Annotated in this window: 861 protein-coding genes, 23 tRNA genes, 2 other RNA genes, 4 pseudogenes and 2 riboswitches (2 of these 892 cut by a window edge); of the genes and pseudogenes, 416 read left to right on the forward strand and 474 right to left on the reverse strand. The window is 70.9% G+C overall.

The features are described from left to right. The 3 genes in view from AC0L6F_RS00825 to tkt are tightly spaced (each overlapping or abutting the next) and all read right to left on the reverse strand, a layout consistent with a single transcriptional unit that may run on beyond the window. On the reverse strand, positions 1 to 1484 hold the 5' portion of the coding sequence (locus tag AC0L6F_RS00825) for a glucose-6-phosphate isomerase (protein ID WP_473538847.1). It extends 133 nt beyond the left edge of the window; the window shows 1484 of its 1617 coding nt (coding positions 1-1484); it begins with the start codon at positions 1482 to 1484; the stop codon falls past the left edge of the window. Continuing rightward, the gene (gene tal / locus AC0L6F_RS00830; RefSeq protein WP_473538848.1) at positions 1481 to 2599 is read right to left on the reverse strand and encodes a transaldolase; all 1119 of its coding nucleotides are present in this window, start codon (positions 2597 to 2599) and stop codon (positions 1481 to 1483) included. Before tal ends, AC0L6F_RS00825 begins: the two co-directional genes overlap by 4 nt. Further along, positions 2596 to 4692 carry a transketolase gene (gene tkt / locus AC0L6F_RS00835; RefSeq protein WP_473538849.1) on the reverse strand — a complete coding sequence of 699 codons (2097 nt, stop codon included), beginning with the start codon at positions 4690 to 4692 and terminating at the stop codon, positions 2596 to 2598. The genes tal and tkt overlap by 4 nt, the downstream gene beginning before the upstream one ends. Positions 4693 to 4928: 236 nt before the next feature. Between tkt and AC0L6F_RS00840 the strand changes: the two genes are divergently transcribed. Continuing rightward, positions 4929 to 5843, forward strand: coding sequence for a heme o synthase (locus AC0L6F_RS00840; RefSeq protein ID WP_274638445.1), 915 nt, complete (start codon positions 4929 to 4931; stop codon positions 5841 to 5843). Positions 5844 to 5863: 20 nt separating this feature from the next. On the opposite strand, the gene AC0L6F_RS00845 is transcribed toward AC0L6F_RS00840, so the two are convergent. Beyond that, a complete protein-coding gene (locus AC0L6F_RS00845) occupies positions 5864 to 6820 on the reverse strand; it encodes a COX15/CtaA family protein (RefSeq protein WP_473538850.1) in 957 nt (318 codons plus the stop codon). Between the two features lie 289 nt (positions 6821 to 7109). On the opposite strand from AC0L6F_RS00845, the gene sufB reads away from it, so the two are divergent. From sufB to AC0L6F_RS00875, 6 genes are read left to right on the forward strand one after another with little or no spacing between them, the layout of a single operon-like run. Continuing rightward, complete coding sequence (gene sufB, locus AC0L6F_RS00850) at positions 7110 to 8528, forward strand: Fe-S cluster assembly protein SufB (RefSeq protein ID WP_473538852.1); 1419 nt, start codon at positions 7110 to 7112, stop codon at positions 8526 to 8528. Further along, on the forward strand, positions 8529 to 9749 hold the full coding sequence (gene sufD, locus AC0L6F_RS00855; RefSeq protein ID WP_473538854.1) for a Fe-S cluster assembly protein SufD: 1221 nt from the start codon (positions 8529 to 8531) through the stop codon (positions 9747 to 9749). Further along, complete coding sequence (locus AC0L6F_RS00860; RefSeq protein ID WP_473538856.1) at positions 9746 to 10075, forward strand: non-heme iron oxygenase ferredoxin subunit; 330 nt, start codon at positions 9746 to 9748, stop codon at positions 10073 to 10075. Before sufD ends, AC0L6F_RS00860 begins: the two co-directional genes overlap by 4 nt. A gap of 46 nt (positions 10076 to 10121) precedes the next feature. Beyond that, positions 10122 to 10904, forward strand: a complete 783-nt coding sequence (gene sufC / locus AC0L6F_RS00865; RefSeq protein ID WP_274635736.1) for a Fe-S cluster assembly ATPase SufC — start codon at positions 10122 to 10124, stop codon at positions 10902 to 10904. A gap of 9 nt (positions 10905 to 10913) precedes the next feature. Further along, positions 10914 to 11243 (forward strand): metal-sulfur cluster assembly factor, encoded by a 330-nt coding sequence (locus AC0L6F_RS00870; protein ID WP_259611799.1) that lies wholly within the window; start codon positions 10914 to 10916, stop codon positions 11241 to 11243. A 53-nt stretch (positions 11244 to 11296) separates the two neighbouring features. Next, positions 11297 to 12454, forward strand: a complete 1158-nt coding sequence (locus AC0L6F_RS00875; RefSeq protein WP_473538857.1) for a MalY/PatB family protein — start codon at positions 11297 to 11299, stop codon at positions 12452 to 12454. 2 nt (positions 12455 to 12456) lie between these two features. Here the strand turns inward: AC0L6F_RS00875 and AC0L6F_RS00880 are convergent, their stop codons facing one another. From AC0L6F_RS00880 to AC0L6F_RS00915, 8 genes are all read right to left on the reverse strand, one after another. Then, positions 12457 to 13362: a siderophore-interacting protein gene (locus AC0L6F_RS00880; RefSeq protein WP_274635734.1), complete on the reverse strand. Its 906-nt coding sequence runs from the start codon at positions 13360 to 13362 to the stop codon at positions 12457 to 12459. Continuing rightward, on the reverse strand, positions 13355 to 14191 hold the full coding sequence (locus AC0L6F_RS00885; RefSeq protein WP_274635733.1) for an ABC transporter ATP-binding protein: 837 nt from the start codon (positions 14189 to 14191) through the stop codon (positions 13355 to 13357). Before AC0L6F_RS00885 ends, AC0L6F_RS00880 begins: the two co-directional genes overlap by 8 nt. Continuing rightward, entirely contained in the window at positions 14188 to 15243 is a 1056-nt protein-coding gene (locus tag AC0L6F_RS00890; protein WP_274635732.1) for an iron ABC transporter permease, read from the reverse strand. Before AC0L6F_RS00890 ends, AC0L6F_RS00885 begins: the two co-directional genes overlap by 4 nt. Further along, positions 15240 to 16316, reverse strand: coding sequence for a FecCD family ABC transporter permease (locus AC0L6F_RS00895; RefSeq protein ID WP_473538859.1), 1077 nt, complete (start codon positions 16314 to 16316; stop codon positions 15240 to 15242). The genes AC0L6F_RS00890 and AC0L6F_RS00895 overlap by 4 nt, the downstream gene beginning before the upstream one ends. Continuing rightward, entirely contained in the window at positions 16316 to 17344 is a 1029-nt protein-coding gene (locus AC0L6F_RS00900) for an iron-siderophore ABC transporter substrate-binding protein (protein ID WP_473539921.1), read from the reverse strand. The genes AC0L6F_RS00895 and AC0L6F_RS00900 overlap by 1 nt, the downstream gene beginning before the upstream one ends. A 103-nt stretch (positions 17345 to 17447) precedes the next feature. Next, complete coding sequence (locus AC0L6F_RS00905; protein ID WP_259611803.1) at positions 17448 to 18116, reverse strand: response regulator; 669 nt, start codon at positions 18114 to 18116, stop codon at positions 17448 to 17450. Next, positions 18113 to 19378 carry a sensor histidine kinase gene (locus AC0L6F_RS00910; protein WP_473538860.1) on the reverse strand — a complete coding sequence of 422 codons (1266 nt, stop codon included), beginning with the start codon at positions 19376 to 19378 and terminating at the stop codon, positions 18113 to 18115. Before AC0L6F_RS00910 ends, AC0L6F_RS00905 begins: the two co-directional genes overlap by 4 nt. Before the next feature lie 5 nt (positions 19379 to 19383). Further along, on the reverse strand, positions 19384 to 20040 hold the full coding sequence (locus AC0L6F_RS00915; protein ID WP_473539922.1) for a DedA family protein: 657 nt from the start codon (positions 20038 to 20040) through the stop codon (positions 19384 to 19386). 152 nt (positions 20041 to 20192) lie between these two features. On the opposite strand from AC0L6F_RS00915, the gene AC0L6F_RS00920 reads away from it, so the two are divergent. Further along, a complete protein-coding gene (locus tag AC0L6F_RS00920; protein ID WP_473538861.1) occupies positions 20193 to 21791 on the forward strand; it encodes an ABC-F family ATP-binding cassette domain-containing protein in 1599 nt (532 codons plus the stop codon). 2 nt (positions 21792 to 21793) lie between these two features. Here AC0L6F_RS00920 and AC0L6F_RS00925 read toward each other — a convergent pair whose 3' ends face one another. From AC0L6F_RS00925 to AC0L6F_RS00935, 3 genes are read right to left on the reverse strand one after another with little or no spacing between them, the layout of a single operon-like run. Continuing rightward, positions 21794 to 22714, reverse strand: a complete 921-nt coding sequence (locus AC0L6F_RS00925; protein WP_473538862.1) for an SURF1 family cytochrome oxidase biogenesis protein — start codon at positions 22712 to 22714, stop codon at positions 21794 to 21796. Continuing rightward, positions 22711 to 22971: a hypothetical protein gene (locus tag AC0L6F_RS00930; RefSeq protein WP_473539923.1), complete on the reverse strand. Its 261-nt coding sequence runs from the start codon at positions 22969 to 22971 to the stop codon at positions 22711 to 22713. Before AC0L6F_RS00930 ends, AC0L6F_RS00925 begins: the two co-directional genes overlap by 4 nt. Before the next feature lie 38 nt (positions 22972 to 23009). After that, a complete protein-coding gene (locus AC0L6F_RS00935) occupies positions 23010 to 23483 on the reverse strand; it encodes a DUF3099 domain-containing protein (RefSeq protein WP_259611808.1) in 474 nt (157 codons plus the stop codon). A gap of 84 nt (positions 23484 to 23567) precedes the next feature. Between AC0L6F_RS00935 and fabG the strand changes: the two genes are divergently transcribed. Next, the gene (fabG, locus tag AC0L6F_RS00940; protein ID WP_473538863.1) at positions 23568 to 24278 is read left to right on the forward strand and encodes a 3-oxoacyl-ACP reductase FabG; all 711 of its coding nucleotides are present in this window, start codon (positions 23568 to 23570) and stop codon (positions 24276 to 24278) included. Between the two features lie 90 nt (positions 24279 to 24368). Here fabG and serB read toward each other — a convergent pair whose 3' ends face one another. Beyond that, complete coding sequence (gene serB, locus AC0L6F_RS00945) at positions 24369 to 25001, reverse strand: phosphoserine phosphatase SerB (RefSeq protein ID WP_473538864.1); 633 nt, start codon at positions 24999 to 25001, stop codon at positions 24369 to 24371. A 21-nt stretch (positions 25002 to 25022) separates the two neighbouring features. After that, the gene (glgC, locus tag AC0L6F_RS00950; protein WP_274635725.1) at positions 25023 to 26267 is read right to left on the reverse strand and encodes a glucose-1-phosphate adenylyltransferase; all 1245 of its coding nucleotides are present in this window, start codon (positions 26265 to 26267) and stop codon (positions 25023 to 25025) included. A 46-nt stretch (positions 26268 to 26313) separates the two neighbouring features. Between glgC and glgA the strand changes: the two genes are divergently transcribed. From glgA to AC0L6F_RS00965, 3 genes are all read left to right on the forward strand, one after another. Continuing rightward, entirely contained in the window at positions 26314 to 27522 is a 1209-nt protein-coding gene (gene glgA / locus AC0L6F_RS00955) for a glycogen synthase (protein WP_473538866.1), read from the forward strand. A 9-nt stretch (positions 27523 to 27531) separates the two neighbouring features. Then, positions 27532 to 28335 carry an ABC transporter ATP-binding protein gene (locus AC0L6F_RS00960; protein WP_473538867.1) on the forward strand — a complete coding sequence of 268 codons (804 nt, stop codon included), beginning with the start codon at positions 27532 to 27534 and terminating at the stop codon, positions 28333 to 28335. An 86-nt stretch (positions 28336 to 28421) separates the two neighbouring features. Then, positions 28422 to 28676, forward strand: a complete 255-nt coding sequence (locus tag AC0L6F_RS00965) for a type B 50S ribosomal protein L31 (protein ID WP_259611810.1) — start codon at positions 28422 to 28424, stop codon at positions 28674 to 28676. 83 nt (positions 28677 to 28759) lie between these two features. Here AC0L6F_RS00965 and AC0L6F_RS00970 read toward each other — a convergent pair whose 3' ends face one another. Further along, positions 28760 to 29476: an exonuclease domain-containing protein gene (locus tag AC0L6F_RS00970; protein ID WP_259611811.1), complete on the reverse strand. Its 717-nt coding sequence runs from the start codon at positions 29474 to 29476 to the stop codon at positions 28760 to 28762. 70 nt (positions 29477 to 29546) lie between these two features. On the opposite strand from AC0L6F_RS00970, the gene AC0L6F_RS00975 reads away from it, so the two are divergent. Further along, on the forward strand, positions 29547 to 30425 hold the full coding sequence (locus tag AC0L6F_RS00975; RefSeq protein WP_473538869.1) for an alpha/beta fold hydrolase: 879 nt from the start codon (positions 29547 to 29549) through the stop codon (positions 30423 to 30425). Between the two features lie 4 nt (positions 30426 to 30429). Here AC0L6F_RS00975 and AC0L6F_RS00980 read toward each other — a convergent pair whose 3' ends face one another. Continuing rightward, positions 30430 to 30903: an Lrp/AsnC family transcriptional regulator gene (locus tag AC0L6F_RS00980; protein WP_259611814.1), complete on the reverse strand. Its 474-nt coding sequence runs from the start codon at positions 30901 to 30903 to the stop codon at positions 30430 to 30432. A gap of 165 nt (positions 30904 to 31068) precedes the next feature. Here AC0L6F_RS00980 and pdhA point away from each other — a divergent pair, with 165 nt between their 5' ends. Genes pdhA through AC0L6F_RS00995 form a run of 3 tightly spaced genes read left to right on the forward strand, consistent with a single transcriptional unit; the run spans position 31069 to position 34653 of the window. Further along, positions 31069 to 32205, forward strand: coding sequence for a pyruvate dehydrogenase (acetyl-transferring) E1 component subunit alpha (gene pdhA / locus AC0L6F_RS00985; RefSeq protein WP_259611815.1), 1137 nt, complete (start codon positions 31069 to 31071; stop codon positions 32203 to 32205). Further along, the gene (locus tag AC0L6F_RS00990; RefSeq protein ID WP_473538870.1) at positions 32202 to 33212 is read left to right on the forward strand and encodes an alpha-ketoacid dehydrogenase subunit beta; all 1011 of its coding nucleotides are present in this window, start codon (positions 32202 to 32204) and stop codon (positions 33210 to 33212) included. Before pdhA ends, AC0L6F_RS00990 begins: the two co-directional genes overlap by 4 nt. Positions 33213 to 33261: 49 nt before the next feature. Further along, entirely contained in the window at positions 33262 to 34653 is a 1392-nt protein-coding gene (locus AC0L6F_RS00995; protein WP_473538871.1) for a dihydrolipoamide acetyltransferase family protein, read from the forward strand. A 54-nt stretch (positions 34654 to 34707) separates the two neighbouring features. Here the strand turns inward: AC0L6F_RS00995 and AC0L6F_RS01000 are convergent, their stop codons facing one another. Continuing rightward, positions 34708 to 35304 (reverse strand): SACE_7040 family transcriptional regulator, encoded by a 597-nt coding sequence (locus AC0L6F_RS01000; RefSeq protein ID WP_473538872.1) that lies wholly within the window; start codon positions 35302 to 35304, stop codon positions 34708 to 34710. Between the two features lie 73 nt (positions 35305 to 35377). On the opposite strand from AC0L6F_RS01000, the gene AC0L6F_RS01005 reads away from it, so the two are divergent. Genes AC0L6F_RS01005 through AC0L6F_RS01025 form a run of 5 tightly spaced genes read left to right on the forward strand, consistent with a single transcriptional unit; the run spans position 35378 to position 41419 of the window. Next, positions 35378 to 36994 (forward strand): carboxyl transferase domain-containing protein, encoded by a 1617-nt coding sequence (locus AC0L6F_RS01005; protein WP_473538873.1) that lies wholly within the window; start codon positions 35378 to 35380, stop codon positions 36992 to 36994. Between the two features lie 5 nt (positions 36995 to 36999). Further along, positions 37000 to 38958: an acetyl/propionyl/methylcrotonyl-CoA carboxylase subunit alpha gene (locus AC0L6F_RS01010; protein WP_473538874.1), complete on the forward strand. Its 1959-nt coding sequence runs from the start codon at positions 37000 to 37002 to the stop codon at positions 38956 to 38958. A 7-nt stretch (positions 38959 to 38965) separates the two neighbouring features. Continuing rightward, positions 38966 to 40138 carry an acyl-CoA dehydrogenase family protein gene (locus AC0L6F_RS01015; protein ID WP_274635716.1) on the forward strand — a complete coding sequence of 391 codons (1173 nt, stop codon included), beginning with the start codon at positions 38966 to 38968 and terminating at the stop codon, positions 40136 to 40138. A gap of 4 nt (positions 40139 to 40142) precedes the next feature. Beyond that, on the forward strand, positions 40143 to 40619 hold the full coding sequence (locus tag AC0L6F_RS01020) for a MaoC family dehydratase (RefSeq protein ID WP_473538875.1): 477 nt from the start codon (positions 40143 to 40145) through the stop codon (positions 40617 to 40619). Further along, positions 40616 to 41419: an HpcH/HpaI aldolase/citrate lyase family protein gene (locus tag AC0L6F_RS01025; protein ID WP_473538876.1), complete on the forward strand. Its 804-nt coding sequence runs from the start codon at positions 40616 to 40618 to the stop codon at positions 41417 to 41419. Before AC0L6F_RS01020 ends, AC0L6F_RS01025 begins: the two co-directional genes overlap by 4 nt. A gap of 37 nt (positions 41420 to 41456) precedes the next feature. Here the strand turns inward: AC0L6F_RS01025 and AC0L6F_RS01030 are convergent, their stop codons facing one another. Both AC0L6F_RS01030 and AC0L6F_RS01035 read right to left on the reverse strand, forming a co-directional pair. Then, positions 41457 to 42074, reverse strand: a complete 618-nt coding sequence (locus AC0L6F_RS01030) for a histidine phosphatase family protein (protein WP_473538877.1) — start codon at positions 42072 to 42074, stop codon at positions 41457 to 41459. A gap of 63 nt (positions 42075 to 42137) precedes the next feature. Next, on the reverse strand, positions 42138 to 42956 hold the full coding sequence (locus AC0L6F_RS01035; protein WP_473539924.1) for a Sir2 family NAD-dependent protein deacetylase: 819 nt from the start codon (positions 42954 to 42956) through the stop codon (positions 42138 to 42140). Between the two features lie 27 nt (positions 42957 to 42983). Here AC0L6F_RS01035 and AC0L6F_RS01040 point away from each other — a divergent pair, with 27 nt between their 5' ends. Continuing rightward, complete coding sequence (locus AC0L6F_RS01040; protein WP_473538878.1) at positions 42984 to 43820, forward strand: TrmH family RNA methyltransferase; 837 nt, start codon at positions 42984 to 42986, stop codon at positions 43818 to 43820. Between the two features lie 282 nt (positions 43821 to 44102). Here the strand turns inward: AC0L6F_RS01040 and AC0L6F_RS01045 are convergent, their stop codons facing one another. Beyond that, positions 44103 to 44963: an SGNH/GDSL hydrolase family protein gene (locus tag AC0L6F_RS01045; protein ID WP_473538879.1), complete on the reverse strand. Its 861-nt coding sequence runs from the start codon at positions 44961 to 44963 to the stop codon at positions 44103 to 44105. Positions 44964 to 45064: 101 nt separating this feature from the next. Here AC0L6F_RS01045 and AC0L6F_RS01050 point away from each other — a divergent pair, with 101 nt between their 5' ends. From AC0L6F_RS01050 to ligA, 6 genes are all read left to right on the forward strand, one after another. Then, complete coding sequence (locus tag AC0L6F_RS01050) at positions 45065 to 46879, forward strand: DEAD/DEAH box helicase (RefSeq protein WP_473539926.1); 1815 nt, start codon at positions 45065 to 45067, stop codon at positions 46877 to 46879. Between the two features lie 141 nt (positions 46880 to 47020). Continuing rightward, complete coding sequence (locus AC0L6F_RS01055) at positions 47021 to 48112, forward strand: VIT1/CCC1 transporter family protein (RefSeq protein WP_473538880.1); 1092 nt, start codon at positions 47021 to 47023, stop codon at positions 48110 to 48112. 81 nt (positions 48113 to 48193) lie between these two features. Next, positions 48194 to 49831: an MFS transporter gene (locus tag AC0L6F_RS01060; RefSeq protein ID WP_473538881.1), complete on the forward strand. Its 1638-nt coding sequence runs from the start codon at positions 48194 to 48196 to the stop codon at positions 49829 to 49831. Positions 49832 to 49860: 29 nt separating this feature from the next. Continuing rightward, positions 49861 to 51030 (forward strand): cysteine desulfurase family protein, encoded by a 1170-nt coding sequence (locus tag AC0L6F_RS01065; protein ID WP_473538882.1) that lies wholly within the window; start codon positions 49861 to 49863, stop codon positions 51028 to 51030. A gap of 53 nt (positions 51031 to 51083) precedes the next feature. Further along, positions 51084 to 52181, forward strand: a complete 1098-nt coding sequence (mnmA, locus tag AC0L6F_RS01070) for a tRNA 2-thiouridine(34) synthase MnmA (protein WP_473538883.1) — start codon at positions 51084 to 51086, stop codon at positions 52179 to 52181. Positions 52182 to 52210: 29 nt separating this feature from the next. Then, the gene (gene ligA / locus AC0L6F_RS01075) at positions 52211 to 54526 is read left to right on the forward strand and encodes an NAD-dependent DNA ligase LigA (protein WP_473538884.1); all 2316 of its coding nucleotides are present in this window, start codon (positions 52211 to 52213) and stop codon (positions 54524 to 54526) included. A 47-nt stretch (positions 54527 to 54573) separates the two neighbouring features. On the opposite strand, the gene AC0L6F_RS01080 is transcribed toward ligA, so the two are convergent. After that, positions 54574 to 56097 carry a DUF222 domain-containing protein gene (locus AC0L6F_RS01080; RefSeq protein WP_274635705.1) on the reverse strand — a complete coding sequence of 508 codons (1524 nt, stop codon included), beginning with the start codon at positions 56095 to 56097 and terminating at the stop codon, positions 54574 to 54576. A 379-nt stretch (positions 56098 to 56476) separates the two neighbouring features. Here AC0L6F_RS01080 and AC0L6F_RS01085 point away from each other — a divergent pair, with 379 nt between their 5' ends. After that, positions 56477 to 56968 (forward strand): DUF4262 domain-containing protein, encoded by a 492-nt coding sequence (locus tag AC0L6F_RS01085; RefSeq protein ID WP_274635704.1) that lies wholly within the window; start codon positions 56477 to 56479, stop codon positions 56966 to 56968. A gap of 37 nt (positions 56969 to 57005) precedes the next feature. Here AC0L6F_RS01085 and AC0L6F_RS01090 read toward each other — a convergent pair whose 3' ends face one another. Continuing rightward, positions 57006 to 58829: a DEAD/DEAH box helicase gene (locus AC0L6F_RS01090; protein ID WP_274635703.1), complete on the reverse strand. Its 1824-nt coding sequence runs from the start codon at positions 58827 to 58829 to the stop codon at positions 57006 to 57008. Next, entirely contained in the window at positions 58826 to 60532 is a 1707-nt protein-coding gene (locus AC0L6F_RS01095; RefSeq protein ID WP_259611829.1) for a long-chain-fatty-acid--CoA ligase, read from the reverse strand. Before AC0L6F_RS01095 ends, AC0L6F_RS01090 begins: the two co-directional genes overlap by 4 nt. A gap of 43 nt (positions 60533 to 60575) precedes the next feature. Between AC0L6F_RS01095 and AC0L6F_RS01100 the strand changes: the two genes are divergently transcribed. The 7 genes from AC0L6F_RS01100 to AC0L6F_RS01130 all read left to right on the forward strand — a co-directional run bounded on the left by AC0L6F_RS01100 (position 60576) and on the right by AC0L6F_RS01130 (position 66593). Beyond that, positions 60576 to 60938, forward strand: a complete 363-nt coding sequence (locus AC0L6F_RS01100) for a hypothetical protein (protein WP_473538886.1) — start codon at positions 60576 to 60578, stop codon at positions 60936 to 60938. Continuing rightward, entirely contained in the window at positions 60878 to 61177 is a 300-nt protein-coding gene (gene gatC / locus AC0L6F_RS01105; protein WP_473538888.1) for an Asp-tRNA(Asn)/Glu-tRNA(Gln) amidotransferase subunit GatC, read from the forward strand. The genes AC0L6F_RS01100 and gatC overlap by 61 nt, the downstream gene beginning before the upstream one ends. Beyond that, on the forward strand, positions 61174 to 62685 hold the full coding sequence (gene gatA / locus AC0L6F_RS01110; RefSeq protein ID WP_274635700.1) for an Asp-tRNA(Asn)/Glu-tRNA(Gln) amidotransferase subunit GatA: 1512 nt from the start codon (positions 61174 to 61176) through the stop codon (positions 62683 to 62685). Before gatC ends, gatA begins: the two co-directional genes overlap by 4 nt. After that, complete coding sequence (gatB, locus tag AC0L6F_RS01115) at positions 62685 to 64178, forward strand: Asp-tRNA(Asn)/Glu-tRNA(Gln) amidotransferase subunit GatB (protein WP_473538889.1); 1494 nt, start codon at positions 62685 to 62687, stop codon at positions 64176 to 64178. Before gatA ends, gatB begins: the two co-directional genes overlap by 1 nt. A gap of 221 nt (positions 64179 to 64399) precedes the next feature. Continuing rightward, entirely contained in the window at positions 64400 to 65662 is a 1263-nt protein-coding gene (dinB, locus tag AC0L6F_RS01120; protein WP_259611832.1) for a DNA polymerase IV, read from the forward strand. Between the two features lie 45 nt (positions 65663 to 65707). After that, positions 65708 to 66028 carry a hypothetical protein gene (locus AC0L6F_RS01125; RefSeq protein ID WP_274635698.1) on the forward strand — a complete coding sequence of 107 codons (321 nt, stop codon included), beginning with the start codon at positions 65708 to 65710 and terminating at the stop codon, positions 66026 to 66028. Then, complete coding sequence (locus tag AC0L6F_RS01130; protein WP_473538890.1) at positions 66003 to 66593, forward strand: nucleoside/nucleotide kinase family protein; 591 nt, start codon at positions 66003 to 66005, stop codon at positions 66591 to 66593. Before AC0L6F_RS01125 ends, AC0L6F_RS01130 begins: the two co-directional genes overlap by 26 nt. Positions 66594 to 66600: 7 nt before the next feature. Here the strand turns inward: AC0L6F_RS01130 and AC0L6F_RS01135 are convergent, their stop codons facing one another. From AC0L6F_RS01135 to AC0L6F_RS01160, 6 genes are all read right to left on the reverse strand, one after another. Next, entirely contained in the window at positions 66601 to 67095 is a 495-nt protein-coding gene (locus AC0L6F_RS01135; RefSeq protein WP_274635696.1) for a DUF2017 family protein, read from the reverse strand. Continuing rightward, complete coding sequence (gene clpS / locus AC0L6F_RS01140; protein WP_259611833.1) at positions 67092 to 67391, reverse strand: ATP-dependent Clp protease adapter ClpS; 300 nt, start codon at positions 67389 to 67391, stop codon at positions 67092 to 67094. The genes AC0L6F_RS01135 and clpS overlap by 4 nt, the downstream gene beginning before the upstream one ends. After that, a complete protein-coding gene (locus AC0L6F_RS01145; RefSeq protein WP_259611834.1) occupies positions 67388 to 67738 on the reverse strand; it encodes a metallopeptidase family protein in 351 nt (116 codons plus the stop codon). The genes clpS and AC0L6F_RS01145 overlap by 4 nt, the downstream gene beginning before the upstream one ends. Before the next feature lie 66 nt (positions 67739 to 67804). Beyond that, a tRNA-His gene (locus AC0L6F_RS01150) sits at positions 67805 to 67880 on the reverse strand. 37 nt (positions 67881 to 67917) lie between these two features. Then, positions 67918 to 68544, reverse strand: a complete 627-nt coding sequence (gene orn, locus AC0L6F_RS01155; protein ID WP_259611835.1) for an oligoribonuclease — start codon at positions 68542 to 68544, stop codon at positions 67918 to 67920. 66 nt (positions 68545 to 68610) lie between these two features. After that, positions 68611 to 68683: transfer RNA gene (locus AC0L6F_RS01160), tRNA-Arg, on the reverse strand. A 104-nt stretch (positions 68684 to 68787) separates the two neighbouring features. Between AC0L6F_RS01160 and AC0L6F_RS01165 the strand changes: the two genes are divergently transcribed. Continuing rightward, a complete protein-coding gene (locus AC0L6F_RS01165) occupies positions 68788 to 69000 on the forward strand; it encodes a methyltransferase (protein WP_274635694.1) in 213 nt (70 codons plus the stop codon). A gap of 14 nt (positions 69001 to 69014) precedes the next feature. Here AC0L6F_RS01165 and AC0L6F_RS01170 read toward each other — a convergent pair whose 3' ends face one another. Then, positions 69015 to 69278, reverse strand: a complete 264-nt coding sequence (locus tag AC0L6F_RS01170) for a hypothetical protein (protein WP_259611836.1) — start codon at positions 69276 to 69278, stop codon at positions 69015 to 69017. Between the two features lie 268 nt (positions 69279 to 69546). Between AC0L6F_RS01170 and AC0L6F_RS01175 the strand changes: the two genes are divergently transcribed. From AC0L6F_RS01175 to AC0L6F_RS01190, 4 genes are all read left to right on the forward strand, one after another. Further along, entirely contained in the window at positions 69547 to 70152 is a 606-nt protein-coding gene (locus AC0L6F_RS01175; RefSeq protein ID WP_259611837.1) for a single-stranded DNA-binding protein, read from the forward strand. 99 nt (positions 70153 to 70251) lie between these two features. Beyond that, positions 70252 to 70785 (forward strand): DUF6993 domain-containing protein, encoded by a 534-nt coding sequence (locus tag AC0L6F_RS01180; protein ID WP_473538891.1) that lies wholly within the window; start codon positions 70252 to 70254, stop codon positions 70783 to 70785. Between the two features lie 94 nt (positions 70786 to 70879). After that, the gene (gene ettA / locus AC0L6F_RS01185; RefSeq protein ID WP_473538892.1) at positions 70880 to 72559 is read left to right on the forward strand and encodes an energy-dependent translational throttle protein EttA; all 1680 of its coding nucleotides are present in this window, start codon (positions 70880 to 70882) and stop codon (positions 72557 to 72559) included. Between the two features lie 28 nt (positions 72560 to 72587). Next, positions 72588 to 73049: an acyl-CoA thioesterase gene (locus AC0L6F_RS01190; RefSeq protein ID WP_473538893.1), complete on the forward strand. Its 462-nt coding sequence runs from the start codon at positions 72588 to 72590 to the stop codon at positions 73047 to 73049. Positions 73050 to 73073: 24 nt separating this feature from the next. Here the strand turns inward: AC0L6F_RS01190 and AC0L6F_RS01195 are convergent, their stop codons facing one another. Next, on the reverse strand, positions 73074 to 73958 hold the full coding sequence (locus AC0L6F_RS01195; RefSeq protein ID WP_274635689.1) for an acyl-CoA thioesterase: 885 nt from the start codon (positions 73956 to 73958) through the stop codon (positions 73074 to 73076). A gap of 19 nt (positions 73959 to 73977) precedes the next feature. On the opposite strand from AC0L6F_RS01195, the gene AC0L6F_RS01200 reads away from it, so the two are divergent. Continuing rightward, on the forward strand, positions 73978 to 74661 hold the full coding sequence (locus AC0L6F_RS01200; RefSeq protein WP_259611839.1) for a DUF8185 domain-containing protein: 684 nt from the start codon (positions 73978 to 73980) through the stop codon (positions 74659 to 74661). A gap of 24 nt (positions 74662 to 74685) precedes the next feature. Here the strand turns inward: AC0L6F_RS01200 and AC0L6F_RS01205 are convergent, their stop codons facing one another. From AC0L6F_RS01205 to pepN, 8 genes are all read right to left on the reverse strand, one after another. Next, positions 74686 to 76353 carry an FAD-binding dehydrogenase gene (locus AC0L6F_RS01205; protein ID WP_473538895.1) on the reverse strand — a complete coding sequence of 556 codons (1668 nt, stop codon included), beginning with the start codon at positions 76351 to 76353 and terminating at the stop codon, positions 74686 to 74688. Then, entirely contained in the window at positions 76350 to 76772 is a 423-nt protein-coding gene (locus AC0L6F_RS01210) for a globin (protein ID WP_473538896.1), read from the reverse strand. Before AC0L6F_RS01210 ends, AC0L6F_RS01205 begins: the two co-directional genes overlap by 4 nt. Further along, positions 76769 to 77845: a mechanosensitive ion channel family protein gene (locus AC0L6F_RS01215; protein ID WP_473538898.1), complete on the reverse strand. Its 1077-nt coding sequence runs from the start codon at positions 77843 to 77845 to the stop codon at positions 76769 to 76771. The genes AC0L6F_RS01210 and AC0L6F_RS01215 overlap by 4 nt, the downstream gene beginning before the upstream one ends. A gap of 43 nt (positions 77846 to 77888) precedes the next feature. Beyond that, the gene (locus AC0L6F_RS01220; RefSeq protein ID WP_473538899.1) at positions 77889 to 78533 is read right to left on the reverse strand and encodes a response regulator transcription factor; all 645 of its coding nucleotides are present in this window, start codon (positions 78531 to 78533) and stop codon (positions 77889 to 77891) included. Continuing rightward, positions 78530 to 79801, reverse strand: coding sequence for a sensor histidine kinase (locus tag AC0L6F_RS01225; protein WP_473538900.1), 1272 nt, complete (start codon positions 79799 to 79801; stop codon positions 78530 to 78532). Before AC0L6F_RS01225 ends, AC0L6F_RS01220 begins: the two co-directional genes overlap by 4 nt. Before the next feature lie 15 nt (positions 79802 to 79816). Further along, positions 79817 to 80659 (reverse strand): ABC transporter permease, encoded by an 843-nt coding sequence (locus AC0L6F_RS01230; protein ID WP_473538901.1) that lies wholly within the window; start codon positions 80657 to 80659, stop codon positions 79817 to 79819. Next, positions 80656 to 81582, reverse strand: coding sequence for an ABC transporter ATP-binding protein (locus tag AC0L6F_RS01235; RefSeq protein WP_259611843.1), 927 nt, complete (start codon positions 81580 to 81582; stop codon positions 80656 to 80658). Before AC0L6F_RS01235 ends, AC0L6F_RS01230 begins: the two co-directional genes overlap by 4 nt. A 127-nt stretch (positions 81583 to 81709) precedes the next feature. Beyond that, positions 81710 to 84259 carry an aminopeptidase N gene (pepN, locus tag AC0L6F_RS01240; protein WP_473539927.1) on the reverse strand — a complete coding sequence of 850 codons (2550 nt, stop codon included), beginning with the start codon at positions 84257 to 84259 and terminating at the stop codon, positions 81710 to 81712. A gap of 267 nt (positions 84260 to 84526) precedes the next feature. On the opposite strand from pepN, the gene AC0L6F_RS01245 reads away from it, so the two are divergent. From AC0L6F_RS01245 to AC0L6F_RS01270, 6 genes are all read left to right on the forward strand, one after another. Beyond that, positions 84527 to 86452 carry a BCCT family transporter gene (locus tag AC0L6F_RS01245; RefSeq protein WP_473538902.1) on the forward strand — a complete coding sequence of 642 codons (1926 nt, stop codon included), beginning with the start codon at positions 84527 to 84529 and terminating at the stop codon, positions 86450 to 86452. Between the two features lie 9 nt (positions 86453 to 86461). Beyond that, positions 86462 to 86959, forward strand: a complete 498-nt coding sequence (locus AC0L6F_RS01250) for a ribose-5-phosphate isomerase (RefSeq protein WP_473538903.1) — start codon at positions 86462 to 86464, stop codon at positions 86957 to 86959. Then, positions 86959 to 87960, forward strand: a complete 1002-nt coding sequence (locus tag AC0L6F_RS01255; RefSeq protein WP_473538904.1) for an Fpg/Nei family DNA glycosylase — start codon at positions 86959 to 86961, stop codon at positions 87958 to 87960. The genes AC0L6F_RS01250 and AC0L6F_RS01255 overlap by 1 nt, the downstream gene beginning before the upstream one ends. A 20-nt stretch (positions 87961 to 87980) precedes the next feature. Further along, the gene (locus AC0L6F_RS01260) at positions 87981 to 88622 is read left to right on the forward strand and encodes an FMN-binding negative transcriptional regulator (protein WP_274635677.1); all 642 of its coding nucleotides are present in this window, start codon (positions 87981 to 87983) and stop codon (positions 88620 to 88622) included. A 223-nt stretch (positions 88623 to 88845) separates the two neighbouring features. Next, the gene (locus AC0L6F_RS01265; protein ID WP_473538905.1) at positions 88846 to 89472 is read left to right on the forward strand and encodes a DUF222 domain-containing protein; all 627 of its coding nucleotides are present in this window, start codon (positions 88846 to 88848) and stop codon (positions 89470 to 89472) included. Further along, a complete protein-coding gene (locus AC0L6F_RS01270; RefSeq protein ID WP_473538906.1) occupies positions 89469 to 90245 on the forward strand; it encodes an HNH endonuclease signature motif containing protein in 777 nt (258 codons plus the stop codon). The genes AC0L6F_RS01265 and AC0L6F_RS01270 overlap by 4 nt, the downstream gene beginning before the upstream one ends. Before the next feature lie 68 nt (positions 90246 to 90313). Here the strand turns inward: AC0L6F_RS01270 and AC0L6F_RS01275 are convergent, their stop codons facing one another. Next, the gene (locus AC0L6F_RS01275) at positions 90314 to 90799 is read right to left on the reverse strand and encodes a Dps family protein (RefSeq protein WP_259611846.1); all 486 of its coding nucleotides are present in this window, start codon (positions 90797 to 90799) and stop codon (positions 90314 to 90316) included. 151 nt (positions 90800 to 90950) lie between these two features. Here AC0L6F_RS01275 and AC0L6F_RS01280 point away from each other — a divergent pair, with 151 nt between their 5' ends. Further along, positions 90951 to 93092 carry an acyltransferase family protein gene (locus tag AC0L6F_RS01280; protein ID WP_473538907.1) on the forward strand — a complete coding sequence of 714 codons (2142 nt, stop codon included), beginning with the start codon at positions 90951 to 90953 and terminating at the stop codon, positions 93090 to 93092. A 17-nt stretch (positions 93093 to 93109) separates the two neighbouring features. After that, positions 93110 to 93643 (forward strand): gamma carbonic anhydrase family protein, encoded by a 534-nt coding sequence (locus tag AC0L6F_RS01285; RefSeq protein WP_473538908.1) that lies wholly within the window; start codon positions 93110 to 93112, stop codon positions 93641 to 93643. A gap of 335 nt (positions 93644 to 93978) precedes the next feature. Here the strand turns inward: AC0L6F_RS01285 and AC0L6F_RS01290 are convergent. Next, positions 93979 to 94052: transfer RNA gene (locus tag AC0L6F_RS01290), tRNA-Gly, on the reverse strand. 114 nt (positions 94053 to 94166) lie between these two features. On the opposite strand from AC0L6F_RS01290, the gene AC0L6F_RS01295 reads away from it, so the two are divergent. The 5 genes from AC0L6F_RS01295 to clpX all read left to right on the forward strand — a co-directional run bounded on the left by AC0L6F_RS01295 (position 94167) and on the right by clpX (position 98765). Next, positions 94167 to 94240 (forward strand) — tRNA-Pro (locus AC0L6F_RS01295). Between the two features lie 73 nt (positions 94241 to 94313). Then, positions 94314 to 95813 carry a trigger factor gene (gene tig, locus AC0L6F_RS01300; RefSeq protein WP_473538909.1) on the forward strand — a complete coding sequence of 500 codons (1500 nt, stop codon included), beginning with the start codon at positions 94314 to 94316 and terminating at the stop codon, positions 95811 to 95813. Positions 95814 to 96046: 233 nt separating this feature from the next. Then, positions 96047 to 96631, forward strand: coding sequence for an ATP-dependent Clp protease proteolytic subunit (locus AC0L6F_RS01305; RefSeq protein WP_274635671.1), 585 nt, complete (start codon positions 96047 to 96049; stop codon positions 96629 to 96631). Positions 96632 to 96651: 20 nt separating this feature from the next. Further along, a complete protein-coding gene (locus AC0L6F_RS01310; RefSeq protein ID WP_259611849.1) occupies positions 96652 to 97326 on the forward strand; it encodes an ATP-dependent Clp protease proteolytic subunit in 675 nt (224 codons plus the stop codon). 167 nt (positions 97327 to 97493) lie between these two features. Then, positions 97494 to 98765, forward strand: coding sequence for an ATP-dependent Clp protease ATP-binding subunit ClpX (gene clpX, locus AC0L6F_RS01315; protein ID WP_274635670.1), 1272 nt, complete (start codon positions 97494 to 97496; stop codon positions 98763 to 98765). 2 nt (positions 98766 to 98767) lie between these two features. Here clpX and AC0L6F_RS01320 read toward each other — a convergent pair whose 3' ends face one another. Next, positions 98768 to 99400, reverse strand: coding sequence for a class I SAM-dependent methyltransferase (locus AC0L6F_RS01320; protein ID WP_259611850.1), 633 nt, complete (start codon positions 99398 to 99400; stop codon positions 98768 to 98770). Positions 99401 to 99410: 10 nt separating this feature from the next. Then, entirely contained in the window at positions 99411 to 101450 is a 2040-nt protein-coding gene (locus tag AC0L6F_RS01325) for a M3 family metallopeptidase (protein WP_473538910.1), read from the reverse strand. A gap of 85 nt (positions 101451 to 101535) precedes the next feature. Between AC0L6F_RS01325 and AC0L6F_RS01330 the strand changes: the two genes are divergently transcribed. From AC0L6F_RS01330 to AC0L6F_RS01345, 4 genes are all read left to right on the forward strand, one after another. Next, the gene (locus AC0L6F_RS01330; RefSeq protein WP_274635668.1) at positions 101536 to 102132 is read left to right on the forward strand and encodes a winged helix-turn-helix domain-containing protein; all 597 of its coding nucleotides are present in this window, start codon (positions 101536 to 101538) and stop codon (positions 102130 to 102132) included. 1 nt (position 102133) lies between these two features. Next, positions 102134 to 102358 (forward strand): hypothetical protein, encoded by a 225-nt coding sequence (locus AC0L6F_RS01335; protein ID WP_259611852.1) that lies wholly within the window; start codon positions 102134 to 102136, stop codon positions 102356 to 102358. A 28-nt stretch (positions 102359 to 102386) separates the two neighbouring features. Beyond that, positions 102387 to 102812, forward strand: a complete 426-nt coding sequence (locus AC0L6F_RS01340) for an MFS transporter (RefSeq protein WP_473539928.1) — start codon at positions 102387 to 102389, stop codon at positions 102810 to 102812. Between the two features lie 86 nt (positions 102813 to 102898). Next, positions 102899 to 103360, forward strand: a complete 462-nt coding sequence (locus AC0L6F_RS01345; protein WP_473538911.1) for a DUF2510 domain-containing protein — start codon at positions 102899 to 102901, stop codon at positions 103358 to 103360. Between the two features lie 14 nt (positions 103361 to 103374). On the opposite strand, the gene AC0L6F_RS01350 is transcribed toward AC0L6F_RS01345, so the two are convergent. The 4 genes from AC0L6F_RS01350 to AC0L6F_RS01365 all read right to left on the reverse strand — a co-directional run bounded on the left by AC0L6F_RS01350 (position 103375) and on the right by AC0L6F_RS01365 (position 108697). Next, positions 103375 to 103617 carry a hypothetical protein gene (locus AC0L6F_RS01350; protein ID WP_259611856.1) on the reverse strand — a complete coding sequence of 81 codons (243 nt, stop codon included), beginning with the start codon at positions 103615 to 103617 and terminating at the stop codon, positions 103375 to 103377. Between the two features lies 1 nt (position 103618). Beyond that, positions 103619 to 106195, reverse strand: a complete 2577-nt coding sequence (gene valS / locus AC0L6F_RS01355; RefSeq protein WP_473538912.1) for a valine--tRNA ligase — start codon at positions 106193 to 106195, stop codon at positions 103619 to 103621. A 223-nt stretch (positions 106196 to 106418) separates the two neighbouring features. Next, a complete protein-coding gene (locus tag AC0L6F_RS01360) occupies positions 106419 to 107339 on the reverse strand; it encodes a CAP domain-containing protein (protein WP_473538913.1) in 921 nt (306 codons plus the stop codon). A gap of 8 nt (positions 107340 to 107347) precedes the next feature. Continuing rightward, positions 107348 to 108697, reverse strand: a complete 1350-nt coding sequence (locus AC0L6F_RS01365; protein WP_473538914.1) for an MFS transporter — start codon at positions 108695 to 108697, stop codon at positions 107348 to 107350. A gap of 397 nt (positions 108698 to 109094) precedes the next feature. Between AC0L6F_RS01365 and AC0L6F_RS01370 the strand changes: the two genes are divergently transcribed. The 5 genes from AC0L6F_RS01370 (at position 109095) to ndk (ending at position 115740) form a co-directional block, all read left to right on the forward strand. Continuing rightward, positions 109095 to 109805: an endonuclease domain-containing protein gene (locus AC0L6F_RS01370; protein ID WP_274635660.1), complete on the forward strand. Its 711-nt coding sequence runs from the start codon at positions 109095 to 109097 to the stop codon at positions 109803 to 109805. A 374-nt stretch (positions 109806 to 110179) separates the two neighbouring features. Continuing rightward, entirely contained in the window at positions 110180 to 113569 is a 3390-nt protein-coding gene (ileS, locus tag AC0L6F_RS01375; protein ID WP_473538915.1) for an isoleucine--tRNA ligase, read from the forward strand. Next, entirely contained in the window at positions 113566 to 114918 is a 1353-nt protein-coding gene (locus AC0L6F_RS01380) for a bifunctional folylpolyglutamate synthase/dihydrofolate synthase (protein WP_473538916.1), read from the forward strand. The genes ileS and AC0L6F_RS01380 overlap by 4 nt, the downstream gene beginning before the upstream one ends. Beyond that, positions 114906 to 115322, forward strand: a complete 417-nt coding sequence (locus AC0L6F_RS01385; RefSeq protein WP_259611860.1) for a DUF4233 domain-containing protein — start codon at positions 114906 to 114908, stop codon at positions 115320 to 115322. The genes AC0L6F_RS01380 and AC0L6F_RS01385 overlap by 13 nt, the downstream gene beginning before the upstream one ends. Position 115323: 1 nt before the next feature. After that, positions 115324 to 115740, forward strand: a complete 417-nt coding sequence (ndk, locus tag AC0L6F_RS01390) for a nucleoside-diphosphate kinase (RefSeq protein WP_274635656.1) — start codon at positions 115324 to 115326, stop codon at positions 115738 to 115740. A 3-nt stretch (positions 115741 to 115743) separates the two neighbouring features. Here ndk and AC0L6F_RS01395 read toward each other — a convergent pair whose 3' ends face one another. Beyond that, complete coding sequence (locus AC0L6F_RS01395; RefSeq protein ID WP_473538917.1) at positions 115744 to 116382, reverse strand: vitamin K epoxide reductase family protein; 639 nt, start codon at positions 116380 to 116382, stop codon at positions 115744 to 115746. Between the two features lie 302 nt (positions 116383 to 116684). On the opposite strand from AC0L6F_RS01395, the gene AC0L6F_RS01400 reads away from it, so the two are divergent. After that, complete coding sequence (locus tag AC0L6F_RS01400) at positions 116685 to 119027, forward strand: Rne/Rng family ribonuclease (protein WP_473538918.1); 2343 nt, start codon at positions 116685 to 116687, stop codon at positions 119025 to 119027. A gap of 1 nt (position 119028) precedes the next feature. Here the strand turns inward: AC0L6F_RS01400 and AC0L6F_RS01405 are convergent, their stop codons facing one another. After that, positions 119029 to 119295, reverse strand: coding sequence for a DUF4031 domain-containing protein (locus AC0L6F_RS01405; protein ID WP_259611862.1), 267 nt, complete (start codon positions 119293 to 119295; stop codon positions 119029 to 119031). 253 nt (positions 119296 to 119548) lie between these two features. On the opposite strand from AC0L6F_RS01405, the gene rplU reads away from it, so the two are divergent. The 10 genes from rplU (at position 119549) to AC0L6F_RS01455 (ending at position 126395) form a co-directional block, all read left to right on the forward strand. Next, a complete protein-coding gene (rplU, locus tag AC0L6F_RS01410) occupies positions 119549 to 119857 on the forward strand; it encodes a 50S ribosomal protein L21 (RefSeq protein WP_259611863.1) in 309 nt (102 codons plus the stop codon). A 19-nt stretch (positions 119858 to 119876) separates the two neighbouring features. Then, a complete protein-coding gene (gene rpmA, locus AC0L6F_RS01415) occupies positions 119877 to 120134 on the forward strand; it encodes a 50S ribosomal protein L27 (RefSeq protein ID WP_259611864.1) in 258 nt (85 codons plus the stop codon). An 81-nt stretch (positions 120135 to 120215) separates the two neighbouring features. Then, the gene (gene obgE, locus AC0L6F_RS01420) at positions 120216 to 121727 is read left to right on the forward strand and encodes a GTPase ObgE (RefSeq protein ID WP_274635653.1); all 1512 of its coding nucleotides are present in this window, start codon (positions 120216 to 120218) and stop codon (positions 121725 to 121727) included. Next, positions 121724 to 122590, forward strand: a complete 867-nt coding sequence (gene proB / locus AC0L6F_RS01425) for a glutamate 5-kinase (RefSeq protein ID WP_274635652.1) — start codon at positions 121724 to 121726, stop codon at positions 122588 to 122590. Before obgE ends, proB begins: the two co-directional genes overlap by 4 nt. Before the next feature lie 9 nt (positions 122591 to 122599). After that, positions 122600 to 123859: a glutamate-5-semialdehyde dehydrogenase gene (locus tag AC0L6F_RS01430; protein ID WP_473538919.1), complete on the forward strand. Its 1260-nt coding sequence runs from the start codon at positions 122600 to 122602 to the stop codon at positions 123857 to 123859. Between the two features lie 90 nt (positions 123860 to 123949). Further along, positions 123950 to 124174 carry a hypothetical protein gene (locus tag AC0L6F_RS01435; RefSeq protein WP_259611865.1) on the forward strand — a complete coding sequence of 75 codons (225 nt, stop codon included), beginning with the start codon at positions 123950 to 123952 and terminating at the stop codon, positions 124172 to 124174. Positions 124175 to 124182: 8 nt separating this feature from the next. Beyond that, positions 124183 to 124779 (forward strand): nicotinate-nucleotide adenylyltransferase, encoded by a 597-nt coding sequence (gene nadD / locus AC0L6F_RS01440; protein WP_259611866.1) that lies wholly within the window; start codon positions 124183 to 124185, stop codon positions 124777 to 124779. Further along, on the forward strand, positions 124776 to 125870 hold the full coding sequence (locus AC0L6F_RS01445; protein ID WP_473538920.1) for a hypothetical protein: 1095 nt from the start codon (positions 124776 to 124778) through the stop codon (positions 125868 to 125870). The genes nadD and AC0L6F_RS01445 overlap by 4 nt, the downstream gene beginning before the upstream one ends. Further along, the gene (gene rsfS / locus AC0L6F_RS01450) at positions 125867 to 126244 is read left to right on the forward strand and encodes a ribosome silencing factor (RefSeq protein ID WP_259611869.1); all 378 of its coding nucleotides are present in this window, start codon (positions 125867 to 125869) and stop codon (positions 126242 to 126244) included. The genes AC0L6F_RS01445 and rsfS overlap by 4 nt, the downstream gene beginning before the upstream one ends. 75 nt (positions 126245 to 126319) lie before the next feature. Beyond that, a tRNA-Ala gene (locus AC0L6F_RS01455) sits at positions 126320 to 126395 on the forward strand. A 296-nt stretch (positions 126396 to 126691) separates the two neighbouring features. Here the strand turns inward: AC0L6F_RS01455 and AC0L6F_RS01460 are convergent. Beyond that, positions 126692 to 127252, reverse strand: coding sequence for a TetR family transcriptional regulator (locus AC0L6F_RS01460; protein ID WP_274635649.1), 561 nt, complete (start codon positions 127250 to 127252; stop codon positions 126692 to 126694). Between the two features lie 58 nt (positions 127253 to 127310). On the opposite strand from AC0L6F_RS01460, the gene AC0L6F_RS01465 reads away from it, so the two are divergent. Both AC0L6F_RS01465 and AC0L6F_RS01470 read left to right on the forward strand, forming a co-directional pair. Beyond that, entirely contained in the window at positions 127311 to 127736 is a 426-nt protein-coding gene (locus AC0L6F_RS01465) for a hypothetical protein (RefSeq protein ID WP_473538921.1), read from the forward strand. 37 nt (positions 127737 to 127773) lie between these two features. After that, positions 127774 to 128163 (forward strand): hypothetical protein, encoded by a 390-nt coding sequence (locus tag AC0L6F_RS01470; RefSeq protein ID WP_473538922.1) that lies wholly within the window; start codon positions 127774 to 127776, stop codon positions 128161 to 128163. 239 nt (positions 128164 to 128402) lie between these two features. On the opposite strand, the gene AC0L6F_RS01475 is transcribed toward AC0L6F_RS01470, so the two are convergent. Continuing rightward, positions 128403 to 129344 carry an FUSC family protein gene (locus tag AC0L6F_RS01475; protein ID WP_473538923.1) on the reverse strand — a complete coding sequence of 314 codons (942 nt, stop codon included), beginning with the start codon at positions 129342 to 129344 and terminating at the stop codon, positions 128403 to 128405. 330 nt (positions 129345 to 129674) lie between these two features. On the opposite strand from AC0L6F_RS01475, the gene AC0L6F_RS01480 reads away from it, so the two are divergent. After that, positions 129675 to 130658 carry an alpha/beta hydrolase gene (locus tag AC0L6F_RS01480; RefSeq protein ID WP_473538924.1) on the forward strand — a complete coding sequence of 328 codons (984 nt, stop codon included), beginning with the start codon at positions 129675 to 129677 and terminating at the stop codon, positions 130656 to 130658. 104 nt (positions 130659 to 130762) lie between these two features. Here AC0L6F_RS01480 and AC0L6F_RS01485 read toward each other — a convergent pair whose 3' ends face one another. Further along, complete coding sequence (locus AC0L6F_RS01485; protein WP_473538925.1) at positions 130763 to 131701, reverse strand: DUF1214 domain-containing protein; 939 nt, start codon at positions 131699 to 131701, stop codon at positions 130763 to 130765. Positions 131702 to 131851: 150 nt separating this feature from the next. Between AC0L6F_RS01485 and AC0L6F_RS01490 the strand changes: the two genes are divergently transcribed. Then, the gene (locus AC0L6F_RS01490) at positions 131852 to 132481 is read left to right on the forward strand and encodes a dihydrofolate reductase family protein (RefSeq protein ID WP_473538926.1); all 630 of its coding nucleotides are present in this window, start codon (positions 131852 to 131854) and stop codon (positions 132479 to 132481) included. Here AC0L6F_RS01490 and AC0L6F_RS01495 read toward each other — a convergent pair. Further along, positions 132473 to 133066 (reverse strand): TetR/AcrR family transcriptional regulator, encoded by a 594-nt coding sequence (locus AC0L6F_RS01495; protein WP_473538927.1) that lies wholly within the window; start codon positions 133064 to 133066, stop codon positions 132473 to 132475. The two genes, AC0L6F_RS01490 and AC0L6F_RS01495, sit on opposite strands and share 9 nt — an antisense overlap. Next, positions 133066 to 133305, reverse strand: a complete 240-nt coding sequence (locus AC0L6F_RS01500; RefSeq protein WP_473538928.1) for a hypothetical protein — start codon at positions 133303 to 133305, stop codon at positions 133066 to 133068. Before AC0L6F_RS01500 ends, AC0L6F_RS01495 begins: the two co-directional genes overlap by 1 nt. Positions 133306 to 133455: 150 nt before the next feature. Here AC0L6F_RS01500 and AC0L6F_RS01505 point away from each other — a divergent pair, with 150 nt between their 5' ends. Further along, positions 133456 to 134010 (forward strand): RDD family protein, encoded by a 555-nt coding sequence (locus AC0L6F_RS01505; RefSeq protein WP_473538929.1) that lies wholly within the window; start codon positions 133456 to 133458, stop codon positions 134008 to 134010. Between the two features lie 111 nt (positions 134011 to 134121). Here AC0L6F_RS01505 and AC0L6F_RS01510 read toward each other — a convergent pair whose 3' ends face one another. Beyond that, positions 134122 to 134676 (reverse strand): cysteine hydrolase family protein, encoded by a 555-nt coding sequence (locus tag AC0L6F_RS01510; RefSeq protein WP_473538930.1) that lies wholly within the window; start codon positions 134674 to 134676, stop codon positions 134122 to 134124. After that, positions 134673 to 136130 carry a purine-cytosine permease family protein gene (locus AC0L6F_RS01515; protein ID WP_473538931.1) on the reverse strand — a complete coding sequence of 486 codons (1458 nt, stop codon included), beginning with the start codon at positions 136128 to 136130 and terminating at the stop codon, positions 134673 to 134675. The genes AC0L6F_RS01510 and AC0L6F_RS01515 overlap by 4 nt, the downstream gene beginning before the upstream one ends. Positions 136131 to 136266: 136 nt before the next feature. Here AC0L6F_RS01515 and AC0L6F_RS01520 point away from each other — a divergent pair, with 136 nt between their 5' ends. Continuing rightward, positions 136267 to 137415, forward strand: a complete 1149-nt coding sequence (locus AC0L6F_RS01520; RefSeq protein WP_473538932.1) for a PQQ-dependent sugar dehydrogenase — start codon at positions 136267 to 136269, stop codon at positions 137413 to 137415. A 9-nt stretch (positions 137416 to 137424) separates the two neighbouring features. Further along, positions 137425 to 139098 carry an acyl-CoA dehydrogenase family protein gene (locus AC0L6F_RS01525; RefSeq protein ID WP_473538933.1) on the forward strand — a complete coding sequence of 558 codons (1674 nt, stop codon included), beginning with the start codon at positions 137425 to 137427 and terminating at the stop codon, positions 139096 to 139098. Between the two features lie 12 nt (positions 139099 to 139110). Here AC0L6F_RS01525 and AC0L6F_RS01530 read toward each other — a convergent pair whose 3' ends face one another. After that, positions 139111 to 139743 (reverse strand): DUF805 domain-containing protein, encoded by a 633-nt coding sequence (locus AC0L6F_RS01530; RefSeq protein ID WP_473538934.1) that lies wholly within the window; start codon positions 139741 to 139743, stop codon positions 139111 to 139113. A 97-nt stretch (positions 139744 to 139840) separates the two neighbouring features. Here AC0L6F_RS01530 and AC0L6F_RS01535 point away from each other — a divergent pair, with 97 nt between their 5' ends. After that, positions 139841 to 141046 carry a glycoside hydrolase family 3 N-terminal domain-containing protein gene (locus AC0L6F_RS01535; protein WP_473538935.1) on the forward strand — a complete coding sequence of 402 codons (1206 nt, stop codon included), beginning with the start codon at positions 139841 to 139843 and terminating at the stop codon, positions 141044 to 141046. A 28-nt stretch (positions 141047 to 141074) separates the two neighbouring features. Here the strand turns inward: AC0L6F_RS01535 and AC0L6F_RS01540 are convergent, their stop codons facing one another. Continuing rightward, a complete protein-coding gene (locus AC0L6F_RS01540) occupies positions 141075 to 141941 on the reverse strand; it encodes a 3-methyladenine DNA glycosylase (protein WP_274635627.1) in 867 nt (288 codons plus the stop codon). 78 nt (positions 141942 to 142019) lie between these two features. Here AC0L6F_RS01540 and AC0L6F_RS01545 point away from each other — a divergent pair, with 78 nt between their 5' ends. Next, positions 142020 to 142340, forward strand: a complete 321-nt coding sequence (locus AC0L6F_RS01545; protein ID WP_274635626.1) for an ArsR/SmtB family transcription factor — start codon at positions 142020 to 142022, stop codon at positions 142338 to 142340. 11 nt (positions 142341 to 142351) lie between these two features. Next, the gene (locus AC0L6F_RS01550; RefSeq protein ID WP_274635625.1) at positions 142352 to 142819 is read left to right on the forward strand and encodes an SRPBCC domain-containing protein; all 468 of its coding nucleotides are present in this window, start codon (positions 142352 to 142354) and stop codon (positions 142817 to 142819) included. A gap of 12 nt (positions 142820 to 142831) precedes the next feature. On the opposite strand, the gene AC0L6F_RS01555 is transcribed toward AC0L6F_RS01550, so the two are convergent. The 7 genes from AC0L6F_RS01555 to AC0L6F_RS01585 all read right to left on the reverse strand — a co-directional run bounded on the left by AC0L6F_RS01555 (position 142832) and on the right by AC0L6F_RS01585 (position 150980). Next, positions 142832 to 143548 carry an SOS response-associated peptidase gene (locus tag AC0L6F_RS01555; protein ID WP_473538936.1) on the reverse strand — a complete coding sequence of 239 codons (717 nt, stop codon included), beginning with the start codon at positions 143546 to 143548 and terminating at the stop codon, positions 142832 to 142834. Positions 143549 to 143558: 10 nt separating this feature from the next. After that, entirely contained in the window at positions 143559 to 145529 is a 1971-nt protein-coding gene (locus AC0L6F_RS01560; protein WP_473538937.1) for a LacI family DNA-binding transcriptional regulator, read from the reverse strand. A 29-nt stretch (positions 145530 to 145558) separates the two neighbouring features. Then, entirely contained in the window at positions 145559 to 146515 is a 957-nt protein-coding gene (locus tag AC0L6F_RS01565) for a carbohydrate ABC transporter permease (RefSeq protein ID WP_473538938.1), read from the reverse strand. After that, a complete protein-coding gene (locus AC0L6F_RS01570; RefSeq protein ID WP_473538939.1) occupies positions 146512 to 147657 on the reverse strand; it encodes a carbohydrate ABC transporter permease in 1146 nt (381 codons plus the stop codon). The genes AC0L6F_RS01565 and AC0L6F_RS01570 overlap by 4 nt, the downstream gene beginning before the upstream one ends. 32 nt (positions 147658 to 147689) lie before the next feature. Continuing rightward, positions 147690 to 149030 (reverse strand): type 2 periplasmic-binding domain-containing protein, encoded by a 1341-nt coding sequence (locus tag AC0L6F_RS01575; protein WP_274635620.1) that lies wholly within the window; start codon positions 149028 to 149030, stop codon positions 147690 to 147692. Between the two features lie 193 nt (positions 149031 to 149223). Further along, on the reverse strand, positions 149224 to 150279 hold the full coding sequence (locus tag AC0L6F_RS01580; RefSeq protein ID WP_274635619.1) for an App1 family protein: 1056 nt from the start codon (positions 150277 to 150279) through the stop codon (positions 149224 to 149226). Between the two features lie 5 nt (positions 150280 to 150284). Then, on the reverse strand, positions 150285 to 150980 hold the full coding sequence (locus AC0L6F_RS01585; protein WP_274635618.1) for a DedA family protein: 696 nt from the start codon (positions 150978 to 150980) through the stop codon (positions 150285 to 150287). A 42-nt stretch (positions 150981 to 151022) separates the two neighbouring features. Between AC0L6F_RS01585 and pabB the strand changes: the two genes are divergently transcribed. The 5 genes from pabB (at position 151023) to holA (ending at position 158985) form a co-directional block, all read left to right on the forward strand. Continuing rightward, positions 151023 to 152288 carry an aminodeoxychorismate synthase component I gene (pabB, locus tag AC0L6F_RS01590; protein ID WP_473538940.1) on the forward strand — a complete coding sequence of 422 codons (1266 nt, stop codon included), beginning with the start codon at positions 151023 to 151025 and terminating at the stop codon, positions 152286 to 152288. A gap of 70 nt (positions 152289 to 152358) precedes the next feature. Next, entirely contained in the window at positions 152359 to 154890 is a 2532-nt protein-coding gene (gene leuS, locus AC0L6F_RS01595) for a leucine--tRNA ligase (RefSeq protein ID WP_473538941.1), read from the forward strand. A 92-nt stretch (positions 154891 to 154982) separates the two neighbouring features. After that, the gene (locus AC0L6F_RS01600) at positions 154983 to 155591 is read left to right on the forward strand and encodes a helix-hairpin-helix domain-containing protein (RefSeq protein ID WP_259611894.1); all 609 of its coding nucleotides are present in this window, start codon (positions 154983 to 154985) and stop codon (positions 155589 to 155591) included. Positions 155592 to 155616: 25 nt separating this feature from the next. Then, positions 155617 to 157938: a ComEC/Rec2 family competence protein gene (locus AC0L6F_RS01605; RefSeq protein WP_473538942.1), complete on the forward strand. Its 2322-nt coding sequence runs from the start codon at positions 155617 to 155619 to the stop codon at positions 157936 to 157938. Between the two features lie 9 nt (positions 157939 to 157947). Continuing rightward, positions 157948 to 158985, forward strand: a complete 1038-nt coding sequence (gene holA, locus AC0L6F_RS01610; protein WP_473538943.1) for a DNA polymerase III subunit delta — start codon at positions 157948 to 157950, stop codon at positions 158983 to 158985. 85 nt (positions 158986 to 159070) lie between these two features. Here the strand turns inward: holA and rpsT are convergent. Further along, positions 159071 to 159332: pseudogene (gene rpsT / locus AC0L6F_RS01615) on the reverse strand (30S ribosomal protein S20). An 895-nt stretch (positions 159333 to 160227) separates the two neighbouring features. Here rpsT and AC0L6F_RS01620 point away from each other — a divergent pair. Next, positions 160228 to 161496 (forward strand): MFS transporter, encoded by a 1269-nt coding sequence (locus tag AC0L6F_RS01620; protein WP_473538944.1) that lies wholly within the window; start codon positions 160228 to 160230, stop codon positions 161494 to 161496. Here the strand turns inward: AC0L6F_RS01620 and AC0L6F_RS01625 are convergent. Next, the gene (locus AC0L6F_RS01625; RefSeq protein ID WP_473538945.1) at positions 161429 to 162169 is read right to left on the reverse strand and encodes an alpha/beta fold hydrolase; all 741 of its coding nucleotides are present in this window, start codon (positions 162167 to 162169) and stop codon (positions 161429 to 161431) included. The genes AC0L6F_RS01620 and AC0L6F_RS01625 overlap by 68 nt on opposite strands. 67 nt (positions 162170 to 162236) lie before the next feature. Between AC0L6F_RS01625 and lepA the strand changes: the two genes are divergently transcribed. Then, a complete protein-coding gene (gene lepA / locus AC0L6F_RS01630; protein WP_473538946.1) occupies positions 162237 to 164087 on the forward strand; it encodes a translation elongation factor 4 in 1851 nt (616 codons plus the stop codon). 19 nt (positions 164088 to 164106) lie between these two features. Here the strand turns inward: lepA and AC0L6F_RS01635 are convergent, their stop codons facing one another. Continuing rightward, positions 164107 to 164832, reverse strand: a complete 726-nt coding sequence (locus AC0L6F_RS01635; RefSeq protein WP_473538947.1) for a hypothetical protein — start codon at positions 164830 to 164832, stop codon at positions 164107 to 164109. A gap of 166 nt (positions 164833 to 164998) precedes the next feature. On the opposite strand from AC0L6F_RS01635, the gene AC0L6F_RS01640 reads away from it, so the two are divergent. The 13 genes from AC0L6F_RS01640 to leuA all read left to right on the forward strand — a co-directional run bounded on the left by AC0L6F_RS01640 (position 164999) and on the right by leuA (position 177917). Further along, positions 164999 to 166177 (forward strand): sensor histidine kinase, encoded by a 1179-nt coding sequence (locus tag AC0L6F_RS01640; protein ID WP_473538948.1) that lies wholly within the window; start codon positions 164999 to 165001, stop codon positions 166175 to 166177. After that, positions 166174 to 166845, forward strand: a complete 672-nt coding sequence (locus AC0L6F_RS01645) for a response regulator (RefSeq protein ID WP_473538949.1) — start codon at positions 166174 to 166176, stop codon at positions 166843 to 166845. Before AC0L6F_RS01640 ends, AC0L6F_RS01645 begins: the two co-directional genes overlap by 4 nt. Before the next feature lie 48 nt (positions 166846 to 166893). Beyond that, complete coding sequence (locus AC0L6F_RS01650) at positions 166894 to 167544, forward strand: DUF1990 family protein (protein WP_473538950.1); 651 nt, start codon at positions 166894 to 166896, stop codon at positions 167542 to 167544. Next, the gene (gene hemW, locus AC0L6F_RS01655) at positions 167544 to 168761 is read left to right on the forward strand and encodes a radical SAM family heme chaperone HemW (RefSeq protein ID WP_473538951.1); all 1218 of its coding nucleotides are present in this window, start codon (positions 167544 to 167546) and stop codon (positions 168759 to 168761) included. Before AC0L6F_RS01650 ends, hemW begins: the two co-directional genes overlap by 1 nt. Positions 168762 to 168861: 100 nt before the next feature. Next, positions 168862 to 169890 (forward strand): heat-inducible transcriptional repressor HrcA, encoded by a 1029-nt coding sequence (hrcA, locus tag AC0L6F_RS01660; RefSeq protein WP_473538952.1) that lies wholly within the window; start codon positions 168862 to 168864, stop codon positions 169888 to 169890. Positions 169891 to 169943: 53 nt separating this feature from the next. After that, positions 169944 to 171059 carry a molecular chaperone DnaJ gene (gene dnaJ, locus AC0L6F_RS01665; RefSeq protein ID WP_473538953.1) on the forward strand — a complete coding sequence of 372 codons (1116 nt, stop codon included), beginning with the start codon at positions 169944 to 169946 and terminating at the stop codon, positions 171057 to 171059. 3 nt (positions 171060 to 171062) lie between these two features. Beyond that, positions 171063 to 171797: a 16S rRNA (uracil(1498)-N(3))-methyltransferase gene (locus AC0L6F_RS01670; protein WP_473538954.1), complete on the forward strand. Its 735-nt coding sequence runs from the start codon at positions 171063 to 171065 to the stop codon at positions 171795 to 171797. Between the two features lie 120 nt (positions 171798 to 171917). After that, positions 171918 to 172268 carry an HIT domain-containing protein gene (locus tag AC0L6F_RS01675; RefSeq protein WP_473538955.1) on the forward strand — a complete coding sequence of 117 codons (351 nt, stop codon included), beginning with the start codon at positions 171918 to 171920 and terminating at the stop codon, positions 172266 to 172268. Next, a complete protein-coding gene (locus AC0L6F_RS01680; protein WP_473538956.1) occupies positions 172258 to 173337 on the forward strand; it encodes a PhoH family protein in 1080 nt (359 codons plus the stop codon). The genes AC0L6F_RS01675 and AC0L6F_RS01680 overlap by 11 nt, the downstream gene beginning before the upstream one ends. Next, entirely contained in the window at positions 173334 to 173804 is a 471-nt protein-coding gene (gene ybeY / locus AC0L6F_RS01685) for an rRNA maturation RNase YbeY (RefSeq protein WP_274635602.1), read from the forward strand. Before AC0L6F_RS01680 ends, ybeY begins: the two co-directional genes overlap by 4 nt. Then, on the forward strand, positions 173801 to 175093 hold the full coding sequence (locus AC0L6F_RS01690) for a hemolysin family protein (RefSeq protein ID WP_274635601.1): 1293 nt from the start codon (positions 173801 to 173803) through the stop codon (positions 175091 to 175093). The genes ybeY and AC0L6F_RS01690 overlap by 4 nt, the downstream gene beginning before the upstream one ends. Beyond that, positions 175090 to 175983 carry a GTPase Era gene (gene era / locus AC0L6F_RS01695; protein WP_473538957.1) on the forward strand — a complete coding sequence of 298 codons (894 nt, stop codon included), beginning with the start codon at positions 175090 to 175092 and terminating at the stop codon, positions 175981 to 175983. Before AC0L6F_RS01690 ends, era begins: the two co-directional genes overlap by 4 nt. 173 nt (positions 175984 to 176156) lie before the next feature. Next, positions 176157 to 177917, forward strand: a complete 1761-nt coding sequence (leuA, locus tag AC0L6F_RS01700) for a 2-isopropylmalate synthase (RefSeq protein WP_473538958.1) — start codon at positions 176157 to 176159, stop codon at positions 177915 to 177917. A gap of 25 nt (positions 177918 to 177942) precedes the next feature. Here the strand turns inward: leuA and AC0L6F_RS01705 are convergent, their stop codons facing one another. Further along, positions 177943 to 178647 (reverse strand): trimeric intracellular cation channel family protein, encoded by a 705-nt coding sequence (locus AC0L6F_RS01705; protein ID WP_435526226.1) that lies wholly within the window; start codon positions 178645 to 178647, stop codon positions 177943 to 177945. A 27-nt stretch (positions 178648 to 178674) separates the two neighbouring features. On the opposite strand from AC0L6F_RS01705, the gene recO reads away from it, so the two are divergent. From recO to AC0L6F_RS01720, 3 genes are read left to right on the forward strand one after another with little or no spacing between them, the layout of a single operon-like run. Beyond that, complete coding sequence (gene recO, locus AC0L6F_RS01710) at positions 178675 to 179421, forward strand: DNA repair protein RecO (RefSeq protein WP_274635598.1); 747 nt, start codon at positions 178675 to 178677, stop codon at positions 179419 to 179421. Then, positions 179418 to 180227 carry an isoprenyl transferase gene (locus AC0L6F_RS01715; RefSeq protein WP_274635597.1) on the forward strand — a complete coding sequence of 270 codons (810 nt, stop codon included), beginning with the start codon at positions 179418 to 179420 and terminating at the stop codon, positions 180225 to 180227. The genes recO and AC0L6F_RS01715 overlap by 4 nt, the downstream gene beginning before the upstream one ends. Before the next feature lie 47 nt (positions 180228 to 180274). Continuing rightward, a complete protein-coding gene (locus AC0L6F_RS01720; protein ID WP_274635596.1) occupies positions 180275 to 180952 on the forward strand; it encodes a DsbA family oxidoreductase in 678 nt (225 codons plus the stop codon). On the opposite strand, the pseudogene AC0L6F_RS01725 reads toward AC0L6F_RS01720, so the two are convergent. The 9 genes and pseudogenes from AC0L6F_RS01725 to AC0L6F_RS01765 form a co-directional block, all read right to left on the reverse strand. Then, positions 180949 to 181884, reverse strand: a pseudogene (locus AC0L6F_RS01725) (IS5 family transposase). The gene AC0L6F_RS01720 and the pseudogene AC0L6F_RS01725 sit on opposite strands and share 4 nt — an antisense overlap. Before the next feature lie 17 nt (positions 181885 to 181901). Continuing rightward, entirely contained in the window at positions 181902 to 183587 is a 1686-nt protein-coding gene (locus AC0L6F_RS01730) for an MFS transporter (RefSeq protein WP_473538959.1), read from the reverse strand. Next, entirely contained in the window at positions 183587 to 184390 is an 804-nt protein-coding gene (locus AC0L6F_RS01735; RefSeq protein ID WP_473538960.1) for a tryptophan-rich sensory protein, read from the reverse strand. Before AC0L6F_RS01735 ends, AC0L6F_RS01730 begins: the two co-directional genes overlap by 1 nt. 37 nt (positions 184391 to 184427) lie before the next feature. Further along, positions 184428 to 185309, reverse strand: a complete 882-nt coding sequence (locus AC0L6F_RS01740) for a prenyltransferase (RefSeq protein WP_473538961.1) — start codon at positions 185307 to 185309, stop codon at positions 184428 to 184430. Continuing rightward, the gene (locus tag AC0L6F_RS01745; RefSeq protein WP_473538962.1) at positions 185302 to 185625 is read right to left on the reverse strand and encodes a lycopene cyclase domain-containing protein; all 324 of its coding nucleotides are present in this window, start codon (positions 185623 to 185625) and stop codon (positions 185302 to 185304) included. Before AC0L6F_RS01745 ends, AC0L6F_RS01740 begins: the two co-directional genes overlap by 8 nt. Continuing rightward, the gene (locus AC0L6F_RS01750; protein ID WP_473538963.1) at positions 185622 to 185951 is read right to left on the reverse strand and encodes a lycopene cyclase domain-containing protein; all 330 of its coding nucleotides are present in this window, start codon (positions 185949 to 185951) and stop codon (positions 185622 to 185624) included. Before AC0L6F_RS01750 ends, AC0L6F_RS01745 begins: the two co-directional genes overlap by 4 nt. Beyond that, positions 185948 to 187513 carry a phytoene desaturase family protein gene (gene crtI / locus AC0L6F_RS01755; protein ID WP_473538964.1) on the reverse strand — a complete coding sequence of 522 codons (1566 nt, stop codon included), beginning with the start codon at positions 187511 to 187513 and terminating at the stop codon, positions 185948 to 185950. The genes AC0L6F_RS01750 and crtI overlap by 4 nt, the downstream gene beginning before the upstream one ends. After that, complete coding sequence (locus AC0L6F_RS01760; protein ID WP_473538965.1) at positions 187510 to 188403, reverse strand: phytoene/squalene synthase family protein; 894 nt, start codon at positions 188401 to 188403, stop codon at positions 187510 to 187512. The genes crtI and AC0L6F_RS01760 overlap by 4 nt, the downstream gene beginning before the upstream one ends. Then, positions 188397 to 189524, reverse strand: a complete 1128-nt coding sequence (locus AC0L6F_RS01765; protein ID WP_473538966.1) for a polyprenyl synthetase family protein — start codon at positions 189522 to 189524, stop codon at positions 188397 to 188399. Before AC0L6F_RS01765 ends, AC0L6F_RS01760 begins: the two co-directional genes overlap by 7 nt. A gap of 191 nt (positions 189525 to 189715) precedes the next feature. Between AC0L6F_RS01765 and AC0L6F_RS01770 the strand changes: the two genes are divergently transcribed. Then, positions 189716 to 190174 (forward strand): MarR family winged helix-turn-helix transcriptional regulator, encoded by a 459-nt coding sequence (locus AC0L6F_RS01770; protein WP_473538967.1) that lies wholly within the window; start codon positions 189716 to 189718, stop codon positions 190172 to 190174. A 24-nt stretch (positions 190175 to 190198) separates the two neighbouring features. Here the strand turns inward: AC0L6F_RS01770 and AC0L6F_RS01775 are convergent, their stop codons facing one another. Continuing rightward, the gene (locus tag AC0L6F_RS01775) at positions 190199 to 190687 is read right to left on the reverse strand and encodes a glutathione peroxidase (protein WP_274635586.1); all 489 of its coding nucleotides are present in this window, start codon (positions 190685 to 190687) and stop codon (positions 190199 to 190201) included. Between the two features lie 57 nt (positions 190688 to 190744). Here AC0L6F_RS01775 and dusB point away from each other — a divergent pair, with 57 nt between their 5' ends. The 7 genes from dusB to AC0L6F_RS01810 all read left to right on the forward strand — a co-directional run bounded on the left by dusB (position 190745) and on the right by AC0L6F_RS01810 (position 197045). Further along, positions 190745 to 191908: a tRNA dihydrouridine synthase DusB gene (gene dusB, locus AC0L6F_RS01780; protein ID WP_274635585.1), complete on the forward strand. Its 1164-nt coding sequence runs from the start codon at positions 190745 to 190747 to the stop codon at positions 191906 to 191908. After that, entirely contained in the window at positions 191898 to 193286 is a 1389-nt protein-coding gene (locus tag AC0L6F_RS01785; RefSeq protein WP_274635584.1) for a deoxyguanosinetriphosphate triphosphohydrolase, read from the forward strand. The genes dusB and AC0L6F_RS01785 overlap by 11 nt, the downstream gene beginning before the upstream one ends. Then, a complete protein-coding gene (dnaG, locus tag AC0L6F_RS01790; RefSeq protein WP_473538968.1) occupies positions 193286 to 195145 on the forward strand; it encodes a DNA primase in 1860 nt (619 codons plus the stop codon). Before AC0L6F_RS01785 ends, dnaG begins: the two co-directional genes overlap by 1 nt. A gap of 36 nt (positions 195146 to 195181) precedes the next feature. Then, entirely contained in the window at positions 195182 to 195973 is a 792-nt protein-coding gene (locus tag AC0L6F_RS01795; protein WP_259611918.1) for an ATP-binding cassette domain-containing protein, read from the forward strand. 57 nt (positions 195974 to 196030) lie between these two features. Beyond that, a tRNA-Asn gene (locus AC0L6F_RS01800) sits at positions 196031 to 196103 on the forward strand. Positions 196104 to 196252: 149 nt separating this feature from the next. After that, entirely contained in the window at positions 196253 to 196414 is a 162-nt protein-coding gene (locus AC0L6F_RS01805; protein WP_274635581.1) for a hypothetical protein, read from the forward strand. A gap of 58 nt (positions 196415 to 196472) precedes the next feature. Next, entirely contained in the window at positions 196473 to 197045 is a 573-nt protein-coding gene (locus tag AC0L6F_RS01810) for a ribonuclease H family protein (RefSeq protein WP_473538969.1), read from the forward strand. Positions 197046 to 197076: 31 nt separating this feature from the next. Here AC0L6F_RS01810 and AC0L6F_RS01815 read toward each other — a convergent pair whose 3' ends face one another. After that, on the reverse strand, positions 197077 to 197943 hold the full coding sequence (locus tag AC0L6F_RS01815) for a GNAT family N-acetyltransferase (RefSeq protein ID WP_473538970.1): 867 nt from the start codon (positions 197941 to 197943) through the stop codon (positions 197077 to 197079). Positions 197944 to 197987: 44 nt separating this feature from the next. Then, on the reverse strand, positions 197988 to 198554 hold the full coding sequence (def, locus tag AC0L6F_RS01820; protein WP_274635579.1) for a peptide deformylase: 567 nt from the start codon (positions 198552 to 198554) through the stop codon (positions 197988 to 197990). Positions 198555 to 198596: 42 nt separating this feature from the next. Here def and AC0L6F_RS01825 point away from each other — a divergent pair, with 42 nt between their 5' ends. Further along, positions 198597 to 199595, forward strand: a complete 999-nt coding sequence (locus AC0L6F_RS01825; protein ID WP_473538971.1) for a DMT family transporter — start codon at positions 198597 to 198599, stop codon at positions 199593 to 199595. A gap of 95 nt (positions 199596 to 199690) precedes the next feature. Next, positions 199691 to 199764, forward strand: a tRNA-Ile gene (locus tag AC0L6F_RS01830). Positions 199765 to 199801: 37 nt separating this feature from the next. On the opposite strand, the gene AC0L6F_RS01835 is transcribed toward AC0L6F_RS01830, so the two are convergent. Next, entirely contained in the window at positions 199802 to 202123 is a 2322-nt protein-coding gene (locus AC0L6F_RS01835) for an arylsulfatase (protein WP_473538972.1), read from the reverse strand. 95 nt (positions 202124 to 202218) lie between these two features. Here AC0L6F_RS01835 and AC0L6F_RS01840 point away from each other — a divergent pair, with 95 nt between their 5' ends. Together AC0L6F_RS01840 and AC0L6F_RS01845 are read left to right on the forward strand one after the other, a co-directional pair. Continuing rightward, positions 202219 to 203859: a SulP family inorganic anion transporter gene (locus tag AC0L6F_RS01840; RefSeq protein ID WP_473538973.1), complete on the forward strand. Its 1641-nt coding sequence runs from the start codon at positions 202219 to 202221 to the stop codon at positions 203857 to 203859. A 57-nt stretch (positions 203860 to 203916) separates the two neighbouring features. Next, positions 203917 to 204858 (forward strand): haloacid dehalogenase-like hydrolase, encoded by a 942-nt coding sequence (locus AC0L6F_RS01845; protein WP_473538974.1) that lies wholly within the window; start codon positions 203917 to 203919, stop codon positions 204856 to 204858. A gap of 10 nt (positions 204859 to 204868) precedes the next feature. On the opposite strand, the gene AC0L6F_RS01850 is transcribed toward AC0L6F_RS01845, so the two are convergent. Together AC0L6F_RS01850 and AC0L6F_RS01855 are read right to left on the reverse strand one after the other, a co-directional pair. After that, positions 204869 to 205267: a nitroreductase/quinone reductase family protein gene (locus AC0L6F_RS01850; RefSeq protein WP_473538975.1), complete on the reverse strand. Its 399-nt coding sequence runs from the start codon at positions 205265 to 205267 to the stop codon at positions 204869 to 204871. A gap of 22 nt (positions 205268 to 205289) precedes the next feature. After that, positions 205290 to 207302: a DUF262 domain-containing protein gene (locus AC0L6F_RS01855; protein WP_473538976.1), complete on the reverse strand. Its 2013-nt coding sequence runs from the start codon at positions 207300 to 207302 to the stop codon at positions 205290 to 205292. Positions 207303 to 207516: 214 nt separating this feature from the next. Between AC0L6F_RS01855 and AC0L6F_RS01860 the strand changes: the two genes are divergently transcribed. Both AC0L6F_RS01860 and AC0L6F_RS01865 read left to right on the forward strand, forming a co-directional pair. After that, a complete protein-coding gene (locus AC0L6F_RS01860) occupies positions 207517 to 208290 on the forward strand; it encodes a hypothetical protein (protein ID WP_274635574.1) in 774 nt (257 codons plus the stop codon). 140 nt (positions 208291 to 208430) lie between these two features. Beyond that, positions 208431 to 208934, forward strand: a complete 504-nt coding sequence (locus tag AC0L6F_RS01865) for a DUF3145 domain-containing protein (protein ID WP_259611928.1) — start codon at positions 208431 to 208433, stop codon at positions 208932 to 208934. 50 nt (positions 208935 to 208984) lie between these two features. Here the strand turns inward: AC0L6F_RS01865 and AC0L6F_RS01870 are convergent, their stop codons facing one another. From AC0L6F_RS01870 to aceE, 6 genes are all read right to left on the reverse strand, one after another. Continuing rightward, the gene (locus AC0L6F_RS01870) at positions 208985 to 210223 is read right to left on the reverse strand and encodes a beta-ketoacyl-[acyl-carrier-protein] synthase family protein (RefSeq protein ID WP_473538977.1); all 1239 of its coding nucleotides are present in this window, start codon (positions 210221 to 210223) and stop codon (positions 208985 to 208987) included. Between the two features lie 58 nt (positions 210224 to 210281). Further along, positions 210282 to 210530: an acyl carrier protein gene (locus tag AC0L6F_RS01875; protein WP_259611929.1), complete on the reverse strand. Its 249-nt coding sequence runs from the start codon at positions 210528 to 210530 to the stop codon at positions 210282 to 210284. A gap of 78 nt (positions 210531 to 210608) precedes the next feature. Beyond that, entirely contained in the window at positions 210609 to 211610 is a 1002-nt protein-coding gene (locus AC0L6F_RS01880) for a beta-ketoacyl-ACP synthase III (RefSeq protein WP_473538978.1), read from the reverse strand. Then, a complete protein-coding gene (locus tag AC0L6F_RS01885; protein WP_473538979.1) occupies positions 211607 to 212521 on the reverse strand; it encodes an ACP S-malonyltransferase in 915 nt (304 codons plus the stop codon). The genes AC0L6F_RS01880 and AC0L6F_RS01885 overlap by 4 nt, the downstream gene beginning before the upstream one ends. Positions 212522 to 212605: 84 nt before the next feature. Continuing rightward, positions 212606 to 213820: a PucR family transcriptional regulator gene (locus AC0L6F_RS01890; protein ID WP_473538980.1), complete on the reverse strand. Its 1215-nt coding sequence runs from the start codon at positions 213818 to 213820 to the stop codon at positions 212606 to 212608. 7 nt (positions 213821 to 213827) lie between these two features. Next, complete coding sequence (aceE, locus tag AC0L6F_RS01895; protein WP_473538981.1) at positions 213828 to 216554, reverse strand: pyruvate dehydrogenase (acetyl-transferring), homodimeric type; 2727 nt, start codon at positions 216552 to 216554, stop codon at positions 213828 to 213830. Between the two features lie 176 nt (positions 216555 to 216730). Here aceE and AC0L6F_RS01900 point away from each other — a divergent pair. From AC0L6F_RS01900 to AC0L6F_RS01910, 3 genes are all read left to right on the forward strand, one after another. Further along, positions 216731 to 216803: transfer RNA gene (locus AC0L6F_RS01900), tRNA-Val, on the forward strand. Position 216804: 1 nt separating this feature from the next. Then, positions 216805 to 217536, forward strand: a complete 732-nt coding sequence (locus AC0L6F_RS01905; RefSeq protein WP_473538982.1) for a zinc ribbon domain-containing protein — start codon at positions 216805 to 216807, stop codon at positions 217534 to 217536. Between the two features lie 16 nt (positions 217537 to 217552). Beyond that, positions 217553 to 219283 carry a bifunctional 3'-5' exonuclease/DNA polymerase gene (locus tag AC0L6F_RS01910; RefSeq protein ID WP_473538983.1) on the forward strand — a complete coding sequence of 577 codons (1731 nt, stop codon included), beginning with the start codon at positions 217553 to 217555 and terminating at the stop codon, positions 219281 to 219283. Between the two features lie 3 nt (positions 219284 to 219286). Here the strand turns inward: AC0L6F_RS01910 and AC0L6F_RS01915 are convergent, their stop codons facing one another. Then, complete coding sequence (locus AC0L6F_RS01915; protein WP_473538984.1) at positions 219287 to 221050, reverse strand: DUF4012 domain-containing protein; 1764 nt, start codon at positions 221048 to 221050, stop codon at positions 219287 to 219289. A gap of 3 nt (positions 221051 to 221053) precedes the next feature. After that, complete coding sequence (locus tag AC0L6F_RS01920) at positions 221054 to 221728, reverse strand: LPXTG cell wall anchor domain-containing protein (RefSeq protein WP_473538985.1); 675 nt, start codon at positions 221726 to 221728, stop codon at positions 221054 to 221056. A gap of 154 nt (positions 221729 to 221882) precedes the next feature. Here AC0L6F_RS01920 and rnpB point away from each other — a divergent pair. Beyond that, positions 221883 to 222249, forward strand: an RNA gene (gene rnpB, locus AC0L6F_RS01925) — RNase P RNA component class A. 33 nt (positions 222250 to 222282) lie between these two features. On the opposite strand, the gene ppgK is transcribed toward rnpB, so the two are convergent. Beyond that, on the reverse strand, positions 222283 to 223044 hold the full coding sequence (gene ppgK / locus AC0L6F_RS01930; RefSeq protein WP_259611934.1) for a polyphosphate--glucose phosphotransferase: 762 nt from the start codon (positions 223042 to 223044) through the stop codon (positions 222283 to 222285). 123 nt (positions 223045 to 223167) lie between these two features. Here ppgK and AC0L6F_RS01935 point away from each other — a divergent pair, with 123 nt between their 5' ends. The 3 genes from AC0L6F_RS01935 to AC0L6F_RS01945 are packed head-to-tail and all read left to right on the forward strand — an operon-like array spanning position 223168 to position 227775. Further along, positions 223168 to 223389 carry an SPOR domain-containing protein gene (locus AC0L6F_RS01935; protein WP_473538986.1) on the forward strand — a complete coding sequence of 74 codons (222 nt, stop codon included), beginning with the start codon at positions 223168 to 223170 and terminating at the stop codon, positions 223387 to 223389. Positions 223390 to 223430: 41 nt separating this feature from the next. After that, positions 223431 to 224768, forward strand: a complete 1338-nt coding sequence (gene glnA / locus AC0L6F_RS01940; protein WP_274638433.1) for a type I glutamate--ammonia ligase — start codon at positions 223431 to 223433, stop codon at positions 224766 to 224768. Positions 224769 to 224775: 7 nt separating this feature from the next. Then, positions 224776 to 227775, forward strand: a complete 3000-nt coding sequence (locus AC0L6F_RS01945) for a bifunctional [glutamine synthetase] adenylyltransferase/[glutamine synthetase]-adenylyl-L-tyrosine phosphorylase (RefSeq protein WP_473538987.1) — start codon at positions 224776 to 224778, stop codon at positions 227773 to 227775. 57 nt (positions 227776 to 227832) lie between these two features. Here the strand turns inward: AC0L6F_RS01945 and glnA (AC0L6F_RS01950) are convergent, their stop codons facing one another. Then, positions 227833 to 229257 carry a type I glutamate--ammonia ligase gene (glnA, locus tag AC0L6F_RS01950; RefSeq protein WP_274638352.1) on the reverse strand — a complete coding sequence of 475 codons (1425 nt, stop codon included), beginning with the start codon at positions 229255 to 229257 and terminating at the stop codon, positions 227833 to 227835. A 132-nt stretch (positions 229258 to 229389) separates the two neighbouring features. Between glnA (AC0L6F_RS01950) and AC0L6F_RS01955 the strand changes: the two genes are divergently transcribed. Further along, on the forward strand, positions 229390 to 229818 hold the full coding sequence (locus tag AC0L6F_RS01955) for an RDD family protein (protein WP_274638351.1): 429 nt from the start codon (positions 229390 to 229392) through the stop codon (positions 229816 to 229818). 16 nt (positions 229819 to 229834) lie between these two features. On the opposite strand, the gene AC0L6F_RS01960 is transcribed toward AC0L6F_RS01955, so the two are convergent. Continuing rightward, positions 229835 to 230545, reverse strand: a complete 711-nt coding sequence (locus AC0L6F_RS01960) for a DUF4191 domain-containing protein (RefSeq protein ID WP_274638350.1) — start codon at positions 230543 to 230545, stop codon at positions 229835 to 229837. Between the two features lie 116 nt (positions 230546 to 230661). Between AC0L6F_RS01960 and AC0L6F_RS01965 the strand changes: the two genes are divergently transcribed. Beyond that, positions 230662 to 232008 (forward strand): hypothetical protein, encoded by a 1347-nt coding sequence (locus tag AC0L6F_RS01965; protein WP_473538988.1) that lies wholly within the window; start codon positions 230662 to 230664, stop codon positions 232006 to 232008. 6 nt (positions 232009 to 232014) lie between these two features. Here the strand turns inward: AC0L6F_RS01965 and sucB are convergent, their stop codons facing one another. From sucB to AC0L6F_RS01980, 3 genes are all read right to left on the reverse strand, one after another. Next, positions 232015 to 233757, reverse strand: a complete 1743-nt coding sequence (sucB, locus tag AC0L6F_RS01970; protein ID WP_473538989.1) for a 2-oxoglutarate dehydrogenase, E2 component, dihydrolipoamide succinyltransferase — start codon at positions 233755 to 233757, stop codon at positions 232015 to 232017. Positions 233758 to 233821: 64 nt separating this feature from the next. Next, positions 233822 to 235195 (reverse strand): dihydrolipoyl dehydrogenase, encoded by a 1374-nt coding sequence (lpdA, locus tag AC0L6F_RS01975; RefSeq protein ID WP_274638347.1) that lies wholly within the window; start codon positions 235193 to 235195, stop codon positions 233822 to 233824. Further along, positions 235195 to 236661: a leucyl aminopeptidase gene (locus AC0L6F_RS01980; protein ID WP_274638346.1), complete on the reverse strand. Its 1467-nt coding sequence runs from the start codon at positions 236659 to 236661 to the stop codon at positions 235195 to 235197. The genes lpdA and AC0L6F_RS01980 overlap by 1 nt, the downstream gene beginning before the upstream one ends. A gap of 120 nt (positions 236662 to 236781) precedes the next feature. Here AC0L6F_RS01980 and AC0L6F_RS01985 point away from each other — a divergent pair, with 120 nt between their 5' ends. The 4 genes from AC0L6F_RS01985 to AC0L6F_RS02000 all read left to right on the forward strand — a co-directional run bounded on the left by AC0L6F_RS01985 (position 236782) and on the right by AC0L6F_RS02000 (position 241856). Beyond that, on the forward strand, positions 236782 to 237711 hold the full coding sequence (locus AC0L6F_RS01985) for a proteasome assembly chaperone family protein (protein ID WP_473538990.1): 930 nt from the start codon (positions 236782 to 236784) through the stop codon (positions 237709 to 237711). 243 nt (positions 237712 to 237954) lie between these two features. Further along, on the forward strand, positions 237955 to 239304 hold the full coding sequence (locus AC0L6F_RS01990) for an RNA polymerase sigma factor (protein ID WP_473538991.1): 1350 nt from the start codon (positions 237955 to 237957) through the stop codon (positions 239302 to 239304). Continuing rightward, on the forward strand, positions 239301 to 239999 hold the full coding sequence (locus AC0L6F_RS01995) for a coenzyme F420-0:L-glutamate ligase (RefSeq protein ID WP_473538992.1): 699 nt from the start codon (positions 239301 to 239303) through the stop codon (positions 239997 to 239999). The genes AC0L6F_RS01990 and AC0L6F_RS01995 overlap by 4 nt, the downstream gene beginning before the upstream one ends. 294 nt (positions 240000 to 240293) lie before the next feature. Further along, positions 240294 to 241856, forward strand: coding sequence for an HNH endonuclease signature motif containing protein (locus AC0L6F_RS02000; RefSeq protein WP_473538993.1), 1563 nt, complete (start codon positions 240294 to 240296; stop codon positions 241854 to 241856). 36 nt (positions 241857 to 241892) lie between these two features. On the opposite strand, the gene AC0L6F_RS02005 is transcribed toward AC0L6F_RS02000, so the two are convergent. After that, on the reverse strand, positions 241893 to 242912 hold the full coding sequence (locus AC0L6F_RS02005; RefSeq protein WP_473538994.1) for a sugar-transfer associated ATP-grasp domain-containing protein: 1020 nt from the start codon (positions 242910 to 242912) through the stop codon (positions 241893 to 241895). Positions 242913 to 243066: 154 nt separating this feature from the next. On the opposite strand from AC0L6F_RS02005, the gene AC0L6F_RS02010 reads away from it, so the two are divergent. From AC0L6F_RS02010 to AC0L6F_RS02020, 3 genes are read left to right on the forward strand one after another with little or no spacing between them, the layout of a single operon-like run. Then, positions 243067 to 244083, forward strand: a complete 1017-nt coding sequence (locus tag AC0L6F_RS02010) for a sugar-transfer associated ATP-grasp domain-containing protein (protein ID WP_473538995.1) — start codon at positions 243067 to 243069, stop codon at positions 244081 to 244083. Positions 244084 to 244087: 4 nt separating this feature from the next. Next, the gene (locus AC0L6F_RS02015) at positions 244088 to 244825 is read left to right on the forward strand and encodes an alanine racemase C-terminal domain-containing protein (protein ID WP_473538996.1); all 738 of its coding nucleotides are present in this window, start codon (positions 244088 to 244090) and stop codon (positions 244823 to 244825) included. Further along, a complete protein-coding gene (locus tag AC0L6F_RS02020) occupies positions 244822 to 245859 on the forward strand; it encodes an alanine racemase (protein WP_473538997.1) in 1038 nt (345 codons plus the stop codon). Before AC0L6F_RS02015 ends, AC0L6F_RS02020 begins: the two co-directional genes overlap by 4 nt. A 7-nt stretch (positions 245860 to 245866) precedes the next feature. Here AC0L6F_RS02020 and AC0L6F_RS02025 read toward each other — a convergent pair whose 3' ends face one another. Further along, complete coding sequence (locus AC0L6F_RS02025) at positions 245867 to 246085, reverse strand: DUF7455 domain-containing protein (RefSeq protein WP_274638337.1); 219 nt, start codon at positions 246083 to 246085, stop codon at positions 245867 to 245869. Positions 246086 to 246248: 163 nt separating this feature from the next. On the opposite strand from AC0L6F_RS02025, the gene AC0L6F_RS02030 reads away from it, so the two are divergent. Next, positions 246249 to 248330 carry a DNA gyrase/topoisomerase IV subunit B gene (locus AC0L6F_RS02030; RefSeq protein WP_473538998.1) on the forward strand — a complete coding sequence of 694 codons (2082 nt, stop codon included), beginning with the start codon at positions 246249 to 246251 and terminating at the stop codon, positions 248328 to 248330. 90 nt (positions 248331 to 248420) lie between these two features. Here AC0L6F_RS02030 and AC0L6F_RS02035 read toward each other — a convergent pair whose 3' ends face one another. After that, complete coding sequence (locus AC0L6F_RS02035) at positions 248421 to 250865, reverse strand: DNA gyrase/topoisomerase IV subunit A (RefSeq protein ID WP_473538999.1); 2445 nt, start codon at positions 250863 to 250865, stop codon at positions 248421 to 248423. Positions 250866 to 250924: 59 nt separating this feature from the next. Here AC0L6F_RS02035 and AC0L6F_RS02040 point away from each other — a divergent pair, with 59 nt between their 5' ends. Further along, complete coding sequence (locus AC0L6F_RS02040; protein ID WP_473539000.1) at positions 250925 to 252058, forward strand: alkaline phosphatase family protein; 1134 nt, start codon at positions 250925 to 250927, stop codon at positions 252056 to 252058. Between the two features lie 7 nt (positions 252059 to 252065). Here the strand turns inward: AC0L6F_RS02040 and sepH are convergent, their stop codons facing one another. Next, a complete protein-coding gene (gene sepH, locus AC0L6F_RS02045) occupies positions 252066 to 253118 on the reverse strand; it encodes a septation protein SepH (RefSeq protein WP_473539001.1) in 1053 nt (350 codons plus the stop codon). Between the two features lie 221 nt (positions 253119 to 253339). Here sepH and AC0L6F_RS02050 point away from each other — a divergent pair, with 221 nt between their 5' ends. Continuing rightward, positions 253340 to 253633: a DUF4193 domain-containing protein gene (locus AC0L6F_RS02050; RefSeq protein WP_259611948.1), complete on the forward strand. Its 294-nt coding sequence runs from the start codon at positions 253340 to 253342 to the stop codon at positions 253631 to 253633. A 7-nt stretch (positions 253634 to 253640) separates the two neighbouring features. Here the strand turns inward: AC0L6F_RS02050 and AC0L6F_RS02055 are convergent, their stop codons facing one another. Further along, entirely contained in the window at positions 253641 to 254135 is a 495-nt protein-coding gene (locus AC0L6F_RS02055; protein ID WP_473539002.1) for a DUF3093 domain-containing protein, read from the reverse strand. A 12-nt stretch (positions 254136 to 254147) separates the two neighbouring features. On the opposite strand from AC0L6F_RS02055, the gene dut reads away from it, so the two are divergent. The 6 genes from dut (at position 254148) to AC0L6F_RS02085 (ending at position 261421) form a co-directional block, all read left to right on the forward strand. Further along, positions 254148 to 254600, forward strand: coding sequence for a dUTP diphosphatase (dut, locus tag AC0L6F_RS02060; protein WP_274638333.1), 453 nt, complete (start codon positions 254148 to 254150; stop codon positions 254598 to 254600). Next, the gene (locus AC0L6F_RS02065; protein WP_259611950.1) at positions 254600 to 255196 is read left to right on the forward strand and encodes a DUF3710 domain-containing protein; all 597 of its coding nucleotides are present in this window, start codon (positions 254600 to 254602) and stop codon (positions 255194 to 255196) included. The genes dut and AC0L6F_RS02065 overlap by 1 nt, the downstream gene beginning before the upstream one ends. Further along, positions 255193 to 255948, forward strand: coding sequence for a DUF3159 domain-containing protein (locus AC0L6F_RS02070; RefSeq protein ID WP_259611951.1), 756 nt, complete (start codon positions 255193 to 255195; stop codon positions 255946 to 255948). Before AC0L6F_RS02065 ends, AC0L6F_RS02070 begins: the two co-directional genes overlap by 4 nt. Positions 255949 to 256034: 86 nt before the next feature. After that, positions 256035 to 258839 (forward strand): aconitate hydratase AcnA, encoded by a 2805-nt coding sequence (gene acnA / locus AC0L6F_RS02075; protein ID WP_473539003.1) that lies wholly within the window; start codon positions 256035 to 256037, stop codon positions 258837 to 258839. A 119-nt stretch (positions 258840 to 258958) separates the two neighbouring features. Beyond that, on the forward strand, positions 258959 to 260914 hold the full coding sequence (gene dxs, locus AC0L6F_RS02080; protein WP_473539004.1) for a 1-deoxy-D-xylulose-5-phosphate synthase: 1956 nt from the start codon (positions 258959 to 258961) through the stop codon (positions 260912 to 260914). Positions 260915 to 260956: 42 nt separating this feature from the next. Continuing rightward, positions 260957 to 261421 (forward strand): hypothetical protein, encoded by a 465-nt coding sequence (locus AC0L6F_RS02085; RefSeq protein ID WP_473539005.1) that lies wholly within the window; start codon positions 260957 to 260959, stop codon positions 261419 to 261421. A gap of 9 nt (positions 261422 to 261430) precedes the next feature. Here the strand turns inward: AC0L6F_RS02085 and AC0L6F_RS02090 are convergent, their stop codons facing one another. The 4 genes from AC0L6F_RS02090 to AC0L6F_RS02105 form a co-directional block, all read right to left on the reverse strand. Beyond that, positions 261431 to 263596, reverse strand: a complete 2166-nt coding sequence (locus tag AC0L6F_RS02090; protein WP_473539006.1) for a 3-hydroxyacyl-CoA dehydrogenase NAD-binding domain-containing protein — start codon at positions 263594 to 263596, stop codon at positions 261431 to 261433. A gap of 5 nt (positions 263597 to 263601) precedes the next feature. Continuing rightward, entirely contained in the window at positions 263602 to 264807 is a 1206-nt protein-coding gene (locus AC0L6F_RS02095) for a thiolase family protein (RefSeq protein ID WP_259611955.1), read from the reverse strand. A gap of 73 nt (positions 264808 to 264880) precedes the next feature. Beyond that, entirely contained in the window at positions 264881 to 266077 is a 1197-nt protein-coding gene (locus AC0L6F_RS02100; RefSeq protein WP_473539007.1) for an HRDC domain-containing protein, read from the reverse strand. Then, on the reverse strand, positions 266070 to 266648 hold the full coding sequence (locus tag AC0L6F_RS02105; RefSeq protein ID WP_473539008.1) for a DUF3000 domain-containing protein: 579 nt from the start codon (positions 266646 to 266648) through the stop codon (positions 266070 to 266072). Before AC0L6F_RS02105 ends, AC0L6F_RS02100 begins: the two co-directional genes overlap by 8 nt. Before the next feature lie 25 nt (positions 266649 to 266673). Between AC0L6F_RS02105 and AC0L6F_RS02110 the strand changes: the two genes are divergently transcribed. Together AC0L6F_RS02110 and AC0L6F_RS02115 are read left to right on the forward strand one after the other, a co-directional pair. Further along, positions 266674 to 267888 (forward strand): alpha/beta hydrolase family protein, encoded by a 1215-nt coding sequence (locus tag AC0L6F_RS02110; protein ID WP_473539009.1) that lies wholly within the window; start codon positions 266674 to 266676, stop codon positions 267886 to 267888. Between the two features lie 104 nt (positions 267889 to 267992). Beyond that, on the forward strand, positions 267993 to 268958 hold the full coding sequence (locus AC0L6F_RS02115; RefSeq protein WP_274636416.1) for an IS481 family transposase: 966 nt from the start codon (positions 267993 to 267995) through the stop codon (positions 268956 to 268958). A gap of 13 nt (positions 268959 to 268971) precedes the next feature. Here AC0L6F_RS02115 and AC0L6F_RS02120 read toward each other — a convergent pair whose 3' ends face one another. Together AC0L6F_RS02120 and AC0L6F_RS02125 are read right to left on the reverse strand one after the other, a co-directional pair. Then, entirely contained in the window at positions 268972 to 269418 is a 447-nt protein-coding gene (locus AC0L6F_RS02120; RefSeq protein WP_259611957.1) for a SufE family protein, read from the reverse strand. Between the two features lie 22 nt (positions 269419 to 269440). Further along, a complete protein-coding gene (locus AC0L6F_RS02125) occupies positions 269441 to 270346 on the reverse strand; it encodes a sulfurtransferase (protein WP_473539010.1) in 906 nt (301 codons plus the stop codon). Positions 270347 to 270476: 130 nt separating this feature from the next. Here AC0L6F_RS02125 and zapE point away from each other — a divergent pair, with 130 nt between their 5' ends. From zapE to AC0L6F_RS02150, 5 genes are all read left to right on the forward strand, one after another. Beyond that, complete coding sequence (gene zapE / locus AC0L6F_RS02130; protein WP_274638321.1) at positions 270477 to 271523, forward strand: cell division protein ZapE; 1047 nt, start codon at positions 270477 to 270479, stop codon at positions 271521 to 271523. 97 nt (positions 271524 to 271620) lie between these two features. Next, entirely contained in the window at positions 271621 to 272928 is a 1308-nt protein-coding gene (locus tag AC0L6F_RS02135) for an ammonium transporter (RefSeq protein WP_259611959.1), read from the forward strand. A gap of 22 nt (positions 272929 to 272950) precedes the next feature. Next, positions 272951 to 273493, forward strand: a complete 543-nt coding sequence (locus AC0L6F_RS02140; RefSeq protein WP_473539011.1) for a type II toxin-antitoxin system PemK/MazF family toxin — start codon at positions 272951 to 272953, stop codon at positions 273491 to 273493. Between the two features lie 102 nt (positions 273494 to 273595). Beyond that, positions 273596 to 274312, forward strand: a complete 717-nt coding sequence (locus AC0L6F_RS02145; RefSeq protein WP_473539012.1) for a TetR/AcrR family transcriptional regulator — start codon at positions 273596 to 273598, stop codon at positions 274310 to 274312. Next, the gene (locus tag AC0L6F_RS02150) at positions 274309 to 275280 is read left to right on the forward strand and encodes an aldo/keto reductase (protein ID WP_473539929.1); all 972 of its coding nucleotides are present in this window, start codon (positions 274309 to 274311) and stop codon (positions 275278 to 275280) included. Before AC0L6F_RS02145 ends, AC0L6F_RS02150 begins: the two co-directional genes overlap by 4 nt. Before the next feature lie 60 nt (positions 275281 to 275340). Here the strand turns inward: AC0L6F_RS02150 and AC0L6F_RS02155 are convergent. Continuing rightward, positions 275341 to 275413, reverse strand: a tRNA-Val gene (locus tag AC0L6F_RS02155). 147 nt (positions 275414 to 275560) lie between these two features. Here AC0L6F_RS02155 and AC0L6F_RS02160 point away from each other — a divergent pair. The 3 genes from AC0L6F_RS02160 to AC0L6F_RS02170 all read left to right on the forward strand — a co-directional run bounded on the left by AC0L6F_RS02160 (position 275561) and on the right by AC0L6F_RS02170 (position 275883). Further along, positions 275561 to 275632: transfer RNA gene (locus AC0L6F_RS02160), tRNA-Gly, on the forward strand. 66 nt (positions 275633 to 275698) lie between these two features. Further along, positions 275699 to 275772: transfer RNA gene (locus AC0L6F_RS02165), tRNA-Cys, on the forward strand. A 39-nt stretch (positions 275773 to 275811) separates the two neighbouring features. Further along, positions 275812 to 275883: transfer RNA gene (locus AC0L6F_RS02170), tRNA-Val, on the forward strand. 36 nt (positions 275884 to 275919) lie between these two features. Here the strand turns inward: AC0L6F_RS02170 and AC0L6F_RS02175 are convergent. Further along, positions 275920 to 276588: a response regulator gene (locus AC0L6F_RS02175; RefSeq protein ID WP_259611963.1), complete on the reverse strand. Its 669-nt coding sequence runs from the start codon at positions 276586 to 276588 to the stop codon at positions 275920 to 275922. After that, entirely contained in the window at positions 276585 to 277718 is a 1134-nt protein-coding gene (locus tag AC0L6F_RS02180) for a sensor histidine kinase (RefSeq protein ID WP_473539013.1), read from the reverse strand. The genes AC0L6F_RS02175 and AC0L6F_RS02180 overlap by 4 nt, the downstream gene beginning before the upstream one ends. Before the next feature lie 195 nt (positions 277719 to 277913). Between AC0L6F_RS02180 and AC0L6F_RS02185 the strand changes: the two genes are divergently transcribed. The 5 genes from AC0L6F_RS02185 (at position 277914) to AC0L6F_RS02205 (ending at position 282988) form a co-directional block, all read left to right on the forward strand. Further along, positions 277914 to 278570 carry a hypothetical protein gene (locus AC0L6F_RS02185; protein WP_473539014.1) on the forward strand — a complete coding sequence of 219 codons (657 nt, stop codon included), beginning with the start codon at positions 277914 to 277916 and terminating at the stop codon, positions 278568 to 278570. Positions 278571 to 278694: 124 nt separating this feature from the next. Continuing rightward, entirely contained in the window at positions 278695 to 279903 is a 1209-nt protein-coding gene (locus AC0L6F_RS02190) for an acyltransferase family protein (protein WP_473539015.1), read from the forward strand. A gap of 10 nt (positions 279904 to 279913) precedes the next feature. After that, positions 279914 to 280423: a glycine cleavage system transcriptional repressor gene (locus AC0L6F_RS02195; RefSeq protein WP_473539016.1), complete on the forward strand. Its 510-nt coding sequence runs from the start codon at positions 279914 to 279916 to the stop codon at positions 280421 to 280423. 28 nt (positions 280424 to 280451) lie between these two features. After that, positions 280452 to 282434 (forward strand): threonine--tRNA ligase, encoded by a 1983-nt coding sequence (gene thrS, locus AC0L6F_RS02200; protein ID WP_473539017.1) that lies wholly within the window; start codon positions 280452 to 280454, stop codon positions 282432 to 282434. Beyond that, entirely contained in the window at positions 282431 to 282988 is a 558-nt protein-coding gene (locus AC0L6F_RS02205) for an HIT family protein (protein ID WP_473539018.1), read from the forward strand. Before thrS ends, AC0L6F_RS02205 begins: the two co-directional genes overlap by 4 nt. A gap of 9 nt (positions 282989 to 282997) precedes the next feature. Here AC0L6F_RS02205 and thpD read toward each other — a convergent pair whose 3' ends face one another. The 6 genes from thpD to AC0L6F_RS02235 all read right to left on the reverse strand — a co-directional run bounded on the left by thpD (position 282998) and on the right by AC0L6F_RS02235 (position 288514). Continuing rightward, positions 282998 to 283897, reverse strand: coding sequence for an ectoine hydroxylase (thpD, locus tag AC0L6F_RS02210; protein WP_473539019.1), 900 nt, complete (start codon positions 283895 to 283897; stop codon positions 282998 to 283000). A 25-nt stretch (positions 283898 to 283922) separates the two neighbouring features. Beyond that, entirely contained in the window at positions 283923 to 284318 is a 396-nt protein-coding gene (locus AC0L6F_RS02215; protein ID WP_259611971.1) for an ectoine synthase, read from the reverse strand. A 28-nt stretch (positions 284319 to 284346) separates the two neighbouring features. Then, positions 284347 to 285624 carry a diaminobutyrate--2-oxoglutarate transaminase gene (gene ectB / locus AC0L6F_RS02220; protein WP_473539020.1) on the reverse strand — a complete coding sequence of 426 codons (1278 nt, stop codon included), beginning with the start codon at positions 285622 to 285624 and terminating at the stop codon, positions 284347 to 284349. 11 nt (positions 285625 to 285635) lie between these two features. Then, positions 285636 to 286193: a diaminobutyrate acetyltransferase gene (gene ectA / locus AC0L6F_RS02225; protein WP_259611972.1), complete on the reverse strand. Its 558-nt coding sequence runs from the start codon at positions 286191 to 286193 to the stop codon at positions 285636 to 285638. A 129-nt stretch (positions 286194 to 286322) separates the two neighbouring features. Then, the gene (gene pdxY, locus AC0L6F_RS02230; RefSeq protein WP_473539021.1) at positions 286323 to 287174 is read right to left on the reverse strand and encodes a pyridoxal kinase PdxY; all 852 of its coding nucleotides are present in this window, start codon (positions 287172 to 287174) and stop codon (positions 286323 to 286325) included. Continuing rightward, complete coding sequence (locus tag AC0L6F_RS02235; protein ID WP_473539022.1) at positions 287171 to 288514, reverse strand: aminotransferase class I/II-fold pyridoxal phosphate-dependent enzyme; 1344 nt, start codon at positions 288512 to 288514, stop codon at positions 287171 to 287173. Before AC0L6F_RS02235 ends, pdxY begins: the two co-directional genes overlap by 4 nt. Before the next feature lie 87 nt (positions 288515 to 288601). Here AC0L6F_RS02235 and pdxS point away from each other — a divergent pair, with 87 nt between their 5' ends. The 11 genes from pdxS to AC0L6F_RS02290 all read left to right on the forward strand — a co-directional run bounded on the left by pdxS (position 288602) and on the right by AC0L6F_RS02290 (position 299366). Then, positions 288602 to 289498, forward strand: a complete 897-nt coding sequence (gene pdxS / locus AC0L6F_RS02240; protein ID WP_473539023.1) for a pyridoxal 5'-phosphate synthase lyase subunit PdxS — start codon at positions 288602 to 288604, stop codon at positions 289496 to 289498. Then, a complete protein-coding gene (gene pdxT, locus AC0L6F_RS02245; protein ID WP_259611973.1) occupies positions 289495 to 290097 on the forward strand; it encodes a pyridoxal 5'-phosphate synthase glutaminase subunit PdxT in 603 nt (200 codons plus the stop codon). The genes pdxS and pdxT overlap by 4 nt, the downstream gene beginning before the upstream one ends. 10 nt (positions 290098 to 290107) lie before the next feature. Further along, on the forward strand, positions 290108 to 290659 hold the full coding sequence (locus tag AC0L6F_RS02250; RefSeq protein ID WP_259611974.1) for a DUF1697 domain-containing protein: 552 nt from the start codon (positions 290108 to 290110) through the stop codon (positions 290657 to 290659). 20 nt (positions 290660 to 290679) lie between these two features. Further along, a complete protein-coding gene (locus tag AC0L6F_RS02255) occupies positions 290680 to 291438 on the forward strand; it encodes a YebC/PmpR family DNA-binding transcriptional regulator (RefSeq protein ID WP_259611975.1) in 759 nt (252 codons plus the stop codon). 66 nt (positions 291439 to 291504) lie between these two features. Further along, positions 291505 to 292074: a crossover junction endodeoxyribonuclease RuvC gene (gene ruvC / locus AC0L6F_RS02260; protein WP_473539024.1), complete on the forward strand. Its 570-nt coding sequence runs from the start codon at positions 291505 to 291507 to the stop codon at positions 292072 to 292074. 49 nt (positions 292075 to 292123) lie between these two features. After that, positions 292124 to 292741: a Holliday junction branch migration protein RuvA gene (gene ruvA, locus AC0L6F_RS02265; protein WP_473539025.1), complete on the forward strand. Its 618-nt coding sequence runs from the start codon at positions 292124 to 292126 to the stop codon at positions 292739 to 292741. Further along, positions 292647 to 293759: a Holliday junction branch migration DNA helicase RuvB gene (gene ruvB / locus AC0L6F_RS02270; RefSeq protein ID WP_473539026.1), complete on the forward strand. Its 1113-nt coding sequence runs from the start codon at positions 292647 to 292649 to the stop codon at positions 293757 to 293759. The genes ruvA and ruvB overlap by 95 nt, the downstream gene beginning before the upstream one ends. Positions 293760 to 293837: 78 nt before the next feature. Then, positions 293838 to 294263 carry a preprotein translocase subunit YajC gene (locus AC0L6F_RS02275; protein WP_259611976.1) on the forward strand — a complete coding sequence of 142 codons (426 nt, stop codon included), beginning with the start codon at positions 293838 to 293840 and terminating at the stop codon, positions 294261 to 294263. A 33-nt stretch (positions 294264 to 294296) separates the two neighbouring features. Then, on the forward strand, positions 294297 to 296051 hold the full coding sequence (secD, locus tag AC0L6F_RS02280) for a protein translocase subunit SecD (protein WP_274638300.1): 1755 nt from the start codon (positions 294297 to 294299) through the stop codon (positions 296049 to 296051). Beyond that, positions 296051 to 297040, forward strand: a complete 990-nt coding sequence (gene secF, locus AC0L6F_RS02285) for a protein translocase subunit SecF (RefSeq protein ID WP_259611977.1) — start codon at positions 296051 to 296053, stop codon at positions 297038 to 297040. Before secD ends, secF begins: the two co-directional genes overlap by 1 nt. A gap of 70 nt (positions 297041 to 297110) precedes the next feature. Next, positions 297111 to 299366 carry a RelA/SpoT family protein gene (locus AC0L6F_RS02290; protein WP_473539027.1) on the forward strand — a complete coding sequence of 752 codons (2256 nt, stop codon included), beginning with the start codon at positions 297111 to 297113 and terminating at the stop codon, positions 299364 to 299366. On the opposite strand, the gene AC0L6F_RS02295 is transcribed toward AC0L6F_RS02290, so the two are convergent. From AC0L6F_RS02295 to AC0L6F_RS02305, 3 genes are all read right to left on the reverse strand, one after another. After that, complete coding sequence (locus AC0L6F_RS02295) at positions 299345 to 299905, reverse strand: hypothetical protein (RefSeq protein ID WP_473539028.1); 561 nt, start codon at positions 299903 to 299905, stop codon at positions 299345 to 299347. The genes AC0L6F_RS02290 and AC0L6F_RS02295 overlap by 22 nt on opposite strands. Before the next feature lie 67 nt (positions 299906 to 299972). Beyond that, entirely contained in the window at positions 299973 to 301238 is a 1266-nt protein-coding gene (locus AC0L6F_RS02300; protein WP_473539029.1) for a DUF349 domain-containing protein, read from the reverse strand. Positions 301239 to 301431: 193 nt separating this feature from the next. Further along, complete coding sequence (locus AC0L6F_RS02305; RefSeq protein WP_473539030.1) at positions 301432 to 301722, reverse strand: dioxygenase; 291 nt, start codon at positions 301720 to 301722, stop codon at positions 301432 to 301434. 162 nt (positions 301723 to 301884) lie between these two features. Here AC0L6F_RS02305 and AC0L6F_RS02310 point away from each other — a divergent pair, with 162 nt between their 5' ends. The 13 genes from AC0L6F_RS02310 to AC0L6F_RS02370 all read left to right on the forward strand — a co-directional run bounded on the left by AC0L6F_RS02310 (position 301885) and on the right by AC0L6F_RS02370 (position 314612). Continuing rightward, positions 301885 to 303162 carry a replication-associated recombination protein A gene (locus AC0L6F_RS02310; protein WP_473539931.1) on the forward strand — a complete coding sequence of 426 codons (1278 nt, stop codon included), beginning with the start codon at positions 301885 to 301887 and terminating at the stop codon, positions 303160 to 303162. Then, positions 303162 to 303665 (forward strand): DUF2087 domain-containing protein, encoded by a 504-nt coding sequence (locus AC0L6F_RS02315; protein ID WP_473539031.1) that lies wholly within the window; start codon positions 303162 to 303164, stop codon positions 303663 to 303665. The genes AC0L6F_RS02310 and AC0L6F_RS02315 overlap by 1 nt, the downstream gene beginning before the upstream one ends. 284 nt (positions 303666 to 303949) lie before the next feature. Beyond that, on the forward strand, positions 303950 to 304579 hold the full coding sequence (gene rpsD, locus AC0L6F_RS02320) for a 30S ribosomal protein S4 (RefSeq protein WP_274638295.1): 630 nt from the start codon (positions 303950 to 303952) through the stop codon (positions 304577 to 304579). A gap of 117 nt (positions 304580 to 304696) precedes the next feature. Beyond that, positions 304697 to 304999, forward strand: coding sequence for an ATPase (locus AC0L6F_RS02325; RefSeq protein ID WP_259611981.1), 303 nt, complete (start codon positions 304697 to 304699; stop codon positions 304997 to 304999). Positions 305000 to 305071: 72 nt separating this feature from the next. Beyond that, a complete protein-coding gene (gene alaS, locus AC0L6F_RS02330; protein ID WP_473539032.1) occupies positions 305072 to 307732 on the forward strand; it encodes an alanine--tRNA ligase in 2661 nt (886 codons plus the stop codon). Next, positions 307729 to 308202 (forward strand): Holliday junction resolvase RuvX, encoded by a 474-nt coding sequence (ruvX, locus tag AC0L6F_RS02335; RefSeq protein WP_473539033.1) that lies wholly within the window; start codon positions 307729 to 307731, stop codon positions 308200 to 308202. The genes alaS and ruvX overlap by 4 nt, the downstream gene beginning before the upstream one ends. A 1-nt stretch (position 308203) precedes the next feature. Continuing rightward, on the forward strand, positions 308204 to 309664 hold the full coding sequence (mltG, locus tag AC0L6F_RS02340; RefSeq protein ID WP_473539034.1) for an endolytic transglycosylase MltG: 1461 nt from the start codon (positions 308204 to 308206) through the stop codon (positions 309662 to 309664). Next, positions 309634 to 310494, forward strand: coding sequence for a shikimate dehydrogenase (locus tag AC0L6F_RS02345; RefSeq protein WP_473539035.1), 861 nt, complete (start codon positions 309634 to 309636; stop codon positions 310492 to 310494). Before mltG ends, AC0L6F_RS02345 begins: the two co-directional genes overlap by 31 nt. Positions 310495 to 310524: 30 nt before the next feature. After that, a complete protein-coding gene (gene aroC, locus AC0L6F_RS02350) occupies positions 310525 to 311742 on the forward strand; it encodes a chorismate synthase (protein ID WP_473539036.1) in 1218 nt (405 codons plus the stop codon). Next, complete coding sequence (locus tag AC0L6F_RS02355) at positions 311739 to 312287, forward strand: shikimate kinase (RefSeq protein ID WP_473539037.1); 549 nt, start codon at positions 311739 to 311741, stop codon at positions 312285 to 312287. The genes aroC and AC0L6F_RS02355 overlap by 4 nt, the downstream gene beginning before the upstream one ends. Then, entirely contained in the window at positions 312284 to 313366 is a 1083-nt protein-coding gene (aroB, locus tag AC0L6F_RS02360) for a 3-dehydroquinate synthase (RefSeq protein WP_473539038.1), read from the forward strand. The genes AC0L6F_RS02355 and aroB overlap by 4 nt, the downstream gene beginning before the upstream one ends. Positions 313367 to 313646: 280 nt before the next feature. Next, positions 313647 to 314144, forward strand: coding sequence for a helix-turn-helix domain-containing protein (locus AC0L6F_RS02365; protein ID WP_473539039.1), 498 nt, complete (start codon positions 313647 to 313649; stop codon positions 314142 to 314144). Between the two features lie 9 nt (positions 314145 to 314153). Further along, positions 314154 to 314612: a type II 3-dehydroquinate dehydratase gene (locus tag AC0L6F_RS02370; protein WP_259611985.1), complete on the forward strand. Its 459-nt coding sequence runs from the start codon at positions 314154 to 314156 to the stop codon at positions 314610 to 314612. Positions 314613 to 314627: 15 nt separating this feature from the next. On the opposite strand, the gene AC0L6F_RS02375 is transcribed toward AC0L6F_RS02370, so the two are convergent. Then, positions 314628 to 316052, reverse strand: coding sequence for an MDR family MFS transporter (locus AC0L6F_RS02375; protein WP_274638287.1), 1425 nt, complete (start codon positions 316050 to 316052; stop codon positions 314628 to 314630). Positions 316053 to 316123: 71 nt separating this feature from the next. Here AC0L6F_RS02375 and AC0L6F_RS02380 point away from each other — a divergent pair, with 71 nt between their 5' ends. The 34 genes from AC0L6F_RS02380 to AC0L6F_RS02545 all read left to right on the forward strand — a co-directional run bounded on the left by AC0L6F_RS02380 (position 316124) and on the right by AC0L6F_RS02545 (position 355757). Further along, the gene (locus tag AC0L6F_RS02380; protein WP_473539040.1) at positions 316124 to 316720 is read left to right on the forward strand and encodes a TetR/AcrR family transcriptional regulator; all 597 of its coding nucleotides are present in this window, start codon (positions 316124 to 316126) and stop codon (positions 316718 to 316720) included. Between the two features lie 100 nt (positions 316721 to 316820). After that, positions 316821 to 317381, forward strand: coding sequence for an elongation factor P (gene efp, locus AC0L6F_RS02385; protein ID WP_259611989.1), 561 nt, complete (start codon positions 316821 to 316823; stop codon positions 317379 to 317381). A gap of 19 nt (positions 317382 to 317400) precedes the next feature. Further along, positions 317401 to 317811: a transcription antitermination factor NusB gene (gene nusB, locus AC0L6F_RS02390; protein WP_259611990.1), complete on the forward strand. Its 411-nt coding sequence runs from the start codon at positions 317401 to 317403 to the stop codon at positions 317809 to 317811. Between the two features lie 10 nt (positions 317812 to 317821). Next, positions 317822 to 320824 carry a DEAD/DEAH box helicase gene (locus tag AC0L6F_RS02395; protein WP_473539041.1) on the forward strand — a complete coding sequence of 1001 codons (3003 nt, stop codon included), beginning with the start codon at positions 317822 to 317824 and terminating at the stop codon, positions 320822 to 320824. Positions 320825 to 320873: 49 nt separating this feature from the next. After that, a complete protein-coding gene (locus tag AC0L6F_RS02400; protein ID WP_274638284.1) occupies positions 320874 to 322448 on the forward strand; it encodes a Rieske 2Fe-2S domain-containing protein in 1575 nt (524 codons plus the stop codon). 65 nt (positions 322449 to 322513) lie between these two features. After that, positions 322514 to 323059, forward strand: a complete 546-nt coding sequence (gene pyrR / locus AC0L6F_RS02405) for a bifunctional pyr operon transcriptional regulator/uracil phosphoribosyltransferase PyrR (RefSeq protein ID WP_259611994.1) — start codon at positions 322514 to 322516, stop codon at positions 323057 to 323059. Next, positions 323056 to 324048 carry an aspartate carbamoyltransferase catalytic subunit gene (locus AC0L6F_RS02410; protein ID WP_274638283.1) on the forward strand — a complete coding sequence of 331 codons (993 nt, stop codon included), beginning with the start codon at positions 323056 to 323058 and terminating at the stop codon, positions 324046 to 324048. Before pyrR ends, AC0L6F_RS02410 begins: the two co-directional genes overlap by 4 nt. Continuing rightward, a complete protein-coding gene (locus AC0L6F_RS02415; RefSeq protein WP_259611995.1) occupies positions 324045 to 325358 on the forward strand; it encodes a dihydroorotase in 1314 nt (437 codons plus the stop codon). Before AC0L6F_RS02410 ends, AC0L6F_RS02415 begins: the two co-directional genes overlap by 4 nt. Further along, positions 325355 to 325861, forward strand: coding sequence for a PH-like domain-containing protein (locus tag AC0L6F_RS02420; protein ID WP_274638282.1), 507 nt, complete (start codon positions 325355 to 325357; stop codon positions 325859 to 325861). Before AC0L6F_RS02415 ends, AC0L6F_RS02420 begins: the two co-directional genes overlap by 4 nt. Then, a complete protein-coding gene (gene carA, locus AC0L6F_RS02425) occupies positions 325858 to 327012 on the forward strand; it encodes a glutamine-hydrolyzing carbamoyl-phosphate synthase small subunit (protein ID WP_473539042.1) in 1155 nt (384 codons plus the stop codon). Before AC0L6F_RS02420 ends, carA begins: the two co-directional genes overlap by 4 nt. Further along, on the forward strand, positions 327012 to 330305 hold the full coding sequence (carB, locus tag AC0L6F_RS02430; RefSeq protein ID WP_274638280.1) for a carbamoyl-phosphate synthase large subunit: 3294 nt from the start codon (positions 327012 to 327014) through the stop codon (positions 330303 to 330305). The genes carA and carB overlap by 1 nt, the downstream gene beginning before the upstream one ends. Beyond that, a complete protein-coding gene (gene pyrF / locus AC0L6F_RS02435; RefSeq protein ID WP_473539043.1) occupies positions 330302 to 331135 on the forward strand; it encodes an orotidine-5'-phosphate decarboxylase in 834 nt (277 codons plus the stop codon). The genes carB and pyrF overlap by 4 nt, the downstream gene beginning before the upstream one ends. Then, the gene (gene gmk / locus AC0L6F_RS02440) at positions 331128 to 332024 is read left to right on the forward strand and encodes a guanylate kinase (RefSeq protein WP_259611998.1); all 897 of its coding nucleotides are present in this window, start codon (positions 331128 to 331130) and stop codon (positions 332022 to 332024) included. Before pyrF ends, gmk begins: the two co-directional genes overlap by 8 nt. Positions 332025 to 332110: 86 nt before the next feature. Continuing rightward, positions 332111 to 332365, forward strand: coding sequence for a DNA-directed RNA polymerase subunit omega (rpoZ, locus tag AC0L6F_RS02445; protein ID WP_259611999.1), 255 nt, complete (start codon positions 332111 to 332113; stop codon positions 332363 to 332365). An 86-nt stretch (positions 332366 to 332451) separates the two neighbouring features. Beyond that, positions 332452 to 333645, forward strand: a complete 1194-nt coding sequence (gene metK, locus AC0L6F_RS02450) for a methionine adenosyltransferase (protein WP_274638566.1) — start codon at positions 332452 to 332454, stop codon at positions 333643 to 333645. Between the two features lies 1 nt (position 333646). After that, complete coding sequence (locus tag AC0L6F_RS02455; protein ID WP_473539044.1) at positions 333647 to 335629, forward strand: primosomal protein N' family DNA-binding protein; 1983 nt, start codon at positions 333647 to 333649, stop codon at positions 335627 to 335629. A gap of 16 nt (positions 335630 to 335645) precedes the next feature. Beyond that, positions 335646 to 336566, forward strand: a complete 921-nt coding sequence (fmt, locus tag AC0L6F_RS02460) for a methionyl-tRNA formyltransferase (RefSeq protein WP_274638277.1) — start codon at positions 335646 to 335648, stop codon at positions 336564 to 336566. After that, positions 336563 to 337939, forward strand: a complete 1377-nt coding sequence (locus AC0L6F_RS02465; RefSeq protein WP_274638276.1) for a transcription antitermination factor NusB — start codon at positions 336563 to 336565, stop codon at positions 337937 to 337939. The genes fmt and AC0L6F_RS02465 overlap by 4 nt, the downstream gene beginning before the upstream one ends. Before the next feature lie 13 nt (positions 337940 to 337952). Continuing rightward, positions 337953 to 338621: a ribulose-phosphate 3-epimerase gene (gene rpe, locus AC0L6F_RS02470; protein WP_259612000.1), complete on the forward strand. Its 669-nt coding sequence runs from the start codon at positions 337953 to 337955 to the stop codon at positions 338619 to 338621. Between the two features lie 58 nt (positions 338622 to 338679). After that, the gene (locus AC0L6F_RS02475) at positions 338680 to 338943 is read left to right on the forward strand and encodes a phosphoribosyl-ATP diphosphatase (RefSeq protein WP_259613397.1); all 264 of its coding nucleotides are present in this window, start codon (positions 338680 to 338682) and stop codon (positions 338941 to 338943) included. A 38-nt stretch (positions 338944 to 338981) separates the two neighbouring features. Next, positions 338982 to 339821 (forward strand): ATP phosphoribosyltransferase, encoded by an 840-nt coding sequence (hisG, locus tag AC0L6F_RS02480; RefSeq protein WP_274638275.1) that lies wholly within the window; start codon positions 338982 to 338984, stop codon positions 339819 to 339821. Then, positions 339821 to 340606 carry an imidazole glycerol phosphate synthase subunit HisF gene (gene hisF / locus AC0L6F_RS02485; RefSeq protein ID WP_274638274.1) on the forward strand — a complete coding sequence of 262 codons (786 nt, stop codon included), beginning with the start codon at positions 339821 to 339823 and terminating at the stop codon, positions 340604 to 340606. Before hisG ends, hisF begins: the two co-directional genes overlap by 1 nt. Continuing rightward, positions 340603 to 340962 carry a phosphoribosyl-AMP cyclohydrolase gene (gene hisI / locus AC0L6F_RS02490; RefSeq protein WP_259612001.1) on the forward strand — a complete coding sequence of 120 codons (360 nt, stop codon included), beginning with the start codon at positions 340603 to 340605 and terminating at the stop codon, positions 340960 to 340962. The genes hisF and hisI overlap by 4 nt, the downstream gene beginning before the upstream one ends. Further along, positions 340959 to 341558, forward strand: a complete 600-nt coding sequence (locus AC0L6F_RS02495) for a Trp biosynthesis-associated membrane protein (protein ID WP_473539045.1) — start codon at positions 340959 to 340961, stop codon at positions 341556 to 341558. Before hisI ends, AC0L6F_RS02495 begins: the two co-directional genes overlap by 4 nt. A gap of 47 nt (positions 341559 to 341605) precedes the next feature. Continuing rightward, positions 341606 to 341836 (forward strand): DUF6704 family protein, encoded by a 231-nt coding sequence (locus AC0L6F_RS02500; RefSeq protein ID WP_259612003.1) that lies wholly within the window; start codon positions 341606 to 341608, stop codon positions 341834 to 341836. Positions 341837 to 341838: 2 nt separating this feature from the next. Continuing rightward, complete coding sequence (gene trpC, locus AC0L6F_RS02505; protein WP_274638272.1) at positions 341839 to 342624, forward strand: indole-3-glycerol phosphate synthase TrpC; 786 nt, start codon at positions 341839 to 341841, stop codon at positions 342622 to 342624. Further along, positions 342621 to 343832: a tryptophan synthase subunit beta gene (gene trpB / locus AC0L6F_RS02510; protein ID WP_473539046.1), complete on the forward strand. Its 1212-nt coding sequence runs from the start codon at positions 342621 to 342623 to the stop codon at positions 343830 to 343832. Before trpC ends, trpB begins: the two co-directional genes overlap by 4 nt. Next, complete coding sequence (gene trpA / locus AC0L6F_RS02515; RefSeq protein WP_473539047.1) at positions 343829 to 344635, forward strand: tryptophan synthase subunit alpha; 807 nt, start codon at positions 343829 to 343831, stop codon at positions 344633 to 344635. Before trpB ends, trpA begins: the two co-directional genes overlap by 4 nt. A 10-nt stretch (positions 344636 to 344645) precedes the next feature. Beyond that, entirely contained in the window at positions 344646 to 345614 is a 969-nt protein-coding gene (gene lgt, locus AC0L6F_RS02520) for a prolipoprotein diacylglyceryl transferase (RefSeq protein ID WP_473539048.1), read from the forward strand. A gap of 73 nt (positions 345615 to 345687) precedes the next feature. Further along, on the forward strand, positions 345688 to 350262 hold the full coding sequence (gltB, locus tag AC0L6F_RS02525) for a glutamate synthase large subunit (RefSeq protein WP_473539049.1): 4575 nt from the start codon (positions 345688 to 345690) through the stop codon (positions 350260 to 350262). Further along, a complete protein-coding gene (locus AC0L6F_RS02530) occupies positions 350255 to 351718 on the forward strand; it encodes a glutamate synthase subunit beta (RefSeq protein ID WP_274638268.1) in 1464 nt (487 codons plus the stop codon). The genes gltB and AC0L6F_RS02530 overlap by 8 nt, the downstream gene beginning before the upstream one ends. Before the next feature lie 80 nt (positions 351719 to 351798). After that, positions 351799 to 353247 carry a pyruvate kinase gene (gene pyk, locus AC0L6F_RS02535; RefSeq protein ID WP_274638267.1) on the forward strand — a complete coding sequence of 483 codons (1449 nt, stop codon included), beginning with the start codon at positions 351799 to 351801 and terminating at the stop codon, positions 353245 to 353247. A gap of 30 nt (positions 353248 to 353277) precedes the next feature. Next, positions 353278 to 354438, forward strand: coding sequence for a low temperature requirement protein A (locus AC0L6F_RS02540; protein WP_274638266.1), 1161 nt, complete (start codon positions 353278 to 353280; stop codon positions 354436 to 354438). Between the two features lie 443 nt (positions 354439 to 354881). After that, positions 354882 to 355757: a transposase gene (locus tag AC0L6F_RS02545; protein ID WP_473539050.1), complete on the forward strand. Its 876-nt coding sequence runs from the start codon at positions 354882 to 354884 to the stop codon at positions 355755 to 355757. Positions 355758 to 355805: 48 nt separating this feature from the next. Here the strand turns inward: AC0L6F_RS02545 and AC0L6F_RS02550 are convergent. Further along, a tRNA-Leu gene (locus AC0L6F_RS02550) sits at positions 355806 to 355891 on the reverse strand. A gap of 55 nt (positions 355892 to 355946) precedes the next feature. On the opposite strand from AC0L6F_RS02550, the gene AC0L6F_RS02555 reads away from it, so the two are divergent. Further along, on the forward strand, positions 355947 to 356570 hold the full coding sequence (locus tag AC0L6F_RS02555) for an ANTAR domain-containing response regulator (RefSeq protein ID WP_274638264.1): 624 nt from the start codon (positions 355947 to 355949) through the stop codon (positions 356568 to 356570). A 45-nt stretch (positions 356571 to 356615) separates the two neighbouring features. On the opposite strand, the gene AC0L6F_RS02560 is transcribed toward AC0L6F_RS02555, so the two are convergent. Continuing rightward, on the reverse strand, positions 356616 to 357077 hold the full coding sequence (locus AC0L6F_RS02560; RefSeq protein WP_274638263.1) for a hotdog fold thioesterase: 462 nt from the start codon (positions 357075 to 357077) through the stop codon (positions 356616 to 356618). 49 nt (positions 357078 to 357126) lie between these two features. Between AC0L6F_RS02560 and polA the strand changes: the two genes are divergently transcribed. Both polA and AC0L6F_RS02570 read left to right on the forward strand, forming a co-directional pair. Beyond that, on the forward strand, positions 357127 to 359760 hold the full coding sequence (gene polA / locus AC0L6F_RS02565; RefSeq protein ID WP_473539051.1) for a DNA polymerase I: 2634 nt from the start codon (positions 357127 to 357129) through the stop codon (positions 359758 to 359760). A 40-nt stretch (positions 359761 to 359800) separates the two neighbouring features. After that, on the forward strand, positions 359801 to 361501 hold the full coding sequence (locus AC0L6F_RS02570; protein WP_473539052.1) for a DUF885 domain-containing protein: 1701 nt from the start codon (positions 359801 to 359803) through the stop codon (positions 361499 to 361501). A gap of 3 nt (positions 361502 to 361504) precedes the next feature. Here the strand turns inward: AC0L6F_RS02570 and AC0L6F_RS02575 are convergent, their stop codons facing one another. After that, positions 361505 to 362128: a phosphoribosyltransferase gene (locus tag AC0L6F_RS02575; protein ID WP_473539053.1), complete on the reverse strand. Its 624-nt coding sequence runs from the start codon at positions 362126 to 362128 to the stop codon at positions 361505 to 361507. 53 nt (positions 362129 to 362181) lie between these two features. Between AC0L6F_RS02575 and AC0L6F_RS02580 the strand changes: the two genes are divergently transcribed. Next, the gene (locus tag AC0L6F_RS02580; protein ID WP_473539054.1) at positions 362182 to 362946 is read left to right on the forward strand and encodes an SGNH/GDSL hydrolase family protein; all 765 of its coding nucleotides are present in this window, start codon (positions 362182 to 362184) and stop codon (positions 362944 to 362946) included. Positions 362947 to 363047: 101 nt separating this feature from the next. Here AC0L6F_RS02580 and AC0L6F_RS02585 read toward each other — a convergent pair whose 3' ends face one another. The 4 genes from AC0L6F_RS02585 to AC0L6F_RS02600 all read right to left on the reverse strand — a co-directional run bounded on the left by AC0L6F_RS02585 (position 363048) and on the right by AC0L6F_RS02600 (position 365872). Beyond that, complete coding sequence (locus AC0L6F_RS02585; RefSeq protein ID WP_473539055.1) at positions 363048 to 363389, reverse strand: hypothetical protein; 342 nt, start codon at positions 363387 to 363389, stop codon at positions 363048 to 363050. Positions 363390 to 363398: 9 nt separating this feature from the next. Further along, positions 363399 to 364703: an MFS transporter gene (locus tag AC0L6F_RS02590; protein ID WP_473539933.1), complete on the reverse strand. Its 1305-nt coding sequence runs from the start codon at positions 364701 to 364703 to the stop codon at positions 363399 to 363401. A 115-nt stretch (positions 364704 to 364818) separates the two neighbouring features. Next, positions 364819 to 365325, reverse strand: coding sequence for a hypothetical protein (locus AC0L6F_RS02595; protein WP_473539056.1), 507 nt, complete (start codon positions 365323 to 365325; stop codon positions 364819 to 364821). 55 nt (positions 365326 to 365380) lie between these two features. Next, complete coding sequence (locus AC0L6F_RS02600; RefSeq protein ID WP_473539057.1) at positions 365381 to 365872, reverse strand: FBP domain-containing protein; 492 nt, start codon at positions 365870 to 365872, stop codon at positions 365381 to 365383. A 175-nt stretch (positions 365873 to 366047) separates the two neighbouring features. Here AC0L6F_RS02600 and AC0L6F_RS02605 point away from each other — a divergent pair, with 175 nt between their 5' ends. Further along, a complete protein-coding gene (locus tag AC0L6F_RS02605) occupies positions 366048 to 366662 on the forward strand; it encodes a glyoxalase (RefSeq protein WP_473539058.1) in 615 nt (204 codons plus the stop codon). Positions 366663 to 366694: 32 nt separating this feature from the next. Here AC0L6F_RS02605 and AC0L6F_RS02610 read toward each other — a convergent pair whose 3' ends face one another. Together AC0L6F_RS02610 and AC0L6F_RS02615 are read right to left on the reverse strand one after the other, a co-directional pair. Continuing rightward, positions 366695 to 368767, reverse strand: a complete 2073-nt coding sequence (locus AC0L6F_RS02610; RefSeq protein WP_473539059.1) for a heavy metal translocating P-type ATPase — start codon at positions 368765 to 368767, stop codon at positions 366695 to 366697. Positions 368768 to 368913: 146 nt separating this feature from the next. Beyond that, positions 368914 to 369279 carry a hypothetical protein gene (locus tag AC0L6F_RS02615; protein ID WP_473539060.1) on the reverse strand — a complete coding sequence of 122 codons (366 nt, stop codon included), beginning with the start codon at positions 369277 to 369279 and terminating at the stop codon, positions 368914 to 368916. Positions 369280 to 369499: 220 nt separating this feature from the next. On the opposite strand from AC0L6F_RS02615, the gene AC0L6F_RS02620 reads away from it, so the two are divergent. Then, positions 369500 to 370081: a hypothetical protein gene (locus tag AC0L6F_RS02620; RefSeq protein WP_473539061.1), complete on the forward strand. Its 582-nt coding sequence runs from the start codon at positions 369500 to 369502 to the stop codon at positions 370079 to 370081. Between the two features lie 162 nt (positions 370082 to 370243). Here AC0L6F_RS02620 and AC0L6F_RS02625 read toward each other — a convergent pair whose 3' ends face one another. The 5 genes from AC0L6F_RS02625 to AC0L6F_RS02645 form a co-directional block, all read right to left on the reverse strand. Then, a complete protein-coding gene (locus AC0L6F_RS02625) occupies positions 370244 to 370504 on the reverse strand; it encodes a type II toxin-antitoxin system RelE family toxin (protein WP_473539062.1) in 261 nt (86 codons plus the stop codon). Beyond that, entirely contained in the window at positions 370501 to 370764 is a 264-nt protein-coding gene (locus tag AC0L6F_RS02630; RefSeq protein WP_473539063.1) for a type II toxin-antitoxin system Phd/YefM family antitoxin, read from the reverse strand. The genes AC0L6F_RS02625 and AC0L6F_RS02630 overlap by 4 nt, the downstream gene beginning before the upstream one ends. A gap of 413 nt (positions 370765 to 371177) precedes the next feature. Further along, entirely contained in the window at positions 371178 to 371585 is a 408-nt protein-coding gene (locus AC0L6F_RS02635) for a type II toxin-antitoxin system VapC family toxin (RefSeq protein WP_259612015.1), read from the reverse strand. Continuing rightward, positions 371582 to 371839 (reverse strand): type II toxin-antitoxin system VapB family antitoxin, encoded by a 258-nt coding sequence (locus AC0L6F_RS02640; protein WP_473539064.1) that lies wholly within the window; start codon positions 371837 to 371839, stop codon positions 371582 to 371584. Before AC0L6F_RS02640 ends, AC0L6F_RS02635 begins: the two co-directional genes overlap by 4 nt. 117 nt (positions 371840 to 371956) lie before the next feature. Then, complete coding sequence (locus tag AC0L6F_RS02645; RefSeq protein ID WP_473539065.1) at positions 371957 to 374302, reverse strand: ATP-binding cassette domain-containing protein; 2346 nt, start codon at positions 374300 to 374302, stop codon at positions 371957 to 371959. A 108-nt stretch (positions 374303 to 374410) separates the two neighbouring features. Here AC0L6F_RS02645 and AC0L6F_RS02650 point away from each other — a divergent pair, with 108 nt between their 5' ends. Beyond that, a complete protein-coding gene (locus tag AC0L6F_RS02650; RefSeq protein ID WP_473539066.1) occupies positions 374411 to 374974 on the forward strand; it encodes an HdeD family acid-resistance protein in 564 nt (187 codons plus the stop codon). A gap of 65 nt (positions 374975 to 375039) precedes the next feature. Here AC0L6F_RS02650 and AC0L6F_RS02655 read toward each other — a convergent pair whose 3' ends face one another. Next, the gene (locus tag AC0L6F_RS02655) at positions 375040 to 375804 is read right to left on the reverse strand and encodes an SDR family oxidoreductase (RefSeq protein WP_274638253.1); all 765 of its coding nucleotides are present in this window, start codon (positions 375802 to 375804) and stop codon (positions 375040 to 375042) included. An 81-nt stretch (positions 375805 to 375885) separates the two neighbouring features. On the opposite strand from AC0L6F_RS02655, the gene AC0L6F_RS02660 reads away from it, so the two are divergent. The 4 genes from AC0L6F_RS02660 to AC0L6F_RS02675 all read left to right on the forward strand — a co-directional run bounded on the left by AC0L6F_RS02660 (position 375886) and on the right by AC0L6F_RS02675 (position 378688). Beyond that, complete coding sequence (locus tag AC0L6F_RS02660; protein WP_274638252.1) at positions 375886 to 376368, forward strand: NfeD family protein; 483 nt, start codon at positions 375886 to 375888, stop codon at positions 376366 to 376368. Continuing rightward, on the forward strand, positions 376365 to 377438 hold the full coding sequence (locus AC0L6F_RS02665; RefSeq protein ID WP_274638251.1) for an SPFH domain-containing protein: 1074 nt from the start codon (positions 376365 to 376367) through the stop codon (positions 377436 to 377438). Before AC0L6F_RS02660 ends, AC0L6F_RS02665 begins: the two co-directional genes overlap by 4 nt. Continuing rightward, positions 377435 to 378217, forward strand: a complete 783-nt coding sequence (locus AC0L6F_RS02670; protein WP_259612019.1) for a glycerophosphodiester phosphodiesterase family protein — start codon at positions 377435 to 377437, stop codon at positions 378215 to 378217. Before AC0L6F_RS02665 ends, AC0L6F_RS02670 begins: the two co-directional genes overlap by 4 nt. 93 nt (positions 378218 to 378310) lie before the next feature. Further along, positions 378311 to 378688, forward strand: coding sequence for an RNA polymerase-binding protein RbpA (locus AC0L6F_RS02675; protein WP_274638249.1), 378 nt, complete (start codon positions 378311 to 378313; stop codon positions 378686 to 378688). 6 nt (positions 378689 to 378694) lie between these two features. On the opposite strand, the gene lnt is transcribed toward AC0L6F_RS02675, so the two are convergent. The 9 genes from lnt to AC0L6F_RS02720 form a co-directional block, all read right to left on the reverse strand. Further along, entirely contained in the window at positions 378695 to 380275 is a 1581-nt protein-coding gene (lnt, locus tag AC0L6F_RS02680) for an apolipoprotein N-acyltransferase (RefSeq protein ID WP_473539067.1), read from the reverse strand. Positions 380276 to 380317: 42 nt separating this feature from the next. Continuing rightward, positions 380318 to 382774 carry a DEAD/DEAH box helicase gene (locus AC0L6F_RS02685; protein ID WP_473539068.1) on the reverse strand — a complete coding sequence of 819 codons (2457 nt, stop codon included), beginning with the start codon at positions 382772 to 382774 and terminating at the stop codon, positions 380318 to 380320. Beyond that, positions 382771 to 383523 carry a twin-arginine translocase subunit TatC gene (tatC, locus tag AC0L6F_RS02690; RefSeq protein ID WP_473539934.1) on the reverse strand — a complete coding sequence of 251 codons (753 nt, stop codon included), beginning with the start codon at positions 383521 to 383523 and terminating at the stop codon, positions 382771 to 382773. The genes AC0L6F_RS02685 and tatC overlap by 4 nt, the downstream gene beginning before the upstream one ends. 66 nt (positions 383524 to 383589) lie before the next feature. Beyond that, on the reverse strand, positions 383590 to 383829 hold the full coding sequence (gene tatA, locus AC0L6F_RS02695) for a twin-arginine translocase TatA/TatE family subunit (RefSeq protein ID WP_473539069.1): 240 nt from the start codon (positions 383827 to 383829) through the stop codon (positions 383590 to 383592). Positions 383830 to 383861: 32 nt separating this feature from the next. Further along, positions 383862 to 384848 (reverse strand): helix-turn-helix transcriptional regulator, encoded by a 987-nt coding sequence (locus AC0L6F_RS02700; RefSeq protein WP_473539935.1) that lies wholly within the window; start codon positions 384846 to 384848, stop codon positions 383862 to 383864. A gap of 41 nt (positions 384849 to 384889) precedes the next feature. Further along, positions 384890 to 385819 carry a helix-turn-helix transcriptional regulator gene (locus tag AC0L6F_RS02705; protein ID WP_473539936.1) on the reverse strand — a complete coding sequence of 310 codons (930 nt, stop codon included), beginning with the start codon at positions 385817 to 385819 and terminating at the stop codon, positions 384890 to 384892. Positions 385820 to 385944: 125 nt separating this feature from the next. Then, positions 385945 to 386904: an FKBP-type peptidyl-prolyl cis-trans isomerase gene (locus tag AC0L6F_RS02710; protein ID WP_274638244.1), complete on the reverse strand. Its 960-nt coding sequence runs from the start codon at positions 386902 to 386904 to the stop codon at positions 385945 to 385947. Between the two features lie 9 nt (positions 386905 to 386913). Continuing rightward, a complete protein-coding gene (locus AC0L6F_RS02715; protein WP_473539070.1) occupies positions 386914 to 387942 on the reverse strand; it encodes a tRNA (adenine-N1)-methyltransferase in 1029 nt (342 codons plus the stop codon). Continuing rightward, on the reverse strand, positions 387939 to 388628 hold the full coding sequence (locus AC0L6F_RS02720) for an HAD family hydrolase (protein ID WP_274638242.1): 690 nt from the start codon (positions 388626 to 388628) through the stop codon (positions 387939 to 387941). The genes AC0L6F_RS02715 and AC0L6F_RS02720 overlap by 4 nt, the downstream gene beginning before the upstream one ends. A 94-nt stretch (positions 388629 to 388722) precedes the next feature. On the opposite strand from AC0L6F_RS02720, the gene AC0L6F_RS02725 reads away from it, so the two are divergent. After that, on the forward strand, positions 388723 to 389586 hold the full coding sequence (locus AC0L6F_RS02725) for a PAC2 family protein (RefSeq protein ID WP_274638241.1): 864 nt from the start codon (positions 388723 to 388725) through the stop codon (positions 389584 to 389586). Here AC0L6F_RS02725 and AC0L6F_RS02730 read toward each other — a convergent pair. Continuing rightward, positions 389583 to 390416, reverse strand: a complete 834-nt coding sequence (locus AC0L6F_RS02730; protein ID WP_259612023.1) for an undecaprenyl-diphosphate phosphatase — start codon at positions 390414 to 390416, stop codon at positions 389583 to 389585. The two genes, AC0L6F_RS02725 and AC0L6F_RS02730, sit on opposite strands and share 4 nt — an antisense overlap. A gap of 49 nt (positions 390417 to 390465) precedes the next feature. Beyond that, positions 390466 to 391770, reverse strand: coding sequence for a M20/M25/M40 family metallo-hydrolase (locus tag AC0L6F_RS02735; RefSeq protein ID WP_274638240.1), 1305 nt, complete (start codon positions 391768 to 391770; stop codon positions 390466 to 390468). A 117-nt stretch (positions 391771 to 391887) separates the two neighbouring features. Here AC0L6F_RS02735 and AC0L6F_RS02740 point away from each other — a divergent pair. From AC0L6F_RS02740 to glgB, 3 genes are all read left to right on the forward strand, one after another. After that, positions 391888 to 391972 (forward strand) — tRNA-Leu (locus AC0L6F_RS02740). A gap of 113 nt (positions 391973 to 392085) precedes the next feature. Further along, the gene (locus tag AC0L6F_RS02745; protein ID WP_473539071.1) at positions 392086 to 394176 is read left to right on the forward strand and encodes a maltotransferase domain-containing protein; all 2091 of its coding nucleotides are present in this window, start codon (positions 392086 to 392088) and stop codon (positions 394174 to 394176) included. Between the two features lie 2 nt (positions 394177 to 394178). Next, a complete protein-coding gene (gene glgB / locus AC0L6F_RS02750; RefSeq protein WP_473539072.1) occupies positions 394179 to 396326 on the forward strand; it encodes a 1,4-alpha-glucan branching protein GlgB in 2148 nt (715 codons plus the stop codon). On the opposite strand, the gene AC0L6F_RS02755 is transcribed toward glgB, so the two are convergent. Then, positions 396323 to 397294 (reverse strand): tetratricopeptide repeat protein, encoded by a 972-nt coding sequence (locus tag AC0L6F_RS02755; RefSeq protein WP_473539073.1) that lies wholly within the window; start codon positions 397292 to 397294, stop codon positions 396323 to 396325. The two genes, glgB and AC0L6F_RS02755, sit on opposite strands and share 4 nt — an antisense overlap. Then, positions 397291 to 399084, reverse strand: coding sequence for a DUF8094 domain-containing protein (locus AC0L6F_RS02760; RefSeq protein WP_473539074.1), 1794 nt, complete (start codon positions 399082 to 399084; stop codon positions 397291 to 397293). Before AC0L6F_RS02760 ends, AC0L6F_RS02755 begins: the two co-directional genes overlap by 4 nt. Positions 399085 to 399253: 169 nt before the next feature. Here AC0L6F_RS02760 and AC0L6F_RS02765 point away from each other — a divergent pair, with 169 nt between their 5' ends. Next, positions 399254 to 400315, forward strand: a complete 1062-nt coding sequence (locus AC0L6F_RS02765; protein WP_259612026.1) for an AI-2E family transporter — start codon at positions 399254 to 399256, stop codon at positions 400313 to 400315. Positions 400316 to 400338: 23 nt separating this feature from the next. On the opposite strand, the gene AC0L6F_RS02770 is transcribed toward AC0L6F_RS02765, so the two are convergent. The 9 genes from AC0L6F_RS02770 to rpsB form a co-directional block, all read right to left on the reverse strand. Continuing rightward, positions 400339 to 401061, reverse strand: a complete 723-nt coding sequence (locus AC0L6F_RS02770) for an alpha/beta hydrolase (protein ID WP_473539075.1) — start codon at positions 401059 to 401061, stop codon at positions 400339 to 400341. Then, positions 401062 to 401346 (reverse strand): hypothetical protein, encoded by a 285-nt coding sequence (locus AC0L6F_RS02775; RefSeq protein ID WP_274638234.1) that lies wholly within the window; start codon positions 401344 to 401346, stop codon positions 401062 to 401064. A gap of 8 nt (positions 401347 to 401354) precedes the next feature. Next, positions 401355 to 401936, reverse strand: coding sequence for an aggregation-promoting factor C-terminal-like domain-containing protein (locus tag AC0L6F_RS02780; protein WP_473539076.1), 582 nt, complete (start codon positions 401934 to 401936; stop codon positions 401355 to 401357). Positions 401937 to 402141: 205 nt separating this feature from the next. Next, positions 402142 to 402726, reverse strand: coding sequence for a DivIVA domain-containing protein (locus tag AC0L6F_RS02785; RefSeq protein WP_274638232.1), 585 nt, complete (start codon positions 402724 to 402726; stop codon positions 402142 to 402144). Then, positions 402723 to 403805, reverse strand: a complete 1083-nt coding sequence (locus tag AC0L6F_RS02790) for a phosphatidate cytidylyltransferase (RefSeq protein ID WP_473539077.1) — start codon at positions 403803 to 403805, stop codon at positions 402723 to 402725. The genes AC0L6F_RS02785 and AC0L6F_RS02790 overlap by 4 nt, the downstream gene beginning before the upstream one ends. 9 nt (positions 403806 to 403814) lie before the next feature. Next, a complete protein-coding gene (gene frr, locus AC0L6F_RS02795; protein WP_274638230.1) occupies positions 403815 to 404363 on the reverse strand; it encodes a ribosome recycling factor in 549 nt (182 codons plus the stop codon). A gap of 75 nt (positions 404364 to 404438) precedes the next feature. Then, on the reverse strand, positions 404439 to 405158 hold the full coding sequence (pyrH, locus tag AC0L6F_RS02800; protein ID WP_259612030.1) for a UMP kinase: 720 nt from the start codon (positions 405156 to 405158) through the stop codon (positions 404439 to 404441). 87 nt (positions 405159 to 405245) lie between these two features. Continuing rightward, entirely contained in the window at positions 405246 to 406073 is an 828-nt protein-coding gene (gene tsf, locus AC0L6F_RS02805; RefSeq protein ID WP_473539078.1) for a translation elongation factor Ts, read from the reverse strand. Between the two features lie 95 nt (positions 406074 to 406168). After that, on the reverse strand, positions 406169 to 407176 hold the full coding sequence (gene rpsB, locus AC0L6F_RS02810) for a 30S ribosomal protein S2 (RefSeq protein ID WP_473539079.1): 1008 nt from the start codon (positions 407174 to 407176) through the stop codon (positions 406169 to 406171). 301 nt (positions 407177 to 407477) lie between these two features. Here rpsB and AC0L6F_RS02815 point away from each other — a divergent pair, with 301 nt between their 5' ends. Next, positions 407478 to 408047 carry a murein hydrolase activator EnvC family protein gene (locus AC0L6F_RS02815; protein ID WP_473539080.1) on the forward strand — a complete coding sequence of 190 codons (570 nt, stop codon included), beginning with the start codon at positions 407478 to 407480 and terminating at the stop codon, positions 408045 to 408047. A 28-nt stretch (positions 408048 to 408075) separates the two neighbouring features. Here AC0L6F_RS02815 and AC0L6F_RS02820 read toward each other — a convergent pair whose 3' ends face one another. The 10 genes from AC0L6F_RS02820 to AC0L6F_RS02865 all read right to left on the reverse strand — a co-directional run bounded on the left by AC0L6F_RS02820 (position 408076) and on the right by AC0L6F_RS02865 (position 415961). Then, positions 408076 to 408984: a tyrosine recombinase XerC gene (locus AC0L6F_RS02820; RefSeq protein ID WP_473539081.1), complete on the reverse strand. Its 909-nt coding sequence runs from the start codon at positions 408982 to 408984 to the stop codon at positions 408076 to 408078. Continuing rightward, positions 408981 to 410252: a DNA-processing protein DprA gene (gene dprA / locus AC0L6F_RS02825; protein WP_473539082.1), complete on the reverse strand. Its 1272-nt coding sequence runs from the start codon at positions 410250 to 410252 to the stop codon at positions 408981 to 408983. Before dprA ends, AC0L6F_RS02820 begins: the two co-directional genes overlap by 4 nt. Beyond that, positions 410249 to 411778, reverse strand: coding sequence for a YifB family Mg chelatase-like AAA ATPase (locus tag AC0L6F_RS02830; RefSeq protein WP_473539083.1), 1530 nt, complete (start codon positions 411776 to 411778; stop codon positions 410249 to 410251). The genes dprA and AC0L6F_RS02830 overlap by 4 nt, the downstream gene beginning before the upstream one ends. Continuing rightward, positions 411769 to 412137: a YraN family protein gene (locus AC0L6F_RS02835; protein WP_473539084.1), complete on the reverse strand. Its 369-nt coding sequence runs from the start codon at positions 412135 to 412137 to the stop codon at positions 411769 to 411771. The genes AC0L6F_RS02830 and AC0L6F_RS02835 overlap by 10 nt, the downstream gene beginning before the upstream one ends. Positions 412138 to 412257: 120 nt before the next feature. Further along, positions 412258 to 412929 (reverse strand): GAP family protein, encoded by a 672-nt coding sequence (locus AC0L6F_RS02840; RefSeq protein WP_473539085.1) that lies wholly within the window; start codon positions 412927 to 412929, stop codon positions 412258 to 412260. A 107-nt stretch (positions 412930 to 413036) separates the two neighbouring features. Then, the gene (locus AC0L6F_RS02845) at positions 413037 to 413357 is read right to left on the reverse strand and encodes a DUF2469 family protein (RefSeq protein WP_259612034.1); all 321 of its coding nucleotides are present in this window, start codon (positions 413355 to 413357) and stop codon (positions 413037 to 413039) included. A gap of 45 nt (positions 413358 to 413402) precedes the next feature. Continuing rightward, on the reverse strand, positions 413403 to 414062 hold the full coding sequence (locus AC0L6F_RS02850) for a ribonuclease HII (protein WP_274638221.1): 660 nt from the start codon (positions 414060 to 414062) through the stop codon (positions 413403 to 413405). Beyond that, positions 414059 to 414814: a signal peptidase I gene (lepB, locus tag AC0L6F_RS02855; RefSeq protein ID WP_473539086.1), complete on the reverse strand. Its 756-nt coding sequence runs from the start codon at positions 414812 to 414814 to the stop codon at positions 414059 to 414061. Before lepB ends, AC0L6F_RS02850 begins: the two co-directional genes overlap by 4 nt. A gap of 100 nt (positions 414815 to 414914) precedes the next feature. Continuing rightward, complete coding sequence (gene rplS, locus AC0L6F_RS02860) at positions 414915 to 415262, reverse strand: 50S ribosomal protein L19 (protein ID WP_274638219.1); 348 nt, start codon at positions 415260 to 415262, stop codon at positions 414915 to 414917. Positions 415263 to 415448: 186 nt separating this feature from the next. Next, positions 415449 to 415961 (reverse strand): MFS transporter permease, encoded by a 513-nt coding sequence (locus AC0L6F_RS02865; RefSeq protein ID WP_473539087.1) that lies wholly within the window; start codon positions 415959 to 415961, stop codon positions 415449 to 415451. Between the two features lie 110 nt (positions 415962 to 416071). Here AC0L6F_RS02865 and map point away from each other — a divergent pair, with 110 nt between their 5' ends. Then, positions 416072 to 416854 (forward strand): type I methionyl aminopeptidase, encoded by a 783-nt coding sequence (map, locus tag AC0L6F_RS02870; RefSeq protein WP_274638217.1) that lies wholly within the window; start codon positions 416072 to 416074, stop codon positions 416852 to 416854. Between the two features lie 3 nt (positions 416855 to 416857). Here map and AC0L6F_RS02875 read toward each other — a convergent pair whose 3' ends face one another. Next, complete coding sequence (locus tag AC0L6F_RS02875; protein WP_473539088.1) at positions 416858 to 417595, reverse strand: class I SAM-dependent methyltransferase; 738 nt, start codon at positions 417593 to 417595, stop codon at positions 416858 to 416860. 35 nt (positions 417596 to 417630) lie between these two features. Here AC0L6F_RS02875 and AC0L6F_RS02880 point away from each other — a divergent pair, with 35 nt between their 5' ends. Next, positions 417631 to 418557 carry an NADP-dependent oxidoreductase gene (locus AC0L6F_RS02880; RefSeq protein WP_473539089.1) on the forward strand — a complete coding sequence of 309 codons (927 nt, stop codon included), beginning with the start codon at positions 417631 to 417633 and terminating at the stop codon, positions 418555 to 418557. Between the two features lie 3 nt (positions 418558 to 418560). Here the strand turns inward: AC0L6F_RS02880 and AC0L6F_RS02885 are convergent, their stop codons facing one another. From AC0L6F_RS02885 to AC0L6F_RS02915, 7 genes are all read right to left on the reverse strand, one after another. Continuing rightward, on the reverse strand, positions 418561 to 419043 hold the full coding sequence (locus tag AC0L6F_RS02885; RefSeq protein ID WP_473539090.1) for an NUDIX hydrolase: 483 nt from the start codon (positions 419041 to 419043) through the stop codon (positions 418561 to 418563). Between the two features lie 30 nt (positions 419044 to 419073). Further along, a complete protein-coding gene (locus AC0L6F_RS02890) occupies positions 419074 to 420426 on the reverse strand; it encodes an HNH endonuclease signature motif containing protein (protein WP_473539091.1) in 1353 nt (450 codons plus the stop codon). Between the two features lie 170 nt (positions 420427 to 420596). Beyond that, positions 420597 to 421283, reverse strand: a complete 687-nt coding sequence (gene trmD, locus AC0L6F_RS02895; RefSeq protein WP_473539092.1) for a tRNA (guanosine(37)-N1)-methyltransferase TrmD — start codon at positions 421281 to 421283, stop codon at positions 420597 to 420599. A gap of 47 nt (positions 421284 to 421330) precedes the next feature. Continuing rightward, positions 421331 to 421963, reverse strand: coding sequence for a ribosome maturation factor RimM (rimM, locus tag AC0L6F_RS02900; RefSeq protein ID WP_274638211.1), 633 nt, complete (start codon positions 421961 to 421963; stop codon positions 421331 to 421333). A 1-nt stretch (position 421964) separates the two neighbouring features. Continuing rightward, positions 421965 to 422195 (reverse strand): RNA-binding protein, encoded by a 231-nt coding sequence (locus tag AC0L6F_RS02905; RefSeq protein WP_274638210.1) that lies wholly within the window; start codon positions 422193 to 422195, stop codon positions 421965 to 421967. A 5-nt stretch (positions 422196 to 422200) separates the two neighbouring features. After that, positions 422201 to 422614: a 30S ribosomal protein S16 gene (rpsP, locus tag AC0L6F_RS02910; protein ID WP_259612042.1), complete on the reverse strand. Its 414-nt coding sequence runs from the start codon at positions 422612 to 422614 to the stop codon at positions 422201 to 422203. A 160-nt stretch (positions 422615 to 422774) separates the two neighbouring features. After that, a complete protein-coding gene (locus AC0L6F_RS02915; RefSeq protein WP_274638209.1) occupies positions 422775 to 423473 on the reverse strand; it encodes a hypothetical protein in 699 nt (232 codons plus the stop codon). Between the two features lie 170 nt (positions 423474 to 423643). Between AC0L6F_RS02915 and AC0L6F_RS02920 the strand changes: the two genes are divergently transcribed. Next, positions 423644 to 424792, forward strand: coding sequence for a sensor histidine kinase (locus tag AC0L6F_RS02920; RefSeq protein WP_473539093.1), 1149 nt, complete (start codon positions 423644 to 423646; stop codon positions 424790 to 424792). After that, positions 424789 to 425472 (forward strand): response regulator, encoded by a 684-nt coding sequence (locus AC0L6F_RS02925; protein WP_473539094.1) that lies wholly within the window; start codon positions 424789 to 424791, stop codon positions 425470 to 425472. The genes AC0L6F_RS02920 and AC0L6F_RS02925 overlap by 4 nt, the downstream gene beginning before the upstream one ends. Positions 425473 to 425481: 9 nt before the next feature. Here the strand turns inward: AC0L6F_RS02925 and ffh are convergent, their stop codons facing one another. Next, on the reverse strand, positions 425482 to 427041 hold the full coding sequence (gene ffh / locus AC0L6F_RS02930) for a signal recognition particle protein (protein ID WP_473539095.1): 1560 nt from the start codon (positions 427039 to 427041) through the stop codon (positions 425482 to 425484). A 12-nt stretch (positions 427042 to 427053) separates the two neighbouring features. Continuing rightward, entirely contained in the window at positions 427054 to 427650 is a 597-nt protein-coding gene (locus tag AC0L6F_RS02935; RefSeq protein ID WP_473539096.1) for a TetR/AcrR family transcriptional regulator, read from the reverse strand. Between the two features lie 95 nt (positions 427651 to 427745). Here AC0L6F_RS02935 and lipB point away from each other — a divergent pair, with 95 nt between their 5' ends. Together lipB and lipA are read left to right on the forward strand one after the other, a co-directional pair. After that, positions 427746 to 428384, forward strand: coding sequence for a lipoyl(octanoyl) transferase LipB (lipB, locus tag AC0L6F_RS02940; protein WP_274638205.1), 639 nt, complete (start codon positions 427746 to 427748; stop codon positions 428382 to 428384). Continuing rightward, positions 428381 to 429379, forward strand: coding sequence for a lipoyl synthase (gene lipA / locus AC0L6F_RS02945; RefSeq protein WP_473539097.1), 999 nt, complete (start codon positions 428381 to 428383; stop codon positions 429377 to 429379). Before lipB ends, lipA begins: the two co-directional genes overlap by 4 nt. 12 nt (positions 429380 to 429391) lie before the next feature. Here lipA and AC0L6F_RS02950 read toward each other — a convergent pair whose 3' ends face one another. The 3 genes from AC0L6F_RS02950 to smc are packed head-to-tail and all read right to left on the reverse strand — an operon-like array spanning position 429392 to position 434377. Next, positions 429392 to 429889, reverse strand: coding sequence for a DUF2004 domain-containing protein (locus AC0L6F_RS02950; RefSeq protein WP_259612048.1), 498 nt, complete (start codon positions 429887 to 429889; stop codon positions 429392 to 429394). 45 nt (positions 429890 to 429934) lie between these two features. Beyond that, the gene (gene ftsY, locus AC0L6F_RS02955; RefSeq protein WP_274638203.1) at positions 429935 to 430804 is read right to left on the reverse strand and encodes a signal recognition particle-docking protein FtsY; all 870 of its coding nucleotides are present in this window, start codon (positions 430802 to 430804) and stop codon (positions 429935 to 429937) included. A 51-nt stretch (positions 430805 to 430855) separates the two neighbouring features. Then, on the reverse strand, positions 430856 to 434377 hold the full coding sequence (smc, locus tag AC0L6F_RS02960) for a chromosome segregation protein SMC (protein WP_473539098.1): 3522 nt from the start codon (positions 434375 to 434377) through the stop codon (positions 430856 to 430858). Positions 434378 to 434838: 461 nt separating this feature from the next. Here smc and AC0L6F_RS02965 point away from each other — a divergent pair, with 461 nt between their 5' ends. After that, positions 434839 to 435105 (forward strand): hypothetical protein, encoded by a 267-nt coding sequence (locus AC0L6F_RS02965; protein WP_274638201.1) that lies wholly within the window; start codon positions 434839 to 434841, stop codon positions 435103 to 435105. 59 nt (positions 435106 to 435164) lie between these two features. Further along, a complete protein-coding gene (locus AC0L6F_RS02970) occupies positions 435165 to 436271 on the forward strand; it encodes a GNAT family N-acetyltransferase (RefSeq protein WP_274638200.1) in 1107 nt (368 codons plus the stop codon). Here the strand turns inward: AC0L6F_RS02970 and mutM are convergent. The 6 genes from mutM to AC0L6F_RS03000 all read right to left on the reverse strand — a co-directional run bounded on the left by mutM (position 436261) and on the right by AC0L6F_RS03000 (position 441432). After that, positions 436261 to 437175, reverse strand: a complete 915-nt coding sequence (mutM, locus tag AC0L6F_RS02975; protein ID WP_473539099.1) for a bifunctional DNA-formamidopyrimidine glycosylase/DNA-(apurinic or apyrimidinic site) lyase — start codon at positions 437173 to 437175, stop codon at positions 436261 to 436263. The genes AC0L6F_RS02970 and mutM overlap by 11 nt on opposite strands. A 3-nt stretch (positions 437176 to 437178) precedes the next feature. Next, positions 437179 to 437838 carry a ribonuclease III gene (rnc, locus tag AC0L6F_RS02980; RefSeq protein ID WP_473539100.1) on the reverse strand — a complete coding sequence of 220 codons (660 nt, stop codon included), beginning with the start codon at positions 437836 to 437838 and terminating at the stop codon, positions 437179 to 437181. A 43-nt stretch (positions 437839 to 437881) separates the two neighbouring features. Beyond that, positions 437882 to 438091, reverse strand: a complete 210-nt coding sequence (rpmF, locus tag AC0L6F_RS02985; RefSeq protein WP_050721097.1) for a 50S ribosomal protein L32 — start codon at positions 438089 to 438091, stop codon at positions 437882 to 437884. Positions 438092 to 438111: 20 nt separating this feature from the next. After that, the gene (locus AC0L6F_RS02990) at positions 438112 to 438606 is read right to left on the reverse strand and encodes a YceD family protein (protein WP_259613405.1); all 495 of its coding nucleotides are present in this window, start codon (positions 438604 to 438606) and stop codon (positions 438112 to 438114) included. A gap of 107 nt (positions 438607 to 438713) precedes the next feature. After that, positions 438714 to 439211, reverse strand: coding sequence for a pantetheine-phosphate adenylyltransferase (gene coaD / locus AC0L6F_RS02995; protein WP_259612051.1), 498 nt, complete (start codon positions 439209 to 439211; stop codon positions 438714 to 438716). 55 nt (positions 439212 to 439266) lie between these two features. After that, a complete protein-coding gene (locus tag AC0L6F_RS03000) occupies positions 439267 to 441432 on the reverse strand; it encodes an ATP-dependent DNA helicase RecG (protein ID WP_473539101.1) in 2166 nt (721 codons plus the stop codon). A 65-nt stretch (positions 441433 to 441497) separates the two neighbouring features. Between AC0L6F_RS03000 and rsmD the strand changes: the two genes are divergently transcribed. Next, complete coding sequence (gene rsmD, locus AC0L6F_RS03005) at positions 441498 to 442064, forward strand: 16S rRNA (guanine(966)-N(2))-methyltransferase RsmD (protein ID WP_259612052.1); 567 nt, start codon at positions 441498 to 441500, stop codon at positions 442062 to 442064. Here the strand turns inward: rsmD and thiL are convergent, their stop codons facing one another. Further along, positions 442065 to 443060, reverse strand: a complete 996-nt coding sequence (thiL, locus tag AC0L6F_RS03010) for a thiamine-phosphate kinase (protein ID WP_473539102.1) — start codon at positions 443058 to 443060, stop codon at positions 442065 to 442067. 129 nt (positions 443061 to 443189) lie between these two features. Here thiL and AC0L6F_RS03015 point away from each other — a divergent pair, with 129 nt between their 5' ends. Continuing rightward, positions 443190 to 443669 carry a DUF3515 family protein gene (locus AC0L6F_RS03015; protein ID WP_473539103.1) on the forward strand — a complete coding sequence of 160 codons (480 nt, stop codon included), beginning with the start codon at positions 443190 to 443192 and terminating at the stop codon, positions 443667 to 443669. On the opposite strand, the gene AC0L6F_RS03020 is transcribed toward AC0L6F_RS03015, so the two are convergent. The 8 genes from AC0L6F_RS03020 to AC0L6F_RS03055 all read right to left on the reverse strand — a co-directional run bounded on the left by AC0L6F_RS03020 (position 443659) and on the right by AC0L6F_RS03055 (position 451458). Then, on the reverse strand, positions 443659 to 444741 hold the full coding sequence (locus AC0L6F_RS03020) for a D-alanine--D-alanine ligase family protein (protein ID WP_473539104.1): 1083 nt from the start codon (positions 444739 to 444741) through the stop codon (positions 443659 to 443661). The genes AC0L6F_RS03015 and AC0L6F_RS03020 overlap by 11 nt on opposite strands. After that, the gene (locus AC0L6F_RS03025) at positions 444647 to 445774 is read right to left on the reverse strand and encodes an NAD(P)H-dependent glycerol-3-phosphate dehydrogenase (RefSeq protein ID WP_473539105.1); all 1128 of its coding nucleotides are present in this window, start codon (positions 445772 to 445774) and stop codon (positions 444647 to 444649) included. Before AC0L6F_RS03025 ends, AC0L6F_RS03020 begins: the two co-directional genes overlap by 95 nt. Further along, on the reverse strand, positions 445764 to 446537 hold the full coding sequence (locus tag AC0L6F_RS03030) for a lysophospholipid acyltransferase family protein (RefSeq protein ID WP_274638191.1): 774 nt from the start codon (positions 446535 to 446537) through the stop codon (positions 445764 to 445766). Before AC0L6F_RS03030 ends, AC0L6F_RS03025 begins: the two co-directional genes overlap by 11 nt. A gap of 2 nt (positions 446538 to 446539) precedes the next feature. Then, entirely contained in the window at positions 446540 to 447865 is a 1326-nt protein-coding gene (gene murA / locus AC0L6F_RS03035) for a UDP-N-acetylglucosamine 1-carboxyvinyltransferase (protein ID WP_473539937.1), read from the reverse strand. 64 nt (positions 447866 to 447929) lie between these two features. Then, the gene (gene leuD, locus AC0L6F_RS03040) at positions 447930 to 448541 is read right to left on the reverse strand and encodes a 3-isopropylmalate dehydratase small subunit (RefSeq protein WP_274638189.1); all 612 of its coding nucleotides are present in this window, start codon (positions 448539 to 448541) and stop codon (positions 447930 to 447932) included. A gap of 1 nt (position 448542) precedes the next feature. Next, on the reverse strand, positions 448543 to 450000 hold the full coding sequence (gene leuC, locus AC0L6F_RS03045; RefSeq protein WP_473539106.1) for a 3-isopropylmalate dehydratase large subunit: 1458 nt from the start codon (positions 449998 to 450000) through the stop codon (positions 448543 to 448545). A 134-nt stretch (positions 450001 to 450134) separates the two neighbouring features. Continuing rightward, positions 450135 to 451166 carry a TerC/Alx family metal homeostasis membrane protein gene (locus AC0L6F_RS03050; RefSeq protein WP_473539107.1) on the reverse strand — a complete coding sequence of 344 codons (1032 nt, stop codon included), beginning with the start codon at positions 451164 to 451166 and terminating at the stop codon, positions 450135 to 450137. Between the two features lie 216 nt (positions 451167 to 451382). After that, positions 451383 to 451458: transfer RNA gene (locus AC0L6F_RS03055), tRNA-Glu, on the reverse strand. A gap of 96 nt (positions 451459 to 451554) precedes the next feature. On the opposite strand from AC0L6F_RS03055, the gene AC0L6F_RS03060 reads away from it, so the two are divergent. After that, positions 451555 to 452193 carry an MBL fold metallo-hydrolase gene (locus AC0L6F_RS03060; RefSeq protein WP_473539108.1) on the forward strand — a complete coding sequence of 213 codons (639 nt, stop codon included), beginning with the start codon at positions 451555 to 451557 and terminating at the stop codon, positions 452191 to 452193. Here the strand turns inward: AC0L6F_RS03060 and AC0L6F_RS03065 are convergent, their stop codons facing one another. Then, entirely contained in the window at positions 452194 to 453024 is an 831-nt protein-coding gene (locus AC0L6F_RS03065) for a hypothetical protein (protein ID WP_473539109.1), read from the reverse strand. A 78-nt stretch (positions 453025 to 453102) separates the two neighbouring features. Between AC0L6F_RS03065 and AC0L6F_RS03070 the strand changes: the two genes are divergently transcribed. Continuing rightward, positions 453103 to 454974, forward strand: coding sequence for a glycosyltransferase family 39 protein (locus AC0L6F_RS03070; protein WP_473539110.1), 1872 nt, complete (start codon positions 453103 to 453105; stop codon positions 454972 to 454974). 6 nt (positions 454975 to 454980) lie between these two features. Here AC0L6F_RS03070 and AC0L6F_RS03075 read toward each other — a convergent pair whose 3' ends face one another. The 8 genes from AC0L6F_RS03075 to AC0L6F_RS03110 all read right to left on the reverse strand — a co-directional run bounded on the left by AC0L6F_RS03075 (position 454981) and on the right by AC0L6F_RS03110 (position 462846). Further along, entirely contained in the window at positions 454981 to 455256 is a 276-nt protein-coding gene (locus AC0L6F_RS03075) for a hypothetical protein (RefSeq protein WP_259612061.1), read from the reverse strand. Positions 455257 to 455352: 96 nt separating this feature from the next. Further along, positions 455353 to 455424, reverse strand: a tRNA-Gln gene (locus tag AC0L6F_RS03080). 70 nt (positions 455425 to 455494) lie between these two features. Next, entirely contained in the window at positions 455495 to 457012 is a 1518-nt protein-coding gene (gene gltX / locus AC0L6F_RS03085; RefSeq protein ID WP_473539111.1) for a glutamate--tRNA ligase, read from the reverse strand. Between the two features lie 10 nt (positions 457013 to 457022). Then, entirely contained in the window at positions 457023 to 458264 is a 1242-nt protein-coding gene (locus tag AC0L6F_RS03090; RefSeq protein WP_473539112.1) for an MFS transporter, read from the reverse strand. Continuing rightward, positions 458261 to 459028 carry a fumarylacetoacetate hydrolase family protein gene (locus AC0L6F_RS03095; RefSeq protein WP_473539113.1) on the reverse strand — a complete coding sequence of 256 codons (768 nt, stop codon included), beginning with the start codon at positions 459026 to 459028 and terminating at the stop codon, positions 458261 to 458263. The genes AC0L6F_RS03090 and AC0L6F_RS03095 overlap by 4 nt, the downstream gene beginning before the upstream one ends. A gap of 26 nt (positions 459029 to 459054) precedes the next feature. Then, positions 459055 to 460152, reverse strand: coding sequence for a branched-chain amino acid aminotransferase (locus AC0L6F_RS03100; RefSeq protein WP_473539114.1), 1098 nt, complete (start codon positions 460150 to 460152; stop codon positions 459055 to 459057). Between the two features lie 47 nt (positions 460153 to 460199). Continuing rightward, positions 460200 to 461264 (reverse strand): 3-isopropylmalate dehydrogenase, encoded by a 1065-nt coding sequence (locus tag AC0L6F_RS03105; RefSeq protein WP_473539115.1) that lies wholly within the window; start codon positions 461262 to 461264, stop codon positions 460200 to 460202. Positions 461265 to 461283: 19 nt separating this feature from the next. Further along, the gene (locus AC0L6F_RS03110; RefSeq protein ID WP_473539116.1) at positions 461284 to 462846 is read right to left on the reverse strand and encodes an MFS transporter; all 1563 of its coding nucleotides are present in this window, start codon (positions 462844 to 462846) and stop codon (positions 461284 to 461286) included. A 91-nt stretch (positions 462847 to 462937) separates the two neighbouring features. Here AC0L6F_RS03110 and AC0L6F_RS03115 point away from each other — a divergent pair, with 91 nt between their 5' ends. Together AC0L6F_RS03115 and AC0L6F_RS03120 are read left to right on the forward strand one after the other, a co-directional pair. Beyond that, complete coding sequence (locus AC0L6F_RS03115; protein WP_473539117.1) at positions 462938 to 463486, forward strand: TetR/AcrR family transcriptional regulator; 549 nt, start codon at positions 462938 to 462940, stop codon at positions 463484 to 463486. Positions 463487 to 463602: 116 nt separating this feature from the next. After that, on the forward strand, positions 463603 to 463860 hold the full coding sequence (locus tag AC0L6F_RS03120; protein WP_259612065.1) for an LPXTG cell wall anchor domain-containing protein: 258 nt from the start codon (positions 463603 to 463605) through the stop codon (positions 463858 to 463860). Positions 463861 to 463878: 18 nt separating this feature from the next. On the opposite strand, the gene serA is transcribed toward AC0L6F_RS03120, so the two are convergent. The 9 genes from serA to AC0L6F_RS03165 all read right to left on the reverse strand — a co-directional run bounded on the left by serA (position 463879) and on the right by AC0L6F_RS03165 (position 473895). Further along, positions 463879 to 465483: a phosphoglycerate dehydrogenase gene (serA, locus tag AC0L6F_RS03125; protein WP_473539118.1), complete on the reverse strand. Its 1605-nt coding sequence runs from the start codon at positions 465481 to 465483 to the stop codon at positions 463879 to 463881. Between the two features lie 136 nt (positions 465484 to 465619). Beyond that, the gene (locus AC0L6F_RS03130; RefSeq protein WP_259612066.1) at positions 465620 to 465985 is read right to left on the reverse strand and encodes a hypothetical protein; all 366 of its coding nucleotides are present in this window, start codon (positions 465983 to 465985) and stop codon (positions 465620 to 465622) included. Then, positions 465982 to 466479, reverse strand: a complete 498-nt coding sequence (locus AC0L6F_RS03135) for a DNA polymerase III subunit gamma/tau (protein WP_473539120.1) — start codon at positions 466477 to 466479, stop codon at positions 465982 to 465984. The genes AC0L6F_RS03130 and AC0L6F_RS03135 overlap by 4 nt, the downstream gene beginning before the upstream one ends. Before the next feature lie 75 nt (positions 466480 to 466554). Then, on the reverse strand, positions 466555 to 467583 hold the full coding sequence (gene ilvC / locus AC0L6F_RS03140) for a ketol-acid reductoisomerase (RefSeq protein ID WP_274638174.1): 1029 nt from the start codon (positions 467581 to 467583) through the stop codon (positions 466555 to 466557). A gap of 33 nt (positions 467584 to 467616) precedes the next feature. Continuing rightward, on the reverse strand, positions 467617 to 468126 hold the full coding sequence (gene ilvN, locus AC0L6F_RS03145) for an acetolactate synthase small subunit (protein WP_259612068.1): 510 nt from the start codon (positions 468124 to 468126) through the stop codon (positions 467617 to 467619). Between the two features lie 11 nt (positions 468127 to 468137). Then, complete coding sequence (locus tag AC0L6F_RS03150) at positions 468138 to 469940, reverse strand: acetolactate synthase large subunit (RefSeq protein WP_274638173.1); 1803 nt, start codon at positions 469938 to 469940, stop codon at positions 468138 to 468140. A 47-nt stretch (positions 469941 to 469987) separates the two neighbouring features. Then, positions 469988 to 471694: a dihydroxy-acid dehydratase gene (gene ilvD / locus AC0L6F_RS03155; RefSeq protein WP_274638172.1), complete on the reverse strand. Its 1707-nt coding sequence runs from the start codon at positions 471692 to 471694 to the stop codon at positions 469988 to 469990. Between the two features lie 9 nt (positions 471695 to 471703). Continuing rightward, positions 471704 to 472492 carry a trehalose-phosphatase gene (gene otsB / locus AC0L6F_RS03160; RefSeq protein WP_473539121.1) on the reverse strand — a complete coding sequence of 263 codons (789 nt, stop codon included), beginning with the start codon at positions 472490 to 472492 and terminating at the stop codon, positions 471704 to 471706. After that, positions 472489 to 473895 carry an alpha,alpha-trehalose-phosphate synthase (UDP-forming) gene (locus AC0L6F_RS03165; RefSeq protein WP_473539122.1) on the reverse strand — a complete coding sequence of 469 codons (1407 nt, stop codon included), beginning with the start codon at positions 473893 to 473895 and terminating at the stop codon, positions 472489 to 472491. The genes otsB and AC0L6F_RS03165 overlap by 4 nt, the downstream gene beginning before the upstream one ends. Before the next feature lie 103 nt (positions 473896 to 473998). Here AC0L6F_RS03165 and AC0L6F_RS03170 point away from each other — a divergent pair, with 103 nt between their 5' ends. Beyond that, positions 473999 to 474253 (forward strand): hypothetical protein, encoded by a 255-nt coding sequence (locus tag AC0L6F_RS03170; RefSeq protein ID WP_274638169.1) that lies wholly within the window; start codon positions 473999 to 474001, stop codon positions 474251 to 474253. 8 nt (positions 474254 to 474261) lie between these two features. Here the strand turns inward: AC0L6F_RS03170 and AC0L6F_RS03175 are convergent, their stop codons facing one another. From AC0L6F_RS03175 to AC0L6F_RS03185, 3 genes are read right to left on the reverse strand one after another with little or no spacing between them, the layout of a single operon-like run. Then, complete coding sequence (locus tag AC0L6F_RS03175) at positions 474262 to 475446, reverse strand: acetyl-CoA C-acetyltransferase (RefSeq protein ID WP_473539123.1); 1185 nt, start codon at positions 475444 to 475446, stop codon at positions 474262 to 474264. Further along, on the reverse strand, positions 475443 to 476096 hold the full coding sequence (locus AC0L6F_RS03180) for a 3-oxoacid CoA-transferase subunit B (RefSeq protein WP_473539124.1): 654 nt from the start codon (positions 476094 to 476096) through the stop codon (positions 475443 to 475445). The genes AC0L6F_RS03175 and AC0L6F_RS03180 overlap by 4 nt, the downstream gene beginning before the upstream one ends. Position 476097: 1 nt before the next feature. Next, a complete protein-coding gene (locus tag AC0L6F_RS03185) occupies positions 476098 to 476877 on the reverse strand; it encodes a CoA transferase subunit A (RefSeq protein ID WP_473539125.1) in 780 nt (259 codons plus the stop codon). Positions 476878 to 477002: 125 nt separating this feature from the next. On the opposite strand from AC0L6F_RS03185, the gene AC0L6F_RS03190 reads away from it, so the two are divergent. Further along, complete coding sequence (locus AC0L6F_RS03190) at positions 477003 to 477788, forward strand: IclR family transcriptional regulator (protein WP_274638165.1); 786 nt, start codon at positions 477003 to 477005, stop codon at positions 477786 to 477788. Between the two features lie 3 nt (positions 477789 to 477791). Here the strand turns inward: AC0L6F_RS03190 and AC0L6F_RS03195 are convergent, their stop codons facing one another. From AC0L6F_RS03195 to AC0L6F_RS03235, 9 genes are read right to left on the reverse strand one after another with little or no spacing between them, the layout of a single operon-like run. After that, positions 477792 to 478697 carry an alpha/beta fold hydrolase gene (locus AC0L6F_RS03195; RefSeq protein WP_473539126.1) on the reverse strand — a complete coding sequence of 302 codons (906 nt, stop codon included), beginning with the start codon at positions 478695 to 478697 and terminating at the stop codon, positions 477792 to 477794. Continuing rightward, positions 478694 to 479446, reverse strand: coding sequence for a 3-hydroxybutyrate dehydrogenase (locus AC0L6F_RS03200; RefSeq protein ID WP_473539127.1), 753 nt, complete (start codon positions 479444 to 479446; stop codon positions 478694 to 478696). Before AC0L6F_RS03200 ends, AC0L6F_RS03195 begins: the two co-directional genes overlap by 4 nt. Continuing rightward, entirely contained in the window at positions 479443 to 480129 is a 687-nt protein-coding gene (locus AC0L6F_RS03205) for a TetR/AcrR family transcriptional regulator (RefSeq protein ID WP_259612075.1), read from the reverse strand. The genes AC0L6F_RS03200 and AC0L6F_RS03205 overlap by 4 nt, the downstream gene beginning before the upstream one ends. After that, positions 480126 to 481685: a class I adenylate-forming enzyme family protein gene (locus tag AC0L6F_RS03210; protein WP_473539938.1), complete on the reverse strand. Its 1560-nt coding sequence runs from the start codon at positions 481683 to 481685 to the stop codon at positions 480126 to 480128. Before AC0L6F_RS03210 ends, AC0L6F_RS03205 begins: the two co-directional genes overlap by 4 nt. 5 nt (positions 481686 to 481690) lie before the next feature. Then, positions 481691 to 482791: a branched-chain amino acid ABC transporter permease gene (locus tag AC0L6F_RS03215; protein ID WP_473539939.1), complete on the reverse strand. Its 1101-nt coding sequence runs from the start codon at positions 482789 to 482791 to the stop codon at positions 481691 to 481693. Between the two features lie 17 nt (positions 482792 to 482808). Beyond that, the gene (locus AC0L6F_RS03220) at positions 482809 to 483684 is read right to left on the reverse strand and encodes a branched-chain amino acid ABC transporter permease (RefSeq protein WP_274638161.1); all 876 of its coding nucleotides are present in this window, start codon (positions 483682 to 483684) and stop codon (positions 482809 to 482811) included. Further along, on the reverse strand, positions 483681 to 484412 hold the full coding sequence (locus AC0L6F_RS03225) for an ABC transporter ATP-binding protein (protein WP_259613409.1): 732 nt from the start codon (positions 484410 to 484412) through the stop codon (positions 483681 to 483683). Before AC0L6F_RS03225 ends, AC0L6F_RS03220 begins: the two co-directional genes overlap by 4 nt. Further along, positions 484409 to 485173 (reverse strand): ABC transporter ATP-binding protein, encoded by a 765-nt coding sequence (locus tag AC0L6F_RS03230; RefSeq protein ID WP_473539128.1) that lies wholly within the window; start codon positions 485171 to 485173, stop codon positions 484409 to 484411. The genes AC0L6F_RS03225 and AC0L6F_RS03230 overlap by 4 nt, the downstream gene beginning before the upstream one ends. Before the next feature lies 1 nt (position 485174). Further along, positions 485175 to 486377: a substrate-binding domain-containing protein gene (locus AC0L6F_RS03235; protein ID WP_473539129.1), complete on the reverse strand. Its 1203-nt coding sequence runs from the start codon at positions 486375 to 486377 to the stop codon at positions 485175 to 485177. Positions 486378 to 486515: 138 nt separating this feature from the next. Here AC0L6F_RS03235 and AC0L6F_RS03240 point away from each other — a divergent pair, with 138 nt between their 5' ends. Genes AC0L6F_RS03240 through AC0L6F_RS03255 form a run of 4 tightly spaced genes read left to right on the forward strand, consistent with a single transcriptional unit; the run spans position 486516 to position 489175 of the window. Continuing rightward, positions 486516 to 486947, forward strand: coding sequence for a MarR family winged helix-turn-helix transcriptional regulator (locus tag AC0L6F_RS03240; RefSeq protein WP_473539130.1), 432 nt, complete (start codon positions 486516 to 486518; stop codon positions 486945 to 486947). After that, positions 486944 to 488176 (forward strand): MFS transporter, encoded by a 1233-nt coding sequence (locus tag AC0L6F_RS03245; protein WP_473539131.1) that lies wholly within the window; start codon positions 486944 to 486946, stop codon positions 488174 to 488176. The genes AC0L6F_RS03240 and AC0L6F_RS03245 overlap by 4 nt, the downstream gene beginning before the upstream one ends. Before the next feature lie 35 nt (positions 488177 to 488211). Continuing rightward, positions 488212 to 488640, forward strand: coding sequence for a cupin domain-containing protein (locus AC0L6F_RS03250; protein WP_473539132.1), 429 nt, complete (start codon positions 488212 to 488214; stop codon positions 488638 to 488640). Between the two features lie 58 nt (positions 488641 to 488698). Further along, positions 488699 to 489175, forward strand: coding sequence for a pyridoxamine 5'-phosphate oxidase family protein (locus AC0L6F_RS03255; protein ID WP_473539133.1), 477 nt, complete (start codon positions 488699 to 488701; stop codon positions 489173 to 489175). Positions 489176 to 489471: 296 nt separating this feature from the next. On the opposite strand, the gene AC0L6F_RS03260 is transcribed toward AC0L6F_RS03255, so the two are convergent. Continuing rightward, a tRNA-Lys gene (locus tag AC0L6F_RS03260) sits at positions 489472 to 489543 on the reverse strand. Positions 489544 to 489642: 99 nt separating this feature from the next. On the opposite strand from AC0L6F_RS03260, the gene AC0L6F_RS03265 reads away from it, so the two are divergent. Genes AC0L6F_RS03265 through AC0L6F_RS03275 form a run of 3 tightly spaced genes read left to right on the forward strand, consistent with a single transcriptional unit; the run spans position 489643 to position 492412 of the window. Continuing rightward, entirely contained in the window at positions 489643 to 490485 is an 843-nt protein-coding gene (locus tag AC0L6F_RS03265; protein WP_473539940.1) for an inositol monophosphatase family protein, read from the forward strand. A 20-nt stretch (positions 490486 to 490505) separates the two neighbouring features. Further along, a complete protein-coding gene (locus tag AC0L6F_RS03270; RefSeq protein ID WP_473539134.1) occupies positions 490506 to 491069 on the forward strand; it encodes a hypothetical protein in 564 nt (187 codons plus the stop codon). Positions 491070 to 491083: 14 nt separating this feature from the next. Beyond that, positions 491084 to 492412, forward strand: coding sequence for a flavin monoamine oxidase family protein (locus tag AC0L6F_RS03275; protein ID WP_473539136.1), 1329 nt, complete (start codon positions 491084 to 491086; stop codon positions 492410 to 492412). A 72-nt stretch (positions 492413 to 492484) separates the two neighbouring features. Here AC0L6F_RS03275 and ssrA read toward each other — a convergent pair. After that, positions 492485 to 492855, reverse strand: a transfer-messenger RNA (tmRNA) gene (gene ssrA, locus AC0L6F_RS03280). Positions 492856 to 493020: 165 nt separating this feature from the next. Here ssrA and AC0L6F_RS03285 point away from each other — a divergent pair. The 3 genes from AC0L6F_RS03285 to AC0L6F_RS03295 are packed head-to-tail and all read left to right on the forward strand — an operon-like array spanning position 493021 to position 496536. After that, a complete protein-coding gene (locus AC0L6F_RS03285) occupies positions 493021 to 493674 on the forward strand; it encodes an SIMPL domain-containing protein (protein ID WP_259612082.1) in 654 nt (217 codons plus the stop codon). After that, a complete protein-coding gene (locus tag AC0L6F_RS03290; protein ID WP_473539138.1) occupies positions 493671 to 495041 on the forward strand; it encodes a M20/M25/M40 family metallo-hydrolase in 1371 nt (456 codons plus the stop codon). The genes AC0L6F_RS03285 and AC0L6F_RS03290 overlap by 4 nt, the downstream gene beginning before the upstream one ends. A 31-nt stretch (positions 495042 to 495072) precedes the next feature. Then, positions 495073 to 496536: an MFS transporter gene (locus AC0L6F_RS03295; protein WP_473539140.1), complete on the forward strand. Its 1464-nt coding sequence runs from the start codon at positions 495073 to 495075 to the stop codon at positions 496534 to 496536. On the opposite strand, the gene smpB is transcribed toward AC0L6F_RS03295, so the two are convergent. The 4 genes from smpB to prfB form a co-directional block, all read right to left on the reverse strand. Beyond that, complete coding sequence (gene smpB / locus AC0L6F_RS03300) at positions 496537 to 497013, reverse strand: SsrA-binding protein SmpB (protein ID WP_274638149.1); 477 nt, start codon at positions 497011 to 497013, stop codon at positions 496537 to 496539. 119 nt (positions 497014 to 497132) lie between these two features. Further along, complete coding sequence (ftsX, locus tag AC0L6F_RS03305; RefSeq protein WP_473539141.1) at positions 497133 to 498047, reverse strand: permease-like cell division protein FtsX; 915 nt, start codon at positions 498045 to 498047, stop codon at positions 497133 to 497135. After that, entirely contained in the window at positions 498044 to 499033 is a 990-nt protein-coding gene (ftsE, locus tag AC0L6F_RS03310) for a cell division ATP-binding protein FtsE (RefSeq protein ID WP_274638147.1), read from the reverse strand. Before ftsE ends, ftsX begins: the two co-directional genes overlap by 4 nt. 55 nt (positions 499034 to 499088) lie before the next feature. Then, entirely contained in the window at positions 499089 to 500198 is a 1110-nt protein-coding gene (gene prfB, locus AC0L6F_RS03315) for a peptide chain release factor 2 (protein WP_473539142.1), read from the reverse strand. On the opposite strand from prfB, the gene AC0L6F_RS03320 reads away from it, so the two are divergent. Both AC0L6F_RS03320 and AC0L6F_RS03325 read left to right on the forward strand, forming a co-directional pair. Next, positions 500197 to 501537: an MFS transporter gene (locus tag AC0L6F_RS03320; protein ID WP_473539144.1), complete on the forward strand. Its 1341-nt coding sequence runs from the start codon at positions 500197 to 500199 to the stop codon at positions 501535 to 501537. The two genes, prfB and AC0L6F_RS03320, sit on opposite strands and share 2 nt — an antisense overlap. 59 nt (positions 501538 to 501596) lie before the next feature. Continuing rightward, the gene (locus AC0L6F_RS03325; RefSeq protein WP_473539145.1) at positions 501597 to 503216 is read left to right on the forward strand and encodes an FAD-dependent oxidoreductase; all 1620 of its coding nucleotides are present in this window, start codon (positions 501597 to 501599) and stop codon (positions 503214 to 503216) included. A 24-nt stretch (positions 503217 to 503240) separates the two neighbouring features. On the opposite strand, the gene AC0L6F_RS03330 is transcribed toward AC0L6F_RS03325, so the two are convergent. The 3 genes from AC0L6F_RS03330 to AC0L6F_RS03340 are packed head-to-tail and all read right to left on the reverse strand — an operon-like array spanning position 503241 to position 504557. Beyond that, positions 503241 to 503705 carry a pilus assembly protein TadG-related protein gene (locus AC0L6F_RS03330; protein WP_473539146.1) on the reverse strand — a complete coding sequence of 155 codons (465 nt, stop codon included), beginning with the start codon at positions 503703 to 503705 and terminating at the stop codon, positions 503241 to 503243. Further along, positions 503702 to 504181, reverse strand: coding sequence for a TadE family protein (locus AC0L6F_RS03335; RefSeq protein WP_473539147.1), 480 nt, complete (start codon positions 504179 to 504181; stop codon positions 503702 to 503704). Before AC0L6F_RS03335 ends, AC0L6F_RS03330 begins: the two co-directional genes overlap by 4 nt. Next, positions 504156 to 504557 (reverse strand): TadE/TadG family type IV pilus assembly protein, encoded by a 402-nt coding sequence (locus AC0L6F_RS03340; protein ID WP_274638143.1) that lies wholly within the window; start codon positions 504555 to 504557, stop codon positions 504156 to 504158. The genes AC0L6F_RS03335 and AC0L6F_RS03340 overlap by 26 nt, the downstream gene beginning before the upstream one ends. Positions 504558 to 504853: 296 nt before the next feature. Between AC0L6F_RS03340 and AC0L6F_RS03345 the strand changes: the two genes are divergently transcribed. From AC0L6F_RS03345 to AC0L6F_RS03365, 5 genes are all read left to right on the forward strand, one after another. Then, positions 504854 to 505387: a hypothetical protein gene (locus tag AC0L6F_RS03345; protein ID WP_473539148.1), complete on the forward strand. Its 534-nt coding sequence runs from the start codon at positions 504854 to 504856 to the stop codon at positions 505385 to 505387. 333 nt (positions 505388 to 505720) lie between these two features. Next, positions 505721 to 506272 (forward strand): recombinase family protein, encoded by a 552-nt coding sequence (locus AC0L6F_RS03350; RefSeq protein ID WP_473539149.1) that lies wholly within the window; start codon positions 505721 to 505723, stop codon positions 506270 to 506272. Between the two features lie 58 nt (positions 506273 to 506330). After that, positions 506331 to 506978, forward strand: a complete 648-nt coding sequence (locus tag AC0L6F_RS03355) for a hypothetical protein (RefSeq protein ID WP_473539150.1) — start codon at positions 506331 to 506333, stop codon at positions 506976 to 506978. Between the two features lie 130 nt (positions 506979 to 507108). Continuing rightward, positions 507109 to 507939 (forward strand): McrB family protein, encoded by an 831-nt coding sequence (locus AC0L6F_RS03360; RefSeq protein WP_473539151.1) that lies wholly within the window; start codon positions 507109 to 507111, stop codon positions 507937 to 507939. Then, on the forward strand, positions 507936 to 509303 hold the full coding sequence (locus tag AC0L6F_RS03365; protein WP_473539152.1) for a 5-methylcytosine restriction system specificity protein McrC: 1368 nt from the start codon (positions 507936 to 507938) through the stop codon (positions 509301 to 509303). The genes AC0L6F_RS03360 and AC0L6F_RS03365 overlap by 4 nt, the downstream gene beginning before the upstream one ends. Here AC0L6F_RS03365 and AC0L6F_RS03370 read toward each other — a convergent pair whose 3' ends face one another. From AC0L6F_RS03370 to AC0L6F_RS03380, 3 genes are all read right to left on the reverse strand, one after another. Then, entirely contained in the window at positions 509304 to 510272 is a 969-nt protein-coding gene (locus AC0L6F_RS03370; protein ID WP_473539153.1) for a DNA-methyltransferase, read from the reverse strand. It lies immediately after the preceding gene. Between the two features lie 471 nt (positions 510273 to 510743). Then, complete coding sequence (locus AC0L6F_RS03375; protein ID WP_473539155.1) at positions 510744 to 511049, reverse strand: hypothetical protein; 306 nt, start codon at positions 511047 to 511049, stop codon at positions 510744 to 510746. 79 nt (positions 511050 to 511128) lie between these two features. Beyond that, a complete protein-coding gene (locus tag AC0L6F_RS03380) occupies positions 511129 to 512013 on the reverse strand; it encodes an LLM class flavin-dependent oxidoreductase (RefSeq protein WP_473539157.1) in 885 nt (294 codons plus the stop codon). A 56-nt stretch (positions 512014 to 512069) separates the two neighbouring features. On the opposite strand from AC0L6F_RS03380, the gene AC0L6F_RS03385 reads away from it, so the two are divergent. The 3 genes from AC0L6F_RS03385 (at position 512070) to AC0L6F_RS03395 (ending at position 513460) form a co-directional block, all read left to right on the forward strand. After that, a complete protein-coding gene (locus tag AC0L6F_RS03385; RefSeq protein WP_473539158.1) occupies positions 512070 to 512525 on the forward strand; it encodes a MarR family winged helix-turn-helix transcriptional regulator in 456 nt (151 codons plus the stop codon). A 98-nt stretch (positions 512526 to 512623) separates the two neighbouring features. Continuing rightward, a tRNA-Leu gene (locus tag AC0L6F_RS03390) sits at positions 512624 to 512705 on the forward strand. A gap of 62 nt (positions 512706 to 512767) precedes the next feature. Further along, complete coding sequence (locus tag AC0L6F_RS03395) at positions 512768 to 513460, forward strand: DedA family protein (protein ID WP_473539160.1); 693 nt, start codon at positions 512768 to 512770, stop codon at positions 513458 to 513460. Here AC0L6F_RS03395 and ku read toward each other — a convergent pair. Further along, positions 513457 to 514338: a non-homologous end joining protein Ku gene (gene ku / locus AC0L6F_RS03400; protein ID WP_259612096.1), complete on the reverse strand. Its 882-nt coding sequence runs from the start codon at positions 514336 to 514338 to the stop codon at positions 513457 to 513459. The two genes, AC0L6F_RS03395 and ku, sit on opposite strands and share 4 nt — an antisense overlap. Before the next feature lie 103 nt (positions 514339 to 514441). Here ku and AC0L6F_RS03405 point away from each other — a divergent pair, with 103 nt between their 5' ends. Continuing rightward, positions 514442 to 516862 (forward strand): ATP-dependent DNA ligase, encoded by a 2421-nt coding sequence (locus tag AC0L6F_RS03405; protein WP_473539162.1) that lies wholly within the window; start codon positions 514442 to 514444, stop codon positions 516860 to 516862. A gap of 122 nt (positions 516863 to 516984) precedes the next feature. Here AC0L6F_RS03405 and AC0L6F_RS03410 read toward each other — a convergent pair whose 3' ends face one another. The 4 genes from AC0L6F_RS03410 to murI all read right to left on the reverse strand — a co-directional run bounded on the left by AC0L6F_RS03410 (position 516985) and on the right by murI (position 520163). Then, positions 516985 to 517893: a cation diffusion facilitator family transporter gene (locus AC0L6F_RS03410; protein WP_274638128.1), complete on the reverse strand. Its 909-nt coding sequence runs from the start codon at positions 517891 to 517893 to the stop codon at positions 516985 to 516987. A gap of 90 nt (positions 517894 to 517983) precedes the next feature. Then, on the reverse strand, positions 517984 to 518580 hold the full coding sequence (gene rdgB / locus AC0L6F_RS03415) for an RdgB/HAM1 family non-canonical purine NTP pyrophosphatase (protein WP_473539164.1): 597 nt from the start codon (positions 518578 to 518580) through the stop codon (positions 517984 to 517986). Next, positions 518577 to 519317 carry a ribonuclease PH gene (gene rph / locus AC0L6F_RS03420; protein ID WP_473539166.1) on the reverse strand — a complete coding sequence of 247 codons (741 nt, stop codon included), beginning with the start codon at positions 519315 to 519317 and terminating at the stop codon, positions 518577 to 518579. Before rph ends, rdgB begins: the two co-directional genes overlap by 4 nt. A 27-nt stretch (positions 519318 to 519344) precedes the next feature. After that, a complete protein-coding gene (gene murI, locus AC0L6F_RS03425; RefSeq protein ID WP_274638125.1) occupies positions 519345 to 520163 on the reverse strand; it encodes a glutamate racemase in 819 nt (272 codons plus the stop codon). A 38-nt stretch (positions 520164 to 520201) separates the two neighbouring features. On the opposite strand from murI, the gene AC0L6F_RS03430 reads away from it, so the two are divergent. Next, positions 520202 to 521530: a nicotinate phosphoribosyltransferase gene (locus AC0L6F_RS03430; protein ID WP_473539167.1), complete on the forward strand. Its 1329-nt coding sequence runs from the start codon at positions 520202 to 520204 to the stop codon at positions 521528 to 521530. A 3-nt stretch (positions 521531 to 521533) separates the two neighbouring features. Here the strand turns inward: AC0L6F_RS03430 and AC0L6F_RS03435 are convergent, their stop codons facing one another. The 3 genes from AC0L6F_RS03435 to AC0L6F_RS03445 all read right to left on the reverse strand — a co-directional run bounded on the left by AC0L6F_RS03435 (position 521534) and on the right by AC0L6F_RS03445 (position 524888). Continuing rightward, a complete protein-coding gene (locus tag AC0L6F_RS03435) occupies positions 521534 to 521800 on the reverse strand; it encodes a DUF3039 domain-containing protein (protein WP_259612098.1) in 267 nt (88 codons plus the stop codon). A 77-nt stretch (positions 521801 to 521877) separates the two neighbouring features. Continuing rightward, on the reverse strand, positions 521878 to 523449 hold the full coding sequence (locus tag AC0L6F_RS03440) for a hypothetical protein (protein ID WP_473539168.1): 1572 nt from the start codon (positions 523447 to 523449) through the stop codon (positions 521878 to 521880). Beyond that, the gene (locus AC0L6F_RS03445) at positions 523425 to 524888 is read right to left on the reverse strand and encodes an ABC transporter ATP-binding protein (protein WP_473539169.1); all 1464 of its coding nucleotides are present in this window, start codon (positions 524886 to 524888) and stop codon (positions 523425 to 523427) included. The genes AC0L6F_RS03440 and AC0L6F_RS03445 overlap by 25 nt, the downstream gene beginning before the upstream one ends. A 188-nt stretch (positions 524889 to 525076) precedes the next feature. On the opposite strand from AC0L6F_RS03445, the gene AC0L6F_RS03450 reads away from it, so the two are divergent. The 6 genes from AC0L6F_RS03450 to AC0L6F_RS03475 all read left to right on the forward strand — a co-directional run bounded on the left by AC0L6F_RS03450 (position 525077) and on the right by AC0L6F_RS03475 (position 529937). After that, entirely contained in the window at positions 525077 to 525769 is a 693-nt protein-coding gene (locus tag AC0L6F_RS03450; RefSeq protein WP_274638120.1) for an NTP transferase domain-containing protein, read from the forward strand. Positions 525770 to 525797: 28 nt separating this feature from the next. Further along, on the forward strand, positions 525798 to 526772 hold the full coding sequence (locus AC0L6F_RS03455) for a hypothetical protein (protein WP_473539170.1): 975 nt from the start codon (positions 525798 to 525800) through the stop codon (positions 526770 to 526772). A gap of 109 nt (positions 526773 to 526881) precedes the next feature. Next, on the forward strand, positions 526882 to 527178 hold the full coding sequence (locus AC0L6F_RS03460) for a hypothetical protein (protein WP_259612102.1): 297 nt from the start codon (positions 526882 to 526884) through the stop codon (positions 527176 to 527178). Between the two features lie 39 nt (positions 527179 to 527217). Then, on the forward strand, positions 527218 to 527460 hold the full coding sequence (locus AC0L6F_RS03465) for a hypothetical protein (RefSeq protein WP_259612103.1): 243 nt from the start codon (positions 527218 to 527220) through the stop codon (positions 527458 to 527460). A gap of 125 nt (positions 527461 to 527585) precedes the next feature. Further along, positions 527586 to 528818 carry a DUF4192 family protein gene (locus AC0L6F_RS03470; protein WP_473539171.1) on the forward strand — a complete coding sequence of 411 codons (1233 nt, stop codon included), beginning with the start codon at positions 527586 to 527588 and terminating at the stop codon, positions 528816 to 528818. A gap of 93 nt (positions 528819 to 528911) precedes the next feature. Beyond that, entirely contained in the window at positions 528912 to 529937 is a 1026-nt protein-coding gene (locus tag AC0L6F_RS03475; RefSeq protein ID WP_259613144.1) for a glycosyltransferase family 2 protein, read from the forward strand. Positions 529938 to 529949: 12 nt separating this feature from the next. Here the strand turns inward: AC0L6F_RS03475 and AC0L6F_RS03480 are convergent, their stop codons facing one another. From AC0L6F_RS03480 to AC0L6F_RS03490, 3 genes are read right to left on the reverse strand one after another with little or no spacing between them, the layout of a single operon-like run. Further along, positions 529950 to 531407: a CDP-glycerol glycerophosphotransferase family protein gene (locus tag AC0L6F_RS03480; RefSeq protein ID WP_473539172.1), complete on the reverse strand. Its 1458-nt coding sequence runs from the start codon at positions 531405 to 531407 to the stop codon at positions 529950 to 529952. Next, on the reverse strand, positions 531404 to 532693 hold the full coding sequence (locus tag AC0L6F_RS03485; RefSeq protein ID WP_473539173.1) for a CDP-glycerol glycerophosphotransferase family protein: 1290 nt from the start codon (positions 532691 to 532693) through the stop codon (positions 531404 to 531406). Before AC0L6F_RS03485 ends, AC0L6F_RS03480 begins: the two co-directional genes overlap by 4 nt. 53 nt (positions 532694 to 532746) lie before the next feature. After that, entirely contained in the window at positions 532747 to 534201 is a 1455-nt protein-coding gene (locus AC0L6F_RS03490) for a S1C family serine protease (protein WP_274638113.1), read from the reverse strand. Between the two features lie 65 nt (positions 534202 to 534266). Here AC0L6F_RS03490 and AC0L6F_RS03495 point away from each other — a divergent pair, with 65 nt between their 5' ends. Beyond that, positions 534267 to 535502, forward strand: coding sequence for an aminotransferase class I/II-fold pyridoxal phosphate-dependent enzyme (locus AC0L6F_RS03495; RefSeq protein ID WP_473539175.1), 1236 nt, complete (start codon positions 534267 to 534269; stop codon positions 535500 to 535502). A gap of 6 nt (positions 535503 to 535508) precedes the next feature. On the opposite strand, the gene AC0L6F_RS03500 is transcribed toward AC0L6F_RS03495, so the two are convergent. Continuing rightward, positions 535509 to 536327, reverse strand: a complete 819-nt coding sequence (locus AC0L6F_RS03500) for a carbon-nitrogen hydrolase family protein (RefSeq protein ID WP_274638111.1) — start codon at positions 536325 to 536327, stop codon at positions 535509 to 535511. A 108-nt stretch (positions 536328 to 536435) separates the two neighbouring features. Between AC0L6F_RS03500 and AC0L6F_RS03505 the strand changes: the two genes are divergently transcribed. Next, the gene (locus AC0L6F_RS03505) at positions 536436 to 536978 is read left to right on the forward strand and encodes a flavin reductase family protein (RefSeq protein WP_473539177.1); all 543 of its coding nucleotides are present in this window, start codon (positions 536436 to 536438) and stop codon (positions 536976 to 536978) included. Here the strand turns inward: AC0L6F_RS03505 and AC0L6F_RS03510 are convergent. Then, positions 536969 to 537571: a TetR/AcrR family transcriptional regulator gene (locus AC0L6F_RS03510; protein ID WP_259612109.1), complete on the reverse strand. Its 603-nt coding sequence runs from the start codon at positions 537569 to 537571 to the stop codon at positions 536969 to 536971. The genes AC0L6F_RS03505 and AC0L6F_RS03510 overlap by 10 nt on opposite strands. A gap of 83 nt (positions 537572 to 537654) precedes the next feature. Here AC0L6F_RS03510 and AC0L6F_RS03515 point away from each other — a divergent pair, with 83 nt between their 5' ends. Next, positions 537655 to 538413 (forward strand): SDR family NAD(P)-dependent oxidoreductase, encoded by a 759-nt coding sequence (locus AC0L6F_RS03515; protein ID WP_473539178.1) that lies wholly within the window; start codon positions 537655 to 537657, stop codon positions 538411 to 538413. Positions 538414 to 538489: 76 nt separating this feature from the next. On the opposite strand, the gene AC0L6F_RS03520 is transcribed toward AC0L6F_RS03515, so the two are convergent. The 3 genes from AC0L6F_RS03520 to AC0L6F_RS03530 all read right to left on the reverse strand — a co-directional run bounded on the left by AC0L6F_RS03520 (position 538490) and on the right by AC0L6F_RS03530 (position 542747). Beyond that, positions 538490 to 538563 (reverse strand) — tRNA-Met (locus AC0L6F_RS03520). A 68-nt stretch (positions 538564 to 538631) separates the two neighbouring features. Further along, positions 538632 to 541547, reverse strand: coding sequence for a UPF0182 family membrane protein (locus tag AC0L6F_RS03525; RefSeq protein ID WP_473539179.1), 2916 nt, complete (start codon positions 541545 to 541547; stop codon positions 538632 to 538634). A 75-nt stretch (positions 541548 to 541622) separates the two neighbouring features. Further along, the gene (locus AC0L6F_RS03530) at positions 541623 to 542747 is read right to left on the reverse strand and encodes a YlbL family protein (RefSeq protein ID WP_473539180.1); all 1125 of its coding nucleotides are present in this window, start codon (positions 542745 to 542747) and stop codon (positions 541623 to 541625) included. Between the two features lie 126 nt (positions 542748 to 542873). Here AC0L6F_RS03530 and AC0L6F_RS03535 point away from each other — a divergent pair, with 126 nt between their 5' ends. Continuing rightward, positions 542874 to 544298: a zinc-dependent metalloprotease gene (locus AC0L6F_RS03535; RefSeq protein ID WP_473539181.1), complete on the forward strand. Its 1425-nt coding sequence runs from the start codon at positions 542874 to 542876 to the stop codon at positions 544296 to 544298. Positions 544299 to 545069: 771 nt separating this feature from the next. Here the strand turns inward: AC0L6F_RS03535 and AC0L6F_RS03540 are convergent. Both AC0L6F_RS03540 and nudC read right to left on the reverse strand, forming a co-directional pair. Next, the gene (locus tag AC0L6F_RS03540; RefSeq protein ID WP_473539182.1) at positions 545070 to 546860 is read right to left on the reverse strand and encodes an ATP-dependent helicase; all 1791 of its coding nucleotides are present in this window, start codon (positions 546858 to 546860) and stop codon (positions 545070 to 545072) included. After that, positions 546857 to 547774 (reverse strand): NAD(+) diphosphatase, encoded by a 918-nt coding sequence (gene nudC, locus AC0L6F_RS03545; RefSeq protein ID WP_473539183.1) that lies wholly within the window; start codon positions 547772 to 547774, stop codon positions 546857 to 546859. The genes AC0L6F_RS03540 and nudC overlap by 4 nt, the downstream gene beginning before the upstream one ends. 95 nt (positions 547775 to 547869) lie before the next feature. Between nudC and AC0L6F_RS03550 the strand changes: the two genes are divergently transcribed. Further along, the gene (locus AC0L6F_RS03550; RefSeq protein ID WP_473539184.1) at positions 547870 to 549063 is read left to right on the forward strand and encodes a phosphotransferase; all 1194 of its coding nucleotides are present in this window, start codon (positions 547870 to 547872) and stop codon (positions 549061 to 549063) included. A 13-nt stretch (positions 549064 to 549076) separates the two neighbouring features. Here AC0L6F_RS03550 and AC0L6F_RS03555 read toward each other — a convergent pair whose 3' ends face one another. Both AC0L6F_RS03555 and AC0L6F_RS03560 read right to left on the reverse strand, forming a co-directional pair. Next, positions 549077 to 552358 carry a UvrD-helicase domain-containing protein gene (locus AC0L6F_RS03555; RefSeq protein ID WP_473539185.1) on the reverse strand — a complete coding sequence of 1094 codons (3282 nt, stop codon included), beginning with the start codon at positions 552356 to 552358 and terminating at the stop codon, positions 549077 to 549079. Next, a complete protein-coding gene (locus AC0L6F_RS03560) occupies positions 552355 to 555519 on the reverse strand; it encodes a PD-(D/E)XK nuclease family protein (RefSeq protein WP_473539186.1) in 3165 nt (1054 codons plus the stop codon). The genes AC0L6F_RS03555 and AC0L6F_RS03560 overlap by 4 nt, the downstream gene beginning before the upstream one ends. A 161-nt stretch (positions 555520 to 555680) precedes the next feature. Between AC0L6F_RS03560 and AC0L6F_RS03565 the strand changes: the two genes are divergently transcribed. Together AC0L6F_RS03565 and AC0L6F_RS03570 are read left to right on the forward strand one after the other, a co-directional pair. Beyond that, on the forward strand, positions 555681 to 555905 hold the full coding sequence (locus tag AC0L6F_RS03565) for a DUF3107 domain-containing protein (protein WP_259612116.1): 225 nt from the start codon (positions 555681 to 555683) through the stop codon (positions 555903 to 555905). Beyond that, entirely contained in the window at positions 555905 to 556195 is a 291-nt protein-coding gene (locus AC0L6F_RS03570) for a hypothetical protein (protein ID WP_259612117.1), read from the forward strand. Before AC0L6F_RS03565 ends, AC0L6F_RS03570 begins: the two co-directional genes overlap by 1 nt. A gap of 30 nt (positions 556196 to 556225) precedes the next feature. Here AC0L6F_RS03570 and AC0L6F_RS03575 read toward each other — a convergent pair whose 3' ends face one another. Continuing rightward, positions 556226 to 556942 carry a ferritin-like fold-containing protein gene (locus AC0L6F_RS03575; RefSeq protein WP_473539941.1) on the reverse strand — a complete coding sequence of 239 codons (717 nt, stop codon included), beginning with the start codon at positions 556940 to 556942 and terminating at the stop codon, positions 556226 to 556228. A gap of 185 nt (positions 556943 to 557127) precedes the next feature. Here AC0L6F_RS03575 and AC0L6F_RS03580 point away from each other — a divergent pair, with 185 nt between their 5' ends. Next, complete coding sequence (locus tag AC0L6F_RS03580) at positions 557128 to 558639, forward strand: DEAD/DEAH box helicase (RefSeq protein ID WP_473539187.1); 1512 nt, start codon at positions 557128 to 557130, stop codon at positions 558637 to 558639. A 16-nt stretch (positions 558640 to 558655) separates the two neighbouring features. On the opposite strand, the gene AC0L6F_RS03585 is transcribed toward AC0L6F_RS03580, so the two are convergent. Then, the gene (locus tag AC0L6F_RS03585; RefSeq protein WP_274638098.1) at positions 558656 to 559516 is read right to left on the reverse strand and encodes a PHP domain-containing protein; all 861 of its coding nucleotides are present in this window, start codon (positions 559514 to 559516) and stop codon (positions 558656 to 558658) included. A 61-nt stretch (positions 559517 to 559577) separates the two neighbouring features. On the opposite strand from AC0L6F_RS03585, the gene AC0L6F_RS03590 reads away from it, so the two are divergent. Both AC0L6F_RS03590 and AC0L6F_RS03595 read left to right on the forward strand, forming a co-directional pair. After that, positions 559578 to 560597 (forward strand): endonuclease/exonuclease/phosphatase family protein, encoded by a 1020-nt coding sequence (locus AC0L6F_RS03590; RefSeq protein WP_274638097.1) that lies wholly within the window; start codon positions 559578 to 559580, stop codon positions 560595 to 560597. Between the two features lie 223 nt (positions 560598 to 560820). Continuing rightward, positions 560821 to 562230, forward strand: coding sequence for an aminopeptidase P family protein (locus AC0L6F_RS03595; RefSeq protein WP_473539188.1), 1410 nt, complete (start codon positions 560821 to 560823; stop codon positions 562228 to 562230). Positions 562231 to 562236: 6 nt separating this feature from the next. Here the strand turns inward: AC0L6F_RS03595 and AC0L6F_RS03600 are convergent, their stop codons facing one another. Then, positions 562237 to 563367, reverse strand: coding sequence for a citrate/2-methylcitrate synthase (locus AC0L6F_RS03600; protein WP_473539190.1), 1131 nt, complete (start codon positions 563365 to 563367; stop codon positions 562237 to 562239). A gap of 76 nt (positions 563368 to 563443) precedes the next feature. On the opposite strand from AC0L6F_RS03600, the gene AC0L6F_RS03605 reads away from it, so the two are divergent. Then, positions 563444 to 564637, forward strand: coding sequence for a citrate synthase (locus tag AC0L6F_RS03605; protein WP_473539191.1), 1194 nt, complete (start codon positions 563444 to 563446; stop codon positions 564635 to 564637). A gap of 21 nt (positions 564638 to 564658) precedes the next feature. Here AC0L6F_RS03605 and AC0L6F_RS03610 read toward each other — a convergent pair whose 3' ends face one another. Beyond that, positions 564659 to 565327: an alpha/beta hydrolase family protein gene (locus AC0L6F_RS03610; protein ID WP_473539192.1), complete on the reverse strand. Its 669-nt coding sequence runs from the start codon at positions 565325 to 565327 to the stop codon at positions 564659 to 564661. Then, positions 565308 to 566114 (reverse strand): YflT domain-containing protein, encoded by an 807-nt coding sequence (locus AC0L6F_RS03615; protein ID WP_473539193.1) that lies wholly within the window; start codon positions 566112 to 566114, stop codon positions 565308 to 565310. Before AC0L6F_RS03615 ends, AC0L6F_RS03610 begins: the two co-directional genes overlap by 20 nt. A gap of 68 nt (positions 566115 to 566182) precedes the next feature. Between AC0L6F_RS03615 and AC0L6F_RS03620 the strand changes: the two genes are divergently transcribed. From AC0L6F_RS03620 to AC0L6F_RS03630, 3 genes are read left to right on the forward strand one after another with little or no spacing between them, the layout of a single operon-like run. After that, on the forward strand, positions 566183 to 567472 hold the full coding sequence (locus AC0L6F_RS03620) for a magnesium transporter MgtE N-terminal domain-containing protein (RefSeq protein ID WP_274638091.1): 1290 nt from the start codon (positions 566183 to 566185) through the stop codon (positions 567470 to 567472). Continuing rightward, entirely contained in the window at positions 567472 to 567996 is a 525-nt protein-coding gene (locus tag AC0L6F_RS03625; RefSeq protein WP_259612126.1) for a DUF1003 domain-containing protein, read from the forward strand. Before AC0L6F_RS03620 ends, AC0L6F_RS03625 begins: the two co-directional genes overlap by 1 nt. Beyond that, positions 567993 to 569237, forward strand: a complete 1245-nt coding sequence (locus AC0L6F_RS03630) for an Mrp/NBP35 family ATP-binding protein (RefSeq protein WP_473539194.1) — start codon at positions 567993 to 567995, stop codon at positions 569235 to 569237. The genes AC0L6F_RS03625 and AC0L6F_RS03630 overlap by 4 nt, the downstream gene beginning before the upstream one ends. Here the strand turns inward: AC0L6F_RS03630 and AC0L6F_RS03635 are convergent. Then, on the reverse strand, positions 569228 to 569674 hold the full coding sequence (locus AC0L6F_RS03635) for a hypothetical protein (RefSeq protein WP_473539195.1): 447 nt from the start codon (positions 569672 to 569674) through the stop codon (positions 569228 to 569230). The genes AC0L6F_RS03630 and AC0L6F_RS03635 overlap by 10 nt on opposite strands. Positions 569675 to 569770: 96 nt before the next feature. Next, positions 569771 to 570115 (reverse strand): twin-arginine translocase TatA/TatE family subunit, encoded by a 345-nt coding sequence (locus AC0L6F_RS03640; RefSeq protein ID WP_259612130.1) that lies wholly within the window; start codon positions 570113 to 570115, stop codon positions 569771 to 569773. Positions 570116 to 570190: 75 nt separating this feature from the next. Between AC0L6F_RS03640 and AC0L6F_RS03645 the strand changes: the two genes are divergently transcribed. Beyond that, the gene (locus AC0L6F_RS03645) at positions 570191 to 570868 is read left to right on the forward strand and encodes a class I SAM-dependent methyltransferase (protein ID WP_274638087.1); all 678 of its coding nucleotides are present in this window, start codon (positions 570191 to 570193) and stop codon (positions 570866 to 570868) included. A 20-nt stretch (positions 570869 to 570888) separates the two neighbouring features. On the opposite strand, the gene AC0L6F_RS03650 is transcribed toward AC0L6F_RS03645, so the two are convergent. From AC0L6F_RS03650 to dapE, 3 genes are all read right to left on the reverse strand, one after another. Beyond that, a complete protein-coding gene (locus AC0L6F_RS03650; protein WP_084515728.1) occupies positions 570889 to 571059 on the reverse strand; it encodes a DUF3117 domain-containing protein in 171 nt (56 codons plus the stop codon). A 72-nt stretch (positions 571060 to 571131) separates the two neighbouring features. Then, positions 571132 to 572349: a hypothetical protein gene (locus AC0L6F_RS03655; RefSeq protein WP_473539196.1), complete on the reverse strand. Its 1218-nt coding sequence runs from the start codon at positions 572347 to 572349 to the stop codon at positions 571132 to 571134. After that, positions 572331 to 573407 carry a succinyl-diaminopimelate desuccinylase gene (dapE, locus tag AC0L6F_RS03660; protein ID WP_473539198.1) on the reverse strand — a complete coding sequence of 359 codons (1077 nt, stop codon included), beginning with the start codon at positions 573405 to 573407 and terminating at the stop codon, positions 572331 to 572333. Before dapE ends, AC0L6F_RS03655 begins: the two co-directional genes overlap by 19 nt. Positions 573408 to 573509: 102 nt before the next feature. Here dapE and dapD point away from each other — a divergent pair, with 102 nt between their 5' ends. After that, positions 573510 to 574463 carry a 2,3,4,5-tetrahydropyridine-2,6-dicarboxylate N-succinyltransferase gene (gene dapD, locus AC0L6F_RS03665; RefSeq protein WP_473539200.1) on the forward strand — a complete coding sequence of 318 codons (954 nt, stop codon included), beginning with the start codon at positions 573510 to 573512 and terminating at the stop codon, positions 574461 to 574463. Positions 574464 to 574510: 47 nt separating this feature from the next. Here the strand turns inward: dapD and ddaH are convergent, their stop codons facing one another. The 12 genes from ddaH to AC0L6F_RS03725 all read right to left on the reverse strand — a co-directional run bounded on the left by ddaH (position 574511) and on the right by AC0L6F_RS03725 (position 587844). Continuing rightward, positions 574511 to 575272: a dimethylargininase gene (gene ddaH, locus AC0L6F_RS03670; protein ID WP_473539201.1), complete on the reverse strand. Its 762-nt coding sequence runs from the start codon at positions 575270 to 575272 to the stop codon at positions 574511 to 574513. Beyond that, positions 575272 to 576567: a citrate synthase gene (locus AC0L6F_RS03675; RefSeq protein ID WP_473539202.1), complete on the reverse strand. Its 1296-nt coding sequence runs from the start codon at positions 576565 to 576567 to the stop codon at positions 575272 to 575274. Before AC0L6F_RS03675 ends, ddaH begins: the two co-directional genes overlap by 1 nt. A 206-nt stretch (positions 576568 to 576773) precedes the next feature. Continuing rightward, complete coding sequence (gene dapC, locus AC0L6F_RS03680; RefSeq protein WP_274638082.1) at positions 576774 to 577877, reverse strand: succinyldiaminopimelate transaminase; 1104 nt, start codon at positions 577875 to 577877, stop codon at positions 576774 to 576776. A 3-nt stretch (positions 577878 to 577880) separates the two neighbouring features. Further along, entirely contained in the window at positions 577881 to 578201 is a 321-nt protein-coding gene (gene fdxA, locus AC0L6F_RS03685; protein WP_259612133.1) for a ferredoxin, read from the reverse strand. Positions 578202 to 578210: 9 nt separating this feature from the next. Next, complete coding sequence (locus AC0L6F_RS03690; protein WP_473539204.1) at positions 578211 to 578609, reverse strand: DUF6113 family protein; 399 nt, start codon at positions 578607 to 578609, stop codon at positions 578211 to 578213. Positions 578610 to 578742: 133 nt separating this feature from the next. Continuing rightward, complete coding sequence (locus AC0L6F_RS03695) at positions 578743 to 579057, reverse strand: AzlD domain-containing protein (RefSeq protein WP_274638081.1); 315 nt, start codon at positions 579055 to 579057, stop codon at positions 578743 to 578745. Next, positions 579054 to 579803: an AzlC family ABC transporter permease gene (locus AC0L6F_RS03700; protein ID WP_274638080.1), complete on the reverse strand. Its 750-nt coding sequence runs from the start codon at positions 579801 to 579803 to the stop codon at positions 579054 to 579056. The genes AC0L6F_RS03695 and AC0L6F_RS03700 overlap by 4 nt, the downstream gene beginning before the upstream one ends. Positions 579804 to 579964: 161 nt before the next feature. Further along, entirely contained in the window at positions 579965 to 581878 is a 1914-nt protein-coding gene (gene typA / locus AC0L6F_RS03705; RefSeq protein ID WP_274638079.1) for a translational GTPase TypA, read from the reverse strand. A gap of 187 nt (positions 581879 to 582065) precedes the next feature. Further along, a complete protein-coding gene (locus AC0L6F_RS03710) occupies positions 582066 to 583763 on the reverse strand; it encodes an ABC transporter family substrate-binding protein (protein WP_274638078.1) in 1698 nt (565 codons plus the stop codon). A 53-nt stretch (positions 583764 to 583816) separates the two neighbouring features. After that, positions 583817 to 585928: an ABC transporter ATP-binding protein gene (locus AC0L6F_RS03715; protein WP_473539207.1), complete on the reverse strand. Its 2112-nt coding sequence runs from the start codon at positions 585926 to 585928 to the stop codon at positions 583817 to 583819. Then, positions 585921 to 586862, reverse strand: a complete 942-nt coding sequence (locus tag AC0L6F_RS03720; RefSeq protein ID WP_274638076.1) for an ABC transporter permease — start codon at positions 586860 to 586862, stop codon at positions 585921 to 585923. The genes AC0L6F_RS03715 and AC0L6F_RS03720 overlap by 8 nt, the downstream gene beginning before the upstream one ends. Before the next feature lies 1 nt (position 586863). After that, positions 586864 to 587844, reverse strand: coding sequence for an ABC transporter permease (locus AC0L6F_RS03725; protein ID WP_274638075.1), 981 nt, complete (start codon positions 587842 to 587844; stop codon positions 586864 to 586866). 84 nt (positions 587845 to 587928) lie between these two features. Here AC0L6F_RS03725 and AC0L6F_RS03730 point away from each other — a divergent pair, with 84 nt between their 5' ends. Beyond that, positions 587929 to 588066, forward strand: a complete 138-nt coding sequence (locus tag AC0L6F_RS03730; protein WP_274638074.1) for a hypothetical protein — start codon at positions 587929 to 587931, stop codon at positions 588064 to 588066. Between the two features lie 63 nt (positions 588067 to 588129). Here the strand turns inward: AC0L6F_RS03730 and AC0L6F_RS03735 are convergent, their stop codons facing one another. The 6 genes from AC0L6F_RS03735 to AC0L6F_RS03760 all read right to left on the reverse strand — a co-directional run bounded on the left by AC0L6F_RS03735 (position 588130) and on the right by AC0L6F_RS03760 (position 594557). Further along, positions 588130 to 588660 (reverse strand): PH domain-containing protein, encoded by a 531-nt coding sequence (locus AC0L6F_RS03735; RefSeq protein ID WP_274638073.1) that lies wholly within the window; start codon positions 588658 to 588660, stop codon positions 588130 to 588132. Continuing rightward, positions 588657 to 589148: a hypothetical protein gene (locus AC0L6F_RS03740; protein WP_473539210.1), complete on the reverse strand. Its 492-nt coding sequence runs from the start codon at positions 589146 to 589148 to the stop codon at positions 588657 to 588659. Before AC0L6F_RS03740 ends, AC0L6F_RS03735 begins: the two co-directional genes overlap by 4 nt. A gap of 74 nt (positions 589149 to 589222) precedes the next feature. Further along, positions 589223 to 590890, reverse strand: coding sequence for a dipeptide ABC transporter ATP-binding protein (locus AC0L6F_RS03745; protein ID WP_473539211.1), 1668 nt, complete (start codon positions 590888 to 590890; stop codon positions 589223 to 589225). Further along, positions 590887 to 591828 carry an ABC transporter permease gene (locus AC0L6F_RS03750; RefSeq protein WP_259612141.1) on the reverse strand — a complete coding sequence of 314 codons (942 nt, stop codon included), beginning with the start codon at positions 591826 to 591828 and terminating at the stop codon, positions 590887 to 590889. The genes AC0L6F_RS03745 and AC0L6F_RS03750 overlap by 4 nt, the downstream gene beginning before the upstream one ends. After that, complete coding sequence (locus tag AC0L6F_RS03755) at positions 591818 to 592747, reverse strand: ABC transporter permease (RefSeq protein ID WP_274638070.1); 930 nt, start codon at positions 592745 to 592747, stop codon at positions 591818 to 591820. The genes AC0L6F_RS03750 and AC0L6F_RS03755 overlap by 11 nt, the downstream gene beginning before the upstream one ends. Positions 592748 to 592922: 175 nt before the next feature. Next, the gene (locus AC0L6F_RS03760; RefSeq protein WP_274638069.1) at positions 592923 to 594557 is read right to left on the reverse strand and encodes an ABC transporter substrate-binding protein; all 1635 of its coding nucleotides are present in this window, start codon (positions 594555 to 594557) and stop codon (positions 592923 to 592925) included. A gap of 242 nt (positions 594558 to 594799) precedes the next feature. Here AC0L6F_RS03760 and AC0L6F_RS03765 point away from each other — a divergent pair, with 242 nt between their 5' ends. After that, on the forward strand, positions 594800 to 595555 hold the full coding sequence (locus AC0L6F_RS03765) for a CPBP family intramembrane glutamic endopeptidase (protein ID WP_473539213.1): 756 nt from the start codon (positions 594800 to 594802) through the stop codon (positions 595553 to 595555). Positions 595556 to 595622: 67 nt separating this feature from the next. Here the strand turns inward: AC0L6F_RS03765 and gcvP are convergent, their stop codons facing one another. The 5 genes from gcvP to AC0L6F_RS03790 all read right to left on the reverse strand — a co-directional run bounded on the left by gcvP (position 595623) and on the right by AC0L6F_RS03790 (position 603417). Then, positions 595623 to 598457: an aminomethyl-transferring glycine dehydrogenase gene (gene gcvP / locus AC0L6F_RS03770; RefSeq protein WP_473539942.1), complete on the reverse strand. Its 2835-nt coding sequence runs from the start codon at positions 598455 to 598457 to the stop codon at positions 595623 to 595625. A 50-nt stretch (positions 598458 to 598507) separates the two neighbouring features. Beyond that, positions 598508 to 598885, reverse strand: coding sequence for a glycine cleavage system protein GcvH (gene gcvH / locus AC0L6F_RS03775; protein WP_473539215.1), 378 nt, complete (start codon positions 598883 to 598885; stop codon positions 598508 to 598510). Next, positions 598882 to 600003: a glycine cleavage system aminomethyltransferase GcvT gene (gene gcvT / locus AC0L6F_RS03780; RefSeq protein ID WP_473539216.1), complete on the reverse strand. Its 1122-nt coding sequence runs from the start codon at positions 600001 to 600003 to the stop codon at positions 598882 to 598884. Before gcvT ends, gcvH begins: the two co-directional genes overlap by 4 nt. 41 nt (positions 600004 to 600044) lie before the next feature. After that, positions 600045 to 600149: riboswitch (glycine riboswitch) on the reverse strand. A gap of 1 nt (position 600150) precedes the next feature. Further along, a riboswitch (glycine riboswitch) is annotated at positions 600151 to 600242 on the reverse strand. A 46-nt stretch (positions 600243 to 600288) separates the two neighbouring features. Next, positions 600289 to 601461 carry a MarP family serine protease gene (locus AC0L6F_RS03785; RefSeq protein WP_473539217.1) on the reverse strand — a complete coding sequence of 391 codons (1173 nt, stop codon included), beginning with the start codon at positions 601459 to 601461 and terminating at the stop codon, positions 600289 to 600291. 60 nt (positions 601462 to 601521) lie between these two features. Further along, positions 601522 to 603417: a glycosyltransferase family 2 protein gene (locus AC0L6F_RS03790; RefSeq protein ID WP_473539219.1), complete on the reverse strand. Its 1896-nt coding sequence runs from the start codon at positions 603415 to 603417 to the stop codon at positions 601522 to 601524. Between the two features lie 140 nt (positions 603418 to 603557). Here AC0L6F_RS03790 and AC0L6F_RS03795 point away from each other — a divergent pair, with 140 nt between their 5' ends. From AC0L6F_RS03795 to AC0L6F_RS03815, 5 genes are read left to right on the forward strand one after another with little or no spacing between them, the layout of a single operon-like run. Continuing rightward, positions 603558 to 604271, forward strand: a complete 714-nt coding sequence (locus tag AC0L6F_RS03795; protein ID WP_473539220.1) for an NUDIX hydrolase — start codon at positions 603558 to 603560, stop codon at positions 604269 to 604271. Then, positions 604271 to 605626: a quinolinate synthase NadA gene (nadA, locus tag AC0L6F_RS03800; protein ID WP_274638555.1), complete on the forward strand. Its 1356-nt coding sequence runs from the start codon at positions 604271 to 604273 to the stop codon at positions 605624 to 605626. Before AC0L6F_RS03795 ends, nadA begins: the two co-directional genes overlap by 1 nt. After that, positions 605623 to 607233: an L-aspartate oxidase gene (nadB, locus tag AC0L6F_RS03805; protein WP_473539221.1), complete on the forward strand. Its 1611-nt coding sequence runs from the start codon at positions 605623 to 605625 to the stop codon at positions 607231 to 607233. Before nadA ends, nadB begins: the two co-directional genes overlap by 4 nt. After that, a complete protein-coding gene (nadC, locus tag AC0L6F_RS03810; protein WP_473539222.1) occupies positions 607233 to 608087 on the forward strand; it encodes a carboxylating nicotinate-nucleotide diphosphorylase in 855 nt (284 codons plus the stop codon). The genes nadB and nadC overlap by 1 nt, the downstream gene beginning before the upstream one ends. Next, the gene (locus AC0L6F_RS03815) at positions 608087 to 609220 is read left to right on the forward strand and encodes a cysteine desulfurase family protein (RefSeq protein ID WP_473539223.1); all 1134 of its coding nucleotides are present in this window, start codon (positions 608087 to 608089) and stop codon (positions 609218 to 609220) included. The genes nadC and AC0L6F_RS03815 overlap by 1 nt, the downstream gene beginning before the upstream one ends. A 9-nt stretch (positions 609221 to 609229) precedes the next feature. Here AC0L6F_RS03815 and AC0L6F_RS03820 read toward each other — a convergent pair whose 3' ends face one another. Together AC0L6F_RS03820 and AC0L6F_RS03825 are read right to left on the reverse strand one after the other, a co-directional pair. Then, positions 609230 to 611182, reverse strand: coding sequence for an ABC transporter ATP-binding protein (locus tag AC0L6F_RS03820; protein ID WP_473539943.1), 1953 nt, complete (start codon positions 611180 to 611182; stop codon positions 609230 to 609232). Between the two features lie 56 nt (positions 611183 to 611238). Then, a complete protein-coding gene (locus AC0L6F_RS03825; protein WP_473539224.1) occupies positions 611239 to 611877 on the reverse strand; it encodes a DUF1345 domain-containing protein in 639 nt (212 codons plus the stop codon). 177 nt (positions 611878 to 612054) lie between these two features. On the opposite strand from AC0L6F_RS03825, the gene AC0L6F_RS03830 reads away from it, so the two are divergent. Then, complete coding sequence (locus tag AC0L6F_RS03830) at positions 612055 to 613500, forward strand: MDR family MFS transporter (protein WP_473539225.1); 1446 nt, start codon at positions 612055 to 612057, stop codon at positions 613498 to 613500. A 179-nt stretch (positions 613501 to 613679) separates the two neighbouring features. Here the strand turns inward: AC0L6F_RS03830 and AC0L6F_RS03835 are convergent, their stop codons facing one another. From AC0L6F_RS03835 to AC0L6F_RS03860, 6 genes are all read right to left on the reverse strand, one after another. Continuing rightward, positions 613680 to 615026, reverse strand: coding sequence for a permease prefix domain 1-containing protein (locus tag AC0L6F_RS03835; protein ID WP_473539226.1), 1347 nt, complete (start codon positions 615024 to 615026; stop codon positions 613680 to 613682). A 1-nt stretch (position 615027) separates the two neighbouring features. Beyond that, on the reverse strand, positions 615028 to 615387 hold the full coding sequence (locus AC0L6F_RS03840) for a PadR family transcriptional regulator (RefSeq protein WP_473539227.1): 360 nt from the start codon (positions 615385 to 615387) through the stop codon (positions 615028 to 615030). 73 nt (positions 615388 to 615460) lie between these two features. Further along, a complete protein-coding gene (locus AC0L6F_RS03845; protein ID WP_473539228.1) occupies positions 615461 to 615949 on the reverse strand; it encodes a GNAT family N-acetyltransferase in 489 nt (162 codons plus the stop codon). Positions 615950 to 615990: 41 nt separating this feature from the next. Further along, a complete protein-coding gene (locus tag AC0L6F_RS03850) occupies positions 615991 to 616446 on the reverse strand; it encodes a GNAT family N-acetyltransferase (RefSeq protein WP_473539230.1) in 456 nt (151 codons plus the stop codon). A gap of 2 nt (positions 616447 to 616448) precedes the next feature. Then, on the reverse strand, positions 616449 to 617276 hold the full coding sequence (locus AC0L6F_RS03855; RefSeq protein WP_473539232.1) for an Fpg/Nei family DNA glycosylase: 828 nt from the start codon (positions 617274 to 617276) through the stop codon (positions 616449 to 616451). A gap of 43 nt (positions 617277 to 617319) precedes the next feature. Next, positions 617320 to 617754 (reverse strand): pyridoxamine 5'-phosphate oxidase family protein, encoded by a 435-nt coding sequence (locus tag AC0L6F_RS03860; protein WP_473539233.1) that lies wholly within the window; start codon positions 617752 to 617754, stop codon positions 617320 to 617322. A 71-nt stretch (positions 617755 to 617825) separates the two neighbouring features. Here AC0L6F_RS03860 and AC0L6F_RS03865 point away from each other — a divergent pair, with 71 nt between their 5' ends. After that, on the forward strand, positions 617826 to 618611 hold the full coding sequence (locus AC0L6F_RS03865; protein ID WP_473539234.1) for an NAD(P)-dependent oxidoreductase: 786 nt from the start codon (positions 617826 to 617828) through the stop codon (positions 618609 to 618611). Here the strand turns inward: AC0L6F_RS03865 and AC0L6F_RS03870 are convergent. Continuing rightward, positions 618593 to 619267, reverse strand: coding sequence for an alpha/beta fold hydrolase (locus tag AC0L6F_RS03870; protein ID WP_274638051.1), 675 nt, complete (start codon positions 619265 to 619267; stop codon positions 618593 to 618595). The two genes, AC0L6F_RS03865 and AC0L6F_RS03870, sit on opposite strands and share 19 nt — an antisense overlap. 118 nt (positions 619268 to 619385) lie before the next feature. On the opposite strand from AC0L6F_RS03870, the gene AC0L6F_RS03875 reads away from it, so the two are divergent. Together AC0L6F_RS03875 and AC0L6F_RS03880 are read left to right on the forward strand one after the other, a co-directional pair. Then, positions 619386 to 619736 carry a LysR family transcriptional regulator gene (locus tag AC0L6F_RS03875; RefSeq protein ID WP_274638050.1) on the forward strand — a complete coding sequence of 117 codons (351 nt, stop codon included), beginning with the start codon at positions 619386 to 619388 and terminating at the stop codon, positions 619734 to 619736. Positions 619737 to 619780: 44 nt separating this feature from the next. Next, positions 619781 to 620731: an NADP-dependent oxidoreductase gene (locus AC0L6F_RS03880; protein WP_274638049.1), complete on the forward strand. Its 951-nt coding sequence runs from the start codon at positions 619781 to 619783 to the stop codon at positions 620729 to 620731. Between the two features lie 30 nt (positions 620732 to 620761). On the opposite strand, the gene AC0L6F_RS03885 is transcribed toward AC0L6F_RS03880, so the two are convergent. From AC0L6F_RS03885 to AC0L6F_RS03925, 9 genes are all read right to left on the reverse strand, one after another. After that, positions 620762 to 621121, reverse strand: a complete 360-nt coding sequence (locus AC0L6F_RS03885; RefSeq protein ID WP_473539236.1) for a TfoX/Sxy family protein — start codon at positions 621119 to 621121, stop codon at positions 620762 to 620764. A gap of 14 nt (positions 621122 to 621135) precedes the next feature. Further along, entirely contained in the window at positions 621136 to 621642 is a 507-nt protein-coding gene (locus tag AC0L6F_RS03890) for an SRPBCC family protein (RefSeq protein ID WP_473539237.1), read from the reverse strand. Next, a complete protein-coding gene (locus AC0L6F_RS03895) occupies positions 621635 to 621970 on the reverse strand; it encodes an ArsR/SmtB family transcription factor (RefSeq protein ID WP_259612166.1) in 336 nt (111 codons plus the stop codon). Before AC0L6F_RS03895 ends, AC0L6F_RS03890 begins: the two co-directional genes overlap by 8 nt. 188 nt (positions 621971 to 622158) lie before the next feature. Further along, on the reverse strand, positions 622159 to 622920 hold the full coding sequence (locus AC0L6F_RS03900; protein WP_473539238.1) for a hypothetical protein: 762 nt from the start codon (positions 622918 to 622920) through the stop codon (positions 622159 to 622161). Between the two features lie 133 nt (positions 622921 to 623053). Then, the gene (locus tag AC0L6F_RS03905; RefSeq protein WP_473539239.1) at positions 623054 to 623512 is read right to left on the reverse strand and encodes an NUDIX hydrolase; all 459 of its coding nucleotides are present in this window, start codon (positions 623510 to 623512) and stop codon (positions 623054 to 623056) included. Further along, positions 623509 to 623829: a HigA family addiction module antitoxin gene (locus tag AC0L6F_RS03910; protein WP_033106187.1), complete on the reverse strand. Its 321-nt coding sequence runs from the start codon at positions 623827 to 623829 to the stop codon at positions 623509 to 623511. The genes AC0L6F_RS03905 and AC0L6F_RS03910 overlap by 4 nt, the downstream gene beginning before the upstream one ends. After that, a complete protein-coding gene (locus AC0L6F_RS03915; protein ID WP_084595474.1) occupies positions 623804 to 624085 on the reverse strand; it encodes a type II toxin-antitoxin system RelE/ParE family toxin in 282 nt (93 codons plus the stop codon). Before AC0L6F_RS03915 ends, AC0L6F_RS03910 begins: the two co-directional genes overlap by 26 nt. 33 nt (positions 624086 to 624118) lie before the next feature. Further along, on the reverse strand, positions 624119 to 625192 hold the full coding sequence (ychF, locus tag AC0L6F_RS03920) for a redox-regulated ATPase YchF (protein WP_259612168.1): 1074 nt from the start codon (positions 625190 to 625192) through the stop codon (positions 624119 to 624121). A gap of 75 nt (positions 625193 to 625267) precedes the next feature. Then, entirely contained in the window at positions 625268 to 626017 is a 750-nt protein-coding gene (locus AC0L6F_RS03925; RefSeq protein ID WP_259612169.1) for a class I SAM-dependent methyltransferase, read from the reverse strand. Positions 626018 to 626155: 138 nt separating this feature from the next. Between AC0L6F_RS03925 and AC0L6F_RS03930 the strand changes: the two genes are divergently transcribed. After that, positions 626156 to 626761 carry an exonuclease domain-containing protein gene (locus AC0L6F_RS03930; protein WP_259612170.1) on the forward strand — a complete coding sequence of 202 codons (606 nt, stop codon included), beginning with the start codon at positions 626156 to 626158 and terminating at the stop codon, positions 626759 to 626761. 46 nt (positions 626762 to 626807) lie between these two features. Then, positions 626808 to 628088 (forward strand): DNA recombination protein RmuC, encoded by a 1281-nt coding sequence (locus AC0L6F_RS03935; RefSeq protein ID WP_274638042.1) that lies wholly within the window; start codon positions 626808 to 626810, stop codon positions 628086 to 628088. Here the strand turns inward: AC0L6F_RS03935 and AC0L6F_RS03940 are convergent. Together AC0L6F_RS03940 and glpX are read right to left on the reverse strand one after the other, a co-directional pair. Then, positions 628069 to 628311, reverse strand: coding sequence for a UDP-N-acetylmuramyl pentapeptide phosphotransferase (locus AC0L6F_RS03940; protein WP_259612171.1), 243 nt, complete (start codon positions 628309 to 628311; stop codon positions 628069 to 628071). The two genes, AC0L6F_RS03935 and AC0L6F_RS03940, sit on opposite strands and share 20 nt — an antisense overlap. 170 nt (positions 628312 to 628481) lie before the next feature. Continuing rightward, positions 628482 to 629504 (reverse strand): class II fructose-bisphosphatase, encoded by a 1023-nt coding sequence (gene glpX / locus AC0L6F_RS03945; protein WP_274638041.1) that lies wholly within the window; start codon positions 629502 to 629504, stop codon positions 628482 to 628484. A gap of 193 nt (positions 629505 to 629697) precedes the next feature. Here glpX and fbaA point away from each other — a divergent pair, with 193 nt between their 5' ends. After that, positions 629698 to 630726: a class II fructose-bisphosphate aldolase gene (fbaA, locus tag AC0L6F_RS03950; protein ID WP_473539240.1), complete on the forward strand. Its 1029-nt coding sequence runs from the start codon at positions 629698 to 629700 to the stop codon at positions 630724 to 630726. 18 nt (positions 630727 to 630744) lie between these two features. Here fbaA and AC0L6F_RS03955 read toward each other — a convergent pair whose 3' ends face one another. The 3 genes from AC0L6F_RS03955 to AC0L6F_RS03965 are packed head-to-tail and all read right to left on the reverse strand — an operon-like array spanning position 630745 to position 632828. Continuing rightward, entirely contained in the window at positions 630745 to 631203 is a 459-nt protein-coding gene (locus tag AC0L6F_RS03955) for a hypothetical protein (RefSeq protein WP_274638039.1), read from the reverse strand. Between the two features lie 21 nt (positions 631204 to 631224). After that, on the reverse strand, positions 631225 to 631809 hold the full coding sequence (locus tag AC0L6F_RS03960) for a DUF6264 family protein (protein ID WP_274638038.1): 585 nt from the start codon (positions 631807 to 631809) through the stop codon (positions 631225 to 631227). Beyond that, positions 631806 to 632828 (reverse strand): 4-hydroxy-3-methylbut-2-enyl diphosphate reductase, encoded by a 1023-nt coding sequence (locus tag AC0L6F_RS03965; protein ID WP_473539945.1) that lies wholly within the window; start codon positions 632826 to 632828, stop codon positions 631806 to 631808. Before AC0L6F_RS03965 ends, AC0L6F_RS03960 begins: the two co-directional genes overlap by 4 nt. A gap of 113 nt (positions 632829 to 632941) precedes the next feature. Between AC0L6F_RS03965 and xseA the strand changes: the two genes are divergently transcribed. Then, positions 632942 to 634237 carry an exodeoxyribonuclease VII large subunit gene (xseA, locus tag AC0L6F_RS03970; RefSeq protein ID WP_473539241.1) on the forward strand — a complete coding sequence of 432 codons (1296 nt, stop codon included), beginning with the start codon at positions 632942 to 632944 and terminating at the stop codon, positions 634235 to 634237. A 6-nt stretch (positions 634238 to 634243) separates the two neighbouring features. On the opposite strand, the gene AC0L6F_RS03975 is transcribed toward xseA, so the two are convergent. From AC0L6F_RS03975 to AC0L6F_RS03985, 3 genes are read right to left on the reverse strand one after another with little or no spacing between them, the layout of a single operon-like run. Continuing rightward, positions 634244 to 634744: a COG4315 family predicted lipoprotein gene (locus tag AC0L6F_RS03975; RefSeq protein ID WP_473539242.1), complete on the reverse strand. Its 501-nt coding sequence runs from the start codon at positions 634742 to 634744 to the stop codon at positions 634244 to 634246. A gap of 46 nt (positions 634745 to 634790) precedes the next feature. Further along, complete coding sequence (locus AC0L6F_RS03980; protein WP_473539243.1) at positions 634791 to 635507, reverse strand: anti-sigma factor family protein; 717 nt, start codon at positions 635505 to 635507, stop codon at positions 634791 to 634793. Continuing rightward, on the reverse strand, positions 635504 to 636019 hold the full coding sequence (locus tag AC0L6F_RS03985) for a sigma-70 family RNA polymerase sigma factor (RefSeq protein WP_473539244.1): 516 nt from the start codon (positions 636017 to 636019) through the stop codon (positions 635504 to 635506). Before AC0L6F_RS03985 ends, AC0L6F_RS03980 begins: the two co-directional genes overlap by 4 nt. Before the next feature lie 85 nt (positions 636020 to 636104). On the opposite strand from AC0L6F_RS03985, the gene AC0L6F_RS03990 reads away from it, so the two are divergent. Genes AC0L6F_RS03990 through AC0L6F_RS04020 form a run of 7 tightly spaced genes read left to right on the forward strand, consistent with a single transcriptional unit; the run spans position 636105 to position 641818 of the window. After that, positions 636105 to 636608: a DUF2231 domain-containing protein gene (locus tag AC0L6F_RS03990; protein ID WP_473539245.1), complete on the forward strand. Its 504-nt coding sequence runs from the start codon at positions 636105 to 636107 to the stop codon at positions 636606 to 636608. Positions 636609 to 636648: 40 nt separating this feature from the next. After that, a complete protein-coding gene (locus AC0L6F_RS03995) occupies positions 636649 to 636879 on the forward strand; it encodes an exodeoxyribonuclease VII small subunit (RefSeq protein WP_259612178.1) in 231 nt (76 codons plus the stop codon). After that, on the forward strand, positions 636879 to 637520 hold the full coding sequence (locus tag AC0L6F_RS04000) for a DUF4245 family protein (RefSeq protein WP_473539246.1): 642 nt from the start codon (positions 636879 to 636881) through the stop codon (positions 637518 to 637520). The genes AC0L6F_RS03995 and AC0L6F_RS04000 overlap by 1 nt, the downstream gene beginning before the upstream one ends. Next, positions 637517 to 638149, forward strand: a complete 633-nt coding sequence (locus tag AC0L6F_RS04005; RefSeq protein ID WP_274638031.1) for a carbonic anhydrase — start codon at positions 637517 to 637519, stop codon at positions 638147 to 638149. Before AC0L6F_RS04000 ends, AC0L6F_RS04005 begins: the two co-directional genes overlap by 4 nt. 50 nt (positions 638150 to 638199) lie before the next feature. Continuing rightward, positions 638200 to 639594, forward strand: a complete 1395-nt coding sequence (locus AC0L6F_RS04010; protein WP_473539247.1) for a class II fumarate hydratase — start codon at positions 638200 to 638202, stop codon at positions 639592 to 639594. Between the two features lie 44 nt (positions 639595 to 639638). Continuing rightward, positions 639639 to 641165: a sensor histidine kinase gene (locus tag AC0L6F_RS04015; RefSeq protein WP_473539248.1), complete on the forward strand. Its 1527-nt coding sequence runs from the start codon at positions 639639 to 639641 to the stop codon at positions 641163 to 641165. Further along, the gene (locus AC0L6F_RS04020; protein WP_259613157.1) at positions 641162 to 641818 is read left to right on the forward strand and encodes a response regulator transcription factor; all 657 of its coding nucleotides are present in this window, start codon (positions 641162 to 641164) and stop codon (positions 641816 to 641818) included. The genes AC0L6F_RS04015 and AC0L6F_RS04020 overlap by 4 nt, the downstream gene beginning before the upstream one ends. Positions 641819 to 641885: 67 nt before the next feature. Here the strand turns inward: AC0L6F_RS04020 and AC0L6F_RS04025 are convergent, their stop codons facing one another. The 4 genes from AC0L6F_RS04025 to AC0L6F_RS04040 all read right to left on the reverse strand — a co-directional run bounded on the left by AC0L6F_RS04025 (position 641886) and on the right by AC0L6F_RS04040 (position 646217). Continuing rightward, complete coding sequence (locus tag AC0L6F_RS04025; protein ID WP_473539249.1) at positions 641886 to 642596, reverse strand: hypothetical protein; 711 nt, start codon at positions 642594 to 642596, stop codon at positions 641886 to 641888. A gap of 104 nt (positions 642597 to 642700) precedes the next feature. Next, positions 642701 to 644083 (reverse strand): PhoH family protein, encoded by a 1383-nt coding sequence (locus tag AC0L6F_RS04030; protein ID WP_473539250.1) that lies wholly within the window; start codon positions 644081 to 644083, stop codon positions 642701 to 642703. A gap of 182 nt (positions 644084 to 644265) precedes the next feature. Then, positions 644266 to 645387 carry an aminotransferase class V-fold PLP-dependent enzyme gene (locus tag AC0L6F_RS04035; RefSeq protein ID WP_259612182.1) on the reverse strand — a complete coding sequence of 374 codons (1122 nt, stop codon included), beginning with the start codon at positions 645385 to 645387 and terminating at the stop codon, positions 644266 to 644268. A 44-nt stretch (positions 645388 to 645431) separates the two neighbouring features. Next, complete coding sequence (locus AC0L6F_RS04040; RefSeq protein WP_274638025.1) at positions 645432 to 646217, reverse strand: isoprenyl transferase; 786 nt, start codon at positions 646215 to 646217, stop codon at positions 645432 to 645434. A 146-nt stretch (positions 646218 to 646363) separates the two neighbouring features. Between AC0L6F_RS04040 and trhA the strand changes: the two genes are divergently transcribed. After that, positions 646364 to 647056 (forward strand): PAQR family membrane homeostasis protein TrhA, encoded by a 693-nt coding sequence (gene trhA, locus AC0L6F_RS04045; protein ID WP_259612183.1) that lies wholly within the window; start codon positions 646364 to 646366, stop codon positions 647054 to 647056. Positions 647057 to 647078: 22 nt separating this feature from the next. Here trhA and AC0L6F_RS04050 read toward each other — a convergent pair whose 3' ends face one another. Continuing rightward, positions 647079 to 647375: a hypothetical protein gene (locus tag AC0L6F_RS04050; RefSeq protein WP_259612184.1), complete on the reverse strand. Its 297-nt coding sequence runs from the start codon at positions 647373 to 647375 to the stop codon at positions 647079 to 647081. Between the two features lie 65 nt (positions 647376 to 647440). On the opposite strand from AC0L6F_RS04050, the gene AC0L6F_RS04055 reads away from it, so the two are divergent. Continuing rightward, positions 647441 to 647836, forward strand: coding sequence for a DUF4307 domain-containing protein (locus tag AC0L6F_RS04055; RefSeq protein ID WP_259612185.1), 396 nt, complete (start codon positions 647441 to 647443; stop codon positions 647834 to 647836). Positions 647837 to 647911: 75 nt separating this feature from the next. Continuing rightward, positions 647912 to 648400 (forward strand): transcription elongation factor GreA, encoded by a 489-nt coding sequence (greA, locus tag AC0L6F_RS04060; protein WP_259612186.1) that lies wholly within the window; start codon positions 647912 to 647914, stop codon positions 648398 to 648400. 17 nt (positions 648401 to 648417) lie between these two features. On the opposite strand, the gene ilvA is transcribed toward greA, so the two are convergent. Next, positions 648418 to 649644, reverse strand: a complete 1227-nt coding sequence (gene ilvA / locus AC0L6F_RS04065; RefSeq protein WP_473539251.1) for a threonine ammonia-lyase — start codon at positions 649642 to 649644, stop codon at positions 648418 to 648420. Then, entirely contained in the window at positions 649641 to 650831 is a 1191-nt protein-coding gene (locus tag AC0L6F_RS04070; RefSeq protein ID WP_473539252.1) for an AI-2E family transporter, read from the reverse strand. The genes ilvA and AC0L6F_RS04070 overlap by 4 nt, the downstream gene beginning before the upstream one ends. 77 nt (positions 650832 to 650908) lie before the next feature. Here AC0L6F_RS04070 and AC0L6F_RS04075 point away from each other — a divergent pair, with 77 nt between their 5' ends. Further along, positions 650909 to 651820: a hypothetical protein gene (locus AC0L6F_RS04075; RefSeq protein WP_473539253.1), complete on the forward strand. Its 912-nt coding sequence runs from the start codon at positions 650909 to 650911 to the stop codon at positions 651818 to 651820. Here AC0L6F_RS04075 and AC0L6F_RS04080 read toward each other — a convergent pair. The 5 genes from AC0L6F_RS04080 to AC0L6F_RS04100 form a co-directional block, all read right to left on the reverse strand. Continuing rightward, on the reverse strand, positions 651817 to 652707 hold the full coding sequence (locus AC0L6F_RS04080) for a M48 family metallopeptidase (protein WP_473539254.1): 891 nt from the start codon (positions 652705 to 652707) through the stop codon (positions 651817 to 651819). The two genes, AC0L6F_RS04075 and AC0L6F_RS04080, sit on opposite strands and share 4 nt — an antisense overlap. Before the next feature lie 92 nt (positions 652708 to 652799). After that, positions 652800 to 653366 (reverse strand): LemA family protein, encoded by a 567-nt coding sequence (locus tag AC0L6F_RS04085; RefSeq protein ID WP_274638018.1) that lies wholly within the window; start codon positions 653364 to 653366, stop codon positions 652800 to 652802. An 80-nt stretch (positions 653367 to 653446) separates the two neighbouring features. Continuing rightward, entirely contained in the window at positions 653447 to 654760 is a 1314-nt protein-coding gene (locus AC0L6F_RS04090; RefSeq protein WP_259612188.1) for a D-arabinono-1,4-lactone oxidase, read from the reverse strand. Then, positions 654757 to 655995 (reverse strand): alanine racemase, encoded by a 1239-nt coding sequence (locus AC0L6F_RS04095; protein ID WP_473539255.1) that lies wholly within the window; start codon positions 655993 to 655995, stop codon positions 654757 to 654759. The genes AC0L6F_RS04090 and AC0L6F_RS04095 overlap by 4 nt, the downstream gene beginning before the upstream one ends. A 558-nt stretch (positions 655996 to 656553) precedes the next feature. After that, positions 656554 to 657207, reverse strand: a complete 654-nt coding sequence (locus AC0L6F_RS04100) for a fasciclin domain-containing protein (RefSeq protein ID WP_259612189.1) — start codon at positions 657205 to 657207, stop codon at positions 656554 to 656556. Positions 657208 to 657348: 141 nt separating this feature from the next. On the opposite strand from AC0L6F_RS04100, the gene AC0L6F_RS04105 reads away from it, so the two are divergent. From AC0L6F_RS04105 to AC0L6F_RS04115, 3 genes are read left to right on the forward strand one after another with little or no spacing between them, the layout of a single operon-like run. Beyond that, a complete protein-coding gene (locus tag AC0L6F_RS04105; RefSeq protein ID WP_473539257.1) occupies positions 657349 to 659061 on the forward strand; it encodes a cytochrome c biogenesis protein DipZ in 1713 nt (570 codons plus the stop codon). 30 nt (positions 659062 to 659091) lie between these two features. Beyond that, entirely contained in the window at positions 659092 to 659694 is a 603-nt protein-coding gene (gene sigK, locus AC0L6F_RS04110) for an ECF RNA polymerase sigma factor SigK (protein WP_473539258.1), read from the forward strand. Continuing rightward, positions 659691 to 660461 carry an anti-sigma factor gene (locus AC0L6F_RS04115; protein ID WP_473539259.1) on the forward strand — a complete coding sequence of 257 codons (771 nt, stop codon included), beginning with the start codon at positions 659691 to 659693 and terminating at the stop codon, positions 660459 to 660461. Before sigK ends, AC0L6F_RS04115 begins: the two co-directional genes overlap by 4 nt. A gap of 49 nt (positions 660462 to 660510) precedes the next feature. Here AC0L6F_RS04115 and AC0L6F_RS04120 read toward each other — a convergent pair whose 3' ends face one another. The 13 genes from AC0L6F_RS04120 to AC0L6F_RS04180 all read right to left on the reverse strand — a co-directional run bounded on the left by AC0L6F_RS04120 (position 660511) and on the right by AC0L6F_RS04180 (position 670453). Beyond that, positions 660511 to 661008, reverse strand: a complete 498-nt coding sequence (locus AC0L6F_RS04120) for a hypothetical protein (RefSeq protein ID WP_259612192.1) — start codon at positions 661006 to 661008, stop codon at positions 660511 to 660513. Positions 661009 to 661012: 4 nt separating this feature from the next. Beyond that, entirely contained in the window at positions 661013 to 661423 is a 411-nt protein-coding gene (locus AC0L6F_RS04125) for a DUF4383 domain-containing protein (RefSeq protein WP_259612193.1), read from the reverse strand. 73 nt (positions 661424 to 661496) lie between these two features. Continuing rightward, on the reverse strand, positions 661497 to 662189 hold the full coding sequence (locus tag AC0L6F_RS04130; protein ID WP_473539260.1) for a class F sortase: 693 nt from the start codon (positions 662187 to 662189) through the stop codon (positions 661497 to 661499). Position 662190: 1 nt separating this feature from the next. After that, positions 662191 to 662970, reverse strand: coding sequence for a hypothetical protein (locus tag AC0L6F_RS04135; RefSeq protein WP_473539262.1), 780 nt, complete (start codon positions 662968 to 662970; stop codon positions 662191 to 662193). A 152-nt stretch (positions 662971 to 663122) separates the two neighbouring features. After that, positions 663123 to 663196: transfer RNA gene (locus AC0L6F_RS04140), tRNA-Leu, on the reverse strand. Between the two features lie 100 nt (positions 663197 to 663296). Then, the gene (locus AC0L6F_RS04145) at positions 663297 to 664727 is read right to left on the reverse strand and encodes an NAD(P)/FAD-dependent oxidoreductase (RefSeq protein ID WP_473539264.1); all 1431 of its coding nucleotides are present in this window, start codon (positions 664725 to 664727) and stop codon (positions 663297 to 663299) included. 34 nt (positions 664728 to 664761) lie between these two features. Continuing rightward, positions 664762 to 666033: a S8 family serine peptidase gene (locus tag AC0L6F_RS04150; protein WP_473539946.1), complete on the reverse strand. Its 1272-nt coding sequence runs from the start codon at positions 666031 to 666033 to the stop codon at positions 664762 to 664764. 5 nt (positions 666034 to 666038) lie between these two features. Next, entirely contained in the window at positions 666039 to 666587 is a 549-nt protein-coding gene (locus tag AC0L6F_RS04155; protein WP_473539265.1) for a DUF501 domain-containing protein, read from the reverse strand. An 81-nt stretch (positions 666588 to 666668) separates the two neighbouring features. Further along, complete coding sequence (locus AC0L6F_RS04160; protein WP_259612196.1) at positions 666669 to 667187, reverse strand: FtsB family cell division protein; 519 nt, start codon at positions 667185 to 667187, stop codon at positions 666669 to 666671. A gap of 26 nt (positions 667188 to 667213) precedes the next feature. Continuing rightward, positions 667214 to 668494 carry a phosphopyruvate hydratase gene (gene eno / locus AC0L6F_RS04165; RefSeq protein ID WP_473539266.1) on the reverse strand — a complete coding sequence of 427 codons (1281 nt, stop codon included), beginning with the start codon at positions 668492 to 668494 and terminating at the stop codon, positions 667214 to 667216. A 77-nt stretch (positions 668495 to 668571) separates the two neighbouring features. Then, positions 668572 to 669021 (reverse strand): YdeI/OmpD-associated family protein, encoded by a 450-nt coding sequence (locus AC0L6F_RS04170; protein ID WP_473539267.1) that lies wholly within the window; start codon positions 669019 to 669021, stop codon positions 668572 to 668574. 32 nt (positions 669022 to 669053) lie between these two features. Beyond that, positions 669054 to 670106, reverse strand: coding sequence for an SdpI family protein (locus AC0L6F_RS04175; protein ID WP_473539268.1), 1053 nt, complete (start codon positions 670104 to 670106; stop codon positions 669054 to 669056). Further along, a complete protein-coding gene (locus AC0L6F_RS04180; RefSeq protein ID WP_259612199.1) occupies positions 670103 to 670453 on the reverse strand; it encodes a GntR family transcriptional regulator in 351 nt (116 codons plus the stop codon). The genes AC0L6F_RS04175 and AC0L6F_RS04180 overlap by 4 nt, the downstream gene beginning before the upstream one ends. Before the next feature lie 78 nt (positions 670454 to 670531). Between AC0L6F_RS04180 and AC0L6F_RS04185 the strand changes: the two genes are divergently transcribed. After that, positions 670532 to 670996: a DUF4442 domain-containing protein gene (locus AC0L6F_RS04185; protein ID WP_274638010.1), complete on the forward strand. Its 465-nt coding sequence runs from the start codon at positions 670532 to 670534 to the stop codon at positions 670994 to 670996. On the opposite strand, the gene AC0L6F_RS04190 is transcribed toward AC0L6F_RS04185, so the two are convergent. After that, positions 670993 to 671151: an AraC family transcriptional regulator gene (locus AC0L6F_RS04190; protein ID WP_354002982.1), complete on the reverse strand. Its 159-nt coding sequence runs from the start codon at positions 671149 to 671151 to the stop codon at positions 670993 to 670995. The genes AC0L6F_RS04185 and AC0L6F_RS04190 overlap by 4 nt on opposite strands. A 193-nt stretch (positions 671152 to 671344) precedes the next feature. Then, a pseudogene (locus tag AC0L6F_RS04195) lies at positions 671345 to 671509 on the reverse strand (DUF6597 domain-containing transcriptional factor); the annotation flags it as partial. Between the two features lie 26 nt (positions 671510 to 671535). Here AC0L6F_RS04195 and AC0L6F_RS04200 point away from each other — a divergent pair. Beyond that, positions 671536 to 671988: pseudogene (locus AC0L6F_RS04200) on the forward strand (VOC family protein); the annotation flags it as partial. Between the two features lie 24 nt (positions 671989 to 672012). Here AC0L6F_RS04200 and AC0L6F_RS04205 read toward each other — a convergent pair. The 5 genes from AC0L6F_RS04205 to AC0L6F_RS04225 form a co-directional block, all read right to left on the reverse strand. Further along, a complete protein-coding gene (locus AC0L6F_RS04205; protein ID WP_473539948.1) occupies positions 672013 to 673281 on the reverse strand; it encodes a histidine--tRNA ligase in 1269 nt (422 codons plus the stop codon). Positions 673282 to 673312: 31 nt separating this feature from the next. Beyond that, on the reverse strand, positions 673313 to 674008 hold the full coding sequence (locus tag AC0L6F_RS04210; protein ID WP_473539949.1) for a MazG nucleotide pyrophosphohydrolase domain-containing protein: 696 nt from the start codon (positions 674006 to 674008) through the stop codon (positions 673313 to 673315). A 5-nt stretch (positions 674009 to 674013) separates the two neighbouring features. Beyond that, positions 674014 to 674823: an alpha/beta fold hydrolase gene (locus AC0L6F_RS04215; protein WP_473539269.1), complete on the reverse strand. Its 810-nt coding sequence runs from the start codon at positions 674821 to 674823 to the stop codon at positions 674014 to 674016. Then, entirely contained in the window at positions 674820 to 675971 is a 1152-nt protein-coding gene (locus AC0L6F_RS04220; RefSeq protein WP_473539270.1) for a Na+/H+ antiporter NhaA, read from the reverse strand. Before AC0L6F_RS04220 ends, AC0L6F_RS04215 begins: the two co-directional genes overlap by 4 nt. 105 nt (positions 675972 to 676076) lie before the next feature. Further along, complete coding sequence (locus AC0L6F_RS04225) at positions 676077 to 676679, reverse strand: gamma carbonic anhydrase family protein (protein WP_259612203.1); 603 nt, start codon at positions 676677 to 676679, stop codon at positions 676077 to 676079. A 145-nt stretch (positions 676680 to 676824) separates the two neighbouring features. Between AC0L6F_RS04225 and gdhA the strand changes: the two genes are divergently transcribed. Beyond that, a complete protein-coding gene (gdhA, locus tag AC0L6F_RS04230) occupies positions 676825 to 678162 on the forward strand; it encodes an NADP-specific glutamate dehydrogenase (RefSeq protein WP_473539950.1) in 1338 nt (445 codons plus the stop codon). A 2-nt stretch (positions 678163 to 678164) separates the two neighbouring features. Here gdhA and AC0L6F_RS04235 read toward each other — a convergent pair whose 3' ends face one another. The 5 genes from AC0L6F_RS04235 to AC0L6F_RS04255 form a co-directional block, all read right to left on the reverse strand. After that, entirely contained in the window at positions 678165 to 680651 is a 2487-nt protein-coding gene (locus AC0L6F_RS04235; RefSeq protein ID WP_473539271.1) for a bifunctional lysylphosphatidylglycerol flippase/synthetase MprF, read from the reverse strand. Continuing rightward, a complete protein-coding gene (locus AC0L6F_RS04240) occupies positions 680651 to 681934 on the reverse strand; it encodes an alpha/beta hydrolase (protein ID WP_473539273.1) in 1284 nt (427 codons plus the stop codon). Before AC0L6F_RS04240 ends, AC0L6F_RS04235 begins: the two co-directional genes overlap by 1 nt. Before the next feature lie 120 nt (positions 681935 to 682054). Continuing rightward, positions 682055 to 685630: a transcription-repair coupling factor gene (gene mfd / locus AC0L6F_RS04245; protein ID WP_274638004.1), complete on the reverse strand. Its 3576-nt coding sequence runs from the start codon at positions 685628 to 685630 to the stop codon at positions 682055 to 682057. A 39-nt stretch (positions 685631 to 685669) separates the two neighbouring features. After that, positions 685670 to 686254 carry an aminoacyl-tRNA hydrolase gene (gene pth, locus AC0L6F_RS04250; RefSeq protein WP_473539274.1) on the reverse strand — a complete coding sequence of 195 codons (585 nt, stop codon included), beginning with the start codon at positions 686252 to 686254 and terminating at the stop codon, positions 685670 to 685672. Between the two features lie 3 nt (positions 686255 to 686257). After that, positions 686258 to 686875 carry a 50S ribosomal protein L25/general stress protein Ctc gene (locus tag AC0L6F_RS04255; RefSeq protein ID WP_259612208.1) on the reverse strand — a complete coding sequence of 206 codons (618 nt, stop codon included), beginning with the start codon at positions 686873 to 686875 and terminating at the stop codon, positions 686258 to 686260. 239 nt (positions 686876 to 687114) lie between these two features. Between AC0L6F_RS04255 and AC0L6F_RS04260 the strand changes: the two genes are divergently transcribed. The 5 genes from AC0L6F_RS04260 to AC0L6F_RS04280 all read left to right on the forward strand — a co-directional run bounded on the left by AC0L6F_RS04260 (position 687115) and on the right by AC0L6F_RS04280 (position 691502). Continuing rightward, positions 687115 to 687240 (forward strand): hypothetical protein, encoded by a 126-nt coding sequence (locus AC0L6F_RS04260; RefSeq protein ID WP_259612209.1) that lies wholly within the window; start codon positions 687115 to 687117, stop codon positions 687238 to 687240. 102 nt (positions 687241 to 687342) lie between these two features. After that, positions 687343 to 688746 carry an NADP-dependent phosphogluconate dehydrogenase gene (gene gndA, locus AC0L6F_RS04265; RefSeq protein ID WP_473539951.1) on the forward strand — a complete coding sequence of 468 codons (1404 nt, stop codon included), beginning with the start codon at positions 687343 to 687345 and terminating at the stop codon, positions 688744 to 688746. Between the two features lie 29 nt (positions 688747 to 688775). Next, positions 688776 to 689207, forward strand: coding sequence for a VanZ family protein (locus AC0L6F_RS04270; protein WP_274638002.1), 432 nt, complete (start codon positions 688776 to 688778; stop codon positions 689205 to 689207). A gap of 79 nt (positions 689208 to 689286) precedes the next feature. Next, on the forward strand, positions 689287 to 690021 hold the full coding sequence (locus tag AC0L6F_RS04275) for a response regulator transcription factor (RefSeq protein WP_274638001.1): 735 nt from the start codon (positions 689287 to 689289) through the stop codon (positions 690019 to 690021). Between the two features lie 29 nt (positions 690022 to 690050). Further along, the gene (locus AC0L6F_RS04280; RefSeq protein WP_274638547.1) at positions 690051 to 691502 is read left to right on the forward strand and encodes a HAMP domain-containing sensor histidine kinase; all 1452 of its coding nucleotides are present in this window, start codon (positions 690051 to 690053) and stop codon (positions 691500 to 691502) included. On the opposite strand, the gene AC0L6F_RS04285 is transcribed toward AC0L6F_RS04280, so the two are convergent. The 4 genes from AC0L6F_RS04285 to AC0L6F_RS04300 all read right to left on the reverse strand — a co-directional run bounded on the left by AC0L6F_RS04285 (position 691496) and on the right by AC0L6F_RS04300 (position 695623). Further along, the gene (locus AC0L6F_RS04285) at positions 691496 to 693061 is read right to left on the reverse strand and encodes a flavodoxin reductase (protein ID WP_473539276.1); all 1566 of its coding nucleotides are present in this window, start codon (positions 693059 to 693061) and stop codon (positions 691496 to 691498) included. The genes AC0L6F_RS04280 and AC0L6F_RS04285 overlap by 7 nt on opposite strands. Positions 693062 to 693071: 10 nt before the next feature. Continuing rightward, on the reverse strand, positions 693072 to 694106 hold the full coding sequence (locus AC0L6F_RS04290) for a ribose-phosphate diphosphokinase (RefSeq protein ID WP_274638000.1): 1035 nt from the start codon (positions 694104 to 694106) through the stop codon (positions 693072 to 693074). Next, positions 694081 to 695550, reverse strand: a complete 1470-nt coding sequence (gene glmU, locus AC0L6F_RS04295) for a bifunctional UDP-N-acetylglucosamine diphosphorylase/glucosamine-1-phosphate N-acetyltransferase GlmU (protein WP_473539277.1) — start codon at positions 695548 to 695550, stop codon at positions 694081 to 694083. Before glmU ends, AC0L6F_RS04290 begins: the two co-directional genes overlap by 26 nt. 1 nt (position 695551) lies before the next feature. After that, a tRNA-Gln gene (locus AC0L6F_RS04300) sits at positions 695552 to 695623 on the reverse strand. A 71-nt stretch (positions 695624 to 695694) separates the two neighbouring features. On the opposite strand from AC0L6F_RS04300, the gene AC0L6F_RS04305 reads away from it, so the two are divergent. Continuing rightward, entirely contained in the window at positions 695695 to 696192 is a 498-nt protein-coding gene (locus tag AC0L6F_RS04305; RefSeq protein WP_274637998.1) for a MarR family winged helix-turn-helix transcriptional regulator, read from the forward strand. A gap of 6 nt (positions 696193 to 696198) precedes the next feature. Here the strand turns inward: AC0L6F_RS04305 and AC0L6F_RS04310 are convergent, their stop codons facing one another. Further along, positions 696199 to 696846, reverse strand: a complete 648-nt coding sequence (locus AC0L6F_RS04310; RefSeq protein WP_473539278.1) for a flavin reductase family protein — start codon at positions 696844 to 696846, stop codon at positions 696199 to 696201. A gap of 64 nt (positions 696847 to 696910) precedes the next feature. On the opposite strand from AC0L6F_RS04310, the gene AC0L6F_RS04315 reads away from it, so the two are divergent. Both AC0L6F_RS04315 and AC0L6F_RS04320 read left to right on the forward strand, forming a co-directional pair. Then, a complete protein-coding gene (locus tag AC0L6F_RS04315; RefSeq protein ID WP_259612211.1) occupies positions 696911 to 697087 on the forward strand; it encodes a hypothetical protein in 177 nt (58 codons plus the stop codon). A gap of 117 nt (positions 697088 to 697204) precedes the next feature. Further along, on the forward strand, positions 697205 to 699049 hold the full coding sequence (locus AC0L6F_RS04320; RefSeq protein ID WP_473539279.1) for an ABC-F family ATP-binding cassette domain-containing protein: 1845 nt from the start codon (positions 697205 to 697207) through the stop codon (positions 699047 to 699049). Between the two features lie 13 nt (positions 699050 to 699062). Here the strand turns inward: AC0L6F_RS04320 and AC0L6F_RS04325 are convergent, their stop codons facing one another. Next, a complete protein-coding gene (locus tag AC0L6F_RS04325; protein WP_473539280.1) occupies positions 699063 to 701381 on the reverse strand; it encodes an FdhF/YdeP family oxidoreductase in 2319 nt (772 codons plus the stop codon). A 155-nt stretch (positions 701382 to 701536) separates the two neighbouring features. Between AC0L6F_RS04325 and AC0L6F_RS04330 the strand changes: the two genes are divergently transcribed. Beyond that, positions 701537 to 702115: a hypothetical protein gene (locus AC0L6F_RS04330; RefSeq protein ID WP_473539282.1), complete on the forward strand. Its 579-nt coding sequence runs from the start codon at positions 701537 to 701539 to the stop codon at positions 702113 to 702115. A gap of 73 nt (positions 702116 to 702188) precedes the next feature. Here AC0L6F_RS04330 and AC0L6F_RS04335 read toward each other — a convergent pair whose 3' ends face one another. The 8 genes from AC0L6F_RS04335 to AC0L6F_RS04370 form a co-directional block, all read right to left on the reverse strand. After that, complete coding sequence (locus AC0L6F_RS04335; protein ID WP_259612213.1) at positions 702189 to 703100, reverse strand: ABC transporter substrate-binding protein; 912 nt, start codon at positions 703098 to 703100, stop codon at positions 702189 to 702191. A gap of 42 nt (positions 703101 to 703142) precedes the next feature. After that, positions 703143 to 703865, reverse strand: a complete 723-nt coding sequence (locus AC0L6F_RS04340) for an ABC transporter permease (protein ID WP_473539283.1) — start codon at positions 703863 to 703865, stop codon at positions 703143 to 703145. Continuing rightward, a complete protein-coding gene (locus AC0L6F_RS04345) occupies positions 703862 to 704542 on the reverse strand; it encodes an ABC transporter permease (RefSeq protein ID WP_473539284.1) in 681 nt (226 codons plus the stop codon). Before AC0L6F_RS04345 ends, AC0L6F_RS04340 begins: the two co-directional genes overlap by 4 nt. After that, on the reverse strand, positions 704539 to 705366 hold the full coding sequence (locus AC0L6F_RS04350; RefSeq protein WP_473539285.1) for an ABC transporter ATP-binding protein: 828 nt from the start codon (positions 705364 to 705366) through the stop codon (positions 704539 to 704541). The genes AC0L6F_RS04345 and AC0L6F_RS04350 overlap by 4 nt, the downstream gene beginning before the upstream one ends. Positions 705367 to 705394: 28 nt before the next feature. Continuing rightward, positions 705395 to 705697 (reverse strand): DUF427 domain-containing protein, encoded by a 303-nt coding sequence (locus AC0L6F_RS04355; RefSeq protein ID WP_259613162.1) that lies wholly within the window; start codon positions 705695 to 705697, stop codon positions 705395 to 705397. A gap of 95 nt (positions 705698 to 705792) precedes the next feature. Continuing rightward, the gene (locus AC0L6F_RS04360) at positions 705793 to 707112 is read right to left on the reverse strand and encodes a GNAT family N-acetyltransferase (RefSeq protein ID WP_473539286.1); all 1320 of its coding nucleotides are present in this window, start codon (positions 707110 to 707112) and stop codon (positions 705793 to 705795) included. Between the two features lie 21 nt (positions 707113 to 707133). Further along, positions 707134 to 708069 (reverse strand): 4-(cytidine 5'-diphospho)-2-C-methyl-D-erythritol kinase, encoded by a 936-nt coding sequence (locus AC0L6F_RS04365; RefSeq protein WP_473539288.1) that lies wholly within the window; start codon positions 708067 to 708069, stop codon positions 707134 to 707136. Next, on the reverse strand, positions 708066 to 709133 hold the full coding sequence (locus tag AC0L6F_RS04370; RefSeq protein ID WP_473539289.1) for an aldo/keto reductase: 1068 nt from the start codon (positions 709131 to 709133) through the stop codon (positions 708066 to 708068). The genes AC0L6F_RS04365 and AC0L6F_RS04370 overlap by 4 nt, the downstream gene beginning before the upstream one ends. Positions 709134 to 709291: 158 nt before the next feature. Here AC0L6F_RS04370 and AC0L6F_RS04375 point away from each other — a divergent pair, with 158 nt between their 5' ends. Further along, a complete protein-coding gene (locus AC0L6F_RS04375) occupies positions 709292 to 710689 on the forward strand; it encodes an HNH endonuclease signature motif containing protein (protein WP_473539290.1) in 1398 nt (465 codons plus the stop codon). Here the strand turns inward: AC0L6F_RS04375 and rsmA are convergent. From rsmA to AC0L6F_RS04390, 3 genes are read right to left on the reverse strand one after another with little or no spacing between them, the layout of a single operon-like run. Next, positions 710665 to 711522, reverse strand: a complete 858-nt coding sequence (gene rsmA, locus AC0L6F_RS04380) for a 16S rRNA (adenine(1518)-N(6)/adenine(1519)-N(6))-dimethyltransferase RsmA (protein ID WP_259612217.1) — start codon at positions 711520 to 711522, stop codon at positions 710665 to 710667. The two genes, AC0L6F_RS04375 and rsmA, sit on opposite strands and share 25 nt — an antisense overlap. Before the next feature lie 2 nt (positions 711523 to 711524). Beyond that, a complete protein-coding gene (locus AC0L6F_RS04385; RefSeq protein ID WP_473539291.1) occupies positions 711525 to 711959 on the reverse strand; it encodes a type II toxin-antitoxin system VapC family toxin in 435 nt (144 codons plus the stop codon). After that, positions 711956 to 712213, reverse strand: a complete 258-nt coding sequence (locus tag AC0L6F_RS04390) for a type II toxin-antitoxin system Phd/YefM family antitoxin (RefSeq protein ID WP_473539292.1) — start codon at positions 712211 to 712213, stop codon at positions 711956 to 711958. The genes AC0L6F_RS04385 and AC0L6F_RS04390 overlap by 4 nt, the downstream gene beginning before the upstream one ends. Positions 712214 to 712327: 114 nt before the next feature. On the opposite strand from AC0L6F_RS04390, the gene AC0L6F_RS04395 reads away from it, so the two are divergent. Continuing rightward, positions 712328 to 713806, forward strand: a complete 1479-nt coding sequence (locus AC0L6F_RS04395; protein WP_473539293.1) for a sugar porter family MFS transporter — start codon at positions 712328 to 712330, stop codon at positions 713804 to 713806. Here AC0L6F_RS04395 and AC0L6F_RS04400 read toward each other — a convergent pair. The 3 genes from AC0L6F_RS04400 to rsmI are packed head-to-tail and all read right to left on the reverse strand — an operon-like array spanning position 713785 to position 717097. Continuing rightward, positions 713785 to 714672 carry a TatD family hydrolase gene (locus AC0L6F_RS04400; RefSeq protein WP_473539294.1) on the reverse strand — a complete coding sequence of 296 codons (888 nt, stop codon included), beginning with the start codon at positions 714670 to 714672 and terminating at the stop codon, positions 713785 to 713787. The genes AC0L6F_RS04395 and AC0L6F_RS04400 overlap by 22 nt on opposite strands. Beyond that, complete coding sequence (gene metG, locus AC0L6F_RS04405) at positions 714672 to 716246, reverse strand: methionine--tRNA ligase (protein ID WP_473539295.1); 1575 nt, start codon at positions 716244 to 716246, stop codon at positions 714672 to 714674. Before metG ends, AC0L6F_RS04400 begins: the two co-directional genes overlap by 1 nt. Before the next feature lie 29 nt (positions 716247 to 716275). Next, the gene (gene rsmI, locus AC0L6F_RS04410) at positions 716276 to 717097 is read right to left on the reverse strand and encodes a 16S rRNA (cytidine(1402)-2'-O)-methyltransferase (protein ID WP_259612222.1); all 822 of its coding nucleotides are present in this window, start codon (positions 717095 to 717097) and stop codon (positions 716276 to 716278) included. A gap of 22 nt (positions 717098 to 717119) precedes the next feature. Here rsmI and AC0L6F_RS04415 point away from each other — a divergent pair, with 22 nt between their 5' ends. The 3 genes from AC0L6F_RS04415 to AC0L6F_RS04425 are packed head-to-tail and all read left to right on the forward strand — an operon-like array spanning position 717120 to position 720401. Then, a complete protein-coding gene (locus tag AC0L6F_RS04415) occupies positions 717120 to 718700 on the forward strand; it encodes a dolichyl-phosphate-mannose--protein mannosyltransferase (protein WP_473539296.1) in 1581 nt (526 codons plus the stop codon). 17 nt (positions 718701 to 718717) lie between these two features. Then, positions 718718 to 719212, forward strand: coding sequence for a cation:proton antiporter regulatory subunit (locus tag AC0L6F_RS04420; RefSeq protein ID WP_259612224.1), 495 nt, complete (start codon positions 718718 to 718720; stop codon positions 719210 to 719212). Between the two features lie 16 nt (positions 719213 to 719228). Further along, complete coding sequence (locus tag AC0L6F_RS04425; protein WP_473539297.1) at positions 719229 to 720401, forward strand: cation:proton antiporter; 1173 nt, start codon at positions 719229 to 719231, stop codon at positions 720399 to 720401. On the opposite strand, the gene AC0L6F_RS04430 is transcribed toward AC0L6F_RS04425, so the two are convergent. After that, positions 720388 to 722229, reverse strand: a complete 1842-nt coding sequence (locus AC0L6F_RS04430) for a thioredoxin domain-containing protein (RefSeq protein WP_473539298.1) — start codon at positions 722227 to 722229, stop codon at positions 720388 to 720390. The genes AC0L6F_RS04425 and AC0L6F_RS04430 overlap by 14 nt on opposite strands. A 4-nt stretch (positions 722230 to 722233) precedes the next feature. After that, entirely contained in the window at positions 722234 to 723070 is an 837-nt protein-coding gene (locus AC0L6F_RS04435; protein WP_473539299.1) for an aldo/keto reductase, read from the reverse strand. Between the two features lie 95 nt (positions 723071 to 723165). Between AC0L6F_RS04435 and hrpA the strand changes: the two genes are divergently transcribed. The 4 genes from hrpA (at position 723166) to AC0L6F_RS04455 (ending at position 730052) form a co-directional block, all read left to right on the forward strand. Next, entirely contained in the window at positions 723166 to 727005 is a 3840-nt protein-coding gene (gene hrpA / locus AC0L6F_RS04440) for an ATP-dependent RNA helicase HrpA (RefSeq protein WP_473539300.1), read from the forward strand. Between the two features lie 84 nt (positions 727006 to 727089). After that, a complete protein-coding gene (locus AC0L6F_RS04445; protein ID WP_473539301.1) occupies positions 727090 to 727398 on the forward strand; it encodes a DUF3311 domain-containing protein in 309 nt (102 codons plus the stop codon). Beyond that, positions 727398 to 729098, forward strand: a complete 1701-nt coding sequence (gene mctP, locus AC0L6F_RS04450) for a monocarboxylate uptake permease MctP (RefSeq protein WP_473539302.1) — start codon at positions 727398 to 727400, stop codon at positions 729096 to 729098. The genes AC0L6F_RS04445 and mctP overlap by 1 nt, the downstream gene beginning before the upstream one ends. Before the next feature lie 12 nt (positions 729099 to 729110). Continuing rightward, the gene (locus AC0L6F_RS04455; RefSeq protein WP_473539303.1) at positions 729111 to 730052 is read left to right on the forward strand and encodes a quinone oxidoreductase family protein; all 942 of its coding nucleotides are present in this window, start codon (positions 729111 to 729113) and stop codon (positions 730050 to 730052) included. Here the strand turns inward: AC0L6F_RS04455 and AC0L6F_RS04460 are convergent. Then, a complete protein-coding gene (locus AC0L6F_RS04460) occupies positions 730036 to 730866 on the reverse strand; it encodes a sulfurtransferase (RefSeq protein ID WP_473539304.1) in 831 nt (276 codons plus the stop codon). The two genes, AC0L6F_RS04455 and AC0L6F_RS04460, sit on opposite strands and share 17 nt — an antisense overlap. Positions 730867 to 730957: 91 nt before the next feature. Between AC0L6F_RS04460 and AC0L6F_RS04465 the strand changes: the two genes are divergently transcribed. Both AC0L6F_RS04465 and AC0L6F_RS04470 read left to right on the forward strand, forming a co-directional pair. Next, positions 730958 to 732280, forward strand: a complete 1323-nt coding sequence (locus AC0L6F_RS04465; RefSeq protein WP_473539305.1) for an O-acetylhomoserine aminocarboxypropyltransferase/cysteine synthase family protein — start codon at positions 730958 to 730960, stop codon at positions 732278 to 732280. A gap of 19 nt (positions 732281 to 732299) precedes the next feature. Next, positions 732300 to 733319 carry a Gfo/Idh/MocA family protein gene (locus AC0L6F_RS04470; protein WP_473539306.1) on the forward strand — a complete coding sequence of 340 codons (1020 nt, stop codon included), beginning with the start codon at positions 732300 to 732302 and terminating at the stop codon, positions 733317 to 733319. Here AC0L6F_RS04470 and AC0L6F_RS04475 read toward each other — a convergent pair. Further along, positions 733265 to 733678 carry a PLDc N-terminal domain-containing protein gene (locus tag AC0L6F_RS04475; RefSeq protein ID WP_473539307.1) on the reverse strand — a complete coding sequence of 138 codons (414 nt, stop codon included), beginning with the start codon at positions 733676 to 733678 and terminating at the stop codon, positions 733265 to 733267. The two genes, AC0L6F_RS04470 and AC0L6F_RS04475, sit on opposite strands and share 55 nt — an antisense overlap. 37 nt (positions 733679 to 733715) lie before the next feature. Between AC0L6F_RS04475 and AC0L6F_RS04480 the strand changes: the two genes are divergently transcribed. From AC0L6F_RS04480 to AC0L6F_RS04490, 3 genes are read left to right on the forward strand one after another with little or no spacing between them, the layout of a single operon-like run. After that, positions 733716 to 734612: an NYN domain-containing protein gene (locus tag AC0L6F_RS04480; protein ID WP_473539308.1), complete on the forward strand. Its 897-nt coding sequence runs from the start codon at positions 733716 to 733718 to the stop codon at positions 734610 to 734612. A 41-nt stretch (positions 734613 to 734653) separates the two neighbouring features. After that, on the forward strand, positions 734654 to 735673 hold the full coding sequence (glsA, locus tag AC0L6F_RS04485; protein ID WP_473539309.1) for a glutaminase A: 1020 nt from the start codon (positions 734654 to 734656) through the stop codon (positions 735671 to 735673). After that, a complete protein-coding gene (locus AC0L6F_RS04490; protein ID WP_274637970.1) occupies positions 735670 to 737304 on the forward strand; it encodes an MFS transporter in 1635 nt (544 codons plus the stop codon). Before glsA ends, AC0L6F_RS04490 begins: the two co-directional genes overlap by 4 nt. 5 nt (positions 737305 to 737309) lie before the next feature. Here AC0L6F_RS04490 and AC0L6F_RS04495 read toward each other — a convergent pair whose 3' ends face one another. Continuing rightward, positions 737310 to 738908 (reverse strand): ATP-dependent DNA ligase, encoded by a 1599-nt coding sequence (locus tag AC0L6F_RS04495; protein ID WP_473539310.1) that lies wholly within the window; start codon positions 738906 to 738908, stop codon positions 737310 to 737312. A 75-nt stretch (positions 738909 to 738983) separates the two neighbouring features. Between AC0L6F_RS04495 and AC0L6F_RS04500 the strand changes: the two genes are divergently transcribed. After that, positions 738984 to 740396: an MFS transporter gene (locus AC0L6F_RS04500; protein ID WP_274637968.1), complete on the forward strand. Its 1413-nt coding sequence runs from the start codon at positions 738984 to 738986 to the stop codon at positions 740394 to 740396. On the opposite strand, the gene AC0L6F_RS04505 is transcribed toward AC0L6F_RS04500, so the two are convergent. The 4 genes from AC0L6F_RS04505 to AC0L6F_RS04520 are packed head-to-tail and all read right to left on the reverse strand — an operon-like array spanning position 740393 to position 745563. After that, a complete protein-coding gene (locus AC0L6F_RS04505; protein WP_473539311.1) occupies positions 740393 to 741367 on the reverse strand; it encodes an epimerase in 975 nt (324 codons plus the stop codon). The two genes, AC0L6F_RS04500 and AC0L6F_RS04505, sit on opposite strands and share 4 nt — an antisense overlap. Continuing rightward, positions 741364 to 742218 (reverse strand): LLM class flavin-dependent oxidoreductase, encoded by an 855-nt coding sequence (locus AC0L6F_RS04510; protein WP_473539312.1) that lies wholly within the window; start codon positions 742216 to 742218, stop codon positions 741364 to 741366. Before AC0L6F_RS04510 ends, AC0L6F_RS04505 begins: the two co-directional genes overlap by 4 nt. Beyond that, positions 742215 to 742976 (reverse strand): LLM class flavin-dependent oxidoreductase, encoded by a 762-nt coding sequence (locus AC0L6F_RS04515; protein ID WP_473539313.1) that lies wholly within the window; start codon positions 742974 to 742976, stop codon positions 742215 to 742217. Before AC0L6F_RS04515 ends, AC0L6F_RS04510 begins: the two co-directional genes overlap by 4 nt. A 34-nt stretch (positions 742977 to 743010) precedes the next feature. Continuing rightward, positions 743011 to 745563: an ATP-dependent Clp protease ATP-binding subunit gene (locus AC0L6F_RS04520; protein WP_473539315.1), complete on the reverse strand. Its 2553-nt coding sequence runs from the start codon at positions 745561 to 745563 to the stop codon at positions 743011 to 743013. 169 nt (positions 745564 to 745732) lie between these two features. Between AC0L6F_RS04520 and AC0L6F_RS04525 the strand changes: the two genes are divergently transcribed. Beyond that, positions 745733 to 746101, forward strand: coding sequence for a VOC family protein (locus tag AC0L6F_RS04525; RefSeq protein ID WP_473539316.1), 369 nt, complete (start codon positions 745733 to 745735; stop codon positions 746099 to 746101). Here the strand turns inward: AC0L6F_RS04525 and AC0L6F_RS04530 are convergent, their stop codons facing one another. Beyond that, complete coding sequence (locus AC0L6F_RS04530; RefSeq protein WP_473539317.1) at positions 746102 to 746962, reverse strand: hypothetical protein; 861 nt, start codon at positions 746960 to 746962, stop codon at positions 746102 to 746104. 53 nt (positions 746963 to 747015) lie between these two features. On the opposite strand from AC0L6F_RS04530, the gene AC0L6F_RS04535 reads away from it, so the two are divergent. Next, positions 747016 to 748113 (forward strand): tellurite resistance/C4-dicarboxylate transporter family protein, encoded by a 1098-nt coding sequence (locus AC0L6F_RS04535; RefSeq protein ID WP_473539318.1) that lies wholly within the window; start codon positions 747016 to 747018, stop codon positions 748111 to 748113. On the opposite strand, the gene AC0L6F_RS04540 is transcribed toward AC0L6F_RS04535, so the two are convergent. The 4 genes from AC0L6F_RS04540 to AC0L6F_RS04555 are packed head-to-tail and all read right to left on the reverse strand — an operon-like array spanning position 748070 to position 750582. After that, entirely contained in the window at positions 748070 to 748534 is a 465-nt protein-coding gene (locus AC0L6F_RS04540) for a DUF3817 domain-containing protein (RefSeq protein ID WP_473539319.1), read from the reverse strand. The two genes, AC0L6F_RS04535 and AC0L6F_RS04540, sit on opposite strands and share 44 nt — an antisense overlap. A gap of 24 nt (positions 748535 to 748558) precedes the next feature. Next, the gene (locus AC0L6F_RS04545) at positions 748559 to 748987 is read right to left on the reverse strand and encodes a MarR family winged helix-turn-helix transcriptional regulator (protein WP_259612240.1); all 429 of its coding nucleotides are present in this window, start codon (positions 748985 to 748987) and stop codon (positions 748559 to 748561) included. A 9-nt stretch (positions 748988 to 748996) separates the two neighbouring features. Beyond that, positions 748997 to 749356: a YciI family protein gene (locus AC0L6F_RS04550; protein ID WP_473539320.1), complete on the reverse strand. Its 360-nt coding sequence runs from the start codon at positions 749354 to 749356 to the stop codon at positions 748997 to 748999. Beyond that, positions 749353 to 750582 carry an RNA polymerase sigma factor gene (locus AC0L6F_RS04555; RefSeq protein ID WP_473539321.1) on the reverse strand — a complete coding sequence of 410 codons (1230 nt, stop codon included), beginning with the start codon at positions 750580 to 750582 and terminating at the stop codon, positions 749353 to 749355. Before AC0L6F_RS04555 ends, AC0L6F_RS04550 begins: the two co-directional genes overlap by 4 nt. Before the next feature lie 230 nt (positions 750583 to 750812). Between AC0L6F_RS04555 and AC0L6F_RS04560 the strand changes: the two genes are divergently transcribed. Next, complete coding sequence (locus AC0L6F_RS04560; RefSeq protein ID WP_473539322.1) at positions 750813 to 751010, forward strand: hypothetical protein; 198 nt, start codon at positions 750813 to 750815, stop codon at positions 751008 to 751010. Between the two features lie 58 nt (positions 751011 to 751068). Here the strand turns inward: AC0L6F_RS04560 and nrdF are convergent, their stop codons facing one another. Genes nrdF through nrdH form a run of 4 tightly spaced genes read right to left on the reverse strand, consistent with a single transcriptional unit; the run spans position 751069 to position 754903 of the window. Further along, the gene (gene nrdF, locus AC0L6F_RS04565; RefSeq protein WP_259612244.1) at positions 751069 to 752046 is read right to left on the reverse strand and encodes a class 1b ribonucleoside-diphosphate reductase subunit beta; all 978 of its coding nucleotides are present in this window, start codon (positions 752044 to 752046) and stop codon (positions 751069 to 751071) included. A 37-nt stretch (positions 752047 to 752083) separates the two neighbouring features. Further along, positions 752084 to 754243: a class 1b ribonucleoside-diphosphate reductase subunit alpha gene (gene nrdE / locus AC0L6F_RS04570; RefSeq protein WP_473539323.1), complete on the reverse strand. Its 2160-nt coding sequence runs from the start codon at positions 754241 to 754243 to the stop codon at positions 752084 to 752086. Then, positions 754225 to 754668 carry a class Ib ribonucleoside-diphosphate reductase assembly flavoprotein NrdI gene (gene nrdI, locus AC0L6F_RS04575; RefSeq protein ID WP_274637954.1) on the reverse strand — a complete coding sequence of 148 codons (444 nt, stop codon included), beginning with the start codon at positions 754666 to 754668 and terminating at the stop codon, positions 754225 to 754227. Before nrdI ends, nrdE begins: the two co-directional genes overlap by 19 nt. A 1-nt stretch (position 754669) precedes the next feature. Continuing rightward, complete coding sequence (nrdH, locus tag AC0L6F_RS04580; RefSeq protein ID WP_259612245.1) at positions 754670 to 754903, reverse strand: glutaredoxin-like protein NrdH; 234 nt, start codon at positions 754901 to 754903, stop codon at positions 754670 to 754672. Positions 754904 to 755253: 350 nt separating this feature from the next. On the opposite strand from nrdH, the gene AC0L6F_RS04585 reads away from it, so the two are divergent. Beyond that, positions 755254 to 756462, forward strand: coding sequence for an MFS transporter (locus AC0L6F_RS04585; protein ID WP_274637953.1), 1209 nt, complete (start codon positions 755254 to 755256; stop codon positions 756460 to 756462). A gap of 1 nt (position 756463) precedes the next feature. Here AC0L6F_RS04585 and AC0L6F_RS04590 read toward each other — a convergent pair whose 3' ends face one another. After that, positions 756464 to 756871: a pilus assembly protein CpaE gene (locus AC0L6F_RS04590; protein ID WP_473539325.1), complete on the reverse strand. Its 408-nt coding sequence runs from the start codon at positions 756869 to 756871 to the stop codon at positions 756464 to 756466. Position 756872: 1 nt separating this feature from the next. Further along, the gene (locus AC0L6F_RS04595; RefSeq protein WP_274637951.1) at positions 756873 to 757145 is read right to left on the reverse strand and encodes a metal-sensitive transcriptional regulator; all 273 of its coding nucleotides are present in this window, start codon (positions 757143 to 757145) and stop codon (positions 756873 to 756875) included. Positions 757146 to 757182: 37 nt separating this feature from the next. On the opposite strand from AC0L6F_RS04595, the gene AC0L6F_RS04600 reads away from it, so the two are divergent. The 4 genes from AC0L6F_RS04600 to AC0L6F_RS04615 are packed head-to-tail and all read left to right on the forward strand — an operon-like array spanning position 757183 to position 760446. After that, a complete protein-coding gene (locus AC0L6F_RS04600) occupies positions 757183 to 758454 on the forward strand; it encodes a DUF445 domain-containing protein (RefSeq protein ID WP_274637950.1) in 1272 nt (423 codons plus the stop codon). A 7-nt stretch (positions 758455 to 758461) separates the two neighbouring features. Further along, positions 758462 to 758929, forward strand: a complete 468-nt coding sequence (locus tag AC0L6F_RS04605; RefSeq protein ID WP_473539326.1) for a SixA phosphatase family protein — start codon at positions 758462 to 758464, stop codon at positions 758927 to 758929. Between the two features lie 15 nt (positions 758930 to 758944). Beyond that, positions 758945 to 759829 carry an arginase family protein gene (locus tag AC0L6F_RS04610; protein WP_473539328.1) on the forward strand — a complete coding sequence of 295 codons (885 nt, stop codon included), beginning with the start codon at positions 758945 to 758947 and terminating at the stop codon, positions 759827 to 759829. Further along, positions 759826 to 760446: a hypothetical protein gene (locus AC0L6F_RS04615; protein WP_473539329.1), complete on the forward strand. Its 621-nt coding sequence runs from the start codon at positions 759826 to 759828 to the stop codon at positions 760444 to 760446. Before AC0L6F_RS04610 ends, AC0L6F_RS04615 begins: the two co-directional genes overlap by 4 nt. Here the strand turns inward: AC0L6F_RS04615 and hutI are convergent. From hutI to hutH, 3 genes are read right to left on the reverse strand one after another with little or no spacing between them, the layout of a single operon-like run. Next, positions 760443 to 761615, reverse strand: a complete 1173-nt coding sequence (gene hutI / locus AC0L6F_RS04620; RefSeq protein WP_473539331.1) for an imidazolonepropionase — start codon at positions 761613 to 761615, stop codon at positions 760443 to 760445. The genes AC0L6F_RS04615 and hutI overlap by 4 nt on opposite strands. Beyond that, the gene (gene hutU / locus AC0L6F_RS04625) at positions 761612 to 763261 is read right to left on the reverse strand and encodes a urocanate hydratase (RefSeq protein ID WP_473539332.1); all 1650 of its coding nucleotides are present in this window, start codon (positions 763259 to 763261) and stop codon (positions 761612 to 761614) included. The genes hutI and hutU overlap by 4 nt, the downstream gene beginning before the upstream one ends. Beyond that, entirely contained in the window at positions 763261 to 764805 is a 1545-nt protein-coding gene (hutH, locus tag AC0L6F_RS04630; RefSeq protein ID WP_473539333.1) for a histidine ammonia-lyase, read from the reverse strand. Before hutH ends, hutU begins: the two co-directional genes overlap by 1 nt. 52 nt (positions 764806 to 764857) lie before the next feature. Between hutH and AC0L6F_RS04635 the strand changes: the two genes are divergently transcribed. Further along, positions 764858 to 765643, forward strand: coding sequence for an IclR family transcriptional regulator (locus AC0L6F_RS04635; protein WP_473539334.1), 786 nt, complete (start codon positions 764858 to 764860; stop codon positions 765641 to 765643). Between the two features lie 129 nt (positions 765644 to 765772). Here AC0L6F_RS04635 and AC0L6F_RS04640 read toward each other — a convergent pair whose 3' ends face one another. After that, a complete protein-coding gene (locus AC0L6F_RS04640) occupies positions 765773 to 766678 on the reverse strand; it encodes a PDDEXK family nuclease (RefSeq protein ID WP_274637942.1) in 906 nt (301 codons plus the stop codon). A 204-nt stretch (positions 766679 to 766882) separates the two neighbouring features. Beyond that, positions 766883 to 767359: a YbaK/EbsC family protein gene (locus AC0L6F_RS04645; protein ID WP_473539335.1), complete on the reverse strand. Its 477-nt coding sequence runs from the start codon at positions 767357 to 767359 to the stop codon at positions 766883 to 766885. Positions 767360 to 767496: 137 nt separating this feature from the next. Between AC0L6F_RS04645 and AC0L6F_RS04650 the strand changes: the two genes are divergently transcribed. The 4 genes from AC0L6F_RS04650 (at position 767497) to AC0L6F_RS04665 (ending at position 771434) form a co-directional block, all read left to right on the forward strand. Next, on the forward strand, positions 767497 to 768564 hold the full coding sequence (locus AC0L6F_RS04650) for a Glu/Leu/Phe/Val dehydrogenase family protein (RefSeq protein WP_473539336.1): 1068 nt from the start codon (positions 767497 to 767499) through the stop codon (positions 768562 to 768564). Between the two features lie 130 nt (positions 768565 to 768694). Next, a complete protein-coding gene (locus AC0L6F_RS04655) occupies positions 768695 to 770293 on the forward strand; it encodes an AMP-binding protein (protein WP_274637938.1) in 1599 nt (532 codons plus the stop codon). A 69-nt stretch (positions 770294 to 770362) separates the two neighbouring features. Further along, positions 770363 to 770839 (forward strand): FHA domain-containing protein, encoded by a 477-nt coding sequence (locus AC0L6F_RS04660; RefSeq protein ID WP_473539337.1) that lies wholly within the window; start codon positions 770363 to 770365, stop codon positions 770837 to 770839. Positions 770840 to 770849: 10 nt separating this feature from the next. Further along, complete coding sequence (locus AC0L6F_RS04665; protein WP_473539338.1) at positions 770850 to 771434, forward strand: dihydrofolate reductase family protein; 585 nt, start codon at positions 770850 to 770852, stop codon at positions 771432 to 771434. On the opposite strand, the gene AC0L6F_RS04670 is transcribed toward AC0L6F_RS04665, so the two are convergent. From AC0L6F_RS04670 to galU, 4 genes are all read right to left on the reverse strand, one after another. After that, positions 771426 to 771498: transfer RNA gene (locus AC0L6F_RS04670), tRNA-Ala, on the reverse strand. The two genes, AC0L6F_RS04665 and AC0L6F_RS04670, sit on opposite strands and share 9 nt — an antisense overlap. 58 nt (positions 771499 to 771556) lie before the next feature. Beyond that, complete coding sequence (locus AC0L6F_RS04675) at positions 771557 to 772498, reverse strand: large exoprotein (protein ID WP_473539340.1); 942 nt, start codon at positions 772496 to 772498, stop codon at positions 771557 to 771559. 92 nt (positions 772499 to 772590) lie between these two features. Continuing rightward, positions 772591 to 773220, reverse strand: coding sequence for a GNAT family N-acetyltransferase (locus tag AC0L6F_RS04680; RefSeq protein WP_274637935.1), 630 nt, complete (start codon positions 773218 to 773220; stop codon positions 772591 to 772593). 22 nt (positions 773221 to 773242) lie between these two features. Beyond that, on the reverse strand, positions 773243 to 774127 hold the full coding sequence (galU, locus tag AC0L6F_RS04685) for a UTP--glucose-1-phosphate uridylyltransferase GalU (RefSeq protein ID WP_274637934.1): 885 nt from the start codon (positions 774125 to 774127) through the stop codon (positions 773243 to 773245). A 32-nt stretch (positions 774128 to 774159) separates the two neighbouring features. On the opposite strand from galU, the gene AC0L6F_RS04690 reads away from it, so the two are divergent. Genes AC0L6F_RS04690 through mscL form a run of 3 tightly spaced genes read left to right on the forward strand, consistent with a single transcriptional unit; the run spans position 774160 to position 775489 of the window. Beyond that, the gene (locus AC0L6F_RS04690; RefSeq protein ID WP_473539341.1) at positions 774160 to 774756 is read left to right on the forward strand and encodes a 5-formyltetrahydrofolate cyclo-ligase; all 597 of its coding nucleotides are present in this window, start codon (positions 774160 to 774162) and stop codon (positions 774754 to 774756) included. Positions 774757 to 774768: 12 nt separating this feature from the next. Beyond that, positions 774769 to 775041 carry an FmdB family zinc ribbon protein gene (locus tag AC0L6F_RS04695; RefSeq protein WP_473539342.1) on the forward strand — a complete coding sequence of 91 codons (273 nt, stop codon included), beginning with the start codon at positions 774769 to 774771 and terminating at the stop codon, positions 775039 to 775041. A 37-nt stretch (positions 775042 to 775078) separates the two neighbouring features. Continuing rightward, positions 775079 to 775489, forward strand: a complete 411-nt coding sequence (gene mscL / locus AC0L6F_RS04700) for a large conductance mechanosensitive channel protein MscL (protein ID WP_259612261.1) — start codon at positions 775079 to 775081, stop codon at positions 775487 to 775489. Between the two features lies 1 nt (position 775490). On the opposite strand, the gene AC0L6F_RS04705 is transcribed toward mscL, so the two are convergent. Next, positions 775491 to 775691 (reverse strand): hypothetical protein, encoded by a 201-nt coding sequence (locus AC0L6F_RS04705; RefSeq protein ID WP_259612262.1) that lies wholly within the window; start codon positions 775689 to 775691, stop codon positions 775491 to 775493. After that, a complete protein-coding gene (locus AC0L6F_RS04710) occupies positions 775681 to 779337 on the reverse strand; it encodes an AAA family ATPase (RefSeq protein WP_473539952.1) in 3657 nt (1218 codons plus the stop codon). The genes AC0L6F_RS04705 and AC0L6F_RS04710 overlap by 11 nt, the downstream gene beginning before the upstream one ends. A gap of 265 nt (positions 779338 to 779602) precedes the next feature. Between AC0L6F_RS04710 and AC0L6F_RS04715 the strand changes: the two genes are divergently transcribed. The 3 genes from AC0L6F_RS04715 to AC0L6F_RS04725 all read left to right on the forward strand — a co-directional run bounded on the left by AC0L6F_RS04715 (position 779603) and on the right by AC0L6F_RS04725 (position 782343). Next, positions 779603 to 780127 carry a methylated-DNA--[protein]-cysteine S-methyltransferase gene (locus AC0L6F_RS04715; RefSeq protein WP_473539343.1) on the forward strand — a complete coding sequence of 175 codons (525 nt, stop codon included), beginning with the start codon at positions 779603 to 779605 and terminating at the stop codon, positions 780125 to 780127. Between the two features lie 994 nt (positions 780128 to 781121). Continuing rightward, positions 781122 to 781961, forward strand: a complete 840-nt coding sequence (locus tag AC0L6F_RS04720) for a LuxR C-terminal-related transcriptional regulator (protein ID WP_473539344.1) — start codon at positions 781122 to 781124, stop codon at positions 781959 to 781961. 34 nt (positions 781962 to 781995) lie between these two features. Further along, complete coding sequence (locus tag AC0L6F_RS04725; protein ID WP_259613165.1) at positions 781996 to 782343, forward strand: histone-like nucleoid-structuring protein Lsr2; 348 nt, start codon at positions 781996 to 781998, stop codon at positions 782341 to 782343. A gap of 24 nt (positions 782344 to 782367) precedes the next feature. Here AC0L6F_RS04725 and AC0L6F_RS04730 read toward each other — a convergent pair whose 3' ends face one another. From AC0L6F_RS04730 to AC0L6F_RS04760, 7 genes are read right to left on the reverse strand one after another with little or no spacing between them, the layout of a single operon-like run. Beyond that, positions 782368 to 782946 (reverse strand): alkylhydroperoxidase domain protein, encoded by a 579-nt coding sequence (locus AC0L6F_RS04730; protein WP_473539345.1) that lies wholly within the window; start codon positions 782944 to 782946, stop codon positions 782368 to 782370. Positions 782947 to 782948: 2 nt separating this feature from the next. Next, positions 782949 to 783548, reverse strand: coding sequence for a CMD domain protein (locus AC0L6F_RS04735; protein WP_274637927.1), 600 nt, complete (start codon positions 783546 to 783548; stop codon positions 782949 to 782951). Next, positions 783545 to 784588 carry a putative FMN-dependent luciferase-like monooxygenase gene (locus AC0L6F_RS04740; RefSeq protein WP_473539346.1) on the reverse strand — a complete coding sequence of 348 codons (1044 nt, stop codon included), beginning with the start codon at positions 784586 to 784588 and terminating at the stop codon, positions 783545 to 783547. The genes AC0L6F_RS04735 and AC0L6F_RS04740 overlap by 4 nt, the downstream gene beginning before the upstream one ends. After that, complete coding sequence (locus AC0L6F_RS04745; protein WP_274637925.1) at positions 784585 to 785307, reverse strand: ABC transporter ATP-binding protein; 723 nt, start codon at positions 785305 to 785307, stop codon at positions 784585 to 784587. The genes AC0L6F_RS04740 and AC0L6F_RS04745 overlap by 4 nt, the downstream gene beginning before the upstream one ends. Further along, positions 785304 to 786161, reverse strand: a complete 858-nt coding sequence (locus AC0L6F_RS04750) for an ABC transporter ATP-binding protein (RefSeq protein WP_473539348.1) — start codon at positions 786159 to 786161, stop codon at positions 785304 to 785306. Before AC0L6F_RS04750 ends, AC0L6F_RS04745 begins: the two co-directional genes overlap by 4 nt. Next, positions 786158 to 787975, reverse strand: coding sequence for an ABC transporter permease (locus AC0L6F_RS04755; RefSeq protein ID WP_473539349.1), 1818 nt, complete (start codon positions 787973 to 787975; stop codon positions 786158 to 786160). Before AC0L6F_RS04755 ends, AC0L6F_RS04750 begins: the two co-directional genes overlap by 4 nt. A gap of 7 nt (positions 787976 to 787982) precedes the next feature. Beyond that, on the reverse strand, positions 787983 to 789134 hold the full coding sequence (locus AC0L6F_RS04760) for an ABC transporter substrate-binding protein (RefSeq protein ID WP_473539350.1): 1152 nt from the start codon (positions 789132 to 789134) through the stop codon (positions 787983 to 787985). Between the two features lie 188 nt (positions 789135 to 789322). Between AC0L6F_RS04760 and cysK the strand changes: the two genes are divergently transcribed. Then, positions 789323 to 790261 (forward strand): cysteine synthase A, encoded by a 939-nt coding sequence (cysK, locus tag AC0L6F_RS04765; RefSeq protein WP_473539351.1) that lies wholly within the window; start codon positions 789323 to 789325, stop codon positions 790259 to 790261. 1 nt (position 790262) lies between these two features. Beyond that, positions 790263 to 790832 carry a serine O-acetyltransferase EpsC gene (gene epsC, locus AC0L6F_RS04770; RefSeq protein ID WP_274637920.1) on the forward strand — a complete coding sequence of 190 codons (570 nt, stop codon included), beginning with the start codon at positions 790263 to 790265 and terminating at the stop codon, positions 790830 to 790832. Positions 790833 to 790839: 7 nt separating this feature from the next. Here the strand turns inward: epsC and AC0L6F_RS04775 are convergent, their stop codons facing one another. The 10 genes from AC0L6F_RS04775 to AC0L6F_RS04820 form a co-directional block, all read right to left on the reverse strand. Next, entirely contained in the window at positions 790840 to 791241 is a 402-nt protein-coding gene (locus AC0L6F_RS04775; protein ID WP_473539352.1) for a hypothetical protein, read from the reverse strand. 26 nt (positions 791242 to 791267) lie between these two features. Beyond that, positions 791268 to 792350 carry a peptide chain release factor 1 gene (gene prfA / locus AC0L6F_RS04780; protein ID WP_259613167.1) on the reverse strand — a complete coding sequence of 361 codons (1083 nt, stop codon included), beginning with the start codon at positions 792348 to 792350 and terminating at the stop codon, positions 791268 to 791270. 24 nt (positions 792351 to 792374) lie between these two features. Further along, on the reverse strand, positions 792375 to 794225 hold the full coding sequence (gene rho, locus AC0L6F_RS04785; protein ID WP_473539353.1) for a transcription termination factor Rho: 1851 nt from the start codon (positions 794223 to 794225) through the stop codon (positions 792375 to 792377). 192 nt (positions 794226 to 794417) lie between these two features. Next, positions 794418 to 795392: a homoserine kinase gene (gene thrB, locus AC0L6F_RS04790; protein ID WP_473539354.1), complete on the reverse strand. Its 975-nt coding sequence runs from the start codon at positions 795390 to 795392 to the stop codon at positions 794418 to 794420. Next, positions 795389 to 796477 (reverse strand): threonine synthase, encoded by a 1089-nt coding sequence (thrC, locus tag AC0L6F_RS04795; RefSeq protein ID WP_473539355.1) that lies wholly within the window; start codon positions 796475 to 796477, stop codon positions 795389 to 795391. Before thrC ends, thrB begins: the two co-directional genes overlap by 4 nt. A gap of 2 nt (positions 796478 to 796479) precedes the next feature. Continuing rightward, a complete protein-coding gene (locus AC0L6F_RS04800; protein WP_473539356.1) occupies positions 796480 to 797811 on the reverse strand; it encodes a homoserine dehydrogenase in 1332 nt (443 codons plus the stop codon). Further along, positions 797808 to 799217 (reverse strand): diaminopimelate decarboxylase, encoded by a 1410-nt coding sequence (gene lysA / locus AC0L6F_RS04805; protein WP_473539953.1) that lies wholly within the window; start codon positions 799215 to 799217, stop codon positions 797808 to 797810. Before lysA ends, AC0L6F_RS04800 begins: the two co-directional genes overlap by 4 nt. Positions 799218 to 799372: 155 nt before the next feature. Beyond that, positions 799373 to 800365, reverse strand: a complete 993-nt coding sequence (locus AC0L6F_RS04810; protein ID WP_473539357.1) for an LmeA family phospholipid-binding protein — start codon at positions 800363 to 800365, stop codon at positions 799373 to 799375. Between the two features lie 36 nt (positions 800366 to 800401). Then, positions 800402 to 802066 (reverse strand): arginine--tRNA ligase, encoded by a 1665-nt coding sequence (gene argS / locus AC0L6F_RS04815; protein ID WP_473539358.1) that lies wholly within the window; start codon positions 802064 to 802066, stop codon positions 800402 to 800404. Positions 802067 to 802134: 68 nt separating this feature from the next. Then, positions 802135 to 803715, reverse strand: coding sequence for an HNH endonuclease signature motif containing protein (locus AC0L6F_RS04820; protein WP_473539359.1), 1581 nt, complete (start codon positions 803713 to 803715; stop codon positions 802135 to 802137). 273 nt (positions 803716 to 803988) lie between these two features. Here AC0L6F_RS04820 and AC0L6F_RS04825 point away from each other — a divergent pair, with 273 nt between their 5' ends. Next, a complete protein-coding gene (locus AC0L6F_RS04825; protein ID WP_473539360.1) occupies positions 803989 to 804552 on the forward strand; it encodes an NADPH-dependent FMN reductase in 564 nt (187 codons plus the stop codon). A 258-nt stretch (positions 804553 to 804810) separates the two neighbouring features. On the opposite strand, the gene AC0L6F_RS04830 is transcribed toward AC0L6F_RS04825, so the two are convergent. The 4 genes from AC0L6F_RS04830 to AC0L6F_RS04845 form a co-directional block, all read right to left on the reverse strand. Next, positions 804811 to 806067, reverse strand: a complete 1257-nt coding sequence (locus AC0L6F_RS04830) for an MFS transporter (protein ID WP_274637912.1) — start codon at positions 806065 to 806067, stop codon at positions 804811 to 804813. A 90-nt stretch (positions 806068 to 806157) separates the two neighbouring features. Beyond that, positions 806158 to 806233, reverse strand: a tRNA-Arg gene (locus AC0L6F_RS04835). Between the two features lie 39 nt (positions 806234 to 806272). After that, positions 806273 to 806986: a tRNA (guanosine(46)-N7)-methyltransferase TrmB gene (gene trmB, locus AC0L6F_RS04840; protein WP_473539954.1), complete on the reverse strand. Its 714-nt coding sequence runs from the start codon at positions 806984 to 806986 to the stop codon at positions 806273 to 806275. A gap of 69 nt (positions 806987 to 807055) precedes the next feature. Beyond that, positions 807056 to 807889, reverse strand: coding sequence for a DUF3097 domain-containing protein (locus AC0L6F_RS04845; protein ID WP_473539361.1), 834 nt, complete (start codon positions 807887 to 807889; stop codon positions 807056 to 807058). 132 nt (positions 807890 to 808021) lie between these two features. Between AC0L6F_RS04845 and AC0L6F_RS04850 the strand changes: the two genes are divergently transcribed. The 4 genes from AC0L6F_RS04850 to AC0L6F_RS04865 all read left to right on the forward strand — a co-directional run bounded on the left by AC0L6F_RS04850 (position 808022) and on the right by AC0L6F_RS04865 (position 812232). Further along, entirely contained in the window at positions 808022 to 810043 is a 2022-nt protein-coding gene (locus AC0L6F_RS04850; protein WP_473539362.1) for a TPM domain-containing protein, read from the forward strand. 68 nt (positions 810044 to 810111) lie between these two features. Then, a complete protein-coding gene (locus AC0L6F_RS04855) occupies positions 810112 to 810897 on the forward strand; it encodes a PspA/IM30 family protein (RefSeq protein ID WP_473539363.1) in 786 nt (261 codons plus the stop codon). Positions 810898 to 810952: 55 nt separating this feature from the next. Beyond that, positions 810953 to 811774 carry an arginase family protein gene (locus AC0L6F_RS04860; RefSeq protein ID WP_473539365.1) on the forward strand — a complete coding sequence of 274 codons (822 nt, stop codon included), beginning with the start codon at positions 810953 to 810955 and terminating at the stop codon, positions 811772 to 811774. After that, positions 811771 to 812232, forward strand: a complete 462-nt coding sequence (locus AC0L6F_RS04865) for a Fe-S oxidoreductase (protein WP_274637907.1) — start codon at positions 811771 to 811773, stop codon at positions 812230 to 812232. Before AC0L6F_RS04860 ends, AC0L6F_RS04865 begins: the two co-directional genes overlap by 4 nt. A 13-nt stretch (positions 812233 to 812245) precedes the next feature. Here the strand turns inward: AC0L6F_RS04865 and AC0L6F_RS04870 are convergent, their stop codons facing one another. Together AC0L6F_RS04870 and AC0L6F_RS04875 are read right to left on the reverse strand one after the other, a co-directional pair. After that, positions 812246 to 812710, reverse strand: a complete 465-nt coding sequence (locus AC0L6F_RS04870; protein ID WP_473539366.1) for an SIP domain-containing protein — start codon at positions 812708 to 812710, stop codon at positions 812246 to 812248. A gap of 59 nt (positions 812711 to 812769) precedes the next feature. Further along, a complete protein-coding gene (locus AC0L6F_RS04875; protein ID WP_259612291.1) occupies positions 812770 to 813246 on the reverse strand; it encodes a carboxymuconolactone decarboxylase family protein in 477 nt (158 codons plus the stop codon). 44 nt (positions 813247 to 813290) lie between these two features. On the opposite strand from AC0L6F_RS04875, the gene AC0L6F_RS04880 reads away from it, so the two are divergent. The 10 genes from AC0L6F_RS04880 to AC0L6F_RS04925 all read left to right on the forward strand — a co-directional run bounded on the left by AC0L6F_RS04880 (position 813291) and on the right by AC0L6F_RS04925 (position 822170). Beyond that, on the forward strand, positions 813291 to 814247 hold the full coding sequence (locus tag AC0L6F_RS04880) for an alpha/beta fold hydrolase (RefSeq protein ID WP_473539367.1): 957 nt from the start codon (positions 813291 to 813293) through the stop codon (positions 814245 to 814247). Between the two features lie 84 nt (positions 814248 to 814331). After that, a complete protein-coding gene (locus AC0L6F_RS04885; RefSeq protein WP_473539368.1) occupies positions 814332 to 815840 on the forward strand; it encodes an ABC transporter substrate-binding protein in 1509 nt (502 codons plus the stop codon). Next, a complete protein-coding gene (locus AC0L6F_RS04890; RefSeq protein ID WP_473539369.1) occupies positions 815837 to 816787 on the forward strand; it encodes an ABC transporter permease in 951 nt (316 codons plus the stop codon). The genes AC0L6F_RS04885 and AC0L6F_RS04890 overlap by 4 nt, the downstream gene beginning before the upstream one ends. Beyond that, positions 816784 to 817656, forward strand: coding sequence for an ABC transporter permease (locus tag AC0L6F_RS04895; protein WP_473539370.1), 873 nt, complete (start codon positions 816784 to 816786; stop codon positions 817654 to 817656). Before AC0L6F_RS04890 ends, AC0L6F_RS04895 begins: the two co-directional genes overlap by 4 nt. Further along, positions 817653 to 818441 carry an ATP-binding cassette domain-containing protein gene (locus AC0L6F_RS04900; RefSeq protein ID WP_473539371.1) on the forward strand — a complete coding sequence of 263 codons (789 nt, stop codon included), beginning with the start codon at positions 817653 to 817655 and terminating at the stop codon, positions 818439 to 818441. Before AC0L6F_RS04895 ends, AC0L6F_RS04900 begins: the two co-directional genes overlap by 4 nt. Then, complete coding sequence (locus tag AC0L6F_RS04905) at positions 818438 to 819256, forward strand: ATP-binding cassette domain-containing protein (protein WP_473539372.1); 819 nt, start codon at positions 818438 to 818440, stop codon at positions 819254 to 819256. The genes AC0L6F_RS04900 and AC0L6F_RS04905 overlap by 4 nt, the downstream gene beginning before the upstream one ends. Before the next feature lie 47 nt (positions 819257 to 819303). Next, positions 819304 to 820371, forward strand: coding sequence for a M4 family metallopeptidase (locus tag AC0L6F_RS04910; protein WP_473539373.1), 1068 nt, complete (start codon positions 819304 to 819306; stop codon positions 820369 to 820371). Continuing rightward, a complete protein-coding gene (locus AC0L6F_RS04915; RefSeq protein WP_473539374.1) occupies positions 820349 to 820714 on the forward strand; it encodes a protealysin inhibitor emfourin in 366 nt (121 codons plus the stop codon). Before AC0L6F_RS04910 ends, AC0L6F_RS04915 begins: the two co-directional genes overlap by 23 nt. A 206-nt stretch (positions 820715 to 820920) precedes the next feature. After that, entirely contained in the window at positions 820921 to 821490 is a 570-nt protein-coding gene (locus AC0L6F_RS04920) for a hypothetical protein (RefSeq protein ID WP_473539375.1), read from the forward strand. A gap of 188 nt (positions 821491 to 821678) precedes the next feature. Further along, entirely contained in the window at positions 821679 to 822170 is a 492-nt protein-coding gene (locus AC0L6F_RS04925) for a hypothetical protein (protein WP_473539376.1), read from the forward strand. A 28-nt stretch (positions 822171 to 822198) separates the two neighbouring features. Here the strand turns inward: AC0L6F_RS04925 and AC0L6F_RS04930 are convergent, their stop codons facing one another. The 5 genes from AC0L6F_RS04930 to AC0L6F_RS04950 form a co-directional block, all read right to left on the reverse strand. Next, entirely contained in the window at positions 822199 to 822891 is a 693-nt protein-coding gene (locus tag AC0L6F_RS04930; RefSeq protein WP_473539377.1) for a uracil-DNA glycosylase, read from the reverse strand. Positions 822892 to 822915: 24 nt separating this feature from the next. Beyond that, a complete protein-coding gene (locus AC0L6F_RS04935) occupies positions 822916 to 823245 on the reverse strand; it encodes a hypothetical protein (RefSeq protein WP_473539378.1) in 330 nt (109 codons plus the stop codon). Continuing rightward, entirely contained in the window at positions 823242 to 825134 is a 1893-nt protein-coding gene (locus AC0L6F_RS04940) for a transketolase (RefSeq protein WP_274637895.1), read from the reverse strand. The genes AC0L6F_RS04935 and AC0L6F_RS04940 overlap by 4 nt, the downstream gene beginning before the upstream one ends. Positions 825135 to 825212: 78 nt before the next feature. Then, a complete protein-coding gene (locus AC0L6F_RS04945) occupies positions 825213 to 825932 on the reverse strand; it encodes a Type 1 glutamine amidotransferase-like domain-containing protein (RefSeq protein WP_473539379.1) in 720 nt (239 codons plus the stop codon). Continuing rightward, on the reverse strand, positions 825929 to 826705 hold the full coding sequence (locus AC0L6F_RS04950; protein ID WP_473539380.1) for an SDR family oxidoreductase: 777 nt from the start codon (positions 826703 to 826705) through the stop codon (positions 825929 to 825931). Before AC0L6F_RS04950 ends, AC0L6F_RS04945 begins: the two co-directional genes overlap by 4 nt. 169 nt (positions 826706 to 826874) lie before the next feature. On the opposite strand from AC0L6F_RS04950, the gene AC0L6F_RS04955 reads away from it, so the two are divergent. Next, a complete protein-coding gene (locus tag AC0L6F_RS04955) occupies positions 826875 to 828197 on the forward strand; it encodes a bifunctional o-acetylhomoserine/o-acetylserine sulfhydrylase (RefSeq protein ID WP_274637893.1) in 1323 nt (440 codons plus the stop codon). A gap of 126 nt (positions 828198 to 828323) precedes the next feature. On the opposite strand, the gene AC0L6F_RS04960 is transcribed toward AC0L6F_RS04955, so the two are convergent. Beyond that, positions 828324 to 829268, reverse strand: a complete 945-nt coding sequence (locus tag AC0L6F_RS04960; RefSeq protein ID WP_274637892.1) for a prenyltransferase/squalene oxidase repeat-containing protein — start codon at positions 829266 to 829268, stop codon at positions 828324 to 828326. A gap of 303 nt (positions 829269 to 829571) precedes the next feature. Here AC0L6F_RS04960 and metX point away from each other — a divergent pair, with 303 nt between their 5' ends. After that, positions 829572 to 830780, forward strand: a complete 1209-nt coding sequence (gene metX / locus AC0L6F_RS04965; protein ID WP_473539381.1) for a homoserine O-acetyltransferase MetX — start codon at positions 829572 to 829574, stop codon at positions 830778 to 830780. Here metX and AC0L6F_RS04970 read toward each other — a convergent pair. From AC0L6F_RS04970 to AC0L6F_RS04985, 4 genes are read right to left on the reverse strand one after another with little or no spacing between them, the layout of a single operon-like run. Continuing rightward, positions 830777 to 831436, reverse strand: a complete 660-nt coding sequence (locus AC0L6F_RS04970) for an NUDIX domain-containing protein (protein WP_259612298.1) — start codon at positions 831434 to 831436, stop codon at positions 830777 to 830779. The two genes, metX and AC0L6F_RS04970, sit on opposite strands and share 4 nt — an antisense overlap. After that, positions 831433 to 831747, reverse strand: a complete 315-nt coding sequence (locus AC0L6F_RS04975; protein ID WP_259612299.1) for a thiamine-binding protein — start codon at positions 831745 to 831747, stop codon at positions 831433 to 831435. The genes AC0L6F_RS04970 and AC0L6F_RS04975 overlap by 4 nt, the downstream gene beginning before the upstream one ends. 9 nt (positions 831748 to 831756) lie before the next feature. Continuing rightward, a complete protein-coding gene (locus AC0L6F_RS04980) occupies positions 831757 to 832995 on the reverse strand; it encodes a glycosyltransferase family 87 protein (RefSeq protein WP_274637890.1) in 1239 nt (412 codons plus the stop codon). Between the two features lie 26 nt (positions 832996 to 833021). Continuing rightward, positions 833022 to 833933 carry an ADP-dependent NAD(P)H-hydrate dehydratase gene (locus AC0L6F_RS04985; RefSeq protein ID WP_473539382.1) on the reverse strand — a complete coding sequence of 304 codons (912 nt, stop codon included), beginning with the start codon at positions 833931 to 833933 and terminating at the stop codon, positions 833022 to 833024. A gap of 46 nt (positions 833934 to 833979) precedes the next feature. On the opposite strand from AC0L6F_RS04985, the gene AC0L6F_RS04990 reads away from it, so the two are divergent. Beyond that, positions 833980 to 835053 (forward strand): NADH:flavin oxidoreductase/NADH oxidase, encoded by a 1074-nt coding sequence (locus tag AC0L6F_RS04990; protein ID WP_473539383.1) that lies wholly within the window; start codon positions 833980 to 833982, stop codon positions 835051 to 835053. Positions 835054 to 835103: 50 nt separating this feature from the next. On the opposite strand, the gene AC0L6F_RS04995 is transcribed toward AC0L6F_RS04990, so the two are convergent. Then, positions 835104 to 836174, reverse strand: coding sequence for a hemolysin family protein (locus AC0L6F_RS04995; RefSeq protein WP_473539384.1), 1071 nt, complete (start codon positions 836172 to 836174; stop codon positions 835104 to 835106). Then, the gene (locus AC0L6F_RS05000) at positions 836171 to 837493 is read right to left on the reverse strand and encodes a hemolysin family protein (protein ID WP_473539956.1); all 1323 of its coding nucleotides are present in this window, start codon (positions 837491 to 837493) and stop codon (positions 836171 to 836173) included. The genes AC0L6F_RS04995 and AC0L6F_RS05000 overlap by 4 nt, the downstream gene beginning before the upstream one ends. A 710-nt stretch (positions 837494 to 838203) precedes the next feature. Between AC0L6F_RS05000 and AC0L6F_RS05005 the strand changes: the two genes are divergently transcribed. Further along, the gene (locus tag AC0L6F_RS05005; RefSeq protein ID WP_473539385.1) at positions 838204 to 839163 is read left to right on the forward strand and encodes a hypothetical protein; all 960 of its coding nucleotides are present in this window, start codon (positions 838204 to 838206) and stop codon (positions 839161 to 839163) included. Positions 839164 to 839795: 632 nt separating this feature from the next. Here the strand turns inward: AC0L6F_RS05005 and guaB1 are convergent. Continuing rightward, on the reverse strand, positions 839796 to 841253 hold the full coding sequence (gene guaB1, locus AC0L6F_RS05010; RefSeq protein WP_473539386.1) for a GMP reductase: 1458 nt from the start codon (positions 841251 to 841253) through the stop codon (positions 839796 to 839798). Positions 841254 to 841431: 178 nt separating this feature from the next. On the opposite strand from guaB1, the gene AC0L6F_RS05015 reads away from it, so the two are divergent. Then, complete coding sequence (locus AC0L6F_RS05015) at positions 841432 to 845145, forward strand: multifunctional oxoglutarate decarboxylase/oxoglutarate dehydrogenase thiamine pyrophosphate-binding subunit/dihydrolipoyllysine-residue succinyltransferase subunit (RefSeq protein WP_473539387.1); 3714 nt, start codon at positions 841432 to 841434, stop codon at positions 845143 to 845145. Between the two features lie 6 nt (positions 845146 to 845151). Here AC0L6F_RS05015 and AC0L6F_RS05020 read toward each other — a convergent pair whose 3' ends face one another. Next, positions 845152 to 846708 (reverse strand): glycerol-3-phosphate dehydrogenase/oxidase, encoded by a 1557-nt coding sequence (locus AC0L6F_RS05020; protein ID WP_473539388.1) that lies wholly within the window; start codon positions 846706 to 846708, stop codon positions 845152 to 845154. Beyond that, on the reverse strand, positions 846705 to 847301 hold the full coding sequence (locus AC0L6F_RS05025; protein WP_473539389.1) for a TetR/AcrR family transcriptional regulator: 597 nt from the start codon (positions 847299 to 847301) through the stop codon (positions 846705 to 846707). The genes AC0L6F_RS05020 and AC0L6F_RS05025 overlap by 4 nt, the downstream gene beginning before the upstream one ends. Before the next feature lie 34 nt (positions 847302 to 847335). Between AC0L6F_RS05025 and AC0L6F_RS05030 the strand changes: the two genes are divergently transcribed. Further along, positions 847336 to 848976 (forward strand): FAD-binding oxidoreductase, encoded by a 1641-nt coding sequence (locus AC0L6F_RS05030; RefSeq protein WP_473539391.1) that lies wholly within the window; start codon positions 847336 to 847338, stop codon positions 848974 to 848976. Continuing rightward, entirely contained in the window at positions 848973 to 849872 is a 900-nt protein-coding gene (locus tag AC0L6F_RS05035; protein WP_473539392.1) for a diacylglycerol kinase, read from the forward strand. Before AC0L6F_RS05030 ends, AC0L6F_RS05035 begins: the two co-directional genes overlap by 4 nt. A 42-nt stretch (positions 849873 to 849914) precedes the next feature. On the opposite strand, the gene AC0L6F_RS05040 is transcribed toward AC0L6F_RS05035, so the two are convergent. Next, positions 849915 to 850157, reverse strand: a complete 243-nt coding sequence (locus AC0L6F_RS05040) for a zf-HC2 domain-containing protein (RefSeq protein ID WP_274637879.1) — start codon at positions 850155 to 850157, stop codon at positions 849915 to 849917. Beyond that, positions 850154 to 850744: a sigma-70 family RNA polymerase sigma factor gene (locus tag AC0L6F_RS05045; protein WP_259613174.1), complete on the reverse strand. Its 591-nt coding sequence runs from the start codon at positions 850742 to 850744 to the stop codon at positions 850154 to 850156. The genes AC0L6F_RS05040 and AC0L6F_RS05045 overlap by 4 nt, the downstream gene beginning before the upstream one ends. A gap of 96 nt (positions 850745 to 850840) precedes the next feature. On the opposite strand from AC0L6F_RS05045, the gene aroA reads away from it, so the two are divergent. The 3 genes from aroA to bcp all read left to right on the forward strand — a co-directional run bounded on the left by aroA (position 850841) and on the right by bcp (position 854115). After that, positions 850841 to 852199, forward strand: a complete 1359-nt coding sequence (gene aroA, locus AC0L6F_RS05050) for a 3-phosphoshikimate 1-carboxyvinyltransferase (protein WP_274637878.1) — start codon at positions 850841 to 850843, stop codon at positions 852197 to 852199. Positions 852200 to 852212: 13 nt separating this feature from the next. Beyond that, positions 852213 to 853256 (forward strand): ribosome small subunit-dependent GTPase A, encoded by a 1044-nt coding sequence (gene rsgA, locus AC0L6F_RS05055; RefSeq protein ID WP_473539393.1) that lies wholly within the window; start codon positions 852213 to 852215, stop codon positions 853254 to 853256. A gap of 391 nt (positions 853257 to 853647) precedes the next feature. Further along, positions 853648 to 854115 (forward strand): thioredoxin-dependent thiol peroxidase, encoded by a 468-nt coding sequence (gene bcp / locus AC0L6F_RS05060; RefSeq protein WP_473539394.1) that lies wholly within the window; start codon positions 853648 to 853650, stop codon positions 854113 to 854115. A gap of 28 nt (positions 854116 to 854143) precedes the next feature. Here the strand turns inward: bcp and AC0L6F_RS05065 are convergent, their stop codons facing one another. Next, positions 854144 to 854545: a histidine kinase gene (locus AC0L6F_RS05065; protein WP_274637875.1), complete on the reverse strand. Its 402-nt coding sequence runs from the start codon at positions 854543 to 854545 to the stop codon at positions 854144 to 854146. A gap of 252 nt (positions 854546 to 854797) precedes the next feature. Between AC0L6F_RS05065 and AC0L6F_RS05070 the strand changes: the two genes are divergently transcribed. Beyond that, the gene (locus AC0L6F_RS05070) at positions 854798 to 855046 is read left to right on the forward strand and encodes a WhiB family transcriptional regulator (protein WP_039397845.1); all 249 of its coding nucleotides are present in this window, start codon (positions 854798 to 854800) and stop codon (positions 855044 to 855046) included. Between the two features lie 51 nt (positions 855047 to 855097). On the opposite strand, the gene AC0L6F_RS05075 is transcribed toward AC0L6F_RS05070, so the two are convergent. From AC0L6F_RS05075 to AC0L6F_RS05085, 3 genes are read right to left on the reverse strand one after another with little or no spacing between them, the layout of a single operon-like run. Next, positions 855098 to 856591, reverse strand: coding sequence for a PAS domain-containing sensor histidine kinase (locus AC0L6F_RS05075; RefSeq protein ID WP_274637874.1), 1494 nt, complete (start codon positions 856589 to 856591; stop codon positions 855098 to 855100). Between the two features lie 9 nt (positions 856592 to 856600). Then, the gene (locus tag AC0L6F_RS05080; protein ID WP_473539396.1) at positions 856601 to 857872 is read right to left on the reverse strand and encodes a CpaE/TadZ family protein; all 1272 of its coding nucleotides are present in this window, start codon (positions 857870 to 857872) and stop codon (positions 856601 to 856603) included. Further along, positions 857869 to 858513: an SAF domain-containing protein gene (locus AC0L6F_RS05085; RefSeq protein WP_473539397.1), complete on the reverse strand. Its 645-nt coding sequence runs from the start codon at positions 858511 to 858513 to the stop codon at positions 857869 to 857871. Before AC0L6F_RS05085 ends, AC0L6F_RS05080 begins: the two co-directional genes overlap by 4 nt. A gap of 98 nt (positions 858514 to 858611) precedes the next feature. On the opposite strand from AC0L6F_RS05085, the gene AC0L6F_RS05090 reads away from it, so the two are divergent. Further along, positions 858612 to 858893 carry a helix-turn-helix domain-containing protein gene (locus AC0L6F_RS05090; RefSeq protein ID WP_473539398.1) on the forward strand — a complete coding sequence of 94 codons (282 nt, stop codon included), beginning with the start codon at positions 858612 to 858614 and terminating at the stop codon, positions 858891 to 858893. A gap of 53 nt (positions 858894 to 858946) precedes the next feature. Here the strand turns inward: AC0L6F_RS05090 and AC0L6F_RS05095 are convergent, their stop codons facing one another. Beyond that, a complete protein-coding gene (locus AC0L6F_RS05095) occupies positions 858947 to 859582 on the reverse strand; it encodes a hypothetical protein (protein ID WP_274637871.1) in 636 nt (211 codons plus the stop codon). Between the two features lie 155 nt (positions 859583 to 859737). Here AC0L6F_RS05095 and AC0L6F_RS05100 point away from each other — a divergent pair, with 155 nt between their 5' ends. Next, positions 859738 to 860163: an Rv3235 family protein gene (locus tag AC0L6F_RS05100; RefSeq protein WP_473539399.1), complete on the forward strand. Its 426-nt coding sequence runs from the start codon at positions 859738 to 859740 to the stop codon at positions 860161 to 860163. A gap of 45 nt (positions 860164 to 860208) precedes the next feature. Here AC0L6F_RS05100 and AC0L6F_RS05105 read toward each other — a convergent pair whose 3' ends face one another. The 3 genes from AC0L6F_RS05105 to AC0L6F_RS05115 all read right to left on the reverse strand — a co-directional run bounded on the left by AC0L6F_RS05105 (position 860209) and on the right by AC0L6F_RS05115 (position 865095). Next, positions 860209 to 861438 carry a pyridoxal phosphate-dependent aminotransferase gene (locus AC0L6F_RS05105; protein WP_473539400.1) on the reverse strand — a complete coding sequence of 410 codons (1230 nt, stop codon included), beginning with the start codon at positions 861436 to 861438 and terminating at the stop codon, positions 860209 to 860211. Between the two features lie 51 nt (positions 861439 to 861489). After that, positions 861490 to 864306, reverse strand: a complete 2817-nt coding sequence (gene secA / locus AC0L6F_RS05110) for a preprotein translocase subunit SecA (protein WP_473539401.1) — start codon at positions 864304 to 864306, stop codon at positions 861490 to 861492. A gap of 123 nt (positions 864307 to 864429) precedes the next feature. Then, positions 864430 to 865095, reverse strand: coding sequence for a hypothetical protein (locus AC0L6F_RS05115; RefSeq protein ID WP_473539402.1), 666 nt, complete (start codon positions 865093 to 865095; stop codon positions 864430 to 864432). A 299-nt stretch (positions 865096 to 865394) separates the two neighbouring features. On the opposite strand from AC0L6F_RS05115, the gene AC0L6F_RS05120 reads away from it, so the two are divergent. Further along, positions 865395 to 866027: a PadR family transcriptional regulator gene (locus AC0L6F_RS05120; RefSeq protein WP_473539403.1), complete on the forward strand. Its 633-nt coding sequence runs from the start codon at positions 865395 to 865397 to the stop codon at positions 866025 to 866027. Positions 866028 to 866122: 95 nt separating this feature from the next. Here AC0L6F_RS05120 and AC0L6F_RS05125 read toward each other — a convergent pair whose 3' ends face one another. From AC0L6F_RS05125 to AC0L6F_RS05135, 3 genes are read right to left on the reverse strand one after another with little or no spacing between them, the layout of a single operon-like run. Next, entirely contained in the window at positions 866123 to 868852 is a 2730-nt protein-coding gene (locus tag AC0L6F_RS05125; protein WP_473539404.1) for a multicopper oxidase domain-containing protein, read from the reverse strand. Continuing rightward, positions 868849 to 870072, reverse strand: coding sequence for a hypothetical protein (locus tag AC0L6F_RS05130; RefSeq protein ID WP_473539405.1), 1224 nt, complete (start codon positions 870070 to 870072; stop codon positions 868849 to 868851). The genes AC0L6F_RS05125 and AC0L6F_RS05130 overlap by 4 nt, the downstream gene beginning before the upstream one ends. Further along, positions 870069 to 870716 carry a helix-turn-helix transcriptional regulator gene (locus tag AC0L6F_RS05135; RefSeq protein ID WP_274637859.1) on the reverse strand — a complete coding sequence of 216 codons (648 nt, stop codon included), beginning with the start codon at positions 870714 to 870716 and terminating at the stop codon, positions 870069 to 870071. The genes AC0L6F_RS05130 and AC0L6F_RS05135 overlap by 4 nt, the downstream gene beginning before the upstream one ends. A gap of 30 nt (positions 870717 to 870746) precedes the next feature. Between AC0L6F_RS05135 and AC0L6F_RS05140 the strand changes: the two genes are divergently transcribed. Both AC0L6F_RS05140 and AC0L6F_RS05145 read left to right on the forward strand, forming a co-directional pair. After that, positions 870747 to 871103, forward strand: coding sequence for a DUF2249 domain-containing protein (locus tag AC0L6F_RS05140; RefSeq protein ID WP_473539406.1), 357 nt, complete (start codon positions 870747 to 870749; stop codon positions 871101 to 871103). A 63-nt stretch (positions 871104 to 871166) separates the two neighbouring features. Further along, positions 871167 to 872519, forward strand: a complete 1353-nt coding sequence (locus AC0L6F_RS05145; protein ID WP_473539407.1) for a coiled-coil domain-containing protein — start codon at positions 871167 to 871169, stop codon at positions 872517 to 872519. Positions 872520 to 872720: 201 nt separating this feature from the next. Here AC0L6F_RS05145 and hpf read toward each other — a convergent pair whose 3' ends face one another. The 5 genes from hpf to mtrA all read right to left on the reverse strand — a co-directional run bounded on the left by hpf (position 872721) and on the right by mtrA (position 878423). Further along, positions 872721 to 873386, reverse strand: a complete 666-nt coding sequence (gene hpf, locus AC0L6F_RS05150; RefSeq protein WP_259612321.1) for a ribosome hibernation-promoting factor, HPF/YfiA family — start codon at positions 873384 to 873386, stop codon at positions 872721 to 872723. A gap of 109 nt (positions 873387 to 873495) precedes the next feature. Beyond that, entirely contained in the window at positions 873496 to 874218 is a 723-nt protein-coding gene (locus AC0L6F_RS05155) for a ComF family protein (protein WP_473539408.1), read from the reverse strand. Positions 874219 to 874325: 107 nt separating this feature from the next. Continuing rightward, the gene (locus tag AC0L6F_RS05160) at positions 874326 to 876020 is read right to left on the reverse strand and encodes an LpqB family beta-propeller domain-containing protein (RefSeq protein WP_473539409.1); all 1695 of its coding nucleotides are present in this window, start codon (positions 876018 to 876020) and stop codon (positions 874326 to 874328) included. Beyond that, complete coding sequence (mtrB, locus tag AC0L6F_RS05165; protein WP_473539410.1) at positions 876017 to 877735, reverse strand: MtrAB system histidine kinase MtrB; 1719 nt, start codon at positions 877733 to 877735, stop codon at positions 876017 to 876019. The genes AC0L6F_RS05160 and mtrB overlap by 4 nt, the downstream gene beginning before the upstream one ends. A 7-nt stretch (positions 877736 to 877742) precedes the next feature. Next, complete coding sequence (mtrA, locus tag AC0L6F_RS05170; RefSeq protein WP_473539411.1) at positions 877743 to 878423, reverse strand: MtrAB system response regulator MtrA; 681 nt, start codon at positions 878421 to 878423, stop codon at positions 877743 to 877745. 165 nt (positions 878424 to 878588) lie between these two features. Here mtrA and AC0L6F_RS05175 point away from each other — a divergent pair, with 165 nt between their 5' ends. The 7 genes from AC0L6F_RS05175 (at position 878589) to aqpZ (ending at position 887159) form a co-directional block, all read left to right on the forward strand. Beyond that, positions 878589 to 879929 carry a glycerophosphoryl diester phosphodiesterase membrane domain-containing protein gene (locus tag AC0L6F_RS05175; RefSeq protein WP_473539412.1) on the forward strand — a complete coding sequence of 447 codons (1341 nt, stop codon included), beginning with the start codon at positions 878589 to 878591 and terminating at the stop codon, positions 879927 to 879929. Next, complete coding sequence (locus AC0L6F_RS05180) at positions 879926 to 880588, forward strand: DUF4129 domain-containing protein (RefSeq protein WP_473539413.1); 663 nt, start codon at positions 879926 to 879928, stop codon at positions 880586 to 880588. The genes AC0L6F_RS05175 and AC0L6F_RS05180 overlap by 4 nt, the downstream gene beginning before the upstream one ends. Continuing rightward, on the forward strand, positions 880585 to 881880 hold the full coding sequence (locus AC0L6F_RS05185) for a DUF4350 domain-containing protein (protein ID WP_473539414.1): 1296 nt from the start codon (positions 880585 to 880587) through the stop codon (positions 881878 to 881880). The genes AC0L6F_RS05180 and AC0L6F_RS05185 overlap by 4 nt, the downstream gene beginning before the upstream one ends. Next, complete coding sequence (locus AC0L6F_RS05190) at positions 881877 to 882911, forward strand: AAA family ATPase (protein WP_274637850.1); 1035 nt, start codon at positions 881877 to 881879, stop codon at positions 882909 to 882911. The genes AC0L6F_RS05185 and AC0L6F_RS05190 overlap by 4 nt, the downstream gene beginning before the upstream one ends. Positions 882912 to 882913: 2 nt before the next feature. After that, positions 882914 to 884215, forward strand: coding sequence for a DUF58 domain-containing protein (locus tag AC0L6F_RS05195; RefSeq protein ID WP_473539957.1), 1302 nt, complete (start codon positions 882914 to 882916; stop codon positions 884213 to 884215). 915 nt (positions 884216 to 885130) lie between these two features. Next, entirely contained in the window at positions 885131 to 886291 is a 1161-nt protein-coding gene (locus AC0L6F_RS05200; RefSeq protein WP_473539415.1) for a calcium:cation antiporter, read from the forward strand. 100 nt (positions 886292 to 886391) lie between these two features. Further along, positions 886392 to 887159: an aquaporin Z gene (aqpZ, locus tag AC0L6F_RS05205; RefSeq protein ID WP_473539416.1), complete on the forward strand. Its 768-nt coding sequence runs from the start codon at positions 886392 to 886394 to the stop codon at positions 887157 to 887159. Between the two features lie 234 nt (positions 887160 to 887393). Here the strand turns inward: aqpZ and katG are convergent, their stop codons facing one another. The 3 genes from katG to AC0L6F_RS05220 all read right to left on the reverse strand — a co-directional run bounded on the left by katG (position 887394) and on the right by AC0L6F_RS05220 (position 891479). After that, positions 887394 to 889670: a catalase/peroxidase HPI gene (gene katG / locus AC0L6F_RS05210; protein WP_473539418.1), complete on the reverse strand. Its 2277-nt coding sequence runs from the start codon at positions 889668 to 889670 to the stop codon at positions 887394 to 887396. Positions 889671 to 889726: 56 nt separating this feature from the next. After that, entirely contained in the window at positions 889727 to 890164 is a 438-nt protein-coding gene (locus tag AC0L6F_RS05215) for a Fur family transcriptional regulator (protein ID WP_473539419.1), read from the reverse strand. Positions 890165 to 890483: 319 nt separating this feature from the next. Continuing rightward, complete coding sequence (locus AC0L6F_RS05220; protein ID WP_473539420.1) at positions 890484 to 891479, reverse strand: stage II sporulation protein M; 996 nt, start codon at positions 891477 to 891479, stop codon at positions 890484 to 890486. 17 nt (positions 891480 to 891496) lie between these two features. Here AC0L6F_RS05220 and AC0L6F_RS05225 point away from each other — a divergent pair, with 17 nt between their 5' ends. Further along, positions 891497 to 892333, forward strand: a complete 837-nt coding sequence (locus tag AC0L6F_RS05225; protein ID WP_473539421.1) for an RDD family protein — start codon at positions 891497 to 891499, stop codon at positions 892331 to 892333. 422 nt (positions 892334 to 892755) lie between these two features. Beyond that, positions 892756 to 894417 carry a tannase/feruloyl esterase family alpha/beta hydrolase gene (locus AC0L6F_RS05230; protein WP_473539422.1) on the forward strand — a complete coding sequence of 554 codons (1662 nt, stop codon included), beginning with the start codon at positions 892756 to 892758 and terminating at the stop codon, positions 894415 to 894417. A gap of 174 nt (positions 894418 to 894591) precedes the next feature. On the opposite strand, the gene ahcY is transcribed toward AC0L6F_RS05230, so the two are convergent. Both ahcY and AC0L6F_RS05240 read right to left on the reverse strand, forming a co-directional pair. Further along, positions 894592 to 896064, reverse strand: a complete 1473-nt coding sequence (ahcY, locus tag AC0L6F_RS05235; RefSeq protein WP_473539423.1) for an adenosylhomocysteinase — start codon at positions 896062 to 896064, stop codon at positions 894592 to 894594. A 54-nt stretch (positions 896065 to 896118) separates the two neighbouring features. Further along, positions 896119 to 896325, reverse strand: a complete 207-nt coding sequence (locus AC0L6F_RS05240; protein WP_259612331.1) for a DUF3499 domain-containing protein — start codon at positions 896323 to 896325, stop codon at positions 896119 to 896121. Positions 896326 to 896436: 111 nt separating this feature from the next. Here AC0L6F_RS05240 and AC0L6F_RS05245 point away from each other — a divergent pair, with 111 nt between their 5' ends. Together AC0L6F_RS05245 and AC0L6F_RS05250 are read left to right on the forward strand one after the other, a co-directional pair. After that, complete coding sequence (locus AC0L6F_RS05245; protein WP_473539425.1) at positions 896437 to 898227, forward strand: DUF4012 domain-containing protein; 1791 nt, start codon at positions 896437 to 896439, stop codon at positions 898225 to 898227. Positions 898228 to 898268: 41 nt separating this feature from the next. Further along, positions 898269 to 898703, forward strand: coding sequence for a metallopeptidase family protein (locus AC0L6F_RS05250; RefSeq protein WP_473539426.1), 435 nt, complete (start codon positions 898269 to 898271; stop codon positions 898701 to 898703). 34 nt (positions 898704 to 898737) lie between these two features. Here the strand turns inward: AC0L6F_RS05250 and AC0L6F_RS05255 are convergent, their stop codons facing one another. The 4 genes from AC0L6F_RS05255 to AC0L6F_RS05270 form a co-directional block, all read right to left on the reverse strand. Continuing rightward, positions 898738 to 899028, reverse strand: coding sequence for a type II toxin-antitoxin system RelE/ParE family toxin (locus AC0L6F_RS05255; RefSeq protein WP_473539427.1), 291 nt, complete (start codon positions 899026 to 899028; stop codon positions 898738 to 898740). Then, the gene (locus AC0L6F_RS05260) at positions 899028 to 899258 is read right to left on the reverse strand and encodes a type II toxin-antitoxin system ParD family antitoxin (RefSeq protein ID WP_473539428.1); all 231 of its coding nucleotides are present in this window, start codon (positions 899256 to 899258) and stop codon (positions 899028 to 899030) included. The genes AC0L6F_RS05255 and AC0L6F_RS05260 overlap by 1 nt, the downstream gene beginning before the upstream one ends. A gap of 290 nt (positions 899259 to 899548) precedes the next feature. Beyond that, positions 899549 to 900949, reverse strand: a complete 1401-nt coding sequence (locus AC0L6F_RS05265; protein WP_473539430.1) for a DUF5719 family protein — start codon at positions 900947 to 900949, stop codon at positions 899549 to 899551. Further along, positions 900946 to 903662, reverse strand: the 3' portion of a protein-coding gene (locus AC0L6F_RS05270; RefSeq protein WP_473539431.1) for a glycosyltransferase. Its footprint extends 268 nt past the window's final position; the window shows 2717 of its 2985 coding nt (coding positions 269-2985); its start codon lies beyond the right edge, outside the window; the stop codon is at positions 900946 to 900948. Before AC0L6F_RS05270 ends, AC0L6F_RS05265 begins: the two co-directional genes overlap by 4 nt.

The following is a 903662-nucleotide window of genomic DNA, read 5'->3' on the forward strand; positions in this document are numbered from 1 at the left end:
GTGAACGGGCGGCCCGGGATCTGCACGTCGACCTCGGTGCGCTCGGTGATCTGCAGGAACACGCCGGTGGCCGGCCCGCCCTTGTGGTACTGCCCGGTGGAGTGCAGGAAGCGCGGTCCCCAGCCGAAGGTGGCGGGGCGTCCCGAATCGGCCGCGACCATCTCGCGCAGTCCGCGCAGCTCGGGCAGACGCAGGCGGTCGACGTATGCCTGCACCGCCACATACCCGTCGGGGCCGAGCCGGGACCACAGCGCGTCCAGCACCCCCGCGATCGTGCCCGATGCCGCCAGCGCGGGATCGGTGACCCGCACCTCGACGCCGTCGACCACGAACGCCGGGGCGGACGGTGCCGGGCGGCGCTCCAGCAGCGCCCGGGTCGCGGCCTTGGCGGATTCCACATCGGGCTGATCGAACGGATCGATCCCCAGCATCCGCCCCGCCACGGCGGTGGCGAACTCCCACACCACGAACTGGCCGCCGAGCGACCCGCTGACCAGGATCTCGCCCTCATGGCGGTCGAACAGGTGGAACTCGTCGGCCTCGTCGACCAGACGCAGGATCTGCAGGTCGTCCGGCCGCGTGTCCAGCTCGGGCGAGACCGACAGCAGGACGACGGGCAGGATGCCGGTGCCGTCCTTTCCGGTGGACTCGGCCAGCAGCTGCTCGATCCAGTCCTCCAGGCCCTCGATGTGCGTGCCGTCCGAGATCAGCCCGAGCTTGTCGCGCCGCGGCGAGCCGCCTGCGATGGCGGCCGCCAGGACCAGCGCCGGATTCTCCGGGCTGTCGATCGCGACCTCCAGCAGGGTCGCATCGGCCTCGTCCAGCAGCTCGCCCAGGTCGGCGCCGGCAAGGCCCGCCGGGACGAGCCCGAACGCGGTCAGGGCCGAGTAGCGGCCGCCGACGGTCGGGTCGGCGCGGAAGACCCGGTACCCGTTCGCGGTCGCCGAGCGGTCCAGCGGCGAGTCGGGGTCGGTGACCACCACGATGCGCTCGGCGGGGTCGATCCCGAGGTCGCGGAACGCCGCCTCGAACGCCCGCTGTGCGGCATCCGTCTCCACCGTGGTCCCGGACTTGGACGAGACCACCAGCACCGTCTGGGCCAGCGTGCCCTGGTCGTCCCCGTCCAGCGCGGCCAGCACCTGCCCGGGCGCGGTCGCATCCAGGATCGTCAGGGGGACCGAGGCCGTGCGGGCGATGAGCTCGGGCGCCAGCGACGAGCCGCCCATGCCGGCCAGCACCACGCGGGTCAGTCCCTTGGCGCGGTGCTCGGCCCGCAGACCGGCGATCTCGTCGACCAGCGGGCGCGAGACCGAGACCGCCTGCACCCAGCCGAGGCGACGGGATGCCTCGGCCTCGGCGTCCGCGCCCCACAGCGTGGGGTCCTGTGCGGTGATGCCGGAGGCGACGAGGCTGCCGACGAGCTCGGTCAGGGTCTCGTCGACGACCGCCTTGACGTGCCCGCTGACGCGGATGTCGAAACTCACCGGGCGTCGTCCTGCGCGTCCGACAGCGCCTGTGAGACGGTGTCCTGCAGTTCGTGCCAGGACACGACGAACTTCTCCACGCCCTCGTCCTCCAGGACCTGGGTGACGTCGTCGAAGTCGACACCGACCGAGGCGAGGCCGTCGATCACGCCGTGGGCGTCCGCGTAGTTGACGGTGACGGCGTCGCCGCCGATCACTCCGTGGTCGTACACCGCCTCGAGCGTCTTCTCCGGCATCGTGTTCACGGTGCCGGGCGCGACCAGCTCGGTGACGTACAGCGTGTCCGGCAGGGCCGGGTCCTTGACCCCGGTCGAGGCCCACAGGGGACGCTGCAGACGAGCCCCGGCCTGCAGCAGCGCCGTGGCCCGCTCGCCGGCGAACGTCTGCTCGAACAGCTCGTAGGCCAGACGGGCGTTCGCGATCCCCGCCTTCGAGCGCAGGGCGGCCGCGGCATCCGTGCCGATGGCGGCGAGCCGCTTGTCGACCTCGGTGTCCACGCGGGACACGAAGAACGACGCGACCGAGAAGATCTGCGACAGGTCGCGGCCGGCCGCCCGCGCCTGCTCGAGACCGGCCAGGTAGGCGTCGATGACCTCGGCGTAGCGGGCGAGCGAGAAGATCAGGGTCACGTTCACCGAGATGCCGGCGGCGATCGTCTGCGTGATCGCCTCGAGGCCGGCCTTGGTGGCGGGGATCTTGATGTAGGCGTTCGGCCGGTCGACGGCCTGCGCCAGCTGCGCGGCCTGCGCGATGGTGGCGGCGGTGTCGTGCGCGACCTCGGGCGAGACCTCGATCGACACGCGCCCGTCCGTCCCGTCGGTCGCGTCGTACACCGGCCGCATGATCCCGCAGGCGTCGCGCACGTCGGTGGTGGTGATCTGGAAGATCGCCTCGTCGGCAGACGCGCCGTCGGCGGCGAGCTGGGCGATCTGCTCCTGGTAGCCCTCGCCGTGGCTGATGGCGTTCGCGAAGATCGTCGGGTTGGTGGTGATGCCGACGACATTGCGGTTGACGATCAGGTCGGCCAGGTTGCCGGTGGTGATGCGGCGGCGGGCGAGGTCGTCGAGCCAGATGCTGACGCCCTGGTCGGACAGCTGCTGGGTGGGAGTGGTCATGCGTTCTCCTTGATGGTCTCGCGTGCCGCCTCGACGACGGCGTCGGCGGTGATGCCGAACTTCTCGAACAGGGTCTTGTAGTCGGCGGATGCGCCGAAGTGCTCGATGGAGACCGAGCGCCCGCGGTCGCCGACGATTCCGCGCCAGGTCAGCGCGATGCCGGCCTCGACCGATACCCGCGCGGTGACCGCCGCGGGCAGCACGCTCTCGCGGTACGCCGCGTCCTGCTCGGCGAACCACTCCAGCGACGGAGCGGACACGACCCGCACCGCCACGCCCTCGGCCTGCAGCCGCTCGCGGGCAGCGATCGCCAGCTGCACCTCGGAGCCGGTGCCGATGATGATGACATCCGGCGCGCCGCCGGCCGCCTCGGCCAGGATGTAGGCGCCCCGGGCCGTGTGGGCCGCCGACGCGAGCACCTCACCCGATGCCTCGCCCTCGCCGCGCTCGAACGTGGGCACGTTCTGGCGGGTCAGCGCGATGCCGGCCGGGCCGCCGTGCCGGCGCAGGATCTCCAGCCACGCGTGCGCGGTCTCGTTCGCGTCGGCGGGGCGGACCACGGTCAGGTTCGGGATCGCCCGCAGCGCGGCGAGCTGCTCGATCGGCTGGTGCGTGGGACCGTCCTCGCCGAGGGCGACCGAGTCGTGCGTCCACACGAACGTCGACGGGATGTCCATCAGCGCGGCCAGGCGGACGGCCGGGCGCATGTAGTCCGAGAAGATCAGGAACGTGCCGCCGAAGGCGCGAGTCGGCCCGTGCAGCGTGATGCCGTTCAGGATGGCGACCATCGCGTGCTCGCGGATGCCGAAGTGCAGCACCCGGCCGTGCGGGTTCGCGGTCCACTCATGCGTGGACCATTCGGTCGGGTTGAACGATCCGCCGTCGGCGATGGTGGTGTTGTTCGACTCGGCGAGGTCGGCCGAGCCGCCCCACAGCTCGGGCAGCGCGCCGGCGAGGGCGTTGATCACCTTTCCGGAGGCGGCGCGGGTGGAGACATCCGCGCCGGCCTCGAACACGGGCAGCACGGAGGCGATGTCCGCCGGCAGCTCGTGCGCCTCGAGGCGGTCCAGCAGCGCCTTGCGCTCGGGATTGGCCGCCGCCCACGAGTCGAACGACTCCTGCCACTCCCGGTGCGCGGCCGCGCCGCGCTCGCCGAGTTCGCGGGTGTGGTCCAGCACGCCGTCGGGCAGGTCGAAGCTGCGCTCGGGGTCGAAGCCGAGCACCTTCTTGGTGGCGGCGACCTCATCGGCGCCGAGGGCCGAGCCGTGGATCTTGCCGGTGTTCTGCTTGCCCGGGCTCGGCCAGCCGATGATCGTCTTCAGCACGATGATGGACGGGCGATCGCTCTCGCCCTTCGCCGCCTCGATGGCCGCGTGCAGCTCGTGCACGTCCTCGACGTACTGGCCGGTCTTCTTCCAGTCCACCGTCTGCACGTGCCAGCCGTAGGCCTCGTACCGGGCGGCGACGTCCTCGGTGAACGCCACGTTCGTGTCGTCCTCGATCGAGATCTGGTTGGCGTCGTAGATCACCACGAGGTTGCCCAGCTGCTGGTGCCCGGCCAGCGACGACGCCTCGCTGGTCACGCCCTCCTGCAGGTCGCCATCCGAGGCGATGACGTAGACGAAGTGGTCGAACGGCGAGGTGCCGGCCGCGGCTTCCGGGTCGAACAGCCCGCGCTCGTAGCGTGCGGCGTACGCGAACCCGACCGCCGAGGACAGGCCCTGGCCAAGCGGACCGGTGGTGATCTCCACGCCCTTGGTGTGCCGGTACTCGGGGTGCCCCGGGGTCAGCGACCCCCAGGTGCGCAGCGATTCCAGGTCTTCCAGCTCGAGGCCGAAGCCGCCCAGGAACAGCTGGATGTACTGGGTGAGCGAGGAGTGGCCGCAGGACAGGACGAAGCGGTCGCGCCCGATCCAGTGCGTGTCGGCCGGGTCATGGCGCATGACGCGCTGGTAGAGCAGATAGGCGGCCGGCGCCAGGCTCATCGCGGTGCCCGGGTGGCCGTTGCCCACCTTCTGCACCGCATCGGCGGCGAGGACACGCACGGTGTCCACTGCACGCTCATCGATCTCTTCCCAACGCAGTTCCGACACGGGGCCGCCTTTCAACAGGTAGGGGCGCCCGGCGACCGGTGAGCGAGAACGTCGCCACGGCAGGGATTCGGCGCAGGGCGCGCGTCTGCTTTCAGCATACCCATCGACGCTGCGTCGCATCGCTGTTCGTGACAAGGCGTGACGTCGGCCGCCGACCCGGCCGCATGCCATAGACTTGTGAGGTTCCCGCGGCGGCTTTTTAGGAGGCGATCGCCATCACCACGACGTCCCGCGCCATTCCGGTGCCGTCAGCTTCTCCCCGCCGTCCGCGGACGCTCGGACGCACCGTGCGCGGCTACTTCCAGCTCACCAAGCCGCGGGTGATGGAGCTGCTGCTGGTCACCACGGTGCCGGTCATGTTCCTGGCGCAGGGCGGGCTGCCCGATCTCTGGCTGGTGCTGACCACGGTGCTCGGCGGCGCGATGTCGGCCGGCTCGGCGGCATCGTTCAACATGTATCTGGACCGCGACATCGACGTGCACATGCATCGCACCGAGAACCGCCCGCTGGTCACCGGCGAGGTCTCGCCGCGTGGCGCACTGATCTTCTCCTGGACGCTGGCGGTCGTCTCCACGATCTGGCTCTGGCTGACCACCAACTGGCTGGCGGCGGTGCTGTCGGCGGTCGCGATCTTCTTCTACGTCGTGATCTACACGATGCTGCTCAAGCGCCGCACCGAGCAGAACATCGTCTGGGGCGGGATCGCCGGCTGCTTCCCCGTGCTGATCGGCTGGACTGCCGTGACCGGCACGCTGGACTGGGCGCCGTTCGTGCTGTTCGCGGTGGTGTTCCTGTGGACTCCGCCGCACTACTGGCCGCTGTCGATGAAGTACAAGGACGACTACGAGGACGTGCACGTCCCGATGCTGGGCGCCACCCGCGCCGGCGCGCAGGTCGGCCTCCAGGTCATCCTGTTCGCCTGGGCGACGGTCATCTGCTCTCTGCTGCTGATCCCGATCGCGCAGATGGGCCTGGTCTACACCGTGTCGGCGGTGGCGTTCGGCGGCTGGTTCATCTGGGAGTCGCACCTGCTGTACAACCGCGCCGTCCGCGGGCAGGACCCGAAGCCGATGCGCGTGTTCCACGCGTCGATCACCTACTTGACGCTGCTCTTCCTGGCGGTCGCCGCCGACCCGCTGCTGCCGTTCTGAGGTCGGCTCCGAGCCGGCCCTCAGGCGGCCGGCCGGATCGCCACCGGCCGCTTGAGCTGGAAGATGAGGGCGGTCATCGTCGCGACGGCGATCGCCGCCAGCACCATGTGCACGCCGACCGCCAGCGGCGGCAGGGCGTTGCGCGCCTGGTAGAGCCCGACGGCGATCTGTGCGAGCTCGATCACCAGCAGCGCGATCGTCCAGCGGCGCAGGGCGGGCACGCGCGGACGGATGAGCTCGGCGCCGATCACCAGGACCACGGTGAGCGCGAACAGCGCGTAGGCGGGCCACGAATGCACGTGCTCCAGCAGGGTCGCATCGAAGCCGTTGCGCAGCGTGACCGCCGGATCGCCGGAGTGCGGCCCGGCCCCGGTCGTGAGGACCCCGACCACGACCGTCAGCGCCAGCACCGCCGACGCGATGTGCGTCACGGTGCCGAACCAGCGCGGCACCACGCGTTCCCGCGGACCGACGGGCTGCCGCATCCGCGCCACGAACGCGGCAGAGACGGCCACCAGCACCAGCGAGACGATGTAGTGGAACGACACCAGGTTCGGGCGCAGATCGAAGATGACCAGGATGCCGCCGACGATGCCCTGCAGGAGCACTCCGCCGAACACGATCCAGGCCATGGTCCACAGCTCGCGCCGCTGCCGGCGCAGGCGGGAGATGAGTACGATCAGCACGACCACGGCCAGCCCCACGAAGAAGGACAGCGCGCGGTTCCCGAACTCGATCAGGCTGTGATAGCTCTGCTCTGCGGTGGGAAACAGCGAGTCCGGGGTGCACAGCGGCCATTCGCAGCCGAGCCCGGAACCGGTGAGGCGGACGGCACCGCCGCTGCCGACGATCGCGATCTCGAGGACGAGCGAGACCCACGCGGCCACGCGCACGCGGCGATCCACGTGGTCGGGGAGCCAGTTGCGGAATCGCTGCCACAGGGTGGGGGCGGCCGTCGCCGGCTCGTTCGCGGACATGTCGGGTGATCGTCTCCTGTCGGCGCGCTGCGCCGCCGCATGGTGGTCTCGGATCCGCCTGCGGATCGGATGCCGGCGGAGCCCGGCCCGCCCGTCATGCGGACCCTATAGAATCGAGGGGTCGGATGCGCCGTGCGAGCGCGTCGCATCACTGACAGTCTAGGCGTGCGAGATGCGCCGAATGAGCGGGCCCGGAAAGCGGCACCCTTCCCCCAGCACTCCCGTGGGGGAGCAGGATGCCGGGACGGATGACACCGTAGCGGCCCAATAGAGGAGAGTGTGTGACGTCATGTCCGATGTCCTGATCGAACGTCCGGAACTCGACGGCCTGGGGGTCTACGAGTTCGGCTGGCACGACGAAGACGCCGCGGGGGCCAGCGCGACGCGCGGCCTCACCGAGGCGGTCGTCCGCGACATCTCGCGGATGAAGAACGAGCCGGAATGGATGCTGAAGAGCCGGCTGAAGGGGCTGCAGCTGTTCCAGCGCAAGCCGATGCCGACCTGGGGCGCCGATCTGAGTGAGATCGACTTCGACAACATCAAGTACTTCGTCCGCTCGACCGAGAAGCAGGCCCAGTCGTGGGAGGACCTGCCGGAGGACATCCGCAACACCTACGAGCGGCTGGGCATCCCCGACGCCGAGCGGCAGCGACTGGTCGCCGGTGTGGCCGCGCAGTACGAATCCGAGGTGGTGTACCACCAGATCCGCGAGGACCTGCAGGCCCAGGGCGTGATCTTCCTGGACACCGACACCGCGCTGCGGGAGCACCCCGAGTTCTTCGAGGAGTACTTCGGCACCATCATCCCGACCGGCGACAACAAGTTCGCCGCGCTGAACACGGCCGTATGGTCGGGCGGCTCGTTCGTCTACGTGCCCAAGGGCGTGCACGTGGAGATCCCGCTGCAGGCGTACTTCCGGATCAACACCGAGAACATGGGCCAGTTCGAGCGGACGCTGATCATCGCGGACGAGGACTCGTACGTGCACTACATCGAGGGCTGCACCGCGCCGATCTACAAGTCGGACTCGCTGCACTCCGCGGTCGTCGAGATCGTCGTGAAGAAGAACGCCCGGGTGCGGTACACGACGATCCAGAACTGGTCGAACAACGTGTACAACCTCGTCACCAAGCGCGCCATCGCCCACGAGGGCGCGACGATGGAGTGGGTCGACGGCAACATCGGCTCGAAGGTGACGATGAAGTACCCGTCGATCTACCTCGCCGGGGAGCACGCGAAGGGCGAGACCCTGTCGGTCGCCTTCGCCGGCCCCGGACAGCACCAGGACGCCGGCGCGAAGATGATCCATCTCGCCCCGTACACGCAGTCCTCGATCATCTCGAAGTCGATCGCCCGCGGCGGTGGCCGCAGCGGCTACCGGGGCGAGGTCCGGGTGGAGCCGAACGCGCACCACTCGGCGAACACCGTGCGCTGCGACGCGCTGCTGGTGGACACCATCTCGCGCTCGGACACCTACCCGTCCATCGACATCCGGGTCGACGACGTCGAACTCGGGCACGAGGCCACTGTCTCCAAGGTGAGCGCCGAGCAGCTGTTCTACCTGCAGTCGCGCGGCATGCCCGAGGACGAGGCGATGGCGATGATCGTGCGCGGCTTCATCGAGCCGATCGCACGAGAACTGCCGATGGAATACGCCCTGGAACTGAACAAGCTCATCGAGATGGGCATGGAAGGATCGGTCGGCTAGATGGCGGCCCCGACGACAGCGTCTGCACAGGCCTCGGCCGCGCAGACGGAGAACTCCCACGCGCACGTCGACCCGGCGGCGCGCCTGCGCGGGTACGACGCACCGGTCCAGACCCGCTCGGACCGACCGCGCTCGTACGATCCGGCCGATTTCGGCACGCCCACCGGCCGCGAGGTCAACTGGAAGCACACGCCGATGAGCCGGATCGGGGCGCTGCTGGATGCCGCGGCCGGCGACGACGGTGCGGTGTCGGTCCGTGTCGACGGCGGCGCCGCGCCGACCCTGCCGATCGGGCAGGCGCCGCGCGGCAGCGCGTTCGAGCCGGAGGACCTTCCCGCGGCGATCGCCTGGGCCCGGACATCCGATGCCCGGCACATCCTGGTCGACGGCGAGCTTGCGCAGCCGATCCTCGTGGAGGTCGCCGGCCACGGCGGCGTCGCGCACGAGCACATCGTCATCGAAGCGCGCCCGAACGCGCACGGCATCGTCCTGCTGCGGCATACCGGCAGCGCCTCGCTCGCCGAGAACGTCGAGATCATCGTGGGCGCCGGCGCGCACCTCGAGGTCGTGACGATCCAGGAATGGCAGGATGATGCGGTCCACCTCGCCACCCACCAGGCGACGGTGGGCAGGGATGCCACACTCCGGCACTTCGTCGTCAGCTTCGGCGGCTCGGTGGTGCGGGTCAACCCCAGCGTGCGGCTGTCCGGCGCCGGCGCGCGCGCCGACGTCTACGGCATCGGCTTCTGCGACGCCGACCAGCACCTGGAGAGTCAGGTGTACGTGTTCCACGAGGGACCCTCCACGGTCGCCGACGTGCTCTACAAGAGCGCGCTGCAGGGCGAGTCGGCCCACACGGTGTGGATCGGCGACGTGCTGATCGGACCGGATGCCGTGGCCACCGACTCGTACGAGGCCAACCGCAACCTCGTGCTCACCGAGGGCGCCCGGGCCGACTCGATCCCGAACCTGGAGATCGAGACCGGCGACATCCGGGGCGCGGGCCACGCCAGCGCCACCGGCCGGTTCGACGACGAGCACCTGTTCTACCTGCAGGCCCGCGGCATCCCGGAGGACGAGGCGCGCCGGCTGGTCGTGCTCGGCTTCCTCAGCGAGGTCGTGCAGCGCATCGGCATCCCGGAGCTGGAGACCGAGCTCATCGCGAACATCGAGCGGGAACTGGCCGGAGGCGTGCTCGAGCAGGCAGGAGCGCCCGCATGAGCGCGACCCGCGTGTGCGCGCTGAGCGAGCTGGAGCAGGACCTGCCGCTGCGCGTGGTGGTCGACGACGTGCCGATCTGCGTCGTGCTGGACTCCGCCGCCGAGGTGCATGCCATCGGCGACACCTGCACCCACGGCGAGGTCTCGCTCTCGGAAGGCTTCGTCGAGGACGACACCGTGGAGTGCTGGGCGCACGGCTCCCGCTTCTCGCTGCGCACCGGCCAGCCGCTGAACCTGCCCGCCTACGAGCCCGTGCCGGTGTACGTCGTCCAGATCGACGGCGACGACGTGCTCATCGACCCCACCGTGACGAAGCCGGCGCAATAGCCGCCGCCGTCGCCCCTGAACCGCAAGCCTGACGAAGGAATCCTGAATGTCTGTCCTTGAGATCCGCGACCTGCACGTGAGCGTGGAGACGGAGGCCGGGGTCACCCCGATCCTCAACGGCGTCACCCTCACCATCCGCACCGGCGAGACCCACGCCATCATGGGGCCCAACGGCTCCGGCAAGTCCACGCTGGCCTACACGATCGCCGGCCATCCGAAGTACACCGTCACCGGCGGCTCGATCACGTTCGACGGCGAGGACGTGCTGGCGATGACGATCGACGAGCGCGCCCGTGCCGGGCTGTTCCTGGCCATGCAGTACCCGGTCGAGATCCCCGGGGTGACGGTCACCAACTTCCTGCGCACCGCGAAGACCGCGATCGACGGCGAGGCGCCCGCCATCCGCAGCTGGATGAAGGACCTCAAGGTCTCGATGAAGAATCTGCGGATGGACCCGAAGTTCGCCCAGCGCAACGTGAACGAGGGCTTCTCCGGCGGTGAGAAGAAGCGGCACGAGATCCTTCAGCTCGAGCTGCTCAAGCCGAAGCTGGCGATCCTGGACGAGACCGACTCCGGGCTGGACGTGGACGCGCTGAAGATCGTCTCCGAGGGCGTGAACCGCGCCAAGGCCGAGACGAACCTCGGCGTGCTGCTGATCACCCACTACACCCGCATCCTCCGCTACATCCACCCGGACTTCGTGCACGTGCTGGTCCAGGGCCGCGTGGCCGAAGAGGGCGGGCCGGAGCTGGCCGAGCGCCTCGAGGAGGAGGGCTACGACCGCTACCTCGCGGGCGAGCCCGAGCCCGACGCCGTGATCGACGCGTAGACTCGACACATGCCCGCGACGCTGTCACCCGAGAAGTTCGACGAGGTCACCGAGGCGCTCAAGGACGTCATGGACCCCGAACTGGGGATCAATGTCGTCGACCTGGGCCTGATCTACGATCTGGCCTGGGACGATGAGAACGACGCCCTCGTCATCCACATGACGCTCACGAGCGCTGGATGCCCCCTCACCGACGTGCTCGAGGAGCAGACCGCCCAGGCGCTGGACGAGGTGGTCGAGCGGTTCCGGATCAACTGGGTCTGGATGCCGCCGTGGGGGCCGGAGCGGATCACCGACGACGGGCGCGACATGATGCGCGCCCTCGGCTTCGCCATCTGACGAAGCGTGACGCCGGAGACGCCTCCGGCGGGCGCGATCGGTAGGCTCGACGGGTGAGTGTCACCCCGCTTCAGGCCCTGCCGATCGATCAGTTGCGTCAGCGCTCGAGCACGAAGTGGCGGAAGTACCCCGCCGAGATCCTGCCGCTGTTCGTCGCCGAGACCGACTTCCCTCTTGCCCCCGCGATCACCGCACGCCTGACCGAGGCGGTGGCGCTCGGTGACACCGGCTACACCCCGCCGGACCCCGGCGTCCGCGACGCGTACGTCGCCTTCGCCCAGCGCCGGTTCGGCTCCGAGATCGACCCCGCCCGCGTGCGCACCACGTGCGATGTGATGATGGGGGTCGTCGAGATCCTCCGTGCGGTCATCGCACCGGGCGACCGCGTCGTCGTCACGCCGCCGGTCTATCCGCCGTTCTACGACACGGTGCCCGAGGCCGGCGGCGTGGTCGAGCGGGTGCCGCTGCGGCCCACCGGCGACGGCTGGGAGCTCGACCTGGACGGCATCGAGGCGGCGTTCGCCGACGGGGCGCGGGCGATCCTGCTGTGCAATCCGCACAACCCCACCGGCACCGTGCATGCGCGTGAGAGCCTGGCCGCACTGGCCGAGATCGCGCTGCGGCACAGCGCGCGCGTGATCAGCGACGAGATCCACGCGCCGCTGACCCAGCCGGATGCCGTCTTCACGCCGTTCCTGGACGCATCCGCGGCCGCCGGGGAGGTCGGGTTCGCGGTCACCAGTGCGAGCAAGGCGTTCAACCTCGCCGGGCTGAAGTGCGCGCTCATGGTCACCGACGGCCCCGGGCCGGCCGCGGTGGTGGCGTCGCTGCCGGATGAGGTGGAGTGGCGCACCGGGCTGTTCGGCGCGATGGCGGCCGTGGCGGCGTTCGACGAGGCCAGCGATCCGTGGCTGGACGGGCTGCTGGCGACCCTGGACGGCAACCGTCGCCTGCTCGCCGAGCTGCTGGAGGCGCACGTTCCGGGGGCGCGGTATCGGATCCCGGATGCCGGCTACCTGGCCTGGGTGGACCTGTCGGCGCTCGGCTGGGGCGACAACCCCGCGGTGAAGATCCTGCGCGAGGCGAAGGTGGCCCTGCACTTCGGCCCCCACTTCGGGCAGGAGGGGAACGGCCACGTGCGGGTGAACATCGGCTGCGCGCCGGAGGTGCTGCGCGAGGCGGTGCGGCGGATCGGCGCGCTCGTCGGCTGAGCTCAGTTCTCGGCGCGCCCGAGCCGCCAGTAGCCCATGAACGCGACCGCGCGGCGGTCCACCCCGTGCTCGGCGACCAGGTGGCGGCGCAGCTGTTTGATGGCGCCCGCCTCGCCCGCCAGCCAGGCGTACAGGGGTGCGCTCTTCAGGGCCGCGCCGCCCTTCGCGGTCCGCGGCACCTCCCACAGCAGGCCGGAGTCGATGTCCACCTCCTCGACCTCGGACCCGCGCCCCGGCGGGACGAGGGCGGCCGCGGCATCCCGGCCCGCCGGCACCAGGTGCGCGTGCCGGTCGCGTCCCGCGCGGGCGGCGACCCGGTAGTCGAAGCCGGGATGCCGGGGGAGGTACGCGACGTCGCGGGGATGGGGGACCTCGAGCACCACGGTGCCGCGCGCCGAATCCGGCAGCTGCTCCAGGATCACGGCGATCGCCGGCGCGGCGGTCTCGTCACCGGCCAGCAGGATGCCGGCGCACTGCGCGGGCGGCACGAAGTCGATGCCGAGGCTGACCGCGGGCGCCTCGGAGCGGGCGGCGGCCGGCGCGAAGATGAGCACCTCGTCGCCGATCTCCGCTCGCGCGATCCACGCCGACGCCGGCCCGGTGACGGCGTGCGCGACCATGTCGACATCCACCTCCCGCGCTGCGGGGCGCACGGCGCGCGTCGTGTACGTGCGGAACGGCGGACGCCCCTCCTCGGGCAGGGCACGCCATTGCGCATACCAGTCGTCGCCGGTCGGCATCGCATCGATCCCGACGGCCGGGGAGGGGAAGACGATCTTGATCCGCTGGTCGAACCCGGGGTCGCCGTAGTCGTCGAGCTCGTCGCCGGAGAACGTGAAGCGCCGGAAGCTCGGGGTCAGGTCGGCGATCGCACTCACCCGGGCGCGGAAGAAGCGACTCTCAGACATGGACGGCTCCGGTCGGGGCATCGAGCGGGTGCCGCACTCGGTGCCGCCCGCGGGGGAGGACGATGGGCGCGCCGGAGATCGGATCCTCGATCACCAGGCAGTCCAGGTCGAACACGTCGCGGATCAGGGCGCTGGTCACGACGTCCGCGGGCGCTCCGGCGGCCACGACCCGGCCGTCGCGCATCGCGAACAGGTGATCGGCGTAGCGCGCGGCGAGGTTCATGTCGTGCAGCACCATGACGATCGTCGTGCCGTGCTCGCGGTTGAGATCGGTGAGCAGATCGAGCACGTCGATCTGGTGGGCGACATCCAGGAAGGTGGTCGGCTCGTCCAGCAGGAGGATGTCGGTCTGCTGGGCCAGCGCCATCGCGATCCACACCCGCTGTCGCTGCCCGCCGGACAGCTCGTCGATGCTCCGGTCGGCGAGGTCGGTGATCCCCGTCGTCTCCAGCGCCCGGGCGACCACCTCGTCGTCGTGGGCGCTCCACCGCGCCAGCAGCCGCTGATGCGGCTGACGTCCGCGGCCGACGAGATCGGCCACGACGATGCCCTCGGGGGCGACCGGGCTCTGCGGGAGCAGGCCGAGCGTGCGGGCGAGCTGCTTCGTGTGCTGACGGTGCAGCGGCACGCCGTCCAGCTGCACCTCGCCGGCCCGGGGCTTGAGAAGTCGGGCCATCGCCCGCAGCAGGGTGGACTTGCCGCATCCGTTCGCGCCGATGACGGCGGTGATCCGCCCCGCGGGCACCTCGAGATCGAGATCGTGGACGACCGTGCGGTCGCCGTAGCCGAGGGTGAGGGATGCGGCGGTCAGGGTGTGCGATGCGGTCACAGGGATGCTCCCGAACGGTTGAGGCGGATCAGCAGGAAGATCAGGAACGGCGCGCCCAGGACACCGGTGACCACCCCGACGGGGTAGCGGCTGTCGAACGCGAACTGTCCGATGAGGTCGGCGATCATCACCAGCAGCGCGCCGACGAGTCCGGATGCCGCCGGCAGCGCCCGGGAGGGGCCGACCAGCCGCGCCGTGATCGGGCCGGACATGAAGGCGACGAACGCGATGGGTCCAGCCGCCGAGGTGGCGAACGCGAGGAGGGCGACGGCCGTCACCAGCGCGACGATGCGGGTGCGCTGCGGATGCACGCCGAGGCCGGCGGCGGTGTCGTCGCCCAGGCGCAGCGTGTCCAGCGCCCGGGATTGGGACAGCAGCGCGGGCACGAGGATGACGGACGCGATCGCCAGCGGGGCGATGGCCGTCCAGTCGGCCGCATTCAGGCTGCCGGTGAGCCAGCGCATGGCGGCCTGCAGATCCCAGGACGCGGCCCGGGAGAGCGCGTACGTGATGACGCTGTCGAGCATGGCCGCCACCCCGACGCCGATGAGGATCAGCCGTGTGCCGGCGAACCCGCCGCGATGGGCGAGGAGGAAGATGGCTGCGGCGGTGACGAGCGCGCCCACCAGGGCCAGCAGCGAGACCGCGACCGTGTCCAGCGCGAACAGCACGATGCCGACGACGGCGGCGGCACTGGCTCCCGCGCTGATGCCGATGATGTCGGGCGAGGCCAGCGGGTTGCGCAGCATGCCCTGGAACGTGACCCCGGCGGCGCCGAAGGCGAAGCCGGCGAGAACGGCAAGGGTGGCGCGGGGCAGGCGCAGATCGCCGACCGTGAACGAGGCTCCCGGGACCGTCTGCCCGGACAGGACGCGCAGCACCTCGGCCGGCGGGTAGAAGGTCTCGCCGATCATCAGGCTGACCGCGAACACGGCCACGACCGCGGCCGCCAGCATCGCCACGACCGCGGCGCGACGTCCGCGGCGCCGGCGCCGGCCGTCGGCGATCGTGCGCACGGCTGCGGCATCCGCCGCCGTCCCGGTGACGCTCACAGTTCACGCACCTTCTGCCGGCGGACGATCCAGATGAAGAACGGCGCGCCCACCAGCGCGGTGACGATGCCGACGTCGAGCTCGCTCGGGCGTGCCACGAGTCGGCCGATCACGTCGGACGCGACCAGGAGCCCGGCGCCGGCGACCGCCGAGAACGGCAGCAGCCAGCGGTGATCGGTGCCGACGAGCAGCCGGCACAGGTGGGGCACGATCAGGCCCACGAAGCCGATCGGGCCGGCGACGGCGGTCGCGGCGCCGCACAGGATCACGGCGCCCGCGGCGGTCACCAGGCGGGTCCGGGTGACATGGGCGCCGAGCCCGGCGGCCAGGTCGTCGCCGAGGGCGAGCGCGTTCATGCCCCGCGCGCTGAGCAGGCAGATCGCCGCGCCCAGCGCCAGCGCCGGCAGCACGAGGCCGATCCGGTCCCAGGTGGCGCCGCCGACGCCGCCGATCTGCCAGAAGCGGAAGCTCTCCATCGCATCGGCGCGAGGGAGCAGGACGGCCTGCACCAGCGAGGCGAAGGCGGCGGATGTCGCGGCTCCGGCCAGGGTGAGCTTCAACGGCGTCGCCCCGCCCGAGCCGAGCGAGCCCACGGCATAGACGAAGACGGCGGCCACCGCCGAGCCGATCACGGCGGCGCCCATCAGCACGCCCGGCGACGACACCCCGAGGAGGACGATGCACACCACGACCGCGAACGCGGCGCCGCCGGAGACGCCGAGGATGCCGGGGTCGGCGAGCGGATTGCGGGTCACCGCCTGCATCGACGCGCCGGCCAGCGCCAGTGCCGCGCCGACGAGGACCGCCAGCGCCGTGCGGGGGAGCCGTGCGATCACCGCGGCCTCGCCGATGGTGTCGGTGTGTCCGGCCAGGGTCGCCGCCACTTCGCCCGGCGAGACGACGCGCACGCCGAGCGCCACGGACGCCGCGCACAGCGCGGCCAGGACGCAGAAGGCGACCAGCAGCCACAGCCCACGCGTGAGAGGCCCGTGCCGGCGCGCCGTCGCGACGTGGCTGCGCTCGGTCGGGGCCGCCCCCGCGAGCGTCGCGCCGCGCTGCGCCGTCGCGGTCATCAGCCGAGGGCCTTCGCCAGCAGCGCGAAGTAGTCGTGGATGCCCCACCCGATCGACAGCGGCGACGGGTTCGCCGACGCCGCGAGGGGAGTGTCGTTCTGCAGGACGGCGATGTGACCCGCCTTGATCGCCGGGATCTTGGACAGCAGCGGATCGGCCTGCAGCTTGCTGATCATGGTCGCCGCGTCATCGCCGTAGGTGACGAACAGGTCGACATCTTTGAACCGGTCGGCCTGCTCGGAGCTGACGGTGATGTAGAACTGGTCGGTCTTGGCCGATTCGTCCTGCACGATCTGCGGCTCCGGCATCCCGAGGCTGTGCAGGAAGCCCGGGCGGGTGTCGTGGTCGGTGTAGAAGCCGATCTTGCTGAAGTCCGAGGGATCGATGTAGGAGAAGAGGACCTTCGCGGTCTTCAGCTGCGGGAAGTCGGCGAGGGCGGCATCGACCTCTCCGTGCAGCGTGTCGATGAGGGCGTCGCCCTCCTTGGCGAGGCCGAGCGCCTTCGAGTCCATCCGGATCATGTCCTCGTAGGAGGTGCCCCACGCGGTTCCGGGGTAGGCGACGACGGGGGCGATCTTCGACAGTGTGTCGTACTCGGTGCGGCTCAGGCCGGAGTATGCGGCCAGGATCACATCGGGCTTGGTGTCGGCGACCGCCTCGAAGTCGACGCCGTCGGTCTCGTCGTACAGCGCCGGGGTCTTGCCGCCCAGCTCGGCGATCCGATCCTCGGACCACGGCAGGATGCCGTCATGGTCGTCGTCGCCCCACGTGGACTTCGCCATGCCGACGGGCACGATGCCGAGCGCCAGCGGCACCTCGCCGTTGCCCCAGGCGACCGTCGCGACCCGCTTCGGCTTGCTCGGGATCGTCGTCGTGCCGTACACGTGGTCGATGGTCACCGGGAAGCCGGCCTCGGATCCCTGCTGGTTGGCGGAGGCGGGGGCGTCGGCCCCACTCGCGCAGCCGGCCAGCAGGAGGGTCGAGGCGGCGACCACGGAGAGGGCGGCCAGTGACAGCGCGCGGCGAATGGGCACGGAGGACTCCTTCGGGGTACGGGGGTTGGTAAGGCTACCCTAACAGCACTCGGAATCATTCGCGGATGCCAGTCGGCGACGAGCCGGTGCGAACCGCTCAGGAGGCGGGCTCGACCAGTCCGGCGTCGTAGGCGAGGATGACCGCCTGCACCCGGTCGCGCAGCGACAGCTTGGCGAGGATCTTGCCGACGTGGGTCTTCACCGTCTGCTCGGCGATGAACAGGGCGGCGGCGATCTCGCCGTTGGACCGCCCCTGGCCGATGAGGGTGAGCACCTCGCGCTCGCGCTCGGTCAGACCCTCCACCGCCCCGGTGCGGGAGGCCCTCGGCTTCTGCGCGGCGAACTGCGCGATGAGCCGGCGCGTGACCCGCGGTGCCAGCAGCGCGTCTCCGGCGGCGACCACGCGCACGGCGTTGACGAGCTCGTCCGGCAGGGCGTCCTTGAGCAGGAACCCGCTGGCACCGGCCTGCAGCGCGTCGTACACGTAGTCGTCGATGTCGAACGTGGTGAGCATGATGATCCGCGGCACCTTCGCGGCGGGGTAGGACGGGCCCACGATCCGCCGGGTCGCCTCGATCCCGTCCATCTCCGGCATCCGCACGTCCATCAGGATCACGTCCGGGTCGACCCGGGCAGAGAGCGCGACGGCCTCGGCGCCGGTCGCGGCCTGCCCGACCACGGTGATGCCCTCGTGCGCGTCCAGGAGCGCGGCGAACCCGGCCCGCACGATCGCCTGATCGTCGGCGACCAGGACGTCGATGCTCACAGCGAGCCCTCCGAGGCCTCGGGTGCCGGATGCCGCGGCAGGCGTGCCGTGACGGTCCACCCGCCGTCCGGGTCCGCTCCCGCCTCCAGGCTACCGCCGAGCAGGTGGGCGCGTTCGGTCATGCCGCGCAGTCCGTGGCCGCCGGGGACGCCGGCGACCGCGGTTGCCGGCGCATTGCGGACGCGGATCGTCACATCGGCGGCATCCGCGATCACCGACACCGTGATCGGGGCGCGCGGCGCGTGCCGGACGGCGTTGCTGAGGGCCTCCTGCACGATCCGGTAGGCGGCGATCTGCGTGGCGGCGTCGACATCGCCGCGCGCCCCGTCGTCGGGCATCTCGGTCAGCGCTATCTCGGCACCGGCGCGCCGGGTCGTCTCCACCAGCGCAGGGATGTCGCCGAGTCCGCGCTGCGGGGCCAGCGGGACGGCGTGGTCCTCGGTGCGCAGCACCCCGAGAATCCGCCGCATCTCGGCCAGCGATGTGCGCGCGGTCGCCGCGATCTCGTCGAACTCGGCGGCCGGCTCGTCCGCCAGATCCGGAAGGCGGTAGCGGGCGGTGGAGGCCTGCACCTGGATCAGCGACATGCCGTGGGCGACCACGTCGTGCAGCTCGCGGGCGATCCGGGTGCGCTCCTCGACGAGCTCGCGCCGCCCCTGCTCCTGCGCGGTCAGGGCGCGCTGGCTGCTCAGCTCGGCGCCCAGGCGCAGCCGGCCGGCCAGCAGCACGGCGATCAGGTAGACGCCGGCCGAGATCGAGGTGGTGACGATGAGGTCGTTCGCGCTGGGGATCGAGGGGATCATCAGCGCGACGATCAGCCCGGCAGCCGTGCCGGCCCCCAGCAGGATGAGTCCGAGGCGCCACCCGTGCGGCACGGTGACGGCGAGCAGGCAGACGGCGAACGCGATGATCATCGGCACCGACCAGGGCCACGGTGCGCCCAGCGGGTGATCGCGGGCGACGGTGAGGGGGCTGAGGGCGGCGGATGCCGTGAACACCACGATCGCGATGGTCGGGCGCTTCAGGGCGATCAGGGGGGCGGCGACCGCGCCCGCGCCCAGCAGCATGGTGGCCGGGACCGGGGCGCCGTAGACGGTCGCGTGCACCGGGACCAGCACCGCGTAGAGCGCCGCGGCGACCATGCCCAGGACGATCAGCATCACCGTGCGCTGGTCGCGCAGCCGGGGCGGGAGCGGCCGTCGGGGCCGCCGCTGCTTCACCCGTTCCGCACGCGCCCCACGTCTCGCCGGCTTCGCACGCATGGGGCTCATCCTGCCATCTCGCGCACCGCGACCGCGCTGTCCTCGTCACCCGCGGCGGCGGTGTGCGCCTCGAGGCGGCGACGGCGGGCCACCGAGACGCGGTCGACGGCGATGCCGACCGCCACGGCCACGGCCACGCCGATGGCGGCGGCCAGCAGCGGCTGCTGTGCGAACCAGCTGCCGGCCACGAGGCCGATGCCCGCTCCGTACACCGCCCATGTGATCCCGCCGAGCGCGCTGATCGGCAGGAACCGGCGCCACGGGTAGCCGACGGCGCCGGCGGTCATGTTGACCGCCACCCGGCCGACCGGGATGTAGCGTGCGCCGATGATCAGCGCGCCCCCGCCGCGGCTCAGCGAGCTCTGCGCGCGCTCGACCGCGGCCGCCACGCGCGGGCGGCGCATCCAGGCGAAGCGCCGGGTGCCCACGACCCGGCCCAGCGCGTAGGTGAGGTTGTCGCCGAGCACCGCGCCGCAGGCGGCGATCAGGCACAGCAGCGGCACGATCATGAGCTGGCCGGATGCCGCGGCTGCCGCGGCCGCGGCCACCAGCACCGTCTCGCTCGGCACGGGCGGGAAGACGGCGTCCACCGCCGCCACGACGAACATCACCAGCAGCACCCACGGCGAGGCGGCGGCGGTCAGGATGAAGGCGTTGATCATGTCCACCCCCGAACCGTAGGTGGGCGGTGCCGCCGTGCACATCACTCCGGGGTATCGTCCAGGTCATACCCTGGAGGGGTCTTTCCGGTCTGCGTCGTATACTGGGTGGCTGGCCATTCGGCCGCCTTCCCCGAGAGAACGGACGTTCCGCTGTGCTTGCCGTGCACGACCTCCAGATCCGCGTGGGCGCTCGCACGCTCATGTCGGGCGTGTCGTTCCGCGTGGGCGCCGGCGACAAGATCGGGCTGGTCGGCCGCAACGGCGCCGGCAAGACGACGCTCACCAAGGTGCTCGCCGGCGATGTGCTGCCGTCCGAGGGCAAGGTCGAGCGCACGGGGGAGCTGGGGTACCTGCCGCAGGACCCGCGCTCGGGCGACCCCGACATGCTGGCCCGCACCCGCATCCTGGACGCGCGGGGACTGGGGAGCCTGGCGATCGGCATGCACGAGGCATCCCTCGCGATGGCCGACGACGACGCGGATGCCGCCGCCCGCGCCATGCGCCGCTACGCGAACCTCACCGAGCGGTTCGAGGCCCTGGGCGGTTACGGCGCCGAGGCCGAGGCCGCCACCATCGCGCACAACCTGGCCCTCCCGGACCGGATCCTGGACCAGCCGCTGCGCACGCTGTCCGGCGGCCAGCGCCGGCGCATCGAGCTGGCGCGCATCCTGTTCTCGGACGCCGAGACGATGATCCTGGACGAGCCGACCAACCACCTCGACGCTGACAGCGTGGTGTGGCTGCGCGAGTTCCTCAAGGGCTACCGCGGCGGGCTGATCGTGATCAGCCACGACGTCGAGCTGGTCGGCGAGACGGTCAACCGGGTGTTCTACCTGGACGCGAACCGTCAGCTCATCGACATCTACAACATGAACTGGCGCAACTACCAGCGGCAGCGGGTCGCCGACGAGGAGCGTCGCAAGAAGGAGCGGGCCAACGCCGAGAAGAAGGCGACCGCGCTGCAGCAGCAGGCCGCGAAGTTCGGGGCCAAGGCCACCAAGGCCGCTGCCGCGCACCAGATGGTCGCCCGGGCCGAGAAGCTGCTCAGCGGGCTGGAAGAGGTGCGCCAGGTCGATCGGGTCGCCAAGCTGCGGTTCCCCAAGCCGGCGCCCTGCGGGAAGACTCCGCTGATGGCATCGGGACTGTCGAAGTCGTACGGATCGCTGGAGATCTTCACGGATGTCGACCTGGCGATCGACCGCGGATCGAAGGTCGTCGTGCTGGGCCTGAACGGCGCCGGGAAGACCACGCTGCTGCGCATCCTCGCCGGGGTCGACCAGCCCGACACCGGACAGCTCGAGCCCGGGCACGGCCTGAAGATCGGGTACTACGCGCAGGAGCACGAGAATCTCGACATCTCGCGCACGGTGCTGGAGAACATGATGGGCGCGGCCCCGCACATCACCGCCACCGAGGCGCGCAAGGTGCTCGGATCGTTCCTGTTCACGGGCGACGACGTGCTCAAGCCGGCCGGGGTGCTCTCCGGCGGCGAGAAGACCCGCCTGTCGCTGGCCACGCTGGTGGTCTCGTCGGCGAACATGCTCCTGCTCGACGAGCCGACCAACAACCTCGATCCGGCCTCGCGCGAGGAGATCCTGGACGCGCTCGCGCACTACGAGGGCGCGGTCGTGCTGGTCTCGCACGACGAGGGCGCCGTGATGGCGCTGAACCCCGAGCGCGTGCTCATCCTGCCCGACGGCGTCGAGGACATCTGGGGTCGCGACTACGCGGACCTGGTCGCGCTGGCCTAGCCTCAGCGGCCGGCGCGATCCAGCAGGGCGTCCTCGTCCTGGGAGTCCCGGTCGTCGTGGGCCGCCCGTTTGGCGCGCGCCCGGCGCACGGTCGTCTCGTCGCGCAGCCGCTGCGCGGCCTCGGGATCCGTGACCGCGAGCGCGGCGATGGCCGCGGCATCCTCCGCCTCTTCGCGCCGTGCCCGCCGCTCGGAGCGGATGACGTACCAGATGAAGATGAACCCCATCACCGCGAACATGATCCACTGGATGCCGTACGACAGGAACGGGCCCGGATCGGCCGAGGGCGCCTCGAACGGCTGCGGCGAGGTCGCCGGAGCGGGATCCTCCGAGACGAGCTGACCGTAGGCGCCCTGATCGAGCGCGGCGCCGTCGGCCCCACCGATCTTCTCGGCGATCAGCGGCAGGTTCACCGAGGGCACCTGCCCCTCGGGGGCGTTCGGTCCGGAGCCGGGCAGCGTCTCGCCCGGCACCAGCCGGGCCACGACGGTCACCGTGCCCGACGGTGCGGACGGGATGCTGTCGGGGGTGGGCTGCCGGTTGCCGGGCAGCTCCCAGCCTCGGTCGACGAGGAACACCCGCCCGTCGTCCATCCGCAGCGGGACGATGATCTCGTACGCGGCCGTGCCCCCGTGCACGCGGTTGCGCACGAGCAGCTGCTGATCGGTCAGATATGTGCCGGTCATCGTCACCGGAAGCCACTTCGCCTCGGCGGGGAGGTGCTCATCGGGTGCGAGCAGGTCGGCCAGCGGCACCGGTGCGGCGTCGTAGTTGCGCGCGATCAGGTCGAGCTGCTCGGTGCGGGCGGCGTTCTTGCTCAGCTGCCAGTGGGAGAGGAACGCGCAGGCGATGGCGAACACGATCGCCACCCCCACGTAGGCGGTCCAGCGCACCGCGGCCGGGGCGGTCTGTCGGCGGCTCATCGGGGCTCCTCGAGGGGGACCGGGTCGGTGACGGGGGGATCGGTCGGCGGCGACGGGAACGGGTGCACCGCGACCGGGAACCGGCGGGAGGCGAGGTAGTCGCGCAGGTACTCGACGTGCTCGTCGCAGGCCAGCCAGATCTTGCGCCGGGCGGCGTCGTGGATGCGCGGGTTGCGCCAGACCACCTGCGCGACCGCCGGCGCACGACAGCCCGCTCGTGCGCACACCTCGACTGCGCGTACGTCGACTGCGCGCACGTCGGCATCGGCCGCCTCGCGAGGCGGCACGCGATCGCTCATGACCGCTCGTCCGGCGTGCGCCGCTGTTCGGCCGTCTCCTGGTCGGTCTCGTCCTGCCCGGTCTCGTCCTGCCCGGCCGCGTCCTGCCCGGCCGCGTCCTGCCCGGCCGCGTCCTGCCCGGCCGCGTCGGGCGTCGAGGACGTGACGGCGGGGGTCTCCCGCACGCGGATCACCGGCTCTGCCGGCTCTGTGTCGGGCTTGGCATCGAGGGCGCGTTCGGGGGTCACCGCATCAGTGGTCTTGCTGTCCTGGCCGACGTTGGCCAGCACCACGGCGATGTAGGGGAGGAAGACGGCGCCGACGCCGAACACCCACGTGTACCAGCCGAACGGCTGCACGAACACCATCAGCAGGAAGCAGACCACGCGCACGCCCATGGTGATCAGATAGCGCTGCGAGCGCGCGCCGAGCTCGTCGCGCGGGGGACGCGGCAGAGAGGTCGCCGACTGCGGATGCGAGGAGGTCTTCACGGTGCTCCCAGCCTACGCCGAGTGTGCGGAACGGTCGCCACTAGGCTGGTGCGAGCATCCGACCGAGAACCCCGGGAGTGCCTCATGTCCGCAGACCGCGTCGTCCTCGTCACCGGCGGGAATCGCGGCATCGGCCGCGCCATCGCCGAGCGCTTCCTGGCCGCCGGATACCCGGTGGCCGTGACCGCCCGTTCCGGCCAAGGCCCCGAGGGCACGCTGACGGTGCGTGCGGACGTCACGGACGCCGCGTCCGTCGACGCCGCGTTCAGCGAGGTCGAGCAGCAGCTCGGGCCCGTGGCGGTGGTCGTGGCCAACGCCGGCATCACCAAGGACACCCTTCTGCTGCGCATGACCGAGGACGACTTCGACAGTGTCGTGGACACCAACCTGGGCGGCACGTTCCGCGTGGTCAAGCGGGCATCGAAGGGGATGCTGAAGGCCCGCTGGGGTCGCGTCATCCTCATCTCGTCGGTGGTCGGCCTGTACGGCTCGGCCGGTCAGATCAACTACGCCAGTTCGAAGGCCGGGCTGGTCGGGTTCGCCCGGTCGCTCACCCGCGAGCTGGGCGCCCGCGGCATCACCGCCAACGTCGTGGCCCCCGGCTTCATCGAGACCGAGATGACGGCCGAGCTGCCCGAGGAGAAGAAGGCCGAGTACAAGAAGGCGATCCCCGCCGGACGGTACGCCAGCGCGGACGAGGTCGCCGGCGTCGTGACCTGGCTGGCGTCGGAGGACGCCGCGTACATCTCCGGCGCCGTGATCCCGGTCGACGGCGGACTGGGCATGGGCCACTGACCGGCGTTCGGTGCGCCGGCACGCCCCGGATCGCGAACCCGTCCGGAGTGAGTCGCCCAGCAGCAGCGCGCCCACGAGCCGAGGTCGGCTTCACGGCAGCAGCGGGATGACCTCGCGCAGGTCGACGGGACCGATCACGAGGTCGGCCTGTGCCCGCACCGCGGGCTTCGCGTTGAAGGCGATGCCCAGCCCGGCCGCCGCCATCATCCGCAGGTCGTTCGCGCCGTCGCCGATGGCGATCGTGCGGGCGGGGGCGACACCGTGCGCGGTCGCCCATTCCCGCAGCGCCGCGGCCTTGCCGTCGGCATCCACGATCCGGCCGTCGACCCGCCCGGTCAGTGCGCCCGCGTCCACCTCGAGCCGGTTCGCCCGCCAGACGTCGACGCCGAGCCGCGGCGCGACGGTGTCGAGGATCTCGTGGAAACCGCCCGAGACGACCCCGACGACCCCACCCCGCTCATGCACGGCGGAGATCAGCTCGCGCACGCCGGGCGTCGGCTCGATCCGCGCCAGCACCCGCGTGAACGCCGACACCGGCACCCCGCGCAGCGCCTCGACGCGCGAGCGCAGGCTCGCGGCGAAGTCGACCTCGCCGCGCATCGCGGCCTCCGTCGCGGCCGCGACCTCCCGGCCGCGGCCGGCCTCGTCGGCGATGAGTTCGATCACCTCGTTGCGGATGAGCGTGGAATCGGCATCGAGGACGACGAGCAGACGCGCGGGCACCCGTCCACAGTACCGGCGCGGTCAGAGGTCGACGTGCACGCCCTTGCCGACGATGGTGATGCCCGAGTCGGTGACGGTGAAGCCCCGCGACAGGTCGCGTTCGCGGTCCACCCCCACGGTGGCGCCGTCGGCCAGCACCACGTTCTTGTCCAGGATCGCGCGATGCACGCGCGCGCCCTGCCCCACCCGCACATGGTCGAACAGCACCGCATCGGTGATGGTCGAACCGCCGGCGGCGAGCGTCCACGGACCGACGACGCTGCGCTCCAGGTGGGTGCCGGACAGCACCGAGCCGAGCGAGACGATCGAGTCGATCGCGTTGCCGATCCGGCCGACCGAGTCGCGGACGAACTTCGCCGGCGGCGAGTTCACCGTCTGCGAGTGGATCGGCCAGTCCGTGTTGTAGAGGTTGAACACCGGAAGGGTGGAGATCAGGTCCATGTGCGCGTCGAAGAACGAGTCGATCGTCCCCACATCCCGCCAGTACGACCGGTCGCGTGCGGTCGAGCCGGGGACCTCGTTGAGCTTCATGTCGTAGACGCCGGCCTCGCCGCGGTCCACGAAGTACGGCACGATGTCGCCGCCCATGTCGTGGTTGCTGGTGGGCTCCTCGCCGTCGGTGGTGACGGCCTCGATCAGCGCCTCGGTGTCGAAGATGTAGTTGCCCATCGACGCGATCACCTCGTGCGGCGCGTCGGGCAGGCCGTCCGGGTTCTGCGGCTTCTCCAGGAACCGGCGGATGCGGTCGGGATTGTCCGGGTCGACGTCGATCACGCCGAACTGGTCGGCCAGCGAGATCGGCTGACGGATGCCGGCGACCGTCGCGCGGGCGCCGGAGGCGATGTGCGCGTCCAGCATCTGCTGGAAGTCCATCCGGTACACGTGGTCGGCCCCGATGACGATGACGATGTCGGGCTGCTCGTCGGTGATCAGGTTCAGACTCTGCAGGATCGCGTCGGCGGACCCCGAGAACCAGCGCTTGCCGAGCCGCTGCTGGGCGGGGACCGAGGCGACGTACGAGTCCAGCAGCGCCGACATCCGCCACGTCTGCGACACGTGCCGGTCGAGGCTGTGCGACTTGTACTGGGTGAGCACCACGATCTGTCTCAGGCCCGAGTTGATGAGGTTCGAGATCGCGAAGTCGATGAGTCGGTACTGCCCGCCGAACGGCACCGCGGGCTTGGCCCGATCGGCCGTCAGCGGCATGAGTCGCTTGCCCTCGCCGCCGGCGAGGATGATTCCGAAGACCTTGGGTGCCGCGGGCATGCCACCACACTATGCCCGGGTGCGCGCCTGTACTAGCGTTCGTGACATGCGCGTCGACATCGTCACGAAGGAGTACCCGCCGGAGATCTACGGCGGGGCGGGTGTGCACGTCGCGCAGCTCGTGAAGGCACTGCGGGCCCGGGACGGCGAAGAGCCGGCACAGGTGCGGGTGCGGGCGTTCGGCGCCTCCCGTGACGAGGAGGGCACGACGTCGTATCCGGTGCCGGACACACTGCGGGAGGCGAACGCGGCGATCCAGACGCTGGGCATCGACCTGGAGATCATCCCGGACGTCGCCGGGGCCGATCTCGTGCATTCGCACACCTGGTACGCGAACTTCGCCGGGCACATCGCCTCGCTGCTGCACGGCATCCCGCACATCATCACCGCGCACAGCCTCGAGCCGCTGCGCCCGTGGAAGAGCGAGCAGCTGGGCGGCGGGTACGCCGTCTCGAGCTTCGTCGAGCGCACCGCCTACGAGTCCGCCGCCGCGATCGTCGCCGTCAGCGACGGCATGCGCTCCGACATCCTGCGCAGCTACCCGTCCCTGGACCCCCGGGCCGTGCGCGTGATCTACAACGGCATCGACGTGGACGAGTGGCATCCCACCGTCGATCCGGAGCTGCTGGCCTCACTCGGAGTCGACGCCGCGCGCCCGTCGGTCGTGTTCGTCGGCCGCATCACCCGGCAGAAGGGACTGCCGCACCTGCTGCGGGCCGTGCGGATGCTGCCGCCCGACGTGCAGGTCGTGCTGTGCGCCGGCGCCCCGGACACCCCCCAGATCATGGCCGAGGTCACCGAGCTGGTGCACGAGCTGCAGGACACCCGCGACGGGGTGATCTGGATCGACCGGATGCTGAGTCGGCACGAGCTGTGCACCGTGCTGACGGCGGCGACCGTGTTCGTGTGCCCGTCGGTGTACGAGCCGCTGGGGATCGTGAATCTCGAGGCGATGGCCTGCGGTGCCGCCGTCGTCGGCACCGCGACGGGCGGCATCCCCGAGGTCGTCATCGACGGGGTCACCGGACGCCTGGTGCCGATCGACCAGTCCGATGACGGCACCGGGACGCCGAACGATCCGGAGCAGTTCGCCGCCGACATGGCGGCCGTGCTGACCGAGGTCGTCCGGGATCCGGAGCGCGCCGCCGCCTACGGCGCCGCCGGACGCGAGCGCGCCGCACGGGACTTCGGCTGGGACACGATCGCCGCCCAGACCGCGGCGCTGTACGCGGAGGTGACCGGCTCCGGCCGTTAGGCTGGTGCCATGGCCCAGGTCCTCGAGTTCTCCGACGTCATCGTCCGCAGGAACGCCCGGAACATCGTCGATCGCGTCGACTGGTCGGTGCATGACAACCAGCGCTGGGTCGTGCTCGGCGCCAACGGCGCAGGCAAGACCACCATCCTGCAGCTGGCGGCCACGCTGCTGCATCCCACCAGCGGCGCGGTCACGGTCCTGGACGAGCGGCTGGGCCGCACCGACGTGTTCGAGCTGCGCCCGCGGATCGGTTTCGCGTCCTCGGCGATGGCCCGCCGGGTGCCGCCGGAGGAGACCGTGCTGAACGTCGTGATGACGGCGGCGTACTCGGTGCTCGGCCGCTGGAACGAGGCGTACGAGGACATCGACGAGCGCCGCGCGCTGCGGGTGCTCGCCGAGTGGCGGCTCGACCACCTCGCCGACCGCACGTTCGGGACGCTGTCAGAGGGGGAGCAGAAGCGGGTGCAGATCGCCCGGGCGGTGATGACCGACCCCGAGCTGCTGCTCCTGGACGAGCCGAGCGCGAGCCTCGATCTCGGCGCACGCGAGGAGCTGCTGCAGCTGCTGGGCGGCTATGCGCAGGCGCCGACCACGCCGGCGATGGTCATGGTCACCCACCACGTCGAGGAGATCCCGGTCGGATTCACGCACGTGCTGCTGCTCCGGGACGGCGCCGTGATCGCCGCGGGCCCGCTGGAGCAGACCCTGACCGCCGAGAACCTGAGCAGCACGTTCGGCATGCCGATCGTGCTCACCGTCGCGGACGGCCGGTATGCCGCGCGGGCGGCGTCGCAGGATCACGCCGACGACTGATAGAATCGATCCTTGGCGCCCCGGTCGGCGCCACGGCAGGTGCCACGGCACCGCAGATTTCCCTTCCGCACTCGCAAGGAAACCCAATGAAGACTGACATCCACCCCGACTACCACGCCGTCGTGTTCCGCGACCTCGGCTCGGGCGAGACCTTCCTGACCCGTTCGACCGTGGGCAGCGACAAGACCATCGAGCTCGACGGCGTCGAGTACCCCGTCATCGACGTCGAGATCTCGTCCGCGTCGCACCCGTTCTACACGGGCAAGCAGCGCATCATGGACTCGGCCGGCCGCGTCGAGAAGTTCAACCAGCGCTTCAAGGGCTTCGGCGGCGGCAAGTAGTCGTTCCCCCTGCGAAGACCCCGCGCACAGCGGGGTCTTCGTCGTTCCGGGGCGTCACCCCGGAGACCTGCCGTGCGGTCGGGTCAGCGGATGGGCCAGCTGCCGTCCACCGGGTCGGCGGGGTCGATCCGGCCGATCCGCACGAAGTAGTCGGTGAGGCTGTCGGCCTGGTCGCGCGCCCAGCCGATCTGGCGGGTGTGCAGCTCGCCGGCGGATGTCGGCAGCTCGGTGCCGAAGCGCTCGGCCAGGGCCAGTGCGACCCGTCCGGCCGCGACGGCGTCTGCTGCAGCGGCGTGGGCGTCGTCCAGTCGGACCGCATAGTGCTCGGCGACCGCGGCAAGGGTCCGCTTGCCGCGTCGATAGCGGTCCACCGCCTTGTCGAGCACGAGCGGGTCGATCACCGGGGACGGGTCGGCGATCGGGGCGACGCCGTGCCGGATCGCCTCGTGCTTGAGCAGCGAGAAGTCGTACGGCGCGTTGTAGGCCACCACCGGGATCCCCGCCGCGAACAGCCCGCGCAGCGCCGCGGTGATCTCGGCCACCACCTCGCCGGCGGGGCGCCCGTGCGCCCGGGCGTGGGCGGTGCTCACCCCGTGCACGGCGGTCGCGGCATCCGGGATCTCGATGCCGGGGTCGGCCAGCCAGTCCTGCGCGCCCCGTACGGCGCCGGTGTCGTCCAGCACCCCCACATGCGCGGTGACCACGCGGGAGCAGGCGACGTCGATGCCGGTCGTCTCCAGGTCGAAGACGCCCACCCGACGGGACCATTCCGGCGAGTCGAAGAGCGGCAGCATGTCCATGCCGTTCACGGTATGCGCACCCGCCGACATCCGTGATCGCGACGCGCGGCATCGTCCGTAGACTCGACGGGTGAGTGTGGACAGCCCGTACGCCGCGCAGCTGGCGGTCATCCCGGTGCGCCGGCAGGAGGCGGCGGTCGCCGGATCGACCACCGCCTACTGGGTGTACGGACCGGATGACGCCGCCGTGACGATCCTGGCCGTGCACGGATTCCGCGGCGAGCATCACGGGCTCGAGCCGATCGTCGCCCAGCTGCCCGACGTCCGCATCGTCTCGCCGGATCTGCCCGGCTTCGGCGAGACTCCGCCGCTGCCGGGTCGCGCGCACGACCTGGCCGCCTACGTCGACTGGCTCACGGCGTTCGCCGCGCAGGTCGCGCCGGGCGCGGTGGTGCTCGGGCACAGCTTCGGCTCGATCGTGGCCGCCGCCGCCGTCGCGGCCGGGCTGCCGACCCCGCGCCTCATCCTGATCAATCCGATCGGCGCGCCCGCACTGGCCGGTCCGCGCGGCATCCTGACCCGACTGGCGGTCTTCTACTACTGGATGGGGGCGAAGCTGCCCGCCCGGATCGGCGATGCGCTGCTGCGCAACCGACTGATCGTGCGGGTGATGAGCATCGCCATGGTCAAGACCCGCGACCCGGACCTGCGACGCTTCGTGCACGGCCAGCACGACACCTACTTCTCGCGCTTCGCCGACCGGGACGTGCTGCGCGAGGCGTTCGTGACCAGCGTCTCGCACGATGTGCGCGAGTCGGCGGCGCGGATCGCGCAGCCCACGCTGCTGATCGCCGCCCAGCGGGACGACATCACGCCGATCGAGAAGGAGCGCGAACTGGCGGAGATCTTCCCGGATGCCGAGCTCGTCGAGATCCCCGAGGTCGGCCACCTCATCCACTACGAGACGCCGCAGCCGGCCGCCGCGGCGATCCGCCGATTCGTCGGGTAGCGGATCAGGCGGTCTCGCGCGCCATCTCCATCAGGGGCCGCACCCGGTAGCCGATGACCTCGCCCATCACCAGCGACGTCTCGGTGCGCTCGACGCCCTCGATCGCGAGGATGCGGGCATCCGTGTCGAACAGATGCTGCGTGTCGCGGCAGGCCACCCGCACGAGCAGGTCGATCTGGCCGCTCAGCCCGTGCGCCTGCAGCACCTCGGGGATCCGGTGCAGCTCGCCGGTGATGTACGGCAGGTCGGCCTGGCGGACGGTGACGCTGATGAACGCCTCGATCGGGAAGCCCAGCGCGCTCGAGGAGATCGCGCGCTCGTAGGAGAGGAAGACGCCGGACTTGTCCAGCCGCGCCATCCGGGCCTGCACGGTGTTCCGGCTCATCCCGAGCTTGTCGGCCAGCGCGACCACCGTCGCGCGGGGTTCGTGCGAGAGAGTCGCCAGGAGCTCCAGATCGACGCTGTCCAGGTGGGCCATAGTGCGAAACACTAGCACGCCCCAGGTGGGGAAATCTGCGCAACATGCTCAGTGTCTTTTGGGATGCTTGAGCTAGGTGCAAGATCGACGTAGCCTCAGAGCATCCGGCGAAGACGCCGGGCTCATCACGCGGAACGCCCCACGAGGGACCCGCGAGAAGGAGGGATGACGATGGTGCACACCCTGACCCCGGCCGCCGACCTCGAGACGGACATCGACGATGTCGCGCGCCTGCTGACCGCCGGCGGGGAGCGGATCCCCAACGCCGACCTGGACCCCTGGGTCCGCGACGTGGACGCCGCCGCGCTGCGGGCGCTCTACCGCGACATGGTGATCCTGCGGCGCATCGACGCCGAGGGTATGGCCCTGCAGCGCCAGGGGCAGGTGGGCCTGTGGGCGCCCTGCCAGGGCCAGGAGGCCACCCAGATCGGCAGCGCACGCGCACTGCGCGACGACGACTTCGCCTTCCCCAGCTACCGCGAGACCGGCGTGACCTACGCCCGGGGTGCGGGGCCGGAGGGGTACGTCCGCGCCTGGCGCGGCGAGGCGCACTCCAGCTACGACCCGCACGAGATCGGCGCCGCGATTCCGCAGATCATCATCGGCGCGCAGACCCTGCACGCGGTCGGCTACGCCATGGGCATCCAGCGCGACGGAACCGACCAGGTCGTCGCGACCTGGTTCGGCGACGGCGCCACCAGCCAGGGCGACGTGAGCGAGGCGCTCGTGTTCGCCGCCTCGTACGGCTCGCCGGTGGTGTTCGTGTGCACGAACAACCAGTACGCGATCAGCGAGCCGGTCGGCGTGCAGGCGCAGGCGCCGATCGCCGGCCGCGCGCCGGGGTTCGGCATCCCGAGCATGCGGGTGGACGGCAACGACGTGCTGGCCGTGTACGCCGCGATGCGGTGGGCGCTGGAGCACGCCCGCAGCGGCAAGGGCCCGGCCTTCATCGAGGCGGTCACCTACCGGATGGGGCCGCACACCACCAGCGACGACCCCACCCGGTACCGCGACAAGGACGAGCTGGAGCGCTGGCGCGCCCGCGACCCGCTCGCCCGGGTCGAGGCCTACCTGCGCACCCAGGGCGCGTTCGACGAGGCGTTCGAGGCCGAGGTGGCCGCGGCCTCCGACGAGACGGCCGCCGCCGTGCGCAGCACGTGCCTGGCCATGACGACGGCACCGGCTCTCAGCATCCTCGACGACGTGTACGCCGAGCCGCATGCCGGCCTCGACGAGGAGCGCACGTGGTTCTCGGCCTACCTCGACGGGTTCGCGGATGCCGGGCAGGAGGCCGGACGATGACCGAGCTCACCATGGGCAAGGCCCTGAACGAGGGGCTGCGCCGCGCGATGCGCGACGACGACAAGGTCCTCATCATGGGCGAGGACATCGGCAAGCTCGGGGGCGTGTTCCGCATCACCGACGGGCTGCAGTCCGAGTTCGGCGCGCAGCGCATCGTCGACACGCCGCTGGCCGAGTCCGGGATCATGGGCACCGCCGTGGGCCTGGCCTACCGCGGGTACCGGCCGGTGGTCGAGATCCAGTTCGACGGCTTCGTCTACCCGGCGTTCGACCAGATCGTCTCGAACGTGGCGAAGCTGCACTACCGCTCGCAGGGCACGGTGAAGATGCCCATCACGATCCGCATCCCGTGGGCGGGCGGCGTGGGCGCCGCGGAGCATCACTCCGAGTCGCCCGAGGCGTACTTCGTGCACACGGCGGGACTGCGGGTGGTCGCCGTCTCGAACCCGCAGGACGCGTACACCGTCCTGCGCCAGGCCATCGCCTGCGACGACCCGGTGGTCTTCTTCGAGCCGAAGCGGCTGTACCACGCCAAGGGCGAGGTCGACCTGGACGGTGACATCGCCGATGCGCCGCCGATGGGACTCGCTCGGGTGGCGCGGCCCGGCGACGACGTGACGCTGCTCACGTACGGCGCGCAGGTGTCCACGGCGATGGATGCCGCCACCGCCGCCGAGGACGAGGGCATCTCGATCGAGGTGATCGATCTGCGCTCGCTGTCTCCGGTGGACTACAAGACCGTGACCGCCTCGGTGCGCAAGACCGGCCGAATGGTGGTCACGCACGAGGCCGCCCGCGAGGCGGGGATGGGTGCCGAGCTCATCGCCAGCGTCACCGAACGCTGCTTCTACCACCTCGAAACGCCGCCGGTCCGGGTGACGGGATGGGACATCCCGTACCCGCCGGCGAAGCTGGAGAAGCACCACGTGCCCGACCTCGATCGGATCCTGGATGCCGTCGACCGGGTGCTGGACCGCCCGAACAGCCTGACCGGGGTGGAACTGTGACGGGCGTCGGCCCCGGCCGCGAAGCGGCCGCGGAAAGGGGAGCGCTGTGATGGGCCAGGACTTCCGACTTCCCGACCTCGGCGAGGGGCTTCCCGACGCCGAGCTGGTGTCGTGGCTGATCGCCGAGGGCGACGAGGTCGCTTTGAACCAGAACATTGCCGAGGTCGAGACCGCCAAGGCCGTCATCGAACTGCCCAGTCCGTTCGCCGGCACCGTGCAGAAGCTGCACCACGCCGCCGGCGACGTGGTCGAGGTCGGCGAGGTGCTCATCACGTTCGGCGGGCAGGACGCGGCGGATGCCGCGGCTGCGGCTTCCGAGGCGACCGCCGGAGGCGAGGAGGAGACCGAGAAGGCCACGCCGAACCTCGTCGGCTACGGCGCCGCACCCCGGCGCTCGGCCCGTCCGCAGCGGCGGACGCGGGTCGCCCGTGCCGACGGCGCACGCGGCCCCGACACCGCCGTGCTGGAGGCGGCGCCGCACGACGCGATCGTGGAGCAGCCGCCGGAGCGCCCGATGGAGCGCCCGCGGTCCACACCGCCGGTGCGCAAGCTCGCGAAGGATCTGGGCGTCGATCTCGCGCTCGTGTCGGGCAGCGGACAGTCCGGGCTGATCACGCGCTCCGACGTCGAGGCGTACGCGGCCCGGGTCGGCGTCGCCGACGCGACCGCGGCGGCCGAGGCCGGACGGGAAAGCGCGCAGGCGGCGGATGCGGCATCCGCCCGCACCGCTCTGGACGGCGATCGCACCACCCGCCGGCCCATCCGCGGCGTGCGCAAGGCCACGGCCGAGGCGATGGTCGCCAGCGCATTCACCGCACCGCACGTGTCGACGTTCCACACCGTCGACGTCACCGCCACGATGCAGCTGGTCGCCTCGCTGAAGGCCGACCGGGCGCTGGCCGACCACAGGATCGGCGTGATGGCGGTCGCGGCCAAGGCCGTGTGCCTTGCGCTCGGGCGCAATCCGAGCCTGAACGCGAAGTGGGATGCTGCTGCCGGCGAGATCGTCGAGCACCACTATGTGAACCTCGGCATCGCTGCCGCCACCGACCGCGGGCTCATCGTGCCGGTCATCCCGGATGCCGACGCCCTGACGCTGGTCGAGCTCGCGGACGCGATCACCGAGCTCGCGCAGACGGCGCGCTCCGGGAAGACGCCGCCGTCGGCGATGACCGGCGGCACGTTCTCGATCACGAACTTCGGCGTGTTCGGAATCGAGGCGGGCACCCCCATCCTCAACCCGGGCGAAGCCGGAATCCTCGGCCTCGGCTCGGTGCAGCACCGCCCCTGGGAGCACGAGGGCGGGATCGCCCTGCGCGAGGTCATGACCCTCAGCCTGTCGTTCGACCACCGGCTGGTGGACGGCGCCGAGGGATCGCGGTTCCTCGCCGACGTCGGGAGCATCCTGGTCGAGCCGGGCCGCGCGATGCTGATGCGCTGAGTGGACGTGCCGCCGTTCGCGCCGCACTCGCGGGCGACGCGGGGGAGCGGGCGTTCAGGCAGCCAGCGCCGCCCGAGCCAGCTGCTCGAGGATCGTGCGGACGTCGTCGTCGGACGGTGCGGAGCGCAGGGCGCGCACGCTGTGCGGCGTGGAGTTGATCAGGCCGAACACGGCGTGCGCGCGCACCCGCAGCTCGGCGTCGGTGCGGCCGGGCTGCAGCGTACGCAGCACGCCCACCCACGCCTCGACGTACTCGCGCTGCAGTCGGCGCACCCGGTGCCGGTCGGCGTCGGGAAGCGAGGACAGATCGCGGTCCTGCACGCGGATGACGTCGGCGTCGGTGAGCGCGAAGTCGACGTGGAATCGGATCAGCGCGTCCCGGCGGGCCGCGGCATCCGATTCGGCGGCCAGGACCGCGGCTCCGCCGTCGCGCAGGTGCTCGCTGACCCCCACCAGGATGGCGGCCAGCAGCGCCTGCTTGCTGGCAAAGTGGCGGTAGACGGCGGGCCCGCTGACGCCCACGGCGGCGCCGATGTCCTCGAGGCTCACCCCGGTGAAGCCGCGCTCGGCGAACAGCCGTGCCGCTGCGGCGATCAGCTCGGCACGGCGGCGGGACTTGGCGCGCGCGCGGTCGGTGGATGCCGTTGCCATTTGGGTTAATCCTCGCTAACATTGAAACTCAGTTAGTCCACATTAACAGGACGTGACAGTCGATGGAGATGAGATGAGCGGTCGGGCACCCGCGATCGGCACCGCACCGGCGCATGACGAGGTGTTCGAGCGCAACCGCGTCGCCCAGCAGCAGCTGGCGCAGACCCTGCGCGAGCGACTCGCCGTCGCCGCGGTCGGCGGGCCGGAGCGCTCGCGGGAGCGGCACGTCGCCCGCGGCAAGCTGCTGCCCCGAGACCGGGTGGACCGGCTGCTGGACGAGGGAAGCCCGTTCCTCGAGCTGGCGCCGCTGGCCGCCGACGGTCTCTACGACGGTCAGGCCCCGGCCGCCGGCGTCATCGCCGGGATCGGCCTGGTCCACGGCCGTCAGGTCATGGTGGTGTGCAACGACCCCACCGTCAAGGGCGGCACCTACTACCCGATGACGGTGAAGAAGCACCTGCGCGCGCAGGAGGTGGCGCTTCAGAACCGGCTGCCGTGCATCTACCTCGTCGACTCCGGGGGCGCGTTCCTGCCGATGCAGGACGAAGTGTTCCCAGACCGCGACCACTTCGGCCGCATCTTCTACAACCAGGCGCGTCTGTCGGCCGCGCGCATCCCGCAGATCGCCGCCGTGCTCGGATCGTGCACGGCCGGCGGCGCGTACGTGCCGGCGATGAGCGACGAGACGGTCATCGTGCGCAATCAGGGCACCATCTTCCTCGGCGGGCCGCCGCTGGTGAAGGCCGCGATCGGCGAGATCGTCACCGCCGAGGAGCTCGGCGGGGGAGAGCTGCACGCGCGCCGCTCCGGGGTGGTCGACCACCTCGCCGAGGACGACGAACACGCCCTCGAGATCGTGCGCGACATCGTCGCGACGCTGCCGCCGCCCGCCGAGCCGGCCTGGGAGGTGCTGCCGGCCGAGCCGCCGGCCGCCGACCCGGGCGAGCTGTACGGCGTGGTGCCGGTGGATGTGAACCAGCCCTACGACGTGCGCGAGGTGATCGCCCGCCTGGTGGATGCCAGCGAGCTGCACGAGTTCAAGAAGGAGTACGGCACCACGCTGGTCACCGGATTCGCTCGCATCCACGGCCATCCGGTCGGCATCGTGGCCAACAACGGCGTGCTGTTCGGCGAGTCGGCGCAGAAGGGCGCCCACTTCATCGAGCTGTGCGACCAGCGCGGCATCCCGCTGCTGTTCCTGCAGAACATCTCGGGGTTCATGGTGGGGCGGGATGCCGAGGCCGGCGGCATCGCCAAGGACGGCGCCAAGATGGTCACCGCCGTCGCCACCACGCGGGTGCCCAAGCTCACCGTCGTGATCGGCGGATCGTTCGGCGCCGGCAACTACTCGATGTGCGGCCGGGCGTACTCGCCGCGGTTCCTCTGGACCTGGCCGGCGAGCCGCATCTCGGTGATGGGCGGCCCGCAGGCCGCCTCCGTGCTGGCCACGGTCAAGCGCGACCAGTACGAGGCGCGCGGGCAGGAGTGGGATGCTGCGGACCAGACCGCGTTCGAGGCGCCGATCCGCGCGCAGTACGAGGAGCAGGGGAATCCCTACTACGCCACCGCACGTCTGTGGGACGACGGCGTGATCGACCCGGTCGACACCCGCGACCTGCTCGGCCTCGCACTCGACGTCGTCGCCCGTTCGCCCCTGCCCGAGCCGCGCTTCGGCGTCTTCCGGATGTGACCGGCATGTACTTCGACACCGTCCTGGTCGCCAACCGCGGCGAGATCGCGCGCCGGGTCATCCGCACCCTGCGGGCCCTCGGCATCCGCGCGGTCGCCGTCTACAGCGACGCCGACGCCGCCGCGCCGCATGTGCGCGAGGCCGATGTCGCCGTGCGCATCGGCCCGGCCGCGGCATCCCGCTCGTACCTGGACATCGACGCGATCATCGCCGCCGCCCGCGACACCGGGGCCCAGGCGATCCACCCCGGCTACGGCTTCCTCTCCGAGAACGCCGCGTTCGGCGCCGCATGCGCCGCGGCCGGCATCGTCTTCATCGGGCCGGGCGCGCGGGCGCTGGAGGTCATGGCCGACAAGATCCGCGCCCGGGACCACGTCAGCGCGTCCGGGGTGCCGATCGTGCCGGGCTTCAGCGCCGCCGGCATGACGGACGACCAGATCGCGACCGCCGCTGAACAGGCGGGCTTCCCCCTGCTCATCAAGCCGTCCGCCGGCGGCGGCGGCAAGGGCATGGAGGAGGTCCACTCCGCCGCGCAGATCCCCGACGCCGTGGCCACGGCGCGCCGGGTCGCGAAGTCCGCATTCGGCGACGACACGCTGCTGTTCGAGCGCCTCATCCTGCACCCGCGGCACATCGAGGTGCAGGTGCTCGGCGACGCGCACGGCCGGGTGGTCCACCTCGGCGAGCGCGAATGCACGCTGCAGCGTCGGCATCAGAAGGTGATCGAGGAGTCGCCGTCGCCGCTGATCGATGCCACCACGCGCGCCCGTCTGGGCGAGGCGGCCTGTGCGGCCGCGGCATCCGTCGACTACACCGGGGCGGGCACCGTCGAGTTCATCGTGTCGGCCGACCGCCCCGACGAGTTCTTCTTCATGGAGATGAACGCCCGCCTTCAGGTCGAGCATCCGGTCACCGAAGCGGTCACCGGCATCGACCTGGTCGAGCAGCAGCTGCGCATCGCGGCCGGACTGCCGCTCACGCTCGGCGAGATCACACCGACCGGGCACGCCATCGAGGCGCGCGTGTACGCCGAGAGCCCGGCCCGCGGCTTCCTGCCGGCCACCGGGGACGTGCTGCGGTGGGAGCCGGCCTCCGGGCCCTCTGCGGGCACCGTCCGGACGGATGCCGCGGTCGAGACCGGCAGCACCGTCGGGGCCGAGTACGACCCGATGATCGCGAAGGTCATCGCCCACGCCGCCGACCGCGCCGACGCCCTCGCGCAGCTGGACGCCGCGCTGGCCGACACGGTGCTGTTCGGGGTGGAATCCAACATCGACTTCCTCCGCACGCTGATCGCCGACCCGGCCGTGCAGGCCGGGACCATGGACACCGGACTGATCGACCGGATGCCGCCCTTCGTCGATCCCACCCCGACGACCGCGGCGCTGGCTGCAGCCGCACGGGTCGCAGCCGCCGGGGACACCGCATCCCCGGCACCGCCGCACGCCGCGGCGCTGTGGCGGGCGCGCTCGGGCTGGCGGATGGGTGCGGATGCCGCGGCAGCCACGATCCGGTTCCGCACGGCTGCGGGCGAGGTCGTCGTGACCCGCTGCGCCCCCGCGACGGCCGGGGCCGCGCCCGGCGCCGGCGGCATCGCCCGAGCAGGCGAGGCGGAATGCGCCCCGGACGGCATCGTCTGGGTGCATGCGGACGGCGTCACCAGCGCGCTCGAGCCCCTCACCCGCCGCCAGGCCATGGAGCGTCGCCTCGCCCAGCGCGAGCGGGCGGATGCGGCATCCGACCCGGAGCTGCGCGCCCCCATGCCCGGCGCCGTCGCGGCCGTCCACGTCGCCGACGGTGCGCGGGTGGTCACCGGCGACCGGATCATCACCCTCGAGGCAATGAAGATGGAGCATCCGCTGGCCGCTCCGCACGACGGCATCGTGACGCTGGCGGCCGCCGCCGGCGACCAGGTGCGCCGCGACCAGGTGCTTGCCCGCGTCACCCCCGAATCCACCGAATGAACGCCGAATGAAGGACACCATGGACACCTACTCCTCTTACGACGTCAGCGACGACGAGCGCGAGCTGGCCGGCCTGGTGCGCGGGTTCGCGGACGACGTCATCGCCCCGATCGCCTACGAGGCCGACCGCACCCATACGCTGCCGCTGGACGTGGTCGCGCAGATGGGCGAACTGGGGCTGTTCGGTCTGCCGTTCCCGGAGGAGTACGGCGGGCAGGGCGGCACGTACTTCGCGCTCTGCCTGGCCATCGAAGCCATCGGCCGGGTCGACCAGTCGCTGGCGATCACGCTCGAGGCCGGCGTGAGCCTCGGCGCGATGCCCGTATTCCGATTCGGGAATGAATCGCAGAAGCAGGAGCTGCTGCCCGACCTGCTGGCGGCCCGTGCGCTGGCCGGCTTCGGCCTGACCGAGCCGGAGGCCGGCTCGGATGCCGGGGCCACCCGCACGAACGCGCGCCTGGACGGCGGGGAATGGGTGATCAACGGCGCCAAGCAGTTCATCACGAACTCGGGCACGGCCATCACGCGGTTCGTCACCGTCACCGCCGTCACCGGCGAGCAGGACGGCCGCAAGCAGATCTCCACGATCGTCGTCCCGAACGGCACGCCCGGGTTCACCGTCGAGCCGGCCTACGACAAGGTGGGGTGGCGCGCGTCCGACACGCACCCGCTCACGTTCACCGATGCGCGGGTGCCCGAGGGCAATCTGCTCGGCGAACGGGGCCGCGGGTTCGCGAACTTCCTGCACATCCTCGACGAGGGGCGCATCGCCATCGCCGCGCTGTCCACTGGGGCGGCCGAGGGCTGCGTGCAGGCGGCCACCGAGTATGCGCACTCGCGCACGGTGTTCGGCGAGCAGCTGGCGACCCGGCAGGCCATCCAGTTCATGATCGCGCGGATGCACGCCCGGGTGCACACCGCCCGGCTCGCCTGGCACCACGCGGCCCGGCTGCGCGACGCGGGCAAGCCGTTCAAGACCGAGGCCGCCGTCGCGAAGCTCACCGCGAGCGACGCGGCGATGGACAATGCGCGCGACGCCACGCAGATCTTCGGCGGCAACGGGTTCATGAACGAGTACCCGGTGGCGCGGCACTACCGCGACTCGAAGATCCTCGAGATCGGCGAGGGCACCACCGAGGTGCAGCTGCTGGTCATCGCCCGCGCGCTCGGGCTAGCGTGACGGTATGAGCGAGATCGTCCAGCGCGGGCTGTACTACGAGGAGTGCGAGGTCGGGGCCAGATATCTGCACCGCCCCGGCCGGACCATCACGCAGGCCGACAACACCCTGTTCTCCGCGCTGACGATGAACACCCAGGCGCTGCACGTGGACGCAGCGTACTCGGCCACGCAGCCGTTCGGCGCGCCGCTGATGAACTCGATGTGGACGCTGGCCACGATCGTCGGGATGTCGGTGACCCAGATCACGCAGGGCACGCTCGTCGCCCAGCTCGGGCTGAGCGACATCGCCTTCCCGCATCCGCTGTTCGCCGGCGACACGCTGTACGCCGAGACCGAGATCGTCGCGAAGCGCCTGTCGAACTCGCGCCCCGGCCAGGGACTGGTCACGATGACCCACACCGGGCGCAACCAGGACGGCGAGGTGGTGGCCACCGCCACCCGGGTCGCGCTGATGTGGTGCCTGCCGACGGAGGACGCATGAGCTTCACCATGGGACCTGCTCTGCTGTTCTGCCCCGCCGACCGGCCGGAGCGCTATGCGAAGGCCGCCGCACGCGCGGATGCGGTCATCCTCGACCTGGAGGATGCCGTCGCGCCGGCCGCCAAGGCCGCCGCCCGCGGGCACCTGATCGAGTCGGAGCTGGACCCCGCCACCACGATCGTGCGCATCAATCCGCTCGACACCGAGCACACGGCATCCGATCTGTCGACGCTGGCGCAGACCGATTACCGCACCGTGATGGTGGCCAAGAGCGAGTCGGCCAAGAAGATCGGGCGGCTCGATCCGCGTTTCGCGGTGATCGCCCTGTGCGAGACCGCGCGCGGAGTGGCCCATGCCGAGAAGATCGCGGCGCTCGAGAACGTCGTCGCCCTGATGTGGGGGGCCGAAGACCTGGTGGCCTCGCTCGGAGGCACGTCCAGCCGCAGGAAGAGCGGCCGCTACCGCGATGTCGCCCGCTACGCGCGCTCGCGGGTGCTGCTGGCCGCGGGTGCGCACGGCACGGCCGCGATCGACGCGGTGCACCTGGACATCGGCGATGCGAAGGGGCAGACCCGGGAAGCAGAGGATGCGGTGGCCAGCGGCTTCGCCGCGACCGCCTGCATCCACCCGGGCCAGGTCGAGCTGATCCGTGCCGCATATCGGCCTTCCGCCGCGAGGGTGGAGTGGGCGCGGGCCGTGCTGGCCGCGGCATCCGGACAGCGGGGCGTGTTCGCCTTCGAGGGGCGGATGGTCGACGAGCCCGTGCTGCGGCACGCCCGCGCGGTGCTCACGCGGGCCTGAGGCATCCGTCCTCGGCGCGGCCGCGGAGGGTGCCGACTCAGCGGGTCGCCGGGGCGAACGCCGCGCTGCGCGCCGCTTCGACCAGGCGCAGCCGCTCGCGTTCGTACAGCATCGAGTAGCCGCCGCCGTTGGGCAGGTACGTGCCCGGCTCGGGCAGGCTGCCGCCGGTCGCGTGCCGGACGAGTTCGCGGATGAGTCCGCCGTGCGAGACGACGATGACGGATGTCGCGGCCGGGGCCGTCGCGCGGCGCACGTCGCGCACGACCCGGCGCACGCCGGCCAGTCCGCGGCGTCGCATCTCGTCGGGCGTCTCGGCGCCCGGGACCCGTGCCGTCACCCACGGACCCCACAGGGCCGCGACCTCTTCGCCGGTCTTGCCCTCGGCCTCGCCGTAGGCGCGCTCCTGCAGCTGCGGATACAGCCGCGGCGCCTCGAGTCCGAGCTCGCCGGCGATGATCTCGGCCGTCTCGCGCGCCCGCGACAGGTCGCTGGCCACGATCGCCACAGGCCCGTGCAGCTGCTCGCGCAGATCGGCGGCCGCCTCGCGGGCCTGCCGCCGACCGGTGTCGTTGAGCGGGATGTCGGAGCTGCCCTGGATGCGTCCGGTCAGGTTCCAGTCGGTCTCGCCGTGGCGCACGAAGATGAGGGAGGTCACTGTTCGAGGGTACCGGGCGCCGGATCACAGGACGCTGGGCGCCCGGCGCCCTGTGTGCCGGGATCAGGGAACGGGGAGCCGCTCGGCCAGCGCGCCGAGCACCTCGCTGGTGCCCGCCTCGATCCGCACGGTGGCACGCGGGTCGGCCCGGGTCGGTCCCCGGTTGACGATGACGATCGGCAGGTCGCGACGCTGGGCGCGCTGGACCAGCCGCATCCCGGAGTTGACCGCGAGCGAGGATCCGGCCACCAGCAGCGCCTCGGCCGAGGCCAGCAGCCGCTCGGCCGCGGCGAACCGGGTCGGCGGGATGGTCTCGCCGAAGAAGACCACCTCGGGCTTGAGCATCCCCCCGCAGATCGTGCACACGGGCAGCCGGAAGCCGTCGACCGAATCGGGGCGCACATCGCCGTCCGGCAGCAGGATCGCGTCCTCGGAGGTCACCAGCCACGGGTTGTCGGCGTCGATGCGCGCCGCGAGGTCGCGCCGGTCGAACACCTGTCCGCAATGCAGGCAGACCACCCGCCGCAGCGTGCCGTGCAGCTCGACGACCCGCCCGGAGCCGGCCTGCAGATGCAGGCCGTCCACGTTCTGGGTCATCACGCCGTTCGCGACCCCGCGCCGCTCGAGCGCAGCCAGTGCCGTGTGCCCGGCGTTGGGATGCACGGACGACATGCGCCGCCACCCGAGGTGGCTGCCCACCCAGTATCGGCGACGGGCATGGTCCGAACCGAGGAACTGCTGCACGGTCATCGGCGTGCGCACCGGCGCCCCCTCGCCGCGATAGTCCGGGATGCCGGAGTCGGTCGACACGCCGGCTCCGGTCAGGACCGCCACCCGGCGCCCCGACAGCGCCGCCGTCGCGTCGTCGATCGCGTCCGTCATCCGCACCGCACCAGGCTACGCCCCGCCATGCGGCATCCTGGGACGGTGATCACCATCCCGATCGGCGACCCCGACGACCCGCGCCTGGCGGACTATCGCGATCTGACGGATGTCGCGCTGCGCCGCGCGCTCGAGCCGGCCGGGGGCCTGTACATGGCCGAGTCGGCGAAGGTCCTGGCCCGGGCGCTGGAGGCCGGGCACCGTCCGCGGTCGGTGCTCGTCCAGGAGAAGTGGATGCCGGATGCCGCGGCCCTGCTCGGCTCGCTGCCCGATGTCCCGGTGTATGTGGTGCCCGCTTCCGTCGCCGAACAGGTGACCGGCTACCCCGTGCACCGGGGTGTTCTCGCGGCGATGCACCGGCCCGACCTGCCGACGGTGCGCAACGTGCTCGCGGGCGCGCGGCGGCGACCACATTCACGAATCGCCGTCCTTGAGAATCTCACCGACCACGCGAACGTCGGTGGTGCAATAAGGAACGCCGCAGCAATGGGCGTCGACGCCGTGCTGGTGACGCCTGGCTGCGCGGACCCGCTCTATCGGCGAGCTGTGCGCGTGTCGATGGGCACGGTGTTCCAGGTGCCGTGGACGCGGATCGACGGCTGGCCGCGCGACGGCATGCAGCTGCTCAAAGACGCCGGTTACGTCGTGGCGGGTATGTCGCTGGGGGAGGACTCGATCACTCTCGACGAGCTGGTCGCCGAGGATCACGGCGACCTGGCACTGGTGTTCGGCGCCGAGGGCCATGGCCTGACGCCGGCGACCGACCGGCTGCTCGACCGCCGGGTGACGATCCCGATGATGCACGGCGTCGACTCGCTCAACGTGGCGGCCTCGTCGGCGGTGGCGTTCTACGCGACGAGGTAGTGACGCTGTGCTCCTCCGTCCGGTATGGCACCCAGGCCGTGTCTGTGCGCACCGGTACGTTGAGATGGACACGCAGTCACGACGCTGAGGTCGAGCCGGAGAGCAATATGCAAAAAGTGCATATTGCCGGCGTGGACCGGCCGGTCACGTTGTACAGCCTCGACGTGATCCTCGCGGTCGGCTGCCGTGCGAACTCGGGTCGGGCGATCATGTTCCGGCGGTGGGCCGTCCCCATTGACGCCGAGCGGCGACGACGGCGCTGTCATCCTCCGCGACGAGCAGCTACGCCTCCTCGCCCCGACCGGCCCCGGGATCCGCGCCCGGCGCGACCACCTGCACCGGCAGGGGGTCGGGCCGCTTGGCGGTGATGTTGTCGCCCGAGGACTGGTGCCGCAGCCGACGCAGCACCCACGGCACGAGGTACGCGCGCGCCCACACCAGGTCTTCGGTGCGCGCCTCACGCCAGGTGCGCACCGGCAGCGGGTCGGGCTGCATCGGGGCGAGATCGTTCGGCACGTTCAGCGCTCGCAGCACCATGCGGGCGACCTCGTGGTGTCCGAGCACGTTGAAGTGCAGCCGATCGTCGGCGAAGAACCGCGGGTCCTGCGCGGTCTTCAGCGCCCACTGATCGGCCACGACGCAGTCGAACTCCTCGGCCACCGCCCGGATGTTCTCGTTGTAGATGGCGACCTTGCCGCGGATGCCGCGGAACACCGGGGTGAACTCGGTGTCGATCCCGGTGAACACGACCAGGGTCGCGCCGCTCCCGGCCAGCCGGGCCACGGCGTCGCGGAACAGCGCGGCGACCGCGTCCGGATCGGACCGCGGCCGGATCACGTCGTTGCCGCCTGCGCACAGGGTGATCAGATCCGGCTTCAGCGCGAGCGCGGGCTCGATCTGGTCGTCCACGATCTGCCGGATGAGCTTGCCGCGCACCGCGAGGTTCGCGTAAGCGAAGTCGTCGACCTGGCTCGAGAGCACCTCGGCGACCCGGTCGGCCCAGCCGCGGAAGGCGCCCGGCTGGGTCGGATCGGGATCGCCGACCCCCTCGGTGAACGAGTCGCCCAGGGCGACGAACCGGCGCCAGGGGTGCGGGCCGGCGTTGTCGACATACGGGGTGCGGCGATCCTCGGTGGCGGGCATCAGCATCCTTCCGATTCGTGACCGACATTCAGACTAATCTCGGGCAGGGTCGCACGCTCGGTTTAGGCTGGAATCTCGTCCGGCGGCGGGAAGGGGTGCGGGTGGAGGAGCAGACCTCTCTGGGCAGCTTCGCCGCCGAACACCTTTCACCGACCTACCCGCAGCGCGCGCCCTGGGGCACGGCCCAGCGCCTGCGCGCCTGGCAGGCCGAGGCGCTGGACCGCTACTTCGAGCTGGACGGCCCGGATGGTCCGGGCAAGGGCCCGCGCGACTTCCTCGCGGCGGCCACCCCCGGCGCCGGCAAGACCACGTTCGCGCTGCGTCTGGCCAGCGAGCTGCTGCGGCGGGATGTCGTCGACCGGATCGTGGTGGTCGCCCCGACCGAGCATCTGAAGACGCAGTGGGCGGATGCCGCGGCCCGGGCATCGATCCGGCTCGATCCCGCGTTCTCCAACCGGCACGCCGCCCCGGCCCGGCACTACCACGGCGTGGCCGTCACCTACGCGCAGGTGGCGGTCAAGGCATCCGTGCACGAGCGTCTCATCCTCGACAAGCGCACGCTGGTGATCCTCGACGAGGTGCACCACGGCGGCGACGCGCTCAGCTGGGGCGACGCCCTCCGCGAGGCGTACCGACGTGCCACCCGCCGACTGCTGCTGTCCGGCACCCCGTTCCGCAGCGACACCGCGCCGATCCCGTTCGTGGAATACCACCCGAACGAGCACGGCATCCGCATCTCGCGCACCGACTACGCCTACGGATACCGGCGGGCGCTTCAGGACGGGGTCGTCCGGCCGGTGATCTTCATGGTCTACGCCGGGCAGATGCGGTGGCGCACCAAGGCCGGTGACGAGATGGAGGCCCAGCTCGGCCAGGACAACACGAAGGACATCACCGCGCAGGCCTGGCGCACCGCGCTCGACCCGGAGGGCGACTGGATCCCGGCGGTGCTCCGCTCCGCCGACCGCCGACTGACCGAGGTGCGCGAGCAGGTTCCGGATGCCGGGGGGCTGGTGATCGCGACCGATCAGACCGCCGCCCGCGCCTACGCGGCGATCCTCAGGGAGATCACCGGGGAGGCGCCCACCGTGGTGCTCTCCGACGAGGCCGAGGCATCCGCCCGGATCGAGACGTTCGCGCAGAGCGAGGCTCGATGGATGGTGGCGGTCCGGATGGTCTCGGAGGGGGTGGATGTCCCGCGCCTGGCGGTCGGGGTGTACGCGACGAGCGCCTCGACGCCGCTGTTCTTCGCGCAGGCGATCGGCCGGTTCGTGCGGGCCCGGCGTCGCGGCGAGACGGCCAGCGTGTTCCTGCCGAACGTGCCGCAGCTGCTCGCGTTGGCCGGCGAGCTGGAGCGACAGCGCGACCACGCGCTGGACCGCGAGTCCGACGGCGACGAGTGGGACGCCGAAGAGGATCTGATGGATGCCGCGGAGCGCGAGGAGAAGGCCTCGGACGCGCTCACCGAGGAGTTCAGCTACCAGGCCCTGGGATCGCTCGCGCACTTCGACCGGGTGCTGTACGACGGCAAGGAGTTCGGCCAGCTCGCCGTCCCCGGCACCCCGGAGGAGGAGGAGTTCCTCGGCCTTCCCGGTCTGCTCGAACCCGAGCATGTGCACGAGCTGCTGATGCAGCGTCAGGCCCGCCAGGGGCGCCACCGGGCCACCCGCGAGGCGCGCGAGGGCTCCACCGACGCCCGGGACGCGGTGCCGCCGCAGGCGCTGCACCGCACCCTGAAGGAGCAGCGTCAGCTGCTGAACAGCCTGGTCGGGCTGTACGCCCGCCAGTCCGGCGAACCGCACGGCGCCGTGCATGCCGAACTGCGGCGGGTCTGCGGCGGACCCGCCGTCGCCCAGGCCACGGTCGCGCAGCTGCAGAAGCGGATCGAGGTGCTCCGGGGCCGCGTGCACTCGTAGCCGCGGGGCCGTCGCCCGTCCGGGCCATGCCGGCGGCCGCGTCCCGTTCGGAGCTCCGAAATGCTGGCAATCCCGCGGAATCGCGCGGGATCGGCATCCGTCGCCGATAGCCTCGAACGGTTGTCGACCCCGGGAGAAGATGTGACCGCGCCTCGCGCCGAGCCCAGCAGCCGCGATCGCCGCCGCTGGGCGCAGTACCTGGTCAACGAGCGGGCCGAGGCGCGCGTCTATCGCGAACTGGCCGGTCGCCGCACCGGCGAGGAGCGCGAGATCCTCACCGCGCTGGCGGATGCCGAGGGGCGGCACGAGGCGCACTGGCTCGAGCTGCTGGGCGCAGAGCCCGCCTCGCCCCCACCTGCGTCCGCGCGCACCGTGCTGCTGGGCTGGATGGCCCGGCACTTCGGCTCGATCTTCGTCCTGGCACTGGCCCAGAACGCCGAGGGGCGCTCGCCGTATGAGACCGACCCGCACGCGACCCCGGCGATGGCCGCCGACGAGAAGGTGCATCAGGAGGTCGTGCGGGGCCTCGCCGCCCGCGGGCGGCGGCGGCTCTCCGGCGGGTTCCGGGCCGCCGTGTTCGGCGCCAATGACGGGCTGGTCTCGAACCTCGCCCTGGTGATGGGCATCGGCGCGACCGGAGTCCCCTCGTCCTTCGTGCTGTTCAGCGGGGTGGCCGGGCTGCTGGCCGGGGCCCTCTCGATGGGCGCCGGCGAGTACGTGTCGGTGCGCTCGCAGCGCGAGCTGCTGGAGGCCACCGAGCCGGGCGAGTTCGCCGACGGCGTCCTTCCGGACCTCGACCTCGACGCCAACGAGCTCGCCCTGGTGTACCGCAGTCGGGGGATGACCCAGGAGGACGCGATCGAGCGCGCGGAGCGCGTGCTGGACCACGCCCGCGCCGCGGAGCCGGCCGCGCCGGGCGCCGGCCCGGTCTCGACCGGCGACATCGGCGAGGTCGTGGGCGGGGCATGGCGGGCGGCGATCTCGAGCTTCCTCTGCTTCGCCTCGGGCGCGATCATCCCGGTGCTGCCCTGGATCTTCGGACTGACCGGCCCGGCAGCGGTGGTGCTGGCGCTGGTGCTGGTGGGACTGGCCCTTCTGGGCACCGGTGCGATGGTGGGGCTGCTGTCCGGCGCGCCGCCGCTGCGCCGTGCGCTGCGGCAGCTGCTCATCGGCTTCGCCGCCGCGGCGGTCACCTACGGGCTGGGGCTGCTGTTCGACATCACACTGGGATGACACATCGCCATCCTTCAGCTACACTGAAGCCATCTCAGTATTGCTGAAGGTTGGGAGTCTCACCATGGTCGCGCACTCGCGATGACCGGCGCACGCACGGTCGAGACCGCGGTCGAGTCGGGCCCGACGCGGCGGGACTGGCTGGGCCTTGCCACGCTGGCCTCCGGGCTCGGGATGATCGTCCTGGACGGGACGATCGTGGGCGTCGCCCTGCCCGACATCGTCCGGGATCTGCATCTCACCCTCAGCGACGCCCAGTGGGTCGGCAGCCTGTACGCCGCGGTCCTGGCGGCCCTGCTGCTGTCGGCCGGTCGGCTCGCGGACCGATGGGGGCGTAAGCGGCTCTTCCTGGCCGGGATCGTGGTGTTCGTCGCCGGCAGCGTGTGGGCCGGTGCTGCCGGGGCCGCGGGGGTGCTGATCGCTGCGCGGGCGGTGCAGGCGCTCGGGGCCGCGCTCATCCTGCCCACGACGCTCTCGAGCGTGAACGCCACGTTCCGCGGGCCGTCGCGCGCGGCTGCGTTCGGCGTCTGGGGGGCGGTGATCTCGGGGGCGGCGGCGATCGGCCCGCTGGCCGGCGGGGCGTTGACCCAGTACGCGTCGTGGCCGTGGATCTTCCTGGTGAACGTGCCGCTGGGGGCGATCGTGTTCGTCGCTGCGGTCTTCACCGTCCGTGAGACCCGCGCCCCGGCGGCCGACTCCGGCGATCGCGGCGGCCCCGACATCCTCGGCGCCGTCCTGAGCGTGGTCGGCTTCGCATCCCTGGTGTTCGTCGTGATCGAGGGGCCGGATCTGGGGTGGTGGCGACCGCAGGAGTCGTTCACCGTGTTCGGGCTGACCTGGCCGCAGACCGCGGCGATCTCGCCGGTGCCGGTGCTGATCGTCGTGGCGGCGGTCTCGCTGGTCGGCTTCATCGGATGGGAGCGGTCGCGGGCACGCGCGGGCCGGCAGGCGCTGCTGGATCTGACGCTGTTCCGCCTGCCCACCTTCACCTGGGGCAACGTCACCGCCGGAACGGTCGCCGTCGGCGAGTTCGCGCTGGTGTTCGTGCTGCCGCTCTTCCTGGTCAACGCGATGGGGCTGCCCGTGATGACGGCGGGGCTGGTGCTGGCCGCGATGGCGGTCGGCGCGTTCGTGTCCGGTGCTCTCGCGCGCCACCTCGCCGCGCGGCTGGGCGCCCCGGGCGTCGTGATCCTCGGCCTCGCGCTGGAGGTGGTGGGCATCCTGGTGGTCGCGATGGTGGTGCGACCGGATGCCGCGGCCTGGCTGATCGCGGCGCCCCTGGTCGTCTACGGGCTCGGCCTGGGGCTGGCCTCGGCGCAGCTGACCGGCACGGTGCTGCGCGACGTCCCGCCCGCCCAGTCCGGGCAGGGCTCGGCGACCCAGAGCACGGTCCGGCAGGTGGGCAGCGCACTGGGCACCGCCGTCTCGGGGGCCGCGCTGGCGATCGCGCTGGCCCTCACGCTCCCGGCGGCGACATCCGACGCGGGCCTGACCGGCCCGAAGATCGATCAGCTCGTCGACGCCACCCGGCAGAGCGCCGGCGCCACGATCGCGCAGCTGCGTGCGCAGCACTCCGACGCGCTCGTGGCGGCGCTGTCGGCGGGGTTCGCGGATGCCACGCGCAGCTCGCTGCTGGTGGCCATGGCGTTCCTCGTGCTCGGCCTGATCGGCGCGCTGCGGGTGCGCGCAGTCGCCGGCCGCGGCGCACCGGCGGCCTGACCGGCGTCGCGGCGTGGCAGAGTGGACCGGTGACGGTCTACCTCGATCACGCGGCCACCACGCCGCTGCGCCCCGAGGCGCGCGATGCGTGGCTGGCCGCCGCGCAGCACCGCGGCAATGCGTCCTCGATCCACCGGGACGGCCAGGACGCCGGCCGGGTGCTGGAGGAATCCCGGGAGCGGCTCGCGGCCGTGCTGGACTGCGATCCGATCGAGGTGGTGTTCACCTCCGGCGGCACCGAGTCGGTCAACGCCGCGGTGAAGGGCCTGTGGTGGGCGCGGGCGACGGGAACGGACGCCGTGGTCCTGCCGGACGGCGAGCACCACGCCACGATGGACGCGGTCGAGTGGCTGCGCACGCACGAGGCCGCCCCGGTGCGGCCGGTGCCGCTGGATGCGCAGGGCGCGATCGACGTCGACGCGTTCGCGCGGGCGCTGCCCGGCGCGGCGGTGGCGACCGCCCTGGTCGCCAACAACGAGGTGGGCACGATCAACGACGCGGCCGGGCTGGCCGCGGCATCCGTCGGCGCCGGAGTGCCGCTGCATCTGGACGCGATCGCCGCGTTCGGCCACCTGCCGGTCTCATTCCGGCGGTGGCGGGGCGATGCGCGCGGACAGCGCGGCCTGTGCGCGCTCAGCGTCTCGGCGCACAAGCTCGGCGGGCCGGTCGGGATCGGCGCCCTGGTCATCTCGCGGGCCGCCGCACCCGAGGCGCTGCTGCACGGCGGCGGGCAGCAGCGCGCGCTGCGCAGCGGCACCCAGGACATCGCAGGGGCGGCCGCGTTCGCGGTCGCGGCCGAGCGTGCCGAGGCCGAGCGCGACGCCGAGGGCGTGCGCCTGGCCGCGCTGCGCGACCGGCTGGTCCGCGGCATCCGGGACGCCGTGGACGGCTCCGCGCTGCTCGGCGACCCGGAGGAGCGGCTGCCCGGCAACGCGCACATCCTGTTCCCGGGCGCGCTCGGCGAGACGCTGCTGTTCCTGCTCGACGAGGCCGGCGTCTGCGCGTCGACCGGATCGGCCTGCCAGGCCGGCATCCCCGAGCCGTCGCACGTCGTCACAGCGATGGGGCGAACGGATGCCGAGGCCCGCCAGGTGCTCCGGTTCACGCTGGGTCGCACCTCGACGCAGGCGGACGTCGACGCCGCCCTCGCTGTGCTGCCGGACGCGGTCGAGCGCGCACGGGCAGCGGCCCGGCGCTGACCGCGGGACGGAACCCGGCCCGCGCCCAGGCGGCCGCTCGTAGACTGGAGCCCATGCGGATTCTGGCGGCGATGAGCGGCGGCGTGGACTCCGCCGTCGCCGCGGCACGCGCGGTCGAGGCGGGGCACGACGTCGTCGGCGTGCACCTGGCGCTCTCCCGCGCCGGCGGCACGCTGCGCACCGGCAGCCGCGGCTGCTGCACGATCGAGGATGCAATGGACGCGCGCCGCGTCTCGGACGTGCTCGGCATCCCGTTCTACGTATGGGACTTCTCCGAGCGGTTCCGGCAGGATGTCGTGGACGACTTCATCGCCGAGTATCAGGCCGGGCGCACCCCGAACCCGTGCATGCGCTGCAACCAGCACATCAAGTTCGCCGCCCTGCTGGAGCGGGCGCTCGAGCTCGGATTCGACGCCGTCTGCACCGGCCACTACGCCTCGCTGGTCGACGGTCCGCAGGGCCGGGAGCTGCACCGCGCGTCGGATGCCGCGAAGGACCAGTCGTACGTGCTGGGCGTGCTCACCGCCGAGCAGCTCGCGCACACGTACTTCCCGCTCGGGCACACCCCGTCCAAGGAGCTGGTGCGCGCCGAGGCGGAACGGCGGGGGCTCGCGGTCGCGCGCAAGCCCGACAGCTACGACATCTGCTTCATCCCGGACGGCGACACGCGGGGCTGGCTCGCCGACAAGGTCGGCGCCGAGCCGGGCGAGATCGTGGACCGCACCGGCGCCGTGGTCGGCGGGCACGAGGGCGCGCATGCATACACGGTGGGGCAGCGGCGCGGCCTGAAGATCGGCGTGCCGGCGGCGGACGGCAAGCCGCGCTTCGTGCTCGAGGTGCGGCCCGTCTCGAACACCGTCGTGGTCGGGCCGAAGGAGGCGCTCGCGTGCGCCGAGATCGCGGGGGAGCGGTTCAGCTGGGCCGGTCGCGCGCCGGCCGAGGGGACATTCGACTGCGACGTGCAGATCCGCGCGCACGCCGACCCGGTGCCCGCACAGGCCGAGCTGGCCGACGGCGTGCTCACCGTGCGACCGACGCATCCGTTCGACGGCGTCGCACCGGGGCAGACGGCGGTGCTCTACGACGGCACTCGGGTGATCGGGCAGTTCACGATCGACCGCACGGTCTCGGCCGTCCCCGTCGACGCGTGAACGTCGGCGGCCGCTCGTAGACTCGAGCCGTGGCGCAGAACATCTCACGGGACGACGCTCGCACCGAGGCGGAAGACCTCACCACCCGCATCCTCGAGGCCAAGGACGCGTACTACGGGCGCGACACCTCACTCGTCGACGACGCGACGTACGACGGATGGATGCGTCGGCTCGCCGAGCTCGAGCGGCTGTACCCGGAACTGCAGGGCCAGGATTCGCCGACGCAGATGGTGGGCGCCGCAGAGGCGACGGGTCTCGACACGATCGAGCACGCAGAGCGGATGCTGAGCCTGGACAACGTGTTCTCGGTCGAGGAGCTGCGCGACTGGGCCGTGAAGACGCAGGCGGCGGCCGGTCGCGAGGTGGCCTGGCTGACCGAGCTGAAGATCGACGGCCTCGCGATCAGCCTCCGCTACGAGAACGGCGTGCTCACCTCGGCGGCGACCCGCGGCGACGGACGGGTCGGCGAGATCGTCACGGAGAACGCGCTGCGCCTCGCCGACATCCCGCAGCGACTGTCCGGCACGGGGCACCCGCCGATCGTGGAGGTGCGCGGCGAGGTCTTCATCCCGGTGGCGGCGTTCGAGCGGCTGAACGCCGCCCAGGCGGCGTTCCGCGACCGCGCCCATGACGACGCCCTGGCACGCTGGACGGCTCGCGGCGGCGCGAAGAGGCCGTTCGACGAAGAGAAGGCGAGGGCGGCGGCCGTGCGGCGCTTTCCGGCGTTCGCCAATCCGCGCAACGCAGCCAGCGGCGGGCTGCGTCAGCAGCTCGACAAGAAGGAGGGCCTCGAACACGAGGCCGGGATGCTGCGGGTCGAGTCGCTCTCGCTGTATGTGCACGGCATCGGCGCTTGGGAGAACCCACCCGTCGCCAGCCAGAGCGAGGTCTACGAACTGCTCGCGCAGTGGGGTCTGCCGACGAGCCCGCACACGAGGGTCTGCCGCACGATCGACGAGGTCATCGAGTTCGTGTCGTACTTCGGTGAGCATCGGCATGACATCGAGCACGAGCTCGACGGGATCGTCGTGAAGGTCGATGAGCTCGCGCTGCACGCCGAGCTCGGACAGACCAGCCGCGCGCCACGGTGGGCCATCGCCTACAAATACCCGCCGGAGGAAGTGCAGACGAAGCTGCTCGACATCGTCGTTTCCGTCGGCCGCACCGGCCGGGCGACGCCGTTCGCCGTGATGGCGCCCGCGCACGTGGCGGGGTCGGTGGTGCGCCAGGCGACGCTGCACAACCAGGACGTCGTCAAGGCCAAGGGCGTGCTGATCGGCGACACCGTCGTGCTGCGCAAGGCGGGAGACGTCATCCCCGAGGTGCTCGGGCCGGTCGTCGAGCTGCGCGACGGCAGCGAGCGCGCGTTCGTCATGCCGGAGTTCTGCCCGGAGTGCGGGTCGCCGCTGCGCCCGGCCAAGGAGGGCGACATCGATCTGCGGTGCCCCAACGCCCGGTCGTGCCCCGCGCAGGTGCGCGGTCGCGTCGAGCACATCGGCTCGCGCGGTGCGCTGGACATCGAGGTGCTCGGCGAGGTGACCGCAGCCGCACTCACCCAGGCCGAGCCTCCGGCCGTCGCCCCGCTGGACACCGAGGCGGGGCTGTTCGACCTGTCGCTGGACGAGCTCGTGCCGATCTCGGTGATCGTGCGCGACGCCGAGACCGGACTGCCGAAGGAGGGCGAGGACGGCTCCGTCAAGCGACGATCTCCGTTCCGCCGCAATCCCACCGCACAGGAGCGCAAGGCCGGCGACGACCGACCGCAGCCGTCGGCGGCCGCGACCAAGCTGCTCGCCGAGCTCGAGAAGGCGAAGACGAAGGAGCTGTGGCGGCTGCTGGTCGCGCTGAACATCCGGCACGTCGGTCCGGTGGCCGCGCGTGCGCTGGCGCAGTGGTTCGGGTCGCTGGATGCCATCCGCGCAGCCTCGCGCGACGAGCTCGCGGCCGTCGAGGGCGTGGGCGGGATCATCGCCGACGCTCTCCTGGACTGGTTCGAGGTCGACTGGCACCGCGAGATCGTGCGGCGGTGGACGGATGCCGGGGCGCGGTGGGAGATCCCCGGTCATCCCGGTCCGGGTGCGTCATCCGCCGGCGGGGTGCTGGAGGGGATCACGGTGGTGGCGACGGGCTCGCTCGAGGGCTACAGCCGCGAAGGGGCGCAGGAGGCGATCATCGCAGCCGGCGGAAAGGCCGCGTCATCCGTCTCGAAGAAGACCGACTTCGTCGCGGCCGGGCCCGGGGCGGGGTCGAAGCTGGGCAAGGCCGAAGAGCTGGGCGTGCGGATCATCGACGCGGCGCAGTTCAAGGTCCTGGTCGAGCAGGGGCCGGACGCGCTGGATGCCTGACCGACCGATCGCCTGATGTCCTGAACGTCCCGGGCCAAGCTCGCCGTTCAGAACGGCGGCGGGTCGTTGGGGAGCGGTTCGGGGACGAAGGTGACGGTGCCGATCGGGATGTCGATGTACTCGCGCCCGGTCGGGCTGGTCCATCGCAGCTTGCCGTGTCCGATCTGCTCCACCCGCCAGAGGGTGTTGTGCTTGACGACGTGGTGCGGCCGGCATTCGTCGGCGAGATTGTCGTCGCTGGTGGGACCGCCCAGTGCGGCGTCGAGGGTGTGGTCGTTGTCACAGTGCCAGGGTGGGCGGGTGCAGCCGGGGAACCGGCAATGCTCATCACGCACGTCGAGGAAGCGGCGCAGTTCCGCAGAGGGTCGGTACCGGTCCACGGCGACGGGTTCCCCACTGGTGGGGTGGGTGAGCACCCGATCCCAACCCGGCGCGTGCGCGGCGAGTCGTTTGGCGGTCGTGAGGTCGATGGGTCCGTGCCCGGCCAGGATCGGAGGCTGTCTGCTGTGCCCCAGCAGGGTGAGCGCCGGGACGGTGATCTGCACCTTCGCGTCGATGCGCTCGAGCCCGTCACCGTGCCCGGTCGGAGTGCCGGTGAGCAGGATGTCGGTGAACAGATCGGCGCGGAGCTGGTCCATGGTGCGCGGGTCGCCATCGTCCTCCGCGTCGTCACCGTCAGCACCGCCACTCGGGCCGGTGATCAGCGTGAACGACGCTTCACCGTCGACGGGCGAGCCCTCCGCCGGGCGGTCGACGTCTATGGCATCAGCGCCGGAGAGCGACTCGTCCGGCCGCTGCTCGTCGTTGCGACGCCTTTTCTTCCTGACCTGGTACGCCTGGCTCGTGATGCGGTCATACACGGCGCGGGCGAGAACTGCAGGGCCCTCGAACAGGACCTGCCCACGCCCGTGGCCGAGATCGACGTACCGCACGAACCGATCCTGCCTGGCTTCCTCGACATGCTGCGCGGCGGCATCCGGATCGATCCGCGCGGCGAGGATCTTCGCGATCTGCGAGAGACGGTACGGCGTCTCGCCGGCGGCGGCGGCCAACGCCCGCCCCTCATACTCGGCGCGCCTGCCGGGGTCGGTGATGAACGCCCCCTCATCGACGATCGTGGATGCGTGGGCGCAGTCGATCTCGCCACGACCCAGCGCGGCATAGGTGGCGGGGAACTTGCCCACCAGCAGCGCCGCCGTTCCCATGCGGGTCTGCACCGACCGGTCCGACAGACGCGTCGCCGCGCCCAGTTCCGCCGAGATCTCCCGCAACGGGAGCTTGTGCGAGACCGGCAGATCGCGGCGGAACCGATCGCGTTCGCGCTCGATGACCACATCCACCGCATCAGAGAGCAACCCGGCCTCGCGCGCCTGGAGGATCGCGATCTGCCTGCGCGTGTCGACCAGATCGGTGACGATCGCGTCAAGGGTGCCCCAGATGCCCCGCGGCGACGGCAGTCGGCCATCTTCGAACACCTCCCGGTCGCGGGCGGCACGATCTGCCTCTGCTGCCGGGTCCACCTCTCGCCGCGCCGGCCGGACGGCGGGCGTCGACTCTTCCGGAGTCGCCATGGAGTGCGACGGAGATGCGGGGACCGCATCCGACGCCGACGCGGACTCAGACCCTGAAACAGGATCGGGTATCGAACCCGGCGACTGCGGCACAGCTGACACGAGAAAGCTCCAGACGGACGTCGACGAATAGAGGACGTGCCCTCGACGTCTGAAGCGTGATGATCTTGGCCGGAAACTGGTGCGTATCGAGGCTTGCTACTCCATCCAGCATAGCACAGAGCTTCTACACTGCAATGGGATCAGGTGAGAACCGTCTCATGCTCGGGGCGATTCAGAGTCGGCAGTCACCGAGAATCAGGGCGGCCATCTGCGAGATGCATGGGTCGGTGTCGCAACCACGTTCTACAGTGGCCAGCACTTCGAGAAGGGAACGGATATGACATTCGAGATGGATCCCGCGACGCAGGCGTGGCTCGACCAGGAAGACCAGCGCACGGCTCAGATCATCCGCAAGTACGGCACGTACAACGAGTACGTCATCGGCGATCCCGACGAGGAGTCGCCGTCCTTCGCCTACAGCGTCGGGCTGTTCGGGCTGGGGCATCCGGAGCTGCTCGTGTTCGGCGTCGGCCAGACGACGGCGTGCCACATCCTGAATGACATCGCCGCGCGTGTGCGTGCCGGAGCCGACCTCGTGGCCGGCGAGGTCGTGACGTTCGACGGCTGGGGTCACCGGGCACTGGTCGAGCCGGTGCCGAACCCGGGGGAGATCGTGTTCGCGGCGAATCGGTTCTACCAGCGGCCGAGCGAAGCGTCGGTGCCGGTGTACCAGCTGACCCTCGACGATCAGGACGGGCGGTTCCCCGGGCAAGACGGATACGCCCGTCCCGCCTGGGTGCAGCCTCGACCGGGGGAGTTCCGCGCGTGAGTCGGGCAGATCGCCAGACGTCCGCGCGCAGCGCCGTTCAGCCCTTGTGGCGCGGTTTGCGCGGCGGCCGGTCGTCGCGATCGCGACGCGGCGGACGATCGTCGCGGTCTCCCGGCGCGGAGCGCCGCCGCCCCGGCGCCCCACGGTCCAGCGTGATCTCGATCAGGCGCCCCGAGATCCGGGTGTCGCGGAGTCGTTCGAGCACTGCCGGGTCGAGGTTCGCCGGCAGCTCGACGATGGAGAAGTCGGGCTTGATCGCGATCGCGCCGAAGTCGTCGCGGCGCAGTCCGCCTTCGTTGGCGAGGGCGCCCACGATCTGGCGCGGCTCGACGCGGTGCCGTCTGCCCACCTCGATCCGGTAGGGGGCGTAGTCGCCGCGGCCGCGTCGCGGCTCGCGCGGTTCGCGCTCGGCGCGAGCGCCGCGCTCCTTCGTCGGACGGTTCACCGCGTCGACGGATGCGGTGAGCGGGTCGTGTTCGGGGTCCAGCAGCAGCGGCGTCTCGCCCTGAGCGACGATCGCGAGGGCGGCTGCGACATCCGACTCGGGCACATCATGGTGTCGCACGTAGTGGTCGATGATGTCGCGGAACGCCTCGATCCGGCCGGTGGCCTCCAGAGCCGCGGTGATGGCGTCGTCGAAGCGGGCCAGGCGGGTCGTGTTGACGTCCTCGGTCGTGGGCAGCGTCATCTGCGCCGGCTGCTGGCGCGTCGCCTTCTCGATGTGCTTGAGAAGGTAGCGCTCGCGCGGGGTGATGAAGCTGATCGCGTCGCCGGTGCGTCCCGCCCGACCGGTGCGGCCGATGCGGTGCACGTACGACTCGGTGTCGGTGGGGATGTCGAAGTTGATCACGTGGCTGATGCGCTCGACGTCCAGCCCGCGGGCGGCGACGTCGGTCGCCACGAGGATGTCGAGCTTGCCGTCCTTCAGCTGGTTCACCGACCTCTCCCGCTGCGCCTGCGGCACGTCTCCGCTGATCGCCGTCGCGGAATAGCCGCGGGCGCGCAGCCGCTCGGCGAGCGTCTCGGTCTCGTTCTTCGTGCGCACGAAGACGATGACCCCGTCGAAGTTCTCCACTTCGAGGATGCGGGTGAGGGCATCCACCTTCTGCGCGTACGAGACCACGAGGTAGCGCTGGGTGATGTTCTGATTCGTGGTCGTCTTCGTCTTGATCGCGACCTCTTCGGGATCGCGCAGGTACTTCTGCGCCAGCCGGCGGATCGCGGCGGGCATCGTGGCTGAGAACAGGGCGACCTGCTTGTCCTCGGGCGTCTGCGCGAGGATCTGCTCGACATCCTCGGCGAAGCCCATCTTCAGCATCTCGTCGGCCTCGTCCAGCACGAGGTACTTCAGTTCGGTGAGATCGAGAGTTCCCTTGGCCTGGTGGTCCATGATGCGTCCCGGCGTGCCCACCACGATGTGCACCCCGCGGCGCAGCGCCGACAGCTGCACGCCATAGGCCTGCCCGCCGTAGACGGGGAGGACATGCACGCCCTTCATGTGACCGGCGTACGATTCGAACGCCTCGCACACCTGCAGGGCGAGCTCGCGGGTCGGTGCGAGCACGAGCGCCTGAGGGGTCTTCTGGGAGAGGTCCAGGCGCTCCAGCACGGGCAGGGCGAATGCCGCGGTCTTGCCGGTCCCGGTCTGTGCGGTGCCGAGCACGTCCCGGCCGCTCAGCAGCAGCGGGATGGTTGCAGCCTGGATCGCCGAGGGCGTCTCGTAGCCGAGGTCGCGGACGGCGGCGAGCACCGGGCCTGTGACCCCGAGCTCCTCGAAACCGGGTGCGATGGGCTCGGCCTCCGTCGTCGGTGTGGCATCGGTCGTCGGTGTGGTATCGGTCGTCGGTGTGGCATCGGTCATGATCCGGCTCCTGTCAGGTCGAGCAGCTTCTCGCGCACCTGGCGGCGCAGCACCTTGCCGATCAGCGATGTGGGCAGCTCGTCGACGACGAACACGCGTCGCGGCACCTTGTAGGGGGTGAGGATGCCGCGGGCGAAGTCGCGGATCGCCTCGACGTCTGGCTCGGTCACATCGGGGGCCAGCACGACCGCGGCCACCACCTCTTCGCCGGAGTGCTCGCTGGGCAGGCCCACGACGGCGACGTCGTCGACGTCGGGATGCTGACGCAGGGCGTTCTCCACCTCGGTGGGGGCGACGTTGAAGCCGCCGGTGATGATGAGTTCCTTGATCCGGTCGACGATGCGCACGAAGCCCGTCTCGTCGATCGTGACGATGTCGCCGGTGCGGTACCAGCCGTCGACGAACGCCTCCTCGGTCGCTTCGGGTTTGCCGTAGTAGCCGCCGAACACCTGCGGGCCGCGGACGACCAGTTCTCCCGGCGCGCCGGGCGCGACATCCGTTGTCGGCTCGCCCGGGTCGACGACGCGGCACTCGGTGCCCGGCAGCGGCAGGCCGACCGTCCCCGGGACGCGGGTGTCGGCGACGGGGTTCGCCATCAGCACGGGAGAGCATTCGGAAAGACCGTAGCCCTCGACGAGGTACCCGCCAGAGGCCTTCTCGAACGGCACGACCAGTTCATGCGGCAGCGCCATCGCGCCCGAGATCGCGATCTCGGTGCCCTTCAGCGAGATGCCCTTCTCGTGCGCGGCATTCAGGAGGCGCTCGGCGATCGGCGGGACCAGCGGCAGGAACGTCGCGGGATGCTTCTTCGTGACATCCAGCACCATGTCGGGGTCGAACTTCGGGAACAGCACCAGCCGCGCGCCCATCGACATCGCGAACGTCAGGCACAGGGTGAGGCCGTAGGCGTGGAACATCGGCAGCACGGCGTAGACGACGCATCCGTTCCCGCGCACGATCTGCGGCACCCACGCGCGGGCCTGTGCGGCGTTGGCGAGCAGGTTGCGGTGGGTGAGCGATGCGCCCTTCGGCGTGCCGGTGGTGCCGCTGGTGTACTGGATGATGGCGAGGTCGTCCGTCGACGGCTGCGGGTGGGTCGGCGGCAGGGGATCCGCAGCGACGATCTGCTTCCATGGGATCGTGCCGGAGACGCGGCTGTACAGCGCCTCGCGCGATTCGCGTGCCTTGGCGATCGGCAGCTTCAGCGCGAGGCGGGTGGCCAGCGGCATCGCGGTGACCACGTCGACGGAGATGAGGTTCGTCACGGCGAGGTCCGCGGGGAACTCCTGCACGGTTTCGACGACCTTCGTCCACACGATCGCGGTCTTCGCGCCGTGATCCTCGAACTGCTTGCGCAGCTCGCGCGGCGTGTACAGCGGGTTGTGCTCGATCGCCACGGCGCCCAGGCGCAGGATCGCGTAGAACGCCACGATGTGCTGCGGGCAGTTCGGCAGCACTATCGCGACGCTGTCGCCGGCGCCGACGCCGCGTGCCTTCAGACCGGCCGCGGCGCGGTCGATCTGCTCCTCCAGCTCGCGGTACGTGGTCTCGCGGCCGAAGAACTGCAGCGCCGGGGCATCCGGGTAGTCGCGCGCGGATGCCGCGACGATGTCGACGAGCGAGCCGCTCACCGGCTCGAGATCCTCCGGGACGCCGGGCGGATAGCTGGCGGTCCACGGGCGCGGCGGATCGTACGACGTCATCGGACCAGCCTACGCGCCGGCGGTCTCGGGCATCATGGTGGGTGTGAGTGATGTCGTGCTGCGCGCCTGGTCTGTCGATGATGCTGCCGCGCTCGTCTCGATCGCGGCGCAGACCCGCGACCTCGGCACCCAAACCGGTTTCACAGACCTGTCGTCACAGCCGGCTGCCCGTTCGTTCATCGCATCGTTGACCAGCATGCCGTATTCGCTGCGCGACGACCATCTCGATCGGCTCGCGCTATCGAAATCCGCATTCGCGCATACGATTTTCGGGAGCGCGTGGCGAAAACGGCAGCGCGACGGCACCCGCCGGGGGAGGCATCCCGCCGCCCATAGACTGGAGGGGTGTCTGAAATCACCCCCGAACTCGTGCGCCACCTCGGTGTGCTCGCGCGGATCCAGCTGAGCGACGAGGAGATCGAGCGGCTCACCGGCCAGCTCGACGTCATCGTCGACAACATCGCCAAGGTGTCGCAGGTCGCCACTCCCGACGTGCGGGCCACGAGCCACCCCGTCGCGCTGCAGAACGTCTTCCGGCCCGACGAGGTCGGCGACACGCTCACCCGCGCGCAGGCGCTGCAGAATGCGCCGGATGCCGCGGACGGCCGCTTCCGCGTGACGGCGATCCTGGGGGAAGAGCAGTGACCGACATCACCCGCCTGACCGCCGCCGCGCTCGCCGACCGGCTCGCCGCGGGCGAGATCTCGTCGGTCGAGGCCACGCAGGCCCACCTCGACCGCATCGCCGCCGTCGACGGCGACATCCACGCGTTCCTGCACGTGAACGAGAAGGCGCTGGATGCCGCGGCCGACATCGACCGCCGCCGCGCAGCCGGCGAACAGCTCGGCCCCCTCGCCGGGGTCCCGCTGGCGATCAAGGACGTGCTGGTCACGACCGACATGCCCTCCACGAGCGGGTCGAAGATCCTGCAGGGCTACATGTCCCCGTTCGACGCCACCGTCGTCGCCCGGGCGCGTGCCGCCGGTCTGGTGCCGCTGGGCAAGACCAACATGGACGAGTTCGCGATGGGCTCGTCCACCGAGCACTCCGCCTACGGTCCCACGCACAACCCGTGGGACCTCGAGCGGATCCCCGGCGGCTCCGGCGGCGGTTCGGCCGCAGCCGTCGCCGCGTTCGAGGCGCCGCTCGCGCTCGGCTCGGACACCGGCGGCTCGATCCGTCAGCCCGCACACGTCACCGGCACCGTCGGGATGAAGCCGACCTACGGCGGCGTGAGCCGGTACGGCGCCATCGCCCTCGCGTCGTCGCTGGACCAGGTCGGCCCGGTCACGCGCACCGTGCTGGACGCCGGTCTGCTGCACGATGTCATCGGCGGGCACGACCCGCACGATTCCACGTCGCTGACCGACGCCTGGCCGTCGTTCGCCGACGCCGCGCGCGAAGGCGCGACCGGCGGAGTGCTCAAGGGGCTGAAGGTCGGCGTCGTGAAGGAGCTTCCCGACAGCGGCTTCCAGTCCGGGGTCGCGGCATCGTTCCGGTCATCGCTGGACGTGCTGCAGGCGCATGGCGCCGAGATCGTCGAGATCAGCGCCCCGCACTTCGAGTACGGCGTCGCCGCCTACTACCTGATCCTGCCGGCCGAGGCATCCAGCAACCTTGCGAAGTTCGACTCGGTGCGGTTCGGGATGCGGGTCGAGGTACCGGGCGGGACCGTCGAGGACGTCATGGCCGCCACCCGCGACGCCGGCTTCGGCGACGAGGTCAAGCGCCGCATCATCCTCGGCACCTACGCCCTGTCGGCGGGCTACTATGACGCCTACTACGGCTCGGCGCAGAAGGTGCGCACACTGATCCAGCGCGACTTCGATGCGGCGTTCGCCGAGGTCGACGTGATCGCGACGCCGTCGGCGCCGACCACGGCGTTCAAGATCGGCGAGAAGATCGACGATCCACTGCAGATGTACCTGAACGATCTGACCACGATCCCGGCGAACCTCGCCGGTGTGCCGGGGATCTCGATCCCGTCCGGCCTGGCCGACGACGACTCGCTGCCGGTCGGCATCCAGTTCCTGGCGCCCGCGCGCGAAGACGCCCGGCTGTACCGGGTGGGTGCGGCCCTGGAGGCCGCGCTCGTCGAGAGATGGGGCGGCCCGCTGCTGGATCGCGCCCCCGTTCTGGGAGGGGTGCGCTGATGGCGCAGCTGATGGACTTCGACGCGGCCCTCGAGCTGTTCGAGCCGGTGCTCGGCTTCGAGGTGCACGTCGAGCTGAACACCAAGACGAAGATGTTCTCGCCGGCGCCGAACACGTTCGGGCGCGACCCGAACACCGACCTCGCACCGGTGGACCTGGGCCTGCCCGGTTCGATGCCGGTGGTCAACGAGCAGGCGGTGCGCTTCTCGATCAGCCTGGGCCTGGCCCTGGGCTGCGAGATCGCGGAATCGTGCCGCTTCGCCCGGAAGAACTACTTCTACCCGGACATGGGCAAGAACTACCAGATCTCGCAGTACGACGAGCCGATCGCCTTCGAGGGGCAGGTCGAGGTCGAGCTCGAGGACGGCACGCTGGTCCAGGTCCCGATCGAGCGCGCGCACATGGAGGAGGATGCCGGAAAGCTGACGCACGTCGGCGGCTCGGACGGCCGCATCCAGGGCGCCGCATACTCCCTCGTGGACTACAACCGCGCGGGCGTGCCGCTGGTCGAGATCGTGACCAAGCCGATCATCGGCGCCGAGCATCGCGCCCCCGAGCTGGGGGCGACCTACGTCCGGACGATCCGCGACATCGTGCTGTCGCTGGGCATCTCGGACGCCCGGATGGAGCGCGGCAACCTGCGCTGCGACGCCAACGTGTCGCTGCGCCCGCGCGGCCAGACCAAGCTCGGCACGCGCACCGAGACGAAGAACGTCAACTCGATGAGGTCGGTCGAGCGCGCGGTGCGGTACGAGATCCAGCGCCAGGCGGCGATCCTGGCCGCGGGCGGGACGATCACGCAGGAGACCCGCCACTGGCACGAGGACACGGGGGTCACCTCGCCCGGGCGCCCGAAGTCGGATGCCGATGACTACCGGTACTTCCCGGAACCCGACCTGCTGCCCGTGGTGCCCTCGCGTGAGCTCGTCGAGCAGCTGCGCGCCGCGCTGCCCGAGCCCCCCGCCGTGCGCCGCCGTCGGCTGAAGACCGAGTGGGGCTTCACCGACCTCGAATTCCAGGATGCCGCCAACGGCGGGGTGCTCGTCGAGATCGAGCAGACCGTCGCGGCCGGTGCGACGCCGGCGGCGGCCCGCAAGTGGTGGACAGGCGAGCTCGCCCGGCTCGCCAACGACACGGGTCGCGAGACGAGCGAACTCGTGGAGCCGGCCGCGGTGGCCGAGCTGCAGAAGCTCGTCGACGCGGGGACGCTCACAGACAAGCTCGCCCGCCAGGTGCTGGAGGGCATGGTCGCCGGCGAGGGGACTCCGCAGGAGATCGTGGATGCCCGGGGCCTGGCGGTCGTCTCGGACGACGGTTCTCTCATCGCCGCGATCGATGAGGCGCTGGCGGCCCAGCCGGACGTGCTGGCGAAGATCCGCGACGGCAAGGTGCAGGCCGCCGGCGCCATCATCGGCGCGGTCATGAAGGCGATGCGCGGCCAGGCCGACGCCGCCCGCGTGCGCGAACTGATCCTGGAGCGCGCCGCCGGGTAGGCATCACGCCAGGTCCCTGAGCGAGGAGCGCAGCGACGAGACGAAGGGCCGGTGGTCCCTCCCGGGCCCGGTCGTCCGCGGCCTCCGGCCCTTCGTCTCGCTGCGCTCGCTCAGGGACCTGGGATGCGCCCCGAGGTCCCTGAGCGAGGAGCGCAGCGACGAGACGAAGGGCCGGTGCGTTCGCGGGCGCGGATGTCGGAGGCGTCGGCGAGAATGGACGGATGGGACGCGGGGACGGATCGGGCAGACGCGTCTCGCCCGAGGGAGCCGACGACACCGGCGCCGGCATCCTGCACGTGGACATGGACGCGTTCTATGCGTCCGTGGAGGTCCTCGACGACCCGTCGCTGCGGGGCAAGCCGCTGATCGTCGGCGGCATGGAGGGGCGGGGAGTCGTCTCCAGCGCGTCGTACGAGGCGCGCCGCTACGGGGTGCGCTCGGCCATGCCGGTGGGACAGGCGCTCCGGCTGTGCCCGACGGCCACGGTCGTGCCGCCGCACTTCGAGCGGTACCTCGACCTGTCCGGTCAGGTGATGGACATCTTCCACGAGATCACGCCGCTGGTCGAGCCGCTGTCCATCGACGAGGCGTTCCTGGACGTCCGCGGTGCCCGTCGGCTGTGGGGTCCACCCGCGCGCATCGCCGGGATGCTGCGCACCCGCGTGCACGAGCGGACCGGTCTCACCTGCAGCGTGGGGGCCGCCGCCACGAAGCATGTCGCCAAGATCGCGTCGACGATGAGCAAGCCGGACGGGCTGCTGATCGTCGCCGAACCGGACACCGAGGCGTTCCTGGCGCCGCTGAGCGTCCGCACGATCTGGGGGATCGGGCCGAAGACGGCCGAGGCGCTCGAGGCGAGGGCCATCCGCACGGTGCAGGACATCCTCGACACGCCCCCGCCGGTGCTCGTGCGCGTGCTCGGCCCGGTCGGCGCGGATCGGATCGCCCGGCTGGCGCGCGGCGAGGACGCGCGTGAGGTCGAACCGGAGCGGATCGAGAAGAGCGTCGGCCACGAAGAGACCTTCCGCACCGACATCGCCGACTCCCGCGTCCTGCGCGCCGAGCTGCGCCGCCTTGCGGATCGCGTCGGAGCGCGGCTGCGGCAAGCGGGGTGGGAGGCGGGCACCGTCTCGATCAAGATCCGGTACGCGGATTTCACCACCCTCACCCGCGCCCAGACGCTGCCCGAGCCGACCGCCGTCGGTCAGCGGATCGGCGAGGCGGCGCTCGAGCTGTTCGATGCGCTGGACCGGCCCCTGCCGGTGCGGCTGGTGGGCGTGCGGACCGAGAAGCTGCGCGCGGCCGGCAGCGGCGGGCTCGCGCTGTGGGACGACGACGAGGAATGGCGCCAGGTCGAGGGGGCGCTCGACGACGCGGCGTCCCGGTTCGGCGCCGGCGCCGTGACCCGCGCGGCGTTCCTCGGACCGTCCCGCGACGTCGGCGGCGTCACGCATCATCCGCCGCGCCGCCGCGAGAGCCGATAGGGCGCGGGGCTGTCCTGCGGGCGCTCGGGCGGCTAGCGTGGAGATATGCCCAACATCGCACTCGAACTCGGCAAGAACGCCGCATCCTTCGGCGTGAGCAGCGCCTACGGTGAGCAGCAGGATGTCGACGGCATCCGCGTCATCCCGGTCGCGATCAGCTGGTCCGGCTACGGCGGCGGCTCGGATGAGTCCGGCAACGGCGGCGGTGGAGGCGGGGGATACGCGATCCCGATCGGCGCGTATGTGCGCCGCGGCGACGAGCTGCGCTTCGAGCCGAACGTCGTGTCCTTCCTGGCGGTCGCGATCCCGTTCGTCTGGGTCTGCGGCCGTGCGCTCAGTCGTGTCATCCGCGCCCTCAAGCGATAGCGACATCCTCGCGGCAGCGCTGCAGACGGCCGCGTCCGACATCCTGCGCGGCATCTCCGCTTCCGATGCCTCCGCGCCGGTGGTGCTGATCGACGGGCGCAGCGGTGCGGGAAAGTCCAGCCTCGCGCGGCTGCTCGTCGCGCAGTGGCCGACGTCGGCGCACGCCCAGCTGGTCGCGCTGGATTGGCTGTATCCCGGCTGGGACGGGCTGGAGGGCGGCGTCGACCGGGCACGGGACGACATCCTCCTGCCGCACCGTCGCGGACAGCTCGGTGTGTGGCGTCGGTGGGACTGGGAAGCCGGGGTCCCGGCCGAGGAGCACATCGTCGACCCCGCGCTCCCGCTGATCGTCGAGGGATCGGGGATGCTCACCGCGGCGACGGCGCAGTTGAGTGAGGTGCGTGTCTGGCTGGAGGCCCCCGACCGGTCGCGCAAGGACCGTGCACTGAGACGGGACGGGGACCTCTACCGTCCGCACTGGGAGCGGTGGGCGGCGCAGGAGCAGCGACACCTCGCTCGCGATCGCCCGATGGATCACGCCACGCACACGGTCGTGCTGCCGTGAACGGGCGTCAGGCGTCCGGATCCGCAGCGCGCAGCAGCCCCTCCAACCGGTAGCCGAGCCACTCGTAGATCCCGAATCGGGGATCCTCCTCGTCGTGGTCGGCTTCGGTGCGGATGCCGAGGCGGGATGCCAGCACCAGGCGGAGCGCTGTGAGGGTCCGCAGCCACGCCTCCAGCTGGTCCGGCCCCAGCGTCACCGAATCCGTGCGCAGCGCCGCCTCCTCCGACTCCGGCGCCGGCAGCGGAGCGCCCAGGTCGGACAGCACTTGCTGCGCATCCTGATCCCGCCGGCTGAGCAGGTCGTCGGAGGTGAGCGCGCGGAACTGACGCGAGGCATCCGGATCATCCGCATAGGCATCGGGGATCAGACGCGCCAGGGCCGGGTCCGTCGCGGCGCCGTCGGTCGGCCCGTCATGCAGCAGCGCGCGGAACTGCTCGACCAGGTCGGCGAGATGCACGGCCTCCAGGCGCGTGATCTCCAGGACGACGGTGCGCGGGGTCATTCGGGGGCCTTCCGGATCGTGGCCCACAAGCCGTAGTCGTGCATCGCCTGGGCGTGCAGTTCCATCTGCTCGCGCGGCCCTTCGGACACGACGGCGTGGCCCTCGTTGTGCACCGCGAGCATGAGTCGGGTGGCGACCTCGCGGGAGTAGCCGAAGTACTCCCGCAGCACGCGGACGACGTAGGTCATCAGATTCACCGGGTCGTTCCAGACGACCGTCTGCCACGGTCGATCCGGATCGACCGTGCGCATGAGGTCGATGTCCTCGTCGATGTCGGGGGAGGCCAGAGCGCTCATGCCCACCCCAGCTCGTGCAGCCGGGCGTCGTCGATGCCGTAGAAGTGCGCGATCTCGTGCACCAGCGTCGTGTGCACCTCGTCACGAAGCTCGTCCTCGTCCGCGCAGGCGTGCAGATGCGGCGCGCGGTAGACGATGATCCGGTCGGGAAGCTCGCCGACGCCGTACCGATCGCGCTCGGTGAGCGCCCAGCCCTCGTACAGCCCGAACAGGTCGAGGCTGCCGTCCTCGGGGCGGTCCTCCACCACGAACACGACGTTCTCCAGGCCGTCGACCATGTCGTCGGGCAGCCGGTCGAGTTCGTCGATCACGAGCGCCTCGAACACGTCGGCATCCATCTGCAGCATCGGGCGCTCAGCTCCTGCACGTCGCAACGGGGACCGAGTCGGACCCGCCTGCCGGTGCCGGTCCCGTGGGGTGAGTAACGGGGCTCGAACCCGCGACATCGGCCACCACAAGGCCGCGCTCTACCAACTGAGCTATACCCACCGTGGCCCCGTCGAGACGGGGCAACCAGACGATTCTCTCACACCTTCGCAGCGAACGACGACACGGTGGCGGCGGCCACGGCTTTGGCGTCATCACTGGTCGGGCCGGGGGCCGAGACGAACACCGCCTGGCGGTAATAGGCGAGTTCGCGGATCGATTCCCGGATGTCGGCGAGCGCCCGGTGCCCGCCGTCTTTGGCCGGCGCGTGCATGTACGCGCGGGGGTACCAGCGCCGGGCGAGCTCCTTGATGCTGGACACGTCGACGTTGCGGTAGTGCAGCCAGTGGTCGACGTCCGGCATGTACTTCGCCAGGAACATCCGATCCGTGCCGATCGTGTTCCCCGCCAGCGGGGCCTTGCCGGCCACCGGCACGAAGCGCCGGATGTATGCGAGCGTCTGCGCCTGCGCGTCGGCCAGGCCCACACCCTGGGGCATCTCCTCGATCAGCCCCGAGGTGGTGTGCATCTTCGTGACGAACTCGTTCATGTGCGCCAGGGCCGGGGCGCCCGGTCTGATGACGATCTGCAGGCCCGGATCCAGGGCGTTGAGCTCGAAGTCGGTCACGATGACGGCGATCTCGACGAGTTCGTCGACCGCGAGGTCGAGGCCCGTCATCTCGCAGTCGATCCACACGAGCCGGTCGTTCTCGGATGATCCCACCATGTGATCATCCTAATGACGGCGTGGGACAGACCCGCGCGTGCGGCGCGGACGCCGGATGCGCAAAAGCCCCTCCGGGAGGATTCGAACCCCCGACCTTGCGGGTAGAAACCGCTCGCTCTGTCCCCTGAGCTACGGAGGGATGGGTGAGACCAGGCTACCTGGATCGCGCCGCCCCGGGAAACGGGTCTGGCGTGTCCGGACGGGGCGGCGTACGGTCGGGAATGCAGCGGAAGGAGCTCGATCATGGCGCAGACAGAGGCCAAGCACGCCGTGTGGGTGGCATACGGTGCGACGGGGGTGACCGGCAGCATCCGCGAGTCCGACGATGGGTACGTCGTCACGATGGCGGATGCGGATGCCTCTCTCGGGGTCTACCCGACGATGGAGGTCGCGAAGTCGGCCCTGTACTCGGCGATGCCGGCCGGCAGCGACTGGCCCCGGTTCGAGCAGCACTGACGCGGGCGCTGCCGTCAGCGGGTGAAGCGCAGGCAGTCCAGGGCGTCGTCGGCCGACCAGAACTCGCCGAGGTCGATGAATGATCGCGCCCCCGGATGGTACCGGCGGGCGCGATAGCGGATGCCGCGCGGGTCGTCGCGGGTGTCGATGTGTCCGACGATCAGTCCGGCGGCATCCAGCACCCGCCATCGGCCTGCTCCGATCGGGCTGAGTCGCAGCCCGGTGGTCCGCCGGACCGGCGGAGTCGTCGTGGTGCGGGATGTGAGCATCGCGGTCATGGGGTCCTCCTGGCTCCGAAGATATGTGCGGCCTCCGACATCCCGTCCCGCGCGTCGGCTTCCGGGTCGGGCGAAGCAGCCGGCGGCCGCCGATTCCTCCCCAATTCGGCCTCGTGCGCCGATTCGGCCCATTCATCCCCAGTTCGCCGGATCGGCCTGCGGCGCCCGGCGGCACGCGGGCAGAGTGGTGACTGCTCCGGTGCCCGATCGGGCACGGGGCACCGGAGCAGCCCGACCGCTGCCCGGCAGTGTCGGAAAGGAGAACGAGATGAGCGACACGATCACGATCACCGGCAACCTCGCCGCCGACCCCGAGCAGCGCTTGATCGGCAACGGGACGACGGTGACCAGCTTCCGGGTGGCGAGCAGTCAGCGACATCGGGACAAGGACAGCGGGAACTGGGTGGAGACCGAGCCGAACTGGTATCAGGTGTCCGCCTTCCGCGGACTCGGCGCGCACGCTTTCGCGTCCCTGCACCGCGGTGAGCGGGTCATCGTCACCGGCAGACTCAAGGTGCGCCGGTGGGAGAACGAGAAGGGCAAGGGGATGAGCGTCGAGATCGACGCCGAGGCCATCGGCCACGACCTGCTGTGGGGCACCACCCGGTACACGAGGGCGGGAGCAGCCGACCAGTGGAACGTTCCCGGGGCGGATGCCGCGGCCGGGCCGACGACGGAGGGGCAGACCGAGTGGGCGACCGCTCAGCCGGGCGAGGGCCGCGCGGCGGCCCTGGACGCCTCCGCCACCGGGGGACCGACCCCCGGGGCATCGTCCCCCGACTGGGGGGCGCCGGGTGCCGACGTGCCATCGCCGCCTCCGCTGCCCGCCACGCCGACCGGGACGGAGCGCGAGCTCGCCGATGCGCCGTTCTGACGGCGGCACGGCGCCGCCCGGACCTCGTGGTGCACGCGCACCGGGCCGGGCGGCGCTCGTGCACCGGGAGAGTGTGCGCCCACCGCCTAGACTCGGCCTGTGCGCCCGCGTCCTGTCCGTCCCGTCCGCGCCCGCGCCGCCGCGGTCGTGTGCGCGATCGGGGTCACGGCTGCACTGCTGGCCGGATGCTCCGGAGAGGGCCTCGCCGGGCCGACGACATCTGCCTCGCCGGCGTCCGCGTCCCCGACGCCTGCGAACTCCTCAGCCCCCCCGAGCCCGACGCCTGGCCGCACGGCTCCCGCGCTCGTGCCGGACGGCACGGCGCAGCAGAACCTGGCGCTGTTCCGCGAGGTCACGCACGCCGTGTGGGCGGGCGCGGACCGGGTCCACGGTCGGGCGTACATCGACGCCCTGGTGAAGGCGGGCTTCCGCAAGAAGGCGATGCAGGTCACCGAGGACCTGACCACGGTGGGCAACCCCGCCGAGACGATCCAGTTCTCGGTCCGGTGGAAGGACGGACAGTGCCTGATGGGTCAGGTCGGTCCCGAGACCGGTGACCCGGTGACCACCGTGATGCCGGGGCTGGCCGATGGCCGGTGCCTTCTGGGCACGACCCGCGACATCGACTGGTGACCCGCGTTGTGCCGGTCAGTGCGCGCGCAGGGTGGACGGTCGCCGACCGCTAGGCTGGGACGTTGACGTCGTCATGCAGGGAGAGCGTTTTCGAATGGCTGAATATATCTATCAGATGGTGCGAGCCCGCAAGACCGTGGGCGACAAGCTGATCCTCGACGACGTGACCATGGCGTTCCTGCCGGGCGCGAAGATCGGCATGGTCGGACCCAACGGCGCGGGCAAGTCGACGATCCTGAAGATCATGGCGGGGCTGGACCATCCGTCCAACGGCGAGGCCATGCTCTCGCCCGGTTACACGGTCGGCATCCTGATGCAGGAGCCCGAGCTCGACGAGTCCAAGACCGTCCTGGAGAACATCCAGGAGGGCGTCGCGATCAAGGGCAAGCTCGACCGCTTCAACGAGATCTCCGCGCTCATGAGCGACCCCGACGCCGACTTCGACACGCTGCTGGCCGAGATGGGCACGCTGCAGGAGGAGATCGATGCGGCCGACGCATGGGACCTCGACTCGCAGCTCGAGCAGGCGATGGATGCGCTGCGCACCCCGCCCGGCGACGCCGCCGTCGCGACCCTGTCCGGTGGTGAGAAGCGCCGCGTGGCCCTGACCCGACTGCTGCTGCAGAAGCCCGATCTGCTCCTGCTGGACGAGCCGACCAACCACTTGGACGCCGAGAGCGTGCAGTGGCTCGAGCAGCACCTGCAGAAGTACCCCGGGGCCGTCATCGCCGTCACGCACGACCGATACTTCCTGGACAACCTGGCCGAGTGGATCGCCGAGGTCGATCGTGGCCGGCTGATCGGCTACGAGGGCAACTACTCGACGTACCTGGAGAAGAAGTCCGAGCGCCTGCAGGTGCAGGGCAAGAAGGACGCCAAGCTCGCCAAGCGGCTCTCCGAAGAGCTGGACTGGGTGCGGTCGAACGCGAAGGGCCGTCAGGCCAAGTCGAAGGCACGTCTGGCCCGCTACGAGGAGATGGCGGCCGAGGCCGAGCGCACCCGCAAGCTCGACTTCGACGAGATCCAGATCCCGCCGGGCCCGCGCCTGGGCAGCATCGTGATCGAGGCGAAGAAGCTGGAGAAGGGCTTCGACGGCCGCTCGCTGATCGACGGACTCAGCTTCAGCCTGCCGCCGAACGGCATCGTCGGGGTCATCGGGCCCAACGGCGTCGGCAAGACGACGCTGTTCAAGGCGATCGTGGGCCTGGAGCCGCTGGACGGCGGCGACCTGAAGATCGGCGAGACGGTCCAGATCAGCTACGTCGACCAGACGCGTGCGGGGATCGATCCGGACAAGAGCCTGTGGGAGGTCGTCTCCGACGGGCTGGACATCATCACGGTCGGCAAGATCGAGATCCCTTCGCGGGCGTACGTGTCGAAGTTCGGGTTCAAGGGGCCGGACCAGCAGAAGAAGGCCGGCGTCCTGTCCGGTGGTGAGCGCAACCGGCTGAACCTCGCGCTCACGCTCAAGCAGGGCGGAAACCTGCTGCTGCTGGACGAGCCGACCAACGACCTGGACGTGGAGACGCTGCAGTCGCTGGAGAACGCGCTGCTCGAGTTTCCCGGCTGCGCCGTGGTGATCACTCACGACCGCTGGTTCCTGGACCGGATCGCCACGCACATCCTCGCGTACGAGGGCACCGAGGAGCAGCCCGACAAGTGGCACTGGTTCGAGGGCAACTTCGAGGCGTACGAGCGGAACAAGATCGAACGCCTCGGACCGGACGCCGCCACCCCACACCGCTCGACCTACCGCAAGCTGACGCGTGACTGAGCGCGCGGGCCGGAGGCTCCACGTCCCGATGCCCCTGCGATGGGGCGATCTGGACGCCTACAACCACGTCAACAACACCGCGATGCTCAAGCTCCTCGAAGAGGCGCGGGTGCGCGCGTTCTGGCGGCCGCAGCCGGGGGAGGACGCCCCGGACACCGCGGTCCTGAGCACCGGACTGGACAGCGGCGTGCTCACGCTCATCGCCCGGCAGGAGATCGAGTACCTCGCGCCGGTGCCGTACCAGCGACATCCGCTCGACGTGCAGATGTGGTTCGGCAGCCTCGGCGGCAGCAGCCTCGAGGTCTGCTACGAAGTGTGCTCGCCGACCCAGACCGCCGGTGCCGACGGTCAGCGGGTGTACGCCCGGTCGACCGCCATCGTGGTGAAGGTGGATGCCGTCAGCGGACGACCGATGCGGCTCAGCGAGATCGAGCGCGCGGCGTGGGAGCCCTATGTCGGCGACCCGATCGTCTACGCGCACCGGCGCTGATCGCCGCCGACTCGGCCGGCATGTTCACCGCGGCGCGGGAAGCCGCACCATGACCTCCTGTGCGACCGAGGCCAGCAGCACGCCGTCCTCGGTGTAGATCCGGCCCTGCGCGAGGCCCCGCCCGGCCTGGGCGCTCGGCGACTCCTGGACGTACAGCATCCACTCGTCCACCCGCCCGTCGCGATGCCACCACATGGCGTGGTCGAGGCTGGCCAGCTTCAGGCCGGGGGTGCTCCAGGACACCCCGTGAGCGCGCAGGATGGACTCCTGGATCGTCATGTCCGACAGGTAGCCGAGAATGGCCCGATGCAGCGCCGGGTCGTCGGCGAGCCGCTTGCGCGTGCGCATCCAGACCGCCTGATGCGGCTGCGGCGAGCCGTCGACCGACAGGTAGATCGGTGACGGGATGTGCCGGACATCCAGCGGGCTCTCGGCGAAGAACCGGTGCGACAGCGGGTGGGTGCGCAGGGCGGCGGCGTCGCCCGAGACGTCGTCAGGTCCAGGGAAGTCGGGCATCGGCGCCTGGTGCTCGAGCCCGGGTGTCTCGTCCTCGAACGACGCGATCATGGAGAAGATCGGCACTCCGGCCTGGAACGCCTGCGTGCGCCGGGTCGAGAAGGACCGGCCGTCGTGGATGCGGTCCACCGAGAACGTGATGCTCGCCGATGCGTCGCCGGGCCGCAAGAAGTAGCCGTGCATGGAGTGGGCGGTGCGCCCGACCTCGACGGTCCGCTGCGCGGCCACGATCGACTGGGCCAGGACCTGCCCGCCGTACACCCGGCCCTGCGGCATCGGCTGTGAGAGGCCGACGAAGATGTCCTCGGTGGTGCGGGCATCGGACTCGGCCAGGTCGAGCACCTGCAGCAGGGCCGTGATCGGATCCGCGGAGTCCGTGGTGGCGTCGGTCACGTGCCTAAGCTTAGGACCGATGGCGCAGCGACTCGTGTTCCCCGATCCGTACGCCGCCGCCGACCTGCTCACCTTCGCCGGTCGTGCCGCGCGTACCGGTGACGGCGCCGTCCATTTGCAGGCGACGGGTGGGATGCTGCGCACCACCGCGGCCCCGCTCGTGCGGCAGGGGCTGCTGGATGCGACGCCGACCATCCTCGGGATGCGGGTGCTTCCGGCCGATCCCGAGCTCGAGTGCGATCTGGTGGTCGAGGCGGTCACGCTGCAGTCGGCGTCCGACGACCCGTGCGCGGTCGTGCTGCCGGACACGGCGGTCGCGCCGACGCTGTGGTCGTCCGCGCCGCTGCCGCGCACCGGCTGGGAGGACCTCGGCGAGCTGCCGGCGGATGCGCTGCGGGCGCGCGCGGCCTGGGGGATGTCGGCTGTCGCCCACGCCCTGCCGTTCGATCCGGGGGAGCAGGTGGTCCGCACCGTCCGGGGCCGGATCTGGAGCGAGCCCGACGACGAGGTGGCGGGGATGCCGCGAGGCGTCGCGTTCGTCGCGGTCACGATGGGGTTCCTCGGCGATCAGCCCGAGCGGGTCCCGGTGCGCGGGTGCGGGCGGTGGACCCGTCTGTCGTTCCGCCGCGGCCACGTGCTGTGGCGGGGTCCGGCGCACACCGGCATGACCGGCGTGCGCGCCACCGGGGCATCCCTGGGCTGAGACGTCAGAGCCGCACCTGACGCGTCAGAGCGCGGCGGCCGCCGCGCGCCCGGCCACCCGGCCGGAGAACAGGCATCCGCCCAGGAACGTGCCCTCCAGCGCCCGGTACCCGTGCACGCCGCCGCCGCCGAAGCCGGCCGCCTCGCCGGCCGCGTACAGGCCCGGGATCGGGCGGCCGTCGGCGCCGAGCGCACGCGAAGACAGGTCGGTCTGGATGCCGCCGAGCGACTTGCGAGTCAGCACGTGCAGCTTGACCGCGATCAGCGGGCCGGCGGCGGGGTCGAGGATGCGGTGCGGCGCGGCGGTCCGGATGAGCCGGTCGCCGCGGTACGCACGGGCCGAGCGGAGCATCGCGATCTGCGCGTCCTTGGTGAAGTCGTTGTCCATCTCGCGGTCGCGCGCCTCCACCTCCATCCGCACCCGCTCGGGGTCCAGCGCATCGCCGCCGGGCAGCGCGCGCATCCCGTCGATCAGGTCGTCCAGCCGCTCGCGCACGACGAAGTCGGCGCCGTGGTCCAGGAACGCCTGCACCGGGCCGGACGCACCCTTGCCCAGCCGCGACTTGACCAGCAGCGGGACGTCCTTCCCGGTCAGGTCCGGGTTCTGCTCGCTGCCGGAGAGCGTGAACTCCTTCTCCACGATCCGCTGCGAAAGGACGAACCAGGAGTGGTCGTGGCCGGTGGCGCGCAGGTGCTCCAGCGTGCCCAGCGTGTCGAATCCGGGGAACAGCGGCACCGGCAGGCGGCGCCCGGTGGCGTCCAGCCACACCGAGGACGGCCCGGGGAGGATCCGGATGCCGTGGCCCGGCCAGACCGGATCCCAGTTCTGGATGCCCTCGACGTAGTGCCACATGCGGTCGGTGTTGATCAGCCGCGCCCCGGCGTCGGCGCTGACCTGCTGCAGCGATCCGTCGACGTAGGCCGGCACCCCGGTGACCATGGTCTGCGGCGGCGTCCCCAGCCGCTCGGGCCAATTGCGCCGCACCAGCTCGTGGTTGCCGCCGATGCCGCCGGACGAGACCACGGTGGCGGCCGCCGAGACGGTGAACGAGCCGACGACTTCGCGCGAGGTCGCCATGCCTCGGGCGGCGCCGGACGGCGCGAGGATGTCGCCGGCGGCGCCGGTCACGGTCCCGTCGTCGGTGCGCAGCGTGGTGACGCGGTGCCGCGGGAGGATCGTGATCCGTCCGTCGGCCTCGGCACGCTCGACCGCGGCCTGGAACGGCGCGACCACGCCCGGCCCGGTGCCCCAGGTGATGTGGAACCGCGGGACGGAGTTGCCCGGACCGGTGGCGGTGTACCCGCCGCGCTCGGCCCATCCGACCACCGGGAAGAAGCCGACGCCCTTCTCGCGCAGCCAGGCGCGCTTCTCGTGGTGCGCGAAGTCCAGGTAGGCCTCTGCCCAGCGCCGGGGCCAGGCATCCTCGTCCCGGTCGAAGCCGGCGGTGGCGAACCAGTCCTGCCGCGCCAGCTCGGGAGAGTCTCGGATGCCGAACCGGCGCTGTTCCGGCGAGTCGATGAACAGCAGCCCGCCGAAGGACCACCACGCCTGTCCGCCGAGGTTGGTGCGCGGCTCCTGGTCGACGATGACGACCCGCTTGCCGGCCTCGGCAGCCTCGGCCGCGGCGACGAGGCCGGCCAGCCCCCACCCGATGACGAGCAGGTCGGTGCTGTGTGCGGCCTCGGTGGTCATGGCGTCTCCTTCGGCGCGGGCGGCGGGGTCGGTTCGAACGTGTTCACCATCGAGTGGGCGGCGCGCTGCAGATAGTCCCACAGGGTCGCGTCGTGCAGCGGGGCCAGCTCGAGCTGGTCCATGGCGTCGCGCATGTGGCCGAGCCAGCGGTCGCGCGCCTCGGGGTTGACGTGGAACGCGACGTGCCGCATCCGCAGCCGAGGGTGGCCGCGCTGCTGGCTGTACGTGCTCGGGCCGCCCCAGTATTGCTCCAGGAACATCCGCAGCCGCTCCTCGGCCCCGTCCATGTCGTGCTGCGGGTACATCGGATGCAGGATCTCGTCGGTGGCCACCCCCTGATAGAACAGGCGGACCAGCCGGACGAACACGTCGTGCCCGCCGATCTCGTCGTAGAACGAGAGGGGAGCGCTCTGGCTCATGGGGTTCCCTTCGGATCGGCACCGGGGCCGCGGCCCTTGCCCTTCTTCGGCTTCCACACCACGTCGTCCGGGATCGGGTTGGGCTTGGTCTTGGGCGGATTCGCGCCGCGCACCCGCTGGGCGCCCTCGGCACCGGTGAGCACGACCGATCCCAACTCGGCCACCGTCACACCCGCGGTGTCCAGCGCCGCCTTCAGCCGCAGCCGCAGCTCGCTGGCCACGTCGTCCTTCGCGTGCGCCCGGGTCTTCAGCACGATCCGCAGCAGCAGGCTCTCGCCGGCCACGGACTGCAGGCCCCACACCTCGGGGAACCCGGTGATGCGGCTGCGCCACTTCGGGTCCTTCGTCAGGCCGGTCGCGGCATCCATCAGGTCGTCCTCCACCGCCGCGACATCCGCGTCGACGGGCACCGACACATCGACGATGACGCGCGACCAGCCCTTGGACATGTTGCCGATCCGGGTGACCTCGCCGTTGCGCACGTACCAGAGCGTGCCGTTGACGTCCCGCACGTGCGTGACGCGCACGCTCACGTACTCCACGATGCCGGTGGCCAGGCCCAGATCGACGACGTCGCCGATGCCGATCTGATCCTCGGCGACGATGAAGATCCCGTTCAGGACGTCCTTGACGATGTTCTGGGCGCCGAAGCCGAGGCCCGCGCCCAGCGCGGCGGTCAGCAGCGCGAACGAGCCGAGGATGCCGGGGAACAGCACGTTGACGATCAGGATGATGGCGATCACGCCCACCAGCACGTTCACGATGTTGCTGAGGATCGTGCCGAGGGTGCGGGTGCGCTGGACCAGCCGCACCGAGGCCAGCGGCGAGCGCTCCAGGGCCTGGGTGTCGGCGACCTGCGCCTTGTTCTTGGCCCCATTGACGATGCGGTTCACGACCCGGCGGATGAGGATGCGCAGCAGCCAGGCCACGACGACGGCGCCCACCACGATGCACAGGGCCGAGAGGACCCGCCATCCGGCCTCCACGAGCACGTCCAGGGCGCCGGTGATCCAGGCGGGCAGCGCAGGTGCGTCCGCGGCGAAGGCGGTCAGCGAGGCGAGTACGGCGGACATCGTCTCGATCCTAACGACGGATGCCTCGGGGCCGCCTGGACACTCAGCGCGCCAGTCCCATCCGATGGGCCAGGATCACCAGGTGCACGCGGTCGCGGGCGTCGAGCTTGGCGAGGATGCGGCCGACGTGCGTCTTCACCGTCGATTCGCTCAGGAACAGCTCCGCCGCGATCTCGGCGTTCGTCAGGCCCCGTCCGATGGCGGTGAACACGTCCCGCTCCCGCTCGGTGAGCGCGGTCGGGGGGTCGGCGGGCACCGGGGCGGCGGCGTATCTCTCGATCAGCAGGCGGGTCGCGCGCGGGGCGAGGATCGCGTCCCCCCGGTGCACGGCGCGCACTGCGGCGACCAGGTCGTGGCGGGGGACGTCCTTGAGCAGGAATCCGCTGGCGCCGGCCTGCAGCGCGCCGAACGCGTACTCGTCGAGGTCGAACGTGGTCAGCACCAGCACGCGGGTCGCGGGATGCGCGGCGACGATCCGCCGGGTCGCCTCGATGCCGTCCAGGCGCGGCATCCGGATGTCCATCAGCACGACGTCCGGCGCGTCTCGGGCCGAGACCTCGATCGCCTCGGCGCCGTCACCGGCCTCGCCGATCACCTCGATGTCGGGCTCGGACTCGAGGATCAGGCGGAAGCCGACCCGGATGAGCTGCTGGTCGTCGACGATCACGACGCGGATGGGTGCGGTCATGCGTCCCCCTGGACCGGATGCGGGATGGGAATGCGGGCGCGCAGGCGCCAGGTGCCGTCGCGGCCCTCGGACCGGAGCTCGCCGCCGAGGAGGGCCGCGCGCTCGGCCAGCCCGCGCAGGCCGAAGCCCGGCGGCGTCGATGCCGGCCGGACGCCGTCGTTGTCGATCCGGACCGTCACGTCGTCGGTCGCGTAGGCGACGCGCACCGTGATCCTCGAGGCGTTCGGCGCGTGCCGGATCGCGTTCGTCACGCCCTCCTGCACGATCCGTCCGACGGCGTACGCGATCGGCGCCGGGACGTGGTCTTCACCTGTGGTGCTCAGCGACACCGGGAATCCGGCACGCTGTGCGACGGCGACGCTCTCCTGCGGCGGCACGGGGGCCAGCGGCGCCAGCGGCGAGGCGACGCCGTCGGTGCGGAGCACGCCGAGCATCGTGCGCATCTCGTTCAGCGCCTGCCGCGCGGTAGCGGCCGCGGCATCCGTCGCGTCTCGGGCGCGGTCGCGATCAGCGGTCGCCCCGGCGCCCTCGGTCAGTGCGACGATCACGGTGAGGGAGTGCGAGACGATGTCGTGCATCTCGCGCGCGATGCGCTCGCGCTCGGCCGCCGCCGCCAGCTCTGCCTGCTGGTCGCGCTCGATCACCAGCTGCCGGGAGCGGTCCAGGATCGCGGCGATCCATCGGCGACGGTTCCCGATGTTCACGCCCACCAGGGCGCCGACCAGCACCGAGAATCCGGTGTTGAAGAACGTGTTCAGCGCCGACATCAGCGCGAGCGCCGGGTCGGTCACGGCGAGGGCGGCGGCGGTGGCGAGCGTCACGAGCACCGTGCAGGCCAGGGCGGCGATCACGCAGATGCGGTTGGAGCCGTAGACGGCCAACGCGTAGGTGGCCACGACCAGCGCCGGCACGGCCGCACCGTGCGGTGCGGCGATGGTGGTCAGCTGCAGTGCCGTCGCGAGCGCGAACGGCAGCAGAGGCACCCGCCGGCGCACGAGGAGCGCGGCACTGGTGGCCAGGATCAGGAGGACGATGACCAGCGAGATTCCCCACCACGGTGCTTCCGCGCCCGGGCCCGCACCCGCGGAGTCGACGCGGCGCGCATTCGTGGCGCCGGGGATGGCGAGCAGCAGGCAGGCGAGAGCGATCAGGATGTCGGTGAACAGCGGATGCCGCGCCCAGAACCGTCGGATCACGCCCGGCGGACGCGGCAGCCGGAGGTCCGCATCCTCGAGGATGCGGACCTCCGGCTCACCAGCCTTCGTCATGCCGGGGACATCCGGCTACGCGTCGCGGGATCGCAGGACCGCCCAGGATCCCAGGAGCCCGGCGGCGACCCAGCAGCCCAGCGTGATCAGCGCCACGGGGACGCTCATCGTCCCCTCGGCGCCCGGAGGAGTGGTGACCACCATCGCCGCGAACATCGGCAGATACTGCGCCGCGTCGTGGAGCCAGCTCCACGCTCCCTCCGCGGGGAAGATGCTGCCCACGATCGGCAGCACGAACAGCAGCCCGACCGTGGCGGCGATGGCGCCGGCGCCGCTGCGCAGCACGAACCCGAACGACAGCCCGATCGCGGCGAACACCGCCATGGCCAGCGCGCCGTAGAGGATCGGCAGCAGCGTGATGCCCGGGTCGCCGATGTCGATCGGCGACGTGCCGAGGATCGCGGCGACCGGGATGGTCGAGATCGCGAACACGGCCAGGCTCACCAGCCCCATCAGGGCCGTGACGACGATGGCCTTGGCGCCGACGACGGCCCCGCGTCGGGGCTCGGCGGCCAGGGTCGAGCGGATCATCCCCGTCGAGTACTCGCCGGTGATGGCGATCGCGCCCAGCGCGCCGGCCAGCAGCATCGTGAACTGGATCGGCGAGATCACCGCCGAGGCGAGCATGCGCGGCAGGTCGAGGGCCTCCGCGGGGGCCGAGGCGAAGGAGGCGCGCATGGAGGCGGCCACGATCGCCGCGAGGCCGACCGACAGCACGGCCACGACGGCGATCGACCACCACGTGGACCGCAGCGTGAGCAGCTTGATCGTCTCGCTGTTCAGCATGCGCGGAAAGCTCAGTCGCACGTCGTCGACGGCGCGGACACGTGCCGGGGCGGGAGCGGTGACGGTGGTCATGAGATGTCTCCTGTCGGGTAGTCGGCGCTCGCGTACTCGACGGACTGCTCGGTCAGAGCCAGATAGGCGTCCTCGAGCGACCCGGTGGTCGGGGTGAGCTCGTGCAGCGGGATGCCGTGTTCGGCGGCCAGATCGCCGACGCGTGCGGCCGGGACCCCGCTGATCTCCACGGTGTCCGGGGCGGTGGCGGTGACGGTGACCGATGACCCGGCCACCAGCGACACCACCTCGGCCACACGCGGGCTGCGCACCCGGGTGGTGGCCACGGTCCAGGAGCGGACGAGTTCGTCCAGCGGCGCGTCGGCGAGCACCTTGCCCCGGCCGAGCACGATGACCCGATCGGCGGTCTGCGACATCTCGCTCATCAGATGGCTGGACAGCAGCACGGTCCGGCCCTCTCCGGCGGCGCGCCGCACGAACTGCCGGACCCACCGCACGCCCTCCGGGTCGAGCCCGTTGACCGGCTCGTCCAGGATGAGGGTCTGCGGGTCGCCGAGCAGGGCGGCAGCGATCCCGAGGCGCTGGCCCATGCCGAGCGAGAACTTCCCGGCGCGCTTGCGGGCCACCGAGGCGATGCCCGCCAGCTCGATGACCTCGTCCACGCGGCGGGACGGGATGCCGTGGGTGGCCGCCATCGCACGCAGATGATTGCGCGCCGTGCGCCCGGTGTGCACGGCCTTCGCATCCAGCAGCACCCCCACCTCGCGGAGCGGGGCGCGCATGGCCGCATACCGCGAGCCGTTGACGGTGACGGCGCCCGCGGTCGGCCGGTCCAGGCCCACGATCATGCGCATCGTGGTGGACTTGCCGGCGCCGTTCGGCCCGAGGAACCCGGTGACCTTTCCGGGCTGCACGGTGAACGACACGTCGTCGACCGCGGTCTTCGCCCCGAATCTCTTCGTGAGGTGCTCTGCTGTGATCATGTCTGAACGCTAGCGGCCGTCACCGGCGACCCGCATCGGCCCGGGGTGCCGTCTTCCCGGATGGGACCGGCACCGCGGGACGACGCACGTCGCCGGCAGGGTGCCTGACACGGATGCCGCGGGGCGGTCAGTCCTGCTGATCGCGGGCCTGCACGGTCAGAGCCCGCTCGACGCCGGCCAGGTTCTCGGCGACGAGGCGCCGCAGCGCAGCCGGGGCGTCGGCGTGCTCGGCCAGCCAGGCCCGGGTGGCGTCGCGGAGCGCGACGTCGGCCAACGGCGCCGGGTAGAGCCCCCCGATCAGGTAGTTGGCGATCTGGTAGGTGCGCGCGTTCCAGATCGGCAGCAGCATGTCGAAGTACTGGGCTGTGAACGGCTCCAGCAGCGCCGCGCCGGCGGGGTGCACGAAGCCGGCGGCCGCCGCACGGACGACGGTGTTCGGCAGATCGTCGCCCACGACCAGCCGGTCCCACGCGGCCTGCTTCGCGGCCGGGGTGGACAGTGCGGCCTGGGCCTGGGCGGCGAACTCCCCGCCCTTGGCGGTGTTGTCGGCGGCCAGTGCCGCATCGATGTCGGCGGCGGTGACCTTGCCGCCGGCGGCGAGCGAGACCAGCAGCTGCCAGGACAGGTCGGTGTCGATCTGCAGGCCGTCCAGGTCGGCCTCCCCGTCGCGCAGGCGCCGCACATCCTCCCACTGCGCCGGTGTGGCGGCCGCCGAGGCGAATGCCGTCACCAGCTGCAGCTGGCTGTCGCTGCCGGCCTCGGCGGCCTGCGCGAGCTGCCAGAGGCCGTCGGCCACCCGGGTGCGGGACTCGTCGCGGTGCGCGGGCGCCACGTAGCTGTTGGCCGTCAGCAGCAGCTGGCCGAGAGTCGTGCGCAGCGTCGTGGACTCGGTCTCGGCGCCGATGTTGCCGAGCACGAGGTCGATGTAGTCGCTCGGGGACGACTCGGCGTCACGCGTCTGATCCCACGCCGCGCCCCACACCAGAGAGCGCGCCAGGGGGTCCGAGATCTTGTCGAGGTGTGCGATCGCGGTGGCCAGGGACCGGTCGTCCAGGCGGATCTTCGCGTAGGCGAGGTCGTCGTCGTTGAGCAGCACCAGGTCGGGCCGTTTGTGGCCCTTCAGCTCGGGCACGTCCGTGCGGTCGCCGTCCACGTCCAGCTCGATGTGATGCACGCGGATCAGGGCGTCGCCGTCCAGGTTGTAGAAGCCGATCCCGAGGCGGTGCGGGCGGATGGTGGGGTAGTCGGCGGGGGCGGTCTGCACCACGCCGAACCGGGTGATCACGCCGTCCGCGTTGTCCTCGATCAGCGGCGAGAGCGTGTTGACGCCGGCCGTCTCGAGCCACTTCTGCGACCACGCGCCCAGGTCGCGGCCGCTGGTGGTCTCCAGCTCGGTGAGCAGGTCGACCAGCTCGGTGTTGCCCCACTGGTTCTTCTGGAAGTAGGCGGCCACGCCGGCGAAGAACTCGTCGATGCCGACCCAGGCGGTCAGCTGCTTGAGCACCGAGCCGCCCTTGGCGTACGTGATGCCGTCGAAGTTGACCTGTACGTCCTCCAGGTCGTTGATCTCGGCGACCACAGGATGGGTCGAGGGCAGCTGGTCCTGCCGGTAGGCCCAGCTCTTCTCCATCGCGTTGAACGTCGTCCACGCCCGGGACCACTCGGTCGCTTCGGCGGTGGCGATCGTCGAGGCCCACTCGGCGAACGACTCGTTCAGCCACAGGTCGTTCCACCACTTCATGGTGACCAGGTCGCCGAACCACATGTGGGCCAGCTCGTGCAGGATCGTGACGACCCGGCGCTCCTTGACGGCATCCGTCACCTTGCTGCGGAACACGTACGACTCGGTGAAGGTGACCGCTCCCGCGTTCTCCATCGCGCCTGCGTTGAACTCGGGCACGAACAGCTGGTCGTACTTGGCGAACGGGTAGGGGAAGTCGAACTTGGACTCGTAGTACGCGAAGCCCTCGCGGGTCTTCTCGAAGATGTAGTCGGCGTCGATGTACTCCCACAGGCTCTTGCGCGCATAGACGCCGAGCGGGATGACGCGACCCGAGGCGCTGGTCAGCTCGGAGCGGGTGACCTCGTAGGGGCCGGCGATCAGCGCCGTGATGTAGGACGAGATGCGGTGGGTGCGCTCGAACGACCAGGTCGCCGCGCCGTCCTCGGCCGGGACCGGTGCGGGGGTCGGGGCGTTGGAGACGACCGTCCACTCGGCCGGCGCGGTCACCGTGAACCGGAAGCCCGCCTTCAGATCCGGCTGCTCGAACACGGCGAACATGCGGCGCGAGTCGGGCACTTCGAACTGCGAGTAGAGGTAGACCTCGCCATCGACCGGGTCGACGAAGCGGTGCAGACCCTCGCCCGTGTTCGTGTACAGGCAGTCGGCGACCACGATCAGCTCGTTCTGCGCCGTCAGTCCGTCCAGCGCGATCCGCGAGTCGGCGAAGGCGACCTGGGGGTCGATCGCCCGGCCGTTCAGGGTGATCGAGTGGACCTCGCGGGCGATCAGATCGATGAAGGTCGACGCCCCCTCCGTCGAGGTGAAGCGGACGGTCGAGGTCGACGAGAAGACTTCGGCCCCCTTCGTCAGATCGAGGACGACGTCATACTCCTGCGTGTCGACGACAGCGCGGCGCTGCTGCGCCTCGATACGGGTGAGGTTCTCTCCAGGCACTGCGTTGCTCCCGTGGTAGGGGTCGATGGATGCCGCGGCCGGCGCTGATGGCACCGGCGACAACCCACCCAGCCTAAGCGTTCGGCGCGTGATCTGATCCGCCTGCGCACGTTCCCCTGTCGGCGCGGGGCCCGAGTCAGTACCGTGATCAGCACGAGCTCGCGCAGACGCCGCGGGACCGGAGGTGTGGCACAGATGGATGCTGGCAGACGATCGGCGCGTGCACGCGGGCGCGGGATGCTCACGACGCCACTGCATCCGTCGGGAATGACCGAGAGCATCCACCCGGCGCTGATCCCGGGGATCGGAGTCGAGGAGACGGGACGCCGATTCGGGACGAACTGGACGGTGTTCGGCATCGCGGGCGGACTGGTCCTGATTGTGGTCGTCTGGTCGTTCGTGGCCCCCGAGGTGCTCCGGGATGTGGGCGCCACTGCGCTGCAATGGGAGACCGACAATTTCGGCTGGCTCTTCTCGGGCCTCGTGCTGGTCGTGCTCGTCTACATGCTCGTGCTCGCCTACGGTCGCACCGGCGGCGTTCGCCTCGGGGCGGATGACGAGAAGCCCGAGTTCTCGACCATGTCGTGGATCGCCATGCTGTTCTCGGCCGGCATGGGGATAGGACTGCTGTTCTACGGCCCGTACGAGCCGCTGACATTCTTCACCTCGCCGCCGCCGGGGATCGCCGTCCAGCCCGACTCCACTCGGGCGATGCAGGTCTCACTGGCCCAGACGATGTTCCACTGGGGGCCGCTCGCCTGGGGCTTCTACGCGCTCGTCGGGGGAGCGATTGCGTATGGGGCCTATCGCCGCGGTCGAGCACCGCTCATGTCGGCCATCTTCGCGCCCATGTTCGGCAAGAGGGTGGAGGGCTGGCTGGGGGCGGTCATCGACATCTTCGCGATCATCGTCACCCTGTTCGGCACGGCCGTCTCGCTCGGCATCGGCACGCTGCAGATCGGCCGCGGACTGCAGCTGGTCACCGGGGCCGGCGCGCTCGGCAATGGCGTTCTGGTGGCGATCCTCGCGGTGCTGACCGGATTGTTCGTGATCTCGGCCGTGTCCGGGGTCAAACGGGGAATCCGCGCTCTCTCCAACCTCAACATGTTCATCGCCGGCGCGTTGGCGGTGTTCGTGTTCCTGGTCGGTCCGACGCTTCTGCTGCTCACCCTGATCCCCTCGGGCGCAGCCGAGTTCTTCGGAGAGCTGTGGACCATGGCCTCGCGCAATGCGCTGCAGAGCGACGCCTCCTCTCAATTCATGGCGTCGTGGACGACCTACTACTGGGCGTGGTGGATCTCGTGGTCGCCGTTCGTGGGCATCTTCATCGCGAAGATCTCGCGCGGTCGCACACTGCGGGAGTTCGTGACCGCCGTCGTGTTCATCCCGGCCTCGGTGTGCTTCCTCTGGTTCACGATCCTCGGCGGCACGTCGATGGACATGGAGCAGCGCGGGCTGAAGGTCTCGCAGGCCTCGCATCCGGAGGACATTCTGTTCGAAGTGCTGCACAACCTGCCCGCGGGCGCGGTGACCGCGGTCGTGGCGATGGTCTCGATCGTCGTGTACTTCGTGACGTCGGCAGACTCGGCCTCGCTTGTGATGGGCTCGATGAGCCAGCGCGGCAAACCCGAGCCGGACCGGTGGGTGACGCTCACCTGGGGTGTGCTGATGGGCGCGGTGGCCGGGACGCTCATGGTGCTCGGCGGTTCGCAGGCGCTGAACGGCCTGCAGTCGCTGATGGTGGTCTCGGCCCTGCCGTTCGCGTTCATCGTCATCGGCGTGATGATCGCCTGGGCCAAGGAGCTGCGCGTGGACCCCTACGTGCTCCGGGCCAAGTTCGCCCGGGCCGCCATCGCGCAGGGCGTGCGGGCCGGGATCGCGGAGCACGGTGACGACTTCGCGTTCGACTCGATGCACGTCGCCGAGGGGGAGGGTGCCGGCGCCTGGCTGGACACTGGGGATCCGCAGCTGACCGAGTGGTACACATCGGCCACGTCCGAGCTGGGCGTCGTGGACGCCGAGGACGTCACGCGGACTCTCGACCCCGGACGGATCCAGCCCCGGGGCCCGGAGCGGGCCGATCACACGGCCTCCGGCGACGGCGCCCTCTCATCCGGTCGGTTTCGCCGCGAGCGCGGACGGCGCGTTCACGACCAGGATGGCGGGCACGACCAGGATGGCGGGCATCCGTAGGATTGAGGCATGCGCATCCACATCGCGACCGACCATGCCGGCCTCGAGTTCTCCACCCGCCTGCAGCATCACCTGGGTGACCAGGGCCACGAGGTCATCGACCACGGGCCGATCGAGTACGACGCGCTCGACGACTATCCGGCGTTCTGCATCCGCGCCGCCCAGGCGGTCGTTCGCGACCAGGAGGCGGGCATCTCCACGCTCGGCGTCGTGTTCGGCGGCTCGGGCAACGGCGAGCAGATCTCGGCGAACAAGGTCACCGGCATCCGCGCGGCCCTGGTGTGGAGCATCGCGACCGCAGAGCTCGCGCGCGAGCACAACGACGCGAATGTGATCGCGATCGGCGCCCGCCAGCACACGTTCGAGGAGGCGGCCTCCTTCATCGACCGCTTCATCGCGACGCCGTTCTCGGGCGAGGAGCGCCACGCCCGCCGCATCGCGCAGCTGCGGGCGTTCGAACAGGACGGCTCGCTGCAGCCCGATCCGCGCGCGGCCGGCTCCGTCTGATGCCCGAGGGGCATTCGGTCCACCGCATCGCGCGACAGTTCGACCGCAACTTCGTCGGACAGCAGGTCGCGGCATCCAGCCCGCAGGGCCGCTTCGTCGAGGGCGCGACGCTGATCTCGGGGCGCACCGCCACCGAGGTCAAGGCCGTCGGCAAGCAGATGTTCCTCGAATTCGACGAGGAGCTGTGGCTGCGGGTGCATCTCGGGATGTACGGGGCGTGGGACTTCGCCGGCGAGATCGTGGTGGACCCCACGATCGCGTCGGCGAACGGCCGGATGGGCCAGACCAATCAGCGCGGCACCGTCCTGCCGGACGAACCGGTGTGGGATGCCGCGGGTGAGAACTCGATGACCTCCATCGGGGCGCCGCGCCGCGCACGGGTGCACGTGCGGATGTCGGAGCAGACCCGGGGGCTCGGCGACGAGGGCGCCCAATGGCCGCCGCCGGTAGTCGGACAGGTGCGCCTGCGCCTGCTGACCGACCTGACCTGCGCCGATCTGCGGGGACCGACCGCGTGCCAGGTGCAGACCCCGGATGAGATGCTCGCCACGATCGCGAAGCTCGGACCCGATCCGCTGGCGGGCGACCCCGACAAGGGCGAGGAGCGCTTCACCGCCGTCGTGCGCCGCAAGCCGACGCCGATCGGGCTGCTGCTGATGGATCAGAGCGTGGTCAGCGGCATCGGCAACGTGTACCGGGCAGAACTGCTGTTCCGCGCGCGGCAGAATCCGCACACGCCCGGGCGCGACGTGCCCGAGGAGATCGTCCGGGGCCTGTGGCGCGACTGGGTACGGCTGCTGTCGATCGGCGTCGAGACCGGTCAGATGATGACCATGGACGACCTGGACCCGGACGCCTACCGCAAGGCGATGGCCAGCCGCGACGACCGGCACTGGGTGTATCACCGCGCGGGACTGCCGTGCCGGGTGTGCGGCACGGCGATCGTGGTGGAGGAGGCCGCGGCGCGCAAGCTGTACTGGTGCCCGCACTGCCAGGCCTGACGCGCGCCTAGGCTGGCCACATGCGCCAGAACCCGAGCTTCGCCATGACCGACGTCGCCGAGATCCGCCGGCTGATCGAGCGCAACCCGTGGACCACCCTGGTCAGTCAGACCGAGGACGGGTTGGTGGCTTCCCACTACGCGGTGCTGCTGGACGAGGACCGCGACGACCTCACGATCGTCGGCCATGTCGGCCGCCCGGACGATCTGATCCACGGGCTGGGCGAGCGCGAACTGCTGGTCGTGGTGCAGGGCCCGCACGGCTACGTCTCGCCCGGATGGTACGGCGGCGGCACCGCGGTGCCGACCTGGAACTTCGTCTCCGCGCATCTGTCCGGCGTGCCCGAGATCCTCAGTGCGCAGGAGAACGGCCGGGTGCTGGACCGGCTGGTCCGGCACTTCGAGACACGGCTGCCGCAGCCGCGGCTGATGTGGGAGCCGCCGAACGACCCCGAGTACGTCGAGCGCCTCGCGCGGGGGACGGTCGGCTTCCGGCTGACCCCGACCCGTGTGGTGGGCAAGCGCAAGCTCAGTCAGAACAAGCCGGCGGAGGTCGTGGAGACCATCATCGCCGAGCTGTCCGGTGACGGCGCGTACGCCCAGCCCGCGCTGGCGGCCGAGATGCGCCGCGCCCACGACGCCCTGACCCGGAATCGCGGGTAGCCGGTTCGGGCACTCGGCGGATCTCGCCCACGGCGGGATGCGGGGGAGCGGGTCATCTCACCCGACTCTTTGTTCGCCTCTGGGCGGAGCTGGTGACGAGTTGGACGCGGCGTAACTCCGGACAGCTTCCGCGAAATAGTGCCGTTATATCCCTTGACGCATAGTAGCTGTGTTCGATACACTGGGAGGAGTTCACTCGAGGATCGGACCGGAGGTTTCGCTCATGTCGGCATCATCTGCGGGTCTGTCTCCGGTGCTGTGTGAGGTGGATGATCTGGTCGAGGATCTGACGGAGTCGCGGATGCTGGGGGCGCGGGCGTTTGCGGCGGAGATGTTCTTCTTCGAGCGTGCGGCCGGGCTGGTGGTGCGGCGAGAGCAGGAACGCGCCGCCCAGGCGGGGGACGGGGCTGTCACCTCGTCGTCGCAGTGGGGGATGCGGGAGCTGTTCGCTGAACTGGCCGCGGCGCTGCATCTGAGTGAGTGGCAGGTGGCCCGTAAGGTGTCGATGGGATGGACCCTGGTGCACCGGTTCTTCGAGACCCTGTGTCAGGCAAGCGAGGGCCGGATCTCTCCGGAGCATGCGACCCTGATCGGTGAGACCGGTGCGGTGATCGAAGACGATCAGGTGCGTCGGGAGTACGAGGCGGTCGCCCTGGACATGGCGGGGGAGTTGACCCCGGCACAGTTGCGGCCGGCGTTGTCCGGGCTGGTGTCACGGTTGGACCCGGAAGGCACCCAGCGGCGGGTGCGGGACGCCGTGAAACGGCGGAAAGTGACGGTGCGGGAGTTGGAGCCGGGGCTTGCCGGGTCACCGCGGACGTGCCCACCACCCAGGGTGTGGGAATCGTGACTCGGATCACCGAGATCGCCGACCAACTGTTCACACAGAACCAGACCGACCGCGCAGAATCCGAAGCAGCCGCTGCTGCCGGTGCCGGCGACGGTGACGGGTCTGGGGAGGTGGTGGTTGATGAGCGGACGCGGTCGCAGATCATGGCGGACGTGTTCAGTGATCTGCTGCTGACCAACGTGCCCGATGGGCACGGTGCCACCGAACAGGCCAGAGAGAACCTCGGGGCGATCGTCGGGACCGTGCAGGTCACCATCCCGGCCAGCACGCTGACCGGCGAAACCGTCGGCGGCAGTGAGGTGGTCGGGTTCGGGGCGATCGATGACGAGGTCGCCCGGGACCTGGCCGGGGCGGCGCGGGCGTGGACCCGGGTGTTCACCGACCCGTGCACCGGGGTCCCGACCAGTGTGGCCCGGTACCGGCCCTCGAAGCGACAGCGGCTGTTGCTGCGGGTGCGGGATGAGCACTGCCGGTTCCCCGGCTGCCGCCGCCCCGCCCACAAATGCGATGTGGACCACACCCTCGCGTACGCGGACGGCGGGACCACGTGCCTGTGCAATCTGGCACACCTGTGCAAACGCCACCACACCCTGAAGCACGAGACCGACTGGGTCGTCATCCAGCTGCCGGGCGGGATCCTGGAATGGACCGCCCCCACCGGACGCATCCACCACACCCGACCACCCGGCACCGTCAGATTCGAACCCATCGCGCTGATCGCCGACGAGCCACGACACAGGCACGCCCTCGCCCGCGACCCTGCGCCCTTCTGAACGCCGCACCGGGGCTTCAACGAAAGACACCCCCGAGTCGGGGGCGTCCTTCGTTGAAGCGGCGGTGTCTACGCCGCGAGGTGTGCGACGAGGAACCAGCGGTCCTTCTCGATGCCGGCCTTGATGCCGATGACGATGTCCTGGCTGGTCAGGTCGATCTCGTCGAGCCCGTCGATCGCGGCCTGCAGGTCGGCGATGACGAGGTCCATGTCGGCGATGACGCTGCGCACCATGTCGTCCCAGGGGGTGAATCCGGCGCCCACCTCTGTGGCGGCGACCTTCTCGGCGACGGTGGTCAGTCGGGCATCGATGGGCAGACCGAGGGCGACCACGCGCTCGGCGGCCTCGTCGGCCCAGCCCTGCGCGTGCGTCACGACCGAGTCGAGCAGTTCGTGGATCGCGATGAAGTTCGCCCCGCGCACGTTCCAATGCGCCTGCTTGCCGTTCACGGCCAGAGCCTGCAGCCCCAGCGCGACCGGGGTGAGGAACTGGGCGGAGCCGGCCGCGACGGTCGGGTCGACTGCGGCGGTCGGTGTGGTCTTCGTGCTGGTCATCTCGTGGCCTCCATCTCGATAAGACGAACTCATCAGGGTCAACGCTACCGAGGCCTGGACATTCCGCAAGCAAGCGCAGGCTGTGCTTACCGGCCCGACGCGCGGTCCGGATGATGCGGGGATGACGGCTCCGAGCGACTACCGTCGAGGGGTGCCATCCGCTGACCACGACCTCGGACCGCAGGACCTCGAAGCGCCCGCGCGACCGCGTGCCCGCCTGCGCCGCGACCGCTCCCCGGAACACTCCGAGCCGTCGCGGTTCATCCCGCATGTGCAGGGGCTGCGCGCGATCGCGGTGCTCCTGGTCGTGCTCTACCACTTCTGGCCGGGACGGCTGCCCGGCGGCTACGTCGGCGTGGACGTCTTCTTCGTCATCTCCGGCTATCTGATCACGGCCCACCTGTGGCGCGAGCTGACCCTGACCGGCGGCGTGCGCCTGGGACAGTTCTGGGCGCGCCGCGCGCGGCGCCTGCTGCCGGCATCCCTGCTCGTGCTGCTGTTCTGTGCGGTGGCGGTGATGTCCCCGTACATCATGCCGACCTCGGCCTTGCAGAACGAGGTGAAGGAGATCACCGCCTCCACATTCTACGTGGAGAACTGGTATCTGGCGCTGAACTCGGCCGACTATCTCGGCCACTCGGGCAGTCCGACCACCGTCCAGCACTACTGGTCGCTGTCGCTGGAGGAGCAGTTCTACGTGATGTGGCCGCTGCTCATGCTGCTGGCGGCATGGCTCGTGGTGCGCTGGGTGAAGGGCCGTCTGCGGGCGACCGTCGTGGCGACCCTGGCCGTCGTGTCCGTGGCATCCTTCATCTTCTGCGTCGTGTTCACGATCACCAACCCGGCACCCGCCTACTTCGTGACGTTCGGCCGGATGTGGGAGTTCGGGCTCGGCGGCATCGTCGCGCTCGTGCCCGCCCTGCACGTGCGCAACAAGTGGCTGAGCTTCGTCCTCGGCTGGGGCGGGATCCTCGCCCTGCTGTACACGGCGTTCCGCTTCGACGGGCAGACGGTCTTCCCCGGCTATGCGGCGGCGCTGCCGGCCCTCGGTGCGGCGGCCATCATCGCGGCATCCAACACCGACCGCTGGTGGTACCCGACGCGGGTGCTCTCCTGGAAGCCGGCGCAGTTCACCGGCGACATCTCGTACTCGCTGTATCTGTGGCACTGGCCGCTGATCATCATCGCGCCGTCCGTCCCGTTCTGGGGGCTGACGATCTACCACCGCGTCGCGCTGCTGGTGATCTGCTTCGTCGTGGCCTGGCTGACCAAGCGGTTCGTCGAGGACCCGGTGCGCCGGTGGAAGGCGCTGACCAGCCGTCGCGCCCGCGTGTCGCTGCTGGCGTCGCTGGCGGCCATGGTGCTGGTGGCCGGCACGGCGGGTGCCGCCTGGGCCGTGAACGCCCCGGCCTACCGGGCGGGAGTGCAGGCGATCGAGCAGGTGCGCGACAACCCGCCGGACTGCTTCGGTGCGGCCGTGGTGCTGGACCCGTCGTGCGCCGGCACCGACTTCGGTTCGACGATCCTTCCCGCTCCCGGCTTCGCCGGCGCCGACACGCCGCACAGCGACCGGTGCTTCGTGCAGCTCAACAACGCGCGGCCGGAGGAATGCACGTTCGGCTCGGAGAAGGAGGGCGCGCCCCAGGTCGTGCTGATCGGCGACAGCCACGCCTACCAGCTGCTGCCGACGTTCCAGCGGATGGCCGAGAGCAACGGCTGGCGCCTGATCACGTTCTTCAAGGGCGCCTGCCCGTGGAACACGACGCCGCTGTCGACGCCGGGGGCGTTCGGCGACGCGTGCACCCAGTGGCGGACCGCCGTGGACGAACGTCTGGCGAAGCTGAAGGCGGATGTCATCTTCACGGCATCCCTGGCCACCACCCCGTACTCGTCCGCCGGATACCCCTCGGCGCACGACGCCGCGGTCGCCGGCTACCGCGCCGCGTGGAAGCCCGAGCTTGATCGCGGTGCGAAGATCATCACGGTCGTGGACAACCCGGTGTGGGAGACCGACCCGAACAAGTGCCTGCGCATCCGCGCGCAGTCCGACTGCACCGAACCGCGCAGCAGCGGCCTGGTCGCGGATGACCCGGTGAAGGCCGCAGCAGAGGGCGTGCCGGGAGTTACCCTGCTCGACTTCACCGATGCCTACTGCGATGACACGACGTGCTTCCCGGTGGTGGGCGGGGCGAACCTGTACCGCGACCAGGACCACCTGACGGTGACGTGGGTGAACACGCTTCAGCCGTGGTACACCGCCGCCGTCAAGGAGGCCCTCGGCCAGGCCGGATGACGCAATAGGGTCGAAGCATGATCGATTCCGCAGCATCCGTCCTGTCCGTCGGCCAGGCGCAGCCCCAGATCGACGAGTCCGCGTTCGTGGCGGCCGGCGCACGCATCGTCGGCGCCGTGCGGCTCGAAGAGGGCGCGAGCGTCTGGTACAACGCCGTGCTGCGCGCCGACGGCGACACCATCACGATCGGCGCGGGCAGCAACCTGCAGGACAACGTCTCGGTGCACGTGGATGCCGGATCGCCCGTGGTGATCGGGCGGGATGTCTCGGTCGGCCACAATGCGGTGGTGCACGGCTGCACGATCGGCGACGGCTCGCTGATCGGGATGGGCGCGGTCGTCCTGAACGGCGCCCGGATCGGCGAAGGATGCCTGGTGGCCGGGGGAGCCGTGGTGCTGGAGAACTCCGACATCCCGGCCGGTTCGCTCGTCGCCGGCGTCCCGGCCAAGGTGCGGCGCGAGCTGACCGACGAGGAGCGCGATGGCCTGACCCGGAACGCGCTGATCTATCGCGAGCACTCGGCCGCGCATCGCGATGCGCGCCCTGCCTGACCCGCGTCGCGCCGTCTCCGCGCGTCCTTCCCCTGCGCCCTCTCCTCCTCGCCGGGATCGTACGATCTGGCCGAGTGCACATGAATTTCGGCCCGTTTTGATGTGGAGTCGCGAGTTTGATGTTCATTCGGCGGGTTGGAGGGCGGCTGAGTGCGGCGGGCGAGGCCGGCGGGCGAGGCCGGCGGGCGAGTGCGGCGGAGGCCGGCGGGCGAGTGCGGCGGGCGGGGCGGCGGGCGAGGCCAGCGGGCGGCGCGGCGACCGACCGCGGCGGCAGTGCCCGCACGCGCAGCGGGACATACGCACATCGGCGAGGCGGCGAAGCAATCGAGAGGCAGTGGAGGGGATGACGGGAATCGAACCCGCGTGATCAGTTTGGAAGACTGAGGCTCTACCATTGAGCTACATCCCCGAGGGCGCGCGAACGCACCTCGGAAAGTGTACTTGATACCGCGCATCCTCTCCGCGCACGCGGTCACAGGCGCGTCCGGTAGACTCCTTCAGGCCGTTTCAGCGCCACGCGCCCCGGGGCGTAGCTCAGCTTGGTAGAGCGCCCGCTTTGGGAGCGGGAGGCCGCAGGTTCAAATCCTGTCGCCCCGACGTCACGGCCCCACAGACCCCGACCTTCAGCCGCCACGTTCGCGTGCGGAAACCAGAGGAGAACGAATAAGGCATGGTCACGAGCACCGTCGAGAAGCTCAGCGCGACGCGCGTCAAGCTCCACATCAGCGTCACGCCTGACGAGTTGAAGCCGAGTGTGAAGCACGCGTACGAGCACATCGCTCAGGACGTTCAGGTCCCGGGCTTCCGCAAGGGCAAGGTCCCCGCGCCGATCATCGACCAGCGCATCGGCCGTGGCGCCGTCATCGAGCACGCCGTCAACGAGGGGCTCGACGGGTTCTATCGCGAGGCCGTGACCGCGCACGAGGTCAAGACCGTCGGCCGCCCGAACGCCGAGATCATCGAGTGGCCCAACGAGAAGGACTTCTCCGGCGACCTCAAGGTCGAGATCGAGGTGGATGTCCGCCCCGAGTTCGACCTGCCGGACTACGCCGGCACGACCGTCACGGTCGACGCGGTCGAGACCGACGAGGCGGCAGTGGATGCTGAGCTGGACCGGCTGCGCGGCCGCTTCGGCACGCTGATCACGGTCGACCGTCCGGCCAAGACCGGTGACTTCGTCGAGCTCGACCTGGTGGCCACGATCGACGATGCCGAGATCGACCGCGCCGAGAGCGTGTCGTACGAGGTGGGCTCGGGCGAGCTGCTCGAGGGCATCGACGAGGCGATCGAGTCGCTCACGGCGGGGGAGGACACCACGTTCCGCTCGAAGCTCATCGGCGGCGACCACGCCGGCGAAGAGGCCGAGGTGGCCGTCACGATCAAGGGCGTCAAGGAGCGCGAGCTGCCCGAGGCCGACGACGACTTCGCCCAGATCGCCAGCGAGTTCGACACCATCGCCGAACTGCGCGAGTCGCTGGCCGAGCGAGTGGGCCAGCAGGCCGTGTTCGAGCAGGGCTCGGCGGCGCGCGACAAGCTCGTCGAGGAGCTGCTGACCAAGGTCGAGATCCCCGTGCCGGACCAGCTCGTCGAAGACCAGGTGCGCGAACACCTCGAGCAGGAAGGACGGCTGGAGGACGACGAGCACCGCGCCGAGGTGACCGAGGCCAGCCAGAAGCAGTTCCGCACCCAGATGCTGCTGGACAAGATCGTCGAGCAGAACGACGTGCAGGTCTCGCAGGATGAGCTCACCCAGTACATCGTGCAGTCTGCCGCGCAGTACGGCATGGCGCCGCAGGAGTTCGTCGAGGTCCTGCAGCAGAACAACCAGCTGCCGGTGCTGGTCGGCGAGGTCGCCCGCAACAAGGCCCTCGCGGTCGTGCTCGGCAAGGTCAACGTCGTCGACACCACGGGCAAGCCGGTCGACCTGACCGGGTTCATCGCCACCGAGGACGAGGGCGTGGATGCCGCGGCCGACGACGCCGCCGGGGCCGACGCCCCGGAGGCCGACGCCCCGGCTGCTGACGCTCCCGCGAAGAAGGCACCGGCCAAGAAGGCGGCGGCCAAGAAGCCCGCCGCCGAGAAGGCGACCGCGGACGAGCCGGCCGCGAAAAAGCCGGCTGCGAAAAAGCCCGCCGCCAAGAAGGCAGCGCCCAAGAAGGACGCCGAGTAGACGACGGCATCGGGGCGGACGACTGCGGTCGTCCGCCCTTCGTCGTCCGGGGAGGCACGAGCCATGGCGATCGGTCTCCACGAGTGGCAGCGACGGGTGGATGCCGTCTGGCAGGATGCCGCGCTCGGCGACGATGCCCGAGGCCGCCGCTCGCTCTGCCGAGGGCGAACAGGGCCTGGTCGGGCAGCGCGCGCCGGTAGATTCGAACTCACGCAACCGAATCAGGAGCAGGAATGGCTGAACCCCTTGTCGCGACGAGTGTCTTCGACAGACTGCTGAAGGACCGCATCATCTGGCTGGGATCAGAGGTGCGCGACGACAACGCCAATGAGATCTGCGCGAAGATCCTCCTTCTCGCGGCCGAGGACTCGCAGAAGGACATCTACCTCTACATCAACTCGCCCGGCGGCTCCATCACCGCGGGAATGGCGATCTACGACACGATGCAGTTCGTCCCGAACGACATCGTGACCGTGGGCATCGGCATGGCCGCCTCGATGGGCCAGCTGCTGCTGACCAGCGGCACCAAGGGCAAGCGCTACATCACGCCGAACGCGCGTGTGCTGCTGCACCAGCCGCACGGCGGCTTCGGCGGCACCTCCAGCGACATCCAGACGCAGGCCCAGCTCATCCTGGACATGAAGAAGCGCCTGGCCGAGATCACCGCCCAGCAGACCGGCAAGACGGTCGAGCAGATCAACATCGACGGCGACCGCGACCGCTGGTTCACCGCCGACGAGGCGCTCGAGTACGGCTTCGTCGACCACATGCGCGAGCACGCCGAAGACGTGCACGGCGGCGGCGGAACGACCAAGTGAGAGACGAAGGAGACATTCGCATGACCACCCCCTCTTTCGGTCTTCCCGCCGCGCCGCGCGGCCTGCAGATGCCCGGCAGCCGGTACGTCCTCCCGCAGTTCGAGGAGCGCACCGCCTACGGTTACAAGCGCCAGGACCCGTACAACAAGCTGTTCGAGGACCGCGTGATCTTCCTCGGCGTGCAGGTCGACGACGCGTCGGCCGACGACGTGATGGCGCAGCTGCTGGTCCTGGAGAGCCAGGACCCCGACCGCGACATCATCATGTACATCAACTCGCCCGGCGGCTCGTTCACTGCCATGACGGCGATCTATGACACCATGCAGTACGTGTCGCCGCAGATCCAGACGGTCGTGCTCGGCCAGGCCGCCTCCGCGGCGGCGGTGCTGCTGGCCGCCGGCGCGCCCGGCAAGCGACTGGCCCTGCCGAACGCCCGCATCCTCATCCACCAGCCCGCCGTCGGCGAGGCCGGTCAGGGGCAGGCGTCGGACATCGAGATCCAGGCACGCGAGATCCTGCGGATGCGCACCTGGCTGGAGGAGACCCTGGCCAAGCACACCAACCGCACGCAGGAGCAGGTCAACAAGGACATCGACCGCGACAACATCCTGTCGGCCACCGAGGCCGTTGAGTACGGGCTCGTCGACCAGGTGCTCACCACCCGCAAGCGCGGGCAGAGCGCGATCGGCGCGTAGTCGGCATCGCTGCACAGGCCCCGCCTCCCGCACCGGGTGGCGGGGCCTCTGCTGTGGGCGGATCGGGCGCCGATCGTGCCGCAATGCGGACGGATGTCGCCGCCTGCGATTAGGCTCGGAACACGCGGGTGGCAGCAGCCCGCAGCAGACGAGGAGGGGCCTGGCACATGGCACGTATCGGCGAAAGCGCGGACCTGTTCAAGTGTTCCTTCTGCGGAAAGAGCCAGAAGCAGGTACAGCAGCTCATCGCCGGCCCCGGCGTGTACATCTGCGACGAGTGCGTCGAGCTGTGCAACGAGATCATCGAAGAGCGGATGGCCGAGTCCGGCGACGGCACCGTGTCCGAGTTCGATCTGCCCAAGCCGCGGGAGATCTTCGCGTTCCTCGAGGAGTACGTCGTCGGGCAGGACGACGCGAAGCGCGCCCTGGCCGTGGCCGTCTACAACCACTACAAGCGCGTGCGCGCGCACTCGACGATCCAGTCGGCCGAGCAGCGCGCCGAAGAGATCGAGCTGGCCAAGAGCAACATCCTGCTGCTCGGACCGACCGGCTGCGGCAAGACCTACCTGGCCCAGACCCTCGCCAAGCGCCTGAACGTGCCGTTCGCCGTGGCGGATGCCACCGCGCTGACCGAGGCGGGGTACGTCGGCGAGGACGTCGAGAACATCCTCCTGAAGCTGCTGCAGGCCGCCGACTTCGACACGAAGCGCGCCGAGACCGGCATCATCTACATCGACGAGGTCGACAAGATCGCCCGCAAGGCCGAGAACCCGTCGATCACCCGCGATGTCTCCGGCGAGGGCGTGCAGCAGGCGCTGCTGAAGATCCTCGAGGGGACGGTCGCCTCTGTGCCGCCCCAGGGCGGGCGCAAGCACCCGCACCAGGAGTTCATCCAGATCGACACGACCAATGTCCTGTTCATCGTCGCGGGCGCGTTCGCCGGTCTTGAAGACATCATCTCGGCCCGCGTCGGCAAGCACGGTGTCGGCTTCGGCGCAGCGCTGCACCGCAAGGACGAGGACCTGAGCCTGTTCGGCGAGGTCCAGCCCGAAGACCTGCACAAGTTCGGGCTGATCCCCGAGTTCATCGGCCGTCTGCCCGTGGTCGCCTCGGTGTCGCCGCTGGATCGCGATGCGCTGATGGAGATCCTGACCACCCCGAAGAACGCCCTGGTCAAGCAGTACCAGCGGATGTTCCAGCTGGACGACGTCGAGCTGGAGTTCGAGCGCGACGCGCTCGAGGCGATTGCCGATCTCGCGGTGCAGCGCAAGACGGGTGCCCGCGGATTGCGCGCGATCCTCGAGGACGTGCTCGGCCCGATCATGTTCGAGATCCCCTCCACCGAGGATGTCGACAAGGTCGTCGTAACCCGTGCCGCCGTCGACGAGGGCGCCGCACCAACGCTCGTGCTGCGGGAGAAGCGCAAGAAGAGCGCCTGAGCTCAGGCGCGAACGGCCTCCGCGATCAGCATCCGGTCGTCGGTGCGCACCCAGGTCGCGATACGCGCGATGCGCAGGCCGGCCGGACGGTAGAACTCCTCTAGCCGCTCGGGCGTGGCGAACGAGTCGTGGTCCCGCGGATAGGGCACGTCGACCGGATGGTGCTCCGCCGTGTGCGGGCCGTGGTGGCCGCCGCTGACGAACGTCGCCGTGACCGCGCGGCCGCCCGGGCGCAGCACCCGCGCCCACTCCGCGATCGCCCGCTGCGGGGCGGCGAACAGGTGCAGGGCCGTGACGCACGTGATGAGATCGGCGGATGCCTCGGCGGCCGGCAGCGCCGCGGCATCGGCCTCCACCCACCGGGCGGACGGAAGCGCGGTGCGCGCGACCGCCAGCATGCCGGGGGAGACGTCGACACCCGTGATCGACAGGCCGGGGTGCAGCGCGGCCAGCGCACGGGCGGCCAGTCCGGTGCCGGTCGCGACATCCAGCGCCGAACCGTCCTCCGTCACGCGGGCGAATCGCGCGACCGATGCGGCCAGCGCGCGGTGCATCGCGTTCTCGTCGTAGTCCGCCGCGCGGGCGTCGAACGCATCGCGGATCGCGGCGACGCGGCTGTCGGGGGACGCGCTCATGGCGGACCCGCTATCCGTCCAGCCCGCGCCGCTTCAGCAGCGGCGCGATCTCGGCGTCCCGGCCGCGGAAGTCGCGATACGCCTCGAGTGGGTCCTTCGACCCGCCCACACCCAGCAGCTTCTCGCGGAAGCGATCGCCGTTCGCCCGGGTGAGTCCGCCGTTCTCTTTGAACCACTCGACCGCATCGGCGTCGAGCACCTCGCTCCAGATATAGGAGTAGTAGCCCGCGCTGTAGCCGCCCGAGAAGACGTGCTGGAAGTACGTCGACGAGTAGCGGGTGGGAACGGCCGGGTTGTCGAGCCCGATGTCGGCGAGGGCGGATGCCTCGAACCCGGCGACATCCAGGTCTGCGGCCGCGGCATCCCGCGAGAGCGAGTGCCAGGCCTGATCGAGCCAGGCCGCGGCGAGGTACTCGCTGGTGGCGAATCCCTGGTTGAACGCCTCGGACGCGTGCAGCTTCTCCACGACCTCGGCCGGCAGCGGCTCGCCCGTCTCGAGGTGCCGGGCGTAGTTGGCCAGCACCTCGGGCCACAGCATCCACATCTCGTTGACCTGGCTGGGGAACTCGACGAAGTCGCGGAACACGTCGGTGCCGGCGAAGTGCGGGAAGGTGACGGTGGCGAACAGGCCGTGCAGGGCGTGCCCGAACTCGTGGAACAGGGTGTTCACCTCGTCCAGGCTGAGCAGGGTGGGACCGGACGCCGGCTTGGACACGTTGAGGTTGTTCACCACGACGGCCTGGGTGCCGCGCAGCGCGGACTGGTCGACGATCGCATTCATCCAGGCCCCGCCGCGCTTGGTGTCGCGCGTGTACAGATCCAGGATGTACAGACCCTGCGGCGACCCGTCTTCATTGCGCACCTCGAACACGCGCGCGTCGGGGTGGTACGCCTGAAGATCGTCCCGCTCGGTGAACGTCACGCCGTACAGCTTCGTCGCGGCGAAGAACACGCCGTCGCGCAGCACGCGCTCGGCCTCGAACCACGGCCGCAGCGCGGCGGTGTCGATGGCGTACTCGGCCTGCCGCACCTTCTCGGTGTAGAACGCCCAGTTTGCGGCCGAGATCTCGGAGCCGGCCGAGGATTCCAAAGCCTCCTGCTCGCGACGCGCGTTGTGCGCGGCCGGAACAGCCAGGCGACGAAGCAGGTCGTGCACCGCCTCGGGCGTGCCGGCGGTCTCGTCGGCGGTGACATAGGCGGCGTGCGAGGCGTAGCCGAGCAGTTCGGCCCGTTCCGCCCGCAGGCGCACGATCTGCCGCAGCGTCGCGCGATTGTCGTGGTCGTTGCCGCGAGATGCGCGGGCGCGGGATGCCGTCATTATGCGCTCGCGCGCGCTGCCATCGGTCAGCGACGACAGGTACGGATGCCCCGTCGGGAGCACGAGGGTGACGAGGTACTTCCCCTCCAGGCCGCGATCGGTCGCTGCTTGCGACGCGGCGGACAGCTCGCCGTCGCTGAGTCCCGCCAGCTCCGCCGCGTCGTCGAAGACGACGGCCAGCTCGTTCGTGTCGGCCAGCAGGTTCTTGTCGAAGGCCGTCGTCAGCGTCGACAGCTGCGTGTTCAGCTCGGTCAGGCGCTTCTTCGCACCGTCGTCCAGGCCCGCCCCCGCGTGCGTCATCTCGCGATACCAGCGCTGCACGAGATAGCGCTGCTCGTCGTCGAGCTCGAGCGTGTCGAGCCCGTCGTGCAGCGTCTTGATGCGCCCGTACAGCGCTGAGTCCAGCTGGATCGCGTCTTCATGGGCCGCCATGAGCGGCGCAAGCTTCTCTTCGATCTCTTGGATCGCGTCGGTGGCGTCGGCCGATGACACCGTGTAGAACGCTCGAGCGACATCGCCGAGAAGCTGGCCACTGGTCTCCAACGGCACCATCGTGTTCTCGAACGTGGGCATGGATCGGACCCGCGTCACGGCGGCGATCTCCTGGAGGTGTTCGTCGAAGGCGAGCTCGAACGCGGGCAGATAGTGCTCGGGTCGGATGTGTGCGTAATCGGGCAGCTGGTAGGGAAGGCGGCTGGGGAGCAGAAGGGGGTTGGCCGAGGCATCCGTCATGAGATCCAGCCTAGTCTCCGAACGCAAAGATTCAATTGCAAAGAAATGGTTGCAAAGGATCGTTCGCAAAGGTATCTTTGCAGTCATGAGCGAGAACAAGATGCAGGGACGTGACGACCCGCGCGTCATCGAGGGGAGCGCACTGCGCGCTCTCGCGCATCCGCTGCGCGTGCGCATCTACGACATCGTGTCGCAGTACGGTCCGCAGACAGCGTCGAGCCTCGCGCAGATGATGGGCGAGTCCAGCGGCGCCACGAGCTACCACCTGAGGGCTCTGGCCAAGCACGGGCTGATTCAAGAGGCCGAGGGTCGCGGAAACGCTCGCGAGCGCTGGTGGGAACGGCCGCGCGGCGCAGTGTCGTTCGGCAGCCCCGAGGGACTGAAGACGCCGTCCGGGCGCGCGGCCACTCAAGTCGTCATGACCGAGTTCTTCAACCGGCGCCACGAGCAGCTCATGACATACATCGCCGAGGGCATCGCGAACCCCGAGCGGGATGAGCCGGATGCCAGCATCAACACCGCGACCGCGCATCTCACGCCCGAGCAGATGGGCGAACTTGCCCACCGCATGATGAGCGTCATCGACGAATTCGTCGAGAAGTACCGAGACCAGAAGGGAGACGACGTGCGCACGGTCACGATCCGCGCCGACGTCTTCCCGCTTCCCGAGGAGGGGCACTGACATGACCGGCATGACCACCCGAGCCGTTCCCGCCCGCCCGTACCTGGCACCGCCGACGGTTGTGGAGAGGATGCTGCTGTCCGGCGCACACCTGCTCGAGGCATCCGCGCACCGCCGGATGGCACGCCGCCAGCAATCAGCCGAGCGGATCGCGCAGGGTTTCGACCCCGTCGCACAGCGGCGCGCCTACGGCGCCGACGCGGCTCGGTCCTCGCTGTACCGGTGAGCAGTGTGGCACCGCGTGACCGCCTGCTCTGGCGGGATCGCTGATCGCCTCGCGCATCGTGGCGCGCTTCGGACGCGGGATCGTGATGGCCGTGGCCAACCTGTCGGTCGGCATCTTCTGTTTGCTGGTCGGACTGGCGCCCGGCGTGGTCACAGCGGTGGCCGCATACGCGGTCATGGCGTTCGGCGTCTCGGTCTGGAACGTGCCATGGGGCGCGCTGCGTCAGCAGATCGTGCCGCGTCCGCTCTTCGGTCGCGTGCTCGGCATCAACCGCACCCTGACGTGGGGGCTGTTCCCGGTCGCAACGCTTGCCGGCGGATTCGTCGCCCGCATCGATCTGCGTCTGCCGTTCCTGCTCGCCGGGGCCGTCATGGCGATGGCGACGATCATCTGGTGGCGGCTGGTCACGGCGGGAACCCGACAGGCCGGGGCAGAGGTCGAAGCGGCCGTCTGAGGGATCTCGCCGGCGATCCTGGTTGCGGGCTCGGGATCGCGCTACAGTACGGGAACGCACTGGGGACGGCGACTGGGGGATGCTGCATGTCGATTCCGGCCGGATGGTACAACGACGGAGCGGGCGCGATCAGGTACTGGGACGGTACCGGGTGGACGCCGCACACGGCGGCGCGACAGCCGGCGGCACCTGCGCAGCATCCCAGGCCCCCGCAGCCGCTGACCGCGCAGCCGTATCCGCCGCACCCCTGGGTGCGGCCGCCCGAGCAGCCGGGGCAGCAGATGGTGCCGTACGGCTATGCGAACCCCGGAATGATGACGCCGACCATGCCGCCCGGCACGGCCGCACCGCGACCGACCAACGGCGCCGGGATCGCAGGATTCGTCATCGGACTCGTCTCGGTGTTCCTGCCGATCCTGTTCGGCCTGGCCGCGGGCGCGGCCGGGCTCGTCCTCTCGATCGTCGGAATGACGCGTCCGAACGCCGGCAAGGGCCTGGCGATCGCGGGTCTGATCCTGTCGATCATCGGCATCCTGCTCATCATCTGAGCGGATTCCGCGGTCTAGCCGAACTCGTCCTCGTCATCGTGGCGCACGACGACGCTGCCCGCGGCATCCAGCGTCACGATGACGCCGGTGTCGAGCTCGGCGACCGGCCGACCCTCAAGGAATGTGAGGGTCCATCGTGCGACGCCCTGCTCGTCCGGCGGGAGGTCGGCCTCGACGGCGCGCAGCTGCGCCACGAATTCCGGGGTCAGCCGTGCGGGCGGCTCGCCGCCGGCGTTCCATCGGGTTCCCACCTGCATGTCACGCCTCCTGAGCGGTCAGCTGGATGTCGGTCACGGCGAGGACGTCCGCCTCGGCGTAGGCGATCTCGTCGATCCGTCCCACGGCCTTCAGATCGCCCTCGGCGAGCCGGATCGCGGCGACGACGTCGGCCGGACCGGCGATCGTCACGTGCGCGACCGGCGTCTTCTGCGAGGCCTTCGCCTCGGTCTTGGCGCGGCGGATGCCCACGAGCGCCGCGCTCACGGCCGACAGCACCGCCGTATCGCCGGCGATCTCCAGCGGCACCGGCCATTCGGCGCGATGGATCGAGCCCTCCTCGAACCACGACCACGCCTCCTCGGTCGCGAACGCGAGCACGGGCGCCAGCAGCCGCAGCAGCGTCGACAGCGCGAGGTGCAGGGCCAGGGCGGCGGATGCCTGGCCGACATCGGAACGGTCGTAGGCGCGCTCCTTCACGAGCTCGAGGTAGTCGTCGCAGAACGTCCAGAAGAACGCCTCGGTGACCTCCAGTGCCCGTGCGTGATCGTAGGCGTCGAACGCCTTCGTCGCGTCGCGGATGACCCCGTCCAGCCCGGCCAGCATGGCGGCATCCAGCGCGTGCGTGATCTCGGCTCCTTCGGGAACCGGGAACGACAGCACGAACTTCGCGGCGTTCAGCACCTTGATGGCCAGTCGCCGTCCGATCTTCACCTGCGTCGGGTTCTGCGGGTCGAACGCCGCGTCCGCGCCGAGCCGGCTCGAGGCCGACCAGTACCGCACCGCGTCGGTGCCGTGCGCGGCGAGGATGTCGGCCGGCGTGACCACGTTGCCCTTGGACTTGGACATCTTCTTGCGGTCGGGGTCGACGATGAAGCCCGAGATCGCCGCATCCGTCCAGGGGGCCCGGCCGTCCTCGAGCGCGCTGCGGACCATCGTCGAGAACAGCCAGGTGCGGATGATGTCCTGCCCCTGCGGTCGCAGGTCGAACGGCGCCACCAGATTCCACAGCTCGTCGTCCCGCTGCCAGCCGCCGGCCAGCTGCGGCGTGAGCGAGGACGTCGCCCAGGTGTCGAAGATGTCCTGCTCGGCCTCGAATCCGCCCGGCGCCCCGCGCTGATCCTCGGTGTACCCGTCCGGCACGTCGGTCGTCGGGTCGATCGGCAGCCGCGCCGGGTCGGGTGCGATCACGCGGTCGTGGTCACGCTCTCCATTCGCATCGAGCCCGTACCAGATGGGGATCGGCACGCCGAAGAAGCGCTGGCGCGAGACGAGCCAGTCGCCGGTGAGGCCGTTGGTCCAGTTCTCGAACCGCACGCGCATGAAGTCCGGGTGCCAGTTCATGCTCTTGCCGAGCGAGATGAGCTTTGCCCGCACCGTCTCGTCGCGGCCGCCGTTGCGCAGATACCACTGGCGGGTCGAGACGATCTCGAGCGGCCGATCGCCCTTCTCGAAGAACTTCACCGCGTGGCTGAACGGCTTGGACACGCCCTTCAGGTCGCCGGACGCCTCCAGCTGCTCGACGATCTGCTTGCGGGCGCTGAACACCGTCTTGCCGGCCAATTCGGCATACGCCGCCTTCGCGGCATCCGTCACCAGCACGTCGGGGGCGTCGGCGAGCACGCGGCCGTCCTTGCCGAGGATCGTGCGGTTGGGCAGGTCGAGCTCGCGCCACCAGACGATATCGGTCACGTCGCCGAAGGTGCAGATCATCGCGATGCCCGAGCCCTTGTCCTGCTGCGCGAGAGGATGGGCCAGCACCGGCACCTCCACGTCGAACAGCGGCGTGCGCACGGTCGTGCCGAACAGCGGCTGATAGCGCTCGTCGGCCGGGTTGGCCACCAGCGCCACACAGGCCGGCAGCAGCTCGGGCCGGGTGGTCTCGATGAACACGTCGTCGCCGCCGTCGGTGGGGTGGAACGCGACCCGGTGGAATGAGGCCTGCTGCTCGCGATCCTCGAGCTCGGCCTGGGCGATCGCCGAGCGGAAGTCGATGTCCCACAGCGTCGGGGCCAGAGCCTGATAGGCCTCGCCGCGCTCGAGATTCCGCAGGAACGCGAGCTGGCTGGTCCGGATCGTGTCGTTCGAGATCGTGCGGTAGGTCTGCGTCCAGTCGACCGACAGGCCGAGCTGGCGGAAGAGGTCCTCGAACTGCTTCTCGTCCTCTTCGGTGAGTGTCTCGCACAGCTCGATGAAGTTGCGGCGGCTGATCGGCACCTGGTCGGCCGGCTTCAGGCTCTTCGCATCACCGTGGAACGGCGGGGTGAACGCGGCGTCGTAGGGCAGCGACGGGTCGCAGCGAACGCCGTAGTAGTTCTGCACGCGACGCTCGGTGGGCAGGCCGTTATCGTCCCAGCCGAGCGGGTAGAACACAGTCTTGCCTCGCATGCGCTCGTAGCGCACCTTGATGTCGGTGTGCGTGTAGCTGAACACGTGGCCGATGTGCAGGCTCCCCGACGCTGTCGGCGGGGGAGTGTCGACCGAGTAGACGCCCGCCCTGCCCGAGGCCTTCGCCGCGGGCCGGTCGAACAGGTACGTGCCCTGCTGGCTCCATGCGGCATCCCACTTGGCTTCGAGACCCTCGAGGACGGGCTTGTCGGGGATGGATGCGTCGGCCATGGAGGTCTCCTTGAACGATATAGGCGGCACTGTGTGAGCGTGCCTGAGTGTGGGATGTCGGGCCATTCTACAGGGGTCGGCTGCGGCATCCGCTGCGAGCCAGGCGCTGCCCACGGGCTGCGGAGATCTCACGGAATGACGTGCAATTGGCCCGTTCTGGTCCTCATCCGGTGAGATCTCCTCATCTGGTGAGGATGAGTCCCTGGTCGGGTCGGTGCGGCGGTCAGATGCGGCGCCGCCGGATCACCGCGAACGCGGTCGCAGCCAGCGCGAGGATCCCCACCGCGAGACCGAGCGGGAGCGCCACCGAGGCGGGCGCGGTCTCTGCTGCTGCCGCGGCGGTCGGGGATGCTGTGGCGCGGGGAGTCGCTGTGGGGCTCACGCCCGCGGTCGTCGGGGTGGGGGTCGCCGTGGCCGGCAGAGGTGTCGCCGATGCCGGTCTGGTCGCGGTCGCGGTCGGCTTCGGGGCCACGGTCTTGGCCGGTGCGGCCTTGACCGGCCGCTGCTCGGCCGGCGCGGGCTGGGGCGCGGTGTTCTTCGCGGGCGCCGGCTTCGCGGGCGCGGGTGCGGGCTTCGCGGGCGCGGGCTTGGCAGGCGCCGGCTTCGCGGGCGCCGGTGCGGCCTTCACCGGTGCGGGCTTGGGTATGACCGGTGCGGGCGCCGGCTGCGACTTCGTCGTGGTGGCGTACTTCGCGAACACCTGCACGCCCCAGGTGCTCGAGCCCACGATCAGGTAGGCGACACCGAAGGCGGTGTAGTCCCCGAGGATGTTCGCGCGGTGGTCGGGCGATGCCATCCAGGCCCGCTCCATCGCCTCCGGCCCGTAGCCCATCGCGACGTTCTCCCCGAGCCGAAGCCACCCACCCGGCGCCTGCGCGGCCAGGTTCGGATTGTGCGAGATGGTGCCCGCGTCGACCATGTGCTGCGCCCAGCGGGCGGCCACGGCATCCAATGCCCCGCTGCGCACCAGCGGCCTCAACCCGTGCGCGGCGCGGTCGCTGTTGACCATCGACGCGATCGTGCCGCTGCCGGCCGCGAAGGCCGGCGTGGAGACGCCGAGCACGACGAGCGTCGTCGCGACGATGCCGGCGACCAGAACGGCGGCGCGGCGGGGGACACGGGGGCGGGCGGCCGTTGCGGTCATCGGGATCCTTATCCGGCGGGGGCGGATGCCGGGAGGGGAACGCCCGGTTCGCTCTCATCATGCCCGTTCCGTGCGATTCTGCGGTGAGCGACCCACGATGCGACCAGCGTGACCGCCGACATCACGGCCAGCACCACGCCGGGATGCCACCAGGCATAGCCGGTCGCGTCACCCAGGGCGAGGGTGACCAGCGGCACGAAGCCGCTGATGGTCGCCGCCACCGCGTACGCCACCGACAGCGCCGAGTAGCGGAAGTGGTCCGGGAACAGGTCGCTCATCAGCCCGCCGAGTGCCGCCCACGACATGGTCGGCAGGATCCCGCCGATGACCATCGTGGCCACCAGGATCGGGAACGTCGCGAACTGCAGCATCCAGTACATCGGGAAGGTGATCACCAGCGTGCCCACCGCACCCCACAGCACGATGCGGGCGGACCCCACTCTCTTCGCCCACGCTCCGAACAGCGGGATCGTCACGAACTGTAGCAGCGCGCCGATCGTGGTGGCCACCAGAAGGTCCTGGAAGTCGAATCCGAGGTGCTCGACCCCGTAGTTGACGGTGTAGGTGTTCATCAGCGAGTACGAGCCGATGCCCAGCAGCGCGGCGCCGGTCGCGATCAGCAGCGCGGCCGGACGCTGCGCGAACATCGTGGCCACCGGCATCCGGTCTCGTCGTCCCTGACGCACGACGCGGGTGAACACCGGGGTTTCGTCGATCGACAGGCGCAGGTACAGCGACACGGCCAGCAGCGGGATGGCGAGCAGGAACGGGATGCGCCACCCCCACGTCGCGAGCGCCTCGGCCGGCATCGTCGCGGCCATGACGAGGAACACCGCCGCCGACAGGGTCGAGCCCACCGGCGAGCCCAGCTGCGGGATGGCCGCGTAGAACGCGCGCGAGACCCGGCCGGAGTGCTCGGTGGCCAGCAGGATCGAGCCGCCCCATTCGCCGCCGAGCGACAGACCCTGCACGACGCGCAGCAGCACCAGCAGCACGGCACCCAGCCACCCGCTCTGCGCGTAGGGAGGCAGCAGGCCGATGAGGCCGGTGGCGATGCCCATGATGCCGACCGTCCACAGCAGCGTGGCACGCCGGCCGAGGCGGTCGCCCATGTGCCCGAAGATCACGGCGCCGATCGGGCGGACGACGAACGCCACGGCCACCGTCGAGAAGGCGGCCAGGGTGGAGCCGAACGGGCCGAGCGGGTCGAAGAACAGCGGGCCGATGAAGTAGGCCGAGAAATAGGCGAACACGTAGAAGTCGAAGGACTCCAGGGACGTGCCGACCATCGAGGCCCAGGCGACGCGACGGGTGGGGGTGGATGCCGGGGGCTGTGCAGGCGCTGTGGTCACAGGCATCCATCCTGCCACCGCGCAGACATACCTGGACGCAATCCATCAATGTGTCGTGTCAGCCCTCCGCGGCCGGGCCGAGGAGAAGTGCCGAGGAGAGGGTCGTTCCGGCCGATTCTGTCCTCGCCCGGGCATATCTCCTCGGCTCGGCCGAGGACTTGTCCTCCGGGGTGGGGATGCTGGGCCGCGGCATCCCTTCCTCCACAGGCGGCAGCTTTCCACAGATATCGGGGATCGCCCCATGTCCGCGTGCGGGCGCGGCAGTCTCGAGCTCATGCAGAAGCGAATGGATGCCGTGGTCCAGGAGGTGCGTCATCGAGGCGGGATCGCCCGAAGTCAATCACTCCTTCGCGGGGGTGTGAGCAAACGGGACATCGAGGTTGCGGTCCGGTCCAGGCTTCTCGTGCGCGAACGACGCGTGTGGGTCGCGCTGCCCGACGCTGACACCGAGCTGCGGTTCGCGGCGCGCGCCGGCGCCGTTCTGTCGTGCGTAACGCAGGCGAAGCGGCTGGGACTGTGGGTCTTGGAAGCATCCAAGGTGCATGTCGCCTGTGGCGCGCACGCGGGAATGGTCGCGGCGGTGGGTGCTGTCGTGCACAGATTCGCTCCACTCGTGCCCCGTGACCCGGATGCCCTCGCCGACCCGATCGAGAACGTGCTGCAGGCTGTCGCGCTGTGCCAGCCATACGAGGCGGCGCTCGCCGTCTGGGACAGCGCGATGAACAAGAGCCTCGTCGACAGGAAGAAGCTCGAGCGGCTCGCGTTCCGAGGGCAGGCGCGCGAGCTGGTGAAGGCGGTTGTCCCGTTCCACGACTCCGGACTCGAGACCTTCATCTACCCGCGCCTGCGATGGCTGAAAGTGCCGATCCACGCGCAGTCCTGGCTGTATGGGCACCGTGTGGACTTCCTCATCGGGCAGCGACTGGTGCTGCAGATCGACGGCGGCCACCACATCGGCGCACAACGTGCGGCGGATCTCGCGCACGACGCCGAGCTGATGCTGCGCGGCTACTTCGTGATCCGCGTCGGCTACGACGAGATCATCAATCACTGGCCCGAGGTGCAGGATCGGATCCTCGCCGCTGTTGCGCAGGGCCTGCACCTGGCCGCGTGATCGCCCGGGACGTCCTCGACTCGACGCTCCGCGGCCGGGCCGAGGAGAAGTGCCGAGGAGAGGGTCGTTCCGGCCGATTCTGTCCTCGCCCGGGCAGATCTCCTCGGCTCGGCCGAGGAGCCGACGCAGGGCGGGCGCGCGGATGCGGCATCCCGCCGCCGCGCCGCGTAGGATGGGAGCACAGGCGTCGATCCGGCCATCACCGGGGAGTCCTCGGAAGAACAGCGCGAGCTCAGTAGAACCGAGCGGGTCAGGCCCGTCACAGCCGCAGTGAGAGGGGAGCGGGCGACCGCTCACGCAGGGTGGTACCGCGGCCGAGCGTCTCAGACACCGGTCGTCCCGGCGCAGAGCAATCGAGCACCCTGCGAGCGAACATGACCTACCCCCGCGAATCCGCCTTCGGCCCCGCCGCCGACTCGGTCACCCCGAGCCCGCGCTTTCCCGCGATCGAGCGCGACACCCTCGACTTCTGGGAGCGCGACGACACGTTCCGCGCCTCCATCGCGCAGCGCGAGGGCGCCGAGGAATGGGTCTTCTACGACGGCCCGCCGTTCGCGAACGGGCTGCCGCACTACGGCCACCTGCTCACCGGGTACGCGAAGGACCTGTTCCCGCGGTTCCAGACCATGCGCGGCAAGAAGGTCGACCGGGTGTTCGGGTGGGACACGCACGGGCTGCCGGCCGAGCTCGAGGCGATGAAGCAGCTCGGCATCACCGAGAAGGACGAGATCGAGCGGATGGGGATCGCCACCTTCAACGCGAAGGCGCGCTCCTCGGTGCTCGAGTACACCCACGAATGGCAGGACTACGTCACCCGCCAGGCGCGCTGGGTCGACTTCGAGCGCGGCTACAAGACCCTCGACACCTCGTACATGGAGTCGGTGCTGTGGGCGTTCAAGACGCTCTACGACAAGGGTCTCGCGTACGAGGGATACCGCGTCCTCCCGTACTGCTGGCGGGACGAGACGCCGCTGTCCAACCACGAGCTGCGCATGGACGACGACGTCTACAAGATGCGGCAGGACCCGTCGGTCACCGTCACGTTCCCGCTCGTCGGGCCGAAGGCGGCCGCGCTCGGCCTCGAGGACGTGCGCGCACTGGCCTGGACCACCACGCCGTGGACGCTGCCCACGAACCTGGCGCTGGCGGTCGGCCCCGACATCCGGTACGTGGTGGTTCCCGCCGGACCGGCCGGCGCCCGCGACGGCGGCGACCACCGCTACCTGCTGGCCGACGAGCTGCTGGGCAATCATGCGACCGACCTCGGGTATGCGTCGCCGGATGCCGCGCGCCAGGCGATCCAGGCGACAGTGACCGGCGCCGAGCTGGCCGATGTCGCCTATCTGCGCCTCTTCGACTACTACGCCGACGCCGACGTCTACGGCACGCAGGACGCCTGGCGGATCCTGGTGGACGACTATGTGACCACCAGCGACGGCACCGGGATCGTGCACCAGGCCCCGGCCTACGGCGAGGACGACCAGCGGGTGACGGCGGCCGCCGGCATCCCGGTCGTGGTCAGCCTGGATGACGGGGGCCGGTTCCTGCCGCAGGTGGAGGATGTCGCGGGCCAGCTGTGGATGGACGCGAACCGGCCGATCATCCGCCTGCTGCAGCAGCGCGGGCGGCTGCTGCGCGAGGCCAGCTACGAGCACTCGTACCCGCACTGCTGGCGGTGCCGCAACCCGCTCATCTACCGGGCCGTCTCGAGCTGGTTCGTCCGGGTCACCGACTTCAAGGACCGGATGCTGGCCAACAACCAGGAGATCACCTGGGTGCCCGAGAACGTGAAGGACGGGCAGTTCGGCAAGTGGCTCGAAGGCGCCCGGGACTGGTCGATCAGCCGCAACCGGTACTGGGGCTCGCCCATCCCGGTGTGGCGCAGCTCCGACCCGGCGCACCCCCGCGTCGACGTGTACGGCTCGCTCGCCGACCTGGAGCGCGACTTCGGCGCCCTGCCGCGCAACACCGAGGGCGAGGTCGACCTGCACCGCCCGTACATCGATGAGCTGACCCGTCCGAACCCCGACGACCCGACCGGCAAGAGCACCATGCGCCGGATCGAGGACGTGTTCGACGTCTGGTTCGACTCGGGGTCGATGCCGTACGCGCAGGTGCACTACCCGTTCGAGAATCAGGAGTGGTTCGACTCCCACTCGCCGGCCGACTTCATCGTGGAGTACATCGGGCAGACCCGCGGCTGGTTCTACCTGATGCACGTGCTGTCCACGGCGCTGTTCGACCGGCCGGCGTTCACCGGGGTGAGCTGCCACGGCATCGTGCTGGGCAGCGATGGCCAGAAGATGTCCAAGTCGCTGCGCAACTATCCCGACGTGAGCGAGGTCTTCGACCGCGACGGCTCGGACGCCATGCGCTGGTTCCTGATGTCCAGCTCGGTGCTGCGCGGCGGCAACCTCGTCGTCACCGAAGAGGGCATCCGCGCCGGGGTCCGCGAGTTCATGCTCCCGCTGTGGAACGCCTGGTACTTCTTCGCCACCTACGCGAACGCCGCGACTCCGACCGGCTACACCGCCACCTGGCGCACCGACTCGACCGACGTGCTGGACCGCTACATCCTGTCGCTGACCGGCCAGCTGGTGGCCGATGTCGCTTCCGACCTGGACGGACTGGACTCGACGACGGCCGCCGAACGGCTGCGCGACTTCGCCGAGGCGCTCACGAACTGGTACATCCGGCGCTCCCGCGACCGGTTCTGGGCGGGCGTGGATGCCGCCGACCCGCGGTCGACCGAGGCCTTCGACACGCTCTACACGGTGCTGGAGACGGTGTCCCGCGTCGCCGCGCCGCTGCTCCCGCTGGTGACCGAGCGCGTGTGGCAGGGCCTGACCGGCGGGCGCAGCGTGCATCTGACCGACTGGCCCGACGCCTCGGCCTTCGCCCCGGCAGCCGGGATCCGGCAGGCCATGGACGCGGTCCGCGAGGTCTCCAGCGTCGCCAACGCCCTGCGCAAGAAGGAGGGCAAGCGCGTGCGCCTGCCGCTCGCGCGCCTCTCGGTGGTCACCCCGGATGCCGCCTCGCTGGCCCCGTACGAGGAGATCGTGCGCGACGAGCTCAATGTGAAGGCGGTCGAGCTGATCGAGCTCGCGGCCTCGACGGCGGCGGAGTACGGGATCACCCATCGGCTCAGCGTGAACGCGCGTGCGGCCGGGCCGCGGCTGGGCGCGCAGGTGCAGCAGGTGATCCGCGCTGCGAAGGACGGCGACTGGGCCGAACAGGACGGCGTGGTCGTCGCGGGCGGCGTGGCGCTGGCCGCCGGCGAATACGAGCTGGTGCTGGAGACCACGGGCCGGCCCGAGGGCGAGGCGCTGGCGCTCCTGCCGCGCGGAGGGTTCGTGCTGCTGCAGACCGCGACCACCCCCGAGCTGGAGGCGGAGGGTCTGGCCCGTGACGTCATCCGGGCCGTGCAGGACACGCGCAAGGCCGCCGGATTCGAGGTCAGCGACCGCATCCGGCTGGAGCTGGTGTTCGCGGACGCGCAGGACGGCACCGCCGTCGCCGGCGCCTTCGAGACGGCGGATGTCGCGGCCGAGACGCTCGCGGTCGAGCACGAGCTGAAGGTGCTCGGCCGGGACGTGCAGATCTCCGAAGAGCTGGCCGAACGGCCCGACAGCTGGTCGGCTGAGACACTGGCCGGCGTCGCGTTCGAGCGCACGCCGCAGCACGTGGCGCCGTTCGCGGCCCGCGCGTTCGCCAACACCGGCCCGTTCTGGGTCGCCGTCACGAAGGTCGAGACATCCGCATGAACGATCGGGCACGCGCCGACGCGGTCTACGCCGAGCTGCTCACGCGCCAGGGAGAGCGGTGGGTGCAGCCCCGCGTGGAGCGGACCCGCCGCGTTCTGGAGCTGCTGGATCACCCGCAGCGCACGTACCGGGTGGTGCACATCACCGGCACGAACGGCAAGACCTCGACCGCCCGCATGATCGAGAGCCTGGTGCGCGCGCACGGGCTGCGCACCGGACTGTTCACGAGTCCGCATCTGGAGCGGTTCACCGAGCGGATCATGATCGACGGCGCACCGTGCGACGACGGCGCGGTGGCGGATGCCTGGGACGAGATCGCGCCGTTCCTGGGCATCGTGGACGCCGAGCTGGAGGCCGCGGGGGACGCCGCGCTGACGTTCTTCGAGATCCTCACGGTCCTCGCCTTCGTGGTGGCCGCCGACGCCCCGGTCGACGTGCTGGTGCTCGAGGTGGGCATGGGCGGTTCGTGGGACTCCACGAACACGGCGGACGGGGATGTCGCGGTGTTCGCGCCGATCGACATGGACCACGCCGACCGGCTCGGCGACACGATCGAGGAGATCGCGACGGTCAAGTCCGGGATCATCAAGGAAGGCGCCGCCGTGGTCTCGGCGCGCCAGCGCCCCGAGGCCGCGCGGGTGCTGCGCGCGGCCGCGGCCGCGAAGAACGCGACGATCGCGTTCGAGGGCGAGGGCTTCGCGCTCGAGGAGCAGCGGCTGGCCGTCGGCGGGCAGCAGATCACCGTGCAGGGCCTGGCCGGCCGGTACGACGGCGAGTACCTGCCGCTGTACGGCGCTCATCAGGGGCGCAACGCGGCGCTGGCCATCGCGGCGGTCGAGTCGCTCATCGGCGGCGGGACCCAGCCGATCCCCGGCCCGATCGTGACCGAGGGGCTGGCCGAGTCCACCTCGCCCGGGCGACTGCAGCTGGTGGGCGCGGCGCCCACGGTGCTGGTGGATGCCGCACACAACCCGCACGGGGCGCACGCGCTGGTCGCCGCCCTGCGGGAGTCGTTCGACTTCGATGAGTGGGGTGTGGTCTTCGGCGTGTTCGCCGACAAGGACGCCGTCGGGATCATGGCCGAGCTCGCCCCGATCGCGGCGCACGTGTTCGCCACCAGCCCCGAGTCGGAGCGCGCGCTGGACGCCGACGCCGTGGCCGACCTCGCCGAGGCGGCCGAGATCCCGGTGACCGTCCACCACGACCTGGACGACGCCGTGGAAGCCGCGCGCGAATGGGCTGCGGCATCCGACCGGCGTGCCGTGGTGATCGCCGGCTCGATCGTCCTGGCCGGTGCGGCCCTCACCCTGGCCGACGCCCAGGATTGGAAGGCAGGATGGAGCGCGTGAGCGAGCAGAAGGCCCCACGCGTGCGGCGGCGGCGCGGCGCGGCCGAGTCGCTCGGTCAGATCGTGCTGGTGTTCGAGTCGATCATCGTGTTCCTGGCCGGGCTGGCGGTGTTCGGACTGAAGGCGCTGCCGGATGCCGTCCCGGACTGGTGGGGGATCGTGGGCGGTGCGGTGGTCGCGGTGGCGATGCTGGTGGTCAGCGGCCTGCTCCGGCACCGGTGGGGCATCGTGCTCGGATGGGCGCTGCAGGTCCTGGTCGCCCTCGCCGCGTTCCTGGTGCCCGCGATCGGACTGGTCGCCGTGATTTTCGGCGCGATGTGGGCGTATGCCACGATCAAGGGGGCATCCCTGGACCGGCGCAACGCGCGACTTCAGGCACAAGCGGAATCTGCGAATGGAGAATGACATGGCCACCGAAGAGACTCTCGTTCTGGTCAAGCCCGATGGCGTCGCGCGCGGCCTGACCGGCGAGATCCTCGCCCGGATCGAGGCGAAGGGCTATTCGCTGGTCGACCTGCGGCTGGTCGAGCCGGACCGGCAGCGCCTCGAGCGGCATTATGCCGAGCACGCCGGAAAGCCGTTCTACGAGCCGCTGCTGGAGTTCATGATGTCGGGCCCGTCGGTGGCGATCCGGGTCGCGGGGGAGCGCGTCATCGAGGGCTTCCGTTCGATCGCGGGCACCACCGACCCGACCACCGCCGCCCCCGGCACGATCCGCGGCGACCTTGGCCGTGATTGGGGGCTGCCGGTGCAGCAGAACCTCGTGCATGGATCGGATGCCCCGGAATCGGCCGCCCGCGAACTGTCGATCTGGTTCGGCTGAGATTCAGGCCCAGCCGAGGCCGATCTGGATCGTGCGCCAGATGTTGGGCACGGCATCCAGTTCGATCTGGGCGAGGATGATCACGATTCCGTAGCCGACGATCGTCATCAGCGGCACCCAGGTCATCAGTCGTCCCGCGACCCGGCGGCCACCGGCCGGCAGGGGCACCACGCCGGAGCGCAGGATGTGCACCGTGACGGCGAAGAACGACGGGATCGTCACCGCCCAGGTCACCATGCACCACGGGCACAGGGTGTGCAGGTTCGCCGCGAAGATGCTCTGGCCGATGAGCCAGGCCACGAATGAGATCGCGAACACGAATCCCGCCCAGAACAGCCACCAGAACCAGTTCGCGAAGCGCGCGCCGGCCAGGATCGCCATCCCGACGACGATGGGCGCCACCCAGCAGGCCAGGCCGATGATCGGGTTCGGGAACCCGAACACGCTGCCCTGCGGCGAGTCGAGATTCGCGCCGCACTGGACCAGGACGCTGAAGTCGCACGCGGCCTTGGAACCGGGGTTCTCCAGGAGCAGGAACTTCTCGACCGTGAGCTGGAAAGCCGCCCACCACCCGATCACGCCGGCGATGATGAGCCAGATGGCCAGGCCCTTCGGGTGGGTGTGCGTCTGCGTCTGGGGCATGGCTCGGATTATGGCATCAGCCGCTATGGGCCGCGCACGGGACAGGCCGGGACAAACCCCGTCCGGGCGCGCTTTGGCACATTCGCCGCCCGTAGTGCGATAATGGGTCCAGATGCACATCACGGCCGCGCCGTGAGCCGCATCGCGAAGACTTCGGGCGATGAACGCCCTTCGCAGTCAGAGCCGAGAGCCTGCTGCAGACCGAGTGAGTTCGCGGCCCCGCCCCGTACCGGAAGGGCACAGGCGGCGCCGCACGAGATTTCGTCGGGTGACGCGCGGTGTCACCCGCAGGGAGTACGCCGGTGACGGTCGATGAGAACAACGAAGCCCATGACAGCCAGACGGATCCGGAGACGGCTCCCGAGCTGAGCGTCGCGGCGGAAGCGACGGGGGAGCCGGACACGGCTGTGGAGCCGGAACCGGCTGTGGAGCCCGAGGTGGCTGTGGAGCCCGAGGTGGCTGCGGCGGAAGAGGCCGCGGCGACGGATGACGCGCCGGCGGCGACGGATGACGCGCCCGCGACGGCGGATGACGCGCCCGCGGCGACCGCAGACGCGCCGGAGGCGCTGTCGGTGACGCAGGACGAGCCTGCGGCGATCGCAGAGCCGGACGCGCCGGCCGAGGCATCCGCGCCGGAGAAGCCCGCGATCCCCACGGCGGTCAGTCTCGGGCTGCTGCCCGAGACGTTCGTATCGGCGGTCTCGACCGAGCTCAACTTCTACGCCCCCGAGATCGCGCTGCTGCCGCCGCTGCCGCCCGAGCCGCAGCCGGCGCAGGAGCCCAGCGGTTCGCGTCGCCGCAACCGGCGCCGCGGTGAGCCGCGGGACGGCGACGACCAGCCGAACCCGCGGGAGCGCACCGTCGAGGCGATCACCGAGCCGCAGCGGATCAAGGGCTCCACGCGCCTGGAGGCCAAGAAGCAGCGCCGCCGCGACGGACGTGAGGCGGGGCGCCGGCGTCCGGTCGTGACCGAGGCCGAGTTCCTGGCCCGGCGCGAGTCGGTCGACCGCGAGATGATCGTCCGCTCCAAGAACGGCCGCATCCAGATCGGCGTGCTCGAAGACAAGGTGCTCGCGGAGCATTACGTCGCCCGCAGCCAGGACGCGTCGCTGATCGGAAACGTGTACCTCGGCCGGGTGCAGAACGTGCTGCCCAGCATGGAGGCCGCGTTCGTGGACATCGGCCGCGGTCGCAACGCCGTGCTGTACTCCGGCGAGGTGGACTGGGATGCCGTCGAGACGGGCAATCAGCCGCGGCGCATCGAGCTCGCGCTGAAGTCCGGCGACCGCGTCCTCGTGCAGGTCACGAAGGATCCGGTCGGCCACAAGGGCGCCCGGCTGACCAGCCAGATCTCGCTGCCCGGGCGCTACCTGGTGTACGTGCCGGGCGGCGCGATGAACGGGATCTCGCGCAAGCTTCCCGACACCGAGCGCGCGCGGCTCAAGCGCATCCTCAAGGAGGTGCTGCCCGAGTCGTCCGGCGTCATCGTGCGCACCGCCGCGGAAGGCGCCACCGAGGAGCAGCTGACCCGCGACGTGCAGCGGCTGACCGCGCAGTGGGAGCACATCAACAAGGTGCTCGAGACGACGCAGGCGCCGACCCTGCTGCACTCCGAGCCCGATCTGCTCGTCAAGATCGTGCGGGACGTGTTCAACGAGGACTTCTCGAAGATGCTGATCCAGGGCGAAGAGGCGCAGCGCACCATCTTCGGCTACCTGGAGGCTGTCGCCCCCGACCTGGTGGAGCGGGTGGAGCGGCACGAGGGGGACGGCGACCCGTTCGACGAGTTCCGCATCACCGAGCAGATCGAGAAGGCCCTGGACCGCAAGGTGTGGCTGCCCTCGGGCGGCTCGCTGGTCATCGACCGCACCGAGGCGATGACGGTGATCGACGTGAACACCGGGAAGTTCGTCGGCACCGGCGGCAACCTGGAGGAGACCGTCACCAAGAACAACCTCGAGGCCGCTGAGGAGATCGTCCGTCAGCTGCGGCTGCGCGACATCGGCGGCATCATCGTTGTCGACTTCATCGACATGGTGCTCGAGTCCAACCGCGACCTGGTGCTGCGGCGCCTGATCGAGTGCCTGAGCCGCGATCGCACGAAGCACCAGGTGGCCGAGGTCACCTCGCTCGGGCTCGTCCAGATGACGCGGAAGAAGATCGGGCTGGGCCTGGTGGAGACCTTCAGCGAGCCGTGCGAGGTCTGCGCGGGGCGGGGGATCATCATCCACCACGACCCGGTGGTCAAGCACCGCTCGTCCTCCAACGGCGGCGGCTCGCGGCGGTCGCGCCCGAGCAGCGTGCCGACCACGACGCCGGCCGGCGGCACGCATGTGATCACCGAGGGCGCGAAGTCCGCGCTGGCGCAGATCGCGGCATCCACGATCCACCACGGCGAGGGCGAAGAGCCGCTCGCGGACGAGGCGGCCGCCTCCGAACCCGTGGCACCGGAGCGTCCCAAGAAGCGGAAGAAGCGCAAGGAGAAGGACGGCAAGGGCGCGCACGAGCCCAAGACCGAGCGCGACCTGCTGCTGGACTCGGTGCTCGAAGCGCTCCCGGAGCCGAAGGCCCCCGGGCAGGGCCGTTCCCGGCGCCGGGTGACGACGGCGGCGCTCACCGGAACGCCCATCTCCACTCAGGAGTAGGTCAGTACCGGTCGCGCGCCCGCACCCGCAGTCCCGAGGCGATCAGGCGGCGCACCAGTTCGTGGCCGTCCACGGGCCGGGCGCCCGCCTGGACCAGCCGCGCGTGCGACTCCTCCGGGACGTCGTAATGGTCCAGATCGAACGCGCGACGAGGGATGCCGTTGGCCTGGGCGAACGCGTGCAGCTCGTCCAGCGAGCGGTCGCTGACCAGGTGCGACCACAGTCGTCCGTGCGCGGGCCAGCGCGGGTCGTCGATCAGGATCGTCACCCGATCGATCCTACGGGCGCCGCCCGCGGGGTGCTTTTGCCAGGGGGCGCGGCATCCGGTAAAGTAGATCCTTGGTGCGCCCTGTCGTGCCGCCGTCAAGGCGTGCGTCGACCGGCGCGGCCGTCGGCCGGCCGTGAAGCACCGTGACTTCATCTTTCCCAAGAGCGCTGCTCGCAAGAGAGCAGAGTCTCGAAAAGAGCAGAGTCTCGAAAGACAACCGGAGCCGTGCGCTCCCAGACGAAACAGGTGTGAAGTGGTTTACGCAGTTGTGCGCGCCGGTGGCCGGCAGGAGAAGGTCGAGGTCGGCACCATCGTCGTCCTCGACCGCCAGAAGGCCAAGATCGGCGAGACCCTCGAACTGCCCGCCGTGCTCCTGGTCGACGGCGACGCCGTCACCAGCGACACCGCGAAGCTCGCGAAGGTGACCGTGACCGCTGAGGTGCTCGGCGAGGAGCGCGGCCCGAAGATCGTGATCCAGAAGTTCAAGAACAAGACCGGCTACAAGAAGCGCCAGGGGCACCGTCAGGACCTCACGCGCGTCAAGGTCACCGGAATCAAGTAAGGCCAGAGGAGACGCACAGATGGCACACAAGAAGGGCGCAAGCTCCACCCGCAACGGCCGCGACTCCAACGCCCAGCGCCTCGGCGTGAAGCGCTTCGGCGGTCAGGCCGTGGGCGCCGGCGAGATCATCGTCCGCCAGCGCGGCACCCATTTCCACCCCGGCGTGAACGTCGGCCGCGGCGGTGACGACACGCTGTTCGCGCTGTCGGCCGGCGCCGTCCAGTTCGGCACCAAGGGCGGCCGCAAGGTCGTCAACATCGTCGCTGCCGCGGAGTGATCCCGGCCGCATGCGGCATCATGACGAGGGGCGGGCTTCGGCTCGCCCCTCGTCGCATATCCCCGACACTTCAGGAGCGTCATGGTCACCTTCGTCGATCGAGTGACGCTGTTCCTGCGCGCAGGCAGCGGCGGGAACGGGTGCGTCTCGGTCCGCCGTGAGAAGTTCAAGCCGCTGGCCGGTCCGGACGGCGGCAATGGCGGCAACGGCGGGGATGTCGTCCTGGTGGCCGACCCCCAGGTGACGACGCTGCTGTCGTACCACCACTCGCCGCACCGCTCCGGCGGCAACGGCGGGTTCGGCATGGGCGATGACCGGTCTGGGGCGCTGGGCGAATCGGTCGAACTCCCCGTTCCGGTGGGCACCGTGGTCCGTGACGAGGACGGCGAGGTTCTGGTCGACATGATCGAGCCGGGGATGCGCTTCGTGGCCGCTCCGGGCGGCCGCGGCGGCCTGGGCAACGCGGCACTGGCCACCGCCAAGCGCAAGGCGCCCGGATTCGCGCTGCTGGGCACGCCCGGCTGGGAGGGCCAGGTCGTCCTCGAGCTGAAGACCGTGGCCGACGTGGCGCTCGTGGGCTTCCCCTCGGCGGGCAAGTCCAGTCTCATCGCCGCGGTCTCGGCCGCGCGGCCGAAGATCGCCGACTACCCGTTCACCACCCTCCACCCGAACCTCGGAGTCGTGCAGGCCGGTGACATCCGCTTCACGATCGCGGACGTGCCCGGACTGATCGAGGGTGCGAGCGAGGGCAAGGGGCTCGGGCTGGAGTTCCTCCGCCACGTCGAGCGGTGCACCGCACTGGTGCACGTGCTGGACTGCGCGACCCTGGAGGCCGGGCGCGACCCGCTCACCGACCTCGAGGTCATCCGCGCCGAACTTGCCGCCTATCCCGTCCCGGAGGGGCAGGTGCCGCTGCTGGACCGGCCGCAGGTGGTCGTGCTGAACAAGATCGACGTTCCCGACGCCAAGGACCTGGCCGAGCTCGTCCGCCCCGAGCTCGAGGCGGGCGGCTACCGCGTGTTCGAGATCTCCACCGTGAGCCACGAAGGCCTGCGCCAGCTCAGCTTCGCACTCGGCGAGATCATCGCCGCCCATCGCGCCGAGGCGGCCTCGCAGCCGGCGCCCCCGCGCGTGGTGATCCGCCCGCAGGGGTCCGAGCGCGAGTTCGAGGTGCGCGTCGAAGGCGGCACCTACGGGCCGCTGTACCGGGTGCTGGGCGCCAAGCCCGAGCGCTGGGTCGCGCAGACCGACTTCCAGAACGAGGAGGCCGTGGGATTCCTCGCCGACCGACTCGACAAGCTGGGCGTCGAGGACGCGCTGTACCGTGCCGGCGCCGTCCCGGGCGCGGCCGTGGTGATCGGCAAGGGCGACGGTGTGGTCTTCGACTGGGAGCCGTCCCTGTCGTCGACCGCCGAGCTGATGACGGCTCCGCGCGGCTCCGATCCGCGTGTCGACCCGAGCTCGCGCCGGACCACCGCGCAGCGGCGTGAGCACTACCACGAGCGGATGGACGCCAAGGCGGCCGCCCGCGCAGAGCTGGAGGCGCAGCGTCTGTCCCGTACCGGGGACGAGGAGGACGGGGACGACCGATGACAGCGGTGGATCGGAAGGCGCTGCCCGGTGTGCGGCGCCTCGTCGTGAAGGTCGGCTCGTCATCGGTGAGCGGTGACCGGGCCGGCAGCATCCCCCCGCTGGTGTCCGCCCTCGCGGCCGCGCACGCCCGCGGCACCGAGGTCGTGCTCGTCTCATCCGGCGCGATCGCCATCGGGATGCCGTACCTGCAGCTGGAGACCCGCCCGTCCGACCTGGCGACCCAGCAGGCGGCGGCGGCGGTCGGGCAGAATGTGCTGATCTACCGCTACCAGGCCGCGCTGCGCGAGTTCGGCATCGTGGCCGGCCAGGTGCTGCTGACCGCCGGCGACCTGGAGAACCGCGTGCACCGGTCGAACGCCCGGCGTGCGATGGAGCGCCTGCTCGCGCTGCGCATCCTGCCCATCGTGAACGAGAACGACACTGTGGCCACGCACGAGATCCGCTTCGGCGACAACGATCGGCTCGCGGCCCTGGTGGCCCGGCTGATCCGCGCCGACGCGCTCGTGCTGCTCAGTGACATCGACTGCCTGTACACGGCGCCCCCGGAACAGCCCTCGGCGCGGCCGATCGAGCGGGTCGCGTTCGGCGAGGATCTGGGCGCCTTCGAGTTCGGCTCGGTCGTGGTCAACAGCGTCGGCACCGGGGGAGCGGCCACCAAGGTCTCGGCGGCCCGGCTGGCCGCGTCATTCGGGATCGGGACGCTGGTCACCAGCGCCGATCTGGTGGCACAGGCGCTGTCCGGCGAGGCGGTGGGCACCTGGTTCGACCCCAATCCCGCGCCCGTGGAATCGACGCTCACCGGCGCCCTGCACCTGGCGTCACAAACGGCCGCGGCCGGGGCCGGCGCATCGCCCGCTCGATAGACTGAGCCGATGACCCCGCCTGCTGCCACCGCCCGCGAGCGGATGCTGCGCGCCCAGGCCGCGTCCCGCTCGGTGGGGCTGCTGGATGACGCTGGGAAGCGGGATGCGCTGCTGGCCGTGGCGGACGCCGTCGAGGCGGCGGCGGACCAGATCGTGGCCGCCAACCGCGAGGATCTCGCCGCCGGTGCGGCCGGCGGCCTCTCCGATGCACTCCAGGACCGCCTGCGGCTGGACGCGGCTCGGGTCGCCGCGCTGGCGGCGGCCGTGCGCGAGGTCGCCGTGCTCCCGGATCCGGTCGGTCGCGTGCTGGACGAGCGGACGCTGCCGGGCGGAGTCCGGCTGCAGAAGGTGTCGGTGCCGTTCGGGGTGGTCGGTGCGATCTACGAAGCGCGGCCGAACGTGACGGTCGACATCGCCGCGCTCGCGCTGCGCTCGGGCAACGCGGTGGTCCTCCGCGGCGGCACCGCGGCGCTGCGCACGAACGCGGCACTCGTGGCGACCATCCGCGACGCGCTGGATGCCGCAGGGGTGGATTCCGAGGCCGTGCAGACCGTCGACGACTTCGGGCGGGACGGGGCGCGCGAGCTGATGCAGGCGCGTGGGATCGTGGACGTGCTGGTGCCCCGCGGCAGCGCGGAGCTGATCGAGACGGTCGTGACCGAGTCATCCGTCCCGGTGATCGAGACCGGGGCCGGCGTCGTGCACATCGTCCTGGACGAGACCGCACCGCTGGACTGGGCGCGCGACATCGTCGTGAACGCCAAGGTGCAGCGGCCGAGCGTGTGCAACGCCGTCGAGACGGTGCTCGTGCATCGGGCCGCCGCACCGCGACTGGTCGGCCCGGTCGTGACCGCGCTGCAGGAATCCGGTGTCACGGTGCACGGCGACGCGGACGTCGCGGCCCTCGCATCGGATGTCGTGCCGGCCGATGAGGCCGACTGGGCGCAGGAGCATCTGAGCCTGGACCTGTCGATGCGGGTGGTCGACGATCTGGATGCCGCGCTCGCGCACATCCGCCGGTACTCGACACACCACACCGAGTCGATCATCACCATGGACGACGCGAACGCCGAGCGCTTCCTCGCCGAGATCGATTCGGCGGTGGTGATGGCGAACGCCTCGACCCGGTTCACCGACGGCGGCGAGTTCGGGTTCGGCGCCGAGGTCGGCATCTCGACGCAGAAGCTGCATGCCCGCGGGCCGATGGGACTGGCGGAGCTGACCAGCACCAAGTGGCTCGCGCGCGGTGCCGGGCAGGTCCGCGGCTGAGCGCCTAGACTGGGGTGCGGTGCGCGCGCCGCCGTGGCTGTGCACCCTGCTGACCGTGTGGATGCTGCCCACCCCGTGAACGGAGTCCCGATGACCTTCGCCTCGTTGATCGCCCTCGCTGCCGAAGAGGCCGAGCATTCCGGCAACGTCATGCTCGAGACCGTCTGGTACCCGATCGTGGCGCTCGTGGTGTTCGCCTTCCTCGGCCTGGTCACCCTGTCGTACAAGAACGTGTCCAACCGGCACGCGCACAAGGCGGCGGCCTACGCCGAGGAGCACGCGGCAGACCTGCAGCAGACAGGACACGGCCACTAGGCCCACGCATGTCGGCGACGCGAGCGCTCCGCATCGGGGTGATGGGCGGCACTTTCGACCCGATCCACAACGGACACCTGGTCGCGGCATCCGAGGTCGCCGAGTCGTTCGGGCTGGACGAGGTCGTGTTCGTGCCCACCGGCCGCCCCTGGCAGAAGCACGAGGTCAGCCCGAGCGAGCACCGGTACCTGATGACCGTGATCGCCACGGCATCCAACCCGCAGTTCACCGTGAGCCGGGTCGACATCGACCGCAGCGGTCCGACGTACACGATCGACACCCTGCGGGAGCTGCAGACGCAGCGCCCCGGTGCCGAGCTGTTCTTCATCTCGGGCGCCGACGCCGTAGCGCAAATTCTCAGTTGGAGGGACCATGATGAGTTGTGGGATCTCGCCCATTTCGTCGCGGTCTCGAGGCCTGGACATGTCCTGAACACGGACGGCCTCCCGAGCAGCGGCGTGAGCCAATTGGAGATCCCCGCGTTGGCGATCTCATCGACGGACTGTCGAGAGCGCGTGCGCGAGGGCCATCCCGTGTGGTACCTCGTGCCCGACGGGGTCGTCCAGTACATTGCGAAGTATCATCTTTATCGGAGCAAGGCATGAGCACACCCGATCAGCCGAGCACCCCGCCGCTGACTCGAAAGCAGCTGCGTGAGCTGCGGAACACCGGCGCGACCCCGGTGGTCGTACCCAACGGCGACCCCGAGGCGGCCGAGCCGCAGTCGGCCCCAGCCGCGACGCCGGAGACACCGGTCGCACCGGCGCCTCTGCCGCGTGCCGCCGTTCCGGTCGACGTGCACACGGCGCCCGTCCCGGATGCCGCCGTCGACCTCGGCGCCTCGCCGCTGACCCGGCGCCAGGCGCGCCAGCAGGAGCGCATCCGCACGGCATCCGTGCCGGTCATCACGCCTGATGTGTCCGCCTCGGCGGCATCGGTGCCGAGCGCCATCACCGTGATCGACCCGTCGCCGGCGACGCCGGACGAGAAGACGGCGCCCGAGGCGAAAGACCGCGCCGCCGAGCCGGAGGTCGCCGGACAGGCTGCACCTGTCGAGGACGCGGCGCCGGCGACGGATGCCGCGACCGACGCGCTGCTGCGCGAGCTGAACGCCGAGCCCGACGAGGATGTCCGGCCGGACGAGTCGCCCGCGGCGGCGGCAGAGCAGGCGCCTGAGCCCATCGCCGAGGAGCGGGCGGTTCTGAATCCGATGTTCGGGGCCGGGCTGCTGGCCGGCAAGGCCGACAAGGCCGAGTCGGCGTCGTCGTTCGAACAGCTGCTGGGCCGGGATGTCGACACCACCGGGTCCGTGTCCGCGCCCAGCGCGCTGATCATGTCGCACGCGTCGGCCGCCCCGCTCGTCGGACCGATCGGCGGGACCGGCGAGGTGCTGGTCACCGGCACATTCGCGCTGCCCGAGGGCCTCGGCTCGACCGGCCACGCGCTCGGGACCGCCGACGGCCGCGAGATCGACGCCGTGCTGGTCGACGGCGAGCTGCCCGCGCACTCCTCGCCCACACCGATCGCGGCCAGCGCCGCGGTCAGCACGATCAAGACGAGCCAGGACATCATCCAGCCGCCCACGCCGGAGAAGAGCGGCAGGCTGATGCTGACACTGGCGATCACGGCCGGGGTGCTCGCCCTGGCTCTGGTGGGAGTGCTCGTGTACGCGCTGGCGTCGGGGGTCATCTCGTGACCGCGACCGATCAGGCGCGAGAGATGCTGGCCATCGCCGCACGCGCCGCGCAGGACACCGGCGGCGAGGACCTGGTCGCGCTGGATGTGTCCGAGCCGCTGCCGCTGGTCGACATCTTCCTGGTGGTCTCAGGTCGCAGCGAGCGCAATGTCGCGGCGATTGCGGATGCCGTGGAGGACCAGCTGCTGGAGGCCGGTCACAAGCGCCTGCGGCGCGAGGGCCGGCACGAGGCACGATGGGTGCTCATCGACTTCGGCGACCTCGTCGTGCACGTCTTCCACGAGCAGGAGCGGGTGTACTACGGACTGGAGCGGCTCTGGAAGGACTGCCCCACGGTGCCGATCGAGCAGGCCGAGCCCGCCCGCGCGGAGTGACCGGGTCGATTTCTCTCCGTCTGCCGGATGTAGTAATCTGATCGGGTTGCTCCGGAGCGTTCGGAGCCGAAATCTGGGCCTGTGGCGCAGCTGGTAGCGCACCTGCATGGCATGCAGGGGGTCAGGGGTTCGAGTCCCCTCAGGTCCACCAAACGTATCTTTCGGGAACGCGCGACATCGGAAAGATGTGACGGGTTCCCGTTTGACGTTTCCGAGCTTGCGTGCCGCTCCCTCGCTGTCGTCATCTGCTTCGGCTTCGCGGACAATGGTGGCGAACGGCTCGGCGAGCCTGGGTTGCTCGTCGTCGGTGATGTCGAGGCGAGTATAGAGCGCTTGGTTCGTGAGTCACCGGTCGGCGTCGCCGGAAGCATTGGTGACCACTTCATCAGAGCCGGGCGTCGATCTACCGCCTGTCGACGTACGGCGCTCCCGGACATGCCCGGGGCGTCAGCGCGCGGTGTCGACGGGGGCGAAGATGGTGCGCACCGTAGCCGCGATGACCGCCTCCGCGTCGATGTGCGCGTGCCGCCCGATCACATGCAGGAACAGGCCCTCGAAGCAGGTCGCGATCAACTGCACGCCGAGCAGCGGATCCGGCGCGCCGAGTGCCACGAGGGCGGGCAGGATCGAGCGCTCGATGCCGACCCTGCCCGCAGCGAGCGCGGACCGCACTGCCGCGTCATGGCCCCCTTCGACGATCAGCGCGAGCCGCGCGGTCGTCATCGTGCGAGACGGGCCGACCAGGTAGCGGAAGAGCGCCGTCAGTGACTCGGCGAACTCATCGGGGGTGCTCGCTGCGAAGCCGGTGGCGATCTCGGGCAGTTCGCTCGCGACCATGTACTCGCAGACACCGAGCAGGAGCGCTTCACGCGTGCGGAAGACGTTCGAGGTGGACCCCCGCGGGAACCCGGCGCGTTCGTCCACGCGCAGATGGGTCAGCGCGCGGATGCCGCCGCTGGCCAGCAGCTCGATCGCTGCGGCGATCGCGCGGTCTCGATGACTCGTCATGGAACTACTCTACTATGACCGCAGTGACGAGGCACTATGACCGTAGTATCATGGGTTCATGTCACCCATCGCGCTCCTGGCAGGACTCGTACTCGTCTTCCTCGCGACCACGGCCATCCTCGGCGTGGCATCCCTCGCGGCCTGGCTGCGTCACCGCACTGCGGACTTCCCCACGAAGAAGGTCACAGCCCACGTCACGTTGCAGGGCATGAGCATCGTGCTCTGGATCGTCTTCCTCGTAACGATGCAGCCGTGGATCGCCTGGGCCGCGTTTGCCGTCATCACGGCAGGTCAGGTCTTCGGCGACCTCCTCATGTTCGCGAGCTACCGCGCGCGGCACCGCATCGCCAAGGCCGGCAGTTACGGTGCGGTAGCGAAAGACGTACTCGGATTCAGACGCCCTATTCCCGCGCTCCACGCGATCATCGGAGCCCTCGGATGGTTCACCATGCTCACCGTCTGCATCCTGGCAACGCTCGCGTAGCGGTGGTCTCGGCACGGTCAACGTCGGGACACCAGCTATGGAAAACCCCACCTACCGCATCAGATTGGAGATACTCATGAACCTCTTGGTCACCCCCGCACTGGTCGTTCTCATCGGACTCTTCGTCCGGGCACGGCTGATCGCGACGCTGCTCTATCTCGTGATCGAGGCGATCTTCTTCACGTTCCAGACGCTCGCCGTGCTCCTGGCTTGGATGGCAGGAGAAGGCGGTTTCGGCGGAGCCACTGAACAAGGCGCTTTCGGGCCCGCCCCCACAGGCTTCCCGCTGAGGTTCGATGAAGGAGAGTTCTGGGCCTACGGCCTCGTCAACCTTGGGATCATGACGATCGGAGTGGCGATTATCGTGCTGATCGTCACCCTCCGCAATCGCAGCCGGGCGAAGAAGAACGCCGTCACCGTGAACTGAGGGACCAGGTGTCAACGTCGGTCGAAGATTGACGCCTCTTCGTCGTTGAATATTGACCTCCCGCCCCACAAGTCGAAGTTCTGATCGAGCTGAGCCATCTCCCATGAGATTCGATCGGATGCGCTTGCCGCGGAGCACAGCGAACGCATCGTCAGGTTCGTGCCCATCGGAGCTACTGAGCCGGTAGAGATCACCTGCACCGCACAGACGCTGTTGCACTCACCTGGTGGGCAGATCGTCTAGGCCGCAGACGACTGGTCAGTCTTCCGGAGTGTGGCAGAGATGACGGCGATCAGCGTACCCGCGGCAACGCCGATCACGGTCTCGAGCGCCCGGTCGCGAAGTAGCACGTCCGCGGGCGTCGGGACCGCGAGTTCCACCATGAGCAGCGCGAGTGGCGTGACGAAGATCATCGCGATGCCGTAGTTGCGTCCGACGAACATCTCTGCGCCGACCTGACACACGACGGCGACGGCGATGACGGCCACGGGCGGAAGGTGCAGAGCGAGGATGCCGGCAGCGACCAGTACTCCCAGCAGCGTTCCGACAAGGCGTTGCAGTCCGCGGATCAGTCGTGCATTCACACGAGCGCCACTGACCGCCGCCACTGCACCGACCATTGCCCAGTACCAGTGGGAGTCCAGCAGCGCGAACCCGATCACACCCGCGAGCATCGCGGCCGCCCCAACGGTGACCGCCATCTCCCACGCGATGTTTCCCACCCGCCGGGGCGATATGCCCGGTGTCGCCGTCGGTATGGAGCGCGCGGCGGCGACGACGGTCACCAGCAGTGCGAACATGACACTCGCTCCTCCGACGATGATGACGTTGAGGAGACTCATGGCGGATGCGGGGATGCTGGCCGTCGCGCCGGTCGCGAACACCACGAAAAGCGATCCGGGCGGATGCCACCGCATCGCATAGGCGACCAGGGTGATCAGTGACGCGACTGCGGACACCGCGACCACCGACACCAGTGCCGGTGCCCCGACCACGGAGAGCCCGGTGCCCGCGAGCATCGCGCCGAGCAGAACACCACCGGCGCTTGCCTGCATGCGCACGCGGTCCGCGAAACCGTCGTTGCGGCCGTACAGAGCGGCGAACGCTCCGAAGCTCGCATAGATGCTGAGGTCGAGCCGCCCGACCGCCCACAGAATCAGTAAGGGCACGCCGACGCTCACGGCCGCTCGCAATGCAACCCGGTGATCGCCGCGGGAAGGGACGATCCGAAACACCCCCGTCCACACACGCCCCCCGGAACTCGCCACACCTCAAGCGTAGAGAAGGAATCGCAACGTCGATCGCAGAAGACCGTGCCATGGCCGACAGGCAGCCTGGTGCCATCGTCATCGACACGGCACACGCACGGCCAGACCAGGTTGCGGAGCCGCGGCTGTTCATCGCCGTCGTCCTGGATTACGCTGAGCAGGCGCCGCGCGCGAGTGCGGCGCGCCTCTGTCGCGCGTGTACCCGATACGGCGACGAATCTGGGGAGAACGATCACGAACGGCATGCGAGAGCCCGGGCGCCCGAGCCTGTGGCAGCGGCGATTGATCCGCGTCGCCGCGTCACTCGTCGCGGTCGCCACCGTGACGGCGGGCTGGTATCACGTGTCAGTGCAGCCGGAGCCCCCCGTGGCACAGGTCGCCGTCGGTGCCCCGCAGGCCGACGCGGCCGTTGCCGATGCCGTCACCGAGTGGCCGACCGTCACGATCCCGACTCCGGATGCGTCCGACGCACACCTGCTGATCTTCGGGGAGCGCGAGAATTCGCCCAAGCCGGTGGTGCTGTGGATCCACGGCGGGGGGTACGTCTCCGGGTCGGCGGCGAGACTCGCGCCGTTCACTCGCCGGCTCGCCGGCCAGGGCTACATCGTGGCGAGCCTCGACTATTCGCTTGCGCCCGAGTCGCGGCATCCGGTTCCCGTTCGGCAGGCGAATGCCGCCCTCGGGTTCATCCGTGACCACATCGCCGAGTATGGTGGCGACCCGCAGCGCGTCTTCGTCGGCGGCGACTCCGCCGGTGCGCAGATCGCGAGTGAACTGGCCGTCGTCGTCACGAACCCCGTGTTCGCCGGCGTCCTCGCGCTGCAGCCGTCGCTCGACAGCGCGAGCCTGCGGGGAGTCATCCTCTACTGCGGTCTGTTCGACATGAGCACCGTCGCAGCCACCCGCTTCCCGCACCTGCAGCGCTACATGTCCTCGTACACCGGGTACGACGACTGGGAGCGCGCGCCCTTCATCGCTCAGCTGTCGACGACGGTGCAGGCCAGCGCGGCGTATCCGCCGACGTTCCTGACGGTCGGCGACGCGGATCCGTTCCAGTCCCAGTCGAAGGAGCTCGCCCGTGCGCTGCACTCTCGAGGCGTCGTGACCGACGTGCTGTTCTGGAAGGATGGTGGCCTGAAGCACGAGTACCAGTTCTCGTCGAGCCTGCCGCAAGCTCGCACCGCTCTCGAGCGCACCGTCGCCTTCATCGAGGCGCACAGCGACTGACCGTGGGGTGACTGCGACCGGCTGTTCGCGGATTTGCCGGTCCCGTTGGCGCTCCGATCTCGCAGCTCCGGTTGCCGCCGGCCGCCCTGGCCGTCGAGGGTCCTCTAACCCGCGATGCGGGGGAATGACCAGGTGCCGTCGAGGATCTCCGGGCGCGGCCGGTACAGGCGCACGAGGTAGTTCCATCCGTCGGTGATGGGGATGACGTTGGGGACGTCCGGCGGATAGTCGCCGAACCGCACTGTCGTGGAGCCGTCGGCGTCCTTGGCCCCGGTCACGCTGTTGACGGTGTAGGCGTCGCGGGGATTGGCCTCGAAGAATCCCTGAGCGTTGTAGACCGAGATGGACCAGAAGCCGTCCACCGGGACATCGCCGACGGTGAGCTCGTAGCGTCCGAGGGGAAGGCGGGGGTCGACACCGACGTAGCAGGCCTCCGAGGTGGGAAGCCCACCCCAGCCGGCGGCGGTGCCGATGAGATGCCGTACCGGCTCGACCTCCTCTTCGGTCCCGAACATGTGGTCGAAGCCGGTGAGGTTGCGAGCCAGCGCGAGCAGCGCGTCCCTCGTCTCATCCAGGGATGTCTTGTCATAGTCGGGATACTCGAAGGCCGCGGCGGATTCGCCCGTCAGCCCGATCTCATCCTGGATCGCCGCAACCGCGGTGACGTCAGCCGGATCGGCGGGATCCACGAGGGTACGCACCGCGACGACGACGTGGTCGCTGCCGAGTTCGTCCGTCGTGAGGTCGTAGGCGCCCGGTTCGTGGAAGATCGCCCGGACGTAGTGGTCCTGGTTGACGACCATCGCCGACAGATAGCGGTCATCGTGTTCGGGAAGGGTGAGCTTCGCGCCGGAGCTCACGTCGACGACGGCGAAGCTGTAGAGCGTGTCCCTGTTGAGCCGGATCACGGCCTGATCGTCGATCGCGGCGGGCGCTCGGTTGTGCAGGAACACGTTCACGCCGCCTGCACTCTGCTGCAGGTCGTGAAACATCCGATCCGTCTCGGCGCGAGGGAAGTTGTCGGTGTTCACGAGGATGACCACACGCTGATCATGGCAGGCCGCCGACCGGAACGCGAGAACAGCGGCCGCGGTTGACCTGCAGACAGGTCGGACGCCATCATGAACGAGCCGGCCGCGCACGCAGCGGACCGAGAGCTGTCATCTCATCGCGCCGCAGATCAGAGGGTCAGAATGCCGGACACCACCTGCCATATGTCCATCTCGCTCGACGGGTTCGTCGCCGGTCCGAGCCAGAGCCGCGAGCATCCGCTCGGCCGGCGTGGACAGGAACTGCACCGCTGGCATCTCGGCGACGAGCGCGCCAACGAGGCGGATGACAGAGCGGGCGGATGGCTGATGCGCCCGCGGGGCGCGTACGTGATGGGCCGCAACATGTTCGGCCCGATCCGCGGGGAGTGGGACGAGGACTGGCGCGGCTGGTGGGGGCTGGAGCCGCCCTACCACGCACCGGTCTTCGTCCTCACGCATCATGCGCACGATCCGATCGAGATGGACGGCGGAACGACCTTCTTCTTCGTCACCGACGGCTTCGATGCCGCCTATGCGCGCGCGCAGGAGGCGGCGGGCGACGACGGTGTGGACATCGCGGGTGGCGCCTCCACCGTGCGCCAGGCGCTCGCCGCCGGTGTCGTGGACGAGCTGACGCTCGACATCGCCCCCGTCCTGCTCGGCTCCGGTGAGCGCATCTTCGACGGCCTCACCTCGTTCGGCTTCGAGCCCGTCGAGGTGCTGCATTCGCCGCTGGCCACCCACATCCGCTACCGTCGGGCTGCCGCGTCGTCGGCCGGGCCGTCAGCGTGACCGCTGGTGTTCGAAGCCGTCGAGGAGCCAGTTCAGTCCGTCGGTGAACAGACGGTCGTCGGCGGGCGCATCCGATCCGTTCTTCCAGAGGGTCGCGAATCCGATGACATAGACGTCGATGGCGGTGGCGAGGGTCTCTGCCCGTCGGCCCTCCACGCCCGCGCCCGACAGCACGGCGAGGGTTTGGTTCGTGTGCGTGAGCATGTTGGGGCCGGGCGTGTCCGACTGCAGGCTCGCCGCGACGATCCAGGGATGTCTCGTGCCGATCTGAATCGTTCGCCGTGCGATCGCGAACAACGCCTCTCGCCAGTTGTCCGGAATGTCCTCGAGGACGATTTCACTCATGACGTTGTCGAGCATCCGGGAGATGAGATCGTCTTTGCTCGTGATGAAGGAATAGAGGCTCATCGGGCGGGCGCGCAGCGCTGCGGCGACGCTGCGGATGGACACGGATTCCAACCCGTCGTGGTCGGCGATGTGCACGGACGCAGCGACGATGGATTCGAGGCTGAGCGGTGCCCGCTCCACGCTGTGATCGGACGTCATGGCCTCACGATACAGCGTATCCACCATCTTCCCGGCCATCAATCGGTGCGCTCGTCAAGGGGTATGGGCGCCCGTGCTCCGCGAGTGGTGCCAGCACGAAGGAACAAGACGGCAGACACGGACGCGTCGAACGCGGAGCGCATCGATTCCAGGGCGACGTTGACCATCGTGGCATCCATCTGAACCGCGAAGGTGCCGACGATGACCGCGATGGCCAGCTTGATCAGGGTGGGCGTGAGGCGCGTGTCGTCCGCGCGCCCGGTTGAAGCGACAGCCATGATGTTCCCTTGCCGAGGGTCGTACGATACGGTGTATCGCATGCGACGACCTACGGTACCACGAGAGCGATACGGTGTATCGCTCTTTTCGGGCGATCTCACAGCAAGCGGCGGGCGTGGCGAGCCGGTGGGCCGGTCCCGGGGGAGCCGGTGAGCGTGCGGCACCCGTGGGCACGGCTTCTGGCCCTGCTGATCGACTGGGTGTGCATCCTCGCCTGGGTGGCGGTGACGGCAGCGGTGGGGATTCCGCTGTACCTGACCGGCGCGATCGGGCCGGTGTCCCCGCTCGCGTTGAACGTCATCGCGGGAGCCGTGATGGTCGTCCCGGTCACGATCGCCCTGGCGGCGTTGGAGTCCACCGCTGGACACGCCTCCCTCGGAAAGCGAGCCATGGGGCTCGTCGTGGTCCGTGCGGGAGGCGACGCACCCGTCCGATTCCCTCGTGCCCTCGGGCGCACCGCGCTCAAGATCGCGCTCCCATGGACGCTCGGACACGCCGCAGTGATCGGACTCTCCGCGTCGAGCGCATCCGACTCCGTGCCCGCGCCCATCGCAGTGCTGACGGCGGCCGCGTATGTCCTGCCGATCGCCTACATCGTCTCGCTGTTCCTCGGCAGCGGGCGGACACCCTACGACCGGATCTGCGCCACGAAGGTCATCGCAGCGGCATCGGGACGAAGGACCTCACCACGGTCGCGACGATGACGCGACGGGCCTCCGCGCTTCGAGCGCGGAGTTCTGCCCTACTCGCCGGGTACGACCTCGCAGTCGGTCCCGGCGCGGGGTGACCGTGTCGTGGGATGTCGGCCCCGGCCGTCAGCCGCCCGTCAGCAGTGCGGCCGTCTCGGTCAGTGTGATCTGCGGCGGATACAGTCCCATCACGTGCACGGCCGCATCGTGGTTCTCGGCGGTCGAGCCGGCGCAGGCGTCGGTGACGACGGTGACGAAGGCGCCGGCATCCGCCGCCGCCAGCGCGGTGGAGATCACACAGCAGTCGGTCGAGACCCCGCACAGGACGAGCCGCGGCGCCGGACCGGTGATGGCGGTCAGCTCGGGACCCCACTTGCCGAAGGTCGGCCGGTCCACCGTCGGGCGTGCCGTGAGCGAGCGCGCGGCCGGCACCAGCGCATAGAGCGGGTCGCTTTCGGCCTGGTCGGCGAACGGCCACGCCGCGAAGTACGCGCCCCAGCTCGTCGCCCGATCTGCCGTGGGCACCCAGCGGGTGACGATCACCCGATCGCCGTGCGCGGCGGCCAGCTGCCGAATGCGCTCCATCGCGGCCGGGAAGAACGGCGAGCCCCAGGGCGATTGCGTCGAGGCGAAGATCTCCTGTGGATCGATCACCACGAGCCAGGCGGCATCCGCGGTCATACGGCCTCCTGTGCCCGGATCCGACGCGCCGAGGCGAACCAGGTGACCAGGAACGAGAGCACCAGCGCGAAGAAGACGCCGAGGTTGGCGTAGGCCCAGTCGCCGCCGCGCCCGCCGATCAGGAACAGGAAGTAGCCCTGCCAGTTGTTCCAGGCGGCCTCGTCGGCGAAGTTGTTCACCACGAAGCCCCAGCCGATGACGGATGCCACGACCATCGTGATGATCGCGGTCCAGTTCCACGAACCGTAGCGACCCTTCGGATCGAACAGCGCCTCCTCGTCATAGTCCTTGCGACGACGCAGGATGTCGGCGATCAGGATGCCCGCCCACGACGCGAGCGGCACGCCGAGCGTGATCAGGAAGCTCTGGAACGGGCCGAGGAAGCCCTGCGCGAAGAACACCACCCAGATGGTGCCCAGAGTCAGGATCACGCCGTCGATGGCCGCCGCCGAGGGGCGGGGGATGCGGATGCCCAGGCTCAGCAGGGTCAGGCCGGACGAGTAGATGCCCAGCACCGCCCCCGAGACCAGCGCCAGGATCGCGGTGATCAGGAAGGGGACGAGCACCCAGACCGGGAGGATCTGCGCGAGCGCACCGATCGGGTCGTTGCCGATCGCGGTGGCCAGATCGGCATCCGATCCGCCCAGCAGCAGGCCGAACACCACGAGGATCACCGGGGCGATCGACCCGCCGAACGTGTTCCACCCGATGATGGCGCCGTCCGACGCCGTGCGCTTCTGATAGCGCGACCAGTCGGCGGCGATGTTGATCCACCCCAGCCCGAAGCCGGTCATCACCATGACCAGCGCGCCGATGACCTGGCCGATGCTGCCGTTCGGAAGGGCCATCACGGCGCCCAGGTCGATGTGCGGGATCGCCAGGATGATGTACAGGATCGTGACGAGGCCGGTGATCCAGGTGAGCACCGACTGCAGCTTCATGATCGTGTGGTAGCCGAGGACGGATGCCGTCACGATCAGCGCGGCGACCACGACGAGCGCGATCAGCTTGACCGCCACCCCGCCGTCGCCGCCGAGCTGGGTGATGATCGTGGCGGTGGCCAGCACCGCCATGATCGCCAGGAACGTCTCCCACCCGATCGAGGTGAGCCACGACACGATGCCGGGGACCTTCTGCCCGTGCACGCCGAACGCCGAGCGCGACAGCACCATCGTCGGCGCCGAGCCCCGCTTGCCGGCGATCGCGATCAGCCCGCAGAGGAAGAACGAGACGACGATCCCGATCACCGAGACGAGGGTGGCCTGCCAGAACGAGATCCCGAAGCCGAGCACGAACGACCCGTACGACATGCCGAACACCGAGACGTTCGCGGCGAACCAGGGCCAGAACAGGTCGCGCGGCTTGGCCGTTCGCTGCGACTCGGGGATGATCTCGATCCCCGTGCGCTCGATCAGGGTCGAAGCGGGCAGGGACTCGTCGGTCGGAGCGGACACGGGGCCTCCTCGGTGGCGCGGCCGTCAGGGCGATCGGATGTCCCCATCCTGGCACCGCGCAGCCCACAGCGGTCGCATCCGGCGTGGTTGCATCCGCAGCGACGACGGAGCACGCTGGGAAAACCGAGGAGGGGCCATGAGCGCGAGACGCGCCGGAGCGACAGGAGGAACCGTCGCGCTGGCGGCGATGCTGACGGTCGCGCTGATGGGCTGTGCGCCGACCGTCCAGCCCACGGCATCCGCACCCACGGCGTCCCGCCCCGCCCCGACCGGGTCGACCTCGTCCGGATCAGCGGTGCAGACCCTGGCCGCACCGACGACCCTGGCCGAGCACCTGGACGCACCCTGGTCGGTCGTCCCCCTCGCAGATGGCGGGGCGTTGATCTCGCAGCGGGGCGACGGCCGCATCCTCGAGCTGACCGCCGCCGGACGGACCCGCGAGGTCGGCACCGTGCCCGGCGTGGTCGCCTCCGGCGAGGGCGGCCTGAACGGCATCGCGCCGTGGACCGGCGACGGGACGTGGCTGTACGCCTACCACGCCGCCGCGCACGACAACCGCGTGGTGCGGATGCCGATGGTCGGCGATGCCGGCTCGTATCGGCTGGGCGCGCCCGAGACCGTGCTGAGCGGCATCCGCAAGGCGTCCTTCCACAACGGCGGCCGACTCGCGTTCGGTCCGGACGGAGACCTGTACGTCACCACCGGCGACGCCGGCGAATCCAACGACGCGCAGGATACGGGCAGCCGCAACGGCAAGATCCTGCGCATCACGCCCACCGGCGACCCGGCACCGGGCAACCCGTTCGGCAACGATGTGTACAGCTACGGCCATCGGAACGTCCAGGGCATCGCCTGGACGGCGGATGGGACGATGTGGGCCAGCGAATTCGGGCAGAACACGTGGGACGAGCTGAATGTGATCGTCCCCGGCGGGAACTACGGCTGGCCGGTGGTCGAGGGCATCGCCGGCGACGACCGGTTCCGCGATCCGATCGCCCAGTGGCCGACCAGCCAGGCCAGCCCCAGCGGCCTGGCCGCCCTCGGCGACACGCTCTACCTCGCCTGCCTGCGCGGCGAGCGCCTGTGGCAGGTGCGCACCTCCGGCGACACGATGATCGGCGAACCGGTCGCACTGCTGTCGGGGCACGGGCGCCTGCGGGACGTCGTGGTGGCACCGGACCAGAGCCTGTGGGTGCTCACCAACAACACCGACGGCCGCGGCAGCCCGCGTGCCGGCGACGACCACCTGCTGCGGGTCGCGGTGCGGCAGGAGGCCGCGGGGTAGCGTGGCGACATGACGACGCTCGGACGCGGCAGGCAGCCCGGTGGCACGCATATGGTCGAGAACCAGCCGGAGTGGCGGGTCGATCTGGACGAGTACGAGGTGAACGCGCCGCTGCGCGAGGCGGTGGCCGCATTCGGCGGAAGCTGGGCCGACGCCGAGCTGCACGAGGCGGGCCGTCTCGTCGGGGAGCGCGCCTTCCAGCGCGACGCCCAGCTCGCGCACCAGCATCCGCCCGTCGCCCACACCTTCGACCGCTGGGGCTTCCGGCTGGACGAGGTCGAATACGACGAGTCCTACCACCGGATCATCGGCGCGGCGGTGGCCCACGGCACGCACACCTCGGCGTGGGCCGACCCGCGCCCGGGCGCGGCCGTCGCCCGGGCGGCCGCGTTCATGCTGTTCGCGCAGGTCGAGCCGGGGCACGCGTGCCCGATCTCGATGACGCACGCCGCCGTGGCATCCATCCGCGAATCGCCGTGGGTGGCGGACGAATGGATGCCGCGGCTGTACGCCCGCACCTACGACCGTCATCTGCTGCCGGCCCCGGACAAGCCCAGCGCCCTGGTGGGGATGGCGATGACCGAGAAGCAGGGCGGCTCCGACGTCCGTGCGAACCGGACCTCCGGCGTGCACACCAGCGGTCACAGCTACCAGCTCACCGGGCACAAATGGTTCTGCTCCGCGCCGATGTCCGACGCGTTCCTCGTCCTGGCGCAGACGCGAAGGGGCGCGCAGGAGGAGGGGCTGTCGTGCCTGTTCGTCCCGCGTGTGCTGCCGCACGGCGAGCGCAACGTGTTCCGGATCGAGCGGCTGAAGGACAAGGTGGGCAACCGCTCGAACGCGTCGGCCGAGATCGAGTTCGACGGCACCGTGGGGATCCTGCTGGGCGAGCCGGGCCGCGGCGTTCGCACCATCATCGAGATGGTGCAGCGCACCCGGCTGGACTGCGTGCTGGGCACCGCGGCCGGAATGCGCCAGAGCGTCGCCGAGGCCGTCTGGCACGCCCGGCAGCGGCGGGCGTTCGGCCGACTCCTGGTGGAGCAGCCCGCGATGACCGCCGTGCTGGCCGACCTCGCCCTCGAGTCCGAGGCCGCCATGCTCGTCGGCCTCCGCCTCGCGCAGGCGTTCGAGGCGGACGCCACCGACACCGACCTCGCCTTCCGCCGCCTGGCGACCCCGGTGACGAAGTACTGGGTGTGCAAGCGGGGGCCGCAGCACGCCTACGAGGCGATGGAGTGCCTCGGCGGCAACGGCTACATCGAATCCTTCCCGCTCGGCCGCCGCTACCGGGAGCAGCCGGTGATGGCGATCTGGGAGGGTTCCGGCAACGTCATCGCATTGGATGTGCTGCGGGCGCTGTCGCGCGACCCCGACTCGGCGGCCGCGCTGCGCGACGAGCTCGAGGCCGCGAACGGCGCCCATCGGCTGCTGGACGCCCACACCCGGCGCACCCTGGCGCTGCTGCACGAGGTCGGCGGCGCCGACGTCGACGCGGCGCAGGCGCAGGCGCGGCGCCTGTCCGAGGCCCTGGCGCTGGCGCTTCAGGCCAGCGTGATGGCGCGGTTCGCGCCGACAGCCGATGCGGAGGCGTTCATCGGGGCCCGACTGGGAGAAGATCGGTCCTGGCAGTACGGCACGCTGCCGCGCGGGACGGATGCCGCGGCCATCGTCGCGCGGCACTGAGCCGGACCCGGGTCAGGGGTAGCGGCTGGGCTGCGCGCACATCACGAGGACGGCGATGCCGCCGAACGGGACCAGCGCGAGGAAGATGAATCCCCAGTGGAATCCGGCGTCGCGCAGGCGGCGGACGGTGACGGCGAGGTTGGGGACGATGACGGCGACGCCCCAGAGCACCAGGACGACCCAGATCAGGCCGAGGAACGCCGTCGGGCCCATGGGGTAGCGGCTGTACCCGGCGAACGCGGTGCCGATGCTGAGGACGATCACCAGCAGGTAGAAGGCGGCGACGATGATCGCGTTGAACAGCGTCCACCACCAGAACTCGGGGCGCGTCGCCCGGCCGTCGAAGGTGGCGTACTTGGCGAAGACCGTGCGCAGCGCGCCGCCCATCCCGGTGACCAGGGGGCGGTCGTCGGCGTGTGAGCGCCAGACCCCGACGGGCGGGGGAGCGTAGCTGCCGTATGGTGTGCCGCCGGCCGGGTACTGCGCGGGGCCCGCCGGAGCCACGGACATCGCCGGCGGTGCCGGGGGTGCGGCCACTGCCCGGGTCTCGGTCGACCACGCGGTCCCGTTCCACCAGCGCTCACCGCCGGAGCCGCTCGGGTCGGGGTACCAGCCTGCGGGCGGCTGCGGGGTGCTCGTGCTCACGGCGTCGTCTCCTCATTCGCGCGGGTGTCTTCACCGTATCGCGTCGGGGCGTCCTGCCCACAGCCGTGCGCGCGCCGGGCCGTCCTAAGCTGTCGGCGTGAGGCGTGCGCGAATCCCCCTGCTGTGCGGAACGACGATGCTGGCGCTGGCCGCGGCATCCGTTCCCGCGCACGCGGTGACGCCCGCACCCACCGCGCCCGCGTCGGCTGCCGCCTCGGTCACTGTCCGGGCCGCGACCGCGGATGAGACCGACGCGGCCGCCTTCGACCGGGTGCAGGCCATGTCGCTGCGCGAGAAGGCCGCATCGGTGATCATGGGCCACATCCCGACCACCGATCCCGGCACGCTCACGGACTACATGTCCTCCACCCACGTCGGCGGGTTCATCCTGATGGGCCCCAACATCCCGGCGGACGAGCCGCGGCTGCGCGCGCTGACCTCCGCCCTGACGATCGACGCCGACATCCCGCCGCTGATCGCGGTCGATGAGGAGGGCGGCGACGTCACCCGGCTGCCCTGGGACCACTTCCGGGCGGGCGAGGGACTGCAGGGCGCCTCTGACGCCGAGGTGGAGGCGGCGTTCGCCGGCCGCGGTGCGCTGGTGCAGCGCGCGGGGATCGGGGTGAACTTCGGCGTGATCGCGGACGTCACCGCCGACCGGCGCTCGTTCATCTTCGACCGGGTGCTGGGCACCTCGCCGAACGACGCCGCCGCCCATGCGGCCGCGGCCGTGCGCGGTGAGGGCGACCAGGCGCTGACCACCCTGAAGCACTTTCCCGGACACGGCGCCGTCGAGGGCAATTCGCACGTGATGATCCCGGCCACCGCGATCTCGAAGGCCGACTGGGAGAAGACGGACGCCGTGCCCTTCCGGTCCGGGATCGACGCCGGGGCGCCGCTGCTGATGTTCGGACACCTCGCCTACACCGCGGTGGACCGGGCACCGGCATCCCTGTCCGCACACTGGCACGAGATCGCACGCAGCGAGCTCGGGTTCGACGGGGTGGCGATCACGGACGATCTGGGGATGCTGCAGGCCTCCGGGGTGGCAGCCTACCGCGACCCGGTGGCCAACGCCGTAGCCGCCATCGCGGCGGGCAACGACATGGTGCTCTCGGTGATGTTCACCACCCCCACGTCGGCGGACCGCATCACGGACGGCATCGTCGCGGCGGTGGGGGACGGCACGCTGCCGCCCGACCGGCTGGAGCAGGCCGCCGAGCGCGTCATGCGGTTGCGGCTGCAGACCGCCGGCGACGGACGAGGGATGGTTCCCTGTCCGGACTGTGCGCCGGTCGACTGATCAGACGTGCATGATCAGGCGTGCATGATCAGACGGCGATGCAGTCCAGCAGGCGGTGCCGGAGCGTGTTCGCGCGGTCGGCGAAGCCGCGCTGGCGGCGGACGTACTCGGCTTTGCCATCGGCGGTCTCGATCGGCACCGGCTCGCCGACCCATTCGCGCAGCTCGTACGGCGAGGCCTGCATGTCCAGAGAGCGGATGTCGCGGGCGAGCTCGAAGGCATCCAGCAGCAGGTCGCCGGGCGCCAGCGGCCCGAGCTTCACGGACCACTTGTACAGGTCCATGTTCGCGTGCAGGCAGCCCGGCTGCTCGCTGCCGGCCTGGCCGTCGCGCGAGAGCGGAACGGCATTGCGGGGTGCGGCATCCGGCGTGAAGAACCGGAACGCGTCGAAGTGGGTGCATTTCAGGTCGTGCGCCTCGACCACCGCGTCGGTCTCGCCCTGTCCGAGCCGCAGCGGAATCGGATGCCGGTGCTCGCGCTGCCGGTACACCATCGCCCACTCGTGCAGGCCGAAGCAGCCGAACCGCGCGGGGCGATCGACGGTGGCGCGCAGGATGCGGGTGATCGCGTCGATCAGCGGCGCCTTCTCCTGCCGGAACGAGGTCGCGTCCACGCACGCGCTGCCGGGCTTCGACCCGGCGGTGTACCAGCGCTTGTGTGCCCGCTCCTGTGCGTCCTCCAGTTCGACGCCGGCCCCGGGGTGCCACGTACGCAGCACCGCCGGCTTGTACGAGTAGTACGTGAACAGGAAGTCCTCGACGGGATGCTTCAGCCCCCGCGCCGCGCGCTCGCGGTGCCCGGCGGTGAGGGCGTCGGCGCGGGCGCGGTGCGCGGCTTCCCGGGCACGCCACTCGGTGCCGCGCAGCACCGTCGGAGGAGGGGCCAGGAGCGTCATCCCTCCAGGGTAGGCGTGCGCCGCCGACTTCCGCCGCACTGCTTGACAGGTGACTAATTGGTCACCTAACATTCAGAGATGGATGACGACGACCCGGTCTTCAAGGCTCTGGCCGACTCGACCCGCCGCCACCTGCTGGACCAGCTCTTCGAGCGCGATGGCCGTGCACTCGGCGAACTGGACACGGACGTGGAGATGACGCGCTTCGGTGTGATGAAGCACCTCAAGGTGCTTCAGGACGCCGGGCTGGTCACCTCCCGCAAGGTCGGACGGCAACGGCTGCACTTTCTCAATCCGGTGCCCATCCGATTGATCCACGACCGGTGGATCAACAAGTACACCGAGCGGCGCGTCAGCGCCCTCACCGAACTCAAGAAGAAGTTGGAGGGCGAGCAATGACCATCACAGGCATGCCCACAGGCACGACCACCCAGGTGTACCAGGTCTTGATCCGGGCCAGTGCCCAGCAGATCTGGGACGCCATCACCACGCCGGAGTTCACGAGCCGGTACTTCCACGGCGCTCTCGTCGAGACGACGGGTGAGACCGGCACCCCGTTCCGGTACTACGCTCCCGACGGCACCACGCTGTGGGGCGACGAGATCATCGAGGAGGCCGACCCACCGCACAGGCTGGTTGTGCCGTGGCGTTCGCTCTACGACGACGAGATGGCCGCCGAACCGCGCAGCCGGGTCACCTGGACGATCGAGGAGCAGGGGAGCGGTGTGTGCCTGCTCACCGCCGTCCACGATCGGCTCGAGAACTCGCCGAAGACCGCCCGAAGCGTCGGCGGCATCGGCTGGCTGACCGTCATCGACGGGCTCAAGACGGTGCTCGAGACCGGAGAGCCGCTCTTCGCTCCGGACCCGGCGGCCTGACCCGGCACCGTCTCACTCGTCGTCGACCGGCTCGATCAGCTCGGGGCCGTTGTTGCGCACGTTGCCGACGGCCCTGCCGACGGTGTGATCGGCGAGCGTCTCTGCCACGTCGGGCGCCGCATCGATGGCGGCGTCGAGGATGTCGCCGACGTTCTCGGTCGTCGGATCGAGCCACGCATCGGCGAAATCGGGGTCGAGGAACAGCGGCATCCGATCGTGGATGGAGCCCAGACGTCCGATCGAGTCGCGGGTCAGGATCGTGAAGCTGAGCACCCAGCGAGCCGGGTCGTCGTCGGCGAGGGCCGGGTTCTTCCACCACTCGTACAGGCCCGCGAAGAACATCGGCCCGTCGTCGGCCGGGTGGATGTAGTGCGGGGTCTTCGCGCCGTCGACGGTCTTCCACTCGTAATAGCCGGATGCCGGGACCACGGCGCGGTGCTTGATGAGGGCGTTGCGGAACATCGGCTTGTCCTCGACCTCTTCGGCCCGGGCGTTGAACGCACGCGCGCCGATCGACAGGTCCTTCGCCCATGCCGGGACCAGCCCCCAGCGTGCCGATTCGAGCCGTCGCGTGGGTGGTTCGGTCTTGCTCGAGTCGAGCACGATCGCGGCGCTGTCGGTCGGCGCGATGTTGAAGCTCGGCGCCGGCAGCTGGTCGCCTTCGACGTCGACGCGCAGCACGCCCACCAGCTCGGACCCGACGTTTGCCACCACGAATCGTCCGCACATGCGCATCAGCCTACGTGCGGCCGGGGACACCGGGGCGGCGGTCGTACCGCGGGGGTGCCGTGGTGCTCGAACGGACGACGAGACGGAACGGGAAGACCGTCGTGGCGGGCAGGAGCGCGTCTTCGGCGTCGGACAGGCTGAGCAGGAGGTCCGCCGCACGGCGCCCCTGTTCGGCGGGACGCTGCGACAGCGTGGTCAGTGCGAACATCCCGGCTGCCTCGTGATCGTCGATGCCGATCACCGATAGTTCATGCGGCACCGCGATGCCGAACTCCCGGGCGGCCACGAGCGCGCCGAACGCCATCTCGTCGGAGCCCGCGAACACCGCGGTGGGGCGTGTGTCCGGGTCGCCGAACAGATCCCGTCCGAGCTCGTAGCCGCCGGGCATGCTCAGGCGCCCCTCGCGCACCCGCGCGGTCGGGTCCAGCCCCGCCGCCGTCATCGCCTGCTCGAAGCCGCGCCGCCGCATCCCTCGCACACTCTGCGAGACCGCTCCGGCGCCGGTCCCGGCCAGATGGGCGATATCGGTGTGGCCCAGACTCAGCAGGTGCTCGGTGGCGAACCGACCGGCAGCCACCTGGTCGATCGAGACGGAGGGCAGCAGCCCCTCCGCGCTGCCGACCGCGAGCATCGGTCCGAGACCGCGCAGCCCGGCGACGGCGTCGACCCCGGGCTGCATCCCCACGGCGATCAGGCCCTCGAACGGGCCCTGGGCGACGAGCCCGCCGAACGCGAGTTCCCGGTCCCCGCGTGTGCGCGCCACCCAGAGGGTCATCTCGCGACCGGCCTCCAACAGCGCCTTCTCGATGCCTTCGACCACCCGGCTGTAGAACCACCGCTCGAGAGTGGGCACGATCACGGCGAACGGCGGAACCGATCCGCCGGCAGAGAATGATGCCACGGGCAGGGGCCCGGCAGCCGGTCGTCCGGGCAGCGCCGGGCGATCGCCTCGCCGACGAGGGCGCGAGGAGTGTGCCGGGGGCGCGGTGCTGCTGCGGACGATCAGCTCGACCGGCATCTTCACGGCGCGCCGTCGCGATGCCCGGCCCGCCAGCTCGTCCAGCAGCAGGCGTGCGGCCGCCGTGCCCTGCGCGAACGGATGCTGTGCCACGGTCGTCAGACCGAAGGACGCCGCCAGCGGGTGATCGTCGATCCCGATCACCGACACGTCCGCCGGCACGGCGAGCCCGTGGTCGCCCAGGGCGAGCATCGCGCCGATCGCCATCTCATCGGAAGCGGCGACGACCGCCGTCGGCGCGTCGGCGCCGGCGTCCAGGAACGCGCCCACCCGGCGCCGTGTCGCGGTCATGGAGAACCCGCCGTCGATCGAGCGGGTGGCATCCTCCTCGATCCCCGCCGCGCGGAGCGCCCGCTCATACCCGCGGCGCCGATCACGGGAGACGCCGCTGTTCCGCCCGTGCTCCTCCTCGCCGCCGTCGATGAGCAGGATGTCGCGGTGGCCGTGATCGAGGAGATGCCCGATCGCCTGCTGTGCCGCATCCGCCTCGTCGATGCCGACGTGTCGCAGCCCATGGATCCGGCCGCCCACCACCACCGACGGCAGCTCGATCTGCGTCAGCTGCTCCCGCTCGTCCTCGGTCAAGTCGATGCTCAGCGCCAGCAGCGCGTCGCCGCGGCGACGGAGCGCCGAGCCGTGGAACAGTCGTTCCCGCTCGCCCGGCCCTCCGCCCAGGAGGAACAGGACCATGTCGTAGCCGGCAGCGCGCAGTTCGGTGTCGACCCCCTCGATCACGGCTGCCGGGAACCAGCCGTCGACCGCGGGCACGACGACCGAGATCGCCATCGTGCGGCCGCTGCGCAGACCGGCAGCCGACGACGAGGGAACATAGCCCAGCTCATCGGCGAGGCGGACGATCCTGGACCGGGTCTGCTCGGACACCTGGGGCAGCCCCCGCAGGGCGCGCGAGACCGTGGCGGTGGAGACCCCGGCGGCATCGGCCACGTCCTTGATTCCTGCCATGAGCGCGGTGCACCAATCCGGGAAGGGTCTCAGCCCTTGGTCGCGCCGGCGAGCAGCCCGCGGACGAAGAACCGCTGGAGCGCGAAGAACACGATCAGCGGAACGATGATACCGAGGAACGTACCCGCCGACAGCAGGTACCACTGCTGCCCGTACGTGCCGGACAGGTCGGTCAGCAGCTTCGTGATCGGCGCGTTCGCCCCGGGGGCGAAGATCGTGGCGACGAGCAGATCGTTCCAGACCCAGAGGAACTGGAAGATCGCGAACGCGGCGATCGCCGGCATCGACAGGGGCAGGACGATGCGGAAGAACATCTGGCCGTGGCCGGCACCGTCCATCTTTGCCGCCTCGATCACATCCGTCGGGATCGCGGCGACCGAGTTGTGCAGGATGAAGATCGCCAGCGGCAGCGCGAACATCGTGTGCGACATCCACACCTGCGCGAAGCTGGAGGACAGCCCGTTCAGATCCAGCCCGGAGAAGATCGGGACGCCGAACAGGGTCAGGCCGTTCGAATAGAGGCTCAGCAGCGGGACCAGGGCCATCTGCAGAGGCACGACCTGCAGGGCGAACACGGCGATGAACAGCGCGTCCTTGCCTCGGAAGTCGACCCACGCGAATGCGTACGCCGCCATCAGCGCGATCGCGATCGGGAAGAACGTGGCCGGGATCGAGATCGTCAGCGAGTTGATGAACGATTCGCCGACGGTGATCGTGTCGTTGAAGTTCAGCGTGTCGATGTAGTTCTCGAGCGTGAACTGCGGATTGGTGAATGCCGTCCACCAGCCGCTGGTGGTGATGTCGGCCGGCGGGCGGAACGACGAGACGAACAGCCCGAAGGTGGGGATTGTCCACACCACAGCGAGGATGACCGCCGCGACCGTCGCCCACGGACTGGTCAGCCGCCGCCGGGTGCGGCGCAGGGGCCGTCCGTCCGCGGACATCCTGCTGCGGGCGGGCACTGTGACCTGCTGCGTCGCCGTCATCCGAGCTGCCTCTGCTTCCTGACGTTGCGCGCGTTGTAGACGATGAACGGCGTGACCAGCACGAAGATCAGCAGCGCGAGCGCAGCGGAGTGGCCCGACTGCGGCGGCAGGATCCGGATCTGCTTGACCATCTCGTAGCCGAGCACGGTGGTGTCGTTCTGGCCGCCGGTGGTGGTCGCGATGATGTCGTACACCTTCAGCGAGGTGATCGAGATCGTGATCCAGACGACGATGATGGTCGGCCGGATGCCGGGGACGGTGACGTTCCAGAACCGCTGCCAGGCGTTGGTGCCGTCCAGCTCGGCGGCCTCGATCTGGTCGCTGGGAACGCCCTTGATCGCCGACGAGAGCAGCACCATCGCGAACCCGGTCTGGGTCCAGATCAGGATGATGATCAGCAGGAACATGTTGACCGGGTAGCTCTGCAGCCAGGGCACCGGCTCGCCGCCGAACCACACCACGATCTGGTTCAGCAGACCGATCTGCGCGCCCTGGGTGTAGTCGAAGAAGAACTTGAAGATGATGGATGCCCCGACCAGTGAGATCGCGACGGGCATGAAGATGAACACCTTCAGCACCTTCTCGCCGCGGCTGCGATCCACGAACACGGCGTAGGCCAGGCCCACGGCGGTGGCCAGGACCGGAGCGATCACCACCCAGACGATCGTGTTCACGAACGCGATGAATCCGGTGCTGCCGCCGGAGAAGACCCAGGTGAAGTTGTCCAACCCGACGAAGTGGGTCCCGTCGTTGCTGAGGAACGCGTTGACGAGGGTCTGCAGCGCAGGAAACACCAGCCCGATCAGCAGCAGCACGATCGCGGGGGACAGGAACGCGAGAAGCTGCAGCACGTATCCGCGCCCGCTGCGCGCCCGGTAGTCGAGCAGGAACAGGCCGCCGCCGAGCACGGCGCCCACGATCAGCACCCAGAAGGCCCCCGCCGCGACGCCGAACAGCAGAAGGAGGACGACCGGCACCCCGATCGCGACGGCCAGCCGCATGATCGAGTAGCCGCGGCCGGGGCGGGGGGCGACCTCGACGAAGAACAGGATCAGCCCGATCGCGGCTGCGAACACTGCGATCACGATCGGGATCTGCGCGAGCGAGGGCAGCCCCGCCAGCATCGTGAAGAACGCGGACATGCCCCGCTCCGGTCCGTCCGGTCAGTCCGGCATCAACTCGTCGGCCAGGCCGCCTGGATCTCCTTCTCGACGTCGGCTTGGGACTTGCCGTTGATCCAGTCGACCATCCCGGTCCAGAACTCGGTCTCCACGACATTGGGCATCGCGTCGTCCGCACCGAAGCGGAACGTCGTGGCGGGGTTCTGCAGCGTCTGGATCGCACTCTTCAGCAGCGGGTCCTGCTCCTTGGCGGCGTCCAGCCCCTTGTTCGGGCTGATGAACGATGCGTCCTTCACGGTGATCAGGCTGTTCGCCCAGTCGGCGCTGGACAGATACTCCATGAGCTTCTGCGTGGCCGCGTTGGTGTCGAACGCCGCGGCGAAGTCACCGCCGCCGATCACCGCATTCTGCCCGGCCGTGGGGCCCGGCAGGGGGAACGCCCAGATGTCGCCGTCCGGGCCGACCTTCGGCGTCGAGCCGGACGCGGTCTTGGCGGTGGCGAAGCTGGCCTCCAGGAAGGTGGCCTGGTTGGTCAGCGCGCACGTGCCGTTGGCCAGAGGCGTCGCGACGTCGGCAAAGGCGGTGGAGTTGATCGACTTGACGTTGCCGAACCCGGCGTTGACGTACTTCGGGTCGAGCAGGATCTTGCCCAGCTGGGTGAACGACTGATCGATCTGCGGGTCGGTGAACTTCGTCGTGCCCTTGACCCACTGATCGTAGACGGTGGGACCGGCGTCGGCGAGGACCACTTCGGCGAGCTGGTCAGCGCCGGGCCATCCGGATGATGTCCCCGAGTTGAACCCCGCGCACCACGGCGCCTTGCCGGTCTTCTGCTGGATCGTCTGGGTGAGCGAGAGCAGCTCGTCGTACGTCGTGGGCACCGACACGCCCCACTTCTTGAACTGCGCCGGCGAGTACCAGATGTAGCCCTTGACCGAGGCGTCCATCGGCGTGCCGTAGATCTTTCCGCCGCTGGTGACGTAGCCGGTCCAGTCGGAGGAGAAGTTGTTCTTCACGTTGGTCGCCGTCGCCGCGTCGACCTGCTTCACCTTGCCGGTCTGGATCGCACTGGCCAGCAGGCCCGGCTGCGGGAACATCGCGATGTCGGGCAGGTCGTTGGCCTGGATCTTGGTGGCGATGTTGGCCGTGAAGTCCTTGTCACCGGTGTACTTGACGGTGATGCCCTGCTGCTTCGCCCACGAGGCCCAGGATGCCTCGAGCTCGGTCGCCTCGGTGCCGGTGTCGGGCGTGTAGATCGTGACCGTGCTGGACCCCTTCGCGTTCCCCGAGTTCCCGCTGCCACCGCCTCCGGCCGCACAGCCGGTCAGCGCGGCGCCGGCGACTGCTGCGAGGGAGACGGAGATGAGTGCCTTGCGGCGCATTCCTGAGCGCATGATGACCTCCTTGTCGGAGTGCCCGTGCGGCGATCAACGGGTGGCGGGCGCTTCGCGTTTCTCGATCCCCACGGTAGATCCGATGTCCGGCGCCTGCAATCGTCTGCAGTAAACGATTGCATATGGATCCGCTGACCGTCGGTCAAGCGCCGGCTGTGAGGGCCGGGGCAGCGTCGAACCCGTCGTGTCGCCCTCAGATGGAGTCCGGATGGTCCTCGCGGATGATGCCGGCGTCTTCCAGCCGATCGAGCAGGGCGGCGCCGTCCTCGCCGGTGACCCAGGGGACGTCCGAGGCGGAGTGGTCGTTGACCGTGGTCCGCCCGCCGGCCAGCATCGCCTCGGTCGAGGACAGCCGCCGGATGGCGATCGCCGCCACGTTCTGCGGATGGGTGCCGGTGAAGGTCGTGTAGATCGCGTCGTCGTGCTGACCGTCATCGCCGACCAGCAGCCAGGCCACATCGGGGAACTCGTCGGCCAGACGCACCAGGTTCGACTCCTTGTGCGCGGTGCCGCTGCGGAACCAGCGATCGTGCGTCGGCCCCCAGTCGGTGAGCAGCAGCGCACCCGGCGGGAACAGGTGCCGGCTGAGGAACCGCAGGAGCGTCGGGCCCACGTTCCAGGCGCCGGTGGACAGATACACGACGGGGGCGCCGGGGTTCTCGCGCACCAGGCGCTCGAGCAGCACCGACATGCCCGGGACGGGCTGACGGGCGTGCTCGTCCACGACGAAGGAGTTCCACGCCGCCACCAGCGGCCGCGGCAGCGCCGTGACCATCACGGTGTCGTCGACGTCGCAGACGACGCCGAAGCGCACGCCGGCGCCGATCACGAACACCCGGGTGTCGACCGCCTCGCCGTCCTCGACAGACATCGAGACGGTGTGCCAGCCGGGGGACAGGCTCGCCGGCAGCACGGTGTCGACGACGCCGCCGCGGTCGGCGACCACCTCATGGTCGACCCCCTCGATCTGCACGCTGACCTGCGCGAACCCGATCGGCACCGATGCGAAGCTGCGCCATCCGCGGACGCTGCCGTACTCGCCGGTCGCACGCTGCCGCACGGGCGGCGTGATCAGCACGCGGCCGAGCACCCGCACCCAGCCCTCGCCGCCGTATCCCGGAAGGGCCGAAACCGTCGGGGTCAGTCCGCGCCGTCGCGCGCGACGCTCGCGCCAGGCGTGCAGACGGTATTCCATCCGCGCCAGCCACAGCACATCGGCGCGCCGCGCCGCGGCAGTGTTATCCGGCATCCGACTCAGTCTCCCACGTCCGCCGACATCGTGTCGGGCGGGCGGGGGAGTTCGACCTCCTCTGCCTCGGCCAGATGCCGGCGTTCGATGCGCTCGAGCACCTTCTTGGCCACCAGCATGAGCAGCAGGAACGCGAGGAGGACGCCGACGAACACATAGCCGGCGAAGTGCAGCTGATCGGCCAGGTCGCGGTACGTGCTGGCGGTGACACCGGCGACCGCGACATACACGCCGGCCCAGACCAGGCATGCCGGCGTGGTCCAGGCGAGGAAGCGGCGGTAGCGGAAGCCGCTCATCCCCACCGTCAACGGGACGACCGAGTGCAGCACCGGCAGGAAGCGCGAGACGAACACGGCGATGCCGCCGCGCCGGTTCAGATAGCGCTCGGCGCGCTGCCAGTGCGCCTCGCCCACCCATCGGCCGACACGGGAGTGCCGGATGCGCGGACCGAGGATCCGCCCGAGCCAGAACCCGATGCTCTCGCCGATGAGCGAGCCGACCAGGACCGCCGCCACCAGCAGCACGCCCTCCCACGGCGTGACCACCGCGGTCGCGGCGATGATCACGATCGTGTCGCCGGGCACGAACAGGCCGACCAGGGCGCTGGTCTCCAGCATCATGGCGAGACCGGCGAGGATGACCCGCAGCACCGGGTCGACACTCTGCACGGCATCGAGCAGTCCGGTGAGCAGGTCGTTCACCAGCACGAGCATAGGCGGGCCGGGACCTTCTAGCCTGGGAAGGTGCTTCGGACCTTCACTCTGCAGCGGGCGCCGTGGCGCGATCCCGCCGAGACATTCCTCGCGCTGGCGGCGCGCCACCCGCATGTGTTCTGGCTGGATGCCGGTGCCGCCGCCGATGCGGGGTGGAGCTGGGTGGGCTGGGGCGAGCCCGAGGATGCCGCCGCCGTCCGGGCGGCGCGGGCGGTGCGAGCCGGCGAGACAGAGGGATCGCCCTTCCGGGGCGGCTGGGTCGGCTGGGTCGGGTACGAGCCGGGCGCGGCCGCTGCCGGGGCACCCGCAGCGGACGAGGATCCCGCGGTTCCCGCGGAGCTGTGGCTGGCCGTGCGGGGACTGGTCGCCTTCGACCATGCCAACGGTCGGATGAGCATCGGCGGAGACATCGACCCCGGGGCATCCGCCCCTCCGGCCCCGTCGCTCACCGCCCCGCCGCGTCGCGCGCACGCCCGCCACACGCCGCACGAGTACACCGCGCTCATCGAGCGCTGCCGGGACGCGATTCGCGCAGGTTCCGCCTACCAGCTGTGCCTGACCACCCGGTTCGAGGTGGAGGACGAGATCGATCCGGTCGCGGCCTACCTCGCCCTGCGGGCTGCCGCTGCGGCCCCCTACGGCGGCATCATCCGCAGCGGCGACGCCGCCCTGCTCAGTGCGAGCCCGGAGCGCTTCCTGCAGGTCACCGACGACACGCTGCGCACCCGCCCGATCAAGGGCACCCGCAAGCGGGGCGAGGATGCCGCGGCCGACGCCGCGCTGGCGGCCGAACTTGCCGCCGACCCGAAGGAGCGCGCCGAGAATGTCATGATCGTGGATCTGATGCGCAACGACCTCGCCCGGGTGTGCCAACCGATGACCGTCAGCGTGGAGCGTCTGCTCGAGGTGGAGTCGTACCCCACCGTGCACCAGCTGGTGAGCACGGTCGCCGGGCGGCTGCCCGACGCGGCGACGGCCGGCGATGTGCTGGAGGCGGCCTTCCCCGCCGGCAGCATGACCGGTGCCCCGAAGCTGTCGGCGATGACGATCCTGCACGAGCTCGAGCGGGCCCCTCGCGGGGTCTATTCCGGCTGCTTCGGCTGGATCGGCGCCGACGGCGGACTCGACCTGGCGATGGTGATCCGATCCATCGTGGTCCGGCCCGGCGGCGCGTATGTCGGAGCCGGGGGTGGCATCACCTGGCGGTCGGTGGCCGCCGCCGAGGTCGCCGAGGTCGGCCTGAAGGCGCGGGCACCGCTGGCGGCGCTGGGCGCCGACGTGCCCGAGGGCTGGTGAAAACCGCCGGTCGGGTACCCTGAAAGGTGCGCGTTTGCGCGTCCTCCCGAATTCCCGATTGGCTCCCTTCGTGTCACAGACCACCTCTCCTGAGACCGCTGCCGCGTCCGACGGCGGCTACGACCCGCACGCCATCCAGACGAAGTGGCAGCGGCTCTGGTCTCAGCGCGATCCGTTCCGCGCCGGCGGGGACGACGACACGCGGCCGCGCAAGTACGTGCTGGCGATGTTCCCCTACCCGTCGGGCGACCTGCACATGGGGCATGCGGAGAATTATCTGTACTCCGACATCGTCGCCCGCTACTGGCGGCACCGCGGGTACAACGTGCTCAACCCGATCGGCTGGGACTCCTTCGGCCTGCCCGCCGAGAACGCCGCCATCCTGCGCGGCGCCGACCCGCGTCAGTGGACCTACGCGAACATCGAGCAGCAGAAGGCCGGATTCCACCAGTACGGCGTCTCATTCGACTGGAGCCGCGAGCTGCACACCTCCGACCCGGAGTACTACCGGTGGAACCAGTGGCTGTTCCAGCGGCTGTACGAGCGGGGGCTGGCGTACCGCAAGTCGAGCGCGGTCAACTGGTGCCCGAACGACCAGACGGTGCTGGCCAACGAGCAGGTGGTGGAAGGGCACTGTGAGCGCTGTGGGGCGGAGGTCGTGAAGAAGAAGCTCACCCAGTGGTACTTCCGCATCACCGACTACGCCGATCGTCTGCTGGACGACCTGGACACGCTCGAGGGGCACTGGCCGCAGAAGGTGCTGCAGATGCAGCGCAACTGGATCGGGCGCTCGACGGGTGCCGACATCCACTTCGAGATCGAGGGGCGCGCCGAGAAGGTCAGCGTGTTCTCCACCCGCCCCGACACGCTGTACGGCGCCACGTTCTTCGTGGTCGCCCCGGACTCGGACCTGGCCGCCGAACTCGCCGCCGAGGCGCCGACCGAGGTGCGTATGCGCTTCCAGGCATATCTCGAGCGGGTGCAGAAGCAGACCGACATCCAGCGGCAGAGCACCGACCGTGAGAAGACCGGGGTGTTCCTGGAGCGCTACGCCGTCAACCCGGTGAACGGGCAGCGCCTGCCGATCTGGGCGGCCGACTACGTGCTGGCCGACTACGGCCACGGTGCGGTGATGGCCGTGCCCGCACACGATCAGCGCGACCTGGACTTCGCGCGCGCGTTCGACCTGCCGGTGAAGGTGGTCGTGGACACATCCACCGGCGCCGAGGGCGAGCCGTCCCTGCAGGAACGCGATCCCGCCGTCACCGGCGTGGCGCTGGCGGGCGAGGGGCGGATGATCAATTCCGGTCCGCTGGACGGCCTGGGCAAGCAGGATGCCATCGCCGGCATGATCGCGCAGCTCGAGGCGACCGAGGGCGGCCACGCCGCCACCACGTTCCGGCTGCGCGACTGGCTGATCTCGCGGCAGCGCTTCTGGGGCACGCCGATCCCGATGGTGCACACCGATGACGGACAGATCGTGCCGGTGCCCGCCGACCAGCTGCCGGTGCTGCTGCCGGACGTGGCCGGACTCGACCTGAAGCCCAAGGGCACCTCGCCCCTGGGCGCGGCGACCGAGTGGGTCACCACGACCGACCCCGCCACCGGGGCGCCGGCGCGTCGCGATCCTGACACGATGGACACCTTCGTGGACAGCTCGTGGTACTTCCTGCGCTTCCTGGCCCCGCAATCGGCGACCGAGGCGTTCCCGCCCGCACAGGCGGCCCGCTGGGCGCCGGTCGACTTCTACATCGGCGGCGTCGAGCACGCGATCCTGCATCTGCTGTATGCCCGCTTCATCACCAAGGTGCTGCACGACATGGGGCTGGTGGACTTCGACGAGCCGTTCTCGAGCCTGATCAACCAGGGCATGGTCATCCTCGACGGCGCCAAGATGTCCAAGAGCAAGGGCAACCTCGTACTGTTCCAGGAGGAGCTGGACGCGCACGGCGCCGACGCGCTGCGCGTCGGCCTCGCGTTCGCCGGACCGGTCGAGGACGACAAGGACTGGTCCGATGTGTCCACCACCGGGGCGACGAAGTTCCTCGCCCGTGCGCTGCGGGTCGCCCACGACGTCACCTCAGCGGTGGGCGCGGATGCCGCGACCGGCGATGCGGCGCTCCGGCGTGTGACCCACCATCTGCTCGCGGACGCGCCGGGCCTCGTGGAGCACACGAAGTTCAACGTCGTGGTCGCCCGGCTGATGGAGTTGGTCAACGCCACCCGCAAGACCATCGACACCGGCGCGGGCGGTGCCGACGCGGCCGTCCGTGAGGCCGCCGAGACGATCGCGCAGGTGCTCGACCTGATCTCGCCGCACACCGCCGAGGAGATGTGGGCGGTGCTCGGACACGAGCCGTTCGTCGGGCTGGCCGTGTGGCCCGCCGCCGATCCGGCCCTGCTGGTGGAGCAGACGGTGACGGCGATCGTGCAGATCGACGGCAAGGTGCGGGCGACGATCGAGGTGCCCGCCGGCATCGACGCGGACGCCCTGGAGGCACTGGGGCGAGCCGATGAGCGGGTGCAGCGGTCGCTGGCCGGCCGGGACGTCGTCCGGGCGGTCGTGCGGGCGCCGAAGGTCGTCAGCCTGACCACGAAGTAGCGGTTCCTCCCCAGCCGGGCGAGGCGGGCGCGTTGTCCACCGATGTGCCGGACGGTCTCCGGCGCCGGCGGTGCGCGGCCTAGCGTGGTGCGGTGTCGCCCTCCGAGACCGAACAGCGGCTGCCGGCCCGACGTCGTCTCGGGCTCGGGGCGGTCGTGGTGGTCGCCCTCGCCGCCCTCGCGGTGACGGTGGGCATCGGCATCCTGCGCGGGCAGGGCGCGCCGGCCGATGTGGTGGCGGTCACGAGCACTCCCGTCGCAACGCCGAACGCGGCCGAGCTGTACGTGCACGTCTCGGGGGCGGTCCGCGAGCCGGGCTTGTACGTCGTGCCCGCCGGTTCGCGACTCGTCGACGCGGTCGCCGCAGCCGGCGGGTTCGCGAAGGACGCCGCCCGCGATGCGGTGAACCTGGCGCGGACGGTCTCGGACGGCGAGCAGATCGCCGTTCCCCGGAAGGGCGAGGAGACGGCGCCCGCCGCCGGCCCGGGCGGTGGCACGGGCCCGGGTGGCGGCAAGGTGAACCTGAACACCGCCGACGAGGCGGCGCTGGACACGCTGCCGCGGATCGGCCCCGCGATCGCGCAGCGGATCATCCAGTGGCGCGAGGACAACGGCCGATTCACCAGCGTGGAGGACCTCCTGGCCGTGCCCGGCATCGGCGAGAAGATGCTGGCGTCGCTGCGGGACCTGGTCACGGTGTGACGTGCGGGCGCGCGGACTGCGTCTGGTGCCGGTCGCAGCGGCGGTCTGGATCGTGGCAGCCGTGGCCGTGCTCGCCCCGGCCGCCGCCGGGTTCGTCGCCGCCGGACTCTGGCTGGGCGCGGTCGGCCTCGCGGCGATGGTCTGGCGTGCCCGGCGCGGGCGGATCGTCTGGGTGATCGCCGCGGTGAGCGTGGCCGTGGCGGCGGCCGCGGCATCCCACTCCGCCCTGGCGCAGCCGGCGCGTGAGGCCGCGGTGACGCTGGCCGTGGACGGCGGCCGGGCGATCGAGGTGCACGCGACGGTGGTGGGCAAGGCCGAGCGCACTGCGGGCGGGGACATCGCGTTCGATGCCCGCGCCCATCGGATCGACATCGGCCCGACCCGGCACGCCGTGGATGTGCCGGTCGTGATCCGCGGCGACGCCCGGCCGGATGTCGGGGCCGAGGTGGTGGCCTCCGGCACGGCGGTGCGCGCGGATGCGGGCCGCCGGGCGGTGCTGGTCGTGCGCGCCTCGCGCGCGCTGCGCACCGTCGCGCCGCCGCACGGCGCGGTCGCCGTCGCCGCCGATCTGAGACACGCGCTGGCGCGCGCGACCGACGGTCTGCCGGAGCCAGCCGCCGGCTTGATCCCGGGCCTGGCGGTGGGCGACACCGGTGGAGTCAGCGCCGAGCTCGACGCGGCGATGAAGGCGGGCTCCCTGTCACACCTGACCGCAGTCTCGGGGGCGAACTGCGCGATCGTGGTCGGACTCGCGTTCGGGGCGGCGGCGCTGTGCGGGGCGCGCCGGTGGGTGCGGGTGCTCGCCGGCATGCTCGCCCTGGCCGGCTTCGTGCTCCTGGTCACGCCCGAGCCGAGTGTGGTGCGGGCCGCCGCGATGGCCGCGATCGCGATGCTCGGCGTCCTGCTGGGACGTGCCGGCGCCGGCATGGCGCTGCTGAGCTCGGCGGTGGCGGCGTCGCTGGTGGGCGACCCGTGGCTGTCCGGATCGATCGGCTTCGCACTGTCGGTCGTGGCCACGGCAGCGCTGCTGCTGCTGGCCGGACCGCTCGCCCACGGACTCGCGCGGTACCTGCCGCGGGCGCTGGCTCTCGGGCTCGCGGTGCCGCTGGCCGCGCAGCTGGCCTGCGGCCCGCTGCTGATCCTGATCAACCCGGCTGTGCCGCTCTACGGGGTCGTGGCGAATCTGCTGGCCGCGCCCGCGGCCCCGGTCGCGACCGTGCTCGGCCTGGCCGCATGTGTCGCCGCGCCGATCCCGGTGCTCGCCGCCGGCCTGGCCACGCTGACCTGGCTGCCGGCGGCGTGGATCAGCGCGACGGCGCTCACCGCGGCCGATCTTCCGGTGGCGGCGGTGCCCTGGCCCGAGGGGCTGATGGGCGCGGCATCCCTGACCGCCGTGGGCGCGGCGGTGCTCGTGCTGGCCCTCCCGCCTCGGCCCGGGCGCCGGGCGCGAATCGTGCGCCGGATCGCGGCGGCTGGCCTGGCGACGGTGCTGGGCGTGGGCATGGGGACGACGGCTCTGCGCACCGTCGCCGGGCCGTTGACGCTGCCCGGCGACTGGAGCATCGCCGCGTGCGACGTGGGCCAGGGCGACGGCCTGCTGGTGCGGTCGGCAGGGGCGGTCGCGCTCATCGACACCGGACCAGATCCCGAGCCGCTGCGGGCCTGTCTGGACCGATTCGCGATCCGCCGCATCGACCTGCTCGTGCTCACCCACTACGACATGGATCACATCGGGGGAGTGGCCGCCGTGGTCGGCCGCGTGGGGCGTGCGCTGCATGGCCCGCCCGGCAGCGCCGGGGACCGGCGCACGCTCGACACCCTGGATGCGGGCGGGGCCGAGATGATCGATGCGTCTGCGGGGATGAGCGGACGCCTGGGCGCCGCCACCTGGACCGTGCTGTGGCCGCGCGCGGGCGACCGGGCGTTCCCGTCGGGCAACGAGGCCAGCGTGACGCTCGACATCCGCGGAGGCGGCGTGCCGGCGGCGATCTTCCTCGGCGATCTGGATGCCGTCGCCCAGCGGGCACTGCTGGCCGGCGGCGCCCTCCGCCCGCCCTACGCCGTGGTGAAGGTCGCCCACCACGGGAGCGCCGACCAGTCCGCCGAGCTGTACCGCGCACTGGGGGCGGCGGTGGCGCTCATCTCCGTGGGCGCGGACAACGACTACGGTCATCCGCGGGCATCCACGCTGGCGTTCCTGCGGGCCGACGGGTGCCTGATCGCACGCACCGATCAGGACGGCGTCGTGACCGTGGCATCCGTCGACGGCGGGGTGCGGGTGTGGCGCGAACGCGCCCCTCCCGCGGCGGCCGGTGTCTGGGCGGGCAGAGTCGGGACTGCTGGCTAGGCTGGGGGCATGCCCGCACGCCGCCCCTCTGCACGGTCCTCGACGTTGCGCACGGCCATCCCGCAGCTGGACTGGCGGACGCCGCAGCCCGCGCCGATCGTGCTGGTGTCCGGCCCCGAGGATGTGTGTGCGGAACGAGCCATCGGAGCCGTGCGGGACTATCTGAGGGCCGAGGATCCGAGCCTGGAGGTCTCCGACATCCGCGCCGACGACTACGAGGCGGGCACGCTGCTGGCGCTGAGCTCGCCTTCGCTGTTCGGTGAGCCGCGCCTGATCCGGGTGACCGGCGTCGAGAAGGCGAGTGACGCGTTCCTGACCGAGGCGCTGGGCTACCTCGAGCATCCACAGGACGGCGCGACCGTGGTGCTGCGGCACACCGGCGCCACGGTGCGCGGCAAGAAGCTGCTGGACGCGATCCGCGCCGGCTCCGGCGGGGGCGTCGAAGTCCCGTGCCCGGCGGTCAAGCGCGACGGCGACAAGCACGACTTCGCCGCAGGCGAGTTCCGTGCCGCACGCAAGAACATCGCCCCGACCGCGCTGCGCGCGCTGGTCTCCGCGTTCTCGGACGACCTGACCGAGCTGGCCGCCGCCTGCCAGCAGCTGATCGCGGACGTTCCCGGGGATGTCACGGCCGAGGTGGTGCAGCGCTACTACGGCGGTCGGGTGGAGACCTCGGCGTTCACCGTGGCAGACACCGCCATCGCCGGCCGCTACGGCGATGCGCTTCTCACGCTGCGCCATGCGCTCGCGTCCGGCGCGGATCCGGTCCCGCTGGTGGCCGCGGTGGCGATGAAGCTGCGCACGATGGCACGGGTGGCGGGCAAGCGCGGTTCGTCTGCGGCGATCGCCGCCGAGGCGGGGATGAAGGACTGGCAGGTCGATCGGGCCCGTCGCGATCTGGCCGGCTGGAACGAGCAGAGCCTGGGCCGTGCCATCCAGGCCACCGCGCGGGCGGATGCCGAGGTCAAGGGCGCCTCACGCGATCCGGTGTTCGCGCTCGAGCGGATGATCACGGTCATCGCCACCCGGGCGCCGTTCGGCGGCTGAGTCCCCCGAACAAGCTGAGTCCCCCGAACAACGAGAAAGCCCGCCCCGCGTGTGCGGGACGGGCTTTCGTCGGAGAGGCTGCGCCTCAGAGCGCGGCGACCTGCTTGGCGATCGACAGACTTGCGGTTCGCGGCCTGGTTGCTGTGGATGACACCCTTGCTCACAGCCTTGTCGAGCTTGCGACCGGCGCGGCTCAGAGCCTTCTCAGCGGCGGCCTTGTCGCCGGCGGCGATGGCCTCGCGGGTGCGGCGGACCTCGGTCCGCAGCTCGCTCTTGACGGCCTTGTTGCGCTCGCGGGCCTTCTCGTTAGTCTTGTTGCGCTTGATCTGCGACTTGATGTTTGCCACGTGTGGACGTTCTTTCGTTCAGGGTGATCGGATGAGTGCCGCGGCGCACGAGAGGGGCGCCCCGCGGCGTGTGCGGGAAAAACCCACACGCAAGCCAATGGTCGAGTCTATCAGGAATCACACGTCGCCCTCGACGTCCCCGCGAGCCTCGGCGCTGCCCGTGCTGCCGGTGCTCGCGCCAGCGCACTCCCCGTCGCGCTGCTGTTTTCTGCTTGCGCGGGCGTTCTATTCGGGCGCGGATGTCGGAAACGGCAGCGCGACCGCGAGTGCGGCGGCGTACTCCCCGTGGCGCTGCCGTTTTCCGCTTGCGCGGGTGTTTTATTCGGGCGCGGATGTCGGAAACGGCAGCGCGACCGCGGGCGTTCTATTCGGGCGCGGATGTCGGAAACGGTAGCGCGAGCGCGGGCGCGGCGGCGCACCCAGGTTGCGCTGCTGTTTCTGCTTGCGCGGGTGCTTTTTTCGGGCGCGGATGTCGGAAACGGCAGCGCGACCGCGAGTGCGGCGGCGCACCCAGGTTGCGCTGCTGTTCTCTGCTTGCGCGGGTGTTCTATTCGGGCGCGGATGTCGGAAACGGCAGCGCGACCGCGAGTGCGGCGGCGCACCCCGTGGCGCTGCCGTTTTCCACTCGCGCGGGTGTTGTATTCGGGCGCGGATGCCGGAAACGGCAGCGCGAGCGCGAGTGCGGCGGCGCACCCAGGTTGCGCTGCTGTTTTCTGCTTGCGCGGGTGTTGTATTCGGGCGCGGATGTCGGAAACGGCAGCGCGACCGCGAGCCGAGCGAGCGCGCGAAGCGAGCGGGGAAGGCCGCGGACTGGCGCCCAGGGGCGCGCGTGCACGATGATCGATACACCCCGACACCCGGCCCCCACTCGCACGACGACGTCCGAGGAGCATCCATGACGCCTTCCCCTTCCTCCGCACGGCCGAAGGTCGGTCGGGGCTGGCTGCTGCTGTTCACGCTGGCGTGGCTGGCGATCTGGACCGTGCAGCTGACTCCGGTCCAGCTGCTGCTGCCCACGCAGCTGGACACTCCGGGCGAAGCCGACACCTGGGTGCGCGGCGTCGTGTCGTCCGGCGTCGTCCTCGGGGTGGGCGGACTGGCCGGCATCATCGCCGGCCCGTGGTCGGGCGCCCTGTCCGACCGGACGCGTACGCGATGGGGGAGGCGTCGCCCGTGGGCGCTGGGCGGCAGCTGGCTGACCGCCCTGTGTCTGCTGCTGACCGGGTGGGCGCAGGGTCCGGTGCTGATCGGCCTCGCGTGGACCGGCGTGGCCGTGGGCATCGCCGTGGCCTCGGCGGCCTTCACCGCCCTGATCGCCGACCAGCTGCCCGACTCCCAGCGGGGCGCGGCATCGGCGGCGGCCAGCTCTTCGCAGGCCGTGGGCATCGTGCTCGGCGTCGGCGCGGTCGTCCTGCTCGGGCTGAGCATCGTGGCCGGCTACGTCGTGCTGGCGGCATTCGTCGCGGTCGCCGGCACGATCACCGCGATCGCGCTGCCGGACCCGGATGTCCCGGCCCGGGCGCCGCGCACGCGTCGCGGCGTGCCGTGGGAATCGCTGCGGGACCGCGACTTCGGCTGGGTGGTGTGGGGACGGTTCGTGACCAACGTCGGCAATGCGCTGCCGACGACGCTGTTCCTGTTCTTCCTCATGTACGGCCTCGGCCAGCCGAGCGCGCTGGCCCAGGACAACCTGCTGCTCGTGATCGTGGTCTACACGATCTTCGTGGTGGCCGCCTCGGTGCTGGCCGGATGGTGGTCCGACCGCACGGGCCGCCGCCGCGGGCTGACCGTGGCATCCGGTCTCGTCCAGGCCGCGGCCGCCGTCATCATCGCCGTCGCGCCGTCGTTCACCACCACGATGATCGCCGCCGCCCTGCTCGGCGTCGGCTACGGCGCGTTCTCGACGGTCGGGCTCGCGTTCGCCACCGACCTCCTGCCGCACGCCGAGGACCACGCCCGCGACATGGGCCTGGTCAACACCGCCGCCGCGCTCGGCCAGCTGGTCGGCCCGTTGGTGGGCGCCGCGCTCGTGGCCGCGGTGGGCGGGTTCTGGCTGCTCCTCGTGGTCAGCACGGTGCTGTCGGCGGTCGGCGCGATCATGTCGGGATTCGCGCGGGATCGCTCGCTGCGATCGTCGCCACGGCCAGATCCAGCAGTGCGTTGAACACGCGCGGCCGCATGGCCGTGACCAGATGCGTGGTGCGCGGCACGACGATCAGCTCGGCGTGCGGCGCGAGCGTGCAGAACAGCCGCTCGTTCAGGCGCAGCTGGTCGAACTCGCCGTTGACGAACCACAGCGGGATCCGGATGCGGCCGACCGCCTCCAGCAGATCCAGGACGGACAGGCTCTTCAGCGCCACGTCCTGCGCGGCGAACGCATAGCCGCCCGCGCCGAAGTCGGCACGGGTCTCTTCGGGGAGCGTCAGCTGCAGCACCCGGTCGGCCAGCCACTGTCCTTGGTGCGGCAGCCCGTTCATGCCGCGGGCCAGGAGCCGATAGGCCGACAGGCCCAGTCCGCGCGGGATCGCCGTGCACGATGCGGCGATGAAGGCCGCCACCGGCGGCGGCTGCCGCTGCCCGACGTACGCCGTGCACAGCAGACCGCCCATGGAGTGCCCGACCAGGAGCACTGGTCCGCGAGCCGCGGCATCCGTCACCGCGGCGTCGATCGTGGCGAACGCCTCGTCCAGCGTGAACGGCTCGGTCATCCGGGTGCCGTGCCCGGGCAGATCCACCGCGGTCACCGGGATGCCGTGCGAGTCCAGATGCGCCACCTGGGCGCGCCACATGGTCGCGGAGGTGCGGATGCCGTGCACCAGCACCGCTTGGACCGTCATGAAGCCAGGCTAGAACCTGTCGATGCGGATTCGCCGGATCCGGCCGCCCCCGTACAATCAAGAGGACATGTCACCACGCGCCCTCACCTCGCTCGAGCCGTCCGCGACGCCGCCGGCGCAGATCCGCAACTTCTGCATCATCGCGCACATCGACCACGGCAAGTCGACGCTGGCCGACCGGATGCTGCAGATCACAGGCGTGGTCTCGGATCGCGACATGCGCGCGCAGTACCTGGACCGGATGGACATCGAGCGCGAGCGCGGCATCACGATCAAGAGCCAGGCGGTGCGGATGCCGTGGGCCGGGGCAACCGGAACCTACGCGCTGAACATGATCGACACCCCCGGGCACGTCGACTTCACCTACGAGGTGTCCCGGTCGCTGGCCGCCTGCGAGGGCGCGATCCTGCTGGTGGATGCCGCCCAGGGGATCGAGGCGCAGACGCTGGCGAACCTCTACCTGGCGCTGGACAACGACCTGCACATCATCCCCGTGCTGAACAAGATCGACCTGCCCGCCGCCGACCCCGACCGGTTCGCAGCCGAGCTGGCGAACCTGATCGGCGGCAGCCCGGACGACGTGATGCGCGTGTCGGGCAAGACCGGGCAGGGCGTCGAAGAGCTGCTGGATCGCATCGTGGCCGAGATCCCCGCGCCGTCCGGCGACGCCGAGGCGCCGGCCCGCGCCATGATCTTCGACTCGGTGTACGACGCCTACCGCGGCGTCGTCACCTATGTGCGGATGATCGACGGCACGCTGGCGCCGCGCCAGCGCGTACAGATGATGTCCACCCGCGCGACGCACGAACTGCTCGAGATCGGCGTGTCCAGCCCCGAGCCGGTGCCCTCCCGCGGACTCGGCGTCGGCGAGGTCGGGTATCTGATCACCGGAGTGAAGGACGTGCGCCAGTCGAAGGTCGGCGACACGGTCACCGACGCCCGCAAGCCCGCGCAGCAGGCGCTGCCGGGCTACACCGATCCCAAGCCGATGGTGTTCAGCGGGCTGTACCCGATCGACGCCAGCGACTACTCCGAGCTGCGCGAGGCGCTGGACAAGCTGAAGCTCTCGGATGCCGCGCTGGTCTACGAGCCCGAGACCTCGGTCGCCCTCGGGTTCGGCTTCCGCTGCGGGTTCCTGGGGCTGCTGCACCTGGAGATCGTGACCGAGCGGCTCTCGCGCGAGTTCGACCTCGACCTGATCACCACCGCGCCAAGCGTGATCTACGAGGTGACCACCGACACCGGCGAACAGGTCACCGTCACCAACCCCAGCGAGTACCCGGACGGGCGCGTCGCCACCGTGGCCGAGCCGATGGTCACGGCCGCCATCCTCCTGCCGAAGGACTATGTCGGCGCCGTGATGGAGCTGTGCCAGAACAGGCGGGGCAGCCTGCTGGGGATGGACTACTTCTCCGAGGAGCGGGTAGAGCTGCGCTACAACATCCCGCTCGGCGAGATCGTGTTCGACTTCTTCGACCAGCTCAAGAGCCGCACGCAGGGGTACGCGTCGCTGGACTACGAGCCCAACGGCACCCACGAGGCCGACCTGGTCAAGGTCGACATCCTGCTGCAGGGTGAGCGGGTGGATGCCTTCAGCTCGATCGTGCACCGGGACAAGGCGTACGCCTACGGCACGCTGATGACCGAGCGGCTGCGCAAGCTGATCCCGCGTCAGCAGTTCGAGGTGCCGATCCAGGCCGCGATCGGCGCCCGCATCATCGCCCGCGAGAACATCCGCGCGATCCGCAAGGACGTGCTGGCGAAGTGCTACGGCGGCGACATCTCGCGCAAGCGCAAGCTCCTGGAGAAGCAGAAGGAGGGCAAGAAGCGGATGAAGATGGTCGGCCGCGTCGAAGTCCCCCAAGAGGCGTTCATCGCCGCGCTCTCGGGGGACATCGAAGGCAAGGAAAAGAAATAGCCTCGCGGGGCTCGCCGCTCTACTGCACCCCCTGCGGCGCCACGGGCGCTGATCGGCGCCCCACCGCCCGCTCCGCGTCGCTGCCCAGCCACGCGGAGCGGGCGCAGCGCGCCAGCCGGACGGCGATCCAGGCGCAGGTGGCCAGCAGCAGGACGTCCGCGACGAGGGTCGCCGCCATCGTGCCGACCACCGCGTTCACGCCGATGCCCACGATCACCGGGACCGGAACCCACACCGGCATGAGCCGTGCGCGGACCAGGCCCGCGATGACGAGGATCATCCCGATCTGCGCGAGCACCTCCAGGACGAACCCGACCGTGCCCGCCGCGCCGATCACTCCGCCGCCGCTGATGGCCTTCGCCATCGTGAACGCGGCATCCTGATCGCTCTGCTCGGCCAGCGCGACCACCGCCAGCCCGGTGGCGTTGCTCATGCTGAACCCTGCGATCCCCAGGATGGCCAGGACCGCTCCGATCGTCCCCAGCGCCCCGCCCCGCGTCCGCAGCGCCTGCGTGGCACCAGCCAGCGCGGCCAGCGTGAGCATGAACCCGAAGGTCTCCAGCAGATCCTGCGCGAGGATCGTGGAGGCGTGCGCAGCCATGCTCTCGAACTGCGCCCGCATGCTGTCGTCGCCCCCACCGGCGCTCAACCCCACGGCCGCGGAGGTCACCGCCAGCACCGGTCCGAGGATGAGAGCGCCCACGACGATCCTGCGTCTCGCGGCATCCGTGCGTGTGAATTCCATGATGTCCTCCTGTTCGGTTCGGCCCGATGGTCGAATCACGCTCACGGTATGACCGGCGGCGGGCGGGGCGCGTCTGCATCGCGGCCGGAACGGGTCCGTCGGGCGGCCGAGCCGGATACCTCTCACGACAGACGCGGAGCGGACCGGCAGGCAGTACCGTGGGCGCATGGTCAGTGGTCGGCGGGGCTGGTGGACGCGGCACTGGCGAGATGCCGTGTACGACGTCTCCCCGCCGGCCATCCTTCTCGGGCTCGGGTTGATCGATGTGTTCACCGGGAGCCTGACGACTCCGATCGGTGCGGCCCCCGCGCTCACTTCGCTGGTTCCGGGTACCATCGCGTGCCTCGCCCTCCTGTTCCGGCGCCGGTACCCGCTCGCGGTCCTCAGCGTCATCCTCGTGATGGGCCTCGTACCCCCGCTGGTCATTCCGACCACACTGGGCTATTGGGACGAGTTCGCGGTGTGGCTGGTCGCGCTCTACTCCTGCGCCCGGCACCGTCCGCTCGGCTGGGCCCTGGTGGCGCTCGCGGTCAGCGCGGTCGGCATGGTGATGCTGCCGCTGGAGTTCCCCGAACTGCGCGACGCCGGCAGCATCCTGTTCAACAGCGCCATGGTGGCCGCCTCGTTCGCCCTCGGCCTGCTCGCCCGGAGCTGGACGTCGTACCGCGAGCGCTCCCTGCGCGCGGCCGCCGAGCGCGCGGTCGCCGAGGAGCGGGCCGGGCGGCAGGAGCGCACCCGGATCGCCCGCGAGCTGCACGATGTCATCTCGCACACCATCACGGTCATCGTGATGCAGGCCGGCGGCGCCCGGCTGGCGGCATCGACCGACCCGACGGCCGCCGTCACCGCCCTGGCCCGGATCGAGGCGCTCGGCCGCGAGTCGCTGACCGAGCTGCGGACGCTCCTGGAGGTGCTGCGCGAAGAACCGGACTCGCCGGACGGCACGGCGCCGCAGCCGACCCTGGCCGACGTCGACGGGCTGTGCGCGCAGATGCGCGGGCTCGGTCTGCCGGTGCGGCTGCGCACCGAGGGCGAGACAGCGGCACTGGCCCCGGGCATCCAGCTCACCGGCTACCGAATCGTGCAGGAGGGGCTGACCAACGTGCTCAAGCACGCCGGCGCCGTCGACACGCAGGTCTCGGTCCTGGCCACGGCCGGCGCTCTGATGATCGAGGTGGAGTGCGCGCCCGGCGGGCACGGCAGCTCGCTCGGCGGCACCGAGCACGGACTGCTCGGGCTGCGGGAGCGGGCGGATGCGGTCGGCGGCACGATGTCGGCCGGTCCGCATCGGGGCGGAGGCTACCTGCTGCGCGCCGAGCTGCCGGTCGCCGAGCGGGTCTCGTGAGCGAGATCTCGGTCGCGATCGCCGACGACCAGCCCCTGATCCGAGCGGGGCTGCGGATGGTCGTGGATTCGCAATCCGATCTGCGGCTGGTGGGCGAGGCCGCCGACGGCGACGCGGCGGTCGTCCTGGCCCGGCAGAGCTCGCCGGACGTCTTCCTGATGGACATCCGGATGCCGGGGATGGACGGCATCCAGGCGACCGCCGGCATCCTCGCGGCGGGGGCGTCGACGCGAGTGCTCATGCTGACCACCTTCGACGTCGACGGCTACGTGTACGACGCGCTGCGCGCCGGCGCCAGCGGCTTCCTGCTCAAGGACGCCGGCCCCGAGCAGCTGATCGCGGGGATCCGCACCGTGGCCGCCGGCGACATGCTGCTCGCACCCGTGCTGACCCGCCGGCTGGTCGAGGGGTACGTCCGGCGCCCGCGGACCGGCGGTGCCGGTCCCGGGCCGTTGACCGAGCTCACCGACCGGGAGCGTGATGTGCTGATCGCCATCGCCGACGGACTGAGCAACGTCGAGATCGGCCAGCGGCTGTTCGTCTCGGAGGGGACGGTCAAGACACATGTGAGCCGGATCCTGGCCAAACTGGGGCTGCGCGATCGTGTGCAGGCGGTGATCGCCGCCTACGAGCACGGGCTCGTCGAGCCCGGCCGACCCGACGCGTGACCGGGATGTGCACGGTGCTCCCAGCCGGACCTGAGTAGGCTGAAACGCATGCGCCGAGGGACCTTCCGGGACGAGACGGTGGACTACGCCGCGGTCGGGGCCACGCAGGCTCCGGACCTGATGCAGTACCCGCCCGAGCGCAGTGTGCCCGCCCACGAGACCTGGCGGATCGGCAGCGGTCAGACCCGCTTCGAGGCGGCCACCGAGGCGCTGCTGTCGTGGCGCGCCCAGCGTGACGGCGGCCTCACCGTGACCGACGTCCGGCCCGCCGCGGGGCCGATGTACACCGGGGTGAGCTTCGACCACGAGGGGCATCCGATCGCCCCGAGCCGGCAGGAGGCCGATCAGCGCTTCGACGCCGACGGGACGCCGTGGGTGGGCTCGGGGACGACCCTGCGCCTGCACGGACGCGTGAACGGCATGAAGGCCGACGCCGAGCTGCGGGTCATCTTCGTGGTCGAGGAGCCGCGCCGCGTGGGCTTCGCCCTCGGCACGGTCGCCGACTCCGTCGTCAGCGGCGAGGAGTCGTTCATGATCGACTGGCTCGACAACGACGAGGTGTGGTTCACGGTGCGCGCCTTCGACGCCCCGCGCTCGTTCTTCTACCGGATGCTGCCGGCGCTGGTCAGGCGCCGCCGCCGGGCCCTGTCCCAGCGGTACCTGCGGGCGATCTCGCCGCTGTACTCGACGTCGGCCTGATGGGCTCCGCCCTGCCCGACGGCGACCCCGCCCCGAGCGACGGCGCCCTGCCGGTCGATCTGCCGGTGAACGCGCACACCCCGTTCAGCGTGTACCTGCACGTCCCGTTCTGCCGCGTGCGCTGCGGCTACTGCGACTTCAACACCTACACCGCCACCGAGCTGCGCGGTGCCCGCCAGGACCAGTACGCCGACACCCTGCTGCGCGAGGTGACCCTGGCCCGCGGCATCCTCTCCGAGGCCGGCCCCGTGCGACCGGCGTCCACCGTCTTCTTCGGCGGCGGCACGCCCACCCTGCTGCCGCCGGGCGACCTCGCGCGCATGCTCGACGGGGTGCGCGAGGAGTTCGGACTGACCGAAGACGCCGAGATCACCGTCGAGGCGAACCCCGACACGGTGACGGAGGCGGTGGCCGCCATACTGGCCGCCGCCGGGGTGACGCGGCTGTCGGTGGGGATGCAGTCCGCGGTCGGGCCTGTGCTGCAGGCGCTGGACCGCACGCACGACCCCGCCAACGTGCGCACCGCGGTCGCCGCCGCCCGCAGCGCGGGGCTCGATGTCAGCGTCGACCTGATCTACGGGGCGCCCGGCGAATCGCTGGACGATTGGCGGTGCTCGATCGAGACGGCGCTCGGGCTCGAGCCCGACCACATCTCGGCGTACGCGCTCATCATCGAGCAGGGCACGAAGCTGGCCCGGCAGATCCGCCGGGGCGAGGCGCCGGCCCCCGACGACGATCTGCAGGCCGATATGTACGAGCTGGCGGACGGGATGCTGGAGACCGCCGGGTTCGGCTGGTACGAGGTGTCGAACTGGGCACGCGGCGCCGCGCACCGCTCCCGCCACAACCTGGCCTACTGGCGCGGGCACGACTGGTGGGGCTTCGGCCCCGGCGCGCACAGCCACGTCGCCGGGCTGCGGTGGTGGAACGTGAAGCATCCGGCGGCGTACGCGCAGCGGGTGGCGGCCGGGCAGTCGCCGGCCGCCGGCCGGGAGCGGCCGGATGCGGCCGCTCGACGGCTCGAGGCGGTCCTCCTGCGCACGCGGATCCGCGAGGGCATGCCCACCGCGGCGCTGCCGGCGTCGCGGCGGCCGGCGGTGGCCGGGCTGATCGCCGACGGACTGATCGACGGCGGCGAGGCTCTGCGCGGACGCGTCGTGCTCACCCTCCGCGGGCGGCTGCTGGCGGATGCCGTGGTGCGCGCGCTCACGGAGTGAGACGACACCGCCCCGGCCCGCACCTGCCCATCAGCGAACTTCGGTAGAATTGGCACTCGGAGAACCAGAGTGCCAGCAGCGCGGACGGAAGGGAGCACGAATGGTCAGCGAGCGCGGACTGCAGGTCCTGCAGGCCATCGTGCAGGACTTCGTCGAGACCCGTGAGCCCGTCGGCAGCAAGCGGATCGTCGACCGGCATGCGTTCGGCGTCTCGGCGGCGACCATCCGCAACGACATGGCGCTGCTCGAGGACGAGGAGCTGATCGAGGCTCCGCACACCTCGTCCGGCCGGGTGCCCACCGACAAGGGCTATCGGGTCTTCGTCGACCACCTGGCCCGCCTGCGCCCGCTCACCTCCGCTCAGCGGGCGGCGATCAGCGTGTTCCTGGACGGCTCCACCGACCTCGACGACGTGCTCTCGCGCACGGTCCGCGCCCTCACCCGGCTCACCGGGCAGGTGGCGATCGTGCAGTACCCGTCGTTCGCCCGGGCGGATGTCTCGCACGTGGAGCTCGTCGATCTCGGCGGTCGGGTGCTGGTCATCCTGGTCACCGACACCGGTCGCGTCTCGCAGCGGGTGGTCTCGCTGCCCGACGGCGCCGAGCCGAGCGAGGTCGCGCACGTGCGCGCCCGGGTCTCCGCGCTGGTCACCGGGAGGAGCGTCCGGGACGGCGCCCAGGCGGTGGCCGCGGCGCTGCCGCTGCATCCGGCGCCCGCCGACGCGGTGCTCGTGGCCGTGCTGCGGGTGGTCGCCGAGGAGCTCGAGGAGTTCCGCCAGGACCGGCTGCTGATGGCCGGGGCCGCGAACCTGGCCCGCAGCGAAGCCGACTTCCGCGGGAGCATCTATCCGCTGCTGGAGGCCATCGAGGAGCAGGTCACGCTGCTTCGGCTGATGAGCGAGATGGTCGCCGACCGTGAGGGGCTGGCCGCCTCGATCGGGCGCGAGAACGAGGCGTTCGGCCTGGCCGAGGCATCCATCGTCACCGGCGACTACGACGCGACCGGCGCGCGGGCGCGACTCGGGGTGCTGGGTCCGACCCGGATGGACTACCCCACCAATCTCGCGGCGGTTCGCGCCGTCGCGCACTATCTGAGCCAACTGCTCGAAGACGACGAATCGTCGCGCTGAGCGCACGGAACACAGGACGATCCCGCGCCGGCGGCGTGGGCAGGAAGGCGATTGTGGCGGACCAGGACCATTACGCAGTACTGGGCGTGTCGCGGGACGCGACCGCGGACGAGATCAAGAAGGCGTACCGCCGGCTGGCCAGAGAACTGCACCCCGACGTGAATCCGGGCGCCGACGCCGAGGAGCGGTTCAAGACCGTCACCCATGCGTACGACGTGCTCAGCGATCCCGAGCAGCGCCGGCGCTACGACATGGGCGGCGATTCGCCGTTCGGCGGGCAGGCCGGCTTCGGCGGGTTCAGTGACATCTTCGAGACGTTCTTCGGCGCGGCCGGCGGCGGCCGCGGCGGCCGTCCGCGCTCCCGGCGCGAGCGCGGACAGGACGCGCTGGTGCGCGTCGAGCTCGACCTGGGGGATGTCGTGTTCGGCACCCACCGCGACATCGAGGTCGACACCGCGGTGCTCTGCGAGACGTGCGACGGATCGTGCTGTCAGCCGGGCACCTCGCCGGTCACCTGCGAGATCTGCCACGGCACCGGCAACGTGCAGCGCACGGTCCGCAGCCTCCTCGGCAACGTCGTCACCACCGTGCCGTGCACCGTCTGCCACGGGTACGGCACCACCATCCCGTACCCCTGCGCGACCTGCCAGGGCCAGGGACGCGTCCGCTCCCGGCGCACCGTCTCGGTCGACATCCCCGCCGGTGTCGAGTCGGGGCTGCGACTGCAGCTGCCCGGCTCGGGTGAGGTGGGGCCGGCGGGCGGGCCCAACGGCGACCTGTACATCGAGGTCCATGTGGCTGCCCACGACGTGTTCAGCCGCGAGGGCGACGACCTGCTGGCCACGCTGGAGGTGTCGATGCCGGACGCGATCCTGGGCACGACCACCACGATCGAGTCGCTGGACGGCCCGGTCGAGCTCGAGGTGCGGCCCGGCGTGCAGGGCGGCGATGTGCTGACGATCAAGGGGCGCGGCATCACCCCGCTGCGCGGCTCGCAGCGCGGCGACCTGCGGGTGGGCGTGCACGTGGTCACCCCCACCCGGCTGGACGCGAAGGAGCGCGCGCTGATCGAGGACTTCAAGAAGAAGACCAAGGCGCCCGGCCCGCACCTGGCCGAGTTCCAGCAGGGCCTGTTCGCGCGGCTGCGCGACCGGTTCCGGAACGGCTGATCCGTGCCCCTGCACTTCGTCACGACGGATGCCGCGGCCGCGGCCGCCGGCGACGTGCTCACCCTGACCGGGGCCGAGGCGCATCACGCCGCCGCCGTGCGCCGGGTGCGGGCGGGCGAGCAGGTGACCCTCGGCGACGGGCGCGGCGTCTGGCTGGAAGGACGCTGCATCGCCGCCGACCCCCAGCGCGTGCTCGTGGAGGTCACCGCACGCACGCAGGTGCAGGCGCCGCGCCCCCGGCTGGTGCTCGTCCAGGCACTGGCCAAGGGCGACCGGGACGAGCTGGCCGTACAGGCGGCCACCGAGCTGGGGGTCGACGAGGTGGTCCCCTGGCAGGCGGCACGCAGCGTGTCGCGGTGGAATGACGCGAAGGCCGTGAAGGGCCGTGCACGCTGGCAGACGATCGTGCGCGAGGCGGCCAAGCAGGCGCACCGCCCCTGGGTGCCCGAAGTGGCCGAGCTCACTTCGACGCGCCGGATCGCCGCGCGGGCCGCGGCATCCCACGTCATCGTGCTGGAGCCGACCGGCCAGGTGCGGCTCAGCGCCGTCGCGATCGATTCCGCACAAGGCGAGGTGGTGCTCGTGGTCGGGCCGGAGGGCGGCATCGCCGCGGACGAGCTGGCGCTGCTGGCCGATGCCGGCGCGACCATCGCCGCTCTCGGCGACACGGTCCTGCGCACCTCGACGGCCGGCCCCGCCGCTCTTGCGGTGGTCAGCACGACCCTCGGCCGCTGGTGAGGCCCGTTCAGGTCGCAGGAGCATCTGCGCCGGCGGGCCGAATTCGCGGCGTGTGGCACACGGTCGTTCCCGATCTTCCTGCGAGATGAACACGGGAGGGGCGCTCAGTAGACTTGAGACATGAGCGAGCCCTCGATCTTCACCCGGATCCTGAACGGCGAGATCCCGTCCGAGATCATCGCCCAGACCGACACGCTGTTCGCGATCCGCGACATCGCGCCGAAGGCCCCGGTCCACCTGCTGGTGATCCCGAAGACGGCGCAGTACCGTGACGTCACCGAGCTGGCCGCCGGGGACCCCGGACTGCTGGTCGAGATGATCGCGCTGGCGAAGGAGCTGGCCGCCGCGCACGCGGACGGCGACTTCCGCCTCATCTTCAACACCGGCGCCGGTTCGGGGCAGACGGTGTTCCACGTGCACGCGCACGTGCTGGCCGGAGGACTGGACGAGAAGAGCATGAATGCCGGATGACGCGCCCGCCGTCGAGCGGATCTACGCCGACGGTGTCGCCATGGTGCAGCTGCTCGGTCCGCAGGATCGGCTGCTGCGGGTCGTCGAACGCGAGCATCCCGAGGTGGACGTGCACGTCCGCGGCAACGAGATCACCCTCACCGGTCCGTCCGAGCCGGTGGCCGCGGCGCGCCGCCTGGTCGACGAGCTGCTGGCCATGACCCGATCCGGGCACGGACTGGACCCGGTGGATGTCGTGACCTCGAACCGCATGCTGCAGGCCGACGACGGCCCGCGCCCGTCCGAGGTGCTGGGCGAGGCGATCCTCACCTCCCGGGGGAAGGTGATCCGCCCCAAGACCGCCGGGCAGAAGGAGTACGTCGACGCGATCGACGAGAACACCATCGTGTTCGGCATCGGACCGGCCGGCACCGGCAAGACCTACCTGGCGATGGCCAAGGCAGTCCAGGCGCTGCAGCGCAAGGAGGTCAGCCGCATCATCCTCAGCCGTCCCGCCATCGAGGCGGGGGAGCGGCTCGGGTTCCTGCCCGGCACTCTCACCGACAAGATCGACCCGTACCTGCGCCCGCTGTACGACGCGCTGAACGAGATGATGGACCCCGAGCTGGTGCCCAAGCTGATGGCCAGCGGCACCATCGAGGTCGCCCCGCTGGCGTATATGCGCGGCAGGACCCTCAATGACTCGTTCGTCGTGCTCGACGAGGCCCAGAACACGACGCCGGAGCAGATGAAGATGTTCCTGACCCGGCTCGGGTTCGGCACCCGCATGGTCGTCACCGGCGACATCACCCAGATCGACCTGCCCCAGTCCGCGTCCGGGCTGCGCCTGGTCACGCGGGTGCTGGACGGGATCGAGGACATCCACTTCTCCACCCTGACCAGCAAGGACGTCGTGCGACACACGCTGGTGGGGCGGATCGTGGACGCCTACAGCGAGTACGACGAGCGGCGGCTCGCCGGGCGCCGCGAGCGCGACGAGGCCGAGGAGTTCGCCAACCGCGCCGAACGGCGCGGCGCGGCGCGGCCGCGCGGTCCGCGCGACCACATCCCGAAGCGAGGACGCTCATGACGATCGAGATCACGAACGAATCCGGGGTCGTCGTCGACGAGGCGGCCCTGCTGCGGCTGATGGAGCACAACCTCGCCGAGCTGCACGTGAGCCCGGACGCCGAGGTCGCCGTGCTGCTCGTCGACGAAGGCGCGATGGAGGCGCTGCACGTGCAATGGATGGACGAGCCCGGCCCCACCGACGTGCTGAGCTTCCCGATGGACGAGCTGCGCCCGGGCTCTGAGGACGCCCCCACCCCGCCCGGCCTGCTCGGCGACATCGTGCTGTGCCCGCAGGTGGCCGAGGTGCAGGCCGAGGCGGCCAAGCACTCCACGCTCGACGAGCTGCTGCTGCTGACCACGCACGGGCTGCTGCACCTGCTCGGGTTCGACCACGCCGAGCCGGCCGAGGAACGGGAGATGTTCGGCCTGCAGCGCGATCTGCTGCTGAGCTTCCACACCGCCGAACGGCGGCGACCGCGCCCATGACCGCACTCCTGCTGCTGCTGGCCGCGGTGCTGCTGGTGGCGTTCGGCGGGCTCATGGCGGCGCTGGACGCCGCCATGAGCGTGACCGGCCGGCAGGACCTGGTCGAGCTCGCCGACGAGGGCGGCCGCGGCTCGGCGCAGCTGCGCCGGATCGCCGACGACGCCGACGCGCACCTGCAGGCGGTGGTGTTCATCCGCGTGCTCGCCGAGACGACCGCGGCGGTCCTGGTGACGGTGGCGTTCACCATCCTGTTCGCCAACATCTGGTGGGCGATGCTGGCGGCCGCGCTCCTGATGACCGGCATCTCGTTCGTCCTGGTCGGAGCCAGTCCCCGCTCGGTGGGCCGGCGGCACGCGCGGGGACTGCTGCGGGGCAGCGCCCGGGTCATCCGCGGCCTGCGCATCATCCTCGGCCCGATCGTGCACGGCCTGATCGCCCTCGGCAACCGGGTCACGCCCGGGGGCGCGCGGGGGGCGTCCTTCGCCAACGAGGAGCAGCTGCTGAGCATGGTCGACGAGGCCGCGTCGCAGGACCTCATCGAGGAGGACGACCGCGACCTCATCCACTCGGTGTTCGACTTCACCGACACGTTCGTGCGCGCCGTCATGGTGCCGCGCACCGACATGGTCACGGTGGATGCCTCCTCCACCGCCCGCGAGGCGATGAGCGTCTTCCTCGAGCGGGGCGTCTCGCGCATCCCGATCGTGGACGACGAGGCCGACGACGTCGTGGGCGTGCTGTACCTGAAGGACCTCGTGCTGATCAGCTATCGCGACGAGGCGGGGTGGGGGGATGCCCCGGTCCGCACGATCGCCCGACCTCCGGTGTTCGTCCCCGAGTCGATGCGCGCCGAGACGCTGCTGCAGCAGATGAAGCGCGATGCTGTGCACGTGTGCATGGTCGTGGACGAGTACGGCGGGGTCGCGGGGCTGGTGACCCTGGAGGATCTGATCGAGGAGCTCGTCGGCGAGATCGCCGACGAGTACGACCCGCGCACGGCGGAGCTGGTCGAGATCGAGCCGGGACGCTACCGGGTCAGCTCGCGGCTGCCGGTCGCCGACGTGGGCGAGCTGTTCGGGCTGGACCTCGAGGACGAGGACGTCGATTCGATCGGGGGCCTGCTCGGCAAGGCGCTGGGCCGCATCCCGCAGCCGGGGGCGACGGCGGAGTACGACGGACTGCGGCTGACCGGGGGCGCTTCGCGCGGCCGCGGCCGGGGGATCGCGACGGTGTTCGTGGAGCGGGCGGCGCCGGCGGCGCGCGCCCCCGAGGAGACGAGGGACAGATGAGCGACATCCGGTGCGGATTCGTGACGTTCGTGGGACGCCCGAACGTCGGCAAGTCGACGCTGACCAACGCCCTCGTGGGCGAGAAGGTGGCGATCACCAGCGAGAAGCCGCAGACCACGCGGCGCGCGATCCGCGGCATCCTCAACCGCCCCGACGGGCAGCTGATCATCGTGGACACCCCCGGCATCCACCGCCCCCGGACCCTGCTCGGACAGCGGCTGAACGACCTCGTCGAGCAGGTGCTCGGCGACGTGGACGTCATCGCGTTCTGCGTGCCGGCCGACGAGAAGGTCGGCCCGGGCGACCGGCGGATCGCGGCATCCCTGGACGGCTACCCACGCGCCAAGAAGATCGCACTCGTGACCAAGAGCGACTCCGCGAGCCGGGACGAGATCGCCGAGCGGCTGGTCGAGGTGGACGCGCTGCGGGAGGACTGGGCCGCGGTGATCCCGCTGTCGGCCCTGACCCGCGACCAGCTGGGCGTGCTGACCGGCGAGCTGCTGGCGCTGATGCCGACGGGGCCCGCACTGTACCCCGACGGCGTCGTCACCGACGAGAGCGTGGAGGATCGCGTCGCCGAGATCATCCGGGAGGCCGCGCTGGAGGGCGTGCGCGACGAGCTGCCACACTCGATCGCGGTGATGATCCAGGAGATGGCGCCGCGCGAGGACAGCGACCTGACCGACGTATTCGCCGACATCGTGGTCGAACGCGACAGCCAGAAGGCGATCATCATCGGCCACAAGGGGACGCGACTGCGCGACGTCGGCGCCCGCGCCCGTGCCGGCATCGAACCGCTGGTGGGCACCCGGGTGTTCCTGTCGCTGCACGTGCGGGTGGCCAAGGAATGGCAGCGCGACCCGAAGCAGCTGGGCCGGCTCGGCTTCTGACCGCTCCGGTGCGGCCCGTGGGTCCCGCCGAGCGCCGGCGGAGGTGTATTGTGAAGCCATGCGTGCAGGCTTCCTGCTTCTCCTTAGCTGCCGCGGCGAGTCCTCGTTCTAGGGCCTTCCTCGTCGCGGAGCTCGTCGTTGGCCCGCAATTCTGACGAGAGAATGAGCCGCACATGAAGAACAACCAGAAGCCCTCGAGCCTGCCGATCCACCGGTATCGCCCGTTCCATGAGCAGATCCGGGTCGAGCTGCCCGACCGCACCTGGCCGACCAAGCGCATCACCGCCGCCCCGCGCTGGTGCGCGGTCGACCTGCGCGACGGCAACCAGGCGCTCATCGACCCCATGAGCCCCGAGCGCAAGCGGATCATGTTCGAGCTGCTCGTGCGGATGGGCTACAAGGAGATCGAGGTCGGGTTCCCCTCGGCCAGCCAGACCGACTTCGACTTCGTCCGGCAGCTGATCGAGCAGGACATGATCCCGGACGACGTGACGATCCAGGTGCTGACCCAGTCCCGCCAGCACCTGATCGAGCGCACCTACGAGGCGATCGCCGGCGCGAAGCAGGCCATCGTCCACCTGTACAACTCCACCAGCATCGTGCAGCGCGAGGTCGTGTTCCGCACCGACCAGCAGGGCATCGTCGACATCGCGCTGGAGGGCGCCCGGCTGTGCCGCGAGTACGAGAAGCGCATCCCCGAGACCGTGGTCTACTACGAGTATTCGCCGGAGAGCTACACCGGCACCGAGCTGGAGTTCGCCGCCGACATCTGCAACCAGGTGCTCGACGTGTTCGAGCCGACGCCCTCCCGCAAGGTCATCATCAACCTGCCCGCCACCGTCGAGATGGCCACGCCGAACGTGTACGCGGACTCGATCGAGTGGATGAACCGACACCTGAACCACCGCGAGAACGTCATCCTCTCGCTGCACCCGCACAACGACCGCGGCACCGCGGTGGCCGCCGCCGAGCTGGGCTACATGGCCGGGGCGGACCGCATCGAGGGATGCCTGTTCGGCAACGGCGAGCGCACCGGCAACGTCGACCTGGTCACGCTCGGGGTCAACCTGTTCACGCAGGGCATCGACCCGCAGATCGACTTCGGCGACATCGACCAGGTGAAGCGGACGGTCGAGTACTGCAACCAGCTGCCGGTCCCCGAACGCAGTCCGTGGGGCGGCGACCTGGTCTTCACCGCGTTCAGCGGCTCACACCAGGACGCCATCAAGAAGGGCTTCGAGGCCATGGAGGCCCGTGCCGAGGCGGCCGGGGTCACCGTCGACGACATCGACTGGGCCGTGCCGTACCTGCCGGTGGATCCGAAGGACCTGGGTCGTTCGTACGAGGCCGTCATCCGGGTCAACTCGCAGTCGGGCAAGGGCGGTGTCGCGTACCTGCTGAAGACCGACCACTCGCTGGATCTGCCCCGCAAGCTCCAGATCGAGTTCTCCGGAGTGGTGCAGTCCAAGACGGATGCCGAGGGCGGCGAGGTCACCAGTGACCAGATCTGGCAGATCTTCACGGACGAGTACCTGCCGGTGGACGACGCCGACGCGCGCTGGGGGCGGTTCGAGCTGCTGAGCACGCGCACCTCCAGCGACATGACCGGGGACGTCTCGCTGGACGTCCGGCTGCGCGACGGCGATGTCGAAGTGGAGGCGCACGGGGTCGGCAACGGCCCGGTCGCGGCGTTCCTCGAGGTGCTGCGGGCCGAAGGCGTGGACGTCACCCTGTACGACTACGTCGAGCACACGCTCAGCGCCAGTGGCGACGCCCAGGCGGCGGCCTATGTGGAGCTGCAGATCGGCGATCAGCGCCTGTGGGGCGTCGGCGTCGACGGCGACATCTCGACCGCGTCGCTGAAGGCGATCGTCTCCAGCGTGAACCGCTCGATCCGCGCACGCGAGCAGGCACCGGCCCTCGCCGGCGTCTGAGTCGCGGCGCGGTCCGGGGCGGGCCTCAGTCCGTCTCGGGCCGCACGATCGGGATCGCGGAGGTCTCCACCGCCACCTTGCGCCGGTGCAGCACGCGCTGCTCGGGCAGGGACACGTCGAAGATCACCGCGAGCAGCCGGATGACGGCGGTCACCGCGATCCCGACGGCCGCCGCCGCGACCAGCCCCACGCCGAACGCGTGCAGGCCGGCCAGGGCGAGGCATCCGGCACCGGCGGCGACGGCGTACAGCGACCCGACGTGCATGATCGCGACGGGAAGTCCCACGAGGACATCGCGCAGGACGCCGCCGCCGACGGCCGCGCACACCCCCACGAAGACGGCGGGCACGAGCGGGAGCCCCAACGACAGGGCCTTGCTCGTTCCGAACGCGCCGAACAGAGCGATCACGACGGCGTCCAACCCCACGATCACCCCGTTCAGCTTTGCCAGCGGCGCGGCCAGGAGCATCCCCACGAGGGAGGCGCCGGTCGCCGTGAGGAGGTACCAGTTGCTCTGCAGCGTCGTCGGGGTGACGTTCAGCAGCAGATCGCGGATCAAGCCGCCGCCCATGCCCACCATGATCCCGATGATGGCCACGCCGAGGAAGTCGAGGCGTCGCTGGCCGCGGAATCCGGCGGCGAACAGGGCTCCCTGCAGACCGCCGAGCGCGACGGCGAGCAGGTCGGCCCACAGCGGGATGAAGAAGATCGGGTCGGTCACGCCATCCATTGTCGTATGCCGCGGGATAATCGAGGGGTGCCCACCTATCGCGACGAGGTCGTGGTCCTGCGCACCCACAAGCTGGGTGAGGCGGACCGCATCCTGACGCTGCTCAGCCGACGGCACGGCAAGATCCGCGCGGTGGCCAAAGGGGTGCGGCGCACCTCGTCCCGGTTCGGCGCGCGGCTCGAGCCGTTCATGGTCGCCGACGTGCAGCTGTACGCGGGCCGGAACCTCGACATCGTGCAGCAGGCCGAGTCGCTCGGCGCGTACGGCGCCGACATCGCCGTGCACTACGACCGATACACCGCCGCCAGCGCCATGGTCGAGACCGCCGACCGGCTCAACGAGGCCGAGGCCACGCCGCAGCAGTACCTGCTGCTGGTGGGCGGGCTGCGCGCCCTGGCGCGCGGCGACCACGCGGCGCGCAGCATCCTGGATTCGTACCTCCTGCGGGCGATGGCGATGTCGGGGTGGGCGCCCGGCCTGTTCGACTGCGCGCGGTGCGGGCTGCCCGGCCCGCACTCCTCGTTCGTGGCGCAGCTGGGCGGCATGGTGTGCCGGGACTGCGCACCGGTCGGCTCGGTGCGCGTGGACGGCACCACCGCCGATCTGCTGCAGGCGCTGATCGCCGGCGAGTGGGACGTGGTGGATGCCGCGGCCCCGGCGGCGACCGCCGCCTCGTCGGGTCTCGTGGCGGCCTACGCCCAATGGCATCTGGAGCGCGGCATCCGCGCGCTCGAGCACGTGCTGAACGAGCCCGCGGAGGAATCGCGAAGGTGACCCCCAAGCCGTACACGCACAAGGATGCCGTCCCGTACCGGCCCCTGGACTGGACCGGCGTGCACCCGCCGGAGTATCCGAAGGGGGCGGTGCCCGCCCACGTCGCGATCGTCATGGACGGCAACGGCCGGTGGGCCAACCGCCGCGGCCTGCCGCGCATCGAAGGACACCGCACCGGCGAGCTGGCCCTTCTGGACGTGGTGGCCGGGGCGATCCAGGCCGGCGTGAGGCACCTGTCGGTGTACGCGTTCTCGACCGAGAACTGGGCCCGCTCGCCGGACGAGGTGCGGTTCCTCATGGGGTTCAACCGCGAGGTGCTGCACCGCCGTCGCGACCAGCTCAACGAGTGGGGCGTGCGCATCCGCTGGGCGGGACGCCGTCCGCGACTGTGGGGGTCGGTGATCAACGAACTGCAGCGCGCCGAGCGGCTGACCGCCGACAACGACACGCTGACCCTGACGATGTGCGTGAACTACGGGGGGCGGGTCGAGCTCGTCGACGCGATGCGCTCGATCGCCGACGATGTGGCCGCGGGACGGCTCCGGCCGTCCGCGGTGAGCGAGAAGCTCGTGCGCCGACGGCTGTACATCCCCGACATGCCGGACGTCGATCTGTTCGTGCGCTCCTCGGGCGAGCAGCGCAGCTCGAACTTCCTGCTGTGGGAGTCCGCCTACGCCGAGTTCGTCTTCCTCGACACGCTGTGGCCCGACTTCACCCGCGAGCACCTCTGGCACGCCATCGACCTGTACCTCGGTCGCGAGCGCCGGTTCGGCGGGGCGGTGGACGCGCCCGACACCGACCTGTAGGAATCTTCGCGGGAATAGCGGCGCCGTGCGAGTCGGTTGCACCCGATGTGACTGAACCCATTTCGATCGACGTCTGGTCCGACATCGCCTGCCCCTGGTGCTACATCGGCAAGCGCAACCTGGAGAAGGGGCTGGCTGCGGCATCCGCCGACGACGACGCCCTCGAGGTCGAGGTGGTCTTCCACTCCTTCGAGCTGTCGCCCGACACCCCCGTCGACTTCGACGGCGACGAATACGACTTCCTGGCCGGACACAAGGGCATGGGCCGCGAGCAGGTGCAGCAGATGCTCGAGCGGGTCACCGCGGTCGCCGCCGACGCCGGGTTGGAGTACCGCTTCGACATCCTGAAGCACACCAACACCGTGAAGGCGCACGAGCTGCTGCACTTCGCCAAGGAGCACGGCCGCCAGCACGAGATGGAGGAGCGGCTGATGGCCGCGTACTTCACCGAGGGCCGGCACGTGGGCCGGATCGACGATCTCGTCGCCCTCGCCGAAGAGGTGGGGCTGGATGGGGCATCCGCCCGCGCCGCGCTGGAATCCGACCGGTATCTCGACGCCGTGGCCGCCGACCAGGCCCAGGCCGCCGCCTACGGCATCAGCGGCGTGCCGTTCTTCGTGATCGACGGCAAGTACGGCGTCAGCGGCGCCCAGCCGCCCGAGGCGTTCACCCAGATCGCCCGCCAGGTGTGGGACGAGCGGCGCGCCGAGGCGGCCGCCCGCTAGGCCATGTTGCTAAAGCCGCTGGTGACCCAGTGGAGGGTTGCCGCGAGGCAGAGGCCGGCGTGGTAGTTGCGGCCAGTCTTGTCTGAGCGCATCGCGATGCCGCGCCACTGCTTGAGCTTGTTGAAGCAGCGCTCGACGACGTTGCCGCCGCGGTAGCGGACGCGCTGAGGGTGGCCGAAGTCGATCGGCCGGCCGCGTTTCTTCCGCCGGTGCGCGATCTGGTCATCGCGTTCGGGGATCGTCGTGGCGATGCCGTGCTGACGCAGCCAGGCCCGGTTCGCTTTCGAGGGGTACCCCTTGTCGGCCATCACCCTATCCGGCCGGGTTCGTGGCCTGCCCCGTGCGACGGGCACCCGGATCTGCTCGAGCGTCGCGGCGAGCATGCTGGTGTCGGCGGTCTGCCCCGGGGTGAGGATGAACGCAAGAGCACGTCCTTTCCCATCGCAGACCAGGTGATTCTTCGTCGTCAACCCGCCCCGGGATCGGCCGATCGCGTGATCAGGTGGCTCGTCACCGAACTTCTTGTAGTTCGACAGAGCCCCTGTGGTGCGGGGAACGGTCGCGCCGTGCTGGTGCACGCGCACGATGGTGGAGTCGATTGACGCGACCCAGTCCAGATCCCCGGACTGCTGCGCGAGCGCTTGGGTCTTCTCCAGCAGCCGCGCCCACACACCCTGCTCGGACCACCGGTTGAAGTTCTTGTAGATCGTGGTTTAGTTCCCGAACCGCTCGGGCACGTCCCGCCACGGAGCCCCCGTCCGGAACCGCCACGCCGTCGCCTCAACCACTGTCCGACGATCCACCGGCGGCCGCCCGGTCGCCTTCACCGTCGGGAACAGCGGGCCGATCACGGCCCAAGCCTCATCCGAGATCACATCACGCGACACGACATCCAGAATCGCCCGACAGCCCCGAAAGCTGTTTAGCAACATGGCCTAGCTGTACGGACTCAAGCTCTTGGCTGCAGTCGGCCCCGTCTCGCCGCCTGACGCAGGTCGAGGCGACGAGGGTCACCCGAACCCGCGTCGCGCGCGAAGGCCCGCTCGACGGGAGACTGCGGCGCGGACGGCGCGGGCGATGAGAGCCGGAAAGAGGCTGCCAGTCCCAGAGCGAGAAAGCCCGCCGCGGTGAAGGCCGCATAGCGGGTGCCGTCGCTGAAGGCCTGACGGGCCTCCCCGCCCACCGTGGCATCCTTCTCGACCAGCCCGGGAATCGCGCCGCCCGCACTGGTGACCACGGCGTCGACGATCTGGCTGCGCACCGTCTCGGGCAGCGCCGCCGACGTCTGCGCCAGCGAGCTGCTGAGCACCGCGCCCGTGGACGAGAACAGGATCGTCCCGAGGATCGCGATCCCCAGGGCCGATCCGATCTGGCGTGCCGTGCTCGCCGTCCCTGACCCCTGGCCGCTGCTGTCGACCGGCACATCCTGGAGCACGACACCGGTGAGCTGAGCCGTCGCCAAGCCGACGCCGATGCCGTAGACGAACAGGCAGGGCACGATCGCCCACCACGCCGTGTGCGGCGCGATGATCAGGCCCAGCGACACGACTCCGAGGATCTCGGCCGCGATGCCGGCGCGGACGATGGTCACCGGACGGGTGGAGCGGATGACGGCGGCCGACAGCCCGCTGGCCGCGAACGAGCCCAGTGCCAGGGCCAGCAGCACCACGCCGGTCTGCAGGGCGCTGTAGCCGAGGACGTTCTGCAGCCACAGCGGCAGCGCGAGGATGATGCCGAACTCCCCGAGCGAGACGATCATCGCGGCGACGTTGCCGTTGCGGAATGACCTGATCGACAGCAGGTCGAAGGGAAGCATCGACGTGCGTCCGGCGCGGGCGCGCCGCCGGCCGCGCCAGATCAGAGCAGCTGTGGCCGCGGCGGCCAGCACGAAGACGAACGGGATCGGTGAGATCGACAACGGCCAGGTGTGGCCGAGCACCGAAGGGATATGGGCGGTCTCGGCCAGCCACCAGCCGTAAGTCCGACCCTCGATCAACCCGAAGACGAGCGCGGCGCTGGCGATGATGGAAAGCACCGCCCCGCCGATGTCGATGCCCGCCTCACGCGAGTCGGTCGATTCGCGCGTGGTCAGCAGGATTCCGATGGCGATGATCAGTCCGAGCGGGATGTTGATGCCGAACGCCCATCGCCACGAGAACGCCGTGGTGAGCCATCCGCCCAGGAGCGGACCGACCGCCACCATGCCGCCGATCGTCGAACCCCAGACGGCGAAGGCGATCCCCCGCTCCCGGCCGCGGAAGGTCGCATTGATCAGAGAGAGCGTCGTCGGCAGCACCATGGCCCCGCCCACGCCCTGCAGCACACGCGATGCGATCAGCAGATCGCCGGTCGGCGACAGTGCGGCCAGAACCGACGCGACCGTGAACACGCCGACGCCGATGACGAGCATGCGTCGACGCCCCCACCGGTCGGCGAGCGTGCCGAACACCAGCAGCAGCGCCGCGAAAACGAGGGTGTAGCTCTCTTGCACCCACTGCACCTGGGTCGAGGTGATCCCCAGATCGTCGACGATCGAGGGGATCGCGACGTTGACGATCGTCGAGTCGACGATGATGAGGGCCACCGCCAGGCTGATCGATACCAGCCCGATCCAGCGCCGTCGATCCGCGCTCATCAGCGACCCTTTCGTAGCGTCTGGACGCGGCAGACCGCCGTGACGATGATCACGGCCGCCGTGACGATGATCGCGGTGATCGCGGTGCTGGTCGAGTGCGGAGAGCCGCCCAGGCGCGCGACCGCGATCCAGGCCAGCCCCCAGCACAGCGACAGCATGGGCGAGATGCGGCCACGGCTGACCACCGCGAGCGTGATCGCGATGGCCCCGGTGATGACCAGGATGCCGGTCGACCAGGCTTCGGCAGGCAGTCCCCAGCCCGTGAATCCCGCCGCCACGAGCGTCGCGGCGATGCCCGCCGCAGTCGCCACCGACACCCAGCCGAGGTAGAGCCCGATCACGCCGTCGGTGAGGATCATGTCACCGACCCGGCGCGCCGGCGAGCGGACGGTGCGCGCGAACGCGACGGCCAGCACGGCCACCAGCGCCACGATCACCACGACGCTCAGCGCCAGCAGGTCCGCCTGGACGCTGAGAATCCATCCGGCGTTCAGCACCAGCGATGCGGCCACGAGGTAGCCCAGCGCGCGCTGCCGCGAGCTGGTGGCCTGGGCGGGAAGAGCCTGCCAGATCGCGTAGCCGATCAGGCCGAGGTAGATGACGCTCCAGATTCCGAACGCCGGCACCGCGGGGGCCAGCAGGGTTGCGTCCGCGCGCAGTGCGCCCCCGGCCGCGTCCTGGATGGCGGTGCCGCCGAAGGCCCCGGAGCCCACCGCTCCGCCGACGATCGCCACGACCGCGCAGACGGCCACGATGATCTGGCGCACCCGGTCGCTGGTGCGGACATCTCTTCTCGATGTCATGTGCGGCATCTTTCCTCGAACCTTCCTCGAACAGGGATCAGCCCCGGGTGATCGCATACGCGATCAGGAGCATCGTGATGAAAAATCCGACCGCGTAGTTGAGCCAGATGAACCGGCGCCACCCGCGATTGGCCGCGGGCGAGAGCTCATCGGTGATCGAGCGGAACGGGAACGCGGCCCACAGGTACGGGATCGCGGCCAGCGCGGCGAGCGGACCGGGCCATGCCGTGAACAGCATGAGGACCCCGGCGGTCGTCCAGCAGGCCAGGGCGAACCGCACGGTCCAGCGAGCCCCCATGACCGTGGCGATCGACCGGATTCCGCCCGCGCGGTCGGGGACGACGTCCTGGACCGCGCCGAACGCATGGCTGGCCATTCCCCACAGAAAGAACGCCGCCAGCAGCGCGACCAGGGCGCCGGTCGGCCGCGCCCCCGCCAGCACGAGCCCGTACACGGCGGGACTGACGAAGTGCGTGCTGGATGTCACCGAGTCCAGGAAGGGGCGCTCCTTGAAGCGCAGGCCGGGCACCGAGTAGGCGGCCACGGCGAACAGGCTCACCGCCAGCACCGCCCACGACGCGGGATCGCCGAGGACGACCAGCGCGACGACGAACGGCACGCACGAGGCGATGGCGGCGACCAGCACCACCCGGTGCGCTCCGCGGTCCAGGACGGTGCCCTCCATCCCGCCCTTGCGCGGGTTGGCGAGGTCCGAGGCGTAGTCGAAGACGTCGTTGATTCCGTACATCGCGAGGTTGTACGGAATGAGAAAGAACACGACGCCGATGACGAAGGCGGCATCGATGCGGCCCGAGGTCAGCAGATAGGCCGCGCCGAACGGGTACGCGGTGTTGATCCAGCTCACCGGCCGCGACACGGCCAGGATTTCACGGGTGCGCGGCAGCACCGGTTCAGCCACGGCTGCGCCGCCTTCCGAAGATCAGCCACAGGGCCGGCAGCAGCATCACTCCGGCCAGCGGGTAGGAGAAGTCCTCCACCGGCGCCAGCCCGATGCGCACCCCCGAGGTGGTCGCGTTCTGATAGGTCATCAGTCCCGAGGCGATCATCACGTTGTCGAAGATCGCCGTCAGCACCAGCAGCGCCACCGTCGCCACGGCGATCGGCACCCACCAGCGAACGATGAGCGCGCGCCGATCGGACTGCATCGCGAGCGCGAACACCAGCACCGCGGCCGCGATGCCCAGAAAGATCAGACAGAGGATCAGGTAGGTCATGGCCGCTCCTTCCTGCGCCGCTGCGTGATCCGCCGCGAGCCCGCGATCAGGACCAGGGTGAGGTGGCACAGGAATGCGAGGAAGAACCCCTCTTCCAGCGGCAGCTCCGGCGCGAGCAGGATGCCGGTCATCACCGCGTTCTCGCCGCGCGCGAAGATCCCCAGCGCGATGCCGCACAGGTCCCAGGCCAGAAAGAAGATGATTCCGCAGGCCAGGACGAACCCCGCCGTGCGCGCGCTGCGACCGAACACCAGGTGGAATCGCAGATCGATGAGGATGCTGCCGCCCAGGCAGACCAGCAGGACGGCCAGATACAGCAGGCTCACAGCGGTTCCGCCAGTCGCGCGGCCGAGGTGTCGCCGCGCAGTCGCTTGAGCACCAGCTCTGCGCTGATCAGGCACATCGGCAGCCCGATTCCGGGCAGCGTGCTCGACCCGGCGTAGAGCAGGCCGGCAACCCGCGCCGACGCGTTCCGACCGCGCAGGAACGCGCTCTGGCGCAGGGTGTGCGCCAGGCCCAGCGCCCCGCCGCGCCACGAGTTCAGGTCATCGGCGAAGTCGGCGGGGCCGATGGTGCGGCGCACGACGATGCGCTCGGCCAGGTCGGGGATGTCGGCCCACTCGGCGATCTGCCGGATGGCACGGTCGGCCGTGGCCTCGACGTCGGCCGCCCCGGCCCCGGCGATCCCGCCCGCGCCGATCCCGGGGTCGGCGGGCACCGGCACGAGGATGAAGAGATTCTCGTCACCCGCCGGTGCGGCGCCGGGATCGGTCGCACTGGGGCGGCACACATAGATCGATGCGGGCGTGGGAATCGTGGTCGGGGGAGTGAAGATGGCCTCGAAGTTGGCTGTCCAGTCCCGGGTGAACAGCAGCGTGTGGTGCGCGAGCTCGGGCAGACCGCCCCGCACGCCGAGCATCACCAGGACCGCGCCGGGACCCGGATTGCGCTTTCGCCACCACTTCTCGGGAAAAGTGCGCAGGTCGGCCGGCAGCAGCTGCGTCTCGGTGTGGTGCAGATCGGCCGTCGAGACCACCACGTCTGCCGCGAAGTGGTGGGTGTGCCCGTCCGGTCCTGTCGCCGTCACGCCCGTGACCCGCGCGCGGCCGCCGGCGGCCGTGGTGTCGATCCCGACCACCTGCTGCCCGGTGTGGATGACTGCACCCGCCCGCCGGGCGAGATCGGCGATGGCGTCGATCACGACCCCGAAGCCGCCCTGGGGATACCAGACCCCGTCGTCGAGGTCGAGGTGGCTCATCAGGTGGTACAGACTCGGGGCCAGCTTCGGCGAGGCCCCCAGGAAGACGGCGGGATAGCCCAGGACCTGACGCAGCCGTCGATCCCGGAACTGCTGCGCGATGAAGGAGTCCAGTGGCTGGAGCAGCAGTCGCGCCAGTCGTCCGGCGCGCGCGAGCAGCTCGGCCGAGATCAGTGGCCGATAGGACGCGTACGTGCTGTAGAGAAAACGGTCCACCGCGAGCCGATACGCCTCTGCCGCGGAGTCGAGGTACCGTTCCAGGCGGCGACCGGCACCTGGCTCGGCATTCTCGAACAGGTCGACATTCGCTGCCCGGCCGGGTCGGATCTGCAGCGGTGGGTCATCCCCCTCGAACAGCACCCGATATCCGGGATCCAGCCGACTCAGGCGCAGCTCCTGGTCGGTGCTGGTGCCCAGCAGGCGGAAGAAGTGGTCGAAGACCTCGGGCATCAGGTACCACGAGGGTCCGGTGTCGAACCGGAACCCGTCCTGCTCCCAACGGCCGGCGCGCCCGCCCAGCTGATCGCGGGACTCCAGCAGGGTGACGTCGTCGCCGTCGCGTGCCAGCAGCGCGGCCGTGGCCAGTCCTGCGATCCCGCCGCCGATCACGACCACCCGCCGGCCGGTCACGGCATTCTCCGCGGACGCGCGCCCAGGCGCGCGCGCACGAGGATGGTGAGCTTGTGGAGATTCGACACCCGCACCCGGGTGGACAGCAGCCGGTTCGCGTCGGTCCGTCGCAGTCGACGCGACAGCGCCGAGAACAGGGCGTGTGCGGCGGTGACGGCGGCGCGGCAGCCGGGCGGGAGCTCGGCGATGGCGGCCGCTGCGACGTTCAGGTCGGCGTCGATGTCGTCGAGGATGCGGTGCTTGTCGGCCTCGGAGAGCTCGTCGGGACGGATACCGGGAAAGTAGCTGCGTCCCAGATCCTCCCAGTCCGCGGAGAGGTCGCGCAGGAAGTTCACCTTCTGGAATGCGGCGCCCAGGCGACGGGCGCCCTCCTCGAGTCGGCGTCGGGTCGCGGCGTCCACGGCGTCGTGGATGAGGAACGCGCGCAGGCACATCAGGCCCACGACCTCGGCGGAGCCGTGGATGTAGTCGGCGACCTCTGGGGCGGTGTACTCGGTGCAGGTCACGTCTCTGCGCATCGACGCGAAGAACGGCGCGATCACGGTGTCGTCGATGCCCGCCTCGCGGGCGGTGTGCGCGAAGGCGTGCACGACGAGGTTCGCGCTGTACCCGCCGGCGACCGCCTGCGCGGTCTCGGACTCGAGGGCATCCAGCAGGCTTCGCTGTGCCCGCGGGTCCAGGCCGGCTTCGGCCGCCGCGCCGTCGACGATCTCATCGGCCACCCGGACGAGGGCATAGATGCTCCGCACGTGCGTGCGGGTGACCCGATCGAACAGGTACGTCGCCATCCCGAACGATGTCGAGTAGGCGCCGATGACACCCGCCGCGCTGCGCTGCGCACATCGCGTGTACTGCGTGAGGTCGGTCGCAGAAGTCGTGCCGGTCACCATGATCGCGCCCCGGCTTCGTGCGCGATGGCGACCAGGCGTTCGCGAAGCGTCTCTGGCAGAGTCGCTTCGCGCAGGGCCGCCTCGGCGGCGGCCACATGGTCGTCGATGAGTCCTTCGACGAACTCGCACGCGCCGGAGCGCATCAGGATCTCGCGGGCGCTGGCCACGTCGACATCTCGCGGAGCGCCGGCTTCCAGGATGAGCCGCAGGCGGGGCCCGTGCTCCGTACCGAGTGCATAGGCGACCAGAGGCGTCAGCTTCGCACGACAGATGTCCACCGAGTTGCTCTTGCCGGTGACTGCCGGATCGCCGAACACACCGAGCAGGTCATCGCGCAGCTGGAAGGCGATACCCGCACAGTGGCCGAAGCCGCTCAGCGCGTCCTGCTCGCGGCTCCCGGCCCCGGCGAGGATCGCGCCCGCCTGCAGCGGTGCCTGGAACGAGTAGTGGGCCGTCTTGGCGCGGGTGACCGTGAGCGCGTCGGCGAGCGAGGGCGCCGCCGTCCCGACGCTGAGCGCCACGTCGCCCAGCTCCCCGGCTGCCGTGACCGACAGCGTCCGGTCCAGCAGGTCGAGCAGGCCCAGCCGCCTGCCCTCGTCGACGTCCAGACGCGCGATCAGCGCCTGTGCGGCGTGCAGCATCAGATCGCCGGCCAGAATTCCCGCGGCGCTCGACCAGGCCAGCGCCGCGCGCTCCGCGACACCGCACGAGCGCGCACCCGCGTAGAACTCACCGATCAGATTGGGCTTGCCGCGCCGCCGGGTATCGCCATCGATGACGTCGTCGTGCAGTAGAAAAGCGGTGTGCAGCAGTTCGAATGCCGCCGCGACCGCGTCGGCGGCCTGCGGCCGGTCGCAGCCCAGTTCGCGGGCGGTATGCACCACGAGTGCCGGACGGATGCGCTTGCCCCCCAGGCTCGCCCTGCGCAGGGCGGCCCACAGCGCTGCAAAGTGCTCACCCTGGCTGCCTGCCCGTGACTCCTTCTCGTCGAAGAATCGCCGTAGCTGCTCATCTACGCCGGCAAGGTGAAACGGGGTGTCAGCTCCGCGCAAGCTGGGCTGCCAAGCGTAACCGAGGGCGGGTCCTGCGCCATCCAGCACCGCCCGGACGTCATCGCGCATAACTGCCTCCCGTCACTCGCTAGGCTAGCAAGTAGCGTAGCATGCAGTAAATTCTTCCTTACAATACAGATATGGCCAGTCGCCGAAGGCGTGATCCGCAGCAGGCGGATCGCATGGTGGACCCCCGCGTGATAGACCCGAAGCAGGAACTCGTCGAGTACGGCTCTCTGACCGAGGCCGAGATCGCTCAGGTGGTGCGCGTGCTCACCGGCATTCGCCGGTGGCGGGAGGCCGAGCAGCAGCTGAGCTTGTCATCGCGTGACCGGATGAAGCTGAACGAGACGGACATGCAGGCGCTTCGATTCCTTGTCGTCGCCAAGAATGACGGCCGACTGGTCACGCCCGGCGCGCTGGCCGAATACCTGGGAATCTCATCGGCATCCACGACGAAGCTTCTGGATCGGCTCGCTGCGGCCGGGCACATCGAGCGCGCGGCGCATCCGACCGACCGCCGCGCCTTGACCATCCGCATCACCCAGCAGACCCATGAGCAGGTCCGTGACACGGTCGGCCGCACCCATGCACGGCGATTCGAAGTCGCGGCGCGGATGTCTCCCGCGGAACGGGACACTGTCATCCGATTCCTCGATGACCTCAGTCAGACGGCCGAAGCGGGCGTCACCGCCGGCGAGTCCGAATCCTCTCGGTGAACGGCTGTCCGTGAATGATGTCTGCTATGCCGCTAGGTCCGCCTCGATGAGCTCCACGACCGCGGGGTCATCGGGCGCCGTCGCGGAGCGGAACCGATGGACCTGCCCGGCGGGCGTGAGCACGAACTTCTCGAAGTTCCAGGCGACCGGGCCGGCGGTGCCCGCGGCATCCGCCGCCTGCGTCAGCGCCTGGTACAGCGGCGCCGCATCGCTCCCGTTCACCTCGACCTTGTCGAACACCGGGAAGGTCACGCCCCAGGTCGTGGTGCAGTAGTCCACGATCTCGTCGATCGTTCCCGGCTCCTGGTTCTTGAACTGGTTGCAGGGGAAGCCGAGCACGGTGAAGCCGCGGTCGCCGTAGGTCTGCTGCAGCTTCTCCAGCTGCTCGTACTGCGGGGTGAACCCGCACCGCGAGGCGACATTGACGATCATCAGCACCCGAGAGTCGAAATCGCCGAGAGTGGCCGAGCCGCCGTCGGCGGTCTGGAAGGGGATGTCGTGCAGATCGGTCATGATCCACAGCCTAGGCGCGCGCAGCCACGGCGGCCGCCGGTCTGGGAGAATGGACGGGTGACTGTCGCGACCGCTCCCGCCCGCACCCTGCGCATCGGGCCCATCGAGCTCGACGCGCCGGTCGTGCTGGCGCCGATGGCGGGCATCACGAACACCGCGTTCCGGCGGCTCTGCCGTGAGTACGGTGCGGGGCTGTACGTGAGCGAGATGATCACCACCCGTGCCCTCGTGGAGCGCAACCAGACGACGATGCGGCTGATCCGCCACCACGAATCCGAGTCGCTGCGCTCGATCCAGCTGTACGGGGTCGATCCGCGGACGGTCGCCGACGCGGTGCGGATGCTGGTGGCCGAGGACCGCGCCGACCACATCGACATGAACTTCGGCTGCCCGGTCCCCAAGGTCACCCGCAAGGGCGGGGGAGCCGCTCTGCCCTGGAAGCTCGACCTGTTCCGGGGCATCGTGACCGAAGCGGTGCGCGCCGCCGGCCCGATCCCGGTCACGGTCAAGATGCGCAAGGGCATCGACGACGATCACCTCACCTACCTCGAGGCGGCACGCATCGCCGAGGACGCCGGCGTCGCCGCGATCGCCCTGCACGCCCGCACCGCTTCGCAGTTCTACTCCGGTCACGCCGACTGGGCGGCCATCGCCGCGCTGAAGGAGGCTGTGACCGGCGTCCCGGTTCTCGGCAACGGCGACATCTGGTCGGCCGAGGACGCCCAGCGGATGATGGACGAGACCGGATGCGACGGCGTGGTCGTCGGGCGCGGATGCCTCGGCCGTCCCTGGCTGTTCGGCGACCTCGCGCGGGCCCTGGGCCGCGACGGCGCCGCCGCCGCCGCACCCGTGGACGCGACGCTCGGGTTCGTCGCCCGGGCGTTCCGCCGCCATGCCGAACTGCTGGTGGAGTTCTTCGAGGACGAGGATCGCGGCTGCCGCGACATCCGCAAGCACGTCGCCTGGTATTTCAAGGGCTACCCGGTCGGCGGCGAGCTGCGGGCACGGCTGGCCACGGCATCCACGCTCGCCGAGATCGACGCGCTGCTCGGCGAGCTCGATCAGGACCTGCCCTACCCGGGCGCGGCGGCCGAAGGCCAGCGCGGGCGCGCCGGCACGCCCAAGCGCACGGCGCTGCCCGAGCGGTGGCTGGACTCCCGCGAGATCGGCGCCCACGCGGCGTCGCTGACCGAGTCGGAGGCCGATACGAGTGGCGGCTGAGGGCGCGTCCGCGGTCGGCGTCTCTCCGGGCCGGCCGAGCGGATACGACGATGCGGACGCCGCGCGCTTCCACGGGGAGCAGCACCGCTCCCAGCGCGACGACTTCGCCCGCGATCGCGCGCGCGTGCTCCACTCGGCGGCCCTGCGGCGCCTGGCCGCGAAGACGCAGGTGCTCAGTCCGGCCTCGCCGGCGGACTTCGCGCGCAACCGGCTGACGCACTCCCTCGAGGTCGCGCAGGTCGGGCGCGAGCTGGCCACCGCGCTGCGGCTGTCGCCGGACGTGGTCGACACGGCGTGTCTGAACCATGACCTGGGCCACCCGCCGTTCGGCCACAACGGCGAACGCGCGATGAACGACTGGGCCGAGGGCATCGGCGGGTTCGAGGGCAACGCGCAGACGCTGCGGATCGTGACCCGGCTCGAGCCCAAGGTGCTGGGACCGGACGGGACCACGTACGGCCTGAACCTCACCCGCGCCAGCCTGGACGCCACCTGCAAGTACCCGTGGACGGCCGATCGCCCGCTGCCGGACGCCGGCGGACGGCTGAAGTTCGGCGTGTACGCCGAGGACGAAGCCGTGTTCCACTGGATGCGCGCGGACGCCCCCGGACGAGTGCGGTGCATCGAAGCCGAAGTGATGGACCTCTCCGACGACATCGCCTACTCGGTGCACGACTTCGAGGACGCCGTCGTCAACGGCTACCTCGACCCGGCCCGACTGACCGCTCCCAGCGAGCACGAGGCGCTCCTGGACGCCATCCAGTCCTGGGTCGGCTTCGACTTCCACCGGGACGAGCTGGCCGAGGCGCTGTACCGGCTCACCGCGCTCGGCCAGTGGCTGACCGCGTTCGACGGCTCGCGGCCGGCGCTGGCGCGGCTGAAGAACCTGACCAGCGACCTGATCGGGCGCTTCGCCCGGGCCGCGACATCCGCCACCCGTGAGGCCTACGACACCCCGGTGCTCACCCGCTACCGCGCGCACGTGGTGGTGCCCCGGGTGATCGAGGTCGAGATGGCGGTGCTCAAGGGCGTCATCGGCGCGTTCGTGGTCTCCATCGAAGGACGCAAGGAGCTGTACAAGGAGCAGCGCCGCGTGCTCAAGCGCCTCGCCGACGCCCTGTGGCAGCATCCCGAGCAGCTCGAGGCGGTGTACGCCGGCGACTTCGCGGCCGCGCAGACGGATGCCGCGGCCCGCCGCGTGATCGTCGACCAGGTCGCCAGCCTGACCGACCAGCGCGCCCTCGCCTGGCACGCCCGGCTGGTCGGTCCGGTCGACGGCCCCTCGCTCGGCGTCTGGATCCCGTCGCTCCAGGTGGCCGAGCCCCGCCTGCCGGACCGCGGGCCGGCATCACCGGCGCGCACGACGGGACGGCACTGATGGCCGGCCGGATCGCGCAGGCCGACATCGACGAGGTCAAGGCCCGGGTCAACATCGCCGACGTGATCGGAGAGCGGGTCGCCCTCAAGCCCGCCGGGATCGGCTCGCTGAAGGGGCTGTGCCCGTTCCACGACGAGCGCAGCCCGAGCTTCAACGTGCGCCCCCAGGTCGGCTTCTACCACTGCTTCGGGTGCGGCGAGTCGGGCGACGTGTACACGTTCCTCCGGCAGCTGGACCATCTCACGTTCACCGAGGCGGTGGAGCGGATGGCCGCCCGCATCGGGTTCACGCTGCACTACGAAGAGGGCGGGGCGGCGCCGGAGACATCCGGCCGCTCGCGCCTGTACGCGGCCAACGCCGCCGCCGGCGAATGGTTCCGCACGCGGCTGGTCACGCCGGCCGCCGAGATCGGCCGCCGATTCCTCGGGGAGCGGGGCTTCGACGCGGGCGCGGCCGCCCACTTCGGCGTCGGCTTCGCGCCGAAGGGCTGGTCCGGACTGATGGACGCGCTGACCAAGCAGGGCTTCACCCGGGACGAGCTGCTGGCGGCCGGCCTCGTCTCGCAGGGGCAGCGCGGCGTGTACGACCGGTTCCGCGGCCGGCTCATCTGGCCGATCCGCGACATCACCGGGCAGACCGTCGGATTCGGCGCACGCCGGCTGCTGGAGGATGACACCGGCCCGAAGTACCTGAACACACCCGAGACCGTGCTCTACAAGAAGACGCAGGTGCTGTACGGGCTGGACCTGGCCAAGCGCGACATCTCCCGCGGCGACCCGCGACGCGTGGTCGTGGTCGAGGGCTACACCGATGTGATGGCCTGCCACCTGGCCGGGGTGACGACCGCGGTGGCCACCTGTGGCACGGCGTTCGGGGCCGACCACATGGGCATCCTCCGGCGGGTGGTCGGCGACGACGGATCCGCTGAGGTGGTGTTCACATTCGACCCCGACGCGGCCGGCCAGAAGGCCGCGGTGCGCGCGTTCGCCTCGACGAAAGGGCTGGCGGCGCAGAGCTTCGTCGCCGTCGCCCCCGAGGGGCTCGACCCGTGCGACCTGCGACTGCAGCGGGGGGATGCCGCGGTCCGGTCGCTGATGGACACCAAGGTGCCGATGTTCGAGTTCGTCATCGATCAGCGGATCGCCGGCTACGAGCTCGGGTCGGTCGAGGGGCGGATCGGCGCGCTGCGCGCGGCCGCGCCGATCGTCGCCGAGCTGCGCGACCCGATCATGCGCCGCGAGTACGAGCGCGTGCTCGCGCGCCGCCTGGGCATGGACACCGGGGAGGTGCACGGCGCCGTGACGCGGGCATCCCAGACCGAGAGACGGGATGCCGCATCCGCCCGCCGCACCGAGCCCGAGCCGGCTCCCGCGGTCGCGCCGGAGCTGCGCGTGACGGTGGCGAGCCTGCCGCGCACGGCCGACGTCGTGCTCGAACGCGACGCGCTGATGGGCTTCCTGCAGTACGGGCATCGGATCGACCCGGAGCTGTGGCAGCGCGCCGTGCAGCTGCCGCTGCGGCATCCCGCCCTCGACGCGGTCCGACAGAGCGTGGCCGCCGCGTCCGACCTTTCGCGCCCCGGATGGGCGGTCGAGGCGGTGTCGGCGGTCCGCGAACCCTACCGGTCGCTGGCCGCCGAGCTGCTGACCGGTGAGTTCCCGGCCCGCGACGACGACCATGCCACCGTGTCGGCGCAGGATCTTGCCCGGCGGCTGATCACCCGCTCGATCGACGCGCGCAAGCGCGAGCTGCTCGGCGCCGTCCAGCGCGTCCCCGCGGATTCCGAGGAGGGCCGTGCCGTGCGCCTGCAGCTGCGCGAGCTGGACGCCGACCGGCAGCGCCTCCTCGCCGAGTCGTAGCTGGCGGACGGCCCGCGGACAGGGCAGGATGAGGGGATGGCCCGCCACCGCGACGCCGACGTCGCCATCCGCTGCAGCGACCTGTCGATCACCCGCGCCTCGGCGCGCGGGACGGCGACCGAGCGCGTGGTCGACGGCGTCGACTTCACGCTCGCACACGGACGCAGTCTGGCCGTGCTGGGCCCCACCGGTGCCGGAAAGTCCAGCCTGGGCGCGGTGCTCGCCGGCACTGACGAGCCCGGGTTGGCCGTGGTGGGAGGCGACGCGCGGGTGCAGGGCATCCCGGTGCGCCGGCCCGGCCGGGCTCATCGCACGCTCACCTACCTCGTCGGATATCTGGGCCAGGGGGCGGGGACGCGCCTGCCGGCTCGGCTGACGGTCGAAGAGGTGATCTCGTCACCGGTGACCAGCCGCGACCGGCGCGTGAACAAGCGCGCGCTCGCGCTGCGCGTGGCCGCGCTGCTGGACGAGCTGAAGCTCCCACTCGGGATGACGGTGAAGTACCCGTACGAGCTCAGCGCGGGAATGCGGCAGCGCGTGGCGCTGGCCCGCGCCCTCATGCTCGACCCGAAGCTGCTGGTCGCCGATGACCTGTTCGCCAATCTGGACGTGCAGGCCCGCGCGGCGGTGGTGGAGGCCATCCGACGGCGCTGTGACGGCTACGGCATGTCGACCCTGCTGATCGGCAACGATCGCGACGGCATCCGCGCGCTCGGCGCGGAGGTCCTGATCCTGCGCTCCGGCCACGTCGTGGCGTGCGGCGCCAACGTCGACGACGTGCTGTGGACGCCCAGCGCGGGAGCGGACAGACGCCTGATCGCGTCGTGACCGCCCGCGGAAGTTTGCTACGATTGTCTGGTCGCTCGCCGCAATGCGAGCGGATATTCCTCCATAGCTCAATTGGCAGAGCAATCGGCTGTTAACCGGTAGGTTCTTGGTTCGAGTCCAAGTGGGGGAGCGAAAGGCCTCGGGCTCCACCCCGGGGCCTTTTCTCTGTTCACCGCAAGGGTGTATCGCCCCCGGCGCCTCCTCGCTACGGTGGGGGCATGCGCCGGGCACGTCGGATCGACGGTCGGGTCACGGCAGCGCGAGAGAAGGGAACACATCATGAGCATCCTCCTCATCATCCTGGCGGTGATCGCCATCGTCCTGCTCTTCGTGGGCGGGTTCATCGCGGCCGTGAAGTGGCTGCTGTGGGTCGGCCTGATCCTGCTGGTCATCGCGGTCATCGCCTGGCTGCTGCGTGTGATCGCGGGCCGTCGGGCATAGGCGCTGCAGTCCGGCGTCCGGAGCACGACGCATGCCCGGGTAGGCTTTCTGCTCGGGCGTGCGCTGTGCCCGGGGAAGGACGCCGATCATCGAGAGTTACACAGTCGCGACGGATGGTGCCTGCTCGGGCAATCCCGGCCCCACCGGATGGGCCTGGGTCGGGGCGGACGGTCAGTGGGCGGCAGGTTCGCTGCCGCTGGGCACGAACAACATCGGCGAATTGCTGGCTCTGCTCAACGCCATCCGCGATCACCGCGATGTGACGCTGCTGACGGTCCAGGCCGATTCGAAGTACGCGATCGACACGTACGCGTCGTGGATGGATGCCCATGCCCGCCGGGGCTGGAAGACCAGCACCGGCGCGCCGACGAAGAACGTCGAGATCCTGCGGGAGCTCATCGTCGAGCGCGACGCGCGTCGGGAGCACGGCGTGCCGGACGTGATCCTGGAGCACGTGCGGGGGCACGCCGGCCACCGGCTGAACAGCTGGGCCGACGAGCGCGCCGTCCGTGCGGCATCCCACGGCGCGAAGGGCGCGCAGAGCCGGTGGTCCTCGCTGGACGGCCAGGAGCCGATCGATGTGGGCGTCGACCCGCCGCGTTCGGCACAGGACAAGCCGCGCAGACGATGACCGAGCGCGGTCCGGCGGACGGGGCCGGCCGCTAGGCTGCGCGGATCCGGTCCCGGCGGGGCGGGAGCCGCTCGAAGCCGGCGGACGCGTAGGTGGCGATGGCCGCGACCCGCGTGCTCTCGGTGCAGACCAGAACGCTGGAGGAGCCCAGCTCCTGCAGCACGGCGGCCGCGGCGACGCAGATCGCCCGACCGTGACCCTGCCGGCGGTGCTCCGGCAGGACGCCGAGGGGCTCGATCAGCCCGGGGCGACCCGGACCGGCAGACCAGACGGCGAGCGCCGCCACCGCGACGCCCCGCTCGTCATACCCCAGCAGGCACCGGACGTCGGCGGAGAGCGGGCCCTGCATCATCGTGCGCCACCGCTCGAGGGTGAAGGACGGGCTGTCCCACGCCGCACGATGCGTCGCGGTGAAGGCGGCCGCCTGCTCCGGCCCGACCACGTCGATCCGCCGCGCAGGCCGGTCGACCGGCGCGGTCAGGTCGCGACGCAGCGGGGTCCACGATTCGCCCGTGTCCCAGCCCGACTGCGTCAGGCGCGCCTGGACCAGGGTGCCGTTCGGCGTCTCGACCGCCGCCCGGCCCGTCGGGAAGACACCATGCGCCGGATCGGCCAGGTCGGCGACGAGCCGGTCTGCCAGCGCCGTGTCCCGACGGGACGACGGTGCGACCGTCAGCCTCAGAAGGTCCGGCCCGTCCAGGAAGCCGACGGCGACGATCCGCCCGTCCCGCGTCCAGACCCGCAGGGCCGCCACGGTCGCGGCCGCGCCGAATCGCCCGAACCAGCCCAGGTCTCCCGGGTGCAGCTGCATCGGTGCGGCATCGTCCTGCCAGTCCCGCAGCGCCTCCCGCACCTCAGCCAGCGCCTCGATGCGCGGCGTGCTCAGTTCGATCACCACGCCCGCGATGCTACCCGGCGCCCGGTCGCCCTCGCGGCCGCGCGCTACGCGTCGATATCGTCGACGCCGGGCGTCCAGGACTGGCCGGCGCGGCCCCAGCCGCGCTTGCGCGCGATCTTCTGCGCCGTCTTCCAGTCGCCGTCGCCGAGCCGGTCCACGTAGAGCACCCCGTCCAGGTGGTCGAACTCGTGCTGCATGATCCGTGCCCGCCAGCCGTCGACCTCAATCCGCACGGGGGCGCCGTCCAGATCGATGCCGGTCACCAGCACGTCGTCGGAGCGCCGCAGCGGGAACCGCTCACCGGGGAACGACAGGCACCCCTCGCTCTCCTCGTCCGGGTCGGGCGCGCCGGGCTCGGTCGGCTTCATCCACAGCACTGGGTTGATCACCACGCCGCGCCACGGGGCGCCGTCATCGTCCTGATAGGTGTACACGTACAGCCGCAGCGGGACCCCCACCTGGGGCGCCGCCAGTCCGACGCCGGGCGCGGCATCCATCGTCTCGTACATGTCGGCGACGAGGCGGCGCACGTCGTCGGTGATCTCGTCGACCTCGGCTGCGGGGGAGTGCAGCACCGGGTCGCCCAGGATGAGGATCGGCAGAATGGCCACGTCTTCAGCCTACCCAGCCCGCCTCGCAGGTAATGTCGAAGAGTGATCGCGACAGGCCTGCCGCTGAACGACGTCACCGACCATCTGGTCGGGGTTTTCCGTGACCCCGCGATCCTGATCGGCATCCCGCTGGCGCTCCTGGGCGCGGTGTTCATGTCCTTCGGTGCGCAGTACCAGCACCGCGGCGTCAACAAGGTGGAGCGTCTCACCGGCACCAGCGGCAGCGAGGGGCTGAGCGCGAGGCAGCTGCTGAGCCTGCTGCGGCGGCCGTCCTGGGTCGCCGGGACGCTCATGCTCGCCCTGGCGATCGTCTGTCAGCTGTCGGCGCTGGCCTTCGCGCCGCTGATCCTGGTCCAGCCGGTGGGTGCCATCTCGCTCGTGATCACGACCCTGTTGAACGCGCGCATCTCCGGCCACAAGCCCACCAGGAAGTCGGTGCGCTCGATCATCGCCTGCGTCGGCGGCATCTTCGTGTTCGTCACCATCGCCGCCTTCGTTGCGACCGAGACCCCGCTGACCAGCGGCCAGCTGCTGACCGTGCTGATCATGCTCGCGGTCGTGCTGGTCGTGCTGGCGACCGCCTGGGTGCTGCTGCGCAAGCGCGCCCACCCCCTCTTCTACATCGTGGCCTCCGGCATCCTGTACGGGTTCGTGGCCACTCTGGCGAAGATCGTGATCAAGCGGGTGCAGGTGTGGGACATCGACGCGATGACCATCGTCTGCCTCATCGGCTTGCTGCTGGCGGCCGGGCTCGGCGCCTACTTCGTGCAGACGGCGTACTCGGTCGGTCCGCCCGACCTGGTGATCGCGGGGCTGACGGTGGTCGACCCGATGGTGGCCGTGCTCATCGGCCTGACCGTGCTGAAGGAGGCCGCCACCGCGGGCGTGTGGGCCTACGTCGGCTTCGGCATCGCCGGAGCGATAGCGATCTACGGCGTGTTCTCGCTGGCGCGCAACCACCCGCAGGTGATCAGCGACAGCCAGGAGCTGCCGATCCGGCGCGGCAGCGACGGGAAAGGTCAGGGCAGGCCCCGCCCCTGACGCTGGGCGGCCGTTCCGCGATCGAGGCCGCGCTGACGGCATCCATGCCACGATCATCGCGCACACCGTCATGGGCGATAGGCTCGGGTGCGCAGGGGGCGGTGGCCAAGCTGGTGAAGGCAGCGGGCTCATAACCCGACGATCGTGGGTTCAAGTCCCACCCGCCCTACCGATCCGGCCCTCCCGCTCGGAGCATCCGGTCGTCCCTATTCGCGGGAGAGCGCAGCGAGGGCCTCCAGCTCGAGGTCGAGGTACTGCTCTTCGCTGACGTCCACGACCACGCCGAGCAGTGTGCCCCCGGTGAACGGGAAGGGGTTCGCGTACTGCCGGCTGACGGTATCGGCGCTGTCGAAGCCGACGCACAGGCCGTCGCCGCAGAGGGTGAACTTGCCGACCTGCGCCCGCATCGGTCCCTGGTCGACCACCTCGTCATCCACGTAGAGCGTGCAGGTGCCGACCGACTCCTTGTGCTCGCCGGCTCCCTCCCGGACGAACTCCGTGCCCAGCACGTGCGGTCCGGGGGTGAGCTCCTTCGAGACGAAGGTCTGCTCGGGTGGGATGCCGAGGAAGTTGTACACGTAGTGCAGCTTCCCGTCCTTGATGAACAGGGCATGTCCGCCGAAGCGGGAGCCGTGCGCGAACAGCACGCCTTCGGCATCCGCCTCGAGCACGACATCGGCGGCGATCTTGAACGAGCGCCCGCGCACGTTCACCGCCACACCTTCGGGCACCGCGCCGCTGTCGGGGTAGTAGATGAAGCGGGTGCGGGCGGGCTCGGAGGTCGGACGATCCAGCGTCAGCTGCTCCATCGCCGTCCGGTCGTCGATCGGCAGCCCGTAATTGGCGTCGGCCTCTTCGAACCACGCGGCGACGAGCTCCGTGACCTTCTCCGGATGCCGGTCCGCCAGGTTCTTCGACTCCGACCGGTCCTCGTCCACGTGGTAGAGCTCCCACTCGTCCTGGTCAAAGTGGCCGTGGCCGGTGATGGGCGCGTGTGTCGCGGCGACCTTCCAGCCGTCCTGCCAGAGCCCGCGGGTGCCGATCATGTTGTAGTACTGGCGCTTCTTCCGCGTGGGGGCGTCGGCCAGGTCGAAGGTGTAGCGCATGGAGACGCCGGGCAGCGGCGCCTGCTCCACGCCGCGGTAGACCTGGGGCATCTCGAGACCAGCGAGGTCGAGGATGGTGGGGACGATGTCGGTCACATGGTGGTACTGGTGCCGGATCTCGCCCTTGGCGGCGATCCCCTTCGGCCAGTGGATGATCAGCGGGTCGCAGGTCCCGCCGGAATACTGGCTGTACCGCTTGAACATCTGGAACGGCGTCGAGAATGCGGCCGCCCAGCCCGTCGGGTAGTGGTTGTACGTCTCCGGGCTGCCCAGCTCGTCGAGCCGGGCGAGGTTCTCGGCCAGGTCGTCCGGGTAGTTGTTGAAGAACTTGTTCTCGTTCACCGATCCGTCCGGCGATCCCTCACCCGACGCGCCGTTGTCGGCGCAGTAGAAGATCACCGTGTTCTCGAGTTGCCCGCTGGCCTCCAGATAGTCGACCATGCGGCCGATCTGGGCGTCGGTGTATTCGCTGAACCCGGCGAACACCTCGGCCATGCGGGCGAACAGCCTCTTCTCATCGTCGCTGAGCGCGTCCCACGGCTTGACGTGGTCCGCGGGATTCGCCTGGTCCTCGGGGAGCGGGTTGAAGGGGGTGAGCTCGGTGCCCTCGGGCATGATCCCCTTCTCGATCATCCGCGTCAGCACCCACTCGCGGTATGCGTCGTAGCCGTCGTCGAACACGCCCTTGTACTTGGCGATGTACTCGTCGGGCGCATGGTGAGGGGCGTGGTTGGCTCCCGGGCAGAACCACATGTACCAGGGCTTCGAGGGGTTGGAGGCCTGCTGATCGCGGAGCATCTTGATTCCCTGATCGGCCAGGTCCTTCGAGAGGTGATAGCCTTCGTCCGGCGTGTAGGGCTGCTCGATGAAGTGGTTGTCCTCGGCGAGATCGGGGTACCACTGGTTGGTCTCGCCGCCGAGGAAACCGTAGAAGCGGTCGAAGCCCATCTGCAGCGGCCACTGCCGACGGCTGCCGCCGCTGGAGTTGTCCTGCTCGGGGACGTTGTGGTCCTTGCCGAGCCAGAAGGTGCTGTAGCCGTTGTCCTGCAGGATGTGCGCGAGGGTGGCGCAGTCGTCCGGGATCCGGCCGGAGTTGCCTGGGAATCCGTTGGTGGACTCCATCAGCGAGGCGATGCTGTTGCGCGTGTGGTTGCGCCCGGTAAGGAAGCTCGAACGGGTCGGCGAGCAGAGCGCCGTGGTGTGCCACTGCGTGTAGGTCAGGCCGTTCTGGGCCAGGCGGTCCAGCGTCGGCATGTTGATCCGGCCGCCATAGGGCGACCACGAGGCCATCCCGGTGTCGTCGTACAGGATGACGAGGACGTTCGGCGCGCCCTCGGCGGGCTGGGGGAGCAGATAGGGGCCCCAGTCCGGTTCGGAGTCTCGGACATCCAGGGCGATCTTGCCGGTGAATTCCTTGGCCATCGGGTGCTCCCGTCGCTCGGTCTCTCGCGGACACATCCACGCTATCGACCGGCGGTCGCATGCACCAGAGGGCATGTGCGGCTAGGTTCGGGGATGTGACGCCCCCCGTCGACGCCCCCGACCGCATGCTGCTGCCGAGCCTCGCCGGCTACCGGCGCGGGTGGCTGCTCCGCGATGTCATGGCGGGGCTGGCCGCCGGCGCCGTCGTCATTCCGCAGGCGATGGCGTATGCGACGATCGCGGATCTGCCCGTCGAGGTGGGCCTGTACACCTGCATCCTGCCCATGCTCGTCTATGCGCTGCTGGGCGGCTCACGGGCGATGAGCGTGTCGACGACGTCGACGGTGGCGACGCTGACCGCGACGACGCTGGTCACGGCCGACGTCGCCTCGTCCGCCCCCGACGGTCTCGGCGCGCTCACGATGCTCACGCTGCTGGTCGGCGCGATTCTCCTCCTGGCACGGCTCCTGCGGCTGGGCTCCCTGGTGGAGAACATCAGCGGCGCCACGGTCCTCGGGGTGCAGATCGGGGTGGGCGCGATCGTCGCCGTCGGGCAGGTGCCCACGATGCTGGGCGAGACCCTCGACGTCAGCGGCGGGGGCCTGTTCGCCGTGATTGCGGCCGCGATCGCCAGCGTGGGCACCGCGAGCGTGCCCACGGTCGCGCTGTCGGCCGGCAGCGTGGCGGTCCTCCTGCTGCTCAAGCGCTTCGCCCCGCAGGTCCCCGGCGCGCTGATCGTCGCGGTCGGCGGAATCCTTCTGGTCGGCCTCGGTCATCTCGACGCCCTCGGCGTGGCCCTGATCGACGCGGTGCCGACGGGGATGCCGCGCCTCCGTCTGCCCGACCTGTCGATGGCCGGCGACCTGGTTCCCGGGGCCTTGGCGATCGCCGTGATGGCCTTCCTCGAGTCCGCCGCCGTCGCCCGCACGATCCGCGAGCGATCCCAGCCGCAGATCGACAGCGACCGGGAGCTGCTGGCGATGGGCGCCGCCAACGTGCTCGGCGCGTTCTCGGCTGCCATGCCGGCCGCGGGCGGCTTCTCGCAGAGCGCGGTGAACCGCGGCGCCGGCGCCCGCACCCAGCTGGCGGGGGTGGTGACCGCGGTGCTGGCCATCCTGGTCGCGCTGTTCCTGGGCCCGGTGCTGAGTCTGCTGCCGCAGGCCACGCTGTCGGCGATGGTCTTCGTGGCCGTGGTCGGTCTGATCGACGTCCGCGAACTGGTCCGGTGGGCGCGGGTGAGTCCGGTGGACTTCTGGGTGGCGCTCACGGTCGCCCTGGTCGCGCTCGCGGCGGGGCTCCTGGTCGCGGTGGGCGTGGGCGTGGCCGCGACCCTGCTGCTCGTGCTGCGCGAGCTGAACACGCCCCGCCTGGACATCCTCGACCAGCGCGGCGGCACGCTGGCCGTCCACGTGGGCCGCGGTCTCTACACCGCGAATGCGCGCCCGATCTCTCGTGCGGTGGTGTCGCTGGCCGTGCGCCGCCGGCCCGCGGTATCGGTGCTGATCCTCGACCTCACCCGTCAGGACGCGCTCACGGTCACGGTGCTGGATGCGCTGGAGGAGCTCGAGGCGGACTTGGCCGCGCACGACGTCGTGCTGCATCTGGCGTCCCTTCCGCCGGCGGCCGCGGCGGTCGCGGCGCGGGTGGACTGGTATCGGCGCCTGGAGGCGCTGGGGCGGGTGCACGCGACGGTGCGGGACGGGATGACCGCGGTGGCTCCGGAAGAGGATGTCTGAGGCACCGCGCGTGCGCCGGGCGATATCGTGAGCGCATACCAACGGTTGGAGGCCGACATGTCCGCACCGCTGAATTCCTGGCGCGACGGCGCCGCGCGATCTGCGATCCTCGCCTTCGTCGATGCCGTCACCGACCAGGACGGACCCGACTTCGTGCCGGTGGAGGGACGGATCGCGGTCTTCGACAACGACGGCACGCTGTGGACCGAGAAGCCGATGCAGACGCAGCTGCACTACCTCCTGGAACAGTGGAAGCGCGCGGCCCAGGCCGACCCGGCGCTCGCCGACACGCAGCCGTATCGCGCCGCCGTCAGCGGCGACCTGGGCTGGCTGGGCGCGGCGATCGACAAGCACTACGCCGGCGACGATGCCGACCTCGGAGTGCTCATCGCGGCCGTGGCGGCCGCCTCCGCCGGCGCGAGCGTCGAGGAGTACGAGGCATCCGTCGCCGCGTTCTTCCGAGACGCGCGTCACCTGACGTTGAAGAGCTCGTATGCGCTGACGGTCTTCCAGCCCATGGTGGAACTGATCCGGCTGCTGGATGCGAACGACTTCCGCTCGTACATCGTCTCCGGCGGCGAGCGCGACTTCATGCGTCCCGTCACCCAGGACTACTACGGCATCCCTCCCCAGCGCGTAGTGGGCACGGCGATGGACCTGGAATACGACGCCGAGGCGAATCTGGTCCGCTATGCGCCGAAGCTGTCCTTCTTCGACGACGGACCGCAGAAGCCGATACGGATCTGGAGCAGGATCGGCCGGCGGCCGATCCTGGCCGTGGGCAACTCCAACGGCGACGTCGACATGCTCCGGTTCGCTCAGGGCAGCCGTCGCAGCCTCGCGATGCTCGTGCATCACGACGACGACACCGGGCGTGGCGACCAGCCGTACGATGCCGGCGCCGAGGAGGCGCTGTCTGCGGCGACCGCGCACGGCTTCACCGTCGTGAGCGTGCGCGACGATTGGGAGACCGTGTTCCCCGGAGTGTCCGCGTCCTGAGCGGCCCCGCTCAGTGGTCGTCGGCGATGTGCAGCGTGCGGAAGTCGGTGCGGTGCAGCGCCCGCAGGAGCACCGCTTTCGCGCCGCCGAATGCGCGCAGACCCTCGGCGGTGGGGCACGGACCGATCCGGTCGATCCGATGGCGCCGTCCCTTCACGACGACCTCGCAGTGGCCGGCGGCGGTGATGTTGCGGTACCAGTTGACGTCCGGGCCGTAGGTGAGCTCGGCGATGAACGCGTCATCGGCGCGCGCGAGGATCACCGGGGTCTCGTACACGGTCCCCGACCTGCGGCCCACGTTGATCACGAGACTGAACGGGCCGATGCCCGCACGCGCCATCCGCCGGGTGAGCCGGTTCAGCGTCGCGTTCAGCGCCTTCAGATACCGCTGCCGGAATGAGAGCTCCACCATCCCATTCTCGCCTGGCCGCCTACATCGCCGCACCGATGTAGGAGTACTTGATGAACACCTCGCCGGCGATGCCGGCTTCATCCAGCACGCCCTGCACGGCAGCGAGCATGTACCTCGAGTCCCACCCCATGTACAGGAAGTGCTCCGCATCCAGTTCGTCCCACTGACCGTTCCAGGCCTGCGCCGGGAAGATCGGGCCGCCCCGCCGGGCGCTGTACGCGACGACGTCCGCGCGGGAGTCGGCCCAGAGTCGACGGAAGATGCGATTGAACAGGTACTTCACGTCGTGCACCTCCCAGTGCTCGCCGCGGTACTCGACGTACTCGAACTCGCGCTCCCAGCCGCGCGGCCACCCGCGCCGCCGCTTCGCGTCCAGCACCGGGGTGAGGCCGTCGTCGTCGATCAGCACGGTCTCGGGACGGCGCCAGATCGACAGCAGGACGTCGGTGAGCTCGGCCGTGCGCGCGGCGATCTGGGCCGTGCCCCAGGCATCCCGCCCGGCGATCGCGCGTGTGATCGCCAGGTCGCTGGCCGCGTAGGCGGCGCGCTTGTCCGGGAAGGACGCACCGAAGACGCGCTCGGCGAGCGGCTGCTCGAGGAGGGTCATGTTGCCCAGCGACTGGGCGAGCGCGCGACGGCTGTTCTGCTCGTCGTCGGACAGGTCCTTCCAGCGGCGGGCGCCGTCGCCGCTCCAGTCGTCGGACGGGGCAAGCGGGAGGATGTGCTCCAGATCGAGCCCGTCCAGGCTGGCCGTGCCGCCGATCCGGCCGAGCACGTAGGCGGCGTGGGGGAGGTCGCCGTATTTCAGGGCCACCCGCACCCGCTCGTCGGACGGCGTGATGCGCGAGATGGCGTGGTCCAGCGCCTGCGGGCACTCTTCCCGCGCACGGCACAGGCGCGCCACGAGCCGCTCGCCGCCGACGCCGACGATCTGCCGGCGCAGCAGCAGGGCCTGCGCGTGCTCGAGCAGCGTGATCAGGCCCGCGCGATCGAGCAGCCCGCGTGCGTGGTCGCTGTATGCGCGCATCACCAGCGGGTACATGCCGCGGCCGAAGGTGTTCACGTAGGCGAGCTGGCGCGAGATCTCGGCATCCTTCTCCCGCGTGGGATCCAGGAGCACGGCGTACACCTCGGCGTAGGCGCGCCAGTCGGCGGCCCGCACCCGCAGCTCGTCCAGCTCGACCCGCGGCACCTGCGCGCGGAACGCGTCGTAGACACCCCGTGCCCCGGCCACCGTGACCTCGCGCCCGGTCGTCATGATCAGGTAGTGCCGCCAGAACCCCGCGATCTGCTCGCCCGTGGCGCGTTCGATCGGCAGCCAGAACTCGTCCTCGACGGCGGTCTGCTGCTCGTGCGTGAGACCCATCAGGATGTAGTTGTGGATCAGCTCGTGATCGCGCAGCGGCTCGCCGGTCGAGTTCAGGCTCTCGAAGATCTGCTGCGCGTTGGCCCCGGCCCCGAGCGTGATCGACACGTGCTCCAGCTTCTGGATGCCGCGCCACACCTGCCGCGCCTCGCCGAGGGCGACCTGACTGCGGAAGAACGCGTAGTTGTCGTCGAAGCGCGACTCGGGGCGGGTGCCGTCCGGTCCGCGTCGGTCCAGCACGACATCCTCGAACAGCTCCGCCCACTCGCGGTGGGGGCGCAGCTTGGTGCGGCTCGCATCGTCGGCGCGCAGGAGCACCCGGGACAGCTCTTGCGCCAGCTCGGGGTCCGCGTCGCGCACGGTGTGATGAAGCGCGGCCACCAGCAGCATGAGCGTGGTGATCCGCTGCTGGCCGTCGATCAGGATCAGGTCGCGCAGATCGTCGTCGGCACCGGATGCCGCGGCCGACAGGATCGAGCCGATGAAGTGCATGTGCCGTCCGTCGGCGTCGGCCACCCGGCGCACATCGGCAAGCAGCTGCTCGCACCCGCCGATGTCCCAGCGATACTGCCGCTGGTAGACCGGCACGACGATGGCGGTCTGCGGCTGGGCGAGCCAGGCGATGGTGTTGACCGCGGTGGCATCGACGTTCGTGGCACTGCCCATGGCTGGCATCACTCTTTCTGCGGGCGGGAGGGGACGGCGCGAGGCACCCGATCTACTCTAAGTGCGCGGTCCGGATGGGGCCCGGCGGCCCGCGGGAACGCCCCTGTTATTCACGGCGGCGGCCCCGAGACGCGGAACAGCCCCGATGTAGGCTTGCCTAAGTCGGGCCTGTAAAAACTTCGCTGGCCCTCTACGAAAGGTCATGATCCTCATCATGGGTTACATCAAGTCCGCCGCTCTCGAGGAGACCGGCTATGTCGTCCTGGACAGCTACAACCAGGAGCTCGACCCCAAGGAGTGGCTCGACATCGAGTATGTCGACTGGAAGTCCTCGGGCGACACCCGCTTCGCGCCGCTGGCCAGCGCGTTCGGTGAGATCGAGTGCAACGGCTTCTGGAACCACAAGCCGCCGCGCACCGACAAGGACGGCGTGTGGATCGAGTCGCAGGTCGCGAAGGCGCCGAACCTGACCCGCCGCGCACAGGAGCCGGGCGCCAACGTCGGGCGCTGCCGGGTGATCGAGCTGCAGCCCACCCCGTACGGGGAGTGCCTCTACAACCTGCACCAGGATGACAACAACCGGCTGAACCCGGACGGGACCGGCTGGGTCGTGCGCGGGTTCTTCAACCTGACCGACGACAAGGACAGCTTCTTCGTGCTGCGCGAGAACCGCACCGACCCGCAGGGCGAGGTCCGCATCGCGCTGCCGGCCGGAGCGCAGCTGATCATCGACACCCAGCGGCTGTGGCACGCGACGACCCACCTGGGCTCCGAGCCGCGGTACAACCTCATCACCTCGTGGACCAGCGGACCCGAGCTGGACGCATACATCGAGAAGTACAACGGCCGCAATCGGGTCGACAGCGTCCCGGTCGACCAGGAGATCCTCGATGCCGGCTACGCCGAGCAGGCGCGGAAGGATGCTGCGCGCGCGGCATACTACGCCGCCAAGGGGCAGGCCGAGGTCCGGGCCATGAGCGAGGCCTGATCGCCCGGCCCGCCGACACGGGAATCACAGGCTTGTGATTCCCGTGCTGGCGGGCGATAATGAGCCCAGACAACAGAACAGCACGCCGCCGCATCCGGTCAGGTCGTAGGGGAAGACGTACCTGACGAAACGGAGAGATCATGGCGGCGACACCATCGCGTGGAGTGATTCTGATCCACTCCGCGCCACGCGCATTGTGCCCCCACTTGGAGTGGGCGGTAGGACGCGCTCTTGGGCGTGCGACGAGCTTCGACTGGGCCGACCAGCCGGTGCTCGGCGGCAGCCGACGTGCGGAGTTCTACTGGGAGGGGCCGGCCGGCACCGGGGCGGCCCTGGCGACCGCGATCCGCGGCTGGGAGCACCTGCGCTTCGAGGTCACCGAGGACCCGACACCGCGCAGCGACGGCGGACGCTGGATGCACACCCCCGGGCTGGGCATCCACTATGCGCAGACCGACTCCGCCGGCAACGTCGTGATCGGCGAGGACCGGCTGCGCTACGCCATGGACGTGGCCGCCGGCGATGTGGCCGAGCTGGAGCGCGAGCTGCAGATCGCCCTCGGGTCGGCCTGGGACGATGAGCTGGAGCCGTTCCGGCACGCATCCGACGATGCGCCGGTGGTGTGGCTGCACAAGGTCGGCTGAGAACAACTCCCCACGGCACTGCTGCCGTGGGGAGTCTGCGTTTCTGCGGATCAGGAGGACGCGAACGCGACCACCGCGTTGTGTCCGCCGAAGCCGAACGAGTTGCTGATCGCGAGCTGCGGGCCCTCTCCGAGGGGCTGCACGTCGCCGGAGATCCGGAAGGGCACCTCGGGGTCCTGCTCGGTCAGATTGATCGTCGGAGGCGCCTGACGGTTCGTGATCGCGAGGATGGTGAACACCGCCTCGAGCGCACCCGTGCCGCCGAGCAGGTGTCCGGTGGACGCCTTGGTGGCCGACACCGGGATCTCGTCGATCCGGTCGCCGAAGACCTGCTTGAGCGCCTGGTACTCGTTCGGGTCGCCGACCGGGGTGGAGGTGGCGTGCGCGTTGATGTGCGTGATGTCGTCGGGCGAGGCATCCGCCGCCTCGAGCGCCATCCGCACCGCGCGCGCGGCGCCGTGCCCCTCGGGGTCGTTCGCGGTGATGTGGTACGAGTCGGCGGTCACCCCGCCGCCGGCCGCGTAGGCATAGATCTTGGCGCCGCGGGCCTTGGCGTGCTCCTCGGTCTCCAGGATCAGCACGGCCGACCCCTCGCCCATCACGAAGCCGTCCCGGTCGATGCTGCCCGGCCGCGACGCGTGCTCGGGGTCGTCGTTGCGGCGGGACAGGGCCTGCATCGAGGCGAACGCCGCCATCGTCAGCGGGTGGATGGCCGATTCGGTGCCGCCGGCGATCACGACGTCGGCAAGTCCGTCCTGCAGGTGTTCGATGGCGTTCGCGATCGACTCGGTGCTCGAGGCGCAGGCGCTGGCGACCGTGCGCGCGAACGCGCGTGCGCCGAAGTGGAGGGAGATGTTGCCGGCCGCGGCGTTGGGCATCAGCATCGGGACCGTCATCGGCATCACGCGGCGGGGGCCCTTCTCGCGCAGCGTGTCCCACGCATCCAGCAGGGTCCACAGTCCGCCGATGCCGGTCGCGAAGTCGACGCCCAGCCGCTCCGGATCGACCTCGGGAGCGCCGGCGTCCGCCCAGGCTTCCAGCGCCGCGACCATGGCGAACTGCGAAGACGGGTCCAGACGCTTGGCGAGGGGACGGGCCAGAACGCTCTCCGGACGGACGATGCCCTCGGCCGCGAACGTGACCGGCAGCTGGTACTCCTCCACCCAGTCGTAGGGGAGGGTGTGGGCGCCGCTTGCGCCGTTCAGCAGGGCGGACCAGCTTTCGGGCGCGGTGCCTCCCAGGGGAGTCGAAGCGCCGATGCCGGTGACGACGATGCGGGACGTGCTCATGTGGGGTTCCTCGTGATGTGGGGTGCCGGTGGGGGCGGACTGCCCCCACCGGATGCGGTCACTCCTGGTGCGTGCTGATGTACGTGACGGCGTCGCCGACGGTCTTGAGGTTCTTCACCTCGTCGTCGGGGATGGTGACGCCGAACTTCTCCTCGGCGTTGACGACGATCGTCATCATCGAGATCGAGTCGATGTCCAGGTCGTCGGTGAACGACTTCTCCAGCGCCACCTCGTCGGCGGAGATCCCCGTCTCGTCGGTGATCAGCTCGGCAAGGCCGGCGAGGACCTCATCGTTGGTGAATGCCATTTCTGCTCCTTGTTCTGGATTCTTCAGGGGACGAGGCCCGGCGGGCCGTGGACAAGTCTATGGTCGAGTGCGTTCCGGTCAGGGGAGCACGACGACCTGCGCGCCGAAGACGAGCCCGGCGCCGAACCCGATCTGCAGCGCGAGCCCGCCGGACAGCGCCGGATGCTCCTGCAGCAGCCGGTGGGTCGCCAGCGGGATGGATGCCGCCGATGTGTTGCCGGTGGTCTCGATGTCGTGGGCGATCGTGACGGTGTCCGGGAGCTTGAGCTGCTTGGCGAACTCGTCGATGATGCGCAGGTTGGCCTGATGTGGGATGAACGCGGCCAGGTCCGCGGCCTCGACACCGGCCGCCTCCAGCGCGCGCCGGGCCACCTTGACCATGTCCCACACGGCCCAGCGGAACACCGAAGGCCCCTCCTGCCGCAGCGTCGGCCAGGGCACGGTGCCGTCGCGGAACTCGGTGAGGGTGGCGTTCATGCCGACCAGCTCGGCCTTCGAGCCGTCCGAGCCCCAGACGGTGGGACCGATGCCGGGGGTGTCGCTCGGCCCGACCACCGCCGCGCCGGCGCCGTCGCCGAGCAGGAACGAGATGCTGCGGTCGGCGGGGTCGACGAGGTCGCTGAGCTTCTCGACGCCGACCACCACGGCGTAGGTCGCGATGCCTCCGCGGATGAGGGCGTCCGCCTGCGCGACGCCGTAGGCGAAGCCCGCGCAGGCGGCGTTCAGATCGTAGGCGGCGGCGGGATTCGCGCCGATGCGGTCGGCGACGATGGCCGAGACCGACGGGGTCTGCTTCGGGTTGCTGATGGTGGCGACGATGACGGCGTCGATCTTGTCGGCCGGGATGCCGGAGCGCTCGACCGCTTCGCGAGCCGCATCCGTGCCCAGCTCGATGGCGCTGGTGTCGTGGTCGGCGCGCACGCGCGTGATGATGCCGGTGCGCTGCCGGATCCACTCGTCGCTGGAATCGATCGGACCGACCAGGTCGTCGTTGGGGACGACGTTCTCACCGCGGGCCGCGCCGTACGCGTAGATGCGGGTGTGGGCGGGCCCGGTGGGCTGGGTCAGGCTGATGCTCATGCGGCTTCTCCGGTCAGCAGTGCGGTCGCGGCCGCGAGGTCGTCGGGCGTCTTGACCGCCACGCTCGGCACGCCGCGCAGGGCGCGCTTGGCGAGGCCGACGAGGGTGCCGGCGGGGGCGAGTTCGACGATCCCGGTCACTCCGTGGTCGGCGAAGGACGCCATGCACAGGTCCCACCGCACGGGCGAGGCGACCTGCGCCACCATCAGGTCGATGGCCGCGGCACCGGAGTCCACGACGGAGCCGTCGCTGTTGGTCCACAGTGTCAGGGCCGGATCGGATGCCGTCACCTCGGCGGCGGCGGCGCGCAGGGTGTCCACGGCCGGCGCCATGTAGCCGGTGTGGAAGGCGCCCGCGACCTGCAGCGGGATCACGCGGGCGCCCCGGGGGGCGTCGGCGGCCAGCTCGGCGAGGTCGGACAGCGCTCCGGCGGCGACGATCTGGCCGCCGCCGTTGTAGTTGGCCGGGGTGAGGCGATGCGTCTGCAGCGCCGCCAGGACGGTGGCCTCGTCGCCGCCGACGATGGCGCTCATGCCGGTCTGGGCCGCCGCGGCGGCTTCGGCCATCGCCCGCCCGCGGGTGCCCACCAGCTCCAGCGCCTCCGTGGGGGCGACGACGCCGGCGGCGGCCAGCGCGGCCAGCTCTCCGACCGAGTGTCCGGCGACCCCGGCGGGGCGGGCATCGGCGGTCAGGGCGGCGTAGGACAGCAGGCTCGCCGCCACGATCAGCGGCTGGGCGACCTTGGTGTCGCGGATGCGCTCGGCATCCCACTCGGTTCCCGCGGCCACGAGGTCGACGCGCGCATGGTCGGAGAACTCCTGCAGGCGTTCGCGCGCGCCGTCCAGTTCGAGCCAGGGAGCGAGGAAGCCGGGGGACTGCGCGCCCTGACCGGGGAAGACGGCGATGATCACTTTCCCATCCTGCCAAACCCTGGGACGTCCAACTGGCAGAGACCGCACAAGATTGTCAGGAACGTTTGTGCCTGCTCCACAGGCTCAGCGGGTGCGAGGCCCTGCGGGGGCCTTCCGACGGGTCGCGTCGGTGCCGATGGCGCCCAGGATGAGCGCGGTCTGCAGGATCAGCGCCTCGCGCGGACCCGTGGCATCCCACCCGATCACCTCGGAGACGCGCTTGAGCCGGTAGCGCACGGTGTTCGGGTGCACGAACAGCTCGCGGGCCGTCGCCTCCAGTGACCGGCCGTTGTCCAGATAGCTCCACAGCGTCGTGACCAGATCGGTGCTGTGGTTCTGCAGCGGCCGGAAGATCTTCTCCACCAGGGTGTTCTTCGCCAGCTGATCTCCGGCCAGCGCGCGCTCGGGGAGCAGATCGTCCGCCTCGACCGGGCGCGGCGCGTGCCGCCACGAGCGAGCGACGGCGAAGCCGGCCAGGGCCGCGCGGGCGCTCTGCCCGGCGTCCACGAGCGCGGCCACCGTCGGCCCGAGCACGAGGTGGCCGCTGCCGAATCCGGGCTCGAGATGCTCGGCGATCTGGAGGAACGGCAGCTCGGTCGCGGGATCGTCCGGCCCGCGCAGCTCGGCCCGGCCGATCACCAGCACGAGTCGGGAGCCCTGGACGCCGATGAGCACATCCACCCCGAGCTTGCGGGCGGTGCGGCGCAGCTGGTCGACGTCGAACATCGGGGGAGTGGTGCCCACCAGGACCGCCACCTCGCCGTGGCCGTGCCAGCCCAGGGCGGCGATGCGGCTGGGCAGCTCCTCGTCGGCGCCCCCGGTGAGGATCGAGTCGACGACCAGCGCCTCCAGCCGCGCATCCCACAGCCCACGGGCCTCGGCGGCCCGCGCATACACGTCCGCCGCGGCGAACGCGACCTCGCGCGAATACAGCAGGATCGCCTCGCGGAGATGCTCGCCGCGGCCGGCGACCTTCTCCTCGGTGACCTCGACGGTGACCCGGATCAGCTGCAGCGTCTGAGTCAGACTGACACTGCGCAGCAGCTCGCGGGGCGCGGCCGCGAAGATGTCCGCAGCGATCCACGGGGTGGAGTCCGGATCTTCGTACCACTGGATGAACGAGGTGATCCCGGCCTGCGCCACCAGCCCCACCGCGGAGCGCCGGGCCGGCGGCATCTCGGCGTACCACGGCAGGGACTGCTCGAGGCGGTTGATCGTCGCTGTGGCGAGGTCGCCCGAAAGACGACGGAGCCAGACGAGGGTCTCCGCCTTTCCCGTGGGGGCGCTCTCGCTGATCATCGCGGGATCAGCTCTCGCCGCCCGCGTTGCCGCTGGTGCCGGCCGTGACGTCGTGCAGACGGTACTTCTCGATCGCCTGCACCGACAGGCTCCGGTCGACCGCGCCCTGCTCGGCGAGGGCCTGCAGCGTGCGCACCACGATGGACGGCCCGTCGATCTTGAAGAATCGGCGCGCGGCGGCCCGCGTGTCGCTGAAGCCGAACCCGTCGGCGCCGAGGGTGGCGAAGCGGTTCGGCACCCACGGGCGGATCTGGTCCTGCACCGCGTGCATGAAGTCGCTGACGGCGACCACCGGGCCCTCGGCGCCCTCCAGCTTGCGGGTGAGGTACGCGGTGCGCGGCTCCTGGTCCGGATGCAGGAAGTTGTGCTCGTCCGCGGCCAGGCCGTCGCGGCTCAGCTCGGACCAGCTGGTCACACTCCAGACATCCGCCTGCACGCCCCAGTCCTCGCGCAGCAGCTGCTGGGCCTCCAGCGCCCAGGCCACGCCGACGCCGGACGCCATCAGCTGGGCGCGGGGGCCGTCGCCGTCGGCCGAGGCGATGCGATGGATGCCGTGGAGGATGCCGTCGACGTCCACGTCCTCCGGCTCGGCCGGCTGCACCATCGGCTCGTTGTAGACCGTGAGGTAGTACATGACGTTGGGGTCGGGATGCTGCCCGCCGTACATCCGGTCCAGGCCCGCGCGGACGATGTGCGCGATCTCGTAGCCGTAGGCCGGGTCGTACGCCACGGTGGCCGGGTTGGTGGAGGCCAGCAGCGGCGAATGCCCGTCGGCGTGCTGCAGCCCCTCGCCGGTGAGCGTGGTGCGCCCGGCGGTGGCGCCGATCACGAACCCGCGCGCCATCTGGTCGCCGGCGGCCCAGTTCGCGTCGCCGGTGCGCTGGAAGCCGAACATCGAGTAGAAGATGTAGACCGGGATCAGCGGCTCGCCGTGCGTGGAGTACGAGGTTCCGGTCGCGGTGAAGGCGGCCATCGCCCCGGCCTCGTTGATCCCGACGTGCAGGATCTGCCCCTGTGCGCTCTCCTTGTAGGCCAGCAGCAGCTCGCGGTCCACCGAGGTGTAGTGCTGGCCGTTCGGGTTGTAGATCTTCGCGGTCGGGAAGAAGGCGTCGATGCCGAAGGTGCGCGCCTCGTCCGGGATGATGGGCACGATCCGGTGGCCGAAGTCCTTCGTCCGCAGCAGATCCTTCAGCAGCCGGACGAACGCCATCGTGGTGGCGATCTCCTGCGTGCCCGACCCCTTCTTCGGCAGGGCATACGCCGCGTCATCCGGGAGGGCCAGGTCCACGTGCGTCGTGCGCCGCTCGGGGACGAACCCGCCCAGCGCACGCCGGCGCTCGAGCATGTACTGGACCGTCTCGTCCTGCGCCCCGGGGTTGTAGTACGGCGGCAGGTACGGGTTCTCCTCCAGCTGCGCGTCCGTGAACGGGATGTGCATCGCGTCGCGGAACTGCTTGAGGTCCTCCAGCGTCATCTTCTTCATCTGGTGCGTCGCGTTGCGCCCCTCGAAGTGCGCGCCCAGGCCGTAGCCCTTGATCGTCTTGGCGAGGATGACGGTGGGCTGGCCCTTGTGCTCGGTGGCGGCCTGGAACGCCGCATAGACCTTGCGGTAGTCGTGCCCGCCGCGGCGCAGGTTCCAGACCTGGTCGTCGGTGAAGCCCTCGACCAGGGCGCGGGCGCGCTCGTCGCGGCCGAAGAAGTGCTCGCGCACGTAGGCGCCGCTCTCGGCCTTGTAGGTCTGGTAGTCGCCGTCGGGGGTCACGTTCATCAGGTTCAGCAGGGCGCCGTCGACGTCGCGGGCGAGCAGGTCGTCCCACTCCCGGCCCCAGATGACCTTGATCACGTTCCATCCGGCGCCGCGGAAGAAGCTCTCCAGCTCCTGGATGATCTTCCCGTTGCCGCGCACCGGCCCGTCCAGGCGCTGCAGGTTGCAGTTGACCACGAACGTCAGGTTGTCCAGGCCCTCGTTGGCGGCGACCTGCAGCTGACCGCGGCTCTCCACCTCATCGAGCTCGCCGTCGCCGAGGAACGCCCACACACGACCGTCGGACACGTCCTTGATCCCGCGGTTGGTCAGGTACCGGTTGGCCATCGCCTGGTAGATCGCATTGATCGGGCCGAGGCCCATCGACACCGTCGGGAACTGCCAGAACTCCGGCATCAGCCGCGGGTGCGGGTAGGACGGGATGCCGTGGGGAGCCTGCGACTTCTCCTGGCGGAATCCGTCCAGCTGGTCTTCGCTGAGGCGCCCCTCGAGGAAGGCGCGGGCGTACATGCCGGGCGAGGCGTGCCCCTGGAAGAAGATCTGGTCGCCGCCGGAGGGGTGGTCCTGTCCGCGGAAGAAGTGGTTGAAGCCGACTTCGTACAGCGACGCGGAGGACGCATAGGTGGAGATGTGGCCGCCCACCCCGATGCCGGGGCGCTGCGCGCGGTGCACCGTGATGGCGGCGTTCCAGCGGATCCAGGAGCGGTAGCGCCGCTCGAGCTCCTCGTCGCCGGGGAACGGGGCCTCGTTCTCGGGGGCGATGGTGTTGACGTAGTCGGTGGTCGGCACCATCGGCACGCCGAGCCGGAGCTCCTTCGAGCTCTTCAGCAGGCTCAGCATGATCTCGCGGCCGCGGCCGGCTCCCTTGGCCTGGACCAGCTGCTGGAGCGACTCCTGCCACTCGCCGGTCTCGTCGGGGTCGCTGTCGAGGGGGCCCTGGGAGTACGGATCCTGATCGTGGACAGTCACGGGTGACCTTTCTTCGGCCGGCGGATTGCGTCGGCTGCGGGCTTCGGGCGTGCACCGCCGGGGTCGACGCGGATGGCACACCGCGCACCAGCCTAGCGACTCGAGCCGGCTGCGACGTCCCGCGGCGCCTGCGCCGCGCCACCGGATGGGGGCGCCCTCTCGTAGACTTGCGGCACGGGCCTTTAGCTCAGCTGGTAGAGCGCCACGTTTACACCGTGGATGTCGTCGGTTCGATCCCGGCAGGGCCCACGTGAACGCACAGCCCGCGCAGCAGCGCCGCCTCCTCGATGTGGCCGAACTCGACACCCGTATCCGGCAGGCCGAACACGCCCGCAGCAGTCCGGCCCAGGCCGCGCGCGTGCGCGAACTCGTCACCCAGCGGCAGACGCTGACGCAGGAGCTCACCGCGCTGCAGGGCAGTCGTGACGGGGTGCAGGCCGAGCTGGGCCGGGTCGAATCCGACATCGCCGTGGTCGACGCGCGCAGCGAACGCGATGCGCAGCGACTGAACACGGTGTCGAGCGTGAAGGACGCCCAGGGGCTGGAGAGCGAGCTCGCCTCGCTCGCCCGGCGCAAAAGCGACCTGGAGGACATGCAGCTGGAGCTGATGGAACGGCTCGAAGAGGCCGAGTCCGCGGTCGCCGCGCAGGCGGCGCTGGTGGCCGAGGTCAACGACGAGGGCAGTCGCCTCAGCGCCGAGGGAAAGACGGCGGTCGCCGAGGCGACCGCACAGCTCGAGGCCGCCACGCGCGACCGTGCCGCCATCGCCGCCGAGCTGCCGGGCGAGCTGATCGCCGCGTACGACCGCGCAGCCCTGCGCAGCGTCGGGGCCGCCGCTCTGCGTGCGCAGACGTGCGAGGGCTGCAACATGGTCCTGTCCGGCACCGATCTGGCCGCCATGCGGCAGGCGGCCGAGGATGCCGTGGTGAACTGCCCCGAGTGCGGGTGCATCCTGGTGCGCACCGAAGAGTCGGGGCTGTGATCACCGCGCGAGACCGGTGAGCGCCCCGGCGGACGCGTGCATCGTCGTCGGCCGTGACGGCGAAGACGTCGAGCTGGCACACCTGGACGCGGATGGCGTCGAGCACCGCCGGCAGCGGCTGGATGCGTCGGCCTTCCCTCAGTTCGTCGCCGACGCCGAGAGCGGACCCGCTCCGCCGCGCTGGGTCTGGTCCGACACGGCACGGCGCTATCCGCCGCTGCTGGCGGCCGGGGTCCGGGTGCGCCGCTGCCGGGATCTGCGCCTGTGCCACGCGATCCTCCGGGACAGCGACCTCGTCACCGAGACGGACGCGATCCGCGATGCGCGGGAGTGGGATGCCGCACCCGGCCCATCGGACGAGGCCGATCAGGCGCTGTTCTCGCTCGGCGAGGCCTCGGCCGCGGCATCCGGGACGCCCGACGATCTGGACGGCGCGCTGCGCGAGTTCGCGCGGCAGCGGGCGGCGGCGCGCTCGGCGCGGGAGCCGGGCCGGATCGATCTGCTGTGCGCGGCCGAGTCGGCCGGCGCCCTGGTGGCCGCCGAGATGCGGGCCGGTGGACTGCCGTGGGACGTCCCCGCGCACGAGCGGATGCTCGAGGAGATCCTCGGCCGTCGCCCTCACGCCGGGGGAGTGCCGGAGCGGATGGTCGCCCTCGGCTCCGACATCCGCCTGCTGCTGGAGGATCCGCAGGCGAGCCTGGACTCGCCGGCCAAGCTGCTGCGCAGTCTGCATCGAGTGGGCGTGCCCGCCCGCACCACGGCGAAGTGGGAGCTGCGGGAGTTCGACCACCCCGTGATCGAGCCCCTGCTGGAGTACAAGCGCCTGAGCCGACTGCTGAGCGCGAACGGTTGGGCCTGGCTGGCGGAGTGGGTTCAGGACGGGCGGTTCCGGCCCGTCTACCTGCCGGCAGGCGTGGTCACCGGGCGGTGGGCGTCCTCCGGCGGCGGCGCACTGCAGATCCCTCGCCGTCTTCGGGCCGCGGTGCGGGCCGACGCGGGATGGACCTTCGTGGTGGCCGATGTCGCCCAGCTGGAGCCGCGGGTGCTGGCGGGCATGTCCAGCGACGGCCGGCTCGCCGACGCGGCGCACGGCCACGATCTGTACGCCGGCATCGTGGACAGCGGGGCGGTGGCCACCCGCGCCGAGGCGAAGGTGGCGATGCTGGGTGCGATGTACGGGTCCACCACCGGCGAGAGCGGGCGGCTGCTGCCGCGGCTGCGCCGGGCGTACCCGCGCGCGATGGCCCTGGTCGACGACGCGGCCGGAGTCGGAGCGGACGGCGGCGTCGTGTCGACCTGGCTCGGTCGCTCGTGCCCGCCGGCGTCACCGCGGTGGATGCAGACGCAGCGGCTGGCCGCCGACGAGACCGGCACGGCCGCCGAGCGCGATCGGGCACGTCGGGACGCCGGGGATCGGGGCCGGTTCACGCGCAACTTCGTCGTGCAGGGCACCGCGGCCGAATGGGCGCTGGCCTGGCTGGGCGAGGTCAGATCGCGTCTCGCGCAGCTGCCTCCGGTCCCGGATGCCGAGGCCGCCCCGCGATCGGGAGCTGCGCTGGCCCGCGTGCCCCACCTGGCGTTCTTCCTGCACGACGAGCTGATCGTGCACACGCCGCAGCGGTATGCGGATGCCGCCGCGGCGATCGTCGGCGAAGCGGCGGCATCCGCCGGCCGGCTGCTCTTCGGCGGGTTCCCGATCGACTTCCCGCTCGACCTGAAGATCGCCCCGACCGCCCAGAAGGACTGACGCTCACTCGCAGCGCAGCGGCGTGCGGGTCACCTCCGGTGCGGTGAGCATCGGCGTGTGCACGATCTGGGCCTGCGCGTCGTCGTCCACCACGAAGCGGAACGTCAGCACGTTCGTCTCACCGGGCTGCAGATTCACGTGCGTGATGCTGCTGGGGTGGCCCTCGGCATCCTCGTTCGCCGACGGGTTGACCTTGCCGTCCACCGTCACGCCGCCGAAGAATGCGCCCGCGGGGGCGGCGACCGTGACGTTCATGCCGATGTCGCCGGCGCCGACGCCCCACAGTCCGCCGCCGGTCATGCTGATCGGCATCGTCCCGGCGTCCTTCGGCGCGGTGCTGGTCAATGAGACCGACACGGCCACCGTGTGCTTGCCGTCGGCACGACATGTGCCCTGGGCCACCGAGATCGCCGTGGTCATGTACGGGGCCATCTTGCCGCCGGTGTTGTCGTTGAAATACACCGCGTAGGCGGAGTCGCCGGCCAGCCGCTGACGCGCCAGCGGACCGCCGAGGGGGCCCGAGGCGATGGATTTCTGGGCGTCGGCGTCCGCGCTCCACACCGAGATGCGGTCGTCCTGGATGGGCTGGGCGAGCGCTTCGGCCCATTCCACCGGCGACATCCCGTGCGTGAACACGCGCGCGAACACCGAGGCGGTGGACTGCGCGAAGAACGACGCCTGCTCCTCGGAGGTCATCGTCAGGTAGGGATCGACGAGCACGCGCTGGACCAGGTTGTCGGCGCTGAGCGTGCTGCCGTCCCCCAGCGTGACCGGTCCGGTCACCGCCAGCAGCGACTGCAGCACGATCGGGTCGATCGAGATGACCGCGTCCGGCACGGCCCCGCCGTGCGCGGTCCACCAGGCCGAGGCCAGCCGGGCCGTGAGCGAGAAGTCGGCCGGGATCGTGGTGTCCTGCACGAACCGCCCGATCACGTTCCCGTACAGCGCGGTGAGCGCGTCGGGGATGGGGGCGATCTGACGGGTGCGGTAGTGGAACGCCGACGAGTCGGTCATCTTCTGCATGGTGAAGCGGCCGTCGGCGGCCCGCATCTGGACGAAGGTGCCGGTGATGCCGCCGCCCGTGCGCAGCTCGGCCGGGTTCTGCACCATCAGCAGGATCGTCTGCGGTTGATCGGTGCCCAGGAGCAGCGGCAGGGCGCCGGCCGACGAGGTCAGCGGCTGCAGCACGGCGTCCGCGTTGCCGACGAGGTCGGTGAGCTGGGCGACGCCGGAGGCGACGGGCGTGATGAGGCCCGTGGCCGGGATGCCGGCCAGCCGGGTCGCGGCGCGGTGCAGAGCGGATGCCGCGTGGTCGAGCGGGCCGTCCGCGCCGACCGCGGCATCCAGCGCCTGGTTCGACGGGCCCTGGGCATCGCCGAGGGACGCGGCCACGTCCAGGATCGGCGAGACCACATCGGCGCTGACCGTGTCGACGGCGTTCGCGGCGACCCGGACGGCGGCCAGGTTCGGGCCGGCCACCGGCAGGAGCTCGGCGGTGGTCCACAGCGGATCGGCCGTCAGCTCGACCGCGCGCCGCGCGTGCACGGCCAGTTCGTCGTTGACGGTGCCGAGTTCGTTCAGGTCGCGGTCCGCGATCGCGGTGCTCATCCGCGAGGTGAGCGACTGGATCGCGTCCACCTCGCCCTTGACCATGACCGCGCGCACGCCCACCCAGACGACGGCTGCCGCGAGGATGCACAGTGCGAGGACCAGGCCGAGCGCATACCAGGGGGCGGAGCGTCGCCGCCCCCGGACCATGCTGGCCATCGGTCAGCTGCGACGCAGCCGCCGCGCCAGCAGCAGCCCGGCGCCCGCGAGGAGCACGATCCCGCCGCCGATCGCGATCGGCACGACGGGGATGTTCAGACCCGTCACCGGCAGGATCGAGGCGGCCGATGCCACGCCCGGCGCAGCGCATGCCGAGGTGGCAGGCGGGTACGACAGCGGCACGGACAGCTCGGGGTTCACCTTGATGGTCGCGGTGATGTTCCCCCGCGTCCAGCCGAAGTTGCCGCCGGTCTGCGTCTGCTGACCGTTCACCAGCTCCCATCCGGGCCAGGTCAGGCCGTTCCCCTGGGCATCGGTGGTCGCTCCGGGCCAGAGCACGGTGCCGGACAGCTTGTTGTTCACCAGCGGCCCAAGGTCGAGCGGGAGCGTGTGCGTGCCGTCCGAGAACACCAGCGTGACCTCGTGCCCGGTGGCGATGTCATCCGGGTCGGTCAGGACCACGCTGAATGAGATGCGCGGCACGTCGCCCACGCACTCGCTCAAGGCCGTGGATCCGGCCAGCGAGGGCGAGGTCGGCGTCCGTGGCGTGTAGTTCGAATCGGTGCTCGTGGAGCTTCCCGAATCGTCGGCGCTGCCATCGGCTGCGAATGCGGCCGATCCGGCGCCGAGGATCATGAACGCGGCCACTGCTGCAACCGCTGCGGTCTTGCGAAACATCGCTGCCTCCCCAGTAGGCAATAAATCGACCATCCCCATGGCCGACGGCACCCTCCCCAGTCGGGGTGCACCGGCAGTCTAGCGCACAACGTCTCCGGGGACGAGGGGCCGACGCGCCGGATCCGGATGCGAGCGCTAGGCTCGGACACGCGAATGGGTCGGCTGGATGGTCGCGTCGCGGGCGGTTCGCCGCCTCGCGCCGAGGAACGTCCGGGCTCCACAGGGCAGGGCGGTGGGCAACACCCACCCGGAGTGATCCGCGAGAAAGTGCCACAGAGAGCAGACCGCCGGGTTCGTCCCGGTAAGGGTGAAAGGGCGGTGTAAGAGACCACCGGGGTCGCGGTGACGCGACCCGCACGGCAAACCTCGCCCGGAGCAAGGCCATACAGGGGATGTTGACGCGGCCCGCCGAGTCCCCGGGTAGGCCGCTGGAGCGGTGCGGCAACGCATCGCCGAGAGAGATGACCATCCACGGGGCGCGAGCCCCCGGACAGAACCCGGCGTACAGGCCGGCCCATTCGCCTCGTCCGTCGGGTCTGTGCCCGCGCGTGCGCTCAGTCCGCGGCGAGCGCGGCCGCGCCGATGATGCCGGCGTTGTTGCGATGCACGGCGGGGAGGATCGGCGTGTCCAGCTCGAGCAGCGGCAGGAACTCGTCGGCGTGCTTGGAGACGCCGCCGCCGACCACGAACAGGTCCGGGCTGAACAGGAACTGCAGATGCTCGTAGTACCACTGCAGGCGAGCCGCCCACTTCTTCCAGCTGAGGCTCTCGCGCTCCATCGCCGAGTAGGCGGTGTAGTGCTCGGCGTCGTGCTTGTGTCCGGCGCGCTGCAGGTGCCCGAGCTCGGTGTTCGGCACCAGGATCCCGTTGTGGATCATCGCCGTGCCGATCCCCGTGCCGAGGGTCGTCAGCAGCACCAGGCCGTCCCGTCCCTGCGCCGCGCCGTAGCGCACCTCGGCGATGCCGGCGACGTCCGCGTCGTTGGCGAAGTGGATGTCGCGGCCCAGGCCGTCCTCGAAGAACTTCTCCGCCTCGAACCCGACCCAGTCCTCGGCCACGTTCGCCGCCGACAGCGTCCGCCCGTTCTTCACGATCGCGGGGAAGGCCACGCCCAGCGGCATCCGCTCCTCGGCCACGTCCAGCGTCGACAGGACCTCCTTGACGGCGGCCAGCACGTCGGCCGGCTTGGCGCCCGTCGGGGTCGCGACCTTGATCCGCTCGCTGAGCAGCCGGCCCTCGCGCAGGTCGACGATGCCGCCCTTGATGCCGGTGCCGCCGATGTCCACTCCGACCGCACGGGTCGTCTCTGCTGCCATGTCTCCAGCCTATCCAGACCGTCGAGCCGATTCCGCCCTGTTTCGCGCACGCGCGGTCAGTAGGATCGAACCACGACCCGGCACCGCGGTCGGTCCCGGATCCGGCGGCATCGAGGAGGCATCGTGGCAGAGAACGACGACAAGTTCTGGTTCAATCTCGTCACCGGCGAGGTCGAGCGCGGGATGCAGGCACCCGCCCCCGATCGTGCCGGCCCGTTCGACACCGCCGAGGAGGCGGCACGCGCCCCCGAGGTCATCCGGGAGCGTTCGCGGAAGTGGGCCGAGGAAGAGCGTCGTGAGGACGACTGGGGTTCCGACGGCACCGCAGCCGGCGACGAAGGCTGAACGCCACCGCGCCGCAGGGCGCGCACGGGGAGGGAAGATCTATGGACAAGCAGCGAGACTTCGTGCTGCGCACGATCGAAGAGCGCGGCGTGAAGTTCGTGCGGCTGTGGTTCACGGATGTCGTGGGCACCCTCAAATCGGTGGCGATCGCACCAGCCGAGGTGGAGGGGGCGTTCACCGAGGGGATCGGCTTCGACGGATCGGCGATCGAGGGGCTGACCCGTTCGTACGAGTCGGACCTGCTGGCCAATCCCGACCCCACGACGTTCCAGATCCTGCCGTGGCGGGGTGAGATCGACCCGACGGCGCGGATGTTCTGCGACGTGACGACCCCGGACGGACAGCCGGCGGTCGCCGACCCGCGACACGTGCTCAAGCGCACCCTGGCCAAGGCGGCAGACGCCGGGTTCACGTTCTACACCCACCCCGAGATCGAGTTCTATCTGCTGAAGTCGTCGAAGATCGGCCCCAAGGGCCCGGTCCCGGTCGACTCGGCCGGCTACTTCGACAACGTCCCCGGCGGGACGGCACACGACTTCCGCCGCCGGTCGGTGCGGATGCTGGAGGACCTGGGCATCTCGGTGGAGTACAGCCACCACGAGGGCGGTCCGGGTCAGAACGAGATCGACCTGCGTTATGCGGACGCGCTGACCACGGCCGACAACATCATGACGTTCCGCACGGTCGTCAAGGAGGTGGCCATCGAGCAGGGCGTCTACGCGACGTTCATGCCGAAGCCGCTGGGCGGGCAGCCGGGCAGCGGCATGCACACGCACATGTCCCTGTTCGAAGGCGACGTCAACGCGTTCTACGAGGAGGGCGGCCAGTACCAGCTGTCCCAGGTCGGACGCCAGTTCATCGCAGGGCTGCTGCGGCACGCGAACGAGATCGCGGCGGTGACCAACCAGTTCGTGAACTCGTACAAGCGGCTGTGGGGCGGCGACGAGGCCCCGAGCTTCATCTGCTGGGGACACAACAACCGGTCCGCCCTGGTGCGGGTGCCGATGTACAAGCCGACCAAGGGCCAGTCGTCGCGGGTCGAGTACCGTGCGCTGGACTCGGCGGCCAATCCGTATCTGGCCTACGCGCTGCTCCTGGCGGCCGGGCTGAAGGGGATCGAAGAGGGCTACGAGCTGCCGGGCGAGGCCGAGGACAACGTGTGGTCGCTCTCGGACGCCGAGCGGCGGGCACTCGGATTCGCCCCGCTGCCGGCGAGCCTGGACCACGCACTGGAGTACATGCAGGACTCGGAGCTGGTGGCCGAGACACTCGGCGAGCAGGTGTTCAACTACGTCCTGCTGAACAAGCGGCGCGAGTGGGAGGAATACCGCGCACAGGTCACCCCGTTCGAGCTGGCACGCAACCTCGAGATGCTCTAGGAGCCCGATGGCGTCGGCAGATCGCGCATCCGGGCTGACCGCGCTCGCCCGCCTCGGGTTCACCCAGCTCGCCGCCGCCGACGCGCGCCTGGACGAGTTGAGCACAGCCACCGGGCTCGCCCGCGACGCGCTGGCGCGGGCCGCCGGGGGCGCCGCGGACCCGGACGAGGCACTGGACGCGCTCGCGCGGGTGGCGGGGCGGGACGCCGCGGCCGTCGCCGCGACGCTGGCGGACCCGCAGGGGAGCCGGGCCGCCTGGGCGCTGGTGGGCGCCTCGCACGGCTTCGGCGACTTCTACCTCCGGCATCCCGACGCCCTGGCGGACCTGTGCGTGCCGCACCCGACGCTGCCCGCCCGGGAGGAGCTCTACGCCGAGCTGAGGGATGCCGTCGGCGCGCGGGACGGCTTCACGCCGGCGGGCACCGAGCAGACGTGGGTGGCGCTGCGCATCCGCTACCGTCGCCTCCTGGCCCGCATCGCCGTGTTCGACCTGCTCAGCGACGACGCGATCGAGGCGGTGGCCGAGGTTTCGCGGGCTCTCGCCGACGCCGCTGGCGCCGCCCTGGACGCCGCCCTGAGCATCGCCCGCACGCGGGTGGCCGAGGGCGGCGAGCTGTCGCTGTTCCCCCGCGACCAGGTCGCCGCGGTGCGGCTGGCGATCATCGGGATGGGCAAGTGCGGCGCGAGCGAGCTCAACTACGTGAGCGACGTGGACGTCATCTTCGTCGCCGGCGCCGCTGCGGACGCTCCGGCGGAGCTGTCCGAGAGCCGCACGATCGACATCGCCACCCGACTGGCGGTTCAGACCATGCGCGGCATCTCGGGAATGGAGATCGAGCCGCCGCTGTGGGAGGTGGATGCGAACCTGCGCCCCGAGGGCAAGCAGGGGGCGCTGGTGCGCACCGTCGAGTCGCACCTGTCGTATTACGACCGCTGGGCGCGCAGCTGGGAGTTCCAGGCGCTGCTGAAGGCGCGCCCGGTGGCCGGCGACCTCGCCCTGGGCGACGAGTACGTGAGCGCGGTGCACGATCGCGTCTGGAACAGCGCGGCTCGGACCGACTTCGTCGAGAGCGTCCAGCGGATGCGCGAGCGGGTGACCGACAACATCCCGGACGAGGATGTCGCCTACCAGCTCAAGCTCGGCCCGGGCGGCATCCGGGATGTGGAGTTCACCGTGCAGCTGCTGCAGCTGGTGCACGGGCTGACCGACCCGGCCATCCGTCAGCGCGGGACGCTGGACGCCCTGGCCGCACTGGTGCGCGAGGGCTACATCGGACGGGCGGACGCCGCCGCGTTCGACCGGGACTACCGGACGCTGCGGGTCCTCGAGCACCGGGTGCAGCTGCGCGGGCTGCGGCGCACGCATCTGATGCCCGCCCGGCCGGAGGATCGGCGGGTCCTGGCCCGGGCCAGCGGCCTGGCCGAGAGCGGCGAGGCGGTCTGGACGCTGTGGGAGCGGGTCAAGCGCGAGGTGCGCGACATCCACGTCCGGCTGTTCTACCGTCCGCTGCTGTCGGCGGTGGCCTCGCTGCCCGAGCAGGAGCGGAGCCTGTCGACCGGTCAGGCGCACGATCGGCTCGCGGCGATCGGATTCGTCGATCCCGCGGGGGCGCTTCGGCACATCGCGGCGCTGACGACCGGCATCAGCCGGAAGACGACGATCCAGCGGCACCTGATGCCGATCATGATCCGCTGGTTCGCCGACGGCGTCGACCCGGACTACGGGCTGATCGCGTTCCGGCGGATCAGCGAGCGGCTCGGCGACACGCCGTGGTTCCTGCGGATGCTGCGCGATTCGTCCGGCGCGGCCGAGAGCCTGACCCGCGTGCTGTCCGGATCGCGGTACATCGGCGAGCTGATGGAGTGGATCCCGGAGTCCGTCGCCTGGCTCGACGACGCTGCGCGGCTGCGTCCGCGCGAGGCGGCGGCGCTGGAGCAGGAGGCCCGGGCGATCCGCCTGCGGCACCGCGACATCGGGCCGGCCCTGCGATCGGTGCGCGCGCTGCGCCGCCGCGAGCTGCTGCGCACCGCGATGGCGACCGTCCTCGGAGCGCTCACGCTGGAGGAGTTGGCGCAGGCACTAACGATCATCACCGAGGTCACGATCCAGGCGCTGCTGGACGCCGTATACCGGGAGGTGGTGCCGGAGGACGAGCGGTCGCTGGAGTTCGCGATCATCGCGATGGGCCGGTTCGGCGGGGCCGAGCTCGGTTTCGGGTCCGACGCCGACGTGCTGTTCGTGTTCCGCGCCGGCGACGTCGAGCCGGAGCGGGCGGCGCTCCTGGCCCGCCGGCTCGTCGCCGGGCTGCGGGAGCACGCGGAGGACCACCGGGTGCCGTTGGACCTGGACGCCGACCTGCGCCCCGAGGGCAGGAACGGCCCGATGGTGCGCTCGCTGGACGCGTACCGCGAGTACTACCGCCGCTGGTCGGTCTCGTGGGAGGCACAGGCACTGCTGCGGGCGCGCGGGGTCGCCGGCAGTCCGGAGCTGATAGCCGACTTCATGGCGCTGGCCGACCAGGTGCGCTATCCCGCGGCGGTGCGCGAGAGCGACCTGCGGGAGATCAAGCGGATCAAGGCGCGGGTCGAGGCGGAGCGGCTGCCGCAGGGTGCGGCGCCCGAGCGGCACCTCAAGCTCGGACCGGGCGGGCTCAGCGATGTCGAGTGGCTGGTCCAGCTGATCCAGCTCGAGCACGGGCACGCGCATCCCGAATTGCGCACCACGGCCACTCTCGGCGCGCTGCGCGCCGCCACCGCGGCCGGCTTCGTGCCGGATGCCGCGGCCCGCCGGTTCACGGAAGCCTGGCGGCTCGCGGGCCGGCTGCGGTCGGCCAACACGCTGTTGGGCGGCCAGACCAGCGACGTCCTGCCGTCGGACCGTCGGCAGCTGGACGGGATCGGCCGGCTCCTGGAGTACCCGCCCCGGTCGGCCACCGCCGTCGAGGAGGCCTGGATGCGGGCGTCCCGGCGCGCCCGGCGGGAGTTCGAGAAGCTGTTCTACGGCTGATCCGACCCACGGCGAAGGGGCCCGGACACCGTCCGGGCCCCTTCGCCGTGGCCGACGTCAGACCCCGAAGTACAGCTCGTACTCGAAGGGGTGCGGACGCTGCGCGAGCGGCTTGATCTCGTTCTCGACCTTGTACTCGATCCAGGTCTGGATGAGCTCTTCGGAGAACACGCCGCCCTCGAGCAGGAACGCGTGGTCGGCGGCGAGGGCGTCCAGCGAGTCCTGCAGCGAGTTCGGCACCTGCGGGATGTTCTTGGCCTCCTCGGGCGGCAGCTCGTACAGGTCCTTGTCGATGGGCTCGTGCGGCTCGATGCGGTTCTTGATCCCATCCAGGCCGGCCATCAGCTGCGCGGCGAACGCGAGGTACGGGTTGCCCGAGGCATCCGGTGCGCGGAACTCGATGCGCTTGGCCTTCGGGTTCGAGCCGGTGATCGGAATGCGGATGGCCGCCGAGCGGTTGCCCGCCGAGTAGACGAGGTTCACCGGCGCCTCGAAGCCCTTGACCAGTCGGTGGTAGCTGTTCAGAGTCGGGTTGGTGAACGCGAGCACCGCGTCGGCGTGTTTGAGCAGGCCGCCGATGTACCAGCGCGCGATGTCGCTGAGTCCGCCGTACCCCTTCTCGTCGTAGAACAGCGGGTCGCCGCCGAGCCACAGCGACTGGTGCGTGTGCATGCCCGACCCGTTGTCGCCGAACAGCGGCTTGGGCATGAAGGTCGCGACCTTGCCCCACTCCTCGGCGGTGTTCTTCACGATGTACTTGAACTTCAGGATGTCGTCGGCCGCGTGCACCATGGTGTCGAAGCGGTAGTTGATCTCCTGCTGCCCGCCGGTGCCGACCTCGTGGTGGGCCCGCTCCAGCTCCAGCCCCGACTCGATCAGGCGCAGGCTGATGTCGTCGCGCAGATCCGCGGTCTTGTCGACCGGGGCCACCGGGAAGTAGCCGCCCTTGAACGGGGTCTTGTTGGCGAGGTTGCCGGACTCTTCCACCCGCCCGGTGTTCCAGGCGCCCTCTTCGGAGTCGACCGAGTAGAAGCTCGAGTTCTCCTTCACCTCGTAGCGGACGTCGTCGAAGATGTAGAACTCGGCCTCGGGGGCGAAGAACGCGGTGTCGGCGATCCCGGTCGAGGCGAGGTACTTCTCCGCCTTCTTGGCGACCTGGCGCGGGTCCTTGCCGTAGATCTCGCCGGTGCGCGGGTTGTAGATGTCGAAGAGCATGATCAGCGTCTTGGCCTCGCGGAACGGATCGACGTAGGCGGTCGTGACATCCGGGATCAGCTGCATGTCGGACTCGTGGATGTTCGCGAAGCCCCGGATCGACGATCCGTCGAACAGCTGACCGACGCTGAAGAACTCCTCGTCGACGGTGGACGCGGGGATGTTGAAGTGCTGCTGCACACCCGGAAGGTCCGTGAATCGGATGTCGAGGAATTTGACGTCCTCGTCGGTGATGTACTTCAGGACCTCGGCGGGCTCCGTGAACATATTTCTCCCTGTAGGGGTGGGATGGGGTCGGTCGCGCACGGGGCGCGGACACGATCAAACCTATCGAAGCAGCGTTGCCCGGCCGTATCCCGGATGTTTCCGGCATGTTACACGGACGTCTAGGCTGGAATGGTGCCCGATGCCACTGCGCCCTCGTATCCCGGCGCCCGATTGGGACTGCCCGAGAACGGTCCGACCAGCGTGGCGCGGTTCGGCCGTCGGGTCGCGGCGCTGGCGATCGACCTGGCCACGGCCGGCCTGATCGGCTATGCGTTCTTCCACTCCACCGACCCGGTGACGGGGGTGATCGTGGCCGACCCGGTGGCGACGAACATCGTGTTCGCGATCGTGCAGATCGTGTTCATCCCGACCATCGGCGGAAGCCCCGGACACCGCCTGGTCGGATTGCGGCTGATGCGGGTGCACGGCGGCTGGGTGGGCCTGTGGCGGCCGCTGGTGCGCACCGCGCTGCTGTTCCTGATCGTGCCGGCCTTGATCTGGGACGCCGATCGCCGCGGTCTGCACGACAAGGCGGCCGGCACCGTCCTGATCCGGGTCTGAGCGCGACTCGCGCCGGTCAGCGCGGCCGCGGTGCCCGGGCGCGCATCGGGTCGATCCCCTTCGGGATCGGCAGCGACGCCAGCGACTGGGACACGGACTCGAGGCGCTTGATGACCGCAGCCTGCGTTCCCCGGTTGATCGCCTTGGGCAGCTTCTTCACGGTCTTGGCGAGATCGCCGATCGCGACGTCCTCGGGTCCGTGACCCACGTACAGCACCGTGATCGGAACGCCGCTGGCGACGCGCTTGGCCTTGGAGCGCTCCTCGTTCACGAGACGGGTGAGCCGACCTCGCGATCCCTCGCCGATGACCACGATCCCGCCGCGGCCGACGGCGCGATAGACCGCCTCCTGCGTCTTCGGGTTCACGCCGACCGGGGTGTCACTGGCCGACCAGCTGCGTCCGAGCGAGGTCGAGACGACGTGGCCGACCGCGCCGGGACGGCCGTCGATCTTCTGGTACATCGCCTTCGTCGACAGCCGCGTCATCGTCATCAGCGAGGCCAGGATGCCGAACAGCAGGCCGGTGAACCCCCACAGGATGATGCTCCACACGGCGACCGGCGGAAGCAGGAAGCCGACCAGGATGCCCACCCAGATGCCGACGATGAGGATGCCGATCAGCGCCCAGGGCAGCCAGGGGAAGACTTCCCTGGTGAAGGTGAAGAGGGACTTGAGCTGCGAGAAGAAGTTCGGCTTCTTCTCCGGCTGGGGACTGCGTGCGGCCATGCCCACCAGCCTACCTTTCCTCCCCGGCTCCTCCCCAGCCGGGGAGGAGCCGGGCACCGTCCACAGATCCGGTGAATCCATCCGCGACCGTGCGCGCGGGCGAGAACACTGGGGTCATGGACGAGGACAGCACCATGCAGATGCCATCCGGACGGATGGCCCTGCCGACCGGGCCGCGCCGGATCCGCGCGATCGCCCCGCCGCAGGCACCGTGGCCGGGCGCGCTCGTCCACGACCGGGACGGCCGGACGGCGCTCCTTGTCGCCGCCGGCGAGCTGGCGGCCGGGTGGGCGTGGCGTGCGGCGGCCGTCGGGCACATCGCGGCGCCGATCGATCTGGTGCGCACCCGGGACGGCCACGACGTCGTGATGCCGCTGTGCACCGAGCGGGTCGACGGGTTCCTGCGTCGCCGCCACGAGGCCGACCTGCTGCTGTCGCCGGGTGAGCTGGTGACCCTCGTGGTGAGCGTGCTGCGGGGCACGGCGGAGGCCATCGCCGCGGCCGCGCCCGGCGAGCGGACCCGGGTGTGGGCGGGGGTGTGGTGGCTGACCGACGACGGGCGGCCGCTGCTGGTCGCCGATGGATCCGGTGAGGCGGATGCAGCACCGATTCTGGATGCTGCCAGCGCCCTGGTGGGGGAGGTGCGGCCGGATGCCGACGACTCCCGCCTGCGCGCGGCCATCGACCGGGCCGCCGAGCTGCTGGCCGAGCCGAGGGCGCTGGACCGCGGGGTGCCCGAGGTCGAACGGCAGCTCTTCGCGGCGGCCGCCCCGGCGCCGCTGGCCACGACCGCGTTCGCCCCGATGCGCGCGCGTCGGGCGGCGGCCGGCCGCGCCGATCCCGCCCCTGCCGTCCCGAGCGCCGCATCGACCCGCTGGTGGGAGCCGATGCTGGCGCACGTCGATCGGGGCATCGGCGAGATGATGTCGGATGCGGCGACGTCGGTGTGGCGGCGCCTGCGCGCGGATCGTCCGGGCAGGCGCCGGCATCCCGTCCTTCTGGCCTCGGGCGTCGCGGCAGGAGTGCTGGCAGTGGGACTTCTCTGGCCCGAGCCCGGACCCTCGTCGGCGGTCGCCGAGGGGACGACCACCGCGGCCACGGCGCACGCCACCGAGTCAGGGGGTGCCGCCCGGCCGACGCCGGCGCCGAGCACCAGAGAGAAGACCGCGGCGCCGGTGGATGCGCTGACCGCCGTGACCGCGCTGCTGGATGCCCGGGCCGGGTGCGCGGATGCCGCGTGTCGGGCTCGCAGCCAGGAGGATCCCGCCGCGGTCTTCCCCGACGGCGCCGCCGCCCGTGCGCCGGACGAGCGCACCGTGTCACTGGTGGATGACTACGGCGGTGCGGCCGTGCTGCGCGTGCGCGCGAAGGCCGGCACCGGGCCGGATCAGCTCATCGTCGCGGTGCGCACGGACGGAGAATGGCTGCTCCGCGACGTGCGCGCCGTCGCGGAGCAGCCATGAGGGCGTTCAGATGCCGAGGTTCGCCTCGAAGGCGCCGGCCTCGAGGCGCGACTTCATCGCGCTGAGGAAGCGGGCGGCGTCGGCACCGTCGACGATCCGGTGATCGTAGGACAGCGCGAGGTACACGTAGGAGCGGACCGCGATGGCGTCCTTCCCGTCGACCTGGACCACTCCCGGCCGCTTCACCACGGCGCCGGTGCCCAGGATCGCCGACTGCGGCAGGAACACCACCGGGGTGTCGAAGAGCGCACCGCGCGAACCGGTGTTGGTCAGCGTGAATGTGCCACCGGCCAGCTCGTCCGGCTTCAGCTTGTTGTCGCGGGTGCGGGCGGCGAGGTCGGCGATCTCGTGCGCGATCTCGGCGATGTTCTTCGCCCCGGCATCCCGGATCACCGGCGTGAGGAGGCCACGCTCGGTGTCGACCGCGATGGACAGGTTCTCCGCCGCCGGGTAGACGATCTTGTCGGTGTCGACCGTCGCGTTGACCACGGGGTAGGCCTGCAGAGCCTCGGCGGCGGCAACGGCGAAGAACGGCAGGAACGACAGCTTGTCGCCGGTCTTGGCGAGGAAGTCGGCCTTGACCCGGTCACGCAGCGCCGCCAGACGCGTCACGTCCACCTCGATGACGGTGGTCAGCTGCGCGGTCTGCTGCATCGAGGCGACCGCACGCTCGGCCAGCACCTTGCGCAGGCGCGACATCGGCTGTGTGGTGCCGCGCAGCGGCGAGACCTCGACCGGAGCGGCCGCGGCGGGCGCCGCCGTCGCGGCGGGCTCGGACGCGGCCTGGGCGGCCTTGAGCACATCCTCCTTGCGGATGCGTCCGCCCACCCCGGTGCCCTTCACCGTGCTGAGGTCCACGCCCTGCTGCTGAGCGAGGCGACGCACCAGGGGAGTCACATACGTGATCTCGTCATCGCCGCCGACAGCGGCGGCCGCTGCGGGAGCGGGCGCGGCGGGAGCCGGGGAAGTCTGGGCTGGCGGCGCCGGGGCGGTCTGCGGTGCGGATGCCGGGGCCTCCTGCTTCGGAGCCTCCTGCTTCGGCGCCTCCTGCTTCGGGGCCTCCTGCTTCGGAGTCTGCTGAGTCGGCGCGGCGGGGGCGGAGCCGGCGGCGCCGATGCGCGCCAGGGGAGCGCCCACGGCGACGGTCTCGTCCTCGGCGACGAAGATCTCCTGCACGACGCCGGCGAACGGCGACGGGATCTCGGTGTCCACCTTGTCGGTGGAGATCTCCAGCAGGGCCTCGTCGGTCTCGACCGTGTCGCCGACCTGCTTGAGCCAGCGGGTGACCGTGCCCTCGGTGACGCTCTCGCCGAGTTCCGGCAGGACCACGTCCTTGCCTTCGCCGGAGGACGCCTCCGGCTCGGCCGGGGCCGCCGCCTCGGCGGGTGCGGGCTCTGCCGGTGCCGGCTCCGCCGGGGCGGGCTCTGCCGGGGCTGCTGCCTCGGCCGCCGGAGCGGACTCTGCCGGTGCCTCTTCGGCCGCCTCGGTCGCGGGCTCCGCCGCGCTGCCGGAGCCATCGCCGATCTTCGCCAGGATCGCGCCGACCTCGACGGTCTCGTCCTCGGCGACCAAGATCTCCTCGAGAACGCCGCTGATCGGCGACGGGATCTCGGTGTCCACCTTGTCCGTGGAGATCTCGAGCAGGCCCTCGTCCTCCTGGACGGTGTCCCCGACGTTCTTGAGCCAGCGGGTGACCGTTCCCTCGGTGACGCTCTCACCGAGCGCGGGGAGGACCACGGAAGTGCTCATGGGTATGTCTCCTTCAGAAAGCAGATGTCGGATCTAGCTTAGTGATGCGGCCACGGTCGCGCTGTCAGAGCGCGTGCAGCGGCTTTCCCGCCAGCGCGAGGAATGCCTCGCCGAGCGCCTCGCTCTGGGTGGGGTGCGCATGGATGAGCGGGGCGATGTCCTCCGGGTGCGCCTCCCACCCGACCGCGAGCTGGCCTTCGGTGATCAGCTCGCCCACGCGGTCCCCGAGCAGGTGCACACCGAGGATGGGCCCGTCCACGCGACGGACGACCTTGACCAGCCCGGTCGTGCCGATGATCTCGCTCTTGCCGTTGCCGGCGAGGCTGTATTCATAGGCGCGGATCGCGTCCGCACCGTGGGCCTGGACGGCCTGCGCCTCGGTGAGTCCGACCGAGGCGACCTCGGGGCTGCAGTAGGTGATCTTCGGGATCTGCGTCTCCGGCACGGGGAGCGGATCGAGCCCGGCGATCTGCTCGGCCACGAAGATGCCCTGCTGGAACCCGCGATGGGCCAACTGCAGGCCGGGCACGATGTCTCCCACCGCCCACACGTGCGGAACGTCGGTGCGCAGCCGGTCGTCGGTCGTGACGAAGCCCCGGTCCAGTACGACGCCCGCCTCCTCGTAGCCGAGATCGGCGGTCACCGGGCCCCGCCCGACGGCCACCAGCAGGTAATCCGCCTCGATCGTCTTGCCGTCCTCGAGCGTCACGGTCACCGTGTCATCCGTCTGAGTGGCCGAGGCGAACCGCACACCGAGCGAGTATGCGATGCCGCGCTTGCGGAACGCTCGCTCGAGCCCCTTGCTCAGGGCGATGTCCTCGTTGGGGAGCAGATGGTCCAGCGCCTCGATCACCGTGACCTCGGCCCCGAACGAGCGCCACACGCTGGCGAACTCGACCCCGATCACGCCGCCGCCGAGCACTGCGACCTTCGCCGGCACTTCGTCCAGGCCCAGTGCCTGCTCGCTGGTGATGACCCGTCCGCCGATCTCCAGCCCCGGAAGCGTGCGGCTGTACGAGCCGGTGGCCAGGATGACATCGGTGCCGCGCAGGGTGTCCTCGCCCACGCGCACAGACCGATCCGGCTGCAGCATCCCCATGCCGGCGACGACGGTGATCCCGCGGGCTGAGACCAGCCCCTGCAGGCCCTTGTACTTCTTCGCGACGATCCCCTCGCGGTACGCACGCAGCCCCGCCACGTCGATGCCGTCCAGGGAGGCGCGGACGCCGAAGGATGCCGAATCCCGCGCGGCGTCGGCGACCTCGGCCGCGTGCAGCAGGGCCTTGGTCGGGATGCACCCGCGGTGCAGGCAGGTGCCGCCCACCTTGTCCTTCTCGACCAGCGCGACGCTCTTGCCGAGTTCGGCCGCGCGCAGCGCCGCGGCGTATCCGCCGCTCCCGCCGCCGAGGACGACGATGTCGTAGGTGTGCTCTGCCATCACTGCTCCGCTTCTTCGAGGAATGAGATGAGCGCCCGCACGGTCGAGCCGGTCGGGCCCTTGTCCGTGAAGCCGTACGGGGCGCCGGGGTTCTCGCCGGATCCGGCGATGTCGAGGTGCATCCAGGGGATGCGGGGGGCGTCGTCGGCATCCGACACGCGGCCGACGAAGCGCTGCAGGAACAGCCCCGCGAACAGCGATCCGCCCGAGCGGTCGCCGATCTTCGCGTTCTGCAGGTCGGCGATGGGGGAGTCCAGCTCCTTCTCCATGTGCGCCGGCAGCGGCAGCGGCCACGCCTGCTCGCCGGTGCGCGCGGCGGCGGACAGGAACCGGTCGACCGCGTCGTCGGAGCCCATCACCCCGGTGTGGCGGTGGCCGAGCGCCACCACGATCGCTCCCGTGAGGGTCGCCACATCGACGATCACGTCGGGCTTCTCCCGGCTGGCGGCGACCAGGCCGTCGGCGAGCACCAGGCGGCCCTCGGCATCCGTGTTCAGCACTTCCACGCTCGTCCCGCCGAGCGTGCGCAGCACGTCGCCTGGACGGATCGCCGAGCCGGACGGCATATTGTCCGCGATGCACATCCACGCCGTGATCCGGACCGGCAGATCCAGCGCGGCCGCCGCCCGGGTGACCGCCAGGACGGTGGCCGCCCCGCACATGTCCGACTTCATCCCGACCATCGAGGCCGGCGGCTTCAGCGACAGCCCGCCGGTGTCGAACGTGATGCCCTTGCCCACCAGCGCCACGTGCCGGTGCGCGCCCGCCGGTGCATACTCCAGCCGCACCAGCCGGGGCGGGCGCGTCGAGCCCTGGCCCACGCCGAGGATGCCGCCGAAGCCTTGGTCGGCGAGCTCCTGCTCATCAAGCACGGTCACCCGGATCGGCAGCTCGGCGACCGCGTCCCGTGCCCGGTCGGCGAGGTCGGCCGGCCCGAGCCACTGCGCCGGCGTGGAGGTGAGGTCCTTCACCAGCGCGACCGCCGATGCGGCGGCGTCGATGCGGACGAGGTCGGCGTCGGTCAGCTCGGAGGCGTGGACGGTCACGCGGCGTGCGCGCCGCCGCCGGTCCGTGCCGCTCTTGTAGTCGTCGAACCAGTAGCCGCCGAGGGCCGCACCCTCGGCGGCGGCGCGCTGCCGCTCCGCGTCGACCCCGGGCACGCTGACCGCGACGCTCTCGAAGCCGGTCAGGGTCCGCACGGCCGCGCCCACGGCATCGCGCACGTCGTCCGGGCTGGGTGCCGCGCCGGTCCCGACGACGGCCAGCCGCTGCGCTTCGGCGGCGGGATGGGGGATGCGGTGGACCGCACCGGTCTCGCCGGTGAAGCCGACCGCCTCCAGCGCTCCGGCCAGTCCGGGACTGTCGTCCAGGTCCGCCTGCTCCAACGGCGGAAGCGCCAGGATCACCAGATCTGCGTCGGATTCACGGACGGCGGCGCTGCTGGACGCCAGCTTCGGGAACGGCATGGCCACCATCCTACGAGCGCCCGGACCGGCCGACCGGCGCCGGAGTCGGGCGCGGCGCGGGCCTGTTCGCTGAGAGCGGTATGCCGGACCCGGGCGGTGGCGGCCTTCTAGAGTGGAGGCATGCCCCAGAACGCGCCGCTGTTCGACCGTGCGGCGTCCGCGCCGCCGGTCCCGCGGGGACTGCCGCTGGTCATCGCCCTCACCGGGTTCACCGATGCGGGCGGCGCCGTCTCGCAGCTGATCGACCTCATGCGCGACGACTTCGATCCCATCCCGCTCGTCGTCTTCGACAACGACGTGCTGCTCGACTATCGCGCACGGCGTCCGCTGGTCACCTTCGACGGCGAGCGGATCACCGGGTACCGGCCGTCCCAGCTCGAGCTGTCCCTGGTGCGCGACGCGCTGGGTCAGCCGTTCCTGCTGCTGGCCGGCTACGAGCCGGACTTCGTCTGGGAGGGGTTCGCGCGCGCGGTGCTGGCCCTGGCGGCCGAGTACGCGGTGGCGTCCGTGACCTGGCTGCACGCCATCCCGATGCCGGTTCCGCACACCCGCCCGATCGGCACCACGGTCAGCGGGACGCGCGCCGCCCTCACCGAGGCGCATTCCGTCTGGCGCCCGCACACCCAGGTGCCCGGGACGATCGGCCATCTGCTCGAGCACCGGTTCGCCGAGGCGGAGGTGCCGGTCGCCGGATTCGTGCTTCTGGTCCCGCACTATCTGGGCGACACCGAGTATCCGGCGGCGACGCTGGCCGCGCTCGACAGCATCACCGCCGCGACCGGACTGGTGTTCGCCGGCGACGATCTGCGCGCGCGCAACCGCGAGTTCCTGCAGCGGGTGCAGGAGCAGGTACAGGAGAACGAGGACCTGACCCGCATGCTGGGCGGGCTCGAGGAGCGCTACGACGCCTACATGGCGGGCTCGACGAACGCGGCGCCGATGGTCCACACCGGCGATCTGCCCAGCGCCGACGAACTCGCCGCCGAGCTGGAGCGCTTCCTCGCCAGCCGCCCGCCCGCAGATGACGGCCGCGGCGGTCCGCTGTCCTGACCTCGGCGTCCGGCGCGAGCGACGGAATATTGCGGATGGACGGGACGTTTTCCCTCTTCGAGGTCCCCGTCCACACGTCCAGGATCACGCCTGGGATGTGCGACAATGGATCACCGACCCGTTGTCAGCACCCGCATCCCTCCGGAAGCGGACTTGACAAGGGTCTTACTAGTGTCCGAAACCGACACTAATGTCCGAAACCGACCGGGGGAGTCGTGACAGGCCCCCGGTGAAAGGCGAAACGTGACCGCAGGCACGAAGACCACCACCCGTTCCCGCGCGAAGGACACCGACGTCGAAGAGGTCTCGGCGGATGTCGCCGTGGCCGAAGAGCCCACGAAGAAGGCGTCCTCCGCCAAGCCCGCCGCCAAGACCGCGGCGGCGAAGAAGCCCGCTGCCAAGAAGCCGGCGGCCAAGAAGCCGGCCGCGAAGAAGAGCACGGCCAAGAAGTCCTCCGACGACGACACCGTCGAGGAGGAGGAGATCGATGGCGCCGTCGACGCCAAGAACGCGACGGACAAGAGCACCGCCGACGCGGACGCCCCCGACGACGATGACGAGGACGAGCACGGCGAGGCGAAGAAGAAGGAGTTCACCGAGCCGCTGCCCTCCGGCGCGATCGTCATCTCGTCGAAGGACGAAGAGGATGTGCCGGTCTACTCGGCGCAGATCACCGGCGCCACCGCCGACCCGGTCAAGGACTACCTGAAGCAGATCGGCAAGGTGCCGCTGCTGAACGCGGCCGAAGAGGTCGAGCTGGCCATGCGCATCGAGGCCGGCCTGTTCGCAGAGGAGAAGCTGTCGCACATGTCCGCGGCGGAGAAGTCCGCGAAGCTGGGACTGGACCTGCAGTGGGTCGCCCGCGACGGGCAGCGTGCGAAGAGCCACCTGCTGGGCGCCAACCTGCGTCTGGTCGTCTCCCTGGCCAAGCGCTACACCGGGCGCGGCATGCAGTTCCTGGACCTCATCCAGGAGGGGAACCTGGGTCTGATCCGTGCGGTCGAGAAGTTCGACTATACGAAGGGCTTCAAGTTCTCCACCTACGCCACCTGGTGGATCCGTCAGGCGATCACCCGGGCCATGGCCGACCAGGCGCGCACCATCCGCATCCCGGTGCACATGGTCGAGGTCATCAACAAGCTCGCCCGCGTGCAGCGCCAGATGCTGCAGGACCTGGGCCGCGAGCCCACGCCCGAGGAGCTCAGCCGCGAGCTGGACATGACGCCCGAGAAGGTCGTCGAGGTGCAGAAGTACGGCCGTGAGCCGATCTCGCTGCACACCCCGCTGGGCGAGGACGGCGACAGCGAGTTCGGCGACCTGATCGAGGACACCGAGGCGGTAGTGCCGGCGGACGCCGTCGGCTTCACGATGCTGCAGCGCCAGCTGGAATCGCTCCTGGACTCGCTGTCCGAGCGCGAGGCGGGCGTGATCCGCATGCGGTTCGGCCTCGGCGACGGCCAGCCGAAGACCCTCGACCAGATCGGAGACACGTTCGGCGTGACGCGTGAGCGGATTCGCCAGATCGAGTCGAAGACGATGGCCAAGCTGCGGCATCCGTCCCGTTCGCAGTCGCTGCGGGATTACCTCGAGTGAGCGGCGAGGCCAACACCGGCAAGGCACTCACCGTCACGATCGACGGTGCGTCGTACGCGCGGATCCCGATTCGCACACGCGTGGTGATGCCTGGTGATGACCTCGACGTGTTCGTGCGGGAGCACGCCGCCGACCAGGTCCGCTCCGGTGACATCCTCTTCGTGACCGAGAAGATCGTCGCGATCACCCAGGGACGGTCCTTCCCGGTCAGCGAGATCAAGCCCCGTCGGCTGGCGGTCTTCCTGTCGAAGTACGTCACCCGCACGCCGTACGGCATCGGCCTGGGCATGCCCGAGACGATGGAGATGGCGCTGCGCGAATGCGGCACGCTGCGCATCCTCTTCGCCGCCGGCGTCTCGGCGGTGACCAAGCTGTTCGGCCGCAAGGGCGACTTCTACCGCGTGGCCGGTGACCGGGCGCGCGCCATCGACGGCCCGACCGCCCACACGATCCCGCCGTACAACGAGGCGGTCGTGCTGGGCCCCGAGCGTCCGCGCGAGGTGTCGGCCCGGCTGCGCTCTCTGCTGGGCGGCGCCTGCGATGTGGCCGTGGTCGACATCAACGACCTCGGTGGGAACATCCTCGGCTCCACGCTGGACAAGGCCGGCGAACACCGGCTGCGGGCGATCCTGAAGGACAACCCGCTCGGTCAGGGCCACGAGTCGACTCCGCTGGGCATCGTCCGCGCGGTCTGATCGCCCCGCGCCGCTCCGCGCGACGGATTGTGCATGGCGACCTCTGCGTTCAGCTGTCGCTGATGCACGCGAAGCCGGCGTTTCACGTGCATCAGGGACAGATGAAGGTCGCTCGGGCGGGGCACAGTCAGTCCGCCGCTTTGTTCGCATCTGGGTCAGATCTGATGGCAAGGACGGGGGATGTCGGAGCTGACGGATTCGGCAGAATAATCAGTGATTGACCATTGACATGGCGAAGCTTCGTTCGATACACTGAAGATAGTTCACCCGAGGAGCAGACCGGAGGTTTCGCTGATGTCATCATCGTCTGCGGGCCGGTCTGCGGTGCTGTCGGAGTTGGATCAGCTGGTCGAGGACCTGACCGGGTCGCGGGCTCTGGCGGCGCGGGCGTTCGCGGCGGAGATGTTCTTCTTCGAACGGGTCGCCGGGCTGGTCCAGGAGCGGGAACGGGAACGCGCCGTCCGGGACGGGAACGGGGCGGTCACCGCCTCGTCGCAGCTGGGCATGCGGGAGGTGTATGCCGAGGTCGCGGCCGCGTTGCGGCTGAGCGAGTGGCAGGTGGCGCGGAAGGTGTCACAGGCGTGGAGCCTGACCCACCGGTTCTATGAGACGCTGTGCGAGGCCAGCGACGGCCGGATCTGGCCGGAGCATGCGACGCTGATCGCGGAGACCGGTGCGGTGATCGAGGACGATCAGGTACGTCGTCAGTACGAGGCGGTCGCGGTGGATATGGCGGGGGAGATGACCCCGGCCCAGTTGCGGCCGGCGCTGTCCGGGCTGGTGTCCCGGCTGGACCCGGAAGGCACCCAGCAGCGGGTCCGGGACGCCGTGAAACGGCGGAAAGTGACGGTGCGGGAGTTGGAGCCGGGGCTTGCCCGGATCACCGCCGACCTGCCCACCGCCCAAGGTGTCGGGATCGTGAACCGGCTGCAGGAGATGGCCGATCAGCTGTACGAACAGAACGCCGCCGACCGCGCCCAAGCCCACGCCCAAGCCCAAGCCGAAGCCCAAGCCGAAGCCGCGGCTGCCACCGCCGATGCGAACGCCGGGGCAGACCCGAACGGCGACCGTACCGACGCCGATGCGAACGCGGATGCAGACCCGAACAGCGACCGTGCCAACGCGGACGCGGACTCGGACGGCTTCGCGGACGGCGGCAGCGATGATGCCCCGTCTGAGCAGGTCGTGTTCGATGAGCGGACCCGGTCGCAGATCATGGCGGACGTGTTCTGTGACCTGCTGCTGACCAACGTGCCGGACGGGCACGGCACCACAGAGCAGGCCAGAGAGAACCTCGGGGCGATCACCGGGACGGTGCAGGTCACGATCCCGGCCCGCACCCTGACCGGCCAGACCACCGGCGGGGCGAGCGTGGTCGGTTTCGGGGCGATCGACGATGGCACCGCCCGGCACCTGGCCGGGGCGGCCCGGGCATGGACCCGGGTGTTCACCGACCCGTGCACCGGGGTCCCCACCAGTGTGGACCGGTACCGGCCCACCAACAGACAACGACTGTTCCTGCAGGTACGGGATGAGCACTGCCGGTTCCCCGGCTGCCGCCGCCCCGCCCACAAATGCGACATCGACCACACCCTCGCGTACGCCGACGGTGGCACCACGTGCCTGTGCAACCTGGCCCACCTGTGCAAACGCCACCACACCCTCAAGCACGAGACCGCCTGGACCGTGATCCAGCTGCCCGGCGGGATCCTGGAATGGACCGCACCCACCGGACGCATCCACCACACCAGACCACCCGGCACCGTCAGATTCCAACCCATCGCGCTGATCACCGACGAACCACGACACAGACACGAGATCAGCCACGCCCTCGCCCGCGACCCCGCACCCTTCTGACGCGGCGCCAGCGGAGTCCCGGGTCGGGATCAGCCTCTACAGGTCGAGGCCGGTGGCGTCTCGATAGCGCGAGAGCAGTCCGGTGCGCACGCCCGAGACCGTCGGCTTCATCTGGAACACGCTGGAGTTGTGGTTGGCCTCGATGACCGCCGGCCCGTCTGGGGTGATCGCGATGTCCCAGCCCATGTACGGGATCTGCGGAAGCCGGCGCGAGAGCCGGTCGACCATCTGCAGCGCCTCGGCATACATCGGCACCCGCAGGCCCTCGATCTGGACGCCCGTGACCGGATGGCGCTCGTACACGTGGCTCTGCTTGTCCACGCCCGGGTAGAGGGCCACGCCGTCATCATCGAGCATCGTGAACATCCCGCCGCCGGCGAAGTTGTCGATCACGCCGCCATTGCCGATGCGCAGCACCGCGGCGATCACATGGAACACGCCGGCCGGATCGAGAAAGGTCACCAGCCGAACCGTGTTCACGCTCCCCGGATAGACCGCGGCGAGGTCGTCGTGCTGGGGGAGGATCTCCTCCAGCAATGTCTGGCCCCGAGCGACCTGCTGCGTGCGCCAGGCGTCGACGTCGTCGATGTCGGAGGTCGCGATGCGGTCGATGCCGGCGCCCCCGAACCCGCCCACGGGCTTGGCCAGGACGTATTCATGCCGTCCGAGGAATGCGCTGATCTGGTCCGGATCGGCGGTCGCGACGTCGATCCACTCGCGGCGGATGTCCGCGTCGAAGTCGCGATAGAACCGCGGCTTGTCCTCGACCAGTTCCTTCGCCGTCGGGCTGTTCAGGAGCTTGGTGATGCGGAATGACTTCGGGTGGGTCATCCAGGTCTTGCGTTCACGCGCCTTCAGCAGTCGGATGTCCCACACCGCATAGTCGCGGAAGCCCATGTCGTAGCGCACGGAGCACCACAGCATGTCGGCGATGATGACCGGGGTCGGGGCCTTCGAGACCCGCTTGACCTGGTCGGTGAACTCGGCCAGATTCGCGGGGCTCAGGTGGCGGGCACGGTCGGCGAGATAGCGCAGACGCATGGCGAGTTGACCCATGCGCTCGAACGTATCACGGGGTGTTCGAGCGTCCGCCGAGCGCTCCGGATCAGCAGTCCCGCAGGGGCCGGCGGGTATGCTGGCGGGATCCCGCAGCCGGCATCCAGCGCGTCCGGCCGCGTGCTCACGGAACCGGAAGGCGACCCCCGACCAGATGAAGATCGACCTGTCTGCACGAGTGAACTACCTCCTCGGCCGGGTGCGTCGGTTCCAACCCTCGCGCGTGACCGGGCTGGCCCGTCAGATCGCACGCGAGCAGGGCAAGTGGACTCCGGCGGTCGCGGCCGACATGCTCTGGGCCGCCGCATTCCACGACACGGCGTTCATCGACTACTACGAGGCCGACTTCGCAGCGCTGAACAGGCGCGAGCGCAAGACGTTCATGACCTCGCTGATCCAGCACCACATCGCGAAGCGCCTGAACGACCCCGAGGCGGCCGAGGTGTTCGCCGACAAGCGCCGATTCCACCGGCGGTTCGCGGAGTTCACCGGCCGGGAGTGGCTCGATCTGGAAGAGGCCGGCCCGGACCAGCTCGCCGAGTTCGCCACGCGGCATCCCGTGCTCATCGCGAAGGAGCCGGTCAGCCGCGAGGGCCACGGCGTCTTCCGCTACCAGGCGGCGGATGTCACCGACTGGCCGTCGTTCCACGCCGAGCTGGTGGCCAAGGGCCAGGTCCTGGTCGAAGAGGCCATCGTCCAGCATCCGTATCTGGCGGCATACTGCGCGGGAACGGTCAACACCACCCGGCTGGTGTCGTACTTCGACGGCACCCACGTGCACATCGTCTCGCGCGTGCAGAAGTTCGGCCGCGGTGCGGTCAGCGATCAGTTCACCTGGGGCGGCTTCTTCACCATGCTCGATCACGACGGCCGCGCGGTGGGCATCGGCCACTCGGGCAAGAACAACACGTTCTACCCGGTGCATCCCGACTCCGGGGCCTCGATCCCCGACTTCCGGGTGCCGCGATGGGACGAGGTGGTCGCGCTCATCGATGCGGCCGGCCGCGTCGTGCCGGAAGTCCCCTACGTCGGATGGGATGTTGCGGTCGGTCCGGACGGGCCGCTGCTGATCGAGGGCAACTGGATCCCCGGGCTGTATGAGACGCGCGTGACCGCGACCGGCATCCGCACGGGATCTCGTCCCGAGCACGAAGCCGTGATGACCTGGTAGCGCGATGACCGCTCCGATCGCACCGCGCTCCGCTCCGGTGCGCGCCCTGATCTCGCACCCGGCGCTGGATGGCAACGCCCGTGGTCTGCGCGAGGCCGGTGCATCGTGCGCCGATCTGCGCCGCGATGCGTGGGGCCACGGCCTTGCCGCCTGCGCCGTCACGGTGACAGCGGCCGGCCTGCGCGTGCGCGTGGACGAGGAGGAGCGGGCGGCGGTCGCCGACCTCCCGGACGCGCTGGTGACCACGACCACCGAGCCGGACGCCGACCCCCGCGCACTGTGGGGCCTGCCCGGCGCGTCGCAGCCGGTCATGTCGCAGCCCGTCATGTCACGGCCCGTCATATCACGGCCCGTCATGTCACTGCGCGGCATCCTGCTGAGCACCAAGCTGCTGCGAGCGGGGGAGGGCGTGTCGTACGGCTACACGTTCCGCGCCGACGACGACATGATCATCGGGCTCGTCTGCGGCGGCTACGCGCAGGGCGTCGTGCGGGCGGTCGGCAACCATGCGCGCGTGCGCGTCGCCGACGGCTTCGCACGGATCATCGGGCGCGTGGCCATGGACGCGTGCGTGATCGCCCTGGATCAGACCGATGCCTCCGCGGGGGACGAGGTCGTGTTCTTCGGCGACCCCGCCGACCACGAGCCGAGCCTCGCGGAATGGACGGACGAGACCGGCCTCACCCCGGCTGAGATCGTCAGCCTCGTCGGGGCGCGCGCGCAGCGACGGGACCTGCGATGACGGCCCGGATCGAGATCGACCTGGCGGCGTTCGTCGCGAATCTGCGCACGATCCGGCACACCGTTGCCCCGGCCGAGCACCTGCTGGTGGTCAAGGACGACGCGTACGGGCATGGGCTCGCGCCGATCGTGCAGGCGGCCGCGGATGCCGGGATCCGCTGGTTCGGCACATTCGACGTGGCCACGGCGGTCGACGTGCGACGCCTGACCGGCCCGGGCCCGCGCATCATCGCCTGGACGGTGTACGACGACGCGGATGTCCAGGCCGCGCTCGGTGCCGACATCGAGCTGGGGCTGGGCACCCGAGAGCTGGTGCGGCAGGCCGCCGCAGGCGGCCGCGCGGCGGGACGACCCGTGCGCGTGCATCTGAAGGCCGACACCGGACTGCACCGCAACGGCATCCGTCCGGAGGACTGGTCCGACGCCGTGGCAACGGCACGGGATGCCGAGGCCGGCGGGCTGCTCCGGGTGGAAGGCGTGTGGAGCCACATCGCCGAGGCGTCGGACGCCGAGGACGACGCCTCCCGTGCGGCGTTCGAGCACGCGGCGTCGGCGTTCGGGGGTCGCCCGCTGCTGCGGCACCTCGCGGCCAGCGCGGCCGCGTTCGCCCGCGCCGAGTTCCGGTTCGATCTGGTGCGGATCGGTGCCTTCGCCTACGGCATCCGGCCCGCCGGCGGACCCGACGACGCATATCTGGGCATCCGCCCGATCGCGACCCTGATCGCCCCCGTCATCGCGGTGGACCGGCAGAGCGTGACGCTCGGGATCGGATACCTGGACGGTCTGGACTCCCGGCTCGCGGACCGGCTGGATCTCGCGACGCCCGCCGGGAGTCGGCGGCTCCGCGAGATCGGACCCACGTCATCCACCGTCGACGGCTGGGACGCGGCATCCGTCGGCGACGACGTCGCCCTGTTCGGCGGCCGCGCCCCGAACTCGGCCACCGACATCGCCGAACTGCTGGACACCATCGGCGAAGAGGTCGTCCTGCGGGTGTCGCCGCGACTTCCCCGGCACTACCGGTCAGTCGACTGAGGTCGGATCAGCCTTCGTCGAGACGGGCCGTCTCGTCGTGCCACGAGGTGGCGACGCTGCGCAGCTTCGCCTCGTACTTGCGACCGTGGTGGGCGCAGAACAGCAGCTCGCTGCCGTTGACCTCGGCGGAGATGTAGGCCTGGGCGCCGCAGGCGTCGCACCGATCCATCGCGGTCAGACGGTAGTCGACGAGGCTCTGCTCTTCGGGTGTCGTGAGTGTGCTCATGGTCTGCCTCCTCGTGCTGATCGCGGTCCGTTCATGAAATACAACCACGGGCGGCCTGGGGCGATGCCCGGAACCGGGCGGGTTTCGCTCAGCGCGTAGCGCAGGCGGGCCGGGCCGTGTCTCTTCGCGGGAGAGCCGCTCCCACGGGATAACCTTGAGGATTGTGACCGCTGAGTACTCCGCCCATCATCTGCAGGTGCTCGAGGGCCTGGAAGCGGTGCGCAAGCGTCCCGGGATGTACGTCGGATCGACCGACTCCCGCGGTCTGATGCACTGCCTCTGGGAGATCATCGACAACTCGGTGGACGAGGCGCTCGGCGGCTTCGGCACCCGGATCGAGGTCGTCCTGTATGCCGACGGCAGCGTCGAGGTGCGCGACCGCGCCCGCGGAATCCCGGTCGACATCGAGCCGCGGACCGGGTTGTCCGGGGTCGAGGTGGTGTTCACCAAGCTGCACGCCGGCGGCAAGTTCGGCACCGGCTCGTACGCCGCGTCGGGCGGTCTGCACGGCGTGGGCGCGTCGGTCGTGAACGCCCTGTCGGCGCGACTGGATGTCGAGGTCGACCGCGAGGGCAAGACCTGGGCGATGTCGTTCCGGCGGGGCGAGCCGGGCACCTTCGCCGGGGACGGTCCGGACGCGCCGTTCACGCCGTTCGACAAGGCGAGCAAGCTGGGCTCGATCGGCCGGGTCGCCAAGGGCCTGACCGGCACCCGCATCCGCTACTGGGCGGATCCGCAGATCTTCACCCGCGACTCGACGTTCGGCTTCACCGAACTTGAGCAGCGGATGCGGCAGACCGCGTTCCTGGTGCCGGGCCTGGAGATGGTGATCCGGGACGAGCGCGAGACCGCCGAGGGCTTCGAGCCGATCGAATCGATGTTCCGGTTCGACGGCGGCATCTCGGAGTTCGCCGAGTACCTGGCGCCGGACGCGCCGGTCACCGACACGTGGCGGCTCACCGGCTCGGGGACGTTCACCGAGACGGTGCCGGTGCTGCAGCCGACCGGGGCGATGGTGCCCACCGAGGTCGAGCGACGCTGCGATGTCGACATCGCCGCGCGCTGGGGCACCGGGTACGACACCACGCTGCGCTCGTTCGTGAACATCATCGCGACGCCCAAGGGCGGCACGCACCAGCAGGGGTTCGAACAGGGCCTGATGAAGGCCATCCGCGCGCAGATCGAGCAGAACTCCCGCAAGCTCAAGGTCGGCAACGACAAGATCGAGAAGGACGACATGCTCGCCGGGCTCACCGTCGTGCTGACGGTCCGGCTGCCCGAGCCCCAGTTCGAAGGGCAGACGAAAGAGGTGCTGGGCACGCCGGCGGTCCGCCAGATCGTCTCCAACGTCGTGAACGCGCAGCTGACCGCACAGCTGACCTCGTCCAAGCGCGACGACAAGGTGCAGTCCTCGCAGCTGCTGGACAAGATCGTCGCGGAGATGAAGGCGCGCATCTCGGCGCGCGCGCACAAAGAGACCCAGCGTCGCAAGACCGCACTGGAGTCCTCCTCGCTTCCGGTGAAGCTCGTGGACTGCCGCTCGAACGAGGTCGGGATCTCGGAGCTGTTCATCGTCGAGGGCGATTCGGCGCTGGGCACGGCCAAGCTGGCCCGCAACAGCGAGCACCAGGCCCTGCTGCCGATCCGCGGCAAGATCCTCAACGTGCAGAAGGCGTCGATCGGCGACATGCTCTCGAACGCCGAGTGCGCCGCGATCATCCAGTCGGTGGGCGCGGGGTCCGGACGATCGTTCGACCTGAGCGCGGCCCGCTACGGCAAGATCATCATGATGAGCGATGCGGACGTCGACGGCGCGCACATCCGCACCCTGCTGCTCACGCTGTTCTTCCGCTACATGCGCCCCCTCATCGAGGACGGGCGCGTGTTCGCCGCGGTGCCCCCGCTGCACCGGGTCATCGCGATCAACCCCGGATCCAAGCCGAACGAGACGATCTACACCTACAGCGAGCAGGAGCTGCACACACTGCTCGCGCGACTGACCAAGTCCGGACGGCGCTGGCAGGAGCCGGTGCAGCGCTACAAGGGCCTGGGTGAGATGGACGCCGACCAGCTCGCCACGACCACCATGGATCCCGGCGGGCGCACGCTGCGCCGGGTGGGGGTGGAGGATGCCGAGGGGGCCTCCGCGGTCTTCGAGATGCTGATGGGCAGCGAGGTCGCGCCGCGTCGGTCATTCATCGTGGAGTCGAGCCACCGCCTGGTCCGCGAGCGGATCGACGCGTAGCCGCCGAGCCCGCCAGGATGATCGCCGCGCCGGCCGCGAGCAGGGGCAGCACGCACACGGCTGCGATCACATACCCGCGTTCGGTGGATGTCAGCGCACCGCGGTGCCGAGGGCGCCGATGACCGCGTCCAGTGGCTGACCCGAGGCATCCCGCTTCGCGCCGTCCGCGGGCAGCGGGCGCACCCCGCCGTCGGTGCCGACGGCACGGGCCGACTCGCCGACCCAGGCCAGCCGCAGACCGTCCTCGCCCTTCAGGAACCGGTGCACCCGCACGCCCCCGGTCCCGCGGCCCTTGGTCGGGATCTCGCCGAAGTCCGACACCTTGGCCGAGCCGGGATCGGCGCCGGCCAGCGCTTGGCTCGAGCCGGCGACGGTCACCACCACGGCGGCCGGGGCATCCGCCGGAACCGTGCCGAAGAACACGACGCGTTCGCCGGCGGAGACGCGCATCCCCGCCATGCCGCCCGCGCCGCGGCCCTGGGGACGCACGGATGCCGCGGAGAAGCGCAGCAGCTGCGCATCGGACGTCACGAACACGAGTTCGGCGTCGTCGGGGGCCGGAACGGCGCCGACGACGGCATCGCCGGGCTTGAGCGCGATGACGTCGACCTCGGGCTTGTTCGCGATCTCGCCGGCGGCGACCCGCTTGACCACGCCCAGGGCCGTGCCCAGCGCGATCACGGGCTCGTCGACGAGCGGGACGATCGAGACGACGTGCTCGTCCTTGGCCAGGGCCAGGTACTGGTCGACGCGGGTTCCGGCCGCCAGCTGCACCGAGTTGCCCGGGACGGACGGCAGATCCACGGGGGAGAAGCGGACGAGCCGTCCCGCGGTGGTGACAGCTCCCAGCTCGCCACGGGTGGTGACGTCCACGCTCGCGCGGATCGCATCGTGCTTCGACCGGCGTGCGGGGGTCACGATGCCCGCGCCCTCGATCAGGTCCGCCCGCACCATCCGCCCGGTGGCGGAGAGGAACACACGGCACGGCGTGTCAGCGATCTGCAGGTCGGCGGTGGACGGCTTGGCGCTGCGCGGGCGGATGGGACCGCCATCCAGCAGCAGCGTGCGCCGGGGCGTGCCGTACGCCTCGGCGGCGGCATCCAGCTCGGTGGCCACCTGTCGGCGCAGCAGCACCTCGTCGCCGAGCAGCCGGACCAGCTCCTCGATCTCGGCCTTGAGCTGATCGCGCTCGGCCTCCAGCTCGATCCGGGAGAACTTCGTCAGGCGTCGCAGACGCAGCTCGAGGATGTACTCCGCCTGCAGCTCGGACAGGTCGAACACCGAGCGCAGCCGGGTCCGGGCCTGCTCGCTGTCGTCGGACCCGCGGATCACCTGGATGACCTCGTCGATGTCGAGGATCGCGATCAGAAGGCCTTCAACCAGGTGCAGCCGATCGCGACGCCGTGCCAGCCGGTACTCGCTGCGCCGCGTCACGACGCGGATGCGGTGGTCCAGGTACACCCGGAGCATCTCGCGCAGTCCGAGCGTCTGCGGCTGCCCGTCGACCAGGGCGACGTTGTTGATCGAGAACGACTCCTCCAGCGGCGTGAGCCGGTACAGGTGCTCCAGCACGGCGTGCGGGTCGAACCCGGTCTTCACGGTGATGACCAGCTGCAGGCCGCGGTGCCGATCGGTGTAGTCGTTGATGTCCGCGATGCCCATCAGCTTCTTCGCGGTGACGGCATCCTTGACCTTCTCGGTCACCCGCTCCGGACCCACCAGGTACGGCAGCTCGGTGACCACGAGGCCGGTCTTGCGCGGGCCGATCGACTCGACCGAGACCTTCGCTCGGGTGCGGAAGCTGCCGCGACCGGTCTGGTAGGCCTCTTTGATGCCGTCCACGCCGGTGATGATGCCGCCGCCGGGCAGGTCCGGGCCGGGCACGAACTCCATCAGCTCCTCGACCGTGGCATCCGGGTTCTCCAGCAGGTGCACGGCCGCCGAAATCACCTCGATCAGGTTGTGCGGGGCCATGTTGGTGGCCATGCCCACGGCGATGCCGGATGCCCCGTTCACGAGCAGGTTCGGGAACGCGGCAGGCAGCACCTCGGGCTGCTGGAACTGGCCGTCGTAGTTGGGGATGAAGTCGACGACGTCCTCGTCCAGGCTCTCCGTCAGCGCCAGAGCCGGGGGCGCCAGTCGTGCCTCGGTGTATCGGGCGGCCGCCGGACCGTCATCGAGCGAGCCGAAGTTGCCGTGTCCGTCCACCAGCGGCACGCGCAGCGTGAACGGCTGGGCGAGCCGGACCAGCGCGTCGTAGATCGCGGTGTCGCCGTGCGGGTGGAGCTTGCCCATCACCTCGCCGACGACCCGGGCGCTCTTCACGTGCCCCCGGTCGGGGCGCAGGCCCATCTCGGCCATCTGGAACAGGATCCGCCGCTGCACGGGCTTGAGGCCGTCGCGCGCATCCGGCAGGGCGCGGGAGTAGATCACCGAGTAGGCGTACTCGAGGTACGACCCCTGCATCTCCGCTGAGACGTCGACGTCCTCGATGCGCTCGGCGGCAGGGGTCGGCGGCGGGGTCTTGGCAGGCATGCTTCTTCCGGGTCTCGCGGGACGGACACAGCCGCACACCGTATGCGAGACTGGCCCCGATGACCATCAGCCTACCGGCCGACTCGCCGGGTGCCCGGAGCCTCACCGACGTCGTGCCAGAGCTGCTGGCGGCACTGGACGGACGCTCGGAGTGGTTCGCGCCGGCTTCCAGCGCGATCGTGTTCGTCGTGGACGGGCTGGGCGCGCACAACCTGTCGGCGCGGGCCGGCCACGCCCGCTTCCTCAGCACCGTGCGCTCCCGCCGTGACGTTGCCCGCACCGTCTTCCCCTCGACCACCGCGGCGGCCCTGACCAGTCTGCTCACCGGCGTCGACCCGGGGCAGCACGGCATCGTCGGGTATCGCGTCCACGACCCGGAGCACGACCGCGTGGTCAACCAGCTCAAGGGCTGGGAGGACGGCCACATCGATCCGCTGCACTGGCAGCGCGCCGAGCCCATCCTCGCGCGGGAGGCGGCCGCCGGGCGGCCCTGCTTCGTCGTCTCCAAGCCGGCGTTCGTCGGCTCGGGGTTCACCGAGGCCACGCTGCGCGGCGGGCAGATGTTCCCGGCGCCGACCGCACTGGAGCGGGTCCAGCTCGCCGCCGACCTGGCCGGGCGCCACCCGGGTGCGCTGATCTACGTGTACACGTCGAGTCTGGATGCGACAGGGCACAAGCACGGCTGGGAGTCCGAGGAGTGGTCGGCGGCACTCGAGCAGGTGGATGCCGCGGCCCGGGCCCTCGGCGCGGCCCTGCCGGCGGGTGCGGGGGCGGTGATCACCGCCGATCACGGCATGGTCGACGTGCCGCGTCATCGCCAGGTGCTGTTCGGGGTCGGCGACGATCTCGCCGACGACGTCCGGCACGTGGCCGGTGAGCCGCGGATGCTGCACCTGCACGCCGAGCCCGGCCGTGCGACGGCCGTGCGGGACCGGTGGCAGGAGGCCGAAGGAGCGCGGTCCTGGGTGCTCACCCGGGACGAGGCGATCGCGGCCGGCCTGTTCGGAGATGTCGACCCGGCCGTCCGGCCGCGGATCGGCGATGTGCTCGTGGCCGCCCGCGCCGGGGTGGCCTACTACGACGACCGCGAGCCGGACAAGAAGCCGCAGCGGATGATCGGCCAGCACGGCTCGATGACCGACCAGGAACGCACCGTGCCGCTGGTCCGACTGGGCGCGTTCGCCCGCTCGTGATGCCGGATCAGCTGTCCTCGGTGCGTGCGCCGAACACGATCTCGTCCCACGACGGCATCGCGGGGCGGCCCTTGCGGCGTCCGTCGCCGACGGATGCCTCAGTGCGATCGCCGGCGGTCGGCTCGTCCTCGCCGGAGGAGTCCTCACTGCCGTCGTAGCCCGCTTCGAAGGCGTCGAACAGCGCCACCGGCTGCGGAGACGGCGTCGGCGCCGGTGCAGAGGACGTGTCGTCCTCGTCCACGGGCAGGGGCGCCCGCTGTCCGCGGCGCCGGCGCAGGGCTTCGAGCAGGTCGGCGGTCTCGCTGGAGGTCTGCGACTGCTCCGGTGCGCGGTTGATCGCGGCATCCTGGGCCGCGGGGGAGGCCGCACTTTCGGCGCCCGCCGCCGCGTCGGTGTCGGGCCGGAGTCGACGCGGGCCGAATGCGCCGCTGTCGAACCGGGAGTCGTCCTTCGGCTCGGGCGTGTCCAGCGCCCGCAGCCGCGGGATCAGGCCGTCCGGCAGCGAGCCCTGGCGCGAGAGCTGGGTGGCGTCGGCGTTCAGCGGCGACAGCGTGCTGCGCCGCGGGTCGAAGCCCCACCGGGCATCATGGTCCACCCCGGAGGCGGTGAACTCGAGCTTGAGCACCCAGCCGGTGAGCTCCTTCCAGCTGGTCCAGCGTTCACCGGTGGCGTCCGCCTCGGCGAGCTTCGCCCGCACGGCCCCGCCGAACGTCGGCGTGGCGTCGTCGAGGTCGCCGGCCACCAGCACCGGCACCGCCAGCGCCTGGCCGACCATGTGCTCCCGCTCGGCGAGCACCGGAGCCTCGTAGCGGGCGACATCCTCGACGGTGATGTCCAGCGCCTCGGCGACCTCGGCCGCCGACATCCCCGCGCGCACGCGCGCCTGGATATCGCGCGGACTGGGGCGGGCGCCACGCGGCTCGGTGCGCTCGCTGTGCCGGTGGGAGCGCTTGAGCTCGGCGCGCAGAACGTCATCCACGACGAGCGTGAAGCGCTGCCCGGATTCGGTCGCGAGCACGAGCGCGTCGTCTTCTGATCCGATGACTCTCAGCTGTTCCATGCGAACCGCGCCTTTCCATCTGCGGGTGTGCGCCCATGTTCGCATGCGCGGGCGCGCACGGCGGGAATATCGCGGGCGCGCCGCCTGTTTCACGGCACGATCACGAGTGTGAAGCGGATCTCGCAACACCGCATTTGCGAAATGCGCCGACGTCGTGCAAACTGTCGCCGCCCCGATCGGGCAGCGGCACCACACAATGGGGAAAGTAGAGACCTGAGGGAATGGCCACCGATTACGACGCACCGCGCAAGAACGAGGACGACAGCGAGTCGATCGAGGCCCTGAAAGAGCGGGTACCGGACAAGCTGTCCGGATCGGTCGACGTCGAGGATTCCGACAACCCCTCGGGCTTCGAACTCCCGGGCGCGGACCTGTCCGACCTCGAGCTGGACGTCGTCGTGCTGCCGCCGCAGGAGGACGAGTTCACGTGCATGAGCTGCTTCCTGGTGAAGCACCGCTCCCAGCTGGACCACGAGGACAACGCCGGGCCGATCTGCATCGACTGCGCGGCCTGACGGCTGCTCAGCCGCGGTCGGCGGCGCGCGCCTGCGCGCGGCGGACCGCGGCGGCCAGCCGGTCGGGCGTGCGCGAGGACACCACCCATGACGGGGTGGGATCGTCGGGGTCGATCACGCCGACCCGGATCGCTCCGTCGATCCCGCCGCGAATCAGGTGCCATGCCCCGCGCGGCAGACCGGGTCCGCGCAGTTCGCGCGCCTCGGGTCCGGTGGACCAGGCCACCTCGCCGAGCATCTCGACCGGGATGCGGGCGCGTCCGGCGCGCAGCAACCCGTCCCGCACCTCGACGACCGGCGCAGCCGTCAGCAGGGCGGCGATGATCGCGACCGCGACCAGGATGCCGATCACGAGCGCCAGCGTCTGGTCGAACGGGACGAACACCATCGTCGCCATCGGCGCGGCGACCGCGGCGGACACGATCACCCACAGTGAAGGGGTGAGTCGCTCGCGGTACGTCGTCCCGGCAGCGTGCGTGATACCGGCTGATGTCTTCTGCATTACCCTCGTGGAGTGACCGAAACCGTGGACGTCCCCATTATCGCGCCCGTGCTCCCAGCGTACGCACATCCCGGCGATGCGGGCGCCGATCTGGTATCGACCGAGGCGCTCCGCCTCGGCCCCGGCGAGCGGGCGCTGGTGGGCACCGGGGTGCGGATCGCGCTGCCCGACGGACATGTGGCCTTCGTGGTGCCGCGCAGCGGACTGGCCACCAAGCACGGCATCACGATCGTGAACGCACCGGGAACGGTGGACGCCGGCTACCGGGGCGAGCTGAAGGTCACGCTGCTGAACACCGACGCGCGCGAGCCGTACGACATCGCGGCGGGCGACCGGATCGCGCAGCTGATCGTCATGCCCGTCTCGCGCGCCCGGTTCGTCCCCGTCGACACGCTGCCCGACAGCGTGCGCGGCGAAGGCGGATTCGGCTCCACGGGCTACCAGAACGAGACGAGGAACTCCTGATGACCGATGCGACCCCCGACGCGGGTCCTCACAAGTCCGCCCCGGGCGACCGCTCGGCGGTCGGCCCGTTCGACGACTCCGAGGCCAACCCGGTCCGCCCCTACATCGATCTCGGCGGGATCAAGATCCTGCCGCGTGAGGGGCTGAACCTGCGACTCGAGGTCGAGGAGCAGTCGCAGCGCATCGTCGCGGTGGGCCTGGACTATGCCGACTCGACGCTGCAGGTGCAGCCGTTCGCGGCTCCCCGGTCGACCGGTCTGTGGGACGAGACGCGCGATCAGATCCGCCAGCAGGTGCGCCAGCAGGGCGGCCGCGTGGAGGAGCGTGAGGGCCCCCTGGGGGCCGAGCTGCTGGCCGAGGTGCCCGTGGTGGGCACCGACGGTGCGGCCGGCCGGCGCCTGGCCCGCTTCATCGGCGTGGACGGCCCGCGATGGTTCCTGCGCGGTGTGATCGGCGGCGCGGCGACGGCCGACATCGATGCCGCGGCCAAGCTCGAGGATCTCTTCCGCTCGATCGTCGTGGTCCGCGGCGGTTCGCCCATGCCCCCGCGCGACCTCATCCCGTTGAAGATGCCCTCCACCCCGGGGGCGGCGTGACCGATCCGCAGGACGAACAGCCCGCGACATCCGACCTGCTCGGTGCCGCCCTCGGCGGCGCCGCCCGCCGGGCCGGCCTGGACCCGAACCAGTCGACGAGCACCGGACACCTGGTCTGGCATGCGATCGGCGGATGGCGGGGCATCCTCGAGTCGGTGCTGCCCACGCTCGTCTTCGTCGTGGTGTGGACGATCACCGTCGACCAGGCGACGCAGAAGGGCGACCTGTGGCTGGCCGCCGGACTGTCCGTGGGCCTGGCCGTCGTGTTCACCCTCGTGCGACTGATCACGCGATCGAGCGCGTCCGCAGCGGTGGGCGGTCTGATCGCCACGGCCGCGGCCGCCGCGCTGGCGCTGTGGACCGGCCGCGCCGCCGACAACTTCGTGTTCGGGCTGATCACGAACGGGCTGTACGGCAGCGCGATGCTCATCTCGGCGCTCGTCGGCTGGCCGCTGATCGGTCTGGCCGTCGGCTGGCTCATGAACGACGGCACCCGCTGGCGTGCCGACCGGCGCAAGCGCCGCGCCTTCTTCTGGCTCACGATCGCGTGGGCTGCGCTGTTCGCCGCGCGACTCGCCGTCGAGCTGCCGCTGTTCCTCACCGAGCAGGTGACCGCCCTCGGCACGCTGAAGATCGCCATGGGACTGCCGCTGTTCGCCCCCATGGTGGCGGTGACCTGGCTGGCCGTGCGCGGACTGTATCCGAAGCCGGCGGACGGCGCGTCCGAGGCCGGCGGCGCGCACGACGAGTGATACATTTATCTTGACGTCAAGATAAATAGGAAGAAGGGATCGCGGGCGATCGCCCGCATACCCGCCGCCGACGAAGGAGACGAGACGTGTCCACTGTTGACAGCTTCGGTGCCAAGAGCACCCTGACGGTCGGGAGCACCGACTACGAGATCTTCCGCATCGATGCCGTCCCCGGCGTCGAGAAGCTCCCGTTCAGTCTCAAGGTGCTCCTGGAGAACCTTCTGCGCACCGAGGACGGCGCGAACGTCACCAAGGAGCAGATCCAGGCCCTGGGCTCATGGGATGCCGCGGCCGAGCCGAGCACCGAGATCCAGTTCACCCCCGCCCGCGTGGTGATGCAGGACTTCACCGGCGTGCCCTGCATCGTCGATCTCGCCACGATGCGCGAGGCGATGGCCGACCTCGGGGGAGACCCCACGAAGATCAACCCGCTCTCGCCCGCCGAGCTGGTCATCGACCACTCCGTGATCGCCGACCTGTTCGGCACGCCGGACGCGTTCGAGCGCAATGTCGAGATCGAGTACCAGCGCAACGGCGAGCGCTACCAGTTCCTGCGCTGGGGCCAGACCGCATTCGACGACTTCAAGGTCGTGCCCCCGGGGACCGGCATCGTCCACCAGGTCAACATCGAGTACTTGGCGCGCGTGACGTTCACGCGCGAGGTCGACGGCATCCTGCGCGCCTACCCCGACACCCTCGTCGGCACCGACTCGCACACCACGATGGTCAACGGCCTGGGTGTGCTGGGCTGGGGCGTCGGCGGCATCGAGGCCGAGGCGGCGATGCTGGGCCAGCCCGTGTCGATGCTCATCCCGCGCGTGGTCGGCTTCAAGCTCAGCGGCGAGATCCCGGCCGGCGTGACTGCCACCGACGTCGTGCTCACGATCACCGACATGCTGCGCAAGCACGGCGTGGTCGGCAAGTTCGTGGAGTTCTACGGCGAGGGCGTGGCTTCCGTGCCGCTGGCCAACCGCGCCACGATCGGCAACATGAGCCCCGAGTTCGGCTCGACCGCCGCGATCTTCCCGATCGACGACGTCACCCTCGACTACCTGCGGCTGACCGGCCGCAGCGCCGACCAGGTTGCCCTCGTCGAGGCGTACTCGAAGGAGCAGACCCTCTGGCACGACCCGGCCGTCGAGTCGGTGTTCAGCGAGTACCTCGAGCTGGACCTGTCGACCGTGGTCCCCTCGATCGCCGGCCCGAAGCGGCCCCAGGACCGGATCCTGCTCAGCGAGTCCAAGCAGCGGTTCGAGAAGGACCTGCTCAACTACGCGGATGCCGAGCACGATCTGGTCGACCTCGAGGTGGCGGAGTCGTTCCCCGCCTCCGACCCGCCCTCGAACACGCCGGAGTCGGCATCCAGCCACCATCACCACTCGCACCACTCGCACGCCCCGGCCACGGCATCCAAGCCCACGCCGGTGACGCTGGCCGATGGCGAGGAGTTCACGATCGACCACGGTGCGGTCACGATCGCGGCGATCACGTCCTGCACGAACACCTCGAACCCGTCGGTGATGCTCGCGGCCGGCCTGCTCGCCCGCAACGCGGCCCGCCGCGGCCTGAAGGTCAAGCCGTGGGTGAAGACCACGCTGGCCCCGGGATCGAAGGTGGTCACCGAGTACTACAACAAGTCCGGACTGACCGAAGACCTCGAAACCTTGGGGTTCTACACGGTCGGCTACGGCTGCACCACCTGCATCGGCAACTCCGGGCCGCTGATCGAGGAGATCTCGGCCGCCGTCAACGAGAGCGATCTGGCGGTGACCGCAGTGCTGTCGGGCAACCGCAACTTCGAGGGCCGGATCAACCCGGACGTGAAGATGAACTACCTCGCCTCGCCGCCCCTGGTGATCGCGTACGCTCTGGCCGGGTCGATGAACTTCGACTTCGACGTGGACGCGCTGGGCAGCGACACGGACGGCAACGACGTGTTCCTGAAGGACATCTGGCCGGATGCCGCGGAGGTGCAGTCGACGATCGACTCGTCGATCTCGACCGACATGTTCGACCGCGAGTACTCGTCGGTCTTCGACGGCGACGACCGCTGGCGGTCGCTGCCGACGCCGACCGGCGCCGTGTTCGAGTGGGAGGACTGCTCGACCTACGTGCGCAAGCCCCCGTACTTCGAGGGGATGACCGCCCAGCCCGAGCCGGTGCAGGACATCAGCGGCGCCCGGGTGCTCGCCAAGCTCGGCGACTCGGTCACCACCGACCACATCTCGCCGGCCGGTTCGATCAAGGCCGACAGCCCGGCCGGTCAGTACCTGAGCGCGCACGGAGTGGACCGCAAGGACTTCAACTCCTACGGCTCGCGCCGCGGCAATCACGAGGTGATGATCCGCGGCACGTTCGCGAACATCCGGCTGCGCAACCAGCTGCTGGACGGCGTGGAGGGCGGGTACACCCGCGACTTCACGCAGGACGGCGGCCCGCAGGCGTTCATCTACGACGCGTCCGAGAACTACCAGGCCGCCGGCATCCCGCTGGTCGTGCTGGCCGGCAAGGAGTACGGGTCGGGCTCGTCCCGCGACTGGGCGGCCAAGGGCACGACCCTGCTGGGTGTGCGCGCGGTCATCGCCGAGAGCTTCGAGCGCATCCACCGGTCGAACCTGATCGGCATGGGCGTGATCCCGCTGCAGTTCCCGGCCGGCCAGAGCGCCGACAGCCTCGGCCTGGACGGCACCGAGTCGTTCGCGTTCACCGGGATCACCCAGCTCAACGACGGCACGATCCCCAAGACCGTGCACGTCGTGGCCACGCCGACGGATGGCTCGGACAAGGCGCCGATCTCGTTCGACGCCGACGTCCGCATCGACACGCCCGGTGAGGCCGACTACTACCGCAACGGCGGGATCCTGCAGTACGTGCTGCGCTCGCTCGTCTGAGCCCGCACCGGGGAAGGCCCCGCCGTCTTCGGACGGCGGGGCCTTTCCTTTCGAGTCCCCGAGCCTCGCGGTCTAAACTTGTCCGGGACCCGCCGCCCGGCGGGGTCGGGGAGGCGACGATGGCGATTCTGCCCACGATCTCGGAGCCCCGAGACCTGGATGCGCTCAGCCCGGCGCAGCTCACCCAGCTGGCCGCCGAGATCCGCGCGTTCCTGATCGAGAACGTAGCCCGCACCGGCGGGCATCTGGGTCCGAACCTGGGCGTGGTCGAACTCACGATCGCGCTGCACCGTGTCTTCGACTCGCCGAACGACCCGATCGTGTTCGACACCGGGCATCAGTCGTACGTGCACAAGCTGCTGACCGGGCGGCAGGACTTCTCCGCCCTGCGTGCCCGCGGCGGCATCGCCGGCTACCCCCAGCGCACCGAGAGCCCGCACGACGTGGTGGAGTCCTCGCACGCGTCAAGCTCGCTCAGCTGGGCCGACGGCATCTCGCGCGCCTTCGCCCGCACCGGCCGGCGCGACCGGCACGTGGTCGCCGTCGTGGGCGACGGCGCCCTCACCGGCGGGATGACCTGGGAGGCGCTGAACAACATCTCGGACGACAACGATCGCAACCTGGTCATCGTCGTCAACGACAACGGACGCTCCTACGCGCCCACCATCGGCGGCATGGCCCGGTACCTGAACCGGATCCGCACGGCGCAGACGTACCGGCAGCTCGACGAGCGCTCCCAGCACCTGTTCCACCGCTTCGGTCCGGCCGGTCGGGCCATGCATCGTGGGCTGCGCGGCGGCACCCGCGGATTCCTGTCCCGCTTCACCGGAAACCAGGCGCTCTACTCGAACCTCGACATCAAGTACCTCGGGCCGGTGGACGGGCACGACATCCTCGCCCTGGTGGAGACTCTGCGCCTGGCCAAGGAGTACGGAGCACCGGTGATCGTGCACACGATCACCGAGAAGGGCCGCGGCTACGGCCCGGCACTGCACGACGAGGCGGACCAGTTCCATGCGGTCGGCCGGATCGATCCGCGCACCGGTGAGGCGCTCGGCGGAGCCGCCGCCACGAGCTGGACCGATGCGTTCGCCAGCGAGCTCGTCGGCATCGGCGACGAGCGGAACGACGTCGTCGCGGTCACCGCCGCGATGCTCCGCCCGACGGGTCTGCTGCCGTTCGCCCAGCGATTCCCCGATCGCGTGCACGACGTGGGGATCGCCGAGCAGCACGCCGTCGCGTCGGCCGCGGGTCTCGCATACGGGGGCCTGCATCCGATCGTCGCGATGTACGCCACGTTCGTCGGGCGCGCGTTCGATCAGATGCTGATGGACGTCGGCCTGCACCGCGCGGGAGTGACGTTCGTGCTGGACCGGGCGGGCGTGACCGGTCCGGACGGTCCCAGTCACCACGGCATCTGGGACCTCGCCTCCCTGCAGATCGTGCCAGGGATCCGGATCGCAGCACCCCGGGACGCCGCCCGGCTGCGCGAGGAGCTGCGCGAGGCCGTGGCCGTCGGCGACGCCCCGACGGTCCTGCGGTTCCCGAAGGGATCGGTGGCCGCAGACCTTCCAGCCGTGGAGCGGCTGGAAGACGGCGTCGACGTGCTGTCGCGCGGCGAGACCTCGGACGTGCTGCTGATCGGCATCGGACCGATGGCCCATCTGGCGATGGATGTCGCCGACAGGCTCCGGGCGCAGGGCATCGGCGCCACCGTCATCGACCCCCGCTGGGTGATCCCCGTGCCGCCGTCGGTCGCGCAGCTGGCGGCATCCCACCGCCTGGTGATCACGATCGAGGACGGCATCCGCGTCGGCGGCATCGGCACGCGCGTGCGGCAGGTGCTCCGCGAGGCCGGGGTGGACACGGCGGTGGATGAGCTGGGGCTGCCGGACGAGTTCATCCCGCACGCGTCGCGGGAGCAGATCCTGGCTGATGCGGGATTGACGGCGGCCAAGATCGCGCAGGACGTCGTGGCGCAGGTGCTCGGCACGCGCATCCCGATCGCGCGGCCGCCGCTTCTCGACGACGCTGCGGCCGTGGACTGGGCGCGGGTGCCGCGCAGCGGCGACTGACGCGCGGGCGGGTCTCGTCACGGCCTTCGATACGGTGGAGTCATGCGCTCTCGCTCGCCGGTGCCCGGCATCTTCATCGGTATCGGCGGCGTCGTGCTGGCAGCCTGGATCGCGTTCGGGCGCGCGCTGTTCGGCATCGCCGGAGAGCTCACGCTCGTGTACGCGCTGACCCTCGGAGTGATCTACGCCGTGCTGCAGGTGTTCCTCGGACGGTCAGTGGCGCGCACCGCGCAGCGGGGACACCGACTGCGTGGGGCGACACTGGGCACGCTGTTCGCCTCGTGGGGCTGCGCGGTGCTCCTGGGCCTGATGATCCCCGATGTCACGCCGGACGGCCTGCAGACGATCCTCACCGGGGCGGCCGAGCCCGGACGCGGCATCGCCATCGGGTTCGCGAACCCGCTCGGCGTGATCATGCTCGTTCTCGCGGTCATCGCGCTGGTGCTGGCCACCGGCGACGCGAAGGGACGCGCGGACGCGCCGCGCGTCGAAGAAGACGAGTACTGACCGGCGACCTCACACGCCGCGGATGACCGGGTGGTGGAAGGTGTCACCGGTCACGCGCTGGGACGCGCCCTCGCGGTCGAGGTAGACCGACGCGCCGCCGTCGATGAACGGCCAGCCGGCGCCGAGGATGAGACACAGGTCGATGTCCTCGACCTCGGGCACCACGCCCTCGTCGAGCATCAGCCGGATCTCGTGCGCGAGCCCGTCCTGCACGCGGCCCAGGATCTCGTCTTCGGATGCCGGAGTCTGGCCGACGGCGCCCTTGAGCACCTTCTGTGCGGCCTTGCTCCAGCCGGTGACCCGGCCGGACTTGTCCTTCTCCACGACCTCGGGCAGCTCGGCCAGCTGGTGGAAGTTCTCGGAGGCGAAGAACCGCTCCGGGAAGGCGTGCGCCATGGTGTCCTGGACGTGCGCGGCGACCTTCCACCCGACCAGGTCGATGAGCTGGAACGGCGTCATGGGCAGCCCCAGGGGTCCGAACGCCTTCTCCACGGTCAGCAGCGGCGTCCCCTCGTAGACGGCGCGGGCCGCCTCGCCCATCACCTTGGCCAGCAGACGGTTGACCACGAATCCGGGTGCGTCGGCGGTGAGCACCGCGTTCTTGCCCAGTCCGCGCGCCACCACGAATGCCGTCGAGAGCGCGGCATCCGTCGTCGAGTCGGTCTTCACGACCTCGATCAGCGGCATCACGGCCACCGGGTTGAAGAAGTGGAAGCCGACCAGCCTCTCGGGGTGGGCCAGCTTCGATCCGATCTCGGCGACGGACAGCGACGAGGTGTTCGTGGCCAGGATCGCGTCCTCGGCGATGATCTGCTCGATCTCGCCGAACACCTGCTGCTTGACGCCGACCTCTTCGAACACGGCCTCGATCACGAAGTCGCAGTCGGCGTACTCGCTCTTGTCGGTCGTGCCGTGGACGAGGCCGCGCAGCTTGTTCGCGGTGTCGGAGTCGATCCGGCCCTTCGCCGCCAGCTTGTCGATCTCGTCGTTGATGTAGGCGAGGCCCTTGTCCACGCGCGCCTGGTCCAGGTCGGTGATCAGCACCGGCACCTGCAGCTTGCGCACGAACAGCAGCGCGAACTGGCTGGCCATCAGGCCGGCGCCGATGACGCCGACCTTGGTGACCTTGCGCGCAAGGTCCTTGTCGGGGGCGCCCACGGGACGCTTGGCGCGCTTCTGCACGAGGTCGAAGGCATACATGGATGCCGCGAACTGGTCGCCGGTCACCAGCTCGGCGAGCGCCTCGTCCTCACGGGCAAACCCCTCCGCCCTGTCCTTGGGCGAGGTGCCGCTGCGGGCCTTCTCGAGCAGTTCGAGGGCGACATAGGGGGAGCGGGGCATCGTGCCGATGCGGCTCTCCAGCATGCCCCGGGCCATCTTGATCGCGACCGGCCACTTCACCGACCGCTCGATGCGCCCCGGCTCGTTCTTGCGCTCGACCTTGATCGTGCCGTTGAGCACTCCGTCGGCCCACCGCAGCGAGTCCTCGAGGAAGTTGGCGGGCGAGAAGATGGCGTCGAAGATGCCGTAATCGAAGGCCTGCTGCGGCTTCAGCATCCGGTTCTGCTTGAGCGGGTTCGAGATGACGACCTCGAGGGCGTTCTCGATGCCGATGAGGTTCGGCAGCAGGTACGAGCCGCCCCAGCCGGGGATGATGCCGAGGAAGACCTCGGGCAGGGCGATCGCGGCGGCCGAGGAGTCGACCGTGCGGTAGGCGGAGTTCAGGGCGATCTCCAGTCCACCGCCCAGCGCGAGGCCGTTCACGAACGCGAAGGCGGGCACGCCCAGCTCGCCGAGCATCGCGAACACCTGGTGCCCGCGCTGCGCGATGAGCTTCGCGTTGGCCTTCGATCCGACCTTGGAGATGTCGGACAGGTCGGCGCCGGCGGCCATGATGTACTGCTTGCCGGTGATGCCGACGGCCTGGATCTCGCCCGCCGCGGCACGCCGCTGCAGCCCGGTGAGCGTCGTGTGCAGCTCGCTCAGGGTGCCCGGCCCCACGGTGTTGGGCCGGCGGTGGTCGCGGCCGTTGTCCAGCGTGATCAGGGCGAGCGTCCCGCCGGAGGGCAGGCGCACGTCCTGCACGGGGGAGTGCGTGATGACCTCGTCGATCGCGAAGGCGTCCAGCGGGGTGAAGTCGATGGCGGCGTACTGCTCGGAGACAGGATTCGTCATGTCGGTCACTTCTTCTTCTTGCCGTCGTAGTTCGGGTTCTCCCAGATGACCGAGCCGCCCTGGCCCAGGCCCACGCACATCGCGGTCAGGCCGTAGCGCACGTCCGGACGCTCGGCGAATTGGGCCGCGAGCTGGATCATCAGTCGCACGCCGCTGGCGGCGAGGGGATGCCCGAGGGCGATCGCGCCGCCCCACTGGTTCACGCGCGGGTCGTCGTCGGCGATGCCGAAGTGGTCCAGCAGCGAGATGACCTGGATCGCGAACGCCTCGTTCAGCTCGAACAGGCCGATGTCACCGATCGACAGCCCCGCCTTGCGCAGCGCCTTCTCGGTCGATGGGATCGGGCCGATGCCCATGATCTCGGGGGCGACGCCGGCGAACGCGAACGAGACCATCCGCATCTTCGGCGCCAGCGAGAACTCCTTGACCGCGGACCCGCCGGCCAGCAGCGACATGGTCGCCCCGTCGGTCAGCGGCGACGACGTGCCGGCCGTGACGCGGCCGTGCGGCCGGAACGGCGTCTTCAGTCCCGCGAGGTCCTCCATCGTGGTGCCGGGCCGTCGGCCCTCGTCCTCGGTGGCCAGACCCCAGGCGCCGGAGGCGTCCCTGGTGGCCACGCTGACCAGGTCGGGCTGGAACCGGCCGGCGTCGTATGCGGCCTGTGCCTTGTGCTGGCTGAGCATGCCGAACCGGTCGGCGCGCTCCTTGGTCAGGTGCGGGAACCGGTCGTGGATGCGCTCGGCCGTCACGCCCATGTTCAGCGCGGCCGGGTCGACGAGCTTCTCGGCGACGAAGCGCGGGTTCGGATCGGCGTTGGCGCCGATCGGGTGGTGGCCCATGTGCTCCACCCCGCCGGCGAGGGCGAAGTCGTACATGCCGGTGCCGATGGACGCGGACATCAGCGCGACGCTGGTCATCGCCCCCGCGCACATGCGGTCGATCGCAAGGCCCGGCACCGACTGCGGGAGCCCGGCCAGGAGTCCGACCGTGCGGCCCAGGGTCAGTCCCTGGTCGCCGGTCTGGCTGGTCGCGGCCACGGCGACGTCGTCGATCCGATCCGCCGGGACGCCGGGGTTGCGCTCCATCACGCCGATGGTCGCCTTCACGGCCAGGTCATCGGCGCGGGTGTTCCAGTACATGCCTTTCTCGCCCGCGCGCCCGAACGGGGTGCGCATGCCATCGACGAAGAAGACGTCCGAGAGCTCGGCCACTCTGCCTCCAAAAGTAGGGAATGGCCTCAGCCTAAGCGGCGCATGAGGGCGGTCGGAATCGGGTGTGCCGAACCTACGAAGCGGCCTCGGAGGGGTCCTCGGCCACTTGCACGGATGCGACAAAGGCATCCGCGATGATCTGTGCCGTCTGTCCAATCTGCCACGGGCGCGCGCCCAGCTCGGCGAGGGTGGCGGAGATGGCGTCGAGCGTGGGCGACTCGGGCGGCTGCCAGGCGAGGCGGCGCAGCAGTTCGGGGGTGAGGAGGTTCTCGGTCGGCATGTGCAGCTCTTCGGCCCGAGCCTCGACGGCGGGGCGCGCCGCCTTCAGACGCCGGTCGGCGGCCGGGTTGCGATCGTGCCAGGCGCGCACCGGCGGAAGCCCATCACCGTGCACGCGCTCCAACGGAAGGTCGGTCGCGGCGCGCCCGCGCACGATGGCGTCCCACCAGCGATCCAGCTGCGTACGGCTGGCGCGTCCGGTGAACTCCTTCAACGCCGCCAGCTCGCCCTTGCTGCCCGGGTCCGCACGGACCGCGGCCACGAGAGCGCGATCCGGGACGAGCCGGCCGGGCGAGACATCCTGCCCGCGCGCATATTCCTCGCGGGTCGTCCACAGCTCCCGGGCGATCGCGAACGCGCGGCGCCCGCGGACGGTGTGCAGTCCGCTCAGGCGCCGCCAGGGATCCTCGCGCGGAGGCTTGGGCAGTCGGACCAGCTCGGCGGCGAACTCCTGGGCCGCGAACTCCTCTTTGTCCTGGTCGGCCAGCTCGGCGGCCAGCGCATCGCGGACGTCGATCAGATGCAGCACGTCCAGCGCGGCGTACTCGAGCCACGGCTGGGGGAGCGGCCGGGTGGACCAGTCCGCGGCGGAGTGCTCCTTGGCCAGCTCGATGCCGAGGGTGTCGGCGACGACGGCGCCGAGCCCCACGTGGTCGTGGCCGAGCAGGCGGGCGGCCAGTTCGGTGTCGAAGATGACCGGGGGCAGCAGGTCCAGCTCGCGCAGCGACGGAAGATCCTGGCTGGCCGCATGCAGGACCCACTCCTCGTGTCCGATCGCCGCCTGCAGCGGCGTGAAGTCGCCGATCGCGGGCGGGTCGAACAGGAACACGCCGGCACCGCGGCGGAACACCTGGATCAGATAGGCGCGCTGCGAGTACCGATAGCCGGATGCCCGCTCCACGTCGACCGCGATCGGCCCGGTCCCCGCGGCCAGCGCATCCGCCGCCTGCCGCAGCGCGTCGCCGTCGCTGAGCACGTCGTAGTCAGTCACGCATCGTCCTCCGCGCTGTGAACACCTCGATCCCTTCCGACCCCGGCGGGAGGCCTGCCAGCATGCAGACAAGTTCCGCCCAGGCCTGCACATGCCCCGACATGTCGCCCTCCGGAGACCAGGAGGCCCGCAGCTCGATCTGCGAGCCGTCGCCCTCCGCCGCCAGCGAGCCGAAGCCGCGCGACAGGGTCTTGGTCGCCGTGCCCGCCACCGCGTGGTGTCCGGCGTGGCGCGATGCGAGCGCATCCACCAGCCAGGACCAGGCGACGTCGGCCAGGAGCGGATCGCTCCCGATCTCGGGCTCCAGCGGAGCCTGTGCGAAAGTCACGATACGCCATGGACCCTGCCAGGCGTCCGGCTCGTCCGCATCGTGCAGCAGCACGAACCGGCCGGTGCCGTACAGCGATTCGCCGTCCTCGCCGGGGCGCACGTCCGCGGCCAGGGCGAACGCGTCCGGAGCCAGGCCGGTCGGTGCCGGGATCTCGCGAACCACCAGGTCGGAGCGGAACGTCGCCTCCCGCAGCTGCGCGGTGGCGCGCTGGAACGGCGTCGATTCTCGGGGGTGTGCCACGGCGACAGACTAGAGTGAAGGCTCGATGATGCCCTCCAGGCGCGCCGCACGCAGCGGCGCCTCACCCCTCCTCCGCTCCGGACTGCGCGCAGCCGCAGCAGCCCTCGCTGCCGGGCTGGGCGTGACCCTCGCCGCCTGGGGACTGCTGTCGATCCGGATGGCGCGCAAGGTGGTGACGCCGAGCGCGCGCGTCCCGGACACCACGATCGTCGGGTTGGACGTGCCGTCGCAGACGATCACCCTGCGCCGCACGGCCGACACCGAGCTGCCCGGTCAGTACGGCCTGTTCACGTCCGGGACCGAGTCGTACGTCAAGGTGGGCACGGTGCTCAGCGCCGACTCGTCGACCGTGAAGCGCAAGCTGCTGACCGAGATCGGGTCGGAGTCGCGACTGGCCGCCGAGGCGGCGTTCAGCGGCTGGTATTTCGACGCGCCCGAGCAGCTGCAGCTGCCGTTCCGCGCCGAGCTGGTCGGCTCGCCGCTCGGTCCGTGCCCGGCGTGGCTGTTCCCGGGCGCCGAGGATGCCGACACCTGGGTCATCCAGATCCACGGACGCGGCACGCGGCGGCAGGAGTGCCTGCGTGCGGTGCCCGTGCTGAACGCGCTCGGCTTCCCGGTGCTGGTCGTCTCCTACCGCAACGACGGCGACGCTCCCCGCAGCCGCGACGGCCGCTACGGGCTGGGCGCGACGGAATGGCGCGATGTGGATGCCGCGGTCGGCTTCGCGCTGCGCCGAGGCGCGCAGCGGGTGATCCTGATGGGCTGGTCGATGGGCGGTGCTATCGCCCTGCAGCTCGAGCTCGGCTCGGTGCATCGTGACGCGATCGCCGGGATCATCCTGGAATCGCCGGTGGTGGACTGGCGCGCCGTGCTGAGCTACCAGGCCCAGCTGCTGCGGCTGCCCGAGCCGGTGTCGGACCTGGCGATGGGAGCGCTGCAGTCCGAGTGGGCCACGGGGCTGACCGGCACGCGGGCGATCTCGCTGGATCGGCTGGACATCGTGGCCCGGGCCGCCGAGCTGCGGCATCCGGTCCTCATCCTGCACAGTGATGACGACGGATTCGTGCCGTCCGGGGCGTCGCACCGGCTGGCCGGTGCCCGCCCGGACCTCGTCCGGCTGGAGAGCTTCCAGGTCGCGCGGCACACCAAGCTGTGGAACTACGACCCGCAGCGATGGAGCGACACGATCCGCACGTGGCTGGCCGACATGGGGCTGTCGGCCGTCGCCGGATCGCGCTAGCTGTACCCGGCCAGGACGTTGGTAGCGGCGAGCCTGGTTGAGCGAACGAGAACCTCCGAGTGGGATGTGGCTTGTCTAAGGCCCACGACCCACCGGAGGTTCTCGTGTCCCACGGTAACGCGCGACTGACCGTTCACGGTCGCCGATTGATCGTCCAACGCCACCAAGCGGGTTGGCCGCAAGCCCATATCGCCGCCGCGATGGGCATCTCCCGGAAGTGCGTGAAGACCTGGATCGATCGTTTTCGCGCCGAAGGCGATGCTGGACTCGCGACGCGGTCGTCACGACCTCACACGATGCCCACGAGAACCAGCGACGAGATCGAGCAGCGGGTCCTCACTGCACGGGCCAAGGAGCGAAGCGGCCCCGATGTCCTCGGCCCGAAGGTCGGGGTGCCCGCACGAACGGTGTCCCGGATCCTGCGCCGGCACAACGTGCCCTACCTGCGCGAATGCGATCCGATCACCGGCGAAGTGATCCGTTCCTCGAAGCAGACCGCAGTGCGGTACGAACGCGACCAGCCGGGCGAACTGGTGCACATGGACGTGAAGAAGCTCGGCCGGATCCCTGACGGCGGCGGATGGCGCGCCCACGGCCGCGCCAGCGCGTCGATCCAACGCGACCGCAACACCAAGGTCGGTTTCGACTACGTCCACTCCCTCATCGACGACCACTCCAGGCTGGCCTACAGCGAGATCCTTCCCGACGAGAAGGGGCCGACATGCGCTGCGTTCCTCGAGCGCGCGATCGTCTACTTCGCCGCGCACGGCATCACCCGGATCGAGCGGTTGATGACCGACAACGCCTGGGCCTACAGGTGGTCGCTCCGCGAGGTCTGCGCGACGCACGAGATCCGGCAGAAGTTCATCAAGCCCCACTGCCCCTGGCAGAACGGCAAAGTCGAGCGACTGAACCGGACCCTGGCCACCGAGTGGGCCTACCGCCAGACCTTCACCAGCAATGCAGAGCGAGCCGCAGCCCTTGCACCCTGGCTCGAGCACTACAACAATGAACGTCGCCATAGCGCACTCGGAGGCCACCCGCCGATCAGCCGACTGCTACCAACCTGATGGCCGGGTACAGCTAGCCGGCGATCGCCGTGAGCGCCCGCACCTGACGCTGCGCACGCACCAGCATCCCGGTCATCCCGGCCAGGCGCAGCGGCGAGACCGCGCGGGTCAGACCGAGGCTCTGCGGGTAGTCGCCCGGGATCGCCAGGACCTCCGCGGCCGACAGCCCGGTGATCCCCTGGACGAGGATGCTGGCGAACCCGCGCGTGGTGGGAGCCTCCGGCGGTGCCGTGGCGTGCATCGCGACCGTGCGGTCCGCATCCACCTCGAGGGCGATGAACACCGGAGACTGGCATTCGCTCACGCGCTCGTACAGCTCCGGATGGTCCTGGTAGCGCTCGGGGACGGCCGGCAGCTCGTGTGAGAACTCCAGGAGCAGCTGGAGGCGCTCCGACTCCTCGAGTTCGAGGAATTCGTCGCGGATCTCGGCGAGCGTGTCGGGAAGCTGTGGCTGGGTCATCCCCGCCATTCTCCCACGCCGGTCAGCGGGCGGCCGGCGCGGACCCGGGTTCGGCGCCGGAGGCCACGGGCACCCGGACCAGCGAGCCCCACTCGGTCCACGAGCCGTCGTAGTTGCGCACGTCCGGGAAGCCGAGCAGGTGCTGGAGCACGAACCAGGTGTGGCTGGAGCGCTCCCCGATCCGGCAGTAGGCGATGATCGGGTCGGCATCCTTCAGGCCCAGCTCTTCGCGGTACACGGCCTCGAGCTCGGCCCGCGGCTTGAAGGTGCCGTCGTCGGCGACCGCCCGCTTCCACGGCACGCTGCGTGCGGTGGGGATGTGGCCGGCGCGCAGGGCGCCCTCCTCGGGATAGTCGGGGGCGCTGGTGCGCTCGCCCGCGTACTCCTCGGGGGAGCGCACGTCGATCAGCGGGTTGCCGAAGTGCGCCAGGACGTCTTCGCGGAAGGCGCGCAGCGTGCTGTCGTCGCGTTCCACGATCGGATACTCGACGGGCTCGCGCACCGTGCGCTCGGTGGTGATCGGGCGCCCCTGCGAGATCCACAGGTCGCGGCCGCCGTCCAGCAGCCGCACGTCCTCGTGGCCGAACAGCGAGAACACCCACAGTGCGTACGCGGCCCACCAGTTGTTCTTGTCGCCGTAGATGATCACGGTGTCATCGCGCGCGATCCCCTTGCGCGAGAGCAGGCGGGCGAAGCCCGCGCCGTCGAGGTAATCCCGCACCACCGGGTCGTTCAGCTCGGTGTGCCAGTCCACCTTCACCGCGCCCGGAATGTGGCCGGTCTCATACAGGAGCACATCCTCGTCGGATTCCACGACCACCAGGCCCGGTTCACCCAGCCGCTCCTGGAGCCAGTCGGCGGTCACCAGGCGCGCCGGATCGGCGTACTCGGCGAACTTGGCGGATGACGTGTCGAGCGCAACGGGCACGGGAGTCTCCTCAGATCAGGCGATGTGGTGGTGACGGCGTAGGGTGGATGCCGTCTGATTCGACATTAGCCGCCTGTTCGGGCGTCGTCCCCGTTCTTTCACACTCCGTCATGTTCGGCCGCCTTCGGACATGCCCGCCCCGCAGGAGCCGCCGCCCGTGACCACCGGAATCGTGCATCTCACCGACCGTCTGCCGCAGGTGACGGGACCCGAGATGGTCGCAGCCCTCGTTCCGCCGCCGCAGTTCCGCGAGGCCACCTTCGACTCGTACCGCCCCGACCCGGCATACCCGTCCCAGCTGGAGGCGAAGGAGAAGCTGGCCGCGTTCAGCAATCCGACGGCGGCCGCCGGCAAGGGCGGACTGTTCCGTCGCGCGAAGAAGGCCCCGCCGACCAAGCCCGGCGTGTATCTGGACGGCGGGTTCGGCGTCGGCAAGACGCACCTGCTGGCAGCCGTGTACCACGCGATGCCCGCGGCGCGGAAATACTTCGGCTCGTTCATCGAGTACACGGCGCTGGTCGGGGCCCTGGGGTATCAGAAGACCGTGGACCTGTTCCGGGGTTCGCAGCTGCTGTGCATCGACGAGTTCGAGCTGGACGACCCGGGCGACACGATGGTGATGACCCGCCTGCTCGGCGAGCTCGTCGCCACCGGCACGCGGCTGGCCGCGACATCCAACACGCCCCCGAATGCCCTCGGCGAGGGACGCTTCGCCGCGCAGGACTTCCTGCGCGAGATCCAGGCCATGGCCGATGCGTTCGAGACCATCCGGATCGACGGCACCGACTACCGGCAGCGGGCCGTGGACGGCGCGGCCGTCGTGCTGGGCGAGACGGACTACGAGCGGACGATCGCGGATGCCGCGGCATCCGGGGTCGTGTCGGACGACGCGTTCACGGGGCTGGTCGCGCACCTCGCACGGGTGCACCCGTCGCGGTACATCCGGCTCATCGACGGCGTCGACGAGATCGGACTGCGCGACGTCGTGCAGCTGGACGACCAGTCCGAGGCGCTGCGGCTGGTCGCCTTCATCGACCGCGCATACGACGCGCAGATCCCGATCCGCGCCAGCGGGCATGCGCTCAGCGACGCGTTCAGTGCAGAGATGCTGGCCGGCGGCTATCGGAAGAAGTATCTGCGGGCCGTCTCGCGGCTGATCGCGCTGACGGCGTCCTGACCGCCGAAACCTGATGTTCACATTCGGCCGGGTGCTGTAACACCCGCGAAACGAACCGCGGCGCCGGCGGAAACGTGCCGGCCCCAGACTGTCCGGCATGGACAGCGGAAACCTCTCGTGGTACATCGTGGCGACGGCCCTTGTACTGCTCATGACGCCGGGCGTGGCGTTCTTCTACGGCGGACTGGTGCGGGCCAAGAGCGTCGTCAGCATGATGATGATGAGCTTCGGGGCGATGGGCCTGGTCGCCGTGCTGTGGATCCTCTACGGGTTCAGCATGCAGAATGTGTCCACCGGGTGGGTCGGCTTCATCGGCAACCCGTTCGCCGACTTCGGGCTGGCCGACCTCGCGTCCGGAGCGAGTTCGAACGTCGACCTGGTGGGCGTGGCGTTCGGCGCGACGTTCGCCATCATCACGGTCGCCCTGATCTCGGGCGCGATCGCCGATCGCGCGAAGTTCGGGTCGTGGATGCTGTTCGTCCTGCTGTTCGTCACGCTCGACTACTTCCTGGTCGCGGGGTGGGTGTGGAACCCGTCCGGGTGGATCGCCTCGCTGGGCACCCACCTCGGGCTGAGCACCAACGTCATCGACTATGCGGGCGGCACGGCGGTGCACATCAACGCCGGCGCAGCGGCCCTGGCGCTGGCGCTCGTGCTGGGCAAGCGCGTCGGGTTCAGCAAGCAGATGAACCGGCCGCACAACGTGCCGCTCGTGCTGCTGGGCGCGGCGCTGCTGTGGTTCGGCTGGTTCGGCTTCAACGGCGGCGCCGCCGCCGCCGGTGACGGCATCGCCGCCGCCGGGTCGCCGATCGGCCTCATCACGATCAACACGCTCGGCGCGACAGCCGCGGCGATCCTCGGGTGGCTGCTGATCGAGCGGATCACCGGGCGCAAGCCGACGTCGGTGGGGGCCGCATCCGGCGCCGTGGCCGGGCTGGTGGCGATCACGCCGGCCTGTGCGAACCTCACCCCCGGCTGGTCTCTGGTCCTCGGGCTGCTGGCCGGCGTGGTGTGCGCCAAGGCGGTCGAGCTGAAGTACCTGCTGCGGATCGACGATTCGCTCGACGTCGTGGGCGTCCACCTGGTCGGCGGCCTGCTGGGCACCATCTACCTCGGCTTCTTCGCGACCGGCACCGGCCTGTTCACCGGCGGCAACGCCGACCAGCTGATCGTGCAGGTGATCGCCGCGCTGTCGGTGATGGTCTTCTCCTTCGGCATCTCGTGGCTGATCGGCTGGGCCATCCAGAAGACGATGGGTTTCCGCATCCGCAGCGAAGACGAGCTGGCCGGGGTGGACACCGTGGTGCACGGCGAGAGCGGCTACGAGTTCCCCGACGAGGGGATCAGCACCGGACCGGTCCCGGTGCAGGCCCCGACCCGGGAGCCGGAGAAGGTTCTCAGCTGACACCGACGGATAGGGTGGCCGGATGAGCGCTGCCCCCGGCATCCTGTCCCGCCTGCTCGGACTGCTGCGCCCGTCCGCGCGCTCCACCGCTCGACGCCGTCCCACCCCTCGGGGGTCGGACGGCGTCGAGCCGTCTCCGGGAGGCGCGGGACCCGCGGCCACCGTCGAGATCGCACCGCCGGGACGCGACGGACTGCGCATCACCTATGCGCCGGCGACGGACGGCGACCCCGACGCGGGCGAGATCGTCTGGACGTGGGTGCCCTATCAGGAGCGGGACGGGCGGGGAAAGGACCGACCCGTGCTGGTGATCGGACGGCACGACGCCGACAGCGTCTATGCCGTGAAGCTGACGAGCAGATCGCACGACGGCGACCGCGACTTCCTGTCGATCGGCTCGGGTCCCTGGGACGTGCAGGGGCGAGAGTCGTGGGTGGACATCGATCAGGTCTACCTCGTCCACCACGACGGGATGCGCCGCGAGGCGGCCGCGCTGGACGGCGCGCGGTTCGCGCGAGTCGCCGCGGTGCTGCATCAGCGCTATGGGTGGGTCGTGGCGGTCTGAGATCGGATGCAGAGTGCTCGGGATCCTGGAGCCTCCGGCCTGTGAACACGGTGTTGGCTATATCGGCGATCTAGTCGCCCTTCCCTGATATACCATCGGTATATGGACTCGGGTAAAGAGCGTCTGATGGCAGCGGCGCGTTCGCTGCTCGTTGAGCATCCGCGTCGCGAGCCGAGCACTCGGGAGCTGTATGAGGCGGCCGGTGTGGCGGCGCCCACGCTGTACCACCACTTCGGAGACAAGGACGGTCTGCTGCAGGCTGTCATTGAAGAGGCCTTCGCCGCCTACCTGGAGCGCAAGCGCGCCGTCCCTCGCTCCGGCGATCTGCTGGTCGATTTCGCGGCGGGCTGGGAGATGCATGTCGGCTTCGGCGTGGAGAACCCGGTGCTGTACGCGCTCATGCATGACCGCGAGGAGGGTCGCAGTGCCACTCGTGCGGCGCAGATCGCCGAGGAGCAGCTGCGCCTCGGCTTGGAGACGCTCGCCGAGGCGGGACTGCTCCGCATGGACGTGGACGAGGCGGTCGCGATGACGATGGCGATGGCGATCGGATGCGTCACCCAGCTCAATCGCCGTGGCGGAACCGCCACCGGGCCACTGGCGCGCTCGATGTGCACGGCCTTGATGGCCGAGCTCACCGGCCACTGTTCAGAGCCCGCTGACGCCGGCCAGGCCGCCCGATTGGTGCTTGCCAGGCTCAGCTCCGCCTCGGAGCTGTTCACCTCGGCCGAGGAAGCCCTGCTGCGGCAGTGGCTGCGCACCCTGACCGAACACCTTTCTCCAATGCGGAACGCTCGAGAAGAAGGACGAGACGAATGAACAGTTCGACCACCGAGGATGTCGCAGCCACGCACCTGTTGGGAGGTCGAGATCGTGTGCCTCGCCTCGGGTACGGCGCCATGCAGCTGGCCGGTCCCGGGGTGATCGGGTTGCCCGACGACGTCACCGGTGCGATCGAGATCCTGCGACAAGCCGTGGACAAAGGGGTGCGGTTCTTCGACACCGCCAACGCCTACGGTCCTCGCACGGTCAATCAGCTCATCGGACGCGCGCTGAGCCCGTTCGCTGACGACGTCGTCATCGGGAACAAGGTCGGTGCGTGGCGCGGCCCCGCCGGCGAATGGCTGACCGAAAGCCGGCCAGAGACCGTGCGAACCCAGGTCGAAGACGCTCTGCTCGATATGCGCACCGAGTCCAGTGCGCTCACCTACCTCCGCCTCTGGGGCGACAGCCAGGCCCCGGCGAACACGCCGGCCGAGGAAGTGCCGCTGGAGGAATCGCTCGGCGCCCTCATCGAGCTGCGCGAGGAGGGCAAGATCCGCCATATCGGACTGTCCGGCGCCTCTCCCGAGATGCTGGAGCGCGCACAGCAGATGACGACGATCGCCGCAGTGCAGAATCGCTTCAACCTGATCGACCGAAGCGGCATCGAGGTTCTGACAGCCTGCGAACGCGACGGCATCGCATTCGTGCCCTACTTTCCCCTCGCCTCCGGTGCGCTCGGCGAACCTGACGCACTCACGCAGCCGGCTCGGCGACTGGACGTCCGCCCATCCACGGTCGCTCTGGCCTGGCTGCTTCGGCGTTCACCGGTGATCATCCCGATCCCCGGCACCAGATCGTCGGAGCATCTGGCCGACAACGTCCGCGCGGCCGAGATCGCGCCACATCTCACCGATGAAGAGATCCGGGTGCTGACCGCAGTCGACGACGAAGGCTCCGCGACACTGAACACGATGTCGAGGCAGATGGTCGACGCCCTGACACGTCGTCGCGCGTCCGTCTGAGCCGGCAGCGGCGAGGATGCTCAACCCGCTGATGTCGCGGTGTGAACATCCGATATTCGGTGGGCGATGCCGGACTCGAACCGACGACCTCTTCCGTGTGAAGGAAGCGCGCTACCAGCTGCGCCAATCGCCCATGACCCGTGGGGCCGAGTACCGATGTTACCCGATCTGTGAGCCCGCTTCGAACCGCCCGCACGGAACACGCGCGGGCGCCCGGTGGTTTGGTGCAGCCGCCGGAATCAGCTAGAGTTTTCCATGCGCCGGAGAGATCCGGAGCAATGCGGATGTAGCGCAGTGGTAGCGCATCACCTTGCCAAGGTGAGGGTCGCGAGTTCGAATCTCGTCATCCGCTCGAGTGCGGGGGTCTTTCCCGGAAGACCACGCCGTGGTGTTCGAACCCCATGGTTTTGATCCACACGGTGGCGTGGCCGAGAGGCTAGGCACCGGCCTGCAAAGCCGTTTACACGGGTTCGAATCCCGTCGCCACCTCCACTCCCGGTTCCGGCCGGACAAGTGAACAGCCCGTTGTGGGCGCGATTGGCGCAGCGGTAGCGCGCTTCCCTGACACGGAAGAGGTCACTGGTTCGATCCCAGTATCGCGCACGAGGAAAACCCGCGGAATCCCGCGGGTTTTCTGCGTCACGAATCGTCCCACTCCCGGGTCGGCGTGACGAGCCCGGTCTCGTAGGCGAAGACCACCGCGTGAATGCGATCGGGCAGCCCGAGCTTGGCCAGCACCCGGGCGACGTGCGTCTTCACGGTCGTCTCGGCGATGAACAGGCGAGCGCCGATCTCGGCGTTGCCCAGACCCCTGCCGACGAGCCGGAGGACGTCGAGCTCGCGCGCGGTGAGCGCTCGCACGGAATCGGCCGTACCGCCCGGCGGAGGTCGGCGAGCATACTCGGCAATGAGACGCGCGGTCACGGCGGGAGCCAGCAGCACGTCGCCGCGTGCCACCGAGCGCACCGCGTGGACCAGGTCGGCGCGCCCGACGTCCTTCAGGAGAAAGCCGCTGGCGCCGGCCCGGATCGCATCGTAGACGTACTCGTCGAGATCGAAGGTGGTCAGGATCAGCACCCGCGACCGTTGCCCGCTGGCCACGATCTGGCGGGTGGCCTCGATGCCATCGAGCACCGGCATCCGCACGTCCATGAGGATGACGTCCGGCGCGTGTGCGCGTACCCCCTCGACGGCCTCGCGTCCGTCGACGGCGACCGCGACGACGTCGAGGTCGTCCTCGGCTTCGAGCATCGTCGCGAGTCCATCGCGCACCAGCACCTGGTCGTCGGCCACGAGAACCCGGATCACAGCACCTCCAACGGCAGCCGTGCCGCGACGACGAACTCGCCTGGCCGATCGGTGCGGATCTCGACGGTGCCCCCGAATGCGGCGGCACGTTCGCGCATGCCGGCGATGCCGTGGCCGGCCACCGGCGGCGCGGCGCCGGCGCACCGGTTGCTCACGGTCAGGGCGAGTGCGTGGGGGGTGGTGCGCACCCGGACGGCGGCATCGGGCCCCGAGCCGTGGGCCAAGGCGTTCGTGAGCGCCTGCTGCACGATCCGATAGGCCGCCAGATCCACTCCCGCCGGAATCGACACCTCCGGGCCGTCGCGATCCAGGCGCACCACCAGCCCCGCCTCACCGATTTCGCGGACGAGGTCACCGAGGTCTCCGAGCCCGCGCTGCGGCGACCTCGACGAATCGCCGTCACTGCTGCGCAGCACGCCCAGCAGTCCGCGCAGCTCGCGCAGGGCCTCGGTGCCGGTCCGCTCGATCGCCTGCACCGCACGGCGGGCGGTCGTGGCATCCTTCCCGAGCGCTGCATCCGCGGCACCGGCCTGCACCACCATCACGCTGACGCCGTGGGCGATGACGTCGTGGAGTTCGCGGGCTATCCGCAGACGCTCGGCGTCCACCGCGGCCGCCGCGCGCTCCTCACGAGAGGCGTCCAATTCGGCGTAGGCGACCTCGAGCTCGTGCAGCACGCGGCGGTGGCGCTTCATCGCCCAGCCCGCGACGACCGGCAGCACCATCAGGACCGACTCCCACACCACGTCCGCGGGCGTGTGCGGTGTGGTCGTCACGATGGATGCCACCACGGCCACGACCGTGATCATCGCGACCGGCGCCGCAGCCCAGGCCGCGCAGCGATAGCAGACGACGATGGATGCCACGACCAGCGCTATCTGATCGTCGGGCACCATCCCCGCCCCGGCCGCGACGGCGATCGCCGCGCACAGCATCGCCGTGGCCGGCAGCGGCATCGTCCGCGCCCCGAGCACGGCAAGGCCGAGCAGCACCGCGACGGCGACAGCCGGGACGCTGACGCCGCCGGTGGCGGCCTGCAGCAGGGCAGCGAGGCAGAGAGCGCCGGCCAGGACGATCTCGGCCATCGTCGGTCGCGGTTCGTCGGCGATGAACGCCGCGCGCCATCTCATGCCCTGACGATACTGCGGCCCGGGGCGCGGCCCATCGTCGCTGCGGACGACACGGATCCTCTGTGTGGAGGACCCCGGGCCGCGGAGGTCCCACCGGTGCGACGACCTGCGGCATCCAGACCGGCGATGCGCGGGTGCCCGGCGGATTTCTACGCTCAACGGGTTCGGTTCATCAGACAACGTTGGGAGAACATCGTGACCACCCTCATCTGGCCGACTCAGGTGGCGGCCCCGCAGGCCGGCATCGGGCAGCGTACACGCTCGGCCGCCGGCATCCTCTGCGCCATCGGCTACTTCTGCTCGTCGTTCATCGAAAGCGTCGTCAGCACCGTGGACGGCGATGCGAGCCCCTCCGCCCAACTCGCGCACATCCAGGCGAACCTGCCGGGCATCCGCACGCAGGTGCTGTTCGAGTTCCTCACGCCACTGTTCCTTCTGGGCCTCGCGTTCGCGCTGATCAGCGCCCTGCGGCATCGGGGCGTCTGGCTGGCCTCGCTCGGCGCGATGCTGGCCGCGATCGGGGCGGTCGCGGGTGCGGGAGGCGCTGCGGTGCACCTGGTGTGCCTCACGCTCATCACGACCGGGGCACCGGACGCGGCGGCGACCTCGATCCTGTCGGCGCAACTGCCGGATGCGCTGTTCTTCGGCCTGTTCGCGACCCCCCTCGCACTGCTGGTCTTCGCGGCGGCGGCGTGGCGTGCCCGGGTGACCAGCTGGATCCCCTTCGCGATGGTGGCGGTGTACACCGCGCTGGACCTCGCGGGTCTGCTGCCCGAGGTCGTGCCCCTCGTGGTCGGGCTGGTCGCATTTCTGATGATCCTCTGGCCGCTCGTTCGCGACCGTCACGCATGACACCAGAGAACCCCCGGTCTGGCGAGGGTCTCCGGCCTCACAGCGCAACCTCCGGCGATGAGAGTCCTCTCACAGGGCGCGTATCCTCAGCCTCCGTTCATAACGGCTTCGTAACGTTGAGGAGATGTCAGCAACGTCACGACTGTCCGCCCTCGACGGGTTGCGCGGGATCGCAGCGCTCGTCGTGGTGGTCCACCACAGCCTCCTGGTGTCGCCGCTGCTGGCATCCGGCTACTACGGCGGATCGGTCGGGGACGCCCCCTGGCGCATCGCGCTGGTGTACTCGCCGCTGCACCTGGTCTGGGCCGGCGCCGAGGCGGTCGTGGTCTTCTTCGTCCTCTCCGGGTTCGTCCTGGCCCGGGCGGTCCGGTCGCGCTCGTTCGACTGGTTCTCGTACTTCCCGTCGCGCGTGCTCCGGCTCTGGCTGCCGGTCATCGGCGCCGTCGCGTTCTGCTACTTCGTCCTGATGCTCCCGCACGACGGAGCGACCTCCAGCCCGTGGCTGGACCGGGTCCCCGGCTACTCGCCCTCGGACATCCTGCGCGACCTGACGCTGGTCGGCGGGACCTCCGGCGTCGTCTCGCCCCTGTGGACGCTGCGGTGGGAGGTCATCTTCTCGCTGCTGCTGCCGGTGGCCGCATACGCCGTGCGGCTCATCCCGGCCTGGATGCTGGGACTCGCGTGCATCGTGCTGTCAGCGGTCGGCGCCAGCCAGGACGTGGCCCCGCTGCAGTACCTGCCGATCTTCGGAGTCGGGGTCGCGATCGAGGGCGAATGGGATCGGATCGGCCGGGCAGTGGATCGCCTGACCCGCCGCGCGGGGGCGCTGGTCTGGTCGATCGTGCTGGTCGTCGCCGGGCTCCTCCTCAGCATGCACTGGCTGCTGCTCGGCCCCCTCGGACACGGCCCGGCCGTCGCCCTCTCGCAGGCGCCGATCGTGATCGGAGCCGCGATCCTGGTCATCGCCGCCGTGCACTGCACGACGCTGCGGCGGGTGCTCACCTGGCGGCCGATCGCCTGGCTCGGCGGCATCTCGTTCAGTCTGTACCTGATCCACGAGCCGATCGTCATCCTGATGGCCAACATCACGGACGCGTCCCGCTGGACGCTTCTGACCGCCGTCCCGCTCGCGCTCGTGGTCGCCTGGGTCTTCTGGCTGATCGTCGAGCGCCCGGCGCACCACATCTCCCGCGCGGTGCGCGCGCGGGCCGCCTGGCGGCCGGACGCGGTGCCGCGCCAGGATGCCGCGGTCACGGATCACCCGGCCGAGCCGACCGCGGCCCCCACGCACGGCGAGCGCGAACTCACGCACAGCGGGCGGCCGTCGCAGTAGGCTCGCGTGCATGGCCCACCTCGTGCTCACCGTCGTCGGAGACGACCGTGCCGGACTGGTGACGGCGCTGGCGGATCTGGTCGCTGCGCACGGCGGGAACTGGGAGCGCAGCGAACTCGCCGAGCTCGCGGGGGCATTCGCGGGGATCGTGCTGATCGAGGTGGCCGACGACCGCAGCGATGACCTGACGGCCGCGCTGCGCGAACTCAGTGGGCTGCTGACGATCACGCCGTACCGCGCAGTCGAACCCGCAGAGGCGGCGCCGGGCGACAAGGTGACGTTCACCGTGCTCGGCAACGACCGACCGGGGATCGTCCGCGACATCACCGGGGCGCTCGTCGGCGGCGGACTGACCATCGACCGGTTCACCAGCCGCACCGTGGCTGCGCCCATGGCCGGGGGCGAGCTCTTCGAGGCAACCGTGACCGTCCGCGCCGCCGGCGGCGCCGAGCTGGCGGCCGCCGTGGCCGAACTCGAGCGCCTCGCCGGTGAGATCCAGGTCGATCTGACCCTCGCCTGAGCGAGCGGGCGGTCGTCGATAGAATCGGGTGGTGACCACCACCGACGGCTTCGCCCTGTTTCCCGACCGCTCCGTCGTCGCCCTGCGCATCAACGGCGACCTGAAGGATCTGGCCACCACCGTCCAGACGACGGATGTCGTCGAGCCGGTCACGATCGACAGCGCGGACGGGCTCGACATCCTCCGCCACTCCGCCGCGCACGTCCTCGCCCAGGCGGTCCAGCGGATCAGGCCGCAGACCGACCTCGGCATCGGCCCGCCGATCGCCGACGGCTTCTACTACGACTTCGGCACCGAGACGCCGTTCACCCCCGAGGACCTGAAGGCCATCGAGAAGGAGATGCAGCGCATCATCCGCGAGAACCAGCGGTTCGTGCGCCGGGTCGTCAGCGAGCAGGAGGCACGCACGGAGCTGGCCGATGAGCCGTTCAAACTCGAGCTGATCGGGCTGAAGGGTCCCGGAGCGGCCAAGACCGAGGGCGCGAGCGTCGAGGTCGGCGAAGGCGAGCTCACCATCTACGACAACGTGAATCGCGACGGCGAGACCGTGTGGAAGGACCTGTGCCGCGGCCCGCATCTGCCCGGCACCCGTCTGATCGGCAACGGATGGGCGCTCTCGCGCGTCGCCGGCGCCTATTGGCGGGGCAGTGAGAAGAACCCGCAGCTGCAGCGCATCTACGGCACCGCCTGGCCGACGAAGGACGAGCTGCGCGCCTACCAGCAGCGCCTCGAGGAGGCGGCCAAGCGCGACCACCGGCGTCTGGGCCGGGAACTGGACCTCTTCTCGTTCCCCGACGAGATCGGATCCGGTCTGTCAGTGTGGCATCCGCGCGGCGGCATCATCCGGCAGGAGATGGAGCAGCACGCGTTGCGTCGTCACCGCGAGGCCGGCTACAGCTACGTCTACACCCCGCACATCACCAAGAAGGACCTCTTCCTCGAGTCGAACCACCTCGTCACCTACAAGGAGGGCATGTTCCCGCCCATCCGGCTGGACGAGGAGCGCGACGAGAACGGCGAGATCACCAAGCAGGGCATCGACTACTACCTCAAGCCGATGAACTGCCCGATGCACATCCTGGTGTACCGGGAGCGGGCGCGCAGCTATCGCGACCTGCCGATGCGGCTCTACGAGAACGGCACCGTCTACCGGTACGAGCTGTCCGGCGCCCTGCACGGCCTGACCCGGGTGCGCGGCTTCACGCAGGATGACTCGCACCTGTTCGTCACCTTCGATCAGCTCGAGGACGAGGCGTCCAGCGTCCTGGAATTCGTGCTGTCGATGCTGCGCGACTTCGGCCTGACCGAGTTCGAGCTCGAACTGTCGATGCGCGACGACGAGAAGTCGAAGTGGATCGGCGACGAGGAGCACTGGGCGGTGGCCACCGACGCGCTGCGGCGGGTGGCACAGGCATCCGGTCTCAAACTGACCGAGGTGGCCGGCGAGGCCGCCTTCTACGGCCCGAAGATCGACCTGAAGACGAAGGATGCGCTCGGCCGCACCTGGCAGCTGTCCACCGTGCAGCTCGACTTCAACCTGCCCGAGCGCTTCGAGCTGGAGTACACCGGTCCCGACGGATCCAAGCACCGGCCGGTCATGATCCACCGCGCCCTGTTCGGGTCGATCGAGCGGTTCTTCGCGATCCTGCTCGAGCACTACGCCGGGGCGTTCCCGGTGTGGCTGTCGCCGGTGCAGGTGGTCGGCATCCCGGTCGCCGAGGAGTACGGCGACTACCTCGAGGACATCATCACGCGGCTCAAGGTCGAAGGGGTGCGGGCCGAGGCCGACCACAGCGATGACCGGATGCAGAAGAAGATCCGCACCCACACCACGCAGAAGGTGCCGATCCAGCTGATCGCCGGCGAACAGGACCGCGCCGCCGGTGCCGTCTCGTTCCGGTTCCGCGACGGCACCCAGCGCAACGGCGTTCCGGTCGACGAGGCGGTGCGGCTGATCCGTGCGGCGGTGGAGCACAAGACGCTGGTCAACACGGCCGAGGATCTCGCGTGACCCACGACGAGTCTGCGGACGTCCCCGGCCTGGTCGCCGCCAGCGAGCTGCCCGGGGTGCCGGACGAGTTCCAGCGCCTGTGGACGCCGCACCGCATGGCCTACATCCAGGCCGGTGCCGACGCCATGCGCGAGGCGTGCCCGTTCTGCTCGGCGCCGGGCAAGTCGGACGAGGACGGCCTCATCGTGCACCGCGGACGCAGCGCCTACGTGCTGCTGAACCTCTTCCCGTACAACTCCGGCCACCTGCTGGTGTGCCCGTATCGGCACGTGGCCACGTACGATCAGGCCACTCCCGAGGAGGTCGGCGAGATCGCCGCGCTCACTCAGCGTGGGATGCAGGTGCTGCGCGGTGTGTCGCGCTGCGACGGATTCAACATCGGGATGAATCAGGGGCGGGTGGCCGGCGCCGGGGTCGACGAGCACCTGCACCAGCACATCGTCCCGCGCTGGGACACCGACGCCAACTTCTTCCCCATCATCGCGAAGACGAAGGCGCTGCCGCAGCTGCTGGGGCAGGTGCGGCAGGCCGTCGCCGACGCGTGGCGGGAGTGAGCGCCCGGTTCAGCGCAGCGGGGTGACGTCCTCGCGGTGGGCGATGTGCTCGGGCCGCGGTGCGGACGCCGCATAGGGCTCGGCGAGCGCGTTGTCGACGCTGTTGAAGACCAGGAAGATGTTCGACCGCGGGAACGGCGTGATGTTGTTGCCCGATCCGTGCATGATGTTCGCATCGAACCACAGCGCCGAGCCGGCCGGACCGGTGAACTGGTCGATCCCGTACCGCTCGGCCAGTCGGGTGATGTCCTCCTCCGTGGGCACTCCCACCTCCTGCGCCTGCAGTGAGGACCGGTGGTTGTCCTCCGGGGTCTCGCCGACGCAGGAGATGAACGTGCGGTGCGAGCCCGGCATCACCATCAGGCCGCCGTTGAACGGATAGTTGTCGGTGAGCGCGATCGAGCAGCTCACGGCGCGGGGGATCGGCATCCCGTCCTCGGCGTGCCAGGTCTCGAAGTCCGAGTGCCAGTAGAAGCCGGTGCCCCCGAATCCGGGCATGTAGTTGATCCGCGTCTGGTGCAGATAGACATCCCCGCCCAGCAGCTGGCGGGCGCGATCGAGCAGGCGCGGGTCGCGCGTCAGATCGCGCAGGGCCTCGCTCAGCGCGGGCACCGCGAAGATCGAGCGTACCGCACCGGTCGCCCGCTCCCGCACGACGCGGGGGTCGGCGGCCAGCGACGGGTCCGTCGACAGCCGCTGCAGCTCGGCCGAGTAGCGCTCGACCTCTCCGGCGGTGATGAAGTCCTCCAGCACGGTGAATCCGCGGGACTCGTGCGCGCGGAGCTCTTCCGCGGTGAACGGGCCGGAATCGGCGTCGCCCCACACCGTCGGCTGGTCGCGCTCGATCGGCTCCCGAGCCTGGGTCAGGCGGGTCGGGTACAGATCCTGTTCGATGGTGGCAGTGGTCATCGTGTGTCCTTCCTCTTTCGTGCGGTCAGGCGGTGGCTTCGGTCAGCAGCGGGTAGACGCCGTTCTCGTCGTGCACCTCGCGACCGGTCACCGGCGGGTTGAACACGCACACGGTGCGGATGTCGGTGCGCGGTCGCACCCGGTGCCGGTCGTGGTCGTTGAGCAGGTAGAGCGAGCCCGGTCCGAGCTGGTGCACCTCTCCGGTGGCCAGGTCTTCGATCTCGCCCTCGCCGGAGACGATGAAGACGGCCTCGATGTGGTTCTGATAGCAGAACTCCGATTCCGTTCCGGCGTACAGCGTCGTCTCGTGGACGGAGAATCCGACCCCCTCACGCGCGAGGACGATGCGCTTGCTGCGCCAGTTCTCGGTGCGGATGTCGGCATCGGTGTCGGTGATCTCGGCGATGGTGCGAACGAGCATGGGTTCCTCTCCTGCGGGTGTGTGGGTGTCAGCGGGCGGTCACGACGTCGGCGACGGCCGCGTCGATGATGTCCAGGCCGTGGTCGAGGTCGTCGTCGGCGATCGTGAGCGCCGGCAGCAGCTTGACCACCTGGCCTTCGGGACCGGACGTCTCCATCAGCAGGCCCTCGGCGAACGCCGCGCGGCAGATCGCGTCGGCGGTCGAGCCGTCGGGCGTCTGCAGGCCCCGGGCCAGTCCCCGTCCCTTCGCGACCAGCGTCTCGGCGCCATGACGCGAGACGAGGGCGTTGAACCGGCTCTCCACCCGGGCGCCCTTGCGGACCGTGGACTGCGCCAGGGCGTCATCCTGCCAGTACTCCCGGATGGCGGCGGCTCCGGTGGCGAAGGCGGGCGCGATGCCGCGGAAGGTGCCGTTGTGCTCGCCGGGCTCCCAGACGTCCAGGTCGGGGCGGATGAGGGTCAGCGCCATCGGCAGCCCGGAGCCGCTGATCGACTTGGACAGGCAGACGATGTCGGGGGTGATGCCGGCCTCTTCGAAGCTGAAGAATCCGCCGGTGCGTCCGCAGCCCATCTGCACGTCGTCGACGATCAGCAGGATCTCGTGCTCGGCGCACAGCGCGGCCAGGCCGCGCAGCCACTCGGCGCGGGCGGCGTTCATGCCGCCCTCGCCCTGCACGGTCTCCACGATCACGGCGGCCGGGGTGTTCAGACCGCTGCCGCTGTCGGTCAGGAGCCGCTCGAAGTAGAAGAAGTCGGGGTAATCCCGGTCGAAGTAGTCGTCGTACGGCATGGGAGTGGCGTGCACGAGCGGAATGCCGGCACCGCCCCGCTTGAGCGAGTTGCCGGTGACCGAGAGGGCCCCCAGCGTCATTCCGTGGAAGGCGTTGGTGAAGTTCACGATCGACTCCCGCCCGGTGACCTTCCGTGCCAGCTTCAGCGCCGCCTCGACCGCGTTCGCCCCGCCGGGACCGGGGAAGACGACACGGTAATCGAGATCGCGCGGGCGCAGGATCGTGGAGTCGAAGGCCTGCAGGAACTCGCGTCGCGCCGTGGTGAACATGTCCAGCGAGTGGATGATGCGGTCGCTGCCGATGTAGTCGAGCAGCACCTGGGTGAGCAGCGGATTGTTGTGGCCGTAGTTGAGCGCGCCCGCCCCGGAGAAGAAGTCGAGGTACTCGTTGCCGGCCTCGTCGTAGAGATGGCTGCCGACCGCCCGGTCGAAGACGACGGGCCATGACCGCGAGTAGCTGCGGACCTCGGATTCGAGCGCGGTGAACACGTCGGTGCTGGAGTCGGTGATGGGCATGGCAGTCCTCCTCAGGTGTGGCCGGGTCGATCGCTCGCCGGGACGAGCGGTCCGATCCGGTGCAGTCGTTCGGGATGGTGCAGGTCGGGGAAGTGCCCCGCGTCCAGCAGCGGCGTCGTCTCGTGCGACGTCCGGCGTGTCCGCGCGAGGCGCTGGAACAGACGCTGGGATGCGGAGTTGTCGTCGGTGATCGTGGTCTCGAGGAACCGCACGGGAGGTGATCCGTCCGGTGCGGAATCGACGAGGTCATCCAGCAGGCGGCCGGCCAGGCCGCGGCCGCGCTGGTCTTCGTCCACGGCGATCTGCCAGACGAACAGGCACTGCGCGTCGTCCGGCCGGCGATACCCCAGGACGTACCCGACGACACGATCCTCGACGAGTGCGACGCGGCAGGTCGCGGCGAAGTCGCGGGCGAACAGCAGGTACATGTACGACGAGTTCAGATCGAGCTCACCGGAGTCCGCGGCGACGCGCCACATCCCCGCACCGTGCACCAGGGCAGGGGAGGCGATCCGAACCCCGGTCGGATCCGGGGAACGGGCATGGCCTGCGTCGATGGGATACGTCATGCGTCCACGACGCTAACGCGCCGCCAGAGACTGGCCAAGCCGCGGCGTGTCAGGTTGCGAGGGCCCACCGGGGGTTGTCATCATCGCGCGCACGCACCACGCGCACGCGCGTTGAACAGGGAGTGCGGCTCAGCGAACCCGGGTCACTTCGAACTGCATCCGGGGGTGCGCGTAGGACTCCTGCGCCTCCACGAGCTGCAGCTCGCGCTGCCCGGAGCCGTGGGTCAGGGTCAGAAGGTCGAAGACACTCGAGGTGGTCCGGGCCAGGGCGTCGGCGGCATCGCCGGTCGCGCGGAAGTGCGCGCTGAACAGTGCCGCGGTGACGTCTCCCGAGCCGTTCGCCTTGATCGGGATGTGCGGGGTCTGCACGATCCAGGCACCGTCGTCGGTGACCGCCAGCATCTCGATCGTGCCCTCCGGCCGCTCCGGCCGCTCGACGCTGGTGACGAGCACTGTGCGCGGCCCCATCTGCCGCGCCCTGTCGGCGGAGGCGAGCGTGGACTCCAGGTCCCCGGGTTCGGTCTCGGTGAGAAAGCCCAGCTCGAACTGGTTCGGCGTGATCAGGTCCGCGGCCGGGACCACCCGCTCGCGCAGCAGGATCGGGATGGCGGGTGCGACGAAGCATCCCGACTTCGCATTGCCCATCACCGGATCGCACGCGTAAACCGCTGCCGGGTTCGCGGCCTTCACCCGGGCCACCGCATCCAGGATCACATCGGCGATGCCCTCGCCGCCCTGATAGCCGGAAAGCACCACGTCGATCTCGCCGAGCACGCCGCGCTCCTCGATGCCCGTGATGACCTCGCGCACGTCGTCCGGGCTGATCATCGGCCCGCGCCAGGCCCCGTAGCCGGTGTGGTTGGAGAAGTTCACGGTGTACACCGGCAGCACTTCGACGCCGATGCGCTGCAGGGGGAAGACGGCGGCCGAGTTGCCGACGTGACCGTAGGCGACCGCGGACTGGATGGAGAGGATCTTCACCGATCGATCATCGCACGACCCACGGCACGGACCGCATCGACGGACGCGGCCACGTCGTCGGCCAGCCGGACGGCTCCGGCGTCGTCCAGATCGTGCACCGTCAGGCGCAGATGGCGGGAGGCCGCGTCGTCCGCGAGCTGGAACTCGGCACCCGGACGTGCCAGCCATCCGCGGCGCATGAGCTGCTCGGCCACGCCGCGCGCCTCGACCGGCAGCGCCACCCAGAGGTTGAGCCCGTCACCGGCGGTGCACGGCACCCCGCGTGCGGTGAGCGCGTGCGCGAACGCGGCATTGCGTGCGGCGTAGTGGGCGGCGGCGGCCCGGATCCGCTCGAGCACGCCTGGATCGGTCATCTGCGCGACGGTGAGCCGCTGCAGCAGATGGCTCACCCACGTCGTGCCCGGACTGAGCCGCTGGGCGAGACGCTCCGCCGTGTCGGGATCGGATGCTGCGACGGCCAGGCACATGTCGGGTCCGAGGAACTTCGACACCGAGCGCACGAGAGCCCACCGGCGATGGTCCGGTCCGATCAGCGAGTGGTACGGCTGCGTCGAGAGCATGGAGAAGTGGTCGTCCTCGATCACCAGGACGTAGGGGTGGTCGGCCAGGATCGCCCGCAGCGCGGCGGCGCGGCGCGCGGTCAGGCCGGCGCCCGTGGGATTCTGGGCGCGGGGGGTGCACACCACCGCCCGCACGCCGGCGGCCAGGGCGGATCGCAGCCCGGCCACCGTCATCCCCTCGCCGTCCACCGGCACCGGCACCGGCCGGTAGCCGCCCAGCCGCACCGTGTTCAGGCTGGCCAGGAAGCACGGGTCCTCGAGGGCGACGGCGTCGTCGCGGGTCATCGCCTGCGCCAGCAGCCGGTCGACGGCGTCGGCGGCCCCGCTGGTGATGGTCAGTCGCACCGGCAGCGCGGGATCGATCGCCTCGGACATCCACGCGGTCGCCCAGCGCGCGAGCTCGGGGTCGATGACCGGCTCGCCGTACAGCACCGGCCGGCCGGCCAGACCCGCCAGGGCGGAGGAGATGTCGGGGATGCGCTCGGGATCGGGATTGCCTGTGCCGATGTCGCGCAGCACGCTGCCGGCGGCGAAGCCCTCCTGGGCGACCGCGGTCACCGCGGCGATGCGGGTGCCGCCCCGCCCGAGCGTCTGCACCAGACCGGCCTGCGAGAGCTGTCCGTACGCGGCCGCCACGGTGTTGCGATGCACGCCGAGACGATCGGCGAGCACGCGGACCGGCGGCAGCGGGTCGCCGGCCCGCAGCGCGCCGACCTCGTGCAGTCCGCGCACGCTGTCGGCGATGTCGGCGGCCGTCCGGCCGGTGATCGTGCTGTCCATGGCACCCCCGCAGTCGACTGTACGCGGACGTGGTACTTTTTGGCATATGCCAATGGATGGCATTGGCACGACGACGAAGGGGAAATCATGGCAGACGACTCTCGCACCGCGGGGACCGGCCGGGTCAAGCGGGGGCTTGCCGAGATGCTCAAGGGCGGTGTGATCATGGACGTGGTCACGGTCGACCAGGCGAAGATCGCCGAGGATGCCGGCGCCGTGGCCGTGATGGCCCTCGAGCGGGTGCCCGCCGACATCCGCGCAGAAGGCGGCGTGTCCCGGATGAGCGACCCCGACATGATCGACGGCATCATCGAGGCCGTCTCCATCCCGGTGATGGCCAAGGCGCGCATCGGGCACTTCGTCGAGGCGCAGGTGCTGCAGGAGCTCGGCGTGGACTACATCGACGAGTCCGAGGTGCTCTCGCCGGCCGACTATGCCAACCACATCGACAAGTGGGGCTTCACCGTGCCGTTCGTCTGCGGGGCCACCAACCTGGGCGAGGCGCTGCGCCGCATCAACGAGGGGGCGGCGATGATCCGCTCCAAGGGCGAGGCCGGGACCGGGGACGTGTCCGAGGCCACCAAGCACATCCGCAAGATCTCCGGCGAGATCAACGTGCTCCGCTCGATGACCAAGGACGAGCTCTACGTCGCCGCCAAGGAGCTGCAGGCGCCGTACGACCTGGTGGCCGAGGTGGCCGAGACCGGCGCGCTGCCGGTCGTGCTGTTCGTCGCCGGGGGAGTGGCCACGCCCGCCGACGCCGCGATGATGATGCAGCTGGGCGCGGACGGCGTGTTCGTCGGCTCGGGGATCTTCAAGTCCGGCGACCCGGCCGCCCGCGCGGCGGCGATCGTGAAGGCGACCACGTTCTACGACGATGCGTCGGTGATCGCCGAGGTCTCGCGCGGCCTGGGCGAGGCCATGGTCGGCATCAACGTGTCCGACCTGCCGGCGCCGCACCGCCTCGCCGAGCGCGGCTGGTGACCTGGAGGCCGCGCGTCGGCGTCCTCGCCCTGCAGGGGGATGTGCGCGAGCACGTCCGGATCCTGGCCGGGCTGGGCGCCGACGCGGTGCTCGTGCGGCGCCCGTCCGAGCTGGCCGAGATGCAGGGCCTCGTCATCCCGGGGGGCGAGTCCAGCGTGATGGACAAGCTGGCGCGCACGTTCGGCCTGGCCGGCCCGATCCGCGCGGCGATCGCCGACGGCCTGCCGGTGTACGGCACCTGCGCCGGACTGATCCTGCTCGCGGACCGGATCACCGACGGCATCCGGGGTCAGCAGACGTTCGGAGGTCTGGATGTCACGGTGCGTCGCAATGCGTTCGGCGGCCAGGTCGAGTCGTTCGAGACCGACCTGGACGTGCCGGCGGTCGGCGCACCGCCGGTGCACGCGGTCTTCATCCGCGCACCCCAGGTCGAGCAGGTGGGGCCGGGGGTCGAGACCCTGGCGGCGCTGGCGGACGGCACGGTGGTCGCGGTGCGGGCGGGCGGGCTGATCGGCACCTCGTTCCATCCCGAGATGAACGGCGAGACCCGGTTCCACGCCCTGCTGCTGGATGAGGTCCGTGTCCGAGCGGCTGCCTAGATTGGCGCCTATGGCGAGCGTGGAACCGGATGTCACCCGCTGGGCGGCGCTGCTGCGCGGCGTGAACGTGGGCGGGATCACGATCCGGAACGCCGAGCTCTCCGAGCTGTTCGCGGGCCTGGGTGCGCGCGCCGTGCGCACCGTGCTCGCCAGCGGCAACGTCTGCTTCGAGGCGGATGCCGCGGCCGACCGGGCGCACCTGAAGGTGCGCATCGAGCAGGCGCTGCGCGACCGCTTCGGCTACGACGCGTGGATCGTCCTGGTCACCGCCGAGGAGCTGCGGGCCACCGTCGACGCCTTCCCGTTCGACGACGCGGATGCCGCGCGCCAGCCGTACGTCGTGTTCTGCCCGGACGACGCCGTGCGTGCCGAACTGCTTCAGGCCGCGGCATCCGCGGACGGCGACGCCGACCCGGTGCGTGCCGGCGAGGGCGTCGTCTATTGGAGCCCGCGGGTGGGCACCACGCTGACGGCGCCGTTCGGTCGGATCCTCGGCCGTGCGCGGTACCGGTCATGGACCACGACCCGCAATCTGCGGACCCTGCAGAAGATGATCCGCTGAGATTCCGTACACTGGAAGGCATGTCCGGCCACTCCAAGTGGGCGACGACCAAGCACAAGAAAGCCGTCATCGACGCGCGACGTGCCAAGTCCTTCGCCAAACTCATCAAGAACATCGAAGTCGCGGCCAAGATCGGGGGCGCCGACCTCGCCGGAAACCCGACGCTGTACGACGCCGTCCAGAAGGCGAAGAAGACGTCGGTGCCCAACGACAACATCGACCGCGCCATCAAGCGCGGCGCGGGCGTCGGCGGCGAATCGGTCGACTACCAGACGATCATGTACGAGGGCTACGCGCCCAGCGGTGTGGCGCTGCTGATCGAGTGCCTCACCGACAACCGGAACCGTGCGGCGGCCGAGGTGCGCACGGCGCTGACCCGCAACGGCGGGACGCTGGCCGATCCCGGCAGCGTGTCGTACAACTTCACGCGCAAGGGCGTCATCGTCGTCTCCGGCGAGGGCACCACCGAGGACGACGTGATGATGGCGGCGCTGGAGGCGGGCGCCGAAGAGGTCGAAGCGCACCCGTCCGGGTTCGAGGTCCTCACCGAGGCCTCCGACCTGGTCACGGTGCGCGCATCGCTGCAGGAGGCGGGGCTGGACTACGAGTCCGCCGACGTCGAGTTCGTGCCGTCGCTGAAGGTCGAGGTCGACGCCGACACGGCCCGCAAGGTCTTCCGGCTGATCGATGCGCTCGAGGACAGCGACGACGTGCAGAACGTGTACAGCAACTTCGATCTGTCGGCGGCGGTGCAGGCCGAGCTCGAGCAGGACGACTGAGCCGACCGGCGGCGAAGGCGCGCGTCGGTGCCCGGCGCACGCCCTGGTCGCTCCTAGGCTGGGCAGATGGGCGGCCGACGACTTCGGGTGCTGGGCATCGACCCCGGCCTGACCCGGTGCGGTGTCGGCGTCGTCGACGTCGCGCCGGATCGCTCGGCGCGACTCGTGCACGTGGGCGTGGTGCGCTCGGCGGCCGATGCCCGGATCGAGAAGCGGCTGCAGCTGATCGCCGCCGGCATCCGCGCGGTGCTGGAGGAGTACGACCCGGATGTGGTCGCGGTGGAGCGGGTGTTCGCCCAGAACAACCGCAACACGGTGATGGGCACCGCGCAGGCCAGCGGCATCGCGCTGCTGCTGGCGGCCGAGCACGGCATCCCGGCCGACACGCACACCCCGACCGAGGTGAAGGCCGCCATCACCGGGTACGGCGGAGCCGACAAGCGGCAGGTGCAGACGATGGTGGCCCGCATCCTGCGCCTGGACGCGCTGCCCACCCCCGCGGACGCCGCCGACGCGCTCGCGCTCGCCCTGTGCCACGCCTGGCGCGGCGGCACGCCGGAGCCGTCCGCGACCGGGGGCGCGCTCACCCCCGCGCAGCGGGCCTGGGCCGACGCGGAACGGCTCGCCCGACGGTGACGCGCGTGTCGGTCGAACAAACGTCCGAACCCTCACGTAGGCTGGTGTCATGATCTCATCGCTGCACGGCACGGTCCTGCACGCCGGGACCGACCTCGTCGAGGTGAGCGTCGGCGGTGTCGGGTTCACGGTCGCCGTGACGCCCGACGTGGCCCGCACGGCGCGCGTGGGGGACCAGCTCCTGCTGCACACGGCCCTGATCGTCCGCGAGGACGCGCTGTCGCTGTACGGATTCGCCGGTCGCGCGGAATGCGCGCTGTTCGGGGTGCTGCTCGGGGTGACCGGCGTCGGGCCGAAGTCCGCGCTGGGCGTCCTGGCGGCGATGTCGGTCGACCAGATCGCCCAGGCGGTCGCGGACGACGACGACGCGCCCTTCCGCCGCGTCTCCGGCATCGGCCCGAAGACCGCCAAGCTGATCGTCGTCCAGCTCACCGGCAAGCTCGCCCCGCCGGCCCCGTCGGGCACGCCCGCCGCCGGGTCCCGGGCGACGGCGGACCAGGTGGTGGCGGCGCTGCTGGGGCTGGGCTGGTCCGAGCGCGTGGCCATCGAGGCGGTCGAGTCGGTGATGGCGGATGCCGCGGCCGGCGACCGCTCGACGGTTCCGGCGCTGCTCCGGCTCGCCCTGGCGCACCTCGGACCGGCACGGGCGGAGGGCGCTCGTGGCTGAGCTGGACCCCGAGGCGATCGACGAGACCGAGCTGGCGATCGAGGGCGCGCTGCGCCCCGAGTCGCTGGCCGAATTCGTCGGGCAGCAGAAGGTCCGCGGGCAGCTGCAGCTGCTGCTGGACGCCGCGCGCATCCAGCAGCGTCCCGCCGACCACATCCTGCTGGCCGGCCCGCCCGGCCTGGGCAAGACGACCCTGGCGATGATCGTGGCCCACGAGAGCGGCCGCGCCCTGCGCATGTCCAGCGGCCCGGCCATCCAGCACGCCGGCGACCTGGCCGCGCTGCTGTCAAGCCTCACCCCGGGCGAGGTCCTGTTCATCGACGAGGTGCACCGGATGGCGCGCTCGGCCGAAGAGATGCTGTATCTGGCGATGGAGGACTTCCGGATCGACATCATGGTCGGCAAGGGCGCCGGTGCCACCAGCATCCCGCTCGATCTCTCGCCGTTCACCCTCGTCGGCGCGACCACCCGGTCCGGGCTGCTGCCGAACCCCCTGCGCGACCGGTTCGGGTTCACCGCCCACCTGGAGTACTACGAGCCCGAAGAACTCGAGCAGGTGATCGGCCGCTCCGCGCGGATGCTGGACATCCCGCTGCCGCAGGAGGCGCGCTCCGAGATCGCCCGGCGGTCGCGGGGGACGCCCCGGATCGCCAACCGGCTGCTGCGGCGCGTGCGCGACTACGTCGTCGTGCACGGACCTCGCACAGGCTCGGTGGACCTCGCCACCGTGGACGCGGCGCTCGAGCTGTACGACGTCGACGCGATCGGCCTGGACCGCCTGGACCGCGCCGTCCTGGACGTGCTCATCCGGCGCTTCCGCGGGGGACCGGTGGGGCTGAACACACTCGCCGTCACGGTCGGCGAAGAGGCCGAGACGATCGAATCGGTGGTCGAGCCCTACCTCGTCCGGATCGGCTTCATGGGGCGCACACCCCGCGGCCGGGTCGCGACGCCGGAGGCATACCGGCACCTGGGGATCCCGCATCCGGACGGGGCGCTCACCCTTGATGACCTATAATCGCTGAAGGCTTTCCCCCCGATCCCCTTCAGGCAGCGCCGCCGCGGCGCGCCTCATCCGAAAGGTGCCACCTGCTTCATGGCTAATTTCTTCTCGCAGTACGGCCTGATCATCCTGCTGGTGGTCCTCCTGGTCTTCATGTTCTGGAGCTCGCGCCGCCGCATGGCCAAGCAGAAGGCCGAACAGGAATCGAAGGCGCGGCAGACCGTGCCGGGCGCCGAGGTGCTGCTGCAGGGCGGCCTGTACGGCACCATCGTCTCGTACGACCCGGAGAACCTCGATCAGCCCGCGGTGGTCGAGATCGCTCCCGGCGTGGACATCAAGGTGCACAGCCAGTCGATCCTGCGCGTCGTCAGCCCGACCGACGAGATCGTCCCGGAGTACGAGGACACCGTCCCCGACAACGCGGCGGACGCCGGCGCCCCGCGCATCGAATCCGCCGACGAGACGGCCGCCCGGCTGAAGTCCCAGGATGACGACAAGAAGGACTCGCCCGAGGCCTGATCTTCGGCCGCTCTGCAAGAAAGCTGACCCTCTGTGGCCTCCTCATCTCCCGTTCGGCATGCCTGGCGTGCGCTGCTGGGACTCGTCATCGTCATCGGCGTGCTCGCCGGCATCAACGCCCTCGGCGTCTACGTCTTCAAGCAGGCGTCGTGGGTGCCCGAGCTCGCGCTGGACCTGCAGGGCGGCACGCAGATGATTCTGCAGGCCAAGACGCCCGACGGCACCGCGCCGACCGCCGATCAGATGAAGCAGGCCTCGACGATCATCCGCCAGCGGGTGGATGCCTCGGGTGTCGGCGAGTCCGACATCACCACGCAGGCCGGCAACCAGATCGTCGTCCAGATCCCCGGCCCGGCCGACGATGAGACCCGGGCGCGCATCGAGGCCTCGGCGCAGATGCAGCTGCGCGCCGTGCTCTACACCGGTGCACCGTCGACGTCGTTCGTCGGCGAGGACGGCAAGCAGACCCCGTACCCCACGCCCGCGCCCACGCTGCAGGCCACCCCCACCGCGTCGCCGAGCAACGGCAGCGACCCCAGCTGGATCACGCCGAAGCTGCAGGCCCAGTTCCTCGCCTACGACTGCAACGACAAGAGCAACGACCCGGCCGACGCCCCGAAGGACGAGCCGCTGATCACGTGCGACACCGACGGGACGGCGAAGTACATCCTCGGTCCGGTCGAGCTGGACGGCTCGTCGATCACGACCGCCTCTTACGGCATGAGCTCGCAGAGCGGCCAGTGGGAGGTGCAGCTGAAGTTCGACGCGACCGGCACCAAGACGTTCGCCGAGGTCAGCCAGCGGCTGTACGCGCTGAAGGCGGAGAACCAGGCGCCGCGCGATCAGTTCGCGTTCGTCCTGGACGGCAAGGTGATCTCGGCGCCGCAGATGAACGCCGTGATCACCGACGGCAGTCCATCGATCTCCGGATCGTTCACCGAGCAGACGGCGAAGGTGCTGGCCGATCAGCTCAAGTACGGCGCGCTGCCGCTGAGCTTCACGGTCGTCAGCTCCGACACCATCTCGGCGACCCTCGGCTCGCAGCAGCTGCAGATCGGCCTGATCGCCGGACTCATCGGTCTCGCGCTCGTCGCGGTGTACTCCCTGATCAGCTACCGGGCGCTGGGCTTCGTGATCATCGCCTCGCTGGCCGTGATGGCGGTGATCACCTGGTTCATGCTGTGCATCCTCGCGTGGCGGATGGGATTCCGCCTGTCGCTGGCAGGTGTGGCCGGTCTGATCGTGACCATCGGATTCACCGCCGACTCGTTCATCGTGTATTTCGAGCGAATACGCGACGAGCTGCGCGACGGCAAATCGATCACGGGCGCCGTCGAGGACGGCTGGGGGCGCGCCAAGCGGACGATCTACATCGCCAAGGCCGTCAACATCCTGGCCGCGGTCGTGCTGTACATCCTGGCCGATGCCACGGTGAAGGGCTTCGCGTTCACGCTCGGCCTGACCACGGCCATCGACATCCTGATCTTCATCCTGTTCACGCACCCGGTGATGCAGCTGGTGGCCCGCACCCGCTTCTTCGGCGAGGGACACCGGCTGTCGGGGATGGACCCCGCCGCACTGGGCGCGGTGTACCGCGGGCGGGCGCAGTTCCTCGCCCCCGCGGTCGAGACCAAGGGCTCGGCGGCCCGGCGCACCGGTCGCTCCCGCGGCGAAGCCGAGCGGCGCCAGACCATCGCCGAGCGCAAGGCCGCCGCCGAGGCGGCAGCCAGATCCGGCAGCACCTCCGGGAGCAGTACCGACTCGTCGAAGAAGGGGGCTGATCGCTGATGGGCGCCATGAGCCGGTTCGGCAACAACCTCTATTCGGGCAAGGTCTCCTTCCCGTTCGTCGCACGCCGTCGCGTGTGGTTCATCATCGCCGCGCTGCTGGTGCTCGGCGCCGTCCTGGTGCCGCTGTTCCGTCCGGTGCAGTTCTCGATCGAGTTCACCGGCGGGTCGCAGTTCACCGTCAGCGGTGTATCCCAGCCGGATCAGGAGACCGCCACCGCCGCGGTCACCTCGGTCGTCCCGGACGCCACCACCAAGGTGACCACCGTCGGTTCCGACGGTGTGCGGGTCCAGACCGACCAGATGAGCCCGGCCCAGACGCAGCAGGTGCGCGACGCCCTCGCAGCGGCATACCAGGTGGACGTCAACGAGGTCACGACCTCGTTCATCGGCCCCAGCTGGGGCGCCGACGTCACCCGGCAGTCCCTGTGGGGCCTGGCGATCTTCCTCGCCCTCACGTTCCTGATCCTGGCGCTGTACTTCCGCACGTGGAAGATGTCGGCGGCCGCGATCATCGGCCTGGTCGACGTGCTGGTCATCACGATCGGCATCTACGCCCTCGCCGGGTTCGAGATCTCGCCGGCGGCGGTGATCGGCTTCCTCACGATCCTGGCGTACGCGCTGTATGACACCACGGTGGTCTTCGACAAGATCCGGGAGAATACGCACGAGGACGGCGAACACGCGAATCGCACGTTCTCGGAATCGGTCAACCTCGCGGTGAACCAGACGCTGGTGCGATCGATCAACACCACGGTGGTGGCGATCCTGCCTGTCGGGGCGATCCTGTTCATCGGCGCGTTCTGGCTGGGCGCGCAGACGCTCAGCGACATCTCGCTGTCGATCTTCGTGGGGATCATCGTGGCCGCGTACTCCACGCTGTTCGTGGCCTCGCCGCTGTACTCGCTGTTCCGCGAGAACGAGCCCGCGCTGAAGGCGCACGATGCCAAGGTGCGCAAGGCGCGCGCCCAGGCGGCCGTCGCCGCCTGAGCCGGTCGTCCGGCGTCCGCTCCGGGGGCCTCGGCGTAGGATTGTCGCAGCGATGCGGAGGGGGTGACACGTGGCCGAAGCCGTCCCCGCGGGGCAGAGTTCGTCATTGCGCCGCCTCGTGCCGCGGATCTTCTCCCGCAGCCAGCGGCGCGACGACGTGGAACAGCTGATTCGCACCGTCCGCACCCACCACCCCAAGGGTGATCTGTCGATCATCGAGCGCGCGTACTCGACGGCGGAGTCCGCGCACACCGGGCAGAAGCGGCAGAGCGGCGAGCCGTACATCACCCACCCGCTGGCGGTGGCCCAGATCCTCGCCGACCTCGGACTGGGGCCGCGCGCGGTCGCGGCCGCTCTGCTGCACGACACGGTCGAGGACACCGACTACGGTCTGGACCGGCTGACGATGGAGTTCGGCGACGAGGTCGCCATGCTCGTGGACGGGGTCACCAAGCTCGACAAGGTGAAGTACGGCGAGAGCGCCCAGTCCGAGACCGTCCGCAAGATGATCGTGGCCATGTCCCGCGACATCCGGGTGCTGCTGATCAAACTCGCCGACCGTCTGCACAACGCCCGCACCTGGGGCTTCGTGCCGCCGGAGAAGGCGAAGAAGAAGGCGACCGAGACCCTCGAGATCTACGCGCCGCTCGCGCATCGACTCGGCATCCAGGCGATCAAGGCCGAGCTGGAGGACTTGTCCTTCGCGGTGCTGCAGCCCAAGCTCTACGCCGAGATCGACAGCCTGGTCAAGCAGCGCACCCCCCAGCGCGAGCAGTACGTGCAGAGCGTCATCCATGACGTGGAGACCGATCTGCGCGAGCTGAAGATCCGCGGCCAGCTGGCCGGACGGCCCAAGCAGCTGTACTCGGTGTACCAGAAGATGGTCATCCGCGGTCGCGAGTTCGACGACATCTACGACCTCATCGGCATCCGCGTGCTCGTGAACACGGTACGCGACTGCTACGCCGTGCTGGGCGCGATCCACGCACGCTGGACCCCGCTGCCGGGCCGCTTCAAGGACTACATCGCCACCCCGAAGTTCAACCTGTACCAGTCGCTGCACACCACGGTGATCGGACCCGGCGGACGGACGGTGGAGATCCAGATCCGCACGCACGAGATGCACCAGCAGGCTGAGTACGGCGTCGCCGCGCACTGGAAGTACAAGGAGCGGGTCAACAGCGGCAAATCCGACGGGCGTGCCGTGGACGCCGACATGGCGTGGCTCGCGCACATCTCGGACTGGCAGGCCGAGACGGCCGACCCCGGAGAGTTCCTCGAGTCGCTGCGGTTCGAGATCGGCGCCAAGGAGGTGTACGTGTTCACGCCGAAGGGGCGGGTGATCGGCCTTCCCGCCGGCGCCACCCCGGTCGACTTCGCGTATGCCGTGCACACCGAGGTCGGCCACCGCACCATGGGCGCGAAGGTCAACGGCCGCCTGGTGCCTCTGGAGTCAGAGCTGCACTCCGGCGACGTCGTCGAGGTGTTCACCTCGAAGAACCCGGACGCCGGACCCAGCCAGGACTGGCTCAGCTTCGTGAAGAGCACCCGGGCCCGCAGCAAGATCCGCGGCTGGTTCACCAAGGAGCGCCGCGAAGAGGCGATCGAGCAGGGCAAGGAGGCCATCGCCCGGGCGATGCGCAAGCAGAACATGCCGCTGCAGCGTCTGATGAGCCAGGACTCGTTCGCCGAGGTCGCCCAGCAGCTGCGCTACGAGGATGTCTCGGCGCTGTACGCCGCCGTGGGCGAAGGGCATGTGTCCACGCAGTCCGTGCTCGAGAAGGTCACCGCGCTGGTGACCGTGAACGAGACCGTGACCGGTCCGATCGACCTGCCCCCGCACGGCGGCAAGCCGCGGTCGCAGCGGGGCGGCAGCGATTCCGGGATCCTCGTGCGCGGCGCGCCGGACATCCTGGTCAAGCTCGCCAAGTGCTGCACGCCGGTGCCCGGCGACAAGATCGTGGGCTTCGTCACACGGGGCAGCGGGGTCTCGGTGCACCGGGCCGACTGCACGAACGTGAAGGCGCTGATGGCCTCTCCGGAGCGTCTGATCGACGTCGAGTGGGCGCCGACCACCAAGAGCGTGTTCCTGGTGCAGATCCAGGTCGAGGCGCTGGATCGCTCCGGGCTGCTCAGCGACGTCACCCGCGTGCTCAGCGAGCATCACGTGAACATCCTGTCGGCGACGGTCTCCACCAGCGATGTGCGGCTGGCGATCAGCCGGTTCGTGTTCGAGATGGGTGACACCGTGCACCTGGATCGCGTGCTGAACGCCGTGCGCCGGATCGACGCGGTCTACGACGTCTACCGGGTGACCTCCGGCTGACCGGTACCGGTCAGCCGGCGCAGCAGCGCATGGGCGCGCCGCGTGTGCGGCACCGGTCCCGCCGCCGCGAGCCACCCCAGCGCCGCATCCGGGTCGGCGATCCCCGCCCGCACCATCGCCCGCGCCGCGCGCACCGCGTCGGCGTCCGGGTCGCGGGCGAGATCGGCCAGGGTCCGGGTCGGGGTGGTCACCCACGCCCCGCCGGTGCGCATGAGGTCGTCCGCCGGCAGCCGCCGATCGTGGTAGCGGAGCCGATGGTCGATCACGTGATGCAGACGCTGCGGCACGGCGCGCTGCACGCGATGCCGGCCGGGCGGCATCGCCAGCGCCCCGTGGACCCACGCGGCGCTCAGATGCACGGCGGCCAGCGTGTCACCCAGCAGGGGCAGCAGCGAGCCGGCCCGCAGCGCCACCGTCTCCACGGCATCGGCGGGCATGTATCCGTCGCCGAGCTCGACCAGGTGCCCGTCCAGGCACGCCGCGCTCAGCTCGGCCTGCGACAGCCGCTCACCGACGAAGTAGAGGTACGGCGAACCCATACCGGCAGTGTGCCGCGTCGGCGCGGCCGCGCGCACCGCCGGCCCGTGATCTGTGGAGAACTCGCTCTCAGCCGCCGACCGCGCGCAGCCACGCCCTGCGGGCCTCGAGGGCCTCCGCCGCCGCGGCGATCGCGCGGGCGTCGCCGGCGGCCTCGGCATCGGCAAGCTCCTGCTCGAGCTTGGCGATGGCGTCGGTGAGCTGACGGGTCATGTCGTTGGCGCGGGCCTTCGTCTCCGGGTTGTTCCGCTTCCAGTCCGCGTCCTCGCGCGTACGCACGCTCTGCTCGATCTTGCGCAGCTCGTCATCCAGCGCACGCTCGCGGTCGCGCGGGAAGACGCGGCCGATCTCGTCCCAGCGACGCTGGATGCCGGTGAGTGCGGTGCGGGCCTTGGTCAGGTCGCGCTCGTCCACGATCGGCGCGGCCTCTTCGAGCAGCGCGCGCTTGGCGTCGATCTTCTCCTTGGATGCCTCGACCTCGGCGCTCTCCCGCTCGGCGCGCGCGCCGTACAGCGCGTCGCCGGCGGCCTTGAACCGCGCCCAGAGCGCGTCGTCGGCCTTCTTGCCGGCCCGGCCGGCGGCCTTCCACGAGTCGAGCAGGTCGCGGTAGGCGCCGATCCCGTCCTCGCCCTTCGGAGCGAGCGCCTCGGCGCGTTCGATCAGCGTCGTCTTGTAGGCACGGGCCGACTTGTGCACTTCGTCCAGCTCGGAGTAGAACTCGCGACGCTGCTTGTCGATCGTCGCGCGTGCGGCCCGGAACCGCTTCCACAGGCGCTGGCCGGCCGACTTCGGCAGGCGTGGGCCGTCCTTCTGCTGGGCCTGCCACTGCTCGAACAGGTCGCTCAGCTCGGCGGTCGTCTGCTTCCACTGCACTGTCTGCGGGTCCCGTGCGGCCAGCTGCTCCACTCGCTCGACCAGGGCCGTGCGCTCGGCGATCGCGGCGTCCACCGCCTCGCGGGCGGCCGCGTTCTCCACGGCGGCGGCCTGCTCCAGATCGAGCAGCAGCGCGTCCAGCCGGCGCCGGAGCGCCTCCAGGTCGCCCACGGCCGCGGCATCCACGGTCTTGGCGCGGACCGCGGTCGCGGTGGCGCGCAGATCGGCGGCGGATGCGCCGCCCCCGCGGTGGCGTGCCTCCAGCAGGACGACCTCGCCGGCCAGATCCGCGAACTTCCGCTCGAAATAGGCCAGGGCCTCGGCCGGGGTGCCGTCCGGGTATTCGCCCACGACGCGCCACTGATCGCCCTCGCGGACGGACACCACTCCGGCCTCGTCGACCCGGCCCCACGGCTCGTCCGCGCTGCCGGCGGCAGGGGCGGCGGCGGGCGCCGTCGGCACGGGCGGCGCGCCCACCGGCGGTGCCGGAACGGCACGGGTGGCGGGGGGTCGAGGCCCGGGAACGGGCGGGCGGACAGGAGTGTTCTCTGCGTCGGCAGTCACGGGTTGCACCTCATCACGGCTGGCGCCGTCTGCGGGGGGATGGACGGCTTCCAAGACTAGTACGAGCCGGCCCGGTCGGTTCGCTGGTGCGTCAGTCCGACGGCGTCGGGCTGGGCGAGGGCGGGACGCTCGCCGAGGGAGCGGGACTGACGGTCGCCGTCGGCGTCGGGGTGGCCGCGGGGGCGGGCATGCCGGGTCCGGCGAGGTAGTACGCGGACTGCACGCCGATGATCGCCAGCAGCAGCACGGTGCCGGCCACGGCCCCGATGACGTTGTCGCGCACGCGTCGGCGTTCCTGCTGGGCGTTCAGCTCCTGTCGGGCCCGATACGCCCGCGCCCGCTCGCGCTGGGTGCGCGCGTCCCTCTTGTTCGCCGACGCCACGCCGCCTCCTTCGCCCACCGGTCCGGGCCGTGCCCGGGCAGGCTCGATCCTATGGGCGCGGGCGCCCCGCAGACAAAGACGGGGGTCGTCCCCGGCGGATAGCCTGGGTGGGTGACCACCGTTCCAGGCCTGTTCACCGGGCAGACGCCGCTCGCGGTGCGGATGCGGCCGACCTCGCTGGACGAGGTCGCCGGGCAGCGCCATCTGCTGCGCCCCGGCTCGCCCCTGGTCACGCTGGCCGATCCAGATGCCGCGGCCACGGCATCCGCGTCCGTGATCCTGTGGGGGCCGCCCGGCACCGGCAAGACGACACTGGCCCAGGCGATCGCGCGCTCGTCGGGCCGGCGGTTCGTCGAGCTGTCGGCCGTGACCGCCGGGGTGAAGGACGTCCGCACGGTGATGCAGGAGGCGCTGAACCAGCGCGATCTGTACGGGCAGTCCACGATCCTGTTCCTGGACGAGATCCACCGGTTCACCAAGGCGCAGCAGGACGCCCTGCTGCCGGGGGTGGAGAACGGCTGGGTGGTGCTGATCGCGGCCACCACCGAGAACCCGTCGTTCTCGGTGATCTCACCGCTGCTGTCCCGGTCGCTGCTGCTGACGCTGCAGCCGCTGAGCGACGCGGATCTCGGGATGCTCGTGGACCGGGCGGTCTCAGACCCGCGCGGCCTGGGGGATGCGGTCTCGCTCGATCCCGACGCCCGCGCCGCGCTCATCCGGCTCTCGTCCGGCGACGCACGGCGTGCGCTCACGGCGCTGGAGGCCGCGGCATCCCTGGCCACCCCCGCCGAGGGCGAGGCCCCGGCCGTGGTCACCGCCGACGCCGTCGCCCAGGCCGTCGACAAGGCCCTGCTGCGGTACGACCGGCAGGGCGACGAGCACTACGACGTGATCAGCGCGTTCATCAAGTCGATCCGCGGGTCGGACGTGGACGCCGCGATGCACTACCTCGCCCGGATGATCGAGGCGGGGGAGGACCCCCGGTTCATCGCCCGCCGACTGGTGATCTCCGCATCCGAGGACATCGGCCTGGCCGATCCGCAGGCGCTGCAGATCGCCGTGGCCGCCGCCGACGCGGTGGCCTTCATCGGGATGCCCGAGGGCCGCATCCCGCTCGCCGAGGCCACCGCGTACCTGGCCACGACGGCCAAATCCAACGCCGCCTACCTGGCGATCGACGCCGCCATCGCGGATGTGCGCGCCGGCGGGTTCGGGCGCGTGCCGGTGCACCTGCGCGATGCGCACTACCCCGGCGCCAAGCGCCTCGGCCACGGCAAGGGGTACGTCTACCCGCACGACAGCGAGGTCGGCGTCGCCGCGCAGCAGTACCTGCCCGACGAACTGCGCGGCCGCCGCTATTACGAGCCGAAGGCGCTGGGCGCCGAGCGTGATGTGCAGGCGCGGCTGGAGAAGATCCGCCGCATCCTCGGCGGGCCGTGATGAGCTGGCGTCCGATCCTGGCGGCACTGGCGAATCCGCACGCCCGGCGCGTGTTCGCCGAGCTCGAGCTCGGTGTGGCGCCGAACAGTGCGGGCGCCGCGCTCAGTCCCTCACGGCGTCGGCACACCATGGTGATGCTGCGGAAGGCGGGGATGATCGACGAAGACGGGCGGATCGACGATGACGCGTTCCGCCGCGCGCTTCGCACCCAGGCACGCCCTCCGCGCCCGGCCGGACTTGATCGCTTCTTCCGGCCCGATGGGACGATCGATCGCTACCCGGCACAGGCGGCGGAGCGTAGCGCGCTGCTGGCGCGCGTCGCCGTCGCCGTGCTCGCCCCGGACGAGGTGGTGGATGAACGGGATCTCACCGAGCGGCTGAGGCGATTCACGGCGGATCCGGTCGCGCTCCGACGGTATCTCGTGGACGCGGTACTGGTCGAGCGCACTCCCTCCGGGTCCGAATACGCTCTGGTCGCGCAGCCCGACACAGGCAGCGAGTAGCGGCATCCGTCCCCATGGGTGGGCACCGGATCGCTCGCGCTGTCGAAATCCACATCCGCGTACGCGAATTTCGGGCGCGGACGCAGAAAACGATAGCGCGAACGCGGCAGTGACCGGCCGACGCCGTCTGCTAAGCTAGAGCGGCTCGAAACCGAGTTTTCGGGCATCCCCCTCCTCCTGGAACATCGCCTCGTGCGCCCCGGCGTGCACACCTGGCGGGCGGAGTCGGGCGATACGTCCGCGAGCCGTGAACGACACGGCCGCGTCATCGGAAGGAACACTTCGTGGCTACGAAGTCCCAGGACCGCCGCAAGGTCCGCCTGTCCCGCGCCCTCGGCGTCGCCCTGACCCCGAAGGCCGCGCGCTACCTCGAGAAGCGCCCCTACGGCCCCGGCGAGCACGGTCGCACCAAGCGCAAGCAGGACAGCGACTACGCCGTCCGTCTGCGCGAGAAGCAGCGTCTGCGCGAGCAGTACGGCATCCGCGAGGCGCAGCTGCGCATCCAGTTCGAAGAGGCCCGCCGCAAGGACGGCCTGACCGGTGAGAACCTGGTCGAGCAGCTCGAGCAGCGCCTGGACGCGCTCGTCGTGCGCGCCGGCTTCGCCCGCACCATGGCACAGGCCCGCCAGTTCGTCGTGCACCGTCACATCATGGTCGACGGCCAGCTCGTGGACCGCCCCTCGTTCCGGGTCAAGCCCGGCCAGCTGATCCACGTCAAGCAGCGCAGCGAGGGCACCGAGCCGTTCCAGGTCGCCGCCGCCGGTGGCAACGCCGAGGTGCTGCCCCCGGTCCCGCCGTACCTCGAGGTCGACCTCGACAAGCTGCAGGCCCGCCTCGTGCGTCGCCCGAAGCGCGCCGAGGTGCCCGTGGTGTGCGAAGTGCAGCTCGTGGTCGAGTACTACGCGGCCCGCTGATCCGGCCTCACCTGGCCGCGCAGCGGCCGGGCACGGAGGGCGTCGGGACATCCCGGCGCCCTCCTGGCTTTTCCCCCTACGATGGGGATGCCGCCGCCGCGGCATGGAAGGGAAGACATGAAGAAGCTCCTGTGGTTCCTGTTCGGCATCGCCGGCGGATTCGTGCTGGCGCACTACGTGAACAAGGACCCGCGCGGCCATGAGGTGCTCGCCGAGGTCGACGCCCGCATCTCCGAGTTCACCGACCGGATCGGCGACGCCTACCGCGAGCAGGAATCCCGGCTGACCGCAGCGGTCAGCGAGGCGAAGGATGCCGCCGCCGACATGGCGGCGGCGGTCAAAGACGCCGCGGTCGACGCGACCGCCGCGGTCAAGGACGCCGCCGAGGCCGCCGCCGAGGCGTCCCGCCCGGACGCCTGACCCCCGTCCCGCTCGCATGGCCCTGGGGACCGTTCCGGCCCCCGTTCCCCGCCGACCTCTGGGAAGACATCAATGAAGACCGCTGAGATCGCCCAGCGTTACCTCGACTACTTCGAGAAGAACGACCACGTCATCGTGCCGTCCGCGTCGCTGGTCAGCGACGACCCGTCGATCATGTTCACGATCGCCGGGATGGTGCCGTTCATCCCGTACCTGAGCGGTCTGGTCCCCGCGCCGTTCTCGCGCGTCGCCGACGTGCAGAAGTGCATCCGCACGCTCGACATCGAAGAGGTCGGGCACACCGCCCGGCACGGCACGTTCTTCCAGATGCTGGGCAACTGGTCGTTCGGCGACTACTTCAAGGAAGAGGCGATCGGCTACGCGTGGGAGCTGCTCACCTCGTCCGAGGCGGACGGCGGTCTGGGCTTCGCAGAGCGCGACCTGTGGGTGACCGTCTACGAGGACGACGACGACGCGGCCCGGCTGTGGCAGTCCGTGGCGGGGCTGCCCGCCTCGCGCATCCAGCGGCTGGGCAAAGAGGACAACTACTGGCACACCGGCCAGCCCGGCCCGGGCGGTCCCTGCTCGGAGATCTACTTCGACCGCGGCCCGGCGTACGGGCGGGACGGCGGCCCGGCGGTCGACGACGACCGGTTCACCGAGATCTGGAACCTGGTGTTCATGCAGGAGCGGATCACCAACGTCCGCTCCAAGACCGAGTTCGACGTGGTCGGCCCGCTGCCGCGCAAGAACATCGACACCGGCATGGGGCTGGAGCGAGTCGCCTTCATGAAGCAGGGCGTGCAGAACATGTACGAGATCGATCAGGTCCGGCCGGTGCTGGATCGCGCGGTCGAGTTGTCCGGTCGCCGGTACGGAGCCGACGACGGCGATGACATCCGGTTCCGCGTGATCGCCGACCACGTGCGCTCCTCGCTGATGCTCCTCTCGGACGGCGTCACGCCCTCCAACGAGGGCCGCGGATACATCCTCCGGCGCCTGATGCGCCGCACGGTGCGCGCCATGCGTCTGCTGGGCGTGGACGAGCCGACCTTCCCGGTGCTGTTCGCGGCATCCCGTGACGCGATGAAGTCCGCCTACCCGGTCGTGGAGACGGACTGGGAGCGGATGTCGCAGTACGCCGTCGCCGAGGAGGAGACGTTCCTGCGCACGCTCGCGGCCGGCTCGACGATCCTGGATCTGGCGATCGACGAGACGAAGAAGGCGCACGCCGAGGCCATCAGCGGCCCCGAGGCCTTCCTGCTGCACGACACCTACGGCTTCCCGATCGACCTGACCCTCGAGGTCGCCCAGGAAGCGGGCCTCACGGTGGACCGCGCCGCCTTCGACGCCCTGATGCAGGAGCAGAAGACGCGGGCGAAGGCCGACGCCCGCTCGCGCAAGCGGGCGCTGGCCGACCAGAGCGTGTACCGCGAGTTCCGCGCGCACGGCGAGACCGGCTTCACCGGCTACACCGAGCTGGAGACCGAGTCCCGCGTGCTCGGCATCCTCGTCGACGGCCTGCCGGTCGATCGGGCCACACAGGGCCAGCTCGCCGAGGTGATCCTCGCCGAGACCGCGCTGTACGCCGAATCGGGCGGGCAGGTGGCCGACAAGGGCATGATCGTGGGGCCCGGCTACGAGCTCGAGGTGCTCGACGTGCAGCGTCCCGTGCCCGGGCTGGTCAGCCACACCGTCGAGGTCACGCAGGGCGAGGTCGGAGTCGACCAGCCCGCGACGAGCGTGGTGGATGCCGAGAACCGTCGGGCGGCGGCGCAGGCGCACTCTGCCACCCACCTCGTGCACGCCGCGCTCCGCGACACGCTGGGTCGCACCGCGACGCAGGCCGGGTCGCTCAACCGGGCCGGCTACCTGCGGTTCGACTTCTCCTGGGGCTCGTCGCTGTCGACCGACACGAAGAGCGAGATCGAGGAGATCGCCAACAACGCCGTGCGCGAGAACCTGCAGGTGACCACCCGCGTGCTCCCGCTGGCCGAGGCCAAGGAACTGGGCGCGATGGCGCTGTTCGGCGAGAAGTACGGCAGCACGGTTCGCATGGTCGACATCGGCGGCCCGTGGTCGCGCGAGCTGTGCGCGGGGACCCACGTCGCCTCGTCCGCCGAGGTGGGCCTGATCAGTCTCGTCGGCGAGTCCTCGGTCGGAGCCTCCAATCGCCGTGTCGAGGCGCTGGTGGGTCGGGACGCGTTCCGCGAGCTGGCGGCCGAGCGCGCCCTCGTCGCGCAGCTGACCTCGTCGCTGAAGACGCCGCGTGACCAGCTGCCCGCTCGGATCGCCGACCTCAGCGCACAGCTGAAGGCGGCAGAGAAGAAGATCGCCGCGTTCGAGGCGCGCGCCCTGGCCGACCGCGTCCCCGAGCTGGCCGCGCAGGCGTCGACCACGGGCCGGTTCCGGGTCGTGGGCGAGTCGGTGGGTGGGGTCGCGTCGGCCGACGACGTCCGGTCGCTGGCACTGCAGGTGCGGGACCGGCTCGGCGCCGACGCCGCCGTGGTCGCGCTGGCCGGCGTGGCCGGCGGCCGGCCGGTGGTCATCGTCGCGACGAACGAGGCCGCGCGCGCCGCCGGCGCCCGCGCCGGCGTCCTGGCCAAGTCCGCGGCATCCGTCCTCGGCGGAGGCGGTGGCGGCCGCGACGACGTGGCCCAGGGCGGCGGCACGGACGCCTCGGCCCTGCCGGCGGCGCTGGCGACGGTGCGCTCCGGCCTGGAGAGGGTGTGACCGACTTCCGACGCGGGGTGCGGCTGGCCGTCGACGTGGGCAGGGCCCGGGTCGGGGTGGCGCGGTGCGATCCGGACGGCATGCTGGCCGTTCCGGTGGAGACCGTGCCGCGCGAGCCGGATCCGCTCCCGCGGCTGCTCGCGCTGGCGACCGAGTTCGACGCCATCGAGTTCGTCGTCGGCCTGCCGCTGAACATGAACGGCCAGGACACCGCCTCGACCGCGGATGCGCGGGCCGTCGCGGCCCGGCTGGCCGCGGCATCCGCCGTGCCGGTCCGTCTCGTGGACGAGCGGCTCAGCACGGTCAGCGCACACGCCGTTCTGCGGGCATCGGGCAGAACACAGCGTTCATCTCGTAGCATTGTGGATCAAGTCGCCGCAGTCGTCTTCCTCCAACAGGCTCTCGACATCGAGAAGCGCACGGGACGACCGGCCGGTGATCGTGTCCCCCCCACGCAGGAGCCCGCCTGAAATGTCCGACGCCCGATCCGACGGCGATCCGTTCGCCGAGATGTACGGCCGGCTGCCCGACCCGCGCTCCGGGCGCGCGTCGGCGCCCGGCACGGGCGGGACGCCGCTGTCACGGCGCGAGGCACGCGAAGCGGCCGCACGCGAAGCGGCAGCACGCGAAGCGGCAGCACGCGAAGCGACGGCGCGGCAGGACGCCCCGGCCGCCGACGAGGGCCGGGAGAACCCGGATGTCGCGCCCGGGCCCGTCCGTCGGGGCAATCCCGATCCGGGAGTGCACGCGGGCGGGACGACGGCGGACCGGCCCGAGCTGGCCGACCTGTTCGCGGGCTCGGCGAGCACCGAGGCGCTCGGGACGGTCCCGAAGAAGAAGTCGAAGCGACAGAAGCGCCGCGGTCGGTGGATCGGGCTCGCGGTCGTCCTCGTGGTGCTGGTCGGCATCGGCGGCGCCGGCTGGTACGTGTGGGACACGTATCAGGACAACATCCGCTCGATCATGGGATGGGAAGAGCCCAAGGACTACGAGGCGGGACAGGCCCACGGCGAGGCGCTGGTGACCATCGTCAGCGGTGACAACGGCAGCTCCATCTCGCGGACGCTCGCCTCGGCCGGGGTGACGAAGACCCCCGAGGCGTTCTACAGCATGCTCATCAGCACCGGGCAGAGCCCGACCTTCTACCCGGGCGTGTACAAGCTGCAGAAGAAGATGACCTCCGCCGCCGCGCTGAAGACCCTCGAGGATCCCGCTTCGAAGCTGGAGAACTCGGCGCTGATCCGCGAGGGCGTCACCGAGGAGACGATCCTGAAGAACCTGTCCGAGACGCTGAAGATCCCGCTGGAGGACTTCCGGGCCGCGACCAAGGATCCCTCGAAGTACGGGGTGAAGGCCGACAGTCTCGAGGGCTGGCTGTTCCCCGCCATGTACACGTTCGATCCGGGCGCCACCGCGACCGACGTGATCAAGACCATGGTGGCGCGCACCGTGCGATCGCTGGACGACGCCGGGGTCCCCGAGAGCGACCGGCAGCGGATCCTCACCATCGCCTCCATCATCCAGCGAGAGGCGCGCTCGTCCGACGACTTCTACAAGGTGTCGCGGGTGATCGAGAACCGCCTCAAGCCGAACAACCAGGAGACGTTCGGCAAGCTGCAGATGGATTCCACCGCGCAGTACGGCTACGGCGAGATGCACGACGGGACCGCCAGCTCGAGCCAGGCCGCGCTGGACGACGACAACCCGTGGAACACCTACGTGCACACCGGGCTGCCGGTCGGCCCCATCTCCAGCCCGGGCGACACCGCGATCGACGCGGCGATGCACCCCGCCGACGGTCCGTGGATGTACTTCGTCACGGTGAACCTCGACACCGGTGAGACCGTCTTCAGCGCGACCTACGCCGAGCAGCAGAAGGCGATCGGCCAGATGCAGACGTGGTGCCGGGCCCACCCGGACTCGGGATGCTGAGCGAGGCGGACCGGCTCGAGGTCTGGGGCGACCCGATCGCACACAGCCTGTCGCCGGCGCTGCACACGGCTGCCTACGCCGCGCTCGGACGGGACTGGTCGTACGGGCGACGCCGCGTGGACGCGGCATCCTTCGCCGGCGAGTTCACCGGACTCGACCGACGCTGGCGGGGCCTGTCGCTGACGATGCCGCTGAAGGCCGCGGCCTTCGCCGCGGCCCGCGCACGCGACCGCGCGGCGACCCTGTCCGGCGCGGTGAACACGCTGCTGCTCGCCCCCGACGGGCCCCGAGGGTTCAACACGGATGTCGGAGGCATCGTCGCCGAGCTGTCCGGGCAGGACCTTGCCGACATCGGCCGGGCGCGGATCGTCGGCGCCGGGGCCACCGCCACCTCGGCCCTGCTCGCGCTGGCCGAGCTCGGCGTGCGCGACGTGGATGTCGCCGCCCGCCGCCCGTCCGCGGCGGCGCCGCTGGAGGCACTGGGCGCGCACCTCGGCGTGCGGGTGCAGGTGCACGGGCTGGACGGGCCGGGCGCGCCGGTCCCGCTGACGTTCGCCACCCTTCCGGGCGGCGCGGCGCTGGACGAGGCCGCCGCGGACGCGCTGGCGAGCGGGGGCGGCGTCCTGTACGACGTGGTGTACGGGCACTGGCCGACCGCCCTCGCGCAGGCATGGGAGCGGCGCGGTCAGCGTGCCGTGCCGGGCCTGGGCATGCTCATCGGGCAGGCGCTGCTGCAGGTGCGGATCTTCGCCTCCGGCGAGCCGACCGAGCCGCTGCCGGACGAGGCCGCGGTGCTGACGGCCATGCGGACGGCCGTCATCGACGTCTGAGCGCGCCCGCCGGCATGGGAGACTGGGGGAATGCTCCGCGTGCTCACGGCCGGCGAATCGCACGGCCCCGAACTGGTCGCCCTGATGGAGGGACTGCCCGCCGGCGTCCCCGTCTCGCGGGCGGCCATCCAGGCCGACCTCGCGCGCCGCAAGCTCGGGTACGGGCGCGGCTCGCGGATGAAGTTCGAAGAGGATGAGCTGACCATCTCGACCGGGGTGCGCTTCGGTCTGAGCCTGGGCAGCCCGATCGCGCTGCGCATCGGCAACACCGAGTGGCCGAAGTGGACCGAGGTGATGAGCGCCGAGCCGGTGGAGCTGACCGACCGCTCACGCGGTCGCGGCGCCCCCCTGACCCGCCCGCGCCCCGGACACGCCGATCTGGTCGGCATGCAGAAGTACGGCTTCGACGAGGCCCGCCCGATCCTGGAGCGCGCGAGCGCGCGGGAGACGGCGGCGCGCGTCGCCCTGGGCGCGGTGGCCCGCGCGTTCCTGGGCGAGCTGGGGATCCGGCTGGTCAGCCACACCCTGTCGATCGGGACGGTGCAGGTGCCCGAGGCGGCGCCGCTGCCGGTGCCCGACGATGTGGACGCCCTGGATGCCGATCCGCTGCGCTGCCGGGATGCCGCCACCAGCGCACGCATGGTGGAGGAGGTGGACGCGGCCCGCAAGGACGGCGACACCCTGGGCGGCATCGTCGAGGTCCTCGCGTACGGGCTGCCGCCCGGGCTCGGATCGCACGTGCAGTGGGACCGCCGGCTGGACGGACGCCTCGCCCAGGCGCTGATGAGCATCCAGGCGATCAAGGGCGTGGAGATCGGCGACGGCTTCCAGACCACCCGGCGACGGGGCTCGGCCGCGCACGACGAGCTGTTCGCCGAGGCGTCCGGCATCACCCGGGCCACCGACCGCGCGGGCGGCACCGAGGGCGGCATGTCCACCGGCACGGTGCTGCGCGCCCGAGCCGGGATGAAGCCGATCGCGACCGTGCCGCACTCGCTGCGCACCGTGGACGTCGCCACCGGCGACACCGCGTCGGCCCACCATCAGCGTTCCGACGTGTGCGCCGTGCCGGCGGCGGGCGTGGTCGCCGAGGCGATGGTCGCGCTCGTGCTGGCCGAGGTCGTCCTGGAGAAGTTCGGCGGCGACAGCGTGGAGGAGACCCGACGCAACGTCGAGGCGTACCTCGCGGCCATTCCGGCCACGCTGCGCACGAGCGATGTGAGCGATCCCGACCTGCTGCGGCCATGACGGCGCGCAGCGCGGTCCTGATCGGCCCGATGGGGGCCGGCAAGACCAGCATCGGGCGCAAGGCGGCCAAGCAGCTGGGCGTGCGCTTCTTCGACACCGACATCGCCGTCGCCCGCGTGCACGGCCCGATCCCCGAGATCTTCGCGACCGGCGGCGAGCAGCGCTTCCGCGACCTGGAGCGGGTCGCGGTCCGCGAAGGACTGGCCGGCGGCGGGATCGTCGCCCTCGGCGGCGGGGCGATCCTGCATCCCGACACGCGCACCGACCTCGCGCAGCATCCCGTGGTGCTGCTGACCGTCGACCTGCGCACGGTCTCCGGCCGCATCCGCACGACATCGCGTCCGCTGCTGCAGGGCGACGACGCCCTCGGCCGCTGGGCGCAGGTCGCCGCCGAGCGGGCCGAGCTGTACGCGCGGCTGGCGGACGTGGCGATCGACACCTCCACCGGGCACATCCGCGACATCGTCGCGAACGTGGCCGGGTGGGTGCGCACACGATGGAGCCAAGACGATGCCGCATCGGCGGCGCAGGAGGGAACGGCATGACGGATCAGACGGTGGTCACCGTCGCGGGCGAGCGCCCGTACGACATCACGGTGGGCCGGGGGATCGTGCGGGAGAAGCTGCCGCAGGCGATCCCCGAGGCGGCGCGGAAGGTGCTCATCGTGCACCAGCCGTCGCTGGCGACCGCCGCTGGGCAGCTGCGCGAGACACTCGCCGAGGGCGGACGCGAGGTGCTGCTGGCCGAGATCCCGGATGCCGAGCCCGGCAAGCGCGTCGAGGTGGCGGCCTTCTGCTGGCAGGTCATGGGCCAGGCCGACTTCACCCGCACGGATGTCGTGATCGGGTTCGGCGGGGGAGCGGTGACCGATCTGGCCGGCTTCGTCGCGGCGACCTGGCTGCGCGGCGTCGAGGTGATCCAGCTGCCGACCACCGTCCTGGGCATGGTCGATGCCGCCATCGGCGGCAAGACCGGGATCAACACCGCCGAGGGAAAGAACCTCGTCGGCGCGTTCTGGCCGCCGCACGCGGTGATCTGCGATCTGGAGCTGCTGGACTCGCTGCCGTCGAACGAGCGGGTCGCCGGCTTCGCCGAGGTGGTCAAAGCCGGGTTCATCCGGCATCCCGAGATCCTGGAGATCATCGAGGCCGATCCGCAGGCGGCCGTGGATCCCACGACCGAGGCCTTCCGTCGGTGCATCGAACTGGCGATCCGGATGAAGGCCCAGGTGGTCGGCGAGGATCTGCGCGAGGCCGGGCTGCGGGAGGTCCTCAACTACGGCCACACCCTGGGCCACGCGATCGAATTCGCCGAGCGATACCAGTGGCGGCACGGAGCGGCCGTCAGCGTCGGGATGATGTACGCGGCGGAGCTCTCCCGCCTGGCCGGGCGCCTCTCGGATGCCTCGGTCGACCGGCACCGCAGCATCCTGTCCAGCCTCGGCCTGCCCACCACCTACCGGGCGGGCGCGTGGCAGCAGTTGCTGGCCACCATGCGCCGGGACAAGAAGGCGCGCGGCGCGATGCTGCGCTTCGTCGTGCTCGACGAGATCGGGCGACCGACCGTGATGCAGGCGCCGGACGAGTCTCTGCTGTTCGCCGCCTATCAGGAGATCGGGGCGTAGCGCCTCGCCGGCCGCGACGCGGGCGCGCTCTATCCCGGGCTGTGTTCCTGCCCCGTCCCAGCGCAATTTCGCCCTGGTCTGGTCGTTCGGCCAGGGTCTGGTCATTGCCCTCTCGCAGGCTCACCAGTTGATCCGCGGGACGGATCAACTGGTGAGTCTCGGGACAGGACATGACGGACCCGGCGAACGCGGGCCGCGTGGCGCCGGCGTGCGCGTGGCGCTGGGGAACGCCGAGCCGGGGTTGCCGAGCGATGTCGGCGGCGAGCGGCAGGATGTGCGCATGCCGCAGACGAACAGCCCCGAGACGACGTCGGGCGACGAGATCGACGTGTCCGGCTACGTGCGCCGTGCGCGGCGCCTCGCCGACCTGAGCCAGCGGGATCTCGCGCAGCTCGTCGCGGTCGGCCAGTCGACGATCGCCCGCGTGGAGAGCTGCGGCGAGATCGATGTTCGCACGCTTGCGCGCATCCTCGCCGTCGCGAACCTGCGCCTCGCCGTCGTCGACCGACAGGGCGGCGAGGTGCGGCCGATGCCGGCCGACGTGCTCCGCGATCGAGCGGGCCGGCGCCGGCCCGCGCACCTCGACGTGCACGCGCGACCCGACACTCCGACCGTCAAGATGCTGCTGCACAGCGCCGACCCGGTACCGCCCGGCGGTTCATGGCACCACCTCAGGAAGGAGCGGGATCGGATACGCGCGAAGTCCGGGCGCGGCCCGACCGACGAGCAGCTGAGCGCGGGTGTCGTCCGAGCGCGGCGGCTCCGAAAGCGACGCTAGGGTGATGGCGTGAACACTGCGCGCCGCCTGCTGCTCGTGAACGGCCCGAACCTGAACCTGCTGGGCGTGCGCGAGCCGGACCTCTACGGGACGGCCACCCTCGCCGACGTCGAGCGGATCGCCACGGATGCCGCGGCCCGGCACGGCTTCGAGGTCCGCGCGGTGCAGAGCAGCCACGAAGGTGTCCTGCTCGACGCGATCCACGCGGCGCGGCAGGACTGCGCCGGCATCGTCATCAACCCCGGCGGCCTGACACACACCTCGGTCATCCTCCGCGACGCCCTGTCCGGCGTCGCGCTGCCGGTGGCCGAGGTCCACATCTCCGACGTCAACGCGCGCGAGGAGTTCCGGCGCTTCTCGTACGTGGCCGACGTCGCTGCGGTGCACGTGATCGGCGAGGGCGTTCAGGGGTACGCGACCGCGGTGGACCTGCTCGTCGACGTGATCGCCGGGCGCGCCGAAGGCTGAGGCCCGGCGCCGCGGTCAGGCCGGCTGCGGCGCGGGCACGGCGACGACCCGCCGCCCGGGCAGGGTCAGGCACACCCCGATCGCGACCACGGTGAAGCCGACCGCCCACCAGAACGCGACGTCGAACCCGCTCGCCAGCGCCGCCAGGTCGGTCGCGCCGCCGGTCGCGTTCTCCAGGATCACGGCCAGGACCGCCGTCCCGAACGCGCCGCCGACCTGCTGGGCGAGACGGGTGATGATGCTCGCGTGCGGCACCTCGCTGCGCTCCAAGCCGACGAAGGCCACCGACATCACCGGGATCATGACCGCGCCCATGCCGAACCCGCGCACCAGCAGCACGGCCATCAGCCACCAGTCGTTCGTGGCGGCGCCGGCCAACGCGAACGGGATCGTGGCGGCGCCCATCACGATGAACCCGCCGATCGAGACGGCGCGGGCCCCGATCGAGTCGGTGAGACGCCCGGCGAGCGTGCGGCTGAGCAGGGCGCCGACCCCCTGCGGGATGAGCAGCAGCGCCGCGGTCAGCGCGTCCGTGCCGCGCACGATCTGGAAGAACAGCGGCAGGAGCAGCATCGCCCCGTAGAGCGAGGCCCCGGACAGGAAGAGCACGGCGGATGACGAGGCCACGGCGCGGCGGCGCAGGAGCCCGATGTCGACCAGGGCCGCGGCCGGGCGGCGCACCTGCGAGATCACGAAGGCGGCCGCGAAGGCGAGACCCGCCGTGACCGGGAGCCACGCGTCGGTGCGCGTGAATCCGCCGTCGCCGCTCACGTTCGACAGGCCGTAGAGGATGCCGACCAGGGCGGGGGAGACCAGGAGCAGGCCGAGCCAGTCGAGCACGGGACGGTCGCGCGGCTCGTCGGCCGGGACGAACTTCCACGCGAGCGCGAGGCCGACCAGGCAGAACGGCACGTTGACCCAGAAGATCCAGCGCCAGTCGAGGAAGTTGAGGATGAGACCGCCGATCGTCGGTCCCAGGATCGGGCCGAGCGCGGCGGGCAGGCTCACCATCGCCATCAGCCGGCCGAGGCCGGCTCCACCGGGCACCTGCTGGACGGCCAGCGTGGCCATCAGCGGCATCATGAGCCCGCCGCCGATGCCCTGCAGCACGCGGAATGCGATCAGGCTCGGGGCATCCCAGGCGAGCGAACACGCGATCGAGGCGACGAGGAAGATCGTCAGCGCGATCATCCACAGCCGCTTCCCGCCGATCCGCGCCTGCGCCCAGCCGACCACCGGAATGGCTACGCCGAGGGCGAGGAGGTAGGCGGTCGTCACCCACTGGATGGTGCTGACCGGGACGTCGAGGTCGACGGCGAGGGTCTTCAGCGCGATGCTCATGATCGTGCTGTCGAAGATGACCGCCAGGCCCCCGACCATCAGGACCAAAGCGGTCACGATGGCGCGGCGCGGGACGACCGGAGCAGATGTGTCCGACACGGGAGACTCCTTCATAAGATACGCGAGTGTATCTAGAAGGGGAGTGTACGCCGATCGGATAAGATACACAAATGGATCTTGAACAGGATGTCCCGGCCCGCCGCCGCCGGGGTGAAGAGCTCGAACAGGCCATCCTGCAGGCCGGCTGGGACCAGCTGCTGGAGGGCGGATACCCGGGGTTCACGATCGACGCGGTCGCCGAGCGGGTGCAGACGAGCCGATCGGTGATCTATCGGCGGTGGGCCGACCGGCAGCAGCTGCTGGACGCGACCCTCTCGTTCGGATTGAACCAGGGCAGGCTGCCCACCCCCGACACGGGCACCCTGCGCGGCGATGTGCTGGCACTGCTGCGCACATCCAACGCCGCCCGCAGCGCGATCGCACCGCTGCTGAGCGTCTTCATGGGGTCGTACTACGCCGAGTCGGGCCGCACGTTCGCCGACGTGCGCCGCAGCGCGTTCGGTGAGCGCGCCGGGACGTCGATGGACATCGTCCTGGAGCGCGCCATCGCGCGGGGGGAGGTCGACCCGGCGCGGCTGACGCCGCGGGTGCGGTCGGTGGCGTCCGATCTGTTCCGCCACGACCTGCTGATGACGGCCGCCCCGCTGTCCGACGAGGCGCTGGTGGCCATCGTGGACGAGGTCTTCCTGCCGCTCGTGCGGGCCTGAGTCCGGCACCGGCCGCTCTTCCCGTAGAATCGACTGTCGGCCGCGCGCACACGGCGCTGCGCCCGCACGTGAGAATCCCCGACGAACGGAACCCCGGCACATGGCATCCACCGCAGACATCCGCAACGGCGTGGTCCTGAACCTCGACGGACAGCTCTGGAGCGTCGTGGAGTTCCAGCACGTCAAGCCGGGCAAGGGCGGCGCGTTCGTGCGCACCAAGCTGAAGAACGTCGTCAGCGGCAAGACGAACGACAAGACCTTCAATGCGGGGTCGAAGGTCGAGATCGAGAACGTCGACCGCCGCGATTTCACGTACCTGTACGGCGACGGCGACGGGTTCGTGTTCATGGACGCCGCCGATTACGACCAGATCACCGTGCCGGCGACCGTGGTCGGCGATGCCAAGAACTTCATGCTGGAGAACCAGCAGGTCACCATCGCGCTGCACAACGGCTCGCCCCTGTACGTCGAGCTGCCGGCCTCGGTGATCCTGGAGATCACCTACACCGAGCCGGGACTGCAGGGCGACCGCTCGTCGGCCGGCACGAAGCCGGCCACGGTCGAGACCGGCTACGAGATCCAGGTGCCGCTGTTCCTGGAGACCGGCACGAAGGTCAAGGTGGACACCCGCACGGGCGACTACCTCGGCCGTGTGAACTGAACCGGCGGTCCGACCGCCGATGAGCGCACGCACCAAGGCGCGCAAGCGCGCCCTGGACATCCTGTTCCAGTCCGACGTCCGCGACGAGCCGATCGCCAGCATCCTCGCCGCCGAGGCGAAGCGCGCCGCGGGCGAACCCGCGCGCGAGGCCTCCTGGCTGTACGCGCGCGAGATCGTCGACGGCATCATCGACAACCGCGACGAGATCGACGAGCAGATCACCACCTTCGCCAAGGACTGGTCGCTGGCCCGGATGCCGGCGGTCGATCGTGCGCTGCTGCGCATCGGCTCGTGGGAGATCCTGTACAACGAGCACGTGCCCACCGCGGTCGCGATCGACGAGGCGGTGGAACTGGCCAAGGAGTTCTCCACCGAGGAGTCCGGCGCGTTCGTCCATGGAGTCCTGGCCCGGATCGCCCGCTCGTCCTGAGCCTCCGCCGGTGTCAGTGCCAGTGTCTGCGCCCCTCGCCCCCGATGACGCCGGTCGCCGCGGCCGCCCCGTGGCGCCCGGCTGGCGCGACCTGGTCGAAGCCTCCCCGGCGGCCCGGTCGCGAGGGACGGCCCTCGCGCTGGGGGTCGAGCTGCGCCAGCGGCACCCCCGCGGGCGCACGCAGTGGGCGCCGCGCCGCGTCGAGACCGCCACTGCGCGCAGCATCGCCACCGTCGGCGGCGAGCTGCTGGTCGGACTCCGGCCGCTGCAGCGCAGCACCGCGACCGGCAACTGGATCCGCGGCGAGGCGTCCTGGGACGCGATCCGCCGCGGCGGCCCCGGGTTCGACCCGGCCCACACGCGCTGGCTCGCCGAGCTGCACAGCATCGCGCACGACACCTTCTCGCTGGGGCCGCTGGCAGACGCCTCCGACTGGCTGACGCTGGACACGATCGCCTCGTCGCTGCTCTGGCCGCACCTGGCGGCCGCCGCAGCCCTCGGCATCCCCCTGGTGCCCACCGCGAAGGGGCAGGAGGTGCGGCTGGCCGATACGGCGACGGCGGCCGTCCACATCGCGCGCGAGGGCGAGGCGCTGGTCCTGTCGCCTCGGATCACCGTCGACGGCGCGCCGGTCACGCCTGAGACCGTCCGGCCGGTCGGGAGGACGGGACTGTACGCGTACACCGTGGTCCGCTCCACGGTCGCTCTGGCCCTCGCGCCGGTGGCCCTGGACGAGCCCGTCGTCGGGCTGCTGGCCTCGCCGGCGCCGCTGATAGTGCCGGGCGACGAGGTGGACGCGTTCCTGCGCACCGGGTACCCGCGACTGGCCCGGCGCACGACGATCACGACCGACGCCGCCCTGCCGCTGCCCGAGCTCGAACCGCCCGTCCTCGAGATCGCGGGGCACTTCCGGCCGCGCGACCGCGTCGAGTACGAACTGGAATGGCGCTACCCGGACGGCACCCGGCATCGCCCGGGGGAGGATGCCGCGGCCGACCGGGACGCCGAGGCCGAGACGGCGATCCTGGACCGGGTGGCCCAGACGTGCGAGGCCGCGGCATCCGCCCCGCTGGCCGCGCAGGGGAGCTTCGACGGGATCGAGGCGGCCGAGTTCGCGTCCCGGCTGCTGCCCGCGCTCGAAGGACTCGACGGTGTGGTGGTGCGGACCACGGGCCGCCGTCGCGCCTACCGCGAGCTCACCGGCGATCCGCAGATCACCGTCACGACGGTGGAGAGCACCGATGCGGACTGGTTCGACCTCGGCGTGATCGTGACCATCGACGGGCGCAACATCCCGTTCGCCCCGCTGTTCTCGGCGCTGGCGACCCGACGGACCAAGCTGCTGCTGTCGGACGGCGGCTACTTCTCGCTGAAGCATCCCGCGCTGGATCGTCTGCGCGAGCTGATCGACGAGTCCTCGGACCTCGCCGAATGGGAGACCGGTCCGCGGATCAGCCGGTATCAGACCACCCTCTGGGAGGACTTCGAGGACCTCGCCGACGTGGCCGAGCCCGCCGTGTCGTGGCGGGCGACCGCCGAAGGGCTGCGCGACGTCGACCGGATCGAGCCGACGCCGGTCCCGCAGATGCTGCAGGCCCCGCTGCGCCCGTATCAGCGCGCCGGCTTCGACTGGCTGGCCTTCCTGTGGCGCCACCGGCTGGGCGGGATCCTCGCCGACGACATGGGCCTGGGAAAGACGGTGCAGACGCTCGCCCTTCTCGCCCACGCCCGCGAGACCGGCGAGCGCCGCCCGTTCCTGGTCGTCGCACCGACCTCGGTGCTGCCCACCTGGCGCGCCGAGGCGGCGAAGTTCGCCCCCGAGCTGAACGTACGGCTGGTCGAGACCACAGGGCGCGTCTCGGACCCACCGGGCCGGGACGCACCCGCCGCGGACGTCGTGGTCACCTCGTACGCGCTGCTGCGCCTGGACGAGGCGGCATACGCCGGCGTGGAGTGGGCGGGGATCATCCTCGACGAGGCGCAGTTCGTGAAGAACCCGGCCACCAAACTGCACAAGGCGGTCACGGCGCTGCGCGCCGACGCCGTCTACGCGATCACCGGCACGCCGATGGAGAACGGGCTGGGCGAGCTGTGGGCGATCCTGTCGCTGACGGCGCCGGGCCTGTTCCCCTCCGCGCGCCGCTTCCGCGAGGAGTACATCGGGCCGATCGAGAAGGGCAAGGTGCCCGAGAACCAGGAGGGGGCGCCGTATCGCGCCGCACGGCTGGCACGCCTGCGGCGGCGGATCCGCCCGCTCGTGCTGCGCCGCACGAAGGAGCTGGTCGCCGCCGAGCTGCCCCCGCGACAGGAGCAGCAGCTCGTGGTCGAGCTCGCCCCCGCTCACCGTGCGCTCTACGACACGACGCTGCAGCGCGAACGGCAGAAGGTGCTGGGCCTGCTGGACGACCTGGACCGCAACCGGTTCATCGTCTTCCGCTCGCTCACCCTGCTGCGGCTGATGAGCCTGGCCCCGGCGCTGGTCGACCCGGTGCACGCCCGTCTTCCGTCGGCGAAGCTGGACGCGCTGATCGATCAGCTCGCCGAGCTGGCCTCGGAAGGGCACCGCGCGCTCGTGTTCAGCCAGTTCACGTCGTTCCTGCAGCTGGCCGCCGATCGGCTCCAGACCGCCGGCATCCGGCACGAGTACCTGGACGGCTCGACCCGCCGCCGCGGCGACGTGATCGACGCGTTCCGCTCCGGGGATGCGCCGGTGTTCCTCATCAGCCTGAAGGCCGGCGGATTCGGCCTGACCCTCACCGAGGCCGACTACGTCTTCCTGCTGGATCCCTGGTGGAACCCGGCCGCCGAGGCGCAGGCGGTGGACCGCACGCACCGGATCGGGCAGACCCGCAACGTGTTCGTGTACAAGATGATCGCGGCGGGGACGATCGAGGAGAAGGTGGTCGCCCTGCAGCAGCGCAAAGCGCGCCTGTTCCGGTCGGTGATGGATGACGGAGACGCCTTCGCGCAGACCCTGAGCGCCGACGACATCCGCGGTCTGTTCGAATCCTGAGCAGCGAGCGCCGCGTAGACTTTCACGGCGACGACCCAGGAGGAGTGTCATGCGGATCACCGGCCTCGGCCATGCCGGCATGTTCATCGAGACAGCCGGCGGAAGCATCATCTGCGACCCGGTGCTCGGCCCCAGCTTCTACGGCTCGTGGTTCCCGTTCCCCGACAACCGCGGGCTCGACTGGGAGCGCTTCGGACAGGCCGACTTGCTGTACATCTCGCATCGGCACCGCGATCACTTCGATCCGCGGCTGCTGCAGACGTACATCCGCAAGGACATCCCGGTGCTGCTGCCGGACTACCCGACCGACGACCTCGAGGACGACATCCGCGCCCTCGGCTACACGAACATCGTCTACACGCAGGCCGGCGTGCCCCTGCGGTTCGGCGAGCTGAATCTGATGGTCACCCCGCTGCGCGCGCCCAGCGACGGCCCGATCGGCGACTCATCGCTGTCGCTCGATGACGGCACCGCCAGCATCCTGAACCAGAACGACTCGCACCCGCTCGACCTCGAGAAGCTGCTGAGCTTCAGCAAGCCCGACGCGTACTTCACCCAGACCTCCGGAGCGATCTGGTGGCCGATGGTCTACGACCTGCCGCTTCAGGCCAAGCAGAACTTCGCGCGGCTCAAGCGCGATGCGCAGAACAAGCGCGCGATGTACTACATCGACAAGGTCGACGCGGAGCATGTGTTCCCGATGGCGGGCCCGCCGATGTTCCTGCGCGACGAGCTGTTCCGCTTCAACGGCTGGGGGAGCGAGGACGACTCGATCTTCACCGACCAGGCGCAGTTCCTCGAGCACATGCGCGAGCAGCGTCCGCAGCAGAAGGGGCATCTGTTCGTCCCGGGCACCCAGGTCGACCTGGACCACGGCGATATCGCGGTCACCCAGACGCTGTACACGGATGCCGAGATCGAGCGGATCTTCTCGGACAAGTGGGGCTACCTCGCCGAGCAGCGCGCGGGACGCCAGCAGGAGCTGCGCGACGAGCAGGCCTCCCGGGCCGCCGTGCTCGCTCCGACCGAGATGCTCGCCGCGCTGAAGGAGTGGTGGGAGCCGCTGCTGCGCAAGTCCCGCACGATCCGGCTCGGCGTCGGCGGACCGGTGCGGATGACCATCGGCGAGCTGGACCTGGTGGTCGACTTCCCCCGCGCGAAGGTGCGCGAGTACGCCGGCGAGGACTGCGAGTTCTGGTACACGATCGGCGCCGACCTGGTCTCGACCAACATCCGCGATCACGAGATCGACTGGTCGAACTCGATCTTCCTGTCGATGCAGTTCAGCGCCGGTCGCAAGGGCAAGTTCAACGAGTTCATCTACACGTTCTTCAAGTGCCTCTCGGCCGACCGCATCGAATATGTGGAGAACTGGTACTCCGAGCAGACCGACACCAGCGAGGACGTGCAGCTGGGCGACTGGGTGGTGCAGCGTCGCTGCCCGCACCTGCGCGCGGACCTGTCCAAGACCGGGAAGATCGAGGACGGGGTCCTGACCTGCAGCATGCACGACTGGAAGTGGGACCTGGCCAGCGGCCGCTGCCTGACCACCCAGGGGCATCCCATCCGGTCTCGCGACGTCGAGGACGAGCTGGGCCGCGAAGCGACGGTGCCCGCCGGCTGAGCCGATAGACTCGGATCACCCAGCAACCTTTAACCCCGTCCCGTGAGGCGGAGAAGGGAGCGACGATGAGCACGCGCACCGTGCCTCCTCGCGTCGTTTTGCAGAGTGCCGACATCAGACGCGCACTGACTCGGATCTCGCACGAGATCCTGGAGTCGAACAAGGGCGCACAGGACCTCGTCATCCTCGGCATCCCCACCCGCGGCGTCACGCTCGCCGAGCGCATCGCGACCCTCGTGGGCGAGGTGGGCGGGGTGGCGGTCCCGGTGGGATCCGTGGATGTCACGATGTACCGCGACGATCTGCACCGGCATCCCACCCGCGCCCCGCAGCGCACGCAGATCCCGCCCGGGGGCCTGGACGGACGCACGGTCGTGCTCGTGGACGACGTGCTGTTCTCCGGACGCACCATCCGCGCCGCCCTGGACGCCGTCGGCGACATCGGGCGCCCCGCCGCCGTGCGCCTGGCGATCCTGGTCGACCGCGGGCACCGCGAGCTGCCCATCCGACCCGACTTCGTCGGCAAGAACCTGCCCAGCGCGCGGGACGAGCGGGTCAACGTCCGGCTCGTCGAGATCGACGGCGCCGAGGAGGTGACGATCGGATCATGAGGCATCTGCTGGACACCAAGACGCTCAGCAGGTCCGACGCGCTGCGCATCCTCGACGTCGCCGAGGACATGGCCGACACCCAGCAGCGCGAGGTCAAGAAGCTGCCGACCCTGCGCGGCAAGACCGTCGTCAACCTCTTCTTCGAGGACTCCACCCGCACCCGCATCTCGTTCGAGGCCGCCGCCAAGCGGCTCTCCGCGGACGTCATCAACTTCTCCGCGAAGGGCTCCTCGGTCTCCAAGGGCGAGTCGCTGCAGGACACCGCGCAGACCCTCCAGGCGATGGCGGCGGATGCCGTCGTGGTCCGGCACGCCGGCTCGGGCGCACCGCGCACGCTGGCCACCAGCGGCTGGATCAGCGCCGGCGTGGTCAACGCCGGCGACGGGACGCACGAGCATCCCACGCAGGCGCTGCTGGATGCGTTCACCCTGCGCAAGCGCCGGCACGGCGCCGGCAGCCGGGGCCGCGACCTGGAGGGGATGCGCGTGACGATCGTCGGCGACATCCTGCACTCACGGGTCGCACGCTCGAACGTGTGGCTGCTGCGAACGCTGGGCGCCCAGGTGACGCTGGTGGCACCGCCCACCCTGATCCCGCAGGATGTCTCGGCCTGGCCGGTCACGGTAGGCTACGACCTCGACGAGGCCGTGGCCGCGGCCCCGGACGCGCTGATGATGCTGCGCATCCAGGGCGAGCGCATGAATGCCGCATATTTCCCCACCGAACGGGAGTATTCCCGGCGATGGGGGCTGACTCCGGAGCGCTTCGAGGCGCTGCCGGAGGGTACGATGATCATGCATCCCGGGCCCATGAACCGGGGCTTGGAGATCTGCGCGCAAGCCGCCGACTCGCCCCGCTCGACCGTGCTCGACCAGGTGACCAACGGCGTGTCGGTGCGGATGGCCGTGCTGTACCTGCTGCTGGCGGGGGAGCGGGACGCGCCGCAGGACGCGCAGCCGCGCACGGACGAGAAGGAGGACGCACGATGACCGAGGTCCTCCTGATCCGCGGCGCACGGATCGAGGGCGGCGAGACCGCCGACATCCTGATCGACGGTGCGCGCATCGCCGAGGTCGGCGTGGGGCTCACGCACGCCGGCGCCCGCGAGATCGACGCGGCGGGGCTGCTGGCACTGCCCGGCCTGGTCGATCTGCACACCCACCTGCGCGAACCCGGGTACGAGGCATCCGAGACGGTGCTCACCGGGTCGAGGGCGGCCGCCGCGGGCGGCTATACCGCGATCTTCGCGATGCCCAACACCTCGCCGGTCGCCGACACCGCCGGCGTGGTCGAGCAGGAGCTGGCGCTCGGCGAGGCCGCCGGCCTGGTCACGGTGCAGCCGATCGGCGCGGTCACGGTGGGGCAGAACGGCGAGCGCCTCGCCGAGCTCGGCGCCATGGCCTCGTCCCGCGCCCGGGTCCGGGTGTTCAGCGACGACGGCTTCTGCGTCGCCGACCCGCTGATCATGCGCCGGGCCCTGGAGTACGTGAAGGCGTTCGACGGCGTCATCGCCCAGCACGCCCAGGACCCGCGCCTGACCGAGGGTGCCCAGATGAACGAGGGCACCGTCTCGGCGGAACTGGGCCTGGCCGGCTGGCCGGCGGTGGCCGAGGAGTCGATCATCGCCCGCGACGTGCTGCTGGCCGAGCACGTCGGCTCGCGCCTGCACGTGTGCCATCTGTCCACCGCCGGGTCGGTGGACCTGATCCGGTGGGCGAAGAAGCGCGGCATCGCCGTGACCGCCGAGGTCACGCCGCACCACCTGCTGCTGACCGACGAGCTGGTCCGCGGCTATGACGCGCGGTACAAGGTCAACCCGCCGCTGCGCCGGGACGAGGACGTGCAGGCGGTGCGCGAGGGGCTGGCCGACGGCACGATCGACATCGTCGCCACCGACCACGCGCCGCATCCCGCCGAGGCCAAGGCGTGCGAGTGGCAGGCCGCCGCCAACGGGATGGTCGGATTGGAGTCGGCCCTGCGGGTCGTGCACAGCGCCATGGTCCAGACCGGGCTGCTGGACTGGCCGGACGTGGCCCGGGTGATGTCGCGCACGCCCGCGCGCATCGGGCGGCTCGCCGGACACGGACGGCCGATCGCGGCGGGCGAGCCGGCCGAGCTGACCCTGTACGACCCGGCCGCCGGCGGGGTCTTCACCGCATCCGACCTGCACGGGCGCAGCGACAACTCCCCGTACCTGGGACGGGAGCTGCCCGGTCGCGTCATGTGGACCGTCCACCGGGGCACCGCGACCATCGCGGACGGCATCGCGGTCGAGCCGACGGAATCGGTGCCGGCATGAGCCGCGAGGGCGCGCTGCTGATCGTGGTCGCGATCGCCATCGTCGCGATCGGGCTGATGGCGTGGGGCTGGTGGCGACGTACGCGGCGCGACGCCGCGCTGACCGCCCCGCACGACACGCTGCCCGCCGATGCGACGTTCGCCGCCTACAACGGCCTGTACGTGGCCACGACGGCGCACGACCAGCCTCTGGAACGCCTCGCGATCCGCGGGCTCGGGCTGCGCTCGAAGGCGGTGATCCGGGTCGGCGAGGCCGGCGTCGCGCTGGAGATGCCCGGGCAGGACACCATCGCGCTGTCCGCCGCGCGCCTGGTCGATGTCGGCCGGGCCACCGTCGCCATCGACCGCGTGGTCGAACATGACGGGCTGACCCGGCTGAGCTGGCGCACCGACGCCGGCCCGGTCGTGGACAGCTATCTGAGACCGCAGGACGCCTCCGCCACGGCGCTGACCGAGGCCATCCGCCCCCTGATCACGACTCCCGAGACAGGATCCGCCGCATGACACTGAACACCGACCCCGCCGTCCTCGTCCTCGAAGACGGCACCCGCCACCGCGGCCGCGCCTACGGCGCCCGTGGCATGACACTGGGCGAGGTGGTCTTCTCCACCGGCATGACCGGGTACCAGGAGACCCTCACGGACCCGTCCTACGCCGGCCAGATCGTGCTGCAGACCGCACCGCACATCGGCAACACCGGGATGAACGACGAAGACCCCGAGTCCCGCCGCATCTGGGTCGCCGGGTACATCGTCCGCGACCCCTCCCGGGTGGTGTCCAACTGGCGCGCGACCACGTCCCTGGATGCGGCGCTGGAACAGGATGCCGTGGTCGGCATCAGCGGGGTGGACACCCGCGCGGTGACCCGCCACATCCGCTCCGCCGGCAGCATGCGCGGCGGGATCTTCTCCGGGGACGCCGCGGTCCTGGACGCGCAGGAGCAGCTGCGCATCGTCCGCGAGGCCCCCGCGATGGCCGGCCGGAACCTGTCCGCCGCGGTGTCGATCACCGCCAGCGAGGTGACCGCCGCGCAGGGCGAGAAGATCGGCAGCCTCGCCGTGCTCGACCTCGGGATCAAGCAGGCCACCGTCGACAACCTCGCCCGCCGCGGGTTCGAGGTGCACCTGCTCCCGCAGGACGCCACGTTCGAGGCGATCGCGGCCATCGACCCGGTCGGGGTGTTCTACTCCAACGGGCCCGGCGACCCCGCGGCATCCGATGAGCACGTCGCCCTGCTGCGCGCCGTCCTCGACGACGGCCTGCCGTTCTTCGGCATCTGCTTCGGCAACCAGCTGCTCGGCCGCGCGCTCGGCTTCGGCACCTACAAGCTGCCGTTCGGCCACCGCGGCATCAACCAGCCGGTGCTGGACCGCCAGACCGGCCGGGTGGAGATCACCGCGCACAACCACGGCTTCGCCGTCGACGTCCCCCGCGAGGGCGCCGTGGACAGCCCGAACGGGTACGGCCGGGTCGAGGTCAGCCACATCGGGCTGAACGACGATGTGGTCGAGGGCCTGCGGGCCCTGGACATCCCCGCCTTCTCGGTGCAGTACCACCCCGAGGCGGCGGGCGGACCGCACGACGCCAACTATCTGTTCGACCGCTTCGCGGAGATGGTCACCGCGCACCTCGACTCGAAGAAGGACGCCCACTGATGCCCAAGCGCGACGACATCTCCTCCGTCCTGGTCATCGGCTCCGGCCCGATCGTGATCGGACAGGCCTGTGAGTTCGACTACTCCGGCACCCAGGCCTGCCGCGTGCTGCAGGCCGAGGGGGTGCGGGTGATCCTGGTCAACTCCAACCCGGCCACGATCATGACCGACCCCGATTTCGCCGACGCCACCTACATCGAGCCGATCACCCCCGAGGTGATCGAGACGATCATCGCGAAGGAGCGGCCGGATGCGATCCTGCCGACCCTGGGCGGGCAGACCGCGCTGAACGCCGCGATGGCGCTGTACGAGGCCGGCATCCTGGACAAGTACGACGTCGAGCTGATCGGCGCCCGCCCCGAGGCGATCGAGAAGGGCGAGAACCGCCAGATCTTCAAGGAGCTGGTGCTGGAGTCGGGCGCGGATGTCGCCGCCTCGCGCATCTGCCACACCATGGACGAGGTGCTCGCCGGCGCGGCCGAGCTGGGCTACCCGCTCGTGGTGCGGCCGAGCTTCACGATGGGGGGCCTGGGGTCCGGGTTCGCCTACGACGAGCGTGACCTGCGCCGGATCGCCGGAGCAGGGCTGCACGACTCGCCCACGCACGAGGTGCTCCTGGAGGAGTCGATCCTCGGGTGGAAGGAGTACGAGCTCGAGCTCATGCGCGACACCGCCGACAACACGGTCGTGGTCTGCTCGATCGAGAACGTCGACCCGGTCGGCGTGCACACCGGCGACTCGATCACGGTCGCCCCGGCGCTGACCCTCACCGACCGCGAGTTCCAGAAGCTGCGCGACATCGGGATCGACATCATCCGGCGGGTGGGGGTCGACACCGGGGGCTGCAACATCCAGTTCGCCATCGACCCGGCCGACGGGCGGATCATCGTCATCGAGATGAACCCGCGCGTGTCGCGGTCCTCGGCGCTCGCGTCCAAGGCCACCGGGTTCCCGATCGCCAAGATCGCCGCGAAGCTCGCGATCGGCTACCGCCTGGACGAGATCCCCAACGACATCACCCGGGTGACGCCGGCCAGCTTCGAGCCCACGCTGGACTACGTGGTCGTGAAGGTGCCCCGGTTCAACTTCGAGAAGTTCCCGGCCGCCGACGCGACGCTGACGACCACCATGAAGTCGGTCGGCGAGGCGATGGCGATCGGCCGCAACTACACCACCGCACTGCAGAAGGCGCTGCGATCGCTGGAGAAGCGGGGCTCCAGCTTCCACTGGGGCGACGAGCCGCGGTCGGTCTCCGAACTGCTGCAGATCGCGCGGACGCCCACCGACGGCCGGATCGTGGTCGTGCAGCAGGCGCTGCGCAAGGGCGCGACGGTGGCGGAGGCGTTCGAGGCGACGCAGATCGACCCGTGGTTCCTCGACCAGATGGTGCTGATCAACGAGGTCGCCGCGCACGTCGCGGCGGCGGACGAGCTGGATGTCCAGACCCTGCGCATCGCGAAGGACCATGGGTTCAGCGACGCGCAGATCGGCGAGCTGCGCGGCGTGTCCGAGGCCGAGGTGCGCGGCGTCCGCCACGCGCTGGACGTGCGTCCCGTCTACAAGACCGTCGACACCTGCGCGGGCGAGTTCCCGGCGCTCACGCCCTACCACTACTCCAGCTACGACACCGAGACCGAGGTGGCGCCGTCCGAGCGGACGAAGGTCGTCATCATCGGCTCCGGCCCGAACCGCATCGGGCAGGGCGTCGAGTTCGACTACTCCTGCGTGCACGCCTCGTTCGCGCTGTCGGACGCCGGCTTCGAGACGATCATGGTCAACTGCAACCCCGAGACCGTCTCGACCGACTACGACACCAGCGACCGGCTGTACTTCGAGCCGCTGACGCTGGAGGACGTGCTCGAGGTGCTGCACGCCGAGTCCCGGTCCGGGACCATCCTCGGCGTCATCTGCCAGCTCGGCGGCCAGACGCCGCTGGGGCTGGCGCAGGGCATCGAGGACGCCGGCTACACGATCCTGGGCACCAGCCCGGCCGCGATCGACCTCGCCGAGGAGCGCGGGCTGTTCAGCGGCATCCTCGACGACGCCGGGCTGGTCGCGCCGCGCCACGGCACCGCGATCGACGTCGAGGGGGCGGTCGCCGTCGCCGAGGACATCGGGTACCCGGTGCTGGTGCGCCCGAGCTTCGTGCTCGGCGGGCGCGGCATGGAGATCGTCTACGACACCCCGAGCGTGCGCGACTACTTCGTGCGCATCGGCGAGGCCGCCATCATCGGAGAAGGCAAGCCGCTGCTGGTGGACCGCTTCCTGGACGACGCGGTCGAGATCGATGTGGACGCGCTCTACGACGGCGACGAGCTGTTCATCGGCGGGATCATGGAGCACCTGGAAGAGGCCGGCATCCACTCCGGCGACTCCAGCTGCGCCCTGCCGCCGATGAGCCTGGGCCGCACCGAGATCGAACGGGTCCGGCAGGCCACGCTCGGGATCGCCGCCGGGGTCGGGGTGCGCGGTCTGCTGAACGTGCAGTTCGCCGTCAGCGCCGGCGTGCTGTATGTGATCGAGGCGAATCCGCGCGCCAGCCGCACGGTTCCCTTCGTCTCCAAGGCGCTGGGCACCCCGCTGGCCAAGGCGGCGGCCCGCATCATGGCGGGCACCTCGATCGCGGGGCTGCGCGCCGAGGGCCTGCTGCCGGCATCCGGCGACGGGTCGACCGTGCCGATCACCGCACCGGTCGCGGTCAAGGAGGCCGTGCTGCCGTTCAAGCGGTTCCGCACCGCCGAGGGCAAGACCGTCGATTCGGTGCTCGGCCCCGAGATGCGCTCGACCGGCGAGGTGATGGGTTTCGACCGCGACTTCCCGACCGCGTTCGCGAAGAGCCAGGCCGCGGCCTACGGCGGGATCCCGCGCAGCGGGACGGTGTTCATCTCCGTCGCCGACTCGGACAAGCGGGCCGTGATCCTTCCCGCCCACCGGCTGCAGCAGCTCGGGTTCACCCTCACCGCCACCGAGGGCACCGCCGAGATCCTGCGCCGCAACGGGATCGCGGTCACCGAGGTGAACAAGTTCAGCCAGACCCAGGACACCGGCCAGCGCAATATCGTCGACCTGATCGACGAGGGCGAGATCGACATCGTCGTGAACACCCCGAGCGGCATGTCGGCGCGCGCCGACGGGTACGAGATCCGCGCCGCGGCGGTGGCCGCCGACAAGGCGCTGTTCACCACGATCGCGACCATCGGCGCCGCGGTCAGCGCGCTGGATGCGACCGGCGACGGATTCGAGGTGCGCAGCCTGCAGGAGTACGCCGCCGATCGGGCGGCGGTCCGGGCGTGACCGGATTCGGCGAGCGCACCCGGGCGGCGATCGGTCGGTTCGGGCCGCTGTGCGTGGGCATCGACCCGCACCCCTCGCTGCTGTCCGCATGGGGACGGGACCAGACCGCCGCGGGAGCGCGGGACTTCGGTCTGCGGGTGGTGGATGCCGCGGCCGGCCGGGTCGGATTCGTGAAACCGCAGGTGTCGTTCTTCGAGCGGTACGGGTCGACCGGCTTCGCCGCGCTCGAAGACGTGCTGCACGCCGGCCGCGAGGCCGGGCTGGTCGTGATCGGCGACGCGAAGCGCGGCGACATCGGCTCGACCATGGACGCCTACGCGGACGCCTGGCTCACCCCGGGTGCGCCGCTGGAGGTCGACGCCGTGACGGCGAACCCGTTCCTGGGCGTGGAGACGCTGTCCGGCGCGTTCGCCCTGGCCGAGGCGGGTGACAAGGGGGTGCTGGTGCTGGCCGCCACCAGCAATCCGGACGCGTTCGGGCCGCAGCGCTCCCGCCGCGCGGACGGGCGGACCGTCTCGGGCGGGATCGTCGCCGAGGTGTCCGCCCGCAACGCGCAGCGCACGGCCGCGGGGGAGTGGGGCGACCTCGGCTTCGTGATCGGCGCGACCGTCGACTGGGACGACGCCGGGCTGGCCGTGCCCGCGCCGCCCGCGCCGATCCTGGCACCCGGGTTCGGCCATCAGGGTGTGGCGCCCGGCGACCTGGCGGGCCGCTTCGGCTCGGCGGCGTCGGCCGTCATCGCCAGCGAGAGCCGCAGTATCCTGAGCGTCGGCCCCGACGACCTGGCCGCCCATATCCGCACGCGCGCAGAGGAGTATCTCCGTGGTTGACGCCCAGCATCCCCCCGAGGTCGACCGGCTGGCCGCCTCGCAGAAGGCGATCGCGGCGCGGCGCGCCCGGGCGAGCCTGAAGCGCGACCTGACCACCCGGGTGGTGACCGGGCAGGATGTGCTGCGCCGCGCGCAGCACGAGACGGGCGGGCCGGCGGCCACGCTGCGCGTGACCGAGTTCCTCACCGCACTGCCGGCCATCGGCGAAGGCAAGCGCGACCGGATCCTGGCCGAACTGGGCATCTCGCCGGTCAAACGGCTCGGCGGGCTGGGCGTGCGGCAGCGTCACGCGCTCGGCGACTGGCTCGGGGGCCGCTTCCCGGAGCCGACGCCGCGCATCGGCCGCAGCCGGCTGCTCGTCCTGGCTGGTCCGACCGCGGTCGGAAAGGGGACCGTGGCCGCGCAGATCCAGCAGGCCCACCCCGAGATCCTGCTGTCGGTCTCGGCCACGACGCGGCCGCCGCGGCCGGGCGAGGTCGACGGCACGCACTACTTCTTCGTCGACGACGCGGCCTTCGACCGGATGGTCGCGGACGGCGAGCTGCTCGAGCACGCCACCGTGCACAACAAGTACCGCTACGGCACCCCGCGCGCCCCGATCGAAGAGGCGCTGCGGTCCGGCCGCACCGTGCTGCTGGAGATCGATCTGCAGGGGGCGCGTCAGGTGCGCGAGGCGGAGCCGTCCGCCACGCTGGTGTTCCTGCTGCCGCCCAGCTGGGACGAGCTGGTGCACCGCCTGGTCGGCCGTGGCACCGAGGACGCCGAGGAGCGCGCACGTCGCCTGCGCACGGCGAAGGGCGAACTGGCCGCACAGGCCGAGTTCGACTACCGCGTCGTCAACGACGATGTGGCCCGCGCCGCCGCCGAAGTCGCCGCCCTCGCCCGCTGAGCGGCCGCTGCGCCGGCACCCGGACGCCACCCGGTAGACTGGGTGATCGCGTCTTCGCACACCCGTCCCTCAACCAGGAGGTCCCCATGGCCGGAACGAACCAGGGCATCATCGACCCGCCCATCGACAACCTGCTCGAGAAGGTCGACTCGAAGTACCAGCTGGTCATCTACGCATCCAAGCGGGCGCGCCAGATCAACGACTACTACTCGGATCTGCACGAGGGCAACCTGTTCGACAACGTCGGACCGCTGGTCGACTCGACCGTCGAGGACAAGGCGCTGACCATCGCGCTGCACGAGATCAACGAGGACAAGCTCCGCCTGCGCCAGGCCGAGTAGTCTGACGTCTCGGTGCCCCCGGTCCACGGAGTGTCCGCGGCCGGGGGCATACTGATGCCCGTCCGCCTTCGCACCTTTGGAGCATGATGCCGCAGCTGCGCCTGTTCACGTCCGAGTCCGTCACCGAGGGGCATCCGGACAAGATCTGCGATCAGATCTCGGACAGCATCCTCGACGAACTGCTGGCGAAGGACCCGGGCAGCCGCGTCGCCGTCGAGACGCTCGTGACCACGGGCCTCGTGCACGTGGCCGGCGAGGTGCGCACCGAGGCGTGGGCGGATGTCCCGGGCACGGTGCGGGCGGTCGTGAACCGGATCGGCTACACCTCGAGCGAGACCGGCTTCGACGGCGACTCGTGCGGGGTGAGCGTGTCGATCGGCGAGCAGTCCAGCGACATCGCGGCCGGCGTCGACCGGGCACTGGAACACCGCGACGACGGGTCGACCGATCCCAACGACGAGCTCGGCGCCGGCGACCAGGGCATCATGTTCGGCTACGCCACCACCGAGACCCCGCAGCTCATGCCCATCACGGCCTGGACCGCGCACCGGCTGGCCGAGCGGCTCAGCGACGCGCGTCGCAGCGAGGCGCTGCCGTTCCTGCGCCCGGACGGCAAGACCCAGGTGACGGTGGGCTTCGAGGGCGACATCCCGCGCACGATCGAGACCGTGGTGCTGTCCACCCAGCATCACCCGGAGATCTCCATGGCCGCGCTGCGCGCGGCGGTACGCGCCGAGGTCATCGATCCGGTGCTCGAGGCGACCGGTCTGGACGCCTCGCACGCCGAGTTCTACATCAACCCGGCGGGGCCGTTCGTGATCGGCGGCCCCAAGGGCGACGCGGGCCTGACCGGCCGGAAGATCATCATCGACACCTACGGCGGTGCGGCACGGCACGGCGGAGGCGCGTTCAGCGGAAAGGACCCGTCCAAGGTCGACCGCTCCGGTGCGTACGCGATGCGCTGGGTCGCCAAGAACGCCGTCGCCGCGGGCTTTGCCGAACGGCTCGAGCTGCAGGTCGCCTACGCGATCGGAAAGGCGAGCCCGGTCGGCCTCTATGTCGAGACGTTCGGCACCGGCACCCTGCCGGATGAGGACATCACACGCGCCATCCGCGAAGTGTTCGATCTGCGCCCGCGGGCCATCATCGCGCAGCTCGACCTGCTGCGTCCCATCTATGCGCAGACCGCCGCGTACGGCCACTTCGGCCGTGAGCTGCCCGACTTCACCTGGGAGCGCACCGACCGCGTCGACGAGCTGCGCCGCGCCGCCGGGATCTGACATGCCCGCGCGCCACGTCGCCCGGGTGCTCGTGGACTCGCCGCTGCCGCAGCTGGACCGGCTGCTGGACTATGCGATCCCCGACGAGCTGATCGCGGATGCCGTCGTCGGGGCGCGCGTCCGCGTCCCGCTGCGCGGGGCCGGGCGGCTCGTCGAGGCCTACGTCGTCGAGCGGGGCGAAGCAGATCCGGTCGACCGCCCGCTGTCCGAGCTGGACTCGGTCCTCTCCTCGGTCGCGGTCCTGCCCGCGCGGCTCTACACCCTGGCCCGCCGGGTCGCCGACCGCGCCGCCGGCGGTGCCGTCGACATCCTCCGCCTGGCGATCCCCAAGCGCATGGTGCGCGCCGAGAAGACCTGGCTGGCCGCTCCCGCCCCGAGCGTCCCCGAGGTCGCCGCCGACGCGCTGACGCGCGCGCGGACGCTCCTCGGCGAGTTCCCCGGGCTGGGCGCGCGGCTCGACGAACGCGGCAGGGTCGCGCTGGACGCGCCGCCGCGCATCGTGCGCACACCGGCGGGGGCGGATGTCGGCGCGTGGGCGCTGCTGCTGGCCGCCGCCGCGGCCGTCGCACTGGCCGACGGGCGCAGCACGGTCCTCGTGGCCCCCGACCACCGCGACCAGGAGCAGCTGCTGGCGGCATTGGCGGCGCTGGCTCCGGCAGGAGCCGTGGTCCGCGCCGACGCCCGCCGCTCCGGGCCGGAGCGGTACGCCGGGTACCTGCGCATCCTCGCCGAGGTCCCCTGCATCGTCGTCGGCAGCAGGTCGGCCGTCTACGCACCCGTCCACGCGCTCGGGCTGATCGCCCTGTGGGACGACGGCGATCCGCTGCTGGCCGAGCCGCTGAGCCCGGGCGTGCACGCACGCGACGCGGCGCTGGTGCGGCAGGAGCTCGAGCCGTGTGCGCTCCTGTTCGCCGGACACACCCGCACGACCGATGTCCAGCGACTGGTCGAGGCGGGATGGGTGCACGAGGTCCCCGCGGCGCGCCGGGCGTCGCCGAAGGTCGTGCTGTCGGCGACCCGCGAGGGCGAATCGCGGGGCGCGCGCGTGCCGTCGGCGGCGTTCGCCGCCGCACGCGAGGCGCTGACGGCCGGACCGGTGCTGGTGCAGGTCGCGCGCCCCGGGTATGCACCGTCGCTCGTGTGCGCCGCATGCCGGCACTCGGCGCGATGCCGGCACTGCGGCGGACCGCTGCACGCACGCCGTCACGGGGCCGTCCCGGACTGCACCTGGTGCGGGCGCTCGGCCACCGGCTGGACCTGCGCATCGTGCGGCGGATCCGCCGTGCGGATGGCATCCTCGGGCACCGAGCGCACCGCCGACGAGCTGGGCCGGGCCTTCCCCGGGACCCGGGTCATCCTCGCCGACGGCGATCACCCGGTCACCGCCGTCGACGGCCGCCCCGCGCTGGTGATCGCCACCCGCGGTGCCGAGCCGATCGCCGCGGGCGGCTATCGGGCGGTCCTCCTGCTGGACGGGGACCGGATGCTGCAGACAGACGATCTGCGGATCGGCGAGTCCTGCCTGCGCTGGTGGTCGAACGCGGCCGCCCTCGCCGCTCCCGGCGCCCCCGTGCACCTGGTCGGGGTGGCCGGGCCGCTCGCGCGGGCCCTCGCGACCTGGACCCAGCCCGCCTATGCGCGGGCCGAGCTGGCCGAGCGGGCGCCGCTGCTGATGCCCCCGACGGTCCGCGTCGCGACGCTGGAGGGCACGGCGTTCGAGCTCGACGCGGCGCTGGCGGCCGTGCGGGCGGCGGTCCCGGAGCTGGCGGCGGATGCCGTCCTCGGGCCGGTCGTCGTGGAGGGCGCACAGACCCGCCGGGCGCTGCTGCGCTTCGGCTACGCCCAGGGCCGCGCGGTCGCCCATGCGCTGCGCGGCGCCGTGGTCACGGCGTCCCTGCGCAGCCGGCGCCGGAAGAAGGGCACACCGCCCGGGCCGCGCAATACACTCAAAGTGCGCCTGGATGTGCTCGATCCCGAGCTGTGAATCCGAGAGGAGACCGATGCGCCTCGTCTTCGCCGGCACCCCCGAAGCCGCCGTTCCGTCGTTGCGACGACTCGCCGAGTCCGCGCACGAGATCGTGGCGGTGGTCACCCGTCCGGATGCCCCGCAGGGCCGCACACGGACGCTCGTGCCGTCGCCGGTGGCGGCTGCGGCCGAGGAGCTGGGACTGCCGGTGGTCAAGGTCTCCCGCCTGGATGCGGAGGCCACCGCCCGGCTGCAGGCACTGGCGCCGGAGCTCGGTGTGATCGTCGCCTACGGCGGCCTGGTGCGCGAGCCGCTGCTGTCGGCGCCGGCGCACGGATGGCTCAATCTGCACTTCTCGCTGCTTCCGCGCTGGCGGGGCGCCGCCCCTGTGCAGCACGCGCTGATCGCCGGAGACCCGACGACGGGCGCGGCGGTGTTCCGGCTCGTGCCCGAGCTCGACGCCGGCGACGTGCTCGGCCGACTGGACTACGACATCCCGCCGGCGGCCACCGCCGCCGACGTCCTGGACGCGCTGGCGCACCGCGGCTCGTATCTGCTCGCCGAGACGGTGGATGCCGTGGCCGACAACACCGCGCAGGCGCATCCGCAGACCGGCGAGGTCACCCTGGCGCCCAAGCTCGTGCTGGAGGACGCGCGCCTGCGCTGGGACGAACCGGCCGAGGGCGTGCTGGCGCGCTGGCAGGGGACCACGCCCGAGCCCGGCGCGTTCACCACCGTCGACGGCGCCCGGCTGAAGATCCTCGCGCTGCGTCCCGCCGACCGGGACGTGCACCTGGCCCCGGGGAGGATCGCCCAGGAGGGCCGCGACATCCTCATCGGCACCGGCTCCGAGCCGGTGCTCGTCGAGCGGGTCCAGCCGGCGGGCCGGGGCGCGATGGCCGCGGCCGACTGGTGGCGCGGACTGCGGGCCGACGAGCCGGTGGCCGGCTCGTGACCGCCGCGACCGCCGCGACCGCCCGGAGCGTCGCATACGAGGTGCTGCGGGCCGTGCACGCCGACGACGCGTACGCCAACCTGCTGCTGCCCCGCCTCATCGTCCGCGCGGGCCTGAGCACGGCGGACGCGGCCCTCGCGACCGAGCTGGCCTACGGGACGCTGCGCCGACAGGGCACCTACGACGCCGTGATCGCCGCGGCATCCGATCGCCCCGTCAGCGAGATCGACCCGGCCGTGCAGGACGCGCTGCGCCTCGGCGTGCACCAGCTGATGTCGACCCGGATCGCCTCGCACGCCGCGGTGAACGAGTCCGTGCAGCAGGTGCGCTCCAGCGGAGGACGATCCGTCGCCGGGTTCGCGAACGCCGTGCTGCGGCGGATCTCGCGGGACACGCCCGGCGAGTGGCTGGCGCGGATCGAACAGGATGCCCGATCCGACGACGAGCGGCTCTCGCTGCGCACCGCCCACCCGGTGTGGGTGATCCGGGCGATGCGGCGCGCGCTGGCCGCGGAGGGGCGCGCGGACGAGCTGGACGCGCTGCTGGATGCCGACAACCTGGCGCCGCGGGTCACGATGGTGGCGCTGCCCGGACTGGCCGAGATCCCGGCCGGGCTCGCGCGCACGCCCTCCTCGCCGTTCGGCTTCGTCCCCGGCTCGGGCGACCCCGAACCGCTCGTCCGCACGTCCGGAGGGGTGCTGCGCGTCCAGGACGAGGGATCGCAGCTGGCCGCCCTCGCGCTGACGCGCGCCCGGCCGGTGCAGGACGGTGAGCGCTGGCTCGACCTGTGCGCCGGCCCGGGCGGCAAGACCGCGATCCTCGCCGCCGAAGCGGTCGCGCACGGCGCGCGGCTCGAGGCGAACGAGCTGGTCCCGGCGCGTGCCGGCCTCGTCCGCCGGGCGCTGGCCGGGGTGCCGGGCGAGGTCCCGGTCTCGGAGGAGGACGGGCGCACCCGCGCAGCATCCGCCCCCGGCGCGTACGACCGCATCCTGGTCGACGCGCCGTGCACCGGCCTGGGAGCGCTGCGCCGGCGACCCGAGGCGCGCTGGCGCAAGTCGCCGGCCGACCTGCCCGCGCTGACCGCGCTGCAGATCGAGCTGGTCTCGGCCGCGCTCGGCGCGCTGCGCCCCGGGGGAGTGCTCGCCTACGTCACGTGCTCGCCGCACCTCGCCGAGACCACCGGGGTGCTCGCCGAGGTCCGCCGCGCCCACGACGGGGCGTTCGAGGAGCTGGATGCCCGTGAGGCCGTCCGTTCCGTGGCGCGCGGGCCGATCGACCTGGCCGCCCCCGCCGACGGCTCCGGCCGCGCGCAGCTGTGGCCCCACCGGCACGGCACCGACGCGATGTTCATCAGCCTGCTGCGGCGGGGCTGAGCATAATGGGAGGGTGCCCCACCAGCCGCGCATCAACCCCAGCATCCTGGCCGCCGACTTCGTGAACATGCAGGCAGACCTCGCCCGCATCGCCGGAGCCGACTTCGTGCACGTGGACGTGATGGACAACCACTTCGTGCCGAATCTGACGTTCGGCCCGCAGATGGTCCAGCGCATCCAGGACACCAGCCCCGTCCCGCTGGACGTGCACCTGATGATCGACGACCCGGACCGCTGGGCGCCCGCGTACGCCGAGCTGGGCGCGGCGTCGGTCACTTTCCACCTCGAGGCGGCGAACGAGCCCGTCGCCCTCGCTCGGCGGCTGCGGGCGATCGGGGCCCGCGCCGGCCTGGCGGTCAAGCCGATGACCCCGGTCGAGTCGCTGTTCGACATCCTCGACGATGTCGACCAGATCCTGGTGATGACCGTCGAGCCCGGGTTCGGCGGTCAGTCGTTCATGCCCGAGACGATGCCCAAGCTGCGCCGGCTGGCCGACGAGGCCCGCCGCCGCGACTCGTCGGTGTGGCTGCAGGTCGACGGCGGGATCTCGGCATCCACCATCGCCCAGGCGGCCGAAGCGGGCGCCGACACGTTCGTGGCCGGTTCCGCGGTGTTCGGCGCGGACGACCCGGAACAGGCCATCGCCGCCCTGCGGCGCACCGCCGCCGGGCACCGCCACTGAAGACCGGCGCCCCCGTCACGCGGCCTGGGGGAGGGCCTGGGTTCGGTACCCTGGCATGGTGAAGACGTTCGACTCCCTGTTCGCGGAGCTCTCCGCGAAGGCGACTGACCGACCCGCCGGCTCCGGCACCGTCGCCGAATTGGATGCCGGCATCCACGCGATCGGCAAGAAGGTGGTCGAAGAGGCCGCCGAGGTGTGGATGGCGGCCGAGTACGAGTCGACGGATGCCGCGGCCGAGGAGATCTCGCAGCTGCTCTATCACCTGCAGGTGATGATGATCGCCAAGGGGCTCACGCTTGCGGACGTGTACCGACATCTGTGATGTCCGCCACCGCCCGAACCCGCCCAGAAGGACTCCCCATGCTGCGAATCGCCGTGCCCAACAAGGGCTCGCTGGCCGAGACGGCCGCCGAGATGCTCGCCGAGGCCGGCTACACCGGCCGACGCGACCCCAAGGACCTGCACGTCATCGACCCCGAGAACGGGGTCGAATTCTTCTACCTGCGTCCCCGTGACATCGCCACCTACGTGGGCTCCGGTGCGCTGGACGTCGGGCTGACCGGCCGCGACCTGCTGTTGGACGCCCGGGCCCGGGCGCGCGAGATCGAGGCCCTCGGATTCGGCGACTCGACGTTCCGCTTCGCCGGCCCTCCCGGGCGCTTCCGGTCGGTCGCCGACCTGGACGGCGTGCGGGTGGCCACCGCCTACCCCGGCCTGGTCGACGCCTACCTCGACGAGCAGGGGGTGGCCGTCGACCTGGTGCCGCTGGACGGCGCCGTCGAGTCCGCGGTCGAGCTGGGCGTCGCGGATGCCGTGGCCGACGTGGTCTCCACCGGGACGACGCTGCGCCAGGCGGGCCTGGAGGTGTTCGGCCCGGTCATGCTGCAGTCCGAGGCCGTGCTCATCGCCGGTCCGCGCGACGCGGACGGCACCGACACGCTGCTGCGCCGGCTGCGCGGCGTCATGGTGGCCCGCCGCTACGTGCTCATCGACTACGACCTGCCCGCGGCCCTCGTCGACCAGGCCGTGGCCGTGGCCCCGGGCATCGAATCGCCCACCATCTCGCCGCTGCGCGACCCCGAGTGGGTCGCCGTGCGGGTGATGAGCCCGCGCAAGGGTGTCAACCAGGTCATGGATGCGCTGTACGCGCTGGGCGCCCGGGCGATCCTGGTCACCGCCATCCACGCAGCGAGGCTGTGATGGGCCTGGCCTGCCGGGTGATTCCCTGCCTGGATGTCGCGGCCGGCCGCGTCGTGAAGGGCGTCAACTTCCAGAACCTGCGCGACATGGGCGACCCGGTCGAACTGGCGCGCCTGTATTTCGACCAGGGCGCGGACGAGCTGACCTTCCTGGACGTGACGGCGACGGTCGACGAGCGCGCCACCACCTACGACGTGGTGCGGCGCACCGCCGAGGAGGTGTTCATCCCGCTCACCGTGGGCGGGGGAGTGCGCTCGGCCGAGGATGTCGCCCGACTGCTGGGCGTGGGAGCCGACAAGACCGGGGTGAACTCCGCGGCGATCGCGCGGCCCGCCCTGATCGACGAGATCGCGGACCGGTTCGGGGCGCAGGTCCTCGTGCTCTCGCTGGACGTCAAGCGGTCGGGTGCCGTCGAATCCGGCTTCGCGGTCACCACCCACGGCGGCCGGGTCGAGACATCCCTCGACGCACTCCGGTGGGCGGGTGAGGCGATCGAGCGGGGCGCCGGCGAGCTGCTGGTCAACTCGATCGACGCGGACGGCACCAAGACCGGGTTCGACCTCGAGCTGATCGCACTGATGCGCGAGGTCTCGTCCGTGCCGGTGATCGCCTCGGGCGGTGCCGGCGCCGTCGAGCACTTCGCCCCCGCCGTGCACGCGGGCGCCGACGCCGTGCTGGCGGCATCCGTGTTCCATTCCGGGCAGCTGACCGTCGACGATGTGAAGACCGCTCTGGCCGCGGACGACATCCCGGTACGCGCCGCCGGACGTGAGGAGTCGAGATGACCGAGACCGTCGAGGACCGCATCGCCCGCGTGCGGTTCACCGAGCAGGGACTGGTGGCCGCCATCATCCAGCAGTGGGACAGCGGCGAGGTCCTCATGCTGGGATGGATGGATGCCGAGGCGCTGCGGCGCACGCTGACCGAGGGGCGCGTCACGTTCTGGTCGCGCTCGCGTCAGGAGTACTGGCGCAAGGGCGACACGTCTGGGCACATCCAGCTGGTGCGCGGTGCGCGCCTGGACTGCGACGGCGACGCCGTGCTGATCTCGGTGCAGCAGATCGGCGCCGCCTGCCACACCGGCGACCGCACATGCTTCGACGCCGACGACCTGGATCCCGTGATCGGCGGACGCCCGTGACCGCGAGAGCGCGCCTGCTCGCCGTCGTCGTCATCGTCCTGTGCGGTGCCCTCGGTGTGATCTCATCCACGCAGACGTGGCTGACCGTGGCGCTGTCCGGCGGGGCGGCCGCCGACCTGACCGTCTCGGGCGCGGCCGCGGTGCCGGTCCTGGCCCCGCTGAGCCTGGCCGTGCTGGCCCTGGGCATCGCGCTGTCGATCGCCGGCGTCGTCCTGCGGTACATCTTCGGCGCCCTGGCGGCGGTGATCGCCGTCGCACAGGGCTGGCTGGCGGCCCAAGTGGTCTTCACCCACCCCGTCTCGGCCGTGGCGCGCACCGTCACCGACGCCACCGGCATCACCGGCGAGCAGCCGGTCTCGGCGCTGGTCGCCTCGATCACCGCCAGCCCCTGGCCGGCGATCACGCTGGTCGTCTGGATCCTGCTGGCCGTCGCCGGCGTCTTCGTCCTGGTCACCGCGCGTCGCTGGCCGGTCTCGGGCCGCAAATACCGCACCGACGCCGCAAAGGCGCATGACGCCGGACCGCTGGACGCGGTGGACTCCTGGGACGAGCTGTCCCGGGGCGAGGATCCCACCGGCGGCGCGGACCCCCGCTAGACTTGCCCGAGGATGCGGGCAGCCGCATCTGCACACGAAGGAGCCCCATGAGCAACCCCATCGCCGACCCCGGCCACGGACACTCGCCGGCCGCCTGGACCGCCGTGATCATCATGCTGGTGGGGGCCGCCATCGGCACGACGGCGTTCTTCCTGGACGTCCCGTGGCTGGTCTGGAGCGCTGTGGTGCTGATGGTGATCGGCCTGATCGCCGGCTGGGTGGTGTCCAAGGCGGGTTACGGCATCAACGGTCCGAAGTACGCCCCCAAAGAGCATTGAGCATGCTCGCCGACCTGACGGCCGGCTCGGTCCAGGACGCCCGCTCGCGTGAAGTGGAGCGCCCGCTGGCGGTGCTCGAGGCCGCTGCGCTGGCACAGCGCCCGGCGTTGGACGCGCGCGCGGCGCTGGCGCCCGCCGACCGGGTGAAGATCATCGCCGAGGTCAAGCGGGCCAGTCCCTCGCGCGGCGACCTCGCCGCGATCCCCGACCCCGCGCTGCAGGCCCGCCGCTACCAGGAGGGCGGGGCCAGCGCGATCTCGGTGCTGACCGAGCAGCGCCGGTTCAAGGGCAGCCTGGCAGATCTGGAGGCCGTGCGCGCGGCGGTGTCGCTGCCCGTACTGCGCAAGGACTTCATCGCCACCGAGTACCAGGTGCTCGAGGCGCGCGCCGCCGGCGCCGACCTGGTGCTGCTGATCGTGGCCGCCCTCGCGCAGGATCGGCTGTCGCGCCTGCACACGCTGATCGGCGACCTCGGCATGACGGCGCTGGTCGAGACGCACTCGGCGGACGAGGTCGATCGGGCCGCCGACATCGGCGCGCAGGTGATCGGGATCAACGCCCGCGACCTGACGACCTTCCAGCTCGATCGCGACCTGTTCGGCCGGCTGGTGGAACGCGTGCCCGCCGGCGCCGTGAAGATCGCCGAGTCGGCGGTCCAGCAGCCGGAGGATGTCGCGCGCTACCGCGCCGCCGGGGCCGACGTCGTGCTCGTCGGCGAGGCGCTGGTCACCGGTGACCCGGTGGCCACGCTGCGCGCATTCCTGGGGCACGGAGAGGAGCGGGCATGAGCAGCCTGCGCGAGATGCACGGACCGTTCTTCGGCGAGTTCGGCGGACGCTACATGCCGGAGTCGCTGATCGCGGCGATCGACGAGCTCACCGCCGAGTACGAGGCGGCGATGGCTGATCCTGGGTTCCTGGCCGAGCTGCACGAGCTGCTGACCACGTACGCGGGCCGGCCCAGCCCGCTGACCGAGGTGGGCCGCTTCGCCGAGCACGCCGGCGGCGGCCGCGTGTTCCTCAAGCGCGAAGACCTCAACCACACGGGCTCGCACAAGATCAACAACGTGATCGGCCAGGCGCTGCTGACCAAGCGGCTCGGCAAGACGCGGGTGATCGCCGAGACCGGTGCCGGCCAGCACGGCGTGGCCACCGCGACCGCGGCGGCCCTGTTCGGCTTCGACTGCACCATCTACATGGGCGAGGTCGACACCGAGCGGCAGGCGCTGAACGTCGCCCGGATGCGGCTGCTGGGAGCCGAGGTGATCGCGGTCACGACCGGGTCGCGCACGTTGAAAGACGCGATCAACGACGCCTACCGCGACTGGGTCGCCAGCGTCGAGACCACCAACTACATCTTCGGCACGGCGGCCGGGCCCCACCCGTTCCCGGCCATGGTCCGGGACTTCCAGAAGATCATCGGCGAAGAGGCCCGCGCGCAGCTGCTGGAGCGGGTGGGCCGGCTTCCCGACGCGGTCGTGGCGTGCGTCGGCGGCGGGTCGAACGCGATCGGCATGTTCGACGCGTTCCTGGACGACGAGGGCGTGGCCCTGTACGGCGTGGAGGCGGCCGGCGACGGCGTCGACACCGACCGGCATGCGGCATCCATCGAACGCGGCGGCGTGGGGGTGCTGCACGGCGCGAAGACCTACGTGCTGCAGGACGAGGACGGACAGACCGTCGAGTCCCACTCGATCTCGGCCGGGCTGGACTACCCCGGGGTCGGGCCGGAGCACGCCTGGCTCGCCTCGATCGGCCGCGCCCGCTACATCCCCGCCACCGACGACGAGGCCATGCAGGCGCTGCGCCTGCTCAGCCGCACCGAGGGCATCATCCCCGCCATCGAATCCGCGCACGCCCTGGCCGGGGCGATCCGGATCGGCCGTGAACTCGGCCCCGACGCCGTGCTGGCGATCTCGCTCAGCGGCCGCGGCGACAAGGACATGGACACCGCCGCTCGCTACTTCGAGCTCTACGACGAAGGAGCAGCCGGATGACCTCGCGTGTCGCCGCCGCCATCGACGCCGCCCAGGCGGCCGGACGCGGCGTGTTCGTCGGCTACCTGCCGGTCGGCTACCCCGACCTGCGCACGAGTATCGAGGCGGCGGTGACCCTCGCCGAGAACGGTGCCGACATCCTCGAGCTCGGCCCGCCGTACTCCGACCCGGTGATGGACGGGCCCGTGATCCAGGAGGCCGCGCAGGCCTCGCTGTCGGCCGGGTTCAAAGTGCGCGACCTGTTCCCGGCCATCCGTGAGATCACCGAGCGGACCGGCGTGCCGGTGCTGGTCATGACCTACTGGAACCTCGTGCTGCAGCACGGCGTCGACCAGTTCGCGGACGATCTGGCCGCCGCCGGCGGCGCCGGCCTGATCACGCCCGACATCACCCCGGATGCGGCGGCCGAATGGATCGCGGCCAGCGAGCGCACCGGACTGGACCGGGTCTTCCTCGCCGCGCCGACCTCGACGGACGAGCGCCTCGACCTGATCGTGCGCAACTCCACCGGCTTCATCTACACCGTCTCCACGATGGGCACCACGGGGGAGCGAGCGGAATTGGATGCCGCGGCCCGCACGCTCGTGGCGCGCCTGCGTGCCCACGGGGCCGGGCACTGCTGCGTCGGCATCGGCGTCTCCACGGCCGATCACGTCGCAGACGTGCTCGAGTACGCCGACGGCGCCATCGTGGGCACCGCCCTGGTCCGTGCGCTGCGCGACGGCGGCCTGGACGGCCTCGCGGCCACCGCGCGCGCCCTGACCGGCGGCACCGCGCTCAGGGCCGGCCGGACGAGCGCTTAGACTCGAGACCATGACGTTCGCCAGCATCCCGAGCCCCTCCGTCAGCTATTTCGACGTCGGGCCGCTGCGCATCCACTTCTACGCGCTGTGCATCATCGCGGGCATCATCGTGGCCACGCTGCTGACGAATCGCCGGCTCACCAAGCGGGGCGCCGAACCGTGGGTCGTCATCGACATCGCGCTGCTGGCCGTGCCGCTGGCGATCATCTGCGCGCGCATCTACCACGTGCTCACGCACTGGTCGTTCTACTTCGGCCCGGGTCAGAACCCCTGGAGCGCGCTGTTCATCTGGGAGGGCGGGATCGCCATCTACGGTGCCCTCATCGGCGGCGCCGTCGGGGCCTACCTCGGCTGCCGGTGGACCGGCATCCGCTTCTGGACCTTCGCCGACGCGCTGGCCCCGGGCCTGATCATCGCGCAGGCGATGGGCCGGCTGGGCAACTACTTCAACCACGAGCTGTTCGGGCTGCCCACCGACCTGCCCTGGGGCCTGCAGATCGAGGCCACGAACCCCGCGTTCCCGGCCGGTCTGCCGGCGGGCACGCTGTTCCACCCCACGTTCCTGTACGAGATGATCTGGAACCTGCTGGGTGCGGCCGTGCTGCTGTGGGCCGGTCAGCGGTTCCGGCTGCAGTGGGGGCGCCTGTTCGGCCTCTACCTGATCTGGTACAGCGCCGGTCGGATCGTGTGGGAGTCGATCCGGATCGATCCGAGCGATGTCTTCCTCGGTCTGCGCACGAACGTGTGGGCGGCGATCGTCGGCGTCGTGGTCGGTCTGGTGATCATGATCGTCCAGACGCGACGGCATCCGGGCTTCGAGCCTTCGCCGTATCGACCCGGACGGGCGTGGAAGGGCTCGGGGGCTGTACAATCGGGGAACACCCTCGACTTCGTCGATCTCAGCGCACCTGACGCCGACGAGGATTCCCCGGCCGGCGCCACGAACGCCGCGTCCGACCCCGCAGTCGCAGTGAAGTAGTCCTGCGCGCAGAATTCTCCTCTGTCTCTGGGCCGACGTCGTCCCATCCTGATCTCATGTGAGGACGACAAGTATGTCCGCGATCCCACGCGAGCACACCCCAGGGGGTGCTCTTCCGCCCCGGCAGGGAATGTACAACCCGGCATTCGAGAAGGATGCCTGCGGCCTGGCGATGGTCGCGACCCTGCGCGGCGAGCCGGGACACGACATCATCGAGCTGGCCCTGACGGCGCTGCGCAACCTCGAGCACCGCGGCGCCATCGGATCGGACGCCGGCACCGGCGACGGCGCCGGCATCCTCACCCAGATGCCGGACGCGTTCCTGCGCGCCGAGACCGACTTCGCCCTGCCGGCCGTCGGCGAGTACGCCGCGGGGATGGTCTTCCTGCCGCGCGACCGCGACGAGCGCGCCGCGCACAAGGCCGGCATCGAGCAGATCGCGCGCAGCGAGAACCTCGTCGTGCTCGGCTGGCGCGCGGTGCCCACCGACGACGCGCACCTGGGCAAGCTGGCGCTGGACGCCCGCCCCGCGTTCGAGCAGCTGTTCCTGTCCCGCCCCGCCATCGGCGGCGCACCGGCGATGTCCGGGCTCGACCTCGACCGACGCGTGTACCGCGTCCGCAAGCGCGCCCAGCATGAGCTGGGCGCGTATTTCGTCTCCCTGTCCTGCCGCACGCTCGGCTACAAGGGAATGGTCACCACCCTGCAGCTCGAGCCCTTCTACCCGGATCTGCAGGACGAGCGGTTCGCATCCGAGCTGGCCGTCGTGCATTCCCGCTACTCCACCAACACTTTCCCGTCCTGGCAGCTCGCCCAGCCGCTGCGGATGCTCGCGCACAACGGCGAGATCAACACCGTCGGCGGCAACCGCAACTGGATGCGGGCGCGCCAGTCGCAGCTCGAGTCCGAGCTGCTCGGCGACATCGGCCCGCTGCTGCCGATCTGCACCGACGGCGCCAGCGACTCGGCATCCTTCGACGAGGTGCTCGAGCTGCTGACGCTGACCGGCCGCAGCCTGCCGCACGCCATGCTCATGATGGTGCCCGAGGCGTACGAGGGGCGCACCGACCTGTCGCCGGACCTGCGCGCGTTCTACGAGTACCACGACCTGCAGATGGAGCCCTGGGACGGCCCCGCCGCCATGATCTTCACCGACGGCACGCTGGTGGGCGCCACACTCGACCGGAACGGACTGCGGCCCGGCCGGTGGACCCAGACCACCGACGGCCTGGTCGTGATCGGCAGCGAGACCGGCGTGCTCGAGTTCGAGCCCGAGCGCATCCAGCGCCGCGGCCGCCTGCAGCCGGGACGCATGTTCCTGGTCGACACCGCGGCCGGTCGCATCGTCGAGGACGAGGAGATCAAATCCGGGCTCGCGGGGCTGCACCCGTGGGGCCTGTGGCTGCGGCAGAAGCTCGCCCTGTCCGAGCTGCCCGAGCGCGAGCACATCGTGCACCCGATCGCCTCGATCACCCGTCGCCAGCGCACGTTCGGGTACACCGAGGAGGAGGTCCGCATCCTCCTGACGCCGATGGGCCAGCACGGCGCGGAGCCGATCGGCGCCATGGGCACCGACACGCCGCTGGCCGTCCTCAGCGACCGCCCGCGCCTGCTGTTCGACTACGTCACCCAGCAGTTCGCCCAGGTGACGAACCCGCCGCTGGACTCGATCCGCGAGACCGTGGTGACCAGCCTGCAGACCGGCATCGGGCCGGAGCGGAACCTGCTGGCCTGGGGGCCGGACCACGCCCGGCAGATCACCATCGACTTCCCGGTGCTCGACAACGACGAGCTGGCCAAGATCCAGAACATCGAACGGTCCATGCCCGGACGCCGCGCCGTCACCATCCGCGGGCTGTACCACTTCGACGCCGGTCCCGGCACCATGCGCCGACGGCTCGCCGAGATGTGCGACGAGGTGGATGCCGCCATCGCCGCCGGTGCGGAGTTCATCATCCTGTCGGACCGCGACTCGAACAAGGACCTCGTCCCGATCCCGTCGCTGCTGATGGTCTCGGCCATCCACCATCACCTGATCCGCAACGAGAACCGGATGAAGGTGGGGCTCGTGGTGGAGGCCGGCGACGTGCGCGAGGTGCACCACGTGGCCACGCTGCTCGGCTACGGGGCGTCCGCGGTGAACCCCTACCTGGCCATGGAGACGGTGGAGTACCTCGTCCGGTCCGGTGCGATCGCGGGACTCGAGGCCGAGAAGGCCGTCGCCAACGTGATCTACGCGCTGGGCAAGGGCGTGCTGAAGATCATGTCCAAGATGGGCATCTCCACGGTCTCGTCGTATGCCGGCGCGCAGGTGTTCGAGGCCGTCGGACTCAGCCACGAGGTCATCGACGGGTACTTCACCGGCACCGAGTCGAAGATCGGCGGCATCACGCTGGAGGACATCGAGGCCGAGAACCAGGTGCGGCACGACTACGCGTATCCCGAGGACGACGCCGCCCGGGCACACGAGCGTCTGTGGACCGGCGGCGAGTACCAGTGGCGTCGCAACGGCCCGCCGCATCTGTTCAACCCCGACACGGTGTTCCGTCTGCAGCACTCCACCCGCACCCGCCGCTACGACATCTTCCGCGAGTACACCCGCCTGGTGGACGACCAGTCGCACGAGCTGAAGACGCTGCGGGGGATGTTCCGGCTGCGCGCAGGGCAGCGCCCGCCGGTGCCGCTGGAAGAGGTCGAGCCGGTCTCATCCATCGTCACGCGCTTCTCGACCGGTGCGATGAGCTACGGGTCGATCTCGCGCGAGGCGCACGAGACCCTCGCCATCGCGATGAACTCGATCGGCGGCAAGTCGAACACGGGCGAGGGCGGCGAGGATGTCGACCGGCTCCTGGATCCGCGGCGACGCAGCGCCATCAAGCAGGTCGCCTCCGGGCGGTTCGGCGTGACGAGCCTGTACCTGACGCAGGCCGACGACATCCAGATCAAGCTCGCCCAGGGGGCCAAGCCGGGGGAGGGCGGCCAGCTGCCGCCGGCGAAGGTCTACCCCTGGATCGCCCGCACCCGGCACGCCACAGCCGGCGTCGGCCTCATCTCGCCGCCGCCGCACCATGACATCTACTCGATCGAGGACCTCAAGCAGCTCATCTACGACCTCAAGCGGGCCAACCCGCGGGCGCGGGTGCACGTCAAGCTCGTGAGCCAGTCCGGGATCGGTGCGGTCGCCGCCGGCACCGCCAAGGCCCTGGCCGACGTCATCCTCGTCTCCGGTCACGACGGCGGCACCGGTGCGAGCCCGCTGAACTCCCTCAAGCACGCCGGCACGCCCTGGGAACTGGGGCTGGCCGAGACGCAGCAGACGCTCATGCTCAACGGCATGCGCGACCGGGTCGTCGTGCAGGCCGACGGGCAGCTGAAGACCGGCCGCGATGTCGTCATCGCGGCGCTCCTGGGCGCCGAGGAGTTCGGCTTCGCCACGGCCCCGCTGGTGGTCTCCGGCTGCGTCATGATGCGCGTCTGCCACCTGGACACCTGCCCGGTCGGCGTGGCCACCCAGAACCCGCTGCTGCGCGAACGGTTCAGCGGCAAGCCCGAGTTCGTCGTGAACTTCATGGAGTTCATCGCCGAGGAGGTGCGCGAGCACCTCGCCGCGCTGGGCTTCCGGTCGATCGAGGAGGTGATCGGCCACAGCGAGCTGCTCGACGTCGACGACGCCGTGCACCACTTCAAGACCGAGGGGCTGGACCTCAGCCCGATCCTGCACGGCCCCGCGTTCGCCGACGACGTGCCCCGACGCCATCTGCGCGACCAGCAGCACGACATCGGTGCCCACTTCGACGTGCAGCTGATCGAGCAGGCACGCGACGTGATCGCCCACGGCGGTCACATCCGCATCGCGCGGCCGATCCGCAACACCGACCGTGCGGTGGGGACGATGCTCGGGCACGAGGTGACCAAGGCGCACCTGGAGAACGGGCTGCCCACGGATTCCATCGAGGTCGACCTGACCGGCTCCGCCGGGCAGTCGCTCGGTGCCTTCCTCCCCGCCGGGATCAGCCTGCGTCTGGAAGGCGATGCCAACGACTACGTGGGCAAGGGCCTGTCCGGCGGGCAGATCGTGGTCCGCCCGCCGCGCGCGGCCATCTTCGACGCCGCGCAGAACGTGATCGCCGGCAACGTCATCGGCTACGGCGCGACCAGCGGCAGCATGTTCCTGCGGGGCGTGGTGGGCGAGCGGTTCCTGGTGCGCAATTCGGGCGCGACCGCCGTCGTCGAGGGCGTGGGCGACCACGCGCTGGAGTATATGACCGGAGGCCTGGCCGTGATCCTGGGCCGGACCGGGCGCAATCTCGGCGCCGGCATGTCCGGCGGCGCCGCCTACGTCCACCGGCTGAGCGCGGACGATGTGAACCGCGAGGCGCTGGCGACCGGGGAGCTCTCGCTGTCCGCGCTGGGATCGGCGGATGCCGAGATGCTGCGCGATCTGCTCGAACGTCATCGCGCCGAGACCGGCTCGACCCTGGCCGCCGCGTTCCTGGACGACTTCGAGGACGTGGTCGGCGAGTTCGTCAAGGTGCTGCCGCGCGACTTCGCCGCGGTGCTGCAGACGCGCCGCGACGCGATGGAAGAGGGGCTCGACCCCGACGGCGACGTCGTCTGGGGACGCATTCTGGAGGTGACCCATGGCTGACCCGAAGGGATTCCTGAAGATCACCGAGCGCGAGCTGCCGCCCCGGCGCCCGGTGCCGGTGCGCATCATGGACTGGAAAGAGGTCTACCAGCCCACCGACCTGCCGATGGTGCAGCGCCAGGCCACGCGCTGCATGGACTGCGGTGTCCCGTTCTGCCACCAGGGCTGCCCGCTGGGAAACCTCATCCCCGAGTGGAACGACCTGACCCGCCGGGACGAGATGCACGCCGCGAGCGAACGGCTCCACGCGACCAACAACTTCCCCGAGCTGACCGGGCGCCTCTGCCCGGCGCCGTGCGAGAGCGCCTGCGTCCTGGGCATCAACCAGCCCGCGGTCACGATCAAGCGGATCGAGCAGACGATCGCCGACGAGGCGTTCGCCAACGGCTGGATCGAGCCCGAGCTGCCCGGGCGGATCAGCGGCAAGACCGTGGCGGTCGTCGGATCGGGGCCGGCCGGCCTCGCCGCCGCCCAGCAGCTCACGCGCGCCGGGCACACCGTGGCCGTCTTCGAGCGGGATGACCGGATCGGCGGACTGCTGCGCTACGGCATCCCGGACTTCAAGCTCGAGAAGGAGGTGCTGGATGCCCGCCTGCGGCAGATGACCGCGGAGGGCACCAAGTTCCGCCCGGGCGTGGCGATCGGCCGGGACATCTCCTGGACCGAGCTGCGGGCGCGGTACGACGCGGTCGTCATCGCGACCGGATCGACCGTGCCGCGCGAGCTGCCCCTCCCCGGGCGGGATGCCGACGGCATCCACTTCGCAATGGACTACCTCGTGCAGGCCAACCGGGTCGTCGCCGGCGACCAGGTCGCCGACCAGATCAGCGCGGCGGGCAAGCACGTGATCGTGATCGGCGGCGGCGACACCGGCTCGGACTGCATCGGCACCGCCCACCGCCAGGGGGCGCGATCGGTGACGAACCTCGCCATCGGGCGGCAGCCGTCCTCCGACCGGCCCGCGCACCAGCCCTGGCCGATGTTCCCGACGGTGTTCGAGGTCCAGTCCTCCCACGAGGAGGGCGGCGAGCGCGCCTATCTCGCCTCGACCGTCGAGTTCCTCACCGACGAGTCGGGTGCGGTGCGCGCCCTGCGCGTGGCCGAGACCGAATACGTCGACGGCTCGCGCGTCCCGCGTGCGGGCACGGAGCGCGAGATCCCCGCCGACCTCGTCCTCATCTCGATGGGCTTCACCGGCCCCGAGCCGAGTCCGGCCGAAGAGCTCGAACTGCCGCTGACCAGACGCGGCGCCCTGGAGCGCGCCCAGGACTACCAGACCGCGCAGGAGGGCGTGTTCGTGGCCGGTGACGCCGGCCGCGGGCAGTCCCTGATCGTGTGGGCGATCGCCGAGGGGCGGGCCGCCGCGGCGGAGGTCGATCGCTACCTGGCGGGCGAGTCCGCGCTGCCCGTTCCCATCGGGCCGGCCGAAGTCGCAATCGGTGTGCGCCCCGCGTAGGCTGGCAGGCGGCCCCATTCTTTGCCAAACCCCCTAACAAATCCGAACCCAACAAAACGAAACGCGGAGTACAACCCGGTATGAGACGCGCGAAGATCGTCGCTACCCTCGGCCCCGCCACATCGTCGTATGAGATGGTCCGTGCGATCATCGACGCCGGTGTGGATGTGGCCCGCTTCAACCTCAGCCACGGCGACTACTCCGTGCACGAGAACAATTTCGCCAATGTGCGCAAGGCCGCCGAGGACGCGAAGCGCGCCGTCGCCGCGCTGGTCGACCTGCAGGGTCCGAAGATCCGGCTCGGCCGGTTCGCCGACGGTCCGCACGACCTGGCCGAAGGCGACGTCTTCAAGATCACCACCGAAGACATCGAGGGGACGAAGGACATCGTCTCGACCACCTTCAAGGGGCTGCCGCAGGATGCCAAGCCCGGCGACTTCCTGCTCATCGACGACGGCAAGGTCCGGGTGCAGGTCGAGTCCGTGGACGGACCGGTCGTGACCACGCGCGTCATCGTGGGCGGTCCGGTCTCGAACAACAAGGGCATCAATCTGCCCGGTGTCGCCGTGAACGTGCCGGCGCTGAGCGACAAGGATGAGGCGGATCTGCGCTGGGGGCTGCGCACCGGAGCCGACATCATCGCGCTGTCGTTCGTGCGGGATGCCGCCGACGTCACCCGCGTGCACGAGATCATGGCCGAGGAGGGCCGTCGGGTCCCCGTCATCGCGAAGATCGAGAAGCCGCAGGCGGTGGACCACCTCGAGGCCATCATCGACGCCTTCGACGGCATCATGGTCGCCCGCGGCGACCTCGGCGTCGAGCTGCCGCTGGAGGCCGTTCCGATCGTGCAGAAGCGCGCGGTCGAGCTGTGCCGGCGGATGGCCAAGCCCGTGATCGTGGCCACCCAGATGCTCGAGACGATGATCAGCAACCCGGTGCCGACCCGCGCCGAGACCAGCGACGTCGCCAACGCCGTGCTCGACGGCGCCGACGCCGTGATGCTCTCCGGCGAGACGAGCGTGGGGGAGTACCCCGTCGTCGTCGTGCAGACGATGGCACGGATCATCGAATCCACCGAGGAGCACGGCCTGGAGCGCATCCTGCCGCTCGGCACGAAGCCGCGCACCCAGGGCGGGGCGATCACCGCCGCCGCCCTCGAAGTCGCCGAGTTCATCGACGCGAAGTACGTGTGCATCTTCACCGAGTCCGGCGACACCGCGCGGCGCATGTCGCGGCTGCGCCCGAAGATGCCGATGATCGCCTTCACCCCCGACCCGGCGATCCGGCGTCGGATGGCACTGACCTGGGGCATCCACTCGACGCTCGTGGAGCACGTGCCGCACACCGACCGGATGTTCATCCAGGTCGATGACTACCTGCTCGGCAAGAACCTGGCCGAGGTGGGCGACAAGGTCGTGGTGATCTCCGGGTCCCCTCCCGGAATCGTCGGCTCGACCAACGACATCCGCATCCACAAGGTCGGCGACGCCCGCGACGGCGCCGCACCGATCTACCGCGACGAGAAGTAGTCTCACGGGCGCCGGCGGGGAAGATGCCGGATGAGCACGCCGGCGACCGTGGGCAGGCGCGTGCACTGGGTCGAGCTGCTGTTCGACCTGGTCCTGGTGACCGCCGTCGGCCAGATCGCCCACGGCCTGCACGGCGCGCCCGGTCCCGCGCAGTTCGCCGCGGCGGCCGCGCTGCTGGCCGCGGTCTGGTGGGCATGGATCAACGCCAGTCTCACGATGAACCTCTTCGGCGCGCGGGTGACGCCGCTGATCTGGGTCTGCGTGGGTCTCGCGATGGCGGCCGTCGGGCTGATGGCGGCGGCCGCCCCGGACGCGTTCGGCGCGCGTGCGGCGGGGTTCGCAATTGGCAACGCGGCCATCCGCCTGGTGTGGATGGTGCCGTGGCTGCTCGGGCGGCGCAGAGTGCGGGTGCAGTGGTGGCGGCCGGTGGTCTACTGCGCGCTGCCGGCAGCGATCTGGCTCGCATCGATCCCGCTTCCGGCCCCTGTGCGCACCGGGCTGTGGCTGCTGGCGATCGCGGTGGAGATCGCCCTGCTGGCCCGCATCGGCGCCCGGAGTGGAGCGATGGTGGACCAGCTCGACCTGGACCACATCATCGAGCGCGTGACCCTCGTCGTGGTGATCGCGTTCGGTGAGGTGCTGCTGTCGGTGATCGTCGCGCTCGGCGCCCACTGGGCACCGCGTCCGCTCGTGGCCGCCGGCCTGGGATTCGCAGCCACCGTCGTGCTGGCCTGGACGTTCTTCGCGCACGTCCCCGAGTCCGTCGAGCGCGGCCTGCACCGGCTTGCGCAGCAGGGACGGATCGGCCGGCTGCGGGACGCGGTGATGTACCTGCCGTTCCTGCTGATCGCCGGGCTCGTGATGCTCTCCGCCGGAATCGGCACCGCGATCGCCGACAGCACCACGATGCTCCCGCTCGGTGCGGTGATCTGTCTCGCGGCGGGCGTCAGCCTGCTGGCGCTGGCCAGCGCCGCGGAATCCCTCCGCTACGGCGCGCCGTGGCGGGATGTCGCGCCCTGGGCGCCGCTGGGCATCGTCCTGCCCTGGGTCATGGTCGCCGTCGGCAGGATCTGGACCGCCGTCCCGGTGCTGGCCACGCTGCTGGCGGTGGTCGTCGCCTATGCCGTGCTGGTCGCGGTGAACGCCCGGCTCGTCCGTCTGCGGCGCGCCGAACCGCGAGCACGCCGCTGATCGTCGGTCGATGCCGAGGTGAGACGTCCCTCATCCGTCCCGGAAGCGGCGCTGAACGGGTACTCTTGTAGCGGTCGACACCCGCAGCACACCGAGTCCCCAGCTCGGGTTGCGCCGTTCCCCAGACGTGCCGTGCTGTGTGGTTCTACCCGGTGGGTGTCGCGAGCCGTTGCTTTTCCGGGCCTCTGCTCGCGGCACCCACCTCATGATGAGGGTCCGACTGATGGACATCCCCGGTCTCGCTCCCCAGAAGCCGGACCGGTCTTGGATGCCATCGTCCTCCCGCCCCCAGAGCGTTCGAACAGGACTCACCATAGCGGGTCGTTGTCCCCCTTTTGGGGGACAACCGCCGAGTCTTCAGCAAACACTCAGCTTTCCGGGTCACGTGGGCGTCCGGCGTAGGCTCCGACGCATGCATGGACGCCTCGCGATGGGCGGTTCGGATGTCTGAGCCGCCACTGGAGCAGATCGCGGCCGCGCTGTACGCGGGGCCGCTCGACGCCTTCGTCGCGCAGCGCAACGAGCGCGCGAAGCAGGCGGGGGAGCGGGATGCCGCGGAGCAGATCCGTGCGCTGCGGAAGCCGTCGGTGGCCGCATGGGTGGTGAACGTGTTCGCCCGCGAACGCCGCGACGAACTCGGCCAGGCGCTGCGGCTTGCGGACGAGCTTCGGGAGGCGCAGGAGGAGCTGGACGCGCCGGCTCTGGCGACGCTCGGTCGGCAGCGTCGTGCCCTCACTGCGCGGCTCGCTCAGGAAGCGGCCGCGCTGGCGACCGCGCGCGGCGCACGCGTCACCGCATCCACGATCGATGCGGTGCAGCAGACGATCGCCGCCGCGTTCTTCAACGCCGAGGCCGCGATCGCCGTCGCCTCCGGGCGATTGATCCGTGAGCTCGAGCCGTCCGCCGATGGCCCTGCAGACATCGAAGACGCCGTGGGCGGCGGACTGGGCGCGCCCTCGCCGGCCACAGCTCCACCACCTGTCGACGAGGTGAAAGCGCGACGCGAGCGTCGGGCGGCGGAACGTGCCGTGCGCGACGCGGAGCAGGATGTCAGCCGAGCACAGCGCGAGCTCGACAAGGCCGAGCGAGGGCTCAGCACGGCGACACGACGCCGCGAACAGCTCGGCGAGCGGGAGAGGGAGCTGCAGGCAGAGCTCGTGGACGTGCAGGCCCGCCTGCAGACCGCACGAGCGGATGTCGTGGATGCCGACGAGCAGCATGCCGCGGCGGAGCTGGCAGCCGAGAAGGCGAGTCGCGCGCTCGAAACCGCCCGCGGCGCGCTCGCGAGGCTCGAGGGAAGCAGTGGGGAGACCCAGTGAGCCCGGTGGACGCTTCGCGCCACGTCCGCCGACTCGGGAGAAGAAATTTGGTGCCGGTGGTGGGACTCGAACCCACACGCCCTTGCGGGCAACCGATTTTGAGTCGGTCGCGTCTGCCATTCCGCCACACCGGCGCACGTGGATGTGCGGCTCGCACGCCGAACACTGACGATACCGTAGGATCTTAGGGTGACTGAGCAGGAACAGAACCCCGGGTCGACATCCGCATCCGCACCCCGTCGGGTCGTGGTCGCCGAGGACGAATCGCTGATCCGGCTGGACATCGTCGAGATCCTGCGCGACAACGGCTTCGACGTGGTCGGCGAGGCCGGCGACGGTGAGACCGCCGTCCAGCTGGCGACCGAGCTGCGTCCGGACCTCGTGATCATGGACGTGAAGATGCCCCAGCTGGATGGCATCTCCGCGGCCGAGAAGCTCAGCAAGGACAACATCGCCCCGGTGGTGCTGCTGACCGCGTTCAGCCAGAAGGAGCTCGTCGAGCGCGCCAGCGAGGCCGGCGCACTGGCCTACGTCGTCAAGCCGTTCACCCCGAACGACCTGCTGCCTGCGATCGAGATCGCGCTCGCGCGGCATGAGCAGATCATCACGCTCGAAGCCGAGGTCGCCGACATGGTCGAGCGGTTCGAGACACGCAAGCTCGTCGACCGCGCGAAGGGCCTGCTGAACGAGAAGATGGGCCTGACCGAGCCCGAGGCGTTCCGCTGGATCCAGAAGGCGTCGATGGATCGGCGCCTCACCATGCAGGATGTCGCGAAGGCGATCATCGAGCAGCTCGCCCCCAAGAAGGCCTGAGCGCGGCCGGCTCGCGTCGACGACCGAGCCGGAGAGGCGGATGCCTCAGCCCCGCGGGGCGTCCTTGATGTGGTTCGTGATCCGCACGGTCGAGCAGCGTCGTCCCTGATCGTCGCTGACCACGATCTCGTGGACGGTGAGGCTGCGCCCCAGATGCACGGGCGTGCAGACGCCGGTGACCAGACCCGAGGTCGCCGAACGGGTGTGCGTGGCGTTCACGTCCACGCCGACGGCCAGCCGTCCCGGCCCGGCGTGCCAGTTCGCATGCATCGACCCGAGGGACTCCGCCAGCACCACGTACGCGCCCCCATGGAACAGTCCCACGGGCTGCGTATTGCCCGCCACCGGCATCGAGGCGACGCACCGCTCGTCCGTGAACTCGATCCAGGTGAAGCCCATCTTGTCGGCGAGCGCGCCGTTGCCGCGCAGCCGCGCCCACTCCAGCGGATCGGCAGGTCGCGCATCCCAGGCCAGGGCGTGTGCGGCGGTGGACGAGTCGGCGGGCATGGGGCTCCTTCCGCGACGTGGTGTCCGCGCCGCTGGATAGGCTGACAGGGTGACGGACACCGAAAAGCCTACCCTCCTGGTCGTCGACGGCCACTCGCTGGCCTACCGGGCTTTCTATGCGCTCCCGGTGGAGAACTTCTCCACGAAGGATGGGCAGCACACCAACGGCATCTACGGGTTCCTGTCCATGCTGGTGAACCTGATCAAGGCCGAGAACCCGACGCACATGGCAGTGGCGTTCGACACCTCGCGGGTGTCGTTCCGCACCCGCGAATACCCGGAGTACAAGGCGAATCGCTCGGAGAGCCCCGCCGAATTCCGCGGGCAGATCCCGCTGCTGCAGGAGTGCCTGGCGGCCATGAGCATCCCGGTGCTGTCCCAAGAGGACATCGAGGCCGACGACATCCTCGCCACCCTCGCCCGGCAGGGCGTCGAGTCCGGCTTCGACGTCCTGGTGTGCTCCGGCGACCGCGACAGCATCCAATTGGTCACCGATCGGGTGACGCTCCTGTATCCGAGCGTGCAGGGCGTGTCGCAGCTGAAGCGCTACGACCCGGCCGCGGTGCGGGAGCGGTACGGCGTGGAGCCCGCGCAGTACCCCGACATCGCCGCGCTGGTCGGCGAGACCAGCGACAACCTGCCCGGGGTGCCCAAGGTGGGGGAGAAGACCGCGGTCAAGTGGCTGAACCAGTTCGGCTCGCTGGAGGGCATCCTCGACAACGCCGACCAGATCAAGGGCGTGGTGGGCGGCAACCTGCGCGCGCACATCGAGGACGTGCGACGCAACCGCACGCTGAACCGGCTCCTGCAGGACGTCGCGCTGCCGCTCGGGCCGGCCGATCTCGAGCGCAAGCCGATCGATGCGCAGGCCGTCCGCGACATCTTCTCCCGCCTGGAATTCCGCACGCTGCTGCCGCGGGTGTTCGAGGCCACCGGCACCGTCGAGGCCGCCGAGGATGCCGCACCCGCCGCGACCGCTCCGACCGCCGCCCAGCTGTCGGCCGACGAACTCGCCTCGTGGCTGCGCGACGCGGCCGGCGAGGTCGGGATGACCGTCACGATCGAGGGCGGGCTGCCGCATCGGGTCGGGTTCGCGACCGCGGATGCCGCAGCCGAGGCCACCTGGTCGCCCGAGGTCGGCGCGGCCATCGGGGAGTGGCTCGCCTCGGATGCGGCCAAGGTCTTCGCCGACGCCAAGTCGCAGCTGAAGGCGCTGCGCCGGGCGGGGATGACGGTCGCGGGAATCGGCTACGACGTCCTGATCGCCGGGTGGCTGGCGCGGCCGAGCTTCCCGGACAAGTCGCTCGGCAACCTGGTGGAGCGCTACCTCGACGAGAAGATGCCCGAGGCCGACCCCACGCAGCTCGTTCCCGAGACCGAGGGTGCGACGCCGGGCCAGTTCAGCTGGTACGCGGTGCGCGTCGCCGAGGCGCAGCGCGCACAGCTGCCGGACGAGGTCGCCGCCGTGCTCGGCGACATCGAGCTGCCCACCCTGATCGCCTTGGCCGACATGGAGCTGGCGGGAGTGGCGGTCTCGCACGAGAAGCTCAGCGGATTCTCCGGCGAGCTCGCGATCCGGGCCGACGGCATCGCTCAGGACGCCTTCGCCGCGATCGGGCGCGAGGTCAACCTCGGCTCGCCCAAGCAGCTGCAGGAGGTCCTGTTCGAGGAACTCGGGCTGCCGAAGACGCGCAAGACGAAGACGGGCTACTCGACGGATGCCGGGGCCCTGGCAGCGCTGCAGGAATCGAGTCCGCACCCGTTCCTGGACCTGCTGCTGCAGCACCGCGAGGCGACCAAGCTCCGCCAGATCATCGAGTCGCTGGATGTGGCGATCGCCGCGGACGGCCGCGTGCACACCACCTACCTGCAGACGGGCAGCCAGACCGGACGGCTCTCGAGCACCGACCCGAACCTGCAGAACATCCCGGTGCGCACCGAGGAGAGCCGGCGCATCCGCGCCGCGTTCGAGGTCGGTGCCGACTACGAGACGCTGCTGACCGCGGACTACTCGCAGATCGAGATGCGGATCATGGCGCACCTGTCCGAGGACCCGGGGCTGATCGAGGCCTTCCGCTCGGGCGAGGACCTGCACCGCTTCGTCGGCGCGCGGGTGTTCGGCGTCGAGCCGGCAGACGTCACCCCGGCGATGCGCACGAAGGTCAAGGCGATGTCGTACGGCCTGGTCTACGGGCTCAGCGCGTTCGGTCTGTCCAAGCAGCTGCGCATCGAGCAGTCCGAGGCGAAGCAGCTGATGACCGAGTACTTCGCCCGCTTCGGCGCGGTGCGGGACTACCTGCGCGCCTCGGTCGAGAAGGCGCGCGTGGACGGGTATACCGCCACGATCTTCGGGCGCCGGCGTCCGTTCCCGGATCTCACCAGCCCCAACCGGGTGCTGCGCGAGAACGCCGAGCGCGCCGCGCTGAACGCCCCGATCCAGGGCAGCGCCGCCGACATCATGAAGATCGCGCTGTTCCGCATCCACGGCGAGCTGCGCACGCAGGGGCTGGCCTCCCGCATCCTGCTGCAGATCCACGACGAACTGGTGGTCGAGGTGGCGCCGGGGGAGTGGGATGCCGCGGAGAGCATCGTCCGCGGCAGGATGGGGGATGCCGCAGACCTCTCCGTCCCGCTGGACGTGCAGATCGGTCGCGGCGCGAACTGGGACGAGGCCGCGCACTGACGGATTGCCCGGCACTCGCGGCACTCGTAGGCTCGACCCCATGACCGATTCCGAACGCACGCCCACGCCCGTCGACACGATCGCCGAGACTTGGGTGGACGACCTCGCCGAGCTGTTCCCCACGATCGCGACCTACATCGGCCGCGACGAGTACAACGACCGCTATGGGGACTTGACTCCGGACGGCGCGGACGAAGCGGCCGCCCGGGCACGCGCCCGCCTGAGCGAGCTGCGCGCCGCCGAACCGGTCGACGCGATCGACGCGGTCACGAAGGAAGACCTGACCCGCGAGCTCGAGCTCACCCTCGAGGTGTATGAGGCGCGGGCGCACCTGCGCGATCTGAACGTGATCGCGTCGCCGGCGCAGGAGATCCGCAATGTGCTCGATCTGATGCCGACCGCCACGGTGCAGGACTGGGAGACGGTCGCCGCGCGGCTGGGTGCGCTGCCCGGCGCGATCGACGGCTACATCGAGACCCTGCGCACCGGCATCTCGGAGGGGGTCGTGCCCGCCCGCCGCCAGGTGCGCGAGGTCGCGACGCAGATCGCTCGCTACACCGCCGACGACGGCTTCTTCGCCACGTTCGCCGGAGAGGCGGCGCCCGCGGAGGGCCAGCTGCCGGCATCCCTCGCCCGCGCGCTCGCGGATGCCGCCGGCGGTGCCCGCGTCGCGTACGACAAGCTCGCCGCGTTCCTCGGCGCCGAGCTCGCCCCCGCGGCCACCGACCAGGACGGCGTCGGGCGCGAGCTGTACGCGCTGTACTCGCGTCAGTTCCTGGGCGCCACGGTCGACCTGGACGAGACGTATGAGTGGGGCTTGGAAGAGCTGGCGCGGATGGTCGCTGAGCAGGAGTCCATCGCCGCGGAGATCCTGCCCGGTGCCACGGTCGAAGAGGCCATCGCGCACCTGGAGGCGGATGGGTCGCGTCGTCTGCACGGCACCGAGGCGCTGCAGGAGTGGATGCAGGCCACGGCCGACCGTGCCGTGGCCGAGCTCGGCGCCACGCATTTCGACATCCCGGAGCCGGTGCGCCGGATCGAGTGCATGATCGCACCGACCCAGGAAGGCGGCATCTACTACACGGGACCCACGGACGACTTCTCCCGCCCCGGGCGGATGTGGTGGTCGGTGCCCGAAGGCGTCGAGGACTTCGACACCTGGCGCGAGCTGACCACGGTCTACCACGAGGGCGTGCCGGGCCATCACCTGCAGATCGCGCAGGCGGTGTACAACCGCGGCGAGCTCAACTCGTGGCGGCGGCTGCTGGCGGGCACGTCCGGCCACGCCGAGGGCTGGGCGCTGTACGCGGAGCGCCTGATGGAGCAGCTCGGCTATCTTGATGACCCGGCGGATCGGCTGGGGATGCTGGACGGTCAGCGGATGCGCGCGGCACGGGTGGTGCTGGACATCGGCGTGCATCTCGGCAAGCCACGACCCGCCGCCTGGGCTCACCTCGGGGACGACGGAGCGAACTGGGACGCCGGCTTCGCCCTCGAGTTCATGCGCCACAACGTGAACATGTCGGACGAGTTCGTGCAGTTCGAGGTGAATCGCTATCTCGGCTGGCCGGGGCAGGCGCCGTCCTACAAGGTGGGGCAGCGGATCTGGGAGCAGCTGCGCGACGAGTATCGCGTCGCTCAGGGGAACGCCTTCGACATCAAGGAGTTCCACCGGCGCGCGCTGGACATCGGCGGCGTCGGACTGGACACCCTGCGCAGCGCGCTGGTGGCCGGTATCTGATCGTCACCGACCGCGGGCGAGGAGGGCGATGACGTCGTCGTCCGACGTCTGGGTGAAGTCGTCGTAGAACCTGCCGACCGCCCAGAAGTCGTCCATCGGGTGCGGGCAGACGTATTCGTCCACCGCATCCGGCTCCGGCGTCCATCCCGTCGGCGCGACCGGCACGGCCAGGACGATGCGGGATGCGCCGTCGTGACGCAGGGCGCGGGCGGCGGCGTTCGCGGTCGCGCCGGTGGCGATGCCGTCGTCCACGAGGAGCACGGCGCGGCCGCGGACCGTGGGCGCATCCGCGTCGAGGAGCGCCTGTCGGCGGGCGAGACATTCGCGCTCGCGCTTCTCGACCCGGTCGAGTGCGCGCGCGGAGGTGCGGGTCGCGCGCAGCGCCCGTTCGTCCACGATCCGCACACCGGCGGCGATCGCGCCGAGGGCGAGTTCCTCATGCCCGGGGACGCCGAGCTTGCGCACCGCGACGGCGGTCAGCGGGAGGGCGAGCGCGTCGGCCACGGCGGCGGCCACAGCGACGCCGCCGCGGGCGATCCCGGCGACGACGGCATCCTGGCCCCGCCAGGCGGCGAGCGAGCCGGCGAGCTCCCGCCCCGCGTGGGACCGATCGGCGAACAGCGCCATGACGTCACCCTACGTCGTTCAGTCGCGGTCGGGATCGGCCGTAGGCTGTGAGGGTGACATCCTCGGTGCGATTCGTGGCGATCGGCGACTCGTTCACGGAGGGGGTGGGCGACGAGCTGCCGGACGGGCGCGTGCGCGGCTGGGCGGACATCGCGGCCCAGGGCTGGGCGGATGCTGCAGGTGAGCCGATCGAGTACGCGAACCTCGCGATCCGCGGCAAGCTCATCGAGCCCATCGTCGCGGAGCAGTTGGAGCCGGCGCTGGCGCTGAAGCCCACGCATCTGTCGTTCAACGGCGGCGGCAACGACATGCTCCGCCCGCGCACGTCGATCGCGCAGGTCGCGGATCTGTTCGCGCACGTGCTGCGGCGCTGCGACGAGGAGGGCGTGACTCTTCTGGCCCTGTCGGGGGCGAACCCGTCCGGTCAGCTGCCGCTGCGCCGCGTCATCCAGCGCCGCGGCGACCTGCTGTCGGCCGCCGTCGAGCAGCGGCTGGCGCACCGGCCGGACGTCGTCACCGCGTGGAACTGGCCCGATCACGAGCTCAGCACGCCGCCCTACTGGTCTGCGGACCGGCTGCACATGAACGTCCGCGGCCATCACCGGGTCGCGGCGCGGGTGCTGTCGGCGGTCGGACAGAACCCGCCGGCGGACTGGTGGTCCCTCCCCGAGATCGAGGCCGAACGGCTGAAGACGGCCGCGTACTACCGCTCGCATGTGCTGCCGTGGGTGCAGCGGCGGCTGACGCACACGTCCTCGGGTGACGGTCGGGCAGCGAAGCACCCGGACTGGGTGCCGATCGCCCCTCGCGATGGCTGACGCGCACCGCGTATCAGGTGACCGGCTTGGTCGCCTGGCTTGGTCGATGGCCTGTGCGCGCCCGGCCGCGCTGTGGATGTTGTGGATGGACATGCTCGCCGTCACCAGCTCGAACGCGGCATCGGGGAGGGGAGCGCCGTCATGATCGCGACGGCACCGCGACCGCAGCCCATGTCGAGGACTCGGGACGGTGGCCGCAGCTGCTCGAGGATATCTCGCCACACGGCGAGCTTGCCGCGCAGGGTCGTGTGCCAGTACACGCCGGCACCCGCCACGAACACCACGGCCACGATCGCGACGATCGCGTTTCCCCATGCGGAGACGTTCCACCAGACGATGCCGCACACCGCGAGGACGACGTACAGCACTCCGATCGCAAGCCACAACCAGGGAACCCAGGGGGCGTCCGTGCCGTAGGAGCCGTACGGACGGAGTCGCGACATGCCCTCAGATTACGCGCGTGGCACTCTGCGCGGGCGGGCTGGGTCCATCCCGAGCAGGACGCGGGTGCGCTTGCGCTCGTAGACGATGAAGAACGCGCCGACCAGCCACAGCGGCACCTGGGTCAGGAACGCGATGCGGAACGCCTCGAGGCTGTACGTCTCGGGCGTGCCCGCGCCCAGCAGGTCGAGCGCTGCGCCGATGAGGAAGATGGCGATCAGGCCGGCCAGGAACCCGCCGGTGTTCGTGATGCCGGTCGCGGTGCTGAGCCGGTGACTGGGATTGTGGGTGCGCGCGTGGTCGAAGGCCACCATGGACGCCGGCCCGCCGGTGCCCATGGCGATCGCCAGGAGGAACAGCAGCCACAGCGGGGCGGGGCCCGGCCACGCGATGACAGTCAGCCAGGCGACGAGCTGCAGGGCGACGGTCGGCAAGACGAGCGCGCGGGAGCGGTGATTCGGCAGTCTGCCCGACAGCAGCCCCATCACCGGCCCGAGGATCATTCCGACCACGACGTACACCGCCGTCACGCCGGCCGCCTGCGCGGGGGAGAGACCCTCGCCGGCGGTGAGGAACGGGATGCCCCAGAGCATGATGAACGCGGTGCCGGCGAACGGCGTGGTGAAATGCGACCAGAACGCGAGGCGCGTCCCCGGGTGGCTCCAGGTCGCGCGCACCCCGACCCGGGTGTCGACGGCGGAGGTGACGACCCGGATGGCGCCGGTGTCGGTGTTGATCGAGACATCCGCGGGCACACCCGGCGGATGATTGCGCACGATCGCCAGCAGCAGGACGGCGAAAAGCACGCCCAGGCCCGCCACGGCCCCGAAGGCGATCGTCCAGGTGGTGGAATGGACGAGGGCGGCCAGCGGGATCAGCGCCAGCAGCTGCCCGGACAGTCCCACGATCCCGGTGAGCTGCACCATGATCGAGCCGCGCTGGGCGGGGAACCACGTGGCCACCACGCGCAGCACGCTCGGGAAGATCGCGGCGTCGCCCGCGCCGATCAGCATGCGCGCGCCGATCGCGATGCCGACATCGGTGGAGAACGCCATGACGAGCTGTCCCGCGGCCATCAGCACCATGCCGGTCACGATGATCGGGCGGGTGCCCACGCGGTCCAGAAGCATGCCGACCGGCAGCTGCATGAAGCCGTACACCGCCAGCTGCAGGACCGCGAACATCGACAGGGTCGAGGCATCCGCATCGAATCGATGAGCAGCATCCACGCCGACCGACGCGAGCGAGGTGCGGTTCATCACGGCGAGCACATAGGCGGCGACGGCCACGCCCCAGATCAGCCACGCGCGCCACATGGGTGCCGGGGAGAAGGGAGTGGTCACGCGATGATTCCGTTCGCAGGATGAGGCGCCTCCCAGCGTAGCCCCGGTCATGGCGCGTTCCTGCACCCGGGCGACGCGGTGAGCGCGGTCAGCCGTGGATGAGCACCTTGAGAGCGACGAGAACCGCTCCGAACGCACCCGTGATGACCGCGCCCCAGATGCGGACCCAGAAGGATGGGCTGCGCACGACGGCCATCAGCCAGCCGACCAGCGCGAGCAGGACCACGTCCACGACCAGCGCCGCCCACACCGCGGTGCGCGGACTGAGGATTCCGAACCCGCCCAGCAGCAGGGCGGCGAGGGGGAGCACGGAGACGGCCAGCAGGCCTATCGAGTGCTGCAGCGCCCCGCGCAGCGCGGCCGGGATCGACGGTCGGCTCCCGCCCGCCATCCGCGACACCGTTCCGGCGTAGACGTGCGCGGCGAAGAACACCACGACGGTGGTGAGCACCGTGAGCAGCGTCTCCCAGGGCTCGTCTGTGTGGCTCGAACCGACGATGATCATGCCGGTCACGAGGATGAGACCGTAGACCGCCTCTTCGGAGACGAGCACACCACCCCAACGGGTCGGCGGCCGGAGCGGCTGTTCTCTCACCCTGACAGCGTGGCACAGCCGGGACGGCGGCGGCGGGCCCGGCGAACGTCGGGTCTCAGCGGCTGTCGCGGATGTCGCGCGCGAACCCGGCGACGTTCGCCTGCAGGGCGGCGACCCGCCGCTGCCGTGCGGCCTCGCGATCGAAGCCCGGGTAGGCCAACGGGGGAAGCTTGCGGACGTTCTGCGAGCACTCGAACCGCGCACACGCGAGGGTGCCGACCGTGTCGCCGTTGCGGCCGGCACGTCCGGCGCGCTTGGCGGCGAAGAACACGACGTCATTGGACAGCGTGACATCCTCGCACCACGAGCACTGCGGACGCGTCCGCGCCCGCTGGGTGGCCTCCCGCAGCATGATGCCGACCACATCGTCGTCGACGGGCACCACGACGCAGCCCTGGGGAGCGATCTTCGGGTCACGCCAGCCGAGGAAATCGAGGCGCTCCCAGTCCAGGTCGTCCAGGTCCGCGGGCAGGGCAAGGCCGTTGCGTTCGCGCACCGACGCGTTCACGAAGGAGCCGCGGATGTCGGCGGCGGTCAGGGCGTACATGAGAGGTCCTTCAGTCGTTCACTGATCGGGCCGGGCCGCACAGGCACGCGACATCCTGCCCGTCCTCGAGCGTAGTCGCTCGTGAAGCGGCGCCGAACCGTCCGGGTCGAGCCGCGGTGCGCGATCGAGCAGGATTCGAGAAGGATCCGGAACTCCCGGCTCGTACCGTCGAAGCATGAACATCAACAGCATGACCTTCGAGGTCGCCGACGCCGAGAACGCCGCCACGGAGAGGTTCTATCAGGACGCCTTCCGCTTGGGCGATCGGATCCACGTCCGTCCGACCGCCGCCCCGAGCTCGGGATTCCGCGGCTTCGCGCCGTCCCTCATCCTGATGCAGCCGGCCGATGTCGACGCGGCCTTCGCCCGAGCGCTGGCGGGCGGGGCGGAGGCGCTCAAGCCGGTCGCCGCCAGCCTGTGGGGGTACGGCGGCTCCCTTCGCGCGCCGGACGGGACCGTCTGGCAGATCGCGAGCGCGAGCAAGAATAACACCGGCCCGGCGACCGGGCAGGTCGAACGGCTGGTCCTGCTCCTGGGAGCCGAGGATGTCAGGGCGAGCAAGCACTTCTACGAGGAGCACGGCGTGACGGTGGCCAAGAGCTTCGGCAGCAAGTACGTCGAGTTCGCCTCCGGCCCGATCGCCTTGGCGCTGTACAAGCGGAAGAACCTGGCCAAGCAGGTCGGTGTCGATCCGGACGGGTCCGGTTCGCATCGGCTCGTCGTCGGCGGCGACGGCTCGCTGACCGACCCGGACGGCTTCGCCTGGGAGGCGCCGGTGATCGCCCGCTGACGATCCACGGCCCGCTGACGATCCACGGCCCGTCACCGCCCGAGGATCGTCCGCGCCGTCACCTCGGGGCGCAGGTCCAGCCGTCGCAGCACCTGCGCGTTGACGGCGACGACGATCGTCGACAGCGACATCAGGATCGCCCCCACCGACATCGGCAGCACGAATCCCACGGGGGCCAGCACGCCGGCCGCGAGGGGGACCGACAACAGGTTGTACCCGGCCGCCCACCACAGGTTCTGCTTCATCTTGCGGTAGGCGGCCCGGGACAGCTCGATCACGGAGAGCACGGAGCGGGGGTCGTCGCCGGCGAGGATGACGCCGGCAGACGCGATCGCGACATCGGTGCCGGCGCCGATCGCGAGACCGACGTCCGCCTGCGCCAGGGCCGGGGCATCGTTCACCCCGTCGCCCACCATCGCGACCTTGTGCCCTTCCTGCTGGAGCTGACGGACCGTGGCGGACTTGTCCTCGGGGCGCACGCCGGCGAAGTAGCGGTCGATTCCGAGCTCGCGGGCGACCCCCTGTGCGACGGCTTCCGCGTCGCCGGTGATCATCACGACCTGCCGGCCGAGCGCGTGCAGCGCGTCCACCGCGTCTCGAGACTCCGGACGGACCTCGTCGGCGAGCTTGAGGGCGCCGACGACGCGGTCATCTTCGAGCACGTGGAGGATGATCGCCCCGTCGGCACGCCACTGCTGGGCGGCGGGGAGCTCCTGTGCGTTCTCCTCGGTCAGCAGGTGCGGTCCGCCCACGCGGATGATGGACCCGTTCACGGAGGCGGTGACGCCCACCGCCGGCGACGATGAGAAGTCGCGACTCTGCGGAATCGTGAGGTGCTTGGCGGCGGCCGCTCGCACGATGGCCCGTGCGAGCGGATGCTCGCTGTCCGCCTCGGCGGCCGCGGCGACGGCGAGAACCCGATCCACGTCGTAGCCGTCGACCGCTGACGCTGCGGAGACGACGGGTTCGCCCTTGGTGAGGGTGCCGGTCTTGTCGAACAGCACGGTGTCCACGGTCCGCATGCTCTCCAGGGCCAGTCGGTCCTTGACCAGGACGCCGCCGCGCGCGGCACGCTCGGTCGCGATGGAGACGACCAGGGGGATGGCCAGGCCGAGCGCATGCGGGCAGGCGATGACCAGGACGGTGATGGTGCGGACGACCGCGGTGTCGGGAAGCCCGATGACGGTCCACACGACAGCCGTGATCGCGGCGGCCCCGAGCGCGAACCAGAACAGCCAGCCCGCTGCGGTGTCCGCGAGGCGCTGCGCGCGCGACGACGAGCTCTGCGCGTCGGTCACCAGGCGCTGGATTCCGGCGAGCGCCGTGTCCTGGCCGATCGCCGTGACCTCTACGCGAAGCCCTGAGTCCACCGCGACGGTGCCGGCGGTGACCGTCTCGCCCGCCGTCCGCGAGACCGTACGGGACTCGCCTGTCACCATCGATTCGTCCATCGAGGCGCGTCCCTCGATGATGCGGCCGTCGGCCGGGATGCTGCCGCCCGGCCGCACCACGACGGTGTCGCCGACGACCAGGTCGGCGGGGGAGACGGTGACGACCTGCCCATCCTCCAGTCGCTCGGCCTCGTCCGGCAGCAGTGCAGCCAGTGAATCGAGAGCCGACGTGGTCTGGGCCAGCGAACGCATCTCGATCCAGTGGCCGAGCAGCATGATCACGATCAGGAGCGCCAGCTCCCACCAGAAGTCCAGTTCGTGATGCAGGAGGCCGATGCTGGCGCCCCACGAGGCGACGAAGGCGACGGTGATCGCGAGGGCGATCAGGAGCATCATTCCCGGACGACGCGACCGGAGCTCCGCCGCTCCGCCGGCGAGGAACGGCTGGCCGCCCCACACGTACATCATGGTGCCGAGCACCGGCGAGACCCATGTCAGCCCGGGGACCTGGGGGAGGGGGTACCCGAGGATCGTCGAGAACATCCCCGACAGCGCGACCGTCGGGACGGCCAGGACCAGCATGATCCAGAACAGTCGCCGGAATTGGGCGACGTGGTCACCGTGGCCGGCGTGGCCGGCATGGTCGCCGTGGTCGTCGTGATGATTTCCGTGAGCAGCGTGTTCGAGGTGTGCCGCATCTTCGTGGTCGGTCATTGGCTCGTGATGCGCGGAATGGCTGTCCATGGTCTCGATCCCTTTCGAAGCGTCGACGCGGCGTGCTGCCGTTGCGGCCTGTGGATGTCCACCACTCGCAACCATATACCCCCTAGGGGTATTCCACTCGGTGTGCGAAGCGCCTGTCAGACAGGGGGTCCAGGATGCTGCGGCGGGTCGCCGATCTGGGACGTGCCGGCATCGTCGTGGGGATAGTGCGTGATCGGGCGGCGCCCGAGCTGGAGATCCGAGAACTCGTCGGAGGCGGACAGTTCGGGCGATGATTCGCGAGACCCCCGCCGGTGTCGCAGCAGACGTCTCACCACACCTAAAGCCAACCCGATCGCGAGCAGCGCATATCCGATCGGAGCGATCCATTGGGTCGCCGACCAATTGAATGCGATCGACGCCAAGATCGACAAGAAGCCGAGCGCTACGACGGCGATCACTACCGTGCGCATCGCGGTGCGGCCCATGGGACGACCGTAGTCGGTCGCCTTCTGCACGTCCATGCGGAAGGATGAAGGACTGGCAACGGCGAGGTGGGGGAGGGCGTGCGTTGTGAGCGTCGCGTATGAGGCACCGTGCGGGCATCTTCATCGGGCGGGGCATCCGGACACCGTCGTTGACGACTGTTCGCTGCGCGATCGGCGATTCGCCACGGGACGGTGACCGACCGGCTTGCGGGCGCAGTGGGTCGACGCTAGCGTGCCGTCGTCCTAAGCTCGGATTGTGATTCGGTTCAGCAGGTTATCGCCGGTCGCGGCTTCGATCGAAACGAAGCCGAAAGCGGCATCCCGAGTGCTAAGCAGACTCGGGGTAACTGCAGTCGCAGTATCGCTGTTGATGCTGCAGGTTGGCTGCGCGGCGAGCTCTGTCGTCAGCGGAGGAGATGGCAGTCGAGCGGTGCTGTACGACTCGATCGATGGACTCGCGCGCGACAGTACGGCGATTGTGATCGGCACCGTAACTGACCAGCACACCGAAGGCGAGACCACAATCTCCTCCCTCGGTGTGTTGAGCGCACCGACGTCTCCGCAGCTAGGAGCCACCGCTCCAGAAGCTGAACCGATCAGCGTCGGCGACACGGTCGCTGTCCGGCAAGATCCGTCTTCTCGGCCTCTCCTCGAGTTGGGCAAGGAATACGCGTTGTGGCTGACTCCGACGATGCTGCCGGACGACGCAGCGAATGAGTTCTTCATCACCGGATCGAATGCGGGTATGTACCTCGTAGACGGGGACATCGCTCGTCGTGTGACGACGGAAACCGGTGACGAGCTGCCTGAGACGATCACGATCACGGGCAGGCCCTGACGGCGAAGCGATAGCCGCATCTTGGTTGCCCGTCGCTACGAGGACAGCGCACGTCGCGTAAGCGGATCCTCTGCCGGGCACATGTGTCGCATAACCTCGGTGTCGCATAACCCATGGGACACGAGACACCCCACTGGTGAAATCTCGTCCGAAGTCGAGGTGCTACCGGTCGTAAACTTCGCGGCGGTGTGCAGCCCGCACGACGCTGACCGTCAGCTCCGCGTCGAACACGTCATAAATCACTCGGTAGTCACCTATGCGGATGCGCCAAGCCGTCTGCTCACCGACGAGTTTTTTCGCTCCGTGCGACCGAGGGTCATCAGCGAGGCCATCGATCGCATCGAGTACGCGATCGCGCGCTGGGCGGGGGAGCTTCTTCACCTGCCTGGCCGCGGCCGCAGTGAATGCGACGCTATAGGTCACGAAGCCAGGTCGGCACGCAACTCGTCAAGCGTGACCCGGGTGCCATCGTCGGATGCCTTGGCCTCACGGTAGGCGGCCACGTCCTGTGCCATCTCGAACTCTTCAAGTGCTTCAAGATCGGCCACGCTCACCATCACGGCGGCGAGCTTCCCATTGCGGGTGACACCGATGCGCTCGCCCGCGTACATCGTTCGTCCAAGCACATCCGAGAGCTGGCTTCGCAGCTCACGCGTCGAGACCTCGCTCGTTAAAGTGTCCATGCAGTAATGGTAGCACTTGTGTACACATGTGGGATGCACGCGATGTGTCTCGCAACTCAGGTGTCTCGTAACGCATGGGTTACGAGACAGGGGCCGTCCACGCACCGTTCGTGGAACGGACTGGTGCGGCTGTGTGAGACCAGCCGGAAACCCTTGCCGTTTGGTGGTTATGACGAGCGTTTGCGGCAGCCTTCCGCGCCCTAACTCTGGACCGCGTCGAAAACGATCGTTATCGGTGGACCGTGCAGAGCAGAGCGGGAGAGTGCATCCAATGCCAACAGGTCAGCCTCGAGCTGACATAATGGGCATTATCGGCAGTTCTTCTACCGGCCCACATCGATCAGGTTTACCCACGAATGCGAGACTGATCGAATGCAAAGGATCGGTCGACCGCGGCGGCAACTGACGCTTGTTCACTCCAGGGCAGAGCGGACATCAGTAAGCGCGAAGTCGTCACCCTTGTACAGCAGCGGAGCGTCCAGCTGCATTGCGAGCGCGTACGAGAAGCAGTCACCGAGATTGAGACGCGCAGGGTGACGCCCCTTCCCGAACTCGCGCCACGCAGCGAGCGCACCACCGGTGATGCTCGCATCGACCGTGGCCCACTCGACATCCAGGTCGTCGAAAAGCGCGCTCAGCCGCAGTACGCCTGGCGCGCCCTGCTTGGATTCCACGACCACGCCCAACTCGAAGCGGGTCACCTCCGACAACATGAGACCACCGGCGTGCGAAGCGAGCGCATCGGCGTAGAGACCGGCATCCTCCTCTCCGAAGACGACCGCGACGATTGCGGACGTGTCCACGGCGATGCGCTCGGTCACGTCGGCAGACCCGACTCGTCGTAGCCCAGGATCTCGTCGGGTGTGCGGTCATCCAGCATCGGCTCGCGGCGTGCGGCGTCGATGATCGCCTGAATGCGCTTGCGCCGCTGTGACGCCGAATCCGGCTGACTGCGAACCCGCTGCAACCGCTCCTCGAAGGACTTTCGCGCGGCCTCGGTGATGCTCTCCCCCGTCTCGGCGACCAACTCGCGGATGAGCCGATCCGCCTCCGGATCCTTGATGCTCAATGCCATGCGGGCCTCCTCGCATATATAAGACTACCGCATCGTATATACACTTCGGGCCTACGGACAGTCAGACAAACCGACAGCCACAGTCACATCGGTGCCTCGAGTCCCATCCCCCACGCTTCACCCTCCGATGTACTGCGCCAGGTGCTGAGCGGTCAGCGTCGAGCCGTCGGCGACGAGGTCGGCGGGCGTTCCCTCGAAGACGATCAGGCCCCCGTCGTGGCCGGCGCCCGGACCGAGGTCGATGATCCAATCCGCGTGCGCCATGACCGCCTGATGGTGCTCGATGACGATCACGCTCTTGCCGGCATCCACGAGCCGGTCCAGCAGCCCGAGCAGGTTCTGGACATCGGCCAGATGCAGTCCGGTGGTCGGCTCGTCGAGCACATACACGTCTCCGTCGTCGGCCATCTGGATCGCGAGCTTGACCCGCTGCCGCTCCCCTCCGGACAGCGTCGACAACGGCTGACCGAGTGTCAGGTATCCGAGTCCGACATCCGCCAGTCGATTCAGGATCGTCGCCACCGCGGGAATCTTCGCCTGCCCGGTGGTGAAGAACCCCTGCGCCTCGGACACGGCCATGTCGAGCACCTCGGTGATGTCCTCGCCCTCGAGTGTGTAGTCCAGCACCGCGGCCTGGAACCGCTTGCCGCCGCAGTCCTCACACGGCGTCTCGACGGTGTCCATGAAGCCGAGCTCGGTGACGATCACGCCTGACCCCTTGCACGACGGGCACGCGCCCTCGGAGTTCGCGCTGAACAGTGCCGGCTTGACCCCGTTCGCCTTGGCGAAGGCCTTGCGGATGGGCTCGAGCATCCCGGTGTACGTCGCCGGGTTGCTGCGCCGCGAACCCTTGATCGCGCTCTGGTCCACCGACACGACCCCGTCTCGCGGCACCACCGAGCCCTGGATGAGCGAGCTCTTTCCCGACCCGGCGACGCCGGTGATCACGGCGAGCACGCCGAGTGGGATGTCGACATCGACGTCCTGCAGGTTGTGCGCGCTCGCCCCCCGGACCGACAGCACCCCGGATCCGGCCCGCACCGACTCCTTGAGCCGCGCACGGTCGTCCAGATGCCGGCCGGTGATCGTGTCGCTGGCCCGCAGACCGTCGACGGTGCCCTCGAAGCAGATCTCGCCGCCCCCGGTGCCGGCGCCCGGCCCGAGGTCGACGACGTGGTCGGCGATGGCGATCGTCTCGGGCTTGTGCTCGACGACCAGCACGGTGTTGCCCTTGTCGCGCAGCTGGAGCAGCAGGGTGTTCATCCGCTGGATGTCGTGCGGGTGCAGGCCGATCGTGGGCTCGTCGAACACATAGGTCACATCGGTCAGCGACGACCCGAGGTGGCGCAGCAGCTTGATCCGCTGCGCCTCTCCCCCGCTCAGCGTCCCGGATGGGCGGTCCAGGCTCAGATATCCGAGGCCCAGCGTCACGAACGCGTCCAGATTCGCGCCCAGCCCGGCCAGCAGCGGGCCGGCCCCCGGCCGGTCCAACGCGCGCACCCACTCGGCCAGATCCGTCACCTGCATCCGACAGGCGTCAGCGATGCTCACCCCGTCGATCTTCGACGACCGGGCTCCCTCGGTCAGGCGGGTCCCGTCGCACTCCGGGCAGACCGCGAACGTCGCCGCCCGCTCCACGAACCGGCGGATATGAGGCTGGAGCGCATCCAGATCCTTCGACAGCATCGATTTCGTGATCTTCGGGATGAGACCCTCATAGGTCATGTTGATGTTCTGGATCTTGACCTTGGTGGGCTCGCTGTACAGGAACGCATGCCGCTCCTTCTCGGTGAAGGTCGAGATCGGCCGGTCGGCCGGGTAGAACCCGGACTCGGCGAACCCGCGCACCATCCAGCCGTCGGCCGTGTATCCCGGCACCAGGATCGCGCCGTCGGCCAGTGACAGCGACTCGTCCACGACCTGACTGAGATCGATGTCCGACACCTGCCCGCGCCCCTCGCAGCGCGGGCACATTCCGCCGAGGTAGATCGCGTCGCGGACGATCTTCTTCTCGCCCTTGGCCGAGGTCATGATGCCGCTGGCCTTCTGCGTGGGGATGTTGAAAGAGAAGGCGGTCGGGCCGCCGATGTACGGCTCCCCCAGCTTCGAGAACAGGATCCGCAGCATCGCGTTGGCATCGGTCACGGTGCCTACGGTCGAGCGCGGATTGGCCCCGAGGCGCTCCTGGTCCACCACGATCGCGGTGGTCAGCCCCTCCAGCACATCGACGTCGGGGCGTGCCAGAGCCGGCATGAAACCCTGCACGAACGCGCTGTACGTCTCGTTGATCATGCGCTGCGATTCTGCGGCGATGGTGCCGAAGACCAGCGAGCTCTTCCCAGATCCAGACACGCCCGTGAACGCCGTCAGCCGGCGCTTCGGAATGTCCGCGTCGATGTTCTTGAGGTTGTTCTCCCGCGCACCGCGCACACGGATCAGGTCATGTCGGTCTGCGTCACGCATGGCGATCAGCCTAGAGGGCGCCCGCGTGTCGGGTGGGCCGCTCCCCCGCGATCGGTCTAACCTGTGAGACGCACAACTTCACAGGAATCTCTCAGAAAGGTGAGCCCAATGTCCACCGCAGAATCCTCCGCCGGCAAGACGGCCGTCAACGGCATCCGGACGGCGTTCGGTGTCGGCGGCGTCATCGCGCTGATCGTCGGAATCCTCATTCTCGTCTGGCCCGGCCACACGGCCTCGGTCATCACCGCGATCATCGCCATCTACGCCATCGCCGGCGGCCTCGTCTATGCCGGCCTCGGCATCTTCTCCAAGGCGATGGGTGGCTGGTCCCGCATCGGCCACATCATCCTCGGCATCCTGTTCATCATCGCCGGCATCATCGCGTTCGCGAACCTCGGCGCCACCACCGCCTGGCTCGCGGTGTTCCTCGGCATCCTGGTCGGCATCATGTGGATCATCGAGGGCGTCGTCGCACTGACGGCACTCGGCGGCTCCAAGTCGAAGGGCTGGTCGCTGTTCTTCGCCATCCTGAGCATCGTCGCCGGTCTCATCGTGCTGTTCTCCCCGCTGTGGAGCGCCGTGGTGCTGTGGTGGCTGTTCGGGATCTCGCTGGTGGTGCTCGGCATCATCCAGATCGTGCGCGCCTTCACGTTCAGCAGCAAGGACCTGTGACGCGACAGCGCAGACGAGAGCGGCCCCGGATGTGAATTCATCCGGGGCCGCTCTCGTCGATGCAGCTACTGCGCGCGGAACGAGCTGACGTCGCCGACCAACCGGATGTTGTCCTCCGGGATCGGATCGACGGCGGCCTGCGCGACCTCGGCGGCGAACTCGGCCACGTTGTAGAGCTTGCCCGCCTCGTCCCGACGGGACGAGATCGCCCCCGGGTTGGCGCGCTCCAACAGTGTCGCGGTGATCGTGCCCTCGATCATGTCGCCCGAGACGACGACGAACTCGATGCCGCGCTCGGCCAGGGCGGGGATCCGCTCGCGCAGGGCATCCTCCCCCGCGCGCTTGGACAGCGCGACCGGCTCGTATTCGGGCATCGTCGGGGTGGATCGGATGAAGTGAGCCTGGTGACTGGTCACGAACACGACCCGTGAGCCGGGCGGCATGAGCGCCGTGGCCGCATCCAGCACGCGTACCTGTGCGTCCCGATTGAGCTGCAGGGCATAGTCCTCGGCCATCCCCGACTCCATGCCGCCGGACGCGTTCAGCACCAGCACATCCAGTCCGCCGAAGGCGTCCTTCACGTGGGCGAACATGCCCTCCACCGAGGCCTGGTCGGTCAGGTCCGCACCGACCACGAGCGCCTGCACGCCGAGCTCGCGCAGCTGCGCGGCCAGCTTCTCGGCGCGGGGCGCCTTGTTCCGGTAGTTGACGACGACGTTCGCGCCGGCCTCAGCCAGGTAGCGCACGGTGTCGGCGCCGATACCGCGGGACGATCCGGTGACGAGCGCGGTCTTGCCGCGCAGCGCGTCGGCGGGGAGAATCTGGGACACGTTTCGACCTTACCAACCAGCCGGTATGCCGCCCGCCCCATGCTAGGTTCGGAGCACACTCGGTACGCAGAGGGAGGCGGAGTGGACATCATCACGGGGATCGAGCAGTTCGCCTGGATCGGCTGGATCGTCCTGATCGCGGTCTTCCTCGTGATCGAGATGCTGACGCTCGATTTCACCTTCCTGATGCTGGGCATCGGCGGCCTCGCCGGCCTGATCGCCGACCTCTTCGGCGCGCCGCTGTGGGCGCAGGTCGTCATCGCCGCCGTGGTGGCCGCGCTGCTGATCTTCCTGCTGCGCCCTCCCCTGCTGCATCGCCTGCGCCGCGGCGAGGACCCCACGCCCTCGAACGTGGCCGCGCTGCTCGGGATGTCGGGGCTCGTGCTGTCCACGGTCACGCGCCTGGGCGGCCTGGTCAAGCTCGACAACGGCGAGACCTGGACGGCCCGCACCGTCGATGACGCACCGGACTCGCTCGCCCCGCAGACGCACGTGCGCGTCGCCCGCATCGACGGGGCGACCGCCTACGTCCGCCTCGATCAGACCCAGGAGGATCACGTATGACCGCAGAGCAGATCATCCCCACGGCGATCGGCTGGGTGCTGGCCGTCGCGGTCTTCATCTTCGTGGTGGTCGTCATCGTCCGGTCCATCCGGATCATTCCGCAGGCCAGCGCCGGCGTCGTGGAGAGGCTCGGCCGATATCACAAGACCCTCGAACCCGGTCTGAACCTCCTGGTGCCGTTCGTGGACCGACTGCGACCTCTCATCGACATGCGCGAGCAGGTCGTCTCCTTCCCGCCGCAGCCGGTGATTACCGAGGACAACCTGGTGGTCTCGATCGACACGGTCGTCTACTTCCAGGTCACCGATGCGCGGGCCGCCACATACGAGATCGCCAACTATCTGGGAGCGGTCGAGCAGCTCACCACGACCACCCTCCGAAACGTGGTCGGCGGTCTGAACCTGGAAGAGGCCCTCACCAGCCGTGACGAGATCAACAGCAAGCTGCGCATCGTCCTGGACGAGGCCACCGGAAAGTGGGGCATCCGGGTGTCCCGCGTCGAGCTGAAGGCCATCGACCCGCCGCTGTCCATCCAGGACTCGATGGAGAAGCAGATGCGCGCCGAGCGCGACCGGCGCGCCGTGATCCTCACCGCCGAAGGCTCCAAGCAGTCCCAGATCCTGGAAGCGGAGGGCCGGCGGCAGGCCGAGATCCTCAAGGCCGAGGGCGACAAGCAGGCGCAGGTGCTGCGGGCCGAGGGCGAGGCGAAGGCCATCGAGACGGTCTTCAACGCGATCCACGTCGGCAATCCCGATGACAAGCTGCTCGCCTACCAGTATCTGCAGACCCTGCCGAAGATCGCCGACAGTTCCTCCAGCAAGCTCTGGATCATCCCCAGCGAGTTCACCTCCGCGCTGCAGGGGCTCTCTGGGGCCTTCATCGGCAAGGGCACCGACGCCACTCCCCCGGCCGCGCAGAGGCCGGTGGACGACGTCCCGCCGGTCACATTCGCTCCCAGCGCGTCCACCGTGGGACACCATGCGGCCGCCGACGTGACCGCGGACGATGTGCCGGACTTCGAGGTGCCCCCGCCCGAGACCGAACCGCCGCTCACCCCGCCCACTCCGTGACACACCCGTGGTTCGCGGGGTCGACACGGCCTCGCGTTCTCGCCCATCGCGGTCTGGTGACGGCGGCGGCCGCAGCGCACGGCGTCGCGGAGAACTCGTTCGCCGCCGTCGCCGAAGCGCATGCGGCGGGCGCGGCGTATGTGGAGTCGGACTGCCACCTCACTGCGGACGGCGTCGTCGTGCTGTTCCACGACGCCGACCTGGGCCGGGTGACCGGCGACCCCCGACCGATCGCCGACGTCGCCTCGGCCGAGCTCGAAGACCTCATGGCCGACCGGGGCGGGCTGATCACACTCGCCCAGGCCCTCGACGCCTTCCCGACGCTCCGGTTCAACTTCGATGTGAAGGCCGCACCGGCCGCCGCGCCCGCCGGCCGGATCGTCGCCCCCCACGCCGACCGCGTGCTGCTGACGAGCTTCTCGGACTCCCGTCGACGGGCCGCCCTGGCGGCCGCGCATGCGGCCGGCGGCTCGCCCGCGACGTCGGCCGGCAGCAGCACCCTGGCCCGCGTGCTGGCGGGTGCGGCAGCCCACTCGGGGCGTGTGCTGGACCGCGTCCTGCGCGGCATCGATGCGCTGCAGGTGCCGGAGCGACGCGGGGCCCTGAAGATCGTCACCCGCGGCCTGCTGGAGGCCGCGCATCGGCGGGATGTCGAAGTGCACGTGTGGACCGTGAACGATCCCGCCGACATGCGCCGGCTGCTGGACCTCGGCGTGGACGGACTGGTCACCGACCGGGCCGATCTCGCCCTGGAGATCGCGGCGGATCGCGACCGCTGAGCATCCCCTGTGAAACCCTGCCCAGGCCGCCCCGTTCGGATGATGCGCACAGGTCACAGCGTTATACCTGGGTAGCGACGAGAGGACCACACAATGGCAGACCGCAGCTTGCGCGGCATCCGACTCGGCGCCCAGAGCCTACAGAGCGAAGAGGGCGTCGTTTTCCATGAGCGCATGCAGAAGACCTACGCATGCACCGAATGCGGGCGTGACACCACGCTGACGTTCGCAGCCGATGCCGAGGTTCCCGAGGCCTGGGAGTGCCGCACCTGCGGCGCCGAGGCCGTGCTTCGCGTCGGCGACGGCACGGTGTCCGTGGATCACAGCGAGGACAAGATCCCGCGTACCCATTGGGACATGCTGCTGGAGCGCCGCACGATCCCCGAGCTCGAGGAGCTGCTCGAAGAGCGTCTCGCCTTCATCCGCGCCCGCCGCGGCGCGGGAGAAGACGTCTCCAAGCTCACCGCCTGACGGACACTATGCGATGCCGGTCCCGGTGGGGCCGGCATCCTTCATGTGCGGGCGGCGTCGGCGACCGAGCAGGACGCCGATGCCCAGCGCCGCCACCGCGGCCGCGCTCCCCCACCCGAGGACGGCGTTGATCGCCGGGCCGGCCACGACCGCGGGCGTCAACCCGGTGCGCAGCGGAACGTCTTCCAGCAGCGCGCCGGCGGTGTCCTGCGGCAGCCCGGCGATCTCCGTGCCGTCCGGGGCGATCATCTGGCTGGTGCCGACGGTCGAGATGTTGACGACCGACCGCCCGGTCTCGATGGCCCGCATGCGCGCGAAGGCGAGCTGCTGCAGATTCTCGTCGGTGCCGCGGAAGTCGGCGTTGTTCGTCTGGAACATGTAGATGTCCGCCCCGCCGCGGGCGCCGTCCCAGATGACGTCGTCGTAGATCACATCGAAGCAGATGGCCAGTCCGACCCCGACGCCGTGCACGTCGAAGACCGGCGGGGCGGTGCCGGGCGTGTACTCGCGCTGGATCAGGTCGATCAGGTCGGCGGCGAAGAACCGGTAGAACGCCCGGTCGGGCACATACTCGCCGAACGGCACCGGATGCCGCTTGTCGTACACCGCGACCGGGTTGTCCTCCCCCGCCTCCCACAGCAGGGACGAGTTGAACAGGTCCTTCCCGCGCTGCGTCACGGCGCTCACGATCAGCGCCGCATCCGCCGTCGAGGCCAGATCGTCCAGCACCGCCGCCGTGGCGGCATTCGAGGTCGGGTCCGAGTCGACGCCGCCCTCCGGCCAGAGCAGCACATCCATCTTCTTGCCCAGCAGCGGCGCGGTCGCCGCCAGCTGCGCGTTCAGCACATCCCCGGGCGCCCGCTGATCGAAGTACCCGGTCGGGCCGTTGCCCTGCACCGCGCCCACGCGCAGGCTTCCGGCCGGGGTGGTCGGGAACTGCGGAACCGCCAGCAGCAGCACCGCGACCGCGACCACGGGCACGGCCGCGCGGATGTCGCGGAACCGACGGATCCGCACGTACTCGATCGCCGCCGCACCCAGCAGCACGACCAGGAACGACAGTCCGCTCATGCCCACCCACGACGCCAGCGGGGCGGTCGGGCCGTTGACCTGCGTGACGCCGATCCGCCCCCAGGGGAAGCCGCCGTACGGCCACGTGCCCAGCAGCTCCTCACGCATCACCCACAGGCCCGCGACCAGCGCCGGCAGCAGCGTCAACCGGGCCCACACGGCGGGCAGCACCCGCGGCAGCCATCGGTAGGCCAGCGCGATCGGCACCGCGGCGGCGGCGGTCAGGACCGCTTCGAACAGCGACAGGGCCAGCCACGGCACGGGGCCCAGATAGCGGGCGGTGAACAGCACGTTCACGAGGAAGAAGACCGCGCCGAACGCGAACCCCACCAGCACGGCGCCCCACGCGCGCCGGCCGATCAGGGTCAGCAGGGCCAGCGGCACCGCGACGAACGACATCGGCCACCAGCTCAACGCCGGGAAGGCGAGGGTGAGCAGGAATCCCGCCACCGCCGCGACGAACGTCGCCACGCCGAGTGGCAGGAGCGGGCGCGGCAGGGCACGGCGTTCGGGCACCGTCCCAGCCTAGGTCAGCACGGGCGTGCACCCGGCGCGGGCTCAGACCGAGGAGTACGCCACGATTCCCCGGCGCACGGCATCCAGCGCCGCCCGTGCGGTGGAGGCGAGCGGCGGCTGCGCGACCAGGCTGAGCTGGTCGAGCAGGTCGATGGTCTGCTTGGCCCAGCGCACGAAGTCTCCCGCGGCCATGTCGGCCTCGGCCAGGACGACCTCCAGCGACCGGCCGCGGGCCCAGGAATGCACGGCGGCGGCCAGGCCCGTGGCCGGCTCGGTCGATCCGGGGAGCTCGTGGTCGTGCTCGAGGTCGTCCAGCTGCGCCCAGAGGCGCTCGGTCTCGGTCAGCGCCGTGCGGAACGCGCCGCGAGGCAGCCCGCGCTCCCCCGGCCCGGCGTCGTCGCGGCGGGGTTCGAACACCAGGCAGCTCACGAGCGCGGCCAGACCCGCGGCATCCAGCTCGGTCCAGATGCCGGTGCGCAGCGACTCCGCCACGAGCAGGTCGCGCTCCCCGTAGATGCGACGCATCGTGGCGCCCGCCTCGGTGAGCGCAGTCGTGCCGTCATCGGCGACGCGGACGTAGTCCAACGCGGTCAGCACGTCCACCACGCGGTCGAACTGCCGTGCGACCGTGCCGGTGCGGGTCTGGATCTGCCGGCGCATCCGGTCGACCGTGCGCGAGAGCTTCCAGTACCGCTCCGCCCAGCGGGCGTGGTTCTCCCGATCAGGACAGTCGTGGCACGGATGCCGCTGCAGCTGGGTGCGCAGGCTCTGGATCTCGCGCTGCCGCTGCTGGCGTCGCGCATGCGAGGCTGTCGCGTCCTTGCGGTGCAGCTTCTCCAGGTCGCTGATCCGGCGGCGGATCCCGGAGTACTCCCGGAAGTCGCCCCGGTCGCAGGTCATGGCCTTCTCGTAGCCCTCGAGGGATGTCTCGTGCTCCCGCACCTGCCGGGCCAGGCCCACCACGGACCGGTCGGCCTGGAACTGCGCGAACGAGGACTCCAGGATCTCGCGCGCCTTCGGTCGTCCGAACTGGTCGATGAGGTTGACCGCCATGTTGTAGGTGGGCCGGAAGCTCGAGTTCAGCGGGTAGGTGCGGCGCGAGGCGAGCGCGGCCACGGACTGGGGGTCCATGCCCTCGGTCCACTGGATGACCGCGTGGCCCTCCACGTCGATCCCGCGGCGGCCGGCCCGCCCGGTGATCTGCGTGTACTCGCCCGAGGTGATGGCCACCCGCGCCTCGCCGTTGAACTTCTCCAGCTTCTCCAGCACCACGGTGCGCGCCGGCATGTTGATGCCGAGGGCGAGGGTCTCGGTCGCGAAGACGGCCTTGACCAGCTTGCGCTGGAACAGCTCCTCGACGACCTCCTTGAACGCCGGCAGCAGTCCTGCGTGGTGCGCCGTGATCCCCCGCTCCAGATTGTCGCGCCATTCCCAGTAGCACAGGACGTCCAGATCCTCGTCCTCCAGCGTTCGGGTGCGCTCCTCGACCACGCGTCGGATCTCGCGGCGCTCCTCGGGGCTGGTCAGCCGCACGCCGGCTCGTCGCACCTGCGCGACCGCCGCCTCGCAGCCGACCCGGCTGAAGATGAAGAAGATCGCCGGGAGCAGGCGGTCCCGGGCCAGCAGCTCCACGACCTCCGGGCGATCCATCCGTTCGATCCGGCGCACGTTGGCCGCGCGCACCGGTCGCTGGTGACCGCGCTGCGGTCGACGGCGGGATGCCTCCATCCGGCCGCCGCTGCGCAGCGGTGCAGACCGCGCGGACGACCGGCGGTTCGCCTCGTACCGCTGTCCGGTGCTGGACCGGATGCGCATGAGCTCCTGATTCACCTGGGCGGTGGCGACGCCGGCGCGGTCGTCGAACAGCGGGAGCAGATCACCGCGGACCAGGACGTGCTGCTCGAGCGGGACGGGTCGGATCTCGGAGACGATCACGGCGGTGTCGCCGCGCACGGTGTCCAGCCAGTCGCCGAACTCCTCGGCGTTGGACACGGTCGCCGACAGGCACACCAGCTTGACGGACTGCGGGAGGTGGATGATGACCTCCTCCCACACCGCCCCGCGGAACCGGTCGGCGAGGTAGTGCACCTCGTCCATGACCACGAACCGCAGGTCGCGGAGCGCGGCCGCATCGGCGTACAGCATGTTGCGCAGCACCTCGGTGGTCATCACCACGATGCGCGCGCCGGAGTTGATGCTCACGTCCCCGGTGAGCAGCCCCACCTCGTCGGCGCCGTACACCTCCACCAGTTCGCGGAACTTCTGGTTCGACAGCGCCTTCATCGGGGTGGTGTAGAAGGCCTTGTCGCGCTCCCGGCGCATCGCCAGATGGATGGCGAACTCGCCGACGATCGTCTTGCCCGCCCCCGTGGGGGCCGCGACCAGGACGCTGCTGCCGTCCTCGAGCGCCTCGCACCCGGCCACCTGGAACGGATCGAGGGTGAATCGCTGCGCCGCCGCGAACCGCGCTGTGGCGGGATGTCGATCGGCGTCCGTCACGCCGTCGGCTCCAGCGGAGCACGGCGCGCCTTGCGCCGGTCGAAGAGCAGCGACAGGATGGCGGCGGCGAAGTACAGCACGCACAGGATCCCGGCCAGCAGCAGCATCGAGGTCACGTCCGCGGCCGGCGTGGCGGCGGCGGCGAACACGACGATGACGATGATGGCGACGCGCCAGCCCTTCAGGATCGCACGGCCGGACATGATGCCGGCGAGGTTCAGCGCCACCAGGAACACCGGTGTGACGAACGAGACGCCGACCACCAGCAGCAGCTTGAAGACGAAGTCGTAGTAGGTCGAATAGTCGTAGAACCGCGCGACGCCCTGGGTGTCGGGCACGAACAGCGCCATGATCTCGACCATGTGCGGCATGATCAGCCAGCCGACATACAGTCCCGCAGCGAACAGCGGAATCGCCGAGGCGACGAAGCCGACGGTGTACCGCATCTCCTTGCGGGTCAGGCCCGGCATGATGAACGCCCACAGCTGCCAGAGCCAGACGGGTGCCGACAGCAGCAGGCCGATCGAGAACGCGATCCGCATGCGCAGATCGAACCCGCTGGTCACGGTGTTGAAGTTCAGCGCGGTGTAGCTGTCGCCGTGGGTGGCGGCGATCTGCGCGATCGGCTGCGAGAGCAGGTTGATCACCGGTTCGCTGATGATGAACCCGACGATCATGCCGACGATCAGCCCGGCGGCGGCGATGAACAGCCGCCTGCGCAGCTCGCGCAGATGCTGCGCCAGCGACATCCGCTTCTCACGGGGTGGCGTCGCCGGCTCCTCGATGTGCGGCGACCCGGTCTGCGTCACGTGCGGCTACGGCTTGGGTTCGCCTGAACTGTGCGCCGCCGGAGCGCTGCCCGCGGCATCCGTCGTCGGCGTCTCGCCGCCGTCGGCGGACGGACGGTCGTCGTCCTTCATCGCCTTCATCTCGCCGCGGAACACCCGCGCCGACTGGCCCATGCTCTTGGCCAGGGCCGGAAGCTTGGCTGCGCCGAACAGCAGCAGGATCACCGCGAGGATGATCAGGAGGTGCGGCCACCCGAATGCGCCCATGATGTCTCCTTGTCGTGCGCTGTCGGACCAGTCTAACCCGCATCCGCGGCGGAACGACCGCCCGTCGGCGGCGCGCCGGTTCCGTGCGGGGTCGTCGTGTCGTCCGGATACTGCGCGAGCGCCGCCCGCGCCCACTCGGCCGCGGCGGTGCGCGCCTGCTCGGGTTCGAGGATCTCCAGGTCGCCCCCGCGACCGGCGGCGAGGCGCTTCAGACTCTGGGCCGCCGCGATCCGCATGGTCGCCACCGACATCCCGTCGCGGGTCTGCACCTGCGCCTGATCGAGGTAGCCGCCCAGCAGCGGCGCCACCGCCGCGGCGAAGCGGATGCGCGTGCGGATGTCGGTCTGGGCGACCTCGAACAGCTCGGGAACCGGCTCTTCGCCGTGTGTGATCGCGATGTCGGTGAGGCTGAGGGCGCTGACACGGTCGAGATGGAAGGTCCGCATCGCCTGACGCAGATGGCACCATCCCTGCAGATACCACTGCCCGTTGGCGATGTGCACCTTGACCGGGTCGACGGTGCGGGTGGTGACCGGCGCGTCGGGCGCCTTGTACGAGAACGACACGGCGACCCCGTGCCGCAGCGCCTCGTCGACCGTCAGCCGGACCTCGTCGACCGGCTCGGGTGCGACGATCACATCGGCGGGCACGGCGGACGCGCCGGCGGCGAGCTTGGTGAGCAGCCCGGAGATCACGCCGCTGGATCCGACGCCGGGCAGCGACTGGGCCAGCTGCAGCCCGGCCAGCAGCGCCGCGGCCTCACGTGCGGTCAGCTTCGGCGAGCCTTCCAGAGCGACCGCGTTCGTGATCACGATCCGGTCCTGCTCGTCCAGGAGGTCCCAGTCGATGTCGAACAGGTCGTTCGGCAGCTGCCAGTACCCGCCCTCGCCGGGACGGCCGATGACGGTGAGCTTCTCGACCATCTCGCGCATCTGATCCGGCGTGACGTCGAAGTCGCGCGCGGCGTCGGCCACCGAGACCTCTCCCTCGTTGATCAGGTACGGCACCAGCTGGAGCATGAGCGCGGCCCGCTCGGTGGCCAGCACCGGTCGTGTCGGGGTCACTGCCCTCCTCCATGCACCGCGAGGGCGCGCCGCAGCCGGGCGATCACGTGGTCGCGCAGGTCGTGCGGCTCGACGACCCGCACCTCGGGGCCGTACGAGGCCAGTTCGTCCGCGAAGATGTGCACGTCCACGTACGGCACTCGGATGCCCTGCTCCGCGGCCTCCCCACGCCGGCTCAGACGCAGCGCCGCCTCGGTGCCGGGGTTGACCTCGAGCAGGGCGCTGTTGCGGGCCGCCACCGCCCGCAGACCGGCCAGGGCCCGCTCCCCCGCCCCTTGGCGCAGCGACGGGTCGAACTCCTGCCGGGTCACCTTCACATCACCGACGATCCGTGACAGCAGGAATGTGCGGTCGGCACCGGCATCCACGTCGATGCCGAACACGTGCCAGCGCGCCTCGAACTCCACCAGCGCCAGCGGCTGGACGGTGCGTGTGCGCGGGGCGTCCTCACCGGGCTTCAAGTAGGCGAAGCCCACCGCGCGGCACTGCTCGATCGCGCGCTGGAGGGGGGCGAAGGATGCTTCGCGCAGGCTGATCCGCGGCGAGTAGCCGATGATCGGCTCATCGACGTCGATCCCCAGCGAGCGGATCTTGCGCAGCCCGCTGCGCGCGTCGGCCGACAGCGAGCCCTGGCTCCATACGCCGCCGGCCAGGTTCAGGACCGCGACCTCCGCGGGTGTGAAAGTGATGTCCGCCGGCAGTGCGTACTCGGCCGTGGGCACCCGGTAACGGCCCTGTCGCAGGTCGTCCGGGTCGAGGCGGTCGCCGATGGTCTCGATCGGCACGCCCAGGCCACGCAGGTTCTCCTTGTCGCGCTCGAACATCTTCTCCAGCGCGTCCTTGGACGCCCCGGCCTCGGCCTGCTCCCGGTAGCCGGAGACGGAGCCCAGGATGGTGTCCTTGGTCAGCCCCTGCTCGGTCGCCATCAGGGCGACGACGAGGTTCAGGAGCCGTTCCTCGGGCGCGTTGCGCTCGCCCGAGGCGGACGTCGAGGATTCGGGAGCGGTCGGCACGCCTCAATCCTAGGGGCGTGGCGACCGGCCGTGCGGCGCTACTGCTGTTGCTGCAGGTCGGCGGCCGAGCCGATGCCGAGGATGTCGATGACGACGATCTGCGTGTCCTTGGCGGCGGCGTCACCGTCGGCCTTGGGGATGATCGCCATCACCTGGGAGCCGACGGTCTGGCCCTCGACGGCCTTCTGGAACCCCTTCGACTTGGTCGACAGGGTGACGAACTGCGGCTCGCCGTCCCAGGTGTTGTCCGCGACGGACTTGTCCGTCCAGTTGACGATCGTGTAGTGCAGCAGCACCGGCTGCTCGCCGGTGACCTTCTCGCCGTCGCCGCGCTTGAGCACCGACACCGACAACGACTGCGGAGCCGGGCTGTCGGGCACGATCACGCCGGGCCGCCCGCCCGGGGCGCGGACCACGGCCGGCTTGCCCCAGCCGGAGTTGTACACGTGGGAGCCGTCGGCCGCCGACAGGAACACCTGGCGGACGTCGATCACGGCCACGACGGACTCGTCCTTGGTCAGGCCGAGGCTCTGCGCCGACGAGGGCTCCACGCCGTCCGGGGGGATCGCGATGGCGACCCGGGTGCCGGCGGTGGCGCAGTGCAGCGCCGGGCCGAACGCCGGGAACGACTGGGTCCAGCGCGACAGGGCGAACGCCGACGTCTGGTCGGCGCTGTAGGCGGTGCTCACGAGCTTCTTGCCTGTGGTCGCGCTGACCAGCGAGACATCCAGTGCCACGACCTGGGAGTCCGTGCTGATCGGGACGCTGCCGTTGCCGGCGGTCACATCGGCGAATTGCGTGGTCTTCGTGTGCAGCGGGGTGCGCACGTCCACCGTCGGGGCGGTCGATTCGGAACCGCTCACCGAGATGAGGCCCATCGTCGACGAACCCGCGTCCGTCGTCCGCGGGCACGAGGCCGCACCGGAGGACGACGCACAGCCGACGAGAGCGACGGCTGTCAGGGACAGGACGGCGAAGGCAGCGGGGAGTTTGCGCACGGGATAAGTCTAGGCGTTCGTCTCCAGCGGCCCCGACGAGTCGGCCTCGGTCGCGGCGGCCGCGCGCAGCGCGCCCTCTTCGGCCCGCTGGGCCTCGCGGACCCGCTTGCGCAGGTTCTTGTCGGTGATCTGCCGCTCCCCCACGGCGCCGGGCGTCCACAGTTCCACGTCCTCGTCGCCGTACGCCGTCTTGCGGATCGCGCGGCGGCGCACGTCCGGCGGCACGGCGCCGGGAGCGAGCCGGCGCGCCGTGAGGAGGAACCCGGTGTGGGCGACCATCCGATGGTCCGGGCGCACGGCGAGCCCCTCGACATGCCAGCCTCGGACCATGGTCTCGCTCGCTTCGGGCTCGGTGAAAAGGCCCGTGCCCCTCAGGTATTCGGCGATCCGGCTGAGCTGCGTCGCCGTGGCGACGTAGCAGAGCACCACGCCGCCCGGAGTGAGCGCCCCGGCGACGGCGTCCAGGCACTCCCAGGGCGCGAGCATGTCCAGGATGACGCGGTCGACGCTGCCCGGGGGCTGTGTGGCCGGGAGCCGGTCGGCGAGGTCGCCGAGGATCACCTCCCAGTTCGCGGGCCGCTCCCCCAGGAAGGTCGCCACGTTCGCCTGGGCGACCTCGGCGAACTCTTCGCGTCGCTCGAATGACACCAGGCTCCCGGACGCGCCGACCGCCCGCAGCAGCCAGAGCGAGAGGGCGCCGGACCCGACGCCGGCTTCGACCACGCGGGCTCCGGGGAAGACATCGGCCTGCGCGAGGATCTGCGCCGCGTCCTTCGGGTAGACGATGGCCGCTCCGCGCGGCATCGACATCACGAAGTCCCGCAGCATCGGGCGCAGGGCCAGATAGTCCGCGTCGCCGCCGGTGACGACCGACCCGTCGGGCAGCCCGACGAGGTCGTCGTGTCGGAGCACGCCACGATGCGTGTGCAGTTCGCCGCCCTCGCGCAGCGTGATCGTGTGGAGCCGGCCCTTCGGGCCGGTCAGCTGCACGCGGTCGCCGTAGCGGAACGGGCCCCGCGGCGGCGTGGCCCCGGTCACGCGACGCCCTCCCGACCTGCGTCGCGGTGTGCGGCGAACAGTCCGGCGATGTCGTCGGCACTGCGTTCGGCCAGCGTGGGCCAGAGCGCGTGTGCGCCGACTCCGGTCAGCGAGATCATGTTCGGCACCCCGAGCGAGATCGCGCGGGAGGCGAGGGCGGAGCGCAGACCGTTGGGCGAGTCCTCGATCGCCACGGCTTCGCCCGGATCAACCCCCAGCGCCTCGCAGGCCTGCAGATACGGATCGGGATGGGGCTTGGGGCGCGTCGCGTCGTCACCGGCCACGATCACATCGAACGCGTCGAAGTCGATGAGGTCCACGACGGCCTGGGCCATCCGCCGCATCGACATCGTGACCAAGGCCGTCTTGACCCCGGCATCCCGCAGACTCTGCAGCAGCTCGCGTGCGCCCGGCCGGAACGGCACGCCGTCTCGAGCGAGGCCGCTGAGCACGTCGTCGGTGAGACGGTCCACGATGGCATCGACGTCCATCCGGACACCGTGGTCCTGGAAGATGCGGGCCGCGTCGTCCAGCCCCAGGCCGACCAGCTGCAGCGACTGCTCGTGCGACCAGGTGCCGCCGAACGATTCGACCAGCGGAGTCTCGGCGGCCATCCAGTACGGCTCGGTGTCCACCAGCGTGCCGTCCATGTCCCACAGCACGGCGGCGGGCAGTCGTGTGGTCATCCGTCCATCGTATCCAGGCCATCCGCCCGGCGACGCACCCGTCCGGGCCCGCACGCCTATTCTGGAAGGAAGCGCCGAGCCGGAGGGAGCGCGTGTGGAGGGACTGGGTCGCCGGGTGATCGTCGCCGCGTTCGACGGCTGGAACGACGCGAGCGAGGCCGCGACGTCGGCCGCGAGCGTGCTGAAGGACGGCGTGCCGTACGAGCCGGTGTTCGCGGTGGACCCCGAGCTGTACTTCGACTACCAGTACACGCGTCCGCAGCAGGTCACCGAGCCGGACGGTCGTCGGATCCTGCGCTGGCCGGACGCCACCCTGCACCGCCCGGTGCGGCGCTCGCGCGGCACCCAGCTGTGGCTGATGACCGGGGTCGAGCCGGCCCGGGCGTGGCAGGCGTTCGTGGGCGAGTTCGTCGACGTCATGCTCCGCGAGGATGTCACCGGCTTCGTCGCGCTGGGATCGATGATGTCGGATGTGCCGCACACCCGCCCCATCTCGGTCTTCGCCGGCAGCGAGAACGAGCAGCTGCGCGACAGTCTCGGGCTGGAGCGCAGCACCTACGAGGGGCCGGTCGGCATTCTCTCGGCGCTGGCGGACGCCGCCGAGGCTGTCGGCATCCCGACGGTGGGGCTGTGGGCCAGCGTGCCGCACTACGTCGGGGGCCACACGCCGTCGCCGAAGGCATCGCTGGCGCTGCTGAATCGGCTGGAGGAGCTCGTCGGCACGCCGGTCGCGCGCGGCGACCTCGCGGCCGAAGCAGATGCATGGGAGGCGTCCATCGATGCCGCCGCAGCGGACGACGAGGAGATGACCGCGTACATCCAGCAGCTGGAGGCGACCCGCGACACCTGGGACTCGCCCGAGGCGTCGGGCGAGTCGATCGCGCGCGAGTTCGAGCGGTACCTGCGCCACGGCGGCGACGGTCCGGGCAAGCCGGGCCGGGACGACCCCCGCCGCTAGGGCTGGATCACGCCCAGGCTCAGCAGCACGATCAGCGCCGCGCCCAGCGCGACCCGGTAGACCACGAACGGCAGGAAGCTGTGCCGGGTGATCCACTTCATGAAGAACGCGATCACGGCCAGGCCCACGCCGAACGCCACGATGGTGGCGGCCGCGGTCTCGCCCATCGAGAACACCTCGTGCTCGGGCGTGCGGATCACCTTCGCCAGTTCGAACAGCCCGCTGCCGAACACCGCCGGGATGGCCAGCAGGAACGCATATCGCGCGGCCGCCTCGCGGGTGTAGCCCAGCAGCAGCCCTGCGGTGATCGTGCCGCCCGAGCGGGAGACCCCCGGGATCAGCGCCAGCGACTGCGCCAGGCCGAAGATGATGCCGTGCCCGACGGTGAGGTCATCCAGCTTGCGCCGCTGCGCGCCGATCATGTCGGCGATGCCGAGGATCACGCCGAACACGATCAGCGTGGCCGCCACGATCCACAGCGACCGCAGGGTCGTCTCGATCGCGTTCTGGAACACCAGCCCGAGGACGACGATCGGGATGGTGCCGATGATGATCAGCCAGCCCATCCGCGCATCCGGGTCATTGCGCGGGATGCGCCCGATGAGCGCGCGGAACCAGTGGCCGATGATCCGCACGATGTCGCGCCAGAAGAACACCACCACCGCCGCCTCGGTGCCGATCTGCGTGATGGCGGTGAACGCCGCGCCGGGGTCGCCCGCCTCCGGCAGGAACGCGCCGACGATGCGCAGGTGGGCGCTGGAGGAGATCGGCAGGAACTCGGTGAGTCCCTGCACAAGGCCGAGGAAGACGGCTTCGAGGAAGTGCGACATCGGCGCCTTTCGTGCGGGAGGATTCGGTGCCGAGGTCTCGGCAGGGGTGTCAGTACGTGCGCAGCAGGTCGGTCAGCACCGCCGCGCCGAAGTCGAGCGCGTCCAGCGGCACGCGCTCGTCCACCCCATGGAACATACCGGTGAAATCGAGTCCGGGCGGAAGCCGCAGCGGAGCGAAGCCGTAGCCGGTGATCCCCAGTCGGGACAGCGCCTTGTTGTCCGTGCCGCCGCCCATCAGATACGGCACCACGGGGGCGCCCGGGTCGTGGGCGTCCAGCGCCGCGACCATGGCGTCGACCAGGCTCCCCCGCAACGGCGCCTCCAGTCCGACATCCCGCGTGACCGTCTCGATCTCGATGTCGGTGCCGACGATGCGGCGTATCTCGGCGAGCACCTCGTCCTCGGTCCCGGGGAGCACGCGGACGTCGATCAGCGCCTCGGCGGCATCCGGGATCACGTTGTGCTTGTATCCGGCGGCGAGGCCCGTGGGGTTGGTGGTGGTTCGCAGCGTCGAGCGCAGGAACGGCGCCGCCGCACCGGCACGGTCGGCGAGGGCATCCGGGTCCGCGTCATGGTCGCCGGTCAGGGCCGCGAAGCGCTCCAGCATGGCCGAGGTGGCCGGCGTCAGCCGGATCGGCCACGAGGTCCGTCCGATCGCCGCAACCGCCTCGGCGAGACGGGTGACGGCGTTGTCGAGATGGTGCCCGCTGCCGTGGCCGGCCCGTCCGCGGGCGCGCAGGCGCAGCCACAGCAGCCCCTTCTCCCCCACCTGGAGGAGGTAGGCGCGCTGCTCTCCCAGCTCGATCGAGTACCCGCCGACCTCGCTGATCGCCTCGGCGGCCCCGGCGAACCATTCCGGCCGGTCTCGTATGACGAGCGCCGATCCCTCGCCGCCGCCGTCCTCCTCGTCGGCGAAGAAGGTGAGGATGAGGTCGCGTTCGGGCTGCCGGCCGGCTCGCAGGAGGTTGCCGACCGCGGTGAGGATCATGGCGTCCATGTTCTTCATGTCGACCGCGCCGCGGCCCCACAGCACGCCGTCCCGGATCTCCCCGGCGAACGGGTCGACGCTCCAGTCCTCGGCGATGGCGGGGACGACGTCCAGATGGCCGTGGAGCACCAGCGCGGATCTGCCCGGATCGCGCCCGGGAACCCGCGCGTGCACGTTCGTGCGCCGATCGACCGGCTCGTACACCTCCGGGCGCAGGCCCAGTCCCTCCAGGTGCGCCACGACGTATTCGGCGGCCTCGCGCTCCCCCCGGGCGCGCCCGCCACCCCAGTTCGTCGTGTCGAACCGGATCAGGTCGCGGGCGATGCGCGCCACCTCGGTGAGGGCGGCGTCCGGTCGGGTCGGCATGCGCTCCAGGCTACCCGCTGGGTGCGCGAGAAGCGGGTGCGCGGCGTGCTCGGCCGGTTCTGACTCGGAGGCAGAACGTGATAATGTCATTCCTCGGTTGCGAAACCGACTTCACCTGCGCGGGTGGCGGAATAGGTAGACGCGCTAGCTTGAGGTGCTAGTGCCCGTATAGGGCGTGGGGGTTCAAGTCCCCCCTCGCGCACAGATCTCCGACACAATCGGAATCCGATTGGAAAAGGTCCCGTCAGGGGCCTTTTTCAAGTTGGCGACGAGATGCATCTGGGTGAGACGGATGCGGCGCGATAGGTTCGTGGCATGGCTTCCCGTTCCCGGCAGCAGCCGCATCCCGCCTGGCTCAGTCCGACGGCCATCCCGGTCCGCCCCGCACAGCCGTGGCAGCCGGACGCCGATACCGCGACCGGCCGGATCCCGCTGCTCGAGCCCGGTCCCGCGCTGACCGGCGCCTCCGACCTGCACCCGAAGGCCTTCGCCGGCGAGGTCGTGCCGTTCCGGGTCACCGCGTTCCGCGAGGGACACGATGCGATCGGCGTGCAGGTGCGCCTCTCCTCCCCCTCGGGCGACGAGTCGCTGCACCGGATGGTGGCGCTGCAGGACGGCTTCGACCGGTGGCGGACCGAGATCGCGCTGCGCGAGCAGGGCGACTGGACGTTCCGGTTCGAGGCGTTCGCCGACGAGTTCGAGACGTGGCGGCACGCCGCCGACCTGAAGATCGAGGCGGGCGTGGATGTCGCGGTCATGTGCGCCCTCGGTGCGGCGCTGTGCACCCGCGCCGCCGGGCAGCGTGACCGGCCGGTCCGCGAGCGGTCCGCACTGCGCGCCGCCGCCGCCGCTCTGGACGCTGCCGGAGACGGACCCGTGGATGCCGAGGCCGCGCTGCGCGTGGCACGCGATCCGGCGCTTGCCGAGGTCTTCGCCCGGCGTCCGCTGATGGGGCTGGTCACGATCGGCGAGAGCCTGCCGCTGCGGGTCGAGCGCACCCGCGCCGGGGTGGGCGCCTGGTACGAGTTCTTCCCGCGCTCGGAGGGTGCGGTGCGGGCAGCCGACGGAACGATCCGCACCGGCACGTTCCGCACCGCCGCCCGCCGCCTCGCCGCGGTCGCGGCAATGGGCTTCGACGTCGTCTACCTCCCGCCGATCCACCCGATCGGGCACACCAACCGCAAGGGACCGAACAACACCCTCGAGGCCGGGCCCGCCGACCCCGGTTCACCGTGGGCCATCGGGGATGCCGCAGGCGGCCACGATGCGGTGCACCCCGATCTGGGCACGCTCGCGGACTTCCGCGCGTTCGTGAAGAAGGCGGCCGCCCAGGGGCTGGAGGTCGCGCTCGACCTCGCCCTGCAGGCGTCCCCCGATCACCCGTGGGTGCGCGCGCACCCGGAGTGGTTCACCACTCTGCCGGACGGCACGATCGCGTACGCCGAGAACCCCCCGAAGAAGTACCAGGACATCTATCCGGTCAATTTCGACAACGACCCGGTCGGCATCCGCGCCGAGGTGCTGCGGATCGTGCGGCACTGGGTCGCCCAGGGCGTGCGCATCTTCCGAGTGGACAATCCGCACACCAAGCCCCTGCAGTTCTGGGAGTGGCTGATCCGCACGGTGACCGCCGAGAGCCCGGATGTCGTCTTCCTGGCCGAGGCGTTCACCCGGCCCGCCCCGCTGCAGGCCCTGGCCCGCGCCGGATTCCAGCAGAGCTACAGCTACTTCACCTGGCGCAACACCAAGGCCGAGCTCGAGGAGTTCCTCGTATCGATCGCCACCGACACGGCCGACTACCTGCGGCCGAACCTGTTCGTGAACACCCCCGACATCCTCACCGAGTATCTGCAGTTCGGCGGACGGCCGGCCTATCGGATCCGGGCCGCGCTCGCCGCCACTGCGGCGCCGTCGTACGGCGTCTACGCCGGGTACGAGCTGTACGAGAACGTGGCCCGGCCGGGTTCCGAAGAGAACATCGACAACGAGAAGTACGAGTACAAGATCCGCGAGTGGGACCGCGCCGAGGCATCCGGCGACTCGCTGGCGCCGTACCTGCGTCGGCTGAACGAGATCCGCGCCGCCCACCCCGCGCTGGGTCAGCTGCGCAACCTCACCGTGCACGACAGCGATGACGACGCCGTGCTCGTGTTCGTCAAGCATCTCGACGCCGCCTTCTCCCCCGCCGGGGTTGCCGACACGATCATCGTGGTCGCCAATGTCGACCCGCACTCGGTGCGCCAGACGATGATCCATCTGGACACCGCGGCCTTCGGCATCCGACCCGGGGACCACTACCCGGTGCAGGACCTGATCACGGGCGCCGAGTGGACGTGGTCAGACCACAACTTCGTGCGCTTGGACGCATTCACCGAGCCGGTGCACATCGTGCACGTGAAGGGATGACGATGACCCTCACCGATGGGGAGCTGGATGCCGTCGCACACGGGTCCCACCACGCGCCGCACGACGTGCTGGGCATCCACGCCGAGACCGATGCCTCGGGTCGCGCGGTCTGGACCGTGCGCGTCCGCCGCCCGCTCGCCCAGACCGTGACCGCCGTGTTCGCGGACGGCGACCGGGTGCGGCTGGAGCATCGCCGGGCGGGCATCTGGGAAGGGGCGCGCACCGCACGCCCGCGGCAGTACGCGATCGAGGCGACCTACCCCGACGGGACGACGCACACCGTGGACGATCCGTACCGGCATCTGCCCACATTGGGCGAACTCGACCTGCATCTGATCGGCGAGGGCCGGCACGAGCGGCTGTGGGATGTGCTGGGCGCCCACGTGCGCACCGACGGAGGGGTGGCCGGCACGGCGTTCTCGGTGTGGGCGCCGAACGCGCGGGCGGTCCGCGTGGTCGGCGACTTCAACTCGTGGGACGGCGAGGGCCACGCTCTGCGCTCGCTCGGCGGCGCCGGGGTCTGGGAGCTGTTCGTGCCCGAGGTCGGCGTCGGCACCGTGTACAAGTTCGAGATCCTCACCCGGGCCGGCGAATGGATCCTCAAGGCCGATCCGATGGCACGTCGCGCAGAGGTGCCGCCGGCGACCGGCTCGGTCGTCACCGCAGCCGCCCACGCGTGGCAGGACGCGCAGTGGATGACGGCCCGAGCGGACCTGCAGCCGGTGGAGCGCCCGATGTCGGCGTACGAGCTGCACGTCGGGTCGTGGCGGCCCGGCCTCGGCTATCGCGAGCTGGCCGACCAGCTGATCGGCCACGTGCAGGCGCTCGGGTTCACCCACGTCGAGTTCATGCCCCTGGCCGAGCATCCCTTCGGCGGCTCGTGGGGCTACCAGGTGAGCGGCTACTACGCCCCCACAAGCCGGTTCGGGTCGCCCGACGACCTCCGCGACCTCATCGACCGTCTGCATCAAGCCGGCATCGGCGTGATCATGGACTGGGTGCCCGGGCACTTCCCCAAGGACGACTTCGCCCTGGGCCGATTCGACGGACAGCCGGTGTACGAGCATCCCGACCCGCGCCGCGGCGAGCACCGGGACTGGGGCACCTACATCTTCGACTACGGCCGGCCGCAGGTGCGCAACTTCCTCGTCGCCAACGCCCTGTACTGGATGGAGGAGTTCCACATCGACGGACTGCGGGTGGATGCCGTCGCCTCGATGCTCTACCTGGACTACTCGCGCGAGGACGGCGAGTGGGAGCCGAACATCCACGGCGGCCGGGAGAATCTGGAGGCCATCCAGTTCCTGCAGGAGGTCAACGCCACCGCGTACCGGCTGCACCCCGGTATCGCGATGATCGCCGAGGAGTCCACGAGCTTCACCGGGGTGACCGCGCCCACCGACCGCGGTGGCCTCGGGTTCGGCTTCAAATGGAACATGGGCTGGATGAACGACTCGCTGGTCTACATCCAGCGCGACCCGCTGTACCGGTCGCACCACGCCGGCGAGCTCTCGTTCTCGTTCGTGTACGCGTTCAGCGAGAACTTCGTGCTGCCGATCAGCCACGACGAGGTGGTGCACGGCAAGGGCAGCCTGCTGGGCAAGGTGCCCGGCGACCACGCCCACAAGCTGGCGAACGCCCGCGCCTTCCTGGCCTACATGTGGGCGCACCCGGGCAAGCAGCTGCTGTTCATGGGGCAGGAGTTCGGCCAGCTGTCCGAGTGGTCCGAGGATCGCGGTCTGGACTGGTGGCTGCTGGACCAGCCGAGCCACCAGCAGCTGCAGGGCTTCGTGGCGACGCTGAACCGCGTCTACACCGCGCGACCCGCGCTGTGGGCCCGTGACGGCGACGGCTCCGCGTTCGCCCGCCTGGGCGCGCCTACCTGGAACCCGAATGTGCTCGCGTTCACCCGCAGCGACGGGGCGGGGCAGACGGTGGCCGTGGTGTGCAACTTCTCCGGCGCGACGATCGACGATTTCGAGCTCGAGCTGCCCGCGGCGGGAGTGTGGCACGAGATCCTGAACACGGATGCCGCGGACTACGGCGGCGCCGGGATCGGGAATCTCGGGTCGGTGCAGGCGGGCACAGGTGGCCTGGCACGCATGGTGCTGCCGCCGCTGGGCGTGCTCTGGCTGGAGCCCGCGGGCTAGAACATCAGCGAGGCGAGGGAACGGCGCGCGCTGGCCACACCGGGGTCGGCATCGCCGATCAGCGCGAACAGCTCCAGCAGCCGCTCGCGCACCGCGCCGCGCTGATCGGACGGCAGCGCCGCGAACAGCTGGAGCAGGCGGCCGAACGCGTCCTCGACGTGCCCGCCCGCGACATCCAGGTCGGCGACCGCCAGCTGCGCGTCCACGTCCTGCGGAGCGCTCGCAGCGGCCTCGCGCGCGGACGACGCGTCCAGGTCATGCACCCGCGCCAGCAGACGGACCTGGCCGAGACCGGCCCGCGCCTGCTCGTCGCCCGGGTTCTCGGCCAGCGCCCGCTCGTACGCGCTGATCGCGCGCGCGTAGTCGCCGTCCTCGATGGCCGCGTACGCCTCGGCATGCAGCGGCGGCAGCGGCTCCTCGGCCGGTTCTTCGGATTCGGCCGGGGCCTCGCTGCCGGGCTCGACACTGCTGGGATCGACACTGCCGGGGTCGACGGTGCCGGTCACGCCGTTCTGCGCGGCGACCTGCAGCAGCTGGTCGAACACCTCGCGCACCTGCTGCTCGGGCACCGCGCCGGTGAACAGCGGCACCGGCTGCCCGCCGATCAGGGCGACGACCATGGGGATGGACTGGGCGCGGAAGCCCTGGGCCAGCTGGGGGTTCGCGTCCACGTCCACCTTGGCCAGCACGATCCGGCCGCCGAGCTCGGTGACCACCTTCTCCAGGATCGGGCTGAGCTGTTTGCACGGCCCGCACCACTCCGCCCACAGGTCGACCACGACCGGCACCGTGCGGGACAGCTCGAGCACCTGCGGGAACGTCGCATCGGTGACATCGATCACCACCCCTCCGGTCGCCTGCGGGGCGCCGTCCGCGGCCGGCTGCGCCGGGGGCTGGGCTGCGCGGCTGCGCAGGGTCGACAGATCGACCGCGCCGCGCAGCACCGCGCCGGGGTTGGGCTCACTCATTTGCTGACCACCTTCGCACCGAGGATGTTGGACGCGTACCCGAGCAGGCGGATCTGTGCATCACCTGCACCCACACCCGGGACGTAGAAGAACAATTGATCACTGTACGTTGTGGTGAAGCCGGTCGCCGACTCCTTCACGCCCGTGAGCGCCTTGACCCGGGGGTTGTCGTCGAGCTTGATGACGGCGTCCTTGTTCGTCGGCTTCACCGTCTCGGTCTCGTCGACGTTGACCGCCACGATCGCGCCGCTTTCCAGCGTGGCCAGCGCCACCGGCTTCTGCGACCCCGCCTTCGCCGCGAAGGCCAGGCTCCCGGTCTTGGAGGCCGTCTTGTTGAAGGTGGCGACCTGCTCCTTGCGCTTGGCTTCCACACCCTTGAGGAAGACGTCGTTCTCGGTGTCGAACGCACCGGCAGACGCGCTCTTGTCGCCCTTGTCCATGACGTCGGCGTAGGCCGCGGCGATCTTGCCCGGCGCCATCACCAGGAACGACGAGTCGGGCTGGACCGCGGCCGCCCCCACGTACGCCGGGGCCACCTCGGGGAGCTTCGCCGCTTCGAGCTGTCCGCTGTACGCGAGCTTGTAGGGCGACCACGCATCCTGCTGCGCCAGCATCATCATGGTGGACGAGACCTTGTCACCGCTCTTCTGCTCGGCGATCAGCATCACCGTGCGCGGCCAGCCCTCGTACGCCTGCGGAAGCACGAGTTTGACGCCCGTGGCCGGGACGGCAGGAAGGGCCTTCTCGGTGGAGATCTTTCCGCGCAGCGTGTAATTCGTCTTCCGCTCGGCCAGGGCGGCCCCCGCGAGGCGGGTGGCCGCCAGTGTGCCGTTCTTCTTCTCGTCGGCCTTGGCGACCGTGGTCGAGACGCGCGAGAGGATGCGGTCGGCCTGGGTCGGGGTGACGGCCGGGGACTGCGCGCCCTCCGGATCGACGACCGTCTGGGTGGGCGTCGGGCTCGGCGTTCCGCCGAACTGCGGCCAGGCGTCCGCCGAGCACCCGGCGAACAGCAGCGACGACACGGCCAGGACCGGGATGATCACGAAGCCGCGGCGACGACCCGTGGCGGCCTTCTGTCCCCGGCCCGCACTGATCACGCCCTTGTCCGCCGCCGATACCGAGAGGTCGATCGACTCCGTCTCGGGCAGCGGTGGAAGCGCCTTGCGGCGCGGGCCGCGCGAGCGGCGCAGGCGCCGGAGGCCGAGGATGTACAGGAACACCCCGACGGCCATCAGGATGCCGCCGCCGACGATGAGCGGTCCGGCCCAGGGCGTGGAGGTCTGCAGCGGCCAGGTGAGGGAGATCTCGGCGGGCGCGGGCTTGGTGCCGTCGGTGGCCACCAGCACGCTCATCGTGTCGGGCAGCTGCAGGTGCTGGATGAGGATGTCGTCCTGTTCGAACTCGTCCAGCCACAGATCCGATCCGGCCGGGTTGCGGTGCGCGGGTTCTGCGTCCGCGCCGGTCTGGGTCGGGGCGACCACGGCGCTGTCCACGGATCCGTCATCGCCGAGGGTGACGGCCGTGTACTCGCTGTCGGCCAGCCAGGCCTTCATGTCGTCGGTGCGGCCGTACGCGGCGAAGATCGTGCCCTCCTGCGCGGCCCGCAGCGTCTGCGACCCCGGCATCCGATTCAGCACGTGCCCGTCGATCAGGGTGTAGGCGGTGGTGCCGCTGCCCTCCACCGCGGAGGTCTCGATCTTGGGCCCCTGGAATACGGTCCGCGCGGCGATACCGGTCGCGATCATCACGGCGGCCAGCACGAACGCGGCGACAGCCCACACGAAACGCACGAATACATCCTCCCAGGGTCGACCATCGGGTCGGTCGTCCCCCAACTGATTTCGACGTTCCAGACTAGCGAATCCGACCTGTGTGCGGACCGGGAGGGTCATTGGCACGCAGACCGGTGCCGGGAAAGTATCCTGACCAGACGACCCGGTCACCGAGGAGAGGAGCACCATGAAGGTGCAGAATCCGTTCCGCGTCGCCTTCGTGGCGACGCTGGGAGTGGGCCTCGGCCTCGTGCTGATCAGCAGCATCCAGACCCTGTCGACCATCCTCCTCTACATCGGGACGGCGCTGTTCCTGTCCTTCGGGCTCGAACCGGTCGTCGCCTTCCTGGTGCGGCGGAAGCTGCCGCGCTGGGCCGCGGTGCTGGTCACGATCCTCGTGGTGCTGGCCGTGTTCGCCGGGATCGTGCTGCTGGTGGTCCCGATCATCGTCAGCCAGATCACGCAGCTGGTGGACTCGATCACGCAGATCGCACAGAATCCGAACGCGCTGGAGGAGTTCAAGAACTGGATGGCGCACACCTTCCCGCAGCTGAAGGTGGAGGACGTCTTCGACTACGTCCAGAACTGGCTTGTCACCAATCTCGCCGACATCAGCGGGTCGATCGGGCAGGGCGTGCTGAAGGCCGGGATCGCGTTCTTCTCCGGGCTGACCGGCGCGTTCATCGTGCTGATCCTGACGATCTACTTCACGGCATCCACCCCCTCGCTGAAGGGGGCCGTGTATCAGCTGGTGCCGGCCTCGAAGCGGCCGCGGTTCATCGACCTCGCCGAGCAGATCACCGACTCGGTGGGCTACTACGTGATGGGCCAGGTCACGCTCGGCGTGATCAACGGCATCCTCAGCTCGATCTTCCTGTCGATCATCCACGCCCCGTTCCCCGCGGTGCTGGCCGTCGTGGCGTTCTTCTTCTCGCTGATCCCGCTGGTGGGAACTCTCACCGGCTCGGCGATCATCGTCCTGACGTGTCTGATCCCGGGGCTCGGCTCGCCCACCACGGCGCTGATCGCCGCGATCTACTACCTCGTGTACATGCAGCTGGAGGCGTATGTCATCTCGCCGCGGATCATGAACCGGGCCGTCTCGGTCCCGGGCGCGGTCGTCGTGGTGGCGGCGCTGGCGGGCGGCTCGCTGCTGGGACTGCTCGGGGCGCTCATCGCGATCCCGGTCGCCGCCAGCATCCTGATCATCTACCGGCAGGTCGTCATCCCCCGGCAGAACGAGCGCTGAGGGAGAACGAGCGCTGAGGCCGGTCAGTCCGCCGCGGGCCCGTCCCAGACGGTGGGCAGCGGCAGTGCGGCGGGGTTGACCGCCGAGACGATCTCGGTCAGCACCCGCCGGGTCTGGTTCTCCCCCACCCAGAGGTGCCGTCCGCCGTCGACGCCGATGACCTCGGCGTGCGGGACGACCGCGAACCGACGGCGCGCCTCGTCCGGGCGCAGATAGTCGTCGAGCTCCGGCACGAGCGCGACGATGCGGCGGGGATCGGTCGCCCACGCTGCCAGCTCGGCTTCGCTCGTGCGGTGCAGTGGCGGCGACAGCAGGATCAGGCCCTCGACCGCGTGCTGTCGGCCGTGCCGCAGCGCCACTTCCGTGCCGAACGACCACCCCACCAGCCACGGGTGCGGCAGCCCGCGCTCGGCGACCAGCGCCATCGCGGCGGCCAGGTCGAGCCCTTCCGCCTCGCCGCCGTCGAAGACGCCCTCGCTCGTCCCGCGCGGCGAGGCGGTGCCGCGCGTGTTGAAGCGCAGCACGGCCAGATCGGCGAGGGCCGGCAGCCGGGCGGCCGCCTTGCGGATGATGTGCGAGTCCATGAACCCGCCGGCGGTCGGCAGCGGGTGGAGCGTGACGAGCGTGGCGACGGGCTCGCGATCGGACGGCAGCGCCAGTTCACCGACGAGCGTCAGCCCGTCGGACGTGTGCAGCTCGACGTCCTCGCGGCGCGCCGGCAGGAGGACAGGTCCGCGGATCTCCACTCAGAACACCTTCCAGCAGTGCGTGTGCCAGTGCCGCCGGGCGGCGAGGTCCGCCGCGTTCCCGAGCACGCCGTCCGCCCGCCAGGCGACGATGTGCGCGGTGCCGGGCGGGATGTCGCGGGTGCAACCCGGACACGTGTACATCTTCTGCGCCTGCGCCGCCGAGACCGGCTGCACGGTCCATTCGGCGCCGCGGCGGATCTCGGTGCGGGAGAACCCCTGGACGAAGCGGTCGAACGAGTCACCGAGCGGCGGATCGGGACGCCTTCGATGAGAGCGCGGCATCGCTGTGGCTACCACCAGCCGTGAGAGATCCAGAACGCGTAGGCGCCCTGCCATCCGCCGTAGCGCCCCTTCGCGTACCCGCTGCCCCAGCGCAGGTTGTCGACGGGGTTGTACCCGTTGCCCGGAACCTTGCTGCAGGGCAGCGCCTGGACCAGCCCGCACGCGCCCGACGAGCGGTTGGTCGCGTTGGGGTTCCAGCCGCTCTCCCGGCCGACGATGTAGTCGACGTAGCCCCAGTCGCTCTGGGCGATGCCGGCGGCCGCCATCCAGTCCGCCGGCGACCCGCCGCCGCTGTAGACCAGGCGCACCGAGGCGGCGGCCCCGACCACCCGCGGCGACGAGGCGGCGGGCGCAGGTTTGGGCTTGGGCTTCGGCTTGAGCGCCGCCGTATAGCTGTCCCGCTGCAGCACGGCGGCATCGGCGCTGACCGCCGACGCCACCTGCACGGTCTGCGCGTCGTCGACGGTGCTCGCGTACAGGGTGACGGGGGCGGCGATCTCGGCGTTGGCCGGCGTGGACAGGGCCGAGCCCAGCGGACTGAGGGTGGCGACGGCCAGCCCGGCGACGGCGAAAGCGGCGAATCCGGACATCACGCCGCGACTGCGGGACAGCCGCGTCGGTGCGGGGCGGGCGGGGCGTCTACGCCGTGACGCCGTGCTGGTCACCGAAGCGGCCTTCAGATCACGGCGCAGGATCGCGCGGGATGCCTCGGGTATCGTCTCGTCGCCGGAAGTCACAGTGCGCCCGAGTCTACCTGTGTCGCGCGGCGGGCGCCATCTCCCGCCCCGTGCGTCGTCAGCCGACGGCGAGCATGACGTCGACGACGGCGTCCAGCACCGCATCCACCTGTGCTTCGCGGTACCCGCGCCGCTGCATCCGGAACGCGACGGTGCGCACCTGCTCGACGGTGACCGGGGTGCCCTCGGCGAGGAAGGCCGCGATCTTGTCGGCGACGATGTCGACCTCGTCGATCCGGTAGCCGAACCCGAGACCCCGCGCGCGATCGAAGCGGTGACCGGGTCGACGGCTGAGACGATCCAGGATCTCCTGGGCGCGGGCACGGGTGCGATCTACCCACTCCCCCGTCCCGGCGTGAGCCAGGACCTGTTCGCGTTCTCGTGCGGCGAAGGCATCCTCGACGCGCGCCAGCGCGGCATCCACCGCCTCGGGGCGATAGCCGCGTCGGACCATCGGGAAAGACACCGAGCGCACGTCGTTGGCGGTCAGCGCCGTCGCGTCGTGGTCGTCCTCGAAGGCCGCGCGGGCGCGGGCGAGGAAGTCGTCGACCACGGTCGGCGCGTATCCCTTGGCACGGCCGGAGGTCATCGGGAACGGCGCGCGAGTCGTGGCCGATCGCGCGTCGGAGGAGCGGGTCGTCATGGTGTCACCAGGGGGGTCAGGAGCAGGTACAGGGCCAGCGCGGCGCCGGCCGAGGGAAGGATGGAGTCCAGCCGGTCCAGCACGCCGCCGTGCCCGGGCAGCCACGAGCTCATGTCCTTGATCCCCAGGTCGCGCTTGATCATCGACTCGCCGAGGTCGCCGATCGTGGCTGTGGCGAGGATGACCGGGCCGATGATCAGGCCGGTCCACCAGGGCAGGTGCAGCATGAAGGCGGCGAGGAGGACGCCGGCGACAAGGGCGGCGACCACGGCACCGCCGAATCCCTCCCAGGTCTTCTTCGGACTGATCCGCGGGGCCATCGGATGCCGGCCGAACGCGAGCCCGGTGGCGTAGGCGCCGGTGTCGGCGGCCACCGCCAGGACGATGAAGGCGAGCACCCACCATTCGCCGGCGTCCTGCCGCAGCAGGACCACGCACAGGCTGGCGCTGAACGAGACGTACAGCGGGACGAAGGTGCCCACGAGCACGTCGTCCCAGACCTCGGCGTACCCGCGACCGTCGCGCACGATCATCTGCGCGAGCAGCCGCCAGACGACGATCACCACCACGACGGCGCAGACGACGACCCAGTGCAGCCACAGCGCGAGGAACCAGGCCGAGGCCAGCAGCGCGAGCGTGCCCAGCAGCTGCGGGATGACGTCGACCCGGCGACCGGAGGCCTGCAGCGCGCGGGTGAACTCGAACACCCCGAGCGCGGCGGCGGCCAGGGCCAGCAGCAGGAACACCGGCTTCCAGATCACCAGGGACAGGACCAGGACCGCACCGATGGCCAGTCCGATCAGGACGGCCATGATGAGGTTGCGCCCGGTGCGCTGCTTGATCCGCTCGTTCGCCTCTTCGAAGTCCGCGCGGGTGCGGGCCACCTGGCTCTCGATCTCGCTGCGCGCGGCGCGCAGGTGCGCGTGCAGCTGCGCACTGGGATCGCCGGCCAGGTCGGCGGGCCGGGCGGGCTCGGCGACCCCATCGCCGGCGCCGACCTCATCCGGCGGCTCCGGGCGCGCCGAAGCGTCCCGGCGGCTCTGCTCGCCGCCGGGAGGCTGTTCGGACGCGTCCGTCACTGCGACCCCTCAGACTTCGAGCAGCTCGGCTTCTTTGCGCTTGAGCGCGTCGTCGATCGCGTCGACATGCGTGCGGGTCAGAGCGTCCAGCTCCTTCTCCGCCCGCGCGAGGTCGTCCTCGCCGACGCCCAGGTCGGACAGGTCGTCCTTGATCTTGCGGCGGATGCCGCGGACGTGCACGCGCGCGTCCTCGCCCTTCGTGCGGACGAGCTTGACGTATTCCTTGCGGCGGTCCTCGGTGAGCTCGGGCAGCGTCACCCGGACGATGTTGCCGTCGTTCGTGGGGTTGACGCCGAGGTTCGGCATGTCGCGGATCGCCTGCTCGATGGCCTTGAGCGCCGACTTGTCGTACGGCGTCACGATCAGCGACCGCGCCTCGGGGGCGTTGATCGAGGCGAGCTGCGCGAGCGGCGTGGGGGTGCCGTAGTAGTCGACCAGCACCTTCTGGAAGAGCTGGGGGTTCGCCCGGCCCGTGCGCACGGTGGCGAAGTCGTCCTTCGCCGCCTCGACGGCGTTGTCCATCCGGGTGGCAGCATCGGCCAGCACGTCCGCGATCACGGTCTCTCCATTCGCTCAGGCGTTCCCGCCCATTCTAGTTGCCTCGTATCGGCGGACTGTCGTGCCCGGCCGGGGTCAGGCGGTGACCAGCGTGCCGATCTGCTCGCCCAGCAGAGCGCGGGTGACGTTGCCCGCCGGCTCCATCCCGAACACCCGCATGTCCATCTTGTTGTCCATGCAGAGGCTGAACGCGGTCGAGTCGACCACCTTCAGCCCGCGTTGGAGCGCCTCCAGGTAGGTGATCCGATCGATCCTCGTGGCCGAGGCATCCTTCTTCGGATCGGCCGTGTAGACCCCGTCCACGCCGTTCTTGGCGACCAGGACCTCGTCGGCGCGGATCTCCAGTGCACGCTGGGCGGCGACCGTGTCGGTGGAGAAATAGGGCAGGCCGGCGCCCGCCCCGAAGATGACGACACGCCCCTTCTGCAGGTGCCGCTCGGCGCGCAGCGGAATGTACGGCTCGGCGACCTGGGTCATCTGGATGGCGGACTGCACGCGGGTGGCGGCACCGGCCTGTTCCAGGAAGTCCTGGAGCGCCAGCGCGTTCATCACGGTGCCGAGCATGCCCATGTAGTCGGCGCGCCCGCGGTCCATGCCGCGCTGGCTGAGTTCGGCGCCGCGGAAGAAGTTGCCGCCGCCGACGACGATCGAGATCTCGACCCGATCGGTGGCCGCGGCGATCTCGCGCGCGATCTGGCTGACCACGTCGGGGTTCACACCCAGCGATCCGGCGCCGAACGCCTCGCCGGACAGCTTCAGCAGGACGCGACGGCGCCCGGTGGCCTCATTGATCACGTGTGTTCCTCTCGTCGCGATGACACCTTAGCGAACGGGCATGACAAGGGGCCCGCATCGATGTGCGATGCGGGCCCCTGCGACGTCCTACGCGCCGACCTTGAAGCGGGCGAAGTCCGTGACGGTGATGCCGGCGTCCTTGGTGACCTGGGCGACGGACTGCTTGTTGTCCTTCGCGTAGTCCTGCTCCAGCAGGGCGACCTGCTTGAAGAACGCGTTCACGCGGCCCTCGACGATCTTCGGCAGGGCGGCCTCGGGCTTGCCCTCGTTGCGGGAGATCTCGGTGACGATCTCGCGCTCCTTCTCGACGTCGGCCTCGGGCACGTCCGCCCGGCTCAGGTACGAGGGGTTGGCGAACGAGATGTGCTGGGCGATGCTGCGCGCGGTCGCGGCGTCGTCGCCCGTGTAGGCCACGACCACGCCGATCTGCGGGGGCAGGTCCTTGCTGGTCTTGTGCAGGTACACCTCGAACTTGTCGCCGGTGAGCGTGCGCACGCGGCGCAGTTCGATCTTCTCGCCGATGATGGCGGCGGTGTCCGAGATCAGCTGCTCGACGGTCTGGTCGCCCGCGGGGGCGGCCAGCGCATCGGCGGCCGAGTTCGCAGACGCCGCGGCGGCGGCATCCGCCACCTTGTCGGCCAGGGCGATGAAGCGCTCGTTCTTCGCGACGAAGTCGGTCTCGCAGGCCAGCTCGATGAGCGTGACCTGACCGGCGCCCTCGCGGGCGACGACCAGCCCTTCGCTGGTGGAACGGTCGGCGCGCTTGGCGTTGCCCTTCGCACCCTTCAGGCGCAGGATCTCGACGGCCTTCTCGAGGTCGCCGTCGGCCTCCTCGAGGGCCTTCTTCGTGTCGACCATGCCCGTGCCGAGCTGCTCGCGCAGCGCCTTGATGTCGGCGATGGTGAAGTTTGCCATGGGTGGCGGCTCCTTGATCTGAGGTGAGTTCGTGGGGGATGCCGCGGCGGGGCGGTCGTGGGGACGGCCCCGCCGCGGCAGAAGTCGGGCGAGGACTACTTGGCGGCGGCCTCGTCGGTCGCAGCCTCGGCGGATGCCTCGTCAGTCGCGGCCTCAACGGGCGCCTCGTCGGCGGCGGCCTCAACGGGCGCCTCGTCGGTCGCGGCCTCAACGGGTGCCTCGTCGGCGGCCGGCTCGGCGGGTGCCTCGTCGGTCGCAGCCTCGGCGAGGTCGGCGACCTCCGCCTTCGCCTCGGCGAGGTCGGCGACCTTCTCGGTGTCTGCGGAGGACTGCTCCGGCGCGCCGGACTCCAGCAGCTCGCGCTCCCACTCGGCCAGCGGCTCGGCGGGCTCTTCCGCCGTATCGGCCGGCTGGTGGCGCTGGATCAGGCCCTCGGCGGCGGCGTCGGCGATGATGCGGGTCAGCAGGGCGACCGAGCGGATCGCGTCGTCGTTGCCCGGGATCGGGTACTGGATCTCGTCCGGGTCGGCGTTCGTGTCGAGGATGCCGATCACCGGGATCCCGAGCTTGCGGGCCTCGTCGATCGCCAGGTGCTCGCGCTTGGAGTCGACGACCCACAGCGCCGACGGCGTCTTCTGCAGGTTGCGGATGCCGCCGAGAGACTTGTGCAGCTTGTCGAGCTCGCGCTTCTTCAGCAGGAGCTCCTTCTTGGTGAAGCCGCTCTCCGAGGGGTTCTCGTAGTCGAGCTCCTCGAGCTCCTTCATGCGCTGCAGGCGCTTGCTCACGGTGCTGAAGTTGGTCAGCAGACCACCCAGCCAGCGCTGGTTCACGTACGGCTGGCCGACCCGCGTCGCCTGCTCGGCGAGCACTTCCTGGGCCTGCTTCTTCGTGCCGACGAACAGGATGGTGCCGCCGTGGGCGACCGTCTCCTTGACGAACTCGTAGGCGCGGTCGATGTAGGCCAGCGACTGCTGCAGGTCGATGATGTGGATGCCGCTGCGCTCGGTGAGGATGAAGCGCTTCACCTTCGGGTTCCACCGGCGGGTCTGGTGTCCGAAGTGGACGCCGGCATCCAGCAGCTGGCGAATCGTGACGACGGCCATGGCCGTTCTCCTGTTCTCGGCGCCGCGGCGCCGCTTTCGGTTGCTCTCTCCGGCGGATGCCGGAGAATCCTGGTGCCCGACACACGTCCCGCCCTGGTTTCAGGGACCGATGGGATGGGGTGCCACATGCGGAAGCCGCACGCTGAGGACACGCGAAGTCACCTCGACACGCGAGATGCCCTCTCAGTGTATCAGGCAGCGACTCCTCCCCCGGTGCCCGCAGGGGCGGCCCGGACGCCGTTCCTCCACAGATGCGGCGTCCGCTCCCCACGGGCGACGAGGGGCGGCCAGCATTGCTTTCGTGTCCCGCATCCCCGGATCCCTCCGCACGGCGATCGCCGCGGCCCTGGCGGTGAGCTGCGTGCTCGGCGCCCCCTCGGCCGCCGCAGGGAAGGGTCTGGAAGCTGTTCGAACATTCGACGCGCAGGCCGGCGCTTCCAGCGACTCGGCGCCGGATCCGCGGGACGAATGGGTCTGGCCGCTGGCGGCGTTCCGCATCGCGAAGGCGTATGCGGCCCCGGCGCACGAGTACGGGCCGGGGCACCGCGGGATCGATCTCGCTCCGGCCGGCGGCGAGGAGGTGCGCGCCCCGGCAGGCGGCGTGGTCGCCTTCTCGGGGCGGATCGTGGACCGCGGCATCCTCACCATCGATCACGGGGACGGACTGGTCACGACTCTCGAGCCGATCGACTCGGACCTCGCGGCGGGCCAGGCCGTCGCCCGCGCCCAGGTCGTGGGCACCGTCGCCCGGGGCGGGCACGCAGCGGCCGGGACGATCCATTTCGGCGTCCGCTGGGACGGCGCCTACATCAACCCGATGCTCCTGTTCGGCACCGTCCCCCGCGCCGTGCTGCTGCCCTGCTGCTCCTGACGGCCGGTGATGCGGAGGGCAGCCCGTCTCAGCGCTGGGCGCGCGGATGCGCGAGGCGGTATGTGGCCAGCAGCCGCTCGCTCGAGACGTGGGTGTAGATCTGCGTGGTGCCCAGGCTCGCGTGGCCGAGCAGCTCCTGCACCGTGCGCAGGTCCGCGCCGCCGTCCAGCAGATGGGTCGCCGCCGAGTGCCGCAGCGCATGCGGACCCACGGTCTGGGCGCCGACGACCGGGCCGAGGGCGTGCGCGACCAGCTCGTAGATCGTGCGCGGGCCGATGCGACCCCCGCGCGCCCCCAGGAAGGTCGAGGCGGTGGGGGCGGTGCCGCGGGCACGCAGCGTCGGTCGTCCGCGCACCAGGTATGCGTCCAGCGCCCGGGCCGCAGGCAGCCCATACGGGACGATGCGCTCCTTCGCGCCCTTGCCCACCACGCGCACGGTGCGCCGCTCGTGATCGAAGTCGTCCAGGTCCAGCGCGCACAGTTCGGATACGCGGACGGCCGCGCCGTAGAGCAGCTCGATGATCGCGTGGTCGCGCAATGCGATCGGGTCGCCGTCGGCGGCTGCGGCGGCCATCGCGTCCAGCAGCGCGGCCATCCCGTCGGCCGTCGCGACGTGTGGCAGCGTGCGACCGCGCTTGGGTGCGACCAGACGCACGGTCGGATCGGCCGGGGTCACCCCGGTCTCGGCGGCCCAGGCGAAGAATCCGCGGGCTGCGGCCGTGCGGCGGGCGATCGTGGATCGCGCGTCGCCGCGCCGGGTCGCCGTCCACAGCCATTCCCGCAGGTTCTCCAGTCCGACCTGCTCGAGTGGCAGGTCGCCGATCGCCGTGCGCAGATCGGCCAGGTCGGATCGGTACGCGCGCACGGTCGCCGGGGACAGGCGCCGCACCTCGGACAGGTGCCGTGCGTATGCGTCCGCTGCCGGGTCGATCCTCACCCCTCCAGCATGCCGCCCGCCGGGACGGCGACCTCGCGGCGCGCCGCACCCGCCGGTGCGCGGCGTCGCCAGCGGGGCCCTTGCGCCTCCACCGCGCCGTCCAGCGCCATCAGGCCGAGCTGCATCGACACGTCGTCGGGCGCCATTCCGCATCGTCGGGCGATGTCGGCGACATCCCGCCACACGCGGGTGCTGAGCGCGTCGCTGACCCGCGTGCGGGCACCGGTGTATCCGGCGGCCTCGTGCGCATCCGAGCCGGAAGCGGACCCGGACAGGCCGAGCATCTCGGCGATGTCGTCGGCGGTGGTGATGCAGCGGGCATCGAACTCGCGCAGCAGCCGGTGACATCCTGCCGACGAGCCGCTGGTGACCGGACCGGGGACCGCGCCGAGCGGGCGGCCGAGCTCTGCGGCGTGCGCGGCGGTGTTCAGGGATCCGCTGCGCCACCCGGCCTCGACGACGACCGTGGCTGTGCCCAGGGCGGCGATGAGCCGGTTGCGCTGCAGGAACCGCCAGCGAGTGGGTGCCGACCCGCAGGGCACCTCGCTGGCCACTGCGCCCTGCTCGGCGATGCGGCGCAGCAGGTCGGCATGCCCTGCCGGATACGGCCGGTCCACTCCCCCGGCCAGCAGCGCGACCGTGGGCCCGCCGGCGGCCAGGGCGCCGCGGTGCGCGGCGCCGTCGATGCCGTATGCCGCGCCGGACACGACCGGGACGCCCCGGCCGGCCAGATCGGCGGCGAACTCGGCGGCCAGATGCTCACCGTAGCCGGTGGCGGCGCGGGCGCCGACGAGGGCGATCGCCGGACCGTGGGCGACCTCGAGCGTGCCGAGCGCGCCGACGTCGCCGCGCACCCATAGGCAGAGTGGGGCGTGCGTGCCGAGGTCGTCGAGCGCGCGAGGCCACGCCGAGTCGTCTGGAGTGAGCAGGTGGATGCCACGGGCACGGGCCGTCTCCAGTGAGAACGCGATCTGCTCGGCGTCCAGCCGCAGCTGCCAGCGCTTGATCCCCGCCCGCAGCTCGCCGCCGGCGATCCCGGATGCATCGGCGGCCAGGCCTGCCCGCGCGCCCGCGAGCACTTCCTGCAGCGCGTCGACCGCGCCCAGTGCCCCGACCAGGGTCCCGGCGACCGCGTCGCCGGGTTCGACCAGGCAGCTCCACACGGCGGTCGCGTATGCGCGCTCCCACCGATCCGGGTCGTTCGTCTCGACCGTCAGCAGCGGTGACACCGTGTGCACCGCGGTGGGGTCCCAGCTGAATCTCTTCACGTTCGGATTCCCTTCTTCAGAAACAGCGCCCGGCCGATGTCCTCCAGCTCGAGGCGGTCGCGACCGGCCAGATCCGCGACCGACCACGCCACCCGCAGCACGCGGTCGAAGCTGCGCAGGCTGAGCGAGCCGCGGTGCAGCGCGGCGTCGAGCGGCCTCCGCACCACCGGGGGCGGGGCCAGCGGCCCCTGTCGCAGCCACGTTCCATCGACCTGGGAGTTCAGGCGCCAGGGCGTCGCGCGCAGACGCCGCATCGCACGCTCACGCGCCTCGGCTACGCGCCCGCGTGCCACCGCAGTGGTCGTCTGCGCCTTCCCTCCGGTGGCCTGCGCGACCGAGACTCGTTCCATCGACGCCTCGATGTCGATGCGGTCCAGCAGCGGCCCGGACAGTCGGCCGAGATACCGGCGGATCGCTGCCGGCGGACAGTCGCAGGTCGCGCCGCGAACCCCGTAGTTGCCGCAGGGGCACGGGTTCGTCGCGAGGATCAGCTGGAACCGCGCCGGAAAGGACGCGGTGAAGCCGGCCCGGTGGATCACGATCGACCCGGTCTCCAACGGCTGCCGCAGCGCGTCGAGGGTGCGGGCGCTGTGTTCGCCCGCCTCGTCCAGGAAGAGCACGCCTTCACTCGCTCGGGCGATCGCGCCCGGACGCACCAGCCGCGACCCGCCGCCGACAAGCGCGGCGACGCTGGCGCTGTGATGGGGTGCCTCGAACGGCGGGGTCCGGTCCAGGTGCGTCACCGGAGCACCCGCCAGCGATCTGAGCGAGGCGGCGATCAGCGCGGCCTCGTCGTCCAGCTCCGGCAGGATTCCGGGCAGACGTCGCGCCAGCATCGTCTTGCCGGCTCCCGGGGGCCCGGTCATGAGCATGTGGTGGCCGCCGGCAGCCGTGACGATCAGGGCCTCGACCGCGGCATCCTGCCCGATGACATCCGCCAGATCGAGCACCGGCGCGGCGGGCGAGGGCGCGTCCGGGGCGGCGACCGGCTCGAGCGCGGGAGCGGGCTCCAACTCAGCGCCGTGCAGCACCGCGACATCCGTCAGGCTCACCGCCCCGGTGACCTCGACGCCGGACACGAGGGCGGCCTCGTCGCGATTCGCCCACGGGACCACGACCCGCCGGATGCCGGCGCGTGCGGCGGCCAGGACCGCCGGGAGGACGCCGGGAACGGGACGCAGCCGCCCGTCCAGCCCGAGCTCGCCGATGTGGGCGGTGGTCTGCACCGACCGCAGGTCCATCAGGCCCTCGGTGGCCAGGGCGGCGATCGCGATCGCCACGTCGAATCCCGAGCCCTGCTTAGGCAGGCTCGCCGGCGACAGGTTCACCGTGAGCCGGCGCTTGGGCAGGGCGAGGCCGCTGTTCTCGCTGGCGTTGCGCACGCGCTGCACGGACTCGCCGAGCGCCTTGTCGGGAAGCCCGATGATGCGGAAGTCCGGCAGCTGATGGGTCAGGTCCGCCTCGACCTCGACGAGGGTGCCCTCCAGCCCGGACAGCGCGACGGCCCACGTGCGCGTCACACCCATGGCACGTCCTCGAGGTGCTCCAGCCGTGCCGTGGCGGGATCCGCGCCGGTGATGCCGATCACGTCCAGGCGCACCTCGCGCCCGCGTGCGCGGTCCGGATGCTGCGCGCACCAGGCGTGGGCGAGCCGCCACAGGCGGGCCCGCTTGGGGGCGTCCACGGCCTCGAGCGGATCGCCGAAGCCGTCGCTGCGCCGCGTCTTGACCTCGACGAAGACCAGGGTGTCGCCGCGGCTGGCCACGACATCCACTTCGCCGCCGGGTGCGCGCCAGTTGCGTTCGAGGACCTCGAAGCCGCGCGCCGTCAGATGGGCGGCCGCGCGGCCTTCGCCCGCCCTCCCCCGCTCGTCCTTGGCTGCCATGTAGGCATGTTCCCGCGATCGGCATCGCCCGCGCGGGCGGTTCTGCCGATCTGTGGATCGATCACGTCGGAGCCGGCATTCGCGCCCGTTGGGGAGGAGGCGAGACCCGTGCTGTTCAGATCAGAAGCTCGCCAGACCCTTGCCGATCATCGAGACGCCGATGACCAGCAGCAGGATCGCCATGATCACGGCGTTCTCCTTCACCAGCCATCCGCGCAGCGCGTCCAAGGGACCGCGCAGCGTGTCGGCGGCGAGCAGGTAGGCGATCACCGGAACCCCGACGGTGCAGGCCGCGATGATCGTGAACACGACGATCACCACGACGATCGCCCCGCCGTTCAGAGACGCCGAGCCGATCGACATGCCGGCGCCCACCGCCATGATCAGGTTCTTCGGGCTCAGCGCCGACAGCAGGAAGCCCAGCCCCAGCGCGACCGGGAAGGTCACGGTGTCGATCGCCTGCATCCACTTCGGCAGCACCGGCAGCGCGTCGCCCTTCGGCCGCCCGCGCCATTGCCGGAGAGCGAGCAGGAGCAGCAACGCGCCCAGCACGAGCCGGACCACGCCCAGGATCGGCTTCGAGACGCTCGGGTCGTCGGCCGGCAGGATCGACGAGAGAAGGGTGAAGACCACGACCGCGACGACGATTCCCGCCACCCAGCCGAGGAGGAATCCGACGCTGGTGACCCGCGCCTTCGGCGAGAGCAGCATGAGGATCGCGGCGATGATGGGGATCGGACTGATCGCGATGCCCAGCGCCAGCGGGAGGATCTCGCCGATGACAGCGCCCATCGACTTCCCTTCCCGGTCCGCACCGGACAGCGCCCGGCGGCAGTGGGCAGTCTCTCAGGCTTCGCGCACGCCGCCCACAAGCCATCACCCGGCGAGGGTGAGAGGAATCAGGAGTCCAGGGACAGCTCCTCGGGCAGGTGCAGGTCGCGGCGCTGCAGCTCCTCGACGTTCACGTCCTTGAACGTGAGGACGCGCACCGACTTGACGAAGCGGTCGGCGCGGTAGATGTCCCAGACCCAGACATCGGTCATCGAGATCTCGAAGTAGAAGTCGTGCTCGGTGTCGCGCCGGACCACGTTCACCTCGTTGGCGAGGTAGAACCGGCGCTCGGTCTCGATGACGTACTGGAATTGCGAGACGACGTCGCGGTACTCGCGGTACAGGGCGAGCTCGAGTTCGCGATCGTAGTCGTCGAAGTCGTCATCCATGGTGCTTCCATCCTAGGTCGGTCGGCTCCCGCCACCGCATTCCGATCAGAACAGTGTGGGGGCGTCCGCGATCGCCCAGGACGCGCGGTGGTAGGGGCTCAGTCCGCACTCGCGGATCGCCGCGCGATGGGTCGGGCTCGCGTATCCCTTGTTGTGCTCCCACTCGTACCGCGGGTGCTCGGCGTGCAGCTGAACCATCTGCGCGTCGCGGGTCACCTTGGCGATGACGGATGCCGCGGCCGCACTGGCGCAGTCCCGGTCGGCCTTGATCCGGGGCAGGACGGTCAGTGCGCTGCCGCCCGCGGGCGAGATGTAGTCATGGTTGCCGTCCAACAGCACGACGCCGTCCTCGGGCGCGACGCCGGCGGCGCGCAGCGCGTCGATCGCGCGGAGCGCTGCCCGTCCGAGCGCGCGGATGATGCCGACCTCGTCGATCTCGGCGGCCGACGCCCAGCCGACCGCGTCGGCGCACACCCACGATGCCGCCCGGGCCGCGACATCCGGCCGTCGCGCCTCGGCGACCAGCTTCGAGTCGCGCAGCCCCTCGGGCACCCGTCGGCGTGCGGCGCGCGCATCGATCATCACCGCGCCCACGGCGACCGGGCCGGCCAGTGCGCCGCGCCCGACCTCGTCGCACGCGATGACGAGGGGATGCTCGCGCAGCAGCCGGCGCTCGAAGGTGAGACGCGGCTCGACGACGGTCATGGCGACGCGCCGGCCTTCTCGGCAGCGGGGACACCGGCGAACACCGCATGATGGAAGTCGATCAGGCCGAACCGGTCGAACGGCCACGTGATCAGGAAGGCGCGGCCGACGACGTTGTCCATGGGGACGAAGCCCTTGCCCGGCTGGTCCTGGTTGTAGCGCGAGTCGCGGGACCGGTCGCGGTTGTCGCCCAGCACCCACAGCGAGCCGGCCGGGACGGTCACATCGAACGGGACCACCTCGGGCTCGGTCTCGCCCGGCTGCAGCTTCACGTACGACGTCTCGTCGATGGGGACGCCGTTGACGGTGATGTGCCCGATCGCATCGCAGCAGGCGACATGGTCGCCGGGCAGACCGATCACACGTTTGATCAGGTGATCGTCGCTGTCCGGCGCGGACACGCCGACGAGGGAGAGCACCCAGTCCACGGCTTCGACGATCCATGGCCGGCTGTCGGCGCCGACGGTCACCGGCAGCCACCCGCCGGGGTCGCGGAACACCACGACGTCCCCTCGCTGATATCCGCCGAAGTGCGGGGTGATCTCATCGACCAGGATGCGGTCGTCGATCTGCAGTGTGTTCTCCATCGAGCCCGAGGGGATGTAGAACGAGCGGACCAGGAAGGTCTTCACCAGGAACGACACCAGCAGTGCGATCACGATGATCACGAGGATGTCGCGGAGGAAGGTGAGGGCTCCGCGTCGGCGGGAGCGGGTCTCGCCCGCCTGCACGGGAGTCGACTGCTCAGTCATTCCAGGCCCTCCACCGCTCGCACACTACAGCGTCGCACACTCTCGTCGGTGCAGACGACGACGCCCCGGGCATCTGCCTCGGGGCGTCGTGACGTCAGGGTCAGCGGTCGCGCTTCTCCTTGATCTTGGCCTTCTTGCCGCGGAGGTTGCGCAGGTAGTAGAGCTTGGCGCGGCGGACGTCACCGCGGGTGACGACCTCGATGTGGTCGATCACCGGGCTGTGCACCGGGAAGGTGCGCTCCACGCCCACCTGGAAGCTGATCTTGCGGACGGTGAAGGTCTCGCGCACGCCATCGCCGGAACGGCCGATGACCACGCCCTGGAACACCTGGATACGGCTGCGGCTGCCCTCGGTGATGTTCACGTGCACCTTGACGGTGTCGCCGGCGTTGAAGTCCGGGATGTCGCTTCGGAGGGAGGCCGCATCAACGGCGTCGAGGATCTGCATGATCGTGTCTTCCTGCGGCCGCCACAGGTCGACCGCGAAGTGAATGGGATGAGAGGATCGGTGCTCGCTGCGCGTTCACGAGAAGGCGCGGATTCCCCTGAGGCAGAATCGGTGCGCGAGCACAAGCATCCATTCTGCCACGGATGCCGCGGCCCGCCAAAACGCTGTCGCGGTCGCCGTCGCGGGTCAGTGCGCGGTGCGGCCGTCCCCCGGGCTGCCCACCTCGTGCACGACGATCACCTCGCCGCGCATGCGCGGCCGACCCATCGGGGCCGTGGGTCCGCCGATGTCGGCGGGGCCGGTGCCGGGGGCCATCCGGGCGAACGTGCCGCGCGCCTCGGCCCACAGCTGCGCGAGCGAGGACCAGAAGACCGCCAGGAACGCGAGGATCGCGAAGATCAGGACCGCGGCGAAGGCCACGTGGATGTAGCAGCCGTAGGCGATGACCAGGCCATGCCAGACGGTGAGGCCGAGCACATCCCACCACGACACCGCGCGGTCTCGGCGCACCGTCGGCCGCGCGCGGATCATGAACGCCAGCACGAGCTCGCCGATCAGGACAGCCGGTGCCGCGACGAAGATCACGCCGAGGAAGGCCCATCCGCCGGCGTTGAAGAGGGCCCAGCCCACGATCAGCCACAGCGGCAGGACGATCGCCGCCGGGAACAGCCAGCCGAAGAACCCACGTCGCAGCCACATGCCTTGATCGTACGCCGCCTGTCTCTGCGCCGGCTGGGCGCGTCGGGTGGGCAGGATGCGTCACCACGGCGGCGGTCATCGGCGAGAATGGACGCAACGAGAGGAACACGATGATCGAGTTGCGCACCCCCGCCGAGATCGAGGCCATGCGGCCGGCCGGCCGCTTCGTGGCCGAGACGCTGGCGACGCTGCGCGAGGAGACGAAGGTCGGCACGAATCTGCTGGCCATCGACGACCGCGCGCATGAGCTGATCCACAAGGCGGGAGCGCAGTCGTGCTACATCGACTACCACCCTTCGTTCGGCGCGAGCCCGTTCGGCAAGGTCATCTGCACCTCGGTCAACGACGCCGTGTTGCACGGGCTGCCCCATGACTACGACCTGCGCGACGGCGACCTCGTCTCGCTCGACTTCGCCGTCGCGATCGACGGCTGGGTCGCCGATTCGGCGATCTCGTTCGTCGTGGGCACACCGCGGGCGGAGGATCTCGCTCTGATCGACACGACCGAGCGGGCATTGGATGCCGCGATCGCCGCCGCCACCGTGGGCAACCGTCTCGGCGACATCTCGGCGGCAATCGCCGCGGTCGCACACGGCGACGGCTATTCGATCAACACCGACTTCGGAGGTCACGGGGTCGGCCGGATCATGCACGGCGACCCGCATGTGCCCAACGACGGCCGGGCCGGGCGCGGCTATCCGCTGCGCGAGGGACTGGTCATCGCGATCGAGCCGTGGTTCCTGCAGACCACCGACGAGCTGATCACCGACCCGGACGGATGGACGCTGCGCAGCGCGGACGGCTCCCGCGGCGCACATTCCGAGCACACCATCGCGGTCACCGCCGACGGCCCGATCGTGCTGTCCGACCGGTCGTTCCTCAACGTCGCGTAGCACTCACCGGGCGCGGCGGTAGAGCCAGGTACCCGCCACCGTCGGCAGATCGAGGATGTCGCGGCCACGAGTCTGCGCGTCGGCATCCAGAATGTCCTCGACCTCGCCCGCCATCCGGACCCGCTCCCCCGCACTTGCAGCGAGGAACGTACTGACCGTGTGCCAGCGTGCCAGGTAGTCGGCCCGCGCGATCTGCTCCCGCCACCGCACTTGCTCCCGGGCCAGGAGCGTGAATCCGGGCAGTGCTTCCGCGTCCTCGTCGCCGGGCTCATCCGGGGAGCGCTCGGGATGCGCGATCCGCCCGCAGGCCTGGTCCCATGGGCATGTCGGGTCCGGTCCGTTCCAGACCAGCCCCAGCGTCCCGGTGGGAACGAGCACGCGGGCGATCTCCGCGCACGCCGCGTCACGATCGAACCAGTGGAACGCCTGCGCGACGACGACGGCATCCACGCTCTGATCGGGCAGGGGGATGGCCTCAGCGGTGCCGAGGAGTGCCTCGACCTGCGGCAGCTTGCGCCGCAGGACCGCCAGCATCTGTTCGGACGGATCGACGGCGATGACGCGGGACGCGCGCGGGAGGAGCGCCGCGGTGAGCTTGCCGGTGCCGGCCCCGAGGTCGAGCACGGCCGCGACCGGTTCCGGGAGCAGGACATCGACGGCGGCCTCAGGGAAGCCAGGTCGATACCGGTCGTAGTCCTCGCCGGTGCTCTGGAACGATGCGGCGAGGGTGGCGGCGTCCATGTCCGAATGCTACCGGCAGGGTGTTGACTGGGGCGATGGCGAAGAGATGGATCGCGCCGCGCGCAGGCGGCATCGATGTTCTGGAACTGGTCGACGCGGAGGTGCCGGCCCCCGGCCCCGGCGAGGTGACGATCACGGTGCGGGCGGCCGGCATGAACCCCGCAGACTACAAGCATCTGGCGCGACTGGAGGAGTTCCCCGCCGGTCTGGGCTATGAGGTGTCCGGCGTGGTCGCGGCGCTCGGCCCGGATACGGCGATCGCCACCGGCGAGCACACCACCGGGACGGAGGTGATCGCCTTCCGCGTGAGCGGCGGCTATGCCGAGGCGATCACGGTGCCCGCGGCGGATGTCTATGCGAAGCCGGCTGCCTTGAGCGACCCCCAGGCGGCGAATCTGCTGCTGGCCGGGACCACCGCCGCCGAGATGCTGCACGTGACCCGCGTGTCGGACGGTGACATCATCCTCGTGCACGCGGCATCCGGCGCGGTCGGCGTCAGCGCCATCCAGCAAGCGCGGCGCCTGGGTGCGCGTGTCATCGGCACCGCAAGTCCCCACAGCTTCGATCGCGTCCGCGAATTCGGCGCGGAACCGGTTGCCTATGGTCCCGGACTGGAGGAACGCGTGCGCACGCTCGCCCCGGATGGGGTGGACGCCGTGCTGGATGCCGCGGGCACGGATCAGGCGGTGGACTCCGCAGGCACCCTGCTCCGGCATCCGGATCGCGCCGTCACGATCGTGGCCGGTCCGCGCAGCCGCGAAGCGGGCTTCACCGCCATCGGCGGTTCGATGCCGGCGAGCAAGGCGTTCCGGGACGGCGCGCGTGCGGGGCTGATAGCGCTGGCCGCCGCCGGCGACCTCGTTGTGCCGGTGGCGCGCACCTTCCCGTTGGCCGAGGCGAAGGATGCGCTCCGGTTCCTGCAGGAGGGACATCCGGGCGGAAAGCTCGCACTCCTGCCGTGACGATCAGCATCCACCCTCGAAGCGGGTCGCACCTTCGCTCGCCGTCGCCAGCGCGATGCGCTGGCGATGATCGTCGTCAAGCATGCCGAGCGCGTCCAGGTCGGTGACCGCGTACCACCCGACATCGGTCAGTTCGCCGTCGGTCGGATGGGGCTCGCCGGAGACCCACTCGCATCGGAACGTCAGGGTGAGATAGTCGACGACGTCGCCATTGTCGTACGTCACTCGATCCATCTGGTGCACCCAGGCCAGTCGGGTGGCACGTGCCGCGATACCCGCCTCTTCGAGCACTTCGCGGACTGCGGCATCCGCGGGCTCCTCGCCCGGCTCGACGATCCCCGAAACAGGCTGCAGCTCGCCGTTGTCAGACCGATGGCCGAGCAGGACATGATCTTCGCGGAAGACGACGGCGGTCACGCCGACGAGGGGCATCGGCAGGTGACCGATCCGCGCTCGCAGATCGACGACGAAGTCAGGGGTGGGCACTCCCCGAAGATACCGGGCGGGACCAGCCGCTCACCAGGGCGGCGGGTCGGCGTCGGTGGCGTGGGCGGTGGGTGAGATCCACCACGTGGTGCCGGTTTCGGGGTCGGTATGCGGGCGCCAGAGAGTTTCGGTCTTCACCTGGTGGTGAGACTCGCAGAGCGGCCCGGTGTTGTCGGCGCTGGTGCCGCCGCCGTGCTGCCATTCCGCCTTATGGTCGATGTCGCAGTCGCGGGCGAGGCGGCCGCAGCCGGGGAAGGTGCAGACCTTGTCGCGGATGTTCAGCCACCGTCGCAGCGCTGCGGGGACCCGGTAGGTGGAACGGTCCACGTCCAGGATCGTCCCGCTGATCGGGTGGGTGAGGATGCGCACCCACGAGGTCGCGCCGCCGGCCAGATTCTTCGCCGTCTCGAGGTCGATGGGCCCGTACCCGTCCAGGATCGCCGGCTCTTCGGCGTGCCCGAGCAGGGTCATGACCGGCACGGTGATGGCCACCGACGGGGCGGACACTGTCACTCCCACGGTGTCGTCGGTGATCCCATCCTGCAGGAGTCCGGTTGCCACGTCGGCGCGGAGTTGGGCGAGGGTGCGGGTCTCGCCGGGCTGGGCGTGCAGGTGGCGGGCGAGCCGGTCGACCCGGGCGTTCAGGGAGAGCAGCCGGGCTGCCGGCCCGTAGATGCTGTACGTGGCCATCCCGTCCAGTTCGGGGCTCAGCCAGGTGGCACGGTCGCGGGCCGCTCTGCGGTGGCGGGCGTCGATGCCCTCGGGGTGGACGCGTTCGCGCAGGGCCCGGGCGTGGGTGCGGAACTTTCCGGCCGGCAGCCGGGAGGCGGCGTCGGCGGCGGCCTGGTCGAACCGCTCCCAGGCCTGCCGGTCGTCGGCGGGCAGAGACCCGGCCAGGGATGCGGCGGTGTCGGCGTTGCGTTCATCCACCCGCCCGGCGCGGAAGGCCCGCCAGGTGACCGGGCAGCGTTCCTGCAGCGTCCGGGCGGTGTCGGCCCAGGCCCGGACGGTGCGCTCGCTGACCCGGATCCGCACGGCGAGGTCGGCCACGGCGGCGCGTTCCGCGAACTCGACCCGGGACGCCCGCACCTGGGCGGCGGTCCGCTCGCGCGGATCGACCCAGTCCGGATCGGTCGTGGGATCGGGCCCGCACCACGGGTCGGGAAACGCCCTCGCGTCGGCGAGCAGCTCGCCGCACAGCGCGTATTGCTCCGCGGTCGCGATGCGCGCCTGTCGGGTCGCGGTCTCGAGCGCATCCACCCCGCGCTCGTGTGCGGCCCCGGACCGCAGCAGTCGGTCGCCCCAGTCCGCGCCGCCCTGCGCGGCGGCGTACTCGTCGTACTCGGCCAGGGCCGCCTCGGCGTCGATCAGGTCGGCGTTCATGATTCCACCGTAGCCAGAACGTCCGACACTGCACCGGGCAACACCGCGTGGCCGCGGACCGTCGTACCGGATGCTGTATCCGGATCACCCTGTCTTTCCATACTCCCCACGATAGAACGGGGTTACGACACTGGAGAGGATAGGCGGGCCTCTTCGGCACCCGCCGTCGGCTACGACTCGAGCAGGTCGGGCCGGCGCTCGCGAGTCCGCTCGAGCTGCTGTTCGCGCCGCCAGGCGTCGACCGCGCCGTGGTTGCCGCTGAGCAGCACCGGCGGAACCGCCCGATCCCGCCACACGGCGGGCTTCGTGTAGCTCGGGTACTCCAGCAGTCCGTCTTCGTGCGATTCCTCGACCAGGCTCTCCGGATTTCCGACGACGCCGGGGATCAGCCGGCCGATGGCCTCCACCATCGCCATGACGGCGACCTCTCCCCCGTTCAGGACGTAATCGCCGAGGCTGATCAGCCGCACGTCGCCGAGCTCGGCGGCGTAGTCGAAGACCCGCTCGTCGATGCCCTCGTACCGACCGCATCCGAAGATCAGGTGCTCACGGTCGCTCAGCGCGCGCGCGGTCGCCTGGGTGAAGACCTCGCCCGCCGGCGACGGGAAGATGATGGTGGGCCGCTCGGCGTGGCCGGCGACGGCATCCAGCGACTCACCCCAGGGCTCGGGCTTCATCACCATGCCGGCGCCGCCGCCGTATGGCGTGTCGTCGACCGTCCGGTGCCGGTCGTGCGTCCAGTCGCGGAGGTCGTGCACGTCCACCTGCAGCAGCCCCGAGCTGCGAGCCCGGCCCAGCAGCGAGACCGCCAGGACGTCGAAGTACGACGGGAAGATCGTGAGGATGTCGATGCGCACCCATCGAGCCTAGCCAGCGACGAGCAGGGCCGGTGTGACGGCGGCTGTCAGCCTTCGTCCGCCGGCGCGGCGGGCAGGTCGTCTTCGGCCGGCAGCTCTTCGAACAGGCCGGCCGGCGGGGTCACGACGACGTGCCCGGCGACGACGTCCACCTCGGGCACGATCGCCTTCACGAAGGGGACCAGCACCTCGCGATCCCCCTGCTGGACGATCAGCAGGTCCTGCGCAGGCAGGTGGTCGACCCGTGCGACGCGGCCGACGCGCGTGCCGTCGCGCAGCACATCGAGGCCGACCAGCTGATGGTCGTACCAGGCGTCGTTCTCGACCGTCGTGTCGGCTTCGACCCACAGGATCGCCTTGACCAGCTCTTCGGCAGCGGTCCGGTCCTCGACGCCCTCGAGGAACACCACCGGGTTCGAATTCAGCCACTTCAGCTCGCGCACGGTCACCGTCTTGCCATGCCACGGCGAGGACTCGGGAACCTGCAGGGTGAACGTGGCTCCGGGGACGAAGCGGCGGTCCGGGTCGTCGGTGTACAGCTCGAGCTTGAGCGCACCCTTCAGTCCGTGTGCCTTGACCAGACGGCCGGCGCGCAGCTGGGTGCCGACCGGCTTCGGGGCGTGCTTCTTCGCCGACTTCCCGGGCGTGTCAGCCCCTGCCGGCGGGTCCTGCCGCACCATCTCAGTCGTCCGCGACGTCGACGCGCACGCGTCGACCGTCCGCAAGAGCGGAGATGAGCGTGCGCAGTGCCTTGGCGGTGCGTCCGCCGCGCCCGATCACGCGGCCCCGGTCATCGGGGTGCACGTGCACTTCGAGCACATCACCACGGGGTGATGTGGACTCATCGATGCGCACATCGTCGGGGTGATCGACGATCGCCTTGACGATGTGGTCGAGCGCGGCGGTCAGCACGGCGATTACTCGGCGTCGGCCGCGGGGGCCTCGGGCTCGGCCGCCTCGGGGGCGGGCTCGGCCTTCTTCTCGGCCTTCGGCTTGACGACCGACTTCTTGGCGGAGTCGACCTCGAACGGAACCTTCTCGGCCTTGACCTTGACGGTCGAGACGGCGTCCTTGTCGCCCTTGTACCGACCCCAGTCGCCGGTGAGCTTGAGGAGGGCCAGCACCTGCTCGGTCGGCTGCGCGCCGACACCCAGCCAGTACTGCGCGCGCTCCGAGTCGACCTCGATCAGCGAGGGCTCCTCGGTCGGGTGGTACTTGCCGATCTCCTCGATGACCCGACCGTCGCGCTTGGTGCGCGAATCGGCGACGACGATGCGGTAGTACGGGGCACGGATCTTGCCGAGCCGCTTGAGACGGATCTTGACAGCCACGATTCTCCTGAATGTGTGTAGTGGTGATGAACCGGTCGCCTGGAGAGTGGGGTGCACACCCGGCGGAAGCTCGAAGGTGGAGACGCACGCCGGATAGAGGGTCGGGCGGTGCTCCAGCCTTCAATTCTGCCAGATCCGAGCGGATGCCGCGAACCGGCCGTCACCGGCGCGTCGCCGTGCTCTCCCCCGCCGAGATCGCCGCCGCCGCGGGGCTCGGGATGCGGCGCAGCAGCGCACCCGCGACCGGGGCCCACACCGCGATCAGCGCCAGCAGCTGCACGATCCCGGCGATCGGTCCGCCGAAGAAGCTCGCCGCCGCGGTGACCAGTGCCGCGACCGGCACCCACACCGGCACCGCCCGGCCGATCCGCAGGCCGACGGTGAGCACGATCGGGCCGACGGCGAACGCAACCAGGAACACGATCAGCAGCACGGTGGTGAGCAGATCGGCGTCCGAACCCGCCATCAGATGCTGCACGGCGGCGGCATCCAGTCCGGCCCCGGCGATCGTTCCGAACAGCCCGAAGAACAGCGCGAGATGTCCGATGCCCACGGCCAGTCCGAGCGCGGTGAGGGCGCCGCCGATCACGGTGACCATGCGGCCGCGTGGCGCTGTGAGCCGCATGATCGCCGGCATCGCCGCCAGCCACGCGATCGGTCCGAAGACCGAGATCAGGCCGAGAGCGTTCCACGCGGCCGGGAACTGCGCCGCGACGTCGGCCGGCGTCGCGGCGGGCGACGTCGGCTGCAGCATCCACTGCATGATCGTCGCGATGATCAGACTCAGCACGCCGATCGTGAGGGTCGTCGCGGCCATCCGGCGCATCCGCGTGTCGCTCGTGTGCGTGGTGTCGTCCATGTCGTGCTCCTTCGCTTCGGACGAGCCCTGATGCCCGCCGCTGAGGCCACGCTCTCGCCGGGCGGGGGCGCGCCGCGTCCGGCGTGCGGCCGATCCGCCTCGCCAGCCCGGAGGACCCCGTCCTCCTTGCGGAGGACGTGCGGCCGCGCACGCGGCCATAGAGTGGCGCCATGCAGCAGGTGCGCGCAGCGCTGCGCCGTTTCCGGCTCGCCACGGTCGCCGGCGTGCCGGCGCCCGACGCGGCGCTGGCGGGGCTGTTCGTCGTCATCGCTGTTCTCAGCGTGCTCACCGGCAATCCCGCCGAAGGACCCCTCGCGCTGACCCTGCCGGTCGCGGTTCTCTCGGCCGGCTCGCTGGCCTGGCGAGTGCGCTCCCCGCTCGTGTGCATCGGACTTCTCATCGTGACGGGCTTCGTCCAGACGCTGCTGTCCCAGCCGCCCGGCTCGCTGTGGTCGCTGGCCGTCTACGCGATCGGCATGTACTCGCTGGCCGCGCACCGCACCGAGGGGGTCGCGGCGGTTGCCGGCGTCGTGTTCGTCGCGTCCCTGCTGATCCAGGAGCGCATCGGGAACGGCATCGACTTCCTCTTCATCGTCCTGCTGTTCGGGGGGCTGTGGCTGCTCGGTCGCGCCAGCCGGTACTGGCGGCTACGGGTGAGCTCTGCCGAGCGTCGCCAGCAGGATGCCGCGCGCCTGGCGACCGCGCAGGAGCGCGTGCGCATCGCACGGGAGCTGCACGACGTCGTGGCGCACAGCCTCAGCGTGATCGCGGTGCAGTCCGATGCCGCGCAGGCCGCGCTGGCCAAGGACCCGGCGCGGGCGGCCGCGCCGGTGGAGGCCATCGGCGCGACCGCGCGCCAGGCGCTCACCGAGATCCGGTCGCTGCTGGACGTGCTGCGTGCCGACGACGGCGCCGACGCCATCGGGGTGGCCGCGATCGCCCAGCTCGCCGAGCGCGCGCGAGCCGCAGGGGTGGATGTCACCCTGGACGTGCAGGACCTGACCGCTGCGCTGCCGGCAGCGGTGGACCTGGTCGCCTACCGCACGGTGCAGGAGGGGCTGACCAACGCGCTGCACCACGCACCGGGCGCGTCCGTGCAGGTGGGTGTGCGGCGTGCGGCGTCCGTCCTGCACATCGAGGTGCGCAACGGGCCCAGCACGAAGCGACCCGCACTGTCGGCATCCACCGGGTACGGCCTGGTCGGGATCGCGGAGCGGGTGCGGACGCTGGGCGGCCGGCTGCGCACCGCGCCGACGCCGGAGGGCGGGTTCGCGCTGACGGTGGACATCCCGCTGGACGACGAGGGAGCCGACTCATGATCCGCGTGCTCATCGCCGATGACCAGCTCCTCGTGCGCACCGGCTTCCGCCTGATCCTCGACCTCGAATCCGACATGGATGTGGTCGGTGAGGCGGCCGACGGCCGGGAGTGCCTCGACGTGGCGCACGCGCGGCATCCGGACGTCGTCCTGATGGACATCCGGATGCCGGTGATGGACGGCATCGAAGCGACCCGGCGACTGTCGGCCGAAGGCGGCGGCGCGCGCATCCTGATCCTGACCACGTTCGATGCCGACGAGTACGTCTACGACGCGCTGCGGGCGGGGGCGACCGGATTCCTGCTCAAGGACGCGCCGCGCGAGCAGCTCGTCTCGGCGATCCGACAGGTGGCCGCGGGTGACGCCCTGCTGGCGCCGACGATCACGCGGCGGCTGATCGAGCGGTACGCGGGTCGCCCGTCCGAGGCCTCGGCGAACCGCGCGTTCGCGACGCTCACCGACCGGGAAGCCGAGGTGCTGCGGCTCGTCGCGCAGGGTCTGTCCAACGCCGAGATCGCGATGCGGCTGTACCTCGGCGAGACCACGGTCAAGACCCACGTGGCGCGGATGCTCGCCAAGCTCGGCGTCCGAGACCGGGTCCAGGCCGTGGTCCTCGCGTACGAGTCCGGCTTCGTCCGGTCCGGCGGCGAGCCGGCACCCGGCCGGCCGGGTCCCCTCTGACCGGCGGGGTCAGCGCCCGCCGAGCAGCTTCTGCACCTCGGCGAGGTCGCTCTCGGTGGGAGCGCCCGTGCCGGCGGCCTTGCCCGATCCGAGCCCGAAGCCTGATCCGGTCGGGGCGGCCGGCTCCGCGGCGATCCCGGCGTTCTCGGCGGCGCGCCGGGCGGGGTTGCCCGATCGCGACCCCTTCTTCTTCTGCTGCCTGCCGCGCTTGCTGGAGGCGCCCGGCTTGCCCATCGAGCCCATCCCCGGGACATTGGGCACGCCACCGCGGGCGACCGTCTTCATCATCTTCGCGGCCTGCTCGAACCGCTGGACGAGCTGGTTCACGTCGGTGACGGTCATCCCCGATCCGCGCGCGATGCGCAGGCGCCGCGAGCCGTTCAGCAGCTTCGTGCTCCGTCGCTCGCTCGGGGTCATCGATCGGATGATCGCCTCGGTGCGGTCGATCTCGCGCTCGTCGAAGTCGTCCAGCTGCTGCTTCATCTGGCCCATGCCCGGCAGCATGCCGAGCATCTTCTTCATCGAGCCCATCTTGCGCATCTGCTGCATCTGCTCGAGGAAGTCCTCGAGCGTGAACTGCTCGGTCGCCAGCTTGTCCGCGACCTTGCGGGCCTCCTCCTCGTCGAAGGCCTCCTGCGCCTGCTCGATCAGGGTGAGGATGTCGCCGAGGTCCAGGATGCGGCTGGCCATCCGGTCCGGGTGGAACGGCTCCAGGTCGTCCAGGCCCTCGCCCGTGGACGCGTAGATGATGGGGCGTCCGGTCATGGACGCCACCGACAGCGCGGCACCGCCCCGGGCGTCGCCGTCGAGCTTGGACAGCACGACACCGGTGAAGTCGACCCCGTCCTGGAACGCCTTGGCCGTGTTCACCGCATCCTGTCCGATCATCGCGTCGATGACGAACAGGACCTCGTCCGGGTCGGTGGCGGCACGGATGTCGGCGGCCTGCTTCATCAGCTCGGCGTCCACGCCGAGCCGGCCGGCGGTGTCGATGATGACGACGTCGTGCTGGGCCCGTCGCGCCTGCTCGACGCCGTCCCGGGCCACCCGCACCGGATCGCCGACGCCGTTGCCGGGCTGGGGTGCGTAGATGGTCGCCCCAGCCTGCTCGGCGACCACCTGCAGCTGGTTGACGGCGTTCGGCCGCTGCAGGTCGGCGGCGACCAGCAGGGGCGTGTGCCCGTCCTTCTCCAGCATCTTCGCGAGCTTGCCGGCGAACGTGGTCTTGCCCGAGCCCTGGAGGCCGGCGAGCATGATCACGGTCGGCGGGTTCTTCGCGAACTGCAGCCGACGCTGCTGGCCGCCCAGGATGCCGACGAGCTCCTCGTTGACGATCTGCACGACCTGCTGGGCGGGGTTCAGAGCCCGGCTCACCTCGTCGCCGAGCGCACGCTCGCGCACGGTGGCGGTGAAGTCCTTCACCACCGACAGCGCGACGTCGGCGTCCAGCAGCGCTCGACGGATCTCGCGGACGGTGCCGTCGACGTCGGCGGGCGAGAGCTTGCCCTTGGTGCGGAGGTTCCGGAAGGTCTCGGTGAGCCGGTCGGAGAGGGTGCCGAAGGTAGCCATGATCCCCCGATTCTACGGGAGCGGATGCCGGGGCCCGGCCGTCGGCGCGGCTCCCAGCGCGATGTCGAGGGCCTCGGCGAGCACTCCGGCCAGTGCGCTGCGGCCCGGGCCGGCTTCGGCCCAGTCCCAGGCCGCCGCCAGCACCGCACCGGCCACGCCCGCCGCGCGCACCTCGGCCCTCAGCGGCTCGGCGCCGTCGCCGCGCATCCGGTCGGCGACCGCACGCGCGAGCCGCGCCTGCCGGATCGCCCGCTCGCGCTCCAGCTCCTCGCCCAGCCCCATCACGTCGGCGTTGGCGACGGCCAGCGCGAGGCTGTCCGGGGCGAAGTCGGCGGCGATCCCGCGCATCGCCTCGCGCACCGGCACCCCGGCACGCAGGCGTTCGACCGCGGCATCCAGCCGCTCGTCGAAGGCCGCCCACAGGATGTCGCCCTTGGCCGAGAAGTAGTTGAAGAAGCTGGACCGGCTGACGCCGGCCCGGGTGGTGATGTCGGCCACGGAGGTCGCGTGATAGCCCTGCTCGAGGAACAGCTCGCAGGCGGCCTCGGCCAGCGTCTCGCGAGACGAGGCGCGCGGACGGCCGGCGCGGGCCTCGGGCGATGCGGACATGTCCCCAGGGTACGGGCGGCGCGTGCGGGTCGGCACGCGGCGACTGGAGGCGTATTGTTGGCCCGCATCCAACAACACGCATCGCAGGAGGATCCGTGCTCGACATCCTGAACGCCGGACTCGCGCCGGCCCTGGTCCCGTACCGCGACGGCTGGGCGCTGCAGCGCCGCGTCCACGACGAGGTCGTCCGCGGCATCCGGCGCGACACGCTGATCGTGCTCGAGCACGAGGCGGTGTACACGGCCGGAAAGCGCACCGAGCCGCACGAGCGGCCGCAGGACGGCACGGAAGTGATCGATGTCGATCGCGGCGGAAAGATCACCTGGCACGGACCCGGGCAGCTGGTGGGCTATCCGATCGTGCGGCTGGGCGAGCCGATCGACGTGGTCGCACACGTGCGGCGACTGGAGCGGCTGCTCATCGGGATCCTCCATCCGCTCGGCGTCGACGGATACCAGGTCGAGGGCCGCAGCGGCGTCTGGGTGCGCCGCGGCCTGTCTGAAGACAAGGTCGCCGCCATCGGCGTGCGGGTGGAGAAGGGCGTGACGATGCACGGCTTCGCGATCAACTGCGACAACGCGCTCGCCGGCTTCCGCGGCATCATCCCGTGCGGGATCGCCGACGCCGGGGTCACCACCGTGACCGAGGTGGTCGGGCGCAACGTCTCCCCCGCCGAGATCGTCGATGCGGTCTCGGCGACGTTCGCGGCCGAATACTCCGGGGCGCTGGCATGAGCGCGGCGGTCCCGGAGGGGCGCCGACTGCTGCGGCTCGAGGTGCGCAACGCGCAGACCCCGATCGAGCGCAAGCCCGAGTGGATCCGCACCACGGCGAAAATGGGTCCGCAATACACCGAGCTGCACCAGCTGGTCAAGGACGAGGGGCTGCACACCGTCTGCCAGGAGGCCGGCTGCCCGAACATCTACGAGTGCTGGGAAGATCGCGAGGCAACGTTCCTGATCGGCGGTTCGCAGTGCACGAGGCGCTGCGACTTCTGCCAGATCGACACCGGCAAGCCCGCCGACTTCGACGCGGACGAACCGCGCCGGGTGGCCGAGAGCGTGCGCCGGATGGGGCTGCGATATGCGACCGTGACGTGCGTGGCCCGCGACGACCTGGACGACGGCGGCGCCTGGCTGAACGCCGAGACGGTCCGGCAGATCCACGAGGTCAACCCCGGCACCGGCGTCGAGCTCTTGGCGACCGACTTCAACGGCATCCCCTCGCTCCTGTCCGAGGTCTTCCAGGCTCGGCCCGAGGTGTTCGCGCACAACGTCGAGACCGTGCCCCGCCTGTTCAAGCGCGTGCGCCCCGCGTTCCGATACGAGCGTTCGCTGGATGTCCTCAGCCAGGCGCGCGACGCGGGACTGATCACGAAGTCGAACCTCATCCTCGGCATGGGCGAAGAGCCGGACGAGGTGGTCCGCGCCCTGGCCGACCTGCGCGAGGCCGGCTGCGACATCATCACCATCACCCAGTACCTGCGCCCCTCGCCCCGCCATCTGCCTGTGGTGCGGTGGGTCAAGCCCGACGAGTTCGTCGCGTTCAAGGAGGAGGCCGAGCGAATCGGGTTCCTCGGCGTGCTGGCCGGACCCCTCGTCCGCTCCTCGTATCGGGCCGGGCGCCTCTGGGCGCAGTCGATGCTCACGCAGGGCCGCGACATCCCGCCCCACCTCGCGCACATCGCCGCGGACGTGCACCCCGAGCGCGGGTTCGCCCAGGCGGTGTGATGCCGGGTCGGCTCAGTCGGCGCTGGTGACCGACTGCACGTCGCCGTTCGTGTCCAGGTTCACCAGCAGCACCTCGTCGCTGTCCGGATCCAGCGCGTACTCCATCACGGCGAACGGCTCGGACCCCCCGTGCTCGTCGGCGAGGATCGTCATGCTCATCAGCCGGAGCGAGCGGATGACGTCCACGTGCGTGTCGCCGGAGATGTCCACCAGCAGCGCCTCGAGCTCGTCGCCGAGGCTCTCCTGCTGCTGCAGGATGTACTCGATCACCTCGCTGGTGCGGTCGTCGAGCTCGGAGACCATGGCGTTGCGGGCGGCGCGGTCGACCGTCTCGATCGCGGTGATCATGGCGGCCGCCACATCCAGTGCGGCCTGCGACACGTCGTCCTCATCCGGAGCGGTCAGGTCGACCGAGACCGCCTGGTCGCCCAGCTCGATCGTCTCGGACCAGAAGATCGAACCGTCGGGGCCGGATTCGAGAAGTCCGAAGTAGTCGTGTTCGATCGCCATGCCCTTATGAAACCAGGCGTGGCACGGATGCGGTAGTCCGTCCGCTCACTCCACCAGCGCGGCGGCGAACACGTGCGGGGTGAAACCGGTGAGATCCGCGATCCCCTCGCCCTGGCCGAGCAGCTTGACCGGGATGCCGGTGCGCTCCTGCACCGCGAGGACGAAGCCGCCCTTGGCCGAGCCGTCGAGCTTGGTCAGCACCAGCCCGGTCACGCCCGCGTGCTCCAGGAAGGCCTGCGCCTGCATCACGCCGTTCTGCCCGGTCGTGGCATCCAGCACCAGCAGCACCTCGCTGATCGGGGCCTGCTTCTCGATCACGCGCCGGATCTTGGTGAGCTCGTCCATCAGGCCGCCCTTGGTGTGCAGCCGGCCGGCGGTGTCGACGATGACGATCTCGGTGCCGTGGGTCTTCGCGTACTCGATGGTCTGGAAGGCGACGGATGCCGGGTCCTGGCCCTCCTGCTGCGGGCGCACGATCGCCGCACCTGCGCGCTCGGCCCAGGTCGCGAGCTGGTCCACCGCCGCCGCACGGAACGTGTCGGCCGCGCCCACCACCACGGAGCGGTCGTAGCGCTGCAGGAACTTCGCGAACTTGCCGATGGTGGTGGTCTTGCCCACCCCGTTCACGCCCACCACCAGCACCACGGCCGGACGCTCGCTGAGGGTCAGGGTGGTGTCGAACGCGGCGAAGTGCTCCTCGAGGGTCTCGACCAGCATCCGCTTCAGATCCTGCGGGTCGGTCGTGTGGAACCGCTCCACCTTCGCGCGCAGGTCGTCGACGATCCGCTCGGTGATCTCCGGGCCGAAATCAGCCGTCAGCAGCGCCGTCTCCAGGTCGTCCCAGGTCGTCTCGTCGATCGTCGGCTTGACGAACATGCCGCGCAGCGCGCGCCCCAATGACCACTTCTCCGCCATGCGGTCCAGCCTACGGGGCGCGGGACTGCGCGCACGCGGAGGCCCTGCCGGTCACACAGCCGCGGGCTCGCTCTCACGGGCCTTGCGGTCGCCGACCCGCTGGCCGACCACCGCCGAGACGCCGTCCTGGCGCATCGAGACGCCGTAGAGGGCGTCGGCGATCTCCATCGTCCGCTTCTGGTGGGTGATCACGATCAGCTGGCTGGAGACCCGCAGCTGCTCGAACACGCCCAGCAGCCGGCCGAGGTTCGCATCGTCCAGCGCGGCCTCGACCTCGTCGAGGATGTAGAACGGGCTCGGGCGCGCCTTGAAGATCGCCGTCAGCAGCGCCACCGCCGCCAGGGAGCGTTCCCCACCGGAGAGCAGCGACAGGCGCTCGATCTTCTTGCCCACCGGGCGCACCGCCACCTCGATCCCGGTGGTCAGCGGGTCATCCGGGTTCGTCAGCGAGATCGAGCCGGCGCCGCCGGGGAACAGGATCGGGAAGACCTCTCCGAACGCGACCCGGGTGTCCTCGAAGGCGGCGAGGAAGATGGACTGCATCCGCTCGTCGAGTTCGTCGATGATCGCCAGCAGATCGGTGCGGGTCTGGGTCAGATCACCCAGCTGCTCGGTGAGGAACTTGTGCCGCTGCTCGAGCGCTTCGAACTCCTCCAGAGCCAGCGGGTTGACCCGGCCGAGCTGGGCGAGCTTGCGCTCCGCCGCCTGCAGCCGTCGTGCCTGGGTGGCACGGTCGAAGGCGGTCGGGGCACCATCCGGGTCGTCGTCGTTCGGGACCTCCTGATCCGGACCATATTCCGAAACGAGAATATCCTCCTCGAGCCCGAGTTCGGAGTGCACGCGCTCCAGCAGGCTCGTCACGTGGAGCCGCTTCTCGTGGATCTGCATCTCCAGCCCGTGCACGCTCTCGGTCAGCCCGGCAAGCCGCTCGCGCACGCCGGCGTCGTCGGCGCGCAGCTGCGCCAGCTCGGCGGTCACCGCCGTCCGCTCGCTCTCAGCCGCGGCCAGCCCAACGCGGGCCTCGCTGACCGAGCGGTCGATCGAGTCGAGCAGTGCCGGCAGCCGCTCCGCGACCCCGGCTGCCACGTCGCGCTGCGCGCGCCGGATCACGGTGCGGCGGGCGGCCTCGGCGGCGGCCGCCTTCTCGCGCTCCCGCTGCTGCTCCAGCGACCGGGCGCGGCTCTCCTCGGCACGCACCCGCTCCTTGAGCGTCTCGACCTCCAGCCGGGCACGCATCTCGGCGTCCCGCGCCGCCTCGAGCTCGTCCAGCAGTCCGTCGCGGGCCGACGCGTCGAGCATCGGGCGCGGCGCCTCCAGTGCGGCGTCCAGCTGCTCCTGCGCCGAGCGGGCGGATGCCTCGGCCTCCTCGACGGCGGCTTCGGCCTGGCGCAGAGTGGCCTGCAGGCGGTCGCACTCGGCGACGGCGGACTCGTGCCGGACCGTCGCCCGGTTGAGCTTCTCGGCCTGCGCGGCCAGGGCGGCGTCATGCTCCCGCAGGGTCTGCAGCGCGGCCTTCGCACGCCGACGCGCATCGTCCAGCGCCGTCACCCGCTCGGCCAGCGCCTCGCGCAGCGAGTCGGCGACGACGCGGACCTCGGCGAGGCGCTCGGCCGCGGCATCCCGTTCGGCCGCCAGCTCCAGACGGGATCGGCCCTGTCCAGAACCCGCGCGCACCGTGAACGGCGTCACCACCTCGCCGTCACCGGTGACCACCGTGATCGTCCGCCCGGCGGACCGCACGGCCGCCAGGGCCTGCTCCAGGTCGTCGGCGACGTACACCGAGGCCAGCAGCGCACGCACGCCGTCCGGCGCGGTGACCAGGTCCGCGGCACGGGCCAGTCCGGGCGGGGCCGGCTCGTCGGCGATCGCGACGGTCGCCTCCGCGATCGCGATGTCCACCACGCCCACGTCGCCGCCTCGGGCGGCGCGGGCCAGCGACAGCGCATCCTCGGCGCGGTCGACCAGCACGCCCTCGGCCAGCGGCCCGAGTGCGGCGGCGATCGCGGCCTCGTGGCCGGGGTGCACCTGCACGGATTCGAGCACCAGCCCGCGGATGCCGGGGCCGGCGTCCTCGATCAGCTCCGACGCGCCGTTACGCACGTCCAGCGCCCGTGACAGGGCGGCGGTCTGGGCGGTCAGCGCGTCCTTCTCCCGCTCGGCGGCGTGCAGCCTCTCGCGCAGCGAGGCCGCCTCGGACTCGGCGTCCGTCGCCTCGCGCTGGCTGCGCTCATAGGCGGCGGCGTGCTCGGCGGACGCGGCATCCGTCACCGCCTCGGGGTCCAGCGCGGCCAGGGCCCGCTCGGCCTCGCCGCGGCGGGTCACGGCGGCATCCAGCGCGGCCTGCTGTCGGGTCACGGCCGTCTGCACGGCTGCCAGGGCGGATGCCGCAGCCTCGGCCGATCCGCGCAGCGCGGTGATCCGCATGTCGTGCTCCGAGACCAGGGCGCTCTGCGCGGCGATGTCGGTGTCCAGCGCATCAAGTTCGCCCCGAGCCCGCACGACCTGGACAGCGGCCGCGGCGGCGGCATCCTGCGCAGCACCGAGACCCGAGGAGACCTCGCCGATCCCGCCCCGCACCTCGTCGATCATCGCCTGCGTCACCGTCGTCTGCACGGCGTGCGCGTCGTCGTCGTCGGCCAGGAGGGTCAGGCGCTGCCCGGCGAGCGTGTACAGCCCGCGCAGGCGCTCCTGCACCTGCTCCAGCGCGAACACCACGCCACGCGCCCGGTCCACCGCCTCGGAGCGCTGATCGGCCTCGAGCTCGCCGATCCGGCTGTGCAGGCTGTCCGCGCGATCCTGCAGCACCAGGCGCTCGGAATGCCGCTCCTGCTCGTTCTGCGCCGCGGCCGCCAGCTCCGCGCGCAGCGCGACCAGCTCGTCGGCGAACAGCCGCGCCTTCGCGTCGCGCACCACCGCGGCGATCGTCGCGGCCTCGCGGGCGATCTCGGCCTGGCGTCCGAGCGGCTTGAGCTGACGGCGCAGCTCGCCGGCCAGATCGCTCAGCCGCATCAGGTTCGCCTCCATCGCCTGCAGCTTGCGGACCGTCTTCTCCTTGCGCCGGCGGTGCTTCAGGATGCCGGCGGCCTCTTCGATGAAGCCGCGTCGCTCCTCCGGAGAGGCCTGCAGGACGGTATCCAGGCGGCCCTGGCCGACGATCACGTGCATCTCGCGGCCGAGGCCGGAGTCACTCAGCAGCTCCTGGACGTCCAGCAGTCGGCAGGACTGGCCGTTGATCGCATACTCGCTCGCACCGTTGCGGAACAGCGTGCGGCTGATGGTCACCTCGGCGTAGTCGATCGGCAATGCGCCGTCGGCGTTGTCGATCGTCAACTGCACCTCGGCACGCCCGAGCGGGCCGCGAGTGGACGTGCCGGCGAAGATGACGTCCTCCATCTTGCCGCCGCGGAGGGTCTTGGCGCCCTGCTCCCCCATCACCCAGGCCAGCGCGTCGACGACATTCGACTTGCCCGAGCCGTTCGGCCCGACGATGGCGGTGACCCCGGGCTCCAGGAGGAAGGTCGTCGACGCGGCGAACGACTTGAAGCCCTTGAGCGTCACGCTCTTCAGGTGCATGGTCGCGCCTTCCCGCCCCGGTCGATCACCGGAACACGCTACCGGATGCCGGGGGTCGCACCGCCGCGACGGGCCGCGATGACGGCACTTCCGGTCGCGACACGCCCGACATCCCTCCGATTCTGCGAATGTGCTTGACGAGGCGCCCGCCACGCCACTAGTGTCATTTCTTGCGTCTGAGCCAAGCTCGGACCCGAGCCGAAAGGAGGCCCACCGATGATGATCAACGAACCGACCGCGTTCGCGAGTGTCGCGCACAGCAGCGCATTCCCGGGGGCCGCCATCGGCGTCTTCGCGGGCACTGCCTGCTAGCGGGGTCAGAAGCGATCCGCTTCACCCGCGTCCGCGCCGTCTTCGTCGACGTGCGCCCGCACGACCGTCTCGTCGTGCCCTCCCGTCGCTCTCGGCGACACTCCCCCGGTGCACGCACCGGCAATCTCATTCTTCAGAGAGCTCACATCATGAACACCACGTCGTCATCGACGCATCCCCCCGATCAGGAACGGCTGCAGGATCTCGCGGACCTGACCCGCGACATCCGCATCTCGGCACCCGACCGACTCGCACTGCGATTCAGTCTGTGGGTCCTGCTGCGCAACGAGCGTCGTGCCCAGCGCGGCGCGGAGCGGAACGCGCGCGCCGTGCGCGCACTCGCCCGCGACGGGTTCGCAGCCACTCAGCGCGAGGCCGATCTGGTCCGCGCGATCGTCAGTCAGCAGTACCGGTGACGGGGGTGCGGGTCACCCGCACCCCCGCCTCACCCTCACCCGGCACGAAGGAGATCCCCATGGCCACCACCGACGAGATCGAGCTGCGCCCGCTCACGTTCCCGGCATCCCTCGACGACGCGGACGCCGCGGACTTCATCGCGATGGTGGACGTCCGCAATGAGTCCTACCGCGAGATGAACGGCAACGACGATGAGCGGATGACGCCCGCCGAGCTGCTGCCCCGTCTGCGGAGCCAGGAGTACGAGCGCACCCTCATGTGGATCGCCCTGCTGGACGGGGAGGTCGTCGGACGGGCCGCCCTGCAGCTCCCGCTCGAAGACGGCTCGCGGGTCGCGTTCACCAACATCGAGCTGCTGCGGCGTGCGTGGGGCCGCGGCATCGGCAGGGCCGCGCATCGCCTGCTCGAGGACGCCGCCCGCGCGCAGGGCCGGAGCGTGCTGCAGGCCTGGAGCGACCATGCAAGCGCCGCGGGCACCGACGACGCCGCGGGCGCCGAACGTCTTGTCCCGCCCACCGGCTTCGGCTCGCTGCCGCTGGATCACACGGCCCGTTTCATGCGCGCGCACGGATACACGCTCGAGCAGATCGAGCGCAACAGCGTGCTCGCGCTGACCGACGATGCGCGTGCACACGTGGAGAGGCTGCTCGCGGAGGCCCGGGCGGCGGCCACCGGATACCGGGTGGTGCAGTGGGCTGTGCCGACACCCGCCGAGTACGTCGACGGCTATGCCTGGATGAAGTCGCGCATGGTCACCGACGCCCCCTCGGCAGCCCTCGAGTTCGACGACGAGGTCTGGGATGCTGCCCGCCTGGCCGACCACGAGCGGCCCTATCTGGAGGCGGGGCGCACGCTGCACGTGACCGCCGCGCAGCACATCGCCACGGGAGAGCTGGCCGCGTTCAACGAGCTCGTGATCGGCACCGACCGCACCGCGGCCACCAGCCAGGAGGACACCCTGGTCCTGGCGGAGCATCGCGGGCACCGGCTGGGGCTGCTCGTGAAGTGTCAGGCCCTGCACGACTGGCACCAGATCGCTCCCCGTTCGCCGCGGGTGATCACGTACAACGCGGAGGAGAACCGGCCGATGCTCGACATCAACGAGCGGATCGGCTTCGTGCCGGTCGCCTACAACGGCGCCTGGAAGAAGACGCTCAGCCGCTGAGGGCGGGCGGGCGCGGCATCCGCTGGCACCGCGCGCAGAAATGGCTCGACCGGTTCATGAACGAGGTCCGCACGATGGGGCGGCCGCATCGGGCGCACGGCAGCCCGGCGCGGCCGTACGCGTTCAGCGAGTGCGCGAAGTAGCCGGCCTCGCCGTTCACGTTCACGTACTGCGCGTCGAAGCTGGTGCCGCCCTCGCTCAGAGCCTTCTGGAGCACACCCCGGACCTCGGCCATCAGCCGGTGCACCGCGCGGGTGGACAGCGCCTGCGCGGGGGCGGACGGGTGGATGCGGGCCGCCCACAGCGACTCGTCGGCGTAGATGTTGCCGATGCCGCTGACCACGGTCTGATCCAGCAGCACCCGCTTCACCGCGACGTCCTTGTGCGCCAGGCGCCGGCGGAACGCGGCATCGTCGAAGGCGGGATCCAGCGGATCGCGCGCGATGTGCGCGACCTGGGTCGGCACCACCGGTGCAGCGTCGCCCCAACCACCCGGCGCGCCGTCCGCGGTCGGCACGAGGGTGTCGACGGCGAGCGAGCCGAACGTGCGCTGGTCGGCGAACACGACGGCGATGTCGCCGTGGACGGGATGCCGCAGCCCGATCCGGATGCGCTCGAAGCGCTCCTGCGGGGCGTCGGCGGCGCGGAGCAGGAGCTGACCGCTCATCCCGAGGTGGCCGATCAGCGCGTGGGAGGTGCCGGCCACGGGCAGCCACAGGAACTTGCCCCGGCGCACCGCCGACTCGAGCGTGGACCCGGTCAGCGCGCCCACGAAGTCGGCGTCGCCACCGGCATGCCGCGTCAGGGCGCGCGGGTCGTGCACGGTCACCCGCGTGACGCGGGCGCCGCTCACGGCCGGGGCGAGGCCGCGGCGGACGACCTCGACCTCGGGCAGCTCCGGCACCGATCAGGTCCGCTCGGACAGGGCGCGCCACAGCAGCAGCGCGGCGGCCATCTCGGCGTGCTTCTTGCTCGTCCCGGTGCCGCTGCGCTGCTCGTCGCCCACCGCGACCGTGGCGGTGAAGACCCGGTCATGGTCGGGGCCGGTCGCGTCGATCCGGTAGGCGGGCGGCGGGAAACCCAGCCGCGCCGCCAGCTCCTGCAGGCTGGTCTTGGGATCCACGGCCGCGCCGTAGCGGTCCGGGTCGGCCAGCAGCGGCTCGATCAGCCGCTGCACCAGGGCGGTGGCGGCATCCTGCCCCGCGGAGATGTAGGTGGCGCCGATCACCGCTTCCATCGTGTCGGCCAGGATCGAGTCCTTGTCGCGTCCGCCGGTCTGGTCCTCGCCGCGGCCGAGCCGCAGGTAGGCGCCGAGGCCGATGCTGCGAGCGACCTCGGCCAGCGCGACGGTCGAGACGACGCTGGCGCGGCGCTTGGCGAGGGCTCCCTCTTCGAGCTCGGGATGCCGGGTGTACAGCAGGACGGTGGCGGCCTGTCCGAGGACGGAGTCGCCGAGGAACTCCAGCCGCTCATTGTGCGGCAGGTGCCCGTGCTCGTAGGCGTACGAGCGATGTGTCAAGGCGAGCGAGAGAAGCTCGGAGTCGATGTCGACCCCGAGCTTCTCCATCAGCTGGGAGGAATCTCCCGCCGGCCGCCTCATCGGACGTCGATCAGACGTCCGCGACCTTGCGGCCCTTGTACTCCAGGAACAGCTCAGTGCCCTGCGAGTCGGTGACGACCTTGGCCTGGTGCGGACGGCTGTAGACGACCTTGCCGTTCTCGACGGTCTTGACCAGCGCGGGCGCCTCGGCCTTCCACTGCGCACGACGGGAGCGCGTGTTGGAGCGGGAGACCTTCCGCTTCGGGGGGTTACCTGCCATGGCTGTTCATCCTTCGTTCTCTAGGTCTGGGATCGGGGCGCAGAATCGTCTGTTCCCTCGGCCGGCTCGGGCGCGAACTCCGCCAGGGCCGACCACCGCGGGTCGATGCTCTGAGGGGGTGCTGCGTCCGACACGTCGGCCAGACGTTCGCCCGTGACGGGGTCCAACCCCGGGCAGTCCGGCCGGCACACCGGCTGAAACGGAAGCGCCAGGACGATGCCGTCCCGGACCAGAGTTTCAAGATCCACGTGGTCGTCTTGAACCTCGAAGTCGTTCGCTTCCTCTCCAGGATACGCGAAAAGCTCCTGGAACTCGACTTCGACCGGCGCGGCGATGTCGATGAGGCAGCGCCCGCACTGCCCGGTGTACCGGGTGCGCGCGTCGCCGGTGGCCAGAATGCCTTCGTGCACGGACTCCAGCCGCACGTCCAGGCGCACGGTCTCGCCGGACTCGACGGCGACCAGACCTTCGCCCCAGCGCTCGGAGAGCACGACGTCGAAGGAGGTCTCGCGCATCTCACCGGGGTGCCGGACGATGTCGCGCACCAGGGTGCTGAACGGGCCGGGACGACGATTTCTCACCCGGCGAGTCTACCTGCCGCCGACGCGCCGGGCTCGGCGCGTCAGATCCCGCGCGAACCCGTGTCCAGGAACCGCGCGACCGCGCCGGGCACGTACGGCGCCACGTCGCCGCCCAGCCCGGCGACCTGGCGCACGAGCGAGCTGGACACCAGCGCGTGCGCGGGGTCGGGAAGCAGGAACACCGTCTCGATCTCGGCGAGATGGCGGTTCACGATCGCCATCGGCGTCTCGTAGGCGACATCCACCTGCGAGCGGATGCCCTTGACCAGCACGCCGGCGTTCACATCGGTCGCGTAGTCCACGAGCAGGCCCATGCTCCAGGACGCCACCACGATCTCGCCGACCACCCCGTCTTCGGCGATGGACTGCTCCAGCAGCGACAGCCGCTGCGCGATCGGCAGCATCGCCTGCTTGTCGGGGTTGTGCACGACCAGCACGTGCACCGTGTCGTACAGTGCGGCGGCTCGACGGATCACGTCGAGGTGGCCGAGGGTGGGCGGGTCGAACGACCCCGGGACGACGGCGATCCGGTTGCTCACGCTGCCAGCCTACCGGTCGACCTGTCCGCTTCCTGAATGCCGTGGAGGACCCGGCTCAGTTCTTGGCCAGCGCCGCACGCGCGGACGTGTCCAGACGCCGCTCGATCGCGTCGGACAGGCCGGGATGCCGCAGCAGCGCGGGATCCTCGTCCAGGATCGTCTCGCCCTCCTGCCGCGCGATCGCGATCAGGTCGGCGTCCTTGATCACCCGCAGCAGGCGCAGGGACGAGCGCGCGCCGGACTGCACGTCGCCCAGCACGTCGCCCTCGCCCCGCAGCTGCAGGTCGACCTCGGCCAGCTCGAATCCGTCGGCGGTCCGAGCCACCGCATCCACCCGCTGGCGGGCGGGCGTGTGCTCGGCGGCCTCGGTCACCAGCAGGCAGAGCCCCGGCACGGACCCGCGCCCCACTCGCCCGCGCAGCTGGTGCAGCTGCGAGACGCCGAAGCGATCGGCCTCGAGGATCACCATGGTCGAGGCATTCGGCACGTCCACCCCCACCTCGATCACAGTGGTGGCCACGAGCACGTCGATCTCGCCGTCGGCGAACGACCGCATGACGGCGTCCTTCTGGTCGGCGGGCATGCGTCCGTGCAGCGTCTGCACGCGGAGCGCGGCGAACAGCGGATGCTGCGCCAGCAGCTGGGCGGCCTGGGCCACGCCCCATCGCATCGGCCTGGTCTCGCCGTCCGCCTCGGCGAGCTCGTCGGCGTCGTCCAGGTCCTTCCCGGCGCCGGCCTCCACGTCGATCGCGGGACAGACGACGAAGACCTGGAACCCCTTGGCCACCTCTTCGGCCACCCGCTGCCAGACCCGTGGGAACCAGGCGGGCTTCTCGGCCACCGGCGCCACGAACGTCTCGAAGCCGGCCCGCCCTTCCGGCATCGTGCGGATCGTGGACACGTCGAGGTCGCCGAACACCGTCATCGCCACGGTGCGCGGAATCGGGGTGGCCGTGAGCACGAGCGCGTGCGGGCTGCTGCCCTTCGCGCGCAGCGTCTCGCGCTGCTCCACGCCGAACCGGTGCTGCTCGTCGACCACGACCAGCCCGAGGTCGGCGAAGGTCGTGCTCGCGCTCAGCAGGGCGTGCGTGCCCACGACGATGAGCGCCTGCCCGGCGGCCACCCGCAGGGCGGCGCGACGGCGCTCGGGCGCCGACAGCTGTCCGGTCAGCAGGGTGGGCATCAGCCGTGGCGCGAGCTGCGGGCCCAGCATCCGGGTGATCGAGCGCAGGTGCTGGCCGGCCAGCACCTCGGTGGGGGCGATGAGGGCGGACTGTCCGCCCGACTCGGCGACCTGCAGCATCGCGCGCAGCGCCACGAGGGTCTTGCCGGACCCCACCTCGCCCTGCACCAGCCGATTCATCGGCCAGTCGGCGACGAGGTCGGCGGCGACCCGTTCGCCGACGGCGACCTGATCCGGCGTGCGTGCGAACGGCAGCGCCGCGTCGAAGGCGCGCAGCAGTTCGCCGGCCGGACGCGCGGTCGCCGACAGCGCGCGCACGAACTGCCGCTGCTGCAGCAGGGCCGTCTGCAGGACCAGCGCCTCGTGCATGCGCAGGGTCCGACGCGCATCGTCGGCCTGGTCCTCGAAGTCGGGGCGGTGGATGCGCTCCAGCGCCTGTCGGGCGGTCAGCAGTCCCTGGCGGGCGCGCATGTCCTCCGGCAGCGGGTCGGCGATCTCGCCGAGCCCGTCGAGGATCATCACGATCATCTTGCGCAGGGCGAAGCTGGAGACCGCGGAGGTCGCCGGATAGATGGGGATGGGCTCGTTCGCCTGCGCCTCGGCCGTCATGCGCGCCATGCCGACGTCGTCGAACAGCTCGTATTCGGGGTGGGCGAACTGCTTGCCGCGTCCGTAGGTGCCGACCTTGCCGGAGAAGATGCCCTGGCGGCCGACCTGCAGCTCGTTCAGTCGCCAGCTCTGGTTGAAGAACGTCAGCTGCACATCGCCGTGCCCGTCCGTGATGACGACCTCGAGCAGTCGGCCGCGCCGCTGGCGCATCGGCCGCTCGGAGGCGTGCTTGATCCGGGCCACGATCGTGACCTGCTCGCCGACCACCAGCGAGTCGATCGGGGTCAGCTCGCCGCGCTTGGCGTATCGGCGAGGGTAGTGAGCGAGCAGATCCGCGACGGTGTGCATGCCGAACGCGCGCTTCAGGGCGCCGGCGCTCTTGCCGCCGAGCGCGCCGTCCAGGCGCGTCTCGAGCGTGTACACCGACATGGATCCGAGTCTAGGCACCAGGGCCGACAGGGGTTCGCAGCGTCGCGGCTTTGTAGGGTGGGGAGGTGACCCGCATCATCGCCGGCCGAGCCGGCGGCATCCGACTGGACGTCCCGTCGGCCGGGACCCGGCCCACCAGCGACCGCGTGCGCGAATCGCTGTTCGGCGCGCTCGAGGCGGGCGGCGAGCTCGACGATGCGGCCGTCCTCGACCTGTACGCCGGCTCCGGCGCGCTGGGGCTGGAGGCGCTGAGCCGCGGCGCGCGCAGTGCCGACCTGGTGGAGCGCGCGGCCGGCGCCGCCCAGGTGGCGCGCGGGAACGCCGCCCGGGTGGCCGCGGCGTGCACAGGCGCCTCCGCCCGGGTTCATCGGGCGGCCGTGGCGGCGTTCCTGGCCGTTGCCCGCGGGCCCTACGACCTCGTCTTCGCCGACCCGCCCTATGCGGTGGGCGACGACGAGACCGCGGCCATGCTGGCCGCGCTCGTCCCCCACCTCGGCCCCGACGCGCTCGTCGTGCTCGAGCGGGGCGCGCGCGCCGGAGCTCCCGCTGCGACGCCGGGCCTGGAGCAGGAGCGCACCAAGCGCTACGGCGACACCGTGCTGTGGTGGCTGCGCGCGACCGGCACGCCGTGATCAGCCGCCCGCGGCATCCCAGTCGCGGTACGGGTCCCACCCGCCGCGTCCGGCGTAGGGCGCACCGGCGACGGTGACCGCGCCGGGCCCGCGGTCGGCGATCCGCCCGATCCGCCGGAATCCCTCGGGCAGCGGCATCGTGGCCGGGAACGCCGCGAGCAGCGCGTGATCCTCGCCGCCGGCCAGTGCCGCATCGGGGTCCGGGCCGAGAGCTGTCGGATCGAGGTCGACGGTCACCTGCGAGGCGTCGGCGAGCCGGGTCGCATCCAGCACGAGCCCATCGGAGACATCCATCATCGCCGTCGCGCCGGCGCGCGCCGCCGCCGGGCCGAGCAGGATCGGAGGGGACGGACGCAGCTGGGCGTCCACGGCCCGGCGCTGCTCGGGCCGCAGCGCGCCGCGGTCGACCGCGACCGGCCGCCCGTCGGCATCCCGGAACCGGTCGAACAGGATCCGCAGACCGTCCGCGGCCAGCCCCGCCTCGCCCGCCAGGGCGAGGGCGTCGCCCGGACGGGCCCCGCTGCGGCGCACCGGGCGCGCACCGTCGAGCGCCCCGAGCGCGGTCACCGCCACCGTCAGCGTGTCCGACACGGTCAGATCGCCGCCCTCGACAGCGCACCCCGGGGCCAGGGCCGCGCACGCCGCACGCAGGCCGTCCGCGAGGGCGGTGACGAACGAGAGCCGGGTGTCCTCGGGCAGAGCCAACGCCACCAGCAGCGCAGTCGGGCGGGCACCCATCGCCGCGACGTCGGCGAGGTTGACCGCCGCCGCCTTCCAGCCCAGGTCGAAGCCCGTCGACCAGGCCAAGCGGAAGTCCGGGCCGTGCACCAGCGTGTCCACGGTCGCCACGATGCGGCCGTCGGGCGCCTCCAGCACCGCCGCATCGTCACCGGGACCGACCAGCGCCGCGGACGGCCCGATGCGCGCAAGGATCGCGCCCAGGACGGCGGCCTCGCTCAGCTCGCCGACCATCGGGTCCGCCTTCGGCTCGGTCACGCCGGTCCTCCCGTCCGCTGCGGTCCGTGTCGGCCGTCGGAGCGCGACCGTCGTCCCATTCTGCTTCACCGCGCGCTCCCCGCCGTCCCGCGGCGCTCCGGCGACCCGGGTGCGGGTTAGCCTGGAGGGGTGACCCGAACCCGACTCGGCCGCGCGGCCGCCGTCCTCGCACTGGCGCTCGCTCTGGCCGGGTGCTCCACGACGGTCTCGCTCGAGCCGGCCAAGGATGCGAACAACCCCAAGTGCGCGGCGATCATGGTCCGCCTGCCCGGCAACCTCGACGGCCAGCAGCGGGCCTGGACCGACGCCCAGTCGACGGCCGCATGGGGCAGCCCGACCCGGATCATCATGACCTGCGGCGTGACCCCGCCCGGGCCGAGCACCATCAAGTGCGTCTCACTGGGCGGAGTGGACTGGCTCGTCGACGAGGCGCAGCAGCCCGACTTCCGCATCACCAGCTACGGGCGCACGCCCGCGGTGCAGCTGTTCGTCGGCGGCGGGGACGCCTCGGTGGACCCGAATGCGGTCCTGACCCAGCTGGGCCGGCTGGTGGCGGCCCAGACGACGCAGAACGCGAAGTGCACCGCCCCGGACACCGTCAGCGGCTGAGAGCCGTGTCCAGCAGATCAGAGATCAGCGCGCGGTAGCTCATCCCGCTGGCGATCCAGCACTTCGGGAACATCGAGATCGGGGTGAAGCCCGGCATGGTGTTCAGCTCGTTGACGAAGAACTCGGTCCCGGTGAAGAAGAAGTCCACCCGCGCCAGTCCCTGCCCGCCCACAGCCTCGAAGGCCCGCCCGGCGATGCGCTGCATCTCGTCGAGCTCGCCGGGCTTCAGTTCGGCGGGACAGACGAGATCGATGCCCGGGGCATCCAGATACTTCGCCGCGAAGTCGTAGAAGTCCCGCCCGGTGATCACGACCTCGCCGGCCACGCTCACCCGGGGAAGACCGCCGTCGCGGCTCTCCAGCACGCCGCATTCCAGCTCGCGGCCGACGACGGCCTGCTCCACCAGCACCGTGTCGTCCTCGGCGAACGCCGTCGCCAGCGCGTGATCCAGCGTCTCCCAGGCGTCCACCCGCGACACGCCCACGCTCGACCCGGCACGCGCGGGCTTGACGAACACCGGCAGCCCGAGCGCCCGGATCCGCTGCTCCCACATCCGGCGGTCGCGGTCCAGCCCCGGACGGGTGACGGTCACCCACGGCACGACCGGCACCCCGGCGGCCTGCAGCACATGCTTGGTGGTGTGCTTGTCCATCCCGATGGCCGACATCAGCAGCCCCGCCCCGGCGTACGGCAGGTCCAGCAGCTCGAGGAACCCCTGGATCGTGCCGTCCTCGCCCCAGCGCCCGTGCAGGATGGGAAGCACGACGTCGACCTCCCCGAGCGAGTGCGTGCCCGAGGCATCCGTCACCTTCAGCTCGCGGCTGCGCGCCGAATCGGGCCACACGATCCGGGTGCCGTTGTCGACGACCTCGGGCAGACGGGCCGGATCGAGCGCGAACTTGTCGGGGTTGTCCTCTTCGAGGACGAAGGCGCCATCACGGGTGATCCCGATCGGGATGACCCGGAACCGGTCGCGGTCAATGGCCCGCAGCACTCCCCCGGCCGTCGCGGCACTGATGGAATGCTCGCTGGAACGCCCGCCGAAGAGCACCGCCACCGCCGGATTGTCCATTCTCAGTCCTCTCACCCTTCGGTGTGTCGTCGTCGGTGGTCAGGTGCGGGGCGATGTCGCGCGGGTTCATCGCGCCGTCCAGCACGCGCTTGACCTGCTCCACGATGGGCATCTCCACGTGCGAGGCCCGCGCGAGCTGCAGCACGGGCGCCACGGAGGCCAGCCCCTCCGCCGTCTGGTTCATCTGCTTGACCACGTCCTGCAGGCTGTAGCCCTGGCCCAGCAGGCGCCCGGCCGTGTTGTTGCGGCTCAGCGGCGACTGGCACGTCGCGATCAGGTCGCCCAGGCCGGCCAGTCCGTGCAGGGTCTCGGGGTGGGCGCCCTGCGCCACGGCGAAGTCGGTCATCTCGACCAGTCCGCGGGTGATGATCGACGCCTTCGTGTTCTCGCCGTAGCCGACCCCGTCCACGATGCCGATGGCCACCGCGATGAGGTTCTTCAGGACGCCGCCGAACTCGGTGCCGATCACATCGGTGTTCACGAACGTGCGGAAGTACGCGTTGCGGGCGCGGCGGGCGACCGCGTCGGCGGTCTCCTGGCTGGTGGATGCCACGACCGCCGCGGTCGGCTGCTCGCGGGCGATCTCCAGGGCGAGGTTGGGGCCGGACGCGACCGCGATGCGCGCCGGGTCGCAGCCCAGCACCTGCTCGAGCACCTGGCTCATCCGCAGCCCGGTGCGCCGCTCGATCCCCTTCATCAGCGAGACGATCGGCACCTCGGTGTGCGCGACCAGGGGGCGCACGGTCTTCAGGATCTCGCGCGCGGACTGGCTCGGCACGCACACGTACACCTGCTCCGCGGCGTCCAGCGACGTCGCCAGATCGGGTGTCGCCGAGATCGTGCGGGGCAGGTTGATGCCGGGCAGGTACCGGCTGTTGCGCTTGGCCTCCTGGATCTCCAGTGCCATCTCGGGCCGGCGGGCCCACATCGTCACGTGCGCGCCGCCGTCGGCGAGGATCTTCGCGAACGTGGTCCCCCAGCTGCCCGAGCCGAGCACGGCGACCCGGGTGACGGCTTCGTGTCTAGGGCTCAAGTCGACCGGTCTCCTTCTGCCCGTGGGCGGCCGGATTCCAGCGTTCGGGCGGGGCGGGGATGCCGCGCAGCTGCGACAGCAGGGCGGCGATGCGATCCATCACGAGGGTCGTCGCCCGGGCGAGTGCCGCCGGCTGCGCATGCGCCTGCTGCCGGTAGGCGCTCAGGTCGACCGGGTCGCCCACGATCACCGTCACATGCCGGCGCGGCGGCCAGAGCCGGAGCCTGCCGTAGCGCGGGAGGATCTGCTGCGCCCCCCACTGCGCCATGGGGATGAGGGGGATGTCGCCGGCCAGGGCGAGCCGCACCGCGCCGCTCTTGCCACGCATCGGCCACAGCTGCGGATCGCGGGTCAGCGTGCCCTCGGGGTACACGACCACACCGCGACCGTGCTCCACGAGCGCGCGCGAGGTCTCCAGGGTCTGCCGGGCACCGGCGGACGAGGCGGAGCGGGCGACCGGCACCATGCCGGTCGCGCGCAGCGCCGCGCCGAGGACGGGCACGCGGAACAGGCTCTCCTTGGCCATGAACCGCGGTCCGCGGCCCAGGCGCCAGATGGCGATGGCGACGATGAGCGGGTCGATCTCGCTGTGGTGGTTCACCGCGACCACGTACGCACCCTCGCGCGGCAGCTTCTCGCCGCCGATGATCTCGATCTTCGCGATCAGCCCCACGACGGGCACGACGATCGCGGCAAGGAGCCAGAACACGCTCGGGCGCGTCTTCTCGCTGGACGCGCGCAGTCGCGCCTTGCTCTCCCCCACGCTCACTCCAGGATGTCGAAGTCGGCGCCCAGGGCGGCGAGCTTGCTGAAGAACTTCTCGTATCCGCGGCTGATGATGCCGACATTGCGGACCGTGGACTCCCCGGTCGCGGTCAGGGCCGCGATGACGTGGCTGTAGCCGCCGCGCAGATCCGGGACGGTGATGTCCGCGCCGCTCAGCGGCGTCGGACCGTTGATCACCGCGGCCTGCTCGAGGTTGCGACGCGGGACCCGCCGGGGGCCATCCTGCAGTCCGTGCGGGTGCACGACGATGTCGGCGCCCATCTTCACCAGGGCGTCGGTGAAGCCGAAGCGGTTCTCGTAGACGGTCTCATGCACGATCGACTCGCCGTGCGCCTGGGTGAGGGCGACGATCAGCGGCTGCTGCCAGTCCGTCATGAACCCGGGGTGCACATCGGTCTCGACCGTGACCGGCCCCAGGTCGCCGCCGCGGCGGAAGAGGATGCCGTCCTCGCGGATGTCGAAGTCGCCGCCGACCTTGCGCACGACGTTCAGGAACGTCAGCATCTCGGGCTGGCGGGCTCCGCCGACGAAGATCTCACCGCCGGTGGCCAGCGCGGCGCTGGCCCAGCTCGCGGCCTCGTTGCGGTCGAAGACCGCGCGGTGGGTGTAGCCCTCCAGCCGATCGACGCCCTCGATGAGGATCACGCGGTTCGGCTCGTACGAGATGATGGCGCCCATCTTCTGCAGCACCGCGATCAGATCCATGATCTCGGGCTCGATCGCGGCGTTGCGCAGCTCGGTCGTCCCGCGCGCGCGCACGGCGGTCAGCAGCACCTGCTCGGTCGCGCCCACGCTCGGGTAGGGCAGGTGGATGTTGGCCCCGGCCAGCCCGCGCGGTGCGGACAGCCGGATGCCGCCGGGCAGCTTCTCCACGATCGCACCGAACTTGCGCAGCGCGTCCAGGTGGAAGTCGATCGGACGGTCGCCGATGCGGCAGCCGCCGAGGTCGGGGATGAACGCCTGTCCGAGCTGGTGCAGCAGCGGTCCGCAGAACAGGATCGGGATCCGCGACGCGCCGGCGTGCGCGTCGATCTCCTCCATGTGGGCGGAGGCCACGTCGGATGGATCGAGATGGATCGTGCCCTCGTCCTCGCCGTCGGTGACCCGCACGCCGTGGACCTCCAGCAGCGAGCGCACCACGGCGACGTCGCTGATGTCGGGGACGTCGTGCAGGACGCTGGGCGTCTCGCCGAGCAGGGCGGCCACCATCGCCTTGGTCACCAGGTTCTTGGCGCCCTTCACATCGACGCGCCCCCGCAGCGGGTGGCCGCCGCGGATCGCCAGCGTCTCACCCGACCCTCCCATCCGGCCGCCGGTGGATGTCAAGCCGTTCAGGAGTGTCATGCGGTGTTGCCTCACAGTGTGGGAATCATTCGGCAGATGGCGTCGGCACCGGGAGGGTGCGCGGTCGCCAGCTCGCCCGACGCGCCTCGTAAGCGGCGATTCTGTCTTCGCTGCGGAGGGTGAGCCCGATGTCATCGAGGCCCTCCAGAAGCCGCCACCTAGTGTAATCATCGATCTCGAACGGCACCTGGATGTCGCCCAGTGTCGCCGTGCGCGCCTGCAGGTCGACCGTCATCCGGACGCCGGGCTGGGCTTCGATCGCGCGCCAGAACCGCTCGACGTCCGCCTCGGAGATCACCCCGGTGACCAGGCCCTGCTTGCCGGCGTTGCCGCGGAAGATGTCGGCGAAACGGGGACTCAGGACCACCTGGAAGCCGTAGTCGCGCAGCGCCCAGACGGCGTGTTCGCGGCTGGATCCGGTGCCGAAGTCCGGGCCGGCCACCAGCACCGAGGCGTTCCGATACGGCTCCTGGTTGAGCACGAATCCGGGGTCCTGACGCCAGCTGGCGAACAGGGCGTCCTCGAATCCGGTCTTGGTGACGCGCTTGAGGTAGACGGCGGGGATGATCTGATCGGTGTCGACGGCCGAGCGCTTCAGCGGCGCCGCGATCCCGGTGTGCGTGGTGAACTTGTCCATCTCAGGCCTCCGCTCCGACCGTCGCGGTCTCCAGATCGCTGGGGCTGGACAGCGTGCCGCGGATCGCGGTGGCTGCCGCGACCAGCGGCGACACCAGGTGCGTGCGCCCGCCCTTGCCCTGGCGCCCCTCGAAGTTGCGGTTCGAGGTCGACGCGCAGCGCTCGCCGGGCGCGAGCTGGTCGGGGTTCATGCCCAGGCACATCGAGCATCCGGCGAATCGCCACTCGGCGCCGAACTCCTCGACGATCTTGTCGATCCCCTCGGCTTCGGCCTCCAGTCGCACGCGCGCCGAACCCGGGACCACCATCACGCGGACGCCGTCCGCCTTGGTATGCCCCTGGATGATCGACGCGAACGCGCGCAGATCCTCGATCCGACTGTTGGTGCACGACCCCATGAACACCGCATCGACCGGCACATCTTTCAGCCGGGTGCCCGGCTGCAGGTCCATGTAGGTCAGCGCGCGTTCGGCGGCCGCCCGCTCGTTGGGGTCGGAGAACTGCTCGGGCGACGGGATGACGTCGCTCAGCGACACGCCCTGGCCGGGATTGGTGCCCCAGGTCACGAACGGCTCGAGCTCGCTCGCGTCCAGGTACACCTCGGCGTCGTACACGGCGCCCTCATCGGAGGGCAGCGTGCGCCAGTAGGCGACGGCCTCATCCCAGTCGGCGCCCTTCGGGGCGTGCGGGCGCCCCTCCAGGTAGGCGAACGTGGTATCGTCCGGGGCCACCATGCCGGCCCGCGCGCCGGCCTCGATCGACATGTTGCAGATCGTCATCCGGCCTTCCATCGACAGCGACCGGATGGCGCTGCCCCGGTATTCCAGGACGTAGCCCTGGCCGCCGTTGGTGCCGATCTTGGCGATCACGGCGAGGATGATGTCCTTCGCGGTGACGCCCGGCTGCAGTTCGCCCTCGACCGTGATGGCCATCGTCTTGAACGGCTTGAGGGGCAGCGTCTGGGTCGCCAGGACGTGCTCGACCTCGCTGGTGCCGATCCCGAACGCCATCGCGCCGAATGCGCCGTGCGTGGAGGTGTGGCTGTCGCCGCAGACCACGGTGATGCCCGGCATGGTCAGACCCAGCTGCGGCCCGACGACGTGCACGATTCCCTGTTCCCTGTCGCCGAGCGAATGCAGCCGGACGCCGAACTCGGCGGCGTTGCGGCGCAGCGTCTCGATCTGGGTGCGGCTGGTGATGTCTGCGATGGGCTTGTCGATGTCCAGCGTCGGGGTGTTGTGGTCTTCGGTCGCGATCGTCAGGTCGAGGCGGCGCACGCCGCGGCCTTCGGCGCGCAGACCGTCGAAGGCCTGGGGGCTGGTGACCTCGTGCACCAGGTGCAGGTCGATGTAGATGAGGTCCGGGCTTCCGTCCTCGCCGCGGACGACGACGTGGTCGTCCCACACCTTCTCGGCCAGGGTGCGCGGATGCTGGGGGACGGTGGACGCAGGGGTGCTCATGTTCTGTCGTTCTCCTCGGGGAAAGGGATCAAGCCCGCGACGAACTCCGCGACGAGGAAGGCCTGAGAACTAGGACTCGTCGCGGCCGCTAAGCAGAAGTCGAGCGATCCGCACGTGCCCAGAATACCACCGCGTCACCGGTGGTCGCCCCCGACGGGACCATCGTCGGCCGCCGGCGCCACGGCCTTCTTCTCGCGACGCGCCGAGATGAGGCTGGCCAGCGTCGCCACCGCCATGGCCACCACGATGACCAGCAGGGAGGTCACGGTGGAGATCTCCGGGGCCCAATCCACCGGCTGCCCGCCGTTGATGAACGGCAGCTCGTTCACGTGCAGGGCGTGCGCGAACAGCTTGACGCCGATGAAGGCGAGGATGAACGCGATGCCGTAGTGCAGATAGCGCAGCCGGTCCAGGAGCCCGCCGAGCAGGAAGTACAGCTGGCGCAGACCCATCAGCGCGAAGATGTTCGCGGTGAACACGATGAACGCGTGGTGGGTGATCCCGAAGATGGCTGGAATGGAGTCGATGGCGAAGATCAGGTCGGTCACTCCGATGGCGACGAAGACCAGGATCATCGGCGTCCAGGTGCGCACGCCGCCCACGGTGGTGCGCAGCTTGGAGCCGTCGTAGTGGTCGCTGATGTTGATGAACCGCCGCAGGAACCGCACGATGCCGGTCTCGGTCTCGGCGTCGCCCTCGTCCTTGCCCGGGAACGCCTGGCGCCAGGCGGTGTAGACCAGGAACAGGCCGAAGACGTAGAAGATCCAGCTGAAGTTCTCGATCAGGGCGGCGCCGAGGAGGATGAAGACACCCCGCAGCACGAGGGCGATGATGATGCCCACCATCAGCACCTCCTGCTGATAGCGCCGCGGCACGGCGAACTGGCTCATCAGCAGGACGAACACGAACAGGTTGTCGATGGACAGGCTGTACTCGGTGAGCCAGCCGGCGACGAACTGGCCCGCGGCATCCGAGCTGCCGGTGACGGCGAACATGATGACGGCGAAGATCAGCGCGAGGGCGACGTAGAACGCCACCCACAGCGATGCCTCCCGCATCGACGGGATGTGCGGACGCTTGAGGATGATCAGCAGGTCGGCGGCCAGGATCAGCACCAGCACGATGAGCGCGGTGACCTCGAACCAGACGGGGATCACGAAATCCATGGGGGCCCTTCGGGAGTTCGACGATGAGTCGAAAGTCTCTCCCCCGCCGGCGGCGGTGCGCGTCCGGAAGCCCTCCGACGGACTCCGTGATGACGAACGCGCGATGTACGGGATACTCCCTCTCGCTCGACCAGTCTAGCCGGATGTCGGCGCCCGCCCGGACCTCGGCCCGACGACGAACGAGCCCCTTCCAGAAGGAAGAGGCTCGTTCGGTGTTGGTGACCCCAGCGGGATTCGAACCCGCGTTACCGCCGTGAGAGGGCGAGGTACTAGGCCGCTATACGATGGGGCCGTCAGGCAACCGTTCAATTATGCCATGGCCGCGCACCCCGGCAAAATCGGCTCGGCACCGCTTGCCGGGCCCGCGCGCGGGGAGTTGACTGCAGGTATGCGAGTGACCAAGCACGAACACGCCGCCCTCCTGATCGAGGCCGAGGGCAAGGCCCTCGTCATCGATCCCGGCACCTTCACCAGCCCTCTGACCGACCTCGGACACGTCGTCGCGATCGTGCTCACCCACGAGCATCCGGACCACTGGACGCCGGAGCACCTCGACCGGATCCTCCGGGACAGCGGCGGGGTCCCGATCTATGCGCCTGCAGGGGTGGCGGCCGCCGCTGCCGGCTACGACATCACCGTGGTGGCCCCGGGCGACACCGTGTCGATCGCGCCCTTCACGCTGGAGTTCTTCGGCGGCCGGCACGCGGTGATCCACGAGACGATCCCGGTGGTCGACAACGTGGGAGTGCTGGTGGATGACCGGTTCTACTACCCCGGCGACTCCTACACCGTCCCGAAGGGGCACGAAGTCGCGCTGCTGGCGGCGCCGGTGGGCGCCCCGTGGCTGAAGATCGGCGAGGCGATGGACTTCGTCCTGGCCGTCGCGCCGCGCCGGGCCTTCGGAACGCACGACATGACCCTGTCGGTGATCGGCCGCGAGGCGGGCCGGCAGCGGCTGAAGTGGGCGGTCGAGCAGGGCGACGGCGAGTTCCTCGCGCTCGAGCCGGGCGACGCCGTCGACATCTGATCAGCTCCGGGCATCCGGGAAGTCCCCGGTCAGCCACACCCCGACGGTCTCGCCGTGGACGGACATCCGCACCCATCTCGTCGGCGTGCGCTCGGCGTCAGCGTCGGCGTCGCCGAGCATCGCCATCGGGGAGAAGTCCGCCACCGCATCCTGCCCCCGCGGCGCGCACCCCGCGGCCAGGATCGGCAGGTAGTCCCCACCCTCCGGCATCCGGTCCGCGACCACGAACATGCAGTTCCGCCCGTCCGTCGTCCGCACCGCCCAGGCGCGCATTCCCTGGAACGTCTCACTCACCGTGAGCGTCTTCGGGTCCATGTCCCAGATGTCCATCAGCGAGCGGGCCTGATCGTTCCGGTCGACGTCGGCCAGCAGCCGCGGCGACATCGTCAGCACCGCGTCGGGCCCGGAGAGTCCGCTCTGGGCCGGCAGCACCCCGGTCGCCCCGCCGGCCCACAGGCTCACCAGCACCGCGGCGACGAGCCCGATCGCGCCGATGACCCCGCCGCGTGCGGCCGGCGACAGGCGCGCCGGCGCCGGCCCCGGCGCCTCGGATGCCGCGGCCCGCACCCGAGGTGCGGTCGGCGTCGTCCGGGAACGAGCTGCGGGCGCGGCATCCTCCCCCGCCGCGGAGAGCGGCGCCTCCTGCGCGGTGCGCCCGTCCGGGGCGAGCACACGCACGGCGCCCGCCTCGCGGGCCATGCCCTCGAGCGTGGCCAGCCGCGCCGCCGCGCGGGTGTCCGCCGCGATGTCCCCGCCCGGCGCATATGCGCGTCGCCGCAGGGCAGCCAGTTCGGCGGCGAGCGACGGGGACAGCGGGACGTCAGTGGCCATACGTCGATTCTGGCCCACACAGTGGCTTCATAGCGCCCCCTGGGCCGGCGCTGTCCCCGACCGCCTAGCGTCCTGCTCATGGCCGCCCTCTCCCCCGCCGCGCCCCTGATGCCCTCCGCACCCCGGACGTGGGCGCGCATCCGCCGGCCGACGCCCTGGGGCGCAGCGCTGGCGACGCTCGGCGTGGTCAGCGGCATCCTGACGATCTGGGGGTCGTGGGCCGGGTCGCGGTCGGACTACTACGCGGCCATCGCGGTGTCGATGAGCCAGAACTGGTCGAACTTCTTCTTCGGCGCGTTCGATCCGGCCAGCACGGTGACCCTGGACAAGATCCCGGGGTCGTACTGGATCCCGGCGCTGTTCGTGAAGGCGTTCGGATTCTCCACCTTCACCGTCGTCCTGCCCAATGCGCTGGCGGCGGTCGCCGCGACGCTGCTGGTGGCCGTGACCGCCAAGCGGATCGCGGGGTCGGTCGCGGGTGTGGTCGCCGGAGCCGTGGTGGCCACGACGCCGATCCTCGTGGCGGTGTCGCGCTCCAATCAGCCCGAGTCGTTCTTCGTGCTCGCACTGGCTCTGGCCGCATGGGCGGGGATGCGCGCGATCGAGGGCGCCCGGCTGCGCTGGCTCGTGCTGGCCGGCGTCTTCGTCGCCGCCGCGTTCCAGTGCTACATGCTGGAGGCGTGGGCCGTGTGGCCGGCCCTCGCGGCGGCCTATCTGTGCACCCGACAGCGCTGGTGGCGTCGAGTGTGGCACGTCGCTGTCGCCGGCGCCCTCAGCGTCGCCCTGTCGGTGGCGTGGATCGCGACGGTCGCGCTGATCCCGTCCGGCAGGCGCCCGTATGTCGGCAGCACGCTGCACGACTCGCCCTGGGAGATGGTGTTCGGGTACAACGGCCTGGGCCGGTTCGGGCAGGCCACCTCGGATGCCGACGCGTACAACTCGTTCACTCCCCCGTTCTCGGGCGATGCCGGCGCGCTCCGCCTGTTCAACGACCAGCTGGCCGGTCAGATCGGCTGGCTCATCCCCACCGCGCTGGCGGCCCTGGCCCTGCTGATCGCCCTGCGCGTCCGGGCTGCGGTGTGGGTCCTGCTGGGGGTGTGGATCCTCACCTTCGCCGTGATCTTCTCCGCGGTCGCCGGGATGCACCAGTTCTACACGGCGGCCCTCGCCGTCCCGATGGGACTGGCCATCGGCGTCGCGTTCGGTCGTGCCCACCAGCGCGGGCGGCGCGGGCCGCAGATCGCGCTGGTGGCCGTCGCGGCCGGCACCGCACCGGTGATCGCCACGATCTACCGCGGCTACTCGGTGCCGGTGGCCGTCGCGCAGGCGGTCCTCGGCGTCGCCGCCGTCCTGCTGATCGCGCTCCTGACCCGCAAGCGCGGACGGATGCGGTGGATGACGGCGTCGCTGGCGATGGTCGGGATGCTGCTGACACCGACGGTCTGGTCGGCGGTCACGATCGCCGATCCCAGCTCGACCAATCCGGTCGCCGGGGGCGTCAGCGACATCCCCGTCACCACGTCCGCGCGTGCGCGCGGGTTCGCCGCGTTCGGCGCGCGACGCGACGGGGGACGGTTCGGGGGCGCGCTGACGGGAGGCACGGATGACGCGCGGCTGCTCTCCTTCCTGAAGCAGAACGCCGGCGACTCCCGCTACCTGCTGACGGTGTTCGGCGCGCAGGCCGCGGCCCCGCTGATCATCGCGTCCGGGGGCGCCGCGATCCTGCCGGTCGGCGGATTCAGCGGCAACGACCCGGTCCCCACCGCGACCGCCTTCACCGCGATGGTGCAAGCCGGCGACATCCGCTATGTCCTCACCTCGGGACGCGGCGGCGGCTTCGGCGGCAGCGGCACGACCACCTCGGGTCAGATCCTGACCTGGGTGGAATCGCACTGCACGAGTGCCACGACCGAGGACGCGTCGGGGCTGTACGACTGCGCACCCGACTGAGCGCGCTCAGGCTTCGCGCACGCTGACCAGCTGCCATCCCTCGGGGACCTGCGACCGCAGCGTGGCCATGTCGGCGGCCTGGATGTCGTCGACCCCGTCCCGGCGCGCCATCTTCGCGCGCAGGATGATCAGGACGGAGGCCTTCGCCATCGTGGCCGCGGCATCCGTGAGCGCCCAGCCCGGCGGCACCTGGGCGTCCACCTGCGCCCGGGCGGCGTCGATGCCGTCGGCCTCCACAGTGATCTCGCGGACCTCGACGGGACGGATTCGGCCGAACAGCATGAGCCCAGGCTAGTACGCGTCCGGCCCGCATCCGCGCCACGGGCCGCGTCCGGCGGAATGAGAAAACCCCCGCCGGAGCGGGGGTTTCTCTGAGCGCTGGGGTACCTGGACTCGAACCAAGAATGGCGGTACCAGAAACCGCTGTGTTGCCAATTACACCATACCCCAAGGGGCTTCGACCGAAGTCGTGCCGAGGATCAAGTCTAGACGACGGTCCGGCTGCGGACAAACCGAGCGGTCACCGGGCGAGTCGCGCGACGAGCAGTCCCAGGCGGCGCAGGGTCTCGTCCTTGCCGAGCAGCTCCATCGACTCGAACAGCGGCGGCGAGACGCGTCGCCCGGTCACCGCCACCCGCAGCGGACCATAGGCCAGGCGCGGCTTCAGACCGAGCTCGTCCACGAGCGCGACCGACAGCGCCTGCTGGATCGCGGCGGCGGCGAAGTCGGCCCGCGGGAGGTGCTGCACGGCGTTCACCGACGCCACCAGCACTTCCCCCGCGTTCTCGCCGAGGCCCTTCATCGCGTCGTCGGCGTACTCGACGTCGTCGGTGAAGAGGAACCCGACCAGGGCCGGCACCTCGCCCAGCAGCTGCACCCGCTCCTGCACGAGCGGGGCCACCGCGGTGATCAGCCGCTGCTGCTCCGGCGTGACGTCCTCGCCGACGAGACCGGCGGCACGCAGGTAGGGCACGATGCGCGTCGCGAAGTCGGACGGCTCCAGCATCCGGATGTGGTCGCCGTTGATCGCCTCGGCCTTCTTCTGATCGAAGCGGGCCGGGTTCGGGTTGACGTCGACGATGTCGAAGGCGGCGGTGAACTCGGCCAGCGAGAACACATCGCGGTCGGGTCCGATCGACCAGCCGAGCAGCGCCAGGTAGTTCAGCAGGCCCTCGTGGATGAAGCCCTTCTCGCGCTGCAAGAACAGGTCGGCCTGCGGATCGCGCTTGGACAGCTTCTTGTTGCCGGTCGCGCCGAGCACGAGCGGCATGTGGCCGAACCGGGGCATGAAGGTGGCGATGCCGGCGGCGATGAGCGCGTCGTACAGGACCAGCTGCCGCGCCGTGGAGGGCATGATGTCCTCGCCGCGGATGACGTGCGTGATGCCCATCAGGGCGTCGTCCACCGGGTTCGTGAACGGATAGAGCGCCTTGCCGCCGGCGCGCACGATGACGAAGTCGGGGAACGACCCGGCGGGGAAGGTCACCTCGCCGCGGATCAGGTCGACGTAGGTCAGGTCCTCGTCGGGCACGCGGACGCGCCAGGCCGGCTCCCGCCCCTCGGCGCGGAACGCGGCCTTCTGCTCGTCGGTCAGGTCGCGGTCGAAGTTGTCGTAGCCGAGCTGTGCGGCTCGTCCGTTCGCCGCGTTCCGGGCATCGATCTCGGCGGCGGTCGAGTAGCTCTCGTAGACCCGCCCGGCCGCGACCAGCCGCTGCAGCACGTCGGCGTAGATCCCGGTGCGCTGCGACTGCCGGTACGGCCCGTGCGGACCGCCCTTCTCGACCCCCTCGTCCCAGTCGATGCGCAGCCAGGTCAGCGCGTCGACGAGCTGGCGGTAGCTCTCCTCGCTGTCGCGGGCGGCATCCGTGTCCTCCACTCGGAAGATCAGCGAGCCGCCGGTGTGTCGCGCGTACGCCCAGTTGTAGAGCGCCGTGCGCACCATGCCGACGTGCGGCAGGCCGGTCGGCGAGGGGCAGAAGCGGACGCGCACGTCGGGTCCGGCGGCGGTCGTGGTCAGGGGGTGGGGCGCGGAAGACACGCCCTCCAGCCTAGTTCGCCCGGGTGCGTCGCCCGAGCGGTGACAGACCCGCCACCACGGCGACGATCACCAGCGCGCACAGCGCGAGCCCCCCGTACCCGATCCAGGACAGCAGCACGCCGGCAAGGACCGCGCCGACCGCGCCGACCAGACTCATCAGGAAGTCGTTGCGCCCCTGCCGGCGGGTGCGACGGTCTTCGGCGGATGCCTCGGTCAGCAGCGCCGCACCGGAGACCGTGGTCGCGCTCCAGCCGAGACCGAGCAGGACCAGCGCCACCGTGACCGCCGGAGTCGAGGTCTGCCCGAGCGCCGCCGTGACCAGCGAGGCGACCAGCAGGGCCTGTCCCAGCAGCACGGTCGGGACCCGCCCGATGCGGTCGGCGAGGATGCCGAACACCGGTGAGAGCGCATACATCCCGGCGATGTGCAGGCTGATGGTCAGGCCGATGATCTCCAGGGTCGCGCCCGCGTGGATGAGGTGGACCGGGGTCATCGCCATCACCGACACCATGACGCCGTGGGCGCCCGCGATCGCCAGCATCGCATAGCGGGCCGGCACCGGGCGGTCGGCATGGGCGACGCGGGTGCCGGCCGCCGAATGATGCGCCGTGATCCGCATCGCCAGTCGCAGCGGGTCCGGTCGCAGCGCCAGCAGGTACAGCGCGATGCCCATCGCCTGGGTGACGATCGTGAACAGGTACGGTCCGGTCAGCGCCGGCATCCCGAGCGCATCGCCGATGACCTCGCCCGGTCCCACGAGGTTCGGGCCGAGCACGGCGCCGATCGTGGTCGCCCACACGACGATGGACAGATCGCGTCCGCGCGAGCTGTCGGTGGCCAGGTCGGCCGCGGCGAAGCGCGACTGCAGATTCGCCGCCTGGCCGGCGCCGACCAGTGCGAAGCCGGCGATCAGCAGCGGGAAGCTGCGCGCGCCGGTCGCGACCACGACGAGGGCGACGCCGATGATGGCCACCAGCATCCCGGTCGCCAGTGACGGCCGCCGCCCGCCGCGACGGGCGAGGGCGGCCAGCGGCACCGCGGTGAGGGCGGTGCCCAGCGTCACCGACGCCGTCGCCCAGCCGGAGAACGCCTCGTCGCCGGAGATATCGGCGGCCAGCACCGCGCCCAGCGACACCGTCGCGCCGAACGCGAGTCCGCCCAGGATCTGTCCGAGCGAGAGGACCCACACGGTTCGCCGCTGGATGCGGCCCAGCTGCGCGGGATCGGGCAGCTCGGCGATGGATGTCGTCACGCGGCGCGGGCGGGGTTGCGCAGGATCCCGAGACCGGTGATCTCGACCTCGACGCTCTGCCCGGCGGTGAACGGCCCCACCCCGGCCGGGGTGCCGGTCAGCAGCACGTCGCCGGGCAGCAGGGTGAACGCGGCCGAGGCGTAGGCGATGATGTCGGGCACCGAGTGCACCATGTCCGAGATCGGCCCCTGCTGGCGCACCTCGCCGTCGACCCGGGTAGTGATCACGGCGTCGCCGGCCGGGTCGAACTCGGTCTCGACCGCCGGACCGAGCGGGCAGAAGGTGTCGAAGCCCTTGGCCCGCGACCACTGCCCGTCGCTGCGCTGCAGATCACGCGCGGTGACGTCGTTGGCGATGGTGTAGCCGAGCACGTACTCCAGCGCCCGCTCGGCCGGAACGTTCTTGGCGATCTTGCCGATCACCACCGCCAGCTCGCCCTCGAAGTCGACCCGCTGGGACTGCGGCGGCAGCACGATCGCGTCGCCGGGCCCGATCACGGAGGTGTTCGGCTTGAGGAACAGCATGGGCGCCTCGGCGACCTCGTTGCCCAGCTCCGCCGCGTGGTCGCGGTAGTTGCGGGCGACCGCCACCACCTTGGAGCGCGGGATCACCGGCGCCAGCAGGGCGACGTCCGCCAGCGGCACCCGCTCACCGGTGGTGTCGAGTCCGGCGAACATCGGGTCGCCCGCGAGGACGACCAGGTCGGTCTCGTCGACGATGCCGTACTTGATGGAGCCCTGGTGGCTGAACCGCGCGATTCTCACCGCATCAGCCTAGTCGTGCCGCTCCCTCAGGCGTCGAGCCGCACGAGCCAGTCGTGCGTGTCCGCGCGACGTCCGTACTGGATGTCGGTGAGCTCCTCGCGCAGCGACGTGGCCAGGTCGCCGGTGGGCTGCGGGTCCACGAAGTCGTGGCCCTTCAGGGTGCCGATCGGCGCGACCACGGCGGCGGTGCCGCAGGCGAAGACCTCCACGATCTCGCCGGATGCCACGCCCTGCCGCCACTCGTCGAGCGAGACCGGCCGCTGCTGCACCTCGTGGCCGCGATCCCGAGCCAGCTGGAGCAGGGACTCACGGGTGATGCCCTCCAGGATCGAGTCGGAGGCCGGGGTGACCAGCGTCCCGTCCTTCCGCACGAACACCACGTTCATGCCGCCGAGCTCCTCGACGTTGCGGTCCTGGTCCAGGAACACGACCTGGTCGCAGCCCTGGTCGGCCGCCTCGGCCTGGGGCAGGAGGCTCGCCGCATAGTTGCCGCCGGTCTTGGCCGCCCCGGTGCCGCCGCGGCCGGCACGTGCATAGTCCTCGCTGAGCCAGATCGAGACCGGCTTCGCGCCGCCCTTGAAGTAGGCGCCCACCGGGCTGGCGATGACGCGGAACGACACCTCGCGCGCCGGACGCACGCCCAGGAACGCCTCGGAGGCGAACATGAACGGCCGCAGGTACAGGCTCTGATCCTCGCCGCCGGGCACCCAGTCCCCGTCGACCGCGATCAGCTCGCGCAGCGACTGCACGAAGGTGGCGACCGGCAGCTCGGGCAGGGCCAGCCGCCGGGCGCTGCGCTGCAGCCGCCGGCCGTTCTGGTCGGGACGGAACGTGTGCACCGATCCGTCCGCGTGCCGGTAGGCCTTGATGCCCTCGAAGATCTCCTGCCCGTAATGCAGCACGGCCGCGGCCGGGTCGAGCGAGAGCGGTCCGTAGGGCTCGACCCGTGCGTCGTGCCAGCCCTCGGTGGAGGACCACGAGATGCCGACCATGTGGTCGGTGAACACGGTCCCGAACGACGGGTCGCGCAGCAGCTCCGTGCGGCGGGCCGGCGGAACGGCGGACGGGTTGCGGGTCACGGTGAAGGCCGCCGTGGCGGTGGCAGATGCTGCGGAGAGGGTCATGTCAGGTCCAAACGTCGAAGGTGGCGGCGACGCCCACGTGTCTCAGATTACGCCCGCAGCCGTGCGGCGATCGCGTCGCCGATCTGCGCCGTCGTGCGGGATGCCGCGCCCCGGCCGGCGATGTCGTCCTCGACCGCGCGCGTGACGCGGTCGGCGTCGCCGGGCAGCCCGAGGTGGTCGAGCAGGAGGGCGATGGACAGGATCGCGGCCGTGGGATCGGCCTTCTGCTGTCCGGCGATGTCCGGTGCCGAACCGTGCACGGGCTCGAACATCGACGGGAACGCGCCGTCCGGGTTGATGTTCCCGGATGCGGCCAGACCGATGCCTCCGGTGACGGCGCCGGCCAGATCGGTCAGGATGTCGCCGAAGAGGTTGTCGGTGACGATCACGTCGAAGCGACCCGGGTTCGTGACCAGGAAGATGGTCGCGGCATCGACGTGCAGGTAGTCTACGGCAACGTCCGGATGCTCCGCGGCCACGTCGTCCACGATCCGCTTCCACAGCGACCCGGCGTTGACCAGCACGTTCGTCTTGTGCACGAGGGTGAGCCGGTGCGCGCGCCGTTCGGCGAGGTCGAACGCGTAGCGCACGACGCGCTCCACGCCGTAGGCGGTGTTCACGCTCGTCTCGTTCGCGATCTCGTGCGGTGTGCCGCGGCGGATGCTGCCCCCGTTGCCCACGTACGGCCCTTCGGTGCCCTCGCGCACCACGACGAAGTCGACCGATCCGGGGTCGGCCAGCGGCCCGGCAGCCCCCGGGTAGAGCCGTGCCGGGCGCAGGTTCACATAGTGGTCGAGTTCGAACCGCAGCTTCAGCAGGAGGCCCCGCTCGATGTTCGCTCCCGCCAGACGGGGATCGCCGGGTGTTCCCCCCACGGCACCCAGCAGGATCGCGTCGTGCCCCTTGATCGCGGTGAGGTCCTCGTCGGTGAGCGTGTCGCCGGTCGCGAGGTAGCGGCCGGCCCCCAGCGCGAAGCGCGTCTTCTCGAATCGGATGTCGCTGCCCGCGGTCGCGGCGTCGAGCACCTTCTCCGCCTCGGCGACGACCTCCGGTCCGATCCCGTCCCCGGCGATGACCGCCAGCTTCACGACACGCGACTGTGCATGCTCCAACACGGCACTCCTCTGCGACTCACTCGACGCTGTTCTGGTTCCCACCCAGAGTAGTGGCCGCGATCACGCCGGCTGCCACGACCAGGGCCGCCCCGATCAGTGCGGCGGCCCCCACGCCCGCGTCGAACGCGGTGGCGGCGGCCTCGTGCAGCGCCGCGCCGACCGCGCCCGGCAGCTCGGATGCGGCGTGCACCGCGCCGGCGAGCGTCTCGCGGGCCGCGTCGGCCACCGCCGCCGGCACGCCGGCCGGCACGGCGAGGGTGCCCCGGTAGACGGCCGTCAGCAGCCCGCCGATCACGGACGTGCCCAGCACGGTGCCCAGCTCGTAGGCGGTCTCGGAGACCGCGCTGGCCGCACCCGCCTTGGCCGCCGGGGCGGAGGAGAGGATGAGCTCGTTCGAGACGGTCTCAGCCGCCCCCACGCCGATCCCCAGGCTGATCGAGGCCAGGATCGTCGGCCACAGTGTGTGCGGGCCGGTGGTCAGTGCGATCCCGACGTATCCCGCCGCGGAGAACACCAGCGCGGCCGGGATCACCACCCGCGGCGAGACCCGGGCCGAGATCGGGACGACGATCAGGCCCGCGGCGATCATCGCCGCCAGCGACGGCACCAGCGCGAGCCCCGACTCCAGCGGCGACAGCCCGATGATCAGCTGCAGGTGCTGGGCGACGAAGAACAGGAACCCCACCAGCGCCACCACGCTGAGCAGGTTGACCAGCAGTGCGCCGGTGAACACCCGGCGGCGGAACAGTGCCATATCCAGCATCGGCGACGGGACGCGCAGCTGTCGGCGCACGAAGAGCACCCCGAACAGCACGCCGATCGCCAGCAGCGGCAGCACCATTCCGCCCAGGCCGACCACCGCCATCTCCTTGATCGCGTACACGATCGGCACCATCGCCCCGATCGACAGCGCGATGCTGATCGGATCGATGCGCCCGGGCGCGGGGTCGCGACTCTCCGGCACGAGCAGCGGGGCGAGCACCAGCAGCGGGATCAGCACGGGGACGGCCATCAGGAACACCGAGCCCCAGGCGAAGTGCTCCAGCAGGATGCCGCCGACGATCGGGCCGAGGGCGGCCCCGGCCGAGAACATCGCGGCCCACACCGCGATGGCCAGGCGCCGCTGGCGGCGGTCGGTGAAGACGCTGCGGATCAGCGACAGCGTGGAGGGCATCAGCATGGCGCCGAACACGGCCATCGCCGCGCGCCCGGCGATCAGCCACTCGGCGGTGGGCGCGAACGCGGTGGCCGCCGACACCAGGGCGAAGCCGGTGGCGCCGATCAGCAGCATCCGACGCCGGCCGAACCGATCCCCCAGTGTCCCCATCGTCACCAGGAGCGTGGCCAGCACCAGTGGGTAGGCGTCGATGATCCACAGCTGCTGGATGCTCGTCGGCTCGAGCTCGAGCGCGATCATCGGCAGGGCGAAGCTGAGCACGGTGTTGTCCACCGAGATGAGCAGCACAGGCAGCATCAGGACGGCCAGGGCGGCCCAGGCGCGCCCGCCGGCGCGCGCCGGACGCGGCGCGGACCCCGCGGGGATGCGGGCGGGGTCGGGAGTGGGGCTGAGCACGGTCATGACGATCTCGTTCGGTGGTGGCAGGACGATACTGTACCGTCCAGCCGGTATACTAACAGCATCCCCGTCCCCCGCCGATACGATCGAGCCCATGAGTCGTCCGCCGCATGCCCGCGAAAGCGTCCTGGACGCGTTCGCGCAGATCCTCATGGACGACGGCGAGCGGGCGGCGACGATGGATGCCACGGCCCGCGCGGCGGGCGTCTCCAAGGGCGGCCTGCTGTACCACTTCGCCACCAAGGACGCGCTCGAGGCGGCGCTGATCGAGCGGCTCCGCGTCCTCGTCGACCAGGATGTCGAGGAGATCAGCAACGCTCCCGAGGGCGTCGTGGCCGCCTATGTGCGCACGTCGATGATGGAGGGCACCGCGCTGGATCGCGCGCTGCTGGGCGTGTCGCGGCTCGCCCAGGGCGGGAGTCCGGCCGCCGGCACCGCCCTGCACGAGATCCGGGAGCGCTGGGCGGACGCCGTACGTCCGCATGTGCGCGACGAGACGGCGCTGCGCCTGGTGCTGCTGGTCTCGGACGGCCTGTACTTCAACAATCTGCTCGACGCGACGGCATCCGGCCCGCTCGCCGACTCGTCCGAACTGGACGCGCTGGCCGCTCTCGTGCGCGACGTCACCGCGCCGCGCGACTAACACAGCCGGACCGGCGCCGCAAGGCCTGGCGCCCCGCCGCGCCGTGTCGGATGATGGAGGCCCTCCGCGGCGCGACCCATCACGCCGTGGTCAAGGACACACGGAACGGAGCGACCATGAGCATCGGACTCGGCATCGTCCTCTTCGTCATCGGAGCGATCCTCGCCTTCGCCCTGCACATCGACGTGGGGTGGGTGGACCTTCCGCTGGTCGGCTACATCCTCATGGCCGCGGGGGTCGTCGTCTTCATCGTGGGGCTCGTGTTCCTCATGCGCCGGCGGCGCACGATCGCGACCTCGCACACCTCGGTCGACCCGCGCAGCGGCGACACGGTGCGCCGCGACGAGACCTCTGCCCCGGACGACACCATCTGAGCGACGCGCACCCGGCCTTCAGACCCCGACGATCTCGATCTGGCGCAGCAGGTCGGCGCCGACGGCGTCCTGCATCTTCTCGGTGATCTCCTCGGGCACCGGGGAGTCGACGGTCAGCACCGACAGCGCCCGCCCGTGCGCGTCCGGGTGGGCGACCTGGAGACCGGCGATGTTGATGCCGGTGTCGCCGAGCAGCCGGCCGTAGATGGCGACCACCCCGGGCCGGTCGGCGTACTGCATCACGAGGTGATGCTGCTCGATCGGGACCTCGATCTCGTAGTCGTCGATGCCGACGATCTTCGGCACCATGCGGGTGCCGGCCAGCGTCCCGGCGACGCTGAGCACGCTGCCGTCGGACAGCGAGCCGCGCAGGATCGTGATGTTCCGGTACAGCGGGCTGTCGGCCTCGACGATCAGCCGGGTCTCGATCCCACGCTGCTCGGCGAACAGCGGCGCGTTCACGTACGAGACGTTCTCGCTGACGATGTTGGTGAAGATCCCCTTCAGCGCCGCCAGCCGGTACACGCTCACGTCGTATGCCGCCAGTTCGCCGCGCACCTCGATGTCCAGGCTGGTCAGGGCGCTCTGCGACAGACCGGTGAAGAACTGCCCGAGCATCTCCACCAGCGCGATGCCGGGACGCACGAACGGGTCGATCACGCCGCCGGCGACGTTGACCGCGTCCGGGACCAGGTCGCCTTCCAGCGCCAGCTTGACCGACCGCGCCACCGAGACGCCGGCCTTCTCCTGCGCCTCGGCGGTGGAGGCGCCCAGGTGCGGGGTGACGACCGTGTTGGGCAGGGCGAGCAGGCGCTGCGCCGAGCCGCCGTCGGCGGGGGGCTCGGAGGTGAACACATCCAGCGCTGCCCCCGCGATCACGCCGCCGGCCAGGGCGTCGTGCAGCGCGTCCTCGTCGATCAGCCCGCCGCGTGCGACGTTGACGATGTAGGCGGTCGGCTTCATCAGCGCCAGCTGCTCGGCGCCGATCATGCCCGTGGTCTCGGGCGTCTTGGGCATGTGCACCGTGACGAAGTCGCTCTGGCGCAGCACCTCGTCCAGCGGCAGCAGCTCGACCTGCAGCTGCTGTGCGCGGGCGGGGGTCAGATACGGGTCGTAGCCGACGACCCGCACGCCGAAGGCGCGCAGCCGCTCGGTGATCAGGCTCCCGATCCGTCCGACGCCGACGATGCCGACCGTCTTCTCGAAGAGCTCGACGCCGGTGTAGGCGCTGCGCTTCCACTCCCCCCGGGCCAGCGAGTCGTTCGCGGCCGGGATGTGCCGGGCCAGGCTCAGCATGTGCGCGATCGTCAGCTCGGCGGCGGAGATGATGTTCGAGGTCGGGGCGTTCACGACCATGACGCCGGCGGTGGTCGCCGCCTTGATGTCCACGTTGTCCAGCCCCACGCCGGCGCGGGCGATCACCCGCAGCTTCGGCGCGGCGGCGATGGCCTCGGCATCCATCTTCGTCGCCGACCGGATCAGCACCGCCTCGGCGTCGGCGAGAGCCGGCAGCAGGGCCGCCCGATCCGCTCCGTCCACATCCCGGATCTCGAAGTCGGGCCCGAGGGCCTCGACGGTCGCGGGTGAGAGCTGTTCGGCAATGAGGACGACGGGCTTGGTCACAAGCAGACCCTTCGGCGGTGGGCCGCGCGCACAGCGCACGACGGCTTCGAGAGTGGGGATGCCGCGCCGCACGCCTTCGGGGCGAGACGCTGCCAGCCTACCGGCATCCGCTGACCGTCCCCGACCGTGTGACGCCTCAGGAGATCAGCGCGTTCGTGTTCAGCACCGAGTACGCGACCACGTTCAGCCAGAACACGGCCACCAGAGCGAGGCCGCTCAGCATGATCAGCACGACCGGGCCGGGCGCGCGCCGGAAGGCGAGCCGGAAACCGGCGACGAACACGATGACGGGGAGCACTGCCGCGAAGATCCACAGGAACCACCCCAAGGCGTTCAGCGGCACATGGATGCCCGCGAAGTACTGCACCGAGGTGATGAGGTTCCCGATCGCGTTCCACACGGCATACGCATAGAACAGCCCGAACAGGCCCACGATGGTGCCCAGCAGCCACACCGGCGTGCGACGGCCGGATGCCGGTGCCGCGGAGGTCGCGTCGGTCATCGCCCCACCATCCCGGTCATGATGAACGGCCACGGCACCAGCAGCACGGCGCCCGCGGCCAGCCACGCGAACCGCAGCCAGGTCGCGCGGGCGCGGGTGAGGGCGAAGACCGTGGCGAACCAGATGATCGGCGCCAGCACCGCCAGCCACCGGCTGCCCTGGAACATCGCGTCGGCCAGCAGCGACTGCGACGTGCCCTGCAGCCGCAGGCCGCCGATGATCCAGCCGACGACGTACAGCGCGTACACGCCGCCGAGCACGCCCAGCCCGATCAGGGTGGCGTTGCCCATCGGCGGAGCGTCGGCCTCGGCCTCGTCGGCGGCGTCCAGTGCATGCGAGACGCCGGTGGTCGCCTCGGGGTCGTCGGGGGTGCCGACCGCGTCCGCTCCCCTGCCCTTGGCCTTCCACCCGGGCGGCAGCACCGGGCGCGATGACTCGTCGCCGTCCCACCGGAGAGCCTCGTCATCGTCGAGATGATCCGGACCGGTCGCCATGTGCGCCAGTCTAGGACACGCCCGCATAAACGACGGGCCGGGGGATCGCTCCCCCGGCCCGTCGGCGGCGATGACTCAGCGCGCGGCGGAGCCGTCCACGTAGTCCTCGTCCTGCTGCTTCCAGGCGAACAGCGCCCGCAGCTCGCGGCCGGTGGCCTCGATCGGGTGCGACTCGCCCTTCTTGCGCAGCTCGAGGAACTCGGGGGCCCCGGCATCCTGGTCCGCGATGAACCGCTCAGCGAACGCGCCGGACTGGATGTCGCCCAGGACCGCCTGCATGTTCTCCTTCACGTGCGGGTCGATCACGCGCGGGCCGGACACGTAGTCGCCGTACTCGGCGGTGTCGGACACGCTCCAGCGCTGCTTGGCGATGCCGCCCTCCCAGATCAGGTCGACGATCAGCTTCATCTCGTGCAGCACCTCGAAGTAGGCGATCTGCGGCTGGTACCCGGCCTCGACCAGCGTCTCGAAGCCGTACTGGATCAGCTGCGACACGCCGCCGCACAGCACGGCCTGCTCGCCGAACAGGTCGGTCTCGGTCTCTTCGGTGAACGTCGTCTTGATGCCGCCGGCGCGCAGGCCGCCGATCGCCTTGGCGTACGACCAGGTGGTGTCCCAGGCGTGCCCGGACGCGTCCTTCTCGACCGCGGCGATGACCGGCACGCCGCGGCCGGCCTCGTATTCGCGACGCACGGTGTGGCCGGGGCCCTTGGGCGCGACCATGACGACGTCCACGCCCTCGGGGGCCTGGATGTACCCGAAGCGGATGTTGAAGCCGTGCGCGAAGAGCAGGGTCTTGCCCTCGGTCAGGTGGTCCTTGATCGAGTCGGCGAAGATGCCGCGCTGGTGCTGGTCCGGCGCCAGGATGACGATCACGTCGGCCCAGTCGGTCGCGTCGGCGACCGTCTTGACCTCGAACCCGGCCTCCTCGGCCTTCTGGATCGACTTCGACCCCTCCTTGAGGGCGATGACGACCTGGACGCCCGAATCGCGCAGGTTCAGCGCGTGCGCGTGGCCCTGGGAGCCATAGCCGACGATCGCGACCTTCTTGCCCTGGATGATGGACAGGTCGGCGTCGGCGTCGTGGAAGATCTCGGTGCTCACTTGGTGTTTCTCCTTCGTAATGGGATGGATGTCTCAGCCGCGCAGGACGCGTTCGGTGATGCTCTTGCCGCCGCGGCCGATCGCCAGCAGCCCGGACTGGGCCAGCTCCTTGATGCCGAACGGCTCCAGCGCGTGCAGGAAGGCCTCGATCTTGCCCTGGTCGCCGGTGACCTCGACCACGAGCGCGTCGGGCGCGTAGTCGACCACCGAGGCGCGGAACAGGTTCACCACCTCGAGCACGTTCGACCGGTTCGCGTTGTCGGCGCGCACCTTGATCAGCACGTGCTCGCGCTGGACGGACGCCTGCGGCTCGAGCTCGACGATCTTGATGACGTTCACCAGCTTGTTCAGCTGCTTGGTCACCTGCTCCAGCGGCTGCTCCTCCACGTCGACCACGACGGTGATGCGGCTCAGTCCACGCACCTCGGTGACGCCCACGGCGAGCGAGGCGATGTTGAAGCCGCGGCGGGCGAAGAGCCCGGCGACGCGGGTCAGCAGACCCGGCTTGTCCTCCACCAGGAGGCTCAGCACGTGATTGGGCATGTCGCTCCCCCTCAGTCTTCCTGGTCGAACGCCGGCGCGTGCTCGAGCGCGTATTGGATGTAGCTGTTGCTGACGCCCTGCGGCACCATCGGCCAGACCATGGCGTCGGCGCTGACGACGAAGTCGATCACCACCGGGCGGTCGTTGGTCTCCAGCGCCTTCGTGATCGCGGCATCCACGTCCTCGGGCCTCTCCACGCGGATCGCCAGCGCGCCGTATGCCTCGGCCAGCTTCACGAAGTCGGGGATGCGCACTGTGCCGTGGCCCGTGTTCAGGTCGGTGTTCGAGTGGCGCCCGTCGTAGAACAGGGTCTGCCACTGGCGCACCATGCCCAGCGACGAGTTGTTGATGATCGCGACCTTGATCGGGATGTCGTTGATCGTGCAGGTGGCCAGCTCCTGATTCGTCATCTGGAAGCAGCCGTCGCCGTCGATCGCCCAGACCACGCGATCCGGCTCGGCGACCTTGGCCCCCATGGCGGCGGGGACCGAGTAGCCCATCGTGCCGGCGCCGCCCGAATTCAGCCAGGAGTTCGGCCGCTCGTACTTGATGAACTGGGCCGCCCACATCTGGTGCTGGCCGACTCCCGCCGCATACACGGCCTCGGGCCCGGTCAGCTCGCCGATCCGCTGGATCACGTGCTGGGGCGAGAGCAGCCCGTCGCTGGTCGGGGCGAACCCGAGCGGGAACTCCTCGAGCAGTCCGTCCAGGTAGGACCACCACTCCTCGATGTCCGGGCCCTCGGATGCCGCGGCCCCGCGGAAGGCGACCTCCAGATCGACCAGCACGTCCTTCAGATCGCCCACGATCGGCACGTCGGCGATGCGGATCTTCGAGATCTCCGCGGGGTCGATGTCGACGTGGACGACCTTGGCGTTCGGCGCGAACAGCGCGGCCTTGCCGGTCACGCGGTCATCGAACCGCGCCCCCAGCGCGAGGATCAGGTCGGACTCCTGCAGGGCGAGCACCGCCGGCACGGTCCCGTGCATGCCCGGCATGCCCAGGTGCTGCCGGTGCGAATCCGGGAAGGCGCCGCGTGCCATCAGCGTGGTCACGACCGGCGCGCCGGTGGACTCGGCGAGCGTGCGCAGCTCGTCGGCTGCGCCGGCGCGGATCACGCCGCCGCCCACGTACAGCACGGGCTTGCGCGACTCGGCCAGCAGCCGTGCGGCGGCCTGGATCTGCTTGCCGTGCGCCTTGGTGACCGGACGGTAGCCGGGCAGGTCGACCTTCGGCGGCCAGATGAACGGCGCCTCGGCCTGCTGGGCGTCCTTGGTGATGTCCACGAGCACCGGTCCGGGCCGGCCGGTCGAGGCGATCTCGTAGGCCGCGGCCAGGGCACCGGGGATGTCCTCGGCGCGCTTGACCAGGAACGAGTGCTTGGTCACCGGCATGGTGATGCCGACGATGTCGGCCTCCTGGAACGCGTCGGTGCCCATCAGGGTGCTGAACACCTGGCCGGTGATGGCCAGCATCGGCACCGAGTCCATGTAGGCGTCGGCGATGGCGGTGACCAGGTTGGTCGCGCCGGGGCCGGAGGTCGCGATGGCGACGCCCACCTTGCCCGACGCCGACGCGTACCCTTCGGCCGCGTGGCCGGCGCCCTGCTCGTGGCGGACCAGGATGTGGCGGATCTCGGACGTGTCCATCAGCGGGTCGTACACCGGGAGGATCGCTCCCCCGGGCAGGCCGAACACGTCCGTGACGCCGAGCAGTTCGAGTGAGCGCACGACGGCTGCCGCCCCGGTGAGCACGGGGGCGGATGCGGTGCGGGCGGGCGGCCGGGGCACGGCCGCAGCAGTGTCTGCGGGCATGGTGATGATTCCTCGATTGATCGGGCTGCAGGGGATCGAAACGGCCGTCACCCCGTGACGGCGCCCTGCGCGGCAGAGTGCACGAGCTTGGAGTACTTGGCCAGGACACCTCGGGTATAGCGCGGTTCCAGTGGCTCCCATCCCACCTTGCGGGAGCTCAACTCGGGCTCATCGACGAGTAGGTCGAGAGTGCGAGCCGCGATATCGACCCGTATCAGATCACCATCGCGCACCAGGGCCACGGGACCAGCGTCCACTGCCTCAGGTGCTATATGGCCGATGCACAGGCCGGTTGTGCCGCCGGAGAATCGACCGTCCGTCAAGAGTAGTACATCCCGGCCGAGGCCCGCGCCCTTGATGGCCGCGGTGATCGCCAGCATCTCGCGCATCCCCGGGCCGCCCTTGGGCCCTTCGTACCGGATCACGACCACGTCCCCGGGGGCGATCCGCCCGGCTTCCAGCGCGTCCATGGCCTGGCGCTCGCGCTCGAACACGCGCGCCGGTCCCTCGAACACGGCGGCGTCGAATCCGGCGGTCTTGACGACGGCGCCGTCGGGTGCGAGCGAGCCGTGCAGGATGGTCAGTCCCCCGGTGGCGTGGATGGGGTCGTCGAAGGAGTGGATGACGGTCCCGTCGACCGGGTCCGGGTTCAGTGCGCGCAGGTTCTCGGCGAGCGTCTTTCCGGTGACGGTCAGCGCGTCGCCGTGCAGCAGCCCCTCGTCGAGCATGGCCTTCATGATCACGGGGATGCCGCCGTGACGGTCGACGTCGTTCATCACGAACTGTCCGTACGGCTTCATGTCGGCCACGTGCGGCACCTTGTCGCCGATCCGGTTGAAATCGTGCAGGCTCAGCTCGACCCCGGCCTCGTGGGCGATCGCCAGCAGGTGCAGCACCACGTTCGTCGAGCCGCCCAGCGCCATGGCCAGCGCGATGGCGTTCTCGAACGCCTCGATCGTGAGGATGTCGCGGGTGGTGATCCCCTGACGCAGCAGGTTCACGACCGCCTCGCCGGATCGATGGGCGAACGCGTCCCGGCGTCGGTCGGCCGACGGCGGGGCTGCCGACCCCGGCAGGCTGAGCCCCAGCGCCTCGGCGACCGAGGCCATGGTGTTCGCGGTGTACATGCCGCCGCACGCGCCCTCGCCGGGAGCGAACGAGCACTCGATCCGCTTCAGATCGGCTTCGCTCATCCGGCCGGACAGGCACGCGCCCACGCCCTCGAACGAGTCGATGATCGTGATCTCCTTCTCGGTTCCGTCGGAGAGCTTGACCCATCCCGGGGCGATCGAGCCGGCGTAGAGGAAGACGCTGGACAGATCCAGCCGCGCCGAGGCCATCAGCATCCCGGGGATGGACTTGTCGCACCCGGCCAGCAGGACGGTGCCGTCCAGCCGCTCCGCCATCACGACCGTCTCGACCGAGTCGGCGATGACCTCGCGCGAGACGAGGGAGAAGTGCATGCCCTCGTGGCCCATCGAGATGCCGTCCGACACCGAGATGGTGCCGAACTGGAGCGGGTAGCCGCCGCCGGCGTGCACCCCCTCTTTGGCGCCCTGGGCCAGCCGGTCCAGGCTCAGGTTGCACGGGGTGATCTCGTTCCAGCTGGAGGCGATCCCGATCTGCGGCTTGTCCCAGTCCTCGTCCCCCATCCCGACGCCGCGGAGCATGCCGCGGGAGGTGGTGGCTTCGATCCCGTCGGTGACGACGCGACTGCGGGGTTTGATGTCGATCGGGTTCTCGGCGGCAGACATGGTCGCAGTCTATTCCGGGCGGGAACCGCGTCGCCGCGCGAGCTCGGACAGGAAGGCCGCGAACGCGGGGATGTCGGGCAGCACGACCGACGCGGCCGTGGCCTGACCGGTGCCGATGTGCACGCCCACGTCGTCGGGGCCGAGGCTGCCCAGCGCATCCTCGTCGGTGACGTCGTCGCCGGCGAACAGTGCCGTGTCGGCGCCCGTGAGCTCGCGCAGGTGGGCGACCGCGGTGTCCTTGCCCTCGTGCCGGAACGCGTACTCCACGATGTTGTGCCCGGTCCGCCGGCGCCAGTGCGGGGCACCGGCGGCCACGATGGCGTCGACGGCGTCGTTCGCGGTGCGCGCGTCGTCCGGTGCCGCCGTGCGGCTGTGCACCCCGAAGCCGAAGGTCTTCGGCTCGACGACGACCCCGGCCAGGTGGCGCACGGCCTCCTCCGCGGCCGCGCGCAGCCGGTCGCGGAGCACGATGTCCTCGGCCGATTCGGTCGGCTCGAGCAGGCCGTCGGCCGGCGTCCAGTACTCCGCCCCGTGCGAGCCGGCCAGCAGGATGGCCGCGTCATCCCGATGCTCGGCGATGACGCGCAGATCCGACAGGCTGCGCCCCGACACCAGGGCGACCCAGGTGTCGGCCAGAGCGACCAGGGCCTGCAGCGCCTGACGCGCCTCGGGCAGCATCCGGGCCGCCATCGGATCGTCCTCCAGCGGCGAGAGAGTGCCGTCGAAGTCGAGGGCGATCAGCAGCCGGGGTGCGGCCGCCAGCCGCTGCAGCGCGTGCTCTGCGGCATCCCCGCTCATCGGTCGTTCGCCTTCCGCGCCTGATCGAGCGCCGCGAGGAAGTCACGGGACCACGCCTTCACGTCGTGCTCGAGGACGCGTCGACGCAGCTTGCGCATCCGCCGTCCCTGCTCGGCGCGCGGCATGTCCACCGCCTGCATGATCGAGTCCTTGAGCCCCTCGATGTCGTGCGGGTTGATGCGCAGCGCGCTGCTGAGCTCGTCGGAGGCGCCGGTGAACTCGCTGAGCACGAGCACTCCGCGGTTGTCGGCGCGGGCGGCGACGTACTCCTTGGCGACCAGATTCATCCCGTCGCGCAGCGCGGTGACCAGCATGACGTCGGCGGCCAGGAACAGGGCCACCATCTCCTCCCGCGGAAAGGTCTGGTGCAGGTAGCGGATGGCGGTGTGCCCCATGGTGTCGTAGCTGCCGGTGATCCGCCCCACGGTCCGCTCGATCTCGTCGCGCAGCTGCATGTAGGCGGCCACCCGTTCGCGGCTGGGACTGGCCACCTGCACGAGGGTGGCGCGCTCCACCGACAGGCGCCCGGCGCTGAGCAGCTCGCCGAACGCCTTCATCCGGTGGCGGATCCCCTTGGTGTAGTCGAGGCGATCCACGCCCAGCAGGATCTTCTCCGGGTTGCCCAGCTCCTCGCGGATCTGGACGGCGCGGGCCTGGATGTCGGGGCGGGCTGCCATCTCGATGTACGTGGACGAGTCGATCGAGATCGGGAAAGCCTTCGCCAGGGCGATGCGCGTCGTCCCGTCCTCCTGCGGGATCCGGATGCCGGAGGCCCGGGTCTCGTAGCGCAGCTGGCGATGCACGGCCCGGGCGAAGTTGCTGGCGTCGGCCGTCCGCTGGAATCCGATCACATCGGCCCCGAGCAGGCCTTCGACCACCTGGCGCCGCCACGGAAGCTGCGAGAACAGTCCGTATGCCGGAAACGGAATGTGATGGAAGTAGCCGATCGTCAGGTCGGGCCGGCGCTCTCGGATCATCTGCGGCACGAGCTGCAGCTGGTAGTCCTGCACCCACACCGTCGCGTTCTGCGCGGCGACCGCCGCCGCCGCGTCGGCGAACCGGCTGTTCACGTCCACGTAGGCGTTCCACCACTCCCGCCGATAGCGGGGCGGCGAGATCACATCGTGGTAGAGGGGCCAGATGGTGTCGTTGGCGAAGCCCTCGTAGTACAGCTGGACATCCTGGGCGCTCAGCGTCACCGGCACCAGATGCATGCCGTCGAAGTCGAACTCGTCGGCCTTCAGCCCGGCCTGTCCCGGCCAGCCGACCCACGCGCCGTCCACGCGCCGCATCACCGGCTCGAGCGCCGTCACCAGGCCGCCGGGAGAGGGCCGCCAGCCGCCGGCCTCGTCGCGATCGACGGGAAGACGATTGGCGACGACGACGAGTTCGGCTTGCGTCATGTCAGCCCCTGCTTTCGGATCGCGACTGCGCTCCCAGGCTAACAGCGCCGACGCGCGTGCGCCCGGGGAAGACGCGGCGCGGATCGCGCGCTAGCGTGGAGGGATGCGCAAGTACGTCTTCGGCACAGGGATCATCGCGGCCGTGACCAGCGGCATGACGCTGCTGCGAGCACTGCGTGAGCACGAGCCCTTCACCTGGCGCACCGCCCTGGCCTGGCTCAGCTGGGGGATCACCGTGGCGCTGGCGATCGGATCGATCGTGGACATCCGTCGCGCCGGCACCGGACATCTGGTGCCGCCCGACTCCCCCGTCTCAGGGCACGAGAAGAAGTATCTGAAGGAACACCTCGAGCGCTGAGCCGGGCGTCAGCGGGTGAGGATCAGCGCGTCGCCCTGACCGCCGCCGCCGCACAGGGCCACCGCGGCGGTCCCGCTGCCGCGGCGCACCAGTTCGTGCACCATGTGCACCACCAGCCGGTTGCCGCTGGCGCCGATCGGGTGGCCGATGGCGATGCCGCCGCCGTGGATGTTGACGATGTCATCCGAGAGGCCGAGCTCGCGCTGGGACCGCGCCACGACCGCGCCGAACGCCTCGTTGATCTCGACCACGTCCAGGTCGGACACCGCGATGCCCTGCTTGTCCACCGCCTTCTGGATGGCCCGGGCCGGCTGGGCGTGCAGCGAGTTGTCCGGTCCGGCGACCTGGCCGCTGGCGCCCACGACCGCCAGCACCGGCCAGCCGTTCGCGTCCGCGTGCGAGCGGGTCGTCAGCACGACCGCCGAGGCGCCGTCGGAGATCTGCGACGAGTTGCCCGCGGTGATCGACCCGCCCTCGGCGAAGGCCGGGCGCAGCGACGCCAGCGACTCCACCGTGGTCTCGGGCCGGATGCCCTCGTCCTGCGTCGCGGTCGTGGTCGCTCCGCGCCGCCCGGGGACGGTCACCTCGACGATCTCATCGGCGAAGACCCCGGCACCCCATGCGGCGGCCGCGCGCTGGTGCGAGCGGGCCGCGACCGCATCCTGCTGCGCGCGGGTGACCTCGTACTTGTCGTTCAGCCGCTCGGTCGAGGCGCCCATGCTCTCCTCGTCGTACGCGTCCGTGAGCCCGTCGTACGCCATGTGGTCGAGCACCTCGATCGTGCCGTAGGCGTAGCCTTCGCGCGACCCCATCAGCAGGTGCGGCGCGCGGGTCATCGACTCCATGCCGGCGGCCACGACCACGGTCGCATCGCCCACCCGCAGCATCCGCGCCCCGTCGATGATCGCGGTCAGCCCGGACAGGCAGACCTTGTTCACCGATCCGGCGTGCACATCCCAGCCGATGCCGGCGCCGACCGCCGCCTGCCGGGCGGGATTCTGCCCGGATCCGGCAGCCAGCACCTGGCCGACCAGCACCGCGTCCACGGCCGTGGCCGGGATGCCGCCCTTCTGCAGCGCCCCCGCGATCGCGGCGCTGCCCAGCTGCACGGCGGTCAGCGGTGCCAGCTGGCCCTTCAGACGCCCCTGCGGCGTGCGCGCCGCGGCGACGATGACGACGTCGTCCATGTTCATGCCCTCACTGTAAGGTCGGCCGAGACGGTGAGCTCCGGTTCGGTGGCGGCGATCACATCTTCCACGCTCACCCCGGGCGCGGTCTCGACCAGGACGAGGCCGGAATCGGTGACGTCGATGACGGCGAGATCGGTGATGATGCGGTCCACGACCCGTTTGCCGGTCAGGGGCAGCGAGCATTCGTCGACGATCTTGGGCGAGCCGTCCTTGGCGACGTGCTCCATCAGCACGATCAGCGTGCCGGCGCCGTGCACCAGGTCCATGGCCCCGCCGGGGCCCTTGACCATCTTGCCGGGGATCATCCAGTTGGCCAGGTCGCCGCGGCGCGACACCTGCATCGCCCCGAGGATGGCCGTGTCGATCTTGCCGCCGCGGATCATCCCGAAGCTGGTGGCCGAATCGAAGAAGGACGCACCGGGCAGGAGCGTCACGGTCTCCTTCCCGGCGTTGATCAGGTCGGGGTCGACGTCCTCCTCGGTCGGGTACGGTCCGACGCCGAGGATGCCGTTCTCGGACTGGAGCACGAGCGTGACGCCCGCGGGGACGTAGTTGGGCACGAGGGTGGGCAGCCCGATTCCGAGGTTCACGTACGCGCCGTCGGGCAGCTCCGCCGCGGCGCGGGCCGCCATCTGCTGTCGGGTCAGTGCCATGTCATGCTCCTTCCGCGGGTGCGGCGACGGTGCGCCGCTCGATCCGCTTCTCGATGTCGGGTCCGACCTCCACGATGCGGTGGACGTAGATGCCGGGCAGGTGGACGGCATCGGCGTCCAGCTCACCGGGCTCGACGAGCTCTTCGACCTGCGCGATGCAGATGCGGCCGGACATCGCCGCGAGCGGGTTGAAGTTGCGCGCGGCCTTGTTGAACACGAGGTTGCCGTGCCGATCGCCGCGCGCGGCGTGCACGAGCGCATAGTCGGCGACGATGGCGTCCTCGAGCACGAACTCGCGCGCACGCCCGCCGACGGTGAACGTCCGGGTCTCCTTCACCGGGGATGCCACGGCGATGCCGCCATGGCCGTCGTAGCGCCGCGGGAGCCCGCCCTCGGCGACCTGGGTGCCGACGCCGGTGGGCGTGTAGAAGGCGGCGATCCCGGCACCGCCGGCCCGCAGCTTCTCGGCGAGCGTGCCCTGCGGGGTGAGCTCGAGCTCGAGGTCGCCCTCCAGGAACTGCCGCTCGAACTCCTTGTTCTCACCGACGTACGACGAGGTCATCTTCCGGATGCGCCGTGCGTTCAACAGGATTCCCAGACCCCAGTCATCCACCCCGCAGTTGTTCGAGACGATCGACAGGTCGCGGGTGCCCTGCGCGAGCAGCGCCTCGATCAGGGTCATCGGATTGCCGCTGAGCCCGAAACCGCCGACGGCGATCGTCGCCGAGTCCGGGATGTCTGCCACCGCGTGCGCGGCGTCGGCCACCTGCTTGTCGATCACACGGACCTCCTTCGTCCTGCGATGCCGCCGTCGGCACCGCGCCCGCTCTCCATGTTCGTCCTCGTCCGGCGCGCGCGCATCCCCGCGTTTGCGATGTGGATAGCCCGGCCTCTAGTGTTCATATCGTGGACACCCGGACGACCGTTCCCGGCGCGCAGGCCATCGCCCGCGCCGCATCGCTGCTGCGTCTGGTGACGGCATCGGCCGCCCACGGCGTGACCGTGAGCGAGCTCGCCCGCCGCGCCGAGCTCACGCGCCCGACCACGCACCGCCTCCTCACGGCGCTGCGACGCGAGGGGCTGGTCGACCAGGACGAGCGGACCGGCATGTGGATGCCGGGGCCCGAGCTGTATCTGATGGGCAGCGTCGCCGCCGCCCGCTATGACATCACCGAGATCGGGCGGGACATCGTCCGTTCGCTGGCCGTGCGCACCGAGGAGAGTGCGTTCCTCTCGGCGCGGCGCGGTGACGAGACCGTCTGCCTGGTCAACGAGGAGGGCAGCTTCCCGATCCGCTCGTTCGTCCTGAGCGAGGGCGTGCGCTTCCCGTTGGGCGTCGCGTCGGCGGGGCTGGCGATCCTGTCGTTCCTGCCGCCCCACGATGTGGACGCGTACTTCGAGCGGCATCCCGAGCTGGCGCAGCGGTGGGGCGCCGCGCACGGCGAGAAGCGGCTGCGCCGCCGGCTGGGCGAGACCCAGGAGCGAGGCTATTCGGTCAACCCGGGCCTGATCGTCGAGGGCAGCTACGGCATCGGGGCGGCGGTGTTCTCCCGCGAGGGCGCGCCGCAGTGGGCGCTGAGCCTGACCGGGGTGCAGTTCCGGTTCGGCCCGGACCGCCTGCCCGAGCTCGGCCGCACACTGCTCGCCCACGCGCACCAGCTCACCTCCCGGATCGCCTCGGCGCGGCGCTGACCGTCATCGGCCCGCGGCGTCCTCGATCGCGTCGGCGATCAGCGGGGCGACCGCATCCGCGCCGGCCGGCGACATCACGACCGTGTAGTGGTTGAACTCCTCGCGCCGCGTGTGGGCCACTCCCGGATGCGCGGCCAGCACCTGCTCCAGATGTGCGGGGCTGTACAGTCCCGGCGGCTCGTTCTGCAGCCCGCGGGGCACGGTCACCAGCCGTGTCGGCGGGCCGGGTGCGGCGAGGGCGGCCGGCAGCGCGGTGCCGGTGTTCATGTCGACGGTGTCGTCCACGACCGTGCGATAGGCGGTGGCGGGCGAGAGCGACCCGTGCCCGTTGTCGACCAGATCGTAGGCCAGATACTGTTCGAGCTCCGCCGTCCAGTCCTCGGCGAACGCCGGATGCGCCCGCCAGAAGTCGAGGTACTCCGCCGTCGAGGCGAACGTCATGTCCAGCCGGGCCGCGGTCGGACCGAGGATGTGTGCCACGAGCGCCTGCGGGTCCAGACCCGCCGGCACGTCCAGCGGCATTCCGCCGTCGATGAGCACGAGCTCGGCGACCCGGTCGGGGTGCAGGTGGGCGAACACCACGGCCACGAAGGCGCCCATCGAGTGCCCGACCACGACCGTGCGCGCGATGCCGAGGTGATCCAGCACCGCAGCCAGATCGGCGGCGTGGGCCGCCATCCCGGCCGGCCCCTGCACCGTGCTGCTGCGGCCGCGACCGCGAAGATCGGGGGCGATCAGCCGCACGCCGGGCAGCCGGTCGGCCACGAACGGCCAGGCCAGATGCGAGGCGGTCACCCCGTGCACCAGCAGAGCGGTGGGCGCGTCCGGGGCGTCGGCCTCCCAGATGCCGACGCGCAGCATCCCCCCGTCGACGGGAACGTCGATCGTGGTGCGGGTGCGGACGCTCACCGGGCGGTCCATCCGCCGTCGATGGTGTACGAGGCGCCGGTGACCATGCCGGCGGTGTCGCCGACCAGCCAGCCGACCAGGGATGCGACCTCTTCCGGCTCGACCAGCCGTTTGACGGCCGTCTCGGTGAGCATGATCTTCTCCACCACCTCGGATTCCGGGATGCCGTGGGTGCGCGCCTGGTCGGAGATCTGCTTCTGCACCAGTGCGGTGCGCACGTACGACGGGTTCACGCAGTTGCTGGTCACGCCGTGCTCGGCGCCCTCCAGCGCGGTGACCTTCGACAGCCCCTCCAGACCGTGCTTGGCGGTGACGTAGGCGACCTTGAACGGGCTGGCGCGCAGTCCGTGCGCGCTGGAGATGTTGACGATGCGCCCCCAGCCGCGCGCGTACATGCCCGGCAGCACCGCGCGGATCAGCAGGAACGGCGACTCGAGCATGAGCCGCTGGATCAGTCGGAAGGTGTCGGGGTCGAAGTCGGCGATCGGCGCCACCCGCTGGATGCCCGCGTTGTTCACGAGGATGTCGGCGTCCAGCGAGATCTCGTCCAGCGCGCGCGTGTCGGACAGGTCGACGGCCCACGCCTCGCCGCCGATCTCGGATGCCGCGGCCTGCGCCGCGTCGGCATCGAGGTCGGCGACCACGACGTGGGCGCCCCGCGCGGCCAGTTGCCGCGCGCAGGCCAGGCCGATGCCGCCGGCGCCGCCGGTGACGATCGCGCGCCGATCCTTCAGATCGTGCTGGGTCATGGCGTGTCCCCTTCTGTCCGGGCGCTGCGGGGTGCGAGCGCGTTGTGGATGAATCGCATCATGTCCTCGAAGACGTCGTCCGGCAGCTGATCCGGTCCGTGTCCGTCGGCGTCGCGCTCCCACAGCAGGAAGCGCATGCCGATCAGCTCGCCCATGCCCATCAGCGCCCAGGCGCTGACGCCCGGGTCCAGGGCGGGATCGATGTCGCCCACCTCCTGCGCACGACGCAGGCCCTGCTCGTACCCTTCGACGATGCGGGTGTAGTGCAGCCGCAGCATCTCGGGTGAGACGAACTCGGCCTCCCGCACGATCCGGTAGAGGGCCGGGTGGGCGGCGGTGAAGCGGAAGAACCCGGCGAAGCCGGCCCGCTCCGCGTCCAGGCGGCTCCCGGCATCCGCCATGGCCTGTGCCATCGAGTGACGCACACGCTGGTTCAGGTCGACCACCAGGTCCTCGAAGATCTTCTTCTTGCTGTCGAAGTAGAGGTAGAAGGTCCCGAGGCCGATGCCGGCGCGCTCGGTGATCTTGACGATGGATGCCTCGTGGTACCCCTGCGCGGCGAACACCTCCTCCGCGGCCTCCAGCAGCCGGCGGCGGGTGGCCTCGCCGCGCTTGGTCAGCGGTCGGCCGGTGGCCGGCGAGACGTTCTCCACCGGCAGGACCTGCTCGTCGTTCATGGTCATGGGGCTCCCTCCGCCACCAGGTCGAGCGCGCGTTCGCGCAGCCGCGACCGGGCGAGCTTGTCGATCGCCGAGCGCGGCAGCGCCTCGACGATCTCGATCCGGACCGGCACCTTGAAGGCGGCCAGCCGCGCGCGGGCATGGGCGAACAGCTCATCGGACGCGCACTGCGCGCCGTCGACCAGTTCGACGAAGGCGACGCCGCGCTCGCCCCACACCCGGTCGGGCACGCCCACGACCGACGCGGCGGCCACGAGCGGATGCGTGCACAGCGCGCGCTCCACCTCGGCGGGTGCGATGTTCTCGCCGCCGGAGATGTAGATGTCCTTCAGTCTGTCGATCACGCGATAGGCGCCGTCGGCATCGCGATGCACCAGGTCGCCGCTGCGCAGCCACCCGGCCCGCAGCGCCCGGGATGTGGCCGCCTGATCACCGAGGTAGCCGGCGAACACGCTCGGGCCGTGCACCCACAGCTCGCCCGTCGCCTCGCCATCCAGGACGAGCCCGCTCTCCACGTCTCGCAGCTGCACGTCCACGTGCGGATAGGGCCGTCCCACGGTGCCCACGCCGCCCCCGCCGGGCGCGACGGTGAGCACGTTGGGCGCGGCCTCGGTCATTCCGTACCCCTGCAGCAGCTCGACGCCGCGTCCGGCCCAGGCGTCGAACAGGTCGGGGGCCATCATCGCGCCGCCGACCTGCGCGATCCGCAGGCTCGACAGGTCGCTGGAGGCGAACCGCGGGTCGTCGGCGAGCAGCCGGTACTGGGTGGGCACGCCCATCAGGGCCGTGATCCGGCGGTCCTCGATCAGGTGCAGCACCCGATCGGGCTGGAATGAGCGCTCCAGCACGACGGTGGCGCCGGTCCACCAGGCCAGCAGCGGCTGCACGTTCCAGGCGGCGACATGGAATTGCGGCAGCATCCCGAGGACCACGTCCTGCGCCGTCAGCTGCAGCACTCCCGACAGCGCCAGATTGTTCCAGAAGCAGTTCGCGTGGGTGAGCATCACCCCCTTGGGCATGCCCTCGCTGCCGGAGGTGAAGATCACGAGCGCGACGTCGTCGTCGCGCACGTGCAGGCGTGCGGCGGGCGGGCCGAACCGCGGCAGTCGCGCGGGCGTGCGGGTCTCGACCCCGGTAACCCCGAGCATCGCGACCGGCGCGGGTCGCCGCATCCGGTCGCGTGCGTCTGCGGCCAGTCCCGCGTAGTCCTCTTCGATCAGCAGCAGGTGGGGCGCCGCCCGATCCAGCACGGGGGCCAGTTCGCCGGCGGTGAGGCGCCACGACAGCGGAATGAACGCGATGCCGGTCTGCGCGCACGCGAAGAACGCGACGACGTGGTCGATCGAGTTGCCCGAGACCGTCGCGATGCGATCGCCCGGGCGATACCCGGCCTCCCGCAGCCGCTCGGCCAGTGCCGCCACGCGCTGCTGCAGTCGCCCGTACGTGATCGTCACGCCGCGGTCATCGATCGCGATCGCCGCCGGCGTCGCGTCGGCGCGGTCGTCCAGCCACCGGCCGATCGTGTGCGGCTCGTCGGCGGGCTGCAGCATCCCGTCCATCGCGGTCACGACGGCACCTGCTCATCGAGGGACGGCTCCGGCGCCCCGTCGCGCGTGCCGGCCGCGGCCCGACGGCGGGCACGGCGGCGCACCATGCCGTCGAGGGTGCCGGCGATCCCTCCGGGCAGGAACATGACCACGATGATGAACAGTACGCCCAGCAGGAACAGCGGCTCGGACAGCGGCACCCGCAGCACATCCGGCAGCGACCCGATCGCCTCGGACCGGGCCAGGACCGTCAGGCGCTGGTCGAGCAACGTGTACACGACACCGCCGACGACCGCGCCCCAGCGGAAGCCGACCCCGCCGAGCACCACCATCACCAGGATCGTGATCGTGAGGTCGGCCGAGACCGCCTGCGGCTGGGTGCCGGTCTGCAGCAGCATGTACGCCACGCCGGCCAGCGAGGCGCCCACCGCGGCGGCGGCGAAGACGATGAGCTTGGCGAGGTAGGGGCTCAGGCCCAGCACCCGCACCCGCAGCTCGTTCTCGCGCGTCGCCTCGGCCAGATGCCCCAGGCGGGAGCGGTCGATCCACAGGGCGATGAGGTAGACGATCACCACCATGCCGAGCACGACCCAGTACAGATTGCGCGTGTGGACGACGCCGACCAAGGAGTCCGGCACGTGCGCGGTGGGCAGGTTCAGGCCCTCCTCGCCGCCGGTGATCTGGGCGTTGCGGCGCACGAGCAGCGACACGGCCTGGGCGAAGGCGAGGGTGACCATCGCGAACGGGATGCCGGTGACCCGCAGGCTGATCGCTCCGGTCACCACTGCGATCACCAGCCCCCCGAGGACGGCGATGAGGATCCCCGGCCACAGCGGCACCTGCGCATACTCCAGGGCGAGGCCCAGCGCGTATGCGCCGACGCCGAAGTAGAGGGCGTGGCCGAAGGAGAGGAGCCCACTCGTGCCCAGCAGCATGTTGTACGAGAGCGCGAGCGCGGCGTACACCATGCACAGCGACAGCAGCGCGAGGGTGCCGGGCGTGTAGGTGGGGCCGGGAAGCACGCCGGGGATGCTGAGGTTCAGCAACGGCAGGATCGCCAGGACGACGACCACCACGACACCCAGGAGCACGGGCCAGAGCGCGCGGAGCGGGCGCATGGAACGGGGTGCCGGGGTCATGCCGCCCTCCCCATCAGTCCGCGCGGCCGCACCAGGAGCACGACGGCCAGGAGGACCACGACGATGAAGTCGCCGGTGCCCGCGAGGTAGAAGTTGGCGAACTGCTGCAGCACGGCGACGAGCACCGACGCGATGGCAGCGCCGGGCAGCGATCCGAGGCCGCCGATGATCGTGACGATGAACGCGAAGATCAGCAGCGTCTGACCCAGGCCGGATGAGACGTAGCCGGCCCAATGCGCGGCCAGGATGCCGCCGATCCCGGCGGCCGCTCCCCCGATGGCGAACACGAGCGTGAACGAGCGCCGCACATCGATGCCCAGGGCGGTGACCATCGCGCGGTTCTCCACGCCGGCCCGGATGATGATGCCGTGCCGGGTCCGGCGCAGGAACAGCACCAGCGCGGCGAGCACGACGACGGCGGTCACGATCAGCACCCAGTACACGTTCGGGATCTTCGCGCCCAGCACCGCAGTGGTGCGGCTGAGCCAGCTCGGCCCGCTGATGTAGATGGCGTCCGTCCCCCAGATGCCGTCGAACAGGGCGATCGCGGCGAACGAGAGCCCGACCGTGACCAGCACCTGCTCGATGTGCCGTTCGTACAGCGGCCGGATGAGGACGAGTTCGGTGAGCGCGGCGAAGGCGGCGCCGACGAGCGCGCCCACCAGCAGCGAGAGGAGGAACCCGCCCCACGAGCCGGCGTCGAGGCGACGGGCGACCTCCCATCCGATGAAGGCGCTGAACGAGAGGAACACGCCGTGCGCGAAGTTCAGCACGTGCATGAGACCGTAGATCAGGCTCAGTCCGGACGAGACGAGGAAGTACAGGGCGCCCAGGCCCACGCCCGTGATCAGGGCCAGGATGATGCTGCTCATGCGTCGGCCCCGTCCAGGGGAATGCCGTCCACGTGCACGCCCAGCAGGCGGCGCGTCATTCCCGGGTCGTCGAGGATGGCGGCGGCCGGCCCGGTGTGCACCACACGGCCGCCGGCGATGACCACGGCATCGCCGGCCAGACGGCGCACGACCTCGAGGTTCTGCTCGACCAGCAGGATGGGCACGGTCTTGGCCGCCTCTTCGAGCGCCTCGGCGACCTCGGCGACGATCTTGGGGGCCAGACCCTTGGTCGGCTCGTCGACGAGCAGGATGCGGTTCTCGTTCAGCAGGGCACGGGCAACCGAGACCATCTGCTGCTGGCCGCCCGAGAGCGTGCCGGCCCGCTGGGCGCGCCGCGCGACCAGGTCGGGGAACAGCGCGGCGACCAGATCTCGCCGCGGGTGGCGTCCCCGCTCGGCCAGAGCGAGGTTCTCGGCGACGGTGAGCCCGGCGAACACCTCGCGGTCTTCCGGCACGTAGCCGACCCCTCGTCCGGCGATGCGATGGGTGAGCAGACCGTCGATGCGCTCCCCCGCCAGGCGCACCTCGCCGTGGCGCTGGATGAGCCCCATGATCGCCCGCAGCGTCGAGGTCTTGCCCACGCCGTTGCGCCCGAGCAGGGCGGTGATGCCGTGCGCGGGCACGTCGAACGTGACATCCTCGACCACCTGCTGCCCGGCGATCGAGGCCCGCAGGCCACGCACCCGGAGGATGACGTCGGCGGTCATGCCGCACTTCCGAGGTAGGCGCTCTGCACGAGCGGGTCGGCCATGATGCGCTGCGGGGTGTCGAACGCGATGACCTCGCCGAAGTACAGCACGGCGACCTTCTCCACCAGGCCCATCAGCACGTCGATGTGGTGCTCGACCATCAGCAGCGTGCAGCCGGTCTCGCGGTGGAAGGTGCGGATGCTGTCGACCAGGCCCGGCACGTCGCCGGAGGCAACCCCGGCCATCGGCTCGTCCAGCAGCACGGTACGCGGACGGACGGCCAGCAGCACGGCGATCTCGAGCTTGCGCTTGTCGCCGTGCGAGATGTCTCCGGCCGGCGACTGCGCCTTGTGGTCCAGTCCCACCGCACGCAGCGTGTCCCACGCCAGGCCGGTGGCGGCATCCGAGCGCCGCGGGAAGCGGATCAGCGAGTAGCTGCCGCCGGCGGCGGCCTGGGCCGCCAGCCGCACGTTCTCGAGCACCGTGAGCCGCGGGAACAGACTGGATGTCTGGAAGGTCCGCCCCAATCCCGCCCGCGCGCGCTGGGCGACCGACATCCGGGTGACGTCGGTGCCGTCCATCTCGATGCGGCCCGCGGTGGGGCGCACGATACCGGAGACCGCGTTGAACAGCGTCGTCTTCCCGGCGCCGTTCGGCCCGATGACGCCGATCAGCGCCCCGGAGTCGACCGCGAGGTCGACGTCCTTCAGGATGGTCGCTCCGCCGATCTGCAGGCCGAGGCCCGAGATCCGCAGGGCGGGCGGGATGGGAGCGGTCATGCTACTTCTTCGCCTCGGCGGGGGTGACCTCGTCGGCCGGGACGGCGGCCACCAGCTCCGGTGCGAACGAGCCGTCCTTCGCGACCAGCTTGGCCTGGTACATCTCCTGCAGCAGCGCGTGGTCCGAGGCGCGCACCGTCGTCTTGCCCTTGGGGCCGTCGAAGCTGAAGCCCTCCAGCGCCTTGACCATGGCATCCACGTCGCCCTTGCCCTCCTTGACGGCGTGGACGAGCATGATGGCCGCGTTGAAGCCGTCCGGGCTGAAAAGATCCGGGGTGCCGCCGGCCTTGGTGATCATCTCGATCATCGTCTTGTTCACGTCGTTGTCGTTCGCGCCCGGGAAGTAGTAGCTGAGGAAGTTGATCTTCTCGCTGGCTTCGCCGTAGGCGCCGAACGTCGGCGAGTCGCCGAGGCCGGTGACCACCGGGATGGATTCGAGCACGCCCTGCTGCGACAGCGCCTGCCACATCGCCCCACTGGTCGCTCCCGCCCACGCCACGAACACGAGATCGGGCTTGGACTGCAGGATCTGCTGGGCGAACGGGGTGAACTCCGTCGCGTCCTCGGGCACGAGCACCGAGTTCACGGTGGCGCCCTTCGCGCCGAGGATCGCCTTCACGGCCGCCTCGTTGCCCTGGCCGAACGCGCTGTTCTGCGCGAACACGGTGATCTTCTTGCCCGAGATGTCGTCCAGGAACGTGCCCGCGGTGGCGACGTCCTGCGCGCTCTGCCGACCGGAGCGGAACGTGTACGCGTTCACGCCGGTGATCGCATCGGCGGCGGCCGGCCCCGAGATGAACAGGACCTTGTTCTGCGCGGCCTGCTCGGCCACCGCCAGAGCCACCCCCGAGGACGCGCTGCCCATCAGGATCTTCGTGCCCTTGCCGATGAGGTCCTTGGCCGCCGTGACGGCGGTGTCGGGGTCGCCCGCGTCGTCGCGGTAGTCGATGTCCAGCTTCATCCCGTCGACGGCGCCGGTGCCGTCGGTGGCATAGTCCAGGCCCGCCTTGAAGGCGTCCAGGTACTGGCTGCCGTAGCCGGCCAGCGCCCCGGTCTCGCTCGTGATCACGCCCACGCTGATGGCGCTGGGCGCGCTGCCCTTGGCGTCGCCCTCGTCCGAGACGGACGGCGCACAGGCGGCGAGTACGACCACCGCCGTTGCCGTGATCGCTCCGAGGAGCAGCCTCGTCTTCTTGATTCGCATGTGACTGCCTTTCGCCGTTGAAGGTGCATTTATGAAACCCGATTCAGGTAGTAGGAATGCTAGGGACGCAGCATCCCGCTGTCAACCTGGACCCCGGTTTGATTCGCACGTTATATATCTGGGGTATATACTTTGGGGATGCCCCGCTCCCACGACATCGCAGAGATCGTCACGGCCGCGCACACCCTGACCCGGCTTGCAGCCCTGCAGACCAAGAACGATTCGCCGGCCGCGAAGTGGCGGGCACTCAGCGTGCTGAGCACCGACGGTCCCCTGCGCCTGGGCGCCCTGGCCACCGCGTCACGAACCACCCAGCCCGGGATGACCAAGCTCGTCGGTGCGATGGAGAAGGAAGGGCTGGTGCGCCGCGACGGCGATCCGTCGGATTCGCGCGCCACCGTGATCAGCGTCACCGCGCAGGGGCGGACGGCGCTGGCCGACTGGCGGCTCGAGCTGCGTGACGCCCTGATGCCGCTGTTCGCCGATCTCGGCGACGACGAGTGGGCCACCCTGTCGCGGGCCGCCCGCATCCTCACATCCCACACCACCCCGCAAGGAGCTGCCGAATGAGTGCGAAACCCGCTACCGGATCCATCTGGCGTCAGCCGGCCCAAGTATGGGCGGTCGCGTTCGCATGTGTGGTGGCCTTCATGGGCATCGGCCTGGTCGACCCGATCCTCCCGGCGATCGCCGAGTCGCTGAAGGCCGACGCGGTCCAGACCGAGCTGCTGTTCACGAGCTACCTGCTGGTGACCGGCGCCGCCATGCTGATCACGAGCTGGATCTCCAGCCGCATCGGCGCGAAGGCGACCCTCCTGGCCGGGCTCGGGCTGATCGTGGTGTTCGCCCTGTTCTGCGCGCTCAGCGGCAGCGTGGATGCGATCATCGGATTCCGCGCCGGGTGGGGGCTCGGCAACGCGCTGTTCATCTCCACCGCCCTGGCGACCATCGTCGGCGCCGCCAGCGGTGGCAGCGAAGCCGCGATCATCCTCTACGAGGCCGCACTCGGCATCGGCATCGCCATCGGCCCGCTCCTGGGCGGCCTGCTCGGCGAGGTGAGCTGGCGCGGACCGTTCTTCGGCGTGGTCGTGCTCATGGCCGTCGCGTTCATCGCCGTGATGCTCCTCGTGCGCTCCGGCACGTCCGAGAAGCGCGCGCCGATGCCGCTGTCGGCGCCGTTCCGCGCTCTGCGCACGCCGGCGCTGGCGATCCTGGCCATCGCGGCCCTGTTCTACAACATCGGCTTCTTCGTCCTCCTCGCCTTCTCGCCGTTCCCGCTCGGCTTCTCGGCGATGGGCATCGGCCTCACGTTCTTCGGCTGGGGCGTGGCGCTGGCACTCACCAGCGTCTGGGTCGCCCCGATCCTGCTGCACCGCTTGGGCCGCAGCGCCGTGATGCTGACGATCCTGCCGCTGCTGGCCGCCGACCTCGTGGTCGCCGGACTCCTCGTGGCCGATCCCACCGCGCTGGTGATCTGCATCATCGTGGGCGGTCTGCTGCTGGGCATCATGAACACGGTCCTCACCGAAGCCGTGATGGAGGCGACCGACCATCCGCGGGCCGTGGCATCCTCGGCCTACTCCGCGGTGCGCTTCATCGGCGGCGCCATCGCCCCGCCGATCGCCGCCCTCCTGTGGCATCAGTTCAACGCGACCGTGCCGTATCTGTTCGCGGCAGCATCCGTGCTGATCGCCACCGTCACCATCGCCCTCGGCCACAAGGTGCTCACGGGCATCGACTCGCACCCGGCCGATGCGCAGGAGGAGGGCGCCGCGGTCCTCATCGGCGACGCCGGCTGAGCCCAGACCGTCGCCGCGCCCGATACTGTGGCGAGATGACCGACTACGACGTCCTCGAAATCGGCGCGCTGGAGCAGTGGCGCGAGTTCTATGGCGGCTTCGCGCCGGCCACGTCCCGCGACGGGCGACGCGTCGTGGACGGCGAGCTGACGATGCAGTACATCGGAATGACCGCCAACGCGTACGAGCCGGGTGAAGAGGCCGGCTACTGGCATCGACACAGCCGGATCGAGGAGCTGTACGTGTTCCTCGCCGGGCAGGGGCAGATGGGCCTGGACGACGATGTCGTCGATGTCGGCCCGGGGAGTGTCGTGCGGGTGGGCCAGGGCGTGTGGCGCACCTGGCGCTGCCTGCCCGAGAGCCCAGGCGAGCTGCGCTGGCTCTGCATCCGAGCCGGCGGCGAGGAGCTTCCAGAGCGCCCGAACGACAGCGAACGCGGGCCCGACCGGCCGATGCCCTGGTGACCGCTGTTCTTGCGGGCAGCGGACGATCAGAGGAACATGAATCCCATAGGGAGTCCCGATGGCTGAAAGTGAAGAGGTCTCGCGGGGCGCTTCCGGATCGGGCGCCGCCGTACGCATCGAGGAGCTGCCGTCGGACGAATGCTGGCGGCTGTTGGGGCACGCGTCCCTGGCGCGTCTGGCATTCGTCGATGCGGACGGCGATCCTGAGATCTATCCGGTGAACTTCCAGACCGACCGCGGAGTCATCCTCATCCGGTCGGCCGATGACGGCAAGGCCCGCTCGATCGCCGCTCATCCCCGGGTCGCCATGGAGGTGGACGGCGGCGCGTTGCGGGTGCGCTGGAGCGTCATCGTCCACGCGACCGCCGAAGTGAGCGCGACCGACGCCGCGGGCCAGCCGCCCACCCCGCCCGACGCGCTCTCGTGGTTCCCGGGCGAGAAGGCGCTCGTGATCAGGCTGATGGTGAGGTCGATCACCGGGAGGAGATTCCTCGTCCCGGCCGGTGTGCGGCTACCCGGCGCGTCCAGCGAATGAGCTGACCCGAACGGCACGTTCCGACGGGCACGACGATGTGGGCGGCCTCGACGCCCGTCGCGACGCCGATGCCGGATGCCCGACGCCCGCGGACACTCCGTCGGTCGCCACGCAGGCGGGGGCTACCCTGTCGACATGCGTCTGCGATCGTTCGGCTCTGGATCCGGGCAGGCTTGCGTCGGTGCTGCTGTGGCTGGTGGCGCTGGCAACCGTCGCCGTGCTGCTGATCGCGGGAGGTCGACCGGCGTTCACCGGACCGGCACCAGGGAAATCTCCGGTCGCCGCCGGACTTGGGGTGCGCCCCCTCGGATTCGAACCGAGAACCCATTGATTAAGAGTCAATTGCTCTGCCGTTGAGCTAGAGGCGCTCAGCTCGCTGCAACAGCGAACCGAGGGTCAACGATAGCATCCGAATCGACACGGTACGAAATCGAGACAGCCCCTCCGGCTATCCTGGGCGGGTGACCATTCCCTGGCCCGAACCGTCCGATCCTGCCGACGCCGCGGCGTCCCATGACGGCGACATCGAGGCGGATCTCGCGCTCGCGATCCGATTGGCCGATGCCGCGGATGCGGCGTCCATGGACCGGTTCGATGCCGCCGATCTGGACGTGCGAGTGAAGGCCGACCACAGTCACGTCACCGAGGCGGATCTGGCCACCGAACGGGTCATCCGCGACATCCTGGACGCCGAGCGTCCCGACGACGGCATCCTCGGCGAGGAGTTCGGGACCGCCGGCAGCACGGCCCGGCAGTGGATCGTCGACCCGATCGACGGCACGGCGAACTATCTCAAGGGCATCCCCATGTGGGCGACCCTGATCGCACTGGCCATCGACGGAGTTCCACACGTGGGCGTGGTCAGTCAGCCGGCGATACGCCGCCGGTGGTGGGCCGCCACCGGGCTCGGCGCCTGGACCAACGGCGCCGACGACAAGCCCTGCCGGCTCGGGGTCTCGTCGGTGGCCCGGCTGGACCAGTCGAGTGTGAGCTTCCAGAGCATCGCCCAGTGGGACGACGCGGGTCGAACCGACGATCTGCTGCGGCTCTCCCGCGCCGTGTGGCGCGACCGCGGCTACGGCGACGCGTGGCCGTACATGATGCTGGCCGAGGGCCGGCTCGAGATGGTGGCCGAGTTCGACGTCAAGGAGTACGACATCGCCGCCCACGTCCCGATCGTGCGCGAGGCCGGCGGCCGCTTCACCGACATCGACGGGGCGGATGCCATCGACAGCCGATCCGCACTGGCGACCAACGGCATCCTCCACGAGGCCTACCTGACGCTGCTGCGTGGGGCGGACGGACGTTGAGCCGTCTCGACCGCGGCAGGATGCTGGGACTCGTCCTTCTGGCCGCGACCCTCGCACTCGCCGGATGTGCCGGCTCCCCCGCCCCCGCGCCCACACCGACCGGCCCCGTGGTCAGCGGGGGAAGTCAGACGCAGGACCCCTCCGCCACCGGCGCGCCGAGTCCGTCTGCCACCCCCGCAGGCCCGCCGACGTGCGCAGGCATCATCCCGGCCGATACCGTCGACGCCTTCACCGAGGCGGGATGGACGTCGCGTGAAGACCCGTTCTACGTCGGCAACATCGAGCTGCCGGACGGGATCCAGTGCACGTGGGGCAACGCGAAGATCGCCAGCGACCAGGTGCAGGTCTTCGGCTGGGCGCCGTTGGACGCCGATCAGGCGCGTGCGGTGAAGGAGGAGCTCCTCGGTTCAGGGTGGAAGGAGTTCGAGGAGAACGGCGCGGTGTACCTCACGGCGACCGGCGACATGGTGATGAACCCCGACGACGACGGCTACGGCATGACCTACCGCCTCGACGACGGCCAGATCACGCTGGCCGATACGCGCCAGGGCCTGCTGCTGATCCAGTGGCCACCGGCCGGCTGACCAGGAGGCCCCGCATGGATCGCTTCGACACCATCGTGATCGGCGCGGGCGTGGCCGGACTCACCGCCGCCCGCCTGCTGTCCGGTGCGGGCCGTCGGGTCGTGGTGCTCGAAGCCCGCGCGCGTATCGGAGGCCGCGTGTGGACCGACCGCACCGACGGGCTGGTGACGGACCTCGGCGCCTCGTGGATCCACGGCACCACCGACAGCCCGGTGGCGGAGGCTGCACGGGCGTTCGGGATGAGGATGCTGGAGTTCACCGTCGGCAGCTATCAGCCCGACAGCCGCCCGATCGCGTACTACTCCCCCGACGGGCAGCGACTCGGCGACGCCGAGGCGCGGCGCTTCGCCGACGACATCCGGGCGGTGGATGCTGCGCTCGCGCACGCCGTGGCCGCCTCGGATGACGCCGACTCGTACCGCGACGTGACCGAGGTGGCGCTGGCCCGCCAGCCATGGGATCAGGAACGTGCGCAGCGCGTGCGGGAGTATCTCCAGCACCGCACCGAGGAGCAGTACGGGGCCTGGATCGAAGACCTCGCCGCGCACGGCCTGGACGACGACGTCCCGAACGGCGACGAGGTGATCTTCCCGGACGGCTACGACCGCCTGCCCGCACGGCTGGCGGCGGGCCTCGACATCCGCCTCGAGCACATCGTGACCCACCTGGACTGGTCCGTCGACGGCGTGACGGTCACCACCGGGCGAGGATCGTTCACCGCCGACGACGCCGTCGTGGCGGTGCCGGTCGGCGTGCTGCACTCGGGAGACCTGGTCATCGACCCGCCGCTGCCGGACCCGGTCGGCAGTGCGCTGGGACGCCTGGAGATGAACGCGTTCGAGAAGGTGGTCCTGCGGTTCCCGACGGCCTTCTGGGACAAGGATGTCTACGCCATCCGCCAGCAGGGAGCCCAGGGCGCCTGGTGGCACTCCTGGTACGACCTGACCGCCGTCGATGGCACGCCCTCGCTGCTGACGTTCGCGGCGGGTCCGGCGGCGGTCCAGACGCGCGGCTGGACCGAGGATCGGGTGGTCGCCTCGGTGCTCGCCCAGCTGCGCCGGCTGTACGGCGACCGCGTACCGCAGCCGACGCATGCGCACGTCACGTCCTGGCAGGACGACCCGTTCGCGCGCGGCGCGTACGCCTACATGCCGGTCGGCTCCCGGTTGGCCGACCACGACGATCTGGCGACGCCGATCGCCGGGGTGCTGCACCTGGCCGGCGAGGCGACCTGGGGCGACGACCCCGCGACGGTGACGGCCGCCCTGTGCTCGGGCCACCGTGCGGCGGCGAACATCCTGGGGCGGTCGATCCCGATCAGCGCGCTCTGGGCCGAGAGCTGAGGCGACAACGCGAAGCCCCTCGATCCCGATGTCTCCATGGGGTCGAGGGGCTTCCTCCGTATGACAGCGGCATCGTGGAGATGGGGGGAATCGAACCCCCGTCCATCGCTGAGTCTCCACGCCTTCTCCGGGCGCAGTCTGTGCAGGCGTTCTGCTCGGCTCCGACCTTTGTCACAGACACCTAAGTCGACGAGCCCAGCCTGGAAAGAGTCCCGCACGACGTCCAGACGCCGTCGTGCAGCAAGATCCCTAGATGACGCCAGGGTCCGTGTCGGGATCGACCACGGTCTGACGGACTATCGGGCTCGCTTACGCAGCGAGGGCGAAGTCAGTGCGCTTAGAGTTGGCACTTATTGGTTTTGCAGGGAGCGTTCACGAGATAACCCTGCATCCTCGGCCCGCTTCTCGTGGATTCACAGGCGATGTCGAAACCGATCATCCCCGTGTGCTCGCAATGAGCTGGTGCTCGCAAGGAGCGGCCGCTGTCACACTGTGGAGTTTCCAAGACCGGATGCCGCGGCATCCGAGCGTCTCAGCATACAACGTGACAGCGACATCCGACATTCCCGTCGCACCCGCGCCCCGGCCGCCTCCCGTAGGCTTCGTGCATGACCGAGGTCAGCATCACCGTCCGCGGCGAGCACGAAGTGCTGCACGCACCGGAAGAAGCCGTCGCCCACATCGCCGTGCGTGCCGAGGGAGCCGAACGCGGCGCCGTCGTCGAGCGGATCGCCGCACTGTCCGCGCCGATCCGCGACGGGCTCGCCGCGCGGAAGGATGCCGGTGGCCTGTCGGACTGGTCCAGTCAGCGCGTCGCGGTCTGGGCTGAGCGCCCCTGGAACCCCGAGGGCAGACAGCTGGCGGTCGTGCATCATGCCGCCGTGCAGATCAGCGCGACGTTCACCGACTTCACCGCACTGAGCTGGTGGGTCAGCCAGGTGGCCGAGCAGGACGGCGTGCACGTCGGCGACATCGACTGGCGACTCACCCGTGACACCGAGGCGGCGCTGGAACGAGAGGTGGCCGCGCAGGCCGTGCGCGTCGCCGTCGAACGGGCGACCGCGTACGCTCAGGCTCTCGGCCTGACCGAGGTGGTTCCCGTCCAGATCGCGGACGTCGGACTGCTCGGCCGCAGCGCCCCGGCCCCGCTGCGCGCGGCCCGCGCATCATTCTCGGCAGACGCCGCACCGCCGAGTCTGGACTTCCAGGCCGAGGACATCGTCGTCTCCGCGGCCGTCGAGGCGAGGTTCACCGCGCGATGAATCCGCCCGCCGCAGTCCCGCCCGCCGCCGCTCGGCTCACCCCGCGCCCGGGGATGGCCGAGCGCCTGTCCCGCATGATCCAGCTGCCCACGGTCTCGGCCGAGCTCGAACAGCGCGGCATGGCGCCCTTCGACGCGTTCGTCGCCCTCATCGGCGAGCTGTACCCGCTCGTGCACGCGCATCTCGAGCTGAGCCGGCACACCGAGCTCGGCCTCCTCTTCCGCTGGCGGGGTCGTCGCTCCGCCGCCGACGGTCCGCTGGTGCTGATGGCGCACTACGACGTCGTGCCGGTGGACGAGTCGGACCCGTGGACGCATCCGCCGTTCGAGGGCCACGTCGAGGGCGGGTGGGTCTATGGCCGGGGCACGCTCGATGACAAGGGTCCGCTGCTGGTCATCCTGGAGGCGGTCGAGAATCTGCTGGCCGCCGGCTTCCGCCCGGCCCGTGACGTGTGCCTGTCCTTCGGCGGGAACGAGGAGACGTTCGGCGCCGCCGCCCGCGAGATCGCGGCATCCTTCCACACCGCCGGCGAACTGCCCTGGCTCGTGCTGGACGAGGGCGGCGCCGTCGTCGACGCCCCGCTGCCGTTCGTCACCGGCGACGCCGCCATGATCGGCGTCGCCGAGAAGGGCGTGCTGACCCTGCGTCTGTCCGCCCGGGGCGAGGGAGGACACGCCTCGGCCCCGCCGCCGATGACCGCGGTGCGACGCATCGGCCGGGCCGTGCAACGGCTGGATGCCGGCACGTTCCGGCCGCACGCCCCGACGGCGATCACGCGCATGCTCGGCGTGTTCGCACGCCGTGCCCGGGGCGCCGGGCGGCCGTTGTACCGGCTGCTGGCCGCGGCACCCTGGCTGGCCGCCCGGGTGTTCGCCCGGATGGGGGGCGAGACCGCGGCATTCGTGCGGACGACCGTGGCCGCCACCATGGCGGCCGGCGGCACCGCGGCGAACGTGCTGCCGTCCCAGGCGTCCGCCACGGTCAATCTGCGGATCGCGATCGGCGAGACGGTCGAGGCGACCGTGGCCCGCGTGCGGCGGCGCATCGCCGATCCGAAGGTCGAGGTGACCGTGATCGAGGGTGACGAGCCGTCCCCGGAGTCGGCCGTCGACAATGCGCAGTTCGCGGCCCTGGCCGGCGCGCTGCGCGCGTCCTATCCGGACGCGGAGGCGGTGCCGTACATCATGATGCAGGCCAGCGACTCGCGCCACTTCCACCGCTTCTCCCCCGCCGTGTACCGGTTCGCCCCGCTGCGGATGTCGGCCGCGCAGCGGGCGAGCATCCACGGTGTGGACGAGCGGGTCGAGATCGCGTCGCTGGAGGCCGGAGAGCGGTTCCATCGCGCGCTCATCGAAGCGCTAGAGTGAGCCGACCCGAATCCCGCTGCAAAGGAGCACGATGACGCAACGCGTCGCGCCCGGTCGCGTCTCGCTCGGCATGCTGATGGGCGTCGTCGGCTTCCTCGCCTTCGTCGAGTTCACCAGCGGCGTGCTGCAGGGCTACTACACGCCGATGCTCACCGACATCGCCCGCCACCTGCACATCCACGACGCCGACGTGAACTGGCTGGAAGGCACCCAGCTGATGCTGTCGGCGCTGGTGGTGCCGGCGTTCGCGAAGCTGGGCGACATGATCGGGCACCGGCGGATGCTGCTGATCTCGACCGCCGTGACCGGGGCGGCATCCCTCGTGCTGCCGTTCACCGACTCGTTCGCGGTGTTCCTGGTCGGCTGGGCGCTGATGGGGTTCTACGTCGTGTGGCTGCCGCTGGAGATCGCGCTGATCTGGTCGCGCGCCCGGCGGATGGAGGGCCGCTCCACGATCACGGCCCGGGCCGCCGGCATCCTGGTGGCGGCGCTGGAGTCCGGGGCGATCATCGGCGCCCTCGTCGGCGGTGCACTGGTGGACGCGCTTCCCCTGTGGATCGTGCTGCTGGTCCCCAGCATCCTGATCATCGTCTGCTTCTTCGTCGTGCTGTGGGGCGTGAAGGAGTCGCCGGAGCCGACCGGCGGGATCTTCGACACCGTTGGACTGGTGCTGATCTCGCTGGCCCTGATCGCGTTCACCGGCGGGCTGAGCATGCTGCGCCTGAACGGCCCGGCCGATCCCCTGTCGTGGGCGGTGGTCGCGATCGGCGTGCTGCTGGTGATCCCGTTCGCGCTGTGGGAGCTGCGCTGCGCCGACCCGCTGATCGACGTGCGGATGTTCCGGTCCCCGGCACTGGGCCCGGTGTTCCTGACGGCGGGGCTGTTCGGTGTCAGCGTGCTGGGCGCCCAGGCGCCGCTGTCGACGTTCGCCCGCACCGATCCGGGCGTCTACGGATTCGGCCTGGGTACCAGCGGCTTCGCCACCTCGCTGATCATCGGCGTGTACCTGATCGCGATGATCGTCGGCGCCCTGACCTACCCTCTGGCCACCCGGCTGGTCGCACCGCGCATCGTGCTGATCGTGGCCGCGGTGCTCGTCGGCGTCGGGTTCCTGCTGTTCCTGCCGCTGCACGGCACGTATCTGCAGGTCATCGTGAACATGGTCGTCGTGGGGATCGGGTCCGGTGCCCTGGTCGCCGCGCTGCCGGCCGCGGCCGCATCCGCCGCGCCGCACACGCAGACCAGCGTCGCGACCGGACTGACCAACTCGGTGAAGACCGTGGGCGGCGCCGTCGCGTCGTGCGTGTTCGGCATCGCGCTCCTGCACGGCGCATCGGGCGCAGTCGCCGACGGCACCGCCGGTTCGTTCTCGGGCTATGTCACGGTCTGGGTGGTGTGCGGCGTGACGGCGCTGGTGGCCGCCGTGCTGCTGCTGTTCGTGCCGAAGACTGCGTTCACCGACGCCGAGACGCCTGTCGCGGATCTGGTGCCGTAGCTAGTCGCCCAGGCGATTCTTCGTGCGCATGGCCCGCTCCGCTTCGCGCTTGTCCTGCCGCTCGCGCAGCGTCTGCCGCTTGTCGAATTCGCGCTTGCCCTTCGCGACCGCGATCTCGACCTTCACCCGGCCGTCGGAGAAGTACAGTCGCAGCGGGACCAGAGTGTACCCGCCGGCCGAGACCGCGTGCGAGAGGCGCACGATCTCCTCTTTGTGCAGCAGCAGCTTGCGGGTGCGCTTGGCGGCGTGGTTGGTCCAATTGCCCTGGAGGTACTGAGGGATGTTCACCGCGTCCAGGAACGCCTCGCCGCCTTCGATGTAGGCGTACCCGTCGGTGAGGGTCGCCCGGCCCTCACGCAGTGACTTCACCTCGGTGCCGGTCAGGACCAGGCCCGCCTCGTAGGTCTTCTCGATGGAGTAGTCGTGCCGCGCGCGACGGTTGGTCGCGACGACCTTCTCCCCGCGTTCGGCGGGCATGAGGGCTCCTCTGGGGTGGGGCGGATGGGTGCGCACGGATGCGGCGGCCGCCCGATCGGCGACAGCCCATCAGTCTAACGCAGCGATCCGCTCCTGCCCGCTCGCGGCATCCCTCGACCTCAGGCGCGCAGCCATCGTCGGATCGCGAAGCCGGCCGAGACCGCGGCGAGAACCACGCCGATGGCGATCATGATGGGGATCACATAGGCGAGGTCCTTCATGTCCACCCAGGTGGTGATGAAGTCCACCCGGGAGCGGAGGTAGCCGTGCACGCCGAACTGCACGCCGGCCCAGATCGCGACAGATGCCAGCACCGAGCCGATCAGGGCGGCGAACACCCCCTCCAGGATGAACGGCGTCTGGATGAATCGGTTGGAGGCGCCCACCAGACGCATGATCCGCAGCTCTCGGCGTCTCGAATAGGCGGACAGGCGGATGGTGGTGGCGATCAGCAGCACGGCCGCGATCAGCATGAGCCCGGCGATGCCGACGGCGATGTAGGTGGCCACGGTGAGCGCCGAGAACAGCGGCTGCAGCAGCTGCATCTGGTCCTGCACCACCTGCACGCCCTTCTTGCCGGCGAACGCCTCGGTGATCACCGCCGAGTTCTCGGGGTCGACGAGGTTGACGTAGAAGCTCGCGCCGAACTGGTCCGGCGAGAGGATGTCCTTGTAGTCGGCGCCGAGCAGCTCCAGGGCGTTCTTGTACGCCTGCTCGGGCGTCTCGTAGCGCACCTTGCTGATCAGCGGCTTCAGCCCCGCGCCGTTCAGCTGGTCGCGCACCGTCTGGATCTGCTTGTCGGTGGCAGCCCCGTCATCACACGTCGCCTCGCGGGCGCCGTCGATGCACATCGTGACCTGCACCTGCGCACGCCCGGTCCAGAAGTCGCGCATGGTGCCGATCTGGGCCTGCATCAGGATGGCCGCGCCGACGAACGTCAGCGACACGAACGTGACCAGCACGATCGAGATGACCATGGAGGCGTTGCGGCGCAGACCGGTCAGGGCCTCGCCGAAGATCAGACCCGCCCTCATCGCGTGGGACCCACTTCGTCGTCGCGCTCATCCAGTCCGAGCCGGTCTGCGAGGCCCAGTTCGTCCACGCCGATCCCGGCGACATCCGCCGCCTCGTCGGACGGCGCTTCGTCCTCGGCATCCTGCTCGGGTGCGGCATCCTGCTCGGGTGCAGCATCCTGCTCGCGTGCGACATCCTGCTCCGGGGCCGGCACCGAGCCGCCCGCTTCGACGGTCTCGCGGTGCACCTCCAGCACCGCGGTGAGAGCCGCGACCGATGCCGCTCCGCGCTCGGGTCCGGGCGCGAGGCTGGGCAGGCTCGAGGTGTCTCCGTAGCCGCCATGCCGTTCGTCGCGGACCATCTCGCCCTGGTGCAGCTCGATCACGCGGCGCTTCATCTGGTCGACGAACCCGGCCTCGTGCGTGGCCATCACCACGGTCGTGCCGGTCTCGTTGATCCGCGCCAGCAGCTGCATGATGTCCACCGAGGTGCCGGGGTCGAGGTTGCCGGTGGGCTCGTCGGCCAGCAGCACCTGCGGGCGGTTGACGATCGCGCGGGCGATCGCGACCCGCTGCTGCTCGCCGCCGGACAGCTCGTGCGGGAGCCGCTTGCCCTTGTCCTGCAGCCCCACCAGTGCGAGCGCCTCGGGCACCGCCTGGCGGATGAAGGCGCGCGACGAGCCGATCACCTGCAGCGCGAACGCCACATTCTGGAAGATCGTCTTGGTCGGCAGCAGCCGGAAGTCCTGGAACACCGCCCCGATGTGGCGCCGGAAGTACGGGACCTTGCGACTGGACAGCATGCGCAGGTCGCGCCCGAGGACGACGACGCGTCCTTCGCTGGGAGTCTCTTCGCGCAGGATCATGCGCAGACAGGTCGATTTGCCGGACCCCGACGGGCCGACGAGGAAGATGAACTCTCCGCGCTGCACCTCGAAGTCGACATCCTGCAGAGCGGGTTTCGCGGTGCCGCGATACCGCTTGGTGACGTTCTCGAACCGGATCATGGCTGTGACAGCCTAAGCGGACGCATGCCGATGCGACCGAGCGACACCCCGCGTGTCAGTCCTCGGTCTTGCGCTTGCGCCACCGGATGCCGGCCGCGATGAAGCCGTCCAGGTCGCCGTCGAACACGGCCTGCGGGTTGTTCACCTCGTGGTCGGTGCGCAGATCCTTGACCATCTGGTACGGGGCCAGCACGTACGAGCGCATCTGGTCGCCCCAGCTGGCGGTGATGGTGCCGGCGAGCTCCTTCTTGGTCGCCGCCTCCTGCTCCTTCTGCAGCAGCAGCAGCCGTGATTGCAGGACGCGCAGCGCGGCGGCGCGGTTCTGGATCTGCGACTTCTCGTTCTGCATCGAGACCACGATCCCGGTCGGCAGGTGGGTGATTCGCACCGCCGAGTCGGTCGTGTTCACCGACTGACCGCCGGGGCCGGACGAGCGGAACACGTCCACGCGCATGTCCGCCTCGGGGATGTCGACCTCGGTCGCCTCCTCCATCAGCGGGATCACCTCGACCGCGGCGAACGAGGTCTGCCGCTTGCCGGCGGAGTTGAACGGGCTCATCCGCACGAGCCTGTGCGTGCCGGCCTCGACGCTCAGGGTGCCGAACGCATACGGCGCGTCCACCTCGAACGTGGCGGACTTGACGCCCGCCTCTTCGGCGTACGAGGTGTCCATCACGGTGACCGGGTACTTGTGCTGCTCGGCCCAGCGCAGATACATCCGCAGGAGCATCTCGGCGAAGTCCGCGGCATCCACTCCCCCGGCTCCGGCGCGGATGGTGACCACCGCCGGCCGCGCGTCGTACTCGCCGTCCAGCAGGGTCTGCACTTCGAGCTGGCCGATGACCTCGCCCAGGGACGCCAGTTCGGCACGCGCCTCTGCGGCGGAGGCCTCGTCGTCCATCTCGTTGGCGAGTTCGATCAGCACCTCGAGGTCGTCCAGTCGTCGCCGGATCGCGGTGATCCGGGCCAGTTCGGACTGGCGGTGGCTGAGCGCGCTCGTCACCTGCTGCGCGCGGGCCGGGTCGTCCCACAGGTCGGGAACCCCCGCCTCTTCGCTCAGCCGGGCGATGTCCGACTCGAGCTGCGGCACGTCGACCACCGCCTGGATATCGGCGAAGGTGGAGCGCAGGGCCTGGATGTCGGCAGACAGATCGAGTTCGAGCATGGCACTCCAGACTAACGTGGATGCGGTGACCGGCGATTCCCCTCCTCTGCGCGTGGGGTCGGTCCTGTGGCGCTTCGGTCCGATGATCTACGGTCCGACCCTGCTGTTCTCGCTCGGCGAGGGTGCCGTGCTGCCGCTGATCCCGGTCATCGCCTCGCAGCTGGGGGCCGGCGTTGCTCTGGCCGCCTTGGTGTCCTCCGCGCTCGTGGTGGGGCAGCTGTGCGGCAATCTCCCCGCCGGGTGGGCGGTCGCCAGGATCGGCGAGCGGATGACGATGGTCATCGGCGGATCTGCGGCGATCGCGGCCAGCGCCGCACTGCTGGCAGCGCCGAACCTCGGCACCCTCACCATCGCGGTGTTCATCCTGGGCTTCTGCGCGGCCGTGTTCGGGCTGGCCCGCCACTCGTTCATGACCACCCGCATCCCGCTGGCATTCCGCGCCCGCGCGCTGTCGCTGCTGGGCGGATCCTTCCGGCTCGGAGTGTTCATCGGTCCGTTCGTCGCCGCCGGCCTGCTCGGCGTGTTCGGCGACGAGCACTCCGCGATCTGGTTCGCGCTGGTGTGCCTGGTCGGGGTCGTGCTGCTCGTGCTGCTCGGCCCCGATCCGGAGAAGGATGCCGCGGCCGCCCTGGCACGAACCCATGCGCCGTCCGATCCACTGCTCGACGAGGACACCGGCGAGACCATCACGGGTCCGGTCCGGGTGACGCGGCCGGGGTCGCCCGGCGTGTTCCGCACCATGTGGGAGCACCGCCACTCGCTCTCGCGCCTCGGCGTGGCCGCCGCGGCCCTGTCGGCGACGCGGTCGGCGCGCCAGGTGGTGCTGCCGCTGTGGGGCGTGTCGATCGGGCTGGATGCGCAGACGATCGCGGTCGTGGTCGGCGTGTCGGGCGCGCTGGACTTCGCGCTGTTCTATGCAAGCGGGCAGGTGATGGACCGATTCGGCCGGCTGTGGGCCGCCCTGCCGGCGATGCTGATCATGGGCGCGGGATTCATCGCCCTCGCCTTCACCCACGATCTGCCCGAGGCCGCCATGTGGTACGCCCTGTTCGCGGCGGGCCTGGGGGTCGGAAACGGCATGTCCAGCGGCATCCTGATGACCCTCGGCGCGGATCTGGCCCCACAGGCCGACCCGGCCGCGTTCCTCGGTTCCTGGCGCACGCTGACCGATGCCGGCGGAGCGGCGGCCCCGCTGATGGTCTCGGCCCTGACCGCCGTGTGGTCGCTGTCGCTGGCAACCGGCGCCGTCGGCGTGTTCGCTCTGCTGGGCGCGGTCGGGTTCCTGCGCTGGATTCCCCGGTTCGTCCCGCACGAGCGGCAGAAGTCACCTCCGCGCTGAGCGCTACTCTGTGCAGTGATGGACGAGGACGACATCCGGCCGCGTGCGACGGCCGCCCGATGATCACGGTCGACGCGCTGCGCGAGATCCCGATCTTCGCACCCCTGCCCGAATCCGCGCTGACCTACCTCGCCGGCGCCGTCGAGGACATCCGCCTCTCCCCCGGCGAGTACTTCGCGCACGAGGGCGACGAGCGGGCGCTGTTCGTCGTGATCGAGGGCGGCGCCGAGATCACCAAGGTGATCAACGGCGAGGAGCGCGTGATAGGACGCCGCCGTCCCGGGCACTTCTTCGGCGAGGTGCCGATGACCCTCAGCACGCCGTTCCCGGCGAGCGGGCGGGCCGGCGTAGCATCCCGGGTGATCAAGCTCGACGCCGCGGTCTTCTACACGCTGGCCGCCGCCGCCCCGAGCGTGCCGGCCCGGGTCGCCGGGCTGGCGCGGGCCTATCTCGACTCGCTGCAGGAGATGGCCGCGGAGCAGCCCGCGACCCTCGTGCGTGTGGTCGGACCGCGTCGAGATGCCGGAACCCACGCACTGGTCGGCTTCCTCACCCGCAACCAGGTCGCCTTCGACCGGGTGACGCTGGACGAGCCGTCCGCCGACGGCCATCCGGTGCTCGAGACCGCCGGGACCCGGCTCGTGGACCCGCCGATGCGCGCGGTCGCCGAGCTGGTGGGGCTGGACGTCGAACCGGCGTCGGCCCGATACGACTTGGTGATCCTGGGCGCCGGCCCGGCCGGACTGACCGCCGCCGTCAACGGCGCGGCCGAGGGGCTGACCACCGTGGTGATCGAGGGACTCGCGCCCGGCGGACAGGCCGGGACATCCACCCGCATCGAGAACTACACCGGCTTCCCGTTCGGGATCTCCGGTGACGACCTGGCCAGCCGGGCCCTGAAGCAGGCCAAGCGGCTCGGGGCCGAGATCGTCGTGACCCGCACCGTGACCGCGATCGAGCCGCGGGGCGATCGCTCCCGGATCACGCTGGACGGCGGGACCGTGCTGGAGGCGTCGATGGCGGTCATCGCGACCGGTGTGGCCTGGCGCACCCTGCCGGTCGCGGGCATCGAGAGGTTCCTGGGCAGTGGCGTCTACTACGGTGCCGCACGCAGCGACTCCTCGCTCGCCCAGGGCGCCGACGTCTGCATCGTCGGGGCGGGCAACTCCGCGGGACAGGCGGCGCTCTTCTTCGCGCGGCACGCCCGGTCGGTCACCATCCTGGTGCGCGGTCCGTCGCTGGCGGCGAGCATGTCGCGGTATCTGATCGACCAGATCGTCGCCAACGACGGCATCCGGGTGGCCGTGGGCAGCCAGATCACCGGGTTCCACGGCGGTGCCGGCCTCGAGGCGATCGACGTGCACGATGCCGACACCGGCCGCACCGAGCGCCGCGACGCGGCGGTCGTGTTCGTGATGATCGGCGCGGATGCCGCGACCGGCTGGCTGCCGCCCGCGATCGCGCGCGACGCGCACGGCTTCATCGTCACCGGACCGGATGCCGCCGACACCCCGCAGTGGACGGCCCCACGCCGCCCCTTCGCCCTGGAGACGAGTGCCCCCGGTGTGTTCGCCGTCGGCGACGTGCGGTCGGGCTCGGTAAAGCGGGTCGCCGCCGGCGTCGGCGAGGGCGGGATGGCGGTGGCATTCGCGCACGCGTATCTCGCCCTGCCACGGTGAGCCGGCCGCGGTGAAGCGGCCGCCTCAGCGCAACGCGGTTCGGCTGGTCGCGGTCGCCTCGAGCAGGTAGCCGTCGGGGACGAAGATGGTCACCACCGGCGGATGCCACGTCTGGGCCACCCGCACGCGTGCCGACAGGCCGTCCGGCGTATCGGCCGACACCAGTCGCGCGCCGGTGCCCACGTCCGCGACGAACGCGGCTGCCTGCGCACGTACGGCGTCGCCGCTCAGCGCGGCGGTGGCCGCTCCGTCGTCGGCAGTCAACGCGAACCCGTCCGCACCCGCCAGGGCCGCGGCATCCGCCAACGCATCCAGCTTCTTCTGCGACAGATACAGCGAGGTGGCGTCCACGCAGACGAGCACGGCGACCAGGGCCAGCACCGCGTACCCGATCGTCAGCAGCAGGATGCTGCCCGCGTCCTCGGCGCTGGACTCGTCATCGAGGCTGGGCCGGTCATGGACGCCGGTCCGGCCCCCGCGCCGGATCATGATGCGCCCCAGAGGCGCGAGACCCGCTGCGCGGACGATGCTTCGATCGGGATGCTCGCGGCCCGGTCCAGTCCGAGGACGGGCGGGACCAGCGGCAAGGCCACCCGGGTGCGCACGGTGACGGTGAGGGTCGCCCCCGCGCGCGGACATGTGCCGCCCGCCGGAGCGCACGTCACGGCGAGGTCGACGTCGCCGGCGTCCATCCCGTATTCCGCCACGATCGATCCCAGGACCGCCTCCGCGCGTTCGCGGGCTGCGGCCTCGTCGGGTGCCGTCGCCACCGCACGGGCGATGTGCCGGGCGCCGGACTCCACGCCCAGGGACTGCTCCTGGATCGCCCCCAGTGCGATGACCAGGTACACGATCGGGACGAGCAGCAGCAGCCCGACGAGGATGAACTCGAGCGCCGCAGATCCGCGGTCCGCGAGGTCGGGATCGGCCGGCGGACGCTCAGTCGAAGCTCTCCGCGGGAGCATCCGCACTCACCTCCAGTCCCCGGGGCGCGCCGAGCAGTCCGACCAGCGGGAGGGGCGCCCGGACCGTCACCCGCACGACGGGGGCTCCGCCGAGCGTCTGCGCGGTCGCCGTGACATCGCCGGCATAGGCCGTGCCGACTGCCCGGCTGATCAGCGCCCGGGTCCGTGCGGCGCCGTCGGCGAGCGTCTCATCCGCCAGCGCCGCGCGGTACGCGCCTTCGACGGCGGCGTCATGGACGACATTGCGGACGTAGACCGCCAGTCCCAGCTGCAGCACCCCGAGGGTGAGCAGCGTCAGCAGGGCGCCGACCAGCACGAACTCGACCGGACTCGAGCCGCGGTCGTCACGGTCATGGCGGCCAGGGCGCTCACGCATCCGGCTACAGCCCCGAGACCTTGTCGATCGCCTGCTCGAACAGGTCGGCCAGCGCGGGGCCGGCCAGGGCCCAGATGACCACGACCGACCCCGTGGTAACACACACTGGGCACCCCCAGGATTGGCCCGGATTTCCGCGGGTCTTGCCCCGCAGGGAGCCCGGTCCGCGACCTTCGCCCTTGAGCCCGTCTGACTCCGCGGGCGGGGGAACCCCGGCGACACCATTCGCGCGCCTTGGAGGCGCACGGGGCGCCCCTGAGCACGATTCCGAGGTACCAACGGATAGCATCCGGTTCATGGAAGACTCAGGGGCCGCCTACTGGAGTGCGGTGTCTCAGATCGCGGCGGTCCTCGCCCTTGCACTCGTCATCGAGGCACGGGTGCTGGCGTCTCGACTCCGACCCCGCGCCGAGCACCGTCCACGAACCCTCTATACGTACTTCGCGATCGCGAGCGCAGTCCTCCTTGTGATGCTGGGCGCGCTCGGGGAACTTTGGTGGGAGGTGCCCGCTGTACAACGAGTCCTAGACCTCTCATATGCCTGGTATAGGCCGTTCTACGGGCAGGAGGTCGACGCCTGGCAGCGGGATCTGAGGAATGTGGTGGATTGGTCGACAGCGATCTTCGCCCTTCTGTGCCCAGCAATCCTCGCTGTGGCGGCGGGCGTGGCGATCGCGTTGCCATTCTTCCCTCTGATCGAGGGTGAAGCCGTCGAGACGAACCAACCGCGACGACCGTTCGGGCGGCCAAAGGTTCGCGGAAGGAAACCAGCCCGAGCCCGCGGTCCTGTGGATAGCCAGCCTCGGCGGAGCGCACCGTCTCCGAAATGACGATCGGTGCCCGGATGGACGGAGCAGAAGGGGCGCTCACGCTGTTGTCGCCGCCGCCACAGCCGCGACGGACTCAGGCTACCGCGAGAGGAGCCGCCGGAGTGGTCCGTTTCGCGGAGGCACCGACGACCTGTTCGAGACGGTCGGCAGCCTCCACACCCTGCCCGACGGCACCATCGTCATGGACGAGCAGGAGACGGGCCGATGACCACCATGATCGGCTATCTGCGGGTGCCCACCGAGGAATAGGCCAGCAGCGGCCTCGGGCTGGAGCCGCAACGTGACACCATCCAGCGCCACACCGACGCACAGGACTGAAACGTCGTCTGGTACGTGGACCAAGGGCTGTCGGCAAAGTCGCTGGACCGCCCGCAGCTGCAGGGCGCGCTCGCCCGACTACAGGGCGTGCCCAAGCGCCGCGACGTCGATGGCATCGTGGTGGCCAAGCTCGACCGCCTGAGCCGCAGCGTCGTGGATTTCTCAGGCGTGCTGGAGCTGGCCCGTGCGCGACGGTGGGCACGCGTGGCTATCGAACTCGGGGTGGACACCTCCACCCCGACCGGTGCGCTGGTCGCCAACGTCATAATGTCCGTTGCGGAGTGGGAACGCCGCGTGATCAGTGAGCGCACGTCCTCCGCGATGCAGGCAGCCAAGCGGGCGGGGCGTCACATGGGTCGGGTATCCGCTCTCCCGCGGGCAATTGGAGCACGCCTGCTGGAGCTTCGAGCTACGCATACCCTGTCCGCCACGGCTGACGCTCTCAACGCCGAACGCCTCACTACCGCGACTGGCACCCGGTGGACAGCGAACGCAGTCTGCAAGGTTCACAACCGTCTCAAGGCGGGCGGCCACCACACGAGATTGGAAGCAGCGCGCGTCGCCTGACACGCGAAGACGCTTCCGTTCCACCACCCCGGCAATCGCTACCGATACTCTAGGAATCGTGGCGAATCCGGACCCGAGCACTCTGTGGGTCATTCGTGTCCCCGCAGTGCGGGTGAGCATCGAAACCCTGGGGAAGCAGAAGATCCACCCAACGCTTCCCATGTACCTGTATCTCAGGCTTAAGGCGCGCGAGGGACTGCTGGCGGAAGCGTCGGCCGCGTCAAACGAGCTCCTCTCGATGATCGAGATGCCGGGTAATCCCGACAAGCCTTATTACTTTCCGATGATTGACCGTGGACGAAGAGATGTGGGGCCGCTCGCTACCTTCTGGCGCGCGACGAACATTTCGGGAAGCTGGTCGGCAGGCTCGATCCACCGACAGGTCGCGGCGAGCTGGCTCGCGGACGACAGCGGCCACTATGCAATGCCGCCGAACAATGCCGACCTCGCGCTCCAGAACCTACTGTTCGGCACGCGAGTCTCCGCGGCCGCGATCAGTACATTCTTCCTTCGGAACCACGTGTTTCTCAAAGATGCAGAGCCGACGGTTGATGACCTGATCGACACCTTCCGTGGGAGGTTTGGCTTCCCATCGGGAGAGGATGACTTCGACAAACTCTTCGACGCCACGGCACCGACGCTTTCCAACGTGGAGCCTTGGTTTGAGCTGGCTCCGTCCGAGGTGGTAGAGGTGCTCATTGGTTGACCTGCCTACCTACCCCGGGGCTCGTCGTCTCACTGCGGACGACTTGGGGATCGGAGTCCTTGCAGCGGCAGCGGCTGGCCACGCGTCATCTTCGCCCGAGGCCCCCGTTGTGACGTCTGAGGACCCTCGCGTGCAGGAGATTGCCGAGCAGGCGGAGAAGCAGGGCGGCGTGATCCTGTCCGGACCGCCCGGTACCTCCAAGTCGTACTACGCGGCTGCCGCCGCTGAGATAATCGCCGGTGGCGCCAAGGAGCGGCGCTGGTACGTGCAGTTCCACGGCAGTTATCAGTACGAGGACTTCATGGTCGGCTACGCGCCGATTGCGGGTGGTTTCAGACTGAAGGACGGACCGTTCCTGCAGGCGCTCCGCGCTGCCGAGGCAGACCGCGATCATCTCTATGTGCTTGTGATCGACGAACTGTCGAGAGCCGATGTTGGCCGGGTGTTCGGCGAGGCGCTGACCTATGTCGAGCGTTCCAAGAGGGAACTTGAGTTCACTATCGCGAGCGGCGAGACAATTCTCGTTCCGTCGAATCTGGTGCTGATCATGACGATGAACCCCTACGACCGGGGCGTCGATGAGGTTGATGCCGCGTTTGAGCGCCGCTTCTCGAAGATCGCCATGGACCCCGACCCCACGATCCTGGAAGAGCGGCTGGTCGTCAACGCAGTGGACGAGGCCCTCCGAGCCCGCATCGTGGGTTGGTTCAAGCGGATCAACGCGCAGGCATCGCGAAACCCTGCCGCTTCGGTCGGGCATGCATATCTGTGGGACGCCTACGACGAGGCCTCGCTTCGAGACATCTGGGACTACCAACTTCAGTTCCTCGTTCGGCGGGCCTTCCGCCGCGACGATGCGCTGTGTCAGGAGATCGAAGCCGCCTGGGAGCAGATCTTCGTAACCCGGCCTCCGGCAGAGGGCGAGACAGCTGCTGACGCAGGTGCGGCCGCCGACTCATGACCGCCGCTGAGGGACCGGTCCAGGTCTTCGACGTCGAGGAGTATGGCTTCCTCGATATCGACACCGACCTCTGGGTCGGCGACGGCCACACGCCGGTCTTCAACACGGAGATCAACAACCGCGACGTACTTCGGCCCAGTTTCAAGAAGGGTGTCCTCCGACTGCAGGCCACTTCGTACGTCGGCGTGATCCCGTTGAACGACCGTGTCGTCGTGCGGGTGCGGCCGAGGGTGCCGATCGACAACCTGACCCGCATGGTCGTAACCACCAAGCACAGTGTCATGGCCCTCACCGCTCTACGCGATTACTCCGGCAAGGGGAGCGCCGACGATTGGGCCATGGACCTCTATGCCGGGGCTCTACTCGACTTTGTCGATGGCCTCCTGGATGAGGGTCTCCTGCGTACCTACGTTCAGCGCGAGGGTGAGGGCCACGTTCCCCACGGGCGCATCGAGATGACCCGAACGGTCCAGCGGTTCGCCGCGAGAGGCATCCCCAACAAGGCCGTCTACTCGTGGCACGAGCGCACAACGGACAACCCGATCAACCGATGCGTGCGCGCGGCCATGGAGCACGTTCACGAGTACATCGTTGGGCTGCCAGGCAAGCGCACCTCGGAAAGCCGCAAGCGCCTCTCCCGGCTGTCAGGGCAGTTGCTCGCCTTCGAGGAGGTGTCGGTTGATCCGGACATGCCGTTCCTGGACGACCCTGAAGTGATCGGTGCGACGCCGCTTCCCGATTCGCGCGCCTACTACCGTCCGGTCCTCGACCTCGCGTCGGTGATTCTCCGAGGGGTCGGGCTGGCTCTAGACGTGGGTGGCTCCGACGTCCAGATGGGTTCGTTGCTCATCGACACCAACGACCTGTTCGAGAACTTCGTTCGCGTGAGCCTGGCGAAGCACGCTGTCGAGGCGAAGTGGCCCGTAGGCGTGCTCGACGGCAATGGCTCCGGGAAGGTCGCGCTATACGACGTCCCCGACCCCGTTCCGCAGTTTCGCGGCACGCCAGTCGATGCAGTCGCTACCAAGGACGCAGGGCTCGCTCAGCCCGACGTGGTGTTTCGTACGATCGACGGCACCGTCCTGCTAGTCGCCGAGGTCAAGAACACCGACAAGGCCAGGAACACCGACCTACCCGACCGGCCTGAAGTCCACCAGGCCATCACGTACGCGGTGCGCTACGGGTTGCCATTCACCGTGCTCATCCACCCGTGGGTCGCCGGCTCGGCGGGACTTGTCTACATCGGCCGAATTAACTCCATCGACGTCTGGGATTACAGACTTGATCTGTCGGTAGATGGCGGCATCAACGCCGCCCTCGAAGACATGGCCACGTCGCTCGGCGAACTGGCCGGGGCCCTCTGACTACGACTCCGGCTGAATGTCGGCCTGATCCATCAGGGGAACTAGGTCAATGCCGATAGCGTCCCTGCCGAGCCGGTTCGCTGTCTTGAGCGTGGTACCGGTGCCCATGAACGGATCGAGCACCACGCCTCGCGCCGGGGCGTCGTGACCGCAGTCGGTCCAGCCGACCGTTCGCTTCCTAGCAAACGTGAACTCGCGGAAGTACCCGCCGAGCGCCGCTTTTGCCTCAGCCGCCAACGCTTGAACTTCCAACGAGTTCTTCCCGGTGCCCGTTTGCACCTTGAGTGCCTTGCCCGCGTCAGAGACGCCGGTCGCTTGAATGGCGCGAATGTGGGCATCAGTGAGACCGTGCTGCTCTGCGAGCTCCATCGCTCGTTTCGCCTGCGGGCGGCCGGGGTCGAGTTCCCGGGTACGCTCCAAGACTCGGTGTCGCGGCGCGTGGCACACGGCGCAGGCTTGCTCAGGCGCTGCAAGTACGACGGCTCGCTCCACGATCTCCTGCGGGAACGGTGCCAGATGCTTGCCCATGTTGCGTTCGGGGTTGATAGTCCAGACGTCGCCCGGGTTAGTGCCGTTGCCGTACCGATCGGAGTACCCCTGCAAGTCGTAGTAATACGACTCCCGCATCGTCAAGTGGATGATGTACTCATGCCGGTTGACCAGTCGGTTCTTGACCGGATCCGGCATGCCCTGCGTTTTCGCCCAGATGATCCGATTCCGAATGCGCCAGCCTTGTCTGATGGCCTCGTACTCGATACGCGCTGGGATCCCAACGAGCGAATGCTTGTGGTAGGTGTCACCCACGTTTAGGAAGATCGACGCAGTCGGGCGCAGCACACGCCTCCACTCTTCAAGGCATTCGAGGATCGCGCCGACATAACCGTCAGGCGTCGACTCCTGGCCGATCTGGTCGTCGTGTCCGTAATCTCTTTTTGCCCAGTAGGGCGGCGATGTCACGATGAGGTCCACTGACTCGTCATCGAGTCCGGTGTTCCGAGCGTCCCCTTGAACGATCCTGTACTCGGGAGCAGCAAGTCGCTCAGCCCACGTGTCGAGCGAACTAGTGCCAACCAAACCGAGATTTGCTCCGCCGACCTTACCGGTCGGCATGGAGGCATGTCCCGGTGCGGTTGCAGAACTCACTTTGCCTCGAATCTCGTGACGAACGGTGGTACCACCGAAGCCTAACTTGAACCGGCGACATCGGCCGTGAGGCGGGGCGGGGCAGCGTTTGTGTTCGTCGCTCCGTCCTTGGCAGCACGCTAGACGTAAGGGGTTTCTTGCCGGAAGGGGGCCGTTCGAGCAGGACAAGCAGACTGCCCAGCCCAGGTCAATCCAGCCGGTGCCCCAGCACGTCGACGTAGATGTAGCACGGCTGGCAGAACCACCACGCCGCCCGAGGCTGCATAGGCTCTAGGCATTCGGGACAGTTCGGGGTAGTCAGGCCAAGATCATCCACTGGCAGCACCTTTTCACAATTGTCATGGGCAGGAGCATCAGGATCTCCTTGCGCCTGGCCCGCTCGATGAGTCCGCGCTTAGCGTCCTCGCGGGCGTCAACCGCCTGCGCCTGCAGCACCGCATAGTCGTTGAACCGCCGCACCTCGGCCCACGCGATCTGCGTCGCCCGCTCCGGATCGCGCGCCGGATCGGCCTGCGCGGCCCGCAGCCGGTCGCGCACCCGTTCGACGATGTGCTCGGCGGCGGGCGCGGCACCGTCGCCCTGCGACGCATAGGCCAGGCTCATATCAGCATCGTTGCAGGAATCGCCGAACGGCCTCGAAAGTTATCCACAGGCTGCCCGGCGGCGGAGCCGACGGGTACGGTCAGGTGAGCGGACTCACGACGTGCTTGACGAGCCTCCCCACGATTCCTTCCGGGTAACCGCGCGGAAGGTTGAACACCAGGTGGGTCGCGCCCACGGCGATGAGCCTGCCTGCGGTCGCTCGGGTCGCCCCCAGGTCGTCGTAGCCGACCGTGAGCTGCACCGAACGGCCGAGGCTCGACGGGTCGCGTCCCGCTTCTGCACAGAGCGCATCGAGTCTCGCCGAGCGCTCGGCGAACGCGTCGACCGCGTTGTGCGGCGGGCCCGGCATGTTCCAGACATCCGCCCGCTCGGCGACGAGGCGCAGCATCCGGTCGCCCCAGGCGCCCAGCAGCAGCGGAGGACGACGAGCCGGGTGCGGCTCGCTGACCGTCCCGCGCAGAGTGGTGAAGGGACCGTCGAAGTCGAACGGTCCTCCCGTCCACATCAGATCGAGGATGTCCAGTGTCTCGACGAGGCGTGCGATCCCCTCGCTCGGGCGAACGAGATCGATGCCGTAGACGGCGTACTCCGCGACGGCGGGGTTCGCGGTGAAGCCCCCCGCACCCACCGGCTGCACGGTGCCCCCGACACCGAGGCCCATGATCAGCCGGCCGCTGGAGATCGCATCGACCGTGCAAGCGATCTTGCCGAGATGTGCAGGATGTCGCAGCCGATTGCTCGTGACGAGCAGCCCGAGCTGCAGTCGCCGGGTCTGCGCCGCGAGGGCGCTCAGAAGCGTCCATCCCTCGAAGAGCGGGCCATCAGTCGGCGGGGCGAGCGGCATCAGATGATCCCAGAGCCAGGCGTCCGCGATCTCGGGCGCCGCGTCGGCATCACGCCACACGCGAACGACATCCTCATAGCCCACGTGCATGGGCGTGGTCTTGATTCCGAAGGTGACCATGACGAGAGTATATCGTCAGTACGACTGATCGTCAGTGATACTGATAGATTGGCGCCATGGTGGACAATGTGACCCCGCTCGACGAGCGGCTCGGCTATCTGCTGAAGACCGCGTACGCCCGTCTCGCGCAACGGGTGGATGCGGCTCTGGCGACGTTGGCCCTCACGGCACGCCAACTCGCCCTGCTCTCCGTCATCGCGTCCGACGAAGCGCTCTCGCAGATCGAGCTCAGTGCGCGACTGGGGGTCGACCGGACCTCGATCGTGGCGATGCTCGACGAATTGGAACGCATCGGACTCGTGGAACGGCGCCGAGACGAGCGGGACCGGCGCCGCAACACGCTGGCCCTCACCGCTTCCGGTCGCGTGCGGGTCACCGCGGCCGAGAGGGCACGCGCGGATGCCGAGGCCGACTTCCTGGCGCGACTCGACGAAGACTCGACGCGACGGCTCGTCGCCGCGCTGCAGGCCCTCGCTGCCTCCTCGGACCGTCGTGATCACGCCCGCGCCTGACCACGCAGAGGGGACCTCGTCCACAGGCTGCCCGGCGGCCGAACAATCGGGTTATCCCCACAGCGCGCACACAGCGCGCTCAGTAGACTGAGAACCGCGCGGGAGTGGTGAAAGCGGCAGACACGCAGGATTTAGGTTCCTGTGCCTTCGGGCGTGTGGGTTCAAGTCCCACCTTCCGCACGGAGTGCCGCACTCTGCCGCTTCCGCTCCCGCTGTCCGCCCCTCTTCCGACGGGACTCCACGTGCACCCAGCAGACCTCGTCCCCTGGCTCAGCCCCGAGACGATCATCGCCGCGGCCGGGCCCTGGGCCCTCCTGGTGGTGTGCTTCATCGTCTTCGCCGAGACCGGGCTGCTGATCGGCTTCATCCTCCCCGGCGATACGCTGCTGGTCATCTCCGGACTGCTGACGAACACCAGCGACATCTTCGGCCTGAACGTCTGGGTGGTCGCGCTGCTGATCGCCGTGGCCGCCTTCGTCGGCGGCGAGGTGGGCTATCTGATCGGCAGCAAGGGCGGCCCCGCCGTGTTCGAGCGGAAGGAGTCGGGGCTGTTCAGCCGGCAGAACGTCGACCGCACGAACGCCTTCTTCGAGCGCTACGGCGGCCTGACCGTGGTCCTGGCCCGCTTCGTCCCGGTCGTGCGCACGTTCGCACCGGTCGCAGCCGGAGTGGGGCACATGCCCTGGCGCCGCTACTCCGTCTACAACCTGATCGGCGCCGTGCTCTGGGGCTTCGGCCTGACGATGCTCGGCTACGGCATCGGCTACATCCCGTGGGTGGCCGATTTCGTCACCGAGTACATCGACCTGATCCTGCTCGGCGTCGTGGTGATCACGATCACCGTCACCGTCTGGCACTACTTCCGGGAGCGCAGCAAGGTGCGCAGGGAGCTGGCCCGGACGCAGGCGCATCCGCCGACGGATGCCGCGGATTAGCCCGCCTTCTTCTTCTTCGAGCGCGTCCGACCACCGGCATCCGCGGACCCCTCCGCCTCGTCCTTCGCGTCGTCTGATGCCTTCGAGCCGCGGCCGGCGCGCGAGCGCTCGACACTGGCCCGCAGCGCCTCCATCAGGTCGATGACCTCGCCGCCGGTCTCCTCCTCGCGCTCGCCGAAGGTCTCGGCGGTGTCGATCGTCTCGCCCTTGGCCAGCTTCGCGTCGATGAGCGTGCGCAGCTCGTCCTGGTACTCGTCGGTGAACGAGGCGGGGTCGAAGTCCGCCGCGAAGCTCTCCACCAGAGCCGCCGACAGCTTCAGCTCCTTGTCGGAGATCTTGACCGGCTCGTCGAGCCCACTGAACGCGGCATCCCGGATCTCATCGGCCCAACGCATGGTCTGCAGCGTCAGGACGTCGCCGCGCACCCGCAGCGCCGCCAGCCGGGTCTTCTGGCGCAGCGAGAAGCGCACGATCGCGGTGCGGTCGGTGCGCTCCAGCGTCTCGCGCAGCAGGGCGTAGGCCTTCGGCGAGTTCGAATCGGGCTCGAGGTAGTAGGGGCTCTCGAACAGCAGCGGGTCCAGCTGATCGGTCGGCACGAACTCGACGACCTCGATCTCGCGGCTGCGCTCGCTCGGCAGGGACGCCAGGTCCTCCTTGCTCAGCACGACGGTCTGCTCGCCGTCGTCGTACGCGCGGTCGATGTCGGCGTACGGCACGACCTCGCCGTCCAGCTCGCACACCCGCTGGTATCGGATGCGTCCTCCGTCGGCGGCGTGCACCTGGTGCAGGCGCACGTCGTGGTCCTCGGTGGCGGCGTACACCTTGACCGGCACGTTCACCAGCCCGAACGTGAGGGAGCCCTTCCAGATCGCTCTCATGCACTCAGTACACACTGCGAACACGTCCGGGGCAACGCCTCGATGGATCGAGGATGTCGCGACGGGCGTGCGCGCGACGCCGGTCCGCGGGCAGGATGGGCAGATGGGCGGCGAACAGCTGGTGCAGATCGGCGGCCGCCGCCTGCGCCTGAGCCGTCTCGACAAGGTGCTCTATCCGGCCACCGGCACCACCAAGGGCGAGGTGATCGACTACTACACGCGGATCGCGCCGCTGCTGCTGCCGCACATCACCGGGCGTCCGGTGACGCGCAAGCGGTGGCCGGAGGGCGTCGACCAGCCGCCGTTCTTCGCCAAGCACCTGGAGGCGGGAGCGCCGGAGTGGGTGCACCGGCTGCCGATCCGCCACTCGACCGGCGAGAAGGACTATCCGCTCGTCGACGACCTGCCCACGCTGGTCTATCTCGCGCAGGTCGCGAGCCTCGAGCTGCACGTGCCGCAGTGGCGGTTCACCCCGGACGGCGGACGCGGCAATCCGGACCGCCTGGTCCTCGACCTCGACCCCGGACCGGGCACGGGCCTGGCCGAATGCGCGCAGGTCGCATTCTGGGCGCGCGCCATCCTGGCCGACATGGGGCTCGACCCGCATCCGGTCACCAGCGGCAGCAAGGGGATCCACCTGTACGCCGAACTGGACCAGCAGCAGACCAGCGACCAGGCCTCCGCCGTGGCCCGCGAGCTCGCCCGCGCGCTGGAGGCCGATCACCCCGACCTGGTGGTCAGCCGGATGGCCAAGGAGCTGCGCGCCGGGCGCGTGCTCCTGGACTGGAGCCAGAACAACGGCAGCAAGACGACGATCGCCCCGTATTCGCTGCGCGGACGCGCGCACCCCACCGTCGCCGCGCCGCGCACCTGGGAGGAGCTGGCCGCCCCCGGACTCGCCCAGCTCGAGATCGCCGAGGTGCTCGAGCGCGCCGACCGGATCGGCGACCCGATGGGTGCGCTCGGGTTCCGCGCCGGCGGCCGGGCCGCGGCATCCGGCCCGCTGTCGGCCTACATCGCCAAACGCGACCCGTCCCGCACCCCCGAGCCGGTGCCCGACAACCCGCTGGCCGCGCCCACGCCGGCGGGGCAGCCGCCTCGGTTCGTCATCCAGGAGCATCATGCCCGGCGACTGCATTGGGATCTGCGGCTCGAGCACGACGGCGTGTTCGTGAGCTGGGCGGTGCCGCGCGGCGTGCCGCCGACCGCTGGCCGGAACAGCCTTGCCGTGATGACCGAGGACCATCCGCTGGAGTACGGCTCGTTCGAGGGCGCGATCCCGCGCGGCGAATACGGCGGCGGCAGCGTCACGATCTGGGACGACGGCCGCTACGATCCGGAGAAGTGGCGCGACGACGAGGTCATCTTCACCGCGCACGGCCGACCGGGTGGGCCGCTGGGAACCGTGCGGCTGGCGCTGATCCGCACGCAGGGCACCGGCGAGAAGTCCAGCTGGCTGCTGCATCGGACCAAGACGGATGCGGACGGCCGCGTGCAGTCCGACGGCGCTCCGGTGGCGGCCTCGGACCAGGCCGATCCGGAGCCGCCGCATGGTGCCGCCGCGGTCGCGCCGATGCTGTCCACAGCGGCCAAGCCGTCCGTGGCGCGGGCCGCCGCCGAACGCTGGGGTGCGTGGGCCGAGGTCAAGTGGGACGGCATTCGTGCGCTCGGCGTGTGGGACGGCCACGCGCTGCGCCTGTTCGCCCGCAGCGGCACCGACATCACCGCGCGCTACCCCGAGCTGACCGGACACGACGCGGGGCTGGGCGAGACATCCGCCGTCGTCGACGGCGAGGTGATAGCACTGGATGCCGCGGGACGGCCCAGCTTCACCCGGCTGCAGAACCGGATGCACCTGACGGGGGCGCGGCAGATCGCGGCCGAGCGCGCGCGCACGCCGGTGCGCTACCACCTGTTCGACGTGCTCGCCGTCGGCGACGAGGACGTCGCGGCCCGGCCGCTGCGCGAACGGCGCCGGCTTCTGGAGCGGCTGGTCCGGGGAGCGATCGACGAGATCGCGGTGCCGCCGGTGTTCGATGACGTCGACGACGCGCTTGCGACCGCCCAGCGGCTGCGGCTGGAGGGGATCGTCGTGAAGAACCCGGCCTCGCGCTACCGGCGGGGCCAGCGGTCGGACAACTGGCTGAAGGTGAAGCTCACCCGGACCCAGGAGGTCGTGATCGGGGCGATCAGGCCCGGGCGCGGGGGCCGGTCCGGGTCGATCGGATCGCTGCTCCTCGGGATCCCGGGGCCGGACGGGCTGCGGTACGCCGGGCGGGTGGGCAGCGGGTTCAGCGACTCGGTGCTCGCGCGACTGCAGGAGCTGCTCGAGCCGCTGCGCAGCGACGAGAACCCGTTCGTCGGCGTGCCGCCGGCCGATGCGCGCGACGCCCTCTGGGTGCGTCCGCAGCTGGTGGGCGAGGTGGAGTTCGCCGAGTTCAGCCCGGGCGGCATCCTGCGCCATGCCCGGTGGCGCGGCCTGCGGCCCGACAAGTCCCCCGCCGACGTGCGCCGCGAGTCCTGACCTCCGCTGTCCCCTCTCACTTCCCCGCGAAGTCGTACGATCCGGCCCACTGCACATGAAACTCGGCCGAAATTGATGTGCACTCGGCCAAATCGTACGATTTCAACGAGAGGAAGGGCGGGTCAGTCGTGTGGGGCGGGCTCGTCGTGGCCGGCCGGCTCGAGCTGGAACGTCGAGTGCTCCACGTCGAAGTGAGTGGACAGGCACCCCTGCAGCTCCGACAGGATGTCGCCGGCCCGCCCGGCCCGCAGCGCATCGGCGTCGACGACGACGTGCGCGGTGAACACGGGGGCGCCGCGGGTGAGCTGCCACACGTGCACGTCGTGCACGTCGCGTACACCGGGAGTGGACAGGATGTGCTCGCGGATCGCCTGCACATGCGTGTCCTTGGGCGCCGACTCGCCCAGCACCGAGACCACCTCGCGCAGCAGTCCGACCGCGCGCGGCACGATCATCGCCGCGATCAGCAGCGAGGCGATGGCGTCGGCGGGCGCCCATCCCGTGGCGAGGATCACGACTGCGGCCACGATCACCAGCGCCGACCCGATCAGGTCGCCCATCACCTCCAGGTACGCGCCGCGCACGTTCATGCTGCGCTTCTGCGCAGCCGACAGCAGCCACATCGCGACCGCGTTCGCGCACAGCCCGACGATCGCCACGACCAGCATCACCCCGCCCTGCACCTCGGCGGCGGCACCGTGCTCGAGCCGCAGCACCGCCGCGACCGCGACGGATGCGGACAGGACGATGAGGATGACGGCATTGACCAGGGCGCCGAACACCTCGGCGCGCTGATAGCCGAAGGTGCGCCGGTCGTTCGCCGGCCGGACGGCGACGATGCTGGCCACCAGAGCGATCACCAGAGCCGCAGCATCCGTGAACATGTGCGCGGCGTCCGCGAGCAGCGCGAGCGACCCCGACAGCACCGCACCGATCACCTGCACGACCATCACCACGCCGGTCAGGGCGAGCGAGATCGCCAGCAGCCGCCGGTTGTCGGCGCCGCGGATGCCGGGCGCGTGATCGTGCATAGCCCCAGGCTAGGACGACGGATGCCGCGGCCCGGCCGTTTCGGCCCTGTCGGGAATGAGTCTGCTTCTCACTGCCCGCCGCGCCGCGGGCTACAGGAGCTGCAGCAGCGGGCCGAGGGCCCGGAACGCGCGGGCGCGGTGCGAGGCGGCCGCCTTCTCGTCATCCGTCCATTCCCCGACCGTGCGCTCGACCGTCGTCGGCTGCTCGTCCGGGATGAAGATCGGGTCGTAGCCGAATCCGCCGTCGCCGCGTGCGGCCGTCGCGATCCGGCCGGGCCAGATGCCCTCCACCACGTGCTCCGCACCCCCGGGCAGCACGAGCGCGATCACCGAGGTGAAGTGCGCCGCGCGGTGCGGGTCGGCGATGTCCGAGATCTGGTCGAGGAGCAGCTCGAGGTTGGCCACGGCGTCCTTCTGGTGTCCGGCCCAGTACGCCGAGAAGATCCCGGGGGCGCCGCCGAGCACGTCCACGCACACGCCGGAGTCGTCGGCGAACGAGGGCAGCCCGGTGTGCGCGGCCGCGGCCCGCGCCTTGATCAGCGCGTTCTGCGCGAACGTGACGCCGTCCTCGACCGGTTCGGGGCCGTCATAACCGAGCAGCTCGAAGTCGGGGCGGGATGCCGCGACGATCTGCGCGAACTCGGTGACCTTGTGCGGGTTGTGCGTGGCCAGGACCGCGCGGCTCACGCCCGCTCCCCCAGCACGCCGGTCTGGATCTCGCGCAGCTGCGCGCAGCCGTCCACGGCCAGCTCGAGCAGCCGGTCCAGCTCGCTCTTGTCGAACGGCGCGCCCTCGGCGGTGCCCTGCACCTCGACGAACAGCCCGCGCCCGGTGACCACGACGTTCATGTCGGTCTCGGCGCGCACGTCCTCGACGTACGCCAGATCGAGCATCGCCTCGCCGTCGATGATGCCCACCGACACGGCCGCGACGGAGTCGAACAGAACCGTCGCCTTCTGGCCGATGAACTTCTTCTCACGGCCCCACGCGATCGCGTCGGCGAGGGCGACATAGGCGCCGGTGATCGCCGCGGTGCGGGTGCCGCCGTCGGCCTGCAGCACGTCGCAGTCGATCACGATGGTGTTCTCGCCGAGCGCCTTGGTATCCACCACTGCGCGCAGCGCGCGCCCGACCAGCCGGGAGATCTCGTGCGTGCGACCGCCGATCCGCCCCTTCACCGATTCGCGGTCGTTGCGGGTGTTCGTCGCTCGGGGCAGCATCGCGTATTCGGCGGTGACCCAGCCCTTCCCCTTGCCGGTGAGCCATCGCGGCACGCCGTTGGTGAACGACGCCGTGCACAGCACCTTGGTGTTCCCGAAGCTCACCAGCGCCGAGCCCTCGGCCTGCGCGCTCCAGCCCCGTTCGATCGTCACCGGGCGCAGCTGGTCCACAGCGCGGCCATCCGCGCGGGCGTTGTCGGTCATGTGGGTCCTCTCGAGGGGTGGATGCCGCTACCGCGGCAGGTCGATGACGCCGGTCTGCACCAGCTTCACGCTGCGCACCTCGCGGCCCATGAGTCGGTGGGCCAGACGCAGGAACTCCTGGGCGGAATCGCCGGTGGCCTCGTAGTCGTGCCGGGTGACGGCATCCGGACCGGCCAGCAGATCACGCGAGACCAGCTGGCGGTACACGTCCTTCGCGGTCTCGGTGTCGCTGGAGACCAGCGACACCTCGGCGCCCATCACATAGCTGATCGCGCCCTCCAGGAAGGGGTAGTGCGTGCAGCCGAGCACGAGCGTGTCGACCCCGGCGTGCCGCAGCGGCGCCAGGTACTCCTCGGCCACGGCCAGCACCTCGGCGCTGTCGGTGACGCCCGCCTCGACGAACTCCACGAAGCGGGGGCACGCCTGGGCGAACACGGCCAGGTCCTCGTTGACGCCGAGCATGTCCTGGTAGACGCCCGAGCCGATGGTTCCGGCGGTGCCGATCACCCCGATCCGGCGGTTGCGGGTGGTCGAGATGGCGGTGCGCACGGCCGGGCCGATGACCTCGACGACCGGCACGTCGTATCGCTCGCGCGCATCGCGCAGCATGGCCGCGGATGCCGTGTTGCAGGCGATCACCAGCATCTTCACGCCCTCGTCCACGAGCGTGTCGAGCACCTCGAGCGCGTAGCGGCGCACCTCGGCGATGGGCTTGGGCCCATAGGGCGAATGCGCAGTGTCGCCGAGGTAGCGGATGGATTCGCGCGGCAGCAGCGCCGAGACCGCGCGGGCCACGGTCATCCCGCCGACACCGGAGTCGAAGATCCCGATCGGCGCGTCATTCACAGTCATCCAGCCTACCGGTGCCCGCTAGGCTGACCGGCATGAGCGCGCGCGCCACGGCCCTTTTCACCGATCGGTACGAGCTGACCATGCTCGATGCGGCGCTGCGGGACGGCACCGCCGCGCGCCACTGCGTGTTCGAGCTGTTCAGCCGACGGCTGGCCGGCGGACGCCGGTTCGGCGTGGTCGCCGGAACGGGCCGGCTCCTCCAGCTCATCCGCGATTTCCGCTTCGGCGAGGACGAGCTGCGGTATCTGCGGGACGAGAGGGTCGTGGATGCCGCGACCGTCGCGTATCTCGAGGGCTACCGATTCACCGGCTCGATCACCGGCTACCGCGAGGGCGAGCTGTACTTCCCCGGCTCGCCGGTGCTCACCATCGAGGGCTCGTTCGCCGAGGCGGTGGTGCTGGAGACGATCGCCCTCAGCGTGCTGAACTACGACTCGGCGGTGGCCACGGCCGCGGCGCGGATGTCGATCGCCGCCGGTGACCGTCCGCTGGCCGAGATGGGCTCCCGCCGGACCGGCGAGCATTCCGCCGTCGCCGCCGCGCGGGCCGCCTACATCGCGGGGTTCGACGCGACCAGCAACCTCGAGGCCGGCCGGGTCTGGGGCATCCCGACCATGGGAACCGCCGCCCACTCGTTCACGCTGCTGCACGACAGCGAGGAGAACGCGTTCCGCTCCCAGGTCGAGGCGCTCGGGGTGGGCACCACGCTGCTGGTGGACACCTACGACATCCGCGCCGGGGTGCAGACGGCGGTGCGGGTTGCCGGCACCGGTCTGGGCGGGGTGCGCATCGACTCGGGCGACCTGCCGATCGTCGCCGCCGAGGTGCGGGCCCAGCTGGACGAGCTCGGCGCCACCGGCACCCGGATCACGGTGACCAGCGACCTCGACGAGTACGCCATCTCGACGCTGGCCGCCGCGCCGGTCGACTCCTACGGGGTGGGCACCTCGCTGGTGACCGGCTCGGGGACGCCGACCGCCGGCATGGTGTACAAGCTGGTCGCCCGTCAGGCCGCGGACGGGTCGTGGGTCGCGGTCGCGAAGGCGTCCACGGACAAGACCTCCAAGGGCGGGCGCAAGGCGGCCTACCGGCGGCTGGATGCCGGCACCGCCGTGGAGGAGCTGGTCCGGGTCGCGGACGGCTTCGAGGAGCTGGGCGAGGCGGAGGACCAGCCCGACGCCCGCGCCCTGCAGACGACCCTGGCCGATCACGGCGACCTGGACGCGGCCGCCCAGGGGGCAGCCGGTGTCGAGGCGGCCCGCGCGCACCACGCACGCGTGCGCGAGGAGCTGCCGATCCGCGCGCTCGCGCTCAGCCGCGCCGACCCGGCGATCCCGACCGTCTTCGTCGACGTCGCGTGAGCGTCAGCTCATCAGCGACTCGTAGATCTCCTTGCAGGTCGGGCACACCGGGAACTTCTCCGGGTCACGACCCGGAGTCCACTTCTTCCCGCACAGGGCCCGGACCGGCTTGCCGGTGATCGCCGACTCGAGGATCTTCTCCTTCTTCACATAGTGCGAGAAGCGCTCATGGTCGCCCGGCTCGACGTTCTCCTCGTTCAGGAGCTGCTCCAGCTCGCGATCGAGGGTCGTCACGCCCCCGGCATCGGGGTGATCGATCGGGGTGCTCATGGTGGCCCAGTCTAATCGCGTGCCGGCGGCGCGGCGCGGCCGACGCGGATCTGCGCGGCGGACCACGCCGGCACGGCTCAGCCGGCCTCGGCCGCCTCGAGCAGGCGCGACCCCCGGCGCGAGTACGCCACCGCACCGCCGACCAGGCCCAGCAGCAGCACGGCGACGCCGGCGCCGATGCCCGACCAGAAGGCGTACTCGGCGTCCTGCGGGTCGCCGCCGGACACGGCCCGCCATCCCCACCACACGGCCGGGGCCGAGACCACCAGCGCCCCCGCCAGCACCACCCCCTGCGCGATCGCCCCGCTCGCGGTGGACCGCTCAGGCTGGCGGAACGGGCTGTCGCCGGGCCGGGTGACCGGGTACGGGGCGACGGCCGAGGCGACGCTGGACAGTCCGAGGCCGCCGAGGAACAGGCTGGTGCAGACGCCGATCATGACCGGGAGCGTCGACCACCGCTCATGCAGCGCGATGGCGACCGGTGCGGTCACCGCCAGCAGCGGCACGCCGATCACCAGGACCGGGACCAGGCGTCCCCACCGATCCGCCAGACCCCGCACGCCCGAGGCGATGTGCAGCCACACGGCGGTCGAGTCGTACGCCAGGTCGTTGTGCGGCAGCCAGCCGAGGAACAGCGCCATGATCGGCACCGGGAGCAGGACGGCCATGCCCAGCGGCACGCCGACGATCAGCAGCGGGACCATCGAGAGCACGCCGGCGATGGGGATGATGAGGATGTTGACCAGGTACCGCCGGTCGCTGAGCCAGTACAGCAGGCTCCGCGCCGCGATCGCCCCGCTCGGCGTGCCGGGGGTGACCGCGAACCAGCCGAGGCCGCCGTGTCCGCGCGCCACGGCGGGGCGCTCCACCATGTGCAGCACCCGGTGGACCAGCGCCGCCCAGCCGGCGGCCAGGCACAGCACCGTCGTGAGGGCGACCACGAGGCTCAGCACCGCCCCGCGGGGGTCGTCCGCCCACCGCGCGGGAACGGCCCAGGCCGCCCCGATCGGCGTGTCGCCGAGGATGTCTGCGGCCTGCGCGAGCTGGACGGGGATGTGTCCGCCCCATTGCAGTGAGGCCAGGAACACGCCCACCGGGACCACGACGACCAGCAGCGCGAGCACGAACAGGCCGGTCAGCTCGCGCGAACGCCGTTCCCGCAGGAACAGCGCCGCCAGGGCCATGCAGACCCGTGCCAGCAGACTGCAGATGAGGATGCTGAGGATGACGCTGATCGTCCCGACCGGCCAGGGCACCCCCTGGCCCTGCCAGAGCAGGACGATGCAGACGCCCAGCGCGGTCACCGCCGCGATCGGCACGCTCACGAGCCCGGCCAGTCCGAGTACCGCGGCCAGCGGGCCGGCCGACATCCCGAGCACCGTGAAGCGGCGCGGGTCCAGCGGATCCGTCGCCCCGCCGATCAGCGGCGCCGCGGCGAACCCGAGCGTGAGCGCGCTGCCGGCCAGCACCGTGACGACCGTCGCGGCCTGCGTCGACGAGTCGCGCAGCGACAGCAGCCCCCAGCATCCGACCGCCGTCACGGCTCCCAGCAGCAGGAGGCCGAGCACGATGCGGACGGTCCGGCGGGCGTCGGTGCGCAGCGGACCGACCAGCATCGCCAGCCTCAGTCCGAGAACGTGTGCAGCCACTCCAGGCCCTCCACGTCGCTGACGCCCCCGGCCAGCTGCACGAACCGCTGCTCCAGGGTGAGCTCGCCGCGCACCTCGTCCACCGGGCCTTCGGCCAGCACCTGCCCGCCGACGATCACGGCCACTCGCGAGCAGACGCGTTCCACCATGTCCATCCCGTGGCTGGAGAGGATGACGGTTCCGCCGTGCTCGACGTAGGCCCCGAGGATGTCCAGGATCACCGTGGACGAGACCGGGTCGACGGCCTCGAACGGCTCGTCCAGCACGAGCAGACGCGGGGAGTGGATCATGGCGCCGGCGAGCATGACCTTCTTGGTCATGCCGGCCGAGTAGTCCGAGACCGGCCGGGCCAGGGCATCGGCCAGGTCGAATGCCCGGGCGAGGTCCGCCGTGCGCGTGTGCACCACCGACGGGTCGAGTCCGCGCAGCACGCCGCAGTAGTAGAGCAGCTGCCGGCCGGTGAGCCGGTCGAACGTGCGCAGCCGGTCCGGGAGCACGCCGATCAGCCGCTTCACGTCCCGCGGGTGGTCGCGGGCGTCGATGCCGTTCACGCGGATCCTGCCGGCGTCCGGCCGCAGCAGGCCGGCGATCATCGAGAGCGTCGTCGTCTTGCCGGCTCCGTTCGGCCCGACCAGCCCGTAGAACGAGCCCGCCGGGACGGTCAGGTCGATGCCGCCGACCGCGAGCGTCTCGCCGAAGCGCTTGGTCAGGCCGCGGACATCCAGCGCCGTGGGAAGGATGGATGTCTCGGCCTGCGGCCGTGCGTCGACCGGCGCCTCGACAGTCGGTTCCTCGACGACGACCGGTGCGTCATCCGCCTCCTCCTGCACCGACGCCGGGACCGAGGGGGCCTCGGCGGTCAGTTCTTCGACGGCGGCCGCAAGGCTGGCCATCGGCGTGGTCGCGGTGACCTCGGGCTCCGCCGCCTCGGGCTCTGCCACCCCGGGCTCGGTGACCTCGGGCTCCGCCGCCTCGGGCTCGACCGCCTCGGGCTCCGCCGCCTCGGACTCGGCCGGCCGCTCGGCCGCGGCGTCGGGCGCAGCGGGCAGCGGGGGCTTGGGCGGAATGACCAGATCCGGCCTCGACGGGCGCGGCTTCGGCGACGGCTTCCGGTGGGCGCCGGAGCCGGACTTCTTCCCGCTCGAGGGCCGCGACTTCGCACCGGGCGTCGACTTCCCGCCGGCCGTGGTCCTGGCTCCCGGCGTCGACTTCGCCGCGCCGCCCGCCTTCGCCCCGGCCTTCGCGGCCGCCGCAGCGGGGGTCTTCGGCGGCTTCGGGCGCGGCGGGTCGGAATCCTCGACGCGCTGCAGCCGGACGGCGGCATCACTCGCCTTCACCCGCGGCTTCGCCGGGGAGGGACCTCGACTCGGGCGCACGGGCTCCTGACCCGACTCGTCGTCGGGCCGGGGATCCTGCGGCAGGGGCAGAGAGGCGGTCACCGGTCAAAGGTATCAAGCGGCACCTGGACGTTGGATGCTGAGAACACGCCGTGTCCTTCGTCACGAAAACACAACGTCCGCCGTGAATCCCGGGGTCGTTCATGTGCGTTCGCTACGATGTGAAGAGCACGAAGGGGTGCCGTACCGGCATCGGCCGGAATCCCAGACACGCACTTCAGGAGCTGATCTTGACTCTTCAGACCGTCATCCTCGCGGCCGGCATGGGCTCGCGGCTCGGCCGCAGTCTTCCCAAATCGCTCACCGTCCTCGGCGACGGCCGCTCCATCATGGGGCAGCAGCACGACAACATCCGCGCCGTCTTCGGGCGGGAAGCCCGCATCACCACGGTGGTCGGCTACCGCGCCGAGACGATCGTCGAGGCGTTCCCGGACGCCGACTACGTGTACAACGACCGCTACGACCAGACCAACACCTCCAAGAGTCTGCTGCGCGCGCTCGCGGCGACCGGCCGCCACGGCGTGCTGTGGATGAACGGCGACGTCGTCTTCGACCCCCGCATCCTCGGCCGCGCGGTCTCGCTGATCGAGCGGGACGAGTCTTTCGTGACGGTGAACACCTCGCGGGTCAGCGACGAAGAGGTGAAGTACACGGTCACCGCCGAGGGCTTCATCAAGGAGCTGTCCAAGACCGTCAAGGGCGGGATCGGCGAAGCGGTGGGGATCAACTACATCTCCAGCCGCGACAAGAAGGCGTTCCTGCGGCAGCTGCACCGCGTCGACGACCAGGACTACTTCGAGCGCGGACTCGAGCTGGCGATCATCGAGGACGGGCTGCTGCTGCAGCCCCTGGACATCTCCGACCTGTACGCGGTCGAGGTGGACTTCGCCGAGGACCTCGAGCGGGCCAACCTCTACGTCTGATCTCCGGGTCTGATCCAGGCTGCCGGTGATGGCCAAGAAGGTTCACCGCATCGATTCGCTCCCGGACGGTGCGCCGTGGTCGGGCGGTCTACCGCCGGAGGGGTCACCGCAGCATCCCCGCACGATCCGTGCGCTGGACCGCGTGCTGGCGATCCAGCGTCCTGCGGTGCTCGCGCACCTGCGCAGCATCCGGCTGCGGCATCCGGATGCCTCACCCGCCGACATCGTCCGGATGCTCGAGCGCCGCTATCTCGCGACCGTCGCCACCGGGGGCGCCGCGGTCGGGGCGACCGCGGTCGTTCCGGGCGTGACCACGGGGCTGACCCTCGCCCTCAGCGGCGCCGAGACGGCGGCCTTCGTCGAGGCGACGGCCCTGTTCGCCCAGTCGCTGTCCGAGGTGCACGGCATCCGCGTCGAGGACCCCGACCGTGCGCGGGCGCTCGTGCTGACGCTCATGCTGGGCACCGAGGGGGTCGATCTGGTCTCTCAGCTCGCCCGGCAGGCGACCGGTCGCGGCCCCGACCGCGGCGCGTACTGGGGAGACCTGATCACGAAATCCCTGCCGCGGGCCGCGGTCGGGCCGCTCGTGGATCGGCTGAAGACCACGTTCATCCATCGGTTCGCCGTCGCCGGCGGAGCATCGTGGGTCGGCAAGGCTCTGCCGTTCGGCGTCGGCGCCGCCGTGGGCGGCATCGGCAACAGCATCCTCGGTCGGCGCGTGATGATCGGCTCGCGTCGTGCGTTCGGCGTCCCGCCGGCCGTGCTGCCGGCCGAGCTCGAACCGCGGCCCGGCGCCACGCGGGTGGAGCACGCCGTGGGGCGGGGGCTGCGGCGTGCGGGCACCGCCGTGGCCGGGGCGACCGGGAGCGTCGTCGGCGCGACCACCACCGCCGGCAAGCGGGTGAGTCGGGCGGTCATCCGTCGACCGCCGAGCGGGACGGACGGACCAGGTGCCGAGGTCGCCGACGACGACGACGACCAGTCCGCGGGTTCCATCCCCTGACGGCCGGATCGCCGGGGGACGGCTGCGCCCTTCCTCCCCAGCGGCCCGCCCGCCATCGTCGTCCACAGTTCCGGCCCGAGCGTCCGTGCCGGCACCTATCGTCGGCGGCATGCTGCATCTCATCGATCATCCGGCCCTCGCCTCCCGTCCGGTCCCCTGGATGGTGGACCGGCTGTACGACACCCACCCGGTGGTGACCAACGTCAGCGCGGAGCCGCTGGATTTCGTGCGTGTGCTGATCACCGGCGGCCGCTGTGCGCCCGGGATGACCCACTGGGGGCAGATGCTGCCCGGTGAGTCGGCCGAGTTGTGCCTGTGCGAGCACGATCTGGACCGGACACTCGTCACCCTCACCTGGTTCCAGGCGGGCGGGGGCGACGAACTCTTCTGGCATTTCCGGGCGTGACCGACCCGGTGGGACGCCGGGGCGCGGCACAATGGCGTCATGGGACTTTTCGCTCCGCGCCCCCAGGAGCCGTTCGACTGGGCGGGTCTGCCGTCCGAGCCGCTGCGGCCGCGCTCTGAATCCGAGCAGCTCGACGATCTGCCCGTCGACCCGTTCGCCATCTCCCCCGGTGTCGCCGGCAGCTCGATCACCATCGCGCTCGGCACCGAGACCGGTCAGGACGGCCCGTCGGACGAACCCGCGGCGGATGCCGACGCCGACGCGGACGACGCGGAGAACTGACACCCCGGCGAACCGGCACAGCGAACCGGCACCGGTTCCTCCCCAGGGGCCGGTAGGGCGGTCGTTGTCCACAGATTCGGCGGACACCCGGCGGTGCCGGGCCGCAGCGCTCCACGATGGTCTGCATGACCGACGCACCGAAGATCCTCAGCTCGACCACCGGCGCCGACTTCCTCGCGACCCTGCCCACACTGACCGGGTTCACGGTGAACGACAGCATCCTCATCGTGCCGTTCCACGGCAAGCGCACCATGGGCGTGATGCGGGTCGACCTGCCGCCCGACGAGGACCGACGGCGGCACGACAAGATCTCGGCGCTGGCGCTGGCGGCGCTCAGTCGGCTCTCCGGGTGCGACGGTGTCGTGTTCGCGGTGTACGCCGACCAGACGTTCCCGGTCGCCTTCGCGCGGTGGGAGGGCCTGATCTCGGCGCTGGAGCGGCGGTGCGAGGATGCGGGCTTCACGGTGAAGGACGCGTTCTGCGTTGCGGCCGACGGCTGGGCGAGCTGGTACGAGCAGGATCCCGCGTTCGACGGCCATCCGCCTGCTGAGATCGACCGCAGCCCGCTCGCCGAGCAGGCCGCCCGGGTACGCGGGGGCCGCGAGCTGCCCGCGCAGGGGCAGGCTGCCCAGCTTCCGCCCGCCGACCCGTGGCTGGCCGAAGCGCTGCCGGAGGCCGTCGACGACCTCGAGTTCGGCGGCCGGGAGCGGGACGCCTTCGGCGGATACCGGCCGGCGGCCCCGCTGGATGCGATCGCGCTGATCGAGCGGGTGCTCGCCCGTGAGCCGGAGGACGTCCCGCTCCCGGACCTGGCCCGACTGGCGGTGCTCAGCGTCACCGCCGCCCGTCGCGACGAGATGACGGTCCAGATCGCGTTCGGACGCAGGGCCGGCCGCCGGCACCGCGCCGACAGCGACCGGCTCCACGCCCTGATGCGGCGCACAGGGAAGTCGATGGACGAACTCGTCGCCGCCGAGATGCCCCACGCCCGCGGAACCGCGCTCGGGGACCTCGGCGGACTGTTCACCGGGGAGAGCAGGCGCGAACCGAGAGTGAAGCGGGTGCGCCGGGCGATCGTCCTCCTGGGACGGATCGCCGTGCACCTGACACCGGATCAGCGGCCCGACCTCCTGTGCATGCTCTCCTGGCTGCACTGGGCGCTCGGATCGGCCTCGGCCGCGGCCCACCACGCCGAGTCCGCGTTGCGGGTCGCGCCCGACCACCGGATGGCGCGGACGCTGCTCGCGATGTTCTCCTCCGGCCGGCTGCCGGAGTGGGTATACGCCCATCACGGGGTGCCCACGCCCGCCACCGACGCGTTCGCGGACGAGCTGGCCGAGGCCATGGCGCGGCCGTGACCGGGGACGTGGCATGATCGATTGGTGCAGGAGGACGCGGCAGAACATCGGGACGCCCCGGTTCCGGCTGCCGGCTCCGGCGTCTCGTTCATCATGCCGGTGCTGAACGAGGTCGACTACCTGGAGCGGGCGGTGCGCACCGTCCTGGCCCAGCAGATCGACGGCCCCAGCGAGATCGTCCTCGCCCTCGGTCCCTCCACCGACGGGACCGACGACGTCGCACGTGCGCTCGCGGCCGATGACGAGCGGATCGTGCTCGTCGGCAACCCCGGCGCCGACATCCCGAAGGGGCTGAACCTCGCCATCCGGGCGAGCCGACACCCGACCATCGTGCGGGTCGACGCGCATTCCGAGCTCTCGACCGGGTATGCGCACCGCGCTCTGGAGACCCTCGCCCGCACGCGCGCGGCGAACGTGGGCGGGGTGATGCGCGCCGACGGGCGCACCCCGTTCCAGCGGGCCGTCGCCCGGGCATACAACTCCCCCATCGGCCTCGGCGGCGCCGCCTACCACGGCGGCACCCACGCCGGCGAGGCGGAATCGGCCTACCTCGGGGTGATGCGCCGCGCCGTGCTGGACGAGGTCGGGCTCTTCGACGAGTCGATCCGGCGCGGCGAGGACTGGGAGCTGAACCTGCGGATCCGCCGCGCCGGATACCGCGTCTGGTTCGACCCGACGTTGGCGGTCACCTACTGGCCGCGGGAGAGCTGGCTGCGGCTCGCGCGTCAGTTCCGCGCGACCGGCGCCTGGCGCGGCGAGCTCGTGCGGCGATACGGCCGTCGCAACGCGGTGCGGTTCTTCGCGCCGCCGGCGCTCGTGGTCGTGATCGCCCTCGCCGTGCTCACCGGTGTGCTGCAGGCCACCGGCATCCTCTCGGCGTGGGTCGGGCTGGCGGCATCCGTCGTCTACCTTCCGGTCATCGCATACGCCGTCCTGCTCGTCGCGGTCGCCGCCGGATCCGGAGGCGGACGCGGATGGCGCGACAAGCTGTGGACGCTGGCGGTCCTGCCCACCATGCACCTGTCCTGGGGGACGGGATTCCTGGCCGGGCTGCTGGCCGGAGCCCATGGGACGGTGGACACGTCCCGGCTCGGCTCGCGCAACACTCCCCTGCCCTGAACCGGGCGGCGATCAGCGGGTGATGTAGCCCCGGTCGAGGATGCGTGCGACGACACGCTCGGCGGCGTGCCCGTCATCGCGCGCGTTGAACCGCGCCCGCCACTGCGCGTACCGTTCCGCGTAGCGCGAGGAGTCGTGCGCGGTGATCGCGTCCGCCAGCTCCTGCTGGGTGCGCACGAGCGGCCCCGGGGCGTGCGCGGCGAGGTCGAAGTAGAAGCCGCGCAGCCGTCCCCGGTAGTGCGCGATGTCGGGCACATGGAAGAAGATCGGGCGGCCGGTCACGGAGAAGTCGAACATCACCGAGGAATAGTCGGTGATCAGCGCGTCGGCGGCCAGCATCAGCTGCGCGGTGTCGCCGAACGAGGTCACGTCGATCACACGGGTGCCGCCGGCGTCGGTGCCCGGGATCAGCGTCCGCGAATGCCCGCGCACCAGGACCACGGCTCCCGTCTCCCGCGCCAGCGCCTCCAGGTCCAGGAAGTCGACGATGTGCGTGCGGTCGTCGCGCCACGTCGGTGCATACAGCAGGACCTTCTCTGTCACCCCGATGCCGAGCATCGCACGCACCGCAGCGCCGTCACCGCCCACGAGCACATCGTTGCGCGGATAGCCCTCGACCCACACCGGACGCCGGCCGAACGCGTACGCCGCGCGCAGGATCCGGCCCGCGTACGGGTTCTGCGCGAGCAGCACGTCCCAGCGACGCGCCTCGCGCACCACCGCCAGTGCGCGACGCAGGTCGAACCCCCGGCGGTGCAGCGCGAGACGCTTCAACGGCGTGCCGTGCCAGGTCTGCAGCACCCGCTGGCCGCGGCGACGCTCGAATCGCCGCCGGAGCCAGTCGTTGACCACGAGCAGCCGGGCCGATCCGCGCGCGCGCCACCACTGCGGGCTGCCCTCCACGATGGGGATCGCGCCGTCCGGCACCGGCACCGACAGGTCCGCCACGCTCCAGTACCGCGTCACCGCCGGTGCGCGCCGGGCGAGTTCGCGATCGATCGCGAGCGGGTTGTCTGCGACGTTGCGGCCGTAGAAGCTCTCGAAGAAGACGGCGTTCTCCAGCCGGTCGCTCGGCCGGTTCGCGTAGCGGCGCTCCAGGGCGGCCTGCCCCTCCCACGACCCGTACGCCGGGTCCAGCGGCGGCGTGATCCGGACGACCTCGCCGTCCAGCCGCGCGTGCAGTCCGCCCAGCGCCGTCTCGGCGACCGGTCCGGGGAGCGCGACGGCACCGACGGAGGGATCGGATGCCTCGATCTGCAGCGTGTAGTCCCCGGACGGGAGGGGCAGCACCGGACCGCCCCAGCGTGACGCTTCGAGGGGCACGACCGCCTTCCAGGTGCGCCCCCGTCCGGTGAGCCGGCCGTCCACGCCGGCGCGGGGGCCACTCAGCCCCACCCGCGCGGGACGCGCACCGCTGCCGGTCAGGATCAGCACAGGGGCGGGCTGCGCTTCGAACCGCGCCTCGGTCATCGTCGTCCTTCCGATCGCACCGGGCGTCGTCCGCGCGCTGCGGCGGCCAGCCGGGCGTGGACGGCCCGGTGCACACGGGCGGCACTCCCGCCGTCGGTGAAGGCGTGCACCCGAGAGCTGAGCGCCGCCGACCGGGCGGTCCGCTCCGCGCGCACGTCCGCGTCGCCCAGGACCGCGTCCACCTCGGCGATGGCCTGTTCCCAGGTCGACGCCCAGTCAGCCCCGGCCACGTCCGAGTAGGTGCCGTACATCCCCCTCCCGGCCGTATATGCGGCCAGGTCCGGGGCGAGGAAGACCACCGGCAGCGGAACGAGTGACGCGTCGAACGCGAGGGACGAGTAGTCGGTGATCAGCGCGTCCATCGCGGGAAGCAGCGGGGTGATGTCGCTGACCAGATCGCTGCCGACGGCGCGCACCCGCTCGACGTCGCCCGGCGGCCGGTAGCGCCCGGCGCCCAGCGGGTGCGAGCGGATCAGCAGGACGGCATCCCGTTCGATCAGCATCCGCTCCAGAAGACGCCACTGGGACGGCGCGGGGATCGCCGGGTCCTCGGCGCCGTCGCGCCAGGTGGGTGCGTACAGCACGAGCCGCGCCGCGCCGATCGGCCCCGCCGCCGCCTCGACCGCCGCTGTCGCGCGCGCGCGGCGCCGGTCCGGGGTTCCGGCGCTGAGCACGTCCACGCGCGGCTCACCGGTCACCGGCACGCACTCGTCCGGCAGCGAGAACGCCGATTCGAGGCGCCCGCGGACCAGGTGGGATGCCGCCGGGATCAGGCCGATCCGCCGGGTGGTCCGGCGGTACATGACGCCCACCAGGCGACGCAGCAGCCGTGCTCCCGGCATCCGCTCCAGCGCAGCCGGCACACGCACCGTCTCGGGCGAGTCGATGCCGATGCGCTTGAGCGGGATGCCGTGCCACAGCTGCACGATGAACGCCCCGCCGATCGCATACCGGTTGACGTCGCCGAACCCGTGCGTGACCACGACGACGCGTGCGCGTGCGGTGCGCCAGAACCCGCGCAGGGAGTGCTTGGGCAGTGTGGGGATGCCGTGGGCCGCGGCATCCCGCTGCTCCCGCGTGGACCCGACCAGCCACACGGTCCGATCGCCGTGGGCGACCGTCTGCTGCCACACCGCCAGTGCGCCGTCGCCGATGCCGGCGCCGCACCCGAACACCCAGTCGCCCGCCGAGCGCGGGATCAGGAGGGTGGCCAGTCGCCCCGCCGCGTACAGCGGCAGCCGGAGGAGCTTGGCCGCGTTGCCCGCACCGAACGAGAAGGACGCCACCCCGCGAGCCTATCGCGGGGTGGCGTCCGTTCCTGATCGGTGCGTCCCTGACGCTACTTCAGCGAACCGAGCGTGACGTCGGCGGTCGCGGTGCGCCCGTCGCGGACGTAGGTGACCGTCGCCTTGCTGCCGGCGGCCGCCGCCCGCACCTGTGCGGTGAGGTCGACGGCGCTGCCCACGGGCACCTCGTTGAACGCGGTGACGACATCGCCGGCACGCAGGCCCGCCTTCTCGGCGCCGCCCCCGGAGGTGACGTCGACGATGTACGCACCGGTGATGGTGGCGCCCTGGACGGCGGAGGCGTCACGGACGCTCGCGCCGAGCAGGCCGTGGCTGGCGCTGCCGTCCTTGATGATCTCGTCCGCGACGCGGTGCGCGATGTCGGACGGGATGGAGAAGCCGACGCCGATCGAGCCGCTCTGGCTGGACGAGGATGTCGAGCCGGTCGAGGCGATCGCCACGTTGATGCCGACGAGCTTGCCCTCGCCATCCACCAGCGCACCCCCCGAGTTGCCCGGGTTGATCGGGGCGTCGGTCTGGATCACCGCGATCTTGATCGACTCGCTCGCCTGAGACTGCTGCTGCTGGCCCTGGCCGAAGTCGAAGAAGAACGGGCTGCCGCCGTTGTCTCCCCCGTTCCCGCCATCACCCGAGCCGCCCTTCGGCGCGGCGGAGGAGGCGATCTCGATCGACCGGTTCAGCGCACTCACGATGCCCGTGGTCACGGTGTTGGACAGGCCGAGCGGGGCGCCGATGGCCACCGTCTGGTCGCCGACGTTGAGCTTGCCCGAGTCGCCCCAGGTCACCGGGGTGAGGTCGCTGGCGCCGGTCAGCTTGATCACGGCGAGGTCGTACACAGGATCGGTGCCGACGATCTTCGCCGTGTAGATGTGGCCGTCAGAGGTCGTGACCGAGATCGCCGCGTCGCCGCTCGCGCCATCGAGGGTGACCACGTGCGTGTTGGTCAGGACGTAGCCGTCCTTGCTCAGCACCACGCCCGAGCCGGTGCCGCCGTTGTTTCCGGAGCTCACGTTGATGGTCACGACGCTGGGGACGACCTTGGCGGCGATCCCGGTGGTGGCGTTCACGCTGTCCGGGTTGTTCACCGTCACCACCGAGGGGCCGGCGGTCGAGGAGGAATCGACCGGCGCCCACAGGTTGGCCCCGGCCCAGGATCCGCCCAGGCCGGCGGCGCCGCCGACCAGCGCGGCGGCGACCAGCAGGCCGGCGATCCGGCCCCCGGTGACCTTCTTCTTGTCGCCGTCGGGGCGTGCCGGTGCGGTCTGGGCCTGCGGCGCGGGGAAGCCGAACGCCTGGCCCGGGTAGGGCTGAGTGGCGCCCGTGTCGGTCGGCGCCGAGGCGGGGGCGGCCGGTGCGGCGGGTGCGGGCGGCTGCGGCGGAATCGACCCGCCTGCGGTCGGGTTGATGGGGGCGGCGCCGGGCCCGGCCGACGGCACGGCGGGGGCCGCGGGGATGTCCTCGGGACGGTTGTCCTGGTTCTCGCTCATGGAGTGCTCCTTTTGGCTGACAGTGAAAGCATGGCGACTGTTTCTGTGCGTTCCGTATGCCGAGAATGGGACGACTCTATGCGAGTAGCGTGGGAATCGTGCAAGAGCCTGTGACCGGAGCCTGGCGCCGCGTCGCCGCCGGCGCCGGCCTGCTCGGCGCCGACGGTCGCAGCGCCCCGACGATCTTCGCCGAGATGAGCGCACTGGCCGCCCGTACCGGCGCGGTGAACCTCGGCCAGGGCTTCCCCGACGAGGACGGACCTGAGATCGTGCTGGCCACGGCCCGCGAGGCGATCGCGAACGGTGCCAACCAGTATCCGCCCGGGCGCGGCATCCGCGAACTGCGCGACGCGATCAGCGAACACCAGCAGCGCTTCTACGGCCTCACCCCGGATCCGGAGCGGGACGTGCTGGTCACCGCAGGCGCCACCGAGGCGATCGCCGCCGCACTGCTGGCTCTGGTGGACGGTCCCGACGACGAGGTCCTGGTCCTGGAGCCCTATTACGACTCGTATGCCGCCTGCGTCGCCCTCGCGGGCGCTCGGCTGGTGACCGTGCCGCTGCGCTGGCCCGATTTCCAGCCGGACCTGGACGAGCTGCGCGCCGCCGTGACCGATCGCACACGGGTCATCCTGATGAACGACCCGCACAACCCGACCGGGACCGTGCTGTCCGCAGAGGTCCGCGACGAGGTCGTACGTCTGGCGGAGCGCCACGACGCCGTCATCGTCACCGACGAGGTGTACGAGCATCTCCGGTTCGACGGGCCGCACGCGCCGATCGCCGCCCTGCCCGGTGCCTGGGAGCGGACCCTGTCGATCTCGTCCGGCGGAAAAACGTTCTCGACCACCGGGTGGAAGATCGGCTGGATCACCGGACCGGCCGCGCTCGTGGATGCGGTGCTGGCGGTCAAGCAGTTCCTCACCTACGTCAACGGCAGCCCGTTCCAGCCGGCGATCGCGGCCGGGCTGCGGCTGCCCGATGCGTTCTTCACCGGCATCGCCGACGACCTCCAGCACAAGCGCGATCTGCTCGGCGAGGGGCTGCGCGCCGCCGGGTTCACGGTGTCCGTGCCGGCCGGCTCGTACTTCACGGTCGCGGACGCGGCGCCGCTGGGCGCGACGGATGCCGGCATGTTCTGCCGCTCGCTGCCGGAACGGGCCGGCGTCGTGGCGATTCCGCTGACCGCTTTCGTCACGGCGGCGCACCGCGCGCAGTATGCGACGCTCGTCCGGTTCGCCGCGTGCAAGCGCGTGGAGGTCATCGAGGCGGCCGTCGCCGGTCTGCACCGGCTGTCCTGACCGGCGTCAGTCCACCGGCGTCACGCGGAAGCGACGGAGCCGCAGCGACGGGTTCACGCGCCGGACGCGGTCGATCGCCGCGGACTCGAGATGGGCGACCGCGACATCCGTCGTCGTCCCGACCGCCGCCAGCGTCACCCCCTGCGGGTCCACGATCATCGAGTGGCCGACGCCCAGCGGCGGCGGGTGGTCGGCGCCGGCGACGTAGACGGTGTTCTCGATGGCGCGCGCCTGCAGGAGCGTGCGCCAATGCTGCTCCTTCAGCGGGCCGCGCACCCACTGGGCGGGCACGAGCACCGCGTGCACGCCGGCGTCGGCCAGCGTCCGGGTCATCTCCGGGAACCGGAGGTCGTAGCAGGTCTGCAGACCGAACCGCAGCCCGTCGACCTCGAACGTCTCGGGATCGCCCATCGGACCCGGCTGGACGAAGTCCGATTCGCGCTGCCCGAACGCGTCGTACAGGTGGAGCTTGCGATACCGGGCCACGACCCCGTCCGCCCCCACCGCGACGACGGTGTTGTGCACCCGACCGGCGTCGGCGGCGCGTTCCAGGAGCCCGGCGACCAGATGCACGCCGTGCTGCCGAGCGAGGGTGGCCAGGGCTGCGGTGAACGGGCCGTCCACGTCCTGCGCGAGGTCGGCGATGGTCTCGTCGAATGGATCGATGAAGGCGCTCGAGTACTCGGGGAAGACCACGACGCCCGCCCCGCGGCCCACGGCCACCGCGGTCAGCCGGCTGATCTCGGCGAGGTTGCCGACGCCGTCCGCTGTGGGGGCGAACTGCGCCACGGCCAGGGCGAGGGCGGCATCCGGGGATTCGGGCATGTCTCCATCCTCACCGGCTGTGCGCCGGTCGGCAACCCGCCCGTGCCCGGGCCTACGCTGAGGGAACAGGTTCTGGCCGCGGGAGGATGCGATGACCGGGAAGCGTCGATGAGTGCAGCGCCCGCGGGCGGCGCGCGCGGCGAGCGGATCCTGGCCGCGCCCCCGACCGCGCACGACCAGGACGCCTACAAGGCCGCCTCGACGCTCGTGGCGAAGGGAGTGGCGGTCGTCAGCGCCGTCCAGGGCCGGTGGGACCATGCGGCGACGGTGACCGATCTGCTGTCGGTGTCGTACGACCCGCCGACGATGCTCGTGAGCCTGTATGAGCTGTCGCGCATCGCCGATGCGATCGTGTCGTCGGGCCGGTTCGGCGTCAGCCTGCTCCGCGACGATCAGCGCCGCATCGCCGACTGGCTGGGCGAGCCGGGCACCCCCTTGGTCGGCCTGCTCGACCACGTGCCGCACGTGCGCCGTGAACCGGGCGCGCCGATCCTCATCGCCGACGCGCTGGCCTGCTTCGACCTGCAGGTGACCGCCGTGCACCGAGCCGCCACCCACCTGCTCGTGGTGGGCGAGGTCCGCGCCATGACGCAGGCGACCGTGTGGGGGGTGCGACCGCTCGTGCGCTGGCAGTCGACGTATCAGCGCTGACGGGTCGAGGGCGTCGCGAGTCGTCGCGCGGCCTCGACCACGAAGCGACGACGCCCGGCCCGCTCCCGTTCGTCGTCCGGTCCGGCCCCGGTGATCATCTCGGCGAGCTGCGGCACCGTCTGCCACCAGGCGGCCAGCGCGATCAGGGCGAACACGAGGTGGCCAGGGTCCAATGCGGGATCGAGCAGGCCGTCCCGCTGCGCACGGGCGAAGCGCTCCACCTTCTCGCGGTAGTGCGTGCTGCGCGCGTCCAGATCGGCGGCCGGGCCGCCCTGCAGCCCTTCCCATTGCAGGAGGCGCCCGAGCTCGGGGTGGACAGCGTGGTAGTCGAAGGTGGCGCCCGCGAACGCGCCGATGTCGTCCAGACCGACGCCGGTCAGACCCACCGCTGCGGCGAGCCGCTCCAGCTCGGTGGACAGCACGAGCTCCCAGAGCGCCCGCTTGTCGCCGAAGTAGCTGTAGAGCCGCTCTTTGTTCACCCCGGCCCGCGCGGCGATGGAGCCGACCGTGGTGCCGTCGAACCCGCGTGCGGCGAACTCGATCAGCGCCGCGTCGCGGAGTCGACGGCGCGTCCCTTCGGTGTCCCAGGCCACCTCGCCAGAATACCAACTCAAGGGTTGGAAATGGACGTGCGCCGCGCTAGACTCCAACCACATCGTTGGAGTTGGAGATACCCATGGACATCATCGACCGTCTTCCCACCGACATCCGCACACCGCAGCCGGCCCCTGTCGCTCTGGTGACCGGAGGCAGCAGCGGCATCGGATTCGCCGTGGCCCGCCAGCTCGCGGACCGGGGCGTGACCGTGTGGATCGGCGCCCGCGACCCCGGCAGGGGGCGCGCTGCGGCAGCCGAACTCGGCGCGTCCGTACGCGTCGTGCCGCTGGAGGTGACGGACCCGGCATCGATCGCGGCAGCCGCGGAGCAGGTCGGCGACCTGGACATCCTCGTGAACAACGCCGGGATCAACCCCGGCGGCGAGGACATCATCGGCACCTCCGTCGCCCAGCTGCGCGCCGCCTACGAGACCAACGTCTTCGGGCTCGTCGCCGTCACGCAGGCGTTCCTCCCCGCGTTGCAGCGATCGAGGCACCCCCGCATCGTCAACGTGTCCAGCGGCACCGGGTCGCTCGCCTGGAACAGCGGACCGAATCCGCAGTTCGACTGGGAGCGGGTCCAGGGCGGCGGCCTGGCCTACCGGAGCTCGAAGACGGCGGTCAACGCCGTCACGCTCCTGACGGCGCAGACCCTCGGCGCGAGCGCCAAGGTCAACGCGCTGGCTCCGGGCCGGCGCCGCACCAACCTCGTCGCCGGCGCCGTCGGCGGCGGTGACCCGGACGAAGCCGCTGCCGGCGCGGTCCGTCTCGCGCTGCTGCCCGACGACGGACCCACGGGCGCGCTCTGGTCGTGGGATGGGACGCGCGTCCCCTGGTGACGCCGCGAGCGTGCACGCTCCCTGGCGGCGCGCACACGACGAAGGCCCTCGCTTTCGCGAGGGCCTTCGTCATCTGTTGCGGGGGCAGGATTTGAACCTACGACCTCTGGGTTATGAGCCCAGCGAGCTACCGAACTGCTCCACCCCGCGGCACGTCATCAGCTTAGCATGCCCGCGGGCCGGGATCGAATCCGACAGCGCCCGTCGGCGAGCGTCGGCTACTTGTCTCCGGACAGCTGCAGCAGCGTGTTCAGAGCGTCCGTGAGGCGTGCATCCGCCACGCCGTACGCCGTCCAGTCGCCGGCCTTCATCGCGGCGTCGCGGTCCATCATCGCCTGCTGCGCCTCGTGCAGTGCGGCCTGGAACGCGACCGAGGTGTCCGTGCCGGTACCGCCTCCGCCACCGGTCGAGCCGCCCCCCGTCTCGGACGGACTCGGGTTGGGCGACGGCGTCACATTGCTGTCGCCGGTGTTGGCGCCCGAGTCGCCGCCGAACAGGGTGTCCAGCGCCTCGCCGAGGGTGTTCTCGAAGGCGACCTTGTCGCCGAAGGCGACCAGCACCTTCTGCAGCGTGGGCAGCTTCGTCTGTCCGGAGGACTGGACGAACACCGGCTGGACGTAGAGCAGACCGCCCCCGACGGGCAGCGTCAGCAGGTTGCCCGGGAGCACCTGGGACTGCCCCTGCTTGAGCAGGTTGATGAACGAGGAGACGGCCGGCTGCGCATCGAAGTTGTTCTGCACCTGGCCGGGACCGGGCACGGGAGTGTCGGCGCTGATCTCCAGCATCCGCAGCTTGCCGTAGTCGGCGTCCTTCACGCCCGCCTTGTCACCGGCGTTCGAATCGACGGCGAGATACCCCATCAGCACATTCCGCGACGAGCTCTCCGCATTCGATTCGGGGATGAAGCTGGTGAACATCGAATACTCGGCGCTGTCCTGGCCGGGCATCTTCATCGACAGGTAGTACGGCGGCTGCAGCTGCTCCTTGTCCTGCGGGTCCGGCGGGGTGACCCACTTGTTGTCGCTGCGGTAGAACGACTGCGCGTCGTTCACGTGGTACGTGCCCAGCACCGAGCGCTGCACCTTGAAGAGATCGGTCGGGTAGCGCACGTGGCTCATCAGATCGGCGCTCATCTGCGAGACCGGCTTGACCGTGGTCGGATAGACCTTCTCCCAGGTCTTCAGCACCGGGTCTTCGGCATCCCACGCGTAGAGGGTCACGTGCCCGTCGTAGGCGTCGACCGTGGCCTTCACCGAGTTGCGGATGTAGTTGATGTCATCCATGGCGATCGTCGGCGTCGAGGTCGACGAATCGGTGATCGCCTTGGACAGGCTCGTCGTGTGCGAGTACGGGTAGTCGGCGCTGGTGGTGTAGCCGTCCACCACCCACACGATGTGGCCGTCCACCACGGTCGGGTACGGGTCGCCGTCCAACGTCAGGTAGGGGGCCGCCTTGTGCACCCGGGTCAGCGGATCCCGGTCGTACAGGATCTGCGATTCGGGGTTGATGCTGTCCGAGAACAGGATCTGCTCCGATTGGAACTTCAGGGCGTACACCAGCCGGTTGAACCAGGTGCCGATGTTCGGCCCGCCGTCTCCGGAGAACGTGGTCTTGACCTCGTTCGATCCCTCGTCACTGCCGGCGAGGTAGTCCAGCTCCATCGGGTCGGTGCCCTTGGCCGCGCCCACGATCGAGTACTGCGGCGAGTGCTCGCCGAAGTAGACCCGGGGCTGGTAGTTCTCGTCGGTGAGGAATCCGGTCGAGGGGATGCCGCGCTCCAGGAACACCGGCTTGCCGTCGCTGGTGCGCGCATTGCCCTTGGCCACCACGAGGCCGTAGCCATGGGTGTAGATCTGGGTGGTGTTCTGCCATGTCGCGTTCGCGCCCAGGGCGTTCAGGTTCAGTTCGCGCACCGACATCACGGAGTCCTGCGAGGTGCCGTCCAGGTCGTAGCGGTCCACGTCCAGCGGGTTGTTGAACTGGTAGTAGGACCGGTACTGCTCGAGCTGCTGGACGGTGGGCCCGATGATCGCCGGGTCCATGATCCGGATCTGTGCGGTGGTGTCGGCATCCGCGCGCAGCTGTCCCTTGGTGGCATCGGTCTTGGCGGCGAAGTTCGTCGTCTCCATGTCGTCGATGCCGTACGCGGTCTTGGTGGCGTCGATGTTGCGCTGGTAGTACGTCTTCTCCAGCGTGAGCTGGTTCGGCTTGACGCTGACCACGTTGACGACCCACGGGTAGGCCATGCCGACCACGATCGCCGAGACGATCAGCAGCGCGGTCGCGATCAGCGGGTAGCGCCAGTGCCCGATGATCGCGGTCACGAAGAACAGCACGGCCACGATCGCGGCCACGATCGCCAGGATCACCTGCCCGGGGATGACGGCGTTGACCTCGGTGTAGCCCGGCCCGGTGATCAGGCCGTTCTCGGACACCATGGTCTTGTACCGGTCCAGCCACAGGCTGGCCGCCTGCACCAGGAGGTAGATGCCGGCCAGCACGGCGAACTGGATGCGCGCGGACTTCGAGATCCGCAGCTCCCGCTGCGCGATCCGGACCGAGCCGTACAGGTACGCCACGACGGCCGAGACGAGCAGGCAGATTAGCAGCACGGCCGAGGTGAACCCGAGCAGCGTGCTGTAGAACGGCAGCGCGAACATGTAGAACCCGGTGTCCAGGTGGAACTGCGGGTCGGTGACCGAGGTGGACACCCCGTTCAGCCACAGCGCGGTGGTCTCCCACTGGGTGGATGCCGCGAATCCGGCGAAGAACCCGAAGAAGATCGGGATCCCCCACATGGCGAGGCGCCGCAGCGGCTCGACCACCTCCTGGTAGCGGTCCAGCTGCGCGCTCAGTCGCGCGTACACCGGGCGCAGGCGGTACGCCAGCTGGATGCACAGCCAGACGGGCACCGCCATCCCCAGGAACCCGATCGCGAACATCGCCACGCGGGCCAGCCACTGCGTCGTCAGCACGCCGGAGAAGCCGAGCTGCTCGTACCAGAGCCAGTCGGTGTAGAGGTTCGCGAAGATGAAGAACGCCACCACCAGGGCTGCGATGATGACGAGCGAGATGGCGATGACGCGCCGCGAACGGTGGGGCGTGGCCGGTGCAGGGGCTTCGTTGGTGGTCACCCGATCATCCTAGGCGGGACCGGGTATGCGTGAGCCGAGTGCCCCGGACAGCCGCATCCCGGGACCCGAACGCCGTCACTTCGCGGCGCAGGTGGGCAGCGCGCCGAGATCTCCGCCGTGATCGAGCGCGTCCAGGACGGCGAGAGAGTCCTCCAGCGTCTTCACGGAGAACACGCGCAGCCCCGACGGGACGTGACCGGCGACCTCGTCGCAGTTGGACGCGGGCGCCAGGAAGTACCGCGCCCCGGCATCCTTGGCCCCGTAGAGCTTCTGCCGGATGCCGCCGATGGGACCCACGTCGCCGTCCGCGTCGATCGTGCCCGTGCCGGCGACATCCTTCCCGCCGTTCAGATACCCCGGCGTGAGGGTGTCGATGATGCCCAGCGAGAACATCATCCCGGCCGACGGACCGCCCACGTTGTTCAGCTGGATGGTGACATCGATCGGGAAGTCGAAGTCGGTGACCAGGGTCACGCCGATGATCCACGAGGTCTTCCCGTCGGTGGTCTGCTGGGTCGGCGTGACCGACACCTGCTCGCGCCGCCCGTCCCGTTCGATCGACAGCAGGACCGCCCTGCCGGCAGCCTTGTCGATCACCGCGCGCAGCGTGTCCACGTCGGTGACCGCGGTACCGTCCGCCGCCGTGATGACGTCCCCCGTGCGCAGAGTGCCCTCGGCCGGAGCGCCGTCGATCACCGAGTAGACCGTGAGCTTGGGCGTCACCTTGTAGCCGAGATGGGTGAGCGCGGCGGCCGTGGCCTCCTTCTGCGAGTCCACCATCATCTCGGTCGACTGCTGCTCGCGCTCAGTCGAGGACTGACCGGCGGGGAACACCGCGTCCAGCGGGAGCACCGCCCGGGAGGGATCGAGCCACGCCGCCGCCAGCTCGATCCAGGAGGGCGTCCGCTCACGATTGCCGACCGTCTCCACCGTCAGCAGGTCGAGCGTCCCGCTGGTCGGATAGGTCTTCGCACCGTCCACGGCGATCAGCGGCACCTTCTCGCCGTTCGCGGCGGCCGAGGTGCCGAGCGTGTTGAACACCGGGCCGGGCCGCTGGATGACGTATGCGGTCGGCAGGAACGTCAGCACCAGCAGCACGACCAGGGCCACGGTCAGGGACCAGATGCCGATCGCGGCGCCGCGGGGCCGCGTGCGGCGGGGCCGGGGGGTGATCGTCACGTCCTCGTCGAACAGCGCCACAGATGACCTTCCGAGTCCCGTCGTTCGCGACCGGCGTACGAGTGACGTCCATTCGGCCGGGGATCGCTGTGATCCGTGCGACTAGCGTAGAACCACACCCGGACTCCCTGCTGAAAGGCGGCTGAAGTGGCAGATGACGACCGCAGCCCGGAAGACGACTTCCAGGAGCTGCTGCGGCAGCTGTTCGGCGGCGCCGGCGACGGACCGGACCCCGAGCAGCTCGAGCAGATGCGCGCCCTCGGCATCGACCCGGCGATGATGCAGAACATGATGCGCCAGCTGCAGAGTGCGTTCAGCAGCGGCACCGACGACGGCGCGATCTCGTGGGAGCCGGCCCGGCGCCAGGCCCTGCACATCGCCAATCAGAGCGATCTGGGCGTGACCACGGGTCAGCGCGGCGAGTTCGACCAGGCGTTCGCCCTGGCCACCCTGTGGCTCGGCGAGGCCACCGCCATCTCGGATCTCGCGGTGCCACCGCGGGCGATCACGCGCGGCGGATGGGTGGAGGCGACCCTCCCGGTCTGGGAGGAGCTGGCCGAACCGGTCGCCACGAGCATCGCGGACGCGCTCACCGGCGCGCTGCGCACGCAGGCGCCGGAGGAGATGCAGCAGCTGATCCAGGGCGCCGGGCGCGTGATGCGCACGATCGGCGGCGGCCTGTTCGCCACGCAGCTGGGGCAGGTGCTCGGGCAGCTCTCGCTGCAGGTGGTCTCGGGCGGGGATGTCGGCATCCCGGTCATGCCCGCCGGTGAAGCGGTGATCCTGCCGCAGAACTTCGCCGACTTCGGCCGAGATCTGGAAGTGCCGGAGGATCAGCTGGCGCTGTACCTGGCCACGCGCGAGCTGGCGCACGCGCGACTGTTCCGGCACGCGAAGTGGCTGCGGCTGCAGGCGATCGCCCAGGTGGGCGAGTTCGCGCGGGGCGTGCACGTGGACACCGACGCCCTGGAGGACCTCGCCTCGCGCTTCGATCCGTCCAACCCGGAGGAGCTGCGCGACGCCCTGCAGAGCGGTGCGCTGCTGCCGGCGCGCACCGACGCCCAGACGGCGGCGCTGCTGCGGCTGGAGAACCTGCTGGCCCTGGTCGAGGGCTGGGTGGACGTGGTGACCGCGGATGCCACCGGGCGCCTCCCCTCGGCGGCCCGGATCGCGGAGGCGGTCCGCCGCCGCCGGGCGGTGGGCGGACCGGCCGAGAAAGCGCTGGGATCCCTCGTGGGCCTCGAGCTGCGTCCGCGCCGCATGCGCGAGGCGGCGGCGATGTGGCGGGCGGTCACGGACGCGGTCGGCGTGGCGGCCCGGGACGCCCTGTGGGACTACCCGGACCTCATGCCCGAGGCATCCGACATCGACGACCCGTCGACCCTCATCTCGCGCCTGCAGGCGCGAGCCCGCGGCGAGGCGCCGCCGCGGGACGAGATGGACGACGCGCTGGACGCCCTGCTGCGCGGCGAGACGCCCCAGGCAGAAGGCGACGAGCCGACCGGCGACGACCGGTCAGGTGGCGGCGACGATGACGAGGGAGACGCCCCGGAGGACCCCCGGCCGGTCTGAACCTCACTCCGGCCCGACCCGTTCCATCGTTTCCTCCCCAGGCACGCGGAAGACGCCGATCCGCGCGGGCTCCTGTGGAAAGTCGCGACACGCCGCGATGCTGGGCGCACAATCGGGTCATGCTCGTCCTGGATCCCGCGAAGCCCCCGCTCTGGCGCACGTGTGACACGCTCCAGTTCGGGACGAATGCCGCGGCCGTCCTGAACGAGCCGGCGGCGTGGGAGCAGCGGATGGTCGCCGAACTCGCCCGTGGCATCCCCGAGGGCGCGCTGGAGCCGGTGGCCGTCGCCCTCGGCGGCACGCCCGCCGGGGCGCGGATGCTGCTGCGGCGCCTGGACGGTGCCCTGCTGCACACCCTGCCTCCCCCGACGATCACGGCGGCGGTGCAGGCGGCCGCGGGGGTGCCGGCGGCGACGGCCGGCGAGGTGGCCCGGGCGCTGGCTGCGGCCGGCGTTCAGATGACCGGGGCGGGACCGGCCACGACCGGCAGCGTCGTCGTCCTGGTCGGCGCGCACGTCACCGACCCGTGGGCGGCTGCCGCGCTCCTGCGCGATGACGTCCCGCATCTGCCGGTGGTGTTCGACGGCCGCACGGTCACGGTCGGTCCGCTCGTGCGGCCGGGCCGCACCGGGTGCCTCATGTGCGTGGAGGCCGAGCGTGCCGAGCGCGACCCGGCGTGGCCCGCACTGGCGTCGCAGCTGCTGGCGGCGCCGCTGCCGGACGTCGGGGCGGCGCTCGCGCTGGAGGCCGGACTGGTGGCGGCGCGTCTGCTCAGCGAGTCCGGCGAACCGGGGAACTCCCGGTCTTCGATGTCGGGGCATTCCGTGACCCTGTGCGCCGACTCGCCGCGCCGGTCGTGGCACGTGCATCGACCGCATGCAGGGTGCGGCTGCCGATCTCCTGCAGGAACCGCGACGGGACGCGCTCTGCACGACCCGATCCGCCCCGCGACCACGACACGGACAGCGTTCGCGCGGCCCGCGTGATCCCCACATAGGCCAGCCGGCGCTCCTCGTCCACCTGCTCGAAGGTGGTGGCGTACGAGATCGGCAGCAGCCCCTCCGCCACGCCGAGCAGGTGCACGTGGTCCCACTCCAGCCCCTTGGCGGCGTGCAGGGTCGCCAGGGTCACGGTGCGCATGGCCGGCTCGTGCTGGTCCTTGGCCCGTCCCATCAGCTCGTCGGTGAACGCACGCAGGGTCGTGCCGTCGGCGGCCTCCTCGGCCAGGCGGAGCAGCGCTCGGCGCGCCTCCCATCCGTCGCGCACCGCGCCCCCGGCCGGGGGCGGATCCTCGCTCATGCCCAGCGAGCGCAGCACATCGCGGACGGCGTCGACCAGTCCCCCGTCCACCGGGGCGACCGAGGCGCCCCGCAGCGCGAGGACGGCCTGGCGGACCTCCGGCATGTCGAAGAAGCGCCGTCCGCCCATCACCGTCGCCGCGATCTGCTCATCGGCGAGTGCGCCGAGCAGCTCGGCCGACTGCGCGTGCGCCCGATACAGCACCGCGATCGTCCGCGGATCGATGCCCGACCGCACCTGCGCGGCGATCGCGGCGGCGACCCCGCGCGCCTCGGTCGCGTCATCCGGATACCCGGTCACCGTGGGGACCACCCCGGGCTCCGCGTCGCCGGGGGACGCCGGCGGGTGCAGCGTCAGCGCTCCGGGACGACCGCGCATCAGCTCGTTCGCCACGGCGAGGATGCCGGGGGCCGACCGGTAGCTGGTCTGCAGGCGGATCACGCGCGCATCCGGATGCCGCTTCTCGAAGTCGATCAGATACGAGGCGTCGGCGCCGGCGAAGGAGTAGATCGTCTGGCTCGCGTCGCCGACCACGCACAGGTCGCGGCGGTCCCCCAGCCACAGCTCGAGCAGGCGATGCTGCAGCGGCGAGACGTCCTGGAACTCGTCCACGGTGAAATGCCGGTACTGCTCGCGCACCGCCACCGCCACGCGCGGCTCGGCCTCCAGCATCCCCGCGCACGCCAGCAGGACGTCTTCGAAGTCCAGCTGTCGTCGCTCGTCCTTGAGCTTCTCGTAGGCGCGCTGCAGGTCCAGCGTGCGCTCCAGGCCGAGACGGGCCGCACCCTGCGGGCGGGCCGCCGCATAGCCCTCGATGGACAGCATGCCGACCTTGCGCCATTCGATCTCGGACGCGAGATCGCGCAGGGTGGCGGTGTCGGGCCGCATCCCCAGCCCATCGGCGGCGTGGGCGAGGAGGCGAACCTTGTTGTCGACGATGGCCGGGGCCGTGTCGCCGGCCACCGTCGGCCAGAAGAAGTTCAGCTGCGCGAGCGCGGCCGCGTGGAACGTCCGGGCGGACACGCCCACCACCCCCAGCGCCCGGAGTCGCCCCCGCATCTCCCCCGCGGCCTTCGCGGTGAACGTCACCGCCATGACCCGGCTCGGAGAGTAGGCGCCGGTGTCGACGCCGTGGGCGATGCGGTGGGTGATCGCGCGGGTCTTGCCCGTGCCGGCGCCCGCCAGGACGCAGACCGGGCCGCGCAAGGCGGTCGCCGCCTCACGCTGCTGATCGTCCAGACCCTCCAGCGTCCTGTCGCTCACGAACGCTCCGCGTGCCAATCCGAGATGAGCGCGTGGGCGATCGATGAGGGGCCGGGAAGGAGGATGCCGCTGCCGCCCTGCCCTCGTTCCAGAGCCTCGCCGATCTCGGCACGGGTGAACCAGCGCACCGCGGCGATCTCGTCGCCGTCGGCGCGTGCCGCCGCGTCGTCCTGCACCCGCGCGTGGAAGCCGAGCATGAGCGAGCGCGGGTAGGGCCAGGCCTGCGAACCGCCGTAGCGGACCTCGCGCAGCCGGACCCCGGCCTCTTCGCGCAGCTCACGTGCGACAGCGCCCTCGGCGGACTCGCCGGCTTCGACGAACCCGGCGAAGCAGGAGAACCGATTCGCGTCCCACAGCGCGTTGGACCCGAGCAGCAGTCGGCCGCCGTCCTCGCTGCCGACGGCGACGATGACCGCCGGATCGGTGCGCGGGAAGTGCTCGCGACCGCAGTCCGGGCAGGTGCGCGCCCAGCCGCCGGTGCTCACCGCGGTACGGGCGCCGCAGTTCGGGCAGAAGGGAGAATCTCGCAGCCATCGCCCCAGGCTCACCGCCGTCACCAGCGCCGCCGCATCGGCGGCATCCAATCTCCCGCCGATCACCCGCAGCGGCGCCCACGCTCCGTCGTCGGGATCGGGCGCGTCCGCCGCCCGCGCCGCCAGCAGCAGCGGCACGCCGGCCGCGGTGCGACCGAGGAACGCCCAGAGCGCGTCCTCCGGGACATCCTGCACCCGTCGGTACCGCAGTCGCGTGCCGTCCTCGGCGAGGACCGCGCGATCCCCGCGGATCACGAGCACCCGCGCAGAGGGATCGCCGCGCAGCCGGTCCAGCAGCCCGGGATCCGTCCGCTCCTCGGCGCTGCGGTCGAATCCGGGTCGGGCCAGGGCGGGGATCCGCCGGGCCGGCACTGCCGTCATCGATACCTCCGTACAGGGCGTGGCGACCTGCCCTCCGACCGGGCCGGACCTACCCTGGGGGCATGGCACGCTCCCCTCTCACTCTAGCGGCGACGGTGACGGCGGCTCTGCCGTCGGCGTCGGTCGTGGGGGTGGCTCCCCTCACCGAGCACGATGCCGGCCGCTTCGACTCCGCCGTCGCCGACCTCGCCGACGGACGGCGCGTGGTGGTGCGCATCGCCGCCGACGACGACGCCGCCCAGGAGCTGACCGCGCAGGCGCGGGCACTGGCCGCGCTGACCTCCGGGGTCCGCTCGCTGCTGCCGTTCCGCGCGCCCGAACTGCTCGGTCAGACCGTCGTGGACTCCCGCCCGGCGGTGGTCACCGACCACCTGGCCGGCTACCGGGTGGATGCCGCGCATGTGCCCGCCGGCCGTGGGGCCGCCGTCTCGCTCGGAGCGGCGATCGCAGCCATCCACGCCCTGCCCGAGTCGGTGGCGCGCACCGCCGGCCTGCCCGCCCTGTCGCCGGAGCAGGCCCGCGGCGAGGTGTCGCGCCTGCTGGACCGGGTCACCACCAGCCACCACGGCATCCCCGTCTCGCTGCTGTCCCGATGGAGCCGGGCCCTCGCAGAGGACCGCCTGTGGCGGTTCGAATCGACCCTGTCGCTCGGCGGCGTCTCGGCCGACGCGTTCCTGATCGAGGACCGCGACGGGGTGCCGACAGTGACCGGTCTGCTCCCGTGGCACGGACTGCGCGAGGGCGACCCCGCCGCGGATCTGCGCTGGCTGTCCTCGGCCCCGGACGCAGCCGGCGACATCTACGCCGCGTATCTGGCCGCCAGCGCGCGCACCCCGGACGAGTCGCTGCGGATCCGCGCACGGCTGTATGCCGAACTCGAGTTCGCGTCCTGGCTGCTGCACGGTCACGACGAGGGACGCGAGGACGTCATCGCCGACGCGGTGGCGCTGCTGGCGTCCCTGGCCGACACCGTCCTGGACGACGACCTGCTCGCCGAGGATGGGATGGACGTGGACGACGCCATCGCCCTGCTGGGGCGGATGCCGGATGCCGCGGCCCCGTCGGTGGACACCTCGCTGCACACCGACGCGTTCGACGCGGACGACTCGTCCTTCTTCACCGACACCGACCTGCGCGGCTCGGCCGCGCCGGAACCGGCCGTCGACCCGGACCGGACCGCCCCGCTGGACGTCTCGGACTGGGTCGGCCCGGCCGGCGACGCCGATGCGGTCGGCGAGGCGGATCGCGCATCCGAGGCCGCGCTGCGGCGGTGGGCGGCTTCGGAATAGCACTTCGGCCGGCTCAGCCGCGCAGCACCAGCCCGTGTGCGACGTAGTAGAGCGTCACGTCGATCGAGTCCAGCGGCACACCATGCCGTTCGTGGTACGCGCGACGGTACAGCTCGAGCTGCAGCATCCGTGATTCGCGGGCGGCCCGATCGCGCGGCGGTGCCCCGGTCTTCCAGTCCACGATCTCGATCCGATCCCCGCGGCGGTAGACCGCGTCCAGCTTGCAGATCGCCAGGTGCTCCTGCTCGTCGAGCCCGGTGAAGCGGAAGTCGATCTCGGTCTCCACCTCGATCGGCTGCAACGCCGCCCACTCCGACTGCTCGAACGCGGCCTGCAGCGTCCGCAGGTCGCTCAAGTCGGCGGGACTGAGCGCGGCGTCGTCGTCGCCGCCCTCCCACAGCGCGTCATCCAGCGAGCCCGAGGCCCCGACGAGGCCGGAGCGACGCTCGACCCACGCGTGGAACAGCGTGCCCAGCCGGGTCTGCCGGAACGGGCGCTCCGGCAGCGGACGCGCCAGCGCGGACACCGTCCCCGCGTAGTCGGCGACGAAGTCCTTGTACCGGGAGGCGGGGATGCGCACCGGCGCGCTGCGGCCCGCGCCGTGCGGCGCGGCCTGCTCGGCCAGCAGCAGCGCGAGCTCGTCCTCCGGCTCCGGCCGGGGCGCCGACAGCGCCGCACGGACCTGGTCGGCCGCGGCCCGCACGCGCTCACGACGTGCGCCCAGCGGATCGATCGGCCACTGCAGCAGCCGCCGTTCCCCCAGATACGGGTTCTCCTCCGGCATCGCGGCCGGCAGCGCGATCTGCATGGCCTCGGCGATCTCGATCAGGAACGGACTGGAGGGCCGCGGCTTGGTCGTCCCCGCCCAGGGCGCCCCGGTCAGCAGCAGATGCTCGCGCGCCCGGGTCACCGCGACATAGGCGAGGCGCCGGTCCTCGTCGATCTGACGCCGGCGGTTCGCGGCGACGAACGCCTCCAGCGCCGCCTTCAGCTCCTGCTGCGTCCCGGCGCTGCGCCAGCCGAATTCCGGGAGCCAGGACGCGTCGCCGCGGAACGCGTACGGGAGGACGCCGAATCCGAGCCAGGCCTTCGTGTCCTTGGCCCCGGTGGGCAGTTCGCCGTCGACCATCCGCACAACCGCCACGGCATCCCATTCCAGTCCCTTCGAGCCGTGGATGGTCAGCAGCTGGACGACATCGTCCTCGGGCGGCTCGGTGCGGGGCGCGAACTCGTCGAGCTCCTCGGCGTGGTCCAGCCACGCCAGCAGACTCGGCAGTGACCCGGTCTCGTCCGCGGACAGGAACGCGTGCACCTCGTCGACGAACGCGCGCAGCTGGGCGGATGCGATGCGCGCGGGCCCGCGGGCCTCGTTGGCGGCCAGTTCGACGTCCAGACGCAGCTCGAGCTCGATCAGCCGGATCAGCTCGGCGATCGGCAGCGCCGCCGACCGGCGGAGGCCTTCGAACACGGCGGCGGCGTCCCGCAGGCGTGCGCGGGCCGCGACGGTGAACCCCGCGAGCCACCCGTGGTCGTCCCGTGCGCGCATCAGGAAGTCGAGGGCGTCGATCACCGATCCCTGCTCGTCGCCGGCGGACGCCCGCGCGCGGGCGGCGATCTCGGGTTCCAGCGGCTGCAGTGCGGCGTCGTGCTGCGCGAGGCGCTGCGCGAGCTGGGCCAGCGCGCGCAGATCGCTGAGCCCGATACGCCAGCGCGGACCGGACAGCAGCCGGATCAGCGCGGAGCCCGCGCGCGGGTCGGAGATCACCCGCAGCGCGCTGACCACGTCGACCACCTCGGGGGTGGACAGCAGGCCGCCCAGGCCCAGGATCCGGTGCGGGATCCCGCGGGCGCCCAGCGCATCGCCGAAGCGGACCATGTGCTTCTTGCTGCGGAACAGCACAGCTCCGGTGGTGGTCAGCCCGCGCCGGCTTCGTTCTGCCCGCACCTGCTGGAACCAGCCCGCGACCCGGTCGGCCTCGGCATCCAGGTCGTCCTCCACCGCGATCCGCACCTCGCCGTCCGGCGCGCCCGGCCGGGGACGCAGCTCCCCCACCGGGACGGAGGATGCCGCGGCCAGCGGCTTCAGGACGGCACCGGCCGCCCGCAGCACCCCGGCGCTGTTGCGCCAGCTGGTCATCAGCGCGTACGTCCCGCATCCGCCCGCAGGCGCGAACGCGGCCGCGAACCCCCCCAGGTTGCCGGCGCTCGCCCCCCGCCAGCCGTAGATCGCCTGGTGCGGATCGCCGACCGCCATCACCGCGCGGCCGGCGAACAGGGTGGCCAGCAGCTCGGTCTGCACGACCGACGTGTCCTGGTACTCGTCCAGCAGCACCACCCGGAAGCGGTCGCGGATCTCGGCGGTCACGGTGGGATGGCCGTGCACCACCTCGCGCGCGCCGGCGACCTGATCGGAGAAGTCGAGCACGCCCAGCCGCCGCTTCTGCCGGTTGTACTCCCGCGCCAGGTCGACCAGCACTTCCAGCCCGTCGATGTTGGCGGCGGCGGTCGCCACGTCCGCATAGACGGTGGTGCGCCGGTCGGTCGACGGCAGATCGCGGACCGTGCGGAACCGGGCGGGGAAGGCCGCCAGATCGTCCAGGTCGACGAGGTTGTCGACGCCGTCCCGCGCGATCCGCAGGGCCGCGTCGATGATCCCGCGCGGAGAGCGCTCGATCCCCTCCAGCCGCTCGTCGTCGCTGCCGAGCACCACGCGGCGCATCAGCAGCCAGGCCGCCGACTCGCTCAGCAGCGCGGCCTCGGGGTCGCGTCCGATCCGCACGGCGTGCTCGCGCACGATCCCGTCGGCGAAGCTGTTGTAGGTGGCCACGGTCGGGCGGTGCAGCAGCGTCTCGGCGTCCTGGGCGATCGGGACGGCCTCGACCTCGGTGGCCAGTGCCTCCAGGATGTCGTGACGCGCACGGTCGCCGTCGGCGCCGGCCAGCGGCTCGAGCCGGCCTCGCGCGTGCAGCGCCGGCAGATGCGACAGCAGTCCGCGCCGCTCGAACTCCGCCAGGCGCGCCAGCCGGCGCTGGATGCGCTCGGCCAGCTCGCCGGCCGCCTTGCGCGTGAAGGTCAGGCCGAGGACCTCGTCGCGGCGCGCCAGCCCGTTGGCCACGAGCCAGACCACGCGTGCGGCCATCGTCTCGGTCTTGCCGCTGCCGGCGCCGGCGACCACCAGGGCCGGCTCCAGGGGCGAGGAGATCACGGCCGACTGCTCGGCGGTGGGCGGGAACTGGCCCAGCGCGGCCGCGATCACCGCGGGCGTGAGCTCCGGTGTCGTGCGCTCGTCGCTCATGACGCGCTCACCGCCCCGATCGTGTGGATGCGGCACAGGCCGTAGGAGTGCTCGTCGCGGCAGTGCTCCTCGAACGGAGCGGTGAACCGGGCGGACCGCATGACCTCGACGGCCGACCGGATGCGCGCCAGGAACGCGGTGCGGGCCTCATCGGTGAACGGCGGCTGCCACGGCTCGGCGAACTCCTTGCCCTTGGCGGTCGGCCGCAGGACGAGGAGCTTCGCCCCGCCCGCCGTACCCTGGACCCCGTCGATCGCACCCGTCTCGAACGCGAGCTGGTACGCGGCCAGCTGCGGGTTCTCCGCCACCTTGGCATCGGACTGCGGCTCGCGCTTGCCGGTCTTCAGGTCCACGATCACCACCCGGCCGTCGGCGGTCAGCTCCACCCGGTCGATGTAGCCGCTGAGCACCGCTGTGTGCTCGGCGGCATCCTCGATCGGCACCGGGATCTCGAAGTGCGGCTCGGCCTCGACCAGCCGCCCCCCGGCGGCGTCGAAGCGACGCAGGTACACGTGCAGGCGGCGCACCATGTCGCGCGCCTGGCGCCGGGTCGCGTCCTCGATCCAGCCGGCCTCGAACTCGAGCTCGCCCCAACGGCCGACCACCTGCTGCCAGAGCGCCTCCTCGTCGACGCCGTCGGCGTGCTCGAGGGCGGCATGGATGATGGTGCCCAGCCCCGCCGTCGTGCTGCCCGGATCGCCGCCGAGGTCGCCGATCACCCAGTTCAGCTGACACGTCTCCAGCGCCTCCAGACGGGACGGCGAGACGCGCACGTCCTCGCGGGCGAGATCGCGCAGGCCGGTCGTGGAGGTGGGCTCGGGCACGCCGTACCACTGGTCGGGGTGGGCGCCGGCGACTCCGGCATCGGCCAGGAGCGCGAGCTGGCCGGCGGCGTGGGCGCGGCCTGCCGCGGCGCGGCTCGGGTCGGTGAGCGTGCGACGGTGGCGGGCGACGGTCCCGCGCAGCGAGAGCGGGTGCTCGGCCAGCGCGCCCGGCGGCGTGGGCGTCGGAAGGAACTCGAAGAACACGCTGGGGCCGGTGTCGTCGTCGTCCACCGCGGTCGCGATCAGGCGGGATCGTGCCCGCGAGATCGCGCGCACGAACAGGCGCAGCTCGTCGTGCATCGCCGCGCGGCGACGATCCAGCGTCTCGGGGGCGCCGGCGTCGCCGGGCGCGCGCGCGATGGCGTCGGCCAGCCGCCAGGTGTCCAGCAGGCTTCCGCGCAGCCGGGTGTTCGGCCAGACGCCGTCCTGCACCCCCGCGATCACGACCGTGTCGAAATCGGTCCCGAGGGCCCCGGCCGGGGTGAGCACGGACACGGCCTCGGTCACCGCAGAGGCCTCGAGCCGGTCCTCGGCCACGTCGCTGTCCAGGATGCCGCGCACGAACACCAGCGGGTTGTCCGCCGCGGCGTCGGCCCGCTCCTGGAACCGCTTCGCCGCCTGGAACAGGGCGACCACCGCATCCAGATCCCGGTTCGCCTGCTCGGCGAGGGGTCCGGTGCCGTCCGCGGCGCGGGCCCAGACCCGCTCGAGACCCGACGCCTGCCACGCGATCCACAGCAGCTCGTGCGCCGTGTCGCCGCGTTCCAGGCCGGCGCGCACGTCGGCCAGGGTGCGCGCGAGCCGCGCGGCCCGCCGCGCCTCGCGAGTGTCGACGACGTCGAACTCGACCGGGAACCGGCAGGCCTCGCACAGCAGCTGGGCGGCCGCCCGGTCGCCGCCGCCGCGCAGCTCGGCGTGCCGCAGGGCGGTGCGCAGCCGACGCAGCTGCACCGGATCGAACCCGCCGATCACGCCCAGCAGCGTCTCGGCGACCAGCTCGGGGGTCCACTGGCCGGGATCGACGGCGGCCAGCTCGACCACCCGCAGCAGGTCCTGCACCGGACGCAGCGTGCCCAGAGCCTGCCCTGGGCCGGCGGAGCGTGCCGGCACCTCGCGCGCGGACAGCTCCGACTCCAGCGCGGCCACCTGCCGGGTGTCGTGGGCGATCACCGCGCACCGCTCCCAGCCGATCCCGTCGCGCACGTGCCGTTCCCGCAGCAGCCGCGCGATCACGTCGTACTCCTCGGCGGCCGAGCGCAGCAGCATCGTCTGCACCTCGTCTCCGACGGCGACGCCGCCGGGGGCCCGCCGGTGGGCGACCACCCCGCCGGCGCCGATGTGCGCGGTGACCGCACGGGCCAGATCGGTCATCGACGCGGTGCCGCGGTGCGGCGCGGCCAGCACGTGCACCTCCCGCAGCGACGCGCTCAGCCGCGCGAAGTTCTCCGGCGTCGCCCCGCGGAACGCGCCGGCCCCGACATCCGGATCGCCGAAGGCCAGCACCGCGATCCCCCGCGCCCGACAGGCCTCCAGCAGCTCGACGCCGCCCAGAGTGAGCTCCTGCGCGTCGTCGACCAGGATCACGCGGGCGCGGGTGAGCTCGGCCAGGACCGCATCTCCGGCGCTGCGCACCAGCCCGACCGCCTCGCGGACCAGGCCCGCGGCATCCCGGTGCGCGCCGCGCATGTCGGCCCGCACCTGCAGGTACTCGCAGAAGAAGGACGCCATCGCCGTCCACGACTCCCGCTCGAACCGCGCGCCGAGCCGTGCGAGTCGGTCGGGTTCGATCCCCAGCGTGATGCACTCGGCGAAGAAGGCGCGCACCTCGCTGCGGAACCCCCGGGTCGCGCGGATGTCGGCGGGCAGCCATGCGGGCCACCGCTGGGCGCCGGATGCCTCGTCCTCGGCGTCGCCGGCAAGCAGATCCTGGATCAGCTGGTCCTCGTCGCCGCCGGTCAGCAGGCGGGGCGGCTCGCCGCCGGCGTGCACCTCGGCCCCGCGCACCAGCCGGAACGCGAACGAGGTGATCGAGTGCGCGAGCGCGCCCGAGGTCGCCCCGCCGACGGCCAGTCCGAGCCGGTCGCGCAGGGCGGTCGCCGTGGTCCGGCTGGGTGTGAGGACGAGCACGTGGTCGGCGGTCAGCCCGGTGCCGTCCTGTGTGAGCGCGCGCACCCGGGCCACCAGGGTGGCGGTCTTGCCGGTGCCGGGCGCGCCGACCACGGTGCCGGATGCGTCGGCGGGCAGCGCGATCACCGCGCGCTGGGACTCATCGGGCGCGAACGGGCGGTGCGGCTCCGAAGCAGTGCGGGTCTCGGTGTCGGGGGTGCTGTCGGCCATCGTCTGGCTACGCTATCGCCCGGCGCCGACACGGTCGCGCGTCGGAAGCGCGTGGCGTCGTTCGCCCAGAGCGTGCGCCGGCGCCGGCTCGGGCCTGCGCGGCGTGTCGTAGAGTTGCCATACCCACCACCAGCCAGCAGGCCAGAGAAAGGCAGGGATCCGTGGAGATCCGCATCGGCATCGTGAACACCGGACGTGAGCTGAACTTCGAGACCGACGAGTCGGCCGACAGCGTGCGCTCGACGATCACCACCGCGCTGGAGTCCGGCGCCACCCACGTGAGCCTCGCGGACGGCAAGGGCAACACCTACATCGTGCCGACCGCGGGCCTGGCCTACGTCGAACTGGGCACCGAGGACGTGCGCCGGGTCGGGTTCGTGGCCTGATGCAGATCGTGCTCGCTCTGATCTACGGGGCGGCGATCGGGGCGCTGGCCCACTTCACCATGCCGGCGCGCGACATGCGCGGCTCGGCACTCGCGCCGATGCTCGGCGCCGTCGTCGGCGGCGCCGTCTGGACGATCCTGACCTGGGTCGGCCTGGGACTGGACAGCCCCTGGCTGTGGCTGGCGGCCCTCATCGTGCCGGCGGCGGTCGTCTACATCGCTGTGGCGGTACTCACCCGCCTGCGCCGCGCCCGCGACGAGCGCGAACGCGAGCGCCTCCGGCTCGCGTGACCCGCCGACGCATCACGCTCGGGTCGTCCCTCAGGCGGTGAGGTCGATCGCGCCCATCCGCCGGGCGTGCGCGGCCAGCAGCTCGGTGAACACCGGCTCGACCTGCTCCTGCTCGGTCTCGTCGAGCACGCCGGTGCGCAGCGCCGCCCGGGCGATGAGGATGGTGTCGCCGACCAGACGCCGTCCCCACATCGCCAGCAGGGAGCGCAGCTCGCCGTCCTCGGCGATCCCCTGCGCGAGCAGCTCGACGATCGCCTGGCGATCGTCGTCCGCCTGCAGGATCCGGGCGACGCGGGCGCCGGTCTCGCCATAGCTCTGCGACAGCGCGTCGTAGAAGTCGTCCAGCATCCCGGCGGTGATGTGCACCGACAGCATGGTCTCCTGCGGTCGGATGCCGTGGGTGGCACTGCGGAACGCGTCCAGCGGCTCGCGGAACGGCGCCATCAGCTCGGTCGGGTCCGCGTCCCGGTCCCGGATCAGCGCCACCAGCTCCTGATGCTTGGTCAGGGCCGCACCGGCCGCGCGCGACAGCGCCTCCTTGTGTCCGAGCTGCGGGGTCGCCGCGATCAGCTCGCTGAGCGTCTCGAAGTAGCCCAGCTGCAGGTATGCGGCCTGGCCGAGGAACGTGTCGACGTCGGGCGCGAGATCCTCGAACGCCACCCGGGTGGCGTCGCCGAGGTCGCCGCGCGAGCGCAGCCGCAGCGTGCGCACCGCCGGTCGCCGTCGCCGCTGGAACCACCCGAACACGAGATACAGCCTACGGCCCGGGGATGCGCGTCCGAGCGCGCCCGCGCGGCCGTGCACAGACCCCTCCGGTAGGATCGTGTTCATCCCGGCATCGGATCGGGATCCCGCGCCTGCAGCTGACGAGAGGGCGTGGACTTCTTCCGGCGGCCCCTCGGGCCGCCCTCACTCAGACAGGCATATACATCGTGACGACTTTCGCCGACCTCGGCGTGGATCAGGACATCATCGACGCGCTCGCCGCCCACGGCATCGCGGACTCCTTCCCGATCCAGGAGCAGACCATCCCGCTGAGCCTTCCGGGCCAGGACATCATCGGACAGGCCAAGACCGGCACCGGCAAGACGTTCGGCTTCGGCATCCCGGTCGTGCAGCGACTCGGACTGGACCCCGCGCCGGGCGTCCAGGCCCTGATCGTCGTCCCGACCCGCGAGCTCGCGGTGCAGGTCTACGAGGACATCGACATGCTGACCGCCAACCGCGCCACCAGCGTCGTGGCGATCTACGGCGGCAAGGCCTACGAGGGCCAGATCGAGCAGCTGCGGGCCGGCGCGCAGATCGTCGTGGGCACCCCCGGGCGGCTCATCGACCTCGCCGGGCAGCGCCTGCTCGACCTGTCCCACGCCCGCGAGGTGGTGCTGGACGAGGCCGACAAGATGCTCGATCTGGGCTTCCTGCCCGACATCGAGAAGATCTTCCAGAAGGTGCCCGAGGTGCGGCACACCCAGCTGTTCTCGGCGACGATGCCCGGCCCGATCGTCGCGCTGGCCCGCCGGTTCATGTCCAACCCGATCCACATCCGGGCCTCCGACCCGGACGAGGGCCTGGCCCAGGCCAACATCCGGCACATGGTCTATCGCGCGCACTCGCTGGACAAGGACGAGGTGATCGCCCGCATCCTGCAGGCGCGCGACCGCGGCAAGACGGTCGTCTTCACCCGCACCAAGCGCGCCGCCCAGAAGCTGGTGGACGAGCTCAGCGATCGCGGGTTCAACGCCGTCGCCGTGCACGGAGACATGAGCCAGGAGGCCCGCGAACGCTCGATGGCGGCGTTCAAGGCCGGCAAGCGCGACGTGCTGATCGCCACCGAGGTGGCCGCCCGCGGCATCGACGTGGACGATGTCACCCACGTGATCAACCACACCGTGCCGGACGACGAGAAGGCCTACCTGCACCGCGTGGGCCGGACCGGCCGCGCGGGCAAGACCGGCATCGCCGTCACGTTCGTGGACTGGGAGGACCTGCACAAGTGGGCCCTGATCAACCGCGCCCTCGACTTCGGCAAGCCCGAGCCGCTGGAGACCTACTCGTCCAGCCCGCACCTGTACGAGGAGCTGGACATCCCGGCCGGCACCAAGGGACGGATCACCACCGCACCGCGCACGTCGTCGGTCAAGACCCAGCGCGGCCCCCGCCCCGAGCGGGCAGCGGATGCCGCCACCGACGGCGAAGGCGGCACCCGGCGTCGCCGCCGCCGCCGCGAGGGCGGACCCGAGCGGGTCGGCGCGAGCTTCGAGCCCGACGGACGGCAGCCCGCTGCCTCCGCCGATGCGGCGCCCGCCGCGGGTGAGGGGGCCGCGGAAGGCGCCGGCACCCACGACGGCGGCGGCACCGAGCACCACGACGGCAAGCCGGCCGCGGCGCGCCGCCGTCGGCGCCGTCGTCGCTCCGGCGCGGCCACCCCGAACCCCGGCGCCTGAGCTCCCCGCCTCGTCGTCAGCCGAAGACGGGGGCGCTGCCGGTCCCGCGCGCGATGATCCGCTCGACCATGTCGTCGGCCGTGGTGTGCTCCCCCGGGACGTTGGGCTTGCCCGCCCCGTGGTAATCGCTGGAGCCGGTGATGATCAGGTCGTGCTCCTCGGCCAGCCGGCGCAGCATCCGCACGCCCGGCTCGAGGTTCTCACGATGGCCGAGCTCGAAGCCGGCGAGCCCCGCCTCCCGCATCCGGGTGAGCAGCTGGCGGGGCAGCACGCCGGCCCGACCGGCCGGATGCGCGATGATCGGCACGCCCCCGGCATCGGCGATCAGGCCGACGGCGGTCACCGGGTCGGGGGCGAAGAGGGCGACGTAGTATTCGCCGGCGGGGCTGAGGATGCCGGAGAACGCCTCCGTGCGGTCGCGGACATGGCCCCGCGCCACCAGCGCGTCGGCGATGTGCGGCCGGCCGACGGTCGCGTCGTCCGAGGTCTGGGCGAGGATGTCGTCCCAGTCCAGGTCGTAGTCGCGGGCGATGTTGTCGGCCATCGTGCGGGCCCGCTCCCGCCGGGATCGGCGCACCCGATCCAGCATCGCCCGCAGCCGGGCGTCGTCGGGATCGATCAGGTACGCCAGGATGTGCACGCTGCGCCAGGTGTGCTTGGCGGACATCTCCATCCCCGGGATGAACGTCATCCCCAGGGACGTCGCCGCCTGCGCGGCCTCCGCCCATCCGGCGGTCGTGTCGTGATCGGTCAGGGCCACCGTGCGCATGCCGTGCTGATGCGCGGCGCGCATCACCTCGGCCGGAGCCTGCGTGCCGTCGGAGCGGTCCGAATGCAGATGCAGATCACTCGGACCCTCGAAGACGTGCGGCGCCATCCCCCGAGAGTAGCGTGCCCCGTCCGCCGATCTCTCAGCCTGCTGGCATAGAGTCGCGTCCGTGCTTCGCCTCCTCGGAATCCTGCTGACCGTGCTGTGCGCGATCGGGGCGGCGATCCTCACCTGGCCGCAGTTCTTCCGCCTCGAGCGGGTGTTCCCGGTGGCGCAGGTCATCTCCTTCCGCGGGCTGATCACGCTCGGATTCGCCGCCCTGCTGCTGCTCATGCTTCTGCTGATGCTGGCCCGCCCGCTCCGCCCGCTCGCGGCATCCCTCGCCCTCATCGCCCTGGTCGCTGGCGGCGTCAACGCCGGCATCATCGTCTCGCGCGGCACGGGCAGCGACGCCCTCCCGGCCAAGGGCGAGGGCAGCGTCCGGGTGATGACCTGGAACACCGCCGGCTCGGCGACCTCGCCGGATGAGATCGCGCGCACCGCCGTCGCGATGGAGGCCGACGTGGTGACCCTGCCGGAGACGACGATCGAGACCGGCGAGAAGGTGGCAGTGGCGATGCGCACGCTCGGGCACCGGATGTGGGCGTACCACACGCAGTACGGCGCGCACGGCTGGGATGCGAGTTCGACGACCGTGCTGATCTCCCCCGATCTGGGCACCTATTCGGTGATCGAATCGTCATCCGACGGCAGCAGCAACACCTCCACGGTGCCGTCGGCGGTCGCGATGCCGGTGGACGGGTCCGGGCCGACGATCGTCGCCGCCCACGCCGTGGCGCCGCGGGAGCACTACATGGACAGCTGGAAGCACGATCTGCAGTGGATCGCCGACCAGTGCGCGTCCGCCGATGTCATCATCGCGGGCGATTTCAACGCGACGGTGGACCACATGGCGGGGCTCGGCACCGACGGCGGGACGCTCGGCCGCTGCCACGACAGCGAGGACGCGACCGGCAACGGCGGCGTGGGCACGTGGCCGACCTCGATGCCGGCGCTGGCCGGAGCCCCCATCGACCACGTGATGGCCACGGATGCCTGGACCGCCGCCGGATCGGTGGTGCTCACCTCGATGGACGGCAGCGGCAGCGACCACCGGCCTCTGGTGGTCCAGCTCGATCCCGCGCACTGACACTGCCCCTCCCCCTGCCCTTGCCCCCTGCCCGCCGTCGGCGCACGAAGCGGGTGCGATCGTGCCGTGCAGAACTCCGGAGATTCTGGGCGTGACCAACGGCACGTCCGCGGAATCTCGCGGGGTCGGTGCCGGGCAGGCCACGACCCTCCGGAGTTCTGCACGCGAGTCTCGCGCGACGACCCGCCGGGCGAGGCATCCGACGACGTGAGAAACTGGAGGCATGAGCACGACAGGTGAGACCTCCGCCGAGACCGCGGCGCGCCCCTCGAGCAGCGAGAACCGGCGCCAGCCCTTCCCCCGGGGATTCCTCGACACCATCTCGACCGGCTGGGCATCGCGCCCCGAGACGCTCCCGCCGCAGCGCGCGCAGGCGGCGTACGCCGCACGTCGGCGCGAGGCGCTGTCCGCGCAGTTCCCGGGCCGGCGCCTGGTGATCCCCGCCGGGGACCTCAAGCAGCGCAGCAACGACACCGACTACGTGTTCCGGGCGCACTCCGCGTTCGCACACCTCACCGGATGGGGTGCGGATGCCGAACCCGGCGCCGTGCTGGTGTTCGATCCGTCCGCCGACGGGCACGAGACCACCCTGTACTTCCGTGAGCGGGCCGACCGCACCACGACGGAGTTCTACGGCGACGCCTCGGTGGGCGAATTCTGGATCGGGCCGCGTCCCGCCCTGGCCGGCGTCGCCGCGGATCTGGGCGTCGCGACCGCCCACATCGATGCGTTCGCCACGCACGACGACGATCTGGTCGTCGACGACGATGCCGCGCTGACCCGCGCGGTCTCGGAGCTGCGCCTGGTCAAGGACGAGTACGAGCTCGCGCAGCTGCGACTGGCCGTGCAGGTCACCGCGCGCGGGTTCGACGACATCGTGCGCGAGCTGCCCGCGGTCCTGGCGCATCCGCGCGGCGAGCGCGTGGTGGAGGGCGTGTTCCACCTGCGCGCCCGCAGCGACGGCAACGGCGAGGGGTACGACACGATCGCCGCCTCCGGCCCGCACGCCTGCTACCTGCACTGGACCCGCAACGACGGCGCCGTCGCCGACGGGGACCTCATCCTGATCGACGCCGGCGCCGAGGTCGACAGCCTGTACACCGCCGACATCACCCGCACGATCCCGGTGTCCGGCACCTTCACCGACGTGCAGCGCACCGTGTACGAGACGGTGCGCGAGGCCGCCGACGCCGCGTTCGCCGCCGCCAAGCCGGGCGTGACCTTCCGCACCGTGCACGAGACCGCCCTGGCCGTGATCGCCCGGCGCACCGCCGAATGGGGCCTGCTGCCGGTCACGGCCGACGAGGCGCTGGATGCCGACACCGGCGGGCAGCACCGGCGGTACATGGTGCACGGCACCAGCCACCACCTCGGCCTGGACGTGCACGACTGTGCGCAGGCCCGTCGCGAGATGTACTACGACGGCATCCTCGAACCGGGCATGGTCTTCACCATCGAGCCGGGGCTGTACTTCCAGATCGACGATGAGACGGTGCCGGCCGAGTACCGCGGCATCGGCGTGCGGATCGAGGACGACGTGCTGGTCACCGCCGACGGAGTCGAGAACCTGTCGGCCGCCCTCCCCCGGACGGCCGACGAGATCGAGGCGTGGGTGGCGCAGGCGCGTCGCTGAGGACCGTCACCGGGCGCGCACCGCGGGGCCGGTGAAGTGGGCGGCCGGACGGATGATCTTCGGGTCCCGGGCCTGCTCGACGGCGTGCGCGGTCCACCCGATCGTGCGCGCCACCGCGAACGTCGGGGTCATCAGCTCCCGCGGGATGCCGCACAGCTCCATCACGACCGCGGCGAACAGCTCGACGTTCGCATGCAGTCCGCGCCCCGGCTTGACCTCGGCGAGTACCTGCTCGGCGATGCGCTCGTAGGCCACCGCGATCTCCACCCGGTGGCCGCCGCGCTGCACCGCCAGATCTCGCAGCAGCCGCGCTCGCGGGTCGGCCGTGCGGTAGACGGCGTGCCCGAACCCCATGAGGCGGCGGCCGGACGCGAGCTCGGCGCGCACCCACGGTTCGATGTCGTCCACATCGTCGAACCGGTCGATCGCCTCCAGTGCACGAGCGGGGGCACCGCCGTGCAACGGCCCGGACAGCGCTCCGAGGGCGCCGGCCAGGCACGACGCGAGGTCGGCGCCGGTGGAGGCGATCACCCGCGCCGCGAACGTCGAGGCGTTGAACCCGTGGTCCATCGCCGCGATCAGATAGGCCGACAGCGCACGCTCGGCCCAGGCATCCGGTTCCCGCCCGGTCAGGTTCGCCAGATGATCGGCGACGACGCCGCGGCCGGTCGTCACCGGCGCGCTCCCCCGCCGGTGAGCCAGCGCCACGATCGTGGGCGTGACGGCCGCCAGCTCGAGAGCGGATGCCGTGCGTCCGGCCTCGTCGAGGTCGTACAGGGCGCTCATCCCCCGACGTGCGGACAGGACGGGCCAGGCCGCCTTCAGCACGGCGACAGGGTCTGCGGTCGCGCCGCGCAGCGCAGCGACGATCTCGCGCACGTCCGCGCCGTCCCGGGCCCGGGCGATCCGCTCCGCGAACACGCGCCGCTGCGCGGGGTCGGGCAGGTCCCCGATCAGCAGCAGGTGCCATACGTCCTCGAAGGATGCCGATGCGGCGAGCCCGACCGCCGACCGGTCCCGGTACTGAAACCATCCCTCGTCGCCGTGGACGTCGCTGAGCCCGGTCTCGGCGACCACCACTCCGGCCAGCCCGCGGGGGACCTCGATCCTCCCGCTGTGGTGCATGACGGCATCCATGTCCTCGTCCTTCCGCTCTGCGATACCGTCAGTGTGTGAACATGACGCCGTTTCCGTCAATGTTGATCGGATCAACATGACCGACATGACGACGACGCCGATGCTGACCGCCGCGCAGGCGGCGGCGCGTCTGGGCGTCAAGCCGGCGACGCTGTACGCCTACGTGTCCCGCGGTCTGCTGGACCGGCGGCGCACGCCTCAGGGGTCGCGGTTCGAGGCGCTCGCGATCGAGGAGTTCGCCGCGCGCCGGACACGACGGCGGCCGCCGGACACCGTGCAGGCCGCCGGGTCTCCGCTGATGGTGCTGGACACCGATGTGGCCGTGGTGCTGGATGACGAGCTCTTCCTCCGCGGACGGGACGTGACGCGACTGGCGACCGGGTCCACGCTTGCCGACGTGGCCCGCTGGCTGTGGGACATGACCGACCCGTGGCCTCGGGTCGACGCGGCGGACGCGGCCGACATCCGCCGCGCCGTCTCGGCGCTGCCGGCCTCCGCGTCGCCGCTGGACCGCATCCGCACGGCGGTCACGGTGCTCGCCGCTACCGACCCGCTGCGCGCCGACACCTCGACCGAGCAGCTGCGCCGGGCGGCGGCACGGGTGCTCGTCCACCTCCCGTGTGCGCTGGATGCGGCGGATCCGCCGACGCTGTGGCACGCCCTGAGCGCGCGCGCCCCCTCCGCCGAGGACCGCCGTGCCCTCGAGGCCGCGCTGATCCTGGTCGTGGATCACGACCTGGCCGTGTCGACGATGGCGGCCCGCATGGCGGCGTCGGCCCGTGGGTCGGCGTACGCGATCGTCGGCGCGGCGCTGGGCGCGTTCGAGTCGCCGCTGCACGGCACCGCGAGCCGTGCGGCGCGCGCCCTCCTCGAGGACGTCCGGTCCGGCGCCGATCCGGCCGACGCGATAGCGGCCGCGGTGGCGCGCACGGGTCGCGGCGTGCCGGGATTCGGACAGCGGCTGTACACAGGCACCGACGCCCGCGCCGCGGCGCTGCTGCCGCTGGTGTACGCGCTGCCGGGTGGCGCCGACCTGCGGGCGGCGGTCGCCGGGCTGTCCGAGGTCCTCGTCCGCCATGTCGGACTCCACCCGAACGTCGACCTCGCACTGGCCGCCCTCACCATCGCGGCGGAGATGCCCCCGGATGCCGGGGCGACGATCTTCGCGGTCGGGCGCACCGTGGGCTGGATCGCGCACGGCCTGGACGAGTACGCGGAACCGCCGCTGCGGCTGCGCCCGCGCGGCCGCTACGTCGGGCCGATGCCCTGACCGCTGCCGCGTCCCGACCGGTCAGAGAGCGGCGATCCAGTCCAGGGCGCGGGCCGCGATATCCGCGCCCACCTCGGCGGCGGGGCGCTTGTGCCCGGCGACCTCGAAGCCGTGCCCGGCGCCGTCCACCCACTGCAGCTCGGCGTGCCGGCACGACGCCACCGCCTCTTCGAGCTGGGCGTGCGGATCCACGAACGGGTCGCGCGTGCCGGAGAGGAACAGCTGCGGCGCCGTGATCCGCGGCAGGTGCTCCGCCCGGGGCCTGTCCGGACGGCCGGGCGGGTGCAGCGGGTAGGCGAGGTAGATAAGGCCCTGCGGTCGGATGCGGTCCTGCGCCGCCGCCATCGAGGCCATCCGCCCGCCGTACGAGCGCCCCGCGGCGAACAGCGGCAGCTCGGTGGGCACGGATGCCGCAACCGCCGCCCACGCCGCCACCGCGTGCGCGGCCGGGCCCGGCATCCGGCGCCCCGCCTGCGCGTACGGGAACGCGAATCGGACCGCCCGGATCCCCGCCGCGCACACCGCGTCCGCGAAGCCGACCAGGAACGGGTGATCGAGGCGCGCGCCGGCGCCGTGCGCGAGGATCAGCGTCGCCCGTGCAGCGTGCGGCTCGTGGCGAACGGTCGTGACCTGGACATCGCCGGCCGGAAGCGGCACGGTGACGCTCCGCTCACGCGTCGCGTTCGTCATCCCCGGACTCGTCCGGACGGTCGGCCGGCGCGGACGGCTCGGCCGGAGTCTCCGCGGCATCCGGGGCGGCGTCCGGCGTCGTCCGTTCGCCGTACCGCGGCGGCTCGGGCTGCTGCCGCTCAGGCTGCGGCCGCTCGGGCTCCGACCGCTCAGGCTCCGGCCGCTCACTGTCCGACGACGGGGGATGCTGCGGATCGGGCTGCGGCATCCGCTCGCCGTATGCCGGGGGCGGGACCTCGGTGCGCTGGCCGTAGCGCGGCGGCTCTCCCCCGGCCGCCGGGTCGGCTGCCGGCGGCGGCGTCTGCACCCCGGGACCGCTCGCCGCCTGCGGACCGAGCACCTCGCGCGCGCGATGGATGCTGGTGGCCATCACCGTGACCTCGTAATGATCGGCGATGACCTGCATCACCGATGCGAAGTCGCGGCGGCGGCGCACGATCGCGTACGCGCCGATGCTCAGCAGCATCCCCAGGGCGACGCCGACGAACAGCACGCCGACGAACGCCGAGACGGGCACGGCCGCGTTGCCCAGCACGAAGATCGCCGAGAAGAACAGGCCGAGCAGAAGGCCGTTGATCGCGCCCGAGCGCGCCGCCGTCGCGTAGCCGAGCCGCCCGGTGACACGCTCCACCGAGCGCAGTCCGCTGCCGACGATCGCGATGTCGCGGGCGGGGATATCGCCGGCGATCAGCGCCGACACCGCCTTCTGCGCACCCTCGTACGACGGGAAGCTGGCGACCGTCTCGCCGACCTCGCTGCGCCCCTGCGGTACCCTCGGCATGCTCATCCCTCCATCTTGTCACGGTGCTCTTCGCATTCCCCGACCGGCCGGTGCCCGACGGCTACGCTGGAAGCGTGAGCACGCAGAGGGTTTTCGTCGCACGCCTGTCGGGCTGCACGGTCTTCGACCCCGCGGGCGACCGGGTCGGGCGGGTGCGCGACGTGGTCGTCATCTACCGCAAGGACAATCCGCCGCGGGTCGTGGGACTGGTCGTCGAGATCCCGGGGCGCCGCAACGTGTTCCTGTCGATCGGACGGGTCACCTCGATCGCCATGGGCCAGGTGATCACGACCGGCCTGATCAACGTGCGGCGGTTCCAGCAGCGCGGCGGCGAGGTACGGGTGATGGCCGAGCTGCTCGGTCGCAAGGTGTACTTCCGTGACGGCAGCGGTCACGCCGTCATCGAGGATGTCGCCATCGACCAGGACCGGCACGGCCTGTGGAACGTCAGCCAGCTGTTCCTGCGCAAGCCGAAGACCAGTGCCTCGCCGTTCGCGAAGGGACCGACGACGTTCGCGGACTGGCAGGACGTCCGCGAACAGCAGACGCCCGGCGAGGCGCAGTCGGCCGAGCAGCTGGTCGCCACCTATTCCGAGCTCAAGCCCGCCGATCTGGCGAACACCCTGCTCGACCTGCCCGATGACCGCCTGCTCGAAGTCGCTGAGGAGCTGCCCGACGGCCGGCTCGCCGACGCGCTCGAGGAGATGCCCGAGGACGAGCAGCTGCACATCCTGGACCAGCTGGGTGACGAGCGCGCCGCCGACATCCTGGACGCGATGGAGCCGGATGACGCGGCCGACGTGCTCGGTCAGCTGCCGGAGAATCGGCTGGAGAAGCTCCTGGAGCTGATGGAGCCCGAAGAGGCCGAGGACGTGCGGGCCCTCTTGAAGTACGGCCCCGACACCGCCGGCGGTCTGATGACGAGCGAGCCGATCGTGCTCCCGGCCGACGCCACCGTCGCCGAGGCGCTCGCCCTGATCCGGCGGCACGAGCTGCATCCCGCCCTGGCGGCCGCGGTGTTCATCACGCTGCCGCCGTATGAGACGCCCACGGGGCGGCTGCTGGGCACGGTGCACTTCCAGCGGATGCTGCGCTACCCGCCGCATGAGCGGCTGGGCGCCATCATCGACGACACGGTCGATCCGGTGCCGGTCACCGCATCCGCGGCCGAGGTGGCCCGCCTGCTGGCCAGCTACAACCTCGTCTCGGTGCCGGTGGTGGATCCGGCGCAGCGCCTGGTCGGGGCGGTGAGCGTGGACGACGTGCTGGACTATCTCCTGCCTGAGGACTGGCGCTCCCAGGCGGCCGAGGACAATCCCGAGCCGGTGCCCACGACCACCGCGAGCATTCCGAGGCGGCGCTGATGGCGCGGGCGGCCGACCGGGGGCGGCTGGACGCCCCGCGCGGGCGCACGGGAATGCGCTCGCGCCCGGCCCAGCCCTCGCGGGATCGGTTCGGTCGGTTCACCGAGTGGGTCGCGCGCGCGATGGGCACCCCCGCATTCCTGGCGATGCTCACGATCTTCTGCATCGTCTGGATCGCGTGGAACACGATGATGCCGGACGCCCTGCGGTTCGATTCGGCCGCGAACGGCTTCACCGCGCTGACGCTGATGCTCTCGCTGCAGGCCTCATACGCCGCCCCGCTGATCCTGCTCGCGCAGAACCGGCAGGACGACCGCGACCGGGTGCAGATCGAGCAGGACCGCCAGCGTGCCGAGCGCAACCTCGCCGACACGGAGTACCTCGCGCGCGAGATCGTCGCGCTGCGGATGGCGATGACCGAGCTGTCCGAAGGGGTGATGACCCGGGAGACGCTGCGGCAGGAGCTGAAGGCGCTGCTGGAACAGCTCGAGGACCGGCCGGGCGCCGCCCAGACGCCGTCATGAATCCGCTCACCGAGGCCGTGCGCGCGGCGGTCGGGGCCGTCGTCGACCCCGAGCTGCGCCGGCCGATCGCCGGGATGGACATGGTGCGCGACATCCGGGTCGACGATGCCGGGATCGCGCACGTCGGCATCTCGCTCACCGTCGTCGGCTGTCCGATGTCGGATCGCATCGCCGCGGATGTCGCGGCCGCCGCGCGGACGGTCGACGGGGTCACGGATTCCCGGGTGACCCTGACGGTGATGAGTCCGGACGAGCGGGCCGCCCTCATCCAGCGGCTGCGCGGCCGCCGCGCCGCGGGCCGGTCGCCGTTCGCTGCGGACGGACCCACCCGCGTGGTCGCGGTGACCAGCGGCAAGGGCGGGGTGGGCAAGTCGACCGTGACCGCGAACCTCGCCGTTGCGCTCGCCCGCCGGGGGCTGTCGGTGGGACTGGTCGACCTCGACGTGCACGGCTATTCCATCCCGGGTCTGATGGGTCTGGTGGACGCGGACGGGCGGGTGCCGCATCCGACCCGGATCGACGACATGATCCTGCCGCCGATCGCGCACGACGTGAAGACCATCTCGATCGGGATGTTCCTGCGCGAGGGCGACCGGCAGCAGGCGGTGGCCTGGCGCGGGCCGCTGCTGCACCGCACCGTCCAGCAGTTCCTCGCCGACGTCTACTTCGGCACCCCGGACGTCCTGCTGCTGGACATGCCCCCGGGGACCGGCGACATCGCCATCACCGTCGGCCAGCTTCTGCCCGGTGCCGGTGTGCTGGTGGTCACCACCCCTCAGCCGGCCGCCGTCGACGTCGCGGTGCGCAGCGGCCTGGTCGCCCGCCAGACCGGCCAGCACGTCATCGGCGTGGTGGAGAACATGGCACCGCTGACCCTGCCGGACGGAACCGTGCTGGACCTGTTCGGCTCCGGCGGCGGCGCGCGGGCGGCCGAGGCGCTGTCGGACGTGACCGGATCCGTCCCCCTGCTGGCATCCGTGCCGCTGAGCCCGCGCCTGCGGTCCGCCGGCGACGAGGGGCTCCCGATCGTCGCCGCCCGTCCGGACGACCCCGCCGCCCAGGCGCTGCAGGCCCTGGCGGACCGGCTCGCCGCCCTGCCTCGGCCCGGCGCGGCGACACCGGCCCGGCCGCGGCGCGGGGCGACGAACCTCGGCAGCACCGGGCGCCCGTCGCCGCAGGCGGACGACTCCTCGGCGACCGGCTCGGCACAGACCGATCGGATCCAGCCCGGTCACGCGTAGTCGTCGGGCGCGAGCACGCGGACCCCGCGGTCGTGCACGACGAACTGCGCCCGCACCCGGACCCCGGCCCGTGCGCACGCCGCACCGAGTCCGCGCGCCCACGCGCGCTCCTCGGCGCCCACCTGCGGCCCACCCGGCCGCTCCCATGAGAACACCGCCTGCGCCGCCGGGAGCTCCTCCATCAGCGCAGACACGCGCCACGCCAGCGCATCCGCGGCGGTGACGTCCCCGGATCCGGTGGCGGCGAACGTCTCCCCCGGGTCGGACGGAAGATCCGCACACGGGATGATGAGGGGTGCCTGGACATCGTCCTCGTCCAGGAACATCATCCAGATCTGCCTTCTGTGGGCCTGACCCAGCAGGTGCGAGACCCGCTCGGTGAGGAGGCTGTCGTCGGTCAGCGGCGCCTCACGGTCGGCCGCGGTCTGCTTCGTCATGCCTCCAGCCTGGCGAGGCGCTCGCTGGAGGTGGTCGCTCGGAGCCGATCTGTGGACAAGTCGCGGCCCACCCCCGCCTGGGGAGGAGAGGGCGGCTCAGGTCGCCTCGGAGTCGAACGGCGGCACCGTGCCCGGGCTGAACGACTGCGGGACGATCGCCGCCGCGCGCGGCGCGATCGGCGGCACAGGCGGCTCGTCGTCCAGCAGCGCCTCCCGGATGATCCGCCGGGGGTCGTACTGCCGCGGATCGAGCGTGCGCCAGTCGACGTCGTCGCCGAGCTCGTCCTTCATCCTCGACTTGGCCGTGCCCAGCATCTCCCGACCCCGCGCCAGCGCCTGGGCGAGCATCGCCGCGTAGCGCGGCAGCCGATCGGGCCCGAGAAGCAGGCCGACGATCACGCCGATCACCACCAGCTTCTCGATCGTGAGCCCGAAGATCATGAGTTCAGATTACCCGCCGTGGCTGGCCCGCCCGCCCGCACGACTCACGTAGGCTTGCCGCGGAGGTGCGCGCCCATGAGTGAGCATGATGCGAATCAGCGGTTCGTTCAGGAGGCGACGATCGAGCCCGACCACATCACGCGTGCCCGCGCGCACGCCCTCGAGCTCGGAGTCGCCCCCATCAGCCCCGCGGTGGGAGCCCAGTGCGCCGTGATCGCCGCCTGCGCGGACGCCCGCAGCATCATCGAGATCGGCACCGGCGCCGGCGTCTCCGGCCTCTGGCTGCTGCACGGCGCGCCCCGGGCCATCCTCACCACGATCGACAGCGAGCCCGAGCACCTGGGCGTGGCACGCCAGTCGTTCTCCGAGGCGCGGATCCCTGCCGCCCGGGCACGCTTCATCGCCGGCCGTGCCGCGGAGGTGCTGCCGCGGATGAACGAGGGCTCGTACGACGTGGTGCTGGTGGATGCCGACCCCGACGGCGTGATCGAGTACGTCGAGCACGGGCTGCGCCTGGTGCGGCCGGGCGGCACCGTGCTGGTCCCGCGCGTCCTGGCCGGCGGCGCCGTCGCCGACCCGGTGCGGCGGGATGCGGTCACGACCGCCTACCGTTCGCTGATCCACGAGACGCAGAACTCGCCGGCCGTGATCGGCGCCCTGTCGCTGTCCGGCGAGGGGCTGCTGCAGCTGACCACCGTCCGCGAGGTCGGCGGCGCGAACACGTCAGCGGCCGGTCTGAGGACCGGCCGCTGACGAAGAAGGTCGTGCGTGGACTACGCGTTCACGACACCGCCGAGCACGTCGTAGAGCTCCTTCGCTTCGGCGTCGTTCACGGAGACGACAAGACGCCCGCCGCCCTCGAGCGGCACTCGTACGATGATCAGGCGCCCCTCCTTCACGGCCTCCATCGGCCCGTCTCCGGTTCTCGGCTTCATGGCTGCCATCGCGGCTCCCTTTCGTCGTGGTCTGGCTGACAGTTTATCGTGTAGGCCCGACGACCGCGGAATCGCGCCCGGTCACGGGATCTGCCAGTACGTATTCCCCACCGCGTACATGCTGTAGACCCACCACCACTGCCCCCCGATGCAGGCCGCCAGCACGCCTGCCCGCCAGATCCCCGACCGGGGCACGGCGACCGCGCCCCACAGCGGCGACAGCGGCAGCAGCAGCCGGAAGACGCTGGACTGCGGGAAGAACACCGCGAGCAGGTAGACCGCGTACGAGGCCGACCACAGCCGGATCTCCGGAGAGAGCCGACGCACCCGCGCGTCGAAGACCAGGGCGGCGGCGAAGGCCAGCACGAGCAGCACCAGCACGATATAGCCGGTGATCCGCCCGAGGCCCCAGCTGTCGAACCAGAAGCCGGCGGCATCCCAGAATCCCCGGAACGGGACGAACGCGTCGACGGCGTCCACCCAGCCGCGCCGCCAGCTGAGCTCGGTGGCGAAGTAGGCATCCGGCGAGCCGGTGACCCGTCCGGCGATGACCGTCCAGGAGAATCCCACGACCACCGCCCAGGCCCCGAGGACGAGGATGTGCACGATCTCGGCGACGCGCAGCGGCTCGCGCCGCCGCATCCGCCAGCGATGGATGCCGTGCAGTCCGAGCAGCAGCGCGAATGCGAGAACGCCGGGGCGCGTGTATCCCATCAGCGGGATGAGCAGATACAGCCAGCCGTACCGGCGCTGCTGCAGGCACCACAGTGCGAGGAAGAGCCAGAGCAGGAACAGCGCCTCGGCGTACCCCACCTGGAAGATCGCCGACACCGGAGCGGCGGCGAAGAACAGGACCGCCCAGGTGGCGGCATCCACCGGCAGCCGCGGTCGCAGCAGGGCGTACAGCACCAGGCAGGCCAGGTAGCCGGCCACCAGCGAGATGCCGATCGCCGCCACCTCCCAGCCGAGCCCGGTGCCGCCCAGCACCCGCGCCAGATACGGGTACAGCGGCATGAACGCCCACGCGTTCTGCATCACGTCGCCGGCGGCATCCACCGGCAGCGTGGTGGGGTAGCCGTGCACCGCGATGTACCAGTACCACTGGGCGTCCCAGCCCATCAGCAGCGCGCCCACCCCGGGATCCGCCCCATAGCGCGACTGCGGCGTGGACAGCTGCGAGGCCAGCGCGAAGAGCCCCGTCGTGACCACCCGCGCCGCCAGGTACAGGATGCCCAGGCGCAGCGCGACCGGAAGGCGCCGCCAGCCGGTGCCGCGCCCGGTCAGCTCGGCTTCAGCCACGCCCGCAGGCCCCGCTCGACCGCCTCGATCTGGGCGACCGGCACGCGCTCCTCGTCGTGATGCGCCAGGTGCGGGTCGCCCGGGCCGTAGTTGACGGCCGGCACCCCGAGAGCCGAGAAGCGGGCGACGTCGGTCCAGCCGTACTTCGGGCGCGGCTGCGCGCCGACCGCGGCCAGGAACTCCTGCGCCAGCGGCGCATCCAGCCCGGGACGGGCGCCGGGCGAGGCATCCGTCACCTCCACCTCGAACCCGGCGAACACGCTGCGCACATGCGCGACGGCCTCGTCGACCGTGCGGTTCGGCGCGAAACGGTAGTTCACCTCGACCTCGCACAGGTCGGGGATGATGTTGCCGGCGATGCCGCCGCTGATCCGCACCGCGTTCAGCCCCTCGCGGTACACGAGGCCCTCGACCTCGACGTCGCGCGGCCGGTATTCGGCCAGCCGGGCCAGCACCGGCGCGGCCATGTGCACCGCGTTCTCGCCGATCCAGGCGCGCGCGCTGTGCGCGCGGACCCCGTGGGTGCGCACGGCGACCCGCAGCGTCCCGTTGCAGCCGCCTTCCACCTCGCCGTCGGACGGCTCGCCCAGGATCGCGAAGTCCGCCTCGAACAGGTCCGGTCGCTCGCGCGACAGGCGGTTCAGTCCGTTGCGCTCGGCATCGACCTCCTCGTGGTCGTACCACATCCAGGTGATGTCGACGCGGGGAGCGCGCAGTTCGGCCGCGAGCTTGAGCTGGACGGCGACCCCGGCCTTCATGTCGACGGTGCCGCGACCCCAGATGTACGGCTCGCCGTCGATCTCGATGTCGCGCGTGGGCACGTTGCCGTTGATCGGCACGGTGTCCAGGTGCCCGGCGATCACGACCCGGCGGTCACGGCCGAGGTTCGTGCGGGCCACGATCGTGTCGCCGCAGCGCACCACCTCGAGGTGGTCCAGGCCGCTCATCGCGGCGTGCACGGCGTCGGCCAGCGTCGTCTCGTCATCCGAGACGCTCGGGATGTCGCACACGACTCGGGTCAGATCGGGGGACGTCTGGGACAGATCGAGCACCGGCATCCTCCGAGTCTAGCCAGCGCGGTCCGCACGCCCGGGCGGGGCCGCGTTCTGGTGCGCGATTCTGGTTCGCGGTGCCCGCCACGGCCACGCTAGCGTGGAGGGATGAGCGATCAACGGCGCGTCTTCGGGACGGGGCTTTCCACGTCCGCCTCCGACGGGACGGTTCTGGATGCCTGGTTCCCCGCACCGCGGGTGGGGCGCGGCGACGGCACCACGATGGCGACACGCGCCGCCGAGCTGCGCAGCGGCGTCGGCGAGGACGCGCACCGGGGCGTGCACACCGCGGTCGTGGAGCTGGAGATCGACCTCGATGCGCCGCCGGCATCGACCGCCGACGCCTACCTGCGCCTGCACGCGCTCTCGCACCGCCTCGCGCTGCCGAACACGGTCAACCTCGACGGCGTGTTCGCCTTCCTGCCCACCGTGGCCTGGACCACCGCCGGTCCCATGCACCCCGACGACGTCGACCGGCTGCGCGCCCCGATGCGGGCCGCCGGGATCCAGGTGCAGGGACTGGACAAGTTCCCGCGTCTGCTGGACTACGTGACACCGCCGGGGGTGCGCATCGCCGATGCCGCGCGCGTCCGCCTGGGCGCCTACCTCTCCCCCGGCACCACGGTCATGCACGAGGGATTCGTCAACTACAACGCGGGGACCCTCGGCTCTTCGATGGTCGAAGGCCGCATCTCGCAGGGGGTGGTGGTCGGCGACGGCAGCGACATCGGCGGCGGCGCCTCGATCATGGGCACGCTCTCCGGCGGCGGCACCCACCGGGTCGCGATCGGCGCACGGTGCCTGCTGGGCGCGAACGCCGGGGTCGGGATCTCGCTGGGCGATGACTGCGTGGTCGAGGCGGGTCTCTACGTCACCGGCGGCACCAAGGTCGTGCTGGCCGACGAGGCGGTCCGGGCGGACGGGTCACGCCCGACGGCGAAGGCGGCCGAGCTGTCCGGCCGGTCCGCCATGCTGTACCGCCGCAACTCGCTCACCGGCGCCGTCGAGGCGCTGCGCCGGGCCGGCGTCGGGATCACCCTGAACGAGGCGCTGCACGCCTGACCGTCGCGACACGGGATGCCGGTGCGGGGCGGATCGACCGGAGCCGATCAGAGGCGGATGCGGACCGAGAGGCAGGTGACGCAGCCCTCGAGCTTCTCGAACTCCGTGATCGGCACCGCGACCACCTCCAGTCCGCGCGCGCGCAGCAGCTCCGCCGTCCGCGGCGCCGACGCCGACATCAGCACGGTGTGATCGTCGAGCACGACGACGGCGCTGCCTTCCGCCTCCGGGATGGGCACGAAGTGCGGATATCGGGATACGTCGTCGACGAGCGGCGGGTACCCGATGATCGCGCCGTCGGGCAGGGCGGTCACGCCGGTCTTCAGGTGCAGGACCTTCGTGATCGGCACCGCCACGACATCCCACCCCCGTGGCTCCAGGAGCTGCCGCAGCTGCGCGATGCCCTCGTCGTTCGTGCGCGAGGACCGGCCGACGTAGACCCTCCGTCCCACCTTGAGCACGTCCCCGCCTTCGAGGGTGCCCGGGTGGGCGATGGCGGCGGTGGCCAGGCCGGATGCCGCCACGACCGCCCGCGCGGTCTCGATCTCGCCGCGACGGGAGTCGGCGCCGGGCCGGGTGATGACCGCGAGGTCGTCGAAGATCACCACGACATCCTCGACGAACACGCCGTCGGGATGCTCGTCGGCGGCCGGCAGCGGTCGGACATCCCATCCGCGCGCGCGGAAGGCATCGACGTAGTGCTCCCACTGCTCACGCGCGAGGTCGACATCGGCGCCGACCCGCTCGAGATGGGTCAGCTCGCCGTCCGCGAGGAGCGGCGAGGGCTGCCGGACGAGCAGGCGGGCCATCAGACCCCGGGGTAGTTGCGCTCGGGCGCGCCGACGTACAGCTGCTGCGGACGGCCGATCTTCGTCTGCGGGTCGTTGACGGCCTCGCGCCACTGGGCGAGCCAGCCGGGCAGACGCCCGATCGCGAACAGCACGGTGAACATGCGGGTGGGAAAGCCCATCGCCTTGTAGATCACGCCGGTGTAGAAGTCGACGTTCGGGTACAGCTTGCGCTCGACGAAGTAGTCGTCGGCCAGCGCGATCGCCTCGAGCTCCTTGGCCAGGTCCAGCAGCGGGTCCTGGATGCCGAGCTCGGCCAGGACCTCGTCCGCGGACTCCTTGACGAGCTTGGCCCGCGGATCGTAGTTCTTGTAGACGCGGTGCCCGAAGCCCATGAGCTTGACACCCTCTTCCTTGTTCTTGACCCGCTCCACGAACCGCTCCACGCTCTCGCCGGAGTCGCGGATGCGGGCGAGCATCGACAGCACGGCCTCGTTCGCCCCGCCGTGCAGCGGGCCGTAGAGGGCGTTGATGCCGGCCGAGATCGCGGAGAACTGGTTCGCGCCGGTGGATCCGACCAGGCGCACGGTCGAGGTGGAGGCGTTCTGCTCGTGGTCCTCGTGCAGGATCAGGAGGCGCTCGAGGGCGCGCGAGACCACCGGGTTGACCTCGTACTCCTCGGAGAGGACCCCGAAGTTCAGCTTGAGGAAGTTGTCGACGAAGCTCAGCGAGTTGTCCGGGTACAGGAAGGCCTGCCCGATGCTCTTCTTGTGCGCGTAGGCGGCGATCACCGGGAGCTTGGCGAGCATCCGCACGATGTTCAGCTCGACGTGCTCGGAATTGTGCGGGTCGGACTGGTGCTCGTAGTAGGTGGACAGCGCCGAGACGGCGGAGGAGAGCACCGACATCGGGTGCGCGGTGTGCGGCAGCGCGGAGAAGAAGCGCTTCAGGTCCTCGTGCAGAAGGGTGTGACGACGGATCCGCTCGTCGAAGTCGGCGAGCTCGGAGGCCGAGGGCAGCTCGCCGTAGATGAGCAGCCAGGCCACCTCCAGATACGAGCTGTTCTTGGCCAGCTGCTCGATCGGATAGCCGCGGTAGCGCAGCACCCCGGCCTCGCCGTCGATGTAGGTGATCGCGGACTTGGTGGCCGCCGTGTTCACGAAGCCGTAATCCAGCGCGGTGTGCCCGGTCTGCCGGGTCAGCGTCGAGACGTCGATGCTCGGCGCGCCGTCGACGCTCTGCAGCACGGGCAGCTGCGCGGTGGTGCCCGCGATGGTGAGCGTGGCGATGTCCGGCTGGGCTCCCGCGTCGGTCACGGCGCCTCCTTACGATGTCTGTCGTCGAGGGGGATGCGTGGGCCGATCGGGGTGGGTGCCGCTCGGTCCGCGAAGCGTCGCCGGTTCGGTCGCGCAGCCGATGTGATCGCCGCGTGCGCCCGCGGATCCGCTCTTCCTACAGCCTAACCCGCCGCTTGGCCAACTGAGACATCGGCCAAAGGATCCTCGGATCGACTGGAGGTCCGCTACGAACGCAGGCGGGATGCCGCGGCGGCCACCCGCTCATCGGCCGCGGTCAGCGACAGCCGGATGTGCTGCGGGAAGTCCGCGCCGTAGAAATGCCCGGGACCGGCGAGGATGCCCAGCTCGGCGAGCCGGTCGATGCTCTCCCAGGCATCCCGTCCCTCGGTGGCCCACAGGTACAGCCCCGCCTCGCTGCCGTCGATCCGGAAGCCGGCCGCCTCGACCGCCGGCTTGAGGAGGTCGCGGCGATGCCGGTAGAGCGCCTTCTGCCCGGCCACGTGCGCGTCGTCGCCGAGAGCCGCGGCCATCGCGGCCTGCACCGGGGCCGGCACCATGAGGCCGAGGTGCTTGCGGGCGGTGACCAGCGCCTCGGTCAGCGCCCGGTCGCCGGCCACGAACGCCGCGCGGTAGCCGGCGAGGTTCGACTGCTTGCTCAGCGAGTACACCGACAGCACGCCCGCCGGCTCGGCGCCCACCACGCGCGGGTCGAGGATCGACGGGATCGGCTCGGTGTCCCACGGCCCATCCCACCCGAGCTCGGCGTAGCACTCGTCGCCGGCGATCACGGCGCCGAGCTCTCGTGCGCGCGCGACCGCGGTCTGCAGCGATCGGATGTCGCGGACGCGCCCGTCCGGGTTCCCGGGGCTGTTCAGCCAGATCAGCCGGGTGCCCACCGGCCATCCCGCCGGGTCGTCGCCGGCCAGCGGGGTCGCGCCCACGAGGCGCGCCCCCACCTCGTAGGTCGGATACGCGGCACGCGGGTGCACCACGACATCGCCCGGGCCGACCCCCAGCAGCAGCGGCAGCAGCGCCACGAGCTCCTTCGAGCCGACGGTCGGCACGATCTGCGCCGAGGTCAGACCCGGCACGCCGCGGCGCCGCGCGTACCAGTCGGCGATCGCCGCGCGCAGTGCCGGCGTGCCGACCGTCTGCGGATAGGCGTGTGCGTCGGTCGCGGCCGTCAGTGCGTCCCGGACGACGGCGGGTGTGGCATCCACCGGCGACCCGATCGACAGGTCGACGATGCCGTCCGGGTGTGCGCGGGCACGGGCGGCGTACGGCGCGATGGCATCCCAGGGATACTCGGCGAGGTCGGCGACGCCCACCGCTCAGCCGTTCTGCGGCGGCAGGGCGGCGACGATCGGGTGGTCGGAGTGGATCACGCCGACCTTGGCCGCGCCGCCGGGCGAGCCCAGGTCGTCGAAGAACTCGACGTTGACCTTGTAGTAATCCGCCCATTCCTCGGGCAGGTCGTCCTCGTAGTAGATCGCCTCGACCGGGCACACCGGCTCGCACGCGCCGCAGTCCACGCATTCATCCGGGTGGATGTACAGGGAGCGCTCGCCCTCGTAGATGCAGTCCACCGGGCACTCGTCGACACAAGCGCGGTCCTTGACATCCACGCACGGGAGGGCGATCACATACGTCACGGGGCCAGTCTAGTTGTCCGTGCGCGACGAGGCGGCCCGCAGGTCGGGCCAGGCCACCACGATCGTGGCGGCCAGTCCGACGGCGATCCCCCACGCCAGGCCCAGGTTCACCCCGGCGAGCAGGTCGAGGTCGCCTCCGGGCACCACCACATCGCCGCCCGGCCCGGACCCGGAGAACACGACGGTGGCCGCCAGCGCGCCCACCCCGCCGCACAGCGCCGTCCAGCGGTCGCCGGTGAGCGCGCGCAGCGCGACGAACAGCGCGGCGATGCCGATCACGGCCAGGAGCAGCCCGACCGGGATCGGACCCAGCCGATAGGCGTGGGCGATCGTCCCGGCGGTGCCGTAGACGGCGCCGACGACCAGGGCGAGCACCCAGGACAGCACGCGCGACAGGGTCTGATTCACCGCGCCAGTCTACGGCGGCGCGGTGATCAGCCGGCGGTGATCAGGCGACCGGGTGCAGGCGACCGGGTGATCAGGCGACTGGGTGCAGGCGACCGGGTGCAGGCGACCGGGTGCAGGCGACCGGGTGCAGCGTTCACGCCGCCCAGCCCCACAGCCGCAGCAGCGCCGCGACCAGGGCTGCCGCGGCGACCACGACCAGGAACGGCGCGCGCAGCAGCAGCAGGCCCGCGGCGACGGCGATCGCGGGGACGCGGGCGTCGACGACGATGTGCTGCCCGACGCCGAGGGTCTGGACGGCGACCAGGGCGGCGAGCAGCGCGACGGTCAGCAGGTCGGCGATCCGCGCGGGGCGGGGAGCCTCCATCATCCGGGCCGGCACCAGATAGCCGGCGGCCTTCAGCGCCACGCAGATGACGGCCGCCAGCAGCACGGCGTTCCACAGGGTCACGGCAGGCCCTCCCGCTCGGGCACGTCGTCCGGCTCGACCGGCGGGGCGGCGTCCCGGCCGAGCCAGTTGAACCAGCCGACGACGATCGCCACGACCGCGGCGACGAGCACCGGCATCCCCGGCAGCAGGACCGGGGTGAGCACGGTGGCCACCGCCGCGGCGGCGATGCCCACGGCGATGGCCTGGCGTGCCCGCAGGCGCGGCCACAGCAGCGCGAGGAAGGCGGCCGCAGCCGCGGCATCCAGTCCGTACGCCTTCGGGTCGCCCAGCACGTCGCCCAGGAGCGCTCCGGCGAGGGTGGTGAGGTTCCAGCCGATGTAGACGCCCAGGCCGGTGACCCAGAAGCCGAGGCGCTGCGCGCGCAGCGTGGTCTGGCCCAGTGCCATCGCGGTCGACTCGTCGATCGTGAGCTGGGCGGCCGCGGCGCGGCGGAACAGGCCGCCGCCGATCAGCGGCGCCATCCGCATGCCGTAGGCGATGTTGCGCACGCCCAGCAGCGCCGCCGATGCTACGGCGGAGGGGGCCGCGGCCAGTCCCCCGCTGCCGATCACGCCGATGAACGCGAACTGCGACCCGCCGGTGAACATCAGCAGGCTCAGCACGCACGTCTGCCAGACGTCGAAGCCGGATGCCGTGGCCAGGGCGCCGAACGAGATGCCGTACGCGCTGGTGGCGACCGCCACGCCGAGCGCGCCCCGGACCGCGCGCCGCCGTGCGGCGGCCTCGTCGTCGGTCACCGCGCGCATCCTGCCCGGTCCGGTGAACGCATGTCCCCCATCATGAGCAGTTCCCCCACGCAGATCAAGCTGGCCACGAGATCGTACGATCTGGCCGAGTGCACATCAAACTTGGCCGAGTTTGATGTGGTTTCGGCCAAATCGTACGATTTCGAGAAGAACGAGGCGGGTCAGGCGGTCGCGTCTTGGCGCTTCAGGCGGGCCGTGGCCCGGGCACGGTCGTGGCCGTCCAGGACGACCTTGCGGATGCGCACCTTCTCCGGCGTGACCTCGACGCACTCGTCCTCGCGGGCGAACTCCAGGCTCTCCTCCAGGGAGAGGATGCGCGGCGGCGTCATCGACTCGAACGTGTCGGCGGTGGACGAGCGCATGTTGGTGAGCTTCTTCTCCTTGGTGATGTTCACGTCCATGTCGTCGTTGCGCGAGTTCTCGCCGATCACCATGCCCTCGTACACCTCCTCGGTCGGCTGCACGAAGAACGACATCCGCTCCTGCAACGCGATGATCGCGAACGGGGTGACCACCCCGGTGCGGTCCGCGACGATCGACCCGTTCTGCCGGGTGACGATATGCCCGGCCCACGGCTCGTAGCCGTGCGAGATGGCGTTGGCGATGCCGGTGCCGCGGGTGGTGGTCAGGAACTCGGTGCGGAAGCCGATCAGCCCGCGCGAGGGCACGACGAACTCCATCCGCACCCAGCCGGTGCCGTGGTTGGTCATCGAATCCATCCGCCCCTTGCGGGCGGCCAGCAGCTGCGTGATCGCGCCGAGGTACTCCTCCGGCGCATCGACGGTGAGGTGCTCGAACGGCTCCTGCAGCGTGCCGCGCTCGTCGCGGCGGGTGACGACCTGCGGCTTTCCGACGGTCAGCTCGAAGCCCTCGCGGCGCATGTTCTCCACCAGGATCGCCAGCGCCAGCTCGCCGCGACCCTGGACCTCCCAGGCATCCGGCCGTCCGATGTCGACGACCTTCAGCGACACGTTGCCGACCAGCTCGCGGTCCAGGCGGTCCTTGACCATCCGGGCGGTGAGCTTGTGCCCCTTGACTTTTCCGGCCAGCGGCGACGTGTTGGTCCCGATCGTCATCGAGATCGCCGGGTCGTCGACGTGGATCTGCGGCAGCGGGCGCACGTCGTCGGGGTCGGCGATCGTCTCGCCGATGGTGATGTCCTCGAACCCGGCGATCGCGACGATGTCGCCGGGGCCGGCCGAGTCGGCGGGGTAGCGCTCCAGCGCGCGGGTCTTCAGCAGCTCGGTGATCCGGGCGTTGGCGTGCGAGCCGTCGTGCCGCACCCAGGCCACGGTCTGGCCCTTGCGCAGCGTCCCGTTGAACACGCGCAGCAGCGCGAGGCGGCCGAGGAACGGCGAGGAGTCGAGGTTGGTCACCCACGCCTGCAGCGGCGCCTCGTCGTCGTAGCTGGGCGCCGGCACGTGCTCGAGGATCGCCTCGAACAGCGGCTCCAGATCGTCGTTGTCGGGCAGCTGCCCGTTCTCGGGACGGGTGCGGGATGCCGCGCCCGCCCGCCCGGACGCGTACACGACCGGCACGTCCAGCAGCGAATCCACGTCCAGGTCGGGCACGTCGTCCTGCAGATCGGCGGCCAGGCCCAGCAGCAGATCGTGGCTCTCCTCCTCGACCTCCGCGATGCGGGCATCGGGGCGGTCGGTCTTGTTGACCAGCAGGATGACGGGGAGCTTGGCCTCCAGCGCCTTGCGCAGCACGAAGCGGGTCTGCGGCAGGGGCCCCTCCGAGGCATCCACCAGCAGCACGACGCCGTCCACCATCGACAGACCGCGCTCCACCTCGCCGCCGAAGTCGGCGTGGCCGGGGGTGTCGATCACGTTGATGGTGACCGGCACGTCGGTGTGGATGCCGTTGTAGGTGATCGCCGTGTTCTTGGCGAGGATCGTGATGCCCTTCTCGCGCTCCAGGTCGTTGGAGTCCATCGCGCGCTCCTCGACGTGGGCGTGGTCGCCGAACGAGCCGGTCTGGCGGAGCATGGCGTCCACGAGCGTGGTCTTGCCGTGGTCGACGTGGGCGACGATCGCGACGTTGCGCAGATCTGAGCGGTGGGCGATGGACATGGCCGGTGGCACCTTTCGGTGGAAGAAGGATGATGAGGATGCGGGGTCCTGTCACGGTCCCGTTCTCACGGTGCAGCTCAGGCTCGACGCGGCGGGGAACGCAGAAAGGCGCCCGCCCCGCAACCGATTCTATCGGTGCGAAGCGGGCGCCCCGCTCAGCAGGCGCTCAGGCGCCTGTTCGAGCTGATTACTTGGTGAAGCCGACCTTCGTCCAGTCGTCCGTCAGGTCGGTGAACGTGCCCGGGCCGTAGTTGGCCAGGTTCTTGTCCACGACCTGCACGTTCGGGTACGGGTAGATCGGCAGCATCGGCATGTAGCTGGCGATGGTGTCGTTGATCTGGCTCGTGATCTTCAGCCGCTTCGCCGGGTCGAGCTCGGTGTTGGCCTGTGTCCACAGGTCACCCAGCTTCGGGTCCGTGACGAACGCGAAGTTCTGTCCGTCGCCGCCCGGCTTCATCTCCGGGTAGAACAGGGACTCCGAGGACGAGACCGGGAACAGCGTCCCCTGCCACCCGAAGGTCGCCATCTCGTACTTGCCCGCCATGATGTTGGTGAAGTAGTCAGCGCTGGGCACCTCGTCCAGCTTGACGTCGATGTCGATCTTCTTCAGCGAGGACTGGATCTGCTGCGCACGCAGCTCGTTCGACTTCGTGCCCTGCGGAACGATGACCGAGAGCGCGAGGTCCTTGCCGTCCTTGGTCCACTTGCCGTCGGCGTTGGTCCAGCCCGCGTCCTTCAGCAGCTTCTTGGCGGCGTCCAGGTCGTAGGGCAGCTTGTCGCCGACCGTGTCCTCGTAGCCCTTCTGACCGGGCATGTAGATCCAGTTGCCGTCCGTGGTGCCCTTCACGCCGAGCGGCTCGTTCGCCGTCTTGGCGATGAGCTCACGGTCGATGGACTGGGCGATCGCCTTGCGCACGTTCGCGTCGTCCAGCGGCGCCTGCAGACCGTTGAAGGTCACCTGCGAGTAGGTCAGGCCACCCGAGCTGAGCGCCTTGGCGCCCGACTTCTTCAGGGCCGCCGTGTACGTGTCGACGTCCTGCGCCTCGACCGCGTTGATCTCGTTGTTCGCGAAGGACTGCGCCTGCGAGCCCTGGTCGATGACCGTCCAGGTGATCTTGTCGAGCTTGGGCTTGTCGCCCCACCACTTGGGGTTCGGCGTCTCGGTGTAGATCTTGGCGCTGTTGTCGATCTTGCTCATCACGAACGGGCCGCTGGAGGGCAGCGGCTTCTGCGTGTAGCCGGTGCTCCACTTGACCGGGTCGCTGGCGATGTCGGCGGGGACCGCCGGGGTCGTCAGCAGCGCCTGCCAGTCCGCGTACGGTGCGGAGAAGGTGAACGTGAACTCGTAGTCGTTGACCACGTCGAACGACGCCACCTTGTCGAAGCCGGCGGACGAGGCGATGTTGAACTTGTCGTTCTTGCCGGAAAGCGCGGCGAACGTCGCCTTGTAGTCGTTCGCGGTCAGCGGCGAGCCGTCTTCCCACACCGCCTTGTCGTTGAGCTTGACATCGACCGTCTGCGGTGACTCGCTGGTCAGCTCGATCGACGTGGCGTAGTTCGGGTCGGGCTCGACGCTGCCGTCCTTGGTCGCCTTGTAGGGCGTTCCCATCAGGGGCGACTGCATGTTCACGACCGGGACGTTCGCGCCCTGCGTGGTGCTGATGTTCCAGTTGCCCTCGTTGGTGCCGCTGGACAGGACGGCCAGGTTCAGCGTGCCGCCCTGCTGCACGTCGGACGCCGGGACCGGCGTCCAGCCGATGAGCGGAAGCTGCGGGGCCTCGCTGCTGCTGGGCGGCGTCGCATTCGGCTGCGCGCACCCGGCCAGTGCAAGGCCGGCAGCACTGAGCACAGCGACAGCCGCGAGTGCTGTGGTTCTGCGGTTCATGGTGCTTCCTCTTCTTCTGTGTATCCCGCCGCTGTCGACAGGAGTCTTGGTGATCAGCCGACGACCAGGGTGTTGCGGTCCACGTGGTGGCAGGCCACCAGGTCGCCGTCGTGGTCGATCAGCTCAGGGTCCTTCGCATCGCACAGCGCGCGCTGCGGCTCGCCGAGGATCTTGTACAGCGGGCACCGCGTGCGGAAGCGGCATCCGTCGATCTGCTCGGCCGGACTCGGCAGATCGCCGTCCAGCAGCACCCGCTCGCGGGTGCGCTCGATGGTCGGGTCCGGGATGGGGGCGGCGGACATGAGCGCCTGGGTGTACGGATGCTTCGGGTTCTCGAACACCTCGGCGATGTGCCCGTACTCCACGATCTGCCCCAGGTACATCACCGCGACCTCGTCGGCGATCTGGCGGACGACCGCCAGGTCGTGGGCGACGAAGATCAGCGACAGGCCGAGCTGGTCGCGCAGGTCCTGCAGCAGGTTGATCACGCCGGCCTGGATGGACACGTCCAACGCCGAGACCGGCTCGTCCAGCACCAGCACCTTCGGGTCGGTGGCCAGGCCCCTCGCGATGCCGATGCGCTGGCGCTGACCGCCGGAGAACTCGTGCGGGTAGCGGTCCAGCATGGTGGAGTCCAGCCCCACCAGGTCCAGCAGCTCGGCGACCCGACGGTTGCGCTTCTCGCGCGAGACGCCCTGCGCCAGCAGCGGCTCGCCCACCACGTCGGCGATCGGCAGACGCGGGTCGACGGCGGCGGCCGGGTCCTGGAACACGATCTGGATCTCGCTGCGCAGCTGGCGGCGGGTGTGCGGCGTGAGCTTGGCGATGTCCTTGCCGACGATCTGGATCGTGCCGGCCTGCGGCTTGGTCAGCTCCATCAACTCGAGGATGGTGGTGGTCTTGCCGCAGCCGGACTCCCCCACGATGGCCAGCGTGCGGCCCGGGTCCAGCGAGAACGACACGCCGTCCACGGCGCGGACGGTGCCGACCTGACGGCGGAAGACGCCGCCCTTCATCAGCGGGAAGTGCTTGACCAGGTCCTTGACCACCAGGACCGGCTCGGCACTCTCCGGTGCCTTCTCCCGCACGACGAGCGCCTCGGGGCGGGGGAAGATCTCGGGGCGGGTCAGCTCGCCGGACAGGATCTCGCCGGCGCGATGGCAGGCCGACAGGTGGTTGTCCGGTCCGCCGTGCTCGACCAGCGGAGGCTCGGTGGCCCGGCAGATGTCGATCGCCGCGGGGCAGCGCGCCGCGAACGGGCACCCCACCGGCAGGTTCGCCAGCGACGGCGGACGCCCCTCGAGCTGCACCAGCCGGCTGGTGCCCGCCGTGCGGATGTTGGGAACCGAGCGCAGCAGTCCGACGGTGTACGGCATGGTGGGCTCGTGGAACACCTGGTCGACGGTGCCGAACTCGACCAGCTTGCCGGCATACATCACCGCCACCCGGTCGGCGTGGCCGGCCACCACGCCCAGGTCGTGGGTGATCAGCGAGACGGCGGCGCCGGTGAGCCGCTTGGCCTCCTGCAGCACCTCGAGGATCTGCGCCTGGATGGTCACGTCCAGCGCGGTGGTCGGCTCGTCGGCGATGATCAGGCGCGGGTTGTTGGCGATCGCCATCGCGATCATGGCGCGCTGCCGCATCCCGCCGGAGTACTCGTGCGGGAACGCCAGGGCCCGACGCGACGGGTCGGGGATGCCGACGATCTTCAGCAGCTCGACGGCGCGCACCGCGGCGGCCTGCTTGCTCAGCGCGCGGTCGTGCAGGCGCAGCGCCTCGGAGATCTGATCGCCCACCGTGTAGACGGGGGTCAGCGCCGACAGCGGATCCTGGAAGACCATCGCGATCTCGCTGCCGCGGATGTGCGAGAGCTGCCGGTCGTTCATCCGCAGCAGCGACTTGCCGTTGTAGAGGATGTCGCCGGTGACCTCAGCGGTGTCCGGCAGCAGACCCATGACCGCCAGGGACGACACGGACTTGCCGGAGCCGGATTCGCCGACGATGCCGAGGAACTCGCCCTCGTCGATGGTGTAGCTGATGTCGCGCACCGCCCGCACGTCGCCGGAGCGCTGCGGGAAGGTCACCGAGAGGTTCTTGACCTCGAGCAGGTGGCGGCCGGCCGGGGCGGATGCCGCGGGCTGGGGCTGGAGCAGGGTCTCAGGCACGGTTCACCCCAGAAGTCGGGTCGATGGCGTCGCGCAGGGCGTCGCCGACGAGGCTGATGGCCAGAAGCAGCACGATCAGGGTGCCGGCCGGGAACAGGAACAGCCACGGCCGCGTCGTGGCGGCGGACTGGCCGTTGGCCAGCAGCGTGCCCAGTGAGACGTCCGGCGGCTGCACGCCGAAGCCGAAGAAGCTCAGGCTGGTCTCGGCGAGGATCATGGCCGCGATGCCGAGCGTCGCGTCGATGATCAGCAGGGACGCCACGTTCGGGATGATGTGCCGCCGCACGACCGACCAGGTGCCGAATCCCATGTAGCGGGCGCCCTTGACGAACTCGCGTTCGCGCAGCGACCGGGTCTGGTTGCGGATGACCTGGGCCATGATCATCCAGCCGGTCACGGCGAGGAAGATCATCATCACGACCCAGCTGCCGTGCGTGAACGGGTACAGCAGCACCAGGATGAAGAAGGCCGGCAGCACCAGCATCAGGTCGATCAGCCAGGCGATGACCTTGTCTCCCCATCCGCCGAGGTACCCGGCGGTGGCGCCCAGGACCGCCGCGATGATCGTGGCGGCGGGGCCGGCGATGAAGCCGATGATCAACGACTTCTGCAGGCCGGACACGATCTGCGCGTACAGATCGTGGCCGAGGATGTCGGTGCCGAACCAGTGCAGGATCGTGGGCGGGTAGTTCATGTTGTTCACGTCCTGGTCGGTGGGCGACCACGGCGTGAGGAACTGCCCGAACAGGGCCCACAGCACGAACAGGGCGAGCACCGTCGCGCCGATCCAGAACCGGGGAGTGTGCTGCAGCCGCCGCCAGATCACGCGTCCGCGCGAGGCGGGCTTGCTGGCCAGCTTGGTGGGTTCCGGCTCGGTCTCGGGAGCTGCGGCATCATCGGTCTGGGCGAGCAGACCGGCTTCGGGCATCGCCATGTCAGCGCCTCACTCTCGGGTCGAGCGCCGCGTACAGGATCTCGGACAGCGTGGACGAGCACAGGATCAGGATCGCGACGAACAGCGTGGATCCGGCGACCGAGTTGATGTCGTTCTGCTGGATGGACTGGATGGTCATCTCGCCCATGCCGTGCCAGCTGAACACGATCTCGAGCATCGCCGAGCCCGCCACCAGCGTGCCGAAGCTGTAGGCGAAGAACGTCGACATCGGGATCAGCGCGATGCGCACGCCGTGGCGAACCAGCGCCGAGCCGCGCGTGCGCCCCTTGGACCGGGCGGTGCGGATGTAGTCGGCGCCGAGCACGTCCAGCATCGTGTTGCGCTGATACCGGCTGTACGAGGCGGCGCCGGCGATCGCCAGCACCAGGGTCGGGAGCGCGGCGTGCGAAATCCGGTCGCCCAGCGCTCCCCAGAAATCGGCCGGGGCGTTCGCCGAGTACTGTCCGCTGAACGTGATCAGCTGCACCCCCAGCGCCTGGTTCAGGTAGGTCGCCATGATCATGAACAGGATCGCCATGACGAACACCGGGGTAGCGAACACGATGTAGGACAGCGTGGTGACGACCTGGTCGCTGAACTTGTACTGGCGCACCGCGCCCCACACGCCCAGGATCACGCCGAGGATCGCGCCCAGGATGGCCCCGACCAGCAGCAGCTGCAGGCTGACGCCCGCGCGGATCGCGATCTGCTGGGTGACCGGCTGGTTGGCCACGGTCAGGCCCAGGTCGCCGTGGAAGATGTTGATGAACCAGGTCCAGGTGCGCTCGATGAGCGGCACGCTCGGGTTCACGCCCCACGCGTCCAGCAGCTGGTCGATCGAGGACTGCGGCGGGCGCGGGTGCCGGTTCTCCAGCTCCCAGACCGGGTTCAGACCGGTGCTGGCCAGCATGTACGCCAGCGACGCGGCGACCGCGGTCAGGATCAGGTAGTTGAAGATCCGGCGGATGATGTAGAGGGTCACAGACGCCACCCCGCATCTGCGGCGGATGCTGTCCGGTCCGGCCGCACGATGTGCACGCCGCCCGCAGGGAGTGCGGAGTTCCTGTTGATCACGTTCGTGAACGTTTCCTTGCTCGTCGAGCGCCGACTTGTGATCGACGCCGATGTCGATGCCGAAGGTTTCTCGGCGCAGGTCGCTGTTGGACCGGCGTCTACTCTAATCGACATCAGCGATTCTGCCTGACTTCACACGAATTCTTTATCGGGGTGTTAGCTGATCGGCGTTCGGGGCGTGCACACTGACGGATCACCATGGCAGCAGCGCCACCACTGCGCACCCCGCCAGCACGACCCCGACGACCACCGCCGGCACGTCCCAGCCGCGGGTCACGGGCCCATCCGACCCGGTCGCCGACTGCCACGCCGCCCGCACCGTCTGCAGTGCGCCGTCCTCTCGCAGACCCGCCCGCGCCCCCGCACGCGGGGCGAACGGGCTGCCCCAGCACTCCACCGCCGATCCGTCGTCCAACGTGATGCGCAGCTGGGCCCGACGCTCGACATCCGCGACCCGCGCCCACGGGATGCGCACCCAGCGCAGCAGATTGCGCGCCGACAGTGCAGAGGCGTCCACCCGCACGCTCATCCGGATCAGGAACACCCAGGCGCACCACAGGATGAACGCGATCACTCCGCCGGCGCGCAGCGCCAGCTCGACCCGTCCGCGGATGGCGGCATCGCCCACGAAGATCACCGCCAGGCCCGCCAGGGCCCAGAACGTGATGACCGACGAGACCGCACGCAGCACGATCACACCGCCCTGCGCCAGATCCTTCGTCATGAAGGTCCTCCGCTGACGATCAGGGCCGCACCAGCCCAGACCACGAGCACGGCCAGCACGATCAGCGCGGGGACGTCCCACCCGCGGCGGACCGGGTCCTTCGGCGAGCCGCCGGCTCGACCCGCGGCATCCTCACGCACCCGCACCAGGTAGTCCCACTGCGCCTGCACCGTGGGAGGGGTCTGGTCCTGCCGCCCGGGACGGCGTCCCGGGCGGCCCTGCACGGGGCCGCCCAGCGAGCGCACGGAAGTGCCGTCGTCGAGGGCCAGCTCGACCTGCCAGCGCCACTGCATGTCGACGATGCGCGCGAAGGGCACGCGGATCACGCGCAGCATGTTCTGCACCGTGATCGCGTCGTCGTCCACCTCCAGATGCGACGCGAAGGCCGAGACGTATACGAACCACAGCGCGAGCAGCGGCCACGGCGCCAGCAGGAGCGCCTCGCCGACGTCGCTGCGCACGAGCGCGTCGCCCAGCAGGAACAGCACGATCGCCGCTGAGATGATCAGCAGCGGAACGGCCGACGCGGGCCGGAAGACCCGCCGGGCGGACGGGGAAGCGGTCAGCGCGCACCACCGCCGAGCGGGATCGCAGCGCCCGGGATCGCATCCAGCAGCCGCTGGGTGTACTCCTGGGACGCGTTCGCGAAGATCTCGTCCACGGTGCCGTGCTCGACCACCCGGCCCTTCTCCATCACGCACACCTCGTCGGCGACCACGCGCACCACGGCCAGGTCGTGCGTGATGAACAGGTAGGTGAGATGCAGCTCGTCCTGCAGCGCGGCCAGCAGCTGCAGGATCTGGTCCTGCACCAGCACGTCCAGCGCCGAGACCGCCTCGTCCAGGACGATGATCTCGGGCTTGAGCGCGAGGGCCCGCGCCAGCGCGACCCGCTGGCGCTGGCCGCCGGACAGCTCGTTCGGGTAGCGACTGGCCAGCTCCTGCGGAAGCGCGACCTGGTCGAGCAGCTCGACCACCCGCGCCCGCCGGGACGCGCCGTCGCCGACTTTGTGGATCTCCAGCGGCTCGGAGATCGTGTTGCCGATGTTGCGCAGCGGATCCAGCGAGCCGTACGGGTCCTGGAACACCGGCTGCATGCGTCGGCGCAGCCCGAACACCTCACGGCTGCCCAGACCCGCGATGTCGATGCCGTCGATCTCGATCGCACCCGAGGTCGGGTCCTCGATCTTGAGCACCATCTTCGCGACCGTCGACTTGCCCGAACCGGATTCGCCCACCAGCGCCAGGGTCTTCCCCTTCGGGATGTCGAAGCTGACGGCATCCACCGCCCGGAACGGCACCGAGCGGAAGCCGCCGGTGCGGATCTTGTAGTCCTTGGTCAGGTCGCGCACCCGGACTGCGGGCGCGGCATCCGCGTCGCCGTGCTCGATCCCGCGGCGCTCGACCGAGGCCTGGATCCGCTGCGAGGCGATGCTGGGGGCGGCGGCCACGAGGCGCTGCGTGTACGGATGCTGCGGGTTCTCCAGGATCTCGCGACTGGGCCCGGACTCGACGATCACGCCCTGCTGCATCACGACGATCTTCTCGGCTCGCTCGGCAGCCAGGCCCAGGTCGTGCGTGATCAGCAGCACCGACGTGCCCCGCTCGCGCGTGAGGTGGGCCATGTGGTCCAGGATCACGCGCTGCACCGTGACATCCAGGGCGCTTGTCGGCTCGTCGGCGATGAGCAGCTTGGGATCGGCCGCGAGGCCGATGCTGATCAGGGCGCGCTGGCGCATGCCGCCGGAGAACTGGTGCGGATACTGGTGCAGCCGCCGGTCGGCGTCGGCGAGGCCCGCCTGCTTGAGCACCTCGATCGCGCGCGAGTTGACCTCGCGCCGGCCGTGCGCGATGCCGTTGGCGCGGATGGCCTCCTTCACCTGGAAGCCGATCGACCACACCGGGTTGAGGTTGGACATCGGGTCCTGCGGCACGTAGCCGATCTCGCGCCCGCGGACCCGCTCCATCTGCTTCTCGCTGAGGGTGGTCAGCTCGCGGCCGTCGAGCTGGATGCTCCCGCCGGTGACGTGGCCGGTGCCCGGCAGCAGGTTCACGATGGCCGAGGCGGTCGTGGACTTGCCCGACCCGGACTCCCCCACGATCGCCAGCGTCTCGCCCGGGTACAGCTCCAGGCTGATGCCGTGCAGCACCTCGCGCTCGGTCTTCTGCCCGCGGAACGCGACCTTCAGATCGCGGATGCTCAGCAGGGGCGTGGCAACGGACTCGCTCATCGCTGTGCCCTCGCTCTCGGGTCGAGGGCGTCTCGGATGAGCTCGCCCAGCATGATGAACGCCAGCACCGTGACGGTCAGGAAGATCGACGGGTAGATCAGCGACATCGGCGCGACCCGGATGGAGGTCTGGGCCGCACTGATCTCCGTGCCCCACGAGATGACCTCATCGCCCAGGCCCACGCCGAGGAAGGCCAGCGTCGCCTCGGCCACGATCGCCGCCGCCAGGCTCAGCGTCGTCACCACCAGCAGGGGCGCGATCGCGTTCGGGATCACGTGCGAGCTGAGGGTGCCGAACTTCGACTTGCCCAGAGCCAGGGATGCCGTCACGAAGTCGGACTGCCGCACCCGCAGCACCTCGGCCCGCACGACGCGTGCCGTGGACGCCCAGGCGAACCCGCCGATCGCCAGCGACAGCGTGAACACGTTGCGGTACTGGGCGAACACGGTCATCACCACGACCGCGGCCAGGATGTAGGGGATCGAGAAGAAGATGTCGCCGACGCGGGAGAGCACCGAGTCGAGCCATCCGCCGTAGAAGCCGGCGAGGGCCCCCATGATCAGGCCGATGATCGATCCGATCAGGGTGGCCAGGATTCCCACCGACACCGACACCCGGGTGCCCCAGACGATGCGCGAGTAGATGTCGCAGCCCTGGAAGGTGTAGCCGAGCGGATGCCCGGCCGCAGGCCCCGCGTTCGAGTAGGTGAGGTCGCACGCGGTCGGATCGGTGTGCGTGAACAGGGTCGGGACGAACGACATCAGCAGGACCACGATGACGATCGCCACCGAGATCCAGAACGTCGGGCGCCGCCGGATGTCCTGCCAGGCATCCGACCACAGGCTCGTGGGCTTGGCCGCGACCTTGACGGCGTCCACCGTGATGGTGGTGGTCTCCACCGGCGCGACGTAGTGCGTCGACGTGACTTCACTTGACATAGCGGATCCTCGGGTCCAGCAGCCCGTAGAGCAGGTCGACGACCAGGTTCACGAGCACGTACAGAATGACGAATATGGTCACGAACGAGACGATCGTCGGTCCCTCGTGCAGCAGCGTCGCGTGGAACAGCGTGTTGCCGACCCCCGGGATGTTGAACACCGCCTCGGTGACCGTCGCGCCCACCAGGAGCACGCCGAAGTTCGTCGCGGAGTTGGTGATCACCGGGATGAGCGAGTTGCGCAGCACGTGCACCGGAAGCACCCGGTTGCGCGACAGACCCTTGGAGTAGGCCGTGCGCACCCAGTCCTGGTTCAGCGTGTCCAGCACCGAGCCGCGCATGAGCCGCATGCTGGTGGCGAACAGGCTGACGCCGAGCACGATCGCCGGCAGCCAGAGGCCGTTCCAGCCGTTGTCGGCGCCGACCGTGGGTTTGAACCAGCCGAGCTTGATCGCCAGGAAGTACTGGGCGACGAAGCCGAGCACGAACACCGGGACGGACAGGAAGATCAGGCCCGCGATGAGCGCGGCGTTGTCGAACAGCTTGCCCTTGCGCAGCGCCGAGACCGTGCCGACCACGATCGAGAGGATGAACTCGATGACAATGGCCATCACCGCAAGGCGTGCGGTCACGGGCAGAGTGCGGGCCAGCACGTCGTTCACGGACTGGCCGGAGAAGGTGGTGCCCAGGTCTCCGCGGAAGATGCCGGTCAGGTAGAACCAGTACTGCACGAGGAACGGCTGGTCCAGGTGATACTGGGCGCGCAGTTCGGCCAGCAGCGCGTCACTGGGCTGCTTGTCGCCGAACAGCGCGGCGATCGGGTCGCCGGGCATGGCGAAGACGAGGAAATAGATGAGCAGGGTCGCTCCGATGAACACCGGAATGACCTGCAGGAGGCGCCTGAGGATGTACGCGAACATGCGCCCTCCCTTCGGGTACAGGCATGCCTCTCATCGCGTCGCGGCGGCTGCCGGTCAGCGGGGTGTGCTGCCGACATCCTCTCGCGGAACTGATGCGAGTGCGAGTGGAGGATGACACGCCGCGAGGCGGTGACGTGATCGTCACCGCCTCGCGGTGTTGATCCCTCAGGCTGGGTCAGCCCTTGGTGATCTCGTAGTAGAGCGGAACCGAGTTCCAGCCGAACGTGACGTTGTGCACGCCCTCGGCGTAGCCGCCGGTGACGTTCGAGTACCACAGCGGGATCGCCGGGAGGTCCTTGAGGAGGATCTCCTGCGCCTTCTGGTAGTCGGCGATGGCCGCGCTCTGATCGCTCGAGGATGCGCCCTGCGCGAGCAGTGCGTCGAAGTCCTTGTTCGCGTAATCGGTGTCGTTCGAGCTGGCACCGGTGGAGTACAGCGGCTGCAGGAAGTTGTACATGCCGGGGTAGTCGGCCTGCCAACCGGTGCGGAACGCCGTCTTGATCTTGCGGGCGTTCACGTCGGCGCGCAGGGTGGCGAAGTCGACGTACGACTTGCCGGACGCGGCGATGCCGAGCGTGTTCTTGATCGAGTTCGACACGGCGTCGACCCACTCCTTGTGGCCGCCGTCCGCGTTGTACGCGATCTGGAAGGTGCCGCTCCACTTGGAGATGGCGTCGGCCTGCGCCCACAGCTGCTTCGCCTTGTCGGCGTTGTACTTCAGGACGTCGGCGCCGGTGAGCGAGTCGGACCATCCGTTGATGACCGGCGACGTGAAGTCGCTGGCCGGGGTGCGGGTGCCGTTGAAGATCGTCTTCGTGATCTGGTCGCGGTTGATCGCCAGCGACAGTGCCTGACGGCGAAGCTCGCCCTCCTGGCCGGTGAAGTGCGGCGCGTCGCCCGGGATCGAGAACGACTGGAAGATCGCGGCCGGCTGGTTCACCGCGCGGTCACCCAGGTCGGACTCGAAGGTCGCGAACGCCGACGGCGGGATCGCGTCGATGACGTCGACGTTCCCGGCCTGCAGATCGGCGTAGGCCGAGTCCTGCGAGGCGTAGAACTTGATCGTCAGACCGCCGTTCTTCACCTGGCGTCCGCCGGTGTAGTCGTCGTTCTTGACCAGGTCGATCTGCACGTCGTGCTGCCACGCCGAGTCGCTGGCCAGCTTGTACGGGCCGTTGCCGATCGGGTGCTCGCCGAACGCCTTCATGTCGTCGAACGCCACGTCCGGCAGCGGGTAGTAGGCCGAGTAGCCCAGTCGCTGCGACCAGTCTGCGGCCACCGGCGAGTTCAGCTTGACGGTGAACGTCTGGTCGTCGACCTTCGTCAGGCCGGTCAGGTCCGAGTCCTTCTCGGCGTCGAAGCCGTCGATGTCGGCGAACCAGGAGGAGTTCAGCTGCTTGTTCGAGAACTTCGCGCCGTACTTCCAGGCGTTGATGAAGCTGTCCGCGGTCAGCTCCTGACCGTTGGTGAACTTCTCGCCCTTCTTGATCTTGATCGTCAGGTTCGACGGGTCGTCGACCGTGATCGACTCGGCCATGTCGTTGACGAGCTTGCCCTTGCCGTCGTAGTACGCCAGGCCCGCGAAGATCGAGTCGAGGATCTTGCCGCCGCCGACCTCGTTGGTGTTCGTCGGGATCAGCGGGTTCTCGGGCTCGTTGCCGTTGACCTTGATGATCGCCGACGCGTCGCCGTTGCCGCCGCTCGTCGTGCCGTTGCCGCCCGAGTTCCCGCCGCCCGAGCAGCCGCTGAGGGCGATGACGCCCGCAGTCAGCAGCGCGAGAGACGCGAGAGCGATCTTCGTGCTCTTCACGTGTCCTCCTGTGAAAGGGATTGATGTCCGCCCGCAGCCGTGCGCCACTGTGCGCACCGCTTTCTACGCGCGGCGATGACGCCCACCATAAGCACGTTGACGGCTCTGCTCCAAATATGGCCCCAAACCGTTACACACCTTTTACCGATCGGGCCTCGCATGTGACAATCTGTGGAGTGTCCGCATCCTCACCGCCCCTCGCTCCTCCGTCTCGAGCACGTATCGGGTGGGAGGTCTCACTGGTGCTGGCCTGCACCCTCGGCCAGTCGGCGGTGTATGCGCTGATCCTGCTGGTGCGTCGGCTGCTGGTCAGCGTGCCGCTGGGTGACCAGTCGACCGCACTGAACCCGCCGCGGGCCATGCAGGCGTTCTGGGACGTGCTGTATCAGCTGCTGGACATCGGCTTCTCGCTGGCCCTCGTCGGCCTCGTGCTGTATCTGCTGTGGGATGTCGGGACCAGCCCGTTCCGGCGCATCGGGCTGGACTTCCGCCGCCCGGGCCGTGATCTCGGTGCCGGAGCGCTCATCGCGCTCGTCATCGGCGTGCCCGGGCTCGGCCTCTACGCGATCGGGCGTGTGCTCGGCATCACCGTGCAGGTCTCGGCATCCCCTCTCGACCCCACATGGTGGACGATCCCGCTGCTGATCCTGGCGGCCGTGCGCGCGGCGCTGCAGGAGGAGGTCATCATGATCGGCTACCTGTTCACCCGGCTGCGCCAGGCCGGGTGGAACGCGTGGACGATCATCCTGGTGTCGGCGGCGATCCGCGGCTCGTACCACGCGTATCAGGGGGTCGGTCCGATCGTCGGCAACTTCGTGATGGGCGTGGTCTTCGGCTGGTGCTACAAGCGCTGGGGCCGCGTGATGCCGCTCGTGGTCGCCCACACGATCCTGGATGTGGTCTCGTTCGTCGGGTATCCGCTGGCCGCCGCCCTCTGGCCCGGGGTCTTCGCCCCCGCCCCGTCCCCCTCCCCCTCCCCGTCACCGTCCCCGTCCTGACCCGGCCGGAGTCGGGACTGCGGCCCGGGTCCGCCAGAACCGCCCGGGGCGGGCCCGCCCGGGCGGGTCAGGCGAACGCCTCGACCGGGGGGCAGGCGCAGACCAGGTTGCGGTCGCCCCAGGCGTTGTCGATCCGGCGCACCGGGGGCCAGTACTTCGTGCGCACCAGCGACGGCACCGGGTAGACGGCGACCTCGCGCGGGTACGGGTGCGTCCACTCCCCCGCGACGACGGATGCCGCGGTGTGCGGCGCGTTCACGAGGGGATTGTCATCCGCGGGCCACTGCCCTGCGGCGACCGCGAGCGCCTCGGCCCGGATCGCGACCATCGCCTCGACGAACCGCTCGAGCTCGTCGATGTCCTCCGACTCGGTCGGCTCGACCATCAGCGTCCCGGCGACGGGGAACGACATCGTCGGGGCGTGGAAGCCGTAGTCGATCAGCCGCTTGGCGACGTCGTCCACGGTGATCCCGGTCTGCTCGCGCAGCGGACGCAGATCGAGGATGCACTCGTGCGCGACCAGGCCCGACTCCCCGGTGTACAGCACAGGGAAGTGCTCGCGCAGCCGGGCGGCGAGGTAGTTGGCCGACAGGACGGCGGCGGCCGTGGCATCCCGCAGCCCCTGGGTGCCCATCATCCGCATGTACGCCCACGAGATCGGCAGGATGCCGGCCGAGCCGTACGGCGCGGCCGAGACCGGCCCGCCGGTGAACCGGACTCCCCCGGCGTGGTCGGCGCGCTGCGCGAGCGGGTGCGAGGGCAGGTACGGCGCCAGATGCGCCTTCGCCGCCACCGGGCCGATGCCGGGGCCGCCGCCGCCGTGCGGGATCGCGAACGTCTTGTGCAGGTTCAGGTGCGAGACGTCCCCGCCCAGGTCGCCGAACCGCGAGTATCCCAGCAGCGCGTTCAGGTTGGCGCCGTCCACGTACACCTGCCCGCCGGCGTCGTGCACGGCCTGGGTGATGGCCACGACATCCTGCTCGTACACTCCGTGGGTGGACGGGTAGGTGATCATCAGCGCCGCGAGGGTGTCGGCGTGCGCGGCGATCTTCGCCCGCAGATCGTCGAGGTCGACGTTGCCGGCCTCGTCGCAGGCGACCACGACCACCTGCAGCCCGGCCAGCACCGCCGACGCCGCGTTCGTGCCGTGCGCGGACGACGGGATCAGGCAGACCGTGCGCTGCTCCTCGCCGTTCCCGCGGTGGTACCCGCGGATCGCGAGCAGCCCGGCCAGCTCGCCCTGCGAGCCCGCGTTCGGCTGCAGCGACACGCTGTCGTAGCCGGTCACCTCGGCCAGCCAGGTCTCCAGCTGCTCGATCATCGCCAGGTATCCGCGCACGTCCCGCTCGGGCGCGAACGGATGCACGCGCGCGAACTCGGGCCACCCGATCGCCGCCATCTCGGTGGCCGCGTTCAGCTTCATGGTGCACGAGCCGAGCGGGATCATCCCGCGGTCCAGCGCGTAGTCCCGGTCGGCGAGCTGCTTCAGGTACCGCATCATGGCGGTCTCGGAGCGGTGCGTGTGGAACACCGGATGCTGCAGGTACTCGTCCTCGCGGCGCAGCACGGCATCCACCCCGGCCAGGGGCACGGCGTCGGCCCAGTCCAGTTCGCGCTCGCCGTGCTCGTCCGCATCCGGCGCACCGAACGCCCATGCCACGGCGGCGAGGTCGGCCGCAGTCGTGGTCTCGTCCACCGAGACGCCCACCGTGGCCTCGTCGGCCCAGAACAGCTGGTATCCGCGGGAGCGCGCCCGCTCGATCACCCGCTGCGCGGTGCCGGGCACGGTCACCCGCAGCGTGTCGAAGAACGCGTCGTGGTGCACGCTCTGCCCGTAGTCACGCAGCCGCCCGGCGAGCGCCGTGGTCTTGCGGGCGACGTCCGACGCGATCGCACGCAGCCCGTCCGGGCCGTGGTAGACGGCGTACATCGCCGCCATCACCGCCAGCAGCACCTGGGCGGTGCAGATGTTGGAGGTCGCCTTCTCGCGCCGGATGTGCTGCTCGCGCGTCTGCAGCGCGAGTCGGTACGCCGGCTGGCCCGCGGCATCCTGCGAGACGCCCACCAGGCGTCCCGGCAGCTGCCGCTCCAGCCCCTGCCGCACCGCCATGTAGCCGGCGTGCGGGCCGCCGAAGCCCATCGGCACGCCGAAGCGCTGGGTCGTGCCGACCGCGACATCCGCGCCCAGTGAGCCCGGCGACCGCAGCAGCGTGAGGGCGAGCAGGTCGGCGGCGGCCACCGCCAGTCCGCCGGCCACATGGGCGGCATCGATCACGCCGGACGGATCCCACACCCGCCCGGACGCGCCCGGGTACTGCACGAGCACCCCGAACAGCTCGTCCGGCAGCGTGGCCCCGTCGGCGAGGGCCCGCTCGACCAGCTCGATGCCGACGGCGGCGGCCCGCACGCGCAGCACGGCCTTGGTCTGGGGCAGCGCGTCGGCGTCCACGACGAACACCGGGCTGGCGGCCTTCGAGGCGCGCCGGGCCAGCAGCATCCCCTCGGCGACGGCCGTGGACTCGTCGAGCATCGAGGCGTTCGCGGTGGCCAGGCCGGTCAGGTCGGTGACCATGGTCTGGAAGTTGATGAGCGCCTCCAGCCGTCCCTGCGAGATCTCGGGCTGGTAGGGGGTGTACGCGGTGTACCAGGACGGGTTCTCCAGCACGTTGCGCGTGATCACCGACGGGGTGAAGGTGTCGTAGTAGCCGAGGCCGATCATCGGACGGGCGGGGCGATTCTGGTCCGCCAGGGCGCGCAGTTCGGCCAGCGCCTCGGCCTCGGTGGCGGCCGGCGGGATGTCGGTGGTCGTCCGCGGCGCCGACGCCGCGGTGGAGCGGATGGATGCCGGCACCGCCGCGTCCACGAGCGCGTCCACACTCGCGAACCCGAGAGCATCCAGCATCCGCCGCTGCGCGGCGTCGTCGATGCCGATGTGGCGCTGCGCGAAGCCGGTCACTGCTCGCCGCCGATGAGCGCCAGGTAGCCCTCGCGGTCGAGCGTGTCCGCGGCTTCCTCTCCCTCGATGCGGATCAGCCAGCCGTCGCCGAACGGGTCGGAGTTCACGGCCGACGGGTCGTCGTCGAGCGCGCTGTTGACCTCGACGACGGTGCCGGTGACTGGCGCGTACAGCTCGCCGACCGACTTGGTCGACTCGATCTCGCCGCACACGTCGCCGGCGGTCACGGCGGTGCCGACGTCGGGCAGGTCGACGTAGACGACGTCGCCGAGCTTGTCGGCGGCGTAGTCGGTGATGCCGACGGTGGCCACCTCGCCGGACCGGGCGATCCACTCGTGCTCGGCGGTGTAGCGCAGGCTGTTCAGATCGGTCATTTCGTCCTCCGGTAGAAAGGCAGGGTGGTCACGGTGGCGGGCACGTGCGTCCCGCGCACGTCGATGAGCAGGGCGGTTCCCGGGGCGGCCAGCGCGGGCGGGACGTAGGCCATCGCGATGGGGTGCCCCAGGGTGGGGCTGAGTGTGCCGCTGGTGATCTCGCCCACGGCGTCGCCGGCCGCGTCGAGCACGGCGTAGCCGGTGCGGCCGGCCCGGCGGCCCTCGGCGGTCAGGCCGACCAGCACCGGCGCGTGGGTCAGGTCGCGGGCGGCCAGGCCCGCCTTGCCGACGAACTCGTCCTTCGTCATGGCGACCACGCGCCCGAGGCCCGCCTGGGCCGGCGCGGTCTCGCGCGACAGCTCGTGGCCGTACAGCGGCATCCCCGCCTCCAGCCGCAGCGTGTCGCGCGCAGCCAGTCCCGCGGGAACGAGTCCGTGCGGGTCGCCGGCGGTGCGCAGCGCATCCCAGAGGGCGCCGGCCTGCGTGTTCGGGACGAGCAGCTCGAAGCCGTCCTCGCCGGTGTAGCCGGTGCGGGCGATCAGCACCGGGGTGGATCCGAACGTCGCGTCGCGGCAGGCGTAGTACGCGAGTCCGTGCAGGTCGGATGCCGCGAGCCCGGCCGTCTCGTCCAGGATCCGCTCGGCCCGCGGGCCCTGCACCGCAATGAGGGCGAGCGCGTCGGTGAGGTCTTCCACCGCGGCGGGCTCTTCCCCGTCGGCGGCGGCGAGCGCGGCGGCCGCCGCATCCCGGTTGCCCACGTTGGCGATGACGAGGAACCGGTCGGCACCGGTGCGGTACACGATCACGTCGTCGATGATGCCGCCGTCGTCGGCCAGCAGCAGCGAGTACTTGGCCTTGCCGACCGGCATCGTCGACAGGCGCCCGGCCAGGACGCGGTCCAGGAGCGCCCCCGCGGACGAGCCGGTGACCTGGAATTCGGCCATGTGCGAGATGTCGAACAGCCCGGCGGCCTCGCGTACGGCGCGGTGCTCGGCCAGATCGGAGGTGTAGCGGACGGGCATGGCCCAGCCGCCGAAGTCGGTGAACGAGGCGCCGAGCGCCTCGTGCCGCGCGTGCAGCGGCGTCTGGTGCAGCGGGGGCGAGGAAGATGCGGACATGGGTGCCTTCGAGTCGGCGACGCCGTCGGCGTCGATCGGACTCCCCCTCTGTCATGGGCCTGAGAGCTTCGCCACGAGCGGATGCTGCGGCTTTCACCGTCGGCGGATTTCGGCGCGGCTGTGCGCGAAATCGCTTTTCAGAGTGGCCGGACGTCCACGGTATGCGGACCTGAGAGATTGGCGGGGAGGCTTGCTCCTTCGGTGTCCGGCGTGGTGCCGGACTCTCCCGTGTGCGTCATGCGGCCGAGATGCTGTTCAGTTGCGCTCACAGCATACCCGGCACGGTCACCGAATACAGTGCCCGGACGACACCGTCGAGGTGAACGATCCGAGCCGGGCCACCACGGGGGCCAGCGCCTGGTCGGCGATCGCGTAGCCCAGGTCGCCGTCGTCCTCGCTGCGCGCGAACACCACGCCCGCGACCGTGCCGGATGCGGTCAGCAGCGGACCGCCCGAGTTGCCGGGGCGCACCTGCGCCTTCAGCGAGTACACCGGCCGGGGCTCGCTCGACTCGTCGTAGATGTCGGCGACGGGAGCGGTGCCCGCCGACAGCACCTGGGCGTCGCCCAGCGTGAACGGTCCGCCATACGGATATCCGGCCACCACCGCACCGGCGCCGGCCGCCAGCGGCCGCGACAGCTGCAGCGGTGTGGCGTCGAGTCCCGGCACCGCGATCACCGCGAGATCCTGCCCGGGATCGAAGTAGACGATGCGTCCCTGATGCGCGGCGTGACCGGGCAGCTGCACGACCGGCTCATCCACTCCCGCCACGACGTGCGCGTTCGTGACCACGGCGGTGGGCGAGACGGCGAAGCCCGAACCGGTCTGGCTCACCCCGCACGCGTACGCGACGCCCGTGATCCGCGCGACCGAGGCCGAGGCCGCGGCGATCTCCGGATCATCCAGCGGCACCGGCGCGGCCGGGGCGGCGGTGCCCGGGCCCAGGAGCGCGCCGACGGCGGGCAGCCCGTCGGCGGCCAGCGTCCCGCGCACGCGGGCCAGCGCCTGCTGCACCGGGGCGGGGATGAGGGCGTCGATCGTGCCGATGACCCGAGAGGATGCCACGGCCGACGAGACGACCGGGATCCCGGTCGCGATGACGCCGGTGGCCGCCAGCGACGCGACCAGTGCCGTGACCAGGACGCCGACCACCCCGCCCAGAAGCCGGTCGATCAGGCGCAGCGGGGTGCGGTCCACGCCTCGGCGGACCCACGCCCCGATCATCCCGCCGAGCGATGCGCCGATCGCCAGCAGCGCGGCCCAGGTCGCCACTTCGACCACCGTCCCCCAGATCGGGACGGCGACGAGTCGCGCGACGGCCGGCGCCGCCCAGACCGCCGCGATGCCGCCGGCCACGAGTCCGGCGAGCACGCCGATGCTCGCCACCAGGCCGCGGGCGATCCCGGTGATCAGCGCGACCACGAGGATCACGAGCAGCACGATGTCCACGACGGCCATGGGTCTCCTCTCGGTCCCGCCAGGGTATGCGGCGCGGCTGAGAAGTCGCTCGCCCCGCGGTCAGCCCCGCCGTGAGCCCCGGCTCAGCTGTGCCTGCAGCGAGGCCGGCAGGTGCGGCATGATCCGGCGTGCGGCGGAGCGGAGGATGCCGCGGGCACTGCGCCGCGGCTCGTGCCGGACGCGCACCCGGCCCGACCGGCGCACCTGCACGCGCAGCCGCGAGCGGGTGATGCCGAACACGATCGCGTACAGCCCGGGCCGCGCCGGCAGCGCGCCGCGCACGCGCGCCCGCCCGTCCTCGACCACGAGCCGGCACTCGCCGATCGCGCGACCGCCCGTCTCGAGGCGGCCGCGGACCTCGGCCGGAGACAGCACCGTCACGTGCGGGAGGTCGAGCACGAGCTGCCCGTCCTGCACCGAGGCTGTGGTGCGCGGGTCGTCGACGATCCCGAACAGGCTCTGCCCGACATCCACGCTCAGTCCGCCGTTCTGCGCCCGATACGCCGCTGCCGGTCGACCGGCGGCGATCGCCCAGGTCCGGTCGCGCGTCTCGGTGCGGACCCGCCGCACGATCCGCGTGCTCATGATCGTCGTGCGCAGGTACAGGTCCCAGGGGCCGTCGTGCAGCCGGCCGGGACCGTCGTCGGCGACGTCCCAGCGCAGGGCGAGCTGCGCGGTCGCGCGCACGGGTTCCCCATCGGAGGCGGCCTGCAGGCGCGCGCCGACGCCGTGCCCCAGCATCCAGTCGATCTTCTGCGTGCGCGAGCGCCGGTCCACGGCGTAGCCCGCCGCCTCGAGGTCGGCGGTCACGTCGGCGGTGAGCGCATGCTCGGCGGCGAATCGCGCCACGTCGGGATCGAGCGCGAGCACCGCACGACCGTCCTGCCAGATCACCGCGGACGGCTCGGTGGTGTCGAAGCGCCAGGTCAGGTCGACGGCGACCGCCAGGCCGTCGGCGGTCCACCGCACCGGACCGGCGACCGGGGTGCAGTCCAGCCGGGGCCAGGTGGGCATGTGCCGCGCGATCAGGTCGAAACGGCCGGCACGGGCCAGCGCGATCCCGATCCGCCGCCACGGGTCCAGGTGCCGGTCCGCATCCTCGGGGATACGTGGCAGCAGCTCGGCCGCGAACGCACGGATGCGGTCGCGCTGGGCCTCGGTGCGCTGATCCCAGCGGAACAGCGGCAGCACCCGCATCCGCAGCTGATACGCCCGGAACCGCGGCAGCAGCTCGCCGAACCGCGGCTGCTGCAGCTCTTCGTCGATCCAGCGGAACACCCGGGCGACGGCATCGAGGTACTCTTCCAGGTCGTCATGGAAGGTGGCGCTCGTGGTGTCGTGCTCGGGCCGATGCCACAGATAGAACGGCGTGGACACCATCAGCGAGACCACCCGTGCGCGGGCGTGCGCGGCGATGTCGAACGCGATGTCCTCCCAGATCTGCCGCCCGCCCTCCGGGAACCGGATGCCGCTCTCCCGCAGGAACGCCGTGCGGAACATCTTGTGCGGGTTCATCGGGACCAGCGGATGCGGGTCGATCCAGTCGATCGCGTTGTCGACATCCGTCGTCACGTCGCGCATCGCCCAGCCCGGGGTGTCGCTCTTGGACTCCTTGCCGTCCACGACGTCGGCCCCGGTGCGGTCGGCGAGCGCGCACGCAGCGCGCAGCGCATCCGGGAACAGCCGGTCGTCGTGGTCGAGGAACACCACGTAGCGCCCCTGTGCCCGGTCGATGCCCTCGTTGCGGGGCCGGGAGGGCCAGCCCGACGGCGGCAGCCGGATCACCCGGTAGTTCTCGCGGTCGCGGGCGAACGCCTCCAGCCGCGCGGGGGTGTCGTCCGGCGAGCCGTCGTCGATCAGGAGCACCTCGAGCTCCTGCTGCGGCAGCGTCTGCGCGTCCAGGCTGGCCACCAACTCATCCAGGTGGGCAGTGGACCGATACGTGGGCACCACCACGGAGACTCGCTTCAGGATGCCCCCTCGATCGTCGTCCGGCCGGCACATGCGGCCCGCGCTCAGCGTATCGGCTTCCGACGCCCCGGTTTGGCGTTCTGGTCGAACTGACTCTAAGATCGGATCCGACAGTTAAAGTCACTATGACCAGAACCGATTCCGCCGCACCCGCCCGCGTCGCCGTGTCCACGGTGATCTTCACGCTGCGCCCACGCGAGGACGGAGCATCCCTCGCCCTGCCGCTGGTGCGCCGCACCCGCGAGCCGTTCGCGGACCGGTGGGCGCTGCCCGGCGGCTGGCTCGACTCTGCGGAGGAACTGGATGCCGCGGCGTCGCGCACGCTCGCCGAGACGACGGGCCTTGCGCCCAGCTATCTGGAGCAGCTGTACGCGTTCGGGGCGCTCGAGCGCTCCCCCACCCGGGTCGTGTCGATCGTGTACTGGGCGCTGCTGCGGCAGGACGAGGTGGACGCGCGCGGCGACACCCCGCACAACGTGCGCTGGTTCGACGCGGACGCGCTGCCCGAGCTCGCGTTCGACCACAACCAGATCGTGGAGTACGCCCTGTGGCGGCTGCGGAACAAGGTGGGCTACTCGCGCATCGCGCACGGCCTTCTGCCGGACGAGTTCACCCTCGCCGAGCTGCGCGAGGTGTACGAATCCATCCTGCACCGACGCCTGGACCCGGCCAACTTCCGCCGGCAGGCCGAGGCGACCGGCACTCTCATCCCCACCGATCGCTTCCGCACCGGCAGTCACCGCCCCGCACGTCTGTACCGCTACGACGGCGACATCGAACTCGCCGAGCGCGGTCCCTTGACCACCACGCCACCCGAACCCCACCGAATCGAGGAATGATGGCGCCCACCTCGCTGACGCTGACCGAACGGCCGGATCCCGTCGACGCATCGGTCGATCACGCGATCCAGGCGATCGCGACCGGCACCTCCGCGCAGACGTCCTGCTCACCCGACCTCGCGGCCGGCCCCTGGGACTTCGACACGGTTCCCGGGTACGGGCCGGGGGCCTCGCTCGGCGACGTGATCCCCACCGGCGCGCCGCGTCAGGGCGAGCTGCCGCGGGAATACCGGGAGGCGCCGGAGGCCGAGCTGCACGAGCGCATCCGCGCGGCCAAGCGCACATTGGGCGACCGGGTCGTGGTGCTCGGCCACTTCTACCAGCGCGAAGAGGTCGTGGCCCACGCCGACTACGTCGGCGACTCGTTCCAGCTCGCCACCGCGGCCCAGGAGCACCCGGATGCCGAGGCCATCGTGTTCTGCGGGGTGCACTTCATGGCCGAGACCGCCGACCTGCTGTCCGGCCCCGACCAGGCCGTGATCCTGCCGAACCTCGCCGCCGGCTGCTCCATGGCCGACATGGCCACGATCGACGAGGTCGAGGACTGCTGGGAGCAGCTCGCCGACGTCTACGGCGACCTGGACGCGCCCGATGCGGACGGCCTGGTGCCGGTGGTGCCGGTGACGTACATGAACTCGTCCGCGGCGATCAAGGGCTTCGTCGGACGGCACGGCGGCATCGTGTGCACCTCGTCCAACGCGCGCACGGTGCTGGAATGGGCGTTCGCGCGCGGACGCCGGGTGCTCTTCTTCCCCGACCAGCACCTGGGTCGCAACACCGCGAAGGCGATGGGCGTGAGCGAAGACCGGATGCCGATGTGGAACCCCCGCCGCCCGCTGGGCGGGTCGTCCGCGGACGCACTGGGCGAGGCGCGCGTGATCCTCTGGCACGGGTTCTGCTCGGTGCACCGCCGGTTCACCGTCGACCAGATCGACCGGGCGCGCGCGGAGCACCCCGGAGTCCGCGTGATCGTGCACCCGGAGTGCCCGGCGCCGGTGGTGGATGCCGCGGACGAGTCGGGGTCGACCGCCTACATCCGACGGGCGATCGAGGAGGCGGACGAGCCGACCGTGTTCGCGATCGGCACCGAGGTCAACCTGGTCCAGCGCCTGGCCGCGCAGCATCCGCAGCACACCGTCTTCTGCCTGGACCCGGTGGTCTGCCCGTGCTCGACGATGTACCGGATCCACCCCGGCTACCTGGCGTGGGTGCTGGAGGGCCTGGTCACCGGCCAGGTCCGCAATCGGGTGCAGGTGCCGGCGTCGGTCGCCGACCCCGCCCGTCTCGCCCTGGAGCGGATGCTGGCGGCCCGGCCGCCGGCATCCTCCGGCGGGAGCGCGGAGCGCGCCTCGTGACCCATGTGGTGGTCGTCGGCAGCGGGATCGCCGGCATCACCGCCGCTCTGCACGCGGACGCGGCCGGCGCCGCGGTCACGCTGGTGACCAAGGGCGCCCTGCAGGATGCGAACACCACCGTCGCCCAGGGCGGGATCGCGGCGGTCGTCTTCCCCGAGGACAGCGTGAAGGCCCACATCCGGGACACGCTCGCGGCCGGGGCGGGACTCGGCGCACCGGCGGCGGCGCGGGTGCTCGCCGACGAGGGCGCGGCGCGCATCGACGAGCTGATCGAGGCCGGCGTCGCCTTCGACCGCACGGCCGGCGGCGACCTCGCCCGCGGACTGGAGGCGGCCCACTCGTTCCCGCGCGTCCTGCACGCCGGCGGGGATGCGACCGGCCGGGCGATCGAGGAGGCCCTGGTCGCGCGACTGCGCGCCTCGGGTGTCCGCGTGCTCGAGCATGCGTTCCTCATCGACCTCGTGACGGCCGACGGCCGGGCCACCGGCGTCGACCTGATGATCGCCGGCTGCCGCGGCATCCTTCCCGCCGACGCCGTCGTGCTGGCCACCGGCGGCGCCGGCCGTCTCTACGCGCACACGACGAATCCGGCCGTGGCCACCGGCGACGGCATCGCCGCCGCGCTGCGGGCCGGCGCCGAGGTGGCCGACCTCGAATTCGTCCAGTTCCACCCGACCGTGCTGGCCGGTCCCGCCTGCTTCCTCGTCTCCGAGGCGGTGCGCGGGGAAGGCGCGACGATCGTTGACGCGGCGGGACGGCGGTTCCTCTTCGACGCGCACCCCGACGGCGAACTGGCCCCGCGCGACGTCGTCGCACGGGCGATCGCGCGGCGCATGCGCGAACAGGACGGACGACCGGTGCTGCTGGATGCGACATCCGTCCGCGGCGCCGACACGGCGGCATTCCTCGCCGCGCGCTTCCCCACGATCGATGCCGCGGTGCGTGCGCACGGATGGGACTGGGCGCACAGCCCGATCCCGATCACCCCCGCGGCGCACTACCTGATGGGCGGCGTGGTCACCGACCTGGACGGCCGCACGAGCATCCCGGGGCTGTTCGCGGCCGGCGAGTGCGCCCGCACCGGCGTGCACGGCGCGAACCGCCTCGCCTCGAACTCCCTGCTCGAGGGCGCCGTGTTCGGCGCCCGGGCCGGGGCTGCGGCGGCGGTGGCGGCATCCACCGGATGGCCGACGGTCCGCGGCCCCGCGTCCGTCGTGCCGTCGGGCGCGTCGGGCGCGAGCGCCGACATCGCGGCGTCGCCGTTCTCCCGCGCCGCCCTGCAGGAGCTCATGTGGCGCTGCGCGGGCGTCGAACGCGACGCCCCCGGCCTCGCCCACGCCACCGCGGTGCTGTCCAGATGGGCCGCAGCGGTCCGCAACCCGCGCACGCCCGCCGATTTCGAGCACGAGAACCTGCTGACCGTCGCGCGGGCCGTCGTGGCCGCGGCATCCGTCCGTCGCACATCGGTCGGCGCGCACTTCCGGCGCGACGACCCCGCGTGCAGAACTCCGGTGATCCGGTCCGTGGCGACCCGACACGCCCCCGATTCGCCCGAATCCGGCACGCATGTCCGGAGTTCTGCACACGTCCTGCAGGAGGCCCGCTGATGCTCACCCCCGCCCAGATCGAGCGCGCCGTCGCCGCCGCGCTGGAGGAGGACGCCCCGTGGGGCGACCTGACCAGCGTCGCGCTGATCCCCGAGAGCGCCACCGCCCGTGCGGCCCTCGTCGCCCGCGAGGAGGGCGTGCTGGCCGGCGGGGCGGTGTTCGCCGCCGCCTTCGCCCTCACCGACCCGGGCATCGAGGTGACTGTGCAGCGGGACGACGGCGCTGTCTTCTCCCCCGGCGACGTGCTGGCCACCGTCACCGGACCGGCGCGGGCCGTGCTCACCGCCGAGCGGGTGGGCCTGAACTTCGTGCAGCGCATGTCGGGCATCGCGACCCTGACCGCGCGCTACGTCGCCGAGGTCGCCGACAGCCGGGCGCGCATCGTCGACACCCGCAAGACCACCCCGGGGCTGCGTGCCTTCGAGAAGCACGCCGTGCTGTGCGGCGGCGGCCACAATCACCGCTTCTCGCTGTCGGATGCCGTGATGGCCAAGGACAACCACCTGGGCGTGCTCACCGGGCAGGGACTGAGCGTGACCGAGGCGCTCCTGCTGGCCCGCACCCGGCTGCCGCACACCACCCACATCGAGGTCGAGGTCGACCGGCTCGACCAGATCGAGCCCGTGCTGGCCGCCGGCGTCGACACCATCATGCTCGACAACTTCTCGCTCGCAGACCTGCGCGAAGGCGTGGCGCAGGTGGCCGGTCGCGCGGTCGTCGAGGCCTCCGGCGGGGTGCGCCTGGAGACGGTCCGGGCCATCGCCGAGACCGGCGTCGACGTGATCTCGGTCGGCGCGCTCACCCACGGCGCGCGGGCCGTGGACCTGGGCCTGGACCTGCAGATCGAGGGCTGATGCTGTACCTGGACCACGCCGCCACCACCCCGGTCCGCCCCGAGGTGCTCACGGTGATGACGCCGTACCTGACCGGGGTGTTCGGCAACCCGTCCAGCCACCACACCGTCGGCGAGTCCGCCGCCGAGGCGCTGGCCGATGCCCGTGCCCGGGTGGGCCGGGTGCTGGGCATGCGCGCCGCCGACGTCGTCTTCACCTCGGGCGGCACCGAGGCCGACAACCTGGCGATCAAGGGGATCGGCGTCGCGGCCGCGCTCGCCCGCGACGCCCGGCACGTGATCACGCTGCCCATCGAGCACGAGGCCGTGCTGGCCTCGGCCGAGCACCTCGCCCGGGTGCACGGGTTCGATGTCACGCTCGTCCCGGTGGACGCCGCCGGTCGCGCCGATCCGGCCGCGATCGCCGCGGCGATCCGGCCCGACACGGCGCTGGTCAGCGTGGGCTACGCGAACAACGAGGTCGGCACGGTGCAGGACGTCGCCGCGATCGCGGCCGCCTGCCAGGCCGCCGGCGTCCCCCTGCACGTGGACGCCGTCCAGGCGGCCGGCTGGCTGCCACTGGCCGGCATCGGCGCGGACGCCCTGGCCGTCGCCGGTCACAAGGTCGGCGCGCCGAAGGGAACGGGCGCGCTGGCCGTGCGAGCGCGTGTCCCGCTGGAACCTCTCCTGCACGGCGGCGGGCAGGAGCGCGGGCGCCGCAGCGGCACCGAGGACGTCGCCGGCGCGGTGGGCCTGGCCACCGCGCTGGAGCTCGCCGAGGAGGAGCGGGCAGCGGATGCAGCGGCCCTGACGCCGCTGCGGGACGCGTTCATCGCCCGGGTGCTGGCGACCGTGCCGCAGGCGCGATTGACCGGGCACCCGGTGCACCGGCTGCCCGGGACCGCCTCGTTCACGTTCGCCGGCACCAGCGGCGAGGCGATCCTGCTCGAGCTGGAGCGCCGCGGCGTGGTCACCTCCAGCGGTTCCGCGTGCGCGGCGGGGGCGGATGAGCCCTCGCATGTGCTGCTCGCGATGGGCGTGGACCGCGAGACCGCGCAGACGGCGGTGCGGTTCACGCTCCCGCACGGGCTGCGGCACGACCTGGATGCCGTCGCCGCGGCGGTCGCGGCATCCGTCGCCGCGGTCTCGGGCTGAGCCGGCCGCTCACTCCCCCGTGGGGTCGTCCGGCGCCCGGTCGGCGCGGCGCTCGGGATGCGCGGGCGGCACCGGCGGCGCCTCCCGCTCCTCGGTGTCCAGCACGCGGCTCGCGGCCAGCTGCTGCGCGGCCAGCTGCGCGTACAGCCCGCCGCGGGCCAAGAGCTCGCTGTGCGTCCCGGACTCGACGATGCGCCCGGCATCGACGACGTGGATGACGTCCGCGCCGATCACGGTGGACAGCCGGTGGGCGATCGACAGAGTGGTCCGCCCGCGGGATGCCGCCTCCAGCGCCTCCTGCACGACGCGCTCCGAGACCGTGTCCAGCGCGGAGGTGGCCTCGTCCAGCAGCAGCACCGGCGGGTCCTTCAGCAGCACCCGGGCGATGGCGATGCGCTGCTTCTCGCCGCCGGAGAGGCGATAGCCCCGCTCGCCCACGATCGTCTCGTATCCGTGCTCGAAGCCGGTGATGATGTGGTGGATGTTGGCGGCCCGGCACGCCTCGTAGAGCTCCTCGTCGGTCGCGTCCGGCTTCGCGTAGCGCAGGTTCTCCCGGATGGTGGCGTGGAACAGGTAGGTCTCCTGCGACACGATGCCCACGCCGTCGATGATCGATTCGTGGGTGAGCGCGCGCACGTCGGCACCGGCGAACAGCACGGCGCCCGAGGACGCCTCGTACATCCGCGGGGTCAGGTACAGCACGGTGGTCTTGCCCGCCCCGGACGGACCGACGAAGGCCACGTATTGTCCCGGCTCGGCGACGAACGAGACGCCGTTCAAGGTCGCCCGGGACTCGGGCGCGGCGTCCGGGTAGCGGAACACCACGTCGCGGAACTCGACCCGGCCCACCGGACCGGGTGCGCGGTCCACCCCGATCGCGTCCGGCGCATCGGCGATCGCCGGGACGAGGTCGACGTACTCGAAGATGCGGGCGAACACCGCCGACGATGTCTGCAGATCCAGCGCGACCCGCATCAGGCCCATCAGCGGCTGCAGCAGACGTGCCTGCACCGTCGTGAAGGCGACGACCGTGCCGGCGGTGATCAGATCCGCGCCGCCGGAGATGAGGAACCCGGCCACCAGGTAGATCACCGCCGGCACGCTGGCCATCAGCACCTGCACCAGGGCGAAGAACCCCTGCCCGCTCATCGCCCGCCGCACCTGCAGACGCACCTGGTTGCGGTTCTCCTGCGTGTACCGGGCTGACTCGGCGCGCTGGCGGTTGAACGACTTCGACAGCAGGATGCCGGAGACGCTCAGGGTCTCCTGCGTGATCGAGGTGAGCTCGGACAGCGACTCCTGCGTCTCGGCCGCGATCCGCGCCCGGACCTGACCGACCCGCCGCTGCACGACCGCCAGCACCGGCATGAGGATCACCGCGATGATCGTCAGCCGCCAGTCGATGAGGATCATCGCCACCAGCGATGCGATCACCGTCACCGCGTTGCCCAGGATGCTGGAGACGGTGTTGGTGAGCACGCCGGCCACCGCGCCCACGTCGTTCTGCAGCCGGGACTGGATGACACCGGTCTTGGTGCGGGTGAAGAAACCGAGCTCCATCGCCTGGAGGTGCTCGAACAGCCGGATCCTCAGGTCGCCGGTCACGTTGTTGCCCACGGTCGAGGTCAGCCACGTCTGTCCGAGGCCGAGCCCGGCCGAGACAAGGAACAGCAGGACCATGATCAGGACGAGGCGCAGCAGCAGCCCCAGATCGGGACCCCCGCCGGTTACCGGGAACAGCGCGTCGTCGAACACGCGCTGCACGATCAGCGGCGGGATCACGGCGACGCCGGCGCCGACCACGACCAGCACGGCGGTCGCGATCAGCTGCGCGGTGTACGGCCGGAAGAGCTCTATCACGCGTCGCCCGAGGTGGGCGATGACCGGCGCCTCGGCGTTCTGCCGGCGCTGGGCATCGGCGTCGACGCCACGGAACCCCACTCCGCCGCCACGCCCGCCCATGCTCACGCGCTCAGCCTAGCTTCGGCCGCGGACGGCGCCGGATCGGCGGCACCCGGTCACAGACCCGCGAGCAGATTGATCACCGTGCCCAGGATCACCGCACCGAACAGGTAGCCCAGCATCGACTGGCCGATGATGATCCGACGCATCGCGTTCGTCGTCACGTTCGTGTCGGCGACCTGGTAGGTCAGTCCGACCCCGAATGCGACGTAGGCGAAGTCGGTGTACCGCGGGGGTTCGTCCTGGTTGAACAGCAGGCCGCCCTCCGGATCGGCGTAGTACACGTCGGCGAGGCGCACGATGTAGATGGTCTGGATGAGCAGCCACGAGGCCGCGACGCTCACCAGGGCGACGCCGGCCAGGATGAACGCGAGCACGCCGCGCGCCTGGTGCGTCTGGGTCAGCACGGCCACGACCGCCCCGACGCTGGCGACACTGCCCAGCAGCGCCGTGGCACGCCCGATGCTGCGACCCGGGTCCTCCGTCGTCGCGTGGGTCCGCGTCTGGACCGGATCCATCGGCCAGACCGCGATCAGCAGCCAGCACGCGGCGGTCAGCGCTCCGGCGGCCCATCCCGACAGCAGTCCGGCGGCCAGGCCGAGGGACGGCGCCAGCGCGAAACCGGCCACGCACCCGACCGCGAGCGCGATGATTCCCCGCACCACCAACCGCGCATGCCAGGCCGGTCTCCCCATGGCGCAATGTTCGCACGCGCGACGGGAATGACGTGTCCGACCCGGCCGTTACTCTTGGAGTTCGCTGCACGCGCACCCTCCACCGGGCCTGCGGCGGCCGTGCCCGTCGCCAGGGCCCGTCGCCCCGCGCAGCATCCCGTCTTCCGACTGCCGTCCCGCCCGATCTGAGGAGCCACCATGGCCGCAACCGAGACCTCCCCGGTCGTATCCGGAACGACCGGACTGACGCCGGCGCAATCACGCGTGATCTGGCTGCTGCTGGCGGCCGCGTTCGTGGCGGTGCTGAACGAGACCACGATGGGCGTGGCCATTCCGCACCTGATCCATGACCTGAGCATCACGGCGGTCGCCGCGCAGTGGCTGACCACGGCCTTCATGCTGACCATGGCCATCGTGATCCCGATCACCGGCTTCCTGCTGCAGCGGTTCACCACGCGCGCAGTGTTCGTCGCGGCGATGAGCCTGTTCTCGGCCGGGACGCTGCTGGCGGTGCTCTCGCCGGGCTTCGGGATGCTGGTGGTCGCCCGCGTCGTCCAGGCATCGGGCACGGCCATCATGATGCCGCTGCTGATGACGACCCTGATGACGGTGGTGCCCCCGGCATCCCGCGGCCGGATGATGGGACGGGTCAGCATCGTGATCGCCCTCGCCCCGGCGATCGGTCCGACGCTGTCCGGCTTCCTGCTGGACACCCTGGGCTGGCGCTGGAACTTCGGCATCGTGCTGCCGATCGCGCTGGTCGCGCTGGCGATGGGCGCCCGGTGGATCAGCAACGTCGGAGAGACCTCGCGCGCGCCGCTGGACGTGCTCTCGATCATCCTGTCGGCGTTCGGCTTCGGCGGGCTGGTCTACGGGCTGAGCCAGGTGGGTGCCCAGGCGGCGTCCGGCGGAATGCTGATCGGCGCCCTGGTGGTGGGGGTGGTCGCCCTGGCCCTGTTCCTGTGGCGCCAGCGGGTGCTGCAGCGGGTCGACGACGCGCTGCTGGATCTGCGCGTGTTCCGCTTCGGCAACTTCTCGCTGTCGATCGCCCAGACCGCGCTGCTCTCGTTCGCGTTCTTCGGTGCCATCACCGTGCTGCCGCTGTACCTGCAGTCGGTGCGCGGGCTGCCGGCGCTGGACGCCGGGCTGATCCTGCTGCCGGGCTCGCTGCTGATGGGCTTGGTCGGCCCGCTCGTCGGGCGGATCTACGACCGCTGGGGCACGCGCGTGCTGCTCGTGCCGGGCACGGTGCTGGCGGTGATCGTGCTGTGGACCTACACGACCCTGGATGCGCACACGCCGGTGTGGTTCATCGTGGTCGCCCAGACCGTGCTCTCGCTCGGCCTCGCGCTGTCGTTCACGCCGTTGTTCACCGCGTCGCTCGGGTCACTGCCCAAGCGGCTGTACTCCCACGGAAGCGCCGTCGTGGGCACGGTGCAGCAGGTGGCGGGTGCGGCCGGCATCGCCGCGATGATCGCCGTGATGTCGGCAGTCTCGATCAGCGACGGGGCGGTCGACGAGGCGCTGACCGCCGGCGGATCGCACGGCGCGTTCCTGCTCGCGGCGATCGTGTCGATCCCGATGCTCGTGGGCGCGTTCCTGATCCGCAAGCCCGCCGACGACATCGAGGATGCTGCGGTCTGAGACGGGGGCTGCTCAGCTCAGTCGCTGCAGCATCCGTCCATGCCGCAGCAGGCACCCTCCTCGACCACTGTGAGGAGGTTCCCGTCGACGGGAACGGGCTGCAGCGTGGGAGTGGGAAGGTTCGAGGTGGCCATGCGCTCCATGCTAATCCGCTTCCGCCACCTCGGGGCTGATCCGACTCATACGAATCCGAACACCGGCGGGAAGACCACCACGACCAGCGCCGCCCAGCCGAGGTACACCGGCACGTGTGCCGTCTGCCAGCTCTCCACCCGGGCGAACGAGCCCCGGTGCCCGACGAAGCGCAGATGGTGCCAGCCGGCCCCTGCGAGGTTCGCGAACAGGATCAGGTTCAGCCCGAGCGAGGCGAGCTTGTTCGCGCTGGCGCCGTACTCGCCGACCCGGCCGATCATCGCGATCAGGACGAGGATGTCGACCACGAGCGCGGCCACGATCATGAGCAGCTGCAGCCGATCGAACCAGCCGGCGGGCGCCAGCGGCTCGCGCGCCGACAGCGAGTAGAGCAGCAGCGCCACGACCACCAGCAGCACCAGGTCGAACACGATCAGCAAGTCGCGGCCGCTGTCCACGAAGCTGCCGTGGATCGCCGCCGCGACGATCAGCGCCACCAGGAGAGCAGTGAACAGGGGGGTGAACACCCGCGTCAGCACCGGCGCGATGTTCTCGATCACGCTCTGCTTGGCCTCCACCAGCCAGGCGGCGATCACGACGGCGCCGGCGGCGCCGCACGGCAGAAGCCATTCGACGACGAACATCGAGGGGTCCATGCCGATCGCCGAGAACACGCCGATCGTGAGGCCGGCCAGCACGCCGCCGCCCAGACCGAGCAGCACCACATACACGAACCACTCCCCGGTGAACCGGATGAAGTCCATGCGCGCCGACGTCGACCGCCAGCGCCCGCCCGTGTATGCCACGCCGATGACCAGCCACAGCACCACGCCGACATGGATCGCGGCCAGCAGTTGGGTCGCCCCGCCCGCGACGAACGGGAACGCGTTCATCACGGCGGCAGCGGCGACGAACGCCGCGGCGACGGTGAGGATCACCGGCCAGGCCGCCCGTCGCCGGACGAGGAAGAAGACCGCCAGGAACGGCAGCACCAGCAGCAGCGCATTGCGCAGGAAGAAGTCCGCGGACGAGCCGGTCAGCGTGAGCCCGAACAGCACGGGCACCTTCACGGCGACAGCGGCGCCGCAGGCCAGGCCCAGGGCCAGAGCGAATCCGCGACGTGGCGCGGGCTCACCGGGTCCGACGGCGATCAGTTGCTTCCACAGCCGATCCGCGTGCTCCCGCCCGTATTCACGCGACAGCTCGTCGATCCGGCCGATCCGACTCACCGCAATCAGGAACGCCTCGTCCGGGCTCAGCCCCGAGCCGGTGAGCCCGTCGATCTGATCGCGCAGATGACCCTCGAGCTCGGCGATGTCATCCGGCCGAAGGGCCGGGCTGTGGGCCAGGTAGGACCGCCATTCGTCGATCCGGCCTTCGATCGGCGCACTCATGTCAGGCACCGCCGAACGCGGGTCGGGGCCCCGACTGGTCCATCCACACGCGATGCAGCGCGTCGCTGACGACGTTCCACTGCGCGCGCAGCTCGGCCAGCGCGGTCCGGCCGCCCGGCGTCAGCCGGTAGACCTTGCGGGCCCGCCCGGCCGGGGACTGCGCCCACGACGACTGGATGTGCCCGAGTCTCTCCAGCCGGTGCAGCAGCGGGTACAGCATCCCGTCGCTGAAGTCGAGCTCCCCGCCGGACAGCTCCGCGATCCGCTGCAGGATCGCGTAGCCGTACGACTCGCCGTCGGCGAGGATGCCGAGAACGAGCGGTGTCGCGGATGCCGCGACCAGGTCTTTGCCGATGCGCATGCACCGTCCTCCATACCTTGCAGTGTCAGGTATCTAGATCTGCAAGGTATCACATGTGCCCGGTGGGTGCGGGTCAACTCATCGCGCTGTGGCCGCGCTCCGCGCCTTCGCGCCGCCACCGCACGAACGGCCGTCCGGCCGGCCCGTCGCGCCGATCGTCGGTCGCCACCCAGTCCCGGTCACGGTAGAACCTCTTCGCCCTGTCGTTGCCGTCCCACACCTCCAGCTCGGCCGGCCCGTCGGCCAGCTGGGCGACGAACTCGTCGTGCAGGCGGCTCCCGATCCCCTCGCCGAAGGCCTCGGGCAGCACGTAGAGGGCGGTCAGCTCCCAGCATCCGCGCTCGTCCGGGCCGGCGGAGAGGAAGCCGACGATGAGGCCGTCCCGCTCGGCCACCCGCGCGAAGCGAGCGGGGTCGGGCAGCATCCTCCGCCACATCGGCTGTCGATCGAGGTCGTCGCCCACGAGCGCATCGCCGTAGTACGCCCTCCGCGACAGCGTGTGCACACGTGCGACCTCGGGTGCGTCGTCCGCGACGGCTGTGCGCAGTGTGATGCGGTCCATGGTCGGTCGAGTCTACGGGTCCACCCGCACCGTCGCGCCGGTCACGAATCCAGTCGAAGCTCCAGCTGCGGAAGGAACCGCCCCGGTATCGACCCGCTGGGCACCCGGCCGATCCGTCGCGCCCCGGCGTGCCGGTAGAACGGCTCGGCCCCGGGATCCGCGTCGATCACGAGCCGCGTCATGCCGCGCCCTCGGGCCAGCTCGATCGCGCACATCAACAGCGCCCCGCCGACGCCCGTGCCGATCCGGGGCGGATCGACGAACAGCGCACTCAGTTCGCCCTCTTGCCCCAGGCCGCGGACGACCGCGAATCCGATCAGTTCGGTATCGCCACGGGCGACGATCACGTCGCCCGACCTGCAATCGTCTTCGGTGTACGTCAACTCGTCCCGACATGCCTCCAGGAACGCATCATCGTATCCCCAATGGGCCTTCGATCTGAGTGCCAGCGCCGAGATCTCGGCCGCCTCGCCGTGCCGAGGTGCCCCGATCCGCACACTCACGTCAGACTCCCGCCCCCGGTCTGGCAGTCCGGACAGTACTGCGCACTCGCTCCGCCGAACGTGAAGTCGCGGATCGTCCCGCCGCACACCGGGCACGGCTGCCCCGCGCGTCCATGCACCTCCATCGCGTCGATCTTGGCCTGTTTCAGCCGGTCGATCGGGATGCCGCGGCGAGCGGATGCGGCATCCCGCAGCACGTCGCGCATGGCCTCGTACAGGCGCTCGAGTTCGGCGTCATCCAGGTCCGAGCCGTGCACGACCGGCGACAGGCGGGCCCGGTGCAGGATCTCGTCCGAATAGGCGTTGCCGATGCCGGCGAACGACTCCTGCTCCTGCAGGATCGCCTTCAGCTGCTTGCGACGGCCCGCGACCGCATGATCGACGCGGTCGCGCGAGAACGTGGGGTCGAGCGGATCCGGCCCGAGCTTGGCGATCGCCGGCACCGCGTCGGGCGCGTCCACCAGCCACACGCCCAGTGAGACCCAGGAGCCGGCGTCGGTCAGGGCGAGAGTGCCGTCGTCGATGGTGAGCACCACGAGCGCCGGCGCCTGCGTGTCATCGTCGGCCCCGCCGCCGGCCTCCGTCCAGCGCATCCACCCGTGTCGGCCCAGCGAGACGACCGCGTGACCGGTGTCGAGCGCGATGTCGACGTACTTGCCGATCCGCCCCACGCCGCGGATGCCGGTGCCCACGAGGTCTGACAGGGGTCGGTCGCGCGTCTTCATCGCACGGAATTCGACGAGGTCCACGGCCTGGATGCGGCATCCGCTCAGGCGCCCGTCGAGCGTCTCGGCGAGCGCCTGGACCTCGGGCGACTCCGGCATGTCGCCATCCTGCCACGAGGCGCCGACACGGTGGATGCCGCGGTCAAGCCGCCGGGAAGCCGGACTGCTCCGTCACCAGCGACGGCTCCTGCCGCGCGTCGTACCGACGCAGCCACGCGGGGACCACCCGCACCACCGCGAGCTGATCGTCCAGCACGCGCGACCCGGGGAACCGGTCGAGGTAGGCCCGCCCATACTCGTCCCGCTCGGATGCCGACAGCACGTCCGCTCGGCCTTCGACCTGGACGCAGACATCCTCTCCCTCCCGCCCGATCACGATCGCGACCCGGGGCTGCGTGCGGAGGTTCACGATCTTGCGCGCATCGGCGAACGAGTCGAAGACGAGTTCGCCATCCTCGGTGACGGCCAGACCCACCAGTGCCGCCTCGGGGTGGCCCTGCGCGTCGACCGTGGCCACGACTCCTCGGCCGGCCGCCTGCACGAATGCGACCCATTCGCCGCGCGTCATCGCCTCCATCGCCTCACCTCCAGCGCGAGGCTACTACGCCGAGGGCGCGCACCCTCGCGGCATCGGTGGATCATGGAGGCATGGCACGCATCGTGATCCTCCACCCGGGCGCCATGGGCGCCGCCGTCGGCAGTGCCCTGCGCGAGGCGGGGCACGAGGTGGGGTGGCTGCCGCAGGGTCGAAGCCCGGCGACCCGCACCCGCGCAGAGTCGGCGGGTCTGCAGCCGTGGGCGAGCTGTGCGGATGCCGACGTGGTGATATCGCTCGTGCCGCCTGCGGCCGCCGTATCGACGGCGCGGGGCGTCGCCGGATTCACCGGGCTGTATCTGGATGCGAACGCGACGAGCCCCCAGCGTTCGGCCGAGGTGGCCGAGGTCATGCGATCCGGTGGTGCGACGCACGTCGACGGGAGCATCGTGGGTCCACCGCCGACGGATGCCGGGACCACCCGCCTGTTCGTGTCGGGTGCGGCTGCGGCGCAGGCCGCCGAGCTGTTCGTCGCCAGCACGCTCGAGCCGGTGGTGCTGGCCGCCGGCGACTACAGCGCGTCCGCGCTGAAGATGGCGTATGCATCGTGGAGCAAGATCAGCGCCGCCCTCGTGCTGTCGGCCGACCGGACCGCCCAGGCCTACGGGGTCGCCGAGGAGCTGCATGCCGAGTGGCGGCGGTCGCAGCCCGATCTGGAGGGGCGTCTGGACCGCGCCCGCGCGAGCGCGGCTTCCAAGGGCTGGCGCTGGGTCGACGAGATGGCGCAGATCGCCGCAACGTTCGCCGCGGCGGGCGAGCCCGCGCCCTTCGGCGAGGGTGCGGCCGCCGTCTACGGCCGCTACCCGCGGCCCGGATCCGCTCAGTCCCAGTCCAGGTAGTCCTCGATCGCCCATGCGGTCGGGCCGGCGTGGGTGTCGGGGAACAGATGCCCGCCGCCCTCGACGCCCACCACGCTCACCCGGTCGGGGGCCGAGTTCAGCAGTGCCTGGCCGTTCTCGGCCGGTGTGATCCGGTCGTCGCTGCCCTGGATGACCAGCACCGGAACGCCCGGCGGCAGGGAGGTCCATTCGGCGGCCGGCGTCGCCGCCTGCGCGGCCCGCTGCAGCGGCTCGACCTCGGCGTCACGCGCGTGATGCAGACCCTCCGACGCGTCGGCGGCAGCGGCATCCCCCGTCTCCACGCCGAGCAGGAGCACCCCGTTGACGCGGTCGGTGTGATCCAGAGCGACGGTGCGCGCCACGGACCCGCCGAACGCGTGTCCGCCGACCCAGGCATGATCGAGGCCGAGGTGGTCCATCACGTCGATGACGTCCTGTGCGAGATCGTGCATCGACACGGCGTCGGAGTCGGATGTCGGCCGTCGCGACCCGATCCGCACCACGCGGTGGTCGGCCTCGGTGAGCATGTGCGCGAGCGTGCCGAGATAGGCGATGTTGCGGCCGCGATCCGGGATCAGCACCACGGCGGGGCCCTTCCCCTCGTTCAGGTAGGGGATCGCGCGGCCATCGGGCTCGAAGCCCTCGGTCTGCGGCATGTGTTCGTCCTCTCCGTCGACGTCCTCGCTGCTACCAGTGAACCGGAACTCGCGCGCAATCCGAAACCGGACCCTGGGGCGGCCCGCCCCTGTGCGATGCTCGAGGAGGAGGTGCGCCGTGGACATCACGCTGCTCCGACGGTTCGTCGCCGTCGTGGATGCGGGCAACCACGTTCCGCGCGCCGCCGCCGCGCTCGAGGTCCCGCTGCCCGCGCTGTACTCGTCGATCGAGAAGCTCGAGGACGAGATCGGGCATCCCCTCTTCACCCGCGCGAAGGCGGGCTGGACGCTCACGCCTGCCGGCATCCTTCTGCTCGAAGAGGCGAGCCACCGGATCGCGTCCGCACCCGCCGCGCCCGCGAAACCCGCCGCGCCGGCCGGCGGCAAGGCGAAGGCCGCCAAGGGCAAGGGCCGCGCACCGGTCGTGAAGGGACAGCCGAAGCCGTACAAGAAGCGCCAGGGGCGGTAGCGGCCGGCTTGCCGTCGGGGGCGGGACGAGGCATCGTGAAAAGCATGAGCATGAGTCCCACGATGCAGGCCGCCATCCAGCACTCCCTCGGCGGACCCGAGGTCCTCGAACTCGCCTCGGTCCCGCGCCCCGAGCCGCGGATCAACGAGATCCTCGTGCGGGTGCGCGCCGCCGGGCTCAACCCCACCGATTGGAAGCACCGTGCCAACGGCGGATTCCTCGGCGATCCGCCCTTCATCCTCGGCTGGGATGTCGCGGGTGTGGTGGAGGCCGTCGGCATCGGCGTCGCGCGCTTCCAGCCCGGCGACGAGGTGATGGGGATGCTGTCGTACCCCTTCGGCCACGGCTCGCACGCCGAGTATGTGGCCGCGCCCGCGCGGGTCTTCACGAAGAAGCCCGCAGAGTTCGACCACCTCCAGGCGGCCGCCCTCCCCCTCGTCTCGCTCACCGCCTGGCAGGCCCTCGTCGAGTACGCCGACCTGCAGGCGGGACAGCGGGTGCTCGTCCATGCGGCCGCGGGCGGCGTGGGGCACGTCGCCGTCCAGATCGCCAAGGCGCGCGGCGCGTACGTGATCGGCACCGCCAGCGAGCCCAAGCACGACTTCCTGCGCAGCCTCGGCGTCGACCAGGCGATCGACTACCGCAGCCAGGACTTCGTCGAGGCGGCCGAGGACGTCGATGTCGTCCTCGATCCCCTCGGCGGCGACACCTCGCTCCGTTCCCTGCACACACTCCGCCCCGGCGGTGTCGTCGTCTCCATCGTGCCCAGGGGCGCCGACGACTTCTACCGCGAGGCGGAGCGGCTCGGCGTGCGGGCGATCCGGATGCTGGTCGATTCCTCCCGCGCCGACCTGGGCGCGATCGCCGAGCTCGCGGCCCACGGACGGCTGCAGGCCACGATCGCCGAGACGTTCCCCCTCGCCCGCATCGCCGACGCGCATCGCCTCGGCGAGACGGGTCGGACCGCCGGCAAGATCGTCATCACGATGGAGTAGCCCGCTGCCGTCTGCGCTCGCGCAGCTGCCCTAAGGCGTGCTCATGCCCGTCCAGCCGGTCATGGCCCGGTTGCAGTCCATCGCGATCCCGATCCAGAACGACAACTGTTCGTCGTCGCTGACCGCGTCGGCCGCGACTTCGATCCATCCCGGTCCCATATCGCGACCCGGTCCCATCTGGGCCTGCACGGCCCCCGGTTCGCCCAGAAGCTCGTCGTGCCGGCCAGCGTCGACCCGCACGAGAAGGCCACCGTCCTTCCGAACGCTGACGATCATCTTCTCGTTCACCATCAGCGATCTGCCGCCGAACATAGCGACCTCCCGCACCACTGGTTCCTCAGCGATGAGGCCACGGACGCGTTCGACGAGGACGGTCTGCTCGGGAGTCACGACCTGCCCCCGGTTCAGGCCTGCTCGGGCGGGCCGTAGGAGAGTCGATCGAAGATCAGCACACTCTCGGTGATCTTCGCGTCCTCGACGGTTGGGGGCGGCTGCCAGTCGTCCTGCCCGGCCTCTCCGCCGGCTCCGACGATGGCGAGACGGGGCAGGAAATTCGCCCACCCGTCGGCATGACCGCGCACCTCGGTGCTCGGCAGATCGCCATGGCGCAGATCGACTCTGGTGCCGCCACCGATCGGCGTGAGGCGGAACTCAACCGTCGATGCGCCCGCCGGCAGTTCCTCGCTTCCTGCGAAGCCCCAACTGATCACCACGCGGCTCGGGGGCTCGACATGCAGGTACTTACCCCGCACGGGATGGCCGGCTATGTCGACGGCGAATGTGCCGCCGGGCGTCGGGTCGAGGTCGGCGTACTGGCCCATCCAGGCGGTTATTCCGTCGTTGGTGGTCAGGTACTCGAACACCGTTTCCGGCGGAGCCGCGATGTCGATGGAGTCTCGGAACTCAGCCATGGGAATTCGCCTGCCTCGACTCGATGACGGTCTTGAGCTCGGCCAGCTTTCCTGGCCAGAAGTCATCCAAGTACGAGCGCACCGCTGCCAGCCCATTGGTGTCGACTGCGAACAGATGACGAGTGCCCTTGCGGGTGCTGACCGCGAGCCCCGCCTTGCGGAGCACCCCGAGATGGTGCGAAGTCGTCTGCTGCGAGAGCCCGACGGCATCCGCGATCGTCCCCACCGGCTGCCGAGCGGAACGGATCACCCGCAGGATCGCGCGCCGGTTCCCATCTGCCAGCGCGCGCAAGGCCAGATCGAGGTCAGCTGCCGCTTCAGCACCCATTGTGAACCTCCTAGCTGCTGGCTTGCACGCTACCACAAGTAGCCACTTGTACTCATACTCGTTGATAGATGGATGGTCCCGAGCACGATCGCGTAACCAGCGATGCTCCCAGCCGAAATCAAACTGATCCGGAGGGCAACCGCTTCTGCATCATTGATGCCGAGGGCTGGAGCGGCTTCACACGTTGATCAGGAGAAGAGCTGGCGAAGCGCCTCGAGGTCGCCGGAATCGACCACCTTCTGGACGGCGTCGATGGTCTCCCGGTTCACGAACATGCCCTTGAGCGTGTCGTTCCAAATCGCGCGCACGGCGTCCACGTCACCGGTGTCCACCGCTCTGCCCGCGGACTCGATGGCTTGCTGATACGGAATCTGCTGGAACCCAGCAGGCGCGTCATCAGGGCTGTAGTACGGCACCCAGGGAGTGTCGGGGTCGGGGGTGAGCCAGAGCACCTGCCCCGGATAAATCACGCGTACGTGGTTCATCGAGCCGAGGGCTGGGTACGCGCAGAGCCGTTCACCGATCACGGCCTCGACGTCGCCAGGCTCAACGGTATAGGTCAAGGGAGTGCCGTCCTCATCGACTGTCACCTTGCCCCGCGCGAACTCGCGTGCGCCGAGATCTCGGAGAGTCCCCTGCCGCTCCCAATACAGGCCCCCGCGGTAGCTGTAGACCTCCGACATGCTGGAGCAGGTTTCCGACTCGGTCGATTGCGGCGTCGGCGTAGTCTCGGTGACCGGCTTGGTGACAGCCGTGGGAGCAGGTGCATTGGACGCGTCAGCCGCTTGCGGTGTCGTGGCGGCGGTGCACCCAGCGAGCACGAGAGCGGCCAGCCCGAGAGCGGCGATGGCACTGGAGAGCTTGGCCGTAGACATCACGCCATGTTTGCAGACCAACGCCAGTGCCTCGACACGGCCCGCCGGGATCGGCCTTGCGAGCACGTCGCCCACGCGGCGATTGACGCTGTCAGGCGAATGCTGCGCCCCCGCGTCGTCGCGTTTCGTCTCGCTTCGCTCGCTCAACGACCGGGGCAGGTCACACGTTGAAGCGGAACTCCACCGGGTTACGTCACCGTTAGCGGTCTCACCGAACTTCCGGGACGATCTCCCCGAGCCGCGCACCAAACCCGGCACACAGCACGTGGCCCTGATCGAGAGGAACCCAGTAGCACGTCCACGGCTGCGCAACACCACCATCCGACGGGGCTTCCTCACCAGCACCCCACCGCTCAGGTGGATCATCCAGGTCCACCAGCGCCAGTTGGAAGAAATGCCGCTCGTGCACTTCCGATTTGGAGGGCCACACGTCGTAGCGCTCGATACCCAGTGCGCTGACAACTCGAACGGCGCACCCCGTCTCCTCGAAGACCTCGCGCACGACGGCGGCCTCAGGAGACTCATCCGGCTCGATCGTGCCGGCAGGCACCTGAACACCGGTCACGTCGAGAGACACATCGTCGTGCGTGAACACAAGCAGCCGCCCCTCATGCACGACGTAGCCGACGACCTTCCGGACGACTCGACGCTCTGGCCCGCTGCTCACGCGGCCTTCAGCGGCGTGATCGCGGTGACCTTGTCACTCAGCGCCCGACGTTCAATCCGCAGCTCGTAACTCGTCTGCAGGTTCATCCAGAACTCCTCCGAGGTGCCGAAGTAGCGTGCCAGGCGGATCGCGGTATCCGCGGTGATGCCGCGCTTACCATGCACGATCTCATTGATGCGCCGCGGCGGCACTCCAATCGACACGGCCAGCTTGTTCTGCGTGATCCCAAAGCCCTCGATGAAGTCCTCCATCAGGATCTCCCCCGGGTGGATGGGCTCGATCAGGTCAGCCTCAGTGATAATCGACGAGTTCGACATCTTCCGCTCCTCCATCTCTCCAGACGAAACAGATACGCCATTGCGAGTTCACCCGGATGCTGTGCTGCCCGCGCCGGTCACCGACCAACCGCTCCAACCGATTGCCCGGCGGGATCCGAAGGTCCTCAACATCCTTGGCCGCGTGAATCAACTCAAGCTTGCGCAACGTCGCTCGCTGCACCAGCCGGTCAACACCCTTGACGTACCGTTCATGCCAGATGCGCTCGGTCTCTTTGCTCCCGAACGATCTGATCACACGGTTAGTGTATAACGAAGAGCGTCATTAACGCTAGACGTTAAACCGGAACTCCACCACGTCGCCGTCCTGCATGACGTAGTCCTTGCCCTCCAGCCGCGCCTTGCCGTGCGCGCGGGCCTCCACGACCGAGCCGAGCTCGATCAGGTCGTCGAACGAGATGACCTCGGCCTTGATGAAGCCCTTCTCGAAGTCGGTGTGGATGACGCCGGCCGCCTGCGGTGCCTTCCAGCCCTTGCCGATCGTCCAGGCGCGCGCCTCCTTCGGCCCCGCGGTGAGATAGGTCTGCAAGCCCAGCGTGTCGAAGCCGATCCGCGCCAGCTGGTCCAGGCCTGACTCCGTCTGCCCGGTCGAGGCGAGCAGCTCCGCGGCGTCCTCCGGGTCGAGGTCGATCAGCTCGGACTCGATCTTCGCGTCCAGGAACACGGCATGCGCCGGGGCGACCAGCGCCTCCAGCTCGGCCAGGCGCGCAGCATCCGTCAGGACGGCCTCGTCCACGTTGAACACGAAGATGAACGGCTTCGCGGTCAGCAGCCCCAGTTCGCGGATCGGCTCGAGGTCCACACCGGATGCCGACAGCAGCACGCCGCGCTCGAGGGCGTCTTTGGCGGCCAGCGCGGCGTCGAGCACTGCCTTGTCGAGTCGGCGGCCCTTGACCTCCTTCTCGTACCGCGGCAGGGCCTTCTCCAGCGTCTGCAGGTCGGCGAGCATGAGCTCGGCGTTGATGGTCTCCAGGTCGCCCTGCGGGTTCACATCGCCCTCGACGTGCACCACGTCGGCGTCGGCGAAACCGCGCACCACCTGGGCGATCGCGTCGGCCTCGCGGATGTTCGCGAGGAACTGGTTGCCCAGCCCCTCTCCCTCGCTCGCGCCGCGGACGATGCCGGCGATGTCGACGAACGACACGGTCGCCGACACGATCCGCTCACTGCCGAACACCTCGGCGAGCTGGTTCAGGCGCCGGTCGGGCAGGCTGACCACCCCGATGTTCGGCTCGATCGTGGCGAACGGATAGTTCGCCGCCAGCACCTGATTCTTGGTCAGGGCGTTGAACAGGGTGGACTTGCCGACATTGGGCAGTCCGACGATTCCGATGGTGAGGGCCACGGGCATCCACTCTACCGGGGCGGGATGCCGCGGCCCGGCCGCCGTCCGAGCGCGGACGCGACCCCGGTGGGTGCGTCAGGGACGCCGCGAACGGAACGCCTTCGTCTGGTACGGCAGGTCGATCACGGCGCCGTCGACGGCGCCGATCCGGTCGAACAGCGCCTCCAGCTCGCGATCGATGCGCTCGCGTTCGCCCGACGCGGCGGTGATGATGTAGCTGCGCGAGTGGACCATGTCGCCGAGCGTCGCCCGGGTCATCGGGCGCTTCCAGGACCACGTCCTCTCCTCCGCCTCCCCCAGCGGCGACGCGATGGTCGGCCCACCGGCGGCGAGCATCGCCTCGGCGGCGCTGCCGTGCATGATCGCACTCATCTCGGCCACCCATGCAGTGCTCTCGTCACGGACGTTCCAGATCAGGCCCAGCACGCCGCCGGGACGCAGGACCCGGCCGGCCTCGGTGCTGGCCGCGGTCGGATCGACCCAGTGCCACGCCTGGCCGAACACGACCGCGTCCAGACCGGCATCCGGCAGCGGGAGCGCCTCGCCGGTGCCGACGAACGTGGGCACCCCCGGCACCGACTGCCGCAGTCGCTCCAGCATCTCGGCATCCGGGTCGATCGCGACCACCTCGGCGTCGGCCTCCACGAGCGGCCGGGTGAGCTTGCCGGTGCCCGCTCCGACATCGGCGACGCGCGGGCGGCGGGCGTCGGCGCGGACGGGCTCCAGCAGCCACTCCACCGCCTCGGCGGGATACTCCGGGCGACCCGTGTCGTAGGCGTCCGCGGCCGCCCCGAACGAGCGGGACATCTCTTCACGTGTGGCCATGCCTGAAGCCTATGATGTGGCAACAGCAGGCGGAATCCGCTGCCGACGCACCCATTCGGCCGAGATCGACGGTTTCAGCCTGCTGTTGCGACGGCGCGCCTCGCCGCCGGGCGGCCGCACCCGGGCGAGAGTGGAGCCGTGCCCCTGGATTTCACCGCGATCGACTTCGAGACCGCGAATTCCAGCAGTGCCTCCGCCTGCGCGGTCGGGCTCGCCCGGGTGCGCGGCGGCCGGATCGTCGCCCGCGCCGGCTGGCTCATCCGCCCGCCGGCCGGTCACGATCGGTTCTTCGAGGTGAACATCGGCATCCACGGCATCCGGCCCCACGACGTGGCCGACGCCAAGGGCTGGAGCGAGCAGCTGGGCGACATCGCCGCCTTCGCCGGCGCCGACGTGCTGGTGGCGCACAATGCCGGCTTCGACATGACGGTGATCCGTCGCGCGTGCGAGGCCACCGGCGACCCCGTCCCGCCGTACCGCTACCTGTGCAGTCTGCAGCTGGCGCGCAAGGCGTTCGACCTGCCGTCCTATCGGCTGCCGCTGGTGGCCGCCGAGGCGGGCTTCGCCGACTTCCCGCACCACGACGCCACCGCGGATGCGGTCGCCTGCGCGCACATCGTGATCGAGGCCGCCCGGCGCGCCGGTGCCGCCGACATCGACGACCTCGCCGGGATGCACGCGGTCCGTGTGCAGACGATCGGCCCGCTCGCACAGCATCCCGAACCGGTCTTCGCCGTCGCCTGACGCGCGCCGCCGCGGCGATGTCGGCGGTGGCAGCCATGATGGCCACATGGATGCACTGCCTCTGCTGCTGGCGATCGGATGTCTCGCCCTGGGCCTGATCGTGGGCTGGGCGCTGCGCGGCGCCCGGGCCGCCGCCGACGGGTCCACCCTGGCCGCCCGCGCCGCCACTGCCGAGGCGGCCGCCGCCGGCCTGCGCGATCAGGTCGAGCAGCAGCGCCGGCTGTACCAGGAGCTGGCCGGCCAGACGCGGGCCGATCACGCCGCGCGCGAGGAGCGCGAGCGCCGCGAACAGGCGGTGCTGCGGGCGCTGGCGCCGGTGCAGGATGCTCTGACCACCATGCAGCGCAAGGTGGAGGATCTGGAGCACGACCGGCACCAGCAGTACGGCTCGCTCGCCGAGCAGCTGCGCCGCACGAACGAGACGGAGGAGTCGCTGCGGGCGACCACCGAGTCGCTCGCGGGCGCCCTGCGATCGGGCAGCACCCGCGGCGTCTGGGGTGAGACGCAGCTGCGCCGTGTCGTGGAGGCGGCCGGGCTCACCCGGTACGTCGATTTCGAGACGCAGACCTCGATCTCGTCGGATGCCGGGGCCGGCCGTCCCGACATGGTCATCCGCCTTCCCGGCGAGAAGTCGCTGGCAGTGGATGCCAAGGTGCCGCTGGACGCGTATCTGGACGCCAGCGCGATCCCGCTGACCGCCCAGGGCGACGAGCTCGCGCGCCGTCGCAGCCTCATCGACAAGCATGTGAAGGCCGTGCGCTCCCACGTGGACGCCCTGGCCAAGAAGGCCTACTGGGCGGGTCTGGACTCCAGCCCCGAGTTCGTGATCTGCTTCATCCCGAGCGAGTCTCTCCTCGCCGCCGCCCTCGAAGCCGATCCCTCACTCCTGGACTACGCATTCGGCAAGCGCGTGGCTCTGGCCTCACCCGTGAACCTCTGGGCGGTGCTGAAGACCGTCGCCCTCACCTGGACGCAGCAGGATGTCTCGCAGGAGGCACGCCGCCTGTTCGACCTCGGCAACGAGCTGTACGGGCGGCTGTCGGCACTGGCCTCGCACGCCGACGACCTGCGCCGCGCGATCGAACGGACCGTCGACAGCTACAACCGCTTCGTCGGTTCTCTCGAGTCACGCGTCCTGGTCACCGCGCGCCGCTTCCCGGGGATCGACCAGACCAAGCTGGACGCCCTGGCCGAGCCCGCCGTCATCGAGGCCACCACCCGACGCCTGACCGCCCCCGAACTGCTTGAGACCGCCGATGACGCACCGTTGTCGGCGGATGTGGGCGAGATCCGGTCTCGCCTGGAGGCTACTGGCCGCCCGGAATGAAGCTGAGCAGGGCGATCACACCGGCCGAGACCGCGACGAACGCGCCGATCATCCACCAGGCCGAGACCTGCTCACCCTCTTCGTGCCGCACGCGGAACAGCACATCCGGGCGACGCGCCGGATCGACTTCTTCCTTGGGATGCGAGCCGGTGCGGGCCAACGCGTCTGCGACCACGGCGTGAGCGCCCGTGCGCGGCTGGGTGTCGCCGACGTGTCCTGACATGTCCGTCTCCTCCGCGGCCGAGGATTCCGACCCGGATCACGGGTCCCGTTCACAGCCGGCACGATTCTGCCACGCATGTCTGGGAAACAGACGCATTTCGCGCCTCGTGCAACCCGATCGTCACATTGGCAACAGGAGTAACAGCAGTCACACGCGGCCGGCGGGACCGCTCACAGCCACTTGGAGACGAGGTGCTCCGACGAGATCCGCCGCAGCGTGCCGGAGGCCCCGCGCAGCACGACGCTCTCGGTGTAGACGAAGCCGCCCTCTCGTCGCACGCCGGCGACGAGCTCGCCGTTGGTGACCCCGGTGGCCACGAAGATGGTGTTGCTGCCGTGCACGAGGTCGTCGGCCTCGTAGACATGCCCGTCGAGCTTCAGCCCGGCATCGATCCCGCGCTGCTTCTCATCGTCGTCGCGCGGCCACAGACGCCCCTGGATGTGGCCTCCGAGCGCCTTGATCGCGCACGCCGTGACGATTCCCTCCGGGCTGCCGCCGACGCCCACGCACATGTCGGTGCGCGCGCCGTGGCGGGCCGCGTTGATGCCCCCGGCGACGTCGCCGTCGCTCATCAGCCGGGTGCCGGCGCCCGCCTCGCGGATCTCGTCGATGAGCTTCTCGTGCCGGGGCCGGTGCAGCACCGAGACCACCAGTTCGTCGATCGGCTTGTCGAGGGCCTTCGCCAGTCGCCGGATGTTCTCGCCGATGGGCAGGCGGATGTCGACGACGCCCACGCCGGCCGGGCCGGTCACCAGCTTGTCCATGTAGAACACGCTGGACGCGTCCAGCATGGTGCCGTGGTCTGAGACCGCGATCACCGACAGCGCGTTGTTGCGCCCTGCTGCCGTGAGCGAGGTGCCGTCGATGGGATCGACGGCCACATCGCACTGCGGCCCGGTGCCGTTGCCCACCCGCTCGCCGTTGAACAGCATCGGGGCGTTGTCCTTCTCACCCTCGCCGATGACGATGGTGCCGTCGAAGCTCACGGTGGTCAGGAAGGCGCGCATCGCGTCCACGGCGGCGCCGTCGGCGGCCTCCTTCTTGCCTCGTCCGATGAACGGGACGGCACGGATCGAGGCGGCCTCGGTGGCGCGCACCAGTTCGAGCGCCATATTGCGGTCCGGCCGCAGCGGTGCGCCCGACCCGCCGCTCGTGGCCGAGGGGGTGTTCATGTCCGCCGTAAGACTCACCATGCCGTCACGATATCGCCGGACGGCGAGGATTCGTCCCGGTTCCCGCCGCCACCCCCAGAAGGAAACCTGATTCTTTCCCAGGTGTCATCTCCGGTGACTCTGCCGGCCTCGCCACCTCCGCGGAGGCGCCGGACCGCGCTTCGCTAGAGTTGAGGACGGTTCCCTGTCCCGACCATCCCAAGGAGCACACGCCATGCCCGTCGCAACGCCTGAACAGTACGCCGAGATGCTCGATCGCGCGAAGGCCGGCGGATTCGCCTACCCGGCGATCAACGTGTCCAGCTCGCAGACCATCAATGCGGTCCTGCAGGGCCTGACCGAGGCGGGATCGGACGGCATCATCCAGGTGACCACCGGCGGCGCCGACTATTTCGCCGGGCAGTCCGTGAAGGCACGCGCGACCGGGGCGCTCGCCTTCGCGCGCTTCGCGACCGAGGTCGCCAAGAACTACCCGATCACGGTGGCGCTGCACACCGACCACTGCCCGAAGCCCGCGCTCGAGGACTTCGTCCTGCCGCTGATCGCCGCCTCCGAGGAGGAGGTGAGGGCCGGACGCAACCCGATCTTCCAGTCCCACATGTGGGACGGCTCGGCCGTCCCCCTCGATGAGAACATCGAGATCGCCCGCGACCTGCTCCCCCGGCTGAAGAACATCAACGCCATCCTCGAGGTCGAGATCGGGGTGGTCGGCGGCGAGGAGGACGGCGTCAAGCACGAGGGCACCAACGATGCGCTGTACACCACGGTCGGCGACGTCACCAAGGCCGTCGAGGCCCTCGGCCTCGGCGACGCCGGCCGCTGGATCGCCGCGCTCACCTTCGGCAACGTGCACGGCGTGTACAAGCCGGGCAACGTGAAGCTGCGCCCCGAGCTGCTGGGCGAGATCCAGTCCGGCATCGCCGAGCGGTTCGGCACCGGACCCAAGCCGCTGGAGCTGGTCTTCCACGGGGGCAGCGGGTCCAGTGACGAGGAGATCGCGACCGCCGTCGCCAACGGCGTGGTGAAGATGAACATCGACACCGACACGCAGTACGCGTTCACCCGCTCGGTCGCCGGCTACATGCTCGAGAACTACGAGGGCGTGCTGAAGGTCGACGGCGAGGTCGGCAACAAGAAGCTGTACGACCCGCGTGCATGGGGCAAGGTCGCCGAGTCGGCGATGGCCGCGCGTGTGGTGGCGGCGACCCGCCAGCTCGGATCGCACGGCCAGAGCCGATCGTAGCGAATCCAGCCGAGAAGGTCACCGGCCGATGTCTGTGACCTTCTGCCCGTCGGGGTTGAGGAGCCACCACACGCCGCCGATGCCCTGCCCCTTGATCGTGCCGGGCACGGTGTCGCCGTCGAAGTAGTACAGGGGCCATCCGTCCAGGGTCACCTGATGGGTCCCGTCGCCGGCCGAGATCTCGCCGATCCGGCCGGTGATGCCCTTCCCCTCCGGCGAGGTCGACGTGGTGGTCACCGCGGGCCAGGCCGCCTGGCACGACCCGGTGCAGCTGCTGGTGTCGGTCCCCTTCTCATCCGCATCGTAGAGGTAGACCGCGCGACCATCGGCATCCACCACCACCGTCCCGGCGCCGGAGTCGGCGGTCTTCAGCACCACCGTGGGGCCGGGGTCGGCGGCGCAGGACGTCAGTGCCGTTCCCGCCGCGCCCAGGCACAGCGAGACGGCGATCACGGCGAGGACTCGGGAGATGCGCATGTGTCCAGTCTGCTCCCGCTGTCAGCGCGAGGAGAGCAGGTACTCGAGGAAGGCCGGGTCGCTCATCAGCGGCACCGCCATGCACACCGACACCAGGATGTAGGTGATCGCGGCTCCCACCAGGGGTATCCACCATGCGATCCGGCCGCGTCGCAGCCGTCGCAGCGCGAGAGCCGCCGTCACCAGGTAGCCCAGCACGAGCACGACCGCCGCCACGATCCCCCAGATCCGCGCCGCCGACGTGTCGGTGAACGAGCCGGGGATGCCCATCAGCTTGTACGTCTGGTCGGCGACGGCGGCCAGGTCGAGGAACGAGAACACCGACAGGATCACGTTGATCACGCCGTAGCCGAGCAGGGCGAGCGTGACGATCCGGTCGACGGGGTGCGAGCTCGGCCGTCCCTCAGCGCCCGGCCGTGCCGGTGCGGCCGCCGACGTGGCCGGGCGGGTGGCCGGGCGCGTGACCGGGCGGGTGACCGGAGCGGCCGCATCCGGCGACGGCTGGGCGTGAGCGTGCTCGGTCGGGTGCGCGATGTGGGCGCGCTGCTCCTCGGGGCTCGCGTACTCGCCGTACTGCGGACGCGGACGCGGATCGGGTGTCGTCATCGTCGGCCTCCCCGGTGTGCCTCGGGCGCGGCATCCCGCACCTGGCGAGGCAGCGCGAACACGATGTCCTCCTCGGCGGTGCTCACCTGCGCGACATCCCGGTATCCGGCCGCGGCGAGGTCGTCGAGCACCTCGCGCACCAGCACCTCGGGGACGGATGCTCCGCTGGTGACGCCGATCGTGCCCACGCCGGTCAGCCACTCCTGCCGGATCTCGTCGGCGTAGTCGACCCGATGCGCGGCGGCGGCGCCGGCCTGGCGGGCGACCTCGACCAGCCGCACGCTGTTGGACGAGTTCGCCGAGCCGACGACGATCACCAGGTCGGCGTCGCGTGCGACCTCCTTGATGGCCGTCTGCCGGTTCTGCGTCGCGTAGCAGATGTCGTCGGTGGGCGGATCGTGCAGCTCGGGGAACCGCGCACGCAGGCGGTTCACGGTCTCCATCGTCTCGTCCACCGACAGCGTCGTCTGCGAGAGCCAGACCAGGCGGGACGGGTCGCGCACCTGCACGGTGTCGGCCTCGTCAGGGGAGTTCACGACGGTGATCCGGTCGGGGGCCTCGCCGGCGGTGCCCTCGACCTCTTCATGGCCGGCGTGACCGATCAGGAGGATCTCGTAGTCGTCGCGGGCGAAGCGCACGGCTTCACGATGCACCTTGGTCACCAGCGGGCAGGTCGCATCGATGGCCCGCAGTCCGCGCGCGGCCGCGGCATCCCGCACCGCCGGTGCGATCCCGTGCGCGCTGAAGACGATGTGCGCCCCCTCGGGCACGTCGTCGACCTCGTCGACGAAGACCGCGCCGGCCTGTTCCAGTTCGGTCACGACGTGTCGGTTGTGCACGATCTGCTTGCGCACGTACACCGGGGCGCCGTACTGCTCGAGCGCCTTCTCGACGGCCACCACGGCCCGGTCCACCCCCGCGCAGTACCCCCGCGGCGCGGCCAGCAGCACCCGCTTGTGTCCGTCCACCGGGATATCCTGGAGCGGTTCGCGCCGCGCGGCGGCCCGCGGCGCGGGGATTCGCGGCACGGGCAGGGAAACGGCAGGGGTGCTCACCCCACCGAGTCTACGGTCGTACCGCTGAGAGCCGCCCCCGATGCCGACCCGCGACCCGACGCGACGGAAGGACCTGCATGACCACGTTCCGCCCCGAGCCGGTCGCCGGGCAGGCGCCCCCGCCCGATTCGGTGCACCCGCGCGACTCGACCCGCGACGCACCGACCTCGGTGTCGCGCCTGAACGAGACGATCCACGGCTTCGTGGAGCGATGGGGCTCGGTGTGGATCGAGGGCGAGATCACCTCGTGGAACCTGCGCAACGGATCGGTCTACGGCCGACTGAAGGACACCGGCGCGGACGCGACCCTCTCGTTCCGGCTCTGGTCCAGCGTGCGGGCGCGCCTGACCGACGAGCTGAAGGTCGGCGATCGGGTGGTGGCCGCGGTCAAGGCCGACTACTACGCCCGCGGTGGCGATTTCGCCTTCACGGTGTCGCAGATGCGGCACGCCGGGCTCGGCGATCAGCTGGAGCGCCTCGAGCGGCTGCGTGCGCAGCTGCGCGCCGAGGGGCTGTTCGATCCGGCGCGCAAGCGGCCGATCCCGTTCCTGCCGCATCGCATCGGCCTGATCACCGGCGAACGCAGCGACGCCGAGAAGGACGTGCACCGCAACGCCGAGCTGCGCTGGCCGCAGGTGCGCTTCCGGACGGTGCACGTCGCGGTCCAGGGCGAGCGGTGCGTGCCCGAGACGCTGCAGGCGCTGCAGGCGCTGGATGCCGACCCCGAGGTGGACGTGATCGTCATCGCCCGCGGAGGCGGCGACCCGCAGACGCTGCTCGGGTTCAGCGATGAGCGGCTGCTGCGGGCGGTGGCCGCGGCATCCACCCCCGTCGTCAGCGCGATCGGGCACGAGAACGACCACCCGCTGCTGGACGAGGTCGCCGATCTGCGCGCCTCCACGCCCACCGACGCCGCGAAGCGGGTCGTACCGGATGTCGGCGAGCAGCGGGCTCTGGTGGCGCAGCTGCGCTCGCGGCTGACCACCCGGCTGACCACGCGCATCACGCACGACATCGCGCAGCTCGAGCAGCTGCGCAGCCGTCCCGTGCTGCGCGATCCCGAGTCCCTGCTGCAGTCCCGCACCCAGGACGTCTGGATGCTCGGCACCCGCGGGCGCGATCTCGTCGACCGACGGGTGGATGCCGGGGCCCGGCGTCTGACCGAGCTGCGCGCGTCGCTGCGTGCGCTCTCACCCGGCGCCACCCTGGCCCGCGGCTACGCCATCGCGCACCTCGGCGACGGGACGATCGTGCGCGACGCGAGTCAGGCCCCGGCTGCGACGCGGCTGACGGTCACGGTGGACCGCGGGTCGGTCACTGCCGTCTCCGAGGGCGAGGTGCCCGAGTCCGGCGCCGGCACCGCCGTCCCGTAGCCGGCGTCATCGTCCGATCGGCGTGCCATCGGGGGTGAGTGCCCACCAGATTCCGCCGACCCCCTGACCGGCGACATCCCCGGGCGCGTGGTCGCCGGCGAACGTGTACAGCGGCCAGCCGTCCAGCGTCACCTGGCGCTTCCCTCCGGGTGCCGAGATCGTCCCGACCGTGCCGGTCACCCCTTCGACCGCCGGCGTGGCCGAGGTCGTGGTCACCAGCGGCCAGTTGGTCAGGCACGTGCCGGTGCAGGCGCTCTTGGTCGTCCCCTTCGTGTCGCTGTCGAACATGTACACGGTCATGCCCGCGCCGTCCACGACGATCGCGCCCAGCGACGTGTCGCCGGTCGCGAGGGCGTCGCCGGTGTGCGCCGCGCTCGACGTGGTCTTCGCGCTGGGGGCGCCGTCGTCGTAGGGCCCGGATCCGCCTCCCGATCCGCCTCCCGCGCAGCCGGTCAGCACGAGCAGGAGCAGCAGTGCCGTGGATCCCACGGCGGTCTTGTGATGCATGGCGGTCCCTTCGTCACCGATGACACGAGATCCGCCGTGGATTCGTTCAGCCGGCACGGGCGGGAAGATCGCGCCGCATGAGCACGGCGCCGGCCGCCGAGCGGATCTCGATCGCGCGGATGCCGGAGACCGCCGTCGCAGTGCCCGCGCTGACCCGGGCCCGCGTGCCCGGCTCGGCCCGCCACGTCGACACGGTCGTGGCGTCTCCGGCGGCGTCGACCACGGCCAGCGCGTAGGTCCATCCGCCGACGGGGACGTTCCCGGCGTACCCGTCCGGATAGCGGCAGTCCATGTCGATCCGGGTCCCCCACGAGACGTCGGTGAGGCGGACCGTCGCCTGGAGCGGCACCCGTCCGACCTCTTCGAGCGCGAACGCCGCGGTCGGCGCGGTCATCGAGGCGATCGTGACCGGCACGGCGATCCCGCCCACCACCAGCACCACGGCCGCGGCCGCCGCGACCCACCAGCTGCGGCGCCGGCGCCGCGTCCGTGCCTGCGCCATCGAGGCGAGTCCGGCCCGGACCGCCGCCTCCTCCCCGAGCGCATCATCGGTGAATCCGCCGGGTGCGAGGACGGCCTGTGCGTCGTCGGCCGACAGGCGCGACAGCATCCCGACCGTCGACGACAGCTCGGCGACCGCGCGGCGGCACAGCGCGCACGACTCCAGGTGCGCCTCGAACGCCCGGCGGTCCGTCGTCGAGAGCGCGCCGATCACGTACGCCGCGTCCCACTCGGCGAAATCCGCGTGCTCCTCCGGGTTCATCGGGTCACTCCCCTCTCCTGCAGCGCGAGCCGCAGCGCCCGCAGCCCGTAGTGCAGTCGCGATTTGACCGTGCCTTCCGGGATGTCCAGCTCGGCCGCCGCCTGGGCGACGCTGCGGCCGCGGAAGTACGCCGTCACGATCACCGCACGATGCTCGTCGCTGAGCGTGCGCAGCGCCTCTTCGATCAGGATCGCCTCGAAGAGGCGGTCCGTGGCGTCGGTCTCGGCCCGCTCCGGCGGATCGGCGACGACGTTCTCGTGCCGGCGACGTGCACTGCGTGCCTCGTCGATGACGAGGTGTCGTGCGACGGTGATCATCCAGGCCCGCGCCGTCGAGGGGTCCTGCGCGAGGATCCGGGGCGTGCGCCAGGCCCGCAGCAGCGTCTCCTGCACCACGTCCTCCGCCCCCGCCCGGTCGCCCGTGAGAGAGACGACGTACCGCCAGACCGGGCGCGCGTGCGCGTCGTAGAGCGCCGACAGGCGCTGGCTCGCGTCCTGCTCGTCGGGCGGCATGCGGCACCTCCTCTGACGGGAGAACGAGACGCGGCGTCGTCGGGTTCAGGTGAACCGGAGGATGCACCGTCTCGTTGTTCCGAGTATGGACCCGAGCCCGCTCGCCGACCCGCTGCAGATCGCCGGACTGCCGCTCCACCCGCTGATCGTGCATGCGGTGGTGATCCTGACCCCGCTGACCGTCCTGGCGCTGCTGCTGGGCACGTTCTGGCCGGCCGCACGGCGCCGGCTGGGCGTCGTGACCCCCCTGGCCGCGCTCATCGTCCTCGTGCTGGTGCCGATCACGGTCAGCGCCGGCGAGTCCCTCGAGACCCTGGTGGGCCGGTCGCCTGCGGTCGCCCGGCACGAAGAACTCGGCCGGATGCTGCTCCCGTGGGCGATCGGCCTGTTCGCGGTGGCCCTAGTGCAGTGGCTCTGGTTCGGATTCGGACGCCGCCGCGTGCGCACCTCGCTGTCGCGCGCGGCCTTCGGCGTCGATGCGGCGGTGGCGGTGAGCGCAGTCGCCGTGTCGGCGGGGACGCTGGTGCTGCTCGTGCTGATCGGGGACGCCGGCGCCCGCGCCGTCTGGGGCGGCCTCGTCGGCACCTGAGGGCAGGAGCGCTGTCCGAACCCGAACTAAGCTGTAGTGCATGACCGAATCGAGCCAGGGCGTCACCGAGGTGTCGTCTCTGACCTTCGAGCAGGCGCGCGACGAACTGGTCCGCGTCGTCGGCGAGCTCGAGCAGGGCGCGCCCACGCTGGAGCAGTCGCTGGCGCTGTGGGAGCGCGGCGAGGCCCTGGCCGCCCGCTGCGAAGAATGGCTGCTGGGCGCCAAACGGCGGCTCGACGACGCCCGCGCGCACGCGGAGACCGACGGATGATGGCCGGCCCCACCCGGGTCGTGGCCGAGCTCGGCCGCCCCGAGACGCCCGACGAGACCGCCGCGCGCAAAGCCGAGTCGTCGCACGCCTACCGCTCCAGTCAGACCGTGCGCAACCTGGTCGCGGCCCTCCTGGTCACGCTCGCGGTGGTGGCGGTGATCGTGCTCAGCGGCCCCCGCGGAACGATCGACGACTCGTCGCCGATCGACGTCGCCGCGGTGGCCGCGGACGCGTCGTCCGCGTACGGCCGCACGCTCGTGGTCCCCGACGTCCCCTCCGACTGGCGGGTGAACTCGGCTGCCGTCGCCGGCGACCAGACGGCCACCTGGACGATCGTCTACGCCACCGATGAGACCAGCGGGTACCTGCGGGTCTCGCAGGGGTTCGACGCCGACACGGCCTGGGATGCGCGGCTGCTGTCGGGCGCGGCCGCCGACGGCACCGTGACCATCGACGGCATCGACTGGACGCGGTACGCGATCACCGGTCCGGCACAGACGCAGAACATCAGCTATGCGATCGGCACGGATGCCGGCACCGACCGGATCCTGATCTACGGTGCCGCCGATGCGCAGACCGCGGCCACCGCGGCGACAGGGCTCGCCGACCAGATCACAGCCCTGCGAGAGGAACATCGATGACGACTCCGCAGCAGGCATGGGACGAGATGGTGCGCGGCAACGAGCGCTTCGTCGCCGGAGCACCCCGCCATCCCCGCCAGGATGTGGACCGCCGCACCGAGCTGGCCGACGGGCAGCGCCCGCATGTCGTGCTGTTCGGCTGCTCGGACTCACGGCTGGCCGCGGAGATCATCTTCGACAAGGGCCTGGGCGACCTGTTCGTGGTGCGCAACGCCGGCCACGTGGTCGACCCGTTCGTCATCGGCAGCCTGGAGTACGCGGTGGAGCTGCTGGACGTGCCGCTGCTGGTCGTGCTCGCGCACGACTCCTGCGGTGCGGTCGCCGCCGCCGTGGAGAGCACCCGGCCGGACGCCGAAGAGCTGCCCACCAACATCTGGCGCCTGATCTCGCCGATCGTGCCCGCCGCACGGCGGGTCAAGCACGCGGATCCGGATGTCGCGATCGACGCGGAGCGCGTCGGGCGCGAGCACCTGCGCGACACCGTCACCGAGCTGCTGCACTCCTCGGACATCCTCGCCGAGGCCGTGGCCGCCGGCCGCTTGGGCATCGTCGGCGGCAAGTACCGCCTCAGCGAGGGCACCGTGATCCCGCACGTGGTCGAGGGAGCCGTGACGATCCCGGGCCTGTGAGCCCGAACCGAGCCGGCGGGCGGGCGCCCGCCTTCAGAAGGAGCGAAGAAGTGACCGACACCGAATACCGCATCGAGCACGACACGATGGGCGAGGTGCGTGTGCCCGCCGCTGCGCTCTACAGCGCGCAGACGCAGCGCGCCGTAGAGAACTTCCCGATCTCGGGCGCGGGTCTGGAGCCCACGCAGATCGCCGCCCTGGCCCGGATCAAGAAGGCGGCGGCGCTGGCGAACAAGGAGCTGGGCGTGCTCGACGCCGCCATCGCCGACGCCATCGCGGGCGCGGCCGACGAGGTGGTCTCGGGCGCCTACGACGACCAGTTCCCGGTCGACACCTACCAGACCGGTTCGGGCACGTCGTCGAACATGAACATGAACGAGGTGCTGGCCACGCTCGCCTCGCGGCTGCTGGGCGCCCCGGTGCACCCGAACGACCACGTGAATGCCTCCCAGTCCTCCAACGACGTGTTCCCCACCTCGGTGCACATCGCCGTGACCCAGGCGCTCATCGACGATCTGATCCCGGCGCTGGACCACCTCGCGGTCGCGTTCGAGGCCAAGGCCGAACTGTGGAAGGACGCGGTCAAGTCCGGACGCACCCACCTGATGGATGCCACGCCGGTCACACTCGGCCAGGAGTTCGGCGGATACGCCCGCCAGATGCGGCTGGGCATCGAGCGCGTGCGCGCCGCCCTCCCCCGCGTCGGCGAGGTGCCGCTGGGCGGCACCGCGGTCGGCACCGGCATCAACACCCCGCTGGGCTTCCCGCAGAAGGTCATCGCGCTGCTGGCCGCCGAGACCGAGCTCCCGATCGTCGAGGCGAAGGACCACTTCGAGGCGCAGGCGAACCGGGACGGGCTGGTCGAGGCATCCGGCGCGCTGCGCACGATCGCCGTCTCGCTGACGAAGATCAACAACGATCTGCGCTGGATGGGATCCGGGCCGAACACGGGGCTGGGCGAGCTGCACATCCCGGACCTGCAGCCGGGTTCGTCGATCATGCCGGGCAAGGTCAACCCGGTCATCCCCGAAGCCACGCTCATGGTGTGCGCGCGCGTGATCGGCAATGACGCGACGGTCGCCTGGGCGGGCGCCTCCGGCGCGTTCGAGCTGAACGTCGCGATCCCCGTGATGGGCACCGCCCTGCTGGAGTCCATCCGGCTGCTGTCCAACACCATGCGCGCCCTGGCCGACAAGACCGTGGACGGCCTGCAGGCGAATGTGGAGCGCGCCGCCCAGCTGGCCGGGATGTCGCCGTCGACCGTCACCCCTCTGAACAAGCTTATCGGGTACGAGGCGGCCGCCAAGATCGCCAAGCACGCCGTCGCCGAGGGGATCACCATCCGCGAGGCCGTGATCGCGCTGGGCTACGTCGAACGCGGGGAACTGACCGAGGAGCAGCTGGACTCCAAGCTGGATCTGCTCTCCATGACGCACCCCGGCTGAGACCCGGCGCACGCGCGCGGGGCTCGACGGGCGATAATGGCACCGTGCACCGCACGCAGCGATCGATCTCCGCGCGCACCCGCATCCTGGGGGCGATACTCGCTGTCGCCTTCGTGGGGCTCTCGGTCGTCGGCGGGGTGACCTTCCTGGTTCAGCGGGAGCGCATCCTGGCGGGGGTGGACGACCGGCTGACGACGCAGGTCGCGGCCCTTCGCACCGTGGCCGGCGCGCCCGATCCGTCTGCCATTCCGCCGACCGACCAGACCGCGACGGCCAGCGAGGACCTGGCCATCGACGACTACGGGTCGGTGGCGGACTATCTGCACGCGGCGGTGGCCCGCCTGGTGCCGGCCCAGAACGAGGCCTCCGTCGCCGTCATCGACGGGCAGCCGCGGTTCCGACCCGAGACGCTCAGCGGATTCGACATCTCCGGTGACCGCCAGCTGCTCCAGCGCGCCGTGTCCGAGGCCGAGGCCGCGCAGACGGCGGTGATGGGCACCGCGGCCACCGACGCCGGGTCGCTGCGCTACATCGCCGTCCCGGTCACCATGCCCGGCGACCCGTCAGAGGGCGTGTACATCCGTGCCGTCGACCTCGATCAGGAGCTGCAGCCCCTGGCCGCATCGGTGATCACCTATGGCATCGCCGCGCTGATCATGCTGGCGGCGATCGGCGGCGTCGGCTGGTTCGTGGCCGGACGTCTGCTCTCGCCGATCCGGCATCTGCGCGACACCGCGGATTCGATCACCCTGGCCGACCTCGGCGTGCGCATCCCCACGCAGGGAAACGACGACATCTCGGATATGACCCGCACGGTGAACTCCATGCTCGATCGGCTGGAGGGCTCGGTGGACGTGCAGCGCCAGCTGCTGGACGACGTGCGACACGAGCTGAAGACGCCGATCACCATCGTGCGCGGGCACCTCGAGCTGATGAACCCCGCCGACCCGGACGACGTGGCCACCACCCGCGTTCTCGGGATCGCCGAGCTGGACCGGATGACGCGTCTGGTGGCCGACATCGACCTGCTGGCCACGGTGGAAGGCGGCGAGCAGTTCACGATGCGCGAGGTCGACGTCGCGACCCTCACCCGCCGGATCGGCGAACTGGTGACCGTGATCCCCGGCCACGATTGGAACGTCGCGGCCATCGCCGACGTGCGTGTGTCGGGTGAGCCGGACCGGCTGCTGCAGGCGTGGCTGCAGCTGGCAGACAACGCCGCCAAGTACACGCCCACCGGCTCGCCGGTCGAGGTCGGAAGCACCGCGAGCGCGGACGAGCTGCAGCTGTGGGTGCGCGACCATGGGGCCGGCATCCCTCCCGCGACCCGGCACCGCATCTTCCGTCGGTTCGACCGTGCCGGCGGAAAGCGCACCGTCGGCGGGTCGGGCCTGGGCCTGGCGATCGTCGATGCCATAGTGAAGGCCCATGGCGGTGGCTGCCATGTCACCGACACCCCTGGTGGCGGTGCGACGTTCACGATCCGCATCCCGGTGAGCCCCGGATCGGGCACCCTCCCCCTGCCGGTGCGCGCCGGCGACGTCGTGCTCCAACGAGAGGCAGCGGAATGACCCGAATTCTCATCGCCGAAGACGAACCGCACATCTCGGCCTTCGTCCGGCGTGGCCTGGAATCGGCCGGGTACGAGGCGGTCATCGCCGAGGAGGGCGACACCGCGCTCGAGATGGCGCAGTCCGGCGATGTCGACCTGCTGCTGCTGGACATCGGGCTGCCGGAGATGGACGGCTTCGAGGTGCTGCGGCGGCTGCGCGGTTCCGGCTCGACGCTGCCGGTGATCATGCTCACCGCCCGCACCAGCACCCACGACACCGTCGAGGGACTGGATGCCGGGGCCAATGACTACGTCCCGAAGCCGTTCACGTTCGAAGAGCTCCTGGCGCGCGTGCGCTCACGTCTGCGCGAGGCGACGCCGCGCAAGAACTACCTGCTGTCGCGCGACGATGTCGTCCTGGATCTGCTGGCCCGCCGCGCGACCGTCGGCGGACGCGAGATCGAGCTGTCGGCGCGGGAGTTCACGCTGGCCGAGCAGTTCCTCCGCCATCCGGGCGAGGTGCTGACCCGGGAGTGGCTGCTCAGCGAGGTGTGGGGCATGAACTTCGACCCCGGCTCGAACGTGGTGGACGTGTACGTGCGGTATCTGCGCGGCAAGCTCGGGCACGATCGCATCACGACGGTGCGCGGCGCTGGGTACCGCTGGGGCTGAGACGCAGAAACCCCCGACGCTGGGGGACGTCGGGGGTGGAGGGGAACGGACGACACCGTCCCCCCGTTCAATCGCCTCTGTCTGGGGAACGGGGCGATTGCTCTTTCTGCTGTCCGGTCCAGACACGGGGAGAGCCCGAACCGGATCCCTTCATCGCCTCATCGGCGGTGGTCTTCGTCCTGCGCAGCTGCTCGGCGATCTCGTCGCGCCAGCGCTGCAGCATCCTCTGCTGCTCGTCCTTCATCTGCTCGCGCGCCTGGGTCCAGGCGGCACCCGCATCGTCCTGCTGCGCGCGCCACGAGCCGTCCCGGTCGTGCGGTCTCGAGGGTCGATGCGAGACGGCGGGGCGCGGTTTCGCCGCGTTCTCGGCGCCGCTTTCGGCAGCGCGGTCGGCGGGAGCATGGCTCTTGGCCGCGGGCGCCTTCGCGGGGCCCGTCTGCGCGCTCCGGTCGGCCGAGGTCGACGCGTCCGACTTCGCCGTCGGGTCGGCCTTGACCGGCGCGACGGCGATGTCCTTCGGTTCGGGGGCCGGCACGGTCTCGGCGCGGGCAGCGGCCGGGCTGTGCGTGGGCGCCGCGGAGGGCTGACCCGGGACGACGATGGCCGAGTCCGCCATCGGCGAGCCCGCACGGTCCGCCAGGGCCGATGCGCTGGTCAGTGCGAGCACGGACGCGATCGCGACCGAGGCCGCGACGGCGGTGCCCCCGCCGATCAGCAACGCCGCACGTGCATCCATTTTCCTGCTCCCGTTCGGCCTGTCGTGGCCGGTGACATCCATCGTCCCCCCTCACGCCGACAACCGCATGCTCAGGGGGGTGAGACTCTTCTCATCGTGTCGTGGCGGAGGGGCCGGGATGCGGCATCCCGGCCCCTCCGGTGGACTCAGGACAGCTCGCCCGATTCCAGCAGCTCGGTCACCAGCGCCGCGATCGGCGAGCGCTCGGATCGGGTGAGCGTGACGTGGGCGAACAGCTCGTGCCCCTTCAGCGTCTCGATCACCGAGGCGACCCCGTCGTGGCGTCCCACCCGGAGGTTGTCGCGCTGGCCGACGTCATGGGTGAGCACGACGCGAGAGTTCTGCCCGATCCGGCTCAGCACCGTCAGCAGCACGTTGCGCTCGAGCGACTGCGCCTCGTCGACGATCACGAAGGCGTCGTGCAGCGACCGGCCGCGGATGTGCGTGAGCGGGAGCACCTCGAGCAGTCCGCGCGCCATCACCTCGTCCAGGACGTTGCCCGTCACCACCGACCCCAGCGTGTCGTAGACGGCCTGGCCCCACGGGTTCATCTTCTCCTGCTGATCGCCCGGCAGGTAGCCCAGCTCCTGCCCGCCGACGGCGAACAGCGGCCGGAACACGATGATGCGCCGCTGCTGCTGGCGCTCCAGTACCGCCTCCAGGCCCGCGCACAGCGCGAGGGCGGACTTGCCGGTGCCGGCCCGGCCGCCGAGCGACACGATGCCCACCTCGGGATCCAGCAGCAGGTCGATCGCGATCCGCTGCTCGGCGCTGCGGCCGTGCAGCCCGAACACCTCGCGATCACCCCGCACGAGCCGGTACGCGCCGTCCTCGGTGACCCGGCCGAGGGCCGAGCCGCGCTCGGAGTGGATGATCAGCCCGGTGTTCACCGGCACCCCGCGCACGTCCTCGCTGAGGGCGATCTCGGTCTCGTACAGGTCGCTGATGTCGTCGCCGGACACATCCAGCTGCGCGATGCCGGTCCATCCCGAGTCCACGGCCTGCTCGGCGAGGTACTCCTCGGCGAGGATGCCGAGCGAGGCGGCCTTGACCCGCATCGGCAGGTCCTTGGAGACGATGGTGACCTCCTGCCCGCCCTGCATGAGGTGCATGGCCACGGCCAGGATGCGAGTGTCGTTGTCGCCCAGGCGCAGACCCGAGGGCAGGACCGACGAGTCCGTGTGGGTCAACTCGACCTGGAGCGTGCCCCCACTGCCCACCGGCACCGGGAAGTCGAGCCGGCCGTGCTCGACCCGCAGCTCGTCGAGATGGCGCAGCGCCTCGCGGGCGAAGAAGCCGATCTCGGGATCGTGGCGCTTGGCCTCCAGCTCGGTGATCACCACCACCGGGATCACGACCGAATGCTCGGCGAAGCGGAAGAACGCGCGCGGATCGCTCAGCAGCACGGACGTGTCCAGGACGTAGGTGCGCAGCCCCGCATCGGGATCGTCCAGCGCCGTCTCATGCTCGTCGCCCTGGTCCGGCCGGATGCCGCGCAGCCGCTGCTGCTGTGGTGCTCGTGTGCTCACAACCCGCTCCCGCCCCGGGACCGATGTCCCGGTCATCACGAGTCGACCCAGGGCCACGAGTCGCGATCCGGTTGGCCGACTCGAACAGACGCCTTGTCCGTTGCCCTGACGGTACGTCGTCCGGGGCATGCAATCGCGGCCCGACACGCGGACGGGAGGTTAACCGAGGGTGACGTCTGCGCTCACCACTGCCGGGTGGTCGCGAACTCGGCCAGCGCATCGCCGAGCAGCCGCATGGTGTCCTCGTCGGTCGCGGCATGCGCCGCCAGGCGGAGCTGACCGCCGCGGGCGGTGAACGTCACGCCCCGGTTGACCAATGCCGCGGCCAGGGAGGACGGATCGGCGCCGACCGGGGCCAGCGTCACGATGCCGGCCCGATGCTCCCGTTCACGCGGCGTGACGATGGGCACCTCGTAGCGCTCGGCGTAGTAGACGATCTCATCGGCGCGATCGGCGACGGCGCTCGCGACCGCCGGCACACCGGCCTCGCGCAGCTCTTCCAGCGCCGTCGCGAGTCGTCCCGCGGCCAGATGGTCGGACCCGGTGACGGTGAAGGCACGGGCGTCGGATGCCGGGGCGGGGACGGGCTGCATCGGCAGATCCCCGTCGGCCCCGGCGAACCCGGACAGCACCGGCGTGATCCGCTCGAGGGCGCGCCCGCTGAACCGGGACCACCCGGTCCCGCGGCCGGCGCGAAGCCACTTGTAGCCGTTGCCGCAGACCACGTCCGCCGCGGCGTAGTCCGCGTCGGTCACGCCGAACCCCTGGACGGCGTCCACGATGAGCAGCCGGTCGCCGATCACATCACGCAGCGCGGTGAGGTCCACGGCGTAGCCGGTGCGATAGTCGACCTGGCTCACGGCGACGGCCGTGATCTCGTCGGTGAGGGCCGCGCGGACCGCCTCGGGCGTCATGAAGCCGTCGTCCGGGTCGATCCAGTGCACCGCGAGGCCCTCCCGCAGGGCCGCGGCCCGGGTGGCGGCGACGGTGAGGCTGGGGAACTCGGCCCGCGACAGGAGGAGGCCGCCGTCCACGCCGTACAGCGCCTGCATCAGCCCATAGGTGGTGGACGGCTGGAGCGCGATCTGCTCCAGCGGCGCGTCCAGCAGCCCGGCCAGGAGCGCGCGGGCCACGTCGGCCCGCCCGGCCACCATCTCGATGCTCGACCGGCGACCGGTGGACAGGAGCTCGGCGTCGGCGTGCGCCTCGGTGCGCACCCCCACCGACAGCGGCCCGAACGCGGCCCAGTCCAGATACCCGGGCTCCGCACCGAACGTGGCCAGGTACGCTTCCAGATCACTCACGGTGTCATTCTGACACGGTGCGCCGACGGCCGCCCGCGCCCGTCTCAGCCGCCGAAGCGCCGGTCCCGATCCGCGTAGTCGCGGATCGCGCGCAGGAAGTCGACCTCCCGCAGGTCCGGTCCCAGCGCTTCGACGAAGTAGAACTCGCTGTGCGCGGACTGCCACAGCAGGAAGTCGCTCAGCCGCTGCTCCCCCGAGGTGCGGATCACCAGATCGGGATCGGGCTGTCCCCCGGTGTACAGATGCTCGCCGATCTGCTCGGGGGTCAGACTCGCGGCGAGCTTCTCCAGCGTGCCACCCTGTTCGTCGTGCTGCTGGATGATGCTGCGCACGGCATCGACGATCTCGCCCCGCCCGCCGTAGCCGACCGCCAGGTTCACGTGCAGGCCGGTGTTGTCCTTGGTGCGCTCCTGAGCGGATGCCAGGACCCGGGCCAGCTCGGGCGGGAGGCCGTCACTGCGCCCCACGTGCTGGACCCGCCAGTCCCGCACATGCGACAGGCTCTCGGCGAGCTCGGCGATGATCTCGATCAGGTCGGCCAGCTCCTGCCGCTCCCGCTTGCGCAGGTTGTCCAGCGACAGCAGATAGAGCGAGACCACCCGGACGCCGACGTCATCGCACCACTCCAGGAACTCGCGCATCTTCGCCGCCCCGGCCCGGTGTCCCTCGGCCGGCGACGCATAGCCCAGCTGCCGCGCCCAGCGTCGGTTGCCGTCGATCATCATGGCGACGTGCCGCGGCACCGACCCCGGTTCGATCTGCCGACGGAGCCTGCCGATGTACAGCCGATAGAGCGGCCCCTGACCCTGATTCGACCGCGCCGACGTCACCCTCTCACGCTACCGCGCCCGGCTGGGTTCGTCGTATGTTCCCGCCACCGCATGCCTGGCGCCGTAGGCTCGGGAGCGTGAGCCGCCGACCCCGTCCCGCCGATCCCGGACCGCAGCAGCCGGCCCCCGCCGATTCCGGGGCGGAGATGCCTCAGCTCCCCCTGCTGGAAGCAGCCGCCACCGACGCGGGCGGCGAGATCAAGCCCACCTGGCGCGGATGGATCCACGCCGGCACGTTCCCGGTCGCGATCGCGGCGGGCATCGTCCTGATCGTGCTGGCTCAGGGGGCGCCGGCCAAGTGGGCGTGCGCGGTGTTCATGGCCACCTCGCTGCTGCTGTTCGGCAACTCCGCGCTGTATCACCGCTTCAACTGGCAGCCGCGGACCAGGGCGGTGCTCAAGCGGATCGACCACGCGAACATCCTGCTGCTGATCGCCGGCACTTACACGCCGCTGTCGGTGCTGGCCCTGCCGACATCGCAGACCGTGATCCTGCTGTCGATCGTGTGGACGGGCGCGATCCTGGGCATCCTGTTCCGGGTGTTCTGGATCGACGCGCCGCGCTGGCTCTACGTGGCCCTGTACATCGTGCTCGGCTGGGCGGCGGTGATGTACATCGTGCCGCTGTTCCAGGCGAACGCCGCGATGATGGTGCTGGTCGTGATCGGCGGGCTGCTCTACACGCTCGGCGCGGTGGTGTACGCGCTGAAGCGGCCGAACCCGTGGCCGGCCCGCTTCGGCTTCCACGAGATCTTCCACGTGTGCACGGTGCTGGCCTTCCTGTGCCACTGGGCGGCCTCGCTGCTGATCGCGCTGGCGCCGGTCTATCACGCAGGCTGAGCCCCCGCGGACCGGGCAGCCGCTACGGTGCGGGCCTGTCGTCGGCGTCGATGTCCTCGGCGTCGGTCGCGGTGGCCTCCGCCGCCCGCTCCCCCTCGCTCTGCTCGAGGTCGAGCTCTTCGCGCACCTGTGCACGGTAGCGCGCGCGACGGACGCGGCGCATCATGTCCCACAGCAGCAGCACGACGGCGATGGCGAGGAAGGCCACGGCCACGAAGCCCCACGGTCCGGGGGTGACCGTCTCGGCGGGAGGAGCGGTGGGTGTCGGGCTCGGAGTGGCGTCGGCGAGGACCACCAGGGCGGCGAACACAGCGTGCATCGTTCCTCATTCCGCGCGGGAGCGCATAGCCTGGAATCCCAGCCTATTCCCCCGACGGAGCCCGCATGACAACTCAGCAGACGCTCGACGAGCGCTACGGCCGCACCCGGTCGGAACGGGCGCGCGTGGTCCTGTGGACCGTCGTCGGTGCGGTCGCCGTCGCCGCCGTGGGCCTGCTGTCGTGGGCGACCATCGCGAACACGGTCGACGCCGTCGATGCCGTGGCCACCGGCTACCAGGTCGAGGACGCCCGCACGGTCACGCTCGACTTCCAGCTGACCGCACCGGTCGGCTCGCAGATCGTGTGCGTGCTCGAGGCCGACGACACCGACCACGGGATCGTCGGCTGGAAGGTCGTCCAGCTCCCGGCATCCGGCACCCACACCCAGGCGTACAGCGAGACGATCCCCACCGTGGCGGAGGCCACGACGGGTTTGGTGAACAACTGCTGGGTGTCATAAAGTGACCTGCGGAGACAGACGCCCTGGCCAGCTGCCGGGGCGTCTTGGCATATCCCACCGATCGAAGGAGAAGACGTGTCCCCAGACGCTGCGGTGACCTTCCTCACGCAGGAGGCGTACGACCGTCTCGCTGCCGAACTCGAAGAGCTTTCGACCACCGGTCGCGAAGAGATCGCGAAGCGCATCGAGGCGGCGCGCGAAGAGGGCGACCTGAAGGAGAACGGCGGCTACCACGCCGCCAAGGACGAGCAGGGCAAGCAGGAGGCGCGCATCCGCACCCTCCAGCACCTGCTGAAGAACGCAGTGGTGGGCGAGGCTCCGACCAGCAGCGGCGTCGTCGAGCCGGGAACGGTCGTGACCGCGCTGGTCGCCGGCGGCGAAGAGGTCTTCCTGCTGGGCAGCCGCGAGATCGCGGTCGGCAGCGACCTCGACGTCTACAGCGAGGCGTCGCCGCTCGGTTCGGCCATCCTCGGCCTCAAAGAGGGCGAGAAGACCTCGTACACGGCCCCCAACGGCCGCGAGATCGCGGTCGAGGTCGTCCGGGTCGAGACCTACGACGGCTAGCGGCCGGCGCGTCCCGATCAGTCCTGGCCGATCGCGGGGGTGAACCCCGCGTCGCGCAGGGTCTGGATCACGTGCGCGCGATGCTCCGCCCCGCGGGTCTCCACACTCAGCTGGAGGATCACCTCGCTGATCTGCAGGCCCTGGCCGTGCCGCGTGTGCATCGCCTCGATGACGTTCGCGCCGGCCTGCGCGAGCAGCTCGGCCACCTGCGCCAGCTGGCCGGGGCGATCGGGCAGCGGAATGCGCAGCGTCATGTATCGGTCGGATGCCGCGAGCCCGTGCGCGACGACGCGCTGCAGCAGCAGCGGGTCGATGTTGCCACCGGTCAGGATCGTGGCGGTCGTGCCGGCGGGGTGGATCCGGCCGGCCAGGATCGCCGCCACCCCGGCCGCACCCGCGGGCTCGACGACCTGCTTGGCCCGCTCCAGCAGCAGCAGCAGCGCGCGGGCGATGTCATCCTCGGACACCGTCACGATGTCGTCGACGAGATCGCGGATGATCTCGAACGGAAGGTCGCCGGGCCGGGCCACCGCGATGCCGTCGGCGATGGTCGGCGAGGTGGGGATCTCCAGCGGATGGCCCGCTGCCAGTGACGGCGGATAGGCGGCGGAGTTCTCCGCCTGCACCCCGATCACGCGCACCGTGCGACCGGCCGCGGCGGCGCGCGCCTTCAGGGCCGCGGCGACCCCCGCGATCAGTCCGCCGCCGCCGACGCCGACCACGACGGTGTCCAGATCGGGGATGGCGTCCCACAGCTCGAGACCGAGGGTCCCCTGGCCGATGATCACGTCCCGGTGGTCGAACGGGTGGATCAGGACTGCGCCGGTCCGCTCGGCGAACTCGGCGGCCAGCCGCAGCGGCGTCTCCACCGTCGCCCCCTCCAGCACGACCTCGGCGCCATAGCCGCGGGTGGCCAGGAGCTTGGGCACCGGCACACCCAGCGGCATGAAGATCGTGGCGGGGATGCCCAGCTGCTGCGCGGCCAGGGCGACGCCCTGCGCGTGGTTCCCGGCCGACGCGGCCACCACTCCCCGGGAGCGCTCCTGGGCGGTCAGCCGCGACAGCCGGTACGACGCCCCGCGGATCTTGAACGAGCCGGTGCGCTGCAGGTTCTCCAGCTTGAGGTGGACGGGAACCCCCAGCAGATCCGAGAGGGCCAGCGACTGGTCGATCGGGGTCTGGGTGATCACCCCCTGCAGCATCGATGCCGCCTCCTCGAACTCGGCGAGGGTGGGAACGCTCATGCACTGCCCTTCCTGGTGCGTGGCACCGTGCTCCAGATCAGATCCGCGGCCTCGAAGTCGCCGCCGGCCCGCCACCCGCGGCGACTGAGGTAGACCGCCGTCACGTTCAGGAACGCGGCCAGCGGCACGGCGAACAGGGCGCCGGGGATGCCGGCGATCATCGCGCCGCCGGCGACGACCAGCACCACCGCCAATGGATGCACCTTCACCGCCGAGCCCATCAGCAGCGGCTGCAGCACGTGGCCCTCCAGCTGCTGCACGCCCAGCACCACCACCAGCATCCACAGGGCGATCCACCAGCCGTTGTAGACGAGGGCGAGGAAGACGGCGACCGCGCCGGTGACCACCGCACCCACGATCGGGACGAACGAGCCGAGGAAGACCAGCACGCCCACCGGGGCGGCCAGCGGCACGCCGAGCATGAACGCGCCCACGCCGATGCCGACGGCGTCGATCGTGGCCACCAGCAGCTGGGTGCGTGCGTAGTTGACCACCGTGCTCCAGCCGGCACGGCCGGCCCCGTCGACGGCGGGACGGGCCCGGCGCGGGAACAGCCGCACCGTCCAGCGCCAGATGCCGCCGCCGTCGGTGAGCAGGCACAGCAGAATGAAGATGGCAAGCAGCGTACCGGCGCCGATGTGCCCGACGGTGCTGCCGATCGCCAGCGCACCGGACCAGAGCAGCTCGGCCTGCTGCTGCACGATGTGCCAGGCCTGTGCGAGCAGATTGTCGATCTGCGCCTCGGTGATCTGCAGCGGCCCGTCGATGAGCGACTGCCGGAACTGCTGGACGGCCTGCACGGTCCGGTCGCGGACCGAGGCCCACTCGAGACGGATCTGCCACACCGCCACCCACATCAGCCCCGTGACGATGGCCAGCGTCCCCACCACGGACACGATGATCGCCACCCAGCGCGGCACGCGCCGCCGCAGCATCCACGAGAACGCCGGCCACAGCAGCGCGGTGACCAGGATGGCCACCAGCAGCGGGATGACCAGGAGGCTGAGCTGGATGATCAGCCAGATCAGCACCGCGACCGCCGCGGCCACGACCAGCAGCCGCCAGGAGTAGGCCGTCGCCACCCGCAGCCCGCGGGGCACGTCGGCTCCGATCTCGGTGTCCACCGTGCGCTGCATCAGCACATCGCGCAGTCGCGGGCGGGGCGCGCCTGAGGACTCGTCTGCCATGGCGTTCAGTCTATGGCCGCGTCCCCTCCCGTCCGGCGCGCGCGTCGGCCCGGCGGCGCACCGGCTACCGTGGATGCGTGAGAGCGCGCACCGTCATCGCCGTGATCGCCGCCGTCGTGGTCCTGGGCGCCGCCGGCGGCGGTGCGTGGCTGCTGCTGCGGCCGCCGTCGATCGAGGACGCCGCCCACGACTACCTGCGGGCGCTTGAGACCGGCGACACCCGCACGATCGAGGCGATGACCGCGGACGCGCCGATGTCCCCGGCGGACCGCACGACGATGACGGATGCGTTCGCCGGCGCATCCGGTCACATCAGCGCACCGCGGATCGACGGGGCCATCGCGGGCGACGGCAGCGTGCGGGCCTCGGCGACTTTGGCCGGCGAACCGGTCACGATCTTCTTCATGCTGGGCCGCTCCGGGAGCGGCTACCAGGTGACCGGAGACTTCCTGGCGTCACTCACGGTGCAGCCCACGCTCGGCGATGCGGTGCGGGTCGGCCGCGCGACCGTGCCCGCCCGGGCCGCGGCATCCCTGCTGCCCGCCGAGTATCCGATCACGGCCCTGCCCGACGATCTGCTCAGCGGGGCACAGACTGTGGCCGTCACGAACGAGAAGCCGGTCTCGGTGGCGCTGGACGTGGCCTGGGCGCCGGACGCCGCCGCGGTGGCGCAGACCCGGCTGAATGCCTACGAGGACCGCTGCACGGCCGCGGCCGACGCCGTTCCCGCGCACTGCGGACTGCGGGTGCCGTGGGCGGCCGACCTGACCACACTGGAGCGGATCGCCTACCGCATCCAGACCCGGCCGACACTGACACTCGATGCTGCGGCCGGCACGTTCGCCGCGACCGGCGGCGTGATCGTGGCCACCGCGCACGGCACGGATGCGGAGGGGCACTCCGCCGCGTTCACCTATCGCGCCGACGACTGGGCGCTGCGCGGCGAGATCGTCTTCGACGGCGCCGAGATGCAGCTGGCGGTCCGCTAGAACGAGCCGCCGATCCGGTGCAGCCGCTCGATCCGGTCGGCCAGCGGTGGGTGGGTGGAGAACAGCCGCGCCAGGGCGTTCGGCCGCAGCGGGTCGGCGATCCACAGATGCGCCATGGACGTGTTGGCCTTCTGCAGCGGCCGGCCCTGCGTGGCCAGCTTGCCCAGAGCGGATGCCAGCGCCTCCGGATCGCGGGTGGTCATGGCGCTCGTGGCGTCGGCCAGGTACTCGCGCTGGCGCGAGATGGCGGCCTGGACGATTCCGGCCAGCAGCGGCGCGACGATCGCGGCGACGATGCCGAAGATCAGGAAGATCAGCTGCGCCTGTCCCCCGTTGCCGGACCTGCGGCCGCCGCCGAAGAACGTCATCCGCAGCATGATGTCGGCGACCAGGCCCACGGCCACGACGAGGCCGAAGACCAGCATCGACACGCGGATGTCGTAGTTGCGGATGTGGCCCAGCTCGTGGCCGAGCACCCCCTCCAGTTCGCGATCGGTCATGATCTCGAACAGTCCGGTGGTGACGGTGATCGCCGCCTTGTCCGGGTCGCGGCCGGTGGCGAACGCGTTGGGTGCGGCATCCTCGACGACGTACAGGCGCGGCATCGGCGTCCCCGTGGCGATGCAGAGGTTCTCGACCAGGCGGTGATACCGGGGCGCGGACTGCTTGTCGACCTCGAACGCGCCGGACAGCGCGAGCGCCTCACGATCGGCGCTGAAGTACTGCACCGTCGCGTACCCGCCGGCGCCGACCAGGACGAACGCGGTGATCCACCAGTTGTTGCCGGCGAGCCAGCCCGCGAGCGCGCCCAGGGCGCCCAGCAGCAGCACGAATCCGATCAGGATGAACCACGTGTTGCGCTTGTTGCGCGCGATCGCGGTGTACAACGCTCAGCGCTCCTGCGTTTCGACTCGCTTCGCTCGCTCAACGTGGATCCGCGACGCGTCAACGCGGCTGCGCCGCATTGCCCCGTCTCGCATCAGAACTGGACGCGCGGCGGCTCGGCGATCGCCGCACCGTCCACGACCTCGAAGAACTCGCGCTCGTGGAAGCCCAGGTTGCGCGCGAACAGGTTGTTCGGGAACACCTTGACCTTGGTGTTCAGCTCGCGCACGCCGCCGTTGTAGAAGCGGCGAGAGGCCTGGATCTTGTCCTCGGTGTCGACGATGTTCTGCTGCAGCTGGAGGAAGTTCTGGCTCGCCTGCAGCTGCGGGTAGGCCTCGGCGACGGCGAACAGCGACTTCAGCGCCTGCTGCATGTGTCCTTCGGCGACCCCCGCCGCGGCCGGGCCGCCCGCGTTGAGCGTCTCGGCGCGCGCCTGGGTGACGTTCTCGAACACCGCCTTCTCGTGCGCGGCGTACCCCTTCACCGCCTCGATCAGGTTCGGCAGAAGGTCTGCACGTCGCTTCAGCTGGACCGTGATGTCGCTCCACGCCTCATCGACGCGAACGTTCAGCTGGACGAGAGAGTTGTACGTCGCCCACAGATAGATCCCGACGATCAGGATCACTGCGACCACGATGAGTACCGGGATCAACCATTCCATTGCGCGCGGCTCCGTTCGATCTTTCTCATCCTAAACGCGCGCCGCCGACCCGCCGTGTGCGAGGCCCGTTCTCCCAGGCGTTACTCACCGAGCACACGCTGCAGATATGGGTTCTGGAACATCCGCTCCGGATCGAGGCGGTCGCGCAGAGCCACGAAGTCGTCGAACCTCGGGTAGCGCTCGCGCAGCCGTGCCGCATTCAGCGTGTGCATCTTGCCCCAGTGCGGCCGGCCGCCCCGCTCCCACATGATCTGCTCGACGGCCTCGAAGTACGCCGTCGGGTTCTCCCGCCAGTAGCGGTGCACGGCGATGTAGGCGGTGGTGCGTCCGTGCGCGGTCGACATCCACAGCTCGTCGGCAGCGGCCACCCGCACCTCCACCGGGAACGAGATCCGCCAGCCGCGCTCGTCGATGAGCGCGCGCAGCGCGTCGAAGGCCGGACGCAGCTGCTCCAGCGGAAGGGCGTACTCCATCTCGCGGAACCGCACGCCGCGGTGCTGGGTGAACACCCGATCGGATCGCTCGGTGTACTCCCGGTTGCCGGTGAGCCGCACGGCCAGGCGGGAGAAGGGCGGGGTGATGGCCGGGATCACCGCGGCGCCCGCGCAGACCGCGCCGTACACGGCGTTGGACAGCAGCTCCTCGTCGATCCAGCGGCCGACGGCGGGCAGCGGATGCCGCGGTGCGTCGCCGGGCAGCCGGGTGTTGGTCTTCGTCAGCCCCACGTCCGTGTGCGGGAACCAGTAGAACTCGAAGTGGTCGCTCTCCCACGCACGCTGCTCGAGCCCGGCGAGCGTCTCGTCCAGGCGGCCGGGCTGGTCGACCGCGTGCAGGACGAACGCGGGCACGCACTGGAGGGTGACCTCGACCAGGACGCCGAGCGCGCCCAGGCCGAGCGCCACCGCGGGCAGGAGTTCGGTGTTCTGCTGCTCGTCGACCGTGAGCAGCTCGCCGTCCGCGGTCGCCAGCACCGCGCCGACGACCTGCGTGGACAGTCCCCCGAAGCGCACGCCCGTGCCGTGGGTGCCCGTGGAGATCGCGCCGGCGATGGTCTGCCTGTCGATGTCGCCGAGGTTGGCCATCGCCAGCCCGTACGGCTCCAGCAGCGTCGGGATCGCGTGCAGCGGCGTTCCGGCGCGCAGCGTGACCCGCTGCCGCTCCCGGTCGACCCGCACCACACCGGTCAGATCGCGCAGGTCCAGCAGGACGCCGGGCGCGACCGCGATGCCGGAGAAGCTGTGACCGGATCCGACCGCCTTCACGGCGAGCCCGCGCCGGGAGGCTGCCTGGATCGCGCGGCGGACGGCGTCGCTGCTGCCGGGCAGCTCGACCCGCTGCGGCCGGACGTGCACGGAACGCCCCCAGTTGCGCCACTCGCCGCCGGGTCGCGTCACAGGAAGGCCCTTCCCTCGCCGCGGTACGTGGGCACGGCGCCCACGATCCGGTCCCCCTCGATCAGCTGGTACGCGTCCACGCGCTCGGCGAGCTCTCCGCTCTTGGAATGCCGGAACCACACCCGGTCACCCACCCGTAGGCCGCCTGCGTTCTCGCCCTGCAGCGGTGTCTGCACCTCGCCGGCCCCCTCGCGCCCGAGCGTGTGCAGTCCGGCCGGCCAGACCGGCAGGGGCTGCCGGGAGGCCACCGGCGGGCCGGAGGCGATCCATCCGCCGCCGAGCACGGTGACGATGTCGGCGGCGGGCTTGCGCACCACCTCGAGCGCGAATGCCGCCGCCGGCGCGAGCGCGAATCCGCGGTACCGGTCGAACAGGTGCCCGGCCAGCAGGCCGCTGCCGGCGGTGATCTCGGTGACGGACTGATCGGATGCGGTCAGCTCGAGGGAGCCGGTGCCGCCGCCGTTGACGAACTCCAGCGGCGCGATGTCGCGCAGCCGCGCGACGATCGCGCCCCGACGGACGAGCAGCTCCTCCCCCGAGCGACGCTGCATCCAGCGGATCACGGGATCGGAGGCGCCCTCCTTGTCGGGCTGACCGGCGATCTGCGCCTCGTACATCATCAGGCCGACCAGTGCGAAGCCGTCGCGCGCCACGATCGCCTGCGCGAGGGAGGCCACCTCGGCCACGTCGTGCACCGGCGACCGCCGGACCCCGATGTGGCCGAGCCCGGGGGCGCGCCAGGACGCGTCGGCGTCGATGCACAGCCGGATGCGCTCCCGCGCACCCGGGGCCGCGATCGCGTCGACGAGGTCGAGCTGGTCGATCGAGTCGACCATGAGCGTGATGTGCGCCGCCGCGACCGGATCGGCAGCGAGCCGGGCCAGCGCCGCGCGGTCGGCGGTCGGATAGCCGACCACCACGTCGGTGTGCCCGGTCTCAACCAGCCACAGCGCCTCAGGCAGCGTGAACGCGAGGATGCCCTGATAGCCGGGGACGGCCAGCGTCGCATCGATCACCTCGCGCACCCGCACCGACTTGCTGGCCACCCGGATCGGCACGCCGCCGGCGCGCACGACCATGTCCAGTGCGTTGTACCGCAGCGCGTCGGTGCTGATCGCGGCCAGCGGCCCGGACAGGCCGGCCACAGCATCCGTCATCCCCTGCCAGTAGGCGCCGGAATCGGCGCCTGGCCGTCGCGATCGGGGTCGTGACGGGGCCAGCAGGTCGAGGCTCATCGGTTCGGGCTCCTTCGCGTCGACGACGCGTATCAGTATAGGTCGCGCGGGAATCACAGCCCGTGCCCAGCGGCCGCGAACTACCATGGAGGCAGCTGATGAGCGCTCGCGACGCGTCGAGTCCCCAGCTCGATGAGCGCCCGTTCCCCAGACGGTGCCGCGTCGCCTGCGCCTTCAGCTCCGGTGGGTGCCGCGAGGTCTCGTTCTTCATCCGAACACTCGCGGCACCCACCCACGTTGACGCTCGTCGCGTCGGCGATCCCCGACACCCCGCCGGGCCACTCCCCAGTCGTCTGCCCGGCGGTTCTCGGTGCCTTCGCCGCCGCGTCCCCAGCGCGTCGAGCGGATCTTACTGTATCCGATCCGTGTCCCCCATTTGGGGGACAGATGCGCTTCTTGAGGAAATCTGAAGGTTGGGGCGAGGAGCTGTCCTCGCAGTCGGCCTCCATCGACGACCGGTTGCGACCGGTGTCATACGCAGATGTGACCCGCTCGCGGACGCGCGTGTCTGCGAGCGGGCCACCGACTCAGTGCCGCATAGCCCTTCCGGGCCCGGCGTTACTTCGCGGGAGGCATCAGCACCGAATCGATCAGGTAGACGGTGGCGTTCGCGGTATGCACGCCCCCGCAGATGACCTTCGCGTCGCCGACCATCATGTCGTCGCCACTGCCGGTCACGGTGACGTCCTGACCCTCGACGGTCTTGTGTGAGCCGTCGATGCTCGACGGCGGGATCTGGCCGGGCACCACATGGTAGGTGAGGATCTTCGTCAGCGTGGCGTCATCGGTCTTCAGGCTGTCGATGGTTGCGGCGGGGATCTTCGCGAACGCGTCGTCGACAGGCGCGAACACGGTGAACTCGGAGCCGTTGAGTGTGTCGACGAGATTCACCTTCGGGTTCAGCTTGCCGCTGACCGCTGCGACGAGGGTCGTCAGCAGCGGATTGTTGGATGCCGCGACCGCGACGGGATCCTGCGACATCCCCTGGATCGACCCGGCGCCGTCGGGCACCTTCGACGCGTAGCCGGCGCACCCGGGTCCGACGAGATCGGCTGCGGGGTCCATCGCCGAGGGCTGGGACGCGGCCGGCTGCGAGGCCGATGGCTGGTCTGCGCTCGGCGTGTCGCTTCCTGAGTTCATCGCGCAGCCGCTGAGCGCCACGGCCGCGCCGATCACCAGCGGAACGGCCAGGTACATCTTCTTACGGAACATCTCGTCCTCCTCGAGTGCTGCCCAGAGCAGTGCTCCGGCATCCTTCACCTGTTCGCGGCCGGTCGCCGAACGGATTGGAACGGGCACGGGGCAAACCGTCCGGGCGTCGGCGCCGAACAAGCGCCAGACGAAGGAGCGCAGATGGAACTGATCATCATCGGACTGCTCGGGGGCCTGATCACCGGGATCTCGCCGTGCATCCTGCCCGTGCTGCCGGTCATCTTCCTGACCGGCGGCGCCCAATCGGCACGGTTCGAGGACGACCCGGCGCCGGCACCGCGGTCACGCCCGTACTTCGTCATCCTGGGCCTGGTCACGAGCTTCACGCTTGTGACGCTCGCCGGTTCGCTGATCCTCGGGCTGCTGCACCTGCCGCAGGACGTCATCCGCTGGGTGGGGATCGGAGTGCTCGTCGTGATCGGCGTGGGCCTGATCGTTCCGCGGGTCGAGCAGCTCATCGAACGACCATTCCAGCGCCTCGCGCGGCGCAAGGATGTCGCGAACACCGGCCGGGGCTACGGCGTCGGCCTCGCGCTCGGTGCAGTGTTCGTGCCGTGCGCGGGTCCCGTACTCGCGGCGATCATCGTCGCCGGGTCCACCGGCCGCATCGGCTGGGGCACCGTGCTGCTCACCGCATCCTTCGCCGTCGGCGTTGCGGTGCCGCTTCTCGTGTTCGCCCTCGCCGGACGGGGGCTCACCGAACGCATCCGCGCGTTCCGCTCGCACGAGCACGGGCTGCGCATCGCCGCCGGCATCGCAATGATCGCGCTCGCCGCCGGGTTGGCGTTCAACCTGCCACAGTCGCTGCAGCGGCTGGTGCCCGACTACACCGCCCAACTGCAGCGATCGCTCACCGACAACCCCGGTGCGCAGCGCGCGCTGCAGCTGGGCGGGTTGGTGAACGATGAGAACAAGGACCTCTCCAAGTGCACCGCGAACGCCGACCATCTGCAATCGTGTGGCACCGCCCCATCATTGAAGGGGATCACGGGGTGGCTGAACACCCCGGACGGGGCAGCCGTCGACCTCGCCGACGAGCGCGGGAAGGTCGTGCTCGTCGACTTCTGGGCGTACGCGTGCATCAACTGCCAGCGCAGCATCCCGCACGTCGTCGCCTGGGACGAGGCGTACCGGGACCTGGGACTGGAGGTAATCGGCGTGCACTCGCCGGAGTACGCGTTCGAGAAGGATGCCGGCAACGTCGCCGCCGGGGCGAAGGGCTTCGGCATCACCTACCCCGTCGCCCTCGACGACAACCTCGCGACGTGGACCAACTACCGCAACCGGTACTGGCCGGCGGACTACCTGATCGATGCGACCGGGGCTGTTCGGCACATCGGCTTCGGCGAAGGCGACTACGCGCAGACCGAGCAGATGATCCGGCAGCTGCTGACCGACGCGAACCCCGCAGTGACGCTTCCTGCACCCACGGAGGTCGCCGACCTGACTCCGAAAGCAGGATCCACCACGCCCGAGACGTTCCTCGGGTTCTCCAAGCAGCGCAACTTCGCCGGTTCCGCCTATCCGGACGGCGCCTCGACGTTCCACCTGCCCGGCACGCAGCCTGCCGACACGTTCGCGCTCGACGGGAGCTGGACCATCGGATCGCAATCCGCGACCCCGACGGAGGGAACCGGTCGCATGCGGTTGCGGTACCACGCAGGCACCGTGCGGATGGTGCTCGGCGGCACCGGGACGGTGAAGGTGCGGCAGGACGGCGGATCCTGGCGGGATGTCGACGTCTCGGGCGTGCCGCGCTCATACGCCGTCGTGACCGCAGGTGACCGATCTGACGCGACGCTCGAGGTGCAGGTGCCGGCGGGCGTGGACGTCTATTCGTTCACCTTCGGGTAGCCGGTGCACGGCTGCGGGAGGGCGTGCGGCATGCTGGTGGATATGGTGATCGACGGAATGGACTTGCCGGAAGACGGCGCCGAGCCCGTCGACGTCGCCGGGAACCTCATCCGCCGCGCGGCTGACGGTGACCGCGCCGCCTTCGCCGAACTGTACGACATGCTCTCCGCACGCGTCTTCGGGCTCATCCTGCGGGTGCTCGTCGACCGCGCTCAGAGCGAAGAGGTGCTCCAGGAGGTGTTCCTGGAGGTCTGGCAATCCGCAGGACGGTTCGCTCCGAACAAGGGGCACGGGCGGTCGTGGCTGCTCACCATCGCTCACCGCAGGGCGATCGACCGGGTGCGCTCGTCGCAAGCCAGCAGCGACCGCGACATCCGGGCGGGGTTCCGCGACCTCGCCTCGGCGCCCGCCGGGGTCGCCGAGCAGGTCGAGCTGCGGATCGAGTCGCAGCGCGTGGCGAGTGCGCTGCGGCAGCTGCCGGACAACCAGCGCGAGGCGATCACGCTGGCGTACTACGGGGGATATTCGCAGAGCGAGATCGCGGCCCTGACGGGATCTCCGCTGGGAACGGTGAAGACCCGCATGCGAGATGGATTGACACGACTTCGAGTGGAGATGGGGGTGACACGGTGACCGAAGAAGAGTTCGCGCAGCTCTCGGCCGGCGCCGCTCTCGGCGCGTTGAGCGCCGACGACTTGCGCGCTTATCGCGCGGCCCTGGCCGAGCACCCGGAGTGGGCCGCACAGGCGGATGAAGACGCCGAGGCCGCCGCGGGGCTCGCCGAGGTCGGCGATGAGGTCGCACCTCCCCCCGCGCTGCGGGAGGTCATCCTCGCCCGCATCGACGACGTACCGCAGGGGATCGCAGAGGACGAGCCGACGAGCCCCGTCACCGGCGGTCGCAGTGACCAGCACGGTGCAGCCGCGCCGGGACACCGGCGGCGGGGACGTCGCCGCAGGTGGTTCGCACTCGCGGCATCCCTCGTCCTTCTGGCCGGCATCGGCACCGCGACCGTGATCGTTTCGCAACAGGCGAATCAGCCGGCGGCCGTGGTCGCGCTGAACCGCATCGAGGCCGCTCCCGACGCGCAGCAGGCGACCGCCGATGTCGATGGCGGCGGTCCAGCCACCCTGCACTGGTCAGCGTCGGCCGGAGAGGCGGTTCTGGTCACCGGCGAGCTGCCGCAGCTCACCGACGGCAAGACGTTCGAACTCTGGTACATCCGCGATGAGGCCCCGATCCCCGCCGGCACGTTCGACGCCACCGGCACCACCACCTCGGCCCTCCTGAACGATGGCATGCAACCCGGCGACGTCATCGCCGTCACCGTGGAGCGCGCCGGCGGATCGCCCACCGGAGAGCCTACGACGCAGCCGATCCTTACGATCCCGACCGCCTGAGAGCGCTGATGCACCTCCGGAAGTCGCCGTCCTCCGCGAGATGACAGATTCAGTGGCCGGCGTGCGGATCGTGGGATCCGGCAGGAAGCTGACCGCTGTGCGCCGCGGTGTCAGCCGTAGACAGCGCGGGAGTCACCAGCGCCGCCACGAGGATGGCACCGGCAACCGTGCCGACCGTCGTGGTCCATGACCTGGAGCGTCCCGGTGCCGGGTCCTTCCTCCGTGCGGAGACGCACGCCGCGGCCGTTGCGAGCACGAGAGCTGCCGCGACGGCGACGGGCGCGCAGCCGACGGCGAGCGCGGCGGCCGCCAGCGCGATGCCTCCGACCGCACCGGCCACCTTCGTCCGGGGCACGACGATGCGCCCCGCACGAAGGCTCGCCGCGCCCCACACCAGCTCCCCTGCTCCCAGGAGCAGAAGCAGTACCACGACGACGATCGCCGGCGCGGGAGCACTGCCCGCGACGATCGAGGCTCCGAGAGCGATGTGGACAAGGCCGGCGCCCCAGGCGAAGAGCGCCGGCCACGTGGATGAAAATGCCCGCATGCGTTCAGGCGACCACCGGGCGGCCGCTGTCGCGTTCGGCTCCGAGCCCGACTGCCAGCAGCAGGATCGCGCTCGCCAGATGCAGGAAGTGGTCGAACGTGTTCAGCGCGAGGATGTTGGCCGCCGTGCCGACCAGGAAGAACCCGACGATCCCCAGCAGCAGGTACGCCGCGCCGATCACGGTGTTGGTCACTTTGGCGGCCTTCACCGAGACGAGGCCGAAGATGACGAGCGCCGCGCCGATCAGCAGATGGGCCACGTTGTGCAGCGGGTTCACCATGAAGATGCCCAGCAGCATCCCGCCCTTGGTGGCCAGGAACCCGACTCCGCCGGTGACAGCGAAACCCAGAAGCCCGACGAGCAGGTAGACGGCACCGAAGATCACGGCGATCAGACGGTTGGGTGACGTGCGCATGGTTCTCTCCAATTTCTGCGACGGATGCCGCTCAGTCAGAGATTCGGAGCCTTCCGCAGAATGGATGCCAAGATCACGCGATATGACTGGATGTCAGTCGGGCATAGACGACGATGTTGTCCACGTAGTGGCCGATGCTGTGGTTGAAGTCGCCACCGCACGTGATCAGTCGCAGTTCGGCGCGATCGGTGTTCCCGTAGACCTGCAGCGTGGGGAAGGCATCCTTGGGATATTCGGAGACCCGCTGGGCGGTGAAGACGGCCACGGTTCCGTCCGCTCGCGTGACGGAGATGTGGTCGCCGCGACGGATGTCGCCGAGCCGATAGAACACGGATCGCCCGCTCGGTGCATCAACGTGCCCGAGGATGACTGCCGGGCCCAGCTCACCGGGCGTCGGTGACCCCTTGTACCACCCGGCGGGCTGCGATGTTCCCAGCGGCGGGACCTGCACGCTGCCGTCCTGGTTCTGGCCGAGGGTCATCAAGGAGGAGTCGACGCCGATCGCCGGAATCGTGAGGCGTGTCGGGTGCGACTTGGCCAGGATGGGACCCGTGATCGGTGCCGGAACGGGAGCCGGCGCCGCCGTGGGCGTCACCGAGGGTGTCGGCTGGTGTGCCGGAGACTCCGCAATCGCCGAAGGGCGCGGCGGGGGCGGGTTTCCCCAGATCCCCGCCCCGATCACGACGGTGCCTCCTGCCGCGAGCAGAATCGCCACCGTGGCCGCCACAAGGCGGCCACGGCGGCGATCGTCGGGGATCAGACGCACGTCACTGTTCCCGGATCATCCTGCGCCGCACGTAGAAGGCTCCCCCCGCTGCCAGCAGCAGTCCGCCTCCGATACCCACCAGGCCGAGGTTCGCCCCGGCAGATGTTCCTCCACCGCCGGTCTGTGCGCCACCCTTGGGCATGGCGCCCATCTGGGTGTCCTGCAGGGCACCACACAGTGCAGGCGAGGTCGCCGCCAGTGGAAGCGTGGGAACGAGGTTGCTCTTCTCACCCTGTGCCTTCTCGCTCAGCGTGCTCGGATCGAGGCCGTGGACGACCACAACGGCGGTCCCCGCCTGGAGCGCGGCGACCGTGTCGGCATTCATCGTGAAGGTGCGGTCGTAGGTGTAGCTGTCACCCTGGCCCGCGACCTTCAGGTCCGTGGCCGCCGACTTGTCGGTGGCGCCGCTGGTCGACAGCGTCGTTCCGATCATCCCGTAAGCCGGCTGTCCCTCGACCGTATCGACGACGTCGTCGCCGTTCTTGTCAGCCGAGGGCGCGGGACACGTCCCCTGCCCACCGATGTGGATGTGCTGAACGTGCGGATACGGATCGCCGTCGAACGTCTCGGCGAGGCCACTGACCTTCATCGTCACGGTCGCCTTGTCCCCGGTTCCGGTGATCATCACCGTTCCGGTCGCATTGCTGTTGTTCATCTCGCCCAGTTCGGCCTGATACGACCAACTGTCCGAATCGGCAGCCATGGCCGGGGCCGCCGCCAAGAGCGCACTCCCCAAGCCCAGCGCCGGCACGAGCAGAATAGCGGCCTTCTTCATCTTCATCGTCAGACTCCTTCTGATCGACTTCTGTGTGCCGAATTCGGCCCACAATGACTGCTTCGAAGCGATGGCGGAATCGGATGGGTGACATCCCGCTAAGACCCAGCGCTCTCGACAGCGCTGGCCGGGCACACCGGAAGAAACGGTTGCAGAAGTGCCCCCGCTGGGACTCGAACCCAGACTGCGGCGATTTTAAGTCGCCTGCCTCTGCCGATTGGGCTACGGGGGCGCGTGCTCAGGCTACCGGGCACGCAGCGCGCTCCGGCGCACGCCGAATGCACGAGACCCCCGCACCGGTCACCGGCACGGGGGTCTGGAGCGCGGAGCGCTCAGGCCGAAGCCGAGGCCTTCTTGGCGGCGGCATCCTTCTTCGGCGCAGCGTCCTTCTTCGGAGCGGAGTCCTTCGCCGGTGCGGCCTCGGCCGGCTGCGGCGGACGCGGACGGGCCGCGAACTTCTCGAATCCGGCGCGCGGGGTCTGCAGCGCCTGCAGGCTCACGAGGTCTCGACCGAGCCACAGGTTGTTCCACCAGCCCCACAGGACCCGCCACTTGCGCTCCCAGGTCGGCATGGCCAGACCGTGGTAGCCGCGGTGCGCGACCCAGGCGACGAACCCCTTCAGGGCGAAGTTGCCGGACTGGAAGACGCCGTCGTACAGCCCGAGGCCGGCGACTGCGCCGAGGTTCTTGTGGAAGTACTCCTTCGGAACCTCGCCGCGCAGCACCGCGACGATGTTCTTGGCCATGAGCTTGGCCTGCCGCACGGCATGCTGCGCGTTGGGCACGCAGTACCCGCCTACTCCGCCTCCGCTGAGGTCGGGCACAGCGGCCACGTCGCCGGCGGCCCAGGCGCCCTCGACTGCCTCCTCGGGCGTGCCCACGCGCAGGTCGGCGCGGGTGCGGATGCGCCCGCGCTCCTCGACCGGCAGGTCGCCGCCGCGCACGACGACGGGGTTGGCCATCACGCCGGCCGTCCACACGATGAGGTCCGACGGCAGAGTCTCGCCGGTGGACAGCTCGACGTTGCCGTCGATCGCGCTGGTCACCTGGGTGTCCAGGTGCACGTATGCGCCGCGCTTGGCGAGGTCCTTCAGCACCCACTCGCTGGTCTTCAGCGACACCTCGGGCATGATCCGGCCCATCGCCTCGATCAGGTGGAAGTGGGTGTCGTCGAAGGAGAGCTGCGGGTAGTACTCGAGCAGACCGGAGGCCAGCGAGCGCAGCTCGCCGAACGCCTCGATGCCGGCGAATCCGCCGCCCACGACGATGACCGTCAGCAGTCGATCGCGCTCGGGGCCGGCCGGCATCGCGGCGGCACGGTCGAAGTTCGACATCAGCCGGTCGCGCACGTAGACGGCCTCTTCGATCGACTTCAGGCCGATCGCGTTGTCGGCGATGCCCGGGATCGGGAAGGTGCGTGAGACCGCACCGGCGGTGACGACGATCTGGTCGTACGCGTGCTCCCAGGTCTGGCCGTCCGGCCCGGTGATGGTGGCGGTCTTGCTCGCGTGGTCGATTCCGGTCACCGAGGCCGTGATCACCGTGGTGTGCTCCAGGTGGCGGCGGTGGGCGACGACGGCCTCGCGTGGCTCGATCGAGCCGGCGGCCACCTCGGGCAGGAACGGCTGGTACGTCAGATACGGCAGCGGGTCGACCATCGTGACCTCTGCCTCGCCCTTGCGGAGGTGCTTCTCGAGCTTCCAGGCGGTGTAGAAGCCGGCGTACCCCCCGCCGACGATGAGGATCCGGGGGACAGAGGTCACGGCGGTGTTCACGGTGTGGAGAACTCCTAGAGGATCAGCGGCGGGGCGTGCGAGTGGCGCGCGCCGAACGGATGCGTCGGGCAGCTGCGGTGACGCCGAGCGCTACAAGTATAGCGGGCAGTGTCAGCGCGATCAGCGGGACGCTTCCGTACAGAACCCGTTCCCGGCTGGGCACCAGCGGTGAGACGGCGCGCGTGACCGCATCCGCACGCGGAAGCGGGGTGACCGCGACCGGCGTCTCGCTGGGCTGCGGCTGGTCGGCGACGGGGGCACGGCGATACACGCGGATCCAGTCCTTGAGGTCGCCCATCGGGTTCTCCGACACCTGCGGGACGCGGGCGGCGACCGCGGCCGCGGCATCCACCAGCCCGAATCCGTAGAGCGGGCTGGGCAGACTCGTCACCCCCGGCGGGCGGCTGGCGGTCTTGATGATCCGCTCGATCACGTTCGCGGCGTCCAGGTCCGGATGCGCGGCGCGCACGAGCGCGACCACCCCGGCGACGATCGGCGCGGCGCCGCTGGTGCCCTTCCACGTCACCAGCTGCCCATCCGCCGACACCCCGAGCAGGCCCTCGCTGGCCGCGGACACGCCGATCGTGATGCCCTGAGTGGATGCCTCGACGCTGGCGTGGCCGGACGGGTCCACGCCGGCGACGGTGAGCACTCCCGGGATCGTGGCGGGGGCGCCCACCCGCGTCGTCCCGTTGCCGCGGTTGCCGGCGGCCACGACGACGACCACATCGTGGTCGAACGCGTACTCGAACGCGTCGTCCCAGCTGCGATCCCAGTCCAGGGTGTTGGTGGTGAACGACAGGTTGATGACATCCGCCCCGTGATCGACCGCCCATCGCATCGCCTTGGCGACCTGTTCGGCGAACGGGACCTGTGAGCTCGCCCCGAAGCCGACCGAGATCGACAGCAGATCCGCCTCGGGCGCGACGCCGATCATCGCGTCCTCATCGCCGTCGTCACGCGCGGCCGCCAGCGAGGCCACCCAGCTGCCGTGGTTCGGATCCACCGCCCCCACGGCGGTGCGTCCGTCGGCGCTGCCCGCACCCGAGACATCGGTGCCGTCCACGACGGCCGGGTCGAGCTGCGGGCCATGCCCCACACCGGTGTCGATGATGGCGATCCGCTCCCCCGCCCCGCGCGTGGTCTTCCACGCGCGCTCGATGCCGTAGTCGCTCAGCCAGTACTCCTGCGAGCGGATCGTGGGCTCTGGTGTCTCGCTCGGCTCCGGGGCCGGGACGGCTGCGGCGGTGCCCGCGAATACGACGAACGCGCCCGCCAGCACGACGATCAGCAGGCGCTTCACCCGCGGTCCCCCGCGCGTCCCGCCGCGGCCGACAGCAGAGGCCCCGGCTGCGCGCAGGCGCAGCGCTCGGGCGACCAGCCGGAGCGGGCAAGCGCCGCATCCCCGATCGGGTTGACGCCCGGTCCGGCCGCGAGAGCGTGTCCGGAAAGCGCGTGCAGGCACTTGACCCGGGTGGGCATGCCGCCGGCCGACACGCCGTCGATCTCGGGCACCTCGCCGTACACGGCGCGATCCGCCAGGTACGCGGCGTGCGCCCGGCGGTAGGCGTCGGCGACCTCGTCGTCGTCGAGCAGTTCGGCCAGCTCGGGCATCTCGTGCTCGGCCTCCAGTCGCGACATCGCGGCCGTGGCGGCCGGGTGGGTGAGGTAGTAGAACGTCGGGAACGGGGTCCCGTCCGGCAGTCGCGGTGCGGTGGCCACCACCGTGGGGTTGCCGCACACGCATCGGGCCGCCACCCCGACCACACCGCGCGCGGGACGACCGAGCTGGGCGCGCAGCACGGCGAGATCGGTGTCGGTCACGGCGTCGAAGGGCGGGGTCGTCACGTCTCCCAGGCTATCGGCGCCCGCTGGGACGGCGCTGATCGGGACGGCGCTGATGGAGACGGCGCTGATGGGGATGCCGCCTCAGTGCGAGTCCTGCGGCCCGACGGCGGTCCGCGCCAATCCGGCCTGCGCGACCGAGCGCACCAGCTGCGACATCCAATCGGTGTCGGTCGCTTCGACGGCGTCGCTGACCGGCGCCTTCTCGCGTGGGATGTCGGAGGTGGGCAGATCGTCGTCGACGAGGTAGACCACCTCGCCCGGCTTGACGTAGTACAGCCGCTCCCGCGCCTGCGCGGTGATGTAGGCCGGGTCCTTGTACCGCTCACGCTGGCGCTGCAGGTCGGCGACCTCGTCCTTGGTGAGCTGGACCGACTCGCGCAGGGCGGCGATCTGCTGGCGCTGGCCGACCGCGGTGCTGATCGTCGGCACGAGCACGAATACGGCGAGCACCACCAGTCCGAGCATGATCACGGTGAAGCCGGACAGGCGGGATCCCGCCATCCAGCCGCGCACGTCGACGCGGCGCCGTGCGGCGGCCGTCTCTTCCCGTGCCGGCGCCGGGCGGGAAGCAGAGGAGAGGGGGGCGGGTCTCTTGGCCACGACTCCCCCTCTCGTTCGCGTCGCCGTCAGCTGGTGAAGCGCGGGAAGGCTGCGCGGCCGATGAACTCCGCCGCATCGCCCAGCTCTTCCTCGATGCGCAGAAGCTGATTGTATTTCGCCACACGCTCGCTGCGGGCGGGCGCGCCGGACTTGATCTGACCCGCGTTGACGGCGACCACGAGATCGGCGATGGTGGTGTCCTCGGTCTCGCCGGACCGGTGCGAGAACATCGCCGTGTATCCGGAGCGATGGGCCAGGTCGACGGCATCAAGGGTCTCGGAGAGCGTGCCGATCTGGTTCACCTTCACCAGCAGTGAGTTGGCCACCCCCAGGCCGATGCCCTTCGCCAGGCGCTCGGGGTTGGTGACGAACAGGTCGTCGCCGACCAGCTGCGTCTTCCCGCCGAGCCGGTCGGTGAGCAGCTTCCAGTCGTCCCACGCGTCCTCGGCCAGGGCGTCCTCGATCGTGACGATCGGGTAGGCGTCCACCAGATCGGCGTAGTAGTCGATCAGCTCCGGGCCGGTCCAGTCCTTCTGGTCGAGGCGGTACACCCCGTTGTCGTAGAACTCGGTGGCCGCGGCATCCAGCCCCAGCGCGATATCTCGCCCGGGCGTGAAGCCGGCCTTCTCGATGGCCGTGATCAGGAAGTCGAGGCCCTCGCGGTTGTTGGGCAGGTCGGGGGCGAAGCCGCCCTCGTCGCCGAGGCCGGTGGCGAACCCGGCCGCCTTCAGCTCGCCCTTCAGGACGTGGTAGGTTTCGGTGCCCCAGCGCAGCGCCTCGGAGAAGTCGGCGGCGCCGATCGGGGCGAGGAAGAACTCCTGCATGTCGATGCCGTTGTCGGCGTGCGCGCCGCCGTTGATGACGTTGAACAGCGGCACCGGCAGCACGTGCGCGTTCGGGCCGCCCAGGTAGCGGAACAGCGGCAGATCGGCACTGTCGGCGGCGGCCTTGGCCACGGCCAGGCTCACGCCGAGGATGGCGTTGGCGCCGGTGCGCGACTTGTTCTCGGTGCCGTCGGTCGAGATGAGGATCTCATCGACGATGCGCTGCTCGCTGGCCTCGGTGCCCTCCACCGCGGGGCCGAGCTCGTCGATCACCGCGGCGACGGCCTTGCGCACGCCCTTGCCGCCGTACCGGCCCTTGTCGCCGTCACGCAGCTCGTACGCCTCGAACGCGCCGGTGGAGGCGCCGGACGGGACGGCCGCGCGCTGGACGATGCCGTCGTCCAGCAGCACCTCCACCTCGACGGTCGGGTTTCCGCGCGAATCCAGGATCTCGCGCGCGTTCACAGCCTCGATAAGTGCCACAGGGACTCCTTGCATGATGGGAGGTGCAATCTCGGAGCATCGTCGGTCCGAGGTCGAGTCTAGCGAGGCGGTGCAGGTCACCCCAGGCTGGCGCGCACCTTCTCGACCACCGCGGCGATGCGGCGCTCGCGGGTGGCCTGCTGCTTGGCCTCGACGACCGAGCGCACGTGCTCCTTGCGGTGGGTGAAGGCCAGGGCATCGAAGCCGGCGCGCAGCGCGGGGTCGGCATCCAGCGCCGCGGCGAGGTCGTCGGGCACCTCGACGACGCGGTCCGCGGTGTCCAGTTCGATGACCGCATCCACCGTCTGGCCGATCTCGACGCCGAGCTCGGCCCGCGCGGCCTTCGACATGCCGATCAGGTTGTGCCCGCCCATCACGCCGAGTCGGAGCAGGGCCGTGCGCCCGCCGATGGTGACCCGCACGGCGGCACGCCGGCCGCCGCCGAGCTCCTCGACCTGCTCGTCGGTCAGTTCGATCGCGGTCGCCGGTCCGTGCGGTTCCAGCACGGTGTTCAGATGCAGAGCCATGCTCCGATCCTCTCCCGAACCAGCGGTGTCTGTCACCCCATCGGCGGCTGCGGGCGGCCGGGGGCGGATGCCGCTCGCTCGCGCAGCGCGTTCAGCAGCCCAGCGGCGGTGGCGGCATCGTCGACGGTGACCACGAACACCCGGCCCCCGCCGTGGACCACCTGCAGCGCCTGGCCGGTGCGCAGCACGATGCCCCGGCGCCCGTCGACGGCGATCCGCCAGCCCCATCCGCCGAACTCGGCGAACGGCGAGACGGTGACGACCTCGGCCTTCTCGATGCTCTCCAGCCGGATGCGGGTGGTCGGCCAGCCGAGGACCGAGCGCACGCGCAGCCCCTCCGCCGACACGCGCACCCGGAACGCCACGCCGGCCGCGGCGGCCACGATCAGCAGGAGCGTCGTGCCGATCATGATCCACATCGCGCGCGGATCGCCGATGGCCACGACGGCGGCCGTGCCGATCAGCATCAGGACGAGGGCGATGCCGAGGACGATCTGCCCGCTGCGGGCCATCGCCACGCTCCCGTACCACACGGCCCGCTCGTCTCCGGCCAGCGGCAGGGGTGCGGCATCCGTGTCCGCGCCCGCCGGGCCCGCGGGGACGGCGGGCTGCAGGAACCAGCCGAGCACACCGAGGGCGAGCATGAGACCGAGTCCGGCGAAGACCCACGGCGTGATGTCGGGCGCGTCGGCGGCATCGGCGAGCCCGCGCTGCACGCCGACGCTCACCAGCGTGGTCACCGACATCATGCCGGACAGGCCCAGGCTCAGGGCGCCGAGGAAGCGCGCGGTCGGCGACCACTGCGGCCCGTCCGGGGAGCGGGGCGGAATCCGGTGCGAGAGGAGCACCAGCACCGCGATCAGCACGATGGCGACCGCCGGAACGCCGAATCCGATCGCCGGGTACGTCCATGCCGGGCCGAAGCCGTCCGGCGCCGCTCCGCCCGACCAGTGCGTGGCCGCCGGGTCGGGCAGCTGGGGCAGCCAGATCAGGACCACCAGGGTGGACAGCACCGTGATCACCGCGGGCAGCACCACCCCCACCCAGATGAAGGCACGGCGGGCGCGGCGGATCTCGGGGGTCATAGGCGGGTCTCCTTCACGAGGGCGGCAAGGGTGGTCGGCGACAGTCCGAGGGCGACGCCCCGGACCACGAGGGCGCGGATGTCGTCGGCGAGTTCGGCCAGCGGCGCGGCGGCATCGGTGACCAGCACGCCGCGCCCGCGCCGGATGTCGACCAGCCCCTCGTCGCGCAGCAGCTGGTAGGCGCGCAGCACCGTGTGCACGTTGACCCGGAGGGATGCCGCGACCTCGCGCGCGGCGGGGAGCCGGTCGCCGGCGCGCAGCCGGCCGGCGGCGATCTCTGCGCGCACGGACGCGGCGACCTGATCGAACAGAGCCGCGTCGCTGGCGGGGTCGATGCGGATGAGCACCGCATTATTCTATTACAGCTAGAACAACCGCGCACGCACGAAGTGCGAGCGGCCGGCGGATCCGGCACACTGGCGACCATGACCCCGCGACGCCTCGCCCTGATCATGAGCCTGTGGATCCCCAACCTGTGCAGCGGCATCCGCGTGCGCCGGTTCGCGGATGACTGGACCAGCGCCACGGTCGAGCTGCACGTGAACCCGATCACCCGCAACTACGTGAAGACCGCGTTCGGCGGATCGATGTCGGCGATGACCGACCCGTACTTCTTCATGCTCGTGATGCACCAGATCGGCCGCGACTACGTGGTCTGGGACACGAAGGGCGAGATCGAGTTCCGAAAGCCCGGCCGCGGCGTGCTCACCGCCCGGTTCGAGGTGCCGCCGGCCAAGATCGCCGAACTGCGTGAGCGGGCGCACGGCGGCGCCAAGGTGCTGGAGTGGTTCGAGACCGACATCACCGACGCCGAAGGCGACGTGGTCGCCCACGTGCGCCGCGAGGTGTACGTGCGCGAGAAGCGCCGGGTCACCGAGGCGCGATCCTAGCTCGGGGACCGATCGCATCGGTAGCGCGAGGCCGTGAACCCGAGCACCCTGCGGAAGTCGCTGGCCAGGTGCGCCTGATCGGCGTAGCCGAGTTCCGCGGCGATCCCGGCCAGCGGCTCGTCCGGATGCTCGCGCACCCGCCAGCCGCGCCTCACTTGTGCGGGCGCCCACCTGTTCGTTCAGCCAGGCACCCAGGCGAGCGGATGCTGCGGCCGCCCCACCCGGCATGACGGCGCGGATGCGCGCCACCAGTTCCGGAGCCGCGACCGCGATGGAGCCGTCGACCAGGCGCACGGGCTCCGCAGCGAGGGCTGCCAGCGCCGCCGGCCGCAGCAGCGCGCCCACCGCCCAGGCCGTGCCGGTGAGGACCCGTTCGGTGCGGCGGGTGGCGGCGCCCCACAGCCGGACGTCGTCCGGGCTGACCACCAGATTGGCCGCCGGGTAGGCGAGCACCTCCTGCGTCGATGCGGCGCCGGGCGGCAGATCCCACTCCGGCACCCAGAACCAGGCCACCAGGTCGGCCGCCTCGACCTCCGGACGGCCGGCCGCACACGGCGACCAGCATCACCCCGTTCCTGGCCATCCGCAATGCGCGAGGTGCGCTGGAGTTCTACCGCGACGTGCTCGGCGCCCGGGTGACCGATGTCACCGAGTCCGACGGCGTAGTCGCCCACGCCGGCCTGGACTTCGGACTGGGGCTGCTGCAGATCGGCGAGCCGTCGCCGGCGTACGATCTCGTGCCGGCACCCGACGGGAACGGCAGCTGCTATTCGATCGGGCTGTACGTCGCGGACGTGGATGCCGTCGTCTCGCGGGCGGCGGCGGCCGGCGCCACGGTCCGGGAGGCGCCGTCCACGTTCGTCTCCGGCGATCGGTACGCCAGCATCCGCGATCCGTTCGGCGTGCGCTGGTCGCTGATGACCCGGGTGGAGGATCTGTCCGAAGCCGAGAGTGTCGCGCGGGTGGCGGAGTGGGCCGCTCAGCAGGGCTGAGCGGCGTTCATCCCCGGGCGCAACTCATCCCAGCGGCTTGAGCTCCGGCTCGTCCTGGCCGGCCGCGACCGTCGCGAACCGGGTGTAGCCGTCGGCGGCGGCCCGCTCCAGCAGCGCCTTCAGGTTCTTGGTACGGGTCTCCAGCCGGACCCGGCTCCCCTCGGCCACGAACCGTGCCTTCAGTGCAGCCAGTTCGGCTACGGGCACGTCCTTGTCGTGCACGAGCACGACCGATCGGGCCGCGGCATCCTCCTCGGGCGCCACCAGATCCACGATCCGCTCGAAGCCGATGGAGAAGCCGACGGCGGGCACGTCCTGCCCCAGGAACCGGCCGATCATGCCGTCGTAGCGCCCACCGCCGCCGAGTGAGTACGACACCGACGGGTGGGCCAGCTCGAGGATCGTCCCGGTGTAGTAGCCCATGCCGCGCACGAGGAACGGGTCGAACACGAGCGGGATGGGCTCGCCGGCCGGCCGCGCCGCGGCGACCGCGGTCCCGATCCCCGCCAGGTGCGCGACGACGTCGTCGGGGGCGCCGTCGGGCAGCGCGCCGCGGATCTGCTGCTCGCCGTACGGCGGGGTCCGCAGCGCCTGCGGCCGGAGCAGGAACGCCTCGAAGGCATCCACCGCGGCCGTGTCGGCGCCGCGCTCGCGCAGTTCGGCGGCGACCCCGGCCGGACCGATCTTGTCCAGCTTGTCGATGGTGATCAGCACGCCCGGGCGCTGTTCGGGGGCGAACCCGAACGTCTCCAGCATCCAGTCCAGCACGCGACGGTCGTTGATCCGGATGCTGCCGCCGGCCAGTCCCAGGGCATCCAGCGTGTCGAGGGTCGCCACGGCGAGTTCTGCTTCGGCGCGCGCCGACGCATCGCCGATGATGTCGATGTCGCACTGCACGAACTGCCGGTACCGGCCCTTCTGCGGCCGCTCCGCGCGCCAGACCGGCGCGATCTGGATCGAGCGGAAGACCGTCGGCAGCTCGGCCCGGTGGGTGGCGTAGAACCGTGCCAGCGGCACGGTCAGGTCGTACCGCAGCCCCAGGTCGGCCAGCCTTCCGACGGCGAGCGCGGCCGGCTCGTCGGCGGCGGCGCGGATCGCGTCGGTGTCCAGCCCCCGGCGCAGCACGTTGTAGGCGAGCTTCTCGTTGTCGCCGCCGATGCCGGCGTGCAGCCGGCCGTACTCCTCCATCACCGGGGTCTCGATCTCATCGAACCCGTGCGCGCGGTACCGCTCCCGGATGACGGCGAGCACGCGCTCGCGGCGAGCCTTGTCGGCGGGGAGGAAGTCGCGCATCCCGCGCGGCGGAGTGACGGTGGGCACGACTCTAGCTTTCCAGATCCCGGGCACCGCTCCGTCCGCCCGGGACCGCGGCCGCCGCCTCGGCGGTGCGGACCTCCGACTGCAGGCGCCGCAGGCGCTCGCGGAGCGCCCGCTCGGCATCCCACCCGCGCTCCCGCGCGTCGGCCACGAGTGCCAGCAGGGCGTCGCCGAGGTCCTCTTCGGACTGGGGCTGCGGCTGCGGACCCCCCGCGCGAGGCGAGGGCGCCGCGACGGGCGCAGCCCTGCCCAGCAGCTTCTGCGCGAGCGCGAGCGTCGGCATCCGCTCACTGACCCCGTCCAGCACGCTCGTGCGTGTGCGCTTCTCCTCGGCCTTGGCCGCGTTCCACAGCACCAGCACCTCATCCGGCGTGCGCGCCACGGCGTCGCCGAAGACGTGCGGATGCCGGCGCACCATCTTCTCGCCGAGCCCGCGTGCCACGTCGTCGATGTCGAACGGGTCATCCGGGTCGCGCGAGGCGATCTCGGCGTGGAACAGCACCTGCCAGAGCAGGTCGCCCAGCTCCTCGCGCAGGTCTGCGCGCGACCCGGTCTCGACGGCGTCGATCAGCTCCGCACTCTCCTCGACCAGATACGGCACGAGGTCGCGGTGCGTGATCTGCTGGGTCCACACGCACTTGTCCCGCACCTCGTGCATCACCTCGGCCGCCGCCCGCAGCGGCTCGCCCCGCTCCGGCGTCATGTCACTCACGCGTCCTCCCGCAGGAAGGACGCCGCCCGGGCGCCCCATCCGCGCACCTCGGCCAGAGGAGCGGACACCCCGAACCGCGAGCCGGGGATCAGATCGTGCAATCCACGCCCGGTCGAGACCGGATGCCCCGGGTCATCCGCCCAGCTGAGCACGAGCGTGGGGATCGCCAGACCGCGCAGCGCATCCGGATCGGGGAGGTCGCTGCGGGCAGCCCCTTCGAGCACCGCGGGCAGCACCCGGTCGCCCACGGCCACCGGCAGCGGGGCGTCCAGCTCGGCGAAGATGCCGGTGGGCGGCGCCATCGCCATCGCGCGATCGAGTGCCGTCCGCCCCCCGGAGGCCACCATCGGGACCAGCCGGCGGTACAGCTCGGCCTGCGCGGCGCGCGTATCCCACGCCGTCGGGGGCGCCGTCAGCACGAGTCGGCGGAACCGCTCGGGTGCCCGGACGGCGGCGTGCAGAATCGCGCCGGTGCCCATCGAGCAGCCGATCGCCGCGACCGGCTCGTCGGGGTCGATCAGCTCGAGCAGCGCCAGCAGGTCCGCGCCGAGGGACGACCATGTGTATTCGTCCGGATCGGCTCCGCCGCCGGACACGCCGTGTCCGCGCCAGTCCAGGCGCACCAGACGGAACCCGGCCGCCACGATCGGCGCGAAGTCGTAGACACCGGCATCCACCATCGTCCATCGGTCGTGGGTGACGCCGTGCCCCCACACCACCGTGGGTCCCTCGCCCTCCACCGACCACGCCAGCCGCGCCCCGCGGATCTCGGCATCGTGCTCAACCCGCACCAGCTCCTGCCTCATGCGCTCGCTCCGATCCTGCTGTGGTGGCGTGCACGCCACGATACGACGATCACCGCCAGCACGAGCGAGACGCCCGATCCGCACAGCACGCCGAGCACGGCCTCGTCGCGCAGCAGCGCGTCCCCCGCGAACGCGAGATTGGCCAGCAGCAGCGAGACGGTGAATCCGATGCCTCCCAGGGCTCCCGCGGCCAGCAGGTCGCCGAACGGCAGGCGTGCCGCCCGCGGCACCCGCAGCCCGCGCTGCGCGATCCATCCCGCCCCCGTGATGCCGACCAGCTTGCCGACCGGCAGTGCGACGACGATGCCCCAGAACACCGGCGACAGCCCGTCGCCGCCGATCGCCGGGATCGCCACGAGCGCGGCCGACAGCGCGAACAGCGGCAGGATGACGCCGTTCACCCACGGCTCCAGCGTGTAGCGCGCACGCAGCCCGGGCCTCTGCGCGATCGCCAGCCCGAGGAGGACGCCGGCGATCGTCGCGTGCACGCCGGACGCGAGCATGGCGGCCCAGGCGGCCACCGCGAGCACGATCATCGCCGCGACGATGGCGCGACCCCCAGGACCGCCCAGCCGTCGGCTCAGCACACCGAACACGACGACCAGGACGACCGACAGCACGAGCAGCCACAGATTCACCCCGTGCGCGAACAGCACCGCGATGAAGACGATTCCGATGATGTCGTCGAGGATCGCCAGCGCCAGCAGGAACACCCGGACGGTCGGCGGCAGCCCGCGGCCGAACACGGCCAGCACGCCGAGGGCGAAGGCGATGTCCGTGGCGGTCGGCACCGGCCACCCCGCGGCCAGGCCGGCCGGCGCGGCCACCGCGAGATACACGGCGATCGGCGCGACCACCCCGCCGGCGGCCGCGATCGCCGGCAGCACGGCCTTGCGCGCCGAGCCCAGCTCACCGCTGGTGAGCTCGTACTGCAGCTCGACGGCGACGGTGAAGAAGAACACCGCCAGCAGCCCGTCGGCGATCAGCTCGCCGACGTCGAGCAGGAACGGCGTCCCCGGGATGCCGACGTGCAGGTGCTGCACGGCGAACGCGCCGGATGCGGCTGGGGAGTTGGCCAGCACGAGCCCGCAGATCGCCGCCAGCAGCAGCAGGACGGCGGGGAAGCGTGCAGAGCGCAGCAGGGTCATGGCACCTCCGTGGGTCGGGCCGCCGCATCCGCGACGACCGCCGACCAGACTTCCCGGCACACCGCGCACCATGCTACCGACATGCGGCGGCGCTGCCCGCGCCGATCAGCCGTCCAGGCGTCGGTCGTCCGCGTGCCGGGACAGGCTGCGACCGTACCGCTCGGTGAGCTGGACGAGAAGGTCGGGGGTCTCCCGATCCAACCCGAACACGTAGCCGGGGAAGTCGAGTTCCTGCTGCTCCTGCCAGATCCGCTCGTGCTCGGCCGGGGGCAGGATCTGCACCGGGTCGCCCACCGCCACCCAGCCGATCGGCACGATGGTGCCCTCCGGCAGGTGCGTGCGCAGGTGCACCACCGCGTTGATCCGGACCTCGCATCCGGTGTCGATGTGCGCGCCGTTGAAGATCCGGGTGCCGGTGGCCAGGAACACCTCCGAGCCGATCGTGGCGCCCGAGATGCTGCACATCGGTCCCACCAGGGTGTGCGCGCCGATGTGCACCGGGTTGGTCGCGCTGGCGCGGACCAGCGCGTTCTCCATCACGATCACGCTGGCGCCGAGCGTGATCGGCCCGCCCTCCGAGGTGATCACTGCTCCGTGCAGGATCTGGCAGTCCGGGCCGATGGTCACGTCCCCGCTGATGACCGCGGTCGGCGCGATCACCGCCGTGGGGTCGATCTGCGGCTCGGCTCCGAGATGTTCGAACAGCATGCGCGCTCCCTTGCGAGGTCGGGCTTGTTACGTGCGGTCGCCTGGCCGCCAGCGTAGCGTCGGTAGAGTATGAAGGTTCGCGTGCGCGCGCGTTCCCCCCGCATCCGGCCAGAAAGCCTCATCCGTGACAACGACTCTCACCGCTCTGCCCTCGCCCGTCCGCAGCGTCTTCGAGACCGTACAGGACCGCAATCCGCATGAACCCGAGTTCCTGCAGGCGGTGCACGAGGTGCTCGACTCGATCGGGCCCGTGCTGGAGCGGCACCCGGAGTTCGCGGACGCGGGGATCGTCGAACGCCTCGTCGAGCCCGAGCGCCAGATCATGTTCCGCGTCCCGTGGACCGATGACGACGGCGGGCTGCACGTGAACCGCGGGTACCGCATCCAGTTCAACTCCGCACTGGGCCCGTACAAGGGCGGCCTGCGGTTCCATCCCTCGGTGAATCTGTCGATCATCAAGTTCCTCGGCTTCGAGCAGATCTTCAAGAACGCGCTGACCGGCCAGGGCATCGGCGGTGCGAAGGGCGGCAGCGACTTCGATCCCCGTGACCGCAGCGACGCCGAGGTGATGCGCTTCTGCCAGGCGTTCATGACCGAGCTGTACCGCCACATCGGCGAGCAGACCGACGTGCCCGCCGGCGACATCGGTGTGGGCGGCCGCGAGATCGGCTACCTGTTCGGCCAGTACCGGCGCCTGGTGAATCGGCACGAGTCCGGTGTGCTCACCGGCAAGGGGACGTCGTGGGGCGGCGCCGAGGTGCGCACCGAGGCGACCGGCTACGGCGCCGTGTTCTTCGTGCAGGAGATGCTGGCCGTGCACGGCGAGACGCTCGAGGGCAAGCGGGTGGGCGTGTCCGGGTCCGGGAATGTCGCCATCTACGCGATCGACAAGGCGCGTCAGCTCGGCGCGCTGCCGGTGACGGCCTCCGACTCCTCCGGCTGCATCGTCGACGACGACGGCATCGACGTCGACCTGCTGCGCCAGGTGAAGGAGGTCGAGCGGGCCCGCATCTCGGAGTACGCCGCCCGGCGACCCGGTGCCCGGTTCATCGAGGGCGCGAATCCGTGGTCCGTGCCGGTCGAGGTGGCCATTCCGTCCGCCACGCAGAACGAGATCGACGACGCCGACGCGCGGGCTCTGATCGACGGGGGCGTACGGGCGGTCGCCGAGGGCGCGAACATGCCGTCCACGCCCGAGGCGGTCGAGGCGTTCCAGTCCGCCGGCGTGCTGTTCGGACCGGGCAAGGCGGTCAACGCCGGCGGCGTGGCGACCTCGGCGCTGGAGATGACCCAGAACGCCGGACGCGAGCGCTGGAGCTTCGCCGACAGCGAGCATCGGCTGCGCGGGATCATGCGCGACGTGCACGCGGCCTCGTTCGGGGCGGCCCGCCGCTACGGCCACGAGGGCGACTACGTGGTCGGCGCCAACTGCGCCGGCTTCGAGCGCGTGGCCGTAGCGATGCTGGCCCAGGGCGTCATCTGAGCTCAGCGGGATCGCTCCGACAGCATCCGCATCAGCGCGAGCGTCTGCCGTGGTGATGCCGCCGGCAGGTAGGCGCGCGTGATCGCCCGACCCGCCGTCGGCAGGCTCGCGACATCCGCGTACGCCATGTGGATGCTGTCCAGCTCGGGATGGAACTTCATCTTGAACGCGAACAGCGAGCGGAAGCCGTAGACCGGCTCGAGAACATCGGCCAGCCAGGCCAGCAGACGTGACACCAGTGACGCCGCGGGCGGACTGTTCCCGGTCGAGGACGCACGACGGGCGAACGGCGCGCCGGACAGGCTCATCGACTCCACGCCCTCATCGCGCATGCGCAGCGCGGCGGTGGCGATCAGATAGACCATGATCTCGGCCATCGCCTCGTCGCCGCGGCGCATGAAGTCCAGCGTCCAGCCCACCAGCATCCCGTCCCGCCAGTTCGGCAGCCAGCTGGTGATCGCCTGCAGGTCGCCGGACGCGTCGACGGCCAGCAGCAGCGCCACATCCGGATCCTTCAGCTCCGCGAGGCCGCCGAGCGTGAAGCCGAGCTCGGGAAGCGCCTTCTCGGCGACCCAATGCTCGCTGAGCACCTCGATCTGAGCCGCCATCTCGGGCGGGATGTCCTCCCAGCGCGTCCAGACCGCGCCGATCCCGGCCCGATCCGCCTTGGCCAGAGCCTGGCGCACCCGCTTCCAGCGCCCGCCGGAGAAGTCCAGACCGGGCAGGCGCACGATCGTCTCTTCGCCGATGGCCACGCTCTGCCAGCCGCGGGCGTGCAGCACGGCGAGCGTGGTGTCGTGGATGCTGTAGAAGATCGGCGTCCAGCCGCGCCGATCGCAGAACCGGAGGAAGCCGTCGACGATCTCGCCCTCCCGACCGGGGGCGCACACCGGATCGGCGACCGTCAGCGCCACCTCGCCGATCAGCCGGTAGGCCACCGCACCGTCCCGGTCGGCAGCCACCCAGTGCCGGACGTCCTGCCAGGTGCCCAGGAACCCGAGGGTCCCGCCGCCGGGTGCATGCAGCAGCTTGCGGAACCGGATGCTGTCGCCGTCGTCCCCGTGGTGGGCGGCGTGCAGCAGGACGAGGAGCGCGACGATCACCACCGCCCAGAACGCCACCCCCGCCCATTGGTCGATGAGGGACATGACGCCGGGAGCGTGCGGCCCGGGACGGGGAAGGCCGCGTGCCAGCCCGGCCGGCAAAAGGACGGCCAGGAAGCGGCCGAACGTGGTCCACAGCCCGAGCCCGAGCCCGAGCGTCCCGCTGACCGCCGCGACGACCCCCCAGACGAGGAGGACACCGGCGAAGGATGCGCTGATCGTCACCCAGAACCGTCGAGCGGGCCGGCGGCCGCTGCGCACAGCGAACCGGTGCCGGGTCAGCACGAGAGCGACGACGACGGCGAACGGCACGCCGACGGCAAGCCCCGCCGCCAGAGCGAACCGCTCGCCCACCCGCTCCAGCCCGGCGGGGTTGAGCAGGCTGAGGATCCCCACGGCCGCTCCGGTGGCGACCAGACTGACCGCGCTCATCGCGAGCGCGGCGAACCACCCGGCGCGACGGCCGGAACGCAGGCCCCACGCGGCCGCCAGGCTGAGGGCGACCGGCACGAGGCTCAGCAGCACCGCGCCGACCCCGCGCGCCAGGCCGTGCACCGTGCCGGCGTCGCATCCGTTGTCGAAATACGTCGCGCAGCGCTCGAACGCCTCGCCCCGGTCGACCTGCGCGAAGCCGGAGACGAGCAGGGAGAGGGGGCCGGCCACCGTGTGGCTCAGCAGGACGATCAGCGGCCCGACCCCGGTGACGGCCACGACGGCGGCCACCAGCATGCGCACCTCCGCGTAGGACATCCGCCGCCAGCGAGGCGGCATCGTCGGCGGCCGCGGAACCGCCAGACGCGCTCCCCGCTGCAGCAGGGCGCCCAGCGCCAGACCCAGCACCGCGGCGAGCACGCGGTAGAAGCTGTCCTGATCGCCGCCGTACAGGGCGAACGTGAGCACCGTCGCGAAGCCGATGACCCGGATCCGACGCCGGAACAGCGTCGGCGCCGACGCGCTGCCCAGCATCACCACCGCGAACACGCCGATCGCCGGATCGAGGGTCAGTTCCGGCCGTGCCAGCACCAGCAGCGGCGTGCCCAGCCAGATCGTCAGCAGGTGGATGCCGATGCCCGCCAGGATCGCCACGATTCCCAGGCCGAAGAAGCCCAGGACCGCGCGCGTCGTGCCGATCACGCGCTCGACGTAGGCCATCACGGTCAGCGCCATGGCTGCCGTCAGCACGGCTTCCAGCAGCGAGCTGGGCACGAGCAGGGCCGTCACCGGTGTCCACCACAGGTGCTCCTCGCCCGTGGTCGCCGGGCCGGCGGACAGCCAGCGGGTCGCCCCGGTGCGCGGCAGCGAGAACAGCCAGCCGCTGACCATCACGGTCACGGCCAGCGCGACCGAGAACGGATGCCGCGTCAGGTAGCGCCCCAGGACGCGCATCACCGTGACGGCGCCAGACCGAGCACCGGGTACAGCTGACCGAACGCGGCCAGCAGTCCACCGCTGAGCGCCGTCCCCACATGCGTCGCGCCGGCGATCTCCTGGAGCGAGACCGTGAAGCCGGCGCGGCGCAGCAGCTCGGCGTTCTGCACGGCATAGCCCGAGAATCGCGGGTCCAGTGCCCCCGCGGTGAAGAAGGCGTGGTGTCCGGCGAACTGAAGCCTGTTCTCCGCGACGAACACCGAGGGGCGCTGTGCGAGGTCGCGGACCTGATTCCCGCGGAACCCCTGGGCCAGCGACGTCCGGGGCTCGGACGCGCCCGGGAAGAGGTCGCCGGACAGGGAGATCATGTTGCCCCAGATCTTCGGATACTGCGCCGCCCACTTCAGCGCGCAGGCCCCGCCGTCGGAGTAGCCGGCGATCGTCCAGTCCTTCGGACTCGTCAGGACGTTCAGATGGCTGCGGGCATACCGGATGATGTCGGTGTTGAAGTACCGCGACACGTTCCCGAAGACCGAGTACGGCGAGCAGGCTGGCTGCCGACTGGGACTGCCCAGCTGGTCGGCGATGATCACGATCGGCGCCAGCCCGTGATGGCGCGCGGCCAGTGTGTCCAGCGCGGTGCGGACGTACGACGGGTTGGGGCGGCCCGGCTTGCCGTTCATCATCACGACCAGGGGCAGTGCGGGCGCGTCGGGCACGAGCGCCGCCGGCGGCAGGTAGATCGTGGCGTCCCGCGGCGCGAAACCGCCGGTCGACGGGATGCGCTCGGCCCCGGACAGGGTGCCGATGCGGCCCTTGTCGGGCATGCCGGCCGGCGGCCGCCACGTCAGGTCGATCGGCTCACCCGGGTGGGCGTCGTGGTGTGCGGGCAGGGACGGCAGCGCACCCACCGACGGGAGCGTGTTGATGCCCAGCACGTCCGCGATGGTCGGCGTCAGCCCGAACCCCGCGTTGATGCCGAGGCCCGCCGACAGCGGCGCGAGCACGATCAGCAGTCCGGCGACCGCTTTGCGCCACCAGTGGGTGCGCCACAGGCTGGCGATCCCCAGTCCGATCCCGCCGCCCGCCAGCGACATCCACCAGCCGGTGCCGTGCGGGAGCGGGACGCCGAAGGCATCGCTGGCATTGCACCACCAGACGATGCCCACACCCAGACCCGCACCGCCGAGCACGGCCGGCAGCGCCGTGATGATCCAGTTGCGGGTGTGATCGCGCACGAGGAGGACGATTCCGACGATCGCCGTGATCACCCAGACGGCGGCCGGGATCGGACCGCTCATGACGTTGAGGTTCAGGAACCATCGATCCATCTCGCCCGCTTCCGGCTCGTCCCCTGCCGCGTCTCGGCGGCGCGCGAGGTCAGCGTAGTCAGCGAAGCGTCGGCTGCGGTTCTGCGCCGGCTATGCGTTCGCCCGATGCGCGCTCGGAACTTCCTGCGGCCACAGCTGGTCGATCAGCTGACGCGCCCACGCGATCAGCTCGGCGTCCGGCATCCGATCGCCGTCGACGGTCGGCAGCGGCACGACGAGCGCCTCGCCGCCGGCGACCACCTTCGCCTTCGGATGCAGCCGCATCAGCCGCACCCGCATCGAGTCGGGCAGATGCGCCGGCGCCAGGCGCAGGTTCGGTCCCATCGTGACCACGTCGGCCAGCCCGGCCTGGGCCGCGCGGCGCCGCAGGCGCGCCACCGCGATGAGCCCCTCGACCTCGGCCGGCGGCTCGCCGTAGCGGTCGCGCAGCTCGTCGACGACGCGATCGATCACATCGTCCGCGGCGGTGGCGGATGCGGCGGCCGACAGCTTCTGGTAGGCCTCCAGCCGCAGCCGCTCGCTGTCGATGAACGTCTCCGGGATGCGCGCGGCCACGGGCAGCTCGAGCCGCAGCTCGGTCGGCCCCTCGGTCTCCTCGCCGCGGAACGCGGCCACGGCCTCGCCGATCATCCGCAGATACAGGTCGAATCCGACCCCGGCGATGTGCCCGGCCTGCTCGGCACCGAGCAGGTTGCCCGCTCCGCGGATCTCGAGGTCCTTCAGCGCGACCTGCATGCCCGAGCCGAGGTCGTTGTTCACCGCGATGGTCTCGAGCCGGTCGGCGGCGGTCTCGGAGAGCGGCTTGTTCTCGTCGTACATGAAGTACGCGTAGCCGCGCTCGCGCCCGCGCCCCACCCGGCCGCGCAGCTGGTGCAGCTGGCTGAGCCCGTACTTGTCGGCGCGGTCGATGATCATCGTGTTCGCGTTGGAGATGTCCAGCCCGGTCTCGATGATGGTGGTCGAGACCAGGACATCGGCGCGGCGCTCCCAGAAGTCGTCCACGACGTGCTCCAGCTGGTTCTCGCCCATCTGCCCGTGCGCGACGGCGATGCGCGCCTCGGGGACGAGCTCGGCCAGCTGCGCGGCCACGCGCTGGATGGACTGCACCCGGTTGTGCACGTAGAAGACCTGCCCCTCGCGCAGCAGCTCGCGGCGGATCGCCGCGGCGACCTGCTTGTCGTTGCGCGGGCCGACGTAGGACAGGATCGGATGCCGGTCCTCGGGCGGGGTCTGCAGGGTCGACATCTCGCGGATCCCGGTGACCGCCATCTCCAGCGTGCGCGGAATCGGCGTGGCGCTCATCGCCAGGATGTCGACGTTGGTCTTCAGCTTCTTCAGCGAGTCCTTGTGCTCGACGCCGAACCGCTGCTCCTCGTCGATGATGAGCAGTCCGACATCCTTGAATACCACCTTCTCGGTGAGGATGCGGTGCGTGCCGATGACCATGTCGATGGTGCCGTCGGCCAGGCCGGCGACGATCTCGCGCGCCTGCTTGTCGGTCTGGAACCGCGACAGTGCGCGCACCTGCACCGGGAAGCCGGCGAACCGCTCGGTGAACGTCTCGAGGTGCTGCTTGACCAGGAGCGTGGTGGGCACCAGCATCGCGACCTGCTTGCCGTCCTGGATCGCCTTGAAGGCGGCCCGGACGGCGACCTCGGTCTTGCCGAAGCCGACGTCTCCGGACAGCAGCCGGTCCATCGGGATCGGCTTCTCCATGTCGGCCTTGACCTCGTCGATGGTCTGCAGCTGGTCCGGGGTCTCGGCGAAGGGGAACGCCTCCTCCAGCTCGCGCTGCCAGGGCGTGTCCGGCCCGAACGCGTGGCCCTTGGACGCCATTCGCGCCGAATAGAGCTTGACCAGCTCGACCGCGATGTCGCGCACCGCCCGGCGCGCCCGGCCCTTCGCCTGCGCCCAGTCGCTGCCGCCCATCTTCGACAGCGCCGGGGCCTCTCCCCCGACGTACCGGGACAGCAGGTCGAGCTGGTCGGTGGGAACGTACAGCTTGTCGCCGGGGTAGCCCCGCCTGCTGGGCGCGTACTCCAGCACGAGGTACTCCCGCATGCTCTTGACCGCGTTGCGTCCGCCGGTGGACACCTCGCGCTGGGTGAGCTCGACGAACCGGCCGATGCCGTGGGTGGAGTGCACGACGTGGTCGCCCGGCTTCAGCTGCAGCGGATCGACGACGTTGCGCCGACGCGAGGCCAGCTTCTTGACCACCCGGTTGTCGCCGCTGATGGTCCGCCCGTAGAACTCGGTCTCGGTCAGGACCGCGAGCTTGGCGTCGTCCACCTCGAACCCGCGCTCCAGGCTCGCCACCACGACATGGGCCACCCCGGGTTCGGGCGCCTCGAGCACTTCGTCGACCCGGCGGGCCGCGTAGCCGCGCTCGGCGAGGACGTCGCGGGCCCGATCGGCAAGGCCCGGTCCGGATGCCGCGACCACCACCCGGTAGCCGTCCGCCAGGAGGCGCCCGATGTGATCGGTCGCGCCCTCCACGTTCCCCTGGAACGAGGGCACGGGCCGGCCGTCGATGCGCGCCGCTTCGACGGCGCCCGAATCGAAGGCACTCAGCGCCCACCAGACCCCGCCGCGGGCGCGGGCGGCCTCGCGCAGCGCGGGCAGGGTCACGAAGTCGCCCGCGCCCAGCTCGATCGGCGCGTCGCCGCCGGCGGTGGCTGCGCTCCACGCGGCCTCGAGGAACTCGCGGTTGGTGTCCGAGAGGGTCAGCGCCCGGGTGACGGAGCGCTCCGGGTCCAGCAGCGCCACCGCCGTGGCGGCCGGCAGATAGTCCACCAGGGTCACCAGCTGGTCCACCAGCGCCGGCGTGAGCGACTCCATCCCCTCGGCGGGGATCCCCTCGGACAGCTTCTCCAGCATGCCGCGCAGACCGGGCGAGTGGTCCGCCAGCGCGCGGGCGCGCTCCCGCACCGTGTCGGTGAGCAGCAGCTCGCGGCTGGGCAGCAGCCGCACATCGCGCACCTCGCCGGGAAGGCTGCGCTGGTCGGCCACCGAGAAGGCGCGGATCTGATCCACCTCGTCGCCGAAGAACTCGATCCGGTACGGGTGGTCCGCGGTCGGCGGGAAGACATCGAGGATGCCGCCGCGAACGGCGAACTCGCCGCGGCGCGAGACCATGTCGACCCGGTGGTAGGCCCGCTCCACGAGCAGGGCGCTGACCTCGGCGAGCTCGTGGGTGCGCCCGCCCACCGACAGTCTGAGCGGTTCGCCGTCGACCAGCCCGCCGGCGAGCGGCTGGAGGGCGGCGCGCACCGACGCGGTGACGATCAGCGGACCCCGCAGCTGCGGGTCGGCGGCATCCCATTCCCGGATCCGATGCAGCCCCTCCAGCCTGCGGCCGACGGTCTCGGCGCTGGGGCTGAGCCGCTCGTGCGGCAGAGTCTCCCATGCGGGGAAGTGCAGCACGGTGGCACCGGGCAGCAGCGCCTCGAGGGCGGGGCCGACGGCGTCCGCGCGGCGCCCGGTCGGGGTGATCACCAGCAGGGCGGCCGGTTTGTCGGCGAGCCGCCGCCGCTCCAGGAGGGACGCGAGCACGGGGGCATCGAGTCCTTCGACGAGGGAGAGGTCGGCGTCCACGGATGCCGCGGCCAGCGCCTCTCGCACGGTCTCGGCCTGCGCGAGGGCGCGCGCGATCCCGGGAACTGTCACTCCAGGAGTCTACGTTCTCCCGCCGACATGCTCCGCGTCTCACGTCCTCGGGGCATGGTGCTTCTGCTGGGCGGGCAGCAGTCCCTCGTCGATGAGCAGCTCCACCGCGTCGGCCGCGTCGCCGAGCACGAGCGGGAGCGCGGCGCGGTCTGCCGCGCTGAACGGGTCGAGCACCCAGTCGGCCGGGTCCTGCCGGCCCGGGGGGCGCCCGATGCCCACCCGGACTCGCGGGAAGTCGGGTGTGCCCAGCGCCTTCGCGATGTCGCGTACGCCGTTGTGGCCGCCGTGCCCGCCGCCGACCTTGAGCCGGATCGCATCGAAGGGGATGTCGAGCTCGTCGTGCACCACGATCACGTGGGCCGGGTCGACGCCGTAGAACCGGGACAGGTTCGCGACCGGGCCGCCGGAGACGTTCATATAGCTGTTCAGCTTCGCCAGCACGACCTTGTCCGCGCCGGGGCGCAGCCACGTCTCGACCACGCGTGCACCGGCCTTGTGGGATCTGAAGCGCTCCCCGCGCCGAGCAGCCAGCTCGTCGACGACCATCTGGCCGACGTTGTGCCGGGTCGTCTCGTACTGCGGTCCCGGATTACCCAGGCCCACCACGAGCCACGTCTGCGGCATGGATCACTCCGCGGCGGGCTCCTCGGCGGGCGCCACCTCGGCGGCCTCCGCCTCGGTGGTCTCGTCCTCGGGCACGGATGCCGCGGCCGGCACCGAGATCGCGATGATCAGCAGGTCCTTCTCGTCCACGAGCGACGCGCCCTTGGGCAGCGCGATGTCGCCGGCGGTGAGGTGCTCGCCCTCTTCGCGGCCCTCGATGCTGACCTCGACGTGCTCCGGGATGTGGGTCGCCTCCACCTCGAGACGCAGGGTGGTCGTGTCGAGGTTGGCCATCGTGCCCGGCGCGGATTCGCCGACGACGATCACGGGGACCTCGACCTGCACCTTCTCGCCCTTCTTCACGACGAGCAGGTCGATGTGCTCGATGATCTGGCGCACCGGGTCGCGCTGCACGTCCTTGACCAGGGTGAGCTGGTGGGCGCCGTTGACATCGAGCTCGAGCACCGTGTTGGCGCGACGCACCAGCAGCGAGACCTGGTGGCCCGGCAGTGCGACGTGCACCGGGTCGGTGCCGTGGCCGTAGATGACGGCGGGGATCTTGCCGGCGGCGCGCAGACGGCGCGCGAAGCCCTTGCCGAAGTTCTCACGCAGCTCGGCGTGCACCTTGGTGTCGTCAGACATGTGTCTCTCCTCGCAGACCTGCGGGGCAGGTCCTGATGTTTCGGGGTCTGTGTTCAACTCGAACGCATGCGCGTGAGGAAAGCCGCAGGGCCTGCTTCACCGCGTCGATCACGGATGCCACTCGCCGCGCATCGGGTGCACGTGCGGCATCCCTCGCCGAAGTTGCGTCCCAAGTCTATCAGGCGGACCGATAGCATGAGGACGACGTCTGCGCACTCGACCCGCCCCAGGAGGAACACATGGACGCACAGCTCGCCTCGGACATGCTCCTGGGATTCATCGGCCTGGTCGTGCTCATCGGGGCGGTCAGCCTGGTGGCGTCGTTCTGGCACCTGGGCCGGCAGAACAACTACCGCAAGCACTGATCTAGGCTGGGATCATCCCTGTGATCCCTTCCTCAAGGAGTGCGCGTGACCGAGTCGAGCGACCAGCCCACGGCCAACATCGGCGTGATCGGCCTGGCGGTGATGGGCTCGAACCTCGCCCGGAACCTCGCCAGCCGCGAGGGCAACACGGTGGCGGTGTACAACCGCACGCAGGCCAAGACCGACGAGCTGCTCGCCGACCACCCCGAGGCCGGATTCGTCGCCGGTTCGTCCTACGCACAGTTCGCCGCGTCGCTGACGGTGCCCCGCACCGCGGTGATCATGGTCAAGGCGGGACGACCCACGGATGCCGTCATCGACGAGCTGGTGCAGGTGTTCGAGCCGGGTGACATCATCGTCGACGGCGGGAACGCGCTGTTCACCGACACCATCCGCCGCGAGCAGGCGGTGCGCGCCACCGGCATCAACTTCGTCGGCATGGGCGTCTCCGGCGGCGAAGAGGGGGCGCTGCGGGGCCCGTCGCTGATGCCCGGCGGGTCGGACGAGTCCTGGGTCACCCTCGGCCCGATCCTGAAGGGCATCGCGGCGATCGCAGAGGGCGAGCCGTGCGTCACGCACGTCGGCCACGACGGCGCCGGGCATTTCGTGAAGATGGTGCACAACGGCATCGAGTACGCCGACATGCAGCTGATCGCCGAGGCATACGACCTCATCCGGCGCGGCACCGGCCTGAGCCCCGCCGAGATCGCCGACGTGTTCACCGACTGGAACGCCGGCGAGCTGAACTCGTACCTGATCGAGATCACCTCCGAGGTGCTCCGGCAGACGGATGCCGCGACGGCCGCCCCGCTGGTGGATGTCATCGTCGACCAGGCCGGTGCGAAGGGCACCGGCGGCTGGACCGTGCAGACCGCGATCGACCTCGGGGTGCCGGTGTCGGGGATCGCCGAGGCGGTCTTCGCCCGGTCGCTGTCCAGCCACCCGGACCAGCGCGCCGCGGCTGCGCAGCTGCCCGGCCCTGCCGAGCCGCTTGCGGTCACGGACGCCTCCGGCTTCATCGAGGACGTCCGCCTGGCGCTGTTCGCCTCGAAGATCGTCGCCTATTCGCAGGGGTTCGACGAGATCCGCGCCGGTGCCGCGCAGTACGACTGGAGCATCGACCTGGGCGCGGTCGCCGAGATCTGGCGCGGCGGGTGCATCATCCGCGCCCAGTTCCTGAACCGCATCTCCGAGGCGTATGCGCAGACCCCCGATCTGCAGGTGCTGCTGACCGCGCCCTACTTCGTCGAGGCGCTGGAGCGGGCGCAGGCGGCCTGGCGCCGGATCGTGGCGACGGCGGCGCAATCCGGCATCCCCTCTCCCGCCTTCTCGTCGTCGCTGGCATACTACGACGGCCTGCGCGCGGACCGCCTGCCGGCCGCACTGATCCAGGGGCAGCGCGACTTCTTCGGTGCGCACACCTACCGCCGCACCGACCGGGAGGGCACGTTCCACACGCTGTGGTCGGGCGACCGCAGCGAGATCGAGGCAGAGGACACGCACTGACCGAGCTGCGGGTCTCTCCCGGCCTGCGTGTGCAGCGCACCGCGGCCCGCCTCGTGCTGACCGCACTGACGGCCGGCTACCTGTGGGCGGTCGGCTGGATGACGCTGCGCGCGCGGCCGTACGGCGCCGACATCGCGAACGGGCTGGATCGCCTGCTGCAGTGGTTCGCGCAGCACTCCTCCACCGCCTGGATCACGTTCGACCGGGTCGAGTTCGCCTCGAACGTGGTGATGTTCGTGCCGCTGGGCGTCCTCGCCGTGCTGTGGTTCGGCGTGCGCGGCTGGTGGACCGCGCCGGTGGTCGGACTGCTGGTCAGCGGCGCGATCGAGTCGGCGCAGGCGCTGCTGCTGTCGTCGCGCGTGCCGGATGTGCGCGATATCGTCGCCAACACCGCCGGAGCCACCCTGGGGATGCTGTTCATGCTGCTGCTGGCGTTCCTGCTGCTGCCGCGAAGATCCTGACCGCGGCCCTTCCGAGACTCACAGGATCGCCATAGGCTGAGCCATAGCTCCCTCACAGCGGGATGACGAGAATCGAGACATGACCATGACTGCTGCCGGTTCCTCCCTCCACCGCGCGGACGGCGCCGCCCCGCGCATCCTCGTCGTCGACGACGAGCAGATGCTCACCGATCTGCTGTCCATGGCGCTGCGGATGGAAGGGTGGGACGTGCACACCGCGGCGTCCGGATTCGAAGCGCTGCAGGCCGCCCGCGACTACCAGCCGGACGCCCTGGTGCTGGACATCATGATGCCCGACCTGGACGGGATGAGCGTGCTGCAGCGGCTGCGTCATTCGGGCAACAACGTCCCGGTGCTGTTCCTGACGGCGAAGGACTCGGTCGGCGATCGGGTCGCGGGCCTGACCGCCGGCGGCGACGACTACGTCACCAAGCCGTTCAGCCTCGAAGAGGTGGTGGCGCGGCTGCGCGGGCTGATGCGGCGCTCGGGGACCGCCCAGGACGTGGAGGCCGAGCCGATCCTGCGCGTGGGCGACCTGTCCCTGAACGAGGACAGCCACGAGGTCGAGCGCTCCGGCCGACAGATCGAACTGACGGCCACCGAGTTCGAGCTGCTGCGCTATCTCATGCGCAACCAGCGCCGGGTGGTCTCGAAGGCCCAGATCCTGGACCGCGTGTGGAACTACGACTTCGGCGGCCGCTCCAGCGTCGTCGAGCTGTACATCTCGTATCTGCGCAAGAAGATCGACCAGGGCGAAGAGCCGCTGATCCACACGGTGCGCGGCGTCGGGTACATGATCAAAGCGCCCCAGTGACCGCTCCGCTCGCATCCCGGCGGGCCCACATGAGTCTGCAGACCCGCCTGATGGCGACGGTCATCGGCATCGTGGCGCTGATCCTGGCGGCCGTGGCGCTGGGCACCAGTGCGATCCTGGGCAGCATCCTGCAGCAGAACCTGGACACCAAGGTGCGGGACTCGGTCGCGGCGGTCGCGCCCAACCTCCCCCGTCCGTCGCTGACCGGCAATTCGATGGTGGCGTACGAGACACTGCAGAACTCCCGCCCCCAGCCCGGCTTCCTCCTCGTGGCCCAGCCCGCGGGCAGCCCGCCCGACGGGGCCTACGTCGACGAAGACGGCGACGTGCGGCAGCTGTCGGCACGACAGGTGGAGCAGGTCGCCGTCTCGCTGCAGCACGAGCAGACCGCGACCGTGTCGATCGACGCGCTGGGCGCCTACCGTCTGCGCGGCACCTCCCTCGGCAATGCCTACGCGATCGCCGGCGGCCTTCCGCTGAGCGAGGTCAACGCGACGATCGCGCAGATCCTGACCACCGTCCTGCTGGTCACCCTGGGTGGCCTGCTGCTGCTGGCCGCGGCGATCGCCGTCGTCATCCGGCGGGGTCTGCGTCCGCTGCGTGCGGTCGCCGACACCGCCACCCGGGTCGCGTCCGTGCCCATGGCCGAGGGCGATGTGTCGATCGCGGAGCGCGTCCCGGCCGACCAGGTGGACGAGCGCACCGAGATCGGGCGCGTCGGGGCGGCGCTGAACACGCTGCTGGACCACGTCAGCACCTCACTGCAGGCCCGCCAGCACAACGAGGAGCGGATGCGCAGCTTCGTCGCCGACGCCAGCCACGAGCTGCGCACCCCGCTCGCGTCGATCCGCGGCTACTCCGAGCTGTCGCTGCGCGACCCCGACCTGACCGACGGCACCTCGCAGGCGCTGGAGCGCATCCAGGCGCAGTCCCTGCGGATGACGGCCCTGGTCGAGGATCTCCTGCTGCTGGCACGCCTGGACGAGGGACAGGAGCTGGTGTTCGACACGGTCGATCTGACCCGGCTGGCCGTCGAGGCGGTCGGGGACGCGCGCCCCGCCGGTCCGGACCATCACTGGCGGGTCGAGGTGACCGAGGATCCGGTGATCGTCGCCGGCGACACCGCACGTCTGCACCAGGTCGCGGCCAATCTGCTCGCCAACGCCCGCACGCACACCCCCGCCGGCAGCGAGGTGACCACCACCGTGCTCCGCGACGGCGCCGACGCCGTGCTGCGCGTGCATGACGACGGTCCGGGCATCGACCCGTCGGTGGCCTCGGAGCTGTTCGAGCGGTTCGCCCGTGCAGACCGGTCCCGCGCCCGGAAGACCGGCGGAACGGGGCTGGGCCTGTCGATCGTGCGGGCCATCGTGGCGGCCCACCACGGCACCATCACCGCGCACAGCGTCCCCGGCGACACCACGTTCGAGGTGCGGATCCCCGCCCGCCCCGACGATCCGTCGGCGATCGCCGATCAGTAGCCGCTGAACGCGTCGGTCGTGATCGAGCGCGCCCGCTCCAGCGCCGGCGCCAGGTCGGCGATCAGCGCCGCCGGGCCGGACACGTACGCGTGGCGCTCACCCAGGTCGGTCACGGTGCGCTGCAGGACGTCGGCGGTCAGCCGCACGCCCCGCGCCCACTCCCACTGCGGCGGCAGCCGATCCGGCTCGTCGCGGCTGAAGACGATGACGCGCACCCCGGTCGCGGCCAGATCGTCGCGGAACGCCAGCTCGGCGGCATCCGAGACCACGTAGATCACGATGATGTCGCGGGCACGGCCGGTCAGCGTCAGATGGCGCAGCTGCGACACGAACGGGGTCACGCCGATGCCGGCCGCCACCATCAGGATGCGGCTGTCGGGATGCCGCGGCAGCACGAAGTCGCCCCACACGCCGGTGACCGCCAGCGCCGTGCCCGGCGTGATCGCCGCCAGCGCCTTCTTGTACGTCGACTGCGATCCGCGCCGGAACGCGATCCGCACGGTGGGCAGGTCCTCGGGGGCCGAGGCGATGCTGAACTCGCGACGGGTGCCGCGGGCGTCCGGGCGGCGATGCGGCACGTCCAGTTCGAGGAACTGGCCCGCGGTGAACGAGAATCCGCGGCCGGCGTGGAAGACCAGCTCCTCCACCGTGGGCGTGATCGCCGTGCGGCCCTTGAAGACGAGGCGCACGGCGGCACGGACGGCGAACAGGAAGGCGATGAGGTTGCCCACCAGCAGCGCCCGCTCCTGGCCGAGGCCCACCGGGAACGTGCCGAACAGCGGCGCCCAGCCCACGAGCACCCCGACCACCGCGGCCACGACCAGCTGCTGCCAGCGTCGCGGGGGCAGGGTCAGCGGCTCGGACAGCATGAACGCGCCGAGGAACAGCAGCGGCGAGGACCACAGCTGCTGCCACACCAGCGTCCACACGTCCACCGGCACGCCCTGCTGCCGGTACTGCACGGCGGCCGCGACCACGCCGACCACGAGCGCCACCACCCAGAACAGGGCGATCACCCGCAGCTTCTCGGTGCGCCACAGCAGGATCACGCCCAGCAGGAGCACGAGCGGGCCGAACACCGGCGAGCCGACCCACCACGAGGACCACCCCAGCGCGTAGACCCCGCTGATCGCCGAGATCAGGGTGAGGACGGTGGCCCCCACCGCCGCGGGATTGAACACGTGCCGGCCGCGCCAGGCGAGGAGGTACTTCGAGGCGGATGCGACGGCCCCGGCGATCGCGATGCCGGCCAGACCGACCGGATCGACCGTGGGCCGCAGCACGAACAGCAGGATCGCCGCGGTGATCAGCGAGGACTCGACCCGCCAGGGCAGACGCAGCAGACGCTGGGATGCGGCATCCACCGCCGCGCACACCACGACCAGGACCACGGCCGTCGCCAGCAGCTCCAGCGGCGCGGGACCGGCCAGCCCCAGCAGCGACATCAGCAGCGCCACGACGGCGAGCAGGCCCAGCGCGTACAGCGCCAGGCGGTACATCGAGATCTTGCCCAGGACCGCGAAGCCGCGGTTCCAGAGCGCCGTCAGCGACGTGAACACGACGGGCGGATCACGCCGCCCCGTCGAACATGCTCGTCACCGAGCCGTCGACGAACACCTCGTGGATCGCCCGCGCCAGCAGCGGGGCGATCGGCAGGACCAGCAGCCCGGGGAACATCTTGTCGGCCGGCAGCGGGAGCGTGTCGGTCACGACGACCTCGTCGATCGCGTCGTCCTGCAGCCGCTGGACCGCCGGGTCGCTGAACACGGGATGCGTGGCGGCGACGATGACCCGCTCGGCCCCGTTCTCCTTCAGCGCCTGGGCGGCCTTCAGGATGGTGCCGCCGGTGTCGATCATGTCGTCCACGAGCAGGCAGACGCGGCCGCGGACGCGGCCGACGATCTCGTTGACCGTGACCTGGTTGGCCACGTTCGGGTCGCGGCGCTTGTGGATGATCGCCAGCGGCGCGTCCAGGCTGTCCGACCACTGGTCGGCAACGCGCACCCGGCCGGTGTCCGGCGAGACCACCGTGAGCTTCGCGCGGTCCTCTTCGCTGAGCGTGCGCACGAAGTGATCCAGCAGCACCGGCTTGGCGAACAGGTGGTCCACCGGCCCGTCGAAGAAGCCCTGGATCTGCGCGGCATGCAGGTCCACGCTCATCACCCGGTCCGCGCCCGCCGTCTTGAGCAGGTCGGCGACCAGGCGGGCGCTGATCGGCTCGCGACCGCGCCCCTTCTTGTCCTGGCGCGAATACGGATAGTACGGCGCGACGACGGTGATGCGCTTCGCAGAGGCCCGCTTGGCAGCATCCAGCATGATCAGCAGCTCCATCAGCCACTCGTTCACCGGCGGACCGAACGACTGGACCAGGAACACGTCGCAGCCTCGGATCGACACCTCGAAGCGGGTGAGGATCTCCCCCGAGGCGAACGTCCGGTACTCGGTGGGCACCAGCTCGGTGCCCAGCGCGGCCGCCACTTCGGCGGCGAGGGCGGGATTGGAGCGGCCGGAGGCGACCACCAGCCGCTTCTTGGTCTTGGCGACCAGACCCGGCGCTATGCCCCGGACGCGATCGAGGTCAACCTTCTTGTCCTTGTGGCTCATCGCCCGCCTTCTGTGCGGACCGTGCGCGGGCGGCGACATCCGCCGCAGCCGTGCCCGATCGGTTCTTCTCGACCCACCCCTCGATGTTGCGCTGGGGTGCCACGCTGAGTGCCAGGGCTCCGGCAGGAACATCCTTGCGGATGACGGCACCGGCCCCGGTCTTCGCGCCTTCTCCGATCCTAACCGGCGCGACGAAGACGTTGTGCGAGCCGGAGTGGACCTCGTCGCCGATCTCGGTGCGGTGCTTGGCGACGTCGTCGTAGTTCGCGGTGATGGCGCCGGCGCCCAGGTTGACGCCCGTGCCGATCGTGGCGTCGCCGATGTACGAGAGGTGCGGCACCTTGCTGCCGGCGCCGATGGTGGAGTTCTTCGTCTCCACGAACGTGCCGATCTTGCCGTTCGCGGCCAGGACGGTGCCCGGACGCAGATAGGCGAACGGGCCGACGGTGGCGTCGGCCCCGATCACCGCGAGGGTGGCGTCGGTGCGGCGCACGGTGGCCCGCTCCCCCACCTCGCAGTCGACGAGGCTGGTGTCCGGCCCGATCACGGCGCCGGCCTCCACGCTCGTGGCGCGGAGCACCTGGGTGCCCGGCAGCAGTGTCACATCCGGTGCGAGCGTCGCCGTCACATCGATCCAGGTGGTGGCCGGGTCCATCACGGTCACGCCCTCCAGCTGCCACCGCCGCACGGTGCGCGCGTTCAGCAGCCGCCCGACCTCGGACAGCTGGGCGCGGTCGTTCACGCCGTAGGTGACGGTGACGTCGTCCACGACGGATGCCGACACCACGGCGCCGGCCCGACGCAGCAGTCCCGCGACATCGGTGAGGTACTTCTCGCCCTGTGCGTTGTCGGTGCCCACCCGCGGCAGGTGCGTGCGCAGTGCGTCCGCGCGGAACACGTACACGCCGGCGTTGATCTCGCGGCCGGCGGCCTCCTCGGCGCTCGCGTCCTTCTGCTCCACGATGCGCTCGACCGCGCCGTCCGCATCGCGGATGACCCGCCCGTACCCGTGCGCGTCGGCCACGACGGCCGACATGAGCGTCGCCGAAGCGCCGATCGCGCGATGCTCGGCGACGAACGCGGTCAGGGTCGCGGCATCCAGCAGCGGCACGTCCCCGGACAGCACCAGCACGTCCCCGTCGAACCCGCCCATGGCCTCGAGTGCGACCTCGACCGCGCGCCCGGTGCCCGGAACCGCGTCCTGGTCGACGATGCGCGTGCCCGGGGCGGCATCCGCCACCGCCTGCGCGACGAGGTCGCGCTCGTGCCGGACCACGACGAGCACGTCGGCGGGGTGCAGCGCGCGGGCGGTGTCCAGCACGTGGCCGACCAGCGGACGCCCGCCGATCCGGTGCAGCACCTTCGGGACCGCGGAGCGCATCCGGGTGCCCTGCCCTGCGGCGAGGATGACGACGGCAAGACGAGGATCGGCGTTCTCTGACATGCTCCGCCGCCAGGACTCGAACCTGGACTTAACAGCTCCAAAGGCTGTCGTGCTGCCATTACACCACGGCGGACCGGCCGCACTGCGACCGGGGTCAAGTCTGCCAGATCGCGCCGGGTGCGCCGCCTGGCCGATAATGGCAGGATGACCGCGCAGACCGACGAAGTCGACCGGATCGTCGAGGCGTGGATCTCTCAGCGTCCCGACCTGGACTTCTCTCCGCTGGAGGTGCTCTCGCGGGTCGACCGGCTCTCACGGCACCTGGATCGCGCCCGCCGCGACGCCTTCCGCCGCAGCGAGCTCGAGCCGTGGGAGTGGGATGTGCTGTCGGCGCTGCGCCGCGCGGGCGAGCCGTTCCGGCTGACCCCGAAGCAGCTGCTGCAGCAGACCCTGGTCTCGTCCGGCACGATGACCAACCGGATCGACCGCCTCGTCGGGCGTCGACTCGTGCGGCGCGAGGGCGATCCGGCCGACGGTCGCAGCATCCTGGTGGTGCTCAGCGACGACGGCAAGACGCGCGTGGATGCCGCGATCACGCGTCTGGTGGACGCCGAGGCCGTGCTCCTGTCCCGGCTCTCGCGCACCGACCGCGAGCGGCTGGCCGCTCTGCTGCGCAAGCTCAGTCTCAGCTTCGACGTCTGAGCCGGCTCAGTCGATGATCGGCGGGTGCGGCGCGAGCCGGCTCGAGGGCAGCCAGCCGACCTCGTCACCGCGATCGAAGAAGTGGCGGAACGCGTAGACCAGCGGATGCCACAGCCGCGGGTCGATCTCGTCGCCGTCCACGATCGCGGGGTCGGCGTGCACGCGCACCACCTCGGCCTCGACCATGAAGTATCCGCCGTCCAGGCCCGGGGTCATCCGGCGCACGACCGCCTCGAACTGCAGCAGGCACTCCTGCACCCGCGGCGCCGCCACCCGGTCCGACGACTGAGGTGTCAGGTGCGCGGCCGTGAACTTGTCGCGCGCGAACGCATAGCGCTGGGCCTTGGCCGCCGGCACCGGGTCGCGCCCGGTCAGCCGCGACAGGCGCACGAGCGCCGGCCACAGCGCCGGCGACGGGAAGTTCACGGTGATGTCCGGACGCTCGGCCATGTTCAGCGCGGTCTGCCCGTCGGCCTCGATCCCCAGGCACAGCATGTCGCCCAGCGCCCAGTGCGACGACGCGGCGGCGAGATTGGCCGAGCCGTCGGCGTTGACCGAGCCGATCAGGTATGCCGGCGTTCCCACGTACAGGACATGGGGGCGGGCGACCACGTGCGTGGCGGCCGGCGCGGAGGCGGGCTGCTCGGCGGTCATGATCCGAACGTATCAGCGCCGCCGGATCGTCCGGCCGCGTGTGACGCGGTGGCAGGATGAAGCCATGGACCACGACGACGGGATGCTGCGGCCGCCGCCGGACGCGTCGACCGAGCCGGTCGGCGGCGATGCGGCGTGCTGGCTGCCGAGCCTGTGCGCGGACTGCGGCGCGATGATCGAAGGTCCGCCGGGGACGGCCTGCTGGCGGTGCGGCGGCACCCGGCGCGAGGGCGACGTCTGAATGGACGGCATCCGCTACGAGTTCGAGGCGACGCTGTTCCGCCGGCAGAGCGAGGGCGTCGATCTCGGCGACACCGTGCGGGTGGGCATCGAACCCGTGCCGTAGCCTGGAACGGATATGGCGCATCTTCTCGGGGCACAGACCCTGCACCTCGAGTACCCCACCCGGATCGTGTTCGATTCCGTCACCCTCGGCGTCGACGAGGGCGACCGGATCGGCATCGTGGGCCGCAACGGCGACGGCAAGTCCAGCCTGCTGGCCATGCTCACCGGCCGGATCGAGCCCGACTCCGGGCAGGTCACCACCCGCGGCGGCGTGCGCATCGGCGCACTCGAGCAGCACGACACGCTGGACGACGACGACACCGTGTCGCGCGCGGTCGTCGGCGAGATCCCCGAGCACGTCTGGGCCGGAGACGCCCGCGTCCGCGACGTCATCGCCGGTCTGCTCGGCGATCTGGACTGGCAGGGCCGGATCGGCTCGTTGTCCGGCGGCCAGCGTCGCCGGGTGGCGTTGGCGGCGCTGCTGGCCCAGGACCTGGACGTCATCGCCCTGGACGAGCCCACCAACCACCTCGATGTCGAGGGCATCGCCTGGCTGGCCGGGCACGTCAAGCGCCGCTGGCCGTCGGGCTCGGGCGCCCTGCTGGTGGTCACTCACGACCGCTGGTTCCTGGATGAGGTGTGCACCGCGACCTGGGAGGTGCACGACCGGCTGGTCGAGCCGTTCGAGGGCGGCTATGCCGCCTACATCCTGCAGCGCGTCGAGCGCGACCGGCAGGCGGCCGCGATCGAGCAGCGGCGGCAGAACCTCGCACGCCGCGAGCTGGCCTGGCTGCGCCGCGGCGCTCCCGCCCGCACCTCCAAGCCGAAATTCCGGATCGACGCGGCCAACGAGCTGATCGCCGACGTCCCGCCGCTGCGGGACGAGGTGGCGCTGCGCGCCCTCGCCGTCTCGCGTCTGGGCAAGGACGTCGTCGACCTGCTGGACGCGTCGGTCGCCTACCCCGACCCCGACAGCGGCGCCGAACGCGAGGTGCTGCACCAGGTGGAATGGCGCATCGCCCCCGGTGAGCGCACCGGCATCCTGGGTGTGAACGGCGCGGGCAAATCCACCCTGCTCGGCCTGGTCGAGGGCACCGTCATCCCCACCGGCGGTCGGGTCAAGCGCGGCAAGACCGTGCAGGTCGCGGCGCTCTCGCAGCGGATGGACGAGTTGGATCCGCACCTGCACAAGCCCGTGCGGGTGGTGCTGGAAGGGCTGCGGACCACCTACACGTTCGGCGCCGGATCGAAGGCGACCGAGCTCACTCCCGGACAGCTGCTGGAGCGGATGGGCTTTTCCAGCGTGCAGCTGTCCACTCCGGTGAAGGACCTGTCCGGCGGCCAGAAGCGCCGGCTGCAGCTGCTGCTCGTGCTGCTGAGCCAGCCGAACGTGCTCATTCTGGACGAGCCGACCAACGATCTGGACACCGACATGCTCGCCGCGATGGAGGAGCTGCTGGACTCGTGGCCGGGGACGCTCCTGGTCGTCTCGCACGACCGCTACTTCGTGGAACGCGTCACCGACCAGCAGTACGCCATCCTCGACGGTCGGTTCCGGCATCTGCCCGGGGGTGTGGACGAATACCTGCGACTGCGGACCGACCAGCGCGCCGCGCAGCGCTCGCACCGGTCCGCGGCGCCGGCGAGACCGGATGCCGCGGCTTCGGCATCCGCTTCGGCATCCGCTCCGGCCCTTGCCGGGGCCGACCGCCGCACCGCCGAGAAGGAGGTGTCCGCGATCGACCGGCGGCTGCACCGGCTGCAGCAGGAGATCGCCGCACTCGACCAGCAGCTCGCAGCATCCCACGACGACTACGACGCGCTGATCCGACTGCAGGGTCAGCGCGACGCGCTCACCGGTGAGTGCGCGACGCTCGAGGAGCGCTGGCTCGAGCTGTCCGAGCGCCTCGAGGGCTGAGTCGGGTCGACGCTCAGGCCACCACCGCCGTCTGCGCGGCCGGCTCGATCCGGATCACCACCGACTTCGAGGCCGGGGTGTTGCTGACCTCGGCGGTCGCGCCGAGCGGCACCAGAGGGTTCGCCTCGGGGAAGTAGGCCGCCGCGCAGCCGCGCGCCGTCGGATAGGACACGAGCCGGAACGCGCGCACGACCCGGTCGACCCCGTCGCTGAACTCGCCGTGCACGTCGACCCGCTGGCCGTCGCGCAGGCCGAGCTCGGCGATGTCGAGCGGGTTCACGAAGATGACGTCCCGTCCCTTCTTCACTCCGCGGTACCGGTCGTTCAGGCTGTAGATCGTCGTGTTGAACTGGTCGTGCGCGCGCACGGTCTGCAGCAGCAGCCGACCGGGCGGGCAGTCCACGACATCCAACCGGTTCACGGTGAACATGGCCTTGCCGGTGGCGGTGGGGAACGTGCGCGAATCGCGCGGACCGTGCGGCAGCACGAAACCGCCCTCGTGCCGGATCTTCGCGTTGTAGTCCTCGCAGCCGGGGACCACGTGCGAGATGTGCTCGCGGATCGTGTCGTAGTCGTGCTCGAAGCCGGCCCAGTCGACGTTCACCGTGTGGCCGAGCGTGGCCTGGGCCAGCCGGCTGATGATCGCGATCTCGCTCAGCAGGTGCGGGGCGACCGGTTCGACCTTGCCCCAGGAGGGATGCACCGCGCACACCGTGTCCTCGACCGAGACGAACTGCTCCCCCGACGCCTGACGGTCGATCTCGGTGCGCCCCATGGTCGGAAGGATGAGCGCCTCGCGACCGACGACGGCGTGCGACCGGTTCAGCTTCGTGGAGATCTGCACCGTCAGCTCGGCCTTCTGCATCGCCTCTTCGGCCGCATGCGTGTCGGAGACCGCGGAGACGAGGTTGCCGCCCAGGGCCACCCACACCTTGATCCGCCCGTCGGCGAGGGCGCGGATGCCGTCGACGCTGTCCACGCCGTTCTCGCGCGGCGGATCGAAGCCGAACTCCTCCTGCAGCTTGTCCAGGAACGCCGGCGGCATCTTCTCCCAGATGCCCATCGTGCGGTCCCCCTGCACGTTGCTGTGCCCGCGGATCGGCGAGGCACCCGCACCGGGCTTGCCGATGTTCCCGCGCAGCAGCAGCAGGTTCATGATGTCCTTGATGGTGGCAACGGCCCGCTTGTGCTGGGTCAGCCCCATCGCCCAGGTGATGATCACGCGGTCGGCCCGGATGTACCGGTCGGCCAGGCCGCCGATCTCGCCGGCGGTGAGCCCGGTCGCCCGCAGCACCTCGACCTCGTCCAGGCTGCGCAGGCTCTGCGCGAACTCGTCGAACCCGTGGCAGTACCGGTCGATGAAGTCGTGATCCAGCACTGTGCCGGGCTCGGCCTCTTCGGCCTGGAGCACGCGCTTGGCGACCGCCTGCATCAGCGCCTGGTCGCCGGCGAGACGGATCTGCAGGTAGTCGTCGGCCAGCCCCGTGCCCTTGCCGATCCATCCGCCGATCTTCTGCGGGTTCTTGTACCGCATCAGCCCGGCTTCGGGCATCGGGTTCACGGCGACGATGGTCGCTCCGGCCTGCTTGGCCTCTTCCAGGGCGGTCAGCATGCGCGGGTGGTTCGTGCCGGGGTTCTGGCCCATGATGATGATCAGGTCGGCCTTGGCGAAGTCGTCGTAGGTGATCGTGCACTTGCCCACTCCGATCGTCTCGCCGAGGGCCGCACCGGTGGATTCATGGCACATGTTCGAGCAGTCGGGCAGGTTGTTCGTGCCGAACGTCCGCGCGAACAGCTGATAGGCGAACGCGGCCTCGTTCGAGGTGCGCCCGCTCGTGTAGAACGCGGCCTGGTCCGGCGAGTCGAGCCCGCGCAGCTTCTCGGACACGATCCGGAACGCCTCGTCCCACCCGACCGGCTCGTAGCGGTCGCTGTCGGCGGCCTTGTAGACGGGCTCGACCAGCCGGCCCTGCATCCCGAGCCAGTACTCGGACTCCTCTTTCAGCACCGAGATCGGATGCTCGCGCCAGAACCCGCTCGGGACGGTGACCGGCGTCGCCTCCCAGGTGACGGCCTTCGCCCCGTTCTCGCAGAACTCCGCGACCTTGCGATGGTCGGGATCCGGCCACGCACAGCTCATGCAGTCGAAGCCGTCCTTGTGGTTCATCGAGGTGAGCAGCTTCGCCGCACGCGAGACGCCCATGTCCCTCGCGGCCGGTCCCACCGAGTACAGGATGCCGGGGATGCCGGCGGCCCACGTCTTCGGCGGGGCGATCTGGAGGTGCTCCCGGTCGTCGACCTTCCGCTCGGTCGCTGCCTGTTCACTGGTCATGGCGCACTTCCTCCATGCACGGGTTCGTCACTGCTCCCAGGCTTACGCCTGAGTGCGACAACCCGCAACCCCTGCCCGCGGGTCCTTGAACTTCGGTCCGGGTGAGGACACGATGAGGGCAAGGGGAACCTCACGAAGATCTAAGAAGGTTCATCATGCAGTTCGCAGTGTCGATGTTCCCACCCCTGGCCCTCGGCTTCTTCGGCCTCGGAACCGGCTACCTCATCTACGGCCCGCAGGAGCTGTTCGGATGGCCGCGAAGAGACGAGCGGGTCGATCGCGCCACCGGCGTCTGGGGCATCTGGTTGCCCGGCTTCTGCCAATTCGTGACCGGGCTGATCCTGTTCATCGGCCTCACCTGGTTCCAGGTGTTCAAGGAACCGCCGCTGTACATGGCGGCTCTGGCCTTCTCGGCGTACGGCATCCACTGGTTCGCGATCGGCTACAACCGCTACCGCGGAAACGACCCGCGCCCGAACGCGGGCATGTGCGTCGCGTTCTTCATCATCTCGGTCGTCGGCCTGGTGGTGTTCTTCGTCGCCGGGGACTGGCCGGTCGGCCTGCTGTTCGTCGGGCTGGCGCTGATCTACCTGTCGGACTTCTTCGCCGCGATCGGGATGACGTGGGGCGAGCGCGCGCTGGGCCTCTGGCACACCCTGACCGGGCTGTGGCTGATGTACCTGATGGTCGCCGTGGCGTTCGACTACTCCCTCGGCTGGTCGCTGGCGGTCTGACCGGCCGCATGCCCATCGCCGCCGTCGCCGCATGTGTTCCCCCCGCGGCGACGACGACGATGTCGGGCGCGCCCTACTTCAGACCGTTGTCGGCCAGGAACGCCTTCGCGATGTCGGCGGCGGACTTCTTGTCGACCGTGTTCTGCACGTTCATGTCGACCAGCGCCTCGGGGGTGAGCTTGGCCTGGACGGCGTTGAGGGTGTCGGCGACCTTGCCCTGGATGTCCTTGCTGATCACCGGGACGACATTGGAGGCCAGGATCATGCCCTTCGGGTCCTTCAGCACGACCAGGTCGTCGGTCTTGATCCGCGGGTCGGAGGTGTACACGTCGGCGACGTTGACCGTGCCGGCCACGAGATCCTCGACCGTGGTGTCGCCGGTCGCGGTGAACCCGATGTCGATGCCGTAGATGCTCTTCAGCCCCTTCGGCCCGTACGGGCGATCGGCCAGTTCGGGGTTGCCCCCGAGCGTGAGCTTCTCCTTCACATTGGCCAGGTCGGCGATGCTCGTCAGGTGATACTTGTCGGCGAAGGCCTTGGTCACGGTGTACGAGTCCTGGTCGGTCGCGGTCGCCTGATCGAGCACCGTCAGCCCCTCCGGCATCGCCTTCTGCAGTGCGGCGTACACCTCGTCCGGCGCGGTGGCGGTGGCGTTCTTGTCGAGGAACTGCAGCAGGTTGCCGGTGTACTCGGGGAACACCTGGATCTCGCCCTTCTCGATCGACGGCATGTAGGCATCGCGCTGGCCGATGTTGAACTTGCGCTCGACCTTCAGGCCGGCGCCTTCGAGCGCCTGCGCGTAGGTCTCGGCGATGATCTCGTTCGAGGCGTAGGCCTGCGAGCCCACGACGATCGTGGAGGAGTCGCCGCCGGCCGATCCGGAGTCGGACGGACTGAGCGGATTGCTGGACGCGCAGCCGGCCAGTGCCAGCGCGGCACCGACGATCGCGGCAGCCACGGCGAGGGTCTTCTTCGCGGTGATCATGGTGCTTCTCTTTCTCTCGGGGAGGGGTGTTCGGGACGGTGGTCAGGTGGCCGGGGACAGCACTGGTTCGGGCTCTTCGGACGCCCGCCGCGGGCGCGGGCGGGCCCGCACTCCGCGCGGCACGCTGATCCGCTGGAGCAGGGCGAACAGCCCGTCCAGCACGAGGGCGAGCGCGGCGACGAGGATGGCCCCGCCCAGGACCATGTCCAGCTGCTGCAGCGGGATCCCGGCGATGATGTACTGGCCGAGTCCCCCGATGCCGACGTACGAGGCGATCGTGACGGTGGCCACGACCTGCAGCACCGCGGAGCGGATGCCGGCGACCAGCAGCGGCATCCCCAACGGCACCTCGATCCGCCACAGCACCTGCCACGGCGTCATCCCCATCGACCGGCCCGCGTCGATGACCGAGCGGTCGATGGCCTCGAAGCCGGAGTAGGCGCCGGCCAGGATCGACGGGATGCCGAGGATCACGAATGTCACGATCGCCGCCTCGGGCTTGTGGATGACGCCCAGCAGCAGGACCAGCAGGATGAAAAGTCCGAAGGAGGGAACGGCACGCGCGGCGCCCGAGATCGCCACCGCGACATCCCGCCCGCGCCCGGTGTGGCCGATCAGCCAGCCCAGCGGCACGGCGATGAGGACGGCGACCAGCACGGAGACCACGGTGTACAGCAGGTGGATGCCGATGGCCTCCGGCACCGGATCGGTCCCGGACAGGTCCCCGGAGAAGATCCACCGGATCGCGTCGATCAGGAAGTTCATGCCACCGCCTCCTGCGCCCGGGCCGACGCGGAACGGCGCCGACGGGTCCGCCGCGCCCAGGGCATGAGCAGGCGCCCGCCGACCACGAGGATCACATCGATGACGACCGCGATGACGACGACGGCCACGATGCCGGAGAAGACCTCGATCAGGATGCGCCGCTGCAGCCCGTTGGTGAACAGGTAGCCGAGATTGGTCACCCCGACCAGGATCCCGACCGTCGCCAGCCCGATGGTGCTGGAGGCCATCACGCGCAGACCGGCGAGGATCACCGGGCCGGCCAGCGGCAGATCGACCGCCCAGAACCGCCGGAGCGGGCCGTAGCCCATCGCCACGGAGGCCAGGCGCACGTCCGGGTCGACCGATGCGAGGCCGTCGGCCACCGCCCGGACCATCAGCGCGATCCCGTAGAGGGTGAGCGCGACGATGAGGTTGACGTCGCTGATGTAGCTGGTGCCGAGGATGACCGGCAGCAGGGCCAGCAGCGCCAGTGACGGGATCGTGTACAGCAGCCCGGTGATCACCAGGATCGGTCCGTGCAGCAGCCGGTACCGCCAGGCGACCCAGCCCAGCGGCACCGAGACCACGAAGCCGAGGAGGATCGGGATGACGCTCTGCCGCACGTGCACGAGGGTCAGCTCGAGGATCAGTCCGATGTTGTCGGCGATCCAGCTCACCCGGCGGCACCTCCCTCGACCAGCGCCCCCTGGGTGCGCCCCTGCGCGTCGACCACGACCGTGCCGCGGGTCGTCTCCTTCAGGTGCAGCGCACGGGTCCCGCGTTCGGCGCCGATGAAGCTGGCGACGAACTCGGATGCCGGGTTCTCGATGATCTCGCTCGGACTGCCGACCTGGGCGATCTGCGCTCCGACCTGAAGGATCACCACCTGGTCGCCGAGCAGGAAGGCCTCGTCGATGTCGTGCGTGACGAACACGATGGTCTTGCCGATCTCGCTCTGCAGCCGGATCAGCTCCTGCTGCAGGTCGGCGCGCACGATCGGGTCGACGGCGCCGAACGGCTCGTCCATCAGGAGGATGTTCGGGTCGGCCGCCAGGCCCCGGGCGACGCCCACCCGCTGCTGCTGGCCGCCGGAGAGCTGGCTCGGGTAACGGTGGGCCATCTGCTCGTCCAGCCCCACGGTGCTCATCAGCGCGCGCGCGCGGGCGCGGGCATCCTTCTTCTTGATGCCCTGCAGCACCGGGACCGTGGCGATGTTGTCCTCGACGCTCAGATGCGGCAGCAGGCCGGAGTTCTGCATGACGTAGCCGATGCTGCGGCGCAGCGCCACCGCCGATCGTGTGGCGATGTCGACGCCGTCGATCTCGATCGCGCCCGCGGTGGTGTCGACCATCCGGTTGATCATGCGCAGCAGGGTGGTCTTGCCGCAGCCGCTGGAGCCGACGAACACCGTCGTCTTGCGCGCGGGGATGACCAGGCTGAAGTCCCGCACGGCACGGGTGCCGTCCGGGAACTGTTTCGAGACGTCGCGGAACTCGATCATGGTCGGGTCCGTCCGCCGTCCGCGACGCTCAGTCGCCGACCTCGACGTCCGGCGCGAACGCGATGTAGCCGGCGAAGTCCCGGCCGACCCGCTCGATCGCGCCGGGGTACGGCTCGGGGTAGGCCCAGGCCCGGTCCGCGAGGATCTCGTTGCCGATCTTCACCGAGTAGTACTGGCACTCGCCCTTCCACGGGCAGGTGTACGGCGTGTCGCTGGTCTGCAGCAGCGCCTTGTCGACGGCGGCCGGCGGGAAGTACCAGTTCCCCTCGATCCGGACCAGGTCGGCCTCGTCCGCTTCGGCGATGGTGGTCTCTCCGACTCGTGCTCTCACGGTGCTCTCCTGCCGCTCGTTCTTGCCGCTCATGGATCCAGGTGCCCTACGAGGGTAGTCCAGCCCTCCGACATCCGGCCCGAGCGTTACCCCGATCAGTACCAGAAGCTCAGCTGCGGCGCCTCGGGCCAGGACAGCACCCGCGCCGCCGCCGCGGCATCCGTCGTCTCCACCCGGCCGGCGGCCGCCAGGGTCGCCAGCGAGACCGCACCCAGGTAGGCCGCCGACAGTTCGGTCGTCCCCAGCCGGACCACCGGGATGTCGCTCGCGTCCGGCCCATCGTCCGGCCGGACCCGACCGATCCCGGCCGCATCGGTCTCCAACAGCCACCGACCGCCGCTGATTCCCACCGGATCGGCCACATCAAGCACGACCGCCCCGGCGGCGTGGTAGCGGCGACCCTGCAGCGCGGCCGGAATGTCGAGCACGCGAAGGTAGTGATGGTCGTTGAGCGTGATCGTCGCGGCGCGCTGGTCCGAGATCATCCACCACAGCGGCTCGTCCGTGGACAGCTCGCTCGCCGTCACGGTGGCGATCAGGGGCAGCTCGATGAAGTAGCGCCACAGCCCGGCATACGCCTGGGCGTCCTCGGCCACCAGCGAGGTGATCCGCACGCGCGACTTCGTGAAGTCGTCGTGGTTCTCGGTCGCGGTGTACAGCGCCACCCCGCGCACGGTGCCGGATGGGTCCGCGTACTGCACGGCGCGGATGCGGCCGGGCTTGTCGGCGTCCGGATTCGTCCCGGTGAAGCGGTCCCAGTGCCCCGGCGGGATGGCGATCTCGCCCGGTCGATGCACGCGGATGCGCTCGTGGACCACGGGTGCGAGGCGCCGCGCGAGATCGCGCGGGATGGCGTCGACCCGCCCGGGCGCGACCGGTCCCGCCCAGGTGGCGCGCTTCGTGTCGATGACCCACTCGGTGGCCGGGACGGCGGGCGCGAAGCCGTAGCGTCCGTAGATCGTCGACTCGCTGACCGTCAGGCCCGCCAGCGGGATGCCGAGGGATGCCGCATGACGCAGCTCCCCCTCCATCATCGCGCGGGCGATCCCCCGCCGCTGATGTGTGGGCGCGACCGTCACCGCGCTGATCGCCGCCATCGGCACTGCGACGCCGCCGGGGACCGAGACCTCGGCCGCCCAGGATGCGAACGTGCCCACCGGCACCTCGCTCTGCGGGCTGCCCGGGTCGAAGACGCCGATCCGGCGGCGATAGCCGCCCGCCGCCATCGACGCCGCGATCTGCTCGTCGGCCGGTTCGGGATCCAGGAAGCCGCGCGAGACCGCGTGCAGCCAGCCGTCCACCGCAGGCCGGGCATTCGGCACGAGGCGCAGCTCGAGCCCGATCCGCTCCAGCGACGCCGCGGCGGCGTCGTCGACGGGTCCGTCGTGGTGTCGTGTGCGCAGGTCGTCGTCCATTCGGATCCCTTCGACGGCGGCTCAGGAGGGCATGATGCGCGCGCCGGGAACCGGGCCGTGCACGTGCAGGGTCTCGTGTCCGGCCGCGCTGAGGACCACACGCAGAGCGATCGCGGACTTCTCGTCGTCGGCGAGGAACGCGACGGTGGGTCCCGAACCCGACACCAGACCGGTCAGCGCGCCCTCGGCCAGGCCCAGGTTGATCAGGTCGTCCAGCTCGGGTCGCAGGCGGAGCGCGGCCGGGGTGAGGTCGTTGTGCGAGGTGGCCGCCAGCATCCGGGCATCCCCCTGCCGCAGCGCGTGCAGCACCGGGGGGAACACCGCCGGCCGTTCCGGCGCGGCCGGGACGTACGGCGCGGGGTTGGCGCGGTACTCGTCCAGCTCGGCATACACCTCGGGGGTCGACATCCCCTGCCTGCTGGTCACCAGCACCCAGTCGAATCGACCACGCGCCAGGGCCGGGCTGAGCTGGTCGCCGCGACCGGTGCCCACCGCCGTCCCGCCCATCAGCGCGAACGGCACGTCCGCGCCGAGGCGGGATGCCACCGCCAGCAGATCGCCGGTGGGCAGGCCGGCCCCCCACAGCGCGTCGCAGGCGAGCAGGGCGGCTGCGGCATCCGCCGACCCGCCGCCCATGCCGCCGGCGACCGGGACGCCCTTGTGGATGCGCAGGTGGACGCCGTCGGGCCAGCCGATCTCGGCGGCCAGCAGGCGGGCGGCCCGCACCGCGAGGTTGCTCTCGTCGAGCGGAACGGCGTCCACGTCCACGCCCCCGTCGACCTCGACGGTGAATTCGTCGGATGCCTCGGCCCAGACGTCCTCGTACGCCGAGACGGCCTGATAGGCCGACGCGACCTCGTGATAGCCGTCCGCACCCGGGCCGCCCACCTCGAAGAAGACGTTGATCTTCCCCGGGGCGCGCACATGCACGCGGTCCAGGACGACGGCTTCGCTCACAGTGCGGTCGACTCCGCCCAGAGGTCGACGTCGATCGCGTCGCTGACCGCGTCGATCCGCTCCAGCTCCTCGGTGTCGAACGCCGGACCGTTCAGCGCGGCCAGGTTCTCGTCCAGCTGCGCGGGACGGGACGCCCCGATCAGCGCCGAAGCCACGACATCCTCGCGCAGCACCCACTGCAGGGCGAGCTGGGCCAGTGTCTGGCCACGCTCGGAGGCGATGGTGTCCAGGCTCCGCAGCGCCGACAGCGCCGCGTCCGAGAGCCGTCGGTTCGGCAGCGACGAGCGCTGCTGGGCGCGTTCGGCCGTGCCGTCGGCGAGGTACTTCGCGGTGAGCAGGCCCTGGGCGAGCGGGGTGAACGCGATCGCCCCCATCCCCTCCTGGCGCAGCACGCCGGTCAGCCCGTCCTCGACCCAGCGGTTCAGGATCGAGTAGGCCGGCTGGTGGATGACCAGCGGGGTGCCCAGGCTCCGCGCGACCGCCTTGGCCTCGGCCGTGCGCTGCGCGCTGTACGACGAGATGCCCACGTGCAGCGCCTTGCCCTGCCGCACGAGCGTGTCCAGGGCCCCGATCGTCTCCTCCACCGGAGTGTCGGGGTCGGCGCGGTGCGAGTAGAAGATGTCGACGTACTCCAGTCCCATGCGGGTCAACGACTGATCCGCGCTGGCGAGGATGTACTTGCGGCTGCCGAGATCCCCGTACGGGCCGGGCCACATGTCCCAGCCGGCCTTGGACGAGATGATCAGCTCGTCCCGGTAGGGACGGAAGTCCTCGCGCATCATGCGCCCGAAGTTCGTCTCGGCGGATCCGTACGGCGGCCCGTAGTTGTTCGCGAGGTCGAAGTGGGTGATGCCGGAGTCGAACGCGTGCCGGAGCAGCTCGCGCTGCCGGTCGAACGGGATGTTGTCGCCGAAGTTCCACCACAGGCCGAGCGAGATCGGCGGAAGGTAGAGGCCCGACTGGCCCACCTGCCGGTAGCCGAGCCGCCGGTAGCGGTCGTCGGCGGCCGTGTACGGCCGATGGATGTCGTCGATGTCACCGCGGAATCGTGTCTGCTCGCTCACTCGTCCAGGGTATCGATTCACGGGCGGGTGCGTGGGCGGGTGCACGAGGATGTCGGAGGGTCATGATACGAAGCTTTGAGCGAGTCAGGTCGAGAAATCGCGCCGAATTCTCTGCGGAATCTCTTGCCTTGATCGTGCGTTTGTTCTCGTCTAGAGGCATGGAAGCGCCGTCGCAGACCGTCCCCGAGCGGATCGACGACGCGTTCGTGCTGCGCTCGCTGTTCTCCGACGCCGAAGCCGAGCAGTATGCGGCCAACCGCCGCGAGGCGCGCCGCTGCGAGGCGCTGGCCGATGTGCTCGAGTACGCCCGTCGCCATCCCGAGCTCTACGTCTCGGCCGATCCGGACGGTCCTGATCCGCTGGCCGGACGCGCGATCCCGCCGCTGGGCGGCGATGCCGAGCTGGCGACCCGGTGCGCCGTCGCCGAGGCCGGCTCGCGCCTGAACTTCACCGAGCATCAGGTGCGCTCGCTCGCCTCGACCGCCCAGCACGCGCGCACCCGGCTGCCGCTGACCTGGCACGCCGCCCGCGAGGGCCTGCTCACGGTCGCGCACGTGGAGGCGATCCTCGGTCAGCTGCCGGTGTTCGGCACCCGCCCCGAGCTCGTCGGCGAGTTCGACCGACTGCTCAGCAAGGTCGCCCTCCATGCCACGGTCGGCGCCACCCGGCACAAGGCTCGGGACGTGGCCGATCGGCTCACCAGCCGCACCCGCACGCAGCGGCACGCCGAGGCCTTCGCGCGTCGCAGGGTGGAGGTCGAGGATGTCGCGGACGGCATGGCGTGGGTGCATGCGCTGGTCTCCGCCGAGCGAGCGCACGCCGCCGATCGCGGGATCACCGCCACGGCGAAGAACATGACCACCGACGAGCGCGACGGTCGCACGCACGCCCAGCTGCGTGCGGATCTGTTCGCCGACCTGCTCACCGGCGTCGGCCCGGATCGGATGGTCACGACCAAGGTGTTCGTCACGATCCCGCTGGACCGGCTCTCCCCCGCGGCCCGCACGTCGGTCCGCTCCGGCACATCGGCCGCGACGTCGACCGGAACGTCGACCGGGACGGGGCTGGATCTGAACCGCGACTGCCTCATCCCCGGCGAGGGCAGGATCGACGATGCCACTGCCCGCCAGCTGCTCCTGGATGCCGGTGCGTTCACCCGGGTCATCACCGACCCGGTCAGCGGGGTCATCCTCGACATGGACCGCCGATCCCGTCGGGCGACACGTGCGCAGCGCGACTGGCTCGTGCTGCGGCACGGCACGTGCCTGCGTGACGGCTGCACGCGGCTGGCCATCGACGCCGACATCGATCACCATTGCGCGTATCACGGCCGCGGTCGGGGCGCGACCGACATCGACAACCTCGATCCGCTGTGCGATCCCGATCATGCGATGAAGGACACGACCCGCATCCGACATCGGCGGCGGGACGATGGGACGATCGAGCGCGAATTCCCGACCGGGCACCGTACGGCGAACCCGTTCGCCGGTATCGAAGAGCGCGTGCGTGCGCTGCTCGATCGCGCCGGCCCCTATCCCGACGACCCGCCGTTCTGACGCGCGATGGCGACGAAGTCGTCGATCGTGAGCTGCTCGCCGCGCACCGTCGGGTCGATGCCCGCCTGTTCCAGGACGGCGGATGCCGCGGACGCCGAGCCGCCGAGCACGCCGGACACCGCCTGACGCAGCATCTTCCGGCGCTGACCGAATGCGGCATCCACGATCTCGAACGTGCGGCGTCGCTCCCCCTCGGTGCCGCGCGGCTGCGGGTCGCGGGTGAACGCGACCAGCACGCTGTCCACATTCGGGACCGGCCAGAACACCTGCCGCGACACGGTGCCGGCCAGCCGCCACGGCCCGTACCAGGCGGCCTTCACGCTCGGGCCGCCGTACACCTTCGATCCCGGTCCGGCCGCGAGCCGCTCCCCCACCTCGGCCTGCACCATCACCACGCCGCGCTCCAGCTGCGGGAAGGTGTGCAGGAAGTGCAGCAGCACCGGGACGGAGACGTTGTACGGGAGGTTCGCGACCAGCACCGTGGGGTCGCCGGGCAGCTCTGCGATCCGCAGGGCATCGGCATCCACCACCGCGAGCGCGTCCGGGTCCACGCCGTGCGATGCCGCAGTCTCGGGCAGCCGTGCGGCCAGCCGGTGGTCGATCTCGACGGCGGTGACCCGCGCCCCGGTCTCGAGGATCGCCAGCGTGAGCGAGCCGAGCCCCGGCCCGACCTCGACCACGTGCTCACCCGCCCGCACCTGCGCGATCTGGACGATCCGCCGCACCGTGTTCGCGTCGACGACGAAGTTCTGCCCGAGCTTCTTGGTCGGGGTCACGTCGAGGGCGGCGGCGAGTGCGCGGATCTCGCCCGCGCCCAGAAGTGTCACGGGCATGCTCACCATCCTGTACCACCGGTGTCGGCCGTGATGAAGCCGGCGTCGTGCGCGGCCCGAAGCAGCCGTTGGTCACCCGACGCGAAGAGGACCTCACGCGCCCGGATGAGGGTCGCCGAGGCGAGGTGGACGGCGTCGTATCCGCGCAGCGCATGCGTGACCGCCAGGCGAGCGGCTCGATCGACGAGGTCCGAGAAGACTTCTATCAGCGTCAGCTCGGTCGCCAAGCGCCAGACATCCTCCTGGACGGCATCGTGTTCATGTTCGGTCAGTCGCCCCAGCCGGTGCGCCTGTCCCACGGCCGCGGCGGCCTCAACGAGGATCAGCCGAGTGCTCACCACCCGATCGGCGTCGCCCCACAGGCGGCTGGCAGCCGTTGATCCGGACTCCTGGACGACGAGTGGAAGGAATGCCGAGGTGTCGAAATAGACGATCATTCGCGCTGCTCGGACACGATATCGCTGACGGGGCCTTCGGTGACGTGCGGCCGGGGACGAGGCCGATGCGTGTGACGCGGCGGCATCGCCAGCCCTTCGTCGATCAGTCGCTGGAGTGCGGCATCCCCTTCGAGCGGGATGATCTGCGCCACGGCGACGCCACGATCGGTGATCGTCACACGATCACCGTTGTGGGCAGCCGTCACGTATGCGCTGAGCTGCGCCTTCAACGCACGGATCCCGACTCGGCCCATCAGCGCTCCCGTCCCTGTAGTCACATTCTACGACGCCGAGGGTACAATCGGTCCGCCGTACATCTGCGGTGATGCCCCTGCCGCGGAGGTCCGCGCATCGGTAGTGTGACCGGCATGACCACTTCGGAATCGCTGCCGACAGGTACCTTCACGCTGCGCGGGCCGTTCGGGCGCCGTGCGATCGGGCTGTCGGTGGCCGGTGCCGTCGGCGGATTCCTCTTCGGCTTCGACTCGTCCGTCATCAACGGCGCGGTCGATTCCATCCAGCACGATTTCGCGCTGAACTCCGTGATCACCGGGTTCGTGGTGGCCATCGCCCTGCTCGGCTGCGCGGTCGGCGCCATCCTGGCCGGTCAGCTGGCCGACCGGTGGGGGCGGCTGCGGGTGATGCTGCTGGGCGGCATCCTGTTCTTCGCCAGCTCGATCGGGGCGGGCCTGTGCGTCAGCGTGTGGGACCTCGGGTTCTGGCGGGTCATCGGCGGGCTCGGCATCGGCATCGCCTCGGTGGTGGCGCCGGCCTACATCTCCGAGATCGCGCCGCGGCAGATCCGCGGCGGGCTGGCCTCGCTGCAGCAGCTGGCGATCACGATGGGCATCTTCGTCGCGCTGCTGTCGGACGCCGTGCTGTCCTGGTCGGCCGGAAGCGCGAACGCGCCGCTGTGGCTGGGCATGGATGCGTGGCGGTGGATGTTCCTCGTCGGGGCGATCCCGGCCGTGGTGTACGGCCTGCTCTCGTTCACCCTGCCCGAGTCACCGCGATTCCTGCTGGCCAAGGGCCGCACCGACGAGGCGCGCGAGATCTTCTCCCGACTGGTCCCCGAGGTCGACCTGGAGAAGACCGTCAACGAGCTGCGCAGCGCGATCGAGGCCGACCGCGCCCACGCCGGGGTCTCGCTGCGGGGCCCCGCGCTCGGGCTGCAGCCGATCGTGTGGATCGGCATCATCCTCTCGGTGTTCCAGCAGTTCGTCGGGATCAACGTGATCTTCTACTACTCCACCTCGCTGTGGCAGTCCGTCGGCTTCCCGGAGAGCGCGTCGGTCGGCATCAGCGTGGTGACCTCGATCACGAACGTCCTGGTCACCCTGATCGCGATCTTCCTGGTCGACCGGGTCGGCCGCAAGCCGATCCTGCTGACCGGCTCGGTGCTGATGACGCTCTCGCTGGCGCTGATGGCCGTCGCCTTCGTGTTCGCCAGCACGAACGCCCAGGGCGAGGTCTCGCTCGGCGCGCCGTGGGGGCCGATCGCGCTGATCGCGGCGAACGTGTTCGTGGTCGGCTTCGGCGCGTCCTGGGGACCGCTGGTGTGGGTGCTGCTGGGTGAGATCTTCCCCAGCCGGATCCGCGGCAAGGCCCTGGGCGTCGCGGCCGGCGCCCAGTGGATCGCGAACTTCCTGATCACGGTGAGCTTCCCGGCGATGTCGAGCTGGTCGCTGCCGCTGACCTACGGGATGTACGCGCTGTTCGCCGCGCTGTCGTTCGTGTTCGTGGCCTGGCGCATCCCCGAGACCAAGGGCATGGAGCTGGAGCAGACCGAGACCCTGTTCGTGCGGACGCCGAAGACTGCCGGTGGTCAGTCCAGGAACGAGCCGTAGACGGCGAGCGTGTTGGCGGCCAGCTGTGCGCACAGCTCGTCGACGTCCACGCCCAGCTCGGCCGCCATGAACCGCACGGTCACCGGCACCAGGTACGGCGCGTTGGGCCGCCCGCGGAACGGGGTGGGCGTGAGGAACGGCGCGTCGGTCTCGACCAGGATCCGGTCGCGGGATGCCACGGCCAGCGCGTCACGGAGGTTCTGCGCGTTGCGGAACGTGATGTTGCCGGCGAACGACAGGTAGCAGCCGCGATCGGTCGCGATCCGGGCCATCTCGGCGTCGCCGGAGAAGCAGTGGAAGACCGTGCGCTCGGGCGCGCCGACCCGCTCCAGCGTCTCCAGCACGGCCTCGTGCGCGTCGCGATCGTGGATCTGCATCGCGATGCCGTGCTTCTTGGCCAGTGCGATGTGCGCCTCGAAGCTGGTGAACTGCGCGGGCCGGCCGTCTTCGTCGGTGCGGAAGAAGTCGAGCCCGGTCTCGCCGATCGCCCGCACCCGCGGCTGGGCGGCGAGTTCGTCGATCACCGCGATCGCCTCGTCCAGCCGCCCGGCCGTCGCATATTCCGGCGCCTCGTTCGGGTGGATCGCGACCGCCGCCAGCACCCGCGGGTGGCGGGCCGCGGCATCCGCCGACCAGCGGCTGGAGTCGATGTCTCCGCCGGCCTGCACGACCCCGGCGATGCCCGCGGCCGCCGCACGCGCCAGCTGCTCGTCCAGGCTCAGTGGGTCGTCGCCGTCGGCGATCTCGAGGTGGCAGTGATTGTCGTACACCGGCACCGCGAGCGGCTCGGGCAGCGGCGGGTAGGTGACGTCGCGGCCGCCCTTCTCACGCCGACGCACGTAGTTGCTCGGGTCGTCGGCCGCCATCAGCTCTGCTCGACGCGCGGGAACAGCGGTGCCAGGCCGTTGACGCTGGTCCCCGGGTGGAGGATGCCCCAGCTGCCGGCCGCGCGGATCGGCTGATCCTGCAGCCGGCCGAGCGACTCGGCCGCACCGAGGGCCACCCACAGCTTCTCGGTGGCCTCGGGCATCACCGGCGACAGCAGGACGGCCAGCGCACGCAGCCCTTCCGACGCCGTGTACAGGACGGTGCCCAGCCGTTCGCGCTGCGCGTCGTCCTTCGCGAGCGCCCACGGCTGGTTGTCGGTGATGTAGCCGTTCAGCTCGTCCACGATCGTCCAGATGGCGGCGATCGCCTCATCGATTCGGAAGCGCTCGATCGCCGCATCCGCGGCGGCCGCGGCATCCGCCACCGTCTTCTGCACCGCCCGGTCGCCCTCGGCGTACTCGCCCGGCACCGGCACGACGCCCTCGAAGTACCGCTCCACCATGGCGGTGGTGCGCGAGGCCAGGTTGCCGAAGCCGTTGGCCAGCTCGGCCTGATAGCGGGCCGACAGATCCTCCCACGAGAACGAGCCGTCGTGCCCGAACGGGATGGCCGAGAGGAAGTAGAAGCGGTACGCGTCCGACCCGAACACATCGGTGATCTCGGTGGGCGCGATGCCGGTGAGCTTCGATTTGGACATCTTCTCGCCGCCGACCAGCAGCCAGCCGTGCGCGAACACGCCGCGCGGCACCTCGAGCCCCGCGGCCATCAGCAGCGCCGGCCAGATCACGGCGTGGAAGCGCAGGATGTCCTTGCCCACCACGTGATAGGCCGGCCAGCGGCGCGCGAAGTTCTCCTCGTCGCTGCCGTAGCCGATCGCGGTGACGTAGTTCAGCAGCGCGTCGACCCACACGTAGATGACGTGCGACTCGTCCCACGGCACCTTGATGCCCCAGTCGAACGTGGACCGCGAGATCGAGAGGTCCTTCAGCCCCTGCCTGACGAACGAGACGACCTCGTTGCGGGCCGAATCCGGGCGCACGAAGTCGGGCTCGGTCTTGTACAGCTCGAGCAGCTTGTCGCCGAACTCGCTGAGCTTGAAGAAGTAGTTCTTCTCCTGCAGCAGCTCCAGCGGCTTCGAATGGATGGCGCACACCTTCAGGCCCTCGAACGGCCCCGTGCCGTCGACGATCTCGGATTCGGGCTTGAACTCCTCACAGCCCACGCAGTACAGCGCCTCGTACTCGCCGGCGTAGATGTAGCCGCGGTCGTACAGAGTCTGGAAGAACGCCTGCACAGCCTCTTCGTGGCGCGGCTGCGTGGTGCGGATGAAGTCGTCGTTGGCGACGTTCAGGGTCTTCAGCAGCGGAAACCACGACTCGGACACCAGCTTGTCGACCCACTGCTGCGGGGTGACGCCGTTCGCGGCGGCCGCGCGCAGCATCTTCTGGCCGTGCTCGTCGGTGCCGGTGAGCATCCAGGTGTCGTCGCCGCCCTGTCGATGCCACCGCGCGAGGGTGTCCACGGCGACGCTCGTGTACCCGTGCCCGATGTGGGGCAGATCGCTCGGGTAGTAGATCGGCGTGGTGATGTAGAAGGAGCCCGCGGAAGTCACCCTGCGAGTCTAGTTTGCGGCGCGGAGCCTCATCCGTTCTTGACGGCGAGCGCGGCCTGGTAGAGCTCGCGCCGAGAGTGTCCGGTCAGCTCGGACACCTCGGCGGCGGCATCCTTCAGACGGGTGCCCGACCGCGTGAGCTCGAGCAGCTGGGTCACGGCGTCCGCGAAGGCGACCCGGCGCGGCGCGGCTCCGCCCACCACGACGACCAGTTCGCCGCGCACCCCCTCGGCCGCCCAGGCCGCCAGCTCGCCCAGCGTGCCGCGGGCGATCTCCTCATGCAGCTTGGTCAGTTCGCGGCACACCGCCGCCGGGCGGTCGGCGCCGAACGCCTCGGCCATCGCCTGCAGGGTCGCGGCCACCCGGGACGGCGCCTCGAAGAACACCATCGTGCGCTCCTGGCCGGCCAGGGCCGCGAGCGCCTGCGTACGCTCGCCGTCCTTGCGGGGCAGGAAGCCCTCGAACGTGAACCGGTCGGTGGGCAGCGCCGACACCGCCAGAGCGGTCACGACGGCGCTCGGCCCGGGGATCACGGTCACCGGCACGCCGGCGGCCGCCGCGGCCGCGACCAGCCCGTACCCGGGATCGCTGACCGTGGGCATGCCGGCGTCGCTGAGCACGAGCACGTCCGCCTCGCGCGCCAGGTCGACGACCTCGCCGGCGCGCTCCTTCTCGTTGTGGTCGTGCAGCGCGAGCAGCCGCGGACGGTTCGTCACGCCGAGCGCGGCCAGCAGCCGCTGGGTGGTGCGGGTGTCTTCGGCCGCGATCACCGTCGCGCGCTCCAGCGCCTCGATCAGGCGGCGCGAGGCATCGCCCAGATTCCCGATGGGCGTGGCCGCGAGGATGATCACCGCCCCAGCATAGGCTGGGGCGGTGACTGCGACGGTGGATGCACTGCTGGCCGAGACCCGGCCGTCCCACTTCGATCGCTGGGGCGCCCGGGTGCGCCACACGCCCGTGCTGCGCCGGCGCATCGACGTGCTCGCACCGGTCTTCGTGACGCTGCTGGCCGCGGTGCTGCGCCTGTGGAACCTGGGGCATCCGCACGCGCTGGTGTTCGACGAGACCTATTACGTGAAGGATGCCTGGAGCCAGTGGAACCTCGGCTACCCGGCGGATTGGCCCAGCGACGCCGACAAGGGATTCGTCGCCGGAGCGACGAACACGTTCCTTGACACCGGCAGCTTCGTGGTCCATCCGCCGCTGGGCAAGTGGTTCATCGGCCTGGGCATGTGGCTGTTCGGGCCGGACTCGTCGGTCGGCTGGCGGATCGCCGCGGCGCTGTTCGGCACCGCCACCGTCCTGCTCGTATACCTGCTGGCCCGGCGTCTGACCCGGTCGACGGTGTTCGCGACGGTCGCCGGGCTGCTGATGGCCATCGACGGCCTGGGCATCGTCCTCAGCCGCGTGTCGCTGCTGGACATCTTCCTCACGTTCTTCTCCGTGCTCGCGGTGCTGTTCCTGGTGTACGACCACGAGTGGCACCGCATCCGCCTCGCGCGGCGGCTCGGCGCCGACCCGGAGCGGTCGCCGTGGGGCCCCGTGCTGTGGGGACGGCCCTGGCTGCTGGCGGCCGGGGCCGCGGCCGGGGCCGCGACGGCGGTGAAGTGGTCCGGGCTGTACACGCTGGCCGCCATCGGGATCTACGTCGTGGTCAGCGACGCCCTCGCCCGGAGGCGCGTCGGGCTGCCGCTGTGGCCGTGGGGGGCGCTCGCACAGGGCGCGGCATCCTTCGTCCTGCTGGTTCCGATCGCCGTCATCGTCTACCTGGCCTCGTGGACCGGATGGCTGGTCACCGACGGCGGGTACGACCGGCACGCCGCCGACGCCGCGCCGGCGACCGGGCTGTTCGCGTGGGTGCCGCTCACACTGCAGAGCCTGTGGATCTACCACCAGGCGATCTATGCGTTCCACGTCGGCCTGACCACGCCGCACAGCTATGCCAGCCCCGCCTGGCAGTGGCCGCTGCTGCTGCGGCCGACCTCGATGTACTGGCATCAGGATCAGGTGGGGCAGAACGGATGCTCGTGGCCGAGCACCTGTGTGCAGTCGATCTCGTCGATCCCGAACCCGATCATCTGGTGGGCGGGGATCGCCGCGTCGGTGTTCCTGATCATCGCCTTCATCCTGCGCCGGAACTGGCGACACGCGGTCGTGCTCACCGGGCTGGCCGGCGCCTACCTGCCCTGGCTGCTGTTCCCCGAGCGGACGATCTTCCAGTTCTACACGATCGCGATGCTGCCGTTCACGGTGCTGGCGCTGACGTTCGCGCTGCGCGAGATCGCTGGTTTCCGCTCCACGGCGGTCCGGCGACGGCTCGCCGGGCAGCGGGTCGTGTGGGTCTTCCTCATCGTGGTCGTCGTCCTTTCCGCCCTCTGGTACCCGGTGTGGACGGCCACGAACGTGCCGTACGAGTTCTGGCTGCTGCACAACTGGATCCCGAGCTGGATCTGAGCGGTACCCTCGACTCTGTGACTGTCCACATCGAGAAGGTCGATCTGCCCGGGATCGGCGTGCGCCACGACCTCGTCACCGAGAGCGGCCGCCGCCTGGCGGTGGTGCGGTACCGCGACGGCGAGCGCGAACTGGGCGTGTACGACGCCGACGACCCCGATCGCTGCCGCGAGTCGATGCGCATCACCGACGACGAGGCCGAGGCCCTGGCCGACCTGTTCAGCGCCTCGCTCGCGGTGAGCCGGCTGACCAAGCTGACCGAAGAGACCGACGGGCTCTACACCGAGAAGATCGCGCTGCCGGCCGGTTCTCCGTTCGTGGACAAGACCCTGGGCGACACGAAGACGCGCACCCGCACGCACGTCTCGGTGGTGGCGATCATCCGCGACCGGCGGATCATCGCCTCGCCCACCCCGGACGAGACCCTGCGCGAAGGCGACGTGATTGTGACGGTCGGCACACGTGCCGGCCTGGATGCGGCCACCCGGCTCATCAGCGACGGACCCGAGTGATCCCCGGGCGCCGCGGATGAGCGAACCCACCATCGTCCTCATCGAGGTCGGCGCCCTCCTGTTCGCGATGAGCCTCCTGGGCAGGCTCGCGGCGCGTCTCGGGTTCTCTCCCATCCCGCTCTATCTGATCGCCGGCCTGGCCTTCGGCACCGGCGGCATCCTGCCGATGGACGCCAGCGCCGGGTTCTTCGAGATCGGCTCCGAGATCGGCGTGATCCTGCTGCTGGCCCTGCTCGGGCTGGAGTACTCCGCCGAGGAGCTGCTGCACGGGCTGCGGCGATCGAAGGCCGCCGGCGTGCTGGACGCCGTGCTCAACGCGCTGCCGGGCGCCGCATTCGCACTGATCCTGGGATGGGGGCCGGCAGCGGCGGTGGCCGTCGCCGGGATCACCTGGGTGACCTCCTCCGGCGTGGCCGCGAAGCTGCTGCGCGACCTCGGCCGGATCAGCAACCGCGAGACGCCGGTCATCCTCTCGATCCTGGTGATCGAAGACCTCGCGATGGCGTTCTACCTGCCCACCGTCTCGGCGCTGGTGATCGGGGTGAGCCTGGCCCAGGGCGCGGTCCGCGTGGCGATCGCGGTGGCGGTGGTGCTGGTCATCCTGTTCATCGCCCTGAAGTTCGGCCGCTTCGTGTCCCGGCTGTTCACCCCCGACCTCGCCGAGCCCCTCGTGCTCGGCGTGCTCGGGCTGACCATGCTCGTGGCGGGACTGGCCGAAGAGGTGAACGTGTCGGCGGCGGTGGGCGCGTTCCTGGTCGGCATCGCGCTGTCCGGCCGAGTCGCCGAATCTGCCCGCGAGGTGCTGACGCCGCTGCGCGACCTGTTCGCCGCCGTGTTCTTCGTGTTCTTCGGCCTGGCCACCGATGCGTCGCAGCTGCCGCAGATGATCGTGCCCGGCCTGATCCTGGCCGCGGTGACGATGACCACCAAGGTCGTCACCGGCTACGTCGCCGCCCGCCGCGCCGGGATCGGCGTGCCCGGCCGCTGGCGTGCCGGCATCGGGCTGATACCGCGCGGGGAGTTCTCCATCGTCATCGCCGGGATCGCCGGCGGGACCGCTCCGATGCTGGCGCCGCTGGCGGCGGTCTACGTGTTCGTCACGGTGATCGGGGCGACCCTGCTCAGCCGGCTCAGCGACACCGCCTGGTTCCGCCGGGTCACGGTGCGCAAGCCCGTCACAGCGAAGTGAGGTCGGTCACCGGCATCCGGCAGGCGAAGTCGCGGCATTCGTACACCGTGGGCACGGCGCCGACCTTGCCCTCGAACAGCGTGAAGCCGGCGGCGGCCAGCGCCGCCGCCTGATCTTCGGTGACCACCGCCAGCACGTCCGCCGGCCGGGCCGCGGCCGCCCGCGTGAGCGGGTCGCCCAGCGCGCCGACCACGACCGTCTGGCGCGGCGCGGTGATCAGCTGGGTCGCGACCCGAAGCAGCGCGCCGTGCGCGAGCGGCTCGGCCAGAGCCGCCGCCGCGTGGCGGGCGACGACGGATGCCGCGGCCTCGCGGAAGCGGTCGCCCGCGCCCAGCTGCCACAGCAGACATGCGGCGTCTGCCAGCGCGGCCGGGCCGGACGGATGGTCGGTGTCGGCGGCCGATCCGTCGGTGCCCAACCCGTGTGCGGCGAGCACCGGGTCGCCCCCGCCGGGCGCGGACGGCCGGCCGTCCTCCGCGCCGGCGGCGAGGCACTGTTCGACCAGGTCGCGGGCCGCACCGGCCAGGACCGGCTCCCCGGTCGCCGCCGCCAGGCGGCCCAGCCCGCAGGCGAGCAGACCGTAGTCCTCGAGGGTCGCCGTCGCGGGCGAGATGATCTCGTCCAGGCTCGCGCGGCGCAGCCGCCCGTCCTCTCCGACGGCGGTGGCCAGCACCGCGTCGGCCGCCCACTGTGCGGCCTCGATCAGATGGGCGTCGCCGAGGCGGATCCCGGCGGAGGCCAGCGCGCCGATCGCCATCCCGTTCCATCCGGTGACGATCTTGCCGTCGACGGCCGGAGGCTCCAGCCCCGCGCGGGCCGCGGCATCCCGCCCGTAGTAGCCGCCCTCGCGGCGCTCCCCGTCGATCCAGGACTCGGAGTCCTGGGCTGCGGCGAAGCCGCCGGACGGCTGCTGCAGCACCTGGGTGAGGAAGCCGGCGATCCCCCGCGCCGTCGCCTGGTCGCCGGCGTCCAGGGCGGTCTCGAGCAGGCCGGCGTTGTCGGTGAGCATCCGCTCGTAGTGCGGGACGGTCCAGTCCCGGCGGGTCGCATAGCGGAAGAATCCGCCGTCGACCGGATCGCGCAGCGCAGACGCCGCCATCGCGGCGATCGCCCGGGATGCGGCATCCGACGCGTCCGGCAGAGGGTCGGCGAGCGCCGGGCTCTGCAGGAACCGCAGCAGCGGCACGGTGGGGAACTTCGGGGTCGTCATGCCGGCATCCGGCGGCGCGAAACCGCCGTACTCGCGGTCTTCCCGCGCGAGCGCGGTGTGCGCGGCGCGGACGAGATCGTCCAACGGCGGCAGGCCGCCCGGTGCCGCACTCGCCCCGCGGACGGTCGCGAGCGCCTCGGCCACGGTCGCGGCGGTGTCGTGCACCTGGTCGCGTCGCTGCGTCCATGCCTGCCGGACCGCCGCCAGCACCTCGCGGAAGGACGCGAGCCCCGCGCGGGGCTCGGGCGGGAAGTAGGTGCCGGCGAAGAACGCCCGCCCCTCCGGCGTCGCGAACACGGTGAGCGGCCACCCCAGGTTGCGGGTGAACGCGGACGCCGCCGCCATGTACGCGTCGTCGACGGCGGGGTGCTCCTCGCGGTCGACCTTGATCGCGACGAAGCCCTCGTTCAGCTCGCGCGCGGTCTCGGGGTCGGAGAACGACTCCCGGGCCATGACGTGACACCAGTGGCAGGTGGAGTAGCCGATCGAGATCAGCACCGGCACATCCCGCTTCGCCGCCTCGGCGAACGCCTCCGACCCCCAGGGGAACCAGGCGACGGGGTTGTCGGCGTGGGCCCGCAGGTAGGGGCTCGCCGACGCGGCGAGACGGGATGTCATGGGCTCAGTTCACCGTCTCAGGGTGCGAGCTGACCCGGCCCGACCCGTCGCCGGGCTCGAGCGCGTCGATCGCCCGCAGCTGCTCGTCGGCGAGGGTGAAGTCGAACACGTCGATGTTCTCGGCGAGGCGCTCGCGGTGCACGGACTTGGGGAACAGGATGTAGCCGTGCTGCAGGTGCCAGCGGATGACGATCTGCGCGGCGGTGCGGTCGTGCGCGGCGGCCGCTTCGGCCACGGCCGGGGTGCCGAACAGGTCGTACTTGCCCTGGCCGAGCGGACCCCATGACTCGATGCGCACGTCGTGCGCGGCGGCCCAGGCTGTCACGTCGGGCTGCTGGTGGGCCGGGTGCAGTTCGATCTGGTCGACCGCGGGGGCCACGCCGGTGGCCTGCACGATCTTCTCCAGGTGCGGGACGAGGAAGTTCGAGACGCCGATGCTGCGGGCCAGGCCCTCCTCGCGCAGCTCGATGAGCTTCTCCCACGCGTGCAGGTAGTTGTCCTTGGCCGGGGTCGGCCAGTGCACCAGGTACAGGTCGACACGGTCCAGGCCGAGCCGGTCCAGGCTCTCGCCGATGGCCGCGCGCGGCTCGTCGCCGTCGTGCCGGTCGTTCCACAGCTTGGTGGTGATGAACAGCTCGTCGCGCGGGATGCCGCTGGCGGCCACCGCCGCGCCCACGCCCTGCTCGTTGCCGTAGATGGCGGCCGTGTCGATGTGCCGATAGCCCAGTTCGAGTGCTTCGGCGACGGCGCGCTCGGCCTGGTCTGCGGGCACCTTGAACGTGCCGTAGCCGAGCTGGGGGATGCTGTTCCCGTCGTTGAGGGAGATTTCGGGGATGGTCATGCCTCCAGCCTAGGAGCCGTACGCGTCCCCGGACCGTCTGCCGCCCGCGCCGCGACGGCCGAGCATGAGCGGGCGGCGCGATACGATCGAGGGCTGTGTCCGCACCAGAACCCGTCCTCGTCTACCCGCCGGAGCTGCCCGTCAGCGCCGCGCGGGGCGAGATCGCGCACGCCATCGAAAACCACCAGGTCGTGATCGTGGCGGGCGCGACCGGGTCCGGCAAGACCACGCAGCTGCCCAAGATCTGCCTCGAGCTGGGCCGCACGCGCATCGCGCACACGCAGCCGCGACGCATCGCCGCCCGCAGCATCGCGGAACGCGTCGCCGAAGAGCTCCAGGTGCCGCTGGGCACGACCGTCGGGTACAAGGTCCGGTTCACCGACAAGGTCTCGGACGACACCCGGATCGCGCTGATGACCGACGGCATCCTGCTGAACGAGATCCACCGCGACCGGCTGCTGCGCCGCTACGACACGATCATCGTCGACGAGGCGCACGAGCGCTCGCTGAACGTCGACTTCCTCCTCGGATATCTGCACCGCATCCTGCCGCGGCGGCCCGATCTGAAGGTCATCATCACCTCGGCGACCATCGACCCGGCCAGCTTCGCGCAGCACTTCGCCGACGCCTCCGGCACTCCGGCGCCGATCATCGAGGTGTCCGGCCGCACCTACCCGGTCGACATCCGCTACCGCCCCGGACTCGACACCGCCGACGACATCGAACCGCTGACGGCGGCCCTGCGAGAACTCGACCGCGAGCCGACCGGCGACGTTCTGGTGTTCCTGCCCGGCGAGGCAGAGATCCGCGACGCAATGGATGCCGTTCGCGGCATGTATGCGAAGGATGCCGCCCCCACCGAGGTCCTCCCCCTGTACGGGCGGCTCTCCGCGGCCGATCAGCACCGCGTGTTCGAGCGGTCCCGCGTGCCCGGGCTGCGTCGCCGGGTGATCCTGGCGACGAACGTCGCCGAGACGAGTCTGACGGTTCCCGGCATCCGGTACGTGGTGGATGTCGGCACCGCCCGGATGGCCCGCTACAGCAGCCGGAGCAAGATCCAGCGCCTGCCCATCGAGCCGATCTCGCAGGCCTCGGCGCAGCAGCGAGCCGGTCGCGCCGGACGGACCTCGCCGGGCGTCGCGATCCGGCTCTACTCGGAAGAGGACTTCGCGTCCCGCCCGGAGTTCACCGAGCCCGAGGTGCTGCGCACCAGCCTGGCCTCGGTCGTGCTGCAGATGCTCTCGCTGGGCTTCGGCGAGATCACCGAGTTCCCGTTCCTCACGCCGCCCGACTCGCGCGGCGTGAAGGCGGCGTTCGACCTGCTCGTCGAACTGGGGGCGGTCACCGGCCGGTCCCCCGCGCTGACCGACATCGGCCGCGAGCTGGCGCGCCTGCCCATCGACCCGCGGTTCGCCCGCATGCTCGTCGAGGCGCGCGCACAGGGCGTACTGCCAGAGGTGCAGGCGATCGTGGCGGGACTGTCGATCCCCGACGTGCGCGAGCGCCCGGAGGAGCAGCGCGAGCAGGCCGACCGCCTGCATGCGCGATTCACGGACCCGGCCAGCGATTTCCTCAGCATGCTGAACCTCTGGAACCACCTGCAGGAGCTCCAGCACGACCTCGGCTCCAGTGCGTTCCGCCGGACATGCCGTGCGGAGCATCTGAACTACGTGCGGGTGCGCGAATGGTTCGACGTGCATCGCCAGCTGCGTTCGCTGCTGAAGGCGCCCGCGTCCCGCACCGGCGCGGCCGATCCGGACGCCGTCCACAAGGCGATCCTGTCCGGCCTGCTCTCGCAGTTGGGCATCCTCGACGAGCGGAGCGCCCGCGCCGAGCCCACGCGCCCGGGTGGCGGCAAGCCGCGCAAGCCGCGCCCCGAGTATCTGGGCGCGCGCGGCGCCCGATTCGCGATCTTCCCCGGATCCGGCGTGCGCAGCAAGGCACCAGCGGCGGTGATGTCCGCCGAGCTGGTCGAGACGAGCCGCCTGTTCGCGCGGACGGTGGCGGCGATCGATCCCGCCTGGGCCGAGCCGCTGGCCGGCGATCTGGCCAAGCGCCAGCTCAGCGAGCCGCACTGGTCGAAGGATGCCGGCGCCGCCGTGGCCGCCGAGCGGGTGACGCTGTTCGGCGTCCCCATCGTCCCGAACCGCCGGGTCCAGCTCGCCCGCATCGATCGGCCGCTGGCCCGCGAGCTGTTCCTGCGGCACGCCCTGGTCGACGGCGAATGGGACCCGTCCGTGCTCGAGAAGGGCCTGACCGCTTTCACGCGCCGCAACCACGAACTGCGCCGGCGGCTCGAGAAGGTCGAAGAGCGCGAGCGGCGCCGCGACATCCTCGCCGGCGACGAGGCGGTGTTCGCGTTCTACGACGCGCGCATCCCCCGTGATGTGTACGACATCCGCTCGTTCACCGCCTGGTGGAAGGAGGCGCTGCCGCGCACGCCTCACCTGCTCGACCTGAGCGAGGCCGACCTGCGCGGCGACGTGGCACGATCCGACGAGCGCGACTTCCCCACCCGCTGGCGGCAGGGCGATCAGGTCCTCTCCCTCGCCTACCGGTTCGAGCCCGGCGCCCCGGACGACGGCGTGACCGCCGTGATCCCGCTCGCCCTGCTGGCCCAGCTGCGGCCGGACGGGTTCGACTGGCAGGTGCCGGGCATGCGCGACGAGCTGATCGCCGCCCTGATCCGCGCGCTGCCGAAGACGATCCGGCGGCACGTCGTGCCCGCCGCAGACTGGGCTGCGCGGTTCGCCGAGGAGCTCGCCGGGGCCGGCCCGGAATCCCACGACGGGACGCCGGCGACCGGCCTGCGCGAAGCCCTGGCCGACCGCATCCGACGCGTGGCCAACCAGCCCGTCGGCGCGGCCGACTTCGCGCTGGAGCGCGTGCCGGACCACCTGCAGATCTCGTTCCGCGCCGTGGACGCGCGCGGACGGGTCGTGGGGTCCGATCACGATCTGGCGGCCCTGCAGGAACGGCTGTCCGATCGCGCGCGCCAGGCCGTGACCCGGTCGTTGATCGAGCAGCGCCGCCCCGCCCCGCTCCGTCCGCCCGAAGGCACGGCCTTCACCGAGCGCACCGGCATCACGACGTGGGACGTCGACGCACTCCCCGACGTCGTGGACACCAGAGTGCCCGGCGGCGTCGTGCGCGGCTACCCGGCCCTCGTCGACGCGGGCGACAGCGTGTCGCTGCGGATCGAGGCGACCGCCGAGGCCGCGGCGGCCGCCACCCGCGCGGGGGTGCGTCGTCTCGTGCTCCTGTCGACGCCGAGCCCGGCCGACTACGTGCTCGAGCATCTCACCGCCGCGGAGAAGCTCGCGCTCGCCGCCTCGCCGTACCCCTCGGCGCGCGCGGCGATCGAGGACTGCCGCCTCGCGGTCGCGGATGCCGTGATCCAGCGTTCGGCGCCGGGCCCGATCCGCACCGGCACCGCCTTCGCCACCGTGCGGGACGCGTTCTCGGCCGCCGTCGTGGACGAGCTGTTCCAGGCCGTTTCGCTGCTGGCCCGCATCCTGACGGCCGCGCGCGAGGTCGAAAGGGCGGTGAAGGCCGCCAATGCCCTGTCGCTGCTGGCGGCGTTGAACGATGTGAAGGGACAGCTCGCCGGACTCGTCTACCCCGGTTTCGTGTCTCGCACGGGCCTGGCCCGCCTCGCCCATCTGCCCCGCTACCTGCAGGGGGCGCGGCAGCGGCTGAAGGCCCTGCCGGAGAACCCCGGCCGCGACCGGCAGCGGCTCACCGAGTACGAACGCGCAGCGGCGCTGTACGCCGAGGCCGGCGGCGGCATCCCGCCCGCCCCGGATGCCTCCGACGCCCTGGTGCACACGCGGTGGCTGCTGGAGGAATACCGGGTGAGCCTGTTCGCGCAGACCCTCGGCACCGCCGAGTCGGTCTCGCCGCAGCGGATCCACCGGGCGCTGACGGGGTCTTGACGCAGGCACCCCACCGGGTGAAAAGTTCATCCCGGGCCGTGCACAACGCGGTCCGAGAGAAGACTGAATCCGGAAGGAACGACGATGACGTCCCCAGACACCCCCACCCGCGGTCCGGCTCGCCCCGGACCGTACGTCATTGCCGGCATCCTGATCGCGCTGGCGATCATCATGCCGCTGCTCGTCCCGATGTACGCCCGGTGGGACCCCGCCCTCGGGGCCATCCCGTTCTTCTACTGGTATCAGCTGCTGTGGGTCTTCCTCGCCTCGGGTCTGCTGGCCATCGCCTACGTGATCATGCGCAAGGAGGACCGCCGCCGCCGCGCCGAGGTCCGCCGGCCGGCGTCCGGCCAGCCCGGTCATCCGCAGGCCCGCAGCGGTGAGGACGCCTGATGCCCTCCCTCATCGAAGCCGCAGCCGCCGCTCCCCAGCGCGAGATCCAGTGGGTCCCGCTGGTGATCGTGGTGGTCCTGTTCATCGCCGTCGCCATCGTCGGCTTCCTCGCCTCGCGCTGGCGCACCGCCCCCGCCGACCGCGGCCTGAAATCGCTCGACGAGTGGGGGCTGGGCGGTCGCGGCTTCGGCACCTGGGTGACCTGGTTCCTGCTCGGCGGCGACCTGTACACCGCGTACACGTTCGTCGCGGTGCCCGCCGCCATGTGGGCATCGGGCGCGGTCAGCGGGTTCTTCGCGGTGCCGTACACGATCGTGCTGTACCCCATCGTGTTCCTGCTGATGTCGCGGCTGTGGTCGGTCTCGCACCGGCACGGCTACGTCACCCCGGCGGATTTCATCGGCGGACGCTACGGCAGCCGCACCCTGTCGCTGGCGATCGCCGTGACCGGCATCATCGCGACCATGCCGTACATCGCGCTGCAGCTGGTCGGCATCAAGGCGGTGCTGACCGTGCTGGGGCTCGGGTCGAACACCAACTGGTTCATGGCCGACCTGCCGCTGATCATCGCGTTCGTCGTGCTGGCCGCCTACACGTACACCGCAGGACTGCGCGCTCCGGCGCTGATCGCCGTGGTCAAGGACATCCTGATCTACGCGGCCATCATCGTGGCGATCATCTACCTGCCGGGCAAGGTGGGCGGATGGGAGGGCATCTTCCAGGCCGCGGACGACAAGCTGAGCCTGACCAATCCCGCCACCGGCAACCCGTTCGGCGCGGTGATCCCCGGCGCCGGGTCGTTCAACGCGTACTGGACGCTGGCCCTCGGATCGGCCATGGCGCTGTTCATGTACCCGCACTCGATCACCGGGGTGCTGGCCACGAAGAGCCGCAACACGATCCGCCGCAACGCGATGATCCTGCCGTTGTACTCGCTGATGCTCGGCGGCCTCGCGCTGCTGGGGTATGTGGCGATCAAGGCGGGCACCCAGCCGATCGACGTCGACGGCTCGGTGAACGCGCAGCTGGTCGTGCCGCAGCTGTTCAGCGATCTGTTCCCCAAGTGGTTCGCCGGGATCGCCCTGGCGGCGATCGCGATCGGGGCGCTCGTGCCGGCGGCGATCATGTCGATCGCGGCATCCAACCTGTTCACCCGCAACGTCTACCGGGACTTCTTCAAGAAGGACGCGACGCCGCAGCAGGAGGCCAAGGTCTCCAAGTTCGTGTCGCTGATCGTGAAGCTGGGCGCGCTGGCGTTCGTGCTGGGGATGGACGCCTCGTCGGCGATCAACCTGCAGCTGCTCGGCGGCATCTGGATCCTGCAGACGTTCCCGGCGATCGTGGCCGGCCTGTACACGCGGTGGTTCAACCGGTGGGCGCTGTTCGCCGGCTGGGCCGCCGGCATCCTGTACGGCACGATCACCGCGTACAACGTCGTCAACCCCGCCACGCACCGGAACTTCGGCGGCTCGATCGCGAACTTCCCGTTCACCGACATCCCGGTCTACATCGGGGTGTCCGCGTTCGCGCTGAACGCGGTCGTCGCGGTCGTGCTCACCCTCATCCTTCGGTCCTTCAAGGTGAAGGACACGGCCGACTCGACTCGCCGCAGCGACTACGGCGCCGACGAGGACGACCCGAAGGTCGCCGAGATCGAGCGCCAGGCGGCACTGGAGGAGGGCAACCCGCTGGCCTCGTGACATCCTGATCACATGGCACAGGCAGTCCAGTACGTCGAGTTCGGCGGACCAGAGGTCCTGACGCTGCAGGAGGTGACCTCCCCGTCCCCCGGGGCCGGGGAGGTCGCCGTGCGGGTGGCGGCGGCCGGGATCAACCCCATCGACGCGAAGGTGCTCTCCGGGCTGCGGCCGACCGGGCCGATCACCGCACCGCGCGGGATCGGCGAGGATGCCGCGGGCACGGTGATCGCCGTCGGACCGGACACCGAGGGCGTCGCCGTCGGGCAGGACGTGATCGTGTTCGGCGTGACCGGCACCTGCGCCACCGAGCTCACGGCACCGATCGCGCACGTGCAGCCGCGCCCGCCGCAGGTCTCGGCCGGCGCGGGCGCGGCTCTCGGCGTCCCCGCCGGCACCGCGTACCAGACGCTGCGCTCGCTGCATGTCGGCCCGGGCGACACGGTGCTCGTGCACGGCGGATCCGGATCGGTCGGTCAGGCGGTCGTGCAGTTCGCGACCCTGTGGGGCGCACGGGTCGTGGCCACGGCATCCCCCCGTCGCCACGATCGCCTGCGCGCGCTGGGGGCGATCCCGGTCGCCTACGGCGACGGCCTCGCCGCGCGGGTGCGGGCTGCTGCCCCGGAAGGCATCACCGCGGTGATCGACATCGCCGGCACCGACGAGGCGATCGAGACCTCGCTGCGGCTCGCACCGGACCGGGGCCGGGTCGCGACGCTCGTGCGCGGGAAGGATGCCGCGGCCCTCGGCATCCGCGCATTCCTGGGCGGCTCCCCCGACCCGCTCACGCCGCGTCAGCAGCAGCTGCGCGCCGAGGCGATGCCGGTCACCCTCGCACTGATGGCGGCCGGCAGGTTCACCGTGGAGCTCGGGCCGACGTTCCCGCTGGCCGATGCCACCGCCGCGCTGCGCGCACTGGCCGCCGGCGTCGACGGCAAGATCACGCTGGTCCCGTAGCGACCGGCCGGCCCGGGGTGTTCGCCCACTGGCTCCACGACCCGGGGTACACGGCGACATCGATTCCGGCGATCGCCCCGGCCAGTGCGGCCTGTGCGGCAGTGATCCCCGAGCCGCAGTAGGCGGCCACCTCCGCGCCCTGCCCGGCGCCGACGGCGGCGAACGCCTGCCGGATGTCCGCGGCATCGGCGAATCGTCCGTCGCGCAGATACTCCGGGCTCGGCAGGTTCACCGCACCGGGGATGTGCCCGGCCACCGGGTCCAGCGGCTCCGCCTCGCCGCGGTAGCGCTCGCCGGCGCGCACGTCCAGCAGCACCCCGTGCTCCGGCCAGGCCGCCGCGTCGTCGATGGATGCCACGCCCTCCATCCGCTCGTGCAGCACGATCGACCCGGGCGCGGGGACCACGTCACCCGCCTCCAATGGCAGCCCGGCCGCACGCCACGCGGACAGGCCGCCGTCCAGCACGCGCACGTCGGCGACGCCGGCACCGCGCAGCATCCACCACAGCCGCGCCGCCCCCAGCATGTTCCAGTCGTCGTAGGCGACGACCGTGTCGCCGGGGTCCACGCCCCACCGCCGGGCCGCGTCCTGCAGCACCGACAGCGGCGGGAGCGGATGCCGCCCCTCGCCGGGTGCGCCGAGCCGGGCCAGCTCGGTCTCCATCTGGACGTAGACCGCGCCCGGCAGGTGTCCGGACCGGTACGCCGGTCGCCCGTCGGGCTCGTCGAGGCGATAGCGCACATCCAGGAGGCGCAGCGGTGCGCCCTCGTCGATCAGTGCGGACAGGGTGGGGACGTCGATCAGCGGGTGCACTCCCCCATCGTGCCCCCTTCGCGGCCGGGGTCGGCGCAACAGTTCGACACACGGGGCGCGATCAGGCGGGGTCGGCATCGAGAATGGGACCATGTCCGACGCCGCCGACTGTCCCACCCCCTCGTTTGCGACCGTCCAGGTCCAGGCGGGGTTCACGGCGAACGCCCCGGTGCCGGCGGCGGTGCCGCCGATCTACCAGTCCAACGCGTTCGAGTTCGAGTCGCTCTCGCACGCGCGCGACCTGTTCGCGCACCGGCGGGACGGCGACGTCTATTCGCGCACGGCGAACCCCACGGTGGCCGTGCTCGAGCAGCGGGTGGCCGCGCTGGAGGGCGGGGTCGCCGCGGTCGCCCTCGCCTCCGGCCAGGCGGCCGTCGCGCTGACCCTGCTGGCGCTGGCCGGCCGGGGCGGGCACATCGTCGCCGCCCGGCAGCTGTACGGCGGCACGGTCGACCTGCTCGAGGACACGCTCCCGGACTGGGGCATCGAGACCACTTTCGTCGACCAGGACGACGTGGACGGCTGGCGCGACGCGGTGCGCGCGTCCACGCGCGTCTTCCTCGCCGAGACCGTCGCCAACCCGATCGCGCAGGTGCTGGACGTGCGGCGCATCGCCGACATCGCCCACACCGCCGGCGTGCCGCTGGTCGTGGACAACACCGTCGCCACCCCCTATCTGCAGCGTCCGAAGGAGTTCGGGGCGGATGTCGCGGTGCACTCGGCGACGAAGTTCATCGGCGGCCACGGTGCGGTCCTCGGCGGCGTGATCGTGGATCTCGGCACGTTCGACTTCACCGCCGCACCGGAACGCTGGCCGGCGCTGTCCGCACCCTCGCGCCGGCTGGGCGGCCAGGCCAGCCTGGCCGACCACTTCGCCGGCGGGTCGCCGTTGATCGCCCTGATCAAGGCGAAATACCTGCACGATCTCGGGCCGACCCTCTCAGCATCCTCCGCCTTCCAGCTGCTGCAGGGGCTGGAGACGCTCGACCTGCGGATGCAGCGGCACTCGGCATCGGCCCAGCTGATCGCCGAGCATCTCCGGTCGCACCCCGCCGTGGCCGCGGTGCACCACCCCGGGCTGCCCACCAGCCCCTGGCACGCGGCATCCCGCACCTACCTGAGCCGCGGCGTCCCGTCGGTGTTCTCGATCGAGCTGCGCTCTGCCGGAGGCCCCGCCGCCGACTTCGACCGGGTCGAACGGTTCATCTCCGGGCTGCGGGTGCTGCGGCTGCTGGCCAACATCGGCGACGCCCGCAGCATCGTGACCCACCCGGCGTCGATGACGCACAGCCATCTGTCGCCGGTGCAGCTGCGCGAGGCGGGGATCTCGTCGGCGACGGTCCGCCTGTCGATCGGCCTGGAGGACCCGGCCGACCTGATCGCCGATCTCGACCGCGCCCTGGCCGCCGTCTGAGAACCCATAGTCTGAGGACATGACCGGACTTCGATGGGGCATCCTCGCCACGGGCGGCATCGCCCACGCGTTCACCAGCGACCTGCGCACCGCGGGACGCGACGTGCGGGCCGTCGGCTCGCGCCGGCCGGACGCCGCCGAGCGGTTCGCCCGGGAGTTCGCGATCCCGCGCGCGCACGGCTCGTATGAGGAGCTCGCCGCCGACCCCGATGTCGACATCGTCTACGTGGCCACGCCCCACCCGATGCACGCCGAAGACGCGCTGCTGTGCCTGGAGTACGGCAAGCACGTGCTCGTGGAGAAGTCGTTCACCGTGAACGCCCGCCAGGCGCGGGCGGTGCAGTCCGCCGCCGCCGAGCGCGGCCTGCTGGCCATGGAGGCGATGTGGACGCGATATCTGCCGCACATGCGCCGCATCCGCGCGCTGATCGCCGACGGCGCCCTCGGCGAGGTGCGGGCGCTGTTCGCCGACCACACGCAGCAGATCAGCACCGACCCGACGCATCGGCTGAACGCACTCGAGCTGGGCGGTGGGGCGCTGCTGGACCTGGGCATCTACCCGGTCTCGTTCGCGTGGGACATCCTCGGTGCGCCGGTGACCGTCCAGGCGCAGGCCCGGCTCGGCGACACCGGGGCGGACACCGAGGTGGCCACGGTCTTCACGCACGCCTCCGGCGCCGTCTCCACGACACTGTCGTCGTCGCGGGCCGCGGGGCCGAACACCGCCCACATCGTCGGCACTGCCGGGCGAATCGACATCGACCGGGTCTGGTACTCGCCCACCTCGTTCCGGCTGACCGCCCCCGACGGCACCGTCGTCGAGGACTACGTGTCAGAGGTCGACGGCCGTGGCATGCAGTTCCAGGCGCTCGAGGCGGAGCGCCTCATCGCCGAGGGCCGGCGTGACGGCGACCTGCTCCCGATCGCCGAGACCGTCGCGATCATGGGCACGCTGGACGAGATCCGCGCGCAGATCGGCGTCCGCTACTCTGCTGATGACCCGGCTGAGGGCTCCGCTGACGAATCCGCAGGCGACTGACCTACGTCCCCCGACTGCCGTCGCCGCCCCTCGGAGCGCAGGCGGTCCTGCGCGATCTCGCGCTCCAGATCGGCCAGCTGCTGCTCGGTGGTGCGCGTGTCCTGCGGGCGGGCCGGTGGCGAGGGGACGGACGCCGTGGGCTGCGCGGTGCGCGCGCGGCGATGCTGACGCGGCGGGCGATCGGGATACTCGCGCCCCAGCACGAACCACAGGACCACTCCCAGCACCGGCAGCAGGATCACCAGGATCAGCCAGACGAACTTCGGCATGAACCGGATCCGCGCCTCGTCGTGGGTGACGATGTCCACGACGGCGAACACCATCGCCGCCATCACCAGGAGCCAGAACAGGAACGGCATGACACGAGCATAGGTGGCGACCTGCGACACTGGGACCATGCCCACTGCACAGGATGCCCGCGTCGCCGTCTACCTCGACTTCGACAACATCGTGATGAGCTGGTACGACCGGGTGCACGGCCGCAACTCGTACTCGCATGACCGGCAGCGCATCACCGCCGACCCCAGCGAGCCCGAGATCGCGCAGCGCCTGGCCGCGGCCACCATCGACGTCGGCGCGATCATCGACTACGCGGCATCCTTCGGCACCCTGGTGCTGACCCGGGCCTACGCGGACTGGTCCAGTCCGGTCAACGCGCAGTACCGCTCGCAGCTGGTGGCCCGCGCGGTCGACCTGGTGCAGCTGTTCCCGGCGGCCGCGTATGCGAAGAACGGCGCCGACATCCGCCTGGCCGTCGACACCGTCGAGGACATGTTCCGACTGCCCGACCTGACCCACGTCGTGATCGTCGGCGGCGACTCCGACTATGTGCCGCTCGCCCAGCGCTGCAAGCGGCTCGGCCGCTTCGTGGTCGGGGTGGGCGTCGCCGGATCCACGGCGAAGTCGCTGGCGGCCGCGTGCGATCAGTTCGACTCGTACGACTCCCTGCCCGGCATCACCGTGGTGGAGGCGCCGGAGTCCAAGTCCGAATCGGATGCCGCTCCCACCGGCCGCACCCGCACGAAGAAGAAGGAGAAGGAGGAGAAGGAGCAGAGCGACGCCTCCGGAGAGCTCCTGGAACGCGCGCTCAAGCTCGAGCACGTGCGCACCGACGACGAGTGGGTGCATCTGTCGGCGGTGAAGAACCTGCTCAAGCGGATGGACCCGTCCTTCAGCGAGAAGGCGCTCGGGCACCGGTCGTTCTCGGACTTCGTGAAGGCCCATCCAGAGGTCGCCGAGCTCGACGAGTCGACCAACATCGTCACCGTGCGACTGCAGCCCTCGCGCTCCTGAGACCACCCCACGGCGGACTCGCGGTGCGCTAGCGTGGGCGCGTGCGCGACGACGAGTTGGATGTCACCGATGTCCACCAGCGGGCGCGCACCGGCCCGGTCCCTGAGGACCGCGCGATCGATGCGGCGGTGGACAGTGCCTACCGCCGCGCCCGCGACCGGCACGACGGCGCCGTGGCGGACTACATCCCGGTGCTGGCCGGTGCCGATCCGGATGCGTTCGGCCTGTGCGTGGCCGACGTCGACGGCGGCCTGCACGAGGCGGGCCAGACCCGGGCGCCGTTCTCGATCCAGTCCATCTCCAAGGCCTTCGCATACGCCCTGCTGTGCGAGGCCGTCGGGCACCACGAGGTCCGCGAACTCGTCGGCGTGAACAACACCGGACTCGCGTTCAACTCGGTCATCGCGATCGAGATGAACGACGGCCACCCGATGAACCCGATGGTCAACGCCGGCGCGATCGCCACGACGGCGCTGCTGCCGGGCGGCAGCCCCGACCGGCAATGGCGGTTTCTGCACGAGGGGCTCTCCCGCTTCGCCGGGCACGATCTGATCCTCGACGACGAGGTGTACCGCTCCGAGAGCGGCACGAATCAGCGCAACCAGGCGATCGCGGCGCTCCTGCACAGCTACGGGCGGATGCGGACCGACCCCGCCGAGGCGGTGGATGTCTACACCCGCCAGTGCTCGCTGCGGGTGGACGCGCGCGATCTGGCGGTGATGGGCGCGACCCTCGCCGACGGCGGTGTGAACCCGCTCACCGGCGACCAGGTGGTCTCGGCCGACGTCTGCCGCGACACGCTGGCGGTGATGGCCGCCAGCGGCCTGTACCAGACCAGCGGCGAGTGGCTGTTCGAGATCGGCCTGCCGGGCAAGAGCGGCGTGGCCGGCGGGCTGGTCACCGTGGCCCCGGGCAAGGTGGGCATCGGGGCGTACGCCCCGCGGTTGGATGCCGCGGGCAACAGCGTCCGAGGACAGGTGGCGACCGCCTACCTTGCACGCTCGCTGGGACTGAACATCTTCGCCTCCGCCTCGCATTTCCATCGAGAGGACACCCCATGACCGCTTCCGCGCCCGCGCGCACCTCCTGGGTCCCGCTGATCGGCCTGTTCCTGGCGCAGATCCTCATGTCCTACAACGTCGCCGCGCTGCCGGTGACCCTGGGCAGCATGGTCGACGATTTCGGCGTGCCGCCCACCGACGTGTCCACCGCGATCGTGGTGTACGGACTGTTCGTGGCGGCGCTGGTGATGGTCGGTGCCAAGATCGGGCAGCGCATCGGGTGGGTGGTCATCTTCCGCGTGGTCGTGCTCGTGTTCGCGGCATCCGCGCTGATCATGATCCTCTCCCCGGGCGTGGGCTGGGTGATCCTCGCACAGGCGCTGGCCGGGGCATCCGCCGCCATCATCGTCCCCGCCCTCGTCGCCCTGATCGCCGAGAACTATCACGGGCGGCAGCAGGAGACGGCGATCGGCTCGCTCGGCTCTGCGCGGGCGCTGGCCGGCGTCACCGCCTTCCTGCTCGGCGGGACCCTCGCCACGTTCGTCGGCTGGCGGTGGGTGTTCGCGGTCGTGCTGGTGATCGCCGTGGCGGTCTTCGTGCTGAGCTTCGGCCTGACCGCGTCGCGCGGCAACCCGGGCATCAAGATCGACGTGGTGGCCGCGGTCATCATCGGACTGGGCATCATGTGCCTCACCCTCGGGGTGAACAACCTGAACGGCTGGGGGCTGCTGCAGGCGACCGAGAACGCCCCGTTCGACGTGCTCGGGCTCTCCCCCGCGCCCGTGCTGATCCTGGTCGGGATCGTGCTCGTGCAGCTGTTCTTCCTGTGGACGCGACGGCGGACCAAGCGGGGGAAGGTGCCGCTGGTCAGCCTGTCGGTGTTCGGCTCGTCCCGTGAGCGCGCCGCCGTGTACGCGATGTTCATCGTGGTGGCGCTGGAGGCGGCGCTGAACTTCACCGTGCCGCTGTACATCCAGATCGTGCAGGGCCGCACCCCGTTCGACACGTCCCTGGCCATGCTGCCGTTCAACCTCACGGTGTTCGTCGCCGCGATGGTGGTGGTGCGGTTCTACCGCCGGTTCTCGCCGCGCCAGATCGGGGTGTTCGGGTTCATCCTGACCACCGCCGCGCTGGTCTGGCTCTCGTTCGTGGTCACCAACAACTGGGAGACGCTGCCCACGATCCTCGGGCTGTTCGTTTTCGGCGTCGGGCAGGGGTCGTTGGTCACGCTGGTGTTCAACGTACTGGTCACGGCCTCGCCGAAGGAGCTCGCCGGCGACGTCGGCTCGGTGCGCGGCACCACGCAGAATCTCGCCTCGGCCGTCGGGACGGCGGTCTCGGGTGCGCTGCTGGTGGGTCTGCTGGCCGGCGGGATCACCACGGCGATCGCGGCCCATCCCGATCTTCCGGACGAGGTGACCGCGCAGATCCCGCTGAGCAGCGTGAACTTCGTCAGCAACGACCGGCTCGACGAGGTGCTGGCGGCGACCGACCTGACCGACCAGCAGGTGGCGGCCGCGGTGGAGATCAACGAGAGCGCGCGCCTGGGCGCGCTGCGCCTGGGGCTGCTGATCCTGGCCGGGGTCAGCGCGGCCGCCATCGTGCCGGCCAGTCGCCTGCCCAAATTCCGGCCCGGTGAGATCCCGGAGTCGGTGGCCAGCGGCGCAGACCCGGGGCATGACGCGGCCTGACCCGGTCACGAGCCGCGCAGCAGCGCGCGCAGCGTCTGGATCGTGTCGGCGTCGGCCGGGCTCTTGTCCGGCCGGTACCCCTTGACCCGGGCGAAGCGCAATGCGATGCCGCCGGGGTACCGGGTCGAGCGCTGCACGCCGTCGATCGCGATCTCGACCACGGTGACCGGCTCGACGTACACGGTGGACGCGGTGCGTCGCGTCTCGATCTCGGCGAAGCGCGCCGTCTGCCAGCGCAGCAGCTCGTCGGTGAGCCCCTTGAACGTCTTGCCCACCATCACGAACCCGTCCGGATCGCCGAACGCGCCGGCCGGGTCGCGGGCACCCAGGTGCAGGTTCGACAGCCAGCCGCGCCGCCGGCCGGATCCCCATTCGCAGGCCAGCACCACCAGGTCGTAGGTGAGCACCGGCTTGACCTTGATCCACGTCGCCCCGCGCCGCCCGGCGGCGTACGGCGCCTCGATCCCCTTGACCACGACGCCCTCGTGGCCGGCCGCCAGTGCGCGGGCCGACAGCCGCTGCGCGGCGTCCGGGTCGGCGGTGACGATCCCCGGGACCCGCAGCTGCCCGGCCACACGCGCCAGTTCGGCCTGCCGCACATGCAGCGGCTCGTCGATGAGGTCACGTCCGTCCACGTGCAGGATGTCGAAGAACCACGGGCGCAGCGCCGGCGGGGCTGTGTCGATCCCCGCTGTGCCGATCCCCGCTGTGCCGATCCCCGCTGTGCCGATCCCCGCTGTGCCGATCCCGTCCGTGCCGAACCGGGCCATCGTGTCCTGGAACGGACGCGGCGCGCCGTCCTCGTCCAGGGTCAGCGTCTCGCCGTCGAGGATCACCGCATCCGCCGGCAGCGCCCGCACGGCGGCGACGATCTCGGGGACCCGATGGGTGACGTCGGCGAGGGTGCGGGTGTACACGCGCACGTCGTCGCCGCGGCGGTGCACCTGGATGCGGGCGCCGTCGAGCTTGTACTCCACGGATGCCGCACCGGTCGTCTCCAGCGCGGCGGCGACGGATGCCGCGGTCCCCGCGAGCATCGGCAGCACCGGGCGGCCCACCCGCAGGCCGACGGCGGCCAGATCGGCTCCGGTCAGGGCGAGCTGCGCGGTCTCGCCGAGATCGCCGGAGAGCATGGCCGCGCGCCGCACCAGTGCCGGGTCGGCATCTGCGGCGCGGGCGATCGCCTCCAGCAGCACGCCCTGCAGGGCGCCCGTGCGCAGCTCCCCCTGCAGCACGCGGGCCAGGAGGTCCCACTCCCGGGCCGTCGCGCGCTCCGCCAGCTCGTGCAGCAGGGCGGTCCGTCGCCCGGACGATCCTTCACCGGATGTCGCGGCCAGCTCCGCGAACACCGCATCGACGTCGGCGATGCCCACGGCCGCCGCATCCGCGTGCACGGTGGTCATCGCGGCGGTCATCGCGGCGAGCGCGCGCCAGCCCACGCCGAGCCGCCCCTGCCGCGGCGCCGCGGTCAGCAGCCCGATCGCGGCCGGGATCTCCGCCGGCTCGAGGCGGGCCAGCAGCGTCGCGAGCGCCTCGGTCTTCGCCCGGCGCGAAGAGGTGGCGGTGACCGCCTCGAGCGTGTCGACGACCTCAGCCAGCAGCATCCCCGCATTCTCGCACCCACCGCCGACAGCCGGGGGGGGGAATGCGCACCCCGCGACGCATGGTTGAGTGGGCATATGGTCACTGAGGTCGGGCTGCGCGGCGAACGCGGACAGATCCTGCTCTCGCTCATGCTGGCCGGCTTCCTGATCGCCATCGACTCGACGATCCTGGCCACCGCCGTGCCGACGATCGTGGCCGACCTGGGCGGATTCGGCCAGTTCCCCTGGCTGTTCTCGATCTACCTGCTGGCCCAGGCCGCGTCGGTGCCGGTGTACGCGAAGCTGTGCGACACGTTCGGCCGCAAGCCGATGATGATCATCGGCATCCTGCTGTTCCTGGCCGGCTCGGTCGCCAGCGCTCTCGCCTGGAACATGACCGCCCTGATCGTGTTCCGCGCCGTCCAGGGTCTCGGCGCGGGCGCGATCACCCCGACGAGCATGACCATCGCCGGCGACATCTACACGGTGCGCGAACGCGCCACCGCCCAGGCGTACCTGGCCAGCGTGTGGGCGATCTCGTCGGTGGCCGGGCCGACCCTGGGCGGCGTGTTCGCGCAGTTCCTGTCGTGGCGGTGGATCTTCTGGATCAACGTGCCGCTGTGCCTGCTGGCCCTGTTCATGCTGACCCGCAGCTACCACGAGCGATTCGAGCGGCACCGCCAGCGGATCGATGTGGCCGGGGCGGCGCTGCTCACGGCCGCCCTGGTCCTGCTCGTGCTCGGCGTGCTGGAGGGCGGGCAGGGCTGGGCGTGGGCGAGCTGGCAGAGCATCGGATGCTTCGGTCTGGGCGGCGCGCTCCTCGTGGCGTTCGCCCTCGTCGAGCGGAGGGCGGCCGATCCCGTGCTCGCCCCGTGGGTGCTGTCCAGCCGGGTCGTGGTCACCACGTCCCTGGCCGCCCTCGGCGTGGGCGCCGTGCTCATCGGCCTGACCTCGTTCGTCCCGACGTTCCTCCAGTCCACCGCCGGCGCGTCGCCGCTGCTGGCCGGGCTCGCGGTGGCGGCGCTGAGCCTGGGCTGGCCGATCAGCGGATCGCTGGCGGGCCGCTTCTATCTGCGCATCGGGTTCCGGTCCACCGCGGTGATCGGCAGCGTGCTGGCCGTGGGCGGCGCGCTGCTGCTGCTCGCGTTCGCCGCGACGCCGTCGCTCGTGCTCACCGCCGCGGCGTGCTTCGTGGTCGGACTCGGCCTGGGCCTGGTCGCCAATCCGTCGCTGATCGCCGCGCAGTCCTCGGTCGACCTGCGCCGTCGCGGCGTGGTCTCGGGCACGAACATGCTCGCCCGCTCGGTGGGCAGCTCGATCGGCGTCGCCGTGTACGGCGCGATCGCCAACGCGGTCATCGCCACCGGCGGCGGGCCGCAGCATCCCTCCGCCATCCAGGCCGGGTCGGTGGCCGTCTTCATCGGCGTCGCCGCCTCTGCGGTGCTCCTGGTGGCGTGCACCGTGCTGATCCCGCACGTGCCGATCGCCGACGAGGGCCGGGGGCGCTAGCGGCCCCGCCACACGTCGCGCAGCGCCTCTTCCAGCTCCGGGTGGGTGAACGCGAATCCGGCATCGGTGAGCCGCTGCGGGAGCACCCACCGGCTCTTCAGCACCAGTTCGGGTTCGGTGCGCAGCGCCCACATGGCCGGCTCCAGCACACACCGCGGGGCAGGCACCCCGATCGGCATCCCCACCACACGACGCAACGTCGCCATGAGCGTGCGGTCATCGGTCGGGTGCGGCGATGACAGATTGACCGGACCGGTGATCTGCGGGTGATCGCGCAGGAACCGTACCGCGCCGACGACATCGTCGAGGTGGATCCAGCTGAATCGCTGTCGCCCGCCCGAGCGGTGCCACGCCGCGCGTCCGTCACCGCTGGGCTGTGTGCCGATGCCGCGATAGCGCCGATGTGGGAACCATCGTCCGTCGAAGTGCGGGCCGCCCAGCCCGAGCCGGGCGAGCGTGAACAGGCGAGCGGTCGCCGGCCCGTCGCCCAGGACGATCGCCATCCGCAGCGCGACCCGCCGCGTGCCGGGCAGGTCGCCCGCGAACAGTTCCGCCTCCCAGTCGCGCGCGACGTCCACGGAGAAGCCCTCGCCGAGTTCGCCGCCGTCCTCGGTCTGGGCCCGGTCCAGCGCGTACCGATAGATCGTCGCGGTGCTCGCGTTCAGCCAGAGGCCGGGCGGGGCGGATGCCGCCGCCACCGCATCGCCGAGCATCCGCGTGGTCGCGACCCGCGACCGGTGGATCTCGTCCCGGTTCCGATCGGTGTACCGGCAGTCGACCGACTTGCCGGCGAGGTTCACCAGCACGGCCGCGCCGTCGACCGCTCGCCGCACGCCGTCGGCGTCGTCCCAGCGCGCGTCCGGGCCGGCGCGGCCGATGTGCCGCACCCGGTACCCGTCCGCGTGCAGAGCCTCGGTCAGCGCTCGTCCGACGAAGCCCGACCCGCCCGCGAGGGTGGCGACCGGGCTCACCCCCGCACCTGCCGCCCGACCTCCGCCGCCGCCGTGTAGTAGTCGGCCAGATCGGCGTCGTCGGTGGGCATGAGCACGACGTGGTCGACGCCGGCCGCCGCGAAGCGGCGCACTCCGGCGGCGATATCCTCGATCGAGCCCGCGAGCACCCGATCGGCGGCGTCGTCCGGCGCGTCGTCGCCGAAGTGGCCGACGGCGCGGGCTGCGGCATCCGTCCCGAAGGCGGCGACGACGTAGGCCACCACGTGCTGCACGGCGTTCGATGCGCGCACCGTCCGCACGGCCGTGGCCACCTCGTCGACGGTGTGCCCCATGTCCAGGACGGTGCCGTCGGCGACCTCGCCGGCCAGTGCCAGGGTCTTCGGCCGTTCGGCGGCCGCGTAGACCCGGGGCGCCGCGGTCGGCGGCCAATCCAGCCGCACCCGGTCGAGCGTCACGTATCGTCCGTCGACGGTGACCTCGTCGCCGGCCAGCAGCGCGCGCAGCGCCGGGACGTACTCGCGCATCAGGGTGAGCGGCGACGCGACCCGGGCGCCGGCCTGGGCCATCCACGGCAGCACGCCGTGGCCGATCCCGGGCATGAGCCGGCCGGGGAAGAGGCGCTCGATCGTCGCGATCTCCATCGCGGTGGCCGCGACGTTGCGGAGCGGCATGGGCGCGATGCCGATCCCGATGCGCAGGCGCGCGGTCCAGGCCAGGGCCGCGGATGCCGCGGCGAACGCCGAGGTGCGGAAGCAGTCCTCCCACACCCACAGCGCGTCGAGCCCCGCGTCCTCGGCGGCGAGCACCGCGGCGCGGAACGATTCGGGCGGATTCGGGTGGGGCGTGAAGATGGCGCCGACGCTCGTCATCCCCCCATCCTGCCCGCCATCTGCACGAACCGCAGGTAATCGGCGACATCGTCGCCGGCGGTCATCGCCCGCAGCACGACCTCGTCGACGGCGCGGCGGTAGGCCGGCAGCGTCCCGCTGTCGGGCGTGATCACGGTCTCGGCCGGGTCGACGCCGAGGCGTGCGAAGTTCGCGGCGTACTTCGGGAAGCGGGCGTAGCGCTGCACCTCCGCGCGCAGCCGCGGCATCCCGCCCGGCTCCAGGGCCGTGCGGACGTAGAGCGCGACATGCGCAGCCGGCGCAGCCAGGTGCGCCCTCGCCGTCTGCGCGGCGGCGTCCTGCGGGGTCAGCCAGCTCAGCAGCATCCCGTCGCCGGCCTCGGCCGCCAGCGCCCGCATCTTCGGGCCGAGCGCGCCGACGACGATCGGCGCATCCGTCCCCGCACGCAGGGCGTCGATGCCGTTGCGCATGGGCGCCAGGACCGGACCGGATGCCTGACCCGAGCCGATCCCCAGCATCAGCCGGCCCTCCGGCAGGCCGTCGGCCTTGGCCAGGATCTCCTCCGGGGTGCAGCGGTCCAGCGGCACGACACCGGTGCCCAGCATCAGCCGTTCGGTGACCCGCGCCGCCGCCTGCAGCGCGGCCAGCGCGTCGCCGCCGGGGGTGTCGTTCACCCAGAGGCCGAAAAGGCCGGCACCCTCGGCCGCCGCGGCGATCTGTGCGATCGCCGCGGGGCCGAGGGTGCCGGCCACTCCGATGGACAGGGGTGCATCGCTCATGTCCCGAGTGTGCCACGCACCTCCCCCGTGCGGGTCACGCCGCCTGGTGCACGGGCGCCGCCGTGACGGCCAGCGCCCCCTCCGCGGCATCCACGGTCACCGCTCCGCCGTCGCCCAGCGCACCCGACACGAACAGGTCGGCGATGCGGTCGTCGACCTCGCGCTGGATGAGCCGGCGCAGCGGGCGCGCCCCGTACTCGGGCTCGTAGCCGTTCTCGACCAGCCACGCCACGGCGGCGTCGGTGACCTCGATGCGCACGTCCCGTCCGGCCAGCCGCGTGCGGCTCGCGTCCAGCAGCAGCCGGACGATCTCGCCGAGCTGCGTGCGATCCAGCTTGCGGAACAGCACGATCTCGTCGATCCGGTTCAGGAACTCCGGACGCATCGCCTCGCGGAGCTTGCCCATGACCCGATCGCGCAGGTCCTTCTCCGACCCGAACCCGGTCTCTCCCCCGCCGTCGGCGAGGAATCCGATGGCCCCGCCGCGGGACGCGAGGAACTCGCTGCCGAGGTTGGAGGTCATCACCACCACGGTGTTGCGGAAGTCGACCGTGCGCCCCTGCCCGTCGGTCAGGCGCCCGTCATCGAGCACCTGCAGCAGCAGGTTGAACACGTCGGGATGCGCCTTCTCGATCTCGTCGAACAGCACGACGGAGTACGGGTTGCGCCGCACCCGCTCGGTGAGCTGCCCGGCCTCGTCGTAGCCCACGTATCCCGGAGGGGCGCCGACCAGGCGCGACACCGTGTGCCGCTCGCCGAACTCGCTCATGTCGAACCGGATCACCGAGCTCTCGTCGTCGAACAGCGACTGCGCGAGAGCCTTGGCCAGCTCGGTCTTGCCGACGCCGGTCGGGCCTAGGAACAGGAACGAGCCGATCGGCCGGCGCGCGTCGCCCATGCCGGTGCGGTTGCGCCGCACCGCCTTGGCGACGGCGGTCACCGCGTCGTCCTGTCCGATGACCCGCGCGTGCAGCTCGTGCTCGAGCATCGCGAGGCGGTCGCGCTCGCTCTCGGTGAGACGCGCGACCGGGATGCCGGTGGCGCGGCTGATCACGGCGGCGATCTCGGGCTCGTCCACGACGGCATCCGCCGCCGGCGCCGCGACCAGTTCGTCCAGCTGCCGCTGCACGTCCGCGATGTCGTCGCGCAGCCGCGAGGCGTCCTCGTAGTGCTCTGCCGAGACGGCGGCGTTCTTCTCCGCCTCCAGATCGGCCAGCTGCTGCAGCAGCACGCCGGAGTCGGTCCGCACGCCCAGGCGCAGCCGCAGCCGGGCGCCGGCCTGGTCGATGAGGTCGATCGCCTTGTCCGGAAGCACCCGCTCGGTCAGGTACCGGTCGCTCAGCTCGACGGCGGCGCGCAGCGCGTCGTCGGTGTAGCTCACCCGGTGGTGCTCTTCGTACGCGGGCTTGAGGCCGTGCAGGATCCGGATCGCGTCGTCCACGCTCGGCTCGCCGACCTTGACCGGCTGGAACCGGCGCTCCAGCGCAGCATCCTTCTCGATCCGCCGGTACTCGCCCAGCGTCGTCGCGCCGATCAGGTGCAGTTCGCCGCGCGCCAGGCGCGGCTTGAGGATGTTGCCGGCATCCATCCCGCCGGCATCCCCGCCGCCGCCGGCGCCGACCACGGTGTGCACCTCGTCGATGAACACGATCAGCTCACCGGAGTGAGCCGCGATCTCGTCCATCATCTTGGTCAGCCGCTCCTCGAAGTCGCCGCGGTAGCGCGTGCCGGCGACCATGGCAGCCAGGTCCAGGGCGATCACCCGCTTGCCGCGCAGCTGCTCGGGCACCTCGTCCGCCACGATCGCTCGGGCCAGACCCTCCACGATCGCCGTCTTGCCGACGCCGGCCTCTCCGACCAGCACCGGGTTGTTCTTGGTGCGGCGTGACAGGATCTCGATCGTCTGCTCGATCTCGTCGGCGCGTCCGATCACCGGATCGAGTTCGCCGGCCTCGGCCAGGGCGGTCAGGTCGGTGCCGAACTGGGCCAGCATCGGCGTGTCGCTCTGCTCCGCGCCGCCCGCAGCCGACGTTCCGCCGGCCGTCATGGTCTCGTTCGCACCCTGGGTGAGCGCCTCGGCGGTCACCCCTGCCTGGGCCAGCACCTGCCCGGACGGGATGTCCTGGGCGAGCACGAGGGCGAAGAACAGGTGCTCCGGGTCGACGTAGGTGGATCCGGACGAGCGGGCGACCTGGAACGCGTGGAACAGCGCCCGCTGCAGCGACGGGGTCATCACAGCGCCGTCGGTCTCGCCGATCGCACGCGTCTCGGCCGGCAGCCGCTGCTCGGCCGCCCGGGCGATGACCGCCGGGTCGGCGCCGACGCGCCGCACCGCCTCGCGGGTGGGCGAGACGTCCATCAGCATCCGCAGCACGTGCAGCGTGTCGACCTCGCGCTGGCCGCGCCCCAGAGCGAACTGGACCGCGTTCTGCAGCACCTCTTGGGTGCGGGCGGTCATGAAGCGGCTCAGATCGACCGAGCGCTGTTGACGCGCCCGCTCGCCGGCGAGGTAGCGCGCGAGGAAGTCGTCGAACGCGCCCGCGCCGTTCTCGGCGCCCTCGATCGGGGGTGTGCCGTCATCGAACATTCAGTACTCCTCGAAACTTGAGTGTATGTGCATCAAGTCTACGAACTTGAGCACGGTTGTATCAAGTTACAACGCGACGGTGCACCGGGTATTCCAGGTCGCGGGCAGCACGTCCGAGCATGTCGGAGCCCCCGCGTAGCGTCGGAGTCACACATTCGAAGGAGACCCCATGGACTGGCGCATCGAGCTGATCTTCGTACCCGTGACCGACGTCGACCGCGCGAAGGAGTTCTACACCCGGATCGGGTTCCACCCCGACCACGACCAGACGCCGTTCGACGGACTGCGGTTCGTGCAGATGACCCCGCCCGGGTCGGCGTGCTCGATCGCGTTCGGCACGAACCTCGGCATCGATCTCGAGCCGGGGCGGCAGAACACCATCCAGGTGGTCGTTCCGGATGCCGACGAGGCGCTCGCGCACCTGCGTGCGGCCGGCGCCGAGGCCGAGGGGGTCGACGAGCAGGCGTGGGGCCGCTTCGTGACGTTCCGCGACCCCGACGGCAACCGCTGGACGCTGCAGCAGTTGCCGGCCCGGTAGTCAGCGGGCGGGCACCGCTCGCGCCCGCAGCGACGGATCGACCTCGTCCCACTTCTGCACTGTCTGGGCGATCCAGAACACCGCGAACAGCACGACCAGACCGGACTCCCCCACCAGGATCCAGGGCTGCCCGGTCTGGTCGGCGCCGGCGAGCCGGGCGATCATGACGATGCCGAGGTAGACGAGGAAGGCCGCCATCCCGATGGCGACGCCGGCGTACAGCGCGCGCCACCGATCCGCCGACGTGATCGCCGCGGTCACCGCGACCGCGGCGGTCAGGGCGAAGAAGGCGCCGGTGGCCACCAGGTGGCCGAGGCGCAGGAGGCTGTCGGGTGCCGTGAGCATCCAGCCGATCACGCCGATCGCGACGATCACCGCCACACCGGCGGCCACGAGCACGCCGGTCGCCGCGGTGCGCTGCACCCGGGCCAGTACGAGCGCCAGGACCACGCCGAGGACGGCGATCACCGCGAAGGTCACGATGCCGTTGCGCACGTCGGGGGCGGCATCCGCCGGCACGCACGGCACCGACGATGAGCACTCCGGCTCGACACCCGGGGCATCGCCGGCCTGGATCGGGGTGGGGATGATCGCGATCAGCGGGGCGAACAGCGCCGCCAGATCCAGCAGGATCTGCTCGAGGCTGTGACCGGACAGGGCCAGCAGCGCCAGCGCGATGGCGAACAGCACCCCGGTGAACACCGTGCGCCCCGGCGTGTAGAACAGTGCGCTCAGGGAGGTCACCGCGCCGTCGGCCACCACGACGGCGACCAGGGATGCCGCCAGGGCCGCCACGGCGCCGACGATCGAGATCCGCAGATACCGGTAGGTGCGCTGGGTGGATGTGCTGGAGAGCTGCATATTCACGATCCTGCACCCCGCGGGCCGGATCCGCGGGGCGCTAGCCTTGGGGCGTGTCCACGACGTCCACGCTGCTCGGCCGTGCCGACCGGAGCGTCGCGGAGCTGACCCCGGGGTACTTCGCGCTGGTCATGGCCAGTGGGATCGTCTCGGTCGGGATGCGCACGAACGGCTGGGTCGCGGCATCCGTCCTGCTCCTGGCCGTCGCCGCGATCGCGTACGTCGTCCTCATCGTGCTGAACATCGTGCGGACGGTGCGCCACCGCGCGAATCTGGCGGAGGACTTCGCCGACCCGGCCCGCGCGTTCGGGTTCTTCACATTCGTGGCCGCCACCTGCGTGCTGGGCAGCCGGCTCAGTCAGGAGGGCGGCTTCCACATCGTGTCGCTGGTGCTGCTGCTCGTGGCATCCATCGCGTGGATCATCCTCGGCTACACCGTGCCGTGGACGGCGGTGCTCGGCGACCGCAAGGCGCAGCCGATCACCACCGCCAACGGCACCTGGTTCATCTGGGCGGTCGCCAGCCAATCGATCGCCGTGCTGGCGGCGACCCTCGAGGTCGAGCCCGAACTCGCTCCCGCGCGGCCGGCCCTGGCGCTGCTGGCCGTCTTCTCCTGGTCGGTGGGGACCTTCCTCTACTGCGCGGTCGGGGTGTTCGTGGGGGTGCGGATGCTGACCGTGCCGTTCCGGCCCGCAGACCTCACGCCGCCGTACTGGGTCGCGATGGGGGCCACCGCCATCACCGTCGTGGCGGGTGCGCGGATCGTGCAGATGGCGGATGCGCCGATGGTGGATGCCACGCGCGGCCTGATCGCGGGCGCCTCGGTGTTCTTCTGGGCGTTCGGGAGCTGGCTGATCCCGCCGCTGGTGATCGCCGGCTGGTGGCGGCACGTGCGCCACCGCATCCCCTTCCGCTACGAGGCGACGCTGTGGAGCATCGTCTTCCCCCTGGGGATGTACGGCGTGGGCTCGCAGTTCCTCGGCGACGTCGACCATCTGCCGATCGTGCACACGATCGGCTACGTCGAGATGTGGGTGGCGCTGGCGGCGTGGACCGGGACCTTCGTCTGGATGCTGGTCACCATCTGGCGCGACGTGCTGCGGCCGGTCAGGCCCGCCCGCCGGGCGGACCGATCACCAGCAGCGCGGTGAACAGCACCGCCACCGCGACGACGGCCAGGCCGCCCAGGAGCACCGGTCGGACCAGGAAGAAGCGCAGCAGCCGGTCGTGCCAGGTGCCGTCGCGCGGATCGTCGGTGGCCTCCCGGCGCCAGTCGCCGGCCAGCCGCCCGGTGCGGTGCAGCCAGATCTCGGTCGGAATCGTCGCGTAGGGCACGATCGCCGAGCCGATCGCGACGATCGTCGGCCACGCGCCCCAGCGGTTGTTCTTGGCGATCAGGATCGCTGTGGCGCCGTAGCAGAGGAAGACGAACCCGTGGATGCCGCCGCCGATCAGGACGGCCACGGCCAGCCCGGCGGTCGCGCGCAGGATCAGACCGGTGATCAGAAGGGTCCACGTGATGGCTTCGGCGAGGGCGAAGACACGGAAGAGTCGGGAGGGAGAGCGGAACATACCTTCAGTGTAACTGAAGATCCTTCAGGGATTCTGAAGGTCCTCTCCGAACGGCTCCTCGTGCAGCCCCTCGAGAGCGTCGGTCAGCGCCGGCGAGGCCTGCGAGAACACGGCGTCCAGGCGCGCGAGCCGCGCATCGGCCTCGGCGAGCGCCGCGGCCCCCTTCTCGGTGACGCGGAGGGTGGATGCTGCGCCCGCGTGGGCTGTGGCATCCGCCGCCAGCCCGTCTCCGACCAGCGCGCGCACCGCCGTGTGGGCGGTCTGCACGGTGATCTGCGAACGCCGCGCCAACTCCGAGAACGAGATGCCGGGCGTGGCCTGGATGTGCGCGAGCAGCCCGTACTTCCGGGTGGTCAGGCCCAGGTCCTTCAGCTGCGCGTTCAACTGTCCGTCCCAGATGCTCCCGACCGTCAGCAGGGAGATCACGGGACTGAACGGCGGACGCTGAGGCATAGGGCAATGCTAGTAGGGGCGACCCGGAGGCAGAGCGACGACGGGAAGGAGGTAGATTCGCCCGGCGACGGCCAACGGATGCCCCGACATGTAGGCGGCAGCTTCTTCGATCGACTCGGCCTCGATGAGGTCGTACCCGGCGAACCACTCCTTGAATTCCGGGAACGGACCGTCGGTGACGAGAACCTCGCCGTCGCGCACGGCGACCGATTTCGCCAGTTCCGGCCCGGCGACCGGGCCGCCCAGCTCGAGCATCCCGGCGTTCGTGCCCTGTTCGGCCCAGGTATCGAGCATCCGACGATCTTCCGCCTGGTCGAGCGCGGTTCCTGTCCGATCCGTCATGTGGATGACGAGATATGTGCTGGTCATGAGGTTCCTCCGTCGTTGTTCGTCGTGTCGGCGAGTTCGTGCCGCCGACGGGTGAGAAGTGCGAGCTCGGCCGGGTTGACCGCCAACTGGATCGCGCGGTCGTAGGCTGCGCGCGCTTCCTGCCGACGCCCGGTCAGACGCAGCAGCTCCGCGCGCGTCGTCTGGAAGGCGTGATGGTCGCCCAGCTCTCCGCCCAGCGGTTCGATGAGCGCGAGGGCGAGGTCGGGTGAGTCGTACTCGGAGATCGCGATGGCCGTGTTGAGCCGCACGATCGGACTCGGGTCGATGCGTTCGAAGGCGGTGTACAGAGCGACGATTCGGCCCCAGTCGGTGTCCTGTGCCCGCTGTGCGGAGACGTGCACGGCGTTGATCGCGGCGAGCAGTCGGTAGCGGCCCAGCCCGGCGATGTTCCTGCCGTTGGCTTCCAGCGCACCGTCGAGCAGCGCGATGCCTTCGTGAATGAGGTCCTGGTTCCAGGAGCCGCGATCCTGCTCATCCAGTCGGATGAGCTCCCCGTCGGCGGAGAGGCGCGCATCGGCACGCGCCTGGGTGAGAAGCATCAGCGCCAGCAGGCCTGTCGCCTCGGCATCCTCGGGCGTACCTGCAGGGAGAAGTCTTCTCACGAGTCGTGCGAGACGGATCGCCTCGTCGGTGAGGTCGCGACGGATCGGATCAACGTCCTCCCCCGACGCGAAGTAGCCCTCATTGAAGATCAGATAGAGCACGGCGAGCACTCCGGCGACACGCTCCTGTACGTCGTCATGCTGTGGCATCCGGAACGGCACGCCCGCAGCTTTGATCTTCGCCTTGGCGCGGCTGATCCGCTGCCCCATCGTCCTCTCCTGCACCAGGAAGGCCCGGGCGATCTCGGCGACGGTGAGACCGCCGATCATCCGCAGGGTGAGCGCGACACGGGCATCCATCGACAGCACCGGTTGGCAGCACGTGAAGATCAACCGCAGCCGGTCGTCTTCAACGACGCCGAGAGGCTCGGCAGGCGAGTCGTCCTCCATGAGAAGCGCCTCCCTCTGTTTGCCGTCGCGCTTGGCCTCGCGGCGCAGCCGGTCGACCGCCTTGCGGTGCGCGGTCGTAGTGATCCAGGCACCCGGATTCGGCGGCACACCGTCGACAGGCCAGCGCTCGACCGCCGTGGCGAACGCTTCAGCAGCGGTCTCTTCGGCGATGTCGAGGTCGCCGTAGCGGCGGGCGAGGCCGGCGACGATCATGCTCCACTCCTCGCGGTAGGTGCGCGAGATCGCGGCATCCGCGTCGACCATCGCGCTCCTCTCGATCGCACGTGCGGCGACCCTCATCATCACCACGAACACGTCCGGGTCAATTCGACAGGATGCCGGAAGAGATTCTCAACCCTTTCGTGCGTGTCGAAATCTGCGGTGTCGATCGTGGTGTCGATGAGGACGGCCGACCGCGCCGGCCCACGACGAGAGGAAGCGACATGTACGCCGACACCATGAGCCACGCCGCTGCCCGCGAGTTCAGCGACCGGATCAGCGACATGCGCTGGGAACTCGAGCAGGAACGCATGGCGCGGCGTCGGGCCGCCGTGGCGCGCCACGCAGCATTCATCCGCTCGATCCCGACGTCGTTCGCCGTGCTGCTTCATGCGGGTACGCGCGGTTCACGAGGTGTATGACACGACGAGGGGGTGGATGCTGCGCAGCATCCACCCCTCGTCTGTGCAACTCAGAGGCTTAGAAGTCCCAGTCGTCGTCCTCCGTGGCCTCGGCCTTGCCCATGACGTACGACGAGCCCGACCCGCTGAAGAAGTCGTGGTTCTCATCGGCGTTCGGCGACAGGGCCGACAGGATGGCCGGGTTCACATCGGTCACGGTCGCCGGGAACATGGGCTCGTAGCCGAGGTTCATCAGCGCCTTGTTGGCGTTGTAGTGCAGGAACTTCTTGACGTCCTCGGTCAGCCCGACGCCGTCGTACAGGTCCTGCGTGTACTGCACCTCGTTGTCGTACAGCTCGTACAGCAGCGAGAAGGTGTAGTCCTTCAGGTCCTGGCGCCGGGCCTCGTCGACCCGCTCGAGCCCCTTCTGGAACTTGTACCCGATGTAGTAGCCGTGCACGGCCTCGTCGCGGATGATGAGGCGGATGATGTCGGCCGTGTTGGTGAGCTTGGCCTTGGACGAGAAGTGCATCGGCAGGTAGAAGCCCGAGTAGAACAGGAACGACTCGAGCAGCGTCGAGGCGACCTTGCGCTTGAGCGGGTCGTCGCCACGGTAGTACTCCATGACGATCTGCGCCTTGCGCTGCAGGTTCTCGTTCTCGTTCGACCAGCGGAACGCCTCGTCGATGTCCTTCGTCGAGGCCAGCGTCGAGAAGATCGACGAGTAGCTCTTCGCGTGCACCGACTCCATGAAGGCGATGTTCGTGTACACCGCCTCCTCGTGCGGGGTGATGGCATCCGGGATCAGCGAGACGGCGCCCACGGTCCCCTGGATCGTGTCCAGCAGGGTGAGCCCGGTGAACACCCGCATCGTGAGGAGCTTCTCGTCGGCGGTGAGCGTGTTCCACGACTGGACGTCGTTGGACAGGGGCACCTTCTCCGGCAGCCAGAAGTTGCCCGTCAGCCGGTGCCACACCTCGAGGTCCTTCTCGTCCTCGATGCGGTTCCAGTTGATCGCCTGCACGGTCGAGAGCAGTTTGAGCGGTTCAGGGGTCATGTTCGGTCCTTCTTCGCGAAGTCTGTCGATACCGGGGTCACAGCATGCAGCTGACGCACTGATCCAGCTCCGTGCCCTCCAGTGCCATCTGACGCACCCGGATGTAGTAGAGCGTCTTGACGCCCTTGCGCCAGGCGTAGATCTGCGCCCGGTTGACCTCGCGCGTGGTGGCGGTGTCCTTGAAGAACAGCGTCAGGCTCAGCCCCTGGTCCACGTGCTGCGTGGCCACCGCATAGGTGTCGATGATCTTCTCCGGGCCGATCTCGTACGCGTCCTGGTAGTACTCCAGGTTGTCGTTCGTCATGAACGGCGCCGGGTAGTAGACGCGGCCGAGCTTGCCCTCCTTGCGGATCTCGATCTTCGAGACGATCGGGTGGATCGAGCTGGTCGAGTTGTTGATGTACGAGATCGATCCGGTCGGCGGCACGGCCTGCAGGTTCTGGTTGTAGATGCCGTGCTCCTGGATGGAGGCCTTCAGCTGCACCCAGTCCTCCTGGGTGGGGATGCTGTGACCGGCGAACATCTCCGTCACCTTCGCGGTGGCGGGGTTCCACTCCTGCTGGATGTACTTGTCGAAGAACTCCCCCGACGCGTACGTCGAGTCGGCGAACCCGTCGAAGGCCTCGCCGCGCTCGATGGCGATCCTGTTCGACGCGCGCAGCGCGTGGTACAGCACCGTGTAGAAGTAGATGTTCGTGAAGTCCAGCCCCTCCTCGGAGCCGTAGTGCACGTGCTCCCGCGCGAGGTAGCCGTGCAGGTTCATCTGACCCAGGCCGATCGCGTGCGACCGGTCGTTGCCGTCCTCGATCGAGCGCACCGACGAGATGTGGCTCTGGTTGCTGACCGCGGTCAGCCCCCGGATCGCGGTCTCCACCGACTTGCCGAGGTCGCCGCCGTCCATCGCCAGCGCGATGTTCATCGAACCGAGGTTGCACGAGATGTCCTTGCCGATCTCGTTGTACGAGAGGTCCTCGTTGTACGTGGTCGGCGTGTTGACCTGCAGGATCTCGCTGCACAGGTTCGACATGTTGATCCGGCCCTTGATCGGGTTGGCCCGGTTCACGGTGTCCTCGAACATGATGTACGGGTAGCCCGACTCGAACTGGATCTCGGCCAGCGTCTGGAAGAACTCGCGCGCATTGATCTTCGTCTTCTTGATGCGCGGGTCGTCCACCATCTCGCGGTACTTCTCGGTGACCGAGATGTCGCCGAAGGGCACGCCGTAGACGCGCTCGACGTCATACGGGGAGAACAGGTACATGTCCTCGCCGTTCTTGGCCAGCTCGAACGTGATGTCCGGGATGACGACGCCCAGCGACAGCGTCTTGATGCGGATCTTCTCGTCGGCGTTCTCACGCTTGGTGTCCAGGAACCGCATGATGTCGGGGTGGTGGGCGTTCAGATAGACCGCCCCGGCGCCCTGCCGCGCCCCCAGCTGATTGGCGTAGCTGAAGCTGTCTTCGAGCAGCTTCATCACCGGGATGATGCCGGAGGACTGGTTCTCGATCTGCTTGATCGGCGCGCCGGACTCGCGGATGTTGCTCAGCAGCAGAGCGACGCCGCCGCCGCGCTTGGACAGCTGCAGCGCCGAGTTGATGCCGCGGGCGATCGACTCCATGTTGTCTTCGATCCGCAGCAGGAAGCAGCTGACGAGCTCGCCGCGCTGCGCCTTGCCGGTGTTCAGGAACGTGGGGGTCGCCGGCTGGAACCGACCCGACACGATCTCGTCGACCAGGTCGCGGGCCACCTGCTGGTCGCCGTCCGCCAGGCCGAGCGCCGTCATCACGACCCGGTCCTCGAACCGCTCGAGGTAGCGCTTGCCGTCGAAGGTCTTCAGCGTGTAGCTGGTGTAGTACTTGAACGCGCCGAGGAACGTGGAGAAGCGGAACTTCATGCCGTAGGCGCGGTCGTTGAGCTCCTGGATGAACTCGAACGGGTACTTGGCGAGCACCTCGGGCTCGTAGTACTCCTTCTCGACCAGGTAGTCCAGGCGCTCCTTGAGCGAGTGGAAGAACACCGTGTTCTGGTTGACGTGCTGCAGGAAGTACTCCCGTGCCGCACGCTTGTCGGCGTCGAACTGGATCTTCCCGTCCGGGCCGTACAGGTTCAGCATCGCGTTCAGAGCGTGATAATCCATGCCCTCGAACCGCGCGTCGGTCTTGAAGGGGACGTCATCCGTCAATGCAGCTTCCACCATCGTTCCAATCCGTCGCTCACCTGAGCCACGTCCTCGGGCGTGCCGAACAGTTCAAGCCGATACAGGTGCGGCACGTGACACTTGCGGCTGATGATCTCTCCGGCCAGGCAGTACGCCTCGCCGAAATTCGTGTTCCCCGCGGAGATGACCCCGCGGATCCATTTGCGGTTGTCCTCGTCGTTGAGGAACCTGATGACCTGCTTCGGGACGGAGCCCTTCTCGGCACCGCGCCCCTGCCCGCCGCCGTACGTCGGGGTGACCAGCACGAACGGCTCGTCCACCCGCAGCGGCGGCTCGGAGCTGTGCGGACCGGAGTGCAGCGGAATGCGCCGCGCCGGCAGGCCGAGCTTGTCCACGAAGCGCGCCGTGTTCCCCGAGACACTGGAGAAGTAGACGAGCAGCGGTGCTGCGACCGCGGTGGGCATGTCAGGCCAGACGGGCGGCGAGCTCGTCGATCTTGTCCGGGCGGAACCCCGACCAGTGGCCGTCGTCGGTGATGACGACGGGCGCCTGCAGGTAGCCCAGCGCCTTGACCTGCTCGAGGGCCGCCGGCTCCTCGGTCAGGTCGTGGACTTCGTATTCGAGGCCCTTCGAATCCAGTGCGCGGTATGTCGCGTTGCACTGAACGCAGGAAGGCTTCGTGTAGACCGTGATCGCCATGTCGACCACCTCTCCCCTCATCATTCGATCCGTCTGTCCCGGCGATCCCCCCGCCGGAGCTCCAATACTACATATGGGTACCGACAACGGGAAGCACCACAAGGGATAGTAGTTACATCCGTGTAGTTTTCCACCGCTCTCCCCATCTACAACACAGGTTCTCCACCGATTCATCCACAGGACCGGACCGGGTTTCGAGCCTGGGAAACGCCTGAATCACGTGCCTTTTCGGACACCGCGGACGCATCCATCCACACCCCCGACGCTACGAGCCGGTTCCGACATCCGATCCGCTGTGGAAAACGCCCTTCGGCGTGTCGCGGCGTGTCGCGCCCCGGTAACGTTGACCCGTGGCGGGATACCGGGATCTACTGCGCACGCCCGGCATCGGGCGCATCATCACGGCGCAGCTGACGGCGCGCTTCCCCTCGGGGATGACGAGCCTGGCCATCCTGCTGCACGTCGAGCAGATCACCGGCTCGTACGGGGCGGCGGGACTCGTGCTGGCGGCCGCGTCGATCGGGCAGGCCGTGGCCGGCCCGATCACGAGCCGCTGGATGGGCATCTGGGGCATGCGGCGGGTGCTGACCCTCACCATGCTCGTGTGCGCGGCATCCGTCGCCGGCATCGCCCTGCTGCACGTGCCCCTGCCGGCGTACATGGTGCTCGGGCTGCTGGCCGGGCTGTCCACGCCGCCGGTGCAGCCGGCCGTGCGCACGATCTATCCGAAGATGGTCAACTCGCGCCAGCTCACGCCCCTGTTCTCGCTGGACGCCTCGCTGCAGGAGATCATCTGGATCCTCGCGCCGGTGGTGATCACGCTGGTGTCCACCCAGATCGGCACGGTCACCGGTCTGCTGCTGATCGTGGTGATCCTGCTGGCGGGCGGGACGTGGTTCATCCTGTCCCCCGAGCTCGGCCAGGTGCGCATCCCGCGCAGCCGCCGCCGGTTCGGCAAGGTGCTCGCCCGCCCACCCGTGCTGCTGGCGACCCTCGTCGGATTCCTGCTCGTCGGCGCCTGCGCGGCCGTGGAGGCCGGCGTGGTCGCCACGTTCGGGAACGGCGGGGTCGAGGCCGGGCTGGTCCTGGCCGTGTTCGCGGTCGGCAGCCTGGCCGGCGGCCTGGTCTCGGGCAGCATCCCGATGGGCCGGTGGGCCATGGCCCGGCGGATGGCGATCGTGCTGGTCGGTCTGCTGGTGACCACCCTGTTCCTGAACGTGTGGTGGGTCAGCGGCTCGCTGCTGATCGCGGGCATCGGCGTCGCGCCGGCGTTCGCGGTGATCTCGGCGATGACCACGGCGAGCGTGAAGTTCAGCGACACCGCCGAGGCGTTCGGCTGGGTCAACACCGGGCAGCTGATCGGCGCGGCGGCCGGCTCGGCGTTCGCCGGGTTCCTGATCGACGGGATGGGCCCGTCCGGCGCCTACTGGACGGCGGCCGCGTTCGCCGCGGCGGGACTGGTGGTGTGCGTCGTGTTCGTCCGCGGCTTCCCGGACCTGCGCTTCCGCGATCCGAGCCCGATCCCGGACACCGAGCCGGTGGGCACCATCACCTCGTGACTCAGTCGATGACGCGGCGCAGCAGTTCGAGCAGGGCGGCCGCGTACGCGTCGCACGGCTCCGGATGCTCGAACCCGAGCATCCGGGAGTCCAGCTCGATCTCCACCCGATAGGTGTCGGTCAGCCGCCGCAGCGACCGGAAGGTGCCGCGCAGCAGCTCGCGCAGCTGCTCCTCACTGGGCAGCCAGAGCGCGTCCTCCTGCGCGACCGAGTCCAGCGCCCATTCGGTCGTCCCGTTGAAGGCGAGGATGCTGCCGGTCGGGTAGGTGCGGGCCTCGATCGTCATGTCGCTGACCGTGAAGACGTCCGCCTCGAACTCCGGCTCGTCCAGCTGGAAGCGATCGCCCGAGTGCGGATGCCAGAGCAGGCCGGCATCGTGCAGGGCGCGCGCGGCTTCGGTCGAGATCATCTCAGCGGTTCTGCACGTCGTACGCCTTGAGCAGCTCGGCCACCGCCTGCTCGCGCTCGTCGCCCCCCTGCTCGAACATGTGGGTCACGTGCGTGCGCAGATGGTTCTCCAGCAGCAGCTTGTCCAGCGATTCGAGCGCCTTCTGGATCGCCCGAGACTGGGCGATGATGTCCATGCAGTAGTCCTCGCCCTCGATCATCTTCGCGAGCCCCCGCACCTGTCCCTCCACGATGGCCGTGCGGTGGAGAGCGCGCTTTTTGATGTCGTCGATCACGCCGCAAGAGTACCCGCCTGCGTGGCAGGATGGCGCCATGGTGCGCACTCCGACGGCCCTGCTGAGCCCCGCCGACCAGCAGCGCCGGCGCGCATTGCGCACGATGAAGGGGATCGCCCTGGGGGCGCTGCTGGCTCTGGCCGCGGTGTTCGTGGTGGCCTTCGTGCTGGAGGAGCGGTTCGGCTGGCTCGCCTATGTGCGGGCGGCGGCCGAGGGCGGCATGGTCGGCGCGCTTGCGGACTGGTTCGCGGTGACGGCCCTGTTCCGGCATCCGCTCGGCCTGCCCATCCCGCACACCGCCATCATCCCGACCCGCAAGGACGAGATCGGCCGCACGCTCGGCGAGTTCGTCGAGACGAACTTCCTGTCCGGCCCGGTCGTGCGCACCAAGCTCGAGTCGACCGCCCTGGCCGCGCGGCTGGGCGCCTGGCTGGGCGAGCCCGCGCATGCCGAGCGGGTGACCGCCGAGGGCGCCGCGATGGCCTCGGGCGTGCTGCGCGCGCTGTCGGACGCGGACGTGCAGGAGGTGCTGACCTCCCTCGCCCGCGAGCACCTGCTCGCCCCCGAGTGGGGGCCGCCGGCCGGGGCGTGGCTGCAGCGGGTGGTGGATGCCGACGCCCACCACGGCGCGGTGGATCTGGCGGTGGACAGCCTGTCGTCCTGGCTGTCGGCGAACCGCCCGGCCTTCCGTGGCCTGGTCTCTCGCCGGCTTCCGTCGTGGGTGCCGCGGGTGGCGCACCGGTTCGTGGACGACACCGTGTACGGCGAGGCGGTGAAGTTCGCGGCCGCCGTGCGGGCCGACCCGCGGCATCCCGCCCGGCTGGCGTTGGACGGATACCTGGTGCGCCTGGCCGACCGGCTGCAGCACGATCCGGCGATGATCGGGCGGTTCGAGGACGCCAAGACCGCCGTCTTCGACAGCCCGCGGGTCCGCGAGCTCGCCGCCCAGGTGTGGGGCACGGTCAAGAGCGGCCTGCTGTCGGCCCTCGCCGATCCGGCCGGCGCCCTGCGCACCCGGGCGGTGGCCGCGGTCGCCGACGTGGGCGGGCGGCTGCGCACCGAACCCGCGCTGCAGCGCCGCGTGGACGGGTGGGTGACGGATGCCGCGGTGTTCGCCGTGGACCGCTACCGGCACGACATCGCCTCGATCATCACCGACACCGTGGAGCGGTGGGATGCCGCCGAGACCACGGAGAAGATCGAGCTGATGGTCGGCCGCGACCTGCAGTACATCCGCCTGAACGGCACCGTCATCGGCGCCCTCGCCGGCCTGGCCATCTACACCGTCGCGAACCTGCTGCTGGGATGATGGCGATATGAAGGTGCTCGCGCTCGTGCGCCACGCGAAGTCGGACTGGACCACCGCGCGGGAAGACCACGACCGTCCGCTGAACGACCGGGGGCTGCGCGACGCGCCCCGGATGGCCCGGCGGATCGCCGAGACCGGGCTGCGCCCCGACGTGATCCTGTCCAGCACCGCGCTGCGCGCCCGGACCACGGCCGAGGCGTTCGCCGCCGAGCTCGGCGTCGCGGTCGACCTGGAGCCGGAGCTGTACGGGGCTCCGGCCGCGCTGCTGCTGGCCCGCGCCGCCCGCACCGGGGCCGGATCGGTCATGGTGGTCGCGCACGACCCCGGCATGAGCGCGCTCGCGTCGCGGCTGTCCGGCGGCGGGATCGCCCGCATGCCCACCTGCGCGGTCGCCGTGTTCACCTGGGACGCGGACGAGCCGGATGCCGCGACCACGCCGGATCCGGCATCCTTCACCCTCGACACCCCGCGGTAGCGATACGGTGCCGATGTGGCTCTTTCCCAAGACGCGCTCTGGCCGCGCGCCGGCTCGTGGCCGGCGTTCGACGGCGGCTCCTGCGACGCCGCGCTGGTCGGCGTGCCGGCGCACCTGACCTCGCTCTCGCCGACGGGGGCGGATGCCACGCCCGCGGCGGTCCGTGCGGCGTTGGCGCGCTACAGCCCGACGCTGATCGGCCCGCCCGCCGTCGACCTGGACGAGGTGCTGCGCATCGTCGACGCCGGCGATGTGGCAGACCCCGACGGCCGCGAGGGCGAGGCGCGCGTGCGCGACCGGGTGCGCGCACTCGCGGCGGCCGCCCGGCTGGTCATCGCCCTCGGCGGCGACAACTCACTGACCTACGGGGTCGCGCAGGGCGCGGATGCCGCGGGCCTGATCACGCTGGATGCGCACTACGACCTGCGCGACGGCGAGTCCAACGGCTCGCCGGTGCGCCGGCTGGCGGCAGCGGGCCTGGACGGGCGGCAGATCGTGCAGATCGGCATCGCCGACTTCGCGAACTCCGCCGCCTACGCGCGCCGCGCGGCCGACCTCGGCATCACGGTGATCACACTCGACGAGGTGCGTCGCCGCGGCATCGACGACGTCGTCGCGCAGGCGGTGGAGGTCGCCGGGCCAGGCCGGGTGCATCTGGACATCGACGTGGACGTGTGCGACCGATCCGTCGCGCCCGGCTGCCCGGCATCCGTTCCCGGCGGTCTGCAGGCGTGGGAGCTGCGGGCGCTGGTGCGGGGCATCGCCGCCTCGCCGCACGTGGTCTCGGCCGACCTGGCCGAGGTGGACGCCACCGCCGACGCCCCGGACGGACGCACCGTGCGCCTGGCGGCGCTGTGCGTGCTGGAGCTGTTGGCCGGGCTCGCGGGACGCACGGCATGAGCGAGACCGCACCCGACGCCGCGACCCTGCTGGACGAAGCGGGCACACCGACGGAGTGGGTCCCGTTCGATCACCGGCCGCGCACCGCCGGCCGGATGACCGTGGGCGTGGCCGCGCACGGCGACTGGCAGCTGCGGATGCTGCGCGTCGAGGGCGCCGGCGCGGTCCCCGGCGTGATGCTCACCGGCTGGGCGGTGACCGCTGCGGGGCGTGAGGACGTGCTGCTGACGCCGGTGGCCGGCGGCGTCGACATCTGCGTGCCCGATGAGGACGGCCACGAGCTGCACTCCGAGCTGCGCGTGCTGGTGCCCTTCGACGCCGTGGTCGACACCGCGCGCTCCGACCTGCCGAACGGCGCGGTCCAGGTCGTCCCCCACGTGACGGTGCGCGACGTGCCGGCCGGCTACCCGGTGATCGTCGCGGTGCGCCGTGGACCCGAGCCGCCGCCGATCCCGCAGATGCGCGAAGTGCCCGTGGACGGACAGGGCAAGCCGCTGCGAATCCACCAGACCGGCTCGCTGATCCCCGAGATCGAGCTGGCGCCCGCCGATTCCGGCCACGAGATCACCGTCCGGTGGCCCGACCGCACCCGCGAGGTCGTGGCCCTGCCGGGCTAGTTCGCGCGGACGCCGTCCCGGTAGACGCGGTCGACCAGCGGAACTCCCGGCCGGTAGGCCAGGTGCGTGCGGCTGAGGGCCTCGAGGACCACGAGGTCGGCGCGCATTCCGGGCGCGAGCACGCCGATGTCGTCTCTGCGCAGCGCGGCGGCTCCCCCGGCGGTGGCCGCCCAGACCGCCTCGGGCACCGTCATCCCCATCTCGCGCACGGCCAGGGCGATCATCAGCGGCATCGAGCTGGTGAAGCTGGTGCCGGGGTTGCAGTCGCTGGCAAGCGCCACGGTCACGCCGGCATCGATCAGCCGGCGGGCGTCCGGGTAGGGGTGCCGGGTGGAGAACTCGACGCCGGGAAGCAGCGTCGCCACCGTCTCGCTGCCGGCCAGGGCCGCGACATCCGCGTCGGTCACGTAGGTGCAGTGATCGACGGATGCCGCGCCCAGCGCGACCGCGATGCGCACACCCTCGCCGGGGCCGAGCTGGTTGCCGTGCACCCGCGGCACGAGCCCGTGCGCGATGCCGGCGGCCAGCACCCGGCGCGACTCGTCCGGGCTGAACGCGCCGGTCTCGCAGAACACGTCGACCCACTTCGCGTGCGGTGCGACCGCGCGCAGCATCTCGTCGCAGACCAGATCGACGTAGTCGTCGCGACGGTGCGTGTACTCGGCGGGCACCACGTGCGCGCCCAGGAACGTCACTTCGCCGGTGACCTCGGCGGCCAACCGCGCCAGCCGCGCCTCGTCGTGCACGGTCAGTCCGTAGCCGGTCTTGACCTCCAGCGTGGTGGTGCCCTGCCGGCGGCATTCGGCCACGAAGCCGGCCAGCCGGCGCCGCAGCTCGTCGTCGCCCGCGGCGCGTGTGGCGGCCACCGTCGTACGTATGCCGCCCGCGGCATACGGCTCGCCGGCCATCCGCGCGGCGAACTCGTCGGCCCGGTCGCCGCCGAAGACGAGGTGGGTGTGGCTGTCGACGAACCCCGGGATCACCGCCCGACCCCCGGCATCCACCACCTCGACGCCGTCCGCCTCGCGGGCGCGCGCCGCAGAACCGACCCAGGCGATCCGCCCGCCCTCGATCAGGACGGCGGCGTCGCGTCGCGTGCCGCAGGCGTCACCGGCCGCGGCGACGTTGGTGGTCAGCTCACCGATGTTCGTCAGCAGTGTGGCCGTCACAGCATCGGCACCTTCAGGCCGCGGTCGCGGGCGACCGCTCGCGCGCGGTCGTATCCGGCATCCACGTGTCGCATCACGCCCGAGCCCGGATCGTTGGTCAGCACCCGTTCGAGCTTGGAGGCGGCCAGCGCCGATCCGTCCGCGACCGAGACCTGTCCGGCGTGGATCGACCGGCCGATGCCCACGCCGCCGCCGTGGTGGATCGACACCCACGACGCGCCGGAGGACGTGTTCAGCAGGGCGTTCAGCAGCGGCCAGTCGGCGATGGCATCCGACCCGTCGGCCATCGCCTCGGTCTCGCGGTACGGCGAGGCCACCGAGCCGGCGTCCAGATGGTCGCGGCCGATGACGATCGGGGCCGACAGCTCTCCGGATGCGACCATCTCGTTGAACTTCAGCCCGGCCAGGTGCCGCTCCCGATACCCGAGCCAGCAGATCCGCGCCGGGAGTCCCTCGAACTCGACCCGCTCCCGCGCCTTGTCCAGCCAGCGGTGGAGCGCGGCATCCTTCGGGAACAGCTCCTTGATCGCCCGGTCGGTCCGGTAGATGTCCTCCGGGTCGCCGGACAGCGCCGCCCAGCGGAACGGGCCCTTGCCCTCGCAGAACAGCGGCCGGATGTAGGCCGGCACGAAGCCGGGGAACGCGAACGCGCGCTCGCAGCCGCCCGCCTGCGCCTCGGCGCGCAGCGAGTTGCCGTAGTCGAAGACGGCGGCCCCGACATCCAGGAAGCCCACCATGGCGTCCACGTGTGCGGCCATCGATGCGCGCGACCGTGCGGTGAAGCCCTCCGGGTCGCGGGATGCCTCGGCCTTCCAGTCCGCGACGCTGATGCCGATCGGCAGGTACGCGAGGGGGTCGTGCGCGCTGGTCTGGTCGGTGACGATGTCGATCGGGATGCCGCGGCGCAGCAGCTCCGGGAACACCTCGGCCGCGTTGCCCACCACGCCGACCGACAGCGCGTGCCGCTGCTCCTTGGCCGCCAGCACCCGGGCCAGCGCGTCGTCGAGGTCGGTGGTGTATTCGTCCAGGTAGCGCTTGGCCACCCGGCGCGCCAGGCGCGACTCGTCGACGTCGACGATCAGCACGACACCGTCGTTCATGGTGACCGCCAGCGGCTGCGCGCCGCCCATGCCGCCGCATCCGGCGGTGAGCGTCAGGGTGCCGGCCAGCGACTCCCGGCCGAGCGAGCGGGCGACCGCGGCGAACGTCTCGTACGTGCCCTGCAGGATGCCCTGGGTGCCGATGTAGATCCACGAGCCGGCCGTCATCTGGCCGTACATCGTCAGCCCGAGCGACTCGAGCCGGCGGAACTCGGGCCAGGTCGCCCAGTCGCCGACGAGGTTCGAGTTGGCGATCAGCACGCGGGGCGCCCACTCATGCGTGCGGAACACACCCACCGGCTTGCCCGACTGCACCAGCAGCGTCTCGTCGGACTCGAGCTCGTCGAGCGTGCGCACGATGGCGTCGAACGCCTCCCAGCTGCGCGCCGCCCGCCCGGTGCCGCCGTAGACGACCAGGTCGTCGGGGTGCTCGGCCACCTCCGGGTCGAGGTTGTTCATCAGCATCCGCTTTGCGGCTTCGGCGCCCCAGCTCTTGGCCGTGCGCACGGCGCCGCGCGGCGCGGTGACCGGACGTGCTCCATCCATCATCTTTCTCCTTCGAACGCGGCGGCGCGCACGGCGCCGTTCAGGACGAGACCGGTGACGGTCTCGATGTCGGGGCTGACGAACCGGTCGTGGCCGGGACCGGCGACCCCCTGGGCGCGCAGCAGGTCGCGCACCGCCCCGGTGCCCGGGCCGGGCGGCAGCGGCGCGCGCAGGTCGAGCGCACGGGTGCCGGTGATGGTCTCGATCGCCAGCACGCGGGCCAGGCCGTCGACCGCGCGGCGCAGCTTGCGCGCCGCCGCCCAGCCCATCGACACGTGGTCCTCCTGCATCGCCGAGGACGGGATCGAGTCAACGGATGCCGGGACGGCCAGACGCTTGAGCTCAGACACGATCCCGGCGGCCGCGTACTGCGCGATCATCAGCCCGGAGTCGACGCCGGCCTCGTCGGCCAGGAACGGCGGCAGCTCGCGATTGCGCGCGACGTCCAGCGCACGGTCGGTGCGCCGCTCCGAGATCGAGGCGACGTCGGCGACCGCGATCGCCAGGAAGTCCAGCACGTACGCGATCGGCGCGCCGTGGAAGTTGCCGTTGGACTCGACCCGGCCGTCGACCGTGACGACCGGATTGTCCACCACGGCCGCCAGCTCGCGGACGGCGACCTGCCGGGCATGGTCGACGGTGTCGCGGGCCGCGCCGTGCACCTGCGGGGAGCAGCGCAGCGAATAGGCGTCCTGGACCCGCCCGTCCTCGGGACCCTTGTGGCTGGCCACGATCGGCGACGGGTTCAGCAGCGCGCGCAGGTTCGCGGCGCTCGTGGCCTGGCCGATCTGCGGACGCAGCGCCATCAGATCCGCGGCGAAGACGGCGTCGGTGCCCAGCTGGCTCTCCACCGACAGCGCGGCGGTGACATCGGCGGTGTCCAGCAGCACCTCGAGATCGGCGAGGGCCAGCAGCAGCATCCCGAGCATGCCGTCGGTGCCGTTGATCAGCGCCAGCCCCTCCTTCTCGGCCAGGACGAGGGGCGTGAGGGATGCCGCGGCCAGCGCGGCTGCGGCATCCATCGCCTGCCCGGCCACCCGGACCTCTCCCTCGCCCATGGCCGCCAGGGCGACATGCGCGAGCGGGGCCAGATCGCCCGAGCAGCCGAGCGAGCCGTACTCGCGCACGATCGGCACGATGCCGGCGTTCAGCAGGCCGGCGTAGGCGGTGACGACCTCGGGGCGAACACCGGTGCGTCCGCTGGCCAGGGTCTGCAGCCGCAGCACCTGCAGCGCACGGACGACCTCGTCCTCGACCTCGGCGCCGGTGCCGGCGGCGTGCGAGCGGATGAGGCTGGCCTGCAGCTGCCGGCGCCGATCGGGGGCGATGAACGTGGTGGCCAGGGCGCCGAACCCGGTCGAGACGCCGTAGTGCGGCGCCGGGTCGCCGGCCAGCCGCTCGATCAGCGCGCGCGATTCGGCGACCCGGTCCAGCGCGGCGGGGGCGAGCTCGATGGGCGCGCCGTGCCGGGCGACGGCGACGACCTCGGCGGGGGTCAGCGGGGTGATGCCGATGACGACGGGGGCAGCTGCGGGGGTGGCCATGCCCTGATTCCACACCGTCGCCGCCCCGTGCGGGAGATCCGTATGGCATCCTGTGTCTGTGATCCCAGACCGGGCGCGTCCCTCGCGGCCTCAGGTGCCGGCATCCGACCAGACGCTGCGCATCCTCTCCTTCCTGGCGCGGCAGCGCGGGCCGGTCGCGGCGCGCACCATCGCCGACCACCTCGGGCTGCCGCGCTCGACGGTGTACTTCCTGCTGGGCACGCTCGCCGAGCACGGCTTCGCCGTGCACCTGGAGCGCGAGCAGCGCTGGGGGCTGGGCACCGCCGCGTTCGAGCTCGCCGGCGGCTTCGCGCGGCAGCAGCCCCTGGCCCGGCTCGGCCGGCCGCTGGTGGCGGGGCTGGCCGACCGCACCGGCGAGAGCGCGCACCTGGCCGTGATGACCGGGCGCGACGTGCTCTACCTCGTCGAGGAGCGCGCGCCGCGCCGGCCGGCGCTGGTCACCGATGTGGGCGTGCGACTGCCGGCGCACCTGACCGCCACCGGACGGGCCATGCTCGCGGCGCTGCCCCGCGAGCAGGTGCGGGCGCTGTACCCGGATGCCTCGGCCTTCGCCGACCGCACGGGACGCGGTCCGTCCCGCCCCGGCCAGCTGCGCGAGCTGCTGCGCACCGTCCGCGCCAACGGCTACGCGGTGGAGGACGGCGAGGTCACCCTCGGACTCCGCTCGATCGGCGTGGCGGTGACCGACCATGCCGGCTGGCCTGCCGCCGCGATCGCGGTGACCTGGCCCGACCAGCCCGGCCGGGATGCGGCATCCCTCGCGCCTGTCGTGGCGGCCGCTTCGGCCGAACTGTCCCGCCGCATCTCGGGGCGCTGAGGCCGCGCATCTCGGTGTGGATCACGGCCTCGGCGTGTTCAGATCGCAGGACCGTCTGCGTCAAACCCCGCGACACGCCGGATCTGGAGCCCGGCGGCGCGGATCTTCCTGCGATGTGAACACGGCCGCTCAGCGGACCGCATGCGTGAGCAGCAGGCCCCTCACGGCGCGGACCACGACGTCGGCGTTCCAGAAGATGTCCTCGGCGATCGGGCGGTAGGTCACCAGACCTCGCGCGGCCGCCGCCTGATCGCGACGGTGGTCCTTCTTCTGCTGCTCCCAGTCCGCGTGATAGGCCTCGCTGTCGCACTCGACGATCAGCCAGCCGTCGACGAGGAAGTCGACCCGTCCCACATCGGGGATCTTCACCTGACTCTGCACGCGGCACCCGAGTCGGCGCAGGATGATGCGCATGATGCTCTCCGCCCCCGACTCGGCTGCGGCATCCAGATGCTTGCGGATGACCCGCAACCGCCGCGGAAGTGCGTCGAACACGGCATCGAGCTGCTCGGCGCCGACGAGTCCGCGATGAATCGCCGAATCGAGCGTCGCGATCGCCGCTCGGACCGGCTGGCAGAGCACAGCCTGCACGAGCGCCTCGACGATGTCTGTGTTGGCCCATCCGTGCGCAGCCGACGCGACCCAGTGCACCCGGACGCTCCGATCGACCTGCCGCAGGCGGCCGCTCGTCCGCGGCACGGCGACATGCAGGGCGGCGCCGTCGAGCACGAAGACGCCCCAGCGCGCCAGCTCGGACACACACGCGAGTCGGCCGCCCACGCGGCAGGCATCCACGACGTCGTCCGGCGCGGTGGGCGTCAGGTACACGCCGCCGCGGGGACGGACGAGCGTGCCGGATGCCGCAGCCGCCGTGATCTGCCTGGGGCGCCATCCTGCCGCGAGCAGTTCCCCGCGGGACCACGCCGGCCAATGCTTCGGGACGAGCTTCGTCTCCTTCTTGCATCGCCGCACGAACGCCGCCGGCACGTCATCGCGGGCGGGGCGGTTCACGGGGCGATTCAGGGGCTGTGGCATCCCTTGATCGTCCCCGACGGCAATGGACCGCGGCTGGCCCGTCTCCGATCTGTGGACGACGGCGGGCACGTCCGCCGCTGGGGAGGAGCCGGTGCCGGAGCGTCCCGCCGAGAGCGCGTCAGCGAACCCCATCCGGCGGTGTGCCGGCCGCAGGCATGGTCGGCGACCGCGGCCATCACCTGCCGCCAGATCCTGTCGGAGTGATCAGTCGACCCGCTCGACGGTGCCGCGGGTGAGGTGGACGAGTTGGGCGAAGGTGAGCGGGAACACCGTGTGCGGGGTGCCGCCGGCGGCCCACAGCTGCGGGTGGTCGGCGAGCGACCGGTCCACGACCGTGGTGATCGGCGTCGGGTGCCCGGCCGGCGCGACGCCGCCGATCGCCTGGCCGGTGGCCGCGCGCACCTGGTCGGGTGTGGCCCGCTGGATGCCGCCGCGCCCGAGCCGCTGGGCCAGCGCCGCGGTGTCGACGCGGTGGGCGCCGCTGGTCATCACCAGCAGCGGCTCGTCGTCAGACCAGAAGAGCAGACTGTTCGCGATGGCGCCGACCTCGACCCCGAGCGCCGCCGCGGCCAGCGGTGCGGTCGCGGCGGAGTCGGGAAGCGTGACGATCTCGCCGGAGATGCCGGCCCGCGTCAGCGCGTCCCGGACCAGACGACTGCGCGCGGAGAGGGTGTCGGACATGCCCTCAGCCTAGAGGCGGGCCAGGGCCCGGCGACGACACGACGAGCCCGAGCGAAACCAGGCACAATGGAGACGGATGCCGCGAAGCGGCGGCATCGCTCAGCACACGCCCACAAGGCCCGCCGAAAGAAGTCGCGATGACGCACACCCTGCCCCTGCCCGAATTCACCCACGAACGCGTGGAGGTGATCACGGGTCCGCGCAGCGGCCTGTTCCTCACCGTCGCGCTTCATTCGTCCGCTCTCGGCTCCGCCCTCGGCGGCGCCCGGCTGTGGACCTACCCGCACTGGAGCGACGCACTCGGCGACGCGCTGCGGCTCTCGGCCGCGATGACGCTGAAGAACGCCGCGGCAGGGCTGGATGCCGGCGGCGGCAAGTCGGTGATCCGGCTCGCGCCCGGTCAGACGCTGGATGCCGATCAGCGCCGCGCCGCGTTCCTCGACCTCGGCGACGCGGTCCAGTCGCTGGGCGGCCTGTACCGCACCGCGGAGGATGTCGGCTCGACCGCCGAGGACATGCTCACCGTCAGCGAGCGCACCGACCACGTGGTGGGACTGCCCGATGCCGCCGGCGGCGCCGGCGAGCCCGCCGGACCGACGAGCCTGGGCGTGTACGAGTCGCTGCGTGCGACGCTGGAGCGGGTCACCGGCAGCAGCCAGATCGCCGGCACGCGGATCACCATCTCGGGCCTCGGCCAGGTCGGCAGCCGCCTGGCGCAGCGACTGTCCGCCGAGGGTGCGATCCTGACCGTCACCGACGTGAACCCGGCCAAGAAGGAATCGGCCACCCGGCTCGGCGCGACCTGGGTCACCCCCGGCACCGAGCAGCACGTGCCCGGCGAGGTGTTCGTGCCCGCCGGGGTGGGCGGGGTGCTGGATGACGAGACCATCGACGCACTGGCGGTGAAGGCCGTCTGCGGCCCGGCCAACAACCCGCTCGCCGAGCGCTCGGGCGCCGACCGCCTGGCCGCCCGCGGCATCCTGTACGCGCCGGACTTCGTGGTCAACGCGGGCGGGGTGATCTACCTCGACCTGGAGGCCAAGCACCACGGCACCCGCGAGGAGATCATGCAGCGCGTGAGCGGGATCGGCGACACTCTGCGCCGCATCTTCGACGATGCCGAGGCGTCCGGGACGTCACCGCTGGTGGCGGCGGAGCGCCTCGCCGCCGAGCGGCTCGACGCCGCCCGCGGCGCCCGGGTCTAGCGCCCGGGAACCCGGACTCGGTTCCAGCATTCGTGGAACCGAGTCCGGGTGGCATGATGGACGCAACCGGCGACGACGCCGGGGGCCGGCACCAGCACCGGCGTGCACGACGAATCAAAGGAGAGACCTCGTGTTCCACAGCCCCTTCCCCGACGTCGAGATCCCCGAGCTCAGCGTCTACGACTACCTCTTCGGCGACCTGAGCGCGCAGGACAGCGCCCGCATCGCCCTCATCGACCCGGCCACCGGCGCCGAGACGAGCTACGGCGCCCTCAAGGCGCAGATCGACGCGTTCGCCGGGGCGCTGGCCGTCCGCGGCGTCGACAGCGACACCGTGGTCGGCGTGCTCTGCCCGAACGTGCCCGCGTTCGCCACCGTCTTCCACGGCGCTCTGCGCCTGGGCGCGACGGTCACCACCTTCAACTCGCTGTACACCGCCGGCGAGATCCAGAAGCAGATCGAGGATGCCGGGGCCACCTGGATCGTCACGGTCAGCCCCCTGCTCCCCCAGGCCGCCGCAGCCGCCGCAGCCTGCGACATCCCGGACGACCACGTCATCGTCCTGGACGGCGCCGAGGGCCATCCCAACCTGCGCGAACTGCTGACCGAGCAGCGCACGCCCCCGGCCGTGAGCTTCGACCCGGCCACGCACATCGCCGTGCTGCCGTACTCGTCCGGCACCACCGGCGTGCCCAAGGGCGTCATGCTCAGCCACCGCAACCTCGTCGCCAACGTCGAGCAGTCGCGGGTCAACATCGACCTGAAGTCGGATGACCGGGTCCTGGCGGTCCTGCCGTTCTTCCACATCTACGGCATGACGGTGCTGCTGAACCTCGCGCTGCGCCAGCACGCCAGCCTGGTGACGATGCCCCGGTTCGACCTGGTCGAGTTCCTGAAGAACATCCAGGACTTCAGCTGCACCTACCTGTACATCGCGCCGCCGATCGCGGTGGCGCTGGCCAAGCATCCGATCGTGGACCAGTACGACATCTCCACCGTCCACTCCGTGTTCTCCGGCGCCGCCCCGCTGGACGGCGAGACCGCCGACGCGGCCGGCCGCCGCATCCACGCCCGCGTGATGCAGGGGTACGGGCTGACCGAGACCAGCCCGGTCACGCACGCGGTGCCGCACACCCGCCACGACATGCCGCTGAGCTCGGTCGGCTGCGCGCTGCCGAACACGCTGACCAAGCTCGTCGATCCGGACACCGGGGAAGAGATCACCGAGGTCGACGAGAACGGGCAGACGCGCGCCGGCGAGGTCTGGATCAAGGGGCCGCAGGTGATGCTGGGCTATCTGAACAAGCCGGATGCCACGGCCCACGCGATCGACGCGGACGGCTTCTTCCACACCGGCGACGTGGCCACCTACAACGAGGGCGGCTGGTTCACGGTCGTGGACCGGGTCAAGGAGCTGATCAAGTACCACGGCTATCAGGTGCCGCCGGCAGAGCTCGAGGCGCTGCTGCTGAGCCACCCGAAGGTGGCGGATGTCGCGGTGATCGGGGTGCTCGACGATGAGAAGCAGGAGATCCCGAAGGCGTTCGTCGTGCCGGCGGCAGGGGTCGAGCTGACGGCAGAAGAAGTGATGGACTTCGTCGCCGCGCAGGTCGCGCCGTACAAGAAGGTGCGCCGGGTCGAGTTCATCGACGCGATCCCGAAGTCGAGTTCGGGCAAGATCCTGCGCAAGGACCTTCGCGCCCGCGAGGCGGTCGCCGCGACGGCCTGACCGCCCCCGGTCGGCACGCGGAGGCTTATCCTGGCTACAGATCCAACTCTGCGACGAGGGGGTTTGGCCATGAACGGCAAATACACCCCGACCACGACGCACAGTTCGTGGGGCTCGGGGAATCCGCATCTGATCGTCAGCAACGAGGACGGGCACCGGACGCTGCCGCTTGATCGCGACGTCGTCCGCATCGGCTCCGCCGACGACGTCGAGCTGAGGCTGGCGGGACTGCAGCCGCTGCACGCCGAGATCCACCACGATCCGGAAGACGAGTACGTCCTGGTGCTGCACGGACCCGCGACCACCAGCGCCCGGCACGTGCCCGTCGACTCGATCGGCGGCAAACTCGGCGAGGTGCTGCGCACGGGGGCGCGATTCGTGCTCGGCGAGTGGGCGTTCGTATACGCGCGCGACGAGTACGCCGACCACGGACTCCCGTACGGCGGCCGCCAGGGCGGCGAGGGTGCGCACGACCCGCACCAGCCCGAGCGTCCGGACTACACCGGGGAGCATCCGGTGATCACGAGCCCGCCATCGATGACTTGACCGGAGACCCATGACCGCCCGCTTCGTGTACTGGATGAATGTGTCCGTCGACCTGCGCATCGAACGCGACCCCGACGAGCGGGGCGGCGGAGACTGGCTGCACATCACCGAGAGCCTGCACCGCGAGTTCAACGCCCGCGCCGCCGCGCTGTCGGCGATGGTGCAGGGTCGGGTGATCTACGACACGATGGAGGCCTTCTGGCCGAACGCGCGGGACGACGAGTCGCTCGACGAAGTGCTGCGCGAATACGGGCGGATCTGGACGGACAAGCCCAAATACCTGGTCTCGCGCACCCGGACCGAGGCCGGGCACCGCACACAGGTCGTCGGCGGACCCGACGCGATCGAGCGGCTCGCCCGGATCCGCGCGGACGGCGAGGGCGACATCGGGATCGGCGGCGCGACGATCGCCACGCAGCTGCTGACCGCCGGGCTGCTGGACGAGCTGATGCTGTTCGTCCACCCCGTCATCCTGAGCAGCGGGCGGCCGCTGTTCGACCCGGGGGCACAGCCGGTCGACCTCGAACTGATCGAGCACGCGCGGTTCGAGGGCGACGTGGAACTGCACCGCTACGGCATCACACGGTGGACCTGAGGGGATTCGAACCCCTGACCTCTTCATTGCGAACGAAGCGCGCTACCAACTGCGCCACAGGCCCGTGAACCTCAGCAACAATATCATGGCTGCCGCGGGTGTCAGAATCGCGCCGGGACGGGTCAGCCGGCGGCCCGCTGCCGCAGCAGCGTGCGCACGTGCGCCTCGATCTCGGCGTCGTCCACGTGCCCCATCCGCGCCAGTCGGGCGGTGTCCAGCTCGGGCGGTCGTGCCTGCTCGGCGCGCTCGCGCAGCGCGTCGTCCAGCGCGGCCTGGCGCAGCTGCTCGCGGGCTGCGGCGGCATCGAGCAGGGCGGCGGCGCGCGATCCGGCCGAGGCCGTCAGCGGCCGCGGAAGCTCGCGCGGACGCCACGCCCGCTCGTCCTCGAGCGACACATCCTGCGGCGCGGCCACGACCCGACGCGGCGTGGCCACGATGGGCGCCACAGCCCGCACGGCAGCGCGGGCGCCGACCCGCGACATCCGCACCAGCACGAGGGCGGATGCCGCAGCCAGCGCACCGCCGGTCCCGATGAGCGCCGGCGCCGCACCCGTCGCCGACGGGCCGAAGGCCAGCACGACCGCGCCCCATCCGGCCAGGCCCAGCCCGGCCAGCCCGATCACGGTGGCGGTCAGCCGCAGGCGCCGACGGGCGCGCGCGCGGCGCACCTCCGGCTGCCGCGACGCGGCCACCCGCTCGGCGCGTGCGCGCTCCAGCTCGGCGCGCCGCAGGGCGAGCTCGGCCTGCTCGCGCTCGTCGAGGGTCTTCTTCGCCAGCGCATCCCGCTCGACCTGCGCCCGGCGTGCGGCCTCTTCGCGTTCGGACTGCGCCTTGCGTGCGACCTTCTGCTGCGCCAGAGCGGTGCGCGCGTTCAGCTCCAGTCGCACCTCGTCCGGGGTCTCGCTCGTCTGGGCGAGCACCCGCAGCGCCTGGTTCAGGCGCACCGCGTTGCGTTCGGCGGCGTCGAACTGATGCCGGCTGTACCAGCTGGGCAGCAGGTACACGAGCCACAGCACCACCGCCACGAGGACGACGATCCCCCCACCCAGCACCTGCCCACCCATGCACACCACGGTATGCGACGGGGGCCCGGTACCCCGGCATCCGCTCGCGTGTCGCGGCGACGATGCCGCCCGCACGGACCGCGAGTGCGGCTTCAGGCAGACAGACGATCCGCCGGCGGGATGGCCGCGGCATCCTGCGGGGCGCGCCCCGCCACCCACCGGGCCAGCACCCCCTCGGGGACCTCGTCCCGCACCAGCGCGAAGGCGTAGTGGTCGCGCCAGTCGCCGTCGATGTGGATGTAGCGCCGCCGCAGCCCCTCATACCGGAACCCGAGCTTGGCGACCACGCGCAGGCTGGCCTTGTTCTCGGGGCGGATGCAGATCTCCATCCGGTGCAGGCGCATCTCGGTGAAGCAGATGTCGGTGGCCAGCGCGACCGAGATCGGCGTGATGCCGCGGCCGGCGAACCGCTCGCTGACCCAGTAGCCGATCGTCGCCGAGGCCAGCGAGCCGCGGGCGATCCCCCACACGTTCAGCTGTCCGGCCAGCTGCCCGTCCCACTCCATCACGAACGGCACGCCGTTCCCGTCGCGGTACTGCTGCAGCAGCCGGCGGATGCCCAGCCGCATGTCCAGCGACACCGGCCCGTCCGGGCTGGTGGCCTCCCACGGGCGCAGCCATCCGCGGTTGGCCATCAGCTCGTGCTGCAGTGCGCGCGCGTCCTTGGCGCGGACCAGCCGGATTGACACGGCCCCGTACTGGTGCGGGTCGGTGAGATCCACGTCGCCCCCTCGGCCCGGGCGGCTACAGTGTCGCCGCGAACTCCTGCAGCCATGGGCGCAGCTCGGGGCCGAGATCCTCACGGTCTGCGGCCAGCTGCACGATGGCCTTGATGTAGTCCAGCCTATCGCCGGTGTCGTAGCGCCGCCCGCGGAACACGACGCCGTACACCCCGGCGCCCGGGTCGGCCGCGAGCTCCTGCAGAGCATCGGTCAGCTGGATCTCGCCGCCCTTGCCCGGCTGCGTGCGCTCGAGGATCTCGAAGACCTCGGGCGGCAGCACGTAGCGGCCGATGACGGCGAGGTTGGACGGCGCCTCCTCGGCGGTGGGCTTCTCCACCAGGCCGGTCACCCGCACGACATCGGGGTCGTCGGTCGGCTCGACGGCGGCCGCGCCGTACAGGTGGATCTGCGCCGGGTCGACCTCCATCAGCGCGATCACGGTCGCGTTGTGCTTGTCGTACTCGCCGAGCATCTTCGGCAGCAGCGGGTCGCGCTCATCGATCAGGTCGTCGCCGAGCAGCACCGCGAACGGGTGGTCTCCGACGTGCGCCTTGGCCCGCCAGACCGCGTGCCCGAGGCCGCGCGGCTCACCCTGACGCACCATGTGGATGTCGGCCAGATCGCTGGAGTACTGCACCTGCGCCAGCCGGTCGACATCGCCCTTGCGCTCGAGCGTGGACTCCAGCTCGGGCACCGAGTCGAAGTGGTTGGCGATGTTGTTCTTGTTGCGTCCGATGATGATCAGCACGTCCTGGATGCCGGAGTTCACGGCCTCCTCGACGACGTACTGGATCGCCGGCTTGTCCACGACCGGAAGCATCTCCTTGGGCATGGCCTTGGTGGCGGGCAGGAAGCGAGTCCCCAGACCTGCGGCCGGGATGACGGCCTTGAACGGCTTGTGCGGCATGGCAACATGCTAGCGACCGTAGACTCGAGTGCATGGCGGATCCGATAGATGACGCGAAGCGCGCCCTGCGCGCGGAGCTGCGCGAACGACGCCAGCTGCTGACGGAAGCCGCGCGCCGCGCGGCCGCGGAGGGCATCACCGCGCAGCTGGACGCGCTGGTGGAATCCTTCGGCGCCCGGTCGGTCTCGTGCTATCTGTCCACCGCGACCGAGCCGGGAACGCGCGAGTTCGTCAACGCGGCCGTGGCCCGCGGCATCCGCGTCCTGCTGCCGATCACCCGCGTGGACGGACTCCTGGACTGGACCGTGGCCGACCCGGACGGCGACGTCGCCGAGGGGCTGCTGGGCCTGCCCGAGCCGGTGGGCGAGCTGCTCGGGCCGATCGCGGTCAACGACGTCGACCTGATGATCATCCCGGCCGCCTCGGTCGACCGATCCGGCATGCGCCTGGGCTGGGGCCGCGGCTACTTCGACAAGACGCTCGGCTCGATCCAGAACTGCCCGCCGGTGTACGCCGTCGTCTACGACAGCGAACTCGTCGACGAGGTGCCCCGCGATCTGCACGATCAGCCGGTCACCGGAGTGGTCACCCCGACCCGCACCGTCGTCCTTGCGCCCGCCGCGCGCTGAAATCGGAGAACAATGCCCACCTACGCCTACGCCTGCAAGGAATGCGGTCACCGCTTCGACGCCGTCCAGTCGTTCGCCGAGCCCGCACTGACGGTCTGCCCGGAATGCGGCGGCCCGCTGCGCAAGCAGTACGGATCCATCGGCGTGACCTTCAACGGGTCCGGCTTCTACCGCACCGACTCACGGAAAGCCCCGTCATCCGGCGATTCGAGCGGCGGTACCGCCGCCGCTGGTACATCATCGAAGCCGGAGACAAAAGCCTCCGCCGCATCAGCGGGCTCTTGACCCGGCCCAGGCCGGCACACTCTCGGGGGGAACCGACGTGATCAAAGGCTTCAGGGAATTCATCACCAAGGGCAATGTCATCGACCTGGCCGTCGCAGTCGTCATCGGCGCTGCGTTCGCGGCGGTCATCAACGCGTTCGTCGAGGCGATCATCAACCCGCTGGTCGGGGCGTTCGTGCCCAGCGGCGACCTGGCCAAGTGGACGATCGACTTCCCCGGCATCTTCGCGACCGCCCACCTCGGCATCGGCGCGATCATCTCGGCGCTGATCACGTTCCTGGCCACGGCGCTGGTGGTCTACTTCGTGCTGGTCCTGCCGATGAACAGATACAAGGAGCGTCGCGCGGCCAAGCTCGCTGCCGGCGTCGTCGAGGAGGAGCCCGCCCTTCCCAGCGAGCAGGAGCTGCTGGTGCAGATCCGCGACCTGCTGGAGAAGCCGCGGTCCTGACTCAGTAGTGCGGCGGCTTCTCCTGCCGCATCCGCTCGTCATTCGGACCGGTCCCCGTCGACTCCTCGTCGGCGGGGACCGGTTCGTTCGTCGTCCCCGGCGCCGGGGTCAGCTTCGCCCGCCGCGACCCGCGCACCCGCACGATGCGCTGGTGGTCGCCGTCCCGCGACGCACCCTCGGGCGGAACCTGCTCAGTCGACATCGATCGGCTGGGTGTCGGCATCCGACGTCGGCGACTCGGGATTCACACCGAGGATCCCGGCGATGCGCCGGGCGACGTCGGCCGGATCGCTGTACAGGTCGAACGAGTGCACGCGCACGTAATGCCAGCCCAGGCGCCGCAGCACCTGCGGGCGCAGGCGCAGCGCCTCGCGCAGCGAGCCCGAGCCGGTCTCGGGGTCGCTCTCGGCGACCACGGCCTTGCCGCCGTACTGCGCGACCAGCGGCAGCAGTCCGCGGTAGTGCACGTCCACCGAGACGCCCAGGCGCCGCAGCTCGCGCGCCAGCGCCAGGGTCAGCGGGTCGGCGAGGTCCTCCAGCCGTGCCTCACGGGCGCGGGCGGCGATCCCGCCGAGCACGGTCATCAGCGTCGCGGCGCCGTGCTCGAGACGTCCGTCGTCGAACGCGGACGGACGGATGCACGACACCAGCACCATCGACCGGCGGGCCCGGGTCATCCCGACCGTGAGCAGCCGCTCGCCGTCGGGGGTGGACAGATCGCCGAAGTCGCTGAGCACCCGGCCGTGTCGGGTCAGGCCGAACCCGAGGGAGAAGATCACCCGGTCGCGGCTCTCGGCCACCGACTCCTCGAGAGTGAGCACGGCGAACGGCTCGGCCGTGTCGCGCGAGACGAAGTCGGCGACGTCCGAACGGCCGGCGAACGCCGAATCGACGGCGACGCGGACCCGTTCCGCATGCTTGGGGCTCGCGGTGACCACCATGAGGGTCTCGCGCGGACGGTTCACGGCGTGCTCGACGACCAGGGTCACCACCCGGGCGACCTCGGCGTCCGGGCTCTCCACCGCCCCGCTGTCCGCGTCGGGCGCGCCGGATCCGCCCTCGACATAGTCCACCGAGAGACTGCCACGGCCGAGGTACGAGCCTGCCCAGGGCAGCGATGCGAGCTCGCCGCCGTAGAACGCGTCGTTGACCAGGGCGGCCAGGTCCTCGCCCCCGGCGCGATAGCTGCGGGTCAGGGTCTCGACCGGCACCAGCTCGGCGAGGCGCGCGAACACGCTGGTGGCGTCGAACGGCTCGTCGTCCTCGGCCGGCTCGTCGCCGGGACCGGGGCGGCCGGCGGCGATGCGGAACGGGGTGGGCTGCTGCGTGACCGGGTCGCCGAAGGCGACCACCTGGCGTGCCCGGCGCAGCGCGGGCGCCGCCTCGGCCAGCGACAGGGCACCGGCATCCGCCACCAGGACCACGTCGAACCGGACGGTGTCCGGGATCAGCGGGATGTCGTACGGCGAGGCGATCCACGCCGGGACGAGCGTGTCGGTCAGCTCCGGCGCGATGCGCGTCACCTGGTCGGCGGTCACGTCGCCGAGCTTGAGCGCCCGCTTCAGAGCGGCGGCCTCGTCGGCGTGATCGACGATGCCGATGCGCCACTGGGTCGCCAGCCGCGCGGCCAGCAGGGGGCCGGATGCCGCAACGTGCGCCTCGTCGACGAGCCGGAAATCGCGCTCCAGCCGGTCGACCACGGCGGTGTTCGCACCCAGCAGCGCCCGGTCGCTGCGCAGCACGTGCTCCAGAGCGGACTGCCACCAGGCGTACTCCAGCTCGGCCCGCACCCGGTCCTCGGGCACGTGTCGCACACTCAGCTCGACCAGCAGCGGCTCCAGACCCATCCGCGCGAGCTCGGCGCGCAGCGTCGCCCGCTCGATCAGATTGTCGAAGTACTCCGAATCGGCGGCCAGTCCCGCCAGGCTGCGCACGAGATCGGGGGCCGGCAGCGTCGACAGGCGCGCAGCATCCGTCCGCCCGAGGACCGCATCCAGCTCTTCCAGCCCCGCCTGCGTCCGCTGCCACAGGGCCCAGACGTCGCCGAGCCCGACCGGGACGCCCGGGGCCGACAGTGCCGCCTCGGCGTACCTCTCCCACTCGGTGCGCTGGCGCTGGATCCGCACGAGGGACTCGTACATGTCGGGCACGTGCACGCCCGGGCGCACGTACTCGCGGGCCAGGCGACGCAGCCGTCGGCGGTCGGCCGCCGACAGCTGCCCGGCGTCGCGGCGCGGACCGTGCGCCTGGATGAGCTCGGTCAGCCCCCGTTCGAACACCGTCGGGCTGAACTTGTCGAGTGAGTCGCGGATGCCCTGCAGCAGCCGCAGGTACGCGCCGAGCTCGGCGATCGTGGCGAACGGCCGCATGCGCGTCTGCGCGATCAGCTCGTACCCGCGCTCGAGCAGCGCCGGCACGTCCTCGCGATGCAGCCGGCGGGCGAGCGCGTGCGCGGCGCGGGCGTCCTCGGTCGAGCCGAACGTCACCCCGTACCAGGCCGAGTCGTCCGGGCCGAAGCGGAATTCGCCCAGCCGCGCCGCCGCGACGAGCTTGTCGGCGGCCTCGGCGCGCGCGTTCTTCAGCCGCTGCAACGTCGCCGAGTCGAAGCGGGTGGTGGCCGCAGCCGGCTGATGCGTGGCCGCCAGTGCGGTCAGCTCACGGACGATCTCCAGCGCCGAGACGCCCAGCTCGCTGCGGTCGGCGGTCAGCGCGCGCCGGTAGTCGCGCAGCACCGTGCGCAGGCGGACCAGGGCGTCGTCGATGTCGGAGGTGCGCGGCTGGGCGGCCTTCTCGTTGCGGCCGATCGCGCGGATCAGATCACGCCGCAGGTGCACGGGCGAGACGGCCAGTCCGCCCAGTCCGATCCCTGCGAGGCGGTGACGGACCCCCTCGAGGGTGGACCGGCGCGCGCTGACCACCAGCACGCGCTTGCCGTCGTCGATGAGCGCGCCGAGCGCATTGATCACGGTCTGGGTCCCGCCGGTGCCCGGCAGCGTGTGCACCACCAGCGACTGGCCGTCGGTGATCCGGGCCAGGACGTCCTCCTGCTCGGCATCCGCGTCCAGGAGGAAGGTGTCGGATGCCGGGGGCCGCTCGTCCGGGTCGGTGACCGCGGGGCGCGCCCGGTGCAGAGCGAGCAGCTCACGATCGTCGCGGTGCCCGCCGAGGGCGTTCAGCACCGGGTGGTCCAGTCGCGCGAGATCGCGCGACATCCGCGCCCCGATGTCGCCGAACGTGGAGACGATCAGCCGCGGGCGGACGCTGAAGGACGGGATGTGCGCGGTGAGCTGACGCAGCCGGTCGATCACCGGCTGCGGGTTGAACACGCCGCCGGCCGTGGCCAGCGCCGCCAGATGGGCGCCGTCCAGCTGCACGCCGAACTGGGTGGCCAGCGCCCGGACCAGCTCGGGGTTGGCGGTGAAGGACCCGTGCAGCTTGACCTCGAAATCGGTGTGGTGCCGGCGGATGGCGGTGGGGCGCAGCAGGATCGGCGCGCAGTACGCCCGGTCGCCGTCGGCCCAGGTGGCCAGCCCCACGGCCAGCCGGACGACATCCAGTCCGCGGGCGGTGCGCAGCTCGACGTTCTTCGTCGCCACCTGGGCGGCGGCCCGGCGAGCGCCGCGCAGCCCCACCTCGTCGCGGAAGAGGTTCGACAGCAGCGTGGAGCGCCCCGTGATGAACTGCGGGAGGCTGCCCGGGTGCGCCTTGGTGATCTCGATGCCGGCGTCGATCGCGTCCGAGAACTGCAGCAGCGTGGAGCGTCCGCCGAGTTCGGCGGCCTGGGCGCGGATGCGCTCGCGCTCGGGCTCTGCCACGTGCATCACGCTCACCCCCGGCTCGGAGAGCATGAGCGACGCCGGCGTCACCCCCGCCGCGATCGGGTCATCCTCCGCGCCCACCAGAGCGCTGCTCTCAGCTCGCCACACAGACACACCCTAAGCGCGCAGGGTGGGCGCAGCCGGGAGCGCGGGCGAGTTTCGCCGGATTGCACGGACACGCCGGGCTGATCGGCCGTTCCTCCCCAGGTCGCCGGGGACCGGCATTCGACCCGACTTGTCCACCGATCGGCTCTCTCGGCCTCGGTCGTTCGGCGGCCCTTGCCAGGATGGACCCATGATGCACGCGACCTTCACCGTCCACCCGTCGCCCGTCGGGGATGTGCTCCTCGCGTTCACCGAGGCCGGCCTGGTCACCGCGCACGTCCTGCGCGGGGACGACGACGAGCGCGACGTCGACGCGCAGCTGGCCGCGCTCACCGTCGCGCTGCACACGCTGCCGGGTCGCGACGACGCCGGAGCCGACGACATCCGCCGCCAGCTCGACGAGTACTTCGCGGGCACCCGGCGGGCGTTCGCGCTCACGCTGGACTGGCGGCTGACCCGCGGTTTCGCCCAGGCTGCGCTGGAGTCGGTGTGCGACATCCCCTACGGCGAAACGGCCGGATACGGCGAGGTGGCGGCGATGGCCGGCCACCCCCGTGCCGCGCGCGCCGTCGGCAACGCCTGCGCGCACTCACCGTTCTCGATCGTCGTGCCCGTGCATCGCGTGGTCCGCGCCGACGGATCGATCGGCGGCTACGGCGGCCGCGCCGAGGTCAAGCGCTTCCTGCTGGAACACGAGCGCGCAGCGGGCGAGTAGGCCGCCCGCCGCGCGACCCGGCCCCGGACCCGTCCGGGGCCGCGTCGTGTCCGGGCCGGTGTTGTCGTGTCGACGCGCGGCGTCGTGTCCCGACTTCGTGTCGCCGCGCCGTGTCGCGGCATCACGTCCGGGTGTCGTGTCGCAGCGTCGTGTCCCGGGCGTCGCGTCGCGGCGTCGTGTCCCGGGCGTCGCGTCGCGGCGTCGTGTCCCGGGCGTCGCATCGCAGCGCGCTCATGTTGCCGCGTCATGTCGACGCGCGTCGCGGTCATGTTGCCGCCGCGTAACGGCGCTCGCGCTGCGTCTCCCGCTCGCGCTGTCCTTTCCGCTCGCGCTGTCCTTTCCGCTCGCGCTGTCGGCTTTTCGGCGGCATGAGCGTCGCGCTATCGTTTCCCGCATTCGCGCCCGAAAGAATCACGCGCGAATGCAGAAGTCGATAGCGCGTGATCTCCGCAGAGTCATCCCACCGTCGAGATCCCCCACTCATCCAGTCGATATCTCATCCAGTCGATATCTCATCCCGGCGGTCCTTTCGCGCGGTCGATTCCCGCTCGCTGCTGATTCCCGTTCGCGCGGTCGATTTCCGGTCGCGCTGCCCCTTTTATCGATGCGATGACAGTCGCGCTATCGTTTCCCGCTTTCGCGCCCGAAAGAAACATGCGCGAATGGCGAAAACAGCAGCGCGAACCCAGCGGGGCCGCCGGCGAGCGCGACGCGGGCGCGGGGCAGGCGAGGCGCGGGCGAGAGGGCGAGGCGCGGGGCGGGGCCGCCGGCGAGCGCGGGGCGGCGAGCGGGCGCGGGGCCGGCGAGCGCGACGCGGGCGCGGGCGGGGGCGGTCGCGGGGCGAGCGAGCGGGCGAGGGGCGCGGGGGCGGGGGCGAGGGGCGAGGGCGAGGGCGAGGGCGAGGGCGAGGGCGAGGGCGATGGTAGCGTCGAGGCCACGAAGAGCGCGACATCCGGAAGCCACATCCGGATGCGACGTCGGAAGCAGGCAGCGCGTGCGAGCAGCGTCACCCGGTCGGTCCACGGCGGATCCCGAAGCAGACCTCGTCGCGCGCGCGGTGGCCGAACTCCCGCGCCGGACGCGCTTTCCGGTGGCCTTCGGCGGGATGCTGCGGGACGGCGCGGTGCACGTCAGCGCCGTCGCCGGCGCCCGCACCCGCCACCTGCAGGGCCTGATCGTGGCCGCTGGCCGCGGCCTCGGCGGGCGGGCGGTGGTCGAGACGCGGCCGCGGCTAACGCTGGACTATCGCACGGCCAAGGGCATCACCCACGACTACGATCCGATGGTGCTCGGCGAGGGCATCGCCACCCTGTTCGCGGTGCCGGTGATCGTGGCCGGCAGTGCGCGCGGCGTGCTCTACTGCGGCTCGTGGGGACAGGCCCCGGTCAGCGACCTGGCCGCCCGCCCGGCCTTCGCGATCGCCGACGACCTCGCTGCCGACCTGCGGTCACAGGAGGACGCGCGCCGCACGGCGGACCAGACGATGGCGCCGGCGGTGCAGGAGGAGCTGCGCGAGACATACGCCGAACTGCGCCGCGTCGCCGCCGACGTGCAGGACCCGCAGCTGCGTGCACGGCTGACGCAGATCGAGACGCGGCTGGCCGCGCTGTCGGCCCCGAGTCCGGGAATCCGGCTCGATGCCGGGCTGTCTCCGCGCGAGATCGACGTGCTCGCCTGTGCGGCACTCGGTGCCACGAATGGCGACATCGCATTGTCCCTCGGATTGCGCGAGGGGACGGTCAAGTCCTATCTGGCCTCCGCGATGTCGAAATTGAATGCGTCGACCCGGTATTCGGCGGTGGCCACCGCCCGGCGTGCCGGAATCCTTCCTTGACGCAATTGAATATCCGGCCGATAAGATATCCGTCATGGCTCGCAAAATCATTCATCAACTCGTCGACGACATCGATGGCGCCGTTCTGGACCCGGGATCGGGCCAGACCGTGCTGTTCTCGCTCGATGGCGTCGCATACGAGATCGATCTGACCGACGAGCACGCCGCGCAGCTGCGTGACGCGCTGTCGTCGTATGTGTCGGCGGCGCGGGCCGTGTCCGGTCGCGGCGGTCGGCGCCCGACGCAGTCCGGCGGACGCCAGCGTGCCGGCCAGCGCGACTACGCTCCCATCCGCGCCTGGGCCAAGGAGAACGGCTTCACCGTCTCGGACCGCGGCCGGGTTCCGGCATCCGTCCTGGACGCCTACGACGCCGCGCACTGACTCCCGCCGACCGTCCCGCCGACATCACTGCGGCGCGGTCGGCTCGCCGAGTGAGAGCATCAGCCGGTTCGCCCAGTTGAAGAACGCGGCGGCGTGGATGACGTCGGCGATCGCCAGATCGTCCAGCCCCACGTCTCGCAGCGCCCGCACATGTGCGGTGCCGAACACCGGCGGCGTGGCCGTCAGTGCGGCGGATGCCTCGATGACAGCCGTCCAGCGGGGGTCCTGAGCGCCGTCGATCCCCTCGTCCAGCAGGCGCTGCACATCGTCGCGGCGCTTGGAGTGGAACGACGCGAAGCGGGAGTGCACCGACGCGCAGAACAGGCAGCCGTTCACACGGGATGCCGTGGCGGCGGCCAGTTCGCGCTCGGCCCGTCCGAGTCCGGCATCCTCGTTGTAGAAGATGTCGTTGTCGGCCCGGGTGCGCGCGCCGAGGATCGCCGGGTCGCGCACGAGCAGGCGGAAGTACGGGTTCGACGCGCGCGAGCGCTCCACCAGCGCGGCGTAATGCTCGTCGGTCAGTTCTTCCTCGGGCAGCGGCGGCAGCCACGGCGCCCAGCCCAGCATGTCCTGGGTGAACGTGTTCACGGCGGGTGCGGGCATGGTCAGGCCTCCTGGAGGGCACGCAGGCCGGCGACCACGCGCAGCTGGAAGTGGACGAACGAGACGAGCTGCGAGAGCGTGACGATGCCGGTGTCGGACCACCCGGCCTCGCCGAGCCGTCCCAGTGCCGCGCGATCGGCATCCCGCGGCCGATAGGTCAGCAGATGCGCGTGCTCCAGCGCGGCGGCCAACCGCCCGCCGACCGCCGCGCGCAGCGGCGCGGACGCGGTCCAGTGCGGACCGTCCTCGTCCTCGATGCTGAGCGGACCGGGCGGATACGCGCCGTACGGGCCGATGGCGGCCGCCTCCGGCAGCGCGGTCTCGAGCGCGGCATCCACGTCCGGGGCGGCCTCGGCCAGTGCCCGGCGGTGCGGCTCCGCCGTCGCGGCCGCCCCGGCGAGGGCGGCGGTCCACGCCGCGATGGCGTGTCGCTCGATCACCGACATCCGGCTCGCGTCGGTGGGGGCGAACAGCGCGGTGTGCGCGAGCTGGGCGTTCTCCCGCGCGGCGGGCCGAGCCCGTCGCAGCGCGTCGGCGTCGGATCCCGCACCGATCCCGGCGAGCGCGTCGATCACATCCGGCGCGTCTGTCCCGGCGCTCATCCGCGTCCTCCCACCGGTGCGGCGGCGCGCGCGCCGGCCGGCGCCCAGCCGAGGGCGGGCGCGACGGTGCCGGCGATCAGCTGGATCGATCGCACCACCAGCTCGTGCGCGGGATCGACCGGATGCGCCTGGAAGACGATGTCGCTCGCCTCCCGCAGCACCGCGTCCGACGCCAGCTGCGCGATCACCTCGTCCGGCGTGCCGATGTGCACGTCCAGGATGGCCAGCGCCTGCGCGGTGGTCGCCCCGGACGGGATCTCCACCCCGCTGCGCAGCGCATACGGCAGCGCCCGCTCGAGCCCGCGTTCGGCCAGGGCCCGTGCGGTGACCCGGTCGTCGGTGACGAACACACTGCGCGAGGCGAAGACGCGAGGACGGATGCCGGGGGGCAGCGCCTCGCGGTACGCCTGGACGATCGGGGCCTGCACGGTGGACAGGTCCGGCTCGCCGTCGGTGCGGGGCTGGGTGCGCGAGAGCATGAGCCCGTGGCCGGCCGCGCCGATCCGCGCCGCGCCGGAGGCGGAGAACGTCGCCTCCCACAGCGTGGCGCGCAGCTCGGGCGCCGCCGGGTAGAGGGCGCCGCCGTCCGCGGTCAGCGTGGCCCCGGCCAGCGCCTCGTCCAGCCGGCGCAGATGATCCTGGTAGATCGCAGGACGCTTCCCCGGATCCTGATCGAACGGTGCGAACGCGCTGGGCGTGCCGCCGCTGCCCACGCCGAGTTCGAACCGGCCGCCGGACAGCCGTGCCAGCACCGCGGCATCCTCCGCCACCCGCAGGGGGTGGTCCAGCGGGAGCGTGACGATGCCGGTGCCGAGCGTGATCCGGCGTGTGAGGGCGGCGGCGTAGCCGAGCAGCACGAACGGCGAGGGCAGCCCGCCCTCGTCGCGGTGGAAGTGGTGCTGGGCCACCCAGGCGGTGTCGTAGCCGACGCGCTCGGCCGCTGCGATCTGCTCCACCGCGAAGCGGTAGCGATCCGCGGCGGGCGCGTCCTCGAGGACCCGGGTGAAGAACCCCAGTCGCTGACGGTCGGTATGTGTCATCTGTTCCTCCCGAGGTAGGCCTCTTGGATGTGCGGGTCGTCCAGCAGCGCGTCGGCCGGGCCGGCCAGGGCGATCTCGCCGGTGGCCAGCACGTAGCCGCGCTCGGCGATCGACAGGGCCAGCTCGGCCTGCTGCTCGACCAGCAGCACCGCCACGCCGAGTTCGGCGTTCAGCCGCACGATCTCGTCCAGCACCTGGTCGACGAGCTTCGGCGACAGCCCCATGGTGGGCTCGTCCATGCAGATCAGCCGCGGCCGGCTCATCAGCGCGCGGGCGAACGCGAGCATCTGCTGCTCACCGCCGGAGAGTGTGCCGGCGTGCTGGCGGCGCCGCTCGGCCAGCCGCGGGAAATGCACGCGCATCCGCTCCACGTCGGCGGCGATCCCGTCGCGGTCGCGCCGGGTGTAGGCGCCGGCCAGCAGGTTCTCGTCGACCGTCATCTCCGGGAAGATGCGGCGCGACTCGGGCACGGACGCGATCCCGGCGGCGATCCGGGCGGGCGTGGGCAGGGTGGTGATCGGCCGCCCGTCGAACGCGATGGTGCCGGCACGCACCCGGTTCAGCCCGAGGATCGTCTTCATCGTGGTGGACTTGCCCGAGGCGTTGCCGCCCAGAAGACTCACGATCTCGCCCTCGCCGACATCCAGGCTCACCCCGCGCAGGGCGTGGAACGCGCCGTAGTACACGTCGACCGCATCCAGGCTCAGCAGCGCGTTCATGCGACGCCCTTCCGCTCGCGCCGTCGGCCGAGGTAGGCCTCGATGACCGCCGGTTCCCGGCGCACGTCGTCGGGCGAACCGGATGCCACGACCCGGCCGCCGTCCATCACGATGACCCGATCCGACAGGGTCATGACCAGATCGATCTTGTGCTCCACCAGCAGCATGGTCTGCCCCTGCGCCTTCAGCTCGAGCAGCTGCTCGAGCACTTCGGCGGTCTCGCTCTGGTTCATCCCGGCCGTCGGCTCATCCAGCACCAGGAGCGTCGGCTGCAGCGCCAGGGCACGGGCGATCTCGGTGCGGCGCCGGTTGGCGTACGACAGGGTGTAGGCGAAGTCGTCGGCCCGCGGCTGCAGGCGCGACCCGAAGCGGCCGAGTTCGGCGTCGACGGCGGCCGACATCCGCTCCTGCTCCCGGCGTGCCGCCGGCGTCGGCACCAGGGCAATGACGAGCTCGGCCACCAGCGCGATCCAGCGCAGCCCGAACACGGTGGACAGCCGGCGGAACGGCCGGGTCGCGGTGAGGGTGGAGTGCAGGCCGACCTCGACGTTGTCGCGCACCGACAGCGCGCCGAAGACCCGGCCGTTCTGGAACGTGCGCGCGATCCCCGCATCGGCGATCGCGGCCGGCCCCTTCCCGTCGATGCGCCGGCCGTCCAGCTCGATCTGGCCGGCGTCGGGTCGGAGCGTGCCGGCGATCAGGTTCAGCGTGGTGGTCTTGCCCGACCCGTTGGGTCCGATGATCGAGACGACCTCGCCCCGATCCACCTGCAGGCTCACGTCGTCGACGGCCTGGACGCCGGCGAACCGGCGGTGCAGACCGGATGCCGCCAGCAGCGGCGTGCGCGCGCTCATGCGCTCCTCACCCACAATCCCCCGGGACGGAACCGGACCACGAGGATCACCGCGAGGCCGTAGAGGATGACGCGCGCCTCCGGGGCGATGCGCAGCACCTCCATCGCGCCGATGAGCACGATCGAGCCGAGGACGGCGCCGAACGGCGCGTTCACCCCGCCCAGCACGACGATCGTCAGCACGAGCAGCGACATGTTCAGGGAGAACACGTCGGGGTCGATGTACGTGTACTGGTAGGCCAGCAGCACGCCGCCGATCCCGGCGAAGAACGCCGAGACCGCGAATGCGAGCGCCTTGTAGTCCCGGCCGCGCACGCCCGAGGCCAGTACCGCCGTCTCATCCGAGCCGGTCGCCGAGATCACCCGGCCGAGGTGCGAGCGGCGCAGGCGGGTGACCACCAGCAGCGTGACCAGCAGCAGGACCACCGAGATGAGGTAGGACGCGAGCGGGGTGTTCAGACTGAGCGAGCCGATCGTCGGCGCCGGGATGCCGTAGAGCCCGTAGACGCCGCCGGTGATCGGCTCGGCGACCCGGATCAGGGCGACGGTGACGATGCCCAGCCCCAGCGTGGCGATCGAGATGTAATGCCCCTTGACCCGCCACAGCGCCGCCGACAGCACCGACGCCACGACGGCGGCGACCAGGCCGCCGATCGGCAGCGCCGCCCAGAACGACCAGCCCAGGCTCATGGTCAGCAGCGCGGACGTGTACGCGCCCACGGCGATCGGCCCGGCCTGCCCGAGCGCGATCACCCCGGCCTGGCCGGTGGTCACCGTGAAGGCGACGGCGATCAGCGCATAGACGGCCACCTGCGCGCCGACGGTGAGCAGATAGCGGTCGCCGAACAGCGGCATCAGCACGCCGCCGGCCACGATCGCCGCCACCACCGCCCACACCGGCAGCCGGATGGGTCGGCCGCGCCCGAGGAAGGTGCCGGTCAGCGGCTCGGCCGGGATCGCCGGGGTGCGGCCGAGGATCCCGCCCGGGCGGATCAGCAGCACGAGGATGAGCACCGTGAACGTGATGATGTCGTGCACGCCGTCGCCGAACCAGGACACCGCGAACGCCTCGCCGACGCCGAGCACGAATCCGCCGATCACCGCACCCGGGATCGAGCCCAGACCCCCCAGGGTCGCGGCCACGAACGCGGTCAGCCCCTGCGTGGTGCCCATGGTCGGCGAGACCGTGGAGGTGTACAGCGCCACGAACACACCCGCGAGTCCGCCCAGGGCCGAGGCGATGAAGAACGACAGGTTCTGGATCCGCCCGACCGGGATGCCCATCTGCAGCGCGGCATCCGGGTCCTGCGCGGTGGCCCGGATCGCCCGGCCGTTGCGGCCGAACTTCAGGTAGGCCGCCAGCCCCGCCATCACCACGATCGTGATCGCGAACATGACGACGTCGGAGGTGCCCAGCCGCAGCCCGCCCAGCTGCAGGTTGCCGGTGGGCAGCACGTCCGGGAAGGGTCGCACCCGCGGTCCGAAGCCCCACTGCGACAGGCTGTCCAGGATCTGTGCGGCCGCATAGGTCGCCAGCAGCGCGGCGATCGGCAGATAGCGGGCCAGCGGACGGACCACGGTGATGTTTATCAGCACCCCCAGCAGGCCGGTGAGGGCCAGCACCGCGACCAGGGCGAGCGGGAACGGCCAGGCGAGCTGGACGACGAAGAACCAGGCGAGCATCGCGCCGAGTCCGAACACGGACATGTGCGCGAAGTTCACCACGTTCGTCACCCCGAAGATCAGGGAGATCCCGATCGCCACCAGGGCGTACGCGTTGCCGTGCAGCAGGCCGGCGATGAAGGTGTCGAGCATGGGCCGGTCACTCGTTGAGGACGAACGAGCCGTCCTTGAGGATGAGCTCCTTCAGCGAGGGGCTGTCCGGGCGCCGGGTCTGCGTGTCGAACGAGAACTCGCCCCACTGGATGCTGGGGAACGTGGTGGACTCGGTGAGGCCCTTCAGCACGCCTTCACGGGTGGCCCCGCCGGTGCGCGCGGCCTGCACGATGGTGGTCAGCGCGTCGTACGCGTACACCGAGAAGTCGCCGGGCACCTCGCCGTCCCACTTCTTCTCGAACGCGGCCACGAACTTCTGCACGGCCGGGCTCGGGTCATCGGCCACGAACGCGCCCGAGATGATGTCGCCCTCGGCGGACTTGGCCGCGCTCTGGGTGAACTCGGGCACGTTCTGCCCGCCGAAGAACGGTCCGTCGAAGCCGACGGCGCGCAGCTGGTTGGCCACCAGTGCGCCGTCCGGCCCGTACCCGATGTGCACCACGGCATCCGGATGCGCGTCCCGGGCCTGGATCAGGATCGGCCGGAAGTCCGTGCCGTCCGGCTGGAATGCCGCCGACGAGACGATGTCCAGCCCGTCCTTGGCGGCGGCGTCCGTGAAGAAGCCGTACGCGCTCTTGCCCCAGTCGGTCTCCTGGTAGACCACGGCCACCTTCTTGGCATACTTGCGCACGGTCTTCGCGTTCCAGTCCTGGAAGAAGTCCTGCGTCAGCGAGGTGCTCCACTGGTACTTGCTGCCCTTGAGGGTGAAGTCGGGGTTGGAGTTGGTGAAGCCGAACTGGACGAGCTTGCCGGCGGTGTAGATGGCGCTGGCCGCGATGGACGCGTTGGAGGAGAAGTCGCCGAGCTCGGCGATGATGTCGTTGTCGGCGACGAACTTCTGCGCGATCGCGGTGGACTGCTTCGGGTCGGACTGGCTGTCCTCCCACTCCAGCCGCACCTGCTTGCCGTCCACTCCCCCGGCGGCGTTGATCTCGTCCAGGGCCACGGCGAACCCTTCCTTCCACAGGCGCCCGTAGTCGGCCAGTTCGCCGGTCAGCGGCGCGGACACGCCGAAGGTGACGGTGTCGGAGGTCGTGTTCGCGCCGGTCGCCTGGGCCGAGAGGCTGCAGCCGGCGAGGGCGCCGAGGGCGAGGATGCTGGCGCCGGTCAGCGCGATGCGGGAGATGATTCGGGGCATGCCGCCGACGATAGGCCGACGTCGGGCCGCCTCGGCGCGCGTGTCGACGTGTGACTTTCAGTGACGCAATGTGACGGCGGCCGTCCGACACATGCGCCGCGGACGCGGCCCGGCCGCTCTAGGCTGAGTGCCACACGTACCCATCCCGCACGTACGGACCCCGCACGTACCGACTGAGAGGCAGCCCGATGGCCGGCATCCACAACGACATCACCACGGCGTTCGGCCAGACCCCGCTGGTGCGGCTGAATCGCCTCACCGATGGGCTGCAGGCCACTGTGCTGGCCAAGCTCGAGTACTTCAACCCGGGCTCGAGCGTGAAGGACCGTCTGGGCATCGCCCTGGTCGACGCGGCCGAGAAGGCGGGCGCGCTGGCGCCCGGCGGCACGATCGTGGAGTCCACCAGCGGCAACACCGGCATCGCCCTGGCGCTGGTGGGCGCCGCACGCGGCTACCGCGTCGTGCTGACCATGCCGGCGTCCATGTCGAAGGAGCGGCGCATCCTGCTCAAGGCGTTCGGCGCCGAGATCGTCCTCACCGACCCGCACAAGGGCATGACCGGCGCCCTCGCCGAGGCGGAGAGGATCGTGGCCGAAACGCCCGGCAGCATCCTCGCCCAGCAGTTCTCCAGCCCCGCGAACGCGCAGATCCATCGCACGACGACCGCCGAGGAGATCTGGCGCGACACCGACGGCGAGGTCGACGTGTTCGTGGCCGGCGTCGGCACGGGCGGCACGATCACCGGCGTCGGGCAGGTGCTCAAGGAGCGCCGCCCGGGCGTGAAGGTGGTCGCCGTCGAGCCGTCCGCCTCGCCGCTGCTGGGCGAGGGCCACGCCGGCCCGGCCAAGATCCAGGGCATCGGCCCGAACTTCGTTCCCCCGGTGCTGGACACCGAGGTGTACGACGAGGTGATCGGCGTCGAGTTCGAGGATGCGCTGCGGGTGTCCCGCGAGCTCGCGGCCCAGGAGGGGATCCTGGCCGGGATGTCGGCCGGCGCCGCGGTGTGGGCGGCGCTGCAGATCGCCGCGCGCCCGGAGAGCGCGGGCAAGAACATCGTTGTCATCGTGCCGGACACCGGCGAGCGATACCTGTCCACCGCCCTGTTCGAGGATCTGCGCGAGGACTGAGATGGCTGTCATCGGCCGGATCCGCGAGGACCTCGCCGCCGCACGGCTGCGCGACCCGGCCGCGCGCAGCGCGGTCGAGATCGCGATGCTGTATCCGGGGCTGCACGCGGTCTGGGCGCACCGGGCCTGGCACGCGCTGTGGCGCCGGAGGATCCGGTTCGCGGCCCGGGCCGGGTCGCAGCTCACGCGCTGGCTCACGGGCATCGAGATCCATCCCGGCGCGGTCCTGGGCCGGCGCGTGTTCATCGACCACGGCGCGGGGGTGGTGATCGGCGAGACCGCCGAGGTCGGCGACGATGTGCTGATCTACCACGGCGTGACGCTGGGCGGCCGGCAGCGCGAGGGCGGCAAGCGGCATCCGACCATCGGCGCGGGGGTGGCGATCGGCGCCGGCGCCAAGGTGCTCGGTCCCATCACGATCGGCGAGGGCTGCGTGATCGGAGCGAATGCCGTGGTCACGAAGGATGCCCCGGCCGACAGCATCCTCGTCGGGATCCCGGCAAAGCCCCGGCCGCGCCGCGACGGCGAGCAGACCCGCGCGCTGCTGTCGGCGCCCGAGTACTACATCTGAGACCGGCTCAGCCGTCCCGCCGGGCGGCGATCCGCTTCTTCAGGAACAGCCCGGGCAGCAGCAAGGTGGCAAGGGCCGTGACCACCCAGACGATCAGGGTGCCGAAGATCCACGCCGCAGGGCCGTCGATGCCGATGCCGGCGGCCGGCAGCAGCACGGCGATCAGCAGTGCCACGAAGGTCGAGACCAGGCCGATGCCGCCCAGGAGCGCCGGCGCGTGCCGGCGGGAGATCTTCACCAGCCACGGGGCGAGGATGCTCTGCAGGATCGCGAAGATCACGATCGCCAGGACGAAGCCCCACCAGTCGTTCCAGTGCAGGACGAATCCGGGGAGGACGAGGTCGGCCACGATCAGCCCCAGCGCCGCCGAGACCAGGAAGATGAGCGCACGGATGAGGAAGGTGATCATGGCCCGAGCCTAGCGGCGCGGTGGTCTCACGCCTCGCCGTCGGCCAGGGCCGCCAGCCGTGCTTCCTCGTCTGCGGCGATGCAGGAGTCGATGATCGGCTCGAGCGCCCCGTCCATCACCTGATCGAGGTTGTACGCCTTGTACCCGGTGCGGTGGTCGGCGATCCGATTCTCCGGGAAGTTGTAGGTGCGGATGCGCTCGGACCGGTCCATGCCGCGGATCTGCGAGTGGCGGGCGTCGGATGCCGCGGCGGCCAGCTCCTCCTGCTGCCGGGCCAGCAGCCGCGCCCGCAGCACGCGCATGCCCGCTTCGCGGTTCTGCAGCTGGCTCTTCTCGTTCTGCATCGAGACGACGATCCCGGTCGGGACGTGGGTGATGCGCACCGCCGAGTCGGTGGTGTTCACCGATTGCCCGCCGGGTCCGCTGGAGCGGTACACGTCGATCTTCAGGTCGTTCTGGCTGATCTCGATCTCGTCCGGCGCGTCGACCTCGGGGAAGACGAGCACCCCGGTGGTGGAGGTGTGGATGCGCCCCTGCGACTCGGTGGCGGGCACGCGCTGCACGCGGTGCACACCGCCCTCGTACTTCAGGTGCGCCCACACGCCCTGCGCCGGATCGGTCCCGGAGCCCTTGATCGCGACCTGGACGTCCTTGTAGCCGCCCAGGTCGGAGTCGTTGCGCTCCAGCAGCTCGGTCTTCCAGCCCTTCGAGGCCGCATACTGCAGGTACATGCGCAGCAGGTCGGCGGCGAACAGCGCCGATTCGGCACCGCCCTCCCCCGCCTTGATCTCCATGATCACGTCGCGGGCGTCGTCCGGGTCGCGCGGGATCAGCAGTCGCCGCAGCCGCTCCTGCGCGGCGGCCCGCTGCTCTTCCAGCCCCGGCACCTCGGCCGCGAACGCGTCGTCTTCCTTCGCCAGTTCGCGGGCCGCGTCCAGATCATCGGATGCCGTGCGCCACGCGTCGTGCGCGGCGACGATCTTCGACAACTCGGCGTAGCGGCGGTTGACCCGCTTCGCGCGGACCGCGTCGGCGTGCACCGCCGGGTCGCTCAGCTCCTCCTGGACGGCCCGGTGCTCATCGATCAGCGCCTTGACCGACTCGAACATGACGGGTTCGGACACGGACGCGCCTCAGCGGATGCTGTTCTCGTGCCCGTGGCTGTGGCCGCCGGCCGTGGGGGCCGGGATCGACTTCTGCATCTGCACGAGGAACTCGACGTTGGACTGCGTCTCCTTGAGCTTGCCCAGCACCACCTCCAGGGCCTGCTGCGGGTCCAGGCCCGCCAGGGCGCGGCGCAGCTTCCAGGTGATCTTGACCTCGTCCGGGTTCAGCAGCATCTCCTCGCGGCGGGTGCTGGACGCGTTCACGTCCACCGCCGGGAAGATCCGCTTGTCGGCCAGCTGGCGGCTCAGCCGCAGCTCGCTGTTGCCGGTGCCCTTGAACTCCTCGAAGATGACGTCGTCCATCTTCGAGCCGGTCTCCACCAGCGCGGTGGCCAGGATCGTGAGCGATCCGCCGTTCTCGATGTTGCGGGCGGCGCCGAAGAAGCGCTTGGGCGGGTAGAGCGCCGAGGCGTCGACCCCGCCGGTGAGCACCCGGCCGCTGGTGGGCGCGGAGATGTTGTACGCACGGCCGAGGCGCGTGATCGAGTCCAGGAGCACGACCACGTCGCGACCCAGCTCGACCAGGCGCTTGGCGCGCTCGATCGCCAGCTCGGCCACCGTGGTGTGGTCCTCGGCCGGACGATCAAAGGTCGAGGCGATGACCTCGCCCTTGACCGTACGCTGCATGTCGGTGACCTCTTCGGGACGCTCGTCCACGAGCACGACCATCAGGTGCACCTCGGGGTTGTTCGTCGCGATGGCGTTGGCGATCTGCTGCAGCACGATCGTCTTGCCGGCCTTGGGCGGGGCGACGATCAGGCCGCGCTGGCCCTTGCCGATCGGGGCGACCAGGTCGATGATCCGCTGCGTCAGCTTCTCCGGCGCGGTCTCCAGGCGCAGGCGCTCCTGGGGGTACAGCGGCGTCAGCTTGCCGAATTCGACCCGGCCCGCAGCATCCTCGACGGACAGGCCGTTGACGGACTCCACCTTGACCAGGGCGTGATACTTCTGCCGGCCGGACTGCTCGCCCTCGTGCGGCTGCTTGATGGCGCCGACGATCGCGTCGCCCTTGCGCAGGTTGTACTTCTTCACCTGGCCGAGCGAGACGTACACGTCGGTGGCGCCGGGCAGGTAGCCGGTGGTGCGCACGAACGCGTAGTTGTCCAGGACGTCGAGGATGCCGGCGACCGGGATGAGGACGTCGTCCTCGCTGATCTCGGTCTCGAACTCGTCGCCGGGCTGACCGCGCCGCTTGTTGCGCTGACGGCCGCGGGCGTTGGCGCCGGACTGGTCGTCGTCGTCGGTCGAGGCGTTCTGCTGGCCGCCGTTGCCGCTGCCGCTGCCGTTCCCGCTGCGGTTCCGGTTGCGGTTCCGATTGCGGTTGCGGTTGCGGCCGGACTGCTCACCCGACTCGGACTGCTCGCTCTCGGACTTGTCGCCCTTGTCCGACGTGTCGGGCTTGTCCGACGACTCCGACTTCGCGGGCTCGCTCTTCGCGGGCTCGGACTTCGCCGGCTCGGACTTCGCCGGCTCGGCCGGGGCGGCCTCGGTGCCGGCGGGCTCGGCCTTGGTCTGCTCGGTGCCGGCCTCGGCGGGCGCCTCGGCGTCGGCGGTCTTCTTGGTGGACGCGCGGCGTCCGCGAGCGGGCGCCTTCTTGACCGGTGCCTCCTCGGCGGGCACCTGCTCGGTGGCGGCCGGAGCGGACTCGACCGCGGGGGCCGGAGCGGACTCGACGGCCGGAGCAGACTCGGTCGCCGGTGCGGCGGTGTCGGACTTGGCCCGGCGCGGGGCGCGCTTGCGCGGAGCCTTGGCGGGCTCGACGGCGTCGGCGGCCGGCGCGGTGGATGCGTCGGCGTGGATCTCGGAGATGGACTCCACGAGTACTCCCTTGTGAAAACGAATGGATATGCATGACCGCACATGACGCCGTCATCGACGCGCGTCGGCAACCCCTCGACCGGGTCATGGACCGGGTACGGGCCTCCTGGGCCCGGACACGACGTTCACGTCGGCATCGGGTGCAGTGCGGGGGTTCGCAGAAATGCGATGGAGGTGGAGATTCTCGCGGTCCTACTTCGCGGGCGATGCAGGCTGCGGAGCATCCTCCATATGCTCTCTCACTGTACCACCCTTGAAGTCGACGGCGAGCATCAGCGGCTCCCAGGGCGTGTCCGTGACGGATGCCGCCAGCCGCGCCGCTTCGAGGCGGCGGCCGGGTCCGTCGGCCAGCACCAGGACGCTGGGCCCGGCCCCCGACAGCACCGCGGCGAAGCCGGCCGCGCGCAGCGCGCGCACGAGCAGATCGGTGGCCGGCATCGCCTGCGCCCGGTAGTTCTGATGCAGCTTGTCGTCGGTGGCCGCCAGCAGCAGCTCGGGGCTCTGGGTGAGGGCGGCGATCAGCAGCGCGGAGCGCGAGACGTTGAACACCGCGTCCTCGCGCGGCACCTGCAGCGGCGCCAGCTCGCGCGCGATGCTGGTCGGCATCGTGAACTCGGGGACGAACACGAGCGGCGAGACGCCCCGGTGGACCAGCAGCTTCTTGAACTGCGGACCGTTCTCATCCATCCACGCGATCGTCAGTCCGCCGAACAGGGCCGGCGCGACGTTGTCCGGATGGCCCTCCAGCTCGGTGGCCAGACGCAGCAGCAGGGACGGGCCGAACTCGACGTCCCCGGTCAGCAGCCCTTGCGCGGCCAGCAGCCCCGCGACCACAGCCGCACCGGACGAGCCCAGTCCCCGGCCGTGCGGGATCACGATGTGCGTGGTCAGCGCGATGCCGGGCATGCGACGCCCGACCGCCTCGAACGCGTAGGCGATCGCGCGGACCACCAGGTTCGACGCGTCCCGCGGCACGGCGTCGGCCCCCGGGCCCTCGACCTCGATGCGCAGCTCGCCCTCGGGCAGGGCGCGCACGATCAGCTCGTCGTACACGCTCAGTGCCAGTCCGAGCGTGTCGAACCCCGGCCCCAGATTCGCGCTGGTGCCCGGGACGCGCACCGCGACGGCGCGTCCCGGCACCACCGGGGAGGACGGGGCTGCTCTCACGCGGTCGCCTCCGCGGGCGTCAGCGCGAGCACCTCGGCGACGGAACGGGTCTCGGCATCCACGATCGTGGGCGTGACCTCGGATCCGTCCGCGTTGCGCAGCGCCCACTGCGGGTCCTTCAGCCCGTGCCCGGTGACGGTGAGCACGACCTTGGCGCCCGCGGGGATGACGCCGGCCTCGGCGCGGTCCAGCAGTCCGGCGACGCTGATCGCCGACGCCGGCTCGACGAAGATGCCGACCTCGGCGGCCAGCAGCTTCTGCGCGGCCAGGATGCGGGTGTCATCGATCGCCCCGAACCAGCCGTTCGTGGCGTCCCTCGCCTCCAGGGCGAGATGCCACGAGGCCGGGTTGCCGATGCGGATGGCCGTGGCGACGGTCTCGGGCGCGGTGACCACCTCGCCGCGGACGATCGGTGCCGACCCCTCGGCCTGGAACCCGAACATGCGCGGCACCCGGGTGGCCACGCCGCGCTCGGCCTCTTCGCGATAGCCACGGCTGTAGGCGGTGTAGTTGCCCGCGTTGCCGACCGGGATGAAGTGGAAGTCGGGCGCGTCGCCGAGCACCTCGACGACCTCGTAGGCGGCGGTCTTCTGCCCCTCGATGCGGTCGGGGTTGACCGAGTTGACCAGGTGCACCGGGTAGTTGTCGGCCAGCTCGCGGGCGATCTCGAGGCAGTCATCGAAGTTGCCGCGCACCTGGATGAGCCTGCCGTTGTGCGCGACGGCCTGACTCAGCTTGCCCATCGCGATCTTGCCCTCGGGAACGAGGACAGCCGCGGTGATGCCCGCGTGTGCCGCGTACGCGGCCGCCGACGCGGAGGTGTTCCCGGTCGAGGCGCAGATCACGGCCTTCGCGCCGCGCTCGACGGCGCGAGAGAGCGCGACGGTCATGCCCCGGTCCTTGAACGAGCCGGTGGGGTTCATCCCCTCGTACTTCACCCAGACGTCCGCGCCGGTGCGACGCGACAGCGACGGGGCCGGCAGCAGCGGTGTGCCGCCCTCGCCGAGGGTGACCACCGTCGAGGCGTCGGTGACGCCGAGCCGGTCGGCGTATTCGCGGAGCACTCCGCGCCAGAGGTGTGCCATTGTCAGTCTCCTTCCACGCGCAGGACCGAGACGACGCGTTCGACCACGTCGTCCTCGGCGAGCCGCATGACGGTCTCGCTGAGGTCCTGCTCGACAGCTGTGTGTGTTCCGATCACGAGGCGGGCCGACCCCGCCTCGTCCGGCCCGGTGGGCTCGGCGATCGACTGTTCCACGGTGGCGATCGAGACCCGCCCGTCGGACAGGATGCCGGCGACCCGGGCGAGCACGCCGGGGCGATCGTCCACCTCGAGGGTGACCTGGTAGCGGGTCACCACCTTGCCGATGTCGACGGTGGGCAGGTTGGCCCGGGTCGACTCGCCCACCCCGGCGCCGCCGGCGATGTGACGCCGGGCCGCCGAGACCAGATCGCCGAGGACGGCGGACGCGGTCTGCACCCCACCCGCCCCGGCGCCGTAGAACATCAGATCGCCGGCGGCTTCGGCCTGCACGAACACGGCGTTGTTCACGCCGTGCACGGATGCCAGGGGGTGATCGCGAGGGACGAGGGCGGGGTAGACGCGGACCGAGATGGCCTCTGCACCGTCCGCGACATCCGCTCGGCCGCTCAGCCGCTCGCACACCGCTAGCAGCTTGATGACGTACCCCGCGTGCCGCGCGGCATCCATCATCCCCTTGGTGATGCCGGTGATCCCCTCGCGGTGCACCGCGTCCAGCGGCACCGTGGTGTGGAACGCGAGGCTGGCCAGGATGGCGGCCTTCTGCGCCGCGTCGTAGCCCTCCACGTCGGCGGTGGGATCGGCCTCGGCGTAGCCGAGTCGCTGCGCGTCGGCGAGCACCTCGGCCATCTCGGCGCCCTCGCCGTCCATCCGGTCGAGGATGTAGTTCGTGGTGCCGTTGACGATGCCCATGATCCGGTTGACCCGGTCACCGGCCAGCGAATCGCGCAGCGGCCGGATGATGGGGATGGCGCCGGCGACGGCCGCCTCGTAGTACACGGACGCGCCGACCTGGTCGGCCGCGTCGAAGATCTCGGTGCCGTGGGTGGCCAGCAGCGCCTTGTTCGCGGTGACCACGTCGGCACCGGAGTTCAGCGCGAGCTGGATGTGCGCGCGGGCCGGCTCGATGCCGCCCATCAGCTCGATCACGATGTCGCTGCCGACGATCAGCGTCTCGGCGTCGGTGGTCAGCAGCTCGCGGGGCAGTTCGACATCCCGCGGCGCATCCACGTCGCGCACGGCGATGCCGGCCAGCTCGAGCGCGGCGCCGGCCCGGTCGGCCAGCTCGTCGGCGTGCGTGTGCAGCAGGTGCGCGACCTGTGATCCGACCGCGCCCGCTCCCAGGAGCGCGACGCGGAGGCGGCGGTAGTCGATCATGCAGTCCCTTCCGATGCGACCCCGACATCCCGGCTGAGGATGTCGGCGATCGTCTCCCCGCGCACGATCACGCGGGCCTGGCCCGCGCGCACGGCGACCACGGCGGGTCGCGGCAGGTCGTTGTAGCTGCTGGCCAGCGAGAAGCAGTACGCCCCGGTCGCCGGCACGGCCAGCAGGTCTCCGGGCGTGACGTCGCCCGGCAGGTATTCGTGATCGACGACGATGTCACCGGATTCGCAGTGCTTGCCCACCACGCGCACCAGGGCGGGTGCGGCATCCGCCACCCGCGACGCGATCCGCGCCGAGTACTGCGCGCCGTACAGCGCCGGGCGGGGGTTGTCGCTCATCCCGCCGTCCACGCTCACGTACGTGCGGGTCCGGTCCGCGTCCAGGCGGACCGGCTTGACCGTGCCCACCTCGTACAGCGTGACCCCGGCTTGGCCGACGATGGCGCGGCCGGGTTCGAATGCGAGGTCTGGGATCGGGATGCCGCGGACCGCGCACTCGCGCGCGACCGCGTCCACGATCCCGGCCGCGAGCTGCTCGATCGGCTCCGGGGTGTCGGCGGCGGTGTAGGCGATGCCGAAGCCGCCGCCGAGGTTGAGCAGGGGCAGCTCCCCGTCCTCGCGCAGGCGCGCGTGCAGCTCGACCAGGCGCGCGGCCGAGGAGGCGAAGCCGGCGGCGCCGAAGATCTGCGAGCCGATGTGGCAGTGCAGACCGAGCAGGTCCAGGGCGGACAGCTCGCGGATGCGGGCGACGACGACGGGCGCGTCATCCATCGCGAACCCGAACTTCTGGTCCTCGTGCGCGGTGGCCAGGAAGTCGTGCGTCTCGGCGTGCACGCCGCTGTTGACGCGCACCAGGACGGGCTGGACCACATCGTGTCGGGCGGCCACCGCCGCCAGGCGCTCCACCTCGATCAGGCTGTCCACGATGATCGTGCCCACGCCCGCCGTCACGGCGCGCTCCAGCTCGGCGACGCTCTTGTTGTTGCCGTGGAACCCGATCCGGGCCGGGTCGGCGCCGGCGGCCAGGGCGACCTCGAGCTCTCCCCCGCTGCACACGTCGACCGCCAGTCCTTCCGCGGTGACCCAGCGGACGACCTCGGTGCACAGGAACGCCTTGCCGGCGTAGTAGACCCGGGCGCGAGTGCCGTGCGATGCGGCCGCCGCGGTGAAGGCGGCGAGGGTTCGTCGCGCGTGGGTGCGCACCTCGTCCTCGTCCACGACGTACAGCGGGGTGCCGTGGACGGCGCGCAGCTGCTGCACGCCGACACCGCCGATGCGCAGCTCGCCGTCGGCGTCGCGGGCGGCCGAGGCCGGCCAGATCCCGGCCGCGAGCGCATTCGCGTCGTCGGGAACGGCCAGCCATTCCGGTGCGGCGGCGGAGGAGTGCGAGGCGGACAAGGCGGGGACCAATCAGTGGATGCTTCGGCGCGGGGGTTCCGGAACGGATTCTCCGGTCGCTCCGCGTGCCTGAAGCGGCGCGCAGACGCATTCACCGGGTGTTGCCAGCAGTCTATGGCACCGGGCGCGGGCGCCCTTCTGCGTTGCGCGGGGACTCACGGGCACTTTCCCGGCTTCTGCAGCGCCGGGTCGGAGAGGATGCGCGGGTCCACGGCGAAGTCGGCGGTGACCGCGGCGGAGTCGACGGCGATCTTCGACAGGGTCAGACCGCTCGGGAACGCGGACGCCACGCACACCTGGCGCGGTGCGAGGATGCCGTCGGCCAGCGAGCCGAACCGCGCACGGATCGTGTCGGCCGACATCGACGCCCCGCCGACGTCGAACGCGACCGGGGTGAGGACGAGCTGGCCGTCCTTCGCCGAGGGCTTCAGCGTCAGTCCGAATGAGACGCCGGACAGGAACTGCGAGGGGTCCAGCTGCACGACCACGTTTCCGCCGTCGACCTTCAACGACCCCGGAACGGTGCGCCCCAGGTCGCCGGCGAGCTTCGCGATCGCGTCCGGGGCGAGCTTCACGGACGCGTCCGCGCTGCGGGCGGGCGCGTCGCCGCTGACCGGCACGCCGGTCGCGTGCACCGTCACCGTGCCGGTGGTCTTGCCCAGCGGCGCGTCCGGGACGGTGACGGTCAGCTCGTCCAGCGCGCCGGTGATCAGCTGCGGCAGCATCGGCTCGGTCACCTGCACGTCCACCGGGTGGTCCGAGGCCACGCCGAGCGCCTCCTGCGTGCGGCTGGTGACCTGATCGACGACGAGGTTCTTCGCCCAGGCGTTGCCGGCGAACCAGCCGACGCCGGCCAGGACCGCCAGCACCACCACGGTGATGCTCAGCCCCACGGCGACGCGCAGGCCGCGCCGGCGGCGCTTCGGCCGGGGCGGCACGGGCGCAGATGCCGCCGGCGCGTAGCCCGGATTCGCCATGGTCTGCGGTGGCACCACCGGCAGGGGCAGCGTCGTCGCCTCCGGCTCGACGGGTGCCGCTCGTTCCGGCGCGCTCTGCCCCGCGATCGGGGCGGTGACGGCATCCGGAAGCGGCGGGCGCGGCGGGATGTTCAGCGGCTCGGTCGGATCCGCCGGCTGTCGATCATCCATCTGCTCTCGCCTCCTCTGCCCTTTCACATGGGCTGTCTACATGCGCTCCGGCGCACTCACGCCCAGCAGGCCCAGGCCGTTGCGCAGCACCTGCCCGGTCGCGTCGTTCAGCCACAGCCGGGTGTGATGCACCGGCTCGACCGCGCCGTCGCCCAGCGGGATGACCCGGCAGTTGTCGTACCAGCGGTGGTAGAGCCCGGCCAGCTCTTCCAGGTACCGGGCGATCCGGTGCGGCTCGCGCACCTCGGCGGCGAACGCCACGATCCGCGGGAACTCCTGCAGGGCGCCCAGCAGGGCCGACTCGGTCTCGTGCGTGAGCGTCGCCGGGGCGAACCGGCCGCGGTCCACGCCGCTGTCGGCCGCATGACGGCCGACGTTGTGCGTGCGCGCGTGCGCGTACTGCACGTAGAACACCGGGTTGTCGTTGGTGCGCTTCTGCAGCACCTCGGGATCCAGGTCGAGGGGGGAATCGGCGGGCGAGCGCTCCAGCGAGTAGCGCAGCGCGTCGGTGCCGAGCCAGTTCATCAGGTCGTCCATCTCGATGATGTTGCCGGCCCGCTTGCTCAGCCGTGCGCCGTTGATCGAGACCATCTGCCCGATGAGGACCTGGATGCTGGTGTCCGGGTCATCGCCGGCGGCACCGGCCAGGGCCTTGAGCCGTCCGATGTAGCCGTGGTGATCGGCGCCGAGCAGGTAGATCCGCTCGGTGAAGCCGCGGTCGCCCTTGTCCAGGTAGTAGGCGGCATCGGCGGCGAAGTAGGTGTACTCGCCGTTCGAACGGCGGATGACGCGGTCCTTGTCGTCGCCGAAGTCGGTTGTGCGCACCCAGACCGCGCCGTCCTGCTCGAACACGTGCCCCTGCTCGCGCAGCCGCTCCACCGCGCGGTCGATGAGGCTGAGCCCGTCGGCATCCTTCACGTGCATGGTGCGCTCAGAGAACCAGATGTCGAATGGGACGTTGAACCGCTCCAGCGAGCCGCGGATCTCGCCGAGCTGGTACTCGTAGCCGAGCTCGCGCGCCACCTCGAGCTGTTCCTCCGGCGGCAGATCGAGCAGATCGGGGCGCGCGGCGAGCACGCGCTGCGCGAGCGTGGTGATGTACGCGCCGGGGTACCCGCCCTCGGGCGTGGCATCGCCGCGGGCGGCGGCCAGCACCGAGTCGGCGAAGCGTTCCATCTGCACGCCGGCGTCGTTGATGTAGTACTCGCGCGCCGCGTGCGCCCCGCTGGCCTGCAGCAGCCGCACGATCGAGTCGCCGAGGGCCGCCCATCTCGTGTGCGCGATGTGCAGCGGTCCGGTCGGGTTGGCGCTGACGAATTCGACGTTCACCGACAGGCCGCGCTGAGAGTCGTTCGTGCCGTAGGCGGGGCCCGCGTCCACGATGGTCTTCGCGAGCGCACCGGCGGCCGCGGCATCCAGCCGGATGTTGATGAAGCCGGGACCGGCCACCTCCACCGATGCGATGCCGTCCACGGTGCGCAGGCCGTCGGCGATCTGTGCCGCCAGCTCGCGCGGGTTGGCTTCGAACCGCTTGGCGAGCTTCATCGCGGCGTTGGAGGCCCAGTCGCCGTGGTCGCGGTTCTTCGGGCGATCGAGCGGCAGATCATCCGCCGTGAGGTCGTCGACGGACCCGGCTCGTCGCGCCTGCGCGAGCGGGCGGATGACATCGAGCAGGGCGGCGGAGAGGGCTGCGGGATCCATAGGTCATCGATTCTACGGTCCGGCGCCTGCGGAACCCCTCGGAAGGGACCGAGTCAGAATGGGACGCGTCAGAAGGGTGCGGGGTCGCGGGCGAGGGCGTGGGCAGCGATGGGTTGGAATCTGACGGTGCCGGGTGGTCTGGTGTGGTGGGTGCGGCCGGTGGGTGCGGTCCATTCCAGGATCCCGCCGGGCAGCTGGATGACGACCCAGTCGGTCTCGTGCTTCAGGGTGTGGTGCCGTTTGCACAGGTGGGCCAGGTTGCACAGACACGTCTGCCCGCCCTCGGCGTACGCGAGGGTGTGGTCCACATCGCATTTGTGGGCGGGGCGGCGGCAGCCGGGGAACCGGCAGTGCTCATCCCGCACCCGCAACAACAGCCGCTGTCGCTTCGAGGGCCGGTACCGGGCCACACTGGTCGGGATCCCGGTGCACGGGTCGGTGAACACCCGGGTCCACGCCCGGGCCGCCCCGGCCAGGTCCCGGGCGACCTCGTCATCGATCGCCCCGAACCCGGTCACGGTCGCCCCGCCGGCGGTCTGCCCGGTGAGGGTGCGGGCCGGGATCGTGACCTGCACGGTTCCGGTGATCGCCCCGAGGTTCTCTCTGGCCTGTTCGGTGGTGCCGTGCCCGTCGGGGATGTTGGTCAGCAGCAGGTCGCTGAACACGTCCGCCATGATCTGCGACCGCGTCCGCTCATCGAACACCAGCTCCCCAGACCCGGCCTCCCCAGACCCGGCCTCCTCAGACTCGGCATCATCGCTGCCGCCGTCCGCGACGCCGCCCGAGTCCGTGTCCGCGTCGGCGTCGGCGTCCGCGTCGGCGTCGGCGTCGGCGTCGGCACGGTCGCTGTTCAGGTCTGCATCCGCGTTCGCATCGGCGTCGGCACGGTCGCTGTTCGGGTCTGCCCCGGCGTTCGGATCCGCGTTCGCATCGGCGGCCGCAGCCGCGGCTTGGGCTTGGGCTTGGGCGCGGTCGGCGGCGTTCTGTTCGTACAGCTGATCGGCCATCTCCTGCAGCCGGTTCACGATCCCGACACCTTGGACGGTGGGCAGGTCCGCGGTGATCCGGGCAAGCCCCGGCTCCAGCTCCCGCACCGTCACCCTCCGGCGTTTCACGGCGTCCCGGACCCGCTGCTGGGTGCCTTCCGGGTCCAGCCGGGACACCAGCCCGGACAGCGCCGGCCGCAGCTGTGCCGGGGTCATCTCCCCCGCCATGTCCAAAGCGACCGCCTCGTACTGACGGCGCACCTGATCGTCCTCGATCACCGCACCGGTCTCCGCGATCAACGTCGCATGCTCCGGCCAGATCCGGCCGTCGCTGGCCTCGCACAGCGTCTCGTAGAACCGGTGGGTCAGGCTCCACGCCTGTGACACCTTCCGCGCCACCTGCCACTCACTGAGCCGCAACGCGGCCGCGACCTCGGCGTACACCTCCCGCATCCCCAACTGCGACGAGCAGGTGACCGCCCCGTTCCCGTCCCGGACGGCGCGTTCCCGCTCCCGCTCTTCGACCACCCCCGCGACCCGCTCGAAGAAGAACATCTCCGCCGCGAACGCGGATGCAGCCCGCTCCCGCGACCCGGCCAGATGATCGATGATCTCGTCCAACTCCGACAGCACCGCAGACCGGCCCGCAGACGATGATGACATCTGGTTCCCCTCTCGGCTCGTTGGACCACTGCTGACTGGATCGCTGATTCGCTACCTCCATAGTATCGAATCTCTCTACGCGTCACAATACCTTTGTCTCCCTTTTTGCAAAAGGGATCGCGGACGGCGTCCATCGACGGCCGGGCAGGCAGCATCCCGTCCCTCAGATCACTCATTCTCGAATATTTGATGCGCGCGAACCGCCGGAACGCGGCATCCTCGGTCCGCGCCGCTCCCCGAGGGCGAGTTGAATGGATGCCGGAAGGGAGAGCAATGATCCGACTCATGATCGTCGTCGCCAGCATCCGGGAGGGGCGCATCGGACTGCCGATCGCCCAGTGGGTGCGCCGGGAGGCGGATCAGGACGCGCGTTTCGAGCTGGACTGGGCCGATCTCAAGGAGATCGCCCTGCCGCTGATGGACGAGCCGAATCATCCTCGGCTGCGGCAGTACACGCACGAGACGACCAAGGCGTGGAGCGCGCGCGTGGACACCGCCGACGCGTTCATCTTCGTCCAGCCGGAGTACAACTACAGCTATGCGCCCAGCCTGAAGAACGCGCTGGACCATCTGCACCAGGAGTGGCGACGCAAGCCCGTGGGCACCGTGAGCTACGGCGGGATCTCGGGCGGCACCCGCGGCGTGGTCGCGCTGCGCCCGGTGCAGCAGGCGCTGGGGCTGGTCCCCACCAGCGCGAACGTCGAACTCGCGTGGGCGGCACAGCACCTGAATGACGACGGCCAATTCGAGCCCACGGAGAGCAACGAACGGATGCTGCGCGCACAGCTCGACGAGATCTCAGCCCTGGACGGGGCGCTGCGCACGCTGCGCAGCTGACCGGGCGCCGCGGGCCGGTCGGCGGCGGCATCCACTCTCGCCGGTCGGAAGCGGCATCCGCTCTCGCCGAAACCGGGGATCCGCCGCGAGACCGAGCAGATCGCACTCGGTCTCGACGCGAATCCCCGGTCTCGCCGATACCCTCCGCGTCGCCGATACCCTCCGCGTCGCCGACATCCGCGTCGCCGACATCCGCGTCAGCCCGAGCGGCTCTGCCACAGCCCGGTCCCGCGCCGCGTCAGCCTCAGCGGCGCCGCATCAGCCGAGCGCGCCCGCGGCTCGTCGGCCGCGGGACATGTACAGGCCGGTCAGCGCGGCTCCGGCCACGAGCACCGAGCCGCCGATGATCACCGTGAGCGGGATGCCCACCAGGCTCCCCACGACTCCCACCGTCACGCCGCTGAAGGTCTGCATGCCGGGGCCGAACATGCTATAGGCGCCCAGGACCCGGCCGCGCTCGCCCGGCGGCGCCTCGAGCTGCACGAGCGCCTGCCCGGTCGAGGTGGCCGTGATCTGGGCGACTCCGGTCAGCACCAGGGCCACCACGGCCACGATCATCGAGCCGGTGAAGGCGAAGAGCACGGCGAAGCCGCCGAACGCCACCGCGCTGACCACCGCAGTGGTCGGGGTGGGTCGGAACCATCCGCTGGCCTCGAGGAAGAATCCGCCGAGCACCCCGCCGATGCCCAGGGCGAACAGCAGCGCGCCGTAGACGAGCTCGCCGTCGGTTCCCACCGGCGTCAACCGGGCGCCGAAGACCGGCATCGCGGTCTGCAGCACCGCGCCGATGGTCACCGATGCGAGCGCGGCCAGGATCAGCATTCCGGTGATGACGTGATTGCGGCGCACCGTTCCCAGCACCCGGAACGAGGCCCACAGCGACACCCGCCCGCTCGCCGGGCTGGCCGACCGGGTGTGTCCGGTGAACGGGGTGCGCATGAGGAAGATCGTCAGCGGAAGGTAGAACACGATGTTGAAGAAGATGCCGCCGGTGGGCCCGAGCAGCAGCAGGAGCACCGAGCCGACCACGGGTCCGAACAGGATCCCGAGGCTGCGGAAGGTCGCGTTGATCCGCACCGCGGACGGCAGCTGCTCGCGGCCGGCGAAGTCGTACAGCATCATCTGCTCGGCCGGTCCCCACAGGCATCCGGCCAGGCCGTGCACGACCAGGAGCACGCAGGCCTCCCACAGCTGCAGCGTGCCCGTGAGGAACAGGATGCCCCAGCACAGCGACACCAGCATGAACAGCACCTGGGCGACCTGGATGATCCGCCGGCAGTCGAACCGCTCGGCCAGACTCCCGGCGTACACCGACAGCAGCAGGAACGGCAGCCAGTGGCTGACCAGCTGGAACCCGACCAGCACCGGCGAGTGGAACGTGTTCCACAGCACCAGGTAGGTGATGACGTGCTCGATGTTGTCGCCCATCATCGCCATGCCCGCGCCGACCAGATAGGGCGCGGTCTTCCAGCTGCGAAGGACGCCGAACTTCGGGGCGGAGGCGGGAACGGTCACCGCCCCATCGTGGCAGGGGTGCGGGATGCCGCGGACCGCTGCCGCTCACTGAGTGAGCAAGAGCCGGTCCGAACGGACCGGCTCTGCGGATGGTGCCCCCGACAGGAATCGAACCTGCGACCTTTGGTACCGGAAACCAACGCTCTATCCCCTGAGCTACGGAGGCGCACCGGTCAAGACTATCAGTGCGGAACGCGCCCTCCCGTCACGCGCGCAGGTACGCGAGGTCGCGGATGTCGCGGCCCCGCGCGAGCCCCTTCCGCTCGAACGCGGTCATCACCCGGCCGTCGAAACGCGCCGCCCAGTCCCCCTCGAACGCACGACGGAAGCCGGGTGCGGCATCCATCACGACCACCATCTGCCGGGCGTAGTCCTCCCAGTCGGTGGCCAGCCGCAGCGTCCCGCCGACGCGCAGCGATACGGCGGCGATGCCGGCGAACTCGGCGGTGACGAGGCGCCGCTTGGTGTGCCGCTTCTTGTGCCACGGGTCCGGGAAGAAGATCCACAGCTCGTCGACGGATGCCGGGGGCAGCAGATGCCGCAGCACTTCGGGCGCGTTCGCCTCGACCAGGCGCAGGTTGTCGACCCCGGCGACGTCCGCGTCGCGCATGGTGCGGGCCAGGCCCGCGGTGAACACCTCCACCGCGAGGAAGTCCACCTCGGGGCGCGCCGCGGCGGCATGCACGATCGCGTGCCCCTGGCCCGATCCGATCTCCACGATCAAGGGGGCCGAGCGTCCGTACACCTGGGCGGGGTCGATGCGCGCGTCCGGCGCCACACTGGTCGCGGCCGCGTCGCGCGGCACCGGCAGCAGGTAGCGGGGCGACAGCTCGGTCCACGCGCGCTCCTGCCCGTCGCTCATCCGCCCGCCGCGGCGCACGAACGAGACCGGCTTCTCGCGGTAGGTGCGCGGTTCCATGTCAGACACGCCTCAAGGGTATGCGGCGCCCGATCCCGCACGGTCACACGGCGTCGTCACGCGGTGGCGTCATGCGGTGACGAAGTCGATGAGCTCCTCCACCCGACCCAGCAGCGCCGGTTCCAGATCGCGGAACGAGTGGACCTTGGACAGGATGTGCTGCCAGGCCCTGGCGATGTCGGCCTGGTCGTCGGCCGGCCACCCGAAGGCCCGGCAGACGCCGACCTTCCATTCGATCCCGCGCGGAATCTGCGGCCAGGCGGCGATCCCGAGGGCGGCCGGGGTCACGCACTGCCAGACATCCACGAACGGATGCCCGACGATGCGCAGATGCGCGCCGTGCGGGCCGCGCTCGATCGCCTCGGCGATGCGCGACTCCTTCGAACCGCGCACGAGGTGATCCACGAGCACGCCGTAGCGGCGCGCCGGCGAGGGCGGGTCCTCGCGCAGCGCGGCATCGAGCAGGTCGACGCCCTGCAGGTACTCGACCACCACGCCTTCGGCGCGCAGGTCGTCGCCCCAGACCTTCTCGACCAGCTCGGCGTCGTGCCGCCCCTCCACGAAGATGCGGCTGGCGCGCGCGACCCGTGCGCGCTCGTTCCCCGCGACGAACGAACCGGATGCCGTGCGTCGAGGTCCGCTCGACGGCGTCGCCGTCGGCGCAGTCAGGATCACCGGCTCCCCGTCGACGAGGAAGCCCGGTCCCAGCGGGAACACGCGGCGGCGGCCGTGGCGGTCCTCCAGCTCGGCGAGCCCGCCGGACAGCGACACCACCGCACCGCAGAACCCGTCCTCGGCGACTTCCACGACGGTGTCGCGGACCGCCTCCACGCGCGGCAGCTCGCGCTGGAAATGCCGACGCCATCCGCCGGCCAGCACATCGGCTCCGTAGCGGTCGTCCATGTCGCCTCCCGAATCGGCGAGCCTATCCGGATCGGGGGCCGCAGCGGCGAAGCGACGCGCCCTCTACCGCAGCGTCGCACAGTCTGAATAGACTCGCCGTCAGGGCTGTCCGCCCGGTGGGAAGGGAGACCGATGCGCGTTCGTCGGATCGTGGCCGGTCTCGTGGCGTGCGCCGCGCTGATCCTCGCCCCGGCCGCGGCGTTCGCGACCGATCCGGTCACGCTCGGCCAGGACTACGTGCTCGACGACGCCGGGGCGCTGCCCGCATCACAGCACGATGACGCCGAGCAGGCCGCGCAGAAGTTCGCCGACGACACCGACATGAACCTCTGGGTCGTCTACGTCGACGAGTTCACCTCGCCGTCCGACGCCGAAGGATGGGCGAACCAGACCGCGAGCCAGAACGGCCTCGGCCCGAACCAGTATCTGCTGGCGGTCGCGGTGACCTCGCGCCAGTTCTATCTGTCCGGCGATTCGTCCGGCCCGGTCTCCACCGAGGCGCTCGGCACCATCGAGCAGCAGCGGATCCAGCCGGCGCTGGCCTCCGAGGACTGGGCGGGGGCGGTCACGGCGGCCACCGCGGGTCTGGCCGACGCCGCCTCCGGCGGATCCGGGGCGGCCGACGGCTCCGGCGGCGGCGCGGGCGGCGGGGGCGGCGTGCTCACCGTCATCCTGATCATCGTCGTCGTGGTCGTGGCGATCGTGCTCGTCATCGTGCTCGTGCGCTCCCGGCGGCGCAAGGCCGCGGCCGGCACGAGCGGCCCCGCGCTGCAGCGGCTCGATCTGAAGGAGCTGGTGCGTCGCGCCGGATCGGCACTGGTGCAGACAGACGACGCCCTGCGCACGAGTGAGCAGGAACTGGGCTTCGCCCGCGCGCAGTTCGGCGACGACGCGACCGGCGAGTTCGCCGCCGCGCTCGCCCAGGCCAAGACCAACCTCGACGCGGCCTTCGCCCTGAAGCAGAAGCTCGACGACGCGACCGAGGACACCGAGGAGCAGAAGCGCGCCTGGAACGCGCAGATCATCCAGCTGTGCGAGGAGTCGAACAAGAGCCTGGACGAGAAGGCCGCCGCCTTCGACGAGCTGCGCAAGCTGGAGCAGAACGCGCCCGAGGCGCTCGACCGGGTGCACCGGCAGCGCGAGGACGCACAGGCGGCGATGGATGCCGCGGCCACCCGCCTGCAGCAGCTCACCGCCGAATACGCCCCCGAGGCCCTGACCACCGTCACCGACAACATCGCGCAGGCACAGCAGCGCCTCGCGTTCGCCGACGAGCAGCTCGCCGCCGCCGCGCAGGCCATCGCGGCGGGCGAGGGCGGCCAGGCGGCCGTCGCGATCCGCGCGGCCGAGCAGGCCGCCGACCAGGCGCAGCTGCTGGAGGCGGCCATCGGCAAGCTCGGCGACGACCTGGCCGCCGGGCAGCAGCAGGCGGCCGCGCTGATCCAGGAGCTGGAGGGCGACATCGCCACGGCGTCGGGGCTGCCCGACGCCGACGGCCAGGTGGCCGCGGCGGTCACGGCCGCGCAGGCGCAGGTCGAGGCGGCCCGCGCCGACATCGCGAGCGCGCAGAAGCGCCCCCTCGCCACGTTGAAGGGCTTGGAGGCGGTCAACGCGCAGATCGACCAGGTGGTCGCCGGCGCGCGCGACGCCCAGGCACGGCGCCGCCGGGCCGAGCAGATGCTCGGGCAGACGATCAACCAAGCCCAGGCGCAGGTCTCGGCCGCCGAGGACTATGTCACCGCGCGGCGCGGCGCGATCGGCGCCGACGCCCGCACCCGGCTCGCACAGGCCGGGGCCGAACTCGTGCAGGCGCAGCAGCTGCAATCGACCGACCCGGATCAGGCCCTGCAGCACGCCCAGCGTGCCGACCAGCTGGCCGGGCTCGCCCTGCAGGGGGCTCAGAGCGACGTCGGCGGTTTCGGCGGAGCCGGACTCGGCGGATCCGGAGGCGGCGGCAATATGCTCGGCGCCATGCTGGGCGGGATCGTGATCAACTCCCTGCTCAGCGGCGGCGGACGCCGTGGCGGCTTCGGCGGCGGACGCCGTGGCGGCTTCGGCGGCGGGTTCGGCGGCGGCGGGGGTGTCGGCGGGTTCTCCGCCGGCAGCTTCGGCGGCGGCGGCACCCGCGGCCGGCGAGGAGGCGGTCGCTTCTGAACCTGCCCAGCTCTCCCCCGCCCGTGCCCGCAACGACCTGACACGACCCTTCAGGAAAGGAACACCCGATGGCAAAGCAGTCCATCTTCGGCCGGATCTCCACGCTCCTGCGTGCGAACATCAACGCGATGCTCGATTCCGCCGAGGACCCGCGCAAGATGCTCGACCAGCTCGTGCGCGACTACACGAACAACATCGCCGATGCCGAGACGGCCATCGCCGAGACGATCGGCAATCTGCGTCTGCTCGAGCGCGACCACGAAGAGGATGTCCAGGCCGCCGCCGACTGGGGCAGCAAGGCGCTTGCAGCCAGCAAGAAGGCCGACCAGCTGCGCGGGTCCGGGCACACCGCCGAGGCGGACAAGTTCGACAATCTCGCCAAGGTCGCCCTGCAGCGCCAGATCCAGTCCGAGAGCGAGGCGAAGTCCGCCGAGCCGCAGCTGGCCGCGCAGAACAAGACCGTCGAACAGCTCAAGGACGGGCTGAACGGCATGAAGCAGAAGCTCGGCGAGCTCAAGGCCAAGTCGGCCGAGCTGATCGCCCGGCAGAAGACGGCCGAGGCCCAGAACAAGGTCGCGGATGCCGTCAAGTCGATCGACGTGATGGACCCGACCAGCGACCTGGGTCGCTTCGAGGAGAAGATCCGCCGCGAGGAGGCCCTCGCCCAGGGCAAGCAGGAGCTGGCGGCCTCGAGCCTGGACGCCCAGTTCAACCAGCTGGACGACATGGGCGAGCTCACCGAGGTCGAGGCGCGGCTGGCCGCGCTGAAGGCCGGGGACGCTCCCGCCGTGGCGGCCGCCCCCGCCCAGAACGCGATCGACGCGCCGTCCGCGCCGTACACCCCCGGCTCCTGAGCCGGTCCGCGGCGCCGGGTATCCTCGGGATGGTCGGCGCCGCCAGGAGGTCACGATGACCCGATTCCTCGTCGTCCCCCAATGGCAGGGGTCGAGTTCGTCGCGCGCGATGCAGCTGATCGACGGCGCCACGGCCATCGCCGGCGACCTGCCCCGGTCCGCCTGCCTGACGGTGGACGTCCCGATGGAGGCGGGCGAGTCCCTGGACTCCGGGGTCCACCGACTCAGCGCCCTGCAGCACTCCGCTCGCGCGCAGCTGACGGCGCTGGCCGACATCGACGAGCCGGTGCTGACGGTCGGCGGCGACGCCGGGGTGGCCACGACGGCGGCGCTGGCCGCGATCGGCGGCACCGGTGGCGCGCCCGATCCGGACGCGGTCGTGGTGTGGTTCAGCGCGCATGCCGGGCTGCACGACCCGGAATCGTCACCCACCGGCGCCTACGACTCGATGGCCGTGCGCGCCCTGGTGGATGAGCGGGTCCCCCGCCCGGCAGAGCACGGTCTCGCGCCGGATCGGCTGATCCTGGTCGGTGTGCGCGAGATCCACCCCGCCGAGGCCGAGCTGATCGAGCGCCTGGGCGTGGCCGTCGTGCCGGTGGGTGAACTGGGCACGCTCGCCGACGCCGTGGCCGCGCGCCGCCCCTCGGGCGTGTTCATCCACGTCGACCTCGACGTGCTCGACCCGGCCGCGATGACCGGGCTGAGCGCGCCCGAGCCGTTCGGACCGGATGTCGCGGCCGTGACCTCTGCCATCTCGGACATCCGGAAGGTCGCCCCGCTGCTGGGCGGGGCGATCACCGAGTTCTCGCCCGCCTCTCCGTCCGCCGCGGTCGCCGATCTCGGGGCGATCCTGCGCATCGTGGGGGCGCTGGCATGAGCCCGATCCCGATTCCGCCGGAGGACTGGCAGCGGCGGGCGCAGCGGGCCGTGGCGCGCGGGCGCGCCTGGGACCGTCTGATCCCGCCGTTCCTGCTCGACTCGCCGATCAGCCGCGCCGGGGCCTGGTACGGCACGGTCACCGGCTGGACGTGGGGCGCGCTGTGGAGCACCGGCCGGGTCGAACGGCGCGACGGACTCTGGGTGTTCCGCGGGCTGCCGCCGTGGACGTTCCGCCGCGGAGGCGTGTGCGTCGGATCCTGCTTCCTCACCGGCGACGCCGAGCCGAGCGACGCCGTACTCAGACACGAGGCCGTACACGCCCGCCAATGGCGCCGATACGGCATCCTGATGCCGCTGCTGTACCTGCTGGCCGGGCGCGACCCGCTGCGCAACCGATTCGAGATCGAGGCCGGGCTGGAGGACGGCAACTACGTGCCGCGAGGATCGGCGCGCTGACGGCCGTGCGGGCTCAGAGGCCGTATTCGGCCGGCACGTGCAGGGTCTCGACCGGACGATCCAGGTGCTCGGCGAGGTGGTCCGCGATCTCGGCGGTTCCGAGGTAGCCGCCCAGCAGGAACACCCGGGTCTCGTCGCCCGGGGCGCACATCATCTCGTCGGCCCACGCGATGACGGCGCGCGACAGCGCCGCGCCGCGCGCACAGGCCCGACCCGAGCCCGGAGCGCCGCTGCGGGCCGAGCGGTCCAGCCAGGTCACCGTCATCCGGCCGGGGACCGTCAGCTCTCCGATCCAGGAGGCATCCGGCACCTCGACGTACACGCGGCCGGTCGCACACAGCGGCAGCGTCGCAAGCAGCGCCTGCAGTTCGCCCAGCGACGACTCGTCGGCGGCGATCAGGTGCTGCACCAGTCCGAGCCGTGCGCGGCGGCGCGCGACGGCGCTGATCGGCGTGCGGGTGGAGGTGTGTGCGGCCATGACCTGATCAGTGTACCGCAAGGATAGGCATGCCTAACCTTGCGGAGCTGCGTCAGACGTCAGGCGCCGGTCTTCGTGCGCGGCGGCACCGGGTAGCGCCCGGCGATGGCCACCCGGTTGAACGAGTTGATCGAGACCAGCAGCCAGCTCAGGGCCACGTACTCCTTCTCAGAGAGGATGCCGCCCACCCGGTCGTACACGTCGTCCGGAATGCCGTCCTCGTGGATGAAGACGAACGCCTCCGCCAACTCCAGCCCGGCCCGCTCGCGCTCGGTGAACACGCCCGACTCGCGCCAGGTCGCGATCTGGGCGATGACGTCGGCATCCAGCCCCGCCTCCACCGCCCGGTCGACGTGGATGCGCACGCAGTAGGCGCAGCCGTTGAGCTGAGAGGCATGCACCTGGACGATCTCGGCCAGCCGGTCGTCGATGCCGGACTGAGTCGCCTGCTCCCGCACAGTCTTGGAGAAGGCGTCCAGCGCATCGAAGGCGGGCCGGAACGCCCGGGACAGGTGCACGCGGGGCTGATCGGTCATGTGCGCCAGCCTATCGAGTGCCTGCGTGCTGGGAGAATGTCGGGGTGACCGACGATTTCAACGAATTCTCGTTCCTGCCCGCGCAGTCCGCCGAGAACGGGCTGGACGGTCCCGTTCCCACCGGCCGGCGGCTGAGCCTGGCCCTGCCGGACGGGCGCACCCTCAGCGCCCTGCGCTACACGCCCGCCGACGACCCGGAGGCGTCCCCCGCCGTCACATTCCTGCACGGAGCGGGGCTGAACGCCCACACCTGGGACACCACGATCCTCGCCCTGGGCCTGCCCGCCTTGGCCATCGACCTGCCCGGGCACGGCGACTCGTCCTGGCGGGACGACCTCGCCTATGTCCCGCCCGTGCTCGCACCGGATGTCGTTGCCGGCCTGCGCGCGTGGACCGATCGTCCGCAGCTGCTGGTCGGACAGTCGCTCGGCGGCCTGACCGCGGCATCCGTCGCAGCATCCGCCCCCGAGCTCGTGCGCGAGCTCGTCATCGTCGACATCACGCCGGGGATCGACCCGAACGGCAACGCCCAGCAGATCGCGCAGTTCTTCGCCGGACCCACCGACTGGGCGACCCGGGACGAACTGGTCGAGCGGGCGCTCGCGTTCGGGCTCGGCGGCTCACGCACCGCCGCGACCCGCGGCGTGTATCTGAACTCCCGGGTGCGCGACGACGGACGGGTGGAGTGGAAGCACCACTTCGCCCACCTCGCCGCCGCGATGGCGGCGAACCCGCCGGCCGGAGGGCCGGATGCCGTGGGCACCGTCCTGGACCGCGGCGGGTGGGGCGACCTGGCGCGCGTGACCGCGCCGGTCACCCTGATCCGCGGCGACCACGGCTACGTCACCGCGGATGAGGCCGCCGACTTCTCCGCGCGTCTGCCGCAGGCCGCGGTCGTCGTGGTGGCCTCCGGCCACAACGTGCAGGAGGAGCTGCCGGTGCCGCTCGGGCGGATGCTGCGCGAGCGCGCGACGGCATCCGGCGCAGCGGCCGGCGGCTGACGCTGTGTTGCGTGGGGATGACTTACGGCGAACGGTCGTCGATCGGTCGGTCTAGGCTTGTCCGCAGCCCGCGAAAGGAACCTCATGCTTCGACGCACCCTGGTGGCCGCCGCCGCACTCGTCGCCGCCGCCTCGCTCGCCCTGACCGGCTGCACCGGCGACGGCGGGACGACGCCCACCGCGGGCGGGACGCCCGACCCGGACGCGTCGGTCGCGATCCGTCTGGTCCTCGAGCCCAGCAATCTCGACATCCGGCAGACCTCCGGGGCCGCCCTCGACCAGATCCTGATGGACAACATCTACCAGGGCCTGGTCTCACGGACCCCGGACCAGAAGATCGTGCCGTCTTTGGCCAGCGACTTCACCGCCGCTCCGGACGGTCTCAGCTACACCTTCACCCTGCGCGAGGGCGTCACCTTCGACGACGGGCAGAAGCTCACCCCCGAGGACGTGGTCTGGTCGCTGAACCAGCACCGCACGCAGAAGGGCTGGGCCGACGCGGGCCGGCTGTCGCGGGTGAAGTCGGTCACCGCCGACGGACAGAAGATCACGATCACGATGTCCGAGCCGGACTCCACCCTGCTGTGGAATCTGTCCGGCCGGTCCGGCGTCATCCTGAAGAAGGACGACAAGGTCGACTACAAGACCAAGGCCAACGGCACCGGGCCGTTCACGCTGTCCAGCTGGAAGCAGGGCGACTCCATCACGTTCGCGCGCAACGACGCATACTGGGGCACCCCGGCCAAGGTCAAGGAGATCGTGTTCGACTACATCCCCGACAACCAGGCGGCTCTGAACGCCGCCCAGGCCGGCGAGGTGGACGTGGTCACCGGGTTCGACGCCAATCTGAAGGACCAGATCGAGGCGAACGGCGACTACAAGCTCGTGCTCGGCAAATCCACCGACAAGGGCACCCTGGCGATGAACAGCCACAGCAAGTGGCTGAAGGACAAGCGGGTGCGCCAGGCGATCCGGCAGGCCATCGACCACAAGGCCGTGATCACGGCCCTCGGCTCCGGCCAGACGCTGTACGGTCCGATCCCCGAGCTCGACCCCGGCTACGAGGACCTGTCCTCGATCGCCCCGTACGACCCGGCCAAGGCCAAGCAGCTGCTGAAGGAGGCCGGCGCCTCCGACATCACGCTGACGCTGACCATCTACAACGGGTACGGCACGACCATCCCGCAGATCCTGGTCTCGGACCTGAACGCCGTCGGCATCACCCTCAAGGTGAACCAGGTCGAGTTCCCCACCTGGCTGAACGACGTGTACCAGAACAAGGACTACGAGCTCAGCTTCGTGCTGCACACCGAGGCCCGCGACTTCGAGAACTGGGCGAACCCGGACTACTACTTCACCTACGACAACCCGAAGGTGCAGGAGCTGTACCAGCAGTCGCTCACCGCGACCAGCGAGGACGAAGCGGCCGGGCTGCTGCGGCAGGCCGCGCGCATCGTGTCCGAGGACGCAGCGGCCGACTGGGTGTACAACGGCGCATCCGTGGTCGCGGTCGGCACTAACATCACCGGTATGCCGTCTGTGAACGTCAACGAACGCCTCAACCTGGCCGAGATCGCCAAGAGCAAGGGGTGATCCGCTACGCGCTGACGCGACTGGCCCTCCTGGTGGTCGGGCTGTTCGTCGCCAGCGTGCTGATCTTCCTCACCCTCCGGGTGCTGCCCGGAGACGTGGCCCAGCTCATCGCCGGCACGAACAGCACGCCCGAGCAGATCGACGCCATTCGCGGTCAGCTCGACCTCGACGCGCCGCTGCCCGCCCAGTACGGCACCTGGATCACCGGCATCCTGCACGGCGACTTCGGCGCGTCGCTGATCACCGGGACGCCGGTGCTCAGCGAGCTCGCGCAGAAGGCGCAGGTGACGGTGCCGCTCGGGCTGATGGCGATGACGGTGGCGCTGGTGATCGCCGTGCCGCTGGGCGTGCTCAGCGCGATCCTGCGCGGTCGCGCCGGCGGAACGGCCGTCAACGTCTCCTCCCAGGCGGTCGCCGCGGTGCCGGTGGTGTGGGCGGGGATGATGCTGGTGGTGGTGTTCGCGGTGTGGCTCGGCTGGCTGCCGGCGCAGGGCTTCCCCCGCGCCGGATGGCAGCAGCCCGGCCTGGCCGCGCGCGCGCTCCTGCTGCCCGCGGTGACCATCGGCGTGGTCGAGGGCGCCATGCTCCTGCGCTTCGTCCGCAGCGCCACCCTGCAGGCGGTCGGCCAGGACTTCGTGCGCACCGCGGCCGCCAAGGGACTGACCCGCACCCAGGCGCTGATCCGGCACGGACTGCCCACCATGGCGCTGTCGGTCATCACCGTGCTCGGACTGCAGGTGGCCGGGATCATCGTGGGCGCGGTGGTGATCGAGCAGCTGTTCTCCCTCCCCGGGATCGGGCGGATGCTGGTGGAGGACGTGGGCAACCGCGATCTGATCAAGGTGCAGGGCGAGCTGCTCGTCCTCACCGGGTTCGTCCTGCTGATCGGCTTCCTCGTCGACCTGTTCCACCGGGCCATCGACCCGCGGCAGCGGGAGGCGGCATGAACGGCTCGTGGGTGCGCCGCCTGTGGCGCCGCTCGACCGGCCGATTCGGCGTGGTGGTGGCGGCCGTCATCCTGCTCACCGCCGGAGTCTCGCTGGTGTGGACCCCGTTCGACGCCCAGCACGTCGACATCGCCGCCCGCTGGCTCACGCCCGGATGGCCGCACCTGCTGGGCACAGACGGGTCGGGCCGCGACATCCTCAGCCTGATCATGAACGGGGCGCGCACGACGGTGGTCGTCGCGATCGGGTCGGCCGTGGTCGCCACCGTGGTGGGGATCGCACTGGCCGCGCTGGGGGCCCTCACCGCGCGCTGGCTCCGCGAATCGGTCGCGGTGTTCGTCGACATCCTGATCGCCTTTCCGGTGCTGCTGATCGCCCTGATGATCTCGGCGATCTGGGGCCGCTCGCTGTGGGTGGTGATCTGGGCGGTCGGGATCGGATTCGGGGTGAACATCGCGCGGGTCACCCGCCCCGAGCTGCGCCGCGTGCTGCACAGCGACTTCGTGCTGGCCGGCGTCGCGTCCGGCCTCACCCCCGGACAGAACCTGTTCCGGCATCTGCTGCCCAATGTGGCGCCGATCTTCATCGTGCAGCTGTCCTGGGGCATGGCCGTCTCGGTGCTCGCCGAGGCCGGGCTGTCGTATCTGGGCGTGGGCGCGCAGGCCACCCAGCCGAGCTGGGGGCTGCTGCTGGCCGAGCTGCAGCAGTACCTGACCGTCCACCCGCTGTCCGTGCTGTGGCCGGGGCTGGCGATCACGTTCACCGTGCTCGGCCTGAACCTGCTCGGCGACGCCCTCCGCGAGGTCACCGACCCGACACTGTCCGGGCGGTCGGACGAGCGGATGCCGCAGCCGGAGGTGATCGCGTGAGCCTGCAGGTGCGCGACCTCACGATCGAGATCGCCGGGCGGCGGGTCGTGGACGGCATCTCGTTCGAGGTGGCCGGCTCGCAGCGGATGGGCCTGATCGGCGAGTCCGGTTCGGGCAAGTCGCTGACCGCCCTGGCCGTGCTGGGGCTGCTTCCCGACGGCGCGACCGCCGGCGGCAGCATCCGCTGGAACGATCGCGAGCTGATCGGCCTGCCCGACCGGGAGCTGGCCGACATCCGCGGCGACGAGATCGGGATCGTGTTCCAGGAGCCGCGCACGGCGCTGAACCCGATCCGCACGGTCGGCCGGCAGATCGCCGAGGCCGTCCGCATCCACGAGCACGTGTCCCGTCGGGCGGCGCGGGAGCGCGCCGTGGCCGAGGCCGCGCGCGTGCATCTGCCGGATCCGGAGCGGATCGTGGACCGCTACCCGCATCAGCTCTCCGGCGGGCAGCGCCAGCGGGTCGCCATCGCGATGGCGCTGGCCTGCCGGCCGCGGCTGCTGATCGCGGACGAGCCGACGACGGCGCTGGATGTCACGATCCAGGCCGAGATCCTCGAGCTGCTCCAGTCCCTGGTCGACGACGACGGCATGTCGCTGGTGTTCATCACGCACGACCTCGCGGTGCTGTCGCAGATCGCCGACCACGGTGTGGTGCTCGAGCACGGCCACGTCGTCGAGTCGGCGCCGGTGCGCCGGCTGCTCACCGAACCGGCCTCACCGGTGACCCAGGGGCTGCTGCGCGACGCGACCGCGACGCTGTGGAAGCCGGAGGGACGATCATGACCGCACCGTTCCTGCTCAGCGGACGGGGTCTGACCCGGCGCTACCCCGCCCGGCGGACCGGTTTCGGCCCGCGCGCACTGACCACCGCGCTGGACGACGCCGACATCGACGTGCGGGAGGGCTCGGCGATGGGGATCATCGGCGAGTCCGGCTCGGGCAAGTCGACGCTGGTCCGCCTCCTGCTCGCGCTGGACGTGCCCACGGCCGGCACCGTCGCCTTCGACGGCCGGCCGGTGGACGCCAGGGCGGGCGCACGGGCGCTGCACTGGCTGCGGCGCGGGACGGGGATCGTGTTCCAGGATCCGTATGCGTCGCTGGACCCGCGGATGAGTGTGGGCCGGATCGTCGGCGAGCCGCTGTGGGCGCTCGGCCTGGACGGCGACGGCCGGTCGGGCAGCACCGGGCGACGCGAGCGGGTGCGGGACGTGCTGGCCGACGTCGGCCTGGAGCCGGAGATGGCCGGCCGGTTCCCGCACGAGTTCTCCGGCGGCCAGCGCCAGCGGATCGCGCTGGCGCGGGCGATCGTGCACCGACCGCGGCTGCTGATCGGCGACGAGCCGCTGTCGGCTCTGGACGTGACCGTGCGGGCGCAGATCCTGGAGGTGCTGCGCCAGCTGCGGGCACGGGACGGGCTGGCGCTGGTGCTGGTCTCGCACGACATCGGCGTGGTGCAGAGCCTGTGCGACGAGGTGATCGTGATGAAGGACGGCCGGATCGTCGAGGAGGGGCCGACCGAGAAGGTGCTGCTCGAGCCGCAGGTGGCGTACACCCGCCGACTGCTGGCATCGATCCCGGTGATCGACCCGGGCGCCTGAGCCGCGGCATCCGCCCCGCCGTCGGGGGTGGGGGTTACTCTCGGATCATGGAGTACGGGATCGTCCCGCCCTTCCTGCTGACGCGGGTGGCGGGCACGCAGAAGCCGCATCTGGCGCGGGCGGCGCAGGCGGCGCAGCACACACTGGTCGCGGCGCCGCGGTATCACGAGCAGCGCAGCCGGCTCGAACTCAGCGTCGAGGGCGGCACGCTGGTGGCCCGCACCTCCCCGTCGCCGGATCGGACGATCGCCGACGCGGCCGGCACCGAGACGCTGCCGGGCACGACGGTGCGCACCGAGGACGAGCCCCCGGTGGCCGACACCGCGGTCAATCAGGCGTTCGACGGGCTCGGGGTGACGTTCGACTTCTACTGGAACGCCTACCAGCGCGACTCGATCGACGGTCGCGGGCTGCCGCTGGACGCCACCGTGCATTACGGCACGGACTACGACAACGCGTTCTGGAACGGGCAGCGGATGGTGTTCGGAGACGGCGACGGCGACGTGTTCACCGGGTTCACCGGGTCGATCACGGTCATCGCGCACGAGCTGACCCATGGCGTGACCGAGAGCTCGGGCGGCCTGGACTACCAGGGGCAGTCCGGCGCGCTGAACGAGTCGATCTCGGATGTGTTCGGGGTGCTCACCGAGCAGTACCAGAAGCAGCAGACCGCCGACCAGGCCACCTGGCTGGTCGGGGCCGGCATCTTCTCGGCCGAGGTGCAGGGCGTCGCCCTGCGCTCGCTGAAGGCACCCGGCACCGCGTACGACGACGACGTCCTCGGCAAGGATCCGCAGCCGGCGACGATGGCCGGCTACGTGACCACCAGCGACGACAACGGCGGCGTGCACATCAACTCCGGCATCCCGAACCACGCGTTCTATCTCGCGGCCATCGCGATCGGCGGGTACGCCTGGGAGCGCGCGGGCCTCATCTGGTATCGGACCGTCACCGGCGGGCAGCTGCCCGCGGACGCCGACTTCGCCCGGTTCGCGGACGAGACCCTCGCGGCCGCTGCGGCAGAGTACGGTGAGGATGCGAAGGAGGTCGCCGCTGTTCGCTCCGCGTGGACGAGCGTCGGCGTGCTCGCCGATGGACACTCCGCATCCCGCTGACGAACCGGACGACGGTCCCGCCGACGTCCCGGCCGATGCGTCGGCCGTGTCGGTGACGGTGATCCGCACCGGCGGCATCGCCGGTCTGCGGCGGTCGTGGACCGCTCGTCCGTCCGGGGATGAGGCGTCGCGCTGGGCTGCGCTGATCCGACAGTGCCCGTGGGACGACGCCATCGCCCAGGAGCCGCCCGAGGGGGCGGACAGGTTCGCGTGGGAGATCCGTGCCCAGTTGGACGAGGCGCAGCGCGCGGCACGGCTTTCCGAGTCGCGGATGCAGGGGCCGTGGCGCGATCTGGTCCATGAGGTGCAGGCGTTCGAGCGCGAACGTCGCACCGGCCGCTGAGCGAGCGCGGCCCGAGGGATGAGCGGGGCGCGGGACCCCTCTTGTCCACGCGCGACCACTTCGCCCCGCACCCAAGAGCAGAGCTATTCATAGACAACTATAAGCAAAGAGACGGCAACGGGAACTCCGGTCTGTGGTAAGCCGAGATGAGTGGAATGGGATGGTCGCCTCCGACCAAGTCATTTCAGTCCGACTGGGGGCGGAGGATGAAGCGCTTGTCGACGAGAAGCATCTTTTTCGCTGGCGTGGTCATCGTCGCCCTCTTCGTGACACCCGCGTCATGGTCAGCGACGGCCAGCACGCGCGATTCTGCCACGTTTCATGCAACGGCATCTCGAACAGCAGCGGCACCATCCACACCCGTCTGCACGCCACTGTCCGTGAAAGTCACGTCGGCGGTGCCCACATTGAACGGACAGCCCATCGCGACGTCGGTCCGCGGTGATGCAACAGTCCGCGCCCTCGATGGTGGTCGGATCGTCGAGACCATCCCGCCGGCAGGTTGGACGCCCGCAACCGCCACCGAGCAGGAGTTGGACTATTACGGGATACCCGAGCGCCCGGCGACCACCGGCGGAACTGCGGCGTGGGGCAAGGATTGGGCAAACTATTCGGGCTTCGTACCCGTCAGCGCTTGTGTATCCACCAACATGCACTTTGACTCGCCCGGCGGCAACTGGGCAGGCATCGTTGATAGGGCCCGTCGGCCTTTCACCGGCATATCTGCAGTCCAATTCATCATGGACGATGCATCACTTCCGTTGCGCCTGATGTGATGGCTTCGCTGCTCGGGGATCCCCGTTCGAGGCGGGTGAAGCGACCGACGGGGGTGGCCCTGCTGCTCTCGTTCGTCCTGCTTGCAGCAGGGTGCAGTGCGATGGTTCCGCCGTCCGACTCGTCTGCACCGACGATCACTTCTGCGACGCCAACCGCACCTCAGACCAGTGTCCCCGATACTTCCCTGGTGACCACCGATGCGGGTGTCTTCACGATCATCCATCCCGCGGATTGGCATTACGTCCCCGGTGAGAACGACGGATTCGGGGCGACTCAGATCGTCGGCTACCTCACGGAGCAAACCCCGGGCCCGCAATGCGTCTTCACCCGTTACCCCGGTGGAGATCTCAACGTGAAGTGTGGACCGCCTGTCGCCAACCTTGACCACGACGGGGTTCTGATCATCATCTCGTCGGGTGTGGGCATCACGGTACCGCCATACAAGCCCAACCGTTCGATCAACAGATCAGGCTCTGCGGAGCTCCTGCCGCCGGCAGGTCGGATAGGGAACTGTCCACGCAACACGACGTGGTCCCGTACGCTGCTCGTCACGGCTGGTCCGCCGGCGAATGCCGGGCCGGGCTATCGCATCGACGCGTGCGTCGCTTCGCCTACGGCCACCGTGACGAAGCAGATACAGGACCTGCTGTCCGCCGTCATGTTCCGAGACGCGCACTGACGAACTCGGTGTGGAGCAATGCCGCCGCTCAGTCCGGCAGGCGCCAGTCCACGGGAGTCGCGCCCTGCGCCACCAGCAGTTCGTTCGCGTGGGAGAACGGGCGCGAGCCGAAGAAGCCTCGGTGCGCAGACAGCGGCGACGGGTGCGCGGATGCGATGATCGGGGTCTGACCCAGCAGCGGGCGGAGGTTTGCAGCATCCCTCCCCCACAGGATCGCCACGAGCGGTCCGCCGCGGGCCACCAGCGAACCGATGGCATGCTCGGTCACCTTCTCCCACCCCCAGTTGCGGTGGGATGCCGGGGCCCCCGGCGCGACGGTGAGCACACGGTTCAGCAGCATCACCCCCTGCTCGCTCCAGCCCGACAGGTCACCGTGCGCGGCGGGTGGGATGTCGAGGTCGGCCTGCAGCTCCTGGTAGATGTTCGACAGGCTGCGCGGCAGGGGCCGCACGTGCCTGTCCACCGCGAAGGACAGCCCGATCGGATGCCCGGGGGTCGGGTAAGGGTCCTGACCCACGATGAGCACCTTCACCTCGGAGCGGGGCCGGGCGAACGCGCGCAGCACCCGGTCGCCGGCGGGCAGGTAGTGACGCCCGGCGGCCACCTCCGCGCGCAGGCGCTCCCCCAATGCGGCGATGTCGCCGGCCACCGGGGCGAGCTCGCCCGCCCAGTCGGCGTCGATGAGTCCGGCATCGGCAAGTTCGGGAAGTGTCATCGCCACCCGACCAGCGTAGGCGGTGGGCGATCACCCCTGCCCGGAGGACACCACGCCGACCATGAGGATGGAGATCACCGAGACCACCGCCATCCCGCCCAGCAACGAGGCCAGGGTCAGCAGCCGCGCGCGCCGCGGCCGCACGGTGAGCCGGACGACCACCATGGCGAGATAGATCGCGATCACCAGGACCAGGCCGATGATCGCCGTGGTCGGCTCGACGGGCACCAGGAACCCGAGCACCACCACCACGACGATGCCCAGCGCGGCGCCCCAGATGAGCCAGCGTCGGCCGGTCGACCGGGTCAGCGCCGGCTGGGCGGTGACCGCCGAGGGATCGCGCCGCTCGTCATCGCTCACGACTCCCCCTCCACCAGGCCGATCGCCGCCCGCACGACGTCGTCCACGCCGATACCCGCGGCATCCATCAGCTCTTGCGCGGTGCCCGAGCCGGGCAGCCCGCGCACGCCCAGCAGCCGGACCCGCGGCCGGGCCCCCTCGTCGGCCAGCGCCTCGAGCACCGCCGACCCGACACCGCCCTCGACGTGATGGTCCTCGACGACGACCAGACGACCGCCGGATGCCTCGGCCGCCGTGACCAGTCCCTCGGCGTCGACCGGCTTGACCGAGTAGAGATCGATGACCCGCGCCTGCACGCCCTTCTCGGCGAGGCGTTCGGCGGCCTGCAGACAGGTGTGGACGGTGACGCCGGCGCCGATCAGTGCGACATCCTCCCCCTCGCGCAGGGTCTTGCTGCCGCCGATCGGGAACGTCTCGTCCGCGTCGTACAGCACGGGGTACGCGCCGCGGGTGGTGCGCAGGTACGAGATGCCGTGCACATCGAGCATGGCCGCCGTCAGCGCCGCCGCGCTGGTCGCGTCGGCCGGGTACAGGACCGTCGAGCCCAGGATCGCCCGCAGTGCGGCGATGTCCTCCAACGCCATCTGCGACGGGCCGTCCTCGCCGATCTCCACGCCGGCGTGCGACCCGCACAGGCGCAGGTCCGCCCGCGAGATGGCCGCCATCCGAATGAAGTCGTAGGCGCGCGAGAAGAAGGCGGCGAACGTCGCGGCGTATGGGGTGAAGCCGCGCACCGACAGCGCCACCGCGGTGGAGATCAGCTGCTGCTCGGCGATGCCGCATTCGAAGAACCGGTCCGGGGCCGCCTCGGCGAACTGACCGGCGTGGGTGGAGTTGCCGACGTCCCCGTCCACGACCGCGACCTTCTCGACCACGGCGAGCGCCTCGATCGCCGCGCCGAACGCCGCACGGGTGGCGACCTCGTCGCCCTTCTCGTACCGCGGCAGCTCGACGCTCGGACGCGGCACCCCGCCCGCCGCGGCCCGGTCCGCATCCGTCGGCGAGGGCACGTGCCGGGCGGGATGCCGCTCGAGGATGCCGTTGGTCACCCCGCCGAGCCGGTCGATGGCCCGTGCGGTCATGTCGTCCGGCAGCGCCTTGCCGTGCCAGCCGTTCAGGTCTTCGACCTCGGGGACGCCCTTGCCCTTGATCGTGCGCGCCAGGACGACCGTGGGCCGGTCGCTCGCACGCGCGTCGGAGAGCGCGCGGTCGATCGCCTCGAGGTCGTGTCCGTCGATCACGACCGCGTCCACGTCGAAGCCGCTGACCCGGCGGACGTACGCGTCCATGTCCCACTCGAGCGCGGTGGAGCCGCTCTGGCCGAGCCGGTTGACATCGACGATCGCCGTCAGCCCGGCCAGCCGCTTGCCGCCGGCGGTCTCCAGCGCCTCCCACACCGAGCCCTCGGCGAACTCGCCGTCGCCGCACAGCACCCAGACGTGATCGTCGCGCTTCTCCAGCCGGTCGGCGACCCAGGCCAGACCCACGCCGATCGGCAGCCCCTGCCCCAGCGATCCGGTCGCGACATCCACCCACGGCAGCACCGGAGTGGGGTGACCCTGCAGGCGTGACCCGAACTGCCGGTAGGTGTGCACGAGCTCGTCGTCGTCGATGACCCCGGCGGCCTTGAAGATCGAATACAGCAGCGGTGAGGCATGCCCCTTCGAGAAGATGAGGTGATCGCCGTCGCGATCGTTCGGGGCGTGCCAGTCGTATTCCAGGTGCCGCGCGAGCAGCACCGCCATGAGATCGGCGGCCGACAGGCTCGAGGTCGCGTGTCCCGACTGCGCCGCCTGCGTCGCCCGCAGCGAATCGACCCGCAGCTGTGCGGCCAGCCGGCGGATGTCATCGAATCCCGTTCCGAAGGTGGTGGTGTGTGACTCCGACATGGTCCGACGATAAGACGGCGGACGGGCCGGAACCACCCCCTTGCGGGATGGAGAGGCGCGAGTTAGTGGTGTCGCGACTCACCTGCCGAGCGTGCGGACGACGACGCCCTGCGGCGATCCGGCTGCCGTCCAGACGCTTCCGGCGCCGGCCACGCGCAGGGCGCCGTCCCCCGCGATGAGGACGGTGTTCTCGTCGATGCCGACGCCCGACTCGATGAGCCCGGCCTCGATGGCGGCGACCAGTCGCGAGAGCGCGCCCCACTGCGCCACGTGGACCTCCACGCTGATGTCGATGAGGCCGATGCCCGGCACCACGGTGACCTCTTCGAGGTCCTCTGCGACGTCTTCGGGTGCGATCTCGACCCCGCCGATGCGCCATCCGCCGCCGAGTGCGTGCGTCGCGGCGATCGCCGAGCCGGCTGAGAAACCCAGATACGGGACGCCGGCGAGGACGGCTGCCCGGATGCGGTCGAAGCACGGCTCGAGCACGTCGCGATAGGCGGGCGTCAGTCCGCCGCCGATGATGATGCCGTCGACGCCGTCGAAGGCCGCCTCTGGCACCCGGCCCGTCTCGGCGACCGCGGTGACGACCGGGTCGATCGCCCCGGCCGGCACTGCGGCGGCGATGAGGCGTGCCGCATGATCCTCCCCGTCACCGTGGCGCACGGCGACGACGGCGACGCGCGGGATGTCGCGACCAGCCTCGAGTGCGCGCGCGGTGGCTTCGGCGACGAACGGCGCGTAGGCGACACCGTCCGGCTGGTCCTGCCAGCCCCCGCCGACGAGATGGACGCTCACTCGCCGCGCACCGTCAGCGGCCCGCGCGCGAGCAGATGCTGGGCGGACTGGGCGACCGGCCGCATCGTGATCAGATCGAGGTTCACGTGGCCGGGCGCGTTCAGCGCGTACGCGATGACGTCGGCGACATCCTCCGCGCGCAGCGGAGCCTCCACGTCCGCATAGACCTTCTCCGCGGCCGCCGCGTCACCGCCGAGCCGGTTCAGGGTGAACTCTTCGGTGCGCACCATCCCGGGCGCGACCTCGACCACCCGGATCGGCTCGCCGTTCAGCTCCAGCCGCAGCGCATGCGCGAGCATGGCCTCGCCCGCCTTGGCCGCGTTGTAGCCCGCGCCGCCCGGGTAGGCGCCCTGCGCGGCGGTCGACGTGACGAACACCAGATCGGCATGGCCGTCGGATGCCGCGGCCCGGCGCAGCCGGGGCAGCAGCGCCGCCACCAGCCGCTGGGCGGCCAGCACGTTGACGTCGAACATCCACTGCCAGTCGGCGGGATCGCCGTCCTCGACCCGATCGGTGCCCCGGGCACCGCCGGCCACCTGCACCAGCGCGCGCACGCCTCCGGTCTCATCGAGCCAGCCGGCCAGGGCGTCGACATCCGCCTGCTGGGTCAGGTCCGCCGCGAACGCGACGGCCCCGGTGTCGGCCTCCACGACGGCCAGCCGGTCGGCGCGGCGTGCCACCCCGACGACATCCCATCCGGTGGCGCGCAGCGCACGCACCGTCGCCTCCCCGATGCCCGAGCTGGCCCCTGTCACCACTGCACGTCTGCTCATCCCTCCACGGTACTCAGCCCGCGGGGCGCAGCGCCGCACCCGGCGCGCGACCGGGCAGGTTACGTCACATTTCCCGGGCGTTGTCGACGGGCCGCGGCATCCGTACTGTCGGACGTGTCCCGGCGGAGCGATCCCGACCCGCACGGCACCCGACCCCGAGGAGATTCCGATGTCCGCAACCGAGAACTGGCGGTTCGAGACCGCGCAGATCCACGCCGGCGCCCAGCCCGACCCGGTGACCGGCGCGCGCGCCACCCCGATCTACCAGACCACCTCGTACGTGTTCAAGAACACCGAGCACGCCGCCAACCTGTTCTCGCTGGCCGAGACCGGCAACATCTACACCCGCATCCAGAACCCGACCCAGGATGTCGTCGAGCAGCGCCTCGCCGCGCTGGAGGGGGGCACCGCAGCCCTCGTCGTGGCATCCGGCATGTCGGCGGCCACGCTGTCGATCCTGAACATCGCCGGCGCCGGCGACCACGTGGTGGCCTCCTCCGCGCTGTACGGCGGCACGTACAACCTGCTCAAGTACACGCTGGCCAAGCTCGGGATCGAGACGACCTTCGTCGAGGACCAGGACGACGCGCAGGCCTGGGCCGACGCGATCCGCCCGAACACCAAGCTGCTGTTCGCCGAGACCATCGGCAACCCGAAGATCAACGTGCTCGACATCCGCAAGGTCGCCGACGTGGCGCACGCGGCCGGTGTTCCGCTGATCGTGGACAACACGATCGCCACGCCGTACCTCATCCGTCCGTTCGAGCACGGCGCCGACATCGTCATCCACGCGGCGACGAAGTTCCTCGGCGGGCACGGCACCGTGATCGCCGGCGTGATCGTCGACGGCGGCACGTTCCCCTGGTCGGCGCACGCCGACCGGTTCCCGGGCCTGACCGAACCGGACCCGTCGTACCACGGCGTCAGCTACTCCGGCGTCCTCGGTGACGGCATCGCGTACATCATCAAGGCGCGGGTGCAGCTGCTGCGCGACCTGGGCCCGGCGATCTCGCCGAACAGCGCCTGGCAGCTGATCCAGGGCATCGAGACCCTCTCGCTGCGCATCGAACGGCACGTGCAGAACGCGCAGGAGATCGCCGAGTGGCTGGAGGCCCATGAGGATGTCGCGACCGTCAGCTACGCCGGACTGCCCAGCTCGCCCTGGTACGCGACCGCCAACACCTATGCGCCGAAGGGCGTGGGCGCGGTGCTGTCGTTCGAGCTGAAGGGCGGCGTGGACGTCGGCCGCGCGTTCGTGGACAACCTCAAGCTGTTCAGCCACCTCGCCAACATCGGCGACGTCCGCTCGCTGGTGATCCACCCGGCCTCGACCACGCATTCGCAGCTCTCCCCCGAGGATCAGCTCAGCAGCGGCGTCACCCCGGGCCTGGTGCGGCTGTCGGTCGGGCTGGAGAACGTCGCCGACCTCAAGGACGACCTCGAGCAGGCGCTGGCCGCCGCGCGCAAGGTCGGCGAGGCCGCGCGGGTCTGACCGCTCCGGCCGCCGCCAGGATTCGCCGAAACCAGGGATCCTCCGCCACACCCAGCGCAACGCGCTCGGTCTGGACGAGGATCCCTGGTTTCGGCGTTCCGGCCGCGTGCGCCAGGATGTCGGGGCTCAGGCGTCGTCCCACCAGCGCAGCACGCGCAGCGCCCGCAGCGTGACCCAGCGGCTCGGGAAGCCCTCCCGCTCGTCGTCCAGCTCGAACAGGATCGGGCCCTCGTGCGTGTTCTCCAGCGCCCACAGGCCGTGCACATCGCGCTTGCCGCGGATCAGCTCGATCGCCTCGGTGCACCGCGGATCGCGCTCCGGCCGGGCGCGGCGCAGATACTCGAGCCCGCGCAGGACGTCGTAGAACCACCGCACGGGGTAGGACGCCAAGGTGAACCGGGGGTCGATCACGGCGCCTGTGCTGCGCCGCAGGAACAGCCGCCGGTCCAGCAGATACTCCTCGGCCGCGCGTCGCGCCTGCCGCGCAGCATCCGTCCCCCCGGTGGCCTGCTCCCAGGCCCACAGGCCCTCGAGCACGCAGATCGTGGAGTGCAGCGACGAGACCGTCGCACCGTACTCCGCCCAGCAGTTCCAGCCGCCGTCGGGCAGCTGCCCGGCCAGGATCGTCGCGACCGCCCTGTCGACGTCCTGGCCGAAGTACGCGCCCGCCGTGACGACCACGCCGTTGATGCAGGGCTCGGTCTCGCCGCTGAAGTAAGGTTCGCCGCCGTGATCCCACCGCACCGCGTCGCGGATCCGGTCGATGGCCCGGCGTACCGCCGGATCGGCGGGATCGACTCCGAAGTCCACGAGCTGCTGCACGCTGAAGTGGGTCGCCGTCCAGGCGTCGTACATGGGGCGGGCCTCGTCGGCCCAGCCGGGGCGGTACACACCGCCGTCCCACAGTCCGTCCTCGGCCTGCTCGGCCAGCAGGCGCGCACCCCAGCCCTCGTTCGCCACCCGCGCCCGCTCGGCCGCGACCTGCGCGGCCGGCGCGTCGGTGAGATCCCGCATGACCTGCCAGCGGATCGCGGGGTCGCCGGCCAGCAGATATTCGATCGCTTCGTCCATGCGCGCGACCCTATGCCGCCCCTCCGACATCCCGCGCCCGCGCCAGCGCCCGCGCACCCCGCCGCGCCCGCGCACCCGCCCGCGCCCGCGCTGGCGCCCCTGCGCCCAGCCCGCTCGTGCCCGCCCCGCCATCGTCGAAACCGGGGATCCTCCGCCAAACCCAGTGAAACGCACCCGGTCTGGACGAGAATCCCCGGTTTCGACGGATTGGCGCGGGGCCGGGATGCCGCGGGGCCGGGATGCCGCGCGGCGGCGCCGCGTAACAGGCCGGGCGGCCGGGGGCGAACACGAGAGAATGGGACCATGGATTGGCAGCAGACCTCCGAGGACACCGTGCCCAGCGCACCGGTGACGGAGGCGGATGCCCGATCCCTGCTCGGGCGGCCCCCGGCCACGGGTGCGTGGCGGGACGGCGACCCGGTCGGCGGTCGCCGCTTCGCCGGACTGGGCGCGTTCCGCACCGAGGGCGGCCGCGACCTCCCGTTCGTGCGGCTCGCGTACGAGACCTGGGGCGAGCCGAACGAGGCCGGCGACAACGCCGTGCTCATCCTGCACGCGCTCACCGGCGACAGCCACCTGCGCGGACCGGCCGGGCCGGGGCATCCCACCGGCGGCTGGTGGGACGAGATCGTCGGCCCCGGCGGCCCCATCGACACCGACCGCTGGTTCGTGGTCGCCCCGAACATGCTGGGCGGATGTCAGGGGTCGACCGGTCCCGCCAGCATCGGGCCGGATGGGCGGGAATGGGCCTCGCGCTTCCCGTATCTGACGATCCGCGACCAGGTGGCCGCACAGGCCATGCTGGCGGATGCGCTGGGCATCGATCGCTGGGCGGCCGTCATCGGCGGGTCGATGGGCGGCATGCACGCCCTGGAGTGGGCCGTCACGTTCCCCGACCGGGTCGCCCGGCTCGGCGTGCTGTCGGCGCCGCCGTTCAACACGGCCGACCAGATCGCGCTGAACTCGGTGCAGCTGGAGGCGATCGAGATCGACCCGCACTTCGCGGGCGGCGAGTACTACGACTCCGGCGACGGCGGCGGTCCGCATCGTGGGCTGGCCCTGGCCCGCCGGATGGCCCTGCTGAACTACCGCAGCCCGGCCGAGTTGAACATGCGCTTCAGCCGGTCATGGCAGTCCGGCGTCAGTCCGCTGGGTCATGACGGCCGGTTCGCGGTGGAGTCCTACCTCGACTTCCACGGCAACAAGTTCACCCGGCGGTTCGATGCGAACACGTACATCCGGCTGGTCGAGGCGATGGACTCGCACGATGTGGGCCGCGACCGCGGCGGGATCGAGGACGCCCTCGCGCGCGTGACGGCGACCACGCTCGTGCTCGGCATCGACACCGACCGCCTGTTCCCGGTCGAGGGGCAGCACCGGATCGCCCGCGGCATCGCGCACACCCTCGACGGGGACGAGGCCGTCGTGCTGTCCAGCGACTTCGGCCACGACGGCTTCCTGATCGAGACCGATCGGGTGGGCGCGCACCTGCGACGGCTGATGGACAGCTAGTCGACCAGATACCGCCAGGGCAGCTCGTCGGTGAGCAGCCGGTGCCGCACTCCCGGCGCGTCGAAGGCGACCGCGGGGTCGTGCGCGACATCCGGCTCCCAGACGAACGCCGGCGCGCCCTCGGTCCGCCGGACCACCGTGCGGAACGAGCGGATGCCGGTGGCCTGGACGGATGCCGTCAGCGCGGTCGCATCGTCGGCTCCGGTCAGCCCGTGCAGGGTGACCCACGTCGGCGGATACAGCGTGAGCTCGCCCCGCGCGTGCCGCGCCAGCACGTCCTCGGGACGCGCCCACTCGGCTGAAACCACCTCGGCCGCCGACAGGGTGAGCGCGGCGTCGGCCGCGCGTCCCAGGTAGAACCAGGTGCGGATGCGCTTGGGGATGCCCACCGGAGGCGTCCAGGCGCTGAACGGCACGAGGTCGTCGGCGTCGATGAGCAGCCCCACCTCCTCGGCGGTCTCGCGGGCGGCAGCGCGCCGGGCGTCGTCGATCTCGTCGGCGCCGTCGCTCAGGTCAACGGACTCGATCCGCCCTCCGGGGAACACCCACGCGCCGGCGAACGAGCCGTGGTCGGGGCGCTGCATCATCAGCACCTCGGGGCCGTGGCCGCCGTCGCGCACGAGGATCGCCGTCCCCGCGACGGGGATGTCGGTCATTCCTGGTCCGACCGCTCCAGCGCGGTCTCCAATCGTTGGACCTTCGCGTCCAGCTCGCCGGTGTAACCCGGGCGGATGTCGGCCTTCAGCACGAGCGACACGCGGGAGCCGAACGGCATCACCGCCTCGGTCGCCCGTTTCACGACATCCATCACCTCGTCCCACTCCCCCTCGAGCTCGGTGAACATCGAGGTGGTGCGATGGGGCAGCCCGGAATCGCGGACCACCCGGACCGCGGCGGCGACGGCATCGTGGACCGAGCCGTCCGAACGGCCCGTCCCGCTGGGGGCGATGGAGAAGGCGATCAGCATGTTCCGACGCTACCGCGCCGCGGTCGGGCGCACACCCTGGTGCACGCGCGTCCGTGCCGTCCGCGGACGCACCGGCACCCGCGCCAGCCGCACCACGGTCCACACGAACAGGACCAGGACCAGGGCGTTCCGGGCGGTCAGCAGCGCCGCCGGCAACGGCTGCGCGGCCAGCAGCCCGCCGTAGGTCAGCGGGTAGACCGCCTGGGTGAGCACCGCGATCGCCAGGGCCAGGGCGGCCGGTGCCCGCCAGTAGCGACGGCGGATGGCCAGCCCGACCACGAGCGGAACCGCGATCCAGGTGAGGTACTGGGGCGAGCCGACCTTGTTGAACAGGATGAACGCCGTCACCAGGCCCAGCGCCAGGGTCGGGAAGAGGGCGACGAAGGATGCTCCGCGCCACGCCTGCACGGCGCCCAGTGCCGCGACCACCACGATGGCGAGCAGCAGCAGCGGGGTCATCAGCGCGATCACGACATCGACATTCGGACCGGTCACCTGGAACGTCAGCATGTCGGGGTCGTAGTAGATGAACGAGCCGTCGATCCCGGCCACGGCCCGCCACAGGTAGACGGTGCTCACCGGCGCCTCCAGCTGCAGCCCGCGACCGGTCTGGTCGCCGATGAACCCGAACGCGTAGCGCGCCCCGCCGGCGGCGATCACCGTGACCAGGGTGAGCGCGCTGACCACCACGGCTCCCCCGATCACCGCCGCGCGACGCCGCACCGCGATGACCGCGGCCGCCAGCAGCGCCGCCGGCCACACCTTGATCCAGGTGGCGACCGCCAGCAGCACCGAGCCCAGCCAGGGCCGACCGACCAGCCACAGGCATCCGGCGATCGCCAGCGGCACCGTGATCGCGTCGATGCGGTACAGCCCGACCGGACCGAGCAGGAGGATGGACGCGAGCCAGAACGCCGCCGCCGCGGTGCGCCCTCGGGAGTGTCCCTTGCCCAGCAGCATCCCGAACGCGAGCGCGTTGCACAGCGTCACCAGGATCACCCAGCCGACGACGTAGCCGAAGATCCAGCCGAACCCGTGCGCGAGCACCATGGGCACCAGTGCCAGCTGCGGGTACACCCACGGCTCGGTGATCCCGACGATTCCGCTGCCGGCGAGCGCCTTCAGCGACCACGGCTCATAGACCAGGTAGACGTCGCCCATCGGCTGGTTCGGCAGCACGAAGCCGAGGACCGCGACCAGCAGATGCACGAGGACGAACGCGATCCACATCCCCGCCCGCCTCGACACCCTGACATCCTAAGCGGGCGCGGCGATCATCCCCCTGACCGGGCCGGGGCGGATGTCGGGGCCGAATGCGATGCCAGCAGCGCCGCGATCACCGGCGGGACCGCATCGGCGACATCCAGTGCCGTCAGCGGACCGGGCGCGTCGCCCCCGCGGCGCCGCGCGGCGCGGAGCCCCGCCTGCCCGTGCACCCACGCGGCCGTCGCGGCCAGCGCGCCGAGGGCCTCGGCATCCAGTCCCGCGCCGTCCGCCTCGGCCTGCGCCTGCGCGGACGCGACGAGCGCACCGAGCACGCCGGCCAGCACGTCGCCGGTGCCGGCGGTGGCCAGCCAGGGCGTGGCCGCGTCGACCCGGGCCGTCCAGCCCGACGGGGTGGCCACGATCGTCACCGAGCCCTTCAGCAGCACGGTCGCGCCGAGGGTCGCGGCGGTCTGACGAGCGGATGCTGCACGCCCGGCATCGTCGTCCGGCTGGTCGCCGGGCAGCCCGAGCCGGGCCCGCAGGGCTGCGTGCTCGCGCGCGTGCGGGGTGAGCACGCACGGCGCGCCGGCCTGGTCCACCAGGTCCAGGGCGCCGGCGTCCACGACCACCGGCACGGCGCCGGCCAGTACGTGCCGCAGCGCCGCGGTCTGCTCCGGCGGGCGGGATGCGGCATCCGTCCCGGACCCGACCACCCACGCCTGCACCCGCCCGTCCGCCGTCACCGTCTCGGGCCTCCGTGCCAGGACCAGTTCGGTGGGCCGGAGGTCGCCGAGGTAGCGGACCATGCCGGTCCCGGTGCGCCAGGCCGCCTCGACGCCGAGCACCGCCGCGCCGGGGTACCGGTCCGATCCGGTGCGGATTCCGACCACTCCCCGGGAATACTTGTCATCGGCGGCGGTTGGGCCCGTCAGGGCACCGGCCGCATCGGCAGCCGTCCACGACACCGCCGCCTCGACCATGCCGCCACCCTATCCCGCACCGCCCATCCCGCACGGAGTCCCGCGAATGAGCATCCTCTTCACTCCCCTGACCATCCGCGACGTGACCGTGCGCAACCGGCTGTGGGTCTCGCCGATGTGCCAGTACAGCGCCGTGGACGGGATGCCGCAGGAGTGGCATCACACCCACCTCGCGCAGTTCGCATCCGGCGGGGCGGGCCTGGTCATGGCCGAGGCCACCGCCGTCGTGCCCGAGGGGCGGATCTCACCCGACGACACCGGGCTGTGGAACGACGCGCAGCGGGATGCCTGGGCGCCGATCGTGGCCGCGCTGCACGCCCGCGGTGCGGTGGCCGGCGTGCAGCTGGCCCACGCCGGGCGCAAGGCGTCCACGTGGGCGCCGTTCGCGCCGCAGTCCGGCTCGGTGCCGGTCGCCGACGGCGGATGGCCCACCGTCGCCCCGTCGCCGGTGGCGTTCGAGGGGCTGGCCGCGCCGGCCGCGCTGGATCAGGCCGGGATCGACCGGGTGGTCGACGGCTTCGCCGCCGCCGCGGTGCGGGCACGCCAGGCGGGATTCGACCTGGTCGAGCTGCACGGCGCGCACGGCTACCTGCTGCACCAGTTCCTCTCGCCGCTGTCCAACCGTCGCGACGATGACTACGGCGGAGACCTGCGCGGCCGCGCGCGGCTGCTGCTGCGGATCGTGGATGCCGTGGGCCGGGCGGTGCCGGAGCTGCCGATCCTGGTGCGGCTGTCGGCGACGGACTGGGCCGACGGCGGCTGGGATCTCGCCCAGACCACGACGGTCGCGCGCTGGGCGGCCGAGCACGGGGCCGACCTGTTCGACGTCTCCAGCGGCGGCCTGGTCGCGCACCAGCGCATCACGACCGGACCCGGCTATCAGGTCGGATTCGCGGCGCACGTGCGCCGCGAGGCGGGCGTGCCGGTCAGCGCAGTGGGGCTGATCGAGGGCGCCGCCCATGCCGAGCAGATCGTGGCGGACGGCTCGGCGGACGCGGTGATGGCCGCGCGGGAGTGGCTGCGCGACCCGCACTTCGCCCTGCGGGCCAGCACCGAGCTGGGCGAGACGATCGACTACTGGCCGGCGCAGTATCTGCGGGCGCGGCCGCGGCCGGCCTGAGGCCGGGCGCATCACCGGGGCGGCTGCGCCGGGCCTGAGGGCCGGGCCGGTCAGCGCCCGTTGCCGCGATGACTGCGGCGCGTGGCATCCTGCACCTCGCCGATCAGCTCCTCGATCACGTCCTCGAGGAACAGGACGCCGACGGTGTTCCCTTCCGCGTCCCGCACCTGGGCGAGATGCCGGCCGGCGCGCCGCATGAGGGCGAGGGCGTCCTCGAGGTCGGTGGTGGCCAGCACCGGCACCATGTGGTGGATGCGCTTGGCCGGAATCGGGCGGTCCACGTCGGCGGGGGCATCCGGATTCTCCGCCGCGGCCAGCACGTCCTTCAGATGCACGTACCCGACCGGCTCGCCCGTCTCGTCCACGATCACGTAGCGCGAGAAGCCGTGCTGGGCGACGGCGCGCTCGATCGCGGCCGGGGTCGTGGTGCGCGGCAGCGTGACCAGATCCGGAAGCGGGACCGCCGTGTCGGCGGCCTTCTTGTCGGTGAACTCGACGACCGCGGCGACCGTGCCGGAGGCATCCTCCAGCACCCCCTCGATCCGCGACCGGTTCACGATGGTGGCCACCTCGTCCAGCGTGAAGGTCGACGCCGCCTCGTCCTTCGGCTCGACCCGGAACAGGCGCACGACCGCGTTGGCCATCCAGTTCAGCACGACGATCACCGGGTGGAACACCTTCGAGACCCAGACCAGCGGCGTCGCCAGCAGGAGCACCGCCCGGTCGGGCAGCGAGAACGCCAGGTTCTTCGGCACCATCTCGCCGAACACGACGTGCAGGTACGACACCAGCACCAGTGTGATCACGAACGCGATGACGTCGACGGTCGCCTCGGCCGCCCCGGTCAGTCCCAGCGGCGCCGCCAGCAGGTGGTGGATCGCCGGCTCGGACACGTTCAGGATCAGCAGCGAGCAGATCGTGATGCCCAGTTGGGTGGTCGCCAGCATCAGGGTGGCGTGCTCCATCGCGAACAGCGCCGTCTTGGCCGCACGCGACCCGGCCTCGGCGAGCGGCTCGATCTGCGAGCGGCGCGCGGTGATGACGGCGAACTCCGCGCCGACGAAGAACGCGTTGAACAACAGCAGGATCACCAGCCATGCGATTCCGGCCCAGTCGCTCATCGGCGCTCACCGTCCTCGGACTCGGCGGGGTGCGGAGCCGGGGTGAACGTGACCCGTTCGATGCGCCGGCGGTCCATCCGGGCGACGCTCAGCGTGCCGTCCTCGATCTCGACCTCGTCCCCGGGCCGGGGCACCCGCTCGAGCACGCTCATGATGTAACCGCCGACGGTGTCGTACACGTCGCCGACGGGCACGCGCACCCCGGCGCGGTCCTCGAGCTCGTCGGGGCGCCAGTCCGCGGGGAACGTGACGGTCTCTCCGCCGCGCACGATCTCGGCGCGACGGCGGTCGTGCTCGTCCAGCACCTCGCCGACGATCTCCTCGACGAGGTCCTCGAGGGTGACGATCCCGGCAGTCCCGCCGTACTCGTCCATCACGATCGCCAGCTGGTATCCGCGCGAGCGCAGCTCGGCCAGCAGGCTGTCCAGGTGCACCGCCTCGGGCACCCGCAGCGGCTCCGACGCGAGCGCGGCGGCCGGGACATCCCCCCGACGTTCGGCGGGCACGCTGACGGCGGCCTTCAGGTGCACGATGCCGACGATGTCGTCCATCGACTCGTCGTACACCGGGAAGCGGCTGTGCCCGGTGCGACGGGCGAGCTGGATGACCTCGTCGGCGGAGTCGTCCGCGGCCAGCGCATGCATGCTGGGCCGGGGGGTCATCACGTCCGCCGCGGTCAGCCGCGAGAAGGTGAGGCTGCGATCCAGCAGGGATGCCGTGTCCTGCTCGAGCACGCCGGCGCTGGCCGAGCGGCGGACCAGGCTGGACAGCTCGGACGCGGTGCGGGCGCCGGACAGCTCCTCCTTGGGCTCGACGCCCATCGCGCGCAGCACCCCGTTGGCCGAGCCGTTGAGCGCGGCCACGGCCGGCCGGAACACGGCGGTGAATGCGACCTGGAACGGCAGCACCAGCTTGGCGGTCTGCCGGGGCAGGGCCAGGGCGAAGTTCTTCGGGACCAGCTCGCCCAGGATCATCGACAGGATCGTGGCGATCGCGACGCCGATGATCGCGGCGATCGGCCCGGCGGCGGCGACCGGCACACCCCACGCGGCGAACACCGGACGCAGCAGGTTCGAGATCGCCGGCTCCATCATGTAACCGGTCAGCAGCGTGGTCAGCGTGATGCCCAGCTGGGCGCTGGACAGATGCGTCGAGGTCTTCTTCAGCGCGCCGATCGTGATCTGCAGACGGGTCTCGCCGCGATCCTGACGCGCCTCGAGGTCGGCCCGGTCCAGATTCACGAGGGCGAACTCGCTGGCCACGAACAGGCCGGTCCCGATTGTCAACAGGAGCCCCACGCCCAGCATGACGTAGTCCATCACGCGTCACCCCCGTTCGCAGGGGCAGGTTCGTGGGGCGTGGGTCTGCGACTCGGCGGGTCGTCCATCGTGCGGAACAGTCTACGACAGCCGCTGGCCGGCGCTGCGCGCGGGGCGGGTGTGTGCGCCGAGGCGGGCGGTGTGCGCCGCGCGGGGCCGTGTGCGCCGCGCGGGGGCGGTGTGCGCCGCGGGGGGGCTGCGCCCGGCGGGGTCGGTGTGCGCCGCGCGACCACTCGCGCTCCCCACCCGCGCTTGCGACTCGCGCTACCGAAATCAGCATCCGCGCCCGAAAGAAACCCCCGCGCAAGCAGAAAACGACAGCGCGACCCAGAGAGGCGCGGCCAGACCCCCGCGCAAACAGAAAACGAAAGCGCGACCCAGGGGGCACCGCCAGAAGACCCGCGCACGCGGAAGACGACAGCGCACGCGGAAATCGACAGCGCGGATGCCGCGACCAGCCCCGCGCACGAAGCCCTCACGACTCGCGCTACCGAAATCAGCATCCGCGCCCGAAAGAAACACCCGCGCAAGCGGAAAACGACAGCGCGGCCCGGGGAGGCGCGGCCAGACCCACGCGCAAGCAGAAGACGATCGCGCCGGGGCGGCGCCGTCTCCTCCCCAGACAGTCCAATCCGGAAGCAACCGTGCTCCCTTCCCCAGATCGCGTCGCTCAGCCTCGGACGTCCCCGCCGATGCGGCACAGTCGAGACATGACCGTTCGCACCGCCGCCGACCTGCTGATCGTCCGCCGCCGGGACCGCCCGCTGGAACTCATCGATGACACGGCCCTGCGGCGCGCGATCGAGTCCCGTGAATGGATCCGGATCACGGCCGGCGCGTATGCCAGGGCCGACGACTGGAACGGCCTGAAGCCGATCGAGCAGCATGCCGCCCGCGTCCACGAGGTGGTGCGTCGGCTCGTCAAGCCCGCCGCTGTCTCGCATCTCGCCGCGGCCGCGGTGCATGGCATCGACGTCCTCGGCATGTGGCCGCGCCGAGTGGATGTCACGACCCGGCGCACCACGGGAGGCCGCTCCGGCGGGGCGGTGCGGCGACACGCGCTCGGCCTGGACGACGTCGAACGCACGCCGTTCGGCGCACACGAGATCACCAGCGCAGCCCAGACCGCGCTCGATCTCGCCCGGTACCTTCCGTTCATCCGCGCGGTCAGCGCCGTGGATCAGGCGATCTGGCTCAACCGACCCGGCGGACCGCTGACCACCATCGCGGAGATTCTCGCCCTGCTCGACCGCAGCGAACCCCGTCGCGGCGACGCGCGAGCCCGGCGCGTCATCGAGTTCGCCAACCCGCTGGCCGCGAACGTCCGCGAATCGCAGAGCCGCGTCGTCATCGCGCAGCTCGGATTCCCGACGCCACGGCTGCAGGAGCGGCGAACGCTGCCGAGCGGTCGCCTCGTGTTCGGCGACTTCTACTTCCCCGACGCCGATCACTGGGGCGAAGTCGACGGGCGAGGAAAGTACTTGAGCCCCGAGTTCGGAGTGGATCGGAATCCCGCCGCGATCGTGATCGACGAGAAGAACCGCGAGAACGAGATCCGCCGCGAGGTGCGCGGCTTCTCCCGCTGGGAGGCGAAGGATGCCGACGACCCGCGACGACTGTGGGACATCCTGACCGGCGACGGCCTGCCCTGCGCCAAGCCGCGCCCGTAGTCGTCGATGGTCCGGCTATCGAACGCGCCGGCGGCGAGCGCTCGCGCTACCGAAATCAGCATCCGCGCCCGAAAGAAACGACAGCGCAAGCAGAAAACGACCGCGCGACCCGGATGCTTCCGCCAAAACGACAGCACAAGCGGGAAACGACAGCGCGGACGCCGGAGTGAAGCGCCCCGCGAGGTCCGGCGACTCGCGCTACCGAAATCAGCATCCGCGCCCGAAAGAAGCGACAGCGCAAGCAGAAGACGACAGCGCGACCCGGGCGCCGCCGCCAAAACGACAGCGCAAGCGGGAAACGACAGCGCGGACGCCGGAGTGAAGCGCCCCGCGAGGTCCGACCGACTCGCGCTACCGAAATCAGCATCCGCGCCCGAAAGAAACGACAGCGCAAGCAGAAAACGACCGCGCGACCCGGACGCCGCCGCCAAAACGACAGCGCAAGCGGGAAACGACAGCGCGGACGCCGGGTCCGCCCGCCTCACAAGCGCCCAGCCGACTCGCGCTACCGAAATCAGCATCCGCGCCCGAAAGAAACGACAGCGCAAGCGGGAAACGACCGCGCTACCCGGACGCCGCCGCCAAGACGACAGCGTAAGCGGGAAACGACAGCGCGGACGCCGGGATCCCGCCTACCAGCTGACCGGCAGAGCCTTGCCCTCGTCGTACCCGGCGGCGGACTGCAGGCCGACGCGGGCGCGGTCCTGGAACTCCGCGACACTGCGGGCGCCCGCGTAGGTGAACGACGACCGGACGCCGGCGGTGATCATGTCGATCAGGTCCTCCACGCCCGGGCGCAGCGGGTCCAGATAGATGCGCGACGACGAGATGCCCTCGGCGAACAGCTCCTTGCGCGCCAGCTCGTACGCGTCCAGCCGGCCGAACCGCTCGTGCACGGCCTTGGTCGAGGCCATCCCCCACGACTCCTTGTACACGCGGCCGTCGAGGTCGGCCAGCAGCTCGCCGGGCGCCTCCACAGTGCCGGCGAACCACGAGCCGATCATGACGGATGCCGCGCCCGCCGCGAGCGCGAGCGCCACGTCGCGCGGGTAGCGCACGCCGCCGTCCGCCCACACGTGGGCGCCCATCAGGTGCGCCGCCTGCGCGGTCTCGAGCACCGCCGAGAACTGGGGACGGCCGACCGCCGTCATCATCCGCGTCGTGCACATCGCACCCGGACCGACGCCCACCTTGACGATCGACGCTCCGGACACGACGAGGTCGTGCACCCCCTCGGCGGTCACGACGTTGCCCGCGACCAGCGGCAGGTCCAGCCCGAGATCGGCGACCGTCCGCAGCGCCTGCAGCATGCCGTCCTGGTGTCCGTGCGCGGTGTCGACCACCAGGGCGTCCACCCCGGCCGCCGCCAGCGCCTGCGCCTTGGCCGCCACGTCGCCGTTGATGCCGATCGCCGCCGCGACGATGAGTCGGCCGTCGGCGTCCACGCCCGGTCGATACACCGTGCTGCGCAGCGCGCTGCGACGCGACAGCGTGCCGACCAGCATGCCGTGACGCAGCACGCAGACGGTCTCGGCCGCGCTGTCCACGATCAGGTCGAACGCATGCCGGGCATCGGTCACGTCGTCGGCGTCGATCGCCGTGGGCCGCGCGTGCACGAGATCGCCGAGCCGTGCGTCCGGCAGGGCCGTGCCCAGCCGCCCCGCCGAGACCACGCCGTGCACGTCGTCGATCGTCATCTGCTCGCCGGGGGCATCCGAGACGACGATGCCGTAGCCCTCCAGCGGCGGCAGGATGCGGGCCGCGGCCGAGACCGTCGTGTGCGAGGGCAGCACGATCGGCGTGTCCCACGGCACCGGCTGGGCCTTCACCCAGCGGATCGCGGCATCCAGCTCCTGCAGCGGCATGTCCTGCGGGAGCACGCCGAGCCCGCCCCGGCGGGCCAGCGTGGCGGCCAGCCGTGCGCCGGTGACGGAGTTCATATTGGCCGACACGAGCGGAATCGTCGCCCCGGTCCCGTCGCCCGGTGACAGGTCCACGTCGAGCCGGGAACGCACGTCCGAGTGGCGCGGCACCAGGAACACGTCGGAATACGTCAGATCGACCGCGGGCTGCTCGCCGTAGAACTCCATGACGTCAAGGGTAACGATTCCTTCCGGAGCGGAAAGTGATGCCGAATCGTGCCTTCGACGCGCGCCGCGCGCCAAGCCTGTGCCCAGGTGTCTGGACTAGGCTTGACCGTCATGCGGCAGGGCCCTCGGAGGGCCTCGTATGACCCACATTCTCAGCGAGGAAAGCAGGCGAACGGACGTGTCGAGCCAGGTCAGCGGCGTCGGGACTTCAAGCGAAGGAGAGTTCGGGGCCAATGAATGGCTCGTGGACGAACTCTACGAGCAGTTCACGAAGGACAGGAACTCGGTCGACAAGGCGTGGTGGCCGATTCTCGAGGCCTACCACCCCGTCGACACCAGCGCACCCAGCGGCACCGGCGACACGGCCACCACGGCCCCCGCGGTGACCAGTCCGTCCGCCGACGCCCACCCGGTCACGGCGCCCGTGCCCGTGATCGGCGCCAAGCCGGTGGCGCGCACCACCGCCAAGCCCGCCGCGCCCCAGCCGGTGCCGGCCCAGGCCCCGAAGGTGAAGCCCACCAACGGAGAGGCCGCCGAGCACGAGGCCGACGAGGATGTCGTGACCCCGCTGCGCGGGATGTCCAAGACGCTCGCGGCCAACATGGACCAGTCGCTGACCGTCCCGACCGCGACCAGCGTCCGCACGATCCCGGCCAAGCTCATGATCGACAACCGGATCGTGATCAACAACCACATGGCGCGCACCCGCGGCGGCAAGGTGAGCTTCACCCATCTGATCGGCTGGGCGCTGATCCAGACGCTCAAGGAGTTCCCGAGCCAGAACGTGTTCTACGCCGAGGTCGAGGGCAAGCCCTCGGTCGTCGCGCCCGTGCACGTGAACCTCGGCATCGCGATCGACCTGCCCAAGCCCGACGGCACCCGTGCGCTGCTCGTGCCGAGCATCAAGCGCGCCGAGACCCTGACGTTCAACGAGTTCCTCGCCTCGTACGAGGATCTGATCAAGCGCGCCCGGGCGAACAAGCTCACGGCCGCCGACTTCGCCGGCACCACGGTGTCGCTGACCAACCCGGGCGGAATCGGCACCGTGCACTCCGTGCCCCGGCTGATGAAGGGCCAGGGCTGCATCATCGGCGCCGGCGCCCTCGAGTACCCGGCGGAGTTCCAGGGCTCCAGCGCGAAGACCCTGAACGAACTGGGCATCGGCAAGACGATCACGCTGACCAGCACCTACGACCACCGCGTCATCCAGGGCGCCGGCTCGGGCGAGTTCCTGAAGAAGGTGCACGAGCTGCTGGCCGGCGAGCGCGGCTTCTACGACGACATCTTCGCGGCGCTGCGGATCCCCTACGCGCCGATCCGGTGGGCGCAGGACATCAAGGTCGACGTCGCCGAGCGCGTGGACAAGACGGCGCGCGTCCAGGAGCTGATCAACTCGTACCGGGTCCGCGGACACCTGATGGCCGACACCGATCCCCTGCAGTACGTGCAGCGGACGCACCCGGACCTGGAGATCGAGACCCACGGGCTGACCTTCTGGGACCTCGACCGCGAATTCGTGACCGGCGGCTTCGGCGGCAAGCGGCAGATGAAGCTGCGCGACATCCTCGGCGTCCTGCGCGACTCGTACTGCCGCACCATCGGCATCGAGTACATGCACATCCAGGACCCGACCCAGCGCAAGTGGTTCCAGGACAACATGGAGGTCAAGTACCAGAAGCCGGGCCACGACGAGCAGCTGCGCATTCTCGGCAAGCTGAACCAGGCTGAGGCGTTCGAGACGTTCCTGCAGACCAAGTACGTGGGCCAGAAGCGGTTCAGCCTGGAGGGCGGCGAATCGCTGATCCCCCTGCTCGACCAGATCCTGCAGGGTGCGGCCACGACCGGCATGGACGGCGCCGCCATCGGCATGGCCCACCGCGGCCGGCTGAACGTGCTCAGCAACATCGCCGGCAAGACGTACGGCCAGGTGTTCCGCGAGTTCGAGGGGTCGGTCGCGATCGGCAACAAGAGCGGCTCGGGCGACGTGAAGTACCACCTCGGCATGGACGGCACGTTCGTGGCCGACGGCGGCGAGCAGCTGCCCATCCACCTGGCCGCCAACCCGTCCCACCTGGAGACGGTGGACGGCGTGGTCGAGGGGATCGTGCGGGCCAAGCAGGACCGCAAGCCGATGGGCTCGTTCACCTACCTGCCGATCATCGTGCACGGCGACGCCGCGTTCGCCGGCCAGGGCGTGGTGGTCGAGACGCTGCAGATGTCGCAGCTGCGCGGCTACCGCACCGGCGGCACCATCCACGTGGTGGTCAACAACCAGGTCGGCTTCACCACGCTGCCCAACGACGGCTTCACCTCGGTGTATGCCACGGATGTCGCCAAGACGATCCAGGCTCCCATCCTGCACGTGAACGGCGACGACCCCGAGGCCGTGGTGCACGTGGCCGAGGTCGCGTTCCGCTACCGCCAGCAGTTCCACCGCGACATCGTCGTGGACATCGTCTGCTACCGCCGCCGCGGGCACAACGAGGGCGACGACCCGTCGATGACGCAGCCGCTGATGACCAACCTGATCGAGGCGAAGCGCTCCGTGCGCCGGCTGTACACCGAGTCGCTGGTCGGTCGCGGCGACATCACCGAGGACGAGTACGAGACCGCGAAGAAGGACTTCCAGGACCGCCTCGAGATCGCCTTCGCCGAGACGCATGCGGCCGAGACCGGGACCTCGCCCGTCGTGCATCAGGATGCCTCGGGCACGGCCGCGTTCACGGGTGAGCCCGAGACGACCGGTGTCACCCGCGAGGTGATCGAGTCGATCGGCGACGCGTTCGTGAACAAGCCCGAGGGCTTCACCGTGCATCCCAAGCTCGACAAGCTGCTGGACAAGCGGCGCGAGATGACCCGCAGCGGGGGCATCGACTGGGGCTGGGGCGAGCTGCTCGCGTTCGGGTCGCTGCTGCTGGAGGGCACCGCCGTCCGGCTGGCCGGTCAGGACTCCCAGCGCGGCACGTTCGTGCAGCGGCACTCGGTGCTGCACGACCGCCAGAACGGGCAGGAGTGGATCCCGCTGACGAACCTGTCGGCGAACCAGGGGCGCTTCTGGGTATACAACTCGCTGCTCAGCGAATACGCGGCGATGGCGTTCGAGTACGGCTACTCGGTCGAGCGGCCGGACGCCCTGGTGCTGTGGGAGGCGCAGTTCGGCGACTTCGGCAACGGCGCCCAGTCCGTGGTCGACGAGTTCATCTCGTCTGCCGAGCAGAAGTGGGGCCAGCAGTCGGGCGTCGTGCTGCTGCTGCCGCACGGGTACGAGGGTCAGGGACCCGACCACTCGTCGGCCCGGATCGAGCGGTACCTGCAGCTGTGCGCGCAGAGCAACATGACCGTCGCCCGGCCTTCGACCCCGGCATCCTATTTCCACCTGCTGCGCCGGCACGCGTACGCGCTGCCGCGTCGTCCGCTCGTGGTCTTCACGCCGAAGGCGATGCTGCGTCTGCGCGGGGCGACCAGTCAGGTCGAGGACTTCCTCAGCGGGAAGTTCGAGCCGGTGCTGGACGACGACCGCGGTGCGGACAAGGCCGGGGTCAAGCGCGTGCTGCTGCACGCCGGCAAGATCCACTGGGATCTGCGCGCCGAGCTGGAGAAGAACCCGAACCCCGAGATCGCGCTGGTCCGTCTGGAGCAGTACTACCCGGCCCCGATCGACGAGCTGAACACCGCGCTCGCGCAGTACCCGGACGCCGAGCTGGTATGGGTGCAGGACGAGCCGGAGAACCAGGGCGCGTGGCCGTTCATCGCCCTCGAGATCGCCGAACACCTGGGCGGGCGCCCGGTGCGCCGCATCTCGCGGGCGGCGGCGGCGTCGCCGGCCACCGGTTCGCCGAAGGTGCACGCGGCCGAGGCCGCCGCCATCCTCGAGCAGGCGCTCACGCTGTAGCCCGGGTCAGGCAGGCGTCACGCCCGCGCGGTCGAAGGCGGATGCCGCGGCCGACGCGGACCCGTCGCGGTCGGCCGTCACCAGCCCGAGCCGGGTGCGCCGATCCAGCAGGTCGTCGACGGTGAGCGCGCCTTCCACCGCGACGCCCCAGACCAGCTCCTGCGCGGTGACGCCGCGGGCGGCGTCCGGCCCGGCCGCCAGCCCGGCGGCGAACGGCGCCTCGGCACCGTAGCGGCGCACGAACCGCGCGGGCGCGGTCAGCTCGCCGATCCGAGCGCGCGGCCACGCCCCCACCAGCGAAAGCCGCGCCGTGCGGCACGGCCGGTCGTCGGGATCCTGCGCGAACCGGCGGCGCAGCGCGGCATCCACCCCGTCCTGCGCCATCCGGCGATAGGTCGTGAGCTTGCCGCCGACCACCGACAGCACACCGTCCGCCGACTCGACCACCGCGTGCCGACGCGACAGATCGCTGGTCTGCTCGCCGCCGGGCCCGTCGGTCAGCAGCGGCCGGAGGCCGGCGAAGGTGCCGATCACGTCGGTGCGGGTCAGCGGCCGCGCCAGCATGCCGTTGATCGTGGCCAGCAGCATGTCGATCTCGGCATCCGTCGCCACAGGCACGTCCGGGATCGGTCCGGGCGCCGGCACGTCGGTCAACCCGATGTAGGCACGACCGTGCGGGGCGGGCACGGTGAACACGAAGCGGCTGGACGAGCCGGGCACCGGGGCGGTCAACGAGACGTCGGAGCCGCCCAGCCGCCCGGTCTCGACGATCAGATGCGTGCCGCGGCTGGGCATCAGGTGCACGTCGGGGTCGATGCCGCCCGCCCACACGCCGACGGCCGAGACCACCGCCCGCGCCCGCACGACCAGCTCGTCGCCGCTGAGCTCGTCACGCAGCACGGCGCCGTCGCCGGTCACCCGCTGCGCGCGCGTGCGGGTGAGGACGGATGCCCCGTACCCGGCCGCGGTGCGTGCGACGGCCACCACCAGGCGGGCATCGTCGAACAGCTGCCCGTCCCAGCCGAGCACGCCGCCATGCAGCCCCTCCTGCCGCACGGCGGGGGCGCGCCGCACGAGCTCGGCCGGACCGATCAGTGCCGGGGCGTGCAGCACGCGGCCGGGGGTGCCCGCCACGCGCCGCAGTCCGTCCCCCAGCCCGTACCCGAGTCCGATATATGCCCCGCGGGCGATATACCCGGATCCGTGCAGTGGCGTCAGCTGTGCGAGCGGACGGGTCAGGTGCGGCGCGATGCGCGTCATCAGCAGGTGGCGCTCCGCGGCGCTCTCGTAGGCGATGCCGAACTGGCCTGTCGCCAGGTAGCGCAGGCCGCCGTGCACGAGCTTGGAGCTGAACCGGCTGGTGCCGTACGCGAGGTCGTGCGCCTCCACGAGCACGGTGCGCAGGCCGCGGGATGCCGCATCCAGCGCGATGCCGGCGCCGGTGATGCCGCCGCCGATCACCAGCACGTCGACCTGCGGACGGTCGCCGAGGGCGGCCAGCTCACGGCGGCGCCGGGCGGCGTTCAGCGCCGTCGGCTGCGGGAACCGCCCGAGGATCGTCACCCCGCCCGCCCCGCCCCGGCTCGCCCCAGATCGCCGTGCCCGAGGTAGCCGCCCAGCGCGTCAGCGAGCTCGCGGCGCCAGGCCGCGGCATCCACCCACTCGGCCACCAGCGGTGCCGACACCACGGCGGACTGGGTGATCAGCAGCACCATCGCCGCCTGTGCGGCGGCGTCCCCTGCCCGCACGAATCCGGCCCGCTGCCCGGACTCCAGCCGCCCGCGCACCTCGGCGTGGATCTGCCGCTGGCTGGTGCCCAGCCTCTCGAACGTGTACCGGGCCAGCAGCTCGGGGTCGCTCTCGCGCAGCCGCGCCAGCAGCGGCATCCGGCGGATGCGGTCGGCGGTGTCCACCAGCATCCCGACCAGGTGCTCCAGATCGGCCGGCGCTCCCGGCGGCGGCAGAACGGCCACCAGCTCGCGCGTGATCAGAGCGGCCAGGAGTGCGGGCACGTCCGGCCAGTACCGGTAGAGGGTCTGACGCGAGACCGCGGCGCGACGGGCGATGTCCGACGCCGTGGTGCGCCGGATGCCGTGCGCCCGCACCTCGTGCAGTGCGGCCTCGAGGATGACCGTCTGGGTATCGGCGTCGACCATGTGACAAATATACGTTCTATGTCATACTGTCGCCATGCCCTCGGATGAGGCGACGACGCCTGCCCCGCTCGCCGTTCCCGACCCGCAGCCGCCCCTGAGGTGGGACGCGTGGGGCGACGGGACGCACGAGACCGCTCTTCCGCCCGGCGCGCGTGCCATCGCCCGCGCCGTGCTGCGCGGGAGCCCGCATCCGGTTCGCCGCGGCGATCCGCCGGTGCTGCCGGCTTCGCGGCTGGGCGCCGACGACCTCGCGGCGCTGCGCACCGCCGCCGACATCACGGTCGACGACGAGCCGCGCGTGCGGCATCTGGGCGGCAAGAGCAGTCCCGATCTGCTGCGCCGCCGGCTCGGGATCGTGCAGGCCGCACCCGATGCGGTGGCCCGCCCGCGCTCGCACGACGAGGTGGCGGCGCTGCTGGCCGTGTGCGACGCCCGCCGCATCGCCGTCGTGCCGTTCGGCGGCGGGACCTCGGTGGTGGGCGGGGTCGAGCCGGACGGCGGGACGGATGCCGCGACCGGCCGCCGACGCCCGGTGGTCGCCGTCGACCTCGCCCGCACCGCCGCCCTGCTCGTGCTGGACGAGGTGTCGCTGCTGGCCACGTTCGGCGCCGGCACCACCGGCCCGCAGGCCGAGCAGCTGCTCGCCGCGCATGGGCTCACCCTCGGGCACTTCCCGCAGAGCTTCGAATTCGCCTCGCTCGGCGGGTATGCTGCGACGCGCTCCAGCGGGCAGGCCTCGCGCGGGTACGGCCGGTTCGACGACCTGGTGCACCGGCTGCGGGTGGCCGCCCCGGCCGGCGAGCTCGATCTCGGGCGCGCCCCGCGCAGCGCCGCCGGGCCCGATCTGCGCGAGCTGCTGCTGGGCTCGGAGGGCGCGTTCGGCGTGATCACCGAGGTCACCGTCCAGGTGCGGCCTCGTCCGGCGGCGACCGGCTACGGGGCCTGGACCTTCCCGGATTTCGCCTCCGGCGCCGAGGCGATCCGCACGCTCACCCAGCGCGGCATCCGTCCCACCGTCATCCGGCTCTCTGATGCGGTCGAGACGCGGGTGAACGCCGCCCTCGACGGGCATTTCACCCGCCTGCGCGGCTGCCTGGCCGTGGCCACGTTCGAGGCCGAGACCGAGACGGATGCCGCAGCCGCCCGCCTGCGCACGGCCGAGATCTGCGCGGCGCACGGGGGACGCGATCGCGGCGACGATCCGGCTCGCTCCTGGGAGCGCGGGCGGTTCTCCTCCCCCGGGCTGCGGGACGCGCTGATGGACATCGGCGTGCTCGCCGAGACGCTCGAGACCGCCACCACCTGGGCCGGGCTGCAGACGCTCAAGGACGCGGTCACGACGGCATTGGACGCCGCACTGTCCCGGCCGATCGTGATGTGCCACATCTCGCACGTCTACCCGGCCGGCGCGTCGCTGTACTTCACGGTCGTGGCCGCGCTCGGGCCGGATCCGCTGGGCCAGTGGCAGCGGGCCAAGGATGCGGCATCCCGCGCCATCGAGGACGCCGGCGGCACCATCACCCATCACCACGCCGTGGGGCGCGATCACCGCCCCTACCTGGTCGACGAGATCGGACCGCTCGGTGTGGACCTGCTGCGCGCCGCCAAGCGCACGCTCGATCCGCACGGGATCATGAATCCCGGCGTGCTGGTGGCCGTGAACGGCGACGCATGACGGTCGCGCTCCTGCTGAACCCGGCCGCCCGGGCCGGCACGGCATCCGAGGCGGCGGTGCGCGCCGCGGCACGGCTGCGGGCGCGCGGGGTGGCGGTGTCGATGGTCGCCGGCGGCTCGGCGGCCGAATCGACGGCGCTGCTGCGGATCGCCATCGACGCCGGCGCCGACGCGGTGCTGGTGGCCGGCGGGGACGGCACGGTCGCGCTCGCACTGCCCGAGCTGGCCGGCAGCGGCATCCCGCTGGGGATCCTGCCCGTCGGCACCGGCAACGACTTCGCCGGCGCCCTCGGCCTGGCCGAGGGGGACGTGGATGCCGCGGTCGACGCCGTCGTCGCGGGCCGCACGCGCACGATCGATCTCGCCCGGATCACCCGCGCCGATGGGGGCAGCACGCTGTTCGGCACCGTGCTGGCCAGCGGCCTGGACTCGCGGGTCAACGACCGCGCGAACCGGATGCGGTGGCCCCGCGGCTCGTCCCGCTACAACATCGCCCTGCTGATCGAGTTCCTCACGCTGCGCGGACTCCCGTTCGCGCTCGAACTCGAACAGGCCGATGGCACCGTGACCCGCCTCGACCAGGATCTGGTGCTCGTGGCGATCGGCAACGGGCCGAGCTACGGCGGCGGCATCCCGATCTGCCCGGACGCCGACCTCGCCGACGGCCTGCTCGAGGTGACCGTGGTCCACCCCGCCGGGCGCCTGCATCTGCTGCGCCTGCTGCCGCGGGTCTATCGCGGCACGCACACCGCGCTCGACGAGGTGTCGACGTACCGGGTGCGCAGCATCCGGCTGGACTCCCCCGGCGTGACCGCGTATGCCGACGGCGATCCGGTCGGGCCGCTCCCGGTGCGGGTGGATGCCGTCCCCGGCGCGCTGCGGGTGTTCACCACCTGACGGCGCGGGCACGACGTGACGTCGAACCGCCGGAGTGCAGACTCAGTGGGTGGCCTGCACCTCGCGCAGCCGCGACAGCACCTGCTCGCGCAGCTGCTCGGGTGCCGCCTCGGCGCACGAACGCGCCACCACCTCGGTGAGCGTGCGCGAGACGAGCGCCTCGTCGCGGCATCCCGGGCAGGTCTCCAGGTGGTCCCGGATGTCCGTCGCGGCGGTGCTGCACACCTCGTTGCGGAGGTACTCCTCGAGGTCCTTCCTGGCCTTCTCGCAGCCGCAGTCCGTCATTTCTTGCTCCCTGTTGCGGTGATCCCGCGTTCCTGTGCGTATTCGGCGAGCAGTTCACGAAGCAGGCGTCTGCCACGGTGCAGACGGCTCATGACCGTGCCGATCGGGGTCTTCATGATGTCGGCGATCTCCTGGTAGGCGAAGCCCTCGACGTCGGCGAGGTACACCGCCATCCGGAAATCCTCGGGGATCGACTGCAGCGCGTCCTTGACGACGCTGGCCGGCATGTGGTCGATGGCCTCGGCCTCGGCCGAGCGGGTGGTCCGCGCGGTCGTCGACTCCGCGCCGCCGAGCTGCCAGTCCTCGAGCTCGTCGATCGGGCTCTGGTACGGCTCGCGCTGCTTCTTGCGATACGTGTTGATGTAGGTGTTGGTGAGGATGCGGTACAGCCAGGCCTTCAGGTTCGTGCCCTGGGTGAACGTCTTCCAGGAGGCGAACGCCTTGACGAACGTCTCCTGCACCAGGTCGGCGGCATCCGCCGGATTGCGCGTCATGCGCATGGCCGCCGCATACAGCGGGTCCATGAAGGGGAGGGCCTGCTCCTCGAACTGGGTGCGCGCGTCTGAGGCGGCCTGTGACTGGTCCATCGCGGGCAAGTCTACGTGTGCGATCTCCGGCGCGATAGCGCGCTCCAGGGTGGCGATCATCCGGCTCCTCTCGGGGGTTCGTTAGGGTAGAACCCGATGACCGACCTCCGGTATTCCCCCGACACGTCCGGGCCCGCGCCGACCCCGGACGCGCCCTGGTGCGCGCCGCAGGCCTCCGGCCCGCTGGATGCCACCGTCAGTATCCCCGGCTCCAAGTCGCTGACCAATCGCGAGCTGGTGCTTTCCGCCCTGGCGGACGGCCCGAGCCGGCTGCGGGCACCGCTGCACTCGGATGACTCGGCCCGCATGATCGAGGCGCTGCGCGCCCTCGGCGTGGACATCGTCGCCGAACCCGGCGACGGCGAGTTCGGCGACGATCTGGTGATCACCCCGGTCACGCCGTTCCGCGGCACCGGCACGCTGGACTGCGGTCAGGCCGGCACCGTGATGCGCTTCGTCGCGCCGCTGGCGGGACTCGTGGCCGGCGACATCGAGCTCACCGCCGATGCCAGTGCGCTGCACCGGCCGATGGGTGCGATGATCAAGGCGCTGCGCGATCTGGGCGTGGACATCGACGACGGCGGGCACTGGGCGCTGCCGTTCACGGTCCGCGGGCGCGGGCAGATCCGCGGCGGCGAGGTGACGATCGACGCGAGCGCGTCCAGCCAGTTCGTCTCGGGCCTGCTGCTGGCGGCCACCCGGTTCGACGTCGGACTGCACCTCGTGCACGAGGGTGCCCGACTGCCCAGCATCCCCCACATCGACATGACCATCGAGGCCCTGGGCCGACGCGGCGTGCTGGTGGAGCGGCCCAGCCCCACCGAGTGGGTCGTCCCCGCCGGATCGATCCGGGGCAAGGACCTCCACGTCGAGCCCGACCTGTCCAATGCCGCGCCGTTCCTCGCGGCGGCCATGGCCGTCGGCGGACGTGTGTCGGTGTCGGGGTGGCCCGCGCATTCGACGCAGCCGGGGGCCATGCTCCCCGACATCCTCTCGCTCATGGGAGCGCGCACCCATCGCCGCGGCGGGGCGCTGCATGTCACGGCCGGCGAGCGCATCGCCGGCGTCGTCATCGACCTGTCGGCGGCCGGCGAGCTGGCCCCGACGCTGGTCGGGCTGGCCGCGCTGGCCGATGCGCCGACGACGATCCACGGCATCGGCCACATCCGGCAGCACGAGACCGACCGCTTGGCGGCCCTGGTGACGAACCTGCGGGCGCTCGGCGGCGAGGCCGACGAGCTCGAGGACGGCATCCGCATCGTGCCGCGGCCGCTGCACGGCGGGCTGTGGAAGGCCCACCACGACCACCGGATCGCCACCACCGGCGCCCTGATCGGCCTGGTCGTGCCCGGGGTGGAGGTCGACGACATCGGCACCACCGCCAAGACCATGCCGCAGTTCCCGCAGCTGTGGGCGCGGATGCTGGGCGACGAGTCGGGGGAATCCGCGGCATAGCCGCGCAGGCGCGATGAGCTGGCTCGACGGCGACGACGAGGACGACGACGAGGAGTTCGACGAGTCGGATGTCCGCGTCCGCCCGAACCCGAAGGCGAACCGGCCGCGCACCAAGCGCCGGCCCGAGCACGCCGACGCGATCACCGGCCAGGTCTGGGGGGTCGACCGCGGGCGATATCACGTGCTGGTCGAGGAGGACACGCCCACCGAGCACACGGTGCTGGCCAGTCGTGCGCGCGAACTGCGCAAGCAGCCCATCGTGACCGGCGACCGCGTGCGGCTGGTCGGCGACACGTCCGGCGACGAGGGGACGCTCGCGCGCATCGTCCGGATCGAGCCGCGCCGGACGCTGCTGCGACGCAGCGCCGACGACACCGATCAGGTCGAGCGGATCGTGGTGGCCAACGCCGACCAGATGCTGGTCGTGGTGGCCGCGGCCGACCCGGAGCCGCGCGAGCGGCTCGTCGACCGCTACCTGATCGCGGCGCTGGATGCCGGCATCCGCCCTCTTCTCGTGGTGACCAAGACCGATCTGGCCGACCCGACCGAGTTCCTGCGCCATTTCGAGGGCATCGACCTGACCGTCTTCCGGAGCCGGCGCGACCACATGCCGACCGACGAGATCGGCGCGGCGCTGGTCGGGCACGCCACCGTGTTCGTCGGGCACTCCGGCGTCGGCAAGTCGACGCTGGTCAACGCCCTCGTGCCGGAGGCCCGGCGTGCGACCGGGCACGTGAACGAGGTCACCGGGCGCGGGCGCCACACCTCGAGCTCGACGGTGTCGCTGCGGTATCGCGGGCCGGCGGGCGCCGGCTGGGTGATCGACACGCCGGGGGTGCGCTCGTTCGGCCTCGGGCACGTGAACCCCGACCACATCCTCGACGCGTTCACCGACCTCGCCGAGGCGGCGAAGGAGTGCCCGCGCGGGTGCACGCACCTGCCGGACGCGCCCGATTGCGCCATCATCGAGGCGGTGGAGTCGGGGCGCCTCGGCCCGACGGCCCCCGGCCGACTCGACTCCCTGCAGCGGCTCCTCGCCACCTTCGCCGATCGCTGACCCTCCCCTCCCGCCCCTCCCTCCCCTCCCGCCCCTCCCGCCCCTCCCGCCCCTCCCGCCGAGATTGTCCTCCATCCGCCGAGATTGTCCTCCGTCCGCCGAGATTGTCCTCCGTCCGCCGAGATTGTCCCGGACCCGGAGCACAACCTCGCGAGACCGAGCACAACCTCGCGAGACCGAGCACAACCTCGCGAGACCGAAGACAACCTCGCGGGACCAAGCACAACCTCGCGAGACCGAGCACAACCTCGCGAGACCGAAGACAACCTCGCGGGACCAAGCACAACCTCGCGGGAGCGAGCACAACCTCGCGGGACCGAAGACAACCTCGGCGGGAGGCGGAGACAACCTCGGCGGGAGGCGGAGGGCGGGGCGGCCGTAGGCTGGGGGTATGGCAGAGCTGAATCCCGGAGACCCCGCGCCCGACTTCACCCTCCCCGATCAGGACGGGAACCCGGTGTCGCTGCACGAGCTGCGCGGGCAGAAGGTCATCGTCTACTTCTACCCCGCGGCGATGACGCCCGGCTGCACCACCGAGGCGTGCGACTTCCGCGACAGCATCGGCTCGCTCCAGGGCGCCGGCTACACCGTGCTCGGCATCTCGCGCGACACCGAGGAGAAGCTGCGCGAGTTCCGCGAGCGCGACGGCCTCACCTTCCCGCTGCTCAGCGACCCCGACCACGCCGTGCACGACGCGTACGGCGCGTGGGGCAAGAAGATGACCTACGGCAAGGAGATCGAAGGCGTCCTGCGCTCGACATTCGTGATGGATGCCGAGGGCACGATCACGCTGGCTCAGTACAACGTGAAGGCCACCGGCCACGTCGCCCGCCTGCGCGCGGCGCTCGGCGTCGACTGAACCGAGCCCACGGCCCCGCGTCGAGCAGTCAGCGGCGCCCGTCCTCGTCGCGCTTGCGTTCGATCCCCGCGCGGCGCACCTCGAGGATCAGCGGCACCAGCCCCGCGACGCCGACGACGGCCAGCCCGAGCCCGATGAGCGGGTGGGCGTAGGCGCCGGTGACCGCGCCCAGAGCGACGGCCAGGACGAGCAGCTGCGCGACGATCCCGCCGCTGCGTCCCCAGGAGATGTCGCGCGCGGTGCCGACGGCGAACGCGGCGACCGCGGCCGCGCCGATGACGGTCAGCACGATCAGCGCGATCCCGCTCACGGCCGAGCCGGCATCGCCCGACATCAGCTCCAGCACCTGCCAGCCCGCCACGATCAGCAGGCCGAGTGCCTCCAGCGCCAGGACGATCGTCGCGATCCGCGCCGACGCGTTGGTTCGCATCCTCTGGTCTTCCTTCCGTCCGTGCCGCGGCAGCCCGCGCACTCGGCGAACTGCTAGCTTCCGGCGGGGAAGTCGTCAGAAAAAACCTTGATTCGACCGCAGGGCTGTGAAAGCATTGTTCACGTTGTGTGCTCCCACAGCGGCGTGGGGCGAGCACCGAGCTCGCACAGCTTCCAGGCTAGCGGAACCCGAATTCGCCCTGGATCGCGACCCGACACGACCAGACATCCCTCAGTCAAGGAGCACCCTGCAATGGATTGGCGCGACAAAGCCGCATGCCTCACCGTCGACCCCGAACTGTTCTTCCCGGTGGGCAACACCGGGCCGGCCGTCGATCAGATCGAGAAGGCCAAGGCGGTGTGCGCCCGTTGCACGGTCACCGAGATCTGCCTGCAGTACGCCCTTGAGACCGGACAGGACTCGGGCGTGTGGGGCGGCCTCTCCGAGGACGAGCGTCGCGCCCTGAAGCGCCGCGCGGCCCGCGCGCGCCGCGCGAGCTGACGCCGCCCGCCCGCCGACCCCCGGTCAGCAGACCGCGCGAGCCGGCACTCCTCAGCTGACGTCGCGCTCGATGTAGCGCAGCGGGATGTCGATGGTCACCTCGGTGCCCAGCCCCTCCAGCGTGTGCCAGTCGATCGATCCACTGAGCTCGCCCTGGATGAGGGTGCGCACGATCTGCGTGCCCAGCCCCTGGCCCACCTGTCCCTCGGGCAGGCCCACGCCGCTGTCGCGCACGCTCACCTCGAGTCGTTCGTCGTTCCGGCTGGCGTCGATCTCGACGACGCCCTCCTTGCCGGCCAGCCCGTGCTCGACGGCGTTGGTGACCAGCTCGGTCAGCGCCAGCGCCAGCGGCGTCGCGTACTCGCTCGGCAGCGTGCCGAACGTGCCGGTGGTGTGCGTGCGCGCCTGCGTGTTCGCGCCGGCGGCCACCTCGGCGACCAGCTTCAGCACCCGCTGGAACACGTCGTCGAAGTCGACGTTCTGCGCGAGCCCCTCCGAGAGCGTGTCGTGCACGACGGCGATCGCCGAGACCCGCCGCATCGCCTGGGTGAGGGCGTCCCGCGCCTCGTCCGAGTGCGTGCGTCGGGCCTGGATGCGCAGCAGCGACGCCACCGTCTGCAGGTTGTTCTTCACCCGGTGGTGGATCTCGCGGATCGTCGCGTCCTTGGTGATCAGCTCCTGCTCCTGGTGACGCATCTCGCTCACGTCGCGGCAGAGCACGATGGCCCCGATCCGGGTGCCGTGATCGCGCAGCGGGATGGCACGCAGCGAGACGGTCACGCCTCGGGCCTCCAGATCGGTGCGCCACGGCGCCCGGCCGGTGACCACGAGCGGCAGCGACTCGTCGAACTGATGCTTCTCAGGCAGGATGTCGGTCACGATCTCGATCAGCGGCAGCCCCTCGAGCTCGTCGTCGAACCCGAGCCGGTTGAACGCCGACAGCGCGTTCGGGCTGGCGAACGTGGTCATCCCGTCCACGTCCAGCCGGATCAGCCCGTCGGATGCACGCGGCGCCCCGCGACGCGGCCCGGTCGGGGCCGACAGATCGGGGAAGTCGGCGGACGCGATCATCCCGAACAGGTCGTCCGCGCAGTCGTTGAACGTGATCTGCTGCCGAGACGGCGTGCGCGCCTCGCCCAGGTTGGTGTGCCGGGTCAGCACGCCGATGACGTGCGGCTGCTCGCCCGCCCGCGGCCGGGTGCGCACGATCGGGACGGCCCGGACCCGGGTCGGGGTCTCTTCGAACCAGTCCGGCGAGGCCGAGTCGACGATCTCGCCGCTGGTGAACGCCGACCGCACCTGCGTGCGCCACTGCGGGCGCACCCGCTCGCCCACGATGTCGCGATAGAACAGCGTCGCCGCTCCCCCCGGCCGGGTGTGCGCGACGGCGGCGAACGACCCGTCCGCGGTGGGCACCCACATCACCATGTCGGCCACGGCCAAGTCGGCCAGCAGCTGCCCGTCGCCGGCGAGGCGGTGCAGCCATTCCACGTCGGCCTCATCGGAGAGGCCCTCGGCATAGACGAGATCGGTGAGGGTCGACACCTGAACAGCCTATGGGGCGATCACGCCATCCGGTGCGAGCACCCGCGTCCGCGCGCGAGCACGTCGCCGGGTGGGGCGAGTGGATGCCGCGGGTGGGGCGATCGCCTCGGCCACGACGCGGCGCATCGCCAGGGTGAGCGGAGATTTCGGCGCGACGTCGGCGATCGGGCGGGCCGCGAGCAGTGCGGCGTCGACGCTGCGCGGATCCTGCGGCACGAACCACACGTCGCGGATGCCGGCGAACCGCTCCAGCGTCCGCCGCACCTGCCCGTGCGCATCGATGCCGAGCGTCCCCGGCCGCAGCCGGTTCGCGATCACCGTGACGGGGGTCGTGCCGATGGTCGCCCGCAGCTCGGCATGTGCGCGCAGGAATCGCGCCACCCCCAGCGGGTCGGCGGCGACCACCGCGACGACCCGGTCGGCCGCGGCCAGGGCCGCGAGGGTGGCCGCGTTCCGTCGCGGTCCGTCGGTCAGGTCGCTGACGATCTCCTCGTCGCGCTCCAGCGAGGATGCCACATCCACGACCGTGTGCGCGGCCCACTGCCCGCACGCCTGCAGCGCCGCAGCCACCCGCTGCTCGGCCAGTTCGGGCCAGCGCGAAGGGCGGTTGATGCCGGGAAGCACGTCGATCGAGCCGTCGCCGACGCTCACCGGCGTGCTGATCCGCTCCAGCTCGGCCGCATCCAGGGCGCCTCGGCCGGCCTGCCGGCAGGCGACGGCGAAGCCGGGCCCCTCGTCGGCCAGGCCGAGCATGAGCGCCAGCGACGGCGCGTGGCTGTCGGCGTCGGCCAGGCACACGTGCGTGCCGCCGCGGCTCAGCTCGGCGGCAAGCTCGATCGCCAGGGTGGAGCGTCCAGGCGCGCCGGACGGCCCCCACACCGCCATCACCCGTGACGATCCCTCGGCACGGGTGCTCGCTCCCGGCCGCGCGGCCGCGTCCGGCGCGACGGCGACGGCGTCGATGATCGCCCACGCGTCGGCGTCGGCGGGCAGGATCGGGCCGAGCCCGAACGTCGCGGCCAGTCGGGCGTCGGCATCCGTCCCGCACAGCGGCAGGATCCGCACGCCGCCCGCATCGCAGGCGGCGACCAGCGGCGCGGTGAGGGTCTGTCGGTCCACGTCGAGCACCAGGGCGTCGGCGGCCCGCAGGGCCTCGTCCGCGGCGCCGTCGGCCGGGGCGCGCGGGTCCACGACCGCGGCCGGCGGCGTGCCCGCCCGGGTCAGCTGGGCGGCCAGCACGGCGGCCTGCGCAGCGGCCATGGCCAGCACGAGCGAGGTCATCCGCGACCCCCCAGCGGCACGACCGACAGGGCGGACTGCGCCGAGATCGCGGCCAGCGTGTCGGCGACCTCGGCCCGCGGGATGACCAGCTCGAGCGAGGCCGCCCCGCCGCCGATCATCGAGTCGTCGCGGGTGACCTGGACCACGGTGGCGCGCGGGATGAGGATGCTCGGCGGGTCGTATTCGTCGCGTCCGGTCTGTGCGGCCGCCCACAGCTCCACCGCGGTGCCGGCCCGCACGGCGGTGGGCACCTCGACGCTGCTGCGCACCACGACGGTGGTGACGGTCGCCGCCGATACCGGGGCCGAGGCCGCCCGCGGGACCAGCTCGCCCGCCTCGATCGTGCGGGTGGCGACCGCGTCGAGTGCGCCGCCGGGGACGAGATAGGAATCGACGGTGTGCCCGAGGGCGACGTCGACCACCGTCAGGTCGTCGGCGGTCAGCTCCTGCCCCGGCACGATGGTGTGCGAGGCGGCATAGACCGGCGTGGTCTGCCGGGACAGCGCCACCACGGCCCACACGCCGCCGATGGATGCCGCGATGAGAACGATCCCCAGGAAGAAGCGCGCATCCGTCCAGAAGCCGCGTCGGCGCGCGGGGACGCGTCGATCGGCCGCGGCCGCGCTGTCCAGTCCACTCATGACCTCCATCGTGGCCCAGAACGGACGAGGGCGTCGAAAGTTATCCACAGGTGCCGCCGAGCGGCGGTGCGCGCCCCCTTCCCGGTCATAATGAGTGCATGCCCGATACCCCTCGTCCCGAGGTGCGTCTGATCACCCCCGCCCAGGTGGCGGAGGCGCTCAGCGTGTCCGTCGACGAGGTGATCGCACTGGCCATGGAGGGCCGGCTGCGCGGAGTGCGGGTGGGGCGCCCGCCGCAGTGGCGGATCGATGAGGACAGCGTCACGGGGTACCTGGACGAGCAGGCCGAGGAGGCCCGGCGGATCGCGCTGTGGCGGCAGTCCAACGCGGCCAGCTTCCCCGAACTGTGGGGCACCGGGACGGTGCGCCGGCCGGACTGACCCGCCGGCCGGACTGACGAGCCGTCACGGGCCGTCGTCGGTCCGGGTCTTCGTCACCGGGGCGCGGTCGGCTCGTCCAATGCCACCCAGGAGAGGGCGTGGAACGGCACCAGCCGCATGCCGGTGACGGTGCCGGACCGGCGCGGCTCACCGAGGTCGTGCACGGCCAGGTCGAGGTGATCGGCCAGCGCGCGGTCGATCGTCCCGGTGAGGGTGCGTCCGCCCCGCAGCTGCAGGGTCACCGCCGCGCGCCGCCGCGCGATGTCGCGCAGCACGAAGCCGAGGGTCATCCGCTCGCTCAGCCCCGCCCGGGTCGGGATGCCGTCGCCCCGGGCGCTGCGCAGCAGCTCGGCCTCCGGCATCCCCAACTCGCGGATCGCCTCGGCGGGGACGATCACCGCGCCCGCTCCGTGCCCCGCACGCAGTTCCGGCCTCGCACTCCCGGCGAGCAGGGTGCAGCCGATCCAGTCCACGCCGACCGCCGTCAGCCGGCAGGCCAGGGTGCGGTCGTCGGCCAGGGTGAGGGAGAGCGGCGGCGCCGGATCGGCGGCCAGGGCGCGCAGCCGCTCGCGCAGCGGCAGACGGGACAGGCGCAGTCGCTCCGCCTCGGAGTCCAGCGCGACGCGCTCGGCCTCCCATTCGGAGTCGAGCTGATCCTCGAGGTCTTCGAAGAACCGATCCCAGCGCACGCCCCAGAGAGTACGCGATCCGCTCCGGACGAGACGAGTTATCCACAGGTGAGAGGCTTCTCATCAACCTGGGAGTTGCCTGTGTGCTCTACTGGGTCGCGGAAGACCTGGCGACCTTCCGCGCACAGGACGCGGGAGAGGGAGAGAGGTGCCCGATGGCGACGGAGCCCGCGGTGCGGATGGTCCCCCGGCGAGAGCACGACCATGATCCGGGCGCGCCGGAGCGGACCTCGGCCGCAGCGCTCCCCGACCCGGATCCCCTGCTGCGCAACCTCACCCAGGGCGTCCTCGAGGCGCTCGCCGGCGTCCGCGACGTGCACCAGCTGGCGCGCTGGATGACCGAGGACGTCTTCCGCTCGGTCGCGCTGCGCGCCGCGCTCGCGGCCCGCGCCCGCAGCGCCCGCGGCGTGGCCCCCACCCGGCCGGTGCACGTCATCCGGTCGGTGCACCGCACGTCGCCCGCGGACGACGTGGTCGAAGCCGTGGTCGTGATCGGGGGACCTGCGCGCACGCGCGCCGTGGCGCTGCGGCTGGAGGGGATGGACCACCGCTGGCGGGCGACGTCCCTCGCGCTGCTCTGACGACCGCTGCTCTGACCAGCGCTGCTCTGACTACCGCTGCTCTGACTACCGCTGCTTGTACGACGAGAGGAAGTTGCCGATCCGCTCCACGGCGTCGGCGAGCACCCGCGGCTCGGGCAGGGTGACGATCCGGAAGTGGTCGGGCGTGGGCCAGTTGAATCCCGTCCCCTGCACCACGAGCACGTGCTCGGCGATCAGCAGGTCGTAGATGAACTTCTCGTCGTCGCGGATCTCGTACACGTTCGGGTCGAGCCGCGGGAACGCGTACAGCGCCCCCTGCGGCCGGTAGCAGCTGACTCCGGGGATGGCCTCCAGCCCCTGCCAGGCGATGTCGCGCTGCTCGTGCAGCCGCCCGGTCGGTCCGATCAGCGCGTCGATCGACTGGACGCCCGACAGCGCCGCCTGCACGGCGTGCTGGGCCGGCACGTTCGGGCACAGCCGCGTGGACGCCAGCAGGGTGATGCCCTCGATGAAGCCGCTCGCGTGGTCCTTCGGCCCGGTGATCACCAGCCACCCGCTGCGGTAGCCGGCCACCCGGTAGGTCTTGGACAGGCCGTTGAAGGTGAGGCAGAGAAGGTCCGGGGCCAGAGTCGCGAGGCTGATGTGCTGCGCCCCGTCGTACAGGATGCGGTCGTAGATCTCGTCCGCCAGCAGCAGGAGCGAGTGCTCGCGGGCGATGTCGACGATCCCCTGCAGCGTCTCGCGGGTGTACACCGAGCCGGTGGGGTTGTTCGGGTTGATCACCACGATCGCCTTGGTGCGGTCGGTGACCTTGCTGCGGATGTCCTCGAGGTCGGCCTGCCAGTCGTTGTCGGGGTCGCACCGGTAGTGCACCGGCGTCCCGCCGCCGAGGCTGGTCATCGCCGTCCACAGCGGGTAGTCCGGGGTGGGGATGAGGACCTCGTCGCCGGAGTCGAGCAGCGCCTGCATCGTCATCGTGATGAGCTCGGACACGCCGTTGCCCAGATACACGTCGTCGGGGTCGAAGGCGGGGAACCCGGGGATCTCCTCGTAGCGCGAGACCACGGCGCGCCGCGCCGACATGATGCCGCGGCTGTCGCTGTAGCCGTGCGCGTACGGGACAGCCTCGATCATGTCGCGCACGATCTGGTACGGCGCGTCGAAGCCGAAGATCGCAGGGTTGCCGGTGTTCAGCTTGAGGATCTTGTGCCCATCTGCCTCCAGCCGTCCGGCCTCGACCAGGGCTGCTCCACGGATCTCGTAGAGGACGTCCTTGAGTTTGGTCGACTGGTCGAGCGGGCGAAGCGGAGTCATCCGATCAGGATATCCCCCCGCGCCCCGGCCCTTGCGCCGGGGGGCGGGATGCTACTTCCGCTTCTGCGAGGCGCGGCGATCGGCGCGGTTCTGCGCGGCCGGGGCCGACTGCGGCGGAGCCGAGGTCGGCTGGCCGAACGCGCCGCGGGCGGTGGGGGCATCCGCCTGTTCGGCCGCCGGCGTGGCGGCTGCGGCCGCCGCGGCGGCCTGGCGCAGTCGGCTGGTCGCGGCCTGCTGCACCTGCCCGCGGTCGTTGCGCACCTCGACCTCGCCGATGTCATTGGATGCCGAGTACTGCAGCCGCTGGTTGTCCGGCGCCGGCGCGACCAGGCCCTTGGCCTCGACATCCAGCTCGCCTTCGGCCTGTGCGCGCACCTCGACCTCGAGGTTGTAGAGGTAGCCGACCGACTCCTCCTTGATCTGCCCCATCATGGTCTGGAACATCTGGAAGCCCTCGCGCTGGTACTCCACCAGCGGGTCGCGCTGCGCCATCGCGCGCAGGCCGATACCGTCCTTGAGGTAGTCCATCTCGTACAGGTGGTCGCGCCAGCGACGGTCGAGCACCTGGAGCACCACGCGGCGCTCGAGCTCTCGGACTGCGGCGTCGCCCAGGGTCTCTTCGCGCTTGCCGTAGGCGATCTTCGCATCGGAGAGGATCTCGCGCTTCAGGCCCTCGGGCGTGATCCTGCCCTTCGTTCCGGCCTCGGCGACCACCTCGTCGATCGTGACGCTGACCGGGTACAGGGTCTTCAGCTCGGTCCACAGCGCGTCGAAGTCCCAGCTCTCGGTGTGGCCCACCGAGGTGTGGTCGTCGATGATCGCGGTGATCGTGTCTTCGATGAAGTGCTCCACCCGGTCGGCGATGTCGTCGCCCTCGAGCATCTGCCGGCGGTCGGCGTAGATCGCCTCGCGCTGGCGGTTGAGCACGTCGTCGTACTTCAGGACGTTCTTGCGGATCTCGGCGTTGCGCGCCTCGACCTGCGCCTGGGCGCTCTTGATCGCCCGCGAGACCATCTTCGACTCGATCGCCACGTCGTCCGGGAAGTTCGTCCGGTTCAGGATCGCCTCGGCGGCGCCGGACTGGAACAGGCGCATCAGATCGTCGGTCAGGGACAGGTAGAACCGGCTCTCGCCGGGGTCGCCCTGACGGCCCGAGCGGCCGCGCAGCTGGTTGTCGATGCGGCGCGACTCGTGCCGCTCGGTGCCCAGCACGTACAGTCCGCCGACCTTCACGACATCCTGGGCCTCGGCATCCACCTTCGCCTTCATCTCGGCGTACACGTCGTCCCAGGCGGCCTCGTACTCCTCCGGGGTCTCTTCCGGATCCAGCCCCTTGGCCTTCATCTCCTGCACGGCGAGGAACTCGGCGTTGCCGCCGAGCATGATGTCGGTGCCGCGGCCGGCCATGTTCGTGGCGACGGTGACGGCGCCCTTGCGCCCCGCGCGGGCGACGATCTCGGCCTCACGCGCGTTGTTCTTCGCGTTCAGGACCTCGTGCTTGATGCCCTTCTTGGCCAGCAGCCGCGACAGGTACTCGCTCTTCTCGACGCTGACCGTGCCCACCAGCACCGGCTGGCCGGTCTCGTGCCGGTCGGCGATGTCCTCGACGACCTGGACGAACTTGGCCTGCTCGTTCTTGTAGACCAGGTCGGCCTGGTCCTTGCGGATCATCGGCTTGTTCGTCGGGATCGGCACGACGCCGAGCTTGTAGGTCGACATGAACTCGGCCGCCTCGGTCTCGGCGGTTCCGGTCATGCCGGCGAGCTTCTCGTAGAGCCGGAAGTAGTTCTGCAGCGTGACGGTGGCCAGGGTCTGGTTCTCGGCCTTGACCGGCACGGCCTCCTTGGCCTCGATCGCCTGGTGGATGCCCTCGTTGTACCGGCGCCCGACCAGGATGCGGCCGGTGTGCTCGTCGACGATCATCACCTCGTCGTTCATCACGACGTAGTCCTTGTCGCGCTTGAACAGGGCCATCGCCTTGATCGAGTTGTTCAGGAACGAGATCAGCGGAGTGTTGGCCGACTCGTACAGGTTGTCGATGCCGAGGTAGTCCTCGACCTTCGCGATGCCCGGCTCGAGCACGCCCACGGTGCGCTTCTTCTCGTCGAACTCGAAATCGACCTCGGGCTCGAGCGTGCGCGCGATCTTGGCGAACTCGGTGAACCAGCGGTTGGCCTCGCCGGATGAGGGCCCGGAGATGATCAGCGGCGTGCGGGCCTCGTCGATGAGGATCGAGTCGACCTCGTCCACGATGGCGTAGTGGTGGCCGCGCTGGACGAGGTCCTGCTTCTGCCAGGCCATGTTGTCGCGCAGGTAGTCGAAGCCGAACTCGTTGTTCGTGCCGTAGGTGATGTCGGCGTTGTACTGCTCGCGGCGCACCTCGGGAGTCTGCCCCGACACGATGGTGCCGGTGGTCATGCCCAGCGCGCGGAACACGCGGCCCATCAGCTCGGACTGGTAGCTGGCCAGGTAGTCGTTCACCGTGATGACATGTACGCCCTTGCCGGCGATCGCGTTCAGATAGGACGGGAGGGTGGCGACCAGCGTCTTGCCCTCACCGGTCTTCATCTCGGCGATGTTGCCGAGGTGCAGCGCCGCGCCGCCCATGAGCTGCACGTCGTAGGGGCGCTGACCGAGGGTGCGCTTGGCTGCCTCGCGCACCGCGGCGAACGCCTCGGGCATGAGCTTGTCCAGCGACTCGCCGTTCTCGTGCCGCTCGCGGAACTGCGCGGTCTCGTCGCGCAGCTCGTCGTCCGTGAGCGCCGCGTACTCGTCTTCGAGCGCGTTCACGGCTCTCGCCACCTGCTGGAGCCGCCGGATGAGGCGGCCCTCACCGGCGCGCAGCAGTTTCTCGAGGGGGTTGGCCACGGAGGATCTCCATCTATCGGGTGGGCGTGCCGCGCTGACGCTCGTCGCGCGCCGACGCCCGGGCACATCCATCTATGTTATCCATCGGTGACCTTTGAGGTGGCTGGCAGGCGGCGGATCCGATCAGGCGTCCGCCGGCGGATACACCGGCACACCGGATGCCGCGGCCCGGGCCTGCAGCCCGGCGACGATCGCGACCACCCCGAGGCCGACCAGCGCCACCGTCCGACAGAGGATGAGCACGGAACCGTACGCCAGGATGGCGTCGCCCGTGGCGAAGGCCGGGGTGGCGAACACGGCGTACTGCACGAGGGCGGGAACCACGCACAGGGCCAGCGCGATGGCCGGAATCCAGCCGAACGCCCGCGGAACGACGCCGGCGCGCCAGACCTGCACAACGGCGACGACAGCCAGCACGACCGGGACCAGTTCGATCACGATCCCGACGATGGCCCGAGCGTCCTCGTTGGCGTCGTCCACCGGAGCGCCCAGCGCGGGGATCATGGGCAGGATGCTGCGCAGCAGCAGCGGCCAGACGCCCAGGCCGATCAGCATGATCATCCCCAGCATCCGGCGGGCCACGACGCTGTCGCGGCCGATGGCGAACAGCACGAACGCGGCGCACCAGAGCGCGGCGCCGGCCACATCGAGTACGCCCGACGCGCCGATCGGCACGCTCACCGACCACAGCAGGCCGGGCAGAACGCTCGCGATCAGGCAGATGCCGCCCCACACCCAGGTGCGCCGCACGATGCGCACCGGCGCCGGCGGCACTGTCGGAGCATCCATGCCCCGACTCTACCGATCCCGACACGCCCGAGCCCTCGCGCGCGCCTTCGCCGCCGGGGACCCGCCGCGACCGCGGATCCGCTGAGACCGGGGATCCGCCGCGACCTTTCGCCGAGACCGGGGATCCGCCGCGAGACCGAGGGGTGCGTCATCGGTCTCACGGCAGATCCCTGGTCTCGGCAAGGAGCGGGAGTGACGACGAGGCGCGACACGCCGCGTCCGAGAGCAGGGGGCCAGGTTTCTCGGTATGTATATACTCGGCAATTACATACCCGGAAATGCCATCGAAGGAGACGCGGATGTCTGTCAAGCAGAGCCTGCTGGCGATCCTGGATCAGGGTCCCTGCTATGGATACCAGCTGCGCCACGAATTCGACCGGCGCACTGGGTCGACGTGGCCGCTGAATGTGGGGCAGATCTACAACACGCTGGAGCGCCTCGAGCGCGACGGGTTCGTCGCCAAGGGCGAGGTCGACGAGCAGGGGCACGTCTTCTTCGAGATCACGGATGCCGGCCGCGCCGAGGTGCGGTCATGGCTCGGCTCGCCCGTGGCCCGTGGCCAGGGCACGCGCGACGAGCTCGCGGTCAAGCTCGCGCTGGCGGCGACGCTGCCGGGGGTGGATGTCACGGCGGTGATCCAGACGCAGCGGCGGGCGTCGCTGGCGCAGCTGCAGGAGCTGAACCGGGCCAAGTATGCGGGCGCCGATCCGGAGGGCGCGGAGGAGCTCGCCTGGTCGCTCGTCGTGGACTCGATGATCTTCGCCACGGAGGCCGAGGTGCGGTGGCTGGATCACACCGAGCAGCGCCTGGCGCTGCGGCCGCGCCACGCCATCGGCCTGGAGCTGTCGACCGAGCGGCCGCGGCGCGGCCGGCCGGTCCGCGTCGAGCCGGTCCGCGTCGAGCCGGTCCGCGTCGAGGAGGCCGCGCGATGAGCGAGGCGATCCTGCGCCCGGTCGGCGTGGGCACGGGTAGCCTCAGCCTGCGGGTCGAGCGCGGTCCCGACCCCATTTCACCGGTTCACCGCGGCCTACTTCGTCACGTCGAACAGCCCGTGCGCGCCGCGCTCGGCGTCGATCATGTAGTGCGACACGAACGGGTAGTGCCCGGCCTCGGGGAAGGTCAGCTCGACGAAGCCGCCCTGCGCGGGCGCCAGCGCCAGCGCCTGTGAACCGGAGGTTCCGGACCGTTTCAGCAGGTATGCGCCTTCCGCCCACACGGTGTCGAACTGGCCGCCGACCACATGGAAGCTCGTGGCGCGGTCGGGTCCGGCATCCAGCACCCAGATGCGCACCCGGTCGCCGACCTTCGCCGGCAGCGGGGCGTGGTCGTACTGATCGGCATAGCCGTTGAACACCACGAGGTCGGGCGCGTCGGCCGCGATCTTGGCGGTGTCGACCAGGCCGCCGTCGTGCGCGCCCAGGTAGTACTCCCCCTGCACCAGCACGTACGACTCGTCCACCGCCGGCAGGCCCGCGGGCTCGATGATCACCGCGCCGTACATTCCGCTGGCGATATGCGCCGTCATCGGCATGGTCGAGCAGTGATACATCCAGATGCCCGAGCGGTTCGCGGTGAACGTGTAGACCAGTGACTCCCCGGGCGGGATGGTGCGCATCGGCTCGTCCGGCGCCAGCGATCCGGCATGGAAGTCGATCGAATGCCCCATGTCGCCCTTGTTCACCAGGGTGACCACGAACGTGTCGCCGACCCGCCCGTGCAGCACCGGGCCGGGCGCCGTCCCGTTGTACAGCCAGAGCGTCTGGATGACCCCGGGCGCCACCTCGACCTTCTTGTCGGTCACCGTCATCGTCACCCGGTGCGTGACCGGGCCGGATGCCGCGGGCAGCGCCGGCAGCGCCGCCTTGTACGGCCGGAACCCCGGCCCGGGATCGGCCGCGAGATCGATGCCGCCGGCGGCCCCGTGGTCCATGCCCGGCATCCCCGGCATGTCGCCCAGGGCATCCGTCGCGGATGGGGACGGCGAAGCGGATGCCGCCGCCCCGGCGGATGCCGCGGACCCGGTCGCCGTGATCGTCATCGTCATCCCGCGCTGCCGATGCCCGATGATCGAGCACCAGCCCTCCAGATCGCCCGTGATCACGCCGACGTCGATGGTCTCGCTCGCCCCCGGCGCGAGCCGCGAACCGGCCACCCCGTTCGCGAACACCAGGTCGTGCACCATCGAGGGGTCGGTGTTGGTCAGCTCGATCTTCAGTCGCGTGCCGACCGGCACCTCGATCGTGCTCGGCGAATAGCGGAAGTCCGCGGCATCCACCTGCACGACCTTCACCGGAGCATCCGTCGGACCGGCCGCCGGGGCACCCCACCCGAGCGAGATCGGGTCGATCGCCACGGTCACGGCCACCGCCAGCACCACCGCCAGCAGCCCGGCCACGGCCTGGCCCGCCCGGTGCGGCTTGTCGCCCTCGGGCGTGATCGGCCCGTGCGGCCGCTCGCCCGAGGCCATGCCGGCCTTCGTCGCGGCCAGCCCCGTCCCCGAGCGCTTCGCCCGCGCCTGCGCGCGCATCCCGAGCAGCATCAGCACCAGGAACGACGCCATCGCGACGAAGTAGAGGACGGATGCCACGACCCGCATGAGACTGGAGACCGGCAGCGCACACACCACGAGCGCGGCGTTGGCGGTCGCGATCCGCAGCGCGCCGCCGCGGTCGAACGCCGCCGTGCCCACGCGCACCGGCGTCGGTCCGCCGCCCACGACGACCGGGATCAGGTAGCTCAGCGCGCCGATCAGCACCTGCGCGGCGAAGCCCGCCGCCAAGAACGGCACCGTCCCGGCCACCGCGGCTTCGACCCCGGCCAGCCCCGCCCCGTTCCAGAAGCTGACGATCGTGGCGACGATGATCGCGATCACGCATCCGGTCCACCACAGGAACGCCATGCCCACCGACAGCGCCGCGAACGTGTGCGGCGGCGCCTGCCGCGCCGCACGCCAGAGCGAGGTCGCGATGATGCCCAGACCGACCGCGTACGCCGTCAGCCCGAGCGCGAGCACCGGCAGCAGTCCCGCCGCCGCGCCGGCCGCGGCCACCAGCACGCCCGCCGCCAGCACCGGCAGCGCGACATCCGCGCGCGCCGCGGCCCGCGCATCGGCGCGCGTGCGCAGGATCGTCGGCCAGAGCGTCACGATGGTGCCGGCGACGGTCAGCCCGATCCAGCCCAGCACGTTCAGCAGCGCGTGGGCCAGCACCAGGGTGCCGGCGGAGTTGTCGTGCGCGAGCCAGGCGCCCAGCCCCGCCCCGATCGGCAGGATCGCCGCCGAGGCGATGTAGTAGCGGATGGTGCGTCCGAACCGGCCCGGCAGGCTGCCCCGCGATCGCGCGTACAGGCTCGCGCCGTGCCAGATGACCGCGACGATGAGGGATGCCGCGCCCACGAGCGTGAGCGGCCAGACGGCGCTCATCATCCCGGCCACGACCAGCAGCGCTCCCCCGTTGGCCAGCAGCAGCCGCACCGACTGGCGGCGGCGATCGCCCCGGGTGGGTGCGGAGCGCAGCAGCGCATACGAGAAGTACTGGCTCCACACCAGGATGGCGTGGGTGACCGCCCCGAGCAGCAGCAGGTGGAGCATGAGCCAGGTGGCCACCGGCAGCCAGCGGTGCGCGATCACCGCGATCACGACGAAGATCAGCCACATCAGGGTCGGGATGTCGCGCAGCACCCAGAATCCGCGGTTCGGCGCCTTCTCATCCTGCGGCCGCGGCGCGGGGGCGGGGGTCAGCGGAGTGCGGGCGCTCATGCGTCTCCTTCGGGCGAGGCCGGTGCAGCACCGGGGGTGGGGCGCGGCGCCGTCGTCACGCGGTGTGCGAACATCCCGAACGTCGCGGTCGCGGCATCCGTCGTCTTCTTCTTCGCCGCGTTCTTCGCGGCGTTCTTCGTCGGGCCCAGCACGGCGCTGGTCACCGCGGTGATCACGAACAGGAGCAGCCCGGCCACCCCCAGCACGCCGCCGATCTGCCAGCCGAGCGGCAGGCCGAGCGCGTCGCCGAGCCAGAGGCGGACCACCAGGCTCAGCTGCACGAGCACGACCGGCACCCAGAACGCGGGGCGGTACGGGAGCGCGATGTGCAGCACGCCGGGCAGGATGGTGGTGGCGTGGGCCATGATCATCGAGATCGTGTAGCCGAGGAACACGGCGTGCACCACCGCGTCGTAGACGGGCTGCGAGGTCGGCTCGCCGAACAGCAGCGCGACGCCGGCCACGGCCAGCCAGAAGTACCCGGCGAGAATGCAGGCGGCCATGTACCGGGCGCCGCCGCCGGCGCGGATGGTGCGCCGGGCGACGTCGTGCACGACCAGCCACAGCACCAGGCCGAGCAGCGCCAGGCCCATCGCGATCGCGCCGAGCGTCGGCGAGACGACGCCGATCACCAGGGCGGCAACGACCGTCCAGGCGTGCACGAGCAGCCGCGTGCCGGCGTGCGGGCCCATCGTGGTGCGGGCCAGCTCGACCCGTTCGGCGGCGATGGTGAGCACCACGAAGCCGATCAGCCACGGCAGCGTGCGGTCGATCGTGGACTGGCCGAGCCAGATGATCGCCCCCGCGCATCCGATCGCGGCGCCCAGCAGCTGCACCAGCAGCGGCGCGTCGAACTGGCGGTGCCACAGCGGCACGTAGACCAGCGCGAACGCGGCGGTGCCGGCCACGAGCACGGCCTTGGCCGCCGTCAGCGGCACGGGGTCGGCCAGCAGCAGGATGCCGCCGAGCCCGAGCAGCGCCGGGGCGAGGTAGCCGTACCAGCGGCGCAGCGCCGTGGCGCGTTCCAGCGCGATGAGAGTGCCGACGAAGCCGAGCACCATGAGCGGACCGTGCACCTCGGGCAGGCGTGCGGAGGTGACCGGGGCGGGCACGCCGATCAGCAGGAGCGCCGCGTCGAGCCCGGCCAGCAGTGCCAGCCCCGCCGGCAGGATCCAGACCAGACGCCAGGTCGGACGGCGTCTGTCGTGGGCGGCGCTCACGACGCGGCCTGCAGCAGCAGGGTGCACTCGCCGGGTCCGGTGAACGGGATCAGCCGGCTCTCGGCATCCGAGCCGCGGGCGCGCAGGATGCCGTCGATCATGCCCTGGTGCACCGCGCAGACGATGGCCGGATGCCGCGAGGCGGCCTCGATCAGCGGGCAGCGCTGCAGCAGCACGACATCTCCGGTGTCGTTCGGGGCGAAGCCCTGCTCGCGCATCACCTCGACGACCGTGGACCGGGCGTCCTCGCCGTCGCGGTCGGCGACCATCTGCTCCCCCCAGGCGCGCCCCGCTTCGCGGGCCTGCCCGGCCGGGTCCGCGCTCGTGCGCGCGAGGGTGTCGGCCAGCGCGGCGGCCAGGCCGGCATACGGGTTGGCCGGTTCGGGGCTGGTGGCCTGCCAGAGCCAGGCGGGCCGGCCGCGGCCGGTGGAATCCTCGCGCTGGCGGCGGACATATCCGTCTGCCCGCAGCTGCTCCAGGTGGCCGCGGACGGTGTTCTCGTGCAGTCCGGTGGCGTCGGTCAGCGCCGCGGTGGAGACGGGGGCGGTCTGCGCCTCGACCATCCGCAGCACCATTTCCCGCGTCGAGGAGTGACGTCTCCCGTTGGCCGCGATGCGGCGGCGTCTGCCCTCGTCAATTTCCACGGGATCCAGTGTAATAAACTCTGGGCACGCGTGTACACACTGACGAACGGAGCAGCCATGGCCAGCATCGAGATCCACCGCTCACACGACGAGGCGGTCGACCAGAACCCCACCGCCCAGAACCCGACGGCAGGGTGCACCTGCGGAGAGGTCGACGAGGACCTGCCCGAGCTGGACGTCCAGACCATCCCGCACGCGATCCGGCACGCGGCGATCTTCGGCGCGATCGACGCCCTGCGCCCCGGCGCCGCGATGATCATCTCGGCGACCCACAACCCGATCCCGCTGCTGAGCCAGCTCGAGGCCCGGTACGGCGACGCGTTCAACACCGCCTACCTCGAGCAGGGCCCGGAGCGCTGGCGCATCATCATCCGCAACGTCGCCTGATCCGGCCGCGCGCGCAGCACTGGGCACACAGCGCTCTGCAAGCGAGCCTCCTAAGATGCCGCCATGAGCGGATTCTGGGGACGGCGCACGCGCGATCAGATCACCGGGCAGGATGTCGACCTCGCCCGCCGCGCCGACGCCGCGCTGATCGCGACCGACGAGCGCCTGCGGCTGACCGCGGACGAGCTGGCCTTCGCCGAGGCCGAGCTCGGCGAGGACGCGACGGCGCCACTGCGCGAGGCGCTGACCTCGGTGCGCCATCACCTGCGCGAGGCGTTCCAGCTGCACCAGCTCAACCACGACGAGATCCCGGACACCCCGGACGAACTCCGCACCCGCAACGCCCGCATCGTGCAGCTGTGCGAGTGGGCCGAGAACCTCATCGAAGAGCGGATGTCGGCGCTGTCCGACCGGATCGCGCTCGCGCGGCGCGCGCCGCAGATCCTCGCCGGCGTGCGCGACGACACCGTCGCGCTGCGCGCCCGTCTCGACCCGGCCCGCGCCGCGATCGATCGGCTCGGCGCCCGGTATGCGGACAGCGCCCTGCGGCAGGTCCGTTCCAACCCGGCCGAGGCCGAGCAGCTGATCGGGTTCGCCGAGCACAGCGCGCGCGTCGCGCACGACCGACGCGAAGCCGATCAGCGCGAGCCGGCCAATCTCGCGCTCGAGGCCGCCACCGAAGCCGTCCGCCGCGCTCGCGCGCTGCTGGACGCGGTCGACAACTTCGAGATCGAGGCGCTGCGGGCCGAGTCCACGCTCGGCGCGGTCGTCGACGACTCGCGCGAAGACCTCGTCGTCGCCCGCACCGCGCCGCAGACCCCCGAGGTCGGCGCCGCGGTCGAGCGCCTCGAGCACGCGCTGTCCGCCCTGCCTCCCGCCGGGGTGACCACCGACCCGTTCTCGCTGCTGACCGCGCTGAGGGAGGCCAACGCCGGACTGGATGCCGCGATCGCGACCGCACGCGAGCGGGCCGAGCATCCGATCCCGTCCGCCGACCAGGTGCGGCACGCGATCGACGACGCCGACCGGCAGCTGGCGATCGTGCGCGACCTGATCGGCGGGCATCGCGGCTGGATCGGGGCGGACGCCCGCACCCGTCACGCCGAGGCCGAGCGCATCCGCGAAGAGCTCTCGCGGCTGGTCGGACCGGATGCCGCGCTCGGCGCCCGCGAGATCGACGAGGATCAGCGAGAGCAGGCGCTGGCGCTGGCCCGCCGCGCCGGATACCTTGCGGCCGAGGCGCTGCAGCTGGCCCAGCGCGATATCGACGCGGCGCGGCCGCAGGCCGATGCCGGCTGGGGCGGCGCACCCGGCGGCTGGGGCCAGGGCGGCCGGCGCGGCGGAACGGGCGACGCCATGGGCGGCATCCTCGGCGGCCTGGTCATCGGCAGCATCCTGGGCGACATCTTCGACTGAGCACCGCTCCGTGGCGGTGGCTTCATCTGTCGCTGTTGCACATGAAAGCGCGCGCCGGGTGTGCAAGCGCGACAGATGAACCCGTGTGACCGGCCGCGTAGGCGGCCACGGGCGTCGAACTCGCGACCACGACGGGCCGCAGAGCGCGGGCGGTCGAGCCCCTCGACCGCCCGCGGGCGGGCGCCCCCGCACCCGCGCCTGTCAGGAGACCAGTGCGGCCTCCGGCGGGGCCACCGCCGTGAGCGAGATGACCCCGTAGTCCCAGCCCTTGCGCCGGTACACCACGCTCGGGTGGTCGGTGCGGGCGTCGATGAAGAGGAAGAAGTCGTGGCCGACCAGTTCCATCCGGTCCACGGCATCCTCGACGGTCATCCACTCCGGGTCGAACCGCTTCGTCCGGATGACGACGGGGGTGTAGTCCTCCTCGTCCTCCGCCCCGGTCAGGATCGGGATCTCGCCGGTGGCCACCGCCTTCAGCATGTCGGCGGACGCGGGTTGCAGATCCACGCCCTGCAGGGCGCCGCTGCCCTTGTCGAGCTTGGCTCCGCGCGGGTGTCGTCGCGCGTCCACGCGCTTCTCCTTCGCCCGGCGGACCTGCTCGGTGAGCTTGTCCACGGCCAGATCGAGGGCGGTGAACTTGTCGCCGTCCACGGCCTCGGCCCGGACGATCGGCAGTCCCTTCCCGGTGAGCGTCAGCTCGACCGTCGAGTCCTCCATGCGCCCGTTGTGGTACGCCCGGTGCGTGACCTTGACGTCCATGCTCTGTGCGCGCGGCGCGAGGTTCTCGATGCGGATCGACTTCTCCTCGACCACGCTGCGGAATCGATCGGAGACGCTCACACCCACGCCGACGATGCTGGTTTCCATCCCTGACCTCCTTGTTCCGGTCCCCCCGGCCAAGGGCGGACCATCAGTCGCCTTGTGTCCCCCACCGTAGTCGGCGCACTGCCCGCTGTCACGCCTCAGCGCGATCTCATCACGGATCCTGAGGCGCAGACCCCGAGGACGGATGCCGACGCCCGGTCGCTGCGACCGTCGCCGCGCCGACCACCTCGGCGCCGACCGCGCGCAGCGCGCGTGCCGCCTCGGTCAGGGTCGCCCCGGTCGTGACCACGTCGTCCACGATCAGCACGCGCACTCCCCTCAGCGCTGCGCGCCCGCGCATGCTCCCGGCGACGTTGGCCGCCCGCGCGTCCCGGTCCAGCGCGCGCTGGTCGGCGACGGTCCGGACGCCGCGCAGCCCCCGCATCGGACGCAGCCCGGCCCGGCGGGCCACCAACTCGGCCACCCGATACCCGCGGCGGCGCATCGCGCCCCGTGAGGTCGGCACCGGCACGACCACCACGTCGGGCGCGACCAGCGCGCCCCGCGCGACCCCGCACGCGTCCGCCGGCCCGCCGGCGGCGGCCCGCAGCGCGCGGGCGAGCGGCCGCGCCAGGCCGGTGCGCCCGTCCTCCTTGAGCGCGCGCAGCACCCGCGCCGGCACGCCGGCGAAGTCCAGGCCGCTGCGCACCCGCAGTCCGTCCTCGAGTGCGCGCTCGGTCACGGCGGGCCGCAGCATCCGCCGGCAGTCGTCGCACAGGGCGACATCCGGCGCACCGCACCCGGCGCAGTCGATCGGGAACACGAGGGCGAGCGCGTCCGCGACCGCGTCGCCGACGATCCGGTGCAGCGCGCCCGCATCCCCCGGCTCGGCCATGCACCGATCCTGCCCGCTGGGCGGGCGACCGCGCGGCCGCGCCGCCGAATCTGTGGATGCCGCAGCATCCGTGCCCGCGCGGGCACAGCTGTGGAGGAACCGACGGATCAGCCCGGGGCGGGCATCCCCTGCGCGTCGCCGAGGACGCGGATGCCCGCGCCGGCCTGCTCCCAGTTCGATCCGCGCTGGGCGTACAGCGTGCCGTCGCGCCCGAGCAGCCGGACCGTCGTGCCCGTCGTCCCCGAGATGGCGGTCACCCCCTCCGGCGCGGACATGGACGATCCCGGCCCGCCGACGACCTGGCGGATCTCGACCGTGGATGCCCCGGACCCGGCGATCACGCCGAGGGTGCTGTCGTCCAGCCAGGCCAGGTCGATCCCGGCCGCCGGCAGCTTGGCCACGGGCGTGGCATCCCCCAGCGACTTCGGCCGTCCGTCGGCGTCGCGGACGATGCCGAACACCTCGACCACCGGCTGCCCGCCGACGGTGAGGATCGCCGCCAGGCGCGTCCCGTCGCGCGAGAGCGTCATGCTCGTCACCTGCGACGCGTTCGACCAGGCGCCGCCGGCGATCTCGATCGCCTTGCCCGCCGAGTCGTAGGCGAGCAGCTCGTCGGGGCTGTCGCGCGGGACCGACCAGATGTAGCCGCGGGGATCGATCGTCGGGTTGATCAGCCCGGTCCGCTGGTCCAGGCTGACGATCGGGCCGTGCGACGGGACCCGTGCCACCACCCCGGAGCGGGTGCGCACCGCGGCCACCGTGTAGTCGGGGGCCAGGTCGACCGCCACCGGGTTGATCGTGGACATCGCCTCGGTGATGCCGGGGATCGGCTCGATCTTGTCCTGTGCGGCGATGAATCCGAAGCCCTTGTCGGTGCGGACGAGGGCACGCGTGTCGATGCGAGTGGATGCCGTGGACACGCCCTGTGCCTCCAGCGGGGTGCCGCCGTAGGTCATCGAGACGTCGGTGACCCCGCCGACACTGGCCAGGCTCCGCTGCAGCTGCGTCTGCATCCGGTCGAGCGTGGCCGACTCGAGCGCGAGCAGCGGGCCGGACAGCTCGACCTGCGCGACCCCGCCCTGGATCGGCACCGACGGCACGTTCATCGACACGTTGTCCGGGAACGCCGAGACCACGCTCTGACTCAGCCAGGGACTGGGCTTGCCGTCGATCAGGGTCTGCGCCACGCGGGTCGCGGCGTTGCTGGACGGGAACCAGCGCACGTCCGGCACGAGGTAGCGCCAGGCCGGGTCGAAGTACATCAGCGGGTACTGGTGGAACACGCTGGTGAACTGGTCGGCGCCCAGCACGATGCCGTTGGGCGCCGCGCTGATCCGCCATTCCCCGTCCACCTGGTCGAGGCTGAACTTCAGCGGGCTGCGCCCGCCCTCGGACGGCTTGTAGGCGCCGGTGGCGTCGACCGTGGCCCGCTGCGTGACGGTGAGCGTGACCGTGCCGTCGTCGGCGGCGGTGTACTCGCGTGCGGAGCGGTCGTCGATCGTGGTGTTCTCGCTCGGCTTCCACTTTCCCTGGAACGACGGCGCCAGGTACAGCTGCGCGACCGACCAGTTGCCGTCCGGGCCGAGACCGGCGTCGATGAAGCCCTGCACGATCTGCTCGGGCGAGGCGCCGTCCTGCGGCTTCTGCGGGACGAAGGAGAAGTCCGGCGGAGCGGCGGCCCCCGGCGGCAGCCCGGCGAACACGGGGCCCGAGGCGGGCAGCCCGGCACACGCCGAGGCGGCGAGCGCGACGGCGGTCAGCAGGGCCAGGATCGCGGTGCGCCGCAGGGGCCGGCGGGTCATGCCGCACCTCCCCGCTCGGTGTGCGGCGAGGCCGCATCGATGTCGTGCAGCGAGATCGGCTGGGTGAGTCCGAGCTCGTCCAGCGACCCGCCGTCGTCCCCCGGGTCGACGGGGATCGGCGAGGCGCCCTCGACCGGGCCCGCCCCGCGCGGCAGGGCGAGCACGAAGTTGGTGCCGCGGCCCAGCTGCGACCACACCGACAGGGTGCCGCGGTGCAGCGTGGCGTCGCCGAGGGCGATCGACAGGCCCAGTCCGGTGCCGCCGATCGTGCGCTTGCGCGACGGATCGGCGCGCCAGAACCGGTCGAACACCCGCTCGGCGTCGGCCTCGGTCATCCCCATCCCGTAGTCGCGGACGGCCAGGGCCACCGCCTGCTGGTTGCTGTCGACGGTGACCACGATGGGCCGCCCCTCCCCGTGCTCGATCGCGTTGCCCAGCAGGTTGCGCACGATCCGGCGGATGCGCCGCGGATCCATCTCGACCGGCGAATAGCCGCCCGGGGCGACCAGTCGCACGTCGCTGCCGTGCTGCTCGGCCAGCTGCGACATCGACGAGACCACATCCTCGGCGAGGTGGGCCAGGCTCGTCGGCTCGAGCTCGAGCTGCACCGACCCGGCGTCGTAGCGGCTGATCTCGAGCAGGTCGGTAAGCAGCAGCTCGAACCGCTGCACCTGCGCGTGCAGCAGCTCGGCCGACCGGGCCGTGGCCGGGTCGAAGTCGTCGCGCCGGTCGTTGAGCATGTCGGCGGCGAGCCGGATCGTGGTCAGCGGGGTGCGCAGCTCGTGCGAGACATCCGAGACGAACCGCTGCTGCACCAGCGACAGCTCGGCGAGCTGATTGATCTGCGACTGGATGCTGTCGGCCATCGCGTTGAACGAGCGGCCCAGGGTCGCCAGCTCGTCCTCTCCGTGCACGGTCAGGCGCACGCCCAGGTCGCCGCCGGCGAGCTGGGCGCTGGTCTCGGCGGCCTGCCGGATCGGGGTGGTCACGGCCCGCAGGGTGAACCAGGCGATCGCCCCGATGAGCACGACCAGCGCGGTTCCGACGATCCACAGGGTCGCCTGCACGAAGCTGAGGGTCTTGGATGCGTCATCCAGGTCGTACGCCAGGTACAGCTCGTACGCCCCGATCTCGGGGACGATGATCTGCTGGCCGACCACGATGCCGGGGCGCGTGGACCCGTCCGGCGACGGCAGGGCGATCGACTGACCCCACTGCGTGTCGGTGGCGCCCTCGGCGCTGACATGCTTGCGCATCTCGGGCGAGATCATGTCCTCGCGCAGCCCGCCCGAGGTGAACCCGGGCGGCGCCAGCGCCGAAGGCGTCTTGTCGATCCGCACGGCCAGGGTCATGTCGGTGGCCGACTGCTGGGCCAGCGAGGTCTGCACGCTCTTGAGCAGGTTCTGCACCTGCACCGGGTCGTCCTGGATGACCGCGTCGAACAGGGTGGTCTGGGCAGTGTCGACGGCGCGGCGGGCGTCGGTGAGCGCCTGGGACTTGCGCGACTCGAACAGGTCGTTCTGGATCGCCAGGGCCATCCAGACGCAGGCGACGATGATCGTCAGCGCGGTCAGGGCGAGGGTGATCACCAGGGTGCGGAACCGCAGCGACCGCCGCCACAGGGTGCTCAGATCCTCCAGGCGCGCCCGCCACCAGTCCCAGTCCCGCCAGGTGGTGCCGTTCGGGACGTTCGTGGACGCCGTCGAGGCGGACATGGATGCCTCAGGTGACGGCACCGGCGCGGTAGCCCACGCCGCGCACGGTGGTGACGATCTTCGGGTTGTCCGGGTCGAGTTCGACCTTGGCGCGCAGCCGCTGGACGTGCACGTTCACCAGGCGGGTGTCGGCCTTGTAGTGGTACCCCCACACCTGCTCCAGCAGCATCTCGCGCGAGAACACCTGCTGCGGCTTGGACGCGAGCGCCACCAGCAGCTCGAACTCCAGCGGGGTCAGCGAGATGGAGTCGCCGGCGCGACGGACCTCGTGGGCCGCGACATCCACCTCGAGGTCGCCGATGCGCAGCACCTCGACGGTGCCGGAGGCGCCCGGCCGCAGCCGGGTGCGGATGCGGGCGACGAGCTCCTTGGGGTTGAACGGCTTGACGATGTAGTCGTCGGCGCCCGACTCGAGCCCCTTCACCACGTCGGCGGTATCGGTGCGGGCGGTGAGCATGATGATCGGCACGCCGGACTCGGCGCGCACCCGGGTGCAGATCTCGATGCCGTCCATGCCGGGCAGCATCAGATCCAGCAGGATCAGATCGGGCCGCTCGGCCCGCCAGGCATCGACGGCCTTGGCCCCGTCCGCGCAGAAGGCGGTTTCGAACCCCTCCGTGCGCAGCACGATGCCGATCATCTCCGCGAGGGCGGTGTCATCGTCGACCACCAGGATCCGTGAAGTCATATGATCGCGTTTCGTCCTTCATCCGGCGCGGCTCGTGGCCGCACGCTGCGACAGCGCAGTCCCCGTGCGCTGTCCACAGCGTAGCCGAGCACGCCGAATCCGGGGCGGCAGCCTCGCCCGGGTGTGACACGATGGGAGTCGGACCCGCTCGCGCGAGGAGGTTTCGTGACCGCGTACCCGACCTGGACGCCGGCGTCGCGCCCGGGGATCATCCCGCTGCATCCGCTCGGCTTCGGCACGGTGCTGGGCCGGTCGTTCACCGCGCTGCGGCAGAACCCGCGCGTGCTGCTGGGCTTCGCCCTGGTGGTGCAGGTGGTGGCGTTCCTCGTGCTGATCCTGGGGGTGGGCGCGGTCTCGTTCTGGTCGTTCTCGCGGCTGCAGACGGTGCCCGAATCCTCACCCGACTTCGCCACGATCCGGGCCGGATCCGTGGCGATCGTGATCGTCACCGCGTTCGTGCTGGGTCTGGCCGCCGCAGCCCTCGGCGTCATCGTGCAGGGCGTCGTGATGACCGAGGTCGCCCGCGGCGCGGTCGCCGAGCGGCTGCAGCTCGCCCGGCTGTGGGCCCAGGTGCGGCCGGTGGCCGGGCGGCTGATCGGCTACACGTTCCTGCTCACGCTGGCCATGCTGCTGGCCATCGGCGCGGTCACCGGGATCGTCTTCGCGCTCAGCGCCCTGTCGCCGGTCGCGGCGATCGTGCTGACCGTGCTGGCGGTGCTCGCGGCCATCCCGGTCGTGCTGTGGCTGTCGACGAAGCTGCTGCTGGCGCCGCCGGCGATCATCATGGAGCGCGCCACGATCCGCGGGGCGATCGCCCGGTCGTGGCGCCTCACCCGGGGCCGGTTCTGGCCGATCCTGGGCATCGTCGTGCTGATCCAGCTGATCTTCGGCGCGATGGCGCAGATCGTGACGCTGCCGTTCGGTCTGATCGGCGGTCTTCTCACCCAGTTCATCGCCCCCACCGGCGATGAGGACACCAGCGCGATCATCAGCGTCATCGTCACGCTCGGGCTGGCCGAGATCATCACGCTGCTGATCCAGTCCGTCGCGATCGTCGTGCAGGCCACGGCCACCTCGATCCTCTACATCGACTGCCGCATGCGCCGCGAGGGCCTCGATCTCGACCTGCTCGCCTACGTGGAACGGCGGGATGCCGGGGCCCAGGACCTCCCGGATCCGTACACGCTGCACATCGGCCGGACGATGGCCCGCCCCCCGATGCCCGCATACGCGCCCTACAGTCCGGCGCAGCCGTATGCAGCGGCGCCGCCCTATGGCGCGGCGTACCCGCCGTACGGTGCCGGATCCGCGCCGACCGGTCCCGCGCAGCCGCCGTATGCGACGCCCGGCTCCGGCCCGTTCCCGGCGCCGGCCACCGGCCCGTACCCGCCGCCGGCCGCACCCCCGGCATCCGCACCCCCGGCATCCGCACCCGCGGCATCCGCACCCGCGTCCACGCAGTGGGCGGTGCCCGGCGAGAGGCCGGACGAGCAGGGGATGCCGTGATCCGACCGCTGTCGGACGGCATCCCGCCGCTCACGCCCGACGGCGATCAGGCGCGCCAGTGGGCCGAGCACGAGCTCAGCGATCCGGCGTATGCCCAGGCGCGCCCCACCCCGCTGGACCGCATCGCCCGCGCGGTGCAGGACTTCGTCTCCTCCCTGGTCGGCGGGCAGGCCCCCGACGCGTGGGGACTCTGGCTGGCCCTCGCCGTCGCGGCGATCCTGGTCGCGCTGATCATCGTCTCGGCGATCCTCGCCGGCCGCTCGCGTCTGGCCCGACGCGGATCGAGCGCCGCGACCGAGCTGTTCGGCGACACCGAGACCCGCACCGCCGCGCAGCTGCGCCGGGCCGCGGCATCCGCCGTCGCCGATGAGGACTGGGGGCAGGCGGTGATCCTCCGCTTCCGGGCGCTGGCGCGCGGCCTGGTCGAGCGCCGCGCCGTCGAGCTGGTCCCGGGCGCCACCGTGCACGCGTTCGCCCGTGCCGCCGGTCGGGCCTTTCCCGGCCGCGCCGATGACCTGGATGCCGCGGCATCCGCCTTCGACGACGTCCGCTACCTGCGCCGCCCCGGCACCGCGGCGCTGTACGGCGCCGTGGCCCGCGCGGATGACGCGGTGCAGGCGGAGCGACCGGTGGATGCGGCCGCGGAGCTCGTCCGATGACCACCGCCGTCCGCACGGCGGCGACCGACGCACCCGCCGCCGTCGCCCCCGCGGTCGGCCGCCGGACGGCCGACCCGCGCCGCCGGCGCGCGACCGCATGGGTCGTGATCGCGGTCGTGCTCGTGGCGGCCGGGATCGCCGCGGCAGTGCTCTCCAGCGTCGGGCAGTGGACCAAGCGCGACATGCTCGACCCCGAGTCGGCGGGACCGGACGGCGCGCAGGCGCTCGCCCACATCCTGCGCGATCACGGGGTGCAGGTGCAGGTGGCCCGCGACCGCGACGCCCTGGACCAGGCGCTGAGCGCCGCGGGGCGCACCGACTCCCGCGCCGCGGTCGCCACGCTGGTGCTGCCGGACAGCCCGCTGCTGTCGGACAAGACGTTCCAGGGCCTGGCCGACGCCGCCGACGACGTCGTCATCGCCCAGCCGCAGTCGCGCAGCGCCCGGCTGCTGTTCGACTCCGGCGCCTCCGGCTACGGCGCGGACGCGCCGGTCGCCCCCGGCTGCGCGCTGCCCGCGGCGCAGCGCGCGGGCGCGATCGTGCCCGGCGCGCTGTACACGCTGCCGCAGGGCCGGGATGTCACGGCCTGCTACCGCGTCGGCCCGGACGCCGCCCTGCTCCAGCGCACGACCGCCGGCACCACCGCCACGATCGTCGACGGGACGGCGCTGCTGACCAACGCCGCCCTCGCCCAGCACGGCAACGCGGCGCTCGGCATCACCCTGATGGGCGTGCACCCCACCCTGATCTGGTACATCCCCTCGGCGCGGGATGCCGACGCCGGCGCGGCGACCCCCACGCTCGGCCAGCTCACGCCGCCGTGGGTGAGTCCGGTGATCGTGCTGCTGCTGGCGGCCGGCGTCGGCGCGGGCATCTGGCGCGGCCGCCGGTTCGGACCGCTCGTGGCCGAGAGCCTGCCCGTGACCGTGCGCGCCGCCGAGACCACCCAGGGCCGCGCCCGGCTCTATGCCCGCTCGCGCGACACCGCCCATGTCGCCGACCGGCTGCGCATCGGCGCGCTGACGCGGCTCGCCCGGCTGCTGGGAATCGGGACCACCGCGGCGGCGGACGAGACATCCGATGCGGTCGCCGACCTGCTGCGGATGCCGCGGGCCCGGGTCCGCGGCATCCTGCGGGACGATCCCGTCGGCACCGATCGCGAGCTGCTCGCACTCAGCGACCGGCTGCGCGAGCTGGAGCGCGCCGCGCATCGGGCGCTGCACCCCGCCTCCGACACCACCGGCACGACAGAAGACCAGCCGCCCACCGATACCGGGAGGACCCACCCATGACAGACCCGTATGACGCACCTCCGTCCCCGACCGCCGACCCCGGCTCGTTGAGCGCCGACCCCGGGTCGTTGAGCCCCGACCCCGACGACGCCGCCCTCCGCGAGGCGCTGCACCAGGTGCGCCAACAGGTCGGCGGCGCCGTGATCGGCCAGGACGGAGCCATCACCGGCCTGCTCATCGCCCTGCTCGCCGGCGGCCACGTGCTGCTGGAGGGCGTCCCCGGAGTCGCCAAGACGCTGCTCGTGCGCGCGTTCAGCCGCGCGCTCGGACTGGACACCAAGCGCGTCCAGTTCACGCCCGACCTGATGCCCGGCGACGTGTCCGGCTCGCTGGTCTACGACGCGCGCACGGGCGAGTTCGAGTTCCGCGAGGGGCCGATCTTCACCAACATCGTGCTGGCCGACGAGATCAACCGCACGCCGCCGAAGACGCAGGCCGCGCTGCTGGAGGCGATGGAGGAGCACCAGGTCACCGCCGACGGCGTGACCCGCGCCCTGCCCGACCCGTTCCTGGTGGCGGCGACGCAGAACCCGATCGAGCACGAGGGCACGTACCCCCTGCCCGAGGCGCAGCTGGACCGGTTCCTGCTCAAGCTCGTGATCGGCGTGCCCGAGCGCGACGCCGAGCTGCAGGTGCTGCGCCGGCACGCCGACGGCTTCGACCCGCACACGCTGGAGGGCATCCGGCCCGTGGCCGATGCCACGCAGCTGCGGGCGGCGCGGGCGGCTGCGGCATCCGTCGCCGTCACCGACGAGGTGCTCGGCTATCTCGTCGACCTGGCCCGGGCGACCCGGCAGAGCCCGTCGGTGCAGCTGGGGGTCAGCCCGCGTGCGGCGACCGCGCTGCTGGCGGCGGCCAAGGCGTGGGCGTGGCTGGGCGGATACCCGGCGATCACGCCGGACCACGTGCAGACCATGCTGGTCCCGACCTGGCGGCACCGGATCCGCCTGCGGCCGGAGGCCATGCTCGAGGGCGTCTCGGTGGACGCCGTGCTCACCTCGGTGCTGCAGCAGACCCGCGTCCCGATGTGAGCATGTACGTCACCGGCCGCCTCCCCCTGCTGATCGCTCTCGGAGCGATCCCCGTCGTGCTGCTGTCGACAGCCGGCGTGGATGCCTGGGCGGCGGCGGCCGGATGGCTGCTGCTGTCCGCGGTGGTGGCGGGGGTGGATGCTGCGGCCGCGGCCGATCCGCGGGGCGTGCACATGGAGCGGTCGCTGCCGCGCCGCAGCCTGCTGCATGACCGGGTCGAGGCATCCCTCACCCTGCGCGGGCCGCGGCGACTGCGCGGGTGGCTGCGCGACGCGTGGCAGCCCACCGCCGGGGCTCCCCGTGAGCGGCTGCCGGTGCGGCTCGCGCCGGACGAGCCGCTGCGGCTGAGCGTGCCGCTGCGGCCGCGGCGCCGGGGCGAGCTGGTGTCGGAGTTCGTGGTGCTGCGCAGCCTCGGCCCGCTCGGCATCGCCGGACGCCAGGGGCGCCTGGACGTGCGCGGCGCGATCCGGGTGCTGCCGCCGTTCGCGTCCCGGCGGCATCTGCCCTCGCGCCTGGCGCGGCTGCGCGAGCTGGACGGCAGCACGAGCGTGCTCATCCGCGGGGCGGGCACCGAGTTCGACAGCCTGCGCCCGTATGTGCGCGGCGACGACGTGCGCTCGATCGACTGGCGGGCGACCGCCCGCGCGGGCACGACGATGCTGCGCACCTGGCGGCCCGAGCGCGACCGGCACGTGGTGATCGTGATCGACACCGGGCGCACTTCGGCGGCGCGGGTGGGCGACGGGGTCCGGCTGGATGCCGAGATGGAAGCCGCGCTGCTGCTGTCGGCCCTCGCCGTCCAGGCCGGCGACCACGTGCATCTGGTGATGTTCGACCGCGCCGTGCGCGCCCGGGTGTCGGGCGTGGACGGCGAGGCGCTGCTGCCGGCCCTCGTGGATGCGATGGCTCCGGTCGAGCCGTCGCTGATCGACACCGACTGGGATGCCGCGTTCGCGCAGATCCGCGCGCTCGCGGTGCGACCGTCCCTCGTCGTGCTGCTGACCGCGCAGGACGACCCCGCCTCGGCGCGCGGATTCCTCGGGTCGCTGCCGGCCCTGACCGCTCATGCGCGCGTGCTGGTCGGCACGGTGACCGATGCGTCGCTCGCCGCGCGCACCGCGGCGCGGACGACCGTGGGCGAAGTGTATCGGGCGGCCGCTGCCGAGCAGACGCTCGCGGATGCCGCGCAGGTGGCGCAGGCCGTCGCCCGGGCCGGTGCCGAGGCCCTGGCCGACGGCCCGGAGGATCTGCCGCCCCGCGTCGCCGACCGCTACCTCGCGCTGAAGGCCGCCGGGCGGCTCTGAGGCGGCGCGCGGCGGCGGCGCTGTGCGGCGGCGTTCAGTCGACGCATATTGCTGCTCCGCGCGACGAAACGCAGCCATTCGCGTCGACCGAACTGCGGCATCCCTCTTCGATCGTCACGAACTGCGCCCTGTCGCCGCCGAACCCCCAGTTCGTGCCGACCGAACGCCCAGTCGGTCTTCAGTCGACGCATTTTGCTGCTCCGCGGGACGAGACGCAGCCATTCGCGTCGACCGAACTGCGGCATCCGAGTTCAGTCGACCCATATTGCTGCTCCAGACGCGAGCACGCAGCCATTCGCGTCGACCGAACTGCGGCATCCGAGTTCAGTCGACGCATATTGCTGCTCCGCGGGACGAGACGCAGCCATTCGCGTCGACCGAACCACGGCATCCATCTTCAGTCGACCCATATTGCTGCTCCAGACGCGAATACGCAGCCATTCGCGTCGACCGAACCGCGGCATCCATCTTCAGTCGACCCATATTGCTGCTCCGGACGCGAACACGCAGCCATTCGCGTCGACCGAACCGCGGCATCCGAATTCAGTCGACGCATATTGCTGCTCCGCGGGTCGAAACGCAGCCATTCGCGTCGACCGAACTACGGCATCCGAGTTCAGTCGACGCGTATTGCTGCTCCGCGGGACGAGACGCAGCCATTCGCGTCGACCGAACCGCGGCATCCATCTTCGATCGTCACGAACCGCGCCCTGGCGCCGCAGAACCCACACTTCGTGCCGACCGAACGCCCCAGCAACCGCCGCGCCCCGGCCACGCCCCCAGCAGGCAACCCGCCCGCCACCGCGTGCCCCGCGCTCCGCGTCTGCACAGGCTCCGTTGATAGCCTGGATGCTGCCCGGGACGACCCGGCGCGGCGACATCCTGACGGGGACGACCCTGGGAACAGGATCCGCCATGATCGTCCCGACCCGCACGGCACCGGCTCCCTCCGACCGGGATGCCGCGGCATCCCGCACCCCGCTGCGCCGCCTCTTCACCCCCGCGGCCGTCAGCCGCATGCTGCTCGGCTGGCTCGCCGTCGCGATCCTCGCGCTGCTCGGCGCGCTGCTCGGCACGCCGCTGCTGATCGCCGGACTCGTCGGCACCATCGCGGTGATCGTCGTGTGCGCGTTCGGCGTGGTGCACCAGGCCGAACGCCTCGCCGCCCGCCTCGGCGACCCGTTCGGCACGCTCGTGCTGACCCTGTCGATCGTGCTCATCGAGGTCGTGCTGATCGTTGCGATCATGCTGGGGCCGGGCGAGCACACCACCATCGCGCGCGACTCGGTGCTGGCGGTGTCGATGATCATCCTCAACCTCGTCATCGGCCTCGCGCTGCTCGTCGGCGGAATCCGGCATGGCGGCCTGCGGCACAATCGCACCGGCACCTCGCAGTACCTCGGGATGCTGGTGGTCCTCGTCGCCGTCGCGTTCGGGATGCCGCAGCTGATCGGCGACGGCGGCTCGTTCACCGTGCCCCAGGCCGTCGCCGTGATCGCGGTGACGGTCGTGCTGTACGGCTTCTTCCTCTGGCGGCAGACCGGCGCGCAGGCGATGGACTTCACCGAGGTGCGCGCGGCCGGGGCGCAGCATCCACTGTCCCGTGCCGCCGTGCGCGCGCATTCCCGCGAGCTGGGCGGCCGGTTCACGCTCCTCGCGCTCACGATGCTGCCGATCGTCCTGCTCTCGCACGATCTGGCGGCGATGCTCGATCGCGCGCTCGCGCTGGTGCAGGCGCCGCCGGCGCTGTCCGGCGTCCTGATCGCGGCGATCGTCTTCCTGCCCGAGGCGATCACCGCCGTGCGGGCGGCGAACGCGGGCGAGATCCAGCGGGTGAGCAACCTCTGCCACGGAGCCCTCGTCTCCACGGTGGGACTCACCGTGCCCGCCGTGCTCGTGGTCGGCCTCGTCACCGGCGCGCACCCGGTGTTCGCCCTCGACCCGGTGATGGCGCTGCTGCTCGCCGTCTCGGTGGTGCTGTCGATCGCCACGTTCGCCGCTCGCCGGGTGACCGCAGTGCACGGTTCCGCGCATCTGGCGGTGTTCGCCCTGTACGCGATCGCGGTGTTCGCCTGACTCACCCGATCAAGGTGAACTCTTCGACAACGCCGTGTCGCGCGCCCGGAAACTTGCACGGGTGCCGATAATCTCGCGGCATCGATGAAAGGAGAATCCCATGTCGGATTCCACCTCAGCAGCACCCACGCTCGTCACTCGAATGATCGCCGAGGCGATCGGAACCCTCGTCCTGGTCTTCGGCGGTGTCGGCACCGCCCTGTTCGCCGCCGACTTCGCGGTCGGATCGGCCGGCACCCCGCTCGGGGTCGGCCACCTCGGCGTGGCGCTCGCGTTCGGCCTGACCGTCCTGGTCGGCGTCTATGCATGGGGCCCGATCTCAGGCGGCCACTTCAACCCGGCGATCACGCTCGGGATGGCCATCGGCGGCAAATTCGCCTGGAAGGATGTCGTCGGCTACTGGGTCGCGCAGGTCGTCGGCGGTCTCGTCGGCTCGACCCTGCTCGTGCTGGTCGGGCTGTTCGGACCGGAGGGATGGCTGAGCACCGCGCAGTCCGGCGGCTTCGCCTCCAACGGCTTCGGCGACCACTCCCCCGGCGGGTTCGGCCTGGGGGCGGCGATCGTGATCGAGATCCTGCTGACCTGCGTGTTCGTCCTGGTCGTAGCCGGATCCACCAGCAAGCGGGCTCCGGTCGGCTTCGCCGGAATCGCGATCGGCCTCACCCTGACCCTCATCCACCTCATCTCGATCCCGATCGACAACACGTCGGTCAACCCCGCCCGCTCGATCGCCGCGGCGGTCTACGGCGGCGTCGGCCCGCTGGCCCAGCTGTGGGTGTTCATCGTGTTCCCGCTCGTCGGCGGCGCGATCGCCGGCCTCGTGCACCGCGCGCTGCTGGCACCCGCGATGGACCGCCTCCCGGCCTGACCACCTCCCGGCCTGACCACCTCCCGCGAGAGTGCATCTGACGGCCGAAAATGCGGTGATTTCCCGCTCCCTCGGCCGTCAGATGCACTCTCACCGATGTGACCGACGCAACGGGATGCCGCGCCGACGCACCGCGCCGCCGCACCGCGCCGACGCACCACGCCAGACCCCACCCACGCCAGAGGGGCCCGGTCCCACCGAACGGTGGAATCGGGCCCCTCCGTCGGGCGCGTGTCACTCCAGGTCGAACCGGTCCAGCTCGGTGACCTTGCCCCAGGCGGCGACGAAGTCGTTCACGAACTTCTCGCCCGCGTCATCCGCGGCGTACACCTCGGCGACGGCGCGCAGCTCAGAGTTCGAGCCGAACACGAGGTCGGCACGGGTGCCGATCCACTTCTGCGCTCCGGTGCTCAGGTCGGTGCCGGCGAACGCGTGCGATCCGGGGTCGACCGGCTTCCACTCGGTGCCCATGTCGAGCACGTTGACGAAGAAGTCGTTCGTGAGCACGCCCGGCCGGTCGGTGAACACGCCCAGCTTCGAGCCGTCCCAGTTCGCGTCCAGCGCCCGCAGCCCGCCGACGAGCACGGTCATCTCCGGAGCCGTGAGGTTCAGCAGGCTCGCCCGGTCGACCAGCAGGAACTCGGCCGGCAGGTCGGCGGCCGCCGCCATCGGGCCGGTGTAGTTGCGGAATCCGTCGGCGACCGGCTCGAGATACGAGAACGAGTCGACGTCGGTCTGCTCGGCCGTGGCGTCGGTGCGTCCCGGGTGGAACGGCACGGTGACGTCGAATCCGGCATCCTTCGCCGCCTTATCGACACCGGCGTTGCCCGCCAGCACGATCAGGTCGGCCAGCGACACGCGCTTGCCGTCCGCCGCGTGCGCCGCGTCGAAGCGCTCCTTGACGCCGCGCAGCACCTCGAGCACCTTGGCCGAGCGCACCGGGTTGTTGACCTCCCAGTCCTTCTGCGGCGCCAGCGCCAGGCGTGCGCCGTTGGCGCCGCCCCGCTTGTCGCTGTTGCGGAAGGATGCTGCCGCCGCCCACGTCGTGGCGACCAGCTCGGGCACGGTCAGACCGGACTCGAGGATCTCCTGGCGCAGCGCGGCGGCGTCGGCGGCGTCGATCAGCACGTGGTCGACGGCGGGCACCGGGTCCTGCCAGATGAGCTCCTCGGTCGGGGCGAGCGCGCCCAGGTACCGGGTCGAGGGACCCAGGTCGCGGTGGGTGAGCTTGAACCAGGCCCGGGCGAACGCGTCGGCGAAGGCCTGCGGGTCGTCCTTGAACTTCTTCGAGATCGGCCCGTAGATCGGGTCGAACCGCAGCGACAGGTCGCTGGTCAGCATCCGCGGCTCGCGACGCTTGGTGGCGTCGTGGGCCATCGGCACCATGTCGGCGCCGGCGCCCGCCTTCGGCCGCCACTGCTTGGCGCCGGCCGGGCTCTCCATCAGCTCCCACTCGTACGCGAACAGGATGTGGAAGAACTCGTTGTCCCACCGGGTGGGGTGATAGGTCCAGGTGACCTCCAGGCCGCTCGCGGTCTGGTCGTCGCCCTTGCCGGTGCCGTGGGCGTTCTTCCAGCCGATGCCCATCTGCTCCATCGGGGCTCCTTCCGGCGCGGGCCCGACGAGGTCGGCCGAGCCGGCTCCGTGGGTCTTGCCGAAGGTGTGGCCGCCGGCGATCAGCGCGACGGTCTCCTCATCGTTCATCGCCATCCGCGCGAACGTCTCGCGGATGTCGCCGGCCAGCTCGAGCGGGTCGGGGTTGCCGCCCACGCCCTCCGGGTTGACGTAGATCAGCCCCATCTGCACGGCGGCGAGGGGGTTCTCCAGGTCGCGCTTCTGACCGGGCGTGTAGCGCTTGTCGTCACCGAGCCAGGTGTTCTCCGAGCCCCAGTACACGTCGTCGTCGGGCTCCCAGGCATCCACCCGTCCGCCGGCGAAGCCGAACGTGGTGAAGCCCATCTGCTCGAGCGCGACGTTGCCCGCGAAGATCATCAGGTCGGCCCACGAGATCTGCTTGCCCCACTTCTTCTTGACCTGCCACAGGATGCGCCGCGGCTTGTCGAGGCCGGCGTTGTCGGGCCAGCTGTTCAGCGGGGCGAACCGCTGCTGCCCCGAGTTGCCGCCGCCCCGGCCATCGGTCACGCGGTAGGTGCCGGCGCTGTGCCAGGCCATGCGGATCATCGCCGGACCGTAGTTGCCGAAGTCGGCGGGCCACCAGTCCTGGCGGGTGGTCAGCGCGTCCTCGATGTCCCGGCGGAGCTCGTCCAGGTCGACGTTCTCGAAGTTGGCGCGGTAGTCGAAGTCCTCGTCGAGCGGGTTGGTCTCGGCGGGGTTCTTGGCCAGCACGCGCAGGTTCAGGCGGTTCGGCCACCAGTTGCGGGCGCTCGAGCCGCCGGCCCGGCTCACGCCGTGCACGACCGGGCAGCCGGCCTCCTCGGTGGCGACGGCCTGCTCCTCGTCCGTCGGCGTGGGGATGACGCCCTCGGTCTCTTCGGTGATGTTGTCGGTCATCTGATATCCCTTCTCGGATGTGTGCGTTGTCTTGAGGTGCGGTGTCTCGGGTCGTTTCAGGCGGCGGATGCTGCGCAGTCGGCGCAGGTGCCCCAGAACGTGACCTCGGCCTCGTGGACGGTGAATCCGGCCGCGTCGGACGGCGACAGGCACGGCGCCTCGCCGACGACGCAGTCGACGTCGACGACGGCTCCGCACTCGGTGCAGACGAGGTGGTGGTGGTTGTCGCCGACGCGCAGCTCGAACAGCTGGGGTCGACCGGCCGGCTCGATGCGGCGCACCAGGCCGGCATCGGCGAAGTCGCCGAGTGCGTTGTACACGGACTGCAGGCTGGGATGCTCCAGCACCGGCGCGACGACCCCGTAGACGTCCTCCGCACTGGCGTGCGGGTGGGCGGCGAGCGCGTCGAACACGGCGCGGCGCGAGTCGGTCACCCGCAGCCCCGCGCCGCGGATGGCGGTCGCGGCATCCGGAGTCTCGGCGTGCGCGTGCATACCCCCACCCTAGCCTTTATTTGATCAAAACAAAAGTGCGGGCGCGGCTTTCACCCCCGGCCCTTCGTCTCGCTGCGCTCGCTCAGGGACCTATCCCCCAGCTGCCTGAGCGAGCCCGCGCCCTATCACCCCCAGCTCCCTGAGCGAGCCCGCGCGCAGCGCGAGCGAGACGAAGGGGCGCCCCGGCCCTTCGTCTCGCTGCGCTCGCTCAGGGACCTATCCCCCAGCTCGCTGGGCGACCCCGCGCGCTATCTCACCCAGCTCCCTGAGCGAGCCCGCGCGCAGCGCGAGCGAGACGAAGGGCTGCCGTCGCCCCGCACTACCCCGCGACGAGCCGAGGGGTGCCGGTCTGGCTCTCGACCAGGTCGCCGGTCTCGCCATCGCGGAACGCCCGGCCGCCCACCACCAGCATGTAGAAGAGGAACACCGCCAGGGCGAGCGCGCCCAGCGCGACCTTCACCGGCCAGGGCCACTGCTGCGGGGTGACGAAGCCTTCGATCGCGCCGGACAGGGCGAGGCTGAACACGAGTCCGACCGCCACGGTGACCAGCGACCGCCCGGCGGCGGCGAGCGCCTCGCCGCGGCTGCGCCGCCCGGGCGCCACCCACGACCAGAACACGTGGAGTCCGGCGGCGGCCGCGACGAACACGCTGGTCAGCTCCAGCATCCCGTGCGGGGCGATGAACTGCCAGAACACGTCTCCGTGGCCGAGCGAGGTCATCACGGCGGCGGCCGCGCCCACGCCGACGGCGTTCTGCATGACGACGTACAGCGGCCAGATGCCGGTGATGCCGAACAGCACGCACTGCACGGCGATCCAGGCGTTGTTGGTCCAGACGGTGCCGGCGAACACGGCGGCCGGGTTCTCGCGGTAGTAGTCGGTGAACTGGTGCTCGGCGTAGTACTCCAGGTCGGCGCGGCTGCCCAGGGCCGCCAGCACCTGCGGGTCCGAGGCGATCCACACCGCGACCAGCGATCCGACGGCGAAGAAGCCGAGCGCGATCGCGAGGGTGGTCCAGCGCAGCCGGTAGAGCGCAGCCGGCAGCTGCCGGAGGAAGAACCGGGGCAGCGCGCCGCCGGTCTCGACGCCGCTGCCGGTCAGGCGCAGTCGCGCCCGGGCCAGGATCGTCGACACGTAGTCGCCGAGCGTCGTGCGCCCGGCCGAGGTCTTGATATCGGCGAGGTCCGCCGACGCCGCGCGGTAGCGCGTGACCAGCTCGTCCACCTGCGACCCGTCGAGCCGGCGCTGCCGGCTGAGCGCATCCAGTCGCTCCCACTCCGGGCCGCGGGCGGCTGCCAGGGCGTCGAGGTCCATGTGGTTCACTGTAGGTCATGGCCGCCGAACCCATCGCGATCGTGCCGGACGAGGTGCTCACCGGCGAGGCCGTCGCGCTCGACGTGCAGCCGCTGGGCTTCTTCCTGCGGGCCCTCGGCACCGTGATCGACATGCTCGTCGGAGTCGCGTTCCTGCTGCTGCTGGCCTGGGTCTCAGGCTGGATGCTGGGGCGCAACATCATCAGCACGGATGCCTCCAGCATCCTGGGCGTGACGGTGATCGTGCTCGTCACGGTCGTGCTGCCGACGGCGGTCGAGACCCTCACCCGCGGCCGCAGCCTCGGCCGACTGGCCGTCGGCGGCCGGATCGTGCGCGCCGACGGGGGCGCGGCCGGGTTCCGTCAGGCGCTGATCCGGGCGCTGGTGGGGGTGCTCGAGCTGTGGATGACGCTCGGCGGCATCGCCGCGCTGGTGGGCGCGTTCACGCCCCGGTCGCAGCGGCTGGGCGATCTGATGGCGGGCACCTACTGCCAGCGCACGCGCACGCCCGCGCTGCCCGCGCACGCGCCCGACATGCCGCCGGCCCTGCTGCCGTGGGCCGAGGTGGCGGATGTCTCGCGCCTGCCCGACCCGCTGGCCCGGCGCTGCGCGCAGTTCGTCCGTCAGGCAGAGCGGATGGAGCCCTCCGCACGCGCCCGGCTCGCGGCATCCCTCGCCGCCGAGGTGGCGCCGTTCGTCTCGCCCGTCCCGCAGACGGATGCCGAGACCCTCGTCCGCGCGGCGGTGGCGGCACGTCGCGACCGGGAGTACACGGCCCTGCGGCTGGAGGACGAGCGCGTCGCCCGGCTCCTGGCCGGCACGACCGCTGCGCCCCGCGGGTTCCCGCAGCGCTGAGTGCCGGGCGCTGCCGCCGGGCGGCGCCTGAACCCGGCCCGGCGCCGGGCGGCGCCTGAACCCGGCCCGACGCCGGGCGGCGCCTGAACCTGGCCCGGCGTCGCGCGGCGCCTGAACCCGGCCCGCGGCCGGGCACCCCCTGAACCTGGCCCGGCGCCGCCTGAACCCGACCCGACGCCGCGCGGCGTGCAGAACTCCGGAGGATCGCGCAGGGCGCGGCGCCGGGACGGCGTGATTCCGCGGACACGCCACCCGCGGCACCCCAGATCTCCGGAGTTCTGCACGGCCCGCGCGCCAGCCCGCTCCGCGCCCCGCCGATTCTCACCGAAAGCTCATCCAATTTCGTTGACAATCCTGGTCACAGCCCGAGAGAGTCAGGCGCGGGAAGGCCTTCCCACAGAGCCGATCGAGGGAGAATGGCGATGAGAAGGACAGCAGTGATCGCGGCGTTGAGCGCCGTGCTGCTCACCGGGGGAATGATCAACGGATGGGTGGCGGGCGCCGGGCCGGCTTCGGCCCATGGAAACTCCGGGCACGGTCCGGGGCACGGCACCAGCGCAGCGATCACCGAGCGCGCGTGCACCGGTCTCGGTGACGCCTCCATCGGGGCGAAGCAGATCGGGCTGCCCACGACGGGCGCCACGGTCACCACCGCGACCTGGGTGGTCGACGACGGCGTCGGCCGGTGCCAGGTCGTCGGCGACATCCTGCCCGTCGACTCGGCGGCGCCCCCGATCGAGTTCCAGGTGAACCTGCCCGCGAACTGGAACCACCGCGCCGTGCAGATGGGCGGCGGCGGCTATGACGGCTCGCTGGTGACCGGACTGGATGCCTACGCCCTGCAGCCGGCGGGTCAGAAGACCCCGCTGCAGCAGGGCTTCGTCACGCTCGGCTCCGACGGCGGCCACAAGGGCACCGGCGGCTTCGACTCGACGTTCGGACTCAACGACGAGGCACTCGCGAACTACGGCACGCAGTCGATCAAGAAGACGCACGACGTGGCGATGGCGCTGATGAAGACCGCATTCCGCAGCACGCCGAAGTACTTCTACTTCGTCGGCTTCTCGCAGGGCGGGCACGAGGCGATCAACGCCGCGGGCCTGTACCCGAAGGACTACGACGGAGTCGTGGCCGGCACGCCGTCCTACAACGTGGCGATGATGCACGCGGGCATCGGCTCGGTGTATCGCGATGCGCTGTACTCCGACGGCGGGGCGGGCTGGCTGAACACCGCCAAGACGCAGCTGCTGGTGCACGCCGTGTACGCCGCGTGCGATCCGCTGGACGGGCTGAAGGACGGCGTGATCTCGAACGTGACGGCGTGCCAGCAGACGTTCAACGTCACCACGCTGCGCTGCCCGGATGGGGCGGATGCCGGGGACACGTGCCTCTCGGATGCGCAGATCAACGCGGTGACGAAGATCGCGAGCCCGCACAACATCGGGTTCCCGATCGAGGGCAACAGCGTGGCCGCCGGGGCGCCGATCCTGTACGGCGGCACCTACACGGTGTTCACGCTCGGCTCGGTGGACCAGCCGGCCAACCCCGCCAGCGGCAAGGAGGCCTTCCAATACTCGGTGCTGAACGCGATCGCGACCAACATCGTGACGCGGGATCCGAGCTACGACACGCGCACCTTCAACCTGAACGAGTGGGCCAGCCGCATCCAAGAGGTCGGAAAGCAGCTGGACAGCACGAGCGTCGACCTCTCGGCGTTCGCCAAGCGGGGCGGCAAGATGCTCCTCACCACCGGACTGGCTGACGACGGCATCTCGCCCGAGAACACCATCCAGTTCTACGACCGCCAGTCGGCGAAGTACGGCGACCGGCTGGGCTCGTTCCTGAAGTTCTACACGATGCCCGGCTTCTCGCACGGCTTCGGCCCGTACAGCGCGACGTACGACGCCCTGCCCGCGCTCATGAACTGGGTAGAGAAGAACAAGGCGCCCCGCCACCTGCAGACGATCGATGCGAACGCCGCCAGCAACGACCGCACCCGTCCGCTGTGCGAGTACCCGAACTGGCCGAAGTACACGGGCCACAACCCCGACAAGGCGTCGAGCTTCACCTGCGTGGCGCCCTGACGCGGATGCTGCGCCCCGCCCGACGCTGAGCGGCGTGCAGAACTCCGGAGGATCGCGCACGGCGCGGCACCGGGACGGCGTGATTCCGCGGACACGCCGCTCGCCGCGCCCCAGATCTCCGGAGTTCTGCACGGCGTAGGCGCCCGCGCCCGCGGCGCGCGCGCCGCCCAGACCTCAGTACCGGTAGTGGTCGAGCTTGTACGGCCCGTCGACCGGCACGCCGAGGTAGGCGGCCTGCTCGTCGCTCAGGGTCGTGAGCCGCACCCCGAGTGCGTCCAGGTGCAGCCGCGCGACCTTCTCATCGAGGATCTTCGGCAGCGTGTACACGCCGATCGGGTACTGCTCGTGCTTGGTGAACAGCTCGATCTGGCCGAGCACCTGGTTCGTGAACGAGGCGCTCATCACGAACGAGGGGTGGCCGGTGGCATTGCCGAGGTTCAGCAGCCGGCCCTCCGACAGGACCAGGATGCTGCGCCCGCTCGGCAGGCGCCATTCGTGCACCTGCGGCTTGATCTCGACCTTCACCGCGCCCGGCAGCGCCTCGAGCCCGGCCATGTCGATCTCGTCGTCGAAGTGGCCGACGTTGCCGACGATGGCCAGGTGCTTCAGCCCCAGCAGGTGCTCGACGGTGACGACCCGGGTGTTCCCGGTGCCGGTGATGAGGATGTCGACCTGGTCGATGACGTCCTCGAGGCGCGCGACCTGGAAGCCGTCCATCGCGGCCTGCAGCGCGCAGATCGGGTCGACCTCGCTGACGATGACGCGGGCGCCCTGGCCGCGCAGCGCCTCGGCGGCGCCCTTGCCGACGTCGCCGTAGCCGACGATGAAGGCGACCTTGCCGCCGATCAGCACGTCGGTGGCGCGGTTGATCCCGTCCGGCAGCGAATGACGGATGCCGTAGGTGTTGTCGAACTTCGACTTGGTCACCGAGTCGTTCACGTTGATCGCGGGGAACTGCAGGTCGCCGGATGCGGCGAGCTCGTACAGGCGGTGCACCCCGGTCGTGGTCTCTTCGGTCACGCCGAGCAGGCCCTCGGCGATGCGCGTGAACCGCTGCGGGTCGCGCTGCAGGCTCTTGCGGAGCAGGTCGAGGATCACCCGGTACTCGGCGGAGTCGGCGGCCCCGGCATCCGGAACCGCGCCCGCCTTCTCGAATTCCGCGCCCTTGTGCACGAGGAGGGTGGCGTCTCCCCCGTCGTCGAGGATCAGGTTCGGTCCGTCGAACCCTTCGGCCGACCAGTCGAAGATGCGGTCGGCGCAGTCCCAGTACTCGGCGAGGGTCTCGCCCTTGAACGCGAACACCGGCACGCCGCGCGGCGCGCTGACGGTGCCGCCGGGGCCGACCACGACGGCGGCGGCGGCCTCATCCTGGGTGGAGAAGATGTTGCAGCTGGCCCACCGCACCTGCGCGCCGAGCGCGACGAGCGTCTCGATGAGCACCGCCGTCTGCACGGTCATGTGCAGAGAGCCGGCGATGCGGGCGCCCTTCAGCGGCTGGGATGCCGCGAACTCGTCCCGGAGCGCCATGAGCCCGGGCATCTCGTTCTCGGCCAGGCGCAGCTGGTGGCGTCCGGCCTCGGCCAGCGACAGGTCGGCGACGCGGTAGTCGAGCGGGCGTACGGGAGCCTCGGGCGTGGATGTCGGCATCCCCCCATTCTCCCACGCCGCGTCGCGGTGACCCGGCCGCCGAGTCGCCAGCCGCTACGCCTGCAGCGTCTCGTGTCGCACGACGACCCAGCCGCGCGGCACCGAAAGCCGCTCGGTGTGGATGGCGCACAGGTCGTGCGCGTGCGGGTCACCCTCGCGCCCGAGCGGGCCCACGGCCGCCATCTGGTCGGAGTAGTCGTATGTCAGGGTCGACACCGCTTCGCGGGCACACCCCACCTTGGAGCACAGTCTCTGGCGCATTTGCTTCCACGGTAGCGGGCCGCGGTGCCGCGCCCGCTCACCGGCGCGCCGCCGGCGACACACCCCGCGCCCCACGGGTGCGTCACAGGATGCGCTGGCTACGCTCGGGGGATGCCGAAACCGACCGCTTCTCCTGCGCGCCCGCGCCGCCGCTGGCCGCGGATCACCGCCTGGACTGTGAGCGGCATCCTGCTGATCCTCATCGTGGGCGGCGTCGTCTTCGCCTTCCAGGCGCGGTCGGTGTGGTCCGACCTGACCGCGGCCAAGAGCGACCTGTCGTCGGTGCTGAAGGACGTGAAGAAGGGCGACACCGCCCAGGTGGACGCGACCGCGCAGCACGCGCACGAGAAGGCGGCGCACGCCAACGGCACGGTCGGCAACCCGCTGTGGGCGGTCGCCTCGGTCATCCCGTTCGCCGGTCCGAACGTCGACGCCGTCCGGCGGGCCACACAGGCGACGTACGACCTGGTCGACGGGGCGCTGCCCCCGGGCCTGACAGTGCTGGGCAATCTGCAGGCCGACAACCAGACGGCCGAGAAGGGCGGTGTCGACCTGGCGCCGTTGCGTGAGGCCCAGGCATCCCTCCCCGCGATCAACAAGGCGTTCGCCGCGGCGCACGAGAAGGTCGACGGCATCGACCGCGGCAGCATCCTTCCCGCCGTCGACGACGCGATCGGCTCGCTGGTCGACGTGATCGAAGAGGCGACGCCGGCGCTGCGCAATGCCGAGAAGTATCTGCCGACGATCCTCGACATCGCCGGTGGCGACGGCCCGCGCACCTACATGATCGTGTTCCAGAACAACGCCGAGGTGCGCTCGGGCGGCGGACTGCCCGCCGCCACGGCGATCGTCAACGTCGACGACGGCAAGACGTCGCTGGCCGATCAGACCAGCACCTACAGCTTCCGCCGCGACATCAAGGTCATCGACCCGCCCGAGCAGATGCAGGCGCTATACGACTCCGAGACGTTCACCGGGTTCGGCAACTTCACCCGCACGCCGAACTTCCCGACCACCGCCGAGGCGTTCGACTCGCTGTGGAACATCACGACCGGCCAGCACCTCGACGGCGTTGTGACGGTCGACCCCGTGGTGCTCTCGCACATCCTGGCCGTCACCGGTCCGGTCACCGCGGCGGACGGCACGAAGCTCACCTCGGGCAACGTCGTCAAGACGCTGCTCTACGACACGTATCAGCGCTACTCGGGCGCGCAGCAGGACCTGTTCTTCGGGGATGTCGCGTCCCGCGTGTTCACGAAGGTCGCCGCCGGCAAGTGGGATGTGCTGAAGATGCTCGACGCCCTCGAGCGATCGGTGAGCGAGCAGCGGCTGCACCTGTGGTTCCCCGTGAAGGCCGAGCAGGCGATGGTCACCGATCTGGGGCTGGACGGCGCCCTGCCCACCTCGAACAAGGCGTCGACCGAGGTCGGCATCTTCCTGAACGACTACGCGGCCAGCAAGCTCGAGTACTTCATGAAGACGAAGGTCGCCGTCACCTGCGACGCGCCCGCGCGCACCGTGACGACCTCCGTCACGATCACCAACGACGTGCCGATGGAGGGGATGACCAACTATCAGCTCGGCATCCGCAACGTCGGCTACGGCATCCCTCGCCAGTCGTTCATCCTCGACGTCATGTACTTCGCCCCGCCGGGGTCGAAGATCACCGGCGTCACGCCCGACGCCGACGACCCCGCGGCCACGCGCACCGGCGTCGAGCGCGATCGCAACGTGCAGAGCACCCGCTACTTCGTGGCCAGCGGCGAGACGAAGACGGTCTCGTACACGAGCACCCTGCCCGCCGGTTCGCTCGGTCCGCTGTCGGTGCGCTACTCGCCGACGGTCACCGATACCCCGGTGTCGATCTCGGACACGTGCGGCCCGCTGTTCGCGGACAAGTGAGCCCGGGCTGTGGCATCCGGCTGCCCGCATAGGATGGACGAATGATGCGGCGCAAGGCTCCTGAGCTCCCGCGCCCGGTGCCGGCCCGGCACGGCCGACACGGCCGTCAGGGGCGCAGCCCGGTGGTCCGGCCGCCGTTGCCGCCGCTGGAGAACCGCTACGAGAAGTTCGATCTCACCGTCGGCACGGCCGCCGAATTCCTGCGCTCGGCGTGGGAAGAGCTGCGCGATGTCAGCTTCGAGGTCGCCGACATGCCCGCGGCATCCGATGACGACGGCATCCCGCGCTGGCTCGTCGATCGCGCGGCGAAGCGGATCGTGCTGTTCCGCATCCCCATCGAGCGCCTCAGCCATCTGCACCGCAGCGACGATCTGCACCGCCGCGTAGAGGTCGAGGGGTGCGTGTTCCGCGCGGCAGCCGAATACATGAACCGCGACCCGTGGGACCTCGGCTCGGAGCGCTTCCGCGACTTCTGACGTCGGGAGGACGGCGCCACGACAGTGCCGGCGTTCAGAGGTGCCGCATCGGGTCCATCCGCTGATGCAGGATTCGGATGACATCGACGCTGTCAGCACGGTCGAGGTAGAAGATCAGGTGACTGCCGATGCTGTACCGACGATATCCCGGACGAACCTCGTCGCACGTGCGTCCGCGAGAGGGATCGGCGGCGATCCGCTCGATCGCGGCACGAATCTCGGCGACATACAGCTCCGCCTGGTCCGCGTCCCATCGCTCCTGGGTGTAATCCCAGATCGACGAGAGGTCACGTTTGGCGGCTGGCGTGAGCCGATAGGTCTTCACTATCGCCTGGATGCGATGAACGCATCGAAATCGAAGGCCTCGGGCTCCCCACTCTCCTCACCCGCAATGAGTGCGGCTCGGAGTGCGGTCATCTGCGTCTCTTGGTCCTCGAACATCCGGAGGGCGGCACGGATGACTTCACTGGCTGACCGATAGCGTCCCGACTCGACCTCCTTGGCGAGGAAGTCGGTGAAGTGATCATCAAGGCTGATGGACGTGTTCTGCGCCATAGGGGGATGTTACCAAGAATTGGTAGTGGATGCCGAGCGACGGCCATGACCCCCGACCCGTGGGACCTCGGCTCGGAGCGCTTCCGCGACTTCCGAACCTCGCGGCGCCTCGCCGGCCCGGTAGTGCCGAAAACGGTGATGAACCTCCCGTTCACACAGTCCCTCCCCAGCGCCGGTCAGCCTCCTAACGGCGGGATGTGTGTGTGACCCGGAAGTTCAGCACGCCAAAGAGGACACCCACGTTCCCACAGCCCCGAAGCCGCCACGCCAAGGGCGACAACAGCGGCGCGCTACGGATACACCTTCACCGGCGCGGATGCCGCGTCCTGCGGCCAGACCGGGAAAGCGCCCACCGCGCCGTCGCCGGCGAACGTCACCGCTGCGTGCACCGGGGCGGATGCCGCAAGCCGGTATGCCGCGCCGGCCTCGACCGAGACCACCGAGGTCTGACCGCCGGGCACGGTGAACTTCTTCGTACCGCCACCGGCGGCCGACGTCAGGACCACGTCGGCCGGGTCTGCTCCGGCCGGCACGATCGTCAGCTGCGGATCCGGTCCGTCCGGCACCGCGAACAGTGTGCCGTCGTCGCCGGCCGGCAGCTGGGGTGCGGCCGCCACCCACGCGAAGTCGTCGCCTTTGCCGGTGCCGGTGGCCTGCCAGACCGCGCCGACGACTGGCTGCGCGGCCGTGACGATCACGGTGTACTCCCCCGGCGCCAGCCCGTCCAGCGGGGCCTCCACGGGGATGCCGGCCTTCATCGGCACTTCGGTGGCGGGGCCGGTGGTCCCGTGTGCGCCGACGACGCTGATGGATGCGGTGCCCTCGGCGGTCGGCGAGAGCAGCCGCACGATCGTGGTGGGCTGGTCCTGAGGCCCGGAGGTGACCCGCACGCCGGTGATCACCTGGGTGGTCGAGCCGGCCGCGATCGCACCCTCCTGATCGACGCCGCCCGGGTTCAGCCCGCGGGTGACGCTCGACTGCAGCGCCGCGCGCACCGGTGCGCCGTGCGCGGTGACCCGGATGACCGGTGACTCCTGGCCGATGCCGAGTCCGGCAAGCGCGATCACCTGCTGCGAACCGGCGGCGATCACCATGTTCGTGCCGGCACCGGGCGTGCTCGGGCCCTCGGTGCCGTACACGGTCAGATCGACGGTCGCCGCGACGGTGCCGGGGTTGGCGAGCAGCAGCAGACCCGACTCCCCCGTGGTCGTCCCGCCGCCGACGAGCCAGGACTCCATGAGCGCGGGCGTGCAGCCCGAGGCGCTGAAGCCGCTGAGGTCCTCGGCGTTCACGCTGGCCGAGCCCGCGCCGGCGGCCTGCGGGATCGCGCGTCCCTCGGCGGGGGCGATCAATCGCGTGGGGCCGGCGTCGCCCGCCACGCCAGGCACCTTCAGGACGTCCTGCATCATCGACGATCCGGCCGTGGCGAGGCTCTCGGCGGCGGCCACCGAGACTTTGCCGGCCTCGGCCGAGTCCCGGCCGATGGCCAGCAGCGGGCCGGCACAGGTGAGCACGGTGTCGGCGGCTGCCGGGGCGACGGTGACGGATGCCGGAGCCGCCGTGTGCGGCACCCAGGCGAACGCCACCCCGCCGACGACGACCACGGCCGTCGCGGCGGCGATGACGGCGCCGGCGGTGAACCGGACGGTCGTGCCGATCCGGGCGGCGCGCATCCACGCGGGGCGGGTCATGTCTCGTCCTCCTCGTCGGATCCGAGGTGGCTGCCGGCTGGGGCCGGTGGACGCTCGTCCTCGCGCACCGGCACGGGGCCGGCCTCGCGACGTCCGACCACCCGCGGCGAGTGGCGCGCCCGACGACGCGATGCGGCGGTGGGCACGGCGAGCAGCAGTGCGGCGCCGACCGCGATCAGCTGGGCCAGCGCGATGCCGCGTGCCAGTGAGGTCACCGCTGAAGACGCGTCGGCGCGGTGCGTCACGGCGCCGGTGACGCGCCAGAGCGTGCCCTTGTCGGTGTCGCCGACGGCATCCAGGCCCGACCGCTGGTTGAGCGCGGTGAGGGCGGTCAGCCGCAGCCCGCGCGCAAGGTCGGCGTTCTCGTCCGCGGGCGCGAGCAGCACGAAGCCGATGCCTTCGGCCTTCAGGCGGGAGACCACCTCTGACGAGGTCGGAGTGACCAGGTCGGCGGCCATCGCGGCCAGCACTCGGTCGTGATCGTCGACGGCGGTGCGGGTGGACAGGGCCGTGGTCTGCCCGCCGAGCGTCTGGCTCTCGCCCCACACCACCTGTGCGACGGCGCCGGACGCGAGGGGATGCAGGATGACGGTCCCGGTGTCGACGTTGCTGCGGCCCTCGGCGGCGACGAACGCCGGCAGGGTCGAGGCCGGTCCCGCCGCGAGCGGGGCGGTCCCGCGCAGGTTGGCGGTGAGCATCGGGAGGGCGAAGACGGCCAGGGCCAGCATGGCCACGGCGCCGACGAGCACGCGGGTGCGACCGGCGGCCAGCGCACGGTCGGCGTCCGGCGATGGGCGCAGCGCGAAGCCGGTGTCGAGGGTGAGCACGGCGGCGGCCACCGCGCCGGCCCAGGCGAGGCTGAGCCCCGCCCCCGGCCACAGGGGCACGGCCTGGCCCCCGTCGAACGCCACCGCGATCCCGACGGCGACGAACGCGGTGACCAGCCCCAGCACGGCGACCAGCAGCAGCGCGCCGCCGGCGAGCCACCGGCGGGTGAACACGGCGAGCACCGCGAGCACTCCGATCGGTGCGAGCAGCACGAGCAGCCAGGCGGCGGGCAGGCCGGTCGCCCCGCCGCCGAAGGCGCCGTCGTGCAGCAGTGCGGCCCAGCCCCCGGGGTCGGCGGTCGGCGATCCCGCGGCGAGCAGCGCCCGACCCGCGGCATCCGCCCCCACCTGGGGTCCGGCCCACGGCATGCCCGGGTCGGCCAGCAGCGCCCACGGGTTCTGCGCGCGCAGCTGATGGAACACGACCGGGATCGCCAGCACGACCGCAGGGATGACGATCCAGCCCACGCGGGCGGCGCCGTGGCCGCGGCGGACGGTGATCATCACGAGCAGCGTCACCGCCCACAGCACGACCAGAGCAGGCGCCAGCGACGGCGCACACGCGACGGTCGCGGCGAACAGCAGCGACGCGGTGCCGGCGGCGCCCCACGACCGGTGCGCGACCGTGCCGGCATAGAACAGCCAGGGCAGCAGCAGGTGCACGAGCACGGCGGTGGGCCGTCCCTGCATGAGCGCCGTCAAGAACGTCGGCGCGAGGGCCCAGAGGACGGCGGCGGTGATCCGCAGCATCGACCGATCGGTGACTCGCGTCGCGGCGAACCAGGCGCCCAGGACCGCCAGCGGCAGCGCGAGCAGCCAGAGCAGGACGAGCGCGCGGGATGGGTCGCCGGGCCACAGCGTGCCCAGCACCGCCATCACTGCCGAGAACGGGTCGGCGGGGGCCACCTCGTCCAGCCCGGTCGGGCGCAGCCCGAAGGCGGCATCCGACCACAGGCGCAGCACGGTGGAGCGCAGCGGCGCGAGCGCGCCGCCGCCCAGCGCCGGCCACACCAGCAGCGACGGGAACACCGCGATCGAGACCAGCAGCGCCCCGAGCACGGTCCAGGCGCCGCCGCCGGAGAAGAAGCGCAGATCGTCTCGACGCGCACCGGTCTCGTTCACGTCGAGATCGGGGTGCAGCGAGGTGCGCAGCTCGTCGCGGCTCACGCGCAGCGGCGCCAGCTGGCTCCACGCGACCCGTCGTGCGCGGCCGATGCGGGCTCGCGCGCGGCGGACGGCGACCAGATTGACCAACCCGGCCAGTGCCGCACCCCATTCGGGCAGGATCCGCCCGGGCGTCTTGGCGACCAGCTGGACCGCCGCGCGCCACAGCGCGATCGGCAGGATCGCCAGCCAGAGGAACGGCAGCGCCGCCGGGTGTGCATAGGCCAGGCGCCGATGCACCTGCGCGCGGCGGCGCATGTACCAGGTGTGGAACGTGCGCTCGGGGGGAAGGCCGGGCAGCCCGGCGACGCCGTCGCCGTACACGGCCACCCGGGCCGCCGGCACGACGACCACACGTCCGCCGGCCAACCGGGTCCGCACGCCGAGGTCGAGTCCCTCGTCGGCGCCGACCAGGGCGGGGTCGAGGCCCTCCAGCTCGCGCCAGGCGTCGGCCCGCACCAGGATGCCGCGCACGTCCGATCCGAGCACGTCCTCGGTCGCGTCGTGCTGCCCCTGGTCGTACTCGCCGTCGGCGAGCCCGACGGTGCGGCCGAACTTCGTCATCGTGGTGCCGAGCGACACGATGTGGTCGCGGTCGTCCCACTGCACCAGCTTGGGCGCGGCGATCCCCACCGACGGCGCGATCTCGAGCGCGTCGCTGAGATGTGCGAGCGCGTCCGGCTCGGGCACGGTGTCCTGCGCCAGCAGCCAGACGGCGTCGC

The organism is Microbacterium sp. G2-16M (assembly GCF_055809115.1).

Bases quoted from the DNA above. Each gene is read 5' to 3' on its own strand.
- AC0L6F_RS04395 (WP_473539293.1), top strand. From the start codon at position 712,328: ATGACCACTTCGGAATCGCTGCCGACAGGTACCTTCACGCTGCGCGGG.
- AC0L6F_RS01500 (WP_473538928.1), bottom strand. From the start codon at position 133,305: ATGGCTGTCGCTTCAACCGGGCGCGCGGACGACACGCGCCTCACGCCC.
- AC0L6F_RS03000 (WP_473539101.1), bottom strand. From the start codon at position 441,432: ATGTCGGTGTACACGCTCGAGACGCGCCTGGACGGCGCGCTCGGCGGC.
- AC0L6F_RS00880 (WP_274635734.1), bottom strand. From the start codon at position 13,362: ATGTCTGAGAGTCGCTTCTTCCGCGCCCGGGTGAGTGCGATCGCCGAC.
- AC0L6F_RS02765 (WP_259612026.1), top strand. From the start codon at position 399,254: ATGAAGGTGCAGAATCCGTTCCGCGTCGCCTTCGTGGCGACGCTGGGA.
- AC0L6F_RS04455 (WP_473539303.1), top strand. From the start codon at position 729,111: ATGGCACAGGCAGTCCAGTACGTCGAGTTCGGCGGACCAGAGGTCCTG.
- AC0L6F_RS04025 (WP_473539249.1), bottom strand. From the start codon at position 642,596: ATGGATGTCACCGGCCACGACAGGCCGAACGGGAGCAGGAAAATGGAT.
- AC0L6F_RS01550 (WP_274635625.1), top strand. From the start codon at position 142,352: ATGCCCACAGGCACGACCACCCAGGTGTACCAGGTCTTGATCCGGGCC.
- proB (WP_274635652.1), top strand. From the start codon at position 121,724: ATGACAGCGGTGGATCGGAAGGCGCTGCCCGGTGTGCGGCGCCTCGTC.
- trpC (WP_274638272.1), top strand. From the start codon at position 341,839: ATGCTCGCCGACCTGACGGCCGGCTCGGTCCAGGACGCCCGCTCGCGT.
- dxs (WP_473539004.1), top strand. From the start codon at position 258,959: ATGGCGATTCTGCCCACGATCTCGGAGCCCCGAGACCTGGATGCGCTC.
- AC0L6F_RS03110 (WP_473539116.1), bottom strand. From the start codon at position 462,846: ATGACCGTGCTCAGCCCCACTCCCGACCCCGCCCGCATCCCCGCGGGG.
- AC0L6F_RS03605 (WP_473539191.1), top strand. From the start codon at position 563,444: ATGACCGACATGACGACGACGCCGATGCTGACCGCCGCGCAGGCGGCG.
- AC0L6F_RS04360 (WP_473539286.1), bottom strand. From the start codon at position 707,112: ATGGACGACGACCTGCGCACACGACACCACGACGGACCCGTCGACGAC.
- AC0L6F_RS01540 (WP_274635627.1), bottom strand. From the start codon at position 141,941: ATGACGCTCCTGGCCCCTCCTCCGACGGTGCTGCGCGGCACCGAGTGG.
- bcp (WP_473539394.1), top strand. From the start codon at position 853,648: ATGGCAGAGCTGAATCCCGGAGACCCCGCGCCCGACTTCACCCTCCCC.
- AC0L6F_RS02020 (WP_473538997.1), top strand. From the start codon at position 244,822: ATGACGGCCCGGATCGAGATCGACCTGGCGGCGTTCGTCGCGAATCTG.
- AC0L6F_RS04210 (WP_473539949.1), bottom strand. From the start codon at position 674,008: ATGACGCCGGAGCGGGGCGAGCCGCTGCGGGCGGCGGCCGAGGTGATG.
- mnmA (WP_473538883.1), top strand. From the start codon at position 51,084: ATGCGGATTCTGGCGGCGATGAGCGGCGGCGTGGACTCCGCCGTCGCC.
- AC0L6F_RS02015 (WP_473538996.1), top strand. From the start codon at position 244,088: ATGACCGCTCCGATCGCACCGCGCTCCGCTCCGGTGCGCGCCCTGATC.
- AC0L6F_RS01275 (WP_259611846.1), bottom strand. From the start codon at position 90,799: ATGACCAGCACGAAGACCACACCGACCGCCGCAGTCGACCCGACCGTC.
- prfB (WP_473539142.1), bottom strand. From the start codon at position 500,198: ATGCTCGAACTCGATCTGTCTGCCGACATCCAGGCCCTGCGCTCCACC.
- AC0L6F_RS04555 (WP_473539321.1), bottom strand. From the start codon at position 750,582: ATGATCGTCGCCGGCCTCGCCCGCCGCTACGGCGACCTCGACATCGCC.
- AC0L6F_RS02410 (WP_274638283.1), top strand. From the start codon at position 323,056: ATGAGGCATCTGCTGGACACCAAGACGCTCAGCAGGTCCGACGCGCTG.
- AC0L6F_RS04820 (WP_473539359.1), bottom strand. From the start codon at position 803,715: ATGTCATCATCGTCTGCGGGCCGGTCTGCGGTGCTGTCGGAGTTGGAC.
- AC0L6F_RS01835 (WP_473538972.1), bottom strand. From the start codon at position 202,123: ATGGCCAAGGAATTCACCGGCAAGATCGCCCTGGATGTCCGAGACTCC.
- AC0L6F_RS01330 (WP_274635668.1), top strand. From the start codon at position 101,536: ATGAGCGAGAACAAGATGCAGGGACGTGACGACCCGCGCGTCATCGAG.
- AC0L6F_RS04005 (WP_274638031.1), top strand. From the start codon at position 637,517: ATGACGACTCCGCAGCAGGCATGGGACGAGATGGTGCGCGGCAACGAG.
- AC0L6F_RS02605 (WP_473539058.1), top strand. From the start codon at position 366,048: ATGAACATCAACAGCATGACCTTCGAGGTCGCCGACGCCGAGAACGCC.
- AC0L6F_RS01880 (WP_473538978.1), bottom strand. From the start codon at position 211,610: ATGAGCATCAGCCTGACCCAGCCCACCGGGCCCGCCCACACCCGCATC.
- AC0L6F_RS01175 (WP_259611837.1), top strand. From the start codon at position 69,547: ATGAGCGACACGATCACGATCACCGGCAACCTCGCCGCCGACCCCGAG.
- AC0L6F_RS04920 (WP_473539375.1), top strand. From the start codon at position 820,921: ATGAAGCGCTTGTCGACGAGAAGCATCTTTTTCGCTGGCGTGGTCATC.
- AC0L6F_RS05145 (WP_473539407.1), top strand. From the start codon at position 871,167: ATGAGCGGATTCTGGGGACGGCGCACGCGCGATCAGATCACCGGGCAG.
- AC0L6F_RS01205 (WP_473538895.1), bottom strand. From the start codon at position 76,353: ATGACCACCGAGGCCGCACACAGCACCGACCTGCTCGTCATCGGGTGG.
- AC0L6F_RS04435 (WP_473539299.1), bottom strand. From the start codon at position 723,070: ATGACCATCCCCGAAATCTCCCTCAACGACGGGAACAGCATCCCCCAG.
- AC0L6F_RS01040 (WP_473538878.1), top strand. From the start codon at position 42,984: ATGCGGCATCCTGGGACGGTGATCACCATCCCGATCGGCGACCCCGAC.
- AC0L6F_RS04940 (WP_274637895.1), bottom strand. From the start codon at position 825,134: ATGTCGGAGTCACACACCACCACCTTCGGAACGGGATTCGATGACATC.
- pyrR (WP_259611994.1), top strand. From the start codon at position 322,514: ATGAGCACGCGCACCGTGCCTCCTCGCGTCGTTTTGCAGAGTGCCGAC.
- nadA (WP_274638555.1), top strand. From the start codon at position 604,271: ATGGCGCCCACCTCGCTGACGCTGACCGAACGGCCGGATCCCGTCGAC.
- dnaG (WP_473538968.1), top strand. From the start codon at position 193,286: ATGGCCGGCCGGATCGCGCAGGCCGACATCGACGAGGTCAAGGCCCGG.
- AC0L6F_RS01285 (WP_473538908.1), top strand. From the start codon at position 93,110: ATGATCGATTCCGCAGCATCCGTCCTGTCCGTCGGCCAGGCGCAGCCC.
- AC0L6F_RS01565 (WP_473538938.1), bottom strand. From the start codon at position 146,515: ATGACGGCGACGCAGCAGGTCACAGTGCCCGCCCGCAGCAGGATGTCC.
- epsC (WP_274637920.1), top strand. From the start codon at position 790,263: ATGGCTGTCATCGGCCGGATCCGCGAGGACCTCGCCGCCGCACGGCTG.
- AC0L6F_RS04530 (WP_473539317.1), bottom strand. From the start codon at position 746,962: ATGCAGCTCTCCAGCACATCCACCCAGCGCACCTACCGGTATCTGCGG.
- AC0L6F_RS02850 (WP_274638221.1), bottom strand. From the start codon at position 414,062: ATGACCGTCGTCGAGCCGCGTCTCACCTTCGAGCGCCGGCTGCTGCGC.
- rph (WP_473539166.1), bottom strand. From the start codon at position 519,317: ATGACCGACAACGCCCGCGCGGATGGCCGCGCTGTGGACCAGCTGCGC.
- AC0L6F_RS04335 (WP_259612213.1), bottom strand. From the start codon at position 703,100: ATGATCACCGCGAAGAAGACCCTCGCCGTGGCTGCCGCGATCGTCGGT.
- dapE (WP_473539198.1), bottom strand. From the start codon at position 573,407: ATGCCGGTGCTCGATCTGTCCCAGACGTCCCCCGATCTGACCCGAGTC.
- AC0L6F_RS05030 (WP_473539391.1), top strand. From the start codon at position 847,336: ATGCCCTCGGATGAGGCGACGACGCCTGCCCCGCTCGCCGTTCCCGAC.
- AC0L6F_RS03210 (WP_473539938.1), bottom strand. From the start codon at position 481,685: ATGGACGGGATGCTGCAGCCCGCCGACGAGCCGCACACGATCGGCCGG.
- cysK (WP_473539351.1), top strand. From the start codon at position 789,323: ATGGCCGGCATCCACAACGACATCACCACGGCGTTCGGCCAGACCCCG.
- AC0L6F_RS05230 (WP_473539422.1), top strand. From the start codon at position 892,756: ATGAGAAGGACAGCAGTGATCGCGGCGTTGAGCGCCGTGCTGCTCACC.
- AC0L6F_RS03455 (WP_473539170.1), top strand. From the start codon at position 525,798: ATGGCCAAGAAGGTTCACCGCATCGATTCGCTCCCGGACGGTGCGCCG.
- holA (WP_473538943.1), top strand. From the start codon at position 157,948: ATGCCCGCACGCCGCCCCTCTGCACGGTCCTCGACGTTGCGCACGGCC.
- hemW (WP_473538951.1), top strand. From the start codon at position 167,544: ATGGGCTCCGCCCTGCCCGACGGCGACCCCGCCCCGAGCGACGGCGCC.
- AC0L6F_RS01620 (WP_473538944.1), top strand. From the start codon at position 160,228: ATGACGCCTTCCCCTTCCTCCGCACGGCCGAAGGTCGGTCGGGGCTGG.
- gcvP (WP_473539942.1), bottom strand. From the start codon at position 598,457: ATGCTGGATGCTCTCGGGTTCGCGAGTGTGGACGCGCTCGTGGACGCG.
- AC0L6F_RS00960 (WP_473538867.1), top strand. From the start codon at position 27,532: ATGGCCCAGGTCCTCGAGTTCTCCGACGTCATCGTCCGCAGGAACGCC.
- AC0L6F_RS03180 (WP_473539124.1), bottom strand. From the start codon at position 476,096: ATGGCACTGACCCGACAGCAGATGGCGGCCCGCGCCGCGGCGGAGCTG.
- AC0L6F_RS01705 (WP_435526226.1), bottom strand. From the start codon at position 178,647: ATGGATGGCGTGACCGACCCGATCTTCTTCATCCCGCTGTGGGCCGAC.
- AC0L6F_RS04675 (WP_473539340.1), bottom strand. From the start codon at position 772,498: ATGGGTGGGCAGGTGCTGGGTGGGGGGATCGTCGTCCTCGTGGCGGTG.
- nrdI (WP_274637954.1), bottom strand. From the start codon at position 754,668: ATGCCCACCGCGGTCGCAGCACCGCTGCTCGTCTACTTCTCCAGTGTC.
- AC0L6F_RS01310 (WP_259611849.1), top strand. From the start codon at position 96,652: ATGACCACCCCCTCTTTCGGTCTTCCCGCCGCGCCGCGCGGCCTGCAG.
- AC0L6F_RS01035 (WP_473539924.1), bottom strand. From the start codon at position 42,956: ATGACGGACGCGATCGACGACGCGACGGCGGCGCTGTCGGGGCGCCGG.
- AC0L6F_RS04255 (WP_259612208.1), bottom strand. From the start codon at position 686,875: ATGTCTGACGACACCAAGGTGCACGCCGAGCTGCGTGAGAACTTCGGC.
- AC0L6F_RS01945 (WP_473538987.1), top strand. From the start codon at position 224,776: ATGGCGTCGGCAGATCGCGCATCCGGGCTGACCGCGCTCGCCCGCCTC.
- nrdH (WP_259612245.1), bottom strand. From the start codon at position 754,903: ATGGCGATCACGGTCTACACGAAGCCTTCCTGCGTTCAGTGCAACGCG.
- AC0L6F_RS01960 (WP_274638350.1), bottom strand. From the start codon at position 230,545: ATGGCCGCACGCAGTCCCCAGCCGGAGAAGAAGCCGAACTTCTTCTCG.
- AC0L6F_RS03290 (WP_473539138.1), top strand. From the start codon at position 493,671: ATGAATCCGCCCGCCGCAGTCCCGCCCGCCGCCGCTCGGCTCACCCCG.
- AC0L6F_RS05090 (WP_473539398.1), top strand. From the start codon at position 858,612: ATGCCCGATACCCCTCGTCCCGAGGTGCGTCTGATCACCCCCGCCCAG.
- AC0L6F_RS03615 (WP_473539193.1), bottom strand. From the start codon at position 566,114: ATGAGCATGCCGAGGGTACCGCAGGGGCGCAGCGAGGTCGGCGAGACG.
- AC0L6F_RS02570 (WP_473539052.1), top strand. From the start codon at position 359,801: ATGACCGATTCCGAACGCACGCCCACGCCCGTCGACACGATCGCCGAG.
- AC0L6F_RS03595 (WP_473539188.1), top strand. From the start codon at position 560,821: ATGAGCACGACAGGTGAGACCTCCGCCGAGACCGCGGCGCGCCCCTCG.
- AC0L6F_RS02380 (WP_473539040.1), top strand. From the start codon at position 316,124: ATGGATCTTGAACAGGATGTCCCGGCCCGCCGCCGCCGGGGTGAAGAG.
- AC0L6F_RS03720 (WP_274638076.1), bottom strand. From the start codon at position 586,862: ATGGCGATGCCCGAAGCCGGTCTGCTCGCCCAGACCGATGATGCCGCA.
- AC0L6F_RS02530 (WP_274638268.1), top strand. From the start codon at position 350,255: ATGGCTGACCCGAAGGGATTCCTGAAGATCACCGAGCGCGAGCTGCCG.
- AC0L6F_RS03285 (WP_259612082.1), top strand. From the start codon at position 493,021: ATGACCGAGGTCAGCATCACCGTCCGCGGCGAGCACGAAGTGCTGCAC.
- AC0L6F_RS01225 (WP_473538900.1), bottom strand. From the start codon at position 79,801: ATGACGAAGGCTGGTGAGCCGGAGGTCCGCATCCTCGAGGATGCGGAC.
- AC0L6F_RS05035 (WP_473539392.1), top strand. From the start codon at position 848,973: ATGACGGTCGCGCTCCTGCTGAACCCGGCCGCCCGGGCCGGCACGGCA.
- ybeY (WP_274635602.1), top strand. From the start codon at position 173,334: ATGACGATCGAGATCACGAACGAATCCGGGGTCGTCGTCGACGAGGCG.
- AC0L6F_RS01015 (WP_274635716.1), top strand. From the start codon at position 38,966: ATGAAGGACACCATGGACACCTACTCCTCTTACGACGTCAGCGACGAC.
- AC0L6F_RS00965 (WP_259611810.1), top strand. From the start codon at position 28,422: ATGAAGACTGACATCCACCCCGACTACCACGCCGTCGTGTTCCGCGAC.
- mtrB (WP_473539410.1), bottom strand. From the start codon at position 877,735: ATGTCCGCCTCGACGGCGTCCACGAACGTCCCGAACGGCACCACCTGG.
- clpS (WP_259611833.1), bottom strand. From the start codon at position 67,391: ATGAGCGCTCTGGCCTCCCCCGACATCGACGAGGACATCGACCTCATG.
- AC0L6F_RS04990 (WP_473539383.1), top strand. From the start codon at position 833,980: ATGAGCATCCTCTTCACTCCCCTGACCATCCGCGACGTGACCGTGCGC.
- AC0L6F_RS02000 (WP_473538993.1), top strand. From the start codon at position 240,294: ATGTCATCATCGTCTGCGGGCCGGTCTGCGGTGCTGTCGGAGTTGGAT.
- guaB1 (WP_473539386.1), bottom strand. From the start codon at position 841,253: ATGGAGTTCTACGGCGAGCAGCCCGCGGTCGATCTGACGTATTCCGAC.
- AC0L6F_RS03570 (WP_259612117.1), top strand. From the start codon at position 555,905: ATGCAGATCGTGCTCGCTCTGATCTACGGGGCGGCGATCGGGGCGCTG.
- AC0L6F_RS03820 (WP_473539943.1), bottom strand. From the start codon at position 611,182: ATGGGCGGGCGTGGCGGCGGAGTGGGGTTCCGTGGCGTCGACGCCGAT.
- AC0L6F_RS01045 (WP_473538879.1), bottom strand. From the start codon at position 44,963: ATGCCCGCCACCGAGGATCGCCGCACCCCGTATGTCGACAACGCCGGC.
- ahcY (WP_473539423.1), bottom strand. From the start codon at position 896,064: ATGCCGACATCCACGCCCGAGGCTCCCGTACGCCCGCTCGACTACCGC.
- AC0L6F_RS01545 (WP_274635626.1), top strand. From the start codon at position 142,020: ATGGATGACGACGACCCGGTCTTCAAGGCTCTGGCCGACTCGACCCGC.
- AC0L6F_RS04870 (WP_473539366.1), bottom strand. From the start codon at position 812,710: ATGGCCGCACACACCTCCACCCGCACGCCGATCAGCGCCGTCGCGCGC.
- AC0L6F_RS01730 (WP_473538959.1), bottom strand. From the start codon at position 183,587: ATGAGCGCGGATCGACGGCGCTGGATCGGGCTGGTATCGATCAGCCTG.
- AC0L6F_RS03815 (WP_473539223.1), top strand. From the start codon at position 608,087: ATGCTGTACCTGGACCACGCCGCCACCACCCCGGTCCGCCCCGAGGTG.
- AC0L6F_RS02650 (WP_473539066.1), top strand. From the start codon at position 374,411: ATGTCCACCGCAGAATCCTCCGCCGGCAAGACGGCCGTCAACGGCATC.
- aqpZ (WP_473539416.1), top strand. From the start codon at position 886,392: ATGTCGGATTCCACCTCAGCAGCACCCACGCTCGTCACTCGAATGATC.
- AC0L6F_RS04235 (WP_473539271.1), bottom strand. From the start codon at position 680,651: ATGCGCGTCCTGGGGCGCTACCTGACGCGGCATCCGTTCTCGGTCGCG.
- AC0L6F_RS01845 (WP_473538974.1), top strand. From the start codon at position 203,917: ATGTCCGCACCGCTGAATTCCTGGCGCGACGGCGCCGCGCGATCTGCG.
- AC0L6F_RS02925 (WP_473539094.1), top strand. From the start codon at position 424,789: ATGATCCGCGTGCTCATCGCCGATGACCAGCTCCTCGTGCGCACCGGC.
- AC0L6F_RS03895 (WP_259612166.1), bottom strand. From the start codon at position 621,970: ATGGGTGCTGAAGCGGCAGCTGACCTCGATCTGGCCTTGCGCGCGCTG.
- AC0L6F_RS02600 (WP_473539057.1), bottom strand. From the start codon at position 365,872: ATGTACGCCCTGACCGCCGCCGACATCCGCGGCTCCTTCGTGAACGCG.
- AC0L6F_RS04740 (WP_473539346.1), bottom strand. From the start codon at position 784,588: ATGACACATACCGACCGTCAGCGACTGGGGTTCTTCACCCGGGTCCTC.
- AC0L6F_RS04725 (WP_259613165.1), top strand. From the start codon at position 781,996: ATGGCTCGCAAAATCATTCATCAACTCGTCGACGACATCGATGGCGCC.
- ectA (WP_259611972.1), bottom strand. From the start codon at position 286,193: ATGACGTATCCCATCGACGCAGGCCATGCCCGTTCCCCGGATCCGACC.
- AC0L6F_RS01640 (WP_473538948.1), top strand. From the start codon at position 164,999: ATGGTCAGTGGTCGGCGGGGCTGGTGGACGCGGCACTGGCGAGATGCC.
- carB (WP_274638280.1), top strand. From the start codon at position 327,012: ATGCCCAAGCGCGACGACATCTCCTCCGTCCTGGTCATCGGCTCCGGC.
- AC0L6F_RS01125 (WP_274635698.1), top strand. From the start codon at position 65,708: ATGCCCAACATCGCACTCGAACTCGGCAAGAACGCCGCATCCTTCGGC.
- AC0L6F_RS01765 (WP_473538966.1), bottom strand. From the start codon at position 189,524: ATGCGCGATGACGTCCGGGCGGTGCTGGATGGCGCAGGACCCGCCCTC.
- AC0L6F_RS04495 (WP_473539310.1), bottom strand. From the start codon at position 738,908: ATGCTGCTGGCTGAGGTCGTCGACACGCTCGAGGCGGTCACCGCCACC.
- hisI (WP_259612001.1), top strand. From the start codon at position 340,603: ATGACCGAGACCGTCGAGGACCGCATCGCCCGCGTGCGGTTCACCGAG.
- AC0L6F_RS04475 (WP_473539307.1), bottom strand. From the start codon at position 733,678: ATGCCGTTCCTGTTCTGGCTCCTGGTGATGGCGGCGATGGTGTTCGCC.
- AC0L6F_RS03745 (WP_473539211.1), bottom strand. From the start codon at position 590,890: ATGAGCGAGTCCGTTGCCACGCCCCTGCTGAGCATCCGCGATCTGAAG.
- AC0L6F_RS01890 (WP_473538980.1), bottom strand. From the start codon at position 213,820: ATGATCAGCGAGAGCGCCCCCACGGGAAAGGCGGAGACCCTCGTCTGG.
- AC0L6F_RS01625 (WP_473538945.1), bottom strand. From the start codon at position 162,169: ATGACGGTCCAAGCGGTGCTGGTGCACGGCATCCGCACCTCCGCGACC.
- rpoZ (WP_259611999.1), top strand. From the start codon at position 332,111: ATGGCCGGAACGAACCAGGGCATCATCGACCCGCCCATCGACAACCTG.
- AC0L6F_RS05125 (WP_473539404.1), bottom strand. From the start codon at position 868,852: ATGAGCGCCCGCACTCCGCTGACCCCCGCCCCCGCGCCGCGGCCGCAG.
- AC0L6F_RS02780 (WP_473539076.1), bottom strand. From the start codon at position 401,936: ATGTCCGGATTCGCCGCTTTCGCCGTCGCCGGGCTGGCCGTCGCCACC.
- AC0L6F_RS03170 (WP_274638169.1), top strand. From the start codon at position 473,999: ATGCGCAAGTACGTCTTCGGCACAGGGATCATCGCGGCCGTGACCAGC.
- AC0L6F_RS03865 (WP_473539234.1), top strand. From the start codon at position 617,826: ATGGCACGCATCGTGATCCTCCACCCGGGCGCCATGGGCGCCGCCGTC.
- AC0L6F_RS04125 (WP_259612193.1), bottom strand. From the start codon at position 661,423: ATGCGCACGTCACCCAACCGTCTGATCGCCGTGATCTTCGGTGCCGTC.
- AC0L6F_RS04895 (WP_473539370.1), top strand. From the start codon at position 816,784: ATGAACGGCTCGTGGGTGCGCCGCCTGTGGCGCCGCTCGACCGGCCGA.
- AC0L6F_RS02500 (WP_259612003.1), top strand. From the start codon at position 341,606: ATGAGCAACCCCATCGCCGACCCCGGCCACGGACACTCGCCGGCCGCC.
- AC0L6F_RS04825 (WP_473539360.1), top strand. From the start codon at position 803,989: ATGATCCGACTCATGATCGTCGTCGCCAGCATCCGGGAGGGGCGCATC.
- map (WP_274638217.1), top strand. From the start codon at position 416,072: ATGATCGAGTTGCGCACCCCCGCCGAGATCGAGGCCATGCGGCCGGCC.
- AC0L6F_RS01445 (WP_473538920.1), top strand. From the start codon at position 124,776: ATGAGCACACCCGATCAGCCGAGCACCCCGCCGCTGACTCGAAAGCAG.
- AC0L6F_RS04400 (WP_473539294.1), bottom strand. From the start codon at position 714,672: ATGGCGGCCGACGACCCGAGCAACTACGTGCGTCGGCGTGAGAAGGGC.
- fbaA (WP_473539240.1), top strand. From the start codon at position 629,698: ATGCCCGTCGCAACGCCTGAACAGTACGCCGAGATGCTCGATCGCGCG.
- glgB (WP_473539072.1), top strand. From the start codon at position 394,179: ATGACCCTCACCGATGGGGAGCTGGATGCCGTCGCACACGGGTCCCAC.
- AC0L6F_RS03070 (WP_473539110.1), top strand. From the start codon at position 453,103: ATGGCCGCCCTCTCCCCCGCCGCGCCCCTGATGCCCTCCGCACCCCGG.
- ddaH (WP_473539201.1), bottom strand. From the start codon at position 575,272: ATGGCCCGCCTGCTCGTCCGGCAGCCCTCGCCGCTCCTCGCGGACGGC.
- AC0L6F_RS02950 (WP_259612048.1), bottom strand. From the start codon at position 429,889: ATGGCGATCGAACACGACTACTTCGGACTTCTCGAATCCGGCCCCGAC.
- AC0L6F_RS01490 (WP_473538926.1), top strand. From the start codon at position 131,852: ATGCCGGACACCACCTGCCATATGTCCATCTCGCTCGACGGGTTCGTC.
- AC0L6F_RS03630 (WP_473539194.1), top strand. From the start codon at position 567,993: ATGAATCCGCTCACCGAGGCCGTGCGCGCGGCGGTCGGGGCCGTCGTC.
- lpdA (WP_274638347.1), bottom strand. From the start codon at position 235,195: ATGGCAGAGCACACCTACGACATCGTCGTCCTCGGCGGCGGGAGCGGC.
- AC0L6F_RS02050 (WP_259611948.1), top strand. From the start codon at position 253,340: ATGGCCACCGATTACGACGCACCGCGCAAGAACGAGGACGACAGCGAG.
- AC0L6F_RS03365 (WP_473539152.1), top strand. From the start codon at position 507,936: ATGACCGCCGCTGAGGGACCGGTCCAGGTCTTCGACGTCGAGGAGTAT.
- AC0L6F_RS03215 (WP_473539939.1), bottom strand. From the start codon at position 482,791: ATGCGCCCGCTCCGCGCGCTCTGGCCCGTGCTCCTGGGTGTCGTGGTG.
- AC0L6F_RS01210 (WP_473538896.1), bottom strand. From the start codon at position 76,772: ATGAGCCAGAGCGCTCCCCTCTCGTTCTACGACGAGATCGGCGGGCAC.
- AC0L6F_RS05065 (WP_274637875.1), bottom strand. From the start codon at position 854,545: ATGCGAACCAACGCGTCGGCGCGGATCGCGACGATCGTCCTGGCGCTG.
- nrdF (WP_259612244.1), bottom strand. From the start codon at position 752,046: ATGACCCCTGAACCGCTCAAACTGCTCTCGACCGTGCAGGCGATCAAC.
- AC0L6F_RS05025 (WP_473539389.1), bottom strand. From the start codon at position 847,301: ATGGTCGACGCCGATACCCAGACGGTCATCCTCGAGGCCGCACTGCAC.
- AC0L6F_RS03385 (WP_473539158.1), top strand. From the start codon at position 512,070: ATGGTGGACAATGTGACCCCGCTCGACGAGCGGCTCGGCTATCTGCTG.
- AC0L6F_RS04520 (WP_473539315.1), bottom strand. From the start codon at position 745,563: ATGTTCGATGACGGCACACCCCCGATCGAGGGCGCCGAGAACGGCGCG.
- AC0L6F_RS02295 (WP_473539028.1), bottom strand. From the start codon at position 299,905: ATGGGTTCGCCGTACCTCTACTTCGTCGGTGAGCGGCTGTCGCAGGCC.
- AC0L6F_RS02135 (WP_259611959.1), top strand. From the start codon at position 271,621: ATGGACAGCGGAAACCTCTCGTGGTACATCGTGGCGACGGCCCTTGTA.
- AC0L6F_RS03845 (WP_473539228.1), bottom strand. From the start codon at position 615,949: ATGGACCGCATCACACTGCGCACAGCCGTCGCGGACGACGCACCCGAG.
- AC0L6F_RS02665 (WP_274638251.1), top strand. From the start codon at position 376,365: ATGACCGCAGAGCAGATCATCCCCACGGCGATCGGCTGGGTGCTGGCC.
- AC0L6F_RS01860 (WP_274635574.1), top strand. From the start codon at position 207,517: ATGGGTTACATCAAGTCCGCCGCTCTCGAGGAGACCGGCTATGTCGTC.
- trpA (WP_473539047.1), top strand. From the start codon at position 343,829: ATGACCTCGCGTGTCGCCGCCGCCATCGACGCCGCCCAGGCGGCCGGA.
- AC0L6F_RS02865 (WP_473539087.1), bottom strand. From the start codon at position 415,961: ATGTGGCTGCGACGTGGGTTCTTCGGCTGGCTGTTCCCGGCGGCGATC.
- AC0L6F_RS03150 (WP_274638173.1), bottom strand. From the start codon at position 469,940: ATGCCCGCAGACACTGCTGCGGCCGTGCCCCGGCCGCCCGCCCGCACC.
- AC0L6F_RS03880 (WP_274638049.1), top strand. From the start codon at position 619,781: ATGAGCATGAGTCCCACGATGCAGGCCGCCATCCAGCACTCCCTCGGC.
- hrcA (WP_473538952.1), top strand. From the start codon at position 168,862: ATGGTCAGCGAGCGCGGACTGCAGGTCCTGCAGGCCATCGTGCAGGAC.
- typA (WP_274638079.1), bottom strand. From the start codon at position 581,878: ATGTCCATCGCCCACCGCTCAGATCTGCGCAACGTCGCGATCGTCGCC.
- AC0L6F_RS02195 (WP_473539016.1), top strand. From the start codon at position 279,914: ATGGCCCACCTCGTGCTCACCGTCGTCGGAGACGACCGTGCCGGACTG.
- AC0L6F_RS03270 (WP_473539134.1), top strand. From the start codon at position 490,506: ATGCTGGGACTCGTCCTTCTGGCCGCGACCCTCGCACTCGCCGGATGT.
- AC0L6F_RS03255 (WP_473539133.1), top strand. From the start codon at position 488,699: ATGGCTGAAAGTGAAGAGGTCTCGCGGGGCGCTTCCGGATCGGGCGCC.
- AC0L6F_RS01920 (WP_473538985.1), bottom strand. From the start codon at position 221,728: ATGTTTCGCAAGACCGCAGCGGTTGCAGCAGTGGCCGCGTTCATGATC.
- AC0L6F_RS04085 (WP_274638018.1), bottom strand. From the start codon at position 653,366: ATGGAATGGTTGATCCCGGTACTCATCGTGGTCGCAGTGATCCTGATC.
- AC0L6F_RS03870 (WP_274638051.1), bottom strand. From the start codon at position 619,267: ATGCCGCAGACCGAGGGCTTCGAGCCCGATGGCCGCGCGATCCCCTAC.
- AC0L6F_RS02325 (WP_259611981.1), top strand. From the start codon at position 304,697: ATGAAGAAGCTCCTGTGGTTCCTGTTCGGCATCGCCGGCGGATTCGTG.
- AC0L6F_RS02365 (WP_473539039.1), top strand. From the start codon at position 313,647: ATGCCGCAGACGAACAGCCCCGAGACGACGTCGGGCGACGAGATCGAC.
- AC0L6F_RS03205 (WP_259612075.1), bottom strand. From the start codon at position 480,129: ATGACCATGAACGACGAGCAGGTCCTGCCGGTGGAGAACGTCTCGCCG.
- AC0L6F_RS00910 (WP_473538860.1), bottom strand. From the start codon at position 19,378: ATGCGTGCGAAGCCGGCGAGACGTGGGGCGCGTGCGGAACGGGTGAAG.
- fabG (WP_473538863.1), top strand. From the start codon at position 23,568: ATGTCCGCAGACCGCGTCGTCCTCGTCACCGGCGGGAATCGCGGCATC.
- AC0L6F_RS03555 (WP_473539185.1), bottom strand. From the start codon at position 552,358: ATGAGCGACGAGCGCACGACACCGGAGCTCACGCCCGCGGTGATCGCG.
- AC0L6F_RS03245 (WP_473539131.1), top strand. From the start codon at position 486,944: ATGAGTGCGAAACCCGCTACCGGATCCATCTGGCGTCAGCCGGCCCAA.
- AC0L6F_RS01915 (WP_473538984.1), bottom strand. From the start codon at position 221,050: ATGGCCAGCATGGTCCGGGGGCGGCGACGCTCCGCCCCCTGGTATGCG.
- tig (WP_473538909.1), top strand. From the start codon at position 94,314: ATGGTCACGAGCACCGTCGAGAAGCTCAGCGCGACGCGCGTCAAGCTC.
- clpX (WP_274635670.1), top strand. From the start codon at position 97,494: ATGGCACGTATCGGCGAAAGCGCGGACCTGTTCAAGTGTTCCTTCTGC.
- AC0L6F_RS02700 (WP_473539935.1), bottom strand. From the start codon at position 384,848: ATGCTCCAGCTGGTGCCGTACCTGATCAACGAGGGAGAGGTCTCGGTG.
- metX (WP_473539381.1), top strand. From the start codon at position 829,572: ATGGATTGGCAGCAGACCTCCGAGGACACCGTGCCCAGCGCACCGGTG.
- AC0L6F_RS03060 (WP_473539108.1), top strand. From the start codon at position 451,555: ATGCGAGTGACCAAGCACGAACACGCCGCCCTCCTGATCGAGGCCGAG.
- ettA (WP_473538892.1), top strand. From the start codon at position 70,880: ATGGCTGAATATATCTATCAGATGGTGCGAGCCCGCAAGACCGTGGGC.
- AC0L6F_RS02150 (WP_473539929.1), top strand. From the start codon at position 274,309: ATGAACAGTTCGACCACCGAGGATGTCGCAGCCACGCACCTGTTGGGA.
- rsgA (WP_473539393.1), top strand. From the start codon at position 852,213: ATGAGCTGGCTCGACGGCGACGACGAGGACGACGACGAGGAGTTCGAC.
- AC0L6F_RS01525 (WP_473538933.1), top strand. From the start codon at position 137,425: ATGACGACGCTCGGACGCGGCAGGCAGCCCGGTGGCACGCATATGGTC.
- AC0L6F_RS04750 (WP_473539348.1), bottom strand. From the start codon at position 786,161: ATGAGCGCGCGCACGCCGCTGCTGGCGGCATCCGGTCTGCACCGCCGG.
- AC0L6F_RS03935 (WP_274638042.1), top strand. From the start codon at position 626,808: ATGGATGCACTGCCTCTGCTGCTGGCGATCGGATGTCTCGCCCTGGGC.
- AC0L6F_RS04120 (WP_259612192.1), bottom strand. From the start codon at position 661,008: ATGCGGGCATTTTCATCCACGTGGCCGGCGCTCTTCGCCTGGGGCGCC.
- AC0L6F_RS05190 (WP_274637850.1), top strand. From the start codon at position 881,877: ATGACAGACCCGTATGACGCACCTCCGTCCCCGACCGCCGACCCCGGC.
- AC0L6F_RS01865 (WP_259611928.1), top strand. From the start codon at position 208,431: ATGGCGGCGACACCATCGCGTGGAGTGATTCTGATCCACTCCGCGCCA.
- AC0L6F_RS03220 (WP_274638161.1), bottom strand. From the start codon at position 483,684: ATGAGCAGCATCATCCTGGCCCTGATCACGGGCGTGGGCCTGGGCGCC.
- AC0L6F_RS03755 (WP_274638070.1), bottom strand. From the start codon at position 592,747: ATGTTCGCGTACATCCTCAGGCGCCTCCTGCAGGTCATTCCGGTGTTC.
- AC0L6F_RS04020 (WP_259613157.1), top strand. From the start codon at position 641,162: ATGACCCGAATTCTCATCGCCGAAGACGAACCGCACATCTCGGCCTTC.
- AC0L6F_RS05000 (WP_473539956.1), bottom strand. From the start codon at position 837,493: ATGGACTACGTCATGCTGGGCGTGGGGCTCCTGTTGACAATCGGGACC.
- AC0L6F_RS01320 (WP_259611850.1), bottom strand. From the start codon at position 99,400: ATGAGCGCGTCCCCCGACAGCCGCGTCGCCGCGATCCGCGATGCGTTC.
- leuD (WP_274638189.1), bottom strand. From the start codon at position 448,541: ATGGACAAGTTCACCACGCACACCGGGATCGCGGCGCCGCTGAAGCGC.
- AC0L6F_RS03435 (WP_259612098.1), bottom strand. From the start codon at position 521,800: ATGAGCACCCCGATCGATCACCCCGATGCCGGGGGCGTGACGACCCTC.
- AC0L6F_RS01675 (WP_473538955.1), top strand. From the start codon at position 171,918: ATGAGCGAGCCCTCGATCTTCACCCGGATCCTGAACGGCGAGATCCCG.
- AC0L6F_RS02415 (WP_259611995.1), top strand. From the start codon at position 324,045: ATGACCGAGGTCCTCCTGATCCGCGGCGCACGGATCGAGGGCGGCGAG.
- glnA (WP_274638433.1), top strand. From the start codon at position 223,431: ATGGACAAGCAGCGAGACTTCGTGCTGCGCACGATCGAAGAGCGCGGC.
- AC0L6F_RS03405 (WP_473539162.1), top strand. From the start codon at position 514,442: ATGGGCGGCGAACAGCTGGTGCAGATCGGCGGCCGCCGCCTGCGCCTG.
- hpf (WP_259612321.1), bottom strand. From the start codon at position 873,386: ATGGAAACCAGCATCGTCGGCGTGGGTGTGAGCGTCTCCGATCGATTC.
- gcvH (WP_473539215.1), bottom strand. From the start codon at position 598,885: ATGACCGATCTGAACAGCCTGCGCTACACCGCCGAGCACGAGTGGATC.
- AC0L6F_RS04905 (WP_473539372.1), top strand. From the start codon at position 818,438: ATGACCGCACCGTTCCTGCTCAGCGGACGGGGTCTGACCCGGCGCTAC.
- AC0L6F_RS04425 (WP_473539297.1), top strand. From the start codon at position 719,229: ATGAGCGAACCCACCATCGTCCTCATCGAGGTCGGCGCCCTCCTGTTC.
- AC0L6F_RS00925 (WP_473538862.1), bottom strand. From the start codon at position 22,714: ATGAGCCGCCGACAGACCGCCCCGGCCGCGGTGCGCTGGACCGCCTAC.
- AC0L6F_RS01190 (WP_473538893.1), top strand. From the start codon at position 72,588: ATGCCCCTGCGATGGGGCGATCTGGACGCCTACAACCACGTCAACAAC.
- AC0L6F_RS01985 (WP_473538990.1), top strand. From the start codon at position 236,782: ATGCCCCAGAACGCGCCGCTGTTCGACCGTGCGGCGTCCGCGCCGCCG.
- AC0L6F_RS04375 (WP_473539290.1), top strand. From the start codon at position 709,292: ATGGAAGCGCCGTCGCAGACCGTCCCCGAGCGGATCGACGACGCGTTC.
- lepB (WP_473539086.1), bottom strand. From the start codon at position 414,814: ATGACTGAGCAGTCGACTCCCGTGCAGGCGGGCGAGACCCGCTCCCGC.
- AC0L6F_RS01095 (WP_259611829.1), bottom strand. From the start codon at position 60,532: ATGACGTCGTACGATCCGCCGCGCCCGTGGACCGCCAGCTATCCGCCC.
- AC0L6F_RS02915 (WP_274638209.1), bottom strand. From the start codon at position 423,473: ATGGACGACACCACGCACACGAGCGACACGCGGATGCGCCGGATGGCC.
- AC0L6F_RS03115 (WP_473539117.1), top strand. From the start codon at position 462,938: ATGAGTCGTCCGCCGCATGCCCGCGAAAGCGTCCTGGACGCGTTCGCG.
- AC0L6F_RS04315 (WP_259612211.1), top strand. From the start codon at position 696,911: ATGGACCACGACGACGGGATGCTGCGGCCGCCGCCGGACGCGTCGACC.
- aroA (WP_274637878.1), top strand. From the start codon at position 850,841: ATGACCGACCTCCGGTATTCCCCCGACACGTCCGGGCCCGCGCCGACC.
- AC0L6F_RS01145 (WP_259611834.1), bottom strand. From the start codon at position 67,738: ATGCTGCAGATGGATGCCGACGTGTTCGAGGCGCTCGTGATCGACGAA.
- thrC (WP_473539355.1), bottom strand. From the start codon at position 796,477: ATGGCACACCTCTGGCGCGGAGTGCTCCGCGAATACGCCGACCGGCTC.
- AC0L6F_RS05070 (WP_039397845.1), top strand. From the start codon at position 854,798: ATGGATTGGCGCGACAAAGCCGCATGCCTCACCGTCGACCCCGAACTG.
- AC0L6F_RS01090 (WP_274635703.1), bottom strand. From the start codon at position 58,829: ATGACCGATGCCACACCGACGACCGATACCACACCGACGACCGATGCC.
- AC0L6F_RS03460 (WP_259612102.1), top strand. From the start codon at position 526,882: ATGCTGCATCTCATCGATCATCCGGCCCTCGCCTCCCGTCCGGTCCCC.
- ilvD (WP_274638172.1), bottom strand. From the start codon at position 471,694: ATGTCTGCCGCCGAGAACCCGATCGACATCAAACCCCGCAGTCGCGTC.
- AC0L6F_RS03985 (WP_473539244.1), bottom strand. From the start codon at position 636,019: ATGCCGCCCGACGAGCAGGACGCGAGCCAGCGCCTGTCGGCGCTCTAC.
- AC0L6F_RS02630 (WP_473539063.1), bottom strand. From the start codon at position 370,764: ATGGACACTTTAACGAGCGAGGTCTCGACGCGTGAGCTGCGAAGCCAG.
- AC0L6F_RS03515 (WP_473539178.1), top strand. From the start codon at position 537,655: ATGGACATCATCGACCGTCTTCCCACCGACATCCGCACACCGCAGCCG.
- AC0L6F_RS01635 (WP_473538947.1), bottom strand. From the start codon at position 164,832: ATGGAATTCACACGCACGGATGCCGCGAGACGCAGGATCGTCGTGGGC.
- rpsB (WP_473539079.1), bottom strand. From the start codon at position 407,176: ATGGCCGTCGTCACGATTCGCCAGCTGCTGGATGCCGGCGTCCACTTC.
- alaS (WP_473539032.1), top strand. From the start codon at position 305,072: ATGAAGACCGCTGAGATCGCCCAGCGTTACCTCGACTACTTCGAGAAG.
- AC0L6F_RS04745 (WP_274637925.1), bottom strand. From the start codon at position 785,307: ATGAACGCGCTGCTGAGCCTGGATGCGGTCGACGTGTACTACGGCGCG.
- glnA (WP_274638352.1), bottom strand. From the start codon at position 229,257: ATGTTCACGGAGCCCGCCGAGGTCCTGAAGTACATCACCGACGAGGAC.
- AC0L6F_RS00870 (WP_259611799.1), top strand. From the start codon at position 10,914: ATGCCCGCGACGCTGTCACCCGAGAAGTTCGACGAGGTCACCGAGGCG.
- AC0L6F_RS02720 (WP_274638242.1), bottom strand. From the start codon at position 388,628: ATGACCACACGACTGCCCGCCGCCGTGCTGTGGGACATGGACGGCACG.
- AC0L6F_RS03840 (WP_473539227.1), bottom strand. From the start codon at position 615,387: ATGCGCATCGGCAAAGACCTGGTCGCGGCATCCGCGACACCGCTCGTT.
- ftsX (WP_473539141.1), bottom strand. From the start codon at position 498,047: ATGAGGGCGGGTCTGATCTTCGGCGAGGCCCTGACCGGTCTGCGCCGC.
- AC0L6F_RS03225 (WP_259613409.1), bottom strand. From the start codon at position 484,412: ATGACCGCCGACGTCATCCTCCGGGTGCGTGGCCTGCGGGCCTCGATC.
- AC0L6F_RS02935 (WP_473539096.1), bottom strand. From the start codon at position 427,650: ATGTCCGCATCGCCCGAGGCCCGCGCCGGCCGTCCGCGCGCCTCGTCT.
- hisG (WP_274638275.1), top strand. From the start codon at position 338,982: ATGCTGCGAATCGCCGTGCCCAACAAGGGCTCGCTGGCCGAGACGGCC.
- AC0L6F_RS04105 (WP_473539257.1), top strand. From the start codon at position 657,349: ATGGAACTGATCATCATCGGACTGCTCGGGGGCCTGATCACCGGGATC.
- AC0L6F_RS04540 (WP_473539319.1), bottom strand. From the start codon at position 748,534: ATGTTCCGCTCTCCCTCCCGACTCTTCCGTGTCTTCGCCCTCGCCGAA.
- AC0L6F_RS02540 (WP_274638266.1), top strand. From the start codon at position 353,278: ATGAGCACGCCGGCGACCGTGGGCAGGCGCGTGCACTGGGTCGAGCTG.
- AC0L6F_RS01245 (WP_473538902.1), top strand. From the start codon at position 84,527: ATGACCGAGAGCATCCACCCGGCGCTGATCCCGGGGATCGGAGTCGAG.
- AC0L6F_RS04350 (WP_473539285.1), bottom strand. From the start codon at position 705,366: ATGATCGAGTTCCGCGACGTCTCGAAACAGTTCCCGGACGGCACCCGT.
- AC0L6F_RS05240 (WP_259612331.1), bottom strand. From the start codon at position 896,325: ATGCGCCAGAGACTGTGCTCCAAGGTGGGGTGTGCCCGCGAAGCGGTG.
- AC0L6F_RS02585 (WP_473539055.1), bottom strand. From the start codon at position 363,389: ATGTCGCGACTCCGTCCGTACGGCTCCTACGGCACGGACGCCCCCTGG.
- AC0L6F_RS03795 (WP_473539220.1), top strand. From the start codon at position 603,558: ATGACCAGAACCGATTCCGCCGCACCCGCCCGCGTCGCCGTGTCCACG.
- AC0L6F_RS04775 (WP_473539352.1), bottom strand. From the start codon at position 791,241: ATGATCACCTTCCTCATCCGTGCGCTCATCTTCCTGGTCTCGGCGGCG.
- AC0L6F_RS04100 (WP_259612189.1), bottom strand. From the start codon at position 657,207: ATGTTCCGTAAGAAGATGTACCTGGCCGTTCCGCTGGTGATCGGCGCG.
- sufB (WP_473538852.1), top strand. From the start codon at position 7,110: ATGTCCGATGTCCTGATCGAACGTCCGGAACTCGACGGCCTGGGGGTC.
- AC0L6F_RS02610 (WP_473539059.1), bottom strand. From the start codon at position 368,767: ATGACCGACCACGAAGATGCGGCACACCTCGAACACGCTGCTCACGGA.
- AC0L6F_RS04340 (WP_473539283.1), bottom strand. From the start codon at position 703,865: ATGAACTTCCTGATCGACGCGATCCGGTGGATCTTCTCCGGGGACCTG.
- AC0L6F_RS03750 (WP_259612141.1), bottom strand. From the start codon at position 591,828: ATGTCAAGTGAAGTCACGTCGACGCACTACGTCGCGCCGGTGGAGACC.
- AC0L6F_RS03325 (WP_473539145.1), top strand. From the start codon at position 501,597: ATGATCACGGTCGACGCGCTGCGCGAGATCCCGATCTTCGCACCCCTG.
- AC0L6F_RS01335 (WP_259611852.1), top strand. From the start codon at position 102,134: ATGACCGGCATGACCACCCGAGCCGTTCCCGCCCGCCCGTACCTGGCA.
- AC0L6F_RS02190 (WP_473539015.1), top strand. From the start codon at position 278,695: ATGTCAGCAACGTCACGACTGTCCGCCCTCGACGGGTTGCGCGGGATC.
- AC0L6F_RS05085 (WP_473539397.1), bottom strand. From the start codon at position 858,513: ATGAGTGGACTGGACAGCGCGGCCGCGGCCGATCGACGCGTCCCCGCG.
- AC0L6F_RS01260 (WP_274635677.1), top strand. From the start codon at position 87,981: ATGCGCCAGAACCCGAGCTTCGCCATGACCGACGTCGCCGAGATCCGC.
- AC0L6F_RS02755 (WP_473539073.1), bottom strand. From the start codon at position 397,294: ATGAGTGAGCCCAACCCCGGCGCGGTGCTGCGCGGCGCGGTCGATCTG.
- AC0L6F_RS04290 (WP_274638000.1), bottom strand. From the start codon at position 694,106: ATGAGCCACAAGGACAAGAAGGTTGACCTCGATCGCGTCCGGGGCATA.
- AC0L6F_RS04325 (WP_473539280.1), bottom strand. From the start codon at position 701,381: ATGACCAGTGAACAGGCAGCGACCGAGCGGAAGGTCGACGACCGGGAG.
- AC0L6F_RS04875 (WP_259612291.1), bottom strand. From the start codon at position 813,246: ATGACCGATCAGCCCCGCGTGCACCTGTCCCGGGCGTTCCGGCCCGCC.
- AC0L6F_RS03995 (WP_259612178.1), top strand. From the start codon at position 636,649: ATGACCGAATCGAGCCAGGGCGTCACCGAGGTGTCGTCTCTGACCTTC.
- AC0L6F_RS02010 (WP_473538995.1), top strand. From the start codon at position 243,067: ATGAAGATCGACCTGTCTGCACGAGTGAACTACCTCCTCGGCCGGGTG.
- AC0L6F_RS04605 (WP_473539326.1), top strand. From the start codon at position 758,462: ATGAAGGTGCTCGCGCTCGTGCGCCACGCGAAGTCGGACTGGACCACC.
- AC0L6F_RS01855 (WP_473538976.1), bottom strand. From the start codon at position 207,302: ATGGGCAGTGCCACGAACGTCGATGCCACCGCGGTCAACACCATCGCC.
- sepH (WP_473539001.1), bottom strand. From the start codon at position 253,118: ATGGAACAGCTGAGAGTCATCGGATCAGAAGACGACGCGCTCGTGCTC.
- AC0L6F_RS01005 (WP_473538873.1), top strand. From the start codon at position 35,378: ATGAGCGGTCGGGCACCCGCGATCGGCACCGCACCGGCGCATGACGAG.
- gndA (WP_473539951.1), top strand. From the start codon at position 687,343: ATGGGCTCGAACCTCGCCCGGAACCTCGCCAGCCGCGAGGGCAACACG.
- AC0L6F_RS01350 (WP_259611856.1), bottom strand. From the start codon at position 103,617: ATGCAGGTGGGAACCCGATGGAACGCCGGCGGCGAGCCGCCCGCACGG.
- AC0L6F_RS04095 (WP_473539255.1), bottom strand. From the start codon at position 655,995: ATGAGCCTCGACCTGCTGGCCCCGTCACGACCCCGATCGCGACGGCCA.
- ruvB (WP_473539026.1), top strand. From the start codon at position 292,647: ATGCCGCGGCCGGCGACCGCTCGACGGTTCCGGCGCTGCTCCGGCTCG.
- AC0L6F_RS03250 (WP_473539132.1), top strand. From the start codon at position 488,212: ATGACCGACTACGACGTCCTCGAAATCGGCGCGCTGGAGCAGTGGCGC.
- AC0L6F_RS04465 (WP_473539305.1), top strand. From the start codon at position 730,958: ATGTCCGACGCCGCCGACTGTCCCACCCCCTCGTTTGCGACCGTCCAG.
- AC0L6F_RS01135 (WP_274635696.1), bottom strand. From the start codon at position 67,095: ATGACCCCGCGCACCGTCGTCCTGGAGATCACGCGCCTGGAGGCCGTG.
- AC0L6F_RS04055 (WP_259612185.1), top strand. From the start codon at position 647,441: ATGACAACTCAGCAGACGCTCGACGAGCGCTACGGCCGCACCCGGTCG.
- AC0L6F_RS05260 (WP_473539428.1), bottom strand. From the start codon at position 899,258: ATGGCGCAGAACACGTCCATCAGCCTTGATGATCACTTCACCGACTTC.
- AC0L6F_RS04305 (WP_274637998.1), top strand. From the start codon at position 695,695: ATGACCGCGCAGACCGACGAAGTCGACCGGATCGTCGAGGCGTGGATC.
- AC0L6F_RS04510 (WP_473539312.1), bottom strand. From the start codon at position 742,218: ATGACGAGCGTCGGCGCCATCTTCACGCCCCACCCGAATCCGCCCGAA.
- AC0L6F_RS04070 (WP_473539252.1), bottom strand. From the start codon at position 650,831: ATGGCAGACGAGTCCTCAGGCGCGCCCCGCCCGCGACTGCGCGATGTG.
- rnc (WP_473539100.1), bottom strand. From the start codon at position 437,838: ATGGAGAAGCTCGGGGTCGACATCGACTCCGAGCTTCTCTCGCTCGCC.
- AC0L6F_RS03960 (WP_274638038.1), bottom strand. From the start codon at position 631,809: ATGACGACACCCGATCCGCGTCCGCGTCCGCAGTACGGCGAGTACGCG.
- glgA (WP_473538866.1), top strand. From the start codon at position 26,314: ATGCGCGTCGACATCGTCACGAAGGAGTACCCGCCGGAGATCTACGGC.
- AC0L6F_RS00845 (WP_473538850.1), bottom strand. From the start codon at position 6,820: ATGTCCGCGAACGAGCCGGCGACGGCCGCCCCCACCCTGTGGCAGCGA.
- AC0L6F_RS05100 (WP_473539399.1), top strand. From the start codon at position 859,738: ATGGCGACGGAGCCCGCGGTGCGGATGGTCCCCCGGCGAGAGCACGAC.
- sufD (WP_473538854.1), top strand. From the start codon at position 8,529: ATGGCGGCCCCGACGACAGCGTCTGCACAGGCCTCGGCCGCGCAGACG.
- era (WP_473538957.1), top strand. From the start codon at position 175,090: ATGAGCGACATCCGGTGCGGATTCGTGACGTTCGTGGGACGCCCGAAC.
- AC0L6F_RS02085 (WP_473539005.1), top strand. From the start codon at position 260,957: ATGCGCTCTCGCTCGCCGGTGCCCGGCATCTTCATCGGTATCGGCGGC.
- AC0L6F_RS03020 (WP_473539104.1), bottom strand. From the start codon at position 444,741: ATGGACAATCCGGCGGTGGCGGTGCTCTTCGGCGGGCGTTCCAGCGAG.
- AC0L6F_RS02970 (WP_274638200.1), top strand. From the start codon at position 435,165: ATGGCCACCACCGACGAGATCGAGCTGCGCCCGCTCACGTTCCCGGCA.
- AC0L6F_RS04445 (WP_473539301.1), top strand. From the start codon at position 727,090: ATGACGTCCCCAGACACCCCCACCCGCGGTCCGGCTCGCCCCGGACCG.
- AC0L6F_RS03645 (WP_274638087.1), top strand. From the start codon at position 570,191: ATGAGTGAGCATGATGCGAATCAGCGGTTCGTTCAGGAGGCGACGATC.
- AC0L6F_RS03130 (WP_259612066.1), bottom strand. From the start codon at position 465,985: ATGACCGACGCGACCTCCGCGGCACCGGCATCCGGCCGTCGCACGCCG.
- AC0L6F_RS03640 (WP_259612130.1), bottom strand. From the start codon at position 570,115: ATGATCTTCGGGCTCACGATCGAGAAGCTGGTGGTGATCGGCGTGATC.
- leuA (WP_473538958.1), top strand. From the start codon at position 176,157: ATGAAGAACAACCAGAAGCCCTCGAGCCTGCCGATCCACCGGTATCGC.
- AC0L6F_RS01360 (WP_473538913.1), bottom strand. From the start codon at position 107,339: ATGACCGCAACGGCCGCCCGCCCCCGTGTCCCCCGCCGCGCCGCCGTT.
- AC0L6F_RS04560 (WP_473539322.1), top strand. From the start codon at position 750,813: ATGTACGCCGACACCATGAGCCACGCCGCTGCCCGCGAGTTCAGCGAC.
- AC0L6F_RS04050 (WP_259612184.1), bottom strand. From the start codon at position 647,375: ATGCACGCTGTGTTCGCCGCCCTGGTGGTCCTCGCCGACGCCACTCCG.
- AC0L6F_RS03830 (WP_473539225.1), top strand. From the start codon at position 612,055: ATGGCCGCAACCGAGACCTCCCCGGTCGTATCCGGAACGACCGGACTG.
- AC0L6F_RS01650 (WP_473538950.1), top strand. From the start codon at position 166,894: ATGCGCCGAGGGACCTTCCGGGACGAGACGGTGGACTACGCCGCGGTC.
- ndk (WP_274635656.1), top strand. From the start codon at position 115,324: ATGGCCACCGAAGAGACTCTCGTTCTGGTCAAGCCCGATGGCGTCGCG.
- AC0L6F_RS04205 (WP_473539948.1), bottom strand. From the start codon at position 673,281: ATGCGCGACTTCCTCCCCGCCGACAAGGCTCGCCGCGAGCGCGTGCTC.
- AC0L6F_RS02315 (WP_473539031.1), top strand. From the start codon at position 303,162: ATGAGCTGGCGTCCGATCCTGGCGGCACTGGCGAATCCGCACGCCCGG.
- carA (WP_473539042.1), top strand. From the start codon at position 325,858: ATGACACTGAACACCGACCCCGCCGTCCTCGTCCTCGAAGACGGCACC.
- gatB (WP_473538889.1), top strand. From the start codon at position 62,685: ATGGCGCAGCTGATGGACTTCGACGCGGCCCTCGAGCTGTTCGAGCCG.
- lipA (WP_473539097.1), top strand. From the start codon at position 428,381: ATGAGCGCGGCGGTCCCGGAGGGGCGCCGACTGCTGCGGCTCGAGGTG.
- AC0L6F_RS03625 (WP_259612126.1), top strand. From the start codon at position 567,472: ATGGCGCGGGCGGCCGACCGGGGGCGGCTGGACGCCCCGCGCGGGCGC.
- AC0L6F_RS03585 (WP_274638098.1), bottom strand. From the start codon at position 559,516: ATGGCGCCGCACGTCTTCGAGGGTCCGAGTGATCTGCATCTGCATTCG.
- efp (WP_259611989.1), top strand. From the start codon at position 316,821: ATGGCATCCACCGCAGACATCCGCAACGGCGTGGTCCTGAACCTCGAC.
- tatC (WP_473539934.1), bottom strand. From the start codon at position 383,523: ATGTCGCTGGCGCAGCATCTGCGCGAGCTGCGCAGGCGGCTGTTCATC.
- AC0L6F_RS02735 (WP_274638240.1), bottom strand. From the start codon at position 391,770: ATGCCGACCCGACCGGACGCCGCCCTCACCGAGGTGGCGCGCATCGCC.
- ruvC (WP_473539024.1), top strand. From the start codon at position 291,505: ATGGGCGGCCGACGACTTCGGGTGCTGGGCATCGACCCCGGCCTGACC.
- AC0L6F_RS01570 (WP_473538939.1), bottom strand. From the start codon at position 147,657: ATGTCCGCGTTCTTCACGATGCTGGCGGGGCTGCCCTCGCTCGCGCAG.
- AC0L6F_RS03345 (WP_473539148.1), top strand. From the start codon at position 504,854: ATGGAAGACTCAGGGGCCGCCTACTGGAGTGCGGTGTCTCAGATCGCG.
- AC0L6F_RS02990 (WP_259613405.1), bottom strand. From the start codon at position 438,606: ATGCGCGAGACCTCCTTCGACGTCGTGCTCTCCGAGCGCTGGGGCGAA.
- AC0L6F_RS05120 (WP_473539403.1), top strand. From the start codon at position 865,395: ATGTCTGTCAAGCAGAGCCTGCTGGCGATCCTGGATCAGGGTCCCTGC.
- AC0L6F_RS01010 (WP_473538874.1), top strand. From the start codon at position 37,000: ATGTACTTCGACACCGTCCTGGTCGCCAACCGCGGCGAGATCGCGCGC.
- AC0L6F_RS03295 (WP_473539140.1), top strand. From the start codon at position 495,073: ATGACGCAACGCGTCGCGCCCGGTCGCGTCTCGCTCGGCATGCTGATG.
- AC0L6F_RS02355 (WP_473539037.1), top strand. From the start codon at position 311,739: ATGACGGCGCGCAGCGCGGTCCTGATCGGCCCGATGGGGGCCGGCAAG.
- AC0L6F_RS02645 (WP_473539065.1), bottom strand. From the start codon at position 374,302: ATGCGTGACGCAGACCGACATGACCTGATCCGTGTGCGCGGTGCGCGG.
- trmB (WP_473539954.1), bottom strand. From the start codon at position 806,986: ATGGAACCGCGCACCTACCGCGAGAAGCCGGTCTCGTTCGTGCGCCGC.
- AC0L6F_RS04525 (WP_473539316.1), top strand. From the start codon at position 745,733: ATGGACTGGCGCATCGAGCTGATCTTCGTACCCGTGACCGACGTCGAC.
- tatA (WP_473539069.1), bottom strand. From the start codon at position 383,829: ATGGGCGCATTCGGGTGGCCGCACCTCCTGATCATCCTCGCGGTGATC.
- AC0L6F_RS04865 (WP_274637907.1), top strand. From the start codon at position 811,771: ATGAGCCCGATCCCGATTCCGCCGGAGGACTGGCAGCGGCGGGCGCAG.
- AC0L6F_RS02120 (WP_259611957.1), bottom strand. From the start codon at position 269,418: ATGACCCAGCCACAGCTTCCCGACACGCTCGCCGAGATCCGCGACGAA.
- pth (WP_473539274.1), bottom strand. From the start codon at position 686,254: ATGCCGCAGACGTGGCTCGTGGTGGGCCTGGGTAATCCGGGACCGCAG.
- AC0L6F_RS03050 (WP_473539107.1), bottom strand. From the start codon at position 451,166: ATGGATTTCGTGATCCCCGTCTGGTTCGAGGTCACCGCGCTCATCGTG.
- AC0L6F_RS04860 (WP_473539365.1), top strand. From the start codon at position 810,953: ATGACCCGATTCCTCGTCGTCCCCCAATGGCAGGGGTCGAGTTCGTCG.
- AC0L6F_RS01555 (WP_473538936.1), bottom strand. From the start codon at position 143,548: ATGTGCGGACGATTCGTGGTGGCAAACGTCGGGTCCGAGCTGGTGGGC.
- AC0L6F_RS05185 (WP_473539414.1), top strand. From the start codon at position 880,585: ATGACCACCGCCGTCCGCACGGCGGCGACCGACGCACCCGCCGCCGTC.
- AC0L6F_RS03860 (WP_473539233.1), bottom strand. From the start codon at position 617,754: ATGGAGGCGATGACGCGCGGCGAATGGGTCGCATTCGTGCAGGCGGCC.
- rsmA (WP_259612217.1), bottom strand. From the start codon at position 711,522: ATGCCCGTGACACTTCTGGGCGCGGGCGAGATCCGCGCACTCGCCGCC.
- AC0L6F_RS01575 (WP_274635620.1), bottom strand. From the start codon at position 149,030: ATGCGCTCAGGAATGCGCCGCAAGGCACTCATCTCCGTCTCCCTCGCA.
- AC0L6F_RS01580 (WP_274635619.1), bottom strand. From the start codon at position 150,279: ATGCCGGATAACACTGCCGCGGCGCGGCGCGCCGATGTGCTGTGGCTG.
- AC0L6F_RS02590 (WP_473539933.1), bottom strand. From the start codon at position 364,703: ATGTGGCGCGCGTGGCTGATCTGGGGCGTGGCCGTCGCCGCCTATGTG.
- AC0L6F_RS04950 (WP_473539380.1), bottom strand. From the start codon at position 826,705: ATGAGCAGACGTGCAGTGGTGACAGGGGCCAGCTCGGGCATCGGGGAG.
- AC0L6F_RS05080 (WP_473539396.1), bottom strand. From the start codon at position 857,872: ATGACCTCGCTCGTGCTGGCCATGGCCGCTGCGCAGGCCGCCGTGCTG.
- nadD (WP_259611866.1), top strand. From the start codon at position 124,183: ATGTCGGCGACGCGAGCGCTCCGCATCGGGGTGATGGGCGGCACTTTC.
- AC0L6F_RS05045 (WP_259613174.1), bottom strand. From the start codon at position 850,744: ATGGACCAGTCACAGGCCGCCTCAGACGCGCGCACCCAGTTCGAGGAG.
- AC0L6F_RS04715 (WP_473539343.1), top strand. From the start codon at position 779,603: ATGATGCACGCGACCTTCACCGTCCACCCGTCGCCCGTCGGGGATGTG.
- AC0L6F_RS03500 (WP_274638111.1), bottom strand. From the start codon at position 536,327: ATGCCCGAATCCCCGGATGCCGCCCTCGCCCTGGCCGTGGCGCAGTTC.
- fmt (WP_274638277.1), top strand. From the start codon at position 335,646: ATGCGCCTCGTCTTCGCCGGCACCCCCGAAGCCGCCGTTCCGTCGTTG.
- smpB (WP_274638149.1), bottom strand. From the start codon at position 497,013: ATGCCCGCCGAACGCGGGGAGAAGGTCGTCGCGACCAACCGTCGCGCG.
- AC0L6F_RS01470 (WP_473538922.1), top strand. From the start codon at position 127,774: ATGGAAAACCCCACCTACCGCATCAGATTGGAGATACTCATGAACCTC.
- AC0L6F_RS02310 (WP_473539931.1), top strand. From the start codon at position 301,885: ATGCGGCCGACCTCGCTGGACGAGGTCGCCGGGCAGCGCCATCTGCTG.
- dapD (WP_473539200.1), top strand. From the start codon at position 573,510: ATGAGCGATCAACGGCGCGTCTTCGGGACGGGGCTTTCCACGTCCGCC.
- zapE (WP_274638321.1), top strand. From the start codon at position 270,477: ATGCCCGCCCCGCAGGAGCCGCCGCCCGTGACCACCGGAATCGTGCAT.
- AC0L6F_RS02065 (WP_259611950.1), top strand. From the start codon at position 254,600: ATGACCGATGCGACCCCCGACGCGGGTCCTCACAAGTCCGCCCCGGGC.
- murA (WP_473539937.1), bottom strand. From the start codon at position 447,865: ATGGGAGGGTCGGGTGAGACGCTGGCGATCCGCGGCGGCCACCCGCTG.
- AC0L6F_RS04185 (WP_274638010.1), top strand. From the start codon at position 670,532: ATGACCCCGCGACGCCTCGCCCTGATCATGAGCCTGTGGATCCCCAAC.
- AC0L6F_RS04645 (WP_473539335.1), bottom strand. From the start codon at position 767,359: ATGTCCGACACCCTCTCCGCGCGCAGTCGTCTGGTCCGGGACGCGCTG.
- AC0L6F_RS02090 (WP_473539006.1), bottom strand. From the start codon at position 263,596: ATGACGAATCCTGTCTCCGAGCAGTACGCCGCCATCGACTTCACCCCG.
- AC0L6F_RS03600 (WP_473539190.1), bottom strand. From the start codon at position 563,367: ATGGATGCCGTCATGCACCACAGCGGGAGGATCGAGGTCCCCCGCGGG.
- AC0L6F_RS02110 (WP_473539009.1), top strand. From the start codon at position 266,674: ATGATGCCCTCCAGGCGCGCCGCACGCAGCGGCGCCTCACCCCTCCTC.
- AC0L6F_RS04955 (WP_274637893.1), top strand. From the start codon at position 826,875: ATGTCCGCAACCGAGAACTGGCGGTTCGAGACCGCGCAGATCCACGCC.
- AC0L6F_RS04310 (WP_473539278.1), bottom strand. From the start codon at position 696,846: ATGACCGCCGAGCAGCCCGCCTCCGCGCCGGCCGCCACGCACGTGGTC.
- AC0L6F_RS01385 (WP_259611860.1), top strand. From the start codon at position 114,906: ATGGAGCGCGTGAGCGAGCAGAAGGCCCCACGCGTGCGGCGGCGGCGC.
- AC0L6F_RS01085 (WP_274635704.1), top strand. From the start codon at position 56,477: ATGACATTCGAGATGGATCCCGCGACGCAGGCGTGGCTCGACCAGGAA.
- AC0L6F_RS01760 (WP_473538965.1), bottom strand. From the start codon at position 188,403: ATGGTGACCGGCACGACTTCTGCGACCGACCTCACGCAGTACACGCGA.
- secF (WP_259611977.1), top strand. From the start codon at position 296,051: ATGGGCGCCATGAGCCGGTTCGGCAACAACCTCTATTCGGGCAAGGTC.
- leuC (WP_473539106.1), bottom strand. From the start codon at position 450,000: ATGAGCACCCCTGCGTCCACCGTCCCCCAGCATCCGCGCACCCTGGCC.
- AC0L6F_RS01870 (WP_473538977.1), bottom strand. From the start codon at position 210,223: ATGAGCACGTCCCGCATCGTCGTCACCGGCATCGGCGCTTCGACTCCC.
- AC0L6F_RS03610 (WP_473539192.1), bottom strand. From the start codon at position 565,327: ATGACGAACGCGACGCGTGAGCGGAGCGTCACCGTGCCGCTTCCGGCC.
- AC0L6F_RS01165 (WP_274635694.1), top strand. From the start codon at position 68,788: ATGGCGCAGACAGAGGCCAAGCACGCCGTGTGGGTGGCATACGGTGCG.
- ppgK (WP_259611934.1), bottom strand. From the start codon at position 223,044: ATGGCAGCAGAGACGACCCGTGCGGTCGGAGTGGACATCGGCGGCACC.
- AC0L6F_RS04220 (WP_473539270.1), bottom strand. From the start codon at position 675,971: ATGACCCTGCTGCGCTCTGCACGCTTCCCCGCCGTCCTGCTGCTGCTG.
- AC0L6F_RS02640 (WP_473539064.1), bottom strand. From the start codon at position 371,839: ATGGCATTGAGCATCAAGGATCCGGAGGCGGATCGGCTCATCCGCGAG.
- mtrA (WP_473539411.1), bottom strand. From the start codon at position 878,423: ATGACTTCACGGATCCTGGTGGTCGACGATGACACCGCCCTCGCGGAG.
- AC0L6F_RS01560 (WP_473538937.1), bottom strand. From the start codon at position 145,529: ATGGCAGGAATCAAGGACGTGGCCGATGCCGCCGGGGTCTCCACCGCC.
- pyk (WP_274638267.1), top strand. From the start codon at position 351,799: ATGAGACGCGCGAAGATCGTCGCTACCCTCGGCCCCGCCACATCGTCG.
- AC0L6F_RS01875 (WP_259611929.1), bottom strand. From the start codon at position 210,530: ATGGCATTCACCAACGATGAGGTCCTCGCCGGCCTTGCCGAGCTGATC.
- AC0L6F_RS04970 (WP_259612298.1), bottom strand. From the start codon at position 831,436: ATGACCGACATCCCCGTCGCGGGGACGGCGATCCTCGTGCGCGACGGC.
- AC0L6F_RS03980 (WP_473539243.1), bottom strand. From the start codon at position 635,507: ATGAACCCGGAGGAGCACGCGGATTTCGCCGAGTGGGACGCGGCGTAC.
- AC0L6F_RS02140 (WP_473539011.1), top strand. From the start codon at position 272,951: ATGAGCGCTGCCCCCGGCATCCTGTCCCGCCTGCTCGGACTGCTGCGC.
- AC0L6F_RS04735 (WP_274637927.1), bottom strand. From the start codon at position 783,548: ATGAGCGCCGGGACAGACGCGCCGGATGTGATCGACGCGCTCGCCGGG.
- AC0L6F_RS01060 (WP_473538881.1), top strand. From the start codon at position 48,194: ATGACCGGCGCACGCACGGTCGAGACCGCGGTCGAGTCGGGCCCGACG.
- ffh (WP_473539095.1), bottom strand. From the start codon at position 427,041: ATGGCTACCTTCGGCACCCTCTCCGACCGGCTCACCGAGACCTTCCGG.
- AC0L6F_RS04695 (WP_473539342.1), top strand. From the start codon at position 774,769: ATGCCCACCTACGCCTACGCCTGCAAGGAATGCGGTCACCGCTTCGAC.
- AC0L6F_RS03120 (WP_259612065.1), top strand. From the start codon at position 463,603: ATGAGCATCGGACTCGGCATCGTCCTCTTCGTCATCGGAGCGATCCTC.
- AC0L6F_RS03940 (WP_259612171.1), bottom strand. From the start codon at position 628,311: ATGTCAGGACACGTCGGCGACACCCAGCCGCGCACGGGCGCTCACGCC.
- AC0L6F_RS04710 (WP_473539952.1), bottom strand. From the start codon at position 779,337: ATGCTCTCCGAGCCGGGGGTGAGCGTGATGCACGTGGCAGAGCCCGAG.
- AC0L6F_RS04690 (WP_473539341.1), top strand. From the start codon at position 774,160: ATGGCGGATCCGATAGATGACGCGAAGCGCGCCCTGCGCGCGGAGCTG.
- AC0L6F_RS01980 (WP_274638346.1), bottom strand. From the start codon at position 236,661: ATGCCGTTCCCGAAGCTGGCGTCCAGCAGCGCCGCCGTCCGTGAATCC.
- metK (WP_274638566.1), top strand. From the start codon at position 332,452: ATGCCGCAGCTGCGCCTGTTCACGTCCGAGTCCGTCACCGAGGGGCAT.
- AC0L6F_RS04855 (WP_473539363.1), top strand. From the start codon at position 810,112: ATGGCAAAGCAGTCCATCTTCGGCCGGATCTCCACGCTCCTGCGTGCG.
- AC0L6F_RS03065 (WP_473539109.1), bottom strand. From the start codon at position 453,024: ATGGCCACTGACGTCCCGCTGTCCCCGTCGCTCGCCGCCGAACTGGCT.
- AC0L6F_RS01230 (WP_473538901.1), bottom strand. From the start codon at position 80,659: ATGACCACCGTCACCGCTCCCGCCCCGGCACGTGTCCGCGCCGTCGAC.
- AC0L6F_RS05160 (WP_473539409.1), bottom strand. From the start codon at position 876,020: ATGACCCGCCGGCCCCTGCGGCGCACCGCGATCCTGGCCCTGCTGACC.
- rimM (WP_274638211.1), bottom strand. From the start codon at position 421,963: ATGGTGCGGCAGGACCCGCCGGCAGGGGCTGACACGCCCGGGAAGTCG.
- AC0L6F_RS03470 (WP_473539171.1), top strand. From the start codon at position 527,586: ATGACCGACGCACCGAAGATCCTCAGCTCGACCACCGGCGCCGACTTC.
- AC0L6F_RS00895 (WP_473538859.1), bottom strand. From the start codon at position 16,316: ATGACCGCGACGGCGCAGCGCGGCGCGACGCTCGCGGGGGCGGCCCCG.
- AC0L6F_RS03650 (WP_084515728.1), bottom strand. From the start codon at position 571,059: ATGGCAGCCATGAAGCCGAGAACCGGAGACGGGCCGATGGAGGCCGTG.
- AC0L6F_RS04600 (WP_274637950.1), top strand. From the start codon at position 757,183: ATGGTGCGCACTCCGACGGCCCTGCTGAGCCCCGCCGACCAGCAGCGC.
- ilvN (WP_259612068.1), bottom strand. From the start codon at position 468,126: ATGCCCAATCACGTGCTGAGCCTCCTGGTGGAGGACAAGCCGGGTCTG.
- AC0L6F_RS02745 (WP_473539071.1), top strand. From the start codon at position 392,086: ATGGCTTCCCGTTCCCGGCAGCAGCCGCATCCCGCCTGGCTCAGTCCG.
- AC0L6F_RS04275 (WP_274638001.1), top strand. From the start codon at position 689,287: ATGACCATGACTGCTGCCGGTTCCTCCCTCCACCGCGCGGACGGCGCC.
- AC0L6F_RS04590 (WP_473539325.1), bottom strand. From the start codon at position 756,871: ATGATCTCGACCGAAGCCGCGCGCGCCCTGCACGATGCCGGCCTGCTC.
- AC0L6F_RS04470 (WP_473539306.1), top strand. From the start codon at position 732,300: ATGACCGGACTTCGATGGGGCATCCTCGCCACGGGCGGCATCGCCCAC.
- AC0L6F_RS02400 (WP_274638284.1), top strand. From the start codon at position 320,874: ATGCGGATCACCGGCCTCGGCCATGCCGGCATGTTCATCGAGACAGCC.
- AC0L6F_RS02420 (WP_274638282.1), top strand. From the start codon at position 325,355: ATGAGCCGCGAGGGCGCGCTGCTGATCGTGGTCGCGATCGCCATCGTC.
- AC0L6F_RS03320 (WP_473539144.1), top strand. From the start codon at position 500,197: ATGGCACTCCAGACTAACGTGGATGCGGTGACCGGCGATTCCCCTCCT.
- AC0L6F_RS04215 (WP_473539269.1), bottom strand. From the start codon at position 674,823: ATGAGGCAGGAGCTGGTGCGGGTTGAGCACGATGCCGAGATCCGCGGG.
- prfA (WP_259613167.1), bottom strand. From the start codon at position 792,350: ATGTTCGAGTCGGTCAAGGCGCTGATCGATGAGCACCGGGCCGTCCAG.
- AC0L6F_RS04885 (WP_473539368.1), top strand. From the start codon at position 814,332: ATGCTTCGACGCACCCTGGTGGCCGCCGCCGCACTCGTCGCCGCCGCC.
- ftsE (WP_274638147.1), bottom strand. From the start codon at position 499,033: ATGATCCGGTTCGAGAACGTCACCAAGCGGTATCGCGGCACCGCGAAA.
- AC0L6F_RS03975 (WP_473539242.1), bottom strand. From the start codon at position 634,744: ATGCATCACAAGACCGCCGTGGGATCCACGGCACTGCTGCTCCTGCTC.
- AC0L6F_RS02830 (WP_473539083.1), bottom strand. From the start codon at position 411,778: ATGGGTGTGACGCGCACGTGGGCCGTCGCGCTGTCCGGGCTGGAGGGC.
- AC0L6F_RS03175 (WP_473539123.1), bottom strand. From the start codon at position 475,446: ATGAACATGGACGACGTCGTCATCGTCGCCGCGGCGCGCACGCCGCAG.
- ftsY (WP_274638203.1), bottom strand. From the start codon at position 430,804: ATGGCGGAGAAGTGGTCATTGGGGCGCGCGCTGCGCGGCATGTTCGTC.
- AC0L6F_RS02040 (WP_473539000.1), top strand. From the start codon at position 250,925: ATGACCATCAGCCTACCGGCCGACTCGCCGGGTGCCCGGAGCCTCACC.
- AC0L6F_RS02025 (WP_274638337.1), bottom strand. From the start codon at position 246,085: ATGAGCACACTCACGACACCCGAAGAGCAGAGCCTCGTCGACTACCGT.
- ku (WP_259612096.1), bottom strand. From the start codon at position 514,338: ATGAGAGCGATCTGGAAGGGCTCCCTCACGTTCGGGCTGGTGAACGTG.
- AC0L6F_RS04000 (WP_473539246.1), top strand. From the start codon at position 636,879: ATGGCCGGCCCCACCCGGGTCGTGGCCGAGCTCGGCCGCCCCGAGACG.
- AC0L6F_RS03855 (WP_473539232.1), bottom strand. From the start codon at position 617,276: ATGCCGGAGTCGCCCGAGGTCCAGGCGCTCGCCGAGACGCTCGACGGG.
- mltG (WP_473539034.1), top strand. From the start codon at position 308,204: ATGTCCGACGCCCGATCCGACGGCGATCCGTTCGCCGAGATGTACGGC.
- AC0L6F_RS03635 (WP_473539195.1), bottom strand. From the start codon at position 569,674: ATGACGAAGCAGACCGCGGCCGACCGTGAGGCGCCGCTGACCGACGAC.
- AC0L6F_RS04170 (WP_473539267.1), bottom strand. From the start codon at position 669,021: ATGGCTCTGCATCTGAACACCGTGCTGGAACCGCACGGACCGGCGACC.
- AC0L6F_RS05105 (WP_473539400.1), bottom strand. From the start codon at position 861,438: ATGACTCCGCTTCGCCCGCTCGACCAGTCGACCAAACTCAAGGACGTC.
- AC0L6F_RS02235 (WP_473539022.1), bottom strand. From the start codon at position 288,514: ATGGACAGCACGATCACCGGCCGGACGGCCGCCGACATCGCCGACAGC.
- AC0L6F_RS05155 (WP_473539408.1), bottom strand. From the start codon at position 874,218: ATGGCCGAGCCGGGGGATGCGGGCGCGCTGCACCGGATCGTCGGCGAC.
- AC0L6F_RS02275 (WP_259611976.1), top strand. From the start codon at position 293,838: ATGGCTAATTTCTTCTCGCAGTACGGCCTGATCATCCTGCTGGTGGTC.
- AC0L6F_RS01305 (WP_274635671.1), top strand. From the start codon at position 96,047: ATGGCTGAACCCCTTGTCGCGACGAGTGTCTTCGACAGACTGCTGAAG.
- AC0L6F_RS02180 (WP_473539013.1), bottom strand. From the start codon at position 277,718: ATGAGATGGCGCGCGGCGTTCATCGCCGACGAACCGCGACCGACGATG.
- AC0L6F_RS00915 (WP_473539922.1), bottom strand. From the start codon at position 20,040: ATGATCAACGCCTTCATCCTGACCGCCGCCGCCTCGCCGTGGGTGCTG.
- nrdE (WP_473539323.1), bottom strand. From the start codon at position 754,243: ATGGTGGAAGCTGCATTGACGGATGACGTCCCCTTCAAGACCGACGCG.
- hisF (WP_274638274.1), top strand. From the start codon at position 339,821: ATGGGCCTGGCCTGCCGGGTGATTCCCTGCCTGGATGTCGCGGCCGGC.
- AC0L6F_RS04385 (WP_473539291.1), bottom strand. From the start codon at position 711,959: ATGATCGTCTATTTCGACACCTCGGCATTCCTTCCACTCGTCGTCCAG.
- AC0L6F_RS02255 (WP_259611975.1), top strand. From the start codon at position 290,680: ATGTCCGGCCACTCCAAGTGGGCGACGACCAAGCACAAGAAAGCCGTC.
- sufC (WP_274635736.1), top strand. From the start codon at position 10,122: ATGTCTGTCCTTGAGATCCGCGACCTGCACGTGAGCGTGGAGACGGAG.
- AC0L6F_RS04480 (WP_473539308.1), top strand. From the start codon at position 733,716: ATGCCCACTGCACAGGATGCCCGCGTCGCCGTCTACCTCGACTTCGAC.
- rplS (WP_274638219.1), bottom strand. From the start codon at position 415,262: ATGCAGATCCTCGACGCCGTTGATGCGGCCTCCCTCCGAAGCGACATC.
- AC0L6F_RS04730 (WP_473539345.1), bottom strand. From the start codon at position 782,946: ATGCCCGCACCCGCCGTGAACACGTTCACCCAGGACATGCTGGGCTGG.
- ruvA (WP_473539025.1), top strand. From the start codon at position 292,124: ATGATCTCATCGCTGCACGGCACGGTCCTGCACGCCGGGACCGACCTC.
- AC0L6F_RS02145 (WP_473539012.1), top strand. From the start codon at position 273,596: ATGGACTCGGGTAAAGAGCGTCTGATGGCAGCGGCGCGTTCGCTGCTC.
- glmU (WP_473539277.1), bottom strand. From the start codon at position 695,550: ATGTCAGAGAACGCCGATCCTCGTCTTGCCGTCGTCATCCTCGCCGCA.
- AC0L6F_RS01020 (WP_473538875.1), top strand. From the start codon at position 40,143: ATGAGCGAGATCGTCCAGCGCGGGCTGTACTACGAGGAGTGCGAGGTC.
- AC0L6F_RS05115 (WP_473539402.1), bottom strand. From the start codon at position 865,095: ATGGATGCTCCGACAGTGCCGCCGGCGCCGGTGCGCATCGTGCGGCGC.
- AC0L6F_RS03505 (WP_473539177.1), top strand. From the start codon at position 536,436: ATGAGTGCAGCGCCCGCGGGCGGCGCGCGCGGCGAGCGGATCCTGGCC.
- obgE (WP_274635653.1), top strand. From the start codon at position 120,216: ATGGTCACCTTCGTCGATCGAGTGACGCTGTTCCTGCGCGCAGGCAGC.
- AC0L6F_RS03475 (WP_259613144.1), top strand. From the start codon at position 528,912: ATGCCGGTGCTGAACGAGGTCGACTACCTGGAGCGGGCGGTGCGCACC.
- AC0L6F_RS01495 (WP_473538927.1), bottom strand. From the start codon at position 133,066: ATGGCCGGGAAGATGGTGGATACGCTGTATCGTGAGGCCATGACGTCC.
- AC0L6F_RS04975 (WP_259612299.1), bottom strand. From the start codon at position 831,747: ATGCTGATCGCCTTCTCCATCGCCCCCAGCGGGACGGGCCGTTCGGAC.
- AC0L6F_RS02250 (WP_259611974.1), top strand. From the start codon at position 290,108: ATGGCGAGCGTGGAACCGGATGTCACCCGCTGGGCGGCGCTGCTGCGC.
- otsB (WP_473539121.1), bottom strand. From the start codon at position 472,492: ATGAGCGGGGATGCCGCAGAGCACGCGCTGCAGCGGCTGGCGGCCGCA.
- AC0L6F_RS04810 (WP_473539357.1), bottom strand. From the start codon at position 800,365: ATGGATGATCGACAGCCGGCGGATCCGACCGAGCCGCTGAACATCCCG.
- galU (WP_274637934.1), bottom strand. From the start codon at position 774,127: ATGCCGCACAAGCCGTTCAAGGCCGTCATCCCGGCCGCAGGTCTGGGG.
- AC0L6F_RS04330 (WP_473539282.1), top strand. From the start codon at position 701,537: ATGCAGTTCGCAGTGTCGATGTTCCCACCCCTGGCCCTCGGCTTCTTC.
- AC0L6F_RS03235 (WP_473539129.1), bottom strand. From the start codon at position 486,377: ATGCGAATCAAGAAGACGAGGCTGCTCCTCGGAGCGATCACGGCAACG.
- AC0L6F_RS02455 (WP_473539044.1), top strand. From the start codon at position 333,647: ATGCCCGCGCGCCACGTCGCCCGGGTGCTCGTGGACTCGCCGCTGCCG.
- AC0L6F_RS04660 (WP_473539337.1), top strand. From the start codon at position 770,363: ATGAACGGCAAATACACCCCGACCACGACGCACAGTTCGTGGGGCTCG.
- AC0L6F_RS03275 (WP_473539136.1), top strand. From the start codon at position 491,084: ATGGATCGCTTCGACACCATCGTGATCGGCGCGGGCGTGGCCGGACTC.
- AC0L6F_RS04430 (WP_473539298.1), bottom strand. From the start codon at position 722,229: ATGACATCCCGTCTCGCCGCGTCGGCGAGCCCCTACCTGCGGGCCCAC.
- AC0L6F_RS01805 (WP_274635581.1), top strand. From the start codon at position 196,253: ATGAGCATCCTCCTCATCATCCTGGCGGTGATCGCCATCGTCCTGCTC.
- AC0L6F_RS00860 (WP_473538856.1), top strand. From the start codon at position 9,746: ATGAGCGCGACCCGCGTGTGCGCGCTGAGCGAGCTGGAGCAGGACCTG.
- AC0L6F_RS02890 (WP_473539091.1), bottom strand. From the start codon at position 420,426: ATGAACGCCGACCTGATCGACGCCGAGGCGGCCCTGGCCGAGTACGAC.
- AC0L6F_RS05245 (WP_473539425.1), top strand. From the start codon at position 896,437: ATGCCGAAACCGACCGCTTCTCCTGCGCGCCCGCGCCGCCGCTGGCCG.
- AC0L6F_RS04960 (WP_274637892.1), bottom strand. From the start codon at position 829,268: ATGGACGAAGCGATCGAATATCTGCTGGCCGGCGACCCCGCGATCCGC.
- AC0L6F_RS00970 (WP_259611811.1), bottom strand. From the start codon at position 29,476: ATGGACATGCTGCCGCTCTTCGACTCGCCGGAATGGTCCCGTCGGGTG.
- AC0L6F_RS03495 (WP_473539175.1), top strand. From the start codon at position 534,267: ATGGGACGACTCTATGCGAGTAGCGTGGGAATCGTGCAAGAGCCTGTG.
- AC0L6F_RS03835 (WP_473539226.1), bottom strand. From the start codon at position 615,026: ATGAGTGCGCCGATCGAAGGCCGGATCGACGAATGGCGGTCCTACCTG.
- AC0L6F_RS01255 (WP_473538904.1), top strand. From the start codon at position 86,959: ATGCCCGAGGGGCATTCGGTCCACCGCATCGCGCGACAGTTCGACCGC.
- lgt (WP_473539048.1), top strand. From the start codon at position 344,646: ATGACGTTCGCCAGCATCCCGAGCCCCTCCGTCAGCTATTTCGACGTC.
- AC0L6F_RS01435 (WP_259611865.1), top strand. From the start codon at position 123,950: ATGACCTTCGCCTCGTTGATCGCCCTCGCTGCCGAAGAGGCCGAGCAT.
- AC0L6F_RS05220 (WP_473539420.1), bottom strand. From the start codon at position 891,479: ATGGACCTCGACGCCCTGGCAGCCGCCCGCGGCCCGGAGTGGGAGCGA.
- AC0L6F_RS02705 (WP_473539936.1), bottom strand. From the start codon at position 385,819: ATGGCGACCGAGCAGGGGCTGACCAAGGACACCATCCTGGGCTCCGTC.
- ilvA (WP_473539251.1), bottom strand. From the start codon at position 649,644: ATGAGCGTTCCCACCCTCGCCGAGTTCGAGGAGGCGGCATCGATGCTG.
- AC0L6F_RS03825 (WP_473539224.1), bottom strand. From the start codon at position 611,877: ATGGGGAGACCGGCCTGGCATGCGCGGTTGGTGGTGCGGGGAATCATC.
- argS (WP_473539358.1), bottom strand. From the start codon at position 802,066: ATGGATCCCGCAGCCCTCTCCGCCGCCCTGCTCGATGTCATCCGCCCG.
- AC0L6F_RS02005 (WP_473538994.1), bottom strand. From the start codon at position 242,912: ATGGGTCAACTCGCCATGCGTCTGCGCTATCTCGCCGACCGTGCCCGC.
- AC0L6F_RS01220 (WP_473538899.1), bottom strand. From the start codon at position 78,533: ATGACCGCACCCATCCGCGTCGTGATCGTCGACGACCAGCAGCTCATC.
- AC0L6F_RS01690 (WP_274635601.1), top strand. From the start codon at position 173,801: ATGACCGCACTCCTGCTGCTGCTGGCCGCGGTGCTGCTGGTGGCGTTC.
- AC0L6F_RS04240 (WP_473539273.1), bottom strand. From the start codon at position 681,934: ATGAGCGGTCCGATCCCGGCCGCCGTCTGGGTGATCACGGCGATCGTC.
- AC0L6F_RS00980 (WP_259611814.1), bottom strand. From the start codon at position 30,903: ATGGCCCACCTGGACAGCGTCGATCTGGAGCTCCTGGCGACTCTCTCG.
- dinB (WP_259611832.1), top strand. From the start codon at position 64,400: ATGGGACGCGGGGACGGATCGGGCAGACGCGTCTCGCCCGAGGGAGCC.
- AC0L6F_RS01200 (WP_259611839.1), top strand. From the start codon at position 73,978: ATGGCGCAGCGACTCGTGTTCCCCGATCCGTACGCCGCCGCCGACCTG.
- AC0L6F_RS04320 (WP_473539279.1), top strand. From the start codon at position 697,205: ATGGCGCATCTTCTCGGGGCACAGACCCTGCACCTCGAGTACCCCACC.
- AC0L6F_RS05265 (WP_473539430.1), bottom strand. From the start codon at position 900,949: ATGACCCGCCCCGCGTGGATGCGCGCCGCCCGGATCGGCACGACCGTC.
- trpB (WP_473539046.1), top strand. From the start codon at position 342,621: ATGAGCAGCCTGCGCGAGATGCACGGACCGTTCTTCGGCGAGTTCGGC.
- AC0L6F_RS03700 (WP_274638080.1), bottom strand. From the start codon at position 579,803: ATGCGCGCGGTGACCGACGACGAGGCCGCCGCACGGCGGCGCGCGGTC.
- AC0L6F_RS03710 (WP_274638078.1), bottom strand. From the start codon at position 583,763: ATGAACCGCAGAACCACAGCACTCGCGGCTGTCGCTGTGCTCAGTGCT.
- AC0L6F_RS03785 (WP_473539217.1), bottom strand. From the start codon at position 601,461: ATGGCCGTCGTGGACATCGTGCTGCTCGTGATCCTCGTGGTCGCGCTG.
- rpmF (WP_050721097.1), bottom strand. From the start codon at position 438,091: ATGGCAGGTAACCCCCCGAAGCGGAAGGTCTCCCGCTCCAACACGCGC.
- AC0L6F_RS03925 (WP_259612169.1), bottom strand. From the start codon at position 626,017: ATGGCCACACGTGAAGAGATGTCCCGCTCGTTCGGGGCGGCCGCGGAC.
- AC0L6F_RS01965 (WP_473538988.1), top strand. From the start codon at position 230,662: ATGGACGAGGACAGCACCATGCAGATGCCATCCGGACGGATGGCCCTG.
- AC0L6F_RS02920 (WP_473539093.1), top strand. From the start codon at position 423,644: ATGCAGCAGGTGCGCGCAGCGCTGCGCCGTTTCCGGCTCGCCACGGTC.
- AC0L6F_RS01215 (WP_473538898.1), bottom strand. From the start codon at position 77,845: ATGTCCGCCGTACTCGCCTCGCTGACCGCCTTCGCCGCGGACGCACCT.
- AC0L6F_RS04260 (WP_259612209.1), top strand. From the start codon at position 687,115: ATGGACGCACAGCTCGCCTCGGACATGCTCCTGGGATTCATCGGCCTG.
- AC0L6F_RS03735 (WP_274638073.1), bottom strand. From the start codon at position 588,660: ATGACGAAGGATCTGGCGCAGGGCGGTGTGATCGTGCTGCGTGCGGTC.
- AC0L6F_RS01380 (WP_473538916.1), top strand. From the start codon at position 113,566: ATGAACGATCGGGCACGCGCCGACGCGGTCTACGCCGAGCTGCTCACG.
- AC0L6F_RS01460 (WP_274635649.1), bottom strand. From the start codon at position 127,252: ATGACGAGTCATCGAGACCGCGCGATCGCCGCAGCGATCGAGCTGCTG.
- AC0L6F_RS03465 (WP_259612103.1), top strand. From the start codon at position 527,218: ATGGGACTTTTCGCTCCGCGCCCCCAGGAGCCGTTCGACTGGGCGGGT.
- AC0L6F_RS04550 (WP_473539320.1), bottom strand. From the start codon at position 749,356: ATGACCAGCACATATCTCGTCATCCACATGACGGATCGGACAGGAACC.
- AC0L6F_RS03890 (WP_473539237.1), bottom strand. From the start codon at position 621,642: ATGGCTGAGTTCCGAGACTCCATCGACATCGCGGCTCCGCCGGAAACG.
- AC0L6F_RS01080 (WP_274635705.1), bottom strand. From the start codon at position 56,097: ATGGCGACTCCGGAAGAGTCGACGCCCGCCGTCCGGCCGGCGCGGCGA.
- AC0L6F_RS05215 (WP_473539419.1), bottom strand. From the start codon at position 890,164: ATGCACGCGCACGCCGAGACTCCGGATGCCGCGACCGCCATCCGCGGC.
- rpmA (WP_259611864.1), top strand. From the start codon at position 119,877: ATGGCACACAAGAAGGGCGCAAGCTCCACCCGCAACGGCCGCGACTCC.
- AC0L6F_RS01510 (WP_473538930.1), bottom strand. From the start codon at position 134,676: ATGACCGCGGATGCCGCCTGGCTCGTGGTGATCGATCCACAGGAGATC.
- AC0L6F_RS03490 (WP_274638113.1), bottom strand. From the start codon at position 534,201: ATGAGCGAGAACCAGGACAACCGTCCCGAGGACATCCCCGCGGCCCCC.
- xseA (WP_473539241.1), top strand. From the start codon at position 632,942: ATGACCACGTTCCGCCCCGAGCCGGTCGCCGGGCAGGCGCCCCCGCCC.
- AC0L6F_RS03075 (WP_259612061.1), bottom strand. From the start codon at position 455,256: ATGCTGTTCGGCCGAATCCGTCCCGTCGAGGTCCGCGAGATCACTGTG.
- sigK (WP_473539258.1), top strand. From the start codon at position 659,092: ATGCTGGTGGATATGGTGATCGACGGAATGGACTTGCCGGAAGACGGC.
- AC0L6F_RS03560 (WP_473539186.1), bottom strand. From the start codon at position 555,519: ATGGCCGACAGCACCCCCGACACCGAGACCCGCACTGCTTCGGAGCCG.
- AC0L6F_RS05250 (WP_473539426.1), top strand. From the start codon at position 898,269: ATGATGCGGCGCAAGGCTCCTGAGCTCCCGCGCCCGGTGCCGGCCCGG.
- AC0L6F_RS03480 (WP_473539172.1), bottom strand. From the start codon at position 531,407: ATGACCGAGGCGCGGTTCGAAGCGCAGCCCGCCCCTGTGCTGATCCTG.
- AC0L6F_RS01235 (WP_259611843.1), bottom strand. From the start codon at position 81,582: ATGATCACAGCAGAGCACCTCACGAAGAGATTCGGGGCGAAGACCGCG.
- AC0L6F_RS02730 (WP_259612023.1), bottom strand. From the start codon at position 390,416: ATGTCGCACTTCCTCGAAGCCGTCTTCCTCGGCCTTGTGCAGGGACTC.
- AC0L6F_RS04650 (WP_473539336.1), top strand. From the start codon at position 767,497: ATGACGCACACCCTGCCCCTGCCCGAATTCACCCACGAACGCGTGGAG.
- AC0L6F_RS01365 (WP_473538914.1), bottom strand. From the start codon at position 108,697: ATGCCTGTGACCACAGCGCCTGCACAGCCCCCGGCATCCACCCCCACC.
- AC0L6F_RS03430 (WP_473539167.1), top strand. From the start codon at position 520,202: ATGAGCGCGCGCGCCACGGCCCTTTTCACCGATCGGTACGAGCTGACC.
- AC0L6F_RS05040 (WP_274637879.1), bottom strand. From the start codon at position 850,157: ATGACGGACTGCGGCTGCGAGAAGGCCAGGAAGGACCTCGAGGAGTAC.
- AC0L6F_RS01480 (WP_473538924.1), top strand. From the start codon at position 129,675: ATGCGAGAGCCCGGGCGCCCGAGCCTGTGGCAGCGGCGATTGATCCGC.
- AC0L6F_RS04135 (WP_473539262.1), bottom strand. From the start codon at position 662,970: ATGAAGATGAAGAAGGCCGCTATTCTGCTCGTGCCGGCGCTGGGCTTG.
- AC0L6F_RS02840 (WP_473539085.1), bottom strand. From the start codon at position 412,929: ATGGGCGCTGTCATCGGCGAGATCCTCCCGCTGGCGCTGGGCATCGCG.
- AC0L6F_RS02785 (WP_274638232.1), bottom strand. From the start codon at position 402,726: ATGACGACCCGCTCCTCCGACGCGCGATCGGCCACGACTCGCGCGCCG.
- AC0L6F_RS01345 (WP_473538911.1), top strand. From the start codon at position 102,899: ATGTCGATTCCGGCCGGATGGTACAACGACGGAGCGGGCGCGATCAGG.
- katG (WP_473539418.1), bottom strand. From the start codon at position 889,670: ATGACCGACAACATCACCGAAGAGACCGAGGGCGTCATCCCCACGCCG.
- AC0L6F_RS04845 (WP_473539361.1), bottom strand. From the start codon at position 807,889: ATGGACGACCGCTACGGAGCCGATGTGCTGGCCGGCGGATGGCGTCGG.
- AC0L6F_RS03340 (WP_274638143.1), bottom strand. From the start codon at position 504,557: ATGCGTGAGCGCCCTGGCCGCCATGACCGTGACGACCGCGGCTCGAGT.
- AC0L6F_RS01325 (WP_473538910.1), bottom strand. From the start codon at position 101,450: ATGACGGATGCCTCGGCCAACCCCCTTCTGCTCCCCAGCCGCCTTCCC.
- hutU (WP_473539332.1), bottom strand. From the start codon at position 763,261: ATGGATGGAGCACGTCCGGTCACCGCGCCGCGCGGCGCCGTGCGCACG.
- lepA (WP_473538946.1), top strand. From the start codon at position 162,237: ATGTCACCACGCGCCCTCACCTCGCTCGAGCCGTCCGCGACGCCGCCG.
- glgC (WP_274635725.1), bottom strand. From the start codon at position 26,267: ATGCCCGCGGCACCCAAGGTCTTCGGAATCATCCTCGCCGGCGGCGAG.
- AC0L6F_RS02560 (WP_274638263.1), bottom strand. From the start codon at position 357,077: ATGCCCGCCGACTCGTCCACCGCCGCACACGCCCTGGCCTGGGATGCG.
- AC0L6F_RS04545 (WP_259612240.1), bottom strand. From the start codon at position 748,987: ATGCCTCAGCGTCCGCCGTTCAGTCCCGTGATCTCCCTGCTGACGGTC.
- AC0L6F_RS01775 (WP_274635586.1), bottom strand. From the start codon at position 190,687: ATGACCGATCTGCACGACATCCCCTTCCAGACCGCCGACGGCGGCTCG.
- pdhA (WP_259611815.1), top strand. From the start codon at position 31,069: ATGACGATGGTGCACACCCTGACCCCGGCCGCCGACCTCGAGACGGAC.
- AC0L6F_RS00995 (WP_473538871.1), top strand. From the start codon at position 33,262: ATGGGCCAGGACTTCCGACTTCCCGACCTCGGCGAGGGGCTTCCCGAC.
- nudC (WP_473539183.1), bottom strand. From the start codon at position 547,774: ATGACGGCAGTGCCGGCCCGGCGGATCCCCGCCCTGGCCCGACCCGGA.
- AC0L6F_RS04755 (WP_473539349.1), bottom strand. From the start codon at position 787,975: ATGCTCGACACCTTCATCGCCGGCCTGCTGCACGGCAACGCGTACGCC.
- AC0L6F_RS04665 (WP_473539338.1), top strand. From the start codon at position 770,850: ATGACCGCCCGCTTCGTGTACTGGATGAATGTGTCCGTCGACCTGCGC.
- AC0L6F_RS01250 (WP_473538903.1), top strand. From the start codon at position 86,462: ATGCGCATCCACATCGCGACCGACCATGCCGGCCTCGAGTTCTCCACC.
- AC0L6F_RS03240 (WP_473539130.1), top strand. From the start codon at position 486,516: ATGCCCCGCTCCCACGACATCGCAGAGATCGTCACGGCCGCGCACACC.
- AC0L6F_RS04500 (WP_274637968.1), top strand. From the start codon at position 738,984: ATGGTCACTGAGGTCGGGCTGCGCGGCGAACGCGGACAGATCCTGCTC.
- AC0L6F_RS01025 (WP_473538876.1), top strand. From the start codon at position 40,616: ATGAGCTTCACCATGGGACCTGCTCTGCTGTTCTGCCCCGCCGACCGG.
- AC0L6F_RS04390 (WP_473539292.1), bottom strand. From the start codon at position 712,213: ATGGGCCGAGTCGGGATCCGTGCGTTGAAGGCGCAGCTCAGCGCATAC.
- trhA (WP_259612183.1), top strand. From the start codon at position 646,364: ATGCCTCAGCTCCCCCTGCTGGAAGCAGCCGCCACCGACGCGGGCGGC.
- AC0L6F_RS01745 (WP_473538962.1), bottom strand. From the start codon at position 185,625: ATGACCTACCTGATCCTCTGTCTGATCTTTCTGGGCATCGCGGCCGCG.
- aroB (WP_473539038.1), top strand. From the start codon at position 312,284: ATGACGGATCAGACGGTGGTCACCGTCGCGGGCGAGCGCCCGTACGAC.
- AC0L6F_RS05005 (WP_473539385.1), top strand. From the start codon at position 838,204: ATGACCGTTCGCACCGCCGCCGACCTGCTGATCGTCCGCCGCCGGGAC.
- AC0L6F_RS02845 (WP_259612034.1), bottom strand. From the start codon at position 413,357: ATGGATGACGACTTCGACGACTACGATCGCGAACTCGAGCTCGCCCTG.
- AC0L6F_RS03955 (WP_274638039.1), bottom strand. From the start codon at position 631,203: ATGCGCATCTCCCGAGTCCTCGCCGTGATCGCCGTCTCGCTGTGCCTG.
- AC0L6F_RS03135 (WP_473539120.1), bottom strand. From the start codon at position 466,479: ATGGCGACCGGTCCGGATCATCTCGACGATGACGAGGCTCTCCGGTGG.
- AC0L6F_RS03910 (WP_033106187.1), bottom strand. From the start codon at position 623,829: ATGTCGAACTCGTCGATTATCACTGAGGCTGACCTGATCGAGCCCATC.
- mctP (WP_473539302.1), top strand. From the start codon at position 727,398: ATGCCCTCCCTCATCGAAGCCGCAGCCGCCGCTCCCCAGCGCGAGATC.
- AC0L6F_RS01520 (WP_473538932.1), top strand. From the start codon at position 136,267: ATGAGCGCGAGACGCGCCGGAGCGACAGGAGGAACCGTCGCGCTGGCG.
- tal (WP_473538848.1), bottom strand. From the start codon at position 2,599: ATGACCACTCCCACCCAGCAGCTGTCCGACCAGGGCGTCAGCATCTGG.
- AC0L6F_RS02875 (WP_473539088.1), bottom strand. From the start codon at position 417,595: ATGGACGCCGCCACCCTCGCCGCATCGTTCCAGAGCACCGGCGAGGAC.
- valS (WP_473538912.1), bottom strand. From the start codon at position 106,195: ATGGCCGACGCATCCATCCCCGACAAGCCCGTCCTCGAGGGTCTCGAA.
- AC0L6F_RS04760 (WP_473539350.1), bottom strand. From the start codon at position 789,134: ATGCCCCGAATCATCTCCCGCATCGCGCTGACCGGCGCCAGCATCCTC.
- ectB (WP_473539020.1), bottom strand. From the start codon at position 285,624: ATGCCCATCACCGACTCCAGCACCGACGTGTTCACCGCGCTCGAATCC.
- AC0L6F_RS03230 (WP_473539128.1), bottom strand. From the start codon at position 485,173: ATGACCGCTCCCATCCCGCCCGCCCTGCGGATCTCGGGCCTCGGCCTG.
- gcvT (WP_473539216.1), bottom strand. From the start codon at position 600,003: ATGTCCGCATCTTCCTCGCCCCCGCTGCACCAGACGCCGCTGCACGCG.
- AC0L6F_RS02035 (WP_473538999.1), bottom strand. From the start codon at position 250,865: ATGCCTGCCAAGACCCCGCCGCCGACCCCTGCCGCCGAGCGCATCGAG.
- AC0L6F_RS04280 (WP_274638547.1), top strand. From the start codon at position 690,051: ATGAGTCTGCAGACCCGCCTGATGGCGACGGTCATCGGCATCGTGGCG.
- AC0L6F_RS01735 (WP_473538960.1), bottom strand. From the start codon at position 184,390: ATGACATCGAGAAGAGATGTCCGCACCAGCGACCGGGTGCGCCAGATC.
- AC0L6F_RS04640 (WP_274637942.1), bottom strand. From the start codon at position 766,678: ATGCCACAGCCCCTGAATCGCCCCGTGAACCGCCCCGCCCGCGATGAC.
- AC0L6F_RS05200 (WP_473539415.1), top strand. From the start codon at position 885,131: ATGATCGTCCCGACCCGCACGGCACCGGCTCCCTCCGACCGGGATGCC.
- AC0L6F_RS03200 (WP_473539127.1), bottom strand. From the start codon at position 479,446: ATGACCCAGCACGATCTGAAGGATCGGCGCGCGATCGTCACCGGCGGC.
- thpD (WP_473539019.1), bottom strand. From the start codon at position 283,897: ATGACCACTGCCACCATCGAACAGGATCTGTACCCGACCCGCCTGACC.
- AC0L6F_RS00990 (WP_473538870.1), top strand. From the start codon at position 32,202: ATGACCGAGCTCACCATGGGCAAGGCCCTGAACGAGGGGCTGCGCCGC.
- AC0L6F_RS04705 (WP_259612262.1), bottom strand. From the start codon at position 775,691: ATGTCGACTGAGCAGGTTCCGCCCGAGGGTGCGTCGCGGGACGGCGAC.
- AC0L6F_RS02575 (WP_473539053.1), bottom strand. From the start codon at position 362,128: ATGGCGCTGTTCGCCGATCGGTCCCACGCGGGGCGGGAGCTCGCCGGC.
- AC0L6F_RS04985 (WP_473539382.1), bottom strand. From the start codon at position 833,933: ATGGTCGAGGCGGCGGTGTCGTGGACGGCTGCCGATGCGGCCGGTGCC.
- AC0L6F_RS04995 (WP_473539384.1), bottom strand. From the start codon at position 836,174: ATGAGCGACTGGGCCGGAATCGCATGGCTGGTGATCCTGCTGTTGTTC.
- AC0L6F_RS04800 (WP_473539356.1), bottom strand. From the start codon at position 797,811: ATGATCGACTACCGCCGCCTCCGCGTCGCGCTCCTGGGAGCGGGCGCG.
- AC0L6F_RS01795 (WP_259611918.1), top strand. From the start codon at position 195,182: ATGGCCCGCCACCGCGACGCCGACGTCGCCATCCGCTGCAGCGACCTG.
- AC0L6F_RS03330 (WP_473539146.1), bottom strand. From the start codon at position 503,705: ATGATCCGGCGCGGGGGCCGGACCGGCGTCCATGACCGGCCCAGCCTC.
- AC0L6F_RS01680 (WP_473538956.1), top strand. From the start codon at position 172,258: ATGCCGGATGACGCGCCCGCCGTCGAGCGGATCTACGCCGACGGTGTC.
- AC0L6F_RS02055 (WP_473539002.1), bottom strand. From the start codon at position 254,135: ATGCAGAAGACATCAGCCGGTATCACGCACGCTGCCGGGACGACGTAC.
- tsf (WP_473539078.1), bottom strand. From the start codon at position 406,073: ATGGCAAACTTCACCATCGCCGACATCAAGGCGCTGCGCGAGCAGCTC.
- AC0L6F_RS02215 (WP_259611971.1), bottom strand. From the start codon at position 284,318: ATGCTCGTTCGCACCATCGCCGAGATCACCGACACCGATGCCGACATC.
- smc (WP_473539098.1), bottom strand. From the start codon at position 434,377: ATGCACCTGAAGAGCGTGACGCTCAAGGGCTTCAAGTCGTTCGCCGCG.
- AC0L6F_RS03375 (WP_473539155.1), bottom strand. From the start codon at position 511,049: ATGAGCCTGGCCTATGCGTCGCAGGGCGACGGTGCCGCGCCCGCCGCC.
- AC0L6F_RS03165 (WP_473539122.1), bottom strand. From the start codon at position 473,895: ATGACGCAAGCCGAACTCGTCGTCGTCGCCAATCGTCTTCCCGTCGAT.
- AC0L6F_RS02775 (WP_274638234.1), bottom strand. From the start codon at position 401,346: ATGCCGCGCTCTCATCGAAGGCGTCCCGATCCGCCGCTCGGTGACTCG.
- AC0L6F_RS01465 (WP_473538921.1), top strand. From the start codon at position 127,311: ATGTCACCCATCGCGCTCCTGGCAGGACTCGTACTCGTCTTCCTCGCG.
- sucB (WP_473538989.1), bottom strand. From the start codon at position 233,757: ATGAGCACTTCCGTGGTCCTCCCCGCGCTCGGTGAGAGCGTCACCGAG.
- AC0L6F_RS04175 (WP_473539268.1), bottom strand. From the start codon at position 670,106: ATGACCCCCGAGATCCGCCGCGCCCGCCGTGCCTTCATCTGGGTGGGG.
- AC0L6F_RS01395 (WP_473538917.1), bottom strand. From the start codon at position 116,382: ATGCCCCAGACGCAGACGCACACCCACCCGAAGGGCCTGGCCATCTGG.
- AC0L6F_RS03100 (WP_473539114.1), bottom strand. From the start codon at position 460,152: ATGACCCTCTCCGCAGCATCTGCCACCGCCACGGCGGCCTTCACCGTG.
- AC0L6F_RS04490 (WP_274637970.1), top strand. From the start codon at position 735,670: ATGACCGCTTCCGCGCCCGCGCGCACCTCCTGGGTCCCGCTGATCGGC.
- AC0L6F_RS01430 (WP_473538919.1), top strand. From the start codon at position 122,600: ATGACCCCGCCTGCTGCCACCGCCCGCGAGCGGATGCTGCGCGCCCAG.
- AC0L6F_RS03380 (WP_473539157.1), bottom strand. From the start codon at position 512,013: ATGGTCACCTTCGGAATCAAGACCACGCCCATGCACGTGGGCTATGAG.
- AC0L6F_RS01170 (WP_259611836.1), bottom strand. From the start codon at position 69,278: ATGACCGCGATGCTCACATCCCGCACCACGACGACTCCGCCGGTCCGG.
- AC0L6F_RS04915 (WP_473539374.1), top strand. From the start codon at position 820,349: ATGGACACTCCGCATCCCGCTGACGAACCGGACGACGGTCCCGCCGAC.
- AC0L6F_RS04515 (WP_473539313.1), bottom strand. From the start codon at position 742,976: ATGAGCGATGCACCCCTGTCCATCGGAGTGGCCGGCACCCTCGGCCCC.
- AC0L6F_RS01265 (WP_473538905.1), top strand. From the start codon at position 88,846: ATGTCGGCATCATCTGCGGGTCTGTCTCCGGTGCTGTGTGAGGTGGAT.
- AC0L6F_RS02545 (WP_473539050.1), top strand. From the start codon at position 354,882: ATGTCTGAGCCGCCACTGGAGCAGATCGCGGCCGCGCTGTACGCGGGG.
- gltB (WP_473539049.1), top strand. From the start codon at position 345,688: ATGTCCGCGATCCCACGCGAGCACACCCCAGGGGGTGCTCTTCCGCCC.
- orn (WP_259611835.1), bottom strand. From the start codon at position 68,544: ATGGTGGGATCATCCGAGAACGACCGGCTCGTGTGGATCGACTGCGAG.
- AC0L6F_RS03990 (WP_473539245.1), top strand. From the start codon at position 636,105: ATGGACCCGAGCCCGCTCGCCGACCCGCTGCAGATCGCCGGACTGCCG.
- AC0L6F_RS04615 (WP_473539329.1), top strand. From the start codon at position 759,826: ATGAGCGAGACCGCACCCGACGCCGCGACCCTGCTGGACGAAGCGGGC.
- AC0L6F_RS01000 (WP_473538872.1), bottom strand. From the start codon at position 35,304: ATGGCAACGGCATCCACCGACCGCGCGCGCGCCAAGTCCCGCCGCCGT.
- AC0L6F_RS03410 (WP_274638128.1), bottom strand. From the start codon at position 517,893: ATGCACGATCACGCGCCCGGCATCCGCGGCGCCGACAACCGGCGGCTG.
- nusB (WP_259611990.1), top strand. From the start codon at position 317,401: ATGAGCGCACGCACCAAGGCGCGCAAGCGCGCCCTGGACATCCTGTTC.
- AC0L6F_RS03335 (WP_473539147.1), bottom strand. From the start codon at position 504,181: ATGCTCCCGCGGAGAGCTTCGACTGAGCGTCCGCCGGCCGATCCCGAC.
- AC0L6F_RS04225 (WP_259612203.1), bottom strand. From the start codon at position 676,679: ATGCTGTTCGAACATCTCGGAGCCGAGCCGCAGATCGACCCCACGGCG.
- pdxS (WP_473539023.1), top strand. From the start codon at position 288,602: ATGGCAGACGACTCTCGCACCGCGGGGACCGGCCGGGTCAAGCGGGGG.
- AC0L6F_RS02615 (WP_473539060.1), bottom strand. From the start codon at position 369,279: ATGGACGTGCAGAAGGCGACCGACTACGGTCGTCCCATGGGCCGCACC.
- AC0L6F_RS04910 (WP_473539373.1), top strand. From the start codon at position 819,304: ATGGAGTACGGGATCGTCCCGCCCTTCCTGCTGACGCGGGTGGCGGGC.
- AC0L6F_RS02675 (WP_274638249.1), top strand. From the start codon at position 378,311: ATGGCAGACCGCAGCTTGCGCGGCATCCGACTCGGCGCCCAGAGCCTA.
- AC0L6F_RS02835 (WP_473539084.1), bottom strand. From the start codon at position 412,137: ATGGCAGCCAAGGACGAGCGGGGGAGGGCGGGCGAAGGCCGCGCGGCC.
- AC0L6F_RS02965 (WP_274638201.1), top strand. From the start codon at position 434,839: ATGAACACCACGTCGTCATCGACGCATCCCCCCGATCAGGAACGGCTG.
- hutH (WP_473539333.1), bottom strand. From the start codon at position 764,805: ATGGCCACCCCCGCAGCTGCCCCCGTCGTCATCGGCATCACCCCGCTG.
- AC0L6F_RS04850 (WP_473539362.1), top strand. From the start codon at position 808,022: ATGCGCGTTCGTCGGATCGTGGCCGGTCTCGTGGCGTGCGCCGCGCTG.
- AC0L6F_RS02880 (WP_473539089.1), top strand. From the start codon at position 417,631: ATGGCGAAGAGATGGATCGCGCCGCGCGCAGGCGGCATCGATGTTCTG.
- aroC (WP_473539036.1), top strand. From the start codon at position 310,525: ATGCTCCGCGTGCTCACGGCCGGCGAATCGCACGGCCCCGAACTGGTC.
- AC0L6F_RS05225 (WP_473539421.1), top strand. From the start codon at position 891,497: ATGGCCGCCGAACCCATCGCGATCGTGCCGGACGAGGTGCTCACCGGC.
- glpX (WP_274638041.1), bottom strand. From the start codon at position 629,504: ATGGTGAGTCTTACGGCGGACATGAACACCCCCTCGGCCACGAGCGGC.
- AC0L6F_RS05195 (WP_473539957.1), top strand. From the start codon at position 882,914: ATGTACGTCACCGGCCGCCTCCCCCTGCTGATCGCTCTCGGAGCGATC.
- ileS (WP_473538915.1), top strand. From the start codon at position 110,180: ATGACCTACCCCCGCGAATCCGCCTTCGGCCCCGCCGCCGACTCGGTC.
- nadC (WP_473539222.1), top strand. From the start codon at position 607,233: ATGCTCACCCCCGCCCAGATCGAGCGCGCCGTCGCCGCCGCGCTGGAG.